The 922,746-nt window shown below is 39.1% G+C and carries 829 protein-coding genes, 22 tRNA genes, 6 rRNA genes, 1 other RNA gene, 9 pseudogenes and 1 riboswitch (2 of these 868 cut by a window edge); of the genes and pseudogenes, 547 read left to right on the top strand and 320 right to left on the bottom strand.

Annotated elements, in window-relative coordinates:
• Positions 1–385: the 5' end (the start) of an electron transfer flavoprotein-ubiquinone oxidoreductase gene (locus AS4_RS19685; protein ID WP_004725573.1), read on the bottom strand. The gene continues 1,328 nt to the left of window position 1, outside the view; 385 of the gene's 1,713 nt are visible here — the first part of the coding sequence; it begins with the start codon at positions 383–385; the stop codon falls past the left edge of the window.
• A gap of 203 nt (positions 386–588) precedes the next feature.
• Between AS4_RS19685 and AS4_RS19680 the strand changes: the two genes are divergently transcribed.
• From AS4_RS19680 to AS4_RS19660, 5 genes are all read left to right on the top strand, one after another.
• Positions 589–1,200 carry a DUF1285 domain-containing protein gene (locus AS4_RS19680; RefSeq protein WP_004816777.1) on the top strand — a complete coding sequence of 204 codons (612 nt, stop codon included), beginning with the start codon at positions 589–591 and terminating at the stop codon, positions 1,198–1,200.
• A 47-nt stretch (positions 1,201–1,247) separates the two neighbouring features.
• Positions 1,248–2,126 carry a glutamate racemase gene (gene murI / locus AS4_RS19675; protein ID WP_096735572.1) on the top strand — a complete coding sequence of 293 codons (879 nt, stop codon included), beginning with the start codon at positions 1,248–1,250 and terminating at the stop codon, positions 2,124–2,126.
• Between the two features lie 107 nt (positions 2,127–2,233).
• Positions 2,234–3,250 (top strand): DUF4062 domain-containing protein, encoded by a 1,017-nt coding sequence (locus AS4_RS19670; protein WP_096735246.1) that lies wholly within the window; start codon positions 2,234–2,236, stop codon positions 3,248–3,250.
• 99 nt (positions 3,251–3,349) lie between these two features.
• Positions 3,350–4,360 carry a ferrochelatase gene (gene hemH / locus AS4_RS19665; protein WP_096735245.1) on the top strand — a complete coding sequence of 337 codons (1,011 nt, stop codon included), beginning with the start codon at positions 3,350–3,352 and terminating at the stop codon, positions 4,358–4,360.
• Between the two features lie 20 nt (positions 4,361–4,380).
• Complete coding sequence (locus tag AS4_RS19660; RefSeq protein ID WP_096735244.1) at positions 4,381–5,025, top strand: MBL fold metallo-hydrolase; 645 nt, start codon at positions 4,381–4,383, stop codon at positions 5,023–5,025.
• Between the two features lie 662 nt (positions 5,026–5,687).
• Here the strand turns inward: AS4_RS19660 and AS4_RS19655 are convergent.
• Positions 5,688–5,855 carry a DNA gyrase inhibitor YacG gene (locus AS4_RS19655; RefSeq protein WP_096735243.1) on the bottom strand — a complete coding sequence of 56 codons (168 nt, stop codon included), beginning with the start codon at positions 5,853–5,855 and terminating at the stop codon, positions 5,688–5,690.
• 75 nt (positions 5,856–5,930) lie between these two features.
• Here AS4_RS19655 and AS4_RS19650 point away from each other — a divergent pair, with 75 nt between their 5' ends.
• The 3 genes from AS4_RS19650 (at position 5,931) to AS4_RS19640 (ending at position 8,297) form a co-directional block, all read left to right on the top strand.
• A complete protein-coding gene (locus AS4_RS19650; protein ID WP_171478453.1) occupies positions 5,931–6,593 on the top strand; it encodes a class I SAM-dependent methyltransferase in 663 nt (220 codons plus the stop codon).
• Positions 6,583–7,788 (top strand): TIGR03862 family flavoprotein, encoded by a 1,206-nt coding sequence (locus AS4_RS19645; protein WP_096735241.1) that lies wholly within the window; start codon positions 6,583–6,585, stop codon positions 7,786–7,788. Before AS4_RS19650 ends, AS4_RS19645 begins: the two co-directional genes overlap by 11 nt.
• 98 nt (positions 7,789–7,886) lie before the next feature.
• Entirely contained in the window at positions 7,887–8,297 is a 411-nt protein-coding gene (locus tag AS4_RS19640; protein WP_004725587.1) for a GFA family protein, read from the top strand.
• A gap of 47 nt (positions 8,298–8,344) precedes the next feature.
• Here AS4_RS19640 and AS4_RS19635 read toward each other — a convergent pair whose 3' ends face one another.
• Complete coding sequence (locus AS4_RS19635; RefSeq protein ID WP_096735240.1) at positions 8,345–8,677, bottom strand: HopJ type III effector protein; 333 nt, start codon at positions 8,675–8,677, stop codon at positions 8,345–8,347.
• A 145-nt stretch (positions 8,678–8,822) separates the two neighbouring features.
• Between AS4_RS19635 and AS4_RS19630 the strand changes: the two genes are divergently transcribed.
• Positions 8,823–9,671: a DUF2071 domain-containing protein gene (locus AS4_RS19630; protein ID WP_096735239.1), complete on the top strand. Its 849-nt coding sequence runs from the start codon at positions 8,823–8,825 to the stop codon at positions 9,669–9,671.
• A 124-nt stretch (positions 9,672–9,795) separates the two neighbouring features.
• Positions 9,796–10,176, top strand: a complete 381-nt coding sequence (gene crcB / locus AS4_RS19625; protein WP_034616430.1) for a fluoride efflux transporter CrcB — start codon at positions 9,796–9,798, stop codon at positions 10,174–10,176.
• A gap of 69 nt (positions 10,177–10,245) precedes the next feature.
• On the opposite strand, the gene AS4_RS19620 is transcribed toward crcB, so the two are convergent.
• Positions 10,246–10,494 (bottom strand): type B 50S ribosomal protein L31, encoded by a 249-nt coding sequence (locus tag AS4_RS19620; protein ID WP_004816804.1) that lies wholly within the window; start codon positions 10,492–10,494, stop codon positions 10,246–10,248.
• A 294-nt stretch (positions 10,495–10,788) separates the two neighbouring features.
• A complete protein-coding gene (locus AS4_RS19615) occupies positions 10,789–12,087 on the bottom strand; it encodes an ABC1 kinase family protein (RefSeq protein WP_096735238.1) in 1,299 nt (432 codons plus the stop codon).
• A gap of 199 nt (positions 12,088–12,286) precedes the next feature.
• Between AS4_RS19615 and AS4_RS19610 the strand changes: the two genes are divergently transcribed.
• Positions 12,287–12,502 carry a DUF1737 domain-containing protein gene (locus tag AS4_RS19610; protein WP_096735237.1) on the top strand — a complete coding sequence of 72 codons (216 nt, stop codon included), beginning with the start codon at positions 12,287–12,289 and terminating at the stop codon, positions 12,500–12,502.
• A gap of 92 nt (positions 12,503–12,594) precedes the next feature.
• Here AS4_RS19610 and AS4_RS19605 read toward each other — a convergent pair whose 3' ends face one another.
• Together AS4_RS19605 and AS4_RS19600 are read right to left on the bottom strand one after the other, a co-directional pair.
• On the bottom strand, positions 12,595–13,950 hold the full coding sequence (locus AS4_RS19605) for an MATE family efflux transporter (RefSeq protein ID WP_096735236.1): 1,356 nt from the start codon (positions 13,948–13,950) through the stop codon (positions 12,595–12,597).
• 40 nt (positions 13,951–13,990) lie between these two features.
• A complete protein-coding gene (locus tag AS4_RS19600) occupies positions 13,991–14,452 on the bottom strand; it encodes a DMT family transporter (RefSeq protein WP_096735235.1) in 462 nt (153 codons plus the stop codon).
• A gap of 118 nt (positions 14,453–14,570) precedes the next feature.
• Between AS4_RS19600 and hemW the strand changes: the two genes are divergently transcribed.
• Positions 14,571–15,725: a radical SAM family heme chaperone HemW gene (hemW, locus tag AS4_RS19595; RefSeq protein ID WP_096735234.1), complete on the top strand. Its 1,155-nt coding sequence runs from the start codon at positions 14,571–14,573 to the stop codon at positions 15,723–15,725.
• Positions 15,726–15,801: 76 nt separating this feature from the next.
• Positions 15,802–16,287: a hypothetical protein gene (locus tag AS4_RS19590; protein WP_096735233.1), complete on the top strand. Its 486-nt coding sequence runs from the start codon at positions 15,802–15,804 to the stop codon at positions 16,285–16,287.
• Between the two features lie 227 nt (positions 16,288–16,514).
• Here the strand turns inward: AS4_RS19590 and AS4_RS19585 are convergent, their stop codons facing one another.
• Positions 16,515–18,338: an acyl-CoA dehydrogenase C-terminal domain-containing protein gene (locus AS4_RS19585; protein ID WP_096735232.1), complete on the bottom strand. Its 1,824-nt coding sequence runs from the start codon at positions 18,336–18,338 to the stop codon at positions 16,515–16,517.
• A 234-nt stretch (positions 18,339–18,572) separates the two neighbouring features.
• Here AS4_RS19585 and AS4_RS19580 point away from each other — a divergent pair, with 234 nt between their 5' ends.
• Positions 18,573–20,978, top strand: a complete 2,406-nt coding sequence (locus AS4_RS19580) for a hypothetical protein (protein WP_096735231.1) — start codon at positions 18,573–18,575, stop codon at positions 20,976–20,978.
• Positions 20,979–21,057: 79 nt separating this feature from the next.
• Here the strand turns inward: AS4_RS19580 and aroE are convergent, their stop codons facing one another.
• Positions 21,058–21,846 carry a shikimate dehydrogenase gene (gene aroE / locus AS4_RS19575; RefSeq protein WP_096735230.1) on the bottom strand — a complete coding sequence of 263 codons (789 nt, stop codon included), beginning with the start codon at positions 21,844–21,846 and terminating at the stop codon, positions 21,058–21,060.
• Between the two features lie 674 nt (positions 21,847–22,520).
• Complete coding sequence (gene hemF, locus AS4_RS19565) at positions 22,521–23,462, bottom strand: oxygen-dependent coproporphyrinogen oxidase (RefSeq protein ID WP_096735228.1); 942 nt, start codon at positions 23,460–23,462, stop codon at positions 22,521–22,523.
• Between the two features lie 274 nt (positions 23,463–23,736).
• On the opposite strand from hemF, the gene hemN reads away from it, so the two are divergent.
• A complete protein-coding gene (gene hemN / locus AS4_RS19560; protein ID WP_096735571.1) occupies positions 23,737–25,101 on the top strand; it encodes an oxygen-independent coproporphyrinogen III oxidase in 1,365 nt (454 codons plus the stop codon).
• 244 nt (positions 25,102–25,345) lie between these two features.
• Here hemN and AS4_RS19555 read toward each other — a convergent pair whose 3' ends face one another.
• On the bottom strand, positions 25,346–25,603 hold the full coding sequence (locus AS4_RS19555) for a DUF4844 domain-containing protein (RefSeq protein ID WP_227548169.1): 258 nt from the start codon (positions 25,601–25,603) through the stop codon (positions 25,346–25,348).
• Between the two features lie 122 nt (positions 25,604–25,725).
• Positions 25,726–26,328 (bottom strand): GTP cyclohydrolase II, encoded by a 603-nt coding sequence (ribA, locus tag AS4_RS19550; protein ID WP_034616453.1) that lies wholly within the window; start codon positions 26,326–26,328, stop codon positions 25,726–25,728.
• A 315-nt stretch (positions 26,329–26,643) separates the two neighbouring features.
• On the opposite strand from ribA, the gene dxs reads away from it, so the two are divergent.
• The 8 genes from dxs to AS4_RS19510 all read left to right on the top strand — a co-directional run bounded on the left by dxs (position 26,644) and on the right by AS4_RS19510 (position 35,743).
• Positions 26,644–28,548: a 1-deoxy-D-xylulose-5-phosphate synthase gene (gene dxs / locus AS4_RS19545; RefSeq protein ID WP_096735227.1), complete on the top strand. Its 1,905-nt coding sequence runs from the start codon at positions 26,644–26,646 to the stop codon at positions 28,546–28,548.
• Positions 28,549–28,678: 130 nt separating this feature from the next.
• Complete coding sequence (locus AS4_RS19540) at positions 28,679–29,509, top strand: inositol monophosphatase family protein (RefSeq protein WP_004725624.1); 831 nt, start codon at positions 28,679–28,681, stop codon at positions 29,507–29,509.
• Between the two features lie 656 nt (positions 29,510–30,165).
• Positions 30,166–32,103, top strand: a complete 1,938-nt coding sequence (locus AS4_RS19535; RefSeq protein ID WP_096735225.1) for a DEAD/DEAH box helicase — start codon at positions 30,166–30,168, stop codon at positions 32,101–32,103.
• A gap of 411 nt (positions 32,104–32,514) precedes the next feature.
• Positions 32,515–33,333: an ABC transporter ATP-binding protein gene (locus AS4_RS19530; protein WP_004725631.1), complete on the top strand. Its 819-nt coding sequence runs from the start codon at positions 32,515–32,517 to the stop codon at positions 33,331–33,333.
• Positions 33,330–34,109 (top strand): lipid asymmetry maintenance ABC transporter permease subunit MlaE, encoded by a 780-nt coding sequence (mlaE, locus tag AS4_RS19525; protein ID WP_004725633.1) that lies wholly within the window; start codon positions 33,330–33,332, stop codon positions 34,107–34,109. The genes AS4_RS19530 and mlaE overlap by 4 nt, the downstream gene beginning before the upstream one ends.
• On the top strand, positions 34,109–34,786 hold the full coding sequence (gene mlaD, locus AS4_RS19520; RefSeq protein WP_004816841.1) for an outer membrane lipid asymmetry maintenance protein MlaD: 678 nt from the start codon (positions 34,109–34,111) through the stop codon (positions 34,784–34,786). Before mlaE ends, mlaD begins: the two co-directional genes overlap by 1 nt.
• 21 nt (positions 34,787–34,807) lie before the next feature.
• Positions 34,808–35,428 carry an MlaC/ttg2D family ABC transporter substrate-binding protein gene (locus tag AS4_RS19515; RefSeq protein ID WP_004816842.1) on the top strand — a complete coding sequence of 207 codons (621 nt, stop codon included), beginning with the start codon at positions 34,808–34,810 and terminating at the stop codon, positions 35,426–35,428.
• A gap of 27 nt (positions 35,429–35,455) precedes the next feature.
• A complete protein-coding gene (locus AS4_RS19510) occupies positions 35,456–35,743 on the top strand; it encodes a toluene tolerance protein (protein ID WP_096735224.1) in 288 nt (95 codons plus the stop codon).
• A gap of 124 nt (positions 35,744–35,867) precedes the next feature.
• Here the strand turns inward: AS4_RS19510 and AS4_RS19505 are convergent, their stop codons facing one another.
• Positions 35,868–36,881: a magnesium and cobalt transport protein CorA gene (locus AS4_RS19505; protein WP_004816845.1), complete on the bottom strand. Its 1,014-nt coding sequence runs from the start codon at positions 36,879–36,881 to the stop codon at positions 35,868–35,870.
• A 158-nt stretch (positions 36,882–37,039) separates the two neighbouring features.
• On the opposite strand from AS4_RS19505, the gene AS4_RS19500 reads away from it, so the two are divergent.
• Both AS4_RS19500 and AS4_RS19495 read left to right on the top strand, forming a co-directional pair.
• Positions 37,040–37,657 (top strand): LOG family protein, encoded by a 618-nt coding sequence (locus AS4_RS19500; RefSeq protein WP_096735223.1) that lies wholly within the window; start codon positions 37,040–37,042, stop codon positions 37,655–37,657.
• A gap of 77 nt (positions 37,658–37,734) precedes the next feature.
• The gene (locus AS4_RS19495; protein WP_167468960.1) at positions 37,735–38,133 is read left to right on the top strand and encodes an NUDIX hydrolase; all 399 of its coding nucleotides are present in this window, start codon (positions 37,735–37,737) and stop codon (positions 38,131–38,133) included.
• A 52-nt stretch (positions 38,134–38,185) separates the two neighbouring features.
• On the opposite strand, the gene AS4_RS19490 is transcribed toward AS4_RS19495, so the two are convergent.
• Positions 38,186–38,815: a ComF family protein gene (locus AS4_RS19490; protein ID WP_096735222.1), complete on the bottom strand. Its 630-nt coding sequence runs from the start codon at positions 38,813–38,815 to the stop codon at positions 38,186–38,188.
• A 220-nt stretch (positions 38,816–39,035) separates the two neighbouring features.
• A complete protein-coding gene (gene recG / locus AS4_RS19485; protein WP_096735221.1) occupies positions 39,036–41,081 on the bottom strand; it encodes an ATP-dependent DNA helicase RecG in 2,046 nt (681 codons plus the stop codon).
• 59 nt (positions 41,082–41,140) lie between these two features.
• Between recG and AS4_RS19480 the strand changes: the two genes are divergently transcribed.
• Positions 41,141–41,926 carry an NAD-dependent epimerase/dehydratase family protein gene (locus AS4_RS19480; protein WP_096735220.1) on the top strand — a complete coding sequence of 262 codons (786 nt, stop codon included), beginning with the start codon at positions 41,141–41,143 and terminating at the stop codon, positions 41,924–41,926.
• Positions 41,927–42,085: 159 nt separating this feature from the next.
• The gene (locus AS4_RS19475) at positions 42,086–42,535 is read left to right on the top strand and encodes a hypothetical protein (RefSeq protein WP_096735219.1); all 450 of its coding nucleotides are present in this window, start codon (positions 42,086–42,088) and stop codon (positions 42,533–42,535) included.
• Positions 42,536–42,567: 32 nt separating this feature from the next.
• Here the strand turns inward: AS4_RS19475 and plsB are convergent, their stop codons facing one another.
• Positions 42,568–45,153: a glycerol-3-phosphate 1-O-acyltransferase PlsB gene (plsB, locus tag AS4_RS19470; RefSeq protein WP_096735218.1), complete on the bottom strand. Its 2,586-nt coding sequence runs from the start codon at positions 45,151–45,153 to the stop codon at positions 42,568–42,570.
• A 295-nt stretch (positions 45,154–45,448) separates the two neighbouring features.
• Between plsB and AS4_RS19465 the strand changes: the two genes are divergently transcribed.
• A complete protein-coding gene (locus AS4_RS19465) occupies positions 45,449–46,324 on the top strand; it encodes an acyl-CoA thioesterase (protein ID WP_004816853.1) in 876 nt (291 codons plus the stop codon).
• Positions 46,325–46,476: 152 nt separating this feature from the next.
• Positions 46,477–47,715, top strand: coding sequence for a dicarboxylate/amino acid:cation symporter (locus AS4_RS19460; protein ID WP_034614383.1), 1,239 nt, complete (start codon positions 46,477–46,479; stop codon positions 47,713–47,715).
• A 103-nt stretch (positions 47,716–47,818) separates the two neighbouring features.
• Here the strand turns inward: AS4_RS19460 and AS4_RS19455 are convergent, their stop codons facing one another.
• The 6 genes from AS4_RS19455 to AS4_RS19430 all read right to left on the bottom strand — a co-directional run bounded on the left by AS4_RS19455 (position 47,819) and on the right by AS4_RS19430 (position 55,000).
• Positions 47,819–48,766 carry a metal-dependent hydrolase gene (locus tag AS4_RS19455; protein WP_056512178.1) on the bottom strand — a complete coding sequence of 316 codons (948 nt, stop codon included), beginning with the start codon at positions 48,764–48,766 and terminating at the stop codon, positions 47,819–47,821.
• Between the two features lie 136 nt (positions 48,767–48,902).
• Positions 48,903–49,760 carry a ribosome biogenesis GTP-binding protein YihA/YsxC gene (gene yihA, locus AS4_RS19450; RefSeq protein WP_096735217.1) on the bottom strand — a complete coding sequence of 286 codons (858 nt, stop codon included), beginning with the start codon at positions 49,758–49,760 and terminating at the stop codon, positions 48,903–48,905.
• 123 nt (positions 49,761–49,883) lie between these two features.
• Positions 49,884–50,327: an RrF2 family transcriptional regulator gene (locus tag AS4_RS19445; protein WP_004725666.1), complete on the bottom strand. Its 444-nt coding sequence runs from the start codon at positions 50,325–50,327 to the stop codon at positions 49,884–49,886.
• Positions 50,328–50,421: 94 nt separating this feature from the next.
• A complete protein-coding gene (hmpA, locus tag AS4_RS19440; protein ID WP_096735216.1) occupies positions 50,422–51,630 on the bottom strand; it encodes an NO-inducible flavohemoprotein in 1,209 nt (402 codons plus the stop codon).
• Between the two features lie 317 nt (positions 51,631–51,947).
• Positions 51,948–53,507 (bottom strand): helicase HerA-like domain-containing protein, encoded by a 1,560-nt coding sequence (locus AS4_RS19435; RefSeq protein ID WP_096735215.1) that lies wholly within the window; start codon positions 53,505–53,507, stop codon positions 51,948–51,950.
• A 302-nt stretch (positions 53,508–53,809) separates the two neighbouring features.
• On the bottom strand, positions 53,810–55,000 hold the full coding sequence (locus AS4_RS19430) for a PLP-dependent transferase (RefSeq protein ID WP_096735214.1): 1,191 nt from the start codon (positions 54,998–55,000) through the stop codon (positions 53,810–53,812).
• A gap of 180 nt (positions 55,001–55,180) precedes the next feature.
• Between AS4_RS19430 and AS4_RS19425 the strand changes: the two genes are divergently transcribed.
• The 30 genes and pseudogenes from AS4_RS19425 (at position 55,181) to AS4_RS19280 (ending at position 71,430) form a co-directional block, all read left to right on the top strand.
• On the top strand, positions 55,181–55,906 hold the full coding sequence (locus AS4_RS19425) for a type 1 glutamine amidotransferase (protein WP_096735213.1): 726 nt from the start codon (positions 55,181–55,183) through the stop codon (positions 55,904–55,906).
• A 274-nt stretch (positions 55,907–56,180) separates the two neighbouring features.
• Complete coding sequence (rpsJ, locus tag AS4_RS19420; protein ID WP_004725677.1) at positions 56,181–56,492, top strand: 30S ribosomal protein S10; 312 nt, start codon at positions 56,181–56,183, stop codon at positions 56,490–56,492.
• A gap of 61 nt (positions 56,493–56,553) precedes the next feature.
• On the top strand, positions 56,554–57,192 hold the full coding sequence (rplC, locus tag AS4_RS19415; protein ID WP_004816868.1) for a 50S ribosomal protein L3: 639 nt from the start codon (positions 56,554–56,556) through the stop codon (positions 57,190–57,192).
• 11 nt (positions 57,193–57,203) lie between these two features.
• Positions 57,204–57,806 (top strand): 50S ribosomal protein L4, encoded by a 603-nt coding sequence (gene rplD / locus AS4_RS19410; protein WP_004816870.1) that lies wholly within the window; start codon positions 57,204–57,206, stop codon positions 57,804–57,806.
• Positions 57,803–58,123, top strand: coding sequence for a 50S ribosomal protein L23 (gene rplW / locus AS4_RS19405; RefSeq protein ID WP_004725684.1), 321 nt, complete (start codon positions 57,803–57,805; stop codon positions 58,121–58,123). Before rplD ends, rplW begins: the two co-directional genes overlap by 4 nt.
• A gap of 11 nt (positions 58,124–58,134) precedes the next feature.
• Positions 58,135–58,959: a 50S ribosomal protein L2 gene (gene rplB, locus AS4_RS19400; protein WP_004725686.1), complete on the top strand. Its 825-nt coding sequence runs from the start codon at positions 58,135–58,137 to the stop codon at positions 58,957–58,959.
• Positions 58,960–58,978: 19 nt separating this feature from the next.
• Complete coding sequence (gene rpsS, locus AS4_RS19395; protein ID WP_004281508.1) at positions 58,979–59,254, top strand: 30S ribosomal protein S19; 276 nt, start codon at positions 58,979–58,981, stop codon at positions 59,252–59,254.
• A 9-nt stretch (positions 59,255–59,263) separates the two neighbouring features.
• On the top strand, positions 59,264–59,593 hold the full coding sequence (gene rplV / locus AS4_RS19390) for a 50S ribosomal protein L22 (RefSeq protein ID WP_004816873.1): 330 nt from the start codon (positions 59,264–59,266) through the stop codon (positions 59,591–59,593).
• Between the two features lies 1 nt (position 59,594).
• Positions 59,595–60,411, top strand: a pseudogene (gene rpsC / locus AS4_RS19385) (30S ribosomal protein S3).
• Positions 60,351–60,764 (top strand): 50S ribosomal protein L16, encoded by a 414-nt coding sequence (gene rplP, locus AS4_RS19380; RefSeq protein WP_004725694.1) that lies wholly within the window; start codon positions 60,351–60,353, stop codon positions 60,762–60,764. Before rpsC ends, rplP begins: the two are co-directional and overlap by 61 nt.
• Positions 60,764–60,961, top strand: coding sequence for a 50S ribosomal protein L29 (gene rpmC, locus AS4_RS19375; protein ID WP_004725696.1), 198 nt, complete (start codon positions 60,764–60,766; stop codon positions 60,959–60,961). Before rplP ends, rpmC begins: the two co-directional genes overlap by 1 nt.
• On the top strand, positions 60,958–61,215 hold the full coding sequence (rpsQ, locus tag AS4_RS19370) for a 30S ribosomal protein S17 (RefSeq protein ID WP_004725698.1): 258 nt from the start codon (positions 60,958–60,960) through the stop codon (positions 61,213–61,215). Before rpmC ends, rpsQ begins: the two co-directional genes overlap by 4 nt.
• A gap of 92 nt (positions 61,216–61,307) precedes the next feature.
• The gene (gene rplN / locus AS4_RS19365; protein WP_004725701.1) at positions 61,308–61,676 is read left to right on the top strand and encodes a 50S ribosomal protein L14; all 369 of its coding nucleotides are present in this window, start codon (positions 61,308–61,310) and stop codon (positions 61,674–61,676) included.
• A gap of 11 nt (positions 61,677–61,687) precedes the next feature.
• Positions 61,688–62,005, top strand: coding sequence for a 50S ribosomal protein L24 (gene rplX / locus AS4_RS19360; RefSeq protein WP_004725703.1), 318 nt, complete (start codon positions 61,688–61,690; stop codon positions 62,003–62,005).
• Between the two features lie 16 nt (positions 62,006–62,021).
• Positions 62,022–62,558, top strand: a complete 537-nt coding sequence (gene rplE, locus AS4_RS19355) for a 50S ribosomal protein L5 (RefSeq protein ID WP_004725705.1) — start codon at positions 62,022–62,024, stop codon at positions 62,556–62,558.
• Between the two features lie 9 nt (positions 62,559–62,567).
• On the top strand, positions 62,568–62,873 hold the full coding sequence (gene rpsN, locus AS4_RS19350; RefSeq protein WP_004725707.1) for a 30S ribosomal protein S14: 306 nt from the start codon (positions 62,568–62,570) through the stop codon (positions 62,871–62,873).
• A gap of 13 nt (positions 62,874–62,886) precedes the next feature.
• Entirely contained in the window at positions 62,887–63,282 is a 396-nt protein-coding gene (gene rpsH, locus AS4_RS19345; RefSeq protein WP_004725709.1) for a 30S ribosomal protein S8, read from the top strand.
• A gap of 13 nt (positions 63,283–63,295) precedes the next feature.
• Positions 63,296–63,829, top strand: a complete 534-nt coding sequence (gene rplF / locus AS4_RS19340; RefSeq protein WP_004725711.1) for a 50S ribosomal protein L6 — start codon at positions 63,296–63,298, stop codon at positions 63,827–63,829.
• A 14-nt stretch (positions 63,830–63,843) separates the two neighbouring features.
• The gene (gene rplR, locus AS4_RS19335; protein ID WP_004725713.1) at positions 63,844–64,194 is read left to right on the top strand and encodes a 50S ribosomal protein L18; all 351 of its coding nucleotides are present in this window, start codon (positions 63,844–63,846) and stop codon (positions 64,192–64,194) included.
• Positions 64,195–64,196: 2 nt separating this feature from the next.
• Positions 64,197–64,694: a 30S ribosomal protein S5 gene (gene rpsE, locus AS4_RS19330; RefSeq protein ID WP_004725715.1), complete on the top strand. Its 498-nt coding sequence runs from the start codon at positions 64,197–64,199 to the stop codon at positions 64,692–64,694.
• A 6-nt stretch (positions 64,695–64,700) separates the two neighbouring features.
• Positions 64,701–64,877, top strand: coding sequence for a 50S ribosomal protein L30 (gene rpmD / locus AS4_RS19325; RefSeq protein ID WP_004725717.1), 177 nt, complete (start codon positions 64,701–64,703; stop codon positions 64,875–64,877).
• Between the two features lie 3 nt (positions 64,878–64,880).
• Entirely contained in the window at positions 64,881–65,321 is a 441-nt protein-coding gene (rplO, locus tag AS4_RS19320) for a 50S ribosomal protein L15 (protein ID WP_004725719.1), read from the top strand.
• A gap of 45 nt (positions 65,322–65,366) precedes the next feature.
• Positions 65,367–66,686, top strand: a complete 1,320-nt coding sequence (gene secY / locus AS4_RS19315) for a preprotein translocase subunit SecY (RefSeq protein ID WP_171066869.1) — start codon at positions 65,367–65,369, stop codon at positions 66,684–66,686.
• Positions 66,687–66,707: 21 nt separating this feature from the next.
• Positions 66,708–66,824 carry a 50S ribosomal protein L36 gene (gene rpmJ, locus AS4_RS19310; protein WP_000867907.1) on the top strand — a complete coding sequence of 39 codons (117 nt, stop codon included), beginning with the start codon at positions 66,708–66,710 and terminating at the stop codon, positions 66,822–66,824.
• A gap of 107 nt (positions 66,825–66,931) precedes the next feature.
• Positions 66,932–67,288 (top strand): 30S ribosomal protein S13, encoded by a 357-nt coding sequence (gene rpsM, locus AS4_RS19305; RefSeq protein ID WP_004725722.1) that lies wholly within the window; start codon positions 66,932–66,934, stop codon positions 67,286–67,288.
• Between the two features lie 19 nt (positions 67,289–67,307).
• Positions 67,308–67,694, top strand: a complete 387-nt coding sequence (gene rpsK, locus AS4_RS19300; RefSeq protein ID WP_001040166.1) for a 30S ribosomal protein S11 — start codon at positions 67,308–67,310, stop codon at positions 67,692–67,694.
• A gap of 12 nt (positions 67,695–67,706) precedes the next feature.
• Positions 67,707–68,330 carry a 30S ribosomal protein S4 gene (rpsD, locus tag AS4_RS19295; RefSeq protein ID WP_004725725.1) on the top strand — a complete coding sequence of 208 codons (624 nt, stop codon included), beginning with the start codon at positions 67,707–67,709 and terminating at the stop codon, positions 68,328–68,330.
• Between the two features lie 17 nt (positions 68,331–68,347).
• The gene (locus tag AS4_RS19290) at positions 68,348–69,355 is read left to right on the top strand and encodes a DNA-directed RNA polymerase subunit alpha (protein WP_004816876.1); all 1,008 of its coding nucleotides are present in this window, start codon (positions 68,348–68,350) and stop codon (positions 69,353–69,355) included.
• Between the two features lie 18 nt (positions 69,356–69,373).
• Positions 69,374–69,739 carry a 50S ribosomal protein L17 gene (gene rplQ / locus AS4_RS19285; RefSeq protein WP_004281488.1) on the top strand — a complete coding sequence of 122 codons (366 nt, stop codon included), beginning with the start codon at positions 69,374–69,376 and terminating at the stop codon, positions 69,737–69,739.
• Positions 69,740–69,939: 200 nt separating this feature from the next.
• Positions 69,940–71,430 carry a flavin-containing monooxygenase gene (locus AS4_RS19280; protein ID WP_096735212.1) on the top strand — a complete coding sequence of 497 codons (1,491 nt, stop codon included), beginning with the start codon at positions 69,940–69,942 and terminating at the stop codon, positions 71,428–71,430.
• A gap of 162 nt (positions 71,431–71,592) precedes the next feature.
• Here AS4_RS19280 and AS4_RS19275 read toward each other — a convergent pair whose 3' ends face one another.
• Positions 71,593–72,765 carry an acyl-CoA dehydrogenase family protein gene (locus AS4_RS19275; protein WP_096735211.1) on the bottom strand — a complete coding sequence of 391 codons (1,173 nt, stop codon included), beginning with the start codon at positions 72,763–72,765 and terminating at the stop codon, positions 71,593–71,595.
• A gap of 180 nt (positions 72,766–72,945) precedes the next feature.
• Here AS4_RS19275 and AS4_RS19270 point away from each other — a divergent pair, with 180 nt between their 5' ends.
• From AS4_RS19270 to AS4_RS19250, 6 genes are all read left to right on the top strand, one after another.
• Positions 72,946–73,203 carry an FAD assembly factor SdhE gene (locus tag AS4_RS19270; RefSeq protein WP_004725733.1) on the top strand — a complete coding sequence of 86 codons (258 nt, stop codon included), beginning with the start codon at positions 72,946–72,948 and terminating at the stop codon, positions 73,201–73,203.
• Between the two features lie 163 nt (positions 73,204–73,366).
• Positions 73,367–73,594, top strand: a complete 228-nt coding sequence (locus AS4_RS22235; protein ID WP_004725735.1) for a hypothetical protein — start codon at positions 73,367–73,369, stop codon at positions 73,592–73,594.
• Between the two features lie 202 nt (positions 73,595–73,796).
• A complete protein-coding gene (locus AS4_RS21850; protein WP_004725737.1) occupies positions 73,797–73,958 on the top strand; it encodes a hypothetical protein in 162 nt (53 codons plus the stop codon).
• Between the two features lie 220 nt (positions 73,959–74,178).
• Positions 74,179–75,267, top strand: a complete 1,089-nt coding sequence (locus tag AS4_RS19260) for a hypothetical protein (RefSeq protein WP_034614362.1) — start codon at positions 74,179–74,181, stop codon at positions 75,265–75,267.
• A gap of 66 nt (positions 75,268–75,333) precedes the next feature.
• On the top strand, positions 75,334–75,906 hold the full coding sequence (gene rrtA, locus AS4_RS19255; protein ID WP_096735210.1) for a rhombosortase: 573 nt from the start codon (positions 75,334–75,336) through the stop codon (positions 75,904–75,906).
• A gap of 416 nt (positions 75,907–76,322) precedes the next feature.
• Entirely contained in the window at positions 76,323–78,521 is a 2,199-nt protein-coding gene (locus AS4_RS19250) for a TRAP transporter large permease subunit (RefSeq protein ID WP_096735209.1), read from the top strand.
• A 59-nt stretch (positions 78,522–78,580) separates the two neighbouring features.
• On the opposite strand, the gene AS4_RS19245 is transcribed toward AS4_RS19250, so the two are convergent.
• Positions 78,581–79,360, bottom strand: a complete 780-nt coding sequence (locus AS4_RS19245; protein ID WP_004725744.1) for an AraC family transcriptional regulator — start codon at positions 79,358–79,360, stop codon at positions 78,581–78,583.
• Positions 79,361–79,523: 163 nt separating this feature from the next.
• On the opposite strand from AS4_RS19245, the gene AS4_RS19240 reads away from it, so the two are divergent.
• Entirely contained in the window at positions 79,524–80,444 is a 921-nt protein-coding gene (locus tag AS4_RS19240; protein ID WP_034614348.1) for a DMT family transporter, read from the top strand.
• Positions 80,445–80,544: 100 nt separating this feature from the next.
• On the opposite strand, the gene AS4_RS19235 is transcribed toward AS4_RS19240, so the two are convergent.
• The 5 genes from AS4_RS19235 to rnr form a co-directional block, all read right to left on the bottom strand.
• Positions 80,545–80,988 (bottom strand): hypothetical protein, encoded by a 444-nt coding sequence (locus AS4_RS19235; RefSeq protein WP_096735208.1) that lies wholly within the window; start codon positions 80,986–80,988, stop codon positions 80,545–80,547.
• A gap of 15 nt (positions 80,989–81,003) precedes the next feature.
• Complete coding sequence (locus AS4_RS19230; protein WP_171066870.1) at positions 81,004–81,213, bottom strand: YheV family putative zinc ribbon protein; 210 nt, start codon at positions 81,211–81,213, stop codon at positions 81,004–81,006.
• Between the two features lie 54 nt (positions 81,214–81,267).
• Positions 81,268–83,295 (bottom strand): M3 family metallopeptidase, encoded by a 2,028-nt coding sequence (locus tag AS4_RS19225; protein WP_096735207.1) that lies wholly within the window; start codon positions 83,293–83,295, stop codon positions 81,268–81,270.
• Between the two features lie 92 nt (positions 83,296–83,387).
• Positions 83,388–84,023 (bottom strand): hypothetical protein, encoded by a 636-nt coding sequence (locus tag AS4_RS19220; RefSeq protein WP_096735206.1) that lies wholly within the window; start codon positions 84,021–84,023, stop codon positions 83,388–83,390.
• 158 nt (positions 84,024–84,181) lie between these two features.
• Positions 84,182–86,632, bottom strand: a complete 2,451-nt coding sequence (gene rnr, locus AS4_RS19215) for a ribonuclease R (protein WP_197724433.1) — start codon at positions 86,630–86,632, stop codon at positions 84,182–84,184.
• A 264-nt stretch (positions 86,633–86,896) separates the two neighbouring features.
• Here rnr and AS4_RS19210 point away from each other — a divergent pair.
• The 3 genes from AS4_RS19210 (at position 86,897) to AS4_RS19200 (ending at position 87,202) form a co-directional block, all read left to right on the top strand.
• Positions 86,897–86,986: transfer RNA gene (locus tag AS4_RS19210), tRNA-Ser, on the top strand.
• A 15-nt stretch (positions 86,987–87,001) separates the two neighbouring features.
• Positions 87,002–87,078: transfer RNA gene (locus tag AS4_RS19205), tRNA-Arg, on the top strand.
• A 47-nt stretch (positions 87,079–87,125) separates the two neighbouring features.
• Positions 87,126–87,202: transfer RNA gene (locus AS4_RS19200), tRNA-Arg, on the top strand.
• 61 nt (positions 87,203–87,263) lie between these two features.
• Here the strand turns inward: AS4_RS19200 and AS4_RS19195 are convergent.
• Positions 87,264–88,214, bottom strand: coding sequence for a hypothetical protein (locus AS4_RS19195; protein WP_096735204.1), 951 nt, complete (start codon positions 88,212–88,214; stop codon positions 87,264–87,266).
• Between the two features lie 198 nt (positions 88,215–88,412).
• Here AS4_RS19195 and AS4_RS19190 point away from each other — a divergent pair, with 198 nt between their 5' ends.
• The 6 genes from AS4_RS19190 to AS4_RS19165 all read left to right on the top strand — a co-directional run bounded on the left by AS4_RS19190 (position 88,413) and on the right by AS4_RS19165 (position 92,765).
• Entirely contained in the window at positions 88,413–88,610 is a 198-nt protein-coding gene (locus AS4_RS19190; protein WP_004816901.1) for a hypothetical protein, read from the top strand.
• A 201-nt stretch (positions 88,611–88,811) separates the two neighbouring features.
• Positions 88,812–89,471 carry an amino acid ABC transporter permease gene (locus AS4_RS19185; RefSeq protein ID WP_209827946.1) on the top strand — a complete coding sequence of 220 codons (660 nt, stop codon included), beginning with the start codon at positions 88,812–88,814 and terminating at the stop codon, positions 89,469–89,471.
• On the top strand, positions 89,461–90,126 hold the full coding sequence (locus AS4_RS19180) for an amino acid ABC transporter permease (protein WP_096735203.1): 666 nt from the start codon (positions 89,461–89,463) through the stop codon (positions 90,124–90,126). Before AS4_RS19185 ends, AS4_RS19180 begins: the two co-directional genes overlap by 11 nt.
• A 2-nt stretch (positions 90,127–90,128) precedes the next feature.
• On the top strand, positions 90,129–90,860 hold the full coding sequence (locus tag AS4_RS19175; protein ID WP_004725765.1) for an amino acid ABC transporter ATP-binding protein: 732 nt from the start codon (positions 90,129–90,131) through the stop codon (positions 90,858–90,860).
• 146 nt (positions 90,861–91,006) lie between these two features.
• Positions 91,007–91,828 (top strand): transporter substrate-binding domain-containing protein, encoded by an 822-nt coding sequence (locus tag AS4_RS19170; protein WP_406565202.1) that lies wholly within the window; start codon positions 91,007–91,009, stop codon positions 91,826–91,828.
• Positions 91,829–91,901: 73 nt separating this feature from the next.
• On the top strand, positions 91,902–92,765 hold the full coding sequence (locus AS4_RS19165) for a cysteine ABC transporter substrate-binding protein (RefSeq protein WP_096735201.1): 864 nt from the start codon (positions 91,902–91,904) through the stop codon (positions 92,763–92,765).
• A 69-nt stretch (positions 92,766–92,834) separates the two neighbouring features.
• Here AS4_RS19165 and AS4_RS19160 read toward each other — a convergent pair whose 3' ends face one another.
• On the bottom strand, positions 92,835–93,272 hold the full coding sequence (locus AS4_RS19160) for a winged helix-turn-helix transcriptional regulator (protein ID WP_004725772.1): 438 nt from the start codon (positions 93,270–93,272) through the stop codon (positions 92,835–92,837).
• Positions 93,273–93,380: 108 nt separating this feature from the next.
• Between AS4_RS19160 and AS4_RS19155 the strand changes: the two genes are divergently transcribed.
• The 3 genes from AS4_RS19155 to AS4_RS19145 all read left to right on the top strand — a co-directional run bounded on the left by AS4_RS19155 (position 93,381) and on the right by AS4_RS19145 (position 95,730).
• Positions 93,381–94,640 (top strand): MFS transporter, encoded by a 1,260-nt coding sequence (locus AS4_RS19155; RefSeq protein WP_096735200.1) that lies wholly within the window; start codon positions 93,381–93,383, stop codon positions 94,638–94,640.
• Positions 94,641–94,770: 130 nt separating this feature from the next.
• Positions 94,771–94,847, top strand: a tRNA-Arg gene (locus AS4_RS19150).
• A gap of 97 nt (positions 94,848–94,944) precedes the next feature.
• Positions 94,945–95,730, top strand: a complete 786-nt coding sequence (locus AS4_RS19145; RefSeq protein ID WP_096735199.1) for a YidX family protein — start codon at positions 94,945–94,947, stop codon at positions 95,728–95,730.
• A 25-nt stretch (positions 95,731–95,755) separates the two neighbouring features.
• Here the strand turns inward: AS4_RS19145 and AS4_RS19140 are convergent.
• Positions 95,756–97,044: pseudogene (locus AS4_RS19140) on the bottom strand (SRPBCC family protein).
• Positions 97,045–97,233: 189 nt separating this feature from the next.
• On the opposite strand from AS4_RS19140, the gene AS4_RS19135 reads away from it, so the two are divergent.
• Positions 97,234–97,734, top strand: a complete 501-nt coding sequence (locus AS4_RS19135; RefSeq protein ID WP_004816919.1) for a YcxB family protein — start codon at positions 97,234–97,236, stop codon at positions 97,732–97,734.
• Positions 97,735–97,781: 47 nt separating this feature from the next.
• Positions 97,782–98,420, top strand: a complete 639-nt coding sequence (locus AS4_RS19130; RefSeq protein WP_004725784.1) for a fumarylacetoacetate hydrolase family protein — start codon at positions 97,782–97,784, stop codon at positions 98,418–98,420.
• 371 nt (positions 98,421–98,791) lie between these two features.
• Here the strand turns inward: AS4_RS19130 and AS4_RS19125 are convergent, their stop codons facing one another.
• Together AS4_RS19125 and AS4_RS19120 are read right to left on the bottom strand one after the other, a co-directional pair.
• The gene (locus tag AS4_RS19125) at positions 98,792–99,592 is read right to left on the bottom strand and encodes an AraC family transcriptional regulator (protein WP_096735198.1); all 801 of its coding nucleotides are present in this window, start codon (positions 99,590–99,592) and stop codon (positions 98,792–98,794) included.
• Between the two features lie 212 nt (positions 99,593–99,804).
• Entirely contained in the window at positions 99,805–101,049 is a 1,245-nt protein-coding gene (locus AS4_RS19120; protein WP_004816923.1) for a YihY family inner membrane protein, read from the bottom strand.
• A 120-nt stretch (positions 101,050–101,169) separates the two neighbouring features.
• Between AS4_RS19120 and wrbA the strand changes: the two genes are divergently transcribed.
• Positions 101,170–101,763, top strand: coding sequence for an NAD(P)H:quinone oxidoreductase (gene wrbA / locus AS4_RS19115; RefSeq protein WP_096735197.1), 594 nt, complete (start codon positions 101,170–101,172; stop codon positions 101,761–101,763).
• A gap of 109 nt (positions 101,764–101,872) precedes the next feature.
• On the opposite strand, the gene AS4_RS19110 is transcribed toward wrbA, so the two are convergent.
• The 5 genes from AS4_RS19110 to AS4_RS19090 form a co-directional block, all read right to left on the bottom strand.
• Complete coding sequence (locus tag AS4_RS19110; protein WP_004725792.1) at positions 101,873–102,235, bottom strand: FmdB family zinc ribbon protein; 363 nt, start codon at positions 102,233–102,235, stop codon at positions 101,873–101,875.
• A 223-nt stretch (positions 102,236–102,458) separates the two neighbouring features.
• Positions 102,459–103,319 (bottom strand): acyl-CoA thioesterase, encoded by an 861-nt coding sequence (locus AS4_RS19105; protein ID WP_096735196.1) that lies wholly within the window; start codon positions 103,317–103,319, stop codon positions 102,459–102,461.
• A 153-nt stretch (positions 103,320–103,472) separates the two neighbouring features.
• Positions 103,473–104,048: a xanthine phosphoribosyltransferase gene (locus tag AS4_RS19100; protein ID WP_004725796.1), complete on the bottom strand. Its 576-nt coding sequence runs from the start codon at positions 104,046–104,048 to the stop codon at positions 103,473–103,475.
• Between the two features lie 103 nt (positions 104,049–104,151).
• Positions 104,152–104,859 (bottom strand): DUF3108 domain-containing protein, encoded by a 708-nt coding sequence (locus tag AS4_RS19095; protein WP_004725798.1) that lies wholly within the window; start codon positions 104,857–104,859, stop codon positions 104,152–104,154.
• A gap of 150 nt (positions 104,860–105,009) precedes the next feature.
• The gene (locus AS4_RS19090; protein WP_096735195.1) at positions 105,010–105,690 is read right to left on the bottom strand and encodes a hypothetical protein; all 681 of its coding nucleotides are present in this window, start codon (positions 105,688–105,690) and stop codon (positions 105,010–105,012) included.
• A 232-nt stretch (positions 105,691–105,922) separates the two neighbouring features.
• On the opposite strand from AS4_RS19090, the gene AS4_RS19085 reads away from it, so the two are divergent.
• Positions 105,923–106,804 carry an energy transducer TonB gene (locus AS4_RS19085; RefSeq protein ID WP_004725801.1) on the top strand — a complete coding sequence of 294 codons (882 nt, stop codon included), beginning with the start codon at positions 105,923–105,925 and terminating at the stop codon, positions 106,802–106,804.
• Between the two features lie 14 nt (positions 106,805–106,818).
• Here the strand turns inward: AS4_RS19085 and AS4_RS19080 are convergent, their stop codons facing one another.
• From AS4_RS19080 to radC, 4 genes are all read right to left on the bottom strand, one after another.
• A complete protein-coding gene (locus AS4_RS19080; RefSeq protein WP_096735194.1) occupies positions 106,819–107,217 on the bottom strand; it encodes a hypothetical protein in 399 nt (132 codons plus the stop codon).
• A gap of 313 nt (positions 107,218–107,530) precedes the next feature.
• On the bottom strand, positions 107,531–107,815 hold the full coding sequence (locus tag AS4_RS19075; RefSeq protein ID WP_096735193.1) for an antibiotic biosynthesis monooxygenase family protein: 285 nt from the start codon (positions 107,813–107,815) through the stop codon (positions 107,531–107,533).
• A 65-nt stretch (positions 107,816–107,880) separates the two neighbouring features.
• Positions 107,881–108,792 carry a bestrophin family protein gene (locus tag AS4_RS19070; protein ID WP_004725806.1) on the bottom strand — a complete coding sequence of 304 codons (912 nt, stop codon included), beginning with the start codon at positions 108,790–108,792 and terminating at the stop codon, positions 107,881–107,883.
• A 37-nt stretch (positions 108,793–108,829) separates the two neighbouring features.
• Positions 108,830–109,552 (bottom strand): RadC family protein, encoded by a 723-nt coding sequence (gene radC, locus AS4_RS19065; RefSeq protein WP_004725808.1) that lies wholly within the window; start codon positions 109,550–109,552, stop codon positions 108,830–108,832.
• 114 nt (positions 109,553–109,666) lie between these two features.
• On the opposite strand from radC, the gene coaBC reads away from it, so the two are divergent.
• From coaBC to AS4_RS19035, 6 genes are all read left to right on the top strand, one after another.
• A complete protein-coding gene (coaBC, locus tag AS4_RS19060) occupies positions 109,667–110,932 on the top strand; it encodes a bifunctional phosphopantothenoylcysteine decarboxylase/phosphopantothenate--cysteine ligase CoaBC (protein ID WP_004816940.1) in 1,266 nt (421 codons plus the stop codon).
• A gap of 162 nt (positions 110,933–111,094) precedes the next feature.
• The gene (locus tag AS4_RS19055) at positions 111,095–111,469 is read left to right on the top strand and encodes a cytochrome b562 (protein WP_004725812.1); all 375 of its coding nucleotides are present in this window, start codon (positions 111,095–111,097) and stop codon (positions 111,467–111,469) included.
• Positions 111,470–111,631: 162 nt separating this feature from the next.
• The gene (locus AS4_RS19050; protein WP_096735192.1) at positions 111,632–112,471 is read left to right on the top strand and encodes a bifunctional transcriptional activator/DNA repair enzyme AdaA; all 840 of its coding nucleotides are present in this window, start codon (positions 111,632–111,634) and stop codon (positions 112,469–112,471) included.
• Complete coding sequence (locus AS4_RS19045; RefSeq protein WP_096735191.1) at positions 112,458–113,195, top strand: 2OG-Fe(II) oxygenase; 738 nt, start codon at positions 112,458–112,460, stop codon at positions 113,193–113,195. Before AS4_RS19050 ends, AS4_RS19045 begins: the two co-directional genes overlap by 14 nt.
• A 3-nt stretch (positions 113,196–113,198) precedes the next feature.
• The gene (locus AS4_RS19040; RefSeq protein WP_056512381.1) at positions 113,199–113,444 is read left to right on the top strand and encodes an Ada metal-binding domain-containing protein; all 246 of its coding nucleotides are present in this window, start codon (positions 113,199–113,201) and stop codon (positions 113,442–113,444) included.
• Positions 113,431–114,042 carry an alpha-ketoglutarate-dependent dioxygenase AlkB family protein gene (locus AS4_RS19035; RefSeq protein ID WP_096735190.1) on the top strand — a complete coding sequence of 204 codons (612 nt, stop codon included), beginning with the start codon at positions 113,431–113,433 and terminating at the stop codon, positions 114,040–114,042. Before AS4_RS19040 ends, AS4_RS19035 begins: the two co-directional genes overlap by 14 nt.
• On the opposite strand, the gene AS4_RS19030 is transcribed toward AS4_RS19035, so the two are convergent.
• The 5 genes from AS4_RS19030 to rsgA all read right to left on the bottom strand — a co-directional run bounded on the left by AS4_RS19030 (position 114,037) and on the right by rsgA (position 116,997).
• Positions 114,037–114,516, bottom strand: coding sequence for a DUF4184 family protein (locus AS4_RS19030; protein ID WP_096735189.1), 480 nt, complete (start codon positions 114,514–114,516; stop codon positions 114,037–114,039). The genes AS4_RS19035 and AS4_RS19030 overlap by 6 nt on opposite strands.
• Positions 114,517–114,655: 139 nt before the next feature.
• Positions 114,656–115,114, bottom strand: a complete 459-nt coding sequence (secB, locus tag AS4_RS19025; protein ID WP_004725824.1) for a protein-export chaperone SecB — start codon at positions 115,112–115,114, stop codon at positions 114,656–114,658.
• Positions 115,115–115,162: 48 nt separating this feature from the next.
• Positions 115,163–115,420, bottom strand: coding sequence for a glutaredoxin 3 (grxC, locus tag AS4_RS19020; RefSeq protein WP_004725827.1), 258 nt, complete (start codon positions 115,418–115,420; stop codon positions 115,163–115,165).
• A 16-nt stretch (positions 115,421–115,436) separates the two neighbouring features.
• Complete coding sequence (locus tag AS4_RS19015) at positions 115,437–115,847, bottom strand: rhodanese-like domain-containing protein (RefSeq protein ID WP_004725828.1); 411 nt, start codon at positions 115,845–115,847, stop codon at positions 115,437–115,439.
• 91 nt (positions 115,848–115,938) lie between these two features.
• Entirely contained in the window at positions 115,939–116,997 is a 1,059-nt protein-coding gene (rsgA, locus tag AS4_RS19010) for a small ribosomal subunit biogenesis GTPase RsgA (protein ID WP_004725830.1), read from the bottom strand.
• Between the two features lie 122 nt (positions 116,998–117,119).
• Between rsgA and orn the strand changes: the two genes are divergently transcribed.
• The 10 genes from orn (at position 117,120) to AS4_RS18960 (ending at position 130,451) form a co-directional block, all read left to right on the top strand.
• The gene (gene orn, locus AS4_RS19005; RefSeq protein WP_004725833.1) at positions 117,120–117,677 is read left to right on the top strand and encodes an oligoribonuclease; all 558 of its coding nucleotides are present in this window, start codon (positions 117,120–117,122) and stop codon (positions 117,675–117,677) included.
• A gap of 211 nt (positions 117,678–117,888) precedes the next feature.
• Positions 117,889–118,623, top strand: a complete 735-nt coding sequence (locus AS4_RS19000; RefSeq protein WP_004816949.1) for a Bax inhibitor-1/YccA family protein — start codon at positions 117,889–117,891, stop codon at positions 118,621–118,623.
• A 160-nt stretch (positions 118,624–118,783) separates the two neighbouring features.
• Entirely contained in the window at positions 118,784–119,587 is an 804-nt protein-coding gene (locus AS4_RS18995) for an enoyl-ACP reductase FabI (protein ID WP_004725837.1), read from the top strand.
• 173 nt (positions 119,588–119,760) lie between these two features.
• The gene (locus AS4_RS18990; protein ID WP_096735188.1) at positions 119,761–122,391 is read left to right on the top strand and encodes a type VI secretion system Vgr family protein; all 2,631 of its coding nucleotides are present in this window, start codon (positions 119,761–119,763) and stop codon (positions 122,389–122,391) included.
• Complete coding sequence (locus tag AS4_RS18985; protein ID WP_096735187.1) at positions 122,391–123,248, top strand: hypothetical protein; 858 nt, start codon at positions 122,391–122,393, stop codon at positions 123,246–123,248. Before AS4_RS18990 ends, AS4_RS18985 begins: the two co-directional genes overlap by 1 nt.
• Positions 123,238–126,222, top strand: a complete 2,985-nt coding sequence (locus AS4_RS18980; protein ID WP_096735186.1) for a T6SS effector BTH_I2691 family protein — start codon at positions 123,238–123,240, stop codon at positions 126,220–126,222. The genes AS4_RS18985 and AS4_RS18980 overlap by 11 nt, the downstream gene beginning before the upstream one ends.
• Positions 126,222–127,214 (top strand): DUF6708 domain-containing protein, encoded by a 993-nt coding sequence (locus AS4_RS18975; protein ID WP_096735185.1) that lies wholly within the window; start codon positions 126,222–126,224, stop codon positions 127,212–127,214. Before AS4_RS18980 ends, AS4_RS18975 begins: the two co-directional genes overlap by 1 nt.
• A 97-nt stretch (positions 127,215–127,311) precedes the next feature.
• Complete coding sequence (locus tag AS4_RS18970; RefSeq protein WP_227548100.1) at positions 127,312–128,310, top strand: DUF6708 domain-containing protein; 999 nt, start codon at positions 127,312–127,314, stop codon at positions 128,308–128,310.
• A gap of 90 nt (positions 128,311–128,400) precedes the next feature.
• The gene (locus AS4_RS18965; RefSeq protein WP_096735568.1) at positions 128,401–129,396 is read left to right on the top strand and encodes a DUF6708 domain-containing protein; all 996 of its coding nucleotides are present in this window, start codon (positions 128,401–128,403) and stop codon (positions 129,394–129,396) included.
• A 47-nt stretch (positions 129,397–129,443) separates the two neighbouring features.
• Positions 129,444–130,451 (top strand): DUF6708 domain-containing protein, encoded by a 1,008-nt coding sequence (locus AS4_RS18960; protein WP_096735567.1) that lies wholly within the window; start codon positions 129,444–129,446, stop codon positions 130,449–130,451.
• A 36-nt stretch (positions 130,452–130,487) separates the two neighbouring features.
• Here AS4_RS18960 and AS4_RS18955 read toward each other — a convergent pair whose 3' ends face one another.
• From AS4_RS18955 to AS4_RS18925, 7 genes are all read right to left on the bottom strand, one after another.
• A complete protein-coding gene (locus AS4_RS18955; RefSeq protein WP_096735183.1) occupies positions 130,488–131,891 on the bottom strand; it encodes an efflux transporter outer membrane subunit in 1,404 nt (467 codons plus the stop codon).
• A 22-nt stretch (positions 131,892–131,913) separates the two neighbouring features.
• The gene (locus AS4_RS18950) at positions 131,914–133,905 is read right to left on the bottom strand and encodes a MacB family efflux pump subunit (protein ID WP_096735182.1); all 1,992 of its coding nucleotides are present in this window, start codon (positions 133,903–133,905) and stop codon (positions 131,914–131,916) included.
• Positions 133,906–133,907: 2 nt separating this feature from the next.
• On the bottom strand, positions 133,908–135,272 hold the full coding sequence (locus AS4_RS18945) for a MacA family efflux pump subunit (RefSeq protein ID WP_096735181.1): 1,365 nt from the start codon (positions 135,270–135,272) through the stop codon (positions 133,908–133,910).
• A gap of 111 nt (positions 135,273–135,383) precedes the next feature.
• Positions 135,384–136,376 carry a DNA polymerase III subunit delta gene (gene holA, locus AS4_RS18940; RefSeq protein ID WP_004725854.1) on the bottom strand — a complete coding sequence of 331 codons (993 nt, stop codon included), beginning with the start codon at positions 136,374–136,376 and terminating at the stop codon, positions 135,384–135,386.
• A gap of 4 nt (positions 136,377–136,380) precedes the next feature.
• Positions 136,381–136,914 carry an LPS-assembly lipoprotein LptE gene (locus tag AS4_RS18935; RefSeq protein ID WP_096735180.1) on the bottom strand — a complete coding sequence of 178 codons (534 nt, stop codon included), beginning with the start codon at positions 136,912–136,914 and terminating at the stop codon, positions 136,381–136,383.
• 211 nt (positions 136,915–137,125) lie between these two features.
• Positions 137,126–139,762 carry a leucine--tRNA ligase gene (gene leuS / locus AS4_RS18930; protein ID WP_096735179.1) on the bottom strand — a complete coding sequence of 879 codons (2,637 nt, stop codon included), beginning with the start codon at positions 139,760–139,762 and terminating at the stop codon, positions 137,126–137,128.
• 119 nt (positions 139,763–139,881) lie between these two features.
• A complete protein-coding gene (locus tag AS4_RS18925) occupies positions 139,882–140,274 on the bottom strand; it encodes a DUF4124 domain-containing protein (RefSeq protein ID WP_096735178.1) in 393 nt (130 codons plus the stop codon).
• 576 nt (positions 140,275–140,850) lie between these two features.
• On the opposite strand from AS4_RS18925, the gene AS4_RS18920 reads away from it, so the two are divergent.
• The 19 genes from AS4_RS18920 (at position 140,851) to AS4_RS18830 (ending at position 160,339) form a co-directional block, all read left to right on the top strand.
• Positions 140,851–142,578, top strand: coding sequence for an acetolactate synthase 3 large subunit (locus AS4_RS18920; protein WP_016539389.1), 1,728 nt, complete (start codon positions 140,851–140,853; stop codon positions 142,576–142,578).
• Positions 142,575–143,066, top strand: coding sequence for an acetolactate synthase small subunit (gene ilvN / locus AS4_RS18915; protein ID WP_004725868.1), 492 nt, complete (start codon positions 142,575–142,577; stop codon positions 143,064–143,066). Before AS4_RS18920 ends, ilvN begins: the two co-directional genes overlap by 4 nt.
• Positions 143,067–143,215: 149 nt before the next feature.
• Positions 143,216–144,232 (top strand): ketol-acid reductoisomerase, encoded by a 1,017-nt coding sequence (ilvC, locus tag AS4_RS18910; RefSeq protein WP_004725869.1) that lies wholly within the window; start codon positions 143,216–143,218, stop codon positions 144,230–144,232.
• A gap of 87 nt (positions 144,233–144,319) precedes the next feature.
• Positions 144,320–145,117, top strand: coding sequence for a tetratricopeptide repeat protein (locus AS4_RS18905; protein WP_227548099.1), 798 nt, complete (start codon positions 144,320–144,322; stop codon positions 145,115–145,117).
• 107 nt (positions 145,118–145,224) lie between these two features.
• On the top strand, positions 145,225–146,082 hold the full coding sequence (locus AS4_RS18900) for an XAC2610-related protein (protein WP_096735177.1): 858 nt from the start codon (positions 145,225–145,227) through the stop codon (positions 146,080–146,082).
• A gap of 59 nt (positions 146,083–146,141) precedes the next feature.
• Positions 146,142–147,428, top strand: coding sequence for a glycosyltransferase family 4 protein (locus AS4_RS18895; RefSeq protein WP_096735176.1), 1,287 nt, complete (start codon positions 146,142–146,144; stop codon positions 147,426–147,428).
• Positions 147,429–147,459: 31 nt separating this feature from the next.
• Positions 147,460–148,011 (top strand): phosphatase PAP2 family protein, encoded by a 552-nt coding sequence (locus AS4_RS18890; RefSeq protein WP_096735175.1) that lies wholly within the window; start codon positions 147,460–147,462, stop codon positions 148,009–148,011.
• A gap of 218 nt (positions 148,012–148,229) precedes the next feature.
• Positions 148,230–148,430, top strand: coding sequence for a Fe-S cluster assembly protein IscX (gene iscX, locus AS4_RS18885; protein ID WP_004725877.1), 201 nt, complete (start codon positions 148,230–148,232; stop codon positions 148,428–148,430).
• A gap of 143 nt (positions 148,431–148,573) precedes the next feature.
• Positions 148,574–149,005 carry a nucleoside-diphosphate kinase gene (ndk, locus tag AS4_RS18880; protein WP_004725878.1) on the top strand — a complete coding sequence of 144 codons (432 nt, stop codon included), beginning with the start codon at positions 148,574–148,576 and terminating at the stop codon, positions 149,003–149,005.
• A 178-nt stretch (positions 149,006–149,183) separates the two neighbouring features.
• The gene (gene rlmN / locus AS4_RS18875) at positions 149,184–150,428 is read left to right on the top strand and encodes a 23S rRNA (adenine(2503)-C(2))-methyltransferase RlmN (RefSeq protein ID WP_004725880.1); all 1,245 of its coding nucleotides are present in this window, start codon (positions 149,184–149,186) and stop codon (positions 150,426–150,428) included.
• Between the two features lie 65 nt (positions 150,429–150,493).
• The gene (gene pilW / locus AS4_RS18870; RefSeq protein ID WP_096735174.1) at positions 150,494–151,297 is read left to right on the top strand and encodes a type IV pilus biogenesis/stability protein PilW; all 804 of its coding nucleotides are present in this window, start codon (positions 150,494–150,496) and stop codon (positions 151,295–151,297) included.
• Positions 151,288–152,076, top strand: coding sequence for a helix-turn-helix domain-containing protein (locus AS4_RS18865; RefSeq protein WP_004725882.1), 789 nt, complete (start codon positions 151,288–151,290; stop codon positions 152,074–152,076). The genes pilW and AS4_RS18865 overlap by 10 nt, the downstream gene beginning before the upstream one ends.
• 21 nt (positions 152,077–152,097) lie before the next feature.
• Positions 152,098–153,213, top strand: a complete 1,116-nt coding sequence (gene ispG, locus AS4_RS18860; RefSeq protein WP_004725885.1) for a flavodoxin-dependent (E)-4-hydroxy-3-methylbut-2-enyl-diphosphate synthase — start codon at positions 152,098–152,100, stop codon at positions 153,211–153,213.
• Entirely contained in the window at positions 153,210–154,505 is a 1,296-nt protein-coding gene (hisS, locus tag AS4_RS18855; RefSeq protein WP_034612341.1) for a histidine--tRNA ligase, read from the top strand. Before ispG ends, hisS begins: the two co-directional genes overlap by 4 nt.
• A gap of 30 nt (positions 154,506–154,535) precedes the next feature.
• Positions 154,536–155,237, top strand: coding sequence for a YfgM family protein (locus AS4_RS18850; protein ID WP_004816992.1), 702 nt, complete (start codon positions 154,536–154,538; stop codon positions 155,235–155,237).
• Positions 155,237–156,385 (top strand): outer membrane protein assembly factor BamB, encoded by a 1,149-nt coding sequence (gene bamB, locus AS4_RS18845; RefSeq protein WP_004725891.1) that lies wholly within the window; start codon positions 155,237–155,239, stop codon positions 156,383–156,385. Before AS4_RS18850 ends, bamB begins: the two co-directional genes overlap by 1 nt.
• 200 nt (positions 156,386–156,585) lie before the next feature.
• A complete protein-coding gene (gene der / locus AS4_RS18840) occupies positions 156,586–157,995 on the top strand; it encodes a ribosome biogenesis GTPase Der (RefSeq protein WP_004725892.1) in 1,410 nt (469 codons plus the stop codon).
• A 59-nt stretch (positions 157,996–158,054) separates the two neighbouring features.
• On the top strand, positions 158,055–158,726 hold the full coding sequence (locus tag AS4_RS18835; protein WP_096735173.1) for a 4'-phosphopantetheinyl transferase family protein: 672 nt from the start codon (positions 158,055–158,057) through the stop codon (positions 158,724–158,726).
• Between the two features lie 380 nt (positions 158,727–159,106).
• A complete protein-coding gene (locus AS4_RS18830) occupies positions 159,107–160,339 on the top strand; it encodes an ammonium transporter (protein ID WP_096735172.1) in 1,233 nt (410 codons plus the stop codon).
• An 84-nt stretch (positions 160,340–160,423) separates the two neighbouring features.
• On the opposite strand, the gene rsfS is transcribed toward AS4_RS18830, so the two are convergent.
• The 5 genes from rsfS to AS4_RS18805 all read right to left on the bottom strand — a co-directional run bounded on the left by rsfS (position 160,424) and on the right by AS4_RS18805 (position 166,962).
• Complete coding sequence (gene rsfS / locus AS4_RS18825) at positions 160,424–160,825, bottom strand: ribosome silencing factor (RefSeq protein WP_016539395.1); 402 nt, start codon at positions 160,823–160,825, stop codon at positions 160,424–160,426.
• Positions 160,826–160,927: 102 nt separating this feature from the next.
• Positions 160,928–161,722, bottom strand: coding sequence for a hydroxypyruvate isomerase family protein (locus tag AS4_RS18820; RefSeq protein ID WP_034612357.1), 795 nt, complete (start codon positions 161,720–161,722; stop codon positions 160,928–160,930).
• A 91-nt stretch (positions 161,723–161,813) separates the two neighbouring features.
• Positions 161,814–162,689: an NAD(P)-dependent oxidoreductase gene (locus AS4_RS18815; protein WP_096735171.1), complete on the bottom strand. Its 876-nt coding sequence runs from the start codon at positions 162,687–162,689 to the stop codon at positions 161,814–161,816.
• A gap of 346 nt (positions 162,690–163,035) precedes the next feature.
• Complete coding sequence (locus AS4_RS18810; RefSeq protein ID WP_004725906.1) at positions 163,036–163,824, bottom strand: crotonase/enoyl-CoA hydratase family protein; 789 nt, start codon at positions 163,822–163,824, stop codon at positions 163,036–163,038.
• Between the two features lie 330 nt (positions 163,825–164,154).
• Positions 164,155–166,962 carry a GacS-like sensor histidine kinase gene (locus AS4_RS18805; protein ID WP_096735170.1) on the bottom strand — a complete coding sequence of 936 codons (2,808 nt, stop codon included), beginning with the start codon at positions 166,960–166,962 and terminating at the stop codon, positions 164,155–164,157.
• Between the two features lie 314 nt (positions 166,963–167,276).
• Between AS4_RS18805 and cysM the strand changes: the two genes are divergently transcribed.
• Genes cysM through AS4_RS18785 form a run of 4 tightly spaced genes read left to right on the top strand, consistent with a single transcriptional unit; the run spans position 167,277 to position 172,815 of the window.
• Positions 167,277–168,197 carry a cysteine synthase CysM gene (cysM, locus tag AS4_RS18800; protein WP_096735169.1) on the top strand — a complete coding sequence of 307 codons (921 nt, stop codon included), beginning with the start codon at positions 167,277–167,279 and terminating at the stop codon, positions 168,195–168,197.
• 59 nt (positions 168,198–168,256) lie between these two features.
• Positions 168,257–169,078, top strand: a complete 822-nt coding sequence (locus AS4_RS18795) for a 3'-5' exonuclease (protein WP_096735168.1) — start codon at positions 168,257–168,259, stop codon at positions 169,076–169,078.
• An 8-nt stretch (positions 169,079–169,086) separates the two neighbouring features.
• Positions 169,087–170,481 (top strand): 23S rRNA (uracil(1939)-C(5))-methyltransferase RlmD, encoded by a 1,395-nt coding sequence (gene rlmD / locus AS4_RS18790; RefSeq protein WP_096735167.1) that lies wholly within the window; start codon positions 169,087–169,089, stop codon positions 170,479–170,481.
• 27 nt (positions 170,482–170,508) lie between these two features.
• A complete protein-coding gene (locus AS4_RS18785; protein ID WP_096735166.1) occupies positions 170,509–172,815 on the top strand; it encodes a RelA/SpoT family protein in 2,307 nt (768 codons plus the stop codon).
• Positions 172,816–172,893: 78 nt separating this feature from the next.
• Here AS4_RS18785 and AS4_RS18780 read toward each other — a convergent pair whose 3' ends face one another.
• Together AS4_RS18780 and AS4_RS18775 are read right to left on the bottom strand one after the other, a co-directional pair.
• Positions 172,894–173,268 carry a hypothetical protein gene (locus AS4_RS18780; protein WP_096735165.1) on the bottom strand — a complete coding sequence of 125 codons (375 nt, stop codon included), beginning with the start codon at positions 173,266–173,268 and terminating at the stop codon, positions 172,894–172,896.
• A 197-nt stretch (positions 173,269–173,465) separates the two neighbouring features.
• Positions 173,466–174,239, bottom strand: coding sequence for an SDR family oxidoreductase (locus AS4_RS18775; RefSeq protein WP_096735164.1), 774 nt, complete (start codon positions 174,237–174,239; stop codon positions 173,466–173,468).
• A 105-nt stretch (positions 174,240–174,344) separates the two neighbouring features.
• On the opposite strand from AS4_RS18775, the gene mazG reads away from it, so the two are divergent.
• The 9 genes and pseudogenes from mazG (at position 174,345) to yjgA (ending at position 181,074) form a co-directional block, all read left to right on the top strand.
• Entirely contained in the window at positions 174,345–175,124 is a 780-nt protein-coding gene (gene mazG, locus AS4_RS18770) for a nucleoside triphosphate pyrophosphohydrolase (RefSeq protein WP_096735163.1), read from the top strand.
• Positions 175,117–175,577, top strand: a pseudogene (locus AS4_RS18765) (ComEA family DNA-binding protein). Before mazG ends, AS4_RS18765 begins: the two are co-directional and overlap by 8 nt.
• Positions 175,578–175,724: 147 nt before the next feature.
• The gene (pcnB, locus tag AS4_RS18760; RefSeq protein ID WP_096735162.1) at positions 175,725–177,206 is read left to right on the top strand and encodes a polynucleotide adenylyltransferase PcnB; all 1,482 of its coding nucleotides are present in this window, start codon (positions 175,725–175,727) and stop codon (positions 177,204–177,206) included.
• The gene (gene folK / locus AS4_RS18755) at positions 177,200–177,685 is read left to right on the top strand and encodes a 2-amino-4-hydroxy-6-hydroxymethyldihydropteridine diphosphokinase (protein ID WP_096735161.1); all 486 of its coding nucleotides are present in this window, start codon (positions 177,200–177,202) and stop codon (positions 177,683–177,685) included. Before pcnB ends, folK begins: the two co-directional genes overlap by 7 nt.
• Positions 177,686–177,731: 46 nt before the next feature.
• The gene (gene panB / locus AS4_RS18750; RefSeq protein WP_096735160.1) at positions 177,732–178,541 is read left to right on the top strand and encodes a 3-methyl-2-oxobutanoate hydroxymethyltransferase; all 810 of its coding nucleotides are present in this window, start codon (positions 177,732–177,734) and stop codon (positions 178,539–178,541) included.
• A gap of 2 nt (positions 178,542–178,543) precedes the next feature.
• The gene (gene panC, locus AS4_RS18745) at positions 178,544–179,389 is read left to right on the top strand and encodes a pantoate--beta-alanine ligase (RefSeq protein WP_096735159.1); all 846 of its coding nucleotides are present in this window, start codon (positions 178,544–178,546) and stop codon (positions 179,387–179,389) included.
• 25 nt (positions 179,390–179,414) lie between these two features.
• A complete protein-coding gene (gene rapZ, locus AS4_RS18740; protein ID WP_004725931.1) occupies positions 179,415–180,266 on the top strand; it encodes an RNase adapter RapZ in 852 nt (283 codons plus the stop codon).
• A complete protein-coding gene (locus AS4_RS18735; protein WP_004725933.1) occupies positions 180,263–180,532 on the top strand; it encodes an HPr family phosphocarrier protein in 270 nt (89 codons plus the stop codon). Before rapZ ends, AS4_RS18735 begins: the two co-directional genes overlap by 4 nt.
• Before the next feature lie 2 nt (positions 180,533–180,534).
• On the top strand, positions 180,535–181,074 hold the full coding sequence (gene yjgA / locus AS4_RS18730; protein WP_004725935.1) for a ribosome biogenesis factor YjgA: 540 nt from the start codon (positions 180,535–180,537) through the stop codon (positions 181,072–181,074).
• Between the two features lie 73 nt (positions 181,075–181,147).
• Here yjgA and AS4_RS18725 read toward each other — a convergent pair whose 3' ends face one another.
• Complete coding sequence (locus tag AS4_RS18725; protein WP_096735158.1) at positions 181,148–181,768, bottom strand: hypothetical protein; 621 nt, start codon at positions 181,766–181,768, stop codon at positions 181,148–181,150.
• Positions 181,769–181,906: 138 nt separating this feature from the next.
• Between AS4_RS18725 and baeS the strand changes: the two genes are divergently transcribed.
• On the top strand, positions 181,907–183,649 hold the full coding sequence (baeS, locus tag AS4_RS18720; RefSeq protein ID WP_096735565.1) for a sensor histidine kinase efflux regulator BaeS: 1,743 nt from the start codon (positions 181,907–181,909) through the stop codon (positions 183,647–183,649).
• Positions 183,650–183,664: 15 nt separating this feature from the next.
• Positions 183,665–184,351, top strand: a complete 687-nt coding sequence (locus AS4_RS18715; RefSeq protein WP_004725942.1) for a response regulator — start codon at positions 183,665–183,667, stop codon at positions 184,349–184,351.
• A 203-nt stretch (positions 184,352–184,554) separates the two neighbouring features.
• Here AS4_RS18715 and AS4_RS18710 read toward each other — a convergent pair whose 3' ends face one another.
• The 8 genes from AS4_RS18710 to AS4_RS18675 all read right to left on the bottom strand — a co-directional run bounded on the left by AS4_RS18710 (position 184,555) and on the right by AS4_RS18675 (position 192,604).
• Entirely contained in the window at positions 184,555–184,935 is a 381-nt protein-coding gene (locus AS4_RS18710) for an MmcQ/YjbR family DNA-binding protein (protein WP_096735157.1), read from the bottom strand.
• A gap of 24 nt (positions 184,936–184,959) precedes the next feature.
• A complete protein-coding gene (locus AS4_RS18705) occupies positions 184,960–185,559 on the bottom strand; it encodes a L,D-transpeptidase family protein (RefSeq protein ID WP_004817028.1) in 600 nt (199 codons plus the stop codon).
• A gap of 179 nt (positions 185,560–185,738) precedes the next feature.
• Positions 185,739–187,196 carry a protein adenylyltransferase SelO gene (locus AS4_RS18700; RefSeq protein WP_096735156.1) on the bottom strand — a complete coding sequence of 486 codons (1,458 nt, stop codon included), beginning with the start codon at positions 187,194–187,196 and terminating at the stop codon, positions 185,739–185,741.
• Between the two features lie 77 nt (positions 187,197–187,273).
• Positions 187,274–187,603, bottom strand: a complete 330-nt coding sequence (locus AS4_RS18695) for a DHCW motif cupin fold protein (protein WP_004725953.1) — start codon at positions 187,601–187,603, stop codon at positions 187,274–187,276.
• A gap of 95 nt (positions 187,604–187,698) precedes the next feature.
• On the bottom strand, positions 187,699–188,862 hold the full coding sequence (locus AS4_RS18690; RefSeq protein ID WP_004725954.1) for an acyl-CoA desaturase: 1,164 nt from the start codon (positions 188,860–188,862) through the stop codon (positions 187,699–187,701).
• Between the two features lie 359 nt (positions 188,863–189,221).
• Entirely contained in the window at positions 189,222–189,944 is a 723-nt protein-coding gene (locus tag AS4_RS18685) for a glycerophosphodiester phosphodiesterase (RefSeq protein ID WP_096735155.1), read from the bottom strand.
• Positions 189,945–190,057: 113 nt separating this feature from the next.
• The gene (locus AS4_RS18680) at positions 190,058–190,636 is read right to left on the bottom strand and encodes a cob(I)yrinic acid a,c-diamide adenosyltransferase (RefSeq protein WP_096735154.1); all 579 of its coding nucleotides are present in this window, start codon (positions 190,634–190,636) and stop codon (positions 190,058–190,060) included.
• Positions 190,637–190,744: 108 nt separating this feature from the next.
• Positions 190,745–192,604, bottom strand: a complete 1,860-nt coding sequence (locus AS4_RS18675) for a TonB-dependent receptor plug domain-containing protein (protein WP_096735153.1) — start codon at positions 192,602–192,604, stop codon at positions 190,745–190,747.
• A gap of 36 nt (positions 192,605–192,640) precedes the next feature.
• Positions 192,641–192,848: riboswitch (cobalamin riboswitch) on the bottom strand.
• A 142-nt stretch (positions 192,849–192,990) separates the two neighbouring features.
• Here AS4_RS18675 and AS4_RS18670 point away from each other — a divergent pair.
• The 8 genes from AS4_RS18670 (at position 192,991) to ygiD (ending at position 200,306) form a co-directional block, all read left to right on the top strand.
• The gene (locus tag AS4_RS18670; RefSeq protein ID WP_004817040.1) at positions 192,991–193,641 is read left to right on the top strand and encodes a phosphoribosylanthranilate isomerase; all 651 of its coding nucleotides are present in this window, start codon (positions 192,991–192,993) and stop codon (positions 193,639–193,641) included.
• Entirely contained in the window at positions 193,625–194,866 is a 1,242-nt protein-coding gene (trpB, locus tag AS4_RS18665) for a tryptophan synthase subunit beta (RefSeq protein WP_004725964.1), read from the top strand. Before AS4_RS18670 ends, trpB begins: the two co-directional genes overlap by 17 nt.
• A 153-nt stretch (positions 194,867–195,019) precedes the next feature.
• Entirely contained in the window at positions 195,020–195,739 is a 720-nt protein-coding gene (locus tag AS4_RS18660) for a CPBP family intramembrane glutamic endopeptidase (RefSeq protein ID WP_096735152.1), read from the top strand.
• Positions 195,740–195,748: 9 nt separating this feature from the next.
• A complete protein-coding gene (locus AS4_RS18655; protein WP_096735151.1) occupies positions 195,749–196,282 on the top strand; it encodes a DUF1543 domain-containing protein in 534 nt (177 codons plus the stop codon).
• Between the two features lie 200 nt (positions 196,283–196,482).
• A complete protein-coding gene (locus AS4_RS18650; protein WP_096735150.1) occupies positions 196,483–196,671 on the top strand; it encodes a hypothetical protein in 189 nt (62 codons plus the stop codon).
• A gap of 342 nt (positions 196,672–197,013) precedes the next feature.
• The gene (locus tag AS4_RS18645) at positions 197,014–198,657 is read left to right on the top strand and encodes a nitrite/sulfite reductase (RefSeq protein ID WP_004725972.1); all 1,644 of its coding nucleotides are present in this window, start codon (positions 197,014–197,016) and stop codon (positions 198,655–198,657) included.
• Positions 198,650–199,135: a DUF934 domain-containing protein gene (locus AS4_RS18640; RefSeq protein WP_004817045.1), complete on the top strand. Its 486-nt coding sequence runs from the start codon at positions 198,650–198,652 to the stop codon at positions 199,133–199,135. The genes AS4_RS18645 and AS4_RS18640 overlap by 8 nt, the downstream gene beginning before the upstream one ends.
• A gap of 304 nt (positions 199,136–199,439) precedes the next feature.
• Positions 199,440–200,306, top strand: a complete 867-nt coding sequence (gene ygiD, locus AS4_RS18635; RefSeq protein WP_034612422.1) for a 4,5-DOPA-extradiol-dioxygenase — start codon at positions 199,440–199,442, stop codon at positions 200,304–200,306.
• A gap of 183 nt (positions 200,307–200,489) precedes the next feature.
• On the opposite strand, the gene AS4_RS18630 is transcribed toward ygiD, so the two are convergent.
• The 4 genes from AS4_RS18630 to AS4_RS18615 form a co-directional block, all read right to left on the bottom strand.
• Positions 200,490–201,110: a rhomboid family intramembrane serine protease gene (locus AS4_RS18630; RefSeq protein WP_096735148.1), complete on the bottom strand. Its 621-nt coding sequence runs from the start codon at positions 201,108–201,110 to the stop codon at positions 200,490–200,492.
• Between the two features lie 83 nt (positions 201,111–201,193).
• Positions 201,194–201,634 carry a VOC family protein gene (locus AS4_RS18625; protein ID WP_096735147.1) on the bottom strand — a complete coding sequence of 147 codons (441 nt, stop codon included), beginning with the start codon at positions 201,632–201,634 and terminating at the stop codon, positions 201,194–201,196.
• 143 nt (positions 201,635–201,777) lie between these two features.
• On the bottom strand, positions 201,778–202,713 hold the full coding sequence (locus AS4_RS18620; protein ID WP_004725982.1) for a mechanosensitive ion channel family protein: 936 nt from the start codon (positions 202,711–202,713) through the stop codon (positions 201,778–201,780).
• A 14-nt stretch (positions 202,714–202,727) separates the two neighbouring features.
• Positions 202,728–203,549, bottom strand: coding sequence for a hypothetical protein (locus AS4_RS18615; protein WP_004725984.1), 822 nt, complete (start codon positions 203,547–203,549; stop codon positions 202,728–202,730).
• A gap of 111 nt (positions 203,550–203,660) precedes the next feature.
• On the opposite strand from AS4_RS18615, the gene gspE reads away from it, so the two are divergent.
• Positions 203,661–205,148, top strand: coding sequence for a type II secretion system ATPase GspE (gspE, locus tag AS4_RS18610; RefSeq protein WP_004725986.1), 1,488 nt, complete (start codon positions 203,661–203,663; stop codon positions 205,146–205,148).
• Between the two features lie 602 nt (positions 205,149–205,750).
• On the opposite strand, the gene AS4_RS18605 is transcribed toward gspE, so the two are convergent.
• From AS4_RS18605 to AS4_RS18580, 6 genes are all read right to left on the bottom strand, one after another.
• Entirely contained in the window at positions 205,751–206,176 is a 426-nt protein-coding gene (locus AS4_RS18605) for an organic hydroperoxide resistance protein (RefSeq protein ID WP_004817050.1), read from the bottom strand.
• Between the two features lie 89 nt (positions 206,177–206,265).
• The gene (locus AS4_RS18600) at positions 206,266–206,703 is read right to left on the bottom strand and encodes a MarR family winged helix-turn-helix transcriptional regulator (RefSeq protein WP_096735146.1); all 438 of its coding nucleotides are present in this window, start codon (positions 206,701–206,703) and stop codon (positions 206,266–206,268) included.
• Positions 206,704–206,790: 87 nt separating this feature from the next.
• A complete protein-coding gene (locus tag AS4_RS18595) occupies positions 206,791–207,615 on the bottom strand; it encodes a carbon-nitrogen hydrolase family protein (RefSeq protein ID WP_004725995.1) in 825 nt (274 codons plus the stop codon).
• Positions 207,616–207,647: 32 nt separating this feature from the next.
• Positions 207,648–208,172: an anti-anti-sigma factor GigB gene (gene gigB / locus AS4_RS18590; protein WP_016539397.1), complete on the bottom strand. Its 525-nt coding sequence runs from the start codon at positions 208,170–208,172 to the stop codon at positions 207,648–207,650.
• Positions 208,173–208,285: 113 nt separating this feature from the next.
• Positions 208,286–209,254 carry an RsbU family protein phosphatase GigA gene (gene gigA, locus AS4_RS18585; protein WP_004725998.1) on the bottom strand — a complete coding sequence of 323 codons (969 nt, stop codon included), beginning with the start codon at positions 209,252–209,254 and terminating at the stop codon, positions 208,286–208,288.
• 123 nt (positions 209,255–209,377) lie between these two features.
• The gene (locus tag AS4_RS18580) at positions 209,378–210,331 is read right to left on the bottom strand and encodes an MlaA family lipoprotein (protein WP_096735145.1); all 954 of its coding nucleotides are present in this window, start codon (positions 210,329–210,331) and stop codon (positions 209,378–209,380) included.
• A gap of 576 nt (positions 210,332–210,907) precedes the next feature.
• Between AS4_RS18580 and AS4_RS18570 the strand changes: the two genes are divergently transcribed.
• The 6 genes from AS4_RS18570 (at position 210,908) to AS4_RS18545 (ending at position 216,879) form a co-directional block, all read left to right on the top strand.
• Positions 210,908–212,446: ribosomal RNA gene (locus AS4_RS18570) — 16S ribosomal RNA — on the top strand.
• Positions 212,447–212,505: 59 nt separating this feature from the next.
• Positions 212,506–212,582, top strand: a tRNA-Ile gene (locus AS4_RS18565).
• Between the two features lie 44 nt (positions 212,583–212,626).
• A tRNA-Ala gene (locus tag AS4_RS18560) sits at positions 212,627–212,702 on the top strand.
• 337 nt (positions 212,703–213,039) lie between these two features.
• Positions 213,040–215,930, top strand: a 23S ribosomal RNA gene (locus tag AS4_RS18555).
• 167 nt (positions 215,931–216,097) lie between these two features.
• Positions 216,098–216,212 (top strand): 5S ribosomal RNA (rrf, locus tag AS4_RS18550).
• Together the 16S, 23S and 5S rRNA genes with 2 tRNA genes alongside form the textbook arrangement of a ribosomal RNA operon.
• A 163-nt stretch (positions 216,213–216,375) precedes the next feature.
• Entirely contained in the window at positions 216,376–216,879 is a 504-nt protein-coding gene (locus tag AS4_RS18545; RefSeq protein ID WP_096735144.1) for a DUF2004 domain-containing protein, read from the top strand.
• Positions 216,880–217,033: 154 nt separating this feature from the next.
• Here AS4_RS18545 and AS4_RS18540 read toward each other — a convergent pair whose 3' ends face one another.
• A complete protein-coding gene (locus AS4_RS18540) occupies positions 217,034–220,390 on the bottom strand; it encodes a DEAD/DEAH box helicase (RefSeq protein WP_096735143.1) in 3,357 nt (1,118 codons plus the stop codon).
• Between the two features lie 194 nt (positions 220,391–220,584).
• Here AS4_RS18540 and AS4_RS18535 point away from each other — a divergent pair, with 194 nt between their 5' ends.
• The 3 genes from AS4_RS18535 to AS4_RS18525 all read left to right on the top strand — a co-directional run bounded on the left by AS4_RS18535 (position 220,585) and on the right by AS4_RS18525 (position 223,302).
• Positions 220,585–221,748, top strand: a complete 1,164-nt coding sequence (locus AS4_RS18535) for an acyl-CoA dehydrogenase family protein (protein ID WP_096735142.1) — start codon at positions 220,585–220,587, stop codon at positions 221,746–221,748.
• 72 nt (positions 221,749–221,820) lie between these two features.
• Positions 221,821–222,990: an acyl-CoA dehydrogenase family protein gene (locus AS4_RS18530; protein WP_096735141.1), complete on the top strand. Its 1,170-nt coding sequence runs from the start codon at positions 221,821–221,823 to the stop codon at positions 222,988–222,990.
• A gap of 102 nt (positions 222,991–223,092) precedes the next feature.
• Positions 223,093–223,302, top strand: coding sequence for an antitoxin (locus tag AS4_RS18525; RefSeq protein ID WP_096735140.1), 210 nt, complete (start codon positions 223,093–223,095; stop codon positions 223,300–223,302).
• A gap of 76 nt (positions 223,303–223,378) precedes the next feature.
• On the opposite strand, the gene AS4_RS18520 is transcribed toward AS4_RS18525, so the two are convergent.
• The 3 genes and pseudogenes from AS4_RS18520 to AS4_RS18510 form a co-directional block, all read right to left on the bottom strand.
• On the bottom strand, positions 223,379–223,807 hold the full coding sequence (locus AS4_RS18520; protein ID WP_096735139.1) for a hypothetical protein: 429 nt from the start codon (positions 223,805–223,807) through the stop codon (positions 223,379–223,381).
• 73 nt (positions 223,808–223,880) lie between these two features.
• Positions 223,881–224,375 (bottom strand): annotated as a pseudogene (locus AS4_RS18515) (GNAT family N-acetyltransferase).
• Complete coding sequence (locus AS4_RS18510) at positions 224,372–224,971, bottom strand: TetR/AcrR family transcriptional regulator (RefSeq protein WP_096735138.1); 600 nt, start codon at positions 224,969–224,971, stop codon at positions 224,372–224,374. Before AS4_RS18510 ends, AS4_RS18515 begins: the two are co-directional and overlap by 4 nt.
• Before the next feature lie 166 nt (positions 224,972–225,137).
• Here AS4_RS18510 and AS4_RS18505 point away from each other — a divergent pair, with 166 nt between their 5' ends.
• From AS4_RS18505 to AS4_RS18475, 7 genes are all read left to right on the top strand, one after another.
• Entirely contained in the window at positions 225,138–226,928 is a 1,791-nt protein-coding gene (locus tag AS4_RS18505; protein WP_096735137.1) for an acyclic terpene utilization AtuA family protein, read from the top strand.
• 96 nt (positions 226,929–227,024) lie between these two features.
• Positions 227,025–227,936, top strand: a complete 912-nt coding sequence (locus tag AS4_RS18500; RefSeq protein WP_004817877.1) for an SDR family oxidoreductase — start codon at positions 227,025–227,027, stop codon at positions 227,934–227,936.
• Entirely contained in the window at positions 227,933–229,546 is a 1,614-nt protein-coding gene (locus AS4_RS18495; protein ID WP_096735136.1) for an acyl-CoA carboxylase subunit beta, read from the top strand. The genes AS4_RS18500 and AS4_RS18495 overlap by 4 nt, the downstream gene beginning before the upstream one ends.
• 105 nt (positions 229,547–229,651) lie before the next feature.
• The gene (locus AS4_RS18490) at positions 229,652–230,809 is read left to right on the top strand and encodes an acyl-CoA dehydrogenase family protein (protein WP_004817872.1); all 1,158 of its coding nucleotides are present in this window, start codon (positions 229,652–229,654) and stop codon (positions 230,807–230,809) included.
• A gap of 14 nt (positions 230,810–230,823) precedes the next feature.
• Positions 230,824–231,657 (top strand): enoyl-CoA hydratase/isomerase family protein, encoded by an 834-nt coding sequence (locus tag AS4_RS18485; RefSeq protein ID WP_096735135.1) that lies wholly within the window; start codon positions 230,824–230,826, stop codon positions 231,655–231,657.
• A 94-nt stretch (positions 231,658–231,751) separates the two neighbouring features.
• Positions 231,752–233,692, top strand: coding sequence for an acetyl-CoA carboxylase biotin carboxylase subunit (locus AS4_RS18480; protein WP_096735134.1), 1,941 nt, complete (start codon positions 231,752–231,754; stop codon positions 233,690–233,692).
• Positions 233,693–233,849: 157 nt separating this feature from the next.
• Positions 233,850–234,515: an RluA family pseudouridine synthase gene (locus tag AS4_RS18475; RefSeq protein ID WP_004724105.1), complete on the top strand. Its 666-nt coding sequence runs from the start codon at positions 233,850–233,852 to the stop codon at positions 234,513–234,515.
• A 10-nt stretch (positions 234,516–234,525) separates the two neighbouring features.
• Here the strand turns inward: AS4_RS18475 and AS4_RS18470 are convergent, their stop codons facing one another.
• The 3 genes from AS4_RS18470 to trhA form a co-directional block, all read right to left on the bottom strand.
• Entirely contained in the window at positions 234,526–234,975 is a 450-nt protein-coding gene (locus AS4_RS18470) for a hypothetical protein (RefSeq protein ID WP_096735133.1), read from the bottom strand.
• Between the two features lie 138 nt (positions 234,976–235,113).
• The gene (locus tag AS4_RS18465; protein WP_004817867.1) at positions 235,114–236,424 is read right to left on the bottom strand and encodes an MFS transporter; all 1,311 of its coding nucleotides are present in this window, start codon (positions 236,422–236,424) and stop codon (positions 235,114–235,116) included.
• Positions 236,425–236,561: 137 nt separating this feature from the next.
• Positions 236,562–237,206 carry a PAQR family membrane homeostasis protein TrhA gene (gene trhA, locus AS4_RS18460; RefSeq protein ID WP_004817865.1) on the bottom strand — a complete coding sequence of 215 codons (645 nt, stop codon included), beginning with the start codon at positions 237,204–237,206 and terminating at the stop codon, positions 236,562–236,564.
• 101 nt (positions 237,207–237,307) lie between these two features.
• Between trhA and AS4_RS18455 the strand changes: the two genes are divergently transcribed.
• Positions 237,308–238,558, top strand: a complete 1,251-nt coding sequence (locus AS4_RS18455; protein ID WP_096735132.1) for a class I SAM-dependent methyltransferase — start codon at positions 237,308–237,310, stop codon at positions 238,556–238,558.
• A 65-nt stretch (positions 238,559–238,623) separates the two neighbouring features.
• Here the strand turns inward: AS4_RS18455 and AS4_RS18450 are convergent, their stop codons facing one another.
• Positions 238,624–239,310, bottom strand: coding sequence for a hypothetical protein (locus AS4_RS18450; protein WP_096735131.1), 687 nt, complete (start codon positions 239,308–239,310; stop codon positions 238,624–238,626).
• Between the two features lie 114 nt (positions 239,311–239,424).
• On the opposite strand from AS4_RS18450, the gene AS4_RS18445 reads away from it, so the two are divergent.
• From AS4_RS18445 to AS4_RS18425, 5 genes are all read left to right on the top strand, one after another.
• Complete coding sequence (locus AS4_RS18445) at positions 239,425–239,853, top strand: GNAT family N-acetyltransferase (RefSeq protein ID WP_096735130.1); 429 nt, start codon at positions 239,425–239,427, stop codon at positions 239,851–239,853.
• A gap of 66 nt (positions 239,854–239,919) precedes the next feature.
• Complete coding sequence (locus tag AS4_RS18440) at positions 239,920–240,828, top strand: pyridoxal-phosphate dependent enzyme (protein WP_096735129.1); 909 nt, start codon at positions 239,920–239,922, stop codon at positions 240,826–240,828.
• A gap of 76 nt (positions 240,829–240,904) precedes the next feature.
• A complete protein-coding gene (locus AS4_RS18435) occupies positions 240,905–241,564 on the top strand; it encodes an HAD family hydrolase (protein ID WP_096735128.1) in 660 nt (219 codons plus the stop codon).
• Positions 241,561–242,244, top strand: a complete 684-nt coding sequence (locus AS4_RS18430) for a hypothetical protein (RefSeq protein WP_056515721.1) — start codon at positions 241,561–241,563, stop codon at positions 242,242–242,244. Before AS4_RS18435 ends, AS4_RS18430 begins: the two co-directional genes overlap by 4 nt.
• On the top strand, positions 242,245–242,622 hold the full coding sequence (locus tag AS4_RS18425; protein WP_096735127.1) for a hypothetical protein: 378 nt from the start codon (positions 242,245–242,247) through the stop codon (positions 242,620–242,622).
• A gap of 19 nt (positions 242,623–242,641) precedes the next feature.
• Here the strand turns inward: AS4_RS18425 and AS4_RS18420 are convergent, their stop codons facing one another.
• Both AS4_RS18420 and AS4_RS18415 read right to left on the bottom strand, forming a co-directional pair.
• Complete coding sequence (locus tag AS4_RS18420; RefSeq protein WP_096735564.1) at positions 242,642–243,505, bottom strand: patatin-like phospholipase family protein; 864 nt, start codon at positions 243,503–243,505, stop codon at positions 242,642–242,644.
• A gap of 7 nt (positions 243,506–243,512) precedes the next feature.
• Positions 243,513–243,779, bottom strand: a complete 267-nt coding sequence (locus tag AS4_RS18415; RefSeq protein WP_004724087.1) for a hypothetical protein — start codon at positions 243,777–243,779, stop codon at positions 243,513–243,515.
• A gap of 425 nt (positions 243,780–244,204) precedes the next feature.
• Between AS4_RS18415 and AS4_RS18410 the strand changes: the two genes are divergently transcribed.
• The 10 genes from AS4_RS18410 (at position 244,205) to AS4_RS18365 (ending at position 253,726) form a co-directional block, all read left to right on the top strand.
• Entirely contained in the window at positions 244,205–246,841 is a 2,637-nt protein-coding gene (locus AS4_RS18410) for a type VI secretion system Vgr family protein (protein WP_096735126.1), read from the top strand.
• A 1-nt stretch (position 246,842) separates the two neighbouring features.
• Entirely contained in the window at positions 246,843–247,391 is a 549-nt protein-coding gene (locus tag AS4_RS18405) for a DUF4123 domain-containing protein (protein WP_171478425.1), read from the top strand.
• Positions 247,391–247,996, top strand: a complete 606-nt coding sequence (locus AS4_RS18400) for a hypothetical protein (RefSeq protein ID WP_096735124.1) — start codon at positions 247,391–247,393, stop codon at positions 247,994–247,996. Before AS4_RS18405 ends, AS4_RS18400 begins: the two co-directional genes overlap by 1 nt.
• Position 247,997: 1 nt before the next feature.
• Positions 247,998–249,344, top strand: a complete 1,347-nt coding sequence (locus AS4_RS18395; RefSeq protein WP_096735123.1) for a M66 family metalloprotease — start codon at positions 247,998–248,000, stop codon at positions 249,342–249,344.
• A complete protein-coding gene (locus AS4_RS18390) occupies positions 249,341–249,949 on the top strand; it encodes a transporter (protein WP_096735122.1) in 609 nt (202 codons plus the stop codon). Before AS4_RS18395 ends, AS4_RS18390 begins: the two co-directional genes overlap by 4 nt.
• Before the next feature lie 50 nt (positions 249,950–249,999).
• Positions 250,000–250,731 carry a hypothetical protein gene (locus AS4_RS18385; RefSeq protein ID WP_096735121.1) on the top strand — a complete coding sequence of 244 codons (732 nt, stop codon included), beginning with the start codon at positions 250,000–250,002 and terminating at the stop codon, positions 250,729–250,731.
• A gap of 80 nt (positions 250,732–250,811) precedes the next feature.
• Positions 250,812–251,513: a hypothetical protein gene (locus AS4_RS18380; protein WP_096735120.1), complete on the top strand. Its 702-nt coding sequence runs from the start codon at positions 250,812–250,814 to the stop codon at positions 251,511–251,513.
• 60 nt (positions 251,514–251,573) lie between these two features.
• Entirely contained in the window at positions 251,574–252,257 is a 684-nt protein-coding gene (locus tag AS4_RS18375; protein ID WP_096735119.1) for a hypothetical protein, read from the top strand.
• Positions 252,258–252,376: 119 nt separating this feature from the next.
• Complete coding sequence (locus AS4_RS18370) at positions 252,377–253,084, top strand: hypothetical protein (RefSeq protein WP_096735118.1); 708 nt, start codon at positions 252,377–252,379, stop codon at positions 253,082–253,084.
• 282 nt (positions 253,085–253,366) lie between these two features.
• On the top strand, positions 253,367–253,726 hold the full coding sequence (locus AS4_RS18365) for an SseB family protein (RefSeq protein WP_096735117.1): 360 nt from the start codon (positions 253,367–253,369) through the stop codon (positions 253,724–253,726).
• Here AS4_RS18365 and AS4_RS18360 read toward each other — a convergent pair.
• The 3 genes from AS4_RS18360 to AS4_RS18350 form a co-directional block, all read right to left on the bottom strand.
• Complete coding sequence (locus AS4_RS18360; protein WP_178283385.1) at positions 253,723–254,658, bottom strand: tRNA dihydrouridine synthase; 936 nt, start codon at positions 254,656–254,658, stop codon at positions 253,723–253,725. The two genes, AS4_RS18365 and AS4_RS18360, sit on opposite strands and share 4 nt — an antisense overlap.
• 74 nt (positions 254,659–254,732) lie before the next feature.
• A complete protein-coding gene (locus AS4_RS18355) occupies positions 254,733–255,251 on the bottom strand; it encodes a hypothetical protein (RefSeq protein WP_096735116.1) in 519 nt (172 codons plus the stop codon).
• Positions 255,252–255,272: 21 nt separating this feature from the next.
• Positions 255,273–256,082 carry a cytochrome C assembly family protein gene (locus AS4_RS18350; protein ID WP_004724062.1) on the bottom strand — a complete coding sequence of 270 codons (810 nt, stop codon included), beginning with the start codon at positions 256,080–256,082 and terminating at the stop codon, positions 255,273–255,275.
• A 144-nt stretch (positions 256,083–256,226) separates the two neighbouring features.
• On the opposite strand from AS4_RS18350, the gene ffh reads away from it, so the two are divergent.
• Positions 256,227–257,633, top strand: a complete 1,407-nt coding sequence (ffh, locus tag AS4_RS18345; RefSeq protein ID WP_004817818.1) for a signal recognition particle protein — start codon at positions 256,227–256,229, stop codon at positions 257,631–257,633.
• 136 nt (positions 257,634–257,769) lie between these two features.
• Positions 257,770–258,375, top strand: coding sequence for an RBBP9/YdeN family alpha/beta hydrolase (locus tag AS4_RS18340; protein ID WP_096735115.1), 606 nt, complete (start codon positions 257,770–257,772; stop codon positions 258,373–258,375).
• A gap of 7 nt (positions 258,376–258,382) precedes the next feature.
• Here AS4_RS18340 and AS4_RS18335 read toward each other — a convergent pair whose 3' ends face one another.
• The 3 genes from AS4_RS18335 to AS4_RS18325 form a co-directional block, all read right to left on the bottom strand.
• Positions 258,383–259,054, bottom strand: coding sequence for a toxin-antitoxin system YwqK family antitoxin (locus AS4_RS18335; RefSeq protein ID WP_096735114.1), 672 nt, complete (start codon positions 259,052–259,054; stop codon positions 258,383–258,385).
• Between the two features lie 86 nt (positions 259,055–259,140).
• Positions 259,141–259,872 carry a type III pantothenate kinase gene (locus AS4_RS18330; protein WP_004724053.1) on the bottom strand — a complete coding sequence of 244 codons (732 nt, stop codon included), beginning with the start codon at positions 259,870–259,872 and terminating at the stop codon, positions 259,141–259,143.
• 302 nt (positions 259,873–260,174) lie between these two features.
• Complete coding sequence (locus AS4_RS18325) at positions 260,175–260,930, bottom strand: biotin--[acetyl-CoA-carboxylase] ligase (RefSeq protein WP_096735113.1); 756 nt, start codon at positions 260,928–260,930, stop codon at positions 260,175–260,177.
• A 30-nt stretch (positions 260,931–260,960) separates the two neighbouring features.
• Here AS4_RS18325 and AS4_RS18320 point away from each other — a divergent pair, with 30 nt between their 5' ends.
• The 6 genes from AS4_RS18320 to AS4_RS18295 all read left to right on the top strand — a co-directional run bounded on the left by AS4_RS18320 (position 260,961) and on the right by AS4_RS18295 (position 271,683).
• Entirely contained in the window at positions 260,961–261,764 is an 804-nt protein-coding gene (locus AS4_RS18320; RefSeq protein ID WP_096735112.1) for a sulfite exporter TauE/SafE family protein, read from the top strand.
• A gap of 160 nt (positions 261,765–261,924) precedes the next feature.
• A complete protein-coding gene (locus tag AS4_RS18315; RefSeq protein WP_004724049.1) occupies positions 261,925–262,620 on the top strand; it encodes a GntR family transcriptional regulator in 696 nt (231 codons plus the stop codon).
• 13 nt (positions 262,621–262,633) lie between these two features.
• Entirely contained in the window at positions 262,634–266,086 is a 3,453-nt protein-coding gene (gene smc / locus AS4_RS18310) for a chromosome segregation protein SMC (RefSeq protein WP_096735111.1), read from the top strand.
• A 1-nt stretch (position 266,087) separates the two neighbouring features.
• Positions 266,088–267,104, top strand: coding sequence for a cell division protein ZipA C-terminal FtsZ-binding domain-containing protein (locus tag AS4_RS18305; RefSeq protein ID WP_096735110.1), 1,017 nt, complete (start codon positions 266,088–266,090; stop codon positions 267,102–267,104).
• Between the two features lie 78 nt (positions 267,105–267,182).
• On the top strand, positions 267,183–269,213 hold the full coding sequence (gene ligA / locus AS4_RS18300; protein WP_096735109.1) for an NAD-dependent DNA ligase LigA: 2,031 nt from the start codon (positions 267,183–267,185) through the stop codon (positions 269,211–269,213).
• Between the two features lie 322 nt (positions 269,214–269,535).
• A complete protein-coding gene (locus AS4_RS18295) occupies positions 269,536–271,683 on the top strand; it encodes a TonB-dependent receptor (protein ID WP_096735108.1) in 2,148 nt (715 codons plus the stop codon).
• 89 nt (positions 271,684–271,772) lie between these two features.
• On the opposite strand, the gene AS4_RS18290 is transcribed toward AS4_RS18295, so the two are convergent.
• Positions 271,773–272,837 (bottom strand): SDR family oxidoreductase, encoded by a 1,065-nt coding sequence (locus AS4_RS18290; RefSeq protein ID WP_096735107.1) that lies wholly within the window; start codon positions 272,835–272,837, stop codon positions 271,773–271,775.
• A gap of 387 nt (positions 272,838–273,224) precedes the next feature.
• Here AS4_RS18290 and ftn point away from each other — a divergent pair, with 387 nt between their 5' ends.
• The gene (gene ftn, locus AS4_RS18285; protein ID WP_004724037.1) at positions 273,225–273,689 is read left to right on the top strand and encodes a heteropolymeric bacterioferritin subunit Ftn; all 465 of its coding nucleotides are present in this window, start codon (positions 273,225–273,227) and stop codon (positions 273,687–273,689) included.
• Between the two features lie 90 nt (positions 273,690–273,779).
• On the opposite strand, the gene AS4_RS18280 is transcribed toward ftn, so the two are convergent.
• Positions 273,780–274,352 carry a peroxiredoxin gene (locus tag AS4_RS18280; protein WP_096735106.1) on the bottom strand — a complete coding sequence of 191 codons (573 nt, stop codon included), beginning with the start codon at positions 274,350–274,352 and terminating at the stop codon, positions 273,780–273,782.
• Between the two features lie 134 nt (positions 274,353–274,486).
• Between AS4_RS18280 and AS4_RS18275 the strand changes: the two genes are divergently transcribed.
• From AS4_RS18275 to AS4_RS18225, 11 genes are all read left to right on the top strand, one after another.
• Positions 274,487–274,810, top strand: a complete 324-nt coding sequence (locus AS4_RS18275) for a DUF6176 family protein (protein WP_096735105.1) — start codon at positions 274,487–274,489, stop codon at positions 274,808–274,810.
• 73 nt (positions 274,811–274,883) lie between these two features.
• A complete protein-coding gene (locus tag AS4_RS18270; protein ID WP_096735104.1) occupies positions 274,884–275,603 on the top strand; it encodes an alpha/beta hydrolase family protein in 720 nt (239 codons plus the stop codon).
• Between the two features lie 104 nt (positions 275,604–275,707).
• The gene (bioA, locus tag AS4_RS18265; RefSeq protein ID WP_096735103.1) at positions 275,708–277,042 is read left to right on the top strand and encodes an adenosylmethionine--8-amino-7-oxononanoate transaminase; all 1,335 of its coding nucleotides are present in this window, start codon (positions 275,708–275,710) and stop codon (positions 277,040–277,042) included.
• Complete coding sequence (locus AS4_RS18260) at positions 277,039–278,208, top strand: 8-amino-7-oxononanoate synthase (RefSeq protein WP_096735102.1); 1,170 nt, start codon at positions 277,039–277,041, stop codon at positions 278,206–278,208. Before bioA ends, AS4_RS18260 begins: the two co-directional genes overlap by 4 nt.
• A 7-nt stretch (positions 278,209–278,215) precedes the next feature.
• Positions 278,216–278,992, top strand: coding sequence for a malonyl-ACP O-methyltransferase BioC (gene bioC / locus AS4_RS18255; RefSeq protein ID WP_096735101.1), 777 nt, complete (start codon positions 278,216–278,218; stop codon positions 278,990–278,992).
• The gene (gene bioD, locus AS4_RS18250) at positions 278,989–279,633 is read left to right on the top strand and encodes a dethiobiotin synthase (protein WP_096735100.1); all 645 of its coding nucleotides are present in this window, start codon (positions 278,989–278,991) and stop codon (positions 279,631–279,633) included. Before bioC ends, bioD begins: the two co-directional genes overlap by 4 nt.
• Positions 279,634–279,754: 121 nt before the next feature.
• Positions 279,755–280,213, top strand: coding sequence for a hypothetical protein (locus AS4_RS18245; RefSeq protein ID WP_096735099.1), 459 nt, complete (start codon positions 279,755–279,757; stop codon positions 280,211–280,213).
• A gap of 256 nt (positions 280,214–280,469) precedes the next feature.
• Positions 280,470–280,811 (top strand): YegP family protein, encoded by a 342-nt coding sequence (locus tag AS4_RS18240; RefSeq protein WP_096735098.1) that lies wholly within the window; start codon positions 280,470–280,472, stop codon positions 280,809–280,811.
• 725 nt (positions 280,812–281,536) lie between these two features.
• A complete protein-coding gene (locus tag AS4_RS18235; protein WP_004724016.1) occupies positions 281,537–282,001 on the top strand; it encodes a YybH family protein in 465 nt (154 codons plus the stop codon).
• A 177-nt stretch (positions 282,002–282,178) separates the two neighbouring features.
• On the top strand, positions 282,179–283,348 hold the full coding sequence (locus tag AS4_RS18230; protein WP_096735097.1) for a low temperature requirement protein A: 1,170 nt from the start codon (positions 282,179–282,181) through the stop codon (positions 283,346–283,348).
• Between the two features lie 22 nt (positions 283,349–283,370).
• Positions 283,371–283,775: an NUDIX hydrolase gene (locus AS4_RS18225; RefSeq protein WP_096735096.1), complete on the top strand. Its 405-nt coding sequence runs from the start codon at positions 283,371–283,373 to the stop codon at positions 283,773–283,775.
• Between the two features lie 145 nt (positions 283,776–283,920).
• Here the strand turns inward: AS4_RS18225 and AS4_RS18220 are convergent, their stop codons facing one another.
• The 3 genes from AS4_RS18220 to AS4_RS18210 all read right to left on the bottom strand — a co-directional run bounded on the left by AS4_RS18220 (position 283,921) and on the right by AS4_RS18210 (position 289,212).
• Positions 283,921–286,308 (bottom strand): glucose/quinate/shikimate family membrane-bound PQQ-dependent dehydrogenase, encoded by a 2,388-nt coding sequence (locus AS4_RS18220; RefSeq protein ID WP_004817779.1) that lies wholly within the window; start codon positions 286,306–286,308, stop codon positions 283,921–283,923.
• Between the two features lie 153 nt (positions 286,309–286,461).
• Positions 286,462–287,715: a carbohydrate porin gene (locus AS4_RS18215; protein WP_096735095.1), complete on the bottom strand. Its 1,254-nt coding sequence runs from the start codon at positions 287,713–287,715 to the stop codon at positions 286,462–286,464.
• A 378-nt stretch (positions 287,716–288,093) separates the two neighbouring features.
• On the bottom strand, positions 288,094–289,212 hold the full coding sequence (locus tag AS4_RS18210; protein WP_016539467.1) for a CaiB/BaiF CoA transferase family protein: 1,119 nt from the start codon (positions 289,210–289,212) through the stop codon (positions 288,094–288,096).
• Between the two features lie 211 nt (positions 289,213–289,423).
• Between AS4_RS18210 and AS4_RS18205 the strand changes: the two genes are divergently transcribed.
• The 7 genes from AS4_RS18205 (at position 289,424) to AS4_RS18175 (ending at position 296,992) form a co-directional block, all read left to right on the top strand.
• Entirely contained in the window at positions 289,424–290,434 is a 1,011-nt protein-coding gene (locus tag AS4_RS18205; RefSeq protein ID WP_004724010.1) for an AraC family transcriptional regulator, read from the top strand.
• Between the two features lie 147 nt (positions 290,435–290,581).
• Complete coding sequence (locus AS4_RS18200) at positions 290,582–291,043, top strand: GNAT family N-acetyltransferase (protein ID WP_096735094.1); 462 nt, start codon at positions 290,582–290,584, stop codon at positions 291,041–291,043.
• A gap of 123 nt (positions 291,044–291,166) precedes the next feature.
• Entirely contained in the window at positions 291,167–291,685 is a 519-nt protein-coding gene (locus tag AS4_RS18195) for a GNAT family N-acetyltransferase (protein WP_096735093.1), read from the top strand.
• A 153-nt stretch (positions 291,686–291,838) separates the two neighbouring features.
• Entirely contained in the window at positions 291,839–293,044 is a 1,206-nt protein-coding gene (locus AS4_RS18190; RefSeq protein ID WP_004817769.1) for an acetyl-CoA C-acetyltransferase, read from the top strand.
• Positions 293,045–293,055: 11 nt separating this feature from the next.
• Entirely contained in the window at positions 293,056–295,188 is a 2,133-nt protein-coding gene (locus AS4_RS18185; RefSeq protein WP_096735092.1) for a 3-hydroxyacyl-CoA dehydrogenase NAD-binding domain-containing protein, read from the top strand.
• Positions 295,189–295,407: 219 nt separating this feature from the next.
• A complete protein-coding gene (locus AS4_RS18180; RefSeq protein WP_096735091.1) occupies positions 295,408–295,782 on the top strand; it encodes a DUF805 domain-containing protein in 375 nt (124 codons plus the stop codon).
• A gap of 214 nt (positions 295,783–295,996) precedes the next feature.
• Positions 295,997–296,992: a DUF2804 domain-containing protein gene (locus tag AS4_RS18175; RefSeq protein WP_096735090.1), complete on the top strand. Its 996-nt coding sequence runs from the start codon at positions 295,997–295,999 to the stop codon at positions 296,990–296,992.
• A 29-nt stretch (positions 296,993–297,021) separates the two neighbouring features.
• Here the strand turns inward: AS4_RS18175 and AS4_RS18170 are convergent, their stop codons facing one another.
• Together AS4_RS18170 and AS4_RS18165 are read right to left on the bottom strand one after the other, a co-directional pair.
• Positions 297,022–297,897 carry a metal-dependent hydrolase gene (locus AS4_RS18170; protein ID WP_056514002.1) on the bottom strand — a complete coding sequence of 292 codons (876 nt, stop codon included), beginning with the start codon at positions 297,895–297,897 and terminating at the stop codon, positions 297,022–297,024.
• 71 nt (positions 297,898–297,968) lie between these two features.
• Positions 297,969–298,844: a metal-dependent hydrolase gene (locus AS4_RS18165; protein WP_004723993.1), complete on the bottom strand. Its 876-nt coding sequence runs from the start codon at positions 298,842–298,844 to the stop codon at positions 297,969–297,971.
• A gap of 154 nt (positions 298,845–298,998) precedes the next feature.
• Between AS4_RS18165 and AS4_RS18160 the strand changes: the two genes are divergently transcribed.
• Positions 298,999–300,033, top strand: a complete 1,035-nt coding sequence (locus AS4_RS18160; RefSeq protein WP_096735089.1) for an AraC family transcriptional regulator — start codon at positions 298,999–299,001, stop codon at positions 300,031–300,033.
• A 159-nt stretch (positions 300,034–300,192) separates the two neighbouring features.
• Here AS4_RS18160 and AS4_RS18155 read toward each other — a convergent pair whose 3' ends face one another.
• Positions 300,193–301,524 carry a Na+/H+ antiporter NhaC family protein gene (locus AS4_RS18155; protein ID WP_096735088.1) on the bottom strand — a complete coding sequence of 444 codons (1,332 nt, stop codon included), beginning with the start codon at positions 301,522–301,524 and terminating at the stop codon, positions 300,193–300,195.
• 421 nt (positions 301,525–301,945) lie between these two features.
• Between AS4_RS18155 and trpA the strand changes: the two genes are divergently transcribed.
• From trpA to AS4_RS18135, 4 genes are read left to right on the top strand one after another with little or no spacing between them, the layout of a single operon-like run.
• A complete protein-coding gene (trpA, locus tag AS4_RS18150; protein ID WP_004723986.1) occupies positions 301,946–302,749 on the top strand; it encodes a tryptophan synthase subunit alpha in 804 nt (267 codons plus the stop codon).
• Positions 302,746–303,642: an acetyl-CoA carboxylase, carboxyltransferase subunit beta gene (accD, locus tag AS4_RS18145; protein ID WP_004723984.1), complete on the top strand. Its 897-nt coding sequence runs from the start codon at positions 302,746–302,748 to the stop codon at positions 303,640–303,642. The genes trpA and accD overlap by 4 nt, the downstream gene beginning before the upstream one ends.
• A complete protein-coding gene (gene folC / locus AS4_RS18140; protein WP_096735087.1) occupies positions 303,639–304,928 on the top strand; it encodes a bifunctional tetrahydrofolate synthase/dihydrofolate synthase in 1,290 nt (429 codons plus the stop codon). The genes accD and folC overlap by 4 nt, the downstream gene beginning before the upstream one ends.
• Positions 304,919–305,929, top strand: coding sequence for an SPOR domain-containing protein (locus AS4_RS18135; RefSeq protein ID WP_096735086.1), 1,011 nt, complete (start codon positions 304,919–304,921; stop codon positions 305,927–305,929). Before folC ends, AS4_RS18135 begins: the two co-directional genes overlap by 10 nt.
• A 10-nt stretch (positions 305,930–305,939) precedes the next feature.
• On the opposite strand, the gene AS4_RS18130 is transcribed toward AS4_RS18135, so the two are convergent.
• From AS4_RS18130 to AS4_RS18115, 4 genes are all read right to left on the bottom strand, one after another.
• Positions 305,940–306,545 (bottom strand): dual specificity protein phosphatase family protein, encoded by a 606-nt coding sequence (locus tag AS4_RS18130; RefSeq protein ID WP_096735085.1) that lies wholly within the window; start codon positions 306,543–306,545, stop codon positions 305,940–305,942.
• The gene (locus tag AS4_RS18125) at positions 306,538–307,356 is read right to left on the bottom strand and encodes an MBL fold metallo-hydrolase (RefSeq protein ID WP_096735084.1); all 819 of its coding nucleotides are present in this window, start codon (positions 307,354–307,356) and stop codon (positions 306,538–306,540) included. The genes AS4_RS18130 and AS4_RS18125 overlap by 8 nt, the downstream gene beginning before the upstream one ends.
• A gap of 243 nt (positions 307,357–307,599) precedes the next feature.
• The gene (locus AS4_RS18120; protein WP_096735083.1) at positions 307,600–308,217 is read right to left on the bottom strand and encodes an L-threonylcarbamoyladenylate synthase; all 618 of its coding nucleotides are present in this window, start codon (positions 308,215–308,217) and stop codon (positions 307,600–307,602) included.
• Positions 308,218–308,301: 84 nt separating this feature from the next.
• A complete protein-coding gene (locus AS4_RS18115) occupies positions 308,302–308,964 on the bottom strand; it encodes an elongation factor P hydroxylase (RefSeq protein ID WP_096735082.1) in 663 nt (220 codons plus the stop codon).
• Positions 308,965–309,061: 97 nt separating this feature from the next.
• On the opposite strand from AS4_RS18115, the gene AS4_RS18110 reads away from it, so the two are divergent.
• From AS4_RS18110 to lysM, 6 genes are all read left to right on the top strand, one after another.
• Positions 309,062–309,625: a YceD family protein gene (locus tag AS4_RS18110; RefSeq protein WP_004723966.1), complete on the top strand. Its 564-nt coding sequence runs from the start codon at positions 309,062–309,064 to the stop codon at positions 309,623–309,625.
• A 74-nt stretch (positions 309,626–309,699) separates the two neighbouring features.
• Entirely contained in the window at positions 309,700–309,885 is a 186-nt protein-coding gene (gene rpmF, locus AS4_RS18105) for a 50S ribosomal protein L32 (RefSeq protein WP_004723964.1), read from the top strand.
• Between the two features lie 166 nt (positions 309,886–310,051).
• On the top strand, positions 310,052–311,038 hold the full coding sequence (gene fabD, locus AS4_RS18100) for an ACP S-malonyltransferase (RefSeq protein WP_096735081.1): 987 nt from the start codon (positions 310,052–310,054) through the stop codon (positions 311,036–311,038).
• Positions 311,035–311,769, top strand: coding sequence for a 3-oxoacyl-ACP reductase FabG (fabG, locus tag AS4_RS18095; protein ID WP_004723960.1), 735 nt, complete (start codon positions 311,035–311,037; stop codon positions 311,767–311,769). Before fabD ends, fabG begins: the two co-directional genes overlap by 4 nt.
• Before the next feature lie 86 nt (positions 311,770–311,855).
• Entirely contained in the window at positions 311,856–312,092 is a 237-nt protein-coding gene (gene acpP / locus AS4_RS18090) for an acyl carrier protein (protein ID WP_004723957.1), read from the top strand.
• A gap of 300 nt (positions 312,093–312,392) precedes the next feature.
• Positions 312,393–312,866 (top strand): peptidoglycan-binding protein LysM, encoded by a 474-nt coding sequence (gene lysM, locus AS4_RS18085; RefSeq protein ID WP_056514030.1) that lies wholly within the window; start codon positions 312,393–312,395, stop codon positions 312,864–312,866.
• A 206-nt stretch (positions 312,867–313,072) separates the two neighbouring features.
• On the opposite strand, the gene AS4_RS18080 is transcribed toward lysM, so the two are convergent.
• Entirely contained in the window at positions 313,073–313,711 is a 639-nt protein-coding gene (locus tag AS4_RS18080; protein WP_096735080.1) for a peroxiredoxin, read from the bottom strand.
• Between the two features lie 336 nt (positions 313,712–314,047).
• Here AS4_RS18080 and secA point away from each other — a divergent pair, with 336 nt between their 5' ends.
• The 8 genes from secA to AS4_RS18040 all read left to right on the top strand — a co-directional run bounded on the left by secA (position 314,048) and on the right by AS4_RS18040 (position 320,452).
• Complete coding sequence (gene secA, locus AS4_RS18075; RefSeq protein WP_004817738.1) at positions 314,048–316,765, top strand: preprotein translocase subunit SecA; 2,718 nt, start codon at positions 314,048–314,050, stop codon at positions 316,763–316,765.
• 149 nt (positions 316,766–316,914) lie between these two features.
• The gene (locus tag AS4_RS18070) at positions 316,915–317,277 is read left to right on the top strand and encodes a hypothetical protein (RefSeq protein ID WP_004817737.1); all 363 of its coding nucleotides are present in this window, start codon (positions 316,915–316,917) and stop codon (positions 317,275–317,277) included.
• Positions 317,278–317,446: 169 nt separating this feature from the next.
• Complete coding sequence (gene argJ, locus AS4_RS18065) at positions 317,447–318,667, top strand: bifunctional glutamate N-acetyltransferase/amino-acid acetyltransferase ArgJ (protein WP_096735079.1); 1,221 nt, start codon at positions 317,447–317,449, stop codon at positions 318,665–318,667.
• 149 nt (positions 318,668–318,816) lie between these two features.
• Positions 318,817–319,884 carry a quinolinate synthase NadA gene (nadA, locus tag AS4_RS18060; protein ID WP_004817734.1) on the top strand — a complete coding sequence of 356 codons (1,068 nt, stop codon included), beginning with the start codon at positions 318,817–318,819 and terminating at the stop codon, positions 319,882–319,884.
• A gap of 152 nt (positions 319,885–320,036) precedes the next feature.
• Positions 320,037–320,113 (top strand) — tRNA-Pro (locus AS4_RS18055).
• Between the two features lie 45 nt (positions 320,114–320,158).
• A tRNA-Arg gene (locus tag AS4_RS18050) sits at positions 320,159–320,235 on the top strand.
• Between the two features lie 41 nt (positions 320,236–320,276).
• A tRNA-His gene (locus AS4_RS18045) sits at positions 320,277–320,352 on the top strand.
• Positions 320,353–320,375: 23 nt separating this feature from the next.
• A tRNA-Pro gene (locus AS4_RS18040) sits at positions 320,376–320,452 on the top strand.
• Positions 320,453–320,596: 144 nt separating this feature from the next.
• Here the strand turns inward: AS4_RS18040 and AS4_RS18035 are convergent.
• Genes AS4_RS18035 through AS4_RS18025 form a run of 3 tightly spaced genes read right to left on the bottom strand, consistent with a single transcriptional unit; the run spans position 320,597 to position 322,817 of the window.
• Positions 320,597–321,076, bottom strand: a complete 480-nt coding sequence (locus AS4_RS18035) for an OmpA family protein (protein ID WP_004723848.1) — start codon at positions 321,074–321,076, stop codon at positions 320,597–320,599.
• Positions 321,077–321,091: 15 nt separating this feature from the next.
• Complete coding sequence (locus AS4_RS18030; RefSeq protein WP_004723846.1) at positions 321,092–322,309, bottom strand: sensor domain-containing diguanylate cyclase; 1,218 nt, start codon at positions 322,307–322,309, stop codon at positions 321,092–321,094.
• 4 nt (positions 322,310–322,313) lie between these two features.
• Positions 322,314–322,817: a YfiR family protein gene (locus AS4_RS18025; protein ID WP_096735078.1), complete on the bottom strand. Its 504-nt coding sequence runs from the start codon at positions 322,815–322,817 to the stop codon at positions 322,314–322,316.
• Between the two features lie 594 nt (positions 322,818–323,411).
• Between AS4_RS18025 and AS4_RS18015 the strand changes: the two genes are divergently transcribed.
• The 5 genes from AS4_RS18015 to rrf (AS4_RS17995) all read left to right on the top strand — a co-directional run bounded on the left by AS4_RS18015 (position 323,412) and on the right by rrf (AS4_RS17995) (position 328,718).
• Positions 323,412–324,950 (top strand): 16S ribosomal RNA (locus AS4_RS18015).
• A 59-nt stretch (positions 324,951–325,009) separates the two neighbouring features.
• Positions 325,010–325,086: transfer RNA gene (locus AS4_RS18010), tRNA-Ile, on the top strand.
• A gap of 44 nt (positions 325,087–325,130) precedes the next feature.
• Positions 325,131–325,206, top strand: a tRNA-Ala gene (locus AS4_RS18005).
• Positions 325,207–325,543: 337 nt separating this feature from the next.
• Positions 325,544–328,434, top strand: a 23S ribosomal RNA gene (locus AS4_RS18000).
• A gap of 169 nt (positions 328,435–328,603) precedes the next feature.
• Positions 328,604–328,718, top strand: a 5S ribosomal RNA gene (gene rrf / locus AS4_RS17995).
• 161 nt (positions 328,719–328,879) lie between these two features.
• Here the strand turns inward: rrf (AS4_RS17995) and AS4_RS17990 are convergent.
• The 3 genes from AS4_RS17990 to metG all read right to left on the bottom strand — a co-directional run bounded on the left by AS4_RS17990 (position 328,880) and on the right by metG (position 332,650).
• Positions 328,880–329,857, bottom strand: a complete 978-nt coding sequence (locus AS4_RS17990; RefSeq protein ID WP_096735077.1) for an MBL fold metallo-hydrolase — start codon at positions 329,855–329,857, stop codon at positions 328,880–328,882.
• 142 nt (positions 329,858–329,999) lie between these two features.
• Positions 330,000–330,473, bottom strand: a complete 474-nt coding sequence (locus tag AS4_RS17985) for a hypothetical protein (RefSeq protein ID WP_096735076.1) — start codon at positions 330,471–330,473, stop codon at positions 330,000–330,002.
• A 122-nt stretch (positions 330,474–330,595) separates the two neighbouring features.
• Entirely contained in the window at positions 330,596–332,650 is a 2,055-nt protein-coding gene (gene metG, locus AS4_RS17980) for a methionine--tRNA ligase (protein ID WP_096735075.1), read from the bottom strand.
• 180 nt (positions 332,651–332,830) lie between these two features.
• Between metG and AS4_RS17975 the strand changes: the two genes are divergently transcribed.
• From AS4_RS17975 to AS4_RS17965, 3 genes are all read left to right on the top strand, one after another.
• Positions 332,831–333,631, top strand: coding sequence for a hypothetical protein (locus AS4_RS17975; protein ID WP_096735074.1), 801 nt, complete (start codon positions 332,831–332,833; stop codon positions 333,629–333,631).
• 102 nt (positions 333,632–333,733) lie between these two features.
• Positions 333,734–334,228: a hypothetical protein gene (locus AS4_RS17970; RefSeq protein ID WP_096735073.1), complete on the top strand. Its 495-nt coding sequence runs from the start codon at positions 333,734–333,736 to the stop codon at positions 334,226–334,228.
• Positions 334,229–334,278: 50 nt separating this feature from the next.
• The gene (locus AS4_RS17965; RefSeq protein ID WP_096735072.1) at positions 334,279–334,581 is read left to right on the top strand and encodes a putative quinol monooxygenase; all 303 of its coding nucleotides are present in this window, start codon (positions 334,279–334,281) and stop codon (positions 334,579–334,581) included.
• Between the two features lie 4 nt (positions 334,582–334,585).
• Here the strand turns inward: AS4_RS17965 and AS4_RS17960 are convergent, their stop codons facing one another.
• A complete protein-coding gene (locus AS4_RS17960) occupies positions 334,586–334,804 on the bottom strand; it encodes a DUF6500 family protein (RefSeq protein WP_096735071.1) in 219 nt (72 codons plus the stop codon).
• A 193-nt stretch (positions 334,805–334,997) separates the two neighbouring features.
• Between AS4_RS17960 and AS4_RS17955 the strand changes: the two genes are divergently transcribed.
• Entirely contained in the window at positions 334,998–335,186 is a 189-nt protein-coding gene (locus tag AS4_RS17955; RefSeq protein ID WP_004723829.1) for a hypothetical protein, read from the top strand.
• A gap of 129 nt (positions 335,187–335,315) precedes the next feature.
• Here AS4_RS17955 and AS4_RS17950 read toward each other — a convergent pair whose 3' ends face one another.
• On the bottom strand, positions 335,316–335,534 hold the full coding sequence (locus AS4_RS17950; RefSeq protein ID WP_227548097.1) for a hypothetical protein: 219 nt from the start codon (positions 335,532–335,534) through the stop codon (positions 335,316–335,318).
• Between the two features lie 320 nt (positions 335,535–335,854).
• On the opposite strand from AS4_RS17950, the gene apbC reads away from it, so the two are divergent.
• Both apbC and AS4_RS17940 read left to right on the top strand, forming a co-directional pair.
• The gene (gene apbC / locus AS4_RS17945; protein ID WP_096735070.1) at positions 335,855–337,105 is read left to right on the top strand and encodes an iron-sulfur cluster carrier protein ApbC; all 1,251 of its coding nucleotides are present in this window, start codon (positions 335,855–335,857) and stop codon (positions 337,103–337,105) included.
• Positions 337,106–337,433: 328 nt separating this feature from the next.
• On the top strand, positions 337,434–338,312 hold the full coding sequence (locus AS4_RS17940; RefSeq protein ID WP_096735069.1) for a 5'-methylthioadenosine/S-adenosylhomocysteine nucleosidase: 879 nt from the start codon (positions 337,434–337,436) through the stop codon (positions 338,310–338,312).
• A gap of 29 nt (positions 338,313–338,341) precedes the next feature.
• On the opposite strand, the gene AS4_RS17935 is transcribed toward AS4_RS17940, so the two are convergent.
• Positions 338,342–338,893, bottom strand: a complete 552-nt coding sequence (locus AS4_RS17935; RefSeq protein ID WP_096735068.1) for a DUF2062 domain-containing protein — start codon at positions 338,891–338,893, stop codon at positions 338,342–338,344.
• 456 nt (positions 338,894–339,349) lie between these two features.
• Between AS4_RS17935 and AS4_RS17930 the strand changes: the two genes are divergently transcribed.
• The 8 genes from AS4_RS17930 (at position 339,350) to AS4_RS17895 (ending at position 350,629) form a co-directional block, all read left to right on the top strand.
• Complete coding sequence (locus AS4_RS17930; RefSeq protein ID WP_004723817.1) at positions 339,350–339,943, top strand: LysE family translocator; 594 nt, start codon at positions 339,350–339,352, stop codon at positions 339,941–339,943.
• A gap of 139 nt (positions 339,944–340,082) precedes the next feature.
• A complete protein-coding gene (gene dcd, locus AS4_RS17925) occupies positions 340,083–340,652 on the top strand; it encodes a dCTP deaminase (RefSeq protein ID WP_004723815.1) in 570 nt (189 codons plus the stop codon).
• 342 nt (positions 340,653–340,994) lie between these two features.
• Positions 340,995–342,362 (top strand): hypothetical protein, encoded by a 1,368-nt coding sequence (locus AS4_RS17920; protein WP_035370681.1) that lies wholly within the window; start codon positions 340,995–340,997, stop codon positions 342,360–342,362.
• Between the two features lie 722 nt (positions 342,363–343,084).
• On the top strand, positions 343,085–344,476 hold the full coding sequence (locus AS4_RS17915) for a hypothetical protein (protein ID WP_096735067.1): 1,392 nt from the start codon (positions 343,085–343,087) through the stop codon (positions 344,474–344,476).
• 261 nt (positions 344,477–344,737) lie between these two features.
• On the top strand, positions 344,738–346,294 hold the full coding sequence (locus AS4_RS17910) for a hypothetical protein (RefSeq protein WP_096735066.1): 1,557 nt from the start codon (positions 344,738–344,740) through the stop codon (positions 346,292–346,294).
• A 16-nt stretch (positions 346,295–346,310) separates the two neighbouring features.
• Entirely contained in the window at positions 346,311–347,063 is a 753-nt protein-coding gene (locus tag AS4_RS17905; protein ID WP_004817710.1) for a DUF6160 family protein, read from the top strand.
• 21 nt (positions 347,064–347,084) lie between these two features.
• Positions 347,085–349,574: a DUF6160 family protein gene (locus tag AS4_RS17900; RefSeq protein ID WP_096735065.1), complete on the top strand. Its 2,490-nt coding sequence runs from the start codon at positions 347,085–347,087 to the stop codon at positions 349,572–349,574.
• Between the two features lie 95 nt (positions 349,575–349,669).
• The gene (locus tag AS4_RS17895; RefSeq protein ID WP_096735064.1) at positions 349,670–350,629 is read left to right on the top strand and encodes a DUF6160 family protein; all 960 of its coding nucleotides are present in this window, start codon (positions 349,670–349,672) and stop codon (positions 350,627–350,629) included.
• A 97-nt stretch (positions 350,630–350,726) separates the two neighbouring features.
• Here the strand turns inward: AS4_RS17895 and AS4_RS17890 are convergent, their stop codons facing one another.
• Positions 350,727–352,442, bottom strand: a complete 1,716-nt coding sequence (locus AS4_RS17890) for a proline--tRNA ligase (protein ID WP_096735063.1) — start codon at positions 352,440–352,442, stop codon at positions 350,727–350,729.
• Positions 352,443–352,691: 249 nt separating this feature from the next.
• Positions 352,692–353,333: a hypothetical protein gene (locus AS4_RS17885; RefSeq protein WP_096735062.1), complete on the bottom strand. Its 642-nt coding sequence runs from the start codon at positions 353,331–353,333 to the stop codon at positions 352,692–352,694.
• Positions 353,334–353,617: 284 nt separating this feature from the next.
• On the opposite strand from AS4_RS17885, the gene pilG reads away from it, so the two are divergent.
• The 6 genes from pilG (at position 353,618) to AS4_RS17855 (ending at position 362,192) form a co-directional block, all read left to right on the top strand.
• A complete protein-coding gene (gene pilG, locus AS4_RS17880) occupies positions 353,618–354,001 on the top strand; it encodes a twitching motility response regulator PilG (RefSeq protein ID WP_004723803.1) in 384 nt (127 codons plus the stop codon).
• A 25-nt stretch (positions 354,002–354,026) separates the two neighbouring features.
• Positions 354,027–354,395, top strand: a complete 369-nt coding sequence (locus AS4_RS17875; RefSeq protein ID WP_004723801.1) for a response regulator — start codon at positions 354,027–354,029, stop codon at positions 354,393–354,395.
• Between the two features lie 3 nt (positions 354,396–354,398).
• Complete coding sequence (locus AS4_RS17870; protein ID WP_004723799.1) at positions 354,399–354,935, top strand: chemotaxis protein CheW; 537 nt, start codon at positions 354,399–354,401, stop codon at positions 354,933–354,935.
• Between the two features lie 42 nt (positions 354,936–354,977).
• Positions 354,978–357,047: a methyl-accepting chemotaxis protein gene (locus AS4_RS17865; RefSeq protein WP_004817697.1), complete on the top strand. Its 2,070-nt coding sequence runs from the start codon at positions 354,978–354,980 to the stop codon at positions 357,045–357,047.
• 145 nt (positions 357,048–357,192) lie between these two features.
• Complete coding sequence (locus AS4_RS17860) at positions 357,193–361,719, top strand: hybrid sensor histidine kinase/response regulator (RefSeq protein ID WP_096735061.1); 4,527 nt, start codon at positions 357,193–357,195, stop codon at positions 361,717–361,719.
• An 8-nt stretch (positions 361,720–361,727) separates the two neighbouring features.
• Complete coding sequence (locus AS4_RS17855) at positions 361,728–362,192, top strand: hypothetical protein (protein WP_096735060.1); 465 nt, start codon at positions 361,728–361,730, stop codon at positions 362,190–362,192.
• 76 nt (positions 362,193–362,268) lie between these two features.
• Here the strand turns inward: AS4_RS17855 and dapE are convergent, their stop codons facing one another.
• The 3 genes from dapE to AS4_RS17840 form a co-directional block, all read right to left on the bottom strand.
• Positions 362,269–363,402 (bottom strand): succinyl-diaminopimelate desuccinylase, encoded by a 1,134-nt coding sequence (dapE, locus tag AS4_RS17850; RefSeq protein ID WP_096735059.1) that lies wholly within the window; start codon positions 363,400–363,402, stop codon positions 362,269–362,271.
• Positions 363,403–363,558: 156 nt separating this feature from the next.
• Positions 363,559–363,699: an entericidin A/B family lipoprotein gene (locus tag AS4_RS17845; RefSeq protein ID WP_004723791.1), complete on the bottom strand. Its 141-nt coding sequence runs from the start codon at positions 363,697–363,699 to the stop codon at positions 363,559–363,561.
• A 115-nt stretch (positions 363,700–363,814) separates the two neighbouring features.
• Positions 363,815–364,660: a DUF1853 family protein gene (locus AS4_RS17840; RefSeq protein WP_096735058.1), complete on the bottom strand. Its 846-nt coding sequence runs from the start codon at positions 364,658–364,660 to the stop codon at positions 363,815–363,817.
• 226 nt (positions 364,661–364,886) lie between these two features.
• Here AS4_RS17840 and AS4_RS17835 point away from each other — a divergent pair, with 226 nt between their 5' ends.
• From AS4_RS17835 to AS4_RS17790, 10 genes are all read left to right on the top strand, one after another.
• Positions 364,887–365,285, top strand: coding sequence for a YbaN family protein (locus AS4_RS17835; protein WP_096735057.1), 399 nt, complete (start codon positions 364,887–364,889; stop codon positions 365,283–365,285).
• Between the two features lie 272 nt (positions 365,286–365,557).
• Positions 365,558–365,633 (top strand) — tRNA-Val (locus AS4_RS17830).
• Positions 365,634–365,656: 23 nt separating this feature from the next.
• Positions 365,657–365,733: transfer RNA gene (locus AS4_RS17825), tRNA-Asp, on the top strand.
• A gap of 44 nt (positions 365,734–365,777) precedes the next feature.
• A tRNA-Asp gene (locus AS4_RS17820) sits at positions 365,778–365,854 on the top strand.
• Between the two features lie 72 nt (positions 365,855–365,926).
• Positions 365,927–366,002 (top strand) — tRNA-Val (locus AS4_RS17815).
• A gap of 8 nt (positions 366,003–366,010) precedes the next feature.
• Positions 366,011–366,087 (top strand) — tRNA-Asp (locus AS4_RS17810).
• Between the two features lie 107 nt (positions 366,088–366,194).
• A tRNA-Val gene (locus AS4_RS17805) sits at positions 366,195–366,270 on the top strand.
• A gap of 8 nt (positions 366,271–366,278) precedes the next feature.
• Positions 366,279–366,355: transfer RNA gene (locus AS4_RS17800), tRNA-Asp, on the top strand.
• Positions 366,356–366,541: 186 nt separating this feature from the next.
• Positions 366,542–366,617: transfer RNA gene (locus AS4_RS17795), tRNA-Val, on the top strand.
• Between the two features lie 75 nt (positions 366,618–366,692).
• Positions 366,693–367,160, top strand: a complete 468-nt coding sequence (locus AS4_RS17790; RefSeq protein ID WP_096735056.1) for a DUF2750 domain-containing protein — start codon at positions 366,693–366,695, stop codon at positions 367,158–367,160.
• Positions 367,161–367,193: 33 nt separating this feature from the next.
• Here AS4_RS17790 and AS4_RS17785 read toward each other — a convergent pair whose 3' ends face one another.
• From AS4_RS17785 to yccS, 4 genes are all read right to left on the bottom strand, one after another.
• Positions 367,194–367,979 carry a YdcF family protein gene (locus AS4_RS17785; protein WP_096735055.1) on the bottom strand — a complete coding sequence of 262 codons (786 nt, stop codon included), beginning with the start codon at positions 367,977–367,979 and terminating at the stop codon, positions 367,194–367,196.
• Positions 367,980–368,103: 124 nt separating this feature from the next.
• Entirely contained in the window at positions 368,104–370,743 is a 2,640-nt protein-coding gene (locus AS4_RS17780) for a PepSY domain-containing protein (protein ID WP_096735054.1), read from the bottom strand.
• A 159-nt stretch (positions 370,744–370,902) separates the two neighbouring features.
• Positions 370,903–371,463 carry an SdpI family protein gene (locus tag AS4_RS17775; RefSeq protein ID WP_096735053.1) on the bottom strand — a complete coding sequence of 187 codons (561 nt, stop codon included), beginning with the start codon at positions 371,461–371,463 and terminating at the stop codon, positions 370,903–370,905.
• Between the two features lie 99 nt (positions 371,464–371,562).
• A complete protein-coding gene (yccS, locus tag AS4_RS17770; RefSeq protein WP_096735052.1) occupies positions 371,563–373,737 on the bottom strand; it encodes a YccS family putative transporter in 2,175 nt (724 codons plus the stop codon).
• 146 nt (positions 373,738–373,883) lie between these two features.
• Between yccS and AS4_RS17765 the strand changes: the two genes are divergently transcribed.
• Positions 373,884–375,095, top strand: a complete 1,212-nt coding sequence (locus tag AS4_RS17765) for a multidrug effflux MFS transporter (RefSeq protein ID WP_096735051.1) — start codon at positions 373,884–373,886, stop codon at positions 375,093–375,095.
• Between the two features lie 479 nt (positions 375,096–375,574).
• The gene (locus AS4_RS17760) at positions 375,575–376,024 is read left to right on the top strand and encodes an ABZJ_00895 family protein (RefSeq protein ID WP_034613776.1); all 450 of its coding nucleotides are present in this window, start codon (positions 375,575–375,577) and stop codon (positions 376,022–376,024) included.
• A gap of 109 nt (positions 376,025–376,133) precedes the next feature.
• Here AS4_RS17760 and AS4_RS17755 read toward each other — a convergent pair whose 3' ends face one another.
• Positions 376,134–376,556 carry a hypothetical protein gene (locus AS4_RS17755; RefSeq protein WP_004817681.1) on the bottom strand — a complete coding sequence of 141 codons (423 nt, stop codon included), beginning with the start codon at positions 376,554–376,556 and terminating at the stop codon, positions 376,134–376,136.
• Positions 376,557–377,090: 534 nt separating this feature from the next.
• On the opposite strand from AS4_RS17755, the gene AS4_RS17750 reads away from it, so the two are divergent.
• From AS4_RS17750 to AS4_RS21840, 3 genes are all read left to right on the top strand, one after another.
• Positions 377,091–378,713 (top strand): mechanosensitive ion channel, encoded by a 1,623-nt coding sequence (locus tag AS4_RS17750; protein WP_096735050.1) that lies wholly within the window; start codon positions 377,091–377,093, stop codon positions 378,711–378,713.
• A gap of 83 nt (positions 378,714–378,796) precedes the next feature.
• Entirely contained in the window at positions 378,797–378,961 is a 165-nt protein-coding gene (locus tag AS4_RS21845) for a hypothetical protein (protein WP_004817677.1), read from the top strand.
• 145 nt (positions 378,962–379,106) lie between these two features.
• On the top strand, positions 379,107–379,259 hold the full coding sequence (locus tag AS4_RS21840; protein WP_167468959.1) for a hypothetical protein: 153 nt from the start codon (positions 379,107–379,109) through the stop codon (positions 379,257–379,259).
• Positions 379,260–379,285: 26 nt separating this feature from the next.
• Here the strand turns inward: AS4_RS21840 and AS4_RS17745 are convergent, their stop codons facing one another.
• The 5 genes from AS4_RS17745 to AS4_RS17725 all read right to left on the bottom strand — a co-directional run bounded on the left by AS4_RS17745 (position 379,286) and on the right by AS4_RS17725 (position 385,021).
• The gene (locus AS4_RS17745) at positions 379,286–380,485 is read right to left on the bottom strand and encodes a BaiN/RdsA family NAD(P)/FAD-dependent oxidoreductase (protein WP_096735049.1); all 1,200 of its coding nucleotides are present in this window, start codon (positions 380,483–380,485) and stop codon (positions 379,286–379,288) included.
• A gap of 80 nt (positions 380,486–380,565) precedes the next feature.
• Positions 380,566–381,429, bottom strand: coding sequence for a 1-aminocyclopropane-1-carboxylate deaminase/D-cysteine desulfhydrase (locus tag AS4_RS17740; RefSeq protein ID WP_096735048.1), 864 nt, complete (start codon positions 381,427–381,429; stop codon positions 380,566–380,568).
• A gap of 176 nt (positions 381,430–381,605) precedes the next feature.
• On the bottom strand, positions 381,606–382,733 hold the full coding sequence (locus tag AS4_RS17735; protein WP_096735047.1) for an HlyD family secretion protein: 1,128 nt from the start codon (positions 382,731–382,733) through the stop codon (positions 381,606–381,608).
• A 75-nt stretch (positions 382,734–382,808) separates the two neighbouring features.
• Complete coding sequence (locus tag AS4_RS17730) at positions 382,809–384,461, bottom strand: MFS transporter (RefSeq protein WP_096735046.1); 1,653 nt, start codon at positions 384,459–384,461, stop codon at positions 382,809–382,811.
• An 11-nt stretch (positions 384,462–384,472) separates the two neighbouring features.
• On the bottom strand, positions 384,473–385,021 hold the full coding sequence (locus AS4_RS17725; RefSeq protein ID WP_034613789.1) for a TetR/AcrR family transcriptional regulator: 549 nt from the start codon (positions 385,019–385,021) through the stop codon (positions 384,473–384,475).
• A gap of 209 nt (positions 385,022–385,230) precedes the next feature.
• On the opposite strand from AS4_RS17725, the gene AS4_RS17720 reads away from it, so the two are divergent.
• The 5 genes from AS4_RS17720 (at position 385,231) to AS4_RS21835 (ending at position 388,376) form a co-directional block, all read left to right on the top strand.
• Positions 385,231–385,902, top strand: a complete 672-nt coding sequence (locus AS4_RS17720) for a D-Ala-D-Ala carboxypeptidase family metallohydrolase (protein WP_096735045.1) — start codon at positions 385,231–385,233, stop codon at positions 385,900–385,902.
• Positions 385,903–385,972: 70 nt separating this feature from the next.
• On the top strand, positions 385,973–386,617 hold the full coding sequence (locus AS4_RS17715; RefSeq protein WP_096735044.1) for a hypothetical protein: 645 nt from the start codon (positions 385,973–385,975) through the stop codon (positions 386,615–386,617).
• 99 nt (positions 386,618–386,716) lie between these two features.
• Positions 386,717–387,478 carry a class I SAM-dependent methyltransferase gene (locus AS4_RS17710; RefSeq protein ID WP_096735043.1) on the top strand — a complete coding sequence of 254 codons (762 nt, stop codon included), beginning with the start codon at positions 386,717–386,719 and terminating at the stop codon, positions 387,476–387,478.
• A gap of 59 nt (positions 387,479–387,537) precedes the next feature.
• Positions 387,538–388,098, top strand: a complete 561-nt coding sequence (locus tag AS4_RS17705) for a hypothetical protein (protein ID WP_406565200.1) — start codon at positions 387,538–387,540, stop codon at positions 388,096–388,098.
• A gap of 104 nt (positions 388,099–388,202) precedes the next feature.
• Complete coding sequence (locus AS4_RS21835; protein ID WP_167468958.1) at positions 388,203–388,376, top strand: NF038215 family lipoprotein; 174 nt, start codon at positions 388,203–388,205, stop codon at positions 388,374–388,376.
• Between the two features lie 89 nt (positions 388,377–388,465).
• Here the strand turns inward: AS4_RS21835 and AS4_RS17700 are convergent, their stop codons facing one another.
• Positions 388,466–390,085, bottom strand: coding sequence for an oleate hydratase (locus AS4_RS17700; protein WP_096735041.1), 1,620 nt, complete (start codon positions 390,083–390,085; stop codon positions 388,466–388,468).
• Between the two features lie 399 nt (positions 390,086–390,484).
• Here AS4_RS17700 and AS4_RS17695 point away from each other — a divergent pair, with 399 nt between their 5' ends.
• The 4 genes from AS4_RS17695 to AS4_RS17680 all read left to right on the top strand — a co-directional run bounded on the left by AS4_RS17695 (position 390,485) and on the right by AS4_RS17680 (position 392,970).
• The gene (locus AS4_RS17695; protein ID WP_096735040.1) at positions 390,485–391,108 is read left to right on the top strand and encodes a LysE family translocator; all 624 of its coding nucleotides are present in this window, start codon (positions 390,485–390,487) and stop codon (positions 391,106–391,108) included.
• A gap of 131 nt (positions 391,109–391,239) precedes the next feature.
• Positions 391,240–391,911 carry a CsgG/HfaB family protein gene (locus AS4_RS17690; RefSeq protein WP_096735039.1) on the top strand — a complete coding sequence of 224 codons (672 nt, stop codon included), beginning with the start codon at positions 391,240–391,242 and terminating at the stop codon, positions 391,909–391,911.
• Between the two features lie 10 nt (positions 391,912–391,921).
• On the top strand, positions 391,922–392,299 hold the full coding sequence (locus tag AS4_RS17685) for a DUF4810 domain-containing protein (protein ID WP_056515144.1): 378 nt from the start codon (positions 391,922–391,924) through the stop codon (positions 392,297–392,299).
• A complete protein-coding gene (locus tag AS4_RS17680; protein WP_096735038.1) occupies positions 392,296–392,970 on the top strand; it encodes a DUF799 domain-containing protein in 675 nt (224 codons plus the stop codon). Before AS4_RS17685 ends, AS4_RS17680 begins: the two co-directional genes overlap by 4 nt.
• Before the next feature lie 79 nt (positions 392,971–393,049).
• On the opposite strand, the gene AS4_RS17675 is transcribed toward AS4_RS17680, so the two are convergent.
• From AS4_RS17675 to AS4_RS17660, 4 genes are all read right to left on the bottom strand, one after another.
• Positions 393,050–393,793 carry an amino acid ABC transporter ATP-binding protein gene (locus AS4_RS17675; RefSeq protein ID WP_004723740.1) on the bottom strand — a complete coding sequence of 248 codons (744 nt, stop codon included), beginning with the start codon at positions 393,791–393,793 and terminating at the stop codon, positions 393,050–393,052.
• A gap of 13 nt (positions 393,794–393,806) precedes the next feature.
• Complete coding sequence (locus AS4_RS17670) at positions 393,807–394,484, bottom strand: amino acid ABC transporter permease (protein ID WP_004723739.1); 678 nt, start codon at positions 394,482–394,484, stop codon at positions 393,807–393,809.
• Between the two features lie 2 nt (positions 394,485–394,486).
• The gene (locus AS4_RS17665) at positions 394,487–395,329 is read right to left on the bottom strand and encodes an amino acid ABC transporter permease (RefSeq protein WP_004723738.1); all 843 of its coding nucleotides are present in this window, start codon (positions 395,327–395,329) and stop codon (positions 394,487–394,489) included.
• Between the two features lie 91 nt (positions 395,330–395,420).
• A complete protein-coding gene (locus tag AS4_RS17660) occupies positions 395,421–396,332 on the bottom strand; it encodes an amino acid ABC transporter substrate-binding protein (RefSeq protein WP_004723734.1) in 912 nt (303 codons plus the stop codon).
• Between the two features lie 523 nt (positions 396,333–396,855).
• Between AS4_RS17660 and AS4_RS17655 the strand changes: the two genes are divergently transcribed.
• From AS4_RS17655 to hisC, 8 genes are all read left to right on the top strand, one after another.
• Positions 396,856–398,304 carry an RNA polymerase factor sigma-54 gene (locus tag AS4_RS17655; protein WP_034613871.1) on the top strand — a complete coding sequence of 483 codons (1,449 nt, stop codon included), beginning with the start codon at positions 396,856–396,858 and terminating at the stop codon, positions 398,302–398,304.
• Positions 398,305–398,483: 179 nt separating this feature from the next.
• Entirely contained in the window at positions 398,484–398,825 is a 342-nt protein-coding gene (hpf, locus tag AS4_RS17650) for a ribosome hibernation-promoting factor, HPF/YfiA family (protein WP_096735037.1), read from the top strand.
• A 137-nt stretch (positions 398,826–398,962) separates the two neighbouring features.
• A complete protein-coding gene (gene ibaG, locus AS4_RS17645; RefSeq protein ID WP_004723729.1) occupies positions 398,963–399,214 on the top strand; it encodes a BolA family iron metabolism protein IbaG in 252 nt (83 codons plus the stop codon).
• Between the two features lie 6 nt (positions 399,215–399,220).
• On the top strand, positions 399,221–400,480 hold the full coding sequence (gene murA, locus AS4_RS17640; RefSeq protein ID WP_004817645.1) for a UDP-N-acetylglucosamine 1-carboxyvinyltransferase: 1,260 nt from the start codon (positions 399,221–399,223) through the stop codon (positions 400,478–400,480).
• 4 nt (positions 400,481–400,484) lie between these two features.
• A complete protein-coding gene (gene hisG / locus AS4_RS17635) occupies positions 400,485–401,180 on the top strand; it encodes an ATP phosphoribosyltransferase (protein ID WP_004723724.1) in 696 nt (231 codons plus the stop codon).
• 102 nt (positions 401,181–401,282) lie between these two features.
• On the top strand, positions 401,283–401,945 hold the full coding sequence (locus tag AS4_RS17630) for a DUF4272 domain-containing protein (RefSeq protein WP_096735036.1): 663 nt from the start codon (positions 401,283–401,285) through the stop codon (positions 401,943–401,945).
• Between the two features lie 128 nt (positions 401,946–402,073).
• Complete coding sequence (gene hisD / locus AS4_RS17625; RefSeq protein WP_081401076.1) at positions 402,074–403,375, top strand: histidinol dehydrogenase; 1,302 nt, start codon at positions 402,074–402,076, stop codon at positions 403,373–403,375.
• 174 nt (positions 403,376–403,549) lie between these two features.
• Positions 403,550–404,647 (top strand): histidinol-phosphate transaminase, encoded by a 1,098-nt coding sequence (hisC, locus tag AS4_RS17620; protein ID WP_096735035.1) that lies wholly within the window; start codon positions 403,550–403,552, stop codon positions 404,645–404,647.
• On the opposite strand, the gene AS4_RS17615 is transcribed toward hisC, so the two are convergent.
• Positions 404,644–405,987, bottom strand: coding sequence for an anthranilate synthase component I family protein (locus AS4_RS17615; RefSeq protein ID WP_096735034.1), 1,344 nt, complete (start codon positions 405,985–405,987; stop codon positions 404,644–404,646). The two genes, hisC and AS4_RS17615, sit on opposite strands and share 4 nt — an antisense overlap.
• A 264-nt stretch (positions 405,988–406,251) precedes the next feature.
• On the opposite strand from AS4_RS17615, the gene filA reads away from it, so the two are divergent.
• The 6 genes from filA (at position 406,252) to filF (ending at position 414,405) form a co-directional block, all read left to right on the top strand.
• Positions 406,252–407,157 (top strand): putative pilus system protein FilA, encoded by a 906-nt coding sequence (gene filA / locus AS4_RS17610; RefSeq protein WP_096735563.1) that lies wholly within the window; start codon positions 406,252–406,254, stop codon positions 407,155–407,157.
• Positions 407,158–407,366: 209 nt separating this feature from the next.
• Complete coding sequence (gene filB / locus AS4_RS17605; RefSeq protein ID WP_034613839.1) at positions 407,367–408,200, top strand: putative pilus system C39 family peptidase FilB; 834 nt, start codon at positions 407,367–407,369, stop codon at positions 408,198–408,200.
• A gap of 54 nt (positions 408,201–408,254) precedes the next feature.
• Positions 408,255–409,481, top strand: coding sequence for a putative pilus system protein FilC (gene filC / locus AS4_RS17600; RefSeq protein WP_096735033.1), 1,227 nt, complete (start codon positions 408,255–408,257; stop codon positions 409,479–409,481).
• A 13-nt stretch (positions 409,482–409,494) separates the two neighbouring features.
• Positions 409,495–411,159, top strand: coding sequence for a putative pilus system OmpP1/FadL family transporter FilD (filD, locus tag AS4_RS17595; RefSeq protein ID WP_004817633.1), 1,665 nt, complete (start codon positions 409,495–409,497; stop codon positions 411,157–411,159).
• Positions 411,159–412,448, top strand: a complete 1,290-nt coding sequence (gene filE, locus AS4_RS17590; protein ID WP_096735032.1) for a putative pilus assembly protein FilE — start codon at positions 411,159–411,161, stop codon at positions 412,446–412,448. Before filD ends, filE begins: the two co-directional genes overlap by 1 nt.
• A 10-nt stretch (positions 412,449–412,458) precedes the next feature.
• The gene (gene filF / locus AS4_RS17585) at positions 412,459–414,405 is read left to right on the top strand and encodes a putative pilus system protein FilF (RefSeq protein WP_096735031.1); all 1,947 of its coding nucleotides are present in this window, start codon (positions 412,459–412,461) and stop codon (positions 414,403–414,405) included.
• A 105-nt stretch (positions 414,406–414,510) separates the two neighbouring features.
• Here filF and AS4_RS17580 read toward each other — a convergent pair whose 3' ends face one another.
• Positions 414,511–415,059 (bottom strand): NUDIX hydrolase, encoded by a 549-nt coding sequence (locus tag AS4_RS17580; RefSeq protein WP_034613876.1) that lies wholly within the window; start codon positions 415,057–415,059, stop codon positions 414,511–414,513.
• A 124-nt stretch (positions 415,060–415,183) separates the two neighbouring features.
• On the opposite strand from AS4_RS17580, the gene AS4_RS17575 reads away from it, so the two are divergent.
• The 13 genes from AS4_RS17575 to AS4_RS17515 all read left to right on the top strand — a co-directional run bounded on the left by AS4_RS17575 (position 415,184) and on the right by AS4_RS17515 (position 428,613).
• A complete protein-coding gene (locus tag AS4_RS17575) occupies positions 415,184–415,798 on the top strand; it encodes a CoA pyrophosphatase (protein WP_004817626.1) in 615 nt (204 codons plus the stop codon).
• A gap of 59 nt (positions 415,799–415,857) precedes the next feature.
• On the top strand, positions 415,858–416,391 hold the full coding sequence (locus AS4_RS17570; protein ID WP_016539404.1) for a gamma carbonic anhydrase family protein: 534 nt from the start codon (positions 415,858–415,860) through the stop codon (positions 416,389–416,391).
• A gap of 168 nt (positions 416,392–416,559) precedes the next feature.
• Complete coding sequence (tsaB, locus tag AS4_RS17565; protein WP_004817620.1) at positions 416,560–417,225, top strand: tRNA (adenosine(37)-N6)-threonylcarbamoyltransferase complex dimerization subunit type 1 TsaB; 666 nt, start codon at positions 416,560–416,562, stop codon at positions 417,223–417,225.
• Between the two features lie 32 nt (positions 417,226–417,257).
• A complete protein-coding gene (locus AS4_RS17560) occupies positions 417,258–418,082 on the top strand; it encodes an undecaprenyl-diphosphate phosphatase (RefSeq protein WP_004817618.1) in 825 nt (274 codons plus the stop codon).
• Complete coding sequence (locus AS4_RS17555; RefSeq protein WP_096735030.1) at positions 418,076–418,894, top strand: class I SAM-dependent methyltransferase; 819 nt, start codon at positions 418,076–418,078, stop codon at positions 418,892–418,894. The genes AS4_RS17560 and AS4_RS17555 overlap by 7 nt, the downstream gene beginning before the upstream one ends.
• Positions 418,895–419,015: 121 nt before the next feature.
• Positions 419,016–420,434: a C13 family peptidase gene (locus tag AS4_RS17550; protein WP_004817614.1), complete on the top strand. Its 1,419-nt coding sequence runs from the start codon at positions 419,016–419,018 to the stop codon at positions 420,432–420,434.
• A gap of 122 nt (positions 420,435–420,556) precedes the next feature.
• Complete coding sequence (gene fghA, locus AS4_RS17545; protein ID WP_096735562.1) at positions 420,557–421,393, top strand: S-formylglutathione hydrolase; 837 nt, start codon at positions 420,557–420,559, stop codon at positions 421,391–421,393.
• A 159-nt stretch (positions 421,394–421,552) separates the two neighbouring features.
• Positions 421,553–422,659, top strand: a complete 1,107-nt coding sequence (locus AS4_RS17540; RefSeq protein ID WP_096735029.1) for a YjgN family protein — start codon at positions 421,553–421,555, stop codon at positions 422,657–422,659.
• 20 nt (positions 422,660–422,679) lie between these two features.
• On the top strand, positions 422,680–423,804 hold the full coding sequence (locus AS4_RS17535) for a M48 family metallopeptidase (RefSeq protein ID WP_096735028.1): 1,125 nt from the start codon (positions 422,680–422,682) through the stop codon (positions 423,802–423,804).
• 276 nt (positions 423,805–424,080) lie between these two features.
• Entirely contained in the window at positions 424,081–424,767 is a 687-nt protein-coding gene (rpe, locus tag AS4_RS17530) for a ribulose-phosphate 3-epimerase (RefSeq protein WP_034613857.1), read from the top strand.
• 382 nt (positions 424,768–425,149) lie between these two features.
• Positions 425,150–425,587 carry a hypothetical protein gene (locus AS4_RS17525; RefSeq protein WP_096735027.1) on the top strand — a complete coding sequence of 146 codons (438 nt, stop codon included), beginning with the start codon at positions 425,150–425,152 and terminating at the stop codon, positions 425,585–425,587.
• A gap of 55 nt (positions 425,588–425,642) precedes the next feature.
• Positions 425,643–427,700, top strand: coding sequence for a multicopper oxidase domain-containing protein (locus AS4_RS17520; RefSeq protein WP_096735026.1), 2,058 nt, complete (start codon positions 425,643–425,645; stop codon positions 427,698–427,700).
• Positions 427,687–428,613 (top strand): copper resistance protein B, encoded by a 927-nt coding sequence (locus AS4_RS17515; RefSeq protein WP_096735025.1) that lies wholly within the window; start codon positions 427,687–427,689, stop codon positions 428,611–428,613. The genes AS4_RS17520 and AS4_RS17515 overlap by 14 nt, the downstream gene beginning before the upstream one ends.
• A gap of 50 nt (positions 428,614–428,663) precedes the next feature.
• Here AS4_RS17515 and AS4_RS17510 read toward each other — a convergent pair whose 3' ends face one another.
• Positions 428,664–429,155 (bottom strand): DUF6985 domain-containing protein, encoded by a 492-nt coding sequence (locus AS4_RS17510; protein WP_004723679.1) that lies wholly within the window; start codon positions 429,153–429,155, stop codon positions 428,664–428,666.
• A 218-nt stretch (positions 429,156–429,373) separates the two neighbouring features.
• On the opposite strand from AS4_RS17510, the gene AS4_RS17505 reads away from it, so the two are divergent.
• The 3 genes from AS4_RS17505 to AS4_RS17495 all read left to right on the top strand — a co-directional run bounded on the left by AS4_RS17505 (position 429,374) and on the right by AS4_RS17495 (position 430,634).
• Positions 429,374–429,691 (top strand): DMT family transporter, encoded by a 318-nt coding sequence (locus AS4_RS17505; protein WP_004723678.1) that lies wholly within the window; start codon positions 429,374–429,376, stop codon positions 429,689–429,691.
• Between the two features lie 109 nt (positions 429,692–429,800).
• Complete coding sequence (locus AS4_RS17500) at positions 429,801–430,118, top strand: DMT family transporter (RefSeq protein WP_034617609.1); 318 nt, start codon at positions 429,801–429,803, stop codon at positions 430,116–430,118.
• Between the two features lie 36 nt (positions 430,119–430,154).
• Positions 430,155–430,634, top strand: a complete 480-nt coding sequence (locus AS4_RS17495) for a methylated-DNA--[protein]-cysteine S-methyltransferase (protein WP_004817592.1) — start codon at positions 430,155–430,157, stop codon at positions 430,632–430,634.
• A gap of 194 nt (positions 430,635–430,828) precedes the next feature.
• Here AS4_RS17495 and AS4_RS17490 read toward each other — a convergent pair whose 3' ends face one another.
• From AS4_RS17490 to AS4_RS17475, 4 genes are all read right to left on the bottom strand, one after another.
• A complete protein-coding gene (locus tag AS4_RS17490; protein WP_096735024.1) occupies positions 430,829–431,449 on the bottom strand; it encodes a LysE family translocator in 621 nt (206 codons plus the stop codon).
• 79 nt (positions 431,450–431,528) lie between these two features.
• Complete coding sequence (locus AS4_RS17485; protein WP_096735023.1) at positions 431,529–432,335, bottom strand: helix-turn-helix transcriptional regulator; 807 nt, start codon at positions 432,333–432,335, stop codon at positions 431,529–431,531.
• Between the two features lie 151 nt (positions 432,336–432,486).
• Positions 432,487–433,050 (bottom strand): XAC2610-related protein, encoded by a 564-nt coding sequence (locus AS4_RS17480; RefSeq protein WP_096735022.1) that lies wholly within the window; start codon positions 433,048–433,050, stop codon positions 432,487–432,489.
• Positions 433,051–433,154: 104 nt separating this feature from the next.
• Positions 433,155–433,922 carry a hydroxymethylpyrimidine/phosphomethylpyrimidine kinase gene (locus AS4_RS17475; RefSeq protein ID WP_096735021.1) on the bottom strand — a complete coding sequence of 256 codons (768 nt, stop codon included), beginning with the start codon at positions 433,920–433,922 and terminating at the stop codon, positions 433,155–433,157.
• Positions 433,923–434,024: 102 nt separating this feature from the next.
• Between AS4_RS17475 and AS4_RS17470 the strand changes: the two genes are divergently transcribed.
• Positions 434,025–434,672 carry an HAD-IA family hydrolase gene (locus AS4_RS17470; RefSeq protein ID WP_406565186.1) on the top strand — a complete coding sequence of 216 codons (648 nt, stop codon included), beginning with the start codon at positions 434,025–434,027 and terminating at the stop codon, positions 434,670–434,672.
• A 337-nt stretch (positions 434,673–435,009) separates the two neighbouring features.
• Here AS4_RS17470 and AS4_RS17465 read toward each other — a convergent pair whose 3' ends face one another.
• Positions 435,010–435,474, bottom strand: coding sequence for an Lrp/AsnC ligand binding domain-containing protein (locus AS4_RS17465; protein ID WP_004723670.1), 465 nt, complete (start codon positions 435,472–435,474; stop codon positions 435,010–435,012).
• A gap of 139 nt (positions 435,475–435,613) precedes the next feature.
• Between AS4_RS17465 and AS4_RS17460 the strand changes: the two genes are divergently transcribed.
• The 5 genes from AS4_RS17460 (at position 435,614) to AS4_RS17440 (ending at position 441,442) form a co-directional block, all read left to right on the top strand.
• Entirely contained in the window at positions 435,614–436,873 is a 1,260-nt protein-coding gene (locus AS4_RS17460) for a D-amino acid dehydrogenase (protein ID WP_004723669.1), read from the top strand.
• Positions 436,874–436,957: 84 nt separating this feature from the next.
• Positions 436,958–438,082, top strand: a complete 1,125-nt coding sequence (gene alr, locus AS4_RS17455) for an alanine racemase (RefSeq protein WP_096735020.1) — start codon at positions 436,958–436,960, stop codon at positions 438,080–438,082.
• 10 nt (positions 438,083–438,092) lie between these two features.
• Positions 438,093–438,464: a RidA family protein gene (locus AS4_RS17450; protein ID WP_004723667.1), complete on the top strand. Its 372-nt coding sequence runs from the start codon at positions 438,093–438,095 to the stop codon at positions 438,462–438,464.
• A gap of 185 nt (positions 438,465–438,649) precedes the next feature.
• Positions 438,650–440,080 carry an amino acid permease gene (locus tag AS4_RS17445; protein ID WP_004723666.1) on the top strand — a complete coding sequence of 477 codons (1,431 nt, stop codon included), beginning with the start codon at positions 438,650–438,652 and terminating at the stop codon, positions 440,078–440,080.
• A 252-nt stretch (positions 440,081–440,332) separates the two neighbouring features.
• Entirely contained in the window at positions 440,333–441,442 is a 1,110-nt protein-coding gene (locus AS4_RS17440; protein ID WP_096735019.1) for an acyltransferase family protein, read from the top strand.
• A 279-nt stretch (positions 441,443–441,721) separates the two neighbouring features.
• Here the strand turns inward: AS4_RS17440 and hemJ are convergent, their stop codons facing one another.
• The 9 genes from hemJ to AS4_RS17400 form a co-directional block, all read right to left on the bottom strand.
• Positions 441,722–442,174, bottom strand: a complete 453-nt coding sequence (gene hemJ / locus AS4_RS17435) for a protoporphyrinogen oxidase HemJ (RefSeq protein ID WP_096735018.1) — start codon at positions 442,172–442,174, stop codon at positions 441,722–441,724.
• A gap of 81 nt (positions 442,175–442,255) precedes the next feature.
• On the bottom strand, positions 442,256–443,488 hold the full coding sequence (locus tag AS4_RS17430) for a beta-ketoacyl synthase N-terminal-like domain-containing protein (protein ID WP_004723663.1): 1,233 nt from the start codon (positions 443,486–443,488) through the stop codon (positions 442,256–442,258).
• Positions 443,489–443,790: 302 nt separating this feature from the next.
• Positions 443,791–443,961, bottom strand: a complete 171-nt coding sequence (locus AS4_RS21830; protein ID WP_167468957.1) for a hypothetical protein — start codon at positions 443,959–443,961, stop codon at positions 443,791–443,793.
• On the bottom strand, positions 443,937–447,680 hold the full coding sequence (locus tag AS4_RS17425) for a DUF4132 domain-containing protein (RefSeq protein WP_096735017.1): 3,744 nt from the start codon (positions 447,678–447,680) through the stop codon (positions 443,937–443,939). The genes AS4_RS21830 and AS4_RS17425 overlap by 25 nt, the downstream gene beginning before the upstream one ends.
• A 201-nt stretch (positions 447,681–447,881) precedes the next feature.
• The gene (locus tag AS4_RS17420; RefSeq protein WP_096735016.1) at positions 447,882–451,724 is read right to left on the bottom strand and encodes a DUF4132 domain-containing protein; all 3,843 of its coding nucleotides are present in this window, start codon (positions 451,722–451,724) and stop codon (positions 447,882–447,884) included.
• Between the two features lie 129 nt (positions 451,725–451,853).
• Positions 451,854–454,007: a hypothetical protein gene (locus AS4_RS17415; protein WP_096735015.1), complete on the bottom strand. Its 2,154-nt coding sequence runs from the start codon at positions 454,005–454,007 to the stop codon at positions 451,854–451,856.
• Entirely contained in the window at positions 454,004–455,188 is a 1,185-nt protein-coding gene (locus tag AS4_RS17410; protein WP_096735014.1) for a VWA domain-containing protein, read from the bottom strand. Before AS4_RS17410 ends, AS4_RS17415 begins: the two co-directional genes overlap by 4 nt.
• On the bottom strand, positions 455,185–457,851 hold the full coding sequence (locus AS4_RS17405; protein ID WP_096735013.1) for a DUF5682 family protein: 2,667 nt from the start codon (positions 457,849–457,851) through the stop codon (positions 455,185–455,187). Before AS4_RS17405 ends, AS4_RS17410 begins: the two co-directional genes overlap by 4 nt.
• A 2-nt stretch (positions 457,852–457,853) precedes the next feature.
• Positions 457,854–458,945, bottom strand: coding sequence for an ATP-binding protein (locus AS4_RS17400; RefSeq protein ID WP_096735012.1), 1,092 nt, complete (start codon positions 458,943–458,945; stop codon positions 457,854–457,856).
• A 313-nt stretch (positions 458,946–459,258) separates the two neighbouring features.
• Here AS4_RS17400 and AS4_RS17395 point away from each other — a divergent pair, with 313 nt between their 5' ends.
• The 7 genes from AS4_RS17395 (at position 459,259) to rimI (ending at position 467,193) form a co-directional block, all read left to right on the top strand.
• A complete protein-coding gene (locus tag AS4_RS17395) occupies positions 459,259–460,740 on the top strand; it encodes an EcsC family protein (protein ID WP_096735011.1) in 1,482 nt (493 codons plus the stop codon).
• A 147-nt stretch (positions 460,741–460,887) separates the two neighbouring features.
• The gene (gene rpsL / locus AS4_RS17390; RefSeq protein ID WP_004648013.1) at positions 460,888–461,262 is read left to right on the top strand and encodes a 30S ribosomal protein S12; all 375 of its coding nucleotides are present in this window, start codon (positions 460,888–460,890) and stop codon (positions 461,260–461,262) included.
• A 179-nt stretch (positions 461,263–461,441) separates the two neighbouring features.
• On the top strand, positions 461,442–461,912 hold the full coding sequence (rpsG, locus tag AS4_RS17385) for a 30S ribosomal protein S7 (RefSeq protein WP_004655203.1): 471 nt from the start codon (positions 461,442–461,444) through the stop codon (positions 461,910–461,912).
• Between the two features lie 187 nt (positions 461,913–462,099).
• Positions 462,100–464,238: an elongation factor G gene (gene fusA, locus AS4_RS17380; protein ID WP_004723654.1), complete on the top strand. Its 2,139-nt coding sequence runs from the start codon at positions 462,100–462,102 to the stop codon at positions 464,236–464,238.
• A gap of 93 nt (positions 464,239–464,331) precedes the next feature.
• Entirely contained in the window at positions 464,332–465,522 is a 1,191-nt protein-coding gene (tuf, locus tag AS4_RS17375; protein ID WP_004723653.1) for an elongation factor Tu, read from the top strand.
• Positions 465,523–465,742: 220 nt separating this feature from the next.
• Positions 465,743–466,624, top strand: coding sequence for a metal-dependent hydrolase (locus tag AS4_RS17370; RefSeq protein ID WP_096735010.1), 882 nt, complete (start codon positions 465,743–465,745; stop codon positions 466,622–466,624).
• A 110-nt stretch (positions 466,625–466,734) separates the two neighbouring features.
• Positions 466,735–467,193, top strand: a complete 459-nt coding sequence (gene rimI, locus AS4_RS17365) for a ribosomal protein S18-alanine N-acetyltransferase (protein ID WP_004723651.1) — start codon at positions 466,735–466,737, stop codon at positions 467,191–467,193.
• A 38-nt stretch (positions 467,194–467,231) separates the two neighbouring features.
• On the opposite strand, the gene AS4_RS17360 is transcribed toward rimI, so the two are convergent.
• The 4 genes from AS4_RS17360 to trxB form a co-directional block, all read right to left on the bottom strand.
• A complete protein-coding gene (locus AS4_RS17360) occupies positions 467,232–468,047 on the bottom strand; it encodes an arginyltransferase (protein WP_004723650.1) in 816 nt (271 codons plus the stop codon).
• 23 nt (positions 468,048–468,070) lie between these two features.
• Positions 468,071–468,802, bottom strand: coding sequence for a leucyl/phenylalanyl-tRNA--protein transferase (gene aat, locus AS4_RS17355; protein WP_004817553.1), 732 nt, complete (start codon positions 468,800–468,802; stop codon positions 468,071–468,073).
• Between the two features lie 68 nt (positions 468,803–468,870).
• Complete coding sequence (locus AS4_RS17350; RefSeq protein WP_096735009.1) at positions 468,871–470,421, bottom strand: class I SAM-dependent methyltransferase; 1,551 nt, start codon at positions 470,419–470,421, stop codon at positions 468,871–468,873.
• A 110-nt stretch (positions 470,422–470,531) separates the two neighbouring features.
• Entirely contained in the window at positions 470,532–471,485 is a 954-nt protein-coding gene (gene trxB / locus AS4_RS17345; RefSeq protein WP_096735008.1) for a thioredoxin-disulfide reductase, read from the bottom strand.
• Between the two features lie 312 nt (positions 471,486–471,797).
• Here trxB and AS4_RS17340 point away from each other — a divergent pair, with 312 nt between their 5' ends.
• A complete protein-coding gene (locus AS4_RS17340) occupies positions 471,798–474,920 on the top strand; it encodes a DNA translocase FtsK (RefSeq protein ID WP_096735007.1) in 3,123 nt (1,040 codons plus the stop codon).
• Positions 474,921–474,965: 45 nt separating this feature from the next.
• Here the strand turns inward: AS4_RS17340 and AS4_RS17335 are convergent, their stop codons facing one another.
• Entirely contained in the window at positions 474,966–475,499 is a 534-nt protein-coding gene (locus tag AS4_RS17335; RefSeq protein ID WP_096735006.1) for a hypothetical protein, read from the bottom strand.
• A 219-nt stretch (positions 475,500–475,718) separates the two neighbouring features.
• Here AS4_RS17335 and rhtC point away from each other — a divergent pair, with 219 nt between their 5' ends.
• On the top strand, positions 475,719–476,339 hold the full coding sequence (gene rhtC, locus AS4_RS17330) for a threonine export protein RhtC (RefSeq protein ID WP_096735005.1): 621 nt from the start codon (positions 475,719–475,721) through the stop codon (positions 476,337–476,339).
• 387 nt (positions 476,340–476,726) lie between these two features.
• Here rhtC and AS4_RS17325 read toward each other — a convergent pair whose 3' ends face one another.
• Positions 476,727–477,218, bottom strand: a complete 492-nt coding sequence (locus AS4_RS17325) for a copper resistance protein NlpE (protein WP_096735004.1) — start codon at positions 477,216–477,218, stop codon at positions 476,727–476,729.
• A 176-nt stretch (positions 477,219–477,394) separates the two neighbouring features.
• Here AS4_RS17325 and AS4_RS17320 point away from each other — a divergent pair, with 176 nt between their 5' ends.
• From AS4_RS17320 to AS4_RS17300, 5 genes are all read left to right on the top strand, one after another.
• A complete protein-coding gene (locus AS4_RS17320; protein ID WP_096735003.1) occupies positions 477,395–477,763 on the top strand; it encodes a hypothetical protein in 369 nt (122 codons plus the stop codon).
• A gap of 176 nt (positions 477,764–477,939) precedes the next feature.
• Entirely contained in the window at positions 477,940–478,533 is a 594-nt protein-coding gene (locus AS4_RS17315) for a 1-acyl-sn-glycerol-3-phosphate acyltransferase (protein ID WP_004817539.1), read from the top strand.
• 354 nt (positions 478,534–478,887) lie between these two features.
• Positions 478,888–480,462: an amidohydrolase gene (locus AS4_RS17310; RefSeq protein WP_096735002.1), complete on the top strand. Its 1,575-nt coding sequence runs from the start codon at positions 478,888–478,890 to the stop codon at positions 480,460–480,462.
• A gap of 45 nt (positions 480,463–480,507) precedes the next feature.
• Positions 480,508–481,515, top strand: coding sequence for a CobW family GTP-binding protein (locus AS4_RS17305; protein WP_096735001.1), 1,008 nt, complete (start codon positions 480,508–480,510; stop codon positions 481,513–481,515).
• Between the two features lie 127 nt (positions 481,516–481,642).
• Positions 481,643–483,034, top strand: coding sequence for a purine-cytosine permease family protein (locus AS4_RS17300; RefSeq protein ID WP_096735000.1), 1,392 nt, complete (start codon positions 481,643–481,645; stop codon positions 483,032–483,034).
• A 301-nt stretch (positions 483,035–483,335) separates the two neighbouring features.
• On the opposite strand, the gene AS4_RS17295 is transcribed toward AS4_RS17300, so the two are convergent.
• The 4 genes from AS4_RS17295 to AS4_RS17280 form a co-directional block, all read right to left on the bottom strand.
• Complete coding sequence (locus AS4_RS17295; protein ID WP_004723637.1) at positions 483,336–483,677, bottom strand: hypothetical protein; 342 nt, start codon at positions 483,675–483,677, stop codon at positions 483,336–483,338.
• Positions 483,678–483,820: 143 nt separating this feature from the next.
• Complete coding sequence (locus AS4_RS17290) at positions 483,821–484,552, bottom strand: sulfite exporter TauE/SafE family protein (RefSeq protein WP_096734999.1); 732 nt, start codon at positions 484,550–484,552, stop codon at positions 483,821–483,823.
• Between the two features lie 246 nt (positions 484,553–484,798).
• On the bottom strand, positions 484,799–486,505 hold the full coding sequence (locus AS4_RS17285; RefSeq protein ID WP_096734998.1) for a flotillin family protein: 1,707 nt from the start codon (positions 486,503–486,505) through the stop codon (positions 484,799–484,801).
• A 30-nt stretch (positions 486,506–486,535) separates the two neighbouring features.
• Positions 486,536–487,180, bottom strand: a complete 645-nt coding sequence (locus AS4_RS17280; RefSeq protein ID WP_096734997.1) for a YqiJ family protein — start codon at positions 487,178–487,180, stop codon at positions 486,536–486,538.
• Positions 487,181–488,145: 965 nt separating this feature from the next.
• Between AS4_RS17280 and pnuC the strand changes: the two genes are divergently transcribed.
• From pnuC to AS4_RS17265, 3 genes are all read left to right on the top strand, one after another.
• The gene (gene pnuC, locus AS4_RS17275; protein ID WP_096734996.1) at positions 488,146–488,730 is read left to right on the top strand and encodes a nicotinamide riboside transporter PnuC; all 585 of its coding nucleotides are present in this window, start codon (positions 488,146–488,148) and stop codon (positions 488,728–488,730) included.
• Between the two features lie 20 nt (positions 488,731–488,750).
• The gene (locus tag AS4_RS17270; RefSeq protein WP_096734995.1) at positions 488,751–489,047 is read left to right on the top strand and encodes a hypothetical protein; all 297 of its coding nucleotides are present in this window, start codon (positions 488,751–488,753) and stop codon (positions 489,045–489,047) included.
• Positions 489,048–489,800: 753 nt separating this feature from the next.
• Positions 489,801–490,943 (top strand): GGDEF domain-containing protein, encoded by a 1,143-nt coding sequence (locus tag AS4_RS17265; protein WP_096735560.1) that lies wholly within the window; start codon positions 489,801–489,803, stop codon positions 490,941–490,943.
• Here AS4_RS17265 and AS4_RS17260 read toward each other — a convergent pair.
• Both AS4_RS17260 and AS4_RS22080 read right to left on the bottom strand, forming a co-directional pair.
• Complete coding sequence (locus AS4_RS17260; protein WP_096734994.1) at positions 490,940–492,214, bottom strand: MFS transporter; 1,275 nt, start codon at positions 492,212–492,214, stop codon at positions 490,940–490,942. The genes AS4_RS17265 and AS4_RS17260 overlap by 4 nt on opposite strands.
• Before the next feature lie 194 nt (positions 492,215–492,408).
• Positions 492,409–492,612, bottom strand: coding sequence for an amino acid transport protein (locus AS4_RS22080; RefSeq protein ID WP_096734993.1), 204 nt, complete (start codon positions 492,610–492,612; stop codon positions 492,409–492,411).
• Between the two features lie 203 nt (positions 492,613–492,815).
• Between AS4_RS22080 and def (AS4_RS17250) the strand changes: the two genes are divergently transcribed.
• The gene (gene def / locus AS4_RS17250) at positions 492,816–493,295 is read left to right on the top strand and encodes a peptide deformylase (protein ID WP_004817516.1); all 480 of its coding nucleotides are present in this window, start codon (positions 492,816–492,818) and stop codon (positions 493,293–493,295) included.
• A gap of 62 nt (positions 493,296–493,357) precedes the next feature.
• Here def (AS4_RS17250) and glpK read toward each other — a convergent pair whose 3' ends face one another.
• On the bottom strand, positions 493,358–494,839 hold the full coding sequence (glpK, locus tag AS4_RS17245; protein ID WP_096734992.1) for a glycerol kinase GlpK: 1,482 nt from the start codon (positions 494,837–494,839) through the stop codon (positions 493,358–493,360).
• Between the two features lie 130 nt (positions 494,840–494,969).
• Here glpK and ssrA point away from each other — a divergent pair.
• The 4 genes and pseudogenes from ssrA (at position 494,970) to AS4_RS17225 (ending at position 499,380) form a co-directional block, all read left to right on the top strand.
• Positions 494,970–495,328: a transfer-messenger RNA gene (gene ssrA, locus AS4_RS17240) on the top strand.
• Positions 495,329–495,634: 306 nt separating this feature from the next.
• The gene (locus AS4_RS17235) at positions 495,635–496,618 is read left to right on the top strand and encodes an amidohydrolase family protein (protein WP_096734991.1); all 984 of its coding nucleotides are present in this window, start codon (positions 495,635–495,637) and stop codon (positions 496,616–496,618) included.
• 63 nt (positions 496,619–496,681) lie between these two features.
• A pseudogene (locus AS4_RS17230) lies at positions 496,682–498,029 on the top strand (MFS transporter).
• An 88-nt stretch (positions 498,030–498,117) separates the two neighbouring features.
• Entirely contained in the window at positions 498,118–499,380 is a 1,263-nt protein-coding gene (locus tag AS4_RS17225) for an OprD family outer membrane porin (RefSeq protein ID WP_096734990.1), read from the top strand.
• Between the two features lie 56 nt (positions 499,381–499,436).
• On the opposite strand, the gene AS4_RS17220 is transcribed toward AS4_RS17225, so the two are convergent.
• Positions 499,437–500,324, bottom strand: coding sequence for a LysR family transcriptional regulator (locus AS4_RS17220; RefSeq protein ID WP_096734989.1), 888 nt, complete (start codon positions 500,322–500,324; stop codon positions 499,437–499,439).
• Between the two features lie 659 nt (positions 500,325–500,983).
• On the opposite strand from AS4_RS17220, the gene AS4_RS17215 reads away from it, so the two are divergent.
• Together AS4_RS17215 and AS4_RS17210 are read left to right on the top strand one after the other, a co-directional pair.
• Entirely contained in the window at positions 500,984–502,174 is a 1,191-nt protein-coding gene (locus AS4_RS17215; RefSeq protein WP_096734988.1) for a Fic family protein, read from the top strand.
• Between the two features lie 164 nt (positions 502,175–502,338).
• A complete protein-coding gene (locus AS4_RS17210; protein ID WP_096734987.1) occupies positions 502,339–502,800 on the top strand; it encodes a hypothetical protein in 462 nt (153 codons plus the stop codon).
• 231 nt (positions 502,801–503,031) lie between these two features.
• On the opposite strand, the gene AS4_RS17205 is transcribed toward AS4_RS17210, so the two are convergent.
• The gene (locus tag AS4_RS17205; protein ID WP_264757323.1) at positions 503,032–503,478 is read right to left on the bottom strand and encodes a GNAT family N-acetyltransferase; all 447 of its coding nucleotides are present in this window, start codon (positions 503,476–503,478) and stop codon (positions 503,032–503,034) included.
• 273 nt (positions 503,479–503,751) lie between these two features.
• Positions 503,752–504,219 (bottom strand): hypothetical protein, encoded by a 468-nt coding sequence (locus AS4_RS17200; RefSeq protein ID WP_096734986.1) that lies wholly within the window; start codon positions 504,217–504,219, stop codon positions 503,752–503,754.
• Positions 504,220–504,665: 446 nt separating this feature from the next.
• Between AS4_RS17200 and AS4_RS17195 the strand changes: the two genes are divergently transcribed.
• Entirely contained in the window at positions 504,666–505,247 is a 582-nt protein-coding gene (locus AS4_RS17195) for a DUF4189 domain-containing protein (protein WP_096734984.1), read from the top strand.
• Positions 505,248–505,404: 157 nt separating this feature from the next.
• Positions 505,405–505,764, top strand: coding sequence for a surface-adhesin E family protein (locus AS4_RS17190; protein ID WP_004817324.1), 360 nt, complete (start codon positions 505,405–505,407; stop codon positions 505,762–505,764).
• Between the two features lie 146 nt (positions 505,765–505,910).
• Here the strand turns inward: AS4_RS17190 and AS4_RS17185 are convergent, their stop codons facing one another.
• Positions 505,911–506,348, bottom strand: coding sequence for a hypothetical protein (locus AS4_RS17185; RefSeq protein ID WP_004817322.1), 438 nt, complete (start codon positions 506,346–506,348; stop codon positions 505,911–505,913).
• Between the two features lie 152 nt (positions 506,349–506,500).
• A complete protein-coding gene (locus AS4_RS17180; protein ID WP_096734983.1) occupies positions 506,501–506,839 on the bottom strand; it encodes a hypothetical protein in 339 nt (112 codons plus the stop codon).
• A gap of 131 nt (positions 506,840–506,970) precedes the next feature.
• Between AS4_RS17180 and AS4_RS17175 the strand changes: the two genes are divergently transcribed.
• Positions 506,971–507,732, top strand: coding sequence for a DUF4882 family protein (locus AS4_RS17175; RefSeq protein ID WP_096734982.1), 762 nt, complete (start codon positions 506,971–506,973; stop codon positions 507,730–507,732).
• Positions 507,733–507,919: 187 nt separating this feature from the next.
• On the opposite strand, the gene AS4_RS17170 is transcribed toward AS4_RS17175, so the two are convergent.
• The 3 genes from AS4_RS17170 to paaZ all read right to left on the bottom strand — a co-directional run bounded on the left by AS4_RS17170 (position 507,920) and on the right by paaZ (position 513,411).
• Entirely contained in the window at positions 507,920–509,161 is a 1,242-nt protein-coding gene (locus tag AS4_RS17170; protein WP_096734981.1) for an OprD family outer membrane porin, read from the bottom strand.
• Positions 509,162–509,181: 20 nt separating this feature from the next.
• On the bottom strand, positions 509,182–510,558 hold the full coding sequence (locus AS4_RS17165; protein ID WP_096734980.1) for an MFS transporter: 1,377 nt from the start codon (positions 510,556–510,558) through the stop codon (positions 509,182–509,184).
• 783 nt (positions 510,559–511,341) lie between these two features.
• Complete coding sequence (gene paaZ, locus AS4_RS17160; protein WP_227548167.1) at positions 511,342–513,411, bottom strand: phenylacetic acid degradation bifunctional protein PaaZ; 2,070 nt, start codon at positions 513,409–513,411, stop codon at positions 511,342–511,344.
• A 304-nt stretch (positions 513,412–513,715) separates the two neighbouring features.
• Here paaZ and paaA point away from each other — a divergent pair, with 304 nt between their 5' ends.
• From paaA to AS4_RS17095, 13 genes are all read left to right on the top strand, one after another.
• A complete protein-coding gene (paaA, locus tag AS4_RS17155) occupies positions 513,716–514,657 on the top strand; it encodes a 1,2-phenylacetyl-CoA epoxidase subunit PaaA (RefSeq protein ID WP_096734978.1) in 942 nt (313 codons plus the stop codon).
• A gap of 36 nt (positions 514,658–514,693) precedes the next feature.
• Positions 514,694–514,984: a 1,2-phenylacetyl-CoA epoxidase subunit PaaB gene (paaB, locus tag AS4_RS17150; protein ID WP_096734977.1), complete on the top strand. Its 291-nt coding sequence runs from the start codon at positions 514,694–514,696 to the stop codon at positions 514,982–514,984.
• An 11-nt stretch (positions 514,985–514,995) separates the two neighbouring features.
• Positions 514,996–515,751, top strand: a complete 756-nt coding sequence (gene paaC / locus AS4_RS17145; RefSeq protein WP_096734976.1) for a 1,2-phenylacetyl-CoA epoxidase subunit PaaC — start codon at positions 514,996–514,998, stop codon at positions 515,749–515,751.
• 28 nt (positions 515,752–515,779) lie between these two features.
• Positions 515,780–516,280, top strand: a complete 501-nt coding sequence (gene paaD, locus AS4_RS17140) for a 1,2-phenylacetyl-CoA epoxidase subunit PaaD (RefSeq protein WP_096734975.1) — start codon at positions 515,780–515,782, stop codon at positions 516,278–516,280.
• A 52-nt stretch (positions 516,281–516,332) separates the two neighbouring features.
• On the top strand, positions 516,333–517,391 hold the full coding sequence (locus AS4_RS17135) for a 2Fe-2S iron-sulfur cluster-binding protein (protein WP_096734974.1): 1,059 nt from the start codon (positions 516,333–516,335) through the stop codon (positions 517,389–517,391).
• Positions 517,392–517,416: 25 nt separating this feature from the next.
• Positions 517,417–518,187, top strand: coding sequence for an enoyl-CoA hydratase-related protein (locus AS4_RS17130; RefSeq protein ID WP_096734973.1), 771 nt, complete (start codon positions 517,417–517,419; stop codon positions 518,185–518,187).
• A complete protein-coding gene (gene paaG / locus AS4_RS17125) occupies positions 518,187–518,978 on the top strand; it encodes a 2-(1,2-epoxy-1,2-dihydrophenyl)acetyl-CoA isomerase PaaG (protein ID WP_096734972.1) in 792 nt (263 codons plus the stop codon). Before AS4_RS17130 ends, paaG begins: the two co-directional genes overlap by 1 nt.
• 2 nt (positions 518,979–518,980) lie before the next feature.
• Positions 518,981–520,534, top strand: a complete 1,554-nt coding sequence (locus AS4_RS17120) for a 3-hydroxyacyl-CoA dehydrogenase (protein ID WP_096734971.1) — start codon at positions 518,981–518,983, stop codon at positions 520,532–520,534.
• A 10-nt stretch (positions 520,535–520,544) separates the two neighbouring features.
• Entirely contained in the window at positions 520,545–521,759 is a 1,215-nt protein-coding gene (gene pcaF, locus AS4_RS17115; RefSeq protein WP_096734970.1) for a 3-oxoadipyl-CoA thiolase, read from the top strand.
• A 69-nt stretch (positions 521,760–521,828) separates the two neighbouring features.
• Complete coding sequence (paaK, locus tag AS4_RS17110; protein ID WP_096734969.1) at positions 521,829–523,157, top strand: phenylacetate--CoA ligase PaaK; 1,329 nt, start codon at positions 521,829–521,831, stop codon at positions 523,155–523,157.
• 49 nt (positions 523,158–523,206) lie between these two features.
• The gene (locus tag AS4_RS17105; RefSeq protein WP_004717750.1) at positions 523,207–524,148 is read left to right on the top strand and encodes a PaaX family transcriptional regulator; all 942 of its coding nucleotides are present in this window, start codon (positions 523,207–523,209) and stop codon (positions 524,146–524,148) included.
• Positions 524,149–524,208: 60 nt separating this feature from the next.
• Entirely contained in the window at positions 524,209–524,796 is a 588-nt protein-coding gene (locus AS4_RS17100) for a gamma carbonic anhydrase family protein (protein WP_096734968.1), read from the top strand.
• A 392-nt stretch (positions 524,797–525,188) separates the two neighbouring features.
• Positions 525,189–525,647 (top strand): hypothetical protein, encoded by a 459-nt coding sequence (locus tag AS4_RS17095; protein WP_096734967.1) that lies wholly within the window; start codon positions 525,189–525,191, stop codon positions 525,645–525,647.
• A gap of 131 nt (positions 525,648–525,778) precedes the next feature.
• Here AS4_RS17095 and AS4_RS17090 read toward each other — a convergent pair whose 3' ends face one another.
• Together AS4_RS17090 and aspT are read right to left on the bottom strand one after the other, a co-directional pair.
• The gene (locus AS4_RS17090; protein WP_096734966.1) at positions 525,779–527,380 is read right to left on the bottom strand and encodes a bifunctional aspartate transaminase/aspartate 4-decarboxylase; all 1,602 of its coding nucleotides are present in this window, start codon (positions 527,378–527,380) and stop codon (positions 525,779–525,781) included.
• 54 nt (positions 527,381–527,434) lie between these two features.
• Complete coding sequence (gene aspT / locus AS4_RS17085; RefSeq protein ID WP_096734965.1) at positions 527,435–529,120, bottom strand: aspartate-alanine antiporter; 1,686 nt, start codon at positions 529,118–529,120, stop codon at positions 527,435–527,437.
• A gap of 536 nt (positions 529,121–529,656) precedes the next feature.
• Between aspT and AS4_RS17080 the strand changes: the two genes are divergently transcribed.
• Together AS4_RS17080 and AS4_RS17075 are read left to right on the top strand one after the other, a co-directional pair.
• On the top strand, positions 529,657–537,438 hold the full coding sequence (locus tag AS4_RS17080; protein ID WP_096734964.1) for a YadA-like family protein: 7,782 nt from the start codon (positions 529,657–529,659) through the stop codon (positions 537,436–537,438).
• A gap of 101 nt (positions 537,439–537,539) precedes the next feature.
• Entirely contained in the window at positions 537,540–537,956 is a 417-nt protein-coding gene (locus AS4_RS17075) for an outer membrane protein assembly factor BamE (RefSeq protein WP_096734963.1), read from the top strand.
• 176 nt (positions 537,957–538,132) lie between these two features.
• On the opposite strand, the gene AS4_RS17070 is transcribed toward AS4_RS17075, so the two are convergent.
• Together AS4_RS17070 and AS4_RS17065 are read right to left on the bottom strand one after the other, a co-directional pair.
• Positions 538,133–539,194 (bottom strand): alpha/beta hydrolase, encoded by a 1,062-nt coding sequence (locus AS4_RS17070; protein WP_096734962.1) that lies wholly within the window; start codon positions 539,192–539,194, stop codon positions 538,133–538,135.
• Between the two features lie 438 nt (positions 539,195–539,632).
• Complete coding sequence (locus AS4_RS17065; RefSeq protein ID WP_096734961.1) at positions 539,633–540,442, bottom strand: IclR family transcriptional regulator domain-containing protein; 810 nt, start codon at positions 540,440–540,442, stop codon at positions 539,633–539,635.
• A 137-nt stretch (positions 540,443–540,579) separates the two neighbouring features.
• Here AS4_RS17065 and pobA point away from each other — a divergent pair, with 137 nt between their 5' ends.
• Positions 540,580–541,812, top strand: coding sequence for a 4-hydroxybenzoate 3-monooxygenase (pobA, locus tag AS4_RS17060; RefSeq protein WP_096734960.1), 1,233 nt, complete (start codon positions 540,580–540,582; stop codon positions 541,810–541,812).
• A gap of 207 nt (positions 541,813–542,019) precedes the next feature.
• Positions 542,020–542,700, top strand: a complete 681-nt coding sequence (locus tag AS4_RS17055; RefSeq protein WP_004717728.1) for a GntR family transcriptional regulator — start codon at positions 542,020–542,022, stop codon at positions 542,698–542,700.
• A gap of 65 nt (positions 542,701–542,765) precedes the next feature.
• Here the strand turns inward: AS4_RS17055 and AS4_RS17050 are convergent, their stop codons facing one another.
• Both AS4_RS17050 and AS4_RS17045 read right to left on the bottom strand, forming a co-directional pair.
• Positions 542,766–543,710, bottom strand: a complete 945-nt coding sequence (locus AS4_RS17050) for a PDR/VanB family oxidoreductase (protein WP_096734959.1) — start codon at positions 543,708–543,710, stop codon at positions 542,766–542,768.
• 12 nt (positions 543,711–543,722) lie between these two features.
• Positions 543,723–544,799, bottom strand: coding sequence for an aromatic ring-hydroxylating dioxygenase subunit alpha (locus tag AS4_RS17045; RefSeq protein ID WP_096734958.1), 1,077 nt, complete (start codon positions 544,797–544,799; stop codon positions 543,723–543,725).
• Positions 544,800–545,446: 647 nt separating this feature from the next.
• Here AS4_RS17045 and AS4_RS17040 point away from each other — a divergent pair.
• Positions 545,447–546,793, top strand: coding sequence for an MFS transporter (locus AS4_RS17040; protein ID WP_096734957.1), 1,347 nt, complete (start codon positions 545,447–545,449; stop codon positions 546,791–546,793).
• Between the two features lie 31 nt (positions 546,794–546,824).
• Positions 546,825–548,108, top strand: a pseudogene (locus AS4_RS17035) (OprD family outer membrane porin).
• 134 nt (positions 548,109–548,242) lie between these two features.
• Here AS4_RS17035 and AS4_RS17030 read toward each other — a convergent pair.
• Positions 548,243–548,542: a DUF1330 domain-containing protein gene (locus tag AS4_RS17030; RefSeq protein ID WP_096734956.1), complete on the bottom strand. Its 300-nt coding sequence runs from the start codon at positions 548,540–548,542 to the stop codon at positions 548,243–548,245.
• A gap of 28 nt (positions 548,543–548,570) precedes the next feature.
• Positions 548,571–549,233 carry a GntR family transcriptional regulator gene (locus AS4_RS17025; protein ID WP_096734955.1) on the bottom strand — a complete coding sequence of 221 codons (663 nt, stop codon included), beginning with the start codon at positions 549,231–549,233 and terminating at the stop codon, positions 548,571–548,573.
• 153 nt (positions 549,234–549,386) lie between these two features.
• On the opposite strand from AS4_RS17025, the gene AS4_RS17020 reads away from it, so the two are divergent.
• From AS4_RS17020 to AS4_RS16980, 9 genes are all read left to right on the top strand, one after another.
• Complete coding sequence (locus AS4_RS17020; protein ID WP_096734954.1) at positions 549,387–549,989, top strand: amino acid synthesis family protein; 603 nt, start codon at positions 549,387–549,389, stop codon at positions 549,987–549,989.
• A complete protein-coding gene (locus AS4_RS17015; protein WP_096734953.1) occupies positions 549,958–550,749 on the top strand; it encodes an alpha/beta fold hydrolase in 792 nt (263 codons plus the stop codon). The genes AS4_RS17020 and AS4_RS17015 overlap by 32 nt, the downstream gene beginning before the upstream one ends.
• A gap of 24 nt (positions 550,750–550,773) precedes the next feature.
• Positions 550,774–551,706, top strand: coding sequence for a flavin-dependent trigonelline monooxygenase reductase component (gene tgnA / locus AS4_RS17010; RefSeq protein ID WP_096734952.1), 933 nt, complete (start codon positions 550,774–550,776; stop codon positions 551,704–551,706).
• 2 nt (positions 551,707–551,708) lie between these two features.
• A complete protein-coding gene (gene tgnB, locus AS4_RS17005) occupies positions 551,709–552,746 on the top strand; it encodes a flavin-dependent trigonelline monooxygenase oxygenase component (RefSeq protein ID WP_096734951.1) in 1,038 nt (345 codons plus the stop codon).
• A gap of 11 nt (positions 552,747–552,757) precedes the next feature.
• The gene (gene tgnC, locus AS4_RS17000) at positions 552,758–554,227 is read left to right on the top strand and encodes a (Z)-2-((N-methylformamido)methylene)-5-hydroxybutyrolactone dehydrogenase (RefSeq protein WP_096734950.1); all 1,470 of its coding nucleotides are present in this window, start codon (positions 552,758–552,760) and stop codon (positions 554,225–554,227) included.
• 307 nt (positions 554,228–554,534) lie between these two features.
• Positions 554,535–555,935 (top strand): purine-cytosine permease family protein, encoded by a 1,401-nt coding sequence (locus AS4_RS16995; protein WP_096734949.1) that lies wholly within the window; start codon positions 554,535–554,537, stop codon positions 555,933–555,935.
• The gene (locus AS4_RS16990; RefSeq protein ID WP_096734948.1) at positions 555,922–557,094 is read left to right on the top strand and encodes a hypothetical protein; all 1,173 of its coding nucleotides are present in this window, start codon (positions 555,922–555,924) and stop codon (positions 557,092–557,094) included. The genes AS4_RS16995 and AS4_RS16990 overlap by 14 nt, the downstream gene beginning before the upstream one ends.
• Positions 557,095–557,240: 146 nt before the next feature.
• The gene (locus AS4_RS16985; protein ID WP_096734947.1) at positions 557,241–558,698 is read left to right on the top strand and encodes an NAD-dependent succinate-semialdehyde dehydrogenase; all 1,458 of its coding nucleotides are present in this window, start codon (positions 557,241–557,243) and stop codon (positions 558,696–558,698) included.
• On the top strand, positions 558,695–559,084 hold the full coding sequence (locus tag AS4_RS16980; protein ID WP_096734946.1) for a carboxymuconolactone decarboxylase family protein: 390 nt from the start codon (positions 558,695–558,697) through the stop codon (positions 559,082–559,084). Before AS4_RS16985 ends, AS4_RS16980 begins: the two co-directional genes overlap by 4 nt.
• Before the next feature lie 197 nt (positions 559,085–559,281).
• On the opposite strand, the gene dsdC (AS4_RS16975) is transcribed toward AS4_RS16980, so the two are convergent.
• Complete coding sequence (gene dsdC, locus AS4_RS16975) at positions 559,282–560,205, bottom strand: DNA-binding transcriptional regulator DsdC (protein ID WP_197724432.1); 924 nt, start codon at positions 560,203–560,205, stop codon at positions 559,282–559,284.
• A 371-nt stretch (positions 560,206–560,576) separates the two neighbouring features.
• Between dsdC (AS4_RS16975) and AS4_RS16970 the strand changes: the two genes are divergently transcribed.
• From AS4_RS16970 to AS4_RS16950, 5 genes are all read left to right on the top strand, one after another.
• On the top strand, positions 560,577–561,506 hold the full coding sequence (locus tag AS4_RS16970) for an OmpA family protein (RefSeq protein ID WP_096734945.1): 930 nt from the start codon (positions 560,577–560,579) through the stop codon (positions 561,504–561,506).
• Between the two features lie 74 nt (positions 561,507–561,580).
• Positions 561,581–566,740: an Ig-like domain-containing protein gene (locus AS4_RS16965; protein ID WP_096734944.1), complete on the top strand. Its 5,160-nt coding sequence runs from the start codon at positions 561,581–561,583 to the stop codon at positions 566,738–566,740.
• 215 nt (positions 566,741–566,955) lie between these two features.
• Entirely contained in the window at positions 566,956–568,215 is a 1,260-nt protein-coding gene (locus tag AS4_RS16960) for a TolC family protein (RefSeq protein ID WP_096734943.1), read from the top strand.
• Between the two features lie 46 nt (positions 568,216–568,261).
• Positions 568,262–570,445: a type I secretion system permease/ATPase gene (locus AS4_RS16955; protein ID WP_096734942.1), complete on the top strand. Its 2,184-nt coding sequence runs from the start codon at positions 568,262–568,264 to the stop codon at positions 570,443–570,445.
• 79 nt (positions 570,446–570,524) lie between these two features.
• Positions 570,525–571,757 (top strand): HlyD family efflux transporter periplasmic adaptor subunit, encoded by a 1,233-nt coding sequence (locus AS4_RS16950; RefSeq protein ID WP_096735557.1) that lies wholly within the window; start codon positions 570,525–570,527, stop codon positions 571,755–571,757.
• A gap of 136 nt (positions 571,758–571,893) precedes the next feature.
• Here AS4_RS16950 and AS4_RS16945 read toward each other — a convergent pair whose 3' ends face one another.
• Together AS4_RS16945 and AS4_RS16940 are read right to left on the bottom strand one after the other, a co-directional pair.
• On the bottom strand, positions 571,894–572,301 hold the full coding sequence (locus tag AS4_RS16945; protein ID WP_096734941.1) for a hypothetical protein: 408 nt from the start codon (positions 572,299–572,301) through the stop codon (positions 571,894–571,896).
• Positions 572,294–573,634, bottom strand: a complete 1,341-nt coding sequence (locus AS4_RS16940) for an MFS transporter (protein WP_096734940.1) — start codon at positions 573,632–573,634, stop codon at positions 572,294–572,296. Before AS4_RS16940 ends, AS4_RS16945 begins: the two co-directional genes overlap by 8 nt.
• Positions 573,635–573,734: 100 nt before the next feature.
• On the opposite strand from AS4_RS16940, the gene AS4_RS16935 reads away from it, so the two are divergent.
• From AS4_RS16935 to AS4_RS16915, 5 genes are all read left to right on the top strand, one after another.
• Positions 573,735–574,628, top strand: a complete 894-nt coding sequence (locus tag AS4_RS16935; protein ID WP_096734939.1) for a LysR family transcriptional regulator — start codon at positions 573,735–573,737, stop codon at positions 574,626–574,628.
• 241 nt (positions 574,629–574,869) lie between these two features.
• Complete coding sequence (locus AS4_RS16930) at positions 574,870–575,511, top strand: paraquat-inducible protein A (RefSeq protein WP_227548166.1); 642 nt, start codon at positions 574,870–574,872, stop codon at positions 575,509–575,511.
• On the top strand, positions 575,508–576,314 hold the full coding sequence (locus AS4_RS16925) for a paraquat-inducible protein A (protein ID WP_096734937.1): 807 nt from the start codon (positions 575,508–575,510) through the stop codon (positions 576,312–576,314). Before AS4_RS16930 ends, AS4_RS16925 begins: the two co-directional genes overlap by 4 nt.
• A gap of 11 nt (positions 576,315–576,325) precedes the next feature.
• The gene (locus tag AS4_RS16920; protein WP_167468956.1) at positions 576,326–577,993 is read left to right on the top strand and encodes a PqiB family protein; all 1,668 of its coding nucleotides are present in this window, start codon (positions 576,326–576,328) and stop codon (positions 577,991–577,993) included.
• The gene (locus AS4_RS16915; RefSeq protein ID WP_096734936.1) at positions 577,983–578,726 is read left to right on the top strand and encodes a PqiC family protein; all 744 of its coding nucleotides are present in this window, start codon (positions 577,983–577,985) and stop codon (positions 578,724–578,726) included. The genes AS4_RS16920 and AS4_RS16915 overlap by 11 nt, the downstream gene beginning before the upstream one ends.
• Positions 578,727–578,834: 108 nt before the next feature.
• Here the strand turns inward: AS4_RS16915 and AS4_RS16910 are convergent, their stop codons facing one another.
• The 3 genes from AS4_RS16910 to AS4_RS16905 form a co-directional block, all read right to left on the bottom strand.
• Entirely contained in the window at positions 578,835–581,069 is a 2,235-nt protein-coding gene (locus AS4_RS16910) for a phosphocholine-specific phospholipase C (RefSeq protein WP_096734935.1), read from the bottom strand.
• 26 nt (positions 581,070–581,095) lie between these two features.
• On the bottom strand, positions 581,096–581,242 hold the full coding sequence (locus tag AS4_RS21825) for a hypothetical protein (protein WP_166781954.1): 147 nt from the start codon (positions 581,240–581,242) through the stop codon (positions 581,096–581,098).
• Between the two features lie 173 nt (positions 581,243–581,415).
• Positions 581,416–582,282, bottom strand: coding sequence for a DUF4344 domain-containing metallopeptidase (locus tag AS4_RS16905; RefSeq protein ID WP_096734933.1), 867 nt, complete (start codon positions 582,280–582,282; stop codon positions 581,416–581,418).
• Between the two features lie 371 nt (positions 582,283–582,653).
• Here AS4_RS16905 and AS4_RS16900 point away from each other — a divergent pair, with 371 nt between their 5' ends.
• From AS4_RS16900 to AS4_RS16880, 5 genes are all read left to right on the top strand, one after another.
• Positions 582,654–583,520 carry a metal-dependent hydrolase gene (locus tag AS4_RS16900; RefSeq protein ID WP_096734932.1) on the top strand — a complete coding sequence of 289 codons (867 nt, stop codon included), beginning with the start codon at positions 582,654–582,656 and terminating at the stop codon, positions 583,518–583,520.
• 30 nt (positions 583,521–583,550) lie between these two features.
• Complete coding sequence (locus AS4_RS16895; protein WP_096734931.1) at positions 583,551–583,988, top strand: PaaI family thioesterase; 438 nt, start codon at positions 583,551–583,553, stop codon at positions 583,986–583,988.
• Between the two features lie 170 nt (positions 583,989–584,158).
• Positions 584,159–584,839: a glutathione S-transferase family protein gene (locus AS4_RS16890; RefSeq protein ID WP_096734930.1), complete on the top strand. Its 681-nt coding sequence runs from the start codon at positions 584,159–584,161 to the stop codon at positions 584,837–584,839.
• Entirely contained in the window at positions 584,836–585,609 is a 774-nt protein-coding gene (locus AS4_RS16885; protein WP_096734929.1) for an SDR family NAD(P)-dependent oxidoreductase, read from the top strand. Before AS4_RS16890 ends, AS4_RS16885 begins: the two co-directional genes overlap by 4 nt.
• A 1-nt stretch (position 585,610) precedes the next feature.
• Positions 585,611–586,300 (top strand): Rossmann-fold NAD(P)-binding domain-containing protein, encoded by a 690-nt coding sequence (locus AS4_RS16880; RefSeq protein ID WP_096734928.1) that lies wholly within the window; start codon positions 585,611–585,613, stop codon positions 586,298–586,300.
• Between the two features lie 66 nt (positions 586,301–586,366).
• Here AS4_RS16880 and AS4_RS16875 read toward each other — a convergent pair whose 3' ends face one another.
• The gene (locus AS4_RS16875) at positions 586,367–587,263 is read right to left on the bottom strand and encodes a LysR family transcriptional regulator (protein WP_096734927.1); all 897 of its coding nucleotides are present in this window, start codon (positions 587,261–587,263) and stop codon (positions 586,367–586,369) included.
• 123 nt (positions 587,264–587,386) lie between these two features.
• Between AS4_RS16875 and AS4_RS16870 the strand changes: the two genes are divergently transcribed.
• On the top strand, positions 587,387–588,139 hold the full coding sequence (locus AS4_RS16870; RefSeq protein ID WP_096734926.1) for an SDR family oxidoreductase: 753 nt from the start codon (positions 587,387–587,389) through the stop codon (positions 588,137–588,139).
• Positions 588,140–588,264: 125 nt separating this feature from the next.
• Here AS4_RS16870 and AS4_RS16865 read toward each other — a convergent pair whose 3' ends face one another.
• Positions 588,265–589,605, bottom strand: a complete 1,341-nt coding sequence (locus AS4_RS16865; protein WP_096734925.1) for a D-serine ammonia-lyase — start codon at positions 589,603–589,605, stop codon at positions 588,265–588,267.
• Between the two features lie 17 nt (positions 589,606–589,622).
• Positions 589,623–590,960, bottom strand: a complete 1,338-nt coding sequence (gene dsdX, locus AS4_RS16860; RefSeq protein ID WP_096734924.1) for a D-serine transporter DsdX — start codon at positions 590,958–590,960, stop codon at positions 589,623–589,625.
• Between the two features lie 219 nt (positions 590,961–591,179).
• Here dsdX and dsdC (AS4_RS16855) point away from each other — a divergent pair, with 219 nt between their 5' ends.
• The 7 genes from dsdC (AS4_RS16855) to AS4_RS16825 all read left to right on the top strand — a co-directional run bounded on the left by dsdC (AS4_RS16855) (position 591,180) and on the right by AS4_RS16825 (position 599,331).
• Positions 591,180–592,112 (top strand): DNA-binding transcriptional regulator DsdC, encoded by a 933-nt coding sequence (dsdC, locus tag AS4_RS16855; protein WP_096734923.1) that lies wholly within the window; start codon positions 591,180–591,182, stop codon positions 592,110–592,112.
• A 769-nt stretch (positions 592,113–592,881) separates the two neighbouring features.
• Complete coding sequence (locus AS4_RS16850; protein ID WP_096734922.1) at positions 592,882–593,688, top strand: hypothetical protein; 807 nt, start codon at positions 592,882–592,884, stop codon at positions 593,686–593,688.
• Between the two features lie 269 nt (positions 593,689–593,957).
• Entirely contained in the window at positions 593,958–594,443 is a 486-nt protein-coding gene (locus AS4_RS16845; RefSeq protein WP_004717675.1) for a sigma-70 family RNA polymerase sigma factor, read from the top strand.
• Between the two features lie 7 nt (positions 594,444–594,450).
• Positions 594,451–595,431 carry a FecR domain-containing protein gene (locus tag AS4_RS16840; protein ID WP_056513246.1) on the top strand — a complete coding sequence of 327 codons (981 nt, stop codon included), beginning with the start codon at positions 594,451–594,453 and terminating at the stop codon, positions 595,429–595,431.
• A 67-nt stretch (positions 595,432–595,498) separates the two neighbouring features.
• A complete protein-coding gene (locus tag AS4_RS16835) occupies positions 595,499–596,083 on the top strand; it encodes a biliverdin-producing heme oxygenase (RefSeq protein WP_096734921.1) in 585 nt (194 codons plus the stop codon).
• Positions 596,080–596,544: a YbaN family protein gene (locus AS4_RS16830; RefSeq protein ID WP_096734920.1), complete on the top strand. Its 465-nt coding sequence runs from the start codon at positions 596,080–596,082 to the stop codon at positions 596,542–596,544. Before AS4_RS16835 ends, AS4_RS16830 begins: the two co-directional genes overlap by 4 nt.
• A gap of 78 nt (positions 596,545–596,622) precedes the next feature.
• Positions 596,623–599,331 carry a TonB-dependent receptor gene (locus AS4_RS16825; protein WP_096734919.1) on the top strand — a complete coding sequence of 903 codons (2,709 nt, stop codon included), beginning with the start codon at positions 596,623–596,625 and terminating at the stop codon, positions 599,329–599,331.
• 233 nt (positions 599,332–599,564) lie between these two features.
• On the opposite strand, the gene AS4_RS16820 is transcribed toward AS4_RS16825, so the two are convergent.
• From AS4_RS16820 to AS4_RS16810, 3 genes are read right to left on the bottom strand one after another with little or no spacing between them, the layout of a single operon-like run.
• Positions 599,565–602,654, bottom strand: a complete 3,090-nt coding sequence (locus AS4_RS16820) for a MexW/MexI family multidrug efflux RND transporter permease subunit (RefSeq protein ID WP_096734918.1) — start codon at positions 602,652–602,654, stop codon at positions 599,565–599,567.
• Between the two features lie 12 nt (positions 602,655–602,666).
• Positions 602,667–603,770 (bottom strand): efflux RND transporter periplasmic adaptor subunit, encoded by a 1,104-nt coding sequence (locus tag AS4_RS16815; RefSeq protein WP_096734917.1) that lies wholly within the window; start codon positions 603,768–603,770, stop codon positions 602,667–602,669.
• Positions 603,767–604,195: a DoxX family protein gene (locus tag AS4_RS16810; protein ID WP_096734916.1), complete on the bottom strand. Its 429-nt coding sequence runs from the start codon at positions 604,193–604,195 to the stop codon at positions 603,767–603,769. Before AS4_RS16810 ends, AS4_RS16815 begins: the two co-directional genes overlap by 4 nt.
• A gap of 290 nt (positions 604,196–604,485) precedes the next feature.
• Between AS4_RS16810 and soxR the strand changes: the two genes are divergently transcribed.
• From soxR to AS4_RS16785, 5 genes are all read left to right on the top strand, one after another.
• Complete coding sequence (soxR, locus tag AS4_RS16805; protein ID WP_096734915.1) at positions 604,486–604,947, top strand: redox-sensitive transcriptional activator SoxR; 462 nt, start codon at positions 604,486–604,488, stop codon at positions 604,945–604,947.
• A gap of 272 nt (positions 604,948–605,219) precedes the next feature.
• A complete protein-coding gene (locus AS4_RS16800; RefSeq protein WP_096734914.1) occupies positions 605,220–608,390 on the top strand; it encodes a type VI secretion system Vgr family protein in 3,171 nt (1,056 codons plus the stop codon).
• 15 nt (positions 608,391–608,405) lie between these two features.
• Entirely contained in the window at positions 608,406–613,229 is a 4,824-nt protein-coding gene (locus AS4_RS16795; RefSeq protein WP_096734913.1) for an RHS repeat-associated core domain-containing protein, read from the top strand.
• Positions 613,217–613,612 carry a hypothetical protein gene (locus AS4_RS16790; protein WP_004717653.1) on the top strand — a complete coding sequence of 132 codons (396 nt, stop codon included), beginning with the start codon at positions 613,217–613,219 and terminating at the stop codon, positions 613,610–613,612. Before AS4_RS16795 ends, AS4_RS16790 begins: the two co-directional genes overlap by 13 nt.
• A gap of 123 nt (positions 613,613–613,735) precedes the next feature.
• The gene (locus AS4_RS16785; protein WP_096734912.1) at positions 613,736–614,068 is read left to right on the top strand and encodes a hypothetical protein; all 333 of its coding nucleotides are present in this window, start codon (positions 613,736–613,738) and stop codon (positions 614,066–614,068) included.
• A 108-nt stretch (positions 614,069–614,176) separates the two neighbouring features.
• Here AS4_RS16785 and AS4_RS16780 read toward each other — a convergent pair whose 3' ends face one another.
• Positions 614,177–614,518, bottom strand: a complete 342-nt coding sequence (locus AS4_RS16780) for a winged helix-turn-helix transcriptional regulator (RefSeq protein WP_096734911.1) — start codon at positions 614,516–614,518, stop codon at positions 614,177–614,179.
• A 142-nt stretch (positions 614,519–614,660) separates the two neighbouring features.
• On the opposite strand from AS4_RS16780, the gene AS4_RS16775 reads away from it, so the two are divergent.
• The 4 genes from AS4_RS16775 (at position 614,661) to AS4_RS16760 (ending at position 618,409) form a co-directional block, all read left to right on the top strand.
• A complete protein-coding gene (locus tag AS4_RS16775; protein ID WP_096734910.1) occupies positions 614,661–615,317 on the top strand; it encodes a DsbA family protein in 657 nt (218 codons plus the stop codon).
• Between the two features lie 25 nt (positions 615,318–615,342).
• On the top strand, positions 615,343–616,203 hold the full coding sequence (locus AS4_RS16770) for a Vmh family MBL fold metallo-hydrolase (RefSeq protein ID WP_096734909.1): 861 nt from the start codon (positions 615,343–615,345) through the stop codon (positions 616,201–616,203).
• A 470-nt stretch (positions 616,204–616,673) separates the two neighbouring features.
• The gene (gene hchA, locus AS4_RS16765; protein WP_096734908.1) at positions 616,674–617,543 is read left to right on the top strand and encodes a glyoxalase III HchA; all 870 of its coding nucleotides are present in this window, start codon (positions 616,674–616,676) and stop codon (positions 617,541–617,543) included.
• Between the two features lie 128 nt (positions 617,544–617,671).
• The gene (locus AS4_RS16760; protein WP_096734907.1) at positions 617,672–618,409 is read left to right on the top strand and encodes a PA1136 family autoinducer-binding transcriptional regulator; all 738 of its coding nucleotides are present in this window, start codon (positions 617,672–617,674) and stop codon (positions 618,407–618,409) included.
• Between the two features lie 240 nt (positions 618,410–618,649).
• Here AS4_RS16760 and AS4_RS16755 read toward each other — a convergent pair whose 3' ends face one another.
• On the bottom strand, positions 618,650–619,468 hold the full coding sequence (locus tag AS4_RS16755) for an IclR family transcriptional regulator (RefSeq protein ID WP_096734906.1): 819 nt from the start codon (positions 619,466–619,468) through the stop codon (positions 618,650–618,652).
• Between the two features lie 258 nt (positions 619,469–619,726).
• Between AS4_RS16755 and AS4_RS16750 the strand changes: the two genes are divergently transcribed.
• The 14 genes from AS4_RS16750 (at position 619,727) to AS4_RS16685 (ending at position 633,157) form a co-directional block, all read left to right on the top strand.
• Complete coding sequence (locus AS4_RS16750; protein WP_034615827.1) at positions 619,727–620,032, top strand: non-heme iron oxygenase ferredoxin subunit; 306 nt, start codon at positions 619,727–619,729, stop codon at positions 620,030–620,032.
• Positions 620,033–620,057: 25 nt separating this feature from the next.
• Positions 620,058–620,357 (top strand): recombinase-like helix-turn-helix domain-containing protein, encoded by a 300-nt coding sequence (locus AS4_RS16745; protein WP_004823462.1) that lies wholly within the window; start codon positions 620,058–620,060, stop codon positions 620,355–620,357.
• Positions 620,358–620,374: 17 nt separating this feature from the next.
• Complete coding sequence (locus AS4_RS16740) at positions 620,375–621,442, top strand: aromatic ring-hydroxylating oxygenase subunit alpha (RefSeq protein ID WP_096734905.1); 1,068 nt, start codon at positions 620,375–620,377, stop codon at positions 621,440–621,442.
• A complete protein-coding gene (locus AS4_RS16735; protein WP_096734904.1) occupies positions 621,435–622,199 on the top strand; it encodes an SDR family oxidoreductase in 765 nt (254 codons plus the stop codon). The genes AS4_RS16740 and AS4_RS16735 overlap by 8 nt, the downstream gene beginning before the upstream one ends.
• Positions 622,200–622,210: 11 nt before the next feature.
• Positions 622,211–623,143, top strand: a complete 933-nt coding sequence (locus tag AS4_RS16730) for a VOC family protein (RefSeq protein WP_096734903.1) — start codon at positions 622,211–622,213, stop codon at positions 623,141–623,143.
• Positions 623,144–623,168: 25 nt separating this feature from the next.
• Positions 623,169–624,380 (top strand): NAD(P)/FAD-dependent oxidoreductase, encoded by a 1,212-nt coding sequence (locus tag AS4_RS16725; protein WP_096734902.1) that lies wholly within the window; start codon positions 623,169–623,171, stop codon positions 624,378–624,380.
• A 40-nt stretch (positions 624,381–624,420) separates the two neighbouring features.
• Positions 624,421–625,644 (top strand): MFS transporter, encoded by a 1,224-nt coding sequence (locus AS4_RS16720; protein ID WP_004717622.1) that lies wholly within the window; start codon positions 624,421–624,423, stop codon positions 625,642–625,644.
• Between the two features lie 24 nt (positions 625,645–625,668).
• Entirely contained in the window at positions 625,669–626,190 is a 522-nt protein-coding gene (locus AS4_RS16715; RefSeq protein WP_004717620.1) for a cupin domain-containing protein, read from the top strand.
• A 42-nt stretch (positions 626,191–626,232) separates the two neighbouring features.
• Positions 626,233–627,045, top strand: coding sequence for an alpha/beta fold hydrolase (locus AS4_RS16710; RefSeq protein WP_096734901.1), 813 nt, complete (start codon positions 626,233–626,235; stop codon positions 627,043–627,045).
• Positions 627,046–627,065: 20 nt separating this feature from the next.
• Positions 627,066–627,860 (top strand): SDR family oxidoreductase, encoded by a 795-nt coding sequence (locus AS4_RS16705; protein WP_096734900.1) that lies wholly within the window; start codon positions 627,066–627,068, stop codon positions 627,858–627,860.
• Positions 627,861–627,869: 9 nt separating this feature from the next.
• Complete coding sequence (locus AS4_RS16700) at positions 627,870–628,661, top strand: aspartate dehydrogenase (protein ID WP_004717614.1); 792 nt, start codon at positions 627,870–627,872, stop codon at positions 628,659–628,661.
• A gap of 12 nt (positions 628,662–628,673) precedes the next feature.
• The gene (locus AS4_RS16695; protein WP_096734899.1) at positions 628,674–630,140 is read left to right on the top strand and encodes an aldehyde dehydrogenase; all 1,467 of its coding nucleotides are present in this window, start codon (positions 628,674–628,676) and stop codon (positions 630,138–630,140) included.
• A 38-nt stretch (positions 630,141–630,178) separates the two neighbouring features.
• Positions 630,179–631,819, top strand: coding sequence for a thiamine pyrophosphate-binding protein (locus tag AS4_RS16690; RefSeq protein WP_096734898.1), 1,641 nt, complete (start codon positions 630,179–630,181; stop codon positions 631,817–631,819).
• 144 nt (positions 631,820–631,963) lie between these two features.
• Positions 631,964–633,157 (top strand): hypothetical protein, encoded by a 1,194-nt coding sequence (locus tag AS4_RS16685; RefSeq protein WP_096734897.1) that lies wholly within the window; start codon positions 631,964–631,966, stop codon positions 633,155–633,157.
• Between the two features lie 232 nt (positions 633,158–633,389).
• On the opposite strand, the gene AS4_RS16680 is transcribed toward AS4_RS16685, so the two are convergent.
• Together AS4_RS16680 and AS4_RS16675 are read right to left on the bottom strand one after the other, a co-directional pair.
• Complete coding sequence (locus AS4_RS16680) at positions 633,390–634,274, bottom strand: dihydrodipicolinate synthase family protein (RefSeq protein ID WP_096735556.1); 885 nt, start codon at positions 634,272–634,274, stop codon at positions 633,390–633,392.
• Positions 634,275–634,279: 5 nt separating this feature from the next.
• Positions 634,280–635,062, bottom strand: a complete 783-nt coding sequence (locus tag AS4_RS16675) for an aldolase (protein ID WP_004717605.1) — start codon at positions 635,060–635,062, stop codon at positions 634,280–634,282.
• Between the two features lie 109 nt (positions 635,063–635,171).
• On the opposite strand from AS4_RS16675, the gene pdxR (AS4_RS16670) reads away from it, so the two are divergent.
• Positions 635,172–636,602 carry a MocR-like pyridoxine biosynthesis transcription factor PdxR gene (gene pdxR / locus AS4_RS16670; RefSeq protein ID WP_096734896.1) on the top strand — a complete coding sequence of 477 codons (1,431 nt, stop codon included), beginning with the start codon at positions 635,172–635,174 and terminating at the stop codon, positions 636,600–636,602.
• 101 nt (positions 636,603–636,703) lie between these two features.
• Here pdxR (AS4_RS16670) and AS4_RS16665 read toward each other — a convergent pair whose 3' ends face one another.
• Positions 636,704–637,159, bottom strand: coding sequence for a GNAT family N-acetyltransferase (locus tag AS4_RS16665; RefSeq protein WP_096734895.1), 456 nt, complete (start codon positions 637,157–637,159; stop codon positions 636,704–636,706).
• Between the two features lie 108 nt (positions 637,160–637,267).
• On the opposite strand from AS4_RS16665, the gene pdxR (AS4_RS16660) reads away from it, so the two are divergent.
• Together pdxR (AS4_RS16660) and AS4_RS16655 are read left to right on the top strand one after the other, a co-directional pair.
• On the top strand, positions 637,268–638,746 hold the full coding sequence (gene pdxR, locus AS4_RS16660) for a MocR-like pyridoxine biosynthesis transcription factor PdxR (protein ID WP_096734894.1): 1,479 nt from the start codon (positions 637,268–637,270) through the stop codon (positions 638,744–638,746).
• Between the two features lie 146 nt (positions 638,747–638,892).
• Complete coding sequence (locus AS4_RS16655; protein ID WP_096734893.1) at positions 638,893–641,220, top strand: TonB-dependent receptor; 2,328 nt, start codon at positions 638,893–638,895, stop codon at positions 641,218–641,220.
• Between the two features lie 226 nt (positions 641,221–641,446).
• Here AS4_RS16655 and AS4_RS16650 read toward each other — a convergent pair whose 3' ends face one another.
• Positions 641,447–641,821 (bottom strand): hypothetical protein, encoded by a 375-nt coding sequence (locus AS4_RS16650; RefSeq protein WP_167321156.1) that lies wholly within the window; start codon positions 641,819–641,821, stop codon positions 641,447–641,449.
• Positions 641,822–642,021: 200 nt separating this feature from the next.
• Between AS4_RS16650 and AS4_RS16645 the strand changes: the two genes are divergently transcribed.
• On the top strand, positions 642,022–643,170 hold the full coding sequence (locus tag AS4_RS16645; RefSeq protein ID WP_096734892.1) for a DUF1624 domain-containing protein: 1,149 nt from the start codon (positions 642,022–642,024) through the stop codon (positions 643,168–643,170).
• 304 nt (positions 643,171–643,474) lie between these two features.
• Here AS4_RS16645 and AS4_RS16640 read toward each other — a convergent pair whose 3' ends face one another.
• From AS4_RS16640 to betI, 6 genes are all read right to left on the bottom strand, one after another.
• Entirely contained in the window at positions 643,475–644,683 is a 1,209-nt protein-coding gene (locus AS4_RS16640; protein WP_096734891.1) for an MFS transporter, read from the bottom strand.
• 192 nt (positions 644,684–644,875) lie between these two features.
• Positions 644,876–645,463, bottom strand: a complete 588-nt coding sequence (locus tag AS4_RS16635; protein WP_096734890.1) for a TetR/AcrR family transcriptional regulator — start codon at positions 645,461–645,463, stop codon at positions 644,876–644,878.
• A 199-nt stretch (positions 645,464–645,662) separates the two neighbouring features.
• Positions 645,663–646,457 carry a TorF family putative porin gene (locus tag AS4_RS16630; RefSeq protein WP_096734889.1) on the bottom strand — a complete coding sequence of 265 codons (795 nt, stop codon included), beginning with the start codon at positions 646,455–646,457 and terminating at the stop codon, positions 645,663–645,665.
• 67 nt (positions 646,458–646,524) lie between these two features.
• Positions 646,525–648,219, bottom strand: a complete 1,695-nt coding sequence (betA, locus tag AS4_RS16625) for a choline dehydrogenase (protein ID WP_004717579.1) — start codon at positions 648,217–648,219, stop codon at positions 646,525–646,527.
• A gap of 90 nt (positions 648,220–648,309) precedes the next feature.
• Positions 648,310–649,782 (bottom strand): betaine-aldehyde dehydrogenase, encoded by a 1,473-nt coding sequence (gene betB, locus AS4_RS16620; protein WP_096734888.1) that lies wholly within the window; start codon positions 649,780–649,782, stop codon positions 648,310–648,312.
• Entirely contained in the window at positions 649,775–650,398 is a 624-nt protein-coding gene (gene betI / locus AS4_RS16615; protein WP_004717575.1) for a transcriptional regulator BetI, read from the bottom strand. Before betI ends, betB begins: the two co-directional genes overlap by 8 nt.
• 263 nt (positions 650,399–650,661) lie before the next feature.
• On the opposite strand from betI, the gene AS4_RS16610 reads away from it, so the two are divergent.
• The gene (locus AS4_RS16610; protein ID WP_004823430.1) at positions 650,662–652,254 is read left to right on the top strand and encodes a BCCT family transporter; all 1,593 of its coding nucleotides are present in this window, start codon (positions 650,662–650,664) and stop codon (positions 652,252–652,254) included.
• Between the two features lie 241 nt (positions 652,255–652,495).
• Here the strand turns inward: AS4_RS16610 and AS4_RS16605 are convergent, their stop codons facing one another.
• The 3 genes from AS4_RS16605 to lipA form a co-directional block, all read right to left on the bottom strand.
• Positions 652,496–653,413, bottom strand: coding sequence for a siderophore-interacting protein (locus AS4_RS16605; protein ID WP_096734887.1), 918 nt, complete (start codon positions 653,411–653,413; stop codon positions 652,496–652,498).
• A 517-nt stretch (positions 653,414–653,930) separates the two neighbouring features.
• The gene (locus AS4_RS16600) at positions 653,931–655,028 is read right to left on the bottom strand and encodes a helix-turn-helix domain-containing protein (RefSeq protein WP_004823428.1); all 1,098 of its coding nucleotides are present in this window, start codon (positions 655,026–655,028) and stop codon (positions 653,931–653,933) included.
• A gap of 215 nt (positions 655,029–655,243) precedes the next feature.
• Entirely contained in the window at positions 655,244–656,236 is a 993-nt protein-coding gene (gene lipA / locus AS4_RS16595; RefSeq protein WP_096734886.1) for a lipoyl synthase, read from the bottom strand.
• 362 nt (positions 656,237–656,598) lie between these two features.
• Between lipA and AS4_RS16590 the strand changes: the two genes are divergently transcribed.
• Genes AS4_RS16590 through AS4_RS16565 form a run of 6 tightly spaced genes read left to right on the top strand, consistent with a single transcriptional unit; the run spans position 656,599 to position 663,422 of the window.
• Positions 656,599–657,561: a thiamine pyrophosphate-dependent dehydrogenase E1 component subunit alpha gene (locus AS4_RS16590; protein ID WP_034610596.1), complete on the top strand. Its 963-nt coding sequence runs from the start codon at positions 656,599–656,601 to the stop codon at positions 657,559–657,561.
• A gap of 15 nt (positions 657,562–657,576) precedes the next feature.
• Positions 657,577–658,596: an alpha-ketoacid dehydrogenase subunit beta gene (locus AS4_RS16585; protein WP_004717558.1), complete on the top strand. Its 1,020-nt coding sequence runs from the start codon at positions 657,577–657,579 to the stop codon at positions 658,594–658,596.
• Position 658,597: 1 nt separating this feature from the next.
• A complete protein-coding gene (locus tag AS4_RS16580) occupies positions 658,598–660,133 on the top strand; it encodes a 2-oxo acid dehydrogenase subunit E2 (protein WP_096734885.1) in 1,536 nt (511 codons plus the stop codon).
• A 10-nt stretch (positions 660,134–660,143) separates the two neighbouring features.
• On the top strand, positions 660,144–661,544 hold the full coding sequence (gene lpdA / locus AS4_RS16575; RefSeq protein WP_096734884.1) for a dihydrolipoyl dehydrogenase: 1,401 nt from the start codon (positions 660,144–660,146) through the stop codon (positions 661,542–661,544).
• A gap of 11 nt (positions 661,545–661,555) precedes the next feature.
• Positions 661,556–662,341: an acetoin reductase gene (locus AS4_RS16570; RefSeq protein WP_096734883.1), complete on the top strand. Its 786-nt coding sequence runs from the start codon at positions 661,556–661,558 to the stop codon at positions 662,339–662,341.
• A gap of 22 nt (positions 662,342–662,363) precedes the next feature.
• Positions 662,364–663,422, top strand: coding sequence for a 2,3-butanediol dehydrogenase (locus AS4_RS16565; protein ID WP_056513081.1), 1,059 nt, complete (start codon positions 662,364–662,366; stop codon positions 663,420–663,422).
• A 309-nt stretch (positions 663,423–663,731) separates the two neighbouring features.
• Here AS4_RS16565 and AS4_RS16560 read toward each other — a convergent pair whose 3' ends face one another.
• Positions 663,732–664,352: a TetR/AcrR family transcriptional regulator gene (locus AS4_RS16560; protein WP_004823413.1), complete on the bottom strand. Its 621-nt coding sequence runs from the start codon at positions 664,350–664,352 to the stop codon at positions 663,732–663,734.
• Positions 664,353–664,565: 213 nt separating this feature from the next.
• Between AS4_RS16560 and AS4_RS16555 the strand changes: the two genes are divergently transcribed.
• The 15 genes from AS4_RS16555 (at position 664,566) to AS4_RS16485 (ending at position 684,151) form a co-directional block, all read left to right on the top strand.
• Complete coding sequence (locus tag AS4_RS16555) at positions 664,566–666,371, top strand: ABC transporter ATP-binding protein (protein ID WP_096734882.1); 1,806 nt, start codon at positions 664,566–664,568, stop codon at positions 666,369–666,371.
• Positions 666,365–668,134 carry an ABC transporter ATP-binding protein gene (locus AS4_RS16550; protein ID WP_096734881.1) on the top strand — a complete coding sequence of 590 codons (1,770 nt, stop codon included), beginning with the start codon at positions 666,365–666,367 and terminating at the stop codon, positions 668,132–668,134. Before AS4_RS16555 ends, AS4_RS16550 begins: the two co-directional genes overlap by 7 nt.
• A complete protein-coding gene (locus AS4_RS16545) occupies positions 668,134–669,078 on the top strand; it encodes an ABC transporter permease (protein ID WP_096734880.1) in 945 nt (314 codons plus the stop codon). Before AS4_RS16550 ends, AS4_RS16545 begins: the two co-directional genes overlap by 1 nt.
• A 17-nt stretch (positions 669,079–669,095) precedes the next feature.
• On the top strand, positions 669,096–670,022 hold the full coding sequence (locus AS4_RS16540) for an iron chelate uptake ABC transporter family permease subunit (protein WP_096734879.1): 927 nt from the start codon (positions 669,096–669,098) through the stop codon (positions 670,020–670,022).
• Entirely contained in the window at positions 670,019–670,789 is a 771-nt protein-coding gene (locus tag AS4_RS16535; protein WP_056513049.1) for an iron ABC transporter ATP-binding protein, read from the top strand. Before AS4_RS16540 ends, AS4_RS16535 begins: the two co-directional genes overlap by 4 nt.
• A gap of 6 nt (positions 670,790–670,795) precedes the next feature.
• Positions 670,796–671,770, top strand: coding sequence for a siderophore ABC transporter substrate-binding protein (locus tag AS4_RS16530; RefSeq protein WP_096734878.1), 975 nt, complete (start codon positions 670,796–670,798; stop codon positions 671,768–671,770).
• Between the two features lie 143 nt (positions 671,771–671,913).
• Positions 671,914–674,142 (top strand): TonB-dependent receptor, encoded by a 2,229-nt coding sequence (locus tag AS4_RS16525; protein WP_096734877.1) that lies wholly within the window; start codon positions 671,914–671,916, stop codon positions 674,140–674,142.
• Between the two features lie 294 nt (positions 674,143–674,436).
• On the top strand, positions 674,437–675,495 hold the full coding sequence (locus AS4_RS16520; RefSeq protein ID WP_004823403.1) for an ABC transporter substrate-binding protein: 1,059 nt from the start codon (positions 674,437–674,439) through the stop codon (positions 675,493–675,495).
• 15 nt (positions 675,496–675,510) lie between these two features.
• Positions 675,511–676,221 carry a class II aldolase/adducin family protein gene (locus AS4_RS16515; protein WP_096734876.1) on the top strand — a complete coding sequence of 237 codons (711 nt, stop codon included), beginning with the start codon at positions 675,511–675,513 and terminating at the stop codon, positions 676,219–676,221.
• A 32-nt stretch (positions 676,222–676,253) separates the two neighbouring features.
• Entirely contained in the window at positions 676,254–677,447 is a 1,194-nt protein-coding gene (locus AS4_RS16510; protein WP_096734875.1) for an LLM class flavin-dependent oxidoreductase, read from the top strand.
• A 12-nt stretch (positions 677,448–677,459) separates the two neighbouring features.
• On the top strand, positions 677,460–679,037 hold the full coding sequence (locus AS4_RS16505) for an ABC transporter substrate-binding protein (protein ID WP_096734874.1): 1,578 nt from the start codon (positions 677,460–677,462) through the stop codon (positions 679,035–679,037).
• 2 nt (positions 679,038–679,039) lie between these two features.
• Positions 679,040–680,191 carry an ABC transporter permease gene (locus AS4_RS16500; RefSeq protein WP_096734873.1) on the top strand — a complete coding sequence of 384 codons (1,152 nt, stop codon included), beginning with the start codon at positions 679,040–679,042 and terminating at the stop codon, positions 680,189–680,191.
• A complete protein-coding gene (locus AS4_RS16495) occupies positions 680,188–681,036 on the top strand; it encodes an ABC transporter permease (RefSeq protein ID WP_096734872.1) in 849 nt (282 codons plus the stop codon). Before AS4_RS16500 ends, AS4_RS16495 begins: the two co-directional genes overlap by 4 nt.
• A 2-nt stretch (positions 681,037–681,038) precedes the next feature.
• Positions 681,039–682,856 carry a dipeptide ABC transporter ATP-binding protein gene (locus tag AS4_RS16490; RefSeq protein WP_096734871.1) on the top strand — a complete coding sequence of 606 codons (1,818 nt, stop codon included), beginning with the start codon at positions 681,039–681,041 and terminating at the stop codon, positions 682,854–682,856.
• Between the two features lie 26 nt (positions 682,857–682,882).
• Positions 682,883–684,151, top strand: a complete 1,269-nt coding sequence (locus AS4_RS16485; RefSeq protein WP_004823398.1) for an acyl-CoA dehydrogenase family protein — start codon at positions 682,883–682,885, stop codon at positions 684,149–684,151.
• A 201-nt stretch (positions 684,152–684,352) separates the two neighbouring features.
• Here the strand turns inward: AS4_RS16485 and AS4_RS16480 are convergent, their stop codons facing one another.
• The gene (locus tag AS4_RS16480; RefSeq protein ID WP_096734870.1) at positions 684,353–685,408 is read right to left on the bottom strand and encodes an ABC transporter substrate-binding protein; all 1,056 of its coding nucleotides are present in this window, start codon (positions 685,406–685,408) and stop codon (positions 684,353–684,355) included.
• Between the two features lie 286 nt (positions 685,409–685,694).
• On the opposite strand from AS4_RS16480, the gene AS4_RS16475 reads away from it, so the two are divergent.
• The 4 genes from AS4_RS16475 (at position 685,695) to AS4_RS16460 (ending at position 693,333) form a co-directional block, all read left to right on the top strand.
• Positions 685,695–687,518 carry an ABC transporter ATP-binding protein gene (locus AS4_RS16475; RefSeq protein ID WP_096734869.1) on the top strand — a complete coding sequence of 608 codons (1,824 nt, stop codon included), beginning with the start codon at positions 685,695–685,697 and terminating at the stop codon, positions 687,516–687,518.
• Entirely contained in the window at positions 687,515–689,347 is a 1,833-nt protein-coding gene (locus AS4_RS16470; protein ID WP_096734868.1) for an ABC transporter ATP-binding protein, read from the top strand. The genes AS4_RS16475 and AS4_RS16470 overlap by 4 nt, the downstream gene beginning before the upstream one ends.
• A gap of 166 nt (positions 689,348–689,513) precedes the next feature.
• On the top strand, positions 689,514–692,006 hold the full coding sequence (locus tag AS4_RS16465; RefSeq protein ID WP_096734867.1) for a TonB-dependent receptor plug domain-containing protein: 2,493 nt from the start codon (positions 689,514–689,516) through the stop codon (positions 692,004–692,006).
• Between the two features lie 64 nt (positions 692,007–692,070).
• Positions 692,071–693,333 (top strand): lipase family protein, encoded by a 1,263-nt coding sequence (locus tag AS4_RS16460; protein WP_267965726.1) that lies wholly within the window; start codon positions 692,071–692,073, stop codon positions 693,331–693,333.
• A 128-nt stretch (positions 693,334–693,461) separates the two neighbouring features.
• On the opposite strand, the pseudogene AS4_RS16455 reads toward AS4_RS16460, so the two are convergent.
• Positions 693,462–694,553: pseudogene (locus AS4_RS16455) on the bottom strand (LLM class flavin-dependent oxidoreductase).
• Positions 694,554–694,870: 317 nt separating this feature from the next.
• Here AS4_RS16455 and AS4_RS16450 point away from each other — a divergent pair.
• Positions 694,871–695,941, top strand: a complete 1,071-nt coding sequence (locus AS4_RS16450) for a sigma-54 interaction domain-containing protein (protein ID WP_004717502.1) — start codon at positions 694,871–694,873, stop codon at positions 695,939–695,941.
• A gap of 42 nt (positions 695,942–695,983) precedes the next feature.
• On the opposite strand, the gene tatC is transcribed toward AS4_RS16450, so the two are convergent.
• The 7 genes from tatC to AS4_RS16415 all read right to left on the bottom strand — a co-directional run bounded on the left by tatC (position 695,984) and on the right by AS4_RS16415 (position 700,950).
• Complete coding sequence (tatC, locus tag AS4_RS16445) at positions 695,984–696,721, bottom strand: twin-arginine translocase subunit TatC (protein WP_096734866.1); 738 nt, start codon at positions 696,719–696,721, stop codon at positions 695,984–695,986.
• Positions 696,718–697,134 carry a Sec-independent protein translocase protein TatB gene (gene tatB / locus AS4_RS16440; protein WP_004823389.1) on the bottom strand — a complete coding sequence of 139 codons (417 nt, stop codon included), beginning with the start codon at positions 697,132–697,134 and terminating at the stop codon, positions 696,718–696,720. The genes tatC and tatB overlap by 4 nt, the downstream gene beginning before the upstream one ends.
• Before the next feature lie 13 nt (positions 697,135–697,147).
• Positions 697,148–697,363 carry a Sec-independent protein translocase subunit TatA gene (locus AS4_RS16435; protein WP_004823388.1) on the bottom strand — a complete coding sequence of 72 codons (216 nt, stop codon included), beginning with the start codon at positions 697,361–697,363 and terminating at the stop codon, positions 697,148–697,150.
• Between the two features lie 96 nt (positions 697,364–697,459).
• Complete coding sequence (locus AS4_RS16430; protein ID WP_004717493.1) at positions 697,460–698,215, bottom strand: ABC transporter ATP-binding protein; 756 nt, start codon at positions 698,213–698,215, stop codon at positions 697,460–697,462.
• Between the two features lie 30 nt (positions 698,216–698,245).
• Positions 698,246–699,034: an ABC transporter permease gene (locus AS4_RS16425; RefSeq protein ID WP_096734865.1), complete on the bottom strand. Its 789-nt coding sequence runs from the start codon at positions 699,032–699,034 to the stop codon at positions 698,246–698,248.
• Positions 699,034–699,873, bottom strand: a complete 840-nt coding sequence (locus AS4_RS16420; RefSeq protein ID WP_096734864.1) for an ABC transporter permease — start codon at positions 699,871–699,873, stop codon at positions 699,034–699,036. The genes AS4_RS16425 and AS4_RS16420 overlap by 1 nt, the downstream gene beginning before the upstream one ends.
• A 3-nt stretch (positions 699,874–699,876) precedes the next feature.
• Entirely contained in the window at positions 699,877–700,950 is a 1,074-nt protein-coding gene (locus AS4_RS16415; protein ID WP_096734863.1) for an ABC transporter substrate-binding protein, read from the bottom strand.
• 315 nt (positions 700,951–701,265) lie between these two features.
• Here AS4_RS16415 and AS4_RS16410 point away from each other — a divergent pair, with 315 nt between their 5' ends.
• The 4 genes from AS4_RS16410 to AS4_RS16395 all read left to right on the top strand — a co-directional run bounded on the left by AS4_RS16410 (position 701,266) and on the right by AS4_RS16395 (position 704,590).
• Positions 701,266–702,399 carry an LLM class flavin-dependent oxidoreductase gene (locus AS4_RS16410; RefSeq protein ID WP_096734862.1) on the top strand — a complete coding sequence of 378 codons (1,134 nt, stop codon included), beginning with the start codon at positions 701,266–701,268 and terminating at the stop codon, positions 702,397–702,399.
• Between the two features lie 191 nt (positions 702,400–702,590).
• Positions 702,591–703,418 (top strand): energy transducer TonB, encoded by an 828-nt coding sequence (locus tag AS4_RS16405; RefSeq protein ID WP_096734861.1) that lies wholly within the window; start codon positions 702,591–702,593, stop codon positions 703,416–703,418.
• A 27-nt stretch (positions 703,419–703,445) separates the two neighbouring features.
• On the top strand, positions 703,446–704,186 hold the full coding sequence (locus tag AS4_RS16400; RefSeq protein ID WP_096734860.1) for a MotA/TolQ/ExbB proton channel family protein: 741 nt from the start codon (positions 703,446–703,448) through the stop codon (positions 704,184–704,186).
• The gene (locus AS4_RS16395; protein WP_004717481.1) at positions 704,186–704,590 is read left to right on the top strand and encodes an ExbD/TolR family protein; all 405 of its coding nucleotides are present in this window, start codon (positions 704,186–704,188) and stop codon (positions 704,588–704,590) included. The genes AS4_RS16400 and AS4_RS16395 overlap by 1 nt, the downstream gene beginning before the upstream one ends.
• Positions 704,591–704,899: 309 nt before the next feature.
• On the opposite strand, the gene AS4_RS16390 is transcribed toward AS4_RS16395, so the two are convergent.
• Positions 704,900–706,489, bottom strand: a complete 1,590-nt coding sequence (locus AS4_RS16390; protein ID WP_096734859.1) for an ABC transporter substrate-binding protein — start codon at positions 706,487–706,489, stop codon at positions 704,900–704,902.
• 283 nt (positions 706,490–706,772) lie between these two features.
• On the opposite strand from AS4_RS16390, the gene AS4_RS16385 reads away from it, so the two are divergent.
• The 4 genes from AS4_RS16385 (at position 706,773) to AS4_RS16370 (ending at position 714,730) form a co-directional block, all read left to right on the top strand.
• Positions 706,773–709,385: a TonB-dependent receptor gene (locus AS4_RS16385; RefSeq protein ID WP_096734858.1), complete on the top strand. Its 2,613-nt coding sequence runs from the start codon at positions 706,773–706,775 to the stop codon at positions 709,383–709,385.
• Positions 709,386–709,648: 263 nt separating this feature from the next.
• Positions 709,649–711,976, top strand: coding sequence for a TonB-dependent receptor (locus tag AS4_RS16380; RefSeq protein WP_406565185.1), 2,328 nt, complete (start codon positions 709,649–709,651; stop codon positions 711,974–711,976).
• A gap of 17 nt (positions 711,977–711,993) precedes the next feature.
• Entirely contained in the window at positions 711,994–713,187 is a 1,194-nt protein-coding gene (locus AS4_RS16375) for an LLM class flavin-dependent oxidoreductase (protein WP_096734857.1), read from the top strand.
• Between the two features lie 304 nt (positions 713,188–713,491).
• Positions 713,492–714,730 carry an NADH:flavin oxidoreductase/NADH oxidase family protein gene (locus AS4_RS16370; protein WP_096734856.1) on the top strand — a complete coding sequence of 413 codons (1,239 nt, stop codon included), beginning with the start codon at positions 713,492–713,494 and terminating at the stop codon, positions 714,728–714,730.
• 250 nt (positions 714,731–714,980) lie between these two features.
• Here the strand turns inward: AS4_RS16370 and AS4_RS16365 are convergent, their stop codons facing one another.
• The 4 genes from AS4_RS16365 to folE2 form a co-directional block, all read right to left on the bottom strand.
• Entirely contained in the window at positions 714,981–715,394 is a 414-nt protein-coding gene (locus AS4_RS16365; protein WP_096734855.1) for a MerR family transcriptional regulator, read from the bottom strand.
• A 252-nt stretch (positions 715,395–715,646) separates the two neighbouring features.
• A complete protein-coding gene (locus AS4_RS16360; RefSeq protein WP_096734854.1) occupies positions 715,647–717,002 on the bottom strand; it encodes a dihydroorotase in 1,356 nt (451 codons plus the stop codon).
• Positions 716,992–717,552 (bottom strand): gamma carbonic anhydrase family protein, encoded by a 561-nt coding sequence (locus AS4_RS16355; RefSeq protein WP_096734853.1) that lies wholly within the window; start codon positions 717,550–717,552, stop codon positions 716,992–716,994. The genes AS4_RS16360 and AS4_RS16355 overlap by 11 nt, the downstream gene beginning before the upstream one ends.
• A 51-nt stretch (positions 717,553–717,603) precedes the next feature.
• Positions 717,604–718,506 (bottom strand): GTP cyclohydrolase FolE2, encoded by a 903-nt coding sequence (gene folE2 / locus AS4_RS16350; RefSeq protein ID WP_096734852.1) that lies wholly within the window; start codon positions 718,504–718,506, stop codon positions 717,604–717,606.
• A 110-nt stretch (positions 718,507–718,616) separates the two neighbouring features.
• Between folE2 and AS4_RS16345 the strand changes: the two genes are divergently transcribed.
• Both AS4_RS16345 and zigA read left to right on the top strand, forming a co-directional pair.
• Positions 718,617–719,375 carry a D-Ala-D-Ala carboxypeptidase family metallohydrolase gene (locus tag AS4_RS16345; protein ID WP_167468955.1) on the top strand — a complete coding sequence of 253 codons (759 nt, stop codon included), beginning with the start codon at positions 718,617–718,619 and terminating at the stop codon, positions 719,373–719,375.
• A 305-nt stretch (positions 719,376–719,680) separates the two neighbouring features.
• The gene (gene zigA / locus AS4_RS16340) at positions 719,681–720,907 is read left to right on the top strand and encodes a zinc metallochaperone GTPase ZigA (RefSeq protein WP_096735553.1); all 1,227 of its coding nucleotides are present in this window, start codon (positions 719,681–719,683) and stop codon (positions 720,905–720,907) included.
• A 97-nt stretch (positions 720,908–721,004) separates the two neighbouring features.
• Here the strand turns inward: zigA and AS4_RS16335 are convergent, their stop codons facing one another.
• The 3 genes from AS4_RS16335 to AS4_RS16325 all read right to left on the bottom strand — a co-directional run bounded on the left by AS4_RS16335 (position 721,005) and on the right by AS4_RS16325 (position 724,490).
• Positions 721,005–723,245, bottom strand: a complete 2,241-nt coding sequence (locus tag AS4_RS16335; protein ID WP_096734850.1) for a TonB-dependent siderophore receptor — start codon at positions 723,243–723,245, stop codon at positions 721,005–721,007.
• A gap of 281 nt (positions 723,246–723,526) precedes the next feature.
• Positions 723,527–723,715 (bottom strand): hypothetical protein, encoded by a 189-nt coding sequence (locus AS4_RS16330; RefSeq protein ID WP_096734849.1) that lies wholly within the window; start codon positions 723,713–723,715, stop codon positions 723,527–723,529.
• Positions 723,716–723,911: 196 nt separating this feature from the next.
• On the bottom strand, positions 723,912–724,490 hold the full coding sequence (locus AS4_RS16325; protein ID WP_004717451.1) for a DJ-1/PfpI family protein: 579 nt from the start codon (positions 724,488–724,490) through the stop codon (positions 723,912–723,914).
• Between the two features lie 149 nt (positions 724,491–724,639).
• Between AS4_RS16325 and AS4_RS16320 the strand changes: the two genes are divergently transcribed.
• A complete protein-coding gene (locus tag AS4_RS16320) occupies positions 724,640–725,113 on the top strand; it encodes a hypothetical protein (RefSeq protein ID WP_096734848.1) in 474 nt (157 codons plus the stop codon).
• A gap of 163 nt (positions 725,114–725,276) precedes the next feature.
• Here the strand turns inward: AS4_RS16320 and AS4_RS16315 are convergent, their stop codons facing one another.
• Together AS4_RS16315 and AS4_RS16310 are read right to left on the bottom strand one after the other, a co-directional pair.
• Entirely contained in the window at positions 725,277–725,795 is a 519-nt protein-coding gene (locus AS4_RS16315; protein WP_004823357.1) for a chromate transporter, read from the bottom strand.
• A gap of 6 nt (positions 725,796–725,801) precedes the next feature.
• Positions 725,802–726,383, bottom strand: coding sequence for a chromate transporter (locus AS4_RS16310; protein ID WP_004717445.1), 582 nt, complete (start codon positions 726,381–726,383; stop codon positions 725,802–725,804).
• Between the two features lie 164 nt (positions 726,384–726,547).
• Between AS4_RS16310 and AS4_RS16305 the strand changes: the two genes are divergently transcribed.
• The 3 genes from AS4_RS16305 (at position 726,548) to AS4_RS16295 (ending at position 731,052) form a co-directional block, all read left to right on the top strand.
• Positions 726,548–727,432: a LysR family transcriptional regulator gene (locus AS4_RS16305; protein WP_096734847.1), complete on the top strand. Its 885-nt coding sequence runs from the start codon at positions 726,548–726,550 to the stop codon at positions 727,430–727,432.
• A 248-nt stretch (positions 727,433–727,680) separates the two neighbouring features.
• On the top strand, positions 727,681–729,753 hold the full coding sequence (locus AS4_RS16300) for a M13 family metallopeptidase (protein WP_096734846.1): 2,073 nt from the start codon (positions 727,681–727,683) through the stop codon (positions 729,751–729,753).
• Positions 729,754–730,020: 267 nt separating this feature from the next.
• Entirely contained in the window at positions 730,021–731,052 is a 1,032-nt protein-coding gene (locus AS4_RS16295) for a hypothetical protein (RefSeq protein WP_096734845.1), read from the top strand.
• Between the two features lie 54 nt (positions 731,053–731,106).
• On the opposite strand, the gene AS4_RS16290 is transcribed toward AS4_RS16295, so the two are convergent.
• Positions 731,107–732,099, bottom strand: coding sequence for a putative solute-binding protein (locus AS4_RS16290; RefSeq protein ID WP_096734844.1), 993 nt, complete (start codon positions 732,097–732,099; stop codon positions 731,107–731,109).
• Between the two features lie 827 nt (positions 732,100–732,926).
• Between AS4_RS16290 and AS4_RS16285 the strand changes: the two genes are divergently transcribed.
• The 4 genes from AS4_RS16285 (at position 732,927) to AS4_RS16270 (ending at position 735,050) form a co-directional block, all read left to right on the top strand.
• Positions 732,927–733,448 (top strand): hypothetical protein, encoded by a 522-nt coding sequence (locus tag AS4_RS16285; RefSeq protein WP_004717436.1) that lies wholly within the window; start codon positions 732,927–732,929, stop codon positions 733,446–733,448.
• A 290-nt stretch (positions 733,449–733,738) separates the two neighbouring features.
• The gene (locus AS4_RS16280) at positions 733,739–734,233 is read left to right on the top strand and encodes a DinB family protein (protein ID WP_096734842.1); all 495 of its coding nucleotides are present in this window, start codon (positions 733,739–733,741) and stop codon (positions 734,231–734,233) included.
• Positions 734,234–734,394: 161 nt separating this feature from the next.
• The gene (locus tag AS4_RS16275; protein ID WP_034610758.1) at positions 734,395–734,646 is read left to right on the top strand and encodes a DUF6364 family protein; all 252 of its coding nucleotides are present in this window, start codon (positions 734,395–734,397) and stop codon (positions 734,644–734,646) included.
• Positions 734,643–735,050 carry a PIN domain-containing protein gene (locus tag AS4_RS16270; RefSeq protein ID WP_096734841.1) on the top strand — a complete coding sequence of 136 codons (408 nt, stop codon included), beginning with the start codon at positions 734,643–734,645 and terminating at the stop codon, positions 735,048–735,050. The genes AS4_RS16275 and AS4_RS16270 overlap by 4 nt, the downstream gene beginning before the upstream one ends.
• A 94-nt stretch (positions 735,051–735,144) precedes the next feature.
• Here the strand turns inward: AS4_RS16270 and gatB are convergent, their stop codons facing one another.
• The 3 genes from gatB to gatC are packed head-to-tail and all read right to left on the bottom strand — an operon-like array spanning position 735,145 to position 738,471.
• Positions 735,145–736,626: an Asp-tRNA(Asn)/Glu-tRNA(Gln) amidotransferase subunit GatB gene (gene gatB / locus AS4_RS16265; RefSeq protein ID WP_096734840.1), complete on the bottom strand. Its 1,482-nt coding sequence runs from the start codon at positions 736,624–736,626 to the stop codon at positions 735,145–735,147.
• Complete coding sequence (gene gatA, locus AS4_RS16260; RefSeq protein ID WP_096734839.1) at positions 736,626–738,104, bottom strand: Asp-tRNA(Asn)/Glu-tRNA(Gln) amidotransferase subunit GatA; 1,479 nt, start codon at positions 738,102–738,104, stop codon at positions 736,626–736,628. Before gatA ends, gatB begins: the two co-directional genes overlap by 1 nt.
• A gap of 52 nt (positions 738,105–738,156) precedes the next feature.
• Complete coding sequence (gene gatC / locus AS4_RS16255) at positions 738,157–738,471, bottom strand: Asp-tRNA(Asn)/Glu-tRNA(Gln) amidotransferase subunit GatC (RefSeq protein ID WP_004717422.1); 315 nt, start codon at positions 738,469–738,471, stop codon at positions 738,157–738,159.
• 134 nt (positions 738,472–738,605) lie between these two features.
• On the opposite strand from gatC, the gene AS4_RS16250 reads away from it, so the two are divergent.
• The 6 genes from AS4_RS16250 to AS4_RS21820 all read left to right on the top strand — a co-directional run bounded on the left by AS4_RS16250 (position 738,606) and on the right by AS4_RS21820 (position 743,385).
• The gene (locus AS4_RS16250; protein ID WP_004717418.1) at positions 738,606–739,646 is read left to right on the top strand and encodes a rod shape-determining protein; all 1,041 of its coding nucleotides are present in this window, start codon (positions 738,606–738,608) and stop codon (positions 739,644–739,646) included.
• Between the two features lie 31 nt (positions 739,647–739,677).
• Positions 739,678–740,535: a rod shape-determining protein MreC gene (gene mreC, locus AS4_RS16245; protein WP_004717416.1), complete on the top strand. Its 858-nt coding sequence runs from the start codon at positions 739,678–739,680 to the stop codon at positions 740,533–740,535.
• Entirely contained in the window at positions 740,522–741,019 is a 498-nt protein-coding gene (gene mreD / locus AS4_RS16240) for a rod shape-determining protein MreD (protein ID WP_004717415.1), read from the top strand. Before mreC ends, mreD begins: the two co-directional genes overlap by 14 nt.
• A complete protein-coding gene (locus AS4_RS16235) occupies positions 741,007–741,573 on the top strand; it encodes a Maf family nucleotide pyrophosphatase (RefSeq protein WP_096734838.1) in 567 nt (188 codons plus the stop codon). Before mreD ends, AS4_RS16235 begins: the two co-directional genes overlap by 13 nt.
• A gap of 51 nt (positions 741,574–741,624) precedes the next feature.
• Positions 741,625–743,079 (top strand): ribonuclease G, encoded by a 1,455-nt coding sequence (gene rng, locus AS4_RS16230; RefSeq protein WP_004717413.1) that lies wholly within the window; start codon positions 741,625–741,627, stop codon positions 743,077–743,079.
• Between the two features lie 132 nt (positions 743,080–743,211).
• Positions 743,212–743,385, top strand: coding sequence for a PA1571 family protein (locus tag AS4_RS21820; protein WP_004717412.1), 174 nt, complete (start codon positions 743,212–743,214; stop codon positions 743,383–743,385).
• 85 nt (positions 743,386–743,470) lie between these two features.
• On the opposite strand, the gene AS4_RS16225 is transcribed toward AS4_RS21820, so the two are convergent.
• Positions 743,471–744,928, bottom strand: a complete 1,458-nt coding sequence (locus AS4_RS16225; protein WP_096734837.1) for a WS/DGAT/MGAT family O-acyltransferase — start codon at positions 744,926–744,928, stop codon at positions 743,471–743,473.
• 405 nt (positions 744,929–745,333) lie between these two features.
• Positions 745,334–746,068, bottom strand: coding sequence for a phosphoadenylyl-sulfate reductase (locus AS4_RS16220; RefSeq protein ID WP_004717410.1), 735 nt, complete (start codon positions 746,066–746,068; stop codon positions 745,334–745,336).
• Positions 746,069–746,389: 321 nt separating this feature from the next.
• Between AS4_RS16220 and thrH the strand changes: the two genes are divergently transcribed.
• Complete coding sequence (gene thrH / locus AS4_RS16215; RefSeq protein ID WP_096734836.1) at positions 746,390–747,007, top strand: bifunctional phosphoserine phosphatase/homoserine phosphotransferase ThrH; 618 nt, start codon at positions 746,390–746,392, stop codon at positions 747,005–747,007.
• Positions 747,008–747,070: 63 nt separating this feature from the next.
• Here thrH and AS4_RS16210 read toward each other — a convergent pair whose 3' ends face one another.
• The gene (locus AS4_RS16210; protein ID WP_197724420.1) at positions 747,071–748,276 is read right to left on the bottom strand and encodes an MFS transporter; all 1,206 of its coding nucleotides are present in this window, start codon (positions 748,274–748,276) and stop codon (positions 747,071–747,073) included.
• 153 nt (positions 748,277–748,429) lie between these two features.
• Here AS4_RS16210 and AS4_RS16205 point away from each other — a divergent pair, with 153 nt between their 5' ends.
• Positions 748,430–749,023, top strand: a complete 594-nt coding sequence (locus tag AS4_RS16205) for a TetR/AcrR family transcriptional regulator (RefSeq protein ID WP_096734834.1) — start codon at positions 748,430–748,432, stop codon at positions 749,021–749,023.
• Between the two features lie 37 nt (positions 749,024–749,060).
• Here the strand turns inward: AS4_RS16205 and AS4_RS16200 are convergent, their stop codons facing one another.
• Positions 749,061–749,675, bottom strand: a complete 615-nt coding sequence (locus AS4_RS16200; RefSeq protein ID WP_096735552.1) for an arylesterase — start codon at positions 749,673–749,675, stop codon at positions 749,061–749,063.
• A gap of 45 nt (positions 749,676–749,720) precedes the next feature.
• Between AS4_RS16200 and AS4_RS16195 the strand changes: the two genes are divergently transcribed.
• Both AS4_RS16195 and AS4_RS16190 read left to right on the top strand, forming a co-directional pair.
• Complete coding sequence (locus AS4_RS16195; protein ID WP_096734833.1) at positions 749,721–750,470, top strand: ABC transporter ATP-binding protein; 750 nt, start codon at positions 749,721–749,723, stop codon at positions 750,468–750,470.
• Positions 750,470–753,064: an ABC transporter permease gene (locus tag AS4_RS16190; RefSeq protein WP_096734832.1), complete on the top strand. Its 2,595-nt coding sequence runs from the start codon at positions 750,470–750,472 to the stop codon at positions 753,062–753,064. The genes AS4_RS16195 and AS4_RS16190 overlap by 1 nt, the downstream gene beginning before the upstream one ends.
• A gap of 177 nt (positions 753,065–753,241) precedes the next feature.
• Here the strand turns inward: AS4_RS16190 and AS4_RS16185 are convergent, their stop codons facing one another.
• Entirely contained in the window at positions 753,242–754,051 is an 810-nt protein-coding gene (locus AS4_RS16185) for a rhomboid family intramembrane serine protease (protein ID WP_096734831.1), read from the bottom strand.
• Positions 754,052–754,124: 73 nt separating this feature from the next.
• On the opposite strand from AS4_RS16185, the gene mtgA reads away from it, so the two are divergent.
• Together mtgA and ppk1 are read left to right on the top strand one after the other, a co-directional pair.
• Positions 754,125–754,799, top strand: a complete 675-nt coding sequence (gene mtgA / locus AS4_RS16180; protein WP_096734830.1) for a monofunctional biosynthetic peptidoglycan transglycosylase — start codon at positions 754,125–754,127, stop codon at positions 754,797–754,799.
• Between the two features lie 130 nt (positions 754,800–754,929).
• The gene (gene ppk1 / locus AS4_RS16175; protein ID WP_004823258.1) at positions 754,930–757,014 is read left to right on the top strand and encodes a polyphosphate kinase 1; all 2,085 of its coding nucleotides are present in this window, start codon (positions 754,930–754,932) and stop codon (positions 757,012–757,014) included.
• A gap of 161 nt (positions 757,015–757,175) precedes the next feature.
• On the opposite strand, the gene AS4_RS16170 is transcribed toward ppk1, so the two are convergent.
• The 5 genes from AS4_RS16170 to rubA all read right to left on the bottom strand — a co-directional run bounded on the left by AS4_RS16170 (position 757,176) and on the right by rubA (position 762,115).
• Entirely contained in the window at positions 757,176–758,390 is a 1,215-nt protein-coding gene (locus AS4_RS16170; RefSeq protein WP_096734829.1) for a TCR/Tet family MFS transporter, read from the bottom strand.
• A 348-nt stretch (positions 758,391–758,738) separates the two neighbouring features.
• Entirely contained in the window at positions 758,739–759,644 is a 906-nt protein-coding gene (oxyR, locus tag AS4_RS16165) for a LysR family transcriptional regulator OxyR (RefSeq protein ID WP_004717396.1), read from the bottom strand.
• Between the two features lie 13 nt (positions 759,645–759,657).
• Positions 759,658–760,596 carry an esterase EstB gene (gene estB / locus AS4_RS16160; protein WP_004823254.1) on the bottom strand — a complete coding sequence of 313 codons (939 nt, stop codon included), beginning with the start codon at positions 760,594–760,596 and terminating at the stop codon, positions 759,658–759,660.
• Between the two features lie 58 nt (positions 760,597–760,654).
• On the bottom strand, positions 760,655–761,845 hold the full coding sequence (locus AS4_RS16155; RefSeq protein ID WP_096734828.1) for an NAD(P)/FAD-dependent oxidoreductase: 1,191 nt from the start codon (positions 761,843–761,845) through the stop codon (positions 760,655–760,657).
• 105 nt (positions 761,846–761,950) lie between these two features.
• Positions 761,951–762,115 carry a rubredoxin RubA gene (rubA, locus tag AS4_RS16150; protein WP_004678010.1) on the bottom strand — a complete coding sequence of 55 codons (165 nt, stop codon included), beginning with the start codon at positions 762,113–762,115 and terminating at the stop codon, positions 761,951–761,953.
• Between the two features lie 497 nt (positions 762,116–762,612).
• Here rubA and AS4_RS16145 point away from each other — a divergent pair, with 497 nt between their 5' ends.
• Positions 762,613–763,158 carry an adenine phosphoribosyltransferase gene (locus tag AS4_RS16145; RefSeq protein WP_096734827.1) on the top strand — a complete coding sequence of 182 codons (546 nt, stop codon included), beginning with the start codon at positions 762,613–762,615 and terminating at the stop codon, positions 763,156–763,158.
• Between the two features lie 146 nt (positions 763,159–763,304).
• On the opposite strand, the gene AS4_RS16140 is transcribed toward AS4_RS16145, so the two are convergent.
• A complete protein-coding gene (locus AS4_RS16140) occupies positions 763,305–763,808 on the bottom strand; it encodes a YqiA/YcfP family alpha/beta fold hydrolase (RefSeq protein WP_004717385.1) in 504 nt (167 codons plus the stop codon).
• 321 nt (positions 763,809–764,129) lie between these two features.
• Between AS4_RS16140 and AS4_RS16135 the strand changes: the two genes are divergently transcribed.
• Positions 764,130–764,573, top strand: a complete 444-nt coding sequence (locus tag AS4_RS16135) for an SRPBCC family protein (protein ID WP_096734826.1) — start codon at positions 764,130–764,132, stop codon at positions 764,571–764,573.
• Positions 764,574–764,597: 24 nt separating this feature from the next.
• On the opposite strand, the gene AS4_RS16130 is transcribed toward AS4_RS16135, so the two are convergent.
• A complete protein-coding gene (locus AS4_RS16130) occupies positions 764,598–765,314 on the bottom strand; it encodes a hypothetical protein (RefSeq protein WP_096734825.1) in 717 nt (238 codons plus the stop codon).
• A gap of 103 nt (positions 765,315–765,417) precedes the next feature.
• Here AS4_RS16130 and lysS point away from each other — a divergent pair, with 103 nt between their 5' ends.
• Positions 765,418–766,944 carry a lysine--tRNA ligase gene (gene lysS / locus AS4_RS16125; protein ID WP_096734824.1) on the top strand — a complete coding sequence of 509 codons (1,527 nt, stop codon included), beginning with the start codon at positions 765,418–765,420 and terminating at the stop codon, positions 766,942–766,944.
• A 77-nt stretch (positions 766,945–767,021) separates the two neighbouring features.
• Here lysS and trpS read toward each other — a convergent pair whose 3' ends face one another.
• Positions 767,022–768,035 carry a tryptophan--tRNA ligase gene (gene trpS / locus AS4_RS16120; RefSeq protein ID WP_004717376.1) on the bottom strand — a complete coding sequence of 338 codons (1,014 nt, stop codon included), beginning with the start codon at positions 768,033–768,035 and terminating at the stop codon, positions 767,022–767,024.
• 196 nt (positions 768,036–768,231) lie between these two features.
• Here trpS and AS4_RS16115 point away from each other — a divergent pair, with 196 nt between their 5' ends.
• The 3 genes from AS4_RS16115 (at position 768,232) to AS4_RS16105 (ending at position 771,830) form a co-directional block, all read left to right on the top strand.
• Positions 768,232–769,158, top strand: coding sequence for a DUF808 domain-containing protein (locus AS4_RS16115; RefSeq protein WP_096734823.1), 927 nt, complete (start codon positions 768,232–768,234; stop codon positions 769,156–769,158).
• Between the two features lie 52 nt (positions 769,159–769,210).
• Positions 769,211–770,101, top strand: coding sequence for a KPN_02809 family neutral zinc metallopeptidase (gene ypfJ, locus AS4_RS16110; RefSeq protein ID WP_096734822.1), 891 nt, complete (start codon positions 769,211–769,213; stop codon positions 770,099–770,101).
• Positions 770,102–770,330: 229 nt separating this feature from the next.
• Positions 770,331–771,830: a cation:proton antiporter gene (locus tag AS4_RS16105; RefSeq protein WP_004717371.1), complete on the top strand. Its 1,500-nt coding sequence runs from the start codon at positions 770,331–770,333 to the stop codon at positions 771,828–771,830.
• 123 nt (positions 771,831–771,953) lie between these two features.
• On the opposite strand, the gene AS4_RS16100 is transcribed toward AS4_RS16105, so the two are convergent.
• Positions 771,954–772,928, bottom strand: a complete 975-nt coding sequence (locus AS4_RS16100; protein WP_096734821.1) for an alpha/beta fold hydrolase — start codon at positions 772,926–772,928, stop codon at positions 771,954–771,956.
• 166 nt (positions 772,929–773,094) lie between these two features.
• Between AS4_RS16100 and AS4_RS16095 the strand changes: the two genes are divergently transcribed.
• Positions 773,095–773,409, top strand: coding sequence for an MGMT family protein (locus tag AS4_RS16095; protein ID WP_096734820.1), 315 nt, complete (start codon positions 773,095–773,097; stop codon positions 773,407–773,409).
• A 48-nt stretch (positions 773,410–773,457) separates the two neighbouring features.
• Here the strand turns inward: AS4_RS16095 and AS4_RS16090 are convergent, their stop codons facing one another.
• A complete protein-coding gene (locus AS4_RS16090) occupies positions 773,458–773,895 on the bottom strand; it encodes a universal stress protein (protein ID WP_004717364.1) in 438 nt (145 codons plus the stop codon).
• A 424-nt stretch (positions 773,896–774,319) separates the two neighbouring features.
• Between AS4_RS16090 and AS4_RS16085 the strand changes: the two are divergent.
• Positions 774,320–775,103: pseudogene (locus tag AS4_RS16085) on the top strand (enoyl-CoA hydratase-related protein).
• 351 nt (positions 775,104–775,454) lie between these two features.
• The gene (gene hppD, locus AS4_RS16080) at positions 775,455–776,510 is read left to right on the top strand and encodes a 4-hydroxyphenylpyruvate dioxygenase (RefSeq protein WP_004717360.1); all 1,056 of its coding nucleotides are present in this window, start codon (positions 775,455–775,457) and stop codon (positions 776,508–776,510) included.
• A 68-nt stretch (positions 776,511–776,578) separates the two neighbouring features.
• On the opposite strand, the gene AS4_RS16075 is transcribed toward hppD, so the two are convergent.
• The 4 genes from AS4_RS16075 to fahA form a co-directional block, all read right to left on the bottom strand.
• Positions 776,579–777,358 (bottom strand): IclR family transcriptional regulator, encoded by a 780-nt coding sequence (locus tag AS4_RS16075; RefSeq protein WP_096734819.1) that lies wholly within the window; start codon positions 777,356–777,358, stop codon positions 776,579–776,581.
• 492 nt (positions 777,359–777,850) lie between these two features.
• Entirely contained in the window at positions 777,851–778,399 is a 549-nt protein-coding gene (locus AS4_RS16070; protein WP_096734818.1) for a VOC family protein, read from the bottom strand.
• Between the two features lie 18 nt (positions 778,400–778,417).
• Positions 778,418–779,050 carry a maleylacetoacetate isomerase gene (gene maiA, locus AS4_RS16065; RefSeq protein WP_096734817.1) on the bottom strand — a complete coding sequence of 211 codons (633 nt, stop codon included), beginning with the start codon at positions 779,048–779,050 and terminating at the stop codon, positions 778,418–778,420.
• The gene (gene fahA, locus AS4_RS16060) at positions 779,037–780,344 is read right to left on the bottom strand and encodes a fumarylacetoacetase (protein ID WP_096734816.1); all 1,308 of its coding nucleotides are present in this window, start codon (positions 780,342–780,344) and stop codon (positions 779,037–779,039) included. The genes maiA and fahA overlap by 14 nt, the downstream gene beginning before the upstream one ends.
• 353 nt (positions 780,345–780,697) lie before the next feature.
• On the opposite strand from fahA, the gene AS4_RS16055 reads away from it, so the two are divergent.
• The gene (locus tag AS4_RS16055) at positions 780,698–782,086 is read left to right on the top strand and encodes an amino acid permease (protein ID WP_004823234.1); all 1,389 of its coding nucleotides are present in this window, start codon (positions 780,698–780,700) and stop codon (positions 782,084–782,086) included.
• Between the two features lie 86 nt (positions 782,087–782,172).
• Here the strand turns inward: AS4_RS16055 and AS4_RS16050 are convergent, their stop codons facing one another.
• The 5 genes from AS4_RS16050 to carA all read right to left on the bottom strand — a co-directional run bounded on the left by AS4_RS16050 (position 782,173) and on the right by carA (position 789,197).
• Positions 782,173–782,796, bottom strand: a complete 624-nt coding sequence (locus AS4_RS16050; protein ID WP_096734815.1) for a CatB-related O-acetyltransferase — start codon at positions 782,794–782,796, stop codon at positions 782,173–782,175.
• Between the two features lie 145 nt (positions 782,797–782,941).
• A complete protein-coding gene (locus AS4_RS16045; RefSeq protein ID WP_096734814.1) occupies positions 782,942–783,826 on the bottom strand; it encodes a class I SAM-dependent methyltransferase in 885 nt (294 codons plus the stop codon).
• A 414-nt stretch (positions 783,827–784,240) separates the two neighbouring features.
• A complete protein-coding gene (gene greA, locus AS4_RS16040; RefSeq protein ID WP_004717337.1) occupies positions 784,241–784,717 on the bottom strand; it encodes a transcription elongation factor GreA in 477 nt (158 codons plus the stop codon).
• 92 nt (positions 784,718–784,809) lie between these two features.
• A complete protein-coding gene (carB, locus tag AS4_RS16035) occupies positions 784,810–788,043 on the bottom strand; it encodes a carbamoyl-phosphate synthase large subunit (RefSeq protein WP_096734813.1) in 3,234 nt (1,077 codons plus the stop codon).
• Between the two features lie 14 nt (positions 788,044–788,057).
• Positions 788,058–789,197 carry a glutamine-hydrolyzing carbamoyl-phosphate synthase small subunit gene (gene carA / locus AS4_RS16030; RefSeq protein WP_096734812.1) on the bottom strand — a complete coding sequence of 380 codons (1,140 nt, stop codon included), beginning with the start codon at positions 789,195–789,197 and terminating at the stop codon, positions 788,058–788,060.
• A gap of 319 nt (positions 789,198–789,516) precedes the next feature.
• Here carA and AS4_RS16025 point away from each other — a divergent pair, with 319 nt between their 5' ends.
• Positions 789,517–789,981, top strand: coding sequence for a hypothetical protein (locus AS4_RS16025; RefSeq protein ID WP_096734811.1), 465 nt, complete (start codon positions 789,517–789,519; stop codon positions 789,979–789,981).
• Positions 789,982–790,094: 113 nt separating this feature from the next.
• Here the strand turns inward: AS4_RS16025 and AS4_RS16020 are convergent, their stop codons facing one another.
• Together AS4_RS16020 and yhbY are read right to left on the bottom strand one after the other, a co-directional pair.
• Positions 790,095–790,634 (bottom strand): DOMON-like domain-containing protein, encoded by a 540-nt coding sequence (locus AS4_RS16020; RefSeq protein ID WP_096734810.1) that lies wholly within the window; start codon positions 790,632–790,634, stop codon positions 790,095–790,097.
• An 11-nt stretch (positions 790,635–790,645) separates the two neighbouring features.
• A complete protein-coding gene (gene yhbY / locus AS4_RS16015) occupies positions 790,646–790,969 on the bottom strand; it encodes a ribosome assembly RNA-binding protein YhbY (RefSeq protein ID WP_004717326.1) in 324 nt (107 codons plus the stop codon).
• Positions 790,970–791,167: 198 nt separating this feature from the next.
• On the opposite strand from yhbY, the gene rlmE reads away from it, so the two are divergent.
• The 5 genes from rlmE (at position 791,168) to AS4_RS15990 (ending at position 795,645) form a co-directional block, all read left to right on the top strand.
• Entirely contained in the window at positions 791,168–791,818 is a 651-nt protein-coding gene (gene rlmE / locus AS4_RS16010; protein ID WP_004717323.1) for a 23S rRNA (uridine(2552)-2'-O)-methyltransferase RlmE, read from the top strand.
• A gap of 179 nt (positions 791,819–791,997) precedes the next feature.
• A complete protein-coding gene (gene ftsH / locus AS4_RS16005) occupies positions 791,998–793,887 on the top strand; it encodes an ATP-dependent zinc metalloprotease FtsH (protein WP_004823226.1) in 1,890 nt (629 codons plus the stop codon).
• 131 nt (positions 793,888–794,018) lie between these two features.
• On the top strand, positions 794,019–794,873 hold the full coding sequence (gene folP / locus AS4_RS16000; protein ID WP_096734809.1) for a dihydropteroate synthase: 855 nt from the start codon (positions 794,019–794,021) through the stop codon (positions 794,871–794,873).
• A 159-nt stretch (positions 794,874–795,032) separates the two neighbouring features.
• A complete protein-coding gene (locus AS4_RS15995) occupies positions 795,033–795,347 on the top strand; it encodes a DUF5713 family protein (RefSeq protein ID WP_004717317.1) in 315 nt (104 codons plus the stop codon).
• Between the two features lie 221 nt (positions 795,348–795,568).
• A tRNA-Met gene (locus tag AS4_RS15990) sits at positions 795,569–795,645 on the top strand.
• Positions 795,646–795,774: 129 nt separating this feature from the next.
• Here AS4_RS15990 and AS4_RS15985 read toward each other — a convergent pair.
• The 3 genes from AS4_RS15985 to AS4_RS15975 all read right to left on the bottom strand — a co-directional run bounded on the left by AS4_RS15985 (position 795,775) and on the right by AS4_RS15975 (position 799,345).
• A complete protein-coding gene (locus tag AS4_RS15985; protein WP_004823222.1) occupies positions 795,775–796,818 on the bottom strand; it encodes a hypothetical protein in 1,044 nt (347 codons plus the stop codon).
• 5 nt (positions 796,819–796,823) lie between these two features.
• Entirely contained in the window at positions 796,824–798,449 is a 1,626-nt protein-coding gene (locus AS4_RS15980) for an NAD+ synthase (protein ID WP_004717311.1), read from the bottom strand.
• A 386-nt stretch (positions 798,450–798,835) separates the two neighbouring features.
• Positions 798,836–799,345, bottom strand: a complete 510-nt coding sequence (locus AS4_RS15975) for a hypothetical protein (protein WP_096734808.1) — start codon at positions 799,343–799,345, stop codon at positions 798,836–798,838.
• A 456-nt stretch (positions 799,346–799,801) separates the two neighbouring features.
• On the opposite strand from AS4_RS15975, the gene AS4_RS15970 reads away from it, so the two are divergent.
• From AS4_RS15970 to AS4_RS15955, 4 genes are all read left to right on the top strand, one after another.
• On the top strand, positions 799,802–800,758 hold the full coding sequence (locus tag AS4_RS15970; protein ID WP_034612484.1) for a metal-dependent hydrolase: 957 nt from the start codon (positions 799,802–799,804) through the stop codon (positions 800,756–800,758).
• A gap of 376 nt (positions 800,759–801,134) precedes the next feature.
• Positions 801,135–802,088 (top strand): metal-dependent hydrolase, encoded by a 954-nt coding sequence (locus AS4_RS15965; protein ID WP_034612487.1) that lies wholly within the window; start codon positions 801,135–801,137, stop codon positions 802,086–802,088.
• 28 nt (positions 802,089–802,116) lie between these two features.
• Complete coding sequence (locus AS4_RS15960; RefSeq protein WP_096734807.1) at positions 802,117–802,962, top strand: SDR family NAD(P)-dependent oxidoreductase; 846 nt, start codon at positions 802,117–802,119, stop codon at positions 802,960–802,962.
• 17 nt (positions 802,963–802,979) lie between these two features.
• Positions 802,980–804,797 (top strand): NAD(P)-binding domain-containing protein, encoded by a 1,818-nt coding sequence (locus AS4_RS15955; RefSeq protein ID WP_096734806.1) that lies wholly within the window; start codon positions 802,980–802,982, stop codon positions 804,795–804,797.
• A gap of 68 nt (positions 804,798–804,865) precedes the next feature.
• Here the strand turns inward: AS4_RS15955 and AS4_RS15950 are convergent, their stop codons facing one another.
• Entirely contained in the window at positions 804,866–805,525 is a 660-nt protein-coding gene (locus tag AS4_RS15950; RefSeq protein ID WP_096734805.1) for a DUF2306 domain-containing protein, read from the bottom strand.
• A 206-nt stretch (positions 805,526–805,731) separates the two neighbouring features.
• Between AS4_RS15950 and AS4_RS15945 the strand changes: the two genes are divergently transcribed.
• On the top strand, positions 805,732–806,400 hold the full coding sequence (locus AS4_RS15945) for a YARHG domain-containing protein (RefSeq protein ID WP_096734804.1): 669 nt from the start codon (positions 805,732–805,734) through the stop codon (positions 806,398–806,400).
• Between the two features lie 130 nt (positions 806,401–806,530).
• Here AS4_RS15945 and AS4_RS15940 read toward each other — a convergent pair whose 3' ends face one another.
• The 3 genes from AS4_RS15940 to gltA form a co-directional block, all read right to left on the bottom strand.
• Complete coding sequence (locus AS4_RS15940; RefSeq protein ID WP_096734803.1) at positions 806,531–808,333, bottom strand: aminopeptidase P family protein; 1,803 nt, start codon at positions 808,331–808,333, stop codon at positions 806,531–806,533.
• On the bottom strand, positions 808,330–809,898 hold the full coding sequence (locus AS4_RS15935) for a peptide MFS transporter (protein ID WP_096734802.1): 1,569 nt from the start codon (positions 809,896–809,898) through the stop codon (positions 808,330–808,332). The genes AS4_RS15940 and AS4_RS15935 overlap by 4 nt, the downstream gene beginning before the upstream one ends.
• A gap of 261 nt (positions 809,899–810,159) precedes the next feature.
• On the bottom strand, positions 810,160–811,434 hold the full coding sequence (gltA, locus tag AS4_RS15930; RefSeq protein WP_096734801.1) for a citrate synthase: 1,275 nt from the start codon (positions 811,432–811,434) through the stop codon (positions 810,160–810,162).
• 1,070 nt (positions 811,435–812,504) lie between these two features.
• Here gltA and sdhC point away from each other — a divergent pair.
• The 9 genes from sdhC (at position 812,505) to sucD (ending at position 824,299) form a co-directional block, all read left to right on the top strand.
• Positions 812,505–812,903 carry a succinate dehydrogenase, cytochrome b556 subunit gene (gene sdhC / locus AS4_RS15925; protein WP_126606943.1) on the top strand — a complete coding sequence of 133 codons (399 nt, stop codon included), beginning with the start codon at positions 812,505–812,507 and terminating at the stop codon, positions 812,901–812,903.
• Positions 812,903–813,268, top strand: coding sequence for a succinate dehydrogenase, hydrophobic membrane anchor protein (sdhD, locus tag AS4_RS15920; RefSeq protein ID WP_004717289.1), 366 nt, complete (start codon positions 812,903–812,905; stop codon positions 813,266–813,268). The genes sdhC and sdhD overlap by 1 nt, the downstream gene beginning before the upstream one ends.
• Before the next feature lie 12 nt (positions 813,269–813,280).
• On the top strand, positions 813,281–815,179 hold the full coding sequence (locus AS4_RS15915; protein WP_004717286.1) for an FAD-dependent oxidoreductase: 1,899 nt from the start codon (positions 813,281–813,283) through the stop codon (positions 815,177–815,179).
• Between the two features lie 14 nt (positions 815,180–815,193).
• On the top strand, positions 815,194–815,904 hold the full coding sequence (locus AS4_RS15910) for a succinate dehydrogenase iron-sulfur subunit (protein ID WP_004717284.1): 711 nt from the start codon (positions 815,194–815,196) through the stop codon (positions 815,902–815,904).
• Between the two features lie 611 nt (positions 815,905–816,515).
• Positions 816,516–819,353 (top strand): 2-oxoglutarate dehydrogenase E1 component, encoded by a 2,838-nt coding sequence (locus AS4_RS15905; protein WP_096735551.1) that lies wholly within the window; start codon positions 816,516–816,518, stop codon positions 819,351–819,353.
• A complete protein-coding gene (gene odhB, locus AS4_RS15900) occupies positions 819,353–820,567 on the top strand; it encodes a 2-oxoglutarate dehydrogenase complex dihydrolipoyllysine-residue succinyltransferase (protein ID WP_096734800.1) in 1,215 nt (404 codons plus the stop codon). Before AS4_RS15905 ends, odhB begins: the two co-directional genes overlap by 1 nt.
• Before the next feature lie 60 nt (positions 820,568–820,627).
• On the top strand, positions 820,628–822,061 hold the full coding sequence (gene lpdA / locus AS4_RS15895; RefSeq protein ID WP_004717278.1) for a dihydrolipoyl dehydrogenase: 1,434 nt from the start codon (positions 820,628–820,630) through the stop codon (positions 822,059–822,061).
• Positions 822,062–822,229: 168 nt separating this feature from the next.
• A complete protein-coding gene (sucC, locus tag AS4_RS15890) occupies positions 822,230–823,396 on the top strand; it encodes an ADP-forming succinate--CoA ligase subunit beta (protein WP_004717276.1) in 1,167 nt (388 codons plus the stop codon).
• Between the two features lie 12 nt (positions 823,397–823,408).
• Positions 823,409–824,299 (top strand): succinate--CoA ligase subunit alpha, encoded by an 891-nt coding sequence (gene sucD, locus AS4_RS15885; protein ID WP_004717274.1) that lies wholly within the window; start codon positions 823,409–823,411, stop codon positions 824,297–824,299.
• Between the two features lie 149 nt (positions 824,300–824,448).
• Here sucD and AS4_RS15880 read toward each other — a convergent pair whose 3' ends face one another.
• Entirely contained in the window at positions 824,449–825,210 is a 762-nt protein-coding gene (locus AS4_RS15880; protein WP_096734799.1) for a 3-oxoacyl-ACP reductase, read from the bottom strand.
• Between the two features lie 516 nt (positions 825,211–825,726).
• Here AS4_RS15880 and AS4_RS15875 point away from each other — a divergent pair.
• Both AS4_RS15875 and AS4_RS15870 read left to right on the top strand, forming a co-directional pair.
• The gene (locus tag AS4_RS15875) at positions 825,727–826,206 is read left to right on the top strand and encodes a hypothetical protein (RefSeq protein ID WP_227548093.1); all 480 of its coding nucleotides are present in this window, start codon (positions 825,727–825,729) and stop codon (positions 826,204–826,206) included.
• 138 nt (positions 826,207–826,344) lie between these two features.
• A complete protein-coding gene (locus tag AS4_RS15870) occupies positions 826,345–826,554 on the top strand; it encodes a hypothetical protein (RefSeq protein WP_096734797.1) in 210 nt (69 codons plus the stop codon).
• A 213-nt stretch (positions 826,555–826,767) separates the two neighbouring features.
• Here AS4_RS15870 and rsmD read toward each other — a convergent pair whose 3' ends face one another.
• A complete protein-coding gene (gene rsmD / locus AS4_RS15865) occupies positions 826,768–827,316 on the bottom strand; it encodes a 16S rRNA (guanine(966)-N(2))-methyltransferase RsmD (protein ID WP_035371214.1) in 549 nt (182 codons plus the stop codon).
• A gap of 4 nt (positions 827,317–827,320) precedes the next feature.
• The gene (gene mrdA, locus AS4_RS15860; RefSeq protein ID WP_096734796.1) at positions 827,321–829,390 is read right to left on the bottom strand and encodes a penicillin-binding protein 2; all 2,070 of its coding nucleotides are present in this window, start codon (positions 829,388–829,390) and stop codon (positions 827,321–827,323) included.
• 347 nt (positions 829,391–829,737) lie between these two features.
• On the opposite strand from mrdA, the gene AS4_RS15855 reads away from it, so the two are divergent.
• The 5 genes from AS4_RS15855 to AS4_RS15835 all read left to right on the top strand — a co-directional run bounded on the left by AS4_RS15855 (position 829,738) and on the right by AS4_RS15835 (position 833,237).
• A complete protein-coding gene (locus AS4_RS15855; protein ID WP_096734795.1) occupies positions 829,738–830,277 on the top strand; it encodes a hypothetical protein in 540 nt (179 codons plus the stop codon).
• A 61-nt stretch (positions 830,278–830,338) separates the two neighbouring features.
• On the top strand, positions 830,339–831,655 hold the full coding sequence (locus AS4_RS15850; protein ID WP_004717262.1) for a hypothetical protein: 1,317 nt from the start codon (positions 830,339–830,341) through the stop codon (positions 831,653–831,655).
• Positions 831,656–831,738: 83 nt separating this feature from the next.
• Positions 831,739–832,392, top strand: coding sequence for an adenylate kinase (gene adk / locus AS4_RS15845; protein ID WP_004717260.1), 654 nt, complete (start codon positions 831,739–831,741; stop codon positions 832,390–832,392).
• 90 nt (positions 832,393–832,482) lie between these two features.
• Positions 832,483–832,698, top strand: coding sequence for a hypothetical protein (locus tag AS4_RS15840; protein ID WP_004823188.1), 216 nt, complete (start codon positions 832,483–832,485; stop codon positions 832,696–832,698).
• A 188-nt stretch (positions 832,699–832,886) separates the two neighbouring features.
• Positions 832,887–833,237 carry an SH3 domain-containing protein gene (locus AS4_RS15835; protein ID WP_096735550.1) on the top strand — a complete coding sequence of 117 codons (351 nt, stop codon included), beginning with the start codon at positions 832,887–832,889 and terminating at the stop codon, positions 833,235–833,237.
• Between the two features lie 118 nt (positions 833,238–833,355).
• Here AS4_RS15835 and nth read toward each other — a convergent pair whose 3' ends face one another.
• A complete protein-coding gene (gene nth, locus AS4_RS15830; protein ID WP_034612511.1) occupies positions 833,356–834,033 on the bottom strand; it encodes an endonuclease III in 678 nt (225 codons plus the stop codon).
• Entirely contained in the window at positions 834,030–834,833 is an 804-nt protein-coding gene (locus tag AS4_RS15825) for an RnfABCDGE type electron transport complex subunit B (protein ID WP_004823183.1), read from the bottom strand. Before AS4_RS15825 ends, nth begins: the two co-directional genes overlap by 4 nt.
• A 345-nt stretch (positions 834,834–835,178) precedes the next feature.
• On the opposite strand from AS4_RS15825, the gene gdhA reads away from it, so the two are divergent.
• Positions 835,179–836,522, top strand: a complete 1,344-nt coding sequence (gene gdhA, locus AS4_RS15820; RefSeq protein WP_096734794.1) for an NADP-specific glutamate dehydrogenase — start codon at positions 835,179–835,181, stop codon at positions 836,520–836,522.
• A gap of 79 nt (positions 836,523–836,601) precedes the next feature.
• Here the strand turns inward: gdhA and AS4_RS15815 are convergent, their stop codons facing one another.
• From AS4_RS15815 to rlmH, 4 genes are all read right to left on the bottom strand, one after another.
• Positions 836,602–837,018: a DUF4377 domain-containing protein gene (locus AS4_RS15815; RefSeq protein ID WP_096734793.1), complete on the bottom strand. Its 417-nt coding sequence runs from the start codon at positions 837,016–837,018 to the stop codon at positions 836,602–836,604.
• Between the two features lie 277 nt (positions 837,019–837,295).
• On the bottom strand, positions 837,296–838,066 hold the full coding sequence (locus tag AS4_RS15810; RefSeq protein ID WP_004717248.1) for an META and DUF4377 domain-containing protein: 771 nt from the start codon (positions 838,064–838,066) through the stop codon (positions 837,296–837,298).
• A 166-nt stretch (positions 838,067–838,232) separates the two neighbouring features.
• Complete coding sequence (locus AS4_RS15805; RefSeq protein WP_096734792.1) at positions 838,233–839,009, bottom strand: dioxygenase family protein; 777 nt, start codon at positions 839,007–839,009, stop codon at positions 838,233–838,235.
• A gap of 126 nt (positions 839,010–839,135) precedes the next feature.
• Positions 839,136–839,618, bottom strand: a complete 483-nt coding sequence (gene rlmH, locus AS4_RS15800; RefSeq protein WP_004717243.1) for a 23S rRNA (pseudouridine(1915)-N(3))-methyltransferase RlmH — start codon at positions 839,616–839,618, stop codon at positions 839,136–839,138.
• A 139-nt stretch (positions 839,619–839,757) separates the two neighbouring features.
• Here rlmH and AS4_RS15795 point away from each other — a divergent pair, with 139 nt between their 5' ends.
• From AS4_RS15795 to AS4_RS15785, 3 genes are all read left to right on the top strand, one after another.
• A complete protein-coding gene (locus AS4_RS15795) occupies positions 839,758–840,717 on the top strand; it encodes a M28 family peptidase (RefSeq protein ID WP_096734791.1) in 960 nt (319 codons plus the stop codon).
• 80 nt (positions 840,718–840,797) lie between these two features.
• Positions 840,798–841,697, top strand: coding sequence for a tyrosine recombinase XerC (locus tag AS4_RS15790; RefSeq protein WP_167468987.1), 900 nt, complete (start codon positions 840,798–840,800; stop codon positions 841,695–841,697).
• A gap of 229 nt (positions 841,698–841,926) precedes the next feature.
• Positions 841,927–842,298 (top strand): hypothetical protein, encoded by a 372-nt coding sequence (locus AS4_RS15785; RefSeq protein WP_004717237.1) that lies wholly within the window; start codon positions 841,927–841,929, stop codon positions 842,296–842,298.
• A 1-nt stretch (position 842,299) separates the two neighbouring features.
• Here the strand turns inward: AS4_RS15785 and AS4_RS15780 are convergent, their stop codons facing one another.
• The 3 genes from AS4_RS15780 to AS4_RS15770 all read right to left on the bottom strand — a co-directional run bounded on the left by AS4_RS15780 (position 842,300) and on the right by AS4_RS15770 (position 844,078).
• Positions 842,300–842,851 carry a GNAT family N-acetyltransferase gene (locus AS4_RS15780; RefSeq protein ID WP_096734789.1) on the bottom strand — a complete coding sequence of 184 codons (552 nt, stop codon included), beginning with the start codon at positions 842,849–842,851 and terminating at the stop codon, positions 842,300–842,302.
• Positions 842,852–843,004: 153 nt separating this feature from the next.
• Complete coding sequence (locus AS4_RS15775; protein ID WP_096734788.1) at positions 843,005–843,559, bottom strand: GNAT family N-acetyltransferase; 555 nt, start codon at positions 843,557–843,559, stop codon at positions 843,005–843,007.
• Positions 843,560–843,583: 24 nt separating this feature from the next.
• On the bottom strand, positions 843,584–844,078 hold the full coding sequence (locus AS4_RS15770) for an Lrp/AsnC family transcriptional regulator (RefSeq protein ID WP_004717233.1): 495 nt from the start codon (positions 844,076–844,078) through the stop codon (positions 843,584–843,586).
• Positions 844,079–844,194: 116 nt separating this feature from the next.
• Between AS4_RS15770 and AS4_RS15765 the strand changes: the two genes are divergently transcribed.
• The 6 genes from AS4_RS15765 to AS4_RS15740 all read left to right on the top strand — a co-directional run bounded on the left by AS4_RS15765 (position 844,195) and on the right by AS4_RS15740 (position 852,284).
• Positions 844,195–844,800, top strand: coding sequence for a LysE family translocator (locus AS4_RS15765; RefSeq protein ID WP_056518144.1), 606 nt, complete (start codon positions 844,195–844,197; stop codon positions 844,798–844,800).
• 483 nt (positions 844,801–845,283) lie between these two features.
• A complete protein-coding gene (locus AS4_RS15760; protein WP_004823176.1) occupies positions 845,284–846,036 on the top strand; it encodes an electron transfer flavoprotein subunit beta/FixA family protein in 753 nt (250 codons plus the stop codon).
• 17 nt (positions 846,037–846,053) lie between these two features.
• Positions 846,054–846,986 carry an FAD-binding protein gene (locus AS4_RS15755; RefSeq protein ID WP_096734787.1) on the top strand — a complete coding sequence of 311 codons (933 nt, stop codon included), beginning with the start codon at positions 846,054–846,056 and terminating at the stop codon, positions 846,984–846,986.
• 419 nt (positions 846,987–847,405) lie between these two features.
• Positions 847,406–848,227: a zinc ribbon domain-containing protein gene (locus AS4_RS15750; RefSeq protein ID WP_227548091.1), complete on the top strand. Its 822-nt coding sequence runs from the start codon at positions 847,406–847,408 to the stop codon at positions 848,225–848,227.
• Between the two features lie 524 nt (positions 848,228–848,751).
• Positions 848,752–851,775, top strand: coding sequence for a DNA gyrase subunit A (gene gyrA, locus AS4_RS15745; RefSeq protein WP_004823172.1), 3,024 nt, complete (start codon positions 848,752–848,754; stop codon positions 851,773–851,775).
• A gap of 194 nt (positions 851,776–851,969) precedes the next feature.
• Positions 851,970–852,284, top strand: coding sequence for a hypothetical protein (locus AS4_RS15740; RefSeq protein ID WP_004823167.1), 315 nt, complete (start codon positions 851,970–851,972; stop codon positions 852,282–852,284).
• A 56-nt stretch (positions 852,285–852,340) separates the two neighbouring features.
• Here the strand turns inward: AS4_RS15740 and AS4_RS15735 are convergent, their stop codons facing one another.
• Together AS4_RS15735 and AS4_RS15730 are read right to left on the bottom strand one after the other, a co-directional pair.
• A complete protein-coding gene (locus AS4_RS15735) occupies positions 852,341–853,099 on the bottom strand; it encodes a nitroreductase family protein (protein WP_004717220.1) in 759 nt (252 codons plus the stop codon).
• A 99-nt stretch (positions 853,100–853,198) separates the two neighbouring features.
• Complete coding sequence (locus AS4_RS15730; protein ID WP_004717217.1) at positions 853,199–853,999, bottom strand: enoyl-CoA hydratase; 801 nt, start codon at positions 853,997–853,999, stop codon at positions 853,199–853,201.
• Between the two features lie 101 nt (positions 854,000–854,100).
• On the opposite strand from AS4_RS15730, the gene AS4_RS15725 reads away from it, so the two are divergent.
• Both AS4_RS15725 and AS4_RS15720 read left to right on the top strand, forming a co-directional pair.
• The gene (locus AS4_RS15725; RefSeq protein ID WP_034612542.1) at positions 854,101–854,667 is read left to right on the top strand and encodes a nicotinate-nicotinamide nucleotide adenylyltransferase; all 567 of its coding nucleotides are present in this window, start codon (positions 854,101–854,103) and stop codon (positions 854,665–854,667) included.
• A gap of 62 nt (positions 854,668–854,729) precedes the next feature.
• Positions 854,730–855,293 (top strand): YceI family protein, encoded by a 564-nt coding sequence (locus AS4_RS15720; RefSeq protein WP_096734785.1) that lies wholly within the window; start codon positions 854,730–854,732, stop codon positions 855,291–855,293.
• A 76-nt stretch (positions 855,294–855,369) separates the two neighbouring features.
• Here the strand turns inward: AS4_RS15720 and AS4_RS15715 are convergent.
• Positions 855,370–856,280: pseudogene (locus tag AS4_RS15715) on the bottom strand (LysR family transcriptional regulator).
• Positions 856,281–856,377: 97 nt separating this feature from the next.
• Here AS4_RS15715 and gstA point away from each other — a divergent pair.
• Positions 856,378–856,983 (top strand): glutathione transferase GstA, encoded by a 606-nt coding sequence (gene gstA / locus AS4_RS15710; protein ID WP_096734784.1) that lies wholly within the window; start codon positions 856,378–856,380, stop codon positions 856,981–856,983.
• Positions 856,984–857,190: 207 nt separating this feature from the next.
• Here gstA and AS4_RS15705 read toward each other — a convergent pair whose 3' ends face one another.
• Positions 857,191–858,081, bottom strand: coding sequence for a LysR family transcriptional regulator ArgP (locus AS4_RS15705; protein ID WP_096734783.1), 891 nt, complete (start codon positions 858,079–858,081; stop codon positions 857,191–857,193).
• A gap of 180 nt (positions 858,082–858,261) precedes the next feature.
• On the opposite strand from AS4_RS15705, the gene AS4_RS15700 reads away from it, so the two are divergent.
• Positions 858,262–858,861 (top strand): LysE/ArgO family amino acid transporter, encoded by a 600-nt coding sequence (locus tag AS4_RS15700; RefSeq protein ID WP_096734782.1) that lies wholly within the window; start codon positions 858,262–858,264, stop codon positions 858,859–858,861.
• A gap of 156 nt (positions 858,862–859,017) precedes the next feature.
• On the opposite strand, the gene AS4_RS15695 is transcribed toward AS4_RS15700, so the two are convergent.
• The 6 genes from AS4_RS15695 to dapD form a co-directional block, all read right to left on the bottom strand.
• Positions 859,018–859,479 (bottom strand): peroxiredoxin, encoded by a 462-nt coding sequence (locus AS4_RS15695; protein WP_004823156.1) that lies wholly within the window; start codon positions 859,477–859,479, stop codon positions 859,018–859,020.
• A 9-nt stretch (positions 859,480–859,488) separates the two neighbouring features.
• The gene (locus AS4_RS15690) at positions 859,489–860,181 is read right to left on the bottom strand and encodes a Dph6-related ATP pyrophosphatase (protein ID WP_096734781.1); all 693 of its coding nucleotides are present in this window, start codon (positions 860,179–860,181) and stop codon (positions 859,489–859,491) included.
• A gap of 65 nt (positions 860,182–860,246) precedes the next feature.
• Complete coding sequence (locus tag AS4_RS15685) at positions 860,247–860,657, bottom strand: hypothetical protein (RefSeq protein WP_004717195.1); 411 nt, start codon at positions 860,655–860,657, stop codon at positions 860,247–860,249.
• Positions 860,658–860,670: 13 nt separating this feature from the next.
• A complete protein-coding gene (gene queC / locus AS4_RS15680; RefSeq protein WP_004717194.1) occupies positions 860,671–861,342 on the bottom strand; it encodes a 7-cyano-7-deazaguanine synthase QueC in 672 nt (223 codons plus the stop codon).
• Between the two features lie 36 nt (positions 861,343–861,378).
• Positions 861,379–862,089: a 7-carboxy-7-deazaguanine synthase QueE gene (gene queE / locus AS4_RS15675; protein WP_004717192.1), complete on the bottom strand. Its 711-nt coding sequence runs from the start codon at positions 862,087–862,089 to the stop codon at positions 861,379–861,381.
• A 109-nt stretch (positions 862,090–862,198) separates the two neighbouring features.
• A complete protein-coding gene (gene dapD / locus AS4_RS15670) occupies positions 862,199–863,020 on the bottom strand; it encodes a 2,3,4,5-tetrahydropyridine-2,6-dicarboxylate N-succinyltransferase (RefSeq protein ID WP_034612558.1) in 822 nt (273 codons plus the stop codon).
• Between the two features lie 304 nt (positions 863,021–863,324).
• On the opposite strand from dapD, the gene carO reads away from it, so the two are divergent.
• On the top strand, positions 863,325–864,053 hold the full coding sequence (gene carO, locus AS4_RS15665) for an ornithine uptake porin CarO (protein WP_004823152.1): 729 nt from the start codon (positions 863,325–863,327) through the stop codon (positions 864,051–864,053).
• 88 nt (positions 864,054–864,141) lie between these two features.
• Here carO and AS4_RS15660 read toward each other — a convergent pair whose 3' ends face one another.
• From AS4_RS15660 to AS4_RS15630, 7 genes are all read right to left on the bottom strand, one after another.
• Positions 864,142–865,359: an OmpP1/FadL family transporter gene (locus tag AS4_RS15660; protein ID WP_096734780.1), complete on the bottom strand. Its 1,218-nt coding sequence runs from the start codon at positions 865,357–865,359 to the stop codon at positions 864,142–864,144.
• A 254-nt stretch (positions 865,360–865,613) separates the two neighbouring features.
• Entirely contained in the window at positions 865,614–866,543 is a 930-nt protein-coding gene (locus tag AS4_RS15655; RefSeq protein WP_004717184.1) for a CysB family HTH-type transcriptional regulator, read from the bottom strand.
• A gap of 55 nt (positions 866,544–866,598) precedes the next feature.
• Complete coding sequence (locus AS4_RS15650) at positions 866,599–867,660, bottom strand: sulfate/molybdate ABC transporter ATP-binding protein (RefSeq protein ID WP_004823148.1); 1,062 nt, start codon at positions 867,658–867,660, stop codon at positions 866,599–866,601.
• 10 nt (positions 867,661–867,670) lie between these two features.
• The gene (gene cysW / locus AS4_RS15645) at positions 867,671–868,567 is read right to left on the bottom strand and encodes a sulfate ABC transporter permease subunit CysW (protein WP_004717181.1); all 897 of its coding nucleotides are present in this window, start codon (positions 868,565–868,567) and stop codon (positions 867,671–867,673) included.
• Entirely contained in the window at positions 868,564–869,397 is an 834-nt protein-coding gene (gene cysT / locus AS4_RS15640; protein WP_004717179.1) for a sulfate ABC transporter permease subunit CysT, read from the bottom strand. Before cysT ends, cysW begins: the two co-directional genes overlap by 4 nt.
• A gap of 80 nt (positions 869,398–869,477) precedes the next feature.
• On the bottom strand, positions 869,478–870,083 hold the full coding sequence (locus AS4_RS15635; protein ID WP_034612566.1) for an RBBP9/YdeN family alpha/beta hydrolase: 606 nt from the start codon (positions 870,081–870,083) through the stop codon (positions 869,478–869,480).
• A gap of 43 nt (positions 870,084–870,126) precedes the next feature.
• Positions 870,127–871,137, bottom strand: a complete 1,011-nt coding sequence (locus tag AS4_RS15630) for a sulfate ABC transporter substrate-binding protein (RefSeq protein ID WP_004823146.1) — start codon at positions 871,135–871,137, stop codon at positions 870,127–870,129.
• 163 nt (positions 871,138–871,300) lie between these two features.
• Here AS4_RS15630 and pabC point away from each other — a divergent pair, with 163 nt between their 5' ends.
• The 8 genes from pabC to AS4_RS15590 all read left to right on the top strand — a co-directional run bounded on the left by pabC (position 871,301) and on the right by AS4_RS15590 (position 877,965).
• Positions 871,301–872,122: an aminodeoxychorismate lyase gene (gene pabC, locus AS4_RS15625; protein WP_096734779.1), complete on the top strand. Its 822-nt coding sequence runs from the start codon at positions 871,301–871,303 to the stop codon at positions 872,120–872,122.
• Complete coding sequence (mltG, locus tag AS4_RS15620; protein WP_096734778.1) at positions 872,115–873,176, top strand: endolytic transglycosylase MltG; 1,062 nt, start codon at positions 872,115–872,117, stop codon at positions 873,174–873,176. Before pabC ends, mltG begins: the two co-directional genes overlap by 8 nt.
• A 9-nt stretch (positions 873,177–873,185) precedes the next feature.
• Positions 873,186–873,785, top strand: a complete 600-nt coding sequence (gene tmk, locus AS4_RS15615; RefSeq protein WP_004823143.1) for a dTMP kinase — start codon at positions 873,186–873,188, stop codon at positions 873,783–873,785.
• A gap of 127 nt (positions 873,786–873,912) precedes the next feature.
• Complete coding sequence (locus AS4_RS15610; protein ID WP_096734777.1) at positions 873,913–874,329, top strand: PaaI family thioesterase; 417 nt, start codon at positions 873,913–873,915, stop codon at positions 874,327–874,329.
• Between the two features lie 488 nt (positions 874,330–874,817).
• Complete coding sequence (locus AS4_RS15605; protein ID WP_004823139.1) at positions 874,818–875,798, top strand: hypothetical protein; 981 nt, start codon at positions 874,818–874,820, stop codon at positions 875,796–875,798.
• A 4-nt stretch (positions 875,799–875,802) separates the two neighbouring features.
• Positions 875,803–876,684, top strand: coding sequence for an arginase family protein (locus AS4_RS15600; RefSeq protein ID WP_096734776.1), 882 nt, complete (start codon positions 875,803–875,805; stop codon positions 876,682–876,684).
• A gap of 108 nt (positions 876,685–876,792) precedes the next feature.
• Complete coding sequence (locus tag AS4_RS15595) at positions 876,793–877,173, top strand: hypothetical protein (RefSeq protein WP_096734775.1); 381 nt, start codon at positions 876,793–876,795, stop codon at positions 877,171–877,173.
• 18 nt (positions 877,174–877,191) lie between these two features.
• Positions 877,192–877,965, top strand: coding sequence for an AraC family transcriptional regulator (locus AS4_RS15590; protein ID WP_096734774.1), 774 nt, complete (start codon positions 877,192–877,194; stop codon positions 877,963–877,965).
• Positions 877,966–878,236: 271 nt separating this feature from the next.
• On the opposite strand, the gene nadB is transcribed toward AS4_RS15590, so the two are convergent.
• Entirely contained in the window at positions 878,237–879,880 is a 1,644-nt protein-coding gene (gene nadB, locus AS4_RS15585) for an L-aspartate oxidase (RefSeq protein ID WP_096734773.1), read from the bottom strand.
• 226 nt (positions 879,881–880,106) lie between these two features.
• Between nadB and AS4_RS15580 the strand changes: the two genes are divergently transcribed.
• Positions 880,107–881,507, top strand: coding sequence for a Do family serine endopeptidase (locus tag AS4_RS15580; RefSeq protein WP_004823133.1), 1,401 nt, complete (start codon positions 880,107–880,109; stop codon positions 881,505–881,507).
• A 90-nt stretch (positions 881,508–881,597) separates the two neighbouring features.
• On the top strand, positions 881,598–882,044 hold the full coding sequence (locus tag AS4_RS15575) for an acyl-CoA thioesterase (RefSeq protein ID WP_406565184.1): 447 nt from the start codon (positions 881,598–881,600) through the stop codon (positions 882,042–882,044).
• A 97-nt stretch (positions 882,045–882,141) separates the two neighbouring features.
• Here AS4_RS15575 and AS4_RS15570 read toward each other — a convergent pair whose 3' ends face one another.
• Positions 882,142–882,675, bottom strand: a complete 534-nt coding sequence (locus AS4_RS15570) for a carboxymuconolactone decarboxylase family protein (RefSeq protein ID WP_096734771.1) — start codon at positions 882,673–882,675, stop codon at positions 882,142–882,144.
• A 117-nt stretch (positions 882,676–882,792) separates the two neighbouring features.
• Between AS4_RS15570 and AS4_RS15565 the strand changes: the two genes are divergently transcribed.
• Positions 882,793–883,656: an AraC family transcriptional regulator gene (locus AS4_RS15565; RefSeq protein WP_096734770.1), complete on the top strand. Its 864-nt coding sequence runs from the start codon at positions 882,793–882,795 to the stop codon at positions 883,654–883,656.
• A gap of 172 nt (positions 883,657–883,828) precedes the next feature.
• On the opposite strand, the gene AS4_RS15560 is transcribed toward AS4_RS15565, so the two are convergent.
• Complete coding sequence (locus tag AS4_RS15560; RefSeq protein WP_096734769.1) at positions 883,829–884,689, bottom strand: glycerophosphodiester phosphodiesterase family protein; 861 nt, start codon at positions 884,687–884,689, stop codon at positions 883,829–883,831.
• A gap of 84 nt (positions 884,690–884,773) precedes the next feature.
• Positions 884,774–889,546 carry an autotransporter domain-containing protein gene (locus AS4_RS22250; protein WP_126606940.1) on the bottom strand — a complete coding sequence of 1,591 codons (4,773 nt, stop codon included), beginning with the start codon at positions 889,544–889,546 and terminating at the stop codon, positions 884,774–884,776.
• 726 nt (positions 889,547–890,272) lie between these two features.
• Here AS4_RS22250 and AS4_RS15550 point away from each other — a divergent pair.
• The 3 genes from AS4_RS15550 to AS4_RS15540 all read left to right on the top strand — a co-directional run bounded on the left by AS4_RS15550 (position 890,273) and on the right by AS4_RS15540 (position 892,584).
• The gene (locus AS4_RS15550; protein ID WP_096734768.1) at positions 890,273–891,100 is read left to right on the top strand and encodes an NAD(P)H-binding protein; all 828 of its coding nucleotides are present in this window, start codon (positions 890,273–890,275) and stop codon (positions 891,098–891,100) included.
• A 75-nt stretch (positions 891,101–891,175) separates the two neighbouring features.
• Positions 891,176–891,988: an arylamine N-acetyltransferase family protein gene (locus tag AS4_RS15545; protein WP_227548090.1), complete on the top strand. Its 813-nt coding sequence runs from the start codon at positions 891,176–891,178 to the stop codon at positions 891,986–891,988.
• Positions 891,989–892,278: 290 nt separating this feature from the next.
• A complete protein-coding gene (locus AS4_RS15540; protein ID WP_244013509.1) occupies positions 892,279–892,584 on the top strand; it encodes a winged helix-turn-helix transcriptional regulator in 306 nt (101 codons plus the stop codon).
• Between the two features lie 72 nt (positions 892,585–892,656).
• On the opposite strand, the gene AS4_RS15535 is transcribed toward AS4_RS15540, so the two are convergent.
• Complete coding sequence (locus AS4_RS15535; protein WP_096734767.1) at positions 892,657–893,544, bottom strand: helix-turn-helix transcriptional regulator; 888 nt, start codon at positions 893,542–893,544, stop codon at positions 892,657–892,659.
• A gap of 210 nt (positions 893,545–893,754) precedes the next feature.
• Here AS4_RS15535 and AS4_RS15530 point away from each other — a divergent pair, with 210 nt between their 5' ends.
• From AS4_RS15530 to AS4_RS15520, 3 genes are all read left to right on the top strand, one after another.
• On the top strand, positions 893,755–894,450 hold the full coding sequence (locus AS4_RS15530; protein WP_034616282.1) for an alpha/beta hydrolase: 696 nt from the start codon (positions 893,755–893,757) through the stop codon (positions 894,448–894,450).
• 68 nt (positions 894,451–894,518) lie between these two features.
• A complete protein-coding gene (locus tag AS4_RS15525; RefSeq protein WP_197724419.1) occupies positions 894,519–895,571 on the top strand; it encodes a lipase secretion chaperone in 1,053 nt (350 codons plus the stop codon).
• Positions 895,572–895,704: 133 nt separating this feature from the next.
• Positions 895,705–896,757, top strand: a complete 1,053-nt coding sequence (locus tag AS4_RS15520; protein ID WP_034616293.1) for a lipase family alpha/beta hydrolase — start codon at positions 895,705–895,707, stop codon at positions 896,755–896,757.
• 103 nt (positions 896,758–896,860) lie between these two features.
• Here the strand turns inward: AS4_RS15520 and AS4_RS15515 are convergent, their stop codons facing one another.
• The 5 genes from AS4_RS15515 to AS4_RS15495 all read right to left on the bottom strand — a co-directional run bounded on the left by AS4_RS15515 (position 896,861) and on the right by AS4_RS15495 (position 902,444).
• On the bottom strand, positions 896,861–898,174 hold the full coding sequence (locus AS4_RS15515; RefSeq protein WP_096734766.1) for a GntR family transcriptional regulator: 1,314 nt from the start codon (positions 898,172–898,174) through the stop codon (positions 896,861–896,863).
• A 19-nt stretch (positions 898,175–898,193) separates the two neighbouring features.
• Entirely contained in the window at positions 898,194–898,907 is a 714-nt protein-coding gene (locus AS4_RS15510; RefSeq protein WP_096734765.1) for a glutamine amidotransferase, read from the bottom strand.
• Between the two features lie 40 nt (positions 898,908–898,947).
• The gene (locus AS4_RS15505; RefSeq protein WP_096734764.1) at positions 898,948–899,226 is read right to left on the bottom strand and encodes a hypothetical protein; all 279 of its coding nucleotides are present in this window, start codon (positions 899,224–899,226) and stop codon (positions 898,948–898,950) included.
• 9 nt (positions 899,227–899,235) lie between these two features.
• Positions 899,236–899,958, bottom strand: a complete 723-nt coding sequence (locus AS4_RS15500; protein WP_096734763.1) for a YggS family pyridoxal phosphate-dependent enzyme — start codon at positions 899,956–899,958, stop codon at positions 899,236–899,238.
• 419 nt (positions 899,959–900,377) lie between these two features.
• The gene (locus AS4_RS15495) at positions 900,378–902,444 is read right to left on the bottom strand and encodes an alpha/beta hydrolase (RefSeq protein WP_096734762.1); all 2,067 of its coding nucleotides are present in this window, start codon (positions 902,442–902,444) and stop codon (positions 900,378–900,380) included.
• Positions 902,445–902,867: 423 nt separating this feature from the next.
• Here AS4_RS15495 and def (AS4_RS15490) point away from each other — a divergent pair, with 423 nt between their 5' ends.
• Positions 902,868–903,359: a peptide deformylase gene (gene def / locus AS4_RS15490; RefSeq protein WP_096734761.1), complete on the top strand. Its 492-nt coding sequence runs from the start codon at positions 902,868–902,870 to the stop codon at positions 903,357–903,359.
• A gap of 450 nt (positions 903,360–903,809) precedes the next feature.
• Here def (AS4_RS15490) and AS4_RS15480 read toward each other — a convergent pair whose 3' ends face one another.
• From AS4_RS15480 to AS4_RS15460, 5 genes are all read right to left on the bottom strand, one after another.
• Positions 903,810–904,250 carry a hypothetical protein gene (locus AS4_RS15480; protein WP_096734760.1) on the bottom strand — a complete coding sequence of 147 codons (441 nt, stop codon included), beginning with the start codon at positions 904,248–904,250 and terminating at the stop codon, positions 903,810–903,812.
• Between the two features lie 123 nt (positions 904,251–904,373).
• Positions 904,374–905,063, bottom strand: a complete 690-nt coding sequence (locus AS4_RS15475) for a glutathione binding-like protein (protein WP_096734759.1) — start codon at positions 905,061–905,063, stop codon at positions 904,374–904,376.
• A gap of 110 nt (positions 905,064–905,173) precedes the next feature.
• Positions 905,174–905,923: an SDR family NAD(P)-dependent oxidoreductase gene (locus tag AS4_RS15470; RefSeq protein WP_096734758.1), complete on the bottom strand. Its 750-nt coding sequence runs from the start codon at positions 905,921–905,923 to the stop codon at positions 905,174–905,176.
• A 471-nt stretch (positions 905,924–906,394) separates the two neighbouring features.
• Entirely contained in the window at positions 906,395–906,895 is a 501-nt protein-coding gene (locus AS4_RS15465) for a hypothetical protein (RefSeq protein ID WP_096734757.1), read from the bottom strand.
• A gap of 87 nt (positions 906,896–906,982) precedes the next feature.
• The gene (locus AS4_RS15460; RefSeq protein WP_264757322.1) at positions 906,983–907,891 is read right to left on the bottom strand and encodes a sigma-70 family RNA polymerase sigma factor; all 909 of its coding nucleotides are present in this window, start codon (positions 907,889–907,891) and stop codon (positions 906,983–906,985) included.
• 688 nt (positions 907,892–908,579) lie between these two features.
• On the opposite strand from AS4_RS15460, the gene lepA reads away from it, so the two are divergent.
• From lepA to miaE, 9 genes are all read left to right on the top strand, one after another.
• Complete coding sequence (gene lepA / locus AS4_RS15455; RefSeq protein ID WP_004717093.1) at positions 908,580–910,397, top strand: translation elongation factor 4; 1,818 nt, start codon at positions 908,580–908,582, stop codon at positions 910,395–910,397.
• 21 nt (positions 910,398–910,418) lie between these two features.
• A complete protein-coding gene (gene lepB / locus AS4_RS15450) occupies positions 910,419–911,273 on the top strand; it encodes a signal peptidase I (RefSeq protein ID WP_004823131.1) in 855 nt (284 codons plus the stop codon).
• 310 nt (positions 911,274–911,583) lie between these two features.
• Positions 911,584–911,958, top strand: a complete 375-nt coding sequence (locus AS4_RS15445) for a DUF4845 domain-containing protein (RefSeq protein ID WP_004717090.1) — start codon at positions 911,584–911,586, stop codon at positions 911,956–911,958.
• Entirely contained in the window at positions 911,930–912,622 is a 693-nt protein-coding gene (rnc, locus tag AS4_RS15440; protein WP_004717088.1) for a ribonuclease III, read from the top strand. Before AS4_RS15445 ends, rnc begins: the two co-directional genes overlap by 29 nt.
• Positions 912,623–912,627: 5 nt before the next feature.
• Positions 912,628–913,656: a GTPase Era gene (era, locus tag AS4_RS15435; RefSeq protein ID WP_004823128.1), complete on the top strand. Its 1,029-nt coding sequence runs from the start codon at positions 912,628–912,630 to the stop codon at positions 913,654–913,656.
• Between the two features lie 20 nt (positions 913,657–913,676).
• The gene (locus AS4_RS15430) at positions 913,677–913,868 is read left to right on the top strand and encodes an NF038104 family lipoprotein (RefSeq protein ID WP_004717085.1); all 192 of its coding nucleotides are present in this window, start codon (positions 913,677–913,679) and stop codon (positions 913,866–913,868) included.
• Positions 913,869–913,879: 11 nt separating this feature from the next.
• Positions 913,880–914,599: a DNA repair protein RecO gene (gene recO, locus AS4_RS15425; RefSeq protein ID WP_004717082.1), complete on the top strand. Its 720-nt coding sequence runs from the start codon at positions 913,880–913,882 to the stop codon at positions 914,597–914,599.
• A gap of 31 nt (positions 914,600–914,630) precedes the next feature.
• A complete protein-coding gene (gene pdxJ, locus AS4_RS15420) occupies positions 914,631–915,356 on the top strand; it encodes a pyridoxine 5'-phosphate synthase (protein ID WP_096734755.1) in 726 nt (241 codons plus the stop codon).
• A 34-nt stretch (positions 915,357–915,390) separates the two neighbouring features.
• A complete protein-coding gene (gene miaE / locus AS4_RS15415; protein WP_034616324.1) occupies positions 915,391–916,035 on the top strand; it encodes a tRNA-(ms[2]io[6]A)-hydroxylase in 645 nt (214 codons plus the stop codon).
• Between the two features lie 99 nt (positions 916,036–916,134).
• Here miaE and AS4_RS15410 read toward each other — a convergent pair whose 3' ends face one another.
• From AS4_RS15410 to AS4_RS15400, 3 genes are all read right to left on the bottom strand, one after another.
• Positions 916,135–917,124, bottom strand: coding sequence for an aldo/keto reductase (locus tag AS4_RS15410; RefSeq protein ID WP_096734754.1), 990 nt, complete (start codon positions 917,122–917,124; stop codon positions 916,135–916,137).
• The gene (locus tag AS4_RS15405) at positions 917,121–917,654 is read right to left on the bottom strand and encodes a hypothetical protein (RefSeq protein WP_227548089.1); all 534 of its coding nucleotides are present in this window, start codon (positions 917,652–917,654) and stop codon (positions 917,121–917,123) included. The genes AS4_RS15410 and AS4_RS15405 overlap by 4 nt, the downstream gene beginning before the upstream one ends.
• Before the next feature lie 120 nt (positions 917,655–917,774).
• Complete coding sequence (locus tag AS4_RS15400; protein ID WP_227548088.1) at positions 917,775–918,314, bottom strand: RidA family protein; 540 nt, start codon at positions 918,312–918,314, stop codon at positions 917,775–917,777.
• 71 nt (positions 918,315–918,385) lie between these two features.
• Here AS4_RS15400 and AS4_RS15395 point away from each other — a divergent pair, with 71 nt between their 5' ends.
• Positions 918,386–919,303, top strand: a complete 918-nt coding sequence (locus tag AS4_RS15395) for a LysR family transcriptional regulator (protein ID WP_096734753.1) — start codon at positions 918,386–918,388, stop codon at positions 919,301–919,303.
• A 90-nt stretch (positions 919,304–919,393) separates the two neighbouring features.
• Here the strand turns inward: AS4_RS15395 and AS4_RS15390 are convergent.
• Positions 919,394–919,469, bottom strand: a tRNA-Asn gene (locus AS4_RS15390).
• A gap of 246 nt (positions 919,470–919,715) precedes the next feature.
• Here AS4_RS15390 and AS4_RS15385 point away from each other — a divergent pair.
• On the top strand, positions 919,716–920,195 hold the full coding sequence (locus tag AS4_RS15385; protein WP_096734752.1) for a hypothetical protein: 480 nt from the start codon (positions 919,716–919,718) through the stop codon (positions 920,193–920,195).
• 32 nt (positions 920,196–920,227) lie between these two features.
• Here AS4_RS15385 and AS4_RS15380 read toward each other — a convergent pair whose 3' ends face one another.
• From AS4_RS15380 to AS4_RS15370, 3 genes are all read right to left on the bottom strand, one after another.
• On the bottom strand, positions 920,228–921,664 hold the full coding sequence (locus AS4_RS15380) for a cryptochrome/photolyase family protein (protein WP_096734751.1): 1,437 nt from the start codon (positions 921,662–921,664) through the stop codon (positions 920,228–920,230).
• Between the two features lie 109 nt (positions 921,665–921,773).
• Complete coding sequence (locus AS4_RS15375) at positions 921,774–922,256, bottom strand: FKBP-type peptidyl-prolyl cis-trans isomerase (RefSeq protein WP_004717066.1); 483 nt, start codon at positions 922,254–922,256, stop codon at positions 921,774–921,776.
• A 143-nt stretch (positions 922,257–922,399) separates the two neighbouring features.
• A protein-coding gene (locus AS4_RS15370; RefSeq protein WP_004717064.1) for an NAD(P)/FAD-dependent oxidoreductase crosses the window boundary here: on the bottom strand, positions 922,400–922,746 show its final stretch. Its footprint extends 940 nt past the window's final position; 347 of the gene's 1,287 nt are visible here — the last part of the coding sequence; its start codon lies off the right edge, out of view — the gene reads right to left on this strand; the stop codon is at positions 922,400–922,402.

The raw sequence follows: 922,746 nt of genomic DNA, 5'->3' as shown, positions 1-922,746 counted from the left end.
CTAACCAACGCACTACATTACCCAATGAAATAACATAGTTACCATCATTGTGCATGGTTTTAGGAACCATCCAGTGCGGTGCTTCTTGTGACTTTTCAGCAGACATGAGGAAATAAGTTTTGTCCTCAGTCACAGGTACATTTAAAGGTGCACCTTGTTCTTTCCAGTCAGGGAAAAGTTCATTGATTGCACGAGGTTCAAGTACAGCACCAGAAAGGATATGCGCACCAACTTCAGAGCCTTTTTCAACCACACAGACGGAAAGGTCTGGAAGATTGTTTTCAAGAGCTAATTGACGAATTTTAATCGCAGCAGAAAGACCCGCAGGGCCTGCGCCTACGATCACTACGTCAAACTCCATCGATTCGCGTTCGATGTGTTCCATGTAGGACTCCTCATATTTCTAAGGGTGGCAACCGTGAGCATTTATTGGGAATTAATAAATCGGTGCTGCCATGAGTGTTCTAAAAATTCCGTGATACGAATTAACGCTCGTACCAATAATATATTTTGCGCTAGTATAGTTAGAAACCCTAATCTAGCCAATTGGCTGAGTCGTATTATTTTTAAGTCAGCAAGGCATAAACCATGGTAAATCAAAATAATTCAACATCAGCGGCTCAAAATCAGCCAGATTCTGATAATAAAAACTTAATGAGCATTGCACAATACTTAAAAGATGTACAGGCGGGTCACAAAAGGTCAATACCCCCTTTAGAGCAGTGGCAGCCAAAGCATTGTGGCAAAATGGATTTGACGGTAAAAGCCAATGGAGAATGGTGGCACGAAGGTCAATTGATCAAACGCCAAGCGCTTTTAGACCTGTTTACAAAAGTACTTTGGAAAGAAGACGGAAAGTTCTATTTAAAAACCCCAGTTGAACAGATTGAAATTCAAGTTGAGGATGAACCTTTATTGGTCAATCAAGTTGATCAGGTAAATCTCGATGGGCAGGTCTATCTACAAGTGACCACCACCAATCAAGACATTACACTGATTGATCCAGAACACCCTATTTTTATGCGTGAATATCAAGGTGAGTTAAGACCTTATGTACATATTCGTTTCGGGATAAATGCCTTGATTCAACGTTCTGCTTTTTTCCATCTGATTGAATATGGGAAATTGCTTGAAAATGAGCAAGGAGATACCATTTTATCTTTAGAAAGTGGTGATTTTCACTTGCAATTAGGGACTTGAGGTTTAATCTTGTTAATTATTTTTACCGTATGCCAATAGTGGATCAAATGAGCGCGATTTTTCCTCTCTCTCCTCTAGAAAATCCAATGCCAAAAGCCTTGGCAGATGCCCCGATTGGTATTTTTGATTCAGGTATCGGTGGGCTTTCTATTGCACAGGAAATTGCCAATTATTTGCCAAATGAACGTATTGTTTATTATGCCGATACTGCACATGTCCCTTATGGCCCACGGACGGATCAAAATATTCGTGAATTAACTGCGCAAGCAATCGAATGGTTATATCGTCAAGGTTGTAAAATCGCAGTTGTGGCATGTAATACCGCTTCAGCATTTAGTCTGGATTATTTACGTGATCATTATGGTGAAAATTTTCCTATTGTTGGGCTGGTGCCTGCTTTAAAACCAGCAGTGCTACAAACCCAGTCTAAAGTGGTTTCAGTTTTGGCTACACCTGCCACTTTTCGTGGAAAATTGATCAAAGATGTGATGCAGCGTTTTGCAGAACCTGCCAATGTTGAAGTACTGACGATTACCAATCTTGAACTGGTTCCCTTGATTGAATCTGGACGTTATAACAGTTTGGAATGTAAACACAGCCTGCAAAAGGTTTTAGATCCAGTTATTGCAAAAGGTTCAGATTATTTGGTGTTGGGCTGTACCCATTACCCTTATTTAAAACAGAGTATTCACGAATTATACGGCTCTCAGCTTAACTTAATTGATTCTGGATTGGCCGTTGCACGACAAACGGCGCGTATATTGTTAAAAAATGAGTTAATATCAAGCAGCTTGCAAGAAAAAGGGGTGCGTTTACAATGTTTTGTGAGTGGGGGAAATGCAAAACAATTAGAAAATGTCATCAAACATCTCATACAACCAAAAATTACATGGTCTGTAGAAAATATTGTTGAAAAACTCGGCTAATTCTTTCAATATTGAACAGATTTAATATATTTTCATAAGTGTAGGGCATATCAAACTTAAAGCTCATGGATGGATTTAAGTAGGGTGTGACAAGAATGGGTTAACCTATGCTCGATAAACGGTATCAAGTTTTTATTACAACATCTGGCAAAGAAATGCAGCCAGAACGGATGGTTGTGTCACAAACCCTTATAGGGATGGGGTTTTTTTCTTGGGGATTAGAACAACGGACACCATTAAGTACCGCATTTGCACGTCGTCAGATAGATGACTGTGATTACGTTTTATTGTTGTTGGGGAGTCAATATGGGGAGCAATCTGTTTCAGGAGTGAGTTATTTACATCTTGAATATATTTATGCGGTGACCAAACAGAAACCAATTATTGTATTTATGCATGAGAGTCCTGAATTTCGCGAACCGCATTTAAAAGAAGAAAGTACGCTGCTAAAAGAAAAGTTTAATGAATTTAGACATCAACTACAAAAAGAAGTTGAGCAAGTCGTTACTTATCGAACTTTACGAGATTTAGAACTTGCGGTACGTTCATATATGCCACAAATGCTAGAGCGCTATCCTGTTGTAGGATGGGTAAGACCTCAGAATATTCAAGTCTTACAAGATGAGATTGATCGTTTAAAAGCAAAGTTGGCACATGTTTCCGTAGAGCAAGGGAAAAAAGAAGCTGATCCATTTTTAACTTTACCCAAAGTTTCATTGCATGAAGTGTTTAATTTTGATTATCGAATGCATGCCTATCAAGATGGTAATTTTAAAGAGTTATCGCCAGCGCGTGAGATGACATGGGCAGAGTTATTGAAAATCTTATCAGTTGAATTTAGACAACCGACGTCTGAGGATTTTTTCTCTAAAGTCTTAAATGAATATTTGAATAATACGGGTTTAACCGATGCGCAAGTGGTGATGCCACGTGCGCATGCTGTGTCTAGAGCGCAGATTAATGTGCGTTCCTTGCATACGATTAAGCAACAAGTCCGTCAAAATGAATGGATCATCCCTGTGGGGCGTGATGATCGTCAGCGTATGCTCTGGCAGATGACGGATAAATGCGTGAAACTGCTTGAAAGTTCACAACGTATTAGCAGCCGCTCTTCAATTTTTTAAGTTAAATAAATTGAGTGAGTTAAGATAAAAAATTTTGTTTAGATAAAGACTCTGTTAAGCTGATCATTCGAGATAAACTATTCTGTAAATCGGGTGAAAATGTCTTTATCTAAACCTAAAGTCCTGATTATTATTGCTAATTTAGGGACACCAGATGCGCCTACAGCTCCAGCTGTTCGGGCTTTTTTAAAGCAGTTTTTATCAGATCAGCGCGTCATCGAAATTCCCAAAATTTTATGGGCAATTATTTTAAATGCATTTGTTCTACCTTTTCGACCAAAGCGTGTTGCCGAAGCTTATGCACAAGTCTGGTCAAATGATTCACCGATGCGTGAAATTCTATTTGCACAAGTTGAATCACTACAAAAAAAATTAATAAGTACCAATGCTGATTTAGATTTAGAGATTGTGCCAGCAATGACCTATGGGCGACCGGGTATCGATGCTGTATTGAATGATGCGAAAAACAAGCAGTATGACCATATTATTCTTTTCCCGTTATTTCCACAGTACTCGGCAACATCAACCGCCCCTTTATATGATGCCGTTGCACAATGGTTGTTAAAGCAACGCAATATTCCGGGTTTAAGTTTTATTCGAGATTATTATCAACATCCGCTTTATATTCAGGCCTTAGCCAACAGTGTACGGGACTATCAGCAGCAATATGGGCAAGCAGCTAAACTGTTGATGTCTTTTCATGGGATCCCACAGCCTTATGCAGATAAAGGCGATCCTTATGCAGAGCGTTGTCGTATCACTGCACTTAAGGTAGCACAGGCATTAGATTTAAAAGACGACCAATGGGCGATCAGTTTCCAATCCCGTTTTGGGAAGCAAGAATGGGTTAAACCGTATACCGACCAGCTCTTGCAAGAGTGGGCAGCGCAAGGTGTTGAGTCTGTTCAAGTGCTGAGCCCTGCATTTTCGGCAGATTGTTTAGAAACCTTGGAAGAGCTGGCGATTCAAAATGCTGAATTGTTTTTAAAAGCAGGTGGTCAACACTATGCTTACATTCCTGCATTAAATAGCCGTGCGGATCATATTGACTTATTTGAGCAACTTTTACAGACTCAATTGAATACACTCAAGTTTCATTTACAGGTATAGGGTTTTTTAGGAAAATTATCATGTTACAAGTCAAGATTGTACCCGTTACTGCATTCGCCCAAAATTGTTCTATTGTTTGGGATTCGGAAACCAAAGAAGCGGTATTGATTGATGCTGGTGGTGAGCCTGAGAAATTAAAACAAGAAGTTGAAGCATTAGGACTGACAGTCAAAGCATTGTGGTTAACACATGGTCATTTGGATCATGCTGGTGCGGTAGGTGCATTGGTCAAAGAATGGAATGTGCCTGTGATTGGTCCGCATAAAGAAGACCTGTTTTGGTTAGAAATGATTCAAGAGGTATCTGCCCGTTATGGATTTCCAATTCCTGAGCCTGTTCATGTCAATCAATGGTTAGAGGGTGGCGAAAAGTTAAGCTTGGGGGATGAAGAGTTTGAAGTGCGTTTTGCACCAGGACATACACCAGGCCACGTCATTTTTTACAATGCCAAATATGGTGTGCTTTGGACGGGGGATGTGCTGTTTAAGGGTTCAATTGGACGTACTGACTTTCCAAAAGGCAACCATCAACAGCTCTTAGATTCAATTCAGCGTGAATGTTTTACCCTGCCTGATGAAACTCAATTTATTTCAGGGCATGGTCCAATGAGTACCATTGGTTTTGAAAAGCAACACAATCCTTTTGTGGCAAGTAAAGCGGGTTAAGTATTCGCTGTCTGGCTTTATAGTAGAAATAAGAAATGAAAAATGGTGAGATAATCAATGCTTTACTCACCATTTTTGTTTTAAATGTATAGTTTATTAATGATTCAACATTTAGTAAGAATCTGTAATAGTAACGTGAATGATCTGAGTGAAAACAGTTCATAGAACAATGCTGTTTATGCTCATCTTTAAATAACTCCTGCAAAAGTCATTCATCTCATCATTGAAATAATATGCGTGGAGAATGAGAAAATTAAAATTAAATTACTCAATAATAGTGTTAAATTGATTTAAATCACCGCTACTTTACCATTTCCAATTTGATTAATAAGATGACTATTGCAAATAGAATTCCAATTGCGATAAAAGAAACATCGAGTGTATATACTCCAATAAAAGTAAAAAATGCACATAAAATCAATAAAATAGTGATAAATATTTTTAAACCTATAAACATTTAAATGCTCCTTGTTTTATCATGGCTGAAAACTAATCAAACTTTTATTATGTTTAAAGTATGAAATAAACCTGTTGTATCAGATCCACAGTCTTATGAAAAATGAATGATTACTGTGAAGTTTTAATATAAAGTATTTTTAATGTATTGTGATAATTAAGTGGGTTCAAGATTAGCCAGTAAAATGATAAAAATCTAGGAAAGCTTAAGAATCCTCAGTTTGCGGTGCATCTTCTGTAGGTAAGGTATAATCTCCATTGGCCCATGCACCTAAATCGATCAATTTACAACGCTCAGAGCAAAATGGACGAAATTCGTTGCCTTCCCATGTAGATGGTTCACCGCAGCGAGGGCAAGGAAAAGTTTTAGACATATGGAAATCCTCATTTAAAAAAGCAAAAACCGTAAAGAGTTGTTAAACTTGTGAACGATTTCTTGTTAGTTTGATCTGATTATGTCGATTCGTCAATTTCAAGCACAGCGTATGCATGCTCCTCGTGATTTTCAATGTATTGAAAATAACCCAATTTGTGTAGAAATTGGGGCAGGAAAGGGCAAACATGCCTTGCTCTTTTCTGAACAGCACCCTGAACTGAAATTGATTGCGATAGAAAGAACCCGTGAAAAATATATTGCCATGCAAAAACAGCATCAGTTGGAAGGTCAAACAAATTTAACGCCTATTCATGCTGATGCATTACCGTGGGTGGTGCATGCACTTTATCCCAATCAGGTACAACAGTTTTTTATTCTCTATCCAAATCCAGAACCGCATAATCCTGCGCAACGCTGGTTAAATATGCCTTTTTTTGAATTTTTGCTTTCCAGATTATCTCCAAATGGCAGCATCACTTTAGCCAGTAATATTCCTGAATATATTGCTGAAGCAGAACAGCAACTAAAAGATGTTTGGAAACTGCCTTATGAAAAACAAACGATTGCATCAGATTCAGCACGTACGCATTTTGAGATTAAATATTTAGAACGTGGTGAATTGTGTCAGCAATTGATTATTGCTAAACCTGAACACTATCAAACCCGTTTTGATAAGGTCGGGCCACGTCAGGGTAAAAGTGTTGAAAACCTATCAGAGCCGTCTGATGCCAATTAAGAAAATTGCCATCATCGGGGCTGGGCCAGCAGGTTTAATGGCTGCAGATGTTTTAAGCCAATCTACAGCTGATTATGAGGTTCATGTTTTTGAACAGAAACCTTCTGCTGCACGTAAATTTTTGATGGCTGGAAAGACGGGGCTGAATATTTCCCATGCAGAAGCATTTGAACAATTTATTCAACGTTATGATCATGTGGAATGGTTAAGACCTTGGGTTGAAAAGTGGGATGCGCCGTGGATTCAAAATTGGATGCATGGTTTAGGGATTGAATCTTATGTGGGGAGTTCAGGACGAATTTTCCCTGTAGAAATGAAGGCTGCGCCTTTGTTACGTGCTTGGTTAAAGCAATTGGCAGCGCAGCACGTTCAATTTCATTATCGTCATCAAATAATAGATTTAAAGCAGCAACAACTCGAAATTCTTGATCTCAGGAACAATCAAGCACAGCTTTTGAATTTTGATGCGATTATTCTGGCGTGTGGTGCTGTGTCATGGTCACGTTTAGGTAGTGATGGTGCATGGCAAAAGTGGTTGCCTGCTTCTGAAATTGAAGCGTTTCAAGCGAGCAATGCTGGTGTGGTTCGGGCATGGTCAAACTATATGCAGCCTGTCTTTGGTCAGCCTCTTAAACGTGTAGATGCTTGGGTGGAAAATTCTGCAAAGACACAAGGTGATATTGTGATTACCCATTATGGATTAGAAAGTGGTCTCATCTATAAGCAGGGGCGATTATTACGTCAATTGGTACAGCACAATCAACCGATGTCGATTTATTTAGACTTGTTACCTGATCAAACTGTTCAACAGCTTACTCAGAAATTACAGCCGTCCAAAAAGCAATCCAGTACCAATATCTGGCGCAAAGCAGGTTTAGATGCTGCCAAAGCCAATCTGATTCGTGAATTGGTGGATAAATCAGTATGGAACATTCCTGAAAAACTCGCACAACAGATTAAGCATTTAAAAATTGAGCTTGACGGATTTCGTCCGATTGAAGAAGCGATCAGCTGTGCTGGTGGTGTAAAGCAAGCCGTATTAACTCAGCATTTACAACTAAAATCCAATCCCTCTGTATTTTGCTGTGGTGAAATGCTGGATTGGGATGCCCCGACAGGAGGATATTTGTTGACGGCGTGTTTTGCGACAGGGCGTGCTGCGGGTGAGGGTGTACATCAATATCTCAATAGATGAGATTAGGCAAAAAAATGATGGTGTTTTGATTAAAAACGCGACTTTTATGCTAGTTTGATGCTATTGCCAATAGCCTTTGAAATAGGGAGATTTTCTCAATGTCTGCTGAAAAAATATATACAGGAAGTTGTTTGTGTGACGGTATTCACTATGAGATTCATGGTGAAATTGGAGAGGTGATCGAGTGTCATTGCCAACGTTGTCGTAAAGCCAATGGCACAGCATTTGCGACCAATGCGCCAATTCAAAAAGCAGATTTTAAAATCACCAAAGGTGAGGAATTATTGAAAAAATTTGCATCGACAGCAACAACAACACGTTGTTTCTGCCAAGAATGTGGCTCACCGATCATCAGTATTAAAGCAGAGACACCAGATACCTATCGTTTAAGAATTGGAACTTTAGATACAGCTTTAGAACAGAAGCCGACAATGCATATTTTTACTGCTTATAAAGCAGAGTGGGATACGATTTGTGACGGTTTACCTCAATATGATGAGCGTCCATAATCGTGTAGAAAGGGATCGAATAGATCCCTAACTTAATTGTATTGTTGTTATTTTGCTGTTAAAGCATCACCTTCAAATTTGATGCCATTCCAGCCATTTTGCATAAACTGGCGAATGTTCTGATGGTCTGTTGCATCAGGCGTTGCCAAAACAGCAGCATAATGCTCTGCAAATAGATTCAGTGTTTGTTGTTGATCTAAATCATTTAATTGTGCAAAAGAAAAAACTTTGGCACTGCCTTGGTTCTCAGTAGCAGCATTATGCTGTTGACCATTTTGGAATGCAGTCGGGGTGTGGGTATAACGAGCTTCAATATGACTGATGACATCTGCAAATTTTGCATCGCCTGCTTGAAGTTGTTTCAATAAATCTTGAGCCATGATGTGAAAATTCCGTGTTAAATCGTGCCAATATCATAGCCTATGGTTAAATAATTCAGTAATGCTATTTAATATTTTGAGATGGGCCATTCTTTAACCATATTTGCTAAAATAACAGCATCGAAATTCATAAAAATAGGTCGGTATGAATCGTCATAATATTAAAAATATAGATTCAAACTTTATTTTGAGCCTGATCGGTCTTTTTGCTGAATGCTCATTATTATTAAAACTACGCCGTATCTTGATGGGTTTTATTCCTTTTCTACAGCTACAAAGTCAGGTCAAGAATATTGTGTATTTGTCGTGGTTGGTGGATATAGATCAAGTTCGTTCACGCTATCCACAGCCTATTCAGTTATGGGAAAAGCAAGGGAAAACGATTTTTACCATACTGACATATCAGCATGAACATTTTGGTTTTTCTTTTTTAGGTCCATTACGTAAATTGATGCCATCACCGAAACAAAGCAATTGGCGCTTTTATATTGCCCCTAAACAACAGGATAAAACGGTGATTTTCGAGCAAGTTGTGATTGACCAGCAGCTTTATGTTTTGAGTGGCCGTTTGGCAAGTGATGCGATGCCTGCACAATATGCAAAGAAATTTGTTCATCAAGTCGCTGAAGATTTGATTCAAACAGAACTCGAACTTGATCCAGTTTATCAATTGTCCAGCACGGTTCAAATCAATACAGATCCGTGCTTGCCTGAGGCGTGGCAAAATTTATTCTGTTCATGGCATGAGGCCATTCAATATCTGGCTGAACAAGACCATGCATGGGTAGAATGGGTCGATCAACCTGAAAAATTATCACAAGGGGATATTGAAATGCCTTTTGATTTTAGTCAGGTTCTACCTGCTCAAGTGCTTAATATAGCTTGTCCTTTGCTACAACAATGGGGTGTTCGTGAACAAGATGTATTTGCCTTTGTTGTGCCAACTTTGGACTTTTATGTCAGAAATGAGTTGCCACTAAAATTAGATCGATAAGCTTCTCCATGTTAATCTGTGGATAACTATCTGCTTATACACAAGCTGCTTATAAACAAGCTGGGCTGTAAAAAATGGATGGTGGGTAAATGAGTAATTTAAAAAGTTTTAAGGATGTCTAAACATGAATTGGCTATTGGTCGCATGCGGTGGGGCAATTGGTGCAAGCTTACGTTATGGTGCAGGATTTATTATTTCTAAACCACATAGCCTATTCCCTTGGACAACATGGTCGATCAATATCTTGGGCTGTTTCTTGGCAGGGATTTTTTTTGCTTTTACCCAGCGCTATCCTATTTTACAGAATGAAACCCGATTATTTTTAATGGTTGGAATCCTCGGTGGTTTTACAACTTTTTCCAGTTTTGGTCTGGAAACATTCCAGCTCATTCGGCAGGGACAGTTTCCTATCGCTTTGGCTTATACCGTTTCTAGTGTAATTGTTGGTGTGATCTGTTTAGCGATTGGCTTTTATATTTTTCAAATGCTTTTATCCACAAAATAATGTGCAATATTTAAAATGAAAAAACCTAAGCTGAGGGAAGCTTAGGCTTAGACACAACATACAGTTCAATTAACGTTTAAAACGGGCAAAGCGCTTATTGAAGTTGGCAATACGACCTTCATTGCTTGCCTGACGAATTTCACCTGTATAGAAAGGATGTGAAGCACTGGATATATCGAGTGTGACATAAGGATATTGTGTGCCTTCATATTCTTTGGTGTTTGTTGTCTTGATGGTGCTACCAATAACAAAGTATGCATTGGCATTGGTGTCATGAAATAACACTTGACGATATTCTGGGTGGATACCTTGGCGCATGGTTTTAACCTCTAATTATTTAAACATGGTGTAATGTTATAATATTACATTTAACTTGTAAAGTACCTCATTTGATACGTATTCATGTTGTATATCGAACTTGGAAAAAAGTGAGATAAAAAAGAAGCCTAAGCAGGAGGATCTGGCTTAGACTTCAAATATAAGTTTAATGTAAAGTTTTATCCTTAAAATTAGATGAAGTGCATAACGAAATTTTTTAAAATGAATGCATTGATCATGTCACTTTTAAATGAATTGGATGCAATCGACTTCAATAAAAAACATCAATAGAACTTAGTCTTGTAAAGGCACCAGCTCTTCAAAGAGATCTTTTAAATTATCATTGACTTTAAGTTGAATCAGATTCCAGTATTGTCCTGAAATCGTGCGATTTACCATTAAGGTATCTGGTGATGGTTTAAATACATCCCAATACTTCAATGATTTTTTCACCAGTTTGATGCCATCATGATGTGCTGAATTTTCAGCAAAATCATAATGTGTGGTCAATGGTCGTAATAAAATTTCAAGCCATGCCTCATATAACTCTACTGGAAATTTACCTTTTTCAGCCAGTGCATCTAAAACGGTTAAATGCTCTTCAATCGTCACAATATCTTGTTTTCGTGCAGCTCTGACCAAGGCTTTAAAATGAGTAATGATTTCATTGGATAAGGTTTTTACACCGCCAAAATCGTAAATGATCACACTGCCATCTTCACGGAAAGCAAAGTTGCCAGGATGAGGGTCGCAATGGAAACGTTTTAAGAAGAAAATCTGTTGACCCAATGCCAAGATTAAGCGTCGACCAATTTCATTGCGCACAGATAAATCCCAAGTACTTGCAGTTTCAATACTTTCACCTTTTTCAAGGCTTAGGGTTAAGATGCGACGACTCGAATAGTCTGTAAACACTTTGGGAATAATAATTTTTGTGTCCAAAGCTTGATGGAATGTTCTAAAAACTTGTAAGTTTTGTGCCTCAATTTCGTAATTGAGTTCTTCATGTAAGCTGTCTTGAATTTCTTTAAATAAGCGATCTTGTAATTTTTTATCTACTTTTAAAACACCCATTAAACGTAATGCCAAACGAACCTGTTTTAAGTCACTTTCACATGCTTCATCTACCCCAGGATATTGTACTTTGACCACAACTTCAGTGCCATTTTTTAACATGGCTTTGTGAACTTGGCCAATAGATGCTGCTGCGAAGGGGTGTTCATCAAAATGCAGAAAGGTTTGATCAATCGGTTTGCCTAGCTCGCGTTCTACTTGTTGTTTAATTTCGGCAAATGGCATTGCAGGTGCTTGACGTTGTAATTTAGCAATTGCTCGTGCGACTTCAGGTGGAAAGATATCTTTATATTGCGAGGCGATTTGACCAACTTTCATCACAGCACCTTTCATTTCTCCTAAGGTATCTGCAATTTGAACACCAATATCTTGGAACAGCTTACTGCGGGCTTCATTTTTTTGTTCTTCATCCGCATTAAAGTTACGAATTGAATTTGATACCGTTTTCGTCGCGATACTTGCAGTCATACTCGCAAGTTTCATAAAGCGGCGACCTGGGGTACTGGTACTTTTCGACATTCGTAACCATCCTTTAATTGGGATTAAACGTTTAATTCATTTTGATCATAGGCGACTATTGTTAAACTGCCTACTCTAATTTGTTAAGCGTTTGTTTCTACTTGGCTATTTTTAATCTTAAAATATCCAGCATGCTATTGGTTTGTTCTCAGTGCTTTTGGATTAAAATATTCTTCAATATTTTAATCGTTGTTGGATCATGAAAGTTTATCGTTATATAACTGGTAAGGATGATGTGAATTTCTGTGCACGGGTCAGTAAAGCTTTAAATGACGGCTATGAGTTATATGGTTCTCCAACGATGACGTTTAATGGAACTGATGTCATTGTGGGGCAAGCCATCGTAAAAGAGGTTGGCAATGAATCTGAGATGTCTGAAAAGTTTCAGCAAGCCTATCAGCTTCAATCTGAGTAAAATAAAGTACACTTATAAAAAATAATGCTGTATTTAAACAGCATTATTTTTAGATAAACGCATTCAATATAAGCGCTTTTAAAATTTGAAATTTAAGCCTGACTCAACCTTTTATTGTTCATATACAGACGCGTTAATAATAAAACACAGGCAATGGTCAGTCCAATGATCAGTCCTGTCCATACCCCAGCGGCGCCCATATCGGTATAGCGAGCCAAATAAATTCCAACAGGGAAAGCGATGATCCAGTAGGCCAGCATAGTGATCCACATTGGGCCTTTTGTATCTTGCATTCCACGTAAACAACCCGCAGCACTGACTTGCCATGCATCCATAAGTTGGTAGCCAATCGCAAATAAAATTAAATATATTGCTGCTTGGGAAACATCATAGTCACTGGTATAAACAGACACAATTTGAGGGCGTAAAATCAACAGCAGTAACATGGTGATACAGGCAAATAGGGTGCTGGTCATTAATCCAACTTTCTGGACTTTTCGCATCGCATACCAATTCTTTTCGCCATAATACGTCCCTGTACGAATGGTCAGCGCTAAAGCCAATGACATCGGAATCATAAACAATTGCGATGTGATAGATAAGGCAATTTGATGTGCTGCAACAGTAACTTCACCAAGCGGACTGAGTACAATTGCACCTGTACTAAAAATACTGACCTCAAAGAAAATCGCCAAACCAATCGGTAATCCCAGTTTGAGGATACGTTTAATCAGTACGCGGTCTATTTTCTCAAACATATTTAAGGGTTGTGTAGCTTGGTAGCGTTTGGCTTTTAAAATATAAATGCTAATCGTGATGAACATGATCCACTGCAACAAAGCTGTTGCAAAACCACAGCCAGCACTTCCCAAGTGTGGAATCGGCCCAATCCCATACATAAAAATAAAATTCAGCGGAATTTGCACCACAAGCGCAACAAGGCTAATCACTGTGACAGGGCGAGGGTAGCCTAAAGCTTCTGAATAGCCGCGTAATGTTGAATACATGGTAAAAGCCGGCATACCAAAAGCAATCGCATGTAAAAACAAACTGGCTTTAGGCAATAAAGATTCAGGCACACCAACCAAAGGCAACAATAAAGGAATAATCTGTAAAACCAGCATGCCAATAATACCCAGCAATAAGGCAACCCATAAAGACTGGCGAACAATCGAAGGGATGTTTTCTGGGGTACGCGCACCGTTGGCTTCTGCCACTAAAGGTGTAGTTGCGATCATGATGCCACTAAACAGCAGCATGACTGGAATCCATAAACCTACACCAACAGCAATTGCGGCAAGATCTTCGGGAGACATATGCCCAGCCATAATGGTATCAATCAATCCAAAGCCTGCGGCAGCAAACTGAGTGATTAAAATTGGGAGCATTAAGTTAAAGAGTTGCTTTAATTCAAAGCGGGTAGTTGTGGCTTTTATCGATGCAGACACAGTAAATACTCGTTTTAAATGTGCTTAGAAAATAGATTGGTTAGCGTTGTAGAGTGAGAAGCACACCTATAAAAATCACCACGCCACCTAAAAGACGTTGCCAGTTTACTGGCGTTTTATCTGTACCCAGTAGTCCAAATTGGTCAACGATCATCGACATTGCAATTTGTCCAAAAATAATTAAGCCTGACAGGGTTAAAAAACCCAGTTTTGGTGCAGTATAAATGCTCATACTGATTGCATAAACACCTAAGCAACCACCTAGCCAAAGATACCAAGGTATCACTGCTAAACTTGAAAGGGTTGGTCTTTGTTCAGTTTGTACAATCACCAAAATAGCGAGCAATAGTGTACCAACTAAAAAGGATAAAAGGGCAGCTTGTAGTGGAGAATGCAGATATTCACGCAATTGAGTGTTAATTGCAGTTTGAAAGGTCATGGCAATGCCAATACCCATCGTAAGTGGTAAAAGGAACAATAATTGACTCGATAATTTCAGCATTCTTCTTCATCTACTTTTATTGTTAATGTTCAGTCTAAAGCAAATTGATGACTTGTTCTAATCGGATGGTAGAAGTCATGTTAAAATAATCACTCTCTAAACTTGTTCTGAGCTTTCTTTGACTGATTTAACACCTCAAAATATACCTTTGTCGCTTTATATCCATATGCCGTGGTGTGTCCGTAAGTGTCCGTATTGTGACTTTAACTCACATGCTGTACCCGATGGGAAGCTGTCTTTAGATTTAGAGCAAGAATATTTACTGGCATTGGTTGAAGACTTTAAAACCCAAGAGGATTTTGCTCAGGGACGTAAAATTCATAGTGTGTTTATTGGTGGTGGAACCCCGTCATTGATCTCTGCACAAGGTTATCAGTGGCTTTTTACCCAGCTAAAAGCTTTAGTCCCGTTTGAGCAGGATTGTGAAATTACTTTGGAAGCCAATCCAGGGACGGTTGAACATGATCCTTTTGCAGATTATTTAGATGTTGGAATTAATCGTTTATCGCTTGGGGTGCAAAGTTTTAATCCTGATCATTTAACAAAGCTGGGGCGTATCCATTCCAATGATGATGCTGTTTCCGCCATTCAACATGCCAAACAAGCGGGTTTTCAACGCGTCAACGTAGATTTGATGCATGGTTTGCCAGAACAGACTTTAGAACAAGCCTTATATGACTTAAAACTTGCAGTCGAAAATGGGGCAACCCATATTTCATGGTATCAATTGACCATTGAACCGAATACGGTTTTTTTCCGCACTCAGCCTATTTTGCCTGTAGATGATGTTCTGGAAACCATTCAAGAACAGGGTGAGCAATATTTAAAGGCCAATGGCTTTATCAATTATGAAGTGTCTGCATGGCGTAAAGAAAAACCGTCATCACATAATTTAAATTATTGGCAATTTGGCGATTATTTAGCGATTGGGGCAGGGGCACATGGCAAAATTACCCAAGCTGATGGCGTATACCGTTTTCAAAAAACCCGTTTGCCTAAAGACTACTTAGCCAAAGTGCCGGCTGAACATTTGCAATTTAAACGGATTGAAAAACAAGACATGCCTTTTGAATTTATGATGAATGCTTTACGTTTAAATGAGGGTGTTCATGCGCAAATGTATCCTGAACGTACAGGGTTGAATTTGTCTGATTTAGATCAGGTGATTGGTTCATTAAAACAGCGTAAATTGATGTTGAATGATGACACACAGTTAGCATGTACAGCGCAAGGTCATGTATTTTTAAATTCTGTGCTGGAAGCGTTTCTATAAATCTACAGCACAACAATTTAGCTTTTGTTATGATCTGACTTAAAACAATAATCTATTAAAAGTTAAGGTCATCACAATGAATAAGTTTCTAATCAGTATGTTATTTGCTGTGGCAAGCATTTCACTGGCATATGCAAAAAACGTTGTACCCCAATTTAGCGACTATCCTGTGAAAGCTGTGTATACAGGCAAGACTGCGAAACTTGATCTTTCAGACCCAAGCGCCAATATGTTTCGTACTCGACTGAGAGATGCATTAACACAAAAACCAGATTTTGCCGGTGAATATGTCACCACCATGTGGGGTTGTGGCGGGGGATGTAGAGTCTATTCTTTTGTCAATAAACGTACGGGTCAGCTTTTAGCGGATGGCTTTGGTGGTGAGGAACGGACTGAAGATGTGATTGCAACACGTCCAAACAGCCGTCTCTTAGTCACACAAGAAGAGCATATGGATCAAAACTATGCAGTGGATCAAGTGACCACACGTTTTTATTTGCTCGAAAAAAATCGATTTAAGTTGATTAAAACCATTACTCAACCCGCTTCTAAAACTCAATAGTGGGGGATGACAGAGTTTTTTGTTGGCTTTTAAACAGATCAATTTTTTTAAAGGCATTAAAACCTCAAAGTGATTGCTTAAGGGCATCTTTAAGTTACGGGTTTTTAAGACTGTGATTCCGATAAAAGTGAATGAATATCACTGTAGTGCAGCTTGTAATACCATATCTTAAATGAACAAAAGAGCGCCGCAGCGCTCTTTTGTTTTTCTTCTCGAAAAGTTAAATTTTAGTAATCAAAACTAAAATGTTCTGCATCAAGTGCCATCATGGTACGAGATGGATTCACCATAGACTCAGCATGACCTTGTGAACGTGGTAATAATTGTTCAAAGTAGAAATCTGCAAGTTTGATTTTTGCTTTATAGAACTCAGGAACTTCAGCACCATTACCAGACGCTAATTTTTCAGAAGCGACTGCTGCTTGTTGCGCCCAGTAGTAAGCCATCATTGCATAACCAGAGAACATCAGGAAATCGACAGAAGCAGATGATACGATTTCACGGTCTTTGCGAGCTGCAAGCATGATACGAACAGTTAAAGCATTCCATTGCGCACAGATCTTGGTTAAATCCCAGGCAAAACGACGCATATATTTGTTACGTGCATGTTGACCACAGAATTTCAAGATTTCAGCGGTATATTCACGAACCACTTTACCTTTAGATGAAAGCAGTACTTTACGACCAATTAAATCAAGTGCTTGAATACCAGTTGTACCTTCGTACAAGGTAGAGATACGCGCATCACGTGCAATTTGTTCCATGCCATGCTCTTTGATATAGCCATGACCACCAAACACTTGCATACCCAAATTCGCAGATTCAAGTCCCATTTCTGTTAAGAAACCTTTGAGAATCGGGGTATAGAAACCAAGCTTATCATCATATTCTTCAAATTTTGCTTGATCACCTTGTAACATTGCATCAGTCATTTTATCTGCAAGCTGAGCTGCATGATAAATCATGGCACGACCGCCTTCTGCAAATGCTTTTTGAGTCAAAAGCATACGACGTACATCAGCATGGTGAATGATTGCATCAGCCACTTTATCTGGATCTTTTTTACCAGATAGAGCACGCATAGACATACGGTCTTTTGCGTATGGTAAAGCACCTTGGAATGATAATTCCGCGTGAGCAAGGCCTTGTACAGCAGTACCAATACGTGCTGTGTTCATGAAGGTGAACATTGCATGTAAGCCTTTATTCACTTCACCAATCAGATAACCTGTTGCGCCATCAAAGTTCAATACTGCAGTTGCAGATGCACGAATCCCCATTTTGTGTTCAATAGAACCACAAGTCACAGGATTACGTTCACCCACTGTACCTTCAGCTGTAGGGATGAATTTAGGCACAATAAACAATGAAATACCTTTAGTACCTGCGGGTGCATCTGGAAGACGCGCAAGAACGATATGGATAATGTTTTCAGTTAAATCATGTTCACCGGCAGAGATGAAGATTTTTGTCCCTGTAATTGCATAAGTACCATCAGCATTAGGTTCAGCCTTAGTTTTTACTTGACCTAAGTCTGTACCACATTGTGGTTCAGTCAGACACATTGTTCCTGACCATGTACCCGCAGTCAGGTGTGGCATATAGGTATTTTTTTGTTCGTCTGTACCAAATTGCAGGATGGTATTCATACATCCCATGCTCAAACCTGGGTACATGGTGAATGACCAGTTTGCAGTCCCCATCATTTCAGATTTGATCAGGTTTAATGACATCGGCAAACCTTGACCACCAAACTCTTCAGGATAAGACAGACCTTGCCAGCCACCTTGAATAAATTGGTTATAAGCTTCTTTAAAACCTTTTGGTGTCGTGACTTCACCATCTTTAAAATGACAACCTTCTTCGTCACCAGATTGATTCAGTGGAGAAAGTACATTTTCACAAAAATCTGCAGCACCTTCTAAAATCATATCGACAGTATCAGCATCGGCATTTTCGCCAATTGATAGTGTTTTATAATGTGCAGAATAGTCAAAAACTTCATTCATTAAAAAACGTATGTCACGGAGCGGCGCTTTATATGCTGGCATGTGTTTAATCCTAATTTAAAAATAGTTTTGGATTTTCAATCTATAGCTTCATTATTCATAATCATATGGGAATTACATTGATAAGACTCTCTAAAAAAATTGTCAGAAATGCGAATTTGGTAGAAAAAGCACATGTGAATTTGTTGATTTTTTGATAGTCTTGTACACTTTGTTTTTTTATTGTTTCATTGTTATTTTTATTGTCATTATAATATTCAAGTGGGTAGATCTATCATGCATTTAAAAAAATTAACATTGTGTTTATTGGGTTTGAGTTTATCAGCATGTTCTACACATGTGATTAAAAGCAATGCTTTAAATGCAGATCAAGACGCTCCGCAACGTGCAATTCAAGGCTTTAATGCCTTATATGAATATCCAAATTTTGATTATCGTGGACAAGTCAAGGTTCGACTTGATAGCGCTCAGAAAGCCAACGCAGCTGATACAAAGCAATTAGATCCTACAATTGAAAAAAAGGTCAATCAGTATCTAAGAGATCAAAAAATCAAATTAACCGATGCACAGAAAAAAGAACTTTATCAAGCAATTGCTAAGCAAGATTCTAAGTATTCAAATCGCTTTGTTGGTATTGGGGCAGATGTTGTACAAAATATCGTGAATGATATACAGATTCGTTATGATGGAACTGTGAATTATCGTCAGAAAATGGCATCGTTTAACTTAGAAACGCAGTATAAAAAACCTAACCTTTCTGTGGAAATGCGTGTTCCTACAGTATTGGATCTGAATAATTATAAATTTTATACTCATATTTTTTCTTTAATGCCTTATTTGGCCAATACACAAGATCAGAATAAATATGCCTATTATGATTTCTCTAAATACAAAAATGATATTGCCAAGGTAAATGGAAAAGCCTTGGTTGAGTTTCTTAAACAATCAGGCGCAACCTCTTATTTGATCGCTTCTCCGAATCAAATTGAAAATCTTGCAGTGAGTTCAGCTGAGAAGCAAGCGGGTGTGGTTGAAAAAATCCGCTTAAATACCAGCATTGAAGAAATGTTTTTGCAAGGGCAATTGTATTCTACAGTGAATCGTCAATATTTCATGAATTCAGTGCTTGGATTGAGTCCTACAAATATTGCAAAACTCTTAGATACTGCTGGAGAAAGCCAATCAAGCGATGCTGCTAACGATGCAGCACAAGCTGCAATGAAAGCAGTAGAAGAAGCCTCAGCGGGGATCAATACTGATGATGCGGGAGTGGCTGATGCCGCTAGCGCCATGTATCAACTTTATAGTGCAGTCAATCGTCAATCTCATGAAGCGTCTGAAGAAGAGGTGGACGCTGTTTATGCAGATGCACAAGACGCGGCTAAAAAAGCAGTTGAAGATGATGAAGACTATGCCACTAGCCAAGCTTCTGATGTTGTCGATCAGGAAGATGATAACGTTGAAGCTGAGTCTGAAGACGCATCAGCAGAGCGTCAGAAAATTTTAACTGAACAACAATGTGAAGACTTAACAAAAGCAAAAGCTCATCCACGTTTTGGTGATGTGGAATATTGTCAGTATCATTATGAAATTGATGTTTTAAGTGCTGAAGCAAAGAATGATGCATCTTCAGCCAGTAAAGCTTTACAGCAGCAAAGTAATGCAGCGCTTGTCAAAACCTTTACAGGCTATGCTAAAGATCAGTTGGTTGATGCTCAACAATTTAAACAATTGTGGAATCAACATCATACTGAAGTTGAAGCCAGTTTGCCGCCTAAAAATAAACGTAATCCTTTAATCGTTGATCTGTTTTTAGATAACAAAGGCCGGGCGGTAAAAGCAGATTATGATTTGGGTGTGGATTTTGATAAATTAAATCGTAAACTGAATGTTAAGATGGATATGCAATTCCTTAATTATGGAAATGCCAGCAAGATCGACCAGAGCGTTTTACAGCAAGCCAAACCATTTAAAGATATCTTTAAAGGCAGCATTATGGAGCAAGCTGTAGGCGGTATTGCGGGTGTTTCAGGTGATACAGGTAGTCATTCAGAACAAAAATACTTAACTTTAGATGAGCGGTTAGCGCAGTTGGCTGAACAAGTTTATACACAAACGGGTTCTTATGAAAAAACCTATAAAGCCGTATTTATTGCCAAACTGACTGCAGAAAAACCTGAGCTAATCAAACAATACTCTGCTCAAGATTTACAGGAAATTGCAGCGATTTATGCTTATTCTTATTCTGATGAAGAGATTTACAATCCGAAAGGTCAGGCTTTAAAACAGATCCAAACTTTACAGAAAAAGCATCATTTGGAAGATGACCACCAATATGATGATGGACTTGGAAATGCTGTTGATGAGATCGTGGCTAAAGTCTGGAAAGATAAACAAAGTGTTTTAGAAATTCAGAATTTAGTTAAGAAATACAAAACCACTGAAGCCGTTTTTGCGCAATATTATATGCAGAAGTTTGAAGCAGAAAATGAGATTGAAAAAGGGCAACGCGCTGATTTTATTAAAACAGCGAAGATTTTAGCCAAGTCTTATACTGCATTTAAACACAATAAATTTAACGATCAGGTTGTGGCTGGCTTGGATCAAGACGCGACTGAATTTATTGATTATGATTTATTTAAGCAAACCTATCAGATCTTGAGTGATGCCAAGTTAAAGTAATTTGTCTTGGTTTGGTTAAAAAGAACCTCAATTGAGGTTCTTTTTTATGGTTTTTTTAATCAAAGATGCATATCCATGATTAAAGAAAATCTTTTAAATTTGGACGAACCCCATTCCAAATATAAAAGGCTTCGATGGCTTGTCCAACCAACATACCGAAGCCTTCTGAGCTTGGAATCTGACGCGCTTTGGCTTGATCGATAAAACTTGAAGGTTTGCCATAGGCCATTTCATAAGCATGGTGAAAGGTTAAGGTTTCAGGAAGAATCAGTGCATCACCCGTTAAGCTTGCTGAAGTCGCATTGATAACAAGATCAAATTGCCCATCTAATTCATCTAGGCTGCAAGCGGAAAGTTCTGCTTTAGGAACAGCGCTTTGTAAATCTGCCACCAATTGTTCTGCACGTGAACGGGTACGGTTGGCAATCACAATCTTTTTAGCCCCCGCTTTTACCAGAGGGTAAACCACGCCGCGAGTTGCACCGCCTGCACCAATAATCAAAATATCTGTGTTTTCTAAAGTCCAGTCTAGCGCTTTAATCGCATCGACTAAACCTTGTCCATCTGTATTGTCACCATGCAAAATGCCGTTTTCCATCCAAAGCGTATTGACTGCCTTAGCGATTTTTGCACGTTCTGTCAGTTGTTGGCATAAGGCAAAAGCTTGTTCTTTAAATGGCACAGTAACATTCATACCTACGCCATTGTGAGCAAAGAATTCATTTACACTTGCAGTAAAGCCATCGAGTGGGGCAAGACGTTTTACATAGTTGAGATCAATACCAGTCTTTTCTGCAAAGGCATGGTGTAGTTCAGGTGAACGAGAGTGTTCAATCGGATTTCCAATGACTGCGAATAGTTTACTCATGCCAAATGTCCAAGTATTGATTGTGTTGATTTTTAGAGAATCTCGACAATATACGTGAAAATGGATGATACAACCAAACTATATGCGGTTTAGCTTATGCTAAAATTTGAATAAATTGATGATTTAGAGCGCTTTTTTAATCGCGCTAAAGCTGGTTTTTAAGAGGAAGGTTTTTTGGGAAATGTTGTGTTTCAAGAATGATACTTTATGGATTGCAAACTGACTCTAAGAAATCAAGAAAAATCATAGCAAAAACAACAAGAAATCCAGCAGATAAAACAACACTAGAAGTAATTGAGATGCTGTCAGACACATGGTTGTTAGAGATAATGGTGGTTGAAATGGAACATGCTAATAAAAATAAAATACTGAATGAAAGTGTAACCTTGTGATTTTCTAATAAATTCCTCATACCTACCTCTGGTTTCTACCGCTATAATAATCTTTAAATGCTAAGACTTTATCAAAAAATTAAGGAAATTTTAAGGTTGGTATCTTAGTCAGGTTTGAGCATATATTAAATTAAAAAAGTGTCCTTATCGTGAATTATTCTCATTTTAATTGTGAGTAAATCTTTCAAGCGCTATCTTCTCAGAAGGATTCATCGCTATACGTTAAAAAGCTATCTTGAATGCAAGATAGCTTGGTCACGATGAAAGCTAAATGGCGAGAGATTATTTTAATATCGACAACCAGTCTTTAGGCTTTAAATAATGAGCAGTGAGACGTTCTTCTGGGCTGTTTTCATCCCATTCTGGGCGATAAGACCACGCTGCAAGCGGTGGCATACTGACCAGAATAGATTCAATTCGACCACCAGTTTGTAAGCCAAATAAGGTGCCACGATCATAAACCAAATTATATTCAACATAGCGACCGCGACGATACAATTGGAAGTCTCGTTGGGCTTGTGTAAATGGTTTATCCTGATTTCTTTGAAAAATAGGCAAAATAGCATTTAAATAACCATTTGCGACCGCTTGGATATATTCAAAGCACTTTTCAAAATCCCATTGATTTAAATCATCAAAAAACAAACCACCAATACCACGTTGTTCATCACGATGTTTTAAATAGAAGTAATCATCACACCATTGTTTATGTTCAGCATAAATTTCTTCACCAAACGGTGCGCACAGGTCGAATGCTGTTTGGTGCCAAGATAAAACGTCTTCATCATTGGGGTAAAAAGGTGTGAGGTCAAAACCACCACCAAACCACCAAATTGGTGCTTGCCCTTCGGGTTCTGCAACAAATAGCCGTACATTGGCGTGAGATGTGGGAACATTGGGATTTGTTGGGTGAATGACCAAAGAAACCCCCAAAGCTTGTGCTTTGGCTCCAGCGATTGCCGGATGGCGTTCTGTTGCTGAAGCTGGCAGTTTGGAAATGTTGATGTGAGAAAACATCACCCCGCCTTTTTCGATCACAGTACCATTCTGTAGAACACGTGAACGACCACCACCTCCTTCAGGGCGTTGCCAGTCATCAATTTCAAATGTTGCAGTGCCGTGGCCTATTTTTTCTTGTTGCTCTAGGGCAGAGCAGATTCGAGCTTGTAAATCTGTCAGGAAATCACGAACACGTTGAATATCTGCAGAAGTCGGGTTTTGCATGATCATCCTCAAAGGAGAATTGAAAAATTTTCTACATCAAAACATAAAACGCTAAAAAAACAAAACCAAGTCATTATAAAGACATGTTTTGAACATGGTGTGAATGAATCGAATGAGCCTAAAAAATCTGTTGGTATCACGGATACACGCTAGGCAATCCCGAGCAATTCGCTAGGTTGAAATCTATCCTTAAGCTCAGCACAATGTATTGAGGATAAATTCAATTTTTGGGTTTATTGCATTCTGAATGTTAATTGCGTATCGAGCAGTGAATATGAGTTGTTCTTTGATTCAAAAATATAATGTTGCTGGACCCCGTTATACCAGTTATCCAACGGTTCCATATTGGGAGGAGGCATCATTTTCGCTGCAACAATGGAAACAGACCTTAAAGCGCTCTTTTGATGAGTCTAATCACGTTGAAGGCATCAGTCTTTATATTCATTTACCATTTTGTGAAAGTCTATGTACATTTTGCGGATGCCATAAAAAAGTCACGAAACGGCATGATGTTGAACAACCCTATATTCAAGCCGTTTTAAAAGAATGGGACTTATATTGTCAGTTGTTAGCAGACAGACCCATCATTAAAGAAATCCATTTGGGTGGCGGGACACCAACATTTTTTTCAGTTGAGCATTTGCAACAATTAATTGAAGGTATTTTAGCCAAAGCCAATATTGCAGATGGTTATGAATTTAGTTTTGAAGGACATCCCAATAATACCACGCGAGAACACTTACACGCCTTGTATGAGCTTGGTTTTCGCCGTGTCAGCTATGGGGTGCAAGACTATAATGAGACTGTTCAGAAAGCTATTCATCGGGTGCAACCTTTTGAACATGTAGAAAGAGTGACGCAATGGGCAAGAGAGATTGGCTATACATCGATTTCCCATGATCTGGTTTTTGGTTTGCCATTTCAAAATTTAGCAGATGTGTTGCATACCATTGATTTGACTAATACGTTAATGCCAGATCGCTTGGCTTTTTATAGTTATGCGCATGTGCCTTGGATTAAGGGCAACGGACAGCGTGGGTTTAAAGATCATGATGTACCTAAAGATGGAATGAAGCGAACGCTGTATGAGGAAGGGAAAAAGCAACTTTTAGCGCATGGTTATCATGAGATTGGGATGGATCATTTTGCTTTAGATCGAGATGAGATGTATAAAGCATTTCATGCAGGTACTTTGCATCGTAATTTTATGGGGTATACCTCATCAAAAACACAAGTCATGATCGGATTGGGCCTATCTTCAATCAGTGATAGTTGGTATAGCTTTGCACAGAATGAGAAAAATCTGGATGCCTATTACAATTGTCTTGAAAATGATGAAATTCCTGTGGTGAAAGGGCATGTGTTAAGTGTTGAAGATTTAAAGATTCGTCAGCATATTTTGAATTTGATGTGCACCTTTCAAACCTCTTGGTCAGATCAAGCGATGGATTTTGCTGAACGTGGTGATGTGATTCAACAGCTTGTTGAAATGCAACACGATGGTTTATTGAACATTGAAGCGGATCGGATTGTGATCACGGAGCAAGGGAAGCCTTTTGTTCGAAATATTTGTATGGCGTTTGATTTACATTTAAAGCGTAGAAAGCCTGAAACACAAATTTTCTCAATGACGATTTGATTATATTTTACAAAATATTGTATTTAAAAAATTTAGATGAAGAAGTGTAGATGATTCCTTTCCTTGCGCTGCAAACAAAGTAGTACTTTGTTTGCAGCGCAAGGATGAAAAGAAACAAAAATCCTTTGTTGGGCAAAGGGGACTCCTGTCACCCTTGCCCAACGGCGACATCCCTGTCGCCATCCGCGATAGCAAAACCTTTCTTGATATTTTATTTATAAAAATTAGTGAATTAATAGAGAGGTTATGGTTTTACTGATTTATTTTGTTCAATTAACTTATTAATGACTTCACCATATACCCAAGTATTTAAAATACCATCTGAGCTTTCTAGGCCAATAATATCTAAAAATTTTTCATAGCTAACAGCAACTTGTTCTCTATCATCTGTATCTAGGCTGTATGGGTCAATTTGATTGAGTTTTTGCTTTAATTGAGGATTTTTGATCCCAGCATATAAAAAATGGTCTTGTTGTTGGAACTGTCTTAATTGTTGAATGATTACAGATTGGGTTTTTGAATCAGATGCCTGACACTATGCACTGAGTTAAAGGAGACTGATTGCAAATAAAATTGAGCTTAATTTCATTAGTTCAGTCTCCTATTATTTAACTTAGTGATTATTTAAAAATCATCTTTCTCATACATATGAGACATACGGTCATGTTTGGTTTTTAAATAATCTTCATTGAACTTATTTAAGCCCACGGTCAACGGTACACGGTCTAATACATCAATACCTAAATCTGTTAAAGCTTTTAATTTTAATGGATTGTTGGTAATGAGTTTAACTTGTTTGACCTGTAAATGATCGAGCATGATGCTACACATATCATATTTACGTGCATCAGCAGGTAGGTTTAACAATAAATTTGCATCGACAGTATCATGCCCTTGATCTTGCAAAGCATAAGCACGGATTTTATTGGTCAAGCCAATACCACGACCTTCTTGGCGCAAATATAAAATCACACCTTGGCCTGCATCATTCATCATTTTCATGGTGTTGTGCAATTGAGGGCCACAGTCACATTTTAATGAACCAAAGGCATCGCCAGTTAAACATTCTGAATGAATACGAACTAAAACGGGGTTTGTAGGCGCGATTTCTAAACCCTTAGAAAGAGCAACATGCTCTTCACCTGTTTGTGGATCTTGAAATACAGAAATTTTAAAATCACCATAAGCAGTGGGTAATTTTGAAGTGGCAACAAACTCTATTGACACAGAATCTTCCATCTATTTGTTTAGAAATTGGCTAAAGTATAGCGTAATGCTTGGACATTGGTAGGTTTGTAAAGCATGTTTTTATAGATAACATTGCTATAAAAATTTCTTTTTTGTATAAAGCACACGATAATAGTTGATATATAGATAGATTATTCATGATAATTGACACCAAGAGCACACTTGCAGACTTGGAAGTTCCAATGACGCATCATTATAAATGTGGCTGATTGAATGTGATATCATTGGTTCTCACAATCATGCTAACCCGTTTACCTAGCTAGATTTGCCAGGCTTTAGAAGGCTTTGCCACATATGTTGTATACCGAAATACCTAGTCATCGTCCTGTTACGCCTTTGTTGAATGAAATTAATCATCCTCAACAATTACGTCAGTTTGAGCAAAGCCAATTGCCGCAGGTCGCAGACGAATTGCGTCAATTTATTTTGTATGCTGCTGGACAAAGTGGCGGGCATTTTGGTGCAAACCTTGGCGTTATAGAATTAACAGTTGCCTTACACTATTGTTTTGAAACACCACGGGATCGTTTAGTTTGGGATGTGGGCCATCAGGCGTATCCACATAAAGTCCTTACAGGACGCCGTGAGCAATTGATGACCATCCGTTCTAAAGATGGATTGGCGGCTTTTCCAGCGCGTGATGAATCTGAATTTGATACCTTTGGTGTAGGACATTCATCGACTGCAATTTCTGCTGGTTTGGGTATGGCCTTGGCACGTCGTTATCAAAAAGATCCTTGTGAAGTTGTTGCTATCGTTGGTGATGGTGCGATGACTGCTGGAATGGCATTTGAAGCCATGAATGATGCAGTGGCGCATAATGCTGATTTGATGGTGGTACTCAATGACAATGATATGTCGATTTCATGTAGCACTGGTGGTTTTGCTAAGCATTTAGCTGCAATTTGGGAACAAGGGCAATTCATCAATATTGATGAAGAAGGGCAAGCTTTTGTACAGGATTGCCCTGAATGGAACTATAATTCTCGTTTACATCAATCTGCGACTGATGCTGCGGATAATCTATTTAAAGCCATTGGTTTTGATTATTTTGGCCCATTTGATGGCCATGATGTGGAGCAATTGGTACAAGTCTTTAATGCGCTGAAAAAGCGTAAAGGGCCACGCCTGATCCATGTCTATACCGTGAAAGGTAAGGGTTTTGCACCTGCTGAAGCAGATCAAATTAAATATCATGCGATTGGCAAAATTAATGCATCAGCAACTAAAAATATAGCGCCAAAATATTCAGATGTATTTGGGCAATGGCTTTGTGATGAAGCTGCACAAGACGACAGATTACTCGCAATTACGCCTGCCATGTGTGAAGGCTCAGGCATGGTACAGTTTGCTAAACAATTTCCAGAGCGTTACTTTGATGTTGCAATTGCAGAACAGCATGCCGTGACATTAGCTGCGGGTATGGCATGTGAAGGATTGAAGCCAGTTGTGGCGATTTATTCAACATTCCTACAACGCGGTTATGACCAGCTGATTCATGATGTTGCTTTACAAAATCTTGATGTGACCTTTGGTATTGATCGTGCAGGCTTAGTCGGCGAAGACGGTCCTACGCATGCTGGTGCGTATGACTATGCTTATATGCGTACTGTACCCAATATAGTGATCATGGCGCCAAAAGACGAAAACGAATGTCGCCAAATGTTGCATACAGCATATCTATACAAAGGCCCAACTGCAGTACGTTATCCACGCGGTAATGGTTTAGGTGTAGAAATTCAACAACAGTTGATTGAGCTGGAAATTGGTAAAGCTGAAGTATTGTTAGAACTCAATACTGAACACGAAGAAGGTATCACGATTTTGGCCTTTGGTAGTCGAGTTCAACCTGCGCTTGAATCAGCAAAACAACTGGCACCAAAGTTGGATATTGCAATTCGTGTGATCAATATGCGTTTTGTGAAACCATTGGATGAACAGATTATTCGTGATTTAGCAGACAAAACTCACTTATTTGTAACTGTTGAAGAACATGCTGTAATGGCCGGTGCAGGTAGTGCGGTCAATGAGTTTTTGGCACAGGCACAAATTGTAAAGCCAATTTTAAACCTAGGTTTACCTGATGAATTCCTCGCACAAGCAAGCCATTCTGAAATGCTTCAAGACTGTGGTTTAGATGTAAAAGGTATTCAAAACTCGATTGAACAGGCTTGGTTAAAGCTGGTACAACACGTTTAAGCTCATGTAAAAGTTAAAGTTGTAAAATTTTAGCAACAAAATTTCCCAAAAAGCGCCGATATTTGCTAAAATGTCGGCGCTTTTATGCATTATTCTTTATCAGTATCTTCAAATTTGTAGTGGGTGTTCAATGGAACCTATGGTGGTGATGGCTGCGCGTGCGGCTCAGTTAGTTGGTCAAGAGCTTTTAAAAGCGCATCAAAATCGTCATAAACTCGATCTACAAGTCGAAGAAAAAGGTATTGATGGTCCAGTGACTCGTGTAGATCGTTATATTGAGCAGTTGACTATTGATACGCTTCGTAAAAGTTATAAAAATCACAGCTTCCTTGGTGAAGAGTTTGGACTACAAGAAGGTAAAGGTCACGATGCCGATTGGTGTTGGGTGATTGATCCTCTTGATGGTACTTTAAACTTTATCAATGCTTTCCCACATTTCTGTGTATCTATTGCAGTTCAACATAAAGGTGTAACTCAACACGGTGTTATTTATGACCCTGTGAAAGATGAGCTATTCTCTGCAAGCCGTGGTCGTGGCGCAATGTTGAATCAACGTCGTATTCGTGTGAATGTTAAAGACAGTCTTGAAAATACCTTTATGGGTGTAGGTCATGCTTACCGCGCTAAACGTAATGGTGAGATTGTTTCTTATGCGAAAAACCATTTTGAATCATTATTAAATGTAACTGAAGCTGGCGCACAATATCGTCGTGCGGGTTCTGCTGCATTGGACTTGGCTTATGTTGCAGCTGGTCGTTTAGATGGTTATTTTGAACTCGGTTTAAAACCTTGGGATATCGCAGCAGGCGAGCTTATGGTGAAAGAAGCGGGTGGTACAGTCGTTGATGCTCGTGGTGGTTCAGATTCTATGGAAAATGGTCAAGTGATCGCGTGTTCTATGAAAATGTTAAAACCATTGATGCAAGCTGTTGTTCCTGCTTGGGGTGAAGCTGCGAAGTAATTTATACTTGTCTAGATTGAGTTTTAAAAAGCCTTCATCTTTATGAGGGCTTTTTTATGCGTTGCGATTTAATGCGATACTATCAATATTGAATGTCGTTGTTTAAACATTGGTGATTGCAAGACCTAGCGAATAGTACTGATATAAAAATAATACAACTTATTGGGGAAGTTAAGAGCACATATCATTGGCAAACCAATACGATTATTCTAAGCGAGTTTACCGTTGAGTGTTTAGGGGGAGCTGTAGCAGATATTCTTGAGGACGAAAGTTTAGCTGTAGATCAAGTTTTTTATTTAATTCCTGAAGATAATGAATGACTTAATACAATACAGGAAAAAACAATAAAACTTCGTGACATTATTATAAATTCTGCTATACTCTGCGCACGCACTAAATTTCGTTCATTACCTGAACATTTCTCTTCTATATTGTGTATGCGCGTCCGGTCCAAAGAGAGGACAATATTTCGCGCCCCACCCAATCGCTTAAGCGATTCCTTCAGGTTGCGGCTGTTATCAAATGTGCGTTATACGCATCGTCGTTCTCGGATCGCCGCTGATTCTATATTTTCAGCGATTATTGCTGTGCCGCTTTTTGCCGATGTCCATCAGACCATATATTAATGGAGCACCCACATTAGGGTGAATATCTCTATGAGCAAAACTTTTGCTGAATTTTCATTAGACGAGTCGCTACAGAAAGCACTCGAGAGTCTTGGTTTTACTACGCCGACTCCTGTTCAAGAACTATCTATTCCAGCGGCTTTAGAAGGAAAAGACCTTCTAGTATCAAGCCAAACTGGTTCTGGTAAAACTGCTGCATTCTTACTCCCTACGTTAAACGCTTTAGCTGGACAAGATACTTTTGTACCATTTAAAGATCGTATGAAAGCAGTAACTCAACCAAATATCTTGGTGATTTCACCTACTCGTGAACTTGCACAACAAGTATGTCAAGATGCGATTGCATTTGTACGCCATATGAAAGGTGTACGTGTTGCAGCAATCATGGGTGGTATGCCTTTTGGTAAGCAAATCCAACAATTAAAAGGTGCACAAGTTGTTGTTGCGACTCCAGGTCGTTTACTTGATCTTGTAAACCGTCGTCAAATTAAACTTGATTTAGTTGATGCTTTAATCGTCGATGAAGCTGACCGTATGCTTGACTTAGGTTTCTCTGAAGACCTAGAAGCAATCAGCGATTTAGCTTTAAATCGTAAACAAACATTAATGTTCTCTGCAACATTTGCACCACGTATCATTAATCTTGCTGAACGCATGATGAACGAACCTGAACGTATTGCAATTGAAACAGGTCATTCTACAAATACTGATATTACCCAAACTTTACATTGGACTGATGGCTTTGAGCATAAGAAAAAATTGCTTACGCATTGGTTAAATGAAGAAGACGTAGATCAAGCAGTTGTATTTGCTTCAACTCAAGAAGATACAGATATGCTTGCTGAAGAGCTTGCAGAAGCTGGTCTTTCAGTTGTTGCGCTTCATGGTGCTATGCCACAAACTGTACGTAACCGTCGTTTACGCAGTATCCGTGAAGGTCGTGCAAAAATTCTTGTTGCTACAGACGTAGCTGCTCGTGGTCTTGACGTACCAACAATCTCTCACGTAATTAACTTCGGTCTTCCAATGAAGAATGAAGATTATGTGCATCGTATTGGTCGTACAGGTCGTGCGGGTCGTACTGGTAAAGCAATCACTTTAGCAACTTACCGTGAACGCGGTAAAATCCGTGCTTTAGAAGATTATTTAGAAGCGCGTTTAAGTGTTTCTGAAATCGAAGGTTTAGAGCCATCTCCACCTCCAGCTCGCGGTAGTCGTGATGGTGGCGGTCGTGGTCGTAGTAACGGTGGCGGTCGTCGTGAAGGCGGTCGTGGCGGTTTCGGCGGTGGTCGTCGTTTTGAAGGTGAATCAAACTTCAAACGTCGTGAAGGCGGTGATGATCGTCCACGTCGTAGCTTCGATGACAAACCACGTGGTGATCGTCCATCTTATGGTGATGACCGTCCTAAGCGTGATTTTGGTGATCGTCCACCACGCCGTGAAGGTGGTTTCGGTGATCGTCCACAACGTTCATTCGGTGGCGAAGATCGTCCTAAGCGTGATTTTGGTGATCGTCCACCACGTCGTGAAGGTGGCTTCGGTGACCGTCCACAACGTTCATTCGGTGGTGAAGATCGTCCTAAGCGTGATTTCAACTCTGATCGTCCACGTCGTGAAGGTGGTTTTAACGATAAACCTCGTTTTAACTCGAATGATGACAACCGTGGCAACAGCGTAGATTACAAACCACGTCGTGAAGGCAGTTTTGCTGATCGTCCTAAGCGTGATTTTGGTGATCGTCCACCACGTCGTGAAGGTGGTTTTGGTGACCGTCCACAACGTTCTTTCGGTGATGATCGTCCTAAGCGTACATTCGGTGGTGAAGACCGTCCTAAGCGTGAATTTAATTCAGATCGTCCTAAACGTGCGTTTGGCGGTGATGATCGTCCTAAGCGTGAATTTGGCGGTGAAGATCGTCCAAAACGTGAATTCAATGCAGACCGTCCGCGTCGCAAATTCAACGATTAATTAGATATTTTTAATAAAAAACCAGCCTTCAGGCTGGTTTTTTATTGCAAGTTGAAAAGTATTTGGTAGAATAAAGTGTGACATAGTTCAATTTATTTAATAAAACAGTTAGACTTAACTTATGAAAAATTGAATCTAATAAAGTTGATGATTTCTTTGAGGTAATTATGTTATATATGTTCTCACTTTTATTGATCTCAAATGTTGGGTACTTTTTTTATAGCCTGCTTTTTAGATAATCTATTTGCTCATTAAATAAAATTTAAAAGTAAAAAACTAAAAAATAGCCTAACAAACATTGTTTATAAAGATGAATATTCTTTATGATTTTTTATTATCTTTTAATTACAAAACATATAGATATTTAAGAGTATAGTATGTGGGCTGATAAATGCAGGAAAAAGTTCAGCTATGAATAAACACAGTCATTCCGAAGCTGAAGCTTTAATTGAAGTCAAAAATTTAAGTTTTAACCGAGGTGAACGCGTTATCTACGATAATGTGAGTTTGCAGATTCGTCGTGGGCAGATTACCGCAATCATGGGACCATCTGGAACAGGTAAAACAACCTTGTTACGGCTCATTGGTGGTCAGCTTAGCCCAGATGCTGGTGAAGTACGACTTGATGGGAAAAACATTGCTTCGATGTCACGTAATGAGCTTTTTGCTGCACGTGCGCGTATGGGGATGTTATTTCAGAGTGGTGCGTTATTTACCGACATGACCGTCTATGAAAATGTTGCTTTTCCAATTCGCGCACATACAAAATTACCAGAAAATTTAATTGCTGAGTTGGTGGCACTAAAATTAGAGTCGGTTGGTTTGCGTGGTGCTGAAAAGTTGATGCCCGCAGAACTTTCTGGCGGGATGAATCGACGCGTGGCGCTTGCTCGTGCGATTGCGCTTGACCCAGATTTGATTATGTATGACGAACCTTTTGCTGGGCAAGATCCGATCGTGATGGGGGTTTTGACCCGATTAATTCGATCATTACGTGATGCTTTAGATTTAACAACAATTATTGTTTCACATGATGTTGATGAAACATTATCAATTGCTGACTATATTTATGTTGTGGCTGAAGGTAAGGTGCAAGGCGAGGGGACACCTGAGCAATTGCAACAGCACGCTTCTCCATTTGTACAGCAATTCTTAACAGGTTCGGTTGAAGGTCCTGTTGATTATCAATTTAGTCATCAAGCCTATTTAAGTAATGAGGTTAGTTCATGAATGCTATTGCCTTATTGGGTAGACGCGTTCTAGAACGTGTTCAGGGCATTGGTGTTGCAATGCTCATGTTGTTGCGCATTTTATTCTCTTTGCCAACAATACTTGGTGTAAAACTTTTCATTTATCAGATGTATCGAGTAGGCGTGCTGTCTTTATTGATCATTGCTGTATCTGGTCTATTCATCGGTGCAGTACTCGGCTTGCAGATGTATAACATCTTGGTCACTTTTGGTAGTGAAGCCATGTTGGGCGCGGCTGTGGCTTTAACCTTGTTGCGTGAACTTGCGCCTGTTGTGGCTGCCTTACTTTTTGCTGGTCGTGCAGGCTCTGCTTTGACTGCTGAAATTGGCCTAATGAAGGCAACCGAACAATTATCCAGTATGGAAATGATCGGTGTTGATCCGTTAAAGCGTGTGATTTCTCCACGTTTATGGGCCGGTATTGTCAGTTTACCGATGCTGTCTGTGATCTTTGCTGCGATTGGTATTATGGGTGGCAAAATGGTCGGTGTTGATTTTCTCGGCGCAGACGAAGGCTCATACTGGAGTGGTATTCTGAGTAGTACTCAGTTTATGAAAGATGTGTTTAACGGGACCATCATTAAAAGTTTAGTATTCGCTTTAATTTGTACTTGGATTGCGGTGTATCAAGGTTATGCTTGTGAACCAACATCTGAAGGTATCGCAACATCTACGACACGTACTGTTGTGTATTCATCGTTATGTGTTTTAGGTTTTGATTTCGTGTTGACTGCGGTCATGTTCGGAGGTGTTTAATGAAATCACGTGCTAGTGAGCTGACCGTCGGTATTTTTGTCATCATTTTTGGTCTTGCTCTATTCTTTTTAGCCATGAAAGTGAGTGGTTTGGTCGGTACAAACTTAAAAGACAGTTATGAAATGACTGCAACATTCGACAATGTGAATGGTTTAAAACCGCGTGCCAAAGTAACCATGAGCGGTGTTAAAATTGGACAAGTTGATGCAATTACACTTGATCCTGTGACACGTCATGCAACGGTTAAATTCGATTTGGATGGTTCATTGACCACCTTCAATGCAGAACAGTTGAAGAAAGTAAAAGAAAATGCGCTAGGTGATTTACACTACAGTGCTGATTATCAGGCTGCGACACCTGAGAAACAAAAAGAAATGGAAACGCAACTGTTAGGTAACATGAAATCCATCACAAATATTGATGAAGATGCTTACATAATGGTCGCAACCAATGGTCTTTTAGGCGAAAAATATTTGAAAATCGTACCAGGTGGCGGCATTAACTACATTAAACGTGGTGAAAGCATTGAAAACACCCAAGGTACGATGGATCTAGAAGATTTGATTACCAAATTTATTACGGGTGGTGCAGGAAAATCATCAACTGGCACATCGGAAGCTAAAGATGCATCTGCATCCACTGAAACAACTGATGCTCAAACTTCATTTGTTGAATAGGCATTAGAGGAGTTATTGAAAATGAACATGCTGTTAAAACAAACTTTTACTGCAACTATTTTGGCAACTATGGTGGCGACTGCAGCTCAAGCTGCTCCAGCAGAAGCACCACCAGTATTTGTTAAACGTGTTGCTGATGGCCTGATTTCGCGCTTAAAAGCAGATCAAGGTAAATTGCAAAACCCTGCTACTGTGAAAGCGATTGTTCGCCAAAACCTTGATCCTTATGTGGATGGTCAAGCGTTTACACGTATTGTGATGGGAACTTATGCAAATAGCAGTACCCCTGCTCAACGTGCGCAATTTGAACAAAACTTCCGTAATACGTTAATTGAGAATTATGGTAGCGCATTTGCAAAGTATTCAAATCAATCGTATTCAATGCGTCCGTATAAGGCAACCAACAGCAAGTTTCCTGTTGTTACTTTAGACTTCAATAACAATGGCGAAAAGATTCCTGTATCTTTCCAGTTGTCTGATGCAGGTAGCCAATGGAAAGTACGTAATTTGAATGTGTCTGGTATCGATCTAGGTTTGCAATTCCGTAACCAATTTGCTGCGAACGTGCAACGTAACGGCGGTAATATTGATAAAGCAATTGCAACATTCAAGCCTGATGCAGACGCTGCTGTTAAGAAGTAAGCTCATAACATAGATAGGTGCAAGCGAGTGATTGAATTTAAAAATCAGGAATTATATGTTAGCGGTAAAATTGCTTACGAGAATGCTGAAAGCTATTATTTAAATGGTTTGAGAGTGATTCAAAATGAGAAAAATTTTCCAATAACTGTGAATCTATCACAGCTTGAACATGGCAGTACCCTTGCTTTATCTGTGTTTGTGCAGTGGTTACGTCAAACACCAAATCTTGAGGGATTGCAGTTTAAAGCAGTGCCTGAAAAGATGATGAAAATTATTCAAGCTTGCCATTTGCAAGATGACTTGAAATTAATTTAGCATATGCAATATTGATGTAAAAAGCACCTAAAGGTGCTTTTTTATTGACTCATTTTTCTTTCTGCATTGAGCAGTGCTAAATCTCAACTCAACTCAACTCAACTCAATAAGGGGAATGGAGTATTTAAATCCATTTCTTCCATCTAAAGTAAGCCAAAGGCCCCACAAAGAAAGCAATTAAGATGCTAATCACCACATAAAAGCTCCAGTGGCCATGGGCAAAAGGCAGAATCTCAGTGTTCATCCCATAAATACTGGCAATCAACATCGGTGGCGCAAGCATACTGGGTAAGATGGAGAAGCGACGAATGGTATCGTTCTGTTCAGTGTTAATAAATCCAGAGGTGGTATCAAGCAAGAATCGTACTTTTTGGAACAAGAACGCATCATGTTCTACAAGGGAGCGTACATCTTCACTTAACTCTCGAATATCTGCATCATAGATATGGCTCCCCAATGCGCGAGGACGAGACAAAAAGGTCAAAACACGACGTAAGTCAATCAGACAAAGTTGCGCTTTTCCAAGCATATCTTCCTTTTGTGCTAAACGGGTAATCATGTCATCTAAGTCTAAAATCATTTCACGATGACGCACGTTGAGGACTTCTGTGGAATATAACTCTAAGTCTTTGTGGATATCTTCCAAGATATCCGCAAGCTCATCCAGTTTCGCTTCTAATAAGCCTAAAAGAATCCATGTCGGATCTTTATATTCAATTTCATAGTCATTACGGCGTGCGCGTGCGCGAAAGGCACGAAAGGCAACCAGCTTTTCACCACGTAAGGTAAATAAGCGGTCTTTATGCAAAATGAACGCAACCGTCTGCACATTGGCAAGCATGTTTGAAGTATCTTCGGGATCGCCTTCAACTTGGTAATTTTTATTTTTTGTTAAAAAGTAAGTACTGATATGTAGAATCCCATCATCATCACGGTAGAATCGTGCAGAGGATGAAATGTCTTCTAAAGATTTAAGAGTTGGTAAATTTTGCTGATAAGCATCTAAAACCCATTCTTGTTCTTCTTGTGAAGGTGCAATGAGGTCAACCCATACCAATTCAGGATGTAGGTCGAATCCACCATTAATTGTTGCATCTTCTAAGCTACCGCGCTCAGTGGCGTAAAAGGCTTCAAGCATTATGTCTTTTCTCCCTTGCGCAGTGTGGTGTCAATTTGATGTGTGTATTTTAGACAAGGATTTTAGGAAAAACACTCATTACATTGCTGTTTTGTAAAAAAAATCTTGATTGGCCGTCTGCATTTTTAGCATGACAAAATTAAAGTTAGGTTAAATTTATGAATTCTATTGCTATTTTTTGTGGTTCATCGTTAGGTACGGATCAAATTTTTGCTGATGTAGCAGAGCTGACTGGTGAAACAATCGCCAAGCAAGGGAAAACTTTGGTCTATGGTGGTGGTCGTTCAGGCTTAATGGGCATTGTTGCTGACAGTGCTTTGGCAGCAGGAGGCAAAGTGATTGGTGTGATCCCTCAGGGTTTGGTCGATCGTGAATTGGCCCATCCAGATTTGACTGAGCTGTATATTGTTAAAAATATGCATGAACGTAAAACAAAAATGTCTGAACTTTCCGATGGCTTTATTGCATTGCCTGGTGGTGCAGGAACCATTGAAGAGATTTTTGAGCAATGGACGTGGGCACAATTGGGAATTCATTTAAAACCTTGTGCATTTTTAAATGTTGAAGGTTTTTATGATGATTTATTGAAATTTATTCAACTCACGACAGACAAAGGTTTTTCTAAAGCGCGTTTTACAGATCAGTTGATTCATTCTGCTTCGATCGAAGAAATTCTAACCCAGTTTAGTCACTATCAAGCACCAGAACCAAAATGGGGTGTAAAAGAGCGTGAAGAATTGGTTAAATTAGATCAAGCAGATCGCACATTTGGTTAAAAACTAAAACACAATATATTGTTTTTAAATTTATTGCTGTCACAATATATTGTGTTTTTATTCTATTTTTAAATCTTATGAATGTAATTACTGTCGCGGCAGCTGTGATTTTGAATGATAAAAATCAATTGCTTTTGGTGAGAAAGCAAAATACACAATTTTTTATGCAGGTTGGTGGAAAGCTAGAACCCAATGAACCACCTGAGCAGACCATGTTGCGTGAGATTTTAGAAGAAATTAGTGTTCAAGCCGAGATTACTCAGTTTATTGGGCGTTTTGAAACAAAAGCGGCCAATGAAGCAGACTTTCATTTGGTGAGTTATCTCTATCTAGTCGACCTAGAACAAACACCAAAAATCAATGCAGAAATTGCTGAAATGAAATGGATTGATTTGGATGATGCGCAAACGCTTTTAGCGCCATTGACCAAAGAGATCGTGATCCCATGGTGTAAAGCAAATTTAATCCATTCATAATTTTTGCTATGTTTGCTTCACAATGTATGTATCGCTGAGCGATGATGAAAATTTATTGAGCTGCGGCAATGCACACGCTATAAATCTGCTGGCAGCCTAAGTTTTCTAAAGCACGGGTTAAAGCATGAATTGAACTGCCTGTGGTCACGACATCGTCAATAATCAGTACTTTTTTATATTTTCTTTTTTCTGTTTTGATCATTTTAAATTGATATTCAATATTTTCTAAGCGCTCAATTCTACTTAAACCTTTTTGTGAATGTTGTGCTTCTCGAATCACGGGTTGCCATACTGGGATATTTAATTGCCTTGCCATGATTTTGGCGATAATCAGCATTTGATTGTAGCCACGTTCTTTTAAACGAGCAGTAGAAATTGGCATAGGAACAATGGCTTGAATTTTAGGTAGGCTTAAATTCAATAAACTTTGTGCCAATAGTCTCTGATATTGCAGTTGTTGTTCATATTTATAGACTTGGATGATGCGATCAATTGGGAAGTCGTAACGGTGAGCACAAACAATCTGGTGTTGATGCCGTTCTATATGCTGCTTATACCAAGGAAGTTCGTTCCAACACGTGTTACAAAGAGAATGCTGTTGTTGTCGGTCTATTCCACAAAGCAGGCAAGGGGAAAGACTTTGTACGCATTTATGGAGAAGTTGATTGGTAAATTGGAGCATGCTCTGTTCTATTTTTTATTTGTGATTAATTTCGCATAGTGTGCTGAATAGATCAATAGCAGATTTTTATTAAGCTTTATATCGCTTAATCTTCATATCACCATGTTATGACAACCTCCATGTCATCATTTGTGGTTATAGATTTTGATAAGCATCGTTAGACTGAATGAATCAAATATCTAAGCTATGATGTTTATGCATGGATGTTGTAAATACATGTTTAGACATAGGCATATCTCGGTGCTTCAGGTAGCCAGCGTTTTAATAAAGCTTCAGCATTTTCTGGATCATCTTTGAGTACTTGACTGGCAACATAATGTGCTTGGTTGAGTAAATGATCATCTCGTTCTAGCTTGGCAACACGGAAACCCAAATCTCCTGTTTGCTTGGTGCCCAGTAATTCACCCGGTCCTCGGATTTCTAAGTCTTTTTCTGCAATGATAAAACCGTCATTGGTTTCACGCATGATGCGTAAACGTTCTTGGCCATTTTGTGATAAAGGATGTTTATAGAGTAGGGCGCAGAAACTTGCGGTCGCACCACGACCGACCCGACCACGTAACTGATGCAACTGAGACAGACCTAAGCGTTCAGCATTTTCAATCACCATAATGGAAGCGTTTGGAACATCGACCCCGACTTCAATCACTGTCGTTGCAATCAGCAGTTGCAATTCATTGTCTTTGAATTGTTGCATGACCCGTTGCTTCTCATCGGCTTTCATTTTTCCATGGACTAAGCCAATATTAATCTGTGGAAAGCGATCTTTAATCTCTTGATAGGTGGCTTCTGCGGCTTGAGCATCGAGAGTTTCTGATTGTTCGACCAATGTACAGACCCAATATGCCTGTTTACCCTCAGCGCAGTTGCTGGTGATACGATTCAAGACTTCTTCTCGTCTATCAAGTGGAATCGTGACTGTTTGAATGGGAGTACGTCCAGGAGGCAATTCATCAATCACTGAGGTATCTAGGTCACCATAGGCAGACATTGCCAGTGTGCGAGGGATTGGTGTTGCTGTCATGACCAATTGGTGTGGTGTGGTGTTATCCACGCCTTTATTACGTAAAGCTAGACGTTGATCTACCCCGAAACGATGTTGTTCATCAATAATCACAAGACCAAGTTTGGAAAATTCAACATTGTCCTGAAATAAAGCATGGGTACCCACCACAATATTGGCAGTTCCATCTTTAATGGTTTGTTCAGCCGCAGCGCGTGCTTTGCCTTTTTGTTTGCCTGAAAGCCATGACACATTTAAACCGAGTGGCTCGAACCATTTCTTAAAATTGATATAGTGCTGTTCAGCTAAAATTTCAGTCGGTGCCATTAGCGCCACTTGCCAACCTTCTTCCAAAATATGACAAGCCGCAACACCTGCAACCAATGTTTTACCTGCACCTACATCGCCCTGAACCAGTCGCAACATAGGTTTGTTTTGTTTTAAATCTTTGGCAATTTCGTTTGATACACGTTTTTGTGCATTGGTCATTTCAAAAGGTAAGCTTGCCAATAAGGCTTTTGCAAATTTTTTACTGGTTGAAAATGCTGGCGCTGCAATTTGTTGAATATAAGCACGTCGAGTTAATAGGCTGATTTGATGTGCAACCAATTCTTCAAAAATTAAACGTTGTTGAGCAGGGTGAGAACCTTGTGAAAGTTGCAGCATATTGGCATTTACAGGAGGGTGATGAATATACTCCAATGCCTGTTTAAGCGCATAACCATTGGTGAATTTTTCAGGTAATAACTCAGGTAAAGCATCAGCGTGCTGGTTTAAAGCTTGCTTAACGTATTCACGTAATTTGGGTTGGGTTAAGCCTTCGGTGGCAGGGTAAATTGCTGTCAGTTGCGTTTTAGGGAGTGCTGTATGTTCAGTAATTAACTGGATCTCAGGATGGTAAAGTTCAAGGCCACGAGCGCCAACACGGACTTCCCCAAAAATTCTTAAACGATTACCTGCTTTAGCACGATCTGTGAGTGCTTTATAGATATGATAGAAGCGTAAAGTAACTTTGCCAAAATCATCTTGCAATAAAATCGCCATCGATTTGCGTTTACCGGGTGGCATATCGATTGATCTGACCACGCCTTCCATGAGATAACTACGACCGACTTGTAATTGGTTCATGGGAATGATCGTGCTACGATCCTCATAATCACGTGGCAAATGAAACAGCAAATCATCTGTGGTGAAAATATTTAGTTTTTCAAGTAAAGCAGCGGCGGCATTGCCAACCCCTTGCAATTGATGGACGGCAGCCATGTCCCCTCAACTTAAGTTTGATTGATTTTGAAAATCGGTTTCGAAGAATAGGTCGTGTAATGCATATTCTATTTATTGGTTATGGTAAAACATCGCAACGTGTTGCCAAACAATTATTTCAGCAAGATCACCAAATTACCACAGTTAGCCGCAGTGCGAAAGATGATGATTTCGCACAACATTTGATTCAAGACATTCAACAACTCGATTTAGCGCAAATTCAGCCTGTCGATGTGGTGTATGTATTGCTCGCACCATCTCGAAATTCTCCGCTAAGTGCTATCGAAAATTATCAACAAACCTATGTCGACTCGGTACAGCCGATTGTAAGGGCTTTAAAAGACCATCCGCTCAAAAGAGTTATTGTGGTTTCATCGACACGTGTTTATGGGGAAAACCATGGTGAACGTATTGATGATGAGTCAACGCCTATTCCAAGTGATCAACAGGGGCAGTTGTTATTGGCAATGGAGCGGCGATGGCAACAGGCTTATCCATCTAAATGTGTGATTGTGCGCCCAACTGGGATTTATGGTACATCCGTTGCTCGTATGATTAAACTTGCAGAAACCACACACAGCTATCCCAATATTCATTGGTCAAATCGAATCCATATAGATGACCTTGCACATTTCTTAGCGCATTTGCTTCACGTGGAACATCCAGAAAAATCATATATTTGTACAAATAATCAACCGCTACCATTGCATGAGAAAATTTTAAATATTCAACGTGAGTTGAATTTGCCAGAATTGGTTTTGGAAAGCGAAAAGGAAACAGGTAAAAGAATTTTTGCGGAGAGGATGAGGGAGAGTGGATTTGAGTTGAAGAATAACGCTCATTAAATAGACATCAGATTTATTGGATTTAAAATATAAGATTTTCGAATTATTACTTGTATTTTTAAGAGTATTGGAACTATAGATTCTTTAAATTAATACTTTGTTTTAAACAAAATTAATGTTTTATTGAAATAACTTTAGTAGTTAAGAATTTCAATTTTTATGATTCAACTAAAAGACATAACTAATACAGTTTGTTTAAATATTAAATTTATTGATTATTTTTACGAGAAAAAAATTAGTGAAAACTTGATTCAAATAGACTTTGAGCTAATAACGCCAAACCGTATTTTTAAGTATTCGGCAAATGAAGTACTCACTTTGTGGCCAGTTGTAATAATTACATTTATTCAAAATCTTAAACTATTGATAGATGGAACGGTTAAGGATGTAAGCTTTTATCATTATGATATGTTTATGCTTTTTGATATTAAACGTTTTGATGAGCCTGATGAAGATAGTATTGAGTTTATGATCAAGTTTCCTTCTGGGGTGTATTATGGTGCTGAGAGTGCAGGGTATACAGAAGCAATTATTTTTACTGTAAACAACAAAATATTAGTAGAGTTCTTGATTGCTTTAGAAGCTGAGTTAACTCAACTTCTAAATTAGTCCTTCTTATATATGAGAAGATTAAACAAAAATTACTTCTTCTTCCGTTTTAAACGCTTCTTGGCTTGTTGAGCGGCTAAAGCATCTAAAGCTTCTTTTAACTCCTCATCTGTAAATGAGGTGATATGGTGCAGCATTTGCAAAGTTACATCATCAAGCACCAAATTGGCATATTGCGCAACATTTCTAAACTGCTCATCAAAAACAATGGCATGGTCTTCATTGGTTTTGATATAGCCTTGTTCAGTTAAGACTTTCATAAAACTTTGGAATAACGCTTTATCAAAGAACTCAGGTGAGTTGAACTCATACAATACAGATAAACGTTGTCCAACCAAGTGACTTAATTCTTCAACTTGGCGAATCGAGATATTTCCAGAGCCACGTTGAGTAATTAAAGCCAGCGTCATGTAATAACGTTCAAGACTTTGACGTACTGGAGCAGCTAAAACAGCCAATTGATTATGGTCTTCTGAGTTTGGCGCAGGGCTGAAAATAAAATCTTCATCATCGACAAAAATTAAATTCGCTTGAGCCAAAGCATCGACATATTCAGTCACTTGAGCCTTGATTTCACTATCTTTCCATTTTAAGAACAACTCTGCTTTTAAGAATGGATAAAGGGTACGAATCACATTGAGTAAATCAGACTTACTGATCTTGCCATTATGTTCGACTAATGCCGCGACCAGCGACGGTAAAACAAAGGCATGCAAAATGTTATTGCGGAAGTAAGTCAGTAAAATGGCTTGATTATCTTCAATGGCAATAATATCGCCAAGGACGTGTTGAACACGTTTAATCAATTTCAGTTTCATACCATAGGCAATGATTTCTTTACCTGACAATGGCGTGACCTGAGTACGGCTGTCATAAGGATTTGCGGTTAATAACTTGCGATATGTATCAAGCTGTTTAATGCAGATTTCTTCATCAAGTGTATGTTTTGGAGTTGCCAATAAAATCAGTGACAATAAAGAAACAGGGTTGATGACCACAGCACGGTTGATATTTTCCAGAATCGCATTTGCCGAGCTGGTTACTGCATCTGAGACTTCTTGCGGAATTGGATCATCATTATGTTCAATGGTGATTTGATCAGCGCCATGTGCTTTGAGTAAGTCATCTAAGAAAACAGGCTCACCAAAATTAACATGCACTTTACCAAAAATACGCTCAATTTTTTTCAGGGTTTGCAAGATTCCCCAGATGGATTCAGCTTCTTTTGGCTTACCATTCATTTCGCCGACATAGGTTGCGCCTTCCATCAAGCGCTCATAACCGACATAGGTTGGGATAAAGACAATCGGTTTGGCACGGCCGCGCAAATGACCATGTACCGTCATTGCGAGCATGCCAGTTTTCGGGGGTAACAAACGCCCAGTTCGAGAACGACCACCTTCAATAAAGTATTCAAGAGGTGTGTTTCTAGACAGGATGCTAAATAAATATTCTTTAAATACTGATGTATAAAGTGCATTGCCGCGGAATGAACGACGGATAAAGAATGCACCGCCTCCACGCAGTAATTGACCGACAAATGGCATGTTAAGGTTATCGCCGGCAGCAATATACGGCACCATCAAACCACGTTTATAAATCACATAAGACAATAACAAGTAATCGATATGGCTACGGTGACAAGGTGTATAAATCACTTCATAGTCTTTGACTAACTCGCGCACAGTATTGAAGTTATGTACTTCAACACCGTCATAAAGTTGTGTCCATAGACGAGTCAAAGCCATATCCGCAAAGCGTACAGCCGATGCAGAATAGTCGGATGCAATTTCGTTTACAAAACCAATCGCTTTATGTTCAGCATCTATCATGCTGATTTTTGAGCGAATACTTTCTTTACGAATTGCATCCTGTACATCAGGGGCTTTAATCAGTGATTGCATGACATTACGGCGATCAGATAAATCTGGACCGAGAATGACCTCACGCTGACGATCTAAGTAGTCATTTAATTGATTGACAATATAAGTGGCTGGTGAAATATTGGGATGAGCAATTTTCGCATGATCGACTAAAGCTCTAAGTGATTGCGCTTCATGGAATTCTAGGAATGACTGTCGACCATGTAAACCAATGTTCATCAACTGTTTAACTTTACTTGGCGTTGCCCAAGTGTCAGTAAATAACAGTTTAAACCAAGAGTCTTCTTTATCTGGTGAACGTCCCCACAGTACTGTGACAGGGATTAATTCAATATCTAAATCAACATTTTGATCAAGTGATTCAATCAGTCTAACTAAACGCGGCGGATAAGCATGCGTAGGCGGATTAAAATAATTGTTTTCATCTTGGTGTTGTAAAAATAAAATCGCAGCTTTTTCGCGACTATTGCCAATCATTAATGGGTCAAGTGCAGGAGGAAGCTGCAAACGACGTGTTTCACCATCAACAACTAAAGCGTTACTTCGTGAGTAATTCTGTAGAACATAGCAGACAACTTTTTGAGTTGTGGGCTGAATGAGCTCAGAATTTTCAGTTGAAGGGTCTAAAGGTTGAGCTTCTGTAGGAACCTCTCCAAGAACATGTGGTGTTACCACAAGGTCAAGTATTTTACTCGAAAGTCGACGATACATTTGACCAAAGCCACTCTTGGACATAAATACTCCTAGCCAATGGTGAATCACGCAATAAAGCGGATAAAAAATATTTTCTGTAATTAAAGCACAGAACAGTATGTCATTTTCTGACAAACTGCGGGTCGCTTGTCAGATTTTATCGTTAAAAAACGTATTTTAAACAATCCATCAGCACAAGAGAAGTGACAATACAGTTTATGAAAATTTAATGTTTCTCTCAGGACTTATGGCAAAATAGAGTTAAATCTCTAAAATATGGATACTTTGTTCTATCCATTGGAATAAAGTCAGTATTCAGTATATAGAAAGGTCACTTATGAATGCTTTAACCCAAGAGCTTGTAGAGCTTTTAACCCTTGAAAAACTTGAAGAACATATTTTTCGTGGTCAAAGTCGAAATTTAGTTGGTAAGCGTGTTTTTGGTGGGCAAGTTTTAGGACAAGCACTGCGGGCAGCATCATACACAGCTGATCGCCCCGTACATTCTTTACATGCGTATTTCCTATATGGTGGGGATATCAATGCCCCAATCATTTATGAAGTTGATCGGTTACGTGATGGCAAAAGCTTCTTAAGTCGCCAAGTGCGTGCAATCCAGCATGGACGTACCATTTTTTCGGCAATGGTGTCATTTGCAACACCTGAAGAAGGCTTGAATTATCAAATTGCTGAACCAGAATATCCAGCACCTGATGAATTAAAAGCAGAGCAAGAGCTTAAAGAAAATTTAATCAGTTTTATCCCGGAAAATATTCGCGCTGCGTTTATGCGTCCACGTCAGGTAGAAATTCGTCCGATCAATGTGACCAATCCATTTCAACCACAACCTGAAGCACCGTCTTATGCACATTACTTGCGTACGCATGAGCCATTAGCCGCAGAGCAGGCGGATGATATCTCCTTAAATCAAGCAATTGTTGCATTTTATTCGGACTATACCTTGATGATGACTGCTTTGCGCCCGCATGGTCTCAATTACCTCTCGCCAAGTTTGCAATGTGCCAGTATCGATCATACAATCTATTTCCATAAACCAGTGAAAGCAGATGATTGGATGCTTTATGATATGGATGCTACAGTCAGTGCAAATTCACGCGGTCTGAATTTTGGTCGGATGTGGCAAAATGGCGAATTGGTGTGTAGTACAGTTCAAGAAGGCTTGATGCGAGTACGTGAAATCGAAACTCAATAATACATTTGCACTGATACGCTAATCGTGAAACTCAGCCATCATCTATGATGGCTTTTCTATTTTTTAGCAGAGCTTGTGACAAAAAAATGCTCGATTCTAAATAACTTCAATGGCATAGTTCAACGTGTAAATATTTATAATAGTCAGCGAAGATGAGTTTAAACACCCAAATTTTTATTGCAGCCATTCTTGGTGTGGCATTTGGATTTTTATTAAATCAATTTCCTAATACTCAATTTTTAGATGCCAGCATTTATGGTTTGAGCATCGCCAGTAGTATTTTTATTGGTTTATTAAAAATGCTTTTGGTTCCACTTATTTTTAGTTCAATCTTGGTGGGTGTTTCAAACTTAGAAGCGGGCAGTCAACTCAGTCGAGTTTGGAAAATAACCTTGGCTTGTTGTGTAACCACAACGACATTGGCACTTATCCTCGGTTTAGCCTCGACACATCTATTCAATGTGGGACAAGGTGTGGACATTGCAATGTTTCAAGATGCAATGAATCAACATAAAAGCCCAGATTCACTGACACCCAGCTCGTTTTTAACCAATTTTATTCAAAATACTCTCATCAATCCATTTAAAGCATTTAGTGATGGTAATGTTTTGGCAGTGGTGCTGTTTGCTTTGTTATTGGGTTTGGCACTGGTACATGGTGGAGAGCGTTTTAATTCAATCAAACAACTGGCACGTCAGTTTTTTGACATCATGATGATGTTGGTTGGTTGGGTGATGAAAGTTGCGCCAATTGGTATTTTTGCATTAATGGCAAAGCTGATTGCAACAGAAGACATCTCTATTTTAAGCCGTCTTGCTGAGTTTGCTATTGTTGTTACAGGAACCACCATATTTCATGGTGTTGTGGTTCTGCCATTGTTGTTATGGATCTTTGGGAAAATGGATCCGATTACCTTTTTTAAAGGAACGCGTGCAGCATTAATTACAGCATTTGCAACCAGTTCAAGTTCTGCAACCATGCCTTTGAGTTTAAAGTGTACTCAAGAAAATTTAGGCGTGCGTCCACAAATTGCAGGCTTTGTGATTCCTTTCGGTTCTCAGTTAAACATGGATGGGACAGCACTTTATGAAGCAGCAGCAGCGCTTTTTATTGCCAATTTAATGGGTTTAGAGTTATCAATTACCCAACAAGTGATTGTCTGTCTGACTGCGATGATTGCTTCATTGGGCGCACCGGGTATTCCAAGTGCGGGCATGGTCACCATGATCATGGTGCTACAATCTGTGGGATTACCAGCAGAGGCAATTGCGATTCTTCTGCCAATTGACCGTATTCTCGATACTGTACGTACCGTAGTGAATGTACAAGGGGATATGATGATTAGTGTAGTCGTTGACCGAAACACCAAAGATATGGAAAGTTCAACTTAGTCTATGGTTAGGATCTTGTTCTAAAAGATTGGCCCAAAAAAAAAGCAGGATATTAATCCTGCTTTTTTTATTTGATTTCAGTATTGATTAGTTTTAACAGTTATTATGCTGCAACTCTAGGCAATGCACGTTTTGCTGCAGGAGATTGATCCAAATAAGCAATTGCATCTTCTGTTTTAGCTTCATGTACTGGATCATACCAAGGCATTAAATAGCCCAATTGCTGTGAAACCAACCATAATGGATGTGGCATTAAGCGATTATCTGATTGTGCGATACTTGCCCATTCACGCCAAATCCAAGGCTTATAGAAAGCAGGTTTTTTATCTGCATAACGTGGGTCTTGCCCCATGATATGTGCAGCACCATCAACCCATAAGCCCAATACAGCGGCAATCACGATAACACTTTGATAATAACGAGAAATATAACCACCACCCAAATGACGATACAGATCAAAAGCCACTGTACGGTGTTCAATCTCTTCGGCACCATGCCATTTGACTAAATCAAGCATATTTGGATCTGCACCCAATTCCGCCCATTTTTTATTATAAAGCGCATATTTACCCAAGACACAAGTCATATGTTCAACAGTGGCGACGATACCTAAACGGAACAAATCCCATTGATGATCAAGGACTTTGGGTACTTTAAAGCCGAGTGGTTGATCTGCGAGTAATTTGCCAAACAAGAAATCCATAATCTCAAGATTACGTTGAATATCAATATTACGCACAGTTAAGTATTCTTTATTTGCCGAAGCATGTGCTTGGGCATGCATCGCTTCTTGGCGGATAAATGCACGAACATCTTCAGCTAATTTTTCATCTGTGATTTTGGGTAAAACACGATTGTATAAACGGCAAAACCAAAATTCACCTGCTGGAAGAATATTGTTAATTTCATTGATAAAGTAGCTGACAAATGGCTGATTTGGAATCCAATCGACAGGGGTATCTTGCCATTCAAATTTCACTTTACGTGGTTTGATGTGGTACTGAATAGACGATCCAATCCGACTGTTCTTTAATTTAGCGAGTAACTTCATCACAGTGTCCTAATTTTTCTTTGGTGATTTCACACTTTATTATTCAAGTATAAAAAAATGTCCTAAATAGTTATTAGCAATTTAGGACATTCCAGTATCAATATGTGATGAATTTTGTTAGACAAGACTTTTTTATTTATGCTTGTGGATTTTCATCTACATTTCCATCAATATTTTCACTATTGAATTCGGATTCTTGGTCTTGATCAATGAACTCATCATCCAAATCATCTTCAGTGGCTTCAGGAATTGCATCAATATCAAAATCTAAAGTTTTGTCTAAGGTGTAATTTAAGCGACCGGCCATAATTGACGCGAGTTCTTCTAGCCCCTGTTTATTGAGTGATGAAAACAGTTGTATCGAAAAATTCAACTTCATTTTCTTCAATTGTTGTTGTACATCTAACAACACTTTACTGGCAGGACCACGGTTGAGTTTGTCGGATTTAGTCAACAGTACATGCACAAACAAGTGACGTGAATACGCCCATTCCAACATCATCACATCGAAGTGTTGTAAAGGGTGGCGAATATCCATGAGTAGAACAAGACCTTGTAAACTTTTTCGATGAATCAAATAATTCTCAAGTTCTTTTTGCCATACAAGTTTCATTGCTTCAGGTACAGCTGCATAACCATAACCTGGTAAATCGACAAGGCGTTGGTCTGGATTACCTAAACTAAAAAAGTTAATCATTTGCGTACGGCCAGGTCTTTTCGACGCACGTGCCAATTGCTTTTGATTGGTTAATGCATTGATAGCACTTGATTTTCCAGCATTTGAACGGCCTGCAAAGGCAACTTCATAACCAGTATCTTCTACACAAAGATTCAGTTTAGGCGCACTCATTAGAAATTCAGCTTTACGCAACCAGTTCAAAGATGAAGTTGAGTATTCTGAAATCGCAGGATCAGCCTTTTTTTCATAACTGATTTTTTGTTTAGGGGCGCTTGAGGTCTTACTATTTTTAGACTTTCCACTGCTGCGATGCATATTTCAACTTCAATAAACGGATAAACAAAGTGCATTATAAAGGAAGTCGGAGGTTCAAGCGAATTTTGATCGTGTTAACAGGAATATTGGTTATTAAGATGCTGGGCGATGAGCTTTTGTGACTTAAACATTGAGATTGGGAATAGGCGAGTTTACGATCTTTGGATGTTGTGGTGGAGCGTTGAGAACATCGGCAACAGTATAGTGATCTAGGCTTTGATAAAACTGTTCAACCGCCTGATCTAAAATACCCTTTAAGCCGCAGCGTGGACGTAGCACACAAGGTGGCGTATTGCACTCTACAATTTGTGCATCACGTTGGAGAATTCGTACAATATATCCTAAGCGAAATTCTAAGATATCTGGGTTTAAGCGCAAACCACCGCCTTTACCTCGTGTGGTAATCAACCAACCTTGTTTTCCCATAAAATGCACAATTTTGACCAAGTGATTTTCTGAAACATGTAAATCTTCTGCAATTTCAGCAATCGTATAAGGCACATCTTTTGGAGGCGCGATGTACATTAAGATGCGCAGGGCATAGTCGGTAAATTTATTTAGTTGCATGTAGGGTGCTCATCTAATGATAAAGATGTATCTCATCCTGAAATAAATAAGGCCAGTCTATCATAGACCAGCCTTATAAAGAACGGATGGAGATTTAGATACCTGCACCACCCGTACCAAACGCTTCACTATGAATTTGTTCAGGTTTAATACCACGAGCCACCAATGCTTGGTGTTGTTGTTGCATAAATGGTATTGGGCCACAAAGATAATAATCAGCATGGGCTGGGAGTAGTGCTGTATCAACCGTTGCCAAGTCTAAACGACCAGCCACATCATAGTCCTCACCTATAACATCACCGCTATGTGGGAACTCATAAGCCGTAAATGTACTGAGACGTGGAAATTTAGTTTTTTGCTCTTGGATATGCTGTTTCATCGCATGTACTTGGCTGCTGCGGCATGCATGGATAAAGCTAGCCGGTTGAGGCATGTCTAAAGTCACCAATTGGTTAAGCATTGCAATCATTGGGGTTAAACCTACACCCGCACTAATGAAGACATTACGTTTGCTACTATCAATTAGGTAGAAGTTACCTGTTGGAGCAGACACTTCAATTTCTGAACCTTCAGCTAAGCCATGTAAAGTATTTGATACCCAGCCACTTGCCAAATCACCTTTTTCATCTTCACGTTTAACTGAAATACGTAAATAGTCTGCTTGTGGACTTGTCGATAGCGTGTATTGACGTGGTTGTTTTAAGCCTAGCGCGTCAACAAATACGCGTACTGAAATATATTGACCCGCTTCATATTTAGGTAATGCGCCACCATCGACTGGTGCGAGATAGAAAGAGGTAATTTCTTCACTTTCATTCACTTTTTTAGCGATTTTAAATTTACGCCAGCCTAACCAACTGCCTTGAGTTTGTTGGTGTTGCTCATAAATCGCTTTTTCAGTGCTGATAAATAGATCGGCCAATTGCCCATAAGCTGCAGCCCATGCGTCAATCAATGGATCTTCCATCGAAATAGTTAATACTTCACTAATTGAATGTAATAGGTTTTCACCGACAATGTTGTAATCAGGTGCTTGAATATTCAGACTGACATGTTTGTGGGCAATTAGTTCAACCACAGGCAAAAGTACTGAAGGATCTTCAATATTTTCAGCATATGCTAAAACAGCACCAGCCAAGGCTTGAGCCTGCGCACCACTACGTTGATGCCCCATGTTAAAAGTTTCTTTTAACTCAGGATTATTGCCGAGCATGCGGTTATAAAAATAACCGGTAAGTGCTACACCATTTTCGCGAAGAACAGGAACTGTTGCTTTTACAAGGTCAATTTGCTGCGGAGTCATTGTTGATCTCTCTAGGCTGTCATTTATAAGATGTATTTAAAATATATCTTATAAAGTGTATTTGCAATACACCTTTAAGAAAAACACATAAAATAATTATGGTTTAGTTTGAATTTAAGCTTTATTGATTGAAATATTTGAATTTATTTTTAAGTTTTTTAGATGATTTTTTTGAATAAGTTTTTAGATATGCTTTTAGATATGTTTAGCGGGCTTGATAAGCGGGATAAGCGAATAAAAACATAAGCAAGAACATAAGCTATAAAATGGGAAATAAAAAGGAGCGCTAACGCTCCTCACATTTGTGTTTAAACGAATTAACGGCCACCAAATAATGAACCTAACAAACCGCGGACCAGTTTTTGCCCTGTAGGACCGCCTAAGGTTCTTGCGGCACTTTTAGCAAAAGTTCCGATCACATCTTGAGTCAGTTTGGCACGTGCAGCTGCAGCTTTTGCTTCCTCTTTTTCTAAGCGTTCTTGCTCTTTGGCTTGTTGCTTATCGAGAGTCTGTTGTTGCTTTGTGAGCTCTTCTAATTGCTTGGCTTGTTGAGCCACTGCATCAAAAGCCACCTGTTGCTGTGAGTTATCGGAAACTTTACGTTGTAGCATTTCATAAGCGCTATCACGATCCACTTCATTGTCATAAACCCCCGCGACAATACTTTGCGCCATCAAGGCTTTTCGTTCATCTAAAGTAATTGGGCTAAACGATGAGTAGGGTGGCATCACCATCGCTCGTTCAACCACTTGAGGTGTACCTTGTTCATCTAGGCAACTAATAAGCGCTTCACCGACAGCAAGTTCAGTAATCGCTTGATCTACTTTAAACTCTGGATTAGCGCGGAAAGTATCAGCAGCAGTTTTTACTGCTTTTTGATCTTTAGGGGTAAACGCGCGTAAGGCATGTTGTACACGGTTGCCCAGCTGTCCTAAAACATTTTCTGGGATATCTAATGGGCTTTGTGAGATGAAATAAATTCCGACACCTTTAGAGCGAATTAGACGGACCACTTGTTGAATTTTTTCTTGTAATGCTGGGCTGGCATTATCAAAGAGCAAATGCGCTTCATCAAAAAAGAACACCAATTTTGGCTTATCTAAGTCACCGACTTCAGGTAACTTTTCAAATAATTCTGAAAGCATCCAAAGCAGGAAGGTCGCATAGAGCTTTGGTGTGTTCATCAGCTTATCCGCAGCCAATAGGTTGATATAACCATGTCCATTGGCATCAGTTTGGATAAAATCCATAATATCAAGGCTTGGCTCACCAAAGAAACGTTGACCGCCCTGATCGCCTAAAGCCAATAGATTGCGCTGAATAGCACCTAAACTTGCTGGTGAGAGATTGCCGTATTCTGCTTTTAAAGCTGCCGCATTTTCACTGACATAGGTCAGCATGGCTTTTAAATCTTTAAAATCAATTAACAGTAAGCCCTGATCATCTGCAACACGGAACACCGCTGAAAGCACACCTTCTTGAGTGTCATTTAAATTCAGCATTTGCGAAAGTAACAGTGGGCCAATTTCAGAGATTGTGGTACGGATCGGATGTCCTTGCTCACCAAATAAATCCCAAAAAATAGTCGGTGACGCAGCAAAAGGAACACTGTCTACTCCCAAGCTTTTAATGCGTTCTTCAAATTTAGGATTGGTTGAACCTGCTTTGGCGATACTGGAAACATCACCTTTGGCATCGGCAAGAAATACGGGTACACCAATCCGTGAAAAACTTTCAGCAAGCACTTTAAGGGTAATGGTTTTACCTGTCCCTGTGGCGCCTGCAATTAAACCATGACGGTTAGCAAATTGTGAGTGTAATATAATATCTTGTGTTGTATCTGAGGTTTTTTTTGCGATGACGATTGGTGTGCCCATTGTTATTCCTATAGCTTTAATTTGAGTTTGGATATTCTTCATCTGACTCAATATTTATATCATTGTTGTTATACAAAATTGCATTAAATGATGATGTTGTAAATCTGTTTTTATTGTTGAATATGAATGTAGGGTAGTGTGGATTGTTTCTTGAAATGCACAGGGAATAAGTAAAAGCTAAATGTACTTTTCGCTGAATGATCTCTGCACTTAATCGTGTTTAAAGGTGAGTGTAGGGCCCTTGCCATCATTTATATAGCAAAGACCTAGATATTATGTATTAAGCCTGTTGAGTTGAAATATTAAGCCTGAATGGCTTGAAGTGCGTTTTGAATATCTTGGATTAAATCGTCTGGATGCTCTAAGCCAATACAGAAACGAACCAATAGACCTTGCTCTAGGTGTGTGCGTTCTAAATGACGCATGTCTGTCAGATTATAAATCATGACTAAGCTGACAGGACCACCCCAACTAAAACCGAGTTTAAATAAAGATAAATGATCACAAAACTTTCTGATTTTGTTGACATCAAACTCCGGTTTAAAAATAACACTAACCAGACCAGCACTTTGTCCTGTTTGACAGGTTTGGTTCCAATAGGTGTGACTTATATTGTCTGAATCCGCAGGGTGTAAAACTTGAGCAAATGCATTTTGACTCTTTAACCAATTTAAAATCTTTAAAGCACTTTGAGACTGATGCTCATAACGAATTTGCATTGAGGCCAAACTACGTTGCACTTGTGCGGCATCGTCACCCGAAATCGCGATACCTTGAATGGCATGCATACGGAACAGCTTATGATGTAAAGCGTTATCTTGAGTGACAACAGATCCCATTAAAATATCGCCACCACCACTTGGGTATTTGGTTAAGGCGTGTACGCTGATATCTACACTTAAATGTTCATGACTAAAATCAAAGGCATTAAACGCTAGGCCAGCGCCCCAGGTATTATCCAAAGCCGTGAGGATATTTTTTGCTTTGGCTTTTTTGACTAACCTCACCAAATCAGGAAATTCGAGTGTGACTGAACCTGCGGCCTCTAACCAAATCAGTTTGGCATTTTCATTGGGTTGGAATGTGTCTGCATCGATAGGATTATAAACTTGAACGATAATGCCATAACTTTTTTCAAGATGACGTAGATGTTCCATGTTGGGACCATAGATATTGTCTGCAACCCAGACTTCATCTCCATGACTTAAAAAACATGAATTGACTAGATTAATTGCAGATAAACCACTGGGTGCAAGTAAACAATATTCACCACCTTCTATTTGGGCAATGTGATCGCCTAAGGTAAACGTTGTCGGTGTGCCATGTGTGCCGTAACTATAGTCATAACGATCTGTCCAATGGCGATTAAATAGTGCATCGGTATTTTCAAATATAATTGTTGACGCACGAAATAGGGGAGGCTGTATTGTATTTATATATTGTGGTGCTTTACGAGAAGAATGAATTAAAGCAGTAACTGGTTTTTGTTTCACAGGAATACTCAATTTTTGTTAATAGCCGGACTAAAGTAAGCAAAACATAATCGCTCAGTGACGAAAAGCAATAAATTGTGAAAAATAATAAATAAAATTGATATTGGCTTCATTTTTGCATTTATCCAACTATGTTTTGTGATTTGTAGCGTAATTGATACAACAAGAATAGGTGATAACATGAAAAAACTTAAAGTGCATTATTTTCAGCATATTGCAGGTGAAGGCTTTGGTAGCTGTTATGAGTATTTAAAAGCAATGGGCGCAGAAATTACTGCAACAGAATTTTTTGCTTTACCCACAGATTCACAATTAGAAATAGAAGCTTTGCCGCATGTCAATGATGTGGATTTACTCATCATTATGGGTGGGGAAATGAGTGTAAATGATGAGGCCAACTATCCTTGGTTAAAGGTCGAAAAACGATGGATCCGCCGTTATTTGGCATCGGAAAAGCCCGCAATCGGGTTGTGTTTGGGTGGGCAGTTGATAGCCAATGCTCTAGGTGCCAATGTTCGACGTAATACTGTGCAAGAGATTGGCTGGACCTTGGTCAATAAAAGCAACCATGTGCCAGAAGATTATTTCCAATTGCCTGAACGTGTCAATGTCATGCAATGGCATAGTGAGACCTTTGATATTCCCAAAGGTGCAATTCGTTTGGCGGAGAATCCAGCATGTCCCAACCAACTTTATCAGATTGGTAAAAATGTATTGGGGTTTCAGTTTCATCCAGAAATCACCCCGCATAGCTTAAAAATCTTCATTGAACATGAAGAAGAGGATATGGTGTTTAGTGGGGTGCACAGTCAATCATTATTGAATCTAAAAAAATCACAACAAACGGATTATGTGATTGGGAATCAGTTGCTCAATCATGCTATTGACTACGTTTTAAGGGTTTAAGCTGGTGTTTAAATAATAAGCGCTTTATTTATAATTAATTACTCAAAAAAAGGTAAAAATGTCCAAATAAGTTTGCTTAAGTGTTAAACAATCGTTATAATGAGCGACCCTCCGATATGGTGGGGTGAATGGCGAAGAAAGTCATTCAGATCGTTACAGTCGTGGCATCGATCACGACCTTAGTGATTTTCACTGCCTTTGACACTTACCTTATTTAGTGGGGTGAGATGCGTCAAGGGTGATTCTTTATATATTTGGCTTGGAGTTAACTGGTATGTCTAACCAGAGAATTCGTATCCGTCTTAAGTCTTTTGATCATCGTTTAATTGATCAATCTTCTCAAGAGATCGTAGAAACAGCAAAACGTACTGGCGCACAAGTGTGTGGTCCAATTCCGATGCCTACTCGCATCGAGCGTTTTAACGTTTTAACATCACCACACGTGAACAAAGATGCGCGTGACCAATATGAAATCCGCACATATAAACGTTTGATCGACATCGTTCAACCTACAGATAAAACTGTAGATGCGTTGATGAAGTTGGATCTTGCAGCTGGTGTTGATGTTCAGATCGCATTGGGTTAAGGCTTTCGGTTAATTAACGCTCTATAAGTTAATTAGGCCGCTTTTTTAGAGGTTTATGCACATGGCTATTGGTTTAGTCGGTCGCAAGTGCGGTATGACACGTATCTTTACAGATGCTGGTGTTTCTGTGCCTGTAACAGTGATTGAGGTTGATCCTAACCGTATCACTCAAATCAAAACGCTTGAAACTGATGGTTATCAAGCGATTCAAATCACTACTGGTGAACGTCGCGAATCTCGCGTAACAAATGCTCAGAAAGGTCACTTTGCGAAAGCTGGTGTTGCTGCTGGTCGTTTAGTTAAAGAATTCCGCGTTGCAGAAGCTGATCTTGAAGGTCGTGAAGTTGGTGGCACTATCGGTGTTGATTTGTTCGCAGTAGGTCAAGTTGTTGACGTTACTGGTCAATCAAAAGGTAAAGGCTTCCAGGGTGGTGTTAAGCGTTGGAACTTCCGTACGCAAGATGCTACACATGGTAACTCAGTATCTCACCGTGTAATTGGTTCTACAGGTCAAAACCAGACTCCTGGTCGCGTGTTCAAAGGCAAAAAAATGCCTGGTCACTTAGGTGATGATCGCGTAACTGTACAAGGTCTTGAAATTGTATCTATCGACGCAGAACGTTCAGTTCTTGTTGTTAAAGGTGCGATTCCTGGTGCTACTGGTGGCGACGTTATCGTTCGTCCTACGATCAAGGCCTGAGGGGAAATAACGTGAATTTAAAAACTGTTTCCGGCTCTGCTGTTGAATTGTCTGAAGTTGCTTTCGGACGTGAATTTAATGAAGCTCTTGTACACCAAGTTGTTACAGCTTATTTAGCTGGTGGTCGTCAAGGCTCTAAAGCTCAGAAGTCACGTGCAGACGTTTCTGGCGGTGGTAAAAAACCATTCCGTCAAAAAGGTACTGGCCGCGCTCGTGCTGGTTCTATTCGTAGCCCAATCTGGGTTGGTGGTGGTAAAACTTTTGCTGCTCGTCCACAAGATTGGTCTCAAAAAGTAAACCGCAAAATGTACCGCGGTGCAATGCAATGTATCTTAGCTGAACTTGTTCGCCAAGATCGTCTTGTATTGGTTGAAGAGTTTGCAGTTGAAGCTCCAAAAACTAAAGAATTGCTTGCAAAACTAAACGGCTTGAACGCTACTCGCGCATTAATCGTTACTGAAGCTGTAGATGAAAATCTATATTTAGCTGCTCGTAACCTTCCACACGTTGATGTGGTTGATGCTGCTGGGATCGATCCTGTTGGCTTGATCGCGTTTGATAAAGTTGTTATGTCTGTTGCGGCTGCTAAGAAGATTGAGGTAGAACTCGGATGAACAACGAACGTATCTATCAAGTCCTAAAAGGGCCTGTTTTTTCAGAAAAAGCACAAGTTCTAGGCGAAACTGCTGGTGTTCAAGTTTTTAAAGTTGCTATCGATGCAAACAAACTTGAAATCAAAAAAGCAGTAGAGCAATTATTTGGTGTAGAAGTTGTTAAAGTTAACACGACTATCACTAAAGGTAAGACTAAACGCTTTGGTAAAACATTAGGACGTCGTTCTGATGTTAAAAAAGCATACGTCACCCTGAAAGCTGGCCAAGATGTTGAAATGGCTGACTTGGGCGATACCGCTGAAAGCACAGCGGAATAAGGACGAAAATTATGCCAATTCAAAAATGTAAGCCAACGTCTCCAGGACGTCGCTTTGTAGAGAAGGTGGTTCATAATCATCTTCACAAAGGCGCGCCTTATGCACCGTTGGTTGAAGCTAAAAAACGTACTGGTGGTCGTAATAATAACGGTCACATTACAACTCGTCACGTTGGTGGTGGTCATAAACAAAACTACCGTATCGTTGACTTCAAACGTAACAAAGACGGCATCCCAGCTGTAGTTGAACGTATTGAATACGATCCTAACCGTACTTCGCATATTGCTTTATTGAAATATGCTGACGGTGAACGTCGTTATATTATTGCTGCTAAAGGCTTACGTGCTGGCGATAAAGTACAATCTGGTAACGATGCTCCAATTCGTCCAGGTAACTGCTTACCGCTTCGTAATATGCCTATCGGTTCTACATTACATAACATTGAGCTTAAAATCGGTAAAGGTGCACAATTAGTGCGTTCTGCTGGTACTTCTGCTCAGTTGTTGGGTCGTGACGGTTCTTACGCAATCATTCGTCTTCGTTCAGGCGAGATGCGTAAAGTACACGTTGAATGTCGCGCTGTGTTAGGTGAAGTATCTAACTCAGAAAGCAACCTTCGTTCACTTGGTAAAGCAGGTGCTGCACGCTGGCGTGGTGTTCGTCCTACCGTTCGTGGTATGGCGATGAACCCAGTTGACCATCCACATGGTGGTGGTGAAGGGCGTAACAAAGGTATTCAACCTGTAAGCCCATGGGGTCAAAAAGCTAAAGGGTACAAAACTCGTACCAATAAGCGTACGACTAAGATGATCATTCGCGACCGTCGCGTTAAGTAACAAGTAAAGGAATCTGACAATGCCTCGTTCTCTGAAAAAAGGCCCATTCGTCGATGCGCACTTGTTCGCTAAGGTTGAAGCGGCTATCGCGGCTAATAACCGTAAGCCGATCAAAACTTGGTCGCGTCGTTCGATGATCCTCCCGGATTTTGTTGGTTTAACAATTTCTGTACATAATGGTCGTAACCATGTTCCAGTGATCGTATCTGAACATATGGTTGGTCACAAACTCGGTGAATTCGCGCCAACTCGTACCTATCGTGGTCACGGTGTTGACAAGAAGTCTAAACGTTAAGGTGCTATGATGGAAGTTACTGCTAAATTACGCGGTGCCGCTATCTCGGCACAAAAAACTCGTTTGGTTGCAGACCTAATCCGTGGCAAATCTATTGCTCACGCGCTTAATATCTTAAACTTCAGCAACAAAAAAGCTGCAGTTGTAGTGAAAAAAGCATTGGAATCTGCAATTGCAAACGCTGAACACAATAACAGTTTAGATGTAGACGACCTTAAGGTTACTACGATTTACGTTGATGAAGGCACTAGCCTTAAACGTATTATGCCACGTGCTAAAGGCCGTGCAGATCGTATTACTAAGCGTACTTGTCACATTACCGTTAAGGTAGGGGTTTGATATGGGTCAGAAGGTTCATCCAATCGGTATCCGCCTTGGTGTTGTAAAACGTCATAACGCCAACTGGTATGCGAGTCCGAAACAATACGCTGAATACTTGCTTAAAGATCTTCAAGTTCGTGAGTTTTTAACTAAAAAACTTAAAAGCGCGATGATCAGCAATATTCTTATCGAACGTCCTACAGGTGCTGCTAAGGTAACAATTAGCACTGCTCGTCCAGGTATCGTTATCGGTAAAAAAGGCGAAGACATTGAGAAATTACAGCGTGAACTTACCAAGATTATGGGTGTTCCAGCGCAAGTAAGCATCAACGAAATCGATCGCCCAGACTTAGACGCTCGTTTAGTTGCTGAAGCAATTGCTTCACAATTAGAGAAACGTGTAATGTTCCGTCGTGCTATGAAGCGTGCGGTTCAAAACACTATGCGTGCTGGTGCTAAAGGTATCAAAGTTGAAGTTTCTGGTCGTTTAGGTGGTGCAGAAATTGCACGTACTGAATGGTATCGTGAAGGTCGTGTACCTTTACATACACTTCGTGCTGACATCGACTATGCAACTATGCGCGCTGAAACTACTTACGGTACGATTGGTGTTAAAGTTTGGATTTTCCGTGGCGAGATCTTAGGTGGCATGAAACAAGTCATGAACCCTGCTCCTGCTGAAGAACGTCCAGCTAAACGCGGTCGCGGTCGTGGTGAAGGTCAAGAGCGTCGTGGTCGTCGCAATGATCGTTCTGCTGAAAAAGGAGAATAATCCATGTTGCAACCTAAACGTACTAAATTCCGTAAGGTGCAAAAAGGCCGTAACACTGGTCTAGCGCATCGTGGTAGCACAGTATCTTTCGGTACAATCGCACTTAAATCTGTTGAGCGTGGTCAAATGACTGCTCGTCAAATCGAAGCTGCGCGTCGTACAATTAGCCGTCGTGTTAAACGTGGTGGTAAGATCTTTATCCGTGTTTTCCCAGACAAACCAATTACTGAAAAACCATTAGAAGTTCGTATGGGTAAAGGTAAAGGTTCTGTGGAATACTGGGTTTGCCAAATCAAACCAGGTAAGATCTTGTACGAAATGGATGGTGTTAGTGAAGAATTGGCACGCGAAGCGTTTACGCTTGCAGCTGCTAAGCTTCCATTTAAAACCACTATCGTTACTAAGACGGTGATGTAATGAAAACTAAAGATCTACGTGAAAAATCGGTAGAAGAGTTGGCAGCTTTGCTTGATGAGCAACAGCTTAACCAATTCCGTCTTCGTATGGCGAAAGCAACTGGTCAATTGGGTAAATCGCATGAAGTTGCGTTAACTCGTAAGACTATTGCTCGTATCAAGACCCTCCTTACCGAAAAACAGGGGAACGCACAATGAGTGAGCAAACAGTTCGCACGTTAACAGGCAAAGTAGTAAGTGACAAAATGGACAAGTCTATTGTTGTACTTATTGAACGCCGCGTTCAACACCCGTTGTATGGCAAATCAATCCGCCGTTCAACAAAATTACACGCTCATGATGAGAACAACACTGCTAAAACTGGCGATGTTGTAACCATTAAAGAAAGCCGCCCAATTTCAAAAACTAAAGCTTGGACTTTAGTGGAAGTTATTGAAGCAGCTGCTGAGTAATTAGACGTTCTTGTTGCATCATCGGTCAATTTCGAGTACTCTTTGAGCCTTTCGAAATTGCGACCGGTGATGCTCGGTTTTGGAGTAGGGCAATGATTCAGACCGAAAGTATGCTAGACGTAGCAGACAACAGTGGTGCTCGCCGCGTACAATGTATTAAAGTACTTGGTGGTTCACATCGTCGTTATGCTTCTGTTGGCGACATTATTAAAGTTACTGTAAAAGAAGCAATTCCGCGTGGCCGTGTTAAAAAAGGTGACGTGATGAATGCAGTTGTAGTTCGTACTAAATTCGGTATTCGTCGTCCAGACGGTTCTGTGATCCGTTTCGATGATAATGCTGCAGTTATCTTGAACAACAACAAGGCTCCGATTGCCACTCGTATTTTCGGACCAGTGACTCGTGAACTTCGTACTGAACAGTTCATGAAAATCATTTCATTGGCTCCTGAAGTTCTATAATAGAGGCAATCATGGCTAAGATTAGAAAAGGCGATCAAGTAATTGTGATCGCAGGTAAAGAAAAAGGCAAACAGGGTACTGTTTTGTCTGTTTCAAATGACCAAGTTAAGGTTGAAGGCCTTAATTTAGTTAAGAAGCATCAAAAGCCGAACCGTGCAACAGGTGCTGAAGGCGCTATTGTTACACAAGAAGCTTCGCTTCATATTTCAAACGTGGCAGTTTTTAATGCTGCAACCCAAAAGGCTGACCGTGTTGGTTACCAAGTGATTGAAGGCGTGAAAACTCGCGTTTACAAATCAAATGGTGAATCAGTGGCGGTAGCGAAGTAATAGGTTGAACTAGGCTATGGCCAGACTTAAAACACGTTATAACGACGAAATCCGAGCTAAGTTGAAAGAAGAACTTGGTTTGGGCAATGTGATGGAAATTCCTCGCATTACTAAAATCACCATCAACATGGGTGTTGGTGCAGCTTCAGCTGACAAGAAATTGTTAGATGGCGCTTTGGCGGATATGCAAGCTATTGCTGGTCAAAAACCAGTTCTTACATTAGCGCGCAAATCAATCGCTGGTTTTAAAATCCGTGATGGTTGGCCGATTGGTTGTAAAGTAACTTTACGCGGCGAACAAATGTACGAATTCTTAGACCGTTTGATCTCTATCGCTATCCCTCGTATTCGTGACTTTCGCGGTTTTTCTGCGAAATCATTCGATGGTCGTGGTAATTATTCAATGGGTCTCAAGGAACAAATTATGTTCCCTGAAATCGATTTTGATAAGATCGATCGTATTCGTGGTATGGATATTACTATCACTACGACTGCTCGTACTGATGACGAAGGCCGTGCGCTAATCCGTGCATTCGGCTTCCCGTTCAAATAAGAGGTCGATATGGCTAAGAAAAGTATGATTAATCGCGAATTGAAACGCGAAACTACAGTTGCTAAATACGCTGCAAAACGTGCTGAATTAAAAGCTACGATTGCAAACGTAAATGCATCTGATGAAGAACGTTTCGAAGCGATGATGAAGTTACAAGCATTACCACGTAATGCGTCTCCAGTACGTCTTCGTAACCGTTGTGGTTTAACTGGTCGTCCTCATGGTTACTTCCGTAAGTTCGGCTTAAGCCGTAACAAATTACGTGACACAGTAATGCAGGGTGATGTACCGGGCGTTGTTAAGGCAAGCTGGTAAGGAGCGACTATAAATGAGTATGCAAGATACCGTTGCCGACATGCTAACACGTGTTCGTAACGCACAAATGGCAAAGAAACAAACTGTTTCTATGCCTAATTCTAAGTTGAAAGTTGCAATTGCAAACGTACTTCAACAAGAAGGTTACATTTCAAATGTAGAAGTTGCTGATCTTGAAGGCAAAGCTACTTTGACAATTACTTTAAAATATTTTGAAGGCAAACCAGTTATCGAAACTGTGAAACGCGTAAGCCGTCCAGGTCTACGTCAGTATCGCGGTAAAGATGCACTTCCGAGCGTTAAGCAAGGTTTAGGTATTGCAATTGTTTCTACAAGCAAAGGCATCATGACTGATCGCGCTGCACGTGCTGCAGGCGTTGGTGGTGAAGTTATTGCTTTTGTTTCTTAATAGGTGATTCCTCATGTCTCGTGTGGCTAAAGCCCCAGTAACTGTACCTAACGGTGTAGCAGTTACTCAGAACGGCCGGCAGGTCGAAGTGAAAGGCAGCAAAGGTACGTTGTCTTTCAACCTGCATGCGCTGGTCGAGCTTAAACAGGAAGAAGGTCAACTTCATATTGCTCCAGTTAAAGAATCTCGCGATTCTTGGATGCAAGCTGGTACTGCTCGCGCTGTTCTTAATAACCTTGTAAAAGGTGTTAATGAAGGCTTCGAACGTAAGTTACAACTTATCGGTGTTGGTTATAAAGCTGCGGTTAAAGGTACAGTTGTGAACCTTAACCTTGGTTATTCTCACCCGATTGATTACGCTCTTCCTGAAGGTGTAACTGCTGAAACTCCGACTGCTACTGAAATCATTTTGAAATCAGCTAACAAGCAATTGTTAGGTCAAGTTGCTGCAGAAATCCGTGGTTATCGTCCACCAGAGCCGTATAAAGGTAAAGGTGTTCGCTATTCTGACGAAGTTGTTCTTCGTAAAGAAGCTAAGAAGAAATAAGGCGCGAGGTTCTTATGAACGAAAAGAAACAATCCCGTTTGCGTCGTGCGAAAAGCACACGCTTGCACATTCGTGCATTGGGTGCGACTCGCTTGTGTGTAAACCGCACGCCGCGTCACATCTATGCTCAAGTTATTTCTGCAGATGGTGGCAAAGTATTAGCGCAAGCTTCTACTTTGGATGCATCTTTACGTAGCGGAACTACAGGTAATGTAGATTCAGCTACTAAAGTAGGTGCTTTAATCGCAGAACGTGCAAAGGCTGCTGGTGTAACTAAAGTTGCATTTGACCGTTCTGGTTTTAAATATCATGGTCGTATCAAAGCCTTGGCTGATGCTGCTCGTGAAAACGGCTTGGAGTTCTAATCATGGCTAAAGTTGAACAAAACGAAGGTCTTGTTGAAAAGCTGGTTGCCGTTGATCGTGTAGCCAAAGTTGTTAAGGGTGGTCGTATCTTCTCTTTCACAGCATTAACTGTTGTGGGTGATGGTAATGGTCGTGTAGGTTTTGGTCGCGGTAAAGCGCGTGAAGTTCCAGCTGCTATTTCTAAAGCACTTGAAGCTGCACGCCGCAACATGATCACTGTTGATCTTGTTGATGGTACTGTACAACATCCTATTCATGCTCGTCATGGCGCTAGCCGTGTTTACATGCAACCTGCATCTGAAGGTACTGGCGTAATCGCTGGTGGTTCTATGCGCGCAGTTTTAGAAGCTGCTGGTGTACGTAACGTATTGACGAAATGTTATGGTTCTACTAACGCGGCTAACGTTGTAAATGCAACTTTTAATGGTTTACGTGATATGACGTCTCCTGAGAAAGTTGCTGCTAAACGTGGTCTTTCAGTAGAACAAATTTTAGGGTAATCAATCATGAAAACGATTAAAGTTACCCAGACTAAATCTTCTTCGCATCGTTTGAAAAATCACAAACTTTGCCTACAAGGTTTAGGTCTGCGTCGTATTGGTCATACAGTAGAAGTAATAGATACACCTTCTAACCGTGGTATGATCAACAAAGTCTACTATATGGTTAGTGTAGAGGAATAAGCCATGACTCTGCGTTTAAATGAGCTTGCACCTGCTGAAGGTGCAAAACGTGATAATCGTCGTTTAGGCCGTGGTATCGGTTCTGGTGTCGGTAAGACTGGTGGCCGTGGTGTCAAAGGTCAGAAATCACGTAAAAGTGGTGGCGTTCGTCCAGGCTTTGAAGGTGGTCAAACTGCGTTATATCGTCGTTTACCTAAATTCGGTTTCACAAGCCAATTGGCTTTGAAAACTGCTGAAGTACGTTTGTCTGAACTTGCTAAAGTTGAAGGTGATATTATTTCACTTGAAACTTTGAAAGCTGCGAATGTTGTACGTAAAGATATGTTGCGTGCTCGTGTTGTTCTTTCTGGTGAAATCACTCGTGCATTCACTGTTCAAGGTGTTGCATTGACTAAAGGCGCTAAAGCTGCTCTTGAAGCTGCTGGCGGTAAAGTCGAGGAGTAATCGCGAGTGACTATGTCTCCTAGTTCTTCAGGTCATGTTAACATGATGAAAGGTCAACCATTTCATGTGAAATATCGTGAAATTATTCGCCGATTAATGTTCTTGATTGGTGCATTGGTAGTCTTTCGACTAGGAGCGCATATTCCGCTGCCAGGTATTGATAATGTTGCTCTAGAACGTTTTTTCAAAGCTAATGAAGGTACTTTTTTAGGTTTGTTTAATATGTTCTCGGGTGGAGCATTAGAACGAATGTCCATTCTGGCGTTAGGTATCATGCCGTACATTTCTGCATCTATTATTGTGCAGTTGATGTCGACCGTGGTGCCTTCGTTAGAAGCATTGAAGAAAGAAGGCGAGCAAGGTAAGCGTAAGATTAATCAATATACGCGTTACGGCACCCTTTTACTTGCATTAGTCCAAGGTATCGGGATGTGTGCTGGTCTAATCAGTCAAGGTATTACTTTGACTTCGGGACTGGCTTTTTACATTCCAGCGCTAACATCGTTAGTTGCAGGTACCATGTTCTTAATGTGGTTAGGTGAGCAAATTACTGAACGTGGTGTTGGTAACGGTATCTCAATGATTATCTTTGCAGGTATTGTTGCTGGTTTACCAAACTTAGTGATTCAAGCATTTACTTCGGTAGATAATGGCCAATCAAGTTTAATTGGTTTGGCTATCTTTGGATTGCTATCAGTTGCTGTTTTAGCAGCGATTGTGTTTATTGAAAAAGCTCAACGTCGTATACCTGTGAACTATGCTCAAAAACAGCAAGGTCGTCGTGTATTCACTGCACAGCAAACGCATTTGCCATTGAAGATCAACATGGCAGGGGTTATTCCAGCAATTTTCGCAAGTTCGTTATTGTTGTTCCCTGCAAGTTTAGGTCAATGGTTAGGCAGTGCTGATCCAAATGCAGGAATTGTAAAACGTAGCCTACAAGATTTGGCATTGGTATTATCGCCTGGACAACCGTTGTATTTAGTGCTCTTCGGTGCGTTAATTATCTTTTTCTGTTATTTCTATACGGCGCTTGTTTTTAGCCCGAAAGAAGTATCAGAGAACTTGAAACGCAGTGGAGCTTATGTACCTGGTATTCGCCCAGGTGAGCAAACTGCTCGTTACTTAGATCATATTCTTAATCGTTTGACGTTTATTGGTGCAATCTACATTACAGTCATCTGTTTAATGCCGATGATTTTACAAAGTTCTTTTGGTATTCCATTCCATTTGGGTGGTACCTCATTACTTATCGTAGTTGTTGTTGTTATGGACTTTATGGCTCAGCTTCAAGCCCATTTGACATCACATCAGTATGACGATCAATCGTTAATGAGAAAAACGACTGCTCATCCTAAGGGATAAGCGCACTTAGAAGGTTTCATCATGAAAGTACAAGCTTCTGTAAAGAAAATTTGTGGTAGCTGTAAAGTTATCCGTCGTAATGGGGTTATTCGCGTAATTTGCAGCGCAGAACCTCGTCATAAGCAGCGTCAAGGTTAATTTAATTAAGACCTGTTGATTTCAGTAGGCTAATTAGGTTATTATCCGCCCCTCAAGATTTTTGTGGGGCGGTTGATTATCTCTACTGCCTTTTTGGAGAAATTTGAATGGCTCGTATTGCCGGTGTAAACATTCCGGATAACAAGCATGCTGTTATCTCTCTCACGTATATTTTTGGTATTGGCCGCCACACAGCTAAAAACATTTTAGCTGCTGCAGGTATTACGACTACTACTAAAATTCGTGAATTAGATGATGCTCAGCTTGATGCGATTCGTGCAGAAGTTGCTAAGGTTCCGACCGAAGGTGACTTACGTCGCGAAATTTCCATGAACATTAAACGTTTAATGGATTTAGGCTGCTACCGCGGTCTTCGTCATCGTCGCAGCTTGCCTGTTCGCGGACAACGCACCAAAACTAACGCACGTACCCGTAAAGGTCCGCGCAAACCTATTAAGAAATAAGATTTCTGGAAGCTAAAAGATGGCTAAAGATACTCGCACACGCAAGAAGGTCACTCGTACCGTCTCTGAAGGTGTTGCACACATTCACGCTTCTTTTAATAACACCATTGTTACGATTACTGATCGTCAAGGTAATGCATTGGCTTGGGCTACTTCAGGTGGACAAGGCTTCCGTGGATCACGTAAATCAACTCCGTTTGCTGCTCAGGTAGCTGCTGAAGTTGCTGGTAAAGCTGCTTTAGATTACGGTTTGAAAAACTTGGACGTCCTTGTAAAAGGTCCTGGTCCAGGTCGTGAATCTGCGGTTCGTGCATTAGGTGCAGTGGGTTATAAAATTAACAGCATTACCGATGTGACACCGATTCCGCACAACGGTTGCCGTCCACCTAAAAAACGTCGCGTGTAAGGAGAAACATTCATGGCTCGTTATATTGGTCCAAAATGCAAACTCTCTCGCCGCGAAGGGACAGACCTGCAATTAAAATCTGGCGTTAAACCATTTGACGTCAAAACAAAAAAATCTGCTAAAGCTCCTGGTCAACATGGCCAAAGCCGTGCTAAACAATCAGAGTATTCACTACAATTACGTGAAAAACAAAAAGTACGTCGTATGTACGGTGTTTTAGAGCGTCAATTTAGTAACTACTACAAAGAAGCTGCTCGTGTTAAAGGCGCAACAGGTGAAAACTTGTTGAAATTGCTTGAAAGCCGCCTCGATAACGTTGTTTATCGCATGGGTTTTGGTTCTACACGTGCAGAAGCTCGTCAGCTGGTATCTCACCGTTCAATCACTTTAAATGGTCGTCGTGTTAACATCGCGTCTATCCAAGTTAAAGCGGGCGACGTGATTGCAGTTCACGAAAGCGCTAAACAACAATTACGTATCAAAAACGCAATTGAATTAGCTGCTCAACGTGGAACAGCTGCTTGGATTGAAGTAGATCATTCAAAACTTGAAGGTACATTTAAAGCTGCACCAGATCGTTCTGATTTACCTGCTGAAATCAACGAAAGCTTGATTGTAGAATTGTATTCTAAATAATCCTTGAGGTAGCAATAATGACGCGTACTGCAAACGAGTTTCTAACTCCGCAAGCGATCAAGGTCGAAGCGGCAAGCGGGACCTCGGCAAAAGTGATTCTTGAACCATTAGAACGTGGCTTTGGTCATACTCTTGGTAATGCTTTACGTCGCATCCTTTTGTCTTCTTTACCTGGCGCAGCCGTGGTTGAAGTAGAGATAGAGGGTGTCGAGCACGAGTACAGTACTTTAGAAGGCTTGCAGCAGGACATCGTCGAGCTCTTGCTGAACCTAAAAGGATTGTCTATTAAGCTGTTCGATCAAAACGAAGCATATTTGACATTGGAAAAACAAGGTCCTGGCGATGTAACTGCTGCTGACCTTCGTTTACCACATAATGTTGAAGTGGTTAACCCTGAACATCTGATTGGTACTTTAAGTGCTTCAGGCTCATTAAAAATGCGCTTGAAAGTTTCTCAAGGTCGTGGTTATGAAACTTCTGACTCACGTTTCCCTGAAGGCGAAACGCGTCCTGTAGGTCGTCTACAGTTAGATGCTTCTTATAGCCCGATTAAACGTGTGTCTTACACAGTTGAAAATGCTCGTGTAGAACAACGTACTGACCTTGATAAGCTCGTCATTGATCTTGAAACGAATGGAACTGTAGATCCTGAAGAAGCTATCCGCAAAGCGGCAACAATCTTGCAACAACAAATTGCAATTTTTGTTGATCTTCAGAAAGATCAAGCTCCAGTTGCTCAAGAGCCACGTGAAGAAGTTGATCCAATCTTGCTTCGTCCAGTTGATGATCTAGAGCTTACTGTTCGTTCTGCTAACTGTTTGAAAGCAGAAAATATTTACTACATTGGTGATCTAGTACAGCGTACTGAGGTTGAGTTGCTTAAAACTCCTAACCTTGGTAAAAAATCGCTTACTGAGATCAAAGATGTTCTGGCTTCTAAGGGCTTACAGCTCGGCATGCGTTTAGAGAACTGGCCACCAGCTAGTCTCCGTATGGACGATCGTTTCGCCTATCGTAGCCGTTAATTAAGTAGGACTATCACCATGCGTCATCGTAATAGTGGTGTGAAATTAGGCCGTACCAGCAGCCATCGTAAAGCGATGTTTCAAAACATGGCTAATTCTTTGTTTGAGCATGAGTTAATTAAAACTACTGTGCCTAAAGCAAAAGAGTTACGTCGTGTAGCTGAGCCTTTAATCACTTTAGCTAAAAACGATACTGTAGCAAACCGTCGTTTGGCGTTTGCTCGTACTCGTTCAGCAGCAACAGTTGGTAAATTATTTACCGTTCTTGGCCCTCGTTACAAAGAACGTAACGGCGGTTATCTACGTGTTCTTAAAGCTGGTTTCCGTGCAGGTGATGCTGCACCGATGGCTTATGTAGAACTTGTGGATCGTGAAGTAAACTAATTACTCACGTCACAGAACAATCGGTTGTTCGAAAAAGGTCGGTGTTTCACCGGCCTTTTTTTTATGCCTTTTTGTTGGACAATTTATGGTTTTGTCCCAAATTGACTTAAATTTCGTCAGAAAAATGCAAACTTGACATTGCGTATTGTCAGATTTGTGCTTTAATAAAAAAGTACTCTTAAAAAGGTTATAAAAACAACATGGAAAAGCAAGTTGATATTCTTATCGTTGGTGCAGGTATCTCTGGTATTGGTGTAGCTGCGCATCTTTCAAAACACTCACCACAACGTTCATTTGAAATTATTGAACGTCGTGAGAGCTTCGGTGGTACTTGGGATTTATTTAAATATCCGGGTATCCGTTCCGATTCAGATATGTCTACTTTTGGGTTTAATTTTAAACCATGGCAAAAAGCCAATGTCTTGGCAGATGGTGCTTCGATTAAAGGCTATGTTGCTGAAGTTGTCGATGAATTTAAATTAAAAGATAAAATTCATTTTAATCAGCGTGTACGTACTGCAAATTATGATTCATCAATTAAAAAATGGGTCGTACAAATTGAAGATGAAAATCAAAAACTCAATACGTGGGTTGCAAACTTTGTAATCGGATGTACGGGTTATTATAATTACGATCAAGGTTATCAACCTGATTATCCAGGTAAAAATGATTTTAAAGGCGAATTTATTAACCCACAATTTTGGCCTGAAAACTTAGATTATACGGGTAAAAAAGTGGTGATTATTGGTAGTGGTGCAACAGCTATTACCTTAGTGCCTGCGATGTCAAAAGGTGGAGCAGGGCATGTGACCATGTTGCAACGTTCACCAACCTATATTGCTTCAATCCCGTCTATTGATTTTGTTTATGACAAAATGCGTAAGGTTTTACCTGAAGATGTGGCATATAAGTTAACCCGTGCACGTAATATTGGTATGCAACGCGGTATCTATGCGCTTGCACAAAAACAACCGAAGTTACTGCGTAAGTTCTTACTCAAATCGATTGAAATGCAATTAAAAGGTAAAGTGGATATGAAACACTTTACCCCAACATATAATCCATGGGATCAGCGTTTATGTGTTGTGCCAGATGGTGACTTATTTAAAATTTTACGTTCTGGTAAAGCCAGTGTTGAAACAGATCAAATTGAAAAAATTACCGCAACAGGTATCCAATTAAAATCTGGTAAGCATTTAGATGCGGATATCATCGTTTCAGCAACAGGTTTAGAAATCCAAATCTTGGGTGGTATCAAAGCTACAATTGATAATAAGCCAATGAATACCTCTCAACACATGCTGTATCAGGGTGTGATGGTTAGCGATGTGCCAAATATGGCAATGATCATTGGTTATATCAACGCATCATGGACATTAAAAGTTGATATCGCAGGTGAGTATATTTGCCGTCTTGTAAACTATATGGACAAGAAGGGCTATGACGAAGTTATTCCGCAAGGTGATGCAACTGAATTGATGGAAGATACGGTGATGGGCAGTTTAAGCTCAGGGTATATTGCTCGTGCGGTGGATGTGATGCCAAAACAAGGTAAGCATGCACCTTGGAAAGTGTCGAATAACTATTTAGCAGATCGTAAAGAACTTAAAAATGCCAAGTTTGAAGATGGCATTTTAAAATTCCATAAGCGTGAAGCACAACTCGCAAAAAAGCCGAAACTGGTTTCTTAATCAAACCTAGAAATCACTAAACTAAGAAATAGCAAAATAAACAAGTTATGAAATAAACAAGGAGCGAAAGCTCCTTTTTTATTGCGATAGGAAAATTGATTTAAAAAGAATGCTTGGTGATAGAAAAAGGAGCCTAAGCTCCTTTGATAGTAATTAGATAGATTATAAAGAACGGGAAATCAGTTCTTTCATAATCTCGTTTGTACCTGCATAAATACGATTTGCCCGATTATCGATATAGGCACGTGCAATTGGATATTCCAGCATATAACCATAACCACCATGTAATTGAAGGCATTCATCAACCACATTAGAGAATACTTCTGAAATTTTGTATTTTGCAGCAGCTGCAGCATCAACACCTAATGTACCTTCAAGTTGTAATTCCATACAACGGTCGAGGTAAGCGCGGCAGAAATCAATTTCTGTGCGCATTTCAGCAAGTTTAAAACGTGTATTTTGAAAAGCACCGATCGGTTTACCAAACGCTTTACGGTCTTTGGTATATTGAACGGTATGTGCCAGCGCTGCTTCTGCACCTGCTTGACAGATAATCGCGACCAGCATACGTTCCCATGCCAACTCTTTCATCAGCATGATAAAACCCATGCCTTCCATACCCAATAAATTTTCTTTTGGCACACGAACATCTTCAAAGAACAATTCGCAAGTATCTTGTCCTTTCATACCAATTTTATTGAGTGGTTTTCCTTTGCTAAAGCCAGCACGGTCAGCTTCAACAATAATCAAAGATAGGTTGGCAGAACCTTTCTCTGAACTGCCTGTTTTACATACCACAATTGCCATATCGCATAGATAACCATTGGTAATAAAGATTTTAGAACCATTGATTACATATTCATCCCCATCTAAAACAGCGGTGGTGCGAACACCTTGTAGGTCTGAGCCTGTTCCTGGTTCTGTCATCGCAATGGCTGTGACGGTTTCTCCAGAAGCCATTTTAGCAATCCAATGTTTTTTCTGCTTTTCATTACCAAAGTTGTTGATGTAGTTGGCAACAATATCCGAGTGCAAAGAAAAACCTGTAGAAGAATCCATTGCATAGGCTTGTTCTTCAATCAGAATCATACTGTAGAGGCGATCTACGCCATAGCCACCATATTCTTCAGGCATAGTCGCACAGAGCAGACCCATTTCACCTGCTTTGTTCCATAAATCGCGATCTACATGTTGTTGCTGTTCATATTTAGCAATATTTGGTACAACTTCTTTTTCATAAAATTTACGTACGGTTTCACGAAAAGCATCGTGATCGGAATTAAACAATTTACGAGGCAACATATTGGTTAAAGGTCGGATAGCACCTGATTGCATTTTTATAATATCCATATGAGTTTTAGTGAGTTGAAATTATGTGAATTGCTTATTTGTCGCAATGAGATGAATGCTCAAAACTCATTTTTAAATGATGAATTTGGTCATTTAGAAGAATTTAGCGAGAAATTGATCGGGAATCGGGTAAACTAAGTCAGAATTAACCATTGGGGGAAAATGATGTCAGAAGAACTTACTTTAGAAGAACGTAAAGTGATTTATCGTGCTCGTCGCGGTTTAAAAGAGATTGATGTATATTTTGACCCATACGTAAAACAATATTACTTAGAAGCAAGTGCGCAAGAAAAAGCCTTGTTTAAAGAGTTAGTTGATCAGGAAGACCCAGATTTATTGGATTGGTTTATGGAAGTTTCAGAGCCACCTCGACCTGAACTCAGAAGCTTGATCAATAAACTTAAAGATTATGTCCACGGATGAGTTAAAAACTCACCAACGATATCAATTCAAACCCAGTCGTATTGCACTGGGTTTTCAGCTTTTGTGTTTAACAATTATTTTTATAGTGCTGTACTCGATTATCCCTGTATGGATAAGTGGATTACTGCTGTTGTTGGCATGCTTCAGTCTAAAAATATTTAGAATGCGTCCACAAGTCCGAAGTTTAGAACATTTTGATTTAGATCAGTGGACCCTACAATATGAGGATTCTAATCAAATTCATCATGTACAAATTCAGCAAATGATTGATCATCGATTTTATATCGCAGTGTATTTTTGTGAGAAAAACAATAAAAGTTTAATTATTTGGCAAGATCAGGTGAGCAAAATACAGTGGAAATCTTTAAAATCTCGGGTCAAATTAAGTTAATTGTCTAACAAATATAAAAAATCTAATCTAAATTTAATCTAAATAAAACAAAATCTTATTTGTATTTTTGCTTATTTAATATCCATTGTTAGACCAAATATATACAAAATAGCGCAATTGTAAAATTGTCGGACAATTATCTCTGTAAAAATCTGATTTTGCATGTAAATTAAAAATACCAACAGCGAGGAGGAATTTCCAAATGGGTGAAATTCATACGTTTTGGTTCTTAGTGGTTGCAATTGTTTTTGCAATTATATTTGGAAGACTAGGAACTATGCTGAGGGAACAGATTGAGAAAGCTAACGCTAACAGTGTTAACGGTAGCAAATTTAAAAGACTTAAAACCAATAAACTCTCTTAAAGAGTTTACCTTTTAACAAGTAGCATGTGCTGAACCGTCGCAATGCTACTTTTTTTTGCTTAAAATTTGTATAAAAACCAGATCAGGTCAATTGAATACTTTCTATATTGTGGCAAATTCTTCAGATGAAATTAGAGCTATTACTCTGTTATTCAGAGATTGCATCTGATATTGTTATTTTAAAAGGGATATAAACACAATTATATAGAGGACAGGAAGTATGTCTAAGGTCCACAAGCTTGGTCAATTGATGCTGACCGCTGTTGTTGCCTCATCTGTGTTATCAGGTTGTTCATATGTTGTAAAATCAGGTGCCAATGTTGCGCTTGGCTTTAGTGAAAAACATATCGTCCCACCCATTTTGGCGGGCAATGATACTGATATGGCGTGCAACTCAGGCAATGCATTAACGCCAGCGATTATGGCAACAAAAGATATGGGGGCCGACCCCACCCGTATGGCGGTATTGTTATATTCAGCTGCGGGGATGTGTGCAGAAAATCGTGCTTTGGATGCAGAACTCAGATATTTACGTGCTTCAAAAGACGGTAAAGTGACTGAAGCGCAAGATGCTCGTATAGAACAAAAACGTTGGGCAGCCCTTGCCGCAGAACGTCAATACACGGGTTATCAATTATTTGCAGAACGTTGGCAGGCAAAATATAAATATACTTTAGGTGATTCTTGTCCAACCATGCGTAAGGACTTAGATCAAACCATCTATTTAATTGGTATGCTCAGTGGTTTGCAAGCGATGACCAATGACATTAACTCTGGTGGTGCAGTGAATGTACCGAAAGATATTGCTGCGATTGTTGAACGTGGTATGGCATGTCTAGACAATAACAAATTCTGGGGTGCGCCAATGGCGACCCGTGCAGTGATTTGGATATTGTTACCGGGTGCAGGAGACGGTAAGCCTGATCCAACCCAGACCTTACAACAATCAATGCAAATCGCAGAGCAGAAAGGTGTTCGTTTAGCATTTGCAATGAATGCCGTTGCGGCGCAAGCCAGTGGTGATGACGCTAAATTAAGAGCGGCGTTAAAAGCCTATGCCGCATCGCGTGCAGATGATAAGCCAGTAAACCCTGAATTTAGATTGTTAGATGGTATGGCGGGTCAAATGGTTCAAGGTATTGCAGATCGTTATTGGACTGAACATACTGGTGTTCGTGCAGCAGATGATGGAATGACCACATTCTGGGATGAACAAGCATCTACGGGTGATGATGAATTGTTTAATGATTTACCTGCACCGACTGAAGAGCCAAGTGCTTCAGCTGATGAACCTGCAGCAAATCCATAGTATTCAATTGCATGAATTGGTTAGAATTGAGGAAGAGCAACAGCTCTTCTTTTTTTATGGTGTAGCATGGAACAACACAAGTTAGATAAAAATATATTGTTTATTGCAACCTGTATCATTTTTTTTGCAATGCTTCAGCTTTTTCAAACTCATTTCATTTATCAGCACGATGTATTTTTTAGCCAGCCTTGGCGTTGGTGGACAGGGCATTGGGTTCATGTGGGCTGGATTCATTATGTTTTAAATGTTTTGGCTTTGGCTTGTTTACCCTTTTTATTTCCAAACATTAAAAAGCAAGTTTTTATTGCTTTATTGCTTATTTTACCGCCTTTACTTAGTCTCTGTTTTTATCTGATTTATCCTCATATTTTTGCTTATGCAGGTTTGTCTGGCATTCTTCATGGTCTGTTTGTATTTTGTGCAATCGTCAGTTTAAAAGAAAAGTCGGAACGAAATTTTGCTTTCATCGTACTGTTATGCATCTTTGGCAAAATTGCATGGGAACATTTTTTTGGTGCGCTACAAACTGAACAATTGATTGGTCATCCTGTTTTAATACAAGCGCATTTGCTTGGGGTGATTTTTGGAAGTATTTGTGCCATCTTAAGCTTAATTTTTCGACTTAATGTCATGAAATAGAAAATAAATCAACAATGTTATTTTTATGAAATATCATTCTATAAAATTTCATTATGATGATGGAGATAAGCATATAGTGGTGTGAAGAGATTTAAAAAATAAATTTGAATGAATGCTTTGTAATGAATGGATGATAATTCTCGTTTGTTGTTGATTGTGTGAAAGTTACACCTATTTTATTCAGAAAAAATATAAGTGCTTAGTTGTTTTTTCACATTTAATGATAAGACTATAGATGAGTTGACAAAAAGCTCGCCAAAAAAATTAATCTTTGTCATGTTTTTCTTAGGAAAATTAAGGCAAATTTGAGTAGTGATGATAGGAATGGGTATTGGTAAAGGATTTTACCTCTCACCTAATAATAAAAGATAAGCTGTGCAAGCGATTGTACACTGGTTATAAAAACTGGAATAACAATGCAAGAACCTGTAAATAATAGATCGGGATTAGGTCTACTCAGTTATCTCTGGAATGAGTGGTTCTCAACCTTTTCCATCCTTATTCTGCTTCTCCTGACCTTGATCATTGGGACAGGGGATATGATTCATGGGCAAATGCTTCGTTTAGGTGAACGCCTATATGGAGACGAAAAAATAGGAATGCAATATTCCTTTTTACGTGCTGAGCCCAACAAACCTTCATGTGACCGCAATGTAGATATCGATAAGCTTGTAAAAGAAAAAATGCAACAGGAAGCCAGTGATCCTGATGCGGCATTTTTTGGTTTAACGCCAGAAGCAGATGTTCGCGCTTCATTCGTTTCAGCTCAAACGGATTGTGAACAGAAATATGCGTTCTATGATAAATCGATCAAACATATGGAAGATCATCCTTCCCTTCGTACATATCGTTCGATGGAAACGGGTTTCTTCTGGATATTGAAATGGGGCTCTGAACATCGCGTACTCATCCTGATTTTGATGGTGGTGATTGCTGCAATTACAGCATCATTGAAGATGCATCATATTGGGCTACGTCCAGCGCGTACCAAGCTTGATTTTAAAGTCTATAACATTGCGATGGTGCTGGGGAATGCCTTACTGAGCTTCTCGGTCATTAGCCAATATCGCTCAGTACTCAATTCTGGTGTTGAATCGACCCTTGAAACGATTGGGGTCTATTGGTTATGGATGATCCTGTTTGTGGTCTTAACAGTCATCAGCCTGTTTAAATTATTCCGTACACCAGAAAATGCTGAAGAAGGCGGTAAATTTGGCCTTGCGCTGCTGAGCATACCTTTATATGCCTTTATGGCAATTGTGACAGGTATTGCGTTTACTTTCTTTATGGACTACCCAATGGGGCAAGGTATTTATCTTGGCTTGTTGACTGAATTTTCAAATATCTTCCTTAACTTAGCACTGTTTATCTGGGCGGGTATGTTATTGACCCAAACACGTGTGATGGATCTTTTCTTGGCGATTCTTCGTCCTTGGAACTTAGCGCCTGAAACGTTGACGTGGATCATTTTGATTGGTGCTGCAATTCCAACCGCATATACAGGCGCTTCGGGAATCTTCGTTGTTGCTGCTGGTGCAATTATCTATAAAGAAGTGTGGAATTCAGGTGCTCGTCGTCAATATGCACTTGCGGTTTCAGCAATGTCAGGTTCACTGGGTGTTGTATTACGTCCGTGTCTCTTGGTGATCTTAATTTCAATGCTGGATAGCCGTCATGTAACTTCAGACGAGCTATTTGATCATGGTATTTATGTATTCTGGTTAACCGCATTTATTTTCTTAGGGGTGTCGCTATTCCTTGCAGAGAATAAGTTCCGTATTAACTCACCGAAAACCGCTGTCCCTGGTATGTTGCGTGCTTTTATTCCAGTACTTCCATATATCTTGATTGTTGCTGTCGTGATTGGCTTCTATCAGTTTGGTCTGGACACGAAAATGGATGAATTTACTGCACCTGTAATTCTTCCAATCATGCTATTGGCATTTATTTTATTTGATAAGTTGTTTGGTAATAAATTACCGATACCAGAAAACCCAAATAAAGCGCTTGCTCTAGAGCATGAAAAAAATTCTGAATATTTACGTGAGCATGGTGATACCGCTGAAACGAAACGTGGCTTCCGTAGCGCAATTCGTTTTGCAACATCGGAAAGTGTTGGTCATATTGGTGCGTTAATTATCCTGATGGCATTGTCTGCAAGTGTTGGTGGTCTGATTGAACGTAGTGAGATCGTGACCATGGTTCCAACACATCTGGGTAGTATCTTGGTAACACTCGGCTTTATGGCATTGTTACTTGCATTAATTGGTATGACAACAGATCCATTTGGTGCGGTGATTCTTGTTGCTGCGACGATTGCGCCAGTTGCATTTGAAAATGGTATTCATCCGATTCACTTCTGGATGATTGTACTGGTTGCATTTGAGTTTGGTTATGTTACGCCACCAGTTGCGCTCAACCATTTACTGACGAGGCTCTCGGTCGGTGATGCAGAGGTTGCCGCCGCCGATGCTGAGGCAAAAGCCAAATATACAAGCTTCTACTATCGTTATGAGCGTTGGATCTTACCAATCGTGGTGCTGTTCTCAGCATTGGTGATTGTGACCTATGCGCCGTACATGTTTAACTTGTTTGACTGGTATGCCAGTAAATAATTGAATGTCTAAAAAGCGCCTTCGGGCGCTTTTTTTCTGTCTGTGGATTTTGAATAGATTTAGTGATCTTTAAATTGAAACTGCTGAATGTACTCACTCGGCGTCAAACTGGTTTCACGTTTAAACATGGCACTAAATGCACTGGCACTGTCATAGCCTAAATCAAGCGCAACATTGAAAATAGATTTATTCATTGCCAAATCAGTCATGGCTTGCATCAGCCTTGCCTGACGTACCCAATGACTAAAATGCATATTGGTTTCTTTCTGAAAATGCCGAGTAAGGGTTTTCGGACTAACATGTAAAAATTGGGCGGCATGTTCGAGTGTCCATGTATGGCTGAGATCAAGTTTGATTTCAGCACAAAGCTTTTGCAATTTAATATTTTGTGGCTCAGGTAAGTTAAATGGCAGAACAGGGAGGAGCTCCAACTCATCTAAAATCAGTTCAAGCAATCGTGCTTCACGACTTTGAGGATGGATCGTAGTTTGAATTTGCATCGCTGAGCGAATAAGCTCTTTTAGCAGCGGGGAGATCGTGACGACACGGCACTCATTGACTAATTTTGAACGTGCGTCTGGCTCAATAAATACACCATAAGCTTGCACATCACCACTGATCAGTAAAGCATGAGCTTTATATGCTGGAATCCATACACCGCGTCCTGGTGGTGTGACCCATGTTCCTTCTGTCGTTTGAATACGGAGAACACCAGAAAGCGTATGAATCAGTTGGATACGTTCATGGCTATGCCAATCTTCAATATGCCCATGGGAATAATTTTCAGTAAAGGCATAAATTGGATAATCTAAGAATCCATGATCATAATTATTCCCCACGATTTACTCCTCAATCAATACGGCACTGCCAATCATATATTCGTGGAATTGCTTAGACCTCAAGCATAATGTCCTTTTTGCGATAGTTATTGTCATTTTGTCGTACAAATACAAAATGATTATTTTTTAACATGGTTGAATCTTTCTGTATAGGCAGAGCAGCATGTTTCAAAAAGCTTATTTCTACCCATTGTTCGCCATTTTATTTTGGGCTGGAAATGTGATTGTGTCTAAAATGGCAAGTCATGCAATTTCACCTGTGGCGATTACATTTTATCGTTTGGTTTTTGCGCTCGCGGTGATGAGTACTTTTGTATTGATTCCCACGTGGAAAAATCGCCATATTATTCGCCAGTATTGGAAACATTTGGCTTTAGGTGGATTTCTTTCTGTATCCTTATTCCAATTTTTGTCTTATCAAGCAGCGACAACCACAACAGCGACCAATATGGCGATTGTGACAGCATTGATTCCATTATTGACGATTATTTTAAGTACATGGATTTTAAAGGATCAGATTAGCTATGGCTTAGTGATCGGAGGCTTCTTATCATTCTATGGTATCTTGTATTTATTGAGTCATGGACATATTGCCCAAGTTTTTAGCCAAGGTATGCATCTTGGCGATGGCTTGATGTTACTTGCCGCAATCGGCTACGCCTTATATGGTGTGCTGTTAAAACGTTGGAAAATGCCGATCCCTGCATGGCAATCGAATTTTGTGATGTCGAGCTTTGCCATCTTGTATGTTTTGCCGTTTTTTATCTTTTTACCAGCATCACAAATGCAATTGAATCAACAGACCATTCCTTTGATTTTGTACGCCAGTATTTTCTCATCGATTTTATTGTCTTATTTATGGATTGAAGGTGTAAGACATTTGGGACCCAATAAAAATAGTATTTTTATGAATTTATTGCCTGTGTTTACAGCTTTAATTGCCGTGGTGCTCTTGGGTGAACATTTACAAGTTTTTCATTTGGTTGGTGGTGGTTTAACACTCTGTGGAATTTTATTGGCGCAAATTATCCAAAAGCCAATCCAATGGAAAAAATCAACACAGCAGTCATTGGACTCACTTTAAAATATTGAAATGACTATTGTTCAAATTGAAAAAAGCCTTAACTTATAAAGAGGTTAAGGCTTTCTGATATCAGATCGTCATTTTTGCACATGATCAAAAATTATTGATTTTGTGCGGCCATTTGCTGTTGAAGTAGCTTGATTTGCTCTTCCTTAAGTTTAATCAATTGATCCGCATCAGCATGTTGTGATTTAAGGTTTTGTTGCTGATCATCAAGTTGTTTTTGGATATCTTCTAGTTTAGCCACTTCTTCTTTCGCTAAACTGGCATTTTCAGGAATTTTATCTTTTAAAATGGATGCTTTGACCAATTCTACATTGGCAGCCTCTGAAGCAACACTTTGTTCAACAGACGTTGCCACAGGTGGTGCCGTTGTTTCCACTTTCTTCGCAGCAGGTGTAGTCTGATTCAATGGCTCATTGATTTGGGTGCTTTCAGAGGTGTTATTTAACCAGAAAAAAATAGCAATTAAAACGATAACTGCCCCCAACCCGCCTGCAATAATCCACATTAATTTTGAATTGTTTCTTTGTTCTATATGCATTTTATTCGGTCCGATCTATTTTGAAGAGCGAGGCTTGAATTGAATGACCCCAATTTCATCAGGTATAGCAGGTTCTTCAGGCGCATCTACATGGGTAGGGCGATTTTCAGAATATCCACACTCGATGCATTCAATCCATTCAGCATCGCCTTGGGTGAGCATAACAATACGATCCATCGCTTCACATTTTGGACATTTTGCACCAGCAATGAAACGACGTCTAATATTCATACACCCACCACACTTTAAACAATTTTGGCCGTTAGTTTAAGCGTTTTTTTAGCTATTCGTCCAACCTTGATGACGTAATAATGCATCTATTTTAGGTTCACGACCACGGAAATTGATAAATGCATCAAGTGCTGTATCTTTTCCGCCAACTGCAAGGATTGCCTGACGGAACTCTTGTCCAGTTTGGGTATTAAACACACCTTCATTTTCAAAGCGGTCAAAAGCATCACTTGCTAAAACTTCTGCCCATTTATAAGAATAATAACCAGCAGCATAACCGCCCGCAAAAATATGGCTAAAGCCATTTTGGAAGCGGTTATAAGGTGCTGTTGCTAAAACTGCATACTTCTGGCGAATATCATCTAAAGTGGCTTGGATTTGTTCGGCATTTAGTGCCGGTGTAAGTTTATGAATGGTTAAATCGAACAGTGCAAACTCAATTTGTCGTAAAGTTTGCATACCTGACTGGAAGAAACGAGCATCGAGTAATGCTTTTAAAAGATGCTCAGGAAGTGAGTCTTTAGATTCAATATGTTCACTGATTAAAGCCAAGCTTTCCGTATCCCATGTCCAAAATTCCATAAACTGGCTAGGTAACTCCACGGCATCCCATGCAACGCCGTGTGTTCCAGCAACTGCAATATTGTCTACTTCGGTCAACATATGGTGTAAGCCATGACCAAACTCATGGAATAAGGTATTCACTTCATCATGCGTTAATAGGGCAGGCTGATCACCGACAGGTGGGGTAAAGTTCCCAACCATATAGCAGATTGGTTTTTGTAACCCCGTTTCGGTTTGCATACGCGAGCGGAAACCACTCATCCATGCACCACCACGTTTACCGTTACGTGCATAGAGGTCAAAGTAAAAACCACCAATCACAGTGCCTTGGTCTTCTAGTTCATAATAATGAGCATCTGTATGCCAAAGTGGTGCTTGGCGTTCAATGACTTGAATTCCATATAAACGATTGACCACATTAAATAAGCCTTGAATCACTTTAGGCGCAGGGAAGTATGGTTTTAAATCTTCCTGAGAAAGGTTGAACTGTTGAACTTTTAGTTTTTCAGAATAATAACTGCTGTCCCAAGGTTTTAGCTCATCTATGCCATCTTGTTTGGCAATGGCTTTGAGTTCTTCGATTTCTTTTAATGCAGGTGTACGTGCATGCTCTGCTAAATCAACCAGAAATTGATCAACAGTGGCCACATCGGGTGCCATTTTTGAAGCAAGTGAGTATTCTGCAAAATTGTCAAAACCTAAAAGCTTGGCCATTTCCTGACGTAAGCTGAGGATTTCAACCATCACGGGTGCATTGTCAAATTGCGTATCGCTGGCTTGATCTGAGGCGCGTGTAACATAAGCGTGATAGATTTCTTCACGGAGCGCGCGATCTTCTGCGTAGGTCATGATGGCCAAATAAGATGGAATATCTAAGGTAGCAACAGGCTGATCTAGTTCGCGTTGTTGACCATATTGTTTGAGTAATTCAATACTGCCTTGCGGTAGACCTTTAAGCTGATCCGTAGTTAGAGTTTTGCTATAGGCTTGAGTTGAATCCAAAACATGATTAGAAAAATCAGAAGACAATTGGGATAATCGTGCAGAAATTTCTGCATAGCGTTTTTTAGCTTCACCTTCAAGGGCAACACCTGAAAGTTTAAAATCACGTAAAGCCAGCTTAATTGCACTTTGTTGCGCCGTTGGCAAGTCGCTAAAAATCGCATGATCATAAACATTTTGATAAGTTTGGAACAAGGCAACGTGTTGACCGATCTGAGTATAGTATTCACTTAAACTTGGCAACAAGGCTTGATAGACTTCACGCGTTTCAGTGTTATTCATCACTGCGTTGAGGTGTGACAAAATTCCCCAAGATTCACTCATGTTATTTTCAAGTGAATCTACATTTTCGATCACTGCAAGTTGTTGTTGAATGCTTTCAGGGACTTGTACCAAGTCATTTAAAAAGTTTTGACCGTCTTGGATGGCTTTTTCAATATTTTGTTTGAGTTGATCTAAACTAATTTGATCAAATTGCGGTACTGGCAACGTTGCCTGTTCTAGTGTCATGAGCTTTATGCCAAATCATTTCTTAAGTTATAGATAGATGTAGGGCTTCTGGCAGGGGAAATCAAGGTGTGACAATAAAATTAACACAGATGTTAATGGACTTGTTTGGTTTTCAGGTTGTATTCAAAAGGGATAGAGTATGCACCCGCATCAAAACTGATGCCTAAAATATCTTTTTTAAGATAAAAGCCATTTGCATTTTTTAGTGCAATAAAATTTCGATCTTCAGCATAGTATCGGTATAAGTATTGTAGATCTGCGCTATCACAGTCATTAGACGTTTTAGAAAGCGTTGCTGTTTTATTTTCAATACATGGGACAAGTTGCTGAGCAATTTCATTTGAGATTTGTGCTGCGGACAATTGATATTTTTGCAGAATTTGTGACAATGTTGCGAACTGTTTATTTTTTAAATCGATCACATAATACTTTTCCCGATAATAGCTTTGTCCGCCTTCAATTTCTAAATGAGTATAAACACTTAAATAGTTTTGATCCTGATATATCTTTTCTGAACTAAAGTCGATACGTGTAGCATCGTCTGCCAAAAGTTCGTGTTTGATCTGTTGGTTGATTTTTTCAAAACCTTTGCCTTGGATAAAGGGAATATTTCCTGAAAAGTTTATGTATTTTGAAGGAATAGCTTGGGTTTTAAAGATGATGGTTTCAGCAGAAGTTACACAGCTGAGTAGCAGGGTTGAGAGTGATAGTATATTTTTAATTTTCATGCTGTTATTTCTAGAGTTATTTGATTTGCTATGCATGCATTATAAAACAAGGAAGACTCTATGAGGGTACAAGAAAAGTATTTTTAGACGTATTCAAATTTAAAATTTTAATGATAAAAAAAGAGAGCCGAAGCTCTCTGATTTTGCGGTAAGTAAAATTACTCAGTCTTTGCTTTTGCGTTCGACTTTTTCTTTTTTGCTTTCGCCTTTTTCTTCACTTTATCTTTAGCCTTTGTTTCAGGCTGAGCTGCAGCACTTTTTCCAGGTTTCTTAGTGTAAGAGCTGGGTTTTCCTTTGGGCTTTTTCTTTCGAATGGGGCGTTCCCCATCTTCGCCGGCATTCCCACTGTCAGATTCAGATTTAACTTTGACAGGACGTTCAGAAAAAACTTCTTCTTTGGCAACGGGTTTTGCAACACGTGGTGCACGACTACGGATTACACGACCGGCATGCGACAGTTGTTGTAACAATTCAAAATCAATCTTACGTTCTTCTAGGTTAACCCCAGCAACTTTGATCTTGACTTCGTCACCCAAGCCAAAGGCTTGACCTCGATTTTGACCGACTAAATTTTGACTAACTTGGTCATAAACAAAGTAGTCATCGCCCAATTGACTCACGTGAATCATACCATCCACATACAGATCTTTTAGGGTTACAAATAAACCAAATTCAGCAGTTGCACTGATCACACCAACAAATTCTTCGCCTAAATGTTGCTGCATATAGTGACATTTCAGCCATGAAGTAACCGAACGCGAAGCTTCATCTGCACGGCGTTCAGTTGCAGAGAAATGTTCACCCGCATCTTCTAATGCTGCACCTGAAAGAGGATACTTTTTGTTGGTTAAACTGGCTTTAATCGCACGATGTAATAGCAGGTCAGGGTAGCGACGAATTGGTGAAGTGAAATGGGTATATGCTTCATAAGCCAAGCCATAGTGCCCCACATTTTTTGGACCATAGTAGGCTTGCATCATTGAACGTAATAGCACCGCATGAATACTCGGTGCATCAATACGATCTTTGGTTGCTTCAATCACCGTTTGATAATCGGCTTGTGTCGGTTGGTCAGGGAATTTAAAGCCCAATAATTTCACAAAGTCTTTTACTTTTTGAATGCGTGAAAACTCTGGTGCTTCATGCACACGATACAACATTGGAACTTCATTTTTTAAGCAATATTCCGCTGCTGCAACGTTAGCAAGCAACATACATTCTTCAATAAGCTTATGCGCAACATTACGTGAACGCGGTAAAATTTCTTTAATTCCACCCAATTCATCAAAAGTCATGTAGGTTTCAACGGTTTCAAATTCCATTGCATGACGTTGTGCACGTAAACCTTTTAAGGTTTCATACAATTGGTAGAGCGTATTGACTGACTTACGGACATCACGATCTTCAGGAATCGCATTGCTGTCGCCATCCAAATATTGTGCAACTTGGGTATAGGTTAAACGTGCTTTTGAATGCATCACTGACGGATAAAATTCAAATTTAGTCACTTTACCAGCACGGCTTAAATTTAAATCACACACCATGCATAAACGGTCAACATGTGGATTTAAAGAACATAAGCCATTTGAAAGTGCTTCAGGCAACATTGGTAATACATAGTGTGGGAAATACACCGATGTACCACGTTCTTGCGCTTCATCATCTAAAGGTTTACCAACACGGACATAATGACTGACATCTGCAATCGCGACAACGACACGATAGCCACCACCAGGACGTTTTTCCGCATAGACTGCATCATCGAAATCACGTGCGTCTTCACCATCAATGGTGACTAAAGGCAAATCTCGTAAATCTATACGGCCTTGACGATCTTTTGCAGAAGGTTCTTTAAATGCTTCAGCTTCTTTGATGACTTCTTCTGGGAATTCATAAGGTAAACCATATTCTAAAATGGTTTGCGGGATAATGATTTCAGTATCGGCTTTATCCGCCATTGATTGAATCACATGACCTGTCGCAAATTCATCTCGTGTTGGATAGTCATCAATTTCAACACGTAATGCATCGCCGACTTTGGCTTTGGCATGTTCAATCAGTTCTTTTTCTAAAGTTATGGGCTGATGTGCATTGGGAGGTGCAGGTTGAATAAAGTATTCACCTTCAAATTCTGCAACTTTACCGATCAGTTGTTTAACTCGACGTTGAGTCACTTCAGTAATATAGCCCCAAGCTTTACCTTTACGGTCTACAGAAGTTTGTTGGACTTTAACGCGGTCACCATGGAAGACTTGACGTAATTCGCGCTCAGGCAGAAGGAACTCATCTTTCTTCCCATCTAAGCTTGCAACACCTAAACCTTTAGCGTTGACATAAACAGTAGCGTCTAGGGTAGGTTGATCGGCCATCAGCTGATATTTAAAACCATCTTTCATCAACTGACCATCACGCACCATTGCACTTAAACGATGGCTGAGCGCATCTATACTTTTTTGATCGACAATTTCAAGCAGTTCAACAAGATCTGCATGTGACAATGCTTCTTGTTTTCGTTCAATGATTTCTAGGATAAGGGTACGACTTGGAATGGGATTGTCGTAACGCTCAGCTTCAGCTTTGGCTTCAGGATCGACCCAATTTTTCATGATGTATTTGGTTTCTAGTCAGAAGATAGGATTAGCATAAGACATACAGTGGAATACTGCACGTAATTGATTGCAATATTGTGTTTTTAATTTAGTTTTTAGAGAATTTTTCTTGGTATTTGTAGATTGTGATTATTTTACAGCATAAAAAAACAACAAAATGATGAAAATCGCTTAAAAAGTATTTAATTGAGTAAATTTCTCTATTTTTTTTAATGTCATCACTTGCCGAATCGGGTTTTAGTTTGTATTATGGCGGCTCGTTACGGTGAGATGGGTGAGTGGCTGAAACCACATCCCTGCTAAGGATGCATACGGGTAACTGTATCGAGGGTTCGAATCCCTCTCTCACCGCCAACGATTACTTATGACGCGCTCATAGCTCAGCTGGATAGAGCACTTGGCTACGAACTAAGGGGTCGGGAGTTCGAATCTCTCTGAGCGCACCAATAAGTTAATCATGATGTAACGAATGCCTTTTGGCAACACAAGTATTGCGCTCATAGCTCAGCTGGATAGAGCACTTGGCTACGAACTAAGGGGTCGGGAGTTCGAATCTCTCTGAGCGCACCAACTTGAAGAATTAACCGCATACCTTGCGGTTTTTTTGTGCCTGAAATTTAGGTCGATGATTTTAGGCCAGTGATTTTAGCTCGTTGAATATCTTGATTCTCTTGGCTATTTTTCGAAAAATAAAATAGCTAAATGCAATAAGCCCAATAATAATGCCAGTGATCTCTAAATAGGAAAAAGTTCTAATTTTAAAAAGAAAAAAGATGCTGATTAAACTTAGACTAAGCCACAATAAGCAGAAAAATAGCATTTCATTAAAGAAGAATACTTGAAAGAGCCATTTGCGTAATGCCTTATTTTTAATTCGCGTCAGAAATAAAAACCGATGTTTAAAGCTAAATGAACTGTTTGGCGAGATTTCAGCTTTGGACAGCAGCATTCGATAAAAATGGACCTCATCAAAAGACGCATTGGGTTTATTTTTAACAGGCTGTGGTGTCTTTTTATGATTATTTAACCATCTATCTACCTCACAACAGGGCAGTAAAGACTCTCCAAAACCATCGAGATCTAAATATCGATTTTGGGGTGTTTTAAGTTCAAATGATTTTGGCAGCCAATATTTGGATGGCGATGGACTTTTGGGATTTCGATGTTTTTCTTCAATGAAATGGATCATATCCACCATTTCATTGTTAGCTTCTATACTAAATGGATCAATCATCATTGCCATAATATCGGTAATATTAAGCTCGACTGAAAATGTTGGAGTACGTTGTAAATATTGTAAAAATGATTGCGCTAAAATGGCTACTTTTTCATCATTATAGAATGCTGACCATATATTGAGTCTGGATTTAAACGTTTCACAGCTTTTTAAGATCGTTGCACGAAAGACGTAATAAGTTAAGCCGTCTTGATCTTGAAGAGCGGTAATGTCTTCAACTTTAAATAAAGCCAACCAAAATAATGGAATCGAGTATTTAACTTCTTGATAGGTCTCATTTTCATCCATTTCACCCGTGGTTCTATCGAGATCGGATGAAATCCAAAGTGTTGAGTAATGTCCCATTGTTTCCTTTTATCATCTGAGTTTTTATAGGAATATTTATGAAATAATAGTACAGGATTGATTGATGTGGAATTTAAATAAAATGAATTTTATTATTTTTTACACGTCTATTCTTGTCGCAGAGTAAGGATTGCAACATCTATTCTAGAGCTAAAAACTTTAAAATAATAAAATAACCGAAGCTTTAGAAAGAAGAACATGAAGAAATATACAGATGGATATTATATTTACCAGCATGTTGATTTTATTTGCCATTTCAACCTGCAACAGTGTGATGGCTGTAATCGCACGCTGACAGGTTTTGTCTATGAACTGCAAATCCAAAGTTTAGAAAATGAATCTGTCATCTTCTGTGCTGAATGTATGGAATTGTTAGACGTGGTGAATGCCGAATAATTGCTTCGGGTCGATGACTGTTTAATTTTAACATTGCTTATTTTTTCACCGAAAAAAGTAAGCATTATCCAGCATTATTTTTATAGAAAAGCTTATCTGATAATCATATTTATTTAGAAAAAATTCTCACTGTAAGATAGTTCCAAATCATTTTTTCTGCTTTAGAGCGTAACAATAAAATAATTATTTTGGACGATTTCTTTGAATTGGCAATATATCTACAGTGTGATGCCACAGTTTGCTTCGGCAATGGTAACGACACTCAAAATCTCAATCATCAGTATTATTCTCGCAATAGTGGTTGGTTTAATTTGCAGTATTCTCATTACCTATCGGGTACGGGTCTTTGACAAAATTGCCAAAATTTACATTGAATTATCACGCAATACACCCTTATTGATCCAGCTATTTTTTCTCTATTACGGTTTACCAAAACTGGGGATTAAAATTGATGGATTTAGCTGTGGGGTCATTGGTCTAACTTTTCTAGGTGGAAGCTATATGGCTGAAGCCTTTCGTGCAGGTTTACAAGCTGTGGCCAAAGGGCAAATTGATTCGGGTGAAAGTATTGGACTGAATCCACTGCAAGTTTTTCAATATGTGATCTTCCCTCAAGCTCTAGCAATTTCAATTCCTGCAATTGGTGCAAATTGTTTATTTCTGATTAAAGAAAGTTCTGTGGTGAGTGCCATCGCAGTGGTGGAACTATTGTTTGTCACCAAAGACTTAATTGGTATGGATTATAAAACCACAGAAGCATTGTTTCTCTTGATCATGTCTTATCTGATTATTTTATTGCCTGTGTCTATTCTCACCAGTTATCTGGAATACCGCAGTCGGAAGGTGAGCCATGGAATTTGATTATCTGTTTCAACCCAGTCATCTTGCACGATTACTGGAAGGGCTGTGGGTTACTGCAAAAATTGCCTTTATATCAGTATTTTTTTCAGCAATTTTTGGCACGATTTTCGGTGTCATTATGACGTCAAAAAATTTACTGATTAAAAGTTTGTGTCGATTGTATTTAGATGCGATTCGGATTATTCCAATTCTGGTTTTATTGTTTGTTTTCTATTTTGGCTTTGCAACATGGTTTAACTGGCAGCTCTCAGCGGTACTGGTATGTATTGTGGTTTTTGTATTGTGGGGGACTGCTGAAATGGGCGATTTAGTCCGTGCTGCCATCACATCGATAGATCAACATCAACGCGATTCTGCACATGCACTTGGCCTGAGTCCTATGCAAACTTTGGGCTATGTGATTTTCCCGCAGAGTTTAAAAAGAGTCACGCCGGGCGCAATCAATTTATTCACACGTATGATTAAAACCAGCTCCTTGGCAGTGCTGATTGGCGTGGTCGAAGTGATTAAAGTTGGACAGCAAATTATTGAAAATTCGCTGTTAATTGTTCCGAATGCATCTCTTTGGATTTATGGTTTGATCTTTATTTTATATTTCATCATTTGCTATCCCTTATCCCGTTTAGCGACGCATTTAGAAAAAGTTTGGGAGTAATCATGACTTTGTTATCTATACAACATTTACAGAAATCATTTGCAGAAAGTCATATTTTACAAGGCATAGATTTGGACGTAAAACAGGGTGAAGTCGTGGTGATCCTTGGTCCATCGGGATGTGGGAAAAGCACATTGTTACGTTGTATCAATGGCTTGGAAAAAATTCAGGGTGGCACAATCAATTTAGCGGGCTCAGGTGTATTGGGCAAAGATTTAGCATGGGTAGATGTACGTCAAAAAATTGGCATGGTGTTTCAAAACTATGAACTTTTTGGGCATATGAATGTGATTGATAACATTTTATTAGGCCCTTTAAAAGTTCAAAAACGAACAAGAGCTGAAGCTGAGAAAGTCGCAGACGAATTATTGAAACGTGTCGGTTTATACGATCGTAAGCGAGATTATCCGCGACAGTTATCGGGTGGGCAAAAGCAACGTATCGCAATTGTGCGTTCATTGGTGATGCAGCCTCAAGTGATTCTGCTAGATGAAATCACCGCTGCTTTAGACCCTGAAATGGTCCGTGAAGTATTAGATGTGGTTTTAAAACTTGCACATGAAGGAATGACCATGTTGATCGTGACTCATGAAATGTCTTTTGCCAGAAAAGTCGCAGACCGAATTATTTTTATGGATAAAGGCAAAATTATTGAGCAAGCCACACCTGAACAATTTTTTGAGCATCCACAGACTGAACGGGCAAAAGCCTTTTTAAATATGTTGAATTACTAACAGTAATTTAGACATCAATATTCACCCTAATAGCAACACAGAATGATCTATAAAAATGAGGATGTATGGCTTTATCTTATTTAACTCAACCATCGAATTTTTTTAATATTTCCAACGTTGTTCGAACATTGAGTGTAGCCTTATGTATGGGAATGTTGAGCGCATGTAGTCAGCCAACTGAACCAAATGCATCAGCGGAGAAAAATACCCAGAATGATCAATCTTTAGATCAGATTAAAAAGCAGGGCGTGTTTCGTGTGGCTGTTTTTGCAGATAATCCACCATTTGGTTATGTGGACAGTGCAGGTAAACCACAAGGTTTTGATATCGCTTTAGCAAAAAGAGTGACCAAAGATTTGCTTGGGGATGAAAATAAAGTTGAATTTGTGGTGACTGAGGCTGCTAATCGGGTGGAGTTTTTAAAATCGGGTAAAGCAGATGCGGTATTTGCCAGCTTTTCAGTTACTCCTGAACGTAAACAAGTGGTTGATTTTGCTCAACCATATTTAAAGGCTGCTTTAGGCATCGTATCGCCTAAAGCCAAGACGATTACCAATATTCAGCAGCTTGAAGGCAAAACCTTGATCGTCAATAAAGGCTCGACATCAGATATTTATTTCACTAAGAATTATCCAAAAATTAATTTATTAAAGTTTGAACAAAATACCGATGCCTTTAATGCCTTGAAAGATGGTCGTGGTGATGCAATTTCTCAAGACAGTACTTATGCCTTGGCATGGGCAGCTGAGAATCCAACATTTACGGCGGGAATTCAACAAATTGGTAATCAAGACTTTATTGCACCTGCAGTGAAAAAGGGCAATAGCCAACTTCTAAATTGGCTCAATACTGAAATTTCAAGCTTACAAAAAACAGGTGAAATTCAGAAGATTTATGATCAGACCTTAAAGCCTGTTTACGGTGGAACTGTGGATGCTCAAGTCTTTTTGGATGTGACACCGAAATAAAAATTGCATTAAAGCGTTTAACTATGAAAAGAAATCATTGTTTAAATATGAAAATAGATCAGAGGAAAATTAAATGAATATATCAATAAAACAGCTGACTCATCTACTTGCGGCCTCAGTGCTTAGCTTAGGGTTAGCGGCGTGTAATAAAAACGCGTCAACAACTGAAAAAGCTGCTGAACCTGAAAAAAACAGCTCAAGTATCGAGCAAATTAAGAAAAATGGTGTGGTTCGTATCGGGGTGTTTAGTGATAAGCCGCCTTTTGGTTACTTGGATGCACAAGGTAAAAACCAAGGGTTTGATGTGGAAATTGCCAAGCATGTTGCCAAAGACCTATTGGGAGATGAAAACAAAGTTCAATTTGTTTTAACGGAAGCTGCCAATCGTGTGGAGTACCTTAAAGCCAATAAGGTGGATATTATTTTTGCCAATTTCACCGTGACTCCTGAACGCAAGGAAGTTGTCGATTTTGCCAAGCCTTATTTAAAGGTTTCTTTGGGCGTTGTATCACCTAAAGCTAAGCCGATTACTGATATTGCACAGCTTAAAGACCAGACTTTATTGGTCAATAAAGGCACGACAGCAGACTCATTCTTTAGCAAATCACATCCTGAAATTAAATTACAAAAGTACGAGCAGAATACAGAGACCTTTGATGCGTTGAAAGATGGACGTGGTGTGGCTTTGGCACATGACAATTTATTGGTACTGGCTTGGGCAAAAGAGAACCCAAATTACACCGTGGGTATTACCAGCTTAGGTCAGCATGATTTAATTGCACCTGCAGTCAAAAAAGGCGATAAAGAATTATTGGATTGGTTGAATCAAGACTTAGAAAAATTATCTAAAGCGGGGGTTATCCAGCAAGCCTATGAAAAGACGTTAAAACCTGTCTACGGTGATAGCATTAATCCAAAAGATTTATTGGTTGAGTAAAACCCTTAAAACTTAAGTTTGCTCTTTTAAAAATATCATCGACTTTAACTGGGGAAACATGATTTGCATTTAATTGATCTTTTTCACAAAGGTCTCTTGTGCAAGTAGATGTTTTCCTTTTTTTGTCATAGGTTGCATAAGTGCCAATTCATCACCTGTGTTTTTCTCAAGTAAAATAGAATGTGGTTGATCCTCAGCAAATAAAAATTGCTCACCCCATTGACGTAATGCCACGATGATCGGGAACAGTGCGTAACCTTGTTCAGTGAGTACATATTCCAAATAGGCTGAGCCATTAGAAGCGGGTTGGTTCTTTAGAATTTGAGCATCAATAAGTTTAGCCAAACGATCAGATAAAATATTTTTGGCGACATTTAAATTTTTTTGAAAATCACTAAATCGTTTTACCCCATCAAACGCTTCGCGAATGATCAATAAAGCCCAACGATCTCCAATCAATTGCACTGACCGCGCAACTGGGCAAGCTTCATATCTGTCTTGATTCATCAGCTGTTCCATCTTTCATCTTAAAAATAAGACTATAAATCTAGTTGCAATTTAAAACAAGATTGCGTAATTTAATCTGGTTGCAAATTAAAACTAGATTGGTGCAGAATGAACAAAACAGATCATCAACAGCGCAATAAAACAAGAGAACAGCAGCGATCTCAGCTTTCTCCAGCCTTGGTGATGTTGTTGGCGTGTGCTGCTGGATTGAGTGTTGCAAATGTTTATTATGCACAGCCATTGCTGGATTTGATTGCCCAAGATTTTAAATTAGATTATTCGTGGGTGGGGTTAGTTGTTTCATTGACTCAAGTGGGATCAATCATTGCATTAATTTTTATTGTGCCTTTAGGCGATTTAATACCACGAAAATCTTTGATGTTGTTTCAGTCCATCATTTTATGTCTCGCTTTAATCTCATTGGTTTTTTCAGATCATATTTTCACGTTGTTATTGAGTATGCTGATTGTGGGCATGTTGGGCACAGCGATGACCCAAGGCTTAATAGTTTATGCATCAGTTTTGGCAGCTGCTGATGAACGCGGCAAAATCGTGGGTACAGTCCAAGCTGGTGTGTTGATTGGCATACTTTTATCTCGGGTACTGTCTGGTAGTTTAGCGGATTGGTTTGGATGGCAAGGGGTATATATATTCTCAGTACTATGTATGAGTATGATCAGTGTGTTTTTATGGAAATACTTAGCTGTTATCCGCATCGAAAAAGATCCTATTCAGCAATCCACTTATTCCCAGATAATCTTTTCATTGTTTGAACAATTGTTTAAAAATAGAGTGTTACAGATTAGAGGCGTACTTGCTTTCATCATTTTCGTCAATTTAAATCTGTTTTGGAATGCGTTGGTATTTCCTTTATCTGTTCAGCCTTTTGAATATTCACATAGCTTGATTGGTTTTTTAGGCATCATTGGGGCTATCGGTGCGGTTATGGCAATCCGTGTTGGTGGGTTGGCTGATCGAGGCTATGCTCAGCGTGCTACACAATATGCGTTTCTATTACTGATCGGAGCTTGGGGCATTTTAACCTGCTTATATTTTTCAATTTGGGTTTTTATTTTAGCGATTATTTTATTCGATGTAGCCATTCAATCAGTCCATGTGATTAATCAAAGTCTGATCTTCCAAGCGGATATTCGATTACATGGGCGATTGGTTGGTGCTTATATGTTGTTTTATGCATTGGGTAGTGCTGTGGGATCATTACTGGCAACAACACTCTATAGCCATTGGGGATGGTATGCCGTGTGTGCTGCTGGGATCCTATTGAGTGTAGTTGGCTATTTATTTTGGTTGTTTACTGAAAAATATTTAATCCAGTTTCAAATGAAACAGCATACAAGCAGTGTATAAATGCATAAATCCTAGGTTTTTTGTCGATTTAAAGATAAATAGCCCAAATACTAAACACTTGGTGTTTAACTATTGAAATAATCCTTAACAAAAAAATGAAAAGGCGTATAATGCGTCCCATCAAGACGTCGCGCTCATAGCTCAGCTGGATAGAGCACTTGGCTACGAACTAAGGGGTCGGGAGTTCGAATCTCTCTGAGCGCACCAACTTGATAAAATATTTAAAAAAACCGCTTTATTGCGGTTTTTTTGTGCCTAAAAAATGGCACAATGAAACAGATAATAAAAATAAGGCCAATCATGAATGCATAAATATTTCTCATTGTTTATCGTGCTGGTCATCAGTCAAATGATCGGATGTACCGCTATTCTATGGAATAACAGTGATTCTGGCAGGTTGGCGACGGGTAAAGTGGTTTCAACCCATGCAGATCGTGTGATTGTAGATCAGGATCAAATTGTCGGTTTTGCCTATTTAACAGAAAATGCTTCCTCAAAAAATAGCCATGATAGAAACAATGTAGATCGCTCCTTAATCGTGGTTGGGCAAAAATATGCGTATATGATTGATATTGGAAATAAGGAAATTTTAGAGGCCATTCAATCTGATTTAGACCCCAAGTATTGGCGGATCAAACCAGTCCGTCCGAGTGACAAGCATTTTAGCTTGTCTTTAATGCCTGAAAGCGATGATCAAAAAAATCCACAAGCAACTCAATTTAGCGGTGATATTGAACTGTATTATGCAAAAAACAATTTAACTCGACAGGACGAAAATAAGTTATCTCGACTTGGACTGAGTCAGTACGAGTATGGTCAGGAAAACTCTGAATTTTATCAAAGAAAAATTGGATTGGTTGGGCGTGTTGTGGGCTTAAACGCTGAAATTAAAAATATGAAATTTCAGAACTTTAGTCAAAATTATACGATTGAAATGTATACACAAGGAAAAACCAAATACTCACTACACTCTAAAACATTGTTGCAGAAAATTGCCTTAACCCCAGTCACTTTAGTCGGTGATCTGGTCGCAATCCCGTTATATTTCCTATTTAATATTGGCACAACAATCAAACATCTGGCTGATTAATTGAGTTTTAAAAGTTCAATCAGCACTACTTTACTTTTTGAGCAAAAATTGCGTTTGCACCCAGTGCAGGTAACATTTCATGGTAGGGTAAACTGCGTGCTGCTTTGAGTAGGAATGGTGCTTTTTCATCAATTTTGATGGTGGTGGTCATTTTGAGTAAGGTGTTATTGCCTTGGGGTAAAAATTGAATTTGACCTTTGAGATAACGTAAATCCCCGCCATTGGCATAGAAGTTATTTTCAGTGGCTTTGGGATAGCTAAAACGCATTTTAAAATCAAAAGGGATACTAATAACCCCCAATCCGACACTGACTTTAAAGTCTGCATCTTGTCCTTGTGTGTTGATCGCTGTGGTTTTAATGCTTTTGATTTGTTTTGGAAAAATTTCTTTATAGGATAAGGGTTGTGTCCAACGTTGTAATTGTTGCGGGGTGGCATTTAAATATTGATAGCTTGTGGTAAAACGTAAAACTTCACGACCATGGGTATAAGGTACAGTGACAGGATTAAGTACAATACTGACGGGCTGTTGTGCGTTGGCACTGACCTGAACAATTTTATTGATTTGAGCTGTATTTAATTGGGGGCTAGGCAGTTGCCCTGCATTAATGCCGTCACTTTTTTAGTCGTATATTTATTTTTGAGTGCTTCTAAAACAAAGGCGCTCGAACCATTTGGAATCGCCAGTTTTACTTCAGGGAAAGCATTTAAAATTTTCTTAAATAGGAAACCTTGCGGTTGGTTTAAATCGCCCCATTGTGTCAGGGTCACTAAGGTTTTGTTTTCAGCTAAATTGAACCATTCAAATTTCCCTAATGCATAAGGAATTGGGCCATCAATCACCATAGTTGAAATGCTATTTTGTCCAATTTGGTGTTGCATCACCACATCTTCATTAAAATTCAATACAGGTATCGGTGTCGGGATGGAAATACGATATTTTAATTGACTGACAGGTCCTGCTGTTTCGATGACTTTTGCGGATTTTAAAGTCGGGAATAACCCAACATATTGCGTGTAATTGCTTAAAGTTTTAGCCACTTCTTGGCTACTTACAGGCACAACAATGGCTGCTGTTGAAAATTTAGCTATAGGTTGGGGCTGTTTGCTGAATGTTGGTAGGGAGGTCTTGGTCGCTGGATGGGCATAAATTAAAATATTGTCTTGTGCAATTGCCGCGATTTGCTGGGCATTATTGTCAAATGGTTTTAACGCACTGGGAATATTATCGGTCCAAGTGACCAATTTCGCGAAACTGATTTGACTGATACCGATTAAGAGTACTAGACTGATATTTAAATAAAAAGCTTTCATCACAATTCCTTTTACGCCTTGATAAGCGGCAATCTTTTGTTTTTATAAAAACCATTTGTATGAAAGACCCTAAAAGGATTCACTTTTAAAAAATAGAGGTGTTCTGTAAAACAAGATGAAAATCCGCATCTCGCTGGAAAAATCTAGTGTAATATCTTGGCATCGTAAAACATTTGTATTGAAGCAACTATGTCAGACACCCAGCCTGCATTATCTGCACGTTATTATCTTAATTTAGAAGAATCTCAAGACGGTTTTAAACTGGCAACTTTTGGTAAAAAGCAAATTAGCCAATTTCTCACGCCTTTGGTCAGCATCGGAATCATGGTTTGGGGGATTTACCTCGGTTTAGAGGGTGTGGGTAAATATTATGTTTGCTTAGGTGCTTTTTTCTTAATTCTGCAAATGCTGATGCGCTATTGGTTTTTACCGATGATGTTTAAACGCCAATTCGTTAAATATCAATTTGGTAAAAGTGAACAAGGTATTGAATTATTTCAAGACTATATGGAATTATTCAGTAGTGGTCGTCCAAAGCAAGTTCATCATTATTCAGATGTCGATAAATTTGCAGAAGGCAAGCTTACCTATATGATCGAATTAAAAAATCGTACTGTGGTGATTGTGCCTAAACGAGCATTTGCGACACCCGCAGATCAAACGATTTTTATCAATACTTTTAAAAAGTAATTTGGAATTATAAAGTTTTTAACGCTGATCAATAAGAAGGGAACAATATGAGTACACGTCCATCTAAAATTGTATGTGTCGGTCGTAGTTATGCAGCGCATGCAGCAGAATTAGGTAATGCAATTCCAGATCGTCCAGTCTTATTTATCAAGCCACCCAGTAGTTTGATTTCATTGCAAGACGGTATCTCTTGGAATGAGGCGTGGGGAAATTGCCACCATGAGTGTGAACTGACGTTACGTATCGATAAGCCACTTAAGGGCGAAACCAATTTAGATAAAGTATTGGATGCGATTGGTGCTGTGACTTTAGGCTTAGATTTAACTTTACGTGATCTCCAAGATGACTTAAAGGGCAAAGGCCAGCCTTGGGAACGTTCAAAAGCTTTTGATGGTTCATGTGTACTGGCAGATTGGGTCAGTGTGGATGAGATTAAAGATTGGTCGGCTGTTACTTTTGAATTTGCGGTAAATGATGAAGTTCGTCAAAAGGGCGATACTGCTTTATTGATTTTTGATATTGCTTACTTACTCGCAGACATCTGCCAAGTATTCTCTTTAGAGCCAGGTGATGTGGTGATGACTGGGACACCTGCAGGTGTTGCAGCATTGGCTTCTGGTGATCAATTGAGTATGACTTTACATGGTCAAAGCCAAGATTTTGTTTGGAAAACTTTTGTAAAATAAGCACTTAAAATTCAAGCAACCCAGTGTTTATTTATAATCAATACGCATTGGGTTTTTTATTATCTACAGTTTTATACAACAACAATTATCGCTAACTTTTGAGATATATTACGCTTGATTTATCCGTTGAAATTTACAGCCAGTTGAAATTTACAGCATCGCTATTTTTTAGCTATCGTGCAGAAGCTTAGACGAAACGCTTTGATAGCGAAGAAGCAGAAAAGCTGGATGACTTTGGTAAATTACTACATAACCCAAAGTTAAATTCAGCCCATGCATTTTTAGATCGACATTTAGATTGGTCGGGAAGATTGTTTATTATCAGTATTTAGATCATTCCACTTCATCTACTCGAAATTTAAAAAGTTGATTTAGTGACGCAACAATTTTCTAAACTGATCTGGGGTACGCATCATCCAACGTTTAAACATATTGATAAAAGCAGAAGCATTGGCATAACCTAAATCCAGTGCAATGCTTTCAACCGTTTTTCCCTCATTGAGCATAGACATGGCTTTCATGACTTTAAGCCGTTGTCGCCATTCATTGAGTGACATTGCCAACTCTTTTTGACTCAGTCTTGCCAAGGTACGTTCAGTCATATTAATCCGTTGGGCTAAAGCCTCTAGCGTACTGTGATCAGCAGGGTGGGCATGTAAAAAATCCAAAACTTGTTTTAAGGCAGCATGATTGGTATGGGGTAAATAACTACCGATTAACTCAGCATGTTGTAACTGATCAAGTAATACCTGTAACAGTCGCAAATATTCAGGCTCAGATGCTTGCATTGGGTGTTGTTTGATGTGCTGTAAAATCGCTGAAACCAAGGGTGAGGTTAAGAGAATCCCTGCTTGTTGAGGTAAGGCACTACATAACGATTGGTGGATATACAAAGTTGCATGGGAAACAGAAGTCCGATTCAAACCACTGTGTTGCGTATTTGGTGGTAACCAAACTCCATATGGAGGTGGTGTAATATAATTAATTTGATCAATATTGACTTCCATCACCCCATTAAAGGCATAAATAAATTCGCCCCAAGCATGCCCATGTTCAGGATAAACCGACAGTGCAGGATCATGTCGAAAAATAAGCCATAGTGGTGCAACAATTTCATCATTGGTACTGAGTTGAGTCAGTATATTTTTATCGCTTGTTTTTGTTATCGTCATGCAAAGATTGCCTGAATAAAAAGATCTTTTGTCTACTTTGAATTATATCCTATAAAAAAGACAGGTTCATACCATTGAGGTGTCTTTTATCCGCTTTATGCAGTGGTTTTGGCTATTGCGAAATTATAACGCTTCATCAAAAATGGAATATCACCTCCCTTTCCAATGGGCACTGCTTGGAAAGGGAGGTTGTTTATCTATCTGGGTTAAAATTACTTATCATCCAAAATGGTTGAAAGCGGAATCGATAATTTAGCGGCCAAATATTCATCGGATTCAATTAAAGTTGGACCAATATGCTTCATCCAAACATCATCATCATGGACATGTTCAACATCATGACGACGAGGCAGGGTATAAGGTAATGATGTATAGAATGACCAGAAATCAATTTCATCTAAATTTCTGACCAGCACATATTCATTATTGTCAGTGCATTTAACCAAATTCTGTTTTTCTAGAAGTTGGATATAAACTGGCCAACGTCCAATTTCACCACGACCTAAAATATTTAATGCTTCTGCATCAGTTACCACTTCACCCGTTTTTTGTTTTTTATAAAATAATTCCAGAATATCGAGCATCATCAACACAGGATGGCGGGTCTGGATTTTACCTGTATGAAATGCGGTAAGCGCATAACTGATTTCCACACCCAATAAGACGATATTCCACGATAAAAAGATCCACAATAGGAAAATTGGCACAGCAGCAAAAGCACCATAAACAAGGGTATAGCTGGTGAAATTTGCCATAACAAAACCAAATAGGTTTTTAAGTAGCTCAAATGCAATCGCACCAAAAAGACCTGCAATCGCCGCCGCTCTAACAGGAATACTACGATTTGGAATCGTCCAATATAGAATGAAAAAGCCTAAAGTGGTCAGTGCAAACGAAATGACCCCAAATAACGCTGTACCATCAACTTCATAACCAGCAAAGTTATTACTTAAAACATTCATAGAGGCCAATGTTGATGAAATGACAAAGGCACTCCCTAATAAAATCGGGCCTAAAGAAATAATGGTCCAATAACGCATAAAGCCAATGATGCCATTACGCGTTTCTTGAACACGCCAAATCCGATTAAAAACCGTTTCAATACTGGTAAGCATCAGTACTGTGGTAATGAATAAAAACAGCACACCAATAACAGTTAAATTACTTGAATTCTCTGTAAAGACATTAAAAGCCTTATCAAAAGCAATGCTGGTTTTCGGCAAGAAATTACTATAAATCATCTGCTGGAGTTGCTGTCTAGCAGGCTCTAAGGCTTTGATTGATGAGATAATAACCAAGAAAACAGTCAACATTGGAACAACAGCAAATAATGTCGTATAGGTCAGCGATCCCGCTTGTTCACGACAACGATCTGCTTCAAAACGACCAAGTACAAAAAGAATGAATTGAAACCAAGTTTTTTCATAGAAGGGGAGTTTTTTAAGTAATTCAAGCATATATATCTTTGATCTCAATTATTTTTCGGCATATCTTGCATTTTCATTGCCTAGCTTACCCAAAAAAGCAGAAAAATACCGTATAGTTTTATTTTCTTATGTTGAAATCAAGAAATCTCTATGCAAGCTTATGTTCTCGTACTCTATTACAGTAAATATGGATCTACCAAAGAGATGGCACACTTGATTGCCAACGGGGTAGAAGCAGCAGGTGTCGCAGTAAAAATTCGGACTGTGCCTAATCTTTCCACTGTTGTGAAAGAAGCGGAAGCCAGTATTCCAGAACATGGCGATATTTATTGTACATTGGATGATTTACAAAATTGTGCAGGATTGGCTTTAGGTTCACCAACACGTTTTGGCAATATGGCATCTGAAATGAAATACTTTTGGGATCAAACCACTAGCCTTTGGTTAAATGGCGCATTACACGATAAACCTGCTTGTGTATTTACCGCGTCAGGGTCAATGCATGGTGGGCAGGAAAGTACATTATTAACGATGTTACCGCCATTGTTTCATCATGGCATGATGATCATGGGGTTGACCAATGCCAATCCAGCCTTATCCAATACCAAATCAGGCGGTACGCCGTATGGAGTCAGTCATGTCAGTGGACCACGTCATGATCAAAACTTAAGTTCCGATGAAAAAGCTTTATGTGCAGAACAGGGCAAACGTCTAGGTGAAATGGTTAAAAAGTTAAACCCATAATTTTTGATGCTCTTGTGAGATCTAGATAATAATTCAAAGACTTCTCTTTTATCTGGCGTCTAATGGATAAAAAGAGAAGTTCTTTATCATATTGATATTTTATATTTTGTTATTTTAAATTAAAGCGATGGTTACATTTTTTACATTGGTAATCAAAAAAGATATTTTGGTCAACAATCACGCCAGCTCGTTTACCAAAGCGATTTCCTAGAAATCCACCTGTAATTCCAACACTGATTGCGCCTACGAAGGTTCCTACAGTTCCACCAACAATAACGCCTAAAGGACCTGCAACCGTTCCGATAGCCGCACCAATAGAAGCACCAGAGGCAGCGCCACCTACAGTTCCTGCTGCTGCACCCGCAGAAGTCAATAATACACTGCCTGCTTTGCCTAAAAGTTGTTCATGGTCACGGCGTTCTAAGTCTGTAGCGCCACACTTTGGGCACTTTACTGTTTGTTCATCAGTCATTGATTTTTACTCACTCAACAAAGTCCATTTGTCTTCGTTAAGTTATGGTTAAGCGTTATATTCACGTTCACTACTGGCATTTTTGTCATGCTTATCGCTATCGTTACAATCATGTCAGGGATATGACATGATTTTGATTGTAACTGAATACCGTGATCAGTCTTTATATTTTGTGTGAATGTAATAGATAGAATGATTGACACAAGCTTATAGAAACATCTTTTTATTGCTTTAGCCGCATTAAACTCTCCTGATTAACGCTACACACCAATCGACCATCTTGCCACATCCGGCCGAAATTAAGCCCTCTGGATTGGCTAGATACTGTGGCATTCATATCATAAAGTAGCCACTCATCTACTCTAAAATCTGTATGAAAATAAATGCTATGGTCTAAACTTGCACTACGTACACCGCCGTTCGCATAGCTGACACCATGCGGTCTAAGTGAAACCGTCAGCAGGTTATAGTCAGAATAATATGCAGCAATGGCTTGGTGCATCATGGGTGTATCTTGTTGAGTGGGAATCGTTTCAAAGGTTTGAAAATATTCAGCATAATTTGTGTCTAATTTTATCGGTTTGAATGGATTGAATGGCTGTACAGGATGGATGTTGATAAAAAATTGACGCATAAATATTGCGCGTGCAGGTTCAGGAACATCCTCATAAATCATTTGTTTAAGTTGTTGTTCTGGGATCAGTTCATCTGGCGAAGGGTAGAGAGGCGGTTCAATCTGATTTTCTAAACCCTCTTCAATATTGGCAAATGAAACCATGGCCGAAAATATAATATGGCCGTTTTGCCAAGCATGGACTTGGCGAGTCGAAAAACTTTTGCCATCTCTTAAATTTTCAACTTTATATAAAATCGGAATATCTGTGCGACCACTGCGAATAAAATAAGCATGTAATGAATGTGCTGGTCGATTGGTGGTTTTTGATGCGGCAATCAATGCTTGTGCCACCAATTGCCCACCCACAAGGTGTGATCCAAATAATCGTGTGTTTTGCCCTTGAAATAGACCATCATCCAATTGTTGTACGTCGAGTAGATCAACTAATTTTTGAGTGATTGATCTCATTTATTATTTACCTGAATTATCTCTTTATTTGCACAATATAGCTGAGGGTTTGATCAAAATAAAAGGCAAAACAAAGACGCTACTGATCAAAAAGCATAAAAAAGAGCGCCTAAAGCACTCTTTTCTAATGAAAACTTTTGAAGGAAGACCAGCTTATTCTTCTACAAAGCTTACCGTACCGTTTGCCAAAGATTCAACACGTGCCAAAGATTCAACACGGTAGCCTTTATCTAATAACAATTGACGGCCGGGTTGGAAAGATTTTTCAATCACAATCCCAATACCCACAACTTCTGCATCCGCTTGATGAATCAAGTCAGCAAGACCTAAAGCGGCTTGACCATTGGCTAAGAAATCATCAATAACCAAAGCTTTATCGCCTTTGCTAATATGTTTCTTAGAAATCGCAATGGTGCTTTCAATTTGCTTGGTAAAAGAGAATACTTTTGAACGATATAAATCATCTTTAAGGGTTAAAGACTGATATTTACGTGCAAAAATAACGGGTACACCAAGTTCCAAACCAGCCATCACAGCAGGCGCAATACCTGATGCTTCAATTGTGATGATTTTGGTAATGCCTGCATCTTTAAAAAGACGAGCAAACTCTTGACCGATGAGCTGCATCATCACAGGGTCAATTTGGTGATTTAAGAAAGAATCGACTTTCAGAACTTGATCAGATAGAACGATACCTTCAGCTAAGATTTTCTGTTCTAGTGCGTGCACAGGGAGAATCCTCTAGAGGCAAGGTGCTTTTTAAAGCAAAGGCGTATTTTAAAAAGCACTAAAAAAAATGCAAGCTGAAATTGATCAAAAGGTGAAAAATGTCTTACTTTTTGTAACTGGTCAAGGTTAAGTTATAAGACGTTTTACCATCAACATGTGACATTTTCACGGGTAAATAGTCTAATTGAGGCGCTAACCAGAAAATTGAACTCTTTTCACCATTGTCATGGGTGAGTACAACTTTGACCGTGTTATAGGTTCCCGCAGGGGTTTTAATTGACTCCGTCCCTTGTTTAACAAAGCGACGCGCATCTAAACCTTTTGCATCTGCAATCAAATAACTTGATTTTAGACCTGCACCTTTTAAGTCTTCACGTACTTGTAATTCAGCATTTAACTCATCTAAAGCACCTGCTTTCCATGGGAAAGAACGTGCCTGATCTTTTTTCTTGGTGTTAATGGTTTTGCTGTTTGGATTAAAGTTAATGGTCATGGTGTCATTATGTACCAACACTTTACTGGTACGACTAAAACTACTTGAGTTAATTTGACCATTGGTAAAGCTAAAACGGCTTGTTTCACTTGCAGAAGCAATTGCTGCTGCTTTTGCTGCAAATACATAGGTCCAGTTATTGCCACTTTGACTCAATGTACGGGTCGCAGTACCTAAGTTTTTACCATTATAGGCAAACTGGTAGCTTGCTTGGAACGGACTCATGGCAAGAGCATTGCTTGAAAATCCAACCAATAACATTGCAGTTGAAACACCAGTTGCGATACTTAATGTTTTAAATAACGTTTTTGCCATCATTAAATGTCCTATGCATTTAAAAGTATTTTTGGATATGACACCTATTATGCGGTGTAATTAAAGAGAAAATATTCACTTTATTGCTAATCCTGTGAATTTATGTATACATTTTGATTGCGATAACTTGAAATCTAATCTGCAATTTGAGACTTAATTCTTTTGCTCAATCGGCGTAACTTCGGTTTCAAGATAATCATCTTCGTCCCAGTCTGGGTCTTTATCTTCTCTAAATTTACTCAATAAAGCGGTTAGGTTTACATTACCAATCACCACCAACTCAGTTTCACGTAATTCTGCATGGTTCACATGGACTTTGTTTAATGTGTCCATAATAGAACGATTTTTTCCTAACCAACGATTCAGATCTAAGTGAAGTAATTCATCTTTTACGGTAATGACATTAAATTTTTCTAGGATCATTCCTAAAGGATCTTTTTTCAGTACCTTTTGATAGAAGAATAAAGCAGTATTTACGCCCATCTTATACCAAACATTGGGATAGCTAGCTTCGATCACTTGGGTGTTGCTGATTTGTTCAAAAACAATCAACTGCATATCTTTGTTGAGTTCCATTTGAACTAACTTAAGATCTACAGAAAGAACCAAATGCATGCCTTTGACATTGAGTGTGGCATAAAGTTTTAACCAATCATCATGCAGGTCGGCATGTAAATCTTCTAAAATTTTGACGTTGTCGGTGACAAAACGTTTAAAGGTCGCATTTAAAAATACTTGTGATACTGGAAACTCGCGTTCTTCTTCTATAAAACCTTCTGCTTTTTGGTATACTTGTCGAATACGTTTAACAATGTTAGAAAGTAGCGTCGGCATAAGTATTGTCCCAAATCATCATCATTTTTTAAGGCGATAAACTTGTCGATTATTAAAAAAATACAAGTCTAACGATTGCAGTTTAACAAAAAACATTGCACCATTTTGAGTGTTTTAAAATTACGTTTTTACTTTTACTAAATAAGTCACAAAGTTTGTGAATAATGTAAAGTTAAACTTATTTTAATAAATTTTAAATTTGGCGATTGGGGAATTTTGTCGGATTAATGTCATGATAAAAAAATTATTTGCCAATACACAGCATTCTGAGTACTGGTGGCAAGACGCATTATTTGTTGGAGCTGTTTCTGCAGCTGTCATTGCACATGTACTTTTTTTATCTGTTCAATTTGGAATGCCACAAGAAAATAATACCAGCACAAAAGAAATCGCAATCAGTATTCGCCCAAGTGAAGATGAAATTAAAGATGCAGACTTTTTAGCGCAAGCAAATCAGCAAGGTTCTGGAACATTCCGTAAAGAGCATCGTATTTCAAGTGATATGCCAGCGCAAGCAGAAGACAAGAGTGCGGGTGATCAGCAACTCGAAGCTTTAGAGCAAATACAGCAAAAACGAGAATTGAAATTCGAAGAAAAAGTATTAATGACGGTTCTTAGCTGGCAAAAGCAGGCGGAACAAAACGATCGTAAAAAGGCCATGGAAGAGTTGCAGAGCCAGATGCAGGCTAAAACGGCAATGGTGGCGAGTTTAGAAGCTCAATATTTACAGAAACAACAAAATTTTAGTAAACAACAAAAAATTAAAACCTTAGATGGTATTCAAGCCAAACAAGATGCATCTGCTGGATATTTAGATAAATTTCGCGAAAAAGTTGAGATGTATGGAAACCGATATTACCCAGATCTTGCCAAACAGCAGCGTCTTTCGGGTGAGGTCCGTTTAATGGTCATTCTCAATAATGAGGGTGGGATTCGTGCTATACGATTGATTGAAAGCTCAGGTCATTCAATCCTCGATGAAGCTGCCAAAAACTCAGTGCGTAAAGGTGCACCTTTTGGACGTTTTGATTCAAAAATGAAAGATATTTCTGAACTGCGGATTGTGCGCACTTGGCGTTTTGACCCAGCTGAATCTGAATTTGAAGTGCGCTAATAGATAAATACTGTTTAGTCCATTGACCAAAAAAGATTAAGCTCATGGAAATCATTATTTTTAATGAAATGAATGACTATATCTATGCTATAGCCATCTGAGTTAAATGAACTAATTTGTCGATAATAATCTGAAAAATCTTGTTTTAACAATTGTATAAATTTTTTCGATTTTAATTCTGTATCCTTTTGTTTTAGAGATAACGATGTTGTAAAAAAACATTCAATTTGGTGAACCTCTTTATCATTAAACTCCCTAATGTCTGCTGTGGTTTTTAAGAAATTGTGATCGAAAACAGTATGAGCAAGCCTATGTGCATATTTATACTCAAAGGTTATTCCTCCCTCTTGAAATTCTTGATCTGATTTTTCCGCAATTTCTAAAAGAAAAGATTGAGTTGGTTTTGTAAGCATAGTTTTTATTCCTATAAGTTGATGATTTGATTTAACATCATAGGCGTTATACTAAAACTCCTATAAATTATTGATTTTAAATTACACTATATAGATTTTTTTTTACCATTTCTCAATAGAATAGGGAGAGATATTCATTTATATAAAGGGAGTTTGAATTTTTAAATAGAGATTGATCTTTAATATCATATTGTTCGATCAAAGTGATACTTCACTAAAATTTTATTAAAATGGCTAAATTGTTAGTGTCTTTCCCCGCACTTTATTTCTACATCAGCATCATTTTCAACTCATAATTTTACTTAATCATTTTTTAATAAGTTTTTATGACTTCGCAAACTTCAACACTAAATTTTTTATACCACTGTTGTTTACCAATTCGTTGAGCTGCTTGATGTTCTGCATCTTTATGCCAAGCCTGGATATCTTCAAGTGTATTCCAATAAGAAAGCGCAACTTCAAAATTATTTTCACAAAGAGACTCAAATTTTTGACAGTTAAACTGGCTTAATGCTTTCTCTTGTAAAAGTTGTGCAGTTTGAAAATACTGTTGATCAAGGGTATTGATCTGTGCCTTAAAGATAACCACATATTTCATTTTCAGTGCTCGGCCTTTACTTTAACTTCTCTTTAAAAAGGGCAATAAAATCAGAAATTGATGTATCAAAGTAAATTATGATCATGGGCTTGAATCGGTGGAGGCGTCGGTTTCCCGAGAGTTCCTAATAATTCAATTTCAATCATTCGCACCATCGAATCTAAAGGTAAATCATTACTTTGCGTACCAAAAGGTTCTTCTATCTCGGTACTTAAAGCATCTAGCCCCAGAAAAGTATAGGCTAAAATACCCACCAGCAATGGTGTTGCTAAACCCAGTAATGAACCTAAGCTAAAGGGCAGCATAAAGCAGAAAAAATAGACCGTACGATTTAATAAAACTGAATAAGCAAAAGGCAAAGGTGTGGTTGCGATACGGTCACAACCAGTTTGTACCAAACTGAGCTCATTCACATGTTCATTTAATTGGGTATAGATAATGTCGGAAATTTCGCCTTCTTTGAGCGCTTGCATCAATTCCCATTGGATCAAACTCAGCGTGTATTGCGGCGCATTGGTTTGTTGATACAACTGTGTCAGTGCCTGTTGACTCATACCACTGGTTTCCACCAGCGCATCTGGATTTGCTGTTTGATGTCTCAGACGATCTCTTAATAAGTTTGCAAATACAATCACATGTTGAATGATTCGTTCACGACGCCCTTGAGGGAATATACGACAATCACGGTCAAAGTGACGTGCATTGGCGATCAGCATTCCCCAAAGTTTACGCGCTTCCCACCAACGGTCATAACAGGCGGTATTTTTAAAGCCTAGAAAAATAGAAAGCACCACACCAATCAGGGTAAAGCCAACCAAGGGTAATTCAGGAAAACGATATAAATTGGTATACTCAATGCCACCCACAATTGCAGAAATCAGCATCACAAAACCAAGCGGTGGCAGCACTTTGGGTAAAATCGTACCACGCCAAGAGAGTAATATTTTAAGGGTATCGTTTTGATCGCGGACAATCATACTTTTAAATCTATATTTTTTAGTGATCTTCACCGCTTCAAAGGTGCTTGTCAATCACATTTGTAGGGAAAGTTTTGGGTTTGATGAGTCCGTGTTCAGCAAAGGAGTAGCTTTGCTCAGCAGCAATGATCATATGATCCAATAATTCTATTTCAAGCAGTTGACAGGCTTTTAATATTTCTTGAGTTAAATCGTAATCTTCACGTGAAGGCTTGGCAAAACCTTTAGGGTGATTATGGGCAATAACGATAAAAGTCGCATGTTTCTGTATGACATATCGTAATAATTGATTAATGGAAATATTGCAGTAATTGATTGAACCATAAAATAGTTTTTTAAAACTCAATTTACGTAACTGGCTGTCTAAACAGAGTACGGCAAAGACTTCTTGAGATTCTCCGATCAATTCATAACGTAAATAATCTCGGATTAAATCAGAACGACTCAAGTCTAAACCTTGGTTTAGTTGATGTTTCAAGTAACGCCGTCCCAGTTCTTTCACTGCCATGAGTTGTGAATACTTACTTTCGCCAATGCCATGAAACTGTTTTAAATCATCTAAAGACGAATCAAATACAGCATTTAAATGACCAAAATGTTGAATGAGCAAGCGTGCTAATTCAACAGCGGAGTGTTGTTTTGAGCCTGAGCGTAGAAAAATCGCCAGTAATTCTGCATCAGATAAGCTGTGCGCCCCTTGTAAGAGTAATCTTTCACGTGGACGTTCTTGTTCAGGCCATTGTTTGATTGAATGATTCATTATTTTTCACATTTTAAAATTATTTTACTTCTGATTTTTCTCCCTTGAATGACTTGGGAGATAGACTATTTAATGATATTGTGAGCGCCACTGCAACTGAAAGGTAGCCTGATAGTGAGTTTTGATCTCAGTGTATTTTCTAATAAAAATATTATCCTCGCTGTAACAGGCGGTATTGCTGCCTATAAAAGTGCAATCCTGGTACGTCGTTTAAAGGATTATGGCTTTAATGTACGCGTGGTAATGACCAAAGGTGCACAGGCATTTATTACCCCTTTAACTTTTCAGGCCTTATCCGGCAATCCTGTTCATACTGAGTTATTAGACCCTGAAGCAGAAGCGGGAATGGGGCATATTGAATTGGCGCGTTGGGCTGATTTAATTTTAGTTGCACCTGCAAGTTGTGACACCATTGCAAAGTTTGCGGCGGGTTTGGCTGATGACTTGCTCAGTACCTTGTATTTGGCAACCAAAGCACCTGTTTGGGTTGCGCCTGCAATGAATCAGCAAATGTGGGCAGCTAAGCCGACACAACGTAATCTAAATACCTTAGTTGAAGATGGCGTACATGTGATTATGCCTGAAGCGGGTTCACAAGCTTGTGGTGATGTCGGTTTAGGGCGTATGCCTGAACCTGAAGATTTAGCTGAACAAGTTAAAAACTACTTCCATCAAGCACAACGTGCGATTGCTGAGAAGTTTGGCTTGCTTGCTGGAAAACGTGTAGTGATTACTGCGGGACCAACACGTGAAGCGATTGATCCTGTGCGCTATATTTCCAATCACAGCACAGGGAAAATGGGCTTTGCTATTGCAGCAGCCTGTTATTCAGCAGGGGCAAAAGTGACGTTACTGGCTGGCCCAGTCAGTTTGGATACCCCGAATGGTGTGCGTCGTATCAATGTTTCTTCTGCGATAAAAATGCTTGATGAAAGCATGCATCAGCTTGAGGAAGGCTGTGACGTGTTTATTGCAACTGCGGCTGTCGCTGACTATCGTGTGGCAGAAGTTGCGGAACATAAGATCAAGAAAGCGGGTGATGAGCTGAATGTTTCGTTGGTAAAAAACCCTGATATTGTGGCGACCATTGCACAGCAGTCAAAGCGCCCATTTATGGTGGGTTTTGCGGCAGAAACCCGGAATGTAGAGGAATATGCAGCAGGAAAACTGGTTGCCAAAAAACTCGATATGATTGCCTGCAATGATGTCTCGCGTGCTGATATTGGTTTTGCTTCTGATCAAAATGCGATGACCGTGTTTTTTGCAGAACAGTATCAGATGGAAAAGCGTGATTTAGAGAAAGCCTCGAAACAAGAGATTGCACAACAATTGGTTGAAGCGATCCACGATGCCTTACACCATGAGATTGAACCAATTTAAGCCTTTCTCTGATTATTTCTAAATATAAAAATGCAACGAATTCGTTGCATTTTTATTTGCTATTTTTTGTGCTTTTAAACTATGTTTAATCTTGGAAATGGACAATAGCCACAATGGGCTTTTTTACACCCAACAATAGCCACAGTTTTAAGGAAGATCATAATGATCAAAAAAACTTTAGCCACCGTCATGATGATTTCTGCTTTAGGTTTCAGCTCAATGACTTTTGCTGCAACGTTACAACAAAATATGCAGGCATTAGGTAAAAACTATAAAGCATTTAATCAAACCAATAATGCCGCTGAAGCAAATAAAGCTTTAGATAATATGCGTGCTGCTGCAACGGACGCTAAAAAAGTCAAACTTAAAGGTCGTGGTGATGCCAGTGCTCCGACTTCGACTCAATTATATGATCAATTGATTGCGCAAATTGATAAGACTCAAGCGCTAGTCAAAGGCGGTCATTTAGATCATGCCAAAATGGAAGGCAAGAAAATTGCTGAAATACGTGATCAAGGGCATAAGATCTATCAGTAATCGATTCATTTGAAAGCACAAAGCCGTTAGTTTTAATGACTAACGGTTTTTTATTGTGTGGAGATTTTTAAACAATATTGAATCACTAAACTCAGCATGATTCGGATTTGCTCATTGCATTACAACTGTTAAGTTAGATGTAGAAAAGTGAGGAGAAATGCGATGCAACAGCACCATCAGTTTGAACGTATTGCAAAAGCCATTGAATACATTAAACACAATTTTAAAGCACAACCGAATTTAGATGAGGTGGCTGCGCATATTCATTTAAGCCCTGCACATTTTCAACGTTTATTTACAGAATGGGCTGGAACCAGTCCGAAGAAGTTCTTGCAATATATCAGTATTGAACATGCAAAAAACTTGTTAAAACAAGAGCATTCGGTATTTGATGCGACTTATGACACAGGACTATCGAGCACCAGTCGTTTGCATGATCTATTTATACAAATTGAAGGGATGACACCTGCTGAATACAAAAGTGGTGGGGAAAACTTAACCATCCACTACCAGTATGCTGAAACACGCTTTGGAATGGTTTTAGTGGCTTCAACAGCCAAAGGGATTTGCTTTATGTCTTTTGTGGAGCATGCGCAAGATGCCTATAGCGCACTCGTTGAAAAATTTCCTAAAGCAAGATTTTATCAGCAAGCAGATGCCTTGCATGAACATGCTTTGGCCATTTTCTCATCTGAACAAAAACCATGGAGCCAAATTAAGCTGCATCTAAAAGGCACTGATTTCCAGCTTAAAGTTTGGGAGAGTTTGCTTAAAATCCCGATGGGGCAATTAGCAACCTATGCAGACCTTGCAGAACAGATTGGAAATCCAAAAGCTTCCCGTGCAGTCGGTACTGCGATTGGCAATAATCCAGTGGCTTTTTTAATTCCATGTCATCGTGTGATTCAAGCGACAGGTGTTTTAGGTGAATATCATTGGGGTAAAACACGTAAAGCCGCAATGATTGGCTGGGAAGGTGTGCAAGTACATGCCAGCGTTTAATCCACAACAAGCATCAGCGCTACTCAATAAAATTGAGGGTTTAGATTGGGAGACAATTCGTGCTCAGATGCATATGCAAGGCTACTCAATCCTTAAAGACTTTTTATCTGATGAATTGTGTGAGTTGATCAAAAGTCATTATAACCATCAACAACTGTATCGAAAAACCGTCACTATGCAGCAACATCGTTTTGGATATGGCGAGTATAAATATTTTAATTATCCATTACCAAACTTGCTTCAACAGCTTCGAACTCAGTTTTATCCCTATCTGGTTCCTATCGCCAATGCTTGGTCTGATGCTTTAAAGTTGGATCGACAATATCCAGATTCACATTTTGAATTTTTACAACAATGCCAACAAGCGGGTCAAAATAAGGCCACTGTTTTGATTTTGCACTATCAGCAAGATGGGTTTAATACCTTACATCAAGATCTATATGGCGAGGTCTATTTTCCGATCCAAATGGTATTTGTTCTTAGTCAAGTCAATAGCGATTTTACCGGTGGTGAGTTGGTGTTGACTGAGCAAGTACCACGAGCACAGTCAAAAGCCATTGTTTTACAACCTGATCAAGGGGATGTGTTAATTTTTACCACGCAGTTTAGACCGAAGAAAAGCACTCATGGCTATTATCGAGTCAATATGAAGCATGCTGTCAGTCAGGTGCGTACAGGGGAGCGTTATACATTGGGGATTATTTTTCATGATGCTGTGAGTTAAATGATGATTAAGCATGATGACATTGAGCGTTTGGCGTTATATCGAAAAATCAGGAATGCTGAAATTTTATTTGCAGGCAATCAAAAGCTAAAAATTTATGGACGTTTAAACTGTGGTTCGGGCAAGCGTATGTTAAAAGCCAATCGGGTGTTCTTTAGTAGTGAAGCCGAAGCCTTGGCATTGCAATTTCGCCCGTGTGGACATTGTATGAAATCAGCCTATGTGAAATGGAAAAATGCAACAACTTGAGTTTCTAACCGATCCCCATGAGAACTTGCTTCCACAAGATGGAACAGTGAATTATTTCGGAAAAATCATGGATGAAGCCATCGCCAATGATTATTTTGAGCAATTGCTAACGCTTATTGAATGGCAAAATGACCAAGCGATTATTTTTGGCAAAAAGATCATCACCAAACGGAAAGTGGCTTGGTATGGAGATCTCGCTTTTGAATACACTTATTCAAATAGCTCCAAATATGCCTTGCCATGGACTGAAGAATTACTCGAACTGAAAAAACAGATTGAATTGATCACGGGTGAAATATTTAATTCTTGTTTGCTGAATCTTTACCATACAGGTGAAGAGGGTATGGCATGGCACAGTGATGGTGAAACAGATCTAAAAAAGAATGGTGCAATTGCGTCTTTAAGCCTAGGCGCGGTTCGAAAATTTGCCTTTAAACATAAAAATAGCCAAGAAAAGATTGAGGTTTTTCTCGAAAATGGCAGTTTGCTGGTCATGAAAGACACCACACAAACATATTGGTTGCACCGCTTAGCCCCAACAAAGAAAGTGCATACGGCTCGGATTAATCTAACCTTTAGAACAATCGATGAATCATGATTTTTCCTCACGGATAAGCCAAACAATTGCGGCAAAAAGAAAATTGATTAAACTCCCATAAAAAATAAAATTGTAGGGAATCATGTTGAGTAAAACTTGAGAATAACTCAGTGGATAAAAGGGATACATATCTGCATGCATTAAAGCATCTAAAAAAACATGACTAAAACTCCCGACCAAGGCACTGACTGTCGCCACTTGCCATGTGATCTGCCAGTTTGCTTGTTTGAATAAGTTGCGTAAGCAAAACTCACTCATTACTTTACCTATGGGGACTGCAAGCAAAGCAATCAACAAAGCACCAAGTAAATTATGGGTATATAAATGGAGTGTGGTCCAGCCTCGAATGATGCCAAATAGAGGTTCTATATCCATCAAAACCTGAACACCAGAGAAAATTAACAAGCTAAATTTTTTATTTGCAATGGCTTTACAGCTTGCGCCTAAGCCCAAATGAAAGGGAGTAAATGGCATTGTTATTGTTCATGCTTATTGTGATGTTTAAATTATAAAAAATTGCATCACCCACGGTTGTGAAGTTTGGGTGATTTTTATCTGATCAAATATAAAAAAGACCGCATAGTGCGGTCTTTTAGACTTAATTATTGAGAAATTAAGCTTGGCCTTCAGCAGCAGCGCCTTGGGCACGTTCCATATTTGCTTCAAACTCTGCATCAAAATTGATTGGTGTAAGAAGTAATTGAGGGAAGCTACCTTTAGTTACAAGATCATTAACTGCTTCACGCAAGAATGGGAACAAAATGTTCGGGCAGTAAGCACCTAAGATGTATGGAAGGCGGTCTTCTTCAATACCATCAATCAAGAAAATACCTGATTGTGTTACATCGACGATAAATGCTGTATCGCCTGCATTGTTCGCTTGAACAACAACTTTTAAAGACACTTCAAAGTGGGTTGCATCCACTTTTTCAGCAGCAGAAGACAAGTTGATGTTTAATTCAGGTTGCCATTCTTTGGTAAAAACTTGAGCCCCAGGTACTTCAAAAGAAATGTCTTTTGTATAAATACGTTCTAAAGCAAGTTGTGGTTGAGCTTGTTGTTCTTCACTCATTCTTTATTCCTTAAATTTTAAGAAGTGATTCATTAATTAAGTTGTGGATTAACCAAGTAACTCATCGAGTTTGCCGGCTTTTTCTAAAGCATAAAGCTGGTCAAAACCACCGATAAATTCATTATTAATAAAAATTTGTGGCACTGTACGGTGTCGAGTTTTCTGGATCAGCTCAGTCTTAACTTCAGGTGCTTCTTCATCGAGATTGATTTCGGTAAAAGCAACACCTTTACGCTCAAGTAGAGATTTCGCACGTACACAGTATGGGCAAAAAGTTGTTGAATATACTTTTACTTCAGCAGTCATGTTGAGCTCCTTAAGCTTATTTTTTAGCTTTAACTAATGGCAAGCCTTGGGCTTTCCAGTTACTGATACCACCATCAAGACGATAGCTGTCTGCATGGCCGACTTGTTGTAAAGCACTTCCTGCAACTTGACCTAAGTTACAGATAAATACTAAAGGACGGTCAGCAGTTTTTAACTCTTCAATGTGACTGGCAATTTGACTGTATGGAATGTTGCGACTGCCACTCACATGACCTTCACGGAAATCTTTAGCATCGCGTAAATCAATCAACATCGCATTTTTAGCCTTCACTAAAATACCAAGTGATTGTGGTGAAATCTTACGGCCACTGCGTTGTCCTTCAAAAATAAAGAACAAGATCGCCAGTACCCCTAAAATACCAAATAAGAAGGGGTGATTCCCCATAAACTCAAACCAACGTTCCACAAGTCACCTAATTACAATCAAAAATTGCGTCGAGTATAGCGTATATATATGGTGATCAAAATCACCGCTTCAAGGTTCTCAAAGAAGAAATTTAATTTTTTTGTTGCGCATCAGTGATTTCTTCAATTAAACGTAAATAACTTTCATGTCGTCTGGCTAGAATTTCACCATTTTCTACCGCTTTTTTAATTGCGCACTGTTTCTCATGCGTGTGGGTGCAATTACGATATTGGCAATGTCCAATCAAGTTAGATATTTCAGGAAAGCCTGCATCAATCTTTTCTAGACTCAAATGCCAAAGCCCAAATTCACGGATGCCGGGCGAGTCAATCAAAGCACCATTTTCACCAAAACGAATCAAACGAGTAGAGGTCGTTGTATGTTGTCCGAGCGCCGAGTTTTCAGAAATAATATTGGTCTTTTGTTCTGCATCAGGAACGATGACATTAATCAGGGTACTTTTGCCGACACCTGATTGCCCAACGAAAGCAACGGTTTCGTTGTCGAGTCGTTGCTTTAATTCGCTAATATCACCTTCAGACTGAGTGATCAGTACTTCATAGCCCAAGTCTTGATATTCTTTAATGAGATCTAAAATAGGGTCATTTTCTTTGAGTAAATCTGATTTGTTTAACACCAAAAGGACTGGAATATCCGCATCTGCACATGCCACTAAATAGCGATCAATCAGCGTGGGTGCTGGCTCAGGCAGAGTTGCAAAGACGATGACGATTAAACTGATATTGGCTGCGACAGGTTTAACTTTATGATAACGATCGGGACGCGTTAACAACGAGGTCCTTGGGTGAATGGCAGTGATGATGCCTAAACCTGTATTTGGATCTGCTTGCCACTGAACTTTGTCGCCCGTCACTAACAGCTCTAAATTGGTTCGTGTATGACAGCGCCAGACACTGCCTAATTCAATCGGTTTCCAAAAGGGCTCTGGATCACCTTCATTGACGATGGGTTTTTGCGGATGTTGAGTAGGAACAGAAAGGGCTTGTACTTCGAGTTGTCGTCCATAATGCTGAACAACAAGACCTTCAAGGTCATTGGAAGTGTCGATTTCTTCTTGACGTGTTTTATGTTGTTTCTGAATGCGGCGTTGCTGCTGTTCAGTTAAACGACGTTTACGAATTAAAGCCATTCATATCCTAAAAACCTTAAAAATGAGAAGGCAAAAATACCATGACAGGCGAATGAATTACAGCGAAGATGCAAGAAATTTGCTACTATTCATTTTTTATTGGCCTAATAAGATTGCACTATATGAGCAGCACTCCGGATACCCGCTTAATTTGGATCGACCTAGAGATGACAGGTTTAGATACAGATAATGACAAGATCATTGAAATTGCGACAATTGTAACAGATGATCATTTGAACATTTTGGCGGAAGGCCCTGTGCTCGCAGTGCATCAATCAGATGTTATCCTCAATGCAATGGATGAGTGGAACACCAAACAACACGGTCAGTCAGGTCTGATTGAACGGGTACGTCGTAGTAAACTCACAGCGCAAGATGCAGAGCAGCAAACCTTAGAATTTTTGAAGAAATGGATTAATCCTAAAACTTCGCCAATGTGTGGTAATTCAATCTGCCAAGATCGCCGTTTTATGCACCGTTTAATGCCGGAGCTTGAACAATTCTTCCATTATCGTAATTTGGACGTGTCTTCAGTGAAAGAGTTAGCAAAACGCTGGAGACCTGAAATTATGAGCGGTCTAAAGAAAAATGCTTCACATTTGGCAATGGATGATATCCGCGATTCGATTGCTGAACTTAAATATTATCGTCAGTATTTCTTTATTGCCAATCAAGATTAATCATCTGAGTGGTTAAATCTCATTACATATCAGATTGAAACAAGAGGCTTTTTAGCCTCTTTTTTTACTATGCATTTTGGTTTTTTAAGCTATACTAAAGCTGATGTCCTCTGACAACTCGTTACAAAAAATAGCAAGCAGTTCAAATTGTTTGCATAAAAAACGTTTTAATATCCTTATATATATTTGAATTATTACAAAGAGATTGACTATGCAAAGTAATAACCCAATTTTAACGCGTGCGGAAACGTATGCAGATTATGAACAGCCAATGACTGTACAAGGCGCAATTCAAAAATCAGTTTTATTGACTGTTATTGCGGCCATACTCGGTGTTGGAATTTTTTTCTATAGCTTTACCACAATGAATGTTGGAATTGCCTATGCTGCCGCAATGGTCGGTGCAATTGGTGGTTTGATTCTTGGATTGGTTGCTACATTTAAGCCGAATACGGCACGTGTTTTAGCTATTCCTTATGCGTTCTTTGAAGGTGCATTTTTGGGTGGTGTTTCAGTGATCTTCCAACTGAAGTTTCCGGGCGTACCATTACAAGCACTTTTAGCTACATTTATCACAACTTTAGTGATGTTTGGTTTATATAAATTCCAAATTATTCGTGCAACTGAAAAATTTAAATCAATTGTGATTTCAGCATCTATCGCAATTGCATTGGTTTTTGTAGTGCAGTTCATTATGCGTTTGGCTTTTGGTTCAAGTATTCCATTCTTATTTGAAAGCAGCATTTTAGGTATTGGTTTTGCTGCATTTGTTGCGGTGATCGCATCATTGAACTTGATTCTTGATTTCGATTTGATTGAATCGGCTGCTGCACAACGTGCACCGAAAGCCTATGAATGGTTATGTGGTATCGCTTTGTTGGCAACATTGGTATGGATGTACTATTCATTCTTACGTTTATTGAGCTTGTTGCAAGGTGATGATTAATCATTCCCTTTATATAGATTGATAGATTTGAAAAGGCGCACTCGATTCAGTGCGCTTTTTTTATGTTTTTAGTAAACTTTTAAAAAAAGATGCATTATGCAATTTAGTTATGGGTCAAGACTTGGCATTATGCTTACAAAATTGATCAGGTGAGAATTTCATGGCACAAGGACTATTGGCAGGTAAACGCTTTTTAATCGCGGGTATTGCAAGTAAATTATCCATTGCATTTGGTATTGCTCAGGCATTACATCGTGAAGGTGCAGAACTCGCATTTACTTATCCAAACGATAAACTAAAAAAACGTGTAGATGATTTTGCAGAACAATTCGGTTCTACTTTAGTTTTCCCTTGTGATGTTGCTGTGGATGCTGAAATTGACCATGCATTTGCTGAATTAGCAAAGCATTGGGATGGTTTGGATGGTGTTGTACATTCAATCGGCTTTGCACCTGCGCATACACTTGATGGTGATTTCACGGACGTCACAGATCGTGAAGGTTTTAAAATTGCTCATGACATCAGTGCTTATAGTTTTGTTGCTATGGCACGTGCAGCAAAACCTTTATTGTTGGCTCGCCAAGGCTGTTTATTGACTTTAACTTACCAAGGTTCAGAGTCTGTTATGCCAAACTATAATGTTATGGGTATGGCGAAAGCATCTTTGGAAGCAGGTGTGCGTTATTTAGCATCAAGCTTAGGTGCTGAGGGTATCCGTGTAAATGCAATTTCAGCAGGTCCAATCCGTACTTTAGCGGCATCTGGGATTAAATCTTTCCGTAAAATGTTAGATGCCAATGAAAAAATTGCACCGTTAAAACGTAATGTTACGATTGAAGACGTAGGTAATGCAGCCTTATTCCTATGCTCACCTTGGGCAAATGGGATCACTGGTGAAATTCTATATGTTGATGCTGGTTTTAATACGGTCGGTATGAGCCAGTCAATGATGGACAGTGAATAGCATTTAGTCTATATAACAATTTGAATTAAAAACATAAATCTCAACATTAAGCATTTAATGTTGAGATTTTTTTACAAATTTTAAAAAATTAACCGATCAATAAACTAGGATTCAATCGTTTTTTTTGATTAAATATTCATAAATATTAATATTATTTTAAGTTTGATAAAAAAATGAATTTTGCCAATATATTTTCGGCTCTGCAACACCTTGGATTGACTGCGCAAAAACGAGCCTTGCATATCCAATTTAGCAATCCTAATTTGACTGCTCAAGTCTTCTTACAACGTATCGATGGACAACATGGTTTAAACCAAGGTGTGTCTGTTGAACTGATTTGCCTTGCCACTTCAGCTGTGATTCCCCTTAAACAATTCATCGGTAGCCAAGTGGCGATTGATCAAGTCACAGATCATGGACAATTGTTTCGTAGCACAGGAGTGATTACTGAGGCCGCACAAGGGCAGAGTGATGGTGCACTCACGCTATATAAACTCAAACTCGAAGATGCCACTTCACTGTGGCATAAACGCCGTAACAGCCGAGTGTTTATGAATAAGTCGGTTGTGCAAGTCATAGAAACGTTGTTTAAAGAATGGCAAGACAAAAGCCCACTCTTTGCATCCAGTCTAAGTCTCGATAAAAGTGGACTGAAAAAAGATTACGATATCCGCCCATTCATTATGCAGAGTAACGAAAGCGACTATGCATTTTTAACCCGCCTGATGCGCAGTGAAGGGATCAACTGGCTGATTGATGAAGCGCAATTGATTGTGCCTAGTTCTGCGACTCAAATTCAGCCGCAAAAACTGCGCTTGGTGGATGACAATAGCGAATACAAAGCGCTAGAACGAAGAACGATCCGCTTCCATCGTAGCAGTGCCACAGAACAACAAGACAGCATCACCAGCTTTATCGGACAACGTAGCTTACAACCCACTGCTGTCCACGTACAACGCTGGCAAGCAGATGTGTTAGAGCAAGAAGAGGGCGCAGGCAGTGTTCAAAGTAAACACCAGCACAGTCAAAATCAGAATAATGCCAGTCTCGGTTTAGAACAAGCTTGGCATATTAGCCCAGCATGGATTCAAGACCTAAATGGTGAAGATCAAGCAACCGCTTCAAATAACAATCAGATTGAAAAGATCAACCAAAACCTCAGTCATTATTACGATGCTCAATCCAAACAATTTGTTGCCAACTCCACTGTGCGTGATGCACAAGTGGGTTACTGGTTTGAGTTAAACGAACACCCAGAAATAGACCAACACAATGGCTCAGACAAAGAGTTTCTGATCACGTCAAAGGCATTTTATAACCAGAACAACTTACCCAAAGATCTGAGCGAACAAATCAATCGCTTGCTCCAACAAAGCAATTGGGTAAACGAAAATAAAGCAGATCCAAATAACCCAGAACGCCAAGCCAATCAATTGGTGTTACAACGCCGTAATATCACCACTGTTCCGGAATACCACCCACTACGACATCGTCCTAGTACCCATCCACAACGTGCCAAAGTGGTTGGGCCAAGTGGAGAGGAAATTCATGTCGATGAATGGGGACGTATTAAAGTTCGTTTTTTGTTTACCCGCAATGAAGACCACAGTCACGATGGTGGTGCAGGGAGCAATGACAACGACACCGATTCCGCTTGGGTGGATGTACTGACCCCGTGGGCAGGTGAAGGCTATGGTGCGCGGTTCTTGCCGAGGATTGGTGAGATTGTCGTGATAGATTTCTTTGATGGCAATATTGACCGACCATTTGTGGTGGGACGTATCCATGAAGCGCAACGGAGTCCAACTAAATTTGATGACAAAGGCCAATTGCCTGATACCAAAAAATTAGCGGGGATCAAAAGTCGAGAAGTTAAAGGCAGTGGCTATGGCCAACTTAGATTTGACGATACCACAGACCAAATCAGCAGCCAGCTACAAAGCAGTCACGGCGCGAGTCAACTTAACCTTGGTAATCTGAGTCATCCTAAAGAAACCGATACCAGTAAAGGGCGAGGCGAAGGCTTTGAATTAAGAACAGACCAATGGGGAGCAGTGCGTGCAGGACAAGGTTTATTGCTGAGTACCCATGCTCAAGATTCAGCTTCAGGTAACCATCTCGATGCGACCGCCGCGAAAAGTCAGTTAGAAAGTAGTCTAAATAATTCCAAGGCCTTAAGTGAAGTTGCCAAGAACCAGCAAACTGACCCTTTGGAGGTGTTGGAAAGAATAAAAGGGTTTATCAATACACTAGACCAACAAGATCCGAAAAAAGCAGATGCATTTAAGTCTGCGGTGATGATGTTGGCTTCCCCTAATTCGATTGCGCTTGCCAGTAACGAAGATATTCATCTTTCAGCAGATGGGCAAATCAGTCATACCGCAGGCGACAGTATCAACCTAAGTACACAAAAGGCTTTGATTGGGCATGCCAGTGCTAAGATCAGTCTTTTTGCGGCACAGGAAGGGGCAAGGTTATTTGCTGGAAAAGGTAAAGTTGAACTTCAAGCTCAAGATGGTGGTGCAGATGTGATTGCACGCAAAGGGATTCAAATCATTTCGACCGAAGACGCGGTTTATATCATTAGTCCGAAAGAGATTAAGTTGATTGGTGATGGTTCTGAATTAAAGATTAATGGTTCAGGGGTATTTTCAACTACAGGTGGTTTGTTTCAGGTGAAGTCGGGGCAACAGAAGTTTACCAGTGGTGCGAAGATTAATTCAGACATTCCTCAGCTTCCTATTTGTGAAATGCGTGTTTCTGGTGCTGCGGCAAAAGGTGATGCTTCTGTGGAGCTTTCATAATGTTATTAGAGGCTATACATCCAAAAGAAGTGATTGAGTATGATTACGTTATTATTGACCCGAATCTAAATGCGCAATATTTTTATGATGTGGAAGCTCAACTTAAGTCTTTAGCACCTGATTATGCGAAGAATGTACAGCATGTTTTTCCGTATTTATTGCGTTTAAATTCAGTTGGTGCTTCGCTTGTTGATGAAATAAAGCAACATGATCAAAATCAGATCAAAGCGGGGCTTTCACCTTTTTTTCTAATGACGTTTAAAAGTGTTCCAACTCGAGAACCTGATATTGTTAATCACTTAAAACAAAATTTAGTCTATGAAGTAGGCACTAAGAAGTATTTGTATCGGTTTTTTGATCCGAAAATTTGGATGCTACTCAATTATTTTGAGAGTCAGGATTTTTTATGGATCAATAAATATTTTAAAAATATTGAATTTAATTTCTTAAATGAAACATTGTGCTTTGACGCTGGATCTGAGGGGGATTTTATTCAACAGCCTGATCATGATTTATTGGACAAAATCAGTGTAAACAACAGAGTATTTGAAAAGTTAAAATTCAAGACTGACGACCTGCCAGCATACTTTTTAAAAGTTAGTCAGATTTTTAATTATGCAGACTTAATAAAAAATAAAGGGATTTTGACCAAGGATGATGCTGTAGCATCCATTTTTCATGCAGATTTAATCGGTGAAAGCTTTCTTGAAACCCACTTTTTTCAACGTTTAACAGAAAGTCCCAAAGGCTATGAACAGGCAAGCAAACAGCTTTCAACGTCTGAGTGGGATGATTTTTTTAAAAAACAAAATATTGATGATGAAAATTTAAAAAATAAGGTGATGTATGGATTCTAAGAGTTGTGATTTTTGTAAAAGAGATATTGGCTTAAAGATTTTTGTGAATCGCTATATATTTTCATCAACAGGTACAAATATTCCACTTGATATGGCTGAAAATCAAAGTGAATTGTATGAAATAGAGGATATAAAATCAGATATCAAAGAATATTTATCGGGTTTAGAAGAAACCAAGTTTGATTTTATTAACTCCTATAAGCCACCTAGTCCGCAAGCTTCAACAACCACGTCAGCTTTAGAAGCATCTAGTCATGATTCAGAAAATAATCTTGAAGCACCAGTTGAGTCTCTGAATACGATTAGGGTAACAGCCACAAAGGGTAGTTATAGTTATCCTAAACACAAAACTGAAACATCAATGGAACAGTATGGTTTTACAGGGAGTACTTTAAGAAAAGGCTTTTTATATGTTTATCTAAAACACGTAAACCAATGGCAAGAATATAAAATTTCTGAAAAGGGATTTTTAAAGCGTATTAATGAATCAAATTATGATCAAGATTACTCATCTAGACCCTTAGTTTTAATGGAGCAGGGTGATGAGCCTTGCATGAATATTAAGCATAGAGCAAATGCTTTAACGATCGTTGTACCCAAACCCAATGAAGCCTCTTTTGTATATTTAAAATATTCTGAAAACGCATGGAGCAAAGCAACGAAGCTGAGAAACAAGTCACCTGAATTTTACGAAAAATATATGGATAAATTTGACGTAAAAAAATTTATTGCAGGACAATACGAAAAAGGCACATTCCCAATGAAGGCGGGAATTGAGAATTTTTGTGCAGATTCTAAGACAGAATGGGTGGCTGGCGAAAAAGGTGAAGGAACTCTAGAAAACAGTCTGTTAAAAAATAATATATCAAAAGATTTATTTTCATATTCAGAGTATTTTTCCTATCTGTCAGGGAAGACACCTAAAGATATACTTGAATACATAATGAATGAAAATCGAGAGATTAATCAAGTAAAACTAAATAACATGGAATATGCGCTATTCGCAGATTCAAATATGAATGATTCATTTCTTAAAGAGCATAGCAAAGAGGAACTCACCGAGGCTTTATCAAATGATGCAAAAGCAAGAATACTTTTTGGAGCTGTATTTGCGATTGATGACCCTGTTGGCGTAGTGATGGATATTTCAGCTCAAGTTGCAAATCAAATGATGAGTGACGAAGATTATACGGATGATGAAAAAACTGTTAACACATTAGAAGTGTTAAAAAATAATTTTGGGATTAATGATTATCCTTACTTTACCAATGAAGAATTAAAAAGAAATGAGGAAGCGAAACAAAAAATTCGTATGTATGGTGGGGAAGGAGCAATTATTGGTGAACTCCTTGAGGAGAGGTGGAATGAGAAAAAATCAACAGAAGAACTCAATGCCGAGGAGCGAGCGCAAAAAGCAGCAGAACAAATAGGAAAAAATAAAGAATGGAATACAAAATATATTCAATATATTGATTCAAATAGATTTAGTGCGGGTTTAGCCACGCTTAAGCAGAAAAAGCAACAGCAGACAGCCTATGCGGATGAATTGGATGGAATAGGTCAGGAGTTTCTTAAGGAAAGCGTAATTGCGGACCATTTTTTCTTTAACCAAGAAAAAGATAATTTAGTTGATGGTGTTTCTCTTGGCATGTGTGTCAATCTAGTTTTAGAAAGTAGCAAATTATGTCCAAAAATGAATAAATACATGGGGCAATACTTATACAACACGCGAGATCCTAACAATTACTTTTTAAATTTTCTTGCTTTAAATTCAAATGGACTTCGTCAAAAGTTAAATGAACAAATTAATAAATGGTCGCTGACTAATTTAAATGGAGCTTTTGCTACACAGCCTTTTGGGGATTTCATTAATTCCTTTCATGGCTTTTTAAGTACAGCTCGAACGGAAGAATTAAAATTTACATTGTTGACGAATATCAGCAAAGCCTTTTTAAATATCACAGGGCTATCTGCCCCGAATGCTTTAGCTGCTCATCCATTCCAGCCTTTAATGATTTCAATGTTTAGTTTGTCTGAAATCAAGTCTGAGCGAATTACTTTTACGAACAAAAGCGATTTCAACACGAAAATGCGAAATTATTATAGATCACATCAAAATATTGTGGGTAAAGATAATGGTCTAGGCAATGTCATAAAGAATAGTGATTGGAACTATTTGTACGACAAGTATAAACATCTCAAATATATAGATGTTCCACGTTTAGAAGTAAATCCTGAGTTTGAGAGAAATTTACCAAAAAACTTTAGAGAAGCTGTAAAAAAGCATGCTGAGTTATTAAAAAAACAAAGTGCGATGAATGTCAGCGTTATTGCTGAAGATGTTATAGAGCCAAGCCCAAGCTCAGATTATTTTAAATTCTTTATGATTAAAGTCGCAATTGTTGGTTTACAAGGCTGGGCAATTTGTACTGTTTTTAGTCAAAGTTTTGACAATAAATATGAAAAAGTTGGTCGCAGAAGTGCCGCTGTGATTGGTCTAACCATGTCCACTGTAGAAGTAGTGGGCGCACTGTTGAATTCAAGTGATAAAATCACGTCACAATCTCGGCTGTTAAAGTCAATGAATAGTTTTATTTTAAAACTCACTACAGATGATAGAAGCGTTTTAGCAGGAAAAATTTGGCGAGGTTTTGGGTTATTTGCAGGACTAATATTTGGTGGATTTGATATTTATAATGGATATATGGCTGCAACCAATGGGGAAGTTGGATATGGTGGATTTCTTTTCACAAGTGGTTTAGCGGTTGTTATAGGTTCAGTAATGATTTTTATGCTTAATCCTTTCGGGTGGATTGCAATTGCTTTAGGTATCATTCTTTCTTTAATTGCCTATTTTGTAAAAGAGAATAATATTCAAATATGGATACAACGATGCTTACTATCGACCAATACTGAAAAGAAAAGATTTAGTGATATTTTCGAGCAAACAGATCAGTTAAAGACGGTAATGTGATGAAAAATAAAATTAAAAAACATGTGTTTGGTTATGATGTGTTTAAAGAAAACATACCTTTTTCAAAATTAGATAAAGGTGATGTACTGTTAAATCCTCATGATGAGTTTAAACGTAATCATAACTGGTCTTTTTTAAGAATGAATGATGATTATATAGAGCTTATAGATCAATCTTATGCAAGGTTAGGGAAGGGAGTCAGTATTTTAATAATGTTGTTTCCTGTATTTTTAATTTCACTTCATTTTATATATTTTATTTTTAATATAGGTGGGGATAAAAATCTTGGCATCTCATTTTTAATAATGTTTATAATATTTTTGATATGGCTACTTCCATTAATTTCTACTCTTATACCATACTTTAAGCATGATCATAAAAAACCTATTTGTAAACCGATTTTATTTAACCGAAAAACAGGCAAAGTATTTTTTTATTTAACTGAAGCTGAGTATATAGAGCGAGATTGGAAAGATGTTGTTTATGTAATGGGTACAAGCTTTGGGCTTTCAGGATTTACCTTAAGAGAACTGAGAGCACATATTGTTGAAGATGGTCTGTTAAAACATACTTTTGTCATTGGCTTTCCAATGATTGGTTGGGATAATACCCAAGGATTATGGTCATTTATATGTCATTTTATGCATAAAGGGCCAGCAGAACTTTATCCAAAGCCTAATCCTATGTATGGAACAATAGATCCGTTTACGCAATTAACGTTTTGCCAACAGGTCATTGGATCAAAAGAAAGTTATCGAGATACATGGAAGTCATTTCGAATCATTTATCATGATAACTGGGTTCCTGCCTTATTTTCCTATCCTTTCGATGTATGTAATTTTATTGCAAGACGAATATTGCTCAATATAAAACCTCTACCTGTATGGCATAAAGAAGTCATTCTTAAGAATAAAATGGAACAACAACGCCCAGAGGAAATCAGCTTTAAAGACAACTTTGAATTTAGTATGTTTGAGATGAAAGATAAATGATAAAGCGCGTAAGCGCTTTGATCTTTAATGATTAAAATGAAAATTATATTTTTTTGTGAGCTTAATATTTGGAAGCGTAAGTAAACATGGTTACATGATGAAAAGTAAAATTAAAAAACATGTGTTTGGTTATGATGTATTTAAAGAAAATATACCTTTTTCTAAATTAGATGAAGGTGATGTACTTTTATCTCCCTATGATGAATTTAAACGCAATCATAACTGGTCTTTTCTAAGCATGAATGATGATTATATAGAACTTATAGATCAGTCGTATGCAAGACTTGGAAAAGGCTTAAGCCCATTTATATTTGTAATTCCACTGATGTTAATTGCATTATATTTTTTATACTTATATTTTACTCTTGGTGATGATAGTAATGATTCAATATTTATAACTTTCTTGATTGTAACTTCTGTTGTTTTTATAATGTGGTTTTGCTTTTTTGTTTTTTTTCGTCCTTTTTATAAATATGATTATAAGAAACCATTATGTAAGCCGATTTTATTTAACCGAAAAACAGGCAAAGTATTTTTTTATTTAACTGAAGCTGAGTATATCGAACGAGATTGGAAAGATGTCGTTTATGTGATGGGGAATAGCTTTGGTCTTTCAGGTGCACCTTTAAGAGAGCTTAGAGCGCATATCGTTGAAGAAGGTATTTTAAAACATACTTTTGTTATTGGCTTCCCAATGATGGGTATATTCCGTACCCAAGGCTTATGGTCATTTATATGTCATTTTATGCATAAAGGGCCAGAAGAATTGTATCCAAAGCCTCATCCAATTTATGGAACAATAGATCCGTTTACGCAATTAACATTTTGCCAACAGGTCATTGGTGCAAAAGAAAGTTATCGGGATACGTGGAAATCATTTCGAATTATTTATCATGATAATTGGGTTCCTGCTTTATTTTCTTTTCCTTTTGATCTTGGTAATTTTATTGCAAGACGAATATTGCTTAATATAAAGCCTCTACCTGTATGGCATAAAGAGGTCATCCTTAAAAATAAAATGGAAAAAGAACGACCAGAGGAAATTAGCTTTAAAGACAACTTTAAATTTAGTATGTTTGAGATGAAAGATAAATGATAAAGCGCGTAAGCGCTTTGATCTCTGCAAAAATAAAATTATATTTTTTGTGAGCATAATATTTGGAAGCATCAGTAAAATGGTTACATGATGAAAAGTAAAATTAAAAAACATGTGTTTGGTTATGATGTGTTTAAAGAAAACATACCTTTTTCAAAATTAGATGAAGGTGATGTACTGTTAAATCCTCATGATGAGTTTAAACGTAATCATAACTGGTCTTTTTTAAGAATGAATGATGATTATATCGAACTCATTGACCAATCTTATGCGAGGTTAGGAAAAGGATTAAGTCTTTTAGTTTTTATATCACCTTTACTTTTTTTTATAATTGGTTACTTGGTGTACATGTTGGTTAACCCATTTTATAATGAAGGTGTTTTATTATATATATTTATTGTATTTGTTTATATATTCTTATTGTTTTTTACATTATATGGGTTTTTGAGTCCATACTTTAAATATGATCATAAGAAACCATTATGTAGACCAATCTTATTTAACAGAAAAACAGGCAAGGTGTTTTTTTATTTAACTGAAGCTGAGTATATAGAGCGAGATTGGAAAGATGTTGTTTATGTTATGGGGAGTAGTTTTGGGCTTTCAGGTATACCACTGAGAGAGCTTAGAGCACATATTGTGGAAAATGGTATTTTAAAACACACATTCGTCATTGGTTTTCCTATGATTGGTATCTTTCGTACCCAAGGTTTATGGTCATTTATTTGTCATTTTATGCATAAAGGACCAGAAGAATTGTATCCCAAGCCTAATCCGATGTATGGAACGATAGACCCTTTTACTCAATTGACATTTTGTCAGCAGGTCATTGGTGCAAAAGAAAGTTATCGAGATACATGGAAGTCATTTCGAATCATTTATCATGATAACTGGGTTCCTGCTTTATTTTCCTATCCTTTTGACGTGTGTAATTTTATTGCAAGACGAATATTGCTTAATATAAAGCCTCTACCTATATGGCATAAAGAGGTCATCCTTAAAAATAAAATGGAAAAAGAACGACCAGAGGAAATTAGCTTTAAAGACAACTTTGAATTTAGTATGTTTGAGATGAAAGATAAATGATAAAGCGCGTAAGCGCTTCTATCTTTAATTATATTAATAGGTTAACTATGTTCAATGGTACTTTGCAATACCCAGTTTATAAGAATGATAGACACCTAACCCCAAAAGAAAAGGACAACATTCTTTCCAAAAGAGCCACTTATAAATCAAATATTTCTCATAGCTATAATTTTATAAAAATGAATTCTAGCTATATGGAATGTGTGAATAATAGCTTTTTCTTAAAGGGGAATTCTTATTTTAATTTGCTCGGTGTTTTTTTTGTAGCAGTTCCGGTTATTTTAATTGTTTGGCTTATATTTTTTTATATTACAGTAATTCGTGATGATGAAAGTTTATTAGCTTTTATAGTAGTTTTTTCTCCAATGCATATTTTATTTTCTTTTATTTTTTATATTTTTTATAAAGGCTATCAGAATTTTAAAAAGTATGAAAAATTAGGCTATAACTATTATCCAATCCGATTCAACAGAATAAATCAAAAAGTCTATGTTTATGATGTAAGTGGCCAAATATTCATAGGTGATTGGAATAAAATTGACTTTATTTTAAATAGTCGACTTGGTGGGTATGAGGGTACTTTTTGGGAAGTCAAAGGGTTTATCAAGGATAACAAAGATTTGATAGTTTATACCTTTGCCTTTGCACTCAGTAAGAATAAAAAACAAGAGACACTGGAGATATGGGAATTTATCAAAGAATATATGAATAATGGACCTGAGAAACTTTATTTTAATAAAAAGGTAGCAGGTGTAATTTATCGCCTACCCGCTGAAAAGTTAAGTTATTGTCTAAATATCGAAGCACACCCTGAGTCTTTAGAAACTAGTAAGGAAATCGTTGCTTTAGATTATCAAAGTGAAATTCGATCATTCTACTCACGAGCAATGATCAAAATTTTAGGGAATACTCGGAACAAATTTATTCGTGCTGATAAACAACCTAAATGGCCTCAGAATGTGGAAGATGAATGTCAGGTTGATACTAAAGATCCCTATATTGTTGATGCTTCGACAACATACCAACTTGATACATTTGTAAAAATAATCAAATAAAAAAGCCCCTCAGGGCTTTCTTATCTCAACACATTCTTAAGGTAATTGCTTAATCGGACTGCCACCCAAAGCTTGCATCAAAGTGACATAAGCATTGTATTGGCTTTGCTTGGCTTGGACTAAAGACAAACGAGCACTACGCGTGGTTTCTTGAGCATCCAAAACATTTTTTAAAGCAATTGCACCATTACGATAGCGTACATTGGTCAAACGTTCTGTTTTTTCCGCAAGTTCCAAGTTCTTTTGTTGAAAGGCGACTTGTTTATCTAGCTCTGTACGATTCGACAATGCATTTTCAGTATCTGCAAAAGCTTGGTACAAGGTATTGCGATATTGAACAATGGCTTTTTCATAGTCCAGTTCACTGATCTTTAAATTCTTTTGCATATCATTATATTGTAAAAACGGCAGGCTTAAGCTTGCGCCTAAAGTCAGTGCAGGATTTTTCAATAAATTTGTCAATGATGTGCTGGTTGAACCTAAATTCCCCGTCAAACTGATTGAAGGATAATAACTGGCTTTGGTGGCATCTTTGGTCGCCAAAGATTCACGTAAACGCAATTCGGCTGCTTTTAAATCAGGACGGCGCGACAAAATATCTGCCGGTAAACCCGCTGAGATATTGGGTAGACTGATCTGCGGTAATTGCTGTGGTTCTTGAATATTTAACTGTTGCACAGGTATTTGTAATAACACGGCCAAAGCAGTACGTGTTTCAACACGTTGCTGTTCAATTTGACTTAAACTGGCTTTTTGGCTTTGTACCGATTGCTCAGCTTGGGTCAAATCTAGTCCTGAAACTGCGCCAGCACGATATTGAGTACGCACCAATTCAAAGGTTTTTTGAGTAGCAGCTAGGCTTTGTTGGGCAGAGCTATAGCGTTCATTTAAATAACCCAATTGCCAATATAAATTTGCGGTTGTGGCAATTAAGGTCTGTCCAGTGGCTTGTAAGTCTTGTTCAGTGGCTAAAGATTCCCACTTCGATGCTTCCGTTTGACGTGCTAATTTTCCAAACAAATCCACTTCATAACTGACACCCGCACTGAGAGATAGACCTTTGGCAGCATCATCACCTGAATGAAGGTCAAAGCTATGGCCTGTAGATACTCCAGAATTAACACGAGGACCTTGTTGGTCTCGCGCTAAGCCAGCTCTTAAACGGGCTGTTTGTAAGTTAATCCCTGCAACAGCTAAATCAGCATTGCGTTGAATCACTTGATTGACCAGTTGATTTAACTGAGCATCACCAAATAAGGTCCACCACTGATCTGCATATAAATCTGCCTGAACGTGTTTAGATTTTGCATTGTCATAAACAAAACCATTTGGAATTTGCACAGCAGGGGCCTCGTATGGGGTTTTAACCACAGCCGCACAACCGACCAATGAACTCCCAAGAATCAAGGCGCTTGCAAGTTTGCTTAAATTCATTTGCATTAATAATTTCCTTATTCTTCGGTTATTCACGCGAAAGTGCATCAACAGGATTGAGCTGTGCTGCATTGCGAGCTGGGATAAATCCAAATACCACACCAATCAAGGTTGAACATACAAATGCCGCAATGATTGAGGTGCTTGAATACGCCATTTGGAAACTGCCTTTGGCAATATGACCAATCAACTGTCCAATGCCTAAAGAGAGCAGAACCCCTAAGATACCGCCCAAAATACACACCAAAACAGCTTCGATCAGGAACTGTTGCAGAATGTCACTTTGACGAGCACCTACAGCCATACGCACACCGATTTCTTGGGTACGCTCGGTTACAGACACCAGCATGATGTTCATTACCCCAATACCACCGACAACCAATGAAATCACCGCAATGGCTGAAACCAGTAAAGTCATGGTTTGTGTGGTCTGTTCAATGGTTTGACGAATACTGTCAGAGTTTTGAGTAAAGACATCTTGTGCGCCATGACGTTGTTCCAACAAACTTAAAATGGCATTTTCAGCAACCGCAGTTGGATATTCATCTTTAATACGCACGATGATGCTACGGACATTGGATTGTCCTAACATTCGGCTCATGACGGTTGAATAAGGCAGATAAACATTGAGACTGTCTGAGTTGCCCATAAAGCCTTGCTGTGCATCAATCACACCAATGATTCGGCTTGGAACACTCCCCAATAACAGCACTTGCCCTACAGGGTTAGTGCCATCTGCAAAGAAAGTCTTTTCAGTATTGGCATCAATCACCACATCCTGCGCTCGTCCAGTGATACTGTTTTTATCAAAAGCTTGCCCAGATTTAAAGGTCATACCACGCACATAGAAGAAATCAGCGCTGACACCATTGACGGTTGCAGAAGCTTCGGTGTCTTTAAAACGCGCTGTTACACTACTATTGACTGTTGGACTGACTGCTTCGACATAAGGTTGCTCTGAGAGTGCTTCAGCATCTGCTGGAACCAAGGTTTTAAACTGTGCTGTTTTCGAGTTATCACCAAAGCCACGTCCCTGATAGACGGTAATGGTATTGGTGCCTAAACTGCTGATGTTATCAAGAATCTGCTTTTGTGAGCCATTGCCTAAAGCCACCACCGAAACTACAGATGCGATCCCGATAATAATACCCAGCATGGTTAAAAAGGTACGCATACGGTGGGCATTCATTGCCAGCAATGCCATACGAAAGGCTTCTGCAAAACGATCTAATGCAGAACGCCATTTAGATGACTTTTTACGATTCGATTTAGGTTCTGGATCGACAACAATATCAATCTCATCATCATGTTCGGGAACATTTGGCTTATCCGCGATGATGTTACCATCACTGATTTCAATGATACGTGTCGCATTTTTTGCCACATTCATATCATGGGTAACCAGAATAATGGTATGCCCTTTAGCATTGAGCTCACGTAAAATACGCATAACCTCAACACCACTGTGCTTATCTAGTGCACCAGTTGGCTCATCCGCAAGGATGACATCACCACCATTCATCAAAGCACGGGCAATCGAAACCCGCTGTTGTTGTCCACCCGAAAGTTGATTTGGACGGTTTTCAGTTTTTTCACCGAGTCCTAAGTCAGTCAAGATTTCATGTGAACGCTTTTGACGCACACTCGGATCCATACCAGCATAAATCGCTGGGACTTCAACGTTTCCTGCTGCATTTAAATCACCTAATAAGTGATAGCGCTGGAAAATAAAGCCAAAATATTCACGGCGTAATTGCGCGAGCTCATCGGGTTCAAGTTGACCTGTTTCACGTCCATTGACTTGATAACTACCTGATGTGGGTTGATCAAGACAGCCCAAGATATTCATTAATGTCGATTTACCCGAACCAGATTGCCCTACAATAGCAACCAGTTCACCGGGGTAAATTTTAAGGTTAATACTCTTTAAAATCTGAATAGTGGATTCACCCGCAGGGAACTCACGAATCAGATTACTGACCTCAAGTAGAGGTTTGATCTGATGATTGTTCTGATCCATGCTTAGAGTCTCATTGGGCCACTGTTTTTATTGCTTCGTTTTGCAGAGTCATTGGATGTATCTGAACCATCTGCTAGTACAACTTGATCACCTTCATTGAGGCCACGCAGTACTTGGGCGGTTACACGGTTATTTAAACCAATTAAAACTTGTTTACGTTGAGCACTACCATCCGCCTGTAAAACGCGAACAATCGAAACCGAAGCTTTACCTTGATCAATCAAAGTCTTTTCATCTGCTGTGAGTTCAAGGCGTTCTGGGCGATCAGCAGCATTTTGTCCATTTTTATTTGCTTGACCTTGAGGTGCAAATGCTGAACGAGTTGAATTTGCACCAGATGCGCCATTTGCGGATTTATTGGCACGTTGTGGGCGGTTTGAAGACTGTAATGCCGCAGCAGGAACAGTCAGTGCATTTTTGGCTTCAGCCAGAATGATATACACCTGTGCGGTCATATCAATTCGGAGTTTACCGTCATCGTTTGGTACATCGAATAGGGCATTATAATAAATCGCTGTACTGGTTGATGATGAAGATGAGTTGCTTGATGTTTCAGTATTAATTGATTCTGGTGCTGGCTCTACTTGACGCAGTGTTGCATAGCGTTTTTTCTCACTATCACCCAGTGTAGTGAAATAAACTTTTTGACCTTCTTGAACTTTCATGACATCTGCTTCAGACACTTGTGCCTTGATGGTCATGGTGTCCAATTTTGCAAGTTTCACAATAGTCGGTGCACTTTGGTTGGCGTTTACCGTTTGACCTTCTTCGGTCACAATGGCTACCACGGTGCCGTCCATAGGTGCAACAATACGGGTATAACCTAAGTTTTCTTGTGATGTTGCAAGTGTAAGCTTGGATTGTTCAATTTGTGCATTCATCGAAGCAATATCAGCTTGTGCTGTTTTAAATGCGGCTAAGGCACTGTCATAATCTGCTTTAGAGGTTGCATCTTGTGCAAACATATTTTTTTGGCGGTTATATTCTGCCTCAGCTTTGGCTAAAGTCGCCTGTTTGGTTGTCAACTGAGCCTGTTGATTTTTAATATTGGCTTCAGCCGTTTTTAAATCATTGCTTTGACGCACTGAATCAATTTGTGCAATCAGTTGACCTTGTTTAACTTGGTCACCCAGCTTGACGTACATTTTTTTAACTTGACCTGAAACCTGCGCACCAACGCTCACCATCTTGGTTGCTTCTAAATCACCTGTTGCAAGAACTGCATCTTCAATATCACCACGTGTGACTTCTGAGGTTATATACTGCGGTTGTGTATTTTTAGGCTTTAATACGTACCATGCGATTGCGGCAATGATGGCAAGACAAACCGCTATAAGAATGGCTTTGGCTGGTTTTATTTTTGGCATAGCGATAATTGGGCTGAGAGAAAAATTGATCAAATTATAATGATTAAATAAGGATAAAGCGTGAATTTTTTAAAATAAATGGAAATGAGAATTATTCTGCATAATATCTATCTAAGCATTGATAAATAAAGTTTTTCCACATAATTCAGCAATACATTGTTGAATGATATGTTCTGGGCTTTCTTTGCTGAGTCCTTTGATTGCAGCATCTACACGCAATAACAGTTGTGGCCAAGTTAAAAATGAATGTGGATTTAAGCGTCTAAGTGCTTGTTGATACAAAGAAATCTTGGTTTTCCAAATACCGAGCTGTAAGGCATTTTGTGGTTGTTCATACAATTGCATCAAAAGACGCATTTCTTTACTAATTGTCCATAAAATTAAACTGTTGGGTTCGCCTGACTCCACAAGATATTGGAAAATTTTAATCGAAAGTGCCAAATTTCCAGCAATCAATGCATCACTTAAATCAAAGGTACTATAACGTGATTGATCCTGTAAACATTCTTGTAAATGTTCAATTGAAATCTGCTTTTGATCTGGGAAGGTGTCGGCAACACGCATCAGGCTGTTTTTGGCAGCCAAAAGATTATGTTCATGATGTTGTTCAAGCCAGATCCAGGCATCTTGATTTAGCTGAACACCAAGCTGATCTGCTTCGATTGACAATATTCGCTGACGGTCTTGCGGGTAATTTGCGGTTAAAGCAATCACAACACCATTGGCTTCAACTGTTTGAAAGAAACTTGACTTTAGACTACTTGAGTCTTGTTTGGGCATAATGATCACAAGCAAGTTGTGTTCATTATGTTGAATATAGTGTTTGAGTTGTTTGAGTCCATTGGCATCGGGTTTGATATTACCATGGACTTCAAGTGCCAGATTTTGCGAAAATAAAGATAAGCTATTCAAAGCATTAAAGACATTTTTCCAGTCGGAAACGCTATTGAGATCATAGCGTTGTCTTTCTACTTCATGTTTTGCCCAGCTTTTTCTTAAAGCATCGAGTAGGTTTTGTTCTAGAAGTGGTTCTTGACCATGTAAAATCCAAACACCTCGCGCTTCATCAACACGTTTAAGGGCTTGTAAATAGTCAAGTTTCATAGAATTATTGCGCTACAGGTTGGGTCGAAAGAGTACGTGCTTTAGGTAAGCGGTTGGCTGCAATTTGACGCGACATTTGTTGTGCAATGTCATCAATCAAAATTTGGCTCAGATATTTATTTTGTTGATCATCTGTGTTGACCGTTGCAACATCATATTGATAGCTACGAGATGCATTTAAGGTCCGAGGTTCAGTAATCGGATTCCCTTGTTTATCTTCAATTTGGAAAGTAACACTTAGACGGAGTAGTGTTTCTACCAATTTACCATTTAACTCATGACGAACAGGTTTGTAGTCTAATACTCGTAATACATAAGCATCACTTGAATTACTCAGTTGGACACCTGTTGCAGTTAAATAAACACTGAGTTTCTTTTCAAGATCTTCAGTATTTGCAGGTAATACCAGTTGTAATTTGGTGTAAACCAAAGGCGTTGCTTGGGCATTGGTGCCCTTTAAATGAAAGCCACAACCTACTAAGCCCGCACTCAGACCCAAAGTTAATACAACTGCAGCAACACGTTGAACTAAATGCATGCTTTGTCCTCATGAAATTCCATTGGATATGGAATATTTAATCTTTATAAATTCACGCCATTTTAGAATCAAAGCCCGTTGAATGACAACGGGCTTTGTTTGGGTTTTGTTTATTGCATTTAGTCCCCCTCTTTTTAAAGAGGGGTTAGGGGAGATTTTTTCATAAAATCCCTCCAAACCTCCCTTTTAGAAAGGGAGGCTTAAAAGCTTTTTAAACCACCAAATTCACAAGCTTATTTGGAACCACAATTTCTTTCTTGGTTGGACCCGTTAAGAATTGCTGAACCTCAGGTAATGCTTTAGCCAATGCCAATAATTCATCTTTCGATGCATCAACAGAGACTTCTAACTTGCCACGAAGCTTACCATTGACTTGAACTACGATGGTTTGTGTATTACGTGTTAATGCAGACTCATCAACCGTAGGGAACAGTACCGAAGTTAAATCGATATCAAACTCAGTCAATAAGGTCTGACTTAAGTGTGGTGCAAATGGTGCAAGTAAAGTCAATAAAGTGGTAATCGCTTCACGTGCTACAGCAACATCGTTATCATCTTTTGCTTCAAACTTATTGCTGGCATTGAGTAATTCCATCAAAGCTGCAATCGCAGTATTGAATGCATGACGACGTTCGATGTCATCACCCACTTTTTGAATCGTTTCATGAGTTTTACGACGCAGGTCTTGCGCTTCAGTGGAAAGTTTCGAAGCATCAATTGCTGTTGCATGGTTGCCTTTTTCAAGGAAGCCTGCAACTAAACGCCATACACGTTTTAAGAAACGGTTTGCGCCTTCGACACCCGCATCAGACCATTCTAAAGATTGATCTGGTGGTGCAGCAAACATCATAAATACACGTGCAGTATCTGCGCCGTATTGGTCAATAATCGCTTGTGGGTCGATACCGTTATTTTTCGATTTCGACATTTTCTCTTGACCACCAACCACAACGTCTTGACCATCACCTGAATATTTAGCAGAAAGTACACGACCTTTCTCGTCTTTTTCTAACTCAATATCCGCAGGATTAAACCAAGTTTTTTTGCCACTTTCCGCTTCACGATAGAAAGTATCCGCTAAAACCATACCTTGAGTGAGTAAGTTGGTAAATGGTTCATTGCCTTGTACCACACCCTCATCACGCATAAGTTTATGGAAGAAACGTGCATAAAGTAAATGTAGGATTGCATGCTCTACACCACCAATATATTGGTTTACAGGCAACCAAGATTTTGCAGCTTCAGGTTTAACTAAACCACCTGTGAAATCAGGAGAAGCATAACGTGCATAATACCAAGATGATTCTACAAAGGTATCCAAAGTATCGGTTTCACGACGTGCATCACCACCACAGCTTGGGCATTTTGTTTGATAAAATTCAGGCATTTTATTTAAAGGATTACCTGAACCATCTGGAACCACATCTGTTGGAAGAACAACTGGCAGTTGATCTTCTGGAACAGTGACTTGACCACACTTGTCACAGTTGATCATCGGAATTGGACAACCCCAGTAACGTTGACGAGAAACACCCCAGTCACGTAAACGGAATTGAACTTTAGCGCTGGCAAGACCTTGTGGTTCTAATTTGCTCAAGAATGCATCAAAAGCAGCTTGGAAGTCTAAGCCGTCAAATTCAGCTGAATTGACCAATTTACCTTCTTTAGAACCGTACCATTCTTGCCATTCTGACGCAGAATATTCAGCGTCATCAGAGCCTTTGGCATCAATGACTTGTTTGATTGGTAAGTTGAACTTATTGGCAAATTCAAAATCACGCTCATCATGTGCAGGAACGGCCATCACCGCGCCTGAACCATATGACATCAATACATAGTTTGCGATCCAAACAGGGATATCTTGACCCGTAACAGGGTGTTTAACTGATAAACCTGTTGCCATACCTTTTTTCTCAGCAGTCGCAAGATCCGCTTCTGCAACAGAACCCATACGACATTCTTCAATAAAGGCAGCAAGTTCTGGCTTGCCTGCTTCAGATTGAATCGCAGCAGCTTTGAGCGCTAGAGGATGTTCAGCTGCAACCGCAACATATGTTACCCCCATCAAGGTATCGGCACGTGTGGTATAAACTGTTAAACCATCTGCATAAACTTCAGGATTTGCCGACGGGAAGGTAATGTCCATACCCGTTGAACGACCAATCCAATTGCGTTGCATGGTTAAAACTTGTTGTGGCCAACCGTCTTTTAATGTATCTAAATCGTCTAATAATTCTTGTGCATAATCGGTAATACGGAAGTAATACATTGGAATATCACGTTTTTCTACCAATGCACCTGAACGCCAACCACGTCCATTTTCAACTTGTTCATTTGCAAGAACAGTTTGGTCTACAGGATCCCAGTTTACTGTAGACAGCTTGCGATAAATCAAGCCTTTTTTATAGAGCTGTACAAATAACCATTGTTCCCAGTGGTAATACTCTGGTGTACAGGTGGCAAATTCGCGATCCCAGTCGACAGATAGACCAAGTTTCTTCAATTGATCGCGCATATATGCAATGTTTTCAAAGGTCCACTTTGCTGGCGCAACTTGATGGGCAATCGCTGCATTTTCAGCAGGTAAGCCGAAAGCATCCCAACCCATCGGTTGTAGCACAGTTTCACCTTTGAGACGGTGAAAACGGCTGATCACATCACCAATAGTATAATTACGCACATGACCCATATGCAGTTTGCCGCTTGGGTAAGGGAACATCGAAAGGATATAACGACGTGGACCTTCTACAGTGTCGGCAACTTTAAACGATTTGCGATCTTCCCAGTCTTTTTGGACTTGAGGCTCAATCGCATTTGCTTGATATTCAGGGTCAATATGAGTAGTCATAAATGTATTTGAGAATAATGGTTAAAAAACTGTGCACACAGCATAGCGCAAAATCCATCTAAAAGTGAATTTTGCGCGCTTTTAAATCTGAAAAACTTGTGATTTTAGTTTTAATTTAATTATTGAGGCATCGCAAGGTTAGGAGATGTTTTTTGCTCATTTTGCGGTGCGACATTCGGCTGTTGAGTATTCGCTGGGTTAACCACTGGTGCTGGAGTTACAGGTTGCGCACTTTGTTGTTGACCATTTTGTGGCTGATTTTGTGATGCATTTGGCTGAGCTGTTGGTACTGGATTCGGTGGGGCTGAATCTCCATGATAACCATAAGTATTCACCTTGCTTTGGTTGCGCGCATTCTTCGGTGGTGGTGTGGTGGTGTAATGGGTAGAGCCTTTACTATCTACCCATTTATAATACTGTTTTGCATGACTGGTGCTAACCCCAACCACAGAGAATAAGGCAAAAATTGTCGATACAAAAACCGTGTGTGCAAAGCGTTGACGTTGTTTCATTTTATAAAACCTTTGAGTCATTTTTTATTCAGATGAAAACGAAAAATCATTCTGCTATCTAATATACATCGGATTGTTTTCGCTTGATCTGGGTATTTTTGAAATCGTATTTATTTTATACAGAAAAATAAAATTTTAAATAATTCTTTTGCAATTTTATTGGCTTATAAGTCTTTGAAAATTTTATTTATAAGACAACCAAAAAAAAAGGAATAGTTTTAAAAATAAACGCTTGGTAAATAAACAATAAAAAGCCTGATAGAAACCTTGACTTTGTTCGCTAAAACTACAAAAATGCTTGCTTTAGTTTCAGATGTTTTTTTCGATCACCCTTCGAGTAAAAATATCAAAGCAAGCAATAACATTTTCTCTAAGCCGAGAAAATGACTCTACCGAAGCATGTTTATCCCAACATATTTCAGTGATTCATACAGCTCAAACAGCTGCGTGACGATTTATTTTTTTATTGCTGCAAAAACTAGTAAATATGTGTGCTATAACAGAGCGCACAATCAATGAATGAAACACAGCCTGTGTCTCCCATAGCGCTGTGGAATAAAGATTAGGGTGAATACGTTGGAACTTTTATCTGGTGGTGAAATGCTCGTTCGTGCATTGGCGGACGAAGGCGTTGAACATGTTTTTGGATATCCAGGCGGCGCAGTATTACATATTTATGATGCGCTATTTAAACAAGATAAAATCAATCATTACCTCGTACGTCATGAGCAAGCTGCTGGTCATATGGCAGATGCTTACTCACGTGTGACGGGTAAAACAGGTGTAGTGCTGGTCACTTCTGGACCTGGCGCAACCAACACTGTAACACCAATCGCTACAGCCTATATGGACTCAATCCCAATGGTGATTTTGTCTGGACAGGTTGCCAGCCATCTTATTGGTGAAGATGCATTCCAAGAAACAGATATGGTCGGTATTTCTCGTCCGATCGTAAAACATAGTTTCCAAGTGCGTCATGCAAGTGAAATTCCTGCCGTTATTAAAAAAGCATTTTATATTGCTGCTTCAGGTCGTCCGGGTCCTGTTGTGGTTGATATTCCGAAGGATGTTACCAATCCTGTCGACAAATTTGCTTATGAATATCCTGAAAAAGTGAAGATGCGCTCTTATCAGCCACCTCACCGCGGTCATTCAGGTCAAATTCGTAAAGCCATTGATGAACTTATTAATGCCAAACGCCCTGTCATTTATACAGGTGGTGGTGTTGTTCAGGGCAATGCTTCTGCATTACTGACTGAATTGGCGCATTTATTGAATTACCCAGTGACCAATACGCTGATGGGTTTGGGTGCATTCCCAGGCGATGATGAGCAATTCTTGGGTATGTTGGGTATGCATGGTACATACGAAGCCAATATGAGTATGCATAATGCTGATGTTATCTTGGCGATCGGTGCGCGTTTTGATGACCGTGTAACCAATAACCCAGCGAAGTTCTGTACCAACGCGAAAGTGATTCATATTGATATCGACCCAGCGACGATTTCAAAAACCATTATGGCGCATATCCCAATCGTGGGTGCGGTAGAGCCAGTACTTCAAGAGATGTTGGTTCAATTGAAACAAATGAATGTTTCTAAACCAAACCCTGAAGAAATCTCGGCATGGTGGTCACAAATCAACGAATGGCGCAAAGTACATGGTTTGCGTTATGCACCAGGTGAAAATGGCGTGATGAAACCACAACAAGTGGTTGAAGTATTAGACAAAGTAACCAATGGTGAAGCGATCATTACTTCTGACGTTGGTCAGCATCAAATGTTTGGTGCGATGTATTACAAATACAAACGTCCACGTCAATGGATCAACTCAGGTGGCTTAGGCACAATGGGTGTAGGTTTACCTTATGCCATGGCTGCGAAACTTGCATTCCCAGACCAACAAGTGGTGTGTATCACAGGTGAAGCATCGATTCAGATGTGTATCCAAGAGCTTTCTACATGTAAGCAATATGGCTTAAATGTGAAAATTCTGTGCTTGAACAACCGTGCTTTGGGGATGGTAAAACAATGGCAAGATATGAACTATGAAGGACGTCATTCAAGTTCTTATGTTGAGTCATTACCCGATTTTCCAAAATTGATGGAAGCTTACGGCCATGTAGGTATTCAGATTGACCATGCGGATGAGCTTGAATCTAAGCTTAAAGAAGCAATGGCGATTAACGATAAATGTGTATTCATTAACGTGATGGTTGATCGTACCGAGCATGTATATCCGATGCTTATTGCAGGTCAATCTATGCAAGATATGTGGTTGTCTAAAGGGGAGCGTACTGAATGAGACATATTATTTCTGTACTCGTTGAAAACGAAGCTGGTGCGCTTTCTCGTTTAGTGGGGTTGTTCTCTCAACGTGGTTATAACATTGAAACTTTAAATGTCGCACCAACTGAAGATCCAACCATGTCACGTTTGACATTAACCACCTATGGTGATGATCATAAAATTGAGCAAATCACCAAACAGCTGAATAAATTGGTTGAAGTGGTTAAAGTGGTTGATTTGTCAGAAGGCGCGCACATTGAGCGTGAGCTGATGCTGATTAAAGTCAAAGCATTGGGTTCTGCACGTGCTGAAATTAAGCGCACAGCGGATATCTTTCGTGCTCAAGTGGTTGATGTTACTCCAACGACTTATACCATTCAGATTGCGGGTACAACTGAAAAAATTGATGGCTTTATTGATGCTCTTGCAGAAAACACAATTTTAGAAGTTGTTCGTTCTGGTGTATCTGGTATTGCTCGTGGTGAAAAGGTTCTTTCACTCTAGCTGCACTTCAACCAGTAATTAATTATTTGATTTTTTATTCCCTCATGTATAACCTCTCCTCGCAATAGGAGAGGGACTTAGACTAGAAGATTCAAAACAATAATCTTCAGGATAGGAAGAGGAAACACAGCATTTTAGCGGAGACAGCAATGCAAATTTTTTATGATAAAGACTGCGACTTATCTATCATCCAAGGTAAAAAAGTAGCGATCATTGGTTATGGTTCACAAGGTCATGCTCACGCGCAAAACCTTCAAGACTCAGGTGTAGACGTTACTGTTGGTTTACGTGCTGGTTCTACTTCTTGGAAAAAAGCTGAAAATGCAGGCCTTAAAGTTGCTGAAGTTCCAGCTGCTGTTGCTCAAGCTGATTTAGTGATGATCTTGACACCAGATGAGTTTCAATCACAGCTTTATCGTGACGTGATCGAACCAAACATCAAAGAAGGTGCGACTTTAGCATTTGCACATGGTTTCGCTGTACTTTATAACCAAGTTGTTCCACGTAAAGATTTAGACGTGATCATGGTTGCACCAAAAGCACCAGGTCATACTGTACGTTCAGAATTCCAACGTGGTTCAGGTGTACCTGATCTTATCGCGATTCATCAAGATGCTTCTGGTAATGCACGTAACGTTGCACTTTCTTACGCTTCAGGTGTAGGTGGTGGTCGTACAGGTATCATCGAAACTTCATTCCGTGAAGAAACTGAAACTGACTTATTTGGTGAGCAAGCAGTACTTTGTGGTGGTGCTGTTGAATTGGTTAAAATGGGTTATGAAACGCTTGTTGAAGCGGGTTATGCACCTGAAATGGCTTATTTCGAATGCTTGCACGAACTTAAATTAATCGTTGATTTAATGTTTGAAGGCGGTATTGCGGACATGAACTATTCAGTATCTAACAATGCTGAATACGGTGAATATGTGACTGGCGTTGAAGTGATCAACGAGCAATCACGTGAAGCGATGCGTAATGCACTTAAACGTATCCAATCAGGTGAATATGCGAAGATGTTCATCCAAGAAGGTGCATTGAACTATCCATCTATGACAGCTCGTCGCCGTCAAAACGCAGCTCACGGTATTGAAGTGACTGGCGGTAAATTACGCGCGATGATGCCTTGGATTCAAGCCAACAAAATCGTAGATAAAGAAAAGAACTAATTTTTAGTTTTTATCAAAGCCCACTCTTTTGAGTGGGTTTTTTTATGTTATATTTTAGCTAAAGTTAATAATAAAACAGAAAATAACATGACATTAAAAACATATTTAGTCAGCATTAGTATGCTTGGCTGTAGTGCTATATATCCCGTATATGCGCAGAATGCGAGCGTAGATGATTCTATGCAAAAATCTAGGCAGAATTATGATCAAGTTCAAAATACCCAAAATAAATTACTCGATGAAAAGATTGCGTACAATGCTTTAGAAAAAGCCAAGCAGTCTTTAAATGTGGGTCATCCACAACAGGCCATCGCGGCATTACAGACTGCAATTCAGTATTTTGAAAAATACCAAAACAGTAGTCAAGACACACTCTATGCTGCCAACGGAACAGCTGAAACCTTGCTATACCTGACACTTGATATGGGAAAGCAAAAAAATATTCGAGTTTTTTCAGGTTGTTGGGCGGACTTATACTTTCAAGCCGCTTATGCCTTTATTGAAATGAATGATCTAAAGAATGCTCAAGTGAAGTTAAAAAGTGCTTTAACGCTATCACCTTTTAATAGTGAGTATTTAAAAGAGGCAGGGTTTATTCAGCAAGCACAAAAACAGTGGCAAGCGTCATTGGAAAGTTTTAAAACTGCTGAACAGTATCTGTATTTGCTTGAGCCTGAAGAAAAAAGATTGGCGATTCAACAGAGTGTAAGACGTAGTTTGGGGGTGAGTTTGATTGAATTAAATCAACTGGATGAAGCTACTCAATATTTTAATAAAGTCTTGAAGGTTGATCCCTCGGATGCAAAAGCGCGTAATGAATTAAACTACATTGAGGAGTTAAAGAAAAAAGGTCATGTTGCCAAGCAGCCAATTGGTCGCGTCTAAATCGCGTTTTTTAAAATCATCTTTTAGGGTAGCAATTTTTAACTAATAAAAATTTATTTTGTGATAAATTACACATTATTGATTATGGTTAAACGTGGTATTCAAGCATGAAATCTAAACTTCTCATCGCAATGACGACTTTGTCTATTTCATGCTTTAGTTTTGCTGAAACGCAACCCACTTCGACCAATACCGCACTAAAGCCTTTTAGTGGCGTACGCGTATCGATGCAACGTATGCTTAAGTCGAGCGAAGGTCGATACTTTATGAACCTTTATGCGGGGATTGCCCATCCGCACGGTGTGCTGACGGATTTAATGGATGGTACAACAACAGATTTTAAAGGGACACAAAAAGCTGATCAGTTGGATTTAAAGTCGATCACTGCTCAATCAGATCCTTTGGCAAATGGTAGTGATCAATTAACTGGTTTATTAAATGCAAATACAGGCGTGTTTAAAGCATCATTGTTAAAGAAACCAAATACAGCTTGGCAGTCGATACAGTTTGAGCCTGCTTTTAAAGTCAGCAATAAACCCGTTTTTATCTTTAAATTTTATGGTCAAGATGATGCCAATAGCCCTTATGGAAAAACCTTAAAACGTGTTGATGTGTTAAATAAAACCAACAATACAGTGGTACAGAGCTTGACAGGTTTTACTGGTTATCCAAACAGCATTGGCTATATGGATATCAATTTTGATGGTTATTATGATGTCATTGTGTCGGACTTGTCGCAAGGTCGTACAGTCGATGATAAGCGCTATATTTACTGGATGTATAATCCAAAAACACAACAATTTCAACGTTCTCCGCAGCTTGAAAAAATTGTTGGTTTCCCAAGTTTACATGGTGAAAAACAACAAATTGATTTTGGTAATGGACAGCTTTATCAAGTTCAGAATGGTTTGTTAAATCGTATTTCTGATGAAAATTTAAATGGTCAAAAAACTGTCATTAAATAATCATTAAAATGTCAAAAACTTAGCCTAATCTATTCAAAAATGAAGAGATTAGGTATCGTATGAATAAACCGTACGCGAACACCTTGCAATTTAAACAACAAGATTTTCCCGATAACTTTAAATTTTATTTTAATCCAAACAAGAAAAAAATCGATACGAATAAAGACCATCTTATTCGTGACTTATCCCGACCTCGACTGAAAATTGCAATCGTGACTGAAACATGGCCACCAGAAATCAATGGTGTTGCTTTGTCTTTGATGCAACTGTGTAAAGGCTTGCAAAATCAAGGTCATAAAATATTACTGATTCGCCCTGCACAGAAGACCCAATGTCAAGACTTTAGCCCGAATAAAGAGTGCTTGGTGACTGGGCAATCAATTCCGAAATATCCAGACATGAAGTTTGGCTGGCCCCAATTTCTAAAAGTCTCTCAAGCGATTACGGCATTTTCACCTGATGTGGTACATATCGTGACTGAAGGGCCTTTAGGCTTTACTGCGCTGCATGCGGCAAAGACACGACGAATTCCGGTATCAAGTGGTTTTCATTCACAATTCCAAGAATTTAGCCGTTTCTTTGATTTAGCATTCTTGGTCAAACCAATTCAAAGTTATTTGAGATGGTTCCATAACGCAACGCAACTGACCTGTGTGCCAAGCCGTGATACAGAGCAGGCATTACGTGAGTTTGGTGTGACCTGTCCATTGGTTGTAGTCGGGCGAGGAATTGATACAGAACGCTTTTCATCACAACGCTACTCCGAACAGTTGAGACAACAGTGGGGTGCAGATGAAGACACCACAGTCTTGATCTATGTTGGGCGTTTGTCTTCTGAAAAAGAAGTCAATGTGGTGATTGATGCCTATTCTGAACTGAGGCAACAAGCACAACGAAAAGTAAAGTTGGTGCTGGTAGGGCATGGTCCAGATCGTGGTCGTTTAGAAAAAATGCCGGGTGCTGAACATGTGATTTTTATGGGTAGTCTAACTGGCACACAACTTGCTGAAGCCTATGCGAGTGCAAATGTTTTTGTTTTTGCAAGTCAGGTAGAAACCTTTGGGAATGTCGTTATCGAAGCGATGGCGAGTGGTTTACCGATTATTGCTTATGACTATGCCTGCGCTCAACTTCATGGCAGACATGCTCAGAATGGCTGGTTATGTCCAATTGGAGACATCAAGCAATTCACTCAACATGTATTAGATATTCCAGATAACAGCACACTTAAACGTTTCGGGCAACAGGCGATGCATGATGTGCAAAGCATTGGATGGCAACATCCCGTACAACAATTCGAAGAAGCACTATACCAGGTAACGCAGTATGCAAAACGACTGACCTAGTTCATCTCAAATAATGAGAGGAGAGTGGAAAATGAATTTTAAGAATACCAAAATAAAAATGCTCGATCTCGACCTTAGAGGTTGTTTATATCTCAATAATTTATCGCATACCCAAAGTATTGCGACGTTCTTTAAAACTGTGAGCCGTTTGGGAGATGGTCCTTTCTGGTGCGCAATGTTGGTTCTGATTTGGCTACAAAAGAGCTGGATCTATGGTCTGCAACTTCTCTATGTCGTTGTTATGGGGCTTTTAGGAACTGGAATTTATAAGTTCTTAAAACATAAAACAGTGCGACCACGACCTTATCAAGTTCATCAAGTCATTATTCTGGGTGAACGACCATTGGATCATTTTAGCTTTCCGTCAGGTCATACGTTACATGCGGTCATGGTCACAATTGTGTTTGGTTATATTCAACCAGTTTTGTTGTTCATTATGATGCCTTTTACCATTCTTGTGGCTTTATCTCGGATGGTTTTAGGTCTGCATTATCCAAGCGATGTCATTGTTGGCGCACTGATTGGTGCAAGTGTCGCGAGTTTGATTGTGTTAAGCGCACCATATTTAGGAGTGATGTTATGATGGTTTACTTACTGCTGGTCTGTAATTTTATTTTTAAAGAATCTGATGATTTTGATCATCAAGGTTTTAACTTTGAATAATTGGCTCAATTCAATCCGTCTTGTAAATTAAACGCTTGAATCCGTGGTGAATCTTGTAAGTGTCTAGAATGATTTATTTCTGAATGAATTGAGATTTGATACAGTAGCAGAATTAAATTGAGCAAAGGAAGACCTGATATGGGCTTACGTTGGACAGATACAATTGATATCGCAATTGAACTCAGTGAAGCGCATCCAGATGTGGATCCACAATGGGTGCGTTTTACCGATATGCATGCATGGATTTGTGCATTGCCAGAATTTAGTGATGATCCAACCAAATCGACTGAAGGTCTGCTAGAAGCCATTCAAATGGCATGGATTGATGAAGCGAATTAATGGCTTGAGATGTTGCTGAGTGATGCTAAACGTCACAGCGCATCGAAAAATCCAAATTTTTTACAGATTAAAAGCAGAAAATTGTTCATTATTCGGTATAATGCGCCCAAATTTTCGTGTCAATTTGACTAAAGGAGCCACTCATGGCTATTGAACGTACTTTATCTATCGTAAAACCAGATGCAGTTGCTAAAAACCACATTGGTGACATCTTTGCTCGTTTCGAAAAAGCTGGTCTTAAAATCGTTGCGACTAAAATGAAACACCTTTCTAAAGCAGAAGCTGAAGGTTTCTATGCTGAGCATAAAGAACGTGGTTTCTTTGGTGACCTTGTTGCATTCATGACTTCTGGTCCAGTTGTAGTATCTGTTCTTGAAGGTGAAAACGCAGTTCTTGCTCACCGTGAAATTCTTGGTGCTACAAACCCTAAAGAAGCTGCTCCTGGTACAATCCGTGCAGATTTCGCTGTAAGCATCGATGAAAATGCTGCGCATGGTTCTGACTCAGTTGCATCTGCTGACCGTGAAGTAAATTACTTCTTCGCTCAAACTGAAGTTTGCCCACGTACTCGTTAATTCGACGTATCTAGGGTCTCTTTTTCTACACGAATAAATCTCCGATTTATGAATTGATAACAGACCCGAAACCAGATAGGTGATATACTACTTGTCTGGTTTTTTTATTTTTGTTGCTTTATTTGGCTAAATATTGGTCAATATGTTTTATTACTACGGCATGATTTAGGTAATCCCCATGAATTCTGAAGTTGTCGCTTCATCGTTAAATCTAGATGAACAGCAGCCTGCATCATCAAAATCTGTACAGGCTGATCGTATTCAGACTGCAAATGTGCAGAAAGTGAATTTACTTGGCATGTCACGTCCGCAATTGGAAAAATTCTTCGAAGAAATCGGCGAGAAAAAATTCCGTGCTGGGCAGGTAATGAAATGGATGCATCAATTTTTTATCACTGATTTTGCTGAAATGACCAATATTTCAGGAAAGTTGCGTGAAAAACTAGAAAGAATTTGTGAAATCAAAGCGCCAGAAGTGGTACATCGTAACTATTCGAAAGATGGAACCCGTAAGTGGGTATTCCGTGTTGGTGATGGTGCGGGCTCTTTGGTTGAAACGGTATTGATTCCAGCAGAAGATAAAACAGGTTCACGTAAAACACTGTGTATTTCATCACAAGTGGGTTGTGCTTTAGATTGCTCATTCTGTTCAACAGGAAAGCAAGGCTTTCAGCGTGATTTAACCCCTGACGAGATCATTGGACAGTTATGGGTGGCCAACTATTCTTATATGGAAGAAGTGCCTGTTGCTGAACGTGAGCGCTCGGTGACCAATGTGGTGATGATGGGAATGGGTGAGCCATTACTCAACTATGATGCTGTATTAAGCTCAATGAATATCATGTTAGATGACTTTGCTTATGGCATGTCTAAACGTCGTGTTACATTATCAACCTCAGGTGTTGTACCGAAAATCGATCAATTGGCACAAGATATAGATGTGGCTTTGGCGATTTCTTTACATGCGCCAAATGATGAATTACGTAATGAATTAGTACCGATTAATAAAAAATATCCATTAGCACAATTGATTGCTGCATGTCAGCGTTATATCGCCAAAGATGGTAATGAAAGTTCTCGTAAACATGTCACTATTGAATATGTGATGTTGGAAGGGGTGAATGATCATCCTGAACATGCACAACAAATGATTAAGTTACTGAAAAACTTACCAAGTAAAATTAATTTAATTCCATTTAATCCATTTCCGCATGCGCCGTATGGCCGTTCAAGTCGAAATCGTATTATTTCTTTCCAAAAAACTTTGTCTGATGCAGGTTTTGTGTGTACGATTCGTCAGACACGTGGTGATGATATTGATGCTGCGTGTGGGCAGTTGGTCGGGCAAGTGGCAGATCGTACCCGTCGTGCAGAGCAGTGGAAAAAGAAAGTTGCTGAACGTGGTGAGATTATTCGTTCATAAGCTTAAAGATTTGTAGACATACATTTATATCAACAAATAATCAGGGGCTGACTTTGAGAAAATCGATGTATCAAAAAGCAGTTGTAATATTGGCAATTGGTTTATCTGCATTGGTCGTACAGGGTTGTCAAACGACAAATTCAGACACAATAATTAAAAAAGATCCTGAAAAAGCCGTTAAAGTACGTACTCAGCTTGCTGCTGAATATATTCGTACAGGTGATTTAGATGCTGCAAAACGCGCACTAGACCAAGCTTTAGAAACTGATTCACGTGATTCTGCGGCAAATATGATGATGGGTGTCTTACTGCAACAAGAAGGCAGTAAGATCAGTATGGAAAAAGCAGACGGCTATTTTAAGCGTGCAATTTCCAGTGACTCAAAAAATGCACAAGCTCGTAATAATTATGGAACATATTTATTTGTTTCTGAGCGCTATAATGACGCGATTGAACAGTTGAGTATAGCTGGTGCTGCGCTTGGTTATGATCAACGTTACAAGGCTTTAGAAAATTTAGGTCGGGTTTACTTAAAAGTGGGTGATGTGGCAAATGCTGAAAAAGCGTTCAAACAAGCTTTACAAGTCAATCGCGATTCGATTATTTCTCTGGTAGAGTTATCAGAAATTTTCTATTTGCAACAAAAAAGTGCGCAAGCAAGTCAACTCTATGAGCAATATGTTCGTTTAGTAGGTCAGGACAAACAGGGTGCGAGAGCGCTTTGGATTGGTTTACGTATTGCACGTGCCAATAATGATCAGATGGGAATGCAAGTGTTGGTCAACCAACTGCGTGCATTGTTCCCGGACAGTAAAGAATATCAACGTTATCTGCAATTACAGTACAGTACTGAGGCCGTATGGAAGTAAATCCTAATTCACAGCAACCTACAGGTTCAAACGTAGCATCTAATGGCTTAGGAAATGTTCAACGTCCAGGTGAGTACTTGCGTCAAATTCGAGTCTCCAAAAACCTAGACATTCAAGATGTTGCAAACGAACTAAAAATGCCTGTAAAAACCTTACAAGCATTGGAACAAGATGAATATAAGTCTTTGCCAGAAGCAACCTTTATTAAAGGTTATTATCGTTCATATGCCAAGTTTCTAGGCGTTGATGCAACGGTAGTCATTCAACGCTTTGATGAAATTTATCAAAATGATACTGGGCTTTTGCCAAACCATGCATTGAACAACTCCCCAATCAAAATTATGGGGAAATTGCCTGGATCAAACAGTGATCGTAATAAAAAATGGTTAAAGCGAATTTTAATTGCCATTGTTGCGCTTGCGGTGATTTGGGCTGTGATTGCTGGAATTCAAAAAATGACATCGGGTAAAAGCGCTGATGTTGATGCTAAACCACAAGCCTCAGAAGTAGAAGTGTTGAATTTAAACAATGCAACTGCGACTTCAGGTGACCAAATGGTATTGAATTTCAGTCATCCAACCTCTGTACATATTGTAGATAGTACAGGAAAAGTTTTGGCGACTGGTCGCCAGTCGGCTGCTTTAACCGTTAATGGCCAATCACCATTCCAAATTCGTCTCGATGATGCAACTGCTGTGTCATTAAGCCTTAATAATGAACAGATTTCATTGTCTCCATATACAGTGAACGGAAAAGCAGAATTCCGTTTGTCACGTTAATGGGCAAGAGTAGATAAGATCATGATTGAGAATCCAATCAAGCGCCGTCCTACACGTAAAATACGTGTAGGTTCAGTGTATGTCGGTGGTGATGCACCGATCAGTATTCAAAGTATGACCAATACTGAAACCTGTGATGTCGATGCAACAGTTGCGCAGATTCAACGCTGTGCAGATGTTGGTGCGGACATTATGCGGGTATCGGTACCGACTATGGAAGCTGCTGAAGCTTTTGGTGAAATTCGTAAACGTGTCACGGTACCATTGGTTGCAGATATTCATTTCGATTATAAAATCGCATTGAAAGTTGCAGACATGGGTGCAGACTGTTTGCGGATTAACCCTGGGAATATTGGTTCTGAAGCCAAGATTCGTGAAGTGGTTGCTGCTGCACGTCATCACGATATTTCTATGCGTATTGGTGTCAATGCTGGATCTTTAGAAAAAGATATCCAAAAGAAATATGGTGAGCCGACAGGTCAGGCATTACTTGAATCTGCAATGCGTCATATCGACATATTGGATCGTTTAAACTTCCATGAGTTTAAAATTTCAGTAAAAGCATCAAATGTATTTTTAACAATGGATGCTTATCGTTTATTATCTGCACAAATTGATAATCCATTACATTTAGGTGTAACCGAAGCTGGGATCTATCGTACGGGTTCAGTGAAATCTGCGATTGCTTTAGGTGGTTTGCTGTTGGATGGCATTGGTGACACCATGCGTATTTCATTGGCGGCTGAGCCTGAAGAAGAAGTAAAAATTGGTTTTGATATTTTAAAATCCCTGAGCCTTCGTTCAAATGGGATTAACTTTATTGCTTGTCCAAGCTGTTCACGTCAGGAATTTAACGTGATCAAAGTGATGCAGGCTTTAGAGGAACGTTTAGAAGATATTCGCACACCAATGGATGTGTCTGTCATTGGTTGTAAAGTCAACGGTCCGGGTGAAGCAAAAGAAGCTGATATTGGTATAGTCGGTGCAAGTCCGCGCTCACTCGTGTATCGTAATGGCGAAAAGAGTCACTTAATAGATACAAATCAGTTGGTTGATGAAATCGAAAGCATGGTTCGTCAACGTGTTCAAGAGCTTGAAAAAGCTAAAGCTAAAGAGATTATTCGTAGTTCATCATGAGTTCAATTGTCGCAATTAAAGGTTTTAACGACTTTCTCCCATCGCAAACACCTGCGTGGAGACGTCTTGAGCAGCATTTAGCATCGCTTATGGATGCATACGGTTATCAGCAAATCCGTTTGCCGGTGGTTGAACATACCAATTTGTTTAAGCGTTCAATTGGTGATGCAACTGATATCGTTGAAAAAGAAATGTACACTTTTTTCGATAAGGGTAATCCACCTGAATCTTTAACTTTGCGCCCAGAAGGCACAGCGGGTTGTGTACGTGCAATGTTGGAACATAACTTACTCCGTGGTGCAAATCCACGTGTTTGGTATGTTGGCCCAATGTTCCGCTATGAAAAACCACAAAAAGGTCGTTATCGCCAGTTTCACCAATTTGGTGTAGAAACTTTTGGTGTAGCGACACCTGATCAAGATGCTGAACTAATTCTCATGACTGCGCGTTTATGGAAACGCATGGGTGTTGCAGATAAAGTTCAACTTGAACTAAATACCTTGGGCGAGTCTGATGAACGTGCAGAGTATCGTGCTGCATTGGTTGAATTTCTTACAGCGCATCACGCTGATTTGGATGAAGATTCGCAACGTCGTTTAACCACCAATCCATTGCGAATTTTAGATTCGAAAGATGCACGAACTCAGCAAATTCTTGAAAATGCCCCTAAGTTGCATGATTTCTTAAAAGAAGACAGTTTGAATCATTTTGCTCAATTGCAACAGTATTTAACTGATGCAGGCATTGAGTTTGTCATCAATCAAAAACTAGTCCGTGGTTTAGACTATTACAATAAAACTGTTTTTGAATGGACAACGACACATTTAGGTTCTCAAGGAACGGTATGTGCGGGTGGTCGTTATGATGGTTTGGTTGGACAGCTGAAAGGTAAGCCTGATCAATCTGTACCAGCAGTCGGTTTTGCCATGGGCATGGAACGTTTATTATTGCTTCTTGAACAAGTTGAAGACAATACACCTGTGCGTGAATGTGAGTTATTCTTGCTATCAGATCCTGCAACACAAGGTCAGGCTTTGGTATTGGCTGAACAAATTCGTGATCAACTTGAAGCTGTAAATAGTACAATTCGTTTGAAAACAGGTTCACAGGGTTCAATGAAGAGTCAAATGAAGAAGGCAGACCAATCGGGTGCCATCTATGCTTTGATCTTTGGTGAGCGTGAGGCTGTAGCGCAGCAAGTTTTAGTCAAAGAACTTGCGACAGCAGAACAATATGAAATTAAGGCCACTGAAATTGTGCCTTTTTTCATTGAAAAATTTTCGTCAAAATAAGCCGATAATCATAAGGAAAAGGGGAGTCAAATGAGTGCAATGACTGATGATGAGCAACTGGATAGTGTGAAGTCATTTTTTAAGAAATATGGCTCGGCTATGGTGACAGGTGTCCTCATTGCATTGATTGCCTTTTTCGGTTGGGAATATTGGCAAAAGAAAACTTTGGCTGAAAATCAAAATGAAACAGCCAAAGTTCAGCAATTGATGGATGAGGCGCGAGCAGCCAATGGTGATGCTAAAGTCACTGCTGCCTTAGTCGCGTCAGCAGATAAAATTGTCAAAGACAATCCAGATTCTGTTCATGCAATTCAAGCACAAATTGTCATGGCAAAAGTTGCCTATGATAAAAATGACTATGCGTTGGCTGAACGTGAACTGAAAAAAGTTGAAAATTCTAAAATTAAAGACGCTGGTTTGTTACAAGTTGTAAAAATCAAACTTGCCGATGCACAATTGGCGCAAAAGAAGTTTGATGAAGCCTTGAAAACCTTGTCAGCTGTGAATGATCCTGCTTTTCAGGCAAGTGCTGATGAGTTAAAAGGTGATATTTATGTGGCAAAAAATGACACTGAAAATGCAAAAAAATCGTATCAAGCAGCATGGAATGCAGTCGTTGAGCGTAAACAAGAACGTCAAATTTTACAAATTAAACTCGAAAGTGTTGGCGTATTAGTAGAAGATCCTGATCTTGAACGCCCAATCTTAGCAACACAAGTGGATGAGTCTTAATGGATAGAAATTTTAAAATACCTTTTGCTTTAGCAATCTTATCAATCGCTTTAATCGGCTGTTCAAGTAATAAGACGAAAGAAGTGAAGATTAAGCCTAATCCACTGCCTAAAGTTGCACAAGCTTCAAGCTTGGTTCAAGTATTTTCGACCAGTGTTTCTTCGACCAGCAGTGAAGATGCATTACGTCTACGTTTAGATACAGACAATGGTGTTGTGTTTGCCTTAGATCCAAAAGGCGAAGTGGCTGCCTATAAAGGCAAACAGCGCTTATGGAATGCTAAAGTTACCAAAGACGGCTTAAGTTCTGGTGTTGAAGCAGCAGATGGTGTGGTGATTGTTGGTAATCAAAAAGGGCATGTTTTTGCATTAGACCAAGCAACGGGTGCGACCAAATGGTCTGCACAATTGTCAGGTGCAATTATCAGTTCTGCTTTGATTCAATCTGGTCGTGTGATAGTGGTTGCAAATGACGGTACGGTTTATGCCTTAGATGTTGCGACAGGTCAGCAAGCGTGGACTTATAAATTACCAAGCGCTTCATTTAGCTTAAGAGGCCAAGCCACTCCAGTTAGTTTAGATCCACGTACTGTGCTTATCGGCACTTCTACTGGCTATATTTTTGCAATAGATAGCCTTGCAGGTGTACCGCGTTTACAACGTCGTGTTGCGGTATCTGAAGGTCGTTCTGATATTCAGCGTTTGATTGATGTGGACAGTGAGCCTGTTGTTTCAGGACAGTATGTGGTTACGACGAGTTTCCAAGGTCAAGTCACTGTTCTAGATTTGGCTTCACAACGCGTTTTGTGGAGTGAAAATTCAAGCAGTATCAACCGTCCAGAAGTGACCGATGGTAAAGTCATCGTATCGCAAACCGATGGTCAAATTATTGCGTATGACTTGATTACAGGTCAGCAGCTTTGGAAAAATGAGCAACTGCTCAACCGTAACTTAAGCAACCCTGTATTGCTCGGTTCAAATCTTGTTGTGGGTGATTTAGATGGTTATTTACATCAAATTGATCCAAATACAGGAACAACGTTAGGTCGTGCTAAAACCAGTGGTGAAGTACGTACGTTGAGAGTGATTGATAATCAAGTTTATGTTTCGACACGTAAAGGTGCAATGAGTATCTGGCAAAGTCGTTAACAGTTAATCAACAGACACGATTAGGATTCTCTATTTTTTTAGTCTTGTGTTAAAATAGAGCAATCCGTATGAATTCCATACACGGGGTGATTGAAAATCAATACCCCGTGTTTTTATTTTAGGTTTTTCCTATTCTTCTTCCTATACATTTCTGATGTTCAGACCAGTCATACTGGCTGATCTTGAATAAAGGTTATTTTATGAAACCCGTAATTGCGCTCATTGGTCGTCCAAACGTCGGCAAATCAACGTTATTCAACCAGATTACCAAGAGCCGTGATGCACTCGTTGCTGATTTTGCTGGTCTTACCCGAGATCGTAAATATGGTGATGCAACTTATGAAAATAAATCTTTCATTGTCGTTGATACTGGGGGTATCGGTGAAAATGAAGGTGGTATTGACTCATATATGGCAGAGCAATCAAAAACTGCGATTAATGAAGCCGACATCATTGTTTTTGTTGTCGATGCACGCGCTGGGCTATTGGCTTCTGATGAGCAGATTGCACGTGAATTGCGTACACTTGGTAAAAAGGTTTACTTGGTTGCCAACAAAGTCGATGGTGTACATGCTGAAGCTGCATTAGTTGAATTTTATAAACTTGGTATGGGTGAACCCTTACAAGTTGCGGCAAGTCATGGTCGTGGTGTTCAACAAATGCTTGAGGATATCTTGGTGGATGTCCCAGAAGATGAAAACCCAGAAGAACACGATAAGGCAACAGGTTTACGTTTAGCAATTATTGGTCGTCCAAATGTCGGTAAATCTACTTTGGTTAACCGTTTGTTAGGTGAAGATCGTGTTGTTGCATTTGACCAACCGGGTACAACCCGTGACTCGATTTATATTCCGTTTGAGCGTGATGGTCGTCAATATACCTTGATCGACACTGCGGGTGTACGTCGTAAAGGTAAAGTCGATGAAATGATTGAGAAATTCTCAATCGTTAAAACGCTACAAGCGATTAAAGATGCACATGTCATCGTGGTGGTTTTAGATGCACGTGAAGGTGTGGTTGAACAAGATCTACATTTGATCGGTTATGCACTTGAAGCTGGTCGTGCCATGGTGATTGCCATTAACAAATGGGACAACATGACAGAGTATGATCGCAAACAATGTAAATTGGATGTTGATCGTCGTTTTGACTTTATTCCTTGGGCAAAAGTACATTTGATTTCTGCTTTGCATGGAACAGGTGTCGGTGAGATGTATCCAACCATTCACCGTGCTTATGATTCATCACACTTAAAAGTTTCACCTGCAAAATTAACTCAGATTTTGAATGATGCAACTGAAGCACATCAACCGCCAATGATCAGTGGTAAACGTATTAAAATGCGTTATGCCCACATGGGTGGACAAAACCCACCAACGATTGTGATTCATGGTAATAAGGTGGATAAGACACCTGCGGACTACCGTCGTTATTTGGAAAATGTCTTCCGTAAAGTGTATAACCTTGAAGGTACACCGGTTCGCGTTGACTTTAAAACAGCTGAAAATCCATTTGAAGGCCGTAAATCTCAAATTGATGAGCGTGTTGCAGCACGTCGTCGTCGTTATGTACAGAAATTTAAAAAGGCTGAAAAGAAATTTAGAAGCTAAATTTAGCGTTGAACACATCAAAACCCAAAGTGATCTTTGGGTTTTTTTGATTTAAGATAATGAAAAATGTTTGGGAATGGGTTGTGAATCGTATTATTCAATTGGATGTTAATTCTATTCAAAATATTCTTCCGAGTTACCATTCGATCGATCGAAAGGGGCAGATCCAAGAACTGAAACAGGCGATCTATCAATATAGAAACCAATTATTGTCCGATATTTTTTCAGTTGAAATCAGTAATCATTCTTTTGAAAAAACAGATTTTGGTAAACCCTATTTAATTGATTATCCAAAGTTTCACGTGAATCATTCACATAGCCAGCACCATTATGCTTTGGCGAGTAGTCAGCAGATCCAAGATCTGGGTGTGGATGTCGAGGATTTAGATCGAAAGGTTCGCTTTGAAGCTTTGGCAAAACATGCTTTTCATCCCCAAGAATATCAGGCTTGGCAAGCGTTAGACTTTGATCCTACTTTTTGGTTTAAGGTGTGGACCACAAAAGAGGCGATTTTAAAAGCATCAGGCTTAGGGATTCGTTTGAGTCTAAATGAGCTAAATACTGGAGTGCATGTGATGAATGATGGTGGGATCTCTACGCATCCGCTATTGGGCAGTTTTGCCTATCAAAATCTCCAGCTGAGCCGAGTCATGCTGACGGTGGCATGGCGTTCTGAATTATCCTGTAAGGGCTTTGCATTTCCACAGATTCAAATCATTCAACATGGTTAATTAAAGATTGTATAGACGTTTTCATTCTGCATAACACATAAATTGCAACAACGTTATTCCATATTAGAGTGTGACATCTATACATCTAAGTGTTGAAATTTTCAAGCTTAAGCCACTTGTATTGCAAATCGGCATTGTTTAATAAAACCAGTTAAATGTAAGCTGTTTATCTTTAAATAAAAATAAATAGTATTCGATCACGATCAAACAATCTTGCTAGAAGCATGTACTTTGTAAGCTATATTTTTTACATAAAAATTGGTTTATTTCTCAATGAAATTCTCTATACTTGATAAATTAAATGATAATTAAGTAGCGAAAATACTAATTATTGTGAATTTAAAGCGATGAATAAGCGATAGGTTAGGATTAATTATATAGTGCGATTTAAATACTTCATCAGCTTAATTTGCATCATATTTTTTTATCCAAATTTTAGTTTTGCTTCAAGCTTAGAAAGTGACATTGCGGCTTTTAACCTCATTACCAACTACGAGCTTTTATTCTTTGGTGGAATATTTGTTATTCTGATGCAGGCTGGTTTTGCTGTAGTTGAAGGCGGATATGAAAATACCTATAAGTCAATTTCCGCATTATTGGTCAATTATGTTTCTGCAGTTTTAGGAACACTTATTTTTGGTTTCTTCTGCGCAAAAATTCTCCTTGCAGGGGATACCAGCTCCGAAAAATATATGAATGGCATGCTGCATGGCTGGCATTGGAATTTATTATTTTTTTATACCCTAATGGCCACCACAATCACCACTGTGGTTGGGCGAGTGATTCCGAGTAAAGTTCCCTTATTGGTTAACTGGATAACTGGTTTGATGATCGCAGGTGTGATCTTTCCTTTCTTTAGTAGCTGGACTTGGGGAAATATCTTATTTGGTAAGGGCTGGTTAAAAGAATTAGGATTTATTGATTTCGCGGGTTCAACCGTGGTGCACTCCACCGCAGCATGGATTGTTTTGGCGGGCTACTTAACTTTAAAACCTCAAGACCGACAAGAAATCTTAAAAAAAGACTTAATCTTTGAAGATTATAAAATCTTATCTTTGGCATTGGCTGGCTTTATTCTTTGGCTGGCATGGTCAGGTCTAAATGTAGTTTATATCTCAGCACTCTATGCGGATATAGGAGTCATTGTCGTCAATGCCTTTGCTGCACTTTTTGGGGCAATGATTGCACCCTTGGTTTTTTCTTTGGTACTCAACAATAAAATTATTTCATGGGTTGAAATGATTAAAGGCGCTTTAGGTGGCTTGGTTGCGATCACGGCAAGTTGTGGTTTAGTGAATTTATCATCGGCATTGATTATTGGCTTGGTTTCTGGATTATTCACAATCTATCTACCTCGTTTATTGGCCTATTGGATTGACTCTAAGCATATTCGTGAAGTTGTCGTGGTACACGGTATTTGTGGAGCATGGGGGACATTGGCTGTCTCATTGACAGATAACCCCGTGATTAATTTAGCCAACAAAGCCAGTGTTATTGATCAAAGTATCGGGATTGCGGTAAATTTTGTGTGGAGTTTTGGCGTTGCATTCTTAGTATTTAAACTGATTTGTAAACTGCGTAATGCATACTCAATTAAGTCGTTAAAAAATTGAGTGCTTAAAAGCTTTGAAAAAAACCAAGCACTAAAAAAAGCGACATAAAGTCGCTTTTTTCATATTTAAGTTCTGTATTAAAAGTTAGGCAACACTTTCAGGTGTCGCACGCCATAAACTTTCCAGATCATAAAATTTACGTGCTGTTGGTAGCATCACATGTACGACTACAAATCCTAAATCGATAAGGATCCATTCAGCGTCTCGTTCACCTTCAACACCAATTGGGCGAAAGCCTGCTTTACGTGCTTCTTCAGCAACATTGTCAGCAAGTGCTTTAACATGGCGTGTTGATGTCCCGCTCGCGATGACAATTGCATCTGAAACGTTGCTAATAGCGCTGACATCAAGTTGAATAATATCTTTGGCTTTTACATCAAGTAGAGCTTCTTGTACGACTTTTAAACAAGTCTGTACGTCTTGATTTTGAGTGTTCATTGCAAGTTCGTGAGAATTAGAAGCGCTGGGCGATGGTTCTAAATTCATATAAGGTATATTTTCCAGAAAATATCTCATCTTCTAATATAGCGCTTTTGTCTAAAAAATACAAATTATACAATGCAACCGTTTGTCTAAGCACATCCCAATTTAATAGCTATGGTTGTTGGAAAAATATTTTTCTTTCCATGCAAATGACTGATTTGAATGCGATTGTGGCTTGTATTCTGCTGCAATAAAGCCCGTATAGGCGCTTTGTTTTAACCATGAAAAAATTGCAGAATAATCAATTTGTGCGGTATCTGGTTCGTGACGTCCTGGGCAGTCAGCAAATTGGATATGCCCAATCCAATCAATATTTTCTTGTAAGGCTGCCAGTACATCTTCGCCCATCATCGCCATGTGGTAACAGTCGAATTGCATTTTTAATGCAGGATGTTGTACCGCTTCTAACATTTCTTGGCCTTGTGCAATATTTTGCACCAAGAAACGCGGCATGTCAGTACCATTGATCATTTCAAATACAGGCTGAATATCACGATTAGAGAGCAGATGACAAGCCAGTTTTAAATTATTTGCTAAGGTATTTAAACAGGGGAGTAAATCAGCATCTTGGGGTTGTTTACCTGCCAAAATATTGACGTTTGGAACATTGAGCGCTTCTGCATATTCAATTGCAAGTTCTAGGGCTTGATGAAATGCCAGTTCTTGACCTGGTACACCAGCAAGTCCGTTTCCACCTTGCATTAAATCACCGGTGGGAACGTTGATCAGGCAAAGGCTTAAGTCATATTGTTCAAGCTGTGCTTGAATCTCTTCAATGCTTAATTCATACGGAAATTGAATTTCTACATTGTGGAAGCCATGAAGATGTGCCAAAGCAAAGCGTTCAATGAGCGGCACTTCAGTAAAAATCAAGGATAGGTTTACTGCGAGTTTAGTCATAAGAACGCTCCTTGCTATATTTGGACTTTCATCTTCAATGTAGTAGGCAATAGATTATTTTTCAACTTATTTATGTGTAGTTCCGTGTATTTTAACCCGATTTATTTTCCACTTGATGAATGACTGTGGCTAAATCAGACTCAGCAAATCCGTTGTTTTGATGGCTTTGTAATTGCCCCAGTGCACGTTGAGCCACAGGGATTTCTAAATCAAATTTTTGTGCAAGTTGAATGGCATTATTTAAGTCTTTAGAAAGCGTTTGTACTTTCCATTGTACTGGCTCCAAAGTATGTGTTGCCATGCGTGGGGCTAAAATTTGGAAAGGTTTTGAGTCGGCAAAACCACCCGCCAAAGCCGGAGCCAATAGGGTTGTATCTACACCTGCTTTACTGGCAAGCGCAACAGCTTCCGCGATCAAGGTACTATTGGCAGCAACGATAAGTTGGTTACAGATTTTAGTGGCTTGTCCAGTACCTGTTTCACCCATACGGGTTACACGCTGTGAGAGGATGTTGTAAACGAGGCTTAGTGCTTGGATCACCTCAGCATTGCCCCCAGCAAAAATGACCAGCGTGCCATTTTCAGCGCCTGCTGTTCCACCTGAAACAGGTGAGTCAATCCAAATCACTTGTTTTGTTGTTGCGCTATCAGCCAGCTGCTTGGTTTTATCCACAGATAAACTGGAGAAATCCACAATCACTTGCTTGGCTTGTAAATAAGGTTCAATGTGCTCATAAACCAGCTGTACAGCCTTATCATCAGCAAGGCAGCTGAGAATAATCGGATATTCTGCAATATTCTCAAGCTGTAATGGGTGAGCGCCTAGATCAATAAGGGCGTCACAGGCAGATGCTGTTCTGTTCCAGACCGCGACATGCAAGCCAGCTTGGATTAATCGGGTTGCCATACGGCTACCCATTAATCCCATCCCTAAAAATGCAATTTTACTGTTACGATCAAAATTCATTTTATAACTCAAAAAATTTTCAAAAAGGGTTTGTAGACATTTCATAAATTGCTTGCGTTGTAGGCTAAAATTGAGCAGGCAAGGCATGAAACGAAGAGAATAGCGAGACTATTTTCGAGTTTCATAACGAAGGCTGAGATAATTTTAGTCACAACCTGAGCAAGAACAAAGCATTGCTTTGTTCGCGGCGCAAGGCGAAGCCGGGGACAAGAGTGTTTTTTGCTATTTTGTGGTTAGCTTGTGAAACAATATTATTTGTCATTTAGAAAGACTAAATTTCGTATCAGCTAAAAACACTCGTAGTCGCAAATATAGATGAATTGTTAACAGACCCTTAAGTTTTAGATTATTTATATTGGCGCGGTAAAAATTTTAATTCAGGATTTTTATCCTTTTTACGTGCAATTTGACTATTTTTACCCAAGAGTAATTTTAACTGCCAAATCTTCTCTAAACGTAAAGATTTCTGAGGTTGATGTTCCATAGCATCTAAAACACGTTTAGCAGCCATCAGCGCATCTGGCGAGCGTTGCAGCATCTCTTCTGCAATGGCTTGAGCTTTTGCCAAAGGTGAGTCGTCTACATGCGTCACCAAACCAATGTCTTTGGCATAATTGCCATCAAAAATACGTGCAGTCAGGGTAAGCTCTTTGGCTAAATCAATACCAATCACGCCCTTGATTGAACGGGTTAAGCCCATGTCAGGCACAAGCCCCCAACGGCTTTCCATGATGGACATTTTAGTCTCTGGGTGTGCAATACGAATATCTGCAGCCAATGCAAGTTGCATCCCTGCACCAAAGCAGAAACCTTCAATTGCTGCAATGACAGGGACAGGCAGTTCTTGCCAGATCAAAAATGCTTTTTGGAATAGGCTTTGACCAGGTTTAATCAGTTCCCAAGCCGCAAAGGCTGTATTTTTGGGACTATTTAAGTCAGCAAGGTCAATACCTGCACTAAATACATTGGCTTCACCCGTCAGAATCACCACACGAATACTGCGGTCTTTTTTAATCTGTTGTGCGACGCTTACCAGTTCACGGAGTAAAGCAAAACTCATGGCATTGCGTTTATCTGGACGATTTAATGAAACTGTTGCGATACCATTGTTTTTTTCTATGTGTAGTAGTGCCATGATCTTGACTCATTTTTCCTTGGTCATCAGCATAGCATGTGAATTGAATAGTTACATGACAGTAGAGTCACCGAAACTGTGTTGATGTGCCAATTGAGTGCTAAAGCCAAAACAGGATTGAAACAGCGGCTTGTGTAATTTTATTGGTTTTTGAAAAGATGATTGCAATGAAAAGGTCGTTCTAATTCATGCTGTTTTAAAGAAACAATAAAACCATACGCAAGATAAAATCCAGAGTCAATTTGGGTTTTATCCTTAGGATTTAAAAACAGCTTAAAGCGTCATAAGAAAAGCATTTATAGCGCTGAATTGGATAGAACTGCGCTGTATTTATGAAGCGGGTAAAATCTGCTGTGCAGCTGTTTCAACTTCATGAATCGCCAATTGAAGCTCATCAAAGCGTTTCATCACGTCTTGGATAAAGGCTTCATCTGCTTTACGGCGCTCTTTGCGTAGCATGGAAATAAATTGTTCAAAATCACCCGTAATGCGTTGCAATTTTGGTGTACCGACATAACGGGTAGCACCATATAAGCGATGTAAGACATGTTCTAATTGCGGGAAGTCCTCAAGCTCAATGAGTTGCTCAATTTCAGCCAACTCCGTTGGGAAGCTGTCGACGAGCATTTTTAACAAATCTTGTGCGAGATCTTCTTTATTGGCCGCTAAAGCAAGGCTTTGTTTCCAATCTAGAATATAAGAGTCCAGCGCTTCGATATATACTGTATTTTCGATAGGCTGCTGATGTTGAATAAATTTATCGCTTGTCCAATTGGTGAGAATTTGAATAATTTGTTCAATCTGGATCGGCTTGGTTACATAGTCGTCCATACCCACTTTGAGTAGTTTTTGCTTCTCATCAGCCAATGCGTGAGCTGTCAATGCAATAATCGGCATCCGCATACCATCTAAGGTAGATTCCAAAGAACGAATCGCCCGTGTGGTATCTATCCCAGACATGACTGGCATTTGGATATCCATAAAGATAAGATCAAATGGTTTTGCGCCTTGTTCAACCCCTTGTTGAATAATGGTTAAGGCTTCTTGACCACTGAGAGCTTTGGTGGTTTTTACATTTAGCTCGCCTAATAGCGCTTCTAGTACGATCAAATTCGGTAAATGATCATCTACTGCTAAAACGTGTAAATCTTGCCCTTTAAAGTCTTTATGATGTTCTTGTTCAAAAACAGGCTGATTGCTCAATAGTTGAATCACTGAACTACGACTCAACGGTTGATACAATGGACGTGCTTTATATTCAGTCAACATATTTGGATCAAGTGACATTTGATAACCATATACCGCCAAATGACCTTGATAACGACCACGAATTTCTCTAAGTAAGGCTTCAGTATCTCCACTATGATCAACGATCAACCAGGTGTTTTCAGTATTTTTTTCTAAGCTATTTAGGCGGCTAAATAGATCTAAAATCGATTGTGCTTCGGTGTGCTGGACTTGATAGTCTTCTAAGTAATGACGTAATACATTGGCGGTTGCAGGGTGCGCCAAGAAAGACACCACATTTAAGTTTTTAAATGAAGGATGAACAATTTCTTCATCTTCATTTACCGTTAACATGGCGGTAAACCAGAAAGTTGAACCTTTTTCTGTTGGTGCGCGTTCTTGGTTATCTTCAAAGCCAATTTGACCATGCATCAAATGTACAAGTTGCTTGGAAATGGCTAAACCGAGTCCTGTACCACCAAATTGGCGAGTGACAGAAGCATCACCTTGAGAGAATGATTCAAATAGTCGTTTACGATCGGTGCCACTTAAGCCAATACCACTGTCTTGTACACTAAAGTGCAGCAAACATTGCCCGATATCATCATGTTCCATGCGCGCACGAACAATAATTTCACCATCGGGTGTGAATTTAATCGCATTGGAAATAAGATTGGTCAGCACCTGTTTAAAGCGTAAGGCATCACCAATGACATGTTTAGGCACATTGTCTGCAAAATAGAATGCCATCTCGATATGTTTTTGCGCTGCCAATGGCGAGAGCATATCCATCACATCGAAAATTGCTTCTTCAAGATCAAAAGGCGCAGTTTCGAGTTCTAATTTACCTGCATCAATTTTCGAGAAATCGAGTACATCATTAATCAGTGCCAATAAATGTGCAGAAGACTTACGGATGGTCTGTAAATATAAACTTTGATCATTGCTTAAATTGTCTTGGCGTAACATCAAATGAATAAAGCCATCAATACTATTTAATGGGGTACGTAATTCATGACTGATATTGGCAAGAAAGACTGACTTCGCCTGATTGGATGAAATCGCCTGATCACGGGCTTGTTTATAGGTAATGTTTTGGACTTCTAAGGTGTCTAATGTACGACGTAAATCATCTTCCGTTTGTTCAGTATGTTCTTTTAGCTCAAGGAAACTGAAATGTAGCCGTTTTACTACATTGGCAATATCACGCTGTAATAAGCGCAGTTCACCAGTACTGTTGATCACCATATGTTGATCAAGCGTATCTGCATTTAAGCGTTGCAATTGCATCCGAATTTCGTACATCGGTGCAATCCAGCGTCTTGAATAGAAGTTTAGACACAATAGAAGCAACAGTAGCGTTAATAAGGCAGTCGTAATCAATACGATCATGACACGATAATGTGAAATTTCTAAAGGTTGATTATCAAGTTCAATCACCAACCACATATTTTCAGCAGATTTGGTAGGGTTTAGTTTAATCCCATAAATATTGTTGTACTTATTTTGAATTGGTCCAAAGAAAGTGCCTGATTTTGGAATTTTTGGCCAAGCACGTTGATTTTGGTAGCCTACACTTAAATGATTGACGTTATTTTCATCTAAAATCGCTGCGCTGAGTAAATGCTTTTCGTTAAACATTTTTTGTAAAATGCTTTCGGCTTTGGCGTGTTGAATTGGATCTTGTTCCATGACTGCGGTGAGTTGCTCAGCAGTATATTGGTAACGGCTCAATATCGCGATGGCTTGGAAGCGCTGTTTGGACTTGGCAGCAGCTGATGTTTCAGAAAGAACCAGTGCTGTTCCAACACATGCCAAAATCATAATTGGCACGAAAATTAACGCAATAAGTTGACCATAAGCGTGATTGAGTTTTAAGCGTTTAAAGAGTTTTTTATTGAAATTCGACATTGTTCCAGCAACTCATTGCCCATGGCAAAGATATTAACATGCTTTAATCATCCTGCATGACAATATGACTAAAAATCTTGTGAATTGAAAATGAGTTATGCTGTTTTATAGATAACTTTATCATTTCTAATTCTAAGTAAAGTTTATTTTTTTATATGTATTTAATTTTATTCAATAAAGAAAATCATGCTCCTACTTGGGTGTGTTGATATATATGAATTTAGTTTGATCATTCCAAGCAAAATGAAGCGGAAAGATGTGCAGTATGTTTCTTTTTTTCATACAATATGCCCACCTCGATATAGGTGCAACCGATGAGTCACACACAACCTGATTTCTTAGCCGACGAATTTTTGTTAGATCACTATGTAGGAAAAACTCCTTTGGTGCGTTTACAACGTTTGGCAAGTCATACTCAAGCAACAGTATTGGCAAAGCTAGAAGGCAATAATCCTGCTGGTTCTGTCAAAGATCGTCCTGCATATAACATGATCATGAAAGCTGAACAGCGTGGTCAAATTAAGCCGGGTGATACGTTGATCGAGGCGACGAGTGGAAATACTGGGATTGCGTTGGCAATGGTCGCCGCAATGCGTGGTTATAAAATGAAATTGATCATGCCGGGGAACTCTAGCCAAGAACGTAAAGATGCGATGCGTGCCTATGGCGCTGAATTGATCGAAGCAACCAATATGGAAGTTGCGCGTGATATGGCTTTGCAAATGCAAAGTGAAGGCCAAGGTTTAGTATTAAATCAGTTTGGCAACCCAGACAATGTGGAAGCACACTACCTGACTACAGGCCCTGAAATTTGGCAACAAACCGCAGGAAAAATCACCCATTTCGTGAGCTCTATGGGCACAACGGGCACGATCATGGGGATCTCTAAATATTTAAAAGAACAAAATCCAGATATTCAAATTATCGGATTACAACCTTCAGAAGGTTCAAATATTGCGGGTATTCGTCGTTGGCCACAAGAATACTTACCGACTATTTTTGATCCACGCCGTGTCGATCAGATCATGGATATTCCGCAAATTGAAGCAGAAAAAACCGCACGCCGTTTAGCACGTCAAGAAGGCATTAGTGCTGGGACTTCTTCAGGTGGTGCTGTATGGGCATCGGTTAAAATTGCTGAAGAAAATCCAGACGCAGTGATTGTCTGTATTGTCTGTGACAGAGGTGATCGTTATCTTTCTACAGGTTTGTTCTCTGTTGAGGATGAAGAATAGTTGCTTCGAAGTCATAAATTGCTTCATGATGGCAAACTTGAGTATTGAGTAAAGCTTTTATGCGTCTTCCAGTTTTAGTTTTTGATATCGAAACCCTGACCGATCTTAAGTCTGGGGCGCATTTATATGGCTTGGATTTACCACAGGACGATTTAGAACAGGCGTTGGCAAAACTACGCCGTCAAGAATCGGGGATGGATTTTCAGCGCTTGGCTTTACATGAAATTGTCTGTATTTCGGGATTGTGGATTGATGAAAATAGTGTAATGAAACTATTTTCATTTAGTCGAGAGCAATATACTGAAACTGAAATTTTACAAAAATTTTTATCTATCTTTGATAAAAGACATCCAACACTCGTGAGCTGGAATGGCTCACAGTTTGATTTGCCTGTGATTTTATTCCGTGCCATGTATCATGGACTATCTGCACCAAGTTTGTTCGATCAAGGTGAGATTGACACACAAAAAAGGTATAATAACTATCAGAACAGATACCACAACCGTCATGTCGACTTAATGGATGTCATGGCGATGTTTAATGGACGTCATTTCCAGAAATTGGATGATGTTGCGCATTTATTGGGTTATCCCGGTAAACGTGGTATTTCAGGTTATTTTGTTCCCGAATATGTGAATACACAGCAATGGTTGAAACTCACTAGCTATTGCGAAGGTGATGTTTTAAATACATGGTTGATTTTTTTAAGATGGGCTTTGCTTAAAGGTCAGATTTCTTTACAAGATCACCGTTTATGGATTCAAGCCTCGATTCATTATTTGCAAGGACAAGCTCAACAACATGAGTTTTTAAATGTTTGGCGTGAAACCTCACAGCGAACTGAATTTACTCAAGCAGATTTTTCCTCCACACCCGATTAGGTATCCCTTTGAAACATAGAGCCAAACCTCGACCATCTCAGCTTCCACAATATATTTTTAAAGTTGAAAGATTGTCACACGAAGGGCGAGGGATTGCGCATTATGGAACAGAACTCAATCATCCAAGTGAAAAGCAGGGTAAAAAAGTTTTTATTCGCTATGCGCTGCCTGGTGAAATCGTAAAAGCTCAGGTGACGCGTCAAGTATCCAAACTTGAAGAAGCGGACAGTATTGAATTACTCAGTGAGCCAAATCCACATCGTATTCAACCGATCTGCCCACATTTTGGTACTTGCGGTGGATGCAATATGCAACATATTCATCCAGATGAGCAAATTCGCTTAAAACAAGATGTTTTAAAGTCACATCTTAGCCACTTTGCAGGCTTAGTACCTGAACAGTGGTTAGTGCCATTGCGTTCAACGCGTACCGACTATCGGCATAAAGCCCGAATAGGGGTGCGTTATTTAGCTAAACAAAATAAATTATTGATGGGTTTCCGTGAAGCGCAGAGCAATCACTTAACTGCAATTGAAACCTGTAAAATTTTAGATATTGAATTAGATCAGGCCTTACCTGAAATCAAGGCATTACTCGAAAGTCTAAAAGGCAAAAGCAGCATTGGTCATATAGAATTAGCCAAAGGCGATAGCGAAATTTCATTATTGGTTCGCCATACTGAAAAATTAAAAGCCCATGATGTCAACCTATTGCAACAATATGCGTTACACAAACAGTGGCAGTTGTATTTGCAACCTGCGGGTGTGGAAAGTGTACAACGGCTAGATGATGCTCAGGCAGACATGCATTTGCATTACCGTTTAAAAGATTTTGATATCGAGTTTGCGTTTAATCCAACAGATTTTACCCAAGTGAATCCCACTGTAAATCCACAGATGGTTAATCTGGCATGTGATTTGCTTGAGTTGAAAGCAGGCGAAACTGTTTTGGATTTATTTTGTGGATTGGGGAATTTTTCTCTGCCGTTGGCTCAACGTGTGGGTGCTACAGGAAAAGTCATTGCTGTTGAAGGTAGTGAAGCGATGGTGAAGCGTGGTACAGAAAATGCACTGAACAATCGCATAAGCAATGTTAAATTCTATTCACAAGATTTAACAAAAGACTTTTCGCATTATTCTTGGGCAAATCAAGGATTTGATGCATTATTGATTGACCCTCCTCGTGCGGGTGCAGAACAAGTTATGCATTATTTGCCCAAATTTGGTGCGCAAAGAATCGTTTATGTGTCGTGTAATCCCGCAACATTGGCGAGAGATGCTGGAATTTTGGTACAACATGGTTATCAGCTCACTAAAGCCGGTGTGATGGACATGTTTACGCACACGGGGCATGTAGAATCGATTGCTTTGTTTGAAAAGAAATTAGAGATAAACGATTTATAATGAAATATAGAGTTAGAGGAGTAGGGTATGGTCACAGTACGTGAGCAACTTCCTGATCAGCTCAATGAGCTATCAGAGGAAGCGACTGTAGAACATGCCGATGAAGCGCAACAGGCTCTAGCAACTTGGCTAGATCGAGTGCGTGGAATTTTAGACGGTGCTGAACTTAAGCAGTTAGAAGAAGTCGCGCAATTAGTATTACAAAAAGAATTGGCGACCACAGTAAATTCCAGAACCAATACCTTTGCAACAGGCATTGGGATGGCCGATATTCTCGCGCATTTACATGTCGATGAAGATACGCTGGCAGCAGCTGTGCTTTATCGTAGTGTGCGTGAAGATCTCACGACTTTAGAGGAAATACAGCAACAATGCGGTGAGCAGGTTTACAACCTTGTCAAAGGCACTTTGGCGATGGGTAAACTTTCTGAACTGATTGAAAAGAATAAACGTTTAGAAGATCACTTTAATAATAATCAGCGTGAACACCTGACGGGCATCTACAAGATGTTGATTTCTGTGACAGAAGATGTTCGTGTGGTCTTGATTAAACTGGCTGAACGTACCTTTGCTTTACGTGAATTGGCGCATTCTTCAAAAGAGCGTCAAGAGCGTGTTGCACGAGAAATTCTCACCATCTATTCGCCTTTGGCGCATCGTTTAGGCATTGCGCAATTAAAGTGGGAGCTCGAAGATCTTGCTTTCCGTTATTTGGCACCAGAACGTTATAAAGAGATTGCTTCTTTACTCAATGAAAAGCGTCTAGAACGTGAACAATATATCCAGTTTGTGGTGGATAAACTCAAGAATGAGCTGGCTGGGCATGATATCGAGGCCGAGATTTCAGGTCGGGTCAAACATATTTATTCGATCTACCGCAAAATGAAGAGTAAAAATCTGAGTTTTGATCAGCTTTATGATATTCGTGCGTTACGGGTTTTGGTTAAATCTGTCGCAGAGTGTTATCACGCTTTAGGCATTGTGCATCAAATTTGGCGTCATATTCCTCATCAGTTTGATGATTATATTACTAACCCCAAAGCCAATGGTTATCGCTCTTTACATACTGCGGTGATTGCAGAAAATAAATCTTTGGAAATCCAGATCCGAACCAAAGGAATGCATGAAGAAGCCGAGTTGGGCGTGTGTTCACACTTCAATTATAAAGAAGGCTCGAAAACCACTGACTATTCATTTAATCATCGTTTGCATTCTTTACGTGCAGTGCTTGAACATTATCAAGAACGTACCGAAACCAGTGCGCATCCCAATGAAGATGAAACAGAAGATTTTGAACAAATTCAAGATTTTGAAGGGTTTGAAAAAATCTATGTGTTTAGTCGTGATGGGGATATTAAAGAACTACCACGCGGATCGACGGTGCTTGATTTTGCTTATCATGTGCATACTGAGGTCGGCAATAAGTGCTATGCATCACGGGTCAACCAACGCTATGTGCCGTTAACCTATACCTTAAAAACAGGCGAACAGGTTGAGATTTTAACCAAGAAAGATCGTGAACCCAATCGTGATTGGTTGGTTAACTCTTTGGGTTATATTAAAACAGCACGTGCGCGTGACAAGTTGCGCCACTGGTTTAGACAACAGGATCGCAGTAAAAATCTGGAAGTTGGGCGTGAGCTACTCAATAAAGAACTTTCACGTTTAGCGATTCACCCGAAAAGTATTGATTTAAGTGATTATTGTAATCATTTCAATGTGAAAACTGGGGATGACATCTTGGTGTCATTGGTGAGTGGGGAAATTAGCCTGCATGCCTTGATCAATCAAGTCAATCGCCACATGCACTTAGATCAGGATGAACCAGAGCTGGTTTTAAAACCAACATTAAATCCACGCGCAAGTCATACCTTGTCGGCGCATGGAATTTTAATTGATGGTTTGGACAATGTTGAATTACATATTGCACAATGTTGTCAGCCTGTTCATGGTGAGTCGATTGCTGGATATATCACATTGAATCGTGGTGTTAGTATTCACAAGGTTGCATGCCCAGATTATATGCGCATGATCAAGTTAGAACCTGATCGTGCGGTTGAAGCGGATTGGGAGATGCAACCGACACGTGGGCAAAGTGTGCAAATTGTGGTGGAAGCGTATGATCGCCGTGGTTTGTTAAAAGATTTGACCCAAGTGATTTTTTCAGATCAGATCAATATCCGTCAGGTGAATACGATTTCTGAAGCAGATGGTATTGCCAATATGAAATTGTTGATTGAAGTGAAAGGCTTGGCGCAATTGTCTCGCCTCTTGGCGAGATTGGAACAACAGCCTGGCATTATCAGTGCTCGACGCTTGGTTCAAGGCAATTAGTTCGCTGTTCTGACCTCATTTATTTCAAAAAAACCTGCACAATGCAGGTTTTTTTGATTTGAAATCACCCTATAAAAATTACACGCTACATTTTTTTGAGTTTTGGTAAATGGCGATATTTTCTATGTTGGCTTGAGCATCAGTCATAAGTTGAGTATCGACTTGGCCAGGATCTGACTCAGTCGAGACCTTATTGGCAAAGCCTCCAGCTTTGGATGCTGTATCAGAGCCCCCACCAAAAGCATTTAAAGCACTACTTGCAAGACCCGCCCATTTACTAATGGTTTTGCCCGTTGCCTTAGTTTCAGAAGAGGAGAGCACGCGGCTTGCATTGGCTTTTTCAACAGCAAGCGCGGCACAATCCATACTTTTTAGTTCAGTAGTGCTCAGTGGGGCGGCAGTTAGGATTGTACTTGATGCAAGTATGGTTATTGTTAGGAGTGTTTTTTTCATTGTTTATTCCATTTGCACATTGGAAACAAAACTATAAATTAAAATAACAAAAACAAAAATTACAAAGCTGTCATGAAGCGAAATAGGCGCTTTCCATAAGGCGGCACTACAATCAAAATCTAAAATATTTTTATATCAATATAAATGACTTAAGCCTATACGCCATAATTATTTTATGACCTACAGGCGAGCAAAAATTACTTTTTGGTGAGCAGTAAATTGGCTAAACGATTGACAAACTGGGGGCTGATTGCAGAGAGTTGGAACATAATTTTGGTTTTCAATCCCACAGGCGTATGCGTAGCCGTTAAGATGCTTCCTTTGACTTTGACTAAGGCAAACACTTGTTCGGCAACATCTTGGGGCGTGAGACTGACCCCAATGTTTTGAATCGCGCCTGCATCCATGTCTGTCACCATCGCTGTTTGGACAAAAAGCGGCATCACATCCAGTACACGAATGCCGTATTTTTGCCATTCGATATCTAGCCCTTCTGTAATACCGCGTACGGCAAATTTACTGGCAGAATAAGAGACTAAGTCTGCTTGTCCATAAATGGCTGATGCTGAGGAAAGATTGATGATACGCGCAAATTTTGCTTCTTTCAGATAGGGAAGTGCGGCATGACAGCCATTTAAAACGCCATTGACATTGATATTGATTGTGCGGTGATGGTCACTAATTTCGGTTTTTTCAAAATCTCCAGAATAAAGAATCCCAGCATTATTGACTAAAATGTTGAGGCCATTTGCCCATTGAGAAAATTCTTTAAGCGCGGTTTGCCATTGTGCATAATCGCTCACATCTAATTTGCCCGCTTTGGCATTGTCACCCAATTGATCTGCTAAAATTTGAGCCTGCGCTTCATTGATATCATAAATACCAACTTGATAACCTTGTTGGTAGAATAGACGTGCAATCGCAGCCCCAATCCCTTGCGCAGCACCACTAATGAATATGCTTTGACTCATTGCAGCATCCTTTTTAGTTTATTTTGATTGCAAAGAGTTGAACATAAAACATGCAGAACAACAAGTGTTGTGCAGTCATTTGTTATTGATCTTAAAGGACATAAAATGCAACAGCTATTCGCCATCATGAAACAATTACGTGCAGAATGCCCTTGGGATCGTGAACAGACACCTGAAAGTTTAACGCGCTATGCGATTGAAGAAGCATATGAAGTGGAAGAAGCAGTGCGTTCTGGTGATATAGATGAAATTAAAAATGAATTAGGTGATTTATTGCTGCAAGTGGTTTTTCAATCACAGATGTACAGTGAGCAGGGTGCTTTTGATTTTAACGATGTTGTGGATGTACTTTGTCAAAAATTGATCCGACGCCATCCTCATGTTTTTCAAAAACAACAATTTGATAATTTAACCCCTGAACAAGTGTCGGTGTTGTGGCAGGAAATTAAACAACAAGAAAAACTGGGTAAAGCTCAATCTCGCTTAGATGCGGTAAAACATGGTCCTGCTTTATCTCAGGCAGAAAACATTCAAAAAAATGTCGCAAAAGTAGGCTTTGATTTTCCTGATGTGGCGCAGGCCTATGATAAAGTCAAAGAAGAACTGGCAGAGTTTGAAGAGGCGCTGCAATCGGAAAAACCTGATGAAATTATGGATGAATTTGGTGATTGTTTATTTTCTTTAATTAATGTAGGGCGTAAACTAGGCATTTCAAGTGAGATGGCGCTGTTAGGAACCATTTATAAATTTAAATCTCGCTTTGCTTATATTGAAGATCAAATCAATTTTAAAAATAAAAGATTAGAAGATGTATCTTTAGAAGAAATGGATCTCCTTTGGGATCAGGCAAAGCAACAATTAAAATCACAGGTTAGCAATGAGTAATCAGCATTTTTATTTTAATCGTGTAGTAAAACTAATCAAATCGTCTTTTTTATTGGTGCTTTTGAGTTGCTCCTTGAGCTTGTATGCACAACAGTTTGATCAAGCTTATCTCAACTGGAAAGCACAACAACAGGCCCATGATGCACAATTAAAAAAAGTCGACGATCAATACTATCTTTCACGACCGAATAGCCAAAAATTGCCATCGAATAGCAATCACAAAGGCCCATCATCTTCTGCTCAGTCTTCAAGTAGCTCTACTTTAAAAGTCAGTTTAAATTCTGCAAATGCTGAACAATTACAACAGCTCACGGGTGTGGGGCAAAGAAAGCACAGGCGATTATTGCTTATCGTAATCAGAATGGCGGATTTAAAAGTATCGATGACTTAAAAAAGGTCAAAGGGATTGGCGAGAAACTTTTCGAGCAGAATAGAGCACGGTTGAGTTTATGATGGGTTTAACAGCCTGTAGATCGACGAATTATCAATAGTCCATAAATTCAAGTGAAGTTTGCGAGAATCAAATTGCCCTTTAGCTGTGTAAGCGATATCATTAGCACAATTATGATTTTTACGTCCTGACGTAGGAGACAGTGTCTTTTGCAAACTTTGCGTGCGTCAAAGTGTGGGTTATCCACCGCTCAATTACCTTCCTCCATTTTAGATGTTATTGATTCTTTAACTAAAGCTGGCTATGAAGCTTATATAGTCGGTGGTGGTGTACGTGATTTAATGCTTGGCTTAAATCCGAAAGACTACGATGCTGTGACCAATGCAACACCTTCACAGGTGAAAGAGGTATTTGGTCGTCGTTGCCGAATTATTGGGCGACGTTTTGAATTGGCACATGTGTACTCAGGTCGTGAATTGATTGAGGTGGCGACATTCCGTGCCCCACCGAAAAAAGCCATTACCTCTGCACAAGGGATGATTTTACGTGACAACAATTGGGGAACAATAGAGCAAGATTTTGCTCGACGTGATTTTTCCATCAATGCCATGTATTACCAACCTCGAAAAGGGGAAGTGCTCGATTTTTGTCATGCTATTGATGATATAAAAACTAAAACTTTAAGACTATTGGGTGATCCAGCACTTCGTTTTGAAGAAGATCCAGTACGGATGTTGCGTACATTACGTTTTGCTGCGAAGTTAAATTTTAGTATAGATCCTAAAATATTAGACGTTTTTACCCAAGAAATGACGCAATTGCTGCGTGATGTTTCTCCGCATCGTTTATATGATGAGTCGCAAAAATTATTCACCATGGGGCATTTGCATCGTGTGATGCCGATGTTGATTGAATTTGGTATTTGGAAGCAATTATTTGCTGATATTAGCCCTGAGATTACTCAATTTATAGAGCGTGCAGCGAAAAATACCGATCAACGGATTCAAATGGGTAAAACCATTAATCCTGCATTTTTCTATGCGGTATTGCTCTGGAATAATTTCTTAGCGCGTTGTGATTTCTACCATGCTAAAGGTGTGGTTGCTGCAGAAGCACGTGCTCAAGCAGGTTTGGATGTGTTAAAACGCCAAGCGACACGAACCATTATTCCTCGTTTTGCCGAAACCTTTATTCGTGAAGTTTGGGAAATGCAAAGCCGTTTGCTTAACCCGAAACCACAACAGATTGAAGCGCTTTCGGGTCATGCACGTTTCCGTGCAGGATTTGACTTCTTGTTGTTGAGAGAGAAGTCAGGTGATGCTTCTACCAATGGTATGGGTGCATGGTGGGAAGCTTACCAAGACATGTCGACTGATGAGAAAGAGCGTGCAATTGGCAGCTATAATCGTCAGCGTGCCAAGAGTCGTAAGAAACTTGCTGAAGTTGCCCCTGTTGAAGATGTAAAAGCAGCAGCTTCCACGCAAATTGAACCATTGGTGAAAGAACAAGAATCTCGTAGCCGTCGTTCGCGGACTAAGTCAAATTCAACATCATCTCAAGATTTTAGAAGTAGAAATGATGCTCGAACAGCAGTAAACAAAGGCGAGATCACAGCGGATCATCCAATTACCAAGCGTAGACGCGTACAACGTGATTTAAGCAGTGTGATTTTTGGACCGACCCAATCATGATTAAAACCTATATTGGTTTAGGCAGTAATCTAGGTGATTCTGAGCAAATTTTACGGGAAGCTGTAGAAAAACTCAGAAACTTAGGTGTTGTTATCGTTTCAAAGCTGTATCAAAGCCCGCCGATGGGGCCTCAAGATCAGCCAAATTATCACAATGCAGTTGCAGAATTACACACCGATTTAGCGCCTTTGGCCTTGCTGGATGAGCTGCAACGTATTGAAAATGAATCAGGTCGAGTACGGTTACGCCGCTGGGGTGAGCGTACTTTAGATCTAGATCTTTTGCTTTATGCTGAAAAAAACATTATAAATGAGCGGCTCACAGTACCGCATATCGGTATTTTAGAGCGTGATTTTGTGGTGATTCCATTGTTGGATCTCGATCCTGAGCTCCAAGTCAATGGACAATCATTGCAAAAGTTAGATTTCGTGCAACATTCAACCCTTCGTGTTTTAGCAGATCAGTCATGGGCTGATTAAAGGATTGAATGGGCAGAGGAACTCTCATTGATAGAGGAATATCGTCATGATTAGCCTAAGTGATTTAAGACAATTCAAAACTCAGGGACGTAAATTTTCATGCTTAACTTGCTATGATGCAAGTATGGCAAAAGGTATGGAAGTTGCTGAGATTGACACCATTTTGATTGGTGACTCTTTAGGGATGACAATCCAAGGGCATGATTCTACCTTGCCTGTGACTGTTGCAGATATGGCTTATCATACTGCGGCTGTACGTCGTGCAAATCAACATGCGTTTGTGCTGTGTGATTTACCCTTTATGAGTTATGCCACGCTTAATGATGCGTTGCTCAATTCAAAAACCGTGATGCAAGCGGGCGCTCAAATGGTGAAAATTGAGGGCGGTGAGTGGCTGGCTGAAACTGTAGAAGTTTTGACACGAAATGGTATTCCTGTTTGTGTACATTTGGGTTTAACACCACAATCGGTGCATGTTTTTGGTGGTTATAAATTACAAGCGAAAACGCGTGAATCAGCAGATCAACTGATTGCGGACTGTAAAGCTGTAGTTAATGCAGGTGCCGCTGTGTTATTGCTTGAATGTGTTCCGGCACAGATGGGTAAAGAAATTGCTGAATTGTTCCCACACGTTCCTGTGATTGGCATTGGTGCTGGTGCAGATACCGATGGTCAAGTACTTGTGGTGCAAGATATGCTTGGTTTGACGTTTGGTAAAGTGGCACGTTTTGTACGTAATTTTATGAAAGAACAAGCAGGGGAAACTGCAATCGTGGATGCATTTAAGGCATATCATGTTGCTGTACAAGAGCAATCATTCCCTGCCAAAGAACATACTTTCCAAGTAGAGCTGTAAACATGAAAACAGAAACGACCATTCAAGGATTAACAGCATCACTTCAACCTGCTCGATCGGCACGTAAAATCATTGGTTTTGTACCGACGATGGGAAATCTACATCAAGGCCACTTAAATCTGGTTCGTGAAGCGCGTAAATTATGTGATGTGGTGGTGGTCAGTATTTTCGTCAATCCAATCCAATTTGGACCGAATGAAGATTTTGATAATTATCCTCGTACACTTGAGCAAGACAGTAATTTACTTGCTGAAGTGGGTTGCGACATTGTTTTTGCACCTTCTGTGGAACAAATGTATGGTAAATTCCCACGCTTAACCAATATTAGTGTGGGCGAAATTACCAATGACTTGTGCGGTTTACAACGTCCAGGTCATTTTGATGGTGTTGCTGTTGTTGTCACCAAATTGTTTAATATTGTACAGCCGAACTTTGCATTTTTTGGACAGAAAGATTATCAACAATTGGCTGTGATTAAGCAGATTGTTCGTGATTTGAATATGCCAATTGAAGTGATTGGTGTGCCAATTGCACGTGCTGAAGATGGTTTGGCCTTAAGTTCTCGTAATGGTTACTTATCTGAACAAGATCGTCAAACAGCTCCTGTTATTTTTAAGAGCTTAACGACTGCTGAACAAGATTTACATGCAGGTAAAACACTTGTAGATGTCTTGGCGCAAATTCGTGAAAGTTTAAATGATGCAGGGTTGCTTGTGGATTATGTCGAAGCACGTAGTCCAACGTTGCAAAAAGTTGAACAATTCGACCAAGATGTTGTATTGTTTGTTGCAGCGAAATTAGGCAAGACTCGTCTGATTGACAATTTACAAGTAAAACATTTTACATAAACTTTGCTTTTAGGATCGCCATGCCATGAAGCGCATACTTATCGTAACAGGACAGTCTGGTTCAGGTAAATCATCTGCTTTGCAGGTGCTTGAAGATTTGGGTTATTACTGTATCGATAATTTGCCTTTGGCATTGCTTCCTGAAATCGTTGAAAAGCTGGATAGAGAAAACAATTTAGAATTATTGGCACTGGGTGTCGATGTTCGAAGCGCCAAAGAAGATTTACAAGGTTTTGATCAGGTTTTTCAACAGTTACAGAAACATGGCAGCGTAGACGTTATTTATTTAACGACGCGTGATCAGGAGTTGATTTCACGTTTTAGTGCATCGCGACGTCCACATCCTTTGTCAAACCGCTTCCAAAGTTTGAATGAATGTATTCAAGAAGAAAAAAATTTATTGCTCCCAATTCAACTGCGAGCAACAGTACATATCGATACAACGGATAAAAGTGTACACGATTTAAAAGATACCTTATTGTCCAAACTGGGACAGTCCGATAAACTCATTTTAATTTTGCAATCTTTTGGTTATAAACATGGTATTCCATTAGATGCAGATTTTGTTTTTGATGTAAGGCATTTGCCGAATCCACATTGGGATTTAGAGTTACGTAAATATTCGGGTTTAGATGAACCAGTACGTAAATTTTTAGAAGCCAGCGAGCAAGCAAATGAGATGTATCAAGACATCTATCAGTTTTTAAATAAGTGGTTGCCTGCTTTTTCGGAAGGTCATCGTCACTATATTACAGTGTCAATTGGCTGTACGGGGGGACAACATCGTTCGGTTTATATCGTGGATAGGTTGAAAAAGGCTCTTGAGTCGAAATGGACTATTCAGGTATTACATAGAGAAATGAAGCACTGGTCATGATTGACACAACTGTTGACGTAATTAATAAATTAGGATTACATGCGCGTGCATCTGGAAAACTAATCGAAGTCACGACTAAATTTAAATGCTCTATTCAAATTGGTAAGGGTGACAAGTTAGTCGATGCCAAGAATATCCTTTCTTTACTTATGCTCGGAGCGGGTAAAGGAACCACCTTGCGTCTAGTGATTGATGGTGCAGATGAAGAAAAAGCTTTGTCTGAAGTTCAAGCACTGTTCGCAGATAAATTTTACGAGGCAGAATAATCGTGGCACGTCGTCCGCAACGTTTTACTGAAGATGATTTTGAGTCTTTAGAAGGGCGTGCAAGTAAAACCGAACAGAAAAAAGCTGTACAACGTATGGCTGCTTTAGGTGAACAACTCGCAGAGTTGTCAAAGAAACAAATTGAATCTTTACCTGTTGAAGATCGGTTGATTGAGGCTTTGCTTGATGTGCAATTGATCACATCTTTTGAAGCACGTCGCCGTCAATTTCAACGGATTGGTAAGCTTTTGCGTAATGAAGATGAAGCTATCATTTTGTCTTATTTAACCCCTAAACAAGGGATTAAAAAGTTGGCGCAATTGGATCGTTGGGTTGATCGAATGATTGAACAACGTGATCCTGCAATTAAAGAATTCTGTAAATCTTACAATGCTGCAGAAAGTCATTCTTTACGTCAGCATGTATTGCGTATTCATCGGGATATCACCCGTCAAGCCACTGCTGAAGAATTAGCGGCTTCTAAACTTAAGTTATTAAATTATGCCCAACAAGTGGCTTTGATTTCGGATAATTCCAAGTAAATTCAAGTAAATGATCGTGACAAATAAAAAACGACCCAACAGGGTCGTTTTTTATATTTAGCCGAGATATGAATTAAACTTTTGATGGCATCATGGGCATGTTTTCGCCAGGTTTAAATTCTGACTGGAATTTAACAACACATTTCCCCGCTATGATTTTGTCACCCATTTTTACTTGGATTGCCTTACCATCAGTCTGGCCTGCACATGATTTTTGAATCGCATCCCACTGCGCTTTACTTTCTACGCGTTTTTGTGCAAATTCTTGTTTGATTTGAGCACGTTGCTCTTCAGTCAAGTCTTTCATACGCGCCCCGTCATGATACATCATGCGAACATGTTCTCTGCTGTCACGACGGGAATCATGTCTCATTTCTTTCATCGCCTTGTGATCAGGCTTGAATACGATATTACATGTACCATTAATATTTTGCTGACCTGCTGTCACCTGAACCGTTTGCCCAATTGCTTTGCCATCACAGGCTTTTTGTATTTGTTGGCGTAACGCTTTATGTTGAGCACGTTTCTGTTTCATTTCTTCGCGTTGTTCTGGTGACATTTTATGGTGTCCACCATGCATCATTGGACGGCCATCAGGCCCTTCTTTAGAGCCTGGATTAGATTGACAGGCTGTTAAAGCCCCCGCAGTTAAAATACTTGCTGATACCAGTGCGATTTTTGTCATTGCTTTCATTGTTACTACTCCAATGAATATTTTGATGTTCTGTTGATACAGTAAAGATTAAATAATAATGATGTAGAAACAATGGAGAGAATTTTGAGCAACTGTTGGGTACAATGTTGAAATGAGAAGAAAAACGTGAGACCAGTTTTGAAAATACGTCGAGTTCCCATTGCATTACGCTTATTTCTGACTGTTTTGTTGACAACTTTAGTCATTACAACAGTGAGCTTGGGTGTCTTACATTGGACCATGCAAAAGAACTTTGCCAGATATGTTGCAGATGTTGAGATGCAGAAACTTGATCATCTGATCGAAAACTTGGCAGATGTATATGGGGTCTATCAAGACTGGGGTAACGCAGTTCAAGCACAGATTTTGCAAATTGAAGGTGATGCTGCGCCTGATGATTATGATAAATTATCACGCTGGTGGCTACGTCGTCAGTATGATATTGCTTTACAGCAACGCTACTTTAAAGAACATACAATGGTGGCGACTTTGGGACAAACGGACGGTGCAGTTCATAAGTCTCAGCTGGATAAAGAAGAACTGAAAATTCTCGAAGAAAATTTACCCTCAGCTTATCAACCCTTTGAAGGTTTGAAATTTCCGCTTAGTTCAAATCAAAACTTATATAGACCCTCAGATCGTAAAGGAAATAAACCGCCTATAGGCAAAGACAAGGGGCATCTTTCAGCGGGACAGGAAGCATCAGCTTCTGCAGCGAAAGAAGCGCCAACGCGAGATCCGATGCGAACGGTAAATCCGCAGAATGGCAAAAAGATATTTGTGTCATTGCCTGACCGTTTGGGGCTGAGTTCACGACTTTCTTTATATGATGCAAAACAACAGTTTATTTTAGGTGAACCGTCAGATGATCAGGTGTCTTATCGTCCGATTTTAGTCAATGACGAAGTGGTTGGTTACTTGGGTTTAAAACCAGTTTTAGATCAGGATGATGCGCTGAGTATTAACTTCTTTAGTAATCAAAAGCGTTATTTAGTGCTGATTTATATCTTCACCTTTTTATCCAGTTTGGTTGCAGCATTGTTATTGGCGACTTATTTTAAAACACCGATTCAACGTTTATTGAACGCAACTCGCGAATTAACCAAAGGGAACTACCAGCATCAAGTGGTGATTAACCGTAATGATGAATTGGGAGATTTGTCGACAGAGTTAAATCAACTGGCCGTCATCCTTGACCAGCATGAAACATCACGCCGTCAGTGGGTTGCTGATACTTCACATGAATTAAAAACACCATTGGCAGTATTACAAGCACAGATTGAAGCGATGCAGGATGGAATTCGCAAGCCTACACCAGAACATTTTGAAGCGATGTTACGTCAGGTCACGAGCTTGAAAAAGCTGACACAGGATTTAGCCGATTTGGCGCAAGCTGAAGCACAACAATTAAAATGCTACTTTGCAGAAATTGATCCTTGGTCGGTGGTTTTACAAGAAATAGAGAATTTTAAACCTAAATTTGAACAGGCTGATTTAACAATTTCAGCCACAGGTGAGGGAGCGAAATTACAATTAGATATAGATCGCTTTAAGCAAATTATGGTCAACTTACTTGGAAATAGTATTCGCTATACTGAAGCAGGTGGTGAAGTCCAAGTGCATACAGAGCAAGATGCAGATTCTTGGAGTGTGATCGTTGATGATAGTCCATTGGGTCTGAGTGATGAACAGATTGCACACTTGGGCGAACGTTTCTATCGTGTGGATAATTCACGTACACGTAGTACAGGCGGTACAGGATTGGGCTTGGCTTTATCAGGTAAAATTGCACAAACACTCGGTGGTCAGCTTACTTTTGATCATTCGCCATTAGGCGGTTTGCGTTGCAAACTGACATTTTCAAAACATACTAAAGTTTAAAAGGAATAGTACAACATGAAGCATATCATGCTGGTAGAGGATGAAGTTGAACTTGCGCAATTGGTGCGGGATTATCTAGAAGCAGCGGGCTTTGAAGTCAGTATGTTTCATGATGGTCAAGAAGCGTATGACAGCTTCCTGCAACGCAAGCCAAGTTTAATGGTGTTGGATTTGATGGTCCCGCGTATGGATGGTTTGACCATTTGCCGTAAAGTGCGTGAGCAAACCGACTTGCCGATTATCATGGTGACTGCACGAACTGAAGAAATAGATCGTGTCTTGGGTTTAAATATGGGAGCAGATGACTATGTCTGTAAACCTTTTAGCCCAAAAGAGTTGGTGGCACGTGTACAAGCGGTATTACGCCGTTTAGAACGTAAAGCTGAACCTGAAGCCAATGACTTATTTCGTATTGATAAAGCACAACAACGTATCTGGTATCAACAAAAATCGTTGAATTTAACGCCAACTGAATTCCGTCTTTTAGAGCTTTTCCTCGAACATTTGGGGCAAGTCTATTCTAGAGCGCAACTTTTAGACCATATTAACCCAGATAGTTTTGATGTTGCTGACCGTGTTATTGATAGTCATATCAAGAACTTACGTCGTAAAATATCTGAAGCAGCGGAAACCGGAAATCGTCATGAATGGGTACAAGCTGTTTATGGCGTAGGCTACCGTTTTGAATATCCAGAAGATTAAGTTTTCGACATTTTAAGTTCATCGTTGTGGATAAACACAGGTTTATCCACAGATATTGTGGGTAAATGTTTATAAATGTAAAAAGTTATGTTTGAAAAATAAACATATAACTTTATGTTTATTGATACATTCTGATTTTGACTGAATCGTGTATAGATAGAGCTTAGGTCTGTTGATCTAATGTGCGATCCAAAGCCCGCTAATTATTGAATCTGTTGATAAACCGCCAATACCTGCTTTTGGGCTTTGGTCAGGCTCTTGCTCACAAGCTCATAAGAGCCTTCAACCAAGTCTTGAATCAGATCAGCACTGATCTGTTCGTCTTCATAGATTGAAATCCAATGACGTTTATTCATATGGTAGCCCACCTGAATCGAGGGGTAGAGATCTCTCAACATTTCTCCATGATCAGGTTCAACTTTTAAATTAATCAGTTTTTTGCCATGCAGTTCAGAGCCTAACATAAACATTTTTCCCATCACTTTAAAAACAGGAACATCCTCACCAAAAGGATAGTCAAGTTCGGATTTAGGCAAATGTGATGCAATCTTAAATGCTAAAGTTCGGATTTCTTCACCAGTCATCACTGTCTCTTTTTAAAATATTCTTTATGAATAAATGCTAATCACTGTTCCATCATCGACCAGCTTCCAAATTTCATCCATGTCTATATTTCTAACGGCAATACACCCCCATGTCCAGTCATTTCTAGGTAAGTAGGTCATTAAACTCGGGAGTTTTTCCACTTGTGAGCGTGTTGCTGAACCATGAATCATAATGTCACCACCAGGAGAAACGCCAAGTTGGTTGGCTTTAGATTTATCCTGTTGGTTTGGATAGGACACATGCAGCGATTTATAAAATGCACTATTGGGATTACGCCAATCTAGAATATAACGACCTTCAGGGGTTTTTCCATCACCTTCTTTAACTTTATGTCCAATAGGATCAAAGCCTAAGCGCATTGGATATGTTCGTATGTCTTGATCATGATGCATGAGTTTAACAATACGATCCGATTTATAAACTTTAACTTCGGTGATTGGCGTGTTTTGACGAAGACGTTGAATCTCTTGCTCAGATAAATTCTGCACATGTATGGCAGCATTTGCGGTTGGAATAAATTGATTATATTTTTGATAAGTCCAGACACTTGCTATAGCTATAGCCAAAAGAATTAAGCATGGAATGAGGTATTTTTTATTCATTTTAGAATACTAATGTTGTAAAACCCTGTATTGCCTAAATTTTATTCATTCTAAAGACAAAAGCTGTAGTTAATTTGTGATTGTGGATTTATCCTGTGGATAAACACAAGTTTATCCACAGAAATTGTGGGTAACTATGATGGGTCAAATCAAAGAAAGTGATTCGGCAATTTATTTGATCAAGACGAACAACTCACCATTACTTCAGGAACATCGCTCGGTAAAGGCGCTAAATCTTTGGCTGTTTCTAAATCCGTTTGTTTGGTAAACGGTTGACTAAGCAATTTAAATAGACGATCAACCTCAGAAAAATCATCACGTTCAGCCTGTTCAATGGCTGTTTGTAGCATATGATTTCTTAAAATATAGACTGGATTAGCCTTTTTCATTTCTGCATCAAGTACATCAATCTCTTGCTGCTCACGAATACTGTGATATTGCGTCAAGAAGTTTTCAAATTGAAAGCGATCTAGGCAATCATCTTTAATAGCTTCGTATTCTTTATTCTGTAAGCGAAGAAAACTGTTGGTATAGTCGAGTTGCTCACTTTGTAGAATTCTTAAAAATGCCATAGCGCAATCAAAACTATCTTTATGGAAGGCAGGTAGTCCAAGTTTTTGGCATAGCCCATGGGTATAATGTTCTAGAAAGGTCGGTTCAAAATGCTCTAAACATTCGACGAGGTCTTGCTTAAATTGTTCTTTATTTTCTGCTTGTGCCAGTGGAATTAAATTGTTTAACCAATTCCATAAGTTCCAATGTGCAATACTCGGTTGGTTTTGGTAGGTATAACGGCCATTATAATCACTATGATTGTTGATCCAATTGGGACGGAAACGCTCCATAAAACCATAAGGACCAAAATCGAGAGTAGAACCTGTAATATTGAGATTATCCGTATTCATAACCCCATGTGCAAAACCTACCAATTGCCATTTTGCGATCATGACAGCGGTGTTTTGGATCACTTGCGTTGCAAATGCTAAAACAGTGTCTTCAAACTTTTGCTGTTCAGCACTTAAACATTGTGGATAGTGCCATTCAATACATTTTTGGGTAAATTCAGTGAGTAACTCAGGCTGATATTGATTGATCCATTCAAAATGCCCTAAACGGATGTGGCAATCCGAAGTGCGTAACATCATTGCACCAAGTTCAAGTTTTTCTCGTTGTACACCTTGGGTTGAGGAAGTAAAGCCTACGGAATTGCTTGAAGCAACCCCCAGTGCATTGAGTGCATGACCTGCTAGATATTCACGAATCACAGAACGTAATACAGCACGTCCGTCTCCCATACGAGAGTAGGGGGTTGAGCCTGCACCTTTCAAATGTAGGTCAATGGTTTGACCTTGTCGATTTAAAATTTGCGCTATCAATAGGCCACGCCCATCCCCCAATTGACCTGCCCATTGTCCAAATTGATGCCCTGCATAAACCATGGCAAGGGGATGAAATTCAGCAAAGGTTTTTTGTCCGCTACAAATTTCGACCCATTGGGCTTTTTCATCTTCAGACCATTGTAATTCATCCGCAAGCGCAGCATTAAAATGCCCAGCCTTTGCACCTTTCAGTGGACTAGGCATTTGCTGATGGTAGAGCTTTGAATCGAGAGATGGATAACGTGGGGCAAATTGCATAGCGATCGGTCACAATGGTTTTACTTGTCCCTCTCAATATAGCAAAGTTTTAAGCTGTTGAGATAATGTTGACTGTTTTAGTCGACAATAAATAGCTTTGCACCAAATGCGGTAGAAGAACGATGCGCTTCAGCTTGATCTGCAACTTGATAACTCATCCCTGCTTTTAAGGTAAAGGTACGTCCATCATCAAGTTCAGTGTGCAACTCACCTTCCAAGCAAAACAGGATATGACCTTTTAAACACCAGTGGTCAGCCAAATAATCGACAGAATATTCGACCATTCGCACTCGAATATTGTCAAATTGCTGTGTGCGCCAAAGTGCAAAGCCTTGCTCACCCTCATGACGCGTTGTTGGAACTTCTGCCCAGTTGGTAATGCCAAAGGGGATGTTATTAATTTGCATATTATTTTCTCTCAATATTCTCAGTATGAATGTCTGTAAAAAATGGATAAAAGAAAAGCCCCTTTCGGAGCTTTGCTTTTGATGTGTATTGAGAATTAAGAAACAACGTTCTTTTTGATTCCACGCATCAATGTTTCTAAACGTTCACGATGGAAAGCAAGTTTCTGTTCGACCAATTGGAAATCAACTTTGAGTTTGACATCCATTTGGTGGATCTTTTCAGCAACAGATGCTTTTTTCGCTTGTAGCTCTTGTTCTTTTAACGCAGCCCAATCATTTAATGTATTGGTGAATGCTTCATATTCTTGCGATACTTTTTGTTTCATCGCGATAATATCTGCATTGACGTTATGACCATAAATCGCTAAATCCTGTTCAGCATATTTAAATCTCATCGCCAATTCCGCTTTTTTGATATTGAAGCTTGGGATACGACGTAGATTCTTGGCTAAACCGATTTTAGAGCACGACCAAATCAACCATTTTGTTGGATCATACTGCCACCATTTCACACCATTACGATAATCATATTGGAAAATATGGTGATAGTTATGATAACCCTCGCCCCAAGTTGCAATAGCAAGAACAAAGTTATCACGTGCAGTATTTTCGTCAGTATAAGGACGTTTGCCCCACATATGGCAGAGTGAGTTGATAAAGAATGTTACATGATGGCTAATGATTAAGCGGAGTAAACCACCTAAGAGTAATACGCCCCACATGTCACCTACAGCCCAACCCAGTGGAACTAAAATCGCAGCATGTACAGCAATCACAAGTGGAACATAGTACTTGTCTTGGAACATAACCACTTTGTCATTCAACAAATCAGGTGCATTTTTATAATTTGATTCAGCAGCAGGATAATTACGTAACATCCAGCCAATATGAGCGTACCAAAAACCATTGTTAATCGAATACGGATCTTGATCTACATCATCCACATGGCGATGATGTGTACGGTGACCAGAAGCCCAGAACAAAATACTGTTTTGAACAGCAAAAGTTCCCATGATCATCAAAATGATTTTAAGTGGTAAAGTCGCTTCGTATGCACGATGTGCCCACAAGCGATGATAACCTGCAGTAATACCTAAACTACTGAGACCGAGTAAAACGAATAAACTAATCCAAGCTGCCGCACTAAAATCATGGTGGTAGGCATATAAAGGGATCGCAATTACTGCCACAAGGGGTAAAAACACCAAGGCAAAAACACCGATCCAATTTATTGGGGCTTTGGGTAGGGGAGCATTCATCTCCAACAGCACTCCTAAGAACCTTAATCAGGTAAAGTTAAACGCATAGCTTCAGCATTTTTCTAGGCTATACTTTCACAGATATTATCATGGGCGAACATGTGTTCACTAGTATTAGTGTACATCTGTATTGTATAAAACAGTAACAGAATAAAACATGAATTCTAGCGGTTTGATCGAAAAAAATGAATGGTTAAAACGTCGTATTTAAATGTCAAAATAGTGTAAGAATTTTTCTGCCTTATCCAGTTTGATTTTTAGGGGGTTAGACAATTGATTCTCAAGTTAAATTTTAATTTTGGGACTCTCTAAAGTTCAAAATAAAATTCTACTTTATTGTGTTATTAAGGGCGTTTGAGTTATTGAATTTGTGCTAAGGCAAGCTGCATCATTTTTGGAAAATCAGTAATTAATCCATTGATCCCCAAATCTCTTAAATGCTTAGCGCGCTCAATATCATTGACGGTCCAAACACTGATGTCCAAACCTGCACGTTGAGTTGCTTGAATGAGCTCATCTGTTGCCAATTGATTCATCCATCCAATCTGGCAGCATCCCAGTTGTAATGCCTGTTCGATCGCACGTTGTTGGATGTCATCTTCAATCAGTAGACCACGTTTAAAACTTGAGTTTTGCTGTTGTAATGCTTGATGTATTTTTAAATCAAAACTGGTAATCACTGCGACATTTTCAAAACCTCGCAGTTGTTTTTGTAATTCGATGATGAGTTTTTCAGCGTGTTGCAATGTTTCTACAGCTTTCACTTCAACTTCAATATGCTCAAAGTCCTGCATAATCTTTAGGCTTTGGCTTAAGGTTGGGGTAATTTGTTTTTCCCAATCCATCCAGATATTGGCTTGGTTATAGGCCGCTAATTCAGCGCTGTTTACATCATACAGTGCTTGATCTATTCCAGTTGTTCTTAAAAAATTATCATCATGCATGATAATGAGTTCATCATCTTTTAGTTGTCGAACATCGAATTCGACTGCGCGGATACCTAAATCGTGAATATATTGAAATCCCGCTAAGGTATTTTCAGGTGCTTCACCACGCGCGCCACGATGTCCGATAATTCTCATAATGAACTCACATACTCATTTTTATCTGTCTAGTAATCGTTTAAGTCTTACTTTTAGCAATAACTTGACTTTATCATACTGTTAAAAAATTACTTTTAGACAGTGATTTATCGTTAAATCGTGTCATTGATGTTCTTTTGCCAAAGCACTTCACTGCCACCTTCTGCACGTTGTAAGCTACGTGAAGCAACAAAAAACCAGTCGGATAATCGGTTAATTAATTGTAGGGCAGTTGCTTGAATATTTTGATCACGACTGTGTACAGTCATTAAGCTACGTTCTGCACGACGACATACAGCACGTGCTTGATGTGCATAGCTACATGCTAATGTTCCTGAAGGTAGAATAAAGTCTTTGAGCATTGGTAAGTCTTCATTCATTTTGTCGATTTCCTTTTCAAGAAATTCAACACAAACAGGTTGGAGTAAGTTGTAGTTAGGAATACAGACTTCACCACCCAGATCAAATAACCAGTGTTGAATCAAGCTTAGTGATTTATCCCAATGGGCTTTATCGACGATGTTACTCATTGAAATTTGTGAACGTAATACACCAACAATAGAATTTAGTTCGTCTACATCACCAAGAGCGGTAATACGTAAGTCATCTTTCGCTACGCGAGAACCATCTCCTAATCCTGTGGTACCTGAATCGCCTGTACGGGTATAAATTTTACTTAAACGATGTCCCATAATTTTGTCCTAGATAAAAATGAAAAGATAAAGAATAAAAAAGGATAATGTCGGTCAAAACATTATCCATAAACTGCGCTGTTTTAGATATTTTTTTGGGTGTCGCTTTTAGTAGCGGAAAGTTACCCCAGCAGATGCAAGACGACCACCGTTGATGTAGTAAACACCATTACCGTTGTATGCTGTCTTATAATTAACATCACCAATGTTTTCAATATTGGTAAAGAGTTTAATCATTGGAGTTGCTTGCCAGTAAGCATTGACATTAGTACTAACATAACCCGGCGTTGTGGTTGGTGTAGTCGATGGGTAATCTGCAAAATCTTTTGAATTAGATTTTGCGACGACAGATGCAGAAACACCATATACGCCATCATCCCAACCTGTAGTTAGAGTTAAACTTTGGCGTGGTCGGCGAGTTAAATCTTTTTTAGTTTCATCATCTTTTGCTTGAACATAAGCATAAGTTGTAGTTAAAAAGAGTTCATCTTGTTGCCATTTAAATGAAGCTTCACCGCCAGTAAAGGTTGCTTTATTTACGTTAACTAATTTACCCGCCTGATAATTAATCAGGTTGTCTACTTTATTGCGATATACAGATAAGCCTAAATCAATATTATGATTAAGTTTTTGATCAACGCCGATTTCATAAGAAAAGCTTTCTTCTGGTTTTAAATCAGGATTTGCTCCCCAAGAAATTGCATATAAATCGTTGGTTGTTGGTGCGCGGAAAGCTGATCCGACATTTGCATAAATGCTCGTAAGTGGTAAAACTTGATAACGGACAGCACCTTGACCAACTGTGTGTGTACCAAACTTATCGTTGTCTTCCACACGAATACCAACTTGAGTTTCTAGACCATTGTGTTGATATTGATGCTGTGCAAAATAGCCAATAGTATCTACAGATTCTTTGTATTTAACATCTTGTCCGCCAAACAAATTTTTCGAATAAACATCACCTTTAATATCTTTAAAGGTTGAACCGAATAAAATGTTTTGAGCAGGTGTCATTTGCCATTTTGTATAGAGCTCAGCTTCTTTGGTTGTACTATGTACATAATCTGAAGAACTATTTTGCTCAATATTGTCTTTAAATTGCGAAAGTCGTGCATGAAGTGCGACATTATCTAAAATATCGACTCGACCTTTTACATTAATGATTTCATTTTTAAAATCTTGAGAAACGAGATTACCGTAATTGTCATAATCACTATAACCTTGATTTTCACTGTAATCGACTGAGGCTGCATAGTGCTCTTTCTCAACACCAACTTTTGTACTATAGCCTTTTTGATCAAAACTTGCTTTCTTGTTGTTTTTTGCATCTGTTACAGGCGTACCATCAGTTTCTAGGCGTTGTCCACGAACTTGAGCATAAAAACCATCTTGAGCAAGATCAGCACCAATTACTGCTTTATAGGTGTTATTTTCACCCATTTCACCAGTAACAAAAGCACCCGTTTTTTCAGGTGTTTTGGAAATCAATTGTATTACACCACCAATCGCATCAGCACCATATAAAACTGATGCAGGTCCTTTTAATACTTCAATTTGTTTAATATCTGTTGTATCAATAAAAGGTAAAGATGCAGAGCCAGCAGTATTTGAGTTTAAGCGAACACCATCTCTTAGAAGTAAAGTATGGTCAGAATCTGTACCACGTAAGAAAATTGATGCAGCTTGTCCATAACCACCAGTTTGTACCATATTGATTGATGCATCTGTTTGTAACAGTTGTGGTAAAGATGCAATTGGTGATTGTTCAAGAGTCTTCGGCTCAATAATATTGATTCGAGCAGGAACTTCACTGATTTTTTGCTCAGTACGAGATGCTGTGACAACGATTGTATCGAGTTTCGAATTTGCTGCTGAATTTGAAGAAGTATCTGCAAAAGCAGTAGAAGATAGCCCCATCGCAATAGCGACAGCACCTACAAGTGCAGTAGGTTTAAAAATAACAGACATGATATGCTCCATACATTCACTCCCCGTGAATGATTGAGTTTAAGGGCACAACAAGCTGGTATCCGGACTTAAATATAGAACCTAAAGCGATTCAGATTATTCCACCTTCCCACAAAACATTGCAGTGGTGTAAGTCTTTTGACTTATTAAAGAATAATATTTTCATTTTACCGTTGCGGGGGCAGTGTTGGATTTCCACCAACTTCCCAAAGCCTTAAGCTAGACTTGTTGCATTTGTGTGCAGTATAAAGTTTGTTTAGTGTATAAACAATGTAAAACAGATAATCCTATAGAACTTTAACGCAAGTGAATAAATTTGCTTTACAATGATTTGCTTAAAATACTGAAAAAATCAGTTTGGTCTGAACAAATTCGAGTTCAAAGCTATGCGTACCCGTGCCAAAATTTGTGGGATTACACGACCACAGGATATCCAAGCTGCTGTACAAGCAGGTGTGGATGCGATTGGTTTTGTGTTTTATGAACCTAGTCCACGTTATGTCACGATTGAATTGGCTCAGCAATTGGCACAACTTATTCCACCGTATATCAACATTGTTGGATTATTTGTCAATGCCAGCGCACAAGACATTGCACAAGTATTAGAACACGTGCCTTTGGATATTATTCAGTTTCATGGTGATGAAACTGCACAACAATGTCAGCAGATCGCACAGTATAATAAGCGCCGTTGGTACAAAGCGATTCAGATTAAACCTGATGCGAAAAATTCAGATATTATTACGACAATTCAGCAATACCAACAGGCTGGCGCGAGTGCTATGCTTTTAGATGCATGGCATCCTGAACTGAAAGGAGGGACTGGACACAGTTTTGACTGGTCTCAATTCCCTAAACTCGATATTGCTTTAATTTTGGCAGGTGGTTTAAAACCTGAAAATATTGAAGACGCTATACAAACGACTCAAGCGTATGCAGTCGATGTCAGCGGAGGCGTAGAATCCGCAAAAGGTATCAAAGACCAACAACTCGTAGAACGATTTATGCAAGGAGTCCAACGTGGATCAGCAAAGTAATCAACAAAATAGTGTGATTGACTATACCCAATTCCCAGATCAAAACGGGCATTTCGGTATCCATGGCGGACGTTTTGTGTCAGAAACTTTAATGGCAGCTTTAGAGGATTTAGAGAAACTCTATTTCCGTATGAAAGATGATGCGCAGTTTCTGGCAGAATTCGACCGTGATCTCGCTTATTATGTCGGACGTCCTAGTCCGCTTTACTATGCTGAGCGATGGTCGAAAGAGTTGGGTGGTGCGCAAATTTATCTTAAACGTGAAGACTTAAATCATACAGGCTCACATAAGGTCAATAACACCATTGGTCAGGCGCTACTTGCGAAGCTTTCTGGCAAAAAACGTATTATTGCGGAAACGGGTGCAGGTCAACATGGTGTGGCAACTGCAACAATTGCCGCGCGTTTAGGTCTTGAGTGTGTGGTATTTATGGGTGCTGAAGACGTAAAACGTCAGGCCATGAATGTCTACCGTATGCGCTTGCTTGGTGCAACAGTTGTACCTGTAGAAAGTGGTTCTAAAACATTAAAAGATGCCATGAACGAAGCGATGCGTGATTGGGTAACCAATGTAGATTCGACTTACTACGTGATTGGTACGGTTGCAGGTCCACATCCATATCCTCAATTGGTACGTGATTTCCAGTCGATTATTGGTCGTGAAGCACGTAAACAAATTCAAGAGCAAGCAGGTCGGTTACCAGATGCTTTGGTTGCATGTGTCGGCGGTGGTTCAAATGCAATGGGCTTGTTCTATCCATTCTTAAATGATCAAGACGTCAAAATGTACGGTGTTGAAGCCGCAGGTTTAGGCATTGAAACAGGTAAACATTCAGCACCATTAAATGCAGGCCATGTTGGTGTTTTACATGGCAACCGTACTTATTTAATGTCAGATGAGCAAGGTCAGATTATTGAAACACATTCAATCTCAGCAGGCTTGGATTATCCTGGTGTGGGTCCTGAACATAGTTTCCTAAAAGACATGCATCGTGTGAATTATGTGCCAATTAATGATACAGAAGCACTTCAAGGCTTCCGTGATTTGACTCATATTGAAGGGATTATTCCTGCATTGGAAAGTTCACATGCAATGGCCTATGTGACTAAACTTGCGCCAACAATGTCGAAGGATCAAATTATTATTGCGACGGTATCGGGTCGTGGTGATAAAGATTTAATGACTGTTGCACGTATTGATGGTGTTGAAATGGTTGAGATGTAATTCATCTCACTCGATTAATTTAAAAGCCTCTTTTATAGAGGCTTTTTTATTTCTGAACTAGACAGGATCATGGGGAAGCTCTACAAAAAGCACATGGAAATCATGAGCTAAATTACCCAAAATTTACTGAAAATAATCGGTTAATTTTTTTATATGCATTTTTTACAACGGGTTCGAGCTGAACCTTTTCCTGAAAAAATTGTCTGGGGATTGAAAGACACATTTGCGATTTGTATCATCCCTTTAATTATTTTAAATGGCTTTATTTTAGAAAAAATATTTGGAATCTCGATAGCTGTTAGTCTGGGTGATACCATTTTAAGAGGCGTGCTGTTTATTTTAGTGTGCTACTTATATAAGGATATGTTGCTTACGCATTGGCAAAAATATAAACAGGCCTTTTGGCGCTCAAGTGTCTTGGTGGTGGTTGGTGCAATCGTGTTACAAGTGGTGATCTCGCTGACACGTCAGCTTTTACCCCACGGGCCGAGTACACAAGAAAAACACTTGATTGACCCTGAACATATTCCTTTTCTCAGTCTGTTGGTGATTAGCTTGGGGCCACTATTTACTGCGCTTTTAGAAGATATTGTGTTTCGCTATACTTTATTGCAAAAGTTATTTATCCAACCGTGGCTATGGCGCATTGTACTGATTATATTGAACTCTATATTATTTGGTCTGATCCATTATCATAATTTTGATGGAAATTTAATCGCAACAATCAGCTTTATGAGTGCAGGTTTATTTTTAAATCTGATCTATTTGTGGACACGCAATATTTGGCATGTATTACTCATTCATTTTTTGAACAATGCCATATTATCTGTGGGTGGGATTTTATTATTAAAACTTGTTCAAACATTAACTTAGTGACTGAATATGTCTAGTTTATTTATCGTTATGTTGGGTGGACGTCATGCACGTGCCAATGTTGAAGTTCATGATGTGGTTCTTGCCGTAGGCGATTCGCTTGAAGAGGTTTATCCTCAATTAAAAAATGCGTGGTTTGGTGAGCAACAGGGCTTACACATCGACGCATGGCAAAAATTACAGGCTTTAGTGTTTGAAAATAAGAAATATCAAATACATTTTACTGATGCGCAACCGAATGCATCAGATCAGAAGCTTTGGCTGATTAATTTAGGCGGCTATGATGCAAATGAGTTTGGTGAGTTACACCGCTATATCCTGATTGTTGCTCAAGATGCGATTGAAGCGAAAGCCAAGGGTAAACAGTATTTTGCAGGGCATTGGCAAAAACCACATACCGATCGAGTTTTAGAGGTCGATGATTGTCTGGCGATAGATCAGGTATATGGCCGTTATGTGCAATTGGTTGAAGTAGATTTGAATGCTGATTCTCATACAGAGCTTGACCAAAGTGTTTGGGAGAATACCTATTTGTCCATCTGAGTTGTCATCGCTTGATCTGCTTAAAAAGGGCGCTGTATTGCAGCCTTAAAAGATTAAGCGGATCTTAATTTTAAAAAATTGACATCAATCATTGCATTGCTCTCTCATAATCTAGTCATTGAAACAACAGAATCTTCGCAATATTTTCAACAAGTTTGCATAGACTAAAAACTCAAACAAAACACTGCGGAGTGTGATCAATGAGCGGTTTATTAGACGAGTTAGGTAAAATTGCAGGTGCGGTGATTGCTGAGCAAAGTGTCGATACGTTAGATCTTGATGCTGGCTTTCTAGAAAAAGCAGCTGGCGCATTTGCAGGTTATGAAGCCGCAAAAATTGCTGAAGACAAATTAGAAAATAGTGATGAGCAGCAGAAACCAGAGGATTAATTCAAAATTGGTAAACCCAGCTTTGGGCATTGATCTTAATCAATCCCGTATAAGATAAATAAGCTACAGGGTTGAATAAGTTTAGTATTGAGATGATAGCTGTGATCAAAGAGAGGGCATATTCGATATGCTCTTTTTTATTATCTAAAATAAAGATAAGCAATGAAGAAAAACATCCATAACGTAATAAAAGCATGCTTTGCCTGTAAAGCATTGCCAATTCGATCTTTGCACAATGCTTATCAATAAAACCGCTATAAAATATGGAAAAAAAGCATTTCTTTGATAGATCAATACTCGTTATATTGTGCATCGTTATAATGAAACTACTAGCTGTACGCCATGTATTTATATACTGATTTCGATCAGCAACTGATCAATGAACGTGTTGCACAATTCCGTGATCAAACGGAACGTTATTTAGCTGGAAAACTCACTGAAGATGAGTATCGTCCATTACGATTACAAAATGGTTTATACGTACAGCGTTATGCGCCAATGCTACGTATTGCTGTACCTTACGGTTTAATGAACTCTAAACAATTACGTAAAGTTTCAGAGCTTGCCAAAGAATATGACCGTGGTTATGCACACGTTTCGACACGTCAGAACATTCAGTTTAACTGGCCTGCGCTAGAAAATGTGCCTGATATGCTAGAAGGTTTAGCTTCTGTTCAGATGCATGCGATTCAAACTTCAGGAAACTGTATCCGTAATACCACAACTGACCAATACGCTGGTGTTGTTGCTGGGGAAATTGCAGATCCACGCCCGACGTGTGAATTGATTCGTCAGTGGTCTACATTCCATCCTGAATTTGCATTTTTACCGCGTAAGTTCAAAATTGCAGTTTCTGCACTTGAAGAAATTGATCGTGCAGCAACTTCATTCCATGACATTGGGGTGTATTTAACTCGTAATGAAGCGGGTGAGTTGGGTTATAAAATCAAAGTGGGTGGTGGCCTAGGTCGTACACCTATCATTGGTTCTATGATTCGTGAGTGGTTGCCACGTGAAGATTTAATTGCTTATTTAGAAGCGGTTCTGCGTGTTTATAACTTGCATGGTCGCCGTGACAATAAATATAAAGCTCGTATTAAAATTTTGGTTAAAGCATTAACACCACAAGTTTTTGCTGAAAAAGTTGAAGCTGAATTTGCTGAAACAATTAAAACCTTGAAAGTTCAACCTGAAATTTTGCAAAAATTAGACGAAGAGTTTATGCCGTTTGATTATCAAAATTATGCAGATGAAGATTTCAGTGGCTTATTTGCTGAATATCCAAAGTTTAAACAGTGGTTCAATATCAATACCAATGCACATAAAGTTGCAGGCTATCGTATTGTCACTATTTCACTAAAACGTGCGGGTATTGCACCAGGTGATATGACTGTTGAAGAAATGAATTTGATTGCAGATCTTGCAGACAAATATACATTTGGTGAATTACGGACCACACACGAACAAAATATTTCATTGGTTGATGTACCACAGAAAGATTTATTTGAATTGTGGCAAACGCTTGAAAAGAATAATCTTGCTCGGGCACATATTGGTTTTATTACCGATATCATTTGCTGCCCAGGTGGTGACTTCTGTTCATTGGCAAATGCGAAATCTATTCCGATTTCTGAAGCCATTACACGCCGTTTTGATGATTTAGATACAGTCTATAACTTAGGCCATATCGACTTGAACATTTCAGGTTGTATGAATGCTTGTGGTCATCACCATGTCGGCAACATCGGTATTTTGGGTGTGGACAAAAAAGGTGCTGAATTCTATCAAATTACCTTAGGTGGAAATGCAGACCATGACGCTTCAATTGGTGATATTTTAGGACCATCATTTGCAGCAGAATCTGTACCTGACATTATTGATGAAATTTTAAATACTTATCTTGATCTTCGTAACGAGGGTGAAGAATTTATTGAAACTTATCGTCGAGTGGGTATTCAACCTTTTAAGGAGCGCGCATATGCTTAATACCGCACTTCAAGTCCTCTCTAAAGATGGCACTGTTGCAGACAATACCTATCAAATCATTGCTGAAGATGGTGTATTGCCACAAGGTGATGTGTTGTTGACTGTTGAGCAGTTGGACCAGCTTGCGAATGTGACGGGGAAAAAAGCACTATTTCTTACCGTAGATGCTTCACCTGAAACCAATGCGTTTCCATTAGATCAGTTAGATGCGATCTTTATTGATTTTGCAGGTTTTAATGATGGTCGTGGTTATTCATTTGCTGCGTTGTTACGTCGCCAAGGCTACGCAGGCGATCTTCGTGCAACAGGCGATGTGTTTAAAGATGTCTTGAACTATATGAAGCGTTCTGGTTTCGATACTTTTGTTGTGAAAGAAGGTAAAGATATCCATGAGGCAGCAGCAGGTTTAGGTGATTTTACGCACCCTTACCAAGCATCTACAGCTGTACCAAAAGCGCATTATCAAACAGGTGCTTGATTGTATTAAGTACTGATTTTGAAATGAAAGCCGAACGAAAGTTCGGCTTTTTATTGTTCTCAAGTTAAAGCTGGTGTGACTACTGCTTATTATGAATATGATATCAACGATATGAATTGGTATTCGGCTTTATTTGTATCGTGCCCAAATCAACATTAATTCAACATAACATCATTAGGTAGTAAAACTTTCTCTACTTAAAAGCATCTACAAAATTTCATCGTTGCATTTTTGCAATGTTGTAGGCTGGAAAAGTCTATATATCTACAGCATTAAACACCACATAATCAAATAAAGATGATTCATGGTGGATGAAATGTTAAATCAAACAATGGGTGACTTATCTCTACTCAAAGGCTGGAACGCAACTTTACCCAATACTGAAGTCATGCCTGTACTATTTTTGGGTCATGGCTCACCCATGAATGCAATTCAAACCAATGATTTTACTCGTTCATGGAATCGTATTGGCGCTGAAATGAGCACACAACCGACAGCAATTTTATGTATTTCTGCACATTGGCTTACCCAAGGTGGTACAGCCGTCACTGCAATGCAACAACCGAAAACTATTCATGATTTTGGTCGTTTCCCTCAAGCATTGTTTGATGTGCAATATCCTGCTACTGGAAATAAAGCTTTGGTTGAGGCAACAACTGAAGCAATTCACAGTATAGAAGTTCATCATGATCATAGTTGGGGATTGGATCACGGAACATGGGGTGTGTTATGTCATGTATTTCCACAAGCCAATATTCCTGTTGTTCAATTGAGTGTCGACTATAGTCAAGGTGCCCAATATCATTATGACTTGGCTAAACAATTGGCGCAGTTACGTCGTAAAGGGGTATTGATTGTTGCTAGTGGTAATCTCGTACATAACCTAAGCAAAATTGCCTTTGATAAATTTGATGACCATTATGGTTATGATTGGGCTTTAGAGGCTGATGCAAAGATGAAAAATTTCTTAGCGACACATAACCATCAAGCTTTAATTGATTGGCAAAAACAAGGTGCTGAGTTTTTATTGTCGATTCCCACACCTGATCATTATTATCCGATGTTATATGCCTTAGGTTTGCAGGAAGAGAAAGATGAGTTACATATTTTTAATGATCAAGCCGTCGCTGGTTCATTAACCATGACCTCATTTCGACTTGATCAACATTAATGTCAAATGTTAAGAATATAAAAGTTGGGTCTAAGGATTCAGCTTTTATAGTATTGGTGAAATTGAGTTAGTCATATTTATTCTCTCAAGATAGAATTCTTGCAAGATCATTACGCAATTTTCAAATATTGATGTCTTACTTTCTTACAGAGCAGTTTAGACATCAATGAATCCATATGAAATTTAGAATAACGGTGAATTAATAAATTTATAGAAAAACGCTGTAGCTAATGATGGTTCTAACAGTAAAGGAAATAAGAAACCATAGATTGCACCGGTAATATGTGCGCGGTGATCGATTAATGGAGAATGTCCTGAACGGATCGCATACAGGCTATAGCATAAATAAATCGTCCCAAAAATAATTGCGGGTACAGGTAAAATATAGATATAAATCATGCTCCAAGGGTTAAACAGAATCGCACTAAATAACACTGCATTAACGGCACCCGAAGCCCCTAAACTTCGATAGGAATTTAGGGTTCGATTATGCAAATAGCTGGGAATCGCAGCAATGATGATGGCGCTACAATAAAATAAGACAAAGCCCATACCACTTAAGTAATCACGGAAAAACCATTCAACATTTCGCCCAAAGAAGTACAAGGTAAACATATTGAAAAATAAATGCATACCATCTTTATGGATAAAACCATGGGTTAAAAAGCGATCATATTGACCATGCTTAATCGCTGAAACATTGAAAATCAAGCGATTCATTACATTGCGTTGTTGCCAAGCAATAAAAGAAATCGCAAGTGTGATTAAAATAATCAGAAGGGTATGGGTAAGACCAGTGATCATATTGTTATAAATGACGTTGTTATCGTAATAGCAATATAACCTATATCATTGTCAATCAATAGGCTATCGCAATATTCTGTTCATTATCCTTCATTCAGTTGGCAGTTCACCATCCAGCGAATACCAAACTGATCGGTGAAAGCACCATATAAAGCACCCCAAAATGTAGGTTCTAGTGCCATTTCAATATGACCATTGGCAGAGAGTGCTGTAAATAATCGCTGAGCTTCCTCCGCTTCGTGAGCTTCTAAGTTGATCGAAATATAATGGTTAGTGCCTTTGCTGAATGGCGCACTATTAGGTGCACAGAACTGCTCGCTGGTGTCTGAACCCATCAATACGGTAAACTCATTAATCGGTAAAGAAACATGTAAAATATAGTTTTTCTCTTGGTCTGGCACTTGGACATCGGGCAGTTCGGAATAGCGTTTTAAAAATGAAAATTCACCGCCAAAAACAGATTTATAAAAATTAAAAGCAGCTTCGGTCTGGCCTTCAAAGTTTAAATAGTGATTGAGTTGCATTGTGATTGTCCATTTTGTTGTTTTGAAGTGATTAATTTATCAGCTCATGGTTTAAAACTTGATGAATATTTTGTAATTGAAAACAAAAATCCCTCAATCATAAATGAGGGACTTTTGTTTTCTAGGTTATCGCTTTGGTCTGCTTAAAGCTGTTTATCTTGTTGTTGCTCTAATTTTAAATCCTGTTTATTGGCATAACCGTCAATATCTTCATTTTGAAGAACTTCATTTGGATTTGGACGATCTACAAAGCCAATTTTAGGTACAGGGATTTCAATCTGATTTTCCACAAAACGATTGCGGATTAACTCATGAATTTCATCTTTAACTTGTAAGTAGTTTGCTTGCATACACCACAGTGCAAATAAAATTTCAATGGAGGATTCTCCAAAGGCAGAAACAGTTACACGCGGTTTAGGATCTGCTAATACCAACGGGTAGTCGTTGGCAACATCAATTAAAACTTCACGGACTTTATTGATGTTCTCATTAAAGTTAATTGCAACCGTAATCGACAATCGCCGTATCGGGAATTTTGATAGGTTATGTACAGGGGCGCGAATCAATTGCTCATTGGGGAGGCGCACATAGACATTGTCCATGGTCAAAAGTTTCACGGAAAGTAAGTCAATCGAAATCACTTCACCTTCAATGGTATGTCCACGAATCAGGGTGATTTGAATGGTATCACCGACTTCAAATGAACCTTCGCCAATTAAAAATAAACCACTAATTAAGTTCGATGCTGAAGTTTGTGAGGCAAAACCCAATGCAACAGTTAAAATCCCTGCTGCGCCTAAAAATACGCTGAGTTTAAAGCCTGCTTCTTTTAAGCTGGCAATCACAAACAGTAAGAAAATAAAATAAAAAATACCTCTACGCCAAACCAAACGTTGATGGGCATTAAAGCGTGCACCGATGGTACGGATAAAGGTATTGGAAATGACACGTGCCAGCACAAAACCCACAAAGCAGAGGATCAGAGCAACAGCAATTTCACTTAAGCGGTCGACATTTACATTGGTAAAGATGCCTTTTAGGCTATTGGCAATGTCTTTGGGAATATTGGATTCAGCCATTTTTACCTCATCCCTTAGAAAAATGAATCAAACATATTGAACAAAGCGCCGCCTGGTGAGCGTGGCGGATGTACATAAATCACTTCGCCGGCCAAAGGTGGTGTACGGTTTTCAATTCTTACTCGGGCAGGGCGATCATTGCCTTCATACACGACCTTGATTTGTGATGTCCATAAACGGCCTGTACTTTCACTATAAAATAAAGGCAGTGCAGGAACAGGCACATTCATACGGTCAAATCGAAGCTGATGACTACTGACATTGTGGAAATCAATCGGTGTTACAGCACGAAAGGCACGTGGACGTAATAAATTTAATTCGGTACGACCGTCGACTGAGGTGGCATAACACATTTCACCTGTACGGTGATCAGGGCCAAACCATGTATCCTTAGGTAAAATTACAGGAATATCAAATAAGGGTTCTTTTTGGGCTTGTACAAAACCTGAAATCCACAATGGTGTACTGATATAGAGTGTACCGCGTTGACCTGCTGGAATATAAATTGGGTCGACAGGACGAATCACCACAGAGCGGTCGGCTAAACGGGGCATGAGTTGAAATGCTTTATGGGTCTCGCGAAACATATAACGTTCAACATGTACAGGTTCAGGAAAACCAAAGTTTACATCATGGATTTTATGCCATTGCTGTTCATAGTCATATTGGAATTTTGGGCGATAATATTCCAAGCGCCATTCTTGCAAACCACGTGTAATGCGCATCATCATTGAACCAAATTGCCATGCTTTGGATTGGTTCAATTCAAACAGTTGTTCTCCCCACCACTTTAAATCAGGGAGTTCTGGTTCCAGATGTTCTTTCTTCTTAGACAAATGTGTTTATCCCATTCATAAAATCATCATCAAATCTTTAACAAACAGACTTCACGCTGTCATGAGCATAGAGTACACTCAAAGCAATTTAAATCATTAATATAAGTTGTAATGCAAGTTCTCAAACAATTACAAATACCATATAGTTTTGCAAAACGGCATGGAGTGCTGTTGCGTTATGAAGGTGATCAAGTTTTTATTGTTCGCCGTCAGGATACCGCACAAATTGCGATTCAGGAAGCCCGCCGCTATCTCGGTCGTACAGCACAACATCAATTATGTAATGAAACTGAGTTTAATCACATGCTCAGTTCAAGCTATGCTGGTGAAACGGGCGAATCGCAACAGGTTGCCGCTGGTCTTGAAGATCACCCTGATCTATTGAGTCTGGCCGATCAGATTCCTGAAACTGAAGATTTGATGGATCAGGAAGATGATGCACCAATCGTGCGACTCATCAATGCTTTATTGTCTGAAGCGATTCGAGTCGGGGCTTCAGATATTCATATTGAAGCCTTTGAAAAGAAATTATCTGTTCGCTTACGGGTAGATGGGCAATTGCGTGAAATCGTACAGCCTCGTCGTGAACTTGCGCCATTGTTGGTATCGCGTATTAAAGTTATGGCAAAACTCGATATTGCAGAAAAACGTATTCCACAAGATGGTCGTATTTCTTTACGTCTTGCAGGACGTGAGGTGGATGTCCGTGTTTCGACCTTACCATCGTCGCATGGTGAACGTGTCGTTATGCGTTTGTTGGATAAACAAGCGGGTCGACTCAACATGACCCATTTGGGTTTAATGAAGCCTGACTATGAGCGTTTAACCCAATTGGTTCATCGTCCACATGGCATTATTCTAGTCACTGGCCCTACAGGTTCGGGTAAAACGACGACTTTGTATGCTGCGCTTTCTGATTTGAATGATGGCTCTAAAAATATCCTCACTGCTGAAGATCCGATTGAGTATCAACTTGAAGGGATTGGGCAGACTCAAGTGAATACCAAAGTAGATATGACCTTTGCCCGTGCGTTAAAAGCCATGCTTCGTCAAGATCCAGATGTGGTGATGGTGGGTGAGATTCGTGATTTGGAAACGGCTGAAATCGCAGTTCAAGCGTCTTTAACAGGTCACTTGGTTTTATCTACGCTGCATACCAATACGGCAATTGGTGCTGTGACCCGTTTAAAAGATATGGGAATTGAACCCTTCTTATTATCCAGTTCATTGATTGGGGTAATTGCCCAGCGTTTAGTTCGGACATTGTGTTCTCATTGTCATACATGGCGTGAAGCAGATGACTTTGAAAAAGATGTGTTTAAACCTGTGAGTTTAGAATCGAATTTAAAACTGCCTGTGCCGAATGGTTGTGATTTTTGTTCCCATACCGGCTTTACAGGACGTACTGCAATTTATGAAATTGTACCGATTGATGAGCAGATGCGCCGTTTGATTCATGGTAATGCAGCAGAATATGAGCTTGAAGAATATGCACGTAAAGATGCAGGTTCAATTCGAGATGATGGTTTACGTAAAGTATTGGCGGGTAAAACCACAATGGAAGAAGTTTTACGTGTCACCAATGAAGCGGCTGAGTAACTGAAAACTATTTGTCTATCTTTTTAAATTTTTCTCAGAGTATGCTTTAGGCTTTATAATTTAAGCTATAAATTCTATAGAGCCTTTAGTTACTTTTATAAGTATAGTTTCTGGTTGATTCTCAGGTGTTAAAATAATCTGCTTATTTATTAAATTCGAAATATTAATCATGTGGTTAATGATTTTTTAATGATCTTGTAGCGAATTAATTTCTTCTAGATTAATATCATTTTCAATTTTGTCTACTAAGAACAAATAATTATTGATTTGAATGTTATCTAAATAGAGATTTACATGTGAACATAGATTGTGGGTGTCATTCAAGCACTCTTGAAGGACTTCAAAATTAATTTGATTCTCATTCTTTTGTGTCTGCTGGTTAAACCATTTGATTTTATAATTTTCATTTACAAAGACAGTCTATTTTTTTAGGTCGTCAATATTAGTATCGAATATATAAAGGTTTCTCAGAGTACCATCGCAATAATATATTTTATCTTTTAGTTCTGCCCAGTATATAAAAAGTCAACCAGAAAAATAAAAGTAAGCATTAACCCTACCTAAAAATAAATTTATACTTCTAGGTAGGTTTTATCATAACATTAAACAATTACATTTAATGTCACATCAATATTGCCACGAGTCGCATTTGAATATGGGCAAACGATATGTGCGGCATCTACTAATTTTTGTGCTTCTTCTTGCTCTAAACCTTCTAAATGAATATTTAAAGTCACTTGAATACCAAAACCAGTAGCAATTGGACCAATACCAACATCACCTTCGATATAAACATCTGGGGTAATTTTCAAATGATCACGGTTGGCAACAAACTTCATCGCACCAAGGAAGCAAGCAGAATAACCTGCTGCAAAAAGTTGTTCAGGATTGGTACCACCACCAGCACCACCCATTTCTTTAGGTACTGCTAATTTAACATCTAAAATTCCGTCTGATGATGTTGCACGACCATCACGACCGCCAGTTGCTTTTGCATGTGCTGTATAAACCACTTTTTCTAAAGACATCGGAAATCATCCATTTTTGATTGCGTTCTATTATATCGTATACGATATAAATATTTAAACAAGTAGCGTTTGTGTAAAATTTGATAACTTTATTTTGAAATGTTTTCGCGTAAGTTTGAAAGAAGATCTTTCAATTGAGTAATGCTGTCTAAGTCACAGGCACTGGCTTGAGCAACTTGTAACGGAATATCCACGGCTTTTAATTTTAGTGCATGACCCTCGGCAGTGAGGGTGATAATCACTTGGCGCTCATCTTTCGTAGATCGTTCGCGGTTAACAATACCATTACTTTGCAATTTTTTGAGTAAGGGGGTCAGGGTAGATGATTCTAAAAAAAGTTTTTCACCGATTTCAGACACAGTTAGACCATCTTTTTCCCAAAGCACTAACATAACTAAATACTGTGGATAGGTCAGTCCTAGTGGTGTGAGTAATTTACGATAAAGTTGATTTAATGCTAAGTTTGTAGAGTAAACAAGAAAGCAAAGTTGATGATCAAGATTTAAATTGGAATAGTCTTGTTGCATGCTTGTCTCGTGAAGATATTACGCCTCACAAGTATAACGTTGTTTTGTCTCGTTCAGGAAATAAAAGTCATTAATGGCAATACAGACTTAGAATGACATCAATTTGCGATGTTGCATTAAAGGCATTGATTCACGAATTGAGCGCTGCTCATTCAAATCAAAAGGAACCGTCATCAATTGCGCGCCTTCTGCATCTGTAATCGCTAAAATCTGCCCACGACTATTGGTTGCGCCAGCATGTCCCCAGGTTTGACGTTTTTCACCATGCCAACCTTGTTGTGCTGCACCTAAAACATGACATTGGCTGTCCATCGCACGTGCTTGAAGTAATAACTGCCAATGCATTTGACCTGTGGTATAGGTAAATGCAGCTGGTGCAGTCAAAATATTTGCACCTTGCGCTCTCAAGGTGAGTGCAAGTTCTGGAAAGCGTAAGTCGTAGCAAACCATCAAACCGATTTGTCCAAAAGGTGTTTTTGCGACAACAACATCACTGCCTGGTTCAAAAAACTGAGATTCTTGATACCCGCCAACAGCGTCACCCACTTGTACATCAAACAAGTGAATTTTGTCATAACGTGCTTCAGTGCCTTCTGGACTGATACATAGGCTGACAGTACGAACTCGACCGTCAGCAATAATTGAACCATCTGGACGGAAAGGGCAAGGTAAAGTCCCTGCAACAATCCATATTTGATAATGATGTGCTAAGTTTTCTAAACGCTTTTGAATTTCTTCAAAACGTGCAGCAGTTTCCCGTTGTTTACCTGCGGCAAAGCAGACAAAATTTTCAGGAAACACAATCAAAGATGCGCCATCAGCTTTACTTTGTTGTATCAACGACTCAATCACACTGAAGTTTGCTTCAATGTCATTTTGAGAGTTCATTTGAACAACGGAAAGTAAAGTCATGGGCTATCCCTGATAAAGCAATTTTGAAATTATTAAGCGTTTTGCTGGTTTGAAGATACACATTCCATTGTATCTTGCTGCTTTTCAAGTTGTTTAACTAATGGCTCGAACATATTTTGGTTGTTTTCATTGAGCTTCATTAATGTTTTGTGTGCATCGAGAACGGTACACAGCATTGTGCTGTGATTAACATTATCGTCAATCAAAGCATTGGTGCACACTTGAGGGTCACCACAGTAATTTAAAATGACAAAAACCTGCCCTAAGCCCATGCTATTGGCTAGAGTGGTAATATCTGGATTTGTGGACAGCATCACCGCTTGGATGTGGTGTACTTGTTTCAACTTTAAGCCAAGCTTGGCAAGTATTCCAAGAACTGTACTATCAATAAATGTGGTTTGGGTTAAATCAACAATTGCGCCAATGACGTTTTTCTGTTGTTCAATCCTTGCCAAAAGTTTGTCTAAACTAATACAAGATTGGGCTCGCACTTCACCAATAAGTTTGAAAATATGCGTTCCATTCAAGCTTGCATATTCAACATGACCTGTTGACATATAAATGCCATTTGCAGAGAAGGATAGGAAAATTATCACATAGCGCAAGTCTATACTCAAGCGTTTGCGTATAGGTTATTAGTCTAATTTATTATATGTATTTGATTATATTGTTAATTCATTCTGCGGAGACTGAGGATTGCAATGTCATCTGCTACATGTTCTGGTGCGCGGAATGATTGATTTTGCAAATGATAGACCAATTGTGAGAACTGTTCATTCAAACCACCAGAGAATGGTTCAAGGGCACCGTCAGAACAAATAATGAACCGCGCATGCTTGGTTAAGGTACATTGGAATTCTTCAACCTCTAAGTCTTCTGTGAGTCCTAAAGGAAAACTGCTGGTATTCAAGACACGAGGGGCTTGGTTGGGTTCAAAAATGATGGGGGGAGGGTAATGTCCCGCACTTGACCATTTTAAAGCATGTGTTTCTAGATTTAGAATGCCAGCCAACATTGTGATGTGTTTTTCAATGTTTTCTTGCACCAGCATACCATTGAGTTTTTTAATCAATTCTCTTGGTGTTTTCGAGCGACCATGAAAGGCAGCCATCCAAGATGTTAGTAAAGAGCTGGTTACCCCATGGCCCGACACATCGGCCAAATAGAACATGATTTCTTTATCACTGATTTTCCAGTAGTCATACCAGTCACCAGACAAATACGCAGAAGGCTGGAAAAGCGTTTCAACTTTATAATTTTGCAGTTCAATTGGATTTGGAAGAAGTTTCTTTTGTAGTTCTGCGGCAGATGGTAAATCACGGCTATCTTGATTACGTTTATATTGCGCATCAATTTTTAATAAAGAATCTTCAAGATTGGCTGGAAGCTTGGTCCAGATCCAACCAGCAAGGGCACCCAGTTCCCATGCTTGAGAAAGTTCGCTTCCTTCATTTTCTTGTGCAATGACAATGGTAGGTAAAGCCCATTGGTATTGTAAAAAATCGTGGACGTCTGCAATTGCAATAATTGTTGGATCATAACGATGAATGTCTTCAATGGTAATCATCTGCAAGCTAGGAAGCGTATCTAATACTTGTTCTAAGCTTGAAATTTGGCGACTGGGTTGAATGAAATACATAGAAGAAATGAATGATCCTTAATCGGTATAAAAGCATTATCCAGTAGATTTACTATAGATGACACCACAATGCTAGTAAAACCATATGAATTACTAGCAAATAAGTTTAACAAAATATTCTGGTTATTTGTCTGCGTTTGTATCAGTAGGATGATTGCTGTCGTCCTCATCATCATCTACAAATGCGACAGCTTCCTGTCCACGGCCTTTTTTCTCAGCAATTTGGAATGCTAAACGTTGTAAATAGATATCGCGAATTGCTGAGTAACGATCACCTTGCAATACACTTTCAACATCTAGAAGTTTAGAACGGGTATTAATCCCACCTAAAGCACGATTACCCCAGATTAAACCTGTTTGATGATTGTTATCCATTGGATAGGTAAGCGGATTGGCATAACCTTCAGCAACATAATCAACTGAGTGACGAAGTGTGCTTGGTCCTAAGATAGGCAGCATGACATAAGGACCACTTGGAATACCGTAGTAACCTAATGTGGTACCCAAGCTTTCTTCTTCAGTTGCTAAACCTAAGCGAGTTGCAGGATCAGCTAAACCTAAAGAGCTGACAGTGTTAATGGTAAAACGACCTAGAGACTTGGCTGCACGACTAAAGCGCCCTTGAGCAAGTTGGTTGACCGCATTCCATGGTTCACTCAAGTTTTTACGAAATAAACTATATGAAGAACGTACATCACCAGGCACTTTTGCTTTGTACTGAACAGCAATAGGTCGAGCAACATTACGGTCGATCATGTCATTAAACGCATAAATTTCACGGTTCAATGGTTGTAGAGGATCTTTTACCGCATCTGGTTGAGCTGCATTGGCATTCACTTTTAAGTCATTTTTTGTGATGTTTTTAAGCTCTCTAAGGGCTTCAATTCTTGGGTGTTTAGAAGCTGCTTCGTTTTCTAGTGCTGAAGAATTCTCTTGAGACGACTTATCATCTGAATCAGAGTTTGTAGAAACAGCATTGTCCGAATTCTCTTGAGCAGATAATTCGTCTTGAGCAGATACATGGCTAGTCAGACCAATGCTAAGTAAACAAGCCCAAAGTACATGATAAGGACGCATAGAATTCCTTGAAATATTCTTAAAGTAAAAGTAGTCGATAACGATATAGCTATATTAAAGACTTCATAATCGTATTCTAACAGTAGTTATTGCATATGTATTAAAGCAAATTTGATTAAAAAGTGTGAATAAATATGATAAACGAACATTATTTGTTCGAACAATTAAAATAATTAAAAAAAGGGGTTGTGTTGGTTTGTGAATGCTGTAGAATGCACATCCATCGGCGGTGATGTTAAATAAAACTTCTGATAAATCAGGCACTTGATTAAGTTGTTAAGATTTCGAATTGAGATTTTAAGATGAGGTTAGAGTTAGGTTTGTTAGAAAAAATAATTAACATTATTGATTGACTTTTTAGAGATAGAGAGTAGTATAGCCGACCTAGCTTGATGCTGACGAAGCATTGAGAAGATCATTAAGAGAATATGAAGAACAACTTGTGTGGATTTTTACTGATTGATTGATCGAAATATTATCATTGATTGATTGGTTTAAATTACTCGAAGTTTATTTGAGAGAATTTGTCAGTACATTGATGAGCCAGAATTGTGACCTTAAGTCACTAATGATTTTTAACTGAAGAGTTTGATCATGGCTCAGATTGAACGCTGGCGGCAGGCTTAACACATGCAAGTCGAGCGGGGGAGATTGCTTCGGTAATTGACCTAGCGGCGGACGGGTGAGTAATACTTAGGAATCTGCCTATTAATGGGGGACAACATCTCGAAAGGGATGCTAATACCGCATACGCCCTACGGGGGAAAGCAGGGGATCACTTGTGACCTTGCGTTAATAGATGAGCCTAAGTCGGATTAGCTAGTTGGTGGGGTAAAGGCCTACCAAGGCGACGATCTGTAGCGGGTCTGAGAGGATGATCCGCCACACTGGGACTGAGACACGGCCCAGACTCCTACGGGAGGCAGCAGTGGGGAATATTGGACAATGGGGGGAACCCTGATCCAGCCATGCCGCGTGTGTGAAGAAGGCCTTATGGTTGTAAAGCACTTTAAGCGAGGAGGAGGCTCTCTTGGTTAATACCCAAGATGAGTGGACGTTACTCGCAGAATAAGCACCGGCTAACTCTGTGCCAGCAGCCGCGGTAATACAGAGGGTGCGAGCGTTAATCGGATTTACTGGGCGTAAAGCGTGCGTAGGCGGCTTTTTAAGTCGGATGTGAAATCCCCGAGCTTAACTTGGGAATTGCATTCGATACTGGGAAGCTAGAGTATGGGAGAGGATGGTAGAATTCCAGGTGTAGCGGTGAAATGCGTAGAGATCTGGAGGAATACCGATGGCGAAGGCAGCCATCTGGCCTAATACTGACGCTGAGGTACGAAAGCATGGGGAGCAAACAGGATTAGATACCCTGGTAGTCCATGCCGTAAACGATGTCTACTAGCCGTTGGGGCCTTTGAGGCTTTAGTGGCGCAGCTAACGCGATAAGTAGACCGCCTGGGGAGTACGGTCGCAAGACTAAAACTCAAATGAATTGACGGGGGCCCGCACAAGCGGTGGAGCATGTGGTTTAATTCGATGCAACGCGAAGAACCTTACCTGGTCTTGACATAGTAAGAACTTTCCAGAGATGGATTGGTGCCTTCGGGAACTTACATACAGGTGCTGCATGGCTGTCGTCAGCTCGTGTCGTGAGATGTTGGGTTAAGTCCCGCAACGAGCGCAACCCTTTTCCTTATTTGCCAGCACTTCGGGTGGGAACTTTAAGGATACTGCCAGTGACAAACTGGAGGAAGGCGGGGACGACGTCAAGTCATCATGGCCCTTACGACCAGGGCTACACACGTGCTACAATGGTCGGTACAAAGGGTTGCTACCTAGCGATAGGATGCTAATCTCAAAAAGCCGATCGTAGTCCGGATTGGAGTCTGCAACTCGACTCCATGAAGTCGGAATCGCTAGTAATCGCGGATCAGAATGCCGCGGTGAATACGTTCCCGGGCCTTGTACACACCGCCCGTCACACCATGGGAGTTTGTTGCACCAGAAGTAGGTAGTCTAACCGTAAGGAGGACGCTTACCACGGTGTGGCCGATGACTGGGGTGAAGTCGTAACAAGGTAGCCGTAGGGGAACCTGCGGCTGGATCACCTCCTTAACGAAAGATTGACGATTGGTAAGAATCCACAACAAGTTGTTCTTCATTGATGTATCTGAGGGTCTGTAGCTCAGTTGGTTAGAGCACACGCTTGATAAGCGTGGGGTCACAAGTTCAAGTCTTGTCAGACCCACCAAGTCTACTGAACACAGAAGAGCAGATATATTAAGATCTTAAGCTGGGGACTTAGCTTAGTTGGTAGAGCGCCTGCTTTGCACGCAGGAGGTCAACGGTTCGACTCCGTTAGTCTCCACCACTATATAAAGACTAAGTGATTACAGAACTTAGTAAGCAGATAGCTTATTAAGTTCTGTGATTTATCACAGTTAACTACTCGCTGACGAGGCGGTAGTGAATCATTAACAGAATATATTTGAGTTGAAATAATTGTTTAAACTCGTTTTAGTTGATGTTAGCAAGCAATTGTTAATGTTGAATGAAATGAGCACTAGCGATAAAACTGAATCAAGCGTTTTGGTATATGAATTAAATTGAAGCTGTATGGTGATTAAGTTCACAGGCAACAAATAGAAGTGATTAAGTTCACATTGTTGATCCTCCTTGTAGGGATTAACGACTGTTTGGGGTTGTATAGTCAAGTAATTAAGTGCATGTGGTGGATGCCTTGGCAGTCAGAGGCGATGAAAGACGTAATAGCCTGCGATAAGCTTCGGGGAGGCGGCAAATATCCTGTGATCCGGAGATTTCTGAATGGGGAAACCCACTTACCATAAGGTAGGTATCGCATGATGAATACATAGTCATGCGAGGCGAACGAGGGGAAGTGAAACATCTCAGTACCCTTAGGAAAAGAAATCAATTGAGATTCCCTCAGTAGCGGCGAGCGAACGGGGATCAGCCCATTAAGTTATATGTGTTTTAGCGGAAAGCTCTGGGAAGTGCTACCGTAGAGGGTGATAGTCCCGTACACGAAAGGGCACATATAATGATGACGAGTAGGGCGAGGCACGTGAAACCTTGTCTGAATATGGGGGGACCATCCTCCAAGGCTAAATACTCCTGACTGACCGATAGTGAACCAGTACCGTGAGGGAAAGGCGAAAAGAACCCCTGTGAGGGGAGTGAAATAGATCCTGAAACCGCATGCATACAAGCAGTGGGAGCCAACTTGTTTGGTGACTGCGTACCTTTTGTATAATGGGTCAGCGACTTATATTCAGTAGCAAGGTTAACCGTATAGGGGAGCCGTAGAGAAATCGAGTCTTAATAGGGCGTTTAGTTGCTGGGTATAGACCCGAAACCGGGTGATCTATCCATGAGCAGGTTGAAGGTTGGGTAACACTAACTGGAGGACCGAACCCACTGTCGTTGAAAAGCCAGGGGATGACTTGTGGATAGGGGTGAAAGGCTAATCAAACTCGGTGATAGCTGGTTCTCCCCGAAAGCTATTTAGGTAGCGCCTCGGACGAATACCATAGGGGGTAGAGCACTGTTTCGGCTAGGGGGTCATCCCGACTTACCAAACCGATGCAAACTCCGAATACCTATGAGTACTATCCGGGAGACAGACTGCGGGTGCTAACGTCCGTAGTCAAGAGGAAAACAATCCAGACCGCCAGCTAAGGCCCCCAAATTATAGTTAAGTGGGAAACGATGTGGGAAGGCATAGACAGCTAGGAGGTTGGCTTAGAAGCAGCCACCCTTTAAAGAAAGCGTAATAGCTCACTAGTCGAGTCGGCCTGCGCGGAAGATGTAACGGGGCTAAAACTATATGCCGAAGCTGCGGATGTATACTATGTATACGTGGTAGGGGAGCGTTCTGTAAGCCGATGAAGGTGTATTGAGAAGTATGCTGGAGGTATCAGAAGTGCGAATGCTGACGTGAGTAACGACAAAACGGGTGAAAAACCCGTTCGCTGAAAGACCAAGGGTTCCAGTCCAACGTTAATCGGGGCTGGGTGAGTCGACCCCTAAGGCGAGGCCGAGAGGCGTAGTCGATGGGAAATTGGTTAATATTCCAATACTTCTGTGTAATGCGATGAGAGGACGGAGAAAGTTAAGTCAGCCTGGCGTTGGTTGTCCAGGTGAAAGGCAGTAGGCATGCATCTTAGGCAAATCCGGGGTGCTCTATGCTGAGAGCTGATAGCAAGCTAGTTTACTAGCGAAGTGGCTGATACTATGCTTCCAGGAAAAGTCTCTAAGCTTCAGTTACACAGGAATCGTACCCTAAACCGACACAGGTGGTCAGGTCGAGTAGACCAAAGCGCTTGAGAGAACTCTGCTGAAGGAACTAGGCAAAATGGTACCGTAACTTCGGGAGAAGGTACGCTGCTGACGGTGATAGGACTTGCTCCTTGAGCTATTGGCAGCCACAGAAACCAGGCCCCTGCAACTGTTTATTAAAAACATAGCACTCTGCAAACACGAAAGTGGACGTATAGGGTGTGATGCCTGCCCGGTGCTGGAAGGTTAATTGATGGGGTTAGCGTAAGCGAAGCTCTTGATCGAAGCCCCAGTAAACGGCGGCCGTAACTATAACGGTCCTAAGGTAGCGAAATTCCTTGTCGGGTAAGTTCCGACCTGCACGAATGGCATAATGATGGGGGCGCTGTCTCCAGCAGAGGCTCAGTGAAATCGAAATCGCCGTGAAGATGCGGTGTACCCGCGGCTAGACGGAAAGACCCCGTGAACCTTTACTGCAGCTTGACATTGAACTTTGATCTTACTTGTGTAGGATAGGTGGGAGGCTTTGAAGTAGTGACGCCAGTTGCTATGGAGCCATCCTTGAAATACCACCCTGGTAATATTGAGGTTCTAACTCTGTCCCGTTATCCGGGACGAGGACCATGTCTGGTGGGTAGTTTGACTGGGGCGGTCTCCTCCTAAAGAGTAACGGAGGAGTACGAAGGTGCGCTCAGCGTGGTCGGAAATCACGCGTAGAGTATAAAGGCAAAAGCGCGCTTAACTGCGAGACCCACAAGTCGAGCAGGTACGAAAGTAGGTCTTAGTGATCCGGTGGTTCTGTATGGAAGGGCCATCGCTCAACGGATAAAAGGTACTCTGGGGATAACAGGCTGATACCGCCCAAGAGTTCATATCGACGGCGGTGTTTGGCACCTCGATGTCGGCTCATCTCATCCTGGGGCTGAAGCAGGTCCCAAGGGTATGGCTGTTCGCCATTTAAAGAGGTACGCGAGCTGGGTTTAGAACGTCGTGAGACAGTTCGGTCCCTATCTACCGTGGGCGTTGGAAATTTGAGAGGATCTGCTCCTAGTACGAGAGGACCAGAGTGGACGAACCTCTGGTGTACCGGTTGTGACGCCAGTCGCATCGCCGGGTAGCTATGTTCGGAAGGGATAACCGCTGAAAGCATCTAAGCGGGAAGCCTACCTCAAGATAAGATTTCCCTAGGACTTTATGTCCTCTAAAGAGCCGTTGAAGACTACGACGTTGATAGGTTGGATGTGGAAGTGCGGTGACGCATGAAGCTGACCAATACTAATTGCTCGTGAGGCTTGACTATACAACACCCAAGCAGTTGTATATGAAGCATCATTTGATTCATAAAAGATCAAACATACTTGATTTAGTTGTAAAGCTAGTTAAACTATTCAACTCAAATGTTCTGTTAAACTCATTTGGTACGAAGTAAGGCATTTAAATAAGACCCGAACAAGTCCATAACAGTTTGCTGGCGACAATAGCAAGAGTGAACCACCTGATCCCTTCCCGAACTCAGAAGTGAAACCTCTTAGCGCTGATGGTAGTGTGGGGTTACCCATGTGAGAGTAAGTCATCGCCAGCTTTTAAATCTAAAACACCCCGCTCTCTAACGAGAGCGGGGTGTTTTTTTATGCGTGGTGTTTATCGGGAAGAAAAAAGTCTAAAATCTAGATCAAGAATTTTTTATCATTAAATGATAAATTAATTGCTTTACCTAACATGAAAAAAATATAGGAATATAAAAAATGTCAGAATACACCTTGCCGCATTTTGGAACACTGCAATTAGAATCACTAGAAGAGTATTATCAAGTTGATCTTGAGCTTAATGGCAAAGCCGTTCAAGTTGATTTAAATTTTGAAGCGAATACTTTGGATGTAGAAACTTTTCAACGAATTAAGTCTTTTATTGAAAATATAGAAAAATTTGATCAAAAAAACCAAGATTATATTCAACAAGATTTTGAAAATGAAAAGGAAGGGACTGTTAAAGAATATGTGGATTTTCATACTGAAGAATTAGGCGATGATTTCTTAGAAAAAATTGGGATTTCTAATCCAATAGATAAAGCACAGCAGTTTTTAACCAAATTATATTTAGCAAGGGTTGGGCTTTATCCAGATGGAAAATATGATACATCATATTTTGCTGTCTTTGATTACACTACAAATAGAGACTTAACTGATCAGTTAATCGTCGTTAAAACAGATGATCACGGTAATTTGGATCATTTAAGTTGGGAAAGCTAACGATGCAGTAAAGTGAAGCAGCCGTATTTAGAAGTCTATAGATTCTAAAACAATGTAGGTATAAAAAACAAAACCCCATCATGATGACGGGGTTTCTTCGTATTGATGTGTTAGATCTAACTTTTGTTAAATTTCACACCTTATCTTTAAAGTTTCAATCCAATAAACTCATGACATCATCTTCAGATAATTTCACTTCATTTTCATGATCAATACTTAGAATAGATTTGGCAAGATCAGCTTTATTTTTCTGTAAGGCTAAAATCTTTTCTTCAATACTCTGGTTGGTAATCAACTTATAAACAAATACAGGTTTATCTTGACCAATACGCCATGCACGATCAGACGCTTGATCTTCAGCCGCTGGGTTCCACCAAGGATCATAATGAATCACAGTATCAGCAGCAGTGAGATTAAGCCCAACACCGCCTGCCTTTAAACTGATGAGGAAAACAGGAATATCGCCTGCTTGGAATGCCGTGATCACTTCATCACGTTTCTTGGTTTGTCCAGTAAGTTTTACATTTCGAATATTTAAGGCTTTTAAATGCTCTTCAATGAGTTGTAGCATCGTAGTGAATTGAGAGAAGATTAAAATCTTACGTCCTTCCTCAACCATATCTTGAACCATTTCCAATAAATGATCTAATTTTGCTGATTCAACATTTTGATTTTTGACTTGATCAAGTTGTAAAAGGCTTGGATGGCAGCAAACTTGTCGAAGTTTAAGTAATGCGCTTAAAATTTGAATCTGACTACGATGGAAGCCTTTAGCTGCAATCAACTCACGAATATTCTTTTGCATTGTTGCACGAACAGCTTCGTAGAGCTTGGATTGCTGTTCATTCATATCAATATTGACTTCAATCGTGGTTTTTTCGGGAAGCTCTTTCGCTACCTCTGTTTTTAAACGACGCAACATAAACGGTTTAATACGAGAAATGAGTTTGGTTTTAACCTGAAGATCTGCATGTTTCTCGATAGGATTGCGATATTTTTTATTAAACAGTTCCTGACTATATAAAAAACCAGGCATTAAGAAATGGAACAATGACCATAACTCACCCAAATGGTTTTCCATCGGTGTACCAGTTAAGCATAGACGATGTTTTGCTTTGATTTGTCGTACCACTTGAGAGGCTTTGGCGCGTGGATTCTTAATGTTTTGCGCTTCATCCAAAATCAATAAATGATATTGATAGGGCAGTAAAAATTCTTCATCACGGCCCAAAAGTGGGTAAGTGCTGAGCACAATATCTACATTTTTAATCTCTTGAAAATGCTCAACTCGATCATGCCCTTGTAAGACCAAAACTTTTAATTCAGGAGTGAATTTCTCGGCTTCTTTACGCCAGTTATGCATTAAAGAGGTTGGTGCAATAATCAAGGCAGGGCGTTGATTTAATCGACCTGCCTGCTTTTCTAATAGAATATGTGCAAGTGTTTGTGCTGTTTTACCGAGTCCCATATCATCGGCAAGGATACCGCCATGTTCAGTTTCACGTAAAAACTGTAGCCATGCTAAACCTTGTTGTTGATATGGGCGTAGTTCGCCTTGGAAACCTTGTGGTGTACAGATTTGATCTTGATAACTATTTTGAAGCTTTTCAGCAAATATTTTCAGGCGTTCGTTGGTGCGCCAAGGCATGCCCAAATGATGCTGTAAATCTAAGAATTGAGCGGCATCGTATTGATCTAATGTTGCAGATTCAGGATGTCGTAAAATTTCTTTTAAATAGATCAGAATGGGCTTAATTTCTTGATTTCTAAGCGCCAGTTGCGTTTGAGCTTCTCTTAAATGAACAATTAAGAAGCTGTCACTGTCCATTTTTTCAATATAGTCATCTTCTAAAAGATGTGGATTATGCTGTATCGCATAGCCAAGAAGATCAATCAGGTTATAGGTGTTGCCATTCATATCCTGAATCGTTGCACCGACATTAAACCAGTCTTGTTTTTTTTCAGATTCATTTAATGAGAGTTGCAGGTTTTGTGTTGCACTTAAATTGAACTGACTATCTAGGGTATGTTCAACTTTCCAGCCGAGACCTTCGATTTTATTTTCAGGAACCAGTTGCTCAACCCAAGCCATGGGATCTGCATAAACAATTGAGTTTTCAGTGATGTCATCAAAAGCAGGGCGTTTGCTCTTTGGTAGCTTGCTAATCCGTTGCATGGATTTAACTGAATGAATTAATTCATCAATATGCTTCTTTTCAGCAACTAAATCGCGTTGTTGGCGAACTGCTTTTTCATCAATATTGATAATGAAACTGTCATCAGGGAAACCCGCTTTAATTCGTCCAGCTGAGTATTCAAATTCAATTTCAGCAATTGCATAATGATGCATATGACCAAGACGATCATATTGCGGATGTGTTCCAAAACGTAAAATAGGTGTGGGTTTGCCTTTTAATATTTCTATACTTTGTGTAAATGGCGCTTGGGGTAAATCTTCAAAAAATGCATAGGGTTGAATCACTTGCTCAAATTCAGCCATTAATTCCACAGGCATTTGTGGCATATTCAGCAATTCTTCGATCATTTCACTAGAATATAAAGACTCAAGTACACCGACTTGGTTTTTAAGAGTATCGAGATAACTTAATGGATGAGAATGAATAATATAAATTTGTTCAGCATGGTCAGGTGAAATCTCTAGATGATTTTCATCAAAAAATTGTGCCTTGAGTTTTTCTGTTTGCTGTTCTGTACGCGTTTGCCAGTTGAATTCAATTTTATAAGCTTGATCAGACCATGTTAAAGGTAATCTTTGTACATCTAGTGCGTAACAAGCGCTACTTTGAATAGCCGTTCTTAGGTGTTCTTGATAGATTCCTGAAATATCCCATGACGCTGGATAAAAATGAACATCGCTAAAATTTAGCTTAGCGAAAAAGTACAAATGACTAAAGATTTTCTTTTCTTCTTTGCTCACTTTAAGACGTTCATTTAATACATTGTCATAGCTGGTGTAGAGCGCAGTATCTCTAATTTTTCCATCTTTGTTACGACGAACTTTAAAAACACTAAGTTGTAATTTGGCGGTGTTATTTTTCGGTTGGAAAATATAAATAAGTTGGTGCTGTACTGGCGTTTCAGTGCGTTGAACTTGTGCCAATTGTTGTTTAAATTGAGCAAGCCAAGCTTTTGCCGTGGTGTGGGTAGAGCTATTTGTTGTGGTTTGAGCTTGGTCTAATGGGTTTAGTTTTTGACGAGCAGCTGGGTTGGAAAGTTGTTGATCATAAAAATAACGTGCAAGTGCAGCCGAATGCTTACAATCGTAACCAACAGGGCAACTACAATCTGTATCCACAATTTTATTGGTTAAAGGATTATAGATAACAGCCGTTTCATAATAATCCGTTCCCTGAATTTGAGCTTCGATGACTAAATTATCCCGATCAGGGTAGACCTCTAAGGATTTTAGATCAATTTTTTTGACATAACTCAAGCTTCTTTGAATGGTTGCAGGGTTAAAACGTGATAAAAATTGATTCAATGTCGCCATTATTTATAGAGCTAAAAATTAAAAGGAAATTACTAACAGTGTAACGGATTTTTGAGCATGAATCTGAAATTAATATAGGAGTTTTGATCAAAAATGACATGTTTTTAAATACAAATTGATCGTTTCTGCAACTTTAAATTAAATAAAATCTGTCAGTATAAGTTTTTCAAAATAATGCTGGGAAGCAAATCAAGATGAAGCATAATCCAATTTACTATACAGATCAGCATTTTGCATTTGCAGATTCCATTCGAAAGTTTGTTCAAAAAGAATTAATGCCACATATCAATCAATGGGAAGAGGCAGAAACCTTTCCAAAAGAACTTTATAAAAAAGCCGCAGATATCGGCTTATTGGGGATAGGTTTTGACGAAAACTATGGAGGAATTCCAGAAACCGATGCTTTTCATGTGTTGTTGTCTTCGATTGAGTTAGCCAAAACAGGTTCAGGTGGTTTATGTGCCTCCTTATTGTCACACTCGATTGGTGCACCTCCAATCAATCATTTTGCTTCAGATGAGATTAAACAAACTGTACTGACTCAAATCTTGGCAGGCGAAAAAATTTCAGCGTTGGCGATTACTGAACCCACGGGTGGGTCTGATGTAGCAGCACTTAAGACCAAAGCTGTACGGGATGGTCAAGACTATATTGTCAGTGGCGAAAAAACCTTTATTACATCGGGCATTCGTGCTGATTATTATACCGTTGCAGTACGTACAGATCCTGATGCCAAAGGCCCGAATGGTATCTCGATGTTATTGATTGATGCCCATAGTGACGGCATAAGCAAATCAAAACTCGACAAAATGGGATGGTGGGCTTCGGATACGGCTCATCTCCATTTTGATCAAGTTCGTGTTCCTGCAAGCAATTTGTTGGGAGCAGAAAATATGGGTTTCCTTGTGATTATGAATAACTTCAATATGGAGCGTTTTTTTCTTGCTGCCAGTAGTTATGGTTTTGCATTAACCTGTTATGAAGAAGCATTGGAATGGGCACGAGAACGAAAAACCTTTGGTAAACGTTTAGTTGATCATCAAGTGGTTCGGCATAAATTAGTTGATATGGCGACTCGCTTAACCACAACACTTGCTTTGTTGGAGGATACTGCTTATCGCTTAGGGAAGCCTGAAATGCAGGGCAATGAGTTAATTGCACAAATCTGTATGCTTAAAAATGTGGCCACTCAAACCATGCAGTTTTGTGCCGATGCAGCTGTACAAACGTTAGGGGGCATGGGCTTTATGCGAGGCACTAAGTCTGAACGGATTTACCGTGATGTTAAAGTCAATATGATTGGTGGTGGGGCGGAAGAAATTATGAAAGACCTCGCGAGTCGTCAATTGGGCTATTAGAATATCTAGAATGGATTAAACTAGAACTGTACACAATAAATCGCAATAAAAATAAGCAGGGAACAACAAGATATGGATCATTTAAATAACCCGATTTACTACACCGCTGAGCATCGTGCATTTGCAGACAGTGTGAAGAAATTTGTTGAAAAAGAGATTTCTCCTTTTGTGAATGAATGGGATGAGGCTGAAACTTTTCCTCGTGAACTTTATCAAAAGGCTGCTGCAATTGGTCTATTGGGTTTAGGCTTTGATGATGAGCATGGAGGAATCTCAGATGCAGATGCATTTCATGTGTTCTTAGCCGCAGTTGAAACAGCCAAAGCTGGTTCTGGTGGTGTACATATTTCTTTGATGATTCATACCATTGGTACACCACCAATTCATCATTTTGCCCAGCCACATATTCGTGACAAGGTGATGCCACAAATTATTTCAGGCGAAAAAATTTCTGCACTTGCGATTACTGAACCAAGCGGCGGTTCTGATGTTGCTGCATTACAAACCAAAGCAATCCGCGAAGGTGATTTTTATCTGGTGAGTGGTGAAAAAACCTTTATTACTTCAGGTATGCGCGCAGATTATTATACGGTTGCGGTGAGAACTAATCCTGAAAATAAAGGTGCGAGTGGTATTTCGATGTTATTGGTTGATGCACATAGTGATGGCATTACTAAATCACCTTTAAAGAAAATGGGCTGGTGGGCATCGGATACTGCTCATTTGCATTTTGACCAAGTCAAAGTTCCTGTAGAAAATCTTCTTGGTGAAGAAAATGCTGGCTTTAAGGTCATTATGAAGAACTTCAATATGGAGCGCTTTTGGTTAGCCTCTATGGCCTATGGTTATGCCTTGGTCTGTTATCAAGAGGCTTTAGAATGGTCTAAAGCGCGGAAGACTTTTGGAAAACGCTTAGTTGATCATCAAGTGGTACGACATAAGTTGGTTGATATGGCAACGCGTTTAACCACAACACGGGCATTATTGGAAGATACTGCTTATCGTATGGGGCAGGCTGAACTACAGGGCAGTGATTTAATTGCACAAATTTGTATGTCAAAGAATATCGCAACCCAAACCATGCAGTTCTGTGCAGATGCAGCAGTGCAAACCTTGGGTGGTATGGGCTTTATGCGAGGGACTAAATCCGAGCGTATTTATCGTGAAGTCAAAGTAAATATGATCGGTGGCGGTGCTGAAGAAATCATGAAAGATTTGATTAGTAAGCAGTTGGGGTTTTGATCACTCCTTTGGGAATAATAAAAACTTACAATGCTGGTTTCAGCTAAAAATAACCATAGGTGCGCTAGAGGCCTAGGGGTATTGTCAATTTAAGGAGTCTTTATGGAAGTAACAAAGGTTTTTCAATTAGGATATAGTCAGGCCGTTCTTTTACCTAGAGCATTTCATTTTAAGGGTAAAGAAGTTGTGGTTAAACACTTTGGTAATGGTGTTTTACTCTTACCTTTAAATCATCCTTGGGAAATCATGCAAGAGGCTGTGTGCGAGTTTGAAGATGGTTTTTTGCTTGGGCGAGAAGATCAAGGTACTTAAAGTTGAGAAAAATTGTTGTGAATTCTCAAAAGTTTTCACTTTTTGAACAACTCAATGCCTAAATCTAATGCTGCTCTTATTGTGTGATTTTTAGATGATTCCGAAGTTTAATTTTACGTAGATATGGCGTTATTCTCCAACAAAGATTGTAAGCTGAATTTCCGCATGCCCAATAACAAATGGTCGTTGCATGAATGTCTAGATTGTCTTGTAAAATTTGAAGAATCGTCATCCATTGTCGATCTGAGCCTAGTATTTTCGATGACTCTTCAAACGATTGTAAAAGTGTTTCCATAAGTGCAAATTTTTCGTCATCGTTAAGTTCATTTGAAAGATAAACATGCATAAATTCATCAATACGACTGGGATCTGCAACTTCATATTCCCAATCTTGCATATAAGGATCAGTAGGTAAATTGAAACGTTGAGCTAATGCGTTAATTGCCGAAGATGTAATATACCGTTGAGGGTATATTTTATAAATTATTTCTGTCTGTTTTATCATGCAAGCAAATGTTAAGTTATTTCGGTTCTATAGAACTTAGAACAAGTGCAGCTGAGAAATCAACCATTGCTTGTCAATCTTCGGCCCAATCCTCATTAATTATCGCCCAACGTTGATGATCCATCCATTGCTGACCACCAATCCGCAAATATTGTCGAGAAAAGCCTTCCTGAATAAAGCCAGCACCAGCAACCAGGCGAATGGAAGCAGTATTCTCAGGTTGTATATTTGCCTCTAAACGATGCAAATTTAAAACACGGAATGCTTCATTCAACAATAAATTAATGCCTAAACGCATGTAGCCATGTCCTTGAAAAGGCTAAAAAACCTCATAACCTAAATAAGCAGAATGAAAATAACCGCGAATGATATTGGAAATGTTAAAGGTACCAATAATTTGATGGGTTTCAGTCAGACAAAGGAAATATCTGCTTTCTTATTGTAAGTAATGTTGAAAATCAGTTGGAGGATATGTCCAAGGATGATGAAGTGTTTGGCTTTTTTTATAGGACTTTTCGATTTCTTCAAGATCTGAAATGTTGGGCTTGCGAAGATAAACTGTGCTTATTTCAAAGCCATTTCTAAAACGATTTCAGTCAGTTCATCTAAGCTCATTTTACCATTGGGATTATACCAAGTGACGGTCCAAGCAATCGCACCGCCCAACAAACGGCGCCAAATAAAAGCATCATGCTGAATTTTACCAAGGTCGCGCAATTTCTCAATCACAGCGAACCAGATATCCTCATAATCATTTCGTAGTTTAAGGAGTTCATCTTGTCGTTGTTTCGACAATGCAAACCATTCATAAACTAAAACAGCCATGGCTGAACCGGTATCTCCAGTAATCGAAATTAACTCAGCTTTGATCAAGTATTTTAACTGTTGTTCAGCATCATCCGATTTTTGGATTGCATCAAGCATACGGGCATGATTGTAAATAATGGTTTCATGCATGACATTGGCAAGAATATCATCCTTGCTTTTAAAATGATGAAATAAGCTACCCGATTGAATTCCAATAAAATTTGCTAACTCACGAACTGTGGTTTTGGCATAACCTTGCTTATGAAATAAATAAGCAGCACCAAGTAATAAACGACCTTTAGGGCTGTCATCAAAACATGCGATTGGTTGGATATCATCGATTGAGTGAGCAATCATCGGATCATTTTTTCCATAAAGTTAAGCAAATTATTCATTGTATAAAACGTGTTTTAGCACATTTGCCAATTCAGGATAACATTTTGCCCTTTACAAACCAAGCGCTTGCTTGGTAGATTGATGTATAAATTTTATTCAGAACAATGAAAACAAGATAGGTGTGAAAATGGAAGATCAGCGTATTGTGAAAATTGGATGTGCTTCAGGTTTCTGGGGGGACACCAATACCGCAGCATTTCAGTTGGTACATTTGTCTGACATCAATTATTTGGTTTTTGATTACCTTTCAGAAATCACCATGTCTATCATGGCAAAAGCGATGATGACCAATCCAGAACATGGTTATGCTTTGGATTTTGTCAGTCGGGTGATGACACCGCTGCTTAAAAAAATCAGTGATAAAAAAATAAAAGTGATTAGCAACGCAGGAGGTGTCAATCCATTGGCATGTCGTGATGCCTTACAGAAAGTGCTTGAAGCACAAGGATTGGATTTAAAAATTGCAGTGGTATTAGGGGATGACCTAATGCCACAACAAGCCGAATTAAACACACAAAATATTAAAGAGATGTTTAGTGGCGAAGATTTGCCTAGCCAATTAGCCAGTTGTAACGCATATCTAGGCGCTGTTCCAATTCGAGACGCACTTGATCAAGGTGCAGATATTGTCATCACTGGGCGAGTGGTGGATTCAGCAGTGGTGCTTGCACCTTTGTTGCATGAATATCAATGGTCCTTAGAGGATTATGACAAGCTGTCCCAAGGCGCTTTAGCAGGGCATATCATTGAGTGTGGTGCACAATGTACAGGTGGCAATTTCACGGATTGGCGCTTAGTACAAGGCTTTGACAATATGGGGTTTCCAATTGTTGAAGTGAAAGCAGATGCATCATTTATTGTGACTAAACCAAAAGGAACCGGTGGACTGGTTTCGGTTGCAACTGTTGCTGAACAAGTTGTCTATGAAATTGGCAATCCGCAAGGGTATTTACTGCCCGATGTCACAGCAGATTTTAGCCAAGTGAAATTAGAACAGGTGGGTGAAGATCGAGTTTTAGTGATTGGCGCAAAAGGTAGAGCACCGACACAACAATATAAAGTCAGTGCAACCTATCCTGATGGTTATCGTGTCTTGGTGAGTTTCCTGATTGCAGGACGCGAAGCTCCTGAAAAAGCCCAAGTAATTGCAGATGCAATATTAACTAAGTGTGAGCGTGTTTTAGCATTACGTTCAGTTCCGCCATTCTTAGAAAAATCAGTTGAAATATTGGGTATTGAAAGTACCTATGGTGCAAATGCACAGCCAATCAATAGTCGAGAAGTGGTTGTCAAAATCGCTGTAAAGCACATGTTTAAAGAAGCATGTATGTTTTTTGCTTCTGAAATTGCCCAAGCATCTACTGGAATGGCACCTGCATTGGCTGGAATTGTTGGGGGGCGTCCCAAAGCTTCCCCTGTGATTAAGTTGTTCTCGTTTTTAGTGGATAAATCAAAACTAAGTGTTGTGATCGACATCAATGGTCAGCGTCAAAATATACAGATTCCATCAGGTTGCTCAGATCAATCTTTTGATGTTGTTGCAGTGGGTGAAGTTGCTCAATTTACGGGTCAGGAGATTGAAGTTCCTTTAGTTGAAATTGCCCATGCTCGGAGTGGCGATAAAGGCAATCACAGCAATATTGGAGTGATCGCACGTCAGCCTGAATATCTACCCTGGATTCGTGCCAATTTGACTGAGGAAAAGGTCAAAGAATATATGCAGCATGTTTTAGACCCCGAAAAGTCTAAAGTGATTCGTTATGAAATCACGGGATTTAATGCCTTAAATTTTATGCTGGAAAATGCCTTAGGTGGTGGAGGAATTGCCAGTTTACGTATTGATCCACAAGGCAAAGCTTTTGCTCAGCAGCTTTTAGATATGCCAGTCAAAATCCCAGCGAGTTTAAAGTCCTTCTAATCCTTGTTTATGAACGTGGGGTGAATTCCTCGCTTTTTAAAAGGGAGCTTGGAGCGGGATTTAAGCAAGTTAAAAGACAACAATTTGGATATAAAAATGCATTATCACTCAATATTTAGATCGGATGCTTTTCAGGACCAAGTCATCATTGTGACCGGTGGTGGTTCGGGTATAGGACGCTGTACTGCTCATGAACTGGCTGCTTTAGGGGCTCAAGTGGTGATTACAGGGCGAAAAATTGAAAAGCTGGAAAATGTCAGCAAAGAAATCATCGAAGATGGTGGCAAAGTTCATTTTATCGTTTGTGATAATCGCGAAGAACACAACGTGAAAGAGATGATTGCTGAAGTGATTGAAAAATTTGGCAGACTTGATGGGCTTGTTAATAACGCTGGCGGTCAGTTTCCCTCAAATTTAGAAGGCATTTCTGCCAACGGTTTTGATGCTGTGGTACGCAACAATCTGCATTCAACTTTCTACTTAATGAAAGAAGCCTATAACCAGTGGATGGCAAAACATGGTGGCAGTATTGTCAATATGGCAGCCGATATGTGGGGTGGCATGCCGGGGATGGGACACTCTGGTGCAGCCCGTGCTGGGGTAGATAATTTAACCAAAACAGCAGCGGTGGAATGGGGACGTTCTGGGGTACGTGTTAACTGTGTTGCACCTGGTTGGGTTGTTTCTTCAGGAATGGACAATTACACCGGTGATTTTGCCAAATTTATTATTCCAAGTTTGGCGGGGAATGTACCCCTGAAACGAATGGGGACCGAATCTGAAATTTCTTCTGCTATTTGTTATTTACTTTCAGAAGCAGCAGGTTTTATTTCTGGCATGACGATTCGTATTGATGGCGCTGCATCCTTAGGCACTCGAATGTATCCATTGGCAGATGCTTCGAATAGCGAGTCGTTTAATGGCTTCCATCGTGCCTTTATTCCAGATGTATTAAAACAACAATTGAGTGATCAAACCAATAACCAACAGACAGGAGAAAATTCATGACTGTTCTCCAATCCGAAATTGCAGTTGGTAGTGAGCAATTTGAACAGAACAAGCAGGCATTACTTGCTCAAATTGCCGAAGTGCGTGCAGTACAAAATAAGAATATTGAAAAATCTTATGCAGCCAAACCCAAATTTGACAAGAAAGGCAAAATTTTACCGCATGAACGTGTCCGTTTAGCTCTTGATGCTGATTCACCATTTGTTGAACTGTGTGGCTTGGTGGGTTATGGCATGCATGATGATAAAGATGGTTCAGATGCAGGTGGTGGGATTATTTCAGGGATCGGTTTTGTCAGCGGTGTTCGTTGTCTGATTTCAGCAAGTAACAGTGCAATCAAAGGCGGAACAATGTCACCGATGGGGGTACAAAAAACCTTACGTCTTCAAGCAATCGCTTTTGAACAGAAATTACCGATGTTGACTCTCACTGAAAGTGGGGGTGCCAACTTAAATTACGCTGCTGAAGTATTTACTTATGGTGGAATGACCTTTGCCAATCAGGCACGACTGTCTGCTGCAGGCTTACCCCAAGTCTCCGTGGTACATGGCAATGCAACTGCGGGTGGAGCGTATCAACCGGGTCTATCTGATTATGTGATTGCAGTTCGTAAGCAAACTGAGATGTTACTCGCAGGGCCACCTTTACTTTTGGCGGCAACCGGAGAAGTGGCAACTGCAGAGGAACTCGGTGGTGCAGAAATGCATGCACAGGTTGCTGGAACAGCAGAATTTTTAGCCGAGAATGATGCCGATGGAATTCGTATTGCTCGTGAGGTTTTTGAGCATCTTAACTGGAAAGAGCAAACTCAAAAGTTAAACTTAAGCTATAAAGAGCCACGTTATCCTGCCGAGGAGCTCTTAGGGATCATTCCTGCAAGTCCGAAGCAGCCTTTTGACATGAAAGATGTGATTGCACGAATTGTTGATGACTCTGAATTTTTTGAAGTAAAACAAGAATATGATGCATTGACCGTGTGTGGCTGGGCAAAAATTGGTGGATTACATATCGGAATTATCACCAACAACGGACCGATTACCCCACAAGGCGCCACCAAAGCTGCACAGTTCATTCACCTCTGTGAACAGACCAAACGCCCCTTACTGTTTTTACATAACACCACAGGCTTTATGGTCGGAACTGATGCTGAACAGAACGGCATTATTAAGCATGGTTCGAAATTGATTCAGGCCGTTGCCAATACCACTGTACCGAAAATTTCTATCGTTGTGGCTGGTTCGTATGGTGCGGGCAATTACGCCATGTGTGGACGTCCATTGTCACCGCAATTTATTTTTGCATGGCCAAACTCGCATGTGGCAGTGATGGGTTCAGCTCAGGCAGGCAAGGTATTACGTATCGTAGCGGAAGGAAAGCAAAAAGCTTCAGGGATGGAGCCTAACGAGCAGATGCTGGATTTCTTAGAGCAAAGTACAGCAGCAAAATTAGAACAGCAGTCAACCGCCTTATTTAATACGGCCATGTTGCATGATGATGGCATTATCGATCCGCGTGATACACGCAAAGTCCTGATCTTCTTATTAGAAACAATTTATGAAGCAGAACATCGCAAACTAAATCCAATACGATTTGGTGTATCGAGGCTTTAAAAGTCCTCGCCCTTTGCAAAACTCATCGTTCCTCATCTTTTAAAAGTGAGGTGTTCTCCGCTTTATTAAAGCGAGTTAGAGAAGATTAAATTTAAGGAAAAAACAATGAAATTTACAACAGAGCATGAAGCACTACGCCGTACCACACGTCAGTTTGTTGAGACTGAACTCAATCCTTATATTCCGACATGGGAAGCTGAAGGGCGATTTCCTATTCATGATGTGTTTAAAAAACTGTCGGATTTAGGTTTGCTGGGGATTTGTAAGCCTGAAGAAAATGGCGGATTAGGCTTAGATTATTCTTATAACCTTGTGGTTGCAGAAGAATTAGGGCGAGCCGCCTGTGGTGGTGTACCTTTGGCGATTGGTGTGCAAACGGATATGGCAACACCAGCCTTGGCACGCTTTGGTAGTCAAGAATTACGGGATGAATTTTTAACACCTGCAATTGCGGGTGAATATGTCGCTTCGATTGCTGTATCGGAAGTACATGCAGGTTCAGATGTCGCAGCCATCAAAACCACCGCAAAAAAACAGGGTGATGATTATGTGATTAATGGCAGCAAAATGTGGATTACCAACTCCCTACAAGCTGACTTTTTTTGTTTATTGGCCAATACCTCTGATGATAAACCGCATGTCAATAAGTCCATGATTATTGTTCCTGCAAAATCCGCAGGCATCTCTTTCTCTGAACCCCTTAATAAACTTGGAATGCGTTCAACCACGACAGCAGAAGTCTATTTTGACAATGTTCGTGTACCACAACGCTACTTGGTGGGTGCAGAAGGTATGGGCTTTATGATGCAAATGATGCAGTTCCAAGAAGAACGAATGTGGGCGGCTGCTAATGCAATTGGTGGTTTGGAAAATGTGATTCAACAAACCATTCAATATACCAAAGAACGAAGCACCTTTGGACAACCGTTGATTAACAACCAATATGTACATTTTCGTTTTGCGGAGTTGATGACCGAAGTGGAAGCTTTACGTGCCTTAACCTATCGTGCTTGTGAAATCCACATTGACGGCGGGAATGCAACAGAAATTGCATCTATGGCAAAACTTAAAGCAGGTCGTTTAACGCGAGAAGTTGCAGACAGTTGCTTACAGTTCTGGGGTGGAAATGGTTTTATGTGGGATAACCCCGCTTCTCAGCTGTATCGTGATGGCCGTTTAGGTTCGATTGGTGGCGGTGCAGATGAAATTATGCTTGGAATTATTTGTAAGTTGATGGACATTCTTCCATCTAAACGTCAATAACAAGGAGAATAAATATGGCACTTTCGCAATCTCTAACAACACAACAATTTGATCGCAGTATTGAGCTTGAACAAGAAGGCAGCATTTTAACCCTATGGCTCAATCGACCTGAGAGTCGCAATGCCATGAGTTTGAATATGGTCAAAGCGATTCAACAGGTGTTTAAAACGATTCAAGATGACATCTCCATTCGTGCAGTCATTTTACGCGGTAAAGATGGACATTTTTGTGCAGGCGGTGACATTAAAGATATGGCCCAACTGCGTGGCGAGGCCACCAGTGTTGGTTCTAATCAGCCTTATGTTGATTTCAATCGTCAATTTGGACATATGCTGGAGCAAGTGGATCAAGCGCCACAAACTGTTGTCGCGGTTTTAGAAGGTGCGGTATTGGGTGGTGGTTTTGGCTTGGCCTGTGTTTCAGATATTGCAATCAGCCTTGCCGATGCCAAATTTGGTTTACCTGAAACAGGATTAGGGGTTATTCCCGCCCAGATTGCCCCATTTGTGGTAAAGCGAATTGGCTTAACTCAAGCCCGCCGTTTGGCCTTACTTGGCGCACGTTTTGAGGGGCATACCGCATTGAAGGTTGGTGTTGTACATGAAGTGGTTGAGAATGAAAAAGCACTGGAAGTTTTATTGATCGAAACCCTTCAGCAGATTAAACGTACCGCTCCGCAAGCGTCTCGTGTGACTAAAGCTTTATTGCACCGTACTTTAAATGAAGCTTTGACGCCTTTATTGGATGATGCCGCGCAGCAATTTGCCAATGCTGTGGGGGGCGAAGAAGGTATAGAAGGCACAATGGCCTTTATCCAAAAGCGTCATCCAAATTGGTTTGATGCATAAGTCTGACAATGCGGATCACTGATCTTGATTGAGATCAGTGTGATTCAACCAAGATAATCAAGTGAATATAAAACCAAAAATAGGGAAAACGAGAATGGCATTTTCAAAAATATTGGTGGCGAATCGTGGTGAAATTGCTGTTCGCGTGATGAAAACAGCAAAAGCAATGGGTTATCAGACTGTGGCTGTCTATTCAGATGCAGATCGTTATGCGCGTCATGTACAGCTTGCAGATGAGGCTGTATATATTGGTGCTTCAAAAGTTTCAGCGTCCTATTTATCTATTCAAAATATTATCGACGCATGTAAAAAAACGGGGGCTGATGCTGTTCATCCCGGTTATGGTTTCCTTTCTGAAAATACCGATTTTGCAGCAGTCTGTGAGAAAAATGGAATTACCTTTATTGGCCCACCTGCACCTGCAATTGAGTTGATGGGCAGTAAACGCCTGTCAAAAATTGCCATGATTCAGGCGGGTGTACCATGTGTACCGGGCTATGAAGGTGATCAGCAAGATATAGAGTATTTAGAACAACAAGCCAATAAAATTGGTTATCCACTGATGGTCAAAGCTTCAGCAGGCGGTGGTGGGCGCGGTATGCGTCTGGTACAGCAATCTGCTGATGTTGTTGAAGCCTTAAAAACAGCACGTTCTGAAGCAGAAAATGCCTTTGGTTCAGGTGAGTTGATTCTTGAAAAAGCTGTGATTGCTCCACGCCATGTTGAGATACAGGTATTTGGCGATACCCACGGCAATTATGTGTATTTATTTGAGCGTGACTGTTCGATTCAGCGTCGTCATCAAAAAGTGGTTGAGGAAGCCCCATGTCCAGTGATGACTGAAAGCTTACGCCAACAAATGGGTGAGGCTGCTGTTGCAGCAGCGAAATCATGTGATTATGTCGGTGCAGGAACGGTTGAGTTTTTATTGGATCAATCAGGTGAGTTTTATTTCCTCGAAATGAATACACGTTTGCAAGTCGAGCATCCCGTAACAGAGCTGATCACGGGTTTAGATCTGGTGGAATGGCAACTGCGTGTGGCCAATGGTGAAACCTTGCCCTTACAACAGTCTGAACTGACCTTGTCAGGACATGCGATAGAAGTTCGCTTATATGCAGAAGACCCACGCCAAGACTTCTTGCCACAGACTGGTCAAATACAGCGCTGGCAAGCTGCTGATTTACCCAATGTTCGAATTGATCATGGTTTGTTGCAACAGGATGAAATTAGTCCGTTTTACGACCCAATGGTGGCAAAAGTCATTGCATATGGTCAAACCCGTCAGGATGCCATTCGGCTCTTGGCGCGTGCTGTAGATGATTGCGTATTGTTGGGGGTGAATAGTAATAAGCAGTTTTTAGTGAATTTGCTTAGACACCCTATTATTGTCAAAGGCGACACCAATACTGCCTTTATTCAAGAGCACTTCCAAACAGATGCCAGCTTACATAAACAGGCTTTGGGCTTAGAACACCTAGCTGTTGCTGCGGCACTGTTGACCAATGCTTCTAGTCAAAGCAGTTGGAATACCGGAATTGCGTTATCTTTACCTTTAAAACTCAAGCATGATGATCAGTTATTACAGCTTTTGGTGAAACGTGATCAAAACCAAGTGAGCGTTGAAATTTGTGGGCAGACACTTGGGATCAGCATTATTGAACAGCAAGCAGAAAAATTCATTTATGAGGTGGATGGTGTACGCCGTTCGATTGACTATGTCTTAGATGGAAATCAGCTGTATTTAGATGCGGTAAATGGCAATATCAGCATTGAAAATATCACCTATGCAGCACCTGAAACTTCCGATGTCGCAGGCGATGGTCACATTCGTGCACCAATGGATGGTGCAATTATCAATATCTTGGTAAATGCGGGTGATACCGTGACTAAAGGTCAAACTTTGTTGATTTTAGAAGCGATGAAGATTCAGCAACAGATTAAGTCTGATGTTGATGGGGTCGTGAATGAGATTATTGGGCAAGTTGGACAACAGGTAAAGAAACGTCAGTTGGTATTGAATATTCAGGCTTGATTGATCGGATTAAACGTATTGTATAGGGACTTAAAAACTTCAATATTCTCGTGTATTGGAGTTTTTTTGATTGCTGAAAATAATAAAGCATGTACATGCTTGACAGCTTTTTAGTCTATTGTTATTTTTCGGCAATTCTTCTCAATATGCGATCCACATGCCGATTGATGATGGCTTTGTTTATCAGCCTCCTTTAGATCCACTTGACATTATTTTTGAAGATAATGACTTTGTTGCCATCAATAAACCCGCAGGGTTACTTTCAGTTCCGGGGCGTTTGCCTGAACATCATGACAGCGCTTATTTTCGAGTATTAGCAATATACCCAAATGCCAAGATTACCCATCGTTTGGATATGGCAACCTCGGGCATTCTGTTGTTCGCCAAACATCGTGATGCGGAAGTTGCAGCAAGTAAAATGTTTCAAGCGAGAACTGTTAAAAAAAATTATATTGCTTTGGTGCAAGGGCAAATCAATAGCAATGGTCGTGTGGATGTGCCTTTGATTACCGATTGGGAAAATCGTCCACGCCAGATCGTGCATTTTGAGTTAGGCAAACCCGCACAAACTTTATTTGAATCTGTAAGCTATGATGCTGAAAAGGATGTAAGTCGGGTGCTACTTACACCGATTACAGGACGTTCTCATCAATTACGGGTGCATATGCAATATATCGGGCATCCGATCATGCGCGATAAGCTTTATCATCCTACGCCGTTTAACACCGATTTAGCGCGTATGGCATTGCATGCAAGCTATTTGTCTTTTATGCAGCCTTTTAATAATCTACTGGTTGAGATTGTATCTGAGCCTGAGTTTTAGCATTTCGCTTTTAATTCAGATTTGGGTATGGGTTATCCTCTGAACTGTTTCTCCGTACACTCTCATTGGCAAAGGCTAAATGTTCAGTTAATGGGAAATTTTTTAATTTATTTTCAATATGCTGACTTGAAAGCGGAATACCTTGATTATTGAATACTGAACCTTGAGTCTCAATTGCTAGAAAATAAGCAATCGCATAACAGATCGATTTTTGAGAAGCTTGGATTTGCAAAATTAATGGATCATTTTGTAAAGGAGAAATAGAAAAAGTGTAATTGTCTATTTCTCGAGAGCTTATGTATAGTTCTGTCCAATGTCTACTTGTAAGAGGATAACTATCACCGTCACTATCATAGTTATGAGTATTAGATGCAAAAAGAAAGCTTGTAAACACTCTAAAATCTGGACGATTTGTGCTTACTTTTACAGATAATTCAAAAGGTAAACCATTGTTTTTCATATTTCATATCATAATTTTTGAAAATATTTTATCAAATAATATGGGGATTTATCGTATTAAATTTAACTAAGACATAAATATAAAAGTCATAAATCAAAAAAGCCTGCAAAATTGCAGGCTTTGCTCATAGAGAGGGGATTAAACTTGGTTGTTAACATCATCATGTTTTGTTTCACGAATGGCCAAGAATGCCAACAGTGAAAGAATGGATGCTGCTGTCAAGTAGTAACCCACCGCTTGTAAGCCATATTTGGTTGCAAGTTCAGTTGCGATCAGAGGTGCAAAAGATGCGCCCAAAATACCTGCCAAGTTAAAGGTTAATGCAGAGCCTGTATAACGTACAGAAATCGGGAAAATTTCAGACAAGACCGTACCAATTGGGCCGTATGTCATTCCCATCAATGCTAAACCTACACATAAGAACAAGAACACAATCACTGTGCTACCTGACTCAAGCATACTGGCAAATACTAAACCAAAAAGTGCAGAGGCAATACATACCCCAATAGAGGTTGCCTTACGCCCAAACTTCTCAGCAAATACAGCAGAAAGCGGAATAAAAGCAGCAAAACACAGTGTTGCGACCAGTTGCATCTCTAAGAATTCTGCACGTGAGTAACCCAGTTGTTTGGTTCCCCAGTTGAGTGCAAATACTGTTGTGAGATAGAACACCACGAATGTACATACCGCAGCAATTGTGCCGAGGAAGAGCATTTTATAATGTTTGGTCACAACTTCTTTAAATGGAACATTAACTTCTTTTTGTTTGTCTAATACTTTCTGGAACGCTGGGGTTTCATGCAATTTTAAGCGAATATATAAACCCACAATCACCAATGCAGCACTTGCAAGGAATGGAATACGCCAGCCCCATTGCATAAAGTCTGCTTCAGACATCAATGCACCAAGACCAAGGAATGAACCCGTTGCCAAGATAAAACCGATCGGTGCGCCCAGTTGCGGGAACATCCCATACCAAGCACGTTTGCCTTCAGGCGCATTTTCAGTTGCAAGCAAGACTGCACCAGACCATTCACCACCAAGACCTAAGCCTTGACCTAAACGACAAAGTGCAAGTAATAGCGGTGCAACGATACCAATCTGTGCATAGGTTGGAAGTAGACCAATACATACTGTTGAAACACCCATGGTCAATAAAGCCGCGACGAGGGTTGCTTTACGACCAATACGATCACCTAAGTGACCAAAGATTGCTGCGCCAATAGGGCGGGCAATAAATGCGATGGCAAATGTTGCGAGTGATTGAATTGTTGCCGTCATCGGATCTGTACTTGCAGGGAAGAACAGATGCGGAAAAATGAGGACTGCAGCAGTTGCATAGATATAAAAATCGAAGAATTCGATTGTTGTACCTACAAGACTTGCGAAAAGAACACGAGTCTTTGAATTTGTTTGAATTTCTGGAGTAGCAGTAGATAATGACGCCATGGTGAACCTTACACTTTTAAAAGTAAAACGAGTCTTTAAAGCGTAATCTTTTTAAAAAAGGCGTAATTTCTTAAAAAAACAACGAGATCAACCCAAATTCACTCCATCAGGGTCACTGAATTTTGAGTGTCTATGAATTAAATGACGTAAAGATAGATTGCAAGGAAATGTGATCCTGCACCGACCAAAACAAATATATGCCAAATAGCATGAGTGTATCTTACTCTTTTTAAGGCATAAAACAATGCGCCTATTGTATATGCTAAACCACCAATGACCAATAATTTTAATGCTTCTGGTTTTAAAAACTGTTGCATATCATCCATTACAAGCACGGCAAGCCAACCCATGACCAAATAAGCAATCAGTGAAATTTTTTCAAAACGATGAATGAATATTAACTTGAATAGTGTTCCAATGGCTGCGATGACCCAAAGTGCAATCAATAAATAATGTGCTTTTGCTGTTGGGATGGCAATTGCCAAAAAGGGCGTATAGGTTCCCGCAATTAAATAATAAATCGCGGTATGATCCAGCTTTTTATACCATTGGCGTTTTTTTTCATCGACAGAAAAATGATAAATTGCTGAACTGGAAAACAGTAAAATCATGCTTAGACCATAGACAAGCAATCCAAAAAATTGCCATCCATGCAGATAGTTGCCTTTAATCAGCATCAAAACAGTCGCTATAGCAGCCAAAATTGCACCGAATGCATGACTCAACGCATTAATACGTTCTTCTTGTGGTGCATAGATGTGAATCAATTTATCTGTCGACATTGGATCTTATTATCCTAAAAATACAACTGTATAGTAATGGAGTTTTACCTTTAAAGTAAGACGTCTTAAAATAGGTAACTTAATTAATACGAGTTTTGATTATGTCCAATGTGGCAAGCTTATCTGTTCAGGAACAACAATTTTTTGATAGCGTACAGCAAGCTATTGATAATCAAAGCTTAGATCGTTTGATTTTAAGTCAGTATAAAGGAGAATTGGTTGATTTAGAGAAAATGACCTTTCGCGTCATTCAGCTACAGAATGAAACGGTTCTAAGCTGTCTATATCGTTATAAAACCAATGATATTACTAAAAACTATCCACTTACCCATGCGTTAACCACGATTCAGGGGCTGGCAGAGGATTGTAAACAAGCCAATTTATTTACCCATGAGGCTGAAACGCAGCTGAAGAAAAATAAAAAGAAAGCCTTGCTGACCGTCAGTAAAAATAAGCTGGATAAAACCGCTAAAAATCAACAACAAGGGCATGATCGTACAAAACATCGTTTTGTCGACCAAGAAAGTTATTTTCTCCAACCGCTCGGCATTACCGATGCCAATGCACAGATTATTCCAAGCATGGCACGTAAGTGGAAGCAGATTAACAAATTTGTTGAAATCTTTTCAGGTGCTTTGGTGCATATTCAACAGCCAGAAGCTTTAGCGCATGATGGAAAAACCAAAGATCAGGCTTTAAAAATTGTCGATTTTGGTTCAGGAAAAGGCTATTTAACGTTTGCTTTATATGATTATTTGGCAAAACAACATCAAACTCCATTTGTAACGGGTGTTGAGCTGAATGACAAAATGGTGAAATTTTGCCAAGAGGTTGCGCAAAAGTCTGATTTTAATCAATTGGATTTTTTCCAAGGTGATGTGAGAACGTATCATCCATCCCATTTGGATATTATGATCGCCTTACATGCGTGTGATGTTGCAACAGATTTTGCGATACATACAGGTATTCGTTTAAACGCTCAAATGATTATGTGTGCACCTTGTTGCCATAAAGAATTACGCCCACAATTGAATAGTCCACAAGTGTTACAACCGATGTTGCAATTCGGTATTCATGCAGGACAACAAGCTGAAATGCTGACAGATACCATTCGAGCTCTGTTGCTGAAAGCGTATGGTTATGAAACCAAAGTCTTTGAATTTGTGGCATTAGAACATACCAGTAAAAACAAAATGATTTTGGCAACCAAGCGTAAAGATTTCACTGCACCTGATCAAACAGTCTTAGATCAAATTCGTGCTTTAAAAGAGATGTATGGGATTCAAAAACAATCCTTAGAATTATTATTGAATGATCAGTGGGACCAGCAAGACATTGGCGCTAAGTGCTAGCGCGTTGTGAGGAGAGAAAGCAGGTTTAACTGCTTTCTCTCTTGGTACTATTTAGATAAATTATTTTATTGCTGATTCATTTCATCAAGCTCAGCTTCGCTTGAGCCCGTGGTTTTTTGAGAGATCGTATCTGGAAAATATTGCGGATCATCCATTTCTGGAATCAATTGTTCACCCATTTTATGAATCAAGATGCTGGTTTTTAATGTTTCTGTTGGGGCTTTAATCAGTAGATTTGTCAAAAAGTCTGTTGCTTTAGCTGCAAATTGCGCATCACTTTCTTTGCTACCACGTTCAGGCATTTGAACATTGTCTAAATTAAGCACAGGGACTTTACAGGTTAACGGTACTTGAAAACTTTGACTATTTTCAATAATTTTACCATCCTGTTTACAGCTCTGATATGCAGCACTTTGAGCTTTCATTTGGCGCTCAAATGCTGGCGCAACAATTTTAAAATCGTTGGCATTAAATTGTTCTTTAAGTATTTCCTTCATTTTTTCAGATGCAGTGGCTTGTTTTTCGCCACTTTCATCGCGGTTTTTTTTAGCTTCAGCTTCTGAGATACCTGCAATTGCGGCACTCATTTTTAAATTAAGCTGATCTTGATTTGGGTCTTGAGAAAATAATCCAATCATACTTTTTGAGATAATGTTCACACGATCTAGCTCGGTTGTTTTTGCATAAATACTTTGAGTCATCAGTAAAATTGCGCTATAAGTAAATACTTTAAATTTATGATTTAGAAACATAATTATTCTACAAGTTTAGTTAAGTTGGTGAAAGTGAACGCATTGTCACTGTGCATTACATTAGCATAATTGTAAGAATGAAGGATCAATTTCTCAACCATTAGGATTTAAATAATGAGCCAATTTGTCATTCAATCTGGGCCGTGGAGTCAGCTTCAACACGATGCAAAATTGATTCGAAGCATGGTTTTTATTGAAGAACAACACATCAGTGAAGCAGATGAATGGGATGAGCAGGATGCCATTTCATTGCATTTTGTTGTATATGCGCAAGATCAAGCCATTGCTACAGCGCGGTTATTGGAAAATAACAGTATTGGTCGAGTTGCTGTGTTGCAACAATATCGAGGTGAGGGGATTGGTAAACTGCTCATGCAACATATTATTCAAGTGGCAAAACAGCAAAATAGAGCATTTCTTCAATTATCCGCTCAAGTCTATGCAACACGCTTCTATGAAAACTTAGGCTTTCAGGTACAAGGTGAAGAATATTTAGATTGTGAGATTCCACATATCGATATGGGGTTAAGTTTAAAAAAATGAATGAATTGAAATAAACCCACATTGAATAAGCCAAGATTGAAATAAACCAAGAGAATCGATTTGCCCATGCTCAGTATAAAAACCCCGTTAATTCAATCTTTAGTTTTAAGCCAACTGAATCAATGTCAGGTGTGGTTAAAAATGGAAGCCTTACAACCGTCGGCGTCATTTAAACAACGAGGTATTAGCCATGCCTGTCAAAAATATTTTGAGCAGGGAGCTCAGCGTTTTATCAGTTCATCAGGTGGCAATGCAGGCTTAGCTGTTGCTTATACAGGTCGACAACTGGGTATTCCTGTGACCGTCGTGGTTCCAGAAACCACAGCACAACGCGCGAGAGAATTAATTGCCCAGCAAGGTGCAGAAGTTATTGTACATGGCGCTTCATGGACCGAAGCCAATGCTTTAGCGCAGTCTTTATTAACACAGCAAGATGTATTCATTCATCCTTTTGATCATCCATTGTTATGGGAAGGCATTATCCCGATGATTGATGAAGTCATTGCAGATGGCGTTACTCCAGATGCGGTGGTCTTATCTGTGGGTGGCGGAAGTTTACTTTCAGGTGTTGCAGCAGGATTAAAAAAACATGGTTTAGCCCATATTCCAATTTATGCGGTTGAAACCCAAGGTACAGCATCCTTACATGCTTCGATTGTTGCTAAACAACATGTTGAATTGGATCAAGTGAGTGGTATAGCAACAACACTTGCAGCAAAAAAAGTCTGTCAAAATGCATTTGAAGTGAGCCAAAAACTTGAGGTTCGTAGTTTGGTGGTTTCAGATCAAGACACTGTAGATGCCTGTTTAAAATTTATAGATGATCATCGTATTTTGGTTGAGCCAGCATGTGGTGCAACATTATCAGTGCTTTATGATCAGGCGATTCAATTTAAACCCACTGATCAGGTCTTGGTGATTGTATGTGGTGGCGCAGGGATTACCCTAGAAACACTACAAGCATTCAATGGATAGAACGGACTGAATAGGCAATTAATGATCATAATCTATTGATCCTTTAGCAAGTCTTTTCGATTTAGAGGATGGTGAGATGATTCAAGTTGTACTTTTTGATTTAGATCAAACCTTACTTGATCGCACCTCCTCCCTAAAGGCTTTTTTAAATTGGCAGGTAAATTTCTTCGAGCTGGTTACGATTCAACAGAAACCACAATTTATTCAGCGTTTTATTGAGTTGGATAACAATGGTTCTGTATGGAAAGATCAGGTGTATGCTCAACTTATTCAAGAGTTTCAAATATCCAACTATTCGACACAAGTGCTATTAGAGAATTATATTCAAGACTTTAATAAATTTTGTCGAAGCTTTAGCGATGTTGATCTGGTTATTTATAGCTTATTTAAGGCAAATTTTTCTCTTGGATTAATCTCTAATGGAAAGACACCTTTTCAGGAAGATAATTTCAAAGCCTTAGGTTTAAGTGAGTATTTTTCGAGTGTGATTGTGTCAGAAGCTGTTGGACTGCGAAAGCCTCATCCAGGAATTTTCCAATTGGCATGTCAGCAGCTCGGTGTTATTCCTCAGCACTGCATTTTTGTTGGCGACAATGAGGTAGCAGACATTTGCGGTGCAAAAGCGTTGGGCATGAAAACGATCTTATTTGACCCTCAACAAAAAGTAACATCGACACAGGCCGATCATCGTGTAAAGTATTTTCAAGACATACTTAGTATTTTAAAAATAAAATGAAAAGATTATATAAGCACGGCATGGTAAAGTTTCAGGTTTTATTTTTATTTGGAGTAGTATCTCAATTCAGTGTATTTGCACAAGCCGAAACAGATAAACAACAACCGTTAGCCTATGAGTTGCAGGTAGAAACAAAGCCAAAAACTTATGATCCAGCGACACAGTCACGGATTCGGGTCTATCGAAAGGGTGCGACAAAAACTTTAATTCAACATTCATTTGATTGTGCAGGAAGAAAAGCTGGGATACGGGATTACTTAAGTGGAAATGGTGCATTATCTGCGCTAAAAGCGTATGCCAGAATCACCTTTAATATCGAAGAAGGGATGCCTCGTAGTGCGATTCAGAAAGAAGCTGAAAGCAATGCTATGCGAACTTACCAACTGATTTCTTATAAAGAGTTTATTTTAAATGCCGACCAACCTGTGAATTTATATGGTTTTGTATTTGGAGCGACTGATTCATCTCGGACAAAAGCACAAGTTTTTGATCAATGTGTGGATGCTGTTGCTTCGTTCAGACCACAGGCTGGACACGATTATGAAATTTTAGGTAAATATCAAAATAACCAATGCCAATTTCAAGTATTTGATCTAAAAACCAATCAAGAAGTAACTGTGTCTGACAAGCTTTATGCATGCCCTGAAAAGTCATGGAAATTTTGGAAAAGGGATCAGTAAATGAAACGTGCAATACTTGGTATTGTTTTGATGATGGGTCTTATTGTACCCAATTTGACTTGGGCATCTTATCTGAACCATTGCCTATTAACGGTTAAAGTCTTAGAAGCGACTTCAACAATGACTATGGCAATCAATGGGCCACAAGGTGAGTTTGAAAAAAGTAAATTGACGATGTATATCAAAATATTAAAAGCTGAAAAGAATGGAAGAGCTGACAGTGGATGTCAATTACTGGTCAATCAACGCATGCGAATTACGATTGAACAGCCACCTTTGATCAGTTTAGTCAAAGGGCAAGTTGTACAAGTAGAAAGCATCACTCAGGATGCTTTTCCACAAGAAGGATATGTCACGCAATACAAGCTAAAAAACTAGTCTGTTGGGAATTTCGCTTTTAGCCTTTGTGTGCGTTACTCCAGTCTTCTATGGCTTTTTGTCCGCTTTCTAAGCCAACTTCATAGGTATATTGCAATTTGCGTTTATCTTTACATAAACGGCCTGCTAATTTTTTATTGTCAGGTGGGCAGACTTCCAAAATGCTTTGTTGCGTATTTTGGCGGATAAAATCGACAGTTTGGTTATAACGAGTACAACGCTTTTTAAGGCTATCTGCAAAGCCAGTATGTTGATTAAGCAAATATTTTGCCAAGAATTGATCGGCTTTACTGCTGGCTTTAAAGTAGTTTTGTGTACGCGTACGAATCACCAAGAGATTTTGAATATTTGCTTGTTGCGCTGCCCATTGAACAGGGAGGGCATCTGCGACACCGCCATCAAAATAAGGCTCTCCAAAAATTTCTACAGCCTGTCGTGTTAGATAGGGAATAGAGCTAGAAGCACGTAATCCATCAATAATATTGTCTTTCCCAGCACGTAAATATTCAGGATAACCTGTACGAGCATGAGTCAACACCATATAAAAGTCAGGATTTTGACTAAATAGGGCCTGTTGATCTAGAGGATTCTCTTTCTCGACAATATCCCACATCCACTGCATATCCAATAAATCCCCACCTTTAAAAAAGCGAGCATAACGAATAAATTCAGGTCGAAGTGAGTGGTCTAAATAGAGTTCGATATTGCGACCTTGTTGTCGAGCAAGGTAATTGGCGAGGTTTGTTGAACCAGAAGACACCCCAACAAAAAGATCGAAAGGGTTAAAGTTTTGTTGTAGGAAAGCGTCAAGTACACCGCAGGTAAAAGCCCCACGCATACCACCACCTTCTACGACTAGTGCATTACGTGAATCATTGATCATAGATTGTTTAGTTTGCATGTTCTGGCTGAGCTGAGTTGTGTGGCATGTTTTTCATTTCATCATTCGACATTTGCTGCGTGTCATGTGGAGGTGCTGTATCGGTATTCTCAGTCTGAGGCGTCGCTATCTGCTTATTTTGCTGACTCGGCATATAATCTGGTTCATTGGTTACAGCCATATAGAAGAATACAAGGAATAAACAGCTAAAGATTGTTGCGAAAATCACGGCTTTAGATTTCCACAATGGTTTTTTGGGAGAGTTAACATCGTTCATAGGAAAACTCCTAAAAGAATGAAATGTGTAGCTATTTTATAACATAAAGCAGTAGTAAAGTTGGCATTGCTATAAAAGACATAAATTAAATGAGGCTTATGTATATAAACACAACATGAATTGATTAGTATTGAATACATATCAGACATAACAAGCAGGCTGAGATTAAAATTGAAATCAAGCATATAAACAAGATTATTTTGAGCTTTATTTTAGATATTTGTGGAAATAAATAATGTTGATTTATTAGAAATATATGAATATTTAAACTACATTTTTAGTGAGATTATTTATTTAATTTTTCAACAATTAATCAAAAAATCTATTTGAATTTAAGTATTTTTAGTAATGAAATTGTTTTTTTAAATAGAAAAATTTTAGAATTAATTTATAATAGAGGCAACTAAAACGAATAAATTATTAAAATGAACAGCTTAGTAAATAGCATTTATAAAATATTGGATCAGCTTGGACTAAACGCACAAAAACGAGCTTTGCATATCCAATTTACAAATACAGACTTAAACAACCAAGTCTTCTTACAACGCATCGATGGACAACATGGTCTAAACCAAGGTGTGTCTGTTGAACTGATCTGCCTTGCCACTTCGGCTGTGATTCCACTTAAACAATTCATTGGTAGCCAAGTGGCCATTGATCAAGTCACAGATCATGGACAACTGTTTCGTAGCACAGGGGTGATTACTGAGGCAGCACAAGGGCAGAGTGATGGCGCACTGACGTTATATAAACTCAAACTCGAAGATGCCACTTCATTGTGGCATAAACGCCGTAACAGCCGAGTGTTTATGAATAAGTCGGTTGTGCAAGTCATAGAAACGCTGTTTAAAGAATGGCAAGACAAAAGCCCGCTCTTTGCATCGAGTCTAAGCCTCGATAAAAGTGGACTGAAAAAAGACTACGATATCCGACCATTCATTATGCAGAGCAACGAAAGTGACTATGCATTTTTAACTCGCTTGATGCGCAGTGAAGGGATTAACTGGTTGATTGATGAAGCACAATTGATTGTACCAAGCGCTGCGACTCAAATTCAGCCACAAAAACTGCGCTTGGTGGATGATAATAACGAATACAAAGCGCTAGAACGAAGAAAGATCCGCTTCCATCGCAGCAGTGCCACAGAACAACAAGACAGTATCACCAGCTTTATTGGGCAACGTAGCTTACAACCCACCGCTGTCCACGTACAACGCTGGCAAGCAGATGTTTTAGAGCAAGAAGAGGGTGCAGGCAGTGTTCAAAGCAAACACCAACACAGTCAAAACCAGAATAATGCCAGTCTCGGTTTAGAACAGGCTTGGCATATTAGTCCAGCATGGATTCAAGACCTCAATGGTGAAGATCAAGCAACCGCTTCAAATAACAATCAGATTGAAAAGATCAACCAAAACCTCAGTCATTATTACGATGCTCAATCCAAACAATTCATTGCTAACTCCACTGTACGCGATGCGCAAGTGGGGTACTGGTTTGAATTAAACGAACACCCAGAAATAGACCAACACAGTGGCTCAGACAAAGAGTTTCTGATCACGTCAAAGACATTCTATAACCAGAACAACTTACCCAAAGACCTGAGCGAGCAAATCAATCACTTGCTCCAACAGAGCAATTGGGTCAATTCAAATGTAGACTCAAACAACCCAGAGCGCCAAGCCAATCAATTGGTACTACAACGCCGTAATATCACGACTGTTCCGGAATACCACCCACTACAACATCGTCCTAGTACCCATCCACAACGAGCCAAAGTAGTTGGACCAAGTGGAGAAGAAATTCATGTCGATGAATGGGGACGTATTAAAGTTCGCTTCCTATTTACCCGCAATGAAGATCATAGTCATGATGGTGGTGCAGGGAGCAATGACAACGACACTGATTCCGCTTGGGTGGATGTACTGACCCCGTGGGCAGGTGAAGGCTATGGTGCGCGGTTCTTACCGAGGATTGGTGAGATTGTCGTGATAGATTTCTTTGATGGCAATATCGATCGACCATTTGTGGTGGGGCGTATCCATGAAGCGCAACGAAATCCAACGAAATTTGATGACAAAGGCCAATTGCCTGATACCAAAAAACTGGCAGGGATCAAAAGTCGAGAAGTTAAAGGCAGTGGCTATGGCCAGCTTAGATTTGACGATACCACAGACCAAATCAGCAGCCAGCTACAAAGCAGTCACGGCGCGAGTCAACTTAACCTTGGTAATCTGAGCCATCCTAAAGAAACTGATACGAGTGAAGGACGAGGCGAAGGCTTTGAACTAAGAACAGACCAATGGGGAGCAGTGCGTGCAGGACAGGGTCTACTACTGAGTACCTATGCTCAAGATTTAGCTTCAGGCAATCACCTTGATGCAGCAGCAGCGAAAAGTCAGTTAGAAAGCAGTCTAAATAATTCCAAGGCCTTAAGTGAAGTTGCCAAGAATCAGCAAACTGATCCACTGGATGTATTGGAAAATCTCAAGCAATTTCTTGATCAAATCGAAAAAGGTGAAAAAGACAAAGCGGATGCATTTAAACAAGCTTTGATGATTTTAGCTGCACCGAATTCAATTGCATTGGCAAGCAATGAAGACTTACATCTTTCTGCGGATAAACAAATCAGTTATACCGCAGGTGATAGTATCAACCTGAGTACGCAAAAGAATTTAGTTGCACATGCACAATCAAAGATTAGTCTTTTTGCGGCACAAGAAGGTGCAAGACTTTTTGCTGGAAAAGGCAAAGTTGAGATCCAAGCACAAGGCGATGGTGCGGATTTGATTGCACGTAAAGGTATTCAAATCATTTCGACTGAGGAGATGATTGAGCTAAAGAGTCTCAAAGAAATTATTATCACCTCTGGTGGCTCTCAATTAAAGATTAATGGTTCAGGTGTATTTGTGACTACGGCTGCTAAGTTCGAAGTGAAGGCAGGGCAACATAGTTTTATTGGTGGAGCAAAAGTCGATTATTCACTTCCATCATTCTATGAAAATATTTGTAAGCCTTGTTTGTTAGATGCTGCAAAGTTTGGAATGGCATTTGTTGATAAATAAAATGAAAAGAAAAATTGTTCCATTTAAAAATATAAAAAGCTGTATCGAAGATGATCAACATGATTTGAACATGTATTTAATCTTGGATGCAGCGCAAGTTTCAGATCAAACTTTGCACTTTATTAACGCATGGCGAAATGATGCAAGGCTAGAGTTTTATTCATTATTCTCAGGCACAACGGAGGGCAATGCACCTTTTGAAGTAGCCCCTGTACTTGTCTTAATCAATGATTTAGAGGTGCTCGAAGATGAAGGGTTTAGCTTTATTCATCAAACATGGAAAGATGAACAGGCTTTAAATATGGTATTCAGTTCATTGGATTTGGCTCAGTTTGTTAAAAAAATGAAACGCTATCTCACAGTAGAATTTCCTGATGGTACACAAAAATTATTTAGATGGTTTGATCCAAGAATTGTTAAAAAAATTCATAAAATACTGACAGATCAACAAGAAGATGAGTTTTTTGAGGATATTACAAAATGGGTCATTTCAATTCGAAATTATCAGGATGTAGATTCTAATCAATTAATGGTATTGGAGAATGCATAATGTTCATACTCAGCCAAGAAAAATTATATGAATTAGATGTTGAGCAAAATAAAGAATTTTTATATGACCTTGTCTATGAAATTATAAAAGAAAACCCAGCCCTTAAACTGAATGGGCAATTTGATCAGCTATTAGAACCTGTCCAAAGCCTGATCAATCTATATATTGAAAAAGGCATCAATCAAATTTATACACTCAAATATATGGTGAAGAGCCATGTTTATTTGGGAATAGATTATGCAAATGATCCGCAATATTTTTGGCTCCAAAATGTAATGCAGCATTACAATATTGCGGAGCAAGTATCTTATGTAGATGCTTTTTATACACTTTTGGAAAGCTATAAAAATGTGGTTTTAGGGCATGATTTTAAATTTGTTTTTAAAGCAATAGAGCAGTTAAATCAGAGTTTTAGTCATTCCAATCTTCAAGAAAATCTTTCAATTATTTATCCAGAAAAAATAGAGTTTTTAAAACAAAAAGATTTATTGAGTTCACTTCAAGAAAATTATTCCAATGATATCCAATCATATAAAGAGTATGTATTGGGAAAAGAATTTCATCATAACGTTTTTATAAAAAATTTGATTAATTTGGAGGTTTAAGATGGGTGTTGGTGGTGCAAGTCCTGCAGCGGGCGCTACATGTGCAACGTGTTTAAGGAAGTTTACGGTTCATTTTAGGCATAATGAGAAAGATTTCGATGGTGGTTATGGATTTGACTGGTTAAGAAATGAGTATGTTAATAATCTCAAAAAAGTAGACGGCATAAGTTATAAAAATACATTCAAAGGAAATATTTCAGATTTGCTTGCTATTTATTCGGAGGGTCAAAAGACATTAATACGGCCATATGGCTATAATTATATACCTGCATGGTTAGCAATTTTTCCAAAGACAACAAGTAAACAAAGTGCATCTGGTTCACAGGAAATTAATAAAAATGGTGTGGATTTAGATTTAGAAATTGTTCAATTAAGTAGTGATGAAAAAGATCCTCTTACTAGTGATGGAACTTCAATAGAATTATTAGCTACAAGTGATTTTATAAAGTTAACTCCATCTAAATTTGATATTAAACAGTTAATTAATAATAGGAAAAGTAGAGAAATTGATAAAACAAATAATAAAAATGAATTTTTTTATGAAAATAAAAAGATAATAAATATAAAGTGTGAAGGTGGAGCTTTAAATCAGCATGAAGAGATAAATGTATTTGCGATAAAGAAAGGTGTAAGAGAAAAAGTAGGGAAATTAATGTTATATAAAAATAATGATATTCCAAAATTAGAACTTAATTTTATTGATGTAATTAGTGATAATAATTCACTAGTTAAACCAAGCAGTTATGAATATTATTTGAAGTTTAAGTCTTACAATCAGGCTCTAATCAGAGCTGAGAAAAGATTAGAAGCAAAATTTGATTTATTAGACTTAGCAAAGACAAATGAAGATGTCGCAGATTTTTTGGCAGAAGTAGCATCAAATAAACAATTAGATATTGATTATTTAGCAAATAGATTTGTAAATTTATTCGATAAATATGGTGGTAAATATAGACCAATAGATGATCAAAAGTATTTAAATATAAATGATGATGGGCATACGAGAACTTATATATTTTATACAAATATATCTGCTGGGAATGTAAATGGATATGCCCCATCAAGAATGGAAGGTAGGCGAATGAAATGGGGAAATGCTATAGTTGTGTTTAAACAAGCACATACTAGATTGGATGTGCTAGTACATGAGATTGGGCATAGCTTAGGTCTGCCACATGTTTTTGAAAAAAATAACAATAAATTTGTATTTTATCAGGGACAATCGGGGAATTTAATGGACTATACTTGGTTTTATGCAAAATCCAAACAGGTTGATAGTAAAATTACTAGAACGTATTTTAGTAAGTTTCAGTGGGATATTTTGAGAAGTGACAGGAGTTTAAAGTGAAAAAATTATTTTTAACAATTTTTTTTGTTTTTTTTGTATCTTGTTCTTCTGAAAATAGAGGTGACGCTCAATTAGGAAATATGAACACAAGTGAAAATAATATAAATGACCCATGCACTAATGCGGATTGCACACCAGATAAATTTAATTCACCCTACTATAAAATTCCATATGAAAAATTAAGAGATTTAGATTTTTTAAATTATGAAGATTTTGGTGTCGTGTTGTTAAATAACGGTATTTTAAATGCTGAGGTTTTGAAAGAGTATAATTTTAAAGATAAAGATAATTCAAATTATATAGATTTTGAAAATGAAGCCATGTTAACAATTAATCCGAACCCATCAAATGGTAGGGTGAAATCAATAGATTATGATTTTTCTATGTGTTCATCAATGAGCTCAATAGATATAGATAGAATAAGGAAAATATTAAAAGTATTTAAAAATAAAAACTTAGATAATAGTTTTTTTAAATTTGAGGTTGCTGAAAAAAATAATGAAGATTCTTTAACCAATACATCGTATGGGGAAAATGGAATTATTTATGAAATTTCATGTAATATCAAATCTAAAAGAGGTCAATTTCATATTTATAGAAAATAGTCGTGTTAAAATTTTATGGTTGATGTGTGCTTGGTTAAGCGAGGGGAGGAATGAAATTTATTAAAAAGCTACTTTATCTTAGTTTACTTCCTCTGACATCTTGTTCTCATGGCGATGAACTTAAAAATTTGTGTTCAAATGGAAGTAATCAAATACAACATCACTCAAAAGAAACTAGTATTTTAAAATCATCAAGAAATATCAGTTCTTTTGTGGCTGAAAATAAAGCATATATAAATTATGATCTTAAAGAAATTTTAAAAAATTATAAGCAATTGAATTCAGATAATATGCAACTAAAAGTGTTGGAAGAACTATCATCTGATCAGGGTTTTTCTGATGGTGTAGTATATAATCCTAATTTTAAAGAAGATTATAATCATATGTCTGTATTAAAAGTTTCATCTGCTCATCAGGGGAGAAATTCCTATTATTATGAGAGTGATAACTTTGTACCTTTGGATAAAAATATAGTAATGAATATCAAGAAGTTTATTGATGATCAAATTTTTTTAATGAATCAAAATAAGATTGATGAGAGTAAGTTAAATGCATTTATAAGTGAATTTCTAAAAAAAGGACGCTGCCAAGGTGGAGACGAACTTGGGGTGGTTGTTGTTGAAAGTAATTTTGATGGTGTTCATTTAATTTTAGAAACTAATCCTGAATGGTTCTTAGGACAAGGTGAAGTTAAAAGTTTTGCATATAGTGTTTATTATACCAAGGCTACGGATGGGAAATATGAGAATACGATTTATAATAAAGTTGATGTACAGTATTAAATTCTATAGCTAAAATATTTTTTATTAGAGTGCTGAAATGTATTTGGAACTATAGATGATTTTACTGAGATAAGGTTTTTATGAGGAAATATATAGTATTCTTAATTTTTACTTTCATCGTTGGCTGTGATGAAAAGCTAATTTATTCACGTAGTAAAAGTGATGAGGTAATAAATAAATTTTGTCTTACTCCTGAGCCTAATGTTAGTTTGGATATAAATAAATATTTACCATTTGAAAGTTCAATAGAGAGTCCTATAGAAAAAAACTTAGGAATAAAGGTTAGTGATTTTTATAATAAAATTCAAAAATCTACTTCCTTGAATAATATGAATGTATATGAAAATCAAGGTTATATCGATATTGTTGATGATAACTACGATGTAGTAGGCAAAATTCTAGTTATTTCAGCAGGCACTTATGTTAAATATATTAATTTTGAAGTTAGATCTGATCCCCAAATTTTTAAAGGAAAACTTATAAAAAGTGCTCTTATAGATGTGATTTCTGCAGTAAGTGATACCGATTCCGAATTAATCTATGATAAAGCCTTAAGTAATTTAATTAACAATATTAAAGATGGTAAATTTAATCCTCGAACTGGTATATATTTAGGTTCTTTTGAAGATAATGAAGTTATGTATGAAATATCTACAATTAATAAAAAATTTATTGCAGCTAAAGTTGCTAATGGAAAAATTAGAGATATCGATTGCAAAGCTAAAAAATATAATGAATATAAAGATTTGGAATTATCACTTTTTTCAATATTCAAACATTAATCTTAATGATTTTAGACATCAGTTATAATTATTTATTAGGTTATTAGAGATGGTGGTGTTATGAAATCTTTCATTTTGCTGATAGCTTTAATACATCTATCAGCTTGTTCATTTGACTTTAATAGGACGAAGTGTAATGTAGAGGCTGATAAAAAAACAAACAGTGAAGATGGTTATGATGTTAAAGTTGGAAAAAATATTTCTAGTTTTGTAGATGAAAATAAAATTTTTTTAAATTATGATCAAAAAGAAATAATTAACCGATATAAAAAATTAAATAGCAATTACATGGTGTTAAAGATTATAGATAGCCTTTCTCCTGAAATAGGTTTTAGTGATGGTACTGTTAATAATAATGTGAAGAAGAATTTTGATTACATTTCCCGTCTTTCAGCTAATAGTAACTTAAAGGGTAATCATATATTTTTTAATAGTGATAACTATGTTCCTTATAGTGAGCAATTAGAAGAAAAAATTGTATCTATGGTTAAAGATCAGATTTATGTGGTAAGTGGTGATAACGTGGGTGGGGAAGATTTGAATAGTAAAGTTAGTACTTTTATAAAAAAACTAAAATGTAGTAATTCAAATGAGCCTGAAGTGGAAGAATGGAATGTAAATGATATGCACATTGTTTTGGAAGCTGATGGAAAACAAATTAAAAATAGGAAATATAATAGTTTGAATTTTTTTATTTATTTTACAAAGAAAACGGATAAAAAATATGAAACATCAATATATTAGTTTTCTGTATGTTTGCTGTTTAAGCTATCTTGGAATCTGACCAGAATGGTTTGTAGAGAAGGGTCAAGTCAATAGCTGTGCTTATACTGTATACTATACAAAAATGACAGATAAAAATTATGAAAAATCATTATATTATTAAATTTAAAACTGTATTCCTGATATGTTTTTCTTTGACATCCTATAGTTTTGGAGCGAATGTAGAAAATCGAATTTTTAATTTTGAAGATAAAGAAATATCAGCGTTATCTTCTGAAATAAATTACTCCAGATTTGCACCAGTAAACCAGCTTAATTTAAAAGCAATGCCTGTAGATTTAGATGAAATAATAAAGAACCTTGCAAAAAAAGGTTATATCAATAGGGATACAGTCTCGAATAGTAAACGCTATGAAGTGTTAGCCTATGGATTGACGACCAAGAAAATTTATTTTTTTAATAATAACAGTCAAACACCTGATTTCTTTTCTGAGATTTATGCAACGAACTCTAAATTTAATCAACTCAAAAGTATCCGTCTAGGGTTAAGTGTTGAATACAATGGGAAAATATTTAAAAAAATGAATACAGATCCGATTGTTCCCACAAGTTTTATTTCTGCTTTGAATGTGATTGATGAGAGGAAAGCAAAAGAGGTGTATGTTTCACTCATGAAGCAACATATTTTAAATATAAAAAATAATGTGAATGAGTATTGTGAATTTTTAGTGACGACGAGAGTAAATGTTAAGGATTATTGGTTAGAATTAAATACTGAACTCACAAAGAATAATACTTATTTCAATATTTACCAAAGCAAAGGAATTCCTCAAAAATGCAATTTGTGAAATTCTTTGTTTGGTTTTTTGCTTAGTCCCTTTTCCGGCATCCTGTGGTGATTATAGAAAAACTAATAGTGATGGTGATTTCGTATCCCCTCAGCAGTAGATGCTTTATGAATATAGTTTCCTAAACGAGATTAAAGCTTTTATAATAATTTAAATTCAATAACTTAAATCTTGATAATTTAAAATTCGAAGCTTTAGGATATCCAATTGAGCACTCTGGTCAATTCCATATCTACCGTGAATAAGCTATATTAATGGCACCAAAAATAGACAATCAACAACATGCAAAATTTACAACAACTCTTTATCAACACCCAAGAAAACTACGAATTGATCCCTGATTTTATCGATCTGCTTTTAGCATCGAATATTTATTGTTTGGGAACACAAGATCAGTATAAAAAAATTCAATTCCGTATTTTAGAAACACCAGAAGGTGATCAAGCAATTCCATTCTTCATAGAGCTAGAAACCATTCAAAATGATATTGGCGTCGATGCCGAATATATCACTTTAAATACACGGCAGTTTTTTGAAATGACTCAGGGGGCAACATTGGTATTGAATCCAACTTCTGAATTATCAAAAGAATTTCAACCTGAAGAAATTAAAGCAATATTAGAGATTGATGAAGCAATTTAAAAATGTGCAGGATTCAATTTCTCCAGCACTTCATCAATTTTTTTCAACCGTTTGATTTCATCCCATAAGGCTTTGGCTTCGGGGTAATGCTTAGACATCATCCCAATCCATTGTTTATAGCGGCCGACCATGTTCAGCTCTTTTTTATATGGGCCATTTAAAAAACGGATTTGTAAATTTAATAGTTCAGACCATGTGATAAGTGGTTCATCCGTATTTTTACGAATGCACTGGGTGAGATCTGGTGTAGTCACAGCACCACGACCAATCATCAAATCTTGGCAGCCTGATTCAAGTTGGCATTGTTTCGCATCAGCATTGGTCCAGATTTCACCATTGGCAATCACATTGATCTTGAGTGCTTCACGAATCGGTTGTAGCTGATCCCAAAATGCTGGTGGAGTATACCCATCAGCTTTGGTCCGAGCATGGACAGTGACCCAAGCTGCGCCAGCATCTTCAATGGCATGCGCATTTTCAAGGGTAAAATTTCGATCCATATAACCTAAACGCATTTTTGCAGATACAGGGATGTGTTTGGGTACAGCATCACGTACAGCCTTGACCAACTCATGTACAACCTCAGGCTCATCGAGAAGTACTGAACCGCCTCTATGACGATTTACTGTTTTAGCAGGACAACCAAAATTCATATCGATTGCTGGAGCACCTAACTCAGCAGCGCGGACCGCATTGGCCGCGAGCATTTCAGGATTATTTCCTAAAAACTGAACATGTACTGGTGTGCCAGCAGCTGTCTTGCCTTGATTGTTTAATTCTGGACAATAACTATGATAAACATGGTCAGGTAAGACCGAATCCGTTACACGGATAAACTCAGTCACGCACCAGTCAAAGCTACCGACATGTGTGAGAACGTCACGCATGATAGGGTCGGTTAAGCCTTCCATTGGGGCGAGTATAAGTTTCACAGTTGTTACCTGATGAGATGAAAACAGCGTTATACGCATTTTTGTAGGAGATGTCTACCGATGCAAAATATATTCTAGGTCAGCGCTGAACGGGGTGTTATTGAAAAGTTGATCCATAAATTTTCATGATCGAAACTTTCTACATAAAGTCGAATTTTTTGTTGTGGATACATGTTGTTTGAACCTAAACACGATTCACAATCCTCGTAACTGGCTAAACCATAAAACCTTTCGCCATATTGAACAATCACCCCTTGAGGGTAGAAACACACAATCTCGGTTTCAATATTTTGTCCAATTTTAAATTTGTTCTTTAATTCATTCCAATCACTTAAATATTTAGAGATTGATTGATTCCAAAAATTTAAAAACTCATCTTTTTCAATGGGAATAATTTGATCTAAAACGTCAGAAAAACTTCTTTCAGGTAAGAAAAAATGCGCTTGTTCTATGTTTAAATTTGTATTGATGCTGAGTGAAGCTGTCACCAGAATTGATCTGAGACAGTAATATTCCAGATCTAATTCATATAAAACAATTTCTTCTGCTTCTGTATCAATATATTTATAGTAAGAATACAAAATACTGCCCATTTTTGCTCAGTGCTACGTTTATCAACGATGCAAAATCATTTCCAAAACAAATTTAGAACCAATAAAGCCAACTGCCAATAAAAAGAATCCAATCATGGTAAAGCGAATGGCTTTTTGACCACGCCAGCCAAACTTATAGTGACCAATTAACAACGCACCGTAAACAAACCAAGACACAATACTAAACACAGTCTTATGTGCTAGGTGCTGTGCAAAGAAGTCATCAATGGTAAAGAAACCAAAACATAGGGCGACAGTTAATAAAACAAAACCAGTAATGAGCATATCAAAAAGTAAGGATTCCATGGCTTGATATGACGGTAAGAAGTTGACCCAAATACGTTTTTTTTGTTTCTTTTTGAGTTCGCGGTTTTGAAACCAAATCAAAACAGCTTGTATGGTTGCCATGAGTAAAACGGCATAAGCAGATAAAGACAGAATGATATGGATGTCTAAACCGATAGAATGCTGTTCAATAAATTGATCTGGTTTACTAAAACAAAAACCTAGAATCAAACCAAAGGCGGCAACAGGAATTCCAATCAAATTTAGTGAAAGAACAGGACGATAGGTACTGTAAAGCATACTTAGAACCAACATTAACGCAGAGGTAAAAGACATCAAGTTAAAGACGTCGTAATTAATCCCTAGTGGTGTAAGTATGTCGTTATGCAGTACACTTGCATGTAATATCAGCCCTAAACCTGACATGATGCCAATAAACCAAGGGTTTGCGGAACGTTTAGCCATTAAGTGCATGAACAAATACCAAAATGAAGAGGTATAGGCAATTAATGCTAAAATCGTATAAACCAAGGGTAGGCTAATCATGTCAAACCTTTTTCAGGATGATGAATATTCATGTTATAAGATATAAATTCCATGTGAACTACAGTATCCTATAGCATCTTGAGCATAAATTTTCTATTTTAAGAAAGATTTTTTTGCTACTAGCTATTTTAAGCGGATTTTGCAATGTTTGATACCTTAACAGAACGACTCACGCAGAGTCTCAGAAATGTTACTGGCTCTGGGCAGCTAACCGAAGATAATATTAAAGATACCTTACGTGAAGTGCGTATGGCACTTCTTGAAGCCGATGTTGCTTTGCCTGTAACTCGTGAGTTTATTGCGAAAGTTAAGGAAGAAGCATTGGGTCAAGAAGTCATGACTCAGCTTTCACCAGGTCAAGCTTTCGTTAAAATTGTGTATGACGAACTCACCAAAATGATGGGTGAGGCAAACGAAAGCCTAGACTTAGCTGCAAAACCACCTGTTGTGATTCTTCTCGCAGGTTTACAAGGTGCTGGTAAAACCACGACAGCTGCAAAACTTGGACGTTTCTTAAAAGAACGTCAAAAGAAAAAAGTGGCAATGGTTTCTGCCGATGTTTACCGTCCAGCTGCGATTAAGCAACTTCAAACAGTTGCTGCTGAAGTGGGTGTTGATTTTATTGAATCGGACGCTTCTGAAGATCCGATTAAAATTGCACAACGTGCGATTGGTCAAGCCAAAATTAACTTTAATGATGTTTTGATTGTCGATACGGCAGGTCGTTTGCATGTCGATGATGACATGATGGACGAAATTAAAGCATTACACGCTGCAATTGGCCCAACAGAAACCCTATTTGTCGTTGATGCAATGACAGGTCAGGATGCGGCAAATACTGCCAAAGCCTTTAATGATGCATTACCATTAACGGGTGTTATTCTCACCAAAACTGATGGTGATGCACGTGGTGGTGCGGCACTTTCGGTACGTGCGATTACCGGTAAGCCAATTAAATTCTTAGGTATGGGTGAAAAACTCGATGCCTTAGAGCCATTCCATCCTGAACGTGTTGCACAACGTATCTTAGGTATGGGTGACGTACTTTCTTTAGTCGAAGAAGTTGAACGTAAAATCGACAAAGAAAAAGCCGAAAAAATGGCGAAAAAATTGCAAAAGGGCGGGAGCTTCAACTTTGAAGACATGCTGATGCAATTTGAACAGATGAACAAAATGGGCGGTATGATGGGCTTCTTGGATAAGTTGCCTGGCATGAGCAATTCAGGCATTCAAGATGCGATTGCACAAGCAAATCCTGAAAAGCAAGTGAAAAAGATGGAAGCGATTATTCAATCGATGACCATTAAAGAACGTCGTAACCCAGACTTAATGAATCCGAGCCGTAAAAAGCGTATTGCAGCAGGCTGTGGTATGGATGTGGTTGAAGTCAATAAACTGATCAAACAACATGCACAAATGGCGAAAATGATGAAGAAATTTGCCAATCCATCGGGTATGGCAAAAATGATGCGCTCATTGGGTGGAATGCAAAAACAGTTTGGCGGTGGCGGCGGTATGGGGCCATTGTTTGGTAATAACGATAAAAAATAAGTCTCATTTCTTTTATAAAAAGCGCCTTAGGGCGCTTTTTTGTTAAATAAAAATAACATACTTTTGTTGGCTGTTTAGATATTCTGAGCCCATTATTTGAATATGATTTAAACAATAATTGATAAGAAGTCTATTTATGAAAAAAGTATTTATCGTACACGGTTATAAAGACTCCCCTGAACATCATTGGTATCCGTGGCTAAAGCAACAAGTATTGGCGACAGGGCATGCATGTGAAGTGATTGATCTAGAACATCCAGAGCAGCCCCAATATGAGCTGTGGAAGCATAATATTACGCAGCAAATTAAGTCACTCAATGACGATACCATCATTGTGGCACATGGCTTAGGGGGGATTGCCAGTCTGGATTTTCTTTCGAGTGAATTATTGAGCCGAAAATTAGGTGCTTTGTTTTTGGTTGCGGGATTCAGTAAAAATTTAGCCGTTTTACCTGAACTTAATTTATTTTTACAACACGCTCGGGTCGATGATGCGCTGCTCAGAATGAATATTCTGAATCGCTTTATCTTTTTCTCCAACAATGATCCTTTTGTGCCAGCGCCTGTTAGTATTCAATTGGGTTATTCGTTGAATTCACAAATGATTGAGGTGAAAGGTGCGGGGCATTTCATGGCAGCAGAGGGCTATACCAGCTTAACTGTACTTTGGGAAAAGTTAGCAGTTTTATTACAACCTGAATCCCAAGCTGGTACTCAGGCTGCATATTCGATTTTATCTTGATGCTGTTTTATTGATTGAGCTTTTGATAAAGCTCGTCAAGAATCTCCTGAGCGCGTTGCTCATCTTGAATCAAATTGCCTTGTTGATCCCAAACCTTACTGTCTAGAATCGAATAATCTTCACTTGGGCTTAATTCTAGTTCAGCTGCAGGTTTGCCATCTTCATACCATACCTTTTGAACGATGGGCTGATCATCTGAATATTCTTCCTGTAGCCCAAGTTGACCATTTGAATAGTACGTTTCAGTTTTTCCAACTAATCTCTGGTCTTGGCTGGTCGATTTAAAGCTGACTTTTCCATTTTCAAAATAGCCCACAACTTCACCGTCGACATATTTACTATCAAATCTATTTAAGCCTTGAGGGGCTTTAATCCAAAAGGGATCAGATTGTTTTTTACGGCTATTTTGATAGAAGTCCTGAACTAAGAAACGGCCATCTTTATCACGACCTAATAATTTTCTGAAATATCCATTTTCTACAGGTGTGAGTGAATAACCCTGATCCATGACTAAGCCGCACTCACAGGCTTCTTCACCTGCATCTGGAGCAAAGTAAGCAATAACAGGTTCAGTTGTTGCCATGGTTGTTGAAGATGAGTGCGTGGTTTGTAAACTGGTACAACCCACCATTGTGAAGCTCATTAAACAGGCACTAAGCAGTAAGGGTATCGTTTTCATAATGATTGCTCTTTTATCGTGTTTATGGTTGTGTTTATTTATTAAAAATGGAAGATTGCTGATCTTCCATTAAATTGTATTTAGGTTTAAGCGGTTTGTCGATCTATATAGAACTGTAAGCCTTTGAGTAATAAATCTGATTCAATTCTTGGTTGATATTTCTCTAGAAATTGTGCAAATAGATTGGCATCACCACCTGTTAAAATAAGCTTGCGTGGTTGTTGCTCAAGCACTTTTTCAATGGTGCTTAACAGACCCAAGAAAATGCCATGATGTACTGCATCTATGGTATTTCGACCAGGACTTAGCTCTGAAAAAGCCGCATCTGGAATTTTAATACCTTTGGTTTTTTGAATTAAAGAATCACGTTGTAAGTAGAGGTTAGGCAGAATATAACCGCCTAAATGTTGTAAACCTTGGGTTAAATCAATCGTTAAAGCTGTGCCACAGCTAATCACACACAAGTCATCATCAGCTTTCGCCACAGCCAAAACTTGTAACCAACGGTCGATCCCAAGTTGTTCTATATGGTCATAGCCACAACGTAATCCTGCATATTCAGCATGCACTTTGGCAAAAGTCACGGGAATATCGAGTAATTTTAAAATCTGGACAATGCGTTCATTGTTCTTTTTATCTTGGACTGAGGAAATTCCAATTTTGTCTAAGCCTAAACCACGGAAATGTTGAATTAAACCCAATAGCAAATCCGCAGGGGATTGGAGATGTAATTCTGCTGCCTGTTGGATAATTTGATTATTTTCAGTAATCCAATATTTTAGACGGGTATTTCCAATATCTAACCAAAGTGCTTTCATGATTTTGCCTAATTGAAACTGAACACAATCTGCATAATTATTTTATTTGAAAATATTGAACGACTGAGAGAGCATCTCAATCTGATCAATCAAATAGGACAAATAACCTGCGGTTCATTTTGCTGAACGTTGTTCCGTACTGTTAGTAACTGTTTGCTATGATCTTTGGATCAATACGATTACTGCGCAATATATAGCGAAATGTATAGCGAAAAAAGCCCTGTTTTAAATAATTACAGATCACTTTTTCACGATACATTTGATCAATCCATCTCATTTTAGACAACAGATCACCTCGTTATTTATGCTTCAGCTAAGCGTAAACGTCCCTGATAGACATTGACTAAGCCTTGAGCTGTCAATAAATTCAGTGCGCCATCATCAGAAATTCCTTTGAAAATACCTTCAATTGAATTTTGAATTTGTTCAAAATGAACCTGTTGATCCATAAAGGCAGCATAGTGATTAAATCGTGCTGCAAGGTTATAACAACCATGATCAAACCATTGTCCAGCTTGTTGAATTGCCAAATACATTTCTGCAATGATTTGGATTCGATTTGGAAATTGTAGGCCTAATTGCATTATCGAGGTGGCTTGTTGAGTCACATTTTCTTTGGGGATCGGAAATAAGTTGATCCCGATTCCAACAATGGCCTGATGTGGTGAAATGGGTTCAACCAAAATTCCGCCCCACTTTCCTTGAGGGCTATATAGGTCATTGGGCCATTTAATTTGTAATGCTGGTAAATTCTTAAGTGTTGGCATTTGTAAGATATTTAAAGCAATTTCCAATGCTAAACGCCCATCTAAGGGTGTTCGAGTTTCAAGCAATGTGCTTAAATAAATATTACCAATTGGCGAAACCCATTCCCGTTGGTGCTGACCTCGTCCTTGAGTCTGAGTTTCACTACAGACCAAAACTGTCTTGACGCCGCTGAGCGCAATTTCACGCACATCATCATTGGTCGATGCTGTCGTCTGCTTTAAAAGCAGCACTTCAGGGAGTTCATTTGCTTGTGTAAGAAGTTGTCTAAGATGACGAGTCTCTAAATCCATGTTGAATCTGAGAAGAGTGAAGGAACATTTATGGAGTTAATCATATATTTAGGTATTGGTGCAATCGCAGGATTTGCCGCAGGACTATTTGGTGTTGGCGGTGGCTTAATTATTGTACCAATTCTCTATGTGGTCTTTACCAAAATGGGCTATGATCCTTCGGTCATTATGCACATGGCATTGGGAACTTCACTTGCAACAATTATTGTAACTTCAATTAGTTCCGTAACAGCGCATCATCAAAAAGGTGCCGTACTTTGGAATGTTTTTAAAAACTTAGCCCCAGGTTTGGTGATCGGCTCATTTATTGGTGCTGGTATTGCAGATATTTTATCAGGTCAGCATTTACAGCTGATTATTGGTGCCTTTGCAATTTGGGTGGCATTTAAAATGTTTAAGGGGGCCAATGTCAAAGTCGATGAATCTAAACAATTACCGACCGCACCTATGCAAATGCTGGCTGGTGGGGGAATTGGCGTTGCATCGGCAATTTTTGGTATTGGTGGCGGAAGTCTGACCGTTCCCTATCTCAACAAAAATGGTGTGGTGATGCAAAAAGCTGTTGCAACATCAGCAGCTTGTGGTTTACCGATCGCAATTGCGGGTGCGCTCGGCTTTATGTTCTTTGGTGCACAAGAACCAACCGAAATTAAAAATTCAATTGGTTATGTCCATATCTATGCCTTTATTGGGATCAGTGTCATGAGTTTTATCACTGCCAAATTCGGCGCAAAGGTGGCGCATGCACTTTCTCCAGCGATGTTGAAAAAATGCTTTGCATGCTTACTTACAGTGGTCGGTCTTTATTTTATTTATCAAGGTATTACTAAGTAGATTCCGATCAATGGTACTTTTTCTAAACACTGAGTTGACTTAAAATACATTAAAATTGTCGGACAATGTCATGGTTTCAATTGAATTAAATCAGGTACAACTAAAATAATGACAATTGACATTGTCCAAGTAAAGAATAATAAACCAAGATAGGAATTATATGCATTCGGAAGAAGTGGATAGCCTTTCAGAACAGATTGCCAAACATATTAGTGAACAAATTATTAGTGGCGAGTTGGTTGAAGGGGAAAGAATACAAGAACTACGTATTGCCAAAGAACTGGATGTCAGTCGTGGCTCGGTACGTGAAGCCCTTTTGCTTTTAGAAAGAACCCATCTGATTGAAATTTATCCTCGTCGTGGCGCAATTGTCTCAGAAATGTCAGCACAACAAGTCCGTGCATTGTTCGATACCAGCGCATTGTTATTAGGTCAAATCGTACAACGTATGAGTGAAACATGGCGCAATCATGAGGCTGAAGCGATTCAGCAGATGATGAATCATTTGGTTGAGCAGGTGAAGCAAGGCAATACTGAAAAGTTTTATGATGGCATATTTCAATTTTTATCAGGGCAACAGGACATGGTTGGGAATCCCTACCTGATGAAATTTTATAAAGAGTTGTTACCATCCCTACGAAGAAGTTATTTTTTAACCTTAAATACTTCAAGACGCGAGCTTCAAGAAGCTTTAGAATTGCTTAAGTTGGTGATTGACGCAATTTTAATCCGAAAATCACAACAAGCTACTTTATTTATGGAAGATTTTTGTCGACACTTACGTAATCTAGTGTTGGAATCTCTGACACGGATGAAACAAATCGAACTCGCTTGGGCGCGGAGATCGCGTCGGTAATTACTAGGACATTATGCGTTTAAGCAGCTTAAAACTTTCAGGCTTCAAATCTTTTGCCGATAGTACAACACTACAATTCAAAGATAACCGTACAGCGGTGGTAGGTCCTAATGGTTGTGGTAAATCCAATGTGATTGACGCTATCCGTTGGGTGATGGGGGAATCCAGTGCACGTCAGCTCCGTGGTGGCAGTATGCAGGATGTTATTTTTACAGGAACGGCAAAACGTAAACCTGTAGGTATGGCAAGTGTAGAACTGCGCTTTGAAAACACCTATGGCAAATTAGGTGGGGCTTATAACGCGTATACTGAACTTGCTGTTCGCCGTCAGGTGAATCGTGATGGAAAATCTGAATACTTTCTTAATGGTACGAAGTGCCGACGTCGTGATATTACCGACATTTTCTTGGGTACAGGTTTAGGTCCTCGTTCATACGCAATCATCGAACAGGGGATGATTAACCGCTTGGTTGATGCCAAACCTGAAGAAATGCGTATTTTTCTTGAAGAGGCTGCTGGGGTTTCTCGTTATCAGGCTCGTCGTCGTGAAACACTACAACACTTAGAACACACCACGCAGAACTTAGACCGTCTCGAAGATATTGCTTCAGAACTCAAATCACAACTTAAAACCTTAAAACGTCAGTCTGAAACTGCGGTTCAATATAAGACCTTAGAAACTGAAATTCGTACGTTAAAGATTGAAATTCTGTCTTTCCAGTGTGATCGTAGTTCCCGTTTACAAGAACAGTATACGGTTGAAATGAACGAATTGGGGGAGCACTTTAAACTGGTGCGCTCTGACATGAGTACTTTGGAACACGATCTGACGTCAACCAATGAGTTGTTCCAACGCTTGATTCAACAGTCCACACCTTTGCAAAATGAGTGGCAACAAGCTGAGAAAAAACTCTCTGAGTTGAAAATGACTTTGGAACAGAAACAAAGTTTATTTCAACAAAACTCAGAAGCTTTGGGAAATTTTGAACAGCAAAAAGCTCAAACCAAAGAAAAGATTCAGTTGATGGAATTGCAATTGGAAACCTTGCACAGTCAATTGGAGCAGCAGACTGAACATTTACAACATGCTGAGTCTGAAACACAACAACGTAGCCAAGCCTTTACCGATTTAAAAGCGCAGCAATTGCAAGCACAACAACAGTATGAACAGGTCAAAGTTCAAGTTGAAAAGCAACAGCAGCAAAAAGCACAAATGCAGGCGCAAATTGAACAACTTACAAAAAATGTAGCGCGTATTGAGCAGCAGAAAGACACCTTAAAAACCCAAGCTGTTCAGGTTCAAAGTCAATTTCAAACTGAAGATGTTCAACAACTTGAGCAAGATAAAATAGCAATTCAAGCTGTGATTGTTGAATTAGAACAAAAAATTAATCAAGCAAAGCAGCAGTTTGAACAACTACAGGAAAGCATTAATCAGCAAAAAACTCAGATTTCAGCTTTAAAATCAGATGTACAAGTGTTGCAATCTGAACAGAAAAACCTCACCCAATTAATGGCGAAGAGTGCTGTAAATAGCAAGGCTGATACTGTGCAATTGATGCAGGTATTAACGCTGAATGAGCAAGGCAAAGTACATGCGCAGCTGGTTGAAAAGTTTTTAGCCAAATGGTTGTCAGCTCATATTGTTGATCAAGATGCAGATTTTGCAGAAAGTGTGGCACGTCAGCTTAAAGCATCAAGCTCGCAAGATAAAATTCAATTGAATGGATTGGCATGTTTAGCAGATTGGATTGAATCTCCACAGTATTCATTGTGGAATCAAGTCGCTGTAATTGAAAACCTTGCTCAAGCTTTAGCTGTACAAGCACAGTTAAAAGCAGGACAAAGCATATTGACGCTGGATGGTTATCATGTCGGTCAAGATTGGGTGATTGGTCTGTTCTTTGATGAGTCGAGCCAAGCCGCACAGGGTGCACTCAGTCATCGTATTCGGCTTGAAGAAATTGAAACACAACTTACGCAGCTACAACCACAGTTGATTGAAGCTGAAACTGTATTACCGAGTTTAAATCAGCAATTGCTGGACCTGCAAAAACAGATCCAAACAGAGCAAGACACGCTAAAACATCAGCAAAAACAGCTACAACAGTTTGATGTGCAAATTGCTAAGCAGCAAAGTGCTTCACAAGCATTTGAGTTGCAGAAAGTTCAGCTCAATAGCCAATTGCAACAGTTAGATGAGCAACTTGAAGAAGATGCAATGCAGAAAGATGATCTTGAAATCGATATGCACTCGGTCATCCTCAAGCTTGAACAAAATCTTCCTGAGTTTAAAACCTTGCAATTCAAATTGGATGAGCTCAATGAGCAGGTTGAAGAACAGCAACAGCAATTACAGCTTAAGCAGCAAGATTCTGAAACTACACGTCGTCTAGCTGAACAAAATAAACAGCAAATTGAATTATTAGACAAAGACCTCTCCTTCTCTAAAACGCAATATCAACAAATTATTGCGCAAATGGAGCAAGCCAAGAAGTTTGTAGATCCAATTCAATTGGAATTGCCGAGTCTAGAATCGCAATATGCTGAGCAGGCACAACAAACTGAAAAACTGCAAAAAACTTGGAGTGAGTGGCAAGTTGAATTGAATAATATTCAATCCAAACAGCAACAACTTACAGAAATGCGCCATTTGCATCAGCAAAATGATGAGCAATTGCGTACAAAACTGGAAGAGCGACGTTTGGCTTGGCAATCGGCAAAATCAGATTTACAGCATTATTCCGATCAACTTAAAGAGATGAATGCTGAAGTTAAGCAAGGCGTGTTGATTGATTTACCTGTACATCAAGAAAAATTTGAGAAAGCACAGCGTCAGTTTGAAAAATTAGGCGCGGTCAATTTAGCCGCTTCAGAAGAATATGAAGAAGTTTCTAAGCGCTTTGAAGATCTAACCCATCAAATGCAAGACTTAGAAAATACGGTTGGGCAATTGAAAGATGCCATGAAGACCATTGACCAAGAAACCAAAAAATTATTTATGGGGACTTTTGATCAGGTCAATGCTGAATTAAAAGTATTATTTCCAAAGGTTTTTGATGGTGGTGAAGCCAGTTTAAGCCTTGAAGATGATTGGCAGTCTGGCGTGAAGCTGATGGCACGCCCACCCGGTAAGAAAAATAGTTCATTGGCTTTGCTATCTGGTGGTGAAAAAGCATTAACGGCATTGGCTTTGGTATTTGCTATATTCCGTTTGAATCCTGCACCTTTCTGTGTTTTGGATGAGGTTGATGCACCTTTAGACGATGCTAACGTTGGTCGTTTTTGTAATTTAGTAAAAGAGCTTTCTGATCAAGTCCAATTCATTTACATTACACATAATAAAGTTGCAATGACGATGGCAACCGATTTGCTGGGTGTGACGATGCCTGAACCAGGCACATCAAAGCTCGTCACTGTGAATTTGGAAGAGGCAAGAGAATACGGTTTAGCCGCGGAGTCGTAGTATGGAAGTCACCACAATTATTGGAATTGTTGTTGCAGTAATCATCATTCTGGTGGGTTTAAGGATGGTGCTACGAAAGCCCAATGATGCCGCACCTTCTTTAGAGTCTGAATTGCATATCAATGAAGACTGTAAACAACCGGTAATTCCTCGTCATGTACGAGATCAATTGCGAACAGACCGTGAGTCTCAAGAGCAAGTGCGTGTTGAACCGAATTTAACTGCTTTAGACTCGGTCGAAGTTGCAGATGAAAAACAGCAAAAGATTGAGGATGTAGCAGCGGAGTCGAATGTTGTTCAGTCAACTGAGCTTGAGCATGCCGCAATTACACAACAAACTGAAAAGACGGAAACAGTTGCAAGCACTGAATCCGCAACAGAGTCTGTAAAAGCACTTGATGTGCAAACAGAACCGACGACTCAAGCTAACGATTCTGCCAAAGCCGTAGTCAGTCAGGACAAAGAGGAAGCGTTTCAGTTTAATGCCAATGTTGAAACAGCTGAAATCAAAGAGTTTGATGAGGAAAGTAGTATTTTAGATGTTCATTTAAATGAGCAACAAAAATATGATGATGAAAGCGTATTGTCTACGGCTGAAACCATTATTGCGCTGAATGTTTATCCGAATCCACGTAAAGCACTGTCTGGGGATAAAACCTTAAAAATGTTGCTCAAATATGGTTTACGTTTTGGTGAACTCTCTTGCTTCCATCGTTATGAGAATCCAGAGGAAGAAAGCCATTTACTGTTTTCTGTATTACGTGTCACCGACAATGGTCCAGATGGTTTTGATTTAGAAACCTTATCGACTGAACAAGTTCAAGGTTTGGCTTTCTTCTTGGCACTTCCTCATTCAGATGTGCAAAAAGGTTTTGATACCATGGTCAGTATTGCTGGCTTAATTGCCCGTGAAATAGACGGTACGGTCTATGATGAAAACAATCTTGAATTTACCCCACAACTGAAAGAGCATTGGCGCCATAAAGCGATCGATTATCGTTCAGGACATGACGCTTAGCATAACGTCATATTTACTTTATAATTGGTATTCAGAATTTTAGGCGGAGTATTCCGCCTTTTTATGGTGAAAAAATTTATGGAAAATAATCCTGTCGTGACGCAAATGCGTCAATTGATTCAACTCATTGCAAAACATAATCACGCTTATTATGTGATGGATCAGCCGAGTATTGAAGACAGTGAATATGATCAGTTATTTCACCAACTCAAAGCTCTAGAGCAACAACACCCAGAATTGGTTCAGGCAGATAGCCCAATCAATAAAGTAGGTGGAAAACCACTGTCTAAATTTGAAACCATTACCCATACTGTACCGATGCTGTCCTTGGGCAATGTATTTAATCAGGACGAGTTATTTGCTTTTGCTCGCCGTATTGAAGAACGATTACCCAATCAAAAGATTCAATATGATGTCGAGCTAAAATTTGACGGATTGGCGATTTCGCTCTGGTATGAAAATGGTGTATTGACACGTGGCGTAACCCGTGGCGATGGTGAAACAGGCGAAGTAATTACGCAAAATGTAAAAACCATTCGTAATTTACCGAAAGTCTTGTCCTCGGATAAAGTAGCAGTACCACGCTTGTTGGAAGTTCGTGGTGAAGTATTGATGCCAAAAGCAGGCTTTGAACGACTCAATGCTGAAAATGAAGCGAAGGGTGAAAAGACCTTTGCCAATCCTCGAAATGCTGCGGCAGGTAGTTTACGTCAACTTGATCCAAGTATTGCAGCATCTCGCCCTTTGGCATTCTATGCTTATGGTATTGCACAATGTGAGCCGCATCATGGCATTGAGTCGATGTCAGCGAGTCTTGAATGGTTGACTAACTTTGGCTTTGCTGTGGGTGAACGTCATTTTATTTGTGAAAGTATTCAAGAAGTACAAGAAAAATATCAGCAAATCAATCAAGAGCGCCCGAATTTAGCGGTTGAAATTGATGGCATGGTGATCAAAGTTGATGATCTTCAACAACAACAAAAGCTGGGCTTTTTAAGTCGTGAACCGCGTTGGGCAACGGCGTATAAGTTTCCCGCAGTTGCAGCATTAACAACAGTTGAAAATATTGATTGGCAAGTCGGACGTACTGGGACTTTAACCCCTGTAGCACGCTTAAATCCAGTGGCTGTGGGTGGTGTAACGGTTTCTAATGTGACTTTGCACAATATTGGTGAAATTCACCGTCTGGACGTTCGTATTGGCGATACGGTCAGTGTCTATCGTAGTGGTGATGTGATTCCCAAAGTTGAGAAAGTATGGTTAGAATTCCGTCCAAATGACGTGACAGAAGTACATTTACCTGAAAATTGTCCAGTATGTTCTTCTCCTGTCGTAATGCCAGAAGGTGAGGCTTTGGCACGTTGTTCGGGTGGTTTATATTGTTCTGCACAACGTATTGAGGCCATTCGCCACTTTGTTTCACGTAAAGCGATGGATATCGAAGGTCTCGGTGATCGCTGGGTAGAGTCACTGTTGCATCTTGATCTGTTAAAGGATGTCGCGGATATTTACCATTTACATGAGCATCGTGAACAGTTACTGACCATTGAAAAAATGGGTGAAAAATCTGTCCAAAATTTATTGGATGCGATTGAGAACAGTAAGAAAACCACACTTGCTGCATTTATTTATGCCTTGGGTATTCGTGGTGTAGGCGAGACGACTGCACGTATGCTTGCCAACACTTTCCAGACGCTGGATGCGATTCGTTATGCTGATCTTGAAGCATTGAAGAAAACTCCAGATGTTGGTGATATTACCGCTGAGTGGATTGTTGATTTTTTCCAAGCTCCACATAACCTTGAAGTGATTGATCGTTTGCTTGCAGCAGAGATCCATTGGGATGCACCCGTTGCACCCACCCGTCAGCCTTTAAATGGTGAGAGTTGGGTGATTACAGGTACATTGGCAACCATGGGCCGTGATGATGCGACTCAAATGCTACAAGCACTGGGTGCGCGTGTCAGTGGTAGTGTATCGAGCAAAACCAAATGTGTGGTTGCGGGTGAAAAAGCCGGTTCTAAGCTTGAAAAAGCAGAGAAACTGGGAGTCGCTGTACTGAATGAGCAGGAGTTTTTAGCATTAATGGCTGAGTATGGACAGGCATAGATTCGTTTAAATTAACTCTAAAATTACTGTAAAGATACAGTTGTTGTATCTTTACAGTTTTCAAAAATTAAAATCATCATTTCAAGACTGATGCGATAGCAAATCAACAAGTCATCATTTTTCAATAGAATTTTTCACACTGTATTTTAGCGATTGCATTTCGCAAGGTTGCTTGCTCTATCATTATTGCGCTATATGATAATAATTCTTATTTATTAGAATTTTCCATTAAACTTAACTTTAGATGAGAAATTACAATTCTTAACAATAGTGAAAGTCTATATAATAATCATTATCATTTGAAAAGTGTCTTATTATTTATATGAAAAATTTTTCTCGAACATTTCTAGTCAATTCTATTTCTATCGTGCTTTTTGGTGGGGGACTTACACAAACAATTTGGGCAAATGATGAAATTACTGCTTTGCCTACGATTAAAGTCGCTGCTGAAAAAGAACAAGAAAAACCAACATTTGCCAACGGTGCTTTGCAAAAAAATACAGATTTAGGGCCATTGGGAAATAAGAAAATTATAGATACGCCGTTTAGTATCACCTCTTATTCAGCACAATTGATTGAAAATCAACAAGCAAACACGGCGGGGGAGGTGTTAAAAAATGATGCCAGTATTCGAACCACAACCAATCAAGGGCATTTAAATGAAAACTTTAAAATCCGTGGTTTCGATGTCAATCATGAGGATTTAAATTATAACGGCTTTTATGGTGTTGCACCTTATGGTCGGATGCCTACGGAATTTTTAGAGTCAGTGACTGTACTTAAAGGTCCAAATGCATTGGTTGCAGGTGTTGCACCTACAGGCAGTGTGGGCGGGATTGTGATGGGGCATTCTAAACGGGCAGATCAAGAACTCACCCGAGTTTCTGCATCGTTTCAAGATGAAGGATATTATCAATCAGGCTTTGATGTATCTCGTCGTTTTGGTGAGAACAAGGAGTTTGGTGTACGTGTGAATGGCGCTTATGCAGATGGTGAACATATCATTGATGGAATGAATGATCGTCAAGCTCTAGGGGCAATTGCTGCGGATTACACCACGGATAAACTAAAGATTAATTTAGATGCTTATGCGGTCAAAGGAAATCGTAAAGGCGGTTCACCTGCAATGGTCGCTATGGGTGGCAAGGGCAGTGTTAATCATGTACTTGCAGCACCTAAAGGGGATTTAAACTACTTTTCAAACTTAGAAGGCAATACCAACAGCCAATTTGTAGGTTTGTCAGGAGAATATAAATTTACCCCTGATTTAAAAGCATTTGCAGGCGTTGGATATGTAGAAAAATCATATGATGGTCACCTTTTTGGCACACGTATGATTGTCAATAATTTAAATGGAAATGCAACCTCACAATATTATCGAGTGGGATCAAAAGAACATAATACCGCTGCTAATGCAGGCTTTGAAGCAAAATTTGATACAGGTGCGATCAAGCATACTTTGGGATTGCGTACTGATTATTTAACCCGCAAATATTCACAACATAGAGCCGCAACCAGTTCAGGGTTTACGACCAATTTATATGATCCATCAAATACAGGAACAATGCCAACAACCTATCCAGAAATTGTTCCTTATGGTGATAATGAGTATGTGAGTTATACCTTAACGGATCAGCTTTCAATGTTGGATGATAAATTACAACTGATTTTAGGTGGACGTTATCAAGATATCGATACTAAGAATCTTGTCAAAAAATCAGCTTATAGTGCAGATAAGCTATCACCAAGTTTGGGGATTGTTGTCAAACCATTTGGTGAGGATTTATCTTTTTATGCAAGCTATGTCGAAGGCTTAGCTGAAGGGATAACGGTCTCAGAAACGACCTATCCAACTGCGACAAATAGAGGTGAGACACTTGCACCTTATCAAACCAAGCAATATGAGTTAGGCGCAAAATATCAGTTGGGTTCGTGGTTAAATACTTTGGCGCTTTATCAGATTAAAAAGCCTGAGGCTTATCTGGACAGCATAAGTAATAAAGTCAACGATGATGCTGAAACGCGTTCTCGTGGGGTGGAATGGTCATTCTCTGGCAATGTTACAGATACTTTATCTGTGATGGGGAATTTGGCCTATATCGATGCTGAATATGTGAAATCAGCGAAGGTCGCTTTCGAAGGTAATAAAATATATGGTGTACCCGATTTTACTGCTTCTTTAGGGCTTGATTATGCCATTCCTAAGGTTGAGGGGCTGCATGTCAATACTCGTGTAAGTTATGTGAGTGAGCAATATTTGAATGAAGAGAATACGCTAGAACTACCAGACTATACGATTGTTGACTTAGGCGCTCGCTATAAAACCAAACTTGGTGGGGTAAATACCACATTCCTTGCCAATGTTGATAATGTTGCCAATAAAAAATATTGGGAAGGTGTATTTAATTCAAACTATGCTTTAGTCGGTGGTGCAAGAACTTATAAAGTCGGTGTGACTTTTGATTTCTAAGCCTTAGCTGATATTGAACGCTATAAGCCAAAAAGCCTTTTTCATGATTGAAAAAGGCTTTTTTGATTTAAGAATCAGTTGAGCTGTTATTAAATATATTTCTTCACCACACCGTCATCAAGAAGCTGTTGGAAATGCTCGACTAAACTGGTTTCAATATTACGATAACTCATCCCCAATTCCTGTTTGCTTTTATCAGCATTAAAAAAGATAGGGTAGCCCATATTCTTTTCAATAAAATCACGCGAATAGCCAAATACAGGTCCAATGAATTTAAATGCTTTTTTCGGGACTTGGTTACGCGGAAAAGGAAATTTTTGTCCAAAATTTTGACGTAAAATTTTACCCATTTCCAAAAGGCTGAGTGAGCCACCACTAATAATGTAACGTCCAGATGCATTTTCCTTGAATGCTGCCAAAATATGCGCATCAGCAACATCACGAACATCTACAATACCATTCCACATCGGTGGGACACCGAGTAAAGTCATGCCGTTGGCAAATTGCTCTAAAACTTCTACACTCCCTGACTGTGTATTTGCGGTCAGTGATGGGCCAAGTACCAATGCAGGGTTAACACAGATCAGCGTCCAACGATTTTGTGCTTCCGCCATTTCCCATGCTTTACGCTCTGCCATAACTTTTGAATACGGGTACGGTTGGTGCGTGGTTGAGCTGGTGGTATTCCAGTGAGATTCATCAAACTGATTATGCTGCGTTTTTAAAATATCAATTGCATCACCATAAGTAGACGCGATACTTGAAGTCACAATGACTCGTTTGACAGACTCTGTTTTATTGACACTATTTAAGACATTTTCCGTGCCTAAAATTGCAGGTTCAATAATATCTTTAACAGCATCTTTATAATTGGTCACAACAAATGGTGAAGCCATATGTAACACAACTTCACAGCCTTGCATGGCTTCATCAAAAGAACCATTTTCTAAAAGGTTGGCTTTAAATAGTTTTAGTGTGCCAGAGCTGGCTTGTGCGATTTTCTCTAAATGTGCAAAGCTTTGTTTCTTATTGAGATCACGTACAGTGGCATGAACGGTATAACCTTGCTCAAGTAATTTTTGAATGACCCAACTGGCAATATAGCCTGTTGCACCTGTAACTAGAATAGGTGCTGATGTGTTTCCCTGAGACATTATTTTTTTCCTGCTAATTGTTAATATTCAATATCATAAATATTAAAGTTAAAATTGTCTTGAAATATTAGCATTAAAAAAAGCCAATAAGATAAAGTATGGGTTCTGTCATTGAAAATGAACAGAAAATGGAATAATGAGGGTGAATAAGAAGCATTTTTAATGGTTACAAAATAAATCATTTTGAAATTTGATGAAAAATCACCAATAAACCATCAATGAAATTTTGTAAGCGGTTATTTTTTATATGAAAAAATACTTATTCAAATTGCAAATGCGTATGTTTATCATTTTAATTTTATAAAAATCATAAACTTACACATTTTGTCTTTTGCAAAACTGGTAAAATTTGTCCATACTATTGCAAAAGAATGTGGAGTAATTGAAATGCGTGGCAATCCAGAAGTCATAGACTATCTAAATATGTTGATCGGTGGCGAACTGGCTGCTCGTGATCAGTATCTTATTCATTCACGTATGTATGAAGATTGGGGCTTAAGCAAAATTTATGAACGTATTGATCATGAAATGCAAGAAGAAGCTTCACATGCAGACGCTTTAATTCGCCGTGTACTTTTCCTTGAAGGTACCCCGAACATGAAGCGTGACGATATTGTCACAGGTGAAGATGTTGTAACCTGTTTAAAGGCCGATTTGGCATTGGAATATCATGTACGTGAAAAATTGGCACAAGGCGTAAAGCTATGTGAAGAAAAAGGCGATTACGTGACCCGTGATATGCTGCGTCAACAAATGAACGATACTGAAGAAGATCATACTTATTGGCTTGAAAAACAATTAGGTTTGATCGAATTAATTGGTTTACAGAATTATATTCAATCTCAAATGTAAGACACACTAAGCGTCTTACTTAAGGTGAGATGTTTTAGATTAAAAAAGCCTTTAGACATTCATCTAAAGGCTTTTTTAGTGCTTCAGTCGTTATTTTTTTGAAAACTTCTGAATATCCGCTAAGACTTGATCGGCATGTGTTTGGGTATTTACACTGCTATAGTGATACACAATCGTTCCTTGTGGATCAATCAAAAAAGTTTCTCGTTTCGCTATTTTGGCAATACCTAAGTTTCGGATGATTCCAAATTGGTCTGCGAGTTGATGATTGCTATCGGCAAGAATTGGGAAATTTAGCCCCAGCTTTTCAGAGAACTTTTGATGTGATTGCACATCATCCAAACTGACACCAAGCACCACCGCATTATTTTTTATAAATTGTGGGTAGAGTGATTTAAATTGATTGGCCTCTTGTGTACAGCCAGGTGAATCATCTTTTGGGTAAAAGTAGAGAACAACCCATTTACCTTTATATTGACTCAGTTCGTGCCATTTTGAATTTTGATCTTGTAGTTTAAAACTTGGTGCAGGCTTACCTACCCATTGCTTTTGGTTGGAATCCAGTTTGGAGAGAATAGAACTTTCCGCATGGCTGGCCGTGTTCAATATGCATAAAGCTGAAACGGAAAGTAAGCTAATACTGAACAGTCGTGATAATTTCATGACAAACACTTTCCTAAATTGATCCTGATTTGATCTTAGCAAATTTTCAGGTTTTGGCGGTATGTAAAATGTTTGCAATTGTTCACATGCTATTTATTATGGAAGACTATTTAAAATAAATAGAACGTAAAATTATGGATGTCGGTGCAGTATTGATTCAACTAAAAGTAGCGATGATGGACGATGTTGTTGCATGGCAAAATCAATTGAATATGCGTAAGCATGAGGCAATTGAGACACTTCAGGCTGAAGGTGTGCATATTGAATCATGGTTCCATGTGGAACTGGATGGACTCGATTATTTCATTGCTTATACACGTGCAGATGATATTGCAAAAGCACATGAAATTTCGAGAAAAAGTCAGTTTGCAATCGATCAAGTACATCAGCAATTTAAACGCACTTGGCAAAAAGTGATTCCAGCCAGCTTATTGGTCGATTTGCACCATCAGAAATAGTTGTAAGTCCGATTGTCCTTGAATTTTATGCATGCTCTAATAAAACATCGTTATCGTTTTATAGTGACTTAAATTGAATCAACGTATTTTGCTGATCACAGGTTGGGGTGGTGGAATAAAACTGCTCAATGCTTTACAACAGGCTTTACAACAGCAAGGCCATGAAGTTGTATTGATCAATATCTTTAATGCGTTGGATGAACGTGTTTTACAACAGCAGGTGGAAATAGCCAAAGATTTTGATGTGATTTGTGGTTGGTCTTTAGGGGGGCAATTGGCAAGCTTGTTGGTCGAGCAAATTGAACAGCAATACCAACAACAAAAAGTCTTGATTACACTGGCTTCAAATCCTTGTTTTGTTGCAAATGCTGAATGGCAAACGGCAATGAGCCAAGCAGCCTTTCATAACTTTAAGCAGTCTTTTGAACATGATGCGATTGCAACATTAAAGAAATTTGGTTTTATGGTTTGTCAGGGTACCGCAAGCACGCGAGAAGATTTTGTACATTTGCAAAGTTTGATTCAGCCACAAAATTTAGAATTATTAAAACAGGGATTGGCCTGTCTTGAACAATTCAATAATGTGGCGATCTTAAAAAACTATGCAGGGAAGCAGTATCATGTATTTGCTCAACAGGATTTCTTAGTTAGTCACAAAGTCTATGAGAATTTTCAAAATTTCACAGCAAAGTTTTTAGAAATCGAGCTGGTAAATGGATCACATGGTATTCCAGTTTTTGATTTTTTAAGTCTAAGTGACAAAATCTGCCAATATTTACAAAAAATAGAATAAATCTATGCTTCAGTGGTGAATCTCGCAATTTATTTTTATTGCGTGCAGGTTTAACATCGCTAAACTGTTTTTTGCTGTAATTGTAATGCACATGGAGTGAACGGATGACCGATTTAAACAATGGGTTTGATGATGTTGATCTTGAACAATCAAAGTTAGATGATCTGGACTTTGATCGGCAACATATTTGGCATCCATATACCTCTATGACCAATCCCTTACCGACTTTTAAGGTTAAAAAAGCCTATGCTGCGACCATCGAACTTGAAGATGGTCGTCAATTGATAGATGGGATGTCTTCGTGGTGGTGCGCGATTCACGGTTATAATCATCCTAAGTTGAATCAAGCAGTGACAGATCAGCTACAGAATATGTCGCATATCATGTTTGGTGGATTTACCCATGATCCAGCGATCCAGCTTGGAAAATTACTGGTTCAACTGACCCCGCCTAATTTAGATAAAGTGTTTTTTGCCGATTCTGGTTCCGTCGCTGTAGAAGTGGCATTGAAGATGGCGGTACAGTTTTGGTCTTCACAGGGCTATACAGAGAAAACGAATTTTGTCACTCCGCGATCTGGCTATCATGGTGATACTTGGAATGCAATGTCTGTCTGTGACCCTGTAACGGGCATGCATCAAATTTTTGGTTCAAGTTTGCCCAATCGCTTATTTGTTCCAGCCCCTCAAGTTGGATTCTATGAGCAATGGGATCAAAGTGATATTGCTGAACTTGAGCAAAGCTTGGCTGAACAGCATGCAACGATTGCAGGTTTAATTCTTGAACCGATTGTGCAAGGTGCGGGAGGGATGCGTTTTTACCATCCTGAATATTTGCGTCAAGCCAAACGACTTTGCGAAAAATACAATGTTTTGCTGATTTTTGACGAAATCGCTACGGGTTTTGGGCGTACAGGAAAACTATTTGCATGGGAGCATGCACAAGTTGAACCTGACATTATGTGTATCGGTAAAGGTTTAACCGGTGGCTATATGACGCTTTCTGCGACATTAACCACCACACATATTGCTGAAACGATAAGTCAGGGTGAAGCGGGTGTGTTTATGCATGGCCCAACCTTTATGGCAAATCCCTTGGCATGTGCAGTTGCTGTCAAAAGTACACAATTATTAATTTCTCAAGATTGGCAGAGCAATATTCAACGAATTGAAGCACAGCTTAGAGATGCTTTACAGCCATTACAGTCCCTTAATCATGTTGATGATGTGCGAGTTCTTGGTGCGATAGGGGTGGTTGAATTGACTGTGAATGTCGATATGAAAACCTTACAACAGGAATTTGTACGTCGTGGTATCTGGATACGACCATTTGGTAAATTGGTCTATGTCATGCCTCCATATATCATCACAGCACAAGAATTAAAAACTTTGCTGGAACAATTGGTCGAGGTGGTCAAGGCGATGGAGCAAAGCACATGAGCTTGAGCAATACGCACCTTGAACATTTTTCACAGCAGCTTGATGTGCTTAAACAGCAAGGCAATTTACGCCAATTTCGTTCCAATGTTCAACAAGGTCGTTATATTCGCCTTGATCAGCATCAAATGCTCAATTTGGCTTCAAATGATTATCTAGGATTGGCATCTGATCTGACATTACGTGAACAGTTTTTTGATGAAACACCTAATGATCAACGACGAATGAGCTCTTCGTCTTCACGCTTGTTGACTGGACATTTTCCAGAATATGAACTGCTTGAAAGTAGTTTAACTCAGGCTTTTCATGGTCGGGCGGCATTGTTATTTAACAGCGGCTATCATATGAATATTGGTATTTTACCTGCACTTGCAGACAGTAAAACGCTGATTCTGGCAGATAAATTGATTCATGCCAGTATGATTGATGGGATTCGTTTATCCTCCGCCAAATATGTACGTTATCGCCACAATGATTTAAATCATTTGACTCAGCTTTTACAAAATTATCATGCAGATGAGGCTTTCGAGCGCATTATTGTCGTGACTGAGTCAATTTTTAGTATGGATGGTGATGAAACGGACTTAGCAGCATTGGTGAGTATTAAGCAACAGTTTTGCAAAGTCATGCTCTATGTAGACGAAGCACATGCAATTGGAGTACGTGGTGCGCAGGGCTTAGGTTGTGCTGAACAATATGCGGTGATTGATGATATTGATCTGCTCGTAGGGACTTTTGGTAAGGCAATCGCTTCAGTTGGTGGTTATTTAATTTGTCATGCGGTGATTCGGGATTATTTGATTAATGCGATGCGTCCTTTGATTTTTAGTACTGCACAACCGCCAATCTGTATGGCGTGGACAAACTTTATTTTTCAAAAAGTTTTAGGCTTAGATCAGCGCCGTCAATATTTGCAATCTAAAAGTCAGTATCTACAACAGGCAGTTCAAAACAAAGGTTTTGAGTGCCCATCAACATCACATATTGTTCCGGTCATTGTAGGTGACTCGATTAAAACGGTTGAAAAAGCCAAAGCATTACAAGATGCAGGATTTTATATTATGCCGGTACGTCCCCCGACTGTACCGCAACACAGCTCACGGTTACGTATTTGTTTAACTGCTCAAATCACCCAAGCTGATCTAGATCAGCTAATTCCGTTGTTGTGAGTTGAATGTGAAACATCCAGAAATTGATAAATCACAGGTTGCCTTGCGTTTTGCTCAGGCAGGGCAGAGCTATACTGAACATGCGGTCGTACAAAAAAATATTGCACAACAACTGTTTAATTTAATAAGCGAATATTGCCCAGCACACTATGAAAATGTGTTTGAAATCGGTTGTGGTTCAGGAAATTTAACTGAGCTTTTACTGCAAAATTTGCAAATTAAACATTTGATTTTAAATGATCTGTACCCCGAAGTTCAGCAGCATTTTTCTGCGGATAAACCGATTGAATACCGGATTGGCGATATAGAACAGCTTGAATTTCCAAAACATTTAGACTTGATTGCCTCAAGTTCCGTTTTACAATGGATGAGTGATTTAAATGGTATTTTTCAACAAGCCTTTCATCATTTAAATCCTAATGCGTATTTTTGTTTTTCAACTTTTGGACAGCATAATTTACAGGAAATTAAAAGCTTAACAGGGCAAGGCCTGAATTACCTATCCATTGACGATCTGCAACAACAATTAAAGCGAAATGGTTTTGAAATTCTACATATTTCAGAGCAAATTGAGCATCTTAATTTTCCACACCCCAAATATATTTTACAGCATTTAAAAGCCACGGGTGTGACTGCGACAGCATCTGGGTTTAGATGGACAAAGCAGAGTCTCGCCGATTTTTATCATCACTATCAACAGTTTTCACAGGTCGATCAGTCAGGAAATGTGCACTATTCACTGACGTATCATCCTATTTATTGTATTTTGCGGAGAATGTCATGACTGGATCAGTTTACTTTATCAGTGGAATAGATACTGGAATTGGCAAAACCTATACCACCGGATATTTAGCCAAATTATGGAATGAGCAAGGTCAAAAAACCATTACGCAGAAATTAATCCAAACGGGTAATACCGATATTTCAGAAGATATCGAACAACATCGTGAGATTATGGCAATGGGCTGGTTTCCAGAGGATGAAACCAAGCTCACCATGCCTGAAATCTTTAGCTATCCTGCATCGCCTCATTTAGCCAGCAAAATTGATGGGCGTGAGATTGATTTTGAAAAAATTGCAGATGCTACTCAACGACTTTCTGAAACGTATGATGTTGTTTTGTTAGAGGGTGCAGGTGGATTGATGGTACCCCTAACCACCAGCTTACTTTCAATTGATTATGTGGCCCAGAAAAAGCTTCCTGTGATTTTAGTCAGCTCAGGGCGTTTGGGCAGTATTAATCATACGATTTTAAGTTTAGAGGCTTTAAAAAGTCGTGGGCTTGAGCTTTATGCACTTGCTTATAATTTAAATGATGAATCTCAGGATGAACTGATTTCAAAAGATACCGCAGAATTTTTAAAGCATTATTTGGTGAAACATTTTCCGAACAGTGCATGGATTGATATTCCAGTAATCTCTTAGTTTGTTCATCGAATTGAGTGCTGAAACAGCTGATTCATAGTGTTCTGAGTCTGCTGTTTTCTTGTCGCTTTTAAAAAATCTGAATGCTTTAAATAAGCGACGTGTATAAAAGGTAATCCTGATGAGTTTTAAAATTCGAATTGAGTTATTTAAAGAGCTTGAAATAACTTCTCTTGATTTTGAAAGTAATGCTGCAACGCAAATTTTAAGTCGTTTTGATCAGATTGATTGGGTGCAACAAGTGGTCTGGGGATACATGGAGGAGCACCACGGTGATTTTCCATTTTTTCAAATTGAGCATATTCAAACTGGGCGTAAGTTCGGTGGACTATTCGTGGTTTATAGTCGCAATGAATTTAACTTTAATGCACATGCTGAGCTTTATCAAAAGCAGCAAAAATCACATTTTTTTGGTTTGTTTAAATCCGAGGCGATGCCAAGTTTTGATAATGATGATGTTCCTTTTGCGGTATTTCGAGATTGTTTAGAAAATTTTTTACGCGGCAATGATGCTGAAATTGAGCGTTTAATGAAAACGGTCTATCCAGGTTATACCAGCACTGGTTTTTTTGATCGTTAATCATTCATCTTTAAATGTATAATCTAAATTTAAAGCCAGTTATTAGATGGCTTTAAATTTTTATTGAGACTTGATAATAAAAGAAATTTCTTTAATTTTAGTTTTGCGACTACGTGGCGTTACATAAACAATAAAGTTATAACAAATTAATCTTTTTTAAACATGAAAAGTCATTTATATTTCATATCAGTAGCGTAATTTATGTCCAATAAGCGCTGTGAAATAAAATAAACCGAAAATAATCAAGAGGTGAGCCATGTCAGGATGGTATGAAATTAGTCAAGCTAAAGATGGTCAATATCGCTTTGTATTAAAAGCAGGAAATGGGGAAATTATTCTCACCAGTGAGCTCTATAAAGCAAAAGCTTCTGCGCAAAACGGGATTGCCTCTGTGCAAAAAAATAGCCCAGATGATGCACGTTATGATCGTCTTGAAGCAAAAAATGGTAAACCTTATTTCAACTTGAAAGCTGCAAATCATCAAATTATCGGAACAAGTCAATTCTATTCAGGCGATGCAGCGCGAGATAATGGGATTGAGTCTGTGAAGAAAAATGGACCTTCAGAGAAAATAAAAGATTTAACTGAACAGGCCTAAATTAGCAATAAACGATTCCCTTCAAAGGGTAAAAGCATGTCATTTCGATGACATGCTTTTTTTTCAATCTATAAACAAGCGATAAAAAATAAGTGTTTATTTATGATAATAAAATTTTCATATTTTAGTGATTTAAGCTGGTTTTAAAACATGGAAATTAAACCATAAAAATATATATTATTAAGTTGTATAGAATAATCACCCCAACCGCAGTATATAAACTTGAGTTATATATCAGTTTAGAGAATCTATTTATATTTTTAGCTTTGAGTTTATTCTTATATTGGCGGGTTAATATGATTTTTTTTCATGAGCATTTATGATTTTTTTAAAGCTTTTTTAAAGTTTAAATATGTTAGGCTAACTTCAATATTAAATAAGAGGAGAATGATTATTTAATAACAGCTTCAACATTAATTAAAAAGATTATTAAATTTAATTAATAAATTATTGAAGAATTATTAATTAAATTAAAAGGTAAACTTTTTATGATGAGGTGCGAATTTTTTATATCTATTTGTATTATTGAGTGATTTATTTTTTGTGAAAGGTTTTGGTTAATATCTAAACATAATAGGGTTGGTTTTATAAACTCGTTAAATCAGATTAATGAACAGTAATTATTTTGATTTAAAGTGATTAGATATGAAAAAATAAACAAAACACTTCACATAATACTTATTAAGTGTTAAATTCATCACAAATAAGAATAATGAGGTTTTATGATGAAAATAGCAATCGATGGTAATGTGAAAATTGCCGACGAGATAATATCTCAAATTGAATTATGGGATGCTGCTGTTCTTGGTAATAAAATTGATCATCTATTAGATCAATGTGCAGATGATATCAATATGTTTGATGTAAGTATACAATTAGACGGTATCGATGCGTACAAGAAAGAATGGGAGAAGTTCAGTCCATATTTTAGTGAAAATGTACAAATTGTACGTCGCAATATGAAAATCTATGCGTCAAACGATTTAGCTGTATTGCATTGCCATTCAAAAGTGGAAAATTCTGTGCTTAAAGATAAGCTGCAGATGCCATGGTGTCGAACAACATTGTGCCTGAAAAAGAAAGGTGATCAATGGTTGGTCGTACATCAACATATTTCGATGCCGATTGATATGAGCACGGGTAAAGCGATCGTGATCAAGGACATTGCTAAGTTGAAATTAGTGGTTTAGCCAGCTAGATTTGTGTCTTATTAAGCCCTTTGATTGGGCTTTTTATTTGTGTATTTTTAAATTTTCGGGATCGATGTTAGATCATTAACAAAATTGTCGAAAGAACTCAGTTTTTTACTTGAATGAAAGATAGAGTTTTGAAAAAATCATGATAATAATCTCAATAATGTGAAAATAATGCCAAATTCATTATTTGTAAAATATGGGTGGTTAAAGCCACTTGCGCCACGAAACCCGCACGAACCACATCGTGCTGCAACCTCATTAGAATTGTTATTTGACTTAATTTTTGTGGTCGCCATTGCCACAGCAGGGCAACAATTACACCATAGCATTATCGAAAATCATTTATCACATGGCTTAACACTTTATTTTATGGTGTTTTTTGCATTGTGGTGGGCATGGATGAACTTTAGCTGGTTTGCATCTGCCTATGACAATGATGATGTATTTTATCGAATCATGACCTTTGTGCAGATTATTGGTTCGCTTGTGATTGCAGCAGGGATACCTAGCGCATTTCAGCAACAAGATTTTGATGTGATCATTATTGGTTATGTCATCATGCGTTTGGGCCTCGTTACACAATGGTTTCGTGTTGCCAAAAATGATCCTGAGCGTAAACAAACAGCGTTGAGATATGCGGCTGGTATTATCATCGTACAGATTGGCTGGTTACTTTTTCACTTTACCCCGATAAATTTCACTATATATTTGTTTCTACTTTTGGTCATTGCTGAACTGAGTGTACCCATCTTTGCTGAAGCAAATAACATGACGCCGTGGCATCCACATCATATTTCTGAACGTTATGCTTTACTCACCATCATTGTCCTTGGCGAATCGATCATTGGTAGTTTCGCTGCAATTTCTGATGCCTTAAATAATCAGTTGTTAAGTCAAGAATTAATCTTTTTGACCATTGGTGGCTTATTGATTATGTTTACCATGTGGTGGGCATATTTCGATCATGATGTCGCTGAACGACTCAATAGTCGTAAACGTGCATTTTCATGGGGCTATGGTCACTTTTTTATTTTCGTGAGTATTGCTGCCCTTGGTGCAGGTTTAGCTGCTGCGGTGGATGTGGTGACGCATAAGGCTGAGATCTCGGCTGATATTGTCAGCTATTTTGTTGCAATCTCTTTGATTGTCTATACTGCGAGCCTTTGGTTACTACAGGAAATTCACCATCTTTCAGGGATTAAGAAATGGTTTTATCCGATTACAGCTGCCATCGTACTCTGTATTCCAATGATCTTTACCCAAGTGGGTTATGCTGTTTTTGCTATGGCAATTGTGTATGCGCTACGTTTAATTTTTTCAAAATGTTATTTGGCAAGATAATCAATTAAGTGGGTTTTGAGCAATGGGATTTCATGATTTTTATCGTTTGAGTTCGCACGCTGTGATTTTTAATGAAAATCGACAAGTCTTATTATTGAAAGCGACTTATGCTGATTGTGCATGGGGTTTACCGGGTGGTGGATTGGATCAAGGTGAAACCGTGCATGATGCACTGATTCGTGAGTGCCAAGAAGAATTAGGCTGTGATGTTTCGATCGAATATTTATCAGGGGTTTATTATCATTCTGCAGTAAATTCTCACGCATTTATGTTTCGGTGTACATTGCAGAGCGATCAGCCAATCAATTTAAGTGATGAGCATTCTGAGTATCGATGGTTTGACTTTGAGCAACTTTCACCTGTGCAAAAAATTCGTATAGAGGATTGTTTTCATTTTGATGGGCAGGTAAAGAGCAGGGCATTTTAAGGATTGGCTATCGCTATCAAACAGGAAATAGAATATCCGTCTCATCCCAAAAGCAGATTCACTTTTATACAAGGGTATGGGTTTAGATAAAGCAATAAAAAAACAGGTCATCAAGACCTGTTTTTTTATTTACCTCAATTTAAGATTATTTATCTGGTAATGCATAAGCAACGATAGAGTCACCCATTTTGGTACCAAATGAACCGTGACCACCCGCCATGATCACAACGTATTGTTTACCATTGCTTTCATAAGTCATCGGTGTTGCTTGTCCACCCGCAGGTAGACGACCTTTCCATAGTTCATCACCATTGCTGACATTGATCGCTCGGATGTAATCATCTTGAGTCGCACCAATGAACATCACATTACCCGCAGTTGAGATCGAACCACCTAACATTGGCACACCCATTTTAAATGGTGGCAATGGAATACCCGGCATACTGTCACGAATTGTACCAATACGACGTTTCCAAGCAACATCATGCGTTTTCAAATCTACACCAGCAACATAACCCCATGCAGGTTGTTTACATGGTAAGCCAAATGGTGAAAGGAATGCACTGATTTCAACACCGTAAGGAACGCCATACATGGGTTGAACACCCGCTTCTGTACCTGCACCTTTGGCTGTTTGTTTACGGTTCGGATCAGCAGGAATCAATCGACTGACAAAAGGTAGGCCAATTGGATTCATAACTGCGATTTGACGATCAGGGTTAAGTGATAAACCACCCCATTCAAATACACCCAAGTTACCAGGGAAAACTAAAGTTCCGTTTTCTGAAGGTGGGGTATAAATACCGTCATAATTTAACTTGTGGAATGACACACGACAAATTAACTGGTCAAACATGGTTGCGCCCCACATTTGTTTATCCGTTAATTTTTCTTGAGGTGCTAAGTTAAAGTCTGAGAACGGTTGTGTTGGAGAATAGAATTCACCTTTCGTTTGCGGACCACGTTTTACACTTTGTGGTACTGGACGTTCGTTAATCGGTACAATTGCTTTACCGTTACGGCGATCTAAAACAAAGGCATTACCTGTTTTAGTCAATACATAGATTGCTGGAACAGTTTGCCCAGTTTTATCTTTGATATCTGCTAAGGTTGGTTGTGATGGTACATCCATATCCCATAAATCATGGTGAGTTGTTTGGAAGTTCCAGATCAATTTACCCGTTGTTGCATTGATTGCTAACATTGAGTTTGCATAACGTTCATGCAGTTTTGTACGGTTACCACCCCAAATATCTGGCGTACCTACACCTGTTGGTACATAAACGATATCGAGTTTTGCATCATATGCAAGTGGAGCCCATGCATTCGGTGAGTTTTGGACATATTTCTGACCAGGACCCGGAATCTGATTTGGATTTTCAGCACCTGTGTCAAATACCCAAAGCAATGCACCTGTATTTACATCATAACCACGGATAACACCCGAAGGCTCTTGAGTAGAATAGTTATCTGTCGTTGAACCACCAATGATAATTGTGGTGCCTGTGACAACAGGTGGTGATGTTGGAATATAACCACCCGGATAAGGGAATGGCATGTCCTTTTGTAAATCTACTTCACCGTTATGACCGAAGTCAGAACATGCTTTACCTGTTTCAGCATTTACCGCAACGATACGACCATCATTGACTGGTAAAATAACTTTACGCGGGCATTCGGTAGACGAAGATTTTTTCGCTTGTAAACTTGCTGCGAAACCAACGGTATTGTCTGCATCGTAATAAGAAACACCACGACACGTTAAATGTTGGAAGGTATTATCCGCTTTGAGTTTTGGATCAAATACCCATTTCTCTTTACCTGTAGAAGGATCAAGAGAAACCAATTTTTGATGGGTGGTACACAGGTACATGTTATTCCCGATTTTAATCGGTGTGACCTGATTGGTTGTTTCGCCTGAATCATTTTCAGTTTTGAATTCACCTGTACGATAGGTCCAAGCAACTTTAAGATCTTTAACGTTCTCTGAGTTGATTTGGTTCAACGGAGAATAACGTAAACCGGATTGAGTCCGACCATAAGCCGGCCAGTCTGCATCCGCAATACCGTCAATCGCTGCTGGCGTTGGCTGTTTACTGGTTAAAGTCCCACGAATTTCTTGTGGATCATTAAAGATAGAATAAGCCATAACCGCAATGGTGATCGCCAATGTACCTGAAAGTGCAATTTTAGCACCTTTGGCATCAAAACCACGTGTTACTGCTGGAATGAGTAGCCATAAGCCAAACACACCTAAAATATCTAAACGCGGTGCAAGCGCGAAGAAGTCTGAACCGACTTCCCATAGTCCCCAGACAACTGTGCCGAGTACTAATGCTGCATAAACGTATAAAGCAGAACTATTTAATTTGCGTAATAAGATTGCTGTTGCAATGAAAAGTATCCCGGCAATGATGTAGTACCAAGACCCACCCAGTACTGCCAGCCATACTCCGCCGCCTAATAGAACTACACCGAAAACAATTGCAATCACAACTGTTAGGGTTCTGAGTCCTGAAGATGGAGTTTGCATATTGACCACCTATCTATTTGATTAATTTTTTACGCTTTACCTTTCCATTGAGGATTGATGAAGCACATTGTTTAAATTTTTAGATTTTAAATATTTCGATGCGAGGGGAGAGAAAGGGTTAAAATAGCATCGAAATATTTATGATCTATAACACTAGAATGCAGTTTGGAATTTGATACCGCCAACCCATGCATTTTCACCATCTTTATATGCACCAACATGACGAATATATTGCACATTTGGACGGATCGTCAGCCAATTTGTTGCATGTACACCGTAGTAAATTTCAGTGTTGTACTCTTCATCTTGTTGACGAATTTGAGTGTTGTTCACATCATTGTTGATGCTGATACGAGAAAAACCAATGGCGACATCATCTTGAGGACGCGCATCGAAAGGACCTTTATAGACCAATCCAATATTTTGCATATTGTCGACAGTGTTTGTGTCTGAGTCATGAAGGGTTAAATTAATGAAACCCGTTAAGCCACGACGTACATCACCGTGATGTGCTGTAAATTGTTGCTTGGCAACCAGCCATCCACCTTGTTTATGATCTGTTTCATTTGGATTTTTAATGCGTTGTGCATCGACAGTACTATAGTAATAGCCCAAACGATATTCGCCTGGCAATTTTGTAGCACTGAGTTTTGGTTGCCAAACCACTTCCGCAGGAATAATTGCACCATGTGAACCGTCTGTACTTAAGTTAAACCCCTTGCCACGTTCTAAGTTTTCAGGATTGTATTCATAAGCACCGACTTGAGCATATAAGTCAGGTTGGATGTTATATTTAACCCGCGCAGCCCATTGGCTAACTGGCCAGTTATACCATTGGTCGCCTACCCAGTTACCCACTTGAGAGCCACAAAGTGCAAGGTTTTGAAAATCACAGTCAAAGCTGTTAAAATCCTCGCCTTCGCCAAAACGACCCACTTTAATATCTAATTTTTGATCAAAGAATTTTTTCTTAATCCAAAAATCAGTTAAGCGCCAAGTTTGACCACGTCCCCAAACTTCTTGGGTTGAGCTGAGTTGTCCTGCAAGGGCATCAGAGGTTTGCGACAATGAACGACCATTACGTTCAGTGATGGTGATTTGGGCTTCAGTGTCTTTCCATCCAAGCACTTTTTCCAAGTCTACATGACTACCAATCGCAAACTGATCTGCATACTCAGTGCCATGGCTTGAATGGTTTTTTGAATCTAATAAGGTGGCTAATTCGCCAGTATAGCCGAAGCTGAAGTCATAACCTTTTTGTTGGAGCTCGGTTCTTTTTCCGTTCCAATCACCAAACATCCATGGGCTTTCTGCATTAAATGCTTCAGCTGCATGAGCACTTTGAAAAGAACTACATAAAGATAATAAGCTGATAGCCCAATAAAAGTGACCTTTAGATTTATTCATATTTGGTGACCTTGATAACACTTTGTAACTAATTATTTATAATACTCTCATATTTGTATAAAAATCTATTATTTTTGACTTTTAATTGTAATTAATGTGAGTACTTTATCTCATGGTGATAATTTTTTAATAAATGAATATTTGCTTTATGGCTATTTTTGGTCAATTTAATCTATTGTTTTTAAACCACTAAATTTTATTTAAAAATTAATTGAAAAACCATGGATTAAAATTGATCTGAAAAGATCAGCTTACCTGTGTAACCTATTTAGAATTAAGATTACACAGGATGCTGAGGTTACAAATTATACAAATTGTAAAGAAGATGACAGAATTGTAATTTTATTTAACTTGAATTGTGTTGTATTAAATGGACAATTACCATTTCCCTTCACCCAGTTGTTGGCCAATATAGTGATATTGCATTTGTGATCTTGAAAACTTAATTGGACAGGCTAACTGTGGTTCAGTTTGATCTGAATTTGGCTTCAATGGCACATTGACCACCCAATTACGTTGTTGAGAAATTTGGGATTGCAGTGCTTCGTCTAAACTCAATACGGGTTCTACGCAAACGTCCAGTTGTTCAAACAGTTGATTCCATTCAGCCAGGTTTTTACTTTTAATTTTATCTCGAATTGCTTGCTTGACCATTTGACGATCTTCAGTATCGAAAGAAGCACCTTTTTGTAGAAGGATTGGCAATTCTAACGCGCTTGCCAGTCCAGTCATAAATTGTGGCTCTAAGCTACCAATAGATAAGTAACGAGCATCGGCCGTTTCATAATAATCATAAAAGGTCCCGCCATTAAGTTGTTCTGATTCACGTTGCTGCTGTTGACCACCAGCCAAACTGGCTGCGGCTGCCATATTATTGAGTCCCACCACACAATCGGTCATGGAAATATCAATATATTGTCCCAGACCACTATTTTGGCGTTCAACTACAGCAGCAAGAATACCGATGACAGCATGTAAGGAACCACCTGCCACATCTGCGATTTGAATCCCCATCGGCGGTGGCCCACTGTCTTGGCGGCCACAGTGTCCCGCGATCCCAGACAGGGCAATATAATTAATATCATGTCCAGCTTTATCTTTATATGAGCCAGTTTGGCCATAACCCGTAATTGAACAGTAAATTAAACGTGGGTTAATTTCAGCCAAAGTTTGATAATCCAAACCCAAACGTTGCATTACCCCCGGACGAAATTGTTCAACGACAATATCAAACTCAGAAATCTTCTGTTTAACTTGTTCAATGCTGGCAGGATCTTTTAAATCTAAAGTGACGGATTGTTTATTTCGGTTGAGATAACTGTGTGAAGTCGCTTGTCCATTGGCATAAGGCGGGAACAAGCGCACCAGATCTGGACGCGTTGGCGATTCAATATGGATCACTTCTGCACCTAGGTCTGCAAGGTATAAAGTTGCAAATGGACCGGGTAATAAAGTGGAAAAATCGAGTACTTTCAATCCCTTTAAAGCTGTTGTCATAATTGTTTTTACCAATACTGTCTTGATTTTACACCCATAATAGAAATATAAAATTAACAAAACAATGTCATGTTCAGCCATTTACCTTGATCATTTCGGCAATTTATGATGTAAAAAGGTGATCTGCACTGTTGTAAATCGCCAATAAAACATTTTTTAGCGTCATTTAGGTCAATTGTTAGTGAACATCAAAGAGAGTGAAGGATTTACCATGAGTCGTGATACGATCAGTATCCATTTTGTGAATGCCGCCTTAACAGGTGTGAAGCGTCTAGGAATGGACGTTGACACCTTACTTTCACATGTTGGCATAGAAGCAGAATTACTTCGCCAACCTAAAGCACGTATTTCACCAGAGCAATATACACGTTTTGTGAAAATGCTTTGGATGGTGACCCAAGATGAACATGTTGGCTTTGATATCCAACCTCGACGTTTGGGATCTTTTGCCATCATGTGCCAATTGATTATCCACGCTAAAACTTTGGGTGATGCTTTAGAGTTGTCATCACAATTTTATAAATTATTTGGTGATGAATGGTCGGTCGCAGTTGAACGTGATAAACACGAAGCGCGTTTAGTGCCATTGATTCCAAAAACCATGGATCCTGATCATTTTATTACTGAAAGTATGTTGATGATTTGGCATGGTTTAGCTTCATGGTTAATTGAACGTCGTATTCCTTTAGAACGGGTACATTTTGGTTACCCGCGTCCAAATCATGCAGATGAGTATGATGCGCTGTTCTTTGCACCTGTGATGCAATTTGATATGCCACGTACTGAAATTACTTTTGCCGCAGACTATTTGGATTTACCGATTCGTCAGGATGAAGCAAGTTTAGAAGAGTTTTTAAAAGCTGCACCTGCTCAGCTTTTGGTGAAATTCAAAAATACCAATTCTTTAACTTCGCGTATTCGTGAAGTATTAAAGAGTCAAATTGGTGAAGAAATGCCAACCTTAAATGATGTGGCTTCAATGTTGTATTTATCACCACAAACCTTGCGCCGTCGCTTGGCAGCAGAAGGTAAAAGTTACCAAGGTGTTAAAGATGCCTTACGTCGAGATGCTGCAATTCATTTGTTGTTAAATCCTGATCTAACTTTGGAAGATGTAGCACAACAAGTGGGCTTTAGTGAAACCAGTACCTTCCATCGCGCATTTAAAAAATGGACAGGGGTTACCCCAGGACTATATCGTCAATTGCATGGTTATCATTAATTCGACATAGATGAATTCAAAAGTAATTTTGCTGATCCTAAGCCCAAGTGAAACTTGGGCTTTTTTATGCCTGATCATTTCAGCTAAAATTTCTTGTAAGATATAAGTGATAAAGCGAAAGAATTTTCAAGAATAGGGTATTAAAAAATGATTAGACTCGCTGAGTTTGATGATGTGCAAGTACAAGATTTACTCAGAATTCATTTACATGGTATGCATGAAAACTCACCGATTGAGCATAGTTTTGCATTAGATCTAACTGCGTTACAACAACCCGAAATTAGCTTTTTTACCCTTTGGGAACAAAATGAACTTTTAGCTTGTGGTGCAATTCAAGAGTTGTCATCTACACATGCCGAATTAAAGTCTATGCGGACACATCCCAAACATTTACGTAAAGGTGCTGCAACAGAAATGCTGAAACATCTTTTATTGATTGCACAACAACGTGAATACCAAAAATTGAGTTTGGAAACGGGAACACACTCATCGTTTGAACCCGCAATTTGCTTGTATAAAAAATTTGGCTTCATCAAAGGTGCTTCTTTTTCAGAATATCAAGAGTCTGATTTCAATCAGTTCTATCATTTAGATTTATCCGCTCAATAGTGCATTGAATAATCTTCGCTATGATTGTGATGATTGTGAAAAAAGAGAATATCGAACCTGCTTATTTTAGGTTTGAGCTAAGTCGTTAGATGCTATTTAAAATATTTTTGACTGGATATATAGATGACATGTTTGATTAGAAAAATTGATTCTTCAGATATAGCGCAACTGATCGAAATAGAAAAATCTGCTACACAAGCATTTTCAAGTATTCCCGAGTTATCTTGGCTTGTCGAAAGCCCCGTATTGTCAGCACAAGATCACTTACAATTGATTTCTTCTGCTTATGCATTTGTCGCGATTAATCAAAAGAATCAAGCTACAGGTTTTTTATATGCAGAAAGACAAGCGCTTGATTTATATATTATCGAGTTAGATGTGAGTGCTGCATTTCAAAAACAAGGGATTGGTCGGCAATTGATTGAATATGTGATTGCTACTGCTCAGGGAGAGGGCTGTGATGCTGTAACCTTAACCACCTTTCATGATGTGATTTGGAATCGACCATTTTATGAAAAATTAGGCTTTGAAAAGATCAATGCGCTTGAGATGCCTCTCTATCTTGAGCATAAACTTGAGCATGAAGTTGCATGTGGTTTTTCTCGTAACAGCAGATGTGCAATGAGATTGGCACTTAATTGAAATACGCGATTTGTTTTCATTTTCCCATTCAGAACGAACCAGCCAATTGACAAAAAATATCAACTGACTATTTCGTTCTCGTCATTGAACTCTCAACTTTATAACGTACACTCAAAGCAGATAACAACCTAGAAGTCATAAGAAGGAACAGCTATGAGCGAGGCTTACATCATTGATGCCATTCGCACACCACGCGGAAAAGGAAAAAAAGATGGTTCACTGTATGAAGTGAAACCAATTACATTATTAACCACATTGCTCAATGAATTGAAAGATCGTCATCAGCTTGATACTTCAAAAGTAGACGATATCGTACTGGGTTGTGTAACACCAATTGCCGATCAAGGCGGTGATATTGCTAAAACTGCTGCAATTGCGGCAGGCTGGGACAATGATGTTGCTGGTGTGCAAATCAACCGTTTCTGTGCTTCAGGTCTTGAAGCTGTCAATATGGCTGCACAAAAAGTACGTTCAGGCTGGGAAGATATTGTTGTTGCTGGCGGCGTAGAGTCTATGTCACGTATTCCAATGGGTTCTGATGGTGGGCCTTGGGCGCTGGATCCTGAAACAAATTTAAAATCACATTTTGTTCCTCAAGGGATTGGCGCGGACTTAATTGCTACGCTCGACGGTTATAGTCGTACAGATGTGGATGAGTTTGCTGCCAACTCACAACGTAAAGCTGCTGCTGCACAGGCAGCGGGACGCTTTGATCAGTCCGTGGTTGCAGTGAAAGATAAAGCTGGTGTTACGATTCTTGAAAAAGATGAATTCATTAAACCAAGTACAACTGCTGAAGGCTTGGCAAAACTTAATCCAAGTTTTGAAATGATGGGTGGAATGGGCTTTGATGCGATTGCATTACAACAATATCCAGAAGCACAAAAAATTAACCATGTGCATCATGCTGGAAACTCATCAGGCATCGTAGATGGCGCTGCTGTAGTGCTGATTGCTTCTGAAAAAGCAGTCAAAGAGCAAGGTTTAAAACCTCGTGCAAAAGTGTTAGCAACAGCATTGGTTGGAACAGATCCAACCATTATGCTCACAGGTCCTGCACCTGCTGCGCGTAAGGCGCTGGCAAAAGCAGGTCTCAGCATAGATGATATTGATCTCTTTGAAGTAAATGAAGCCTTTGCATCTGTAGTGATGCGTTTTATGACTGAACTTAAAGTTCCTGCTGAAAAAGTCAATGTAAATGGGGGCGCGATTGCAATGGGGCATCCGTTGGGCGCAACAGGTGCAATGATTCTTGGTACGCTGCTTGATGAATTAGAACGTCAGGGTAAAAAACGTGGTCTAGCAACATTGTGTGTAGGTGGTGGCATGGGTATTGCGACCATTATTGAGTTGGTATAAGGAGAATAATAATGAGTGCAATTCAATATGAAAAAAATGCGGATGGCATTGTTATTTTAACGATGGATTCTCCAAACCAGTCTGCAAATACCATGAACGCTGATTTTCGTGTGGCTTTAGAAAATGTTGTGTCTAAGCTTAAATCTGAAACAGATTTAAAAGGTGTGATTTATCGCTCTGCGAAAAAAACTTTTTTTGCCGGCGGTGATCTGGATGAGCTGATCGAGGCAACGCCAGAACATGCCACAGAATTTTTTAATATGACCAACAAGCTAAAAGGTGATCTTCGTACGATTGATACCCTAGGTGTTCCTGTGGTTGCGGCGATTAATGGTACAGCGCTAGGTGGTGGTTGGGAAATTGCTTTAAGTTGTCATTATCGTATTGCTTTAAATGATCCTAAAACCAAATTAGGTTTACCAGAAGTAACACTGGGCTTACTTCCAGGTGGTGGCGGTGTGGTGCGTATGGTGCGCCTGCTGGGTTTACAAAATGCATTCCCATTCCTTATGGAAGGTAAGCAATTTGGGGTAGATAAAGCCAAGTCTTTAGGTTTGGTCAATGAGCTTGCGGATAGTGAGCAAGACATGCTGGACAAAGCGATTGCTTGGATCAAAGCCAATCCAAAATCTCAACAGCCTTATGATGTGAAAGGCTATAAAATTCCGGGTGGCGATCCTAAAACACCTGCGGTTGCTCAGATTCTGGCAATTGCACCGGCAATGTTGCGTGATAAAACCAAGGGTTGTTATCCAGCGCCTGAAGCGATCATGGCCGCTGCAGTTGAAGGTGCCCAAGTTGATGTAGATACCGCTTTCCGTATAGAGGGGCGTTACTTCACTTATCTTGCAACAGGGCAAGTTGCCAAGAATATGATTGGAACATTCTGGCATGGTTTGAATGCAATTAAAGCAGGTGTAAGTCGTCCTAAAAACATTGCCAAGTGGCAAGCGACCAAAGTGGGGGTACTTGGTGCAGGCATGATGGGTGCGGGTATTGCATATTCGACAGCAATCAAAGGCATTCAAGTTGTGCTAAAAGATGTCTCTGTGGAAAATGCCGAAAAGGGTAAAGCTTATAGTCAAAAACTATTGGATAAACGTGTTTCGCAAGGTCGTATGAGCGCGGAAAAGCGTGATCAAGTTTTAAGTTTGATTACCGCAACAGCATCTGCAGAAGACTTAAAAGGCTGTGATTTGATTATCGAAGCTGTATTTGAAAATCAAGAATTAAAAGCCAAAGTGACTCAAGAAGCGGAACAATTTCTTGCCAATAATGGTGTCATGGCGTCAAATACATCAACATTACCGATTACGGGCTTAGCCAAAGCCTCTAAAGATGATACGCATTTTATTGGTCTACATTTCTTTAGTCCTGTCGATAAAATGCAATTGGTTGAAATCATCAAAGGTAAAAATACCTCTGCTGAAACCTTAGCAAAAGCCTATGACTATGTGCAACAAATTGGTAAAACACCTATTGTGGTCAATGATAGCCGTGGTTTCTTCACCAGCCGTGTGTTTGGTACATTTGTGCAAGAAGGTCTACGTTTACTACACGAGGGTGTACATCCTGCACGTATTGAGATGGCAGCACTGAAAGCAGGTATGCCAGTGGGCCCATTGGCGATTCAAGATGAAGTGGCATTAACGCTTTCTGAGCATGTAGCCAAAGAAACCCGTAAAGCACTTCAGGCTGAAGGTAAGGATTTACCGCTTTCAGGTGCTGATGATGTTATTGAAACCATGATTCACACCTTTGAACGTAAAGGCAAGGCTGCGGGTGCTGGTTTCTATGAGTATCCTGAAGGTGGCAAAAAGCATCTTTGGGATGGCTTAAGCCACTGGAAGAAAGATGTTGATATTACTGAACAAGAAATGATTGACCGTTTCCTATTTGTTCAGGCTTTAGATACTTTACGTTGCTATGAAGAACATGTCTTGGAATCTGTGATTGATGCCAATATCGGTTCAATTTTTGGTATTGGCTTTGCACCGTGGACGGGTGGTGCGATTCAATTCTTAAATCAGTATGGTTTAGAAAAAGCTTTGCTTCGAGCGAACTCGCTTGAAGCAAAATATGGCGAACGTTTTAAAGCACCGCAAAAGTTAATTGATCAAATTCCACATGGAAAGATTATCTGATTTTTATATATTGCTTTAAAAATTGTAGATGAATGTCTCAAGCATAGATTAGACAATGATTTGCACAGAAAGAGGTCAAGGACCTCTTTCTTTTTTCGAATAGATTTTGCTTTTTATAGCATAAAAGTGTATGAAAAATATGCAAAACCAGTTAATATCTGGCTACAGCTTTAGTACAAAAAATGTCAGTAACACTTATAAAATAAAGAGAGAAAAGCAATGTCACAAAATAAAACCGAAGATCAATATAATGCAATTGATTGGTTTATGAAATGTTTAAAGAACTACGCAAACTTCCAAGGGCGTGCACGTCGTAAAGAATATTGGTTCTTTGTGCTTGTTTATATTGGATTATCTATTGTCGCAGGGATCATTGATGGGGTATTGGGAACTTATTATGTCGTTTCAGGGATTTTAATGCTCGCAATGATCATTCCATCTTTGTCAGTTGCTGTACGTCGTTTGCATGATACGGGAAGAACAGGTTGGTGGTACTTGATTGCTTTTGTTCCTTTTGGCGCTTTTGTTTTAATTTACTGGTTTGCTTCAGATACCAAACCTGAAACAAATCAGTGGGGTGGTCCTGCAAAGTGATTTTTGCAGATTAAAAAAATAGGGCATTTGCCCTATTTTTTATGAATTAAATCAAGGTTATATTTTATCTATCAAACGAATGCACTAAAGGTTAGATCGTAATAAAAGTGGATTGATTTGGTGTGTGATGGTGTTGCTAAATTTGAAAAAATAGCAATAATCGAAGGACCGACTAAAGTCTGATACTTCCCTTATAAAAGGATTGGGAACTCACATGGATTTAATACAAAGCAATGGTCAACCCCGTTATGGGCGTTTTAAAGATGTGCCGAGTAAGATTAATGTTAATCAATATATCTACAAGACCCCGTATGGCAAAGTATTAACAGGTTGGCGTAAACATTTAAAATATAAAAAGTTTAAATTTTGTGGTATCCAGCATGAACACTATTCTATCGGTATCGCAATTGCCGATATTGGTTGGGCAGGACATGGCTTTATTTATGTCTATGACCATTCAACGAATGAAGTTTTAGAATGGAATGCCAATACGATCTTAGGGCGAGGGACAAGCTTAGATGAGCAGCCTTTGTATAGCCAAAGTCACTTTAATAAATCACCTTTTGAATTTGAAATGCAACATGCCAATGGTGTGCGTTATATACGGGCAACTCGAAATGGTGAAGAGCAGTTAAAAGCCCGCATTTTTTGTGCAGGAACGGAACCTTTAAGCTTATGCAGTCCCAATGGTATTAATGGTTGGACTTATACGCAAAAGAAAACTACCTTGGCTGTAGAAGGCTTTTTTATCAATAAAGACAAAGCACGTATAGATTTTAATGAAAAAACATTGGCATCTCTCGATGACACCTGTGGATTTCTAAGACCCGAAACAGCATGGTTTTGGTTATCGTGTAACTTTTGGGATACGCAAGGAAACCGTATAGGCTTAAACCTCGCTTCGGGTGTAAATGAGAGTTTTGGCAATGAAAATTGTCTTTGGGTTAATGGTGTTCTATATGCAGTTGCCGATGTACTGTTTGAAAAGTTAGATGCAAACCTGTGGTCAATTCGCTCTTTAGACCAGAAATTAAATCTGACAGTAGCAACCGGCTGGCGGAGATTTGAAAACTTAAATTTACGTTTGGTGGGGAGTCAGTTTAGCCAATGGCAATCACGCATTAGTGGTACGGTTGAATCTGAAGTGGGTGAGTGTATTCAGTTAGATCAAGCCTACGGCTTGTTGGAACAGCATTACGCGAAATGGTAAGGCTGTTCTTATTTAAAGCTTTTTTAACCTTATAAAGCAGCCTTCCAAAATGCTTCACCTGCTTGAATCGGATCATTGGTTTCGGCCAAAACATCGACCCAAACCTGATATTGTCGAATCACAGGATGTTGGCTCGGATGAAAATCAGGCTTAAACCAATCTAAGTATTGTTCACGCATTGCTGATAATTTACCGTGTTTGCCAAAAAACCATGGAATACCTTTGAGTGCGAATTGAGCACGTTGCAAACGGCTGAATCCATCGTATTTAAGCATGACATTGGCACGGTAAAAGGTAAATCCAAACATTTGTAAAGTGACAAAGGCAAGCGCAAATTTACGTAAGTTTTCAGGAACTTCCCCAACCTCTTTCATGACATCAAAAGCGACATCTCGATGTTCCATTTCTTCGATTGAATGCCAAGCAAATAGAGCACGAACAAAAGGATGGACCTCCGCTAAAGTCTCTTGTTTACTATAAAAAGTTTCTGCCATTAATGCGGTAAGATGTTCTGCTGCGGCAGTCATGGCAATGTTGTACTGTTTGGAACGATGTTTCAGTATATGCTCGAAATGTGCACCCATAAATTTTACAAATTGATCAACAGGCATGCCTTGGTGCAGCATTTCTTCATTCATTTTGTCATGTGCAATACCGTGCTGTGCTTCCTGTCGAATAAAATCCGTGACACGTTGCTGTAAATCTGGATCGGTGATTTTGTCACGCAGTGCCCGAACACTTTGAATGAAATATCTTTCCCCTACAGGAAAGGTCAAACTCAGTGCATCAAACATACGGGTACGAAAAGGGTCATTATCAAACCAAAAGCGTGGAACTTCATTCAATCTAAAATCTAAATTGCTGCGAACCACAGGGTCAACTTGGTGTTTTACATATGCATTCATTGTTTTATTTCTCGCATTATTCAGTTCAATTCTCTATTCAAGATAGAACTGATCGGTTTATATCAAGACAGCTATAGTCCAGCCTGCCAGAATGCTTCACCTGCTTGAATAGGATCATTGGTTTCAGCCATGGTATCGACCCAAACTTGATATTGTCGAATTACAGGGTGTTGGCTCGGATGAAAATCTTTTTTAAACCAGTCTAAATATTCATTTTTCATTGCAGATAAAATCCCTTTTTTACCGAAGAACCAAGGCAATCCTTGCGTTGCCATTTTTAAACGTTCTATACGGCTGAATCCATCATGTTTAAGCATGATATTGGCACGGTAGAGGGTGAAGTTGAACATCATTATGGTGGTAAAGGCTAAAGCAAATCGGCGTAAGTTGTCGGGGACCTCACCGACTTGTTGCATTACATCAAAGGCCACATCTCGATGTTCCATTTCTTCAATAGAATGCCATGCCAGTAAGGCTCGGACATAAGGGTGCGCTTCAGATAAGGTTGCTTTATGGCGATAAAATGTTTCTGCCATCAAAGCGGTGAGATGTTCAGCGGCTGCTGTCATCGCAATATTGTATTGAGGTGAGCGTTGGCTCAATTCAAATTTAAAAATCTTACTTAAAAGTTGGATAAATTGATCAACAGGCATGCCTTGATCTTTCATGACCTGATTCATTTTGTCATGCGCAATACCGTGTTGTGCTTCTTGACGAATAAAATCAGCAACGCGTTGTTGTAAATCTGGATCGGTGATTTTGTCACGGAAGAGCCGAACACTTTCTATGAAATAGCGCTCACCATCCGGGAAGGTCAGACTGAGTGCATCAAATAATCGCGTGCGGAATGGATCTCCACCAAACCAGAAGCGCGGTACTTCTTCAAGTTTAAAGTTGAGCTTGGTTCGAACCACTGGGTCGACCTGATAGGTAACTAATGCATTCATTTTATTTTACTTGCATCACTGTTGATGATTTCAGTATGTCGGGATTTTGCAAGTTTGTTTTGACAGATATTGCCATTTTTTATACATTTTACGACAAAATGAAAATTTTCAATGTCAATTTTCTAAGTTAAAGGATTAAAAAGAGTGCAAGACGATGCAGGAATTACAGATTCCAAATGGTTATTTTCATCTCTGGCAGATGTATCTGTCTGAACGAGGGACTGATCTTACGACGCTTGATTTCTTACAAGCAGATGAAAAAAAACATTTAATTGGAATTTTGTCACAGCCGATTGATACACAATCTTCCTATTTCTTCTTTCATCAACTGATTGAAAAAACCAAACAAGCGCTAGATTGCCCTCAGATCGTTTTTGAAATGGCAGAATATGTGCGACCTGAGCATTTTGGTGTTTTGGGCTATATGGCATCACGAAGTACAACCGTGGCAGAAGCTTTACAAAATATTATGCGCTTTAGCCGTTTGGTGATTGATGGTGACGAAGTTATTCCAATGCAAATGCAGCTCAAGGGAGAATATGTACATTTAATTTGGCCCTTTCATCATGAAAAATATATTCTTATTAATGAATTTACCAATGCGTTAATGATGCATCTCGCGCGTAAAATTGTACCGCCAAATCAATTTCCATTGCATGCGGTGCATTTTGCTCATGCACCACAGATGGCAATCTATCATTATCAAAAGTTCTACGGCTGTGAAGTCTCTTTCCATCAACCGCAATATAGTTTTGTCTTAGCCTCAGCAGGTTTAAATTTAAAAATCCAACAGGCAGATCCGTCCTTAATGCAGCTTTTGGTTAAGCAGGCAGAGGAAGCTATTGCGTCTAAACCTCGCTATGAAACCATTGCTCAGCGTTTACATTTAATTGTGGCAGAATATTTAAAGTTAAAACAACACGCCCCAAAAATCGAAGAACTTACTCAAGAACTTCATATATCCACACGGACTTTACAACGACAGTTAAGTGACTTACAGACATCGTTTAAAAAAATTGTAGAGATTGAACGGATGAAGCGTTGTGAGTTTTTATTGGAAAGCCACATGCCGTTCAGTGAAATAGCGATGCAGTTAGGTTATTCAGATCAGTCAGCTTTAACCAGAGCATATAAGGCCTTTAGTGGGCAGACCCTGCTCGAGAAAAAACAACAGTTGAAGTCATCGTGAAAAACAGTGCAAAGAAAGTATGCTTAAAAAAACCAAGCACTTATATAGCGTTGCTACTGTCTAAGTGCTTGGTACGATTTTGATTTTTTAATTTATGTGCAAAACACAGGTTGATCTGATTGTTGAATTGGTTTTTTAAAACCATGATTCAGCATGATTTCAAGTTATCTTTAATTTAGGAAATCTAAATACGATTGCCAAGACTGCAAATATCGCCAATACCCAACAATAATAAATCGAACCAATCAGCTCAACAGGGGACAGTTTGGCAATTGAGCATGCAAGTAATAGTTGTGCACCGTATGGAATCAAGCCCTGAACCACACAAGAGAAAATATCCATAAATGCGGCTGCACGTTTGGGATCAACAGCATATTCTTTGGCAACTTCTCGTGCCATGTCTCCAGATAAGATGATGGCAACCGTATTATTTGCGACAAACACATTCGAGAAAACCACAAGGAAGCTAATTCCAATTTCTCCCGCACGTTGCTGACCGATTTTAAATCGGCGAGTTAAGGCATAAATACGTTGAATTAACCATTCTAAACCGCCTTCTTTTTGCATAATGGCAGATAAACCACCTAAGAACATAGAAAGTAAGGCAACCTCAAACATACCCACAAAGCCATCATAAATAGCGGTATTGTATTTAAGTAGGGTAAATTCAGGATTTTCAATGATGCCAAGACAACCCGAAAGTACTATTCCGATGGTCAGTACTGCAAGTACATGTAAACGTGTAAATGCTAAAAAGAACACGATTACATAAGGCAAAATAAGCCATAAGTTATAGTTTTTATATTCAATGGTTTGTGCATGATGACTGGTCAAAATATAAATCAATATAGTGATAATCGCAGCAGGCAGTGCAATCCAGATATTCACCCGAAATTTATCACGCAGTTCTACATTTAGACTTCGAGTCGCTGCAATTGTGGTGTCTGAAATCATGGATAAATTATCACCAAACATTGCCCCGCTGACCACAGCACCGATTGCATAAATGGGTTGAATATCCGTTGCTTGAGAAAAACCAAAAGCAATCGGCGCACATGCAGCAATGGTTCCCATCGATGTTCCCATTGCTGTGGCAATAAAGGCGGAAATGATGAAAAGCATTGGCAGGACAAATTCGGAGGGAATAATCGATAAACCAAATTGAACAGTGGAGTCCACACTACCGATTGCACTGGTTACGCTGGCAAAGGCACCTGCAAGCATAAAGACCATAAACATCAAAATTAAATTGGGATGGCTTGCACCATGCAAAAATGTTTCTATAGCGGCATTGATTTTCCCTCTATACAGCAGGATGGCTAAAATAATTGCAGGAAGAGCAGCAATAGGGGCTTTCACTTGATAAAAAGCAAACTCAGTACCAATGATCGTGTGATAAATACCACTGCCTAAAAAAATGGCTAAAAAAACAATAAGCGGCAAGAGCGCAAGCACGCTGGCTTGCACTTTAGCCTGAGAATGTGTGGTCATAAGAGGAGATAAAAAATCAGAATCCTGACTAGTATAAACAGCTTTTGCAATTTCTGAAAAATAATTAAGTGATGTGGGTGATAGGGTGTTTGGCTGTAGGGTGATGATTTAACTTTATTTTTTACTCATAATGATATTTTTTTACAAGCTTGAAAATAGGTAGCTTTGATCATTGTCCTCAACTTGAAAATAGCGCTAAATGTATCCATGGGTTGTTTTATTATTTGTGATATAAAACAAGATACGCGAGAGCGACTATGTGACTCTATCCTTTGAGTAAAAAATAGCGTTACAATGCAGTGTCTTGTATTTATACATTTGGATGATTAAACCGTAAATAAATCCATTTTGAATTTATTTACTGGTGTTTAATGATCTAAAAACTCCTCAAGTTTGAACAATTCAAGGAATGTACAATCCTATGTCACGTTTAGCCACTCGTTTTGCACAGCTTAAATCTCAACAGCGTAAGGCTTTGGTTTCTTATGTTATGGCGGGTGATCCTCAACCACATGTAACCGTACCATTGTTACATCAAATGGTTGCAGCAGGCGTAGACGTAGTTGAACTTGGATTGCCATTTTCCGATCCTATGGCAGATGGTCCAGTGATTGCACTTGCAGCAGAGCGCGCTTTAGCTGCGGGTACCAATACCTTTGATGCCTTGAATATGGTTAAAGAATTTCGCCAAAAAGATACAACAACGCCAGTTGTTTTAATGGGGTATTTAAACCCTGTTGAAGTGATTGGTTATGAAAAGTTTGTGGCTTATGCGAATGACTGTGGTGTTGATGGCGTACTTCTTGTGGATTTACCACCTGAAGAAGCACAAGATTTAGATGAAGTATTGCAAAAGTACAATATGGATCAAATCTTCTTGCTTGCACCAACCTCTACCGATGAACGTATTCAGCATGTAGTGAAACAAGCAAGTGGCTTTATTTACTATGTGTCTCTAAAAGGCGTAACGGGTGCAGCAACATTGGATACAACGGAAGTTGCAGCACGTATTGAAAAAATCAAAACCTTTACTGATATTCCAGTTGGGGTAGGTTTTGGGATTAGTGATGCCGCTTCTGCAAAAGCAGTAGGTCAAGTTGCTGATGCAGTGATTGTCGGAAGTGCTTTTGTCAAACCATTTGCAAATCTTGCACCAGAACAAGCTGTTGAAGCAGCAGTGAATAAAGTCAAGGAGCTTCGAGCCGCGCTCGATGAGTTAGTATGAATCAAGAAGTGAAATCAGGGAAAATCCTCAGCGCAACAACGCCGTGGACAGATCGTACAGTTCCAGGCATTCATATGCCTGACCAACAACAAACACTCAAAGCGACGTTTACAGAACCAACCATTGAGTGCCCTGAATGTCATGCACTCGTGACTCGTACTGCAATGTCTTTCAATGCTTATGTTTGTCCATCATGTGATGAACATTTGAAAATGAAAGCACGTGATCGTTTAAATTGGTTTTTTGATAATGTGACCACTGAACTTGGTCAAGAATTTGCAGCAAAAGATCCTTTACATTTTGTCGACAGCAAGCCTTATCCAGAGCGTATTAAAGAAGCGCAGGAAAAAACAGGTGAAACTGAAGCCCTTGTGGTGATGCAAGGCCAAGTTAAAAATATTGCAATGGTTGCATGTGCATTTGAATTTGACTTTATGGCTGGGTCAATGGGTACTGTGGTCGGTGACCGTTTTGTACAAGCTGCTGAAAAAGCGATTAAAGATAAGCAACCACTGATTTGTTTTGCTGCTTCAGGTGGTGCTCGTATGCAAGAAGGCATGTTGTCTTTGATGCAAATGGCGCGTACTTCTGCGGCGATTCAAAAAATCAAAGATGCGCATCTTCCGTATATCGTGGTATTAACCCATCCAGTGTACGGTGGTGTAACAGCATCATTGGCGATGTTGGGTGATGTACATATTGCTGAACCTAAAGCGATGATTGGTTTTGCGGGTAAACGTGTGATTGAACAAACAGTACGTGAGAAGCTGGAAGAACCGTTCCAACGTGCGGAATTTTTGCTTGATCATGGTGTAATCGATCAAATTGTTCATCGTCACGCATTACGTGATACTGTATATCGTATTGTAGCGAAACTGATGAATTTGCCTTGAACAACCAAACAGCACCTTTAAATACTGATGATTTACAAACATGGCTCGATTATTGGAGCCATGTTCACGTTACAGGGATTGATTTAGGCTTAGAGCGCGTGATTCCTGTGGCAGAACAACTCGGGGTAATTAACCCTAAAGCCAAAGTGATTACCGTTGCTGGAACAAATGGCAAAGGTTCAACCACAACAACACTCGCTGCGATTCTGAATGCGCAAGGGCTGAATGTTGGTTTATATCAGTCTCCACATATTTATCGTTTTAATGAACGGGTTAAACTGGCTGGACAAGAAGTTGATGATCAAACTTTGATTGATGCTTTTGTTGCGGTTGATCAAGCCCGCCGTATTTGTGATTTATCTTTATCTTTTTTTGAAGCCACGACTTTGGCTGCATTTGTTATTTTTAAACAAAAACAATGTGATGTTTGGGTACTTGAAGTTGGTCTTGGTGGTCGTTTGGATGTGGTCAATGTGATTGATCCAGATGTGGCTGTGATTACCAATATTGGTTTAGACCATACTGATTGGCTGGGCGATACGATTGAAAAAATTGCTTATGAAAAAGCCGGTATTATTCGAGCAAATATTCCTGTCATTTTTGCCGGCGCACAAGATATACCACAAGCGATACAACATAAAGTACAAGAAACCAATGCTACGCTATATGCGTTAAACCATGATTATTTTTATGATAACTCAGAAGATGGCCAATCTTGGAATTTTGCAAGCTCAGGAACGACTTTAAAACTTCCTTTGGGACACTTGGCACTGGAAAATATTTCTGCGGCTGTCGCTGCAATTTTGGTGAGCGGTTTAACGGTTTCACAACAGGCGATTTCGCAAGGTATTCAGAACGCACAATTGTCAGGGCGCTTTGAAATTAGAAAAATACACGATAAAACAGTAATTTTTGATGCGGGACACAATCCGCATGGTGTAGAATTTTTGTTAAAGCAATTGCGAAAATTCCTAGAATACAATAAACAGTACACAGAAGTTGTCTCTGTTTTTTCAATGTTGTCCGACAAAGATGTAGATTCTGTGGTCAAGTTGTTGAAAAATACTGTATTAAAGTGGAAAATTGCACCGTTAACTGTGCCTCGTGCGGCATCATTGGAACAATTACAAACTGCTTTACAGCATGAGACAGTTGAACAGTTTGATTGTGTACAAGCAGCATTTCAATCAGCGCTTGCAGAAACCAATAATAATCAGCTGATTTTGGTGTGTGGTTCATTCCATACCTTAGAAGCGGTCTGGGAGTATTTAGACGAATGTCAATGAATAACAAACAACGCTGGATGGGTGGTGTTGTTTTATTAAGTGGTGGTGTTCTATTGGCGGCATTGCTTCTAAAAGGTAAAGAAGAAATCCACCAAAGCCAAGTAGAGACACAGCCGACAAGCCAAGCTCAGCAAAATAAAGCGACACCTGCTGGTGAGCCTGTACAATTACAGCCGTTGACAGTTGATGTTGCGACTGAAAAACGTCTGTTAGAAGAGCAGAAGCGTGCCCGTGAAAAAGCGGTTGCTGAACAAGAAGCAAAAGCAGCAGATTTTTTACGGACGCAACAACAGGCTGAAGCAGATGCTGCACGTAAAGCAGCTGAAGAGTATGCCGCTGCAAATGCAAGACGTGGTGCAGCTGCTGCGGCAGCACAGGAAGGGGCTGATATTCCTCCTGAGCTGGTACAGGATGAAAAAGCCAAAGCGCAACAGAAAGCAGCAGAGCAGAAAAAACTTGAACAGCAAAATGCTCAATTAAAGCAAAAAGCCGATGCTGAAAAAAAGTTAGCTGAGCAGAAGCGTCAAGCTACCGCAGAAGCAGATAAAAAAGCCGCTGAAGAAAAGAAACGTAAATTAGAAGAACAACAAAAAGCAGATGAAAAACGTAAGCTAGATGCTGAAAAGAAAGCTGCTGCTGAGAAAAAGCAAGCGGAAGACAAGAAAGCAGAAGCGGATAAAAAACACAAAGCACAAGAAGAAGCAAAGAAAAAAGCGGAAGCTGAAAAAGCACGTGATTTGCTTGAAAATGGTGATAAGCAATGGATGGTACAAGTTGCGCTTGCCGCCAATGAAGCCAATGCAGATGCTGTCGCTGCTAAACTACGTGCCAAGGGCTACAAAGTGACCAAGAGTCCAACCTCAAAAGGTATTCGTATTATGGTTGGACCATCGAAAGATCGAGAGACTGCGGATTCAGCACGTAAGAAGATCAATTCTGATGCGAGTCTAGGCATGAAGTCGGCTTGGGTAATCGAGTGGGTACCTCTAGACCGACGTTAAACGCTATGAGTTAGGTATTTGTGGTTAAAGATGGATTCGCGAGCTGCTCACGGATCCATTTTATATTTTCAGGGGTAAAAAGTTTTTCAATATTGCCCCAGATTGGATGAAAGCCATAACCGCCATGCTTCATTTCATTTAAAGCATCATTCACAGACCAGTTCTCAAAAATAATTCGGTACATTGCAACACTTGCCCCAGTACGATCAGAACCATGATAGCAATGGATTAAAACCTTCTGGTTGTGGGCTTTTGCGATTTGAATTGTTTTCATGACATTGAGTAGATCATGACGATCAATTGCCCAAGTATTGATCGGGATATGAACCAATTGAAAGTTTTGTTTTGAAAGTACTGTTTTATCTTTATTGCGACTTCTTAAATTAATCACGACATCAATTTGATTGTTTTTTAACTCAGGAATAAGTTCAGCACTGGGTTGTTCACTACGAAAAACGGTGTCACTGATCCGATAAAAATTATACTGTGGAGCGACGATAGTTCCCCATTGTTTTGGGCGCTCATGATCTGGAAGTGCAGCAGTTGTCATACAGGCTGAAAGCTGTACGCTGAGTGCGAAGATAGTGGTATAACGTAATAATTGAGATTTAAGCATGTTTTAAATATCGGTCTAGTTCAACAGGATCATGGGCACAGATAATTTCAATTTTTGCTTCATTCTGTGCAAGCTGTTGCAGTTGTGATAATGTTTTTAAGCGCAATGTATTATCTTCCGCTAGGAGATATTCAATTTTGTCGAGCGCGCGTAATTTATTCTTGGGGTTGAGTTCTAGGTGATTAAAATAAGCATCGCCACAGAACAATAACCATCTATCTTGTTGTTTGATCGCTATACCGCAATGACCTACAGTATGACCGACTAAAGGAATCAATAAAATTTCATCATTGAAAATATTAAAACCTTGAACTTTTTGGAAGTTAAACCATGCTTCGCCGTTTTTAGGTTCAAGAAAATTCCAGTAACGATGATTTTTAAATTGTTGTGGTCGATAACGCAATTTATTCATGACTGAAAGTTTCTGTGCTGCATTAAACTCGCTGGATAAGATGTGAACCGTGGCATTGGGAAAGTCTGAAATACCACCTGCATGATCTAAGTCTAAATGACTGACCAAAATATGTTGAACATCGGATGGTTTAAAACCCAATTGTTGAATTTGAGAAATGGCTGTGAGATTGAAATCAGCTTGTATGCCACTGATTTTAGTAAAAGCTTTACCTAAACGGGTTTGCGGATGTAGGTAGTCTTGCATCCCAAAACCAGTATCGACCAATACAAGACCTTTGTCTGTTTCAATCAATAGGCAATGACACACCATTTTACCATACAAACCTTTTTGTCCGTATAGTGGTGCGCATATCGGACACATGGTTCCACAATGTAAATGATGTACTTTATAAATCATAATTAAGCATTTGTTTTTAGGATTGTGCTTTGTTTATAAACTGAATTGAGAAAAATACCAATCTAAAAATGATAGAGTTATGGTAATTCAATTATTCTTGTTGAAATTAGAGGGAGCAGTTAAAGTTTTAAAATAGGATATTTAGAAACTTTAACTTTATCAAGTTAAAACAAAGTATTGATTAACTCGGTGTAATTTGAGCTGATACTTTTGGATCTAATCTAAGGAAAAGTGAATAAGCGCTTATTCAAAAGCGCTTACATCGCCTACACCACGACGGATAATTTCAGGGTTCGCTCCTGATAAATCAACGATACTGGTGGTGGTTAAGGTACCTAAACCACTGTCAATAAACACATCAATACGTTTTTCCAATAATTGTTCAATATCGTAGGGATCATCCATTGGTGCATCTTGACCAGGTAACATCAAAGTACTGGTCAGTAACGGTTCTCCCAACTCTTTTAATAGCATCTGACAGACGGGATTACTTGGAACACGTAAGCCGATGGTTTTTTTCTTAGGATGCATCAAGCGTCGCGGAACTTCACTGGTTGCGGGTAAAATATATGTGGTTACGGCTGGGGTATTGGCTTTAAGGAGACGATACATTGCATTGTCTACTTTGGCATAGGTTGCAATATCAGATAAATCTGCACAGATAATCGCGTATTGATGCTTTGCCCCTAGACCACGGATCTGAGCAATACGCTCCATTGCGCTTTTATTTCCAATCTGACAGCCGATTGCATAAGCCGCATCAGTTGGGTAAACCACAACATCACCTGCTCGAATTCTTTCGACTGCTTGGCTGATTAAACGTGGTTGAGGATTGTCAGGATGTACTCTTAAATGCAGCATATTTATTCTCCTGATTTATTGTTAATTCAATTATTACTTGGGAAAGTAAATCGTTGCAATCAATGTTTTAAAAAAATTACGGGTTTAATCAAGATCGTTACGATTAAATTCAGTGCTTTGTAATGTTTTGCCACCTCGAGTACATAGACAAATACACTGAATGAAGTGTTTTGCATCGCGTGGAAGTTTGGCTTTACCCGAAAAAAAATCCTGAACTTGTGCATAAACATTGTCTTTAAATGTCGAGCCATCACCACCTTCACCAGTCAGATTATCCAGCGAAACTCGAAATTTTCGTCCAAATGCTTTGGAAAATAACCATTCAATGGCTTGAGGCTTGATTTCAACCTGCTCAAATAAGGCTTGTTGTTCAGCTGTACGACCATCGGGTGCATACCAATAACCAAGATCAGGCAATAAACGGCGCTGTTCTCCGGCAATGCTCCAATGACTAATTTCGTGCAGAGCGCTGTTGAAAAAACCATGTGCAAACTGAATACGGGCAGGGCTGTGTTCGCTAGCAGGGAAATACTCTGGTTCAAAATCACCACGAACAAGCGTCACATTTAGGTGGGAAAACCAGTGATTAAAGTGTAAGATAAGCCAATCAACGTGTTGCACTTCTGTTTGTAAGTTAGCCCATGATAAGCGTTGCACATCGGCGGCTTGCAATGTGTTTTCAGAAGTTGAATGCGTATTGAATTGTAATGAAGTAGTGACTTCAGGTTGCGGCTGCAACTGATGCATGGCTTGTATTACTCAAGAGATCTGTCTAAATAAGTACAAAATTGTATCTTAATCTTTGACAGAGTACCTATGAATTTGTAGAATTGCCGCCTTAATTATGTCAGCAAATACCTTTCCGGCACAGATAGAGCCGTTTAAATGGGCTGAACAAGGCTTTACATGGTCAGGTACCCTGCCATTGTCTCGCTTTGTTCGTATTTCCCGTGAAGCTGTTGGATCAATTGATGATCAATTGATCAATATAGACTGTAAGCTATCAATGGATGCGTATCATCGTATTGTTTGGCTAGATGGTCATGTAGATACTAAAGTTCCAATGGAGTGTCAGCGTTGTCTGGATTCTGTTGAAATTACACTAGTTTCTGACTTCCATTTGGCTTTAATAGATGATGAGTCACTGATAGAGCGCTTGGATGAGGATGCTGATTTCATCGTGCTAGGTGAAAGTGAAGCAACAATTAAAGGGGATTATTTAACCAATACTCCTTCGACTGTTGATTTACTTGCACTTTTAGAAGATGAATTGTTATTGTTGATGCCTCTGTCTCCTAAGCATGACGCTTGTGAACATAAGCATCAACCAGCCGTTCAGGACACTGTTGAAGAAAAACGGGATAATCCGTTTGAAGTTTTGGCAGGTTTGAAGGGTAAACTTAACTAAATTTTGTGTTATACTGTTAAGTTAAGACAACCGAATTTGTTCTGATCCATTTTTTCGATTTGTAAGGAGCCATCATGGCCGTTCAGCAAAACCGTAAAAGTCGCTCTCGCCGTGACATGCGCCGTTCACATGACGCTTTAACCGAGAATGCATTAACTGTAGACCAAACTACTGGTGAAACTCACCGTCGTCACCACGTGACTAAAGATGGTTTCTACCGTGGTCGTCAATTATTCGCTAAAGCAGCTGATGCTGAATAATTGGTGAACTATTAAGCGCAAGCTTAGTAAAAAAATGGGAGCGAAAGCTCCCTTTTTTTGTTTTTAATGACTGGGTTTTTTGTTGTATTTCGCAATTAAATAAATTTTTTTTTAATGTAAAATTGCGCCATCGGAAACGATCAAGATTAAATAAGGGACTTTTTATATGTCTGCCAAACGACTCGAACAAGCAGCTCAAGCAACAAAAACTGCATTTTTGTTTCCAGGTCAAGGTTCACAAAAAGTGGGTATGCTTGCTGAACTTGCAGAACAGTTTAGTGGTGTACAAGAAACCTTTACTGAAGCATCAGATGCCATCGGTTTTGATTTATGGCACATTGCACAAAGCGGTGAAGGTTTAGATCAAACTGAAAATACCCAACCTGTTTTATTGACAGCAAGTATTGCTTTATGGCGTGTATGGTTAGATCTTGGTGGTGTTGTGCCAAAATACCTCGCAGGTCATTCATTAGGCGAATACAGTGCTTTAGTTGCTGCAGAGTCGATGACTTTGGCAGATGCAGTCAAGTTGGTAAATTTACGCGGTAAATTAATGCAAAGTGCTGTGCCTCAGGGGCAAGGTGCGATGGCGGCTATTCTCGGTCTAGATGACGCTAAAGTACTTGAACTGTGCGAGCAAGCCAATATGCAAGGCCGTGGTTCTGTTGAAGCTGCAAACTATAATGCACAAGGCCAAGTTGTTATCGCAGGAGACAAAACTTTAGTCGAAGCTGTCATGACCGTTGCCAAAGAAAACGGCGGTAAAGCAATTGCATTACCTGTATCTGTACCATCACATTGTTCTCTAATGAAACCTGCTGCCGAACAGTTTGCAGAAGCTTTGGAACAAACTGCCATTGAGCTACCAAGCATTCCTGTAATACAAAATGTCAATGCTGGAATCGCGACAGATACAAGCCAATTACGCTTAGCGTTAACAGCGCAATTGTATCAGTCAGTACAGTGGACTAAAACCATGCAATTCATCCAAGACCAAGGTATTCAGTATGTTGCTGAATGTGGTCCAGGTAATGTATTGGCGAATTTAGCAAAACGTTTACCAAATATCGAAAAAGCATTTCCACTCGATACACAAAGTCGTATGGAAGATGCACTGAATGCTATCTTAGTGGCTGAAGGGAAAATTGCATGACACAAGAACGCAAAGTCGCATTAGTGACAGGCGCGAGCCGAGGGATTGGTGCTGCCATCGCTCAGCAATTGATTCAAGACGGTTATTTTGTTGTAGGTACGGCAACATCAGCAGCGGGCGCAGAAAAACTTTCAACAGTTTTTGCTGAAAATGGTGCTGGTGCATTACTTGATGTACGTGATGGTGCTGCAATTGATGCATTGGTATCTGACATTGAACAAAAATATGGTTCAGTGATGATACTTGTGAACAATGCTGGGATTACCAAAGACAATCTACTGTTACGTATGTCTGAAGATGATTGGGACGATATTCTCAATATTCATCTTAAAGCTGTATTCCGCTTATCTAAACGTGTATTGAAAGGCATGACCAAAGCGCGCTTTGGACGCATTATCAATATCAGTTCTGTTGTTGCGCATTTTGCTAACCCAGGACAAGCCAACTATTCTGCTGCAAAAGCAGGGATTGAAGCTTTCAGTCGCAGTCTTGCAAAAGAAATGGGAAGCCGTCAGATTACAGTCAACTGTATTGCGCCTGGTTTTATCGCAACAGAAATGACTGAGCAGTTAAGTGAAGATATTCGCAAAAAAATGAGTGATCAAGTTGCGTTAAACCGATTTGGTCAACCAGAAGATATTGCAAATGCAGTAAGTTTTTTGGCTTCTGACAAAGCCAGTTACATTACAGGCACAGTATTACACGTAAATGGTGGTTTATACATGGCGTAATGCGATGTATAAACTTTGAAAAAAGTAAATATTCAATTAAACTATCAGGCAATTAAAAGCCGCCACAAGCAATGAGGAGAATTCCTGTGAGCGATATCGAACAACGCATTAAACAAGCTGTTGCAGAACAATTAGGTATCAAAGCTGAAGAAATCAAAAACGAAGCATCTTTCATGGATGATTTGGGTGCTGATTCTCTAGACCTAGTAGAACTTGTTATGTCTTTCGAAAATGACTTCGACATCACTATTCCAGATGAAGATTCTAACGAAATCACAACTGTTCAATCAGCTATCGACTATGTAACTAAAAAACTTGGTTAATGTGTTGATTGTATAGCACGTTGTTGTTATACGTAAAAAGACCACCTTTAGGTGGTTTTTTTATGCCTGAATTTAGCTGTGTTGAGTGCATGCATGTTTGGCGATCCTTAACCTAAAAAAGCAATTAAATAAGTTTAAAATCAAAAGCATTGGTTACATACCGTTACCTTTTTATCACCAATGACAACGCACACCCTGACGCTTTTTCGCTATAAAAATAGAGTTCTTAAATTTGTATAACAGTTCACAGTAATACATTCTCAGTAAAACAATTTTCAATAATGATATGGAGTACGACAAATGGGTCTTTTTGATTTTATTAAAGGAATTGGCAAGAAAAATACTGCACCAGCTGAGCCACAAGCGGCACCAGCAACGCCAGCAGAACCATCTGCACAAGAAATTGCCAATAAGTTGTTGGGGCACATTAAAGCGTTAGGCTTGCCAGTAACAGGGCTTTCTGTAAGTTATAATAGTACTTCTGATTTGGCCACGATTCACGGTCAGGTACAAACTCAGGCAGATAAAGAGAAAATCATTCTTGCTGTGGGGAATATTGACCATGTGGCGCAAGTTGATGATCAAATGACAGTGGCAACACCTGAGCCTGAAAGTAAGTTCTATACAGTTAAATCAGGCGATAATTTGTCTAAAATTTCAAAAGAATTTTATGGTGATGCCAACCAATATAATAAAATTTTTGAAGCAAACCGCCCATTGTTAAAAAATGCGGATGATATTTTCCCAGGACAAGTTTTACGTATTCCTGCATAACATTTGTTCGCTGATCTTTGATCATAAAAGGCACTTCGGTGCCTTTTCTATTTTTAAATGATTTTGCTTTTATTTTACTATTTGACGTGTTTTGAAGGGTAAAAGTGTTTCGTTGCAATCGGTGGATCTTAAAAAAGACCACATCAAGTTTGGATGTGATCTTTTGAAGTTAGTTAGCTCTAATCTAAAAAATTCAATATTGCATATTATTTATTAGGTTGTGGGGTAAGACGAAGATAAGGCTTAACCGCCGTATAACCTTTTGGGAAGCGTTCTTTAAGCTCCGCTTCATCTTTAATCGACGGGACGATAACAACATCTTCACCATCTTGCCAGTTTGCAGGTGTGGCAACTTTATAATTGTCAGTCAGTTGCAATGAATCAATCACACGGAGAATTTCTTTAAAATTACGTCCAGTTGATGCAGGGTAGGTAATGATTAAGCGAACTTTCTTATTAGGATCAATAATAACTAAAGAACGCACGGTGAGAGTTTCACTGGCATTTGGATGAATGAAATCATACAGCGTCGACACCTTGCGATCTTTGTCTGCAATGATTGGAAAGTTTACAGTGGTATTTTGTGTTTCATTGATGTCGTTGATCCAACCTTTATGTGATTCAACATCATCGACTGAAAGGGCAATGGCTTTTACCCCACGTTGTTCAAACTCATCTTTTAATTTTGCGGTATAGCCTAACTCAGTGGTACATACTGGCGTATAATCGGCAGGGTGTGAGAATAAAACACCCCAACTGTCGCCCAAGTAATCATAAAACTTAATTGGACCTTCACTAGATTCCTGAGTGAAATCTGGTGCAATGTCACCTAATCGTAAAGTCATTTTGAAACCTCAATATCTAAAAATGTTGTTTGTTATTTGGCTCGTCCAAACTACTATTACCCAGTTTTTTTATAATTAAAAATAGTGTTTTTGTATTTCTTTATGAAGAAAATAGATATTAACAAAAGAAGCATATGAAAAAAAACATAGAATTGATCTCTACCTCACTGCAAATATCGGTTAAATTTGCTACATTAATGCGCCTTAGCTGATACGTGCTAGAACTAATCGTCAGATTTTTTTGATTGGATTTGTGCAAAACCCTTGTACTTCAAATTTCTACCACCATAATATCGTCTGAGAAAAATTTATTTCACAAAGATTTAGAGAGTTTATATGTTGGCAAGTCTGATCGGAGGAATCTTCGGTACTAAAAACGAGCGCGAACTAAAACGTATGCGTAAAATTGTCGATAAGATCAATGCGCTCGAGCCGACGACATCTGCACTCAGCGATGCAGACTTATCTGCAAAAACTGAAGAATTCAAACAAAGATATAAGAAAGGTGAAAGCCTAGATAAATTAATGCCAGAAGCGTTTGCGGTGTGTCGTGAAGCAGCAAAACGTGTCATGGGTATGCGTCATTATGATGTGCAGCTCATTGGTGGTATTACTTTGCATGAAGGAAAAATTGCAGAAATGCGTACAGGTGAAGGTAAAACCCTGATGGGTACTTTGGCTGTATATTTAAATGCAATTAGTGAACAAGGTGTTCATGTCATCACGGTCAACGATTACTTGGCACAACGTGATGCTGAATTAAACCGTCCGCTTTATGAGTTCTTGGGTTTAAGCGTTGGTGTAATCTATTCGATGCAATCACCGATAGAGAAAGCTGAGGCATATCGTTCAGATATTACTTACGGTACCAATAATGAATTTGGTTTCGATTATCTGCGCGATAACATGGTTTTCTCTATGGCAGAGAAAAAGCAACGTGGTTTGATTTATGCGATTATCGATGAGGTCGATTCGATCTTGATCGATGAAGCACGTACACCGTTGATTATTTCGGGTCAAAGTGATGACTCATCACAGCTTTATGTTGCAATCAATAGTATTCCACCAAAATTGCATGCTCAAAAAGAAGAAAAAGTCGCAGATGGCGGTCATTTCTGGATTGATGAAAAGCAACGCCAAGTTGAAATGACTGAAGTCGGTTATGAAACTGTTGAAGATGAACTGATTAAAATGGGCTTGTTGGCTGAAGGCGAAAGCTTATATTCACCATCAAATCTAAACTTGGTTCATCACGTGTCTGCTGCAATTCGTGCACATTTCCTTTATCAACGCAATGTTCACTACATCGTACATGATGGTGAAGTAATCATTGTCGATGAGAATACTGGTCGTACCATGCCAGGTCGTCGTTGGTCTGAAGGTTTGCACCAAGCTGTTGAAGCCAAAGAAGCGTTAGACGTTCAACCTGAAAACCAAACTTTAGCAACAACCACATTCCAGAACTATTTCCGTTTATACAAAAAGCTTTCAGGTATGACAGGTACTGCTGATACTGAAGCTGCGGAAATGAAAGAAATTTATGGTTTGGATGTGGTGCTTATTCCAACCCATCGTCCGATGATTCGTAATGATCAAAACGATTTAATTTATTTAAACCGTAATGGTAAATACAATGCAATTATTGAAGAAATTCAGAAAATTCATGAAGCAGGTGTTGCACCTATCTTGATTGGTACTGCAACCATTGAGGCTTCAGAAATTTTATCTGATAAGTTACGAGATGCGGGTATTACCCACGAAGTCTTGAACGCTAAACAACATGAGCGTGAAGCAGACATTATTGCCCAAGCGGGTTCACCGCGTGCAGTGACCATTGCAACCAATATGGCAGGTCGTGGTACCGATATTTTGCTTGGTGGTAACTGGAAAGCAAAACTTGCCAAAATTGAAAACCATACTGCGGAAGATGAAGCTCGTCTTAAAGCGGAATGGGAACAAAACAATGAAATGGTGTTGAGTTCAGGTGGTTTACACATCATCGGTTCTGAACGTCATGAATCACGTCGTATTGATAACCAGTTGCGTGGTCGTTCTGGTCGTCAAGGTGACCCAGGTGTTTCACGTTTCTTCTTGTCATTAGAAGATGATTTGATGCGCATTTTCGCAGGTGATCGCGTTGTTGCAATGATGCGTGCGATGGGACTACAAGAGAATGAAGCCATTGAACATAAAATGGTGTCGCGTTCTATTGAAAATGCACAGCGCAAAGTTGAAGCACGTAACTTTGACATTCGTAAAAACTTGTTGAAATACGATGATGTAAATAACGAACAACGTAAAATTATTTACTCTCAACGTGATGAAATTTTAGAAGAAAGCTCACTTCAAGATTATATTGAAGAAATGCATCGTGAAGTCGTAAAAGGCTTAATCGAAACCTATATTCCACCTGAATCAATCCATGATCAATGGGATATTCAAGGGCTTGAAAACGCGTTGAATGAAGATTTAGGCATTAATCTTCCTGTAAATCAATGGTTGGAAGAAGATCGTCGTCTTGATGAAGAAGCCTTGGTTGAACGTATTTCTGATGAGATTGTCACGCGTTACCGTAATCGTCGTGAACAAATGGGCGATGATACTGCTGCGACACTTGAACGTCACTTCATGCTGGGTTCTTTAGATCGCCATTGGAAAGACCATTTGGCTGCGATGGATTATTTGCGTCAAGGGATTCACTTACGTGGTTATGCACAAAAGAATCCTGAACAAGAATATAAGAAGGAAGCCTTCAATTTATTCGTCAATATGCTGGGTGTGATTAAGTCTGACGTGGTTACTGATATTTCTCGTGTGCATATCCCAACACCTGAAGAGCTTGCTGAAATGGAAGCTCAACAACAGGCTCAAGCTGAATCTATGCGTCTTAACTTTGCACATGATGAAGTGGATGGCCTAAGCGGTACAGTCAGTAATGAGATTGTTGATGCACAATTCACGGATAGTGATGAGATTGCAGCACCAGAAAGCCGTAATGCACCTTGTCCTTGTGGTTCAGGTTTGAAATACAAACAATGTCACGGCAAAATCTAATCGAGTGAATAGACCCTGAAAGTGTTACAAAAAAGCAGAACAATTGTTCTGCTTTTTTTACAAGTTATTACCATGCGTTAATTTTTATTGCAGGAAATGTGATTAAGTGGTATTAAGTTGCTCAATTGGAAAAGATCTTTGGGAAGATAATGAAAAAATTATTAAAACCTTTATTTGTTGCAACTTTAGCAGTTCCAGCATTGGCATTTGCAGATACGGCACCACAAACGACGACAGTGGAAAAAGTACAAGCTGCTACAGGTGCAGTGACAGCCCAAGCAGAAGTAAAAAATGAAACCACGACTGTAATCAGTCCACGTACTGGTATTCGTTATACTTTAGGGAATACAGGCGGACGCCCCATTATTTTAAAAACTGCGGCGATTGCAGCGGTAACACCTGCTACGGTTAATCGCGTTGTTGCTTCAAATCCAGCATTGTCAGTATCTAGTCAAGAAAAAGTAAAGCAAGCATTATTGGCTGCGGATACCACGACTGCTGTTCAACAGTAATACGTTGCTGATGTAATGAAAGCCAGTATATTTACTGGCTTTTTTATTTTATATTCAAATGAATAAGCTTTTCTTATAGTAAAAATAAATAAGCATTTTAATAAGCTCGATTTTTATAGAGAATTCTAATAAGCTGTGTTTTCATTCTAATTCATGTGGACATTTGAAAATGGCTGTTGGTGACGTGTCTATGCCGCATATGCATGTGGTACAAGGTGTAAAAATTGGCTCTGCTGAGGCGTATGTCCGTTATCCAAATCGACGAGATTTAGTTATTTTTGAATTTGCACAAGGTACCAATGTTGCGGGGGTATTTACCCAAAATGCATTTTGCGCAGCGCCAGTTCATGTGTCGAAAGCGCATTTAGCACAAGCTAATCCACGCTATTTGGTCATCAATACTGGGAATGCTAATGCGGGTACAGGCAAATTGGGTATGCAAAATGCACAATTGACCTGTTTAAAGCTTGCTGAGTTAGCGCAGGTAGAAGAATTTGAGGTATTGCCATTCTCTACAGGGGTCATTGGCGAACAACTGCCGATTGAGCGTTTAACGCAAGGTTTACAGCCCGCACTAAATAGTTTGAATGACGCTTCATGGACAGATGCTGCGACTGGCATCATGACCACGGATACCACACCAAAAGGCGCCTCAGAACAGTTCGAGCTTGATGGTATAACGTATACAATGACTGGGATTTCTAAAGGTGCAGGCATGATTCGCCCTAATATGGCGACCATGCTGAGTTTTGTTGCAACCGATGCGCCAATTGCACGAAATTTTGTGCAAAAAATGTTAAAAATTAGCGCAGACCAATCATTTAACCGGATTACTGTGGATGGTGATACTTCTACCAATGATTCATGCATCTTTGCTGCAACCGGAATGGCTGGTGGTGTAGAAATTAGCAGTGAAGATGATGCACGTTATACTGTGGTCTTGGATGTTTTATCGCGTGTGATGAAGCGTTTGGCGCAACTGATTATTCGTGATGGGGAAGGGGCGACCAAATTCATTACTATCACGGTTGACGGTGGAAACGACACACAAGAATGCTGCGATATTGCTTATAGCATTGCCCATTCACCATTGGTTAAAACGGCAATTTTTGCGTCTGATCCAAACTGGGGGCGTATCCTTGCTGCGATTGGTTATGCTGGCGTGAAAGATTTGGATGTTGAAAAAATTCAAGTCTGGTTAGACGACGTGCAAATTTGTAAAGATGGTGGTGCTGCTGAAGACTATACCGAAGAAGCTGGTGCACGGGTAATGTCACAGACAGAAATGACCATTCATGTAAACCTTGGTCGAGGACAGGCCAAAGATACGGTTTACACCTGTGACCTATCCTATGATTATGTGAAAATTAATGCGGACTATCGTTCTTAACTACTGATTTTTTAAGGAGCCTCATTCGTGAGGCTTTTTTATAACAAAACATTTTTCGTGGTGAATTTATGTGCGCTAAACCGTACAATCAATTCACAAGTGTATAAACGCTAGCATGATGCCAGCGACAAGGAAAGAGAAGACCTCTTATGAATGATGCGAATAATTTAATTGCCAACGAAGCAAAATCGGTTGTGCAAGCGCATTTAGATCGTTTAGGTGAACCTAAGGACAATAGTCTGAGTCCAGCGGTAAAACAGCAGAAGTTTGCGCAAATTAAAGCTGAGTTGCAAAAGAACAATGCTGTTTTGGTGGCACATTATTATTGTGATCCAGATGTACAAGAACTTGCGGAAGCGACAGGTGGTTGTGTTTCTGATTCTTTAGAAATGGCACGTTTTGGACGTGATCATGAGGCATCTACTCTGGTGGTCGCTGGGGTTAAATTTATGGGAGAAACCTCAAAAATTCTTTCTCCTGAAAAAACAGTCCTTATGCCAACTTTGGAAGCAACCTGTTCGCTTGATCTCGGTTGTCCTGTAGATGAATTTACCGCATTTTGTGATGCGCATCCTGAGCATACTGTTGTGGTCTATGCCAATACCTCAGCAGCAGTTAAAGCACGTGCAGATTGGGTAGTGACTTCAAGTTGTGCTGTAGAGATCATTGAACATTTAGACAGTTTGGGCGAGAAAATTATTTGGGCACCAGATCAACATTTAGGCCGTTATATTCAAAAGAAAACCGGTGCTGATATGTTGCTTTGGGATGGTGCTTGTATCGTGCATGAAGAGTTTCGTGCCCGTGGTATTGAAAAGATGAAAGCGCTGTATCCGAATGCAGCTGTATTGGTACATCCTGAGTCACCAGAATCCGTGATTGATATTGCGGATGCGGTGGGAAGTACCTCACAACTGATCAAAGCAGCTCAAACATTGCCACAAGACACTTTAATTGTGGCTACAGATCGTGGCATTTTCTATAAAATGCAACAAGCTGTACCGCATAAGACCTTGATTGAAGCACCTACAGCAGGTGAGGGTGCAACTTGTCGTTCTTGTGCGCATTGCCCGTGGATGGCAATGAATGAATTAGATGGTATTTTGGCAGTTTTGCAAAAGGCCGATCAAGAAATCTTCGTAGATGCTGCTTTGGCTGAACGTGCTAAATTACCTTTAGATCGTATGTTGAACTTTAGTGCTCAATTAAAACGATAGAAATTGTATAAAAAACATCTGAAATGTTTGATTAATATACATTTGACGTGTTTTTTTAACTTTTTTTCAAGATAGGTGTTGACGTCTTGTGGCGTCACGCCTAGAATGCACACCGTACCGCACGATGTGCGATACACAAAAGCTGAGATGAACGGAGCATAGCACAGCCTGGTAGTGCACCTGGTTTGGGACCAGGGGGTCGTAGGTTCGAATCCTACTGCTCCGACCAATTCTTCAAGGCAAGTTAATCTGTGATATTAGTATCATTGGTCATGCGCCTGTAGCTCAGTTGGATAGAGCATCCGCCTTCTAAGCGGATGGTCACAGGTTCGAATCCTGTCAGGCGCACCATATGTTGCTTGATACTATAGATCCTAAAACTTAATGTGACGGTGGATGTAGCTCAGTTGGTAGAGCCCCGGATTGTGATTCCGGTTGTCGTGGGTTCGAGCCCCATCATTCACCCCAATTCCTTAAGTTTGTTGTAAATTCGGAGCATAGCACAGCCTGGTAGTGCACCTGGTTTGGGACCAGGGGGTCGTAGGTTCGAATCCTACTGCTCCGACCATTTAAGCATCAGCTTAAATATAAATTATCCGCTTAAAGGCGGTTTTTTTATGCCTGAAATTTGTGTTTGTCAACGAAGCGTCAAATTCTATAGATCTAAAAAAAGATCTCCGTAGAGATCTTTTTTTTAATAAAGAGAAGATTATCAAGGAATAATAATCACCGCAACACGACGGTTTTCAGCTTTATTCTCTTCTGAATCATTTGATTTAAGTGGCTGGTCAGCCCCTTTTCCAATCACTTGGATATTTTGTGGATTAAATTTTTGCTCAATGAATATATTTGAAACATTTTGAGCACGTTCTTTGGATAGTTTTAAATTGTATTCAGGATTTCCGATATTATCGGTATGACCTACTATTTTAAGCTTATCGAGATGATATTTATTTAATTGCGTGGCTAAACGAACCAATTCAGTTTGACGTTCGGTATTAATATTCGATTCATTAAAACCAAACAATAAACGTTCTGGTAGACCTAGACTCCAACCTTCATCCGTTAATACAAAACCTTCTTTCTTAAGTACACGAGCTTGTTTATAGCTCAACCCACCTAGATTCATACAACCTGTAAGTGCTAGGCAGAGTATTGCAAGAATAGAAAGTTGTACGTTTTTTAAAGTCATAAAAACCCCCTAATATTATGAATGGTAAATAAACCAATGATGCTGTAAAGATTTTGCTTTGTACATGGCTTGATCTGCTTGAGAAATTAAGTCTTCTGGGCTTGAGGCCTGGCTAGAGATAGCAATACCGATACTAAAGCTAAAAGAAATCGATTGTCCTTTATAGATTAAAGGATCGTCACAACATTTAATCAGATTTTCCGCAATAGAGATGAGGTGTTCAATTTTAGAAATGGAACGTAAAATAATTGCAAACTCATCTCCTGCAAGACGCGCAACAAAATCATCTTGGCGAATATGGCGTCTTAATCGTGAAGCCATTTCTTTTAAAACTTCATCACCGACCAAATGTCCATATTGATCATTAATAGCTTTAAAATTATTATTATCAATAAATAATAAAGCTAAATTCTCACGTTGATTGGTGTCTTCATATAGATTACATAACACTTGATAAAAATAATTACGATTAGGTAATTCGGTTAAATGATCATGTTGAACTTGATAAGAGAGTTCACTATTCTCGTTTTGAAGATGGGTATGCCAAGATTGAATTTCATCTAAGAGTTGGTTGAACACACTGTTTAAGTCTTGAAATTCTTTTACATCACTTTTTGGAAACCTTAAGTTATACGCCTTTTGATTTCTTAAGAGTTGTGCAATTTGTATAATCGGTAAAAATGAACCCATAATATGGCGATAGGTTAAGTTTACTGACCACCATACAGCAAAAACCATAAAGAGCATGCCAAACGCTAAGCCGGTAAAAATTTTAAAAATAAACATTAAAATTTCATTGGAACTTCCATATAGCACAACTTGACCAACCAGCTTTCCTTGATGTTGGACGTTTAACTTGATGGAATCTTTTAAAAAGATATGATCAAAGAAGTTTTGAATATATGAATAGTGTTCAACATTTTTTAGGCTTTCAGCAACTTTATGACCTTGATTATCATAAACTTCAATCAGGCGTACTGAATGTTGGAAGGTGTATTCATTGATAATCTGTGAAATCGCGATTCTATCAGAGAAGACCAGCGCTGGTTGAACACGTTCAGACACGGTGCGACTGATTAATAATAGGTTCTGTTTCGCATAAGATTCAACGGTAAATACTGAAATCGTGACAAAAGTAGACGTACTAATAAATAAAGTGATTGCAAAGGTCGTAAATTGAGATTTACGAAACAATGTTTGTAAGGAACTCGATTTAAAAAATTTATTCATCATTATTTTAATCCGAATTCTTTGCCAGCAATAAAACACGTGGGTCAACATGTATTTTAGACTGAGCTAAACTATCTAGATTCACTTTAAAAATAGTATTTCCTGTTTTGTTGGTGGATAAGCAAAAAACGCTGCCAATTTCACATTCAGAATTACTTGAACTAAACGATAAAATAGATGAATTTAATGATTTCCCGATAAGGGCTTGTTCGGTTTGTGCTGAAGTATTTGAAAAAAATACCGCATCACAATGACGATTTTTCAGATCCGCGGAATGTATCGAACTTATATTAAAAGGAGACTTATTTGATTTGATATAAGCAGAAAATTGGTTTGCATAGGCTGCATTATCAACAACGCATAACTCTGGATTCGGAGTGTTCCATTTTGCATAACTTAATATAGACAATGTCATCATGAAAATATTATGTGACGAATTGGCTGAGGAATAGTTGCAGCAAAAGAGCAAAATTCCTAAACAGAAGCTTCTTCTATTTATAAAACGGGCCATATTCGACTTAATTTATTAAATGATAAAATTATTTCAAATAGTTTAAAGAAAAAAAACAAATATAAATAGCTTAAAATTTAAATAAAAACATGAGTTGCTTTATTAGTATGAGAAAAAATGGTGCAAAAAATAGCTAAAAATGGACTTTTTTTGCTATTTTGGTCGAAAAAATGTCCAGTTGATAAAAAAGTTTAAAAAAAGGGGTTGTGTTGGTTTGTGAATGCTGTAGAATGCACATCCATCGGCGGTGATGTTAAATAAAACTTCTGATAAATCAGGCACTTGATTAAGTTGTTAAGATTTCGAATTGAGATTTTAAGATGAGGTTAGAGTTAGGTTTGTTAGAAAAAATAATTAACATTATTGATTGACTTTTTAGAGATAGAGAGTAGTATAGCCGACCTAGCTTGATGCTGACGAAGCATTGAGAAGATCATTAAGAGAATATGAAGAACAACTTGTGTGGATTTTTACTGATTGATTGATCGAAATATTATCATTGATTGATTGGTTTAAATTACTCGAAGTTTATTTGAGAGAATTTGTCAGTACATTGATGAGCCAGAATTGTGACCTTAAGTCACTAATGATTTTTAACTGAAGAGTTTGATCATGGCTCAGATTGAACGCTGGCGGCAGGCTTAACACATGCAAGTCGAGCGGGGGAGATTGCTTCGGTAATTGACCTAGCGGCGGACGGGTGAGTAATACTTAGGAATCTGCCTATTAATGGGGGACAACATCTCGAAAGGGATGCTAATACCGCATACGCCCTACGGGGGAAAGCAGGGGATCACTTGTGACCTTGCGTTAATAGATGAGCCTAAGTCGGATTAGCTAGTTGGTGGGGTAAAGGCCTACCAAGGCGACGATCTGTAGCGGGTCTGAGAGGATGATCCGCCACACTGGGACTGAGACACGGCCCAGACTCCTACGGGAGGCAGCAGTGGGGAATATTGGACAATGGGGGGAACCCTGATCCAGCCATGCCGCGTGTGTGAAGAAGGCCTTATGGTTGTAAAGCACTTTAAGCGAGGAGGAGGCTCTCTTGGTTAATACCCAAGATGAGTGGACGTTACTCGCAGAATAAGCACCGGCTAACTCTGTGCCAGCAGCCGCGGTAATACAGAGGGTGCGAGCGTTAATCGGATTTACTGGGCGTAAAGCGTGCGTAGGCGGCTTTTTAAGTCGGATGTGAAATCCCCGAGCTTAACTTGGGAATTGCATTCGATACTGGGAAGCTAGAGTATGGGAGAGGATGGTAGAATTCCAGGTGTAGCGGTGAAATGCGTAGAGATCTGGAGGAATACCGATGGCGAAGGCAGCCATCTGGCCTAATACTGACGCTGAGGTACGAAAGCATGGGGAGCAAACAGGATTAGATACCCTGGTAGTCCATGCCGTAAACGATGTCTACTAGCCGTTGGGGCCTTTGAGGCTTTAGTGGCGCAGCTAACGCGATAAGTAGACCGCCTGGGGAGTACGGTCGCAAGACTAAAACTCAAATGAATTGACGGGGGCCCGCACAAGCGGTGGAGCATGTGGTTTAATTCGATGCAACGCGAAGAACCTTACCTGGTCTTGACATAGTAAGAACTTTCCAGAGATGGATTGGTGCCTTCGGGAACTTACATACAGGTGCTGCATGGCTGTCGTCAGCTCGTGTCGTGAGATGTTGGGTTAAGTCCCGCAACGAGCGCAACCCTTTTCCTTATTTGCCAGCACTTCGGGTGGGAACTTTAAGGATACTGCCAGTGACAAACTGGAGGAAGGCGGGGACGACGTCAAGTCATCATGGCCCTTACGACCAGGGCTACACACGTGCTACAATGGTCGGTACAAAGGGTTGCTACCTAGCGATAGGATGCTAATCTCAAAAAGCCGATCGTAGTCCGGATTGGAGTCTGCAACTCGACTCCATGAAGTCGGAATCGCTAGTAATCGCGGATCAGAATGCCGCGGTGAATACGTTCCCGGGCCTTGTACACACCGCCCGTCACACCATGGGAGTTTGTTGCACCAGAAGTAGGTAGTCTAACCGTAAGGAGGACGCTTACCACGGTGTGGCCGATGACTGGGGTGAAGTCGTAACAAGGTAGCCGTAGGGGAACCTGCGGCTGGATCACCTCCTTAACGAAAGATTGACGATTGGTAAGAATCCACAACAAGTTGTTCTTCATTGATGTATCTGAGGGTCTGTAGCTCAGTTGGTTAGAGCACACGCTTGATAAGCGTGGGGTCACAAGTTCAAGTCTTGTCAGACCCACCAAGTCTACTGAACACAGAAGAGCAGATATATTAAGATCTTAAGCTGGGGACTTAGCTTAGTTGGTAGAGCGCCTGCTTTGCACGCAGGAGGTCAACGGTTCGACTCCGTTAGTCTCCACCACTATATAAAGACTAAGTGATTACAGAACTTAGTAAGCAGATAGCTTATTAAGTTCTGTGATTTATCACAGTTAACTACTCGCTGACGAGGCGGTAGTGAATCATTAACAGAATATATTTGAGTTGAAATAATTGTTTAAACTCGTTTTAGTTGATGTTAGCAAGTAATTGTTAATATTGAATGAAATGAGCACTAGCGATAAAACTGAATCAAGCGTTTTGGTATATGAATTAAATTGAAGCTGTATGGTGATTAAGTTCACAGGCAACAAATAGAAGTGATTAAGTTCACATTGTTGATCCTCCTTGTAGGGATTAACGACTGTTTGGGGTTGTATAGTCAAGTAATTAAGTGCATGTGGTGGATGCCTTGGCAGTCAGAGGCGATGAAAGACGTAATAGCCTGCGATAAGCTTCGGGGAGGCGGCAAATATCCTGTGATCCGGAGATTTCTGAATGGGGAAACCCACTTACCATAAGGTAGGTATCGCATGATGAATACATAGTCATGCGAGGCGAACGAGGGGAAGTGAAACATCTCAGTACCCTTAGGAAAAGAAATCAATTGAGATTCCCTCAGTAGCGGCGAGCGAACGGGGATCAGCCCATTAAGTTATATGTGTTTTAGCGGAAAGCTCTGGGAAGTGCTACCGTAGAGGGTGATAGTCCCGTACACGAAAGGGCACATATAATGATGACGAGTAGGGCGAGGCACGTGAAACCTTGTCTGAATATGGGGGGACCATCCTCCAAGGCTAAATACTCCTGACTGACCGATAGTGAACCAGTACCGTGAGGGAAAGGCGAAAAGAACCCCTGTGAGGGGAGTGAAATAGATCCTGAAACCGCATGCATACAAGCAGTGGGAGCCGACTTGTTCGGTGACTGCGTACCTTTTGTATAATGGGTCAGCGACTTATATTCAGTAGCAAGGTTAACCGCATAGGGGAGCCGTAGAGAAATCGAGTCTTAATAGGGCGTTTAGTTGCTGGGTATAGACCCGAAACCGGGTGATCTATCCATGAGCAGGTTGAAGGTTGGGTAACACTAACTGGAGGACCGAACCCACTGTCGTTGAAAAGCCAGGGGATGACTTGTGGATAGGGGTGAAAGGCTAATCAAACTCGGTGATAGCTGGTTCTCCCCGAAAGCTATTTAGGTAGCGCCTCGGACGAATACCATAGGGGGTAGAGCACTGTTTCGGCTAGGGGGTCATCCCGACTTACCAAACCGATGCAAACTCCGAATACCTATGAGTACTATCCGGGAGACAGACTGCGGGTGCTAACGTCCGTAGTCAAGAGGAAAACAATCCAGACCGCCAGCTAAGGCCCCCAAATTATAGTTAAGTGGGAAACGATGTGGGAAGGCATAGACAGCTAGGAGGTTGGCTTAGAAGCAGCCACCCTTTAAAGAAAGCGTAATAGCTCACTAGTCGAGTCGGCCTGCGCGGAAGATGTAACGGGGCTAAAACTATATGCCGAAGCTGCGGATGTATACTATGTATACGTGGTAGGGGAGCGTTCTGTAAGCCGATGAAGGTGTATTGAGAAGTATGCTGGAGGTATCAGAAGTGCGAATGCTGACGTGAGTAACGACAAAACGGGTGAAAAACCCGTTCGCTGAAAGACCAAGGGTTCCAGTCCAACGTTAATCGGGGCTGGGTGAGTCGACCCCTAAGGCGAGGCCGAGAGGCGTAGTCGATGGGAAATTGGTTAATATTCCAATACTTCTGTGTAATGCGATGAGAGGACGGAGAAAGTTAAGTCAGCCTGGCGTTGGTTGTCCAGGTGAAAGGCAGTAGGCATGCATCTTAGGCAAATCCGGGGTGCTCTATGCTGAGAGCTGATAGCAAGCTAGTTTACTAGCGAAGTGGCTGATACTATGCTTCCAGGAAAAGTCTCTAAGCTTCAGTTACACAGGAATCGTACCCTAAACCGACACAGGTGGTCAGGTCGAGTAGACCAAAGCGCTTGAGAGAACTCTGCTGAAGGAACTAGGCAAAATGGTACCGTAACTTCGGGAGAAGGTACGCTGCTGACGGTGATAGGACTTGCTCCTTGAGCTATTGGCAGCCACAGAAACCAGGCCCCTGCAACTGTTTATTAAAAACATAGCACTCTGCAAACACGAAAGTGGACGTATAGGGTGTGATGCCTGCCCGGTGCTGGAAGGTTAATTGATGGGGTTAGCGTAAGCGAAGCTCTTGATCGAAGCCCCAGTAAACGGCGGCCGTAACTATAACGGTCCTAAGGTAGCGAAATTCCTTGTCGGGTAAGTTCCGACCTGCACGAATGGCATAATGATGGGGGCGCTGTCTCCAGCAGAGGCTCAGTGAAATCGAAATCGCCGTGAAGATGCGGTGTACCCGCGGCTAGACGGAAAGACCCCGTGAACCTTTACTGCAGCTTGACATTGAACTTTGATCTTACTTGTGTAGGATAGGTGGGAGGCTTTGAAGTAGTGACGCCAGTTGCTATGGAGCCATCCTTGAAATACCACCCTGGTAATATTGAGGTTCTAACTCTGTCCCGTTATCCGGGACGAGGACCATGTCTGGTGGGTAGTTTGACTGGGGCGGTCTCCTCCTAAAGAGTAACGGAGGAGTACGAAGGTGCGCTCAGCGTGGTCGGAAATCACGCGTAGAGTATAAAGGCAAAAGCGCGCTTAACTGCGAGACCCACAAGTCGAGCAGGTACGAAAGTAGGTCTTAGTGATCCGGTGGTTCTGTATGGAAGGGCCATCGCTCAACGGATAAAAGGTACTCTGGGGATAACAGGCTGATACCGCCCAAGAGTTCATATCGACGGCGGTGTTTGGCACCTCGATGTCGGCTCATCTCATCCTGGGGCTGAAGCAGGTCCCAAGGGTATGGCTGTTCGCCATTTAAAGAGGTACGCGAGCTGGGTTTAGAACGTCGTGAGACAGTTCGGTCCCTATCTACCGTGGGCGTTGGAAATTTGAGAGGATCTGCTCCTAGTACGAGAGGACCAGAGTGGACGAACCTCTGGTGTACCGGTTGTGACGCCAGTCGCATCGCCGGGTAGCTATGTTCGGAAGGGATAACCGCTGAAAGCATCTAAGCGGGAAGCCTACCTCAAGATAAGATTTCCCTAGGACTTTATGTCCTCTAAAGAGCCGTTGAAGACTACGACGTTGATAGGTTGGATGTGGAAGTGCGGTGACGCATGAAGCTGACCAATACTAATTGCTCGTGAGGCTTGACTATACAACACCCAAGCAGTTGTATACGAAGCATCATTTGATTCATAAAAGATCAAACATACTTGATTTAGTTGTAAAGCTAGTTAAACTATTCAACTCAAATGTTCTGTTAATAACTCATTTGGTACGAAGTAAGGCATTTAAATAAGACCCGAACAAGTCCATAACAGTTTGCTGGCGACAATAGCAAGAGTGAACCACCTGATCCCTTCCCGAACTCAGAAGTGAAACCTCTTAGCGCTGATGGTAGTGTGGGGTTACCCATGTGAGAGTAAGTCATCGCCAGCTTTTAAATCTAAAACACCCCGTTCTCTAGCGAGACCGGGGTGTTTTTTTATGTGCGGTGTTTATCGGGAAGAACGAAGTTTAAAATGGAATATTAAAAAGCGCTAGCCTTAGTAGGAGCTTTTAAAAATCATTAGAAAGATTCCACCTAAACAATAAAATCATTAATCTTTAAAGTGAACAGGAATCCATTGATAGCTTTTCCCATCTGCTGAGTAAATATGTCCAATGCCCGGGAATGGTAAATGAGGTGCTGCGATCGTTTGCCCATGTTTTGCATAATCAGCAAACTGCTTTAATCGGGTTTGAACAGCTGTTTTCGGGTCAATATCATATTCTATTGCTGTTTCTGGTTTATCGAATTGCACTGTATGAGAATGGACAATATCCCCAATAAAAACAATATCTTCACCCGTTGTTTTTAGTTTATAACTAAAATGTCCTGGGGTATGACCAGCAGTACTGATTACTTCAAATCCGCTGATGTTGTCACCCAGTTTAAATGTTTTAAACTGTTTTTTAACTTGATAGGGTGCAAGGGCGGCTTTGATCTTTTCGACAGTTGCTAAGTAATTGGCACGTTTATCTTGTGCTATTTTTTCAGCTTGTTTTGGATTTAGCCAATAATTTGCTTCATCTTCAGAGACATAGATGGTGGCATTTGGGTAGTTTGATATGCCATTTTTACTGACACCACAGGAATGATCAGGGTGTAAATGTGTCAGTAAAATCGTATTGACTTGTTCAGGTTGATGACCTGAAGCTTTGAGATTTTTTAATACAGAGCCTAGATGCGCACCGAAACAATCTGCAGTACCGCTATCCACCAAAACCAATGATTTTCCTGTGTTAACTAAAAATGCATTCACCGATGTTTGCACACCTTTGGCTTGATCTGCATGATATTTCTTTAAAATTTCTTGAACCTTATCCTGTGAAATATTTTTAAATAGTGTGGGAGACATAAAGTTGGTGCCATCTAGTAAGGCTGTAATTTGTGTATTGCCCAGCTGATGTTGGTAAAACCCTGCTACTTGCGCTTGTTGTTCAATGATCGGTAATGTTTTGGTGACTTCTGCTTGTGATATTAGAGGGAATAAGCCGAATAAAAGGACTGATAATGATAGGGCAGTTTTTTTCATTGGAGTTGATCAGAATTAATTTAACGAATTATTTTTTAACATGGATTGGTTCATCACGGCGCTTTTTATATATGAAAAACAATCTACTTTTGTAAGCGAATTTTTTATTAATATACACAATGATCGAATCAGCTATGTGAGGTCATTCATTGATATCCTGACGATTTCTGGCTCTTTTCCACTCAATAAAAGTACAAATCAGTGCTGTTGGTAGTATAAGGACAAACTGGAGATAAAGAAAAGTGAATAAAGGGGAAGGCGTGACTATAGCAATGATAAGAATAAAAGGGGCTAGCATAAAGCCTAAAAGACACCCATAGATTAAACTATAACGCCAAGAGGCTAACGCTAATTTACTTGCAAAAAAGTGCTTAAATAAGAGATTGGTAATGATGGCTGGAATGCATCCTAAGAGATAACCAATGGGAGTAATCAAGATGGATGCAGCAATCATTGGAAATATAATAGATGGTGTAATGAGTCCTTTTAAAAACCGCATTGGATCATAAAAAAATAATCCGCTGTGAAATGTGATCGTGATAATAAATGTACCAATGAGTGGACCACAGAGGATAAATGCAGATATTTTTCCTTGGTTATTCTTTGATATATCCATATTGAGGCGAGCCCCTTTTTTTCATTTTTATAATGATAGTGTAGTAAAACATTAACATAAAAAAAGACTTCCGAAGAAGCCTTTTAGTGATTTATGATCGTCTAGGATGAGACAATCAATACTTAAGAAACTTTATCACCTGGTTTCGCACCAGATTCAGGTGAAATCACCCAAACGCCATCACCATTTCCAGCAGCAAGCACCATACCATTTGAAATACCAAAACGCATTTTACGCGGCGCAAGGTTTGCAACCATAACCACCAATTTGCCAGTTAAGTCTTCAGGTTTGTAGAACTCACGGATCCCACTGAATACATTACGTGGTTCAGCTTCACCGACATTTAGAGTCAATTGAAGCAGCTTATCAGAACCTTCTACTGTTGCTGCTTCTAAGACTTCAGCAACACGCAAGTCGACTTTGATAAAGTCATCAATCGTAATGATTTCTGCCTCACCCACTTTGGCTTCAGGCTTTTTCTCTTTGGCTTTTTCAGTTTTCTTTTCTGCTTTCGCTGGTGTTGCAGCAGCTAAAGATTCTTTTGATGCATCAACCATTGCAGCAACTGCTTTGGGATCAACACGTTGCATCAATGGTTGGAATTGAGCAATTTCATGCGCAACTAAAACCGTTTTTCCTGAAGTAAAATCAAAACTTTCAAGTTTTAAGAAATCTTGAACTTGTGTTGCCAAAGTTGGTAGTACTGGTGCCAAGTAAACAGCCAATTGGCGGAATAGGTTGATCCCAACAGAACAGACATCATGAACTTGTTGTTCCTGACCTTCTTGTTTTGCCAAAGCCCATGGTTTTTTCTCATCAATATACTGATTTGCACGATCAGCAAGAGCCATGATTTCACGTATAGCGGTTGAAAACTCACGCGCTTCATAAGATTGAGCAATTGAATCACCCGCATCAATGAAACTTTGAACCAGCTCAGGTTCAGCACATGTTGCAGACAAGCTATTGTTAAAATTGCTGTTAATGAATTTTGCACAACGACTGGCAATATTCACAACTTTACCTACCAAATCTGAATTTACTTTTTGTACAAAGTCATCAAGATTCAAATCGGAATCTTCAACTTTATCAGAAAGTTTAGAAGCAAAGTAATAACGTAAATATTCAGGATTTAAGTGCTGTAAATAGGTTTCAGCTTTAATAAATGTGCCACGCGATTTTGACATTTTTTGACCATTTACAGTCAAGAAACCATTTACGAATAGACCTGTAGGGGTGCGGTAATTTGCACCTTCTAACATTGCAGGCCAGAACAACGCATGGAAATATACAATGTCTTTACCAATGAAGTGATACACCTCATTTTTAGAATCTTTTTTCCAGTAGTCGTCAAAGCTTAATTCTGGGCGTTTCGTTTTGATGTAATTTTCAAAACTTGACATATAGCCAATCGGGGCATCAACCCAAACATAGAAATATTTATTTGGTGCATCTGGAATTTCAAAGCCGAAATAAGGCGCATCACGAGAGATATCCCAATCGTTTAAACCATTTTCAAACCATTCATCTAACTTATTGGCGATCGAAACAGGTAAACGACCTTCGTCACGCGTCCATTTTTGCAAGTATTCGGCAAAGTTTGGGAGTTTAAAGAAATAATGATCTGATGATTTTTCAACAGGTGTCGCACCACTTAATGTTGAGCGTGGATTCAATAGCTCTGTTGCATTATAGGTCGTACCACATACTTCGCATGAGTCGCCATACTGATCTTCCGCTTTACATTTTGGACAAGTCCCTTTAATGAAACGGTCTGACAAGAACATGCTTTTTTCAGGATCAAACAACTGAGTAACAGGACGAATCGCAATATTGCCTGCCTCACGGTTTTTAATATAGATTTCCTCAGAACGGGCTTTATTTTCATCGCTATTGGTTGAATCATAGTGATCGAAATGTACGCCAAAGCCATCAAAATCACGGATATGCTCTTTTTGCACATTGGCAATTTGCGCTTCTGGACTAATCCCATTTGCTTCTGCACGGAGCATGATTGCTGTACCGTGTGCATCATCCGCGCAGACATAAGTCACGTCATGACCCATTGCACGCATGGCACGAACCCAGATATCTGCTTGGATGTAGCCGAGTAGGTGACCCATATGAATAGGACCATTTGCGTATGGAAGGGCGTTAGTGACTAAAATATTTCGCACGGATATAACTCTCTTTCTCAAAGTTAATGCAAGGGCATTGATTTTAGCGTAATTGCTATGAAGATGCACAACAGAATAGGTGAATTCTTTTCAAATGTAGATTTTTATGCATATTCTTATATCTGCCAATTCATTATTATAGAATGGTGTATTCGTGTATTTCCCAAGAGCAATAAATCTATGATTGATGATGAATATTTTGATGATGACCAGCCTGTAACCCGTATTCCACAAAATCAAAATAGTAAAAATCTGATTGAAAAAAATATTCTGAAACAAGCTGAACGCTATTTTGCAGATATTTCTGAAGATGAACATCAGTATCTTATTGAAACACTCAATGGGTTTGCTCAAGAAGAGCCTTATTTTGAAGTTTTAGCCAATCAATTGGATCAGCCTGTTGGGGCTAAAATTGCCAATGATGCTCTCAATCTATTGCATTTTTGGCAATTGATACATGAAGCTGAGGATATTGCTCAGTTTAATCTTTTAGATGTGATCAACAGTGAGTTTTTTCAGTCCGAGATGTTTAAAGCTTTTGATCAATTAGCGCTGGGTGAGCAGAAGTCACAATACCAAGCTGTGTTAGAACAAAGCTTTAAACTCTATCAATTAGAGTTGTATGCGGGATGTATTCCATTGCTTTATGCCCAATTGGAAGGCTTGTTAACGGCTGTTTTAGTTCAAAATGGTTATTTAAAACAACAGGACACCAAGTTTATTGATGTCTATAAAATCGTTCCTGGGTTAAAAGGTCATGAAATTAAAAGTTTGTGGCATAAAGCTAAAATTGCCAATGAATTGAATCATTATTTTTTAGAGTTGGCTGCTTATAAGATGGATAGTAGTTCAACGGTGAGTATGACACGGCATAACATTCTGCATGGTACGGATTTGAATCATTTTAATCAGGGGCGCAGTTTCGTATTGTTTATTTGGTTGTTTGCGGCAGTCAGTTTTATGGGAAATGTCCGATCATAAAGTTCGAATCGTGATGATACTTCACCTAAACTTCACATCTTAATCAAACACGCTACATTTTAATTTTAGAAACTAAAACCAAGATCGAAGAAGGAGAAAATTATGCGGTCTTGGTATGTATTTGTTGCCTCAGCATTTGCGAGTTTGGGCGCTGTTCTCAGTTTAATTGTACCATTTTGCCTTTTTCTATATTTTTATCAGGGCGATTTATTTATTTCAGCTTCTGAACGAACTTCAAGCCGAGGCATGGAAGTCGTATTGTATTTAACCCCATTTTTACTGCTGGTCGGGTTTTTTAGCTACACAGTTATTTTTAAAGTATTTAAAGCACCTCAAAAAATCATCGAAACAACACAGATTATAAAATCTACAACTTTGATTTTTATCATTATGCTAAGTTTTTTATTCTTAGTTTTATGCTTAGATGGTGCTCTATCTAGCTTTATCGAGGCATTGAGTTATTTAATCTTCGTTTATTTACTGTTATTGCTCCCGTTTTGTATCGGTCTAGTTCTCGGAAATGCAGTTTACTTCATTTTATGCAGAAAATTTAATGCGCAGAATATGTTTAGAAAACAAGTACATCATTGGGTTTAAATTTGCGTTTCATGTTATGTTCGAACTTCGATATCAATAAGAAATTACCTATGCTTAAACTGATTGCCGAAGACTTTATCCAAGTGGATAAAATTGATTTAGTTTTACCTTTATATCAACAATTAGTTGAGCAAACTAAACGAGAAGCGGGCTGTATAGCCTATGATTTATATCATGATTTACGCAATACAGGGCATTTTGTATTTATTGAGGAATGGGTGGATCGAGCTGCTTTAGATGCCCATGTTCAATCCTCCCATTTTCAGGATTTAGTCCCGCAAATTGATCAACATAGAAGACAAGACGGAATTTTTACCCATATGCAGCATTATTATGAATTGTTTAAAAAATGAATATTTAGCATCCATCTTCAATCATTTTCTTAATTTTGATTGCCTTTTCAAAATGATCAAGCTGATGGGTTTTAATCCACCATTCTGCCACTTGCATTAAGGTTTCTGGGTCATCATTTTTATTGGCAAAGAATGCATAAAAAGATAAACCAACATCATCTCCCTTTTTAGCAATTTTATCATTACAGACTCGGATAATTTTTTCTTTCATTAAGTGTCGCATTCGATAAGACTCAGTGTTTGTTTTAATTCAATGATTTTCAATCAATCAGAATAGGCTATTTTATTCATTTTGAAACAAAAAAACACATCGCTACAAACTGTGTATGAATTGTTAAAGAAATGCATCTTTTTACATTTTATGGAGTTTCAGTTGTTATAACTAGGGTGAGACTTAATTAAATAGGAAGAAAATCATGACAAATTTAGACGATTTAAAAAACAAAGCTTCTGAAGTAATTGATGATGTGAAGTTAAAAGCCAAAGAAGCAAAATTAGGTGCTGAAAAGGTTGCAGATGACCTCAAACATAAAGCAAAAGAAACACTGCTTAAAGGTGAGCAAGCTGTAAATGATTTGAAGCACAAAAAAGATGATGAAAAGTAATTTGAACAATCACTGAACAGCGCCACGCTGTTCAGTGATACTTTTTACTTAAGGTTCTTTACGAATCCACTCAATTTCACGAATCTGATTATTCACTACCGTAAAAGTATAAGTTACATTCTCAATCTCTTAGATATAGTTGGATACGGTAACCGTCGTTTTACCTTCTTTACGTTCATAAGTGTTCATTGAAATTGGAGATTGGCCAATCCGTGTCGACATTTCCGTCAAACTATCACCTACAGAAACCAATTGTCCTGAAGATGTCCGCACCGCAGTTGTAGATGTTCCAGCAAAAGTTGAACTCGAAATGATTAAAGAAAAAACTAAAAATAATAGAGACTTCATAGAGCTACCTTATTATTGTCAAAAATTACACAAAGTTGTTATGACCCAATGTGACTATAGCTATTTTTTATCCAGTATTTGTATGGGAATTATTAAGACAGCGTTTGTCATAGAAATCTAAATCGCAAAAACTAAAAGTTCATTCTGAACAATGAGATAAAATGATTGAATGGATTATTTTGGATGCTAAACCAACTAAATCAGTAGGATTAATAACAACATTCAAAAAGCTGAATAGAAGTTTGCTTAACCTCAGGTCAATTTACAGTTAAACTATCTGTTCTCAGTATTTATTGTATTTGCAAATTTGGAGCAAATCTATGTCGTGGCTTTCTTCGCTTAAATCAGTTTTTTCTCCTGCGCAGGAGGTGAAAGAGGAAGAAGTCCAATCTGTTTTGCAAAACTATATTTTGCCAAATTCAAATGTCTTAAAAGATCGTATTACTCAAGTGAATGTTGTAGGCCGAGTATTACAACTGACAATTAATACTTATCCTGAAGAGGCAGATCATTTACAAAAAATTCATGATGATCTCGCAGATGCATTGGAGAAGTGCGGTATTCAAGAGTTGAATCTGCATGTGATCCAACAAAAAATTCAACACGATTCGAGTTGTGGCAGTGATCAGCATGGAAAAACAGGGCATAGTTGCGCTTCAAAGCCCAAAGAGCAACATCCTAATCTTCCTCCAGTTGTCGATGCTTCTGCTAAAATGGCAAATACACAAGAAGATCCTAATAATCCGCCGATTCAAAAAGCAGCACCACAACAACGTGATATTCCGAAGCACCCTCGAATTCAAAATGTGATCCTTATATCATCGGGTAAAGGTGGTGTGGGTAAATCAACCACCACAGTAAATATCGCATTGGCTTTGCACAAATTAGGCTTAAAAGTCGGGGTTCTTGATGCTGATATCTATGGTCCAAGTATTCCAACAATGCTGGGGAATGCTGGGCAAACACCTAAAATAGAAGGTGAAAATTTTGTACCATTAGAAGCTTATGGTATGGCGGTACTTTCCATCGGTCATTTGATTGGAAAAGAAAATACGCCAGTTGCTTGGCGTGGTGCTAAAGCCACAGGTGCATTGATGCAACTGTTTAATCAAGCGCTATGGCCTGATTTAGATGTTCTAGTTATCGATATGCCACCTGGTACAGGTGATATTCAATTAACCCTTGCCCAGCGTATTCCTGTAACAGGCGCTGTGATTGTGACAACACCACAGAATGTAGCGTTGATGGATGCGGTTAAAGGAATTGAACTGTTTAATAAAGTACATATTCCAGTTATGGGTGTGGTGGAAAATATGTCGACGCATATTTGCTCAAACTGTGGTCATGAAGAACAAATTTTTGGTACAGGTGGCGGCGATCAATTGTCTGAGCAATATAATATTCCGTTGTTGGGACGATTGCCTCTAAATGTTCAAATTCGTGAAAATGCTGATGCTGGTAAACCTTCTGTGGTAGCAGGAGATGTTGCTGCAGAAAACTATATGGCGATTGCTGAAAAAATTGCACAAGCTTTACCTAAAGCCGAAAAAGATCCGCATAGAATTTTCTAAGAATTGACCTCTCAAGCGTCCTCTCTTTATTTTAACCATTGAATTAAAGAGAGGATGGTTGAGAATGGATCAATGAAATATTTAAACTTACTCGATAATAAGATTTTATACGCACTGCCCATTTTCAGTATCCTCAAAAATAAAATAATTAATGCTAAATATGAAGGGCATAGTACAAACGATGCTAAGTTAATTAAAGTTATTCCCAACTCAAAAAATAAAATTTAAATCGCCTTCTCTTAACTATCTGGATAAAAATATAGAAAATTGATCAACTGGTATATTCATTGCTTAGGTATAATTTCTAATTTAAACCATTGAGTAGACCATGCTATTAAAAAAAATCTTATGTACTTTGGGAATCTGTAGTTCGATGTTCTTGGCTGCATGTAATGATAGTGATTCAGGTAAAACCAATTCTAATTCAACGGCACAGAAATCATTGCAACCCATCATTATTCAAGGTGCATTACCTGTAGAGTCTGAGCAAATGGCCTCAAAACTAAGCAATTCTACAGTCGAAACTTTTGGTGGTTGGACGTTTTGGAAAGGAACCTATCAGGGTTATCCTGTGATTATCTCTAAAACAAGAATGGGAATGAGCAACTCTGCTGCAGCAACAGCAATTGCGATTGAACGTTATAAACCCATCGCGATTATTAACCAAGGAACATCAGGTGGACATGATCCAGATCTTAATGTCTATGATATTGTTTTAGGTCGTTATACCACCAATATTGGTGCATTTAGAACACCTAAAAAAGCAGTTGGAGAGGGTTCGAATTCTCTTGAATGGACAGAAGCTTTTGATGTGCTGCCTACGGATGAATCTGATCCTGAACCGATTGCGATTCGTAAATTTGAAGCAGATAAAGATCTGTTATTGGCAGCGCAGCGTGCAAAAACCAATTATAGCAAGGGCCGTGTGGTTGAAGGTACTATTGGTTCAGCAGATGTTTGGAACAATGAATTGGATCGAATTGCATTTTTCCATAAAAATTATGGCACTTCAGTAGAGGAAATGGAGGCAGCATCTGTGGCACAAATTGCCAGCCAATATAAAGTACCATTCCTTGGTGTTCGTATTTTATCGAACAATATTACCAATGGCGGTGCATATGACCCAGGTACTGGAGAAGCATGCCAGCATTATGTTTTAGATGTGGTTGTTGAATATATGAAAGCTAAACAAGCAGCTTTGAAGTAAATTTTTTATCAGAATAAGTTGGAGCTTGCTTAAAGAGTGTTTGGCTGTTTTTTGCGGTTATTCCATTTTTTAATCACGCTCCAACGCCAGTAAATACGTGTCGCAATAAAGAGTAGCGATGCAAATACAAATGCTTCAATAAACAAACCCGTTGCAAGAATTTTGGCTAGGCTAAAATCAATATGCCCATGGCCAAAGTTTTTGATCCAATGAATGATTTGATGGAAAACACCAAGTAACATTTCTTTATTGATCATATGCACATGATAAATTTTGGAACCAATCCAAAAGGCAAAAATCAAAATTGGCACAATGGTTAAAGGATTCATGATCCAAGCTAAAATTAAACCAATCGGTAAATTAGCTTCAAAGAATAATACTGAAAAAATAATCAATAAGGTGTGGAATGGGATAGGCAAGATGCCCCAAAAGGTACCAATAAACATCGCTTTAGAGATTGATTTTCGATTGACATACCAAAGCTGAGGACTTAAGGCTTTATCACCAAAAATCTTCATGAATTTCAAATTGTTGACTCGCTCTGGACTAGGGAGCCAAGACTGAAAAAAATGCTTTGCCATAAAAGTAGAAAATGCAAGAAAGGTAACTATTGTGCATCAATGTAGATAAAAACGACAACCTTTCTGACAAAAAACCTAATGAGTAAGAGAAAAATATGGATAAAGAATAGTCAATAAAACTGAAAATTTACTTAAAAAAGCCCTTTATTTGTGCCTAGGACTGCCTGTATTGGAACTACTTGTTGTTTTACGGTGAATCAGTGTTCTATTTGGGATAAACATACTGATTTAAAAGGTATTATTATTGATTTTAAAGTTTGATTTTGGACATAAAAACAGCATTTCTTCGATCAGTGACTTTGCAGTTCTTATCTGATTTTAAGTTTTCAAAGCATTGAAAATAAAATATATTTTTATTTAGGGTAATGTTCTTCAATAAGTTCTCTTACAATTAATTTTTTGCCAATTCAATTTAAAAGATTTAATCTGCGATCAATCCATTGATGAGGTCATTTAATGATTTCATGGTTTTTTATTGGCTTGGTGGTGACGATTCTTTTGACACCAGGACCAACCAATACGCTTTTAGCATCTTCTGGAATTCAAGTTGGAATTCGAAAATCTCTTGCATTAATTCCAGCGGAAGCGCTTGGCTATCTTATCTCCATTACCATTTGGGGATTAATTATTGGATCTGTGTCTAAACAGTTTCCAAGTGTGCCCGTTATTCTTAAATTATTTAGCGCAGGTTATATTTTATTCCTGGCTTTAAAATTATGGCGTACAGCAAATCGAGATGAAAACTTTAATCATGCGACAATTCGGGCGCGTGAGTTATTTTTTGCAACCCTTTTAAACCCGAAAGCACTTCTTTTTGCTTCTGCAATTTTTCCAACACATGTATGGCAAAATGCGTCTGCTTATACTTCACATATGTTGGTGTTTTTATTATTAATCGTACCGATTGCATTTTTTTGGACATTTATTGGTTCTGTGATTTGCAGTAATAAAGTGACTTGGCTCAATCAGCGTAATATGCAAAGAACTGCGTCTTTAGTTTTAGTGAGTTTTACTGTACCACTGAGCTACTCAGCACTTTTAAGCCTTTAACAATCGATTATAGTTAAACTTAAGTTTGTACGTTTACTTACAGACTTGGGTTGCTCTATTTCGTCATAAACATTCCTTTCAAAAGCAATTTCAGTTAAAGTACAGCGCAGTAAATAGCACAGTTTTGGGATAGAGATAAATGGCAATTAAGTCTGATCGTTGGATTCGTGAAATGAGCGAAAAGCACGGTATGATTGAACCGTATGCAGAAAACCAAGTGCGTTATGATGAACATGGTGAAAAGCTAATTTCTTATGGCGTATCTAGCTATGGTTATGACGTACGTTGTGCGCGTGAGTTTAAAGTCTTTACCAATGTTCACTCTGCCATTGTCGACCCTAAAAATTTCGATGAACGTAGTTTTATCGACATTGAATCTGATGTTTGTATCATCCCTCCAAACTCATTTGCGTTAGCACGTACTGTTGAATATTTCCGTATTCCACGTAATGTTTTGACGATCTGCCTAGGTAAATCGACTTATGCACGTTGCGGTATCATTGTAAATGTAACGCCGCTTGAACCTGAATGGGAAGGTCATGTGACATTAGAGTTTTCAAATACGACGAATTTACCTGCGCGTATTTATGCTGGTGAAGGTGTTGCTCAAATGCTATTTTTTGAATCTGATGAAGTTTGTGAAACCTCTTATAAAGATCGTGGCGGTAAATACCAAGGTCAGGTTGGGGTAACCTTACCTAAAGCTTAAATTAAAAATGAGCTGAAAGAAGCAAGTGTAAATCACTTGCTTTTTTTATGTATTGATCATGAGAAAATATGATTTATATACTATTTTTATTAGAATGAGCGCTGTCGTTAAACTTATTATTAAGTATATCTAATGAGGAGTGTTAAATTATTTTAAATAATTGTTTTTTATCTGAAAATTTAAAATTTATGCGGTGTGAATTTTAATCTATGGTATAAATAAAATTACGTTGATGTTAAATAAAAATGTGATTTATATCGTTTTATTTATTCAGAATTTGAATAGTACTTTAGCATCGGTATAAAAAATAAGGTCAAGCTTTGCTAAGGATGGAAGCGTACGATGTTCGAAAGAAAATATCTAAGTGTTGTATTACTGGTACTGAGTGGTTTAGGTGTAAATACTGCTCATGCTTCTACATTACAAAGACTGACTGATGAACAATTATCAGAAACGACGGGTCAAGCACTCATGAGTTTAAGTTATACATCACCAACAGATGCAAGTAATTTAGAGTCAAAACGTGATGGCAGTGCCAAAAATATAGGTTTTTACAAATTAGGCTTGGAAGCTGATTTAGAATTAAATGCAAATATAAAGAAATTACAATTAGGCTGTGGTGGAGTTAATAATTCTGTCCGTAGTGGGGTTTGTGATATTGATATCGACAATATTAGTTTGAGTGGTTTAGGTAATTCTGCATCTTCAAATACGGATAGTGATTCTGATCGAGCTGCCCGGGTTGGATCAAGTGCGGTATTAACCAATCCTTTTATTCAATTTGCGATAAAAAATCCAGATAGTGCATCCACGCGTGAAGTGGTAGGAATTAATTTAAGTTCAGAAAAAGCTATGGGCTTGATTACTTTTGGAAATGAAAATAGTGATACAAAAAATGGTATTAATTCATTAAGTGGATTTATGCAAATTGCGAAAGCAGGGGGATATGCTTCTGTAAATTCAATGACAGGAGTTTGTTATGACACAAGTGCAAGTGGCTGTAATATTGGAACTGGTGTAGATATTGTAGGAAAAGCGACAGGAACTTTATGTTGTGATATTGGAATTGGTTCTAAAAAGTATAATTTAAATATTAGTGTACCCAATAGTGGTGTGTTGAGCTTGCCTGTTCAACCTATTACTGGTAAACGGATTTCATCAGCAAGTTTATATGGTACTGCAACAATAGATGGTATTAAATTATCAGGAACAATTAATCCTAGATTGACAGGTTTAGGGAACCTTGAGTTGGGGAATAAAAACCTGATCGGAACGCTGAATAATTTAGTAGTAAATGTGACGATAGATGAAGATCTTGGTTATTTTCATAAAGCCAGCTTAAATGGAACACCTGTTTCGTTATCTTTACAGTCACAAGATCTGCAGTGGACAGGAGGGGTGTCGGTTGCGCAAAAGGGTTGGTGGTTAGAGTTTTCGAATCCAATTGATATCGGAGATGTAACACCAGCGAAACCCGTGGATATTGCGGCAAATACTTTAAGTGCGACCCTTCGGAAAGTAAGTGATTATTTAACCGACAAACCGATACAATGCGGCTTAACAGTATTGAATTGTGCATTTAGTGGTACGATTGATACCAAGACCATGACGCTTGGAAACGATGCTGCTGTTTCAATGCCTTTAAGTAATCTGAAATTAGTTAATCAGACTTTTACGCCCAATTGTTATGGTAGCTTGAAATTTTGTTAATTTTTATTGATTTATAGAATACTCAAGATCAAAAAATTAATACTAATCATGAATCAACTCTCTATATTAAATGTTTTAAAACCCACTTCGGTGGGTTTTAATGTCTTAAATTGTATTCCCGCAGATGTCTGTCGTTCCAACTGGATAGGTGAACTGAATTTGTGTTTGAGTTGTATCAAAATCATAACTACATGCAGCCCAACTGCTTATAAAAATTGAATTTATCATTAAACCGAATATCATTCTTTTCATGGTGTATTCCTTTTTGTTTTGAGATTTTACTATAAAGTTAAAATGGAATAGATTTGAAAATATCCGATAAAAAGGTTTAAAAAATTTAAATATTAAATACTTGATTTAAGTGGATTCATTTTAATTAAAATGTTTGAACTATTTTTATATCTATCTTTGATTTTTTATTTATATTTGAATTTAAAAAGTTTTTATTCTTGAAAATTTCTATAGAATTTTTTTCATGTGTTTTGATGCTATTTGGCATTTTGGTTTACTAACAAAAATTACAGTCATTTTGTCGGAAATTTAACCTATATTTAAAGACATTATGATAGATTAATCACATTATATTTCTCTATTGAAAACTAAAATACATTTTCATAACAGTAAGAGCCTAAATTTTATGAAGTTTATCTAAGATTAGGTTTGCTTATTGGAACAATAGAGTTTCACAATTTTGAACATAATCTAAGGATAAGGAGATGTTCATGCTTAAAATAAAGGCTTTGTGTGCAGCACTTTTTTCATTCAGTGTTGTTGCAATATCTGCTGTATATGCACAGTCTACAACTTTAAAAAGTATGTCTGATGAGCAACTCTCTGAAACGACAGGTCAGGCTTTAATGAGTTTGACTTATGTTGCACCCACCGATTCAGCAAATATGGAAGCAAAACGATCAGGTGGAGATAAAAGTATTGGATTTTATAAATTAGGTTTAGAAGCTGAACTTGAGTTAAATGCCAATATTAAAAAATTACAGTTAGGTTGCGGTGGTGTAAATGGAGCAGGGAACTGCGACATTGATATTGATAACTTGGGTTTGAGTGGTGTGGGAAACGCTGCAACATCTAATACAGATAGTGCTTCTGACCGAGCTGCTCGCGTAGGATCAAGTGCTGTTTTAACCAATCCATTTATTCAATTTGCAATTAAAAACCCTGAAAGTGCCTCTACACGGCAAGTCGTGGGAATAAATTTAAGTTCTGAAAAAGCAGTGGGGCTGCTGACGTTTGGTACTGAAAATAGTAGTACAAAAAATGGAATTAACTCCTTAAGTGGATATATGCAAGTTGCTGCTACGACTGGAACAGCATTGGTCAATGGTTTTGGTACGAGTAATGTCGCTGGAGAAGCAGCCAGAACACAGTTAAGACAATCTGATGGTTATAATGCGATTAATGGTAGGGCTTGTTGTCTTATATTTGGAGCATCAGTTGGGTTTTCTACGACTTCTTATGACCTTAATTTGAGGGATCAAGCAACTGGAAGTAATATTTTAAAGGGTGACTTAGTTCTTCCTCAACAAGTTATCACTGGTAAGCGTATCAATAGCGCAATTTTAAACGCCACTGCAAATGTTAGAACAATTGATTTATCCGGTACAATTAGTGCAACAGCATTGGCAATCATTCCCCTCAATAATAAATCAACTTCAGGAAGCATCAATAACTTAATTGTTGATGCAACAATTAATGAAGATTTGGGTTATTTTCATAAAGCCAGTTTAAATGGGACACCCGCTTCTTTATCTCTGCAAGGGCAAGATATTCAGTGGACAGGAAATAAATCAGTTGCTCAAAAGGGTTGGTGGTTAGAGCTGTCTAATCCAATTGATATTGGTAAAATTGATCCAACAGATAAGGTTGATATTCCAAAAGCGACATTAAACGCGATCATGGATCAAGTAGGTGCGTATTTAACCGATCATCCTGTTGATTGTGGTAGTTTTTTGGCTTTGAACTGCCTCGCAGGTACAGCCGTTCCTGTTGGGACTGTTGATTTAATCAATGCGCCTCATGCAACTATGCCATTAAATAATATACAGTTAGCTAAACAGGATTTTACTCCAAACTGCTATGGCTCATTAAAGTTCTGTTAATCAAATGCTTATTATGCTTTGGCAGTAACTGTGTTAAAACTTATGGTGAGTTTCTTGCTTAAAAAGATTCATTTGTCGGAAATGATAGATTTTAACCAAAAAAACTTTGTCATAATTAAAAAAATTACATAGTATGAAGTGTGATAGACATAACAAAACTGTATAAACAAGGATATGTGTTTTTGTACAGTTTGAAGTCTGAAATTTAAGAAATAAAATAAAATATGGTGCGGAGCATCGTATAACACAGGAAGGTCGTGGATGACTACACTCAATTATACGGTAAAATTTCATAAAACCGTTTTGGTGAGTTTCATTGGTTTATGTTTAAGCCAATCTTGCTTCGCACTCGAAGAAATGTCTGATGAAAAGTTAAGTGATACCACAGGCGAAGGTATTGCCTTATTGCCTAGAGACACTTATATGGTTTTTCAGGGCGCTGGAGTTAACCAAACTCAAGATACTGTGCTTACAAATCGTAATTTAGACACGGGCTATATCTATTATGTTCCTGTGGGACCATTATCATCAATCGTTCAAGATACCAATAAAGATGGTGTTGTGAATGCCAGTGACCATTCAGTCGGGAAAGCTGATTTATATCTATATGGTTTAGCGTTGTCTAAAAATGCCAGCAATAATGCCAACCTTAGATTAGATGCGGGATCAACCAATGGCGTAGCGAATGCTGCGATTAAAAGCTGGGGAACTGCAACCAACCCTTGGATATTCAATGTAAAAACAGACCTCAATGTACCTGACTTTGGTGCAGGTGCGGGTTCTGTAACATATTTAAATTTTGAAGCGCCGTTATATGAAAATTTATATTCATTTGCTGCCGATAAGAAAACAGTGACGACCAGTGCTTTTATTAATGATGTTGGTGGGGAAGATGCATATAACCTTAAACTTGCATTTTGGGCAGATGGTTTTGTACGCGATCAAAGTAAAGCTGACAAAGATCCAAATCAATTTAATTTAGGCGAGGGGTTTAGTACCACTGCGACGGGGCGAGCAAACCGTATTCGCTTACAAGGTATCTTTAACGGTTTTGGATTAAATGGCAGTAAAATTCAATTATTCCAAACGCTCGGTGGTGCTACAAATACGGGTGGTATGAGTGCTTTTTATAACAATACTTTAGGTTTGGCTGGTGTTATACGATTAAATAGTGGTGATGGTTCAAAATTATTGGGAACATCTACAGCAAACTCATGGACTGCTCCAGCGAATTTGATGAGCCATGTTTTTAGGATTAGCACTCAAGAATGTGGAGTTGGTAACTTGAATGGTTGTACCACTCCAGCAGCGCAAGACATCTTATCGACTCCAGCAATTAATGGCGGAACAGCACCGACTTTTTCAGATAAAGAAGGTATTTATATCTATAATTTGAATACCAATTTGGTGCTCGGTTCATTATATCAGCCTTTGATTCTCGGATCTGATGGAACAAACTTTAGTATAGAGCTGGCTAGGATCCCAAATAAAGAATCAATTTATAAGAAGATCTATACAGATTATACAGGGGCGGATACTTCATATACAGGCTCCACTTGTAATGTCTATAACTGCGGCACAAGTTCAATAGCGGGTTATCAAGGCAGTTCGGCAACACACAGTAGTATCAGTATAGGGACTGTTTATAGTATGGATGCAGGGAAGACTTTACTTGCAGATAAATCAGCAGGGGCTGTAGGGGTTTCATTTAATCAATTAAATAATGCCACCAGTTCAAATGCACAGAATAACTTAGGATCTGCCTTGATTGATGGAATGCTGATTCAGCATATGAAAATAACCACCAAAGGCTTATAGGATAGGAAGAAATATAATGAAAAAAACAGTACTTCTTATTTTAACCAGTTTGGTGAGTTTTCATTTGGCAGCGATGGAGGCTTTAACTGATTCAGATATGCAGCAAGTCGAAGGGCAAGCTGGTGCAGATTTATCTTTAAAATTGGTACTGAATCAAATTAATGCAAGTGATTCATATTACACCACAAATAATGCCTATAAGTTTGATAATGGTACTGGCGGTATTTGTGAGAAATTACAATTTTGCCATTTGGCATTGTCTGTCAATAATCGCTATGTTGATGCAAATGGTTTAGCCAGTAGTACTGAAGGGAATAAACTTTGGGTGGTCTTTAAAGGTGTACAAGGGACAATTAATATTCAGAAATTGGGTTTGGATGGTGTTGATTTGGTCTATAAAAATACCACTGCTATGCAGATGATCAAGCCCGCAATTCAGTTATCTTTTGATGCGAATCAACCGATTCAAATTCGTAATTTTGGCTTCAATTCTCTTTCTATCGAAAAAGATGATTTCACCAGTAAGACCAATCCAGATGGAACAGTTACGGAAAATTCATCGGGTGCAACGGAAGGCCAGTATGGTTATTTAAAAGCCAATAAATATGTAGCAAAACCTCAAACAACGGGTGCTAATGGCTCTACCGCAAATAATTATGATGTGGGTCGAGAAACCGGTTTTATGGGGGTACAAATGAACGGTAATCTTGTTCTGCAGGGCAAGCTGATGATGTTTAGTTGTGATTCTACAATGAATAAGCGTTGCTAAAATAAATCTGAGGGTTTAAGGATGAACATTAAAAAACAACAACATGGAAAAAGATTTATTTTAAATACATTGGCTTTGAGTTTGTTGGCTATACATACACCTGTTTATGCATTACAAGCTTTAGATGATAGCGATTTAAGAAACGTAAATGGACAGGATGGCGTACACATAGAGGCAAGCTTAAAAGAAGCTAATATCAAAACATTGTACTGGACTGATCAGGCAGGTCGCGCAGAAGCAGATGCAACCAGTCAAGCCCTCGTTGCAACTGCAGATACGGTTAAAATACAACAGAGCAATACTTCTACAGATCCATTAAAAGCAGATATCAAGCTTAATATGGGAACTGTTGCGGGCAAAACTGGAGTGAATTTAGATTTATCACTTTCTCCTATGCTGATGACCGTCGATTCATTTCGTGTTTGTGATAGTGATCCAAGTGGAGCACGCTGTAGTGCAAAGTTGGGTAATTTAGCGGTACAAACGGCTTCAAATACCAGTATTGGATTAAAAACAAGCAATGGTCTTTTAAGTAAAACAGATCAAGTTGAGCTAACTTTAGGGCTTCAAAATGCCAACATCTATTTAGGCCAAAGCAGTGCCACAAATCAATTAAACCAACTGATTTTAAAGAATTTTAATTTTAACTTTAAAGGAAAAGGTTTTGCGTTTATCGATGCGGCTGAAGGTTTTAAATTACAAACGAATTCTGGAAGTAATATCGCGGGTGCAAATCAGGCACCAGATACGAATTATGGTTATGTGGACTTAACCCGTGTGGTTGATCCAGCTTCATTAAAGGCGGGTTTTATAAACACAGGCAGTTATGGAAATGGGACTTCCACAACCAATGCGGGTTTAAATCTTGAAATTATGGTGAATAATAAAGGCATCAATCCTACATCGCTTTATGATGTCGATAGCTATAATACGCCAACAGGTGCTAAAGGGCTGATTCGCGTAGGTGCAAGTGGGCGTATGGTGAATGGTTCATTGCAATTTCGTGGTGTACAGAATGCCAGTAGTTTAATTGGTTCTGCTGTTAATTCGAGTGGTGCAGACACTGGAAAAGATATTGTTGGTGGTTCAGGTATCGCATTTCGTATGAAGACGGATTTCACCAAAGAAGGTGACACCATGCTTGCTGGTGGTGGCGATGCAACAACTTTGGAAATTGGTGGTGCTGGATTAAATAGTTACGGTTTTGAGTTTGGTAATTTAACCGGTTTACAAAAGGGAACGCGTGCTTCTTTTGACACAGGAAATGTTTTTTTAAATCTTACCGACTCTAAGCAAGTTACGATACCTGTAAACACAACCTTCCAAAATTCAAGTTTTGGTAATGGTCAGGCTTTAACCAATTTAAGTGATTATAAACAAGATATTTATACGACCCTATCAGCGGGTAATCGTCCTTATGCTGTGGTCGCTTCAATTCGTGGTGGGGAATTCCAATCTATCTCTAGGCGCGGGCGATTTACCACCGCAGCCGGCGTTGCGGCTGGTAATTTATTTACAGAGAGTGGTTTAAATAATCAGTGGGGGTTAGCTTTACCCTTTTATAACTTAAATGCCAATTTAGCGATGTATGGCACAACTGTTGATGCTGATAAAGCCTATTACTATTCAGCAGATGGTACGAAAAGCAGTGTCGCAGCTACAGCGGGTACGCAAACTTCTAGACTCGGTTTTTCTTTAGGTTTAAGTACAGAGGGTGTGGATAAAAGTGGTTCAACTAAGCTTGGCAATAAAACAACCTCGATTTTGGTGATTGATGGTGGTCAGGTAAAAAATGATGCAGGTGTTCCGATTGCCGGTACCTCTAAAGACTATTATTTAGGTTTAAGAAACATCGATATGTTGCTGAAAGGCAATGGCAGTATTGGGGTGGAAAACGGAAGTTTAAATTTAAGTTTAAAAAATATGTTGGTGGTGATGGCGGCTGAAGTTGCGGCAGGTTATTTACCTGGTACAACCTATGCATCATGTGCGGGTGGTATTGCAACAGCAAGCGTCGCTTGTGGCAACAAGGGAGCATCTGATTCCAATAATTTCGCCAAAAGTGATGATGTGTTGTTTGGTCTAAAACTTCGCTTTGGTGGGGATATGGATTTGTCACTTATTCCAAATAGTGAAATTAAAGCGGATGGCACAGGCAATCGTTTAACAGTTGTGGGTGATTTAAAATTAGCAGCTACAAATAACACCATCCAGATTAGTGATCCTGTCAATGGTTCTATACTTGGTTTAGATAATTTGACGGGTGATATTCGCTTTAACAATGCTATTGTGCTCAGTAAAAACTCAACGAGTGGGACTGGTCAGGTTGGATTTAATGCAAGTTTACAATTTAATCCAACACAGTCAGTCGGCGGTGTATTTAGAGCGAGAGATTTAAACTTCTATCCTCCATCTATGAATGGGGCTTTAGTTTCGGGTGCACGCTTAGGTGAAATTGCGTTGACAGGAGGTCGGTTGACCAGTGAATTTAACATTGTTCCTCGGAATTAATGCGTTATTGGTCGGCTAGTGCTTTTATCGTACAGAATTTCTGATTAGACTGTGATGTGGTAGGCAGTATATAAATTTTCCTAAGGATTAGGATAATGAAAAAAAATAGAAACCTAGGATGTATATCATTATTGATACTGAGTCCAATTGCGCTGGCAATGGAACCTATGGATGATCAAAGTCTTTCCCAAACAACGGGGCAAGATGGGATAAATGTTGGTATAAATTTGAGTAAAGTTCAACTCAATCAAATTTCAATTATTGATCGTGACGGGTTAGGCTCAACTGTGAATGATGCAAATAAAGCATCGCTGGTTCTTGCGGGTAAAAGTGCTGGTACGGTTGCTGACCAAACTGTTGATATCACTTTTCTAGGCGCTTCAAATACCCCAACGATGAACATAGTCATGGATACCGATGGGGGCGCTACAGGTGGAGCAAGTGGTAAACCTTTTGCCAATATCGGAATGAGCTTTGCAAGTAATATTACTGGGATTAAAGTTTCTCCATTTGCACTTTACTTGGCTGGAGCGAGTTCATCTTCAGGACCTGCTGGATATCAATCTATTTTTACAGGAACCAGTGAAAAACCCGATGTCATTAAATTTTTAAAACTGAATGATGGTTTTGATATCAACTTTGCTGCAGCCAAACCCACCATTAATTTACAGTTAGGTAATGCACCTCAAGGGCGTATGATTGCTTTTGGTGGGGCAATTCAATCGATTTGTGGTACAGGATCAGGCTGTGCTATTGCACTTTTATCTGATGATAGCGATATTGGTGCAAATTTTAACTTCCAATTAACTGGAACAGATAAGGTTAATGGTTTTTCATTAAACGGTTTCTATGCTGGCGTTGAACCAACAGGTTTTGTCTTTGGTAATACGGGTGAATCGAGTAAGTTTGATCTGGGTATCAATCAGATGATTATGGGAACGAGTGGGGCAAGTGCGGCAGGGACTTTTAATGGTCTGCAAAATGGCTCGATGGGGAACTTTGGGGCAATCGGAACATCAGTTACAGATTTAAAAGTCAAAATTAATGGTCTGTAATGATGGTCTATAAAATACCAAAGCATAAAAAACCCTATAAGTTGTGTGACTTATAGGGTTTAGTTTATTTCAGGGCTTTTTTAATGCGATTGAAAAATTACTTCACTAATTTAGCCAATAACTCATCTTTGCTTAAATTTACAGATTCGGCATCTCTACGACCTTTGTATTCAAAAGTTCCAGCATCTAAGCCTTTTTCACCAATGACAATACGGTGAGGAATACCTGTTAATTCCAAGTCAGAGAATTTAACACCAGGACGCTCATTACGATCATCCAGTAATACATCATAGCCTGCGGCTTGTAATTCAGCATAAAGTGCTTCAGCTGCTTCAAGCGTACGTGGAGATTTTTGCGCATTCATTGGCACAATTGCAACTTCGAAAGGGGCAATTGCAGATGGCCAAATAATACCTTTCTCATCAAAGTTTTGTTCGATCGCGGAAGCAACTACACGGGTTACACCAATTCCATAACAGCCCATTGTCACCACTAATGGTTTGCCGTCATCACCCAAAACTTTACAGCCGAGTGCTTCTGAGTATTTGGTACCCAATTGGAAAATATGACCGACTTCAATACCACGTTTAATTAAAATCGTGCCTTGACCATCTGGAGATGGGTCACCTTCAACCACATTACGTAAGTCAAAAACTTCTGTAAATGTTGCATCACGGTCCCAGTTGATACCAGTGGCATGCTTATCTACTTCATTGGCACCCGCAACAAAATCTGAAAGCACAGAGGCTGCACGGTCAACAATCACAGTTAAGCCTTTCTCAACCAGTCCTTGTGGTCCACAGAATCCCGCAGTTAACCCAAGAGCATTGAGTTGAACATCTGTTGCAAATGTTAAAGGTGCGGCAATCAGTGGATGCTTTTCAGCTTTAATTTCATTGAGCTCATGGTCGCCACGCAGGAATAACGCGATTACAGGAACATGACCCTTTTCATCAGCAATACCTTGTACAAGTAAGGCTTTTACCGATTGCGCTGGATCTGTATTTAAAAATGCAGAAACATCAGCAATGGTTTTTTGATTCGGAGTGTCTACAATTTTTAGATCTTGGCTGGGTGCTGCGCGCTCACCAGTCAATACTGCTTCAGCCATTTCAACATTGGCCGCATAGTCAGATTCGGTCGAGAAAGCGATATCGTCTTCACCACTTGATGCAAGTACGTGAAACTCATGTGAACCTGAACCACCAATCGAACCTGTATCTGCTTGAACAGGGCGGAAATTTAAACCTAAGCGGCTGAAAATTCGGCAATAGGTGTTGTACATAACATCATAAGTTTCTTGTAATGACGCTTGATCGACATGAAAAGAATAAGCATCTTTCATAATAAATTCACGCGAACGCATCACACCAAAACGTGGACGAATTTCATCACGGAACTTAGTTTGAATTTGATAAAAATTCATTGGAAGTTGTTTATAACTTTTTAATTCATTGCGAGCCAAATCCGTAATGACTTCTTCATGTGTCGGACCAAGAACAAAGTCATTGCTATGGCGGTCTTTAAAACGCAACAGCTCTGGGCCATATTGTACATAACGACCAGATTCTTCCCATAGTGAAGCTGGCTGCGTCACGGGCATTAATGTTTCCAAAGAACCTGCACGATTCATTTCCTCACGAACAATCGCTTCAACTTTATTGAGCACACGTACACCCATCGGCAACCAAGTGTATAAACCTGAAGCCAATTTACGGATCATCCCAGCACGTAACATGAGCTGATGTGAAATGACTTCAGCATCGTTTGGGGTTTCTCTTAACGTTGCAAATAAAAAGCGACTCGCGCGCATGGAAACTGTCCTAAAATTTTTAGATTTAAAGGAATGATTATACGATAAAAAAATACGATAAAAAAATAAGCTGAACATTTTTAATGATTGTTTAAATTGAAAACTTTATATTCTTATACTGGCGATACGATCAGAGCTTGGTTTTAACTTGAAATTATCCGATATCGTGAAAGGTTGTTTAAATCATTTATATTGTTTTGTTTAGTTTTTATCAATAATAGAGCCAAGGAATTCCGAATTAAAAGGTGATTATTCAAGTTTTTTAAGGCGGTTAATAATATCATCATAGTAGGTTTGTGTCTTGCGGTAGTTGTCTTGTAGGCTTCCAATATAATTCTTTGTTTTATCTATGTTTTCAGAATTGTATTTGATCCGATCTTTGAGTGTAACAGGAACAGAGTTACCTTTGCGGTAATATTCCATTTCTTGTCTTTTAAGTATAATACGATCACTTTGAAGTTGTTTAAGTGTTTGGTTTTGTAGTGTTATTTGTTGTTTTATATTGCTTAGAAGTTCATTTCTTTTGTTAATAGCGACAGATGAGTTGCCATAGGCACGCTTTAAGCGCGCATCTTGTTCTAATTTACGCATTTCAGATGCGCGTGACGTCGATTGCTGTAAATCTTTTTCGACATTATAAGCATGATTACGTTTGATCACTTGCATGTTGCGATCAAGCGCTTCATAACCATTTTTTATGTGTGCTGGTGTAACCGAGGTGCTGATATTGGCCACCCCATTTTTATCATAATATCGATACCATACCGCTTTAGCCTGAGGCGTATCAGCATAGACCGATAAAGTACAGATGAGTAAGCTGACTGAAAGGGCGGTATTGCATATTTTTTTTGTTTTTGACGCTATATTTTGGTAATAGATTATTCTATCCATTTAAAGTCTACCATCCCCAAAAAATCAATGTAAGTTATATGATTTTGAAACTATCTTTGGTCATTTTATGTGGTTACAAAATTTTAATAAACAATTAACTTCTAAAAAAAAGCAGAATATTTTTTTTTATGTGAGCTTTACTGTGTTTTACTGTTTGAAGTGAGATTTCCGACAAGAAATGTTCATTGATAAAGTGAGTTAATATATGTTAAAAAAACATGATTAATTGTAAAAATAAATCTGTACAGCACAATTCATTCCAAGCTTACGGAAAGGGGCATTAAATGGACGATAAATTTCAAAATCTAAAAGTCATGGTGATCGATGATTCTAAAACCATTCGTCGTACTGCTGAAACATTATTACAAAGAGAAGGTTGTGAAGTTGTCACTGCTGTAGACGGTTTTGAAGCCTTATCTAAAATTGCTGAAGCAAATCCAGATATTGTTTTTGTTGATATCATGATGCCTCGTCTGGATGGCTATCAAACCTGCGCTTTGATTAAAAACTCCCAAAATTATCAAAATATTCCAGTCATCATGTTATCCAGTAAAGATGGCTTATTTGATCAAGCAAAAGGTCGTGTTGTCGGTTCAGATGAATATTTAACAAAACCATTTAGTAAAGATGAACTATTAAATGCTATTCGCAATCATGTGACTGCTTAAATGAACGGTTAATTTGGGGGAAATAATGACAAAAATTTTAATAGTTGATGATTCACCAACAGAAATGTTTAGATTTAAAGAAATTCTAGCTAAGCATGGATTTGAAGTGATTGAAGCAACCAATGGTGCAGATGGTATTACACTGGCGCAAGCTGAATTGCCGGATCTTGTGTTAATGGATGTTGTTATGCCTGGTGTAAATGGTTTCCAAGCGACTCGTCAGATCGCACGTGGTGCAGCCACCAAGCATATTCCAATTGTGATTGTAAGTACTAAAGATCAAGAAACCGACCGCGTTTGGGGAAAACGTCAAGGGGCTTGTGACTACTTAACCAAACCGATTGATGAGAATCAGCTGATCAGTACGATTAAGCAACATCTACAAGCAGGATAATGTATGGCAGCAAATGGATTTATCGAATTACTTCGATTGTCTAAGCGAGGAAATAAAAATTACGCTGACAATGAAAATGAAGTAAACCGATGGTCAGGCATTGCATTTGAAATGATGGGGCAATATTTTGTTGCGCCTTTGGGTGAGGTTTCAGAAGTTATTTATCCGCCAAAATACACACCCGTTCCCAATGTTCAGGGATGGGTGAGAGGTTTAGCGAATATTCGCGGACGGTTATTGTCAGTTTCTGATTTGGCTTTTTATTTAACGGGGCAAAGAAGCCAATTTCTACCTACTCAAAAAGTCTTATGTATTAGTCATAATGACCACTATGTTGGTCTGATCGTAGATCAGGTTTTGGGGATTCAACATTTTAATAAAAAAGGCTTTTTTTCTAAAAACAATCAATTAGAAGAAAACCTTCAAACCTATTGTCAGGGATATTTTCAGCAGCATAATCAGGCTTGGAATATATTCTTGTTTAGTCGTTTGTTAAATGATCCTCAATACATGAATGCATCAGAAAAATTTATAAACTAGCTTTGACGCCTAATGAGAGTTAAGCGAATCGGGAGAAGCTGAATGGGCTTTAAACTAAAGAAGAAAAATACAGGGGATACTGCTCAAAAAAGTAGTTCAGGCGTATTAACCAAAACCAAATCAAAAATTGATGAATTTGCTAAGTTGTTTGGGGAAAGCGACAAATCAAAGCCATTTATTCAAATGGCAATTGCCAGCATCATCGTTGCGATTATTTTGCTTTTGGTTCTATTCTATACAGTTCCTCGAAATAACGACTTAACTCGTAGCTTGGGTGAATTAAAACTTTTATCACAGACCTTATCACGTCAAGCAACTGAAGCCACCGCATCGGGTTCGAAAGACTCAATTGATGCTCTAGTTGCATCGCAAAAGAAATTTAAAGAAAACTTAGATGTCGTCAAAGATATTCATGCGTCTTCAAAACAAGTGGAAGGCGTTGAAAAAACTTGGAAACAAGTTTCTGCTGATATCGACATGATTGCGACACACCAAAAAATCATTAACCAATTATATGACACCAACATTGCTGTTGCGGATGTGATCCCGGGCATGCAGGCGGAATATAACGCAATGGTTGACCAAATGGCACGTGACAACATGTCAAGTACTCAGGTTGTTATCGCGAAAAACCAAGTATTCCTTGCAGAACGTATTTTACGTTCTATTGGTTCAGTATTAAGTGGTTCGGATAATACCCGTGCTTCAGCAGACGACTTTAATGCAGATACTGAAACATTTGGTACGTATTTAAATGCGCAACTCAATGGGAGTGCCGATTTAGGTGTAACACGTATTGATAAACCTGAACTACGTGAGTCTTTAGAAAGTATTAAAGCGGATTACAATGAAATTGTGCAATTGGCATCAACTTCTGTACTAAAGAACTCTGATCAGATTTTTAAAGTACGTCAGGCATCGTCAGACATCTTTGCTCAATCGGATAATTTATTAAAAGGTTTGGATCGACTTTCGGTAAATACTGGTGTGGGTACGATTTTACCTGCATTGATTTTACTTCTTGCTCTCGGCGCATTCTTATTTGCTGTATTTAAACTACTCGGTTTACGTAGTGAGTCAGATAAAGTTCGTGTAACACGTTTACAAGACGAGTATGACCGTAACCAGAATGCGATTTTACGTTTACTTGATGAAATTGCCGATTTGGCAGATGGTGATTTAAGTTCGTATGCAACGGTATCGGAAGACTTCACTGGTGCAATTGCCGATTCGATTAACTTTGCGATTGACCAATTACGTGACCTAGTTTCTCGAATTAATGACACTTCTCAAGAAGTTGCACAATATACGCAGAATACCCAACAGATTACTAACCAGTTGGCTGAAGCTTCTGAGCATCAGGCGCAAGAGATTGCAGGGGCATCAACAGCGATTAATGAAATTGCACAGTCAATTGACCACGTATCTGCAAATGCTGCTGAATCAGCAGAGGTAGCACAGCGTTCCGTACAAATTGCATCAAATGGTGCAGATGTAGTAAACCGTTCAATCGAAGGTATGGATACGATTCGTGAGCAGATTCAAGAAACTTCTAAACGTATTAAACGTTTGGGTGAGTCTTCTCAAGAGATTGGTAACATTGTATCGCTGATTAATGATATTGCTGACCAAACCAACATCTTGGCATTAAACGCAGCAATTCAGGCATCTATGGCCGGTGAAGCGGGTCGTGGTTTCGCCGTGGTTGCGGACGAGGTACAGCGACTTGCTGAACGTTCAGCATCTGCAACTAAACAGATTGAAACACTGGTTAAAACCATTCAGACCGATACCAACGAAGCCGTAATTTCAATGGAACAAACCACCTCGGAAGTTGTGCGTGGTGCGAACCTTGCAAAAGATGCGGGTGTCGCCTTGGGTGAGATTCAAACAGTATCAAGTAACTTGGCTGGTTTGATTGAAAGTATTTCTGAGTCGGCGAAATTGCAGTCTGCTTCAGCAGGCCATATTGCAAATACGATGAATGTCGTACAAGAAATTACTTCACAAACCACTGGTGCAACATTTGATACAGCCCGTTCGGTTTCTGAGTTGGCAAGTATGGCGGATTCATTACGTCAATCAGTTTCAGACTTTAAACTACCTGACTAAAACGATTGATACTTTATATATGTGCAATATCGACTGTAACAAGTGGCTATTGCACAGAATGGAACGCCTTCTAAAGCCATTCAGCTTGACTGTATTTTGAAAGGTTTTAGTCCCAAAGACGGGAACTAACATAGAAGCCTGAGCTATGAAAGAAATATTAAAACATTTAGTGGAACACGTTACTTTACCTGAAGATGCGTATCTTGGTCAGGATGAGGAAATTTTAGAAATTTTTGTAGAAGAACTTGAAGAAATTTTTGAACAGCTACAAACCTCTCTTGATCGATGGCAACTCGAAGAGTTTAAAGATACCGAATTGGTCAATATTCGCCGTTATTTTCATACGCTTAAGGGGTCTGGGCGTATGGTGGGGGCTAAACGTTCTGGTGAACTTGCTTGGACTGTTGAAGATACATTAAATCGTATTATTACGAAAAATCTGGAACTTACTTCCGAGATTCAACACTATGTAAGTGCAGTATTTAATATTTATAAGTTCAAACTCTACTCAGAGTTTTTAAATCGAAAACCGCATCATTTAGATTTAGCACCTTTGGTGTATTTGGGGCAACAGCTACAACAGAAACAAAGCTTAGAACCTGCTTTAGACGAGTTATTGGCATTATCAAATACACTGGATAATGAAAATGTCATTACTGGTTTGGAGATTGGTGAAGATACTGCAACAGTAGCAGTAACCTCAGTGACCACTCCGCATGTGGTTGATCTCGTTGCAGATAGCTCTACAAATACGACTGAAGAAGAAGTGGCAGTTGAATCGACTGTTGCAGATGATAGTTTAACCTCTGAAACCTTGGAAATCTTTGTTGAAGAGTCAGAGGAGCATCTGGCGGCAATTAAAGAATTTTTGCACTTAGAAGAACATACGCCTGATCAATATAATCGCTTGATTCGTGCCTTGCATACTTTGCGTGGCAGTTCTTCAATGGCGCATGTCAATGAGGTCTTTGAAGCAAGTGGTAAGGTCGAGCATTTATTTAAAGTATTGGTTCAAGAAGATACCGAGTCCTCAAAAAATGAAAATGCGCTACTGACTTACTATGCTGAATTTGTCAGTGATTATCTCTATGTTTTAAAGCTGAAAGGTAATCAAGCTGTTGAGCTACAAACCATTTATCAAAAATTTAATGATGCTTGGGAACGCTACGATTTCCAACACCAATATCAACATTCACAAACGGGTTTAGTCACACAATTGGTTGATCTTGAGATCGATCTATTACTTGATGCCGAGTTTGAGTTTGATAAGCGCGCCCAAGTTGAATATCCAGCATATTTCCAACAACTGGCTCAACAAGCGCAGATGTTGATAGATCATACCAATAATCGTGCTGCACAAGGCATTCATGATTTTAGTCTTGCTTTAAAAGATGGTTATGAACAAGTTATTCGCAAGCCAGATTTATTAAATACTGATTATGCTTTTGAAATGTTTTCTAAGGCCCATCAGGAATTTATTCATTTATTCGATACTTTGGCCTCAGGACAAAGAGTCAGCCTAAATGAATCAACACAAGCGATTTTGGCTGAGTTACATGACTATTTACATCAAGAAATAGACACTGGTGTTGCTGGTCAAATTGTTGAAACAAGGACTGCGCTAGATACTGAACAGCAGCCAGATACAGTCTCAATGGCAGCGAACCCTGTTGAATCAGTAGGGAACTATGTACTGACGCAAATTAATCTGGATAAACAGAATATTGACTCAGAACATAGTCAACGTGAATTTGATGCTGATGTTCTCGATATTTTTATTGAAGAAGCCGACGAATTGTTGGTTGGAATGGACCATGACTTAAATACTTGGTCAAGCCATCCTGATGACACAACCGCATTAAACAATTTGATGCGTTATTTGCATACCTTAAAAGGTGGTGCAAATATGGTGCAAGCCACCCATATTGGTTTGATTGCGCACGAGTTGGAAACCATTTATGAACGCGTGATTAAAGGTCAACTCAAAGCAGAACCACACATTATTCAAGCGATTCGTTTAATTCAAGATGATGTGGCAGATCGTATTCAATTGATCCGTGAAAAATCAATTGATTATCCAGCTACTCATATTCTCAGTGTTTTACACAATATTGATCAGCAAGGTCCGATTGAAGCTGTTCAAGCATCAACTGCGGTTGAGCCACAATTTAGTCATGATGCAGTAGATTTGCATGAACTTGAATATGTTGCAGATGATATCATTTTAGCGATTGATCAAACTCCAGAACTGCTTGAAACTGAACCGTTGGATCAAGATCAACAACCTGCAATTGATGATGCTCAATTGTTTATAGATGCAAATCAAGATGCAGGTTTAGATCCTGTTGAAGTTGTTGCTCGAGAAACCTTTATTGAAGAAGCACGAGAGCTGATTGATGATGGTTTGAGCATTTTATCTCAATGGTTTGATCAGCGTAGCAACCGTAGTTTCCTACTCCAATTACAACGTATTGCACACAGCTTAAAAGGCGGTGCAAAAATGGTGAAATTGGAAGAAGTGGCTGATATTGCATATGAATTAGAAAATGCATTTGAGCAATTTGGTTTACATAATTTTAACTCGAATGTTTATGATGGTTTATTGGAAAAAACCTTTCATTGGCTAGATGCTGCAATCTTTAAACATCACTATGATAATTTTGAAGGCTTAAAATCGAGCCTACATAGTATTGAATATGTTGATGTATCCGCACAGCTTCCAGAAAAACTATCTCGAACAAACTTAATCTTTGAGCAATCGATCAGTGAGTTTGTTCAGGGGGATGGTACAGAGCCACCGTCAATGTTGGGTGAATGGGATCTGTCACAAAAAACTGAATCCAATAATGAGATGATTCGTATCTCTGCGGATTTGGTTGAAAAAATGATTGACCTTTCTGGTGAAAACGCGATCAACCGTTCACGTATTGAGATGGATTTGGGCCAGTTAGGGAATACCCTGACTGATATGGAGTTGGCTATTCAACGTTTGGCAGATCAGCTACGCCGTATGGAAGGTGAGTTAGAAAGCCAAATCATTGCAAAACATGGCGATTTAAGCGCTCGCTATGCTGATTTCGACCCTTTAGAAATGGACCAATATTCATCTCTAAACCAGTTATCAAAATCGTTGGCTGAATCGGCATCTGACTTGGTTGATTTTAAAACCACGTTGGCTGAAAAGATTCGTGATACTGAAGGTTTATTACTTCAGCAATCTCGTATTCAAGCTGAAATTCAGGAAAGCTTGATGCGTACTCGTCTAGTACCATTCTCAAGACTGTTACCTCGATTACAGCGCTTGGTTCGCCAGACCTCTTCAACCGTGAATAAACCCACTGAACTTTTAGTCAATAATACTGAAGGGGAGTTGGATCGTAATATTCTGGAAAAATTAGTTTCACCGTTAGAGCATATGTTGCGTAATGCGATTGACCACGGGATTGAAGATGCGGAACAGCGTCAGAAGTCGGGCAAAGCGTTGACTGGTCGAATTGATTTGAATATTAGCCGTCAAGGTACAGATGTACTTGTATCGTTTAAAGATGATGGTAAAGGAATTGATCCAAAAGTTATTCGTGATAAAGCAATCGAAAAAGGTTTAATCAAAACGGATCAACAGTTAGAGCCTGAGGAAATCCTACAGTTTATTTTCCATCCAGGTTTTAGTACAGCGCAACAAGTGACACAAATCTCTGGTCGTGGTGTTGGCTTGGATGTTGTACAAAGTGAAATTAAATCACTTGGTGGACAAGTGAGTGTCAGTTCTGAGTTGGGGCATGGTTCAACCTTTACGATTACTGTACCTACAACAGTTGCGGTCAGCGATGCCTTGATGGTGAAAGTGGGTGATCAGCAATTTGCAGTTCCATTATCGCAAATTGATCGTATTGTTCGAATTTCCCCAGCCGCTTTGGAAGAATATTTTGAAACTCAAAATGACTATTTTGATATCGATTTCCAAAGCTATAAGCTACGTTATTTGGGGGAGTTTACCTCGAATCAAGTCACTCCACGGTTACATGGGCTTGCACATTCATTGCCAGTGTTGTTGATCAAGGGAAGCTTGGGGCAATCGATTGCCATTCTGGTTGATCAGTTAATTGGTTCACGTTCACAAATTGTGGTTAAACCGATTGGTAAGCAGTTTGCTACCATCAATGCAATTGCGGGTGCAACTATTCTGGGTGATGGTCAGGTGTGTTTGATTCTGGATGGGCAAAATATTGCACGACAAGTTCAAGCATCTACTCGTGGTAGTGCTGAACATCTTCAACATGATAAACAACGTCATCGAGATCAACGCCGTTTGATTATGATTGTGGATGACTCAGTTACCGTTCGTAAGGTCACTTCACGCTTGCTTGAACGCCAAGGTTTCGATGTAATTACTGCGAAAGATGGTGTGGATGCGATTGAGCAACTTGAAAATGTCAAACCAGACTTGATGTTACTGGATATTGAAATGCCACGAATGGATGGTTTTGAAGTCACCAACTTGGTTCGCCATCACGAAATTCACCGCGATTTGCCAATCATCATGATTACGTCAAGAACAGGTGAAAAACATCGTGAACGGGCATTTAGCTTAGGTGTGACAAATTATATGGGTAAACCATTCCAAGAAGCTGATTTATTGGAAAATATTGAAGCTTTGTTGACGGTTAAATAGGAACGCTCATGACAAAGAGTATTGAAAAATCTGCAATTGATAAAATTAGCACACGGGAATTACAGCATTTAATTACGGTGTCTACTGGGTTTATTGATGCATATATTATTGATTGTTATGATAAAGCACCAATGTTATTACCCCAAAATGTGGTGCTTTCTGCTCAGAATAGTCCAACCTATGTCAATGTCGTGGAATGGCATGAAAAGAAGTTGCCGACATTTAGTGTCAGTGATCCTAAAAAGACCCTGGGTGTCGCACTGATCATTGAAGGGGAAGATGCAGACGAGCGTTTTGCCTTGATGTGCAATGAAATGCCAAGTTCGATACGGCTACGGATTTCAGAAGTGGTCGACGCAGAGGATAGCATCAAAGATAAGACGATTTTACAATATGTGAAAATTGGCGATAAGACTTATCATGTGCCGGATTTGGATCAAATCCAGTTACAGATTGGGATAAAGAAGACTTGATCTGTAATGCTTTCAAAACTTATCTGTAAAAAAGGACGCAAATGCGTCCTTTTTTACTCAGTGAAAATCGCTCAACTTAAGCGAGTAATTCGACTAAGATTTGTTCGTAGATTTCAGCCAAAGGCTCTAATTCAGCAATATTCACATGCTCATTAATTTGATGAATCGTTGCGTTTAAAACACCTAACTCAAGCACTTGAGCGCCTGTCGGAGCAATAAAACGACCATCAGAAGTCCCACCACTGGTTGAAAGTTCGGTCTCTGTTCCTGTCACATTTTTAATTGCAGTTCGTGCAGCATTGACCAATTCACCGACTGGGGTTAAGAAGGGCAAACCTGATAACGTCCACTCAATATCATAATCAACATGATGACGATCTAAAATCTCAAGAACACGTAATTTGAGTTGATCTGCAGTTACTTCAGTTGAGTAACGGAAGTTAAAGGTAACGGTCATCGTACCGGGTACAACATTGGTTGCGCCTGTACCTGCCTGAATATTGGAAACTTGGAATGAAGTCGCAGGGAAGTATTCATTGCCATTGTCCCATACCGTATCACAGAGTTCAGCTAAAGCTTTTGACGCGGTATGAATGGGGTTGATGGCTAAATGTGGGTAGGCAACATGGCCTTGTTTCCCTTTTACTGTTAACACTGCATTTAATGAACCACGACGGCCATTTTTTACGATATCGCCCAGTGTATCAGTACTTGAAGGCTCACCGACAAGGCACCATGTCATTTTTTCATTACGTGCTTCTAAGGTTTCGACAACTTTAACCGTACCATTGATAGAAGGGCCTTCTTCATCAGAGGTGATTAAAAAAGCAATAGAACCTTTATGGTCCGGATGATTCTTTACAAAACGTTCAGATGCAACCACCATTGCAGCCAATGCTGTTTTCATATCAGCACTGCCACGACCATAGAGTTTGCCATCACGAATTTCAGGTAGGAATGGATCAGACTCCCATGCATCAAGATGACCTGTAGGCACAACATCGGTATGACCTGCAAAACAGAAAACTGGAGATGCCGTTCCGCGTCTTGCCCAAAGATTATCAACATCTTCAAAACGCATATTTTCAATATTAAAGCCAATAGCAGACAGACGATCTGCCATGATGGTTTGACAGGTATGGTCTATAGGTGTCACAGAAGGCTGGCGAAGAAGTTGTAAACTTAGTTCTAAGGTATCCGAATGATTCATGGACATTGATCAAGTAAGTAAATTGAACAATATAATAGAGGAAGATAAAACCGAATGAAAACCTTAAAGCTTGAGAAAGGATAAAACTATTTAAATTGGCATTAAAAAAGCCTTATCTATTGAGATAAGGCTTATGTTGTAGAATGAAGTTGATACTTACAATTTATTTTCAACTTTTTCTGCAGAATTCGTAACAGCATCCCCCGCTTTAGATACATCCTTACCAACACCTTTAAATGTGTTGCAACCAGCTAAAACAAAAGCGAATAACATTGAAACTGCTAAAATTTTTTTCATTACTATCTCCGTGTTTCACGCGTTAATTAGAATTTTAGTATACGAGCATCGGGTTAATATATCGTTATGTTTTTATGAGTGGATTGGTAAATCCATGTATAAGAAACGTGAATAATTAAGCATTTATGTCAAAGAAAAGCGCTAGAGGAGCTTGGCGGTACATATAAAATTGCAGGCTATTTTTATCATGATATAAACCATTACACCAAAATTGGGCAGCAGCTGAGCTTTGTTTTAGATCTGGGCAAATCCATTCATGCCGTTGTAGACGGTAAAAATCTTTTGCAATGTGATGTCCCCATTGACCCAATCGACGTTGCGTGTTGATCCATGAGGGCGGTGCAACATCGTCTTTATTGTCAGGCAGATAAAGCTGTCCTTTCATCACAGCCAGTTTCTTTTCAATTTTAAGATCTAAAGCCTCGGTAAATTGAAATTGTTTTTCTGAGAAATGATTCAGTTTTCGTAAAAGGGTGTCGCTACGATTTAGACCATACCAATGCTTTAAGTGTAAGTTTGATTCGCCTAAATAGTATTTTAAAGCAATTTCCCAATGCTCAATCTGATTTGTGGCCTGATTACGAACAAGGAAATCAATTTCGCCTAATGTATTCTTTGCTTCAATGATTTGGATGCTATGCTGAATCAGTTGATAGTGTTGATTGGCTTTATCTTGTAACCAGAACCAAAATAAATATTCAAAACGTAAGCCTAAACGTGTGCTTTTAAGCTGTTGTACAAATTCAATGAGTGGGGTGGGGTTATGATCGAGTTGATCTAAGCGCGTTTGAAAATCTATATATTGTTGCTGCCAAAACGCCGTGTTGTGTATTTCAAAATGATTTTTAATTTCTAATTCATCAGGCAGATGTTGAATAATATTGGGGCTGGCAATGCAAAAAGCCAATTGACGAACAATAGGATGTTTGTACTTTAACCAAGGTTCAAAGTAGTCTGTCATTGTATGTTGTCCTAAACTGAGGACTCACTCAGTTTATTTTCAAGAAAAGGTCTTTAGCGTGTTGAGATTCAAGCAAATAAGTGGATAAACATGCAAGCGCAATTTTGACTGTATTGGAAATGATGAACATCATGATTTTAAAATACAATGATTTCAATTGATTTAAAATATACTGGCAAAATCATTTGGACGCTATACTAGTCGTATGGACAGATTGAGTTAATCTATGAAAGTTTTGTTTTGGCGAACATTGGTGATTGTTTTTATTGTGCTCGGGTTTATTGGGGCAATATTACCAGGAATGCCAACGACAGTTTTTCTGATTTTAGCGGCTTGGGCGGCATCAAAAGGTTGGCCACAGGTTGATGCTTGGTTACTCAATCATCCAAAATATGGTGCAACGCTTCGTGCTTGGCGTGAAAATGGTACTGTGCCACGTAAAGCAAAGTGGATTGCCAGTATAATGATGTTGATCAGTGGGGTGATGATGTTATTCACCAATGCGCCACTGGCTGTGAAGATTTTTACCGATGTGACCATGTTGATTGTGGCTATCTGGCTTTGGTTGCGCCCTGAACCAAAACCTATTGTAAAAAATCTGAATGAAATGGATAAATCTGAATAGCCTTTATTTGATATTTAGCACCGAATATTTTATTAAGTTTATAGCAAATAGATAATAGGGTTAGAATATTGATTAAATGATCTACTCAATTTAATTAAAATATGGGTTTGAATATTTTATAAATAGATAAATAATAAACAAAAAACACCAATTTAAACTAAAATGATCTATTTTTTAATCACTCAAACCTAAAATAGGTAAAACATGGAGAAAAGCGTTTGACACTCAGTAAAGATTCTCTATAATGCACCTCACAAACGATGAAGTCGTTAGGGCGCTTAGCTCAGTTGGTAGAGCGTCTGCCTTACAAGCAGAATGTCGGCGGTTCGATCCCGTCAGCGCCCACCAAGCTTTAACGTTGAATTTTTAGTGCAGCGGTAGTTCAGTTGGTTAGAATATCGGCCTGTCACGCCGAGGGTCGCGGGTTCGAGTCCCGTCCGCTGCGCCACTTAAATTCAATCATCGTATGTATAGCAATTCATTTGTTAAAGTGCAGCGGTAGTTCAGTTGGTTAGAATATCGGCCTGTCACGCCGAGGGTCGCGGGTTCGAGTCCCGTCCGCTGCGCCACTTTAGAATGATTTTGCAGTGACATGTAATACTGAATTAGAGTCTAAATAGTTTTTTATTTATTCTAGTTTAGGGCGCTTAGCTCAGTTGGTAGAGCGTCTGCCTTACAAGCAGAATGTCGGCGGTTCGATCCCGTCAGCGCCCACCATATACAATGCAGCGGTAGTTCAGTTGGTTAGAATATCGGCCTGTCACGCCGAGGGTCGCGGGTTCGAGTCCCGTCCGCTGCGCCATTTATCTTATTTCCTGAGATCAAGATATTTGGATGTATAAGAATTTGAAAGGGAATATGGTTTTCTTTTATGTTCTGATAAAGTAATATTGTGATGATCCTCACTCAGGGCGCTTAGCTCAGTTGGTAGAGCGTCTGCCTTACAAGCAGAATGTCGGCGGTTCGATCCCGTCAGCGCCCACCATATACAACGCAGCGGTAGTTCAGTTGGTTAGAATATCGGCCTGTCACGCCGAGGGTCGCGGGTTCGAGTCCCGTCCGCTGCGCCATTTATCTTATTTCCTGAGATCAAGATATTTGGAATAGTAAGAATTTGAAGTTTTTTGATTTTTAAAGATCAAACATTATAGACTTCATATCGCTTACTCCCCCATCTTTAGGATAGAACTTAAGATTAAATCATCGATTTTCTTATAGGTTCAAACAGAGTAAACAACTTTGTTTATCCACACTCAGGGCGCTTAGCTCAGTTGGTAGAGCGTCTGCCTTACAAGCAGAATGTCGGCGGTTCGATCCCGTCAGCGCCCACCACATTTTCCAATCTAGTTATTTGTTTAGAACTTCTGTATAATATATAAGCATAAGTATTTTAAAAATAAATTTTCTATGCGAAATCCATATCAACGTAAAGCTGCGTCTTCAACTCAAAAAAACTCAGTCCAAACTCTAGACCAATACAAACATTTTGTCGAAATGATTGTTTCACAAACCAAGGTTTTTGTTCTTTATGATGATGGCTGGGCTTTGTCCGCATCACCGACAGGGCAACAGTCTTTAGCTGTTTGGCAAAGTAAAAATTTGGCACAACTTCTGATTAAAGATAACTGGAGCCGTTATGAAGTACAAGAAGTTGAACTCATTGTTTTTATTGAACAGATGATTCCTTTTATCAAACAAAATAATACTGCAATTTCTATAAATTTAACCCCTGAAGGGCGGAATATTTTAGTTTCGACAAATAAATTTTTACTCGATATCAAAAATTATTTATATCAGATGTATACGACTCAACCTGAGTTATTTCAAAACAATAAACGCTTACCCTTACCACGTAAAATTCGCTTACATCAGTAACGCTGTACAAACAATGATATGGCTTTCTGTGCCTTAATATTCACCGAGCACCCAACCGCTAATATAAGCAAAATACTCTCTTAACCATGCGTTATAGCGTGTCGTGAGTGGAGTTTCAGTACCTACAGTAATAAAGTTATGATAGCCTTGCTTTCTGGCGATTGCTGCGGCACGTAAGGTGTGAAAATCACTGGTCACAATCGCAATTTTAGAGTCTAAAGTTAAACCATGCGCTTTTAAAATCGCTTGGCTATTTTTTAGATTTAAGTCAGTACTGGTACTTTTATTTTCTTGTAGGATTCTACTGGCCTGGATTTGCATATGCTCTTGTAAATATTGCGACATAATTTCTGCTTCAGGTTTTTTTTCACCAAAATCTAAACCACCACTGACAATGATTAAAGCTTGTGATTGTTGTTTTGCAATTTCACCAGCTTGATCTAAACGTTTTGCCAGGGTCGGTGAGGCTTTCCCTTGGGTAATGCCACTGCCTAAAACAATAATTGCTTGTAGATTATTTTCTGCTGTATTTTGTTGGGATTTTAAGTGGATATAACCAAAGAAGCCGATTAAGCTGACTGACCAAAGTGTAAATAGAACCCATCCTAAGCGCCAGATTTTCTTTAACTTTAAGTGTTGGGCCAAATACTGCTGAATGTGTTGGCTCCATAGCGCTGTACTGATAAAGACTAAGCCAATCAGCAAAGGGAGTATTGTTCCTAAGTGGATTTTTTTATATAAAATTAAAATAAATCCATCGAGGAATAAGACAAATCCCAGCAAAAAAAAGACAATGCGGAAGAGTTTATTGTTATACATGGGTGAAAACAAATCATTAAAAATTAGTCTAATTCTAAACGAAATCTGTGTATTTATTATATATGAATCAAAAAAAACCGAGCAATCGAGCTCGGTTTTGGCGGGTAAATTTATTCAATAGACCCTAATAAACATCACGACGATAACGACCGTCTAAACGTAATTGTTCAACTGTGTCTTCTCCAAGGATATCAATTAAAGCGAGATCAACATCAGTCGCCATACCATTGATACTGCCACAGACATAGATCACCGCATCATTGGCCACCCATTTTTTCAGTTCTTCGGCATGATCACGTAGTTTATGATGTACATAAATTTTTTCAGCTTGATCACGAGAGAAAGCTAAATCAATACGTTTTAGCATCGCTGTGTTTTGCCAAGCTTGAATTGTATCTTTAAAGAAATAATCGTTTGCTTGTTGGCGTTCACCAAAAATCAACCAGTTTTCAGTATAGTCCATACGAACACGGGCATGAATCAAACTCATTAATCCCGCAATCCCGGTACCATTTCCGATGCAGATAATCGGGCGGTTATCGGTAATTAAATGGAAAGATTCATTATTACGAATTCTTAAGGCAATTTTATCACGCAATTGCACATGTTCTGTCAGCCAACCAGAACCGAGACCAAGCTCACCTTGAGGATTTTGTTGCTGACGAACCACCAAACGCAACACTTGCTGACTTGGAATACTGGCAATCGAATACTCACGAGTTGGTAGCGTAGGGAGTTGCTCGAGTAAGTGTTCCATATTGGCAAAAGGTTCAATAGCAACATTTAAATCGCGATTCCAAAGCGCTTCTTGAATGCTTTGTTCGAGTGAATCCACTTTTGTCTCTGCATGAACTTGATATTTATCCAAGAACAATTGAATACGTTCTGGACTATTTCCCGTTTGAATTTCAGCAATATCGCCTGCTTGCCAAGCTGTATCGTAACTGGCTTGTAATTCAAGATTAAATGCGGGTGCGCCTAAGCTGTTTGGATTGAGTAATTCTCGTTTTGTTAGACGCCATTGATCAAAAACTTTATCAATAGACATTGTTTGTAGATCGAGTTTTGTGGCTTTTGCTAAAGCGTCATTCCAATGTTGGATATCTGCATTATTGCCATTGTTGACTTCAAGCGTAGCAAACAATTGTTGCGCACCAGAATGTTTTAACCATGCATCTATGCGATGCCCAAAGCTACAATAGGTCTCAGGATAGTCTTGTGAACCCAATGCTAGAACCGCATATTTTAAATGCGAAAGATCCAATGATGTAGCCATGAGCTTTTTCTCAAAGTGCGAGGCTAAGTCAGGTGCTTCACCTGTACCATAGGTACTTGCAATCAAGAGAATCTGTTTGGCTTGCTTGAGATCATCTTCAGAGAGTTGTTGTACAGCTTTTACCGTTGTTGGCTGATGGGCTTCTTGCAGACTGGTTGAGGTGCGCCATGCCAATTGCTCAGACATTCCTGTTTGAGAGGCATAAGCAATTAACCAAGGTGTTGCGTTTGGATCAATTTGAATTGCTGAACCCGCTTGTTTTGCAGCAAGGGTGAGTCGCTTTTGCTTACGACGTTTTAAATACAGCATCCATCCAGTAACAAAAAATAATGGCATTGCCAATGCTGCAAGCATTGCGATGAATTGAAAAACTGGGCCAAAGAAACTACCACGGTGCACAGGGAGCATACTTCCCATGATTTTTTCATTGAGTGGTTTGCTTTCGTATAAGTCTAATTTTTCAATTTGTGCAGTTTGATAGTTATAGGTTGCTTTATTTCGTGCACGCTCATGTTGTGGAATAGCATCAACAAAGGTGAGTTCAACTTTACCATCTGGCTTTTTAGGGATCGAAACAGTCAGGGTCGAATAGTCACGTTTAATTTGAGCATTAAACCCATTCCATGTTTGAGTAAGTACATGTTGAATTTGTTCTGGTTTTAAACCTTCTTTATTCTCATGCTTATTTTCACGGTCTGGTTGTTGATGACCTGTCGTTGAATTTTGCTTTTCGCCACGTTGTTGTGGTTGTTGTTGAGGATTGCCCGAAGCCCCTTGACCTTCTCCACCACGTGCTGCTTGCATTTCAGGCTGAGGTCGTTCAACCCCCATTACTTTAAACATACCATTACGCCACCAGTCATACGACCAATACAGCCCTGTACATGCTAAAAGTAAATAAAAGATCACCACCCACGTTCCGACTACAGCATGTAGGTCCCAAAGAAAATTACGACCTTTGAGTTTAGGCTTAATGGCAAACCATTGTTTAAAAGAATGCTTTTTCGGCCAGCGTAAATAGAGACCACTGAGTACAAAGAAAATTAACATCAAGGTACTGGCGCCAGTAATTTGTTTACCGACTTCACCCACAGTTAAGTTACGATGCAGTTGCTGTATAAATTGAAAAAAATCTTTGCCTTTCACTTCAGGAAGAACTTCAGCCGTGTAAGGGTTTACCATCATGGTATAACCTCTACGAGCGCCTTCTTTGACAATATTAATGTTTGAAGCCTCTTCAGCGGATTTCGCGACAGTAATACTGTTGATCTTCATTTCAGGGTTTTGGGTTTGGAAATGTTGATAAATTTCAGCAGGCGTGAGTTTTGCCTGATTTTCAACTTTTACCGTGTAGCTATCTGGGTTTAACCATCTTTGAATAGGTTGTTCATAAGAATAGATTGCACCAGTCACTCCCATAATTGAGAGAATTAAACCAGCTGTAATCCCTAGAAACCAGTGAATTTGAAAAAAAGTCTTTTTAAACATGGCAATGCAAAGGGCAGAATATTTTTGATAGCAAATTATAGCTGAATAAATCGGAGAGATAATGAATTTTGCAGATAATATTTATTCTCATTATCATTTTTATTAAAATAGCGAAGTACAAAAAAACCTCCAAAAATGGAGGCCTTTTAAAATTTTAAATTAAAGTGTCTTGGGTTCACCAACAACTTCTTTTAAATGTTTACGCAGTGTTTCAAAGGGGAAATTCTTGCTATCCATACGTTTAGGTAGAATATATGCGCCTTGTTGGCCTTTGACTTTAAAGTTTACCAGTAAGAATTCAGGGGTGTTGTACCATTCATAAATGTCTTTCCAAGCCACTGTTCCAACACCTTCTTGTACACCCATTTGTTGACGCATCACAATACCACTTGGCTGTACACCTAATTTTACACCTTTGATTTCCTGAACTGGAAATTCATTCATCTTGCGTTTTACATACCATTCAAGACCGAATTTGCGAACCAAAAGATAGATGGCAACCGAAGCAAGAACCACCCAAAAAATAATGGTTGAATAGTTTTTAATTAAAGCGATGCCAAGTAATGAGAGTATGACTGCTACACCCATGATTGCCCAAGCTTTAATCCCAATTTTATTGGTACTACGCCAAATTGCAAGTTGAGCGCCGCGTTGTTCGGCTTCCGAAACTTCGTACGGAACAGGTTGTAAGGTATAAGCGTAAATATTCTTGGCAGTCATAGTGTCAGTAATGTATGTAAATCTAGTCAGAGTTTAGCACTAAATCTCAAGATTTAGTGCACCTATTGTACCAAATAACGATGCAATTTTGATGCAGATTTATAAAGAAGCTAATTCAGTAGATTGATCATCTCGTTCATGGCTTAAATTCTGTTTCAAGCTACTCAGTTGCTTTAAAATACTGAACATTAATGACAATTGTTGAAGAATAATGAGTGATTTAGAGTCTTCTGACTCGGATTGACTTAAACGGGCACGAATGGCTTTCAACATATTATGTGCGGTTAAATCAGGCATTTCATCCCGTAATAAAGCCCCAGAGATATCATCTAAAGCTTGATCCAATAGATTAAGCACCTGTTGGTCTTTCACTTGCTCACGATGTGCACCGAGTGCTGCGATATAGCTAAGAAAGGTATGATTTAAACATAAGAACTCAAAAGCTAAGCTTTTTTGACTTGGGTCAAAATCTGGTTCAGTGGCAAGGGTTGAAATCAGTGAGGCAACATCTGCATCTCGATTATGTGCAGCACGACGAACAATTCGATACTCTAAACTATTATTGCGCCCCTGATGATATTGAGCGACTACATTTGCCAAATAATTGCATTGAGCTTCAAGTGAACGTTGAATGGTGCGGGGTAAACGACGGAACTTCCAGTCAGGGAAAATAAAGCTGACACCGAACCAGGCGAGGGCACAGCCAATCACTGTATCAATCATACGAGGTAGTGCTGCCTCATAGCCAAGCCCATCCAAGTTAAAATTGATCAGCGCCATGATGGTAATAAAGGCAGTGGCTTGGGCATACTGTTTACTGCGTAAATCAAAAAACAATACACCACTGAGTACGAGTAATAAGAGTTGTCCTTCAATAGAGGGTACAAAATACAAAATTGCATAGCCTAAAATAATGCCGCCTAATGTTCCAATAATCCGTAATCTTAAACGTCGTTTGGTCGCATTAAAGTTCGGTTGGCTGACAAACAGTGCTGTTAATAGAATCCAGTAACCGTATTCAATATTGGTGAGTTGTACAAAAACATAGCCAATAAACAAAACAATCGAAACGCGAATTGCATGTCTAAAAAGTACAGACTCGGGGGTTAAATTTTGTTTGATTCGAATGACAATATCATCCCAACCTTTGAGGTCATCATCTTTAAGTTGGTTTTCGAAATTTTTACTTTGATCGTATTTAATATGTCGTTCAGTTTCGAGATTTTGTAATTGGGCATCAATCGACTTTAAGTTTTGATAAAGTGCAAACAATGAATTGACCCAAATTAAATCATAATTTTCTTCTTTTTTGAGTTTATCTAGCGAGTATCTGAGGTTTTTAAAAGCATGCTCAAAACGGACATTATGCTGGTAAGTGGTACGGTGTAAGATGCTATCGCTTAGATCCTTACAGGCTTTGCCTTGCAGCGCTAAAATGCGTTGGAAACGAAATAACACATCACTATGTTCAAACATTTTTGCCAGCTTTTGATAATCAATATGCGCTGAATCGGCCCGTTCATGAATATCTTGTGCAACAAAGTAATACTGTAAACTACGACGCGTATCACGTTGTCCTCGGTCACCCTTTAAACGCGTCAACAAGGCGGTACGCATATCATTAAAAATGCTGATGAGCTGTCCATTTTCCATAGACAAACTAATCATACTGTCTTGATAGCTGGTTGGTGTCATATCGACATCAAACAAATTAGATTTGGAAAACAGAAAATTACCTAATGAGGAAAAACATTGAGACAATTTGTCTTGAACTTGCCGTACCGGGAACAGTAAAAAACTGATGGTTGAAATAAGCCCATACCAAATTGCACCAATCACCAATAGACTTGGCTGGATATACCATTGATCAAATAAATGCACCCCAAGCATGGAATACACAGAGACCACCAAACAGCCATAAGAAATGGTGGCATAGCGACGTCCCAAAGAACCCAATAAAATCCAACCAATACAAGAAACAATCAAACCTAAGGCAAACAGAATAGGGTATGGAAAGAGCAGGCTCACTGAGGCAGCGGTGATAAAGAATCCGATATAGGTATAGATCAAATTCATGATACGCACAGAGAAGCGATCGTCTATATCACTGAGACCTGCTGCAACCACCCCTAAGGTAAGAGGAATGGTCATTAACTGCTGTCCCAACAGATAAGGTACAAATGCAGTCCCTGTGAAGGCAATGATCATTCTCAAGTTATACATGAAACTTGTGTTGTAGGTTGCTTTTCTGAGTTTTAACAGCCAAGTGTTCAAAGGAAATCCTTGTTAAATCAATAGGGTGTTATGTACTTGGGCAATGCGATTTGGCTTATATGGCTTTTCACTTATCTTTGTGACAAATCATACAATGGACAGTGTAAACTTGTCTGCAACATTCCTTATCAAATTATAAACCATCTATGTCTGAAAAAAACGTGGGTCAGCAGTATTCAACGGGCTGGATTATGCTTTTGGCTTTATTTACCTCTTTGGGTCCCTTATCCATTGATATGTATTTGCCAGCATTGCCACAAATGGCGCAAGACTTTAATGTGACAACCCAGCAGATCGCCAATACCTTGCCTGCATATTTTTTTGGTCTTGCTGTTGGTCAATTGATTTATGGTCCAATCAGTGACCGTATCGGGCGTAAGAAACCGCTTTATTTTGGTATGACCTTGTTTGCTTTTGCCAGCTTGTTGTGTGTTTTAGCACCTGATCATTGGTCGTTGATTGCCGCACGTGTTTTACAAGCCTTAGGGGGCTGTGTGGGGGTGGTGATGGCACGAGCTGCAATTCGAGACCGTTTAGATGTGCAAGGTTCAGCGCAAGCTTTTTCCAGTATGATGATTGTGATGGGGATTGCCCCAATTCTTGCTCCAACTTTGGGTGCCGCCATTCTACAATTCTTTAGTTGGCAAGGCGTCTTTATCGCCTTGTTTGTGATTGGTCTGTTCTGCTTGTTTTGTGTACACTTTTTATTTAAGGAAACACTCGCACCAGAACGCAGGCTGCATCTCAACTTTAAACAAGTGTTTATTTTATATGCTTGTATTTTTAAAGATCGAAGCTTTCGCTTTCCAATGTTGGCAGGTTGTTTTACTGGTGCAGCACTATTTTGTTATATCAGTTCCGCGGCAGCAGTGTTGATGGATGGTTATCATTTAACTCAGCAACAGTTTGCTATTGCCTTTGGTTTTAATGCTTTTGGTATCATTTTACTGTCTTCTATCAATAAGCGTTTAGCCAACAAACTCTCGGTGATCCTGCGCTTGAAAATTGGTGGTTTGATTCAGGTCACAGGCGCATTGATTATTGTCAGCGCAGGTTTCATGTCTGATGCACCATTGGCGATTGTCATGTTAGGTTTATTTTTCTCTGTTTCAGGGATTGGTTTTACTGGACCGAATGCGATGGCATTGGCGATGTCTGAACAAGGCTCAAGAGCAGGAACTGCAAGTGCAATTATGGGCAGTATGCAATTTGCGTGTGGTCTATTGGGCGGTGTGGTATTGAATTTTCTCGTATGGAATCAGTTATTCAATATGGGAATTTTGATGTTGGCTTTTACTGTGGCTGGGTTTATGGCAATTTTAAAAGTGGCTCAACAGTTCAAGATGAAACAAATTTAAGTTTATACCGATACTGAACATGAGATCGTCTTGTTGATTTACAAGACAAAAGTGAATTTTGATTTATTGAATCAAAGACGATCTGTATTCTTTATTCAAGTATGAGGAAATTGACAGGTTCTAAGAGATTGTATTGTTAGAAGTAAGTACGCGATATTCATACATGCGGTCAAAGCAGACATGATAAAAACACAAATACCAGAAAAACAAAAGCCGACGATTCGAGTGATGAGTAAATCGTCGGCCAAAATACTTCGTTATAAAGATTCAGGCTGCTAAGTTGAATCTTAAGAAGCATAAGTTTTTAGTTTCTCTGAGAGAAGGTCTCCAAATTTCTTTGCGGATGCCGTGCAATCAATTTGGTTGCTGCAGACCTTATACTTATATAACGACAACAGTTTCAAATTGGTTGACAAGAAAATGAAAAAAAGTTGAAAAAAAATTATAATATTGTTCTTTATGCAATCTAGGCTGTCGTCATGGTGTCTTTAAACAAATATTTTTTGTGGTTTTTGCTGCTTTGTTTAGTCTTGACCATGGTTGCAGGTGTATTGGCTGCATTATTGCCCAATGAAATTGCTGGCGTGTTAACAGCAATACCTTATTTGATTGCGATGATTATCGTGTTATATCGTTTTCTCAAGCAACAACGCCGTGCGCCTACAGACCAAGAGCGTAAAAAACTGACCCTTGGTTATACTGCAATATTTTGGGGCTATAATTTACTTGGGGTATTTGCGGGTGTTTGGTTTTTTTCTCAGAATGATCCAGACGTGTGGAAAACTTTTGTGATGTATCTGCAAAATACTCAATTTTTGCTCACTGCATTGATCATGTTGCTGATGTTGGCAATCCCTTTATATTTAATTACCTATTGGTTTTATGGAAAGCAAGCGCAGCGTATGGCAGCTAAAATGTTTGGTCAATGATCTGTTTAAATTGTTGACTTTACTTTGAGAAATAAAAGTCATTGATGAAATCTGCGTCAATACAAATAAGCAAAAAATAAATCTTATTTTTTAAGCTATGGATATGCTGTTAGTGTACGAACATATCCATAAATTCGCGTAATTCTTGAATGGCAATTTCAATGTCTGTGGTTAACCACGTCGGTTCAAAGATCCCTGCATAATGTTCTAAACGATCTTGAGGAACAACAAGTCGTATCGGGCAGTCTTCTTCAAGTAAGCGCCATGGCACGATTGGAACTTCGTTATCCAGAAATGGCACAATATTGCGAATATCAATAATCATCGCATTGATACATTCTGGGAAAGGCATAACCGACAATTCATCTGTGCGGCGACGGAAATACTCTAAATCGCCCCATTTTAGAATATAACTAGGCTTATTAAATTCAATAATTCCAATGAGATGGTCATCTCTTGAGGTATGTGTGAAGCATTGATGCGTGACATCAGTGTCCAAGTCCAACTCGACACTTTGTCGTTGATAAGCCATATCTACAATAGCCAAAAAATGGGGTACATATTATAGCTCATTTATCTTTCAAGAACTGCTCGAATTAAAATTTACTTTTGCTTAAAATATTTTTACACACAGATCACAAATAGCCTGTTAGTATAAAAATACATCAATTCGATGGAGGTGGACGTCATGAAACACGATTTCAATAAACCATCTTATGTAACAAGTACTGAAGATATAACGCATAAGAATCGCTTACCCATTTATATGCTTATTCTTGTGGGGTTATTTCTTGTTTCCTTGCTTGTTTACATGATCGCCGACTGGGTTTAATCCCATAATCATCTATAAAGATTATATTGATCAGACAAACTCTAGCTGCAAAGCTGGAGTTTTTCATTTTTGCATGCTTTTGTTGTATTTATGCAGTTAAATTTGCTCGTTATATAAGCAATAGATAAAGTAGAAGAGTAATTCATCAAGTATCCAATTCAAATAAAGAATGTTGCTTAAAGTCATTTGAGCACGCTCAGATTGTTATAAATCTATAACTTGAGGAAATAAAAAATGAATGAAATTTTACAAACAAGGGGGAGATTTGATGCCATGTATTACTGGGATCAATTCCACCCGATTCTCGCCGCTGTTGCCATCCTTATTGTGGGATGGATTATTGCACTGATTGTTGCAGCAGGAATTAAAAAAATCCTAGAAAAACTAGGTACAAATACAAAATTGTCTTCAGCAACAGGTCATCGTTCAAATATTGAAAGTATTCTTTCTCGAATTGTTTTTTGGGTGGTGATGGTGATCGCGGTGATTGGTGCATTAAATGTACTGAATCTTACCAGCGTAAGCAGCCCATTTAGTTTGATGATTCAGCAATTCTTATTGTTTATTCCACAATTACTGGCTGCGGTGGCCATCGCATTTATTGGCTGGATTGTGGCAAATCTGGTTAAAGTCGGCTTAAAAAAAGCCTTGGATCGGACTCAACTTGATGAAAAATTAAGTGCCGATGTCGGGGTTAGTCCGATCAGTCAGAATATCGCTGATATTGTCTACTGGCTAATTTTATTGCTGTTCCTACCAATTGTATTATCAATTTTAGGTTTGCAAGGCTTATTGCTTCCAGTGCAGAACATGCTGAATGAAGCAGTCTCTTATATACCAAATATTTTCATTGCGGGTGTTATCGTTTTTGTCGGTTATATCTTGGCAAAAATCCTACGTGGGATTGTTGAGGGTTTAATCAACAGTCTAAATTTACAAACCCAAATTGAAAAAGTAGGGCTGTTTAAAAACTCAAACCAAGGTTTAGCGAAGTTTTTAGGCTCTTTTGTTTTTGCCGTTGTCATGATTACAGCGTTAATTGTGGCTTTTGAAGCACTTGGTATACAAGCTATTTCACAACCAGCAACCGCAATGCTGGGTGAAATCATGTATGCAATTCCACATATTATTGCAGCTGGATTAATTTTAATTGTGGCTTATGTGGTGTCTCGTTTTGTCGGGCGTTTGGTTTCAGAAGTTGTTGCTGGAACGGGTGTTGATGAAATTCCTGCAAAATTAGATTTGCAACGCTTTTTAGGTGACACGAAAGTTTCTTGTATCATTGGTTATCTGATTGTTTTCTTTACCATGTTATTTGCTGTTTCCGAAGCGGCGAATCGACTTGGCTTTGAACAAGTTAGTCATTTGATTTCAATGTTTATTTACTTTGGTGCCAACATTTTGTTAGGCGCAGTGATTTTGGTGATTGGTTTTTGGTTGGCCAATATCGTGGCGAATGTGGTGCAGCGTGGTGAGTACAATAGCTCAAGATGGTTAGGCAACTTGGTTCGTGTTTTGATCATGGGGCTGGTGATTGCAATGGGTTTAAAAGCCATGGGAATTGCCGATTCGATCGTTAATCTTGCTTTTGGCTTAACCTTGGGTTCTGTGGCAGTTGCTTTTGCATTGGCCTTTGGTCTAGGTGGACGTCAACCTGCAGAACGCGTTTTAACGGATTTAATCGATAAAGCCAAGAAAGAGGCAAATCAACCGAATCCATTAAAGCAAGAAAATACTTATTCATCACAGCCAAGTGGTACAGACGCTACGCAAGTAACCGCGGATACCCCTGCGATTGAAAATGAGTACAAGTCACTTACTGATTCATTGAAACAGGACAAAGATGACCCGAATTAACATTTAAATTCTTTTAAAGATCGATCAGGATTGATGCTTGATCGATCTTTTTATTTTTAGGTCAAAAGTGAGAGGGAATAGAGATGTCTAAGAAAAAGCCAAATAATTTCATTGCACCGATTGTGATTGCAGGAATCACTGTAGGGTTTTTAGCAAGTGCTTATAAGTTTGTGTTTGCAAAACCGAAAAAGCAATCATCCGAAATTGTTAAGCAACAACATGAATCTCAAAACAAATCTCAAGAGTGATTGTGTTTGCAAAGCATGAATTTTATCGGTTTTTTTATAGAAAATAGATAGACATCAGATGATTTATTGTCTAGATTGAATGGGTGAATATGTAGGCAATATAAAACACAGTCATCTGATAAATATCATTTTCAAAGGAATTGAAATGAAGATCATCTATTTTTTACACAAAATTCATCAGTCGTTATTTGCAAAAAAACATGAGCTAAAGTCGATGGATTTGGCGATTCAACGTGTTACCCAGAAGCAGCAAATCCAAAACCAACTTATCTTATTTAAAACAGATTATTTAGAATAAGCTTTCTATCTATTAATCAGTTTAGATTAAACATATTCTGAAGCGGCATGTGCTGAAGCCCATGCCCACTGAAAATTAAACCCGCCTAAATGACCAGTCACATCTAAGATCTCACCAATAAAAAATAAACCTTTTTGTTTTTTACTTTCCATAGTTTTTGATGAAACTTCAGTGGTGTCAACACCGCCTAAAGTGACTTCTGCAGTCCGATAGCCTTCAGTACCAGAGGGTTTGACTTCAAATTGCTGTAATTTATTGGCAATCGTTTCAAGTTTTTCATCACTTAATTGCCCAATCGCCGTTTCAGCCCACTCGGACCAAATGAGATTTTGTAGTTCAATCACCACACTTTTCGGTAAAAGTTCAGTCAGTAAGGTTCTGATTAACACCTTAGGTTGGCTTTGCTTTTTGCGCTTTAAAAAATCAAACAGCTCAAGAGTTGGTAAAAAGTTAATATGGAATGCTTGTCCTGCATTCCAATAATTTGAAAGTTGTAATGAGCTTGGACCACTTAAACCACGATGTGTAAACAACAATGCTTCAGTAAATGCAATCAGCTCGTTAGATAGCGTTGCTTCAACCGCATTGCCGCTTAAACGTGTTGTGACTTCTTTAAATTGATCTGAAAAAGTGAAGGGAACTAAACCTGCGCGTGTAGGATAGATGTGGTGACCAAATTGTTTGGCAATTTCATAGCCGATGCCAGAGCCACCCAATGTTGGAATAGATAAGCCACCTGATGCAACAACAACAGATTCAGCCTGAAAATAGCCTAAATTGGTGGCGACTTGAAAAGTCTGATCGTCAACCGTGTTGATCGCTTTGACTTCACAACTGGTTTTAATCTCAACATGATGTGTTTTTTCACATTCGTTGAGCAGCATGCTTAAGATTTCTTTTGCGCCATTTAAGGTAAACAGTTGTCCATGTTTGCGTTCCTCATAGTCAATGCCATATTCACAGACCATCCCAATAAAGTCCCAATTGGTATAACGCGTCAGGGCAGAGATGACAAAATGTGGGTTATGTGAAATAAAATTTTCAGGCTCAACATAAAGATTGGTGAAGTTACATTTACCACCACCTGACATGAGGATTTTTTTACCAATTTTATTGGCTTTCTCAACCACTAAGACTTTACGACCACGGGCAGCTGCTTTTGCCGCAAGCATTAAACCTGAAGCACCTGCGCCGAGGACAATCACATCATATTGGTTAGAAGACATATCACACTCATGGAAACTTTGAGCAGGGGATTATAGACAAATTTAAAGTAATTTTCAGGACAATTATAAATAGGTAGGGTTTAGCTACGTCCTTGCAAGCCACCACTATGCAGAATCAAGATTTTTGCATTTTCTTTAAAGTAACCTTTTGAAATCAAATCAAAAATCCCATAAAACATTTTCCCAGTATAAATCTGTTCAAGCGGAATGCGATATTGCTGCTCAAAGTTGTTTATAAAGCTAACTAATTCAACTGTGGTTTTGGCATAACCGCCAAAACAATAATCATCCAGTATTTTCCAATTGCTTTTATGGGTGAGTTGACTGACATCTTGTTGTAAAAAATCACCTTTAAGTGCTGAAAACCCTAAAATTTCCTGCTGTGATGAACTGGCGTTAATCAGCCCAGTGATTGTGCCACCTGTTCCTACCGCACAGCAAATCACATCATAATGATTTAAATCTTCTGTCGTTAAAATTTCCTGACAACCTTGTATAGCAAGTTCATTGGTTCCACCTTCAGGAATAATATAAGTGTTTGGATAATGTTGTGTTAATTCATCGATCCAGTCATGATTATTTTTTTGTCTATATTTTTCACGTGAAACAAAAACTAGCTGCATGCCCAACTGCTGTGCTGTCGTTAGAGTAGGGTTGAGCGGTTTATGCGCTAACTCCTCGCCCCGAATGATCCCGATGCTTTTAAATCCAAATAACTGTGCTGCATAGGCTGTGGCAGCGATATGATTGGAATAAGCACCACCGAACGTCAGAATCTGTTTTAGGCTAAGCTGACGTGCTTCATTCAAATTATATTTGAGTTTAAAAAATTTATTGCCAGAAATTTGTGGATGGATTAGATCAAGCCGTTTAACTGTAAGTTGAACAGATCCAGCAAAATCTAAACTTTGGTAGGGAATAGTTTGGGCAATACGATCAAACATGCTGATTTTTTAACTGAGTGGGTGTGTATGAGTAGCTTTGAATTAAGCCTGTTCAAGATATTCTAATCAAACCTGTAAAACAAGACAGGTTTGATTGAGTTTCATGTCTATTATTGGGGATAAATTTCTAGGTTTTAACTCAAGCCTTTTTAACTCAAGCTTTTCACTTAGGCGGATCATTGAGTGCTGGTATCGACGGAAGTTACTACAGACATCCCCGGTCGTAAAAATTCTAAACCTTTTTGATTGGGATCAATAGCAATCCGCACAGAAATACGCTGTACGACCTTGGTAAAATTACCTGTGGTGTTGTCAGGCTTAAGCACACTAAACTCAGCACCTGCAGCAGGTGAAATCTGTTCAATACGGCCAGTAAATTTTTGATGTTTCATAGCATCTACCGTAAATGTTGCTTTTTGCCCGATGTACATATCGGCAATTTGTGTTTCTTTGAAATTGGCAATCACCCAAGTTTGTTGCGGAATTAGATACATTAACTGGGTGCCAGCTGCAACATATTGTCCCACACGAGGAGTAACTTCGCCCAACTGTCCATCCATCGGTGCTGCAATCACGCTGTAGTCTTTCGTTGTCACCGCTTGATCAAATTGTGCCTTGGCATTGGTGACTTGTGCTTTTAAGCCCGATTGAGCCACTTGAGCTGTTTTTAATGCTTCTTGAGCAACCAATACATTGGCTTCAGCTTGTTTGAGTAAGGCTAAATTATTCTTTACATCTGCAGCCGCTTTGTCTTGTTCTGTTTTAGAGGTTGCGCCAGTATTTCCCAATTGTTGATAACGATTGAGTTGTGCTGTTGAAAGTTCATAACTTGCTTTGGCTTGTTCAACTTTGGCTTGTGCGGCCACAATGTCCGCTTTGCGTTGTTCAATCGCTTGGGTTTGATTGGCTAAAGTGGTATTGGCCTGATCAACACCAGCTTCAGCCTGAGTCACTTTCTGATCATAGGTTGTGGTATCAATATGCATTAACGGCTGACCCTTTTTGACATGGTCAAAATCAGTGACCAATACATCTTTGACATAACCATTGATTTGAGAAGATAAAACTGTGGTTCTGCCTTTGATATAACTATTGTCGGTGGATTCTATGCTGCTATCAAAAGGGCCAATTTTCCATGCACGCATAATCACAGCAATCCCCACCAACAAGACCAAGAGCATCAACAGCAATGTTCTTTTCGCTGTTGGAATAAGCTTACTGGATGGTGGTGGCGCTGCTGCTGTTGCAGGTGCTTGTGGTGGTGTAACTGCTGCTTGCTCTGTTGGTTTTTGATCTTGCGACATAAGAATTCTCAAATATTTTTTAATACATAGCGTGACATCATGGATCATCTGATTTCGGAATAGCCTGAGATCTGTCTAACTGCTATTGAGGACCTGTTGCTGTTTTTTGAGTTGATAGCGTGTCCAAGCAATATTAAAACTACTCCAAATCAACAGTAAAATGGCGAAAATTCCATTTAACGCAATCACATCATTATAGGCACGCACTTGTGCTTCTCGTGTCACAATCTGGTTTAAATTGCGATAAGCTTGGTTCTGTTCAAGTGATGCATCTAAAGTATATTTATTGGCTGCTTGCTGATAGGCCGCAAGTCGTTGCACCACCAATGGATCAGTTGGTGATAAGTCACTGACAATTTCAGCCCGATAATTTTGGGTGCGTAATTGTTGATAGGTTGAAAAGAATGAATTTCCAATTAACCCCCCAAAGCTTTGTGTTGCAGAGAACAACACCACAAAAGTGACCATGTGTGATGGGCCTTTTTGTAAGGCATTAATAATCCCTGTCAGCAACAATGGTCCGATAAACATACCACTGGCAAAGCCAACAATAAATTGGCTGCGGTAAAAATTCTCAGGTCGAACATCACTGGTGAGGTGATAGTCTAAAGCGCAAGCAATAAGAACCAAGACTACAGCACCGACCAAGTGCCATGAGATGCGTTCTCTTTTAAAGGTCATGGCGCTAAAAATAGTGCCGAGCACAATGCCAAGAAAAATCACGCTATACAAGGTAACGAACTGATCAGGTCCCATGCCCATGGTTTTTAAAAAGTTAACGGCTGCGTAACTTTGCTCAGACATGAGCAAGCGAATCGCCAACGCACCAAACACAAATTTAAGTGTAGTGGCTGAACCTAGCCAACGGGTAATGATAAGCGGATTGACACGGTAATGTTCATAAGTCAGTCCGATAACAATAAGACTGAAGCCAGCAATTAAGGCATACCCTAACCATTTGACTTCAAACCACCAAAGGATTGGGCCTTGGGTCAGGACGATACATAGCAGGGCAAAGCCGGGTGCAAGTAAGGCAAAAGTGAAGAAATCCTGTTTTTCAAAGACTTCGATTCTTAAGCTACGTGGTAGTTTTAAAGAAACCACCATAGCCAAACAACATATCGCTAAACCCAGCTCAAAGGTATAGAGCACAATCCAGTCATTTACATCGACCAGAGACGGGGAAATGATCCATGCCAGTGGGATACCCAATTGCTGAAAGCCCAGTGCGAGATAAATTCCTCGTCCAAAGTTTTCTCGTTTAAAGGCCTGCATGATGTAGTACATGCCTAAAGAACTCAGGGGGGCTGCAACCAAACCGCTGATCACACGGACAAACAATGCCATTTCAAAGGTGTGCACAAAGATATGCAGCACCAACACACAAATAAAAAGCACTAAACCAATTTCAGAAAAAAGCCGTAACCCATATTGTTGCCGAGCTTTAAACAGAATCATGTTGGAACTAATATTTGCCATCACATAAGCTGCGGGAATCCATGCAGCTTCTGAAGGCGTTAGCGAATATTCACCCTGAATAAGTGGTAAATTTGCAGTAATAAAACCATTACTTAAACTGCCTGAGATCGCAACAAATAGGCCAATAAAAAAATAAATCAGCTTTTTATGTGTTGGATGTGCAATAGCCGCAGGCGAGCCTGGTAAGGTTGGACGCTCTTCAGGTGTCCAATCTGGGGCAGGTTCAAGTAAACGTGGCGATTTATCCATAAGTGCCTCAATTACGCCTTGATGCCATCAATGAGTAAGTCAACTGCACGTGTGGCCAGTTGAACTTGTTCTTCGTCGGTTAGCCCTTGAAAGGAAGCTCTTAGAATACCGGTAATTAGCGCATAATCTTTTGGGGTAAGATCTGGTCGGCAAATTCGATGGGCAATGGCTTGATCAATCAGCGGTTGAAGAATTGCGTCACGCCGTTGATAAATATCCACCATACTTGGGTCATTACGATCAATCACACGCCAATATTCCATCAAGGCGGTGAGATAAGGCAGATTCTCGACATGATTGCGAATTAACCGAATCAAACCATCAGGATATTCTGAAAAGCTTTTTGCCCGTTCATCTAGACGAGTTAATGCTTGTTCCATCAAGGCGATGACCAACTCACGGCGATCTTTAAAATTACGATAAAAGGTTGCTCGTCCAACGCCAGCTTCATCAATCACGAGCTGTAATGGCGCACGAATCCCTTGTTTACGGAATATTTTCAGTGCAGCATTAAGCAAATCTTCGCGATTTTGTGCCGCTTGTTTTTGACGTATACGCATAGGGGAAATTGCATTAAATTTTATTCTGATATTTAACGGACATTTTTGTCCGTTGTAAATTACTAACTCTGTGGATTTTTGTAAATAGCAGCTTTAAAGTGAATGAGATTGGTTAGAATGACTTAGGTCAATGATTAATAAATTGTATAAATAGGTTTAGATTTCTAAATATTTACCCTTTAAAATAAAACAATAAGTGTGCTGAAATTGTGAAAATTTTTAAAAATATTGTTATTTCGATCTGCTGCATCAGTGTATTGGTGTTAAATGCCTGTACGCCATCTGAGAAAAAAGCAGATCAGGCCGCATCTTCAAGAAAATCATCAGATCAACAGATTGAACAACAATTCAAGCTTTGGAAGGCGCAACAAGACCCCCAATTATTGGCAGATTATTATCAGTTTATGTCGCAGTATTTAAAACATCCGCCTAGTCTGATGGAGCTGACAACCAGCCGAAACTATATGCCAGAACAGTGTTACTCAAAACGTTTTGCCATTCCACCTAAAGCCTTTTGGAAAAATGTGGTGAGTAGTTTGCAATTGGTGGAAAAGTTAAATCGAAATGAATATTTTAAAACATATACGATTTCAGCGATCTATCGTGCCCCTGAATTAAATAAATGCATAGGTGGGGCGGAAAAAAGTAAGCATTTAAGTAATTATGCAGTTGATTTTCATGTGCTATCTCCCAAAGAAACCATTAAAAAAGATCGCGAATTATTAGTTAAAAAAATGTGTCATTTTTGGCAAGTGGAAGGCAAAAGTTATAAAATGGGTTTAGGCGTTTATGGTAACAATCGCTATCATATTGATACCCAAGGATATCGTACTTGGGGTAAGGACTTTAAATCGAAAAGTTCGCCGTGTGTAAAAAGTTAAAATTGTATTTTTGAGCAAGAATTGAACTTGAATCTATATTAAAAAATTCTGAGAGATTGGAACGTTATTTATGAAATGTCTACAGACCCTAATAAAGTGTTTTTTATTTGCTCTGACTTTTTTCAGTAGTTATTCTGCTTTTGCGCAAGCTGATGCTGCCGTCGAAGTTGATTCTGAATACGAAGTATTGGGGCATGCAGGAAAACTGAAAATTCAAAAAGAGTCTTGCACTCAGCATGGTTCTAGTTGTGACTATGTACTCTATGATGCTAAAGGAAAGAAGCAGGTATTAATGGAAAAATGGAGTAAAACCGCAAACGTTTATCAATTTAATCCAAATTTAATGGGTTTTTTGTTGGGGCTAACAGGAAGTGAGTATAATCTCACTGTGATTAACGATAAAAATCAACAAAAAGATTATGGCAGTTTTCTTGCGATGAATACGCAGCAAACCTGTTTTGTAACTTTTGAATCAAATTTAAAAAATATGCCGAATTCATTGGTATTTTATAGCGTTCCTGATTTTCGGGTACGTTTAGTGCTCAACAACAAAGTGCCGCAATTTAAAAAGTTGGACTATCCTGCCACGGCAAATTTTGAGGATAATGGTGATTTTTCATTTAACTATAATATTAAGGTCGGAAACGAGATGGGGGTACAAGATGTTATCATTCAAAACCCTTGTCAGTCTGATTATCGGGTAATTATGAGTTAACATAAATAAAATAAAGTTATTAATTCCATTAAAATTCATCATTTTTATTTTTTAATTGAATTGTCTATTGTCGTTTTATTCGACAACAAGGACACGACAATGACCACTCAACAGCAAGTTAATCAGGCACAATATCAAAATAAATCAGAAGCATACTTAAATAGCCAAGTACATGCACAAGGCATTGAGTTTGAAAAAATGCAAAATTTAATCCAACAACATCAATTCAAACGAGTTTTGGATCTAGGCTGCGGTGGTGGGCATGTCACTTATCAGATTGCAGCATTCACTGAGCAAGTAATTGCCTATGATATTACGCCTGAAATGGTCAATCTTGTGACCACACAATCTCAACAAAAGGGATTCGATCATGTCATAGGGAAGGTTGGTGCAGCAGAGCAATTGGATTTTCCTGTTGAGCATTTTGATTGTGTGATCAGTCGTTATTCTGCGCATCATTGGCAAAGTATCACTCAAGCAATTCATGAAATTTATCGTGTATTACGTGCTGATGGCAAAGTGATCCTGTTTGATATTATTGGCAATTCTAACCCTATTTTAGACACCTTTATTCAGACCATAGAAACCATTCGTGATCCAAGCCATGTTCGAAATTATAGTTTGGCGGAATGGGTACAAATCGTAGAACAAGCAGGCTTTAAGGTAGAAACCATTGAAAAGCAAAGTTTACAGTTAAATTTTCAAAGTTGGGTGGAGCGTATGCAAACACCAGTAGAGGATATCCATACCATTCGCTATTTACAGTCCAAAGCTGCTGATCAAGTACAACAGTATTATCAGATTCAGCAAGATGGCACATTTACCAGTGAAGCTGTATATTTGCTATTGAGTAAAACTTGATTAGAAATCTGATGTCAAAAAAAATAATCAATACAATATTTCCGATATTATTTAGCATGATGGCTTATTCCAGTAGTGGTTATGCCGAGCAGATTCATCGAACAGTGGCGAAGATAGGGCAATTTTCAGTCATTCAGCAAACATGTGATGAAGATGCAAATGATCATTGTGATTTTGTACTCTATGAAGGCGATGACTATAGATTACCTTTGGTCATGGACTGGGAGCGTGGTTTAAATGTTGAAAACCAAACCGAGGATTTCTTGCATTTAAGCTATGGCTATACCTTTAATGTTCATCATAGTCTTTTCATCTCGAAGGCGGGGATCGTGCAGGCTTTAGACAACGTTGTTGTTGTGGATGAAAAGACTGGGTGTATCGCCCGATTTGAATTAAAAAATGCGCCTACGATTATTTTCCAAAAAGTATTTACTGCGAAAGTTTTAAATAAAATTCAACTTCAACCAGAGCAATACCCTAAAATTGAGTCTGTAAGCGTAGATGCTTTTCAATATTTTAGTGACATGGAATTTGATGGAAATGGTGGCTTTCACTACCGTTACAAAAATAAAAATGATGAAGATCAAGCTGTTTTAATGATAGATCCTTGTGACGTATAGCCACTTTCTATAGATAGACACCTTTTGAAATAAAAAATAGCTGTATTTTTAATCAGAACTGTTATGCTCGAACTATAAATAAAACAAAAAATGGAGGAGATGCCATGAAAAAGCTATCCATCAGTTTGAGTGTAATACTTGCAGTATTTTTGGTTGGGTGTGAAAAGAAACCACCTACACCAACAAAAACTGAAGTTCGTTCAATCCATATCGCAGGTATGCCTGTGTATGAAAAAGACTATCGTCTCAGTGCTCGTTCAGTGGATGCACAACCCTGATTTTTATTCAAAATATAAAAACGAGTGCATCAAAAGAGCATGCACTCGTTTGGTTTTAATTCAATTTAACTCAGTTGATTTTAAATGAATTAATGAAAAACTGTTTCTAAAGCTTTTAATCCGACTTTAGGATCAAGTAATCCATTATAGATCTCAGGAATTTCACGTTCTACGCCAAAGAACTCATAAATTGCAATCATGGCACCACGAACAGAATATTCAACAGTAAAAACTACATCATCTTCAATTTCAACAAATTGTCCCAAGAATGCGAAGTTTTTTGCGCCTTGTGGAATAACCTGTGGGCGGTCACCAGGCTTACGGCAAGCAAATAAAGCCGATGCATAAGGCATCATAGCTGTTGTTACAATGGTGTTTGCTAGAACATGCTCAAGAATGTCATCAAAGCCGAGTTGTAGAATTAGTTCAGTGAGTATTTCGTTGCCTGTTGCTTGTGACATCGGTTTTTTGATGTAATCACCTGTTTGATCAATTTGGAAACCATAGCCCCAGAGGGTAAAGGTGCCTTCTGGTAAATTTGCAAAATGCGGTTGAGCAGGCACCACAATCGATAAATGCCAGCCAGATTCAAACCAAGTCATCAGTGCCCCAGTACCTGGCTGGTTGCCTGTGTAATCAATGATGCGATTTAACAGAACATCATCTGTCATGGTGAGTGTAAAAGACTCCCATTTATGTTCATCAATGTTGCCATAAAAGGTCATTGGTCGGCCAAAGTCAGGTGCTTTTTTCGCAAGGGTTTCCCATAAGGTCCAACCATGATCAAGTCGATCACGAATAAGCGCTGGAACATCATCATTTCCAGCATAACGGGAATCTGCTGTAATTGAACCTAAAGTAAATATGGCAAGATCATTTTCTTGAAGATTGATTTGCTCAGTACCTTCAGGAAGGTTGACATACAAGCGTGTTGCACGACGTTGTAGGGTTGCTTCATCGGTTTGAAAGTCTGCATCTGTTACATAATTGCCAAAACGAACATCTACGCCTTGTTCAAGCAACCAACGTTGTAGCGGCAAAATCATGGAATCATATTGGTTGTATTTGGTTCTTTTTACCCCAGCAAGGGTATGAATACGTGGTAACTCTTGGATAAAACGTAAGAAATAGCGACGAAGTTCTGCTGCACTGTGCCATTTTTGGAAGGCAAATGTCGTACGCCACATACGCCAAAAGTTCGTTTCAAAGAAGGTCTCATCGAAAAATTCATCAATACGGCGGCTGCCAATTTTTTCTTCTTTCGCTGCCAATAAGCGTAACATTTGCGCACGATGGCGTGTATTTAAACCCAGTTTAGCGGCATCTGAAATCACATGCTGCGCATCAATTAAACGGGCTTGTGCATGGGTTTTGACTTGTTGATTGAACTCACGACATTCTTCACGAACAGAAAGTTCAGGATTTTCTAAGGATGGAATACTCGAAAATAAGTCCCAAAGACATAAATATGTTTCATCAGTTAGCATCCGCCCGCCACGGGTAACCCATGCTTGTGCAGCATGTGGTGTATGACCGCCATCCATTGAACCACCTGAGACATCTAACTCTTCGAGAATGTGAATATTTTTAGCTGGTACTTTGGCATCACGTATAGCAAATGCGGCAGCTGCCATTCCAGCAATTCCACCGCCAATGATCCACAAATGTGCTTGGCTTGCATCTAAACGGTTGGTTTTGTTGTTGTGCATTTTTTACCCCTGAGTATAAATATTGATTTTGGATAATTTAAAACCATAGTTTTATTATGGTTTTTTATAGCCTATAAATACATGAAAATAGAAGTTAATTTTTGTGATTAATGTGGTCTATTTTATGGATTTTTAGGATGTTTTATATACCTTGATGATTTTATTGATATAATTAAAATATTGAAAAATAAATTTTTTATTGAGTTTTTGCTCTAAAAATATTTATTTACTCTGTTTGTGATGATAATACACAAGTGTATTTAAATTTATGATTGAAATTTTGATGAATTTGCATTGAATAAAAGTGTAATCGCGAAATAATAAAGATTTTTATATCTTCAAAAAACGGTTGTAGCGTAAAATATCTATTCTTAAAAATAGTCTGGGTCGGGGTGTCTCTTGGAATCATTATTGATTTTAGGTTCAATTGCATTGGCATTAATGCTAGGTGCGATTAGCCCTGGTCCTACATTTGTCTATGTGGCTAAAAATTCAATTGCGATTTCTCGTAAACATGGTTTGTTTACCGCATTAGGGACAGGCACGGGCGCAGCTTTATTTGGTTTTTTAGCTGTAATGGGATTACAGGCAATCTTATTGGCTGTACCTTCTGCATATTTAGCTTTAAAAATTTGTGGTGGTCTGTATTTACTTTGGCTGGCTTATAAAATTATTAAGCATGCTAAAGATCCAATGGCACAGGCATCTGACTCATCTACGGTGATGAGTTATCAACAAGCGTTTCGTTTAGGTTTAATTACCCAGTTAAGTAATCCTAAAATTGCGATTATTTTAGCCAGTATTTTTACTGCGCTTTTACCCAAAGAAATTCCAATGTATTTTTATTTTGTTTTGCCTATCTTATGCTTTTTTATCGATGCAGGCTGGTATTCACTGGTTGCTGTTGCACTTTCAGCGGAAAAGCCGCGCCGTGTTTATTTGAAGTTTAAAAAAGTCTTCGATCGAGTCGCGGGCGGTGTCATGACATTACTTGGTTTAAAGCTAATTTTTGGTATGAAATGATTGTTTTTACGAGCAAAATGGTCATGGATTTTATCAGTAGATCTTATTTGTTAAAAACTAATTAACAGTGTGTTTAGTTTGTGTTATATATTTATTCATTATAATGGTTTAAACCTTAGAGAGATGTAATTTTGAAAAAAATATTATTAATTGCTGCCTTAAATGGCTTGGTACTTACTGCTTGTTCTACCACTGAAAGCTCTAAAACCATCCAAGCACCTCAAGTGGCTGCTGTGAATTCAGCGGTAAAATATTCAGGTGCGAAAACAGCAGTTTCGATTGGTAAGTTTGATAATCGCTCAAGTTATATGCGCGGAATCTTCTCTGATAATGTCGATCGTTTAGGCGGTCAAGCAAAAACGATTTTAGAAACGCACTTGCAACAAACCGGATATTTTTCAGTCTTAAATCGAGACAATTTATCAGAGCTGCAACAAGAGGCTGGTTTTGGTAAAGCAGCTCAATCCATTAAGGGCGCACGTTATGTGCTCACTGGGGATGTATCTGAATTTGGGCGCAAAGAAGTGGGTGACCATCAATTGTTTGGACTACTAGGGCGTGGTAAAACTCAAATTGCCTATGCAAAAGTCAATATTAATGTTGTTGATGTAAAAACAGCAGAAGTTGTCCATTCTGTGCAGGGTGCAGGTGAATACGCGCTCAGTGAACGCGAAATTTTAGGTTTTGGTTCTACAGCATCTTATGACTCAACCTTAAATGGTAAGGTTTTAGATCTGGCTGTACGCGAAGCGGTTAATCACCTTGTCACAGATATTCAAACAAATAAGTGGTCCGTACAATAGGTTTGAATAAATGAAACGGGTTTTATTATTTTTAAGCTTTTTTGCAACGTTAACTTTGGTTGGGTGTGCATCTGGACCACAGTCTTTATATAGTTGGGGCGGATATCCACAGCAAACCTATTTAATGCTGGCGGTTCCAGAAAAAACTTCGCCTCAGCAACAAATTTTAGCGCTTGAAAAAGATGTTGAGAAAGCAAAAGCAAAAAATGCCGCAGTGCCGCCAGGTTTATATGCGCATTTGGGCTTGTTAAATCTTAATATTCAAAATGGCCCACGTGCAATTGAATATTTTGAGTTAGAGCGCCAAATTTATCCAGAGTCAACCGTATTGATGGATCGTCTATTGAAGAAAATGATCCCTCAATCGACTGAGGTAAATCCCAAATGAAAAATATGAAACAATTTTTCGTACTTGGTTTACTGATGATGCTTTTCACCGGTTGTGCGGTGTCACCTAAGCAGAATCGTGATTTAGCAGCATATCGTGAGCATATCCCTAAGTCGATTTTGGTACTTCCTCCAATCAATGAGTCTCCTGATACTCGTGCAACCTATGGGTATTGGTCAACAGTAACATTGCCTGTAGCTGAAGCTGGTTATTATGTATTTCCAATTTCTGTTGTTGACACCATGTTTAAAGAGAATGGGGTGACCAATGGATTTGATGCTCAAGCAATTCCACCTCAAAAGTTAAAAGAGATTTTCGGAGCGGATGCTGCGTTATATATTAAAGTTAAAGAGTATGGTTCTAAATATCAGGTGATTCAATCTGTAGCTGCAGTTGCAGTAGAAGCCAAACTTGTAGATTTACAAACTGGCACATTACTTTGGCAAGGTGAACAGCGACTTCAGCAAGCCAATGATAATAGCAATGCGGGTTTGATTGGCGCGTTGGTTGGTGCTTTAGTTGATCAAATATCCAATCATCTGTCAGACAAAGCCTATACTTTATCAAGTATTGTAAGCTCGCAATTATATTCACCGAGTATAAATCAGCAAAAAGGTCTGTTATATGGACCACGTTCACCAAACTTTAGCCAAAATGCTTTGAAACCTTAAGCACTGGTATTGTTTGTGAGTATTAAATAAAAACCCCAATTTAAAAATTGGGGTTTTTATGTTTAACGCATATTGCTGATTAGTGCACCATAGAAATCTTGTCTAAGAAGAATTTGGTTCTTTCATGGCGCTCATCCGGCTTATTAAAGAAGTCATCTGTTGCACAGTCTTCCAAAATCTTGCCTTGATCCATGAAAATAACTCGGCTTGAGACTTTACGAGCAAAGCCCATCTCATGAGTTACACACATCATGGTCATGCCTTCTTTTGCCAATTGACTCATGACTTCAAGCACTTCACCCACCATTTCAGGGTCTAATGCCGAAGTAGGTTCATCAAATAACATGCACACTGGATCCATACATAGACCACGGGCAATCGCAACACGCTGTTGCTGACCACCAGACAGTTGCCCTGGAAACTTATTTTTGTGAGCTGCCAGACCAACACGATCTAAATATTGCAATGCTTTTTTCTCAGCCTCTGCTTTAGAACGATTTAAAACCTTAAGTTGCCCAATGGTTAAATTATCCAAAACAGTCATATGTGGGAACAATTCAAAGTGTTGGAATACCATTCCCACACGAGAACGGAATTTTGCCAGATCAGTTTTTGAATCTTTTAAGGCTGTTCCATCAACAACAATATTGCCTTCTTGGAACGGTTCTAATGCATTTACAGTTTTAATCAGTGTAGATTTACCAGAACCTGAAGGTCCACACACCACCACAACTTCACCTTTTTCAATTGAAGTGGTGCAATCTGTAAGAACTTGAAAATCTCCATACCATTTTGAGATATGTTGTATTTCTATCATTGGCATATTGATTCTCCAATTATCGAATTATTGCTATTTTTTGATGTAAACGCTTCACAAGTCGTGAAAGCGCAAAGGAGATACAGAAGTAAACAACTGCTACAATCAGGTAGAAAGTTGCTTTGGTTTCAGCACCGTAGGTATTTGCTAAGGTATTGGCATTGCCCAAGAAGTCTGGCGCACTAATCACGTAAACTAAGGATACATCTTGGAAAAGTACGATAGATTGAGTCAAAATGACAGGTAGCATGTTTCTAAAAGCTTGTGGCAACACCACATTGGACATGGTTTGTCCATAGGTGAAACCAAGTGCATAACCTGCATTGACCTGACCTTTAGAAACAGACTGAATCCCTGAACGTACAATTTCTGAAAAGAATGCTGCTTCAAAAATTGCAAAGGTCACCACACTTGAAAACAGTGGACCATAATAGGTATCTGACTGAAACTCAAAAATCTTTGGCAATAAGAAATAGAAAATGAAGATCACTTGAATCAGTGGTACACCACGGAAGAAATCGACATAAACTTTAGCAAAATTACTGGCAACTTTATTGTTGGATAAACGCATCATGGCCAAAGGTGTGCCAATCAGAATCCCACCAATAATCGATAAAATCGTCACAGTAACGGTAAATTTAAACCCTGCGATCAGCGTTTGAATAACATCTTGATTTTGTAAAATACTAAAATCCATGACTATTTACCCCCCGAGCCTAGACCAGGAACAGCCATACGTTTTTCAATCCAAGCCATGATTAACTTAATGGTATAGGTAATGACTAAGTAAACTGGTGTCGAAAGAATAAGAATAACAATATCTTGAGATGTTTCTTCACGCATGGTTTTGGTATAAGCAAAGAAGTTCAAAACACTCAGCGCATACAGTACAGCAGAGTTCTTGAAAATATTCATTGCTTCAGAGGTGAGCGTTGGCCAAACAATACGATAAGCGACAGGGAGAATGACATAGCGATAGCTTTGGCTTTGATTTAAACCAATTGCAAAAGCTGCATTTTTTTGTCCATTTGAAACCGTATTAATGCCTGAGCGCACTTGTTCAGCAATACGTGCTGCGGTATATAGACCGAGTGCAAATACCCCAACCACTGCGGGATTGTCATTGAGAATATTTTGCCACCATCCACCATGAACCATTTCTCCACTACCAGTACTTAAGCTGAGTGGCAGTAATTGCGGGAATACGAATGCCCAGAAAAACAGTTGTACGATCAGCGGGATATTTCGGAAAAGTTCGACATAGCAAGTACCAATAAATGAAAGTGGTTTATTGGGTAATGTACGTAAAATCCCGATCAGAGAACCAAGAAGAAATGCAATGAAAAATGCAGCAATCGCGGTCCAGACCATGGTCCAAACACCTGAGCCTAGGAGTTGTAACCAGGTTGGTGCATCTGCAACAGGGGAATAACTTTCACCACCAATCGCTTTACAGACAGATTCAGCCCATGCAGCTTTATCAAGACTATATTCATTCGAGGGGAGACAATATGCTGTCCAGTTAAGTGAGCCTACGGACATGTGTGCTCCTTGTATTTTTAATTTTATAAAAATTTATAGACCAGACTTTAAACCTAATCTGATCTATAAACCGTTGTTTTAAACTACGTTATTAGTTGATACCAGCATCCGTAGGATTGGCTTTAAGCTTTAAATATGATGAGCTCATTGGCATATTTAAATTGACATTTTTAGGTGCGATTGGTGACTGGAACCATTTTTTATATAGCGCCGCCATTTGACCATTTTTCCACATTGTTGTTACTGTTTTATCTGCGATTGCTTTATACGCTGCATCGCCTTTCGGTAACATAATGCCGTACGGCTCAGAAGAAAGTACTGGACCTACAATTTTAAAGTCTTTTGGATTTGATGATTTTGCAATTAACCCTGCAAGAATATTGTCATCCATCACAAATGCTGCAGCACGGCCAGAAGCGACCATGGCAAATGAGTCTGAGTGGTCTTTACCATAAACGTTGTTTACGTTGACTTTTTCGCCTTTCTCACCCATTTTGATGTATTTGTCAGATGTAGTCCCTTGGGTGGTCACAACTGCTTTACCATTTAGATCTGCAATTGTTTTAATTGGTGCACTGGCTTTAACCGCCATGCGTACTTCAGTTGCATAATAGTTGGTTGAGAAGCTTACCTGTTGTTGGCGTTGAATAGAGTTTGTTGTCGTACCGCACTCCATATCGATATTACCTGCCAACATTTCTGGAATACGCGTAGAAGAGGTAACCGCTTTATATTCAACTTTAAGATTTGGCATCTTGAGCGTTTTTTTCAGCTCATTGGCAAAGTTATTACAAATATCGACAGCATATCCCATTGGTTTACCACCAATCACATAGGAAATCGGATCAGATGACTCACGGTAACCAATGATCACTTTCCCTGATTGTTTGATCTTTGCTAATGTATCTGCTGCTTGAACCTGTGAAAAAGCACCGCCAGCCATAAGTACACCAAGCGCTGTGGTTAAAACTTTTTTTGATAGTGTTTTTGTAGATAGTGTCATTTGAGTTCTCCATTACATGATTTTTTTGGCAGTTTAAGCCGCTCGTTTCTAAAATTAAGCAGTTATCGTGCCAAACCTTTTCCTTGAAACTACGATTCATCATATTTCTTTATATCATTATTTTTATACTCACTATTCCAATAAGTAAAGGATAAAAATAATAAATTTCACAAACTAGAAATGTGACTGGTCTCACAAAGTGGAACCTATTTTATTTAAATATTTTGAAATAAATAGCCCTAAAGCCATTTATTTTTGCTTATAGGTTTTAAATTTCTATTTATATAATTGATGACTATTTCAACAGATCTGGATCAGAGGTCTTTTTAAAAAACTGAATAAAAAAACGACATTATTAAAATTTATCTTTAATTGATAAATAACAAACATTTTTATGTAAGGTATTCATTTTTTTTACTAGTCCTAATCCATTTCCTGTGATATAAAAAATCAATAGGCATGAATTTTGCATTGCTTATTCACATAAGATGAAATGAAATAATACAGTGTGGGAACTATGGGTATGAAGTTATCGGTTGGATTAAAAGTTGCAAATTCGTTGTCGCTTACGCCACAACTGCAACAAGCCATTCGATTACTGCAATTATCGAGTTTGGAGCTTGAACAAGAAATTCAAATTCAACTTGATAGTAATCCTTTGCTTGAAAAAGTTGAAGAAGAGACACATGAAAGCCCTGAAAATGTAAAACAAGAACAACAAGAATATGAACTCTCGGATTCTTTAAATGCGAACCACTTACCTGATGAGCTGCCTGTAGATACGGATTGGGATGATGTCTATACCCATCAATCAACTGCAATGGAGCGCCCTGAGTTTGAGGATCGTGAAGACAATCGTCATTCAGAAGCATCATTAAAAGAACATATGTTGGGGCAAGTCAATTTATTGCATTTTTCTCCAGTGGATAAATTGATTGCGTATTGCATTGTCGATGCTTTAGATGAAAAAGGATTTTTGGCTGCCGATATTGAAGAAATTGTCAGCTCAGTACAGCATCTACTACAACAAATGGATTATGACATTGAGGTTGAAGAGGATGAGGTTCTGGTTGTTTTAAAACATATCCAACGCTTAGAACCGATTGGTATTGGTGCTCGTAGTCTAGCAGAATGTCTTTTTGTGCAAATTGAGGCTTTAGCTACCACCACACTGTTTAGGAAAGAAGCGCTGATGTTGTTGAAACATTATGAGCTTTTGGTCAGTAATGACTTAAATAAACTGATTAAGCAAACGGGTTTAAATGCTGAGTTATTAAAGTCAGCAATTGATTTATTGAAAACCCTTAAACCTTATCCGGGTGCTGAATTTGAGCAAAAAGAATCAGATTATCAAATTCCAGATGTGGTGGTGTCCAAAAAAAATGACCATTGGTATGTTCAACTGAACCCAGATATTTTACCAAAACTTCGAATTAACTCATTTTATTCAGGCATGATTAAACGTGCTGATCAAAGTGATGATAACCAATATTTACGCAATCAAATGCTTGAAGCGAAAAACTTTATTAAAAGTGTCGATGAGCGTCATAAAACTTTATTAAAAGTCGCAAGTTGCATTGTGCAACATCAACGTGAGTTTTTAGAAATCGGTGCTGAAGGAATGAAACCTTTGGTTTTGCGAGATGTTGCAGAAGAAGTTGAATTACATGAGTCAACAGTTTCTCGTGTCACCACCAATAAGTTTTTACTGACACCTCGTGGTCTATTTGAGCTGAAATATTTCTTTTCGAGTCATGTGGGAACAACTTCTGGAGGAGAAGCATCATCGACAGCCATCCGAGCAAAAATCAAAAAGCTTGTTGCAGATGAAAACCCACGTAAGCCGTTGTCAGACAATACAATTGCCAATTTATTAAAAGAAGAGGGGATAGATGTGGCACGACGGACAGTCGCAAAATATCGTGAATCGTTACATATTCCGTCTTCATCTGACCGAAAAGTGTTGATCTAAATTTTAAAGTGTGGCTATTCTAATTGCTCATTATGACGAAATAATGAATCGCTTTTTGTCTTTTGGAGTAACTTAAATGATTGCATGATATTGAGCACAGTTTTTTCCTTGGTGAATGCTGTCATGAGATCGTTTGGGTTATGACTTTCATATTCCTATATAAGGAGAGGGATAAAGCTATGCAAATTACAATCCGTGGACATCACTTAAGTATTACACCTGCAATAGAAGAAAACATACGAGATCGATTTACCCAGATGACCAAGCATATTGATCAGGTCAATAGTATGCAGGTCAAACTCAGTAAAGATCATCAATTAGATAAAAGATCTAAAAAAGGCAGTGCAAATCATATAGCAGAGGCAATTGTTCGTTTGCCAGGGATAGAGCTTTTTGCCCAAGCGAGCGCTGATGATATGTATAATGCGATTACAAAATTGACAGATAAATTAAAAAGGCAATTAGATAAGCATCGGAAAATGCAGTTGGATTATCAGCCAATGGAAGTTTTAGCGACGTAAAATTGATGTTTTTAAAAGAGGTTGAAAAGACCTCTTTTTTTTATCTATATTTTTTTGTACGAGTTAATGAATTATTTCGGTGAGTTATAGTAAAATATTCCGTTTTTACACTGTCAGTCCTATAAGAGGTCGATGCAATGAATAGTGAACAGCTCACTGAAATCTTAAAAGCAGCTTTTCCTGATGCTGAAGTTGCTGTCAGTGGACAAGCAGGTAAATTTGACCTCCGTATTGTCGACAATCAGTTTGAAGGGAAACGTCCTGTTCCTCGTCAACAAGCTGTTTACGCGCCACTTAATTCTTATATTGCCAGTGGTGAGGTACATGCGGTAACTATTCGTGCAATGACTAAAGAAGAATGGCGCAAAGCCAGTATGTTTGGAGCTTAAGCGTCAATGGATAAATTTGTCATTCAAGGTGGTGTAAAACTCGAAGGTGAAGTTCGTATTTCTGGTGCGAAAAATGCGGCTTTACCTTTATTGGCTGCAATGATTCTTGCAGATACACCAATTACATTAAAAAATGTTCCAGATCTAAAAGACGTTCGCACTTTAGTTAAGCTGATTGGTGGTTTAGGTATCACCATGAGTTATGAGGGCGAAACGGTTATCGCAGATACCTCTACACTGGATAATCAATTTGCGCCTTATGAACTGGTTAAAACCATGCGCGCATCTATTTTGGTGCTTGGGCCACTGTTGGCGCGCTATGGTAGTGCAAAAGTTTCACTTCCTGGTGGGTGTGCAATTGGTTCACGCCCTGTTGATCAGCATTTAAAAGCCTTAGAAGCTTTGGGTGCACAAATTGAGGTCGAAGCAGGTTATGTTCACGCTAAAGTGGATGGCCGTTTAAAAGGTGGTGAAGTCATCTTTGATATGGTGACTGTCGGTGGAACTGAAAATATTTTAACTGCAGCAGTATTGGCAGAGGGTGTTACAACAATTCGTAATGCTGCGCGCGAACCTGAAATTACAGACCTTGCATTAATGCTTATTAAAATGGGTGCAAAAATTGAAGGTTTAGACACAGATACCTTAGTGGTCACTGGTGTTGAAAGTCTGCATGGCTGTGAATATTCAGTGGTTGCTGACCGTATTGAAACCGGTTCATATTTGGCGGCGGCAGCAATTACGGGCGGTAAGGTCAAAACCACACATACTGATCCAAATCTTCTTGAATCTGTTTTAGATAAATTTGAAGAAATGGGTGCGGAAGTTACACGCGGTGAAGATTGGATCGAATTGGATATGCTGGGGAAACGTCCGAAAGCTGTCAGCTTCCGTACCTTGCCACATCCAGAATTCCCAACGGATATGCAAGCACAGATCATGGCGGTAAATGCCATTGGACGTGGTTTTGCAACAATTTCTGAAACGATTTTTGAAAATCGTTTTATGCATGTACCTGAATTAGCACGTATGGGCGCAAATATTCAGGTTGAAGGCAATGATGCTGTAGTTACAGGTGTGGAAAAATTATCTGCTGCACCTGTTATGGCAACTGATCTACGTGCTTCATTTTCTTTAGTTTTGGCTGCTTTAGCTGCTGAAGGGGAAACCATCATCGATCGTATTTATCATATTGATCGTGGTTATGAAGATATCGAAGCAAAGTTACAAGGTCTAGGTGCCCAAATTAAGCGAGTGAGCGAGTAAGTTAATGAGCGATATGAGAAACGATGATCCAAACTTTGACGTAATGGGCAATTTTGATCATGGTTTAACTTTGGCATTGAGTAAAGGACGTATTTTAAAAGAAACGTTGCCTTTACTTGAAACTGCTGGAATTAACTTATTGGAAGATCCTGATAAATCTCGTAAGTTAATTTTCCCAACCACACACAAATCCGTTCGTATTTTAATCTTACGTGCTTCTGATGTGCCAACCTATGTGGAAAATGGCGCAGCGGATATTGGTGTAGCGGGTAAAGATGTGTTGATGGAACATGGCGCTCAAAATGTCTATGAACCATTGGATTTAAAGATTGCCAACTGTAAATTAATGACAGCTGGTAAAGTCGGTATGGTTCGCCCTAAAGGACGTTTAAAAATTGCCACCAAGTATGTAAATTTAACCCGTCAATATTATGCGAGCTTAGGTGAGCAAGTTGATGTGATTAAGCTTTACGGCTCAATGGAATTAGCCCCATTGGTTGGTTTGGGTGATTATATTGTCGATGTGGTAGATACAGGGAATACTTTGCGTGCCAATGGTCTAGAGCCTTTGGAAGAAATCTGTAAAGTATCTTCACGTTTAATTGTCAATAAAGCCAGCTTTAAGCGTAAGCAAACATTATTAAATCCGATTCTTACTCAGCTTGAAAAAGCAGTAGAAGAACGTCAAAAGAGCAATTAATTCATTCATGTTTGTTCGATAAAGATGCCGTCTAATTTTAGGCGGTTTTTTTATGCAATTTATGTTAAAAAATAACCATCCATGATTTAAAAAAAAGAGTTTATGAAAACACCTCAACAGCGCAAAGAACAATCTATTTTAAAACTTAAAAAGTATTCAATTCCTTATATTGACTGGTTACCTGTGATCGAAGCTGCTGAAGACGTGCAAGCGCGCAGTGCAGAACAGATTGCAAAACGCGCGATTGCTTGTTTGTGGGTGATTCAAGTTGCTTGTGATCTGAATAATGATCAATATGATGATGAAACACAGCTATTTGTATTTGATATTTTAAAGAAAATGCAGGTGCTAGACGCTTTAACCGAGAAAGAACAGGCAATTTTAAAGCGTGAGGCTTCAGCACAAGATATCATCAATATGGTGTGGAAATATGAAGCCTACTGGGTATTGTTATGGGCTTTGGGGATTGTGGATGAGTTGAGTTATCCAGCAGATATCGTTGATTGTGATTTTGCCATTCAGGCTGTTTCGTCGTGCGATACCTTTGCAGAATTTATGGCTAAAGTACAGTTGCGGGATAGCGAAGAAATTTTAGATCAGGCTGATTTAATTTATCGTTATGATTGGGCATGTGTAAATGCGCGTTTAAAGCAACAGGATGCACCTGAAAATTTAAATTCATCTATTGTTGTGGAACGGCATGGTGCATTGAACTGGCTGATTCAGGCAGATAGTGATTGGGATCACCCAGATGTGAGCACCTAAATAAAAGTTTGCTGTGTCAAAAGTGATTTGCAATCAAACTTTCCTATTAAAGTAAGTTGAAATGTTGCGGTGATGTTGCCCACAAGATACTCAAAACAAGGTAAACTAAATCTTTCCTAAACAACCTTGTGGGTAAATTGATGCGACGTTTATCGACTCAAGAGCAGAACTTTAAACAAGTCTTTGCTGACTTGTTAGCTTTTGAAACAGTGAGTGATCCTGAGCTTTTAAAAACAGTAGACCAAATTATTGCAGATGTACGCCAACATGGCGATGCACATGTACTTAAACTCACTCAACAGTTCGATCGACATCCAGCGCATCAATTTTCAGATTTAGAACTGACACAAGAACAACTTAAAGTTGCATTTGAGGGGTTAACCGTAGAAGTACGTGAAGCTTTGGAATTGGCGGCCAATCGGGTTCGCTCATTCCATCAGGCGCAAAAACAAGACGGTTGGTCTTATGTGGATGAATTAGGAAATACTCTGGGTCAAAAAGTTACTCCTTTAGACCGTGTTGGTATTTACGTTCCAGGTGGTTTAGCTTCTTATCCGTCCTCTGTGCTGATGAATGCTTTACCTGCGCATGTGGCTGGGGTAGCAGAAATTATTATGGTGGTACCTGCGCCAAATGGTGATTTAAATCCTTTGGTATTGGCAGCTGCTTATTTAGCAGGCGTAAGTCGTGTGTTTACGATTGGCGGTGCGCAAGCAGTTGCCGCGCTGGCTTATGGAACAGAAACAATTCCAGCAGTGGATAAAATTACAGGACCAGGTAACCGTTTCGTTGCTGCGGCAAAACGTGCTGTTTTTGGTCAAGTCGGTATTGACATGATTGCAGGGCCTTCAGAAATTTTGGTTTATGCAGAAGGTCATAATGATCCTAAATGGTTGGCAATGGATGTTTTGTCACAAGCTGAACATGATACGGTTGCGCAAGCGATTTTTATTACGCCTGATGAACAGCTGTTAAATGATGTCGAGCAGGCCATTGAAGAACATTTGGCTGCACTACCCAAAGCTGAAATTGCACGAACTTCGATTGCAAATCGTGGTGCTTTGGTCTTGGTTAAAGATCGTCAAGAAGCCATTGATTTGATTAATCAAGTTGCGCCTGAGCATTTGGAATTGTGCTTAGATGACGCTGAGCAGATGTCAGAAAGTATTCGCCATGCAGGTGCAATCTTTATGGGGCGCTATACACCAGAAGCGATTGGTGATTATTGTGCGGGACCTAACCATGTCCTGCCTACTTCTGGTACAGCACGTTTTTCATCACCTTTGGGTGTTTATGATTTTCAAAAACGTTCAAGTTTGATTATGTGTTCTGAGCAAGGGGTAAAATCGCTTGCCAAGGCCGCAGATATTCTTGCACAACAAGAAAATTTAGATGCGCATGCCCGATCAGCAAGATATCGTTATCAGTAATTCACCAATGGCCCAGTATCCGTAAAAATCCTTCTCCCTTAGGGAGAGGGTGTGGATGAGGGTGTAAAAATTTAACTGACTTAGTTTGGGGATTCTATTGAAATACCCAAACCCTCTCCTAGAGTGAGAGCGCTTATATAAAGTAAGTCAAGTGAGAAAAAATACGAGATAAAAATGCCAAATATTAGCCCTGAGCAAATGCGTTTTTGGAGTCCTGAAGTACGTGAGTTAGAACCGTATGTTCCAGGTGAGCAGCCTAAAATCCAAAACTTATTAAAACTGAATACCAATGAAAACCCATATCCACCATCGCCAAAAGTGGTTGCAGCGGTTCAGTCTGTACTTATAGATTCAGCAGATGTATTGCGACTTTATCCAGATCCAGATGCATCGGCACTCAAACACGCGATTGCGAAACAACAACATGTAGATGTCGCAAATGTCTTTGTTGGTAATGGTTCGGATGAGGTTTTAGCCCATATTTTTAAAGCATTTTTTGTTCAAGATAAGCCGATTCTATACCCAGATATTACCTATAGCTTTTATCCTGTTTATAGTCAGTTTTTTGGAATTTCAACCCAAACTAAAATCTTGCCGTTAAATGATGATTTTGAAATTGACGTGGCTGATTATAAACAGCCGAATGGTGGGATTATCATTACCAACCCCAATGCACCAACCAGTATTGCATTGGGGCTGTCGGCAATTGAACAGGTCTTGCAAGCCAATCCTGATTCGGTGGTTGTGATTGATGAAGCATATGTGGATTTTGGTGCTGAGTCAGCTGTGAGTCTGGTTGAGAAATACGAAAACTTAGTGGTTTGCCAAACGACTTCAAAATCGCGTTCTTTAGCTGGTTTACGCGTTGGTTTTGCAATTGCACGACCACATTTGATTGCCGCATTGGAAGCTGTTAAAAATAGTTTTAACTCCTATCCAATTGATCGTTTTGCAATAGCTGCAGCTGTCGCATCATTTGAAGATCAAGAATACTTTGTAGCACAATGTCAAAAAGTCATTGTAAGTCGTGACAAATTGGTTGCAGATTTAGTGGCGCTTGGGTTTAAAGTATTACCATCTTCAGCTAACTTTATTTTTGCTTGTTTACCCTCAAAAGATGCTGGTGAATTGGCGAAAGCGTTGCGTGAACGTGGCATTATTGTTCGATACTTTAATAAACCACGTATTGATCAATTCTTACGTATCACTATTGGTACAGATGAACAAAATCAACGCCTTGTTGATACACTAAAGCATGAGATTTTAGTCTAGGATTCATGTTGAGGTTGATGCCATGTATTGAGTAAGTCAAGCATGGCAGTAACTTTATCAAAACATTCCTGATATTCTGCATCACAATCTGAGGCAATAGTAATTCCACCGCCTGCCCACAATGATACTTCATCTTGATATTTTTGAATTGAACGAATCAAAATGTTCCAAGAACCGGTTCCATCAAAATTAAAATAGCCCATTGAACCACAATAAGCACCTCTTGGTGCACTTTCGAGTTCTTCAATAATTTGCATCGCACGAATTTTGGGTGCACCAGTAATTGAACCACCCGGCAATGCTGTAAATAAGACCTCAAATGGATTGACATCTGGTTTTAGGGTGGCAGTCACCTCACTCACCATATGATGTACTTGGTTAAAAGATTCAATATTAAACAATTTTGGGGTTTTTACTGAGCCAGTTTCAGCATAGACACTGAGATCATTGCGTAATAAGTCCACAATCATGACATTCTCTGCTTGATCTTTTTTAGACTGAATCAAAGCATTTTTTGATTGTGCATCTAAAGTTGGATCGTCATAACGCGGCATTGTCCCTTTAATGGGTTTGGTGATAATTTTACGCTCAGCTTCGAAATCAATAAATAACTCAGGTGAGCAACTCAGTAATTCAAAATCATTGATTTTTAAATAACCCGAATAGGGAGCATCTGTGAGTGTCCAAAACTTTTCGGCAGTATCTAAAAGTAAACCGTGAGCTTTTGCAGTGAATTCCTGAGTTAAATTAATTTGATAGCAGTCACCCGCTTTAATATATTCTTGAACTTGTGTAAATGCATGATCATATTGTGGCTTTGTCCACGTCGCAGTACAGTTTGATAAAAGTTTAAAGCTTTGATTCTGGGTGACGGGTGTGGTTAATAAATCTTGTATAAAGTTGAAAAACTCTTCTGCACAGGCTTCTAAACTATAAAAAAAGAATTGCTCATTTTCTCGTTTGATAAATGTTTTATAAATACCCATGTAAAAATTGGGCTGAGATTTGGTTTGAGCATCAACATATTGCTGACTGGCATAGTTATAGTCAATAAAACCCATATATCCACCCTGAAAACTATGCTGTTTCGGAGCTGATTGAGCGGTGAAGTTAAAGAAGTGTTTTAAATGAGGATCGCTTTTATCTTTTTGATAATGGGTAAAATGATTTCTGGTATAACGATAAAGTTGTTGCTGGGTTGAGATACAGTATTGTTCAGGTGAAAAAGCAACAATGTCTTCGCCCGCGTTTTTTAAATAGATACAACCGAATAATGAGTCAAGACGGTGTAATAAATCTGCAGTGCTATTTGATGGAAAATCTAATAACTTCCGAAACATAGGGAGGTTTAACTCAAGCGCAAAAAGGGTTTGTAAGGCACTATTCTACCTGAAAATAGCACTTATAAAAGTGTTTACCGTTTATCGGTTTAATTGGCTTTTTGATAAACAGCAGTTGAACAAAAAGTAACATACCGTTAATTTAAAAGGGCAAAACGGACTACTCAAGGATTGGTGTTCTAAGTTGTAAAACAACTAAAAACAACAGGGAACTATGGAGAGTGGTTAAAAATGAAAAAAAATGCTCTTGGGAGAGTACAGATTATGAAATTATTTACTAAACTTGCTTTAGTTTCCGCAGTGGCTATGAGTTCAAACGCAATGGCAATGCAAGCAATGGATGATGCAGCGCTGAGTGCTACGACTGGTCAAGATGGTATCAGTATTGGTATTGATGCATCTAAAGTTGAAATTGCAAAACTACATGTTTTTGATGGTGATGGTTTAGCAGTAAATCCAACGACTGGCGGTACGGGTAAAGCGGGTGCAATTACCTTAAATAACGTAGTTGTAACCAAAACTGGTGCTTCTGGTAACTTGGCTGACTTGGTCATTGATACTGACGGTGGTGCTACAGCTGGCGCTAGTGGTACGCCATTCCTAAATGTTGCTGCTGCAATTAATGCATTAAAAATTGATTTAGGTAAAATTGAAGTGAATAATGTCACGGGTTCAGCAGGCGCATATAAACCTGATACTGGATCTGCTGAAATTTTAAGTGGTTTGACGATCAATACTGGTGCTACGACAGCAAATATTCAATTGGGTAATACGCCTCAAGGTGCAATGATTAAATTGAATGGTTCGATGGTTGGTGGTTTATCAATCAGTAACTTAGCCTTGAAAGATGCTTCTGCAGCAGGTGGTGGTTATATCGTACTGGGTGGCATTAAAGTGACAGACACCGGTTCTTCTGATTTGGCTTTAAATGCTGATGTGGCTGTAACGAAAGATGGTTTAGCTGTTACTGCAATGAAAAGTTCAACAGGTACAGATATTTACTTAACTAAAGTTGTATTGGGCGGTGGTAATGGCTTTGTACCAGGTGGAACAGCAGGTTCTGGAACAGGTTCTGGTTCGATTGGTGATGTTGCGATTACAGGTATGAAATTCTATAACGGTGGTTCAGCAACGCCGAATGGTGTAAAACTGACGATTTCTGGTCACTAAGCCTAGAATTAAAATCTTAAAAAAGACGCATGCAAAGCATGCGTCTTTTTTTTACAAAAAAGCTGAGAAAAAGCGACAAAAGTTGAAAAAAAGACTGTTTTTTTTTTCAAAAACCGTTATCTTCATAATCACAGGGACGTAGAGTGTTCACTCTAAAAATAAAATCAGCACTTTAGGCAAAATACTGCCGACACTTGATAGTTAAAATTATGATAGAAATTACTTTAGGTTCGGCATTAATGTATTATTTTGCCAACCACGCCTTAGATGTGAAGCCCAAGCCAAAGGATGCGATTTACTACACTGAGCTTGCGGATTCCAGAGATAAATCATTTACACGTAATCATCGTGAAATGGTACATGTTAAACCTGCCTTAGAAAACCAATTCCGTGGCATCGTACGTCAAGGATATGACTATAGTTGCGGTTCTGCTGCGTTAACAACATTGTTAAATGGCTATGTTGGGACAAATTTAACTGAGCAGCAAACCATGGAAGGCTTATTACGATTTGGTGAATACAACCGGATTATTGAGCGACGAAGTTTTTCATTGCTGGATATGAAGCGCTTTGTTGCTGCAATTGGATATGAAAGCGGTGGCTATAGAGGTGAGTTCACAGACCTAATCAATCAAAATCAACCGGTGATTGTGCCAATTTCTTATGCGGGTTTTAAACATTTTGTTGTGTTTAAAGCTTATAAAGATGGGCGTGTTTATGTGGCAGATCCAGCCTTGGGGAATATCAGTTTTGATCAAGAGCGATTTAAGCAAATTTGGGAAAATAACACCTTATTTGTGATCAATGCGCCAAAAGATCAACAACGTAACTTGTTGGCACTACAAGATGCAGATATGCGTCATGTCGATGATGCAACAATCAATCGTTATGCTTTAGTTGAAGCGCAATATTCAACAGATTATACCAATAAATTAGCAGATAAGGCTTCGACAATGCGTAAGGTGATTGACCAAGATACCAAGTCTGCAACATACAATCAGCCAATTACATCTTATATGCGACTCTATTATAAACGTAAGTAAAAGATGGATTAAAAAATTACATAACTGAATTGGAATTTTTGGAATAGGAAGAATATGAATAATCAATGGATGAAACGGACTTTACTTGCAGTGAGTATTCAGTTTGCAATTGGAAGTTTATATGCAGCTGAAACAGAGGCAAGTGCGGATGTAGTAGCAGATCAGGTTGCGAGTACAGACAATGCCAGTTCTGCAACCAGCAGTCAAACAGCTCCAGTTGCAGATGTTGCACAGGCTACAGAAGATGTCAAAATTAATAAAGATGAAACAAAATCTTTAGCACCTAAACCAGGTACACAAGCTGCAGAAGCATTGCAGAAGAAAGAAGGTGATGCTTCTCAAGAAACCAATTTACAAGAAGTTTTTACATCCAATGAACGTCAATACTCTTTAATTAAAAAGGGTGAGTTCTCAACTTTTTATGATTTAGATTATTCTTACTATCGTGATTCGCAATTAAATTTAGGAATTAACGAAGGCACAGCTTATCAACTTCGTGTTGATGAAGATGCAAGTCATACCATTAGTAATACTTTTACTGCACAGTACGGGATACGTGATAATTTAACCTTTACCGCATCTATTCCATTTATTGCTAAATCAGATAGCTTAAAAGATGCCACGGCTGCTGGCCTAGGGGATATTAACTTTGGTGCACGTTGGGAACCTTTCCCACTGAAAGCAGGTCGTTTACCACTTATTTTATTTGGTAGCTTATCTACCAAGACAGGTGATAGTCCATATGAGATAAACCCAGAAAAAGACCTTTCAACGGGTAAAGGCTATTATTCTGTAGGTGTTGGCGCAAGTACCCGTAAATATATCGATCCTGTTGTACTGTTTGCATCGGTCTCTGCCAATTATGGATTTAAAGAAACTGGCTTAAATCAAGTACGTGGTGGGGGCAATGCCAATGGTCAAGGTGGTGATCAGACCTATCAGCGCGTTTTAGAAGAGTTTGATCCTGGTATGACCGGTGGTTTCTCTTTTGGTTTTGCTTATTCATTTAACTATGATGTTTCGATGACCATGTCATACCAACAATCATTTAATATGAATACTTCGTTTAAGTATAGACCTACAGCGGGACTTGCAGATTCATATAAAGCAGCTGACCAATCTAGCGGGATGTTTTCCATTGCTCTAGGGGTGCGTGTCAATCCAGATACGATTGTCAATGGTACATTGGGGATCGGCTTAACTGAAGACTCACCAGATATTTCGCTTGGTCTATCTTTCCCATTGGATATTTTAGGCTTTGGTAAGAAGAAAGCGAACTAAAGGAGTGTAAAGTATGAAAAACATACGTTTGCGCCCATTAGTTACAGCGATTTTATTAACAGGGTGTTCAACTCAAGTATTTGCGGCGTTAGGACTTAACCTATCGGTTGATATACGCTCACTAACCATGGGGAATGCAGTAACTGCAGACCCACCTGGAATTAGTGCGATTCATTTTAACCCCGCAGCATTAACTAAACTCAAAGGCTTACAAACCGACGTACAAGGGATTGTTGCAAACTTTGATATACAACGTGAATTTTCTGCGCCACCTGGTTATAACGTATTTGGTTATTCTGATGACCCATTGATCTGTAATGATGCACCAGACAATCCTTCGGGGCTTTGTACAGATTATAAAGATTCAGTGCGTGGCGATGTAGAGTATGCAAGTTTATATATTCCCATTCTAAAAAAAGTCGTGGATTTGGGACCTGGCTGGCCAGTGTTAGCGCCAACGGGAGGGATTTCTTATAATCCTCCAGGTTCAAAATTGACCTATGCAACTGCTGTATATGCACCAATGGTGGCAGGTTTTGGCTCAGAGGATGGTAACCCAGGTAACTATATGGGGCAGCAAGTTGCCATTGAGCGTATAACCTATTTGTCTCCATCTATTGCATACCAAGTCAGCGATGAATTGTCTATTGGTGCTTCGATCGGGATGTCATATAACGCAATGGCATTAAAAACTGATCTACGATTTCCAAATGAAATGATCGGTGTTCTACGATTGATTGATGAGTCTGTTTGTGGGCCTTTCCGAAATAACTCGAATGTGATTACTGACCTTATATTATTTGGTATTTGTAATGCAGATGAGGGCATGAACCCATTTGGTCAATTCGGCAAAATGCAGGTGAGTCTTGAGCAGAGTTTAAGCCCAAGTTATAACTTAGGTTTGATGTGGGAACCTACAGAAAACTTCGGTTTTGGTATGGTGTATCAAAGTTCCGCCAAAATGCGTATGAAAGGTAAATATTTTATCGACAATGCCAACGCACCACGCGAGCTTATAAAAGGCTTGAACTCTTCAGCAACAGGTCAAATTCTTGCGGCGATTTTAGGTTTTCCAGGCTATATTCCACCAACCGAATCAGGTTTGATTTCAATGGATTTGGAATATCCTGCTCATTTTCAAACCGGTATAAAATATAAAATTTTACCTGATTTACAGGTGAATTTTGATGTGGGCTGGACCGACTTTAAAGCATGGGAAAAGTTTCAGTTTGAATTTGACCGACAAATTTCAGCATTAAAAATTGCCAAATTATTATCCAATCAAGTCACAGATACCTCATTGGCTTTTCCACTCGGCTTTCAATCACCGTGGAGCTGGGGAATTGGTATTGAGTATTCAGCAAATGATCGTCTAAAACTTCGTGCTGGTTATGAACCTCGTGCTAGTGCGATCCCCGATGATAAACGGAATACCATGGTGCCGATTAACAATGCGCAATTATTTGGTTTAGGTTTAGGTTATCGTTTTGATGAAGATAGTGATATTGACTTATCGATCGGTTTCTTGCGTAGCCGAGATAATATTCCAGCAAACAGCAGTAGTTTGGCCAATAAAACAGGGGTGGATAACTTGTTACTCAACCCATATGCTGGTTTAAATGTAAAGACCAATACAAAAGTTACAATTCTAGGGCTTAACTACAGAACGAGATGGTAATGCGTTTGAATGTTGGAAAAAAAACAGTCGTAACTTCTTTGTGGCTAGCTTTAAGTTTTAGTCTAGCCACATCAATTTCTTATGCTGCCAATTTTTATACAATTATTGGCCCTGATGGACATCCGATGATTGTTCAGAAACCTGAAGCAGCTCCAAAAGTAGATGTAAAGCAAAAAAATAAACCAGTACAAGACGTTAAACCAATACAAGAAGTCAAACAAATACAAGAGACTCAAGCTGCCAAGCCTAATGTACCAGTAATAGAAGCTCCAGCCATCGTTAAACAAAGTCAAAAAGAGGGGGCGCCTAAAAATACGCCATCAGCGGTTACTACTGCTCAGCCTGCACGGCAATCCGCTTTAATGGAGCATAAAGCTAAAATTCAAAGCCCTGTTCAGATACCAGATCAGCCTTTAGCACCAGCGTCACAGACGATAGTACCTCAGCTTGTTGTGGAAAAACCTCCACAGCAGCCCGCTGATATTACTCAAAAAACCAATAAGGTTGAGAAACTAGAGAAAATAACGCCAGTAGACCAAACTGCGGTCAAGACCAATAAAGAAGTTGCCCCAAAAAGTACTCAAATGATAGAAGATCAGCATTTCACCGTTATTGATGGTGAACAATATGTCAATAATGAGTATTTAGAAGATCGTGAATTCAATTTAGAAGGTAAAAAAAGATTTTATATGACGCCTGAGATCGGCGCAGTGCATGGTCGTTATGAAACCATCGAACGGCAAAAAGGTTTAAGTAAGAGCCTTTTAAATAGTATTCGTGGCAATTCAGAATCGAAAGAAAAAAAGCCAGTTGTTTTATCATCAAGCTACTTTCGTTTACCTAAAGATGAGGTTGTTCATAATTTAGAACAAGCGTGTTTTTCGGGTAAAAAAATAACTAAAGCAAAAGATTTATCCATAAAAAATCAAGAAGTTGGCTTGTGGCCAGTTGCACCAATCAAAGAGACTTTTGCTTATGAAGTCGTGAAATTAGATTCTCAAGTGCAAAATATTTTATTAACATCCTATGCATCTTCTTCAAAGCTTCAAAGTTATTATTGGCCTTTGGTGGTATTTTTAGATGGACAAGGTTGTGTCCTCGAAGGTGTAAGTGGTTTTAAAAATGAAGAATCCCACGACAATAATTTACAATATGCGGCTATGGAAGGCGTTTTAAGAAAACCTGATCAAGCTGTATATCTATTTTTAACACCACTATCCTCAGCATTAGATGTGGAAAATAAGCAATTAACAAATCATGGACAAATTAAGCTGAGTGTAATTCAGTAAGGATGAAGATATGAAAAAAAGATTATTCGCCCCTTTAGTTTTAACAAGTTTAGGCCTAGCACTCGCAGGGTGCGGTGGTGAAAGTGCAACAGTCAATGAAGACCCAAATAAAGGTATTCCAACCTATTCAAATGGTTGTGATGCAGATTCTACAGAAAAATGTTTAGGTTTTTATGTTGACTATCCAGTGGATGGTTTAAATTTTGATTGTAGTACAGATACCAGAAATCATTATGCGACTAAACTAGAAGGTGGTTTGGCACTTGGTGGCTGTTTAATTGGCGATAAAGCAAAATTTTATATAAAAGGTTCTCAATCAGAAAGAAAAATTGTTTTAGGTGATGTTGACTTAGCAAAAGTACGCCCTTTAAAAGTGCGTGGTCAACCTGCTGCAATTGGTTTGATAGATATTGCAACTGCTATGACAGGTAAAGAACCAACCAGTATGACCATGAGTGATGAGACATTTAAAGTAATGGTTGGATTGGTTCGCGTTTTCCAAGCGATTGGGTTGGAGCAGGATGCCAATCAGGTTGGCGATGTACAACCCCTTGAGTTAACAGATAATATTAAAAATAATTTAACAACAGTCAATGCCGATATTGGGGTGGCTGATTTTATCAATGGTAGCTATGTTGAAAAATTAAAACCGTGGGTCAATATTGAAGCGGTCGATGAAGCTTCTGCAGTCGCGACTGCGCAACGCTTGGTTCAACAATCATTGGTAAATATTTATTCAACAAACTTCCTTATTTTCAGTGGTGCAAATGTTGATATTCAAGGCTTCACAGGTAAAAGTGAATTAAGCACCAAGAATGAATCTATCGCCAATATGTATTTAGTCACTGACCGTCAAGGTTATACCTCTGGTTATGCAATGCAATGGGTTGGTGTACCTCAAAAAGTAGAAGGCAGTACAATTGCTGATTCACTGTTAAAGTTTTTATTGCTCAATCAGGTTGTTCCACAAAAACTCAATGTAAATGGTCAACAAGGTTGGATCAATCCACTCACCCGTAAAATTACCTCTCCACTTGTATTTAAAAAAGATCAAAGTTCAACGGATAAACTTGAAATTTTTCAGGGCGCTTTGCTGAATAATACCAATGTCGCTGGTACTGAATATATGTATAAGCGAACAACGGGTGCAACCACGGCACCTGCGGATCCAACGATATATGGGAAATGGCGTCAAACTTTAAATGCTGATCAGCTTTCTGGTGGAATCGATATTTATAAAACCAATCCTGCCAATTATTTAGATCGAAAAGTTTTTCTCACTAAAAATACAGTAAAAGCTGGTGAAAAATACTATTTCCCACTGTATGCAAATATTACATTTGCTTTTGATAACAAAGAAGTTAATCCAAATACCCAAACACTCGGTATTGTGATTGATGAAAATGGAGATATCCGCACCAATTTAGGTAAAAATAGTGCGTTAAATTCAGATACATGTGCTGATGTAGATCCAAACACTTATGTTGATAAAGAAACAGGGGTACAACAATATCGTATTGGTACTACGGGTACAGCTTATATAAATGGTAATGTTGAAAAGTCGATTACACTTCGTATGATTTTGGCCAATCCTGTATTTGGTAGTCTTGATGGTGCATTAGCCGGTTTAAATGAAACATTAGTTGTTCGACCAACCAGTGGTACATCCGCAGAAGAAATAGCCAACGCTTCAGTTTCCTCTGGCGGTATACGCTTAAACCTACAACGATTAATCAATGAGCAAAATACAAACAATGGTGTCAATATTACCAGTTGGGATGGGGATAAGACGATTACTGCAACATGGGTAAATTTGCATGCATTTTATCAGTCAGTTTATAACAATATAGAGGCCAATAAGGATAAGACCACTCCTGAGCAAAAAGAGCTAGCAAAGCGTTTATCAGGGACTTTAACTGTAAGCTTACCGCAGTGTTATACCATTAAAACCAAGTAATTTATCTTAATTAAAAAACCTCAATTCAAGTGATTTGAATTGAGGTTTTTTTTGTGCTCATATTTTTAATGCTCAACCATTGGTCGAAGCAATATCTATTTGTGATTATCCTGTCTGATCTAATCGGGTGCCTAATGTTTCAAGATGCATTGGAAAGGTATTGGTTTTACGGTCTTCAAAATAATGTCTTAATGTGCGTTCTACACTTGGAAAAGCTAAATCGTTCCAAGGAATCTCATGTTCTTCAAATAAACGACTTTCAATGGTTTCCTCACCAGCACCAAATACACCATCTTTTATTTGTGTTTTAAACAAAACATAAACTTGCCCAATCCGTGGAATATTATACATGCAGTAAAGTTGTTCAATTTCAACCTCAGCTTCAGATTCTTCACGTGTTTCGCGTGCTGCACCTTGTTCCATGGTTTCAAAAAGTTCCATATAACCAGCAGGTAAGGTCCATAGTCCATAACGTGGTTCTATTGCACGACGACATAGTAAAACTTTATTTTCCCAGATCGCCAAAGCGCCACAAATCACTTTAGGGTTAACATAATGAATGGTGCCGCAGTGTGTACAAACTTTACGGATTTTTTGATCACCTAAAGGAATTTTTTCTATGGTTGGATGACCACAAGCACTGCAAAAACTCATAAGCTTCATTAAAAATGTGAGATAACTCAGCATAACTGAAAAATTCTACTTTCGCATCATTTATAGCCTTATCGATAAAATTTCCTATATGATAGAACGAGAACAAAAAGATAGAGTGAGATCAATGAAGGATGATGAGCTAACCCAAGTATTGCAAAATCGATTACGTTTTGGCAAAAGAACCTATCCGGCCAATGCCGCAGTACTGATTGCAATTACTCAAGAAGCTGATCCTAAAATTTTACTGACGAGACGCTCTGCCTACTTATCAAATCATGCTGGAGAAGTTTCCTTTCCAGGTGGAAAACGTGATCCAAATGATACCAGTAATATCGTTGTGGCTTTGCGAGAAGCATGGGAAGAAACCGCACTCAATCCCTTTGATGTCAAGCTGATTGGTGATTTACCCATGGAACGGGCGAAAAGTGGATTGACGGTAAAACCTGTAGTTGGATTAATTCCTCCAGATATTCAGTTGATTGCTCAGCCGAGTGAAATTGATCGTATATTCTATGCCCCGATTAAAAAAATGATGGAATCACAGCCTATTCCTTATGAAGTACGTTTGGCACATCAATCGGTGTATTTTCCCAGTCTAAGAATTGAAAATGAAATCATTTGGGGGCTAACCGCCAGAATTCTGATTTCGTTATTTAAATATGGTTTGGATTATCAAAAAAACTGGCCATTTTTATTGAACTCGCCATCTTTTAAATCACAGATATTCAATAAAAAATAATGCTGAAAAGCTATGATCAAAACCAATGCTCTTAAAATATCTCAAAGGAATGTAATACCATGATGTATAAATTTAAAGGTTTTGTGCCAAAAGCGTTGCATGCACCTTTTGATGGTTGGATTGCGGATAATGCGACGGTGATTGGTCAGGTCGAACTGGGGCAACAAGTCAGTGTCTGGTTTGGTGCAGTCATTCGTGCTGACAATGCCAAAATTCATATTGGGAATTTTAGTAATGTTCAAGAAAATGCCGTTTTACATACAGATACAGGGATTGAATTAACCGTTGGTGATTATGTAACCATTGGGCATCAAGCCATGTTGCATGGTTGTGCGATAGGCGATAACAGTCTAATTGGTATTAATGCCGTGGTTTTAAATCATGCTGTAATTGGTAAAAATTGTATCATCGGTGCAAATAGTTTGATCCCGGAAGGTAAAGTTATTCCCGATAATTCCTTGGTGGTGGGTTCACCGGGTAAAGTCGTGCGAACTTTGGATGAGAATGCGGAGAATTTATTAAAAATGAGTGCCTTGCACTATGCTGCCCATTACAAGAATTTTATTGATTTAGAAGAATTTAAATTTGATTAAAGTCGTGGTTTTAAAATTATCACTTAAATGCCAAGCACAATGTCTTGGCATTTTTATGGATTATTTTGATCTAATGGATTTTATCTGGCAGGCTTTATCTCTAAGCCCTCGCGCTATTGAAATGAGTGGAGTATCATAGGCAGCATTTTTAACACAGTAAGGTTGTGCATGAAATTGCTGGCATTGGAAACTGCCAATGAGCAGTGTTCCGTTTCGATTGTTGATGAAACTCAAACACTCTATTTTCAACTTGATACGCGAGCAAAAGCACAAACTCAAACCATTTTGCCGATGATTGAGCAAGGTTTTGAGCAAAATCAAATTTCCAGTAAAGACTTGACTGCAATTGCATTTAGCCGTGGGCCAGGTTCATTTAGTGGTGTACGTATCAATGCCGCAGTGACTCAAGCTTTAGCCTGGGCAAATGATATTCCTGTGATTCCAGTTTCAACCTTGCAAGCGTTAGCGCAAGCTGCTTATCAGCAAGCCCAATTGACTGAAGTCACCGCAGTTTTAGATGCACGTATGCAAGAAGTTTATATGGCAAGTTTTAAGCTTGACCAAAATAACATTATGCAACTTGTAGACGAAGAAAAATTATTAGACTATCAACACGCTGCAGAATATCAAAAATATACCTTGATCGGTTCAGGTTCAGCTTTGGTGAATGTAGAGGCAATCGCGTTTCAGCAGATTACTGCTTCTGCCAATGATATCGCCACAATTGCGCGTCAAAATGCACTGCAAAAGCAATGGTTCAGTGCAGAACAAGCTTTACCTGTATATTTACGTGATAATGCATGGAAGAAAATTCCAGAACAAGGTAAACCATAATCGTTTTTCGCTTTAATTTTTAGGATTTCACAATGGATCTTTTACTGCTACTCAAAGCAGCCATTATGGGTATTGTTGAAGGTATTACCGAATTCTTACCTATCTCAAGTACAGGGCATTTAATTCTTGCCTCTGAGCTCATGAATTTCTGGACCAAAGAAAAGAGTGACTTATTTGTCGTTGCTATTCAAATGGGCGCAATCGCTGCGGTGATTTATGAGTATTGGGGCAAGCTTTGGGGCGCAGCAATCGGTCTATTTTCAGGTGAGCCGAAAGGGCGTCATCTTGGAGTCAGTATTATTGCAGCTTCTATTCCAATTATGCTGGTTGGCTTAACCTTTGGTGATATCGTAAAAGAGTTGTTGTTTAATGATATTTCTGTGGCGATTGGTTTAATCGTCGGTGGTTTAATCATTTGGTGGGTTGAAAAAAATCCACCAAAAGTCAATGCGGTTGAAGTGGAAAATATCTCGATTAAAGAAGCAATTTATATTGGTTTAATTCAGGTATTGGCGCTTATTCCAGGGACTTCACGTTCAGGTGCAACCATTATTGGCGGCATGATGCTGGGTGTATCGCGTAAGGCTGCAACCGAATTTTCGTTCTTCCTCGGCATACCTGTTATTGTTGGTGCAGGCTTATTAGATCTTTTTAAAAATTACCATATTTATGAAACAACACAAGATTGGACCGTATTCTTTGTGGGGCTAATTGTTTCTTTTGTTTCTGCTTTAATTTTGATCCGTGTTTTGGTGGCTTATGTTTCTAAGCGTGATTTCATGGTCTTTGCTTGGTATCGTATTGCTTCAGGTTTGTTGATTTTATTGTTTGCATTAACAGGTTGGAAATTATGGTAAGCGAAATTCGCTTATTTACTGAATCCACATTTTTTGAGAAAGCACAGTCCTACCAAACTGTGCTTTCTTTACGTGGTGTCGTGGTAAACATTACAACGATTGAAAAACTCAATGCACGGTTTTTAAGACTGAATCCTGAACTTGCCTTGTGTGTTGATGAACAAGGGTTAAGCCTGTGTGCCAATGGCATGAAAATGCAGCCTGATTGGAAAGCTGAGATCCCTCGTTTAAAACGTGCAACTTTAAAATCTGAAATGATTGCACGGGCATGTAATATTTCAGAAAAACCCAATTTAATTGATGCAACTGCTGGTCTAGGGCATGACACATTATTGATGGCACACTTAGGGGCGAAAGTAACCCTGATTGAACGTCATCCAATTTTATTTACCTTACTAGAAGATTCGAAAAAACAGCTGGAAAACGATCCGTTTTTAGCCAAAGTTGTTGAGCGTATTGATTTGGTTTTTTCTGATTCAGCTGAATATTTACAACAAATGATCATCACGCATCAAACTATCGATGTTGTTTATTTAGATCCGATGTTTCCGCAGCGGGATCAAAATCAGCAAGCCATTAAAAAACAGGCACAAGTGAAAAAGCAAATGCAGCTATTACACATGCTTTTACCTGAAGATGGTGAAATGGATTTAGGCGATCATCTTTTAGTCTTAGCACGGCAACTTGCCAAGCGAGTTGTGGTAAAACGTCCTAGACTGGCTGTATTTTTAAATGATCAGGCAACCGATCATCAATGGCAAGGTGATGCTTGTCGTTTTGATGCCTATTTTAACAGCAATCTTATTGAGTAATTTGGTAACTGTTTCAATAATAGTCGAATTATTGATATATAGTTAAATCAAACATTGATAATTTTTTAGCCAAGCCTAAACTAGATAGGCTGATTGAAGCCACTGCCTTAACAGAATCTTTATGATAGATCTTAAACCCTCGATTAACTTTTGGCATGATTTGAAAAGTAACCAACGTGCAGGGATTTGGTTATTCTTAGGTTCGCGAAAGTCTTTACAAATTGTTCGTCCATCGATTCTTCAATTGATTTTTTGGGGACTGTTGGGTGCAGGTGCAAATACACTATTTAGCTGGTTAGTTGCCGGTGATGGTGGTGTTTTTAATCGACAAGGTCTAGTCAGCTACGCATTGTGGCCTTTTATTGCCTTGATTGTGGGGATTTTCCTATCACAACGGACCAATAATCCGCGTTTGATGTTGGTTCCAGCACTGTTATGGCTGGTGCTTGATACGCACATCATGTTGTTTCAATGTTTGCTGCAATATTTAGGCAATCAAGATCTGCTGCCTTATTTCACTTATGATGTGATCCCACTGCTGTTTTTTGCTTTGTTTATTTGGCAAAGCCTTGCTGTGGTGTGGGTATTTTCAAGAGAATTACAATGGCCGTGGTGGGAACGTGCCTTGATCATGTTTGCGACTGTAGCCACTTTGTTTACTTGGCAGGTCTCGATTAAGGAACAGCCGATTTGGAAAGTAGAAGACGTTCCTCCAAGTATTAGCGAAAGTGCTTTTTATGCACAAAGTCATTTACTCAATAAAGCCTTGGAACAGGTGCAGTTTGGTGAGTTTGCACAAACGCATTGGTATTTTTTAGGTGTTGCTGGTGCAAGTTATCAAGACGTGTTTAAATTTGAAATTGATCGAATTAAAGAACAATTTGATACCCGTTTTGGAACCTTTGGACGCTCTGTTGAGTTGGTCAATAATCCACAAAGCATTAAAGATACACCAATTGCTTCTAGAACCAGTATAGATCTGGCTTTACGCCGTATTGGTCAACAAATGAATCGCGAAAGTGATGTATTGTTTCTTTATATGACGTCTCATGGCTTGCCTAATCGTTTTGAACTCGAAAATGAACCGATTAATTTGGATGATGTTGATCCAAAATGGTTAAGAGAAACCCTCGATAAATCAGGTATTCGCTGGAAAGTGATTGTGATTTCAGCCTGTTATTCAGGTAGCTTTGTTTCAGCACTCCAATCACCAGATACTTTGATTATTACTGCTTCTGCAGCAGATCGCGCCTCATTTGGTTGTTCAAATGAAGCTGATTATACTTATTTTGGCCGTGCTTTCTTTGATCAGGCAATGCGTGAACAAGGTTCTCTCAAAGCTGCATTTAAAGAAGCGACTGAAACAGTTGCGAAATGGGAAAATGCACAAGGCTTTGATCCATCTGAACCGCAATGGGTGATTGGGAAAAATATGGAAATGATGTTACCGCAGTTGGAACAACATTTATTTCCACAACAAGGCGTTATTACTACTGCGCAAACCCAAAATGTAAAACTGGATACACAACAAAAGCCATGATAAATAACTGTGCTTTAAATGCGAAAGCAAAAGCGCTTTAATTTATATTGAGTTGAATCTGTTGATGTTATAAGACGGTAGCCTTAAACAATTTAAAGATCAAAATGTGGAGCGATGCGCTGATGGAACTTTTAAGTAAAAATATCTGTTTTGATGGTGAACAAAGAATTTATCAAATTCAGTCAAATTATTTAAAAGGGGCAACGAAGTTTGCGACATATCTTCCGCCTCAAGCATTAAAAGGGCAGAAATGTCCTGCATTATTCTATTTAGCGGGACTGACATGTACGGAAGAAACCTTTATTATCAAAGCGCATGCACAGCGCTTAGCATCTCAGCTTGGTCTAATTTTGATCGCACCAGATACATCACCTCGTGGTGAACAGGTTGCACAAGGCGATTCATGGGATTTGGGGCAGGGTGCGGGATTCTATCTCAATGCAACTCAAGCACCTTGGGCTGAACATTTTCAGATGGAAAGTTATATTGTAGATGAACTTTATCCATTGCTAATAAAAAGCTTACCGATTCAATCTGAAGCTGTGGGAATCTTTGGTCATAGTATGGGCGGGCATGGCGCATTAACACTGGCTTGGAAATATCCAAATTATTTTAAATCAGTATCTGCATTTGCACCGATTTGTGCACCGACAGAATGCCCTTGGGGTGATAAAGCCTTTTCACATTACTTAGGCGCTGATCAGTCTGATTGGGCAAAGCATGATGCGACCCAATTACTGCTTTCTAAAGGTCAGTTATTTGACGAAGTGCTTATCGATCAAGGTATAAAAGATCAGTTTTATAGTCAATTGAACCCTGAGAAATACCAACAAGCTTGTCATAAAGTTGGGCAAAAACTCACATTAAGATTTCATGAAGGTTATGATCACGGTTATTATTTCATCCAAAGTTTTATTGATGATCATTTACAATTTCATGCTTTGCAACTACAAAAATAATTGAATCGTCGAACAAAAACTGAATTTTGAGTAAAAGTAAATCGTTGTTTGCTTTTACTCTATTTCTTTCAGTGCAGAAAAAATATAAACTGCTTTTTGAGGTTTTTTATTTCATATCATTTTAGATTGTCATCAAATAATTTGAATAAAGAGAAGAATATGCAAGAACAAATACCGCCTCCATTTCCGAATCATTTGAGTTTGGAAAAAGGCGCTACACCACCAGAAATACAGCAGCCCGCAGATCAGCAATATCCAAGAATTCACCGTTTTAAATTTCACGGTGATGCGATGGAATATTTTGGTATATGGATTGTGAATATCTTATTGACCATCATTACTTTAAGTTTGTACGCGCCTTGGGCGAAAGTACGTCGTTTACGTTATTTTTATGGCAATACTGAATTCTTTAAAAGACGTTTTGACTTTACTGGTATCCCCACCAAGATTTTAGTTGGACGTTTGATTGCATTGGGTATTTATGCTGCCTTTTCAATTTCCTCGCAGTATTCCATGATTGCGACGGTGGTTGGTTTAGTGGTGCTGTATGCAGCAGTGCCATGGCTGATTCGGGCAACAATGCGCTTTACCGCAAGAAACAGTAAATTCGGCAACAGTCGGTTTTATTTTGCGGGAACCACAAAAGAATCCTATAAAGTCTTTTTTCTCAGTATCTTAATTTATATTTTTAGTTTAGGGATATTTGCTCCTGTTGCGATCTGGTTGTATAAAAAATACTACATCGATCATTTATATGCAGGGCAGTTGGATTTTAAATTGAATGCTGATTGGTCAGCTTATATGGCGGCAGTTTACATTCCAATTTTTATGTCTTTTGGAATCATGCTGGCATTTGGCATTATCTATTTCGGTATTATCGGTTTTATTGCAGGGTATACGCCAAACTTTTTTATCTTTGGTGTCTTTGCGATGTACGCTGTGGCAGGGTTGTTTATTTATCCATTGATCGCGGCACGTATTTTTATTACCACATGGAACAATACAACGGTTGGAAGCAGCCAATTTAAAACAGATTGTAATCAATGGCGTTATGCATGGATTGTGGCATCAAATTGGCTGGTTAAAATTCTAAGCATAGGTTTAATGTCTGCATGGGCGGCAATTCGTATTCACAAATATCAAGTTGATTCGATGAGTTTAATTTTGCATGATGATCCAGATCAAATGATGAATCTTGCACAGCAAGAGCAAAGTGCTTTAGCTGAAGAAATTAGTGACATCTTCGACATTGATGTTTCTTTATAATGATATGAGTTGAATAATTTATGTCACGACCAATAGAAGTCATTTTCTATGATGGTGTGGTGTCTAAACCACACCATGCCCAACTTTCCGCTCAATCTGAGTCCGAGGTACTGATTCAGTATGGTGAACGTTTAGAACATCAACGCCGTTATGCATATCGCGATATGGAATTAATTGGCGCACTGGGGCAATTAAATCCTGCGATTGAGCTTAAAGATGACGCTAGGATAGAGTTTCAGGGGGCTTTACCAGAATGGTTTAATTTTGGGACTAAAAATGTTCAGCATTCGATCTGGAAATTAGAACGTTCTCCAAGTTTAATTGTATTCAGTATCATCTTTGTGGTGGCTTTTGTTTTTGCTTTAGTAAAATGGGGTGTTCCAGCAGCATCACATTATGTTGCTTTTCAGCTGCCTGAAAATAGTTTGAATAAATTAGGCGATGAAGCGGAAAAATATGTGTTGAACAATTGGACTAATCCTAGTCATTTGGCACAAGGTCAAAAAGATCAAATTTCCAAGCAATATCTAAGTACTATCGCTGAAGGCAGACCAGCAAAATTGGTCTTCCGTGAAGGTGGGCGATTGGGTGCCAATGCAGTGGCTTTACCTAACAATACGATTATTATCACCGATGAACTGATTGAAATGGCGCATAGTGATCAAGAGATTTTAGGTGTATTGGCACATGAGCAAGGGCATTTGGTGGAACGGCATAGCTTACAACAAGGCTTGACCAGTTTGGGGTTGAGTGTGTTGTATATTGCCATGACGGGAGACAGCTCAGACCTATTGACCTCGTTACCTGCCGCGATGATTGGTGCAAATTATTCACGCAAATTTGAAGCTGAGGCGGATATGTATGCGCTGAAATTGATGGATCGTAAAGGCATTGAAGTGTCTCATTTTGCGAATTTCTTACAACGCTTAAGTGATGAAACTGCACTGGAAGAAAAACCAAAGCAGGCAGGCAAAACGGCTGAAGCTGATAAAAAAGCTGACCCAAATAAAAAACAACCTCAAAATGAGTCTAGTGAAAAAGAGAGCTCTTTAGAGATTTTTGATGCCTTGTCTTCACATCCTGCAACTGAAGAACGCATTAAAATGGTTCGTGATTTTGAGAAAAAACAACAGGCTAAACCTTAAACAGTATAGATAAGCGATGTTTATCTATAGATTGTGCAAGGTGGCGGTGACTGGATCTAGGGCTTAATGAAGCCCTTTATTTTTGTATTGTTCTCAAAAGATCAGATTATTCGTTAAAACCCATATCATCAAGTAATAGACAGCCGGTGATTCAACCAGATTGATTGCTATGACCTGATAAATGAGCAAGATAAGTAAAACTGTTGCTTTTTAAAACAACCCAATAGGGTAAGTTTGTTATAATAGGAAAAATTTTTATCTTTGCCAGGTTGTTTCATGTCCAAGCCATATCTGATTGCACCTTCAATTTTATCTGCTGATTTTGCCCGTCTGGGTGAAGATGTGGAAAATGTATTGGCAGCTGGTGCAGATGTTGTCCACTTTGATGTCATGGATAACCACTATGTGCCAAACCTAACTTTTGGTGCGGGTATATGTAAGGCATTAAAGAAATATGGGATCAAAGCCCCGATTGATGTGCATCTTATGGTTTCACCTGTCGATCGTATGATTGGTGATTTCTTAGAAGCAGGCGCAGATATTATTACTTTTCATCCTGAAGCAACGCATCATATCGACCGTTCATTACAATTGATTAAAGATGGTGGTGCTAAAGCAGGTTTAGTGTTTAATCCAGCAACACCTTTGCATTATCTCGACTATGTTTTAGATAAAGTAGATCAAGTGCTTTTAATGAGTGTAAACCCTGGCTTTGGCGGTCAAAAATTTATTCCTACCACTTTGGATAAATTACGTGAGGCACGTAAAATTATTGATGCTTCAGGTCGTGACATTCGTTTAGAAATTGATGGCGGTGTTGGCCCAGCAAATATCCGTGAAATTGCTGAAGCAGGAGCTGATATGTTTGTTGCTGGTTCGGCGATTTTTAGTAAACCTGATTATCAAGCTGTGATTAACGAAATGCGCGCTGAGTTAGCAAAAGTGGGACAAGTTTCGGCTTAAACTTTTCCACAAATGTATTGTGTGAATTGTGGATAACTTTGATGATAACTATATGGATAACCATGTTGATAAGCATATGGGTAAGCTGGGTATAGATTAATCAAAGGGTGATCAATCGTTTATCATACATGCAATTTTTGTTTAAAAAGAGCCCAAACGGGCTCTTTTGTTATAAAAATCATCCGCTATTCATTAATTTAATTATTCATTTTTTATACAAAGTGAAATTGATGCAAAATTATTCAGTGATATTGGCAATCTTTCCACGTGATATTTGCCAAACTCATCATTATTGGCTATGCTCTTAGCTTCATCATAGATTAAAACATAGGTTTTAGTTTTGTTTAGACAACTGCACAAACGGCTTTGGTTTGTTTGTCTTATGGTTTTTGCCATAGGCTGGAGCAGTGTGTCTATTGCATCTGTAAATATGATGCAACATGAACAAATGATGAATTCATCACTTTTAGATGAACATCAATCGATGATGAAAAACAGTGCTGTACAAGAAATGAAACAACACTGTGCCGATATACAACAAAAACAAAATGATCAAAACTCGCATCTCAATCATGAGCAACAGCTGCAAAATCTAAAAGATTGCCATAATCAACAGGTTCAATCTCAAGATACGCAGCAGAGTAAATGCCTAGATTGTGCTGCATTCTCATGCCAATCTTCAGTGGTTTGGTTCAATCCTGATATTCCCAAATTGATTGCACCTGATCATCTGCACAATACTCAAGCCTATCAAATCAATTACCAAGCTCAGCACCTCGCAGGGCATTGGCAAGAAATCCTACGTCCTCCAAAAGCTTAATCTGATTTTAGACACTTTTTTATTCAAAGTTGCTTGTTAAAATTTAGGTTAAGTTATGTTTATTCAGTTATCTCAAAAGCGATTAGCTCAAAGCTTGGTTGCGACATTGTGCCTGGTTTCCTCAACTTGGGGAATTGCCGCAATCAAAGAATATCAACTCAGCATTGATGAAGGAATCGTCAATGTAACAGGTAAACCTGTAAAACGAATTACTGTAAATGGCCAGTTTCCCGCACCACTTTTAGAATTTGAAGAAGGTGATGAAGCGGTGATTCGTGTTAAAAATAATTTAAAGAATCAGGATTCATCGATCCATTGGCATGGCCTATTATTGCCCGGCATTATGGATGGTGTACCTGGCTTTAATGGTTATAACGGGATCAAACCCAACGAAGAATTTGTCTATAAGTTCAAAGTTCGTCAGAGTGGAACCTATTGGTATCATGCCCATTCGAAAGGCCAAGAACAGGATGGTTTATATGGTTCTTTAGTGATTTATCCAAAGAATAAAAAACCGCTGGCAGCGCATGAACGCACAGATCGCGATTATGTGGTGATGTTGTCGGATTTTCATGAGCAAACCAGTGACCAGATTCAAAAAAATCTAAAGGTTTCCGCAGAATATTATCAGAATCGACGTGAAACACTAGGGGATGTTTGGAAACAGTTACAACGTGATGGTCTAAAAGCAACGTGGTCTGATCGCAAAATGTGGAATCAGATGCGTATGCTAAAAACAGATATGTCTGATGTGACGGGTTATACCTTTCTTGTAAACGGAAAAACCCCTGAACAAAATTGGACAGGTCTGTTTAAGCCAAATGAAAAAGTTCGACTGCGCTTTGTGAATGCATCGGCAATGTCGTTCTTTGATGTACGTATCCCTCAGCTAAAAATGACAGTGGTCAGTGCCGATGGGCAGCCTGTAAAGCCAGTAGCTGTGGATGAGTTTCGTATTGGTACTGCTGAAACCTATGATGTGATTGTTGAACCTAAAACCAATCATTATCAGATTGAGGCAGAGTCTATTGACCGTTCAGGATTTGCGATTGGAACACTCCACAATGAATTAACAGCAAAAAGTGCTGCTATTCATATGCCTGCTACTCGTCCACGTGCTGTGCTGACTATGGAAGATATGGGAGGTCATGGTGGCGGAGGGATGGATCACTCTAAGATGAGTATGGGTGATATGTCAGGCATGGATCATTCAAAAATGAATACGAATGATATGCAGGGTATGGACCACTCAAAAATGAATGCGAAAGATATGCAGGGTATGGATCATTCAAAAATGAATGTTGACGATATGCAAGGCATGGATCATTCAAAAATGAATGCGAATGATATGCAGGGCATGGACCATTCAAAAATGAATGCGAATGATATGCAGGGCATGGACCACTCAAAAATGAATGTTGATGCTATGCAAGGTATGGACCATTCAAAAATGAATGCCAACGATATGCAGGGCATGGATCATTCAAAAATGAATGCTAATGATACGAAAGCTATGGATCATTCACAGCATAGCAATTCATCGGCAGCGCAAAAAAATGATCAAGTGGTCTATGGTTGGGCAAATGCCTCGACACCGCAAGGAGATAAAGCACTGCAATACAGTGATTTAAAATCATTAACCCCACAACCTGATACTCGGGATGCCACCAGTGAATTGGTGATTCGTTTAGGCGGAACCATGGAACGCTACGTTTGGACGATTAATGGTAAAAAATTCAGTGATGCTGAACCACTCAAAGTGAAATATGGCGAACGTATCCGAATTAAATTTATCAATGACAGTATGATGGCGCATCCAATGCATTTACACGGCATGTTTATGCAATTGGAAAATGGTCAGCCTGCTGTGGATATGCCCAATAAACACACCATTGTTGTACCACCTGCAAAAACAGTTACAGCATTATTAACCGCTGATGAATTGGGTGAATGGGCAATCCATTGTCATTTGCTCTACCACATGAGTGCAGGGATGATGAATAAATTGATTGTTGCCAATGTGAGTGATGGCAAAGTATCCACTCAGCCAGTTCAAACAACAAACACCACTCAAAAGACTGAAGTGAAAGGAGACGAACATGCAAATCATTAATCTTTTTTCTAAATCAGTTCTGGCAAGTTCATTACTTATGCTGAGTGGTTTGGCTTTGGCCCATGAAGGGCATCAGATGCAAAGTGATGCGAGTATTGCGACTGAATCAACTGTAGTGACTGATCATTCAAGCATGGATCATTCAAAAATGAATCAGTTGGATGAGCAAAGCAATGCTGTAGATCATACACAGCATCAAGCGATTACAACCGCTACGGGAGAGGAAAGCATAGCTTCGCATAGTACCCATGATCACCGTAAAGAACATGGTGCGCAGGTTTATCAGCGAGTGACTATTGATAATGCTTGGATGCTGGATGAAGATGGAAAAGGTACTTTGGATTCATCTTTAGAGTTACGCATAGGTACTGATGAAAATAAGTTATTCATTAAAGGGAGCTCCAGTAAGGCTGAATCAGACAAAATAGAATATGATCTAAGTGCCCTCTATAGCCGTAACATTGCTGATTTTTGGGATGTACAGGCGGGTGTGCGTTACAGTGATAATCCTGAACGAAGCACTGATCAGGAACGTGTAGATGCAGCTTTGGGTTTACACGGCTTGGCGCAGTACTTTTTTGAAACAGATGCTTATCTGTATTTCGGACAGGACAGTCGGGTTGCATTTAGCCTAGAAACTGAACGTGATTTATTATTGACACAAAAGCTGATTTTAAAGCCTTATTTAGATTTAAATGTGGTCTTTAGCGATGATTCACGCTATGCCCAAAAAACAGGCCTAAATAGTATTAAAACAGGTTTAGAAACACGTTATGAAATCACAAAAAAAGTGATGCCTTATGTGAGTGTGGCCTATGCATATTCTAAAGGTAACAAAGAGACAGCATGGCAAACTGCAACTAACTCTGAATCAGGTTGGTTATATGGTGCAGGTCTGCGTTTTAGATTCTAAGCTTTCATTTTTCATATAAAGCAAAAGGTCACTTCTTTGGGAGTGACCTTTTACGTTTCTGCAATGCCAGCAACACGTTCAAGCTGGTTATTTACAAATTTAAATTCCATTCCATGCTCTGTATCTAAATCATAGTGAATAGAGAGGGTTAAGGTATCGGGTGTACTCACACGCAAATTTAACATGGTCTGTATATAAGGATTATGAGATTCCACATCCTGAATATTCAATGCAGCCTCACCTGATTTTTCTGGATTTTCATAATAATGTGCATAAAGCTTTTGATAGCGTTCAAAAGCATGTTGCTGAATGGTCTGAATATGTTGTTCAATACTGTTGATAAATAATTGGTAGGTTTTTGCAAAAGCGTTGAGTTGATCAAGATTGGGCGCTTCTTCGATTTCATCGCCATCTTCATCAAACTCTTCCCCTAAGAAAATCTCCCGATCAGCATTTTGATTAAAAAAACAATGTGAAAAAAATGTTTCTGAACTAAACCCAGCCCAGCTCGGGTGGATATCACCCCAATAATCATGTTTCATGGTTTTGATTCCTGATTTTTATATTTAGCATGCTTGATCATAAAGTAAGCCTCATGAAAAAAAATTATTCGAAATGTAAAAAAGGTCAAATTTTGTAAATTTTAATAAATTCCTCAACATGAGTTGATATAATTAGGCTTCTTCAGGAGGAACGACCTCCCTCAATTTGAGAAAAATCGTCAGGACGGCCTGATTCTAATTTAAATTTGGAGCTGGTCATGGCTTGGGTTTTTCTTATTTTCGCAGGTATCTTTGAAATCGTTTGGGCATATAGTATGAAATTGTCCGAAGGTTTTACAAAGCTTACACCAAGTATTGTCACCTTATTTTTTATGATTTTAAGCTTTGGTCTATTGGCATATGCGATGCGTACTTTGCCATTGGGAACTGCTTATACCATTTGGACCGGGATTGGAGCGATAGGCTCATTCTTGGTTGGTATTTTTATTTTGGGTGAACCTGCGACAGCAATGCGGATGTTCGCTGCTGTACTGATTGTTTCTGGCTTAGTTTTAATGAAACTTTCTTCGTCTTAATTTATTGAAATGTTTAAGTGCTATTTCTGTAGGAGGTAGCACTTTTTTTATGTGTAGTTCATGGTGTAATCAATATTGGAAACACCCAATAGAAAATGGTGAATGTGTAATGGCATGGGTTTTATTGGCAGTTGCGGGTGTGCTTGAGGTGGTTTGGGCATATTTTATGAAGGTGTCTGATGGGTTTACCAAGCTGACACCGAGTATCTTGACCATCATCTTTATGATTGCAAGTTTTGCATTACTTTCTTATGCAATGAAAACATTACCACTTGGTACCGCTTATACCGTGTGGACGGGGATTGGTGCGATTGGTTCTTTTGCCGTCGGAATTTTCTTTTTAGGTGAAGCAGCTTCAGCGATGCGAATGTTGGCTGCTGTATTGATTATTTCAGGTCTTATTTTGATGAAATTATCTTCAAGCTAAGTTAAGCTGTTGCTGAGTTGGAAAGGGAATAAGGACATGCAACTTTCATTTATGGAAATGAGCTCCCCAGTCGGGATATTAAAATTAGTCGCCCACGATCATGCCTTGGTTGCAGTACTTTGGGAAAATGAAAATCCTAAACGGGTTCGTTTGGCCGAATTAATTAAAAACAATACACATCCAGTTTTGTTGGAGACGGCGAAACAATTGAATGAGTATTTTCAAGGAAAAAGAACCCAGTTTGATTTACCGCTAGATTTTGCGGGGACTGAGTTTCAGCAGAAAGTTTGGCAAGCTTTGTTGACGATTCCATTTGGTGAAACGCGTAGCTATAAAGAGATCGCAGAACAGATTGGAAATGTCAAAGCGGTTCGGGCAGTGGGCGCAGCGAATGGTAAAAATCCGATCTCTATTATTGCGCCATGTCATCGTGTGGTCGGGGCTGATGGTAAATTAGTGGGTTTTGCGGGTGGGTTGGATAATAAGGATGTTTTGTTAAAGTTGGAGAAAATTTAACTCAAATTTAAATTGATCATTTTAATTCAAGATTGCTAAAAGTCAGCCCAAGTTTGGGTTATGGTACACGTAATTCTCTTTAACTTAATCAATAGAAAGATCAACATTCTTTAATTTTAATTCCTTTAATTTTTAACTTAGAGCAAACTTTGCTTCATTTCCTGTAATTTGGAAATAAAAATTTATAATAACTGTCATGATTTAGAACTAAATAATAATTTCATACTCAAACCAATAAAAGCTAAAGCAAATATACCTCTAAGCCATTTAAGTACAATAGGTCTATCTAATACATGTTGGCGCATCATTGCTGCGAAAACACCATAAATGATAAAAACCACCAATGTAATCAGCATAAAGATTAAGCTCAACACGAACATATCCCATATGGGGTGGGCGGTATCAGTGGAGATGAACTGAGGTAAAAAGGCGAGAAAAAACAATGGGAGTTTTGGGTTAAATAAATTAATAAATATCGCGTGATTCATAATTTTAAGTGCAGAATCTTCTGTATTTTTTTGCTCAAAATGAAATGTTCCTTTGTCTTGGAGTGCTAACCAAGCCATATATAACAAATAGGCAACACCCAAAAATTTTAAGATCATAAATACATTGCTACTGACAGTAAACACAAAAGCAAGTCCCAATATTGCAAGTAACATATGTGGAATAATGCCAAATGTGCAGGTAATTGCAGCTATTAGGCTGGCTTTTGTTCCGCGTGATAAACCTGTTGCAATGGTATAAATCGTACCTGAGCCTGGAGAAATAACAACAATAAATGATGTCATTAAAAATTCGATACTAATCTGCATGAGTCTATTCCGAAAGTGGATTTCGGCTGATTATCATAGAAACTAATATCAGTCGTCTTGAATAAAATTGCAGGAGTCTTTAAGACAAGTAACTTTTTTGATAGCGGCTCGGTGTAATTCCAAATTGACGTACAAAAGCTCTTGTCATATGGCTTTGATCGGCAAAGCCTGCAAATAAAGCCGCATCAACCAAGGTTTTTCCTTGCAATAGATAACGTCGTGCATGGCACACTCGTCGTTGCAGTAAGTAGGCATGAGGTGTAATACCAAACTCATGAGAAAAACTTCGTAGTAGCTGAAAACGGCTAAGGTCACATAAATGAGCGAGCTCACTTAGTGTAACGTTATGTTCTGCCATATCATCAAGATATTCTTTAGCACGCTTTACGGAAAAAGACAGGGTGGGTTGATAGTTTTTCGACAGCATGTGATAACGGCTTACATGCATTAAGCTAAACAAAAGCATTTCTTCTAGTGCAACACTTTCAACAACAGACTGAGCCATTTCATTAAATAGCCGTAATAAATGCTGATTCAAAAGTCCATCGCGGACCAAAGGATTCAAGATAGCATCAGCACTACGCCCTTCGGCAACTAACTCTTGCTTTAATAGTTCTGGCTGAATATAAATCATTTGCCAAGAACGGGGGCCATTGAGTGGAATACCATCATGGATTTCACCAGGATTTACAATAATAATATCACTAGATATCGCTTCGACTTGACCGATTAAGCTCCATGAGCGTTGTGCACCACTTGTAATCATACCTATGCCAAAGTAATCATGGGAGTGACGAGGAAAAGAGTGTTCCGTCAATAAGGATATTGCCTCTGTACCAACAATTGGAGGGCGCAATGGATCAATTTGATGAATTCGATTGGACAATGGACATGCTCTCGTTTTTTATAATGGGGTATCTTATTAAAAAAGCTCAATCGCTATTGCAAGTTATCAATTTACTCCTTTAAATTCAGTTGGTAAATTCATTTACTATTCCAAACTGTGATATTGAGTGCGTCAATTATTGCCAAACGTTTCAATAAAAAGATGATGAATCACTCTCCGCTGCTTTAGACTTTAACCATTTCCATTGCCCATTTTTAAATTGGTAAGTGTCGATCCACCATCTTGCACCACCTCGACATGAGCTGGTCATTTGTTTCTTCTGGGTAATCAGTTTGAGATCCGTCAATCCAGAACATTGTGCATGGCTAAAATCAATTTTTTCTTGGTCCAACACTTGATAATCTTTACTTTTAGGTCGATAGAGAAAAATATCAAAAATAGAATAAACCCCCATTCCCATATCAGGTGTAGACACAGCAATATCGGTATATCCATCAAAATTATAGTCTTGAAAATGAATCTGTCGTTTTCGTTCAAATGGTAATTCTGCAAGATCAAATGCTTGCTGTTTAGCCGCTGTTTGAATGATGAGTTGACCTGATTCGTCATCGCCATCTTTAAAAATAAAATGGGTTTTTTGCCCATTCACTACATCGTTAATATTGCGATTTACAGTTTGTTGTTGTGGTTGAGCAAATGCGAATGGGGTTAAAAGTAAACTTGATAGCATTATTGTCGTGAGTGTTTTATGCATTGTTATTCTCGTTGTCATTCCAATTGTTTTAGGGGATTTCCAAGTTTCAGCTGTTTATTGAAACTTGGATGCTATTTTCAAAAGTGCAGAGTAATATTCAACATTTAAAAGCGCTTTGGAATTTTTTGCCCACCTTCAATCGGCGTTTCGGCATTTTTTAATACACCAAATAACCATGTTTCAGCATGTTGTACCGCGATTTTAAGCGGATCTCCTAGTGCTAAACGTCCTGCAATAAAGCTTGCCAATGAACAACCTGAACCATGGTATTCACCTTCTAAACGGGGACATTTAGATTCAGCGATCATTTCACCATTCACATACAAGGCATTGCGAATATAGTCTGGGGTATCTTCATGCCCACCTTTTACCAGAACAGCTTGTGCGCCCATTTCAAACAGCTTGGCTGTGGCTTTTTCTATGTCTTGTTCTGCTGTTAAGGCACGTAATTCCACAGTATTTGGGGTAATGATTGTTGCCAGTGGAATCAGTTCAATAAAGGCTTTAACCAAGGTCTCTTGATTACCCAGTGAACCACCACTATTTGCCACTAAAACAGGATCAAGTACATATAGATAATCTGGATGTTCACGTAAAAACTCAGCCAGTCCAGCAATATTATCTGTCGTCCCTAACATCCCCGATTTGATGGCTTTAATAGGTAAATCACCGACAACTGCATTGGCCTGAGCAAGCAGTAGTTCTTTGGAGCTGGCTTCAAAACCAAAAACTTGTTGAGAGTTCTGAATAGTTAATGCTGTACAAGCAATTGCCGCATGTGCGCCGCTTTGACCAATCGCTTCAATATCAGCCTGTATACCAGCACCACCAGAAGGGTCTAGACCTGAAAAACAAAGTACAGTAGGGCGCACAATGATGTCCTTAATTCACAAATTTACGTTAGTATAGGCAAGTTTACGAGAACACTCGATAGTAATTTGATAATTGTTTCAAACACAGATTTAAAGGATTGGATGGTGATAAAGAATATTTTAATTGATCTCGACGGCACATTAACCGACCCAAAAGTAGGCATTACGACATCTGCACGTTATGGACTTGCAAAGGTTGGGCATCCGATTCCTGACAGTGAAAATATCGACTGGATTATTGGTCCACCGTTAAAGGCATCATTGGCAAAGCTACTCAATGTTGAAGCAAATGATATTTTAGCTGAACAAGCTTTATTGGGTTATCGTGAACGTTTTGCTGTAATAGGCTTATTTGAAAATCATGTTTTTGATGATGTAGCGCAAACCTTGGAAGCCTTAAAAAGTAAGGGCTATCGACTGTTTTTAGCCACCGCAAAACCTGAAGTTTATGCACGTCAAATCTTAGATCATTTTGATTTATTAAAATATTTTGATTATCCCTATGGCAGTGAGTTAAATGGCGAGCGCACCAATAAAGGTGAGTTAATCACTTATATCCTTGAAAAAGAAAAATTAAATCCAGAAGAGTGTTTGATGGTGGGAGACCGGGAACATGATATTTTTGGTGCACGTAAAAATGCGATTGAAACCATTGCGGTAGAATATGGATATGGCTCAAAACAAGAATTGGACGAAGCAGCGCCGAAAGCAAAAATTGCAAAGTTCTCTGAATTGTTAAACCTGCTCTAAATCTGCTTTTAGTTCAGACTTTTGGGATAATTTGAATTTACCTTAATGATCCCCAACCGAGAATATTTTATCGATGTGTTGGGGATTTTACTCGTAATCACATAGTTGGTTGGTTAGTAGCAATCACATATTTAAACAGTGACTAAATCCTCAGTAATCTTTTAATGTCATTCACTCAATTGGGTAGAGATACTGCATGATGTGGAAGCATTAAACGCTTAAGTCCATCACCGCTCAATTTACGATCCACTTGCAGTAAAACTTGGATCTAATGTGGTGAGATGTTTAAATCTGCAATACATCCCAAGTCAGCCCATCTAAAGGTAAAATGATGGAATTAGCGCACATCCAAATATAATGACTCCTTAATTTCCTCCATCACAATATAGCTATGTGAAGAGGCTGAAGATGGAAGTTTTTTAAGTAAATCACCAAGTAAGCGTCGATAAGCGCTCATTTCTTTTAATCGGGCTTTGACTAAATAATCAAAATCTCCCGAAATAAGGTGGCACTCTTGTACTTCTGGTATTTCCATTAAGTCTTTAGCTACTTGTTCAAACACATCACCAGACTTTGCAGATAAACTAATTTCTAGGAAAACCAATAAGTTGCGATCAAGATGTTTCGGGTTTAGACGTGCATGATAACCCATAATGATACCATCTCGCTCCAAACGTTTGACGCGTTCAGAACAGGGTGTGGTCGATAAACTGACCCGTGAGGCCAACTCGCTGATGGCAATTCGACCCTCATTTTGAAGAATATCTAAAATCATTCGATCTATACGGTCTAATTTACGCATCAATTATTCCCTTTTTTTTAATCATTTTTCACGACAATAAATTAAAACACCTAAATTTTAGCATTAAAAATAGTGAAATAAACTATTGAACCAAAAATATACTAGTGAAATAAACTAGTAAATGCATAAAGGATAAGAAATGCGTGTAATAGTATTAGGTAGTGGTGTGATTGGCGTAGCAAGTGCATATTACCTCGCGCAGCAAGGAGCACAAGTTACAGTTTTAGACCGTCAAGCAGGTCCAGCTGAAGAAACCAGCTTTGGTAATGCAGGTCAAATTTCTCCAGGATATTCGACACCGTGGGCTGCACCCGGTATTCCGTTTAAAGCGGTTAAGTGGATGTTTCAACATCATGCACCACTTGCGATTAATATCGATGGCAGTATGTGGCAGTTACAGTGGATGGCGCAAATGCTTAAAAACTGTAACTCAGAAAGTTATGCGATCAACAAAGAACGTATGACCCGTGTAGCAGAATATAGCCGAGACTGTTTAAGAGAACTGCGTAAAGATACTGGCATTGAATACGAAAACCGTTCAAAAGGCACATTGCAAGTTTTCCGTAATGAAGCTCAATTAGAAATGGTTCAGCGTGATATTGCTGTACTTAAAGAATGTGGTGTTCCACATGAGTTATTGCTTAAAGATGATCTTGCTAAAGTAGAACCAGCACTTGAACATGCCAAAGATAAATTGGTCGGTGGTTTACATCTTCCAAATGATGAAACGGGCGACTGCTATTTATTTACCAATGCTTTAGCCAATTTAGCCAAAGGTTTAGGTGTCGAGTTTAAATTCAACCAAAATGTTGAAAGATTGGTGGTTGAAGGTGATGAAATCAAAGGTGTGGTGGTTAATGGTGAAGTGTTAACTGCTGATCGCTATGTATTGGCTTTTGGTAGCTATTCACGTGATTTCTTAAAGCCGCTGGAATTGAATTTACCAGTTTACCCAGTGAAGGGTTATTCTTTAACCATTCCAATTGTTGATCCAACATTTGCACCACAATCTACAGTTTTGGATGAAACCTATAAAATCGCAATTACTCGTTTTGATCAACGTATTCGTGTTGGTGGAATGGCAGAATTAAGCGGTTTTAATCATGGTTTAAATGCCGATCGCCGTGGCACATTGGAAATGGTGACCCAAGATTTATTCCCAGGTGGTGATTTGGCACAAGCATCATTTTGGACCGGTCTTCGCCCAATGACCCCAGACAGCACACCAATTATTGGCGCAACACGTTTTAAAAACTTATTCCTCAATACTGGACATGGCACTTTAGGCTGGACGATGGCATGTGGTTCAGGAAAATTGATTAGTGATTTGGTACTTAATCATCAAACCGATATCAGTACCGAAGGTTTATCTATTCAGCGTTATCCACACGCTGCTTAAGTGCCACTTTATTAAAACAGTGATAAATAAATTGTTTAGCGATAAATAATTTACAACGCCAATCCATATTCAGGGATGAATAAAATGCCTAGACCAATTACTGCCGTCATTCATCAGGATGCTTTGTTGCATAACCTGAATGTCGCCCGTCAATTTATGCCACAAAGTAAAGTTTTTACCGTGGTCAAGGCCAATGCTTATGGACACGGTATTGAACGTGTCTATGATGCATTCAAATCCGCAGATGGTTTTGCTTTGTTGGATATCGATGAAGCAAAACGCCTAAGAACATCGGGATGGACAGGTCCAATTCTGCTCTTAGAAGGCATTTTTTCAGCAGATGATTTATTGGATTGTGAAAAGTATCAATTAAGTTTTAGCCTACATAATGAAGATCAAGTGAATTGGCTAGAACAATTTCAAAGCCAATCTCTCAAAGACAATCCAGCACAGACGCAATTCGATGTATTTTTAAAAATGAATACAGGAATGAATCGCCTTGGGTTTAAACCTGATGCGTATCGGGCAATGTGGCAAAGATTAAAGCAATTCGATATGGTGAAATCTATCACGCATATGATGCATTTTTCAGATGCTGATGGTGAGCGTTTGGGGCAATCTGGGATTGCCTACCAGCAAGCTATTTTTGAACAAACCATTCAAGATTTAGACGGTGAGCGCTCAGTTTCAAATAGTGCGGCCATTCTCCGACATTCACAAGATTTACGTTCAGATTATATTCGTAGCGGGATTATGCTGTACGGCAGTTCTCCAGACTATCCAACACATTCAATTCAAGATTGGAATCTTAAACCAAGCATGAGTTTACGCAGTGAAATCATTGCAATTCAAGATTTACAGCCAAGTGAAACAGTAGGGTATGGATCTAGATTTACTGCAACCCAAGCCATGAAAATCGGAATCGTGGCATGTGGTTATGCAGATGGTTACCAACGTATTTCGACGGATGCACCCGTATTGGTTAATTCTGTACGAACCCAAACTATTGGTCGTGTCAGCATGGACATGTTAGCGGTTGATTTAACCCATATACCAGATGCGCGAGTTGGAAGCGAAGTGGTACTTTGGGGACAGTCGTCAAATGGAACTGTACTGCCGATTGATGAAGTTGCAGCAAGTTCTGGAACCGTAGGTTATGAGCTCATGTGTGGTGTAACTGCACGGGTCAATTTTAAAATTTCAAAATAAGGACATCAACATGTCAAACAACGTTCAACACGCAGATATTCAAAAGCTCAACAGCAATCAAGTGATGAGTGCAGTCACCATTTTCAATAAAGTGGTGTATTTGTCTGGTCAAGTTCCTAAAAATACCCAACAGGATATTATTGGTCAAACTCAAGAAATCTTGGCAACGATTGATCAGTTATTGCTTGAGGCAAATACTGATAAATCACGTTTATTGTCTGCTCATGTCTACATCAAAAATTTAGATGATTTTGCAACTTTTAACACCATTTGGATTGATTGGTTAGAAGGCTGTGTTGCACCATCTCGTGCAACAATTCAAGCGGATTTGGTTAATCCAGATTGGTTGATTGAGATCGCAGTTATTGCGGCGCAGGCATAAATTAATCTCTTGTCATAAAGTAGAATTGATTATTGTCAATAATTAAAGCAGTATTTGCCCCGAATTAAAGCTGGTCACATGTAAACCATGTGGCCCAGTTCGCGTTAGGTAGAACAATAGAACGGGAATGTTCTTATGCCACAAGCGGGTTTTACCTCCAAAAAATTGTCAAAAAGGATATTTTTATGACAACTTCAAGCCATTCAGATGACGTACCATCGTCGCCAAATGAGCTACAACGGAAATTATCCAATCGTCACTTACAATTAATTGCAATTGGTGGTGCGATTGGTACAGGCTTATTTATGGGTTCAGGGAAAACTATTTCCCTTGCAGGCCCTTCAATTCTGATCATTTATATGATCATTGGTGCAATGTTCTTTTTCCTGATGCGCGCATTGGGTGAAATTCTACTTTCAAATCTGCACTACAAATCCTTTATTGATATGGCACATGATTTAATTGGTCCAGGTGCAGGCTATTATATTGGCTGGTCATACTGGCTCGGTTGGATTTTAGTGGGTATTGCGGATTTAGCAGCAATTATCAATTATCTCAATTTTTGGCTTCCAGACGGAACCGCCTTTACCCCCATGGGACAAGCCTTAATTAGTGCGGGATGCGTACTATTGGTATTGGGGATTAATCTCCTCACGGTAAAGTTGTTTGGTGAAATTGAGTTTTGGTTTGCTTTGATCAAAATTTTAGCCATTGTCGGATTGATTCTTATTGGTGGCTATATGGTGTTGAGCCATTTCCAAGCACCAACAGGTTCAGTTGCAAGCTTTAGCAATGTCTGGTCGCATGGTGGCATGTTCCCGAAAGGCGCAAGTGGCTTTTTAGCAGGTTTCCAAATCGCCTTGTTTGCTTTTGTCGGAGTCGAACTGATCGGTACTATGGCGGCAGAAACCAAAGATCCTGAAAAGAACTTACCTAAAGCGGTCAATGCGATTCCGACCCGTATTATTTTGTTCTATGTATTGGCACTCTTTATTGTGATGTCGGTAACCCCTTGGAATGAAATTCCTGCGGATCAAAGTCCATTTGTCACATTGTTCCTACATGCTGGTATTGGTGCAGCGGCTGTGATTATGAACTTGGTGGTTTTATCCTCGGTAATGTCATCGATGAACAGTGGTGTATTTTCAACCAGTCGTATGTTGTTTGGATTGGCCAAAGAAGGGCAAGCACCGACGAAGTTGGCTGAGCTGTCTAAACGCGCCGTTCCTGCAAAAGGTTTGTTGTTCTCTTGTGGTTTTATTATGGCAGGTGCAGCACTACAATATTTTGTTCCAAATACCGTTGAAGCATTTACCTTAGCCAGTTCTTTATGTGTGATTTTATTCATTAGTATCTGGAGTATTATTATGGTGTGTTATATACGCTACCGTAAATTACGCCCAGAATTGCATGAGAAATCAAACTTTAAAATGCCGGGTGGTGTATGGATGTCTTATCTTGTTTTGATCTTCCTTGCCTTTACTTTGGTGATTTTAAGTCTTGAGCCTGATACTTTAAAAGCTTTAATCATCAGCCCATTGTGGGTCATTATTTTAGCGGTGACCTATCAAATGATGTATAAACCACGTATGAAAAAGCGTAATCAACAGCTTTAATGTTGAATATTCAATTGATCAGGAGATGGTGTTAGATCATCTCCTGAATAACTATGATATGAAAAATTTTGATATAAATTAAATTTAAAAATTAAACGCTTAGATTAAATATAAGATATTTAATTTTTTGGTTTTCCCCGTGATGGATTGCATAGATTCAATGTAAAATTTAACAAATTATTCTAAATAAAATACTGAAATAAAAATAAAAAACACGTTTAATAGTATCATTTACGCTAAACAACAGCATATATGCGCAATAACAAGATCGATCTCTTACGTGGAATTTCAATTTTATTGGTACTTCTCCACCATTTTAATATTCCTTATAAACTGCATGACACATTTCTAGGTATACAAATCTTTGGCGAAAGCTTGAGTACCTTAATTGCCCGCAATGGTAATTATGGTGTGACCCTATTTTTTGTGATTTCAGGTTTTTTAATCACCCAACATACTTTACAAAGAAGTGGCACACTCGCGCAGATTAAACTTAAAGATTTCTATATCCGCCGTATTGCCCGAATTATGCCTTGTTTGGTACTACTGGTAGTGCTGGTGACGGCACTGGGTGCAATGGGGTTAAAACCCTTTATCAATCAAGAGCCAAACGGTATTGAAGTTTCTTACGGCTTAACTGTATTTTCTGCTTTTACCTTTTGGATGAATATTCTGATCATTGAAAATGGCTGGGTGAATTATGCACTTGGTGTGCTGTGGTCCTTATCTGTTGAGGAAGTCTTTTATTTAGTATTTCCGATTTTGTGTGTTGTATTAGGCCGTGGTAAAGGCTTTATTATATTTTTATTGGCAATCATCGTTTATGCACCTTATTTCCGTTCATTACATTTTGCTGAGGAAAGTGGGGCTTATCTTTATCATTATTTCTCAAGTTTTGATGGAATTGCGATTGGCTGCTTAACTGCTTTAATGACTCAGCGGATGAGTCAAAAAATTCAGGTTTCAAGAATCGTGGTTCCAATCATTGTGGTATTGATGGTTACTGTTTATTTATACGCACCAATCAAAGAGGTCAGTACTTGGGGAATCAGCCTTTTTGCTCTATTGTCAGCAATGTTGATCTTCTGTTTTGCTCAGAACCCACATACTGAATCTCGCTCTATATTGTCAAAAGGTGTAGCGTGGATTGGACAACGTAGTTATGAAATGTACTTGTTTCATTTGATTATCTTGGGTTTATTTAAAGTTTTTTATTTTCCTAAAGAAACCTTAGCAAGTGAAAAATTAATGCTATTGCCAATTTATTTTATTGCTGTTTTTGTATTGAGTTGGGCCATTGAAAAGTATTATTCAACACCGATGAATGCAAAAATTAGAAATTGGCTAATTAAGAGCCATTGAAAAAATCCTATATTTATTGAGCTTGCACAAGCAAATGGTTATTCGGGAACGGATCTAATCGGACTTGATGTTGAGCGCAATAGCGTGATTGTGCATTGTTTAAGGTAATAACAACTGCTTTTACATCATTGAATCGTGTATGGAGTAACTATCGCATGGCGACATGGATTAAGTTTTTATAATTTCATATTGCTGAATTTATTAAAAAATTATTTAGGTGGGCCTGTAAATTACATACAATCAATAAAAACCTCCATTTAGGAGGTTTCTATCTACAAGTTAAAATGTTGGTTTAACGACCACTAAAATCACCACTGCAAATAAAATCAGGGTTGGCATCTCATTGAAAAACCGCCAAAACTTATGCGATTTATAATGTGCATTGCCAATCAGTTTTTTACGGTAATAACCACAGGCAAAGTGGTAAATCACCAAAAGACCAACTAAACCGACTTTTAGATAAAACCATAAAGCTTCATGGTAATGACGTGTTGCATCACCCCAGTCTACGAGAAAATGTGCAGTGATTAATGTTGCGATCATCGAAGGCCACATAATGCCCCGATATAATTTACGCTCCATGATCTCGAAACGCTGATGACTTAGATTGTCATCGCTCATGGCATGGTAGACAAACAAACGCGGGAGATAAAACAGTGCTGCAAACCAACACACGACTGCAATGATATGTAAAGCTTTTACCCAAAGGAAAGCTTCTGAAGGAGCATCCATCAATTTACCCTTTTAAGGGCAGTGTGCGAGATGTCGATCATCCAAACTTATTTTAAATTTGAATGATCAACAATTCTTTGTTTAGCCTTCCCATTTTTTAAAAATGAGACAAGCATTGACACCGCCAAAACCGAAACTGTTACTCATCACAGTATTCAATTTTGTATCGCGTTTTTCAAGTACGATGTCATAACCTTTTGTGCCTTCATCAAGTTCAGTGACATTGATGTTTGGCGCGATGAAGTCATTTTGCATCATTAATACAGAATAAATGGCTTCTTGAACACCAGCAGCACCCAGACTGTGACCTGTCATAGACTTGGTTGAGCTTAATGGTGGAACATTACCTTCACCAAATGCACGACCCATCGCAAGAAGTTCAGTTACGTCACCAGCAGGTGTTGAAGTACCATGGGTATTGACATAGTCAACCTTATCTACGCCATGTTGTTTAGCTTCTTCTAAAGCCATTAAAATACAACGGGTCGCACCTTCACCCGATGGTGCAACCATATCCGCACCATCCGAATTTGCAGCATAAGCAACCACTTCTGCAAGAATATTCGCACCACGTGCTTGAGCATGTTCAAGTGATTCAAGTACAACGAAACCACCACCACCCGCAATCACAAAACCGTCACGGTCTGCTGAGTATGGGCGTGACGCTGTTTCTGGAGCATCATTATATTTAGAACATAGTGCGCCCATTGCATCAAACAATAAGCTTTGTGACCAATGATCTTCTTCACCGCCACCGGCCAACATTAAATCTTGTTTACCCAATTGAATTAGGTTGTAAGCATAGCCAATCGCATCAGCTGAAGTTGCACAAGCACTAGTGATTGAATGAGCAACACCTTGTAATTTAAATGCAACACCGACATTGGCAGTAATGGTGTTTGACATATTACGTGGTACGAAGAACGGGCCAATTTTACGCGCACCTTTTTCTTCTAAAAGTTTAACCATCTCTGTAACAGACGCAGTTGAGTTACCACCTGAACCCCCTGCAATACCGTAACGAGGATTACCGCCCAATTGTTCTGGCGTTAAGCCTGCATGTTCAACGGCTGCAAGCGCAGAATTGTAGGCATACATTGCACATACGCCCATGAAGCGCTTGAGTTTACGGTCAATACCATCAAAATCTTGTTCTGCTGCGGCACTGACATGACTTTTAAAATTAAGTTCTTCGTAAGTTGAATTATGACGTGTCCCTGAAATACCATTTTCCAAAGAGTGCTTAACAGCTTCCAATGTATTACCGATACATGAGTTAATGCCCATACCAGTGATGACAACACGACGGTTCATGCAAAGTCCTTTATTTTAGAATACAGAATGAATGTTTACATTTAAACGCGTTTACTTTTTTAGTTCAATGGCGAAAGATATTGATTCTTGTGCATCATTTAAAACAATATATTGTATGCTTAAAAGTTAATTAAATAGCTGAAAATAAATATATTTATTATTTTTATAATAATATGAATTCATGATGGATATTTACATCAATTAGGCAAAACCATCCATAAGCAGGGCTTAGCAGAGATGGTTTGAAGCACTAATTTTTGAAATAAATTTTAAATTGCTGGGATAAGCATGGTGTTTTATCCCTATTGTAGAACAAGGCTTCTCTTTACCTGCTGAGTTGAATTATCCATATAACCGATACGATGGCCATCAAGACCAATCATATCGGTTGCAATACAACTGTTATAGCCTGTAGCAAACCTAAACAAAATTTCTTTGTCTTTATGAATTACCAAGGCGTTTTCTTTTCCCATTCAGGATCAAAACCTGATGTAGAAGCAGCAACTTTTAAATAATCTGCATAACTCTCAGCCAATAAAATTGGTGGAATCTGTTTAAGTGGAAGTTCATTGTTGTTCCAAGAGCGGCTGGCTTTTTTGCTAAAGGTCAGTTCATAAAGTACAGCTGGAATATTTTCCTCTGGTACATAACTTCCGCTAAATGTAATTTCTACATCAATACCCAACTGTTTATACGGCTTGGTATAGCGATCAAATGAACCACCATCTTCGATACTGGCACGTTGGTAGCCTAATTTGGTCACTACACCACGGAGGGTAAAGGTGTCTGTAAGCCAGCCGTTATGATCCTTAATTTCAGTGACATTATCATCTTCAAGCTTTGGTAGGTGATGAGTCATCTGTTCAAATAAGAATTTCACTTTATAGTCTTTAAAGTGTGCAATCCAATCTTTGGCTTCCTTTTCACCAACCAAAACCGCATGAGAAATTTGAATTTTGCTGTCTGCACTGAGTTCGATTTCATCATCATCTAAATTCAGTAATGCACCATCATCACTTGGTCTAAAACTGATTTTTTCACCATTGGTTTTGATCTCAAGCCAAATCAGTTTTTGGATTAAGCGTCTCATAATCGGATGGGCAAAGATATACTCTTGCCACTCAGCAACATTCCACTGACGTTCGCTACACATCGCCTCATACAAACGACCTGTTTGCATATCCACGACTTGTTTAAACTCTTTTTTACTGGTACTAAACAGTGCTTTGGCTTCTTTGATCAGGCTTTCATCATCATTTTGACGGGCCGCGGGTAGCGCTTTAACTTCTTTACCTTCTTCATTTTTAAGAATGAATTTATCTTTATCATCGACAATGGCACTAAAGTTACGTGAGCCATATTGTAGTTGTAACACTCCATTTTCATCTAAACCTGCTGTTGGAATAGTACGGTCAGCCAGCTCATCACTTGTCCATTGATTGCGTTCAGCAATCTCAGCAACCAATGTGTTTGCAAGTGTTTGTACCGAAGCAGTCCGGTAGCGACGTGAAAGTGAAAGCAACAGTTGGGTGATAGACGGGTTATCGCTAATGGATAATGCACTAATCATGGCTTCTAATTGAGCTCGGCGCGTATAGTGCTGTTTGATAAAATCTTGTATTTGTTTTACTGCAAAACTTCCTTGAGCTGCAAATGCCAGTGCTAAGAAACCTTTACTTTTGATTGCTGAACCTAAAATACAAGAAAGCTGAATGTTTTTGATTTCTGTAATGACTTCTTCAAGTGTAATCGTCCCATAGTATGCATAATAAGTATCATTTTTCGCCCAAGCCTGATAAGCATTGCGATACTGTTGTAAACGTTGTGGCGCATTTTTAACAGCATATTCTGTTGCTTCATCCAATCTAGGACCACGAGTATCTTCAGTAATAAAGCTCTGTAGGGCGAAATTTGCAAGTTCTTGTTGGCTTTTTTCACTCAATAATCCGACATAACGTTGTAGCAATTGATTGGCTTTTGGTTCCTTCAATTTTTCTGCCAAAATCGCCCACCATTGTATAATTTTGGGGTCAACATCTGTGTTATTTTGCCATTTCACTTTTGGTAAAGTTTCAAAATCAAACCATTTAAAACTCACTGATAATTTACCTTTTAGCCCAACTTCTGCTTCTTTAAGCAGTACTTCTGGCTTGAGATAAGCATTAATATCCTGTCCGAGCTTTTCCAATGCCGTTAAAAGTGCAGCTCGAACGATTTCTTTTTTCTCTTTATTCAGCAAAGTATTCAGTGGTTTTACTGCATCTTGATTTTGCAAACGCGCCAACCACTCAATTGCAGAAATTCTTACTTCTTGCTTACCAGATTCAAGTGCTGTGATGGCTTGTAGATGGATGTCTGGAATTTTTGCCAAAGCCTGTTGTGCATCAAAGCGTAAGCTCTTATTTTCACCAAGTGCTAATTCTAATAATTTGGGAATAAACTGACTTGGCACTTGTGGAAAATATCTTAAAACATTGATTGCTTTTTGGGGATTAAATTGCTGCCAACTGTCTTTGAAAAGAGAAGGTGTTAAGCCTAAAGCTTCTGTTAAAAATGCTTGATGATCGGCAAAAAATGGCCAAATTTTTTCAGGGTCAACGATATAATGAGACAACATATTGTACTCATCCATTAACATACCTTGAGCAATTAAACGATCAGCTTGACTGAATTCGGTCCGATGCATGGCATCAGCAAGTTGTTTTAAATCGAGTGTTGCTGTCTGTTCTGTTGTTAATATATCAAATAAATCTTCCCAGTATAGATTTCCACGTTCAGAGTGGAATGAACGAAGTGCATGGAAGATCGTATAATTATTTTGTTCTTTTATGCGGTTTTTATAATGAATAATTTCAAAATCATAAGCAAATGATTTACGTTCTATTTCACCATTTAACTGTTGCACAACTGATTCTAAATTGGTTTTTTTGACATATGTCCGATTTTTAAAGTAGTTTTGAAAATGTCGTGATTGATAATCTGAGGTTTTATTTTCCTCAATTTCCAATAATGCTTTTTGCTCTGCTTTAGTTAAAATTTCTTGATAATTTTCCAATATGATTTCAGTAAAAGATTCAGGAAGTTTTTTCTCGACCAACGCTACAAAGTCAGGCAGTTTGACTTGTTCAAGCTGAGTTTTTTCACTTGGTTTTAGTCTTTGTAATGCCATTTGTATGGCTTGTTGTACTGACTTTTGCTTTTCTTCATTAAGGGCTTTTTCTAAAAGTTGAGCATGATCTTGCCCTAAACGTGCAGAAAGTTCCGCTGCCGCAGAGCGTTCTTGGCTATTCCCTGAAAATAAGAAATAACGCATATGTTTTTGAACGATATTTTGATCGATGATGCTCAATAATGGCGAAGCTTTATCACTGATGGCTTTGGTTTTATGCAATGAAAGTCGTACGATGAGTTTGCTAAGTTTATCGTATAAATCGCCATGTTTTTGCAAGAAATCTAAAAATGTATGAATCCCGTTGCTAGTTAAATTGGGAATTTTTTCAATCAATTCATCTGCATGTTGTGCTAAAAAAGATTCTGTGTCTTTCAAATTAAAAAGCAAGTGTAAGCGATCAAAATCGTGACTTCTCAGATTCTTACGTTCAAATAAGACCAGTAATAAATGTTGTTCGAAACATTCTTGTTCACTTTCAAGCAATGCATAGAGTTTTTGTAAGGTCCAATGAGATTTAATATTTTGCGACTGTCCTAAAGCTTTAAAACCAACATCATAAGTTGTGTTTAATGCATCGACGATAAAATATAAAAACCAAACAGGCGCTTGTTCATAGAAATTAATAAAATTAAGTCGTTTGGTTGTTGCTTCTAACACTTTTGCAAAACGTACAATCTGCGCATGATCAAGCTCATCAAAAATTACGCCATATAATTTTTGACGTGCATTTTGCGAATGATAAGCCATGTGCTCTTGCTGACGATTAATATGAAAATTGGGACTATACCAATTGTAAGTGCCAGGATTACCCAGTAGGGCAGTGGCTTGATCATCAGGGAGTTTTTGAAAAACAAGTAATATTTCTGGATTTTCACCAGTGATTACAAATTTTAAGGTTTGGGCTGGTAAATCAGCATCAATATCGACTAAAGGTTTAAAAATATCTTGTAAATTTTGAGCTGTATCTAGGCTAAATGGTGCAAATAATTCATTTATTTGCGTATATGTCATATTTTGCATTTGGCACCTTATTATTTTTTTGGATCTCATTGGATCTTCATGTAAGTTTTTTATGGACAATATCGTATTTGGTTTTATAACGATATGATATGTCTTGGTGAATATTAACATTCAGTTTTTAAAATAGAATATCAAACAGCCAGTTTTGAAAAACTGGCTGTTATCCCTTTTTTAGCGATTATTTATACATTTTGATCCAGATTACCAAGGCGTTTTCTTTTCCCACTCTGGATCAAAACCTGATGTAGAAGCAGCAACTTTTAAATAATCTGCATAACTCTCAGCCAATAAAATTGGTGGAATCTGTTTAAGTGGAAGTTCATTGTTGTTCCAAGAGCGACTGGCTTTCTTGCTAAAGGTCAGTTCATAAAGGACAGCAGGAATATTTTCCTCTGGTACATAGCTTCCACTAAATGTAATTTCTACATCAATACCCAACTGTTTATACGGCTTGGTATAGCGATCAAATGAACCACCATCTTCGATACTGGCACGTTGATAACCCAATTTGGTTATAACACCACGTAATGTAAAGGTATCTGTAAGCCAGCCATTATGATCCTTAATTTCAGTGACATTATCATCTTCAAGCTTTGGCAGATGATGGGTCATCTGTTCAAATAAGAATTTCACTTTATAGTCTTTAAAGTGTGTAATCCAATCTTTCGCTTCTTTTTCACCAACCAAAACCGCATGAGAAATTTGAATTTTGCTGTCTGTGCTTAGCTCGATTTCATCATCATCTAAATTCAGTAATGCACCATCATCACTTGGTCTAAAACTGATTTTTTCACCATTGGTTTTGATCTCAAGCCAAATCAGTTTTTGGATTAAGCGTCTCATGATTGGATGGGCAAAGATATACTCTTGCCACTCTGCAACATTCCACTGACGTTCGCTACACATCGCCTCATACAAACGACCTGTTTGCATATCCACGACTTGTTTAAACTCTTTTTTACTGGTGCTAAATAGTGCTTTGGCTTCTTTAATCAGGCTTTCATCATCATTTTGGCGGGCAGCAGGTAGTGCTTTAACTTCTTTACCTTCTTCATTTTTAAGAATGAATTTGTCTTTATCATCGACAATGGCACTAAAGTTACGTGAAGCATATTGCAGTTGTAACACTCCATTTTCATCTAAACCTGCTGTTGGAATAGTACGGTCAGCCAGTTCATCACTTGTCCATTGATTACGTTCAGCAATCTCAGCAACCAATGTGTTTGCAAGTGTTTGTACCGAAGCAGTCCGGTAGCGACGTGAAAGTGAAAGCAACAATTGGATGATTAATGGGTCATTACTGATCGATAATGCACTAATCATGGCTTCAATTTGTGAGCGACGAGGGTAGTGTTGTTTCATATAGTTCTGCAATTGTTTTACTGCAAAACTTCCTTGTGCATTGGCAGTCAGTGAAAGCATACCTTTACTTTTGATCGCGGAACCCAGATAAAGTCCTAAACGTTCGCGTTTAATCTCTTCAATCACTTCTTCTAAGGTGATGGTGCCATATTTGGCATAATATTCAGGATATTTTTCACCATAACGTTTGTATGAATCTCGATAAGAACTCAGTCGGCCAGGCGCTTCTGTGGTTGCATATTGCGTTGCTTCATCCAATGGTGTTTGTAAGGTATCTTGATGAATAAAACTGTGTAATAAATGATTAGCAAGTTGTACCTGATCTTTTTGATCAAGTAAGCCACTATAGCGTTGTAATAAGGCATTGGCTCTAGGCTCTTTCAGCTTTTCCGCCAATATCACCCACCATTTAATAATTCTAGGGTCAACCTCTTTGCCATTCTGCCATTTCACTTTTGGCAATGTGTCAAAATCAAACCATGTAAAACTGCTTGAAAGTTTGCCTTTTAAACCGTCTTCTGCTTCTTTTAGCAGCACTTCTGGTTTGAGATAAGCACTAATATCCTGTCCAAGCTTTTCCAATGCTGTTAAAAGAGCAGCTCGAACGATTTCTTTCTTCTCTTTTTTAAGTAAAGCATTCAGCGGTTTTACTGCATCCTGATTTTGTAGACGTGCTAGCCATTCAATTGCTGTGATTCGAATGTCTTGTTTACCCGAATCTAGGGCTTCGATGGCACGTTGATGAATGTCGGGAAGGTGCTGTAAGGTTTCTTGCGCTTCATAACGCAAGCGCTTATTTTCACCCAATGCAAATTCGAGTAAGCGCGGAATAAACTGTACTGGTAAGGATGGGAAACATTTAAGTACAAAGATGGCATCGGATGGGTTAAAGCTTTGATATTCATTTTTTTCTAAAGATGGAGAAAGCCCCAACGCTTCAGTTAAATATTCTTGATTTTCCGCAAAAAATGGCCAAATTTTATCTTTTTCATAAATATGGTCTTGTAAACTTTGATAATAGGATGATCCCGCTAGAATCCCTTGAGCCACTCTACGTTTTGGATCATTAAATTTAGCCGCATCAAGAGCCTGAACAATATGGCGAAGTTCATAATTGGCATATTCTTCAGGTTTAAGCATTTCAAATAAATTAGGCCAATAGATCCAATTTCGATTGCGTATCGCAATGATTCTCATAGCATGATTAATGGAAAATTCAGGATATTTTTTATATTTATTTTTATGGGTAATAATATTTTCAACTTGGTGGACATTTTTAAAAGATGCATCACCGTTCAGTTGGTCAACAATCGACGTTAAAGTTTGATGATTAATTTTTTTAAGCTGCTTTAAATGATCTTGAGCCCAAGTTCTTTTATAACTTGCTGTTTTATTCTCTTCAATTTCATCGGCAGCATTCTGTTCAGCTTTAGCCAAAATTTCTTGATAATTTTCTAAAATAACTTCGGTAAAGCTTGCTGGAATTTTTTGTTCAACAAATGGTTGAAAGGTAGGTGCTTCAAAATCTTGCTGTAATTGAGCAGTATCAACAGATCTTAAGCGCTGAATCGCCATTTGTAAGATTTGTTGTACAGATTTTTGTTTTTCCTGTTCAAAAGCTTGTTCTAGTACAACTAGATTGTCAGCACCTAAACGTGCCAATAGATCTGCAGAAAAGCCACGTTCCTGACTTGAACCTTCCAATAGATTTTGATTTAAATATTTCTGGCTATCTTCTGGATTTAAATTCGTCAATAAACTGGTTGCTTTAGTACGGATGGTTTTAGATTTCCCTACAGAAAGTTTGACAATCAAGTCGGGGATTTGTTTGATCAATGCTGTTTGTTTGGCGATATAGTCTAAAAAGTTTTCTTGTCCAATGATGCTCAGTGTTGGAATAAGTTTTCTGAGTTGATCTAATCGGGCTGAAATGAAATCTTGGGTGTCCTTGAGTAATAATATTTTATCTAATTTACTAGAATGATAACTGTCGATATTTTGGCGTTCAAATAAATAAGGCAACAGTTCATCGCCTAAACCCTGTTGATCACTTTCAAGCAAATCAAATAGTTTCTGTTGGGTCCAATTTTGCTTTAACAATTTATTCGGATCTGCTTCACTAAACTGCTGACTATCAAACGCGGTAATAAATGTATCTACCGTGAGATAAATAAACCAAGCGGGCACTTTTCCATAAATATTGGTAAAATTTTTCTGTTGTGTTGCAGCTTCAAGCACTTTAGCAAAACGAATGATTTGTTCAAATTCTAATTCTTCAAAGATCTCACCATAATAACGACGGCGTAGTTTTAGTGCTGCTTCAGCAAGCTTATTTTCTTTTTTATCCAGTGATTGATTATTTTGAGGCCAATACCAGCTATAGGTACCTGGCTTTCCCAGTATAAGCAGTGCTTTTTCATTCGGGTATTGCTGCAATTTAAGTAGTATTTCTGGATTTTCTCCATCCAAAATAAATAAAACCACATTTTGATCAAGTTGGTCTTCAATGACGGCCAAAGGCTGGAAAATATGGTAGAGCTTTTCAACTTTATTTTTTAGATCTTCATTATGTTTTTGAATGTGGTCATGATCAGCGGTTGAGTTTGTTTGTTGCGTTTTCACTGCCTTATCCTCAGGCTTTAAAAACATCGACTCAATTTTTGAAAAAAGTTTATTTAACATCTGTATTCCTTTTGAGCAACTCGCTGTTGCTTTTCTATAGGCGCTAATACTTTAGGCTTTAATACTGTGCTTGGTAGTCCACTAAAATTATAGAAAAATATCATCAATTTAAAGAGCAAGCTTAATTTATCACGACGTAACTTGTCCTTCTAAAGCGATTCTATGATTTAGGCGTTGTAGTTGTAATAAAACATGTCGCCATTTTAAAAGCTGACTGGCTAAATTGTGCTGTGTGGAATCTGATTTAAGTGAGTTTTGAATAAAGCTTAAACCCAAATCTGCAAACTTTTCAGCAAAATCATCCAGTTTAACCATATCATCTGTATCCAATTTTGAACGACCTGTATTTGCATAGAATTCAAACAAGGCTTGTGATTCCAAGATCAAAAGGTCTAATGCAGATAAATGTTGCTGATGTTTCCATTGCTTTTTTTGTTCGAGCAATTTTTCAATTCGACCAGTAATCAGCTCAACCAAGCTACTTTTCTTCTGTACAGGATGATCATAATCCAGACTGAATATTTTTAAACCTTTTGGCGTTGTTAAAAACACACTACATGGAATGAATTGAATCTGTTGCTGTGTTGCTTCGATACGCACCAACGTTGCGATAATTTTTTCATTATGAATCAGTTGGGTGAGATGTTTAATTCGTGCACGATATTCTGGTTCTATTGGAATGACCAGTTTGAGTGCTCTATTTTCATCGTCAGTAATACGGTATTCAAAATATTGCTCTAGTTCGTTGAGTTCAGGTGCTGTGATACTTTTATGGCGAAGCAGTACATAACGTGATTTAAGCTGTTCTAGGCTTGAATGCGGAACAAGCATTTCTTGTAAAGATTGCCATGTTGAAATGCCAATATTCATCTGTTCTAAATCGGATTGGCTAAGTGCATTCAACAAGCCCTTTGGTAAAAAACGAGTATCTGTGCTGGCACTGAGTTGTGTCTCTGAACTGGATTTTGCATGGGTTAATTCAAGTTGATGTTGGAGTAAAAAGCTGAGAGAACTTCCCCAAATCCCAGTATTGGCTGCACTGTGCATATCAAAGGTACGATCTAAATGATTGGCACGTGCCTGAGTCACTTCTTTAAGTTGTTGCTCTTTTACATCCCAGAAGCATACCGTTAGACCATGTGCACCACTCTCTGTATTCCACCATTCACAACCAAGCGGGATTAGATGCGCTATGCTTTCTTGTTGATAGTCGCGTTGTACAGCACCACGAAGTTGTCGCAATGCTTCGGCTTGATCATCTGGATTTAAATGCTCGATTTCTGACAGTGCAGCCAAATAGGCATACAAATGTGCCAATTGATTAAAAATCTGCTGCTCATCAACCTGTACATCTGCTTCCAAAAACTGCTTCATTGAGCCATGTAAGGCACGCAATAAGCTCCCTAAACGTGGTAAGTTTTGTGCGCGTGCTTGCATATTTAAAATATGCAGTGACATGACCATTTCTTTGGCCAGATGTGACAGACCTTGCTGAATAAAGTTTTGACAAATGAGTTTAAGTTCTTGGATCAATACCTGATCATCAGGTGAAAGTTGCTGTGTAGGATGATGATGTTGCGCTGTTGTATCAATTGACCATTGCCATTTTTCAGGGGCATTTTTCAGAACTAAATAAGCAATACATGCCAAATGCCCAGCAACTTTTTGTTTGTCTGTAATTTCTGACAACATGCCTTCAAATCCCGTTGCGGGGTAGAGAACAACTGGATTGGGACTTAAATCGGTTTGAAAAGTGATTTTATGTTCTTGAATATCAATTTGACAGGGTTCAGGTTGAAGCAACCAATTTTGTACAAATTCATAGGCCAAACGAATATTGGCTTTGCCTGCTTGTTTTTGGATTTTGTTTGGATCAAATTCTAAAACAGTTTCAAGGGCTGATGTTGTGGCTTGCTCAGATGGCTCAGTATGTTGAGATGTTTCCTGTTGAGTTAGTGGTACTGCATTTTCTCGATTATTGTTAGGGCTATTTTCACTTGGACTATTTGCGGTAATCAGTAGTGTTTCATGTTCCTGAACCCATAAAATACTGCTGAGAATATGTTTACAACAGCCTTGTGCTGAACAATTACACAGTGCTTTGGTGATGCCCTCAAGGGGCAGTTTAACTTCACATTCTTCGACTTTAAATACCAGTTGATCGTGCTCTTGTTGTAATAGTTCAACAGCATCTAAGGATTTACGGGCACGACGTAGAAGACCAGCATTACTGTGCATGGTTAGGCTGTCTTCATCGTATTGGGTATAAATATGCCAACTCATTGCATCACCTCTGCAAACCATGTCGCCAAATGTTCAGGAGTCATTGCTGCGATTTGCATACCGCGTTCTTGGAGTTTTTGTGCCATATTGATGTCATAAACAGGATTGGCTGCTTGATCCAGCGCCGCAAGCCCAAGCAGTTTGCAGCCTTGTTGATTGAGTTGACTGGTGGTGTTGAGCATTTGTTGAACGGATGCACCTTCTTCAAAGTCACTGATCAAGACTAAAATACTGCGATTGGGTTGTTTAATCTTCTTTTGACAGTATTGCAAAGCTTGACCAATGTTAGTTCCGCCACCGAGTTGAATGGTCAGTAAGACTTCAACTGGGTCATGTGCCAAATGGCTTAAATCAACAATTTGGGTGTCAAACAGGACCAGACTCATATTGACCGCAGGGAGAGCTGCCAAAATACTGGCACATACTGCTGCATACATGATCGAATCCATCATCGAGCCACTTTGGTCGACACACAGTACAATTTCCCATGGCAAATGTTTCTGTACACGGGCATTAAAATAAGGGGTTTGAATAATCAGTTTTTGTAAATCAGGCTGATAATTTTTGAGATTGGCTTGAATGGTCCGTTTCCAATCAAAGTTTTGTGCCTGTTTAAGATGTGAACGCTTAAAACGATTAAGACGACCTTGTAGCGCTTTTAAAAATTGTGTGCGGATTTTTTGTAAGAGTTCTTCCACGACTTTTTGAATTAATTCTCGAATCGCATCTTTCATCTCATTGCTTAAACGACCACGCATACTCAGCAAAGCTTTAGCCACCGCAGGGTTGGGTTCAAGTTGTCTTACATGCTCTGGGTTTTTAAATAACTCAGTTAACTCATAGCGTTCTATGGCTTGTTTTTGCATACGTTCAAAGGTCGATTTTGGGAACAGTTTTCGACTTTGGTTGAGCCAGTTAATCGCGTTAAGCTGCGAGGCTTCTAAACCGCCATGGCGATTTTTCCCTTGTTGGATGCCACGACGCTTATATTCATTTTGGTAGAGATAATCGAGATTGCGCTCAAGTTTCAGTTGATCGCCTGACAATGCCGCTGCTGATAAATTCTGGTCGGCATAGCGACCGAGCATCAAGCGCCAACGGCGTGCTTGATCCATTGCATCAAGAGAAGCGGGAGTATCTGAGTTTTCATCAAGATTTGGTTCAGGAGGTAATAGACTCATTTATTCACTCCTTGTTGTTCTGATTGCGGTTCAAGCTGTTGTTTTGGGTTGAGTAGTTCTGGATTGAGTTGCTTTGAGCGATTGCTTGCCCAGCGATCTAAGTGATCATATTCAAATATTTTTTGCAGTTGCTGGTTAAGTTGTATGCCTTGGAATACATCCTGTTCTCCTATATGACTAAGCACCTGATCGAGAATGACATGCTCTCCAAGTCCTGTGGTTTTTGCGATAATTTTCGATACTTTGGTGCTTTGCTTTGGGGTGAGCTGACTAAAGATATAGCGTAAATCAGGTAAAATCCGAATAAAGGTATCTTCCGTCCAATGACTGACCAATTGGTGAAGTGCATCAATTGCAACCTTGGATTGCACAAAGATTTCAGGCGCAATAAAAAACATGCCATGTAAGTATTGCACAGCATCTTCAGGATCACTTCCCACTGCAAAAGCCAGTTGTAATTGTTGTTGAAGCTGATTTTGCTCAATTTGATGGTCTAAAAACTGCAAAGTATGCAGCGCACCTTTGAGTGAACTAAGATGAAATTCATCAATTTTTGCCAGATCAATTTGGCTATACATCAGTTCCAGTAAATCTACATCTTGTGCATTTACAACTGTATGCTGCAGTGAAAGATTTCGTTGCTTGATATTTAAAATCAGTTCATGCAAGGTTTTTAAGTTGCTCAGATTTTGTTCAACTTTTTCTTCATGGGTATCGTAAATTTGATCAAGTAAAAAACAGGCCTGATAGACGGCAAAACTTAAACTTTGTATCACGATATTTTCGGGTAAATTTAACAGCTTGTGACCATGCCACAAATAATACAATTGCTGTGCTGCACCAATCACCGAGGCAAGGTTTTGATCGCTTTCTAAAAAAGTATCGAGTTGTTGACGGAGCAATTCTAAATGTTGCTTTAATCCTAAGCGACACGCCAAAGCCAGCAATTTGGCAGTTTCAAAGGCAGATTGTCCCACACCTTTTGCTTCATTTTCTTGCTGTAGTTTAATAATTTTAAGCAGTGCAATTTGTTCGAGTTGATTGCCCATTTCTGCTAGTTCAATCAAACGTGCTTCAACACTAGGTGTCCATGCATAACGCCATTCCTCAAACAACAAATCCAGACTGGCACCCTGTACAAAATCTGGACCTGAAATACGTTGGGCAAAATTACAGCCGACAAATTCCAGTAAATGCAAATATTGGCTAATGTCTTGATGTAAAGGTTTACGATAAATATCGAGTTTTCGATTGCGTAAAATGGTGTCATTTAAATTAAAACGATAGGCTTTAATCTGTTGATAGGTATTTTGTAATAATGCAGGGCTGTGCTGATTTTGAGCAACCTTACCAAGCTGTTGCCCACTTAAAAACTGAAAAATCAGGGTAAATAAATGCTGTTGTCCATCATCCATTTCCCCTTTGATTAAGGCGGATTGTAAGGCATCGAGGAGGTCATAACGGCTCGGTTGATAATGCCCTCGAAGGCAAGCCAATTGCCAAGCAAGTTCAGCGGTATTTTTTAGTGCGATATAAGGCGTTACATCTAGTGCATTTTCTTGGTTTAAAAAATGGCATAACTCATTTAAATATTGAAAAAATTGCAGTTGCATCTGTTCAACCGTTGGGTTGTTTGCAGATTTTAAATTTTGCCAATGTTGCTGATAATATGCAGGTGAGGGCATACCTGAAGCATAGCCATTTAAAGCATCTAAACGATCGAAACTATAGCGAATCAGCCAAGCTTGCTCTTGCCAGTTTTGCTTTTGATCTTGGACAATAAAACGTTCTGCTTGCTGTGGGGCTGCTAGATTTTCAATTAAGGCAAGACTATGAAAGCCACCCGTGATCACCAAAATTTTATGCTTGGGATCAATACTGTCTTGGATGCAATTCCACATTACATCTTCACGATGTAATGAAGCATCTTGCAAAAGTACCTCACGCTCATAATCCAAACGTGCCAATGAACACCAAGCAAAAACATCATCAAAAAATGTTTGAGCATGTTGCAGTTGTTCAACATTTTGCAGCTCGAATAAATGATCCCAAAGTTCATCGTGATTTCGGCAATGCATGGTTTCAGCAAGTTTTTGGATATATTGGCTATGTGCAAAATAACGTTCAGACAGCAAACTTTTTTGTTGCCAGTCTAAATCGGACTGTTGCGTTTTTAAGGCACTTTGTTTTGCCCAATCCAAGTCAATAAATTTAACGTCTGCTTGAATGAGTTTTGCCTGTTGGATGGCGACCCATTCAGGGGAGTATTCACAAAAAGGGAAGTAGGCAGAAAAGATTTCTGGTTGAACCTCGTCATCACTTTCATGTTCTTCACTAGCACTCTCTTTATTTGCAGCGCCTTTTTTGGGTGAGGTTTTATTTGAAGAGCGTTGTGCTTGTGCAAATATAGCCACAGGAGGCTGAGTGGCTTGGTTCTGTAAGCTTTCAATTAAGAATTCAAAACTTGTTGGTGCTTCGATTAAAATGTGAGTGGGCTTCAGTTCATCGATATATTGTTTTAACGCGTATGCACAAGCGGGGCTATGATGGCGGATTGGCGCAAAAAAAACGTTTTGCTCCGCCATTTGCTGTTTCAGTTGAAATGCCTGTTTTAAGCGTTCAGGCATTTCACCTCTCTCTATATTTCGATCCAACAGCTGCATGATTAAAACTCTCGGCTGGCGTCATAGAAACTTTTCCAGTCGGCATCTTTACGTGCACGCTCTTTCACCACAGTATCCAGATAATAACGTAGGCGTTTAGCGTCATCTGGATTATCTTTAAACACAACCCCAATCAATTGTTGTGCGAGGTGTTCTGCTTTTAATTTTCCATCACTGAGATAAATGGCTTGTAGACCTGCCGCATGGGCAATATTGACTGCTTCAGCAGTAGACATAACAGCATCAGGCGTTTTAAGTGTTGCGCCTTGCAGACTTTGTCCTGTTCTGAGTTCATTGAAAATGGTCACCAAGAGTTCGATGATTTCTGGGCGAACTTGGATTTCACTGTATAAATCAGCAAGCTGGTTCTTAAGTTGTAATCCCACCAGTTCGATTTCAAATTTTTGGTCACGAATCGGTTTTACTGTTTCAAAGTTAAAGCGGCGCTTTAATGCTGCTGACATTTCATGTACGCCACGATCACGCAAGTTTGCTGTTGCGATGATGTTAAATCCTTGTGTAGCTTGCAAACTAAAATCTTGTCCCATTTCAGGGATCATCATTTGCTTCTCAGACAGTAACGACACCAACACATCCTGAATTTCAGGTGGGCAACGGGTGATTTCTTCAAAGCGGGCAATTTGTCCATTTTTCATGGCATAGAAGAGTGGGGAGGGAATCAGTGATTTATCTGTTGGTCCTTCCGATAAAAGGAGCGCGTAGTTCCAAGAATATTTAATATGGTCTTCGGTTGTCCCTGCTGTCCCTTGAATTGTGAGCTGAGAATTGGCTGAAATTGCAGCACTAAATAGCTCTGAAAGCATCGATTTTGCTGTACCTGGTTCACCTACCAGCATCAAACCCTGATTGCCCATCAATGTCACCAAGGCACGGTCAACTAAAGCATCATCACCATAAAACTTTTTTTGAATATCCAGTTTGGCATCACCCAAGATAAATGAGCGAACAGCGTAAGCAGAAAGTTGCCAACCTGCTGGCTTTCTATGTTGATCTTGTTCTTTTAAGCGTTCTAGTTCCGCTTGATATTTTTGTTCTGAACTGTGCTTAATTTGATTTTGAAAATTTTGCTTCATAATGATTCTATATATATTTTATCCAATGAATCTATCATAACTGGCAAAGGCTGAGATGACCACTGGTACATAAGTTGTCCGCGACAAATTGTGACATCTGTTTGTTATAAAAAGTATTTTTAAGTAAATTGAGTGCTGTAATTGCAAGTGAACTAGGGTTAGATTGTTTATAATTGTATAGTATGATGATCTGTATTGAAATTTTGTGAAATAGTGATTGTATTGATTCGAGAATCAGTACATTAATGTAAGCATTGAGAAACTATTTAATACAAGCTTTAGTGTTTGAAAAACCACAGTTACGAGGGTGCACATGGCAAATTCTAATAAAAAACAATCAGGCGGATTTATTTCAAATGCTTTTGGCGTGGCCAAAAAGCTAAGCGAAACAGGCTTAAGTGTGATCAATCATGTTGCTCCTGGTACGGTGAGTAAATTGAGCCACAGTCCTAAAGATGAATCCGTTGTACAAGGTACTGCTCAAGAAAAAAGTGCTTTTGAACGTAAACAATATGAAAATCCTCAACAAATGCTACGGGAACATCTACCCAATGTAACTGGGCAGCTTTTGGGGAAACATTATAAAAAAATCAATAATGTCGCTTCGTTTATTTCACCAGATTTAAACGATAAATTGTCTGATTTTATTTTTGATAAGCTCAATGAGTTTGTTTCAGAACTGACTTCTGTAGATGCGGTTCTAAAAGAAGTGGGTGCAAAAAGCTTGGCAGAGTTGGCTAAAGATCCTGAACGTTCACAACGGATCAGTACTGCGCTGGCGAATCAGAATAAAATTATTGCTGCAATTCAAGGTACAGTGACAGGCGCGTTTGGCGGCTTAGGCGCAATTCTTGATGTACCTAGTTCACTGGCTTTGGCACTCCGAAGTGTTTATCACACTGGGCGAGCGCATGGTTTTGAGTTGAATGCAAAAGATCATGCTGTTGTTGAATACATTTTTAAACAAATTGATCTAGGCACTGTTGCTGAAAAACACGCATTGATGGCGGCAATACGAACTTTTGCAGGGGTGTTGCAAACCCACAATGTGAGCCAATTGCAACAGCTATTAGGTTCAAGCAATGATATAGAGCTGTTAAAAAAATGGGTGGCAAATGAGGATGGTACATTTAAGTTGCCATGGATGAATAATCTTCCACATTTTAGTCTGTTGACACGACTCACCCCCTTAGCCACGATGGGCATCAGTGCTGCATATAGCTGGAAACTGGTCGATGATGCAACCGATAAAGCTCAAATCGTATTTTCTGGCGCAAGGCAATATCTGCTACAGCATGCTGATGAAAAAATTGATGTATTAGATGCTTATGAAAAATTTAGTCAATTGATCTCAGACGCGCATCCGTTGCTTTTAGAAGACAGCAAAGTAGAAACGCTTGCAGAGAAAGTCGAGCCTCAGGTTGAAAATGAAGCAATTACCCATGTTGAAGTGAAGGAAAAAACCAGTGAAACTGTTGATGAACTCAATGCTGAGCAAAAAGTTGAGCAGGGGATTCAAAAACTGGCTGAAACGCACATTGAAGATAAACATACGACTCAACAGCAAGACAAAGCGACACCCGTAAAACCTCGACGTACCGCGCAAAAGAAAGTCGCAGCAGTGGAGACCACTACAGCGAAAGCAACTGATGTGGCGAAAACATCGACAACTGCAAAAACTGTAACAAAAAAGCGTACCCCGGTAAAAGCCAAAGCTGCTACAGAAAATACGGTAAAAGCGTCTGAAAAAACGCAAGAAGCTACTGAAACAAAATCAGAAAGTAAGCCTGAGTAAGTTGAATCATTGATTTAGCCAAAGCTTGAAATGGTCAATATTTGACACCATGTTGAATGTTGACCATTTTTACTTCTTGGCTTACAATTGCATGCCCTCAAAAAGTGGTAATTTTTTGAGGCTTTTTATTAACGGGAGAATTGCCATATGGCAACAACAAATCAGTTGATCCGTAAGGGTCGCACAACTTTGATTGAAAAATCAAAAGTTCCTGCGTTGAAGGCTTGTCCACAACGTCGTGGTGTTTGTACACGTGTTTATACAACTACACCTAAAAAACCTAACTCAGCAATGCGTAAAGTTTGCCGTGTTCGCTTAACTTCAGGTTTCGAAGTTTCTAGCTATATCGGTGGTGAAGGCCATAACCTACAAGAGCACAGTGTTGTTCTTATCCGTGGTGGTCGTGTTAAAGACTTACCAGGTGTACGTTACCATACCGTTCGTGGTTCTTTGGACTGTGCTGGTGTTAAAGATCGTAACCAGTCTCGTTCAAAATACGGTACTAAACGTCCTAAGAAATAATCTGTTAAAGATTAGCTTCTTAAGAATATAGAGCCGCAATCCTTTATCGTCTCGCTTGTCTGATTTCTGCATTAATTTTGTGAAATTCAAGCGACGTGTAGTAAGGCCAGCGAATAGCACACGACACTTTGTGCTGATGCTGGATAAACCTGAAGTGTCATATTTATAGGTAGATTAAAATGCCAAGACGTCGCGTAGTCGCTGCTCGTGAAATCCTTCCGGATCCTAAGTTCAGTAGCCAAACAATCGCTAAATTCATGAACCACGTAATGCAAGATGGTAAAAAGTCTATTGCTGAAAGTATCGTTTACGGTGCTTTAGACCGCGTTCAAGAAAAAAATAAAGTAGACCCAGTTGAATTTTTCGAGACTACTCTTGAAAAAGTTCGTCCTATGGTCGAAGTAAAAGCACGCCGTGTTGGTGGTGCTACTTATCAGGTACCTATGGAAGTACGCCCATCCCGTCGTACTGCCCTAGCTATGCGTTGGTTGGTAGATGCTGCTGCTAAGCGTTCTGAAAAAACTATGGCGTTACGTCTTGCTGGTGAGTTGCTTGATGCAGCTGAAGGTAAAGGCGCAGCGATCAAAAAACGTGAAGATGTGCACCGTATGGCTGAAGCTAACAAAGCCTTCTCTCACTACCGCTTCTAAGCGGCTAAAACAGTCCCTAATCAGGAGAATACTCATGCGTACTGCAGCACGATTTAACATCGCCCTCTACCAAAGTGGGGGATTTGCGGGTATTTAAGTTGCCCATTACGTATCGAGTATCCGTACGCATCAATGCTTCATTGATGCGTCCTGTTTTAAACAACAAAATTTAGGAATGCAAGAAATCATGGCTCGTCAAACCCCAATTTCTCGTTATCGTAACATTGGTATTTCTGCGCACATTGATGCCGGTAAAACTACAACTACTGAACGTATTTTGTTCTACACAGGTGTATCTCACAAAATTGGTGAAGTACATGACGGTGCAGCAACAATGGACTGGATGGAACAAGAGCAAGAACGTGGTATTACAATCACTTCAGCTGCTACGACTTGTTTCTGGTCTGGTATGGGCAAGCAGTTCCCTGAACACCGTATCAACGTAATTGATACACCGGGACACGTAGACTTCACAATCGAAGTTGAACGTTCTATGCGTGTTCTTGACGGTGCGTGCATGGTTTACTGTGCTGTAGGTGGTGTTCAACCTCAGTCAGAAACTGTATGGCGTCAAGCAAATAAATATAAAGTGCCTCGTTTAGCATTCGTGAACAAGATGGACCGTACTGGTGCAAACTTCTTCCGTGTTGTTGAACAAATGCGTACTCGTTTAGGTGCTCATCCTGTACCTGTAGTGATTCCAATTGGTGCTGAAGAAAATTTCCAAGGTGTTGTTGACCTGATCGAAATGAAAGCAATCATTTGGGATGAAGCTTCTCAAGGTATGCAGTTCGAATATGGTGATATTCCTGCTGATCTTCAAGCATCTGCTGAAGAATGGCGCACCAATATGGTTGAAGCTGCTGCAGAAGCATCTGAAGAGTTGATGGACAAATACCTAGAAGAAGGTGATCTTTCTAAAGAAGACATCGTTGCAGGTATTCGTACGCAAACTTTGGCTGGCGAAATCCAACCAATGCTTTGTGGTACAGCATTCAAAAACAAAGGTGTTCAACGTATGTTGGATGCTGTAATTGAATTCTTACCATCGCCTACAGAAGTTAAGCCTATCGAAGGTATTCTTGACGACAAAGCTGAAACTAAAGCGATTCGTGAAGCATCTGATGAAGCGCCGTTCTCTGCATTAGCGTTCAAAATCATGAACGATAAGTTCGTAGGTAACTTGACTTTCGTACGTGTTTATTCTGGTGTTCTTAAACAAGGCGACCCAGTATATAACCCAGTTAAGTCTAAACGTGAACGTATTGGCCGTATCGTACAAATGCACGCAAATGATCGTCAAGACGTTGAAGAAATTCGCGCTGGTGACATCGCTGCATGTGTAGGTCTTAAAGACGTAACAACTGGTGATACGCTTTGTGATGAGAAAAACATCATTACACTAGAGCGTATGGAATTCCCAGAGCCAGTAATTTCTCTTGCTGTTGAGCCTAAAACTAAGGCTGACCAAGAAAAAATGTCTATCGCTCTTGGTCGTTTGGCTAAAGAAGATCCATCGTTCCGTGTACGCACAGACGAAGAATCTGGTCAAACGATTATTGCGGGTATGGGTGAGCTTCACCTTGACATCCTTGTTGACCGTATGAAGCGTGAATTTAACGTTGAAGCGAACATTGGTAAACCAATGGTTGCTTACCGCGAAACAATCAAAAAGAGTGTTGAGCAAGAAGGTAAATTCGTACGTCAAACAGGTGGTAAAGGTAAATTCGGTCATGTATATGTTCGTTTAGAGCCTATGGATGTTGAAGAAGCTGGTAAAGAATACCAATTCGCTGAAGAAGTTGTAGGTGGTGTAGTACCTAAAGAATTCTTCGGTGCGGTTGACAAAGGTATTCAAGAACGTATGAAGAATGGTGTATTGGCTGGTTACCCTGTTGTGGGTATCAAAGCGACATTATTTGATGGTTCTTACCATGATGTCGATTCTGACGAATTATCGTTCAAAATGGCAGGTTCTTACGCATTCCGTGATGGTTTCATGAAAGCAGATCCTATCTTGCTTGAACCAATCATGAAAGTTGAAGTAGAAACTCCAGAAGACTACATGGGCGATATCATGGGTGACTTAAACCGTCGTCGTGGTATGGTTCAGGGTATGGACGACTTACCTGGCGGTACTAAAGCAATTCGTGCTGAAGTTCCACTTGCTGAGATGTTTGGTTACGCGACTCAAATGCGTTCTATGTCTCAAGGTCGTGCGACATATTCTATGGAATTTGCTAAATATGCTGAAACTCCACGTAACGTGGCTGAAGGCATCATTTCTAAATTCCAGTCTGGCGGTAAAAAAGGTGACGACGAGTAATCTTTCGATTACTATAAGCCCAAACTAATTCATAGTTAAAAACCAAGTGCTCATGCAGTGACCCTGCATGAGTAGTTTAAAAAGGAAGCTCTCATGGCTAAGGCTAAGTTTGAACGTAATAAGCCACACGTAAACGTGGGTACAATTGGTCACGTCGACCATGGTAAAACAACTTTAACTGCTGCAATTGCAACAATTTGTGCAAAAACTTACGGCGGTGAAGCTAAAGACTACGCAGCAATCGATTCTGCACCAGAAGAAAAAGCACGTGGTATTACAATTAATACTTCACACGTAGAATACGATTCTCCAATTCGTCACTACGCTCACGTAGACTGCCCAGGTCACGCCGATTATGTTAAAAACATGATCACTGGTGCTGCTCAGATGGACGGTGCGATCCTTGTATGTGCTGCGACTGATGGTCCAATGCCACAAACTCGTGAACACATCCTTCTTTCTCGCCAAGTAGGTGTACCTTATATTCTTGTATTCCTTAACAAGTGTGACCTTGTTGATGATGAAGAATTACTTGAATTAGTAGAAATGGAAGTTCGTGAACTTCTTTCTACTTATGACTTCCCAGGTGATGACACGCCTATCATCCGTGGTTCAGCACTTGCTGCACTTAATGGTGATGCTGGTCAATATGGCGAATCAGCTGTACTTTCACTTGTTGAAGCGCTTGACTCTTATATTCCAGAACCAGAACGTGCTATCGATAAAGCATTCTTGATGCCAATCGAAGATGTATTCTCTATTTCTGGTCGTGGTACAGTGGTAACAGGTCGTGTAGAATCTGGTATCGTTAAAGTCGGCGAAGAAGTTGAAATCGTTGGTATCAAAGATACAGTTAAAACAACTGTAACTGGCGTAGAAATGTTCCGTAAACTTCTTGACGAAGGTCGTGCGGGCGAGAACTGTGGTGTTCTTTTACGTGGTACTAAGCGTGAAGACGTACAACGTGGTCAAGTACTTGCTAAACCAGGTACAATCAAGCCGCACACTAAATTCGACGCAGAAGTATATGTACTTTCTAAAGAAGAAGGTGGTCGTCATACTCCGTTCCTTAACGGTTACCGTCCACAGTTCTACTTCCGTACAACTGACGTAACTGGTGCAATCCAATTACAAGACGGCGTTGAAATGGTTATGCCAGGTGACAACGTTGAAATGTCAGTAGAACTAATTCACCCAATCGCAATGGACCCAGGTCTACGTTTTGCGATCCGTGAAGGTGGTCGTACAGTTGGTGCTGGTGTAGTTGCTAAAGTAACTGCATAATCGCTGATTGTGTAAAAAGAGCGCTCCTTTGGGGCGCTTTTTTTATGGATAAAATAAACAGCCTATAAATTGTTAGACAATACCCATCAAAAGCTGTCCTTAACTGATATTTGTGTGACCTAATCTGCAATTATTAAACTTTCATAAAAACGTAATATAAAGAAAGAGAAAAACAAACATAAAGAATTTAAGTGAAACTCACTTAATAGGAGGAATCGCAATGAATGCAAAAGTGAATATTTCAAACCGTGCTGGTGCATCTTTCCCTGTACGTCGTATGGATTTTAATTTTGACGATGTACCTGAATATTGGGCAAGTGGTTCAGCGGGTATTACACATTTCATGACTGCATTGTCAGCATTGTTCCCAGATGGTGAAAAACTTTTTATCGATTCAGTACGTGCAGTACGTTATCACCCTGCGATCAAGGACAATGAAGCATTACAAAAAGAGATTAGTGCTTTCATCGGTCAAGAAGCTATGCACACCAAAGAGCATGAAAACTTTAATGCTTCAGCAAAAAAGTTTGGTCATGATGTTGAGAAATACGAGCGTGAAACAGGTGTGTTAATTCAAGGCGCACGTAAATGGTTTGCACGTGCAGTCAAGCCTTTTGGTATGACTCAAGAAATGGTGGATTTAACCGCGACTACTGCATTAGAGCATTTTACTGCAACAATTGCTTCGCAACTGCTGGTCAATGGGCATATCCAAAAGTTAATGACTGATCCAACCATGTCGTATATGTGGTATTGGCATGCTGTGGAAGAAAATGAACATAAAGCAGTGGCTTATGATGTTTATGAAGCGGTGTTTGGTAAAGGTATCAAGGCTTATGGCTTACGTACCACGGCTTTAGTTTTTGCAATGGTACTCATCTTTATGGCGCAATCCTCTTTTGTGGTGCGTTTATTAAAAGAAGATGGCAAGCTCAACCTAAAAGAGCTCGGTATTATTTATAAATATGCTTATAGCCCATCTAAAGGCATTATTACCGGAATGACCAAAGAAATGTTGGCATACTTTAAGCCAGGTTTCCATCCAAATGATCTCGATACAGTGAGTTTGCTCGAGACATGGAAAGCGAAATTGGGTCTGTAACGCTTAAAGTCAGCATTTTGGTTAAGGAGCAACAATTGTTGCTCTTTTTTATTAGACTTATTGGTTTAATTTCTTATAATTCATTTTTTATATTGAGTTGATGAACGCAGATGATTCGTTTAATGCAATCTTCAGATCTGCACGCTGTTTCTCAAATTGAAGACTTGGTACAAAGTCATCCTTGGAAAAAAAGTCAATTTGAAGAGTCCATAACAAGTTATCTAAGTACGGTGATTGAGCAAGACCATCAAGTGGTGGGCTTTTGTATTCTACAACCTGTTTTAGATGAAGCGAATTTATTACTTATGGCAATTCATCCGAGCCAGCAGGGTAAAGGGCTAGGCTATCAACTGTTAGATGAATCGATTGCATTATTAAAAAATAATCCAGTACAAATCTTTCTTGAAGTGCGTGAGTCAAATAAAGCCGCGATTGCGCTCTATGAAAAAGCCAACTTTCATCAAATTGATTTAAGAAAAAATTATTATCCGAATCAACAGGGTGGCCGTGAACATGCAATTATTATGGTCAAAGCCTGTAGTGATGATTTTTCAAAGTTATTTAAATAAACTCTAATAATTTATAGAATGCTTACAGTGAAAGCCGATTATTTGATAATCGGCTCATTCCATTCTGAAGGCAGGGTGGTCATTAACATATCGCCCAACTCTTGAATTTCTTTGGCTTCCAAGTGACGATTGATCCGTCGCCATTGCCCATCTAATAATAATTCAAATGGCGCATATTGAGATTTGTAATTCATTTTCTCAGCATGTGGAACCCAATAACCGAGGTAGACAAAATCTAAATTCAACGATTTTACATATTCAATTTGTTTGAGAATCGCAAAAACCCCGAGTGAACGCTTACTTTCATTGGGATCAAAGAAGGTATATACCGCAGAAACGCCATCATCCAATTGATCACAGGTAGAGACACTAATTAAACGATCATCTTTCCACAGTTCAAGGAAAAAGCTGTTGGTACAACTGTGAATCAGGAATTTTTCAAATTGGTCATAACTGGGTGGGAACATATCACCATCAGCGTGTCTTTCAATAATATAACGCTCATATAGATGATAATGCGTTTGGGTTGCTTCTTGAGTTGAAATAATTTTAACGGTTAAATCTTGATTACGTTTCCAGGCTTTTTTCTGAGCGCTACTCATTTTAAATTCAGTCACTGGCACCCGACAAGATAAGCATTGGCGGCAAAGATGGCATTCAGGGCGATAAACAAAGTCACCACTGCGTCTAAAACCTACACGCGATAATTCGGAAAGTGTGACAACATCAATACGATGTACAGGGTCGAGAAACACCATACGGGCAGATTTATTTTCTAGATAACTGCAATCATGCGGTGGCGTAATATAGTACTGTAAGTCGTTTAATAGGGACTTAGGATGATAAGAATTCATAAATCATGTCCCTCCTTTTATTTTCATTCCATTAAGCGCGATAAAATCGCTATTGTTTTACTTGAAAATACACGCTCTTGATAACTTTTCCAATCTATAGAGGGTTGTTTTATTACATCTTGTAACGATTTAAGGTATTCATGGCGAGAAAGTGTACAAGCACCAAGGCTGAGTAAGTGATCATTGACCAACTGACAGTCAATCCACGGTAAATTATTTTCTCGGCCCAATAACATCAGTGTGTAAAAAGCCATTTTGGAAACATCGGTTTGAGTGCTAAACATCGACTCACCAAAACAACCATGGCCAATCGTCACACCATACAGCCCACCTACAATTTTATCTTGATCCCAGACTTCAACACTATAGGCATAACCAGCTTCAAATAGTTGGCAATAACCGTGAATAATCTCCTCAGAAATCCACGTTTCATCCGCATAGCTACGTGGGAGCGAACAAGAACGGATGACCTGTTCAAAAGCATGATTGATGGTAATTTTATAATCAAACTTTTTCATATTTCGCAGTAGTGATTTACTTGGATGATAATCCTGAGGGTGAATGATGCAACGGGGTTCTGGACACCACCAACAAATTGGTTCACCTTCGGAAAACCATGGAAATAAACCATGCGTATAAGCTTCAAATAATGTAGAAGGCGCTAAGTCTGCGCCTATACAAATCAAGCCTTGTTCATCTGGATCAGCTTCTATTGGATCTGGAAAAATAAATTGTGAAAGGGGGAGTTGATTCACGAGAATTCATCAATAAAAAAGATCAGCTTTATCTTAGCTGATCATGTGATTAAATGTCTAAACAGACCTTATGCAAAAAGTTTCAAATGTTTTGCAATTTTGAGTTTGTCACTATCTAGAAAGAATTGGGCTTTCTCTTGAATGACTTCAAGGCTGGTTTTTGGATCCGAAACGGTATTGCCTTGTTGGTCCAATACCAGCCAGCCTAATTGAGTCAGCACGTCCCAAACATATTGTGCAAATTGTGCGGCAGAGTCTAGCCCATCGATAAAGTGAGCGCGATAGAAGAGTTGGGTAAACTGATCGGCTGGAATACCAATCCCTGTGAGTGGGCAGGCCAAAACTTGATAATTGGTATGATAGCTGGCTTGCTCAAGGAAATAACGATTTAATTTCTGAGCATGTTCAACCATATCTGGATTTGAAGCTGCCTGACAAGGTTGTGCCAAACCTAAGTGACATAAAATCACCAAGGCATTGAGTAGCTTAGAATAGGTAATATCAGGGATGGCCTGTTCAAGCTCTGCAATCGTCTGTGGTTTATAGTCAGATTGTTTAAAATAAGCACCGAGGGGTTGATAAATCTCTTGGATTAAATCGAACTCACCTAAGTATCCTGAAATTGTTTTTGGTAATTTTTCTGGAGCCGTTAATAAGACAAAGGCTGTATTTCTCAAGCGATGCTGAATCTCTAATGCGGTTAAGGTGTTTTTCCCGCGGATATATAAATCTTTTCTAAATTGTGTGTTGGCAAAATAATCACGGCATTGCTCTTTAAAAACAGGGTGTTCAATGGTGTTTAAAAATTGCTGATGTTGCTCACTAAAATTAATGTTATCTAGATGCGAATTTAAATCTGTTGAACCCGCATAGGTCAGTTTAATTTCTTCTAAAATTCGCACGACTTGTTGAAAAGAAAAACACTGCCAATCTTGATTTAAGTATTCGTGGATCAAGTAGTTTGGATTTTGTTTTTTTAAATCTTGTACTTTATTGAGTGCATTTGGATTTCTTTGGGCAAAGAGGGGATTTTGCGCTAACAGCTCTTCACTAAAGTTAAGTGAATCATTTACTTTTTGTAGCGGGTTGGTACTGGTGCTATTAAATTTAAAATGACTGTGAAATAACTCGCGGACTGGCATATTGGCAGCCCAACCGGTCAAGCAGTTATAGCTGATATAGACAATCCCATTGGGACTTAAAAATTTTCGAATAAATTGCAAAATAATATGCTGGTTTTCGTGGCTAATCCAACTCCAGATCCCGTGTAAACTAATCGAGTCAAACATCGGTAAGTCTTTGTTGAGTAACTCTTCAAAACTTGCATCATAGAAGTGATGCGGGACTTGATTTTGTTCAGCCAAGACATTGGCATGGGCAGCATGAGCTGGGTTAAAGTCTGTACCAAAAAATAAACCAAAACTCGATGCAGCATGAATATTTAGACTGACACCTTGACCAAAGCCGAGTTCACAATGTTTGTGACGTTCATTGGTGGGTGGGCAATCAACCCCATTGAGTAATAAGCAAAACTTTTGGTAATTCGGGCTTAAGTCTCTATAGTAACCATAGGTGTAATTTACTTCGGTCTGATAGCCATCGGTCCACGCTGTTGTCATGTTTTTTCCTATAATTTGTATTCATTTAAAGTCATTGCTCTTGTTTATTTATAAATCAAAAATAAACAAACCGCCATGTAGGCGGTTTGTTTTTACACAAAATAAATCAATTATTCTAAGCCATCTAAATAGCGGTCAGCGTCAAGTGCAGCCATACAGCCTGAACCTGCAGATGTAATTGCTTGACGATAAACATCATCAGCAACATCACCCGCAGCAAATACACCTGCTACAGATGTCGCTGTGGCATTGCCCGCAGTACCGTTGCGTACTTGAATATAACCATTACGCAGTTCAAGTTGATTTTCAAACATTGCCGTATTTGGTTTGTGACCAATTGCCACAAACATACCCGATACGTCAACGTCTTGAGTTGAATCATCTTGGGTAGACTTAATACGTACAGAAGTCACACCAGAATTACTATCACCTAAAACTTCATCAACTTGATGGTTCCAGATGATCGAAATTTTACCTTCTTTAACTTTTTCATTGAGATGGTCTTGAAGGATTTTTTCCGAACGTAATTTGTCACGACGGTGTACCAAGGTAACGTGTGAAGCGATATTGGAAAGATATAGTGCTTCTTCAACAGCAGTGTTACCACCACCGACAACCATGACTTTTTGGTTTTTATAGAAGAAACCATCACAAGTTGCGCAAGCACTTACACCTTGACCCATATAAGCCTGTTCAGACTCAAGCCCTAAATATTGTGCTGTTGCGCCTGTTGCAATAATTAACGCATCACACGTGTACTCATCCATATCGCCTTTAAGTACGAAAGGGCGCACCTGAAGATCAACTTCATTGATATGATCGTATAAAATCTCAGTACCAAAACGTTCAGCATGCGCTTGCATACGATCCATTAACGCTGGACCTGTTAAACCTTCAGCATCGCCAGGCCAGTTCTCAACATCAGTCGTGGTGGTTAATTGACCGCCGAGTTGCATACCTGCAATTAAGGTTGGTTTTAAATTTGCACGCGCGGCATAAACAGCAGCACTATAACCAGCAGGGCCAGAACCTAAAATTATTAACCGAGAGTGACGAGCGCTCATGAGTCATCCTTTTTTATGAAAAATATAGAAATTGTTTGAATTATACGTGAAACTTTATCAAAGTTGTGTGGCTTCAATGTCGATAATATTGATCATCTAAATCGAATTGAGCTATATAGAATAATCAAATAATATTGTTTGGCATTTTTATCGAAATAAAAGCTTAAATTTCTAACAATGCTTTACAACACAAGTAAATAATAGTGCATCTTTTTTTTAAGAACAGGTGCATAATATAAAAATTTCTTCTCTCAAGAAAGCTGATCAAGCTTCAGAAAAGAGTAATTTGAACAATTGGTTACAGGATAGTATATGACTGCGGTGTCAAATGTTTATGCACAGCGCTTTTTAACAACAATATTCTTGATTTCATTTGGGATATATCTGTTCCTTGCAACAGTCACATATACCCCATTTGATCCAGGCTGGATGCATATTTCGAGTGATACACAACAGGTTTCAAATGCCAGTGGTGTAGCGGGTGCTTGGATTGCTGATTTGTTGTTTGGTTTTTTAGGTTGGGCAAGTTTACTCATTCCTGTATTTATTTTTATAGAAGCAGTGCAAGTGTGGTGGCCACGAAGTTTTGTGAGTCGCCCGTTTCGTTATGCTGCGCAATTTTTTATTTTGCTTGCGACCTCAAGCCTATTGTACTTGCTCTGGAATGTACCCGCAGACACATTAGCCAATGCTTCTGGCGGAATCATTGGTTATGAGCTCGGTGAAAGCCTATCTCAACTGATGAGTATTTATGGCGCAGTTGTATTTATTTTGCTCTTGCTTGTTGTTCTATTTACCTTAGCATTTGGTATTCAATGGAACAGAACGTGGGCAACACTGAAAGCCACGCCTGCTTATTTACAAGATTTATTTTATAAAAATGTTCCTGAAAGTGAATCTGCTTTTGATTTGACATCTCCGCAGAAAAATAAAAATCATGCGCATACCCATAAGGCTGAACCAATAACAGCTCAAGCTGAATTTGTCGAAGCTGATGATCAGGCACCAGTAAAAGAGCATTTGGTTGTTAAAAATACGAAACACAATCAAACAGCTGAACGCTTATTTGATGACATGATTGAGCAAGAAAGCAAAACTCAACATCATGTTCAATTTGATCAAGACGATATTGATGATTTGGAATTAGAGCGGACTTTAGAAAAAGCACATCGTCTAGAACAAGACAGTCAACGTACTGTTTCATCTGGTGAAGTATGGAAAGCCTTACATCAAGATCAAGACCATAATCGTGATATTGATGCCTTGATCAAAGCGTCAGAAGATCAAACTGAAGATAAATATGCAGATCATTTGCCACGTGCGCATCAACATGATGTTGATCATGTGCAGATCAGTAAAAAATCTTCACTTGATTGGGATGATGACCAAGTGTTTGATGAATTGTTGTCAGTTGTACCAAATGGACAAACTGCCACAGATATCCATAGCCCATTTAATACCCCTACGGCGCAGACTCATATTGAAGCTGCTTATGTAAATACTGCTGTTCAGGGTGGGCAAAGCGTTGCGAGTGGTGTCGCAGTAGCGGCAACTTCAGGCGTGGCAATACAAAATTTAGCCAATGAATTAGATGAGCTGGCATCGCTTGCAGATGAAGAGCTTACTGAAAGCCCAACTGCGTACCAACAAAATCAGCAATCTGTAGATGTTCGTACAACCAGTAATTATGCGCAATCTACGCCATTTACCCGTGCCAATATTCAAACCAATTTAAATGCATCAACCTTGGTCAGTGAAGAAGAAAAGTCTTTAATTGCTGCAGATAAAGATGCATTTAGAGATGCTTGGCAAGAAACTGCGGGTAAACCTCAAGACGAATTGCAAAGTGAGTTTGCAGAACTTGAAGATGATTTCGACTTAGATGCACCATTAACAGATGCATTTGGTCGTCCGATGTCACGTGCAATGCAAGTTGCGAATAAGCGTCGAGACTTACCAACATTGCCGGGTTATGAACTGTTAGATAAAGTCGATCCAAATAAAAAAGTCAACTTTACCGCAGAACAATTGTCACGTTTATCTGAACTGTTAGAAATTAAACTTCAAGAGTTTAATGTCAAAGCCAAAGTCATCGAAGCCCAACCTGGGCCAGTGGTTACACGTTTTGAGTTAGATTTGGCACCCGGTGTAAAAGCCTCGAAAGTGACCAATATTTCCAGAGATTTGGCACGGTCTATGTCAATGGCATCTGTACGTGTAGTTGAAGTGATTCCTGGAAAGCCTTATATCGGGATTGAAGTACCGAATAGCAGTCGTGAAATGGTGCGCCTGATAGAATTACTGGAAACCCCTGTTTTTAAAGATCCAAATGGTTTGCTTTCAATGGCAATGGGTAAGGACATTTCGGGTAATCCTGTGATCACTGACTTAGGTAAAGCGCCGCATATGTTGGTTGCGGGGACAACAGGTTCAGGTAAATCAGTTGCTGTAAACTCAATGATCCTGTCGATGTTGTTGAAATATACACCTGATCAATTGCGTTTGATTCTGATCGATCCAAAACAATTGGAATTAGCGAACTACAATGATATTCCTCATTTATTGACACCTGTTGTGACTGACATGAAAGATGCTGTTAGTGCATTGAATTGGTGTGTCAATGAAATGGAACGTCGTTATAAGCTGATGTCTTTTTTAAAGATCCGTAAATTAGCCGACTATAACCGTAAAGTGGAAGAAGCCATTGCAAATGGTGAGGATCTGATTGATCCAACTTGGAAACCAAGTGATTCTGCGACACAAGACAGAGCACCACGTTTGCAACCATTGCCTTCGATTGTGATTGTTGCCGATGAATTTGCCGATATGATCATGCAAGTGGGTAAAAAAGCGGAAGAAATGATTACCCGTCTGGCACAAAAGTCTCGTGCAGCAGGAATTCATTTACTGTTAGCAACACAACGTCCATCGGTAGATGTCATTACGGGTTTGATTAAAGCCAATATTCCAACCCGTGTGGCATTACGTGTAAACAGTAAAATTGACTCGCGTACTATTCTAGATGGTGGTGGTGCAGAGGATCTCTTGGGCCATGGTGATATGTTATTCCTCGGTCCAGGTAAAATTGATCCTGAGCGTGTACATGGTGCATTTATTTCTGATGATGAAGTCAACCGTATTTGTGACGCATGGCGTGAACGCGGTGAACCGAATTATGTTGATGAAATTCTCACGCCGTTTGACGAAGAACCGACCACACGTGGTTTCGAAGATGGTGATGGCGATCCGAACCGTGATGCACTCTATGACCAATGTGTTTCATTTGTCTTAGAAACACGTAAGGTGTCTGTATCTTCACTGCAACGTAAGTTTAGCTTAGGTTATAACCGTGCTGCCCGTATTGTTGATCAAATGCAGGAGCAGGGTATCGTCAGTGAACAAGGACCGAATGGTAAGCGAGATATTTTGGTCTAATTTAAACAGCTTGCAATGAGCTTAGGCTCATTGCAATTATTTAGGCTATAGAAATAGGCCGAGTAAATACAAGCACCAAAAAATAGAAAATAACACGATAAGTATCATTTGAGCTTTACTAAATTTCTTTTGTTCAATGACCACAAATTGATTGGATTGTTGTTTGGCAAAATTGAGTGCCTTAAATGCTGGTATTAGAAAAATGAAATTCAATACGGTAATCAGATCATAAGGCTCAGGCAGTTTAATCAGTACTGAAAAAACCATAAATCCTATAAACATCCAGCCTGATGAAAAATTCTCTGTATATCCTTGTTGCTTGGCATAGTTATTTATTTTTTTTAACAAGGGGTAAAGGAAAATAATATAAAGGACTGTCCGAAAAGCCGGCATGATGTCTAATTTGTCTTTTTGCATAAAGAAGCGCCATGCTTTAAACATCCACCAAATCAGATATAAACCCATTGTCAAAACGCACAAGAACATAAATTTATTGATGCTGATGATTTTTTGCACTTCCACGGAATGATGTGGTGCTTGCTCAATGAGCGTGGTTGAATCTTTTTCTAAATTAAGCATGATTTATTTTTTAGTTAGGTTTTAGTTTTTGATTATAAAGATAAAATAATATTTTCTCCAATAATTAAAATCCGTCTTTTTAAAAGATCGTTAATTTTTATTTGTGATGTAGATTCATTGACGTTCAGCCTAAAGGATTTTATTGAAGTACAGATATCGATGGAAAAACATGAATTTTCACACTAATATAAATCTGTCTCGCTGAACGGAATCTAGTCCATGTTGATCGCATTATGTACGTTAATCTTTATTCATTTTTGTGCCCTGATTACGCCAGGCCCTGATTTCTTTCTGGTCTCGCAAACCGCAATTAGCCGTTCAAGAAAGCAATCTATTTTTGTGGTTTTGGGGATTACCGCAGGGGTGATGTTTTGGGCTTTTTTAGCTTTGGCGGGGTTGAATATCATTTTTGAAAAAATGGCATGGTTAAAGCAAGTGATGTTGGTTGTTGGTGGGATTTATCTGTGTTGGTTAGGCTACCAAATGCTTAGATCTGCTTTGAGTAAGAAAGAGAATGTATCACAGCATCATTTTGAGTTACCACAAAGCAATCTACGTTTTTTTCTCAAAGGTTTCTTAACCAATTTATCAAATCCTAAAGCGGTGATTTATTTTGGTAGTGTATTTTCAGTGTTTTTAGCCAATCCACATTTAGATGGTGTGCATTCATTATTATTTATAATTGTTTCCGTGGAAACGCTGATCTGGTTTAGCTTTGTTGCCTTTGTATTTTCATTACCCAGCTTTAAAGCCGCTTACCAAAATGCCTCAAGATGGATTGATGGTATCTCAGGTGGGATCTTTACGCTCTTTGGTGCATATTTGATTGGTCATCGCTAAAAAGTATGCTCCCAAATTTAAAAAACCTGCTTGATGCAGGTTTTATTTGGGTCTGTAGACATTTCATAAATGGCTTGTGTTGTAGGTTAAAATTGAGCAGGCAAGGCATGAAACGAAGAGAATAGCGAGACTATTTTCGAGTTTCATAACGAAGGCTGAGATAATTTTAGCCACAACCCTGAGCAAGAACAAAGCACTGCTTTGTTTGCAGCGCAAGGCGCAGCGGGGGACTAGTGTGTTTTTTGCCGTTACGTCGTTACGAACTACTTATTTAGAATGACTAAATTTCGTATTTCGCGCCTAGTATCGCCTAAAAAACACACGTAGTCGCAAACCTAGACGAATTGTCAACAGACCCTATGCTCTTATTCGCAAATAATTTTTAAATTATTCCACATCTTTGGTTAATTGATAAAGTTCAGCATTTGGACCCTCAATCTTTTCACCTGTTGCAAAACTACGTGCTTCTAAGATATTTTCACCAACAAAATATTTGCGGTTATCTGCATTTTTATCTAGACCGATAATCGATCCAGATTCATCAAAATTGAAATGACCTTGAGTTTTAAATTCTTTACCTTCACCTTTAACCCCTTCATATTCCTCAGTCAATTCATAAGTGTGATCTGATTTGAGGATGAGTTTGGTTTTGATTCCTGAGCAATCAGCACATGGAAGTAAACCTTTGTATTCACCAGCCCAATCCAAGCTATTTTGAGCATTATGTTCTGAATCAATCGTTGGGCTTGCTGCTTCATGCGATGCAGCAGCCTGTGTTTGTGCTGTCGCTTTGATATCCTCTGACGCATTATGAGTCGGTTTAGAACAAGCGCTTAATGACAGCGCTAAAATAGACATGACGAAGAGTGTTTTTTTCATAACATAACCCAAATGAATAAATAATTATATGTGAATGATTTTATCCAGAATATAAATTATCTCCCTGATATGAAATGTGAATTATGTAAGAAATTGCTGAGTAATGTAGTTCGATGTTAAAAAGTTAGGCTATTATAGGTGTTCTCTTAGTGTGCTATTTATAAGTATTCGAATCTATGTCTCATTTGGCTGAATATGTTGCTCGTATTTACAATGAAAAAAGTAATCATGAAAAAAACGACAATCAAAAAAGCAATGATCAAATCAAAATTGAAAATGTCATTTTGCAATGCGAAAAAAATTATGAGCAAGATATAGAGATCACTCAGACCACCAAAATTTATACATTTTCAGATGGCACGCAATTGAAACAAAGCATAGAACAAGACAATCAGTTGTTTGAAGTGGAGTCTTGTATAGAAAGCTGGATTGAATATCAGGTCCTTCACCAGTCAAATGCGAATATTCAGCCACAAAAAATTCATTTTGATAATCATTGTCGTGAATTACATTGGATTAACTATTTTAACCAAACGAAAAATTGATATATGCAAATTCATTGCATAATTTAATCAAAACTGAATATTTACTGACAAGTTTTGCAATGAATTAATTTTATACATTTATATATTAATTGCTGGTTTTCTATACGAAGTGGATTTTTATCTGATCTATTGGTTGTTACAATCCAGCGCAAATTCTTTATATTTTGGTGTGCTGGGTGTTTGAAAAATTAGCTGAACAAAGTTTGGGCTGGATGGGATGGCAAATTGATAACCATTGGGATTTAAACATCGACCAATGTGTCATGATTGCAGCGCCGCATACCAGCAATTGGGATGCACTCTATGCACGTTTAGCGCTGAAAGCTTTGGGTGTTCATGTGCGTATTACCATTAAAGACAGCTATATGAAATTGCCTTTTGGACCTTTTGTGCGTGCTATGGGTGGAATCGGAATTGATCGCCGTCCCAAGCAGGATGGAGAGGAACGTCCAAGTATGGTTCAACTGATGAGTGAGCTGTTTAAGACCCATCCTAAATTGGTGATGCTGGTGACGCCAGAGGGAACGCGTGCAAAGCAAGAACAGTGGAAAACAGGCTTTTATCATGTTGCCACCAGTGCTGGCGTACCTATAGCACTGGCGTATATGGATTATAAAAACAAGAAAACTGGGATTGGTAAAATTGTTTATCCAACTGGAAATTATGAACAGGACATGGCTGAAATCATGGAGTTTTATGCTCAGATCAATCCGAAGCATCCAGATTTATTTAGTATAGATACCCGATTTATTCCAGAAGCTGAGTTTTGATTCGATAGCATCTTTGAAAACTCAAATACAATGAATTTAATTTTGATATGGGAAGGGGGATTTGGCACATTCCCATATTTTATTGAGGTTAGATATTTGCTGCTGTTCAGCTGATACAGCATCTGCACATTGACATATTATTTTATAAATAACCTATTTTTTAGCTCAATTAAAATACTACTTTAATAATTCAAAAGATCTACATCGTTATTTAAGAATTACTTAATTTTTTAAAATGACGTATATAAATAAATTGTTGAAATTGGCTTTAAGTTGTAAACAGCTTAAAGCCATGGCGTAAATAATTCTAAAAGTTAAATTCAACATTTATTGGGCATAGACAGGGATAACAAGATGAATAATAGCGTCTATTACAATGCAAAATTTCATACCGTGAATCAACTGCAACCTTGGGCAGAAGCCATGTGGGTAAAAGACGGTAAAATTTTAGCGATTGGCGATCAGAATGAAATTCTGAGTTTGGCAGCGGATGCTGAGAAATATGATTTAAAAGGGAAATTGGTGATGCCTGGCATCCATGATGCACACACGCATCTTTTAAAAGCGGCACTTCTTCGATTGGAATATTCTTGCCAATTAAATGATCCGCAAACCTTGCAAGAATTGGCACAGCAACTCAAAACATATTGGGAAAAATATGCCTCCAAACGGACATGGATTTTTGCCGGGCTCTATAACCCATTAATTTTTACCGCTGAGCTACTGACACGAGAATGGTTGGATCAAGTCATTCCAAATGTGCCTATTGTGATTCATGATTTTTCATTTCATAACGTCATGGCGAACAGCCAAGCACTACATCTTGCAGGTATCACCCGTGATACACCGAGTACGACCCGCGCAAAAATTGAAAAAGATCCTATAACAGGTGAACCTACTGGAATTTTGCGTGAAGGTGGATGGGTAAAATTATATATGGTCGCACCCACAGAGACCGATGAGGAAAATAAGTTCGCGCTTAAAATGGCGGCAAGTATATGTAATCAATATGGTATTACTTCGGCACAGGAAGCTTCAGCAACAAGATCATTCCTGACGGCAGCTAAATCTTTGGATGATGACGATGAGCTTACACTGGATTTGATTTGTCATATTCCTTGGAAAGCAGAAATTATGTCATTGAGTGATCGTGAAGAAGATGAAAGGGTAATCGCAGAACGAGGGCAATATGCGTCAAAACGTGTCATGGTGAATGGAATTAAAGTGATGCTAGATGGTACATCTATGGCACCCACCTTTAGCCATGTGCCCTTAGATCCGATTTCAGATGAACCTATTACTTACAATTTACTTCTCGATTCCAATGAACTCACTGAAAAAATTCGTGAATGGACCGAAGAAGGTTTGATCGTTAAATCACATTGTACGGGTTATGGCTCAGTACGTATTGGTTTAGACAATTATGAAAATGCCAATGATGTTGAACGTCAAACAGGGCAATTTCATGATATTGCACATGCCCATTATGTTTCTGCAAAAGATCGTAGCCGTTTTGCAGAATTAGACATTATTGCTGAAATGTCCCCCGCGATTTGGCATATCCCAGAATATCAGCAAGCACTTGGCAAAGCCTATGATTTTCGAACTTTGTATGATGCTGGTGCAACCATGACGATTGGTACAGATTGGCTTTTGCCACCTACGCCAAATCTCTTTCCCGCACTGGCTGGGATTTTGCAGCACGGAGATGAAAGTGTACCTTTGGACGTGGCAGTCAGGATCATGACGTTGAACGGCGCAATAGCAGTTGGTCATAGTCATCGTACAGGGAGTTTAGAAGTGGGTAAGGAAGCAACCTTTATTGTTTTGGATCGCAATATTTTTGAATCAAGCCCTGAAGAAATTGCTGAGACTCAAGTCATCACCACAGTATTACAAGGTCAGCATGTGTTTCAGCGTGCTAACTAATCTACTGAGTTAAATTATCGTTTATGTGCGTAAGGGAAGACATATATGAGCGGAATAAAACGTATTCCTGTGACCTTACTGACAGGTTTTCTGGGGAGTGGTAAAACAACATTGCTGCATCGTCTGTTGGCCGATGATCGTATGGCACACACGGCAGTGATTATTAATGAAATAGGTGAGGTTGGCTTAGATCATTTATTGATAGGCCGACTTGACGATGACATTGTCTTGCTAAAAAGTGGTTGTGTCTGTTGTAGCATGAAAACAGAACTTTCAGAAACGCTTAAACTTCTTTACTGTCGTGCTGAGGCAGGAGAAATTCCTGTTTTTGACCGTGTTATTGTCGAAACAACAGGTATGGCCGACCCAATTCCCTTGCTTAAACTTTTGCTAGCAGATGAAAGTGTTGCGACTTTATTTAGTGTGCAAACTGTGATTGCTACGGTTGATACATTATTGTCCTTAAATGTCCCGCATCAGCGGACGGAGAGGCTACGTCAAATCGCTGTTGCAGATAAAATCATTTTAACTAAAACAGATTTGTCGCATGCCTTTACAACATTTACCAAGCGCATCCGTACTCTGAATGCGAGTGCTGAAATTATTGATGGTGCGGATGTGGCGGCTGTTGCTTTGGTTATTTTTGATCGTGAAAAGTATCCAGTAACACGTAGTTTACTTGGTGCGCAGTGGTTTACACATCAGACAAATTCTCAAAACGCTTTCAATAACGCACCGCACCATAATATTTTTACGCTGTGTTTATATGCCAACCAAGCTTTGTCTTGGGCGCGTGTGACCCATTTTCTTCAGAAGCTGGCACGACTTTATGGCGTGAACTTGCTCCGAATCAAAGGATTGATTCAGGTGGAAGAGTCATTACGACCAGTGATATTACACGGTGTTCAACATTATCTATTTCCCGAATCTTACCTAAATGCGTGGCCTGATGATGACCACAGATCGAGAATAGTGCTTATTTTTGAAGGGGAAATTCATCAACAGATCCAAGCATTATTTGATGCCATTGTGCTTGAGCCAATGACCACATAGCAGAACGCCTGCACCCATAATCCTCAGCATTTTCAATTGCGCAATTTAAGCGTAGGGGGATTTGCATCTTAAAAAAACAATTTGGTTGATCGTAATTTTTTAACGATTTCTCTATTAGGAGACACTCATGGAAGACAAATATGTTCACTCGATTGAACAACATACCATTCAGCAAATCCCATTAAATGCGCGATACGGTAAGGCTCGGGATCTATTCACACTTTGGTTTGGTGGAAATTTGATGCTACTGACGTTTGTGACAGGATCAGTTTCAGTCACCATTTTTCATCAATCTTTTGTCTCTGCTATTTTAAGTATTATTCTAGGGACGCTTATTGGTGGCATCTTTGCCGCACTCCATGCCGCTCAAGGACCGCATCTCGGTGTCCCTCAAATGATTCAAACCAAAGGGCAGTTTGGTGCATATGGCGCGCTTCCAATCCTTGGAATCGTGGTCATCATGTATGTCGGCTTTTTAGCTTCAAATGCGACGCTGGCTGGACAAGCCATGAATTTGCTTATTCCCTCATTCAGTCAGTCATCTGGCATATTATTTACTTGTGTCATTGCAGTGATCGGCACAATCGTTGGTTATCGATTAATTCATCTATTTACAAAAATAACTTTTGTGATCTCTGGTTTGGCTTTTTTGGCAGCATATGTATGGGTGTTTTTTATTCAAGGTTTACCTTCAGACTTTTTCGCGCGTAATTCTTTTTCAGCTACAGGTTTTCTCGCTACGCTTTCGATTGCTGCACTGTGGCAGATTGCATATGCACCCTATGTCTCTGATGCTACTCGTCATCTGCCAAAAGAAACAGGCGCTAAGGCAGCGTTCTGGGCGACATATTGGGGATGTGGATTGGGTACCATCATTCCAATGTGTTTGGGGGTAACAATAGGATTGGTGACACCGGGTGGAGATGTTATCGCTGGGATGATCGCTTATGTACCTGAGATGGGGAGCGCGTTTATTTTGATTCTGGTCATTTCCATATCAGCGATCAATTCAATGAATTTATATTGTGGTGTACTGACTTTAATCTCTTTTATCCAGACATTTATCCCATCATTTATGCCATTGGCTAAGGGGCGAATTGCGATTTCATTTGTATTAATTGCTATAGCGCTGTGGATTGGAATCAAAGCATCTAGTAATTTTCTACCTATATTTATTAATTTTATTTTCTTGCTCATCTACGTACTTATCCCTTGGACGGCTGTGAATTTGGTTGATTATTACTGGGTTCGTCATGGGGAATATGATGTGGATTCGTTTTTTCATCAAGATGGAGGAATCTATGGAAAATTTAACCTCATGGCCGTTTCTGCATATATTTTTGGTGTCATTGTTCAAGTGCCTTTTATTGCGACAGACTTGTATACAGGTCCTATTGCCAAGGCGCTTGATGGTGCAGATGTTTCGTGGGTTGTCGGTCTAATTTTAACCTCTATTTTTTATCTGATGGGGATCAAAATTTTTGGTATCAAAGACCATTCATACAAGGCAAAAAACTAAACTATGGCATGGCAATTGTGATGGGGCAGAAATCATATCACTTTGCCTATATTAGGTTTGCTACAGCCACTATTTTTACTGCTTCTAAGGCTGTTTGATCATCAGATAAAATCTGGAGATGAGATCGCTATATTTCACTAGGGGGTGTATTTAAAAACTCAGCAGTATAGAGGATGGTCTAGGCAATTTTAAAAATAAACGCTGCTCATCATGATTTACGTTTATGATTTTAAAACACAATCATTTAAAACACGATATTTTTAAGATCATAAACGTTTTGCAGTATTCAAAAATAATCGGCTTATTTTTTAGCGTTGCTTGTTGTTGAGCGTTGCACACCGCCAAGGGATTCACAGGCTGTTTTATAAATATCGTATTGTTGTTGAACCACTTCATCGAGAGGAATTTTAAATAATTCATCTCCAGATTTATAGCGATCGACGTACTCAGTGGCTTTTTCTTTACTCACTGCAAGTGAGCGTTCATGATAAGTATTAATTGAACTATGGGCCAATTCTGCTGTTTCAATATTATTACATTGAAATTGGCTGAGCAGTTTTTCCGCAGTTTTAATTTCACTAGATGTGCCAAGTACACATCCTGTTAAGAGAATACTGGCACTTAACAAAAATGAGTTTTTCATCACAGATATTTAAGAAAAATGAGTGGCGGAATTGTAGGATGAATCGGGTATTAAAAATAGAGCCGCTCGAATATTGTTTTCACTTTAGTAACCAATTGCTGAATAAATAGCCAGCGAAATTTATTCAACTTTCTCTTTCTTTGTTAAAGCAATGATGTCAGTAATAAGAAACAACCTGAGGCAAATAATAAACTCAGCACCAATTGTTTAAATTGTTTTTCTGATATTTTATAAAACATTTGCGCACCAATCAGCGCTGGAATACTCACTGTGAGAATGATCAGTGCAAAATAGGGGAGATGGACCTTGTGGATGGTTCCTTGGCAGAGATAAATAATAATCGTAAACAACTGAATCGCAAAATTAAAATGTCTTAAAATATAACGCTGTTGTTGTTTAGGCAGATTTTTAAGCATCACCCAAGCTGATGGTGCTGCGCCACAAAAACCACCAAGACCACCTAAAATACCGCCAATAAAACCAATGCTTCCATCTGCAAGTTTTCCCAATGCTTGAATACGAGGAAACATAGGGGCAAAGAACATGGTCGGACACCAAATCACTAAAAATAATCCAAGGATGGTCTTAAAGGTATTTCCATCAATGAGGTGTAACAGATAGGTACCGAGAGGTACACCGATCAATCCTGCAATGATATAAGGAAGTACTAGAGAAAACGGGAGTTGATGTTTTTGTTCTTTTCCCAATGCAATGATATGGCTCCATAGAGAAGCAAACACCACCAATGGCGCTGCCAGTTGTGGCGGTAATACCCAAATCCAAAAAGACATCGCAATCAAGGCAAAGGCAAAACCTGTTAAACCTTGGACAAAGCCTGCAATCATGGCACCGAGAATAAAAATAAACCAAGTCATTTTTAAATTAAACAAAACTGAATAGGGTTAGAGCATAGCATTGAGATAGTCGATCTTGGTTGAATCAGCTGATTTTAAAAGAAATCGTGAGTTTCCATCATGACTTATTGAGATAAGCATATCTGTATCGTTAACATCTATACCATTAAAAACGATCAGGTGTATTAGATCATGAATAAAAATCCATCCAATAAAAAGCCCCTGATGACAGAGGCTGGTAATTAAGGGATTATGAGGTCAGTTCTATTAGTCATTGCTTGGTTTTAAGGATTGCGTTAAACCATTAATATCTCCGCCTTTAATGCCTAACTCATTCATTAAGCTATCAATCAGTGGAGCTTGAGAACGATAGCGCAGCGCACTATTGACCACTTGATCAGATAAAGCGATTTGATTTTGTTCACCAGATTCACCTGTTGCATTTGAACCCGCCATAGCGCCTAAACCATTGACTTGAAGAATCTTGATATCATCAATATTTTCCATTGGTTTAACACTTTCACGAATGATTTCAGGCAAGTATTTCAATAAGGCTAAACGAATTTGCATCTCAACTTGTTCTGTTGACAGCACATTGTTGGCTTCATTGACTGCACGTGTACCTTCAGCATCAACTTGATATTGCTTTTCTTGTGCCGCAGCAAGCAACATTTTTGCATCTGCTTCACCTTTGGCTTTTAAACGTATTTTTTCAGCATCCGCTTGTGCTGCAATACGCACTGCTTCAGCATCATCTGCAGCTGCTTGTTTAGCGGCTTCTGCTGCTACGGTAATCGCAATTGCATCTGTTTCAGCGACTTGCTTTGCAGCCACCAATTCAACGGCTTTTAAACGCTCTGCACGCTGAGTTTCACGAACAGTTGTCACTTCTTCTTCTGCTTTTACCGCTTGTGCACGTGCTTGGTCAGCCAACGCTTTGGCTTCAGATTCAGCACGTGATTTTTCAGCAATTGCAATCGCACGATCTTGCTCGGCCAATTCAATGGTTTTCTTCTGTTCGACTTGGGCTTTTTGGATCAACTGTGCTTTTTGAATATTTTCATTTTCAACATCACGTGCAGATGCAATACGCTTTAATTCGACTTCACGTTCAGCAGCAATTTGAGCTTCTTCGGCTTCACGTTTTTTTGCGGCTTCTTGTGTTGCAATTTCTGCCGATTGCTCAGCTTTACGAATGGCGATTTCACGTTCTTGTTGAAGTTTTGCATATTCTTCTTCACGTAGAATTTGCAAGCGTGCTTGTTCAGTTTCTAAGTTTTTTGCTTTAATGGCTAAGTCATTGTCTTGTTCAATGTCATTGCGTTTTTTACGGCGGTCTTCAATGGTTTCAGTCAGTTTGGTTAAACCTTCTGCATCGAAAGCGTTTTGAGGGTTAAAATATTCAAAACTGGTTTGGTCTAAACCTGTCAGTGAAACCGTTTCTAATTCTAAGCCATTTTTAAACAGATCTTCAGAAACCACTTGTTGAACTTTTTGAACAAAATCAACGCGCTTTTCATGTAACTCTTCCATTGCCATTTCAGCGGCAACAGCGCGCAGTGAGTCTACAAATTTACCTTCCACCAAATCTTTGAGTTCTTGTGGTGACATGGTTTTTTTACCCAAGGTTTGGGCAGCTGTTGCAATAGATTCAGCAGTTGGTTTAACCCGTACATAAAATTCAGCCATCACATCTACACGCATACGATCACGAGTAATCAACGCTTGATCTGTGGCACGTTTGACTTCAAGACGAAGGGTATTCATATTGACGGGAATCACTTCATGTAAAACTGGCAATACAATTGCACCGCCATTTAAAATGACTTTTTCACCACCAAAACCAGTACGGACAAAAGAAACTTCTTTACTTGAGCGTTTATACAGGCGGGCGATAATAACACCGATGACAATAAGTGCCACCAATATAATGCCTGCTAAAACAAGGATTTGATATAAGTTTGAATTCAACATTTTATTATACCCAGGTTTGTTATTGAAAGATTAAAGTGGAGTTGCTTGAAAGCCTACTTTTGTTCTTTGTGTCAAAATCACACTTTGACCCTGTTGGAAGATTTCATTTAATTCTGGTTCAACCAAAATATAATGTGTTTGTCCAAATTGATCAGTGACTTTGGCTTGTGCAGGGTAGTTTTGTTTTGCTTCACCTAAAATAATCTGAGCTGTACGACCAATCAGCTCATCACTGTGGATTGCAGTGGTTTCATCTTTCGGTAAAATTTTTGCAACGAGTGCTGCACACGCTCGGACAATCGGCATAGATAAAAAAAGACTGGCTGGCGCAATCAGCCAAATAGAAAAATAATTTCCAGTAAAATTGAAAAATATACTTTGTACAATAAAACCAAATAGCGCATAAACAGTCAGAAAAATGATCAACCAAACCAAGACAGGGACACGGCCGAGATAGAGCCAATCTAACAGTTGCACCAAAAGATTGTGATCTGTATGAATGTCTACATCCGCATGATGGGTTTCTAACAGTTGATCTGGAATAAACTGGTCTAAAAAACCTTGCGAGGTTGAACCAATAATAAGGAGTAGAGACTCCACAATACCCAATAAAAACATCAGGCACAGACTGACACTAAACAGTAAGTTGGATGAGTGTGTAAATAATTCCCACATATTGTTTTACTCAAAATTATTGTTGCGCGTTTTTATGAATAAAATTTTTTAATTTGAACTGAATAATTAAATGATCATCAGTTAATTCAATTAATAAATTAAGTCTATCGGTTTTGTCGTAGTATTGCAACAAACTATTTTATGATATTAATTAAAATCAATATCTTATAATTTGGTATATTCTTTTATATTGTGAAAATTGGTTGAAAAGTAATGCTTGCATTTTAGCCAACTATTCCTTATAACTGATTGAGTTTACAGAGGGAACTGAAGACAAAAAAATACGCAATGATTGGGGTGATCACTGCGTAGAACAACGAATCTGCTTTCACAGTTCGGTTAAGGAGAAATGTTATGAACTTTGGGGATTGTTCATAACTTAAGTTTGATAGTAGAGGTTCCCCTCTGTAAATTCATTGGTATTCACGTAAACAAGTGTTAAATCTCGTAAACATGATTAAAATGTGAACAACATCAACTAAAAACAAGATGTTAATCAATGTTTTTAAACATATTATTTAAAATAAATAAATTTTGCGCTACGTTTACCTGATCAATCTTTTCTGTGTTTTTTCATGCAAATGTGACAGTTTTTATCAGCTATTTTAGTTAAATTTGCTATCGTTTAAAGCTTAAATTGCAGCTTTCAAAAGTGCTGATTAGTCTATGCTATTGAACTCAATTTACTATATCGCATCATGTTTGAGCTTGCTGATTGAGACGCAGAAATACGATTTTAAAAATCAATAGGCAATAAACTGTGATTTAAGGCTAATTATTTACTTTTTAAGGAATTTATATTGTTATCGTAACGATTATGCAAAAAACAAAACAACAGCATTTTTTGTGAATTTTAATTCAATAATTATATTAAAGATTTCGTTCTCAATTTTAGTTCTGGTTTTACTTGCAATCATGCCGTATTTTTTCATAATAGCCTTTCCTGTCTTGATTAGTTTTTTACCATGTCACCATTAGAAATATTCGCGGTTATTATCAGTATTATTGGTGTCACATTGACGATTAAGCGAAATATGTGGTGTTGGGTATTTAACTTCTTTGCCTTTGTTTTATATGCCTATTTATTCTTTGAATTTAAATTGTATGGTGAAACAATCTTACAAGTGTTCTTTATGGTGGTGAATTTTTATGGTTTTTATCACTGGCTAAAAGGTAAGCAGCAAGATCATGAGATTCGAATAGAGCCGATTGCCGTACAAACCGTGATTCTGCAAATGATCATCGCAGTTGCTGGAGGGGTAATATTTGGTTTATCGCTACACTATTTTACTGATGCTGCTTTGCCTATGTTAGATTCCCAACTGGCTGCATTTAGTTTATTGGCAACCTATTGGACCAGCCGTAAACATATTGCGACTTGGGTGCTTTGGGTCTTTGTCGATATTGTCTATGTCGGGATGTTTATGTATAAGGAATTATTCCTAACAGCTGCTTTATATGCGGCGTTTGTTGGGCTGGCTGCATTTGGATGGTGGCAATGGGAACAGGTCAAAAAGAAACAATCGGCGAGCATGTATAAAGGAATTTAACATCCTTTTAAGGGGCTGCCATGATTATTGATTTTGTTCAAATACAAAAACAAAAGTTTGAAGAACTTGTTGAAAAAATCATGGCTCAACCTGAGCAATATCTCGACTTTGATTCAGTCTCTGATTTTTACAAAGCTCAATGGTTAGATCAGTTCCCACAGGGTACAATGTGGAGCACTTCTGGTTTGGATGATGGCGCAGAAGAATTTTGTATTCAGATCAAATATAGGGCGCTGATTTTTAATATAGAAATTCAATCAACGTCTATCGGTTTAAAATTTAACAGTAAAACTATCAGAGTTTATAAAAAAATATAAAGCCAAGTTTTTTGGTTAAGCCTTTGAAAAAATATTTTATTTAAATCAAGCTTAAAACTGAATTCAAATGATTTTTGGGTGGTGCTGACACATTGATGTGCGCACTGAATTTAAATGACCATATTGATGGTGTGCAGTTTAAAACAGTATGACAATCAATACAGTGATTCAGGCCAATCTCATTGAATATTTCCAGTTTTTATTCTGCTAAAATGATGTTTCAAATTGTGAACTTTAAAATTGATTTTTTGAGTATGTTTAAATATAGGTTAAAATAAATTAGGATAAATTAACAATAAAATTATAAAGGTGAAAAATCCTTTTTTTAAAGTATTTGTATTTAACTTGGTGTATAGCTAAAATAAGTTAAATGTTGATGGATATGTCCATTAAAATAAAAAATGATTCAATTTAATTAAATCCTGTCAGCGGAAAAACTTTTGTTTATTGAAATATTAGGAAAAAAATTAAAATTGATAAAATAAATGTGATAAAATGATTATTCTTCAGAAAATATTTTCAAATAATATAAAGGATTAATAGCCTAATCTTCAGGTTTATTTAGAATAAAAATCTATATTTTAGAAATGCACTTACATAAAATTACTGGAGTGTTATGTTTAACTGATGAGCAAAGATAAATAAAGCGACGGATAGAAGTTCACAATTTTATGGATTGGTTATTATATGGAACAAAAAAGTAGAATGGCAACACAGTCCTCAACGGAACACTTCATGCATGATGTCATGATCATGAATTGGAGTAATCTCAAGAAGTGTAACCTTGTTCTATTCTTGGGCGGTATTGCTGTTTTATTGTGGATTGTATGGTGGTTTTTTAGCAACGCTCAAATTGAGCTACAAGTTTGGATTAATCAAGCTTTTTATCCTATTTATATACGATTATTATTTTTTGCAGCAATCGGTTTCTTTGCGCTTATTTTTATTATTCGTGCTTTAAATAAAAATTCTATTTTTGAAATCATAATACCGTATATAACCATCGCATATTTTGCTCTTATCTTTGTTTTTGGTGCGCATTGTATTGGCATTTTTAGCCCAGCATCTGTTGCTGGTTATGTCAGCTTGGTCACGGTTGCACTGGTATTATTTGAACGAAAAGTGGTGTATATAATCGTCATTCCAATCACTTGTTTTATGTTAATCAGTCTTGGATTAAGTCTGATGCATAAAATAGCCTATGCGCCAATTTTTAGTGAACACTTACAATCCATGTCGGTATATAAAAATACATTTTGGGTGTTTTGCATGCTGTATTTTTATATCCCGATTTTTCTCGCAAGCTTGGTTTTATTTGAAGTTCTTTTAACTCAATGGCGTAAAAGAGAGCAAATGATTCAGCAAATTAGCGTGCTAGATCCACTTACAGGTATTTATAATCGTCGTAGGATTGGTGAGAATATTGACCTATTAAAACAACAACAAAGTTCTTTTGCGATCGTGTTATTAGATTTAGATTATTTTAAGAGTGTTAATGACCAGTATGGGCACGATATTGGGGATGCTGTTTTAAAACAGGTTGCAAAAATTTTAACTGAAAATATTCGTGAGCAAGATGTTGTCGGGCGATTTGGCGGCGAAGAGTTCATTATTCTCATGAGCAATGGCGCATTAGAAAATGCGATGAGTCTTGCTGAACGATGTCGCCAAGCAATAGAAAAGGAAAAAATTCGATTAGATCATCAGCAGACCATCAAAGTGACGGCAAGTTTTGGTGTTGCAGTATCAACAAATCCTTTTTTAATAACAAAAGAGGAGTTGATTCGTCAGGCTGATCAAGCCTTATATCTGGCAAAAAACAATGGGCGTAATCAGGTTTGTCATTTCTTTGAAATAGAGCTTACCCATCCATTTGGATACAAACAACGCGGTTAAACCATTTCAAATTTTTTGCGATAAACTACACTTGTGATAAGGGTGATTAGACAAAGCACAACAATATAGCACACAGCACCAATATCGCGATATAAACTCAACCATTGTACCAATGGTAGGGTTAAGCCACCTGCAATTGCGTATGCAACATTGTATGAGAATGAAATTCCTGAAAAACGAATTGGGGCGGGAAACATCTTGACCAAGCTATAAGAAACTACACCGACTGTGCCAGAAAATAGACCAAGCAACATGTACAACCCGAAGATCGTTGAATGAGCGGCATGACCTAAACTGTAATAAAAAAGACCTGCAGTGATTGCCACACTGAGCGATCCCAAACAAATCACACGGCCAGCACCAAAACGATCAGCCAGTAAACCTGCCAATATACAACCCAACATTTGCATCAAAATTGCCATGCTTTGCATTTGAAATGCATCCGCACGTGGAAAGTTAAAGGTGGTGGTCAGTAAATTTGGGGTGGATAGGATAATCACCACAACACAACCGGTCAAAAACCAAGTAAACAGCATCCCGATGACAACGGCAGATTTATGGGATGCCAAAACTTGCTTGATGGGTAGATCTTTTGAGAGTTCTTTACGCGCCTGCATCGCTTTAAATACAGGGGTTTCTTTCAGATAACTCCTTAGATACAAGGCAATTAATCCAAAAACTCCACCGACTATAAATGGGAGACGCCAAGCCCAAGCATGGATTTCTGCTTCGTTAAACTTAAGCGAAATAAACAGCGACATCAAAGCGCCCAGTAAGATCCCCAGTGACAAACCAGCGGTAAGCAAACCATTGGCAAAACCAATTTTCTTTGTTGGTACATGCTCTGAAACAAATGTCCATGCTGCTGGAATTTCTCCACCAATCGCAATGCCTTGAACCACGCGCATCAACAACAGTAGCAGTGGGGCAGCTAAACCAATGTCTGCATAAGTTGGCATTAGACCGATGAACAAAGTAGGGAGTGCCATCAGTAATATGGATAAACTAAACAGGCGTTTACGTCCGACGAGATCACCAAAATGTGCCATGATCACGCCACCTAAAGGACGGAAGAAATATCCTGCGGCAAAAATTCCGTAAGTATTCAGCATTGCCCAAAAAGGACTTAAAGAGCTGGGGAAAAATAGTTCAGCAATGATTTTTGCGTAAAATACATAAATAACGAAATCATAAAATTCGAGCGCACCGCCCAGAGAAGACAATGCAAGGGTTCTTTTTGCTTCCTTATTGAGGCCCAATTTTTCGTCCATGATGATGCAATGCCTTAAAAGAGATATTGAATGTGAATGTAATCATTTTAATTGACTATTTTTTACTTAAAAAATCAATATTTATTTTTATGCATCCTACTTATTTTTATAGGTGATTGAGGCGGCTTAAAAATCATTTCTGCTTTAAAAGTATTGCGATAAGCTAGATTCTAATAGATTTAAATATTGATCACTTACAGGCGAATTAACCACGGGATAACACTTAGAATAATACCGCATATAGACATAATCATTGTATTTTCAATAAAATAAGGAAAAATCATCAAAGTGATGCCACAGATAAAAGGCATGTTCATTCGCTGTCTTTTCCCATAGATAAAATAGCCTAAGCCAATTGAGCTAAAGATCAAGCCTAAGAATAGGGGTGCTGTATTCATTATTTTCAACGATAGACTGGACGGTTGTTATTTACACGATCATGATTAAAAATGGCTTAAAAGACAAGCTGTCATTTGGTTTGGCTAGATAGAAATTCATTTGTACATAACCTACATACTTTTGCACAATAATTGAATTGGAAAGCGCATTTCAAATGCTACACTCTATTTATTCAATTTACATTTGATCAAGGTACAAGATAATGAGTGCCGTGTTGCCTGTCGCCCAACGTGGTGAAGACGTTTTAAAATTAATCGCAGCGCCTGTGGCTGAAGCTGAGTTTTCAAGTACTTGGCTAAACGAATTATCCAAGGCCCTACAGGCCACCATGTTAGAGCGTAATGGTGTTGGGATCGCCGCACCACAAGTCTATGTTTCTAAACGGGTGATTATTGTTGCTTCAAGAGCGAATCCTCGCTATCCAGATGCACCTGAAATGGATGCAATTACAATGATTAATCCTGAAATCTTAGAGCAGTCTGAACAGACCATCTTGGGTGAGGAAGGATGTTTAAGTGTGCCCAATGAAAGAGGGCAAGTGGCTCGTGCTGAAGCGGTTACTGTGCAATTTTTCACGCTGACTGGCGAAAAGATTATTCAACAGTTTCATGGTTTTCCTGCACGCATTGTGCAACATGAAATCGACCATTTAAATGGGATACTGTTTGTTGAAAGACTTTGAACTGAGTAAGCTTGGCTAAAAATTTATCTTGAATTTTAACCAAGCTTTTCTAAGTAGAATTGCTAATTGGACTTCGCGCGCTGCAAAGCACCATTCCATAAGCTTAAGTGATATTGTCTTTGGTCTGCGCTCATCTTCGGCTCAAAAGCGCGATCTAATTGCCAAGATTCGGAAATTTCACCGAGGTTATTAAAAACACCTGCCTTTAATCCTGCCAATGCAGCAGCACCCCAAGCGGTAGATTCCAAAAGTTTAGGGCGTAGCACAGGTACATTTAAAATATCTGCCTGAAATTGCATCAGCATATCATTTTGGCTTGCGCCACCATCTACACGTAATTGTTTTAAGGGTTGTGCAATATCTGATTGCATTGCAGTTAATACATCTGAAACTTGGAAGGCAATGGATTCTAAGGCTGCTCTGGCAATATGTGATTTATTGGTTCCACGTGACATTCCACAAAGTAAAGCGCGTGCTTCACTGTCCCAATGTGGCGCTCCCAAACCTGTAAAGGCTGGAACCAAAACGACACCATCTGTAGTGTCAACTTGGCAAGCTAACTTTTCAACTTCAGCACTATTTTTGATAATTCCTAAACCATCTCTTAACCATTGCACAATCGCACCAGCCATAAATACACTGCCTTCTAAAGCATAATGAGATTGGTCTTGGCACTTCCATGCTAAGGTGGTGAGTAATTTATTTTTGCTATATTGAATATCTGTTCCTGTATTGAACAGCATAAAACAGCCTGTGCCATAGGTATTTTTGGCTGTTCCAGCTTCAAAACATGATTGTCCAAAGAGTGCAGACTGTTGATCACCTAATACGCCACAAATTGGAATTTCTGCGCCAAGAAGCCCTGTGGCGGTATTGGCAATATAACAATCGGATTGGATAATTTTAGGCAGAACACTCGCTGGGATATTAAATAATTCAATTAATTCCGCATCCCATTGCTGTGTTTTTAAATCCATCAACATGGTACGTGAAGCATTACTTGCCTCGATGACGTGCTCGGAACCTTGGGTTAAATTCCAAATCAACCAACTGTCGACTGTACCGAATGCGACATGATTTTGTTCAGCCAGTGCTCTTAAGCCTTGCACATTTTCCAATAACCAAACCAGCTTTCCAGCACTAAAATAAGGATCTATTCTTAATCCTGTTTTTTTGTGAATTTTTTCAGATAAATTGTTTTGAACTAACTGATTGCACCAATCTGTAGCGCGACGGTCTTGCCAAACGATGGCAGGGGCCAGTGGTTTACCTGTCCGCTTATCCCAAACTACTGTGGTTTCACGTTGGTTGGTTAAACCAAGGGCTTTAATATCTTTGGCCAGTAATCTTGCCGATGCGATTGCTTGTTGTACGACGGTGATTTGTGTGGTCCAAATCTCCATCGCATCTTGCTCAACCCAACCCGAATGTGGGGTTTTAATTTGGGTTTCCCGTTGAGCAGAGGCATATACCTTTCCATGCTCATCGAAGATAATTGCTCTGCTAGAGGTCGTTCCTTGATCAAGTGAGAGTAAATAGCTCATCTTTTTTATATTTGTCCCTTGAAAAATAGTGATAGTAGCGCAATTATAGAACTAGGCGCATCATTTGATATAAATGTAGTGAATTATCTGCTTAATTTGCAACAATTATGTTATGATGACCGTGTTATCTGGGGATGTTATTGGCTTCGACGCCGATGATGAAGCTCATAGATGCATGCCGAGAGCGCATTTTCTCTCGTAAATCAAATTTGCATATTTTAGTCGCAAACGACGAATCTTACGCTCTAGCTGCCTAAGGGCAGCTTGTCCGCTTCACTGAATACTTGTGGTCAGTGGACCCGACTGTAGCGCACGCACACAAGTCCGTATAAAGTCAAGCCTCGGGGCTTTATACTAAACTTAGAGGATCGCGTTTTGTACCCTGTTCGTCGGGTCACTTAATGTTAAAATAATTGACGATATCTAAGCATGTAGTATTCTCGAGTGTAGTGTTGGCGGACGCGGGTTCAACTCCCGCCATCTCCACCAAATTTGTAAATCATGATCTGTCACTTAGTTATACGATGTATCATGAAACTTAATAAAGCCTTGAAATTTAACAGTTTCAGGGCTTTTTTAATGCCTGAATTTCTATCATGGACATAGACAGGCATTATTTGAAAATCACTTATCTATTTTACATATCGTTTAATTAATATTTGCTAGCAATGTCCAAGTCGATCAAAGCTAATTTAACTTTCATAAAATGAAAGTTAAGTTTCCATAATTAATATTCTCGTATTCTTTTGATCCATCTAATCTACATCTATACCTTTATAAATTATGGAGTGGTAAATGAAAGGGAAGATTGCTTTAGAAGAACATTTTGCAATTCAAGAGACGCTGGGTGATTCGGAACGATTCTTTGTACCAGATGTTTGGAGAATTAAGCGGAGTCAATTACTAGATATAACCGGAGAACGTTTACGCCGCATGGATGAAACGGGTATTGAATACTCAATCATTTCTTTAAATGCACCAGCGATTCAAGCGATACCAGATCCCAAAAGAGCTGTTGAAGTTGCAAAAATTGCAAACGACACCTTAGCAGAATTAATCGCTAAACATCCTAATCGTTTGGGAGCCTTTGCTGCCTTACCATTACAAGACCCAGAAGCAGCGACAAAAGAACTTAATCGCTGTGTAACAGAACTTGGTTTTGCGGGTGCTTTAGTAAATGGTTTCTCAAATTTAAATAACGATGAAACAGCCAAATATTATGATGCTGAGGAGTATTTAGATTTTTGGGCTGAGGTTGCTAAACTCGATGTACCATTCTATTTACACCCGCGTAATCCACTTTTAAGTCAGCAATTGGGTATCAAAGATCATCCTTGGTTAATGGGCCCTGCATGGTCATTCTCAGTTGAAACAGGTGTACATGCACTGCGTTTAATCGGTTCTGGTTTATTTGATAAGTATCCAAATATTAATATTATTTTAGGACACCTAGGCGAGTTAATTCAAAATAATATTTGGCGTACATCGCATTGGGCTTCAGCGAATGGCCGAAATCCACTCGGTGTAAAAGCAGAAAAGCCATTTATTGATTATTTCCGTAAGAATTTTTATTTAACAACAAGCGGTAACTTCCGCACAATTACCATGAAAAATGCAATTGATGAAATTGGATCGGATCGCGTTTTATTCTCAAGTGATTATCCATTTGAAGATATGGAAGAAGCGACGCATTGGTTCGATCATGCCGAAATTGGTGAAAATGATCGAGAAAAAATAGGCCGTCATAATGCACACAAATTATTCAAGTTAAGCATTTAAAGTAGCTCAAGCCAATAACAATGATTGTTATTGGCATTTTTAATGCAGTAAAAGGATTTTATGATGAAAATAATACTAGATATACAGCAAGCCGTTGATACTAGAAAATTATCTCTGCAACAGTGGATAATATTTATACTTTGTTTTTTGGTGATTCTAGCAGACGGTATTGATACTGGGGTAGTCGGGTTTATCGCTCCTGCATTGTTAAGATGATTGGGGGATCACTAAAAATGATCTACGCCCAGTGATGAGTGTTGCCTTAATAGGAATGGCGATTGGAGCAATATTTGCAGGAATATTAGCCGATAAGATTGGAAGAAAATGGGTCATTATTGGTTCTGCATTTATTTTTGGTGTTTTAACAATCCTGACAGGTACTTCAAATAACACGACTGAAATGGTGATATATCGATTCCTAACGGGATTAGGACTTGGTGCTGCAATGCCAAATGCTGCAACACTCGTATCTGAATATATGCCAGCGCATCGCCGTGCATGGATGGTGAATTTATTATTTTGTGCGTTACCGCTTGGTATTACGATTGGCGGTGTTTTATCAGCAGGACTTCTATCAAATCATGGTTGGAAAATGGTCCTCTATATAGGCGGAGCTATTCCTGTAGTGGTTGCCGTTGTATCAGTTTTTCTTTTAAAAGAATCGCTACATTTTTTGATTAAAAAACAAGGACAAGTCGAAGCATTAGAAATTGTAAAAAATATACAGGGTAAATTTATCGATGCAAAATTAGTTCCTGTTACACCTCTAGATGCTGAATTAAATGAAAAAAATACCAATCCCGTTGGTCTTGTCGTCGGCAAGTTTATTGTACCCTCTGCAATGATGTGGCTCTGCTGCTTTATGAGTTTATTGGTATTTTATGTACTTACAAGTTGGATGCCCACGCTTCTTAAGGAATCAGGATTTACACCAGAACAGTTTAGTTTAGTCACAGCAGTTTTCCCATTTGGTGGTGTTGCAGGAACAATCCTCATTGGTTGGTTTATGAGTAAATATGACGTGAATAAAACCATCACTTTTGCATATTTTATATCAGCCGTATTATTCGTCATAACAGGATTTCTTACACAAAATATTTATTTACTCGCATTGTTTATTTTCTTAGCAGGTGCTGGTTTGGTTGGCGCACAATCCTCTTTGCCATCTTTAGCCGCGATATTTTATCCTGCAGAATGCCGTGGAGTTGGTGTTTCATGGATGCACGGATTAGGCCGTTTTGGTGCTATTTTCGGGGCATTTTTCGGCGCTTATATTTTCACATTTAATCTCGGTATGAGCGGTATTTTCTTCGTACTTGCAGTGCCTATTTTAATTTCGGCGCTAGCGCTTTATTTGAAAGGGCGTTATTCAACTTCTAACGTAACAATTCCTCAAACTTCAAAAGTTTAAATAAAAAAACAATAACGACTACCTCAATTATTTTCAGGTAGTCAGGATTTTTACACCTTAAAGATTTAAGTAAAAATAGGTACATATCATGAAGAATATATTTTTTCTTGGATTCGTCGGCCTCACGACTACACTTCCTACAATTACAAATGCTGAATTTATCAAAGATCGTAAAATCTCGTTAACGACAAAAAATTATTACTTTGATAGAGATTATATAAACAATGTTCCATATCCTGCAGCAAAAGATTGGGCTCAAGGTTTTATCCTAAATGCTAAATCTGGATATACCAGTGGAAATGTAGGCTTTGGTTTGGATGTTCTTGCTTTAGCAGGTTTTAATCTTATGGGAAATAACAAAGATTATGCTGCTTCAGGTTTATTGCCTGTAGATAGAAACAATGAGCGTCCTGATCAAACAGGAGAGTTGCGCTGGACCCTGAAAACCAAAGTAAGTGATTCGACAGTTCATATCGGGACACTTTCGCCGATGTTTCCAGTAATTTTTTCAAGCCCTGCACGGTTATTTCAACAGAATTACCGCGGTGCACACGTGCAGTTTAATGAAATAAAAGATCTTAAGCTTCATGGATTATATGTCGATCGAGTCAATCATAGGGACTCAACGAACTATGAAAAAATTCGTATAGGAAATATCAATGGCCGATTTAAAACAGCTGCTGAGTCTTCAGGCTTATATATGCTTGGTGCTGAATATCAATTTAGTGAAGGCGTTAAAGCGGATCTATATCACGCAAATTTGCATGATGTATATTCTCAAAATTTTATTGGTATTAAAACCAAACATGATGTCGGAATCGGTCATGTTCTTGGAGATTTTAGAGCGTTTCTCAGTGAAGATGCTGGAAAAGAATTAGCAGGGAAAATAGACAATCAGCATTTAAGTGGGATTGTCGGTTTAAATATTCATAATCATACATTGAGTTTAGGATATATGCACTCTTTAGGCGACACCGCAATGCCAACATTGGGTCATGCTGAACCTGCAGTATTTATGGATAGTATAAGTGCTGATTTCACCAATCAAAATGAAAAAGTTATCAGTGTTCGATATGACTATGATTTTAAAGATACTGCTTTAGATGGTTTAAAATTTATGGCGAGATATAGCCAAGGAACTGATATCGAAATTCCTCGGTTAAAGGGTGAGGTATTTGAAGAAGACTCTTACGATTTTGATCTAAATTATCGCATACCTCGTGGAATGCTCAAGGGTGTTGGTATCCGTGCTCGCTATACGCGTTATCGTAATGATTTACCTAATGAGAGAATCGTATTCAGACCCGCCAATGAGACGAGGGTCAATGTTGATTACACGTGGAAATTTTAAAGCATAAAATAAATGGAATGTTATCGGCGGTTTGGCTTATAACATTCCAAGGAAATTCAATAATTAATATTGTCTTTGGTAAAGTTAATAAAATCTTTAACAACCTCTCTCTTTTTTAATTTTGAATACACCATGTAAAGAGATAATTCAGATGAATGATTGTCTTTAAAACACTCAATTAATATACCATCTTCTAACTCTTGTTTGACCTCGTGATATAAACGATATCCGATACCAAATCCTTGAATCATCCATTGGTGTGTAACTTCTGCATTATTGCTTTTTAAATAAGGCTGTACATGAACTTCAAATATTTCATCATTTATGCTGTATTTCCAATCTTGATATATGTGACGATTTCTTATTAGGCAAATGCAGCGATGATTGAGTAAGTCTAAGGGATGTTTAGGATAGCCAAATTTATTAAAATATTTGGGTGAAGCACAAAATATACGTCTAGTATCGAGTAAAACTTCTGAGTTGTAGATTACATTATTGGGTTGTTCGAGTTGGAAAAGGATATCGAGTTCATTTTCCACAAGATCCATTTTCGAGTCAGAAAGAATGAGTTCGATTTCTAGATTTGGATGCGGTACGCTAAATTTTGCTACTAAATCACCTAACTTACTACGTCCAAGATAATTTAAGCTACCAATACGTAATTTACCGGCAAAAGAATTCACATTTTGAGAAACTTCTTCATGAACTTGTTTCATTAAAGATGTTATATAAATACTACGATCTAATAATAATTTACCAGCCTCGGTTAAATCAAATTGTCTAGCAGATCTGTTAATGAGCCTCTTACCATAAAAATATTCAAGTTTTGCTAACTTTCTACTTACTGTTGGCAGGGGAATATCCATTTCAATGGAAGCACGCGTCATTGATTTTGATGAGGCTAATGTTATAAAGAAATCTAAATCACTAATTTCACCTTGCATAATTTGCTTTCCGTAGCATAAATCAATTTAATTTTTGCATAGCACACCTTTGTCCTAAATATAATTAATGCTTTTTAAAATTAAATTTGAAGTGTTTGATGAGTTGTTAACTTTTAATTTTTTTCAAAAATCCCATTTTCATTAAACTTTAAAAATAACGATTTGAGTTACAATGGTCATTATAACAGTAGTTAGGATGAGTATGAGGAAAATTAATATTTTGAAAAATCTAAGTTTAATTTAAAAATCTTAAATAAAATTGAATAAAAAGTGTTATGGCTAAATATGCCATAGAAAAATATGATTCTTTTAAAATTGAGCAGCAAAATAGTTTTTTCATTGAATATTCAGCCTGTAAAGCGAAAAAGTGGAGTGCGCACAAATAACATTCAATAAATTAGCAAGAAGGTTAGATAAATACTGCGTGACCAGTTTCAACACATTAAAAACGGTGTAATAAGTACGATGTATTTTAGATAATTTCTCAATACGACTAAGTTTATGATATTTATATATTTTAGTTAAAACTTTTCTTTTTGACATTTTTTCTGACACTTTCTTTGACATTTTTTTGATATTTTTTATTAAAAAATTGACTAAATAACTGAAATACAATAATAATGATTTGACATTTTCTTTGACATTTTTTCTGACAAAATATGCCTGAACAAAGTAAAACATGGATAGATGAAACGACGTTAAAAGTCATGACATATAAATCAGGCTTTTTTACTTTTCAATTGGGTTTTGAACATACTCAAGTCCAAGCAATGCTCAATCGTGTCAATGATTCACAAAAGCGCTTTAACAAAACCCCAAGTTTACCCTTAATTATTGACCAAGTGCAGGATAAGGTATTAGCAAGCAGTATTTACAGTACCAATACTATTGAGGGAGGGCAATTTACAGAACAAGAAACTGCAAACATATTAAAACAGGACCCTAAGACTATTCAAAAGTCAGAAGAGCGAAGACTGACAAATTTAAAAGAATCTATTGAATGGATAAAAAAATCCAGTTCTAAACAGTTAAAGCCTGTAGAAGGTAAGCCTTTTGAACTTTCTACGATGTTTCAATTACATACACTAGTATCTCAGAATTTAGAAGAGCAACATAATCCAGCAGGGCAGTTACGAAATAACCAGCCAACTCAAAAAACAATAGTTGGTAATGATTCTCATGGGGGAACCTATCGACCACCCAAGTGCATAGAGGATATTGAATATCTTATTCAGGCGTGGATAGAATGGTTAAATAGTCCAAACGTAATTAATCAACCAGCGATAATTAGAGCAGGGCTAGCACATTATTATTTTGAGCTCATTCACCCATTTTGGGATGGTAATGGACGTACTGGGCGTCTGATTGAAATGTTTATTCTTGAGCAGTCAGGATATCGGTTTAGTTCATCTGCTATTTGGAAGTATTATCAAACGAATATCCATGAATATTTTGCTTTATTCAATCAGTGTAGAAAACTAGCTGATAAAAAGGAAGATAACCCTAATCAACCATTTATTGAATTTATATTGAATGGTATGTTTGAAACAATTGAATATCTTCATGATGAAAGTAATAAATTAATCGGATATTTGCTTTACCAAACAGCTTTAAATAACGCTAAATTTAGGAAGGAAATTTCAGATAGACAATTCAATCTTATTCATAATGTGATGCGAGTGATGAGTGAAAGTAATAAATTTTTGTCAAAAGCAGAACTTTATCGTATTCCACAAATCCAGATTTTATATGATAGAAAAACCGAAAGAACATTTTATAGAGATATTGATAAGCTTGTTGAATTAAAATTTTTATCTGAGCAGGATGGATTGATCGTTATGGGAAATTGATTAATAAGTGAATCCTTTAATTTTTTGTATCAACAATTTCAGCGCTTTTTCATGCCTAAACATCTATCATGGACATGGACAGGCATTATTTGAAAATCACGCACATTACAAATAAGGTATGATACATCGCGATGACTTTCACTATTTTGAGTTGAGTATACTTGATGAAAAAAATATTAATGTTGCTTATTAGTCCTGTAATTGCTGGTTCTGTGTATAGTGCTGAAGATTGGTCGAAAAGACCTCAATCCTATGTATTTTTACAAAATGAAGAACCTCAATATGGGAATAAAAATAGTGAACATGTTGATTTTTTTGAGTTGTCTAAGCAACAAGAGCAAGATCGTATCGCTCAACGTGATGTAAATGTCGCAAAAATGTATGAAAATCGAGCAAATACTTCTAATATGAGTCCATTTGAAAGATCTCAATATCTTCTGAAAAATAATGATACTCATGCTTTGAATGCACATGAAAGCGAGCAACAGCTAAAATCATTGCAAAAGGCCCGCAATAGAGGGGTCATTTCAGAGCGTGATTATCAACAGAAAATGATTAAGCAAAATCAGATGCCTTTAGAACAGAAAAATAATCAACTTAAATATTCAATCCCTGTAGGGGAGTGATGATGAACATCTTTAAGTGTGATTGGTGTTGAACGAGTTTTTTAATTACTTATTTTTATAAAGAAGTACCTTAAGGTACTTTTTTAGCACATTAAAAATTCAACCTCTCTTCTCTACAGGTTGAAATCGTTATGAACAATTCTATAATCTTTCGTTATCTTTGATTTAAGTTTTTATCATAGTATTTACGATTCATCCGTATTACCTAAAAAACATTAATTTAAAACGTAATTATATTAGAAGGTTAGAATAAAAATAAACTAACTCTGGATCACCATCATCAAGATTTTCTATGTGACCGCTCGCGATAAATCCAGAATTTAATAATAACTTCTGCATTGGCAAGTTGGATCGATTCGTTGTGGTAAAAAGCTTCGGATGTTGGCATTTTGACTTTAATGCGTTCAGCAATACACGTCCCATACCACAGCGACGATAAGGTTCTCCGACCATCAGCATCTCAATAAAACCGCATCCGAAAAAATGGTAATTTAGAACGCCGTAGCCCATCACTTTTCCATTTTTTTCAACAAGAAAGCAGACACCCTGCATACACCAATTGTGGATTTGTAATATTCGCTGCGGATCGTGTGAGGCAACACTGTCGATAGCGATTAAGTCTTTAGTGTCAGTTTCAGTCGCTAGGCGAATAAGCATATGTTCATTTATATCAGTCATTACACTATTCACTATAGCAAAATATATAGACCAATTTAAAATTATGGTCGTGATAAGAAATTCTAGATAGTTTCTTTATAGATCAATCGCCTAATAATAGCCTTGCCGCAAAAAATAGAATCAGGGCAGAGTAAAGATATTTTACTTTGAGGTATTGATACTGTTGCTAAACACAATGAGTGTAGCGCTTTGAATCATGCGAAGAATAAAGTGCTCAAGTGAGCCTAAATCAGATATAAGCTCATTTGAAATTATAGGCTTTAAGCTACGCTATCACTTCTTTTTATCACAACCGATCACTATGGCATCGGTGATGATGTTCGTTTTATCGGTGTACAGGGTGATATTGCAAAAGTAATCGATAACAGTCCGATTTTCTGTATATCCAGTCTTGCGATAGACCGGTTCGCTACCAACTGGCATTTGGCCAACCACGCCGCCACCACCGATTCCAACCATGGTCGTCTTTTGGCCAATATACTCAACACCTGTCTGCACGAAAACTTTTTCTGGTGTTACATGAGTCTGCACTCGATTCCACCCATAGAAGCCACCACTACCATACGACGATGGACCTAGACCATGATCAGGTTTGCCAAATATTTTAAATGCATTACTGGCTGGTTGCCCGACTAGTTTTTGTGCAGCCACTTCGACTTCATTGGGTTTGGTGGCTAAGGTGGCGCAAGCGCTGATACTAAGCACCATGAGGGTGACACAACTATATTTGAATAACGGCATGAAAGAGACTCCTGAAATAATCAATGTTATACGTACAGAGCAGAGCGAGATATTAATTCATCATAATTTATTATTTGGTATATATTTCACACGATTATATCGCATAATTATTGATAGTCAAAAGCCCATTCCCACTGAAATAGTTGGGTGTCAATTTTCCGCTACTCATAGTCCATTGCTGATCTTTTTAAAAGGTGCGACCCTCGTATTGAGAGCTGTTTTGGATAAACTTTGTTATATTGAATTTATTAATTAATACATTGATTTAATTTATAATATTGCGTAAATGGTAAGTTGTGTTTAGCATAATCATGAGGATGAAAATAAGCAATGCTAATTCAAAATTTGAGTTTAGTGATGAATTATTTTAAGATTTAGAACGACTAAAAGTTAATTTATAAATGATAGATATTTCACAAAATAATTTACGGCATGGATGAAAAATTATGGCTAAATACAATAGACCGCAGATCATACAATTTTTTATATCGTTAATTTCTCTTACTCTATTTTCTTTAACGATGTCAGGTGTTGCGCATGCTGAGGGGAATTGTCCTCCGGGCTATTATCCTGTCGGTGGTCAAGGTGTACAAGGCTGTGCGCCTATTCCAAATTATGGAAGCAGTGGGGGATATTCAGCTCCAAGCTATCGGACACCAAGCACAGAAGGTTATGTGGCTTCGAGTACAAATGGTGTAATCGGTGTGGCTACTGCAAAAATTTTCCGCGGAAAGTTAGAAGAGAAAGCATTACAAGCTTGCGAAAAAAAAGGTGGGACTGATTGCAGAATTTGGTTTACTTATGATGACAATCATTGCGCGACTATAGGGCAAGCTGAAGGAACAAATAGGTTGTATAAAGCACGAACAACGGCGGGTGAAGTAAGCGATGTTGTTCCAATGTTAGTCCCAGGAAGTAGAAAAGCTTTAGGACGGAAGAAAGTTTTAGAGGCGTGTCGTTATGATGGCTTCCCAGAGACTCAATGCAAAATTATTTATGAAGATTGCCGGAGGCTTAATCTTCCATAAGCGTTTTATTTTGTGATTAAAATATGAAATACAAAGCTTGGGAATAAGGATTCGGAATCAAGCTAATATGATTTTTTGGGATAAATTAAACCTCCCTAAGGAGGTTTCTTTTTGAGTTAATTATTAGTATCTTATCGTCAATAATTTAGGGGGACTCATGAAAGGAATAATTTTAATTTCTAGTTTGTTGATTTCAAATTTGTGTTTTGGAACTGACTGGGTAGAGGTTCAAAATAAAGAAGGAAATTCAGTCCAAGTTGATATGGACTCAGTTCAATCTATATCTAATCAGAAAAAATTAGCATGGATGAGAGCCATGAAAAATGAAGATGGGGACTTGATAAAATCAACAATGCACGTTGAAGTTGATTGCTCAAAAAAAACTTTTAAAAATAAAGAATTAATTATTAAAACAAACGAAGAAGTAGTTTTTCAAAATAGTAAAATGAATAATAAAACCTATAACCCAAAGCCTGATTCGGGAGCTTGGTTGATTCTAAAAACTTTATGCACATAAGAAAACAGGAATAGCTTTTTGTATTGGCAGCTTTATAAGAATTACTTCGAGTACTTTTGCTTAATGAATGAGATGGGGCTTGGCCTCTGAGAGAGTTATGTATATAGAGCCAATTATGATATATAGAGGCTAAGTTAAGGTTTTTTTTATTTTTTCGATAAAATTAATTCCTGACTTCCGTTGTAAAAAATTAATGTATAGTTTTTTAAAATTTTCCCTTTCGAATTGATATAGAATCTCCCCTTAACAGGAACTTTCCATTCTGAACCAACATTACTTAATAAACTAATCCAAGCATGTCCACTAAAAACAAATATTTTGTTATTTTCTATATGAAAATCTTCAAAATAAATAGCATCACACCAAAAAGTATCAGATTTACCAAAATCTACTTTAGAAAATTTCCAACAACTTAAGAATGCAAAGTTGCTTTCAAACCATCTATCTTGATAGCTGAACTGAATATAATGATGAATTGCTTCTGCTGTAGTTTTTTCTAATTGCAGAACTCTTCGCTGAATACGTCTTTTACTTGAATAAATATACTTAGAATGTTTTTCTTCTTGGTATTTCTTTCTTTCCATGGCTTGAATTATTACATTGTAGTTTGTCTAAAATTAACATGATACATCTTATATTAGTTGCTTGAAGTTCCTCTATAAGCATCAATATCATACACTATGCAGTTCTAGAATTCAGCACACTGGAACAGTTTTACCGAGTAAGTCTTAAGTTTTTAAAAGTGGACTTTGATCTGTTTATCTGCCGTTCTGCATCGTATTTTTTGCTGTTCTATAGGTAAACCAATGAGTTCATCATAAGCATTCATTACCTGTTCATCTGTAGGGTCAATCTGTTCACGGGAAACCTTACATTTCTTTTGATTTTTTAAAAACAAAGCACTTAAGCTTTTTCCGTAAGTTGAATTTTCATCTTTATCACAAAGACTACTAAGAGCAACTAAACGAGCAAATTTTAATTGTTGAACTTGGATTTGACATGATGATTTGGATTTTGGTAACTCAGCCCAAGCTCCACCACTAATTAAGAGGGTGAGAAGTAGGAATTTTTTCATTTTTTGATCCTTTATTTTGTTCATTTAATGATAGGTTTTTTATTGAATAGTTGGTAAATTTTTATCGGATTTATTTCATAAAACTCATTTTCTGTTCTATATTTTATTTTCAAAATAACAAGGAATGGATAATGAAAAAATTAACAATAGCATTGGCAACTGGATTGATGAGTATGAGTGGGTGGAGTGCTTGTAGTTATAATTTTGATGCGACACAAGCTCAAATATCTGCAGTTTTCTCAGGATTTCAGAAATTCCCCAGTATAGTTGGACAAAAGACATCATTTACAACAGCTGTCACTCCAGAGAACTCTCAACAGATGTATATTGCAGCAAATGGTAATGCAATTTCAGGTCAAAGTAATGGTAGTGCTGTTCCACAGAGTGGAATCTTCGCTTATGAATACAAGATTAAAGTGCCAACAACCTTGCTTCCTAATAATGAACAGATATTTATGTATCCTAATTATGCTGATGCTTATTACGATAATGGAAAAGGTCAAATAGTAGCTCTATATGCAAATCATTTACTCGGTAGTACCACTCCAAATAAAGTCACAATTGGCGTGGGGAGTAGTGTTGATGGTGCAACAGGTATGATTGAGCTGCCTTTGACAAGTACAACTGATGGATATCAAAAAATTGGTATATATGTTAACCAAGATACAAAGCAGGTTGGTGTCATTTATAATGGCGTTAATAAGGGTTATGTTTCAGCAAATCCAAGTAAGATTAATAGCTTAGCTTTTACAAATGGAATGGCTTACTATGGAACAGATTCGACTTCACCTAATATTGGAAAGGTCCATTCAGTAGAACTGATTACAGATAAAAATCAATTCCAATTTACTTATCCAACAGGTACGAAAGATATTTGTGGAAATACAATTTAAAAATTTTTTGTAATACAAAACTCTTCGATTTTTATAAATGAAAAACGAGTTTCAGTGATTTTAAACAATTGGGCCTAGTCAGACAACATTGCCTTATATTAAGCGACAATCAGCTGAGATAAACGTTTTTTCCTCATCCATGCCTGATGAAATTCATCAGACATGAATTGAAGCGATTTCGATACGATTAGAATTTGTATTGATAATTGATAAAGAAACGATTTTCTGTAAAATCACTCCCATAATCTTGCTGGTAACGTGTAAATAAGTGCTGTAAAGACAGTCCTTTTAGCGCAGGTTGCTGAAAATTATAGGTAGTCAGAACATCAAGTTCGGACTCTTTATTTTTATCACCATTGCTCATTTTAATATCCCGCCCAACCGCATATTTTGCAATGCTGTTTAAACCGAGGATGTAATCTTTAAAGTCATAACCATAAACAAAATGCCATGATTTTTCATTTTCTTTAAAAAAGCCGGTGACATTCCAGTTAATAAAATAAAGCTCAGGTAAAAAACCATCAGGCAAAGGGTATGCGTCTCCAATAATTCGTTGATAACCGACACCTAAAGTGTGATTGTTCAGTTTCAATGTTTCCAATAAACCTACATTTTGGCTATCGATGTGTAAAGCACTGCTATTATCTTGCGAATTAAAATATCGTAACTTTGAATGCAGGGCGATATTGTCAGCAATTGGGTATTGATGCTCCACACCTAAATAGTGTTTATCATATAAATTTTCTAAATGCCCATAGTAATAATTGATATTAAAATCTTTATTTACATCATAAGATAAATTCAGGTAATCCAATCCATCTGAATAATGTTTTATACCTTTCTGCGTATAAGAAAATTTATAAAAATCCTCCTCGTTGCGGGGAGAGTTTTTCGACACATGACCAAGTTCGACTTTAAGTTTTTCCTGAATTGGAAATTTTAAGTTCACACCTTGATAAGTCGTTAAAAGCTGACGGCTTGTGTCGATTGCGGTCATGGGTAAATTGAGCCATAACTCACCCACTCTCAATTCTGCCTGATCATATTTAAGTTTAAGTGTACCCCCATATTTTAAATAGTCTGCTGCTTGTTCTTGTTTGACTGGGTCAAAAGGCAATACGGTATCATTGACATGTTTGTCATTGCTTAGACGTACCGCATATTGCATTGAACCATCAACGCCAATTTGCAGAGGATGTTCTAAAATTTCAATAGGGGTGTCATAAAATTGTGAATGATAAAATAATGATACGCCTTGTGACCAACTCCCCGAATCTTTGACATTTTCTTGATCAAAATTGCGATCAATATAGGCATTTTTTAAAGTTAATTTCCATTCATCTTTGGCTAGCGCTAGTTGTGTAAAAGCACAAGTATTGATGAATATGAGCGTAGTAAAAATCTTTGTAAATGGTGTATTGAATAACATAAGGCATCCTTGACTTAAGTTTATTTCCAAATGAAGGGTGATTTTTTCTGGGTTTCTTCAGCATCAGGTTCTAAAGCAATACCTGTACGGTCTTTAAAAATACAAATCGCTAAAAAAGCAATCACGGACATCACGGTTAAATATGCGCTGACTAAATAAATGCCGTTTACTTTGCCGATTAATGCTGCTGCAATTAATGGCGCGAACGCACCGCCAATGATCGAGCCAATCGCATAAGTGATGGATATACCTGAAAAGCGAATAGAAGCAGGGAAGAGTTCAGAATAAAAGACAGCTTGCACACCATAGGTGATTCCAATACCCATTGATAATAGGGCTAGGCCTGACATGATGTAGCTATAGTTGCCTGTACTGATCAGTGGGAAAAGCACCAGAGCGGTAATGATTTGAATCAATGAGCCGAAAATATAAACTGGTTTACGTCCAAATTTATCTGAAAGCACTGCAGATAACCAAGTAAAGAAGGTCCAAATAACGGCAGAAATACTGATCAAGGTCAAAATGATTGGACGCTCTAAATTTAGACCATTTGGATTGGTGGTAAAGCTTTGAATAAAGCCACCAGCAGTCATGTAGCCCAGCGCAGTTGTACCAGCTATCAATAATGCTGAACTAAAAATGACTTTTTTATACTGTCCAAAAAGTTCACGGATCGGTTTTTGTGTGGTGCCTTTCTGTTTTAATTCCTCAAAAATAGGGCTTTCTTCAACTGAACGGCGAATCCAGTAGCCTAAAGCAAAGAGAAAAATACTGCATATAAATGGAATTCTCCAACCCCACGCTAAAAACTCTTCTCCTGGTGAAACATAGCCAGTCATGATCACTAAAACCAGTGATGCCAGTAATAAACCAAGTGGAACACCGAGTTGTGGGAATGAGCTAAATAATCCACGTTTGTGGGTTGGTGCATGTTCAACGGCCATCAATACAGCGCCGCCCCATTCACCGCCAGCGGAAATTCCTTGTAAAATACGCAGTAAAATTAAAATGATAGGCGCGATGATACCTACGCTGTCGTAGGTGGGTAATAAGCCAATTAGGGTTGTGGTTCCACCCATCATGATTAACGTAGCGGCTAGAACGGTTTTACGTCCAAACTTATCGCCAAAATAACCTGCGATAAATGCGCCAAAAGGCCGAAAAATAAAACTGATCCCTACAGATGCAAAAACCAACAGGGTGGCAAAGGCCGGACCTGCGGGTTTAAAAAACAGTTGATTAAAAACTAAGCCTGCTACAGCGGCATAAATAAAATAGTCATACCACTCTATTGTGGTCCCAACAATCGTTGCTATCGCAATTTTGCGAGTACGTGATGCCGATGAAGTGGGAAGTGCAAGCGTCGAGCCGTGCAATTCTGCTTGAGAGTTTTCCATAGCTTTTCCTTTTTGTATTTCACTTATGCTTCAATCTATTCTTGGTTTTTTGATTGAAACAAAATCCTTGTCGTATTGACTCATCATGAATCAATCGAATAATTATGCTTGAATATTTTTTAAATGGATACATTATTTTTTAAATAAAATAAAAATGGTATCTTTTTAATTTAAATTGGTAATGTTTTTAATTTTAAATAATGATATTAAAATATTTTAAATCAAATAATTGTGAGTTTTGTTTAAGTATTGGTTTTGTTTTTTATTTATAATTTGATACTAAAATTAATTAAATTATGATTTTTGGTATCTTTTTAATATCTTTTATTCAGTCTTTTGCAACAAGAAAACCCAAATAAACTGATTTGGGTAAATATGATTTTGCAGACGAAGTTGAATCAGGTTTTGTATAAACCCTTATAAGTTATATCTTCACTCAGTCATCCAATCGATTAAGTTGTAATGTGTGCTGTCGTGTTATCAATCAACGTTGTATCCGTGTGAGCAATCACCTCATCTAAAGTTATTTTGGTCGTGTTTAATTCCATGAATTTTATCTTTATTTAGGCAAATACATCATCACGACCAACAATGTGATTTATTAATGCCGAGATCGCTAACTGAAATTGCATCTGTTCAGTATTTATTCTGAGATAATTTATTCTAGGATATGTTTAAAAAACTCCCCTAAAGCCTAGCTTGATTGCCACACAATGACTGAGGCTAACTTTGGAAATTTAGGGGAGCTAATTCAATAAAAATTAGTTTTAAACAGACGTTTAATTAGTCACGATTGACTAAGGTTAAAATATCGTAAGTGGCAACTAATTCATGGCGCTGGTTTTTTACTTTAATGTCCCAAACAACAACGCCGTGGGCTTTTTGGCTTGGGTCTTGTAAAGGTTTCGGGTTTTTTTGTTTACAGGTTAATTCGACTTGAATGGTATCTCCGATTTTAACAGGCTCTACAAAACGTAAATTGTCCATCCCATAGTTTGCAATCACTGGACCTGGTGCTGCATCTACAAATAACCCCGCAGCGGCGGATACGATAAAATAGCCATGCGCAACACGATCACCAAATATTGAGTCAGCCGCAGCAATTTTGTCCATATGTGCATAGAAGTGATCTCCACTTAAGCCAGCAAAATTGACAATATCAGCTTCTGTCACAGTACGGCGAGCAGTCAATAGGCGTTCACCGATACGTAATTCATCAAATGATTTTTTAAAGGGATGAACTCGATCTTCAAAAATCTCTGAACCAATAGTCCAACTATGACCAATTTGTGTCATGGCTTTGGGTGAACCTTGGATCGCTGTGCGTTGCATATAATGTTTTACCGCACGTAAACCACCTAATTCCTCACCACCACCAGCACGACCTGGACCGCCATGAACTAAGTAAGGAAGAGGCGAACCATGACCTGTACTTTCTTTGGCATTTTCACTATCTAAGATATGTACACGACCATGCCAAGGTGCAATTTTGGCAATGATCTGCTCTACATTTTCATCCGCATTGCGCACCACAGAAGCAACTAAACTACCTTCACCCCGTGCAACTAAATCAGCCAGCTCTTGAAGGTTTGCATAAGGCATTAAAGTAACAACTGGACCAAAAGCTTCTATTTGATGAATGGTCGTGGCTTGGCTTGGATTTTTACAGACTAAAACAGTCGGTGGATAAAACGCGCCTTGTTTAGGATTTTCAGCTTGAATGGTGAAATCTTGACGAAGGTGGCTACCAAATACAATTTCAGCCTCTTGATTGAGTTGCTCTACTTTTTCAGCCACATCATGTTTTTGTTTTACACTGGCTAATGCCCCCATAGTGACATTTTCACGTTCAGGATTACCCACGACCACATTTTTTAATTTTGTGATTAACCGTGTTTGTACTGTTTCAAGTAACTCTAGGGGAACAAAGGCACGACGGATTGCAGTACATTTTTGCCCGGCTTTTGTGGTCATTTCACGAAAGACTTCTCGTACAAATAGATCGGTTGTTTCCGTAGATGCCTGTTGAGTCAAAATAGCACTATTAACAGAATCTGCTTCCATGGTAAATGGAATTGAATAATGATTTAAATGCGCTGTTGCGCGTAATTTTTGCCCAGTGGACGCAGAACCTGTAAACGTTACTATGTCTTGAGGGTTTAAATGTTCAAATAAATCATAAATTTGACCGCAGATAAGCTGTAATGCACCTTCTGCTAAGATGCCGCTAGCCAAAATGTCTTTGACAACAGCGTGGGTCAATTCTGCACCTTCCGTGGCCGGTTTAACGATACATGGCACACCTGCCAATAATGTAGGGGCAATTTTTTCTAACATTCCCCAAATTGGAAAATTAAAAGCATCAATATGCACAGCGACACCAGCCTTTGGGCTAAGAATATGCTTTGCACCAAAGGTACCGTTTTTAGACAGCGGAATCCAAGCATCTTCAACCAAGGCGGTTTCATCGCTGAGTTCACGACGAACTAAACTCGAATAGGCGAATAAAGTTCCGATCCCACCCTCGATATCAATCCAAGCATCTTTACGGGTACAACCTGTTGCTTTGGCAAGTTCATAATAGTTTTCTTTGCGTTCCAGCAAATATTGAGCGACTTGTTTTAATGCATTGGCACGTTGATGAAAAGTCAGTGATGCAAGTGCAGCACCTTTTTGTTTTGCATAATCAACAATGGCTTGCGTGTTGATTCCTTGACTACTCACTTGATAAATGGCTTCACCTGTTATCGCATGATAGACAGTACGGAAGTCTTGCTGAGCGATATATTCTTGTCCATAAACCAAAGAGCTTAATGTTTTAATCGCAGGCTGCGTGGTTGATTTTGTGGTCATTTCATCGGGTTCCGTATGGGGTATTGCCGTATCTAAATCAAGCATTAGTCAAACTCCTTTTGTGATACGTTTTAGAAGGTTTTCTATTTTTAATGACTCATAATTTGTCTTTTAAATTTAAAAATGTCAAATTTTTTTAGCTTAATATTGTGATTTTAAAAATATAATAAAAATAATTTTAATTAAAACAATCATCTGCAAAAATAAATTTTAAAATAATTATGATACATAAAAATATGTATTGATTTTTTATTTGTATCGTTTTAGTTTAAATAGCATAACACTTGGGATAAGTGAGGACACAATGAATAATCAGCAACAATATTTCGATCAATCTCTCGAAAAAGATATTTCGATTGAACCTAAAGATTGGATGCCAGATGCATATCGTAAAACTTTAATTCGTCAGATTGGACAACATGCACACTCAGAAGTTGTGGGAATGTTACCTGAGGGCAATTGGATCACGCGTGCACCAAGCTTAAAACGTAAAGCTGTTTTACTTGCTAAAGTTCAAGATGAAGCAGGGCATGCATTGTATTTATATAGTGCGGCTGAAACTTTGGGGGCCGATCGTGATGATATGATGGATAAACTCATTGTTGGGCAGATGAAGTATTCATCAATTTTTAATTATCCAACCTTAACTTGGGCCGATGTTGCTGCCATTGGCTGGTTGGTTGATGGTGCGGCAATTGTCAATCAAGTTGCGTTATGTCGTACCTCTTATGGCCCCTATGCACGTGCCATGGTGCGTGTATGTAAAGAAGAAAGTTTCCATCAACGCCAAGGCTTTGAAGCCATGATGCAGTTGGCAAATGGGACACCTGAGCAAAAACAATTGGCCCAAGATGCAGTGAATCGTTTTTGGTGGCCTGCACAAATGATGTTTGGTCCGAGTGATGACAATTCTCCAAACAGCGCGCAAAGCATGCAATGGAAAATTAAACTCTTTAGTAATGATGCACTCCGTCAGAAATTTGTGGATAACACGGTACCACAAGTTTTACAGCTGGGTTTGACTGTGCCAGATCCTGACTTACGTTTTAATGAAGCAACAGGACATTACCAGTCTGGTGAAATTAATTGGGACGAATTTTTTGACATTCTTGCAGGTAAAGGCCCATGTAATCACGAACGTATCGAAGCACGCCGTAAAGCGTGGGAGGGTGGCAAATGGGTACGTGATACCGCTGTGGTCTATGCACAAAAAAAGCAACAACAAGCTGCTGCCAAAGTTGCTTAGTTCAGCGTTTTAGTCAAATTTAATAAGGATTTTATGATGGACAATAAAAATAACTGGTCGCTATTTGAAGTTTTTGTACGAAGTAAACAAGGTTTAAGCCATCGTCATGTGGGTAGTTTACGTGCGCCAGATGCAGAAATTGCACTCCAGAATGCCCGTGATGTTTATACCCGCCGCAATGAAGGAATCAGTATTTGGGTGGTGAAATCTGAATGGATTACCTCATCTCAACCTGATGAAAAAAATGAATTTTTTGATCCAGCATTAGACAAGGTATATCGTCATCCGACGTTTTACCATATTCCAGATGACATTGAGCATATGTAAGGGGGACGAAGATGAGTCATTCAGTATTTGCACAGTTCCTATTGCATTTGGGTGATAGCCAACTGATTTTATCGCATCGTTTGGCCGAATGGTGTGGTCATGCGCCTGAGCTAGAGCTGGATATTGCATTAGCCAATATTGGTTTGGATTTGCTAGGTCAAGCCAGAACCTTGTTAAGTCTTGCGGGTGAAGAGGAAGGTTTAGGTCGTGACGAAGATCAATTGGCATTTTTCCGTAACGAACGTGAATATCGCAATTTATTGTTATGTGAACAACCCAATGGTGACTTTGCACAAACCATGGTACGCCAGTGGTTAATGGATCATTATCATCATTTGTTATTTGCTGCATTAAGCCATAGCCAACACAAAGCCTTAGCTGCATTTGCGCTGAAATCATTACGTGAAGTGAAATATCACTTACGTTTTTCTACTGCTTGGATGGAACGTTTAAGTTTAGGGACAAGCGAAGCACATGCAAAAACCCAATTAGGTTTAAACGAATTGTGGCGTTTTAGCAAAGAATTATTTGTCTTAACCACCGAAGAACAAGGCTTGGTGACTGAAGGCTTAATTCCAAATATTGAACCTTTAAAAGCGCAATGGCTGGATGTCGTAACAGTTGAACTGCAACGTTTTGAGCTTAGTTTACCTGAAACAGGGGCGTATCGTAGTGGTGCAAAACAAGGCCTGCATACCGAACATTTAGGTTTCGTTTTGGCTGAATTGCAATATATGCAACGTACTTATCCCAATATGAGTTGGTAAGTTCAGCTTTTCACAAGGAGTGAAGCACATGAATTTAATTCGACAATTTAGCGATGATTGCTGGGATATTTTACAACAGATTTCTGATCCTGAAATTCCAGTGTTATCGGTTGTGGATTTAGGCATGATTCGCGGGGTGGAGTTGGATCAGGACAATAATATTGTGGTTCGACTTACACCCACCTATAGCGGTTGCCCTGCAACAGACGTGCTGAAAGATGAAATCGTACACGTGTTTACTGCAAAAGGTTTCACACCTATTCAAGTTGTGGTGGATTTATCTGAAGCTTGGACCACCGATTGGATGAGCCAAAATGGCAAAGATAAGCTGAAACAATATGGTATCGCACCTCCGAAAGGCGAGGCACACAGTTGTGGTACACATGTCGCATTAACCGATGGGATTGAATGTCCGCATTGCCACAGCATACACAGCAAATTATTAAGCGAATTTAGTTCTACTGCATGTAAAGCCTTATATCAATGCCAAGACTGCTTAGAACCATTTGACTATTTCAAATGCATTTAAGTTGAACATTGTTCAACAGTTTGAAAAGTTAAAATGAAAGAGGGATTTTCACATGAGTCAATTTGTACCATTAACCATAAAATCAATTACGCCCCAAACTGAGCAGGCGATTTGTATTGCGTTTGATCTTACCCCAGAACAACAACAGCGCTTTCAGTATCAACCAGGGCAACATTTAACCATTCGCCATTTAACAGAAAGTGGTGAAATTCGTCGTTGTTATTCGATTTGTAGTGATGTTCAAGAAGATATGAGTATCGCGATTAAAAAAATTGATCAAGGTCAATTTTCAACTTGGGCAAATGACAATTTAAAAGCTGGTGATCAACTTGAAGTAATGCCACCGCAAGGGATTTTTTTCCAAAAAGTTGCTAAAACTGGAGGAAAAAACTACTTAGGATTTGCCGCAGGCAGTGGAATTACCCCAATTTTGTCCATTATAAAAACAGTGTTATTACAGCAACAAGCTGCCAGTTTTACTCTGATTTATGGCAATCGTACTTGGAAACAAACCATGTTTGCTGAGCAAATCATGGATTTAAAAGATCGTTTTAAAGAGCGTTTTCAATTGATCAATGTCTTCTCTCGTGAAATGAATGACAGTGCTTTGTTTAATGGTCGGATTGATGCTGAAAAACTGCAATTATTATTTAAAGCAAATCTGATTCATGCTGAATTTGATCATTGTTTTGCCTGTGGCCCCAATGAAATGATGGAGGCCGTCGAAACGGTTTTACCTGAATTTGGCATTGAACGCAGCAAAATTCATACTGAACGTTTTAATACTGGGGCTGTGAAAAAAGCCACAGCGCAGCATATTGGCAATCGTAATGAAGAAAAAGTCAATATTGTGCTGGATGGGCGCGAGTTGATCATTGAAGTCGCCAAAGAAGATGACAGTATTCTAGATGCTGCATTACGTGCCGGTGCTGATTTACCTTATGCATGTAAAGGTGGCGTGTGCGCAACCTGTAAATGCAAAGTACTTGAAGGCAAGGTCGAGATGGCAATTAACTATAGTCTTGAACCTGAAGAACTTGCAAAAGGTTATGTACTCAGCTGTCAAGCATTGCCGACGACTCCAAATGTGCGTTTGAGTTTTGATGAATAAAACGGAATAACATTGGAGCAAAGAGATGGATTTCTTAAAAACCAGTTTAGTGAAAACAGGCGTGATGCTTATCGAGTTAAATCGTCCAGAAAAACATAATGCGCTAAATAATGCCACCTTAAAACAACTTGTGGATGTGCTGCAAGATTTAGAGCGGGACCAAAGTATTAAAACCGTTGTGATTACTGGTAATGAAACATGTTTTGCAGCGGGTGCTGATCTAAAAGAATTGGCAGCCCTTGATGTGGTGACAATCCAGCAAGATCATCGTCCGCTACTATGGAAACACATTGATGAGTTTTCAAAACCAATCATTATGGCGATCAATGGCTTTGCCTTTGGTGCAGGCTTTGAGCTCGCCTTGCATGGCGATATTGTGCTGACTGGTGAAAATGCACAATTTGCCTTACCCGAAATTGGTTTGGGTATGTTGCCGGGTGCAGGTGGTACACAGCGTGTAGCACGTTTGGTCGGACAGCAATTGGCCATGCGTTGGGCAATGACAGGGGAACGTATTTCTGCAGCGCTTGCATTACAACATGGCATTAGTAGCCAAATTTGTCCAAGCGCACTGACGGTGCAATATGCAATTGAACTGGCTGAAAAAATTGCCAAACAAGCGCCATTGGCAATTCGTGTCATTAAACAATCGTTGAAATCCATCCATGAAGTGACTTTAAGCCAAGGCTTGAAGCAAGAACGTCAGCATTTTGTCTGGCTTACGGCAACTCAAGACCGTAAGGAAGGTATTGATGCATTTTTTGAAAAAAGAAAACCAGAATTTAGAGGTGTGTGATGGATTACCAAACCATAATTGTTGAAGAAAAAAATGCAGTTGGCTATTTAACTTTTAATCGCCCAAAGCAACTGAATAGTTTTAATGAAACGATGCATCATGAAGTATCACAAACGTTAAAGGCCTGGGCCAAAGATTCAAATATTCGCACGGTGGTGATTTCAGCCGAAGGTCGTGGTTTTTGTGCAGGGCAGGATTTAGCTGATCGAGTGGTTGATCCCAATGCAGACGCACCTGATTTGGGGATATCGATTGAAAAATATTACAACCCATTAATCAAATTGATTACAGAAATGCAGAAACCCGTGATTTGTGCAGTAAATGGTGTGGCGGCTGGAGCAGGTGCAAATATTGCCTTGGCCTGTGACATTGTTCTTGCCGCAAAATCTGCATCATTTATTCAAGCCTTTTGTCGCTTAGGTTTGGTGCCTGACTCGGGAGGCACTTGGTTTTTACCCCGTTTGGTTGGACGCGCGCAGGCAATGGGTTTGGCAATGCTGGGTGATAAAATTCCTGCTGAAAAGGCAGAGCAACTTGGCATGATTTGGCAAAGTGTTGCAGATGAACAACTCAAAGCTGAAGCGGAAAAATTGGCTGAGCATTTGGCAACACAACCCACCTATGGCTTGTCTTTAATTAAAAAAGCAATCCATGCTGCTGCTGACAATAGCCTAGATGATCAATTGATTTTAGAGCGTGACTTACAGCGTTTAGCCGGTCGTTCCAGCGATTATAAAGAAGGCGTACAAGCATTTATGCAAAAACGTAGCCCTGAATTTAAAGGATGCTAATCATGCAACAATTCAATTTACAGCAAGCAAATGTCGCTGTTATTGGTGCAGGGACTATGGGCATCGGGATTGCCCAACTGGCTGCGATGAATGGTCATCAAACACTGCTCTTTGACCTTGATCTCGATAAAGCCAAGGCATCACTTGCACAGCTAACAGTACAACTGAATAAACGTGTACAAGCTGGAAAAATAACACAAGCCCTTGTGGACAGTACATTGGCAAATTTAACTGTGGTGGATGATATTCAGCAACTTGCGGCAGCAGGATTAATTATTGAAGCTGTGGTGGAAAATAAAGAAGTGAAACAAAGCATTTTTCAACAACTTGCTGCGATTTGCTCAGAACAGACTATTTTTGCTTCTAATACCTCCTCCATTTCAATAACTGCAATAGCATCTGTGATTCCACAACCTGAACGTGTGATTGGATTACACTTTTTTAACCCTGCACCGGTAATGAAACTAGTTGAAATTGTACAAGGCTTAAAAACTGCCAAAGTGAATGCAGATGCTTTGTTTAATCTGATGCAGACTTGGAACAAAGTACCCGTTTTAGCCAAATCTACGCCCGGTTTTATTGTGAACCGCGTGGCTCGTCCGTATTATGCTGAAGCTTTCCGCGCTTTACAGGAAAATGTGACGACACCTGAACAGTTAGATTTCATTTTACGTGAATGTGGTCGCTTTGCGATGGGACCATGTGAATTGACGGATTTAATTGGTCAAGATGTGAATTTTTCAGTGACACAGAGTGTTTATCAGGAATTTTTTTACGAGCCGCGTTATCGCCCCTCTCTTATTCAAAAACAACTGGTAGATGCAGGCTGTTTGGGGCGTAAAAATAAACAAGGCTTCTATAATTATCATCAAGAACAACCGACACCAGTATATCGCTTACCTGAAATGACTCAGGATACTTCACAGAACATGAATGTGAGTATCCACGGTGAATGGGCCAATCAAGCTGATTTCATTCAGCGTCTAAAAAATCAAACGACATTCAATATCAACAAAGTTGTGTCTCAACAAAATTATATTCGAATTGATGATATTGATCTCCAACTCACGCAAGGCGAATCTGCCGATATTGTTTATACACATCAAAAAGTTGTACTGATGGATTGGCATGCAGATTGGAACAAAGCTAAAGCAATTGCAGCGACTGCATCTCCAGCATGTTGCCAAGCAGATCAAGATAAAATGACACAATTCTTTGCTGCAATTGGTGTTCATGTAATTTGGACAAAAGATCATCCTGGGTTATATGTAATGCGAAGCATTGCAATGTTAGTCAATGAAGCTTGCGAGGCGATTTTGCATGATGTCGCGACAGAACACGATATTGATGCAGCCATGAGATTTGGAGTGAATTATCCGCAAGGTCCGTTCCAATGGATGACGCAAATGGGTGCACAACAGATTTTGATGATTTTAGAAAATTTACATCAAGTTTATGGTGAAGAGCGTTATCGCCCAAGTCTGTATTTAAGAAAAAAAGTTGCTGCTATGACTTTACCCGTGCAGCAAGCACAACAATTAAAACAAGCAGGATAAGGCGTAAAAAATGGAACAAGTGTTTATTTGTGATGCTATTCGTACTCCAATTGGTCGTTATGCAGGAGCTTTAAGTAGTATTCGTACAGATGATTTGGCTGCTTTGCCGATTCAATATTTAAAACAACAACATCCTACGTTGGCTTGGGATCAGTTAGATGAGCTTATCCTTGGTTGTGCCAACCAAGCCGGTGAGGATAATCGTAACGTCGCTCGAATGGCATCATTACTTGCGGGACTACCAGACTCAGTACCTGCGATTACGGTAAACCGTTTATGTGCTTCGGGATTAGATGCGATTGGTTTGGCTGCACGTGCTATTAAGTCAGGTGAAGCACAATTTGTATTGGCAGGTGGTGTTGAGTCAATGAGTCGTGCGCCATTTGTACAGTCCAAGCCAGAAACAGCTTTTAGCCGAACACCAAGTATCTATGATACAACTATTGGTTGGCGCTTTATCAATCCAAAATTTAAAGCAAATTTTGGGGTGGACAGCATGCCCGAAACCGCAGAAAACGTTGCTGAAAAGTATCAGATTAGCCGTGAAGATCAGGATTTATTTGCTTTCAATAGTCAGAAAAAAACGGCAACTGCGCAACTTAATGGCGTGTTTGCAGAAGAAATATGTGCTGTAGAAATAATCGATCGTAAAAAAAATCTGACACGTATAACTGAAGACGAACATCCACGCGCAGATACCACACTGGAAAGTTTGGCAAAATTAAAAGCGCCGTTCCGCAAACAAGATGGTTCTGTCACAGCAGGAAATGCATCGGGGGTAAATGATGGAGCCGCTTGTGTGTTATTGACCAGTGAAGCTTTTGCAACGGCAAATCAGTTGAAACCACTTGCCAAAGTCATTGCGATGGCAAGTGCAGGCGTTGAAGCAAAATATATGGGAATTGGTCCAGTACCAGCAGTACAAAAACTGCTGAAACAGACAGGTTTAAGTCTGGATCAAATGGATGTCATTGAGCTGAATGAAGCATTTGCAGCACAATCACTTGCAGTAATGCGTGCACTGGGTCTGGACGATGATGATGCACGTGTCAATCCCAATGGCGGAGCAATTGCCTTAGGTCATCCATTGGGTATGAGTGGTACACGTTTGGTGATCACGGCAATGAAAGAATTGAAACGCCGTAATGGAAAATATGCACTATGTACGATGTGTGTGGGTGTTGGGCAAGGTGTTGCGCTTATTTTGGAAAATTTTGACGCATAACAGCCACTGCAAGACCAAACCAAGGATTTTAAGAAACAGCCAAAGGATGGCTGTTCAGGGAGTAACAATATGAATAACAATACATTGGAACATTTAGAAAAAGCATCGGTTGATGAATTACGCAATGTTCAATTCGAACGTATAAAACAAACATTACATCATGCTTATCAAAATAGTGCCGTCTATCGTCACAAATTTGATGAAGTTGGGATACATCCTGATGATTTTAAAACTTTAGCAGATCTAGCTAAATTTCCATTTACCTCTAAAAAAGATTTACGCGAAAATTATCCATTTGGCATGTTTGCAGTTCCACAACAGCAAATAGTCAGAGTACATGCCTCGTCAGGTACAACGGGGCAACCCACTGTCGTGGGATATACTCAAAAAGATATTCAAGTTTGGTCTGATGTTGTGGCGCGTTCATTACGTGCTGCAGGTTTAAGTAATCAAGATATTATTCAAGTGTCTTATGGCTATGGACTATTCACTGGTGGTCTAGGTGCGCACTATGGTGTTGAGCGCTTAGGCGCAACGGTCATTCCTATGTCAGGTGGTCAAACTGAAAAGCAAGTACAATTGATACATGACTTTAAACCCACGGCAATTATGGTGACACCATCCTATTGCTTAAATATTATTGAAGCATTGGAAAAAAGATTTGGTACTGCCAAAGAGTGCTCCATTAAAACCGGAATATTTGGCGCGGAACCGTGGACCAATGAGATGCGTAAAGAAATTGAAGACCGTTTAAGGATTGATGCTCTGGATATCTATGGCTTATCTGAAGTGATGGGACCCGGTGTGGCGATGGAGTGTCTGGAGACTAAAGATGGTTTGACCATTTGGGAAGATCATTTTTATCCTGAAATTATCAATCCAGAAACAGGTGAAGTGTTGGCTGATGGTGAATTGGGCGAATTAGTTTTTACCACGATTACCAAAGAAGGTATGCCTGTCATTCGTTACCGAACCCGTGATTTGACTCGTTTATTGCCAGGCACAGCAAGAACAATGCGCCGTATGGATAAAATTGTTGGGCGTAGTGATGATATGATGATTATTCGTGGTGTAAATGTGTTTCCATCTCAAATTGAAGAACAAATTTTACAAATCCCTGAATTGGTTCCTAATTATGAGATTCAAATTTGTAAACAAGGTCATCTGGATGGATTGCACATCCGTACAGAAATGCGTCAAGATATACCTCAGGAAATACACGCACAACTGTGTACTCAGCTCAAAACTAAGATCAAAACGATGGTTGGAATTACAGTAAGCATTGAAATTTTGACAGAAGGGGCATTGCCACGTTCAGAAGGTAAGGCTCAGCGTGTATTTGATTTGCGCAACAATAATCATGTTACACATCCATCAAGTACGCTTAGCCTTGGTTAATTTGAGTGTTGTTATTTGAGATTGTTAAATTAAGGTCCTATCGAACATTATGAATTCAAAATTAAAACTTGCTATAGATGATTTTATTACCAAAGAAATGTTAAGTGGAACGTCACTGATCATGACAGTTTTTGGTGACTGTGTGCATCATCACGGTGGGATTATCAGTCTTGCAAGTTTGATTCAGTTAATGAGTGTTTTTGGACTCAATGAGCGTTCGGTACGGACTGCTGTATTTAGACTGGTACAAAATGGCTGGTTAGTGTCTGAAAAAATTGGTCGTACAAGTTATTATCGTGTGACTGAAAGTAGTCTCAACGGTTTTACACTCGCAGATACTAAAATTTATAATTTTAATCATAAAGAATGGGATCAAAGTTGGGATTTGGTCTTACTTAGTTCATTAGATATTGATAATAAGCAAATTTTAAAGAAAGAGTTGGAGTGGCTGGGTTTTGCCAGTATCGCAAGTAATGTAATGGCTTATCCAAGTTGCGATAAATTGAAATTACAGAATTTATTGCTCAGTCAGAACATGACAGATCAAGTGGTAATTTTTAAAGCTGAAACTTTGCAACTGTGGCAAGAATCTTATCCAACGGTAAAACGAATGGTGGAAGTTAATTGGCCAATTCTTGAGTTACATTCACGTTATGAAAAATTTATCCAAGATTTTCGAGAGTTCTTAAATCTTGTGGAAAATTCAGATGATATGGATGCTGCACAAGCATTTCAAATCCGTATTTTGCTCATTCATCAATTCCGTCGAATTTTATTAAAAGATCCAAATTTACCATTTGAATTATTACCTTCAAACTGGTTATCGCTGAATGCGAGAAACTTAAGTAGTAACCTCTATCAACTGGTTGTTTTTGCAGGGGAAGAGTACTTTATGCAGTTTGCTCGCACATCAGAAGGTTTTATGCCACCTTTACATCCTATGTTTTATAAGCGATTTGGTGGTTTAAAAGTTGAGGAAATGGACGCTTAAACCCACTAGTTCATTTAATTATTTAAATGAATTGAGCTTTGAAAAATATGGATTATTCACATGCCTTGTTATGCCATTGATAATGTAATTCCAGTCGTACACCCTAAAGCATTTGTACATCCTACTGCTGTATTAATTGGCGATGTTATCCTTGAAGAGGGCGTTTATATCGGCCCTTTTGCTTCGTTACGTGCTGATTTTGGACAGATTCATGTCTGTAAAAATTCCAATGTACAAGATAACTGTGTGATTCATGGCTTTCCGAAAAGTATTACCTTAATCGAAGAGTATGGGCATATCGGTCATGCTGCTATTTTACATGGCTGTACGATTGGCAAAAATGTTTTGGTTGGCATGAATAGTGTTATTCTTGATGAAGCTGAAATTGGTGAAAATACCATTATTGGTGCCAATAGCACAGTTAAAGCCAAGGCTGTTATACCTGCAAATGTGCTCGCTCTTGGAAGTCCTGCAAAAGTCGTTCGTGATTTACTAGAACAAGAAATTGAATGGAAGCGAAATGGAACAAATGAATATATTCATCTTACACAGCGTTGTATAAATTCATTACGAGAGGTAGAACCTTTGATTTCTTTAGAAAATCGGTTGGATTTTACAAACTTTAAAGCTGAGCATAAGTTGTACTAATTTGTTGTTTGAGTGTTATAGCGGTTGAGCATCATAATATTGTGAATTGGATCAATGCGTACTGAATTTACAATCAGAAAATAGGTTCAACACATTGTTTTTGTCTCGTCCTAAAATAGTTTAACAATATTTCATTGAGAACCGAGTTAAGCAATGAATTCGGTTCTTGCTTTTTCACACATATCATTTTTTCGCCAATCTCTTAAAATCAGGAAAAACATCCTCTTACTGACGATTATCCAAAGCTTATGGTGGCCACGCAGCAAATTGAACAAGCCAAGCTATTGAGTAAAAGGCTGTTGTCATAGATGTCTAAGTGGTTCTTTTATGTGTTAAGATTGGGTAAAATTACTACAAATTTAGCACTTTATAAAATGTAGATTAGGATGATGATGAACAAAATTTTAGTGATTGCCTTAGGGATATTGCCAGTATTTGCACAAGCACAAAGCTTCAAATACAAAAACACTGAGTCTGGTTTTAAAAATTATCAGGGACTAGCCACTTTAACAGGAAAATTTTCACGTAATTTAGACCCTGAATATTTGGATTATATGGGTGATGATATTTGTTTTGAACCCAACAAAACATCAGCTGCACTCATTCCGCGTCCAAAAGGTGATACACGAGATGTCTGGTTTTGCTTTAGCAACTTTGATGCAGCAAAAAAGACTTTTAAGTTACCAGACAATATTAAAAAAGGTTATTGCCAATATGAAGGACAGGCAACGATTCAAATTAAAGACTATCATTTATTTATAGAGGAAACTGAAGGTTTTGATTCAACTCAATTAGTTTCAGCGACCAATATTACTCCTGCAAAAGCAATCAAATGTAAAGTGCAGAATTAAGACTGTTTGAATACTGTGATGAGATTTGATAACTACAAGTAAATAGAACTTAACTTGGTTAGTCATTCGCAAACAAAAAAGATCGCATTAATGCGATCTTTTTTTAAAACTGATACTTAAGCTATTCATGCTTATTTATTCTTTTTGCTGACTTTTTTATATTCCAGATAAGCTTCTTCAGCAAATTTTCGTAATGAAGTCCCGATTGCTGCATATTGGAATTCATTTAAGTTGGCTAGCGAGGCGCGTGCAGAAGGGTGTTGAACACCAAAACCTGAACCCGGAAGGAGTACGACACCTGTTTCATCAGCAACTCGGAAAAGTAATTCCGTTGGATTCTTATTTTTCATCACCCAATCAGCAAACGCATCACCATATAGTTTTCGTGAGGTATTTTCTAAATTGACCAAGGTATAGTAATCAACGGCATTCGGATCTTGTGGGACTTCAACCCCAAGCTGTCTATAAAGCGCAGCATCGCGTTCTCGAACCACAGATTTCACTGCTTTTTTATAGCTTTGACGAGAATCCATCATATTAAATAAAGCAAAAAGAACCATTTGTACTTGTTGAGGTGTGGATAATCCTGCGGTGTGATTTAAAGCAACATTACGGCTATCGGCAACTAGGCGATCAATAAACTTAATACTTGATGGATCTGTGGTGAGGGATGAGTAACGTTCTTCGAGTTCTTTCTTGTCTTTTTTAGAAAGCGCTGCAATTTTTTTATCTAAAATATTATGATTACTCAAGGCAATGACCCCAAGTCGCCAGCCAGTCGCACCGAAATATTTAGAGAAAGAATAAACCAGAATGGTATTGTCAGGGCAAATTGCAAACAAGGATTTAAAGTTATCTGCAAATGTGCCATAAACATCATCTGTTAAAATAATCAGGTCAGGACGTTTTTTGACAATATCAGCCAAAATCGCTAAACCTTCATCACTCATTTTAACCGAAGGTGGATTGCTTGGATTCACCAAGAAAAATGCTTTAATTGAGGGATCTTCTAATTTACGTAATTCTGATTCAGGGTATTGCCAACCAAGATTAGGATCAGCCTTGATGAGTACTTCTTCAAGCTGATAATCGTTGAGTTTTGGAATTTCGAGATAAGGGGTAAAAATAGGCGAACCTATGGCAATACGATCACCATGTGAAATAATTTTATTTTCTTTTAATGAATTAAAAATATAAGCCATTGCAGCGGTTCCACCTTCCACTGCAAATAAATCGAGTTCCTCTTTAGGCATACCTTGTACGCCCATTTCACGTAAAACGTATTCTTTAATAATCTTTTCGCTGACTCTTAGCATTCGATCTGGGACAGGGTAATTACAGCCAAGTATACCTTCAACCATTTCGAGTAAGAATGCATCGGGATCAAGTCCCAATTGGTCACGAACATAAGAAATCGCTTTACCCAGGAAAACAACACCGGGCTTATCACGATTTTCTAGGATGAAGTGGTCAAAGCGTGATTGCAATCCTTCTGCACGAGGAAATCCACCAAGCCCTTCAGGCATATAGGAAAAAGAAAATTCTGATTCAGTGGCAGAAAATAAACCCAATTGGAAAAAGGCACGGCGTGGAACAGTTGCAAGAAAGTTTGGATTTCCTCGTCCCGCATTGAGCATCATACGGTCGGTATGGCTTTGTGCCAAAGCAATCAATTCATCTTTGAGTTCAAATGGGCTCAGTTTTGCGTATTTTGAATAATCAACGTTCCCCATGGGAAGTCTCCTTAATTATCTTGAAGTGAATGAGTTTGAAATTTATAAAATTATTTATGCTAAACCGACAATCAGAGGGCCAAGCAAGGTTAAAAATACATTTGCGAGTGCATAGGTAATTGCAAATGGGACGGTCGGAATTGAGTTTCCAGCTTTGTCGAGTACACCACCAAAAGCAGGATTTGCACTGCGTGAGCCAGTTAATGCGCCTGCCATTACGGCGACATTGTTATAACGGAGTACATAACGGGCAAACAGCATTGAAAGAATTAGCGGTACCAGCGTGACCACCACCCCGATCATAAATAGTGATAAACCACTTTCTTTAATGGTTTGAATGGCCTGTAAACCTGATTGCAAACCGACAGCAGCAACAAAACCAGCAAGACCTAAATCTTTGAGAAGTTGTGAAGCGGCTAAAGGCATATTGCCGTGGACTTGGTTACGGCTACGTAGCCAACCAAATAACAGCCCTGATAACAGCGCACCGCCACCTGCACCAAGGGTTAAAGGAACATCACCAATACGGACAACGAATAGACCAATGACTAAACCAACAACTAAACCTGCACCGTGGAAAATCCAGTCTGTTTTTAAGCTTTCAGGTAGAGCTTTCCCCGCTTCTTTAACTAAACGTTCAAGATCACTTTTAGTTCCATATACGGTGACCACATCGCCTTGACGCAGGACCGTATCATCACTTAAAGCTTGCGCTTCACTGTTACGTTTAATCCCAAGCACATAAATGCCATGCTTTAAGTAATCTGGTGTATTGGCTTTGATATCCCCAAGGGTACGATTGGCATATTTTGAGTTTCGTAATATGACATCTGTGGTATCCATGATCATTTCCATGCCTTGTGAGGATTGCAACTCAGATCCAATAGACTCGGCAATGGAAACGATACTCGCCCTGCGACCAACGACCAGAACAACATCATCTTTTTGTAAGGTGATTTCAGCAGCAACATCAATAAATTGATCTTTGCGTTTTAATCGTTCAATGGTGACGCTCGGTACTTGTGTTTCGAGTTCGGCAATGGTGTGTCCTGATGCTTGTTTGACTTTGTAGATACGACCAACAATTTCAGGCATAGCCAATTCTTGACCAGGTGCCAGTTCAAATGCACCTTTTAACTGTTCCGCTTGTGCTTTTAAGGCATCATCATGAATTTCTCGGCCCATAAATTTTGGCAAGATATTCACACAGACAATAATTGCGCCTAGAGAACCAAAGATATAGGTCACGGCATATCCAATCGCAACATTGGCTTGAAGTTTCTGAATTTCTGCAAGCGGTAAGTCTAGACGAGAAATCGCATCGCCCGCCGTACCAATAATTGCAGATTGGGTCATTCCACCTGCAGCCAGACCCGCCGCTAAACCTTTATCTAGATTAAAGATTTTTGCCATGACTAAGACTGTAATGAGCCCACATACGGCCATGAAAATAGCCAGCAAAATTTCTTTAATAGATTGTGGTCCAAGCGATTTAAAAAACTGTGGGCCACTTTCAAAACCGACTGCGTAAATAAATAAAGCAAAAAGAATCGCTTTTACACCATTGTCGATTGGTACGCCAATAAGACTTAGAATAACAGCGACAAGTAATGATCCTGCAACACCACCAAATTGAAACTTTCCAAATTGGAATTGACCGATCCAAAACCCTATTGCTAAGGATAAAAATAATAGGATTTCAGGACTATGTTTTAATTCACCTTGTAGCCATTCAATCATTTTACGGCCCCACCTTTATTATTTAATCTATATTTGATTATGAGTAGAAAGTTCATTTTTTACGTTAAATGGAAAATACTATATCAATCGAGGTTGTGTAAAACATCGATATTTAAAATATATTATTTCATTGTTTTTTTATTCATTTAAATAATATAAGAAATATAGGGAATATTAATTTTTGCTTAAGTAAAGAAGTATTTTAATCATCTTAGTGTGCTTGGATTGCTTATTTGTTTTTAATGAGATTTTTTTGATTGGTAATTTTTTATTAAAAGTTAATTTATTTAAAAAATAAATTTAAGAAAAATAAACAATTTTTTTTGTGTTTTTAAGATTTCTATATTGTTGGTTGTTTTTGTTTAAGTTATTGAAAATAAAATATTATTATTTTTGATGTTGTATATTTGTTTTCTCGATGTTAGCAAAATGTATCGTTTGGTAAACAGTATGGAAAAATATAAATATATTGTGCATTTTATTTGAAAAGTAATTAATAAATTAAAAACGCCATTATAAATGCAGGTATATATATTATGAATAAAGTGTATAAATTGGTCTGGAATACTACGATTGGAAGCTGGATTGTAGTTTCTGAAATTGTAAAAGGTAATAAAAAGTCAAAAGTTAATAAAATTGTGAAGGGGTCGATGTTTTTATTATTTACTGTTGGCTCGAGTGCTATTTTGGCACAAGATATTAATGAGAGTTTAAATGTTAATGGTAGTTTAACTGTAACAGGGGATGTGATTGCAAACGGTGTATCATTAACAACAGTAAATACTGATTTAAATCAAACAAAAAATAATTTAAATACCCTTGATGATCAAGTCAATAATACCTCAACAGGTTTGGCAACTAAGGCTTCCCAGCTTGATTTTGATAGCTTGAATAATCAAGTGAATGATTCAAACACAGGTTTGGCGACGAAAGTATCACAGTCCGATTTTAATAGTTTGAATAATCAAGTTAATGATGTAAACACAGGATTAAGTACTAAGGCATCAGCGACAGATTTGAACTCACTCAAGAATCAAACTTGGAATATACAAAGCAATGGCGGGACGTCTAGCGCTGTAAAAGCTACAGATACCGTGAACTTTGTGAATGGTAAAAATATTGCCGTGACCAATGCGGGTACTGATATTTCAATTTCCACAGTGGATGATCCAGAGTTTAACTCGGTAAAAATTGGTGATACTGCAAATAATACCGTATTGACCAGTACTGCAAATGGTTTAGATCTTGGTGGTGACAAAATCACAAATTTAGCCAACGGTAGCATTGCTGCTGGATCTACAGATGCGGTGACTGGTGGACAAGTGAATGATTTACTTTTCCAAAGTGGTCAAGGTATCAAATACTTCCACACCAATTCATCTCTTGTTGACTCACAAGCCAATGGCTTAAATTCTCTCGCTATTGGCCCAGTGGCAAAATCCGAAGGTGAATTATCAATTGCTATCGGTCATCTCTCAAATGCTACAGGACTCAACAGTATTGCTGTCGGAAATACAGCCAATGCATTAAATGATTATTCTATTGCTTTTGGTAAAGAAACTGGCGCACTTGGGGCCAATTCAACCTCTATCGGAAATGGTGGGCAAGCCAGAGCATTAACCCCAACGTATAACGTGTCCAATACGCAACTGATTGCAATCAATGGTATTCCTGTCACTGCAATGGGAACGGATCCCAGTACAATTACTGAAATTAATGGGGTTGCAGTTTCTGCCACGCAAGTGAATCAGTTCCTTACAGCTTTGCAAAATGGCGCCAATATGTCTGTTGGCGATAAAAGTGTTGCTTTGGGCTCTTCTGCATTGGCGGGTGGGCCTTCAAGTATTGCGATCGGGGATGCAGCTATAGCAACAGGAACGCATTCAAATGCAATTGGTCAGGGTGCAAATGCCGTGGGAACCAATGCCAATGCGATAGGAACCTCGGCATCCGCTGCGACCAATGCCAATGCGATCGGAAATTCAGTGTCTGCAAGTGGAACTGCGAGCGTCGCAATCGGAAATCAAGCGACTTCAGGAGGTGCGAGTTCAATTGCATTGGGTGATGGCGCAAAATCTAGTGTGGTGAATGGTGTTTCAATTGGTAGTGCTGCAGGAGTAGGTTCGATTGGCTCAGGAACATTCGATCGTAATGGACATATCGCTGTTGGAGCAAACGCAGGACAAAATATAAGTGGTAATCAAACGATTGCTATTGGAGTCGGGGCAGGAAGTAATTCGACAGGCAATGTATCAAGTTCTGATTACAATATTGCTTTAGGGAGTGATGCGGGAACCAATTTATCGGGTAATCAGAATATCTCAATTGGTTTTGGCAGCAATAAAGATAGAAATGCTACCGTACAAAGCTCAGTGGCGATCGGTGCGGCAACATTTACTGAAAGTTTAGGTGTAGCAGTTGGAACACGAGCAAGTGTTGCACAAGGCGGTGTTGCACTCGGTTATGACTCGATTGTGACGGGTACTTCAGGGGTTGCAATTGGCTTGGATTCTTTAGCGGGTCAAAGTGATGTGGCTTTAGGTTCAGGAAGTATTGCGCAAAATAACTCACTTGGAAATGGCTATATCACCAATGTCTCTGGTGGTGTGGGAGGCTTTAACATTGTTTCGGTCGGGAATAAAAATGAGCAACGTCGAATTACCAATGTTGCTGATGGCGCTGACTTGCAAGATGCGGTAACCGTCAATCAGATTAAAGCCTTACAAAATGACATTATCCGTGTGATGGGTGCAACAGATGCAAATGGTAATCCTGCAACTATTGGAAGTGGTGGTACTTTACCTTTAATCCAAGTCAATGTTAAAGATCCTTCAGGCAATACCAGTAAACTTCCAACGACGATTCAAGATGCTTTTGATTTACTGGGTTCGGGACAGATTGGTGGGATAGTACCTGATGCTGTGTTGTATAACTCAGACAAATCGGTTGTGAATTTAGTCGGTACAGATGGAACCATTATTCGCAACGTAAAAGGCGATGAAAATGATTTGTCCTCAGCCGTGAATTTTGGGCAATTAAAAACAGCTGTTGCCGAAGCAGGGCCACAATACTTTTCTGTAAACACCACTGATATTAATAATAAAAATAATACAGGGGCAAATGGAGATAATTCTTTAGCAATCGGCCCGAGTGCCAGTACGTCTTCACTTGCTGCAGGCAGTGTTGCCTTAGGCAGTAATGTGATTGTGGCAAGAGAAAGATCAGTTGCGATTGGTGCGGGCGCGGGTTCAGTGGGGGTTTCCTCGATTTCAATCGGTGATTCTTCTATTGCCTCAGGTACAAATAATATTGCGATGGGTAAAAGCGCAGAAAGCCGTGGTGAAGATAGTATTGTCATTGGTAATGGTTCAGAGGCAGATGGCACCAAGTCAAACTATGCGGTCGTTGTAGGGAGTGACGCTGAAGTTAATTCTGCAGATCAAGGGATCGCAATTGGTCGTCAAGCACTGTCTCAAGGGGATAATGCGACGGCAATTGGTTATCAGTCTAAAGCAAATGGTGCGCAGAGTGTTGCTTTAGGACGCTTTGCCACAGCAACTGCAGAAGACAGTATGGCCTATGGAGATAATGCTAAAGCTTCGGGTGTGAATTCCACTGCAATAGGTTCAGATGCAAACAGTACTTCTCAAGATGGTTTGGCAATAGGCTCTCAAGCAAAAAGCTATGCAGCAAAAGCCACGGCAATTGGTCAAAATGCAGAAAGTGCGGGTGAAAATTCAATAGCGTTTGGTGTCAACAGTGTAAGTCGTGCTAAAGATGCCACTGCGATCGGCAATAATGCAACTTCAAATGGGATCAATGCGATTGCACTTGGAAAACAATCCAATGCAAATGCTTTAAATTCAATTGCACTGGGCACAGGAACCAATGCACTTCAAGAAGATGCGATTGCGATTGGAAATAGTGCTTCGGTGAGTGCGAAAGGCGCAACTGTATTGGGCAAGTCTGCAACAGCATCACATGAAAACGCTGTGGTTTTAGGAAATAACTCAGTTTCAGCAGCTTATGTGGCAACCAAATCAGCCATAATTAATGGCAAAACTTATGACTTTGCAGGAGCTCCCGCGGCATCTTCTAGTGTAAGTGTCGGGGATGTTGGGGCAGAACGAACCATTGTCAATGTTGCTGCTGGGCGTATCAGTAGCTCAAGTACAGATGCAATCAATGGCAGTCAATTATATCAAACCAATCAAGCCATTACCGATTTAGCAGACACGCCATTAAGCTTTGCAGGAGACACTGGTGCAAAAGTGGATCGTAAATTGGGTGAGCAATTAAAGCTTACTGGTGGAGCGACAGGGGTGCTCACAGATGGCAATCTCGGGGTGGTAAGTAATGGTACAGATACTTTGCAATTAAAACTGGCCAAAGATGTCAACCTGACTGCTCAAGGAAGCTTAAGCGTTGGAACTTCCAAAATTACAGATGGACAAGTGGAAATTAATGACAGCGCAAATAATAGCAATATCAGCACCTCCACTCAGACAGTGATCACTGCGGGCACAAACAGTAATACCACCAATGCCAGTAGCATTAACTTAAACAATGCGAGCAATAATGTTGTGTTAAGTGGTACGACGGGCACCTTGACTGGATTAACCAACAAAACCTTAACTGAATCAGACTTTGCCAAAATGGGGCGTGCAGCAACAGAAGAACAGCTTAAGTTAGTCAATGAGGTGGCTGAAAATGCCAATAAAGGTTGGAATTTAACCACCAACAAAGACAGTGCAGGTACTACAAATATTGCAGCCACGGATACAGTCGATTTTTCAAATAGTGATGGCAATCTAGCCATTGGTCACACTGGTGCAAATGTCGATCTAAAACTTGCAGAAATCGTTAATGTGGGCGGACTTCCAGGTGGGGCAAACATTGCCATTAATGGCAAAAATGGCACCATTACAGGATTGACCAATACTACTTTTGATCCAAGTAATTATTTATCTGGGCGCGCTGCAACTGAGGATCAATTGGCAACACCAATTACATTTGCTGGAGACAATGCCGGTGTGAATGTCGATCGTAGATTGGGACAACGCTTAAGTATTGTCGGCGGTGAATCTGTTGCAGCCAATTTAACCGACAATAATATTGGTGTAGTTGCAGACAGTACCGACAATAAACTAACCATTAAACTCGCAAAAGATATTCAGCTCGATAGTGTAAATGCGAGTGGTACAGTGATCGATAGCAAAGGCTTAACTTTTGTAAACGCAAGTGGCGGTGCTGTGCCGAATTCACCAAGTGTGACCGTGACAGGAATCAATGCGGGGACCAATAAAGTGACCAATGTTGCATTGGGTGATATTAGTGATAACTCTATGGATGCTGTAAATGGTAGCCAGATTAAACAGATCATTGATAAAGGATTTAGCATCAGTGCAAATGCTGACAGCGCAGCAAAAGATACGATTGGACTTGGTGAGAATGTTGATTTTAGTGCAACCGATGGCAACATTAAAATTACCAACACAGGCAATAATGGCATTAGCTTCGGACTTGAACCTGTGGTCAAGATTGGACCTGCCACAGGCGGAAATCCAGTAACAGTCAACGGCAATACAGGAACAATTACAGGCCTAAGCAATACAACCACATCCAGTAATGACTTTGCTACAGTCGGTCGCGCGGCCACAGAAGAACAGCTCAAACAGATGCAAACTGGGCTCAGTGATGCGGGCTTTGGCTTAACGGCTGGCGATGGTAATAGCATCAACAAAAAATTGGGTGAAAGTATTGAGGTTATTGGTGCCGATAGCAATATTGCCACCAAGGTTGCAGGTGGCAAGGTTGAAATAGAGCTCGCCAAAAATATTGATCTGAGTACTGCAGGCAGCTTAACAGTCGGTACCAGTAAAATTACAGATGGTCAAGTTGAATTAAAAGATGCAGGCAAATCGAATATTAGTACGGTGAATAGTACAATTGTCAGCGATGGTACCAATAGCAGTACGTTAGGTGCAGGAAATATCAATGTCAGTAATGGCACTTATCAAACCCAAGTCGGCCCAACACAAATTCTTGTAGGTGGTGCAAATCCAGTTACGGTGAATGGTTCAACAGGACGGGTGAGTGGTTTAAGCAATACCACTTGGGATCCAAATGCAATTTACAATCAAAAACAAGCTGCGACTGAAGAGCAGTTAAAACAAGTCAGTGATGTGGCTCAGAATGCCAATAAAGGCTGGAACGTCAAAACGGATGCTATTTTGGGGACAACGCAAGTCAAACCAGGAGATACGGTCGATGTTGGTCTAGCGACAGGTGAAACTAATTTAAATGTCAGTGCAAAAAATGATAGTAATGGAACGACAACCATTGATTTCAGTTTAAATAAAGATCTGAATATTGATAGCGTCACTGCGGGTACCGCAACGGACTCCACTGTATTGAATAAAGATGGCATTACTGTACAAGATGGTAGCACTCAAAGTGTGATCAGTTCTGGCGTGATCAGCGTCAAAAATACCGTCAATCATGTTGTCCTTGATGCCAATAAAGGCACTCTAGAAGGTTTAACCAATAAGACTACATCAGGTAATGATTTTGCTACCACAGGTCGTGCAGCCACAGAGGAACAGCTTAAAGAAATCCAAACTGGACTGAATGATGCCGGTTTTGCTTTAACCGCTCAGGATGGCAATACAGTAAATAAGAAATTAGGTGAAAGCGTTGATGTGATTGGCGCTGACAGTAATATCAGTACCAAGGTTGCAGCTGGAAAAGTACAAGTCGAGTTAGCAAAAAATATTGATCTTACTTCTGCAGGAAGCTTAACGGTTGGTAAAAGCAAAATTACTGATGGCAAAGTCGAACTGAAAGATGCTGCTAAATCGAATATCAGTACCGTCGATGGTACATTGGTGAGTGATGCAAATAATAATAGTAGTTGGATTGGTGCAGGCAGTATCAATCTAAGCAATGGCATTTATCAAACCCAAATGGGACCAACACAAATTATTGTGGGCGGTGCAAACCCTGTAACTGTGAATGGTGCAACAGGGACTATTGGTGGGCTGACCAATAAAACATTTAATCCAAATAACTTTGTTAGTGGTCAAGCTGCGACAGAGGATCAGCTTAAAGCGGTGAGCGATCGTATTCAAACAGCAAACCAAGGTTGGAATTTGACCACCAATGGAACCAATAGTAATCCAGTCAAATCAGGCGATACGGTCGATTTTAGTAACAAAGATGGCAATATTAATATCAGTAACAATGCCAATAATGTCAGTGTCGAATTAGCCAAAGATATCCAGGTTGACAGTGTGACTGCAGGCAATACCGTAATCAATAATGATGGTCTTAGCATTACTGGCGGGCCAAGTGTGACTAAAAATGGTATTGATGCTGCGGGTAATAAAGTCACCAATGTTGCAGAGGGGAGTATTGCTCAGAGCAGTAAAGATGCGGTGAATGGAAGCCAGATTCATAATATTATTGGGGATGGTGCATTCCAAGGCGGAGATGGCAATACCATTACCAACATCGGTGGGACAGGTGCAACCAACATTAATGATGCGATTAGCTCAATCAACCAAAAAGCTGGGCAACATGCTACAGTTATTGCTGGGCAGAATATGACGGTCACTGAAACAACCAATAGCCTAGGAGGTAAGGAATATAAGGTTGCAACAGCAGATGACGTAAAATTTAACACGGTTACTGCAAATACGGTTACTGCAGATAATGTCATAGCAAACACAGTCAAAGTGGGTGATGTTGCAATAGATCAAAATGGAATAAATGCTGGGAATAAAAAAATCACCAATGTTGCAGCAGGTGAAGTATCCAGCACTTCAAAAGATGCGGTTAATGGTTCACAACTTAATACGTCAAACCAATACATCACCACATCATTAGGCGGTGGCGCAAAATATGAAAATGGTCAGTTCGCTCCGCCAACCTACAATGTAAATAACGGCTCATATCATAATGTGGGTGATGCCTTAGGTGCGCTTAATCAGGCTGATATTGATTTAGGTAATAAAATTACCAATCTAGGCGATCGTTTAGAGCAAGTATTTTATGACACCAATGGTCGCATAGATGATTTAGAGAAAAGAGCCAGTGCAGGCAATGCGCAAGCACTTGCAACAGCAGGTTTACCTCAAGCTTATATTCCAGGCAAAAGTATGATGGCAATCAGTGGGGGGACTTACCGTGGAGAAAGTGGGTATGCGATCGGGATGTCATCAATTTCAGATAATGGTCGATGGGTGTTTAAGGTGAGTGGAAGTGGTAACTCGCGTGGTGATTTTGGGGGAACTGTAGGTACTGGGATCCAATGGTAGGTTAGGGGAGCTAAGGCATTTGAACCATTTAAACAGTGTTTTAGCTTACCATTTTTTGGATTCAAATTAACGAGAACAAGAATTTATACGAGAGTCGACATATGAAAAATTTATTGATACTGAGTTTAATCGCCGTAACATTGAGTGCTTGTGCCACAGGAACCATTATTTCTAAAGACGGTAAAACGGATCAAGCGAAATGGCACAAGGTTGATGATGTTATTTTAAATAAAAAAGCGGGAACATTCCCAAATGTACAGAACTTAAATCAAGTCAGAGCAGGAATGACCAAAGATCAACTTTACGCACTGATTGGCCGACCTCAATATGAGGATGGTTGGAGAGCTAGAGAATGGAATTATTTGTTCCATTTCACGACTGCAGACCGTAGCAATGACACTATTACAACATGTCAGTTTAAAATTTTATTTGACCAGGAAAAGATCGCAAGAAGCTTTTACTGGAATCCAATACAGCCTAAAGATGGCCTTTGTCCTCCCTCTCTTGAATTAAAGTAACAATCAGTGAGTAGATGATTGAAGGCTTTAAAATTGTATACTTTAAGCATTTAATTTTTTGCGTGTATAAAAATTCAAACTCAAACAACAGTGTGTAAAGAGAATAAAACCACATCGATGTGAACACTTTAAATAAGCGGTCACATCGATGTGGCACATTTAAATCATATACGTTTTTAAGATGATGTTTTAACACGCCATTGAGGATAGATCGAAAGGATGTAGTCCTGAAATTGTTGTATCACTTTTGGATTGTTTGAACGCTTTAAATAGTCTAAAACACGATCCAAGTAAGCCTCACTGGGTTGTATCTCAAAGCCTAAATTTTGACTTAATTGAGCATAATGTTGTTTTATAAGATTGGGATTTTCTGGGATCGCTTTAATATTGACTCGCATACCTTCAAAAATATAACGCAAACCATCAAGATTACCTTTGATTGGTACAGTACCGTGATCTTCACCCTCATACTGGACATATTTATAGTTCAGTTGAGTAAAAGGCTGTTGACTTAAATATTGATTGAACTTTTTGATACCCTTGTAATGGTTGTCTAAACTGTTTGTATTTTCACTGGCACCAACTTGGGTTAAAAATAAAGTTTTATGCTGAAAATCTTGATTGTTCGCTTCCTTAAAACGTTTCAACATGATCTCATCATCCCACCAAATACTAGGGTCATGGACAATATAGGCTTGGATATTTTGTTGACCATTGAGCATATGATTGAGTGCGGTAATACCTCCGAAAGAATGACCAATCAATATATTTAACCCATTCGTACGATATTTTTTCTCAATATCAGGCATGAGCTCAGATTCTAAAAATTTAAAAAATGCGACATTTCCACCAGTTTCACTTTCAATTACACGTCCTTCATTAATTTCAGGCTTTTGCTTGGTTGGGGTTAAGTCTCGAGCACGATCTGTATTGACGATGCCCACAACGACCATTTCAGGAATCGAGGGATAAGGTGACTTCGATAATTTCTCGACAATTCCTGTCAAATAATGAAAGTTAGTTTCGCTATCTAATAGATAAATCACAGGATATTTTTGCTTGGGATATTTGCCATATGTAGCAGGGAGATAGATCTGGATTGGTCTTTTTTCATTTAAAATAGCGGAAGATATGTTTTGTGTTTCTCCAATACGAATGCTGTTATCGGCAAAAGTATGTATTGAGATTTGCATGATCAACACGCCTAGCGCCAAGTAGAGAGAAGTTTTCTTCAACATGAAAAATGACCTATTCGATAACAGTGATGTGATTACGCCTGTTGAGAAACTTATTAATTGCTCAAGTATGGGTACTGATGATTTACAAATAAAAAAAGATTAAATTCAGTTCAGGCTTTGTTGCTGGCTGGCAGAGCTTTTAGCAGAAACAGGTGTTTTGCAGCATCTGTTTGTATTTTTATAACTGACCAAAGTCATAGAGTTGAGTACACGATTTGCTATTGGCTGAATAAGAATAGATTGGATCATAAAATTGATTTTTATAAATATGCGAATAATAATTATTATCTTTTAAGCTGGTGGTAAAAATCAATATGGATCTTTATGTTTTATAAATTTATATTGTTTTGCGCTGTCATGAACAAGTTAAAAATTATGCGTTTAAAAAAATTAGCCTTTAAGTACTATGGTTCCCATTAAAATTTCTTCAACGTATTTTTAAACCATACTCCTTAACTCATAGGCTGTATTTCTCAGTAAAGGCAAAACCTGCTGAATCAGCTGTTCTTCAGTGACACGATGTGTTTGTGCAATACAGTTTAATGCAGCGACGGCTTTGCCTTGTGCATTTAAGACTGGAACTGCAATGGCAATAACCCCTAATTCATGTTGTTCTTTTGATAGACAATAATCTTGTTTTTGAATCTCTGCCAATACTTGATAAAACTGGGCTTCATCTTGAATGGTATAAGCGGTGAGGCGTTTCAAACTATATTTATTTACCCAGTGTTTTTGTTCTTCTAAATTTAATGCTGCCAATAAAACCTTGCCTGTTGAGGTTGCATGTGCAGGCAAACGATTGCCCAAATGCATCCCATACGGGCTGAGGCGTAAATTATCATGTTGAGGTAAGTAGCTTCGCGCAATCGGAACAACTTCATGTTCATCTAAAACCACCAGCGAAAAAGTCAGACTGGTTTGTGCGCTTAACAGGTTGAGAATAGGTTGCACAACTTTAGGCAGATGTGCAGAGCTTAAATAGGAGCTCGATAAGCGTAACACTTTGTGAGTTAACCAAAAGTAGTGATCATCAGTTTCTAAATAACCTAAATATTTTAAAGTTCGTAAATATCTTCGTGCCGCTGTACGGCTCAATCCTGTGCGCTCTGCAATTTGAGTCGAATTGAGTTTTTGACGATCAACTCCAAAGGCTTCAAGCAAACTTAGCCCTTTAGCCAGTCCAGCGATGTAATCGTCTTGCTTAATGGTTTCACCTGAAACTTCGTTCTCAATTAAATCGTATCTCATCGTTCATCCATTCCCGATTATAATTTTATGGCCGATATACGGTCATTGTTGCCACTATACGGCGATTATCCAGTTTTCACCATATCAAAAAGAGATCAAAAAAATTAATTTAATGGTCAGGATATGGAGAAAATGTTATGGAAAATTTAACCACACAAGTGGCGATTATTGGTTCAGGCCCAGCTGGGCTATTGCTTGGACAACTGTTGTTTAAAGCAGGTATCTCCCACGTAATCATTGAGCAACGCAGTGCTGAATACGTAGCTGCACGTATTCGAGCAGGGATACTTGAACAAGTATCGGTTGATTTATTGAAGCAAGCGGGTGTGGATGAAAATCTAAACAAGTTTGGCTTAGCGCATGAGGGGATTGAAATTTTAACCAATGGCTTAAAGCATCGTGTGAATTTATCTGAGTTAACTCAGGGAAAGCAAGTTACGGTTTATGGACAAACAGAAGTCACAAAAGATTTAATGCATGCGCGTGAAGCGGCAGGTTTATGCACTTACTACGAAGCTGAGAATATGCAAATTCATGATTTTGAGCAAAACCCGTATGTTAGCTTTCAGCAAAATGGTCAATCGTACCAGCTTAGATGTGATTTTATTGCAGGCTGTGATGGTTATCATGGAGTCTGTCGTGCAAGCGTGCCACAAGATAAAATCAAAACTTTTGAAAAGATTTATCCATTCGGTTGGTTAGGTGTACTTGCAGATGTTCCACCTGTTTCAGATGAATTAATCTATGTACAGTCAGAACGTGGTTTTGCTTTATGTAGTATGCGTTCAAAAAACCGTAGCCGATATTATTTGCAAGTTCCTGTGACGGATCATGTCGATGAATGGTCTGACCAACGATTTTGGGATGAGTTAAAAAATCGCCTTGATGAAGAAAGTCGTAAAAATTTGGTTACAGGTACTTCAATTGAAAAAAGTATTGCACCTTTACGCAGTTTTGTAACAGAGCCAATGCGATTTGGGAAACTATTTTTAGCAGGAGATGCCGCACATATCGTTCCACCGACTGGGGCAAAAGGTTTAAATTTAGCTGCATCTGATATCGCTTATTTGTCAAATGCCTTAATTGAATTTTATCTCAATGGTTCAGAACAAGGCATCGAGGAATATTCTGAAAAATGCTTAAAACGTGTGTGGAAAGCAGAACGTTTTTCATGGTGGATGACGCATTTACTACATCGTTTTGAAACGGAAAGTGAGTTTGATCATAAAATTAAGCAGGCTGAATTGAGTTATATTTTAGATTCACATGCGGGTTTAACCACATTGGCTGAAAACTATGTGGGTTTACCTTATGAAATAAAAACATTTAATGAGGTGCAGGGGAGTCGTTCAGACTTGCTTAGTCATTAATTTTTGAAAAATAGAAAGTTACCTATTTTGAGCAAGGTTTTAAATCTTAATTAAATATAGGTGGCTTTCTTTTTCTTTTTTATACAACAAAGCTGATCAGGCTTTTTTTGAAGCTTAAACCAAATAGATTCAAATCGAAAATTTGTTTTCATTTTATAGATGAACTTGTTAGCATCAAAGAGTATTTTTGATAGCGTGTGACAGTGAATGTCTTCAGGTCAACAAGTTTTAATTAAACTTAGAAAAATGATTATTGCTGGGGAGCTAGAGGGCGGTGCCAGAGTGGCAGAGATCCCAACGGCTGAGTTGCTTGGGGTATCAAGACAGCCTGTGCGTATGGCATTTCGTTTGCTTGAGCAAGAAGGTTTATTGATTAAAAATCCGACTCGAGGTTATACGGTTCGAGAAATTTCAGAAAAATTGATCAATGATGCACTTGAAGTGCGTGGCATCCTTGAAGGACTGGCTGCTAAAACCATTGCAGAACAAGGTTTGACGGAAGAACAGAAAAAAACACTACAAAATTGCATTGTCGAAACTGAAAAACTTTTTGATGGAAAAACTGAGTTTGGTGATCATGAGCTGGAACGTTACCATCACTTTAATGTGATTTTTCACGATACCATTATTCAAGGCGCGCAAAATGTTGCATTGATCCAAGCCTTAGCCAAAAACAATCAATTGCCCATGGCCTCGGCCCAAGCCATTACCTATGACCAAACTCAAGCACTTTCAGAATATCGTCGCTTACATTATGCCCATCTACAACACTGTTCAATTTACGATGCTTTAATGCATAGACAAGCTGGGCGTGCTGAAACATTGATGCGGGAACATAGTAGTGTTGTGGTTTTGGGCGAGACCTTAAGAAACGTGTTGTCTCAATAAAACCGAAAAGAAATATCAACAGACCCTCAGCAGCTCTTTTAATCGAATCAAAGGGCTGTTTTTCATTAGAATTCAATCAGCAAACTGGTAGATTTTGCGCGGGAACAGCAGGGGGTAAACTGGTTATTTAATGCATGTTCTTCGTCAGTCATAAATACATCACGGTGATCTGGAATTCCTGCAAGCACACGCGTGATACAGGTTCCGCAGATACCTTGTTCACAAGAAATAGGGACATCAAAACCGTTCTCAATTAAGGCTTGGGTTGCTGTTTGATGAGGCTGTACTTCGATTCGACGGTCACTGCCTTTGATTTCAATGGTAAAAGCAGCATTGTTAGATGCCTCTGACTTTTGTGCGACAAAGTGTTCTTGATGTAGCTGCTCTGTCTGCCAGCCCATGTGTTGAGCTGACTCCATCACAAATGCCATAAAACCTGCTGGCCCACAAACATATAAATGTCTATCGGATGAATTCTGTTCCAAGACGGACGACATATCACATTGAGTTTCTGGTTGACCTTGAATATGAAAATGAATCTGACCTGCAAAGTGTTCGGTTAAATTTCCATAGAAAGCAATCATTTCATGACTACGTACAAAATAATGCAATTCAAATGGGATCCGCTGAGCTTTAAGCCGATATGCCATTGAAAGAATCGGAGTAATGCCGATACCACCTGCAAATAAGATTGCCTTTTGGGTATGAGGATGAATTTCAAATAAGTTACGTGGTGCGCCAATACGTAATTGATCACCTTCACGATACTCGGTATGCATGCAACGAGAACCACCTCTGGAATGCTCATCATGCAAAACACCAATTACATAACGATGTTTTTCACTACAACAGTTTGAAAGTGAGTATTGGCGTGTTAAGCCATTTTTGAGATGTACATCAATATGTGCGCCTGCCTCAAAGCTTGGAAGGGCAGAACCATTGCTTGAAACCAATTCAAAGGCTCGAATTGATGGAGTAAGCTGGTGAATTTTATCAATAACAACGTCCATGTGTATTCTCCTTTAAATCACCCGAATATTTGGAAACTTATGTTTTGTTGTTTCAGGCGTGAGCGTACTTTCTTGTGCCAGTAATCGGTCAATCACTTTACGTGACTGTACGCCACCAGCATCGATATTTAGCATCAGTAACTGGCGATGGGGATTTCGTAAAATATTTTGTTGCTGTTGTTCCAGCATTTCTAAATCTTCGGTAAAGATTTTGCCTTGACCTTCGCGAATGAGATCAGTGAGGGTCGGGTTATCTTGTTGGAAATTACGTGCCATTCCCCAAAAATACCAATGCGAGGTTTCTGTTTCAGGGCTAATAAAATCAACCACAATCGATGACACTTTTTTATCTTTAGGGGCATGATATCCGCCATGTCCAGCATGAGCGACACCCACTTCAATGTGTACGTTACTTGGTGCAACGAAGTGACAGCGTTGCCAACGATCTACAGCAACATCATCTGCTAAGTTATTACAACGAAGTGCCATTTGCCAAAATGGAGGAGCGATGACATTTTCCATATAACGTTCAGTAATGACATGATCACCATCGACCTCGGTGACAGGAAGTGCTTCATCAATTTCTTTTTGCCCAATACTGCTCGAATGGACATAGGTTTCATGGGTCAGATCCATAAGGTTATCGACCATCAAACGATAATCACAATGGATATGGAATAAACCACCACCATAGCTCCACTCAGGATGTTCTGCCCATTCTAGTGTTGGAAGTTTGGACTCATCAGCCAAAGTTTGATCACCAGGCCAAACCCAAATAAAGCCAAACTTTTCTATGGCTGCATAGGCTTTATTGCAGGGGAAACCGTTTACACGTTGAGCTGGCATAGAAATGGTTTTTCCCTCGCATCCCATGACTAAACCATGATAACCACAAACTAAATTGCCATCTTCTACATAGCCTAATGATAATGGGGCGCCACGATGTGGACAAAAATCTTCAACAGCAGCAACTTGATTTTCTTTGCCGCGATAGAAAACAATTTTTTCACCACAGATGGTGCGACCAAGTGGCTTATCTTGGATATCTTCAGGATAGCAAGCAACATACCATGCATTTTTTATAAACATTTGTGATGACTCCTTATCACTTATTGGATCCAATTTATATCAACACAAGTAAACGGTCAATCGATAAAATGATCATTTTTGATCATTGAAGTCTTTGATTTGGGCTTGTTTGTTTTGTATTTATCAGTATTTTACTGTTTTTATTTAAAAAATATCTCTACGATATTTATGTGGTTATTTGTGCTTTTATTTATATTTTGGATCCAATTTGTATTTTTGTTGAATACCTATCACGTTGCGAAAACTGAAATATTTAAAAATAAGGGGGTGGGCTTTTTGAATATCCTCAATAAGGTCACTGACTTAGAAGAGGTTAAATGAACTAAATGGATCCATTTTAGTGTAATTTTAAAATATGTATATCCATTTTTCATTCTTTTAATTTAAATATATTGATTTAAATCATATATTTTATAGTTTTTAATCTAATTTTGTAAATATTTTTTAATAATACTATTGATTTTTTGGATCCAATTAATCAAGATGAAATAGAGCAGGACGCTCCAAAAAAATATTCTTGTTCAAAAACGAGTTTTAAAAATTAAATTATTCCTCTAGGTAATTATGGATACGGATATGCATAACCACCCAACGACGCAGCACAGCAATGTCGTGTGTATATCCTACCCAGATTGGGAGATACACAAATGGAAAGAGATGTGCTTGGTGAGATAAGTCAAAATAAGATGAGCCGCTATCAATGGTTTGTGATTTTGATTTGTGTTTTCCTCAATATTATTGATGGTTTTGATGTCATGGTTATGGCATTTACTGCACCTTCAGTTTCAGCGGATTGGTCGCTTTCTGGTGCTCAAATCGGTTTGTTATTAAGTGCTGGTCTATTTGGTATGGCTGCTGGTTCGATTTTTCTGGCACCACTTGCCGATAAAATTGGTCGCCGTTTACTGATCTTAATTTGTTTGGTGATTGCTGGAATCAGCATGCTGGCATGTGCTTTTGTCAATAGTCATAGCATGTTGGCCATGCTTCGTTTTGTCACAGGGATTGGGGTTGGCGGTATTCTTGCCAGTAGCAATGTTTTGGCCAGTGAATATGCCAATACGCGCTGGAGAAGTTTTGCGGTCAGTTTAATGTCTACAGGATATGGGATTGGTGCCACACTTGGTGGGATATTGTCACTGACACTGATTGAACATTTAGGCTGGCGCTCGATTTTCCTTGCAGGTGGGATCACAACCATTGCAATGCTGTTGGTGAGTATATGGTTATTGCCTGAGTCCTTAGATTATTTGTTGGCAAAAAGACCACAACAAGCGCTAGCGCGAATGAACTCAGTATTACAGCGTATGGGCTTAAATCATCTAGATGCCTTACCTGATTATGCAAAAAGTGATGCAAAGGGTGGCGGAGATTTTGCCAAATTATTTGGTGGGCAACAGGGCTTTCAAACATTGTGTCTATGGGGTGCTTTCTTTCTCGTAATGTTTGGCTTCTATTTTGTAATGAGTTGGACACCGAAAATTTTAATTTCAATGGGAATGTCGGCTGAACAAGGGGTTACCACAGGTATTTTAATTAGTATTGGCGGGATCTTTGGTGCAGCAATTATTGGTTTGCTGGCATCCCGTATCAAAATCTTCTATGCCTTAAGTCTATTTCTAGGACTAACTGCCGCATGTGTGTTTTTATTCGTGGCTGTCTCGGCCCAAGTGAGCGTGGCATTGATTGTTGGCCTATTACTTGGAACGCTGATTAATGGTTGTATTGCAGGTTTATATTCTATTTCACCTACAATTTACGACGCCGATATTCGTAGCCGTGGCGTAGGCTATGCCATCGGTTTTGGACGTATTGGTGCCATTTTATCACCAACAATTGCAGGCATTTTTTTAGATAAAGGTATAGCGCCAGCCACGCTTTATGCATATTACGGGGTGGTGTTTATTTTGGCAATTGTACTTATTTTAATGTTAGGTAATGCATTTTATCGACATAAAAATGAAGCAGCCTATACGCTTAAAACAACAACTTAATCCTCTAAAAATTAAATGGTTGAGATAAAAAATGAAAAAAACATCTTTGTGGGTGTGGGTATACTTTTGCCCATTATTTAGTGCCCTGGCGCATGCCGATTTAGTGACAGACAGCAGTGCAGAGCTAACGCTTAGAAATTTTTAATTTGACCGAGACTATAAACAAGATCCATATCCTTATACTGCTGCGCGCGATTGGGCACAAGGTATCATCTTTAATGGTCAATCGGGCTATACCGATGGAACAGTTGGTTTTGGTGTTGATGTATTGGCAATGGCTGGATTTAACTTAATTGGAGATCGAGCCGATGACTATGCACGGAGTAACTTATTACCTGTAAATGCAGATAATTCACGAGATGATTATTATGGGAAAATAGGGCTGACTGCCAAAGCAAAATTTAAGAAAAATGAGCTTTTTGTGGGAGATTTGGTTCCACGATTGCCCACGATTTTTTCTTCACCTGCGCGTTTGTTCCCTCAAACTTATCGAGGTGCTCGGTTTGTTTCCAATGAAATTCCAAAGTTACAATTGGAAGGTTTTTATGTAGACCAAGTGCGACAGCGTGATTCGATTCATTATAGTGATGTCGGTACGGACAATATCAATCGCCGTTTTGATCAATCAGCAACAACAGATTACTTCTATAGTTTTGGTGGCGCTTATCAACTCAATGATGCATATCGAATCCGTGCTTATCAGGCTGAACTGCATGATATCTACCAACAGCAATTTTTAGGATTCAATGGTAAGCAGCCTTTAAATGAACAGTTAACTTTTTTAAGCGATGTACGATTTTTCAATAGTCAGGAGGCAGGTAGACAAAAAATCGGCCATGTAGATAACCAGCATTTAAGTGGATTATTTGGTTTAAATTATCAAAACCATACCCTGTCTTTGGGTTATATGCAGGCCTTTGGTTCGACAGGCTTACCATTTTTATCGGGAACAGAAAGTCCAGTGGTGCTTGATTTTATGAGCTCGGATTATTCCAATAAAGACGAGAAAGTCTATTCACTGCGTTATGAATATGATTTTAAAAATGTAAAATTAGCTGATATTTCTCTCAATGGACTGCGTTTTATGACCCGCTATGCCAAAGGACAAGATATTGATTTACTTAGTTATGGCGATAAACGATTTAAAGAAGAATCGATGGAGCTAGATTTAGCTTATAAAATCCCAGAAGGGAAGTTAAAAGGCTTAGGCATGCGAGCACGTTTTTCTCATTACCGAAATGATATGCCAACCAATATGGTCTTTCACTCAGCCAATGAAACTCGTTTAAATATAGATTATAGCTTTAAGTTCTAAGGGGTCTGTATTTCGAAACGGTTCTTTGATTTAAAGAACCGTTTTTTAATTTAGTCTAATGGTGAAGAGTGTGGGTTTAAGTAAATTGTGATGAAAAGTATTTTTATCTGTTTTAATCCATTCATTTTTGGTCTTTATAAATCCAGCGAGTTTAAACTTTCCACAATACTAATCATGACATCGGCACAATCTTGACGAGCAAGCCTTGCTTTAGCGTATTCTTCTGAATGATAACAAGCTTGTGCTGTTTCTAAATCAGCAAATTCAATAATGACATGACGTTCATAAGATTTTCCTTCCATGCAAATAGAATTTCCACCTCTTGCAAGAAATTTTGCATTATATTTTTCAAACGCTAAGAGGGCTAAAGCCATGTATTGTTTATATTGTTCTAAATTATGAATGGTAACGTGCGCAATCCAGTATGCAGACATGGCTTTAATCCTTTAATTTATTAAACCTTTATGTATTTAAAATATTTTTTGCAATCGATGCTGCTTCAGCAATATGTGCAGCAACAGCTTGTTTGGCTTTTTCAGCATCTTGGTCTAAATAAATTGCTTCGCATATATTTTTGATCCGTTGAAAACCTGAAACTTCACGTTTAGTTGAATTCATTGTCATTGCGCGAAGTCGGCTAATACGACCATTTAAGCGTTGTACCACTTCCAAGGCGATATGATGTTTTGCTGTAGTAAAAATCGTTTCATAGAGTTTTGATGAAACTGAAATAATCAAATTAATATCATCAGCAGCAAAGGCATGTTCAAGCTCAATCACTAAACCTTTTAGCGTTTCAGTGGTTTGCGGGGTGAGATTTCGAGTGCAATCTGCAACTGCGCTCTGTTCAAGTAATAGTCGAATTTCATAAATTTGTGATGCAATATCCCAGTTGAGCAAGGAAACAATTGGCCCTTTATTTGGCAAAATCTCAACCAAGCCTTCAGCTTCTAAATAACGAATGACCTCCCGTACAACAGAGCGACTTACGCCCAGTTCTTCACATAAACTTCTTTCAACCAGTCTTTTTCCAGAAGGAAAATAGCCAGTAAAGATGGCATTGCGAACTTTGTCTAAACATAGCTCACGCAAGGTCACGGGTGGATTTTCAATTTTAAGATTCATAGAGGTTTAATCATTCCTGATTTTGCGAATACACAATTTTGTTACAAGTTCCTTGCTTAAAAATAGCATAGCAAACTATTGCATTTTTTGCATTATGTATTATGGTATACCATAATACGGACTACAAAATTAATTAACCAGCAAGGAAGAACAATGAATCTGATACGTAAAACGGTGCTTCATGTTGAAACCACATATATCGATGGTGCTAAGGATGCACCTATACCCTTAAAAATGGTTGCAGCAGCGGCTGTGATTCAAAACCCATGGGCAGGGCAAGGATATGTTGAAAATCTTTCCCCAGAAATTCGTCGTATTGCGCCAGTACTGAGTGAGCATTTAACCAAGCTTATTTTGGATGAAGTTGGTTCTGGTGAAGCAGTACAAGCATTTGGTAAGAGTGCAGTGGTGGGTTTAAACGGTGAGCTTGAACATGCATCAGCCCTGATTCATACCCTACATTTTGGAAATACTTACCGTAGTGCGGTCGGGGCAAAATCATATCTTGCATTTAACAACACCCGTGGTCCTGCAAATGCACCGATTTTAATTCCAATGATGGATAAAAATGATGAAGGCCGCCGTTCTCATTATTTAACCTTACAGTTTGCTATTCCAGATGCGCCAGCTGCTGATGAGTTAGTCATTGTGATTGGTGCTGCAACAGGTGGTCGTCCACATCATCGTATTGGGGACCGTTATCAAGATTTGGAAGAGTTAGGTCATGATCTCAAAAACCCTGCAGCTGTCAAATAATCGCCTTGCTCACTATTTTGAGCAGGGTCAAGGAGAGCCTTTAGTTCTGATTCATGGTGTTGGAATGCAAGCCGAGGCATGGTATCCGCAAATTGAGTTCTTCTCAAAAGCTTATCGCGTGATCTCAGTGGATATGCCCGGGCATGGGAAAAGTACAAAGTTAGCCCATGATGCATCGTTACAGGCCTTTGTGGATTGGATGATTGAGTTTCTGACAAAACTGAATATTGGAGCTGTCAATTTGGCTGGGCATTCAATGGGTTCATTGATTACAACAGGTGTAAGTGCAACTTGTCCAAATTTGGTGAAACGTATGGCGGTATTGAATGGTGTTTATAAACGTTCAGAAAAAGCCAAGAATGCAGTGCTTCACCGCGCTGAAGCGATAAAAGCAGGTCAGCTTGATATAGAAACACCACTACAACGTTGGTTTGGTGACAGTGAGGCAGAGCGCCAGGCTGCATTAAAAGTGAAATCTTGGTTACAGGCGGTCGATCTGTCAGGCTATGCAACTGCTTATTCAGCCTTTGCTCGAGGTGATTCAATTTATGCCAATGCCTGGTCAAAAATCACCTGTCCAGCTTTGATTCTCACGGGGACTGGTGATCCTAACTCTACAGCAGAAATGGCAATACAAATGGCCAGCCAAGCTCAAAATGCCAAGGCTATTGTGATTGAAAATGAAAGACATATGGTGAATTTAACTGCACCAGATAAAGTGAATAATGCAATGCAAGCATGGTTGGAAACCAGCGTCTAAATTGCTTGATAAAGGAATATAGCAATGAGTGAAATGGATACAATAAATAAAATACGGGAACTACGTGATGCTTTTGGATCATTTATGACAGGCGTGACCATAGTGACCACCTGTAAGGACGATGGAACACCATTAGGCTTTACAGCGAACTCTTTTGCTTCGGTGTCTTTGGACCCAGCTTTGCTTTTGGTTAGCATTGCCAAGACATCGAGCAATTATGATTATTTTGCACAGGCAACACATTTTGCCATCAATATTTTAGCAGAAGAACAAAAGGATATTTCCAATACTTTTGCTCGACCAAGTGATGATCGTTTTGCAAATTTGGATTGGCGCAAAAGCGATTGCCAAAATCCGATTATTGACCAAGTGAGTGCATGGTTTGACTGTACCACTTACCAAGTTGTCGATGCAGGAGATCATGCTGTATTGATCGGTAAGGTAGAAGGTTTTACTTCAACAGGTTTTGCCGGACTGGGGTATTACCGTGGTGCTTATTTTACCCCCGCTAAATCTTCAACGGATGTGATCTCTGGCATGAAGGTTATGATGATGGCATTAATCGGTCATGAAAACCAAATCTTGCTTGAGCAAACCTCGGAGCAAAAATGGACATTGCCACATTTGCTTGTAGATAAAGACGGTGCAGAAAAAGCACTGGAGAAAATCTTTGCGGTTTACCAGCCTGAAGCTTCGCCAAGCTTTATTTATTCTGTCTACGACGATATCACCACACAACAACAATATATTGCTTTTTTATGTAATACCCCCATTCCTGAAGCCCACAAAGGTCAATTTGTGGATTTAAATGACCTTGAGCAACTCACTTTTGTCGATAGTGCTTTGGAAAGTATGTTAATGCGCTATCGCAAAGAAAATCATCTTAAAACTTATGGGGTTTATTACGGGAATCAAACCACTGGAACGGTTCGTCAAATTGTTAAAGAGGAAGTTTAACTATGCGCTTTTCATTATTTGTACACATGGAACGTGTTTCTGATCAAGAAACACATAAGCAACTTTATGATGAAATGATTGAGCTTTGCCAGATTGCTGATCGGGGTGGAATGCATGCGATTTGGATGGGTGAACATCATGCGATGAATTTTACCATAGCACCCAATCCATTTATTAATTTGGTTGACCTTGCCAACAAGACTCAGCATGTTCGCTTAGGCACAGGTACCATAGTTGCACCGTTTTGGCATCCGATAAAGTTGGCAGGTGAAGCTGCCATGGCTGACATCATTTGCAATGGTCGTTTAGATATTGGCATAGCGCGAGGCGCATATTCATTTGAATATGAGCGTATGGTACCGGGGATGGATGCATGGAGTGCAGGTCAGCGGTTACGCGAAATGATTCCTGCAATTAAAAACCTATGGAAAGGCGATTATGAGCATAAGGGTGAGTTTTGGCAGTTCCCGAAAACCACCGCTTCACCACAACCTTTACAACAGCCACATCCATCGATTTGGGTTGCTGCTCGTGATCCCAATAGCCATGAGTTTGCAGTACAAAATGGCTGTAATGTACAGGTTACACCTTTGCACTTAGGTGATGAGGAAGTCGAAAAGTTGATGGGGCATTTCAATACGGCTTGTGAAAAGTTTGCTGATGTAGCTCGTCCTGAAATTATGTTACTACGGCATACCTACGTTGCTGACAGTGAGCAAGATGCACAGCTTGCAGCAGATGAAATGAATACATTCTATAATTATTTTGGGGCGTGGTTTAAAAATGAGCGGGAAATTACCCAAGGGCTTATTGCACCACTGAGTCAAGAAGAAATCGCACAACATCCATTTTATACAGCTGAAGCCATGCGTAAAAATAACGTCATTGGTCAGGCACAGGAAGTCATTGATCGTCTGAAAGTCTATGAGGCGATGGGGTATAACGAATATTCCTTCTGGATCGATACAGGAATGAGCTTTGAACGTAAAAAAGCCTCATTAGAACGTATGATTAATGAAGTGATGCCAGCATTTGCATAGGAGAGAAGAGTATGGCTTCTCCATTTCAGTTATATATTAATGGTCAGTTTGAGGATGGTGCTGCGCAATTTGACAGTATCAATCCAGCAACTGGGCAGGTTTGGGCAAAAATGCCAGAAGCTCGAACAGCTGAGGTTAATCGTGCGGTTTCTGCTGCATCTCAGGCTTTACAAAACGCGGCTTGGTCAGGTTTAACCGCTTCACAACGTGGAAAATTGCTTTATAAACTTGCGGATTTGATAGAAAAAGCTGCACCGCAACTGGCACAGTATGAAACGTATGACACGGGTAAAATCATTCGTGAAACCTCAAGCCAAATTGCTTATGTGGCTGAGTATTATCGTTATTACGCAGGTATTGCAGACAAGCTAGAAGGTCGCTATTTACCGATTGATAAGCAAGACATGCAAGCTTGGACTATTCGTGAACCTGTGGGTGTAGTCGCTGCGATTGTGCCGTGGAACAGTCAATTATTTTTATCCGCTGTCAAAGTCGGTCCTGCTTTAGCGGCAGGCTGTACGGTTGTGTTAAAAGCCTCAGAGCAAGGACCAGCACCATTACTGGCATTTGCTCGCTTGATTCATGACGCTGGTTTTCCAGCAGGTGTCGTGAATGTGATTACGGGTTTTGCAACTGAATGTGGAGCGGTTTTAACGCGTCATCCTGAGGTTGCGCATGTGGCATTTACTGGTGGTCCTGAAACAGCACGACATATCGTACGTAATTCCGCCGAAAACCTTGCCAAAGTATCGCTTGAACTGGGTGGGAAATCGCCATTTATTGTTTTTGCAGATGCCGATTTGCAAAGTGCTGTAAATGCACAAGTCGCTGCGATTTTTGCCGCAACGGGGCAAAGTTGTGTTGCTGGTTCACGCTTACTGATCGAAGAAAGTATTAAAGATGAGTTTCTTCAACGTTTGGTTGAGCGGGTTCAACGGATCAAAATTGGTTTGCCGGATGATATGGCAACGGAATTTGGTCCACTGTGTACTTTAGCTCAACGCCAGAAGATTGAGCAAGTGGTGGCAAGTTCAATTCAGCAAGGTGCACAACTACTCACAGGTGGACAAGCCATTGATCGTGCAGGTTATTACTATCCACCTACAATTCTAGATTGTAGTGATGCTCAGCAGGCCGATTGTGTCATGACAGAATTGTTTGGCCCTGTATTGTCGGTGGTTAGTTTTCGCACTGAAGCGGAAGCAATTCAAACAGCCAATCATACTACGTATGGACTTGCCGCTGGGATATTTACCCATAACTTAAGTCGTGCTCATCGGATGACCAAAGCGATTCGGTCAGGCATTGTTTGGTTGAATACCTATCGGACAGTTTCACCACTCGCACCCTTTGGTGGTCATGGTTTATCTGGTCATGGTCGTGAAGGTGGTTTTGAGGCGGTATTCGATTACACCACGACAAAAACCGTTTGGTTACGTACTTCAGATGAACCTATTGATGATCCTTTTGTGATGCGATAAATCTTAAAAGGTCTGATTTAGAAATTTTAACTTCAAGGATGAAATATATGCACAACACTGAAATCCCATAAATTTTACTGTGGTTTAAAAATACCTTTTGTTGAGCTTTTAAAAAGCCTCAACTGGAGCACTTTTATCTTTTTTTAATGATTGATTAAAACTGCTGAAAATCAATGTACAGAATAAGAGCAATAAAGGTCAGGTCATCTCGCTATGGTGCTGACAAGGCAGGTTGTGAAACCTAGGTTTATGCTCACAAATAAATTGATATTGAGGAAAATGAATTCCTCAAAGAGAGATTAAGGATATGAATCAAAATGAAAAAAATGCTTTTGTGATAGAAAGCCATTCAATTGACTATGTCGATCCATCAGAACGCCATGGAAAAGTTCGGGATCTTTTTACCCTGTGGTTTTGTACCAATATCGCACCCTTAGCGGTGATTACCGGTGCAATGTCAATGTTAACGTTTAATCTGAATTTGGTCAGTGCTTTAATTGCAATTTGTGCTGGGCATTTTTTTGGGGCCGCAATTTTGGCATTGACTTCAGCTCAAGGACCACAAGTGGGTATTCCGCAAATGATCCAGAGCCGCGCACAGTTTGGGCGTTATGGTGCATTGTTGGTTGTATTATTTACCACCCTGATTTATTTGGGGTTCTTTATTTCAAATATTATTTTATCTGGCAAAACTTTACATACCGTTGTACCTGCAATACCTGTACCGATGGCCACGGTGATTGGGGCAATTGCTGCAACCACGATTGGGATAGTGGGTTATCACCTTATTCATAAGTTCAATAAGATTGGCACGTGGTTTATGGGAGGCGCATTATTAATTGGTCTGATGATTATGCTTCCACATATCAATGCAGATGTCTTGGCAAAAGGTGCTTTTAATATGAAAGGCTGGTTTGCCATGTTTGGTTTATGTGCTGTTTGGCAAATTAGTTTTTCACCCTATACCTCGGATTATTCAAGATATTTACCTAAAAGCATTGGGATTTTTAAGCCTTTTATATTTACCTATTGGGGCGCATCTCTAGGAACGATTTTTGCCATGATATTTGGCACAGTGGCAGTCAGTATCGGTTCTACTACAGATGCAATGGAAGCGGTCAAATCGGGGACAGGATTGTTTGGCTATGCACTGATGATTTTATTCCTCTGTAATATTATTGGTCACAATGCCATGAATTTATATGGCGCGGTCTTATCTTGTATTACATCGATTCAAACCTTTGCCGGTCAATGGATACCAAGTAAAAATATTCGTGTGGCTTTATCTATTGCGGTACTTGTTCTCGCTACATTTACTGCGCTTTGGGCATCCAGTAACTTTATTAGTTTCTTCCTCAATGTGGTTTTTGCCTTGCTATTTATCTTGGTGCCGTGGGTATCGATTAACTTGTTGGATTTCTATGTGGTGAATAAGAAATCCTATGATATTCACTCTATTTTTGCTCAAGATGGTGGCATTTACGGCAAGTTTAATGCAAAAGCTTTAACCGCCTATTTTATTGGGATTGCAATTCAAATCCCATTCCTGACCAATGCATTTTTTACAGGACCTTTCGCCAACGTTATTCCAGATGTTGATGTGTCATGGGTGATAGGTTTAGTGGTTAGTTTTGTTGTGTATTACCTATTTAATCTTGGAAAGATTAAAGGGGGATTAGAAAGGAATCTGCAAAATGAAAAAAAATAATTTACAACTGATCGTTGCTTCAATTCTCGTTGCTTTTATTTCGCCATGCTATGCAGGAATCAGTTTTGGTGATCGTAATAGTGAAACTGGTCAGCTCACAGTATCGGGTTATGTGCGAGGTAATTACCAAATTAAGCAGTATGGTGAAAATGCCGATGATCAAAAAATTCGTTTTGATGCAGCACAACTCAAACTAGATTATGCGCGTGGTGATCTGTTTGGACATGCTGAGTATAGATGTTATCAATATGAACGGCTGTGTGACTTTTCGACCATGATTGATGCTTATGTGGGGTATCGTCTCAATAAAACCGATCAGCTTGTAGTCGGGATGCAACCGATTCCATTTGGTCCAGGACGTTTCTGGGGCAATAGTCTATTTGGTAGTATCAATACCACTGCAGGTTTGGAAGATGTACATAATGTTGGTGTGAATTATCATGCTGAATTGCCGACAGCAACCAAGTTTGATTTAGGTTATTTTGCTATAGATGGTGGTCATTATTCAGGAACATATACACCTAATTCAGGGCGTTATACTGCGAATTATGTGCGTTCAGATGATGAGTCACAAACCAATTTACAGGAAAAAAATATGTGGGTTGGGCGTATTACGCAGGATATACCTTTAGCTGTTGAGGGGCTGAATACACAGATCGGTGCATCATACTGGATCTCAGAAATTGACAATAAAAAGACCAATCAAACAGGCCGTCGTAAAGCGTGGTCAGTATTTAGCAAACTCAATTATGGTGCTTTAGGGCTGACATTAACTGGAGGTGAAAATGACATCAGCAATAAAGATCTGAATCATCCAGATACTTCGCTGATGGGATCGTATGACAGTGAATATGCTGTTGCCAATAAAGCAACTTATTATACTGCTGACCTTGGATATACCTTTAAAGATGTTCAACAGATTGGCAATATTACCCCTTATTTTATGCACAGCCGCTACAACAAAGATCTGTCAGGATCGCAAGATTCTACGCGTAATATTTTAGGTGTCTCAATTGATCATAAACAGCTTTCTTTACTTGCTGAATATATTGTGAGTAAAAATGATCCATTTATTGGCGGTAATTTCTCATCATTGGCGCAGGGCGATGATAACAAATGGAATAAGTTGTTGAATTTGACTTTATTCTATTATTTCTAAAACACAGCAAATCACATTCGGGCAACCGAAAATTTTTTTCACGATTCTTTTGGTATGCCATCATACAGGATGATAGGAGGTAGATCATTGATCGACTGATTTGATGATCTATTTCCGCATACCAGAGTTTAACAAGGATAATTTGTATGCAACTTAATACAATGCCACTTTTCCATCAACAGGCTTTCGTTGCTGGGCAATGGTGTGATGCCGATAGCCATCAAAGCGCTGATATTTATAACCCAGCAACACAAGAAATAATTGGAAGCGTGCCATATATGGGTAAGGCAGAAGCTGAGCGGGCGATTAAAGCTGCTGTTACAGGTTGGGCTGCATGGAAAAACAAGACCGCAAAAGATCGTTCAATCATTTTAAAAAAATGGTTTGACTTGATGATTGAAAAGGTGGATGAGCTGGCATTTATTTTAACCAGTGAACAAGGCAAACCTTTAGCTGAGGCGAGAGGAGAAATTTTATATGCCGCCAGTTTTGTCGAGTGGTTTGCTGAAGAAGCGAAGCGTGTGTATGGCGATGTTATTCCAAGCCCTTACACCGATGCACGTATTGTTGTGCAGAAACAAGCAATTGGTGTTGTTGCGGCAATTACGCCTTGGAATTTTCCAGCTGCAATGATTACCCGTAAAGTTGCGCCAGCATTGGCAGCTGGTTGTCCGTGTATCGTGAAGCCAGCACCTGAAACGCCATTTACAGCTTTAGCTTTGGTGGATTTGGCAGTTCAGGCGGGTATTCCCGCTGATATTTTCAGTGTGATTACTGGTGATGCAGTAAGTATTGGCGATGCAATTTTTGAAAGTCATGAGGTGCGTAAGTTTACTTTTACCGGTTCTACCCCTGTGGGAAAACTGCTTTATCAACGTTCAACACAGACCTTAAAGAAAGTATCTCTTGAATTAGGGGGAAATGCGCCATTTCTTGTTTTTGATGATGCCGATTTAGATGCAGCGGTGGAAGGTGCATTGATTGCAAAGTATCGTAATGCAGGTCAAACCTGTGTTTGTGTCAATCGTTTTCTGGTACAAGCTGGGATTTACCACAAATTTATTGCTGGATTAAGTGCAAAGGTGAACGCTTTAAAAATTGGCAATGGTTTAGATCAAGGGATTGAAATTGGTCCCTTAATTAATAGCAATGCTGTTAAAAAAGTCGAAGCCCATGTTGCAGATGCATTAGCCAAATCGGCGCGTTTGGTTACAGGCGGTAAACGACATCATGCAGGCGAATTGTTTTATCAACCCACCATTATTGCTGATGTCAATGCAGACATGGATGTTGCTACACAAGAAACATTTGGTCCTCTTGCCGCCGTATTTAAATTTGAAACCGAACAACAAGCCGTAGATATGGCAAATGCCACGGAATTTGGTTTAGCTGCATATTGCTATACCAAAGATTTAGGACGGGCTTGGCGCATGAGTGAACAGCTTGAATATGGCATGGTTGGAATCAATAAGGGGCTCATCTCAAATGAAGTTGCTCCTTTTGGTGGAATGAAGCAGTCAGGTTTAGGCCGTGAGGGATCTAGATATGGAATTGAGGATTATCTTGAAATCAAATACACCTTATTCGGAGGATTAAATACATGAGCAATGACAAATTTGAAAAAGGCCTCGCAATTCGTAAACAAGTGTTGGGTGAGGCCTATGTAAATCACTCCATCAACAATGCCGATGATTTTAATTTACCTTTACAAGAGCTGGTTACGGAATATTGCTGGGGTGCTGTTTGGGGGCGTGATGAACTAAGTAAGCCAGAGCGTAGTTTGATTAATCTTGCGATGATTTCTGCGCTTAATCGTCCACATGAGTTGAAACTGCATGTTAAAGGTGCATTGAGAAATGGTTTATCTAAAACTCAAATTCGTGAAGTGCTTTTACAAGTTGCCATTTACTGTGGTGTACCTGCGGCAGTCGATAGTTTTCGTATTGCGAAAGAGGCAATTTTAGAATATGAACAAGAACGTAATGAATAAAACGTTATCGGTTATGCGAATGTCCTTTTCTCAGTGAATGTTATTTGTATAAAAAATCTATTTTTTGTCAGAGTGGATCAATCATATCTTTCTGACAATTTTTAAGTATGTGAATATAAACCCATTTAAAAGCAGAAGGTACTCGATTTATAAACGAGTACAGTATTGATTTGATTATGGTTTGTTAGTAAGTCATTTTAGTCGTGACTGATGGTTTGATTTTTGAGCCATAGACTAAAGGCCTCAATTTTTGGCCAGTGGCGATCTTTCAGTGAAGTGATATAGTAATGTTGCTCGCACAGTAAAAATTGATCTGGGAATGGTGCGATTAGTTCGCCATTTTTAATGGCTTTTTCAACCAATCGCTTTCTCCCCATAGTCACCCCAAGGTTATTTTTGGCAGCAATTGAGGCGAGATCTGAGCGATTGAAGTAGAGCGCTGAAGGGGTATCAATATTGATATTAAAATGTGCGGCCCAACTGTCCCATTCACCCGTTCCAGTCTTATTACACCATGCATGGCTGTCGTGAAGTAAAGTACACTGGTTTAAATTCTGCCAATTGTCTACAAGGTTGAATTTTTCAGCATACTCAGGACTACATACAGGTAAAATATGTTCATCCATTAAGTATTGATAATTCAATTGCGGGCAGGGTTGGTTATCAAAATAAAGTGCTAAATCTATCCCTTCTCGTTGCAAATTAACATTTTCATTGCCAGTCAAAATGGATAATTCAATAAAAGGATAGCGCTGTATAAAGTCAGACAGTTTGGGAACCAACCAATTTTGTGTAATCGAAGGCCTAGCATAAATCGTGAGTGGTCCAGATAAAGTTTGATTTTGGATGGCTTTAATTTCAGTATTGAGATGGCCTAAAGAAGACTGCAATGCCCAAAAAATGTGCTTGCCTTCAGCCGTGAGTTCAACTTTACGGTGTAAGCGTAAAAATAGTTTTATATTGAGTTCTTTCTCTAATAAATTGATTTGGTGGCTAACAGCACTAGGTGTTAAACATAACTCTTTTGCCGCTAATGAAAAAGACTCATGCCTTGCAGCTACTTCAAATGTATGAAGTTTAGATAATTGAAAACCTGTTAATGACTTATCTAAGTTCATCACTTTATTGCTCGCTGTCATATATTTTATAATTCATGTGAAATATTAAATAAAAATTTTAAAATAGATACTGCTTTCTAAATCAAAGTATATTTAAAGATCAATATTTAACCTTATGTTTTTTCGGGTGAATTATTTTAACCCAAAGGCAAATTTTTATCATTTGACGTATGAATCTTAATTCATTATTTTTGCGTACCTTAAATATTAAACCGTGAAATATGTCACGAAAAAACGTATTTTTAGGCCGCTTTACTGAAATTTAAAATATTAGTCTCGCTGTCTAAAAGGTTTTTATGTGCAACCTCTACGAAGCTTAAAGGTTTCGTTATAGAGGTTTTTTTACTTTTAAATTCTGTAAGGAACAAATTTTAATGATGGTCACAAATAAAGGCTTGTTGGTCACAACACTACTGCTCAGTTCAATCTTGTCTGGATGTGCTGTGAAAGGTGGTAGTAATGGTACGGCTGTTGAAAAGTGGCATAACTTTGAAAATCAAAAAATTAATGAAAAAGTAAATAAAAATAAAGCAAATGTTGTTTTTGTTCGTGATGAGAAAATTGAGGGAAAAGCTGTAAATATTTTTGTAGGTGGAGAATATTTGGCTTCATTGTTACCCAATGCTTATAAAGAGCTTGAAGTTTGTCCTGATAACCAAAAGTTGGTTGCAATTGAAACGGATGTCAAAGATCGCTATGCAACCAAAGAAAAAGGCGGGCAATACTATAATTTACCTCTCGAAAAAACGACCTACTTACGCGTGAGTCTGGATCAGAATGGGCAGACTTATTTCTTAGCAATGAATGAAGATGAAATTAAAAATGCTCAGCAGCATTTAAAAGAACAAGTCCATACCTTGCCACGTGTTGATCGCGATTTAAAGTGTAAGCCTACCGTTAAAATGTTGAAGAAATTTACATTACAAGCTGGCGCTTTGTTTCAGTTCGATAAATCAGATGAAGCAAATATGTTAACTCAGGGTAAACAAGAAATTAAGGATGTTGCAGATGCCATTCGTAATGAAACAGCCGAGATTAGCCATATAGATGTTATTGGTTATACAGATCCAGACGGTACGGAAAGTTATAACCAAGTGTTGTCAGCACATCGTGCGCAAAGTGTAAAAAATATGATGATAAATTATGGTTTATCTGCTGATTTAATTTCCGCAGAAGGTCGTGGCAAAACAAATTTATTGATCACGGATTGTTCTGAAAAACACACTCAAAATCGTACTGCGCGTTTGGCATGTAATCAGCCCAATCGTCGAGTTGAGATCCTTCTTTATGGTACTCAGCCGTAATTACGCTTCATTTCAAAACTTAGTATTTTGATTCTATTAATTAATGCTTAATTATTGAAATTAAGGAAATAAACGTGACTGTAAAGAATATTGTTCTCAAAATTAATGCTAAAAAATCAACACTCGATACCTTGAATATTGAAGGTGGTGAGTTTGGTCGTGGTTCTCAAGGTAAACCATTAAAAATTGCTGCAAAAGCAAATGTTCATTATGAGTTTACTGATAAGGAAACTCAATTTGGGCCAGAAAATATTGCGACTAAACGCCATGATAAGGATTTGTGGATTAGTTTCGAAGGTGGGGATGTTGATCAGCCAGATCTGATTATTGAAAACTATTATGCTGCAAATGGTGAGTTGGGCTATTCAGAAGGGGAGTCTAACTTACTGATCGGTCAGCATGAAAATGGCAAATATTACCCTTATGTTCCAGAAAGTGCAGAAAAAAGTGATGCAGTGAGTTTGCTTGCGGATCAAGTTGAAGCAGGTCAGGCTTTAGGTGGTGAAGAAGTTGCAGCATTTTGGGCCTTTAATCCATTATGGTTATTGGCTTTGGTTCCGATAGCGGCAGTGGCTATTGGTCAAGGTCATGATAACAATAAAAAATCTCCAGTAATTGAACATCCTCAGCATGTTCCTATCGCAGAAAAAGACAGTGCTGAAACTAAAGAAAATACACCCGTAATTATTGATGTGACTGCAAATGATACTGATAAAGATGGTGACTTAGATCCAAGTACGGTGGTGATCAGCAAACAACCACAGCATGGTACTGTCAGCGTTGATCCAATCACAGGCGAAGTGACCTATACCCCAAACAAAGGTTATGTTGGTCCTGATGTGTTTGAATACACAGTCAAAGATAAAGCGGGGAATGTTTCAGACCCTGCAACTGTAGTGGTTGAAGTAAGTGCAAGTCCAGTTGCAGTTGATGATAGTGCTGAAACTAAAGAAGACACCCCAATCATTATTGATGTGACTGCAAATGACACTGATAAAGATGGTGACTTAGATCCAAGTACTGTAGTGATCAGCAAACAACCACAGAACGGTACGGTCAGCGTTGATCCAGTCACAGGTGAAGTGACTTATACCCCAAACAAGGGCTATGTTGGTCCAGATGCATTTGAATATACAGTCAAAGACAAGGCTGGCAATGTATCTGATCCTGCTACTGTGGTAATTGATATCACCGCCAATCCTGTTGCGGTTGATGACAGTGCTAACACCAAAGAAGACACCCCAATCATTATTGATGTGACTGCAAATGACACTGATAAAGATGGTGACTTAGATCCAAGCACTGTAGTGATCACGAAACAGCCGCAGAACGGTACTGTTAGTGTTGATCCAATCACAGGTGAAGTAACCTATACTCCAAACAAAGGTTATGTTGGTCCAGACCAGTTTGAATATACCGTCAAAGACAAAGCTGGCAATGTTTCTGATCCTGCGACTGTGGTAATCGATATCACCGCTAATCCAGTTGCAGTTGATGACAGTGCTAACACCAAAGAAAACACACCTGTGATCATTGATGTGACTGCAAATGATACCGATAAAGATGGTGACTTAGATCCAAGTACGGTGGTGATTAGCAAACAACCACAGCATGGTACTGTCAACGTTGATCCAATCACAGGTGAAGTAACTTATACCCCAAACAAGGGTTATGTCGGTCCAGATGCATTTGAATACACCGTCAAAGACAAAGCGGGGAATATCTCTGATCCTGCGACTGTGGTAATTGATATCACAGCTAATCCAGTTGCGGTTGATGATAGCGCTGAAACGAAAGAAGACACCCCAATTATTATTGATGTGACTTCAAATGATACCGATAAAGATGGTGACTTAGATCCAAGCACTGTGGTGGTCACGAAACAGCCTCAGAACGGTACGGTCAGTGTTGATCCAATCACAGGCGAAGTGACCTATACCCCAAACAAGGGCTATGTTGGTCCAGATGCATTTGAATATACCGTCAAAGATAAAGCTGGGAATGTGTCTGATCCAGCGACTGTGGTAATCGATATCACCGCTAATCCAGTTGCAGTTGATGACAGTGCTAACACCAAAGAAAACACACCTGTGATCATTGATGTGACTGCAAATGATACCGATAAAGATGGTGACTTAGATCCAAGTACGGTGGTGATTAGCAAACAACCACAGCATGGTACTGTCAACGTTGATCCAATCACAGGTGAAGTAACTTATACCCCAAACAAGGGTTATGTCGGTCCAGATGCATTTGAATACACAGTCAAAGACAAAGCTGGCAATGTATCTGATCCAGCGACTGTGGTAATTGATATCACCGCCAATCCAGTTGCGGTTGATGATAGTGCTAACACTAAAGAAGATACTCCAATCATTATTGATGTGATTGCAAATGACACTGACAAAGATGGTGACTTAGATCCAAGCACTGTGGTGGTCACGAAACAGCCTCAGAACGGTACGGTCAGTGTTGATCCAATCACAGGCGAAGTGACCTATACCCCAAACAAGGGTTATGTTGGTCCAGATGAATTTGAATATACCGTCAAAGACAAAGCTGGGAATGTGTCTGATCCTGCAGCTGTGGTAATTGATATCACCGCTAATCCTGTTGCAGTTAATGACAGTGCTGAAACTAAAGAAGATACTCCAATCATTATTGATGTGATTGCAAATGACACTGACAAAGATGGTGACTTAGATCCAAGCACTGTGGTGGTCACGAAACAGCCTCAGAACGGTACGGTCAGTGTTGATCCAATCACAGGCGAAGTGACCTATACCCCAAACAAGGGTTATGTTGGTCCAGATGAATTTGAATATACAGTCAAAGACAAAGCTGGGAATGTGTCTGATCCTGCAGCTGTGGTAATTGATATCACCGCCAATCCTGTTGCAGTTAATGACAGTGCTGAAACTAAAGAAGACACCCCAATCATCATTGATGTCACTTCAAATGATACCGATAAAGATGGTGACTTAGATCCAAGTACAGTAGTGATCACGAAACAACCACAGAACGGTACGGTCAGCGTTGATCCAATCACAGGTGAAGTAACTTATACCCCAAACAAGGGCTATGTTGGTCCAGATACATTTGAATATATAGTCAAAGACAAAGCGGGGAATGTGTCTGATCCTGCAACTGTAGTGGTTGAAGTGAGTGCAAATCCTGTTGCAGTTGATGACAGTGCTGAAACTAAAGAAGACACCCCAATCATCATTGATGTGACTGCAAATGACACTGATAAAGATGGTGATTTAGATCCAAGCACTGTAGTGATCACGAAACAGCCTCAGAACGGTACTGTTAGTGTTGATCCAATCACTGGAGAAGTGACTTATACCCCAAACAAGGGTTATGTCGGTCCAGATGAATTTGAATATACAGTCAAAGACAAAGCTGGCAATGTATCGGATCCAGCTCATGTAACTTTAGATATAAGCCCTACAGGTACCTTAACCGAAATACTCAAAGAAGCTGATTTAGGAGATGGTTCAACAGCCGCTGTTGTAAATGGTGAATTGAGTTTAGATAACCCTAGTAATGCTGACATTAGCGATATCTTAATGACATTGCCAACAGTGGATGTCACTTCTGGTGGTGAGACAATAAACTGGACCCAAACAGCAAATGGTGGCTTAGTTGGAACCACGCCAAGCGGTCAAGAAGTAATGTCGATTACTTTGGGTACACCAGTGACCAGCAATGGGAAAACCACAATTCCTTATGAAATTGGTCTTAAAGCGCCAGTGGATCATGTGGGTGAGAACAGTGAGCGTTTAGATCTTGATTTTGGTATCAATACCAATATTGGCGATGCTAACCTCATTATTACTGTGGAAGATGATAAATCAGTAGCAGCGCCAATATCTGTAGTTGCAGATGGTGAGACGACTTTTTATGCGAACGTGATCATTAGTCTGGATCTCTCTAGCAGTATGGGTGCAAGAGATAGCGGTATTCCAGATCCGGTAAATGGTGGCGAGAAAATGCGTATGAACGCAGCTGTCGAAGCGATTGAAACGATGCTAGATAAGTATCAGGAGCAACTTGACAGTGTAGCCCCAGGTAATGGAGACGTGAAAGTGAATATCATTGGCTTCTCAAAATTAGCCAAGCATCTTTCGCTACCTGGTCAAACAGATACATGGGTGTCATTAGATGACGCCAAGAAAATTGTGAAAGGATTATATAATTTTGGCACTCGACCAAAAGATATTGGTGTAGATACCAACTACGATGCGGCTTTACAAGAAGTTATTCATAGTTATTTGAATAATCAAGGTGCTGGTCCAGTTGTCGGTGTGGACGGCGCTAAGGTGAACAATAGTTTGCTCTTTGTCAGTGATGGTATTCCAAACTTTGGTAATGGCACGGATGGCGTACGTGGTATCCAACCAACGTCACCATCAAATTATGAACCAGGCAATCAAAATATCGATATCGGTGAAGATAAGTGGACAGCGTTCTTAAAAGAACAAAACATAAAATCTATTGCGATTGGTATTGGTCCTCAAATGGATGAGGGGGCAGATTTCTTAAAACCAATTGCTTTCGATGGCGAAAAAGGCACCAACAAAGATGGTTCGAGTGACATTATTATTTTGAAAGATATGTCTGATCTCGGCGGTATTATGTCTGAGTTGGTTCCAGAAGCTACTGATACTCAGGGGTCTATTCGTACGGATGATGTGGGCAATATTGTTTCATCTTTCGGTGCCGATGGTGCAGGTCAGTTAATCATTCAGATTGATGGGTATGACTATACTTATGACTATGCAACAAACCAAATCACCAGTAGCAATAGCAATGCGAGTATTTGGCAAGATGCTGGTAATGGTGTACTGATGGTGAAAACAGAGATCGGTGGTAGCTTTAAATTAAATATGTCAGCAGATAAGTTTGGTGACTTTAGTTATAACCCAGCTCCGACTCGTCCTGTAGGTAAAACCCAAGAAGAGTTTACATTTACACTTGTCGATAAAGATGGCGATAAATCTAGTGATAAATTGCTCATTGATATTCAATTAATTCCTGAAGCAAGTGCCAGTAAAGCAGCACTAAGCATGAGTAATCAGTTGGATCATTTAGAGGTTTTTAATGCAGTTGGTCATACTTTAGATGGCTTTGCCAATACGCCAAATCCAGCTGAAGTTGTGAATACAAACCATATCAATGTCTCACAACATTTAGAGCAACTCAGTGTTGAGCAGCCTAACTTAATTTAAGTCTAATTAAGCCGTACAAAAAGCATTTTCTACATCCTGTAGCGAATGCTTTTTGTATATTTATCTGGGTTTTTTAGTGTGGTTTGGCATGCACGTGATGGTGCTATACCACATTTAAATAATACGTCAATGCAAATTTATTGAAAATACAGTTAAAACAAATGGTTATGTTTATAGCCATTGATTGTATTTCTGGTAGCCGATAGAACTCATCAATGCAAATGAATAGAAAACTGACACGGTCAATATCTCTGTGTTTTATAGGGATGTTGGCAATACATGGCCCATTGGTACATGCAGCGACGTTAAAAGAGATACTCAAACAAGCGCTGGTCAATGATCCTGTGATACAGGAGGCTCAGGCAAATGTGTCTTTTGCACATAGTACGATGCAGACGACTAAGGCTGAACATTATCCGATTGTCAGTGCTATAGGGACTCAAGTACTCGGTCAACAACATAAATATGAAAGTAATGCACGAGAAACGCATTTTGCTCCAGGTCTACGCGCGACCGTCAATGTTTATGCTTGGGGTGGGATCGAAGCAGCCGTTGATCGAGATAAGAAAAAAGAAGCTTATTATCAATATACTGCTGAACAAACCAGAGAAGACCTTGGTTATAAAATCAGTACATTGTATTTAACCGCATTAAGGACTAAAGAGTCTTTGGTTGTTGCAGAACGAAATTTAAAACGTCACGATAAAATGCTGCATGATTTAAATATTATTGTGCAACATGATTCAGGTCGGCTCAGTGAGTTGGCTCAAGCTCAGGCACGTCGACTAAAAGTAGAAACAGGTATTGCTGAATTACGACGTACTTTAGGTTTAACTGTGAGTCGATTAGAAGTCTATACGCAAGATTTTTTAGCACCAGATACGATTGTTGATCCTTTTTATGGAATGGCATCTCAAGATTTTATTAGCCAATACCATCGTGCTGAAGTTGATCAAATACCCAGTTATTTAGCACAAAAAGCAGAACATGAAAGTGCACTTGAAGATATTAAAGTGTCTAAAGCGGCTCAAATGCCGAGTATTAATTTAGAAGGGACGGCAAGTCCAGATAATAAAGAAATCTATTTAAGAATGTCATGGGACATCTTTAACCAAGGTTCAAAGCATAAGATCTCACAGAAAAATCAAACCAAGATCGCTGTAGCGTCGCGTATGCAACAAAGCTTACGCGATACCATTGAACGTAGTCGAACAGCCATGTTCGATATGTCTCAAAATGAACAACGCGTTAAATTAGTGAATCAATATATTGATGTTCAACAAAAAGTCGTTTGGGCTTATGAACAACAATTCAAAATCTCTCGTCGAACATTAATTGATGTACTTGATGCTTATAACGAGCTTGCAAATATTGAAGCAACAGAAGTAGAGGCTCGTCATGATTTTAGAGCTGCGACTTTAGAGTATTTATTGGCTCAAGCCAAAATCAGTCAGTGGGCTGGTGTCACAAACTAACTTGGTTTCCCGATTATTTTCAAAGTATTTATTTAAGTAGAACAACATGAAATCTATTATTTCACATATCGCATTAACGACTAAATTATTAGGTAGTCCGATTAGTGAAGCTGCTTTATTGGCGAGGGTTGGGCGTGATCAAGATTTAAAGATTGATTATGGCACACTCACAGAGGTTTTGCGGAGTTATGGTTTTGATAACCAATTGTCGAAGCGATCTTTACACGATATTCCAACACTTGCTTTACCTGCCACGATCTTATTAAAAAATGAAGAAGCTGCGGTGATTACCGAAGTTACATATCATGCTGACGAACGGACTTATCATTTATTGCAAACAGATGGGATGACCAAAGTCATCACTGCGATGCAGTTGGAACAATTGTACTTAGGATTTTGTTGGTTTATTAAGCCAAAAGTTCAATCAGATTTACGTTCTGATTTACCAGAATATCATTTGCCTAAAGCTTGGTTTTGGAAGGTGATTTGGCGATTTAGAAAATATTATTATCAAGTTGTATTGGCAACACTGATGATTAATTTTTTAGCTTTATTAAGTTCACTATACGTTATGAATGTATATGACCGTGTTATTCCAAACCAAGCTTTTGAAACATTATGGGTGTTAAGTATCGGTGTGATCATCGCAATTAGTTTTGAGTTTATTTCTAAATTAATTCGTTCTTATTTAACTGATATTGCAGGTAAAAAAGCAGATTTAATTATTAGCTCAGCACTCTTTAGACGCGTTATGCAGTTACGTTTGGTCGATCGTCCAAGTTCGGCTGGGGCCTATGCCAATAATCTACGTGAGTTTGAAGCGGTTCGCGAGTTTATGACTAGTGCGAGTTTACTGACCATTGTTGATTTGCCTTTTTTATTTTTATTTATCAGTGTGATTGGATTAGTCGGTGGCAAGCTGGCCTTTGTGCCCTTGGCCTTAATCCCAATTATGATTGCAGTGGGCTTCTTTGTGCAAAGACCATTGGCTCGCTATATCAATGAGTCTATGAAGGAGTCATCTCAAAGACAAGGTTTGGCAGTTGAAGCAATTGATGGAATCGAGACGTTAAAAACCAATAATGCCACAAATTGGGCGCAGCAACGTTGGGATAATTTCACTGCAAAAACTTCTGTATCTTCAATTAAAGTTCGAAATTTAAGTAATTTGGTGGTGAATTTTGCCGCAAGTATGCAGCAGTTAAATACCGTCTTCTTGGTGGTATTCGGGACTTATTTAATTCACAGCAGTAATCCCGATTATAAAATTACCATGGGGGCTTTGATTGCTTCGGTGATTTTATCTGGTCGAGCACTTGCGCCATTATCCCAAATAGCCAGTTTAGCGATTAAATTTCAGTCAGCCAAATTGGCCTTACAAGGGATTAATAATATTGTTGCAAGACCTATTGAGCGCGATCCTAGCCGTCAATATATCAGTTTAGCATCGGTCGAAGGTCAGATCGCTTTTGAGCATATCCAATTTCAATATCAACGAGATGCAGCACCAGCAGTCAAAGATACAACCCTAAATATTAACGCAGGTGAAAAAGTTGCCATTTTGGGACATATTGGGAGTGGAAAAAGTACTTTATTAAAACTCGCAAGTGGTCTTTATGAGGCCAATGCTGGTCATGTTACTTTAGACAATATTGATATACGTCAAATCGACCCAAGTGATTTACGAAGCAAAGTCAGTTTACTTAGCCAAAGCCCTCGCTTATTTTTGGGTACGCTTAGGGACAATCTCGAATTGGCAAGAACTGATCATTTTTCAACTGATCAACAGTTAATGCATGTCTTACATCAGTTTGGTCTCGATAAGGTGATCAATCAGCATCCGCAAGGCTTAGACATGCAACTCGGTGAAAACGGCTTAGGGTTATCTGGCGGGCAAAAGCAACTCATTGCTTTAGCAAGATTAACCTTACGTGACCCACAAGTTGTACTGCTTGATGAACCCACCACTGGACTAGATCAAGCAACAGAATTATCTGCCTTAGATGCGCTTCAAAACTGGGCAAAACAAAGAACATTATTGGTGGTTACCCATCGTCCTCAAGTCCTTGCATTGGTTGACCGTATTATTGTGATGGAAAATGGTGCCATTACGATGGATGGTCCTAAAGCAGAGATTCTTGCCAAATTAATTCAACAACAGCCGCAAAATATTCCTCCTGTAAAACCCAAAGTTCATCGGGTGAGTGTAAGTGCTCGGATCCGTAAATAACCTGATGCTTTAAACGTCAAGATTTGGTCGGATGAGAAACGATGTTGTTATGATTATGCAGATTAAGTAAGTGAAAGAAATGAAAAAACAAACTAAACAGCTCTCAATCAGCCAATCTGATTTGAAGCTGTTAAACGATTTGAATGGTGCCTTACAGCAAGAAAAACATTATGGCTATTTCGCGGTAATTGTTTTGCTATTCGTATTAATCGTCGTATTTTTAATTTGGGCGTATAACAGTACCTTAGAAGAGGTGACGCGAGGCCAAGGAAGTATTATCTCTAGTAGTCGTGAGCAAATTATTCAAAGCTTAGACCCTGGGATTATCATGGAAATGAGAGTAAAAGAAGGGGATGTTGTTGAAAAAAATCAAATTCTACTCAAACTAGATGATACTCGCAGTTCTGCTATTTTAAGAGAGAGCGAGGCTAAGGTTGAAAATTTAACCGCAATTGCAGCACGATTGAAAGCGGAAACTACAGAGACGAAGCCGATATTTCCTCAAGAGATTTCAAGTGAATTAAAGCAAAGAGAATATCAGGCTTATACGGTAAGACGACAGTCGATGGTCGATGCGATCGAAGCATTAAAAGCCAGTAAAAGTTTCTTGGATCATGAGATTTCGATTACCCAACCGCTGGCACAGCAGGGATTGGTTTCAAATGTGGAAGTATTGCGTATGCAACGACAATCCGCAGATCTGGGGGCGCAAATTTTAGATCGGAAAAATCGCTATTTAACCGATGCGAATAATGAGTTGGTAAAAACAGAAGCTGAATTGGCACAGGCGCGAGAAAATATGGCGATGCGTGCGGATCCTGTTGATCGTTCATTTATTCAAGCACCACTTCGCGGTATTGTGAAAAATATTAAAATTAATACAGTGGGCGGTGTGGTCAATGCAGGACAAGATATTTTAGAAATTGTTCCTTTAGATGACAAACTTTTGGTTGAAGCTTATATACGCCCACAGGATGTGGCTTTTCTTCGTCCCGGATTGCCTGCTGTTGTTAAAATAAGTGCCTATGATTATTCGATTTATGGTGGCTTAGAGGGGGTAGTGACACTGATTAGTCCAGATACCCTGAGTAATGACAAACGTAATAGTGAATTGAAATTAAACCAAAATGAAGTCTACTATCGTATCTTGGTCAAAACCGATGCAAATAGTTTAGTGGATAAACAAGGGAAAAAGCTTCCGATTATTCCCGGCATGGTGACCACTGTTGATGTAAAGACTGGTGAAAAGACCGTATTTCAATACTTGATTAAACCGATTACGCGGATGAAACAAGCTTTACAAGAGAGATAAAGCCACTTACTTAAACGGTTAAGTTAGAGTCATTTCATGTTTTGATCTATCCCCCAAAATATGACCTTGTCGTTGATAGGTCAAGATTGGGGGAAGTGATTTTTGCTAAAGTGAAAACCAATAGCCGTTAATTCAACTAACTCGATGAGGCTAAATTGACCAAAGTTTCATGTAGATAAACCCAATAACATTGACCTGACTCAACTTTGATACAAGCCGTCGATATGCGTAATGTATCAGGTTCATGGCTTTGTTGATGTTCTTGGTATTGAATCCAGCAGTGGTTGTCTGCTTCAAATAAAGCACGAGTATTTAAGATTTTAATTTTTAACGCGGGTTTGTTACCTACATTTTGATTAAACAAGGCATTTATTTCGGGTAAACCAATGACATTGCCTTGCGTCGTAATCATTTTAAAATTTGGATCAAAACTGGCTAAGAGTTGATTTAGGCTTTCTTTTGCATTTTGACCTGTAAATACATTTTCAATCAAAATATGTAAATCGATAACATGTTGTAATGCATTGTCCATAGGATTAGACATGGGTTTTCTCCTTAAAAATGGAAATTAATGATAAGAGGCACAGCACAGCTGCAATCAAAAAAGTATGCTGATAACGTATTAAGTCATTTGCAGCAGGCAACAGACTAAAGATTGAAATAAGGACAACTGTACCTAAACTAAAAGCGACTTGTCGATTAATGTTCCACAGCACACTGCCTTGTAATAAGTCTTGACCGTTAAAATCGATGAGGGCGCTGATTTGGGCAGTATTGGCACTTAGACCACCACCCATTCCCATCAGTAGATAAGCAACAATCAAGGTACTTAAATCATTGGCATTTGAGATCCAGAACAACAGTGAAATTCCTAAACAATGTAGCGTAATACCGATTATAAAAAGCTGCTTTTTACCAAGATGACGATAGAGAAGCCCACCACTGGTCATCGATACCAATGCACCCACTGCATAGAGCAGCATAAATAAGCCAGTCTGTTTGGCACTAAACCCAAGGTTACATTGTAAATTAAAGATATTCAGTAAATTCACACCAGTAAAAATACCGGGTACTGCGTAATAAACGATAAATGCATTGCGTAAATTATAATTTTTTAACAATTGCAAATTAAGGATCGGGTGAGCAGATCTTTTTGCGTATTTGAGATAAATCAGAAGCATTGTGACAGAAAGCAGAAAGCTACTGATCGCGAGTACAACACTATGGTAATCATTAAATAATGAGAAGGAGAGTAACAAACACAATAGGCTGATGTTGACCATAAACAACCCTAAAAAGTCAGGTTTCCCGGACGTTTTAGCTTTATTTTCTTTGATCCATCGCCATGCTAAAAAAGCAGTGATCACGGTAAAGGGGATATTGGCGAAAAATACCCAACGCCAAGATAAAGCATCAATAATTATGCCGCCAATCGTTGGTGAAAAGGCTGGTGCAATTAATGCGATTGCCATGATCATTGTGGAGATATGTTGCCGTTCATGATTTGGAAACAGTGCAAATACCAATGCTTGACCGACAGGGATTAATAATCCGCCAGCCACACCCTGAACAAATCTCCAAAAAATTAAACTATGGATTGATTCACTCATGCCAATCAACCAAACACTGACAGAAAAAAGCAGCATTGAATAACACAGCAATTTCCGATCACCCAATACGCTTGCTAACCATAAGCTCATGGGCATGATTAAAACCAAACCTAAAATATAAGCATTGCTTACCCATGCAACCATCGATGGGCTGACTGAGAAAGCTGTTGCTATATCGGGTAAGGCAATTGCTGACATGAAAATATTGATGCAATCAATAAAGAACCCAAGTAAAAACACTGTTGCTATTTTATAGCGATATGACATAGCGACCTCCAAGATGCAGGAGGGTACGATTCAGGCCTTTTATTGTCGATGCATGCGAAGTAAAATCATTGTTTAATAATTTCAAACAATCAGTGTGATTATGCAAAAAAACCTAAAACAGATTATAAGTTTTCTGCAAGTGGTTGATTCAGGATCATTTACCAAGGCTGCGGAGATTTTGGGTTTAAGTCGATCGATGGTGAGTATTGATATCAAGCATTTAGAACAGCATTTAAATGTGAGTTTGCTGATTCGTAATACGCGTAATATCGCACTGACTGAAATAGGCAAAAGCTTTTATGAGGATTTCAAACACATTCAATTGCAAATCGAAGAAGCTTTTGAGCGCAGTCAAAATTTAGCCACAAGTGTCACAGGGATATTGCGTTTTTCATCGACCAATGAATTTGGACGGAAATTCATCTTACCTTTGCTGGGTGAGTTTTGCCGCCAATATCCTCAATTACAACTACAATATTCATTTAATTCTTCCTTAGATGATTTAGTCACTGAAAAATTAGATTTGGTCATTCGATTGGGAAACTTAAAAGACTCATCGATGCGGACACGAAAAATTGCTGAATATCCGATTTATTTGGTTGCCAGCCCTGAATTTTTAAAACGTTATCCAATCAATAGCATTGCTGATTTAGCACATGTTCCTTGGATTGGTCATCGCTTATTGAATTGGCAGGATGCGCAATATGTTTTACAAAATGATCAAGGTGAAAAACATACATTGCCTTTTGTTAGAAGTCAGTATGAATCTAATTCGGCAGAAGCAATACATCAGATGACACTTGCATCATTGGGTGTTGCGATATCGCCAGCTTGGTTGGTCGATGAAGATATTCAGCAAAATCGTTTAACTCGGGTGTTAGCTGATTTTGAGTTACCTGTACAAAATGTCCAATTGCTCTATCCGAATACAGGAACCTTGCCAGCAAAAACCCGTGTCTTTATCGATTTTTTGGTGCAACGGCTGCGTATTTAATCATGTCAAAATAGGCGCTTGATATTGCAAATAGATAAAATGCATGGTCAATTGTTAGATTAGATTTCGCCAGATCAATTGTTTATATAAAACCAACAGGATATCATCAAAAAATATCACAACTCATCTGTATACATCTCAGTAAAATATAGCAAGATGAGCTTCGGTCTAAAAAGAATTTATAAAATGGTGTTGATGTTCTATGCGTGAACCGTCCTCCTGTCCGCCAGTTTCTGCACCCATGAATCATCAAGCATTGATTCAAAATGGTGATATTGCACCGCAAACGCTGGTTGCCTGTGAGGAATGTGACACGCTCTATCATCGAATTCAGCTGACCCAAGGCGAGCGTGCTTATTGTCTCTGTTGTGGGGCTGAGCTTTATCGGCAAAGCAAACCATTTAGTGTTTTACTGGCAATGGTAACAACAGCGCTGATCGTATTTGTGATTGCCAATAGCTTTCCGATTGTTAAGGTGGAATTGCAGGGGAATGATTCCCAGACGACATTACTGGGCGCTGCATGGGCAATGTTTCATGCCGGGCAAGGGCCCGTAGGTGTGCTGATTCTTATCACGACTTTCGTGGTGCCTCTATTGGATTTATTGCTGCTGTTCTATGTCCTTTCATCAGTTCATTTTTTTAAAGTTCGGCCTCGTTATTTAGTTGCAGCATTTCGTACCCTGTTTTTATTTAGAACATGGGGAATGGTTGAAGTATTTTTGATCGGGGTATTGGTCACCCTGGTTAAACTGGTCGGGATGGTTGTTGTGATTCCGGGTGTTGCATTATGGGGATTCTCCATATTGAGTATATTGCTGGTTTATATTGCCTCAGTAAAAGTCAAAGATCTTTGGGATGAGATCGACAGGAGACTCTTATGAAAACTGAACAGTCTCAGACTAATTTTTCAAAATACCCAGCGAATATCGACAGTAAAAATTCGCTACAATATCCAAGAGCCAAAGATTTGTCTTTGGTGCTTTGTCATTGCTGTGGAACGCTCAATAAACAGGTTCCAGACGCTGAAGCAAAACAGGCTTCACATTGCCTGAAATGTCATAGCGTGCTGCATCAACGTAAACCAAAGAGCTTGGACAGAACCCTTGCTTTGGTGATTGCGGCGAGTATTTTATATATTCCAGCCAATGTACTTCCGATGACCGTCACAGATTCTTTGTTAGGCAGTCAGCAAGATACGATCATGAGTGGTGTGATCTATTTTTGGCAGAATGGGGATTATTTGGTCTCTGCTGTTATTTTTATGGCCAGTATCTTTATTCCCATGTTAAAACTTTTAATTCTGTGTTTTCTGTTGATTGCAGTAAAAATGCAGTCTTCTAAACGATTGCATTTTTCACCTGAGCATTGCTCAATGCTTTATCGGATTGTCGAGTTTATCGGTCGATGGTCGATGATTGATGTTTTTGTGGTGGCTTTATTGACCGCCCTGATTCAGATTCAATCACTGGCAACTATTCTCGCTGGGCCGGGCGCGGTTGCTTTTGGTGCAGTCGTGGTTTTAACCATGTTTGCTTCACTGAGTTTTGACCCGCGTATTATTTGGGATAATTATTCTGCTGCCCAGAATACGCACAACAAGAATGGGCTTTCCCTGCAAGGCTCAGATGTGATTCACGTGGATCATCCTCCCTTGAATCATGATTTATCCAATTCCAGTCAATAAAACAATGATGGGTGTGTATGTCTGAAAATAAAACCAATAACGAAAGCTCAGATCATCAGGATCCTCATGCTGTAGATGAAACGCAGCAGATTTTGCCTGAACCTGAGAAAAATAAAGGACGCTGGCGACCATCGTTGATCTGGCTGATTCCGTTTATTGCCTTGCTGATTGGTCTGTCGTTGGCAGTCAAAGCGGTATTAGATACTGGTCCGACCATTAATGTTGCTTTTAGAACGGCTGAAGGACTGGTTGCAGGTAAGACGACTGTTCGTTTTAAACAAGTGGATATCGGTCTTGTTCGCCAAATTGATCTTGCCGATGATCATTCACATGTCATTGCCAAAATTGAACTGCGCAAGGATGCCAGTAATTTTGCTGCAAAAGACTCACGCTTCTGGGTGGTTCGCCCCCGCATTGGTGCCAGTGGTGTCTCCGGAATTGATACCTTATTGTCGGGTGCTTATATTGAGGTTGATGGCGGTAAAGCAGAACAAAAACAGGATGAGTTCACTGGCTTAGAAGTTCCTCCAGTCATCTCATCAGATGTACCGGGTAAAATCTTTTTCCTCAAAGCTAATAACCTAGGCTCACTGGATATCGGTTCTCCTATTTATTATCGTCAGATCAATGTGGGTCAAATCACGGCTTATCAGTTGGCCAAAGATGGTAAGAGTGTTGAGTTACAGACCTTTATTCAAGCACCTTATGATAAGTTTGTGACCACAGATGCGCGTTTCTGGCAGGCCAGTGGTGTCGATGTCAGCTTAAGCGCATCAGGATTTAAGCTAGATACCCAGTCTCTGGTGAGTATTATCGCTGGCGGGATTGCTTTCGGTTATCCTGAGAATTCTCATGCTGCTGTTGCTTCGGATCAAAGTCGTTTTAATTTATGGGATTCTCGTACTGAAGCTTTGAAAGAACCAGATGGCAATCCACATCGTATCATTATGTATTTTGATCAGTCTTTACGTGGCTTGTCGGCAGGTGCACCGATTGACTTTATGGGGATTGAAATTGGTAATATTCAGTCGATTAATGCGGAGTTTGATGCAAATTATACTCAGATTCGGATGCGGGCTGAGGGGGTCATTTATCCATCTCGTTTAGCCAATGGCAAAGAACTTGATCCTGATGGTGTGATTTTTAAACGCTTTATCGAAAGAGGCTGGCGTGCTCAGATGCGCACTGGAAATCTACTGACAGGGCAGAACTATATCGCCTTTGATTTATTCCCTAAAGCAAAACCAGCAAACTTAATCATCAGATCAAATGGTGTGATTGAGGTTCCAACCACACCAACCGAGTTGAAGGGATTACAAGCACAAGTATCGCAAATTGCGGATAAACTGAATAAATTCCCATTGGTGGAAATTGGGCAGGATGTACGTAAAACCCTCAATAATATGAATTCAGCGATTAGCTCTACAGATAAATTGGTGAAACAGTTGGATGGGAAAGTTGCGCCAGGACTACAGGCGACTTTGGATGATGTACGTAAAACCATGCGCTCTACTGAAACCATTCTATCCAGTGATGCGCCAATGCAACAGGATGTACGCCGTGCTTTACAGCAAATGACACGTGCTGCCGCATCTTTACAGTTAATGGCTGACTATATTGAACAACACCCAGAATCACTCATTCGTGGGAAAACGCCTGAGGTTAAGAATGCTAAATAAAAAAAATAGCTCACATTTTCTGTCCTATTTGCCGCAGTCTAGTCGAGCAGGCTGTGCTCTGTTATTGGCCGTTGTGGGTTTAGCTGGCTGTTCCAGTTCGCCTACACCAAACTACTATAGTTTGACGCCAACGGTTAAACCGTTGGTGAGTTCAAATGTACGGGTGATTGAAGTCCTACCAGTGGGATTACCCGACCGTTTAAACAGGGCGCCTTTGGTCTTACAGGACAGCAGTGGTAAATCTAATGTATTGGATAACGAACGCTGGACGTCCACGTTGGGGGCAGAGTTACGTGATGGTTTGTCTGCGGGTTTGCAACAGAAATTAGCTGCTGTCGATCGTTACAGCAGTGGTATGACTGGTGGTAAAGTCTCTTACCGTATTGCAACCGACTTTTCTCGGTTTGATATTATTGAACACTCCGACACACGTTCGTTAATGGGTGCGATGAATCGGGATATTGAGGTGGCAGTTGCTTGGATTATTAAACGTGATGATCCAGCCAGACCCTTAAATCAGCCAACAGGTGTACAAAATGCAGTTTTGCCTAACCGACAACTCAGTTGTCGAATGGCATTTACCGATGCAGTTGGTGCAGATGGCAATAAAATTGTCGATATTGTCAGTGTTTCACGGCAGTCATTGAGTAAGGTGGTTGAAGCAATTGCTGCTTCTGTTGTTGCGACTGAAGCCAATAAAGCTGTGGTGATGGAAGGGGTGACTTGTTCCTAAGCAAGCGCTATAAAAAAGCACCCCAGTTTTAAATAAATCTGGGGTGCTGTTAAATTTGATTCAAGTTTTAACAATCTAAAAAACTGAATATCTAAAATTCTTTAAATATTAAACCATCGCTGGATCACTGACAGAATCTGCTCCTGTTTCAACGCGTCCTGCAAAGCGTCGATAAAACTTAGTGTCCTGAGTACAAGTTACGGCAAAATCATACCATTGCCATGTATCTTTCAGTTCCCAATGTCGTGTTGATGTTTGACCTGCTTTTACAGTGATTTTTAACGCTGCATCACTGCGATACACGACTGGGCTAATGACCAATTCAACATCTTTCGTGCCCGTATTGGTCAGGTCTAAATAAACATTACCATTGGCAATATCATAACACACTCGAATTTCAGGATTGATTTGCAGGGTTTGATTACGATTTAAATCACCTTTGAAATGGCGATGAAAACCATTTGGTCCCATCACCCAAAGATCATACAAACCTTGATTATCCTTTTTCACATTCCAAACATCATCCAGCGTTTTACCCGCTTCTACAATGTAACGACGTGGGACACGGCTGAGATTTAACTTGTCATAGACATGAAAAACTGCACCTTGAGTCCCTGTATTCGAGAACAAGAGTTTGACTGTTCCATCATTTTGACAACGTGCACTGGTATGTAATTCATAAGGCAATGCTTTAGACGGGCGTATACCACTGGCTTGAATTGGAAGTTGTAAATTGGTTGGAATCGGAACATTGGGCAACTTTTGTTGAGCTGAACGAAGTTGATCTGCTTGCTCACGGGTTTGTTTACCATTTAATTCTGGCAGTACATCTTCATTTGGGGTTTTAAAATTAAATGCTGAGGTTAAATCACCACAAATCGCACGACGATAAGGGCTGATATTCGTTTCTTTTACCCCAAAGCGTTGTTCTAGAAACATTAATACAGACGTATGATCAAACACTTGAGAGTTAACCACACCACCGCGGCTCCACGGCGAAATTACAAAGAGTGGTACCCGTGGGCCCGGTCCATAAACACCATTGTCTTTTTTAGGCTGGCTGCTGCTGGCACTACCCAAAGGCGCGTCATGCACATAATATTCATACTGCATATCAGCTTGGCTAAGTGTAGATTTACCTGCATAAGTATTGTCTGCTTGTAAGGTCGGTGCTGATGGAGAAGGAACATGGTCAAAATAACCATCATTTTCATCAAAATTGATCAAGAAAACGGTTTTACTCCAAACCTCTGGCACTGCTGTTAAAGCATCTAAGATTTCTTGAATAAACCAAGAACCTTGTACTGGGCTTGATGGACCTGGATGTTCACAATAGATAGAAGGTGCATTGATCCAAGACACTTGGGGAAGTTTGCCTGTTTTGATATCATTTTTAAAAGCATCTAAAAATTCTTCGGGTTTATTGCCGGGCAGGGTGTTTGCGATACCTTTATACAGTGGATTTTTAGCATTATCAGTTGTGGCATCATAAGCTTTATAAGGTAACGGTTGCGCTGCTTTATTGTATGGACTATTTGGCGCACCACCACTTGAAACTGGGTAACCTGAAGCAATATTGGCTTTTTTAAAGGTACGGAATGCACCGAGCATGTTATCGCCCCATTCGTCTGGCATATTTTGATAGCAAATCCAGTTAACACCTGCCTCTTCTAAACGTTCAGCATAGGTTTTCCATGTGTAGCCGATATCTACGTTTTGGGGATCGCCATCAATCCAGTCCCATTCATTATTCACAAACGCAGTACTGGTCGGTACTGCGCCATTGGTGCCAGTTAAATGAAATGAACGGTTGGCATCTGTACCCGTGTGCATTGAACAGTGATATGCATCGCAAATGGTAAAAGCATTGGCTAAAGCAAACTGATAAGGGATTTCCTGCTCTTTAAAATAACCCATTGCATAATCAGTTTTATGGGTAGGCCAATTTGACATACGGCCGTTGTCCCAAGCTTTTTGGCTATCTACCCAAGTATGATTTGTACCGGGTGTACGTTGTGCATTATTACTGGATCCATCTAAATGAAAAGGGGTTAATAAGGCACCGTTACTTCGTTGTTGTTGCCATACAGTACGATCATTTTGCAAAGGAATGGTTAAGCGGTCGGCAAAACCACGAACGCCTTTTAATGTACCAAAATAATGGTCAAATGAACGGTTTTCCTGCATCAGGATAACCACATGTTCGACATCCTGAATGGTTCCTGTTTTATTATTTGCAGGAATAGCCAATGCCTTTTGAATGCTGGCTGGAAATGTAGATAAGGCAGCAGCACCAAAACTCGTTTTAAGTGTATTTGCTAAAAATTGACGACGATTAATCACAATATTTCCCTTTGGTATTTTTATGTTTATGGTGCACAACGCATTAATGGTTTTTTAGATCCATCAGGCTGGGTAGTGGCCTGATCATCATTTGAATCATTACAAGCTGTGAGTGCCAGTAAAATGGGGAAAATATAAATGTACGATAACCATCGTTTTGGTTTTTTTAACATGCGCTTCGTCCATAATAAAGATGCCCACACATTAGACAGCGCTTGTGACAGCAAGGTGTCACCTTTATGACAAATCGTTGACATGACAATAGCGTCAGACCAATATTTAAGTTTATGGCTGAGCATGCAGGATATTGCAGGAGCGAATGGTTTCTGTATTTATTGACGAGCTTTTATTTTAAATGTTTTTTAAGCAAAGCATCCCATCTTTGAACCAAAGCTGAATATTCAGTTTTACAGCCAAGTGCTCTGCTTTTGGGTAAGTATTTTTCTTTGACCAAATACGCATATTTTTGCGGGTCAGAGCCATAAACATAACATAAGAAATTTTCTGCTCTTACCCATTCAGGTGAGTGTCCTTCAGGTGTAAGTTTTCTTGAAACGGCTGGCCCTTGTTGCTCTAGTCCATAAGAGTCTGAAATAGAAATTAAATAATCTTTATCTTCATCATAAGTTGTTAGGATATAAGCAGCGACTTGATCAGCATAATCTTCTTCGAATTTATAGGGGATATCCAATCCAAGTGTATCTATCAAGGCATGGCCTGCCTCATGATACAAAGTACCAAGTGCGCTTTGAAACAGCTCATCTTCAAGTTCTGTACCTTTAGCACCTGCTTGAGAAAATAGCTCTCTTTGTTCTTCGCCTAATTCATAACACATCTCTATTGTGGAAGTATCAGCATCATAGAATGCGTTGACTTCACCACATTCTTTGGCAATCACTTTGATATCCTGCGGTATATTGATATAGCTGTTCATATATTCCGCAAAGTCTTCTAATAAATAATTTGAGCGCCAGAATTTTTCTTCGATCTTGGTTGGGGCATGTTTAGCGGGTTGGTAAATTGCAATAAATTTCCCAGTTTGATCTTTAGCCGCATGCTTTTTATGCTGATTTGATGATGAGGGAGTCTGTTTCTGTTGATTGACTTCAGATTGATTATTTGCTGAATCAGCGCTAGTCCCACAACCGACCACGCTAATAAGTACTAAACTGATCAAACAACTTTTTAACGTAAGGTGGATCTTTTTGTTCATATGTCTTCTCAAAACAAAAGTATGAAGTGTTTTTATGTGCGAATGCATGTGTTGAAAATGCTGATTGTCTACATACATTTTGGATCATCAGTAAAGTTCTAAGGTAGCCTGAAATAGGTGAAATTCATGTAATTAAATCATTCATTTCAATGTGTTCAGCCTGTATCTCATTACTTTATCATTTCATCATCATGTTATTTTTACAGCTTGGCTTAGATCAATTGTCTTTATAGGAACAGGTCTGTCATTTAAGGACAACCTGAAGCTTTAGCGTATTCACATCATTGACAAGATCAGCATGGATCATTATTTTAACTCAACAAGTTCTTTTTTGGAACTTGTTATTTTAAGATAAATTCTTGAGGTGAACCATGTCTATATCAGCGGTGAAAGAAAAATCAAAGCAAAAAACACCTGCATCATTTCCAGTACGTCGTATGGATTATGAATTTCAGGATATGCCCAAGTATTGGTGTAATGATGAACCAACCTTTACCCATTACTTCACAGGTCTATCGACACTTTTTCCAGAAGGTGAATCGTACTTTGTCCGTTCAGTGCGCGCTTTACGTGGAAGAATTAAAAACAACCCACAATTAGACCGTGATATTGGTGCCTTTATTGGGCAAGAAGCCATGCACTCTAAAGAACATCATGCTTTTCATGTCAGTGCACAACAATATGGTTTAGATCCTGAATCCTTAGAAAAAGCCACGGGGATCATATTAAAAGCGGTAGAACGTGCCTTTCCTAAAAAATGGAATCTCTTGGTCACAGTGGGGCTGGAGCATTACACCGCAGTGTTGGTGGTGGAGATGATGAAAAATGTCAATGAGTTAATGACCGATACCACTATTCGCAATTTATGGTTATGGCACAGTGTTGAAGAAACCGAACACAAGGCTGTGGCTTATGACATGTATGAATACTTATATGGTAAGGGCTTAGATGCTTACATTCCTCGCGTGGCGATTTTTACATTTAGTCTTGTGCTGATCACACTATTTTCTAATGTATATCAAGTGGTGTTAATGTCGAGAGATAAACAATTATTAAACCTTAAGTCTTGGACTAAGTTTGCTGGGTTTACAGTGCAAGCCTATCGTAAGCTGGTACCGCAATTTTTCTCTTATTATCAGTTTGATTTTCATCCGAATGATACCGATGAATCCGAAATTGTCGCACAAACTAAAGTAAAAATTGGCTTATCCCCTGAACAATCAACCCTTCTCCAATAAGTATTTTATTTATCAAAATAGGAAATAGTGATGAATCCACTCAATATGACTGGTCTGGAAATTATGCAAGCATTCCAAAAAGGACTGGTGCCAGCGCCTGGTATTGCAAAAACCATGGGAATGGAGGAAGTAGGTGACGTTGAATATGGTCGCATTGTATTTATGGTCATTGCGGATGAACGTCATAGCAATCCATTGGGTGGAGTACATGGTGGTTTTGCCGCAACGATATTGGATTCAGTAACAGGGTGTGCCACACATACCGTCTTGGCTGCGGGTGAGGGCTATGGAACCACTGATCTTGCGATAAAAATGTGCCGTCCGATGCCATTTAATAAAAAGTTGATTGCTGAAGGTAAAGTCATCAACGTAGGGAAAAATTTAGTCATTTCCGAAGGCTATCTTCGAGATGAAGATGGAAAATTGTATGCACATGCAACAGCAACCAATATGATCATCCGTCGTTGAAATATTCTATTTCTGCATCATGGTTTTGGACCAGAATTTTTGGATTATGGCTTTTAAATCAGGTTTTTTGATTTAAATCCTTTGAATCAGGCCGTTGATGTATTAAACGCTGATCCTGTGATGTAGCTCATCGAATGTCAATCGACCCAAAGTTAAGCTGAGAATATAAAATGAATTCAGTTGTATTACATCAATGGGAAATCTCACCTTTTTGCCAAAAAGTTGCCAGGATGTTGCAATTTAAAGGGATTGCTTATCAGACTGTGGATTATAACGGTGTACTGGGTGCAAAAGTGCCAATGCTTAGTAAAGCAGGCAAGGTTCCTGTTCTAGATATTGATGGTCAACGTATTCAGGACAGTACTCGTATTGCACGTTATCTTGATGATGCTTATCCAGACTTACCACGTTTATATCCTGAAGATCCTTTGCAAAAGGCCTATGTTGAACTTTGGGAAGATTGGTCAGACGAGTTGTTATATTTCTATGAGGTGCACTTTCGTGTCAGTGATGCTGATGCCTTAGATCATGCGGTTGAAATGAGTGCAAAAGGTCGCCCCAAACATGAAATATATCTGTTAAAACCCTTGCTCAAAGCAACATTAAACCTGCAACTTAAAATGCAGGGGACAGGTCGCATGGCCAAGCAGGATATTGAGGCGGAATTTATTGGTCATTTAGAGCGTATTGAATTGGTGTTGGCGCAAACAGGGTGGTTGGTTGGCGAGGGTAAAACACTGGCTGATATTGCAGTTGGTTCGCAGCTTTTAGAGATTGTCCGCACCAGTAAAATTTGGGGCGCTAAAATTAAAGCTTATCCTTCTATTGCTCAATGGATCGACTTGCTATGAATACGCAGAATGCAACATCTCAAAATATAGCAACACTACCATGTGTGGTTGTTATGGGCGTAGGTGCTGAACAAGGAATTGGAGCAGCAGTTTGTCGCCGTTTTGCTCAAGAAAAATTAAAAGTACATGTTGTGGGGCGTACTTTAGCGAAAGTGCAAGCCGTGGCTAATTCGATCAATGCGCAGGGTGGACATGCCGTAGCACATGCTTTGGATGCTGAAAATGAACAACAAGTACAGGCTTTTTTTGCGGAGAGGAATGCGCAAAAGGAGCATCTCGTCGCTGTTATTCATAATGTGGGGGGCAATATTCCCTCAATTTTTTTAAAGACCTCTCTTCAGTTTTTTACTCAAATGTGGCGTTCTACTTTTTTATCGGCTTTTTTAGTGTCGCAACAAGCCTTAAAAATCTTTGAACAACAGCAATATGGCACGCTGATTTTTACAGGGGCAAGTGCATCTCTTCGTGGTAAACCTTTTTTTGCGGCATTTACCATGGGCAAATCCGCATTACGTAATTATGCGATGCATCTCGCCCAGATGTATAAGCCTCAAAACATCCATGTTGCACATATTATTGTTGATGGCATGGTCGATGGTGATCGTGTCAATAAGGCGGTATTTGGTTTAGGACGCTTACTGAGACTTACACGAGGCACAGGTGGATTAAATATCGAAGCGATTGCTGAGAATTATTGGATGCTTTATCAACAAAATCGTGATTTATGGACCCATGAGCTGGATTTACGTCCTTATCAGGAGAAATTCTAATATGTACAATTTAATTCCTCCATTGCTGAGAAAAAAATCCAAACTGCAGGGCTGTATTGTTGTTATTGGCAATGAAACCCACTCGCTCAGCCAGCTTTTTGTGGATCAAGCACATAACAGGGCAATGCCTGTATATCAAGTTCAGCATGATCCTATGCAAACCAATCTAAAGATTGAGCAGCAAGATTCAGGTCTAAAGCAGGTTCGTTTAAATCTGATCAATCCGACTGCTTTAAAAAATTTAGTTGGCTATATTCAACGAACAGGGCATTCAATTGAACTGTGTATTTTCCAAGCTGATTTTTCAAAATCATTGTCAAATTTCGATACTTCAGCCCAACAGATCGAACAGCTTTGGCAAAATACTGGTTTGGCTGCGGTAAATATTGCCCAAGCGATTATTCGACAGATGTTGATAAAGTCACAAGGAACTTTGATCTTTCTAGGAACACAGCCCAACTTGATCGCTGAAAATAATGGCTTAACTCAGAGTATGTTTGCCAGTATTCGGGCATTGGCACAATCTTTGGCAAGAGAGTTTCATCCTAAAGGCATCCATATTGCTTATTGTATGTTGGAAAGTTGGGATAGTCAGAATGTTGTCTTGATGGATTCGGTTAAAAATATGTGTTGGCATCTTTATCAACAACCTGATTCAACTTGGAGTCAGGAATTAAGTGTTGGTGTATAAATGCTATGGGGATCAATGCGAGAGAGCGCTAGTTAATCATATCCATCAAGCAGCGTGATTCAAACTTCAAAGCAATGGATTATCCTGAAACAATCGTACAATCCATTCGATAAAAACTTTTTGTCGTGGTGAAACCAGTGTTTTTGATGGATAAAGTAAAGAAATAGGTAGGGATGGAACAGGATAGTCAGTTAAAATTTGACAAAGTGTGCCTTGCTCTAGCTCAGATAAATAACCATAACGTGGTGCTTGGATGATCCCAAAATGCTGTTTGGCTGCTGCTGCATAGGTATTTGCACCATTGACTTGAATCTTCAACGGCAACTCAAAAAGCTGTGTTTTCTTTCCTGTCAGAAACTCAAGCGGTAGTGGCTTTTGTCGAGCAGAAGAATAAAATCCGACCATAAAATGTGATTGTAGATCTTCTAAGCGTTGTGGTGTGCCATATTTTTCTAAGTATTTTGGACTGGCTAATGTCACTTGTTGAATATCGCCCAGATGTCTGACAATTAACTCACTATTATTGAGCTGACCTATACGAATCACACAATCAATGCCTTCTTTTATCAGATCTACATAACGATCGCTTTCGGTGAGTTGCAACTGTATCTGTGGAAACTCAGTTAAAAAATCATCTAATTTTGGCAGAATAAAATGCGCAGCAAAAATACCATGAACTGCTATTTTTAAAGGCCCTTGAGGTTTTGCATCAAGAAAATCATGATCAGACTCATTGATATAAGCCAAGATATATTTGCAGCGCTCATAATAAATATGGCCTTCATCGGTTGCTTTTACCTGACGAGTGGTACGCAACAATAAGCGCGTATTGAGTTGGAATTCTAATTGTTTAATTGCGTCGGTCAGGGTTGAGCGTGGCAGATTTAAGATCTGCGCAGCTTTGGTAAAACTTTGTTGTTCAACCACATTGACGAAAGCAGACATTGCATTGAGTTTATCCATACGCCATTCCAATTGTTCGATTTATTCGGATAAAGATGTCAGATTTAACGAGATTATCTGGTTTTATCTGAACAGTATCATAAAAGCGATTAGAGGTATATTTTATTCCATGAGGTCATTACGATGCATACAACAGATCATACACAGCAAGAAAAAGTGATTTTAATTACAGGCGCTTCTCGCGGAATTGGTGCATTTACTGCCAGCTTATTGGCACAGCAAGGCCATAAGATCATTATCAATTATGCCAGTAACGATAAAGAGGCGGAGCATGTCTTGAGCAGTATTCAAGCGTTAGGCGGAACAGCGAGTCTATTTAAAGCCAACATCAGCCATTCTAATGAAGTGACTGCATTATTTGATTATGCAATTCAAACCTATGGTCGATTGGACGTGCTGATCAACAATGCAGGGATTTTGAAATTAAGTAAGATTGAACAATTAGACGATGAAAGTATTGATCAAGTTTTAGCAATTAATATTAAAGGCCCTTTATATACCATGCGTGAAGCTGCTAAGCGACTGCAAAAGGGCGGTAAAATTATTAATTTATCCAGCAGTGTGGTGGGTATGAAGCTCGAAACTTATGGTGTTTATACTGCATCAAAAGCTGCTATTGAATCCTTAACGGCTATTTTAGCCAAAGAGTTAAGAGGAAAAAATATCACGGTAAATGCCATTGCACCTGGGCCTACGGCAACTGAACTTTTTCTTGAAGGCAAAAGTGATGAATTGATTGCTCAGTTAAGCAAAGCTGCACCTTTAGAGCGTTTAGGCACTGTAGAAGATATTGCCGCAGTGTTGGATTTCGCCGTAAATGAAGCGAGTAATTGGGTCAATGCCCAAGTCCTTCGAGTCAATGGTGGGATCGTTTAATTCCAGATGGAAAATCCTGACTCAAGTCTTTAATTGGGGGGCGATAGAGAATAATCACTTTATTTATCTGCTATCGCCCCAGATTCTGATGAGATCAAGGTCTGTGAGAATCAAGGCTATACAAATTATTTTTTATAGGCTTTCGCTTGGGTTAAATATTTTTCCATTTCTTCATCTGGAACCATTCCTCCTCCAGTCCCCCAGACAATATGATTAGCATTTTCCAATTGCTGTTGGCTAAAGTGATGTAGCGCGGCATAGTCTTGATGTTGATTGGTCAAAATTGGTCCAAGCATACCCGCCAACGCAGAAGGTTCTAATTTAAGCTGTTCTGCATCATTGAGCATGCCCAAGAGTACATACATGGTTTCATCCGTTAATGTATAAAAACCGTCTAATAACCTTTGCATGGCTCGACCAACAAAGCCAGATGCTCGCCCAACAGCGAGGCCATCAGCAGCGGTGATGTTGTCTATACCCAGATCTTGAACTGAAATTTCATCATGTAAACCTGTTGCAACACCGAGTAACATACAAGGTGAATGGGTTGGCTCGGCAAAAATACAATGTACATGATCACCAAAGGCCATTTTTAAGCCAAATGCAACGCCACCGGGACCTCCACCAACACCACAAGGTAAATAAACAAATAAAGGATGTTGTTGATCAACCAAAATATTTTTTTGTTCTAATTGTTGTTTTAAACGTTGCCCAGCAACTGCATAACCTAAGAATAAGGTTTGTGAGTTTTCATCATCGATAAAAAAGCAGTTTGGATTTTCTAATGCTGCCTTTCTGCCTTGTTCTACGGCAACACCATAATCTTCAGCATATTCAACTACTGTGACATTGTGCGCACGTAACTTATCTTTCTTCCATTGACGTGCATCTGCTGACATATGCACAGTCACATCAAAGCCTAATTTGGCACTCATGATACCAATAGAAAGGCCTAAATTTCCGGTAGAACCGACCGCAATACTGTATTGACTAAAAAACTGTTTAAACTCTGGACTATCCAGTTTTGCATAATCATCCTCAATGTTTAGGCGTTGTGCTTGAATCGCAAGTTTTTCAGCATGACAAAGCACTTCATAGATACCACCACGCGCTTTAATTGAACCCGATATTGGAAGATGGCTGTCTTTTTTAAGCCATAATTGACCATGGATCGATTGTCCAAAATACTGTTCCAACTGTTGCTGCATTTGAGGAATCGCTGCCAGTTCGGATTCTATAATACCTTGAGATGCCGCTGTTTCTGGAAAGGCTTTCATCAAATAGGGTGCAAAGCGTGTCAAACGTGCACTGGCATCATCAATATCTTTTTGGTCCAACCCGACATAGGGCAGCCCTTCTACCAGTGAGGTAAAATTGGGATTAAACCACGCCACTTCTTTGAGTGCGATAAGGTCTTTAACAATCGGATATTGGGCAATCAGCTGATTAATCTGTTGAGCGTTCATAAAATACTCCTAAAGGCTTAAATAAAATGAGAAAGCAGGAAGGTGCAGCCCAATGCGGTGAGGGAGGCAAGGAAAGTTGCAGAGGTATAGTATTTAAAGGTTTCGTTTAATGTAGCACCACAGTATTGTTTGACTAACCAAAATAGAGAGTCGGTCACAATGGTAAAACCGATGGCACCTGAACCAATCGCAATCGCCATGATTTCAGGACTAATATCCGGATAGAGCGGTAACATTGGCGCAACGATTGCAGTTGCACCCATCATTGCAACAGTGGCAGAGCCTACAGCTGCATGTAAAATCAGCGCAACCAACCAAGCAAGTAAAATTGGATGCATATGCAAGTGGGAAAGCGTGACAGCCATTGAGTCAGCTAAACCACTGGCTTTTAAAATACTGTTAAATGCACCACCAGCCCCAATGATGAATAAGATGTTGGCAATTGCAGAAAATGAGTCTTCTGTGGCTTTTAATAAGCTTCCCATCTGCATATTACGACGTAGACCAAGGGTGTAGTAGGCAACAAATACCGCAATAAACATGGCGGTGATCGGATTGCCGATAAAGCCTAAAATGTGTGAAAGCTGAGTGGATGTATGACTATTTAATTCAGCCACAGTTTTGATTAACATTAATCCGATTGGAAGAAATACCGTAAATAAGGTGATTTTTAAAGAGGGTAAGCTATGTTCTTCTTTCAGGGCGAGCTTTGAAAACTCGACAGGTACTGCTTTAAACGGTAAACGTTGACCAACTAATTTTAAAAACAGTGGGCCACTAACCAGTGCAGCGGCTAAACCCACCATTAAGCCAAAAATAATCACGGTACCGACATCAGCCCCTAGTTTATTGGTGACATAAAGTGCGGCAGGGTGTGGCGGTATCACACAATGTACAGCCATTAATGCTGTGCATAATGGAATAGCCAATTTAAACAAAGAGGTTTTGGTATGCTGCGCTATAGAAAAAGCCAAGGGAATTAATAAAACCACACCAACTTCTACAAATAAAGTGATGCCACAAAATAGCCCAATCAACACCATGATCACATCACTGGATATCCAGTGACATCGCTGCAAAGACAGTGCGATACGTTCAGCGGCGCCAGAGATTTCCATCATTTTGCCGAGAATGGTACCCAATGCAATGACTGTAGCAAGGAAACCCAAGGTGCTTCCAATCCCATTTTCAATTGCATTGACCATATCCAGTAATGGCATTTTCATTGCTACACCGACAAAGAAGCTTGCCAGAAGTAAAGCTAAAAAGGGATGCAGTTTAAATTTTAAAATAGTGAAAATAATTAACCCGATACTGGTTAATAATATACCGACATCCACGAAATTGGTTTCCATACCATATATCTCTGTGACAAAAATTGTTCTTTGTCTATTGAAGTTAAACCAGAGAAATCCGTCAAACGATGATATTTGATCTACGGGTTAAAATAATTCACTTGAAAAAAAAATCCTAAATAAATTTTGATTTTTAAATGATTTATACGTTATTTATATGGGCATAGGACAGCAAGAAGCATGTGATCAATCATTTTGTTTCAGCAAAAAGGAAAAGGCATGACCAACGCACATAAAAATCTAACCGGTTTTCAGCTCTCAAAACTGTATACATTTGAAGTTGCGGCTAGACATGAGCCTTTTGCACTCGCCGCTGAAGAACTGTCTTTAACCCCAAGTGCGGTAAGTCACCAAATTAATTTGTTAGAAAAAGAACTTAATATCAAACTGTTTTTACGTTTGCATCGTAAAGTAAAGTTAACCACTGAAGGACAGCGGATTTTAGCTGCTTTACAATTTTCATTAGACTCGTTAAACGTTGAAATTAAGGCACTGCAAAATCAGCAACTTGTTGGCTCACTCACGATTTATGCAAGACCATCGATTGCTCAGTGTTGGTTAGTGCCTCAATTGCCTGATTTCATTCAACGCTATCCATTGATCCAACTCTCAGTTTTAACGGGTAATGAGGATGTAAATTTTCAACGTAGTGGAATTGATATTGCACTTTATTTTGACAATCAACCGTCTTTTCAGTTGAATTATCAGCATTTAATGGACGAATATATTATCCCGGTATGTAGTCCTGCATATGCTGAAAAATTTAACCTCTACGATCATCTAGACAACTTAAAAAACTGCACATTGCTGCATGACTGCCAAGCATGGAGTAACGGCACAGGCGCAGATGAATGGAACAGTTGGACGCAGCATTTTAATGTAAATATGGATCATTCTTCAGAGATGAGTTTTGACCGATCTGATCTGGCTTTGATTGCTGCTAAAAATCACTTGGGTATTACCATGGGACGTAAAAAACTAGTAGAAAAAGACTTGGAAAGTGGTGAGCTAGTAATGCCATTTAAAAACATGTATTTAAAATGTGATCAGCACTACTATATTACATCATTGAAAAATAATGAATTACCTAAAGTTAAAGCATTTAGTGACTGGATAAAAGCACGAGCAAACTCAGAAATAGGGCATCAATGAAAAAGCCTAAACTCTAGAAAAAGCCGAGCAAGCCTTGAATAAAAAATCACGAAATCAATTTTATGCTAAAACCTAAAAATTAATATTTTTTGCTGTTAGAATTTTTATAATAGTTGATTATTATGGTTAATATTTGAGTGTTTATATTTTAATAACGCCAATCAGAATAAAAAATAGACAAACCTAAATATAACGAGAAATTAAAGAGAAATAAAAAGGAAAGATGTAATAAGTTTTTATATTAACAATAGGATGATTGGGTGGAAAAGCTAAACTGAAAATGACATTGTAAAAATACAAACAATACGAATTTTAAGACAGTAAGATCATCCAAAAATACATACTACCCCCCAAAAAATCATATTCAAACTTTTATAAAAAGTGAAGTTAAATTATAAATATTTATTATTTTTCAATATTTTGATTGGTTTTGTTGATGTTAAAAAGTACATCTAGAAACATTGTTATTGTAAATAAAATTGTAATTGATTATTATTCTCATTTGTTGATTGTGTGTGTATATTTGTAATCCATATTTTTACTTCTGATTTGAAGATACTGGATGACCTGAAATATACACATTTAATGATGATTAATATCATTTAATAAGATTTCTCCCTCATCAATCTAAACCCTGTTGAGCTATATGAATAGGGGCATGATGAGGGTAATCGATATAACAAGTATCGAATTTAAATATTTATTTTTTAAATAGCAAAATGGAAAGAATTTTTTAATTCAACAAATATTCACCTCCAAGGAAACGAACATGAAAAAATTGGCGCTATGGATGACCAGTTTAACTGCAATGGCAACTGCTGGATCAGCGATTGCTGCTACAATCGATCAATCCAATGCTTATCAACAGGCATATGCATTGTATGTGCTTTACCATCCAAATAATAAAGAGCAGAACAGTAGTACTTTAATTAAGCAATATACTCAAGACTATGCCGAATTGTTTAAGGCAAATAAAAAAGTCAATCAAGTGCAGTTTGTTCAATACGAGCAAGCACGTTTAGAGCCATTACTTAAACAGCGCCGTGAAATGTCAGAAAAACAGGCGCATGTACGTTATGGCATTCTCGATAATAATAAAGATCAGAAACTGACCCTAAAGGAATTTCAGGAGACGGTTTTAAAAACCTTTAATGAGTTTGATAAAAACTTGGATGGTTTAGTAAATGCAGAAGATGCCAAATTAGCGGGCAATAGTAATGCAACGCATGATGGATTCCGTGTGAAACTACCAATTTCAATGCCGATGCCAAGCAACATCAACGAATTTATTAGCCAATATGGTCAAGGGAAAAACTATGTAACGCTTGGAGATTATCTAACAGCGCGTGACAAACAATATTTTGCAACCGATGCGAATGGTGATCATATTGTCACTGAGAAGGAATATGTGGATGAGTTTATGCAACGTTTTGATGCCAATATCGCAACAGGTAAAGTCAAAATGCAGGAAACGGCAGCACAACAATTTCAATTGATTGGCAAAGGTAAAACAACAATTCAAGCCAGTGATATTCAAAAATTTGCTAAAAATATGGATCAAGCGATCAGTCAATAAATTATAGTCAATACGTAATAAACAGTGTCTCGGTCATCTTGAGGATGATCGAGAAATTTTTTATTTAAAAGCGATAAACTTTTGATAAAATTATAATAATTTTGAATTAAATTTTGTTTAAGATTTACCATATATCCCATTAGAGTATGTTGCGTAGTCTTATAAATGAGTTGGATACATTAAAAAATTCAATTAAAAGGGCAAACTGAGCTCTCATTTTCTTTATTTTTTTGCTAAGATATTGCTAATAATTCTCATTCTCTTTAAACATGTCTGATCCTATTAGCACGCTATATCGTCATCACCATTCTTGGTTATATCAATGGTTAAAACGTCGCCTCAACCATAGTGAAGATGCCGCTGATTTAGCCCATGATACTTTTCTGCGTATCTTAAAGCGTAAAGATGAATTGTATTTTGATCAGCCGCGTGCAATTTTGACCACTGTTGCCAAGGGAATCTTGATTAATTGGTATCAACGTAAATCGATTGAAAAAGCCTATTTAGAGGCGCTTTCAAGTAGACCTGAATATGATGAAATTACACCTGAGCAAAAAATATCGGCAATTGAATCTTTATGTTTGATTAATCAATTACTCAATCAATTGCCTGAGCGCCAGCAACAGGTCTTTATTTGGTCACAATTAGAAGGGCTGACTCAACAGGAAATTGCAACACGCTTAAATATTTCTACCCGAACCGTGATGCGTGATCTGGTTTCAGTACTGAGTCAATGTTTAGCTGTTATGGATTAATGCCTGCATGTTGCATGATCAAATTTATCAAGAAACAGCGCAATGGATCATTAAAATCCAACACGCACCATTGAATGAAACTGAACAGCTTGAATTTGAACAATGGAAACAGCAAAGTTCCCAACACCAAGCTGCATGGTCTAAAGCCGAACGCTTATTGTATAGCCTTGAGGAATTTCCCGAAGATGGGCAGCAGCTGATTCAGCAAGGCAAGAAAAATGCCCAATTTAATTTAAACAAACAACTGGTGCTTGCCTGTTTACTGTGTTTTGGCAGTGTCATGCTATGGAACTCGGATTATCGCTATATATGGTTATCGGATTATCGTACTGCGGTGGGTCAGCAGAAACAGGTTGAGCTGGAAGATGGGACACAACTTCAATTAAATACCCATACGGCTTTGGACGTGCGTTATACAGCGCAACAACGTATTGTAAAATTACATTATGGCGAAATACAAATACGTACGGCCAAAGAAAAAAATCATGCTTATCGCCCATTCTTGGTCGAAACTGAATCGGCAAATCTGCAAGCGCTTGGCACTGTATTTAATGTTCAGTATTTCAACAACAGTGAAAAGCAAACCTGTCTAGGCGTCATAGAAAGCGCAGTGAAAGTCAGTTTGAACCAGTCCAAACACACTAAAATTGTCCATGCTGGTGAGCAGCTATGCTTTGATGATCGCAATTTTAAAGCATTACAAAGTTTAGATCCGAATATATTGGCATGGAAAAACCATATGGTCATGGCTTTTGAAATGCCGTTGGAAAAATTGCTTCAAGAGATTGGGCGCTATCAACACCAATATATAGATATTGCCCCTCAATTGAAGTCGTTAAAAGTTTCAGGTTCATATCCAGTCAATGACTTTGGCACCTTACAAACAGCATTGCAATTCAGCTATCCAATCAAAGTAGAACGTTATTTTGGGGATCGTGTGTTGAGCATTCAGCCGAAAGCTGAAAATCAGAAAAGTAAAAATAATTAAGAAATGATGTCAGTTTTTACAGACAAGGCGGGTAATACAGTTAAACCAAACAAACTGGAGAAAATTGATGAGCACCTCATTCACACTCAACCGCCTTGCATCTCGTTTAAAAACAGAGACAGCCAGTCAACATGAATATATGCACCAATTAATGGAAAAAGCCCAAGTATTTAAAGATGTCGCACATTATGCAAAATTTACTTTGTCACAGTATTATTTTCAAAAAAATGTCGAATATTTATTTCAACATCCCAAGGTTGCAGCCTTGATTTCAGATTTAGATATTCGTGGACGTTCGCAAGCGGCTTACTTAGACCTACAAGACCTTCAGATCGAACCAGAGTCGCTGGCCTTGGTTACTGAAACGATCGGCTTTCCTGAAGCGCTGGGTTGGATCTATGTATCAGAAGGTTCTACGCTGGGTGCAGCATTCTTATTTAAACAAGCCCAGCAAAGTTTGGGGTTTTCCGCAGATTTTGCTGCGAGAAATTTGGCTGCTTATCCAGAAGGGCGGGCCAAAGTCTGGAAACACTTTATTGAGGAACTTGATCAGGCTGACTTTACTCAAGATGAGCAAGATCGTGTCATTTACGCTGCTCAACAAGCCTTTGATTATTTTGGTGCATTATTAAAAGACATTCATACAACATGAAGAAAGCGTCTTCTGTCAGCAATCACACACAAGGCAAAGACTTAACGCTGTTAGCGTCTTTGCCGGTAACGCCATCCGCAAATTTACATTCATCCTCAGTGGTGCGTGTGATCTGCGTCATCTTGGCAATTTTATGTCTTGTTCTCGCTGTGGTGGGCATTGTATTGCCAGGGATTCCAACTTTTGATTTTCTCTTTTTGGCAACGATTTTTGCCTCAAAAGGTTCAGCACGCTTGCATCGTTGGTTGCATCAAAACCGTTATATTGCAATGTTGCTCGCACAGTATCGTGGCGGTTTTAAACAAATTTCGCGTTCACGTAAATGGATGATGACATTGAGTATTTTATTCGGTACGACAATGTTAATGGTGTCTTCACTGCATCTGCACTTAAAACTTAGCCTGTTGGTCATTTTGCTGATTGGGTTGATCTGGATTTGGACCAGACCAGAAAAAATATAAATTTTCATGTCATGTTTTAACAACTCACTGGGTAATGATTATTGAAAATGAAAATCATTCACAAGTGTGGGCGTTCCTATGAAGTTTAAAAAACAAACTCTGGCCATGTTAATACAGTGCTTTTGCATCAGTGGTGTTTATGCACAAATTAATCCCAATGTTTCAATGGCCGCGAAAAAAGCGCCAGAAAAATATTATCAAATTTCAGAGAATCAGTTGGGCTATGTGTTATCAAGTTTTGCAGCACAGTCGGGTATTGCCTTAAGTTATGATGCAAATATTTTAAAAGGGCTAAAAAGCAAAGGAATTACTGGGCGTTATAGTGTAAAACAAGGCTTCGATTACTTGCTTGCAGATCATCCTTATCGTGTAGAGCAGCAAGGTTCGACTTATGTCTTAATTGCTAAATCTGGCTCAGCTAAACCGAATATAGAGAAAAACACTGCGATTGCAAATACAAGCACTCCGTTAAATAACACTTCGCTTTTCAATAAGATAGACAGTGATGTTGTCACGCTTCCTCAGATTAAAGTCAATGCTGTACAACAAAAACAAAAGGTCAATACAACACAGCTGAATCGTGAACACATTAGCCGATTTAGAGGCACGGGGAATGGCGATGTGTTTTCTGATATCGCTGGCGTACAAGTCAATAGCCTACGTAACGAAGCGGGTGCAATTGATATTGGTATTCGTGGGGTACAAGGTGAGGGGCGTGTCCCAGTAATTATTGATGGTAGCCTACAGTCCAGTCATACCTTTCGAGGCTATCAAGGAGAGAGTGACCGAACTTATATCGATATGGATTTGATTAGTCAGATTGAAGTCGAAAAAGGCGCATCGCGAGCGAAATTTAGTGTGGGCGGTATTGGCGGAATCGTGAAAATGCGTACCCTCAGTGCAAATGATATTTTGCTGCCTAATCGTCAATCAGGTGTCATGCTAAAAGGCAGCTTTTATAACAATAACAAAGCACCACAGACCTCAGATAATGAGCGTGAACAGATGTCTTATCTGCTTCGTAATAAACTGTCCTCGAATAATTTTCAAAATGGCGCTGGCACAATCGCTGCTGCTTACCGGAATGATGTATTCGATCTGGTCGCTGCTTATAGTAAACGCGAAGTCGGTAATTACTATGCTGGAAAACATGGCATTGATTATTATGAAGCGCGAGATATTGTTGATGTTGGGCCAGGTCAAGAGGTGGTAAACACCAGTTATAAAAGTGATTCAGGCATTATCAAAGCAGGCATGAATATTACAGACGAACATCGTGTTGAAGTGAACATGCGCCGCCATATGCAAAAAGCGGGTGAGGTCATGGCTTTTTATTGGAATAGATCGCAAGTGATTGATCCCAACTCTCCACCTTGGGGATACATCGATGGTAATTATGTTCTACCCAAATATATAGAGGGCGCATATACCATGCCACAATGGTCCCTTGGAACCGCAGCGATTAATGCATTCAGTGCCAACTACACCTATAAGCCTAAGAATAATCAGTGGTTTGATTTGGAGTTAGGGGTTTGGCATACCAATGCCAAATATCGCCAACACAATGGCATGCTTGGCGTAGCCAATTCACATTATGGCGACCAATACTGGGGAAGTTTTCAGGACTATCGTAGTGGGATTAATTTAGAAAACACCAGTAAAATTGATGCCTTAACCTTGAATTATGGTCTGACATATGACGAGCAACGAATGAAGCCACAAAATCTTATTGATACTGAAATCGCACGTGATGGATTACGTCAAGAATCCTCTTTATTTCTCAATGGCGATTATATCTTTAAAGATTTTACCCTGAGTTTAGGCAGCAAATGGCATAAGGCAAAAGTTAAGGATTATGGAGACCAGTATGTTGCAATGAGACCAGTCGCCAATTCTGATTTAAATGACAAAGGCTATGCGCTTCGAGATTATGATGGAAAGATCGACTGGATGGCGCAGCTGAATTATCAGTTGCTGAATGGTATTGATGTCTATGCAAAACTCTCCAATATGTACCGCAGTCCAAGTTTGTTTGAATCGACAGTTTCCAAACAAACCTTTAGTTATGATCCAGATTTGCCGATTAAATCAGAGAATTCTCGTCTTGTTGAGTTTGGTTTTATTGGGCACAACGATAACGTTTTCACTGAAGCAGATCAGTTAAAATTCAATATCAATTATTTCCGTAATCAAACCCAAAATTTCCTTACCCAAGGAGTACAACGTAAAGATATTGTCAATGAGATCACGCCTGATTTTATTTTGCCTTATACCACCTCATATACTTTCCTAAATTATGAGCAAGTTGTACTGAAAGGTTTAGAGTTTAATCTTGCTTATCAGCATCCAAGTTTCTTTGTGAACATGAACGGAACTTTATATCAAGCACCGAAAGTATGCCCAGCGACGAAAGATGATTGTAATGAGGTCGGAGATTCTTGGAGTCTGATTTCAACACGCTTGCCACCACGTAAACTTTTTAATATTAGCTTAGGCAAGAGTTTGTTTGAAAATAAACTCAATGTGGGGGTACGTGCCAGATATCATTCTGAAAAGAAAAATCCTAAAGGTTGGTTACAGGGTACAGGGGTGAGTGGGCGTGCGGTGACCGAAATTTCTTCGGAAACCTTAGTTGATATTTTTGCGAGCTATAAACTGAATCCAAATCTAAATCTCTCGTTTAATGTTGATAACTTAACCAATCGTTATAACTTTGATCCTGGTACAGTGATCGGTATGCCGATTCCTGGCCGTACCATCAAAGCAGGGTTCGAAATGAGATTCTAGAATCATAAAACAATCAAATCGGCAAAACCCAACTGTAAAATATGAGTGAATAAAGTAGTGAAAAATCAGTCGCTCTAAATCAGTAGCTCTAAATCAGTGGTTAGAATCACGCACTAAAAAGTTGATAAAGTTCTATAGATATAGAACTTTATCATCAAAAAATTATATTCAAGCGATCTGATCATACACAGAAGCTTAGATAGCAGCATGCTGGCCGTTCAGCCCACTCAACGTCATGATTTTTGCTCATGTTGGTCAATCTGTTGTAGCTCTTGTAAACGGCTAGAATGAAGGTCTTGATTGTGTTGACGAGCCAACAGACTATAAATGGTGGGTAAGACAAAAAGCGTAAAGAAGGTCCCGATCAACATACCGCAGACAATCACAAGCCCTAAGCCAAAACGACTATGTGCACCAGCGCCTGTGGCAAAAAGGAGAGGAATCAGCCCAAACACCATTGCCGCCGTGGTCATCAGAATTGGACGTAAACGAATTTGAGCAGCTTTTAGAATAGCCGCTCGCCGATCTAAACCTTCATGAACTTGCAATTCATTGGCAAACTCAACCATTAAAATACCATGCTTACTAATCAGTCCAATCAGCGTGACTAAACCAATCTGAGTATAGATATTGACTGTGGCAAGTCCAAAAGCCAAGGGAATTAATGCGCCACAGATCGACAGCGGAACCGTAATTAAAATAATAAATGGATCCATTAGGCTTTCATATTGAGCGACTAAAACCAGATAAATCACAATCAGCGCGGCTAAAAATGCAAACATCAAAGCGTTACCTTCCTGTACATACTGACGTGCATCGGCTTGCCAGTCATAACTAAATCCAGTCGGTAATTCAGATGCAGCCTGTTCCAGAAAACTTAAAGCTTGACCTAATGAAACCCCAGCGGCGGGGATTGCCTGAAAAGTTGCAGCATTTTGTTGATTAAATTGAGTGAGTTTATTGGGTTCTACCTGTTCACTTAGACTGACCACAGTCGATAAGGGAATCAGTGTGCCTTGGTCGGTACGAATAAACTGTCGTGTCAGTGCTTGAGCTGTCAAACGTTGTGTATTGATGCTTTGAGGAATCACATCATAGGCACGACCTTGCATACCAAAACGATTGATATAATTTTCACCAACCAATGTCGCCAAGGCTTCACCGATATCTTGCATACGAATACCCAGACTATTGGCTTTGGCCCGATCAACCTCGATTCGAATCACGGGGTTATTAAAGTCAAGATCACTGTCGACCACCACAAAAAGGCCACTTTCACGGGCTTTTTGCTTGATGCTCTGCATCGCTTGATAAATAGTTGAATAGTTTTGTGCACTACGCAACACCATTTGTACGGGTAATCCACCTGTTGAACCGGGAAGCGCAGGATTTTGGAATACAAAAATACTGCTGCCTTCTACATCACCGACTTTGGCTTGAAGTTGCTGTTGAATTTCATCCGCAGAATGCATTCGCTCAGACCATGTTGAAAGGGTTGTCCCACCAAAACTTGATGCAGGCCCATCTGTACCATTAATAATCCACGTGGTACTGGTTTCGGGGAAAGTCCAGAAGATTTCATCGAGTTTTTGATTAAAGTGTTCAGCATAATTCAGATTGGCATGTTGTGGTGCTTTGATGGCTGCCAATACACTGGCTTGATCTTCATTGGGCGCCAATTCTTTTTGAGGAAGTTGGTAAAGCAATGGAAGGCTAATAAAAATAGCGATCGCAAAAACCACTGTGATCCAACGATGATGTAAGGAAAAATTGAGTAATTTACTGTAAAGCTGAGTCAAATGTTCAAAGAACCATTCGGCTGCTTTTGCCATTTTACCTTCCTGCTGTTTGGATTGAAGCAGAAATGAACTCATAACAGGAGACAGGGTTAAGGCAATAATCCCTGAAACTAAAACTGCGCCGGCTAAAGTAAAGGCAAACTCTTTGAATAATGAGCCAGTCAATCCACCCATTAAACCAATCGGAGCATACACTGCGGCCAGTGTAATGGTCATTGCAATTACTGGGCCTGCGACTTCTCGTGCCCCGATCAAAGCTGCTGCAACAGGGGATGCACCTTCTTCAATATGTCGATGGACATTTTCAACCACCACGATTGCATCATCTACAACCAAGCCTATGGCGAGTACCATGGCTAAAAGCGTGAGTAAATTGATACTAAAGCCACATAACAGCATTAAACCCAAGGCACCTAACATTGACAGTGGAATTGTCACTACAGGGATCAAGACACTACGTAAAGAACCTAAACACAGATAGATCACCGCAATAACAATAATCAGCGCTTCGATAAAAGTATGTAAAACTTCATCAATAGAGGCATCAATAAAACGTGCTGTTTCATAGGCAAGATTGACTGTAACCCCCGGTGGTAAAGTCTTTTGGATCTCAGGTAATTTATCTTTAATTCCCTGTACGATCACTAACGGGTTACCTGTAGGCGTCGCTTGTAGACCGACAAAAATTGCAGGTTTACCATCCATAGTGGCACTTGTTTCTGTCGAAGCAGCGCCAAGTTCAACTGTTGCCACATCTTGTAGACGAATTAGATTTTGAGCATCATTGCGTATCACCAGATTTTTAAAGTCCTGAATACTGGTGAGATCTGTAGAAACATTGACATTTGAAACCACTAATTCGCCTTTGACCTGCCCCGGTGCGGCTTGATAGTTATTTTGACGGATCGCATTGGCGACATCGGCGGCAGTTACACCACGACTGGCCAAACGATCGGCATCCAACCAAATCCGCATAGCCAAACGCTGACTGCCATAGGTCTGTACCTTAGCAACGCCATCAATTGTAGACAGCATGGGTTCTACCACTCTAGACAAATAATCTGTTAATTCAGCCAAGGACAGTTGTTCGCTAGAAAATCCGATATAGGCAACATCGGTAGATTCACCTGAAGAACGTTCAATGACTGGATCAAATGCCTGTTCTGGTAGTTTGTAACGGACTTGATTAACCTTTGCCATCACCTCTGTTAAGGCTTGGGTTGAGTCTCGATTTAATTGCATACGTAACGTTACAGCACTGCGACCCTGTACAGTAGAGGAACTGAGATAGTCGATGCCTTCCACTGAAGATACTGCTTGAGCAATGGGTTGGGTGACAAAACCTTGCATAAGCTCAGCAGATGCACCGGGATATTCTGTATTGATACTTATCGTTGAAGTTTCAAGTAAGGGATACTGTCGGATAGGCAGTTTATTCAGGGAAAACAAGCCCGCCAGCAAGATCAAGGTGCTGACGACCAAGGCCAAGACTGGGCGTTTTACAAAAAGGTCAGTAAATTTCATTCGCTTATCTCCCTAGACTTTGGGCTTGATCGAGGAAGATTGAGGATGCTCAAGTGTATTTACGGTCGGCTCAACTTGCATACCCTCACTTAATTTAAGTTGTCCTGATACAACAACTTGATCGCCTGCTTTGAGCCCAGATTTGACTACAACTTTGGCTTGATGGCGCTCACCGAGCACTACCGCCACACGTTGCACAATAAGCTTGTTCTGGTCTTGTTTGGCAAGGAAGACCGTATTGCCATAAGCTGTATAGGTAATTGCAGTTTCAGGAACGACTAAGCTTGGGCGTTCAGATTCTTGGATGTCTAATTTGGCATACATGCCCGGTTTTAACTGTTGATCATGGTTATTTAAAATTGCTTGCCCCTGCACAGTTCGCGATGTTGTGATCAGCGGTTCGATTGCACTTACCACAGCTGTAAAGGACTTTTCAGGAAATGCATCAATTTTGAGTTGTACAGATTGTCCGATTTTTAACCTTGATGCCAATTGTTCATCCAATGTGAAATTGGCAAGAATTTGTCGAAAGTCGACCAGATTAGCAATACCAGTGCCTGCCTCTAAATATTGCCCTTGATGCACTTGGCGTATTCCCATGAAACCAGAAAAGGGGGCACGAATCGCTTTCTGTTTTATGCTGGCTTGTAGCTGTTGGATTTCTGCACGCGTCATATCTCGATCAGCCAATGCGGTATCCATTTCTGCCCGTGAAATTGCATGACTATCAATCAGAAGTTTGCTGCGGTGATAGGCCATTTCGGCTTGTTTCAATTTGGCTTGCAAGCGACCTAATTGAGCTTGTTCAACATCGGTATTGAGTTGAATCAGTATTTGACCTTGTTGAACAGCTTGTCCAGATTGGAAATAAATCTGTTTGATCATACCTGTTGTTTCTGTTGACACTTTGACTTGTCGGATTGCTTCCAACTCACCAATACTGGAAAACACTTGTGGAATATTTTGTTCGACCACTCTACTCAAAGCCACTTTGACTGGAGGGTAAGCGTCAGATTGATGCGTTTCACTTGAACGAGAATTTAAATAAAAATAGATTGCGACACCCACGAGAATTAAAGTGATCGCGATTAGAAAAAGCCATTTGTTGTTTTTCATGCGACGACTCCAAGGTTGCGGAGTTGTTGTCGAAAATGACTGGCAATGGTCAGCGCTAAAAGACCGCCAATCACTGAAATATGTTCAAGTGCAAAGTAAAAGGCAATATTGGCCTGTATACCAGACATGTTCCAAAAGTGATGCACAATCACAATTGTCAGTGCTAAAAATACTGAAAGAATCAGTGTGCCAAACCACATATGCCGCTCAAATAAAATACAATAGGCGCCCACAAGCAGAATCAACGCAGAAGCATAATTAAATAACCATGCAGGCTCTAGACCAGCCGCCCGCATTTCCAAAAATCCTGTTTCTACAGCAAGAATTTTACTAAGTCCTGAACTTAGAAATAGAAGCGCAAGACAACATCTGCTGATGGCCCACAGCCATTGGCTTTCTAAACTTAATTTAATGAAATATGGCATGAGAATATTTCCTGAAGAAATAAGACTGGATGATTAAAACCTTTAAAATGAATAGCTTGTTGTTATTCGTAACAGCTGTGGCAAGCAGTCTAAAACCTCAAGTTATATTTAGGTCAATGGGCTTTGATCAGAAAATTTGTAGAGGGATAAGATTTTTACAATGGATTAAATTGGCGATAACGTTTTTTGTATTTTGAGTTGTAATGATGAAAAGCCATGGCAGCTAAGATCAATTGACAAATGTACTTTGCTGAATTATAAAACCTCAAGTAATGTTGAGAAATATCAAAATGCATGCAGAAGAAAAAATTGATTTTAATCGAATGATGACAGTAGGAGAGGTGGCTAAACGGAGTGGTGTAGCCATTTCAACCTTGCATTTTTATGAGTCAAAAGGGCTAATTAAAAGTATCAGAACAAATGGAAATCAGCGTCGTTTTCCATCAATTGTCTTACGTTATATTGGAATTATTAAGGTTGCACAAAAAGTAGGAATTTCTCTGGAGGAAATTAAAAATGCATTAAGTGTTTATCCTATGGGAAGCAAATTAACCGCAGAACAATGGTCAGTGTTATCATCACATTGGCGGAAGGATTTAGATGAGCGTATTCAAAAACTAACACGTTTAAGAGATGAAATGGATTGGTGTATTGGTTGTGGTTGTTTATCTCTAAAGCAATGTCCTTTACGTAATCCAGAAGATATATTAAGACACCAAGGATCAGGCCCCCGTATTTTAGAGCGTGAATAAGAATCCAATATTAATATTATATATGTTTGATATTCTAGCTTTTTATCTTGAGCTGTTGATCACTTATGTTTGGTGAAAAAACTCTAAGCACACTTTCAAGTTTTTAATCAGCGCAAATGACCATTATCAATAATGATATTGAGCAAAAACGGGCATATTCAAAACCAAGTCAGTGTTGTATAAATAACCAGTAATAAATAGACAGGTCTGTATAGACAGTCCGCCTAACTTTTTAGTAGAATACATCACAATTTAAAATTAAATAATAATGCATGTCTAACAATATTTACGCTGCTTTGGAGCAGCTTGGCTTATCAGCACAGAAACGTGCGATTCACGTACAATTTTCTAATTCGGCTTTGAGCCAACAGGTGTTCCTACAACGTATCGATGGAACACATCAAATCAATGAGGGTGTTCGGCTCCAACTCATCTGTCTTGCAACGTCAGCAACTATCCCTTTAAAAAGCTTTATTGGAACTCAAGCTGCAATTGATATTGTCACAGATAAATCCGAATTAACCCGTATTTCAGGGATTGTGACCCAAGCCGATATTGGCGCATCTGATGGTTCTCTTACCATCTATCGTTTGACTGTAGAAGACCCAACAGCGCTTTGGAAGCATCGTAGAAACTCTCGAGTATTTATGAATAAGTCGGTTGTGGATGTGATCCAGACCGTGTTCCAAGAATGGGTACAACGCAGTCCGTTGTTTGCTTCAAGTCTGAGTTTAGATAAGAGTGGACTGAGCAAAGACTATGATGTACGCCCATTCATTATGCAGGCATCTGAAAGTGACTTTGACTTCCTGACCCGTTTGATGAGAAGTGAAGGGATTAACTGGCTGATTGATGAAGCACAGCTTAAAGTGTCGAGTTCAACAGAACAAATTCAAGCACAAAAACTTCGTTTAATTGATGATAATTCGCAATTTAGTGCCTTAGAACGCCGCAATATTCGCTTCCATAGAAGCAGCGCCGTAGAAAAAACTGATTCAATTACCAATTTTATTGGTCAGCGTTCCATTCAACCGACTTCGGTACATATCCAACGTTGGCAAGCTGATGTATTGGATATTGATGAAGGCGCTGGCAGTGTCCAAAGTAAACACAGCCATAGCGAAAATTATGACAATGCCAGTCTGGCTTTAGAACAAGCATGGCACTTTAGCCCTGCTTGGATTCAAGACCTTAATGGCGAAGATGGTGCAACGCCATCGGGCAACAGTCAGATTGAAAAGTTTAACCAAAACCTCAGTAACTACTACGATTCACAAGCCAAACAATTTACAGCAACGTCAACAGTGCGCGATGCACATGTTGGTTATTGGTTTGAACTGAATGAACACCCTGAGATAGATCAACACTCAGGTGCAGACAAAGAATTTTTAATCACGGCTAAAAGCTTTTATAACCAAAATAACTTACCTAAAGATCTCACCGATCAAGTCACCGCTTTAGTCCAACAAAGCAATTGGCAAACAAGTCAAATCACCAGCAACACGAGTGATGAACGTCAAGCCAGCAATTTAACCATTCAACGTCGTAACATCAGCACGGTTCCAGCCTATAACCCATTACAACACCGACCGATTGCATCACCACAACGGGCCAAAGTGGTGGGGCCAAGTGGAGAAGAAATCCATGTCGATGAATGGGGGCGTATTAAAGTTCGCTTCCTGTTTAGCCGTAATGAAGACAACACCCATGATGGCGGTGCGGGTTCTAATGACAATGACACAGATTCAGCTTGGGTCGATGTCCTGACCCCATGGGCAGGTGAAGGCTATGGGGCGCGATTCTTACCGAGAATCGGTGAGATTGTCGTGATTGACTTCTTTGATGGCAATATTGACCGTCCATTTGTGGTTGGGCGCATCCATGAAGCGCAACGTCATCCAAGCAAGTTTGATGACAAAGGCAAACTGCCTGATACCAAGAAACTGGCAGGAATAAAAAGTCGAGAGTATCAAGGCAGTGGCTACAATCAACTGAGGTTTGACGATACTACTGGCCAAATCAGCAGTCAGCTACAGAGTAGTCATGCCGCCAGCCAACTCAACTTGGGCAAACTGAGTCACCCCAAAGACAAAGCGGAAAGTGATGATCGTGGTGAAGGCTTTGAACTTAGGACTGACCAATGGGGAGCCGTTCGCGCAGGGCAAGGTTTACTGCTTTCGACCTATAAACAAGACCAAGCCAAAGGTGATCACCTTGATTCAGAGCTTGCCAAAAAGCAACTTGAAGGCAGCCAGACCAACAGTAAAGCCTTAAGTGATATTGCCAAAAACCAAAAGACGGATGAAATAGAATCGATTGAGCAACTCAAAGAATTTACAGAACAGCTCGAGCAAAAAATTGCTAAATTTAATAAAGCCTTACTTTTATTAAGTTCACAAGATGGGATTGCCTTAAGTACCCCAGAAGATATTCATATCTCCGCAGATTCGCAGATCAATCAAATTGCAGGCGATAGCATCAACTTGAGTACGCAAAAGAATTTGATTGCACACGCGCAAAACAAACTGAGTTTATTTGCTGCACAAGGTGGCATTAAAGCCATTGCAGCACAAAGTAAAGTTGAAATTCAAGCACAGTCCGATGCTTTAGATGTATTTGCCAAACTGGGAATTAACATTTCATCTACTGATGACAAAGTTATGATTAGTAGTCCTAAAGAGGTTGTGATTACAGGTGGTTCATCGCAAATTGCACTGAATAATTCAGGAATTTTCCCAAAAACAGGTGGGAAGTTTGAAGTGAATGCTGGGCAGCATGTGTTTCAGGGTGGGGCAAGTGTAAGTGCTAAGTCTAGCCTACCACCACCACCGAAACGTGCTTCAGGCGTTTTAGAGTTGTTGCATGATTATGCGCATGGAAATTTTGTAAAAAGTGGGGAATATAGTGTTACTGATGTATTAGGCAAAGTTGTTAAAGGTAAATTAGATGATAAAGGTTTTGCCAGAGTTACAGGATTAGCAGCAGGTGCAGTCAAAATTAATTTTGAAGATGATCAACGTGATCCTTGGGATGAGTCTAGTGACTTCAAGCGTGAAGTTGAGTGGCCTAATAAAAATGATGAGGATTTAGAACAATCTGAATCACTTCTAGCAAATGTGAGTAAAAAAGCACAAGCAGCGTTAGGCGATTTTACCAAACAACTGACTGATCCTAAAAGCTTAATGAAGAATATTCAATTAGCACAAAAAATTAAATCTGATGGTGCTAAAACTTTGCTACCAATGCTCAATAATCAAGTACAGGGTGTGGTATCAGAGAAAATTTCAAGTTTATTACCGAATACAAAATCAAATGGTAGTCTGGCTAATTTAGGCGGGGGATTTGTTGCTTCGCAAAAAAGTGAAGTTAATCTTTCAAATATCAGTGGTATAACAACAAATGTTTTACCGCAATATTTAAAAAGCCCATTTGATAAGAACTAATAGAGAAGAAATACAATGGCTCAACCAAAAACAGAAGTTGTAAAACCACTCAATGAAGTGTCTATTAAAGACATCAATAATTCAAAGCAAAAAATTGATAAGTGGTTACTGGACCATACTCACCAACTCGTTGGTTTGAACTTAGTTAGCAGTGTATTAGGAACTGTACCGATTATTGGGAATGTTATGGCTGCAATTGATGTAGTTACAGACATTTTCCAAATTTATGAAAAAGGTTATCAGAATGCCGATGTCTTTGATTGGACAACTGTAGGTATTGATTTAATAGGTGTTGCTCCCGTACCAGGTACAACAGCTATTCGTACCTCAGCTCGACCTGCATTATTTCTAGTACGTCAGGAAGTAAAGAGGGTTGGAAAAGCTGCGTTAGCTGAAGCAGTAATTACTGTTATTGGTAAACATCTAAATGATCAAGTTGCAGGTAATATTGAAAAATTTTGTGCATCGGGCTTGACGCAACTCAACTCTATTTTAGGATCATGCGGAAATACCATTCAAGGTGCAACTACTGAAATCAATGGAGGAATTGTTCGTGTGGTGACACAGGGTAAAGTGTTTACCAATGCAGGTGCAAATGCAACACGGGCACAACAACAAGCAGCAGGAATTGCTAAGGGATTAAAAAGTGGAGATCTTGTACGTGCTGGTAAAAATATAGTTTATATGACTGAAAACTGGGGTAAAGCCCTGTTTAAAACTAATGTAAATAACAATGCTAAAGTCGTTTCAATGCTTGTTCCGCAACATTTAAAACAACCTGTTTTAAATGTGGGTGCAACAATCAGTAAAGTAGGTGTGACGGCAAATGCCAAAATCAGAAAACTAGGAAATAAAGCTGAACCACAAACAATAGGATGGTTATTTGAGGTCTTGAGATTAGGTGCTTCTCGATTTAGAAAGACCAAGTCAGCTCAAGTGAAAGCCACACAGACAACGCAGGCAAAAAATGCAAAGAACAATAATAAATTAGAAAAATCTAGGGATGAACATCCTGCGACTAACAATGCCAATCAATGTAAGAACTGTAAAGGTGGAACAAGCGGTTCTATCTCATTTGCAATGGGGACCGAGTTTTTAACGCATGATGATGCACTGATTCATCCATTAATGGTTGAGCCCTTGGCTCGTTCTTATATTTCGAATCTATATCAGTATGACCAATCCATATTTGGCGCACGTTGGACAACGCCATTTAGCAGTAAAATTGTACAACGTAGTCAATATAATGAAAAAAATCCAAAAGAAAATATTGAACTGAAAGGTTGGGAATATATTGGTATAGATGGTCGTCCTATCAAGCTACGTGAATTAAAGGCTGGGCAAAGCTTTTACGATGAAATTGAAAATTTTACCTACACTGTAGTTTCTGATGATATTCGTGCAATTACATTTGGTTCAAATGAATCTCGTTATTACCAAAAATATAAAAATGAATTTAGACTAGTTTCTATAGAGCGCCAAAATGGGTTTAGCGTAGGTTTACGTTATGATCACCGCATTGATGATGAAAGCTATTTATCCGATATTATATTTAAACAAGACCAAAATATCTTAGCGCACCTTGCTTTAAAGCTGAATCAAAACAAATTGGTTGATGAAATATGGTTGGTGAAGGATGGGCAATTAAAACGTCAGTTATCTGCATATGTATACAATGATCAAGCTGATCTGATCCAAGCAACCAACGAATTTGGTGCTTCTTACCAATATACCTACCAACATCATCTTCTTACACGTTATACAGACTTGACAAAACGTGGTATGAATTTGAAATGGAATGGAAAATTACCAAGCTCAAAGGCGATTGAAGAGTGGGCTGATGATTATAGTTCGGCAAGAAAACTTGAGTGGGATGAGAATGTACGTGTTACTACTGTAACTGATATAGATGGTAATGTGACTGAACATTACTACGGCATTACAGGCTATACCTATCGTATTATTTATCCTGATAATTTACAGGAATGGTTTTTTAGGGACGATGCAAAAAATATTACTTCACATGTGGCTACAGATGGCACAGAAACAGTTTATAGCTATGATGAACGAGGCAATGTTCTCTCGACAACGCAAGCAGATGGTGCAACAACTTACTTTGAATATGATGAACAAGACCAATTGATTGGTATGGTGGATGCAGAGCAAGGTCGCTGGTTTAAACAATACGACGGTTCAGGCAACCTGATTAAAGAAATTGATCCGCTGAAACATGAAACTGGTTATGCTTACAACAGCATGGGCTTAGTGACTGCAATTACAGATGCCAAAGGGGGGAGTAAAGCCCTTAAATATGATGATCAAGGTAACTTGCTGAGCTATACCGACTGTTCAGGTAAAGAAACTAAGTGGCAGTATGATGATCGAGGGCGAGTTAAATCTGTTGAAAATGGTTTAAAACAGAAAGTTGAATATTTTTATACAGAAATTACTACAGATAAGGGTGAGCCGATAATCAAAGGTTTGCCATTGAACGCCTTTGGCCAGTTGGAAAAGATCAAACATCTTGATGGTTCTATTGAACATTTTGTGCATGATGCTGAAGGACGATTGCTTGCTCATATAGATCCAAAACAACATCAAACAAGCTATGAATACGACGAAGCAGGTTTAATCCTGTCACGTACCGATGCACTGAATCATAAACTGAAATACAAGTGGGATCGCCTTGGACGTTTGACCCGATTGATCAATGAGAACGGTGCAAACTACGAATTCATTTATGATGCAGGCGGGCGCTTAGTTAAAGAAATTGATTTTGATGCTAAAGAAACTCTTTATCAATACGATGAATTGAATGGTCGTTTGGCTACAAGTATTGAAGTAGCATCAGCATATGGTCAAGATCTAAAAGATCGTACAGCACCAAAAGACCGAATCCAACAGTTTATTTTTGACAGTATGGGGCGTTTGGAACAACGAACAGCAGGCTATGGTCACGATGGTTTAGAGCTTGAATCCAAACAAACCGAAGAATTTGCCTATGACTATTTAGGTAATCTCATACAAGCAAAAAATGCCGAGAGCAATTTACAGTGGTTCTACGATGCTGCTGGCAATGTAATTAAAGAACACCAACAGGATTATAAAACACATAAAACAGCAGTATGGAAGCATAGTTATGATGAAATCAATGATCGAATCAAAACCATACGCCCTGATGGACAAAATATAGATTGGCTTACCTATGGTACAGGTCATGTACAAAGCCTGATTGTCAATGGACAGGATTTGGTGAGTTTTGAGCGAGATGACCTACATCGTGAAGTTGTTCGCCACTACGCTAATGGGGTTAGCCAAGAGCAACAGTTTGACTTAGCAGGACGATTACACAGCCAAATCATGCTCAATGAGCATGACAATGGTTACCAAAACCAATACAAAGTCCCAAACGAAGAAAAGAACAATGCACTACAACAAACTAGCCAATTAGTACAACGACTATATCAATACGATAAAACAGGTGAGCTGACAGCGATCAAAGATACACGTCGTGGCAACATTGCATATAAATATGACCCTGTTGGACGCTTACTTGAAGCCAGTAGTAAACTCGGTAAAGAAACCTTTAGTTTTGACCCTGCCAGCAATATTGTTGATCGTTACAACGATGATAAAGCCAAAAGCCATCAACAAACAGCAGAAGAAAAAGGCTATGGCTACAATCGTCTAGTCAATAACGTGGTCAAAGAATACCTAGACCAACAATACCAATATGATGCATACGGACAATTGGTTCGACAAAAATCAACGCAAGGTGATTTAAATCTTGAGTGGGATGTTTTTGGTCGAATGATCAAAAGCCGTAACAGCCAATACACAGCAGAATATCGCTATGACGCTTTAGGACGAAGAATACAAAAACGTAATAAGCAGCATCATACAGGGGATGAACATAACATCATCTATGGATGGGATGGTGACACATTGGCTTATGAGTCAACAGAACAAGCCACTAAACACTATATCTACGAAAAAGATAGTTTTGTGCCGATGCTGCAAGCCGTCTATCAAAGCCCTATAGAACTACATCAAACACCTGATTGGTCAGACAATCCGTATAGTGTACATCGTGACCCACTATGGAAAACTACCAAACAAAGCAAAGGCTTTGATGATGTATGGTTCTACCACTGTGACCATTTGGGTACACCACAAGAAATGAGCGACCATACAGGTTCGATCATTTGGAAAGCTGAATATAAAGCTTGGGGTGAGTGTAAGGCTGAAAAAGCTAAATCTAACTTCTTTGAAAGCTCAGAAATTATAAGCAATAACATCCGTTTTCAGGGGCAGTATTTTGATGAAGAAACAGGACTGCATTACAACCGTTATCGTTACTATTCACCTTATGTGGGGCGGTTTGTAAGTAAAGATCCTATTGGATTAACAGGTGGAAATAATCTATACCAATATGCACCTAGTTCAACCAGTTGGATTGATCCTTTAGGATTGGAACGTATAAAGTCAACTAAAACAATTAGATACAGTCAAAATGGTTATAGTCCTTGTTTTGGAAATGGTGGTAATGTTAATGGCCTAGCACATAGATTGCAGGCAGATCCATCTTATGCTGCCAAAGTTGAGCCTATTAGGTTAGTGAGATTTAAAGATCTTCCACAAAATGTTCAAGCCAAATTATTAGAGCAAGGTGCTAAAAGTAATATGGTATATTCTCTTGATAATCGAAGATTAGCGGCCGCGAAACAGGCGAAAGTTGGAGTAAATACAAGATGGGCTACTCCAGAAGAAATACAGCAAGAAGCTACTTTACGTCGATTCTCTACAAATGATGCAGGAAAAACAATATGTCACAATTAAATTTTTTACCAATCAGTACCAGATTTGGGATACTTTCATCTCGTACAGATTTTTGGTTAAATGAGTTTAAATTTAATCCTCAAGGTAATAGCTTAGAATTTAATTTGACATATAGTCAAATTAAAAAAAATGAAAATGGTAAAACTTTTAAAACTTCCGAGTTGCTATCAATCATGTTTACTAATGTAAATAATTTTAAAATGCTTCAATATGATGAGTTCGAACATTTGTACTCACATAAATCTAATTCAAATTTTGATTATGTAAATTATGATGGAAATGGAATGAATTTATATTTATTATGGACTTATGATCATTGTTTTGAAATATATGCAAAAGGTTATTCATTTTTACCAGTATCTTCTGAAGAAAATAGAAGCTAATTCATAGCAGAATCACGACAAAGTAGTAGTAAAAAGTTGAAAAGCTATAAATGAAATACTAAGTTTTGAAAATGAATATGATTATTAAAAATAATCATATTTTTTGTAATTTAATGAACAGATATGCATATCACAATTTTATTGTGGGAATTCAAAAAATATAAATTAATTTTAGATGTTTATATTTATCCAAAAATTGAAAGTGATATGTATATAGGGTTCGAATATAAAGTCACAGTAAATCTTGTTAACATGAATGAAAATAATATAAATTTAGATATTGTCGAATTTGAAGCGAAAGGAATTAGTGATTTAATTAAGTTGATGAATATTTTCTTGCCTTATATATCTTTAAATTTAAATAAATATATCGAGAATAAAAGCTTAAAAATTAGTTGTGATTTGGAAGTGATGGTGAATGAATTTAATTTAGGCAATAAAGTATTAAGAACCTAAATAATATAAGTTGAAATAGATATCACTCAGTCCCTTATGTTTATTGATAATATTAAACTAAAGAAAAGTGAAAAGAACCTTAAATAGAAAACTTATAACAATTCCAAGTTAATTTTCATTCTGTTCAATCCATTGAACCAAATCATAAATTTTTTCAGCGACTTCAACTCCTTTATTTTCAGATAAAGAATATTCTACATGTGGCGGAATAATTGGATATTCATTACGAATCACAAAACCATCATTTTCCAAATCACGTAAAGTTTGAGTCAACATTTTTTCACTGATGCCATCAATTCTTCGTCTTAACTCACTAAAGCGATGTGTTCCTCTTCTTAAACAGAACATGACCAAAACGCCCCAACGATTGGTTAAATGCATAAGCTTAACCCGAGAGGGGCAATTCTTTGACAGTACATTTGCGGCTAAACAAGATTCATCAGCATTCATAAACTTTCCACGACTAAAAAACACTTACTTTTTAGTAAGTACTTACAAAAAGTAAGTTTATTATTTACTATAACAAATATCAGCAAAACTGTGTGGCTTTTCACATATTTTGAATCATATATTTATAGATGAGAGTTAATTTATGGCTTCTCCAATTCTACACTGGATTATCGACCCGATCTGCGGCTGGAGTTATGGTGCACTGCCTTTAATTAATGCAGTCGAAGAAAAATTTCCAAATCTACAACGTCTACATTTTGGTGGACTTTATAGTGAAGATCATCAACCACAAATGACAGCAGCAATGCGAACACAGATCATTCACTATGATGAACAAATCCATCAACTCACAGGTGTTGATTTTGGTGATGAATATAAAAATGGTTTGCTTAAAGACAGCGCACTGATCATGAACTCTATCCCTGCAACTCATGCTTTACTGAGTATTCAGCAGGGGTTAGGGCATAGCGCAATGATATCGTTATTAAATTTAATACAACAGGGCTACTATCAAAAAGGTCTAAATGTCACACAATATAGTGTACTGGCGCAATTTGCTGTCGAGTTAGGACTGAATAATGACCAATGGTCAAAATATTTAGATGCGATCGATCAAGATCAGCAAGATGAATATATTCAGTATGCACGCCAATTATTATCCCATGTTCGAGGACAAGGTTTTCCAACATTGGTGTATGAAAATCAACATGGTGAAATGGGCAAAATACCGCTTCATGGTTTTTATAATAAATCAGAGGATTTTGTACGTTTTCTAGATCAACAACTACTTAAATCTTAATTTAATTCTAAAGAGAGCCAACAATATGAAATTATTCTTAAAAACACTTCTTGCAAGTTCAGTGATGTTGAGTGCTTCTGCATTTGCAGCAGAGTTAAGCTATAAAGTTTATAACCCACAAGCACAAGGCATTTTTCCTGTTACATCTACACTTATTTCGGGTGAAAAAGATGCAGTGCTGGTGGATGCGCAATTCAGTGTTAACGATGCAAAGAACTTGGTTAAAATCATTCAAGACAGCGGTAAAAACCTTAAATATATTGTGATTACAGCGGGTGACCCAGATTTTTATTTTGGTTTAGAGCCGCTGGTACAAGCGTTTCCAGATGCAAAAGTAATTGCAACCCCTGAAGTTGTTAAACATATTGAAGCAACCAAAGAAGGCAAGTTTGCTTATTGGGGACCTATCTTAAAAAATGGTGCGCCATCTCAAGTGATTGTACCAAGTGCTAGTGAAGATAAAACCATTGTGCTAGAAGGTGAAAAAATTGAGATCAAATCACCGGGTAAATATGCATCTTATCTATGGGTTCCAAGCAATCGTACAATTCTAGGTGGTGTAGGGTTATCTTCAGGGATTCATCTGTGGACAGCAGATGCACAAACTGAAAAAGAGCGTAACGAGTGGAGAAAAACGCTAAAACAAATGAATCGTTTAAACCCACGTGCAGTGATTCCTGGACATTATATTGGTGATATTCCAACAGGAACTCAAGCAATAGACTTTACTTATCAATATCTTGTGGATGTTGATCAAGTTTTAAAAGATCATAAAGATTCAGCATCAGTGATTGCTGCTTTAAAAGAAAAATACCCGAACTTGGCTGAAGAAAGTTCTTTAGAGTTAAGCTCTAAAGTGTTGACGGGTGAGATGGAATGGAAATAATTTAACGATGATCTATTGTTTTAAATTCATGAACTTCGTCATTGTTTGTGAACGAGGATAATGGGTTAATCTAATCAGGTGAAACTTAATCTAAGATCATGGTTAAGTTTCATCATTGAAGCCATTGATTTTTTCTAAGCGGAATTTTGAGTTTCAAAGTCTAATACACAATCAACATTTAAAAAATCTCTCACAGTATTTCATTTCATCTCTACGTTGTATTTCTGTATCGAGCGTGAGTATTGTTCGTAGAAAATATAAATCTTTCTTAAAATATAATTAATTAAAAATCAGATACTTATTGTTAATAAAAACAGGGTTTATTGGCAGCGATAGCCTGATAAAAATTGAATTCAGCATATCTTTTAAAATTGTAGAAATAGGGGTTTTCCCTCATTCAAAAATCTTTTTAGGGCAGAATATACTGTGCATGTTGAATATATCCTCTATAAGAACGCTTGGAGTAAAAAATGACTGAACTAAGTAAAATACCTACACCAGATACTGCTGAAGATAATGCATTTTTTCCATCCCCTTATTCTTTAAGCCAGTACACCGCATCGAAAACAGATTATGACGGTACGACTTATCCCAACCCATATCGTGGCGACAAAAAAATTCTGATGATTGCAACGGATGAGCGCTATATCATGATGCAGAACGGTAAATTCTTTTCTACAGGAAATCATCCAGTTGAAATGTTACTCCCAGTATTTCATTTAGACAATGCAGGCTTTGAGTTTGATATTGCAACGCTCTCAGGCAATCCTGCCAAGCTGGAAATGTGGGCAATGCCGAATGAAGATAAGGTGGTTTTAGATACTTATGCAAAGTATGCTGAAAAACTTAAAAATCCGTTAAAGCTTGATGATATTTTGGACCAGATCATTGCTGGAAACTCGCCATATGCAGGGGTTTTCATTCCCGGTGGTCATGGTGTACTCGCGAAAATTCCTGAAAGTGAAAGTGTAAAAAAAGTTTTAGAATGGGCGATAAACAACGATAAATATGTGATTACACTGTGTCATGGACCCGCAGCTTTACTTGCCGCCACCGTCGATGAAAAACCAGAAAACTATATATTTAAAGATTATGAAATTTGTGTATTTCCTGACTTTTTAGATAAAGGCGCAAATATTGAAATTGGTTATATGCCTGGGCCATTACAATGGTTGGTGGGTGAAAATCTCGATAAATTAGGCGTTAAAATCCTAAATAAAGGTATCACAGGGCAAGTTCATAAAGACCGAAAACTTCTGACCGGAGACAGTCCGTTGGCATCGCATAATTTAGGTAAGTTAGCCGCTGAAACCTTATTGGCTGATCCTGAATTGGTATAAGCATCAATCAAGACGTTGTTTCTATTTAGACGCAACTTTTTATCTCAATATTGGAGATCTAGAGGCGATTTGCTACTGATCTCCAATATTTTAGTTTTAAGTGTTCAGTTTAGTGAGAAGACGGCTTTATGAGACTTGCAAGCAATCAACTGGCCGATTTATTGTTTCAGACCGTTCACCAATTGAGACAAGCACGTGACCTCGAAAGTCTATTTAAAATTCTGGTTGGATTTGCTGCTCAGCTAAATTTTGATCGGATTATTGTATGCAGTGTTTCACCTCAAAACCAACATGAATGGATTGATGAGGTTTTCTTTGTCCATGGTAACTGGGTTGATCGCATCAATATCGAAGAGCGTGAAGTTTATTTACGCCGCTGCCCAATCACCAAGCATATTTTTGAATACGATGAAGCCTTTTTTTGGGCAAAGAGCTTGCATAAAAAAACTGCAAAAGAAACCTATCGGATTATCAAAAGCCCTCTGCATCTTGGTGAGGTCAATGGAATACAAGTGCCCGTATTTGGTCGAACCGGTTTAGAGGGTGCAATTTCATTTGCGGGTGAAATTTCGGATATGGGTGCTGATTTTAAACTCACAGTACAGATGGTTTGTAATATTGCCTTTGGTGAAATTTTACATAAACAAAAGCATAGAATTGCGCATAAAAAAATACTGACCAAACGTGAAAAAGAAGTTTTAAAATGGGCAGCAGTGGGTCAAAAGCATTTTGAGATTGCCGACATTTTAAAAATTTCAGAGAGAACTGTTGAAAATCATTTACGCAGTATAAGAAAGCGCTTAGGAGTAAAATCTACTGCTCAAGCAATTGCTTCTGCCATCATCAGTAGAGAAATTGAATTATAAAGCAGCCCAATGTTTGCGACTTTTAAACATTCAGGTTTAGCCAAAAGCGCAGCGATTCTTTTAAGAAGCATAGCGTGAGCATTGAGATTTTAAGCCCCCCTCAAAAAAAAGAAGAAAAGAAATAAAATAATAATGATCACCAAATAAAAAACCAGAAGGACTTCTTATTTGGCGTGTATGTGTAGAAAATTTGGTTAGTCTTCCCTATGCCCAAATTGAAGTAATCAGATTTATCAATGCTTAAAAATAAATAAATTTTGAAATTTTATCAGCATACTCAACTACATTTTGAGAAATTTCACCTCTAAATAAATCTTCTGTATAGGTGCTCAATGGGCAGCTTACAGATAATACGGCAGCGATTTCTTGAGTTGCCTGACTATAAATCGGTGCAGCACTGGCAGCCATATCGGTATTAAAGTGCCCCCAACTGATCATAAAATCCTGACTGCGGACATAATTTAAACGTTCTAATAAACTCGCCAAATCACGTGGTGTACGATCAGAATAGACTTTCCAATCGGTAAAATATTCATAGCGTTTAATCACTTCAGCCTCAGAAAGGCGAGATAAAATTAATTGTCCAATTACGGTGGCATGGGCATGCCAACGTGTACCAATATGCACATTACTGGTAAATGAACCAATAGATTGGGCATTGCTGATAAAGACAATATCGGTGCCTTCTAAAATCGAAAGATGCACAGCAATTTTAATTTTATCGCGTAATTCACGCATGATGGGGCTAGCCAGATCAGTCAGTGATGATTTGGATAAGCTGTTAAAACCAAGTTCCATCACGTTGCTGTTCAGCGCATAAGTCTTTTGCGACATTTTTCTTAAATAACCACAAAACTCTAAGGTGTGGATTAAACGAAAAGCACTCGAACGGTTTACATCTAATTTTTCTGCGATTTCAGAAATGGTCATTTCCTGATGCTGTTGATCAAATAATTTTAAAATGGCTAAGCCACGCACCAAACCCGGTACTAAATAACGCTCATCATTATTGGGTTCAGCATTTTGCTCCAAGAGAGCATCTGTATTTATTAAGTTCATTGCCAAGTTGCCCTGTGTTTATTTTGCAATTCCTGCACATGGAATACCACTATAGTAATCATCAATTTTTCTAATCTCAATGTTTATATATAAAACATTTTTTTGATTAAGAAACATCTGAAAATATAAATTTTTATTAATTCATTGAAAAACATAAAAATATAGTATTTGACAAGCAAAATGATCAAAGCTTATGCTATTCATTATGTTTTAAATGCTAAATTAAGTTTTATATATAAAACAAATAAGGATGCAAAAATGAGTTGGATCTCAGTTTGTCAGCAAGATGACATTACCGAAGACGAGCCGAAAGCCATAGAAGTCGAGGGTAAGAAAATTGGTGTTTTTTTTATCGATGACAATTATTTTGCGATCGAGAATGTTTGCCCACATGCCTTTGCGTTGCTAACAGAAGGCTTTATTGAAGATCAAACCGTGGAATGCCCATTACATGAGGCAATTTTTGATATTCAAACAGGTGAGCTAAAGAGTGGACCGGGATGTCGTGATTTGTGTACTTATCCCGTACGTGTTGAAGGGCAGGACGTTCAAATTCAACTATAAGTCTTATTTATAAGGATGGAATCTCATGAAAACATTTAATGAGAAGCTAGCGAACTGGATTCATGCCACGCCAGCGACCGAAGCAGGGATCAACAATATTCAAATACCGGGACAGCCAGAGCTTCTGGTTTGGCAAACACGCTATAAAGTGCCAACAGTCTATGAGCAGGATTTTGTTCAACATTTAATTCAAGCCTTTTCTTCAGGCGTAACAGAACTTACTGATTTAGTTCAATCTTTAAATCAACAAGGTTTTCGTTGCGAGTCTGGTGAACTTTGGACTTCTGAAACATTTTCTGAAGAAATGCAACGTTTAGGTTATTGATTCAAGGAAGAACAGTGATGAATGCAGCAGTAACAGTGACTCCGAGTGTTGAGGAGTATTTAGATTTAGGTTTACGTGATCAATGGCATCCTGTACTGGCAAGTTGGGAAGTCGCAGCCAATCCTGTGGGTATTACCCGTTTAGGTGAAAATATCGTAGTTTGGCGTGATGACCAAGGTCAGGTGCATGCTTTAGAAGATCGTTGTCCGCACCGTGGTGCGCGTCTTTCTTTAGGCTGGAACTTAGGTAATCGCGTGGCATGTTGGTATCACGGTGTTGAAGTTCGCCATGATGGCAAGGTTGAAGATGTACCCGCAGTACATGAATGCCCAATGAAAGGCACAACCTGTGTGAAAAGCTACCCAGTGATTGAGCAACATGGTGCAATTTTCCTGTGGTTTGGCATTGATCCAAATGAAGTCGCTAAACCACTTGATTTTCCTGAGCAATTGGCGAGTGAGGAGTGGAGTTCATTTCTATGCCAAGCAGATTGGAAGGTCAATCATCAATATGCGATTGATAATGTAATGGACCCAATGCATGGCACCTATTTGCATTGTACTTCGCATTCAATGGCGGACGGCGAACGTACTGCAGAAATGAAACACCGCTCAACTGAAAACGGTTTTGTCTTTGAAAAAGAAGGGCAAACAGGGGTCAATTTTGACTGGGTTGAGTATGCCAATACCGGTGCAAGTTGGTTACGTCTTTCGATTCCTTATCGTAAAGATTTTGGTCCAGGCGGTGTGTTTTGGATCGTGGGTTATGCCACGCCGATTGATGCTCAAAATACCCGTGTTTTCTTCTGGCGTTGTCGTAAAGTCAGTGGCTGGCAACGTAATGTCTGGCGTTTCCTTTACCGCAATCATTTAGAAAAATTGCACTGGGATGTCTTGGAACAAGATCGAATCATTTTAGAAAATCTTGCGCCAAATGCACGTCAACATGAATTCCTCTATCAACATGATGTCGGTTTATCGCGCTTACGCCGTTTAATGAAAAAAGAAGCGGAAAAGCAGTTAAAGAAAATTGCGAGCCTGAATAGCTCAAACCGTATTGAAATGCAGGAACAAGTTCATGGTTAATGTCGCATTGTTGCAGGGCAAGAAAGTCTTTGTTACAGGCGCAGCAAGAGGCTTGGGACGAGACTTTGCACAGGCCATTGCTGAAGCAGGTGCGCAAGTGGTCATGGCGGATATCCTGACAGATCTTGTGCAACAAGAAGCAGCAGTATTGCAGGCACAGGGTTTACAGGTGACTGCGGTCACGATTGACTTGGCTGATGCTGATTCGATTCAACAGGCTGTTCAGCAAGCAGCTGAACATTTAGCTGGAATAGATGGTTTGGTGAATTGCGCTGCACTTGCGACCAATGTGGGTGGTAAAAGCTTGATGGATTATGACGCCGATCTATGGGATCGGGTCATGAACATCAATGTCAAAGGGACGTGGTTGGTCACCAAAGCATGTGTGCCATATCTCAAGCAATCTGATGCTGGCAAGGTGATTAATGTGGCATCGGATACGGCTTTATGGGGTGCACCTAACTTGATGGCCTATGTTGCAAGTAAAGGTGCTCTGCTGGCAATGACCCGTTCGATGGCCAGAGAGTTAGGGCCATTTAATATTTGTGTCAATACGCTTTCTCCAGGATTGACGCTGGTTGAAGCAACAGAATATGTACCGCAAGAACGTCATGATTTATATGTAAATGGTCGTGCGATTCAACGTCAGCAGTTACCACAGGATCTGAACGGAACAGCACTTTATTTACTTTCGGATTTGTCCTCATTTGTGACTGGACAGAATATTCCCGTAAATGGTGGTTTTGTCTTTAATTAAGGAATTGTTTCATGATTACAGGGATTGAGATTTTAAAGTTTGGCGTTGAGGATCGAGCTGCTTCAAATAAATTTTTGGCAGATTTTGGTTTAAAGCCAAGCCAATCAGATATTGAGGGTACGGATCTTTATCAAACCCAAAACGGCAGTAAAATTTATTTATTTGATTATGATGATACGCGTCTACCACAGGCCATTGAGTCAGGCTCAACCTTACGTGAAGTGACTTGGGGCTTGGATGATGCAGCACAGGATTTGGCTGATTTAGCGACTCGCCTGAAAGATGTAGATGGTTATCAAGCCACGGCTGACATGCTGCAATGCTTAGACCCAAATGGGATGACCATTCGCTTTCAAGCTAGCTTTACCCAAGAGCTACCTGCGTTAAAAACAGAAGGGATTAATCAATACGGCAGTATCACTCGTGTCAATGCAGCCAGTCCAGTGTATGAAAAAGGGCAACCTGTTGCGATTGGACATGTGGTGTTCTTTACCCCAGATTTAGAAAAAACAGAATCGTTCTATATCGAAAAGCTCGGTTTCTTCTTATCGGATGCTTATCGTAATCGTGGTGCTTTTTTACGTTGTCGTGGCAAAGGCTATCACCATGATTTGTTTTTGCTTTCGGTACCCAATAAACCTGCTGGACTCAATCATGTGGCCTTTGTGGTGCGTGATATTCATGAAGTGATTGGCGGTGGCTTAAACATGAACCGTTCTGAATGGTCAACTTTTATTGGTCCGGGTCGTCATCCAATTTCTTCGGCTTACTTCTGGTATGTCAACTCACCTTTGGGTGGTGCATTTGAATACTACACCAATGATGATTATTTGACGGAAGAGTGGCAACCACGTGTTGAAGAACATTGTTTAGAACTCTTTACCGAGTGGGCGGTTGAAGGTGGTTTAGATGACCACACTCGTCGCCAAGTCAAACCTGTATAAGCAGTTGGAACAGGGAGATTAAGCTATGCAAAGAATTGTCATCGTTGGCGCAGGACAAGCCGCAGGTTGGGCGGTCAGCACACTCCGTCAACATGGATTTCTAGGTGAAATTCATGTGGTATCCAATGAGGAACGGGTATTTTACGAACGCCCACCCCTGTCAAAACAAGTCCTTTCCAAAGAAGCCAGTTATGACAGTTTGCATCTGTTCTCTGCTGAACAGATGCAAGACTTTAACATTGAGTGGCACAAGCCCGCTGTGGCAACACAAGTGGATCGCCACCAGAAGCATGTGGTTTTAGAAAGTGGTCAAGTTTTGCCTTATGACAAATTATTGATTGCGACTGGAAGCCGGGCACGTGTACCAGTCAATACATGGCAGTTTATTCCCAATGTGGTGACTTTACGAAATGTACAAGACTGCGAACGTTTAGCCGAAATCTTACAACATACGCAAAAGTTAGCGGTGATTGGTGGTGGTTGGATCGGCTTGGAAATTGCAGCAACGGCACGGAAACAAGGCAAACAAGTGCATGTTTTTGAATACGGTGATCGACTTTGTGCACGTAGCGTTAGCCCTGATGTGTCTGAATTTTTGCAAAATATGCATCAACAACAAGGTACTCAGATCCATTTAAATAGTAAAAATGTGCATTTGATTGAAGCAGGTCAACAGCAAGTTGAAGTGGTTAATCATCCAAATGCCAGTGAACTGTTTGATTGTGTGGTGGTGGGTGCGGGTGCAGATATTGCCAAAGAGCTGGGGGTGAGTGCGGGTTTAGACGTTAAAGATGGCATTGTCGTCAATGGTTTTGGACAAACGTCTGACCAAGATATTTATGCCGCAGGTGATGTGGCGATACATCCAAGTTTGGGCTATTGCATTCAGTCTTGGGCCAATGCGCAAAATCAAGCCATTGCCGCTGCAAAGTCAATGTTAGGTATGGATACGGAATATCTAGATATTCCTTGGTTATGGTCAGACCAGTATCACTACAATATTCAGATTTTAGGGACTTACCAACCTGAAAAAACCAAGCAGATTGTGCGACGTCAAAACGCAGCTGATCAGTGCAGTTATCTCTATCTGGATGAGCAAAACTGTTTGATCAACATGATTGCAATCAATGACTCAAAACTGGTCAAACTGGCAAAGCGCTGGATGCAGTCCAATACCGTGTTAGACCCCCAATTATTAGCAGACCCAGAATTTAATGTAATGAAATTAAAACCGTAAACATTAAATCCGGTTCATGACTCAATCGAAGGAATGAAATATGAGTAATGAAGAGAAAAGTGGATTGAAGCATTGGGTTCCTGCTTTTGTCCTGATGATCTGTGTCGTTCTGGCATTTTTCGACAAAATTAGTATCGCGGTCTTATTTGCTGACCCGCACTTTCAGGGTGCGATGGGGATTGCACAAGACAAAGCAAAACTTGGATGGTTAATGACCAGCTTTTTATTGGCTTATGGTTTTTCCTCTGTGTTTTTAAGCTTCTTAGGCGATATTTTTAGCCCTAAAAAAATGCTGTTTTGGAGCGTCTTATCTTGGGGAATACTCATGTTCTGTATGGGTTTTACCACCAACTATACAGGGATGTTAATTCTCCGCGTTCTGCTTGGATTAGCTGAAGGCCCATTATTTGCCTTGGCTTATACCATCGTGAAACAAACCTATACAGATCGTCAGCAAGCACGTGCTTCCACCATGTTTTTGTTGGGTACACCGATTGGTGCCTTCTTAGGTTTTCCAATTACCGCGGCAGTTCTCGCAAACCATGATTGGCACACCACCTTTTTTGTAATGGCTGGTTTAACCGTGATTGCACTGATTGCGATTGTGTTTGGCTTACGTAATTTACAACTCAAGAAAACCATTGAGCTGGAATCGACCAGTAAACGTGTCAATTTTAAAGGGCATATCCACAACACCAAAGTGCTATTACAGAACGGTTCATTTTGGTTGGTATGTATTTTCAATATTGCACTGATGACTTATCTGTGGGGATTAAACAGTTGGGTTCCATCCTATTTGATTCAAGACAAGGGCTTTAACCTCAAAGAGTTTGGTATTTATTCAAGCTTTCCATTTATCGCCATGCTGATTGGTGAAGTGATTGGTGCCTTTCTTTCTGACAAGTTAGGTCGTCGTGCCATTCAGGTATTCAGTGGCTTATTGGTGGCTGGCATCTTTATGTATGTCATGGTCATTATGACAGATCCAATTTTAGTGATTGTTGCAATGTCTCTCAGCGCAATGGCTTGGGGCTTTGGTGTCGCAGCAATATTTGCACTACTTGCTCGAGTGACCACCGCTGATGTGGGCGCGACTGCGGGTGGGATTTTTAATGGACTGGGTAATTTTGCCAGCGCAATTGCACCCGTTCTGATCGGTTACATCGTGATGCAAACCCACAGTTTTAATTTAGGAATTACCTTCTTAGCAGCAGTTGCTGTGATTGGATCGTTCTTCTTGGTTCCTTTACTAAAACGTTATTAATTCAAGATATCTAGGAGTTAAAACATGACTACTCAACAATTCGAATCATGGTCACAGCCTGAAGGTACAAGCTTACAAGATTGGTTAAATACACGTATCGCACGTTTTGAAACACGTAAATATGATTTTGATGCCTTGAAGTTCCAAGCGGACTATGACCCCAAATATCGCCGTGCCCAAATGCGTTATATGGGTACGGGTGCAACAGGTGTAGTCAATGATGGCAACACTGTTCCAGCAGAAAACTTCACTTTTTCAACCATGGTTTTACCTCCGCAGTGCGAAGGGCCTTTGCATATTCATCATGATGTTGAAGAAGTGTTTTTTATGTTGCGTGGTGAGATTGACCTGTTTATCGAACATAACGGTGAGAAATTTCAAACCAAACTTAAAGAGCGAGACCTGATTTCAATTCCACCTGGAATTTACCGTGGCTTGTTTAATCCGGGTCAGGAAGATGCCTTGATGTGTGTGATGTTAGGTGCGGGTAAACCGACGATTCCGAACTATCCACCAGAACATCCATTGTCGCAAATCAAACGTTGATTGAATCGACAAAGCCCAGCTCTACAGCAAAGGAATCCAGCCATGACATTGCTTGATCGATTAGCCAAATATCCAGTCAAAACCATTGTCGTGGATGGTCAAGTACACGCCTATCGTGAGGCAGGTCAAGGCCAGCCATTGATTTTGCTACATGGGATTAGTTCGGGTTCTGCTTCATGGATCAACCAGCTCGATGTACTGCGTCAGTCTTTTCGTGTGATTGCTTGGGATGCACCGGGTTATGGCTTATCAGAAGGTTTAAATACAGCGCAACCGAATGCAGAAGATTATGCACAACGTTTGTTGGGTTTAATCGATGCTTTGGCAATTTCGCAAGCCATTCTGGTTGGTCATTCCCTTGGGGCTTTGCAGGCCAGTGCTTTTGCTCATCTTTATCCTGAACGTGTACAGACTTTGCTGATTGCCAATGTGGCACAAGGTTATCAACGTTCAGATGAGGAAAGCAAAACACAGGTTTATCAAAAACGACCAATGCTGTTGAAAAGCTTAGGTCATGCAGGCATGGCAGCAAGTCGTGGACCGCATTTAATTTATAAACAAGATGCTCAAGCTTTGGCTTTGGTCACAGCAGTGATGCAGGATTTGACCTTAGACGGTTTTACCCATGCATCGTATTTGTTGGCCTATGACGAAATTAGAAATTATTTAACAGATATTCGTGTTCCTTGCGTCGTGATTGCAGGCGATCAGGACCAAATTACACCTGCACAAGGTATTCAAGACCTTGCCGCAGAAATGCAATTGAGCCGATGTCATCTGATTACAGATGCAGGTCATCTGAGTTATGTCGATCAACCACAACAGTTTAACGACATTATTTTATCGGCACGTTAAGACTCAAACGAGAGAAAAATATGAGCTTCCAAGTTGAAGGAAAAGTAGCAGTAGTAACAGGTGGCTCGTCAGGCATTGGTTTGGCTGCTGTCGAAATTTTAGTTGCAGAAGGTGCCAAAGTGGCATGGTGTGGTCGGGATGAACAGCGTCTAGCAGAATCAAAAAATTATATTTTGGAAAAGTATCCGCAAGCCCATATTTTTACTCAAGCCTGCAATGTTTTAGACAAACAAGATGTAAAACGCTTTGCACAACAGGTCAATCAAAATTTAGGCAATGTCGACATGTTGATCAATAACGCAGGTCAAGGGCGTGTATCCAATTTTGAAGACACCCAAGATGAAGATTGGATGAAAGAAATTGAATTGAAGTATTTCAGTGTCTTGCATCCTGTCCGTGCATTTTTAGAGGATTTAAAACATTCGGCGTGTGGATCAATCACCAATGTCAATTCCTTACTGGCCTTGCAACCTGAACCACACATGATCGCGACGTCATCGGCACGCGCCGCTTTGCTGAATTTAACTCATTCCTTAGCGCATGAATTTAGCCAATACGGGATTCGTGTGAATTCAATTTTATTGGGCATGGTGGAGTCAGCACAGTGGAAACGCCGTTTTGAAACACGTTCAGATAGCCAAGCGTCATGGGAACAGTGGACAGGCAATATTGCAAAAAACCGCGGTATTCCAATGCAACGTTTAGGTAAACCTGAAGAACCTGCACGCGCTTTGGTGTTCTTGGCATCACCGTTAGCATCCTATACCACGGGTTCAGCCTTGGATGTCTCAGGTGGATTTAATAAACATTTATAAGGTGTGCCCATGAAACAGTTGATGATGATTGGTTTCGGTGCGATGGCAGCAGAAGTGTACGCACATATGCCACAAGATTTACAGCTTAAATGGATTGTGGTACCTGCACGCAGTGTTGAAAAAGTACAGGCACAAGTATCAGCTCAGGTACAGGTAATTAGTTCGATTGATCAATGCCTTGGCACGCCTGATTATGTGATAGAAGTGGCAGGCCAAGCGGCGGTAAAAGAACATGCCCAAAAGGTGTTAGAGAAAGGTTGGACCATTGGTCTGATTTCAGTGGGAACCTTAGCCGATAGCGAATTTTTCTCTCAACTGAAACAGACTGCGGAACAACACGATGCCCATCTACATCTTTTAGCGGGTGCGATTGCGGGGATCGATGGTATCTCTGCGGCAAAAGAAGGTGGTTTGGAAAAGGTCACCTATAAAGGCTGTAAAAGTCCGAAAAGTTGGCGTGGCAGTTATGCTGAACAATTGGTTGATCTCGATCAGGTCAGTGAAGCTATGGTTTTTTTTCGTGGTACAGCCAGAGAAGCAGCACTGAAGTTTCCAGCCAATGCCAATGTTGCAGCAACCATAGCACTCGCAGGTTTAGGCATGGATGAAACCATGGTTGAGCTTACGGTTGATCCAAAAACCAATAAGAACAAGCACACCATTGTGGCAGAAGGCGTGTTTGGTGAAATGACCATTGAATTGGTGGGTGTGCCTTTGGCCAGTAATCCCAAAACCTCAACTTTGGCTGCGCTTAGCGTGATTCGTGCATGTCGCAATAGCGTTGAAGCAATTCAGATTTAAAAGGATTTGATCATGGTAAAGGAAATTTATATCGCAGGTGAATGGCGATTAGGTAAAGGCAATACGATTCAAAGTCTGTTTCCAGCAGATCAATCTGTAAATGCTGAAATTTCTACAGCGAGTTTAGATGATGTCAATGAAGCAATTGAAAAAGCAGATTTGGCATGGCGACAAGCAGGCTGGCGCAATAGCATGCCTCATGAACGAGCGCGTATTTTGTATAAAGTCGCAGAGATTATTGAAGCGCGTGTAGATGAGCTTGCAAAATTACAAACCCGTGATAATGGTAAGCCACTGGCTGAAACACGTGGTTTAGTGATGAGTGCAGCCGCGACAGCACGCTATGTTGCCGCAGCATGTGAAACGTTGAATGATGAACTCACCACACAACGTGCGGCTGACTTTATGACCATGAGTGTGCATGAACCTGTCGGTGTGGTGGCCGCGATTACACCGTGGAACTCACCGATTGCCAGTGAAGTTCAAAAACTTGCCCCTGCGATTGCTGCTGGAAATGCGGTGATCCTTAAACCCGCAGAAGCAACGTCTTTAATTGCCTTGGAACTCGCCAAAATCTTTGAACAAGCAGGACTGCCAAAAGGCTTACTCAGTGTTTTAGTGGGCCGTGGTTCTGTAATTGGTGATGCCATCGTAAAGCATCCTTTGGTCCGCAAAATTTCATTTACAGGTGGAACCACTACAGGGCGTCATTTGGCTCATCTTGCCGCAGATAAATTGATTACCACCTCATTAGAGCTTGGTGGAAAATCCCCCACGATTGTTATGCCTGATGCAGATATTGAATTGGCTGCTAAAGGGGTGGCTTATGGGATCTTTAGTTCCGCAGGACAAGCCTGTATTGCAGGTTCACGACTCTTCGTGCATCACAGTATTTACGATCAGTTCCTTAAGCGTTTGGTTGAAATTACCAAAGCTTTACGAGTGGGACATCCAGAAACAGCGGGTGTACATTTGGGCTCTTTAATAAATCCAAAGCATTTGGCGTCGGTGGATGCCTATGTGCAATTGGCTAAGCAAGAAGGTGGTCAAGTTGTAGTGGGTGGTCAAGCGCTGACGGATGGTGATTTGGCGAAAGGAAGTTATTACTTACCAACCATCATCACCGGCTTAAATAATACTGCACAAACCTGTCAGGAAGAGATTTTTGGTCCAGTCTTGGTGGTGATGAAGTATCACGATGAAGCCGATTTAATCATCCAAGCCAACGACAGTTGTTTTGGGCTTGCAGCAGGAATCTGGACTGAAAACTACCGTAAAGCTTGGCAAATTGCGCGTGCTTTGGAAGTCGGTACAGTCTGGATTAATACCTATAAAAAATTCTCTATTTCAGCACCGTTTGGTGGCTTTAAAGAAAGTGGTATCGGGCGTGAAAAAGGACGTTTAGGTATTTTGTCTTATATGCAGCAAAAAAGTATTTATATGGGATTAAGCGAACAGCCAAATCCTTGGTGTGAATAATAAATTCATGGAATGAAAAAGTTTTCGAGGAATAAACAATGACAGAACGTGTAAATGTAGGCGAAGCAATCGCGCGTGTTTTAGAAGCACACCAAGTGGAAAGTATCTATGGGGTGATTTCGATTCATAACCTACCAATTGCAGATGCCGTAGGGCGTCGTGAAAAAATTCGTTTTGTGGCAGCGCGTGGCGAAGCAGGTGCAGTCACGATGGCAGATGGTCACTCACGCTTTAAAGGTTTAGGGGTTGCTTTGACCAGTACAGGTGCAGGTGCAGGCAATGCAGTAGGCTCATTGATTGAAGCGATGAATGCGGGGAGTCCTGTGTTGCATTTAACTGGGCAAGTTGAACGTGAATATCTTGATCGTGATGCTAGCTTTATCCATGAAACCAAAGATCAACTGACCTTTTTACGTGCTTCAAGCAAAGCTGCATTTCGTATTACCAGCCCAGACAATGCAGTGGGTGTAATTCGTGAAGCAATTCGTGTTGCAACCACAGTACCGATGGGGCCTGTAAGCGTTGAGCTGCCGATTGATGTGCAAGCTGCAGAAATTGACTTGCCATTGAATTTAGGTCCTGTCAAAGCGCTTGAATTACCGCAGGCTGAGCAAGTTGAAATTGATTTAATTGTTGAAGAAGTTAAAAAAGCCAAACGCCCCATCTTCTGGATTGGTGGTGGCACGTTAAATAGTGTTGATGAAGTGAAAGCCATTGCAGATCTTGGGATTCCTGTTGTTTCTTCGACTCATGCCCGTGGTGTGTTAGCGGATGAGCATCCACGCAGTTTAGGTGCATTCCATAACTCAGCAGGGGTTGAGCAACTGTTAAAACAGGCTGACTTATTGGTGGTGGTGGGCTCGCGTTTACGCAGCAATGAAACCAAAACCTATTCGGTGCAGTTCCCTGATAATCTGATTCAGATTGATGCCAATCCAGTGGCGCAGCAACGTAATTATAAAGTTCGTAACTTCATTTGTGCTGATGCCAAAGATGTATTACAACGTGTGCTCACAGGGCTAAGCGGTATCTCAAAAGTTGATGCAGATTATGATGCAGCGGTTGTTGCAGCAAAACAGTCCGCTATTGAGGCACTGCGTACTCAGCTGGATCAATATGCACTGATCTGTGATCACTTACGTACGGCACTGCCACAAGACGGCATCTTTGTACGTGACATTACCATGTCAGGCAGTACTTGGGGCAGCCGACTATTTCCAGTACAAGCACCGAATCAAAATATTCACTCACTTGCAGGGGCAATTGGTCTTGGTTTAGCCACGGCAATTGGCGCTTCGATTGCCAATCCAGATAAAAAAGTGATTGGGTTAGTGGGCGATGGTGGTTTGATGCTTGGTATCGGTGAGATTGCCACCATGGCACAAGAAAATACTAACATGGTGCTGATGATCATGAACGATGGCGGTTATGGCGTAATGCGTGGTATCCAAAAGAATTACTTTGGTGGGCGTCAATATTTCAACGAATTGCATACCCCAGATTATAAAGTCTTAGGGGAAGCAATGGGAGTGAAAAGCTGGAAAGTGGGCAGTGCAGATGAGTTTAAAACCGTGATTCAACAAGCGGTCGATTTTCAAGGGCCAAGTGTGATCGAATTGGATATGAATTCGATTGGACCACTGAACTTTGCAGGGCCACCGCAGAAAAAACTCTATTAAACCCAGTTGAACATTCGATGTTGGTATCGGATGTTCAGTAAATTAACCGGCAAATTTTTTTGCCTAAAATACAATAAAAACTATGTTTTATAGGTAAAACAAAAATCCAACAGGATCGTTGGAACACAAGGGAAGGACGCAATTATGAAAAAGACAGCTATCGCGATGCTACTTGCAGCATTGTATTTGGGTACCACATCCAATGTTTTGGCGCAAAGCTCAGCATTAGAATGGAAAAGTGAAGATGAGACGGACTCTATAAAATTGGGTGGCGTGGTGCGATTAAACCAACGCTATGAAAATTGGGAAGGACCGAATGATGGCTTTGGCAAACTCTATTTTGATATTTTTAGAGTCGATGTCAAAGGTAAATTTGACGATGCCTATTTTAATGCAAGCTACTTGTTTCAAGACAAAGAGAAACGCTCGATCGAAAAAGCCTACGTGGGCTACAATTTAGATCAACAGAATAGTCTAGAAGCCGGCTTTGTATATAAGCCTTTTGCGATTTATCCTTATCCGCAAAATGGTTGGACTTACCATATTCCTTTCTTTTTGGGCTATGGCAATAACATTGCCCCAGGTTTGAACTGGAATTTTCATAATCAGGACTGGGATGTAAAACTGGGCTATTACCCAGAAATGCTGGCAACCAATCTGCGCTATTCGCCCGAAAGTGCCACTTATGATGACTTAGCCGACAATGCATTTCCAAGTCAAAAAGCCTATCAAAATGAAAAGCGCCATCAATTCAATACGCGGATTGTGCGCAAGTTAGACACCAAGGTGGGTAAGCAGGAAGTCGGGGTATCGGGGGCAATTGCGCAATTGCATAATAAAACCACCGATAAAAATGGCCAATATTATGCAGTAGGGGTGCATAGCGATAACAATTACAAACGCTTTAATTTACAAAGCTCTGTGATTCATTATCAATATGATGCAAAGAACCCTGATGGGGTCAATAATGATATGACTTTAATGGGGAATAACGGATTTACCCCTGCTTATTTTATTGCCTCTGAAGCGACAGTTGCCAGTTTAAATCTTGCTTATACCTTACCTATGCAAAATATGGGCAAACTCAAAGCGATCCGTTTCTACAATGATTATAGTTATATGGATAAGAAACGTGATGATTGGTCGGATTCTCAAATGAATACCACAGGCATGATGTTTATTGCGTCACCCTTTATGGTATGGGCCGATTATACTTGGGGGAAAAATGCCAATATTATTGGCGGTGCAATGAATTCAACTGGTTTTACTTCCACCGTTTCACCCTATAGTGACCAATGGTTGTATCGTATCAATTTAAACCTTGGATTTAGTTTTTAAAACGCTGGTTTGAGTATTGATCTGTTTGTTATGCCGATATTTGCTATGACAATATTTGGAATGGCAATAACCGCTTTGTTGCACTTAGATTTAAACACTGCTGGATGACATTCACTCATCATTTGAGTATTTGTCAAATGAGTATCTGTCAAAGCAGAGGATCGGCTGTGTATGCAACAAAGCATGTTTATCGGATCAATTTTATAACATCACAAGCGCATACGACGATCGTTTACGCTTGTTTTGCTAAGGCCATTAACGACTTTAATTGCTGAACTTCCAGCGGGGTGGCATGTTGCAATGGCTTTCTTGGTTCACCTACAGAAAAGCCTAATTCATTTAAACCCGCTTTGACTGTTTTCGGTAAGCCGCCTTGTACAATAAAGCGCAGTAAAGGCAATTGACGATAAAACAAGGCTTTGGCGTGGTCTAAATCACCATCTTTGACTGCCTGATATAACTGACTTGGTAGTTGACCAAGTAGATTTGGTGCCACAGTACACCAGCCACTTGCACCTGCACAAAATGCCTCAAGTGCCAAAGGATTACAGCCATTATAAAAGGGCAACTGTCCTTGAGATAATTCATGAAATTTATGCATGCGCTGAATATCACCCGTACTGTCTTTAACCATGCAAATATTCTCAATTTCTTGAAACATTTTCACGATCAATTCTGCTGACATATCTACACCGCTGGTTGCAGGGTTGTTATATACCATGATCGGCAGTTTGGTCGATGCAGCAATTTGCTGATAATAATCATAGATTTCTTGATCATTGAGTTTCCAATAAGACACTGGGATCACCATAATCAGATCAGCGCCAAGCTCCTCAGCTTTTTGGGCTTTTTGAATCGCCGTCGCCGTTGTGAGTTCAGAAATTCCCAACATGACCGGAACACGTTGATTAACGATTTCGATACTTTTTTGTGCGACTTGTTGCCATTCTTGCCAAGATAAATAAGCACTTTCACCAGCACTGCCCAATGGCACAATGGCATTACATTGTTGTTCCAGCAATGCATTTAATGTGATGGTCAGCGCATCAACATCGACAGCTTGTGTGTCTGGGTGAAATGGTGTGATTGGGTATGCAATAATGCCTTCTAATTTCATTTTCATTACTCCTCGATACAGTCCGCATGATTTTTTAAAGCTTTACGCGCATAGTAGGCAAAATTGACATTATTGCGCTTGTTGGTAGAGACCCAGTCATGAGCTTCTTTTGCCAGTTCATGTGGGATAGGTTGAATTTGTCCAGCAGCCATTGCCAAAAGCTGAAGTCGGGCAGCGCGTTCAATTAAAATGGCTAAGTTGCAAGCCTCTTCAATGGTTTTACCTGCCACCAGCTGACCATGATGTGACAGCAGTACAGCGCGGTTTTTGCCTAAGGCTTCTGAAATAAAAATACCTTCTTCATTGCCGACTGGGACTCCCGGCCATTCTTCCACAAAAGAACAGTCTTCATATAAAGCGCAGGTATCCATTTGTGCGATCGCTAAGGGCACACGGAGCATTGACAACGCTGCAATATGTGTTGGATGGGTATGGATAATGCAATTCACTTCAGGATGTTGTTTATAAATCCATGTATGAAAGCGATTTGCAGGATTTGCCATGCCTTGTTGATCAAGTGGCTTTAGATCTTCATCAACTTCCAATAAGTTTTGCGCGGTAATTTCATCAAAGCCGAGACCAAAACGCTGGGTGATAAAGCTATTGCCTTGCGTGGTACGACAAGTGATTTGTCCAGCTAAGCCAGCATCATGGCCGTGGTCAAATAAAATACGGCAGGTTAATGCCAACTTTTGTCGATCTGTGTAGTTTGAATCTTGAATAAATTGCTGCATGTTTTGCTGTGCATTTTGCATCAATTGCTGTTTATCGAGTTGTGCCGTTTGCATAAATAAAACCTCTCGCTGAGTTGATTTTCACATCGCCTAAGTACAGAATAAAAACTCTGTGGGTGGATTAAAATATCCAGTTTTTAAAACTTATATGGGCCAGAGAGCTATGCGTCAGCCTTGGAAAATTCGGCTACATTTAGAAGATCGTGAAGAAAAGACCCTTTTTTTAAAGTTGGCAAATCAGATTATTCAAGAGATTTTATCTGGCAGAATTACTCAGGCAACACGCTTGCCAGGTTCACGTACACTGGCGGATGAACTCGGGATTAACCGAAAAACCGTACAATCGGTATATGAAGATTTGGAGGCACAGGGTTGGCTGGTTTCAAAAGCCCGGCAAGGCACCTTTGTCTCAGAGAATTTACCTGACTTAAAAGTGCAGCCATTGCCTAGACTCGAACAGGTCGATATCACAGCAGTTTTGCCAACTCAGGTGCTGATCAAAAATGATGGCGTGCCTGACAATCGGCTGATCCCGTATGAATTGTTTTCACGGGCTTATCGGCATGCATTGATTCAAGTAACACGTCATCAAACCATGGGATATGGAGATCCGCAGGGCAGTTTAGAACTTCGTCAAGCCTTATTAAAGATGTTGTCTATGGAGCGTTTTATACAGACCTCTATGGAAAACATTTGTGTGGTTCGTGGCAGTCAAATGGGGATTTTTCTAGCTGCACGGGTTTTGGCTCAACATCAGTCTCAGCGTCATATTATTGTGGTAGAACAATGGGCTTACCCACCCGCAGTGGAAACATTCCTGTCTAATCATTATCAAATTATTCGTGTGCGTTTGGATAAGCATGGTCTAGATACTGATCATTTAACTGAAATTTTGTCCAGCCATGCAGTTGCTGCGGTATACACCACACCTCATCATCAATATCCAACGACAGTGACGATGTCTATGAATCGAAGATTAAAGCTGTTAGAGCTGTCTAAAGCCTTTGATTTTTATATTATTGAAGATGATTATGACCATGAATTCCATTATGACAGTCGACCCATTCCACCGTTAATCAGCTTACCAGCAGCAGACAAAGTAATTCATATCGGCTCTTTGTCTAAAGTGTTTGCGCCCAGTTTAAGAATTGGTTATGTGGTGACCAATGTGCAAATTATTCAGGCGATGAAACAAGACATTTTGCTGATCGATAAACAGGGCAATGCGATTACTGAATTGGCAATGGCTGAACTGATGCAGCAGGGTGAAATTAAGCGGCATATCCGTAAAATGCGTAAGATTTATCAGCAACGTAGAGATTTTGCTGTGAGGGCTTTTCAGCAAACTTTTAAGGAGTGGGTTGAAATAGCCCCACCTGCAGGCGGCATGGCGTTGTGGGTAAAGTTTAAATTGCCTTTTCAACAGCAGTTTTTAACGGTTTTAAAACAATTACATATTGATTCTGAATATGATTTTGGTTCGGAATGGCATCATTCTGATCACAGTTTCTATATTCGTTTTGGTTTTGCAGCCCTGACCGAATTGGAAATCCGTCAAACTGTTGAAAAGTTGTATCAGGTTTTTGTGAGCTGATGATGCTCAATATACTTAGAAAGTATTTTGAATCTTGTTGCACAGACTTTAGAAGGGTTTAAGCAAAAACCAGAAGCATTGTGTTTCTGGTTTTTTATGGATTAATTTAACGCCATACGATATTCAATGACCCCTGGTTTTTCAGCGATCCAGTCATAGAGTTTTTGCGCAGTTTGATTGCTTTGTTGCGTGTGCCAATACAAGCGCGCGCAGGGTTGAAAAATCGCTTGCTGTTGTACATATTCAATCAGGCGCTTGCCTACATGTTGACCTCTTGCCTGTGGAGAAACATATAAGTCTTCTAGATAGCAAAAGTTGGTCTCGGCCCATGTCGAGCGATGGATCACGTAATGTACAAAGCCGAGAACATGCTCAGCTTGTTTAGCAACAGCACAATATATCGGTTCTTGATCATCAAAAAAACGTTGCCAAGTGGTTTGTGTAACAGTATTGGATAAAGCCACTTGGTAAAAGTCTTGATAAGCCAGCCAATACTCCACCCATTGTTTATAGTCTTGTTGTGCAACAGGCACAATTTGAACCACTAAATTTTCCACAGATATTCTCCAGTCGTCGGGAAAGAAAGAGGAGAAATGAGTTTAAGTGTGATTGTGGTATTGAAATAAGATACACTTTAGGTATTTTTAGCAGTACCAGTTTTACTTATGGCGACAGCAGCATCGGCTTATTTCCCCCATTTAATCTTGCCTAAAGGGGTGATTAAAGAGGGTTTATATAGTGTTTTACGTGATGCAATTTTAGATGGCCGACTGGCTTCTGGAACCAAACTGCCCTCTAGTCGTGTCTTGGCGGAAATGATGTCGATTTCTAGAAATTCAGTCTTGGCTGCAATGGATCGTTTACTGGATGAAGGCTATGTTGTGACCAAGCCAAGCTCTGGTACATATGTCGCTGAGCTGATTCCTGACCAATTAATTTCTATACCAGAGATAGCGACAAAATCTGCATCTGACATCTGTCACAAGCTAAATATTAATCCGCATATCGCAAATTTATTACCTGCTTGGCAGAAACAAAATGTATCTGGGCAGGGTGAAAAAATATTTCATGTCGGCGTTGGCTGTACCGATTTATTTCCCCATTCACTTTGGGGGAAATTATTGGGACGCGCTTGGCGGCAGTCTCATCAGCAATTGGGACAGTTTCATGATTGTCGTGGCTATTTGCCTTTACGTCAGGCTATTTGTGATTATGTTCGTTCTACGCGGGGGCTAAAATGCGATGTACAACAAATTTTGATTGTAAATGGTACCCAACAAGCGATTCATCTTGCAGCTTATGCATTATTACAACCTTTGGATCAGATCTGTTTAGATGAGCCCGGCTATGATGCCGCTTTAAATATTTTTCGGAGTTTTGGCATTCAAGTTCATCCTGTATCAAGTGATCACGAAGGGATGAAAATTGCTGAGATTATTCAGCATTATTCCAAAAGTAAATTAATCTATACCGCACCCTCTCATCAGTTCCCTTTAGGTGGAACACTCAGTTTAAGTCGACGATTGGCTCTATTGGAATGGGCAGCCAGTCAGCAAAAATGGATTTTTGAAGATGATTATAATAGTGAGTTTAGATATGGAACGCATCCAATTCAAGCCTTACAGGGCTTAGACCAACAGCAAAGAGTGATCTATTCAGGTACTTTTTCTAAAATGATGTTTCCTGAGTTTCGACTTGGATTTATGGTGGTTCCAGAATCGCTGATAGAAATATTGAGTCTGGCAAAATATTATACCGATACGCGGAGTGCTTATTTAGAACAAGCGGCTTTGGCTTTGTTTATCAAAGAGGGGCATTATGCACGCCATGTCCGTAAAGTGCGTAAAGCTTGCCAAGAACGTCAACAGGCATTAATTGCTGCGATTCAACAGTTTCTTGCAGATGTATTGACTGTTCAGCCAACCGACTCAGGGATTCATGTGATTTGTTGGCTAAAAGCCCCATGGACTGAGCAAAGCTTTATTGATCAGTGTCTTGCTATTAATCTGGCTGTTCAGCCTTTATCTCGCTACTGTCAACAGCCTTATGAAAAAGCAGCAGTATTGTTTGGCTATGCAGCGCATACTCCAGATGAGATTAACATGAATATTCAGAAGCTGGCGCAACAGATCAAGCCCACCTAACATGGATTCCAGTTTCACCTTTCATATTTTTTCATTTCCGATATAAATCGCTAGCTGGTCTAGCTCTACACGCATTGATGATAATTGTTGTACATCTGTTTATGTAATGTTATAACATAACAATAAATTACAATTCGGAATCCATGATGCGTCACCATACTTTAGCAATCGCTATTTCTTTACCGGTCTTTCCTGCATATGCGATTGAAAACAAACAGCTGACAGTACTTCCAGTGATTCGAGTCAATGCCGAAAATGATCCATTTATCAATCAAAATATCGTTGTAGAAAATAGAAATGCAGACAATAAAACTTTAGGTGATGCTTTAAAGCATCTTTCAGGAGTACAAAGTAGCGCTTTTGGTCCCAATTCAGGTGCGCCTGTGATTCGCAGTTTAAGTGGAAACCGGGTGCAGATTTTGGAAAATGGTCAGTCTATTTATGGAATGAATAGTATCAGTGGCAATATTAATATCCCTTTTGATCCTTTATTCACTCAATCTGTAACTGTCAATAAATCTTCAGACAGTGTGCGTTATGGTGGTAATGCCATTGGCGGAAGTGTGAATATTGATTCTGGTCTAATCGATACAGCGATGCCGAATAAAAGTTCCCAATTAGAGCTTGTAGCGAAAAAGGGCTGGAATGATTTTGATGCCAAAGGTTTTAAACTCAATCTCAATAACCAAAGCAACTTTTCTACCAATGTATTGTTTTCTAGCCAAGATATGTCAGCTTATAAAATTCCGGGAGAGGGTAAAGCGAGTGTATGTAATAGTGGCGTATTTCCAGCGACGGGTGGGGTAAATACAGCATTGGCAGATGCTTGCCAAAAAGAAGCACGCATTCAAAAAAATTATAACACTGCATCTCAGCCTTATATTAACCAGTTTATGACAGAAAACCCCGATTGGGCAGATGGTTCATTTTCCTTCTATACGGATCAACCAACCACTGAGATGCGTGGAAAAACCTATACCAATCCGATAAACCCTAAATATGTGCCCAATACCCAGCAATATACTGAAAACAAAATTAATAAAGATGTCACACCCAACTATAAAAATAAGCTGGGCAATAGCTATTTAGACAATCAACACTTTGCAATTGGAAGCACTTATTTTCTCAACAATGGACGTATTGGGCTCAGTGCTGATTCAAAAAAAAGTGAATATGGGGTACCCGGATTTTCTCTTGAAAATAAATCTTTTCAATCTACCAGTGACAGCATACCCGTCGGGGTGAAAACAGATCAGCGAAGATATGCCTTAGACAGCGAGTTTAATTTTAGCCCGTTGTTATTGAAACAAATACAATTTGATGTGAGTAAGAGCGTTAATACATCAGGGGAATATTTAGGATCAAAAATGGCCAATAACTATAAATTTGATACCCAACAGGCTGAATTATTACTGAAGCATAGACCTGTTGAATTTTGGAATGGTTTTATTGGCTTTAATCAGATTGATCGTAAAGTGGTAGGGCATGGAAATTTACGTTATTTACCGAATATCAATACGCAAACACAAGCCGTGTTTATCAAGGAAAAATTAGACTTTGATTGGCTAGAACTCGATGCTGGTTATCGTAACGAAAAGGTTGAACATAAAATTCAAAAAAGTGATTTTGTACCATCCAGAAACTCACCGAATACAAAACTCACCGATACGAAATTTAATCTTGAAAGCTATAGTTTCGGTTCATACCTAAAATATAATGATCTATTGGGTTTAAAGTTGCGTTATTCAGTATCAGATAGAGCGCCTGAAATTAATGAACTTTATGCCAGCCATCCACATTATTCAATTATGTTACAAGAAGAAGGTAACCAAAAACTCAAAGAAGAAAAATCCAAAAATCTTGAGTTAACAGGTTTGTTCAATTATAAAAATTTTAATTTTGAAGCGACTGTATATAAGATGAAGTATGACAAGTATTTGTATTTGACCCATTCAGGGGCACAAATGCGTAATCGCTTGCCACTTAAATATTGGACCCAGACAGATGCTGAAATCACTGGATTTGAAATTGATATAAAACAAAAGTTTGAACTCAATCAGTATGGCAATCTTTTGATCTCTGCTTTTGCTGACTTGGTGAAAAATAAAAACCTTAATCCAAACAAAACCAGTTTGGCAAATGATGGAAATTACTTACCCAACATGCCAACGAACCGTTATGGGCTAAACCTTGAATGGAATAAAAATGATTGGTCAGCACGCTTATCCAATATTTACTATGATCAAGCTCAGTATTTAGGCAAAAATGTGTCTAAAGAAATTCCATTGCCGTCTTATAACTTGCTGGATCTACAAATTCAGAAACACTTCAAATTACAAAATGCCAATTTTGATGTTTTCCTCAATGGATCTAATTTGTTAAATGAAGATGCACGACCACAGAACTCGCCATTAAAATACATTGCACCACTTCCTGGGCGTGGGGTACAGCTGGGTATCAGTATGAAAATTTAATCGCTTAACTTTTGTTGGTTAAGTTTTTATATGTTGGGTCTTAACTTAAGATTTATTATCGGGGTCAATAAGTTGCTGTTGTCGAGAAGACTTCAAGCAACATGTTGGCCCCTTTATTTTGATAGATTGAGAGTAACAAATTGATGTGATTAAATTAAAAAATAGCTGTTAAAAATAGTCTATTCGATTCAATCATTACAGTTTGATTTATTGCAGTACCAATTCCTTAACATGCGATGGCTGCTTCACGTTCAAAAATAGATTCAACACTTTCAAATGCCAAATGACAAGCTTGGTTTTGATATTGTCGAGCATAACTGTTTACTGCACTTTCAAGCACTTGTAAAAAATCATTATAATTCTGTTCAAAGTCTAATAAGTCGAGTAAGTCTGATTTTTTGCTGTTATGGCAGTTATATTTTTGAATAAAATCAAGCATTAATTTTTGAATAGGCGCATGGGTAAAATAAATTAAATAAGTTGCTGCCGAACCACAATGCAAACAACCTTGTTCAAGATAAATTTCTTCACTGTTTAACCAGCAGCATTGTAAGGTAAAAAATGCTCGAATCGCTTCAGTCGCTAGAGTAGGCTGTTCCAAAGTGTTCACCAATTTTTCAGATAATGAAATTGATAATCATTATCAGTTAAATTTTACAAAAAGTCTATGTGATAATCGGTAAATTTTTTAAGTGTTGCTGTGAAATAACGGTACAAATTGATGTTTTTTAATGAGATGGTTTTAAAATAATGAAATTAATTGTTATATTATATCATAACGTTTAATTTGTTGTTTTTTCTATGTCTATTCCTTCGCAACGCTTACAAGCGATTGATGCATTACGAGGCTTGGTGATTTTGATTATGATGGTTGATCATGTCAGAGAAACTTTTTACCTCCATCATCAAGTTCCAGATCCAATGCTGATTCCAGGCACAGAAACGTCACTTTTCTTTAGCCGAATATTGGCCCATTTATGCGCTCCAGTATTTATTGTTTTGACAGGCTTATCCGCCTATCTCTATCAAGCTAAAAATAATAGTCTAGCGATGACACGTGAGTTTTTGATTAAACGTGGGTTATTTCTGATCTTTCTTGAGTTGGTGGTGATCAATTTTGCATGGACTGGCAAGTTCCCACCTGATGTGATTTATCTACAAGTGATTTGGGCGATTGGTTTAAGTATGCTGGCGTTGGCAGCTTTAATTGGATTGCCACAAAAATTATTATGGATAATCAGCATCGTGATTATTTTTGGGCACAATGTGCTTGATCAAGTGTCTTTTGAAAATGTACCTTTCATACAGAATTTATGGTTCATTTTGCATGAACGGGGCTGGATTGAGTTTGGCAATCTGATTCGTATTCGAACCTCTTATCCTGTTTTACCTTGGATTGGTGTGATTACTTTAGGATATTGTATTGGTTCAAGTGTTTTTGCTTTATCTCAACAAAACCAATCTAGAAATACAAAATTACTCATTTTTGGTTTTTCCAGTATTGCTTTATTTTTGCTTTTAAGAGCGATCAATGTATATGGAGATCATGCTTGGACGGTCATGCCGACATGGACTGAAACATTCATGAGTTTTATGAATCTAACCAAATATCCACCATCTTTATTTTTCATTTTATGGAACGTTGGTGTTGGACTGGTTCTTTTGGTCTGTCTGCAAAAAATCGAAACAAAACCTTGGATCAAACCCTTGATCATATTTGGTTCTGTACCAATGTTTTTTTATATTGTCCACTTATATGTTTTAAAGGCTTTATATTTGCTTGTGGTTGCTTTTTTTGGGAAAAATCATGGAGATTATTTTGGTGTCGATTCGGTGTCTACGCTATGGTGGATTGCGATTATTCTCAGCATAATTTTATATCCATTAATGGTTAAATTTTCTGATTACAAACATAAAAACAAACATATCGCTATTCTTAAATACCTATAAGATAAGTTAAGTATTGTTTTAATTTAAAAGCATATCTAGCATCTAAAATAGTGATGTTCAGGAATGATGAACATCACTATTTTTTAATGTTTTGAATGCTTAAGCCAGTGCGGAACAGTCTAAAAATAACGTGACTGCGTTAAGCATTTTATTTTCACTAGCTTAAATTTATAAGATGGTTTTTAGTCAATAAAGCCATACCTTCGTTTAAGAGACGGATCAAAAAGCCCAGTCAACGATGATAGCGCTGTTTGATCCAATAGCTGTTGTCATCGAAGTATGGTGTTAAATGACAGCTTTAAATTTATTTGCTTTCTAGACGATGGCCTGATTTAAAACCATTTTCATGCGCTAAAAAGACAATAGATAACCCCAATAATGATAATGCGATGATACAAACAAAAAATGAGTCTATGCCTACATTTTGCAGCAGGATGCCACCTAAAATACCACCGCCTGCAACCGCAAGATTAAACACTGTCACCAGCATGGATTGGGCAATATCCACATTTTCACCTGCGACATCTGCCAACGCAGTTTGTAGTAGGGTTGGTGCACCACCAAAAGTCATTCCCCAAAGTACGATACCTAGCATCACAAGCCAGATGTGATGACTACTCAAGCCCATGAAAAGGGCAGCGATGGCAAAGCCTGTTAAACTGATCAGGGTTAATTTGCGTAATGATCTATCGATCCAAATCCCTGTAATCCAAATACCGAATATTGAAGAAAGACCAAAAATAAGAAGAATAAGATCAATATGCTCACTCAGCTGTACAGCAGACAAATAAGGCGAAATAAAGGTATAAAGTATGTTGTGTGCCAAAATCCAAACAAAAATAACCGCCAAAATTGCGCCTATACCGGGGTGTACCAAGATTTTGAGAATGGATTGTTGTTTGCTCGCTGGTTGTCCTGCCAAATGAGGAAGGGTTATTTTTATCCAGATGATCAGGATTAAAGCAAGCCCTGAAATCATCCAGAAAACTCCACGCCAGCCAAACAGATTGCCCAACCCAATAGCTAAAGGCACACCCAGACATAATGCGATGGGTTGCCCCACTCCAACGATTGCCATCGCTCTGCCTTGTAGATGGGCAGGAACCAGACTTCGAGCATAACCTGCTAAGATACCCCAGATAATTCCAGCAGACATTCCTGCAATAAATCGTGAAATCAGGATGATGATATAGCTGGAAGATAGCGCTGTTAGACTATTGAAGACAAACAAGCCTGTGATTGCCAATAACAATAAAGGTTTTCTTGACCAACTCCGTGTTGCAGCAACCACAGGGATCGCCGCAATAACCGATCCTAGGGCATAAACTGAAATCATTTGCCCTGCTAAAGCTTCAGACACCTCTAAGTCATGACTGATCAATGCCAATAAGCCCGCAGGTATGATTTCCGTCATAATGGTAATAAAACCTGCAACCGTAAATGCCAATAATTTCCAAATTGGTAAGCTGGGCGCAGATCGGTTCTGCTCTGATCTGTTGTTGAACTGATTCATGCGCTATACCTTTGTGTATGATTGACAGAAAGGTCATCTCGTTTAAGGAATATAGGCATCACAAAATTTTGAAGATCAATATTCATTGTGGACTCCATGTTGTCATTTATATTGGAATGATTGTTCCATTTTAAGATAAATAAAACCCTCAGCATTGCAAATTAGCCAGTCTGCTAAGGGGGAAACTAAAAATTAATACAAGGTATTTAGTGCAACTTCAGCAACATTCTCTAGATATTGCTGACGATTATCTGTGCTACAGCCTTTGCTTAAAACGCGAATGCCTTGAATGGTATTCACGAAAAAAAGTGCTAAGGCTTGTGGAGAACTGTGTAGGGTGATTTCACCAGATTGCTTTCCTCTGATCATGAGCTGTTCCAGTGCGAGCTGTAATCGTTCAAAGTTGTACGTGACAGATTCTGCAGTCTTTTGATCGTGTCCTGCTAACTCCAAACAGGCATTGGCCATTAGGCAACCGCGATGTTGCGGATCATTTAATTCATCTTCAATGATACGAGATAGTAATTGTTGGATGATACTTTTGACTGATCCATCACTAGATAACAAATCAATATTTGATTTACTGATCAGGCGTTGATAGCGAGATAAGGCTTGTTGGTATAGCTGCTCTTTATTTTTAAAGGAACTATATAAACTGCTGCGTGAGAGTCCAGTTTCCTCAACCAAATCTTGAATTGATGTCGCTGCAAATCCTTTACGCCAGAAAACTTGCATAACCGCATTTTCAACTTCTTCAGGATCAAACTCTTTCGTACGCATAATATTAATTTATACTGGAACAATCGTTCCTAATACTTTATACAAACAATCAATGGCTGTCTAATGAAAATTGAAGAGTATGGGGAGATTTGAGTTTGCTTTATTGAATCGGTCCAAAATAAAGGTAAAAAAACCACGCTCATGAAGGGCATGGTTTTTGGTTGATTTATAACAGGTTACTGAATATTTAAACCTTAGCTTAAAACTTTTTGGTGAGCAAAAAAGTGAGGGTGGAATCAATTGGATTTGAAACTTTGGCATTGGGATTGCCATTACTGTATTTTTGATAATATCCGTCTTTGTCCCATGCTTTGCTATAACTTAAACTGGAAGATAAGCCATAAGGTAGTACTTTGTTAATAGCAACACTGGCATCTTGAAAGCTTGCGGCAGAAAAGTTTTTTATACGTTGATTGCCATAATGCATATTCACAGACCAGCCTTGAGCGATGGGTTGTAGCCAATTCACATCTAAATAGCCTGAACCACGAGAGTGCTTATTGGAACCAATTGCTAAAGTATCAGAATTATTGCCAAAATAATCCTGAGTATAGGTAATTGCATATTTAACACTCAGCGGACCATAGCTGATTTCTGGAATAATTTCACCATAATCAAAACGGGTATGACCTGTTTCAGCAGTGGTTTTTGCCCCAGGATAGTAGTAATAAGCGACTTTAGTACCCAGATTTAACTGACCGAAACTACGGCTATAACCAGTATAGACATCCCATTCAACATTGGCATCACGGATGAAGTCATCACTCACAGTAGAAGCCCAAGTTCCAACATAAAAACCATTGGGATGTGCATAATCAAATCCGCCTTGTACAGCAGGGTTGCCCCAGGTCTGTTGAAAACCACGTGAGATATATTGGCTGGCCACTGTCAAATTTGCACTATACGGAGATGGCGTTTCTACACCTGATTCATTGGCATGTATAGTTTGAAAAAATAAACTCAAAGGGATGGTCAATAATAATTTTTTTCTCATTTTATTCGTCCTTGAAAGATGCGACACACTCAGTTAAAACTGAGGTGTCGCTAAAATATGAATACTTTTACACGATCGGACGTAAAGGCGCTTTGCGCACAGGTGCTGTACCAGCTTTGTAATAACCCGCTTCAGAACGTGGCAATTTTTTGCCACGGATTTGATCTGCGATTTTTTCAGCGATCATAATCGTTGTGGCATTTAAATTTCCAGTAATGATCAGCGGCATAATCGAAGCATCAACAACGCGCAAGCCTTGTAGACCGTGTACACGACCTTGACCGTCAACCACTGCCATTTCGTCTTCACCCATCTTGCAACTACATGAAGGATGGTAAGCAGTTTCAGCATGGTTACGCACGAAATCATCTAGTTCAGCATCAGTTTGCACCTGTTTTCCAGGACTGATTTCATCGCCACGATATGCATCTAATGCAGGCTGTTGCATGATTTCACGGGTGATACGAATGGCATCACGGAACTCACGCCAGTCTTGCTCGGTCGACATATAGTTGAACAGAATACTTGGATGTTCAAAGGGATCTTTGGATTTCAGCTTAATTCGACCACGAGCTGGTGAGCGCATAGAACCGACATGCGCTTGAAAGCCATGTTCTTTCACTGCATTACTGCCGTTATAGTTAATCGCAACGGGTAAGAAGTGATATTGAATATTCGGCCAGTCAAATTCATCTGAGCTGCGGATAAATCCGCCTGCTTCAAACTGATTACTTGCGCCAATACCAGTCCCATTAAATAACCATTCAGCGCCAATTGCAGGTTGGTTAAACCATTTTAAAGCGGGGTAGAGTGAAACAGGTTGCTTACATTTGTATTGTAAGTACATTTCCAAATGGTCTTGTAAGTTTTCACCGACACCCGGTAAATCATGTACAACATCGATGTCCATTGATTTAAGGAAGCTACTTTCACCAACACCTGAACGTTGTAAAATTTGTGGTGATGCGATAGCACCCGCACAAAGCAAGACCTCACGGTTTGCACGTGCTTGGGTGAGATTGGTTTTATCCGCACCGATGATATATTCCACACCAATCGCTTGTTTTTGATTAAATAAAATTTTATTGGTGGTGGCATGGGTCACGATCGTTAAATTAGGGCGACCTTTTGCCATGTCTAAATAACCACGCGCAGTACTAGAGCGACGGCCTTTTGGTGTCACGGTACGATCCATTGGACCGAAACCTTCTTGTTGATAACCATTTAAGTCATCTGTACGTGGATAGCCTGCTTGTACGCCTGCTTCAACCATGGCATGGAACAAGACATTGTTGCCATTTTTAGGGGTTGCCACAGATACAGGGCCATTGGCGCCGTGGTAGTCATTGCCACCAATATCACGGGTTTCAGCTTTTTTATAATATGGTAAGCAGTCTGCATAGCTCCAGTCTTCTAGCCCTTTGAGCGTCGACCAGTTATCTAAGTCCATTGCATTACCACGGATATAACACATCCCGTTAATCAATGATGAACCACCTAAACCTTTACCGCGGCCGCATTCCATACGGCGATTATTCATATGTGGTTCAGGGTCTGTGAGATATGCCCAGTTGTAACGGCGCCCTTGTAGTGGGTAAGCCAATGCTGCTGGCATTTGAGTACGGAAATCTAAACGGTAGTCTGGGCCACCTGCTTCCAAGAGTAAAACAGTAACGTCTTTGTCTTCAGTTAAACGTGTTGCGAGCACATTTCCGGCAGATCCTGCGCCGATGATAATGTAGTCATATGCTTGAGTAGTCATAATTATCCTTTTTGTATTTTTTAAAAGTGCCAATGCAATCAGGTGATGACATGGCACATAGGATTGATATACGGAGAAAGTGTGAGTGCATTAAAAAATGCTTTGATACTCACCTAACTCAACTTGAACTGATTTGATACGGGTGTAATGCCCAAGTGTGGTTAAACCATTTTCACGACCGACACCTGATTGCTTATAGCCACCCACTGGCATTTCAGCAGGGGATTCGCCCCATGTGTTGATCCAGCAAATACCTGCTTCGATTTGATGAATAATGCGATGTGCTTTGGTGATGTCTTGAGTCACAACACCTGCTGCTAAACCAAAAGTGGTGTCATTGGCACGACGAATGACTTCTTCTTCAGTTTCATAACTGAGAATGCTCATGACAGGGCCAAAAATTTCTTCTTCAACAATGTGCATATCATCTTGGCAGTCACTGAAAACTGTCGGTAACACATAAGCACCTTGCGCCAATTCAGCTTCTGTCGCACGGCCACCGCCAATCAGCAGTTTGGCACCTTGTTGTTTGCCTGACTCAATGAAAGACAAGACTTTTTCCATATGCGGGAAGCTGGTGAGTGGACCAAAGTTGGTTTGCTCAGCCATTGGATCGCCAATACGGATCCGTTTTACCCGTTCTACAATAGCGGCTTCAAAATCTGCCAACAGGGCTTTTGGAACAAAGACACGTGTACCATTGGTACAGACTTGACCTGAACTAAAGAAGTTTGCCATCACCGCAATGTCTGCTGCACGATTGAGGTCAGCATCATCACAAATAATTAAAGGGGATTTACCGCCGAGTTCCATGGTCACTTCTTTGAGTGTAGAACCTGCGGCACTTGCCATAACTTTCTTGCCTGTTTCAACACCACCAGTGAAAGAAATTTTTTCAATAATTGGATGTTCAGTTAACCATTGTCCAATCTCACGGCCTGCACCTTGTACCACGTTAAATACGCCATCTGGTAGTCCAGCTTCAGTATAGATTTCAGCAAGTTTGAATACGCTCAGCGGTGTGGTTTCACTTGGTTTAAAGATCATGGCATTCCCAGCAGCTAGGGCTGGGGCAGATTTCCATAATGCGATTTGAATTGGATAGTTCCAAGCACCGATTCCCGCGACAACACCAAGCGGTTCACGACGGGTATAGAAAAAGCTTGATTCACGAAGCGGAACTTGCTCTCCCTGAATTGCAGTCGCGAGACCTGCATAATATTCGAGTACATCAGCACCGGTGACAATATCAACGGTCGATGTTTCGCTATAGGCTTTACCTGTATCGAGGGTTTCTAAGCGAGCGAGTTCATCATTACGCTCACGTAAGATGTCGACAGCGCGACGTAAAATACGAGAACGCTCCATCGCTGTCATTGCGGCCCAAATTTTTTGACCTTGTTGTGCGCTTTGAACAGCCGCTTCTATGTCTTGTTGTGATGCTTGTTGAAGGGTTGCGATCACTTCACCGTTGGCAGGGTTAATACTGGTAAAGGTCTTACCACTGGTCGCTGCTACATAGCGACCATGGATGTACAATTGATGAACTTGTGAATCACTCATTCTGTCTCTCCTGCAAAGGTTTTTTCGCAAATTGCAATTGCGTTTTTACATAATCGTAAGCAATGGAACGTGCCAGCTGGCTGTCAAATTCATCATGACTGCTTAAACTGCCACGTAACCATAATCCGTCAATCAATGCCGCTAAACCACGAGCGGCAATGCTTGCCTGTTCTTTGTCCAATAACTTGAGAAAGTGAAACTTCAAGTTTGAATACAGGCGTTGATCATTAATTTGTTGCAAGCGCCCAAGTTCGGGTAGGTGCATGCTTGCAGACCAAAAGTCTAACCAGATGCGCATGGCTTGTTTATTGACCTGACTAATATCAAAGTTAGAATCAATAATTGCTTTAAGTTGGCTTTCTGGATGCTCGTCTGCTTCAGTTTTATTTTGGTCGGTTTTGCGACGTAAAACATTTAGCATTTCTTGCATGCAGGTATTTATTAATCCCTGTTTATCACCAAAATAGTGACTCACAATACCTGTGGATAGCTCTGCTTTCTTTGCGATTTGTGCAATGGTCATATTGGATAAGCCCACTTCATAAATCACATCAAATGCGGCGTTAATAATTTCTTCACGTCGCACATGCTCTGGTTTGACTCTACGTTTTGTCATGTATATCCACTTAAAGTGCTGAAAAGGCACTTTTTATTTAACATTACTCAATGTAGAACATCTTAGCATTTTTTTATAATACTTTTTATTGATTGAACGTTCAATCAATAAAAAGTATAATCTGCAAAAATCAATAATTTTTTGATGAGTAATAAGAAGTGTAAGTGTATACATCAACATTCTGATCCATCAGGATGTTCAGTAAAAATAGTACATATCCTATTATTTTTTAAGAAAATACACCGATTGCAAGGAGCAATAGCATGGTGTCAAATAGCCATAAAGGATATTCATCCGAACGGATTCGATTAAATTTATTTGTGTTTGGAAGTTCTGCAATCAGTATCGGTATTTTTGGCCTATTGTTTGTTTTATTTCCAGAAAGAAGTCAGTTTTGGCTGACCTATGTGCAAGAGCAGGCCAATCAACTCTTTGGTTGGTATTACATGCTGGTGATTGTGGCATGTCTGGGTTTTGTCGGATGGTTGGCTTTTTCACGTGCTGGACAACTTCCACTTGGAAAAGATGGCGATAAACCTGAGTTTGGTTACTTGGCTTGGGTGTCTATGCTGTTTTCAGCAGGTATCGGTATTGCCTTACTGTATTATGGTGTTGCTGAACCTGTCGATCATTTCTTAAGACCACCTGAAGGCGAGGGCGGCACAATCCAAGCTGCCAGAGATGCCATGATGTATAGCTTTTTACATTGGGGTATACATGGCTGGGTGCTCTATGCTTTATTGGGTGTGACCTTGGGCTATTTTGCCTTTCGCTTAGACTTACCTCTGGCTTTACGTTCTGCACTTTATCCAATTTTTGGCGATCGGATCTATGGTTTGATTGGCGACTTTGTGGATGGCTTTGGGATTTTAGCCACAGTGATTTCTTTGGTCACCAACCTAGGTATTGGTGCACTGGTGTTGGTTTCGGGCATCAGCTATTTAGTCCCAGCCATTCCAGACAACAATGTAACTCTGATCGCCGTGGTATTGGTGATGATGTCTGTTGCGACCATTACCACGGTGGTGGGGATTGAAAAAGGACTGGCTTGGCTTTCACGGATTAACTTACGTTTACTCTATGCGTTATTGTTATTTGTGTTCTTAACAGGACCCACCAATCATTTACTCAATGGTTTGGTACAGAACGTGGGTGACTATCTCAACCATTTTGTCGCGAAAAGTTTTGATGTGTATTTATACAATCCACAAGCGAAAGGCTGGCTCGGTTCTTGGACGGTGTTTTATTGGGCTTGGTGGATTGCTTGGGCACCTTTCGTTGGGATGTTTATTGCGCGTATTTCAAAAGGGCGTACCATTCGTGAAGTGGTCTTGGGTGTGTGTCTGATCCCTTTAGGCTTTACTTTAGCTTGGATTTCCATTTTCGGAAATACTGCAATTGATTTAATTTTGAATCAAAAACAAAAAGTTTTGGGCGATATGGTTCTTACCGATCCAGCTTTGTCTTTGTTTAAATTGCTCGAATATTTACCTTTTAATCCTTATGTGGCTGGGATTGTTGTGGTGATTTGTTTTGTACTGTTCTTGACCCCAGTGGGTTCGGGTACGCTGATGATTGCAAATCTATCTACAAAAGGCGGAAGCAATGAAAGTGATTCACCGATTTGGTTGCGAATTTTCTGGTCTGTGGTGATTACCATTGTCAGTATTGGTTTACTGTTAGCAGGTAGTTTCCATTCGATGCAAAGTGCCGTGGTGCTATGTGGTTTACCATTCTCGGTGATTATTTTGCTGTATATGTTTGGCTTAACCAAAGCAATTAATCAGGACTTAGCCAGCCCGCAACCGCCACAAGCTGTCAATAAAACGACTGATTCTTCTGAACCCGTCAAATAAAAGTCAGAAATTAGGGTCTGTTGACAATTCGTCTACACAAGCTGAGCAATGAATAATAAAAAAGACTCGGATCGTGAGATCCGAGTCTGCTGCTGTTAATTGTGTCCAATCATTATTGAGTTAGGCCATAATAAAGCCAGAACATCGATCTCAAGAATTGATTTTCATTTCAAATACTCCCTCTAAATAACCATCTTAAGAAAAGTGTGATGGATCTATTTAAGTGGGGCAATGGCTTGATTTAAACAGGCATATCTAGATCATCAAATGTTTCTAACGTTTTACCTTGTTCTAGATGTTTTTGATAATATGCGACTCGGCTCAGATCTAATGTTGAGCTGGACATGCCGACATTCCAATAGCCCGCCACACGAATATCATCTTTACTCAAATGACTGTGTTGGGTAAACAGCTTACGTATCGCTCTTGCTTCATTACGTTCACAGGCTGCCCAAACGCTTATATCTTCACGATCTTTAAACTGCTCAGCAACTTTAAGTAGCATGCCCAATTTACCCGCTTGCTGTGGTTTTTTCCGATGGAGTAAATGAATATTTACTCCATGATGTTTTGGCAAATCATCAATAATATTGGCTTCACAACTTTCAATATAAATCTCTCCCTGAATCCCCGGTTGCCAATGCTGTAAAATTGAATAAACGGCAGGAATGGCGGTTTCGTCAGCAAACATCACTACGCGTTTGCCTGGAGTAAAATTGGGGATGAAGTGCGGTCTTGGACCCGTAAGTTGAATTTTAGTGCCAATTTTTGCTGAATCTAGCCAAAGCATTGCTGGACTTGGGTCAGCATGTAGAACAAAGTCAATTTCAATTTGACGGGTACTTGGATCAAAGCAACGCACGGTATATACACGTGATATAGGTAAGCTGTCTGCTTGTTGATGCACTTCTAAACGAATGGCAAGGTTAGGTATTGTCCATAAGTCTGGCTGTGTTGTATTAATTTCCCCCCGAATACGTACAATTGACGGAAAAGGATGAGAAATCGCCGTTATCGTCATCTCAATGACTTCCAGATTCCGCATATGATCATCTTGTTTCAGTATCGTTTTTTGGTCTGATACTGTTTTTTTGTCTGAAACCGTTTTTGGGTCTTGTACTATTTTTTGATCTGATGTCGTTTGTTGTTGGCTATTCATTATTAAGTCTACCTATATTTATTGAGCAATAAACCACAATTGCCTTTCTTTCAGTGCTGAGCGGATCGAGAAGATCTGCATGGTGTTAAATGTAAAATATAATCATTATCATTTAAAGGGCATTTATGTTTAAATTACTTGTATTTTAATTTTAGCAATTGATTTATTGCGGAGAGAGGTGAGATTGTGAGGCGTTGTACTATTGATCAGGCTCATGGTTTATTTTAATTACGTGAAAAATATATTAATTTTAATCTTGAAATTTTTTATATAGGACTGATGATCTAGACCACCTTTCTGTCGCTGGTCTTAAAAATTAATCTTAAATCGATTCATTTATCATTTCTTTATACAAAGCAACTTCAAGAAAAACAACTTCAAGCAAAACGACTTTAAGCAAAAACATAGCTTGCTTGAGGAGATGTATTCTACTTTACTCAGCTTTAAAGCCTTAAACATAAGGGCAAAACAGTGCTGTGCTATCAGTTGTGCAATAAAATCTTTAATCTCATTGAGCCTAAAGTAATTTTAAAAAGTACGCGCGATGCTGACTTTGTTCAGGCAATAATTCCAGTACCCGTTGTATTGCATCATTACGTTCAGGAAGACGACTAATAATTTTTAAAAGTGGGTCAATATCCTGAATTTGATAAATCAGATGACTTAAACGCGCATCGAAACAATCACGCCATGTGGTCAAGAAAGGGCTTTCTGATTTTGCCAAAAAACTTCCTTTGTAGAGTGAAAATGTACTGGCGAGAAAACCTGCATTGAGGGATTGCTCAGCTCTGGTAAAGTCGGTTTGAATCTCACAAACTAACTTATAAGGGCGCGATAAAATACAGTTGGGGAGCAAAGTGCGTAATTGTGACATTTCTGCTTTTAAGGTTTTTTCACTAATGTCCCGATCACCATATAACGCATAGTGCAGTTCATCTAGGTTAATACCTTCTGGGTGTAACACAAGGATGCATAGAATTTCAATTTGTCGATGGGTCAAAGTTAAAAGCTGTTGGTTAAATTGAACTTTGGGTGTACCAAAAACTTTGAGGTAAAGCATGTTTTTTTGTTCAAATTGAATCGCACGTTGAACCAACTCTGCACAGCGTTCTACAGCCAATACACCCAGTGAAGTATGCTTCTTGTACTTGGTCGATAAATTAATCACACCATGAAATTGTCCAGATACAGGGTCAACAATCGGCGCGGCATAACAAACCCAATCCTGTACACTGTTCATCTGATTTTCATGTGAATAAACACAGCTAGAGAGATGATTATTTAAGGCCAAACCAATCGCATTTGTACCGACAGCCTGTGTTGACCAATGTCCACCTTCGACAAAATGCACTTGTTCCGCCGAGGAGAGCATAGCACGGCTGCTCCATGTCCAAAGTAATGTGCCATGATGATCTGTGATTCCAATTGCCATTTCAGAATCATCTGCAATTTTTAGTAAATCCGCATAATTATGCTGAAGAGAACGACGAAACAGTGACGGTTCTGGTTCGGGAGGTAAAGCGAGAAGTGGCGCAGCAGTGACGGATTCGATATTGACAAAATGTGTGGTCTGTAAACGAAGCGCTTGTGGCTGTAATTGATTCAATAGCTTCATATCATATTCCTTTATGATGAATGGTTATGCCATTAATACCTTGTATTCTTTTTTATTAATTCATTTGTCTCAGTTTAGAAGCTAATGTTTCACTTTGAAATGAGTTTTCTGCTCACAAATGTTAAATAAAGTTACCAATAAAAAGACAGCGTATTCTTTTTAGTACTCATTGTTTAATGTTTAGGCGTCCATATTCACTTTAACACTGAATCATCCTAAATTTCTGTGGCAATGTTTTCACGTGTAAACGGCTTGGGTACAGGCTCGCCCTTGTATTGACGATCAGCAAAATAGCTGGAACGAACCATTGGCGCACTCCATATATTTTTAAACCCTAATAACTCACCATGTGCTTGATAATGTTCAAACTCTTTCAATGAAACAAAACGATGTATTGGGGCATGAGATTTAGATGGCTGTAAGTATTGACCAATGGTGACATAGTCCACCTGATAGTCACTGAGATCATTCAGCAACACAATAACTTCTGCTTCGACTTCACCCAATCCCACCATCAAGCCACATTTCGTTGCGATGTCTGGGCGTAAATGCTTAAACCGTTTTAACAGTTCCAGTGAATGTTGATAATCTGAACCCGGACGCATTGCACGGTACAAACGAGGGACCGTTTCAATATTATGATTAAAAACATCTGGCGGGTTTTCGCTCAGAATGTTGAGGGCAACTTCTAATCTGCCTCGAAAATCAGGAACTAAAATCTCAATCAGCGTATCTGGGCTACTTTTACGGATTTCTCGAATACATGCAGCAAAGTGTTGTGCTCCACCGTCAAGAAGATCATCACGGTCTACTGAGGTAATCACCACATAGTTTAAATTTAGATTTTTAACGGTTTCTGCTAAATGTTTCGGTTCATCAGCATCTAAAATATTGGGGCGTCCATGGGCCACATCACAAAATGGGCATCGACGGGTACAAATATCTCCCATAATCATAAAGGTCGCTGTTCCACCACCAAAGCATTGTGGCAAATTGGGGCACGCGGCTTCTTCACATACGGTATGTAGTTTTTGTTGACGTAATAAATTTTTAATACGTTGCACCTCTTCAGGCTGGCTGATCTTGGCGCGAATCCATTCAGGCTTTTGTGGGATCTGTTCAGTACTGATAATTTTTACTGGAATACGTGCCAATTTATCTGCACCACGTAGTTTTTGTCCTGTGGTAACTGAAACTTTTAAATCCATTTTAAATAGTCCATTAAATAAAATAATTCAATATAAAATGACATTTTTATCTATGATGTCAAATATATTTAAAATATTTATCAATATAATAAAAGAGTGCAAGATATTAATATTATAAAATAAAGGTTGGTTAAAGGTTTGATTTTTTAAGTTTTTGAAAATTATAAAAATTTACAAATATTTTTTGCTTTATAAAGTACTGTTTTTAATATTTTTATTGTGTTTTATAAAGAAATATTTTTTTAGTCTAATATTAATTTTGAATGAAATAATTTTATATAAATATACGGATTTTAAATACCAGTGTTTATTTTTAAATATATGGTTTTTACTTTTAACTGTGAGCATGAAGGAATAAGTATATGCAATTAACGGAAGAGCAATTGCTAGCAGCATACAGACGGATGCGAGATATTCGTGAGTTTGAGGATCGACTTCACGATGAAAATAATACAGGTGATATTCCCGGATTTATCCATCTTTACAGTGGTGAAGAAGCGGTAGCCGTTGGGATTTGTGAAAATTTGACCGACAAGGATTTTATTACCTCAACCCATCGTGGCCACGGTCACTGCATTGCCAAAGGATGTGATATTCACGGCATGATGTTGGAAATTTTTGGTAAAGACGATGGTTTGTGCCGCGGCAAAGGCGGTTCAATGCACATTGCTGATCTAGACAAAGGTATGTTAGGAGCCAACGGTATTGTTGGTGGTGGGCCGCCTTTGGCAATTGGTGCTGCGTTAACCGCAAAAACCTTAAAGACGGGTGGAATTGGTCTGTCATTTACTGGGGATGGTGGTTCTAACCAAGGTTTGACCTTTGAAGCCATGAATATGGCTGTGGTTTTAAAACTCCCAGTGATTTTTGTTTTTGAAAATAATGGTTTTGGTGAAGGTACTGCACATGATTATGCAGTCGGAAGCAAAGACATTGCTGGTCGTGCTGCGGCTTTTGGGATGCCTGCTGAAAAAGTAGATGGGACAGATTTCTTTGCTGTGTATGAGGTCGCCCAAAAAGCCATTGAACGTGCACGTCGTGGCGAAGGCCCAAGTGTGATTGAAACCATTACTAATCGTTTTTATGGACACTTTGAAGGTGACCCAGGACTGATTCGTTCAAAAGAAGAACTCGATTATGTCAAAGAGCATAAAGATCCGTTGAAAATTTTCCGTGAAAAAGTCAAAGGCAAGATTGCTGAAGCCACGCTGGATGCAATTGATGTTGAATCAAAAGCCAATGTCGATGCTGCTGTTGCAAAAGCACGTGCTGCCAATTATCCAGAACTTTCTCAACTTCTTACCGACGTTTATGTCTCTTACTAAAGGAATAGTAAAGCAATGCCAAATAAAAGTTATCGAAACGCGATTAAAGAAGCGATTGAATCAGAAATGCGCCGTGACCCAAGTGTGATTGTTGTCGGTGAAGATGTCCGTGGCGGGCATGGCGGTAAAAATACAGATGACAATAAACTCGAAGGCTTTGGTGGCGTACTTGGTGTCACCAAAGGGCTATGGACAGAGTTTGGCTCTGAGCGTGTGATTGATACCCCGATTACTGAATCTGCAATTATTGGAATGGCGGCAGGGGCTGCTGCAACAGGTTTACGACCTGTGGCTGACCTGATGTTTATGGACTTCTATGGCGTATGTCATGACATGTTGTATAACCAAGCGGCCAAATTTCGTTATATGTTTGGTGGAAAAGCCAAAGCGCCTTTAGTGGTTCGAGGCATGATCGGCGCAGGCTTTTCTGCTGCCGCACAACATTCACAATCCCCGTATAACGTGTTTGCTGCTGTACCCGGTTTAAAAGTCGTGGTGCCATCTAGTGCGTATGATGTAAAAGGCTTATTGATTCAAGCCATCCGTGATGATGATCCCGTGGTTTTTTGTGAACATAAATTGCTTTATGACATCAAAGGTGAAGTTCCAGATGAACCATATACCATCCCTTTTGGTGTAGCAAATTACACCCGTGAAGGAACCGATGTCACGATTATTGCCTTAAGTTTAATGGTGCATCGTGCCAATGAAGTCGCGGATAAGCTTGCCAAGGAGGGAATTTCAGTCGAAGTTGTTGATCCACGAACGATTTCTCCATTGGATGAAGAAGGCATTTTAGAATCTGTCGCGTCAACAGGGCGTGTGGTGATTGTTGATGAGTCTGCTGCCCGTTGTGGTTTTGGGCATGATGTGGCTGCATTGATTGCACAAAAAGGCTTTCATTATCTCAAAGCACCCATTGAACTGGTGACACCACCGCATTCACCTGTGCCATTTTCACCCGTGTTAGAAAAACAATGGCTACCAAGTGTAGAACGTATCGAACAGGCTGTACGTAAAACGTTGGAGGCTTAGGATGAGCGAAATTAAAACTTTAGAAATCCCAAAATGGGGTTTGTCGATGGAAGAGGGCACCATTGCCCAGTGGTTGATTCAAGCAGGCGAGCAGTTTAGTAAAGGACAAGAAATTTGTGAAATTGAAACCACAAAAATTGTCAATGTCCTTGAAGCACCGTTTGATAGTACCTTGCGTAAAATCATTGCCAATAATGGCGATACTTTAGTGGTTGGCGGAATCATTGCAATTTGTGCAGATGCGCAAGTTTCTGATGCTGAAATTGATGCCTTTGCTCAATCTTTGGCTGGCGCACCTATTGTCAATGAAAGCAAAACTGTTGAAGTGGTTAGTGAAAAGCAGACGGCAACTCAGCCTGAAACCAAGACACAAGCTGTGCCTAAACAGAATCGTACTGAGCAGGTATCAAAAGCTGTTGCCCAAAATGGCTATGTAATTCCTGCGGCATTACAAGGTTACCAACATGTTGAGGATGTTTTTGCAACACCGCATGCCCTGAAATTGGCTGAAAAGCATCAAGTGAATTTGGCGCTGGTTTCAGGCTCAGGGCGTGGAGGTCGTATCAGTGTGCAAGACATTCAAACCGCAGTTCAAGCTGCGGGTGGATCATGGCCCGATATTCGACAGCAACCGAGTGGTAAAGTGGCGAAATCTAAAGCAGATGATAGCCAAGTGTTGGCAACACCAGTTGCACGTCGTTTAGCCAAACAATGGGGCATAAATTTACATGACTGCCGTGCCTCAGGCTCCAGAGGGCGTATTTGTAAGGAAGATGTTGAAGCAGTTTATCAGCGTGAAAACCCTGCATCTGCCCAAAATAGCGCTGATGTAATGCTGACGGAAACTGCCAAGGTGACCACCATTACAATGAATGGTATGCGTAAAGCCATTGCTTCACGCTTACAGGCAGCAAAACGTAATGCACCACACTTCCGTTTAACCGTAAATTTAAATGTGGATGCTATTCAGGGATTACGTCAGCAGATTAATGCCACTGTGCCGCAAGTGAAATTGTCAATCAATGACATGCTGATTAAAGCGGCAGCAGCTGCATTGATCAAAGTGCCACAGGTCAATGTTCAGTTTGATGAAGAGAATCAGCAGATTTTGCAGTTCGATCAGGCGGATATCTCTGTTGCCGTAGCGATTGAAAATGGCCTTATCACTCCAATCATTAAAGCTGCCAATACCAAGTCTTTGGCACAAATTTCCAATGATATGCGTGATCTTGCAACACGTGCCAAAACTGGCAAATTGGCGCCTGATGAATTTCAGGGCGGTAGTTTCAGTATTTCGAATTTAGGTATGCTCGGCGTTCAACAGTTTGACGCGATTATTAACCCTCCCCAAGGTGCGATTTTAGCTTTAGGTGCAGCAGAAAAACGGGCAATAGTTGAAAATGAGAGCATCGTGATTCGACAGATGGTGACCGCGACCTTGTCCTGTGATCATCGGGTGATTGATGGTGCGTTAGGCGCACAGTTCTTGGCAGCATTTAAGCAGTTTGTTGAAAATCCTGCATTGATTTTGGTGTAGGAGCATGAGCATGTCAGACACACAATTTGATCTTATTGTGATAGGCGCTGGTCCAGGGGGCTATGTGGCTGCGATTCGCGCAGCCCAACTGGGCTTAAAAACCGCCATTGTTGAAGAACAGCATTTGGGTGGCATTTGCCTAAATTGGGGCTGTATTCCAACCAAAGCTTTATTGAGTGGCGCGGCACTTGCACAGCAATTTAAACATTCACAACAGTTTGGTTTTTCTTTGGGTGCGATTGATTTTGATATCCAACAACTGGTACGTCATAGCCGTCAGGTGTCTGAACAGTTGGTACAAGGGATTGGGCAATTACTGAAAAAGAATCAAGTTACTGTTTTTAATGCAAACGCTCAATTTATCGCGAAAGAACGCTTAGAACTGACTGATGCAAAGTGGCAAAAACAACAGATTTCTGCACCGCATATTATTGTGGCAACGGGTGCTAGAGCCGCCAATTTAGCGCATGTTCCTGTCGATGGACAGCATGTCTGGAGTTATAAAGAGGCTTTAGTCCCAGAACAATTACCGAAATCACTTCTGGTGATTGGTTCAGGGGCCATTGGCAGTGAGTTTGCCAGTTTGTATCAGGACTTAGGCTGCCAAGTCACCTTGGTTGATATTGCCAAACAGATCCTACCCAGTGAAGACATTGAAGTTGCCAAATATGTGCAAAAGCAATTTGAACAGCATGGCATGACGGTTTTGACTGAAGCCGCTGTACAAAACATCGAAATCGACAAGGGCCAAGTACATTGTCATGTTGAAACTGCAACAGGTGTACAAACCATCACTGTTGAAAAAGTCCTTTCCGCAATCGGTGTGCAACCCAATACTCAAAATCTGGGTTTAGAAACATTGGGGATTGAGTTTGAGCATGGTTTTATCAAAGTTGATCCGTGGTGTAAGACCAATGTGGTTGGAGTTTATGCCATTGGTGATGTCGCAGGTGCGCCATGCTTGGCACATAAAGCCAGTCATGAAGCAATTTTATGTGTGGAGAAAATTGCTGGACTGACGCATGTACATGCTCTAGATCGTAGCCAAATTCCAGGGTGTATTTTTACCCATCCGCAGGTGGCAAGTATTGGGCTAAGCGAGCAAAAAGCCAAAGCAGCTGGTTTTACAATCAATGTGGGTAAATTCCCTTTACAAGCCAATGGTAAAGCTTTGGCTTTAGGCGAGACCACAGGATTTGTAAAAACCATTTTTAATCAAGAAACAGGGGAATTATTGGGGGCACATATGGTGGGGCATGAGGTCACTGAACATATTCAGGGCTTTGCCATCGCTAAATATTTAGAAGCCACTGATGAAAGCCTAGCGCAGGTGATTTTCCCACATCCTACGTTATCTGAGGCGATGCATGAGTCGGTTTTATCGGCAATGCAACGTGCAATCCATATTTAAGGAGTCGCAACATGCCTAGAGGTCTAAACAATAAAGTCGCATTAATTACAGGTGCCGCACAGGGCATAGGACGCGGTATTGCTTTACGCTTGGCACAAGAGGGCGTACATATTGCCTTGGTTGATCTTCACCAAGAAAAGTTAACTGCTGTTCAGCAAGAGATTCAAGCATTTGGGGTAAAAGCCACCACATTTATTGCAGATGTTGCTGATCCTGTACAAATCAGCAGTGCGATTGATCATGCAGAATCGACATTAAATGGCTTTGATATCATCATTAATAATGCAGGAATTGCCCAAGTCCAAGCCTTGGCCGAGGTGAGTCCAGATGAATTTAATCGGATTATGAATATCAATGTCGGTGGCGTGCTGTGGGGGATTCAGGCCGCTGCCGATAAATTTAAACAGCGCCAACATTCTGGCAAAATCATCAATGCATGTTCGATTGCTGGGCATGAAGGTTTTGCCTTGCTTGGTGTCTATTCAGCCACTAAATTTGCCGTTCGTGCCTTGACTCAAACCGCAGCAAAAGAATATGCCAGTGCTGGTATCACGGTAAATAGTTACTGTCCCGGTGTAGTCGGTACAGATATGTGGGTAGAGATAGATCAACGTTTTGCTGATATCACTGGTACACCCGTTGGTGAAACTTATCAGAAATATGTGGATGGAATTGCTTTAGGACGTGCCGAAACCCCAAATGATGTTGCCGCATTGGTTGCTTTTCTAGCCAGTGAGGACGCTGATTATATTACTGGACAGTCAATTTTGACCGATGGCGGAATGGTTTATCGTTAATACTGGAATGAGGAATGCATTAATGAAAGCAGCTCGTTTTTATGATAAAGGGGATATCCGTATTGAGGATATTCCAGAACCACAGGTACAACCAGGAACCGTTGGAATCCAAGTCGCATGGTGTGGTATTTGTGGCACAGATTTACATGAATTTATCGATGGTCCAATTTTTATTCCTCCGTGTGGTCATCCGCACCCGATTTCAGGTGAAGCTGCACCCGTGACCATGGGGCATGAGTTTTCAGGTGTGGTGTACGCTGTAGGGGATGGCGTGGATGATATTCAGGTGGGGCAACATGTTGTGGTTGAGCCTTATATCATTGCAGATGATGTTCCGACTGGACCACATGACAATTATCACTTGTCAAAAAATATGAATTTTATTGGTCTAGGTGGTCGTGGTGGTGGGCTATCTGAAAAAATTGCAGTACAACGCCGCTGGGTACATCCCATTTCTGACCAAATCCCATTAGATCAAGCCGCATTGATTGAACCTTTATCTGTCGGACATCATGCTTTTGTGAGAAGCGGGGCTCAGTCTGGCGATATTGCCTTGGTCGGTGGAGCGGGTCCGATTGGATTGTTATTGTCTGCAATTTTAAAGGCCAAAGGCTTAACCGTCATCATTACCGAGCTCAGTGCAAAACGTAAAGAAAAAGCCTTAGAAGCAGGTGTTGCCGACTATGTGCTAGATCCGTCTCAAGTGGATGTTGTGGCTGAAGTAATGAAAATCACCCAAGATCGTGGGGTGGATGTGGCTTTTGAATGCAGTAGTGTCAATAAGGTCATGGATACACTGGTGGCAGCCATGAAACCGACCGGTGTGGTGGTGATAGTTTCAATCTGGAGTCATCCTGCAACGATTAATGTACATAGTGTGGTGATGAAAGAGCTGGATATTCGCGGCACGATTGCCTATGTCAATGATCATCAAGAAACCATTCGCTTGGTTGAGCAAGGTAAAATTAATTTAGAACCTTTTATTACCCAAAGAATTGCTTTAGATGATTTGGTTTCACAAGGCTTTGAAACCTTGATTCATAACAACGAATCTGCGGTCAAGATTATTGTGCATCCTTAGAAACCATACAACTCGATGAGGCTTGTTATTGGTTGATGAATAGTTTGTGGGAGGCATCACAATCATTGATCAATAACCAATAACAGGTTTTAGATGAAGTGAAATAGAGATCTTGGTTTAAAATCTTTAAATTGAGTAATCCAAGCCATGAGTTATTCAAGCCAGTCTTGAGGTTTAGCTGCAAAAAAACTTTTATAGATAAGTCTAAACTTGGGTCTATGCTTGGTTTAGATATACTTAGCCATTAAGCAATGATCTTAGCGAATCAGCTGTTAAAGACAGGCTGATTCAATAAAGTTTTATATCTGGTTATTTTAAATCATCTCTTTGATTGATCATGGTTAATGCCCCAATGATTAATGCTTCCATACTCTGGATAAATTCCGCCTCCATTTCTGCTTCTTCAGCAGCACGTTGTGTGTCTTTAATCGGTTCTTTACCCGCCACAGAATAAATCGTATCTGCAACCGCGATACAGTGAAATGCAATGGTTGCATTTAACCAGCCCGCCTGCTTTTCAGAAAGAGAATAAGCCGCCGCAACTTGATGATGATGTTTTTCAATTTTGGCAATCATCGAAGGTGTAGATGCCATGCGACGAATTAAATAGGGGGTAAAACCAGGGTTGGACTTCACCAGTTCCCGAATTGAATGCATAAATTCAAACAGATATTGTTTTAATGGAATCGGATTTTTTTCTAAAGGTTGCGGTATTTCCCAACGAATAAAAATTTCTTCTGCAATCAAATATTTGAGGTCTTCTAAACTGGCAATATGTTTGTATAACGCCATATGACTGACCCCAAGTGCAGCTGCAACGCCAACAAATGTAAGGTTCAATAAACCGATCTCAATCCCAGCATTCATGATGCGTTCATGGGTGATGGTACGTGGGCGACCGCGAGAAGACGGTTTGCTCAGAGAAGACATATTTATTCCGTAAAAATTAATTTTTTAATGTTGCCATGTGAATGGATGAGGGTCAAATCGTTTACTTTGCTTAATTAGTTTACTACAATGCAACTAAATCTATTGATATTAATTCTCATTATTGTTTGATGGCATATCTAGCGGAGTTTTAGTCAGAATCAACTGACCAAAAGCAGATGGATATGAACGATCAGACACAGGATTTTTACTGTTATGTGTGCAAGTCATGTAAAAGAAGTTCAGGCTCAGTATTCAAATCCATTGAATTTTATATTGCATCCAATTCGGCTCAAGTTAATTTTGGCTTCGGTCACAGCAGCGGTTGGTTCAATGCTCACCTTGGTGCCTTTGATCGCGATTACATGGGTGATCAGTACTATATTTACCGAAGTAACCACACTTGGTGGAGCACAACAGGGTGACGATAAAACCCTATGGATGATGTTACTCAGAATCGGGTGTTTGTTGCTCGGCATGCTTTTGTTGACCGTCAGTGAATTAATCGCGCATTTGGCGGATCATGAAATTACTGGGCAATTGCAAAGCAATATAACCCAGCATCTGACCCAAGTTCCTCTGGGCTGGTTTACAGGCAGAAGTTCGGGGGAAGTTAAACAAATCATGCAGGATGACATTGGTCTGTTGCATAGTTTAACTGCACATTTTTATCCCGCTGTTGGACGTGCATTCGGCACAATTAGTGTTGCTGTAATTTTTCTATTGATGATGGATTGGCGCATGGCAATTTTAGCATTGTTGCCATTTTTAGGCTTTGTCATATTTTTACGCAAGGCCATGCGTGCCAGTGGAAATAATATTCAGCAATTTGCCAATCAGCTGGGGCAGATCAATAGTGCAGCTGTTGAATTTATCCATGCGATACCCGTTGTCAAAACTTTTGGCAAAAGTGGTCAGGCTTCACAGGGCTATCAGCAAGCCGTTCATTCATTTGCAGATGCTTTTCGAATATTTACTCGTCCCTTAGTCAAATCTATGGCACATGCCCATGCGATGATTTCACCGATCACCATATTAGGTGTTGTACTGCTGAGTGGAACACTATTGATTTCTTTGGGTTGGCTTAAACCCATAAATTTACTGCCTTTTATGTTGATTACACCAACCATCTGCGCCCCTGTTTTATTGTTGCATACCTTATTACATGATCTACAAGCCAGTCAGGCTGCCGCACAGCGAATTTTGGCATTATTGGATACACCAGTATTGCCAATGGCCAAAGGGAATCCACAATTACAGATTAAAGACAGCAGTATTGATTTTCATCAAGTCAGCTATGGCTATACAGAACAGCATCAAGTGCTATCTGATCTTAATTTTTCACTTAAGTCTGGAACCATCACTGCAATTGTCGGTCCATCGGGTGCAGGGAAGTCAACCATTGCTCAGCTGTTGCTACGCTTTTTTGATCCTGTTGCAGGAAAGATCACGCTTGGTGGCATAGATCTACGCGATATTCAAACCACCACACTTTATCAACAGATCGGATTTGTTTTGCAGGATACCCGCCTCATTCATGCCAGTGTACGTGACAATATTGCTCTCGGACGTCCAAACGCCAACCAACAAGAAATAGAACACGCAGCAAAGTCGGCAAATATTCATGATCGAATTATGGCGTTGCCACAAGGCTATCAATCTATTGTGGGGAAAGATGCCCAGTTGTCAGGAGGGGAACGACAAAGGATCAGTATTGCCAGAGCAATTTTACTGGACCCACCGATATTGGTGCTGGACGAGGCCACTGCTGCCGCTGATATTGAAAATGAAATTGCAATTCAGGATGCACTTTCAAAATTTGCTCAAGGTCGAACCCTTTTAGTTATTGCACATCGTTTAGATACCATTATGAATGCTGACCAAATTCTTGTCCTTGATCAAGGAAAAATTGTTGAACAGGGGACCCATGAGGCGTTGTTAGCTCAGCAAGGTTTATATCACCAATTATGGTCCTATACCGAAAAGCATGTTCACACGCAAATGGGAGAAGCATCATGCTAAAAACCTTTTCTCAATTGCTGGGTGATGATGTCACTATTCTTCACCGTTATCTGGCGATGGCAGTTGTATATGCTGTGTTTTGTGGCCTGAGCCTGATCATGTTGGCGTTGATTTTGTCTCAATTGATGCTTGCTAATCTTGATCAAATGGCGCTTTGGCTGATCTTATTATTTTTTGCAATTATTCTGTGTTGGTTTCTTCGCCGTGTAGTGGAGCAAATGGGAATTGCGGTTGGTATTGCTGTTTTAGAAAATGCCCGTCTGCGTTTGGGGCATCATGCCGCAAGTCTACCAGTCGGTTGGTTTACCCAACAAAATACCACTCAATTCAATCATCTTGTCACTCAAGGCATGATGTCGGTTGCGCAATTACCAGCGCACGTTTTTACCCCTGTGATTAGCAGTGTGATCACGCCTTTGGTCATTGTCATCGCATTGTTATGTATACATGGTGTGTTCGGCTTGATTGCATTGGTTGCGCTTCCGTTGATTGTGCTGGTCTTTAGATTGACCAGCCAAATTGCCCGTTTTACAGATGAGCGATACCAACAGAGTTTTGCTGAAACAAGCCAACGTATGGTGGAGTTCGCGCAAGCTCAATCCGTTTTACGTGCTTTTAATGGTGAAGGTCGTAGTACCCGATTTATTCATCAAGCCGTAGACCAGCAACGACATTTCGGTTTAAAGCTTATTTTAATGTCGTCCTTATCAGCGGTATTGAATAGCTGGGCCATTCAAATTGTGTTTGCGATATTTTTGATTGTTACGGTGTTTTGGCTAAACATCCACAGCGCAAATCAGCTCTTATTGGCAGACATTGTTAACATTAGCGTTTCACTGCTCCTCGTTTGTCGATTTATTGACACCTTGCTTGAGGTTGCAAGCTATAGCGAAGTATTGCGTAGTGCAGGCAGTCAACTTGAAGCCATACAACAGATTTTTAACGCCAAAGCATTAGCACAAGTTGAGATTTCTAAAAGCCCCAATGATGCATCGATTGAATTTAAAAATGTTCAATTCCGTTATGCAGAGGATGAGCCTGATGTCTTAAAGGGTGTGGATTTATATATCCCTTCAGGCAGTATGATAGCGCTGATAGGTGCTTCTGGTTCTGGAAAAACCACTTTAGCCAAGCTCGTTGCTCGTTTTTTTGATGTCAATCAAGGGCAAGTGCTGTTAGGTGGGGTGGATGTCAAGCAATTACGTTATGAACAACTGACTACACAGATCAGTCAAATCTTCCAAGACAACTATTTGTTTTCGGGCTCGATTGCTCAGAATATTCGTATGGGTAAAGCCAATGCAACCGATGAACAGGTGATGCAGGCAGTCCAGCAAGCGGGCATCACAGAAATGCTGGCGCGCCTTCCTGATGGTCTTGAAAGCATGGTGGGAGAGGGTGGTGTACGACTATCAGGCGGTGAACGACAACGCATTACCATTGCACGCGCGTTGATTAAAGACGCACCTATTCTTTTGGTGGATGAAGCAACTGCTGCTTTAGATGCAGAAAATCAGGCGATTATTTGTGAATTGCTGAATCGCTTACGGGGTCAAAAAACAATATTGGTGATCGCACATCAACTCTCGACAATTGCTGCTGCAGATCACATTGCGGTATTGGAAAAAGGCCGAGTGATTGAGCAGGGAACACCCGCACAATTACGCTTGTTGCATGGACATTATGCCCGTTATTTAGCGCAGGGGCAGGCGGTTAAAGGATGGCGACTAGGCAAAAATGTACAGGTCGGAGAGCATGCCTAATGCCTGTCGTTTTATTGTTGCTGTTTGGTCTGTTGTGCATCGCATCCTTACTACTCGGTGCTCAGCAAATCGCATGGTTAGACTTATTTTCTGCATCCAGTGATGCATGGCTCACCCTTAGTGCAAGTCGGATTCCACGTTTGATCACGATTGTGTTAACGGGTGTGGGCTTGTCAGTGTGTGGCGTGATCTTACAGCATATTGTCCGAAATCGTTTTGTTGAACCGGGTACAACTGGGAGTTTGGATGCCGCCAAGCTTGGAATTTTAGTGTCATTAACCCTTATTCCAGCCGCAAGTGTACTCAGTAAAATGCTGTTTGCGATGCTTTTTTGTTTTCTTGCCAGTCTGATTTATATCGCCATCATTCGCCGTATCCAATTTAGGAATACCGTTTTAGTGCCCGTGATTGGTTTGATGTATGGCGGCATATTGAGTGCATTGGCAGAGTTCTATGCTTATCGCAATAATATTTTGCAGAGCATGCAAGGCTGGCTGATGGGTGACTTTTCAAGAGTCGTTCAAGGCCACTATGAAATGATTTATATCATCTTGCCCATCGTGGTACTGAGCTATGTTTTTGCTCACCGTTTTACGGTACTGGGGATGGGTGAGGAAATGGCCTCAAGTCTGGGGCTAGGCTATGCACGGATGGCTGCAATTGGCTTGTTGCTGGTTGCAATCACTGTTGCAGCAACGGTGATTACCGTTGGCGCTATTCCTTTTGTAGGATTGGTGGTTCCCAATCTGGTTGCCTTGATGTATGGCGAAAACTTGGCAAAAACCTTACCCATTGTGGCTTTGGCAGGTGCTTCTTTACTGCTGGTCTGTGACCTTATCGGACGTTCTGTACTTTATCCCTTTGAAGTGCCTATCGGTTTAACTGCTGGTGGTGTTGGTGGGGTTTTATTCCTCATGTTAATTCTGAGGGGGCTTCGATCGTGACAAAGTTGAAGCTATCGATGCTGGTATTCGGCGTAATGGTGCTGGCGGTATTGTTTGTTTTTCTAAATGCAGGATTTGATTTTGATTATGTCATTCCGCAACGACTGGTTCGGCTCGCCACCATCGTGCTTGGCGGAATATGTGTTGCATTTTCTTCAATTATCTTTCAGACCATCGTTGGCAACCGTATTTTAACCCCATCCATCATGGGCTATGAAGCCGTCTATTTGTTATGGCAGGTCATGTTGCTGTTTTTTCTTGGCACTTCTGGATTGTCATGGCTGGGTTTAAATGGAAATTTCTTTGTTTCAATCTTGCTGATGCTGTTTTATTCGTGGGCAATGCACCGTTGGTTGTTGAACCGAGTGCGCAATGATGTCTTTCAACTGCTGTTATTTGGCTTAGTACTCACCATGGTGATTAGTACCGTCACTCAGTTTATCCAGCTCAAAATAAGCCCCGGTGAGTTTTCAGTATTTCAAGGACTCAGCTATGCCTCATTTAATCGTTCTCAACCTGAAACATTAATTTATGCAGTGGTGACGGTCGTTATGGTTCTTGGGTTATTGAGAAAAAAATATGCTGTTTTGGATGTGATGGTGCTCGGTCGTGAACAGGCAATTTCATTGGGGATTGATCATCATCAATACGTCAAATTTTATCTTGCCTTGATTGCGATCTTGGTTGCAATTTCAACCAGCTTGATTGGCCCTACCGCATTTATGGGGGTGTTTATTGCCAATATTGCTTATGCACTCGCAGGAACACATCAACATAAATTTACCTTAGCTATCGGCTGTGTTGTAGCGATTGCCATATTTATTCTCGCTCAGATTTTAGTTGAGCATGTTTTTAATTATAAAACGACAGTCAGTATTTTAGTCAATTTGGTATGTGGTGTGTACTTTCTTGTACTGACAGTTCGTGCCAGAGGTGTTTCATGATTAGGGTGCGTAATATCCATAAATCCTATGGGGGAAAAAGTGTGCTTTCGGATGTCAATATTGAATTTCCTGAAAAGCAGGTGACTTCACTCATTGGTCCAAACGGGGCGGGTAAATCAACTTTATTAATGATGCTGGCGAATTTATCGAGCCCTGATCAAGGTCAAATTTTATTTCAGCAGAAAGATATTACCCAGATCCGAACGGCTGAATATGCCAAATATGTTGCAACCTTACGACAGTCTCCAAGCTTTAACTTACGCATGAGCGTAGAAGAACTAGTGTCTTTTGGGCGGTTCCCTTATAGCGGTGGTGCTTTGACCGCAAACGATCATCAGGTGATTGATGAGGCGATTCAATTTCTAAATTTAGAAGCATTACGTAAAGCTTATATCGATGAACTGAGTGGTGGTCAACGGCAGATGGCTTTTCTGGCGATGACCATTGCTCAGCAGACTGAAGTACTTTTATTGGACGAGCCTTTAAATAACCTTGATATGAAACATGCTGTTCAGATCATGCATGCTTTACGTCGTTTATGTGATGAACAGGGGCGTACCGTCATTCTTGTGATTCATGACATCAATTTTGCAGCGAATTATTCTGACCATATTGTTGCCTTGAAGAACGGCAAACTGCGTTTTAGTGGTCCAGTCAAACAGGTGATTACTGCGCAACAATTAGATGATTTGTATGAACTTGATTTTGAAATTACCTACAGTGAACAAGGCTGTATGTGCAACTACTTCAACTCAACAGGAGCTTGAATACACATGAAATGGAAAAATAACGGCTGGACTCTGGCACTGAGCATGATAGCCGCAATCAGCTTATCGGGATGTGACAAAAAACCTGCGGTTGATGCTAACCAAGGCGCTCAAAAATTTGCAACCCCGATCGTGGTTAAACATGAATTAGGAACCACCAGCATTGCCTATCATCCTCAACGTGCTGCGGTATTGGATATGAATGAAGCTGATTTTCTTGATCAACTGAGTATTCCTATTGCGGGTATGCCCAAAGATTATGTACCGCATTTTTTGCAAAAGTATAAAGATGATCAAAAGGTTCAAGATCTAGGTGCGATTGTTCAGCCCAATATGGAACGGATTTACACACTCAAACCAGACATCATCTTAATGACGCCACTGCAAGCAAATCAGTATCAAGCGTTGAGTAAAATTGCTCCGACTGTGCACTATGACATCAATTTCAATAACAGTCAGCAGCATCACATTGAGGCGATTAAAGCGCATTTGATCACTTTAGGCCAGATCTTTAATCAACAGCAATTGGCAACGCAAAAAGTAGATGCATTGGATGCCAAATTAGCAGAAGTACGAAAAATAACTGCAAATCGTCCTGAAAAAGCTTTGGTGGTCTTACATAACAATGGTGCCTTTAGCAACTTTGGGGTTCAGTCACGTTATGGCTTTGTATTTAATGCATTTGGAGTAAAACCAGCCAGTACAGTGGTAGATACAAGTTTGCATGGTCAACCGATTTCTAGTGAATTTATCAAACAGGCTGATCCCGATATTTTGTATATCGTCGATCGTACAGCCGTCATGGAACATCGTCCGACGATTGATGCTGAGCGGATGAGGAATCCTTTATTACGTCAAACCAAAGCATGGAAAAATGGCAAAGTGGTTTTTGTTGATGCAGATGCTTGGTACATCACTGCGGCAAGCCCAACCTCCATGCATATTTTAATTGATGATGTCATCAAGGGGTATCAGCTATGAATTAGGTCTTTACACGATAAATTTATAGCCAGATAAGCTCTAGCCAAAACACCCATACCGTGAACAAGTAACTACAGCATACTTTTCAATAAAAAAAGTGTGATAGGGAAACTTGTGCTTAAAAAATGAAAGGAAATTTGTATATGAAATATGGTCGTCCACTTTTTCAGCATGCTTTGAAATCACAGTGTCGAGATTCAAGCCCGCAATTTAAACTGAAAAACTTGATTTCCGCTCAACTGTTGTTGGGTTTCGGATTAACTTTGGTGATTCCGATCTCAACAATTCATGCGCAAACACCTGATCTGCCATCATCAGATCACGAGGGATTGCAAAATTTACCCACCATCCATGTACAAGCTGTGAATGAAAAAAACAGTGTTTTAGCGGGGCAGATTTCTTCGCAAAATAAGTTGGGTTTTTTAGGTGAGAAAGGCTTTTTAGAAACGCCATTTAATAGCATTGGCTATACAGACCAATATATTGAAAATCAACAGGCAAAAGATATTACCGATGTCATTGCTAAAACCGACCCATCGGTATTTACCAATGGTGCCAGTGGCGGATGGAGTGAAAACTACTATATTCGTGGCTTTGCTTCGAGTACAAGTGATATGTCAATGAACGGCATGTTTGGCATCACACCTTTTTATCGAACCTCTCCTGAAATGTTTGAACGAATTGAGGTCCTCAAAGGACCTACAGCATTACTCAATGGGATGCCGCCAGCAGGATCGGTGGGGGGCATGGTCAATTTAGTCAGCAAGCGTGCAGGCGATGATCCATTGCAACGTTTTACCGCGACCTATATGTCTGATTCACAGTTTGGTGGTCATCTCGATATCGGCAGACGTTTCGGTCAAAATAAAGATTTTGGTGTACGTTTAAATACAGTATATCGTGATGGAACAGGCGCAATTAAAGACCAAGATAAAAAAACAGCCTTAGTTTCTTTAGGTCTGGATTGGCGTGGCGAACGTGCACGTATTTCAGCAGACCTCTATACAGCTGAGGATCGAGTAGATGGTGTCAACCGTGGGATTAATTTACTCTCAGGGGTTGCGATTCCTAAACCACCAAAACCAGACACACTATTAAATCCAGATTGGTCTTTTGTTGAAACCAAAGATAAGGGCGCTATGCTTCGTGGCGAATATGACTTGAGTGATCGAGTTATGGCATATGCTGCTTATGGACAAAGTAAAACTGATTATAAATATAATGGTGCCATGTCAGCGACCGTGCTCGACAGTCAAGGCAGGCTTGAAACCAAGATTGGTCAGTTGGCTTTTGACCTTGAAAAGAAATCAGCTGATCTGGGCATAAAAGGAAAATTTGATACAGGATCTATTGGTCACCAATGGGTTGTCAATGCAACGTATTACCAACATGATCAAAATGATTATGGGGTAAGAAATGTGGCTGGGGCTGAATGGATCACCAATCTTTATCATCCAGTTTGGGGAAATCCAGTTCGCTTTAATGCGCCACATATTTCTAAAACAGCATCTCGTTTAAACAGTTATGGGATTGCGGACACCTTATCTTTTGCTCAAGATCAAGTCCAATTGACCTTGGGTGTACGACAACAGAATGTGCTGAGTGAGGCTTTTAATATTGTTACAGGCAGTCGAACATCACGTTATGATGAAAGTGCCACCACACCTGGGGCTGCGATATTGTTTAAAGCCACAGCGCATATTTCCTTATATGCAAACTATATTGAAGGCTTAAGCCAAGGCTCAACCGCACCGTATACTGCGGCAAATGCGGGTGAAGTTTTTGCGCCTTTTAAAACAAAGCAAAAAGAGCTTGGGGTTAAAGTAGACTTGGGTAAATTCTCAAACACTTTGAGTCTGTTTGAAATTGAAAAACCAAGTAGCTATACCGATCCCATCAGCAATATTTTTACTGCTGATGGCGAGCAGCGCAATAGAGGAATTGAATGGAGCTTCTTTGGAGCACCTATTGCGAATCTTCGTGTAATCGGTGGTGTTGCCTATATTGATCCTGAATTAACCAAAACTGCAGGTGGTAAAAATCAAGGCAATACTGCGACTGGGGTTGCCAAGCAACAGGCGAAATTAGGCATGGAGTGGGATATTTCGATGTTGCAGGGTTTAACCTTGACTGGAAATGCCACAGCAGTTTCAAAGCAATATATCAATCAGGAAAATACACTACATGCTTCTGGACGAACACTGTTTGATGTTGGGGCGAGATATAAGACCAATGTTTCAAGTTTTCCACTGAGCTTAGCTGCGAGTATCAATAACGTGACCAATAAGGCGTATTGGGGCATGCCACAATTGTCCAGTTTAGCCTTAGGTGCGCCTCGAACTTATATGCTGTCGGCTTCTATCGATTTTTAATTTAAGCGATACAGCACTATATTTTTATATGGTGCTGTATGTTGATTCAATGAGGGGCTTTAAATCATTTAAATCTGTTCAATCAAAAATAAAGCGGATGGGGGTGTTGTCTCAAGGCAGGCTTGCTTAAAGCGCTGTTGATAAAACAACACTAAATCTAAAACAAGTGATGAAATCTAAACATTTATTAAAATTATATTTTGCATAAGATATTGAAAATTATAAAAATAAATATTGGCATAAAAGCTGCTCAATACAAGTGATATGAAATTGGAAGTATCTTAAGGAATACCTATGTCACTTGTCGTCGATAAAAAAGAAAATTCTAAAGAATTTGTAAAAAGTACTTTATCTGAAATTTGGGTCACACGATGTCCAGTACCCACTGCAACAGGAATCTCATTAAAGCGCGGCACCTTAGTCGAAAAATTTGAGCGACATGGTATTGATGTTGCGGTATTGCAAGATGCGCGTAAAGGCTTGTCTGTGCATCATTTTGATCATCAGCTTCCGGCTTTATTCCGTGAGGGTGGCAATGTACCTGCTTTGGCTGCACGTTCAGAAGGTGCCCCAAGTCGTCTGATTGGATTAACTTGGATTGATGAATGGCAAGTGATTATTGTTCGACCTGATTCAGCAATTCGTCAACCTGAAGACTTAAAAAATGCCAAAGTGGCTTTACCTGAATATGCCGATAAACGTGCAGGCAGTATTTTTAGAGCCATGTCATTGCAAGGTATTCGAGGGGCTTTACAACTTGCAAATTTAAGTTTTCGTGATGTTGATTTTATTGAAGTTCCTGAGCGAGCTGAATCGAAACAAGATCGTGATGCCAGTGCCTATTGGTCAGGCCTTGATGCCTTGATTACAGGTGAGGTGGATGCCGTGTATGTCAAAGGGGCATCGGCTGTTGAGGCTGCCACCAAACGTGGTTTAAAAGTCGGTATCGATTTAGATCAATTTGCAGATGTGACTTCACGTGTGAACAACGGGACACCTCGTCCTATCACGGTACATGAAGATTTATTGGAACATCACTTTGATGTCGTCGTGGATTTTCTGGAAGAGCTTTTTGATACCGCAGATTGGGCTGAAGATCATTTAGATGAAGTGCTGGTTATTCTACAAGATGAAACCATTGCGGGTGCTGAAAGTGTGGCTACAGCGTATCGTAATAATTTCCATAAATCTTTACACCCTTCATTAAGTGAAGAACGCCTTGAGCTTTTAAAACAACAAAAAGATTTTCTTTGGTTACATGGCTTCCTTGAAAAAGACGTAGATCTTGATACATGGGTCGATCATCGCCCATTACTCGAAGTTTTAAAGCGTCGCCAAAATAAACAACGTTAAAACAGGATATTTATCATGACTACACTGATTCAATCGCCACTTTCGCCTGAACTCAATGATTTTATTGAACGCAACCGTGAAAAAGCTGAATTTGCATTTGAGGTGTTCCGTGAGACGGGCACAATCACTTCCAATGGCACGGTCAATTTTGTTGAACGCGCCCCTGAGAATACCTTGGTGACCTTTAACTATGCAGGTCCTTGGTCACGAGATAAAAAAAGCAAAGTACTGGTAGAGAAACTTGAAGGTGAAGTTTTATTGGGACGAAAAGGTGCTGGTGGCCGTTATAACAAACTGTTTCGTGAACATGCAGATGTCACCACAATCTCTCATGTACATGCACCGAATTTAGGTGCTTGGGCCCAAACACACCGAACCCTACCGATTCGATATGTGCCTGTTCAGCGTTTTCATTTATTTAATGAATTACCGATTTATATTGATCGCCGTCAGGCAGAAGTAGATTTCATTTTAGATCAACTCAAGATTGATATTGAGCATCGGGCTATTTTGGAAGCCAATGGCGGTGCCACAGTTTGGGGGCGTCAAGGTCTACAGGAAACTGCTGAATTTATTTTATTGCTTGAAGAAGGTGCTCAAATTCAACTGTTAGCAGAATTGGTTGGAGGAAGTCGTGAATATGGGCAAGGGGTATTACAGCAACAGTGGAAAATGAGCGGATTGACTGAAAAAGCAAAATCACTGGGATTACTTCCACTCCATTAGAAACATGATTTAAAACAAATATAGAGAATATTATGGCTGTAAAACTTTTATGGTATCTCACCTCTCCTGATGGTCCCTATCCTTGGTTGGAGTCGGGACGCTGGGATACCGATTATGAACATTTGCAACAAATTGCAATTACCGCAGATCGTCTGGGGTTTTACGGTTCGCTCATGGGTACAAGTGAGTATGAAACACTGGCGGTTGCTGCGAGTTTAATTCCTTTTACTGAACGCCTGAAGTTTTTGGTTGCGCAGCATCCAGGCGAAGTTCAACCCGCAGTTTTAGCTAAATATGCACAAACTTTTGATGCATTCTCTCAGGGACGTTTGTTGTTTAATGTGGTCAATGGCAATGATCAGGGACTTGCCGCATTGGGTATTCATTATTCACATGATGAACGCTATGACTTTAGTAAAGAATACTGGAGCACATTTCAACAGAATTATTTAGGCGATAAATCTGGTTTTCAGGGTGAGTTTATTCAAGTGGCTCCACGTCAAGAGGGTGCTTCACCGATGTCAAAATGGCATGGGGCAACCCAAAAACAAGGCGTACCACTGTGGGGCGCGGGCACATCAGCGAAAGGGGTACAACATTCAGTGGAATTGCTGGATGTGTATTTAAGCTTTGCCAACACACCGCCGCTGCTGGGAGAAAAATTCAGTAAGGTTGCAAAAGAAGCCGCTAAAGTTGGGCGAACTTTGCAGTATGGAACTCGCTTACAAATTATTGTTCGTGAAACCGAAGAAGAAGCGTGGCAATACGCGCAGACTCTACTCAATAAAATTGATGTGAATTATGCGATTGAAGCAGTAAAACGTCAGCTTCCACCCAATGAAACTTTTGAAAGCTATCAAAGTAATAACCCGATTGTTCAAAAAAATTTAGAACGCTTACGTCAGGGGATATTACCTCAAGCTAAAGATTTTGAAATTTATCCAAATATTTGGACAGGGCCATCACTGTTTGGTTTTGACATCTTAAATCCCGCTGCGGGGATCGCATTGGTCGGGAGCGCTGAAAATATTGCTCAACGTATCCAAGAATATGAAAGCTACGGTACATCTGCATTTATTTTGTCGGGTTTTCCTTTAATCACTGAAGTTTACCGTGTTGCAGACTTGTTGTTTCCTCTACTTGAGCTCGATCATGGTTTTGAGTTACCGAAGTTAAAAAATCGCTCCTCTGTAGATTCTCTGTTGAATCAAGAAACTGTGGTTTAAATGGAGAATCCTATGAGTAAAATTACGCGCAGAGCATTAATTAAAAATACTGGTTTAGGTCTAGGTACGATTGCAGCAGCAAGCCTGATCGGGTGTTCTCGTTCCGATTCCTCAGCATCAAATGAAGCTGCTGCACATACAAGCCAGCATACCACACCGCAAAAAGGTGGAGTGATCAAAATTGGGGTGATTAATGGTAATCAAGCTGGAAATTTAGATGCCCATAAGCCGATTGGAATGTCGAGTGCCTTTAGAGGTTGGCCGTTATATGCCAAATTATGGGAGTGGGGGCGAGATATTCAACCTAAATTGGCGCTTGCTGAATTTGCAGAACCCAATGAGGATGGCACTAAATGGACGATTCGGTTAAAGAAAGGGCTTGAGTTTCATCATGGTAAAACCATTACAGCCGATGATGTCATTTTCTCTTTACGTCGTTTGACCGATCCTAAACTGGCGTCTCCCTTTGCTGCTTATCTGTATTCATTACAGCGCGATGCGATTAAAAAGCGTGATGATTACACCGTTGAAATTCCATTTGCTCAAGGCAAAGGCTTAGTAGCCCTACCTGAAGCATGGATGAGTTGGGGTGGTATTGTTCCAACAGATTATGACCCAATCAAGAATGTCGTCGGAGCAGGCCCGTTTAAGCTGGAAAGTTTTACCCCAGGTCAACGTTCCCGTTTCGTACGTTTTGAAAATTATTGGAAAGACAATCAGCCTTATGCAGATGCCATTGAAATTATAGATTTTAAAGACCAAACCGGGCGGCTTGCTGCTTTGCAATCAGGGCAAATTGATATTGCATCGGGTATTAGTGCCGAGCATTTATCTTTGATTCAAGCCAATAAACGACTGAATGTTGTTTCATCTAAAACAGATGCTTGGCAATCCTTTGACATGAATACCACTAAAGCACCGTTTAATGATCCTCGTGTCAGACAAGCATTTCGTTTGATTGCCAATCGGGATGATTTAGTGAAACGGGCATTGGCGGGACAAGGGCGAATTGCCAACGATCTGTATTCATTTAGTGATCCTGTTTATAACCATGAAATTCCACAGCGTAAGCAAGATTTAGCCAAAGCTAAAACATTATTAAAAGCCGCTGGTTTTGATCAAAACTTAAAAGTTGATTTATATACAGGACCAGATAGCAATGCCGCCTTGGTTTTTGCGCAACATGCAGCGCAAGCTGGCGTGATTGTAAACGTTAAACAAGTTGAAGCTGCAACATTTGCAGATGCAGTCAAACAAGATTGGGCATTGAGTACAGGTTCAAATGTTTCTCGTCCATTTTTATTGACGGTATTGCAGATTGATGGACCCGGTGCAGCCAATAACAAAACCCGTTTTAATCAAGCCCGTTTTACTGAGCTGGTGCATCACGCATTGCAACAGCCTGATCTGGAAAAACGCAAAGTTCTGGTGCATGAGGCACAGCAAATTCAGCATGAACAAGGTGGCTTACTGATTTGGGGTTTTAACAATGTTTTAGATGCACATTCTCATCAGATTGGTGGTGTAACACCTGATCGAACCGGTTTTGCAGCATGGCGAACTGATGAGTTTTGGCGTAAAGGGGAGTGATGATGACGACTCAAGCCAGCAAAATTGAAAGCTCGATTCAACATCCAGCTATCGCCAAGTCGTTTGAATTTCCTGCATGGTTACCTTGGTTTTTGACCCGTATCGTGTCAGGAATTTTGGTGATTTTTGTGATTAGTTTAATTGTATTTATCGCGACTCAAGCACTTCCATCTGACCCTGCGCGGGTCATTTTAGGGCCAGAAGCACCAGAAGCTACGGTTCAAATACTGCGTGAACAATTGGGGCTGACTCAACCGATATTGGTGCAATACTGGAATTGGCTGACTCAATTATTACAAGGTAATTTTGGACGCTCAATTGATTCTAATGTACCTGTGTTACAGATTATTCAAAACTATTTTGGTAATACGCTTGCTTTGAGTAGCTTGGTGGTGGCAATCACTGTACCGATTTCAGTTTTACTTGGGGTTTGGTTATCGCTACGTCGTGATAGCAAACTAGACCGAATCATTGTATCTAGCTCGATTATTTTTAAAGCAGTGCCCGGATTTGTCATTGCCATTTGGCTGATGATGTTATTTTCAACTTCGATCTTGCATGTATTACCCGCTGCATCATTGCTGATTCCTGGGCAGTCTCCGTTTAGCCAGTTAGAGTTTTTAATTTTACCCATTTTAACGTTAGCTTTATCGCTTATTCCTTATCTCATGCGTCTTGTGCGAGGCTCAATGATCGATGCCTTAGAGTCCGATTATGTCACTTCAGCACGATTACGCGGTATTCCAGAGCGTCGCATTATCTGGAAGCATGTTTTACCTAATGCTTTAGTGCCTGTGGTACAAGGCACGGCATTGACCATACGGGTTTTACTCAGTGGGGCTTTAATTATCGAGGTTGTATTTAGTTATCCCGGAATTGGCAATGCATTGAATGCAGCAATTGAAATGCGGGATATTCCTACCATTCAAGCGATTGTGTTATTGCTGACCATCTGTGTGGTGGTGGTCAATTTAATTGCAGACTTAATGACCACTTTACTCACACCGAAAATACGCACTGCAAAAAAACATAAAGCCCGCTCACCTGGTTTACGTCAGGCATTACGTTTATGGAAATCTGGCCGACCGATTACGGTAAAGCCTGTCGATCGCCGTAATGCCTTGAAGAATATCAATTCAGGAGAGGGTAAATGAGTACACTTCATTGGTATCAACGTAAGTTTTTCAAAGCCTTGATTTCTGAGCGACAAGTCCGTTTTGGTTTTGTGGTGACAAGCTTAGTTTTGATATTTTCGCTTATTGGCCCAGTGCTGGTTCCTTTTGAACCAACTGCATTAGTGGGCATGACCTATGGTGCGCCTGAAGCACAAGCTTTTCTTGGCTATGACTATATTGGGCATGATGTTTGGTCTCGTGTATTAGCGGGTGGTGCTTCAATTATTTGGATGACCCTCGCTGCCAGTTTGGTGGCTTTAATTATTGGTTCCAGTTTAGGCATATTGGCTGCTTTTGCACGAGATAAAGTTGACCAGTTTGTGACTTGGCTTACCGATGTTTTTATGGCATTTCCTGATCTGATTTTAGTGCTATTAATCGTTTCGATGTTAGGGCGTGAGCCATGGCTGATTGTGCTCACTGTTTCGATTGCTTTTATTCCTGGGGTAGTACGTCTTGCACGAAGTGTTGCTCTAAATTTGGTTGAGCAAGAGTATGTAGAGGCCGCCAAAATTTTAGGTTATTCGAAAAGCTATATTTTATTCCGTGAAATCCTACCCAATATGCTGACACCCTTATTAATTCATCTTGGGGTGATGTTGACGTGGGCTGTTGGCATGTTATCTGGTCTGGCTTTTCTTGGTTATGGTATCGCACCTCCTGCAGCCGATTGGGGCCTGATGATTAATGAAAATCGTGCTGGGTTATTGGTTCAACCGTGGGCAGTATTTGCACCGGTGATTTTAATTGCTTTGTTTGCGCTGGGAACCAATGTGTTGGCTGAAGGTGTAGGGCGTGCCGCAGCGCGGATTGAGGAAAAGTAACCATGACAGAGATTTTAAAGAATACGGTACTACAGGTAAAAGACTTAACAGTAGCATTGGTCAACACAGGCAATCATGTGGTTTCGAATATTTCTTTTCATTTAAACGAGGGCGAAGTCCTTGGGTTGGTGGGAGAAAGTGGTTCAGGTAAAACCACATTGTCGAGTGCGTTATTGGGCTATGCACGGCATGGTGCCAAAATTATTCAAGGCACAATTGCGCTGGATGGACAAGATATCCTCAGTCTTGACGATCACGCCTTGCGTCAAATTCGAGGTTATAAAATCAGTCACGTTGCCCAAGATCCGGGAACGGCACTAAATCCAGCATTAACAATTGGACAGCATCTACTTGAGTTATTAGAAGTTCATCAATCACGCTTATCCAGTAGTGAAAGAAATCATAAAGTTGCTAAAATTTTAGATGAAGTGGGATTGCCTCAGGATGATGTGTTTTTAAAACGCTATCCTCATCAGCTTTCCGGCGGGCAACAACAACGGATTTTATTAGCATTGGCATTTTTGTTACAGCCTCGCTTAATTGTCTTGGATGAACCGACAACAGCATTGGATGTTACGACCCAAACTTTAGTGCTGAATATTATTCGTAAATTATGTCGCGAATATAATGTCGCAGCAATTTATGTATCACATGATTTGACTGTGGTGAAAGATATTGCAGATCGCATAATCGTCCTGTATTCAGGCCAGATTGCAGAAGATGCTGCATTAAGCCAGTTATTTGAAACGCCAAAACATCCTTATACCCAAGGTTTACTCAATGCCATCCCCGATGTGTCGATTCGTAAATATTTATCCCCCATCGAAGGACATGCACCCGCACCGAATGACCGTCCAACAGGATGTGCCTTTGCCGCAAGATGTACTTTCGCTAGCGAATTATGTCATCAACAGCAACCGAAATTAACCCTGTTATCTCAAGCATTTGATCCACATTTTGTTGCTTGTCATCATTGGGATGAAGTGGGTGTGATCAATTTTCAAGAGCTTGATCCGCATCTGATTGAATTAAAAACAGATCAACAGGCACTGCTTAAAGTAGAACATATCAATGCTTGGTATAGCCAGCAACAAGCACTTTTCGATGTTTCTTTTCAAATACAGCGTGGAGAATGTTTGGCCTTAGTCGGTGAGTCTGGTTCAGGTAAAACCACACTGTCTAGAGTGATTGCGGGACTGAATGAAAATGCAGAAGGTCAGGTGATTTTAGCAGATGAAGTATTGTCCTTGCAGGGACAAAAACGTCAGTTAACACAACGACATAAACTGCAATATATTTTTCAAAATCCATATAAAGCCTTGAATCCAGCACATACCATAGGACAGACACTCACTAAAGTGGTTCAGCACTTTTTTGCTACATCTCAGCAAGAAACTCAACAAAAGGTCGTTCAGGTACTTCAACAAGTCTCGCTTCCTCCACAGGTTCAAGAACTCTACCCAAGAGATTTATCTGGCGGAGAACGGCAACGTGTAGCGATTGCACGAGCGCTGTTATGTCAGCCTGATGTTTTGATTTGCGACGAAATTACTTCTGCTTTAGATGTGTCAGTACAAGCATCTATTTTAAAACTGTTGCAACAACTGCAAAAGCAAGGCGTAACTTTACTTTTTGTGACCCATAACCTTGGGGTAGTTAGAGCAATTGCTGATCGAGTTGCCGTTTTAAAAAATGGCCATCTGGTGGAATACGGTGAAACCGATCAAGTACTGAGTCATCCGCAACATGCGTATACCAAAACTTTGCTCACACATGCACCCAGCTTATTTAAGACTACAGCACAGCGTATCTGTGCATAAAAAACAAGAGATTTTCCGGAGTTAAAATGAACGATATTCAGCAACACAATTTTTTAGAATTGGGCAGTATAAGACATATTCAAAGTGAACAAGAAGCATTGGATATTGCCAAGGCAGTAGCAAAACAACTGACTGAATTTGCTCAAGATCCTCAATATAACAAAAGTGTTCCTTATGAACAGGCCCGCTTAATTTCAGAAGCAGGTCTGACAGCGATTATTGTTCCTCAACAATTTGGTGGTTTAGGTGCGAGTATTACCACATTGGTCAATGTGGTAAAGATCATTTCATCTGCAGATGGTGGTGTGGGGCAACTTCTACAAATTCATTTCACCATGTTTCGAGGAATTTTAACGGGTTATGAGGATGATATTCGCGATCAATTATTGCGTGATGTATTGAGTGGTAAACGTTTAGGCAATGCACTCGCAGAAGTGGGCGGAAAAGATAAATTTCAGCATAAGACTCGTGTAGAAAGAAATTCACAAGGGCAGTTAATCTTAAATGGCAGTAAATTTTATTCCACAGGTTCTTTATTGGCCGAGTGGATCTCTTTATTTGCAGGCAGTGATGATGGACCTGTTTCGATCTTGATTCATCGTGATACGCATGGGGTAGAACTGCTCGATGATTGGGATGCAATGGGGCAAAACAATAGTGTCAGTGGCACAGTCAATTTTAAAGATGTTGTTGTCGATGAACGCTATGTTGCCAAGCGCAATACTGGTGGTTTAGGGACAGTGCTACGCACAGGTTTAACTTGGCCTCAGATTTTGCATGCAGCTATGGATACAGGTATTGCTAAAGGTGCACTTGAAGGGGGGATTGATTATTTGCAACAGAATGCTCGTCCTTGGGTGGAAAGTGGCGTCGACTCCCCGACACAGGAACCGCATATCATTAAGCAAATTGGTGAGTTTGCAGTTTTGGTCCGTTCAGCAGAAGCACTTTTAGATCGCTCAGCAGCGATTTTTGAGCAGCATTTAACCAATCTGGAAGATGAAGCCTTACAAACTGAATTGATTTTATCTGTGGCTGCCACACGCAGTCAGTCAGACCATGCATCTTTGAAAATTTCCAGTGAAATCTTTGGCTTACTTGGAGCAAGCTCTACTTTGTCAAAATGGAATTTAGATCGTTTCTGGCGTAATGCTCGTACACATACCACACATGATCCGATTCGTTGGCGTTTATATCATGTTGGAAATTATTATTTAAATAATATTCCACCTGGTGAATATAACTCTGTACTTTTAAAGAAACAGGCTGAAAATGTGACCAAATTTAAGTCATAATTTGAGTTCGACCAAAATATGCGACTCGGAAACCTCATCCACAACTGTTTGAGGCAGTACTTAATCGCATATTTTTTTCGGTGAGAAGCAGCGCTTTATGCGTTGAGAATAGTCAGAAGCTTTTGTATAGGCGATGCCTTAAATTTGAAAGCTGAAAAATAAAAGGTTGTCATCACGACAAGCTTTTATTTTTTCGTATTGTTAAGCCACTTGTGCATGAATAGCAATGTCTTGTGCTAGCCATTCACGAACATTGATTTGAGCTGGAATAAACTTCCAGCGATAGAGAAAGTCACTGAGGTCTTGTAAGGCAATAATCGATGTTTCATCAAAATTGGTATTCAGCTTGAGATGTGCATCTGCGCCATAAGCTGCATGGACCCATTGTTCACTGCTATTACATTCTTTAGCCAGATAGCGGTGAGTTTCATCTGCATGCACATGCGCCCATTGTTCAGCTTGTAAAACCGCATCGACGATGGATTGAGCTTGTTGTGGATATTGCGATAGAAAATCTTCATCCACAGTTAGTGTTCGAGGGGTACCATTATTTGAACGTAGGATAGGGTCGGGATGTGAACCAATATCAATAATGGTATGCAGGGCAAAATCATGGGCAATTTGTGCTGCATGTGCGCCTTTTAAAAAGATGGCATCGACATCCCCTTTGATTAAAGCCACAATCTCTGCACTTGCGCTCAGTTTATTACGATTGCTAAAGAAACTCGCATCATTTTCTTCGGTATGATTTTGCTGTTGTGCCACTAATATATCAGCACGCAGACAATCCACCAGTTCCAGATCACTGACCTTAAGATTTACTGTTTTTAATGCATTTTCTAAACCGCGAATGGCTTGAGCACGAGAGAAATCGATGATGGCATCTTGATTCAGTGGGAGCCCAAAGCGTTTACCTTTTAGATCCTCAACCGTCTTAATTTGGGAATCATATCGAGTCAGCAGTAATTGGACTTCATCTGCCCAAGATAAACCGATGACTTTAGTTTTTTGTCCAGAAGCATATGCCCAAATTGCAGGAATACTGCCACCATGCCGAACTGAATTGGCAAGGGTATGGTTAAAATGTGAGTTACGAACCTCTTTTGAGTTCGATTCACGAATTGATTTAATTTCAATTCGTTGCTCAATAAATTTTTCTTTTAGCCAGCCTTTTTGAATCGAGATTCCGAGCCCTGTAGGAACTGGACAGCGTGTATACCAAAGTGTATTTAATGGTTGCGTTTGAAGTGTTGTCATTGTGACATCCTGTTGTGATTTGAATGCTTTAAAGCAATATTGATGCCATTGTTTAACTTGTTGATATTTAGAATATATTTTTAATATCTATTTTTATGATGTTGATATATCAAATATTGTTGCAATAACAACAGATAACAAGTGCGGATGTTTTAAATCAAACATCTCATCAAACATGTTTTTTAAAAAAATAATATAAAACAATGGATTAAAATATTTGTGCCGTTGAAAAATTTGGCATAGATCTCGCAGTGAGCTATAGATCTTTAGTTGTTGTTTTATTTTTATGTTTAAAAATTATCCACTGTTGCGAAGTTTGGCCTTATATCGTTTTATGCCATTTCGCTTTGTATTGACGGCAACATTATTTGTCCTTGCCAATTTTGGCTTAGCACTACAGCAATATTCAATCGGACATGCGATTGATACGCTAAAACACAGCCAACCTGAAAGTTTATTTCAACATGCTTTTACAGATCCGTTAAATCCGTGGTTTTGGTTTATTCTACTAACGAGTATCGCTTTACTTCGTGCCATTATTCAATATTTAGCGGGTTTAAGTGCCTTGACGATTGGACAGCAATTGTTAAGTATTTTAAGAGAAAGAATCTTTAGCCAGGTCCAGCATTTAGATGTTTCATGGCACTGGAAACACGGATTAGGTGAAGTTTTATCAAGAACCACCCGAGATTCAGATAAATTAAAAGAAGCTTTAATTAATTTTTGGCGACAAGTGTTTGAATCCAGTCTAGTGGTCGCCGCAACAGTTGGATTGTTGTGTTGGTATCATCCTTGGTTGGGGATCGTTCCGCTTATTTTTATTTTTCTAGGCCTAGCTGTGCTGTTTAAACTGACCAATCAGTTGGTGGTGCTGGATCATCAAGTTGCCTATGCCTATGAAAAAGTCAGTGATACTTTGGCTGAAAGCGTCAATGGTATTCGAGTGGTCAAAGCCTTTCAACTTGAGGAAAGGCTCTTACAACGTTTTAATGCTGCGGTTGATAGCTTTATTCGTCATTCCATTCAAACCATTCGCACCAGTGCACAACGCTTACCGATTCCTCAAATGATTATTGCCTGTTCCTACTTATGGGTGATTGGGTTTGGTGGCTACTTAATTGGACAAAATCAATTACAGATTGGGCAATTTGTAGCTGCTGTACTTATGGCAAATTTATTGGTGTTTCGGATTGAAAGTATTGGACAGGTCTTACATATTTTTGCAGATGCACGTTCATCGGCAACTCGAATATGGCAAATGCTAGATGAGAAATCGGCAATTGTAGATGCTGCACATGCTTTGCCACTACAAGGGGATGCTGATGGGGATGAAGGTTTAAATATTCGACTGGAAAATGTCAGTTTTCAGGATCGAAGCACAGAAAAGTATATTTTAAAACAGTGCAATGTTGAATTCCGAGCAGGTGAAATCGTCACCATTGTAGGGAAAACTGGTGCGGGTAAAACCACACTGATGAACTTGCTGAATCGTTTTATCGATCCAACCGCAGGGCAGGTCTGGATTGGTTCAGATCAACGCGGTTGGCTCAATCTTAAAGATCTGAGTTTGGTTAACTTACGTCATATGGTTCAGATTATTCCGCAAGATAATTTCTTTTTCTCAGGAACCTTGGCGGATAACTTAAAAATAGCCAAACAGGATGCGACTGAACAGGAGATGCGAGACGCGTTGCATTTGGCTTCAGCATCTGAACTATTACAGCGTCTCGATGCTGGTCTGGAGACACGAATAGGGGACAAGGGAGTCACCTTATCTGGAGGGCAAAAACAACGGATTGCACTGGCACGGTCAATTTTAAAAAACTCGCCAATCTTGGCGCTTGATGATTCAACCAGTGCTTTAGATTCCACTACAGAAAAACAGGTGTTACAGCGTTTATCAGGCTTGGCTGATAATAAAAATCAGCTCAAAAGAACCATTCTGATCAATTCAAATAAACAGACCACGATTTCTTTATCAGATCGCATTATCGTATTAGATCAGGGACAAATTCTTGCTCAAGGGAGCCACACAGAATTGCTCCAGCATTGCGTATTTTATCGGGAGTTGATGGGCTTTCAGAAAGCGCAACAGGAGATTCAAGCATGAATACCACGGTTAAAAATTTCCGTCCGCTGGCGAAAATCTCTGATCTGCAGATCGAAGAAAACTTAGCAAAAACCGCGCTACATCGCGGAATGTTAAAAAAACTCATTCCTTTGCTTTATCCGATTCGTTATTTAATTCTGGCCATGATCTCAGTAGAGATCTTACAAGTGCTGAGCATCTTTGTACGTCCATGGGCAGTCAAGTACATTTTAGATTCTGGATTTCAGCAAGTGACTGGGAAACTGGTGCTGTATCAGCCAGTACTTTTTATAGCAATTGCTATTCTGGCATTCAGTTGGGTGTGTCGTTTTGGATTAGCGGGTGTATCAAAATACTTATCTGGTCAAGCGGCTTTAAGCGTCATTAATGATCTAAGACGTTCATTATTTCAACATATTCAAGCTTTAAATATAGGTTATTTTGATCGAACTAAAGCTGGCCGAATTATTTCACGAGCGGATCGTGATGTGGATACTTTAGAACCAGTATTGATACAAGGACCACCTGAACTACTTTCTGCGATTTTACGTTGCGGATTAGCATCTGTGCTTTTGTGGCATATCTATCCGCCATTTTTCTGGTGTTTATTTGCAACTTTGCCGATTTTATTGACAATGACTGCAATATTTAAAAAGTCATCACAACGGCATTGGGGACGGGTTGCCGAAGAACGCAGTCGATTTACTGCACATTTGGTTGAAACGGTAAATGGCGCCAAAATTATTCAGCAATTGAATTATAGTGAAACCAATCAACAGCGCTATCAGCAGCTCTTAAAAGATTTTAATGATTCTATTATTTATGGAAGTAAGCGGACCAGCTGGTTTGCCCCATTTACTGGATTGCTTTCGACAGTGGCAACCGCGGCTTTTATTGTGATTGGAAGTTATGCTTATAGTGAAGGTGTCATCAGTATTGGACAGTTTGCCGAAAGTATTTTTTACGTGTTTTTATTCTTGTCACCTTTACAGGAATTGACCGATTTATTTGAGCGTTATGCCAATGGTGCAGCGTGTGCACAACGGATATTTCTACTTTTAGATACCCAATCTAGCATTCAAGATGCACCACATGCGTTGAAATTAGGGCAACTTAACGGGCATATTCGTTTTCAGTCTGTAGATTTTGCTTATACCACTAAAGCTGTTTTACAAAATTTTGATTTAGAGATCGACGCTGGAACGGTGGTTGCGATCGTGGGGCCTACAGGTCATGGTAAAAGCACCATCGTTCAGTTACTGACACGGTTTTATGAGCCGCAGCAGGGGGGGATTTTCTTAGACCGTTATCCGATACAGGATATCCATCTGGACAGTTTAAGACAAAATGTCAGTATTGTTTTACAGGACAATGTCTTGTTTAGCGGCACAATTTTAGACAATTTACGTTTAATTCAACCCGAAGCTACAGATCAACAACTGATTCAGGCGATTGAAGAACTTGGTGCAGATGATATTCTAGGACAGCTTCCTCATGGTTATTTTACTGAAGTTGGAACACTCGGAAAAAATTTAAGTCATGGGCAACGCCAACTTGTTTGTCTGGCACGTGCATATTTGGCTGATCCTAAAATTTTAATTTTAGATGAAGCGACCTCTGCGATTGATATTTATACGGAACAGAAAATCCAATATGCCCTTCGACGCTTATGTAAAAATAGAACCTGTATTGTGATCGCACATCGCTTAAGTACCATTCAAGAAGCAGACAAAATTGTGGTGATTGAGAATGGGGCTGTAGTGGAACAAGGTTCTCATGAACAACTGATTCAACAGCAACAATCTTACTATCAGTTGTATCAATCTTATTTACACAATCAACTTGTATAAGCTTATGCGCCACTAGCAAATCTGTGGTTTTATAAACATTTTTTCGAATCATTGTTTAAATATAAACAATGATTTTTTTATTTTTAATGACAAGTTTTTGATATTCAATAATAAAAATTTTGGCATTGGCTTTGCTATATCGGTGCAGATCGTTAAGGAAGCTTATATGCGTACATATTTTTCTCAATTCATTCTTCATTCTTCTGTTTTTGCGTTCAGTACACTTACCGCCTCAATCACTTTGGCAAATGAACAAAGGCCTGTATCAGAAAAAGAGGATGTCGTGACATTGCAATCAGTTGTTGTAACGGGTTCTCGGCGAGCTATCAATAGTGCTTTAGAGGCTCCTGCTCCAGTAGACATTGTGACAGCCAAAGAACTACAAGAAACAGGGGCAGGTGATCTTGCAGCTGCATTAACACGCTTATCGCCGTCAGTGAGTTTACCAACATCACCTGCGGGTGGTTTCGGTGCATCGGTGCCGCCGAGTATTGCATTGCGAGGTTTATCTGCAGATCAAACCTTAATTTTGATCAATGGTAAACGTCGCCATACAGCGGCTTACTTCACTCGACAAGCGTATGCTGGAGGGAGAGGTGCTGCGGTAACAGATTTAAGCCTAATCCCGATTAGTGCCATTGAACGTATAGAGATTTTACGAGATGGTGCCGCAGCTCAATATGGTTCTGACGCGATCGCGGGCGTGGTTAACATTATATTGAAATCACGTGATCATGGTGGTGGCGTGAGTTATCAAACTGGAGGCTATACACAAGGGGATGGTGAACAGCATAAAATCAATCTTTGGAAAGGCTTTGAATTACCCAATGATGGTGCTTTAACTGTTGCCGTAGATTTAGGAAAGCGTGAAGCTGCAAGTAACACTGCACCAGATACGCGAACATTTTATGATGGTTCAACCAAAGCCCAATATACCGAGCAGAACACACCATTTAGAACTTGGAAATTTGGTTCTCCTGAACAAAAAGACCAAATCAATATCACTGCGAATTTAGATTTACCTTTAACTGATGAAATTGCCTTGTATGGTTTTAGTAGTTATGGGCATCGTAAGACCATCGGGGAAAATTTTTATGAACCTCCAACCACCAAAACAGTACTGAATCAATCCAGTTATTTTAAGCAACGTTATCCTGATGGACGCTCACCTTTGAGTTTAGTCAGTGTGGATGACTTTGCGACCACGTTTGGGGTTAAACAAGGCAACCAGACTTCAGGAAAATATGACCTGTATGCCACTTATGGACAAAACAAAGTCAGCACTGAACAAGGCAATGGTATTAACCCAAGTTATGGTGCAGATTCCCCCTCTCATTATGATTTAGGGGAAAACCTTTTTGCCCAACTCAATACAGGACTGGACTATAGTCGTGATTTTACAATTGATGGTTTAGCCAGTCCATTGACTGTTTCGACGGGAGCGCTATACCGTTGGGAACAATATAAACAAAATGCAGGCGACCCCATTGCTTATACCCGTGGACCCTATTTTAATCCAAGTACGGCTTTAGGTACGGGTATCCCAGGTATATACGCGGGTATTACAGATCAAGACCAACGTAAAATTAGTCGAGATGTGTACGGCATTTATTTGGATCTCGAAGCCGATATTGTAAAAGATTTAAATGTTGGTGCTGCTATTCGAACAGAAAAATATTCAGACTTTGGCTCGACAACCAACGGCAAACTCTTTGCCAAATATGATATCTCTCCGCAGTTGACCCTTCGTGGATCTGTCAATACAGGTTATCGCGCACCGTCATTAGCCCAGCAAGGATACTCCGCTTATAGTGTACAAACGGTGCAAACTCCGACAGGTTGGCAAGATGTACAGCAGAGGACTTTAGTTGCGGGAAGTGAAGCGGCTTTACTGATTGGTGGAACTTCACTTAAGCCTGAGAAATCGACCAATTATTCTTTAGGTTTGGTACTCAAACCATTTATCAATACCTCTGCAACTTTAGATCTTTATCAAATCGATATTCGAAATCGTATTTTACTTTCTGACAATATTACTGGCAGCGTGATCAATAATGCTTTTGCAAATACGCCGTATGCAAATATTGCCAATGTGGCGTTTTTTAATAATTTATTAGATACGCAAACGCGTGGTTTGGAGTTCGCATTAAAACATGATCTTGATCTTGAACAATATGGCAAGTTAAAGCTGAATTTAGGCTTGGCTTATCATAAAAATAAAATCACTGACAGCCGAGACTCAATCACTGCAAAAGGTGAGAGAATTCCAGTCTCCAGTATTGCAGGTCGAAATACCCAAAGCCTAATTGAATCTACAGCGCCAAAAACCAAATTAGCATTGGGGGCACTTTGGTCAAATCAAGCGTGGAGTATCAATGCCGCAGTCCGTCGTTATGATAAATGGACTACTTTAAATAATACCAATACTTCATTGGATCAGACCTTTGATCCGCAATGGATTGCTGATTTGGACTTTGGCTACAAAGCAGATGCGTGGGTAAAAGGGCTAAAATTCAATCTGGGCGCAAATAATTTATTTAACAGTTACCCAGACAAAGCTAAAGACTCATCTGTAGGGAACATCGTCAAATACAGTTTTAATGCGCCAGAAGGTGCCTTTGGAACGTATTTATATAGCCGTGTAAGTTACGACTTTTAAATTAAAAAATAAATTTTCAAAACAGTTTTTAAATAGGTTTCAAATAGGTTTTGATGTCATGAAAATGCAAAATACTTTTATATCTAATGTGGTTAAATCCGTTTTTGTCGCAAGCATACTAACGTCTGCTGGAATGGCAAATGCCCAGCAAGCCCCACAGCCTGAAGATCGTTATGGGGATGGACGTGTTTCAGCATTTTATACATGGAAAGCTGCGATTCCAGAACAAGCTGGAAAACTGTTAAAGACAGAGGACATCAGCAACCCTTATATCCGTTTGGACAATGATAGTACGGCCATTCGTATTTTATATAGTTCAACAAGTGGAAGGGATAGTAAGACCCCCATTGTGGTTTCTGGGACAGTACATCTTCCTAAAGGTACGCCACCGAAAGAAGGTTGGCCTGTTGTGTTATGGGCACATGGTACGGTTGGTCTAGCAGATGCCTGCGCACCTTCTTGGAATGGACGATCTTATCGAGATGTACAATATTTAAACCGATGGTTAAAAGAAGGATTCGCTGTAGTAGCAACTGACTATGAAGGACTTGGTGTGGCTGGCCCGCACTTGCTGATCAATAATCCAATGCTTGCTTATAGTATTTTAGACAGCGGTCGAGCTGCGCTTAAAACGAAATTACCTCTAGCAAATCGTTTTGTTATTGTGGGGCAATCTCAAGGTGGGGCGGGGGCTGTTTCAGCTTCAGCTTATTCAGCAACCTATGCACCAGAGTTAAATATTAAAGGATCTATTGGCACAGGGGTGATTTATCAGGACCCAGAGGCAACAGCTGAAAAGAATCAGTTAAAGTTAAATCCTTATGAAGTCAGTCCATCCTTAGCATATGGTATTTATAGTTTTTTAGTGACGCAAAGCTTATTTCCTGAAATCAAAACTGAAGATATTTTTACCGCTGAAGCAGTGCCTTTGGTGGAACAAGCAAGAAATGCCTGTTTGACCAGTTTTATGGGAGATATTCAAACAGCAGGACTTTCACCTGCGCAAGCCTATAAGGCGAATCCACCATCGATCTATAAAAAATTACAGGAAAAACAATCCAATGATTATGGTTATTACCCGACCTTAAAAATCAATCATCCATTATTTATTGGCACTGGGGCAAATGATCGTACACCAGATGCACGGAATCAAATGAAGTTGGTGGCGGATGCATGTAAGGCAGGTACAGTCGTTGAAGGGCATTTGTATCATGGATTGGGACATAGTGAGACAGTGAATGCTTCCCTACAAGATTCTATTCCATTTGCCAAAAAGGTGATTGCAGGGGAGAAGATTCAGTCCATTTGCAAACCAGATTTACAATAGAAAATCAGAAGAAAATAACCATCCCTCATAATGATGCTCATGGTTATGACAAGACCTTAAATTAGCAAGCAATAAAAAACCGCTCATTCAATCCGATTAAATGAGCGGTTTTTATTTAGCTTGAGGACTTAGGCAATCTGTTTGTTTCGCTTGGCCGCCTCATCTCGTACCGCAGGAATAATATAACGACCATAGTCCACAGTATCGTAAATTGGATCATAACCACGATTTAAAAAGGTGGTGACGCCCAGATCTACATAATCAAGTAATGCGGCAATAATCGTATCAGGCGTTCCGACAAGGGCGGTGGTATCACCATAGGCCCCAACTGCGCTTGCAGTTGGCATCCATAAGGCTCGGTCATGGCGATCACCTTGTTGTGCTGCTGCCAGTAACCGTTGTGAACCTACGCCTTTAATTTTATGTCCCGAAAGTGAGCCATTATTTTGGAAGGTTGGATTTTGCTGAATATCAGCTAAAATTTGTTGTGCACGTTGCCATGCGAGTTGTTCTGTTGGCCCAATAATAAGACGTACTGATAAACTGACCTGCGGCTGGGGTTTATTGGCTGCTTCTGCTGCCTTTTTAAGTTTATTTATCTGCTCTTTCACGCCCGCTAAAGGCTCACCCCAAAGCGAATAAAGATCTGCATGACGCACAGCGATATCGTAGGCAATATCCGAAGAACCACCGAATGAAATCGGAATAGAAGTTCCATTGACCGGTTTTAAAGGGCAGAAAGCATTTTCCAGCTTAAAGTATTTGCCTTCATAGTGAATCGGTTGCTTACTTTTCCAAAGCTTTTGGATGATATCTAGATATTCACCTGTGCGTTCATAACGTTGAATTTTATCAACAATATCATCACCTTCTTGCGGTTCAGCGGTAATTCCCGTAATGGCATGTAAACGAATGCGTCCTCAGCCAGTGGTATGGTCCAGTGTCGCAAAGGAACGTGCAGCTAGATTAGGCGTCATCAGCGCAGGGCGATGTGCAATCATAAATCCAAGTCGTTCAGTCTGTTGTGCCAGATAAGCTGCGATTTGGGTACTATCAGGGCTACTTGGTCCATTGGCGATTAAAACTTTATCAAAGCCTGCATATTCATGTGCACGGGCATGATAACGTAAATATTCGAGATCAATTTTATGACCAATTCGGGTTCCTTTGGTTTCAGACCATTGATTTGGAAAAACCATACCCACAAACTCTATGCTCATCATTTAACCTATGCTGTAAATTTTAAATAAAAGAGCAAAATAGATGCCAAATAGTGAGGGGAGATAAAATATATAATTTTTTCAAAAATATTATTGTAAGCTGTTTATATATGATCAATTGACAGACATATTGTTTAAAAAGCAACATTGCATAAAAATAGAAATATATTGATTATAAATGCATAAGCAAAAACGCCTATTAAATCATTCAATATATAAATTTAGGATTAAATATCTGTAATTATTATTTATCAGCTTTGTAATAGAATTGTACTATTCTATTTTAATATCCTCCTCAGCTATTTAAAGGGTTAATTATGAAATCCTATTTGGATAATGATTATAAAGTAATTACCTTGCCTGATAATGGTGTGCCAATTAAGCCAATAAGAGCAAAAGCGATTATATTTTCTGATCAAAACTCTCGTAAGCTATTAAGCCAAGTTGAAACCATTGCACCAAGTTCTGCCAGTGTGATCATCCAAGGTGAATCAGGTACAGGTAAAGAATTAATCGCACGTGAAATTCATTTGAAAAGTGATCGCCAAAATAAGCCGTTTCTTGCTGTCAATTGTGGTGCTTTAGTTGAAACACTTGCAGAATCTGAATTGTTTGGTTATGAAGCAGGCGCATTTACGGGTGCGCATAAGACACGCCCTGGTATTTTTGAAACAGCCGACGGCGGAACTTTGTTCTTAGATGAAGTGGGTGAGTTGCCGTTGTCTTTGCAAGTAAAACTGTTACGTGTATTGCAAGAAAAGGAAGTTGTTCGGGTCGGTGGACGTAAACCGATCCCGATTAATGTACGCATCTTGTCTGGTACACATGTTGATTTGCGTAAAGCTGTTGCGGAAAATAAATTCCGTTTAGATTTATACTATCGCCTAAATGTGGTTGTGCTAAATATTTTACCATTGCGAGAGCGTAAGGGTGACATTTTGCCTTTGGTGGATTTTTTCTTAAACTCCTATTCACAAAAGATGATTACGCCGAAACCCAACATCAGTGATCGCGCCAGAAATGCGCTACTCAACTATAGTTGGCCGGGAAATATCCGTGAGCTTGAAAATAATATCCATTATGCACTGCTCATCAGTGGTGGCAAAACCATTGATATTGAACATTTAAGGTTTTCAGAGGAGGGTGGCTCAAGCGTTTTACCAGATAATGATTTGATTCAAGAGTTTGAGGATGTACTCAAGCGTTTATTTCAAGAATATGATGGTGAAGCATGGCACATCATTGAAGATAAAATCGTCAATACCGCTTTTTCAAGTTGCTGGAATAATCAGGTTAAGACTGCAAAAATGTTAGGACTGTCGCGCAATGTTTTACGTAATTTGTTATCAAGATATAATTTATTACCAAATAAAAATGAAATTGTTTAATTGGGCTGTGCAATAGAAACATCCATTTTACCCATGGATGTTTTATTTTGGGCTGGTCATTTTTGTGATCCATAAACCAAGTTCAAACAAAAGCCACATTGGTACTGCCAGTGCAAGCATGCTAAAAATATCAGGGGGTGTAATAAACATTGCGATAAAGAAAAACAAAACAATGATGTGTTTACGGTAATGTTCCAATTGTTGAATAGAAAGAATACCAATAAAAATAAGAATATAGGTGAGTACAGGGATTTGAAAGGCGATACCAAAAGCCAGAAAAAGCTTGAGACAGAAATCAAGATAACTGTTGATATCAGTCATCGGTAAAACATTATCTGGTGAAGCTAAGACAAAGAAGTTTAACGCCAAAGGCAGAATCAAATAATAGGCAAATAATAGGCCAAGATAAAATAAACCGATGCTGGAGAGTACAAGCGCCACGCCAAATTTTCTTTCACTTTGATATAGAGCAGGTGCAATAAAGCGCCAGAATTGATAAAGAATAAAGGGAATCGCCAATAAAATTGCAAAATAAATATTGAGTTTAAAGGGCGCTAAAAATGTACTCATCACATCTGTAGCTATCATGGTTGAATTTTTTGGCAATCGGGATATTAAGGGTTGAGCCAGAAAATGATAATTGTGTTGTGCAAGGGGCAATAATAGTAAAAAAATAGTTAAGACTGTAGCAATGCTATAGATCAAACGCTTTCTAAGCTCTTTTAAATGTTCGCTATATTTCATTTCAGTGAGTGTTTCACTGAGTATTTGTTGGGTCATGCAGCTTGATCCTCACGCAAGATATTGGATGATGTTGTGTAAATTAAAAAGGGTACTTTTAATTCACGCGCAGAGATTTGATAAACATAATCATGTGTGGGATAAGGAGGCGCTTGATGTGCTATAGCAACAGCGCTATGTACACTTTGGATTTCGTGTTGCATTTGTGCAAGCTGCTGTTTGAGCAGCTCTTCGTTTTGTTTTATTTTGAGCAGCTCTTCTTGCATGATCCTTTTTAGTTCAAGCAATTCCAGTTCATTTTCTAACTCTAGCTGGATTTTGTTAAGGTTATTTTTAAGGGCTCTATATTTAAGTAATCCCACCCTTAATGTTTGAGGGAGCTTTTCAGGTCCCAATATAATCAGTGCAATAACAGCAAAAGCCAAGAGTTCACCAAAACTGATATTGAACATAATGATTTAGTACTCACCGGTTAGTGTTTTTTTCTTTATTTAAATCGAGATGATGAATTTCTTTAGGCTGATTTGTTTCAGACAGTTTTTGATCATCAGAATGAACCGAGTCTTTAAAATCTTTAATTGCACCACCTAAATCCTTACCTAAGTTTTTAAGTTTTGATGTACCAAATAATAAAATAACGATCACGGCAAATAATAATATATGCCAAATTGATAAACCCATTTCATATTTCCTTAATAATTTAAAACTTGTTGATATAAATATCATGCTTGAATATATTTTCTAAATAATATTTATATCGATGAATATTCGATTTCATTATGCGCTATGGTCCAGCATATTGAGTGCTTGATTACGATAGTTAAATAATAATTCGCTGTCTTTATGTCTTGGATGGGTCAAAGGAACTTGAATGATTTCTTTAATTTTTCCTGGTCGAGCAGACATTACGATCACGCGATCACCCAGATAAACCGCTTCTTCTATATCATGTGTAACTAGAATCATAGTGATCTTTTGATCTTGCCAAATACGTTGTAATTCAGTTTGCAGATGGCTACGTGTAATTGCATCTAAAGCACCAAAGGGTTCATCTAAAAGTAAAATATCAGGCTGATTAACCAAGCCTCTTGCAATCGCTACCCGCTGCGCCATACCACCCGATAGCTCATGTGGATAAGCATTTTCAAAACCTTTTAAACCCACCATTGTAAGATGTTCTGCCACACGGGCATTTTTTTCGGCACGGCTTAAGTCGGTTTCTTCGAGCGCTAAATGAATATTTTCGGAAACACTGAGCCAAGGCAATAGACGGTGCTCCTGAAAAATTAAACCTCGTTTTAAATCTGTCCCTTGTATTGGTGTTTGATTCAGTAAAATCTCACCTTGATAGTCTTTATCTAATCCTGCAATTAAGCGCAACAAGGTCGATTTACCACAGCCACTGCTTCCGACAATAGAAATAAATTCTCCTTGTTGAATATCGAGATGAATACCATCTAATACGGTGAAAGTTTGTTGATCTCGATAAAATGATTTATTGAGTTTTTTAATCGAGAGTAAGGAAAAGCTCATATCAATATCCTGATGAGATGGGTGATTCAGTTAAACACGCCATTGCAGTAGTCGTTTAGAAATCAAGTGAATACAAAGCGTCATGCCAATACCGCTGAGTGTGACCGTGATTGCACACACCAACAAAATATCCATTTCGGCATTGATTTCAGCTTGCATCATTAAATTGCCTAAGCCTGCACCAGCATTGAATAACAGCTCACTGGCAGTTGTGGTAATCCATGTAAAAGGCACCGCTAAATTCAACCCCGTTAAAATATATGGGAGAGCTTGAGGGAAACGGATTTTTTTAAATTCCTGCCAAAAAGATAATTTGTAAATACGAGCGACTTCACTGTATTTCTGGTCATAATGACTTAGCCCTTGAAAGCTGTTGATCACCATCGGGAAAAAAGAAGCAAGCGCAATAATAAAGATTTTTGCCTGCTCACCATTGCCAAACCACAGTGCAATCAATGGGGTTAAACCAAGTAAGGGTACTTGGCGAATGCTATTAAATAATGGTGAAACCAAGGCATTTAAAATTTTTGAATAGGCAAGTATGGCACCGAGTAGTAGCCCTGTTGTCGAGCCAAGTAAAAACCCCAGTCCAGCTTTTTTAAGACTTCCCCATGTGTTTAACCATAATTCACCTGTTTCAAGCAGCTGAATAAAAGCAAAATACACCTTCTGTAAAGGCACAAATGCATAGGCATGACTGGCACCTAAACTTGAATTGTATTGCCATAAAGCCAGTAAAAGGAGCGGGAGCAGCAGACCTTTGATCAAGATCAGTGGTTGCGCAAAAGCACTTTTTAAGTTCAGTGGATGCTGTGACATTATTTCCCCCTTGAACTCAATGCAGGTGATACAAGATATTGTTCGAGCTGACGTAAAGTTTTATCTAAAGCAAAACCAATGATTCCTGTAATAAAAACTCCGACCATGACAACGTCTAAACGTAACATTTGTCGTCCGAGCTCCATCATTTGACCAATGCCAGTGCCTGCAGCAAGTAATTCAACGGCCACCAAAATCAACCAAGCACGACCTAGAGCAATCCGCAGTCCACTGATTAATGGTGGGAGGATGCAAGGGATGATGATGTATCTCAACCATGCTGGAGTTTTTAGTTTGTAGATCTGGCCCAATTCAATATATTTTTTAGGAATATTTCTAACAGCATCAGCAGTTGTGAGTGCGATTGGGAAAAAACAGGCTTTAATAATCAGTAAAATTTTAAATAGTTCACCAATGCCAAAAACCAAAATAAAAATAGGAATAAGCACAAAGATTGGAATTTGATAAAGGATATTGAACAAAATATAGGTGTAATTTCGGAAAGAGGTGAGGGATGCATAGGCAATGCCAAACAAAATCGCACAGGTGGCCGCAATTGAAAAACCCATCAGCAGTCGAGAAAGGCTATCTTTTAAATGCAGTTGTAGTTCACCACTTTGCAATAAGGCAAGAAATGTCTGCCATACCGTTATAGGTGGTACTAAAATTTGGGTTGGAAAAATCTGTAAATAGCTAATCAATTGCCAAACCAGTAACGCCAAGATGGGTGAAAGGAATGAGAGCAAGCGATAGACCTGCTCAGAAGACAATCGCCTCCATAATGGTGCTTTGATCGCCACGATTTTTTTTTCGATAAGCGGATTTACGAGGATTTTCATGACCTAGTTTCCTTGCTTATGTTGAATATCAAGTGGTTGTAAATTTTGAATGGCTTGACGGGTAAAATGAGCATTGAGCAACTCTTCAGCTTTGATTGGCGTTTGAATCAATTGGTTTTTTACAGCATGGTCGATGACTTTTGCATAATGCTGTTTAAGAAAATCCACTTGGTACTCAGGTGACCAATCTTGTTGCCAGTTACTGCTGGTATTTTGACTTTCGCGTTGAATCACACTTAGAGGCTGACCAAATTTGGTTTGGCTTTGTTGAAATTCATCTTGATGCTGTGAAATCCACTGCATTGCCCGTACTGTTGCATCAGCAAGTAGTTGGGTGGTGTCTGGATGTTGATCCAGATAAGTCTTGCGTCCCCATAGTTCAGCACGCATTTTCCAGTCAGCGGGTAGACTTTGCGATGACCAAATAATTTGGCCAAGATGGCGATCTTGTAAAGTGAGCGCATCACTTAAGGTAAAAAATGCATCGACGCTTTTAGCGGATAAAGCAGCTGCTCCCGCCTGTGGATTGAGATTGATGATTTGAAAATCTTTAAGCTTTAAACCTTTGCTCTGTATCAATTGAGCAAAATTAATTTCCCAAGGACGACCACGATGTAAGGCAATCTTTTTACCTTTGAGGTCCTCAATGGTTTTGATGGGTGAATCCGCTGGAACCACCAAATAAACATTATTACCGACTCCGCCAGGGACGACAATTTGTGTTCTAACACCAGTGGCATTGAGTACTACCGCAGGAAGATTGCCATAAAAAGCAAAATCAATTTTATTGTTGATAAAGCTTTCATTGACTAAGGTGGCCACAGCCGCAGTGGTTACAGGTTCCCACTTTAATTCAATATTTTTCTGCTTTAATGCTTTTAGAAAAATGGGGTCCTGTGCAATAAGTTGTGGTACACCAATAAAGTCCAGACCGCCAGAAGTTCCATTGGCCACAACCGCAATACGAAGCTGTTGTTGACTGGTTTTACTTTGGTTTGGATCTTCGGTTTTGTGTACGCCACAAGCAACCAATCCTAAAAGACTAAAACTTAAAAAAAGACCAGAAAAAATACGCATATCATCATAAAAATCTAGAAATATAAGGGGATAGAGCAAGAACCAAGCCAAAATAATTATTTTATATAAATCAGTTTGTTATGTTTTTATGATTGGTGTTATTTGAATGGATCAAACAGGTTATGTTGTGAAACCGACAGTATTGGATGGATAAGTGTTGAAATTTCAACACCATGTTTAGCTGGGTTTTTATAATATTTAGATAAAACAACAATATAGATGAATTCAATATTGAATAAAAAACGGCATGGTTTCTGCTCATGAGTTGTATCACTCACGATAGCGTGTAAAACCTTTAAATTATTGAGAAGTATTATGTCTGTTGAATTTTTATGGAGAATCCCTGTGCATGGGGATGGTCGTCGAGCACATCAGTTACATACACGAGGTGAATGGAACCAGTTGGGCCCAGCAGTACAATCCCCTCAACGTGTGGCACCTCAACATCAAGATGAATTGTTTGCCTACTATGATTATGTACAACAGGTAGCAAAAGCCGCAGATATCGTGGGTTTTCACGGCGCATTGATTCCTGCTTTTCCACATACTGAAGAACCGTGGGTGCTGGCATCGGCATTGGCAAGAGAAACCAAAAGACTCCGACTATTGATTGCGATTCAACCTTGGTTTATCCATCCTGCATACGCAAGCCAAATGGCAGCAAGTTTGCAGCGTCTCAGTCAGGGACGGGTTGAATGGAACGTGATCTCAGGTGGCGGTGGGGCACAGCAACGTGCCTATGGTGATTTTATTGAACATGATCAGCGCTATGCGCGAACCAATGAATTTTTAGAGTTTGTAAAAGGGTATTCGCATCAGGCACCTTTTGACTATGATGGAAAGTTTTTCCACGTTGAACAAGGTGGTTTGAAATACCCAATGAATCAATATGACGTTCCTCGTTTGTGGTTAGCGGGAGCAAGTCCAGCGGCACTGCAAGTTGCAGGTCGGCATGCCGATATCCACTTAACCTGGGGGGAACCTGTTGAACAGCAGAAAAAAGTGATTGAACAGGCGCGATCCTTCCTTGCACAAAATACCCCAGACCATAAGGTAAAGTTTGGTATGCGTATTGATATTTTGGCACGCCCCACACAGGAACAAGCGTTTCAAGAGCTTAAACAGATGTATGAAACCATCGCTGTTGATAGCAATGCATTTGAACGTAAAGATACTGAGTCGGTTGGTGCAAAACGTCAGCAGGCCTTAGCACAAGGCAATCGTTTTGAAGACTTATTTGTCAGTCCAAATGTTTGGGCTGGTATGTCAAATGTAAGGGGTGGGCCAAACTGTATTTTAGTGGGAAGCTATGAACAAGTGGCACAGCGCTTACAAGAATATATCGACATTGGTGTTGGGCATTTTATTCTCGCCAGTAACCCACATTTGGAAGAAGCATATCGGGTTGCTGAAGAAGTCTTACCCTTGGTTGGATATAAATTAAAATAATAAGTTTAGATCCCTTTGAGATATCAGAGGGATCTTGTTGTTTCAACAGCATAGAACTGTCTTAAAACCAACAGCTTTGCTGACAAATCGAAGAGTGTTTTTAATTAAATTTATAAAAATTAGTGGCTTATATTGTTGGCATGACTTGTGCAATTTTCAATACAGTATTTTATTTTTTAGTTTAAATTGCCATGAGTGAACGAATATTTAATCCCCATCAGCGGGCGTTGCTATTTGGGCAATATGCATCTGCTTCAACTGCAACTGGCATATCAGACCCATTTACACGACATCATTTGGATGTGAGTCAATCACCTCCAGCAAAATTGAATAAATTGTGGATCGCGATCATTGCGGTTGCTGCAGCACATTTGGGTATTTGGTATATCGCAAAACAATTACCGACACCAGCTTTGGACATTGCAAAGCCAGAACCCGTGGTGATTGAAATTGTCAAACCAGTGGAACCACCTAAAGTCATTGAACCTAAAATTCCACCAGTGACGCAAAAACCCAAAATTCCGCCTGTGGTCGAAAAACCAAAACCGATTGCGAAACCTATCGAACAGCCGAAACCTGTTCAAAAAACTGTGGAGCAAGCCAAACCGATTGTAAAACCCATTGCGCAAGACACAGTTCAAAAAACTGAGGAACCTGTTGTAAGCAAAAAACTGAGCGCTGAACCTGCTGCAAAAACAGCAGAACCAGTGAAGCCTGCTGATGACAATTTACCTGTGACAGAAGCCAAGGGTTATGCAGGTTATCTAAGCAACCCCGCAGCAGAGTACCCAGAACAGGCCTTAGAACGTGGTTGGGAAGGCGCGGTGATTTTAAGGGTCAAAGTATTGCCAAACGGTAGCCCAGATAGCGTAACAGTCAAACAAAGTAGCGGCAAAAAACTTTTAGACAGCGTGGCTGTAAGAACAGTAAAGCAATGGAAATTTTCACCGGCCTTAAAAGGTAAAACACCTGTCGAAGGTTGGGTTGATGTTCCAATTCATTATCAATTACCGAAATAAACTATTTTAAATTAAGAGGATATCTACATGACAGACATAAATTCATTGATCCATGACGGCACAATCTGGTTATTGGTTGCTTTCTCCATTGTCACATGGGTGTTGATCGTGGTTAAAGTGGTACAGACACAGAAAGCCAGCAAGCAAAGTAAGGTCTTTGTCGAAGCCTTTTGGAAAGCCAAAAATTTGCCTGAGGCAGTGACTCAATCACAACAAGGTGAAGGCCCTACAGCCCGTGTTGCAAATGCCGGTTTTCAAACCTTGATTGAGGCAGATGAAAAGACTCATCAAGATTTGCAAAACAGTTGGAGTCGGCAGGATTTATTAGAGCGTCATTTACGCAAGCAAATTTTAACTGAACGTCGTCAATTGGAAAAAGGTTCTGCATTATTGGCTTCGATTGGCAATAACGCACCGTTCATTGGACTATTTGGAACAGTGTTTGGGATTATTCATGCTTTACAGGCCATTGCACATTCAGGTAATGCAAGTATGGATGTGGTTGCAGGGCCAATTGGTGAGGCCTTGATTGCTACAGGTATTGGTATTGCTGTGGCGGTACCCGCTGTGTTGGCTTATAACTATTTCATACGTAAAGTTAAAACCATCGGTGCAGACCTCGATGATTTTGCTACTGATTTTGTCAGTTTAAATCAAAAAGCAGGCTTTCAGTTACCTGTCGCTAAGCCAAAAAATACCACTGGAAATACTGTAGTCAATCATGATGCATCCAGTAAAGAAGTCAAAGAAAAAGGAGTGTTTGCATAATGGCCGTTTCAACCTCCCAAGAAGATGATGTGGTGAGTGAAATTAACATTACGCCATTGGTTGATGTAATGCTGGTTTTACTCATCGTGTTTATCGTTACAGCGCCTCTGTTAACCAATACCGTGAAAGTAAATTTACCCAAGGCTGCACCGACGCAGTCAACGGATCAGAATAAAGCGGTTGTCATTAGTGTTAATCCGCAAGGAGAAATCTTCCTTGACAAGGATAAAGTAACTTTGGCAAGTTTTGAAAAAGAGATTCAGTCACGTAAAAACAGTAACCCTAAATTGGCTTTGAATTTAAATGCCGATGAGACCATTCCTTATGGAACAGTTGCAAAATTACTTGCCAGTATTGAGCGAGTAGGGGTAGAAAAATTATCTGTGATTACCGTACCCAAGTAGTCTTTGGATGCTGAATGAAATAGCTGCTGCGGCAGCTTTTTTAGTGTCTAAAAATATGAGTAGTTAAAATTAAAACAGCGTTCAAATTTTATTGCTTTATATAAGCCTGATTTTTATAAACTGAATGTGTACAAAATGAATGTGTTATTCACGATTTTGATCAGCAACATTAAGGTCGTTGTGTTGGGCTGCAATAGTCGGGATGCATCATCAGAGCCCCATACTGGATTGACTTTTCGTCCTTGAAAAGTCAGAAGATCGCTGACTACAGCAGATGCTTGATGGTGTTAAGGCGCTGCAAATTTTATTTTAGGCTTGATTGTTCCATAATTTCTCAAAACGCCACGTTGGGAAAATCGTGTGTTCTGCCGCTAATCCTCCGATCTGTTTCGATGCAGCATCTATGCTATGGCTAAAACCCCAAATCAGCATTCCACCGCGTTCATGTTGAATTTTTTGTGCCTGAGCCAAATACACTTTACGCTTGGCTAAATCGGGTTCAGCCAGTGCTTTATAAAACAGCTCACTATATTCTGGGTCTTTAAAGTTGACACGATTGGTTGTTGAAATTGGTGCATCATTCACTACAGCAGTGGATAAATACGGTGTACCCACGTTGGTTGCATTACTGGAGAATTGCCATTTACTCCGATCAGGTCCATTAAAGGTAGCTAAATCAACTTGTTTGACCCGAATACTGACATTGGCTTTCTTTGCTTGTTCTGCAAATATTAGGGCAGGTTGGGCGTTGCCAACGGGGGTAATCAGTTCAACGCTTAAGCCATCTTTAAAGCCCGCTTGAGCCAATAAGTTCTTGGCTTCTGTAATGTCTTGTTGACGTTGTGGCAAATTTAGAAATGCTGGATCCTGTGGCGAATATAAATCATTGGCGATGCGTCCCTGACCGTTTAAACCCCGTTGTATCAGCTCTTGACGATCGGCGATTAAACGAAATGCTTGGCGGACTTTGGGATCATTAAATGGTGCCTGTTGAGTATTAAAGTCAAAACTATTGTGGGTATTGGTTTGAGAACGAACCGTTTGAATATGTTTTGCTTGCTCTAAAATTTTAATGTATTCAGGTGAAATCGCATTTGCAAGATCAATTTGTCCTGCCAATAATGCATTTAGTCGAGAAACTTGATCTTTAAAGTCAATGACTTCAAAACGATCTGCATAAGGCCGATCTGCTTTAAAATAGTTTTCAAACCGAGTAAAGACTGAACGTTGACCGGGGATAAATTCTTTGACTTTATAAGGACCTGCGCCCACAGGGTTATGAATGGGATCAAAATCAGTGGGGACAATACCGCCAAAATTGACCCAAGTTTCAGGCAGCGCCACAAAGCCAGCAATTGAACTAATAAAAGGAATGCGTACTGTATATTGATCTAATTTTTGGATACGATCACGATCAATCCATTGCACAAGATTTCGAAAAGGTGAGGCAAGCTTTGGATCTGTTAATCGTTTCAATGAAAAAATGACATCATCTGCGCTGACGGTTTTACCATGATGAAACTCTAAACCTTTACGCAGTCGTATGGTCCATTCGCTGGCATTATGATTAGGTTCTGCAAATTCAGCCAAAGCAAGACGAGGAAGCATGTTTTCGTCCCATTCCCAGAGCTTATTATAAATCGCAAATCCACGGGTAATCCCACTTCCTGAAGCTGAAAGGTGAGGATCAAGGCTACCTGATTGTTGTCCACCAATCAGCCCTAATCGAATTGTTCCACCATGCTTAGGGGTACTGGAAAGTGAACTTTGGGAGTCAGCGCTAGGTTGTGGAGATTGTCCACAAGCAGATAAACCACTGATTAAAGAAACGCCACCGAGTGCAGTTAGACTTTGGGTTAAAAATTTTCGACGTGAGAGTAACAAGGTTTCATGTGTCATTAAAAATACTCAGTTAGAACGTATTCAGAGGAGATTGCACAATGAATGCCAATTCTTTTTTATATTTTTCTAATATTTATCAATTGATTATAAGCGTTGTGTTTTTTGTCACTGTTGCTTTTTCAGCATTTCTGTTGAAAAAATAAACATGAATAAAATCTGTATATCAATGAGGGCTATTTAAAAGTAATAAAAATCAATGTTTTATATTTGAGTTTTGCCTATTTAAAGATTGGCATAGGCTTTGCGTAACGCAGTGTAAATGTATTTTACTGAGTGTGATATGAAACAGAACTTTCAATTAAAGCCACTGGTGATTGCGCTAGGGCTATTTGGGGCAATCTTTCCATGCGCTATTTTTGCTGAAGAAACCTCAGAGCAAGCCAAGGATTCTAATGGTGATGTAATTACCTTAGCCGATGTTGTAGTGACAGGAGCAAATAAAAAAGCCACAATTCTCCCCAAGCGTAAAGTCACTTCGATTTATGGGACGGATAGTTCTGTATTAGATACCCCACGTGTCGTTTCACAAGTATCTGAACAACAGTTTCGTGAAGATGTTATTCGTAGTGCAGATGATTTGGTTAAGTATGCTCCAAGTATCACCAGAGGAGGTGGGCAAAATGCCAATTTCGCGCCACAGATACGAGGGCAAAACTCCGAAGTTTTTCAAGATAGCCAACGAATATACAGTACCCGACATCCGACCAACTTAAATGCCTATGAAGCTGCTGATATTGTTGCAGGACCAACGGGGGTAATTTTTGCACCGACGTCAGGTTCAGGGGGATATATTAATTATCTCACCAAAAAACCGAATTTTAATAAAGCACAAACCACGATTTCGGGATCAGTGGGTTCAATTTATGCAGGGCAAGGTGCTGAGCCTAATTTCTCAGTCAGTATTGATCATACTGCACCTATTTCTAAAGAATTGGCATTTCGTATCAGTGCAACAGCACAACGAACAGATGACTATTATGACAATGTAAAAAATAATTTTAATGCATTTTATGGTGCTTTGGCTTGGCGTCCAGATGACAGTCTACGGGTTGACTGGAATATCAGTTATGACGATTATTCAGATTTTAATGTGACGCATGGTTGGAACAGAGCGACACAACAATCCGTTGATCAAGGGCTTTACTATAAAGGCAGAGCGACCCCGATTATTCAAAACGGTTCAAACTTTTGGTCTCCAGTCTTTGAGTCTGGTGCAGCTCACTCTAAAGTGATTGGTTGGCAAACTCGGCAGAAGAATGACAAAAATCAATATATTGCTGTAGGTCCAGTACAGACTTCTCCTTTGCCAAGTTCCACTGCTGATCAAGCGGGTACAATTCGAGGTTGGGTCTATGATCCATCAATCGCAGGCAATGGCTTAGTCAAATTAGATGATGATGTTTCTGGTCGGAGCGAAGATAAAAATAGTGCAAAGCGTTTTAGTACACAATTTAAACTGGTCAAAGATATCAATGAAAATTGGTCTGTGGCCAATAGTACGCTATATCAAAAGAGTCATGATTTAGGTGATTCTGTTGGGAGTTTCTTTACCGATTTGGACCATGAATTATTGGATAACCGCTTAGAGTTTTTAGGCGATCATGACTTTGAGCTATTGGGTGTCAAAATCAACAATAAAAGCAGTACAGGTGGCGCTTATCGGCATGAGAAATTTACCTCTCTCGCAGCAAACAATAGTTTTAATATCAATCCTTATGATTTAAGCAATGATCCATCACAGAAAAACCCTGGAGATTTATTGGGATTGGTCAATCATGGCGGTTCGACTGGAAGTTGGATTGGGCAGGCTGGTGTTCCACAGTATTCGCAGTATTTTGGCTATTTAAATCTACCTCGAATGTACCCTGTGGGTCATGGCTTATATGCTGAAAAAGGCGGTTTTCCTCCCAATGGAGGTGGTGCAGTTTATACAGGAACAGGCTTTTGGGATACTTACAGCGTATTTACACAGCAAAATTTTACTTTTAATGATGTTTTTGGGATTAATCTGGGAATTAACCACAGTTCTATAAAAGCAAAATTAGAGAATCCACTGGTTTTAGTCCCTACAGATGTCCGCTCAGATTCCAATACATATAGTTTGCTTAGCTATCAAGCCAGTACCTTTATTAAACCTACTGAAAAAAGTACCCTATATTTTACTTATGATAAAAGTACAGCTTTGAATACGGGTGTATTTGGTCCATTTTTAATTTGGGGCGCTGGAAATCAGCTAAATCCTTTGGCTTTTGACAGCCAAAGTGAATTAAAAGAAGTGGGAGTGAAATACGAGCCGATCACTGATCAACTTCTGTTAACGCTCAGTGGTTTTGAACAGAAGCGCGATTTATCACCTGATACCAATGGCAATATGGCGCGTTTTGAAATCAAAGGCCTTGAATCATCATTACGTTGGCAGCTACAAAAAAATATCGCGATCGGGGCAAACTTAACCTATCTCAATGCTGAATATTCTTCCATTATTCCGGCTGGTTTTTCACCTTTTGGTTTCCATGCAGACAATGCGACGGTATGGGGCGATAGCAATGCTTTAAACCAACGCAAAGCAGGACGTTATGATGCAGCAGGCATTCCTAAATATTCTGCAAGTGCTTATGTGGACTATCAGCACCAGTCAGGTTTTGGACTAAACTTATCGGGCTGGTGGACAAGTAACTGGTATACCAATCTAAGTCAGACCGTAAAGGTACCCAATAATTATAATTTAGATTTGGGACTTTATTATCGTCAACCGCAGTGGACAGTAGGCTTAAATATTCTTAATTTGACCAATGAGCGTAATTTCGTAAATGGTTTAGCTGGTGCAAATAGCGAGTTTTTACAGCCAATGCGTCCATTGACGGTACAAGGACAATTTAGCTATAAATTCTAAATTAAACAGATTTTTATTTTTGATTGCATTAGCCATACTTTTGTATGGCTTTTTTATAAATTTACTCTTAGTAGATATCATTAAAAATAAAAAAAAGCAAAATGTTGAAATAACAACAATACGACAATTAAAAATGTCTATCTATCAGCAAAAATAAATATTTTTTTTATGATTTTTTATATAACACTTTGAAAATATTTAAATAAATAGAATGGCACAAAAGTTGCCAATAACAAGAATAGATTTATTTAAATGGAGTCAGCATGTTTAAGGTTACAAAAATTAGGCAGAGTATTTTAACTGCTATGTGGGGCGTAACGGCGAGTGTTTCAACACTGGCTATTGCAAATGACGAGATCGAGACTACACCAGCACAACAAGCACAGGTTGAAAAAGCCAAAGATGTCAAAAAATTAAGTGATGTGATCGTCACTGCACAATATCGGGCGCAAAATATTCAAAAAGTTCCAACTGCAATTACTGCTGTTTCGGGTAAGGACTTGGCTGCGAAAGGTTCTACTTTTATTGGGGATGTTTTAACCTATACACCAAATGCTGCAGCTGAAAACCCAGATGGGGATAGTCGTCCACGTTGGTATATTCGTGGTCTAGGTACGGGAGATGTAGCTGCATCGACAGTATTTCCTGTTGGCGTGTATGCAGATGGGGTTTATTTAAATGCGCCAGTTGCAGGTGCAGGTGACTTGTTTGATTTAGAGCGTATAGAAGTTTTACGTGGTCCACAAGGTACGCTCTATGGGAAAAACACCACTGCGGGTGCAGTCAATTATATTTCTAAAAAGCCTACTTTTTCAGATAAACCCAATGGATATGCAACTATTGGTTTAGGGGATCATAACCTACGAACATTTGAAGGTGCTGCAAACGGCAAAATTTCGGAAAATGTTGCGGTGCGCGGGGCTTTTTACTCTGAAGACCGTGACGGATATGCAAAGAATATTGCCAATGGTGAAGATTATGGCAATGTGGATAAAAAATCTTTTCGCTTCCAAGTGCTAGGCAAAATCAATGATGAATGGGATGCCTTGGTCAATCTACACAGCCAAACTTATAATGGCTTAGGCAGTAATGGTTCCTTAAGCGTGGGTAAATACTGGGGTATTTATGAAAGACCTAAAGGACGAGACACCAATTTAGATCTAGATGAAAACAATAAGATTCAGCATGATGGCGCATCATTAACCTTAACTGGAGATTTGGGGGGCGGATATAGCTTTACTTCGATTACTGCCTTTGATAAGACCACACAAAAGTCGATTTCAGATGGTGATTACACCCCTTATGATGTCGCACGAAGCTATAGTGATAATGAATGGCGTCAATATAGCCAAGAGTTTCGCATCGCTTCTGATGCTGAAAAACGCTTAAGCTGGATTGCAGGATTTCATTATTTCAATGAGGATTTAGATTCCACTGGAGTCAGTGCACGTGTCAATAAAACATTGCCAAATGGCGCTGCTTCTCAAACTGCGTCTACGCCAGCATTTAGAGATATAACCTATAATCAAGCCACTCAAAGCTTTGCACTTTTTGGTAACAGTACCTATAAATTTACAGATAAATTTAAAGTGACAGGTGGTTTACGTTGGACCAGTGAAGAAAAAGATATTGATCTCAATCTGACTCAGATCACAACGGGAGACTATACAAAAGGCAGTTGGTGGAAAAAAGATGGTTATAGCAATGCTGTTTATAACCCAACCCCAAATGCAAATGGGTCAACAAGTCGCAATAAAACTTGGAATGAGTTGACCTATGACATCACCCCAGAATATGAAATTAATCCTAATTTAAATACTTATTTTAGATTTGCACGCGGTTTCCGTTCAGGTGGATTTAACACTGGTTTATCCAGCAGCTTAACCCAACTTGCCGACGTGAATCCTGAATACTTAAATAGTTATGAACTTGGTTTAAAGTCTACGTTATTGGACGGAGATTTAATCGCAAATGCCAATATTTTTTATTATGACTATAAAGATATTCAAACCAATTTACTGGTTGCAACAGAGGGACAAGGTGGTGGGGTGACCTCGGTTCTCGCCAATGGACCAAAAGCTGAAGTTAAAGGTGCTGAATTAGAATTAGATTATTCAGTGACTGAAAATCTACGTTTACGTTTTGCTGGTGCTTATCTTGACAGCGAATATACCGATTTCGTCGATAAAAACCCGGTAACCAATGTAGTTAATGCAGATAATACAGGCAACAGTCTAGTGCGTTCGCCAAAATACACTGTCGGTCTGGGTGGAGAATATACTTTTAATCTCAATGATGGTGCTCGTGTTGTTGTAGGTACAGATGCCAGCTATCGTGATCGCGAATTTTTCCTCGTAAACCGTCAAGACTATTCGGTAGATCCAATCTTAAGCCAAAAAGCATATACCTTATGGAATGCCAATGTTGGCTACCATAGCGCAAATAACAAATACCAAGTCAATGCTTACGTTAAAAACCTATTGAATGAAGAATATCAAGTACATGGCCGTCCAAATGGTCCCGCTGGACAATATGTTTTAACTTATGGAAACCCACGTCAAGTTGGTGTTTCTCTTACTGCTAAATTCTAAGTTATACGGAGAACATCATGGGAATTGAATTTTTTACTCGTCTACCACTGCATGGTGAAGCAGAGTACTTAGCAGGTGATCCACGCAATCGTGGTGATTGGTCACGTGTCGCGGGTGTAGACAATACTGGTGCGACATCGAATTACCAAGTTGGTGATGACTTTACCTATATCGACTATCTTAGCCAAGTGGCTCGTGCGGCTGAAATCAATGGTTTTGCAGGCGCACTGATGGTGAATGCACCTACAGGTGAAGAACCATGGACAGTGTGTTCCTTATTGGCAAGAGAAACCAAGCGGTTAAACTTTGTGACTGCATTCCAGCCTTATCATTTTAGTCCTTATAATGCAGTACAAAGTGCAGCAACGTATCAACGTGCCACAGGGAATCGTTTGGTCTGGAATATTATCAACGGTGGCTCTGAGGTTATTCAGCGCCAAGTTGGGGATGCTACTCCGCACGATGACCGTTATATCCGTGCGACTGAATTTTTAGATGTGGTGAAAGGGTATTGGTATAATGAATCATTCCATTACCAGGGCAAATATTATTCTGCTGAAGGCGGTGGTTTAAAATACCCTCTGAATAAAGCTGAACTACCGATCATTTGTACGGCAGGATCGTCTGAGGCTGCCCGTGAGTTTGGTGCGAAGCATGCTGATTATTATTTAATGCGTGCTGAAAAACCCAGTGAAATTGCTGAATTGATTGCAGATGTGCGCAAACGTGCTGCGAGATATGGGCGGGATAATATTAAATTCGGCTTATCCATTGATACGATTGCACGCCGTAGTGAACAAGAAGCGTTGGCAGAGGCACAACGTTATTTGGATGAAGCTGCTGAAAAACAACGCTTACATGCGTCTGCTGCACATGCAGGTTTGAGATCGGCACGTGTATTGAGTTTTGAAAAAGAATATAGTGAAAAAGCAGGCAGTAAAAACGTCGATGATTTCTTTATTCATCCCAATGTTTGGTCAGGCTTTGGCTATATTGGTATTCCACCAGGTGTTGCTTTAGTGGGAAGCTATTCGCAGATTATCGAGCGGATTCAAGAATATAACAGTATTGGGATTGATCTGTTTTTCTTGGCGGGCTATCCACATTTAGAAGAAGCCTATCGCCTTGGCGAACATGTTTTACCTTATTTCAAAAAACAGCGTCAGGCATTACAGCGTATTCCTGAAGAGGCAAAATATCGTATCGCCTAACTCCCATTGCAACATTTTAAAGCCAAGATCTTTAAACCAGTCTTGGCTTTTTATATTCATTTTTATCTTAATAAAAAAATAGTTTGGGTTGTCGTTGAAGCTTTGAGCAGAAAACCTGAAATGGTTTAAGTCATGTAAAGAAGTTATTGGGGGACCGAAAGGTGATCAAATATCATTTTTTTCTTGATGTAAGTTTTTGAATAAAATTAGTTCTTAAAATAATAAAAATTAAATGCAAAAAAAGGATTGACATTAAAGTGAGCTTTAATCTTAAAGTAAGTCCATACTCTATGAGGCTATAAAAATGAACGTCTTTGAAAAATTAGTTTTACCCAATGGTACTCAGATTCCAAATCGTATTGCAAAAGCTGCGATGGAAGAGAATATGGCAGATCTCAATCATGCACCATCAGAAGCGCTCATGCGTTTGTATCAGGCATGGGCAGATGGTGGTGTTGGTTTAATCATTACAGGTAATGTGATGGTGGATCGTCGTGCGATGACAGGACCGGGTGGGGTGGTCTTGGAAGATGAACAGCATTTAGCGCACTTCAAACGTTGGGCGAAAATCGCACGTTCTCAAGGCGCGCAAGCATGGTTGCAGATCAACCATCCGGGCCGCCAAATGCAGTCAAATTTAGGTCAGCCAACGTGGGCACCTTCTGCTGTGGCTTTAGATTTAGGTAAAATGTCAGATCGTTTTAATACTCCAATTGAAATGACTCAAGCCATGATTGACGAAGTGATTCAACGTTTTGCCAATACCGCACGTTTGGGTGAAAAGGCTGGATTTACTGGTGTAGAAATTCATGCAGCTCATGGCTATCTACTCAGTCAGTTTCTTTCGCCTTTAAGCAACCAACGTCAAGATCAATGGGGCGGTTCATTGGAAAATCGTGCACGTATTTTGATTGAGATTGTCAAAGCAGTACGTGTAGTGGTGTCATCAACATTTACAGTTGCTGTTAAACTGAATTCGGCCGATTTTCAACGTGGTGGTTTTAGTGCTGAAGATGCGCAGCAAGTGGTTCAAATGTTAAATGATCTGTCAGTTGATTTGGTTGAATTGTCAGGTGGCAGTTATGAAGCACCTGCTATGCAAGGTCAAGCTAGAGATGGTCGGACTTTGGCGCGTGAAGCTTATTTCTTAGAGTTTGCTCAAGAGATTGGCAAGGTTGCCCATATGCCGATTATGGTGACTGGTGGTATTCGCCGTAAACCCGTTGCAGAACAAGTCATTGACAGTGGGATCGATATGGTCGGAATTGCAACAGCCTTAGCAATTGACCCTAACTTACCCAACGAATGGAAACAAGGTCAGAATATCGCACCTGAATTGAAACCAATTCACTGGGAAAATAAAACCTTAGCTTCACTTGCCAATATGGCAACAGTCAAATTCCAGTTACAGAAACTTAGTCATGGGAAAAAATCGAATCCTCAGGTTTCACCTTTATGGGCCTTGATATTACAACAGACAGAAACGACATGCCGCACACGTCAGTATAAAAAACGTATGCGTGAGTATTCACATTCAGCTTAAGTACAGTGCTTTGTTCAGATGTTGGATTAGATCTGACAGACTGTACTGCGGCTGTGGCCCAAAGAGGATTTCCCTGATGCTTAGGGATGATCACCCATTAAAGTAATGATGAGAATACTGATCAAGCAGTTTTGCAGACTCCAATGTTTGAACATCATAGATCACTTATCAATGACCTATGCACAATCCTGAGCTTAAAGTGAGTTTTAAGCTCAATCGCTTTTATGATTTAGCGATAAGCTAAAGATGTTTACACTTTATCATTGGCATAATAAAGATTCAGTAAACGGTTGGCGTTTTCTTCACAGGTGATTTCGTCAGGCTTACTATTGATTGCAGTGATCATGCTGCGAAGATTTTGCTTACTGATCAACAACTTTTGCTCTAGATCTTCAATGTCTTTGATTTTTCTTTCGAGTAATCCAATTAGAATATCATGATCCCACTTGCCTACATTTGAAGGCAGGAAAGCTTTGATTTCAGCCAATGAAAATCCAACTTGTTGCGCTTGCTGAATTAGAAATAATTGTTTGAGGTCATTGTCGCTATATTCACGATAACCATTAGATTTACGTTTTGCCTTAGGAAGCAGTTTGATTTGTTCATAATAACGAATCGTTGGGGTACTTAAATCACTTTGTTTGGATAACTCGCTAATGTTCATTTTACAGACTTCCATTTAACATTAAAGTTAACTTTAGACTTATGCTCAGGCAAAAGCAAGATGAAAAATAACGTTAAAGCTGAGGTCAATCAGGTTTAAACGAATATTGGGAGTCCTTTCGATGTAAATTCTCTCATTGAATTAAAATCATGAGAACATTTCACGATAAATGATATTTAAACTTAAAAAATGATCCATTTAAATATCAAAGGTTTGAAATAAATTCATGCCATTTGTTCATTACCTGCTATGTTAACGATTAATTTCAAGTTGTTGTCCCTGACAATTTAAAAACAGCTGTTGTTGATGCCAAGCAAGTTGCCCCGAAACAATTGTGGTGCTGACCTCATAAGCAAATGTTTTATGCATAAATGGTGTCCAATTGCATTTCATATAGTTTTTTTGATCTTTCACTGCAATGTGCTGTTGATTTTCTCGAAGGATCACTAAATCAGCCCAGTAACCTTCTCGAATATAACCACGGTCTTTGATCCTAAATAAGTCTGCCACTTGATGTGCCGTTTTTTGAACCAATGTTTCAATACTCAGTTTACCTGCTGCAACCAGTTCCATCAGTGCAGGCAACGCATGTTGTACCAAAGGCAGGCCAGAAGGGGCATAAAAATATGACTGGTGTTTTTCATCCCAAGTATGTGGGGCGTGGTCAGTACCAATAATATCCAAGCGATTACTATTCGCAAGGGCATTAATCAGAGCATCTTTATCTTGCTGGGTTTTAATGGCGGGATTACATTTAATTAAGTGGCCCAAAGTAGCATAATCAGCATCATCAAAACTGAGATGATGGATACACACTTCTGCTGTGATATGTTTTCGATTTAAAGGCAGATTTTTAAACAAACACAGTTCTTTCGCGGTGGTGATATGTAAAACATGCAACTGTGTGGCATATTTCTCGGCCAAAGATACAGCTAATTTTGAGCTTTCAAAGCAGACATGTTTATTTCTAATCTGCGCATGAATTTCTGCTGGAATATTTTCCCCATATTTTTGAAAATAGAAATTTTCTTCCGCTTTAATGGCAGGGGTAAACTCGCAATGAGTCAATAAAACAGTTGGAACATTTGCAAATAAGCGTTCCAAAACTTTAGGATCATCGACGAGCATATCACCCGTAGACGCGCCCATAAAAACTTTAACACCACTGATTGATTTAGGATCAAGCTGTTCAATAATATTTAAATTATGCGCACTAACTCCAAAATGGAAAGCATAATTGGCCCGACTATGTCGTTTTGCAATCTGCTTTTTCTGGGTCAAAGCGTCTAGAGTTAAGGTGGCTGGATTGGTGTTTGGCATATCCATATAGCTGGTGATTCCACCAATTGTTGCAGCCATTGATTCCGAAGCAATATTGCCTTTATGTGCTGCGCCGGGATCTCTAAAATGAACTTGGTCATCAATCATGCCAGGAATTAACCACGAACCTTCAGCATCTATATTTTTCGCATGATAAGCCCCTGTAATATTGGGATGAATCTTTTCAATCCGACCATGTCGAATCAGTACATCGGAATAATACTGCTTGCCTTCATTGACAATATTGGCATTACGAATAATAAGATTGGGCGAATTTTTAAAACTCATTGTGCAATGCCTTATACCCTTGAACCAATTTGATATTGGTACTGACAACGCTTTCAGAAAACTCACTGATTGAAATATCAATGGGTGGAAATTGCTTTAAATCAGTTTTGGGGTTGATATAACTCATTGCAGGCACATAAAAATGATCGGGTAAATCACGACCATCAACCACTGCATTGTGACGAATCGCGCTGTGATGACCCACTTTGCAGTTAAATAACACACTGTTAAAGCCAACAAAAACATGATGTCCAATTTCACAGGGACCATGAATAATAGAGCGATGTGCGATTGAAGAATTTTCACCAATGATCACTGCTGCCCCAGCTTTGGAATGAATCACCACTCCATCTTGAATATTGGAATTTGCACCAATAATGATGGGCTCCATATCACCCGCGTCATTGGTTTCATCTGCTCTGATCACTGCATAAGGCCCAATAAATACATTGGCATGGACAATGACTTTTCCGCAAATAATCGCTGTTTGGTCAACATAGGCTGATTGATCGATAACCGGGAGATCACCAGATGGGTTTTTTCTAAGCATGACTAGACCATTTTAAATAAGTTAAACAATGAGGGGGGTTAAGATAAGGCATTACCATTGCCAAGCGCCCTGAGCAACTGCGTCATGAGCATGTAAACTTTCCGCATGAATCACTTTAAAGTTAAAGCCTAGAATGCTGGGATGATGGATAAATGTGGCATACAAGCGTCTTAATGCATCTTCACAAAACATCAGGTTTTGACCATTCGCAACAGCAAAGGCTTGTTCATCAATACGTTTTACCGCTGTTTGTACGGGTGTCATCAAGGCTTGTTCAGCCTGATTAATAAATAAAATCAGTGGGATATACTGAATGTTTTGATCTAATTTGAAATTTAACTGAGCAAAACTTCTTTGGCTGTGAGGCGTTGCTGCAATTGCATCTGTGCTATTTAGCCAACTGAGGATTTCTTGTGGGTCTAACTGAATCTCTTGATTTTCCAATGCAGATGCAAATCTTTGTTGAATGATGTTTCTGGCAAGTGCTGCGGAACAAGGACAAGTAGATGAATAGGGAATTTCGACATTTAATTCAGCATAAAAATCATCTTTTAAAAGCTGGCAGGACAACACAAAAGGATAGCTTTTCCAGCCAGACAATTGGCTGACTAAGGCAGGGCGCTCGATATAAAGCTCACTATGAATTTCGATTTTGGCATGTGCTGATAAATCCTTATGGCTGGCTAAGAAATCCAATAAAGCGTCTTTAATATCAAGTAACGCTAAATTTTTGATCGTGCTCAATTTCAAAAGTCGGGTATACAAGCGTGACATATGAATACCCTTGGCAAACACATCATCCAAACTGACATAAGCATTCACTTGGCTTTGGCAAAGGCTATTTTCGAGATAAAGCGGAAGCGCGATTTTTTCCATACCGACCCAATCGAGTGGGTAGTAATAGTTTCTTGTGAGTGAGGATTCAGCCGAAACATCTGGAAGAACAAGATTCATAGGGGGAATAGCTTAAGTTGAAATACATATTGTTATGTTATAACATAACAATATTAATCAACACTACTCATCTGAGTTAAATTTACGCTATGAGATCATTGCAAATTGAGATGAACAAAAAATATTTGATCGGATTCATACTCTGCCTTTCTGCATGTAGTCAAAACAACTCAAATACAATTCATGCTATGCGTACAGTTCAGCAAGCGTCACCACAAGTGCCATTAAAGGCAGACTTTCCTCAGCAGCAAGGTATTTTAAAACAAGAAAAAAATTTGCCGCCTGCTTATTTAAAATGGCTCAGTGAGCCGGCAAATGCTGAAAAAGTTCAGGCTTATCAGCGCTTTTTAAAGCAACAAGGTATTTCTGCTTATATTCCTACTTTTGAATTTTTACAGACAGCCAGAGATTGGCAACAATGTGATGCATCTGAATTTGAAGTTCCGCCACAAGAGCTGTGGGGCAATATTGTGCCAACATTAAAAATTTTAAATCGTCTTGTGGATGAAAAAATTTTAACCCAGTTTAGCGTGACTTCTGTCTATCGAAATTTCAAGCTTAATCAGTGTGCAAAAGGCGCTGCTTCCTCCAAACATATTTTTAATGCCGCATTAGATTTTCGTATTGGTGATGAAAATCCGGACTTAAACCAACAGCTGATGATTCAAGAGCGCAAAGCAAAATTATGTCAATTTTGGCTGGATTCTGGTGAGGAACTTCACATGGGCTTAGGCGTCTATGCATCAGGACAGATTCATATTGATAGTGCAGGTTTTCGTACTTGGGGGGCAGACCATCGCTATAGCTCATCACCATGTATCAATAACGCTTTAATTGGCAACAATAAAAAAGTGAGTGAATCGCCATGAAGTCAAATTTCATCCGTGACATCAGACAACTTTTAATACGAGAAATTCAAGCTACACATATGTATCCGCTATTAAACAGGTTAAAACCTAATGCTTTTCAATCCTTAGCTTAGATTTATAGCAATTTAATAAACGCTGTAATCATCACCGAATGATTAAAACCGAATCATCAAATTGCAGCATTGAAAATGTATGTGCAAGCACAGCTAAAATTTAACTCTAAAGTGATCTGTTTGGAGTTATTCAGTCAGTATTTTCATGTTTATCTCGATATGAAAATACAAAAATATAAAGTGAGAATGCCAATGAATACTCTTTTAGCCACTCCGCAAAAACTTCCCGTCACCGTGCTTTCTGGATTCTTAGGGGCTGGAAAGACCACCTTACTCAATCATATCTTAAACAATCGCGAAGGCCGAAAAATTGCAGTGATTGTGAATGATATGTCGGAGGTCAATATTGATGCCGCTTTAGTTCGAGAGGGCGGTGCTGAGCTTTCAAGAACGGATGAAAAGCTAGTTGAAATGAGTAATGGTTGTATCTGCTGTACCTTAAGAGAAGACCTACTGGTTGAAGTGCGTCGTTTAGCACAGGATCAGCGTTTTGATCAATTGGTGATTGAATCTACAGGGATCTCTGAACCACTCCCTGTTGCAGAAACGTTTACTTTTGAAGATGAAAATGGAATTTCCCTCAATGAATTTGCCCGTTTAGATACAATGGTGACCGTGGTCGATGCTTATAACTTTTTAAAAGATTATAGTTCGCTGGATAGCTTACAAGCGCGCGGTGAATCATTAGGTGAACAAGATGAGCGAAATGTTGTTGATCTACTGATTGATCAAATTGAGTTTTGTGACGTGATTGTATTGAATAAAACAGATTTGATTGATCAAGACGAGCAGGAAAAATTATTTGGAATTTTGCAGTCTTTAAACCCAAGAGCAAAAATTGAAGTTTCTGCGTTTGGCAAGGTGAATCTTGATCGAGTGTTAAATACCCAGCTATTTGATTTTAACGAAGCGGCACAAGCTCCAGGTTGGTTAAAGGAATTAAGAGGTGAGCATACGTCTGAAACAGAGCAATATGGAATCAATAATTTTGTTTATCGTGCGCGCAGACCATTTCACCCAAAACGGTTTTTTGATTTTATCAACTCCGAATGGAAAGGCGTGATTCGTTCCAAAGGCTTTTTTTGGTTAGCCTCGAATCCCGAATTTGCTGGATCTTGGTCTCAAGCAGGGGCGATGGCACGCCATGGTGTTGCTGGATATTGGTGGGCAGCAGTGCCAGATGAACATTGGCCTACAGATCAACAAAGTCGAGATGCAATTCAACAAAGCTGGGATGTTCAAACAGGTGATGCACGACAAGAAATTGTATTGATTGGGATGCAGATGGATCAATCTGAACTTATTCGTCAATTTGATAATTGTTTATTAAACGATGATGAAATGGCGTTAGGCGCAGAAAAATGGCAAGAGTTTGAAAATCCTTTTAGTAGGTGGACTGATTCTATCATTAGCCATTAATTCATTATGATTCGTTCAATTCAGCCAAAGCATTGCTGAGAATACTTGCAAGCATGAGCGCTTTTAATTATACGCTCATGCTTGGCTTTATATTTTATTAAAATTTAGCTCTTAAGGTGAAAGTCACATTACGTGGTTCTCCCCAATAAACACCATTATAGAAACCTACATTTAAATAGTATTTTTCATCAAATAAGTTATTGATATTCACACTTGCAGTCAGCTCATCACTTAACTTATAACTGGCAAAAGCATTGGCCAATACATAGGCCTTTTGTGTGACTACACCACCGTTATAGGCATTTGCAGGAGCTCCCCCCCATTTTTGTGAAATTTCACTTTGCCAATTCAATCCACCACCTAATGTTAGCTTTTCTGAACCTGTCCAAAGATTTTCTGGAAGAGTAATACTACTAAATAACTTTACTTGGTTTTGAGGAATATTGCTTAAAGCATTGGCGTTTGCAGAACTTACGCTATTTACATAGGTATAGCCGAAGCTAAGATTCCAATTTTCCTGTAACTTTCCAATGGCTTCTAACTCAATACCATTGACTTTAAGTCCTTTGCCCGATGACATATATGCAGTATCCATCTCATCTACTTTTGGAATAGTGCCATTTTTTACACCATCACGATATTCAACATCTTCTACCGCAAGGTCTTTGACACTTGACCAAAATAGAGCAGCACTGGTCAATAACTTACCATCCAATAGATCCGCTTTAATCCCTAGCTCAGTGGTGCTTCCCATTTCAGGATCTAGATAATCGCCGAAACGATCTCGTCTAGTGGACGGATTAAATACATTGGTATAACTGGTGTAGGCTGTATAAGTATCATTAATATCGTACAAAATCCCCGCATAAGGCACCAATTGATCAAAGTTACGTGGCTTTGTAGGAGAAACCGGGGCATTAGGATCCCACTTGTCAACTTTATAGTCATACGAGCTATAACGTGCGCCCAAAATTAACTTAAGCGGATCAGCTAAATTTAAACGTAAAGTTGAATATACCCCGTAAAGCTCTGTGGTATTGGTACTTCCAGCTCCAGTTTTCTCATAGGTTGGTTTTGGAATATTACCTGTCCAATTACGATAATCAGGTATAGCTGCTGGATACTCGAGATTGCTTTTTACACTCAATGAGGTATTTTCACTTTTAAAACCACTATAACCAATGATTAAATCATGTTGGCGATTTAACAACTGAAATGGTCCTGTGGCATACAAATCAATATTGAGTTTTTTACTTTCAGCATAAGGGCTAACACTGGTCCATAGACTCAGCCCTTTTCCTGTGCTTGGGTCTGGAAAGCCACTACCACCATAAGCCACCATCCAACTATTATCCGAGGTGCTGTGGGCAATCGCTGCTTTAACCAGCCAGTCATTGGCAAAAGTATGTTCAATATCAGCAAAAACGGTTTTATCAGTATTGGCAATTGAACTCCAGTCCGCAGATAAACTAAAGTTTCGCGGAAAATTTGCTTTGCTTCCATCAGCATTAAAATAAGGCACTGTACCCCACGTTGAGCCTTTAGGATCATTGTCTTGATATTGAAACCCGACTGAGGCTGTTGTTGTTGGGGTTAAATCTGCACTGATAATCCCCATTGCGGCTGTGGACTTGAGCTTATAACGATCCATATAGGACTCTTTATCGGTATACGCTGCCATGAATCGACTTCGAACACTGCCATCTTGAGTCAGTGGAATGGATACATCGGCTTCTACACGGGTATTGTCCCATGAGCCATAAGTTGAGCTGACATTGCCCTTAAACTCTTTTTCAGGACGCTTACGTACCATATTGATGGTTGCAGAAGGGCTGCCTGTTGAACCAGTTAAGCCAGAAGCACCTTTGATCACTTCAACTCGGTCAAAGAAAAAACTATCAAAGCGGGGAGCATTGTCTCCTACAGGCATACCATCAATTTGCCTATTGGTAATTTGAAAACCACGGGAATAGTAGTTAGAACGTTCACTGTCATTTTTAGTCGCGGTAACGCCTGGTGTTGCGGCAAGAACATCATCCAGAATGGTCAGCCCGCGTTGTTCAATTTGTTCACGGGTGACGATGCTTACAGATTGTGGTGTTTCTTTTAAAGATAATTTTAATTTTGATGAGCTTCTTGAGGATTTTGCTTTAAAACTTCCGCTTCCCTCAGTTTTTTCATCCTGAGCATCTGCTTTAACTGTAATGGTTGGGAGTACCGAAGTATTCGCTTCATTACTTTTTTGCTCTTGCGCAAAAGCACTATGGGAAATAGCACTGCAAATAAGAATTGATTTTATTGCAATGTTTAATACCGTTTGTTTACGTAGATTGTCCATAAGAATAGAGATTGGTAAATAAGAATCGTTATTATTATCAATAAGAATACAAAAAGATACAAATAGAACATAATTTTTAAACTTTTTTATGGGTGATATAAATACAAGATATAGTTGGATTTTTAATTTAAATGTATGATTTTTAATTATAATCTGTGAAATGGTGGTGTTGTGTTTAAGTTTAAATTTACACTAATAAATTGTAAAATAATAAGCTTGTATTTTATTTATCACGATGATTAATTATTGACTGAGCCTTATCCTGATCCCAAATTGAAAGCTTATATCTTTTTCCATTTTCGATTTTCTTCTGAAAAGTTAACCAGAAACGAAACACCTGATTCATCACCAACAAGATATGAGGATGGGTTTACCATCAGTACCTTTAATAAAGTCCCTGTTTCAATGATAATTGGTTCTAAATTATCTTTATTTAAGGTAACGGGTTGGAGTAATTCAATGATTTCCACTTTTATACTAACCTATTGTTTGAACATAAAATTCTATAAATAATTATTACACAGCTCAATAAGCTTTGCTGAGATACAGCGTTAAAAAACGCAACATTGATGGGGCTTTATGTAGCCTAAACATTTTTAAAGTTTCACTGTTGTATAAGGCTAAGTTTCATCTTAGGGGAAAACTTAGCCTAGACAGTTTTAAATTTTATAAAGTAATCGTTGCACCAAGCGCTTTAACAAATTGGGCTAACCAAGCAGGATGTGCTGGCCATGCTGGCGCTGTTACCAGGTGTCCATCTGTGACTGCTTCAGTGACTGCAATATCTGCATATTGCCCGCCTGCAAGTTTAACTTCTGCGGCACATGCAGGATAAGCGGAACATAAGCGTCCTTTTAATACATCGGCTGCGGCAAGCAGTTGTGCGCCATGGCAAACAGCGGCAATTGGTTTTTTAATCGCATCAAATTCACGAACAATTTCAATTACTCGGTCATTCATACGTAAATATTCAGGTGCACGGCCACCCGGAATCACTAAACCGACATAGTTTTCGCTGTTGACTTGGTTAAAGTCATAGTTAATTGCAAAGTTGTGACCACGCTTTTCACTATAGGTTTGCTCACCTTCAAAATCATGAATCGCCGTTGCGATTGTATCGCCAGCTTTTTTATCAGGGCAGACTGCATGAACGCTATAGCCCAATCCAGTGAGGAACTGAAAAGGAACCATGGTTTCATAATCTTCAACATAATCACCCACTAACATTAGAATTTGTTTAGACATTTTTACACCTTTTGTTTAAATTTTATGATTTATTTCATGTAAAATAGCATGCTCTAGTTGCAGTTTTAAGTTGAATTTATACGGCTTTAGTCTTAATTTAACAGACTTAACTGTAATAAAAATTGTATTCAGTGATGAATGAGAAAAATATGAAAAAGTATCTATTGGGTTTAGTGATCGCGACTGCTGCTATGAGCAACCATGCTGCAGTAGAAGAAACAGTGTATAGAGGAATGGGTGAGGCATCTGCACAGTTTCCAAGCTTTAAAAAGATGCAAAAGCAGGGGCTAATCAATAAAAAACCGGATATTTCAAGAAATGACTATAATGATGTATATAAATTAAAAAAACCGCTTCAATTTATGGGGCAAACGGTTGCACTGCTTTCAGACGAATATATGACACAGTATGCTGGATGTTGTGTCAGTGAGGGTTGGGGAGCTGTTTTAGCTAAAAAGAGTGATATGAAACTCTTGACTCAATTTGCCAAAACCAACCAGTGTTCTTTAAGCAAAGTAGAATCAGATACCAGTAATTATTATGGTTTTAAACTGAAAGCATTACCAACAGCAGAATATTATGAGCTTTCTTGTCGTGAACGTGATTTAGAAAACCAGCAGTAAAATAGATAAAAGTAAGAGATATAAAACTGTAGCGATTTAAATCTCTTATGCATTATAAATTTTCTCCCTCTTTGCTTTTGTGATACACGGCTTAGAGGGAGGGAGGGAGATGTCTTGACAGACTTTTTATGAATGAACCTGTGTAGGTGGTCTTGATCAATATCTACAGAATTAAAGCGCCTGTACCAGCACCAATCACCATTAACCAAACTGGATGAACGTTTTTAAACAGACTTAGACAAATAGTGATGGCGACGATCGCGATCAGTAAAATATTTTGAGCAGAGGCTTGGGCAATAATCCAAGCACTGACTAAAACCAAACCGACTGTAATAGGTTTTAACGCCTTTTCAAATTTCGCCCGAAGTGGATGACTTTTAAAATTATTCCAAAATTTAAGTGCATAAATGGTGATGATTGAAGAAGGACCAAACTTTGCAAAAGACGTCACGATCAATCCCATAGGCCCTGCGACATGCCATCCCACCAAGGGAACAATCATCATGTTTGGACCTGGTGCAGCTTGCGCCATTGCAAACATAGAGCTGAATTGCTCAGCAGTCATCCATTGGTGGATCACAACCACCTGATGTTGCATTTCAGGTAAGATGGCATTCCCGCCACCAAAGGCCAATAAAGACAGTTGAGTAAACACTAAAGTCAGTGCGATGAGAACATACATCTTATTTTACTCCTGAGTCACTTTAGTTTGATTAAATGCTAAAACTGCCATATTCACGGTGATTAAAATCAACAGCGTCAGTGCCAAGGGCAATTTAATCAACAGCATAAAAATAATGGTCAAGATAATGGTGAAATAGGTCAGCTTACTTTTCATAATTGGTTTTAACATCTTAAAACCTGTAGCAAACAGTAGACCCGCAGCAGCGGCAGCTAAACCTTGAATCATGTGTTGCACCATTGGGATATCTTGAAAGCTGCTATATAGCTGGTACAACGAGATAACAATAATGGTCGGGGCCAGCATAAGACCAAATACCGCACTAATCGCACCTTTTACTCCAGCAAAGTCATAACCAATCGCGACTGCCATATTTACAATATTCCCACCGGGTAAGATTTGGCAGACACCCAATAAGTCGGTAAATTTTTCAGATGTTAACCATTTCTGATCTTCTACAATTAAACGATGTGCGAGAGGAAGTACCCCACCAAATCCCATGAGACCAAGTTTCATAAAGCCTAAAAATAATGCTTTGCAATTGGGTGTGGTCATGGATTGTTCCATTGGGATTGCTTCAGTATTCATTTAGACCTCTTCAATTTGCTGTGATGTACTTGGCTTGAATATGATTATCTGCTTGTTGAGTCATAAAGAAAAATGCTATTTTTGCTGTTATTCATACCTAAAAAGTATGCTTTAAACGTGAATTAGCACGATAAAAATGAAAAGATCGATATTGAGGCGAAAAGATGATTGATATTCATAAGCTTAATGCGTTTGTGGCGGTGGTTGAGGAAAGTAATATTTCTCGGGCAGCGGTACGTCTGAATATGCAGCAACCGCCTTTAACAAGAATTATCAAAAACTTAGAAGATGAGTTAGACACAGATTTATTGAAGCGTTTACCGCGTGGCGTAGAAGCAACTGAAGCGGGTAAGGCCTTATACCAAGAGGCACTTACCATACTTGCGCATGCACAAGCTATTCCCAAACGCGTGCAAAATATTTCTAAAGGTTTGGAAGGGCAAATCAATATTGGTTTTACCAACTCAGTCGGCTTACATTCCTTTTTGCCTGCTTTACTGCGTAATTTTCGTGAAGTATTTTCAGCGGTGTCTATTCATTTGGAAGAAGATGGCAGTAGCTCATTGATTGATTCGATTATCAATGAAAAGAATGACATCGTTTTTTTGCGTAAGCCTGCGCCGATTGGTTTGGGACTCACCAGTTTGCATGTACTTGATGAGCCTTTAATTGTGGCATTGCCCAATAATCACCCCTTAGCTGAACATCCAGATGCCATCCAATTACTTGATTTAGAGCCTTATGATTTTGTACTGTATCGCCGTTTAGCAGGACAAGACTTGTTTGATAATATTTTGGCTAGTTGTTATCAGGCTGGATTTAGTCCAAAGATTGTTCAAGAAGCCCCACGTTTAACGTCGAGTTTAAATTTGATTGCAGCAGGGATTGGTTTGTCGATAGTTCCAGAGGCCATTCGAGATTTTTGGAACAAGCAAATTATTTACAAAGCGCTTAAAGCGGATACGCCGTGTATTGCACCAATTTATGCAGTCTATAAGCAGGATGCTGAAAATATCCGTTTAAAACATATTTTAAATTTGCTCGCTTAATTTATAGGTTGACTTGCTAAAGCTCTAGCTAAATAAGTGGATTTATATATTTTGGATGTTGGTGTTGCTCACTGTGACTAAAGATCTAGATTTAGATTGAGCTATTTTGGAATAATTTATGCTTTGAAATTCTATCTTGAAAATAAAATCAGTGAATCATTGCATTTTTGCTACACATAAAGCCTGAGCTCAAGATTAGTATTATTGTTTTAAATTCAAACCTTAGAAATAGAATTGAGGATATCGCTTTGAAACTTGGATTTGTAAAAAGTGTTTTAGCATCTGCAATCATGTTGTCATCTGCACCGGTATGGGCTGAAACAACAGGGCAAATCACTCAAACCACTTCAGCTTTTGTGAAAGATCAAAAAAAATCGGGGATTGATCATCAATATTTTGACCAAAATGTAAAAGGGAATGATGATTTTTATCAACATGTAAATGGAGGATGGTTGAAAAATACCGAAATTCCTGCAGATAAATCACGTTGGGGAACTTTTGATATTTTGCATGAAGAATCATTAAAACAATTGCATGATATTGTCGATGAACTTTCAAAACAGCAATTGGTGGAAGGAAGTTCAGAGCAAAAAGTGGCAAGTCTGTATGCCAATTTTATGGATGAAAAAAGTATTGAAGCATTGGGTATTCAGCCGATTCAAGCGGAAATTACCAATGTTGATGCATTGAAAAGCAAAAAAGATATTGCGCAATTGGCCGCACATTTTTCACGTATTGGTGTAACCAGCCCTTTTGATGTGGGTATTGACCAAGACATGAAAAACTCAACTGAAATGGTGGCAATGCTTGGGCAAAGTGGTTTAGGGTTACCTGATCGTGATTATTATTTAAAAAATGATGCCAAATTTAAGAAAATCCGTTCGCAATATTTAAAGTATATTGAAAAAACTTTAAGCCTAGCTGGAGACAAGCAAGCAGCCCAGCATGCGCAAGGGATTTTAAAATTAGAAACGCAAATCGCCAAGATACAATGGAGTAATGTTCAAAACCGTGATGTAACAAAACTCTATAATATTTATAAAACGCAAGACTTAGCTAAACTTAGTCCAAAAATTGATTGGCAAATTTATCTAGAAAAACAAGAGTTGTCCGATAAGATTAAAACCATACAAGTCATTCAACCAAGTTACTTCAAAGGGTTAAGCCCAATTGTTGACAATACCTCACTAGAGGTTTGGAAAGCTTATTTTAAATTTCATTTAGTTAGTGATTTTTCATCATTGCTTAGTCAAGCTTTCGTAGACAATAGCTTTGATTTTTATAGCAAACAGCTCAGAGAAATTAAGGAGCAGAAACCACGTTGGAAGCGTGGTGTGCAATTGGTTGAGGGAACTTTAGGTGAAAGTTTGGGCCAGATTTATGTGAAAAAGTATTTTTCTGCTGAGAAAAAACAACGCATGGAAGTCTTGGTGCAAAACTTAATGAAAGCTTATTCTCAAAGCATAGACAAACTGGATTGGATGAGCCCAACCACGAAAGTTCAGGCGCAGAAAAAGTTAGCAAGTTTTGCGGTGAAAATTGGCTATCCAAACAAATGGCGTGATTATTCAGCTTTAGAAATCAAAAATAATGACTTGATTGGTAATGTGATCCGTTCACGTGAATTTGAACATCAATATGCCTTGAATAAATTGGGCAAGCCTGTTGATCGTGATGAATGGGGCATGACACCGCAAACCATCAATGCGTATTACAATGCTTCATTAAATGAAATTGTCTTTCCAGCAGCAATTTTACAACCTCCATTCTTTGATATGGATGCCGATGATGCGGTGAACTATGGTGCGATTGGTGCAATTATCGGACATGAGATCAGTCATGGCTTTGATGACCAAGGCAGTCAGTTCGATGAATTGGGCAATATGAAAAACTGGTGGACGGCAGAAGACCATCGAAAATTTAAAGAAAAAACCAATACATTGGTTGCTCAATACAACGCTTATGAGCCAATCAAAGGTTATCATGTCAATGGTGAGTTAACCTTAGGTGAAAATATTGCTGATAACTCTGGATTGGCAATTGCTTATAAAGCTTATCAACTGTCTTTAAATGGCAAGGCTGCGCCAGTATTGGATAATTTAACAGGTGAACAACGCTTTTATATTGGTTGGGCACAAGCATGGCGTTCTAAAATTACTGATGCAATGCAAGTTGAATTCTTAAAAAGAGATCCGCATTCACCTGATAAAGTTCGTGGCAATGCCACCTTGCTAAATCAAGCACCATTTTATGATGCTTTTCACATTCAGCAGGGCGATAAAATGTATTTACCAGCCAATAAACGCGTGACCATTTGGTAATAATCTGACCTAAAAGCCTGCCAAGCTGTATCAAGACTTGGCAGGCTTTTTTATATTTTTTTCACATGTCGTATAAAAAATGGCAGTGGAATAGATGTCTAGATAGAGCTTTTTAAGTTTTAACTTAATTGATTATCTCTAATCATTTTTTATGTGATTCTCTTATCACTTTATTTCGATAAATAGTCAATAAATTCAATGTAATAAGTTTGTTGTTTTGGGCGTTTTAAGATATTTTTATGCATAAATATAATTGAGAAATGTCCGGTGAATTTAAAAACATTCTTATTGTTGGGTGGGGTCGCTTTTGTATTGCAGGGTTGTACAACCATGAATACATCAACATCAGACACTTTTAAACAATATGCTTCTGCTCAAGAACTCATTGATAAGCACAATATTAATGAAAACAATAGTGCATCTAAAGAGTATGTTTATGATTGGGGATCAAAACAAAGCGATCAACAGGTGCAGTCTTTAACACCGAAAAGCTACTTAAGTCGTTACTGTAGTGCCAAGGGTGGTCATTTTTCTCAAGTGCAAAAAAGCTCAATGAGTTTGGTTAAGGATATTTGGGCAAAAAAATTATTAAATACTTATAACAGTGTAAAACAGGGGATCGGTGCATACCAATGTATTGAAAGTAATGGTCAGCAATGGTATGTATCCATCGAACCTTTATCTGAACGTAAACTCGATCAAACTGGAACCCGAGTTGTAAATTTGCAAACCAAAGTTTTATCTTTGGATGAGCTTAATAAATTCTATAACAACAAAAGCAATATGGCGGCAGTTGCCCAAGAAAAGAAATCTAAAAATAGTCATTCAAAAAGCAGTGATGCAAAAAGTACTGATATAAAAACGAATAATTCAAAAAATGCTGCTATCAACAATGTAGCAAAAACTCCCCCTGTTAAAGTCATGGAAGAAAAAAAGCCAGTCACCCCAGTTGCAGAAGAAGTAAAAGAAAAGCCTCAGCCTGAAAAAACAATAACGACACCGCAGTCACAACAGATGCAATTATATATTTCAGCGCGCAAAGAATTAGGACGTGGACAAAATCAGATCAATGCCTGTAACAATGCTGAACGTGCTTATAATTATGGGCGCTTGCATGGAACAAGTGGAATTAATGTCTATGCTGAATCAGGTGTATTGGTAGCAAGATGTTTAACCAATGTGCCAAGTTATAGTCAGCGCTTTTCTAATCCGCAAGATCGAGCCAAACGAATTTTGCAGAATTTGGCGGGTAATCAAAATCATGCAGTTGCTAAACATATGCTAAAGCAGATTAAGTAATGGAATAAGGTGTTTCACCTCAACGAAGTGAAACACCCGAATAAATGAAAAGCGTTATTCATCATTCAACGAACATTCAAAACTACTCGGATTTTCTTTACAACGAACTTTTTTGAGGAAATTCATCATTTGTGGATCATAAATACCTGATTTAGTCAGTGCAATACGAGATTCACGCATCATTTTGATATAGTTCAGTTGTTCATTGGCAGGAATATTCATCCAATATTTTGCAGGAATTTCTTTTTCATATTTGGCTACAATGTTAAATGTTCTGCCCAATTGACTCGCGACCCAAGTTCGAGATTTTTGTCCAAAGCCTTGAGGGAATTTGTCTTTGCGAATAATAAAATTGGCCGAAATTTGAGTCAGTGGGAATTTTACGATGCCGCCTTTTTCTCCTAGGCCCTTATAGAGCTCAAAAGGTTTAAATGCAACAACAGGTGCAGGAAGGATATCAATTTCATGATTGTTAAATTTAGCGCCTGCACTGGTGACATCAACAGAAACAGCTTGTGCGCCCACTTGTTGAACCAATTTTGGTTGTGCTTCGTCATAACGGAACACCCCAATTTTTTTACCAGCAGCTTTGGCTAATGTGTTGATATTTTTGTCATTTACAAATAGATATGCAGGGCCAATTGTACCCAATCCTGCAATTTCATAAGGGCCATTGATCATCTTTTCCGCTGCTCGGGGTAAAGATAATAATTTATAGGCTGAAATGGCTGTTTTCATATCCGTTAATGCACCGATCGCATCTAAGGAGCCAATATATTTATTAAATTGGCGACCACGTAAACCACTGATAATGGCACCATCACATTTACCCACTTTTAAGTCTTCTGCGGCGAGCCTTTCGTCAGTAACGGCTCTTAAATCTATATCAGCACCCCAATTTTTTGCTTCAAGTGCATAATCTTTAGCAAGGGCATATGCATCACCTGCTTTACCAACCGGATCAAAAACACATACAACTTGCTTTGCAAAAGCAGGCATTGAAAGTGCGAATAAAGTAGTTATTGTGAGAGCTTGAACCATTTTCATATATATTTCCTTATAAACTGTTATGGCATATCTTATTAAAACGTATGTGCTATTGATGAACTAATGACCATGAGGATTGTTTTTTGTGTCAATAAACCCAACAAATGTAGGTTTTGAGTGTAGGTTATTGATTGAGATTTGAGATGCTTTCTATTTTTAAATACAACATAAATATTGAATCGAGTTTAGTACAGCAAATAAGCCACTATTTTATATTTATAGCAAATTTATCTAGTCAAAAATTCGAGCAATTAAGTGAAATATTGCTTTAATTATATTGAGAATAGATCGAATAATGAGTTGACCAATTATTTCTGCAATAAATTCTTTGAGAAAATTCCATATTTTTTTAAGAATATAGGCGACCCATTGAATTAAAGCGATGATCTTTCTACAAATGAAATTTAATATTGCCATGAAAGGATTGCGTTTATTCGACTGCCACCATTTTTGTAGTTTTGTCAGGTTAAGGCGAAGTACGTTTTCGTAGAAAATAAGCGCATAGAGCCAAATACAGAATAAAATACCTAAGCAAGAAAGCGTAATTTGTAGAATTGTCATTGAACGTTGTTTTTAATTTTGAATATAAAGTTTGGACCTATTCTAAACTGTATTTTTAATTATGTTAAGGCGCGATGATTTCACTCTTTTAGGTGAGGATTATCATCTGCCTCTATTGGATGATTATGGAAAGTTCAGTTTTTCCATTTATCCAGTATTTGATTTTATCTTGTTGTAATGAGAAGTAATTCAAGTTACAGAGTCATAACAGGCGAATAGGTAGCGCTTGTGATACAAAGGATTTAATTTCGAATTGGACTTTGTTTATGTCACGCCAAATTTTTTCCTCAATGCATTCAAAATTTTCCCATATGGGTCGTTCTGTGTTTATGGCGACGGCATTAATGGGAACAGCACAATTTGCTGTCGCAGGGCCAACCGTTGATCAACTTAGCGATTGTTTGGTAAAAGCAACCACAGCAACAGATAAAACTACAGTATTACAGTGGACCTTTGCTGCACTATCTACACACCCCGATCTAAAAGCATTGAGTAATGTTAGTGATGCACAAAGAACGCAACTCGATCAAAAGTTTGCTCAGGTTTTACAACGGGTGATTGTAGAACAGTGTGCCGCACAGACCAAAGCAGTGATTGCAGCTGAAGGTGTGCAAGCAGTAGGTGACAGTTTCCAAGAGCTAGGTCGTACGACAGGTGAAGATATTATTAAAAACCCTGAAGTGAAAAAACAGTTACAGGGTGTATTGCGATATGTCGACTTAAATAAATTGGTGATGACGTTTTTAACCCCAGATATTTGGAATAAGTTGGGTGTGATTCGTCCATAAATCACTTTACCTTTACGAAGCAAGACTTCGTCTCTGTTTAAAGGAGTGGGAATCTTCATGACTCAATTGAAGTCATTATAGAAATCTCAAAGCAGCTCCTCTTACTATTGAAAGGGTTTGGGGAGTGGAATGAATGCATCAAGAAAGCTTGTTTAAAGTTAGATTATTAAAATTAGATTGAGTTTTGGTCTGTAAAAATTGGTGGTTGAGGGTATTTAAAAGATTGGTTTTTTTCAGTGATTGCATGTTATCTTGATGATTTGATTCAAAGAAAGCATTAGGTCAATTTAATGAATTTTGAAAAACTCTTTTTATATAAACAATGGTCAGATCAGCGCTTATCTAAAGCCATAGATCAAATTGATCAAGTGCAATATTTAGAAGATTATAATTTTGCCAAGCAACAATTCAATCATATGATCATTGTCGAAGAGTTATTTAGATCTCGGCTAGAAAACAAAAAAGCGTTGCACAGCCAAACCAATACAGAATTTTTACCCGCCTTAGATGAACTTAAACATCGAATTGCTGAATCACATTTATGGTTTATTGAATTTGTACAAAATATTCAATCGGATCAATTTGCAGAAATTATTCATTTTCAATTTATAGATAAAAAGACGGGTAGCCTATCAATAGAAGAGATCCTCTTTCATATCATCAATCATGGAACATACCATAGAGGCAATATTGCACATGCTTTGCATCATGCTCAGGTTGTTCATCCTGCCGATACATATACGGTCTTTATTCATCAGTATGAACCTGAACGTAGAGCGCTTTGATAGTTTATAATTTGATAATTTATAAATAGCAGATGATTTTTTTCTAATATTAGAAATAAGTTAGGTATTGTGAAATCAATCGTTGTCTGATTTGGTTAAAATTTAATTGTCAAAAATCAACCAATACGTATAATTAATTAATACGTATGAGGTGAAATCTTATGCAAGCGAAATTGACCTTATCTATAAATAAAAAAGTGATTGAACGGGCGAAACTTTATGCTCAGGAACATGAGCAGAGTGTTTCGAGTTTGGTTGAAGCTTATTTAGATCGTATTTCAGCACACACTGAAATTTCGAGTGATGTTCAAGCGCCTATTACTGGAAGTTTGACTGGGATGTTTGCCATTCAAGACCAAGGGCAAGATTATAAAGCATTGCTTTCTGAGGCTCGTATGGAAAAACATAAATGAGCGAGCGGATATTTATTGATTCTGATGTAATTTTGGATGTGGCTTTAGCCCGTCAGCCTTTTGTTGAGGCAAGTCAAACTGTTGTAGCGTTGTGTGAGAAAGGGCATTTTACAGGGTGCATTTCTTCAAACAGTGTTGCCAATATTTATTATATTTTGCGTAAGTTGGGCGGTGATGAGAAAGCGCGTCTTTTTATTCAACAACTTTTAAAATTTTTGGTGATTATCCCTGTTGATCATGTTGGGATTTCTCAAGCGTTGGTGTCTAAGTTTTCTGATTTTGAAGATGCAATTCAATATTTTTCTGCGTTGAGTTTTGGTTGTAGCAAAATCGTGACGAGAAATATTCAGGATTATAAATTTGCTGAAATAAGTGTTGTTTTACCGAGTGCTTTTATCGGCTGAGGGTATTTTGCCAAATTTTAAAAACTCAACATATAAATCCTTTAAACAAAGAAAACCCGCTCTAAAACGGATTTTCTTTTAAAATAAAATCAGCTTAACCAATCAATTTCTTCATTAATTCATTGACTTGAGCAGGGTTGGCTTTACCACGAGAGGCTTTCATCACTTGACCGACTAAACCGTTGAATGCTTTCTCTTTACCAGACTTATACTCTTCAACCATCTTCTCATTGGCAGTAAGCACTTCTTTGATGATGGCTTCAATAGCACCTGTATCAGTTTCCTGTTTCAAGCCTTTTTCAGCAATGATCTCATCTGCAGTTTTGCCTTCTTCCCACATAAAGCCAAACACTTGCTTAGCAATCTTACCGCTAATCGTGTTGTCAACAATACGTGCGATCATCCCGCCAAGTTGTTCTGCTGAAACAGGAGAGTCTTGAAGTTCAAGGCTGGCTTTGTTTAAAGCACCAGAGAATTCACCCATCACCCAGTTTGCAGCAACTTTACCTTGAGCCGCACCGCCAGAAGCAGTAACAACCGCTTCATAGAAGTCAGCCAATTCACGCGATAGGGTCAGTACATGTGCATCATATTCAGTCACTGCAAAGTCAGCGATAAAACGCGCACGACGCGCTTTAGGTAACTCAGGAAGTGCAGCACGAGCAGCTTCAATTTGCTCATTTGCAATGATCACTGGAAGCAAGTCAGGGTCAGGGAAGTAACGGTAATCGTTGGCTTCTTCCTTAGAACGCATTGAACGTGTTTCCATTTTGTTCGGATCGAACAAACGGGTTTCTTGATCAATACGACCGCCATCTTCCAAGATGTCCATTTGACGTTGAATTTCAACATTGATGGCTTGTTCGATAAAACGGAATGAGTTGAGGTTTTTTAACTCACAACGGGTACCAAATGGTTGCCCCGGACGACGTAACGATACGTTACAGTCAGCACGGAATGAACCTTCAGCCATGTTACCGTCAGAAATCCCTAACCAACGCACCAAAGTGTGAATCGATTTGATATAAGCAACAGCTTCTTCAACTGAACGCATATCAGGTTCAGACACGATTTCAAGTAAAGGTGTGCCAGCACGGTTTAAGTCGATGCCAGACATGCCTTCGAATTGATCGTGAATCGATTTACCTGCATCTTCTTCCAAATGTGCACGAGTTACGCCTATACGCTTCACTGTGCCATCTTCAAGCTGGATGTCGATATGGCCTAGCCCGACGATAGGATTGTCCATCTGGCTGATCTGGTAGCCTTTTGGCGAGTCTGGGTAAAAGTAGTTCTTACGCGCAAACACAGAGGCTTGGTCAATATAGGCATCAATCCCCAAACCGAAACGAATCGCAAGATCAACCACTTCTTGGTTTAACACAGGTAGTACACCCGGCATTGCTAAATCAACAAGGCTGGCTTGAGTATTCGGGTCTTGACCAAATTCAGTTGATGAACCTGAAAAGATTTTAGACTGAGTTGCAAGCTGTGTGTGAATCTCAATACCAATAACGACTTCCCAACCGTCAATCAGCTTTGACACGGATGGTGCTAACTTTTGAGCTTCAGTCATTATGCATTCTCCTCAGCAATAGCCGCACGTTTAGTATGCCAATCTGTATTTTGTTGATATTGATGCACAATTGAAAGCAATTGTGATTCTGACCAATAGTTACCAATTAACTGCAAACCTACTGGGAGATTATTCGTATCAAAACCAACAGGTGCGTTAATGGCTGGTAAGCCGGCCAAGTTCACCGCAAGTGTATAGATATCGCCTAAATACATTTCGGTTGGACTCAAGTTCGCACCGATTTTGTATGCCGTCGTAGGTGCAGATGGTGCTGCAATCACATCGACATTTTCAAAAGCTTTTAAGAAATCTTGTTGGATTAAACGACGAACTTTTTGTGCTTTGACATAATAAGCATCGTAATAACCAGCAGAAAGCGCATAAGTACCAATCAAGATACGACGTTGTACTTCTGCACCAAACGCCTCTGAACGAGAGCGTTTATAGAGATCTAAAATATCCGTTGGGTTTTCACAACGGTAACCGTAGCGAACACCGTCATAACGTGACAAGTTAGACGACGCTTCCGCAGGCGCGATCAAATAATAAGTTGGTACATAGGCTTCAGTCATGTTGAGGTCAATCTCAACCAATGTCGCGCCCATGTCTTGTAATTTTTTCAAAGATTCTTCAACACGTGCCTTAACTTCTGCATCGAGGCCTTGAACATTGAAGTATTGTTTTGGAATACCAATACGTAAACCTTTCACTGCTGTTGCATTTAAGTTTGCAACATAGTCATCCACTTCCTTGTTGATTGAGGTTGAATCTTTGAGGTCATGTCCAGCAATGGTGTTCATCAAAAAGGCACAGTCTTCAGCAGAACGTGCCATTGGGCCACCTTGATCCAGTGATGATGCAAATGCAATCATCCCGAAACGAGAGACACGGCCATAGGTCGGTTTAAGACCGGTTAAGCCACAGAAAGAAGCAGGCTGGCGAATTGAACCACCTGTGTCGGTACCTGTTGCAAGCGGTGCAAGATCAGCCGCAACAACAGCCGCAGAACCACCAGAAGAGCCACCAGGAACATGTTCTAAGTTCCATGGGTTTTTAGTCGCGCCGTAGAATGAGCTCTCAGAGGTTGAACCCATTGCGAATTCATCCATGTTCACTTTACCTAATGTGACTAGGCCAGCTGCTTTGGCTTTCGCCACCACAGTTGCATCATAAGGTGAAACGAAATTGTCCAGCATTTTTGAACCCGCAGTGGTTTTAATCCCTTGGGTACAGAAAATATCTTTATGCGCCAGTGGAACACCAGTCAATACGCCAGCTGTTCCAGATTTTAGTAAGTTGTCAGCAGCATCAGCTTGAGCCAATGCTTGTTCGGGAGTGACCGTTACATACGATTTGACACGATCATCAATTTTCGCAATACGGTCCAAATAATGCTGAGTCAATTCACGAGATGAAAATTGGGCAGATTTTAAGCCTTCTGTCATTTCACGAATCGATAAACGGTGTAAATCAGTCATGAGTACAATTCTTTACGATTAATTTTTTAAAATAAGTTCATTTGATCAAATATTATTCAATCACTCTCGGAACGAGGTACAAACCATCCTGAGTTGCAGGAGCAATGGCTTGATATTCTTCACGATGGTTCGCTTCAGTCACGACATCTGGACGAAGTGGTTGCGGATTATCAAATGGGCTCTTAAGTGGCTCAACACCATCGGTATTGATCGCTTTTAAGGTCTCCATCATCCCTAAGATTTTATTTAAACTTTGAGCATATTCAGCAGATTGCGTATCATTCAGCGACAATCGAGCAAGATTGGCGATTTGCGATACAGTTTGTGCATTTAATTCTGCAGAATGCTGAACATCTGAACTTGACATGATGTCTCACCTAATCAGTTTTAAAAAAATTCAAAATATCGTGCGTTATAATAAGCGATTGACTTGTTCAAATCATCACATTTAGTTAAAGTTGCCATCTTGCGTCCATATAAAGTTTAAACTGAGAACGACCCGTGATTCTAAAACGACTAATTGGCTTGTTTTCGCCAGATCTAGCCATTGATTTAGGTACTGCAAATACACTTATTTATGCACCAGGAAGGGGCATTATATTAAACGAACCGACAGTTGTGGCGATTCGTCACAGTGGTTCGCAGAAAATTGTTGCAGCTGTGGGTTTAGATGCTAAGCAAATGCTTGGTCGTACCCCAGCCAATATTTCTGCAATCCGTCCGATGAAAGATGGTGTTATTGCAGATTTCGAAGTTACTGAAACCATGTTAAATCAATTTATTGGTAAAGTGCATGAAAAACGTTTATTTCCACCTGCACCTCGTGTAGTGGTATGTGTACCATGCAAATCAACATTGGTAGAACGCCGTGCGATTCGTGAAGCTGTGTTTAACGCAGGTGCACGTGATGTACGTTTGATTGAAGAGCCTATGGCTGCTGCGATTGGGGCGGGTATGCCTGTTGAGCAAGCGTGTGGTTCTATGGTCGTAGATGTGGGTGGTGGTACAACTGAAATTGCCATCATTTCCTTACAAGGTTGTGTGTACGCAGATTCTTTACGTATTGGCGGTGATGTTTTTGATGAACAAATTATTAACTATGTACGTAAAGCACATGGTTGTGTAATTGGTGAAACAACGGCTGAAACTATCAAAAAAGAAGTGGGTATGGCTGTTGCTGATGGCACAACTTTAGAAATTGAAGTTCGTGGTCGTAACCTTGCTGAAGGTGTACCGCGTGCCATTACGGTAACTTCAGATGAAATTACCCAAGCGATTTCTGATCCATTACAAAGTATTGTTTCTGCTGTGAAATCGGCACTTGAGCAAACTCCACCTGAGTTATCTTCAGATATCGCAGAGCGTGGTATTGTGTTGACAGGTGGTGGTGCATTACTGCGTAACCTAGATAAGTTGCTTGCTCAAGAAACAGGTTTACCTGTTGTTGTAGCAGAAGATCCTTTAACTTGTGTAACGCGTGGTGGCGGTAAAGTCTTAGAATTCTTTGACAATCCAAACCATGATATGCTTTTTGTAGGCTAAACTATACTCGATTAAGTTTAAGGATGAGGCGGTGCAACCGAATCTCTTTTCAAGACAACCGCCATCTTTTCGCTCGTTCATCATTGCGGTCATCACTTGTTTGGTAGTGCTGTTTTTTAACTGGCGCATGCCACAAGTGATTCAACCTGCAAGAGATGTCTTGTATGCGGCATATAATCCAATTTATGCCTTAGCAAGCTATCCTGTATTGTCGAAAGAATGGCTAAATCAACAAACTAAATCTGAGGCTCAGTTACGTCGTGAAAATACCGCGATGCAAGCTGAATTGCTTCAGGCTCAAGTACGTCTGCAAAAACTCTCTGAACTTTCTGCTGAAAATACCCGTTTACGTGGTTTGCTCGATACGCCATTGATTATCGATGGACGTATGGAAATTGCAGAAGTGATTGGAACTGATGCTGACCCATTGCGCCATATCATTATCATTAACCGTGGTGAAGCCAATCATTTAAAAGTCGGGCAAACCGTTTTAGATGATAAAGGAATCATGGGGCAAATCATCAACGTCTATCCACATAGTAGCCGCGTCATGTTGCTTTCCGATAAAGAACATTCTTTATCTGTACGTTTAGAAAGCTCAGGTATGCGCGCCATCGTGACGGGTACTGGTGATTTAGGACATTTGAAAATGGAATATGTTCCAACAAGTGCCAATATCAAAGTGGGTGATAAAGTTTATAGTTCAGGTTTGGGGCAACATTTCCCAGCAGGCTATTTGGTCGGTTCTGTATCTAAAGTTATGCGTCATAACACAGGTGAGTTTGCGCAAATTGATGTGGTTCCCGCTGCACAATTAGCAGGTGGTCATCATGTTGTGGTACTTTTCTCTGATTCTTTAGCGATGGAGCAGCCAAATGTTGATCGCTAAGAAATTACCTTCTGAAAAGCAACGTAAAGATCCATTATGGATCATTGTTGTCTCAATTATTATTGGTTCAATTCTAGTGGTTTATCCGATGTCCTATGCATTAGCAGGATGGCGGCCACTGTATATGTTTTTAATCATGCTATTTTGGGTGCTGTGTCAGCCTACATGGTGTGGAATTTGGTTTGCATTTACCATGGGGCTATTTACTGACTTATTGTTAGATGCACCTTTGGGGATGAATGCATTGAGCTATGTGCTGATTGCATTTTTAACTCGCTATTTTATTCGAGAAAGACGTGTACTGACATTTAGTAATCTTTGGATTATTAGTATGTTTGCAATTCTCGCGCATTTGGTCTTTACCTTTATGGCGCAAGTGATGGCTGGTACGCATTTTTCGATTACCCGTCATTGGCAAACATTGGTTTCGAGTATTTTTTGCTGGCCAGTTCTTTATTATTTATTAAGAAGATGGCGCATTTAATTCTGGCCTCAGGCTCGCCAAGGCGTAAAGAGCTGCTTTTACAAGTGGGCTTGGATTTTAGCATCCACAGCCCAGATATTGATGAATCTGTCTTGGAACACGAACAGATTGAGCAGTATGTCCAACGTTTGGCTGAAAGCAAAGCCAAAGTGGTATTGGCGTTGCATCCGCAAAGCACTGTTATTGCAGCAGATACAAGCTTGGTTTTTGCCAATCAAATTATTGGGAAACCAACATCTAAGCAGCATGCTTTTGAAATATGGACATTACTGTCAGGTCAAAAACATGAAGTATTGACAGGTGTTTGCGTTGCAAATGCACATCAATTATTGAGTGTCGTGGTTCGCACGGAAGTTGAGTTCCAACAATTCAGTCTGAATGATATGGAAGAATATTGGGCTACAGGCGAACCTTTGGGGAAAGCTGGCGCATATGCAATTCAAGGTATTGCGGCAAAGTATGTGACAGGTATAAATGGTAGTTATAGCAATGTGGTTGGGCTACCGTTGCATGAAACGATACAGTTACTTGATCGTATAGATCAGCGCAGTTGAGGCACTAAATTAACTGCTGAAAAGAATTTTTATAATGTTTTGAGTTTAGTTATGTCTGACGAGTTATTGATTAACGTCACACCTATGGAATGTCGTGTGGCGCTAATTCAAAATGGTACGGTCAACGAACTGTTTGTTGAACGAACTGTTAAACGCGGGTTAGTCGGGAATATTTATAAAGGAAAAGTTGTCCGTGTACTTCCAGGGATGCAAGCAGCCTTTGTCGATATCGGGTTATCTCGTACTGCATTCTTACACATCAATGATATGATTTGGCCGCGTAATCAACCTACGCCGAATGTCTTTGAGTTATTACAACCCGGTCAAATTCTGACGGTTCAAGTGATGAAAGACATGTTGGGCACCAAAGGTGCGCGACTGAGTACCGACCTTTCTATTCCATCTCGTTATCTTGTCTTGATGCCTTATGGCAGTCATATTGGTGTATCGCAACGGATTGAGTCTGAAGAAGAACGTGACCGTTTACGCTCAATGATTGAAAGAATTCAAAGCGAGCATAAGTTGCCGGGTTCAGTGATTGTACGTACAGCCGCTGAAGGAATTGAAGAGGCTTCAATTGCTCAAGATATGGCGTATTTAGCCAAGCTTTGGGAATTTATTCAGAAAAAACAAAAAATTATTGCAGTACCTTCGCTGATTTTTGAAGAACTTCCTTTACCACAACGTGTTATTCGCGACTTAGCCAATGATGATACGGCAACAATTTATGTAGATTCACGGGAAATACATGCCAAGTTGCAAGAGTTCGTTTGTGAATTTGTACCGAGTATGGAAAGCCGCTTGCAGCACTATCCTGGTGAGCGTCCACTTTTTGATTTGTACAATGTTGAAGAAGATATCCAAAAAGCATTACAAACCCGTGTAGCTTTGAAGTCAGGTGGTTATCTGATGATCGATCAGACTGAAGCGATGACCACAATTGATGTCAATACAGGTTCGTATGTTGGTGGGCGTACGCTAGAAGACACCGTATTTAAAACCAATATGGAAGCGACACAGGTGATTGCGCGCCAATTACGCTTACGTAATTTGGGTGGCATTATCATTATTGACTTCATTGATATGCAGGAAGCGGTACATCGTGAAGAGGTCATGAATCAGTTTGATAAAATGCTGGAACGTGACCATGCAAAAACCAAGATTACCCAAGTCTCTGAACTTGGCTTAGTTGAAATGACACGTAAACGTACGCGTGAATCATTGGAGCATTTGTTGTGTGAATCATGCCCGACCTGTCAAGGGCGCGGATTTGTGAAAACAGCAGAGACAGTATGTTACGAAATTTTTCGAGAAATCTTAAGATATACCCGTGCTTATGAGTCTAAGAGTGGCTTTACTGTTATCGGTCATCCATCGGTGATTGATCGCCTATTAACAGCGGAAGCCCCAGCTGTCGCGGATTTAGAGCATTTTATTAATCGAGTGATTAAATTCCAAGTCGAAAATTTATACACGCAAGAGCAATACGATATCATTTTGAGTTGAAATTGTAACAGGATGTCGTTAAACAGTTGTTACATCTGAAATTTTACTTTTTGAACTGATTTCACAATACTAGATTACAAAGGTAGCCAAAGACTTTCTCCCTTTCACAGTCTTAGCAAGTGAGGTCATAAAATGAGTGTAAGTGAACAATTAATCAGTCGTAGTATCAAGCATGTGTTGGAAAGCCAGCCTAAAAATACATGTGTTATGTTAGATGACAATGGTCAAGAAGTGAAAATCACCAAAGACATGGTTGTTAATGTCTGTCATCAACTGTTAAATAAGTGTCGTAATGTTAAAGATTAAGGGGCATATATTAGCCCCTTAATTTTTGAATCAATTTATGTTTTTATCTCTCAATCAACACTAAAATCAAATCAATTATAAAATCTTATACTGACTTTCGTGCTGCAACAGATTCCTTCGCTACATCTTGAGTATCCGATTTTGCCTTGGCTTTAGCGTTTGGCTTTTGATCGGCGAGTTCTAGTGCATTTTTCTCAGCAATGATTTGCTCAAACTTTTGGATTTCATTTTCCAAATGCGTGAGAAGATTCTGCAATTTAGGCAGAGATTTACGGCAACCGGTTAAACCTACCTCTAATTTATCTAAATAACTGGTCATGGTGATATTTAGTGCCTGACCATCCAAAACAATAGAAACAGGGTAGAGGGCATCTAATTTAGCGCCATTCCAATACAAAGGTTCACGTGGTCCAGGTACATTGGAAATGATCACGTTAAATGCCTGACGTTTTGGCATAAGTCCTGATGCAATATTCACGCCTGCTGCACCAAAAACGAAAGCACTATAATTTAAGATTTGATCAGAGCTCATACGTTTAAAACGATTTTTTGCATTTTGTACACTGCGTTTAATAATGTCTAAGCGCTCTAAAGGACTTTCTTTATGTGTACCTAAATTTGCCAAAATCATGGTGATACGGTTACTCATATCTGAGTCATCATCACGTAATGAGGCTGGAACCATTGCAATCAGTGGTTTTTTCGGTAAAGCTTCTTGTGTGATTAAATAATCACGTAACGCGCCTGCACAAACAGCAAGCACCACATCATTAATCGTTACACCAAGGGCTTTGGAAATATCTCTAAAACGATCAAGTTCAAAAGACTGAGCAGCGAAACGACGTGATGAACTTACCCGTTGATTAAATAAACTACTCGGCGCTTGAAAGCTTGAAACATAATCGGGGTTTTTCCCCATTTCTTTAAATACAGTTTGGAACAGCTCTTGAGTGACCTTAGGTGCTGCTTCAACTTGTCCTTTTAAGGCAGAGAATATTTTTTTAGCTTTATCCAGTTTAGTTTCTTTTAAACGTTTTGCCCGTTTACCTTCGACACACCAAGGCGGAATAATGGTTTTGGAGTCAGCATCTTTTGAAAATGATTTTTCTACCAGACGCATACCAGCCACACCATCAATCATGGCATGGTGGATTTTAAAATACATGGCAAAGCGATTGCCTTCAATCCCTTCAATAATATGACAGGTCCAAAGCGGTTTAGCTCGGTCAATCAACGAACTGTGTTCCTGTGAAATATAAACCAATAACTCACGGATACGTCCCGGATGAGGTAGTGCGATATGACGGAAATGATGATCGATATCAAACTCTTCGTCTTCATCCCAAAACATGCCACTTAAGCGGTTGTTAAAGGGTGGGACAGGAATAGATTTTGAATTACGAATATCTGCAACAAGATCTTGAATGAAGGTAGAAGGCGCATGTTCTGGTATTTCAAATAAGAATAACCCACCAACATGCATGGGTTGTTGACGTTTTTCTAAATTTAAAAAAATAAAATCAATAGGGTGTAATGGGCGCATAGTCTTGGATTGCCTCACTGCAATTTCTACAACAACTCATTTATGAGCTGGTGAATTGTTAGAATTATAGAACCGTGTAACTTGGGTCTGTTGATCATTCGTCCATGTTTACAACGATGTGATGTTAGAAAACATCAGGTACATCGTTACATTTTGTGTTGCCAACAATGCAGCGCTTTGTTGGCATTCTGGGTATAGCTAAAATTTCTCAGTTTGAGTGATGAAACCTGAAAATAGTCTCACTATTTTTTCATGCCTTTGCCTACTCAACTCTAGCCTATAACACAAGCTATAGATGAAATATCAACAAACCTTAGTATAAAACTTTTCTAAGCGTAAAATCCAAGCATTTCGATGAACGTTAAGTTAATAAAAATTCATGAGTTTTAATGAGTTTTCCTGATATTACTTTTTTAAATTGCCAGCGTGTAGGCCACATTCTTTATGTGTTGCTTCTTCCCACCACCAACGACCTTCGCGTTCATGTTGATTTGGCAATACTGGACGGGTACATGGTTCGCAGCCAATTGAGATAAAGCCTTTTTCATGTAATGGATTATAAGGAATCTCCATCATACGAATATAGTTCCATACATCCGCACTTGACCAATTGGCCAATGGGTTATATTTAATCAGTTGTTTGCCTTCACCAGAAAAACCGCTATCCGCTTGAATGACTGGAATTTCCGTACGTGTACCTGGACTTTGATCTTTGCGTTGCCCAGTAATCCAACCATCTAAAGTGGCTAATTTTTTACGTAGTGGCTGAACTTTTCGGATACCACAGCATTCTTTATGGTCATCTTGATAGAAGCTAAATAAACCTTTTTCATTGACCAACTGTTGAACGGCATCGGCTTCTGGAAAGCAAATCTCAATTTTAATCCCATAGTGCTTGCGTACGGTTTCAAGAAATTGGTAGGTTTCAGGGTGTAAACGACCTGTATCTAAACTAAAAACACGAAATGGTTTACCTAAATTGTGTGCCATATCGATAAGAACAACATCTTCTGCGCCAGAAAATGAAATTGCAATTTCACCTTGCTGAGAAAGCGCAAGTTCTAAAATTTCAGAAGGTGATTTGTCGGCATACTCAGTCGCAAGTGCGTCCACAAGATCTATGGTTGGAATGGCGGTCATATCTGCTCCTGGCAGTTAGCTTGAAGCTACAATTTTCGTAAACATGTTCAAAAGATATTTGAATTTAAGCATTTTGGCAAAAATTAGGTCAATTCAACTTATGTGAATTGCTGCTTTTGACGATCCAGATATTTTAAAGTAAATGAAATATGCTACTTAGCAGATTAATTAAAATACTTATGAATAAAACAGATTTGTAAATATCCACAAGCCTTATGCATAACCAAATGAAATGGGTTTGCTGTAAAAACTTTCAGCATTCTTTTTAAACTTTAGTGCTATGATAAGCCCAAAATTTTTAACTGACATTTGGGAGAACCCATGGAAATCGTATGTCTTGATCTTGAGGGTGTATTGGTACCAGAAATCTGGATCAATTTTGCTAAAAAAACAGGAATCAAAGAATTAGAAGCAACAACTCGTGATATTCCTGACTACGATGTGTTGATGACTCAACGTTTAAATATTCTTAAACAGCATGGTTTAGGCTTAAATGACATTCAAGCTGTGATTGCAGACATGGGGCCATTTCCGGGTGCAAAAGAGTTTGTAGAATGGTTACGTACCCATTTTCAGTTGATTATTCTTTCAGATACATTTTATGAGTTTGCACATCCGTTGATGCAACAGTTAGGTTGGCCAACCATTTTCTGTCATAAATTAGAAACTGATGAAAATGGTATGATCACTGCGTATAAATTGCGCCAACCTGATCAAAAACGTGAAGCTGTAAAAGCTTTACATGGTTTAAATTACCGTGTAATCGCAGCAGGCGATTCGTATAACGATACAACGATGTTGGGTGAAGCTGATCATGGTTTCTTATTTGACGCGCCTGAAAATGTGATTTGTGAATTTCCACAGTTCCCGCCAATTCATGGTTATGACGCGCTTAAAGAAGCAATTCGCAAAGCGTCTGTCCGTGATATTCCAGCTTAATCTAAGATTTAAATCCAAAGGCGCTCAATGCGCCTTTTGTTTTGCTTTGATTTTTAACACGCTTTAATGAATGTTCTGTTTATTTTTAAGCGCAAAAACAAACGCCAAGCTGGCTAATAAGATAATCATACAAATATAGACATCTGCAGTAAAAATTAAGCCCACTTTATTGACAAAGTATCCAGCAATAATCGCAGGTATACTAAAGGCCAAATAGCTTTCAACAAAAAATGCGGCCATTAAACCTGCACGCTGTTCAGGTAAAGCTAAGGGCATAACAGCACGAATTGCACCCATAAAACCTGTACCAAAGCCAATCCCTGTCACCACAGCACCAATAAACAATAAGATCGGTTGCACCAGATGAATGCCAAGCAAAATAACACTTGAGCCCGAGACAATCGTAATTGCAGCAGTGACTAAAATTTTAAATGTTGGCGCATTGCGCAGGGTTAAAATCCCAACAGCCCCTGAAACTGATAGAGTAATAAACATCATGCCATTCAGCCATGCCGATTGCACATGGAAAGCTTGAGCCAGCAATGAAGGCATTAACGAGAGGAAGAACCCACTCACCATCCATAACGAGATATTAATTGGACTTACGATCAAGAGTGCTTTTCGGGTTTGTACAGGAACAGTCAGTTGCGGTTTTAATGATGCCAAAGCACCCACACGTTTAGTTGCGGTTTCAGGGCTAAAAATTGCGATAAATGTGGTAGATACAAACAGAAAAATGAGTATTTCAAAAATAAGTGTTAATGGAACAGTCGAAAACTCTAAAACAATGCAGGTCATTAGCATACCCGCAGCCATACCAAGCATTGGAGAAATACTATTAATTAAAGAACCCTGTATTTTACTCAGATCAAGCAAAGCTGCTCCAAACGTAGATGCGGCTAAAGCCGTGGCAATACCTTGCAAACCTCGTGCGATAAACAGCATTTCGATATTGGATGCAAACAAGAAAAAGCCCATGGACAGAATTTCTAAAATCAAAGCCACAAAAATAACCGGCTTACGTCCAATATAATCAGACAATGATCCTGCCACCAATAAGGTTAATAGCAATGCAAACGCATAGGTGGCAAAAATAAGTGTTAATAAAACAGGAGAAAAATGGAAGTGTTGTTGATACAAACGATATAACGGTGTTGGTGCGCTTGAGGCTGCCAAAAAGGCCATCAGGGTAAAAGTATGTGTGTACAGTGCAGCATTATGGCTTAATTTATAGGAAGTCACTTGACGATTAAAATTAGAGTTGCGCATAATCAACATGTACATAAAAGCTATTAATTAGCTTTTATACCGTATTTTGGATTAAACACAAAGGTTTAGCTAAGATGATTTTTTGATTAAAGCTGTTCTTCAAGCATTAACCCATTGATAGATTTTCATTTATAGGTTTGTAGTGATTTGCTGATGACGAAAGTGATTACAGGTTTGCGTCCGGGTGGGCGCAGTGCACGAATACAAGCTGCAGTTCATAATGCGGTGCAAACATTACAGCACAATGTTGCTGTGGCAGATTTGACGATTCCGATGATTGCTGAATATGCAGGGGTCACCCCCTCTACGATCTATCGACGTTGGGGAGATTTATCTCAACTGCTTGCAGATGTTGCCTTTAATATTTTACATCCAGACAGTGTACCTGCGGATCTTGGTAGTTTTAAGCAAGACTTATATGCATGGATGGAGCAATATTTTGAGGAATATGCCTCACCCGTTGGGCGTACAATCTTAAGCGATATTGTGGCGGAAAATGATTCGCCAACCTCTGGTAAGTGTTATGACTTTTTGATTCAACAGTTAGACATTATTCAGCAACGTGCCCAGCAAAGAAATGAAACAAGCATAGACAATCAACTGATTATTGAAATTGTTATTGCACCCATGTTGCATCGGATTCTATTTACTGAACAAGAATCGAGTTTGGACTATATTCACCATTTATTAGCGCGTTTATTTAATTTTGCGGATGTCTTAAAAAACACGACATCCGATTTTGAGTAGTAAACAGGTACACAATCATTTCGGCTTTGAGAAAAACTTAAAGCACGCCTCGAATCAACGGATAGACATTATCGAGTAGGATTTTTTGTGCGGTTGCATTGGGATGGATTAAGTCTTTTTGCATCAAACTTTTATTGCCTGCAATTCCATTCATAAAAAACGGATGCATTTTAACTTTGTATTGTTGACTTAGGGTTTGGTAATTTTTCTCAAAAGCTTGGCTATAAGCTGCGCCATAATTCGGTGGAATTTTCATTCCCAATAAAATGACCGTGGCTTGGCTTTTTTGGCTTTGTTGAATTAATTGCGCAAGATTTTTCTGAATCATTTGTGGCGGTTGTCCACGTAAACCATCATTGCCACCCAACTCAATCACCACGATATCAGGTTTATGGCTTTGTAATAGTTTTGGAAAACGCGCCAACGCACCACTGGTGGTTTCACCACTTACACTGGCATTGACCACATTATGTTGTTTGGGAAATTGTTGGTTTAAGCGTTGCTGTAGCAAGAAAACCCAGCCTTGTTGTGGGTTAATACCATAACCCGCACTTAAGCTATCACCTAAAATCATGATCGTTTTTGCAAAACTACTAACGGGCAACAGACAGATTATGCTAAAAAATAAACAATGAATTAGGTTTTTCATCATTTTCAAATTTAACAATTTTTTGATTTGCATATAAGGTACTTTATGATGTCTAAGGTTCAGGATGATTCAACTTCTCCCATCATGCCACAAGTGATAATTTCTGCACAGCAACTTACACAAAAGATAGAATTACCTCATCAAACGCTTACAATTTTTGAAAATCTAAATCTTAATATTTATACAGGTGAACAGGTCGCGATTACTGGACGTTCTGGTTCAGGAAAATCAACTTTATTGGGCATCCTTGCTACTCTCGATCAAGCCAGTGCAGGTCAACTCAGTGTTTGTGGTGAAGCGATTGAGCATTTAAACGAAGAACAACGTGCGTTGATTCGACTTCAATATATTGGTTTTGTATTTCAATCTTTCCAGTTGCTCCCACATCTTTCTGCCTTAGAAAATGTGATGCTACCATTACGTTTACAGAAGAATTTTAATTATGCACATGCAGAACAAAAATCTTTAAGTTTATTGGCCAAAGTCGGTTTAGAACGACAAAGCCAGCAAACCCCGAAAGTATTGTCTGGTGGGGAGCAACAACGGGTTGCCATTGCACGAGCTTTAATTTCTGACCCCAAAATTATTTTTGCTGACGAACCTACAGGCAATTTAGATGAACATACTGCATTTGAAATTGAACAACTCTTATTTGATTTAAATAAAGAACTTGGTACAACTTTAGTGCTTGTCACTCACGATTCGCAATTGGCAGCACAGTGCCAACGTCATTATGAATTAAAAGATGGTCAATTGATTGAACATGCTCAAACGCCTCAATCGAATGAGGTGGTGTAATGTTGACCTTGTTTAAACCCTTATTTAGGCAAAGTTTTGCCAGTTCAGGCATATATCTGCTGATTATTGCATTGAGTTTAGCCATTAGTGCGACTACTGCATTAAAGTTTAGCAATGATCAAGTCAAACAAGCAGTGACCTTACAAGCTGCCAAAATGCAAGCTGCAGATTTACAACTTAGTGATACAGATCCAATTGACCAACAATGGATCAAACAGGCTGATGATTTAAAATTAAAACAGTCCCATGTCACCATTTTTGGTTCAATGGCCTCTACACAGGATCAGTTTGTTATGGTCAATGTGAAAGCCATTGACACAGCATTTCCCTTACGTGGTGAATTAAGGATTGCGCCAAAACAAGCCTTACAAAGTGGCGGGGTTTGGCTAAGCAAACGCGCACAAGAATTATTAAAATTAAACCTAGGCGATAGCGTTCAAATTGCCAATGGTCAGTTTAAAGTTACTGGCATCATTGAACATGATTCAAATCAAGAATTAGGCTTTTCTGCCTTTTCGCCAACCGTGATTATCTCTCAAGCAGATGTTGCAAAAACGGGTGCAATTCAAGTTGGAAGTCGGATTGAATATCGTTTGTTGATGGCAGGGGGTGCGGAGTCGATTGCAACATATCAGCAATTTTTTAAGACTTTTAAAGCGCAAGAAAAGCAAAATGTGAATCCAAAGATTGCACAAAATTCGGATGCAGATTCAGCTTTAAGTGCATCAAGTGCCACTACATTGACTGAAAATCAGCCAGCAACACACTCACAAACTGATCAATCCATACAAGATCAACAAAATGCGGATAATGAACTAGATGCACAAAGTAATTTAAGACTACGTAATGCAGATGAGGGCAATTCACGCTTACTTAAACCGATTGAAAACCTCGATACTTTCTTACAATTGGCCAATATTCTGACGATTCTTTTATGTGGTTTAGCCATCGCTTTAACCAGTCAGCGTTACGTACAGCAGAACCAAGATCATATTGCACTGATGCGTTGTATGGGGGCAACGAAACGGCAGATTTTTCAAACCTATCTCGGGTTGCTGAGTGTTGTTATTTTAATCGCCATTGTCATTGGCAGTATTTTAGGACTGATTTTAGGTTATTCGTTGTTGCAATTGATGTTGCAGATGATTCCGAACCTAGAGTTGCAATTTTCAATGTTGCAGATGCTGGTTGGTCCTTTGCCTATTGCAATTTTTACCAGTGGGATTGTATTGATTGGATTTATTTTACCGAGCTTATGGCAACTGTTAAATACACCGCCTATTCGGGTGATACGCCAACAAGAAAAGTCGGCACGTTCAATGTTGTGGATGATGGCAACGGGTTTAGTTAGTCTGATTATTTTTAGTTTGGTCTTGACCGAAAATCTGATACTCACTGCGTTGGTGATGGGCGCAGTCATTGTGTTAACAGCTTTGTTATATGCCGTGGTTTGGATGATTTTAAAGACTTTAAAATCAATGAAAAATAGGCTCTCGGCTTATATCCGAACCCCTTCGCAAACCGCTTTACAAATTACCGCTTTGGCATTGGGTTTAAGTCTGATTACGGTACTTGCTGTATTGAGAACTGATTTATTAGAGCGTTGGCAGCAACAATTGCCTGAAGGAACGCCTAACCAATTTATTTATGGTCTACCGCCATTTGAATTGGATGCCTTTAAACAACAATTGGCACAGCAACACTGGAAAAGTACACCGTTATATCCCAATGTAAAAGGGCGCTTATTGGCAAAAAATGGTCAAGCTTTTCCTGCCCAATTGGTGAAAACCAATAATTCTTTACGTCGTGAGTTAAATCTCACCCAAGCAGATCATTATCCACAAGACAATATCATTGTTGCTGGAGAGGCTCAATTGACTCAAATTGGGCAGGTGTCTGTAGAGGCCAAACTGGCTGAAGAATTGGGTATTAAAATTGGCGATCGTTTAACTTTTAGTTTGCCTGAGGGAAATTTGGACGCGCAAGTTGTGAATTTGCGTACAGTGGAATGGCAAAGCTTTAGCCCAAACTTTTTCTTTATTTTTACTCCAAAGACGTTGGATGAAAACGCAGGCAGCTACTTAGGGAGTTTTTATGTGCCACCGAGTGAAAAAATCAAGATGGTTAATCTGATTCAACAATTTTCCAATACGGTCTTTATTGACGTCTCTTTAATTTTTGATGAAATTAAAAACTTGGTTTCTGTGTTGGTCAAAATCATTACAGTTTTGGCGGTGTTGGTGAGTTTATCTGGCTTTTTAGTGTTGATTGCGTGTATCAATTTGCTGATGGATGAGCGTAAAAAAGAAGTGGCATTGTTACGTTCTTTTGGTAGTTCAAAGCGTCAGTTAAAAAATATGATGAGTTTTGAAATTGGTTTTATTGGATTATTGGCGGGAATCGTTTCCTGTTTCTTTGCGGAGGTGATTAGTGCCGTTGCCAGTTATCGTATGGAAATGGTGATGCAATTACATTGGGAAATTTGGTTGATTTTACCAATTTCGATGGCAGTGTTGTGTGCATTGATTGGGCGTTACCGATTGAGCTATTTATCCGAAATTCCACCATTGCAAAGTCTACGAGAGTTGAATTAAACCGCTTTGTTTAAGTGGTTTTATCTGGCTGTTTAATTTCAGTTGAGCCTTTAAAAGCCTGCCCAGTGAAGACAGTAAATTAAAAAATGGCGACCTATAGGCCGCCATTTTTTATGCTTCTTGAACTGATTGTACTTTGCAATGTTTTATTTCGACATGGACAAGCTATTTTAGGGATTAAAAGTTTAATTGCTCACGCATTTGTACAATGGCTTGTTGCCAAAGTGGGCTAAGTGGTCCAACGAGATGCTGGCAATAGAGATAAACCGCATAGGTTGCTGCAATCCCTAAAATCACAATGATAATATTGGCAGCTTTACCCATTTTGGCACGTTGTGTTACGTACCAAGCCAAAGCCATGACTGCACCCATTAACATCCCACCGATATGGGCAGCATTGTTAATTCCAGAAGCTAAAAAGCCAAAAGCTAAGTTGATCGCAAGTACGGTTAAAAGTGATCTTTTATCTAAAATGAATCTTGGATTCGGGGTAGGTGGGAACAATGACAGGAGTGTCAGTGCACCACCAAGTCCCATCACAGCACCCGATGCACCTGCAGATACATGCGGAAAGAGTTTTTGATCAAAATTTTGCAGCATTTCGTAGCTATTTCGAATATCCAAATAACCACTTAATAAACTTCCCATGAGTCCAGCAAGGATATAAAGTCCAAGGAAATAAAACTTTCCTAAAGTTTTTTCAGCAACATCACCAAAAATATACAGTGCCCACATGTTCATCATTAGATGCAGGATACCGAAGTGAAAAAACATACTGCTGAATAAGCGATATGGTTCCTCTAAGAAGGTTAAAGGTGCATAATCAGCACCCCAACGCAACGCGTCCAACGTTGTCGGGTCAGTAATATTGACACCTGATAAGACTTGGATGGCAAATAAACCGACATTGATGACAATCAGCAATAAGGTTATTTTACCAATAGAATTGGGTTGGCTATAAGTTGAAAGATCTTGATATTTAGACATGCTATTGCTTAGCTTTTTATAGATAGATTCAGCTTAACATGAAACGTCAGAATTTTCGGAGTAAGCGGCTGACATGAAAGCTTTTATTGTTCGTGCTTTGTTAATTGTGGTCAGTATTTTGATCATGATTCAGCTATGGATTTTCTCAAGTTTAATTTATTGGCGGACTCATGATGTAGAAACCACCATGTTTATGCGTTGGACATATTTGTCTGATTTTGAGCCGATTCAACATCAATGGCGTGACTATGACAAGATCAGTGATAACTTTAAACATGCAATTGTCGCTGCCGAAGATGCCAAATTTCTCGATCATCATGGTTTCGACTGGGATGGTATTGAAAATGCACTACAACGTAATCTTAAAAAAGACAAAGTAGTCGCAGGTGGTTCAACGATCTCTCAACAATTGGCTAAAAATTTATTCTTCTATAATCGTCGCTCATTTATCCGCAAAGGTCAGGAAGCGATTGCCACCACCATGATGGAGCGGATGTGGACGAAACAGCGCATTTTAGAAGTCTATATGAACTCTGTCGAATTTGGAGATCATATCTATGGTGTTGAAGCTGCATCACAACATTACTTTTCTAAGAGCGCGGCAAGTTTAAGTCGTGAACAGGCCGCATTTTTAGCAGTGATTTTAACCAATCCGAAGTATTATCAAAAAAATCCTGATGATTCTAAGCTTCAATACCGTAAGCGTTTGGTTTTGAAGTATATGCGTTATACCCGTATTCCAGATTGACGCTAAATAAATGAATTTAAAAAAGCACAAATTGATGTGCTTTTTTTATGAAGCGATGCTTTTTTTATGAAATTGTCACAAATTTGAAGCATACTAGAATTAAGACATTTTTTTGATGCAGGTTTATTGCATGAATACCGCAGTGACGACAACAACGCCTACAGAATATTCTTATAATGAACGATATATAAATCGTGAGCTTTCAATTTTAGATTTCCATTTACGTGTTCTAGAGCAAGCCGTTGATCCTTTACACCCCTTGCTTGAACGTATGAATTTCTTATTGATTTTTTCTCGTAATATGGATGAATTTTTTGAAATCCGTGTTGCAGGAATGATGGAGCAATTAACTTTAGGGAATGAAAGTCGTTCACCAGATGGTTTGACGCCAAAACAAGTTTTAGACCAAATCTCTAAAACAGCACATGAAGCGATTGAGCGTCAGTACCGTATCCTCAATGAAGAAATTTTTCCTAAGTTACGTGAAGAAGACATTTGCTTTTTACGTCGTGGCGAGTTAACGCCTGCACAATCTGTGTGGATTAAAAAGTATTTCCAAGAACAAGTTGCACCAGTGCTTACTCCCATTAGCCTTGATCCTGCACATCCATTCCCACGATTGGTCAATAAAAGCTTAAACTTTATTGTGACTCTAGAAGGGAAGGACGCATTTGGACGACAAATTGATTTAGCAGTTGTACCAGCGCCACGTTCGCTTCCGCGTGTAGTGCGTTTACCTGATGAGCTTACAGGCGGTAAAGAACATTTTGTGATGTTGTCTGCGATTATTCATGAACATGTATCGGATTTGTTCCCAGGGATGACAGCTACAGGTTGTTATCAGTTCCGTGTTACACGTAATGCAGATTTGGCGCTGAATGAAGATGTAGAAGACTTAGCCAAAGCATTGAAAGGTGAATTGAGTTCACGTCGTTTTGGTCGTGCAGTACGTTTAGAAGTGACAGAAAACTGTCCAAAACATATTTATGAATATTTGCTTGAAGAATTTGATCTAGAACAAGAACAACTTTATAAAGTGGATGGGCCGGTAAATCTGGCACGTCTTGTGTCAAATTTTAAACGTCCACATATGCGTTATGATTCGCATGTACCCGCGATTCCAAAAGTATTGAAAAAGTCTGAAAATATTTTTTCAGCAATGCAAAAACAAGACATTCTTTTACACCATCCATTTGAATCATTTGCACCCGTTATTAACTTGTTGCGTGAAGCTGCACGTGATCCCCAAGTGCTAGCGATCAAACAAACCTTATATCGTAGTGGTGCTGACTCTGAAATTGTTCAGGTACTTGCAGAAGCGGCACGTAATGGTAAAGAAGTCACTGCTGTAATTGAGTTGCGGGCGCGTTTTGATGAAGAATCGAATATCGCCGTTGCCAATGTATTACAAGAAGCGGGTGCTGTTGTTGTTTATGGCATCGTGGGCTATAAAACGCATGCCAAAATGATCTTGGTGGTACGCCGTGAGAATAATAAGTTAGTACGTTATGTGCATTTGGGTACGGGTAACTACCATGCAACGAATGCTCGTATCTATACCGATTATGGACTGCTCACTACAGATAAAGAGCTTTGCGAAGATGTACATCGTATTTTCCAAGAATTGACCGGTATGGGCAAAATGGCCAAGTTGAAAAAACTGTTACATGCGCCGTTTACGCTACATGCTCAGTTAATTGCTTTTATTGATGATGAAATTGCCAATGCCAAAGCGGGCAAACCTGCGCAAATTATTGTTAAGGTTAACGCCTTAACTGAAGTTCAATTGATCAATAAATTATATGAAGCTTCGCAAGCAGGGGTGCAAATTGATCTGATTATTCGTTCAATTTGCTGTTTACGTCCTGGGTTGCCAAACCTGTCTGAAAATATTCGAGTACGTTCAATTGTCGGGCGTTTCTTAGAACATACCCGTGTTTATTATTTTGGAAATAATGGCAATCCACGTATTTACTGTTCAAGTGCAGACTGGATGGATCGTAATTTATTTAATCGTGTAGAAGTGTGCTTCCCGATTGAAGATCCAGCATTAAAAAAACGTATTTACCAGCAAGGTTTAGTCAACTACTTAAAAGACAATATCCGCGCTTGGCTGTTGCAAGGCGATGGTACTTGGACTCGTGTGCAACCTAAAGAAGGCGAGGCAATTTACAATGCACAACAAACTTTGCTTGAGCACTTTGTAAATGGTTAAGCCAAGATAATTTGATTGTCTTAAGCCCGATTAAAATTAATCGGGCTTTTTTGTATCAATCAATCGGATTTTAATGAAATTGAATGACTTGGTTGCTATAGATTTAAGTTTTTTAAAATCAGCAACCAACGCTTCTAATAAAGCATTAAAGTTCTTAAATACTAGGATGACTTAAGCTGTTGTGGTTTTAAACTCGATAAAATTGCAGGTAATGCAATTAAATAAATCATCGCGACAACCAGCCATATAGCGCCAGTCCATCGTGTTTGGAAATGAAAGTAAAGTGTAGAAAACAACAATGGGGCAATAATCGAGGCCAGACTAATGGTCGATGCGATAACACCTTGAAACTGTCCTTGCTGTGCAGTTGGGATTTTTTGTGAAACAACAGCTTGTAGCGCAGGAGTGCCGATACTTCCTAGGGCAAAGATTGGCATGATTGCAAAAATGATCCAAGCGTGTTGGGTAAAAGCCATGATGATTAATGCCATACATATACATGCCAGACCGATCAGCACGGTATTTCTTTCACCAAAATATCGGACAGCATGTTGCGGTATAAATGACTGAACCAGTACTTGGCATAAACCAAAAGTGCCTAAAGAAAGACCAACCCAAAATGTATTCCATTTAAAGGTATCGTGTCCCCAAAGTGCCCAGCAGACACCATAAGCTTCACCGCAGGCGCTAAACAGAAAAAATATCAGCAAAATCGGCAATACACCTTTTTGAGCAAGGATAACACTAAAATTTTTCAATAGATTTATGCTTGAACTCGAACGTCGCGATCCTGAAGCTTGAGGGGGGACTGAGAGTGGATTGTTGCTTCGGGATTCAGGGAGTGCCCAAAATGCGATAAGCAAGTTAACTGTTGTTAAAATTGCCGCAACGAAAAAAGGCAGTCGTAACCAATATCCGCCCAATAATCCACCGAGTACAGGGCCGATAATAAATCCAATACCAAACATGGCGTTCATTAAACCGAAGTATTTTGCTCGATTTTCTTCTGACGTGGTATCAACGATATAGGCTGAAGCCACGGGCATATTGGCACTACTTATTCCAGCAATGATCCGTCCAATGAACAGAAATATAAGAGAGGGAGAGCAAGCAAGAAAAAAATAGTTGATTGCAGAACCCGCAAGTGAAATCAGCAAAACAGGTCTTCGACCAATGCGGTCACTCAAAGCACCTAAGATCGGAGAGAACATAAATTGCATAAGCGCATACAAGCTTAGGAAAACCCCCATTAACAAGGCAACGTTATGCTGATGGCTTAGGTCTTTCAGTAGTGAGGGAAGTAGAGGGAATACGATGCCAATGCCAATTGCATCTAAGACAATCGTTGAAAAAATAATATATAAAGGTCGGTTCATATGCGTCCTATCGAAAATTCAGGCACAGAAAACTGTGGAAACCTGTTAACGATGCTTGGAAGATTCAAGCCCTATGGAACGCTGACCAATGCAAAGGATTGGATATGTGTCGACGAGATGGATGCATGCTTTTAAAAAACAAGCTGAGGATAGGTCGATTTTTCGCGATTTTTATCGTAACAATACGTACAAAAATAAGCGATTATTTTTGTACTGGTCAAATATTATCATGCTTGATTCAGTAAAAACAAGATCGTTTTAATTTTGCTTATGCTGATGTGATCTATAGGCTTTTTAGATATTCAATAAAAAAGGAGTCAATCATGACTCCTTTTTAGTATTGGAAAATTAACGTAAATTTGGCGTGATTTTTTGAAGAATTTGTACCAACACATCAAATTCACTTTGTAGTGGTGTACTTTTACGTGTAACTAAAGCCAAAGTGCGTGATGGTGCATTCTCAATAGGTTTAACCACAATCTGATCATTGTTTTTCAGCATATGTGCATGAATTGCAATCTCAGGAAGCAGTGTATAGCCTAAGTTTGAACTGACCATTTCCACTAAAGTTGGCAATGAGCTTGCTTTTAAACGGTGATCATTTTTACGCTCACCGATTGGGCAAACACTTAAGGTATGATCACGTAGGCAATGACCTTCTTCAAGGAGCATAAGATGAGAAAGATCTAAATCATCTAAGCTTCTTGCATTCATCGCATTTTGATCTGCTTTATTGCAGACTAAGAATAAATCTTCTTTCGCAATTTCAGCAACTTTCAAACCACGTGTGTCGAATGGTAAAGCCAGCATGATCACATCTAGATTGCCATGCTCAAGTTTTTCAACAATTTTTTCACTTTGTGCTTCATGCAGATGCAACTGAATTTTTGGAAGTTGTTTATGCACTTCTTCCAAAAGCTGCGACAAAATGAAAGGGGCGATGGTTGGAATAATCCCTAAATGCAAATCACCAGTTAACGGTTCACTCATTTCTCGACTTAACCGCATCAAGTCCTGAGCATCGGCGAGTAGAACACGGGCTCGGGCAACAACTTGCTCACCTAGAGGAGTTAAACGTACGTTTTGGCGATCACGTTCTACGAGTACGCCACCCAATAAACGTTCCAACTCCATGATTCCACCAGATAAAGTAGATTGAGTTACAAACGAACGGCGCGCTGCTTCAGTGAAGTGCAGCGTCTCAGACAGTGTCACTAAATATGACAACTGTCTTAGGGATGGTAATGCAGCCATAGTGTCCTAATGCTTATGATTTAAAATGATGTGCAAATAACCCGCTAAGTTGAGGAACAAAATGCGGTGGGATATCATGCCCCATTCCCTCAATTAATTCAAATTTAGCGCCTGAAATTGCTTTAGCAACTGCCTTACCATGACTTGGAGGTAGTAACCGATCTTTAGAGCCATGTAACACTAAAGTTGGCTTTTTGATCTGCTTATCCAATTTAAGTAAGGAACCTGTACATAATATTGCTAAAAACTGTTGAAGTACACCCGCTGGATGATAACTACGACGATATAATTTACGTGCAGTTTGAATTGCTTCAACTTGGTTGATATAACCAGGTGAACCAATCATATGAAAAACCTTCAAGGAATGATTCACAATCCCTTCTTCATCACGTGATTCAGGTTTACCAATAAGACTAAAGAGTTGTTTTGGAAATGGTGGTGGCAATAAAGGTTGATTATTACTGGTAAAGAGTAAACCGACTTTATCAATCTTCTCAGGATATTTTGCAGCTAAAATTTGAGAAATCATACCACCCATTGAAGCACCCAAAATATGTGGTTTTTCAATGCCTAAACGATCAATCAATAATGCAACATCATCCGCCATATCAAATAAGTTATAAGGCGCGCCGTCATTTGGTAAGCCCAAAGCAAAGCGACCCATCAGCTTATAAGAGTTTAAACGTGGACCTTGGTGGCGAATTTTTGAAGATAAGCCAATATCACGATTATCAAAGCGAATCACATGAAAGCCTTGATCAATCAGTGATTTACAAAAAAAATCAGGCCAAAATAACATTTGCGCACCCAAACCCATAATCAACAGAATGGTCGGGTGTTGTGGATTCCCTCCAGTTTCAACATGAAGTTGAATACCATTACCTAAATCGACTTTGGTTTCATTCATGAACGAGGCATAAGGTGAAACTTGAAATTGAAGTGCGCTATTCATTGTTATTTTCCTAAGCAAGGATATTCTTTGATTAAAAAATATCCTTGCTATTAAAACCTTAAACGGATGCAGGAATCAAGTCTGGAACCAGTTTTGTTAATGTTAAACGCTGTTTTCCAGCAGTTGCACCTAACAATACAAAACCACGTAAGATACCTTCAGCATCTGTTGCTTTAGATAACATCCCATCTTCAAACTCTTCATTCTCCCATGTAACATCTACATCAATTGGAGCAGGAAGTACAGTCAAAGGTGCAGCTGGGGTTTTCACCGCGACTGGCATTGCAGGGTAGTGTACAGTGGTGGTTTGTCCACTCAAGGTTTTGGCTAATGCACGCGCTTGTTGCATGATTGGCATGACAAATGGCAAGAGTGTTCCATTCACTTCGGCACAGTCACCGATGGCAAAAATATCTGCTTGACTGGTTTCGAGCAAGGTATTGGTAATCACACCACGACTGGTGTTGATTTCCGTCGCTTTAGCCAAGGCAATATTAGGTTGTAAGCCAATTGCAGAAAGCACAACATCCGCGAGCAAGGACTGACCACTGGCCAATGAAACGATATAACCACGCTCAGATTTAGAAACTTTTTCTACAGTGGTACCCAAGGCAAATTTAATTCCTGATTGTTCAAGATTGTCTTTAAATGCTTGTGCAACATGATTAGGCAATAAACGCCCTAAAGGTTGTGGTGCTAAGTCGATCACCGTAACCTGATGCCCAGTATTTTGTAAGTCATTGGCAAATTCACAACCAATTAAGCCTGCGCCTAAAATTACCACACGTTTGTTGCCACATTCACCCGTGCTGCAATTGTCTAAAGTTTCACGGAATCCACGATAGTCAATTAGTGAGTTAACCACATGAATATCATCACTTCCATCCCCAGCAATCGCTAATCGAATCGGATTTGCGCCCACGGCAAGAATAAGTTTTGAGTAGCCTTGAGTTGAAGATTGTCCATCTTTTTCAAGGGTTAATTCATGTTTCTCTGCATCAATACTTTTAACCCATGTTTCTTTTTCAATCCGCATGTTCAGTTGGCTACTCATCTTTTCAGCATCGCCTAAACCAATTTGTTCAGGTGCTTTTTTCCCAACCAATGCATTAGATAGGGTAGGTTTTGCATAATTCACCGCATCATCTGCGCAAATCATCACCAATTCCTGTTCGGTGTTTAACTTACGAAATTCTCTTGCAAGGGTATAACCCGCCATGCCAGAACCTATGATGATGATCGGTTGCATATCTTTCTCCATACCTGTTTCAAATTTAGAGGTGAATTGAATAATTTTGTATTGTTGAAAATAAATGTAAAAAAGACCATGTAAACATGGTCTTTACGCAATATCTTAGATTTCTACCATTTCAAAGTCTGCTTTAGAAACACCGCAGTCTGGGCATGTCCAGTCATCAGGAATGTCTTCCCACTTGGTACCTGCTGCGATGCCATCTTGTGGCCAACCTTCTGCTTCGTCATAAATCCAACCACAAACGATGCATTGATATTTCTTCATCTGATTCTCCGATATCTGACAGATGCATTGTTTTTTCTGTCAGTAAAATTCCTTCTGCTGCTTGACTCAAATAATATGCAAATAAAATGTGTACATATTCCTCTAAATTCTTACGCAGTTCTGTATCTAAAGTAAAGTAAATATCGGAGTTTATCTAACTAATCTTAAAGCTGAATGGCAGCTCAGGACAAAAGCGATGTTTATTATGCCAACTTTGTCAGACAATTTTAATTACAACACTGTCATAACAAGGGATGAGCACTGATATAAAAGTTTAAAAATATTTGAATTTAGACAAAGGTCTAGATGAATATTTTAGCCAAAAATATTAAGCTAGAATTAGCTCATTCTATAGCCATTATTTTGTGTGAAAATGGACTTAATAAATTCAACAACTTAGCGTGACTTTAATATTGAACAGGTAGCCGGCTGCTGTCAATTTTGGCTAATAAACGTTAAAATTCACGTATTATTTATCTTTTTTAAATCTCCCCCCCATGATGAACATGTCTACTGCTTTGTGGTCAAGTATTCGTACTGTCCAAAACTTCCCAAAACCAGGTATTTGTTTTTATGATTTAACCCCATTGTTTATGAACAATCTTGTGGAGTTAACCGATGCTTTGATTGCAAGTATTCCTGTAGAGCAATTGGATGCCGTGGATAGTTTTGTTGCAGTTGAAGCACGAGGTTTCGTTTTAGCCAGCTTATTGGCACAACGTACCGGCAAAGGCTTATTATTGGTTCGTAAAGCAGGTAAGTTGCCACCTCCAGTAGTTGGTGTGGGCTATAGCTTAGAATATGGTTTAGATCGCTTGGAAATGTCAGCGGATATCGCAGCACAAAAAGTGATTATTGTAGATGATGTATTGGCTACAGGCGGTACTTTAAAAGCTGTCAATCAATTGATGCATAAATGCCAACATACGGTATTGGGTGCAAGCATTTTTCTTGACCTGCCTGATTTACATCAAGATCTTGGTTTACAGATTTGGTCAGTGCTTGATGAGCATTCCAAGCCAGTTGAAAAAGCGGTTGCTTAAAGGCAATAACAGGTTAAGTTTTCGGGCTACCTGCTTGTGATTAAATACTTAAATCATTTGTTTGTCTGTCTTGTCGTGAAAAAAGCCTTGTAAATACAAGGCTTTTTTAGTTGGAGAGCAGCGAACTGTACTTTGAATATTTTATTTCAAGCAATAAAGGTTTGTTCCATATATTCAATTAAATGATTTAGGTTTTCAGGTTGGACTAAACGATGGTGTCCACCTTCAACAGCTTCAATTTGCATATATGACTCTAGTTGCTCAAGTACTTTATACATATCTAAAACCTCATCACCCAGTTCCAGATAAGCAATTTGTGGAATGTCATGGTCTAAATCATGTTCATCAATCGCTGCATAGTCTTCACGGAAATCTGGATTTAAGCTTGGATTGGCAAGGATTGCAGGAATTCGATGTTGCTGTGACATTTTTAATGCCCAATACCCACCTAAACTATGACCTACCAGTAAATCGGGTTTAATCTTTTCGATAATATCGTGATAAAAACACTCAACCGTTTTGTAGTTAAGGTTACGATAATCCACGTTAATACAATATTTTTTTTCAGCATTGATGGCATGGAATTTTGTCGATTCTTTAGATGAATCTAGTCCATGTAAAAATAAGATTTTAGAATGAATACTCTTCATTGTTATCGTTTTCATATGGTCTTTCTTTATTGAGCAAAGGTAGAAATTGAACAAAGCTAGAAAAAGTTATTAATGGATTTAAAATTTTCCATTTAACTATTTTTATATTCAAATATTCTACTTAGCTGCACTTTTTTAAAAACTTAGATTTTGGTCTAAGAGTGTTGTGTAACAGATCAATATGCTTGTTATTTATTGTTTAACATATTGAATGTTTAGGTTTAAATTTTTTAGGTGATGGATTTTTATTAACAAAAATTAATCATTCTGGGTTTTTATTGTACTAAGCTATAGATTGGATCAATAAAATAAGAGAAAGAAATGATGACTTTAAGCTATGACATTGTCATTCAAGCGAATGCACAAACAGTATGGAATATCCTGTGGGATACCCATACTTATTCCAAATGGACCCAACCGTTTTCGGAAACTTCGCAGATGCAGTCTGACTGGAAAATTGGCGGGGAAACCTTATTTCAAGATGCCAGCGGCAATGGTATGGTCGCCACCATTGTAGAGTTAGAGCAATTTAAAAAAGTGGTATTTAAACATTTGGGTGTTTTGAAAAATGGTGTTTTAGATTCAACTAGTGAAGATGTTCAAAGTTGGAGTGGCTCTTTAGAAAAATATTTCTTAAATGAACAGGGTGCAACAACCACATTATCTGCTGAAATAGAAACCTCTGAGGAATATAAGGACATGATGGATCGTGCTTTCCAGCAAGGGTTTGCCATAGTCAAATCATTGGCTGAACAAAACCATTAAGAAACTTAGCACTTTCATTATTGTTTAATGGCATTGAATAATCAGTGGTTGTTCAATAGAAAATGATTTTGCCACACCATTTTCATTACGTGGTTGGAAGCGAATTTTTTCTAGTAAAGGTTGCAGTATCGACTTGATTTGTTCGTGAATGAAAGGGGTGTAACGGATATTTAGGATTTGTCCTTGTGCATCTACCAAAAATTTTGCTGAGAGCGAGATATTACCTTGTTGATCAAATTTAATTTTATTCTGAGATGGTGTCTTACTTTGATCACAAAAGGGTTCTAAAGCGCTTTGTACTTGTGAAAAGTTGGGTTTTATGGCGTATTGGATGCGGGCTGGAAATTTAATAAACAGAATGTATTTCCCATAATAATATTTTATTTTTGCGATGTTTTGTTCATCAACATTGAGGGTTTTATTTTTAAAATCATTACTGACTTGTGGTAATTGATCCAGAGTAAGTTTTTTTGCCAGTTCTAAAGCTCTTAAATTGAGTACTTTTTGAGTGGGGTGTGGGTTCATTAATTTGACTTGGCTTTGTAAACTGGTTCGATTTGGAACGATTTCTAATTGCCAAATATAATCTTGATTATTGAGATTGGTGCTTTCAATTTTTATAGGAAGATCTTTTTGAGTATTGCTCATAACAACGATTTGCTCGGCATCAACCACAGTTGAAAACCACAAAACATTGAAAAGAATCATACTTTGGGCGAATCCTTGCCAGTATTTATTCATGATTTTTAATTTTTACATGGTTCGTAGAGTTATATTCATACGCATTATGTTGTAAATCTGCTATGCTATGCAACTTCCGTTTTTTAATATAATCGAGGCAGAGATGACGCAACATAACGCTCAATCGACTTCTGAACAACACATTTCCGAAAACGATTTAATTGCACAGCGTCATGCCAAGTTAAAGCAAATTCAAGATCACGCCAAGGAAACCGGTGTTAGCCCATGGCCAAACACATTTAAGCGTGAGCATTATGCGCAAGATCTACAAGAACAATTTGCAGATCAATCTAAAGAACAAATTGAAGCAGGCGAGCAAGTTCACGTATCTGTAGCGGGTCGTGTGATGTTGAACCGTGGTTCATTCATCGTGATTCAAGACATGACCGGCCGTATTCAATTGTATGTGCCACGTAAAGAGCTTGCACCTGAAGTTCTAGAAGCTGTGAAAAGTCTAGATCTTGGCGATATTATTGCTGTTCAAGGTTATATCGGTCGTTCTGGCAAAGGTGATTTATATGTTCATATTGAACATTTTGAATTATTGACGAAATCGCTTCGTCCACTTCCAGACAAGTTCCATGGTTTGAATGACACAGAAGTAAAATACCGTAAACGTTATTTAGACTTAATTGTGAATGAAGAAACACGTAAAACTTTTGAAATTCGTGCAAAAGTTGTGTCAGGTATTCGCAACTATCTCATCAATGAACGTTTTATGGAAGTTGAAACTCCGATGATGCATGTGATTCCAGGTGGTGCGTCAGCGCGTCCATTTGAAACACACCATAATGCATTAGATATGCCATTATTCTTGCGTATTGCACCTGAGCTTTACTTAAAACGTTTGGTTGTTGGTGGTTTTGAGCGTGTATTTGAAATTAACCGTAACTTCCGTAACGAAGGTGTTTCAACGCGTCATAACCCAGAATTCACCATGATTGAATTCTATCAAGCTTATGCTGATTACAAAGATCTCATGGCTTTGACAGAGGGTATGCTTGAAAAATTAGCAATCGACATCTTGGGTTCAACAGATGTTCCTTATGGTGAAGAAGTGTATAGCTTCAAAGGTCCATTTAAGAAAATCTCGATGTTTGATGCGATTCTTGAGCATAATCCAAATTTCACTGCTGAAAATGTTTCGGATCGTGAATTCTTGGCAACATTTATTCGTGAAGAGTTAAAAGAGCAAGTTAAACCAGGTTTTGGTTTAGGTCGACTACAAACCATCGTATTTGAAGAAACTGTTGAAACTCAATTACGTCAGCCGACATTTATCACAGAATATCCTGCGGAAACTTCGCCGTTAGCACGCCGAAATGATGATAATCCACATATCACAGACCGCTTCGAATTCTTTATCGGTGGTCGTGAGTTGGCAAATGGTTTCTCGGAATTAAATGATCCAATTGACCAAGCTGAACGCTTCCAAGCGCAAGTTGCTGAAAAAGATGCGGGCGATGATGAAGCAATGCATTTCGATGCTGACTTTATTGAAGCATTAGAATACGGTTTACCTCCTACAGCAGGTGAAGGTATTGGTATCGATCGTTTAGTGATGTTATTTGCCAATGCAGCAAGTATCCGTGATGTGATCTTATTCCCACATATGCGTCATAAAAATTAATTTATGATGTTATAAAAGATGTCGTAAAAAAAGCCACTGAATTCAGTGGCTTTTTTTGCTTAGACAATCAGCACATTTTAGAAATGAAATACGCCTAAACCATTTTTGATTTCATCTAAAGTATCTTGAGTGATGATACGGCATTTTTCCGTACCAGTTTTTAAGATATCCATGATGTAATCTGGATCTTTGGCTAGTTCCATACGACGTTCACGGATTGGTGTAATCAATTCTTTTAACACACCTTCAAGACGTTTTTTCACAGTACCATCGCCTAAACCACCACGACGATAATGTGCTTTTAGTTCTTCAACTTCTTCTTTATTTGGATCAAAAGCATCTAAATAAGTAAAGACAATATTTCCTTCAACCTGACCTGGATCTTCAATACGCAGATGGTTTGGATCGGTATACATTGCATTGACTGCTTTTTTGATGTCTTTATCGGTTGCATCTAACACGATGGTATTGCCCAATGATTTCGACATTTTGGCTTTACCATCAAAGCCAGGTAAACGGCTCATATTGGATAAAAGCGCTTTACACTCAGGTAAAACTTCTTGTCCAATTTGACGGTTTAAACGACGAACAATTTCATTGGTCTGTTCGATCATTGGAATTTGGTCTTCACCAACTGGCACGACAGTGGCTTTAAATGCAGTAATATCGGCAGCTTGTGCAACAGGGTAGCAAAGAAAACCTGCTGGAATATCACGCTCAAAACCACGTAATTGAATTTCAGCTTTGATGGTTGGGTTACGTTCTAAACGAGAAACCGTCACAAAGTTTAAATACAACATGGTGAGTTCATTCAACGCGGGTAAGCAAGATTGAACACAGATTGTGGTTTTTGTTGGGTCAATGCCGACTGCTAAATAGTCTGTTGCTACTTCAAGAATATTACGACGAACTTTTTCAAAGTTATCCGCATTATCTGTTAAAGCTTGAGCATCTGCGAGAAGGAGGTGTTGATGATGAGAATCTTGTAAGCCTACTCGTGAGCGCAAAGAACCTACAAAATGTCCCAAATGTAGTTGTCCAGTAGGACGGTCGCCTGTCAAAATCACAGGACGATTATCTTGATTCGTCATTATCGCTTCCAAAGTCTTTGTATAGACAGTCGTGTTTTATGAATGGGCACTATTGTACGAGATAATTTATTTTAATGTCAGCGAAAAATGGTGTAGAACCAATTTTTATCAATAAATGTGAAAATCTACAAAATTTTATATAGAAAAATGAATTTTCACTTTAAAATGACAGGATAACTAAAATTTTGGATAAAAAATGGCAAGTAGTCTATTAATATTATTAGATGATATCGCAGCAGTGCTCGATGATGTTGCAGTCATGAGTAAAATGGCGGCTAAAAAAACTGCGGGTGTTTTAGGTGATGATTTAGCACTGAACGCGCAACAAGTGAGTGGTGTAAGAGCAGAGCGTGAGCTTCCGGTGGTATGGGGTGTGGCGAAGGGCTCCTTTATCAATAAATTAATTTTAGTGCCTTTGGCTTTGCTGATCAGTGTGGTTGCACCATGGTTGATTAATCCATTGTTAATGATTGGTGGTCTGTTTCTTTGCTATGAAGGTGTTGAAAAAGTTCTACATAGTTTGCAGCATAAAAAAGCCAAAACTGGTGAAGCGGCGCAAGTGGAACTTGAACAAATCGAAACTGATTTAGCCACATTTGAAAAAGATAAAATTAAAGGCGCGATACGTACAGACTTTATTCTCTCTGCTGAAATTGTGGTGATTTCTTTAGGGACTGTTGCGACGGCAGCATTTGGTACCAAAGTGATGGTGCTATCTGTCATCGCAATTTTAATGACGGTCGGTGTTTATGGCTTTGTCGCCATGATTGTAAAGATTGATGATTTAGGTTTGTACTTAACCCAACAAGCATCAAATGTTAAACAAAGCATTGGCCGTGGTTTACTGGTATTTGCACCAAAGTTAATGAAAACATTAACGATTGTCGGAACCATTGCAATGTTCCTTGTCGGTGGGGGGATCATCACCCATGCGGTATCAACTTTGCATCATTGGTCAGAAGAAGCCGTTGATCATATTCAACATATTCCAACTGTTGGTAGTGTTATTGGTGCATTAACACCAACGTTAATCAATTTACTGATTGGTATCGTTGCAGGCTTAGCCGTGGTATTGGTTGTTGGACTTATTCAAAAAGTTCGTGGTAAATCAACAACAGCCTAAATGCAAAGCACATCCTAAACGATAGCCAATTTAAAATAAAAAGGACCGATCTATGCGTTGGAAAGGACGTAGAGAAAGTGATAATGTCGAAGATCGCCGTGGCGGTGGTGGCGTAAAAGCGGGTGGAATTAGTATCCTGGGTTTAATCGTCGCTTTTGTTGCATGGAAATTCTTTGGTGTTGACCCACAGCAAGCCTATCAAGCGACCAAACAGGTGACTTCGGCTGGAGCAAGTCAAAATTCCGCACCAACCAATTTAACCCCTGAACAGCAGGAAACGGCATCTTTTGTTAAAACCGTTTTGGCAGATACCGAAGATACTTGGAAACCGATTTTCCAACAACAAGGTGTACAGTATGTTTCACCTAAGCTGGTGATGTTTAGTGGTGCGATACAATCAGGCTGTGGTACAGCTGAGTCTGCAATGGGGCCATTTTATTGCCCAGCAGATCAAAAAGTGTATATCGATACCCAGTTCTTTAAAGATATGCGCCAACAGATGGGCATCTCAGGGGAAAAAAATCAATCCGAGCTTTCAGCTAAAGATGAAGCGGGTGATTTTGCACAAGCCTATGTAATTGCGCATGAAGTTGGGCACCATGTACAGAATTTATTGGGAATATCGTCTCAGGTTCAACAAGCACGCCAACGTGCCAGTGAAACTCAGGGCAATCAACTTTCAGTACGTTTAGAATTACAAGCGGATTGTTTGGCTGGGGTTTGGGCCAATCGTACACAACAACGCACCCAGTTTTTAGAACAGGGTGATATTGAAGAGGCGATGGATGCCGCTGAAAAAATTGGTGATGACTACTTACAGAAAAAAGCACGTGGTTATGCGGTACCAGACAGCTTTACGCATGGCACCAGTCAGCAACGTATGCAATGGTTTAATATCGGTATGAATTCGGGTGATATCAATGCGTGTGATACCTTTAAATAGATAGCTAGGGATTATTGGGTTAAAGAAGAGAACATCATGTTCTCTTTTTTTCTCAATCAATTTTTTTTTAAGCGCTTTTTATGTTAAAAAATATAACCAGTAATCATCATATTTCAGTTTTTTTTGTACAATTATCTAGATTGTTAAATGGTCTCTTATTTTATATTTTATAAAAAAATGATTGAGTGTTTGATGTGCATTTAAATTAAAAATCTAAAACAGGTTTCGGATGGGTAACTATTTCTTTCTTCAGGTCTTTACAGTCATTTTTGCGCTTTCTATCGCGACTACAATTTTTAATAAGCGAATATTAGGTTTCCCTCAAGCCATTGGTGTTCCCATTGTTTCTGCAATTTTTGTCTTTATTTTGCAATGGGGTGCCAGCTTACTCAATGGCAATCAATTTATCTCGATTAATATTCATAATATTGAAGAAGCTGTACGGCATGTCGATTTTTATGATTTTTTAGTCAATGGTGTCATTTGCTTCATTTTGACCTCTTCAGCACTTAAATTTAAGGTTTCAGATTTAAAAGTTTATTGGAAGCCGATCAGTATCTTGGCAACAATTGCCTTACTGCTCTGTGCTGTATTTTTTGCAGGATTGGTGTTTGGTTTCCAATTCTTGATTGGCAATCCCGTTCCAATTTTAGTTTTGTTGTTACTGGGTTCTGCCTTAGGTGCGACAGACCCGATTGGGATCAAAGGTGTCCTCAGTTCAGTACGTGCGCCGCATCATCTGATTGTTAAGTTGGAAGGTGAATCCTTATTTAATGATGCAATGTGTATCGCCGTTTTCATGACTTTATTAAATGTCCTTGAAGGAGAGCATTTTAGTTTAGCCGCAACACTACAAACTTTCTTATATGAAATTGTGGTTGCGGTGATTATTGGTTGGGCTTTTGGTCTGGGAATCTTGCGTTTATTACGTGGTAAACATGAGATGGAGTCCTTGATTCTTACCACTGCATTATTGGCATGTGGTTCTTATCTGGTTGCATTATTTGCCCATGCATCCGCTCCGATTGCCTGTGTGATCGGTGGTTTAATTGTCGGTAATAAATGGAAAGAAATTTTACAGGATCGTGAAATTCGTGAGGTCAATCATTTTTGGCATACAGTAGAAGGGATTATTAACTCTTTTCTCTTTACCTTGATTGGTCTAGAAATCTTTATTTTAGATTTAAGCACAAGTCTGATTCTTGGTGGTATTTTTGCTTTCTTTGCCTTGCATCTCTCTCGTTTTGCTGCAAATTATTTAGCTTTTGCATTTTTCCCATCGTTTCGCAAAAAGAGCTATAACGGTAGTCTGGCTATTCTTTCTTGGGGAGGGGTTCGTGGGGGGATTTCACTTGCATTGATCCTTGCTGTGGCAAACGTCCCTGAGCTACGTGACTACAGTAGTATTCTAATTGGTTATACCTTTATCAGCGTATTACTTTCAGGTGTCGTCTGTGGTTTGGGTTTACCTGCAGTCATGAATGCCTTTTATTACAATCCAAATGAAGAAACCCAAGGTTTCAAAGGTTGGTATCAGCGCATGTGCAATAAAATGAACCGTAAAGGCATCAAATATATTGTGGGTGAAGATAACGAAGGGCATGAAACCATCACCATTTATAACCCAGAAGCGTTGGTTGACAAGAAAGCTGCAGATGGTGTGGCCTCTGTACATCATCCTGAAAAAGCACAGGAAATGAAGCGATTGGAAAATCCTGGTAACTTCTAAATGTAGCGCATTCAGCCAAATGAATAGTTAAGGTATAAAATTGAGAAGCTAAAACTTCAATATTCTTAAACGTTTGTCGCAATAAAAAAGCCAGTAACAATACTGGCTTTTTTATTGGCGCTGTTATTTTGCGTTTTTGCCTAAGAAATCGAGGTAAGGTTTCACCAAAAGTTGCTCTTGTTCTAAAATCGGTAAATGCCCGACTCCTTTTAGAATGATTGGCTCTTGTGCATTTTTCAATAAGCCTTTGAGTTCAGCCGCAGCTTCAACATTGATAATTTGGTCTTTATCTCCCCATGCAATCAACACCGGCTGGTCAATCGAACGTGCTGCAATGGCAAAAGAATCTGGGGTAAATAATTTAGACATGACAATCAGTTGCTCAACCAATTTGGTGGTGTTTGCCGATTGGCTGATCATCAATTTCTCTTGAGCATCTTTTAATTCTTTAGGAATAAAAGGCGGTAGACTGGTTGCAATTTTCATTAAACGATCAAAATCGCCAGGCTTGCTGACAATCATATTACGTAAAGTTGTCGGATCTTTTAAATAAGGAGTATTGGCAGATTTAAATACACCTGCACTATCAATTAAAAATAAAGATTTGGTATCAACAGGGTATTGTGCTGCGTAAAGTAAGGAAATCGAGCCACCCATCGAGTGACCAGCGACATTTAAACCATTGTCTACTTTAATGGCTTCAGCAAAACGACGTAATTTTTCAGTGAGATTGGGCAATGAATAATCAAAATCGTTAGGGACTTTACTGTCACCTTGACCAGGAAGATCAGGAATAATCACATGGTAATAAGGCGTTAAGTAACGTGCCACACGATTCCAGTTGTCACGACTTCCAGCTAGGCCATGAACGAGCATAATGGTAGGTTTACCAGCTGGTCCGCCTTCACTATAAGCCCAATCAATATCACCCACTTTTACACGTTTGGTTTCCATGCCCGCCCATGCACGTTCTTGTTGAAGCACACTTTGAATGTCAATCGCTGGAGCAGCATAGCTTGTGGTCGATAGGCCTACTGTTACCACAGAACCCATTGCCAATGCCGTCGATAAAATCAGTTTGTTGAAGATTCCTTTCATCTTTGAATACTCTTGTTGTTGTATTTGAGGTACGATTTAAGATTAGATTATGTACAGTCAAATTACATTTGCCTAAAATGTTTAAAGCCTATTTTCAAAGTCAATTTAACGCTGTTTGCCAAGATGATTATGAATATTATTTTTTATTACTTGATTGATCTAAAAAATGTCAAATCATGAACTCGCTCAGATGATTTTAAATGTCATCATACAAATTCCCCAAGGTAAAGTTGCCAGTTATGGTCAAGTCGCCAAATATGCAGGCTTACCCAAACATGCACGGTTGGTTGGGCGTGTATTGGGACAGTTACCTGAAGATCATGATATCCCTTGGTATCGCGTGGTTAATTCACAAGGGAGAATCAGCTTAAAAAAGCTGGATGAAAAGGGAATGTGTATTCAGACTGCAAAGTTATTGGCTGAGGATGTTGTGGTTATTGATGGCAAAATAAATCTAAAAAAATATCAATGGGCACCTTAGTTCCTCACTATAAAGATAGTGAGGAATCTTTAAAACAAGTGGTGAAAATTATTTAATTACTAAAACAGGGATTTGTAATTCAGTTAATAAGCTTTGCGCTACGCTGCCCATAATAATTTTTTTCAGTCCGGTACGACCATGTGAACTGAGGATGACCAAATCAATTTTTAAATCCTGCACAGCTTGATTTAAAGTATGTGCAATATTTTCGCCTTCGAGTAAACGTGTTTCAACTTGCACGCCTTCTGCGGCAAATTGATCTTTTGCCACATTGATATTGGATTGAATAAATTCACGAGCACGCTCAATCAGCATATTGCTTTGACCATGTGCCAAATATTCTGATGCAATATAAGGGTCTAAGGTCATCACCTGTACAACCGTGATTTTACTGTTAAATGCTTTGGCAAATTCAACCGCATGTTTCACAACAGATAATGAGGTTTCTGAACCATCAACAGGAACGAGGATATTTTGATAAGCCATGTCTATTTTCCTTATTTTACCGAAAAGCTGAGTTGAATATTTATTACAATTCTAAGTCTATAGAATCATCATAACGTGAATATGAGATGAATAAAACCGAGTAAATGTGTAGGGATAATTCATATAAATATCATAAATTTAATTAAAAGCATTGGCATCAAGTTACATCGTTTTTTTGCTTGCAAATGCAGCTGAATAAAAAGATAAATCAATCAATAAAATAAAGATCGAGATGCAATCAAGCATGATCAAAATAAAGCTTTAAATTGTTTAAACAAAAGCCATACACAATTGAGAAAATATAGAGGCTGAATGAAACAATTGGCAAATTGTAAATTCAGTTCTTGCTTTAAAATGTTTTAAATATAAATACTGAAAATAATAGGACATTACAATTTAAACCATGGATTAAAAGGAAAAGACAATGGAATATCAAACAATTATCGTCGAAGAAAAAAATGCAGTTGGATATTTGAGCTTAAATCGGCCTGAACAATTCAATAGCTTTACCGCAAATGTGCCTTGAAATTGCAGAGGTCTTAACACAATGGAAAGATGATACCGAAATCCGCATTATTGTGATTGCTGCGATTGGAAAAGCATTTTGTGCAGGTCAGGCGATAAACCCGGATTTATTTGATGGCGGTGCTATAGACTTGGGTTTGGTCTTGGAAAAATACTTTAATCCTTTATTAGCGCTCATCAATACACTACCAAAAGTGATCATCTGTGCTGTAAATGGCGTTGCAGCTGGTGCGGGAGCGAGCTTAGTATTGTTATGTGATATCGTGATTGCAGCAAGGTCTGCAAGCTTTTCACAAATCTTTAGTAAAATTGGCTTAATTCCAGACTGTGGTGCAACTTGGTTATTGCCGCGTATGATCGGCTTTGCCAAAGCCAAAGCATTGATGCTGACTGCTGAAAAAATCAGTGCAGATGAAGCTGAACGATTGGGAATGATTTATAAAGTGGTAGAAGATGATCAGTTACAGATAGAGGTTGTTGCTTTAGCTGAGCATTTGGCAACCCAAGCCAGCCTGAGTTTTGCCTTGATTAAGCAAGCGATGCGGGTCAGCATGCAAAATGATTTTACCAGCCAAGTTAAAGTTGAGCAGGATTTGCAAAGACAGGCAGGGCAGTCAGCAGATTTTTTAGAAGGTGTTCGCGCTTTTTTAATGAAAGATAAGCCAAATTTTAAAGGACGATAAATAACGATTTAAGTTGGGAAGCGTTTTAACCTGAAACATCAAATCTAGTAGAAAAGTCTCATAATAATGTAATGCTATTTGCGCGAAAATAGTATGCTCGACGTAATTAGAATAAGAAGTAAAATTACACATAACATAATTTGATTATGTATTGCATAAATTAAAGCTTTCTTGTAGGATAAATTTAGAGTTAAGCGTCAGTGTAAATGCAGCTCAAGGTTAGCGCTTTACATGGACTAAATTATGGAAAGGAAGAGTTCAAATCAGGATGTTTTGTCGATTGACCTAAATACCTGTGATCTTTTCTCGGCATTAAAAAACGGATGAATTTATTCAAATAAGGGAAACTAGATGGATATTTTAGATAACCCATTAGAACTATGTGGCTTTGCTTTTATTGAGTTTGTTTCGACAGAAAATGGATTAGATCAAATCTTTGAAGCAATTGGTTTTGCTAAAGTCGCAAAGCATAAATCAAAAAAAGTTTATTTATGGCGTCAGGGTAATATCAATATTATCTTGAATTACCAACCTGAATCTTATGCATCATTCTTCTTTAAAGAACATGGCCCATCAGCATGTGCAATGGGGTTTAGAACACGTGATGCAGCCAAAGCTTTTAAAAATGCAATTGAACTTGGCGCAGAGCCAATGTATTCGCAAGCAGGACCAATGGAATTAAATATCCCAGCGATTAAAGGGATAGGCGGTATGCCAATTTTCTTGGTCGATCGTGATATTTATGAAAATGATTTTGTATTCTTTGATGACGAAAATCGAAATCCACGTGGTGCTGGTTTAAATGAAATTGATCATTTAACCCATAATGTCTATAAAGGGCGCATGGATTATTGGGCTAATTTCTATGAAAAAATCTTTAACTTCCAAGAAATTCGCTATTTCGATATCAAAGGTGAATATACGGGTTTAACTTCTAAGGCGCTGACTGCACCTGATGGGATGATTCGTATTCCTTTGAATGAAGACTCAGACAAAGGCAATGGGCAAATCGCCGAGTTTTTGGCTGACTTTAATGGTGAAGGCATTCAACATATTGCTTTTATTACCGATGACTTAATTTCAACATGGGATAAGTTAAAAGGCTTAGGGCTGAAATTTATGACGGCACCTCCTGAAACTTATTATGAAATGTTAAAAGATCGTTTGCCTGATCATGGTGAACCGACAGAAGAGCTGCAAAAGCGCGGTATTCTGTTAGATGGCAATACCAAAGACGGTCAGAAAAAACTGTTATTACAGATTTTCTCTGAAAATATGCTTGGACCTGTATTCTTTGAATTTATCCAACGTAAAGACGATGATGGTTTTGGTGAGGGGAACTTTAAGGCATTGTTTGAATCAATTGAACGTGACCAAATCCGCCGTGGTGTATTAGAAGCCAAATAACAAAATCGTACTCAATAGAAAAAAGCCAAGAATTAAATTCTTGGCTTTTTACGATCTTTCAATAGAAATTATCGTGTTTGTATGTATTGATTCATCGCAGCAACTTCACGTTTAAATAGTTCAAGTTTTTCACTACCTGCGTTGACTGGTAAAAACATTTCACTGTCTAATGCAACAATACAAAATTCCATTGCAAGATGCGCATTGAAAATAGGTAAACCTACAGCATTGATGCCAACAAGCAAGTCACCTTGGGCAATTGCCATACCTTGCTGTAATGTATTTTCTTTTAAAACAAGAAACTCGTCCCAGTTGGTGGGTTTGACCTGACTATGGTTCAGCGTTGCTTTTTCCCATTCGGAGTGCATCAGTGGTTTGATTAGCGCTTCAGGTAAATAGGAGGCAAAAACCCGGCCAGCAGCTGAATTGACTAAAGGCATGATCGAACCGACCTTGGTCACAATTGAAATCGGATGATTTGATTCAATCGACTGTACAACTAATGGGCCTTTAGGTGACCATTTGCTGATTTGAATCCCGCAACCAATTTTACTTTGTAGTTCATAAATAAGGTGCTGAACAAGCTGTAAAACATCGGTGTGTTGGATACAGTTTAAACCTAAACGCCAAGCTTGATCACCAAGCGCATACTGACCATCTTCAAGTTGTTTTGCATAATTCATCCGAATCAAACTGACAAGATAACGATGTACCTTGGCTGGATGCATATCAAGTTTACTCGACAGCTCTTTTAAAATAATCGGCTTATTATGTTCCAAAAGGGCATTGAGAACGGCTAAGCCCACCTCAAGTGATTGAACCCCACCAGACAACTTTTCTTCAATCATTGAATAACCCTTAATCTGCATACGATCTAGCAGTGTTGATGTGCTGTCGATATTTGATTTACATATTTAACACATAGTGCCTGAGCATTGTACAAAATAGAACTTATCTTTTTAAATGAAATCTCAACAGAGCCTCAGTGAATGTTATCAGCATACAATTGTTTTTGTAGTGCTGCATATGATTTATTAAACAACAGGACATCATCAAAAGGTCTAGACCATTAAAGTTGAGCCGATAAAAATCGGTATTGGAGTCACAACGCTTCAATACCGATGAGTTCCACCATTGACCCACAGCAATATTTTAAATGCTGATTGCTGTTGTTAGTTGAAGGTTACATAAGTTCCAGCAAAACGAGCATTGTGTGCCGTTAATGCTGCTTAATATCGTGTTCAACTAGATCTAGGACACCAAATCACGAATCATTCGATTAATAAATTTAGTAAGTACTCAGTTGGCTTTGGCAACCCGACATACTCAACTGAGCATAATTATGCTCCCAATTCGTCTTCATGCAAAAAATGAGTATGCTGAGGCGCACGTTTGGTACGGCTCCACTCTTCCAGCATTTCTAATTTCATTTCTTCGGTAATTCGTGCAATTTTTGCATCTGCATGCACATCGTTATAGGTCAGTTCTAAACGGTGACCATTGGGGTCAAAGAAATAAATCGAGTGGAAAATGCCATGGTTGGTGACACCAAGAACTTTAACACCCTGTGTTTCAAGATGTTCTTTTGCAATCAATAACGTATCGAGGTCTTCAACTTCAAATGCGATATGTTGAACCCATTGAGGGGTATTTTCGTCACGCCCCATACCGGGTTGAGTGGGCAGTTCAAAAAATGCCAATACATTGCCTTGCCCAGCATCTAAGAACAAATGCATATACGGATCAAAGGCTTTGGTCGAAGGCACATGGTCTTCAGCAAAGGCCAAAATAAAATCCATATTGAGCATTTTTTTATACCATTCCACGGTTTCTTTGGCATCTCTACAACGATAAGCCACATGGTGAATTTTTTTAATCGCAAAGCTCATGATAAAACTCCTTTATCTTTATTCCCAATCTGGTTGTTGTTCTGGGGCTGCATTGAAGAAGGCAGGAAGGGTTAAACAGTGTTGACTAATCGACTCAATCTTTGCAAAAGCGCTTAAATCAATTTTAAAGCGTTTGGCGTTATAGACTTGAGGAATCAAACAACAGTCTGCAAATGTAGGTTGTGTACCAAAACAGAATTGCCCGTTTGAATCTTGTAGTTGGGCTTCTAAGCTGTTAAAGCCCTCTATGATCCAGTGTTGGTACCAGTGTTTTTTTTGCTCGTCACTGAGACTGAGATCATGTTGTAAATACTTTAAGACTCTTAAATTATTTAACGGATGAATATCGCAGGCGATCGCTTGTGCAAAAGCACGTACTTTACTGCGCGTGACGATATTGTCAGGCAACAATGAAATTGCTGGATAACGTTCTTCCAGATATTCCAAAATACTGAGTGACTGTAAAAAGCTTTGATCTTCATCCACTAAAGTTGGAACACATTGGCTTGGATTAACGGTTTGGTAACACTCTAGCAGTTGCTCATTCTTAACCAAATGCACGGGCTGTATTTCATAACTCAGTTGTTTGAGGTTCAGTGCAATCCGAACCCGATAAGCCGCAGAGCTACGAAAATAACTATACAGTTTCATAGCTCAAGTCTTCTGTTTGATGAAAGTTAAACTGGCGTGCTGGTAAAATGCTATTGGCAACCTCACCAAAGCCCACTCGGATCCCTGCTTTTTCACAGTAGCCTTTCATCACAACACGGTCACCATCTTGCAAGAAACCACGTTTTTCGCCATTCGAGAGGGTTAGCGGTTTGGTGGTATTCCATGTCAGTTCAAGCAAACTACCATAAGCATCTTCTGTAGGACCTGAAATTGTGCCTGAACCCATCAAGTCACCGACTTGGACATTGCAACCTGCAATCGTGTGGTGGGTGAGTTGCTGTGCCATTGACCAATACATATATTTAAAGTTGGTTTGGCAAATTACATCAGCTTGTGCTGATTGAGGGCTTTGAACTTCAATACTGAGGTGAATATCATAGCTGTTGGCAATGTTTTCTTCTAAATAGCAAAGTGGTTTAGGCTGTTGTTGTGGACCTTTGACTTTAAATGGTTCCAGTGCTTGCATGGTCACTACCCAAGGTGAAATTGCACTTGCAAAAGTCTTGGCGTTAAACGGACCTAATGGTACGTATTCCCATTGTTGAATATCACGTGCCGACCAGTCATTGAGCAAAACCATACCAAAAATATGCTCCCAAGCATCTGCAATTGCGATAGGCTCACCCAATTCAGTCGCTTTACCAACGATAAAGGCAGTTTCTAATTCAAAATCGAGTTTACGTGTTGCAGAGAAAATAGGGCGTTCTTGATCTGGTAATTTGATTTGGCCAGAAGGGCGAACAATATCTTTGCCACTGACAATCACAGAGCTGGCACGACCATTATATCCCACAGGAAGTTCGCTCCAGTTTGGAAGCAATGCATTCTTTGGATCTCTAAACATGGTTCCGACATTGGTGGCATGTTCTTTGGACGAGTAGAAATCTGTATAGCCAGAGACTTGAATAGGTAAGTGCAAAGTGACTGTATTTTGCTTAAACAATGCGTTTTGGCGTAAAACCAGATCATCACGAAGTGTTGGATTTTCAGCAGAGAGTAGACTTTGTAATGTCGTACGAACCTTTTGCCAGTTGTGTTTACCCGTTTCTATAAATTTATTGAGTGTCGCTTGATTAAAACAATCTTGATGTCCATTGATCGCTAATAGTCCATGTGCCTCTAAGTGGGCAAGGTCTATGACCCAATCTCCAATGGCAACACCCACTCGTTTTGTGCCTTGGGGTGTTTCACTAAAAATACCGTAGGGCAAATTATGTATTGTGAAATCTGAGTGTGAGTCAATTTCAAGAAAACAAGTTAAATGTGAGCTCATGATTTGCTTTCCTTGTCTTTAATTTTGTTAGGGATGATCAAAATCTTTGATATTTTTTCTTAAGTATTTGAAAAACAAATAAATATAAAGTTATTTAGATGCTTTGTTCAAGTGACTCAAGCAAGCTGTCAGCGTCTTATGATTTCTATCATACTGAAAATATTTGATTACGCAATACATAATTTAATTACATAATTCATAATAATTGTTATTTGTTGAATTTTCTGCTTATATGCGCGGTTATGAGAAAAGTAAATCAATTATTTTTCGATTAGATATAGGCATTTTTGATTAACTTATGATATACGTAATTTTGAATACAAAAATTACGAGACAAGGATGAGAATAATCATATGTCAAAACATGAGCAAGGAAACCTGAAACATGGTTTAAGCAATCGGCACATCCAGCTTATCGCGCTAGGTGGTGCTATTGGTACAGGATTGTTTCTGGGTATTTCGCAATCGATTAAGCTTGCTGGTCCTTCAGTCATACTCGGTTATGCGATTGCTGGATTTATTGCATTTTTAATGATGCGACAGTTAGGTGAAATGGTGGTTCAAGAACCCGTCAGTGGTTCATTTAGTCACTTTGCTTACAAATACTGGGGCTCATTTGCAGGTTTTATGTCTGGCTGGAATTATTGGGTACTCAATGTTTTGGTATGTATGGCAGAGCTGAGCGCAATTGGTCTTTATATTCAATATTGGTGGCCTGAAATTCCAACTTGGATTTCAGCATTGGTGTTTTTTGTTTTAATCAACGGTATCAACTTATTGCATGTAAAATTTTTTGGTGAAATGGAGTTTTGGTTCTCTATCGTCAAAATTTTGGCAATCCTAGCCATGATAGGCTTTGGTTCCTATCTACTTGCAACAGGTACAGCAGGGCCACAGGCAAGCATTAGTAACCTTTGGGCATTGGGCGGGTTTTTCCCATTTGGTGTGGAAGGTTTAGTCATGGCAATGGCTGTGATTATTTTTGCCTTTGGTGGGATTGAGCTATTTGGTATTACCGCAGCAGAAGCGCGTGATCCTGATAAAACTTTGCCTAAAGCAGTCAATCAAATTATTTATCGTATTTTGATTTTCTATATTGCAACACTGTTTATCTTATTTGCACTTTTTCCATGGAACCAAATGGCAGAAGGCGGTAGTCCATTTGTAATGGTATTTGCTTCACTGGATAGTCATGGTGTTGCAACCTTACTGAATTTTGTCATTCTTACCGCAGCTGTTTCGGTGTATAACGGGACCAGTTATTGTAGTAGTCGGATGTTACTTGGTTTAGCGCAACAGGGTAATGCACCGAAGTTCCTTAAGCATATTAATAAGCGTGGTATTCCAACCAATGCGGTTTATGTTTCAGCTTTTGTCACAGTTTTATGTGTACTACTCAATTATGCATTTCCAGAAAAAGCATTTGGTTTATTGATGATGTTGGTGGTTGCTGCAATTGTGATTAACTGGGTGGTTATTTCATGGACGCATTTAAAGTTCCGTAAAGCCATGCAAACACAAGGGCAGACCACCAAGTTTCCAAGTATTGCTTATCCATTCAGTAATTATCTTTGCATTATCTTTATGTTGGGTATTCTGGTGGTAATGTCATTCACCGAGAATATGCGTATTGCAGTGATGATGATTCCAGCATGGATTCTTTGTTTGATGCTTGCTTATTATCTGAAACAACGAAAGTTAAAAAATGCACAGCAAAATGTTGTGTTAAATTCTGATGTGTAGCAAAAGATTTTAATCTTTGCAAAAGGGCTAAATTGATATTTAGCCCTTTTTGCTTTTTGTGTGATTATTAACCTATACCGAGGGTATTATTCTGCTGCTTTTAAAAAATCAATCAATTGATTGATATCATCGCTTTGTAATCGCTCTCGAATTTTTAGAATTTGCTTCTCATCTAAATCATACAATTTAACTGACTGTAATTTTTCAATCTGATCTTGAGAAAACCGATATTTAATGAGTTTTGCTGGTACACCACCGACAATTGCATACGCTGGCACGTCTTGAGTGACGACTGCACCTGTAGCAACGATGGCACCTTCACCTAGCGTTACCCCTTGCATAATCATGGCACGACTGCCAATCCAACAGCCATCGCCAATCACCGTATCCCCAGCGGGTAAAAAGCTACGGGTATCAAAAGGAAATGTAGAAATCCAGTCAGGGCGATGTAATTGATTGCCACCCATCATGATCACACATTCCGCCCCAAAACAAACAAAGTTACCAATATATAACTGGTCAATTGGTTTCTCTACAGTTGATGGCTTATCGTGCAAATAACGCACCACGCAACGTTCAAATCCCTGATCCCAATATGCCGAATAATAAGAATAATTTCCTTTAATATGAATATTGAGATTTTTCACAGTCTTAGAAATAAACTCAAATTCGCACCAGTGTTTTACGGGGGAGTGAATAGCGTCAGTCATGGGAGTACAAAAGCTTAAGTGCAAAGGCTAGAGCGCGCATTGTAACCTTAGATTGAACTTAGATCTTGATCAGCAATTAAAAAATATTCAGTGTATTGGGTTTAAACATCAATTCTTCAGCTATTCCTTGGCTGGTATTCAAGTATTAACCTATTTTTAAATGGATCAAATGCGTGGCATGGGTATGACGAATATGATCAGCACGATGGTTAAAGTAACGATGGGTAATGTCTTTACCTGATAAATCTTCAACCACCTGATAACCCATCATTTCAACTGCATGATGCAATGTTTGCGAAGCAAACGAGCCAATCAAAGGCTCTTTTAAGAAACGAGTAAACTGTGACACTGCGAAGCTACCCAAACGCTCAATACCTTCTAAGGCTTTATAATCAATCGAATAATCCATCACGACTTGGCTATTTTTGCCAGTAAAGGATGCAATGTTGTGTAAGGTTGCTAGGGTTGCTTGTGGGGTTAAATAATGGGTTGTGCCCAGCCATGAAAAAAATGCGGCTTGGGTGTTTTGAAATCCACTACGCGCCAAAGCATCAGACAGTTTTTCTTTTTCAAAATCAATCCCTACAAATTCCACATTACTTGGGAGCTCACCTGTATTACTGAGCTTTTTTAATTTTTCTAATTTGGTTCTTTGTGTATCAGGATGATCAATTTCAAATATTTTGAGTTGAGGGTATTGCTGGGCCAAGCGTAATACAAAAGAGTCTAGACCAGCGCCAACCAATACATACTGTTGAATATGATCATGTTCAATCGCTTGCTTTAAAAGATCTTCTGTATAGCGAGAACGCCCCACCACTTGTCCAGTCAATTTACCAAAAGTTTGATTCATCAAATTGGAATTTAACGCTTTACGTAGAAGGGCGTTATTTAAAAGTAAGCGCCATTGTGAATTGGTCATTTCAAATGCATAAGGGTCAGAGAATACTGGATCGTTGGCATTTAAATGGTGATTGGCCCTAATTGCTGCTGCCGCTTCAGCAGTTTTACTTGCTCGTCCTGCTTTCATCCTCGTCCTCAATGAATTTTAATTTTTCCTCAATGTAATGCATAGAAAATATTTAACAATGGCAATTTACTTTGAACAGTTGGTGATAATTGCTAGTTTTCTTGGTGTCTATATGGCCGAGGCATTTTATTTAGCTTGGCGCAAGATCTGAGCGATGTATGGATGATGTTTGATATTTATTCAATGGATAGGCGAGCAGTGTTATTTTCTGGGTGAATGTAGGATTATTCTGATCTGACTGTTTTTTAATTTTTCTATCTTTGGCTGTTTTATCTTGAGTTTTGACAAAAAATATTTTGAGTCTGCTTGTCTTAGTCAATGATTGATGACTGAATATAAAAGTGATTCGTTTTTGTTATTGATATTATATTTTTAGCCCAATAAAAAGGGCTGAATCATCAGCCCTAGTATGTGTTAAATATATTCAACACTCACCACTTCATATTCCACTTCACCCTGTGGTGTGGTGATTTTGGCTTCGTCGCCTTCATTCTTACCAAGAAGACCACGCGCAATAGGTGAGTTCACTGAGATCTTATTGATCTTAAAGTCAGCTTCATCATCACCTACAATTTTATAGGTTTTCTTTTCTTCAGTATCCAAATTCTCAATGGTTACTGTCACACCAAAAACCACACGACCTGTTTGTTCGAGTCCTTTAACATCAATGACTTGGCAAGCACCAAGTTTACCTTCGATGTCTTGAATACGACCTTCACAAAAACCTTGTTGCTCGCGCGCTGCATGGTATTCTGCGTTTTCTTTTAAATCCCCATGTTCACGTGCTTCTGCAATTGCAGCAATAATACGTGGACGATCAACAGATTTTAGCTGTTGCAATTCTTTCTCTAAGGCGACCTTGCCTTCAGGAGTCATAGGATAACGTTGCATTGTTGTCCCTCAGTTCAGTATTTTAAAAATACAGGTTTATAAAATGAAAAAAGCCCGCCACCGATAAGATGGCGGGACTTATCGAAAACGAATTAACCTAGTGTTTGCAAATCTTGCAAGCGATATACATCCATTGGCAATTTAATTGCTAAAGCTTGGCATACAGCATCAGCACCATTCAAGGTTGTTGTGTAATACACTTTACCTTGAAGCGCAGAGCGACGGATTGAGAATGAATCCTGCTGAGCTTGTTTACCTTCTGTAGTATTGATAATGAGGTGAATCTCGCCATTTTTCAAGCGGTCGACAATATTTGGGCGACCTTCTGTTACTTTATTCACACGTTCACATTCAATACCAGCGTCTTTAATGACATCATAAGTACCGCCAGTTGCGATAATTTTGAAGCCTAAATCAACCAATTGTTTCGCAATACCCGCGGCACGAGGTTTATCTGAATGACGTACTGAAATAAATACGTGCTTCACTTCACCTTCAGTTGGTTTACCCGGTAAGCGATCATTAGAGCCTAACACAGCTTTATAGAAAGCTTCACCAAAAGTTGTACCAACACCCATCACTTCACCAGTAGATTTCATTTCTGGTCCAAGGATCGGGTCTACACCTGGGAATTTATTGAACGGGAATACTGCTTCTTTTACAGCAAAATGCGTTGGGATAATTTCTTTTGTGAATCCTTGAGATTCTAAAGATTGACCCGCCATACAACGTGCTGCAACTTTTGCTAATGATTCGCCGATACATTTAGAAACGAACGGTACTGTACGAGACGCACGTGGGTTCACTTCAAGAATATAAACGTCATTACCTTTAACAGCAAACTGTACGTTCATCAAGCCAATCACACCAAGCTCTTTCGCCATAGCAACGGTTTGACGACGCATTTCATCCTGAATCTCTGCAGAAAGAGAGTAAGGCGGAATTGAACATGCTGAGTCACCAGAGTGAATACCTGCTTGTTCGATATGTTGCATAATACCGCCGATTACCACATCTTTGCCGTCAGATACACAGTCAACATCGACTTCAGTTGCATCATCAAGGAAATGGTCAAGCAGTACAGGCGCTTCGTTAGACGCTTGTACAGCATCACGCAAGTAACGTTTAAGTTCGTCGTCGTTGTATACGATTTCCATCGCACGACCACCAAGGACATAAGATGGACGTACAACCAACGGATAACCCACTTTAGATGCTTCAGCCATACCTTCTTCAGCAGATTTAACAATGCTGTTGCTTGGTTGACGAAGATTCAAACGTTGAATCATCTGTTGGAAACGTTCACGATCTTCTGCGCGGTCAATCGCATCTGGAGACGTACCGATAATTGGTGCGCCTGCTTCTTCTAAAGCACGAGCCAATTTCAAAGGTGTTTGACCGCCGTACTGTACGATAATACCTTTTGGTTTTTCTGTACGTACGATTTCTAAAACGTCTTCTAAAGTGATCGGCTCGAAGTATAAACGATCAGATGTGTCATAGTCAGTTGAAACCGTTTCAGGGTTACAGTTGACCATAATGGTTTCATAACCATCTTCACGCATTGCAAGGGCAGCGTGAACGCAGCAATAATCGAACTCGATCCCTTGACCAATACGGTTAGGACCACCACCGATCACCATGATCTTGTCACGGTTAGATGGATTCGCTTCACATTCGTCATCATAAGTTGAGTACATGTAAGCAGTATCTGACTCGAACTCAGCTGCACAGGTATCTACGCGTTTGTAAACAGGGTATACACCCAAGTTCCAACGGTGCTTACGGAATTGCTTTTGCGAAATGCCCATCAAGTCTGCGATACGTAAATCAGATAAACCTTTACGTTTAAATGCACGGATATTGTCAGCGTTCAAATCACCAAAACCTAAAGTTTTGATTTGTTCTTCAGACTGAATGATGTCTTGGATTTGAATCAAGAACCAACGATCGATATTGGTTGCAGCAAATACTTCATCTAATGTGAAGCCATGACGGAATGCGTCAGCAACATACCAAATACGCTCAGGACCTGGCACTTTAAGCTCTACCAAGATTTTATCTTTCGCGCCTTCAGTACCTACTGCAATTTTCTCATCGAAACCACAAGCACCGACTTCAAGACCACGAAGTGCCTTTTGTACCGATTCTTGGAAGTTACGACCAATTGCCATGACTTCACCCACAGATTTCATCTGTGTAGTGAGTGTTGCATCAGCTTGTGGGAATTTCTCGAAGTTAAAACGAGGAATCTTGGTTACAACATAGTCGATTGCAGGTTCAAACGATGCAGGCGTTGTTCCACCAGTGATGTCATTTTTCAATTCATCAAGGGTATAACCCACTGCAAGTTTTGCTGCAATTTTGGCAATAGGGAAACCTGTTGCTTTAGACGCAAGCGCAGAAGAACGAGATACACGAGGGTTCATCTCGATCACAACCATACGGCCATCTTTCGGGTTGATACCGAACTGAACGTTTGATCCGCCTGTCTCTACACCAATTTCACGTAGCACCGCTAAAGAAGCATTACGCAGTAATTGGAACTCTTTATCTGTCAGAGTTTGTGCAGGTGCAACAGTAATAGAGTCACCTGTATGGACACCCATTGGATCGAAGTTTTCAATGGTACATACAATGATACAGTTGTCGTTTTTATCACGAACAACTTCCATTTCATATTCTTTCCAGCCAATTAATGATTCATCAATCAATAATTGTTTGGTTGGAGAAAGATCAAAACCGCGTTCACAGATTTCAATGAATTCTTCTTTGTTATAGGCGATACCACCACCTGAACCACCCATGGTAAATGATGGACGGATAATCACAGGGAAGCCGAAACGGGCTTGAATTTCAAGCGCATGTTCCATGCTTTCTGCAACATCAGCACGTGGGCATTCCAAACCAATTTTGCGCATTGCGATATCGAAAAGTTTGCGATCTTCCGCTTTTTCGATGGCTTCTTTGGTCGCACCAATCAATTCAACATTGTATTTTTCTAAAATACCGTTGGCATCAAGTGCCAATGCACAGTTTAATGCCGTTTGACCACCCATTGTTGGAAGAACCGCATCTGGGCGTTCTTTCTCAATGATTTGTGCAACAGTTTGCCACGTAATCGGTTCGATATACGTTGCATCTGCCATAGTTGGGTCAGTCATAATGGTGGCTGGGTTAGAGTTCACCAAAATAACACGGTAGCCTTCTTCACGAAGGGCTTTACATGCTTGTGCACCTGAGTAATCGAACTCACATGCTTGCCCGATGACAATCGGACCCGCACCAATAATTAAGATGCTTTTAATGTCTGTACGTTTAGCCATGATCGCTTCCTTAATTACTTCTTAGATGCTTCAATAAGTTCGATGAAATGATCGAACAATGGGGCACAGTCATGTGGACCAGGGCTTGCTTCAGGGTGACCTTGGAAGCTAAACGCAGGTTTATCTGTACGATGAATACCTTGTAGGGTTTGATCGAACAAAGATTTATGCGTAGCTTTGAGGTTTGCAGGTAAAGTTTCTGCATCTACTGCGAAGCCATGGTTTTGAGAAGTAATCATCACTGTACCATTTTCAAGGTTCTGTACAGGATGGTTTGCACCGTGGTGACCATGTGGCATTTTCACAGTTCTAGCGCCAGAAGCTAAAGCTAGAATTTGATGACCCAAACAAATACCGAAAACAGGTAGGTTTGTAGTTTCAACAATGGTTTTTACTGCTGCAATTGCATAATCACATGCTGCTGGATCGCCAGGTCCATTTGACAAGAACACGCCATCTGGATTTAACGCCAATACTTTTTCAGCAGGTGTTTGTGCAGGAACAACAGTTAATTTACACCCGCGGTCTGCAAGCATACGTAAGATGTTGGTTTTGACACCATAATCGTATGCAACAACATGAAATTTTGCTTCTGGTTGAGAAAAGCCTTGGCCCAATGTCCATGAGCCTTCGGTCCATTCAAAACCTTCTGGGTCACAACATTCTTTCGCAAGGTCTAAACTATCTAGACCACCAAAGGCACGTGCTTTTGCAATAGCTTCTTCTTCAGTAATATTATCGCCGGCAAGAATGCATCCGTTTTGTGCGCCTTTGTCACGTAAAATACGTGTCAATTTACGAGTATCGATATCTGCAATGGCAACGACATTATGTTGTTGTAAATATTCGCCAAGAGACTGAGTAGCTCGGAAATTGCTGTGTAATAACGGTAGGTCACGAATGATTAAACCATTCGCCCAAACTTTATGAATTCGACCTGATTCAGCGTCTTCTTCATTACAACCAGTATTACCGATATGAGGATAAGTTAAAGTTACAAGTTGCTGTGCATAACTAGGGTCGGTCAAAATTTCTTGATAACCAGTCATGGCAGTGTTAAAAACGACTTCACCAGTCGTACTTCCCGTAGCGCCGATCGATGTACCTTTAAAAACAGTACCGTCAGCAAGGGCTAAAATGGCGGGGGTGCTCAAACCATAGCTCCTGAACTAAAACCACAAAAATAGGGCTGTAAAAAAGCGAGTAGACGAAAAAAAAGGAAGGCTTACTAAATCCTACCCTCCTCTTGTCTGCTCGCTTGTAACTTAACAGCGCATTATACGCATGAGCCTCTCGAAAGTCTATTTTATTTCGAGGGATAATCTAAGATAAATGCCTTGCTATTTAGCATTAATTCTGCTTTTCAAGTGAATTGTTTGAAATTGTAAGTATTTAAATATTGTCAGACAAATCAAAATCTAAAATTTATCCTTTCAATGTATCTTATTGACTCACATTCCAGGGGGAATCAATATGACTACATCTAAAGAAACTGTTACAAATAAAGTAGCAAAAGAGACTGCTGCTTTGAAAGAAGTTGTGACTGAAACTACGGAAAATTTAGAGAAGTTAGGTAAAGAAGCGCAGCAGAAAGTTGCTGAAGCGGTTACCGAAACTAAAACTAAACTTGAAGCAGAATCAGAGCAATTAACTGAGCAAGTTCAAGATCAAGTACAAAACTTTAAACAAGATTTAGTACAACGTCTTGATGTGATCAAATCACAATTTTCAACTTCACAAAAAGATTTGGTTGAATTGGCTGATTTCTTAAAAGCAGAATTAAGCATTTTAGTGAAAGAGTTAACTGAAGTTGGTAAAGAAATTCGTGAAGATGTTTCACAAATTTCGAGCAAACATAAAGTACAGTTAACTGAAACTTTAAAGCGTTCAAAAGATCATACTTTAGAAGTTTGGAATAAAGTAACAACAAAACAATAAGTTATGTAAAACTTATGTTTTGAGGAAAGCCATTTCTCTTAGAAATGGCAATAAAAAAGTGAGGCTAGTTGCCTCACTTTTTTATTTTCAAGCACAGTTTACATAAGCGTATTTTAAAATGTATATAACCAATCACGTTTATTGTGAAAGTCGGCTTGTTGGCCACTGTGTTGCATGGCAAAGAAATGTTGACCTTGCGTGGTATTTAAAACAGCGCTTAAACCCAAAAATAAGTCTGACCATTTTAATTTATTGGCAAGCATGAACTCGCTAAGATCTATGCTGACATTTAATCCATAATGCGTGCGCTTTAACTGATTTAATTCAATGTCATAAGCAGCGACTGGTGGTATATTTTCAGGATAACGATATTCTTCAAATTGGTAAGCTTGCCAAGCTTGAGAAGGGGATAGATTAATTTCACGATAATAATCTTCACCTTGCACACCAATAAAAATCTCAAAACAGGTATTTTCCCAAAGGAAATCCTGCCGTGGATTTGCTGTAACCAGTTCAGGATAAATTATGAATTGATTGGGATCTCTTAACCAATAACCGACATTGAGCGTATATGGGCTAATTTGTTCAATTGCACCAACTAGGGAGATACTTTGAAAACGACGATCAAATGCATTCAGTTCGAAACTTGCCATGAAAATAAATCTTAATTTGAAAGATGAGCGTGGCGAACTAAATTAGACAATTTTGGATTTTGTTTCGCAGCTTTTTTATAAAGCAATGCAATTTTACCAATTGTTTGAACAACTTCCGCACCAGTGACATTGGCAATTTCAGTAATCGTTGCAGCACGTGCTTCGCGGTCTTCACCTGTAACCTTGACTTTAATTAACTCGTGATCATTTAAAGCACGGTTTAATTCTTCAACGACACTTTCAGTCAAGCCTTTATCGCCAAGCATTACAACAGGGTTTAACGCATGTCCGATTTGACGTAAACGTTTACGTTCTTGGATAGATAGAGCCGCCATAAAAGATAACCTAATTTTAGAAACGACTTAGTATAACAAAAGCCATATCACTACGCTGTAAATTCTGTAGAAATAATCGATGAAGCTTATTCAAAAAAACATATCAATATCTGTCGATTTAAATCAATATGAATACTGCAATGAGAATTTTTTTCACGTACAATCAGAAGTTAGTTATCGGTTTAGATCAAGAGAGTTATGGCTACACGCATTACCAACCAGAAGTTATCCAAAAGTAGTCGTGCGTGGATGAGAGAGCATTTAGATGACCCTTTTGTGAAAAAAGCACAAAAAGAAGGTTACCGCGCTCGTGCTGCATATAAACTTCTTGAAATTCAAGAAAAACACAAAATGATTAAACCAGGGATGACCGTGGTTGACTTGGGTGCTGCGCCAGGAAGTTGGTCGCAAATCGCAGGTAAACTGGTCGGCGATAAAGGTTTAGTGATTGCTTCAGATATTTTAGAAATGGATGCTTTGCCTGATGTAACCTTCTTACAAGGTGACTTTAGAGAAGAAGAAGTTTTCGAAAAATTGTTAAATATTTTAAATGGACGCACTGTAGACGTTGTAATTTCAGATATGGCCCCCAATACATCAGGTAATAGGGCTGTAGATCAACCTCGCCAGATTTACTTGTGTGAACTTGCGTTAGATTTTGCCAACAAGGTTCTTGGACCAAAAGGGCAGTTTTTAGTTAAAGTTTTCCAAGGAACTGGTTTTGATGAGTTCCGAAAGCAAGTCGTGGATAGTTTTGATGTGTTAAAAACAGCAAAACCAGCTGCTTCACGTGCACGTTCAAAAGAAGTTTTTTTAATTGGACAGGGCCGTAAAAAAGTTTCGCAATAGGTGGTGTTTTTGAGGTATGTTCATTCTTCGTAATGAATTGCCAACAAATGCTTGCCAAGTTGTTAAAAATTGTGCATTTTGTACCTTTTTAACCTTTATTGCGAAATTCATTACTCGCTTTTTGTTACGATCAAGCAAGATTGAGCCTGATCAAAATAGTTATATATGGGAATAAAGCTTTGAGCGATTACTTCAAAAATGCCGTATTGTGGCTGGTCATACTGGGTGTGCTGATCTTAATCTTCAGCAATCTCAGTGACCGCAGTAAGCCTTCTGCGATGAATTATTCAGAATTCGTCACAGCGGTGAATGCTGGTCAAATTAGTAAAGTCACAATTGATGGTGAAAGAATAAGCGGCGAAAAAAAGAACGGTTCGAACTTTGAAAGTATTCGCCCAGCAGTTCAAGATCCTGAATTGATGCCTACACTCATCAAAAATAACGTTGTTGTTGAAGGTACTGCACCTCAACGTCAAGGTTTATTGATGCAACTTCTCATCGCAAGCTTTCCTGTGCTTTTAATTATTTTATTGTTCATGTTCTTTATGCGTAACATGGGTGGTGGTGCAGGCGGTAAAAATGGTCCAATGAGTTTTGGTAAATCTAAAGCAAAAATGCTTTCAGAAGACCAAATCAAAGTGACCTTTACCGATGTTGCTGGTTGTGATGAAGCAAAACAAGAAGTTGTGGAAATCGTTGATTTCTTGAAAGACCCTGCAAAATTCAAACGCTTAGGGGCAACAATTCCTAAAGGCGTATTGATGGTTGGTCCTCCAGGTACAGGTAAAACTTTACTTGCGAAAGCGATTGCTGGTGAAGCCAAAGTTCCATTCTTTAGTATTTCAGGTTCTGACTTCGTTGAAATGTTCGTTGGTGTTGGTGCATCTCGTGTGCGTGACATGTTCGAACAGGCGAAACGCCATGCACCATGTATCATCTTTATTGATGAGATTGATGCAGTTGGTCGTCATCGTGGTTCAGGTACAGGTGGTGGTCATGATGAACGTGAACAAACACTCAACCAAATGCTTGTTGAAATGGATGGTTTCGAAGGTAATGAAGGGATTATCGTCATTGCTGCAACAAACCGTGCGGATGTACTGGATAAAGCATTACTTCGTCCGGGGCGTTTCGACCGTCAAGTGATGGTGGGTCTGCCAGATATTAAAGGTCGTGAACAGATCTTAGCAGTGCATTTGAAGAAACTTCCTTCGGTAACAGGTGTTGATCTTAAAGTATTGGCACGTGGTACACCTGGTTTCTCTGGTGCGCAATTGGCGAATCTTGTCAATGAAGCTGCATTGTTTGCAGCTCGTCGTAACAAGAACACCGTCGATATGCATGACTTTGAAGATGCAAAAGATAAGATCTACATGGGCCCTGAACGTAAGTCGATGGTGATCCGTGAAGAAGAACGTCGCGCGACTGCATATCATGAAGCAGGTCATGCCATTGTTGCAGAAATTCTTCCAGGGACTGACCCTGTGCATAAAGTAACAATTATGCCACGTGGTTGGGCTTTGGGTGTAACTTGGCAGTTGCCAGAACATGATCAAACCAGCCATTACAAGTCTAAGATGTTGAATGAACTTTCAATCTTATTCGGTGGTCGTATTGCAGAAGAAGTTTTCATTGATCAAATGTCAACGGGTGCTTCTAACGACTTTGAACGTGCAACCAAAATGGCACGTGCGATGGTGACCAAGTATGGTATGTCAGACAAAATGGGCGTGATGGTCTATGAAGATGAAAACCAGAATGGTTTCTTCGGAAATGTCGGTAGCCGTACGATTTCTGAAGCAACACAACAACAGGTTGACCAAGAAGTACGTCGTATCTTGGATGAACAGTATCGTGTTGCGCGTGATATTCTTGAAAATAACAAAGATATTGCACATGCAATGGTAAAAGCCTTGATGGAATGGGAAACGATTGATCGTGATCAAATCCGTGACATCATGGAAGGTCGTGATCCTCAGCCACCTAAGGTTTATGTTGCTGAAAATCCAGTGCTTGATGTAACACCTACAGATGGTCCATCAACACCACCACCATTACCAGCGACCTGATCAGTCAGTGAATAAACAAGAGCCTCAATTGAGGCTCTTTTTTTATACGAAAAAATTCACAGATGAAAAAAAATCACTGTGCCATTGATTTGAATTGTTAAACTAGCCTGAATTGAATACGGAGAATTGACATGCAACTGATGCCACTACCCAAGCAAATTTTGCAATGTGGGCGTTTAAGTCTGGATTTATCACAAGCACATGTCATGGGTATCTTGAATGTCACTCCTGATTCATTTAGCGATGGTGGGAAGCATGATCAAAAAGATCAAGCTGTTGCTTATGCCAAGCAAATGATTGCTGATGGTGCGACAGTGATTGATGTTGGCGGTGAATCTACACGCCCGGGTGCATCTGTAGTCGAGATTGCCGAAGAAATACGTCGTGTTGTTCCTGTGGTTGCTGAATTAGCCAAATTGGATGTCATTATTTCAATAGATACCTCACAGCCCGAAGTCATTCGTGAGGCGGTTAAGGCTGGTGCACATATTTGGAATGATGTCCGTGCCTTAACTCGTCCACATGCCTTAGAGGCTGCTGCAGAGCTCAATATCCCTGTGATTATTATGCATATGCGAGGCGAGCCAACCACAATGAATCATCTTGACCAGTATGACGATGTTACTCAAGAGGTAATTGCTGAATTACAGCAACGCGTAGATGATGCACTACAGGCAGGAATTCACCCCAAAAATATTATGATAGATCCTGGTTTTGGTTTTGCTAAAAATGCGCAACAAAATTTAAAGCTTCTCAATGAGTTTTATCAACTGAACAACATGGGCTATCCAATTTTATCTGCCTTATCTCGTAAGCGCTTCATTGGTGAAGCTTTAGACGGTGCAGATGCGAATCATCGTGCTGTTGGTAGTGTTGCTGCACACTTGCTCAGTATTCAACAAGGCGCGTGTATGGTGCGTGCACATGATGTAAAAGCAATGTCGGATGCAATTAAAGTATGGCAAGCCATGCGATCTGCAATTTAATGATGAATGGTCAATAGCCTCTGATATTGTTTGATCTTTTTTTAAAATTTAGATCATCTACATCTGAAAAATTAATCAGTTAAATTGCTCGATCAATTTGGTGAATTGTATGGTTTGTGTTATATAAGCGCGTGAATTGCTGTTTTATTTTAGGTTGCAATGTTTAACGATCTACTTCTCCCAATGTTCGATGATGAATATTATCCAGATATTCTAGTTGCTGAGGTTAAGCAACTTATTGAAAATTTTGCTAAAAAAGTGGCAAAAACCAGCTTTAGTGATGCAGAAATTTATTCTATGGCAAAACTGACTGTGACTGAAATTAATGAAATGAAACCACAGTTTGAAGATCTTGATTCTTCTTTGGATGGTACTGCAGCTGATTATATTGCTGAAGCAATGATGATGGTGGTACAAGACCAAGGGTATCTCGATATTGAAATGGAAGAGCTTGTTGCAAATAGAGAGTGGTAAGCCACTCTCTTTTTTTTTGCTATCGATTTTTAGAGATAAATAGGGGGGAGAGCTTAATTCCTTCCTTATTTGCGATACTTATTAAGCTGTTTTTTTCGATAAAAACATAAATATGTATTAATTTTAAACATTTAAATATCAATTGCTTAAAGTATGATCATTGGTGTGTTTCAATGCTTGACGTAGGGTAGATAACTTTAGATAATGCGCACACAGTTTATGGCTATGTAGCTCAGTTGGTTAGAGCACCGCACTCATAATGCGGGGGTCACAGGTTCAAGTCCCGTCATAGCCACCATTTTTATAGACCATGCTCACTGCATGGTCTCTTTTTTTGTGCATCATCAAAAGATCACTAGATACAGATAAAAATTATCATTGTGCTATGAATATTTAGAATACTGAAAAAATCCAGTTGAATATTTGATTAAGCTTTTTCTGCTAAATAATTTTCTATAAATCTTTGTGTTTGCGTGTCAAGGTAGAATGGCGCAATCAAGGATTGAATGATCTCATCCAATAAGCCATGCTGATCTAAAGCACCTAGTGTATGCGGAATAAAGCGATCTGCTTCGATAAATAAATCGTTTTGATCTAAGCCAACAGAGTGTAGTAATTCTTGTAAGCTATATTCCCCAAAGTATTCATAAAATGCTTCAACAACATTTAAAATGACTTGTTGCATATATTCTGTTTGACGTAATTCTTTCCAAGTTTCATAAACAAGAATAAAGAATTCCTCAAAATCAATGGATTGAACTTGAGAGAAAGCCTCTTTTAATGAGCGTTGCTTAACTTCATTCCAAACATGTGTGGCGATATCTGCTAGGTCTTCATTAGGCAGTAGAATGATATTGCTGAGTTGGCTACGGATAGCAGTAGCGAGTTGCTGTTCTAATTTAAGCTCAATATTGTGTTGTTGATCTTGAATAAAGCTGATGACTTTCGCACCAATACGGTTGTGTTTAACGGTGTATTGACGTAGCTGGTTGAGCCAAGGGGTGTTGCTTTCTAAAATCTGATTGGCAAGCTGTAGGCTAACCTGTTGAATCTGCGGGTTGTGCTGTAAGTTTTCTTGAATATAGTCTCTTAATTGTTCTAATTCTAAGATTTTAAACATCCACAGTTCAAAAGATTCATCTGAGAGTAGATCATTGAAAATGGTTTGGCTATGAATGGCATATTGATGAATTTTTTGAGCGACGACACCGATAAATTCAAGAATATCTGCGCCTAAATTCAATTCAAAAGCATACTTTTGCACCACAGATTGCAGTTGCTCAAGTTGAATCACATTTTTTAAAAGGATTTTGTCTGCATTTTGATAGGTTTGGGAAATAAAATTTTGAATAAATTGCGGATTTTTTTGATCTAAGAGTTGTTTTTTAATAAAGCGAACTTGCTCAAGCAAGAGTGCTTGAGCAAGTTCCTGAGCAAAGCTCGAAGGTGGAGGTGAATTATTCACATTCACGAGGCTTATACACCTGCTTTCCAGCCATTTACAATCGGATAACGGCGTTCACGGCTAAATGCGCGTGAGCTGATACGTGGTCCAATTGAACCTTGACGACGTTTGTATTCGTTGCGGTCGACAAGCTGAATGACTTTTTCCACGATTGCACGTTCAAAACCTTTGGCAATGATGTCTTCTTGGCTTTGTTCTTCCTCAATATATGCGTATAGAATGGCATCAAGTACATCATAAGCAGGTAAAGAGTCTTGATCTTTTTGATCAGGACGAAGCTCTGCTGATGGTGGACGAGAAATAACCCGTTCAGGAATCACAGGCGTTTCAGAAATACTGTTACGGTACTTAGCCAATTCAAAAACAATGGTTTTATAAACATCTTTGAGTACAGCAAAACCACCTACCATATCGCCATACAGTGTGCAGTAACCGACAGAAAGCTCAGACTTATTGCCTGTTGCCAGCACAAGGTTACCAAACTTATTGGACAAGCCCATAAGCAATGTACCACGTGCACGCGCTTGAAGGTTTTCTTCAGTTGTATCCGCAGGTGAGTTACCAAAGAATGGGAACAAGGTCTGCATAAAGCTATTTACGATAGGATGAATTTCGGCAATACCAAAAGTAACACCCATACGTTTTGCTTGTTCAGTGGCATCTTCCACACTAATTTGTGATGTGTAAGTATAAGGCATCATCACGGCTTGAACTTTATCTGCGCCAATCGCATCAACTGCAATTGCCAAGGTTAAAGCTGAGTCGATACCGCCTGATAGGCCTAAAATCACACCTGGGAAACCAGAGCGTTGTACATAGTCGCGTGTTGCTAAAACCAACGCTTGATAGATCTCAGCCATAGTGTTTAATGCTGGCGCAGCTTCAACCACTTGATAGGCTTTGTTTTCTATTTGGTAGTCAGCAAAGTAGAGATCTTCTTTAAAGCTTGGTGCTTGTAATGCAACCTCACCTGAATGGTTAATGACAAAACTGGTCCCATCAAAAATGAGATCATCTTGACCGCCCACTTGGTTGATATAAACCACATTGAGGTGGAGCTGTTTTGCCAACTCTTTTAATGTTTCGATACGATGTTGCGGTTTGCCGACTTCATAAGGTGAAGCATTCAAGACCAAAACACTTTCCACATTGAGTTGAGCAAGCTGTTGAACTGTATTTAAAGACCATACATCTTCACAAATCAGTACACCAAACTTATGACCTAAGTACTCAAATACAAGATGTTGATGTCCTTCATTAAAATAACGCTTTTCATCAAAAACGCTGTAATTAGGAAGATTTTGTTTGTTGTAAACCCCTAAAACTTGTCCATCTTTCATCACTGCTGCAGCATTGTAGCGTTGACCATCGTCAGTAAGATTGGCAAAACCAAATACCATCACGATGTCTTTAACAGTAGACAGTTTCTCGAAAGCTTGTGCAGTACGCTTTGCTAGGCTTGGGCGTAAAAGCAAATCTTCGGCAGGGTAACCGATTATAGAAAGTTCAGGGAAAACAACAATTTCAGCATTCTGTTTTTTTGCATCATTGGCTTGTTCAATCATTTTTTGAACGTTCGACTCAATATCACCAATGAATGGAGAGAATTGCGCGAGAGCAATTTTAAAACTTTTCATTTAAACCAAATCCTATTCCAATAGGGTAATTTATATACAAATTGTTGATTTTTAAAATGTAGTTATTCAACATATGTATATAGATATCACAGAAATTGCCAAAGGGCGAAACTATAAAATCATTAAAAATCATCAAAAATCTTTATTTTCTTGCAAGGCAAAAATTTCAGACATTGAGTATTTTAACTAAAAAAACGTCAGAAGCTAGTGATTCATTAAGTTTATTCAGTACACCATCAATGACCTCATGAATTTAGTGTATTTTTTTTATAGAAACTAGTGATTTTTCATTATTTTTTGGATTTTATATTGGAAAAAATCAGCTTTAAATATTTTTTGTGAAATGTATCACTTAATTTGTTTAAATTAGCATCAAAATAAAGCGCTTAAATTGAAGGATTGACTGAATTTTTATTCAGAATAATATTTTCAATTCGATTTAAATAAATATCTTTGGCGATATCGCCTTGTTGCTCAATATTGTAATCAAAATAAGCTTTTCCTTGAATGAGGGTGTAGCGATAAGGGTTATATTTACCCAAACTCAGGTAAAGTGCGGTCTGTAAAATCGCCCCCTTAAGTAATACATTCTCATGACGCTGATATTGATAAACATGGGCCATTTCATGAATAAAAACAGCTTGATAACCCAAGCTCATACAGGAGAAGTCTTCACAATAGTCTGCATCTTTTAAGTGGATATAACCATTGGGCGCCATCAAAATACCAACAGGCTGCCACGGTAAATAAGGATGATTCATCACCTTGACTTGGCTGTAGTCAATTAAATCTCCAAATACACTTTGGCTAATACGAATTTCGCCATCTGTCAATTTACGATATTTGAATTGATCCAATCGAAGAAGTTGTACAAAGCGCCAAATGAAATTGAACATTGTTTAATTTTGTGCTGTGTAAAAAGTACATCTATAAGTTTAGCACTGATTCAGTTTGACCCAAAGATTAACTGTGACTCAGATACACCACGATTAAAAAAGCTGTCTATTGTATATATGCTGACATGAACCTTTTCTTGTTACCTGATTTCAGTTATGTAGCGCATATCTCATTCGGGTTTAGCTTACCTAAGATTTAAATCATGATTTAAAAGCCAAAGCTGATGACTTGTCCGCAAAGGTCATTATTTATCAGTAGAGGCAAGCTTAGCCCTTATTTGTCAGACACTTTATTGAATAGTCATAAATTGCCAATGGATTGACCTGAAATGTCAGTGGTATTTGAATCCAGATGACTTACTTTTCCAACATAAATAGGATTTTTTACTTGAAATGTGAATTTGAACTGGTTTTCAGTCAAATCCTTGATCCCTAAATAAACAATAGGTGCTTCATATGTTACTTGCTAAGCCTGTCAAAAAAGTGTTTGCAAAAGCTTTTCCAAGTCGATTGCCTAATTTAAAAGATCAGATTGCGAATATCCCGATTCGTCACTTCAATTTTAAATTTAGCCCAGATGAGTTGGATGTTAAATTTTTTATGCAAAAAGAGTGGGCGACTGCCTATTTTGCCGCATTGTCAATTTTTTTAACCTATGGTGAAGAGTTGGTGATCGAAACTGCACGACATCATCGTGATCAAATACAAGACCCAGTTTTAAAACAGCGTCTAACCAGTTTGATTGGACAAGAGGCAATTCACTCTAAAGTCCATGAAGAATATAATGAAACCATGATTCCAAATAATTTGCCTGTGCAGTTATATCGGTTTTTAGCAGAACAGGTTTTTAATCATACTTTTTTAAAATTCCCACAACCTTTAAAACTTTCAATGATGGCTGGGATTGAGCATTTCACCGCTGTTTTTGCTCAATATGCCATGACGCATCAAGACATCTTTAATCATTCTCTTGATGAAAAAACACGAGCTTTATGGTTATGGCATATGCTGGAAGAGTCTGAGCATAAAGATATTGCTTATGATACTTATCAAGTGCTTTCTGCAAATTATCCATTACGAATTTCAGGATTCTTTATTGCGTTGATTACTTTGGGTCTAGGCGTAGGTGCTGGCGCATTGATGTTGCCATTTTTACGACGTCCAATGAATAGCTTTAGTCTAAGTTTTTGGAAAGAGGCAAAGGGCAGTTGGGATTTATTATTTAGTCGAGACAATGGTGTTTTTGGTAGCAGTTTAGGCCATATTTTTGATTATTTGCGTCCAGACTTTCATCCTAATGATCATGATACAACTGAGCTTTTAGAATATTTCAAAAAAGAATTACTTGATCCTGAAACAGGCACACTCACCCCTTATTTTGTTAAAGCGTTTACCCCTGCTTTACGGATGTAATTTTATTCAATCTTAGCATTCAAATTTTCTATTCAATATAAAAACGATGTTGTAGATCGATACTGAGCTTTTCCATCAATTTTTGAAGGAAAAGTTTTTTTTTAAAGCTGTGATTTTAACCAAGCACTTTATAAAAATTGTTTTTAAGGGACATTCTTTATCAGTGGAGGCAACTCTTAAAAGTGATTGTCTGACAATTATCTAAGGTTGTCATAATTTGCAAACCGAATGAATGCATGTGCCAATGGTAATTGACAAAGCATGTCGTAATTTTTAGCCATCAAAGTAGAGTTTTTACTCAAAAGGCGATCTGTAGCTCATCAGCGTAAAGACGATGAAATGGATTGCCATATTAAATGAATAAAGAGTACCAGCTATGTTCGCTAAGCCAATTAAGAAAGCCGTTGCTAAAGTTTTTGCTGCGGCACCATTCAGTCTGGAAAATCAAACGCCGATTATTCCAATTCGTCATATGAAGTTTGATTTTGATCCAGAGCAAGTAGATCACCGATTTTATATGGATGCAGAATTGGCAAGTGCATATTTTGCGTCACTGTCGATTTTCTTAACTCGTGGTGAAGATCTTGTGATTGATACTGCTCGTTATCATCGTGATTTCATTACCGATCCATTATTAAAGCAACGTGTCACTTCATTAATTGGTCAAGAGGCGATTCATTCAAAAATGCATGAAGAGTTAAATGACGCTTATTTAATTCGTGATTTGCCAGTAAAGCTGTTTCGTACTTGGGCTGGCTGGGCGTTTGAATATGGTTTTGAGCGTCTTCCACAACCGATGAAATTGTCATTGATGGCTGGTATCGAACATTTTACTGCAGTACTTGCAGAATACATGATGAATCATGAAGAAGTGTTCTTCCGTTCGCAAGATGAAAAACAACGGGCAATCTGGATGTGGCATATGCTTGAAGAATCGGAGCATAAGGATATTGCTTTCGATGTGTTTCAAGAATTATCCAATAACTATTTATTACGTATTGCTGGATTCTTTCCCGCATTGATCACGATTTTGGTGCTGATTTCAGCTGCATCATTTTTAGTGCCTTTCTATCGAAATCCTAAGAACCTGATTAGCTTACGTTATTGGAAGGAGATTCCATATAATTTTCGCCTGATCTTTGGCTTAAAAGATGGTGTTTACGGCAGCAGCTTTAAACATATTTTTGATTATCTGCGTCCCGATTTTCATCCAAATGATCATGATACATCTGAATTTTTGGACTATTACAAAGAGAAACTGCTGAATCCAAAGACAGGTCTTCTTACGCCATATTTGACGAAAGAATTTTATCCTGCATTGCGTTCATAAAAACCTAAAAGAGATGGATTTAAAGTTTATGGGTATTTTTTCTAAAAAAGTTAAGCCGAGCCAAAATGCTTATGCGGTCGTGACTGGCGCAGGTAGTGGCATTGGACGTAGTTTTGCAATGGAACTTGCAAAACGCGGAGGAACAATTGTTTGCGCTGACATAAATCTGGATGCAGCCAAAGAAACTGTCAGTTTGATTGAATCACAAACTTCAGCTAAAGCATTTGCTGTGCAATGTGATGTGGGTGAGAAAGAGCAAGTAAAAGCACTTTCAGAACAAGCCGAAAAATTAATGAATCATCCTGTAAGCTTGATCATTAATAATGCGGGTGTAGGGCTGGGCGGTAAGTTTGATGAAGTGTCACTGGAAGATTGGCAATGGTGTATGCATGTCAACCTCTGGGGGGTTATTCATGGTTGTCATTATTTTGTTCCTCAGTTTAAGCAACAAGGTTATGGGGCAATTATCAATGTTGCTTCAGCTGCGGGCTATACAGCAGCTCCCGAAATGACCGCTTATAACGTGACCAAATCCAGTGTGCTGGCATTGTCAGAAACCCTTTCAGCAGAGCTTCGCGGTGACAATATTCGAGTGAATGTGCTGTGTCCAACATTAGTGCCTACAAATATTATGAAAAATGGTCGTTTGCCTGGTCATTATGCGGGTTTAGCAGATGATTTACTGATGAATCATGCATTTACCACCAGTGATCAGGTGGTGATTAAAACCTTAAATAACTTGGATGCAGGCAAGCTGTACACCATTCCTCAGCCAGATGCAAAACTGTTTTGGATATTAAAACGTGCATCACCCACCTTATATGCCAAAGCGCTGGGTATCGGATATCCATTATTTAATAAATACATCAAATAAGCTGCGAGTAAATCAAGATGACAATAGAAACAACTTTAGCTACGCTGCCTAAAGAGAAAAGCGTAGAGCAAAACTCAACACAAACTACGGTTGAAGACATTAAACAGGTGACTCAACCGAATACGGTACAAGACAAACAACTTGAAGATAAGCAGCTTGAAGCAAAACAGCTTAAAGAAAAAGCGCCTGTAGAGAAGCAAGTCGAGGCAAAGACTGTCACGAAGCCAGCGAAAGCAAATACAGCTAAAGCTGAAGTCCAAACTCTGGCTAAAGCTAAAAATAAGCCTGATGTAAAAGTTGAAACGCAAATAAGTGCTCAATCTGAAAAGCTTGGACAATCCGCTGAGAAAAAAGCACCGACGATTCAGCACAAAGAAGCTGTGCATATTTATGACACCATTGTGGTTGGTGCGGGTATTTCAGGGATTGCTGCTGCTTATAAAATGAATCAAGCAGGCTATAACGATTATTTAGTGCTTGAAAAAGCCAGTCGTGTGGGGGGAACATGGCGCGACAATAATTATCCGGGCTGCGGTTGTGATGTACCCTCAGCGCTTTATTCATTTTCTTTCTCGCCAAGCCATAAATGGAGTCATTTATTTGCCAAGCAACCAGAAATTCTAAGTTATTTAGAAGAGGTGGTGGAAAAATATGACCTTGGTGGAAAAATTGAATTTAATAATGAATTGATTAGTGCTAAATGGGATGAAGCACAACATATTTGGCATTTAGAAACATCTAAAGGTCAATATCAAGCCAAGACGGTGATTTTTACGACAGGACCGATTACTGAACCTGCTTTGCCGAAATTAAAAGGAATTGAAAGTTTTAAAGGTGAAATGTTCCATTCAGCACGTTGGAATCATGATTATGATTTAACCGGTAAGCGTGTTGCGGTGATTGGTACAGGGGCTTCTGCAATTCAGTTTATCCCGCAAGTACAGCCTTTAGCGAAACAGTTGATCGTATTCCAGCGTACAGCGCCATGGGTGCTACCCAAAGCGGATATGGAGTTAAACGAAACGGCTAAAGGGATCATTTCTCGTTTCCCAATCATTCAACAAACTTGGCGTAATAGCATCGCACAGATTTTAAATGGGATTAACTTTGGATTGCGTAATCCTAAAGTATTGGAACCCGTTAATTTCCTAAGTAAGCAATTACTTAAACTGCAAATTAAAGATGAAACCTTGCGTAAAGCGGTGACACCGAACTTTACCATTGGATGTAAGCGCTTATTGTTTGCAAACAATTATTATCCAGCACTTCAACAAGATAATGTGAATCTGATTGCACATGGTTTGGTTGAAATTGATGGAAATACAGTGGTTGCAGCAAATGGTGAACGTCATGAAGTGGATGTGATTATTTGGGGAACAGGTTTTGAAGTTTCACATCCTCCGATTGGTAAACGGGTTTATGACAGCAATGGTCAGGTACTTGCTGAGCGTTGGAAAAATAGCTCACCTGAAGCATATTTGGGCGCCAGTATTGAACATGTACCGAATGCGTTCTTGGTGCTCGGTCCAAACATTCTGGTATATGATTCATTTATTGGTATCGCGGAAGCACAAGTCGGCTATATTGTTGATGGTTTGCTAAAAATGCGTGAGCAAAAATTCACTCGCTTTGAAATCAAAGCGGATGTGCTTGCCCAGCATAACAAACGTCTGCAAAAAGATTTAAAAACCACTGTATTTAATGCGGGTGGGTGTAAGTCTTATTATCTGGATGAAAATGGTCGTAATTTTGCAGCATGGCCATGGTCACTACAACAATTACGCAATCAATTAAAGCAACTAGATTTAAACCATTATAGCGTGAGTAAAAAATAAGCTTAGTATTCAATTGCTGAACACTTTTTATGAGAGCCCTAAATTGATTTAGGGCTTTAATTTTTTTGTCATGTGCGACGATGTAATCGAAAAATAATGATTTCAGCTAGGATTAAATTGACCACCCAACCTAACCAAGATTCTAGCTGATAGATGTGAATTGGGGTTAACCAATCAAAATATGGTTGTAACTGATAAAGCACGATTTTCCATGTCCTTAAGCTCAGCGCTGAAAGGCTGAGTGCAAAACTACGGATCATCCAGTCACGATGTAAAATCCAGCGCTTTTTCAATAAAAAGTATAAAGCGGATAGGGTGGTGATCGCCCAGAGTGAACTTAATAAGACAAAGCTGATTTGTGTGGATAATCCTCCAGCCGCTGAAAAAGCTAAAATTAAGCCACTGGGTAAAGACAGCCCCAAAATGGTGATGATGTAGAGCCAACCACTCCAGTGATGAATTCGGGGATAACGCGTGCGAAAGACACGGAAAAACTGTGTAAATCCAGCGATGAGTACAAAACTACTACTGATCACATGGATTTTAAAAGCCGCCTGCCAAGGTTGAGTATTGACTACATCTTGCTTTAACAATAGAAAATGCTGATCAGTTTGCCATGGGAAATATTGTAGACATATTGCCACCATGAGATAGCATAAATAAGCATAGATCACGAGTGAAATTAGACTCAAGCTTGAATAGGCCAAGTTAGTTTTTGTTTTGTTCATCACTGCTTATAATGGAATGGTGATTGAGAAATTATAGTGGAAGATAGGTTGAAACAGCATATTTATGTTTGGGTATGGCATAGATTTTAAAATAAACCACAGAGAATCCTGATTTATTTATCTTAAAGTAGATCACAAAGCAAACAATTTAATCTAAAATCAATGTGAAAATGCATCCAATATCTTCATAACAAATAGGTATAACAATGAATAAAAGTTTAATCGCACTCGTCGGATTAGGAATGATTGGTTTCCAGAATAGTTATGCACTGGATATTCAACAGTTGCAAAAATCTTGGTCTGGAAAATATGATGATCAGAAAATTGCTGTTTTCATCCAATCTATCGATCGTAATCAGATCAAAGGCTATAGTGTTCTTGGTAAAAATAAACAAAATTTCTCAGGAAAAGTACAGACGACTTCACAAGGCTATAAAATTACCGCAACAGAAAGCGGTGCTAAAGCAAGTAGTGGTGTGTTTACGTTTACTGTAAAACAAAATCAGCCGAATGTGTTGGAGTCTAGTTGGGAATCTACAACGGCTAAGGTTAAACCAAAATATTTTGATTTAAAGCCGCAACAGTGTCGCTATCAAAAAGATGTCGGTGATTATCCAGTTGCATCACAACGTTTATTAAAAGATGAGGATCTACAAATTCCTCCTGAAGAACTGGACTGGATGCGTAATGAAATTTATGCGCGTCATGGTTATTCATTTGCCAATAAAGAGATTGCCTCTCAATTTGCTAACGATAATTGGTATATGCCATGCAGTACCAATGTTGAAAATCAATTAACTCAGATTGAAAAGACCAATATCCAGCGTATTAAAAAAATTCGCCCGTATATGGCGAAAATGGAATGGGGTCGTTGATCAATATTTTGATCATATCTGGTTTAAATGATAGCTAAAGCAAAAGCATTTTGATTTGATTTATATCATTATTTTTGCTTTAAAAAGCTCAAAGTCAGGTACTTCGAGCTTTTAAATTTTACGGAAAATGTTAAATAGCTTGGGTATTTTCATTTAGCCAGTTTAAAACATCACCTTCTAAGTGCGGTGCTAATCGTTCTCTGACTGTTTGATGGTACTGATTCAACCATGCTTTTTCATCATGACTGAGTAGGTCTAAAACGATACACATCAGGTTAATCGGACACAATGTTAGTGTTTCGAATTCCAAAAATTGACCATAGGTCCTATCTTCAAAATGCTTAATTTTGTTGACGACAAGATTCTCAATCCGAATGCCGTACTTGCCTTGATGATATAAACCAGGTTCATTGGAAGTAATCATCCCTTCGCGCATCTTGGTGGATGGTGTGACTGGCGCATAATATGAAATCACTTGTGGGCCTTCATGAACATTCAATGCATATCCGACCCCATGACCTGTACCATGACGATAATCTAATCCGTATTTCCATAGCGTTTGACGAGTAATTGCATCTAATAGTGGTGATGCAATGCCTTCAGGGAAAACACTTTGTGCAAGCGCAATATGGCTTTTTAACACCAAGGTGTAATCACGTTTTTGTTCAGCGCTTGCTATGCCTATGGGAACAACGCGGGTAATGTCTGTGGTTCCTTCATCATATTGTGCGCCTGAATCAATCAGCAGCAAACCATCACCCTTAATCTCGCTAAAGCTTTCTTCTGTAGCACGATAGTGTGGTAATGCGCCGTTGGCATTAAAGCCTGCAATTGTCGAGAAGCTTAAACCAATAAAACCATCTTGTTGTGCACGATATGCTGTGATTTTTTCATCAATAGTCAGTTCATTGATCGATTCTTTATCGGCCAATGCTTTATCTAGCCAATAAAAGAAATGACATAAGGCAACACCATCTTTGGTCATTGCACTGCGCACATGTGCAATTTCTGAAGGATGTTTACGTGATTTAAATAAACTGCTTGGATTAATGTCTTGGACTAAATGACTTTGCTGCTCAATGGCCTGTGCATATGAAATTGAGACTTTAGCAGGATCAATTAAAATATTTTGTTGTTTAAGTTCGACCAAAAACTTGATGCTTTCGTTATAAGCTAAGATTTCAATGTTATCCAAAGCAAATCTTTGCTGCATTTCAGTTGAAAGTTTTGCATCATCAATAAAAAGTACAGTTCGAGAATGGTCAATATATAAGTGTGCTAAGAACACGGGGTTATATTCAACATCACGCCCCCTACAATTCAAAATCCAAGCAATATCATCAAGTGCAGAAATAAAATGCCCCGTTGCTTTTTTCTGAATAAGTTTGTGACGGATCGCAGTTATTTTTTCTAAGCGTGTTTGCGCATTTAAATCATCTGCTATTTGCCAAACGGGTTGTAGGGGCAGTGCTGGGCGTTCAGTCCAAATTTCATCAATTAAATCTAAGTTTGTTCGGATTTCAAATTGCTGGGATTGAGCAACTTGACTTAGCGCATCAAACTGTAATGCGGAAATTGTGTGTCCATTGACTGAAATTTTTGCATCTTTGGCTAAATGTTGTGAAAGCCAAGCCAAATGTGTTGATGATTCATCAGGTGTCTGCTTTTGTAAAACGTAACCTGTATTTTCCAGTTGCTGTTCAGCTTGTACCCAATATCGACCATCTACCCATAAACCTGCGAAGTTTTGAGTGACTACAATTGTGCCGACTGAACCTGTAAAGCCTGTTAGCCATTGACGTATTTTCCAATAATCAGGTAGATATTCTGACATATGTGGATCTGCACTCATGGCGATAAAGGCATCCTGCTGATATTTCTTCATAATTGTACGAAGGTTTTCTAATTTGTTGGCAGGTGACAAACTGTTCATACTTTTTCCAATTGCATATCAAGAGATTTTTGAGAGGGAGTCGATGTTTGATTGAGTAATTTACGAATCGGTTTTCTCATTAACCATAGAACGAGTGCGCCAAGAAGTAAAGCGATGACACATCGCACAAATAGCAAGGGTAATTGGTCAACTTCATGGATAGAAACATGACCACCGATTAAACCTGCCATCAAGTTTCCTAAAGCAGATGCTGTAAACCAAAGCCCCATCACTTGTCCACGAATGATGGTTGGAGCAAGTTTAGTCATGGTTGAAAGACCGACAGGGCTTAAGCATAATTCACCTAGTGTTAAAAGCAGGAGGCTTGATGCGATCCACAATGCAGAAACAGTTCCACCATTTTGGGTGATCAAGTAACTGGCAATGCTCATCACGAGAAAACCACCCGCAGCGAGAAGTAAAGCAATAATGAATTTGGTGATATAGCTAGGGTCACGATTTTGTTTGCCTAATTTAACCCAAAGCCATGCGATGATCGGTGCGAAAATAATAATGAAAAGCGGGTTAATTGATTGAAACCAAACTGCGGGTATTTCAAAGCCAAAGAATTGGCGATCTGTAAAGTCTTGGGCGAAAAGATTGAAAGATGTTGGTTTTTGTTCAAATGCTGACCAAAAAAGTGCAGCGGTGATGAGTAAAATAAAACAGATAATGATTTGTTTTTTCTCAGTATTATTCAAACCAGCAAAGAGCAATAGATAGCTGAAATATAAGGCAATACAAATACAGATTGTGATCGTGAAATATGTGGCGATCTGAATTGGATTGATGTTAATGATGCCAAGAGAAACTAGACCGATAATCAAGCCAACAACGGCAATAAAACCTATGATCATTTGAGGTGCTTTAGGATTGTAATGTACAGGACGAGCCCAGTTATTTTCATTGCCTTGCACATGATTAAATTGTTTTAATTGAGGCACAGTTATTAACTTAAAAATCAGTAAGGCGATTAACATTCCAACGCCACCAATTCCGAACCCCCAGTGCCAACCATGTTCTTTAACCAATAAACCAGTCAATAGTGGAGCAATCAACGAACCTAGATTAATTCCCATATAAAAAATGGAAAATCCTGCATCACGCCGTGAATCTTGAGCCTGATATAAAGTGCCAACAATGACGGAAATACAGGTTTTAAATAAACCAGAACCGATCACAATCAAAACTAAACCAAAATAAAAAAAGAAATGCCCAAATAAAGCTGCCAATGCAATGGATAGATGTCCAAATGCGATGATCAGTGAACCGTACCACACAGCGCGCTCCTGACCGAGATAATTGTCAGCAACCCATCCACCCAATACGGTCATTAAATACATACTGCCTGCAAATAAGCCGACAATTGCTGATGCTGTTGGGCGATCTAAACCGAGACCGCCATCAGCAACTAAAGCCGCCATATAGAGGATTAATAAAGGGCGAATACCATAATAGGAAAAACGTTCCCAAAGCTCGGTAAAAAATAAACCTTTTAATGGTTTGGGGTGACCAAAAAAAGCTTGATCTGGGTCGTGCACTTGTTTAGATAGATGTTGAGGCATCTTCAATTCCTTTGAAAATGTATGATTAAAAATTTTTATACAATATATAAAATAAAGTTATTTTTTGGGTGTTTTATAAAGTAGTGATTTGTAATTTTATAGTAAAAATATAAATTTCAGTTTTCTATGCTTATTATTAATATTGTTATGTTTTGATTTTAAATGAATTTTAAAATAAATCGATTATACCAATTGGTATGAATATGTAATAAAAAACCACCCCAAAGGGTGGTCTCTTGTTCGATCTGAACGCGTAACGAATTAACGTTTGATATCGCGTTGAGTTTCGCCAGTATAAAGCTGACGAGGGCGACCGATTTTGTAAGGTCCGCTGTGCATTTCTAACCAGTGGCTGATCCAACCAACGGTACGTGCAAGCGCAAAGATTACCGTAAACATTTCTGTTGGGATACCAATCGCTTTAAGGATGATACCTGAGTAGAAGTCTACGTTCGGGTAAAGCTTACGTTCGATGAAGTATGGGTCGCTTAATGCAATACGTTCAAGTTCCATTGCAAGCGCAAGTTGAGGATCATTGATACCAAGTGCACTTAACACTTCGTCACAAGTCTCTTTCATTACTTTTGCACGTGGATCGAAGTTTTTATAAACTCGGTGACCGAAGCCCATGAGTTTAACTTCTTTAGTTTTTACTTTTTCCATGAACGGCGCAACATTTTCTACAGTGCCGATTTCATCGAGCATCTTAAGAACAGCTTCGTTTGCACCACCATGCGCAGGTCCCCAAAGTGCAGCAATACCCGCAGCGATACATGCATAAGGGTTAGCGCCTGTAGAACCAGCTAAACGTACTGTAGACGTTGATGCATTTTGTTCATGGTCAGCATGAAGCGTAAAGATACGATCCATTGCTTTAGCAAGAATAGGGTTAACTTTGTAATCACGATCTGCTGGAGTAGCAAACATCATGTACAAGAAGTTTTCAGCATAGCTTAAATCGTTACGTGGATATACGAACGGTTGACCGATTGTATATTTGTAAGTCCAAGCAGCTAAAGTAGGAATTTTAGCAACTAAACGAACTGCAGTGATTTCACGGTGGTCTACGTTTTCAACGTCAAAACCGTTGTGGTAGAACGCAGATAACGCACCCACTACACCACACATAACCGCCATAGGATGAGCATCACGACGGAAACCATTGAAGAAACGGCTAACTTGATCGTGAACCATTGTGTGGTTGCGGACTTTGTTTTCGAAGTCTGTTTTTTGTTCAGCAGTTGGAAGCTCACCGCTTAACAATAAATAGCAAGTTTCTAAGTAAGAAGCTTGAGTTGCAAGTTGAGCAATCGGATAACCACGGTGTAAAAGAACGCCTTTATCACCATCAATGAAAGTGATTTTAGACTCGCAAGAAGCTGTCGCCATAAAACCAGGATCAAAAGTAAAGTGACCTGAAGCCAACACATCCTTAACGTCGATTACATCTGGGCCCAATGTGCCGCTGTAAATTGGTAATTCAATTTTTTTGCCATCAAGCTCTAGAACGGCTTTCTTGCCAGTTGCTGCAGACATTCAATAGATCTCCTGTCCTGGTGGATATTTTATCTAACTTGCTGAGTCATCTTGTAATGTACAAGTCAGACGGATCAAAAATTGCTATTTAGCTTAGTGAGTACTGAAATTTTGTCAATTATACTTATGGATGAAAAAACAATGTTTTCATCAGTAGTTAGTCTAACTTTAACCAGTAAGATTGATCATTAAATTTCAGAGTCGGTCAGTATAATAAGGTAAATTCTAAAGAAGGTGCAGAAAAATAATTGTGATTGCTAGACAGGAAATGGCATTTTTGACCAATATTTTGTGGCTTTTGTAAGTTGCGAAATGCATTGTTGCTGTTTTAAAACCATCTGAATTTCACGACTTACATAGCTTTTGCCATTATTTTTGTGTAAAAAACACCCAAATGAGTTGATGAAATATTTATTTTCATTTTAATGCTTAATTGATTAAAAAATAGTTTTTATTGAAGCTTTTAAAGGATAAAAAATAATCGAATTAGTATAAAAATAGGCATTTAGTTGCCTTAGGAATAATCAAATACCATAAAACCTTGCGGCTAAATTATGAATTATTCACAAACTAAGTCTTTCTTTCTTATTATAAAGCTTTCAGTCAAATCACTGAATTAAATGGCACCCATTTAAAATAGGAATAAAGGACTATTTAAAAATAACATGTTGGGTATCTACTAAAGCTTAACCAGCTGATGAAAAATAAAACAGCAGGGAGAAATTAACCACAGGACGATTTTGTCCGTAATGTTGTGCTTTAGTCTAAATTTATAAAAATAATATAAGTCGTAATTATGTGTAAAAGTAATATGTTTAAATGTCATAAAAAATAACGAGATAGCCTTGAAAAACAGAGATGGGTGATCTGCTTTATTTTTTAAATGGGTGTAAATGATTCTTATTTGAGTGATTTTTAAAGAAAAAGCCAATTTCGATGGTTTGTATTTTGACAGTGCACGTTTTATAATTCAGTGTCGTTTAAAGTTCAGGCAATTAAATTTGTCTGACAATGCTAGCTTTCCTTCGAATTAATTCCAACAAACTCCGGATGGAGTTTTTACTTACAGGATGCCCGCTGTGAAAAGCAACAGACCTGTCAATTTGTCCATGGGTCAAGTTTTAGATGTAAACTTAAAATCCCCTGTGGCTATTGCATCAATTCTACACCGTCTATCAGGTGTCATCGTATTTTTACTCGTACCGGTACTTTTGTGGCTTTTAGACAAGTCTTTGTCTTCGCCTGAAGGCTTTGCTCAAGTTCAAGCAATCTTTGGTGGCTTCATTGTACGTTTTATCGTATGGGTATTTGTCGCTGGTTTATTATTCCATTTCATTATGGGTATTAAGCACTTACTTGCTGACCTAGGCTTTGCTGAAGAGTTGCAAAGTGGTCGCGTAGCAGCAACTATTGCATTAATCTTGGCTGCGATATCAGTTATCGCTTCATTTGTATGGATCGTTCTCTAATGAAAAGTGCTACAGGTTTAACGGGTTCAGGTTCTCGTGATTGGTATATCCAACGCGTAAGTGCTGTAGTTCTAGCTGTTTATACTGTTGTGGTATTAGGTTGGATTCTGTGCAATGGCGGATTTAACTATGAGCAATGGTTTGGCTTTATGATGACACTTCCGATGAAGATTTTATCTTTATTGGCAGTCTTATCTCTTGTTGCGCATGCTTGGATTGGTATGTGGCAAGTATTCACTGACTATGTGACTACTCGTCAGATGGGTCCTTCAGCTTCAGGTTTACGCATCGTGTTAACTTCAGCAGTGATTATTGCTGTTATTGCATATGCGATCTGGGCAATCCAGATTTTTTGGGCGAATTGATAGGAAAATGTCATGGGCGCTTTAACCCCTAAAGAAGATTATTCAAATATTCCAAGCCAGTTCTTCGATGCAGTCATCGTTGGTGGTGGTGGTTCAGGTATGCGTGCTTCATATCAACTTGCTCAAGCAGGTTTGAAAGTTGCAGTGCTAACTAAAGTATTCCCAACACGTTCTCACACTGTTGCGGCTCAAGGTGGTATTGGTGCATCGCTTGGTAACATGCAAGACGATAACTGGCACTATCATTTCTATGACACGGTAAAAGGTTCTGACTGGTTAGGTGACCAAGATGCAATCGAATTTATGTGTCGTGAGGCGCCTAAAGTTGTTTATGAGCTTGAACACTTAGGTATGCCATTTGACCGTAATGCTGACGGTACAATTTATCAACGTCCATTTGGTGGTCACTCTGCGAACTATGGTGAAAAACCAGTTCCGCGTGCTTGTGCTGCTGCCGACCGTACAGGTCATGCGCTTCTTCATACGCTTTATCAAAGTAACGTGAAAATGGGTACTCAATTCTTCGTTGAATGGATTGCATTAGACTTAATCCGTAACGAAGCAGGTGATGTGCTCGGTGTAACAGCAATTGACCAAGAAACAGGCAAAATTGCTGTATTCCAAGCCAAAGCAACATTGTTTGCTACAGGTGGTGCTGGTCGTGTTTACCGTGCATCTACCAATGCTTATATCAATACTGGTGATGGTCTTGGTATGGCTGCTCGTGCGGGTATTCCATTACAAGATATGGAATTCTGGCAATTCCACCCAACGGGTGTTGCTGGCGCAGGCGTATTGTTAACGGAAGGTTGTCGTGGTGAAGGTGCAATCCTTCGTAACAAAGATGGCGAACCGTTCATGGAACGTTATGCACCAACTTTGAAAGATTTGGCTCCGCGTGACTTCGTATCACGTTCTATGGACCAAGAGATCAAAGAAGGTCGTGGTTGTGGTCCTAAAGGTGATTATATCCTACTTGATATGACTCACTTGGGCGCAGATACCATCATGAAGCGTTTACCATCTGTATTTGAGATTGGTAAGAAATTCGCAAACGTGGATATCACCAAAGAACCAATTCCAGTTGTACCAACAATCCATTATCAAATGGGTGGTATTCCGACCAATATTCATGGTCAAGTGGTTATTCCTGAAACAGCGAAAAATGCAGCAGATTTCTATGCAGGTTTTGATAAAGCTGCAAATGAATACACAACCAACGGTACAATGAATTATACAGTGCCTGTAAAAGGCTTCTATGCAATTGGTGAGTGTTCTTGCGTGTCTGTACATGGTGCAAACCGTTTAGGTACAAACTCATTACTTGACTTGGTTGTATTTGGTAAAGCTGCTGGTGAACACATCATCGATTACGTGACTAAACATCACGGTGATGAATACCAACCACTTCCAAATGATGTACTTGTGAACACGTTGAAACGTATCAATCATTTAGATGATTCTACTTCTGGTGAAAATGCACAAGAAGTTGCGGATGCGATTCGTGATATCGTTCAAGACCACGCGGGTGTATTCCGTACTCAAGCCTTGCTTGATGAGGGTGTTAAGCAGATTCTTGCGATTGAACCACGTGTACGTAACATTCATTTAAAAGACAAATCTAAAGTATTTAATACTGCACGTATTGAAGCTTTGGAAGTTGAAAACTTATACGAAGTAGCGAAAGCAACATTGATTTCTGCTGCTGCACGTAAAGAATGTCGTGGTGCACATACTGTTGTAGATTATGAATTGCCTGCTGATGATGAGCACTATTCATATGGTCGTCGTGACGATGAGTGGATGAAACATACTTTATGGTATTCAGCGGATAACCATCTTGAATACAAGCCAGTACGTTACAGCCCATTGTCTGTAGACCCAATTGAACCTAAACCACGTACATTCTAATCGGGAGAAATAAGATGAGTAGAGGTACACGTACATTCGAAATCTACCGCTATGATCCTGATAAGGATAAAGCACCGTATATGCAGACTTTTAAACTAGAGTTGACGGATAAGCATCGTATGTTGCTTGACGCGCTTTTAGCATTAAAAGTTCAAGACGAATCATTAACATTCCGTCGTTCTTGCCGTGAAGGTATTTGCGGTTCAGATGGTGTGAATATCAATGGTAAAAATGGTCTTGCGTGTTTATGGAACTTGAACGATTTGCCTGAAAAAATCGTCATTCGTCCATTACCTGGTCTGCCAGTAGTGAAAGATTTAGTTGTGGATATGAATCAGTTCTACGATCAGTATGACAAAATTCATCCATTCTTAATCAATAATCAACCTGCACCACCAAAAGAGCGTTTACAATCTCCAGAAGAGCGTGAGCACTTAAATGGTTTGTATGAATGTATTCTTTGTGCATGTTGTTCAACATCATGCCCATCATTCTGGTGGAACCCGGATAAATTCTTGGGTCCTTCAGCATTGTTGAATGCATACCGTTTCATTATTGATTCTCGTGATACTGCGACACAAGATCGTTTATCACGTCTTGATGACCCATTCTCATTATTCCGTTGTAAAGGGATTATGAACTGTGTGTCTGTATGTCCGAAAGGTTTGAATCCAACAAAAGCGATCGGTCATATCCGTAGCATGTTGCTCGATCAAGCGGGTTAATACGATGTGAAAAAAGGGCGTACATCTTGGGATGTACGCTCTTTTTTTATTGGATTTTTAATGAGATGGTTGTTTTTTGTTCGAGTGAATGGGATCTAAGCTTTAAGCATTGAAAAAGTATCAACAGACCCGATATAAATGGATGGATAATAATAGATTATTTCTTGTATGTATTTCGCTAATTTATAGGTGGTATGTGTCAAAAAAATCAATTGAAGTGACAGATCATGTTACGATTTAACAAACCACTATATGTGAAAAACACACCATGTTTTTGGTACATTTTTTCTACATAAGTGTGATCCAGATCAGTTTATAAATAATTTTATAAGCAAAGATTAGAACCGCTTTAGAAAAAGCAAAAAAGCCTTTGTTTTTTCTAAGTCGATTTGCAAAAAATTGCTCAGCTTCGGTTGAGTATATAAGTGAGTGATGATGCCATTGAGGGCGTTATGATTCATTGTATGCATTAGTAAAAGCTAATGTTTATAACGCCCCTTGGTCATGAGTATCTGATGGGTGAATGTCAATTTACCGATTTGGCATTATCAATCATGGGAGTGCTTAAAAAGCACCCTCTAATGTTTTTGCAATAGGAAATGGGTCCACAAATGCAAGAAGTTGCTGACGCATTGCGTCTTGATACTGAACTTTCCGCTGATAGTGCAGCGTATATTGAAGAGCTTTACGAACAGTACCTTTCTTCTCCAACCTCAGTAGGTGAGGATTGGCGTCAATATTTCGATAAATTCCCTAAAGGTGACCAACCACACGGAAACATTCGTGAGCAATTCTTATTATTAGGTCGTAATTCAAGTCGTGTTCAGCCTGTTGTGCAAAGTGAAGTAAGTACTGAGCATGAACGTCGTCAAATCGGTGTTTTGCAACTGATTGCAGCATACCGTAACCGTGGTCATCAAAAAGCGAAGCTTGATCCACTAGGTTTGGCTAAACGTGAAGATGTGCCAGATTTAGATCTTGCTGCACATGGTTTAACCAAGTCTGACCTAGATACAGTTTTCAATGCTGGAAATTTGGCGATTGGTAAAACTGAAGCAACTTTAGGTGAGATGGTTAGCGCAATGGAGGCAACATACTGTGCTTCTATTGGTGCTGAATATATGCACATTGTTGACACCAAAGAAAAACGCTGGATTCAACAACGTCTTGAAGGTGCACGCGGTCAGTTCGGTTTCTCGGCAGATCAAAAGAAACACGTACTTGAACGTTTAACTGCTGCTGAAGGCTTAGAAAAATTCCTCGGTAATAAGTATGTTGGTGCGAAGCGTTTTGGTGTAGAGGGGGGTGAATCTTTCATTCCAATGGTAAACGAACTTATTCAACGTGCAGGTTCTGTAGGTTGTAAAGAAGTCGTAATTGGGATGCCACACCGTGGTCGTTTAAACTTACTTGTGAACATCATGGGTAAAAACCCAGCTGATTTGTTTGGTGAGTTTGAAGGTAAAACTTTAGCTAAAAAAGGTTCTGGTGACGTTAAGTATCACCAAGGCTTCTCATCAAATGTGATGACACCAGGTGGTGAAGTTCACTTGGCTTTGGCATTTAACCCATCGCATTTAGAAATTGTTGGCCCTGTTGTTGAAGGTTCGGTTCGTGCACGCCAAGTACGTCGTAAAGACATTGGTGGTGATGACGTATTGCCTGTAATCGTACATGGTGATGCTGCATTTGCTGGTCAAGGTGTCAACCAAGAAACCTTCCAAATGTCACAAACGCGTGGTTATACAGTAGGTGGTACGGTTCATATCGTAGTCAACAACCAAGTTGGTTTTACTACATCTGATCCACGTGATGCACGCTCTACAGAATACTGTACTGACATTGCAAAAATGATTCAGGCGCCGATTTTCCATGTAAATGGTGATGACCCAGAATCTGTATTGTTTGTTGCGCAATTGGCACATGATTTCCGTCATACATTCCGTAAAGATGTTGTGATTGACATGTTCTGTTATCGTCGTCGTGGTCATAACGAAGCAGATGAGCCAGCAGCAACACAACCAATGATGTATCAAGTGATCAATAAAAAAGCGACTACACGTACGCTTTATGCTGATCAATTGGTACAAGAAAAAGTATTAGATCGTTCAGATGCAGATGCTTTAGTTGAAAAATACCGTGAAGATCTTGAAGCAGGTAACCATGTTGCCAATGCTTTAGTACTTGAACCAAATGACAAAATGTTTGTGGACTGGAAACCTTATCTAGGCCATGAATATACAGATGTTTGGGATACGACTTTCCCAATCGAACGCTTAAAAGAAATTGGTACAAAAATGCGCGAATTACCGGAAGGTTTCGTGATGCAACGCCAAGTATCTAAAGTGATCGATGAACGTTTGAAAATGCAAACTGGTGAAATGCCATTAAACTGGGGTGCAGCAGAAACTTTAGCTTATGCTTCTATCCTTGATGATGGTTTCTTGGTGCGTTTGACTGGTGAAGATGTTGGTCGTGGTACATTCTCACACCGTCATGCCAAGCTACATAACCAAATTGATGGTTCGGTTTATATTCCACTGTGTCATATCAAAGAAAATCAGCCACGTACTGCAATTTATGACTCATTATTGTCAGAAATGGCTGTGCTTGCATTTGAATATGGTTATGCAACTACATTGCCAAAAAGCTTGGTAATCTGGGAAGCTCAGTTCGGTGACTTTGCAAACTGTGCGCAAGTGGTTATTGATCAGTTCATCTCATCTGGTGAAACCAAATGGGAACGTGTGTGTGGTTTAACATTGCTTCTTCCACATGGTTATGAAGGTCAAGGTCCAGAGCATTCATCTGCACGTCTTGAGCGTTTCTTACAGTTATGTGCTGAAGAAAACATGCAAGTGATTACACCAACGACACCTGCACAGATTTTCCATGCAATGCGTCGTCAGGCAATTCGCCCGATTCGTAAGCCAATGATCGTGACTTCACCGAAGTCATTGCTTCGTCATAAACTTGCAACTTCAACTTTGGAAGAGCTTGCAACTGGTACATTCCAGACTGTGATTGATGAAGTGGATCAAATCAACAAACAAGATGTAACACGTGTTGTACTTTGTGGTGGTAAAGTTTATTACGACTTACTTGAAAAACGTCGTGAAGAAAACTTGAACATTGCGGTGGTGCGTGTTGAACAATTGTACCCATACCCAGAAAAACGTCTTGCTGAAGTGCTTGCGACATATCCAAACATAAAAGAACTTGTTTGGTGTCAAGAAGAACCGAAGAACCAAGGCGCATGGTTATTCATTGCTCCTCGTTTATACGAAGGTGTAATGAAGTCTGCTCTACAAGTTCAAATTAGCTATGCAGGACGTGAAGCTTCAGCTGCACCTGCATGTGGCTCACCATATTTGCATGCAAAACAACAAGCTCAGCTCGTGAATGACGCACTTGCGATCGTAGCTGAACAATCAGGAGAATCTAAATAATGGCAACCGAAATTAAAGCACCGGTGTTCCCAGAGTCAGTTGCTGACGGAACAATTGCAACTTGGCACAAACAACCAGGTGAAGCGGTATCACGTGATGAAGTCATCTGTGATATTGAAACGGATAAAGTTGTTTTAGAAGTTGTTGCTCCTGCTGATGGTACTATCTCTGCGATCATCAAAAATGAAGGCGACACAGTTCTTTCTTCTGAAGTTATTGCGACATTTGAAGAGGGTGCTGTTTCTGGCGCTACTCAAACTCAAGCAGTTCAATCTGAAGAGAAAGTAGAACAAGCTGCGTCACAAACTCAAGCGGGTAATGCACCTGTTGTTGAACGTGCTCAAGTACAAGATCAAGCACCTGCAGTGCGTAAAGCTTTAACTGAAACAGGTATTGCTGCTGCGGATGTAGATGGTACTGGTCGTGGTGGTCGTATCACCAAAGAAGATGTTGCAAATCATCAAACTAAACCAGCTGCTGCAGCTGTAACACCATTAAGCGTTGCAGTGGGTGAGCGTATCGAGAAACGTGTTCCAATGACGCGTTTACGTAAGCGTGTTGCTGAACGTCTTCTTGCTGCTACACAGCAAACTGCGATGTTAACTACGTTTAACGAAGTTAACATGAAACCTGTGATGGAAATGCGTAAGCAATATAAAGATGCTTTCGAAAAACGTCATGGTGCACGTTTAGGCTTTATGTCATTCTTCGTTAAAGCTGTAACTGAAGCACTCAAACGCTATCCTGCGGTAAATGCTTCAATCGACGGTGATGATATTGTTTATCATGGTTACTATGATATCGGTGTTGCGGTTTCTTCTGATCGTGGTTTAGTGGTTCCTGTATTACGTAATACTGACCGTATGAACTATGCTGAAGTTGAATCAGGTATTGGTGCATATGCTGCAAAAGCACGTGAAGGTAAATTAGCAATTGAAGATATGACTGGTGGTACTTTCACAATTACCAATGGTGGTACTTTCGGTTCATTGCTTTCAACACCTATTTTGAACCAACCACAAACTGCTATTTTAGGTATGCACAAAATCCAAGAGCGTCCTATGGCTGTAAATGGTCAAGTTGAAATTCTTCCAATGATGTACTTAGCGCTTTCTTATGACCATCGTATGATTGATGGTAAAGAAGCTGTAGGCTTCTTGGTAACTGTTAAAGAGTTACTTGAAGAGCCAGCTAAACTAATCCTTGACCTTTAATTCTTTAGAATAACAACACGAGTTTAGAGTGATCCTTTAAACTCGTTTTTGGAGATAAGCATGTCTCAGTTTGATTTAGTGGTAATCGGCGGTGGGCCAGGTGGTTATGAAGCGGCAATTCGTGCTGCTCAACTTGGTTTCAAAGTTGCGTGTATCGAAAAACGTGTACACAAAGGCAAGCCATCTTTAGGTGGTACTTGCTTAAACGTAGGTTGTATTCCTTCTAAAGCACTTTTAGATTCTTCACATCACTATGAAGACACTCTTCATGGCTTAGATGTTCACGGTATTACAGTTGAAAATGTCCAACTTGATCTTCAAAAGCTTCTTGCTCGTAAAGACAAAGTTGTAGATAACTTAACTGGCGGTGTTGCTCAATTGCTGAAAGGCAATGGTATCGAGTGGTTACAAGGTACGGGTAAATTACTTGCTGGTAAAAAAGTTGAATTCACACCATTAGAAGGTGGTGATGTTCAAGTTTTAGAACCTAAATTCGTAATTCTTGCAACAGGTTCTGTACCTGTAAATATTCCTGTAGCAAAAGTTGATGAAGACCTTATCGTTGATTCAACGGGTGCGTTAGAATTCCAAGAAGTGCCTAAACGTTTAGGTGTAATTGGTGCAGGCGTAATCGGACTGGAACTTGGTTCAGTATGGCGTCGTCTTGGCTCTGAAGTTGTTGTGTTTGAAGCATTAGATGCATTCTTACCAATGGCGGATAAAGCGTTGGCAAAAGATTATCAAAAACTTTTAACAAAACAAGGTTTAGATATTCGTATTGGCGCTAAAGTTTCAGGTACTGAAGTGAATGGTCGTGAAGTGACTGTTCAATATAACCAAGCAGGCGAAGATAAAACTCAAACTTTTGATAAATTAATCGTTTGTGTTGGCCGTAAAGCCTATGCAGAAGGTTTATTGGCTGAAGATTCAGGCATTAAATTAACTGAACGTGGTTTGGTTGAAGTGAACGATTGGTGTGCAACGTCTGTAGACGGTGTATATGCAATTGGTGACTTGGTACGTGGTCCAATGCTTGCGCATAAAGCAATGGAAGAAGGTGTAATGGCAGTTGAGCGTATGCATGGTCATGCTGCTCAAGTGAATTATGACACCATTATTTCAGTGATTTATACACACCCTGAAGCTGCGTGGGTAGGTTTGACTGAAGAGCAAGCTAAAGAGAAAGGCCATGACGTTAAAACTGGTCAATTCCCATTTGCTGTCAATGGTCGTGCTTTAGCTGCCAATGAATCTGCTGGATTTGTGAAGTTTGTTGCAGATGCAAAAACGGATCGCTTATTGGGTATGCATATCATTGGTCCTGGTGCTTCTGACATTGTTCACCAAGGTATGATTGCACTTGAATTTGTATCTTCTGTTGAAGATTTACAATTGATGACTTTTGGTCACCCAACTTATTCTGAAGTCGTTCATGAAGCAGCGCTTGCTGTTGATGGGCGTGCGATTCACGCGATTCAGCGTAAACGTAAATAACACAAAAAAGAGCGGTTTCGACCGCTCTTTTTACTTTTGATGGTTGTTTTTAATTGAATAATCATCTAAAAATAAAAGAACAAACTTTAATAAATGCCGATAGTTATTGCGATGGAAGTCTAATTATTGGTGTGTCATAACAATGTGAAAAGTAGTAAAAGGTAAAACATGAATCTACATGAGTATCAAGCGAAAACGCTGTTAAAAAAATATGGTATGCCAGTTCAAGAAGGCATTTTAATCACTACGCCCGAAGAAGCATCTGCTGCCTTTGAGCAAATTAGTGGCAAATTCGCTGTGATGAAGGCCCAAGTCCATGCAGGTGGTCGTGGTAAAGCGGGTGGCGTAAAAGTTGTTAAGTCAAAAGAAGAAGCAGCTGAATATGCAAAAAGCCTGTTAGGTACTCGTTTAGTCACGTATCAGACAGATGCCAATGGTCAGCCGGTAAATAGTATCCTTGTTTGTGAAGATGTTTATCCTGTAGAACGTGAATTGTATTTAGGTGCAGTGGTTGACCGTTCTAGTCGTCGTGTGACATTCATGGCGTCTACAGAGGGTGGCGTAGAAATTGAAAAAGTTGCTGAAGAAACACCTGAAAAAATTATTAAAGTCGAAGTAGATCCATTGGTTGGTTTATTGCCATTCCAAGCGCGTGATGTTGGTTTCCAATTGGGTTTAAAAGATAAGCAAATCAGCCAATTTGTAACCATCATGACAGGTGCATACAAAGCATTTGTTGAAAATGACTTTGCATTATTTGAAATTAACCCGCTTTCAGTTCGTGAAAATGGCGAAATCTTATGTGTAGATGCCAAAGTCGGTATCGACTCAAATGCACTTTATCGTTTGCCTGAAATTGCTGCGATGCGTGATAAATCTCAAGAAAATGAGCGTGAGTTAAAAGCATCTGAATTTGACCTTAACTATGTTGCTTTAGAAGGCAATATCGGTTGTATGGTGAATGGTGCTGGTCTTGCGATGGCAACAATGGATATCATCAAACTGTATGGTGGTCAGCCAGCAAACTTCCTTGATGTTGGTGGCGGTGCGACCAAAGATCGCGTCATTGAAGCATTTAAAATTATTCTTTCAGATTCATCTGTACAAGGTGTGTTGATCAATATTTTTGGTGGTATCGTACGTTGTGACATGATTGCTGAAGCGATTATTGCAGCGGTTCAAGAAGTAAATGTAACCGTACCTGTGGTTGTTCGTTTAGAAGGGAACAATGCGGAGTTAGGTGCTAAATTACTTGATGAATCAGGTCTAAAATTAATTTCTGCGAACGGCTTAGCTGATGCCGCAGAAAAAGTTGTTGCTGCTGTGAAAGCGTAAGGAGTATCAATCATGAGCGTATTAGTTAATAAAGACACAAAAGTATTGGTACAAGGCTTTACAGGTAAGAATGGTACATTCCATTCTGAGCAATCAATTGCATACGGTACAAAAGTAGTTGGTGGCGTAACACCGGGTAAAGGTGGTCAAACTCATATTGGTCTACCTGTTTTCAATACAATGCGTGAAGCAGTAAAAGAAACGGGTGCAAATGCAACATCAATTTATGTACCTGCTCCATTTGTACTGGATTCAATTGTTGAAGCAGTCGATTCTGGTATTGAGTTAATCGTGGTGATCACCGAAGGTGTTCCAACCTTAGACATGTTAAAAGCGAAACGTTACCTTGAAACTTATGGTAATAATGCGCGTTTAATCGGTCCAAACTGCCCAGGTATTATCACACCAGGCGAATGTAAAATTGGGATTATGCCAGGGCATATTCATCAACCAGGTAAAATCGGGATCATTTCTCGTTCTGGTACATTGACTTATGAAGCAGTTGCTCAAACGACTAAGCTTGGTTTAGGTCAGTCTACTTGTATTGGTATCGGTGGTGATCCGATTCCAGGTATGAACCAAATTGACTGCTTAAAACTTTTCCAAGAAGATCCACAAACAGAAGCAATCATCATGATTGGTGAAATTGGTGGTAGTGCGGAAGAAGAAGCTGCTGAATATATTCAATCTAATGTGACTAAACCTGTTGTTGGTTATATTGCGGGTGTAACAGCGCCTAAAGGTAAGCGTATGGGTCACGCAGGAGCGATTATCTCTGGCGGTAAAGGTACTGCTGAAGAGAAGTTTGCTGCATTTGAAAAAGCGGGTATGGCATATACGCGTAGCCCAGCTGAACTTGGTTCAACTATGTTTGATGTCTTAAAAAAGAAAGGCTTAGTTTAATTTAAAGTTTAAATTTTTAAGCTAAAAAATGGGAGCCAATCGGCTCCCATTTTTATTGGTTGTAGAGTATTGGTTGTCGCTTCTTGATTGTTAGCGTTTAATCTTGTGATCAAGATAAAGGAGATTTATATAAGATGGGGGATCTGTGATTAGCCTTTGACTAAACCACCATCCACAATCAAATTTTGTCCTGTTACAGCGCGTGACCACGGTGATAAAAACATCAGCACGGCATCTGCAAACTGCTCAGGGGTGGTGACTTCTTGTAAGGGCGTAGAAGCAGCGATCAAATCAAACACTTGATCAGGTGTTGCACTGCTGGCATCAGTCTTACGTAATAGACCACCTGAAAGCATATTTACATTAATGCCATACTGACCTAAATCGTGTGACGTTGTGCGGGTAAAGGCCAAAAGTGCTGCTTTAGCCGCAGTATAATCATGATAAGGAACCACAGGATTCTGCACAAGATTGGTTCCAATATTGATGATTCGACCAAAATGATCTTTTTTCATATCTTCTAGTGCAGCTTGGGTGGTGTTTAAAGCGGCTTTTACTGCACTGTCCAATTGCTGTTGCATACTGTGCCAGCTCAGTGTTTCAACTTTTGGACGTAGATCACCATCAAATTTAAATGCCAATAGCGCATTATTAATCACTGAGGTGATTGCATGTCCATAATGCAGTTTTGCCTTTTTAAACATTGTGTTGACTTGATCTGCATCGGTTACATCTGCTTTGTAAATAAAAACCTGTTCGGCATGTTCCTTAGCAAGTTGTTGTGCGGATTCTTCACTATTGAAATAATTCACTACAATTCTTGCGCCTTCACGAATCAAAGCATGGGTAATTGCAAGTCCTAAACCACGTGCGCCACCAGTCACTAGAATAATTTGATCTCGTATTTCCATGTTCAAATCAACTCATTTGATATCAATTTAATTTTAGCACTTTTATCGATCAGACTCTTCGATTGAGAGATGAGTTACAAAGTTTATCAATTGCACCGAATCAAGATGAAAAATATAAAAAATATCTAGAGGAATTTAAGCATCTTAGTGCATTAATTACATATGAAGATTCAAATAATTAAACTTTTTAAATCCTATCGATGAAATGATGGCTAAGAATGATAGTGGATTGGTTTAACATATTGATCATATTATTTATAATTAAAATGAAACGCATTTTATATTGGATGTACTCCACCCATTCTGATCTATATGTAGGCTACAATTAGGTTGATCATTTAAGTTACTTATAAACAAATAGAGGAGACAACCATCTTGTTTTTTGATTGGTATAACTCCGATAAAAATGATGAATTGATTAGACCAAACATGCGACCTATTTACCTGCTCAATTTAATGGTCATGTATATATTTTTTATAAACTCAAATGTTTATGCTTTTGATGATCTGGCACTTATGGCAGAAGAGGCACAAAATCAAGTTGTGGAGTATCAAGATGAATTATTAGGACAACCAGATCAATTGCAAGATGAGCAATTATTTAAAATTGAAAATCAAGAAAATAGCCTAAGTGATACTGAAATGATCACTGAGCGGAATGATATTTTTTTTGAACAAGATCAGTTGCAAAAAAGACTAGCAGAACAGCATGAGCATGAATTGGCAGATTATTCAATTTTAACCAATAAATTTTATGAAAATGAGCGTATTCGGGTGTTTAATTATACTGCTTATAATGTACAACAATTAAAGACATCATTGCTCAATCCTTCAAATGATAATCCTGCGTCAAGTGAGCTTTATCTTTCTTTTGGTTATGGTATTGAATTTAAGATAAATGCTTTAAACAAAGTGGGTTATGAATACATCTCTAGTTTTCCTTATGATCGTGGGCAATTATTGCGTCTGTTTTGGATTAGAACGCTGACCTATTAACCATAAATATTTTATCGATCATTTTTTATTTCCATGAAGAAATCATGGGGGAAATACTACAACTTGAAACATAAGCTTGTTTAGCACTACACATTAACAGACTAACTTAAACAAAATGAGATGAAGAGGTGAGTCATCATGTTAAACAAAGTTATTGTGTTGGGTGTAGTTGCTATTTCATTAACCGGCTGTATTGTTGCGCCATTTGATGATGGTCATCGAGGTGGTCATGGTCGTTATGATCAGCGACATGATTCGGATCATCGCTGGGATCAGCGTCGTGATGATGATCGACATCGTTATGACCGAGATCGCAATGATCGTGACTGGAATTGGAAAGGGCGTTAATTCTTTATCTTAAATATAAAAATGGGCAATGCATGCCCATTTTTTTCTATCTTGTTGTTTGAAAATATATGAATGAAGTAACTCATATATTTTTTTAAAAACTAATTTATATCTTTGTAGGGTGGCACTGCCGCATTTTACATTGAAAGTTTAAATATATTTGTGTAGGCAATAGCGTATTTTTTGTAGGGCATGCCACACGAGAACAATACCCTATATTATTTTTTTAAATAAACCTGCTTGTACTACACCAGCTTTGGTTTGTTTCTGTAATTGCCATGTTGAGGGTAAATTCAGTTGATTTAAGCCACGATCTGCTTCTACATAAATCAATGCTTGATCGGATAAGTATTGATCCGCTTTTTGAGCCAATTCATCCCATAAATTTAAACTATAGGGTGGATCTAAAAACATTAAATCAAACTGTTCATTTAAATTGGATAAGGCTTGTTGTGCAGTTTGAATTTTCAGCTGACAGTTTTCAGCTTTAAGCAACTGAATATTGTCTTTTAAAAATTTAGCTTGCGTGGCATTGGGTTCAATCATGATGACATGACGTGCACCACGTGAAAGTGCCTCAAATCCTAAAGCACCTGAACCAGCACAAAGATCTAAGACTTTGGCATTTTGAATATCCCACATCAGCCAGTTAAACAATGTTTCACGAACACGATCAGGGGTAGGACGTAAACCATCGATATCAGCAAAAGGAAGAACTCGACGTTTCCATTCTCCACCAATAATACGTAATTGGTTTTTCACTTTATTATTCACTGATATCAGCCTCAGGTACAGGTGGGGGAGTGGGTTGAGCCGTGGTCGTATTATGACCTTGAGCTGGTACACGGTTTTGGCTAGCCGTATTGGTCTGTGTATTTGGCTTCGGTTTAGGCAAGGCATTTGGATCTGCCGCAAGTGAAACATCACCACTTGGTAGTTCACCCGGTTTGATGCCAGCTGTCATTAAGCCACCACTGACTTGATGGTTCAACGGTACAATTGGATTCTTTTTGCGAGTCAGCAACCAGTAATCAAACACAGGACGAGCAATCTTGGCCGCAGAACCACCATGCTTACCATTTTCCCAAATCACCGCAATGGCAATTTCAGGGTTTTCAGCAGGTGCAAAACCAACAAATAAACCATGGTCTAATTGTCTTGATGTCAGTGCAGCTTCGTTATAGCGCTTGCCTTGGGCAATACTCTTGACCTGTGCTGTACCCGTTTTACCTGCGATTTGGTACATTGGTGTACGAATACCACGACCTGTACCTGTTTGAATAACATCAACCATTGCATCACGCATTTTAATCCAGTCTTCATCAGTACCACTAAAGTTGATTTTTCCAGTCGGGGCATTGAGTACTTCATGCTTTTTTGCCCCTTTGGATTCACGTAATACATGTGGTGTGACATGTGCACCATGGTTGGCGGTAATTGCTGTCGCCATCGCCAGTTGTAATGGGGTCGCGGTAAATGCACCTTGTCCAATACTGACCGAAATGGTTTCACCTTTGAGCCATTTGCTTTTACGGGTACGCATTTTCCATTCAGGACTTGGATATAGGCCTGTACTTTCGCTTGGTAAATCAACCCCTGTCTTTTCACCGAAACCAAATTGGCGCATCCATTCATTCATGCGATCTATACCCATCTGGTAAGACAAGATATAGAAGTAAGTATCACAAGAAACCACAATCGATTTATGTAAGTTGACTGAGCCATGTCCAGTCTTTTTCCAGTCACGGAATTTATGTGAATCGCCAGGTAAATGGAAATAGCCAGGATCGGAAATTGTAGTTCCCCAATCTACTGTTTTAAAGTGAATTCCGCCTAAGCCTTCCATCGGTTTAATGGTAGAACCAGGAGGATAGGTTCCTTGGACTGCACGGTTGTAGAGTGGTTGATCTAGGTTGTCACGTAAAGCCGTATAGTCAGCGTGTCCAATACCAGTCACAAATAAGTTCGGGTTAAAACTTGGGCTTGAAACCAGTGCTAATATTTCACCAGTACGTGGGTCAATTGCGACGATTGCACCACGACGATCTTTAAGCTGTTCTGCTGCAATGGTTTGCAGACCATAATCGAGTGAAAGATATAAATCATTGCCTCGAGTTGACTCTTTACGACCTAAATGACGTAAGACATTACCATGTGCATCGGCTTCAATCGATTCATAACCAGGAACACCATGCAGTAAATCTTCATAGGATTTCTCTACACCAATTTTCCCAATCAGGTTGGTTCCTGCATAACTATCTTTATCAATTGCTTTGAGCTCTTTATCGTTAATACGACCCACATAGCCAATAACATGGGCAAATAGCTCACCATGTGGATAATAGCGGGTCATTTGCGTTTCGATATCAACACCCGGAAATTGAAACTTGACTTCACTAAAGCGCGCAATATCTTGTTCTGTTAGATTTAACTTTAAGGTGACACGTTCTGTTTTTTTAGAGGCTTTAATTCGGCTATTAAAACGGTCAATATCTTCTTGATTCAGATTTAAAATTGGAATTAAACGCTTAACCGTATCATCTATATCTTCGACATCAGCTTTGCTCAGGGTTGCAGTAAAAACAGGGTAGTTATCTGCCAGTAAAATCCCATTACGATCATAAATATAGCCACGTGCTGGTGCGATAGGCTGGAGTCGAATACGGTTTTTATCTGATGCTTCACTAAATTCTTGATGATGAAAAATTTGCAGATAAGCATAGCGTGCAACTAGAAGGCACATAAAAAATGAAACAATACCAATCGCAAAAAAGACACGACTACGAAAGATGCGTTTTTCTTGTTGGACATTTTTTAGAGGAAACTGCTGCTTCATACGTCGTCGGCTTTAGTACTTAAAGATGGGTGAATTTAGGGGTCAAACATTTTACCCCAGATTGAGTCTTAAAAATTAAAAAACACAAATAACTCATCAAAATATATTTTAACTCAGTCTCTGCAACAAATTTGTTATGCCGAATGCAGGTCCGTTGATATTTCACCTGAAAAATACGCATCGTTGTAAACATTGAGAAATTGTCAACAGAGCCTGTATGGATTTGACCTTAGCGACATTAAATTTATAGCGTTTTGTATATGAGTGCCAAAATAATTCTGTTAAAGTCGAGCCTTAAGGATAAATAGATTCGACCTAAGTTAAGATTAGGGATAATGGAGAAAATAATGAAAAAAATCTTTCCCTTATTAATGTTAGTAGCTGTCGGAAATTTCGCGCATGCTGATGTTAAAGATTATTTGCCAGATATGAAGGGAATTTTACCAGAGGCAAAGTTTAAGCCTGAAGATGCTTCTAAATGGAATATCGGTGCGGGTGTAACGCAACAGATGGTCCATGCGAATGGTGAATGGGTAAATCCTTATGGAATTGCGTATACTAAATTAGGTGTTTTTTATAATGGCGACCATGAATTTGCTGGTCAAGTCGGCTATAGAATTCCTGTAGTATTAAATGGTAAAGATAAAAATGGATTCTATCTTGGGGTCTATGGCGGAACACTTAAAAGTAAAAAAGTGGACGGAAGTGATGAAGTCCAATATGGTGGTGGTGCCGATTTATCTTATGTTTTATTGAATAAAGAGCGTATAAGTACATTTAGTGTGGGGATGGGTGCAGGTAGTGAACTTCATAATAGAAATGGAGATATGGTCCTGGAAACTCGTCCACAAATACAATTTGCTTATACCTTAAGTGTCGGGTTCTAAAGTTTTTATGATTTTATCCATATCCTTCGACCGCAAATAGAAATAAATACGAGAGTCATGCATGTTGGAATACGTTAATGGTTTGTGGCACGCTTTTACAGCTCGACCTGATCATCTTGCCATTTTAAGTATCATCCCAGTGACAGCCTTTGTAACGTGGGCACACGTTTGGATGGCACTGAAAATGGTATTTTATCCAATCACGTTCTGGGGATTTCATATTGGTCCCTTACCCGTGGGTTGGCAAGGGATTGTGCCACGTAAAGCTGGGCGAATTTCAGGCATCATCACAGACAATACATTATCCAAACTGGGTTCTTTGCGTGAATTTTTAGATGCAATGGACCCTGAAGATATGGCTCGGATTATCGGTGAACAAGTCGGTTTTGAGCTTGAGCATTTGATTGATGAGGTGATGTTAGATCGTAATGCTGTTTTGTGGGAAAATTTACCTTATTCGATTAAACGTCGAATTTATGGTCAAGCGCATAAACAATTGCCGGGTGTCTTAAGAGAACTCGTGACCGAACTGACCATGAACGTCGAGTCACTGGTCAATATGCGGGATATGGTCGTGACTCAAATGGAAGGCGATCGCCGTTTGATGGTCCGTATGTTTTTAAAAGTTGGGCAAAAAGAAATTAACTTTATTTGGCATATTAGTGCTGTAATCGGGAGTTTCTTTGGTATTTTTCAAATGTTTGTTTATGTCTTTGTACCACAACATTGGACGGTACCTTTCTTTGCAGCAGTTTGGGGCTTTTTAACCAACTGGATTGCAATCTGGATGGTTTTCAACCCAGTAGAGCCACATTACGTACGCTATCCACAATTTTTTGAACGGACAAAAGATCGAAAATTTCCATGGATTAAACCTGTTATTCCAAGAATTGGCACTTATAATGTTCAGGGTGCGTTTATGAAACGCCAAGAAGAAGTGTCAGATGTTTTTGCAAGTGTCGTGACTGAAGATTTGATTACGTTAAAATCAATCATGACTGAAATGATGTATGGTCCTAAGAAAGAAAAAACCCGTCGTATTGTAAAGCGTCATATTAACGAAATTATGGAAACTCCATTGGTTCGGACCTCTTTACAATTGTCTTTAGGACTAAAAGAGTATGCAAAACTCAAGACAGACTTGATTGATCGGTCAATTGAAATTACGATGGTGCCTGTTTGCGACCCTGCGTTTAATGCGAGCCGTGCACAGAAAATTTTTCAGATGTTTAAAGAGCGGATTAGAGAGTTAACCCCAAAAGAGTTTCAAAACCTGTTACGTCCTGCATTTCAGGAAGACGAATGGATTTTGATTGTACTCGGTGGTGTGACTGGATTTTTTGCTGGTCTAATACATTTATTTGTGGCTTTCTTATAAATTTGATGCCATTACGATGATAAGTTTTAATTTGTCATGGCAAAGGGTATCATACATATTGTTTTAAATGAGGATGTTTTTTTATGCGCATTATATTACTCGGACCACCTGGAGCAGGTAAAGGTACACAAGCTCAGTTGATCTGTAAGCGCTACAATGTCCCACAAATTTCAACCGGTGATATGCTCCGTGCTGCAATTCGTGAAGGTACTGAATTAGGTCTTAAAGCTAAAAGTGTAATGGAATCAGGTGGTTTAGTATCTGATGAGCTTATTATCGGTTTAGTGAAAGAACGTATTGCACAACCTGATTGTGTAAATGGTTGTATTTTCGATGGTTTCCCACGTACGATTCCTCAAGCTGAGGCTTTAGAGAACGAAGGGATTAGCATTGACCATGTAATCGAAATTGAAGTACCAGACGAAGAAATCGTAAAACGTCTTTCTGGTCGTCGTCAGCACCCAGCATCTGGTCGTGTTTATCACACGATTTATAACCCACCGAAAGTGGAAGGTAAAGATGATGAAACTGGCGAAGATCTTGTGCAACGTCCAGATGACGAAGAAGCAACGATTCGTAAGCGTTTAGGCTCTTATCATAATGAAACTGAACAGCTTGTTGGTTTCTATCAAGGACGTGCAGCTTCTGGGGAAAATGCACCGACTTATAATAAATTGAACGGTTTACGTCCAATAGAAGATGTCCAAAAAGATTTATTTGCGATTTTAGATAAATAAGACCGCATTCAAAGCATTTTTTTAAGCTTTGACAATAACAGAGACCTGATTCATATTAGGTCTCTTTTTTTTGCAAGAGTGGCGTAGAGAGTGAAGTTTGTATTAATTGCCTTGGTCATTTTGAGTATATTGCTTCTTTTGGGCTTATTGTATATGAGCTTTAAATTGCTACGCAAAGCACAAAAAGAAGAGCTTCAGCAACGCCGTGAAATGAGAAAATCAGGCAATTACCAAGTGCATCCACAGGTGGCTGAAGAGTGGAAACGGCTTGAAAAGTTAAAGAAAGATTTGGAAAATAAAAAGTAAAATAATTAGGGAGATTCATGCTGAGGATAAATTAATCCTTATCTATCATCGCGCTTCATTCTTCCAAATTGATGAATTTAACTGATGAATTTGTATAATTGAGATGTGTAAACAATTAATTCTAAGTGTTTTGATTATCCATCTACATGCTAAATTCACAGCATTCATATTATAAGAAGACTGTCCAAATGAAATTGATTGCCATAGCAGCACATCGTAGCGAATATTTAGAGCCTATTCATTTTTCAAAGGGGACTTTGTTAAACATAGGCGAAAAGTATCAAGGCTCGGAGAATTGGGACAATTGGTATTTCTGCACAGTCGACAATGGATTAGAGGGGTGGGTTCCTACTCAAATCATTGAATGGATCAATAAGCATAAAGGCCATGCAATAGCAGATTACACAGCGAAAGAACTCAATGTAGATCATGGTGATCTATTGGATGGAGAAGAAAAACTAAATGGCTGGATTTGGTGTAGCAGATTATCTGATAATCAATCTGGTTGGGTGCCCTTAGAGGTGTTAAGTCAGATTTGATTGAGAACTATTTTAAGATTCTAGCTGTTTCTTTAGAAAATAACTTCCTCAGAAAAATGACAAAGCATAATCTTGATTAAACGATGATTATGCTTTGCTAAAACCTCTCATTTATTTGCTACTTTGTTTTGACTTCTCGTGCAGCGCCAAACTCATATTTATCAGGCCAATTACAAACATCTGACACAATACATTCATTGCATTTGGGTTTACGTGCAATACAGCAGTAGCGGCCATGTAAAATTAACCAATGATGCGAGTCTATAATAAATTCTTTTGGAATCACTTTAATTAAACGATGTTCGACCTCAAGCACGTTTTTACCTACTGCTAGTCCAGTGCGATTGCCAAGACGGAAGATATGCGTATCTACAGCCATTGTAGGCTGACCAAAGGCGGTATTCAGTACAACATTGGCAGTCTTACGACCTACGCCGGGTAAAGCTTCTAAATCAGCACGATTGTCTGGAACTTGGCTATTGTGCTTCTCAATCAGAATTTTACAGGCTTTAATCACATTTTCAGCTTTGGCATTATATAAACCGATGGTTTTAATATATTGCTTTAAACCGTCTACACCCAATGCATAAATCTGTTCAGGAGTATTGGCGACAGGGAATAACTTATCAGTGGCTTTATTGACACTTACATCTGTGGCTTGAGCCGATAAGGTAACGGCGACAAGTAACTCAAACGGGTTTGAATAATTGAGTTCTGTTTTAGGATTTGGGCGTTGCTCACGTAATCGTTCAAAGAAAATCTGAATTTGCTTTTTGGTCATATTCTTTACAGTCATGATGCATCCTCTTGCAAAACAGATAACTGTTGAATCAATTCATTTAATTGATGTTGCTTATTTTCATCTGCTCGAACACTCAATTGTTTCTCTAGTTTTTTAATTTGAGTCCGCAGCTTAGCCAATTCAATGGTGGTTTTCGCATCTGTAACAATTGGATTTTTTATTGTGGGCTGATTGATTTCAATTGTAGGTAAAGCCTGACTCTGCTGTGTTATTTGTGCAAAGAGTTCAGTGTCAATTTCTGCACGAACCACAGGGCCTTTACGATGGATGCGTTGCTTTTCTTCACGTTGAATATGTGCATAGTAACGACCACGTAAGTCATTTTGTTCTAAGAGACGTTGTTCGTCATTTGGAATTGGCTGAATGTCTTCAACTAAATCAATGCAATCTACTGGACAGGGAGCAATGCATAGTTCACAGCCAGTGCATAGATCTGTAAGTACGGTATGCATCAGTTTACCAGAACCAATAATGGCATCTACAGGGCAAGCACTGATGCATTTGGTACAACCAATACATTCATCTTCACGAATAATGGCTTTCATGCGTTGTGGACGACCATCGCTTTGAATTGGCCAGACACTTGGTTCAGCAATGAGTTTATTACGATTGAGTATATCCGCAAGCGCATCTGCAACAGGTTGCCCACCTGGCACACATTTATTGGCTTCTTCGCCTTTTTCTACAATAGATTTTGCATAAGGTAGACACCCATCACGGTGACCACAGAGTCCACATTGTGTTTGTGGCAAAATGGCATCTATTTGCTGAATGAAGGAAAGCGATGAATTCATGTGAATAAAACTTTAAAGAAAAATGAACAAATGCTTGGTAAAAGCGAAGAATATTTTGCAATTTTAGCATGTTTTGTAGTGAAAATCTTTGCTCTAATTTGGCGCTAAAAATGCGCTAATTTAGATCAAAATATCGAATATTTTTTGGTTAAAAACGCCAACAAATTGACATTTTATTTGGGGTTGATTAGAAATTATCATATTGAATTTAAATATTATTTGAAAAAACATTTGAAAAAAGGTTGTGGATTATATACAAAAGGGATTAAATACTTTGCGCCAAAATTTATCATTTTATTAAAAGGGTTGACCTTTTTTGTATCATTTTCTGCTGAGGAATGAGCGTTGAAATATAATAGCCTGAATGACTTTTTAAATTACGTTAAAGCACGTGATCCAAATCAACCAGAGTTTTTACAAGCTGTGGAAGAAGTTATGACCAGTTTGTGGCCATTTATTGAGAAAAACCCAGAATATGCTGAGCACGGTTTGCTTGAACGTCTTGTTGAGCCAGAACGAGCGATTCAATTCCGTGTTTCATGGGTAGATGACAAGGGTCAAACTCAAGTTAACCGTGCTTTTCGTGTTCAATATAATTCTGCTATTGGTCCATTTAAAGGCGGCATGCGGTTTCACCCATCTGTAAATCTTTCTATTTTAAAATTTTTAGGTTTTGAGCAGACGTTTAAAAATGCCTTGACCACACTGCCTATGGGCGGTGGTAAAGGTGGTTCTGATTTCGATCCGAAAGGCAAATCAGACGGCGAGATCATGCGTTTTTGCCAAGCATTAATCATCGAACTTTACCGTTATCTTGGTTCTAATACAGATATTCCAGCAGGGGATATTGGTGTGGGGGGCCGTGAAGTGGGTTACATGGCGGGTATGATGAAAAAGCTCAGTAATGACACTTCATGTGTATTTACGGGTAAAGGTTCATCATTCGGTGGTTCTTTGGCTCGCCCAGAAGCAACAGGTTTTGGTACAGTTTATTTTGCTGAAGAAATGCTAAAAACTCGTGGTGAAAGCTTCAAAGATAAAATTGTGGTGATTTCAGGTTCGGGCAATGTGGCGCAGTTTGCTGCAGAAAAAGCCATGTACTTAGGTGCGAAAGTGGTTTCATTATCTGACTCAAACGGTACAGTACATGTAAAAAATGGCTTTACCAATGAGCTTCTTGCTGAAGTGATGGAACTTAAAAACGTAAAACGTGGACGTATTTCTGAGTTTGCTTCAAAACACGGTTTTGAATATTTAGAAGGTCAACGCCCTTGGTCAATTCAGTGTGATATTGCATTGCCATGCGCAACGCAAAATGAATTAAATGAAGAAGATGCAGATGTACTGCTTGCCAATGGTGTAATCTGTGTTGCTGAAGGTGCCAATATGCCTTCAACACTAGAAGCTGTAGAAAAATTTGTAGAAGCAAAAATTCTTTATGCACCTGGTAAAGCGTCAAATGCAGGTGGTGTTGCCACTTCTGGTCTTGAAATGTCACAAAACTCGATTCGTTTGGGGTGGACATTTGAAGAAGTGGATGAGCGCCTACATGCAATTATGAAAGAAATTCATCGTAACTGTGTGAAATACGGTACTCAAGCTGATGGCACAGTGAACTATGTAAATGGTGCAAATATTGCTGGTTTTGTCAAAGTTGCCGATGCAATGTTAGCGCAAGGCGTGTTCTAATCTCAGTTTGATTTTGAACTTAAAACCGATGCTTTTGCATCGGTTTTTTATCTGAGCAATTAGAAAAACAGCGACAAGCTTATTTGCTCGGAATGGTTTCAACAATTGAGTCGAGTTCATATTGGTATTGAGACTGATCAGCTGCAGGATTGGCAATTTCTGTGCGTTTGACCTTAATAATTTGAGTAGACTTTGAATTATGGGTAAAGCCGTCAATAGAATCATAAAAATAACTTGCTTCTTTGTCGCTATAATTTTTTTGACCAGTTTCGTTCAATGTTAATTCACGAACTAAAAGACAGGTTTGTGGTGCAACACCAGTGCAAGGTCGAGTTTCAGGACTGACCTCTAAAAAAATAATTTGTGGTTGAGTTGCTGTATTTGAAACTTGAGTCTCTATAGGCGCAGGCGCCGGAACTTTTTGAGTTGTGGATTCTTGGCTACATGCCATGACGAGCAAGGGTAAGAGTAGTGCAATGCTTAATTTGTGATTCATGATTTTACCTTTATCGATCTTGCTGTATTAAAAAATGAGCTTTGCTGCAATCACTATGGATCATTTAAGTTTCTATTATTGAGTGTATATATTCACTACTTTTTTTAATTATTATGCAGTGTTGGATGTTCTGCATCGATTAAAATAAAGATGCAAAGTTTAAGATAGAAATGTTTTGATTGTCTGATTGAAAAAACATAAAACTGATTTAAATCTAGATGTTTATAAATAGTTAAACAAAGAAAAGCTGAAGTTCAACTTCAGCTTTTCTATACAATTATTTTACAGTTTCACGTTCGATAATCATATCTTGTACATAAGCGTATTTAGACTGATCAGCAGCTGGGTTTTTAATTTCATAACGTTTTACACGAACCACTTGGCGCTCAGCAGGGCTATGAGTAAAGCCTTCGATTTGGTCATAGAAATATGTCCAATCTTTATCTACTTGGGTTTTTACACCATTGTCAGCATATTTGATTTCGCGTACTTGTAAACACTGCATTTTTCTTACACCAGCAGAACATTCTTTAGTTTCTGGGCTGATTTCTAAGAAAATTGTTTCACCTTGGCTTTGATATTTAGTTTCAGGTGTCATTTTACCTGTAAATACAACTTTACCACCTGTCGCGTTTACCAAAGTCAGCGTTGGGCTTTCAGTGTTTGCTGTATCGAGTACAAATGCTGTTTTATTTGATTGGAACAATGCCGCAGCAAAACTTTCTTGTTTCATTAATTCAGGAGAACACATCATATTGGTTGATGCGATATTGCCAGTAACCAATAAACCGTTTTCAACTTTTGCACTGGTCATTAGTCGGTTACAGCCAGTTGCAACACTTAAACGTTGGTCTGCAAAATTAAGTACGATCGGTTGTTTGGTATCTGCTGGTTGATAAGACCATTGATAAGCATTTAATGTTTGCTCTGCATTACCTTGTTGTTGTAATACTTTCACAGCGGTATCACCCAATTTTTGAATATCGCCAGATTGGCAAGCCGCTAGGGCTAAAGGAAGTACAGCTAATGCTAAATATTTGAATTTCATATTCTATTCACGTTTTAAAAAACTATGCATAGGATAAACCATGAAACACTAAAAGATATGGATACAATTTATTAATTCGGTTTCAATATGTATCCATATAACTAAAAGTTAAACAATAATTAACAAATTGTTATCATTTCTGCTGAGTTTTGATCAATCAGGTTCTTTAATCAAACCGATAAATATCCATACCTAGCGCACCCATTGAAAAACTACTGTGCACAATACTAAAGCGATGACCCGTACCCATTGCAAAGAAAAGAGGCGCAAAGTGCTCAAGTGTTGGGTGATTTTTCTGTAGATAAGGAATGCTATTCCATTCCAATACAGCATCATAATTACTATGGTTGAGTTTGCTCACCACATAATTTCTAAATGTAGATGCCCATTCAGGAACATTCTCATCTTTGCCGTTCCATGACAATTCTCTTAAATTGTGAGTGATACTGCCTGAACCAATCAATAAAATTTGTTTTTCACGGAGTGGGGCAAGTGCTTGACCAATTTGGTAGATTTGATCAGCATGCATATTCATCGGTAAAGAAATTTCAATGACTGGAATATCTGCCTCAGGATACATATGTAATAAAGGCATCCATACACCATGATCACGAGGTCGAGTACTATTTGCATGTGCAGGGAGGTGAGCTTCAGCCAAGAGATGTAGAATTTCTTCCGCCAATTCAGGATTTCCTGGTGCGGGATAGCGAATCTCATACAGCGCTTGAGGAAAACCACGAAAGTCATGCCATGTTTCAGGGCGTACACCTGTATTGACTTCTAAAGCCTCACTTTCCCAGTGGGCAGACATCACCACGATGGCTTGTGGTTTTGGCAAATTTAGACCAAGACGATGTAGTGCAGGACCGACTTGTTCGGGATCTAGCGCAAGCATGGGAGAGCCATGTGAAATGAATAAACCTGGGAGTGTTTGTAAGTTCATATCTTTGTGCCTAAATGATCATTAAATACAGCGTGAATTGCCCATTCTAGCTAAAATGCATGCTCTCAATAAGCCTTTTATTTCAACAGACTGTTTCAACAATGCAACTTTTGCCCAATAATATGACTAGCCAGCACGATGATACGGATGATTATGGTTAATACTCATCGCACGATAAAGTTGTTCAATCAGCATAACCCGAACCAATGGATGGGGCAGAGTCAGTTTTGACAGTGACCAGTGCCAAGCAGCAGCTTTTCGCACAGCTTCAGAATGCCCATCTGGTCCGCCAATGGCCAGTGCAACATCATAACCTTCAAGCATCCAACCTTTCATGGTTTCAGCCAGCTTTTCAGTACTAAATTCACGTCCGCCTACTTCAAGTGCAATCAATACTTCATTGTGTTTCAGTTGGCTGAGAATACTATCGCCCTCAATTTGGCGATATTTTAAAATATCTGCTTCGGAATCATTTTTGCCACGCTTTGCCATCGGGAGTTCAATAATTTGCGTCTGTACAAAAGGTTGGATTCTTTTGAAGTAATCCTCAAAACCAGTTAATACCCAAGCAGGCATTTTTTGACCAATGGTCAGAATACGGATTTTCATATTAACAATTTCTAACGTGGTAATTGCATCATTATAGCGTGATATTGGTTATTCTCAGGCGTACAACAAGAACTGAATGTCTAATTGCTGTTTTTTTAAATTATAGCTATACCAACACGCTTTTTAATTGGATTTATACATGCAAATAGCTTATCCAAATTTTTTAAATTTAAACTATCTTTTCATTATATTGCTCAGTTGTGGGCTTTCAACAGGGAGTGTCGCTGCAGAACAACGCTATGATCAGCAAGCTGAACCTGATCGTTTAAACAGTTATTTACAACAAGTGATTCACCCACAAGCGTTTCGAAATTATCAAAATATTCAAGAGCTCGATCGAGTTGGGGCATTCATTAAACAACAACTTGAACAGTTTGCGATTCCTTGTGAATACCAGCCTTATCAAGTCAAAGGCAAAACTTATCGGAATGTAATCTGTCACTTACAAATGGGCCATGCCAAAAAAGTGATTCTTGGTGCGCATTATGATGTTTATGGGAATTTCAAAGGTGCTGATGATAATGCTTCTGGTGTGGTGGGACTGATTGAGACTGCGCGAATTTTGGCAGCCAATAAAGCTAGTCTTAAACAGAATGTTGATTTTGTCTTTTATACTTTGGAAGAACCTCCGTATTTCCGTACTGAACATATGGGGAGCTATATTCATGCACAATCCATTTTAAAACAAAAAGATCAAATTCAAGCGGTGTATATTTTGGAAATGATTGGATATTTTGACCATAAAAATGTTCAGGATTATCCATCGGGATTAGCTTTGTTTTATCCCAAACATGGAAATTTTATTGGCGCAGTGAGTAATTTCACTTCACGTGGTTTGGGCGAAAAATATTGTGATGCCATGAAAGCGTTAAAACGCCTTGATTGTCAAAGATTGATAACGCCGTCATTTGTACAAGGCGTAGATTTCTCAGATCATTTGAATTATTGGCGTTTCGATATCCCTGCTATTATGATCACAGATACGGCTTTTTTTAGAAATAGGCATTATCATACCCAAGAGGATACTGTTGAAAAACTCAATTTAAATAAGATGGCAGAAGTCATCAATGGTGTGGTGTATACAGTGTTACAAGACTGATATTTTTCAATCAGGTTATATCATTTGCTATTTTGATCAAAGGAGAGCTTATGCAATACGGTGCAATGCAATTGCTCTCGATGTGGATTAAAGATCGTAAAATACAGAATCAATCGGTACATACCTTAGATGCTTATTTCCGAGATGTATCCAACTTTATTGATTTTTGCTATGACAAGCAGATTGAGTTAAAACAAGTCGAAGCTGCTGATTTAAGAGAGTATGTAGCTTATCGTGTCGAAAAAGATCAGCTTTCGACCAGCAGTTTACAACGGCATTTGACTTCAATTCGTCAGTTTATGAAGTGGGCCAAACAAGGTGGTTATTTAGAAATCAATGCAGCGGATGATTTTCAGATAAAGCGGCAAGCTCGACCGTTACCGGGAATGATTGATATTGAAACGGTCAATCAAATTATGGATCAGCCCGCACCTGAAAAGCCGATAGAAAAGCAGTTGTGGTTACGAGATAAGGCTATTCTCGAGTTGCTCTATTCCAGTGGCTTACGCTTGGCGGAAGTGCAAAGTTTAACCATACGAGATATTGATTTTACTCGTCATTTATTGCGTATCACGGGTAAAGGGAATAAGACTCGAATTGTACCTTTCGGCTCTAAAGCGAGAGAGAGTCTGATTGAATGGTTAAAAATCTATCGAATCTGGCAGGGGGAATTTAGCCCTGAATCTTTAGTATTTATTACTCAACGCGGCACAAGTATTAGCCCACGTCAGATTGAAAATCGAGTCAAATACCAAGCACTACGTGCAGGGGTAAATGTTGATTTACACCCACATTTATTGCGTCACTGCTTTGCCAGCCATATGTTATCCAATAGTGGCGATCTGCGTGCAGTGCAAGAAATGCTAGGACATAGCAATTTAACCACAACACAGATTTATACCCACGTCGATTTTGATCATCTGGCACAAGTCTATGATCAAGCACATCCAAGAGCTGCTGCATCGAAAATAAAAAATTGACCTTGAATATAAGGCTTTATTAAGCGTTGATTTTTGTATTTTGTAGCGAATAGATCTGTTGAGAAGTACTGTTGTTGTTTTAATAAAATGCACAGTGCTTAAACACATTTAGCACAGAAAAAAGTCGAATAGATAATTGTTTTTAAAAATGCTCTCATGTATATCTAGGTTTGGTATTTATTCAATACATTTCTATTGATTCAATTTTGCAAAAAAATTAGGTCTTTCAATGATCCCTGAACTTGAACAAAAATATAAGCAACTGACTGACGCTCAAAAAGAAATTTTTAAGGGCTATGGCTTACGTCAAATTAAACATTTTGTAGAATTCAGCCTCCCCAAAATTGAGGCAACCTTACCGCAAGAAGGAAAAGTATTGGGTATCAATGCTGAGGGTAAAGTTCAAGCTGTAAATACCGCAACCAATCAGACCTATTTATGGATATCAGACCAACAATGGCAAGCGGCTCAAACAGTGTCTAATCATATTGACTTAAAAGAAGACTTTATTGAGATTTGGCAAGTGCTGGAGCTCAAAAATCAAGATTTGATTGATTTAAGCCATATTCATCGCGATTTTTTAGCAAGCATGGCGAAATAGTTCAATACTCAAATTGAAAATCTTGTTTTTGAATTCGATAGAGCTTCTCTTCATGTAGTGGATGGTGCTCATCAAAATCAGGATGTAGAAAGTCATGAGAAAAGCTCATTCCAATTTTTTTCATGACATTTTGCGAAGCAAGATTATGTTTAGCTGTAAATGCAACAATCTCTTGAAAATTCAGTTCTTCAAATGCAAATCTTAGACATGCTTGAGCTGCCTCAGTTGCATAGCCTTTATTCCAAAATTTTGGATCAAGTCGCCAGCCAATTTCTATACATGGTGAAAATTCAAATTTTGAGGGTTGTTGATGTAGTCCCACACACCCAATAAACTCTTGGGTTTCAATCAATTCAACTGCCCAAAGTCCCCAGCCTTTGATTTCGATTAAATATTTAATCTGATTTGCCAGTTCGTCACTTTGCTCACGATTTAAAATTTTTGGGAAAAATTGCATTACTTCAGGGTTTGCTGTGATTTTTGCAAAAGCATCGTAATCAGAAGCTTGCCATTGTCGAAGTAAAAGACGATCTGTACATAATTCATAAATCATTTTTATTGAACATCCTGATCAAAGTACTGCTTAGATAGAAAAGGGCGATAATTTTTAACGTATTACCTCAGTCATATTTGGCTCGATATGCAGATCTTTGTTTTACGATATAAAATTTTGCATCGCCCAAGATAACCCGCATATTGACCAGCGTTACAGCTTTGGATTTTGTATACGGTAAAGTACATGTTCAGCCAAAGCATGGTTTTTGTCTAAAGCGGGATGCATAAAGTTTTCAACATAATCCATACCAAGTCGTTGCATCACTTTTTCCGAAGCTTGATTCAGTATAGATGTGAAAGAAACAACTTGTTCTAAAGCTAATTTTTCAAATGCAAATGCCAAACATTGCTGAGCTGCTTCTGTTGCATAGCCCTGATGCCAATATTGTTGTGCAAATCGCCAACCAATTTCAACACAAGGAGAGAAAGCATATCTTTCCGCTTGATTGGCTAGACCCACAAAACCGATAAATTGCTGATTTTCTTTTAACTCAACCACCCAAAATCCCCAACCATATTCGGTAATTGAGTCTTGAAATCGATGTGCCAAAAGGTCACTTTCATTTTTTGACAAGGTCGCTGGAAAATACCGCATAACGTCTGGATCAGCATTTAAATCTGCAAAAGCTTCAAAATCACGAACTTGCCATTGTCTAAGCATAAGTCTGGGTGTTTCTAATTGAACGGGGGGATTGAATGTTTTCATATTCACCTAATCGTATTTTTTGAATTACAAATCTTCAAGAGGTAATTGAAAGCTTTGTTTAATAATTTGACTTGGGACATCCGTTTTTACACTGGTAATACCATTCTTTTTGGTCAAATGTGTCGACTGAAATTTACGATAGCTTTCTAAATCAGGGACCACCACTTTTAACATCGCATCACATTCACCCAGAATAATATAACACTCCATGACCTGAGGCAGTTCTTTCATTGCTTCAATAAAGGTATCAATGGTTTCAGCATCTTGCCCTAACAACCAGATTCTTGAGAATAGCATCAATTGAAAGCCAATTTTTTGTGGATCCACCACTGTTGTATAGTTTTGGATAACTTTGGCTTCTTCTAAGAGTCGAACTCGTCTTAGGCATGATGAAGGCGAGAGCCCAATCTCACGAGCCAGATCATTATTTTGGATTCGACCATTGGCTTGTAAAGCACGAATGATATTTTTATCAATACGGTCTAGTTTGATTAGAATAGTCTTAGATGAAATTTTCATAAATTAGAATTTAATTTGAAAAATAATCATCATTATAGAATATTTGAAATCCTATTTTAAGCATTTTAAAAGATACTGTTTTCTTCTCGTAGTCAAACTTCAGAAAGGGAAAAGAGATGTCTGTATTTGTACTTTTTGCCTTAACGGTACTTCCGTTAATTTTCACACCAGGACCAGATATGTTATTTATCCTGTCACAAGTGATAGGTAAAGATGCAAAAGCAGGCATGATGGCGACAATTGGTATTTGTTCTGGCTATCTGGTTCATTCGATTTTGGTTGCGCTTGGCATTGCCGCAATTATTGTTTCATTCCCAGTATTGTTTGAGACGATTCGATATTTGGGGATCGCCTATTTATTGTATTTAGCATTTCATTTGATTAAATCAGTATTTAGCCAAAAGACATTACGTATTGAGCAGAAAGCAGTTTCAAATCCTATCCGCAAAGGCTTTGTTACGGCATTGTTGAATCCAAAAGGCATGTTGATCTATTTTGCGATTTTGCCACAATTCATCGATAAATCAGGTAACACCGTGTTTCAAGGCTTAGCCTTGTCAGCAATTTTTATTGCTTTGATATTCTTGGTGTATTGTGGTTTGAGCCTTTTGATTGCTCAATTGACCAAAGAGCAGCACATCAATGAACGTAAGCAAAAATGGATTGATGGTGGTTCAGGGACTTTGTTGACCATTGCAGCCGCATGGTTATTGGCAAATTAATCCAAGCAGAAACAAACGGGTGATTCTGAAAAGAAGCCCGTTTTTGCATATTTAGTATTTTGTTACAAGTTTAATGCCAAAAAGTTCACAAATTTAATCAATAAACATACTTAGAAAAATTGCTGAATCTGTCTAAAATGACAGAGCGTAGCAGTATCGATGAAAGGCTAGTGTCATCCCTTTGATTGATTGATAATTTATCTTAATTCTTTTGATTATTTATACAGAATCAATACAAATAATGTTATTTATCAATATATAAATATTGTCGAAATAGTAGCCTTACGTGTCTAAGTTAAAATATTTAGAAAAAATGTGAACTGTACGTTCAAGCTTTTTTATGACTTTTTACAGCAGTTTTGCGAATTGTGACTTGACCGAAATGCCAATCACATTGCAAGATAGGACACCTAAATAATTTTAAATGAAGCGTTATTATAACTCTTCTTAACATTTACTTTTGCTAAAACAGCCGAGGATTACATGAAGGCTCTTGTTGCTGTAAAACGTGTGGTTGATGCCAACGTTAAAGTTCGCGTTAAACCGGACAATAGTGGGGTAGACCTTACTAACGTTAAAATGTCAATTAACCCATTCGATGAAATCGCAGTTGAAGAAGCGGTTCGCTTAAAAGAAAAAGGAACAGTTTCAGAAATCGTTGTTGTTTCTATTGGACCAAAAGAAGCGCAAGAACAAATTCGTTCTGCTATGGCGCTTGGTGCAGACCGCGGTATTTTAGTTGAGGCTGATGACAGTCAACTTGGCGCTTTAGAAGTTGCTAAAATCCTAAAAGCTGTTGTTGAACAAGAACAACCACAACTTGTGCTTTTAGGTAAGCAAGCAATTGATGACGACTCTAACCAAGTTGGTCAAATGTTGGGTGCTTTACTTGGCGCTGGTCAAGGTACATTTGCTTCTGTAGTGACTGTAAATGGCGATAAAGTTCAAGTAACTCGTGAAGTTGATGGTGGTTTACAAACGGTTGAGTTAAATACTCCAGCGATCATCACCACTGACTTACGTTTGAATGAGCCACGTTATGCTGCGCTTCCAAACATTATGAAAGCACGTAAAAAGCCACTTGATACGAAAACTCCTGCAGATTTCGGTGTTACAGCAACTTCTAAACTTAAAACAGTTAAAGTTGAACCACCTGCAGAGCGTAAAGCTGGTGTACAAGTGAAGTCTGTAGACGAGCTTGTTGAAAAACTTAAAAATGAAGCGAAAGTGATCTAATACAGAAGGATAAAATCATGAGTATTTTAGTTATCGCTGAGCACGACAATAAGACACTTAACGGTGCAACTTTAAACGTTGTTGCTGCGGCTCAAAAAATCGGTGGTGATATCACTGTATTGGTTGCAGGTTCTGGTGCTCAAGCAGTTGCAGATGCTGCTGCGAAAGTTGCTGGTGTAAGCAAAGTTTTGCTTGCTGATGATGCAGCTTATGCGAACCAATTGGCTGAAAACGTAGCAAAACTTGTTGCTGAATTAGGTAAAGGTTATTCACATATCCTTGCTGCTTCAACAACAACAGGTAAGAACATCTTGCCACGCGCTGCTGCACTTTTAGACTCAAGCATGATTACTGACATCATTGCTGTTGAAGGTCCTAAAACTTTCAAACGTCCAATTTATGCAGGTAATGCAATTGCTACAGTTCAATCTGACGAAGCAATTGTTCTTGCAACTGTACGTGGTACAGCTTTTGATCCTGTTGCTGCTGAAAGCGGTTCTGCTGCAGTTGAATCAGCGGCTTCTACAGGTGATGCAGGTATTTCTAAGTTCATTTCTGAAGAAATTGTGAAATCAGAACGTCCTGAATTAACTGCTGCGCGTATCGTTGTATCGGGTGGTCGTGGTGTTGGTTCTGGTGAGAACTATCATAAAGTACTTGATCCACTTGCTGACAAGCTTAGTGCTGCTCAAGGTGCTTCACGTGCTGCGGTTGATGCTGGCTTCGTTCCTAACGATATGCAAGTTGGTCAAACTGGTAAAATCGTTGCGCCTGATCTCTACATCGCTGTAGGTATTTCTGGTGCGATCCAGCATTTGGCAGGTATGAAAGATTCTAAAGTGATTGTTGCAATCAACAAAGATGAAGAAGCGCCAATCAATGCTGTAGCTGACTACTGGTTAGTTGGTGATTTGAATACTGTTGTTCCAGAATTAGTTTCTAAACTTTAATTCTCGAATTAAGTTTCAAAAAAACGCGCTTAGGATTTCCTAAGTGCGTTTTTTTATTTTAGAAATTTATTGAATAAATAGATGAATGGTGTGCACGGATAAATAAAGTCGTGAATACTTTGGCTAAATGAACAAGAGAGAATCAGTGGATAAATACCTTGAAGTCCAATTTTAAACCCTATAAGATCAAAACATAAGGACAATTAAATTTTCAACCCTATACTGGCGACATACAGAAAATTCCAGTATAAATCAGCTGTTACAGATAGAAGATAGCATTTAATTCTGTACTGGCTTTTGACCATTTTTTTAATTCTATACTTGTTGGCGCGTTAGACTGGCTGATTCTGTCGTTTTAGACGTTGCGCTTTTCCATTATTGCTCAATTCCATATCATCTCACCTAGAATAGCTATAAATATGAAGTGTCCCAAATGTTACGCTGAGAATATCAATGAAGCCATGAAATGTGGTGTTTGTGGTACTCGTTTAAAGCATGTTAAACAGACCAACAATTTGACAGGCAATAGCAATGTTGAATTTTCTGTACGTCGTGAAAATAAGCAAGAGCAGTCAAATCCCACACATAATATAAAACCTCGTCAGACAGCACCGATTGCTGAATCAGCGGGCAATCAGCATGCTTTAGCACGAGATAAAGCAAACGTTTTATCTTCCTCAGACGCATGGCAACAAGCCAAAGATGCTGGGAGAAATTCTCAAAATCAGCCTAAAAAGAAAAATTATAAAATTGTTTGGATACTTTTAGCCGTATTTATGTTTGGTCCCGCAGTGCTTGGGGTTATTTCAAGTATAGTTATTCCTATCGTAATGTCCGTTATTGGGTCATCCAATCAAGATGAGGCCGCGACAACAGATGAAGCATTACCCGCAAGCGAAGAGGTGGTGTCTAACGAATACCAAGCACGTTATTTTGATATGCAAGCTTATCAAACGCGCTTAGCACAGTATTATGACGCCAAGCATCGTTTTGCGACGAGCCTAAAAGATATTGAAAAGTTTGAACAGACCCAGTTTAGTGATTTTATTTTTGATCAAATTGAAATTACACAGCAAGGGATTTTAGTGGGTAAATTCACTGATGCGCCTGCAAGTCGAATATATATGGTTCCACAGCTGGAAAATAATCAAATTCGTGATTGGCAGTGTTATCGCGTAGCAATCAGTGATGATTTGCTGCAACACTGTGAATTGCTTCAGGCAGATCCATATAAATTATAGAAATTTACAACACTCTATATTTGGAAGTGTTTAGATTTTTTTGATCAGTGGGGTGGACTTAGTATCACTTTCTCATATTTTTTGCCATGTCGGATTTTATATGGCAATTTTCATGTTTGAGTTGTTTTAATCGATCCGAAATAAAACTGTTTGATGTGATTTATTTTTTACTGATAAACATCGCAAAAATAGTGAATGAAGCACACCATTGAGTATGATTGGATAGATAAAAATAGGTCAGGTTTTGAGATAAAAATACCCAATCATTTATAAATTTAGCGATGCTTAATTGAGCGCCCAATCAGGCGATTTTTTATTGTCAATAAATCGTTAAAATTGTTTAAAAATACTACAAAAAATCATGATTATAGTGTGGTCGGATAGGCACAAAATCGCTTGGTTTTATGCTATACTGTGCGACTGAATTTTAGATTTTGGCTCAACGCTTTTTGAGCTAAATTTTGACTAGCTAGATTATATAAATGAGCAGTTGCTGCTTGCACTGTTTGTAATAAGGAGTATGCATGAGCGTATCGGAAATTAGACCGATTGCCATTGAGGATGAACTAAAAAGCTCATATCTCGATTATGCCATGAGTGTTATTGTATCTCGTGCATTACCAGACGTGAGAGATGGTTTAAAACCTGTTCATCGTCGTGTGCTGTTCGCTATGCACGAGTTAGGCAACGACTATAACAAAGCCTATAAAAAATCTGCACGTGTTGTTGGTGACGTAATCGGTAAATATCACCCACATGGTGATTCAGCTGTTTATGAAACAATTGTTCGTATGGCTCAAGATTTTAGTCTACGTTATCAATTGGTTGATGGTCAGGGTAACTTTGGTTCTGTCGATGGTGACAGCGCAGCAGCAATGCGTTATACCGAAGTCCGTATGCGTAAGCTCACCCATGAAATGTTGGCTGACTTAGAAAAAGATACAGTCGAGTGGGAAGATAACTACGATGGCTCTGAGCGTATTCCTCAGGTTATGCCAACACGTATCCCTAACTTATTGATCAATGGTGTGACAGGTATTGCTGTCGGTATGGCGACCAACATGGCGCCACACAACATGACAGAAGTGGTCAATGCTTGTTTGGCTTATGCAAATAATCCGAACATCTCAATTGAAGGATTGATGGAATATATTTCTGGTCCAGATTTTCCTACAGGCGGCATTATCTATGGTAAATCAGGAATTGTAGATGCTTACCGTACAGGTAAAGGCCGTTTGCATATTCGTGGTAAATACCATTTTGAAGAAGATCAAAAAACTGGTCGTACAACGATTGTTTTCACTGAAATTCCTTATCAAGTCAATAAAGCAAGAACCATTGAACGTATTGCTGAATTGGTCAAAGAGAAAAAACTTGAAGGTATTTCAGAACTTCGAGACGAATCTGATAAAGATGGGATGCGTATTGCAATTGACTTAAAGCGTGGCGAAAACGCTGAAGTTATTGTCAATAACTTATTTTTAAATACTCAACTTGAAAATTCATTCAGTATCAACATGGTTTGTCTAGACAATGGCCAACCTAAACTGATGAATTTAAAAGACATCATTGCGGCATTTATTCGTCACCGTCAAGAAGTAGTGACACGCCGTACCATGTTTGAATTACGTAAAGCGCGTGAGCGTGGTCATATCTTAGAAGGTTTGACTGTTGCTTTAGCCAATATTGATGAAATCATCGAAACCATTAAGACTTCTGCGAATCCAGCTGAAGCACGCGAGCGTTTACTTGCTGGCGAATGGGCGGGTGGAAATGTTGTTGCATTGCTAGAAAAAGCAGGCGCGATTTCAGTTCGTCCGGATGAGATCGAAGGTGAAGATCCAAGTCGTCCATTTGGTTTAGATGGTCAGCTTTATCGTTTATCTCCTGCTCAGGTTGGTGCAATTTTAGAATTACGTTTACATCGTTTAACCGGTCTTGAACAAGATAAGTTACAAGCTGAATATTCTGAAATTTTAGCTCAAATTGCTGAACTTACAGCAATTTTAAATGACTTCAATCTTTTGATGAATGTGATTCGTGAAGAACTTGCATTGGTTCTTCAACAGTATGGTGATGCACGTAAAACGGATATTGTTGAATCACGTATTGATTTTTCTCGTGAAGATTTAATCCCAGAAGAGCAAGTTGTTTTAACTGTTTCAAAAACAGGTTATGCAAAAACACAACCATTGTCTGATTATGCTGCACAGCGCCGTGGTGGACGTGGTAAATCTGCAACTTCGATGAAAGAAGATGATTATATTCAACATTTAATCGTGACATCGAACCATGCAACTGTATTGTGCTTTACCAATGTAGGTAAAGTTTATCGCTTAAGAGTATTTGAAGTACCTCAAGCGTCACGCGGTGCAAAAGGCCGCCCAATGGTGAACTTATTACCACTGGATGCAGAAGAGACCATTACAGCGATTCTTCCTGTAATTGATGCTCCGAAGAAATTTACTGAGCGTTTAACTGAGTTTAGAACTTTTGTCCGTGCCAATGTTGCTCAACTGCGTGAAAACACAATTATCGACTCACATTATGAAGCACTAAAAGCTGCGTTTGCAGAGCTTGGTGAAAATCCAGATGACTTATCAGATGCTTTACGTAAGCAACTCAAAGAAATTGGTATTGAGCTTTCTGCTTCTGATCTTGATGATGAATTAATTGCTGAATTTGCTGAACGTGTAGAAAGTGTGCGTAAAAACTTCTATGTATTTATGGCAACAGCATCAGGTACAGTAAAACGTGTTGAATTAGAGCAGTTTGGTAATGTTCGTTCAAATGGTTTACGTGCCATTGAGTTGAAAGAAGAAGATACTTTAATTGGTGTTGCAATTACTGATGGTGAACAGCAAATCATGTTGTTCTCAAATGAAGGTAAAGCAATTCGTTTCTCTGAAACTGATGCTCGTGTGATGGGTCGTACTGCGAAAGGTGTTCGTGGTATGCGTGTGGCATTGGCTGCGGCACAAACAGAAGAAGATGTTGAAGTTGATGTAGATTCAGATGATGAAGATACTGCAGATTCAAATACCAATGTGGTGAGTCGAATCGTTTCGTTAGTTGTTGTACCAGAAACTGGCGAAGTGTTATGTGCTTCTGCAAATGGTTATGGTAAACGTACACCAGTAGATGACTTCCCAACTAAAAAACGTGGTGGTAAAGGTGTTATTGCCATTAAAACATCTGAACGTAATGGTGAGTTAGTGGGCGCTGTTGCCATCGATGAATCTAAAGAATTGATGTTGATTTCTGATGGTGGAACACTGGTTCGTACCCGTGCTTCTGAAGTAGCGAGAACAGGTCGTAATGCCCAAGGTGTCCGTTTGATCCGCTTAGGTAATGAAGAAGTCTTGGTCGGTGTGGTTGCAGTTGAAGCTGTCGAAGCTGATGATGAGATTATCGATCAGTTAGACGCGATCGAAGGCGAGACTGCTTTAGATTCAGAGAATTTAATTGATTCTGAAAAATTAGTTGATGATGAAACTGTTATGGATGAAGGTGAAACTGAGTCTGATAATACTGAATCTGACGAGTAATTTTTAGAGAAATAAGAAGAGCGCTTAGGCGCTCTTTTTTTTGTATTCTGATCAAGCTTATAAAATCTACAGTTCTGTTTAAATCTTATGAATTGAACTAACGATACATAGCTTTTTCTAACGAAAACCAAATAAAAAATAAGTAAAAGTAAATATGAACAAAGCTATAATCGAGTTTTTGAATATAAAATAATATGCTTAAACTAATCTACTATGTTCCAGAATCACACCTTGAAGCAACCAAACTTGCAATTTTTCAAGCAGGAGCGGGTGGTATTGGTGATTATGAACATTGCGCTTGGCAAGTGTTAGGAACAGGGCAATTTAAACCGTTAAGCGGTGCAAAGCCTTTTATTGGTGAGTTAGATCATTTAGAGCAATTGCCTGAATGGCGAGTGGAAACAATCGTTCCTGAACACAAGGCCAAACAAGTGGCAATCGCTTTAAAAGCAAGTCATCCCTATGAAGAACCTGCTTTTGAGTTTATTCAAATGATTGATATTGAATAATAGTTTAAAAATCTCAACCCTCTTCTGAACAGAGAGGAGGAATTTATAAGCTAAAATTAAACTTTTTGAATAAACAAATCACGATCAAAACGGTATTGTGGGAAGAATACGCCATCTTCAGCACGTTCACCGGCACTAATCACCATGACTGGAAATTCTTTATCACCTAGATTAAGGATCTTGCGAACTAAGGGTTCATCAAAACCTTCCATCATGCAACTGTCAAAACCGTAAGCACGTAAAGCCAATACCAAGTTTTCACAAGCCAAGGCTGTTGTTTTACTGGCCCAAAGCTTTGCATCAGCTGGGTTAAATGCTGTGACAGGAAGTTGTTTATCTAAAGTGCGTGCAACTTTAAAAGCCACTTTTTTAAAGTTACCTAAAGCATTCAGATAACCTGTTTTATAGTTATATGCGATAAATTTATAATATTGTTTTACCGCTCTTGGCGCTTCAGGCATGGGAAAATGGGTTAAATTGTTTTTTGCCATTTCATCAATACGGTCAATACGTGCCACACATACAATCAGTTCTGCGGCTGTTTTTGCTGATAATTGGCTTAAACAAGCTTTGACCAATTGTTTCTTTTTCGCTTGAGACTGAACCACATAGAACGTCCAAGGCTGTAGATTTGATGAGTTTGGTGCCAATAAAGCCAAATCTAAACAAGCATCTAAAACATCGGCAGGAATTTGCTTTTCAGTGTATTTACGTACAGAGCGACGACTTTCTATGACTTTACGGAAATTTTCAATATCGATATCTTGTGGAGCGGGTTCGTAATAGCGCTTCTTGGTCGTTGTATCTTGTGACATGATCTTTACCCATAATTAAATGAACTGTTTTATTGGATTCAAAAATGACAAAAGCCACTGAATATTGGTCATGCAGTGGCTTTGGTCAGATTCACTCAATTAATTAAATTGAGAGAAGTTTGGCTTACGCTTTTGCATAAATGCGGCAACCGCTTCAGCCATTTCAGGTGATTTAACACGTTGCATAAAGATCACCGCTTCATCATCCACGCATTGAATAATCTCTTCAAGATTATGTTTCATTAACGCTTTGGTTTGCTTGATCGAAGCCAATGGAAGTGCTGCAAGGGTTTGTGCTTGATGTAAAGCGTGACCATATACATCGTCTTCAATACTATTGATTAAGCCAGCATTGAGTGCTTTTTCACTGTTAAATTTTTGTGCAGTTAACAGTAATTCAGCCGCTTTATGATATCCTGCTTGTTGAATCAACAGTTTGCTTGAAGCACCCTCTGGAGAAAGCCCTAAGCTGACAAATGGAATTTGGAACAGGGCAGTATTGTCTGCATAAACGAGGTCAGCATGTAAAAGTACCGTTACTCCGATCCCAATCGCCACACCACGTACTGCGCAGATCAATGGTTTAGATAAACGTGCAGCAGATTTTAATAATACAAATGGAGGGCCATCACCTTCTTTACCTTCAAGCGGTTGTTGAATGAAAGCCATAAAATCTTTCATATCATTACCCGCACTAAAGTCAGCATCTGCACCACGTAAGATCACCACACGAACATCACGATCTTGATCAGCTTCATCTAAGGCTTTTGCAATCCATAGATATAATTCACCATACAGTGCATTTTTTGCTTCTGGTCGATTAATTGCTAAAGTCAGTACACCATTCTCTAAATTTGCGTTTAAATGTTGATGTGGCTGTTGAATACAACTAAGTGTCATCGTACTATCCTTGCTTTAAAATTTAATTGGATTTTATGCCCTCATTATGTCGCATATTTGAAATTCTGTTGCAACTGATGAGTTCATAAAAAATTACTTTTATGACTTATAAATTTGATTATCTTGTTTATATTGGACGTTTTCAGCCCTTTCATCTCGCGCATATGCAAACTATTAAAATTGCATTACAACAAAGCCAATATGTAATTTTGGCCTTGGGTTCTGCGCAAAATGAACGGAATACTAAAAATCCTTTTCTGGCATCAGAACGGGAACAAATGATTTTGTCTAATTTTTCTGAAGCGGATCAAAAACGAATCAAATTTGTACATGTTATTGATGTTTATAATGATACTAAATGGGTAGAGCTGGTTAAGTCCTTAGTTAATGCTACTGTTCTAGAGACCGATAAGATTGGTTTAATTGGTCACTTTAAAGATGATTCATCTTATTACTTAAAACTATTTCCAGAATGGCAAATGGTTGAACTGGATAGTTTAGTTGGCTCTATCTCTGCGACCCCGTTACGTGAAGCGTATTATCGTGGTGAAATTTATCAGGTCGAATTTCCTTTGGGCACAGCGGAGTTTTTAGAGAAATTTCAAAAAACGGAAATTTACCAACAATTAAAGTACAAATACCAAACGCAAGACAAATCAAATCTTTAATGTTTTTTGTGTGCATTGCAATACACTGAATAGAAATATATAGAATATGAATGGAGTATTGCATGCAGTTTAAATCAGTCGCTATAAACGGGGCTTTATTGGGCAGCTTAGTTATTTCGATTTCAAGTTATGCCGCATCTTGGACATTGACACCCAATAGTGATGTTGGATTTCATATCGACTCATTGGGTATGAACATTGTCAAAGGGCAATTTAAGCGTGTTCAATCTTCTCTTAATTTTGATACGAGCACTCCGCAAAATGCATCTACTGAATTTGTGATGGATGTAAATAGCCTAAGCATTAATAAATCTTCCTTGAAAAATATGATTATGGGTGAAGACTTATTCTATGCTGCTAAATATCCTTCCGCTTCTTTTAAAAGTACGTCATTTAAACCACTTACCAATAATAAGTATCTGATTTCAGGTAATTTAACCTTGCGTAATGTCACTAAGCCTGTAATTTTTAATGCGACAATTAAACCCAATCTAAATAATCCAAAATTGCTGGATTTTAGTTCTACTACAGTTATAAAGCGTAGTGATTTCGGAATGAAAAAAGCTGTGGGTGGCGTTGGCGAAAAAGTGAATATCCAAGTGTCTGGGCAGTGGAAAGCACAATAGAAAACAGCAGAGATAGAAAGGGTTATGGTGCGTTATTTTTTTAATCTCATCGTGATTTCGAGCCTGTTTTTTGAGTCTAATATTTTAGATGTTCAATTAAAAAATCAATAAATAAGCGGATGTGTCGTTGTTCATATTTATTCTTAGGATAAAGCAGGGAAAATTGCCGTTGAGTACCTGAATATTGTTGTAGGACTTCCACCAGCTTTCCTTGTTTTAAATCATTTTCAATAATAAAACGACAGGTTTGCAATAGGCCACCACCATGTTGAGCTAAGGTAATGGTGGCTAAAATATCTTCACTGCAATTCAAGTGTCCTTGCGTTTGAATCTCTACAACTTCATTTTCAATGAGCATAGACCAAGACACTTCTTTCCCTGTGCTGGGTAAGATAAATTGAATACATTGATGATGTTGTAAATCGGCAATCTCAGTAGGTGTGCCATGTTTCTTTAAGTATTCAGGAGAGGCGACAATCAGCAAGTCGGCTTTTTCTAAACAACGAGCAATTAAATTGGATTCAGGCACATTACGCCCCCGAATTGCAAGATCAAAACCTTCCGTAATGAAATCTACATTTTTATTGGTGAGCTGTATATCCAAGTTAATTTCAGGGTAAAGCTGCTGAAATTTAGGTAAGAGAGGTAGAACTCTAAAGTGACCAAAAGGTGTTGGTAAACTCATCCTGATTGTTCCAGAAGGTTGAGCTGATTTATTTTTTAATCTTAATTCGACTTCAGCAATTTGTTTGAGTGCCTGCTGACATTCTAAAAATATTCCTCACCCGCTTGGGTTAAACGAACATTGCGTGTTGTTCGATTAAACAGTTGAACCCCTAAGCGACCTTCTAAACGAGCAATTGATCGGCTTACTGCTGGGGGTGTTAAACCAGCTTGATAGGCAGCCTTGGAAAAACTTCGTTGTTCTGCAACGAGACAAAATATTTCAACGCTACTCAACATTGTTCGTTTGAATGTTGTGTTCATTATATACACCATGTAATAACTGAATTGATATTGTGAGTATTTATTGTTCATGATGTTAAGAATAGCATGAAGTTAAAGCAACTTAAGGAATAAGCAGATGCAACTTTTTTACACAGCGGGTGCATGTTCACTTGCCCCTCATATCGTATTACAAGAAATTAACCAAGATTTTAATTTAGTGAATGTTTCTTTTAAAAATCACCAAACGGAACAAGGTCAGGATTTTTTGAAAATTAACCCGAAAGGTCAAGTGCCATTTTTAATCAGTGATGATGGCTTGCATTTGAGTGAGGGTGCGATCATTAGCCAGTATTTGGCTGAGGTTGCTAAACGTAGTGATTTATTACCTACATTTGGCGATTTAAAGCGCTATAAAGTATTGGAGTGGATGAACTACATTAGTTCGGAATTACATAAATTGTATGCACCATTTTTTCAAAAAGGGTTTGATGATACGAGTAAAAATATTTTCAAAGAGAAATTATTAAAACAATATACATGGGTCGACGAGCAAATTCATGATTCGGAAAATCTGTTGGGGCAAGGATTTAGCATTGCAGAGATTTACTTATTTGTTGTGACTCGTTGGGCAACATTTATCAATTTGGACTTAAGTCATTTGAAATCTTTACAAGCTTTTATGGAGCAAATGCAACAACATCCATCTGTACAAAAAGCCATGCAAGCTGAAGGTCTTCTTTAGGAAAAAATCCAATGCCGTATGTTTTATAAATACTGAGTAAAACTACGGCAGCTCTAAGCTTGAAGTATGTGATTGAAGCAAAGTATTTCTATGATGTTTTAACACTGCTTTATAGCGAAAATCGTGGCTGGGTTATTCTAAAAGTTTTTCGCTATACGCATTAAAATAAGATACTTTAATTTAGGATGAGTCGTAGCTCTATAAAGCTTAATCCAGAATAGACTGAGTATTGTGAATTAAATCTAATGTGAGCTTTTCCAGTTGCTTGGATTGTTGTTTCCAATGATGCCAATAGAGATGTAAATCGGTTCTTGCTTTGGGCATGATTTCAAGCAATTGTCCTGTTGCTAATTCTTTTTGAATTTGCATTTTAGGTACCATGCCATAACCTAAATCGAGCAAAATCGCATCTACAAAAGATGTTGCAGAAGGAATAAAGTGGCATGGATAGCTGCTTGGCATCAAACCAAAAACGTGTTGTAAAACTTCGGCATGTACATGGTCTTTATCATTAAAAATAACAGCAGGAATATGCCGTAACGTTTCACGTTGAATACCATGCTGAAAGTAAGTGTGAATAAAATTCGGTGTAGCAACCATCCTATAGCTCATTGTACCTAAATGAATCGCCTCACAGCCTTTCATAGGTTTTGATTCGGTCGAGATACAAGCATTGACCAATCCCGCTTCAAGAAGGTGGTGGGTTTGGGTTTGATCATCAATTTTTAAGTCTATAACAATTTTTTCTGTGAGTAAGGTGTGTTGAATTGTGGGTAATAGCCATGTCACCAATGAATCGGCATTAGTGGCGATATTTAATTTAAAAAATTGTGATTGCGAACTTTGTCCTTGAAGATTCTGAATTAAATTTTGTTCCATCAAGCGATGATGTTGCAGGAAAAGTAACACTTCCTGACCTGCTTGAGTAACTTTACATGGTCTTTCTCGAATGATCAGCACTTGCCCAAGTTGTTTTTCCAAAGTTTGTAAACGTAGCGTTACCGCTGATGCTGTGATATTTAAAAGCATAGCAGCTTGTTCAAAGCTACCTGTTTCGGCAACCGCTAGAAATGCTTCACTATGCTTACTTTGTAACATGCTGATCCTCAAAAAATTGGGGGTTTTTTATATAAAGATATAAGTTATTTTAAAAATGCCACATCACAAACAACTAAAAAAAACTTAGCTAAGATGATATTTATTTAGAAATACTCATTTAAAGAGATAAGTTTGGATAATAGCACAGTCCATTCAAAACTTTAAAAGTGTAGTTTTAAAATGTTGCAAAGTTATATGCAGGGGTTGGCTGTTGGGTTTAGCTTGATTATTGCAATTGGCGCTCAAAATGCTTTTGTACTCAAACAAGGTTTAAAAAAGCAACATGTATTTTGGGTCTGTGTTGTTTGTGCCGCATCTGACTCGATTTTAATTTTATTGGGTGTGCTGGGATTTTCAAAAGTCATTCAAACGCATCCAGAGTTTGTCGATTGGGCAAAATATTTTGGAGCAACGTTTTTATTGATCTATGGGGCGCAACATTTTCTACAAGCTTTTAGAACATCGACAGGTTTAAAACCGAGTGAAAAAAATGAATCCAAGCTGATGAAAATGCTTCTAATTTGTTTAGCTTTAACTTGGCTTAATCCACATGTTTATTTGGATACAGTGGTTTTAATTGGTTCTATATCGACAAAGTTTGAAGCTACCGCACTTTATTTTGCGATTGGTGCAGTAACGGCATCGTGGTTATTCTTCTTTAGCTTAGGTTTTGGCGCACGCTTTTTACTCCCCATTTTTCAAAATCAACGCGCATGGCAAATATTAGATTTTATTATTGCATTGGTCATGTGGGGAATTGCAATATCTTTGCTGCTTTGATTGGCATTGTTGGATCAAGTCAGAGTAACGATCTTTTTTAATGAGAAAAGAAGGAATAATCTATATTGAGTTTGAGTATGTTCTCAATAAGAAGATTTACAGTCCCTGACTCGTTTAAAGTCATGTTAACTTTAGAGCGAGTAGGGACTTTTGCAGTTAAGCTTTTTGTAGTGCTTTTAAGTCTTCTAAAACTTGTTCAGCATGTCCAGCCGCTTTAACTTTACGATACTCTTTAACCAGTTTGCCTTGATGATAAATAAATGTTGAGCGTTCAATCCCCATCACTTGTTTACCATACATATTTTTTTCTTTAATCACATCAAAGTGTTTACATAATACTTCTTCTTTGTCACTGATCAGATTAATGGTCAATGCTTGCTTCTCCGTAAAGTTTTGATGTGCTTTTACAGAGTCACGAGATACACCAATGATGGTGGTATTTAAAGCGTCAAATTGATCTTTTATACAAGAGAAACCAACCGCTTGAGTGGTACAGCCAGGTGTAGAATCTTTTGGATAAAAATATAAAACTAACCAATCTGTAGAGAGCTCAGTGAGGTTGATTTCACCCGTCGTCGTTGGGAATTTCTGATTCGGAAGTTGTATTTGTTCAGTCATTGTTTGTCCTTAAATGCTGTTGTGTTTAAGTTCAAGTGCTAAAAAGGCATAATTTTCATGATAGAGAATATCACCTTTATTCAGTAAAAGCGGCTTTTTAAAAATTGGACCATCGATCAGCGTGGTATGAAATTCACCCGCTTCACCACATGGATCAATCCCACGTTCGATTAATTCATCCACAAAATCAGCTGTTAAAACTCTACCCAAATCTTCAACCCGCATACCGAGGTTTAAATTAATCGTCACAATGATGCTGACAAAACCCAATTGAATAAATTCACCCACAATGTCGAGCCGAGGTTTTTGCCATAATGGCATACATAATTGCAATTGGCTTTGTTCACAGACAGATTGGTTCCATTGCGCATGTCCAATCAGATCAATATCACCGGTAACAAGTGCTTCTGCACCCAGTTGTTTGGTTTGATTGAGGAGATTTACAAATTGATGTTCATAGTCATTCCATGTGGCTGATGCTTTAAGTATAGGTAAACCAATCCGCTCTGCTTGGGCATCAATGATATCAAGCGGCATGGCATGAGAACGAGATCTTTGTCCATGTTCTTCTAGCATGACAATGAGAGCTACGGCTTGCCCACTTTGCAAAGCGTGATATAAAGCTAGGCTACTATCTTTCCCGCCACTATATGAAGCAACAAATTTTTGTTGCTGTATCACAGTATTCCATTGGTCCTGCATATGGTTTTGTATCATCCAATTGTAAAAAGAGCCTGCATGGGCAGGCTCTTTGCAACAAGAAGAAATTATTTCTTCGCTTGTGCTGCTTTCATTGCTTCTTCAGTTAAGGTTTTTAATTTACCTGTTAACTGAGGACCAAAACATGTTTGAAGGTCTTGGTTATTTTTTTGAACGAAAGCAAGTGTTGCTGGGCTTTTCTTTTGGTTAATGGCACTTTGAATTTGCCATTTTTGATCGTTGGTTAACTTACCATCAGATTCAACAGCACAGCTACAGTATTTACTTACTTCAGCAGAAGTTAATTTACCACCTTTAGCTGTTTCTGTTTTACACACGCCAATAAGTGCAGATTTAACATTTGCACTCTTATAGGCTTGTTGAACTGCATTTGATTCAGCAGCAAAAGCCGTAGATCCCATTAAAGCCGAAGCTGAAAATAAAGCAGAAAGAATAAGACTTGATTTTAAATTTTTCATAAACAGTACCTTGTTATTGCGGTATATAACGTGTTGGGTCTGCAATACCTGCATCCTTAAAACCTTCTTTACGAAGTCGGCAGCTATCACATTTGCCACAAGCACGTCCTTGGTCATCTGCTTGATAGCATGAAACCGTTTGACTATAGTCTACGCCATGTTCGATGCCTAAGCGTATTATATTCGCTTTGGATAAATGTAACAGAGGTGTTTCAAATTTAAGAGGTTTTCCTTCTACACCGACTTTCGTTGCAAGACGAGCCATGTTGGCAAAGGCCTCGATAAACTCTGGGCGGCAGTCAGGATATCCTGAATAATCAACAGCATTGATACCAATCACAATCGCTTGAGCATCAAAAACTTCTGCTGCTGCAAGTGCATAAGACAAGAAAATGGTGTTACGTGCTGGAACATAAGTTACAGGAATACCATCTGTTTCATGATCAGGAACATCAATGTTAAGGTCTGTAAGCGCTGAACCGCCTAAATTACCTAAATCGATATTAATCACACGATGTTCTACACCTGCACGTTGTGTTAAAGCGCGGGCTGCATCGAGTTCAGTGGTAGAGCGTTGACCATACATAAAACTTAGGGCAATACAGTCATAGTTTGCTTGAGCCCAAGCCAAACACGTCGTTGAGTCTAAGCCACCAGATAATAAGACTACGGCACGAGGGCGCATATCCAACTCTCCAAATATTAATAATTGACGATAAATTTAACGACCAGTTTCATCGTTCCAAAGCAATTTATGTAATTGCAACTGGAAGCGAACAGGGAGATGGTCTTCTAAAATCCATTGTGCTAAATCACGAGCAAGCTGAGGCAAACGTGCCGCACCTTTTTCCACTGCAAAAGCAGGAGAAAACCATACTGTGCTGACTTTTTGTGCTAAAGCGTATTGTTCAACTTGCTGTTTAGACCACTCATAGTCTTCACGATTACAAATCACAAATTTGATTTGATCATGTTGAGTTAAATGATCAAGGTTGCTGAGTAAATTTCGTGCAACCTCACCCGAAGTTGGGGTTTTTAAATCTAAAACTTTTGAAACACGTGGGTCGACTTTAGAGACATCTAAAGCGCCGCTGGTTTCTAAAGAAACTTCACAACCTAAATCTGCCAAACGTTGCATTAAGGGTAAGGCATTGGGCTGAGCGAGCGGTTCGCCACCTGTGACACAGATATAAGGCGTTTTATAATCTAATGTTGTTTGAATTATTTGGTCAAGCGATTGGCGTTCGCCACCTTCAAAAGAATAGGTGGTATCGCAATAGGTACAGCGTAATGGGCAACCTGTTAAACGAATAAAAACAGTCGGTAAACCCGCAGTGTTGGCTTCACCTTGCAATGAATAAAAAATCTCCGTGATACGCAGCCCCGCAGACGGATCAGAAACAGGAATAGTCGAAGAACGAAGAGAATTCATGAAATTTACCACAGATTACAAAATGAAAAATCTCTACGATCACGATTGACCGTAGAGATGAGAAGCGATTGCTACGCTAGATAACTAAAATTCCACGAGGGAAAATAAATTAGTCTTCGCGAAGCAATTCGTTCAAGCTTGTTTTTGCACGCGTTTTAGCATCAACTTTCTTGACAATAATTGCAGCATATAAACTATATGTACCACATTTAGACGGTAGGCTGCCTGAAACAACGACAGATCCAGCTGGTACACGACCATAATGGATTTCACCTGTCTCACGGTCAAAAATCTTAGTCGATTGACCAATGAATACGCCCATTGAAATGACTGAGCCTTCTTCAACAATCACGCCTTCAACGATTTCAGAACGTGCACCAATAAAGCAGTTATCTTCAATGATTGTTGGGTTTGCTTGAAGCGGTTCAAGTACACCACCAATGCCTACACCACCTGAAAGGTGAACATTTTTACCGATTTGCGCACATGAGCCTACAGTCGCCCATGTATCAACCATTGTGCCTTCATCTACATAAGCACCAATGTTTACATAAGAAGGCATCAATACGACATTTTTCGCTTGGAAAGAACCTTTACGCGCAACAGCAGGTGGTACAACACGTACACCAGCAGCTTTAAATTGTTCTTCAGTCCAACCCGTAAATTTAGTCTCTACTTTGTCATAGAAACGAAGATCACATGATTCAATTGGCTTGTTATCGTTTAATTTAAAAGACAATAAAACAGCTTTTTTCAACCATTGGTGAACAATCCATTCACCGTCAATTTTTTCAGCTACACGAAGTGTACCGTTATCTAAGCCAGCAATGGCTTCTTCAACAGCTTGACGTACTTCAGCAGGACAATCTACTGCTGTAAAGTTGGCACGGTTTTCAAACGCTTGTTCAATGATCGTTGAAAGCTGAGACATGATCTTCCTTCCCAAAAAATTTTAAAAGATTCTACACCAAATTCGACTCGGATTAGATATAAAATCTAGTTTCAATCGAAAAAACTAATCTTATAATTTAAAATAAAACAACCAAATAAGTGAATTGTTAAGTTTTTATTTATTTTATTCCTTTTAAAAACAACAATTAATATCCAATTGTATCAAAAAATAACAAAAAGTAATCAATTTCCCTATTAATTGTGAAGAACGAATCACATATGATCGTTTCGAGTCCAACACATTAATGATTAAAGAACAAACTCTATTTTTTGAGGAGACATAAATGAAAGTGTTAAAATTATTGGCTGTTACAGCTGCATTATCTGCTTCTGGTTTAGCAATGGCTGATGGGTCTGTTGTTGACCAAGGTTATGCATTTGAAGCAAACCAATTAATCCCTACAGGCGCTCGTCTTGAAGTCGGTACAACAGGTTACGGTGGTGCTTTACTTTGGACTGCAAACCCTTATGTTGGTTTAGCATTGGGTTATAACGGTGGTGATATTTCTTGGACTGATGATGTTTCTATCAACGGTACAAAATACGATGCAGATATGGACAATAAGTTAGCTTATTTAAATGCTGAGATTCGCCCTTGGGGTGCTAGTCAGAATATTTGGGCTCAAGGTTTATATGTAGCAGCTGGTGTAGGCTATGTAGATTCTGAGTATGATCTGAAAAAGCGCTCAAATGACGGCACTATTAAAGTAAATGGAAATAACTATAACTTTAATGGTGAAGTTTCAGGGAAAATGAGCTATGAAAACAATATTGCTCCATATGTAGGTTTTGGTTTTGCGCCTAAGATCACTAAAAATATTGGTGTATTCGGTGAAGTTGGTGCGTACTATACTGGTAACCCATCTGTAAACTTAGCTTCAAAAGGTGAGTTCGTAAACGTAAACGGTGCTAATTTTGATAGAGATTTAGCTGCTGAAGAAAACAAAATCCGTAACGATGACAAATATAAATGGTTACCAGTTGGTAAAGTGGGCGTAAGCTACCATTGGTAATTTATTGATTATCATGTAATAAAAAACGAGCTTCGGCTCGTTTTTTATTTTGAACTTGATATTTTTGATAGCTGAATTTTTAGATGAATCAAAAGCGATAGCCAACTCGAATTCCATGTGCAAAAGCATCATTATGGCCCACTTCAGATAAAGTTGAGTTTTGGACAATTGAAGTATTGGCATTTAAGTCGCTCACTTTTGCTTTATTGAATTTAAAATATTTAACCCCATAAGAAATAAAGCTCTGGGGATTGATGTTATATAAAGCACCTAAGCCTAAAGCATAAAAACCATCTGAAGGATTGAGTGTTCCAGCGGGATTAGCATTGCCTGAGTCCCATGAAATATCTGTAGTGGCAATCCATTGTTGTGAAAATACATGTGCAAGCCCAAGCTTTGCAGACCATTGATCCTTGTTGTAATCAATTAGATTAAAAGGTTTGATCAGTTCAGGGTATTGTTCTGCAGCAATCTTAACCACTGCACCAAATTGTCTTGGTTGAATTTCAAAATCTTTCCAATTGACCCACCTCAAATTGCCATAAAGAATATTCGATGGTGTTAAACCTGTCTGAAGATCTAGATTGACGGATTGAGGCGTGGTGATTTGTGTTTTAGCAAAAGGAATAATACTTAAAGCTTGCGCTGAAACATCCTCAGTGATTGCAGATTGATGATTGATCTTGGAACGATAGGTAATCGCAGTTTTTACTGCATACTCTGGAATTTGATAGCTTAAACCTGCGAGCCAACCATGACCTGAACTTTGTTTTAGCTGTGCATGATAGCCACTCATCGCTGAATAGTTTGCTCCAAAGACTTTGAGTTCACCCTCGAACTGTTGATACATGCCACCAGCATATATATTCCAATTCGCACTAGGTTGATAACCCAAGAGCATCGAAAGATTTTGACTTTTAAAATTAAATTGCCCCGACTCTAAAAGTTGCTTTCCAGCAAAGCTCTGTGGGCGATATTCATAACTAAGATCAACACCATAAGGTTGATCATAAATCAGTCCAAATGAAAGTTGTGGGGCCATTTGCAGTTTTGCAGTAGCATTGACAAAGTGGTAATTGTTGACAAGGTTGCCTGTTGAAAAATCTTCAACGCCGAGTTGTTTGAATTGCTCATGTTGAGGGAGTTGCCCTGAAACATCTGCATAGAGCTCTGCATAAGACAATTCTACATAATGATTCGGTTCTAAAAAAGCAAGGATAGACTGGTCAGATTTCTCCATACCTGCGGCATGGCTAAAAAGAGGAACAAAACTTCCAAGGGTTAAGCCCCAAGCAATAGAATTCATTCATTCCCCCCCGAAATAAATTGATCAGTGATAAAGATAAGACTAAATTTTATACTAAAAAGCCATGCTTATAATAAAATATTAAATAAAATCAAATAGATTAATTATTCTTAAGAGTTTGTGTTTAATTTTTAAATGATAAAAAAGAGAGCCGTAGCTCTCTATCTTTGATTGTCATGACTATTTGATGGTTTATTTATTGACGATTTATTCCTTGATGACTTCATTTCTTTCTTAATCATTTATCTCAAAGTTTAATCATCAGGATAGGCAATTTTTTTCAATGCTTTGATATCGGCTTCTGGTGAGCAGAGTGAAATAAACTCATAGCCATAGCCACGAAGTAAATGGCCTTTACGAACCGCAATCCATGTTGTATTTAAACCAAAAATATCTGTATCGATTTGTTTTAGACGTTTATCGCGTTCTGTGTCATAAGCAACATCATTGACAATACCGACACCCATTCCCAGTTCAACATAGGTTTTGATCACATCGGCATCTAGTGCTGACATGACGATATCTACATCTAAATTGGCATCTTCAAACGCTTTATCAATTTTAGAACGTCCTGTAAAACCGCCGTGATAGGTGATAATTGGAAATTCAGCCAATTTTTCTAAGGTAATCTCTTTAGGATTAAGCTTAGTCAGTGGGTGATCTTGTGGCGTAATGATACTGTGTTTCCAGTTATAGAAAGATACACTGCCCAAATTATCTTCAGTGGTTAGAGATTCAGTTGCAATACCGATATCAGCCAAACCAAGCAATAACATTTCAGAGATTTCAACAGGGCTGGCTTGTTGCAAAATCAAATGAACTTTGGGAAATGCTTTTTTAAATAAATTGACAATCGGTGGTAACACATAACGTGCTTGTGTATGTGTCGTTGCGATTGTAAGCGTACCTTCATCAACTTTATTAAAATCATCGGCAAGACGTTTAATATTGTCAGCATCAATAAGCATGCGTTCAACAATACTCAACAGCGCTTGACCAGGTTCTGTCAAACCTAATAACCGTTTGCCTTTACGAACAAACAGCTGTACACCCAATTCATCTTCTAAATCTTTAATATGCTTACTGACACCAGATTGCGAAGTATAAAGTGCAGCAGATGCTTCGGTTAAGTTGTAATTTTGACGAACTGTTTCTCGGATAATTCGTAATTGTTGAAAGTTCATGATGTTCGATACCTCAAATGTGGATGAATAGGGGTAATATTCATCCTGTCGTCGATTACGCGACTTGATTTTCAAATAGGTGAAGTGTAGATGCACTTACCCAAACTGTTTGATTTGGTCGATATTGATGTAATTTTGCTTCATCAGGATTTAAAGCAATTTCAATCAGTTGTCCTTGACGATCTTGTAACTCTGCCATGACTTTACCCGCAATCCACAACTCACGTAAGAAGGTTGCTTGAATTGTATTTTCAGTCGGTTGCGTGTGAATTTTCAATTCATTTGGACGAGCAAAGGCAATCACTTTACCATTTGCGGTTTGTGTCGCCGTAGGTAGTTGGATGCGATCTTCACCAATTTGAATGATGCCTTGATGGTTTTCACCTTCAAAACGGTTTGCTTGACCTAAAAAGTCAAATACAAACGGGGTTGCAGGCTTTTCATAAACTTCACGCGGTGAACCAATCTGTTCAATATCACCTTTGTTCATCACCACGATTTGATCAGCAACTTCTAAGGCTTCTTCTTGGTCATGGGTTACAAAGATTGAAGTGATATGTAATTCATCATGTAAAGTCCGTAACCAACGACGTAATTCTTTACGTACTTTGGCATCCAAGGCGCCAAACGGTTCATCTAAGAGCAATACACGTGGTTCAACAGCCAAGGCACGAGCCAATGCAATACGTTGGCGCTGACCACCAGACAATTGCGCTGGATAACGATCTGCCAAGAAACCAAGTTGTACCAAATCCAATAAACGGGTAACACGTTTTTTGATTTCAGTTTCATTTGGTCGAGTCGCCTTTGGACGAACACGTAAACCAAATGCAACATTGTCATAAACAGTCATATGACGGAACAGTGCGTAATGCTGAAATACAAAACCAACTTGACGTTCACGCACGTGAATATTGGTTGCATCTGTACCTTCAAGAATGACTTGTCCTCTATCCGTTGATTCCAAACCAGCAATAATACGCAGTAATGTGGTTTTACCACAGCCAGAAGGACCAAGCAGGGCAACCAGTTGACCTTCTGGAAAATCTAGCGATATGTTTTTAAGTGCATGGAATGCACCGAAGTTTTTTTCAATATTTTTAACTTGAATACTCATGTGCAATTCCTTAAGAAACAGTTGATTCTTTACTTTCGCGATCTTGTTTTTCTTGGCGATATTCAACCCATGTTTTTAAGATTAGGGTAATGATGGCCAAAAATGCTAACAATGTTGAGACGGCAAAAGCAGCACTAATCGAATTTGGTTCGTTATATAAAATTTCAATATGCAGCGGTAAGGTATTGGTTTCGCCACGAATATGACCTGAAACCACAGATACAGCACCGAACTCACCCATGGCACGTGCATTACACAAAATTACGCCATAAATGAGACCCCATTTAATATTTGGAATGGTAATTTTCCAAAAGGTTTGCCAACCCGAAGCACCCAGCACAATTGCAGCTTCTTCTTCTTCTGTTCCTTGTGCTTCCATCAATGGAATTAATTCACGTGCAACAAAAGGAACAGTAATAAATACAGTTGCGAGGATAATGGCCGGTGTCGCATAGAGGATTTTAATATCATGTTCAATTAACCATGATCCAATCCAACCTTGTGAGCCAAAGATCAAAACCAGCATTAAACCTGCAATGACGGGTGAGACTGAAAATGGAGTATCAATAATGGTGGTTAAGAATGATTTTCCACGGAAATTAAACTTGGCAACACACCATGCTGCTGTAACACCAAAAATCACATTTAAAGGTACTGCAATGGCAGCAGTCAATAATGTGAGTTTGACCGCAGACAGGGTATAAGGGTCAACCAGTGAGGCAAAGTAGACTTGAATCCCTTGTTTAAATGCTTCAACAAAAATAAGCACCAACGGTAGAATTAAGCAGCCTAAAAAGAAAATCAGACCAATAATCAGTAGGGTATTACGTACCCAAGCTGGTTCACGTGTCGCATCACGAGATTGCAGTTTTTCAGCCAAAGCATTGCTGTTGGTATTTAAGCTCATCGTGCTGTTCTCCCTGTACGGCGACTTGCCCAAGCTTGTACCAAGTTAATCAGGAACAAGATAAAGAAAGAAATCACCAGCATCACCACTGCAATTGTCGTCGCACCTGCATAATCATATTCTTCAAGACGGGTAATGATCATTAACGGAGCAATTTCAGTTTCGTAAGGAATATTGCCTGCAATAAAGATGACCGAACCATATTCACCCACACCGCGCGCAAATGCCAATGCAAAGCCAGTCAGTAATGCTGGAAATAAAATCGGTAAAATGATTCTTGTCACAATCTGAAAACGATTTGCACCCAATGCAGAAGCGGCTTCTTCTAGCTCAGTTTCAAGATCACTTAAAACAGGCTGTACTGTACGAACCACAAAAGGAATACCAATAAAAATTAAAGCAAGCGTAATACCCAGTGAGGTATAGGCAATTTTAATCCCTAAAGGCTCAAGCAAGTGACCAATCCAACCTGTTGATGCATATAACGAAGTTAACGCAATACCTGCGACCGCTGTAGGTAATGCAAAGGGTAAGTCCACCAATGCATCTACTATACGTTTACCAGGAAACGAATAACGGACTAAGCACCAAGCCAATAAAAAGCCGAAAATGACATTGATCAAAGCTGCAATTAGGGCGGTGGTAAAACTGAGCTGTAATGATTTTAAAATACGTTCAGAGCTCAAGATTTCCCATAAACCATCCCAACCTACGCCTAATGATTTTATGAATACGGCAGACAGTGGTATCAGTACGATTAATGATAGATACGCTAGGGTGAAGCCTAGTGAAAGACCAAAACCTGGCAGCACTCGGGATCGCTGCGACATGATGACTCCTCAAAAGAGAGAAAGCTTATTGAAATCAATAAGCAAATTTAAAACGATTTTGCAAGCTTAAAAGGCAATGATTAAATTGCAAATTTAAATAACAACTTGTTGTCATCAGCATTACTGATAAAGAAATTTTGCTGATTAAAAATTAAATGATCATAAATTTCAGGAAAGTGTCCAAAGCCTGATGCAACATTGATATGTCCAACCTGACCTAAATTTCGAGGTCGAATTTTCCACGCTTTCGCAAGCTTCTGTGCATCTTCAAAATTTAACCAAGGATCATTTTCAGAAATAATCATTTCAGCAGGGACTGTGATTTTCAATTCGTGAAAATAAGCTTCATAGTCACCCATACTGTTTCGAGCAAAACCAGCCTCACCAAAACGTGCTGGATTGGCTGGTGCAACTAAAATAATTTTTCTTACTTTAGCTGCGATTTCAGGGTGCTGAGCCAAAGCAGCAACCGTGGTTAAACATCCGAAACTATGTGCAACAATTTGAACAGGTTGCGTAGCATTGACGACAGTCGCAACAAATTGGGCAATCCAATCTTTAAGAATAGGTAAGTTCCAATCTTGTTGTTGTACGCGCGAGCAAGACATGAGTTCACGTTGTAATTTAGACTGCCAGTGATCGTTATCACTACCACCAACGCCTGGAACAATAATTGTATGAATCATGTCTATGCTCCTGTTTCCTTTCGCTTAAGTTTATTTTAAACAGTTATTTGCTACTTGCATTGGCTTTTACGATTTGATCAAAAACACCATTGTTTTCAAAATGTTGCTTTTGAACTTTAGTCCAGCCACCAAACTCTTTATCAATTGTGACCAATTTTAATGGTTTGAATGTTGTCGCATACTTTTGCAAGATTGCTGCATTACGCGGACGGTAGAAGTTTTTCGCTGCAATGTCTTGACCAGCAGGTGAATACAGATAGTTTAAATATGCTTTCGCTAAGTTTAAGTTACCGTCTTTTTCAGCATTCTTTTCAACAATTGCGACAGGTGGTTCTGCCAAGATCGACAATGATGGGGTAATGATTTCAAATTTACCTGGTTGTTCACGTGTAGATAAATACGCTTCATTTTCCCAAGCCAATAACACATCACCAATGCCACGTTCTGCAAATGTCGTCGTCGAACCACGTGCACCAGAATCAAGTACTTTAGTTTGTTTATAAATTTGACGTACAAACTCTTGTGCTTTCGCGTCTGAACCATATTTGTGTTTTGCCCAAGCCCATGCTGCTAAGTAGTTCCAGCGTGCACCACCTGAAGTTTTAGGGTTTGGTGTTACAATTTCTACACCTGGTTTTACCAAATCGCCCCAGTCTTTGATGCCTTTCGGGTTACCTTTACGGACGAGGAAAACGATTGTTGATGTGTACGGTGTAGAATTTTGTGGGAATTTCTTTTGCCAGTCTTTTGGCAATAAATTTGTATTTTGCGCAATTGCGTCAATATCTGCGGCCAATGCTAAAGTCACAACATCTGCTTGCAAACCATCAATAACCGCACGCGCTTGTTTACCAGAGCCACCATGTGATTGTTTAAACTGGATGTCTTGACCCGTTTTAGATTTCCAAAACGTTGCAAATTGTTTGTTAAAGTTATCGTACAATTCTCGTGTTGGATCATAAGATACATTTAAAAAATCTTTTGCAGCAACGCTGAAAGATGTGGTTGAAATCAGTACTGCTGCCACAGCAAATTTAAGTTTAGAGAACTGCATTTTTTTGCCCCATTTAATTCTGAAGTTCGGTAAGATGGAGTGAGGATAACGCTAGTCTTTATCCATAAAAAATAATAAAAAACGAATTTTATATGAATAAAAGAGAAAAAGAAAATGCTGATATTGCTTATAGTATTCGTGCAAAGCCATAGGAAATTGCTTAATGATCTGTTTTAAAAATGCTCAATTTGTTGATTCTATTTCACTTTTAGATCGAGCATTTCATTATGGAGATGGTTGTTTTAGCACAGTTCGATTACATCAAGATGTTATGGAGTTGGAACTTTTACATCGTGCTCGATTGAAGTTGGCGGCTGAACGTTTATTTTTAGATGTGAATTTTGAGTTGTTGGATCAGACGCTACAATGTTTAAGACAAAAAAATGGAATATTAAACGGTACATTGAAGATCATCATTAGTCGAGGCGATGGCGATCGTGGCTATGCGATGCCTGAACATGAGGCCGATCTTTATGTGGTTTATTATCCAAAAACAACCGCGTGCTTCCAGCCTGAATTAATTCACAGTGGTGTATTGGACCAAGCAATTGGTTTATTGATGCCAAATTTGGTGGGTTTAAAAACCTTAAACCGTTTAGAACAAGTGTTACTGAAAAAAGAAGCTCAGGCAAAAGGCTGGTTAGAAGCATTAGTCACAGATGTACAAGGTTCAGTTGTTGAAGGTGTGAGCAGTAATTGTTTTATTCGGATAAACAATAGATGGATTACGCCTGAACTTCGTTATAATGGTGTACATGGTGTGATGCGTGCCGAAATTTTGTCACGGATGCAACATTATGGTGTCACCTGTGAACAGCGTTTTATCGATATGGATGAAATTCGACATTTTCAAAGCCTGTTTTTTTGTAATGCCCTCAGTCCAATGAAAGTGGTCGAAACGTTGAATCATCAACATCTAGACACTCAATCCTGTGTTGAGTTATTTAATACTTTAAATTTAAGTCAGTTTAATTCTCATGCCTAAAACCAAACCTAAGCCAAAATCTAAAAAGAAAACTCAAGCCCAAGTGAGCAATAACATCTATAAAGGCATTGCGATCGTTCTGGTTGTTTTTTTGATCATGACTGCAATCATTTTAAAAATGAGTATTTTTAAAGCGTATCCAGTGACGGGTCAAAAACAAAAGCTGTCTATTTCAAATGGTGAAACCTATACCGGTTTTATTGATCAATTGGCCAAGGACGATAAGGTTAGTTTTCCAATCATTCTTAAGCTTTATCGGAAAATTTTCATTCATGACACCATGAAAGCTGGTGTGTATGAAGTGACTAAAGGTATGAATGTACGCCAAGTATTAGAAATGGTTTCTAATATTGAAAATGCACAGATGAGTCGACTTTTGGTGATAGAAGGGACGACAGCGAAGCAATTAATTCAGTCATTGAAAAAAGATCCATTGGTTGAAAAATCGGTGATTCAGCTTCCGAGTGGTGAAATGCTGAAAGCATTAAATATTCCTTATGATCACCCAGAAGGTTTATTTGCGCCTGATACTTATTTCTTTGATAAAGGTGCAACGGATAAGCAAATCTTGACTGACCTGTACCAACGTCAAATGAAAATTTTAGATGAAGCTTGGGAAAAACGCGCACCAGATTTACCTTATAAAAATAAATATGAAGCCTTAATCATGGCCTCGATTATTGAAAAAGAAACCAGTGTAGACAGCGAGTTACGTCAGGTTTCAGGTGTGTTCTATCGTCGTTTAAAACTGGGCATGCGTTTACAAACCGATCCTACCGTGATTTACGGGATGGGTGATAAATATACGGGTAAGATTTCAAAGCAGGATTTACGTACTCCGAGTGCTTATAATACATATACGATCAATGGTTTACCGCCAACACCGATTGCTTTACCAAGCAAAAAAGCCATTGAAGCGACGATGCATCCAGATAACTCTGAAAACATTTACTTTGTTGCCACAGGTAATGGTGGGCACAAATTTACAGCCAATCTGAATGATCATAATCGTGCAGTGCAAGAATATATTCAAGTTATGCGGTCTAAGAATTAAGGAATGAGCATGTTTATAAGTTTTGAAGGTACTGAAGGTGTAGGAAAAACCACGCTCATTCAAAAGTTATTTGATTACTTTCAACAACAAGGTCAACAGGTTGTTTTAACACGTGAGCCTGGTGGTACGCCTTTAGCTGAACAAATCCGTTCATTATTGCTGTCGGTCAATCATGAAGAACAGATGAGTAATGACACGGAGTTATTGCTGATGTATGCAGCACGAGCACAACATTTGGAAGCTGTGATTTTACCTGCCTTGGCTGAGGGCAAGATTGTACTGTGTGACCGTTTTGTCGATTCAAGCTTTGCTTATCAATGTGCAGGTCGAGGTTTAAGCCGAGATAAGTTACAGCTGCTCAATGAAAATTTTGTTTCTAAAATGCCAGATATTACTTTTTGGTTGGATGCGCCAATTGAATTAGGAATGAACCGTGCCCGCGCACGCGGTGCATTAGACCGCTTTGAACAAGAAAAAGTGGTGTTTTTTGAATCGGTACGTAGTGGGTTTTCTGAAATTCATTTGCGTGATTCTCAACGAATGAAACGCTTAGATGCGACTCAAGCACCAGAGCAAGTATTTGCTGAGGCGTTGAGCTACTTAAAATAAATACCAATCAATCCTCTAAATAAGTGAAATTGAGCAATTTATTCTATTGATTTGAACGATAGCGTTAGTGTTTTGAACCGAAAAAGTCTTTATATTGTTTTAGGTCAGGGATATAAAGACTTTAATTATGAAAAGCTCGAAAGCTGAAATCGTAGAATTCTTACAGCAATTTTTTTCACCTAGCTTACAACGTTGTGAAATTGAAGAAGTAACCGAAAAAGGGGCTTCTTTGGTTTGGCATGTCAGTGATCAAGATATACGACCAGGTGGAACTGTTTCAGGACCAACCATGATGGCCTTGGCCGATTTTGCACTCTATGTTGCGATTATGGGTGAAATTGGTTTAGTCGGTTTGACGGTTACGACCAATATGAATATTAATTTTTTACGCAAGCCAACGGGTGGTGTTGATATTCGTGGTGTGTGTAAATTGATGAAAGTGGGTAAAGCTTTAATTGTCGGTGAGGTCTGGATTTATTCTTTAGATTCGGATGATCTTGTTGCACATGTGACAGGAACGTATTCTGTTCCACCACAAAAATAAATCATTCAGGGATTTTAAAAATGTGTATTGGACGAAATTTTTTATAGTCCTTACTGGGTTTTCTGATGGTGTGTTAATGCTCACTATTTTTAGTGATGGTTAAATTGTTTTGATCATCAATCTATATTTTTGGTTATAGCGTCATTAACAATAGACTTCTTACGTTAGTTCTTTTTAAAGCCATAGATCATCATAAAACCCCCCTCATCCTAGCCTTCTCCCAAAGGGAGAAGGGACTTTCAATACCAATCTGATTCACTCAACATGATCATTTTTTGATTTATGAAAGATCTTTAATGGATACTTAAATCATGTATGGGCACGGAATCATGAATATCAAAAACAATAATAAACAATCAATTGTATTGATTGATATAGATGCAATTACAACTTGAGTGATATATTGAGTTCTGCAAGGGATAATGCTAATTTATTCATAATAAATAGTTTATTTTGAAAATTAATATAGATTAAATGGAATAAAGAATATGTCATCAGGTCATGAAGTCGTAGATTTGTTTAAGGAACAGGTTTTTCCTTTATCAGATAAATTGACGGAGATGTTGAATGAACACTATTCACATCAAACTGAACGCCGTGGTTGCGGTTATACGCAGGCTACACGCGTATTGGCTGAGTACATTAATTTTCCGCGTGATCAAGTTGAAGCAACTGATTTAAAAATATTTAAAGATTATGATTTTAAGAAATTAAAAAAAATTCTTGAGCAAAAAAATGCTTATGGCTTAGATATCGATGATTGGCATAACTTAGATCAAAATAAATCGATTCAAAATTTTCTTACTCAAGCCAAAGATGATGAGTTTAAAGCCTTAGTTGAACAAGAAGTTGCAATCCAAGCAAACTTAAGACGCTTATCGCAACAAGCACAATTAGAAGAAAGCCATGTGATTTGCGCTATGTTGGAAGATGTGATTTTACCCAAAACAGCAGATGAAACAGGTTATGTTGAAATTGCGACGCTTGACGGCAAGCCTAAAGTGGGCTCATGTCCAATGGCTGAAGCATTTTTCTTAAAGATTGCCCATCGTTCAATGTTAAGACAAGGCTCAATCAACATTTTTGTAGATGATCAAAATCGTCCGCTGTTGATTGAAAAAATGAACATGGGGGATAATCATTCCTGTATAAATTTACAACCTTTATTGATGAATGGAATTCGTATTCCGATTGGTTCTTTATTTTCTGTCGATTATGATATTGAACAAATTGCCAACAAAGTCCCCAATCAAGAGTTTAAAGGCTATATTATTCCTTATAAAGAGATTCAAGGTTTTTGGTTTTTGCGATTAACCACTTTAGCCATTTCACCTGAGAATCGACAAAGGGCATTTACGACACATTTTGAACAACAAGTGAATAATGGGCTGTTTAGTCCTGACACAACACTTATAAAACAACTCAATGATGTTGCAAAATCACAATTGAGAGCACTCAGTCTCGGATAGCTTTATGTTAAATGTTTGTTTTTCTCCACGCTATTTTGCTCAAACACATACCAATAGCATGGAAAAACTTGTTGCAGTCGCAGAGCAACTACAGCAATTTAATGATTATAAATTTCATGAACCACAACAAATTGATCCAGAAATTTTAAAAGCCTTACATTCGCCTAAATATGTTGAGGCTTTTTTAACAGGACAACCGGCAAAACTGGCAACTTTTGCTGGTTTTAAGCCTTGGAATGAACAATTAAGAGATGCGGTACTCTCCATCAATGCTGGGCAATTGTTGGCAACTGAACTGGCATTCCAACATGGGATTGCCGCCAATATTGCGCAAGGGTTTCACCATGCTAATTATGAATATGGCGGCTCATATTGTACTTTTAATGGTTTGGCATTAATTGCACAACATTATGCAAATAAGCGCATCTTTATTTTGGATTGCGATCAGCATGGTGGTGATGGGACGGCTGATTTTACTCGCAGATTAGATAATTTATATAATTTTAGTATTTACGGATTAGCTTTTGGCTACCCCACGTATGAGCGGGCGGAAAGCCGTCATATTCACACCAAGCATGGAAGTTTTGCTCAATATACCATGGCATTGCATGAAGCGTTTCAGCGAGCCAATGAATGGAAAGCAGATATTATTATTTATCAGGCAGGGATGGATTGTCATCAAGCAGATCCTTATGGTTCAGCATGGTTTACGACAGAGTTGATTCAAAAAAGAGATGAAATGGTGTTTAACCTTGCTAAACGTGACAATATTCCGATCATGTTTGTACTTGCAGGGGGCTATCAGAACTTAGATGATTTAGCAAAATTACATGCTGAAACTTTTCATATAGCGCATCGTATTTATTATGGAAAAAATAAAGACTAAACTCGCTGTTAAATTTGGCTGGAATACCGTATTTTTTGGCTGAATTTAGTAATGTGCGATCTGTATAAATCAATACAATGATAATTATTCTCATTTATGGTGGTTATCATGTTTATTCAAAATTTAGAAAACTTTCCAATCGTTCGTATTAGTTATCAAGCTGAAGATGCTGTTTCGGTTGATGAAACAATTGCAATTTATGAATCATTATTGAGTCGCAAAGAAACTTTTGTTTTTATTAGTGAAGGTGCTTTCCCTGAACAACAAAATGATCATGAAGATCGTAAGCAAGTTGCAGCATGGGTGAAAGCAAAACGTGAAGTTTTAACCCAATATGTAAAAGCATTAATTCATATTGAGCCTGATGAAAATATACGACTGGAAACTCACAAATTTGCCAATAACTTTATTAAGTTTACAGGCTATCCGATGTTTATTGTAGACAATCAACAACAAGCGCAGAAAGTCATCGACGCTGTTTTAAAGTGATAAATATATAGGCAAACCATGCTTGATAATGTGGATCCTTTTTTTGTAGATCAAATAGACCAAGCAATTATTGTATTAAAAATACATCAGCAAGTTCCTGATTGGGAGCTTGCGTCACATCAGCATGTAAAAAGCCAATTGATGATGACAGTGAATGGCTTAATTACGGTGGAAACACCGTCTGGTATTTGGGTTGTTCCAGCGCAACATGCTTTATGGATTCCGTCAAATGTGCCACATAAAGTTAGTAGTTATGGTGTCTCTTCTGGCTATGTTGCATTTATTGACCCCCAACTTGATCATCTTTTAGAACCGAATTGCACCATGTTGCAAGTGACAAATTTGCTGAATGCCTTATTGGAAAGAGTTGAAACCTTGTCTGATACGGTACTTTCAGAAAAAGACTTCCGTTTGCAGCAATGCTTGTTAGATGAAATTCAATCAGTTGTAAAGCCAACATTTTATTTACCCATTCCACAAGATCTTCGTTTAGTTAAATTGACCCGCCATTTATTAAAGCATCCTGAGCAGAATCAAAGTTTGGCTGAATGGGCAAAGTTATGCTGTATGAGTGAACGAAGCCTTACACGAACTTTTCATCAAACGATAGGGATGAGTATTAATCAATGGCGAAGAAAGTTACATGTTGTACTGGCATTACAGTGGTTAACAGAAGGAGATTCAGTGCATCAGGTTGCGATGAAATTAGGCTATGACAGTGATAGCTCATTTATTGTGATGTTTAAGAAAATAATGCAGCTTTCTCCTCGAAATTATATGCAGCAAACATAAGGTTTTATTTTTAAGTAGAAGAATTTATTGCATTTTATCAAAATGAATTTATAACTTTATGAATCATTAAAAAGATTTGCACTGTCGCATTTTAGCTTGAAAAATTTAAATTGATTTGGGTAGACGATACCTCACCTTGCGCTACCACATCCTTGCGCTACTATATCTGTAGCGGTGCCTCTCCTTGCGTTATCACATTCTTGCTCATTAAGTTACATTATATAAAAATAGCCAGAATGATCTGACTATTTTTTTGCAATTTTAAAGGGGTTTAAACTGCTTCATTTACCAATGGGGTTTCAACTGTAAAGTTTGGCGGTGTTAATACCGTTTTTCTTAACTCAGGTGAAAGCTCAGGATAATCAAGCGTGTAGTGTAGACCACGTGATTCTTTACGTTGCATGGCACAACGAACAATCATCTCTGAAACCATGACCAAATTACGTAGTTCAATCAAGTTCTTACTGACATGATAATCCTGATAATATTCAGTAATTTCTTTCTTCAACATTTCAATACGATGCAATGCACGTTGTAAACGTTTTGTGGTTCTTACAATCCCGACATAGTTCCACATGGTTTGGCGGAGCTCATCCCAATTTTGTAGGATCACAACATCTTCATCAGGATTGGTCGATTGTGAAGCATCCCATTCAGGCACGGTCGGTATATCAAAGTGATGATTAAACTTTGCCTCTATGTCCTTGGCAGCACTCATACCATATACAAAGCATTCAAGTAGTGAATTGCTGGCCATACGGTTAGCCCCATGTAACCCTGTATACGACGTTTCACCAATTGCATATAAACCAGCTAAATCAGTTTGGCTATGTTCATCGACCACCACGCCACCGCAAGTATAGTGTGCTGCTGGAACAACAGGGATCATATCCTTGGTGATATCAATACCAAGTTCCAATAAGCGCGCGTATAAGGTTGGGAAATGTTCTTTAACAAATTCAGCTGGTTTATGACTGATGTCTAACCAGACATGGCGGATGCCTAAGCGTTTGATTTCATAATCAATGGCGCGTGCAACAATGTCTCGTGGTGCAAGTTCGGCACGTTCATCAAAGCGCAGCATAAAGCGTTCACCATCAGGTAAACGTAAATACGCACCTTCACCACGCATTGCTTCCGTAATCAGAAATGAGCGTGCTTGAGGATGATATAAACAGGTTGGATGGAATTGATTAAATTCCATATTTGCGACACGACAGCCTGCACGATATGCCATGGCAATACCATCGCCTGTGGCAATATCAGGATTTGATGTATATAAATAAGCTTTCATTGCACCACCACAAGCAAGGGCAGTGAATGGGGCTAAAAATGTATGAACTTTTTCATTGCTTTCATCAAGTGCGTAAAGACCAACCGCACGATTGGACTGTTGTTTATGTCCTAATTTATGTGTGGTGATTAAATCAATCGCAATGTAATTTTCAAAAATATGAATATTTTTCTTTTCTTGAGCCCGTTGAACCAGTGTCGTCGAAATGGCTTTACCTGTGGCATCGGCTGAATGAATAATGCGACGTTGTGAATGTCCACCTTCACGAGTGAGATGTAATTGTTCATCTTCATCTAATGTAAACTGCACACCATGGTTGAGTAAGAAATCGACAGAAGGTCGACCACCTTCAACGGTATGTTTAACTGCATCAATCTCACATAACTGTGCGCCTGCAATCATAGTGTCATCAATATGCTGTTGAATAGAATCTGTTTCGTCAAGTACAGCAGCAACACCACCTTGTGCAAAATATGTGCTTGCATCGGTTAAGGTTGATTTCGCTAAAACAGCAATATTAAAATGTTCAGGCAAAGATAAGGCTAAACTTAAGCCTGCACCGCCACTCCCCACAATAACCACGTCAAATTGATGAGTTGTACTTAAATTAGACATGTCCATCAGCTAATTTGAAAAATGTTTGCTAATAACACTCTTTTTTTTAACAAATTACAATAGTCACATGTGTCAGATTTTAGTATAAATAAGATATTCCAAGGCTTTTAATATAAAATTAAGTAAAGTCTTGTTTTATAAAAAAATGTAAACATATTTTTACGTAACGATATTAAATAATATGTTACAAACATTTTTAAGCAAATAATCATCAGATGCGGGTTCGTGAGAAATGAGTAATGGTCTAATACAAAAAGGAATGTATGCAGCAGTATTTACTGTCGCTGCGGCAACATCACAAGTTCAAGCTTCAACACCTGTGGATTTTTCTAACTTGGTTGAACAAGTCAGTCCAGCTGTTGTGAGTGTTAATGTTGTTAAAAAGTTATCTCAGGAAGAGTTGTTACAGCAACAAGTACCTGAAATTCTAAAGCGTTTCTTTGGTAATCAAATCATTATTCCACAACAACGCGCGCCACAAGAAAAGACTGCGTATGGTAGTGCATTCTTTATTAGTAAAGATGGTTATTTACTGACAAATCACCATGTGGTTGAAGATGCTTCTAAAGTGACGATTATGTTGAATGATCGCCGTGAAATTGATGCAAAAGTGGTGGGCAGTGATGAACGTACAGATGTGGCTTTATTGAAAGTTGAGGGGAATAATTTCCCATCATTATCTGTGGGTAATGTAGATCAACTTAAAGTCGGGCAGCCTGTTCTAGCAATCGGTTCGCCATTTGGTTTTGATTATTCTGCATCAGCAGGGATTGTCAGTGCCAAGTCACGTAATATGATGGGTGAAACCTCTGTTCCATTTATCCAAACTGATGTGGCATTAAATCCGGGTAACTCAGGTGGTCCGCTATTTAACCAACAAGGTCAAGTTGTTGGCGTAAACTCTCGTATCTTTAGTGGTACGGGTGGTTATATGGGCTTGTCATTCTCTATTCCAATTGATGTAGCAATGGATGTTGCTGATCAGTTGAAAAAGAATGGTAAAGTAACCCGTTCTTATCTTGGTGTAATGTTGCAAGATATTGATCGAAACTTAGCAGAAGCATATAAATTAGATAAACCAGAAGGTTCGTTGATTACCCAAGTTGCGCCGAATTCACCTGCAGAAAAAGCGGGCTTTAGATCAGGCGATGTAATCTTAAAATATAATGGTTCGCCAATATCACGCACCTCTGAATTATTGAATTATTTGAATCGTACTCAACCTAATCAATCTGTTAAGCTCGAAGTTTTACGTGATGATAAACCAAAAGTAATTACAGCAACTTTAACTGTTGCACCAGATGATACCCCTGCAAAAGTTGACAATACCAACACTTCGGCTAAGCCAAATAAAGGGCCTATCATTGGTGTTGCGATTCGTGCTTTAACTGAACAAGAAAAGAATCGTTTAAATGTTAAAGGTGGTGTGTTTATTCAAGATGTAACCAGAGGCGGTTTAGCGGCACAGTCACGGATTTTACCTGGTGATGTGATCACCCAAGTAAATAACAAGAAAGTAAATACACCGAATGATTTTGTTGATGCTATTTCTGAGCTACAGAAAAATACGGTAGCGCGTGTAGCGATTGTTCGTGAAGGGCAACATGCTATGATTGGATTGCGTATTCAATAAATACATCTGATCAGAATCAGCCACTCAAAGAGTGGCTTTTTTATGTCAAACTTATACGAATGGTTGAAAAAGTGGAAAAGGAAAGAAGATATGAGTTCAGTATTTGATTTAAAAATCAAAGTAAAACCAGAGCATATAGATGTCTTAGGTCATGTAAACAATGTGGTCTATGTACAATGGATGCAGGATGTTGCATCTGCACATATCGAAACATTGGGTGTTGGACTCGATCAGTATTTAGAAATGAAACATGCAATGGTTGCCGTAGAACATCATGTTCAGTATCGCAAAGCCGCAATGTTAGATGATGATGTTATTTTAAGAACTTGGTTATACGAGATCAACGCACTTTATTCTTTCCGTCAGTATGCTTTTTTTAATGCTAAAGATCACAGCTTACTCTTTACGGGCAATACCAAATGGGCATGTATAGAAATTGCTTCAGGGCGTCCGAAACGGATGTCACCAACTTTTATCCAAGCCTATCAACCCATTGATCCTGGAATAGATCCTTTTGATTTAAGTTCAATTATTTAAATTACTTGGATTTTTAGATGAAGTGCAATAACGCATAAAGGAAATCTTATATTTAATGAAAGCGACCTCTCTGTTTTACAAGAGAGGTCGGTAGGTTTTATATCAATTCGACTCGTGGAAAGTCTACTGGCGTATCTAGTGCAATATTGATGTAGTTAGTGAATATATTCAAAGCCACATGCGCCATGATCTCAACGATTTGTTGGTCATTAAAACCTACATTGCGAAGTGTTGTGAAATCAGCGTCAGTCATCTGAGCTCGTTGATTGACCACCTTTAAAGCAAAAGTCAGTGCTGCTGCTGTTTTATCATCAGTTGCTTTTCCTATTTGCGCTTCAGCCATTTCAGCAGCACTAGCACCAGCATTTTGACCGAGTACAGTATGTGCAGCTAAGCAATATTCACAGCGGTTTAAATTGGCGATTGCAACAGCAATCTGTTCACCTAATTTTGCGCCAAGTGTACCTTTACCTAAAGCAGCAAAAGCGGACCACATGCTTTGTAACGCTGCTGGCGAATTTGCCACTGCCTTAAACATATTTGGAGTCGTACCAAAAGCTTGTTGAATTTGAGTTAATAAAGGCTGACTTGCTTGGGGTGCGAGTTGAGTGTCAAGGTTGATACGTGACATGTTGTTCTCCTTAAAGGATCGTAGTGATAGTAGAAGTGCATCAAACTTTGATTATTATGTGTAAATTTTCTGTATGATTAGATACAATATGTTCATAAAATATATCAATTCGTTCAAATGAAAACTATTCACCCCATTGATCGCCTTTCAGGTCTGCTTGATCGTTTCCGTATGCAGGCAGAGTTGTACCATACTGGTGTGTTATGTGGCGTCAGCCATTTTGATGCTTGTGAAGGGTATGGCTATTTACATGTCTTACGTCAGGGACAACTGGAAGTCAGTCATCCAGCTATGGCGCATTTGCCAAGACGCATGCGTTTTGATGAACCAACGCTACTTTTTTATCCTGGGCCAATTACACATCATTTTCATAACCCGCCCAGAGAAGGTGCTGATTTTACCTGCGCGCGGTTGATACTGGATGGTGGGCAACAGAATCCGCTGGTAAGGGCATTACCTGCCGTAATTGCACTTCCTCTAGCGCGTGTACAAGGATTGGATCAGGCGCTTGCGCTATTATTTGCTGAAACCGACCATGCTCGTTGTGGGCAACGATTATTAGCGAATCGTTTATTTGAAGTGGTGGTGCTTCAACTATTACGTTGGCTATTAGATCATCCTCATGAAGCAGGGGTAAGCACTGGACTTATTATTGGCCTTTCAGATCCACGTTTGGCGCGTGCGCTGGTGGGAATACATGAATGTCCAGGTGAATCGTGGACACTAGAGCGCATGGCTGAACTGGCATGTATGTCTAGAACAGCTTTTGCTAATACCTTTCGTGATGTGATGGGACAGACACCAGCCGAATATTTAACAGACTGGCGTATTGCTTTGGCTCAAAGTAGATTGCGTGAAGGGCATTCAATTAAAATATTGGCTGAAGAACTGGGTTATGCTAATCCATCAGCATTATCTCGCGCATTTTCAGTCAGAGTAGGCATGTCTCCCCGAGAATGGTTGACCAGCGATTCTGTCTAATGCTTAGTTAATGCTGATCTTTAACGAAAGCAAGATTGAGTAAGACAGTTCAATTTATATTCAACTGTCTGAGTTTAATGATCTATGAGTTTAATGATCTATGAGTTTAATGATCTATGAGTTTAATGATCTATGAGTTTAATGATCTATGAGTTGACTTAACTTAAACACTTCACCGATTGGAAAATTGAGCAGGGGAATCAACCATTACGGCTTCAGCACCTAACTGTTTTGCTATCCGATAGTCTGCTTCAGAATTGATACCGAACAGCACAATACGATTTGCTGCTTGTGTCCTAAAACAGTTCATAATTTCCTTATCCCAAACAAACTCTGCTTTTGAACGGCCTTCACCTAAGGTATAGGTTTCTACAACCTCAACTTGCCGTCTTAACTCCAAACCATGCCACCCAATTGGTTCCTGAGCAGCCTGACAATTATGGTTCAGCGCGACACGGGCTAAAATATCCCGAGTATCATCTCTTGCAACAAAATACGGAAGTTGACCGACCTGTTTGACGGCATCTGTATAACGGCGTTCAGTAGAGTAGAGCCTTACTCGGTTAAGTGAGTTGGTGGAAACGAGTACACGTTTAATAGCCGTAGCAATTTGCACCGGATCTGCATCAGGCGATTTAATATCAATATAAAAAGTGGTTCGAGGAAATTGAGTAAGCACCTGTTGAAGTGTTGGGATACGGATTCCTTTACCTCTCCATGGGTAAATTGTTTGTTGTCCTGTATTGCGGGCGACATTCCATCCTGCATCCAAGCCCTGTAATTGTTTTACAGTATATGCAGAGACCAAACCTTGGCCATTACTTAAAGCATTCAGATTATTAGGACGATAGAGTACAGGAACACCATCATTGCTTAACTGTACGCTGATCCAGATCACATCTGCGTGATTCCTTAGAGCGAGATCAATTGCATAGGCTGTGTTCTCAGGCGCATCCGCCGTTCCACCGCGATGCGCAACAATTAGTGGTGATTGACCCGTTTGATTTGAGTAAGGCGCTGCATTTAATGCCATGCTATGTAGTCCATGACCGAATATGCATATCAACATGATGTTTTTAAACACGCTATTTTTCATAATAATATTGCAACCTATGGATTAAAATTTATAGCTATATTGGAGTCTTATGCCATTTTCACTATATTTTTTCGCGAACTGTCCTTCATAATTGACCGAAAACCCGTGGGTATTGGCGATATCGACATTGAAACCAAAATTGATGATGCCTGTGTTCTGATTATTGGGAACATCTAAATAACCAGCATCTCCAGCAATCAGTGAGTTATTTGATATAAATGTTAATTTGCCCGCTTTATCATTATTTTTTAAACGGTTTTGCCATGCTAAGCTTGCATTTAAACTTAGAGATGTTGTATCCCATACGTTCCATTTTTGAGATATATCCAGACCGACAGTTGAAGATACACGGTCAATATTCGTTTTTTCACTATTTAGTGAATAGTATCCATTACTTTGTTGAATGGAATCATTTTCTAAGTAGTCGTATGCAACACCGATAAATGGTTCCATATATAGGTTATTGTGTTGCAATGCATAGCCCATCTCAGCGTTCAACTGATAAGTACGACCATTGTATTTTGCATTAAATTGACCATCATTCTGATCATTAAATCGTGATTTAACCTCATTACGTCCCAATGTACCACTGAAACGAAAATTGATTTGATCAATTTGAGTCCCTGTATAGATACCGAACTGATAATTATCGATTTTAGCATTGGCATTATTTTTGTTATTTAAATCTTTGCTATTAATGGCTGCAGTTATTCCGATTGCCCAATCTCCAAGTGTAGTATCTGCGCCTAAAGCTAGACCCTGCCTCTGAACATTATAATCATGCATCTTGGCATTGCTGAGATTATTCCATTCCCCCAGACGAGACTTGCTTTTTGAGTCTGAAAAATCTATCCAAGCATTATTACTGTTCTCCTGATTACGTTGAATATAGCGTAGACGTTGATTGGTTAAACGACGATTGCGATCCATATCCTGAAATTCTTCTGCCAGAATATCGCCATGAATTGATGCAATTTGGGTCGCTTTTTCAGCTCTAGCTTGCTCCAATAACTTTGCTTCAGCGGCAGCTTTATCGGCAGCGGCTTTATCGGCAGCGACTTTTTCCGCGGCAGCTTTCTCTGCGGCAGCTTTATCGGCAGCGGCTTTTTCCGCGGCAGCTTTATCGTTAGCAGCTTTCTCTGTGGCAGCTTGATCCGCGGCAGCTTTTTCAGCAGCAGCTTTCTCTACGGCGGCTTTCTCTGCGGCAGCTTTATCGGCAGCGGCTTTCTCTGCGGCAGCTTTCTCTACGGCAGCTTTATCGGCAGCGGCTTTTTCCGTGGCAGCTTTATCGGCAGCAGCTTTCTCAGCGGCAGCTTTTTCAGCAGCGGCTTTTTCAGCAGCGGCTTTATCGGCAGCGGCTTTCTCTGCTGCGGCTTTATCGGCAGCAGCTTTTTCCGCGGCAGCTTTCTCGGCAGCGGCTTTCTCGGCAGCAGCTTTTTCCGCGGCAGCTTTCTCAGCAGCAGCTTTTTCCGCGGCGGCTTTGTCAGCAGCAGCTTGATCCGCGGCGGCTTTCTCAGCAGCAGCCTTGTCAGCAGCGGCTTTTTCCGCGGCAGCTTTATCGGCAGCGGCTTTGTCAGCAGCAGCTTTTTCAGCAGCAGCTTGATCCGCGGCAGCTTTATCGGCAGCAGCTTTCTCAGCGGCAGCTTTTTCAGCAGCAACTTGATCCGCGGCAGCTTTATCAGCAGCAGCTTTCTCAGCGGCAGCTTTTTCAGCTGCAGCTTGATACGCGGCAGCTTTATCGGCAGCGGCTTTATCGGCAGCGGCTTTTTCAGCAGCAGCTTGATCCGCGGCAGCTTTATCGGCAGCAGCTTTATCGGCAGCGGCTTTTTCAGCAGCAGCTTGATCCGCGGCAGCTTTATCGGCAGCAGCTTTTTCCGCGGCAGCTTTCTCAGCAGCGGCTTTTTCCGCGGCAGCTTTCTCAGCAGCGGCTTTATCGGCAGCAGCTTTTTCCGCGGCAGCTTTTTCAGCAGCGGCTTTATCGGCAGCAGCTTTCTCAGCGGCAGCTTTTTCAGCAGCAGCTTGATCCGCGGCAGCTTTTTCAGCGGCAGCTTTATCGGCAGCAGCTTTTTCCGCGGCAGCTTTTTCAGCAGCGGCTTTATCGGCAGCAGCTTGATCCGCGGCAGCTTGATCCGCGGCAGCTTTATCGGCAGCGGCTTTTTCAGCAGCAGCTTGATCCGCGGCAGCTTTATCGGCAGCGGCTTTTTCAGCAGCAGCTTGATCCGCGGCAGCTTTATCGGCAGCAGCCTTATCGGCAGCAGCTTTCTCAGCGGCAGCTTTTTCAGCAGCAGCTTTATCCGCGGCAGCTTTATCGGCAGCGGCTTTTTCCGCGGCAGCTTTATCGGCAGCAGCTTTTTCAGCGGCAGCTTTATCGGCAGCGGCTTTCTCTGCGGCAGCTTTATCGGCAGCGGCTTTCTCTGCGGCAGCTTTCTCAGCAGCGGCTTTTTCCGCGGCAGCTTTCTCAGCAGCGGCTTTTTCCGCGGCAGCTTTATCGGCAGTTAAGTCCCTGAATTGTAATTTAAGTTTCTTATCTTCTTCAGTTTTTGTTAATTCTGGTTGAATATTTTCAGTAGCAATCGATGTAAGATAGTTACTATTAAATATTCCATTAATTTTTGTAGCATCCATTAAGGTATAGTCATTACCTTTGTAGCGAAGAGTATCATTTTTCCCAAGCAACTTATCTGGGCTTTGTTCATAAGTTTGGAAATTAGCTCCATTTAAATAAGCATTACCACGAACAACCAATTTGTCCACTTGCTCATTTTCGTCTTTAATTTTGGCTGAATATGTGGCGTCAGGGCTAAATTTAATATCTCCATTAATAGTAAATGTACTAAATCCTGTTTGATTGTAAAGTGATGGTGCAAATCTGCCACTATTGATTTCGATTGTTGCAGACTGACCTTGACCAGACAGTGTCCCTAATTTATTGACAATAATGCCTGAAGATAAAGATCCTGTGATATCAATACCACCTTCATTAATGAAAGTATTGCCTGCATAGGTATTGTTTCCCGATAACTGTAATGTTCCACTGCCTTTTTTAATCAGACCACCGCTACCAGCGATATTGTTTGACCAAGTATCGAATGAACATTCAGCTGCATCACAACTACGTTCTCTGGTTGTGCCAATATCATATTTTATCCCTTGGCCCATATTGACGGTGAAATCACCATTTCCAAAAGTATTGGCCAGATTATCCAGATCATCACCCAAATTTTGTTTTACATCATCGGCAAGCATGTTTTTTACATCATCCGCTGAAGCAAACATTGCTGGCCCTTTAATGGCATTTTCTAGATCAATTTTTCCCCAACCAAAGTATTTATCAATCACTTTGGCACGGCCATCAGTCACTCTACCATTTTCATCCATATCTGCTGCTGTAGTTTTTAAAACAGAAACAGTTTGGCTGGAACTCATATAGGGAAAACGTTCCATAAGAACAGCAAGGGCACCTGTGGCATGTGGTGCAGCCATTGAGGTTCCAGTCATATACTCATAATTATCAACGAGCTTTCCATCGTCAACTTTAAATGTTGAACTATAAATTCCTGTTCCAGGTGCTGCCACACACCACAATGCGGTATAACCACATTGAGATGAGCCAGTGTATAGAGTTTCTTTGGTGGTATCATCATTCACTAAAATTTGAGTTTTTCGCAGACCTTGTCCGACTTGTTCCCATAAATAGTCTTCTTTACCAATTGCAAGATTTGCTTGTCGTAAATATTTTTTATTTTGGAAAGTGACTTCAAAAAATTGTAAATCATCACCCGCACTGAGCGTTTTACTACCTTCGGGAACAGTGATTTCTTTGCTACGTACTAATGTTAGATTACTGACAGTGAGATAATTGGGCAGTAGCTCATTATAGACGATAGGCATCCCTTGAAAAGCACCAGGTTCATTATAATGATTGTAATTTCCTGCAGCAAAAACGTTGACTACGCCTTGTTTTCCAGCTTCTCGAAGGGCTCTGATTTGGTTGATGACTCCATTGTTTGATTTGTCATTTGCCCCAAAATTGAATTTTTGACCATTACGTTCAATTATACCATCTTCTGCTTCAACAGCATCTTTTACTGTAATCGTGATTTTAGATTCCCCCCTTTTGGTGGGAGTGGTCGTATAGATGACTTGATTTAAAATATCATAGGGTTTGGTTTTGTCTGACTTTTTTTCAAAGTCTTTGACTGTTGATGTGCTTATGCCATCAATACCAATAAGCTCAGTCCATTTGGGATTTCCTGGATAAATTCCATAGTCTTTTTCTCCCTCTCTACCCCAACTATTATTAATCAAACGAACTGCTGTGCCATCAAGAAGGGGATAAATATTATTACTCATATTCTGTGCAAAAATATCTGCTCCATAGGCTACGCCGTGCATGCCTTGATCATTTTTTTTAGCACCAATGATTCCAGAAACATGAGCGCCATGGGTATAATCTTCAGCATTGAATCCGTCAGCTACTTTATTGCCGATACTTAGGTTTGAGTTATGTTCCTTACCATTTTTATTGGGTGTAACAAATGTGAGTTTGTTTGTAAGTTCGCTTATTCCTGCGGGAAAGTCTGAATCAGCAACCCCAATGGCAATTCCCTTACCTGTATAGCCTTTTTCATAAGCATACTGCGCACCGATACGACTTAGTCCCCAATTGGCATTGAACTCATCAGTTTCAGCACGAAGTGGTACTGCAAAGGAGGATGATGTAATAATCGGATACCCCAGCAAAATACTACGTAACAGTATGCTCAACGTTTTTTCTTTAAATATACGTTTCATCTAAATTTTAACCCTGTAAATTTTTTGGTTCTGTCACTTATGCATATGGACTGAAAATAACTCAGTGATTTCTTAACTTAAACCATGCCATTACTTATATTTAATATGATAAATATATGATTTTATTTTGGTTTATATTTTTTTGTCGAGTCTTTACGATCGACAAAAATGAATCATTAGGACATTATTTAATTAATTTTGTCCTGTGACAAAATTAATTAAATAATATGACAATATCATGATGATTTAAATAATCAATTTTTTTTTGCATAAATAATTGTAAAAATTATACGATTTTTATAATCAAATCTTATGCGTTGATTGACTGACTATCTTCATGTGTCGCTGAGAAAATACACTTAAATAAAAACACTCAGATGAGCAATCACGAATTTCAAAAAAACATTAAATTAGACCAGAGCTAATGGTTTTTTGCCGTGGATATTACGAGCAATTTTTAGCGATTTCGTGATTAAGCTCGTTTCCAACTGGATACCACATATTTGTATAAGTCTGCTGTCATCCCATTCATATTGGATCATGCTTTGCGCATACTGAGATAGATTAACGTAGACAGTGGCGACAAGGATGATGGCTTGAATGGATTTATTAACTTATGAATTTTATTATTAATTTGATGAAATTTTTCATGTAGTTAAATACGCATTGTTTCGTTAAACAGTATCTAGAATCTAGTAATTTTTTGAATTAATGAAGTGGTAATCTATGAAAAGTTTAACCAAGAATGTTTTGATCATCGGTGGAAAAGGCAAAAATGGACGACGCGTCGCAGAGAAATTAAAGTCGCATAAATTTAATCCAATTGTTACTACTCGTACCATCAATGAGCATGTAGAAAATGAACGGTATTTTGATTGGAATGACAGCAGTACATTTGGTCCAGCACTGAAGAATATTGAAATTGTTTATATTGTTCATCCAGATACTTCAATGTTAGGAGCAGATCAACAACTTGAAGGATTAATCACAGAAATGATGAATCAGTCGGTTTCCAAGGCTGTATTATTATCAGGCAGAGGTCAGGCATCTGTTGAGAAGTGTGAAAAAATTTTAATGCAGTCCCAACTTGATTGGACTGTCATTCGTTCAGCATGGTTTAACCAAAATTTCAGTGAAGGTCATTTTCTACATGGCATAAGATCTGGCGAAGTGACATTTATGGCAGATACTGTAAAAGAGCCATTCGTTGACTTAGAAGATTTGTCAGACGTGGTGGTTGAATGTCTGACTAATAATGCACATAACGGCAAAATTTATGAAGTCACAGGCTCAGAGTTATTGACTTTCGCTGAAGCGGTGAATGCTATCGGAGTAAAGCTTAAGCGAAATATACAGTATCAATACCTTAATCAAGAAGCATATAGACAATATTTAAAGAATGCAGGACTGGATGAATTTATTGCAGCGCATATGACGCAGGCATTTTCTGAAATTCTCGATGGGCGAAATGAAAGTATTGGCAAGGGAGTTACTCAGGTTCTGGGGCGCGATCCGATTAAATTCACTGATTTTGTAAAATCAAATAAATTCTAGTTTTATAATTTATAAGGTAGCAAAGCGATGACTTCAGAATTATCAATTTCACAGAAATATTTAACCTAACTAGGCGTGGAAGGTGAGTATTTACCTACGCTTGAGAATCTAAAAAAGTTGTTATTTCTACATGTAACCAGCATCCCGTTTGGAAATATTTCTTCTTTTCTTGGTGATAACGTGTCTATGGAATTATCACAGATCGCAGACAAGTTACTCGATCAAGGAAGAGAGGGCTATTGTTTGGAACAGAGTACGCTGACTAGAACAGTATTAAACGAACTGGGATATGAGGCTTTTAATCTTTTGGGGCGCGTATATTATCAATCTCAACCTATAGAAGCGCCGATTCGTACTCATTTGGTGACTGTGGTAAAACTGGTGGATAAATTATATTTATTTGATCCCAGTTTTGGTGGAACGACTCCGACTGCCGTTCTTTCACTGGATAAGCTCGGGGAAATTCAGAATACACCGCATGAAGCTTTCCGTTTTATTGATGTAAAAGACAGTGGTGTTGCTGAAAGTGCCCTGACGGGTGTGAAGATTATGCTTCAAGCTTATATACGTGATGAGTGGGTTAATATTTATGCACTTGATCCAGAACAGAAAGTCTCGGAGTCGGATGCTGTGATTGCCAATTGGTATATTGCAACATCACCAGATTCTATATTTACTCAACATTTGATGCTTGCTGCAGTTACTCGAGATGAACGAATAAACTTAAGTGGAACGACTGTAAATATCCATGGTAAAAATCATTCAATAAAAAAAGAGCTCAAAAGCGAAGATGAATTTCGCGAATATCTTGAGAAGTATTTTAAAATTAATACGCAACAACTGAATGTGGCTTTCATATTTAAAAAAATAATCAATCCTGCCGAGTGAAAGATGCACTTCTAAGAACAACAAGCAACGCTTGCAAGCTGTTAAATAGACCTGAATGAATCATCGCAAATAGGCTTAAGTAAGATTCACGATAATCATCAGGTTGCAGCTTGCGCATATTTTCAGCATAGTATGTCAGTGGAATATCATCCTTGGAATTAATATTCAATACATGAATAAATAAGAAATCTCAGAGAAAATCTCAAGAATGAATGGAGGAAACTTTGGGTCTAAAGCTACGAAAAAACCGTGCGCCTTCGCCAAATAATGTTTGTCCCTTGAGTAAGAGTATGGCACTGCTACGGGGCGCTTGGACTGCAGAAATCATCTGGTGTTTAAGTGCTGGACCACGTCGATTTGGAGAGTTAAGAGCTGACTTGCCATCAATTACCGCAAAAGTATTAACAGAACGTCTACGTCATTTGGAAAGTAAAGGAATTATACAACGTCTGCCAATCCCGACATCGCCGCCCTCTGTAGAATACAAATTAACAGTTATTGGTGCAAAATTCCTACCCGCTATTCACGCAATCGCCAAAGTTGGTGATGAACTCAAATTTGGCATGCCAGATTCCGAAACAGACTTAAATGAATAAAAAGCTAACTATTAAAATACTTTGATTTAACAATATTTTGCACAATACATTGTTAATAAGTGCAGTTGTGTTTTATTCCTGTGCAGGATTATTTTTAAAGGATTCTCTAAACTCAGAAGGTGAGTAGTTAAATGTTTGGGAGAATACTCGGCTGAATGCAGCCTGAGAGGAATAGCCAACAAGCTCAGCAATATGAAAAATACTTTTTTGCGTGGTTAATAGCAATTCACTGGCTAATCGCATTCTCAGCGATTTTAAATATTGTATTGGGGTGGTCCCGACAGATTCTGTAAATTTCTTGTAAAAGCTTGATTTAGAATAATTGGTAGATTTTGCGAGTTCTTCAACGGTCCAGTCAAAATGCGGGTGATTATGCATTAAAGACATGGCTTTACTGATCATCGGTTCCTGTAATGCTGAAATCCAGCTTTTATGATTGGGTTCAACAGTGCTAAGCCAGCACCGAATTGACCAGATAAATAAAAGATCAATAATTCTGGTTAGCATAATCTGACTGCCTATCGAAGGCGCTTTGAGTTCCTGTTGAATTGCATGAACAGTGATTGGGACCCATTCTGCAATAATATTTGTGGCTTTACAGGTAAAAGGGACATGAATAAAAGCAGGTAACCCCTCGGCAATAGCTGAGCCATAAATACCTGAAAAATCGATTGTACAGGTGATGATTTTAGCATCCTGAAATGCATCTGTATTCAAGCTTATCCTGTGAAAGTTACCAGGTAAAACCACAACTATGTCGCAATGTTTTAATTCCAGATGATGTTCCAGATGATCCATTGTTAAAAGGCATTTTTCTTTCTGAATAATATGTATATAGCCATGATTTGGAGAAAATTCTAGTATTTCTCCAGTCAAAAGAGTTGAAATACTATGGATTTTGCCTGCTATACCTGATAACCGATAGATATCAAAAAAAGTATCTGAAAACGAACTAAGCATATTTTTGGAATTCCGAGAAAAATACTGTTTCTGCAAAAACTTTGCATTCTTGGTGATTGTTAGCCAGTAATTTATGCCTAATAATCATTGCAGGAAGCTTTGACTGACCAAAAGTATCAATTATTAATTTGCTCTTAATAGTTATGCCATGAAACTTCTTGAAAAGCTAGATCACTTGAATATGAACATAATAATTTTCTGGAGTAGCAAATGAGTTTAAAACCAACGGTTATATTGGTACATGGCTTTTGGGGAGGCGCAGCGCACTGGAATAAAGTTATTCTAGAATTGGCAGCTAGAGGATATTCATCTCTGCATGCTGTTGAGATTCCGTTGACCTCACTGGCTGATGATGTAGAACGTACAAAAAAAATGATTAAACAAATAGATGGTGATGTTTTGTTGGTTGGTCATTCCTATGGCGGTGCTGTCATCACAGAAGCTGGAAATTTACCCAATGTTGTAGGTCTGGTTTATATTGCTGCATTTGCACCTGATTCAGGTGAAAGCCCAGGGGCGATTACCCAACAGAACTTACCTGAAGCGGCGCCAAATTTAGCACCAGACAGTGATGGTTATCTCTGGTTAAAAGCAGATAAATTTCATGAAAGCTTTTGTCAAGATTTGACTGCGGATGAAGGTTTGGTCATGGCAGTAACCCAAAAGGCACCGTTGGCTAGTACGTTTGGTGATGTGATTACTTCACCAGCATGGAAAACTAAACCATCTTGGTATCAAATCTCTATAGATGATCGAATGATTAATCCTGAGAATCAAAATATGATGTCAGCACGAATGTCAGCTAAAAAAATAATTTCACTGAATGCCAGTCATGCATCTTTAGCATCAAAACCTGTTGAAGTAACAGAACTTATTGATGAAGCAGCTACTTTTCTAGCTGGTTAAAGATTTTCTAAGTATCAGAAAGTCTGAGGTTGTGAAAAACATAATAAAATATTGAAAAGAGATATAACATGGATGTTATAAACCGATATAGAAAATTTCTATTACTGGGTTTGGTCGTATTATTTCTTGTCGGAATAGTATGGTATCTAAAGCCAGAAACTCATGCTGTCAGTGACGTATCACGTTCAAATTCAACAATACAAAATCAGCAGTCAGTGAATGCTGTTGCGTCAGTTTCTGATACAAATCAGCAAGTATTAAAGTTTCATGGTGTTATGCTTGAGTTGGCACCATCACTGCGGGGGACAGAGGTGAACTGTCCTTTACAGGTTGATACGAAAGGGCAATTGGTTTTGTCGCGTGGAATTCGCGACTGTTTCGATTATTTTCTTTCAAGTATTGGTGAAAAAACTGAAAGCAGTATTGTTGTTGATATTCGTCAATACCTTGCTGGTCTTTTACCAACGACTGCTCAACCTTATTCTTATCAATTACTTGATAAGTATATGGATTATCTGCATCAGCGTGAAAAGCTACCTGCAGCTCAGACCAACAGTGCAAAGGACTTTAAAACAGTAGCTTCAGCTATAGTTAAACTGCGTAGACAGATTTTTACGCCACAGGAAGCAGATGTATTTTTTGCCCAAGAAGAAAGCTATGACCAGTACGCAATCGAACAATACGCGATCAATAATGATAAACGCTTAAGCACAAATCAGAAGGCAGAAAAAAGTGCAGCATTGCTGAATGAACAGCCAGAAGAACTGAAAGCAAGTATGCAGCCAATTTTACAATACAACCAATTACAGGAATTGACCACTGAGATTAATCAACGTGGAGGTTCAGCGAGTGAGCTGTACGAGATGCGTAAAAAATTAGTCGGTGCGGCAGCAGCAGATCGCCTCACTCAGGTTGATTTACAGGAAAGCCAGTGGCAAAAAAGAGTAGATAGTTATCTTGCAGCGAGAGCACAAATTACAGCGAGTCAGCAAGATGCGACTCAACAACAGGCTGCAATAAATGAATTACGTAATAAATCTTTTAGCAGCCCAGAAGAACGAATTCGTGCACAGACTTTTGAACAGATGCAGGCTAATTCGAATAAAAAAGTCGCTGAATAGGCAATAAGGAAATTATCAATAACAGAAATATAGCATTGAGAATTAAACAAGGAGATTTTCAGGGAAATATTTTGAAGTATCAAGAAATCAATGTAATACAAAAATAATGTTCAAATATATGGAGTCTTGAACAATGAAAAAAGCAATCCCGGCCTTGGTATTTGGGGCCATCATATTCACATCGGTTAACAGCTCAGCAATTGTAACTACAAGTTATCAAAATTGCGGTATCAAAAACGATCAAGCGGGTTGTAGCAAAACATCTGCAACGGATTGGGGACTGTTCTCTAAAAAAACAGATTATGCCAAAACTAAATATCCCTTGATATTTGCACATGGTTTATTTGGTTTTTCTCAGATTGGACCGATCAATTACTGGCATGGTATTCCTCAGGATTTAAGTCGCCAAGGCGCTGATGTATATGTAACAAACACATCTGCTGCTAACTCAGATGCAGTACGTGGTGAACAATTACTTAAACAAGTTCTCACGATTCAGGCTTTAACAGGTGCAGAAAAAGTTAACCTGATTGGTCATAGCCAAGGTGTGCAAACTGTTCGCTATGTTGCTGGGGTTCGTCCTGATTTAGTTGCATCCGTAACAGGTATTGCGGGTTCAAATAAAGGTAGTCCTGTTGCAGATTTGGTGGAAACATTTATACGTAAACCAGCCAGTGTAATAGGCTTTGATAAAACTATCGGAGCTGTAATCAATATGTTTACAGGTATAGAAAGTTTTCTGGGGGGGACTTCTAGCAATGGTGGAGCATATGATCAAGATGTTTTAAGTGCACTTGCAGGTTTGACCAAGGCTGGGGCTGGAGAGTTTAATGCCACTTTCCCGCAAGGTATTCCAGTGACTGAGTGTGGTTCCGGAGCAGCTACAGTAAATGGTGTGAATTATTATTCATGGTCAGGTAAAGGCGGACTCACAAATTTATTAGATCCTACAGCTTACGGGTTGCTTGCGGGTGAAGCATTTATCAAATTGAGCACTGGTAGTGATAGTGACGGTTTGGTACCAATATGTTCATCTCATTTGGGCAATGTCATTCGCGATAATTATCCACAGAACCATTTGGATGAAGTTAATCAGATTGTCGGACTTGTTGGCTCTGGTGCTGGTGCAGATCCAGTTCCGTTATATAGTCAGCATGCCAATCGTTTAAAATTGGCAGGTTTCTGATTTTTAAATTCAATGTTTTTCATGAAGGAAAGTAGGAAATTAGTTTTCTACTTTTCCTCAGTTTAAGATCGTTAGCAAAAATAATGGATAAAAAGCATAAATTTTAGAGTGTCATTATTTTAGTTAAGATAAATGATAAATCATTGAATAGGTCCATCGCTTTTTGTTCATCTAATTCAGAAGTGGTGATACGTATAGCTTTAATATCTTGGCCTAATGAAAACTCTTTTCCAAGTCTGACTTTCCATCCCATTAGCGCGAGTTGATAGGCTATTTCCTGAGCTTGCGCATGTTCGATCCATAGATTTAAACCATCACAATAACTTATATCTAGAAGCTTTTGATCCAATAATTTTTTAACGATTTCTTGATTTTTTGTCTGATATCGTATTTTTGCTTTATTCATTAATTGATGAACTTTTTCCGATGTCATAAGCGAAAATATCATTTTTTGTAAGATATGACTCACCCAGGTACAGCTTGGATTTAGTTTCATTCTTAGTCTGGTTGCAGTCTGAGTATCACAATTGATAAATGCAAATCTAAAGTCCGGACCTAAAAATTTTGATACAGATCTTATCACAGCCCAATGTCTGGTAGATTCTGGCACAATATGATAATAAGGTGTTGTGGCAAGTAATGAAAAGTGATCATCAATAATAATGAGTACATCAGGGTATTCAGAAAATAACTGATGTAATTCTTGTGCCGTTTTAACATCAAGACTATAACTGGTCGGATTCTGCGCTCTTGGTGTAATGACAATTGCTTTGGCTTTTTGCTCTAGTGCTTTTCTTATACTGTGAATATCATAGCCATGTGCTGTGACTGGGAAAAACACCATATTAAAGCGATTCACCTGTAAAGTATGAATACTGGTAATGAAACCTGGTTGTTCAATCGCAATACTGTCAGATTGGATTAAATGTGCATTGAGAATTCTTTCAATTGCATCTACCGCACCATGGGTAAATTCAATTTCAGCAATTTTATGGCTGATGTCAGCAAAAACTTCATTTCGAGCAAAGGTTTCCAAATCTGGAAGCTTGGTATTGTCACCATATAAATACGGTGTACTAAAATTAAAGTTGATGTCATGTAGCTGAGGTAAAAAACCTTGGCATGGATTTCCATGCGCGAGGTCAAAAAATGTTTGATTGGTTTTTTGAAGATTTTCAAAACGATTAATTTGTGGACTTTTGCGAACTTGAGTGCCAGCACGCCCTTTGGATACAACAATCCCCATTAATGCCAAATCTTTATAGGCGGCAGCAACTGTATTACGATTGACTTCCAGCTTAGTGGCTAAAGCACGAATATTGGGTAATAATTCCCCCTCATTCAAAATTCCATTCTGAATAAGTTCTCGAATACTATTTTGAATGTCCTGAGACGTTTTACCTTTAATTTCAGCCATATAGATCCAATCATTTGCTTCAAGACCTGATCAAGTTATTTAACCAGTCTTCAAGTACAAGTTTTGCTTTATCTGCAAGTATATTGCCATAATATTGATTCTCAAGCCTTAAATTCAAAATGTCTATCTTATGTAACTTTAATTCGTCAGTATGCCCGATGAGCCATCTTTCAAATTGTTTAGGATCTACTTCAACATGAAATTGTAATGCCATAATATTATTACCTATACTAAATGCCTGATTTGGATAGTAAATTGAGCTGGCTAAGTGCGTCCCATCATTAGGTAAATCAAATGTATCACCATGCCAGTGTAGAACATGTATGCCTTCAAGAAATCTTAAAGGAGATGTAAACGCCTGAGCACTTAAAGATAAACGGCTCCATCTTATTTCTTTGATATGGCCGGGATATACTCGCGCACCCAAAGCAGCTGCAATCAGTTGAGAACCTAAGCAGATACCAAAAGTCGCATAATTTGCTATTAATCGTTGCTTCAATCCCGCGATGATTTCTTTTAAATAAGGATAGGTGCTTAAGTCATATGCACTGATTGGCCCACCAAGAATGATAAGCGGGTCTGTTTCTTGTAAGACCATACTCAGATCATCTACGCCTGCTTGAAAAACGCTAATATCATAGCCCAACTGTTTAAGTACAGGGCTAAAGCTTCCGGTATCCTCAAAACTTAAAAATTGAATCACATTAATGACTTGGTGTTTTATCATGTTCATGTTTGTCTCTGGAGCAATAAATGTGGATGAGTGATATGAATCAAACTGAATTGGATGACTCTTTGTTTTGCTGAAAAACTGAATCGGCTGTTGTATGTTGATAGGAGTATTGAGAGGACAATGTTCTCATCTGACCATTTTGATAGATTAGAACTCGCATATCTTCAGTCACTTGTACAAACTCAACCTCAATAGAATCCATTGCTGTCAGTGTTGTAATCAGTTCTTGAATCGAATTTGGTGAGGCAAGATGATTGGGTGTAAAAGTACCGAGCAACTTTTTTTCTCGGTATATATTGATTTGATAATGAGTTTTCATCGTGATGCTCTATTCAGTCGGCCAGTAATAACTGTCTGGTTTGGAACGTGCGCCAAAAATTGCTTGTCCAATCCTGATATCTGTTGCACCTTCAGCGATCGCAAGTTCAAAATCTCCAGACATGCCCATTGAAAGCCGTTGTATCTCTGGATATTTTTTTGAAATTTGATCTCTTAATGCTCTTAAAAGCTGAAAACACTGCCTGACTTCAGTAGGGACATGGCTATGTATTGCCAAAGTCATCAATCCAACGATTTTTATGTAGGTAAATGGCTGACATTGTTCTATGAAATGTTCTAGCTCGAGAGGCTGAATGCCATATTTACTGCTTTCGCGTGATGTATTGACTTGGACAAAGACAGGCATAATCCGCTTTTCTTTCTCTAAGGCGCTATTCAGTTTGTAAGCAAGTTCGATGCGATCTAAGGCATGGAATTCACTGATAAATTGGGCTACATATTTCACTTTATTGCGCTGCAGATGCCCAATCAGCACCCATTTTAAATTGCTAAGTTGTTTTAGTTCCTCATATTTACCCTTGGCCTCAAGAACTTTATTCTCACCTACACAGTCATATCCTAGCGCGTGAATTTCCCGAACATGTTCTGCTGGAAATGTCTTACTGACAGGTAATAGCCTGATTTCAGAAGGATCTCGGTTCGCCTTGAGGCAGGCTTTCTCAATCGTTAATTTAATTTCACATAGCTTTTCTGAAATAATCTCGTTGAGCATAATATTGACCTATGACAAAACTATTTATTGTATGGAACAATATCATGAGCTTGCTCAATAAACAAATGTTTAAAGAACACGCCTCTAAGCTAAATCTATTTTTGGCAACTGGTTTGGAAAATAGTGATAGGTACTTGAAATGAGAGGGATTATTGCGCTGCTCGTCTGCAGTGGATTGGCTGAATGCAAATAATAGAATCAGTAAAACATGTCTAGATTTTGTGATCACACAGCATCAAGAAAACGCTAAAAATTTTAAATATAAAATATTTGAAGTGGGGAGTATTCAAATCAATCATTTTGATGACTGTATTGGAATGCAATATGTTTTCATAGCAAGTATATGAAAATTTAGGAGAAAATATAAAAAGCCAATGATTAACATTGGCTTGTATTATTTCATCGTCTAATGATATGTATCAATTCCTTAATTTCTGTAGTTGAATATCATTCATTACAACTGTTCCACTTGATTTAGGAAAAGTGAAAGTCAGTTTATTTAAAAACAAGGGATCAATTCCCTGAAAAGCTTTAAGTGGGATACTGACCATATTTAACGCTTCAGCAGTTTTACCTTTATAAAACTCATCGCCTTCTGCACTCAGAAGAGGAATTCCATTCACTTTTTTTCTTGGAATTGTGTAAAGAGCATCACTAAAATCGCTAGCAGTTATTGTAGATGTTTTACCATTTGAATCTGTCAGTTCGATATTAACATCCTGTCCTACATCTACAGGCAACGCAACTCGGAAGGTCAAACTATCATAGCCCTGAGTTGAGACATTATTTAATGGCAAACTATATACAGGATTGGCTTTCTCCCATGACAATTGTAGTTGATCAGGAGACGAAACCAATCCACCTGTGTAGGCTGAAGCTGTCTTATAGAATTCTGGAATAATAGGATTAGAACATTTCAGATTTTTATCGATGTCCTTTCCACCAAGATAAGATTTACATGAAATAATGCCATTCTGTAAGAAACCAGAGAATTTATTCAAGCCACCTAACAAATTTGTTGTTAAAACATTATCATCCTCAAAGCGTTGAATTAATTTACTACCATTCTGTTGTATTGTAACAATTGCTCTTTCATCACAAGTTTCATCACCTTTCGGGCAAGCTGATTGTGGCAATTGGCCTACAGCATTCCAATAAGATTTAAATTGATTTTCGTCACCAACAAAATAACGCATGAAGCTATTAATAATAAATTGCCCCATATTACGTTGATCAACTGGATTTAAACGCACTGAATCTGGGCGGTTTGCATTACAAAATGATGAGTCACTATACGCAGCTTCCTGGGTGGAATAATCATCATTTAACCATGTCGTGTTGTAGAAATTATGGTTTGCTCCTCGTACAAGCACCTGAAATTTTGGGGCAGTATCATATTTCATACTGAATCGATTATTATCATAATTATTTACGCCTTGCAGGTCAGAGACATCTCCATCACAAGATGGTAATAGTGTTGCAACGGGTACATTGGTAATTCCTTTAATTTCTTCGAAATCCGTAGGTGCCAAAGCAAAAGCCGCTTTAAAGTTATAGGGTTTCACCGAATCTGTTGTTTTTGAAAAGCTAATATTTTTTGCAAGCATTAATTCAAGTAGCTTATTTTCATTGCCTGATTTTGCTTCTTCAATTAAATCTGGGAAATTTTTAAAATTATTAGGATTGTTCAGCAAAGCTTGTTTAAATAGATTTATATCATTACCAAAACGTGCTGTATTAAACTTAATGGCTAGATATATGCCTTGCCCACCACGTGAATGTCCCATTATACCAATACTGTTAAAATCTAGTTTTCCTTTGAGTTCGGTTAATAAGCCTGCTCCGCCAAAACGATCCAGTTGTTCCAGTTTATCTAAAGTACCTAAAACAAGCTGACCACGACTCTGAGAGGATGGATCTCCACCTGTCCCATTGATATCATTGGCATCAATTGATAGTACAACATATCCCTGTTCTGCTAAATTTTTTGCCAGATAATCATATCCTTTATAGCTTGGATCACGAGTAGAATGCTGTCCATGTAGAAAAATAATGATCGGAAACTTTTTTGTACTGTTATTTAGATTCATCTGTGGATATCGCACCCATCCATGAAAAGGTACAATTCTCACATCACTTGCTTTAGTCTGAACAGGCTGGCCACTATCACGCCAATCGGCTTTTCCATTAACAATTAAGTTCCCAAAATTGTATTCAATAGCGGGAGAAGAAATATATTTTGCCTCTCCAATAACATCAGGCGCTCGCTCCATAAAGCGCTTATCATCTCCAAATATACCATTCACTTTAACCCCAGATGAGGGATTCGAATTAGTCGAGGTATCAAGTGAAGAACTCTCTTTATTTTCAGCAACTATTTGCGCTGAACCCGCTACAGGGCCAGTATAATTATCCTTATCTGAACCACAACCAAATAGAAGAAAACCTGTAATAGATAATAGTATTAATTTGGATTTTTTTTTCATCTCACGCTCATATCTTAATCAAATAGTCATTTTTACTAAGCAAAAAAAATGCCAAAAAATTAAGATGTGACCAAATTTAGCGATTGATAATATACATCTAAAAGAGCATTAAATTTGGTTTAAACTAAATAGCATAATTGTTGGTGACTAAAACCCAAAATAAAATTGTATCTTTAACTAAAGTATTTTGATATGACAACTCCAATTCACAAGCTATAAATATCTATATTACCGTGAATAACTAACTTTATATCTTAAGTAATACTCACAGACTGCTTATTTATCATGAGTTATTACTCAATGATCAAAATAAAGTTATCAATATGTATGGGAATATTTTGGTAATTTTTTTTTAAGATTTATCATTCATCTAAAATATATTGTTATATTGAGTATTCACAAGAAAATAAAGTAGATGCGGTTATGATATTGGAATTTCTTTTACCTGATGCACCATTATTACGGGAAATTGCTAAACCCGTGAAAGAATTTGGAACCGTAGAGCTTCAGATTCTTATTGAAAATATGTTTGAAACAATGCGAGAAGGACGTGGTGTCGGATTGGCTGCTCCACAGGTTGGTATTCCACTTCGGGTTATAGTTTTTGAATTTTCAGGAAGTGAACGTGCACCAGATGCAAATCCAATTCCTCCAACAGTGCTTATTAACCCTCGGATTTCTTACGCTGAAGGGGAGGTAGAAGACTGGGAGGGATGTTTTAGTGTTCCTGGTCAAAGAGGGTGGATTTCACGCCCTAATCTTATCCACTATCAGGCACAGGGATTATATGGTGAGCATCTTGAAGGAGAAGCAGAAGGTTTTCATGCAAGAATTATTCAACATGAAATTGATCACCTGAATGGAATTCTCTATCCTGATATTGCAAACCGCATTGAACTATTTGAGAGAACTTAAATATATTGATGAAATTTCAGTGGTATTTATGATCACAAGATTCTAGTCTATAGCTTCACTTTGACGAACAATTCTGGATGTTGTTGGTTCTGATACAGCATAACTTGCAGCAACATAAAATAAGGTACGGGCTTCTCTCCAACAGTTTAAGCAGAGTCAACCTGATTTTTAAGACAAGTTCCAGTGGTTTGCCTTTAGAAGGAATTTGCATCAGCGTATGTTCAATCATTAGAGCGAATGTTGAACGAAATATGCCTGTATAATATTTAAACAGAGAATCTAAAAGACTTTTAGTCAAAATATTTCATACACAGGTCATGCTCAGAAAATCTGAAATTTTATAGAATGAATATTCATCAAAAAATGAGTTTTTTGATTTATGAAAAGAATTGAATATAAGAAATTATAAACTTTACAATGATGAACTCAGTGATTATAAATCAAAATGGATTAATTGAGGACAGGCCCAGTTCTCTTCAAGAAAAAATCGGCTCCTGAATTCAGTATATTAATCAGCATACTTCTACTAAATTCTTTTTTAGCTGTTACATTCAACATACCTAAATTTATTTGTAAATCACTTGGTAATAAAATAATTTCATCTTGTTGAGTGCTCAATTCAATATCTAGCTTTTTTAAAGCATCAAGTAGCTTATTTAACTTTGGGCTTAAAAACTGATCATAAACTTCTATTTGAGGGATCGTTGCATTAATCAATGGAGTATATTGAACGACATTGATTAATATAATCAATTTATCATGAATGATTTGATAATTTTTTTTATGTCTTGGACCAATTAGCCATTCATTATAGATATATGTGTTTCCATTATAATATCGGAGCTTTTCTGGATCTAAAATATAGCTGTAGTCTTCGATTATGATTTGCATAAATTTTCAAAATATCGTTTAAAATAAAGACAAGTAGAGAAATAAGTTTTTTAAAGTCCTAAAAATAAATCTCTACAGTAAATGTATCGTTCAGCAACAAATTCACTTCGTTACGACCTGACTTTATTGAGTCAAACCAAATAATATTTTGTGTGCCAAACTATCCTGAGTTGGATCCATCACTGGTACCTTCTCGGCAACTTTATATGCGCGCTGAATAGCAGGGCGTTCACGGATGGTTTCAAACCAGACTTTAAGATGTGGGAAATCGGCAAGCTTTATGCCATGTTCTTCATGATGAACAATCCAGGGATATGCTGCCATGTCAGCAATTGAGTAATCTTGACCTGTAATGAAAGTACGTCCGTCCAGATGTGTATTTAACACTTTATAAAGCCGTCGGGTTTCATTGACATAGCGTTCGATTGCATAAGGAATTTTTTCAGGTGCATACTTGGCGAAATGCTGGTTTTGACCCAACATTGGTCCAAGTCCGCCGACTTGCCAATACAGCCATTCCAATGCCATGATTTTTGCTCTGGGTTCATTGGATAGAAATAAACCACTCTTTTGAGCCAAGTATTGAAGAATTGCGCCAGATTCAAACACACTCAATGGCTCACCACCATCATCTGGGCTATCATCGATAATTGCTGGAATTCGGTTATTGGGTGAAATTGCAAGGAATGCTGATTTTAGTTGATCCCCTCGACCGATATTTACAGGCGTTACATCATATGCAAGACCTGCTTCCTCAAGAAAAATAGTGATCTTATGGCCATTTGGCGTTGGCCAGTAATGTAGGTGGATCATAGGATGATGCCTTGATAAAGTTTTGAGCGGGAATAAACTTATTTAAAATATGATCAGAGATAACAGCTTCACTGAATGTTGGCGGTATAACCCTGATCTTTTAGCGTTTGTTATAAATCAATAACCGTAACACCATCATTACCATTGAGTCCCAGTACCATACTCTCAGCAAATTGAGGCTCTTTAAGTATTGAAATCACGTAATCACCAAAAGCTCTCGGTGGCATTGGTAATCCGAATCGTGATACAAATTCTTCAGGTGTAATTCCCATGGCAGCTGCATAAGCCCCTGCTGCTGAGTCACCAATGCCCGTACCAAGGATCATCATGCGAGGAACGATGGCCTGAAACTGAATACCAAGATTTTTATCTTGCGAAAACAAATTGGCATATTTGGTCATGAACCAAAGCGCACGTTTAGAACTGGCGTAGCCACCTGTCATCTGAGAACCAGACTCAGCGGCACCACTAGATCCCACTAAAACTCGGCTGCCTGGATTCAGTGGTGTTTTTAATACAGCTTGAAACCAGAAAAAGGCTGCTTTGACATCAGTTTCCCAATTGATAGAAAACTCTTCCCAAGTTAATTCATCCAGAAGGCCCATTCGCGGTGCTGCTCCAGCATTTAACACAAGGACATCTGGACGAATTTCTGCAATGATACGATGTGCCGCAGCTTCATCTGTGATGTCCGCAGAAATTGTATAAACCCCTAACCGTTCAGCGACAGCATCAAGATCTTTGGCATTACGTGCAACGACAGTTACTTTTGCACCTTGATCAACCAGCGCTTCAACTAGACCTAAACCGAGACCACGACTACCACCAGTGACCACAACTTTTTTATCTTTCAGATTCATGAAGATTTCTCCAATGTTTAATAAAGTGATGTACTACTAAAACGATTGAAGCCTTGGAAAAGAGTCAAAAAAGCTTATAAATTATTTTAATTTGATCTAGCGATGTACTTTCGACTCGACTTTTTATATCAGTTGATTGGTCGTTGATCATGTGGATGTAGATTAATGGATCAGCAAGATTAGGCAATGCAATGGGACGGTGTTTGAAGTGATTTTTAGGCAAGATAAAGTTTCCTAATTTGCACTTATTAACTTTAAATCATGGTCTACAGTTGAATAGATAGGAGAATGTGCTGGTAATGCTTAATTATGCTAGGGAAAAGTTCAAATATCGATTAGAAGAGAATAGGGGGGAGGAAAAATTTGAGCAAGATAGACAAACAAAACAAAGCTCTCAATAGAGAGCTTATTTGTAAAAATGCACATGCGATTGTATGAGTGACATCATTCAATTTTGAGATGTACTATTTTTTAAACGACAAAAATCAATGATTTTAATTTCATACGTTCAGCCGCAGTATTAAGTAAATATGGTGCAATGAGGCGATGTGGAACTGTCATCATTTTCAAAGTGGGCCCTGATAACCATTTATTCCCCTGGCTAAAGAAAGACGAGAAGATCACTTGAGATTCCATCACGTTGATAACAATGCATATTTGAATATCAACTGAATCTGAATGAACAACAATCATGATGAAATCTTCTTGCTTGATCATTGTTGCTGATTCTAGTGATTGCCAGTGTGATTCAGATTTAGATTTAAATCCCAATGTATTCCATGACTGACTAACAATCTGATTGATTGCTGGAGGGGCATTGGCAAAAATTTCATATGCCCATTTTTCAGCACTGTAATGTTTAGTCATCATGGGAGTTGGAATATCAATGCTAAAAGCATCTTCATAGCCAATATTTTCTAAAGGACATACTTCACGTGCTAGATCTGGAATACGGATTGCTTGTGCTTTCATGGCATTCTCCTTAAGGCATTTGGCTCATCAACAATAGCTATATGTTCAATGGCGAATGGGTTTGAGTATGATGATGAGCCTAATGGTTTATTTATTTGGGGTTAATTTCAGCTCTGCATCAGCGGCAACATATCGCACATAGCGGTAATCTCGAATAAAGCTTATCTTGCCTTCATGCCATTCCAGCCACATGATATAACTTGGTTTGAGGTCTATACGGTTTTCAAAGACAGCAATGACCTCGCGATCTCCAAGCCATGCAGGAACCAGCCAGATGTGGTCAATTTTTGCGTAGGCACCAAAGAACATGGAGACATCGGCAGCGCCAACACGGATAGGATGAGTAGACTGACTGAGTTTGACATCATCAGAAAGTAATGCTTTTAGCCCATCCCAGTCACGTAGGTTAAATAGCTTTACATAGTTTGCTACTGCATCAGATGTTTGTCGGGCAATTTGTGCTTCCTCAGTGGTTGTGTTGATTTCGCGCAGTCGAGCACGTCCACGAGAAAGATGGGCTTTTACTGAGTCTACTGAGAGATTCAGTAGGGTAGCAATGTCTACAAGAGGCTCGTCAAGAACATCTTTAAGAATGATGACACTGCGCTGAAGTACTGGGAGTTGCATAAATCGTGAAACCGCCATTTTAATTGTTTCCTCACGCATCAGCATCTCCATCGGATCAGAGGTATTTATATCTTCAATATCATGGTCAATATCAATGTCTTCTGTTATTCGAATGACTCGACTTCGGAGTAAGTCAAGTGCTCGGTTATGTGCTACACGGAATATCCAAGCTCGAAGCATTTGAAAATCTTGTATTTTGTCAATCACAAGCAATGCCCGAGCAAGCGTATCCTGAACGACATCTTCACCTTCAATGACAGAGCCCATCAGTCGCGAACAGTAGCGATGCAGTTCAGGACGAAGCTGTTCTGCCAGAGTAATCAGTTGGGCCTGTTGCATGTGAGGCTTAGGATCATGGTCTTTATTCAAATTGTCTCACCATTCAATCATGGTCACAGCGGTATGGCCGTTGCAACCTAAAAGGATAATATTCATATCAATGACCTGACTGCTTTGTCATTTTGCGGTCACTGTAATTTGTTGTTGAACAAAGATTTCTATTGAGCTTGAATCAAGTGCTTTAGATCCGCTAATAAGGTTAATTTCTATCTGCACAGCACCACGTTAATGTTTTTGTTTAGATAAGCTATTACTAAAACGATTGAGGAATATAAAAAGAGTCAAAAAGTTGTAAATAATTTTAATTTTGTTTGAAGCTGCTTCAGTTATTTTATGTGTTTTATTGATATTTTGTTGAATCATTCTTTTTTATCATGAAATTTAATCAGTTATTTTTTTATAGTCTGGCTCAAACTTTTTATGAGTCCGATCCTAAAGTATGCTGGAACACTATTTAGCTAAGAATAGAAGTGTCAGGATATATAAGTACCAAGAAAAAGTGCTTGGTTCTGCTTGTTATTGTGAGTCACCAGATTAAAAGCATGGATTGGCACAGTTGATAAACAATACACAGCAGGTCTTATTTTTATATGTAATTACTATATTTTTGACCCTGTTCTGCTTATACTGTGCAGCAATTAAGATATTTCATTTTTTGCACGTCATAAGTACTTTTGATATTGAGTACATGATTGTGTACATATTTTTAGAGTAGTGTATGGCAGTAGCTAAGAAATCCGTTAATATCAACAATATACGTAATTTTTCGATTATCGCTCATATCGACCACGGCAAGTCGACACTTGCAGACCGTTTCATTCAAATGTGTGGTGGATTGCAAGACCGTGAAATGCAGGCTCAAGTCTTAGACTCTATGGAGCTTGAGCGTGAACGTGGGATTACCATTAAAGCGGCTTCTGTAACCTTGTACTATACCCATCCAAATGGGCAAGAGTATCAATTAAACTTTATTGATACACCGGGGCATGTGGATTTCTCTTATGAAGTATCACGCTCACTTGCTGCTTGTGAAGGTGCGTTGTTGGTTGTTGATGCTGCACAAGGGGTTGAAGCGCAATCTGTTGCAAACTGCTATACCGCAATTGAGCAGGGTCTAGAAGTACTACCTGTCCTGAATAAAATCGATTTGCCACAAGCAGAACCTGAACGTGTTATTCATGAAATCGAAGAAATTATCGGTATTGAAGCAACACATGCACCAACATGTTCGGCAAAAACAGGTCTAGGCGTAGAGTCTGTTTTAGAGACATTGGTTGACATTATTCCAGCACCGCAAGGTGACCGTGACGCACCTTTACAAGCCTTAATTATTGACTCTTGGTTTGATAACTATTTAGGTGTGGTATCACTTGTTCGTATCAAACAAGGTCGTGTGCGTAAAGGCGATAAAATGTTGATGAAATCAACAGGTCAATCGCACATCATCACTTCTGTTGGTATTTTTAATCCAAAACATACCGATACAGGTATTTTAGAAGCGGGTGAAGTTGGCTTTATCATTGCTGGGATCAAAGACATTTTTGGTGCACCAGTTGGTGATACGATTACCTTGGCAACCACACCTGATGTTGCAACTTTACCGGGTTTTAAAAAGGTCAAACCACAGGTTTATGCGGGTTTATTCCCAATTGATGCCAGTGATTTTGAACCATTCCGTGAAGCGCTACATAAGTTACAAATTAACGATTCTGCGTTGTTCTTTGAACCTGAAAGCTCAGATGCTTTAGGTTTTGGTTTCCGTTGTGGCTTCTTGGGAATGCTACACATGGAAATTGTACAAGAACGTCTTGAGCGTGAGTATGATTTAGACTTAATCAGTTCTGCGCCTACCGTAATCTATGAAGCATTGATGAAAAATGGCGAAACGATTTATATCGATAGCCCATCTAAAATGCCTGATGGTTCAACGGTTGAAGATTTACGCGAGCCGATTGCTGAATGTCATATTTTAGTGCCTCAAGAATACTTGGGTAATGTCATGACCCTATGTATCGAGCGCCGTGGTGTGCAAAAAGATATGAAATTCTTGGGTAACCAAGTATCGATTACCTTTGAAATTCCAATGGCAGAAGTGGTTATGGATTTCTTTGATAAATTGAAATCTTGCTCACGTGGCTTTGCTTCATTGGATTACAATTTCGTGCGTTTTGAGAGTTCATCTCTAGTTAAGGTCGATGTGTTAATTAATGGTGATAAGGTTGATGCTTTGGCAATGATTTGTCATCGTAATGATGCGCGTCACCGTGGTATTGCTTTAGTTGAAAAGATGAAAGACTTGATTCCGCGTCAAATGTTTGATGTGGCGATTCAAGCTGCAATTGGTGCACAAATCATTGCACGTTCAACAGTTAAAGCGATGCGTAAAAACGTATTGGCTAAATGTTATGGTGGTGACGTTTCTCGTAAGAAGAAACTGTTATCGAAACAAAAAGAAGGTAAGAAACGCATGAAGCAAGTGGGTAGTGTTGAAATCCCACAAGAAGCGTTCCTTGCTGTGTTAAAAGTAGAAAGATAAAAACTAGAGGTCTTATTGCTCATGGATTTTGATTTTAATTTAATTCTCGTTCCTGCAACGCTTATATTTTTTGGGCTATGGTTACTGGATAAGTTTGTACTGAAACAACGTGCAACAAAAGGTAAGGGGAATGAAAATGTCATCATTTCATGGGCATATGATTTCTGGCCTGTTCTAGCAGTGGTTTTGGTGTTGCGTTCATTCTTATTTGAACCGTTTAATATTCCTTCTGATTCTATGGTGCCGACTTTAGAAACAGGTGATTATATTTTGGTGAATAAGTTCCAGTATGGTGTTCGTTTACCAATCACCAATACCAAGATTATTGATATTGGTGAGCCACAACGTGGTGATGTTGCTGTTTTCCGTTATCCAGAAAATCCCAAAATTAGTTATATCAAACGTATTATTGGTTTACCGGGTGACCATCTTGAATTCAATAATGGTCAACTTACAATCAATGGTAAAAATGTTGAGCAAGTACCTACTGAGTTTAGTCGTGAAAAAGATATTTTAGATACACCTAAGTCAATCTACTACTATGAAACGATGGGTACACATAAGCATTTAGTTCGTTTGCTGGAAGGTCAAAATACTTTGGTTTCAGCATTTAATTACGCACAGAAAAAACAAGACCTACCTTATGTAGCAACTGCAAATGACCGCTTTGTAAAATCAAATGGTCAAAGTTGGGAAGTGACTGTTCCAAAAGGCCATTATTTTGCCATGGGTGATAACCGTGACCAAAGTGCAGACAGTCGTTTTTGGGGCTTTGTACCTGAAGAGAACTTAACTGGTCATGCAATCTATGTGTGGATGCATAAGGAACCTGGTTTAAAAATGCCTTCATTTAGTCGCAATGGCGCAATTAACTAATCGGCTACAGTTTAGAAAATCAAATAAAGGTCAATTTTTATTGACCTTTATTTTTATCTGTTAAAGCTATAAAGTTGTCTTGATTTATAAGAAAAATGAAATAGAACAAATGATTTAAACTAGCAACTTGATGCAGTTTCAAGGATAATAGCGCGGTAAAGTTTTTTATCACACCAGGGTTTGCAGTGGATAAAAAATTTATAACAATTGAAAATGATCAGTGGGTCTGCAGCAGTGTATTTGACTCAATTATATGATTATTTTCAATTGCGATTAAAGATTATTCATTCTGAGCTGTTGGATAAAAAAAATGCGTAAAAATCAACAAGGCGCTTCATATATTGGAATTTTACTGGGGATAATTGCTTTAGCTTTTATGTTGAAAATCATAGTTGCTGTATGGCCTTTATACTGGGATGATCGTGTGATTAATAATCAAATTGTAGAGCAGATAAAGAATAGCTCTGCTGAAATCACACCAATGAAATTTGCAACAGAAGTTGATAAACGGTTAGAAATGAACAATATCCGAGATACTAAACTTGAGGATATTGCGACTGTATCAACTAAAGATGGTTTACAAGTGACTAAAAAATATGAAGTACGAAAAAATTTCATGCTGAATATAGATTTAGTCCTCACTTTCGAGAAGAGTTTTGATCAAAGGTCAGTTGAAAGTAAGTGATCCTCGCTTACAGAGTAGAATCGGTTACCAGTTTAAACAATACGAGTTATTACAACTCGCGCTGACTCATCGCTCGGTGAGTCACAAATACAACTATGAGCGCCTTGAGTTTTTAGGTGATGCATTGTTGGGTATGATCATCGCAAACTACTTATATCATGCGTATCCTCATGAAAATGAAGGACGTTTGACGCGTATGCGCGCAACTTTGGTACGCCAAGAAGCATTGGGTAAAATTGCCAATGATTTAAAGTTAAGTCAAAGTTTAATTTTAAGTACAGGTGAATTGAAATCAGGCGGTCATCATCGTGAGTCAATATTAGCAGATACAGTTGAAGCAATTATTGGCGCGATTTATACCGAAACGCGAGATTTGCCTTTGTTGGAATCGATTGTTTTAAAATGGTATGAACCCTATTTAGATCATATCGAACCGACAGATCAACTCAAAGACCCGAAATCACGTTTACAAGAATATCTACAAGCTCGTAAAAAGCATCTCCCAGTTTATGAGGTCGTAGATATTCAGGGTGATGCACCTAACCAGCATTTTAAAGTAGAATGTACAGTAGATGGCTTGCCTAAAATGATGGGTGAGGGATCAAGTCGCCGTTTTGCAGAACAAGCAGTCGCGGCGGATTTTTTAAAGATATTGGAGCAGTAAACTGCATGAGTACACATTCCGATCACAATGATGCTGATCACGAGCCGTCTGAAAACGGTAATGAGTTAATTAATCAATTTTTTAGCTCACAAGGTACAGAAATCCCTTCGGATTATCGAAGTGGATTTGTTGCAATTGTAGGACGTCCAAACGTGGGTAAATCGACATTGATGAACCATTTATTGGGTCAAAAGTTGTCAATTACTTCACGTAAGCCACAAACGACGCGTCATAAAATCATTGGTATTGATAGTCGTGAAAAGTCTCAGGCTGTATTTGTTGATACGCCGGGGATGCACAAGAAAGAAGTGCGTGCGATCAATAAAATGATGAACAAAGCTGCACATTCTGCATTGCGTGATGTCAATTTGGTTTTATTTGTTTTAGATGCCCAGAAATGGACACCAAATGATGACTTGGTTTTAGAGAAACTGCAAAATGCAGAAATGCCAGTCGTTTTGATTATCAATAAAATCGATACCTTAGAAAATAAGCGTATGATTTTACCGTTGATCCAAGAGCGTGCGAAGTTGATGAATTTTGCTGAAATTGTTCCTGTTTCAGCATTACGTGGTGCAAACTTGGATCATTTGCGTGAAGCGATTGAAAAGTATCTGCCATTCCAGCCACCATTATATTCTTTAGAACAGTTAACTGACCGTTCAGAACGTTTTCTTGCCAGTGAAATCATTCGTGAGAAAATTATGCGTCAGTTAGGCGAAGAGCTGCCTTATGATTTAACGGTTCAAATTGAATCATTTAAAACAGAAGAAGCGACAGTGAATGAAAAAACGGGTCGTCCTAAAGCTGCATGTACTTATATTGATGCCACAATTTTTGTTGATCGCCCTGGGCAAAAAGCCATCGTGATCGGTGAAAAAGGTGCTAAGCTGAAGAAAATTGGTATGGATGCTCGTGTCGACATGGAAAAAATGTTTGAGCAAAAAATCATGCTAACACTTTGGGTGAAAGTTAAAGGTGGTTGGTCTGATGACGAACGTGCTTTAAAAAGTTTAGGCTACAGCGATATTTAATTGACTTTTTGGGAACTGAAATGATTCGAGTTATAGCAATTCTTGCTTGCATAATCATGTTACAAGGCTGTATCACTAAAATTGTGACAGTTCCCGTCAAAGTTGCTTATAAAACCACAAAAGGCGTGGTTAAAGGCACTGCTGCGGTTGTAGGCGCTGTTATTCCTGACGGGGATGATGACGATGATAAGAAAAAACAAAAGGATGATTAAGTTCAAGCTAGATGCGTAATGAAATCTTGCATGGTTATTTAATCCATCATCGAAAATACAGAGAACGTAGTCATATTGTGCACTTATTTACACAAGAGCATGGTCGTGTCGACGGTATTCTTAGACAAACCCCACCACCACAATATCAACCGATTACTTTACAAGCATCGGGAAAATCCGAGCTTAAAAACTTTTCAAAACTCGAAATACTCAATCAACCGATTTTTTTTTATGGGGATGCTTTCTTTTCAGGCTTTTATTTAAATGAACTGCTGCTTCGTTTATGTCCGCTTGAAGAAATGATGTCTGAAACATTTCAGCAATACCATTTAACTTTACAACATTTACAAAAATTGGCTGAACATCCACAAGCTGATTTATTTCTTCGACAAATTTTACGCCAGTTTGAACACGCACTGTTAGAAGAGCTGGGTTATCCGCTGGATTATGGGCATGATTCAAATCAACAAGAGATTATGCTGACCCAACGTTATCAATTTCAATTGGCCGAAGGCTTTACACCAGTGTCATATACCTCGTCTGGGACGTTGCTGGGCCAACAAATTCTAAGCATGGCAAATTATGAAAAGGGTAGGGATTTTAGCCCAGAGCAGTTACAATTATTGGCTAAACTCTATCGACAAATGATTACTTCACTTTTAGGTGATCGACCATTAAAAAGTCGTCAGCTTTGGGTTCAAAATGCTCAATCTAAAACGTTGAGCCGTTAATTTTAATTTATTGGTTAATTAGGAGAATGTTATGGCTGCATTGCTAGGTGTAAACATTGACCATGTTGCAACCCTCAGACAAGCACGTGGAACAACTTATCCTGATCCTGTGAAAGCTGCATTAATTTGCGAACAAGCAGGGGCGGAAGGCATTACTTTACACTTACGTGAAGATCGTCGTCATATTCAAGATGATGATGTGCGCCGTATGCGACCTGTATTGACGACAAGAATGAACTTGGAAATCGCTGTAACTGATGAAATGGTTGCATTTGCAAAAGAAATTCAACCACATCATGTGTGTTTTGTGCCAGAGAAACGTCAAGAAATCACCACAGAAGGTGGTTTAGACGTGCTTGGGCATTTTGAAGATGTTAAAGCTGCGACTCAGGCATTAACTGCAATTGGTTGTGATGTATCTTTGTTTATTGATGCTGATTTTGCACAAATCGATGCTGCAATTGCTTGTGGTGCACCCACTATTGAATTACATACGGGTGCTTATGCAGACGCTAAAACTGCTGAAGCTCAACAGATTGAACTCGAAAGAATTATTAAAGGTACTGAGTACGCCGCATCTAAAGGTTTGGTCGTTAATGCTGGTCATGGTTTGAATTTGGACAATGTGGCTGCAATTGCTGCAATTCCTCAGATTCATGAACTCAATATTGGACATTCGATTATTGCCGAAAGTGTATTTGTTGGATTGGAACGAGCAGTAAAGGACATGAAGGCCGCACTTCATGCAGCTGGTTAATTTAATTTTTGATTTACGTTGTTGAATATTGATCATGTCGAATATGAATTATGATGAGCTTATGCAACCTGTGATTGCTTTTTTAGGCTGTGAAACGCCAAAAGCATGGTTGGATGAGGCATTGAACAATCTCCCATTGCTCATGCAGGATCATGCAAATTGTGAAAAGAAAGCGGCTGGAACAGCAATGAACTTGATGTTTCGCTACAGTTTTTTTACCGATTTGCAGATCAAATTAGCGCAACTTGTGCGTGAAGAAATGTTGCATTATGAACAAGTGTTAGAGTTTATGAGCAAACGTGGTCAAGAATGGAAAGGGCTGAGTGCAGGTCGTTACGCAGGTGGTTTGCGTAAGGAAATTCGTACTTATGAACCAGAAGCGTTGATTGATGTTTTGGTGATTGGTGCGTTTGTTGAAGCACGTTCTTGTGAGCGATTTTATGCCTTAGCGCCATTGGTAGATGATGAGTTGGGTCGTTATTACCGTTACTTGCTAAAATCTGAATCTCGTCACTATGAGGACTATTTAGCTTTGGCTTTAGATGTTGCTAAAACTGCTAAATTAAAAGATCCAGAAGAGGATATTCAGCAACGCATCGAATTGATTCGTGAAGTAGAGAAGGATTTGATTTTAACGCCTGATAAGACTTTTCGTTTCCATAGCGGTGTGCCAGTTTAACTGCTTGCCTGATTAAAAGCTGAATTTAAAAATAGACCAAAGCATTGCTTTGGTCTATTTCGTTGGGCTGTTTAAGAAAAACCAGATGGAACTGTTGCTTTAGGCAGTTTCGATACCTGTCCAGCCTGCATCTGGATAACGTTCACCTTGTATTTGATCAGGTGCAAAAAGTTGATCAAGTTGCAGAATTTGTTCAGTCGTGAGATTAATCTGATTGGCTGTAAGGTTATCCTGTAAATATTTTGAATGTCGTGTCCCAAAAATTGGCGTGACATGAGCATGTTTGCGCAGTAACCAAGCTAAGGCAATTTGTGCATTGCTGTGTTGCCATGACTGACATAAGTCGCTAAATTTTTTCAGTAATAGCTGGTTTGACTGAAAGGCTTCACCCTGTAATCTGGGTAAGTTTTTTCTGAAATCATTCTCAGGCATAGTTTCTGGATTTAAATCTGCTGTGAGAAATGCACGTCCTAATGGACTATAAGCAACAAATTCAACATTCAGTTGCTGACAAGTGTTTAATAAGCTTTGTTCAGGTTCACGTGACCAGAGGGAATATTCACTTTGGACTGCTGTAACAGGCGCAATAGCACAGGCTTTTTCTAAGGATTGCGCTGAGATTTCAGAAAAGCCAAAACTTTTGATTTTGCCTTCTTGAACTAAATCTGCAAGCGTAGCTGTAACATCTTCAATTGGGATTTCAGGTTGTCTCCGATGACAATAATATAAATCAATTTGTTCAATACCTAAGCGTTTTAACGAAGCTTCACAGGCGCTACGGATATAATCTGGCGTATTATCAATACGGCGTTTATAGTGATTTTCAGCACGGACAATACCGAATTTGGTTGCAATCACCATTGCCTCTCGTTCAGTTCGATAGTGTGCAATAAATTGCCCCAATAACTGTTCATTGTGTCCATGACCATAAGTATCCGCAGTATCAAAAAAATTAATACCTGCATGAAATGCTTGTTCCAAAATCTGTAATGAGTTTTGATCATTAGTTTGACCATAAAACTCACTCATTCCCATACAGCCTAAACCCATTGGTGAAATTTTAAGATGTGTTTGACTTAATTTTTTCATTTTGATTGACCTTTAGTGATGAGGTGATCTTTAGCCCATGAATCATGTAACCATTTTTCAGTTTTGCGGTGGCCAGGAAAACTGACCCAGACAATATCTCTTTCAAAAATAATGGGCCGTTGATTTTTACCAATAATGACCCAAAACCAGCGACCATCATTTAAGTTGCACATTTTGACTTTTATGCCCGCAATCTTTTGTGTTTTTCCATTGATGTGCACGTTTTCATCATGCTGATCGATCCAATGAATCTCTCGATGTTGCAGTAAGTCTGGTGCATAGTGCTGTAAAAAGTCATCACTGATTTTTTGCGCTTGCGCTTTTGTGGGTAAATGACCGTTGAGAAGGCTTTCATCTAAATATGAAAATCCTTTTAAAGCGCCTGTTTGATCCGATAAATAACTGAAATTTTCGCCATTCAGTTTGAGTAATGGTAATTTCTGATAGCGGACCAATTGCACATGCTGTTGGTCGCTCAGCACATCTTGTTGATACACTTTTTGATAATGCGAAGGTAAAAATTCAGACAAAAATTAAGTCATATTATTAACCTGCGTTGTTGTGATTATTGCTGCTGGATCATTTGCAGAACATGATGTGATCAGTAGTGTACTACTGAGAATGAATGCATATTTCATATGATTGACGCCCTAAAAAGTTGAATTTTTATTTGAGGGGATCACGGCAATAGCTTCGACTTCAACCAAAACATCTGGATGAAATAATTGTGCAACACCAATCAGGCTACTTGCTGGTGGTAATTCAGAATGAATAAATTGATCGCGAACTTTACGAATTATTGTAAGCTGATCAGGTTGTAAATTACGGACATAAATGGTTAGTTTGACCAGTTGTTGAGTACTCACATTCGCTTGATGTAATGTTTTTTCAATATTTTGAAAAACCAAGAACAGTTGTTGTTCAAGACCGGCTTGTAAGATATCGCCATTTTCTGTGATAGGGACATGCCCAGATAAGTACATCGGTTGCCCCTGTTCTACAACGATTGCTTGTGAAACATTGGGAATTGTGGCGTATGTTGGGTTGATAGGGCGTAATAAGGTATTTGGTGCTGATGCGTGCTGCTGCTGCATGGTGACCTCAGATGAATTTTTATTTTGTGCATGTGTGAGAGGACTGTTAAAGAACAGACCCAATAAAATAGCGAATATGTAAAATTGAGATGACATATTTTGAGCCTATGAAAAAACACTAGAGAGATTGTGCTTAAATTTCATTTTTTATAGAATAGTCATTATTGATGGTTTTAAATTCCAAAAATGAAATGTTGGATGATCTGAGTTTATTTATCGCAATTGTTGGGGCGGGAAGTTTTAATCGGGCTGCGCAACAACAGAATGTACCTGCTGCTACACTGACACGTCGCTTGCAAAAATTAGAAGAGAGTTTGGGGTGTAAGCTATTACACAGAAACAGCCGAGGTTTGAAATTGACTCAGGAAGGCCAGCGTTACTACGATCGCTGTCAGCCCTTAGTTCGGGCGCTACTGCAAAATACCCATGAAATAAAAGAAGAAACTACACAGGTTAAAGGTCAAATCAAAATTCTAGCACCAATGAATCTAGCCATATTTCCGTTAAAACAGTTTTGGAATACTTTTCTACAAAGATATCCAGAAATTGAACTCGAATTACAACTGGACAATGCTTTAGATGATTTAATGGTGCGAGGTGCCGATCTCGCCTTACGTGTAGGTAAAATGGCCAATAGTGCCTATATTCAAAAGCGCTTGGGGAGCATTCAAACCTGTATTGTGGCATCACCAGATTATTTAGATCGGCATCTCATTCAGACACCACAAGATTTAGATCAACAAGACTGGTTATTGGCATCTCCCTTAGAACAACTTGAACTTAGGCAACATCAACACAGTCATACCTTTAAAATTCAGTCCTATCGTTTGAAAGTGAATGAAATCAGTTTATGTGTAAATCTAGCAGAGCAGGGACTAGGATTAAGTTATGTTCCACTGACTCAATGTGAAGATGCCTTGAATTCAGGCAGATTAAAACGGGTACTTCCTGATTGGCAATTACCGATTCGAGACGTTTATGCTGTATGGCAGGCGCAAAAAGTCATGCCTGCTCGTGTACGCGTTTTTATTGAAGAGTTAGCTGAATTTTTCCAGCAACAAACATGGAATGATACTAACTTATAAAAGTGAATGGGTATTCTTGTCTATTTGTCACATGCTGTGTCTAGTCCTGAAATAAAAAAAGCCCACTTCAATGAGTGGGCTTTTAGAATTTGGCTCTCCAACCTGGGCTCGAACCAGGGACCTGCGGATTAACAGTCCGTCGCTCTACCGACTGAGCTATTGGAGAATCTGAATGCGATTATAAGGATATATCTTTATGGGTCAAGCCTTTCCTGTCATCTTTTCTTCATTTGTACACTGTATGGTTTTTATTTGAGCAATCTATAGATAATTTAAAAAAATTGATTCTGACAGTTGCAATAGTGAAACGGTCTTGTTAGATTAAAACCATAAAGAGTGTTTAAGTTTGACTTAAACAGTGTGGATTTAAAACCAACTTGCCAGCACTAAATGGCTAAACAGGAGACAGCGAATGAATACGCTTACTATTTCTCAAATTTTTGAAAACTTCTCATTCTATCAAGAAAATTATCTTTCAATCCTGCAAGATTCTGAACAATATTTTATCCAAGTTGAACAAGCCTATTTAGATGTTTGGCCATTTACTGAAAAAAAACTGTATTTGGGCGATCTGTTACAACTTTGGTTTAGTGAAAAATGGCTCATTAATACACCGTGTCGATTATTAAATTCATCCAGTCAGGTTTCATCAAGTTCAAACACGCAAGCTACTCAAAAACCAGTTCAACGGACACAAGATTTTTATCTGTTTCAATTGAGTGGAAGTACCTTATCAGGTTCTAACCATGCGCAAATCTGGTCAGTTTCAGAACAAAAAGTGCTTTATGTTTCTTTGGATCGCATCTTTAAATATTACTGCTATTTTGAATCGATTGAACGCCCAAAAAACCATCCTCAAAATCCGTTTAAATTGATTCAACACGCGATTTAATCAAACCATTGAGAACGCTTTTAAGTGAGATTTTAAATCTGCTTAAAAGCTTCAATTGCTCGAATACGACTTTGTTTTAAATCCACAATTGGCTTTGGATAATTGAGCTCAATATTGGGATTTTTTGCATAAGGTTCATGAATGGTTTTTGCGTCTAAATGTGCAAGTTCTGGAACCCACTGTCGAATGTAGTCACCTTGTGCATCGAATTTCTGCGATTGGCTGATAGGGTTAAAAATACGGAAATAAGGTACGGAATCAGTTCCTGTGGATGCACACCATTGCCATCCTCCGTTATTGGCAGCCAAATCCCCATCAATAAGATGTTGCATAAACCATTGCTCACCTAAACGCCAATCAATCAATAGGTTCTTGGTGAGAAACATGGCGACAACCATACGGATCCGATTATGCATCCAGCCTGTGTGAAGTAACTGGCGCATACCTGCATCGACGATAGGAATCCCTGTCTGACCTGTTTGCCAAGCGCTTAAATCATTTGGGGCATCGCGCCATTGTAGCTGCTGTGTTGGCATTTTAAAGGGCAAGTGCTTTGACACACGCGGGAAATCAAACAGGATATGCTGATAAAACTCACGCCAAAGTAGCTCATCGAGCCATGTTTGTTGACCAACATGATCAATAGAAAAATGTCCGAATTGTGCTCGAAAGAGGGCATTGAAACACTGTCGAATTGAAAGGATGCCTATATTTAAATAGGCTGAGAGCTGGCTGGTGGCTTCAATTTGGGGGAAATCACGCTCGAGTTGATAATGACGGACTTTGTTTTCAATAAAATCATCCAAGACATTCAAGGCATATTGTTCGCCAATTTGCCACTGCTTGTTGATCTGATTCGGATTGAATATAAAACCAAGCTCGGCCAAAGTCGGCAGGCTATTGTTATTCAACTCGCCCACATCTATTGCATCATTTAAGGCTTGAGTCTCTGGGATAGGGAAGCATTGCGGGATCGAAATACTCAGTTGTTCATAGCAGTATTTTTTAAATGCGCCGAAGACTTGATAGGGTTGATTGGATTTATTGCGAATTGAACCGACAGGGAACAGAGTGCGATCATGATATAAAACCAAATCACGGTTACTTTGATTCAGTTGTGTTTGAACTTGGAAATCTCGATTTAATTCATTGACACCGCACTCAATATTGGCGTGTACATTTTCAATGTCCAGTTTTTGACAGAGTTGATCGATCTCTGCTGCAATGTTTTCCCATAAGGGAACAGTGCGGATAATCAGCGGAATTTGAATAGAAGCAAGTTCTTGTTGAATGGCTTGAATTTGACGTAAATAGAAATCAAGCTTAATCGGTGCATCGTCATGCATCCGCCATTGTTCAGGTGAGAGAATCACCAGTGCAATTACAGGGCCGCTTTGCGCTGCATGCCATAGGGCAGTATGGTCTTGAATACGTAAGTCTTGACGGAACCAAAGAAGTTGTTTTTGCATAGGATTGATAGGAATGGATTCATTCACACTAGGTTTTTATCAATTTAAACCAATACGCATAAAAAAGGCAAAGTAAAAACTTTGCCTTTTCGATCAGATCAAGCAGATCTTAGTGGTGATGACCACCTGCACCGTGTACATGACCGTGCTCTAATTCTTCTGGAGAAGCATCACGAACTTCTGCGATTTCAACTTCAAAAGTAAGATCTTGGCCAGCTAATGGGAAGTTAGCATCAACGATGATGTTGTCACCTTCGATTGCTTTAACAGTAACGATTTGAACACCATCATCAGTTTGAGCTTGGAACTGCATACCAGCTTCAATGTTCTCAACACCTTGGAACATTTGAGCAGGAACTTCTTGAACGAGGTCAGGGTTGTATTCGCCATAACCTTCAGCAGCTGGGATAGTGACTGTAAATTTGTCACCTACAGTTTTACCTTCTAAAGCTTTTTCTAAACCAGGAATGATGTTACCTGCGCCATGTAAATATGCAAGTGGTTCACCTTGTGATTTATCGAGAGTTTCACCCTCAGCGTTAGTCAGCGTATAGTGGAAAGAAACCACGTTGTTATTTGCAATAGCAGTCATGTTATTGATCCATTCGGTAATCGATAATTTTAAGGCTACATCATAAAGTGAAAAGCAATTTTTGTAGACTAAAATTACTAAAAAATTGCATTTTCATCTGTATTTTGACCATTTTTTCATAAATATGGGCAAAAATTTAAATTTCAATGCAATTTTATTTTTGGCGCGATTTTTCGTGTAACAAAATCTTTAGCCGTTAACAAGCCTGCATGAGCATAGCCATATATCGTCGCTTGATGAATACGATATAAAGACACATACATCGATTTTGCCACGAAACCTTGAACATTGACCTGACCAAGTAGTTCACCGACCGCTTTATTTTCACTGAGTGATACCAGTGAGCCTTTGTCTGCGAACTGGAACATTGGCTGTGGTCGTCCTTTGATGCGTGCATTCATTGCATCTACTAGAAACGAAGCTTGTTGACTTGCGACTTGTGCACGTGGACCAAGTGGTGCTTCTCTTGCATCTAAAATACAGTGGGCGC

The organism is Acinetobacter guillouiae (assembly GCF_002370525.2).
Taxonomy (GTDB): Bacteria; Pseudomonadota; Gammaproteobacteria; order Pseudomonadales; family Moraxellaceae; genus Acinetobacter; species Acinetobacter guillouiae.
Note: the sequence above shows the minus strand (reverse complement) of the source record. Positions and strands in the feature narration are given on the sequence as shown.

Excerpts from the sequence above, each read along its gene's own strand:
- paaB (WP_096734977.1), top strand. The coding sequence starts at position 514,694 with ATGGACAATAAAAATAACTGGTCGCTATTTGAAGTTTTTGTACGAAGT.
- AS4_RS17535 (WP_096735028.1), top strand. The coding sequence starts at position 422,680 with ATGTCACGACCAATAGAAGTCATTTTCTATGATGGTGTGGTGTCTAAA.
- lysS (WP_096734824.1), top strand. The coding sequence starts at position 765,418 with ATGACGCAACATAACGCTCAATCGACTTCTGAACAACACATTTCCGAA.
- AS4_RS18365 (WP_096735117.1), top strand. The coding sequence starts at position 253,367 with ATGCAAAATTTACAACAACTCTTTATCAACACCCAAGAAAACTACGAA.
- AS4_RS15810 (WP_004717248.1), bottom strand. The coding sequence starts at position 838,066 with ATGAAATTCAAATATTTAGCATTAGCTGTACTTCCTTTAGCCCTAGCG.
- rpsE (WP_004725715.1), top strand. The coding sequence starts at position 64,197 with ATGGCTAAAGTTGAACAAAACGAAGGTCTTGTTGAAAAGCTGGTTGCC.
- AS4_RS16310 (WP_004717445.1), bottom strand. The coding sequence starts at position 726,383 with ATGAATACTGAAGCAATCCCAATGGAACAATCCATGACCACACCCAAT.
- hemH (WP_096735245.1), top strand. The coding sequence starts at position 3,350 with ATGTCTTTATCTAAACCTAAAGTCCTGATTATTATTGCTAATTTAGGG.
- ibaG (WP_004723729.1), top strand. The coding sequence starts at position 398,963 with ATGAATAGTGAACAGCTCACTGAAATCTTAAAAGCAGCTTTTCCTGAT.
- AS4_RS15525 (WP_197724419.1), top strand. The coding sequence starts at position 894,519 with ATGGATGTTATAAACCGATATAGAAAATTTCTATTACTGGGTTTGGTC.
- filC (WP_096735033.1), top strand. The coding sequence starts at position 408,255 with ATGAATAATCAATGGATGAAACGGACTTTACTTGCAGTGAGTATTCAG.
- AS4_RS15465 (WP_096734757.1), bottom strand. The coding sequence starts at position 906,895 with ATGAAAGCACAAGCAATCCGTATTCCAGATCTAGCACGTGAAGTATGT.
- AS4_RS16075 (WP_096734819.1), bottom strand. The coding sequence starts at position 777,358 with ATGATTGAAGAAAAGTTGTCTGGTGGGGTTCAATCACTTGAGGTGGGC.
- AS4_RS16995 (WP_096734949.1), top strand. The coding sequence starts at position 554,535 with ATGAATCAAAATGAAAAAAATGCTTTTGTGATAGAAAGCCATTCAATT.
- AS4_RS18975 (WP_096735185.1), top strand. The coding sequence starts at position 126,222 with ATGAAAAATAAAATTAAAAAACATGTGTTTGGTTATGATGTGTTTAAA.
- rsgA (WP_004725830.1), bottom strand. The coding sequence starts at position 116,997 with ATGGCTTTAATTCGTAAACGTCGTTTAACTGAACAGCAGCAACGCCGC.
- AS4_RS15610 (WP_096734777.1), top strand. The coding sequence starts at position 873,913 with ATGAAAAGCTCGAAAGCTGAAATCGTAGAATTCTTACAGCAATTTTTT.
- yhbY (WP_004717326.1), bottom strand. The coding sequence starts at position 790,969 with ATGGCGGCTCTATCTATCCAAGAACGTAAACGTTTACGTCAAATCGGA.
- recO (WP_004717082.1), top strand. The coding sequence starts at position 913,880 with ATGCGTAATGAAATCTTGCATGGTTATTTAATCCATCATCGAAAATAC.
- AS4_RS18035 (WP_004723848.1), bottom strand. The coding sequence starts at position 321,076 with ATGACTTTAAAAAACGTACAACTTTCTATTCTTGCAATACTCTGCCTA.
- betA (WP_004717579.1), bottom strand. The coding sequence starts at position 648,219 with ATGACTACTCAAGCATATGACTACATTATCATCGGCGCAGGATCTGCC.
- AS4_RS16550 (WP_096734881.1), top strand. The coding sequence starts at position 666,365 with ATGCTAAAAACCTTTTCTCAATTGCTGGGTGATGATGTCACTATTCTT.
- AS4_RS19660 (WP_096735244.1), top strand. The coding sequence starts at position 4,381 with ATGTTACAAGTCAAGATTGTACCCGTTACTGCATTCGCCCAAAATTGT.
- AS4_RS16020 (WP_096734810.1), bottom strand. The coding sequence starts at position 790,634 with ATGGCAAGTTTCGAACTGAATGCATTTGATCGTCGTTTTCAAAGTATC.
- AS4_RS18480 (WP_096735134.1), top strand. The coding sequence starts at position 231,752 with ATGGCATTTTCAAAAATATTGGTGGCGAATCGTGGTGAAATTGCTGTT.
- AS4_RS17465 (WP_004723670.1), bottom strand. The coding sequence starts at position 435,474 with ATGCGTAAATTAGACCGTATAGATCGAATGATTTTAGATATTCTTCAA.
- AS4_RS17940 (WP_096735069.1), top strand. The coding sequence starts at position 337,434 with ATGCTATTAAAAAAAATCTTATGTACTTTGGGAATCTGTAGTTCGATG.
- AS4_RS15760 (WP_004823176.1), top strand. The coding sequence starts at position 845,284 with ATGAAGGCTCTTGTTGCTGTAAAACGTGTGGTTGATGCCAACGTTAAA.
- AS4_RS16760 (WP_096734907.1), top strand. The coding sequence starts at position 617,672 with ATGAGACTTGCAAGCAATCAACTGGCCGATTTATTGTTTCAGACCGTT.
- AS4_RS15685 (WP_004717195.1), bottom strand. The coding sequence starts at position 860,657 with ATGAAAAATTTAAAATCAAGTCTTATTCTTTCTGCTTTATTTTCAGCT.
- AS4_RS16720 (WP_004717622.1), top strand. The coding sequence starts at position 624,421 with ATGAGTAATGAAGAGAAAAGTGGATTGAAGCATTGGGTTCCTGCTTTT.
- AS4_RS17960 (WP_096735071.1), bottom strand. The coding sequence starts at position 334,804 with ATGCGACACTTAATGAAAGAAAAAATTATCCGAGTCTGTAATGATAAA.
- AS4_RS18425 (WP_096735127.1), top strand. The coding sequence starts at position 242,245 with ATGAAACGTGCAATACTTGGTATTGTTTTGATGATGGGTCTTATTGTA.
- AS4_RS18450 (WP_096735131.1), bottom strand. The coding sequence starts at position 239,310 with ATGTTTCTAAATCATAAATTTAAAGTATTTACTTATAGCGCAATTTTA.
- AS4_RS18225 (WP_096735096.1), top strand. The coding sequence starts at position 283,371 with ATGGGATTTCATGATTTTTATCGTTTGAGTTCGCACGCTGTGATTTTT.
- AS4_RS18370 (WP_096735118.1), top strand. The coding sequence starts at position 252,377 with ATGAAAAATCATTATATTATTAAATTTAAAACTGTATTCCTGATATGT.
- rpe (WP_034613857.1), top strand. The coding sequence starts at position 424,081 with ATGTCCAAGCCATATCTGATTGCACCTTCAATTTTATCTGCTGATTTT.
- AS4_RS19290 (WP_004816876.1), top strand. The coding sequence starts at position 68,348 with ATGACGCGTACTGCAAACGAGTTTCTAACTCCGCAAGCGATCAAGGTC.
- AS4_RS17660 (WP_004723734.1), bottom strand. The coding sequence starts at position 396,332 with ATGACACTATCTACAAAAACACTATCAAAAAAAGTTTTAACCACAGCG.
- holA (WP_004725854.1), bottom strand. The coding sequence starts at position 136,376 with ATGAAACTTGACTATTTACAAGCCCTTAAACGTGTTGATGAAGCGCGA.
- wrbA (WP_096735197.1), top strand. The coding sequence starts at position 101,170 with ATGCAAGCTTATGTTCTCGTACTCTATTACAGTAAATATGGATCTACC.
- AS4_RS19030 (WP_096735189.1), bottom strand. The coding sequence starts at position 114,516 with ATGCCATTTACTCCCTTTCATTTGGGCTTAGGCGCAAGCTGTAAAGCC.
- thrH (WP_096734836.1), top strand. The coding sequence starts at position 746,390 with ATGGAAATCGTATGTCTTGATCTTGAGGGTGTATTGGTACCAGAAATC.
- AS4_RS16990 (WP_096734948.1), top strand. The coding sequence starts at position 555,922 with ATGAAAAAAAATAATTTACAACTGATCGTTGCTTCAATTCTCGTTGCT.
- AS4_RS16475 (WP_096734869.1), top strand. The coding sequence starts at position 685,695 with ATGTTTAAAAATTATCCACTGTTGCGAAGTTTGGCCTTATATCGTTTT.
- AS4_RS16790 (WP_004717653.1), top strand. The coding sequence starts at position 613,217 with ATGTCACAATTAAATTTTTTACCAATCAGTACCAGATTTGGGATACTT.
- ffh (WP_004817818.1), top strand. The coding sequence starts at position 256,227 with ATGTTTGATACCTTAACAGAACGACTCACGCAGAGTCTCAGAAATGTT.
- AS4_RS16870 (WP_096734926.1), top strand. The coding sequence starts at position 587,387 with ATGCATACAACAGATCATACACAGCAAGAAAAAGTGATTTTAATTACA.
- AS4_RS16210 (WP_197724420.1), bottom strand. The coding sequence starts at position 748,276 with ATGCGCAACTCTAATTTTAATCGTCAAGTGACTTCCTATAAATTAAGC.
- AS4_RS19195 (WP_096735204.1), bottom strand. The coding sequence starts at position 88,214 with ATGGGACATTACTCAACACTTTGGATTTCATCCGATCTCGATAGAACC.
- gatB (WP_096734840.1), bottom strand. The coding sequence starts at position 736,626 with ATGACTGAAGCTCAAAAGTTAGCACCATCCGTGTCAAAGCTGATTGAC.
- nadA (WP_004817734.1), top strand. The coding sequence starts at position 318,817 with ATGAATGATGCGAATAATTTAATTGCCAACGAAGCAAAATCGGTTGTG.
- gatC (WP_004717422.1), bottom strand. The coding sequence starts at position 738,471 with ATGTCAAGTTCAGATGTTCAGCATTCTGCAGAATTAAATGCACAAACT.
- AS4_RS17340 (WP_096735007.1), top strand. The coding sequence starts at position 471,798 with ATGACTGCGGTGTCAAATGTTTATGCACAGCGCTTTTTAACAACAATA.
- murI (WP_096735572.1), top strand. The coding sequence starts at position 1,248 with ATGAGCGCGATTTTTCCTCTCTCTCCTCTAGAAAATCCAATGCCAAAA.
- greA (WP_004717337.1), bottom strand. The coding sequence starts at position 784,717 with ATGCAACGTTATCCTATGACTCCTGAAGGCAAGGTCGCCTTAGAGAAA.
- AS4_RS18780 (WP_096735165.1), bottom strand. The coding sequence starts at position 173,268 with ATGAAAAAAACACTCCTAACAATAACCATACTTGCATCAAGTACAATC.
- AS4_RS16795 (WP_096734913.1), top strand. The coding sequence starts at position 608,406 with ATGGCTCAACCAAAAACAGAAGTTGTAAAACCACTCAATGAAGTGTCT.
- AS4_RS17890 (WP_096735063.1), bottom strand. The coding sequence starts at position 352,442 with ATGCGCGCGAGTCGCTTTTTATTTGCAACGTTAAGAGAAACCCCAAAC.
- AS4_RS19125 (WP_096735198.1), bottom strand. The coding sequence starts at position 99,592 with ATGACGATAACAAAAACAAGCGATAAAAATATACTGACTCAACTCAGT.
- filE (WP_096735032.1), top strand. The coding sequence starts at position 411,159 with ATGCGTTTGAATGTTGGAAAAAAAACAGTCGTAACTTCTTTGTGGCTA.
- AS4_RS17280 (WP_096734997.1), bottom strand. The coding sequence starts at position 487,180 with ATGTGGGAATTATTTACACACTCATCCAACTTACTGTTTAGTGTCAGT.
- AS4_RS16335 (WP_096734850.1), bottom strand. The coding sequence starts at position 723,245 with ATGGACAATCTACGTAAACAAACGGTATTAAACATTGCAATAAAATCA.
- AS4_RS15730 (WP_004717217.1), bottom strand. The coding sequence starts at position 853,999 with ATGACACTTAGTTGTATTCAACAGCCACATCAACATTTAAACGCAAAT.
- filF (WP_096735031.1), top strand. The coding sequence starts at position 412,459 with ATGAAAAAAAGATTATTCGCCCCTTTAGTTTTAACAAGTTTAGGCCTA.
- apbC (WP_096735070.1), top strand. The coding sequence starts at position 335,855 with ATGTCGTGGCTTTCTTCGCTTAAATCAGTTTTTTCTCCTGCGCAGGAG.
- AS4_RS17570 (WP_016539404.1), top strand. The coding sequence starts at position 415,858 with ATGATGTATAAATTTAAAGGTTTTGTGCCAAAAGCGTTGCATGCACCT.
- AS4_RS17725 (WP_034613789.1), bottom strand. The coding sequence starts at position 385,021 with ATGCGTATACGTCAAAAACAAGCGGCACAAAATCGCGAAGATTTGCTT.
- AS4_RS15785 (WP_004717237.1), top strand. The coding sequence starts at position 841,927 with ATGATCCCTGAACTTGAACAAAAATATAAGCAACTGACTGACGCTCAA.
- AS4_RS18110 (WP_004723966.1), top strand. The coding sequence starts at position 309,062 with ATGTCAGCAAATACCTTTCCGGCACAGATAGAGCCGTTTAAATGGGCT.
- AS4_RS21835 (WP_167468958.1), top strand. The coding sequence starts at position 388,203 with ATGAAAAAGCTATCCATCAGTTTGAGTGTAATACTTGCAGTATTTTTG.
- recG (WP_096735221.1), bottom strand. The coding sequence starts at position 41,081 with ATGGCTGCCGTCCATCAATTGCAAGGGGTTGGCAATGCCGCCGCTGCT.
- AS4_RS21840 (WP_167468959.1), top strand. The coding sequence starts at position 379,107 with ATGAAGATCATCTATTTTTTACACAAAATTCATCAGTCGTTATTTGCA.
- AS4_RS19455 (WP_056512178.1), bottom strand. The coding sequence starts at position 48,766 with ATGAAGTTACTCGCTAAATTAAAGAACAGTCGGATTGGATCGTCTATT.
- AS4_RS17950 (WP_227548097.1), bottom strand. The coding sequence starts at position 335,534 with ATGAAGTCTCTATTATTTTTAGTTTTTTCTTTAATCATTTCGAGTTCA.
- rplN (WP_004725701.1), top strand. The coding sequence starts at position 61,308 with ATGATTCAGACCGAAAGTATGCTAGACGTAGCAGACAACAGTGGTGCT.
- tgnA (WP_096734952.1), top strand. The coding sequence starts at position 550,774 with ATGAGTGAAATGGATACAATAAATAAAATACGGGAACTACGTGATGCT.
- AS4_RS17220 (WP_096734989.1), bottom strand. The coding sequence starts at position 500,324 with ATGCAAGGTGAAATTAGTGATTTAGATTTCTTTATAACATTAGCCTCA.
- AS4_RS15540 (WP_244013509.1), top strand. The coding sequence starts at position 892,279 with ATGGCACTGCTACGGGGCGCTTGGACTGCAGAAATCATCTGGTGTTTA.
- carB (WP_096734813.1), bottom strand. The coding sequence starts at position 788,043 with ATGGCTAAACGTACAGACATTAAAAGCATCTTAATTATTGGTGCGGGT.
- AS4_RS22250 (WP_126606940.1), bottom strand. The coding sequence starts at position 889,546 with ATGAAACGTATATTTAAAGAAAAAACGTTGAGCATACTGTTACGTAGT.
- maiA (WP_096734817.1), bottom strand. The coding sequence starts at position 779,050 with ATGAAACTGTATAGTTATTTTCGTAGCTCTGCGGCTTATCGGGTTCGG.
- AS4_RS15660 (WP_096734780.1), bottom strand. The coding sequence starts at position 865,359 with ATGAATTCTATTGCTTGGGGCTTAACCCTTGGAAGTTTTGTTCCTCTT.
- rpmC (WP_004725696.1), top strand. The coding sequence starts at position 60,764 with ATGAAAACTAAAGATCTACGTGAAAAATCGGTAGAAGAGTTGGCAGCT.
- AS4_RS16830 (WP_096734920.1), top strand. The coding sequence starts at position 596,080 with ATGAAGAAAGCGTCTTCTGTCAGCAATCACACACAAGGCAAAGACTTA.
- rplW (WP_004725684.1), top strand. The coding sequence starts at position 57,803 with ATGAACAACGAACGTATCTATCAAGTCCTAAAAGGGCCTGTTTTTTCA.
- queC (WP_004717194.1), bottom strand. The coding sequence starts at position 861,342 with ATGCGCCCTCGTGCCGTAGTCTTATTATCTGGTGGCTTAGACTCAACG.
- AS4_RS19490 (WP_096735222.1), bottom strand. The coding sequence starts at position 38,815 with ATGCTCCAATTTACCAATCAACTTCTCCATAAATGCGTACAAAGTCTT.
- AS4_RS16925 (WP_096734937.1), top strand. The coding sequence starts at position 575,508 with ATGAAAACTGAACAGTCTCAGACTAATTTTTCAAAATACCCAGCGAAT.
- AS4_RS17575 (WP_004817626.1), top strand. The coding sequence starts at position 415,184 with ATGAAGGATGATGAGCTAACCCAAGTATTGCAAAATCGATTACGTTTT.
- rpsS (WP_004281508.1), top strand. The coding sequence starts at position 58,979 with ATGCCTCGTTCTCTGAAAAAAGGCCCATTCGTCGATGCGCACTTGTTC.
- AS4_RS15700 (WP_096734782.1), top strand. The coding sequence starts at position 858,262 with ATGTTGCAAAGTTATATGCAGGGGTTGGCTGTTGGGTTTAGCTTGATT.
- AS4_RS15480 (WP_096734760.1), bottom strand. The coding sequence starts at position 904,250 with ATGCAAATCATAATCGAAGACTACAGCTATATTTTAGATCCAGAAAAG.
- AS4_RS17215 (WP_096734988.1), top strand. The coding sequence starts at position 500,984 with ATGCCTGAACAAAGTAAAACATGGATAGATGAAACGACGTTAAAAGTC.
- pabC (WP_096734779.1), top strand. The coding sequence starts at position 871,301 with ATGATCTGTTTTAAAAATGCTCAATTTGTTGATTCTATTTCACTTTTA.
- AS4_RS16730 (WP_096734903.1), top strand. The coding sequence starts at position 622,211 with ATGATTACAGGGATTGAGATTTTAAAGTTTGGCGTTGAGGATCGAGCT.
- AS4_RS18595 (WP_004725995.1), bottom strand. The coding sequence starts at position 207,615 with ATGACTTTACTTTCCGTTGTTCAAATGAACTCTCAAAATGACATTGAA.
- AS4_RS19585 (WP_096735232.1), bottom strand. The coding sequence starts at position 18,338 with ATGCCAGCATATAAAGCGCCGCTCCGTGACATACGTTTTTTAATGAAT.
- tgnC (WP_096734950.1), top strand. The coding sequence starts at position 552,758 with ATGGCTTCTCCATTTCAGTTATATATTAATGGTCAGTTTGAGGATGGT.
- AS4_RS18320 (WP_096735112.1), top strand. The coding sequence starts at position 260,961 with ATGGAGTTAATCATATATTTAGGTATTGGTGCAATCGCAGGATTTGCC.
- AS4_RS15740 (WP_004823167.1), top strand. The coding sequence starts at position 851,970 with ATGCTTAAACTAATCTACTATGTTCCAGAATCACACCTTGAAGCAACC.
- fahA (WP_096734816.1), bottom strand. The coding sequence starts at position 780,344 with ATGAGCTCACATTTAACTTGTTTTCTTGAAATTGACTCACACTCAGAT.
- AS4_RS16050 (WP_096734815.1), bottom strand. The coding sequence starts at position 782,796 with ATGACTGACGCTATTCACTCCCCCGTAAAACACTGGTGCGAATTTGAG.
- AS4_RS17415 (WP_096735015.1), bottom strand. The coding sequence starts at position 454,007 with ATGAGTTGGCATATTTATACCCAATACGATGAAGACAGCCTAACCATG.
- AS4_RS21825 (WP_166781954.1), bottom strand. The coding sequence starts at position 581,242 with ATGTTAAAAAAACCAAAACGATGGTTATCGTACATTTATATTTTCCCC.
- AS4_RS16345 (WP_167468955.1), top strand. The coding sequence starts at position 718,617 with ATGAACAAAAAATATTTGATCGGATTCATACTCTGCCTTTCTGCATGT.
- AS4_RS18405 (WP_171478425.1), top strand. The coding sequence starts at position 246,843 with ATGAAAAGAAAAATTGTTCCATTTAAAAATATAAAAAGCTGTATCGAA.
- AS4_RS15515 (WP_096734766.1), bottom strand. The coding sequence starts at position 898,174 with ATGGCTGAAATTAAAGGTAAAACGTCTCAGGACATTCAAAATAGTATT.
- AS4_RS18945 (WP_096735181.1), bottom strand. The coding sequence starts at position 135,272 with ATGCCAAAAATAAAACCAGCCAAAGCCATTCTTATAGCGGTTTGTCTT.
- AS4_RS18715 (WP_004725942.1), top strand. The coding sequence starts at position 183,665 with ATGAAGCATATCATGCTGGTAGAGGATGAAGTTGAACTTGCGCAATTG.
- AS4_RS18795 (WP_096735168.1), top strand. The coding sequence starts at position 168,257 with ATGCGTCTTCCAGTTTTAGTTTTTGATATCGAAACCCTGACCGATCTT.
- AS4_RS16785 (WP_096734912.1), top strand. The coding sequence starts at position 613,736 with ATGCATATCACAATTTTATTGTGGGAATTCAAAAAATATAAATTAATT.
- sdhD (WP_004717289.1), top strand. The coding sequence starts at position 812,903 with ATGAAAAGTGCTACAGGTTTAACGGGTTCAGGTTCTCGTGATTGGTAT.
- lysM (WP_056514030.1), top strand. The coding sequence starts at position 312,393 with ATGGGTCTTTTTGATTTTATTAAAGGAATTGGCAAGAAAAATACTGCA.
- AS4_RS17460 (WP_004723669.1), top strand. The coding sequence starts at position 435,614 with ATGCGTGTAATAGTATTAGGTAGTGGTGTGATTGGCGTAGCAAGTGCA.
- AS4_RS18970 (WP_227548100.1), top strand. The coding sequence starts at position 127,312 with ATGAAAAGTAAAATTAAAAAACATGTGTTTGGTTATGATGTATTTAAA.
- AS4_RS16420 (WP_096734864.1), bottom strand. The coding sequence starts at position 699,873 with ATGAAAATCCTCGTAAATCCGCTTATCGAAAAAAAAATCGTGGCGATC.
- ndk (WP_004725878.1), top strand. The coding sequence starts at position 148,574 with ATGGCTATTGAACGTACTTTATCTATCGTAAAACCAGATGCAGTTGCT.
- AS4_RS16815 (WP_096734917.1), bottom strand. The coding sequence starts at position 603,770 with ATGAAAAACAACAAATGGCTTTTTCTAATCGCGATCACTTTAATTCTC.
- AS4_RS16750 (WP_034615827.1), top strand. The coding sequence starts at position 619,727 with ATGAGTTGGATCTCAGTTTGTCAGCAAGATGACATTACCGAAGACGAG.
- AS4_RS17665 (WP_004723738.1), bottom strand. The coding sequence starts at position 395,329 with ATGTCCGTAGGCTCACTTAACTGGACAGCATATTGTCTCCCCTCGAAT.
- AS4_RS18580 (WP_096735145.1), bottom strand. The coding sequence starts at position 210,331 with ATGCGTCCTTATCATGTACTTTGGGCTTGTTTACTTAGCATTGGTCTG.
- AS4_RS17780 (WP_096735054.1), bottom strand. The coding sequence starts at position 370,743 with ATGTTTAAAAAGACTTTTTTTCAAATTCACTGGTTTCTAGGGATTACA.
- AS4_RS17045 (WP_096734958.1), bottom strand. The coding sequence starts at position 544,799 with ATGTTTATAAAAAATGCATGGTATGTTGCTTGCTATCCTGAAGATATC.
- rplE (WP_004725705.1), top strand. The coding sequence starts at position 62,022 with ATGGCCAGACTTAAAACACGTTATAACGACGAAATCCGAGCTAAGTTG.
- AS4_RS17305 (WP_096735001.1), top strand. The coding sequence starts at position 480,508 with ATGAGCGGAATAAAACGTATTCCTGTGACCTTACTGACAGGTTTTCTG.
- AS4_RS18115 (WP_096735082.1), bottom strand. The coding sequence starts at position 308,964 with ATGCATCAGTTGCAGCCGCAACCTGAAGTCACTACTTCATTACAATTC.
- dsdX (WP_096734924.1), bottom strand. The coding sequence starts at position 590,960 with ATGGAAACCAATTTCGTGGATGTCGGTATATTATTAACCAGTATCGGG.
- AS4_RS16780 (WP_096734911.1), bottom strand. The coding sequence starts at position 614,518 with ATGAATGCTGATGAATCTTGTTTAGCCGCAAATGTACTGTCAAAGAAT.
- murA (WP_004817645.1), top strand. The coding sequence starts at position 399,221 with ATGGATAAATTTGTCATTCAAGGTGGTGTAAAACTCGAAGGTGAAGTT.
- rplC (WP_004816868.1), top strand. The coding sequence starts at position 56,554 with ATGGCTATTGGTTTAGTCGGTCGCAAGTGCGGTATGACACGTATCTTT.
- AS4_RS16810 (WP_096734916.1), bottom strand. The coding sequence starts at position 604,195 with ATGCCATATTTCATTAAATTAAGTTTAGAAAGCCAATGGCTGTGGGCC.
- AS4_RS16450 (WP_004717502.1), top strand. The coding sequence starts at position 694,871 with ATGAAATCCTATTTGGATAATGATTATAAAGTAATTACCTTGCCTGAT.
- AS4_RS18950 (WP_096735182.1), bottom strand. The coding sequence starts at position 133,905 with ATGGATCAGAACAATCATCAGATCAAACCTCTACTTGAGGTCAGTAAT.
- AS4_RS18490 (WP_004817872.1), top strand. The coding sequence starts at position 229,652 with ATGAAATTTACAACAGAGCATGAAGCACTACGCCGTACCACACGTCAG.
- AS4_RS16140 (WP_004717385.1), bottom strand. The coding sequence starts at position 763,808 with ATGAAGAGTATTCATTCTAAAATCTTATTTTTACATGGACTAGATTCA.
- AS4_RS19640 (WP_004725587.1), top strand. The coding sequence starts at position 7,887 with ATGTCTGCTGAAAAAATATATACAGGAAGTTGTTTGTGTGACGGTATT.
- AS4_RS18605 (WP_004817050.1), bottom strand. The coding sequence starts at position 206,176 with ATGTCTTTAGAAAAAGTGGTTTATACAGCACATGCAAAAGCAACTGGC.
- rpsJ (WP_004725677.1), top strand. The coding sequence starts at position 56,181 with ATGTCTAACCAGAGAATTCGTATCCGTCTTAAGTCTTTTGATCATCGT.
- AS4_RS16560 (WP_004823413.1), bottom strand. The coding sequence starts at position 664,352 with ATGTCTTCTCTGAGCAAACCGTCTTCTCGCGGTCGCCCACGTACCATC.
- AS4_RS18220 (WP_004817779.1), bottom strand. The coding sequence starts at position 286,308 with ATGCAAACTCCATCTTCAGGACTCAGAACCCTAACAGTTGTGATTGCA.
- AS4_RS19680 (WP_004816777.1), top strand. The coding sequence starts at position 589 with ATGGTAAATCAAAATAATTCAACATCAGCGGCTCAAAATCAGCCAGAT.
- AS4_RS18535 (WP_096735142.1), top strand. The coding sequence starts at position 220,585 with ATGAAGCATAATCCAATTTACTATACAGATCAGCATTTTGCATTTGCA.
- ppk1 (WP_004823258.1), top strand. The coding sequence starts at position 754,930 with ATGAATACCGCAGTGACGACAACAACGCCTACAGAATATTCTTATAAT.
- AS4_RS16105 (WP_004717371.1), top strand. The coding sequence starts at position 770,331 with ATGGGTAACTATTTCTTTCTTCAGGTCTTTACAGTCATTTTTGCGCTT.
- AS4_RS17970 (WP_096735073.1), top strand. The coding sequence starts at position 333,734 with ATGCGGTCTTGGTATGTATTTGTTGCCTCAGCATTTGCGAGTTTGGGC.
- AS4_RS18630 (WP_096735148.1), bottom strand. The coding sequence starts at position 201,110 with ATGATCACTGGTCTTACCCATACCCTTCTGATTATTTTAATCACACTT.
- AS4_RS15825 (WP_004823183.1), bottom strand. The coding sequence starts at position 834,833 with ATGAATTCATCGCTTTCCTTCATTCAGCAAATAGATGCCATTTTGCCA.
- AS4_RS18735 (WP_004725933.1), top strand. The coding sequence starts at position 180,263 with ATGATTGACACAACTGTTGACGTAATTAATAAATTAGGATTACATGCG.
- AS4_RS16205 (WP_096734834.1), top strand. The coding sequence starts at position 748,430 with ATGACGAAAGTGATTACAGGTTTGCGTCCGGGTGGGCGCAGTGCACGA.
- AS4_RS17765 (WP_096735051.1), top strand. The coding sequence starts at position 373,884 with ATGTCTGAAAAAAACGTGGGTCAGCAGTATTCAACGGGCTGGATTATG.
- AS4_RS17975 (WP_096735074.1), top strand. The coding sequence starts at position 332,831 with ATGATTGATGATGAATATTTTGATGATGACCAGCCTGTAACCCGTATT.
- AS4_RS18230 (WP_096735097.1), top strand. The coding sequence starts at position 282,179 with ATGCCAAATTCATTATTTGTAAAATATGGGTGGTTAAAGCCACTTGCG.
- AS4_RS19180 (WP_096735203.1), top strand. The coding sequence starts at position 89,461 with ATGGAATTTGATTATCTGTTTCAACCCAGTCATCTTGCACGATTACTG.
- AS4_RS17075 (WP_096734963.1), top strand. The coding sequence starts at position 537,540 with ATGAAAAATTTATTGATACTGAGTTTAATCGCCGTAACATTGAGTGCT.
- AS4_RS18215 (WP_096735095.1), bottom strand. The coding sequence starts at position 287,715 with ATGAATAAATCTAAAGGTCACTTTTATTGGGCTATCAGCTTATTATCT.
- AS4_RS16590 (WP_034610596.1), top strand. The coding sequence starts at position 656,599 with ATGCAATTAACGGAAGAGCAATTGCTAGCAGCATACAGACGGATGCGA.
- AS4_RS16500 (WP_096734873.1), top strand. The coding sequence starts at position 679,040 with ATGACGACTCAAGCCAGCAAAATTGAAAGCTCGATTCAACATCCAGCT.
- dxs (WP_096735227.1), top strand. The coding sequence starts at position 26,644 with ATGTTGTATACCGAAATACCTAGTCATCGTCCTGTTACGCCTTTGTTG.
- AS4_RS19085 (WP_004725801.1), top strand. The coding sequence starts at position 105,923 with ATGATAAAAAAATTATTTGCCAATACACAGCATTCTGAGTACTGGTGG.
- AS4_RS17165 (WP_096734980.1), bottom strand. The coding sequence starts at position 510,558 with ATGGAAAACTCTCAAGCAGAATTGCACGGCTCGACGCTTGCACTTCCC.
- AS4_RS15975 (WP_096734808.1), bottom strand. The coding sequence starts at position 799,345 with ATGTTCAATTTCATTTGGCGCTTTGTACAACTTCTTCGATTGGATCAA.
- AS4_RS17450 (WP_004723667.1), top strand. The coding sequence starts at position 438,093 with ATGTCAAACAACGTTCAACACGCAGATATTCAAAAGCTCAACAGCAAT.
- AS4_RS17550 (WP_004817614.1), top strand. The coding sequence starts at position 419,016 with ATGATAGATCTTAAACCCTCGATTAACTTTTGGCATGATTTGAAAAGT.
- pilW (WP_096735174.1), top strand. The coding sequence starts at position 150,494 with ATGTATCAAAAAGCAGTTGTAATATTGGCAATTGGTTTATCTGCATTG.
- AS4_RS19580 (WP_096735231.1), top strand. The coding sequence starts at position 18,573 with ATGCATTTAAAAAAATTAACATTGTGTTTATTGGGTTTGAGTTTATCA.
- AS4_RS22235 (WP_004725735.1), top strand. The coding sequence starts at position 73,367 with ATGCGTCCACAAGTCCGAAGTTTAGAACATTTTGATTTAGATCAGTGG.
- ypfJ (WP_096734822.1), top strand. The coding sequence starts at position 769,211 with ATGCGTTGGAAAGGACGTAGAGAAAGTGATAATGTCGAAGATCGCCGT.
- AS4_RS17935 (WP_096735068.1), bottom strand. The coding sequence starts at position 338,893 with ATGGCAAAGCATTTTTTTCAGTCTTGGCTCCCTAGTCCAGAGCGAGTC.
- AS4_RS17290 (WP_096734999.1), bottom strand. The coding sequence starts at position 484,552 with ATGACTTGGTTTATTTTTATTCTCGGTGCCATGATTGCAGGCTTTGTC.
- AS4_RS17020 (WP_096734954.1), top strand. The coding sequence starts at position 549,387 with ATGAATCTGATACGTAAAACGGTGCTTCATGTTGAAACCACATATATC.
- AS4_RS15870 (WP_096734797.1), top strand. The coding sequence starts at position 826,345 with ATGTTAAACAAAGTTATTGTGTTGGGTGTAGTTGCTATTTCATTAACC.
- AS4_RS16600 (WP_004823428.1), bottom strand. The coding sequence starts at position 655,028 with ATGAAGCTATTGAATCAATTACAGCCACAAGCGCTTCGTTTACAGACC.
- rsfS (WP_016539395.1), bottom strand. The coding sequence starts at position 160,825 with ATGAATTTAGAACCATCGCCCAGCGCTTCTAATTCTCACGAACTTGCA.
- AS4_RS16485 (WP_004823398.1), top strand. The coding sequence starts at position 682,883 with ATGAACGATATTCAGCAACACAATTTTTTAGAATTGGGCAGTATAAGA.
- pcaF (WP_096734970.1), top strand. The coding sequence starts at position 520,545 with ATGGAACAAGTGTTTATTTGTGATGCTATTCGTACTCCAATTGGTCGT.
- AS4_RS15520 (WP_034616293.1), top strand. The coding sequence starts at position 895,705 with ATGAAAAAAGCAATCCCGGCCTTGGTATTTGGGGCCATCATATTCACA.
- paaD (WP_096734975.1), top strand. The coding sequence starts at position 515,780 with ATGAATTTAATTCGACAATTTAGCGATGATTGCTGGGATATTTTACAA.
- rhtC (WP_096735005.1), top strand. The coding sequence starts at position 475,719 with ATGTTGATCGCATTATGTACGTTAATCTTTATTCATTTTTGTGCCCTG.
- trpA (WP_004723986.1), top strand. The coding sequence starts at position 301,946 with ATGTCACGTTTAGCCACTCGTTTTGCACAGCTTAAATCTCAACAGCGT.
- AS4_RS18510 (WP_096735138.1), bottom strand. The coding sequence starts at position 224,971 with ATGATTGCTCACTCAATCGATGATATCCAACCAATCGCATGTTTTGAT.
- AS4_RS16320 (WP_096734848.1), top strand. The coding sequence starts at position 724,640 with ATGAAAAAGTATCTATTGGGTTTAGTGATCGCGACTGCTGCTATGAGC.
- AS4_RS16390 (WP_096734859.1), bottom strand. The coding sequence starts at position 706,489 with ATGACACATGAAACCTTGTTACTCTCACGTCGAAAATTTTTAACCCAA.
- AS4_RS17335 (WP_096735006.1), bottom strand. The coding sequence starts at position 475,499 with ATGCTTAATTTAGAAAAAGATTCAACCACGCTCATTGAGCAAGCACCA.
- AS4_RS16680 (WP_096735556.1), bottom strand. The coding sequence starts at position 634,274 with ATGAAATTAGAAGGCATTATTGCATACCCAATCACACCATTTCACCCA.
- filA (WP_096735563.1), top strand. The coding sequence starts at position 406,252 with ATGAAATTATTTACTAAACTTGCTTTAGTTTCCGCAGTGGCTATGAGT.
- AS4_RS17420 (WP_096735016.1), bottom strand. The coding sequence starts at position 451,724 with ATGTTAAATAAACTTTTTTCAAAAATTGAGTCGATGTTTTTAAAGCCT.
- AS4_RS16070 (WP_096734818.1), bottom strand. The coding sequence starts at position 778,399 with ATGAGCTTTGCGATTAAAAAAATTCACCATGTGGCTTATCGTTGTAGA.
- AS4_RS18725 (WP_096735158.1), bottom strand. The coding sequence starts at position 181,768 with ATGAAAGCAATGACAAAAATCGCACTGGTATCAGCAAGTATTTTAACT.
- ligA (WP_096735109.1), top strand. The coding sequence starts at position 267,183 with ATGGAAAATAATCCTGTCGTGACGCAAATGCGTCAATTGATTCAACTC.
- AS4_RS17270 (WP_096734995.1), top strand. The coding sequence starts at position 488,751 with ATGATTATTGATTTTGTTCAAATACAAAAACAAAAGTTTGAAGAACTT.
- AS4_RS18960 (WP_096735567.1), top strand. The coding sequence starts at position 129,444 with ATGTTCAATGGTACTTTGCAATACCCAGTTTATAAGAATGATAGACAC.
- AS4_RS16755 (WP_096734906.1), bottom strand. The coding sequence starts at position 619,468 with ATGAACTTAATAAATACAGATGCTCTCTTGGAGCAAAATGCTGAACCC.
- AS4_RS18675 (WP_096735153.1), bottom strand. The coding sequence starts at position 192,604 with ATGTCTGTTATTTTTAAACCTACTGCACTTGTAGGTGCTGTCGCTATT.
- leuS (WP_096735179.1), bottom strand. The coding sequence starts at position 139,762 with ATGACTACTCATATTGACCCTGAATATCAAGCAAATGCGATTGAGCCT.
- AS4_RS18985 (WP_096735187.1), top strand. The coding sequence starts at position 122,391 with ATGTTATTAGAGGCTATACATCCAAAAGAAGTGATTGAGTATGATTAC.
- AS4_RS15630 (WP_004823146.1), bottom strand. The coding sequence starts at position 871,137 with ATGCAGTTCTCTAAACTTAAATTTGCTGTGGCAGCAGTACTGATTTCA.
- AS4_RS16275 (WP_034610758.1), top strand. The coding sequence starts at position 734,395 with ATGCAAGCGAAATTGACCTTATCTATAAATAAAAAAGTGATTGAACGG.
- glpK (WP_096734992.1), bottom strand. The coding sequence starts at position 494,839 with ATGAGCTATTTACTCTCACTTGATCAAGGAACGACCTCTAGCAGAGCA.
- AS4_RS18125 (WP_096735084.1), bottom strand. The coding sequence starts at position 307,356 with ATGATTTATAAAGTACATCATTTACATTGTGGAACCATGTGTCCGATA.
- AS4_RS17785 (WP_096735055.1), bottom strand. The coding sequence starts at position 367,979 with ATGTATAACAATAAACTCTTCCGCATTGTCTTTTTTTTGCTGGGATTT.
- AS4_RS15910 (WP_004717284.1), top strand. The coding sequence starts at position 815,194 with ATGAGTAGAGGTACACGTACATTCGAAATCTACCGCTATGATCCTGAT.
- AS4_RS18025 (WP_096735078.1), bottom strand. The coding sequence starts at position 322,817 with ATGGCCCGTTTTATAAATAGAAGAAGCTTCTGTTTAGGAATTTTGCTC.
- carO (WP_004823152.1), top strand. The coding sequence starts at position 863,325 with ATGAAAGTGTTAAAATTATTGGCTGTTACAGCTGCATTATCTGCTTCT.
- AS4_RS15690 (WP_096734781.1), bottom strand. The coding sequence starts at position 860,181 with ATGCAGGACCAATGGAATACTGTGATACAGCAACAAAAATTTGTTGCT.
- AS4_RS17225 (WP_096734990.1), top strand. The coding sequence starts at position 498,118 with ATGAAGAATATATTTTTTCTTGGATTCGTCGGCCTCACGACTACACTT.
- rplF (WP_004725711.1), top strand. The coding sequence starts at position 63,296 with ATGTCTCGTGTGGCTAAAGCCCCAGTAACTGTACCTAACGGTGTAGCA.
- radC (WP_004725808.1), bottom strand. The coding sequence starts at position 109,552 with ATGAATCATTCAATCAAACAATGGCCTGAACAAGAACGTCCACGTGAA.
- AS4_RS17025 (WP_096734955.1), bottom strand. The coding sequence starts at position 549,233 with ATGAATCTTAAAATTGAAAATCCACCCGTGACCTTGCGTGAGCTATGT.
- AS4_RS16960 (WP_096734943.1), top strand. The coding sequence starts at position 566,956 with ATGCAAATGAATAGAAAACTGACACGGTCAATATCTCTGTGTTTTATA.
- AS4_RS17520 (WP_096735026.1), top strand. The coding sequence starts at position 425,643 with ATGTTTATTCAGTTATCTCAAAAGCGATTAGCTCAAAGCTTGGTTGCG.
- fghA (WP_096735562.1), top strand. The coding sequence starts at position 420,557 with ATGGAACTTTTAAGTAAAAATATCTGTTTTGATGGTGAACAAAGAATT.
- AS4_RS18485 (WP_096735135.1), top strand. The coding sequence starts at position 230,824 with ATGGCACTTTCGCAATCTCTAACAACACAACAATTTGATCGCAGTATT.
- AS4_RS18305 (WP_096735110.1), top strand. The coding sequence starts at position 266,088 with ATGGAAGTCACCACAATTATTGGAATTGTTGTTGCAGTAATCATCATT.
- ftn (WP_004724037.1), top strand. The coding sequence starts at position 273,225 with ATGCGTGGCAATCCAGAAGTCATAGACTATCTAAATATGTTGATCGGT.
- AS4_RS17295 (WP_004723637.1), bottom strand. The coding sequence starts at position 483,677 with ATGAAAAACTCATTTTTGTTAAGTGCCAGTATTCTCTTAACAGGATGT.
- AS4_RS18410 (WP_096735126.1), top strand. The coding sequence starts at position 244,205 with ATGAACAGCTTAGTAAATAGCATTTATAAAATATTGGATCAGCTTGGA.
- AS4_RS18170 (WP_056514002.1), bottom strand. The coding sequence starts at position 297,897 with ATGAATGCATATGTAAAACACCAAGTTGACCCTGTGGTTCGCAGCAAT.
- AS4_RS16820 (WP_096734918.1), bottom strand. The coding sequence starts at position 602,654 with ATGAAATTTACTGACCTTTTTGTAAAACGCCCAGTCTTGGCCTTGGTC.
- AS4_RS18890 (WP_096735175.1), top strand. The coding sequence starts at position 147,460 with ATGAATTTTAAGAATACCAAAATAAAAATGCTCGATCTCGACCTTAGA.
- AS4_RS17440 (WP_096735019.1), top strand. The coding sequence starts at position 440,333 with ATGCGCAATAACAAGATCGATCTCTTACGTGGAATTTCAATTTTATTG.
- hemN (WP_096735571.1), top strand. The coding sequence starts at position 23,737 with ATGAGTTGTTCTTTGATTCAAAAATATAATGTTGCTGGACCCCGTTAT.
- AS4_RS16935 (WP_096734939.1), top strand. The coding sequence starts at position 573,735 with ATGCAAAAAAACCTAAAACAGATTATAAGTTTTCTGCAAGTGGTTGAT.
- AS4_RS15655 (WP_004717184.1), bottom strand. The coding sequence starts at position 866,543 with ATGAACTTTCAACAATTACGAATTATCCGAGAAACAGTTCGTCAAAAT.
- AS4_RS18645 (WP_004725972.1), top strand. The coding sequence starts at position 197,014 with ATGTATTTATATACTGATTTCGATCAGCAACTGATCAATGAACGTGTT.
- AS4_RS16410 (WP_096734862.1), top strand. The coding sequence starts at position 701,266 with ATGTCTGTTGAATTTTTATGGAGAATCCCTGTGCATGGGGATGGTCGT.
- AS4_RS19590 (WP_096735233.1), top strand. The coding sequence starts at position 15,802 with ATGAATAAGTTTCTAATCAGTATGTTATTTGCTGTGGCAAGCATTTCA.
- AS4_RS15875 (WP_227548093.1), top strand. The coding sequence starts at position 825,727 with ATGGCAGAAGAGGCACAAAATCAAGTTGTGGAGTATCAAGATGAATTA.
- AS4_RS17790 (WP_096735056.1), top strand. The coding sequence starts at position 366,693 with ATGCGAAATCCATATCAACGTAAAGCTGCGTCTTCAACTCAAAAAAAC.
- AS4_RS19645 (WP_096735241.1), top strand. The coding sequence starts at position 6,583 with ATGCCAATTAAGAAAATTGCCATCATCGGGGCTGGGCCAGCAGGTTTA.
- AS4_RS15835 (WP_096735550.1), top strand. The coding sequence starts at position 832,887 with ATGAAATTGATTGCCATAGCAGCACATCGTAGCGAATATTTAGAGCCT.
- AS4_RS15750 (WP_227548091.1), top strand. The coding sequence starts at position 847,406 with ATGAAGTGTCCCAAATGTTACGCTGAGAATATCAATGAAGCCATGAAA.
- AS4_RS16895 (WP_096734931.1), top strand. The coding sequence starts at position 583,551 with ATGAATCCACTCAATATGACTGGTCTGGAAATTATGCAAGCATTCCAA.
- AS4_RS18185 (WP_096735092.1), top strand. The coding sequence starts at position 293,056 with ATGAGTGCAATTCAATATGAAAAAAATGCGGATGGCATTGTTATTTTA.
- rpmJ (WP_000867907.1), top strand. The coding sequence starts at position 66,708 with ATGAAAGTACAAGCTTCTGTAAAGAAAATTTGTGGTAGCTGTAAAGTT.
- AS4_RS16840 (WP_056513246.1), top strand. The coding sequence starts at position 594,451 with ATGTTGCATGATCAAATTTATCAAGAAACAGCGCAATGGATCATTAAA.
- rlmH (WP_004717243.1), bottom strand. The coding sequence starts at position 839,618 with ATGAAAATCCGTATTCTGACCATTGGTCAAAAAATGCCTGCTTGGGTA.
- AS4_RS16610 (WP_004823430.1), top strand. The coding sequence starts at position 650,662 with ATGGTGTCAAATAGCCATAAAGGATATTCATCCGAACGGATTCGATTA.
- AS4_RS17900 (WP_096735065.1), top strand. The coding sequence starts at position 347,085 with ATGAACATTAAAAAACAACAACATGGAAAAAGATTTATTTTAAATACA.
- AS4_RS18385 (WP_096735121.1), top strand. The coding sequence starts at position 250,000 with ATGAAATTTATTAAAAAGCTACTTTATCTTAGTTTACTTCCTCTGACA.
- AS4_RS16195 (WP_096734833.1), top strand. The coding sequence starts at position 749,721 with ATGTCTAAGGTTCAGGATGATTCAACTTCTCCCATCATGCCACAAGTG.
- AS4_RS19135 (WP_004816919.1), top strand. The coding sequence starts at position 97,234 with ATGTCAGACACCCAGCCTGCATTATCTGCACGTTATTATCTTAATTTA.
- AS4_RS18925 (WP_096735178.1), bottom strand. The coding sequence starts at position 140,274 with ATGAAACAACGTCAACGCTTTGCACACACGGTTTTTGTATCGACAATT.
- AS4_RS17715 (WP_096735044.1), top strand. The coding sequence starts at position 385,973 with ATGAAATGTCTACAGACCCTAATAAAGTGTTTTTTATTTGCTCTGACT.
- rpmD (WP_004725717.1), top strand. The coding sequence starts at position 64,701 with ATGAAAACGATTAAAGTTACCCAGACTAAATCTTCTTCGCATCGTTTG.
- rlmN (WP_004725880.1), top strand. The coding sequence starts at position 149,184 with ATGAATTCTGAAGTTGTCGCTTCATCGTTAAATCTAGATGAACAGCAG.
- AS4_RS17710 (WP_096735043.1), top strand. The coding sequence starts at position 386,717 with ATGACCACTCAACAGCAAGTTAATCAGGCACAATATCAAAATAAATCA.
- der (WP_004725892.1), top strand. The coding sequence starts at position 156,586 with ATGAAACCCGTAATTGCGCTCATTGGTCGTCCAAACGTCGGCAAATCA.
- hemF (WP_096735228.1), bottom strand. The coding sequence starts at position 23,462 with ATGCAAAACCCGACTTCTGCAGATATTCAACGTGTTCGTGATTTCCTG.
- AS4_RS18660 (WP_096735152.1), top strand. The coding sequence starts at position 195,020 with ATGCATTTTTTACAACGGGTTCGAGCTGAACCTTTTCCTGAAAAAATT.
- AS4_RS16385 (WP_096734858.1), top strand. The coding sequence starts at position 706,773 with ATGAAACAGAACTTTCAATTAAAGCCACTGGTGATTGCGCTAGGGCTA.
- AS4_RS16675 (WP_004717605.1), bottom strand. The coding sequence starts at position 635,062 with ATGCAAACGGCACAACTCGATAAACAGCAATTGATGCAAAATGCACAG.
- AS4_RS17105 (WP_004717750.1), top strand. The coding sequence starts at position 523,207 with ATGAATTCAAAATTAAAACTTGCTATAGATGATTTTATTACCAAAGAA.
- AS4_RS19600 (WP_096735235.1), bottom strand. The coding sequence starts at position 14,452 with ATGCTGAAATTATCGAGTCAATTATTGTTCCTTTTACCACTTACGATG.
- sdhC (WP_126606943.1), top strand. The coding sequence starts at position 812,505 with ATGCCCGCTGTGAAAAGCAACAGACCTGTCAATTTGTCCATGGGTCAA.
- fabD (WP_096735081.1), top strand. The coding sequence starts at position 310,052 with ATGTCTGCCAAACGACTCGAACAAGCAGCTCAAGCAACAAAAACTGCA.
- tgnB (WP_096734951.1), top strand. The coding sequence starts at position 551,709 with ATGCGCTTTTCATTATTTGTACACATGGAACGTGTTTCTGATCAAGAA.
- AS4_RS17670 (WP_004723739.1), bottom strand. The coding sequence starts at position 394,484 with ATGGATTTTAGTATTTTACAAAATCAAGATGTTATTCAAACGCTGATC.
- AS4_RS19435 (WP_096735215.1), bottom strand. The coding sequence starts at position 53,507 with ATGGGCACACCAATCGTCATCGCAAAAAAAACCTCAGATACAACACAA.
- AS4_RS16495 (WP_096734872.1), top strand. The coding sequence starts at position 680,188 with ATGAGTACACTTCATTGGTATCAACGTAAGTTTTTCAAAGCCTTGATT.
- paaZ (WP_227548167.1), bottom strand. The coding sequence starts at position 513,411 with ATGACCACAAAATCAACCACGCAGCCTGCGATTAAAACATTAAGCTCT.
- AS4_RS19280 (WP_096735212.1), top strand. The coding sequence starts at position 69,940 with ATGGAAAAGCAAGTTGATATTCTTATCGTTGGTGCAGGTATCTCTGGT.
- AS4_RS18130 (WP_096735085.1), bottom strand. The coding sequence starts at position 306,545 with ATGCTTAAATCTCAATTATTACGTTATACCACTATCTTCGCACTCAGC.
- AS4_RS16155 (WP_096734828.1), bottom strand. The coding sequence starts at position 761,845 with ATGCAACCGATCATCATCATAGGTTCTGGCATGGCGGGTTATACCCTT.
- AS4_RS17180 (WP_096734983.1), bottom strand. The coding sequence starts at position 506,839 with ATGAAAAAATTCCTACTTCTCACCCTCTTAATTAGTGGTGGAGCTTGG.
- AS4_RS19530 (WP_004725631.1), top strand. The coding sequence starts at position 32,515 with ATGAATAAACACAGTCATTCCGAAGCTGAAGCTTTAATTGAAGTCAAA.
- AS4_RS15500 (WP_096734763.1), bottom strand. The coding sequence starts at position 899,958 with ATGCTCAACGAGATTATTTCAGAAAAGCTATGTGAAATTAAATTAACG.
- AS4_RS16425 (WP_096734865.1), bottom strand. The coding sequence starts at position 699,034 with ATGTCACAGCATCCACTGAACTTAAAAAGTGCTTTTGCGCAACCACTG.
- pdxJ (WP_096734755.1), top strand. The coding sequence starts at position 914,631 with ATGGCTGCATTGCTAGGTGTAAACATTGACCATGTTGCAACCCTCAGA.
- AS4_RS15380 (WP_096734751.1), bottom strand. The coding sequence starts at position 921,664 with ATGCAAAAACAACTTCTTTGGTTCCGTCAAGACTTACGTATTCAAGAC.
- AS4_RS18475 (WP_004724105.1), top strand. The coding sequence starts at position 233,850 with ATGCCGATTGATGATGGCTTTGTTTATCAGCCTCCTTTAGATCCACTT.
- AS4_RS15400 (WP_227548088.1), bottom strand. The coding sequence starts at position 918,314 with ATGTCATCTCAATTTTACATATTCGCTATTTTATTGGGTCTGTTCTTT.
- AS4_RS17055 (WP_004717728.1), top strand. The coding sequence starts at position 542,020 with ATGTCTTCAGGTCAACAAGTTTTAATTAAACTTAGAAAAATGATTATT.
- AS4_RS17130 (WP_096734973.1), top strand. The coding sequence starts at position 517,417 with ATGGATTTCTTAAAAACCAGTTTAGTGAAAACAGGCGTGATGCTTATC.
- AS4_RS17560 (WP_004817618.1), top strand. The coding sequence starts at position 417,258 with ATGGATCTTTTACTGCTACTCAAAGCAGCCATTATGGGTATTGTTGAA.
- pdxR (WP_096734894.1), top strand. The coding sequence starts at position 637,268 with ATGGCGACAGCAGCATCGGCTTATTTCCCCCATTTAATCTTGCCTAAA.
- AS4_RS18280 (WP_096735106.1), bottom strand. The coding sequence starts at position 274,352 with ATGAAATTATCACGACTGTTCAGTATTAGCTTACTTTCCGTTTCAGCT.
- AS4_RS17410 (WP_096735014.1), bottom strand. The coding sequence starts at position 455,188 with ATGAGTCTATTACCTCCTGAACCAAATCTTGATGAAAACTCAGATACT.
- AS4_RS19535 (WP_096735225.1), top strand. The coding sequence starts at position 30,166 with ATGAGCAAAACTTTTGCTGAATTTTCATTAGACGAGTCGCTACAGAAA.
- AS4_RS17210 (WP_096734987.1), top strand. The coding sequence starts at position 502,339 with ATGAAAAAAATATTAATGTTGCTTATTAGTCCTGTAATTGCTGGTTCT.
- AS4_RS17050 (WP_096734959.1), bottom strand. The coding sequence starts at position 543,710 with ATGGACGTTGTTATTGATAAAATTCACCAGCTTACTCCATCAATTCGA.
- AS4_RS16285 (WP_004717436.1), top strand. The coding sequence starts at position 732,927 with ATGTCACGCCAAATTTTTTCCTCAATGCATTCAAAATTTTCCCATATG.
- AS4_RS21820 (WP_004717412.1), top strand. The coding sequence starts at position 743,212 with ATGAGTGTAAGTGAACAATTAATCAGTCGTAGTATCAAGCATGTGTTG.
- AS4_RS19270 (WP_004725733.1), top strand. The coding sequence starts at position 72,946 with ATGTCAGAAGAACTTACTTTAGAAGAACGTAAAGTGATTTATCGTGCT.
- AS4_RS16280 (WP_096734842.1), top strand. The coding sequence starts at position 733,739 with ATGAATTTTGAAAAACTCTTTTTATATAAACAATGGTCAGATCAGCGC.
- AS4_RS16930 (WP_227548166.1), top strand. The coding sequence starts at position 574,870 with ATGAATCATCAAGCATTGATTCAAAATGGTGATATTGCACCGCAAACG.
- AS4_RS17200 (WP_096734986.1), bottom strand. The coding sequence starts at position 504,219 with ATGCCGTTATTCAAATATAGTTGTGTCACCCTCATGGTGCTTAGTATC.
- AS4_RS15600 (WP_096734776.1), top strand. The coding sequence starts at position 875,803 with ATGTTAAATGTTTGTTTTTCTCCACGCTATTTTGCTCAAACACATACC.
- AS4_RS16735 (WP_096734904.1), top strand. The coding sequence starts at position 621,435 with ATGGTTAATGTCGCATTGTTGCAGGGCAAGAAAGTCTTTGTTACAGGC.
- AS4_RS17855 (WP_096735060.1), top strand. The coding sequence starts at position 361,728 with ATGACAAAGAGTATTGAAAAATCTGCAATTGATAAAATTAGCACACGG.
- rplB (WP_004725686.1), top strand. The coding sequence starts at position 58,135 with ATGCCAATTCAAAAATGTAAGCCAACGTCTCCAGGACGTCGCTTTGTA.
- hchA (WP_096734908.1), top strand. The coding sequence starts at position 616,674 with ATGACTGAACTAAGTAAAATACCTACACCAGATACTGCTGAAGATAAT.
- AS4_RS17300 (WP_096735000.1), top strand. The coding sequence starts at position 481,643 with ATGGAAGACAAATATGTTCACTCGATTGAACAACATACCATTCAGCAA.
- AS4_RS18980 (WP_096735186.1), top strand. The coding sequence starts at position 123,238 with ATGGATTCTAAGAGTTGTGATTTTTGTAAAAGAGATATTGGCTTAAAG.
- AS4_RS15905 (WP_096735551.1), top strand. The coding sequence starts at position 816,516 with ATGCAAGAAGTTGCTGACGCATTGCGTCTTGATACTGAACTTTCCGCT.
- AS4_RS16585 (WP_004717558.1), top strand. The coding sequence starts at position 657,577 with ATGCCAAATAAAAGTTATCGAAACGCGATTAAAGAAGCGATTGAATCA.
- sucC (WP_004717276.1), top strand. The coding sequence starts at position 822,230 with ATGAATCTACATGAGTATCAAGCGAAAACGCTGTTAAAAAAATATGGT.
- hisC (WP_096735035.1), top strand. The coding sequence starts at position 403,550 with ATGCCAAATATTAGCCCTGAGCAAATGCGTTTTTGGAGTCCTGAAGTA.
- AS4_RS17990 (WP_096735077.1), bottom strand. The coding sequence starts at position 329,857 with ATGAAAAAAACTGCCCTATCATTATCAGTCCTTTTATTCGGCTTATTC.
- rimI (WP_004723651.1), top strand. The coding sequence starts at position 466,735 with ATGATTCGTTTAATGCAATCTTCAGATCTGCACGCTGTTTCTCAAATT.
- AS4_RS15650 (WP_004823148.1), bottom strand. The coding sequence starts at position 867,660 with ATGAGTATTCAAGTTAAAAATATTGAAAAAAACTTCGGTGCATTCCAT.
- AS4_RS19070 (WP_004725806.1), bottom strand. The coding sequence starts at position 108,792 with ATGATTGTCCGCGATCAAAACGATACCCTTAAAATATTACTCTCTTGG.
- pnuC (WP_096734996.1), top strand. The coding sequence starts at position 488,146 with ATGTCACCATTAGAAATATTCGCGGTTATTATCAGTATTATTGGTGTC.
- AS4_RS16530 (WP_096734878.1), top strand. The coding sequence starts at position 670,796 with ATGAAATGGAAAAATAACGGCTGGACTCTGGCACTGAGCATGATAGCC.
- AS4_RS17500 (WP_034617609.1), top strand. The coding sequence starts at position 429,801 with ATGGCATGGGTTTTATTGGCAGTTGCGGGTGTGCTTGAGGTGGTTTGG.
- folP (WP_096734809.1), top strand. The coding sequence starts at position 794,019 with ATGCAACTGATGCCACTACCCAAGCAAATTTTGCAATGTGGGCGTTTA.
- AS4_RS18375 (WP_096735119.1), top strand. The coding sequence starts at position 251,574 with ATGAAATCTTTCATTTTGCTGATAGCTTTAATACATCTATCAGCTTGT.
- AS4_RS16565 (WP_056513081.1), top strand. The coding sequence starts at position 662,364 with ATGAAAGCAGCTCGTTTTTATGATAAAGGGGATATCCGTATTGAGGAT.
- tatB (WP_004823389.1), bottom strand. The coding sequence starts at position 697,134 with ATGTTCAATATCAGTTTTGGTGAACTCTTGGCTTTTGCTGTTATTGCA.
- AS4_RS17350 (WP_096735009.1), bottom strand. The coding sequence starts at position 470,421 with ATGACAACAGCGTGGACCGATGGCTATCAGACCGAAGTAAATTACACC.
- AS4_RS18625 (WP_096735147.1), bottom strand. The coding sequence starts at position 201,634 with ATGCAACTCAATCACTATTTAAACTTTGAAGGCCAGACCGAAGCTGCT.
- fabG (WP_004723960.1), top strand. The coding sequence starts at position 311,035 with ATGACACAAGAACGCAAAGTCGCATTAGTGACAGGCGCGAGCCGAGGG.
- bamB (WP_004725891.1), top strand. The coding sequence starts at position 155,237 with ATGGATAGAAATTTTAAAATACCTTTTGCTTTAGCAATCTTATCAATC.
- AS4_RS16290 (WP_096734844.1), bottom strand. The coding sequence starts at position 732,099 with ATGAAAATGGTTCAAGCTCTCACAATAACTACTTTATTCGCACTTTCA.
- AS4_RS17515 (WP_096735025.1), top strand. The coding sequence starts at position 427,687 with ATGCAAATCATTAATCTTTTTTCTAAATCAGTTCTGGCAAGTTCATTA.
- crcB (WP_034616430.1), top strand. The coding sequence starts at position 9,796 with ATGAATTGGCTATTGGTCGCATGCGGTGGGGCAATTGGTGCAAGCTTA.
- AS4_RS18240 (WP_096735098.1), top strand. The coding sequence starts at position 280,470 with ATGTCAGGATGGTATGAAATTAGTCAAGCTAAAGATGGTCAATATCGC.
- AS4_RS18190 (WP_004817769.1), top strand. The coding sequence starts at position 291,839 with ATGAGCGAGGCTTACATCATTGATGCCATTCGCACACCACGCGGAAAA.
- AS4_RS17840 (WP_096735058.1), bottom strand. The coding sequence starts at position 364,660 with ATGACAGACTACTTTGAACCTTGGTTAAAGTACAAACATCCTATTGTT.
- AS4_RS18295 (WP_096735108.1), top strand. The coding sequence starts at position 269,536 with ATGAAAAATTTTTCTCGAACATTTCTAGTCAATTCTATTTCTATCGTG.
- AS4_RS18895 (WP_096735176.1), top strand. The coding sequence starts at position 146,142 with ATGAATAAACCGTACGCGAACACCTTGCAATTTAAACAACAAGATTTT.
- secY (WP_171066869.1), top strand. The coding sequence starts at position 65,367 with ATGAAAGGTCAACCATTTCATGTGAAATATCGTGAAATTATTCGCCGA.
- AS4_RS17170 (WP_096734981.1), bottom strand. The coding sequence starts at position 509,161 with ATGTTATTCAATACACCATTTACAAAGATTTTTACTACGCTCATATTC.
- AS4_RS18155 (WP_096735088.1), bottom strand. The coding sequence starts at position 301,524 with ATGACCACACATTCTCAGGCTAAAGTGCAAGCCAGCGTGCTTGCGCTC.
- AS4_RS17705 (WP_406565200.1), top strand. The coding sequence starts at position 387,538 with ATGGCTTATTCCAGTAGTGGTTATGCCGAGCAGATTCATCGAACAGTG.
- AS4_RS19225 (WP_096735207.1), bottom strand. The coding sequence starts at position 83,295 with ATGACACTAGAACAGGCAACGTTGCCAGTACCGCAATTTGATCAAATT.
- AS4_RS19090 (WP_096735195.1), bottom strand. The coding sequence starts at position 105,690 with ATGCCGACGCTACTTTCTAACATTGTTAAACGTATTCGACAAGTATAC.
- AS4_RS15590 (WP_096734774.1), top strand. The coding sequence starts at position 877,192 with ATGCTTGATAATGTGGATCCTTTTTTTGTAGATCAAATAGACCAAGCA.
- AS4_RS17685 (WP_056515144.1), top strand. The coding sequence starts at position 391,922 with ATGAAACGGGTTTTATTATTTTTAAGCTTTTTTGCAACGTTAACTTTG.
- AS4_RS19275 (WP_096735211.1), bottom strand. The coding sequence starts at position 72,765 with ATGCAATCAGGTGCTATCCGACCTTTAACCAATATGTTGCCTCGTAAA.
- rplP (WP_004725694.1), top strand. The coding sequence starts at position 60,351 with ATGTTGCAACCTAAACGTACTAAATTCCGTAAGGTGCAAAAAGGCCGT.
- ygiD (WP_034612422.1), top strand. The coding sequence starts at position 199,440 with ATGGTGGATGAAATGTTAAATCAAACAATGGGTGACTTATCTCTACTC.
- AS4_RS16825 (WP_096734919.1), top strand. The coding sequence starts at position 596,623 with ATGAAGTTTAAAAAACAAACTCTGGCCATGTTAATACAGTGCTTTTGC.
- AS4_RS16880 (WP_096734928.1), top strand. The coding sequence starts at position 585,611 with ATGTACAATTTAATTCCTCCATTGCTGAGAAAAAAATCCAAACTGCAG.
- AS4_RS17555 (WP_096735030.1), top strand. The coding sequence starts at position 418,076 with ATGGTAAGCGAAATTCGCTTATTTACTGAATCCACATTTTTTGAGAAA.
- AS4_RS19130 (WP_004725784.1), top strand. The coding sequence starts at position 97,782 with ATGAGTACACGTCCATCTAAAATTGTATGTGTCGGTCGTAGTTATGCA.
- oxyR (WP_004717396.1), bottom strand. The coding sequence starts at position 759,644 with ATGGCTGCATTACCATCCCTAAGACAGTTGTCATATTTAGTGACACTG.
- AS4_RS16135 (WP_096734826.1), top strand. The coding sequence starts at position 764,130 with ATGATGACTTTAAGCTATGACATTGTCATTCAAGCGAATGCACAAACA.
- lpdA (WP_096734884.1), top strand. The coding sequence starts at position 660,144 with ATGTCAGACACACAATTTGATCTTATTGTGATAGGCGCTGGTCCAGGG.
- AS4_RS17630 (WP_096735036.1), top strand. The coding sequence starts at position 401,283 with ATGAAAACACCTCAACAGCGCAAAGAACAATCTATTTTAAAACTTAAA.
- AS4_RS17505 (WP_004723678.1), top strand. The coding sequence starts at position 429,374 with ATGGCTTGGGTTTTTCTTATTTTCGCAGGTATCTTTGAAATCGTTTGG.
- AS4_RS18445 (WP_096735130.1), top strand. The coding sequence starts at position 239,425 with ATGAGCCAATTTGTCATTCAATCTGGGCCGTGGAGTCAGCTTCAACAC.
- hppD (WP_004717360.1), top strand. The coding sequence starts at position 775,455 with ATGGATATTTTAGATAACCCATTAGAACTATGTGGCTTTGCTTTTATT.
- AS4_RS15980 (WP_004717311.1), bottom strand. The coding sequence starts at position 798,449 with ATGAAAAGTTTTAAAATTGCTCTCGCGCAATTCTCTCCATTCATTGGT.
- rpsK (WP_001040166.1), top strand. The coding sequence starts at position 67,308 with ATGGCTAAAGATACTCGCACACGCAAGAAGGTCACTCGTACCGTCTCT.
- mlaE (WP_004725633.1), top strand. The coding sequence starts at position 33,330 with ATGAATGCTATTGCCTTATTGGGTAGACGCGTTCTAGAACGTGTTCAG.
- AS4_RS18165 (WP_004723993.1), bottom strand. The coding sequence starts at position 298,844 with ATGAATGCATTAGTTACCTATCAGGTCGACCCAGTGGTTCGAACCAAG.
- sucD (WP_004717274.1), top strand. The coding sequence starts at position 823,409 with ATGAGCGTATTAGTTAATAAAGACACAAAAGTATTGGTACAAGGCTTT.
- mltG (WP_096734778.1), top strand. The coding sequence starts at position 872,115 with ATGCCTAAAACCAAACCTAAGCCAAAATCTAAAAAGAAAACTCAAGCC.
- AS4_RS18670 (WP_004817040.1), top strand. The coding sequence starts at position 192,991 with ATGCGTACCCGTGCCAAAATTTGTGGGATTACACGACCACAGGATATC.
- trpS (WP_004717376.1), bottom strand. The coding sequence starts at position 768,035 with ATGACGAATCAAGATAATCGTCCTGTGATTTTGACAGGCGACCGTCCT.
- AS4_RS15575 (WP_406565184.1), top strand. The coding sequence starts at position 881,598 with ATGAGTTCAGTATTTGATTTAAAAATCAAAGTAAAACCAGAGCATATA.
- AS4_RS17135 (WP_096734974.1), top strand. The coding sequence starts at position 516,333 with ATGAGTCAATTTGTACCATTAACCATAAAATCAATTACGCCCCAAACT.
- AS4_RS17185 (WP_004817322.1), bottom strand. The coding sequence starts at position 506,348 with ATGGAAAGAAAGAAATACCAAGAAGAAAAACATTCTAAGTATATTTAT.
- AS4_RS18330 (WP_004724053.1), bottom strand. The coding sequence starts at position 259,872 with ATGAAAGCACTTTGGTTAGATATTGGAAATACCCGTCTAAAATATTGG.
- gigA (WP_004725998.1), bottom strand. The coding sequence starts at position 209,254 with ATGTATTTCATTCAACCCAGTCGCCAAATTTCAAGCTTAGAACAAGTA.
- AS4_RS17740 (WP_096735048.1), bottom strand. The coding sequence starts at position 381,429 with ATGTTTGATCGTATTGCCCAAACTATTCCCTACCAAAGTTTAGATTTT.
- mazG (WP_096735163.1), top strand. The coding sequence starts at position 174,345 with ATGCAACAGCTATTCGCCATCATGAAACAATTACGTGCAGAATGCCCT.
- tuf (WP_004723653.1), top strand. The coding sequence starts at position 464,332 with ATGGCTAAGGCTAAGTTTGAACGTAATAAGCCACACGTAAACGTGGGT.
- ilvC (WP_004725869.1), top strand. The coding sequence starts at position 143,216 with ATGCAAATTTTTTATGATAAAGACTGCGACTTATCTATCATCCAAGGT.
- AS4_RS15770 (WP_004717233.1), bottom strand. The coding sequence starts at position 844,078 with ATGAAAATTTCATCTAAGACTATTCTAATCAAACTAGACCGTATTGAT.
- AS4_RS18650 (WP_096735150.1), top strand. The coding sequence starts at position 196,483 with ATGAGCGGTTTATTAGACGAGTTAGGTAAAATTGCAGGTGCGGTGATT.
- AS4_RS18290 (WP_096735107.1), bottom strand. The coding sequence starts at position 272,837 with ATGTCTCAGGGAAACACATCAGCACCTATTCTAGTTACAGGTGCAACA.
- AS4_RS17445 (WP_004723666.1), top strand. The coding sequence starts at position 438,650 with ATGACAACTTCAAGCCATTCAGATGACGTACCATCGTCGCCAAATGAG.
- AS4_RS18865 (WP_004725882.1), top strand. The coding sequence starts at position 151,288 with ATGGAAGTAAATCCTAATTCACAGCAACCTACAGGTTCAAACGTAGCA.
- AS4_RS17310 (WP_096735002.1), top strand. The coding sequence starts at position 478,888 with ATGAATAATAGCGTCTATTACAATGCAAAATTTCATACCGTGAATCAA.
- secA (WP_004817738.1), top strand. The coding sequence starts at position 314,048 with ATGTTGGCAAGTCTGATCGGAGGAATCTTCGGTACTAAAAACGAGCGC.
- tsaB (WP_004817620.1), top strand. The coding sequence starts at position 416,560 with ATGAAATTGCTGGCATTGGAAACTGCCAATGAGCAGTGTTCCGTTTCG.
- AS4_RS15795 (WP_096734791.1), top strand. The coding sequence starts at position 839,758 with ATGCAAATAGCTTATCCAAATTTTTTAAATTTAAACTATCTTTTCATT.
- AS4_RS16200 (WP_096735552.1), bottom strand. The coding sequence starts at position 749,675 with ATGATGAAAAACCTAATTCATTGTTTATTTTTTAGCATAATCTGTCTG.
- AS4_RS17470 (WP_406565186.1), top strand. The coding sequence starts at position 434,025 with ATGGTGATAAAGAATATTTTAATTGATCTCGACGGCACATTAACCGAC.
- AS4_RS16800 (WP_096734914.1), top strand. The coding sequence starts at position 605,220 with ATGTCTAACAATATTTACGCTGCTTTGGAGCAGCTTGGCTTATCAGCA.
- AS4_RS19475 (WP_096735219.1), top strand. The coding sequence starts at position 42,086 with ATGATTCAACTAAAAGACATAACTAATACAGTTTGTTTAAATATTAAA.
- adk (WP_004717260.1), top strand. The coding sequence starts at position 831,739 with ATGCGCATTATATTACTCGGACCACCTGGAGCAGGTAAAGGTACACAA.
- AS4_RS19050 (WP_096735192.1), top strand. The coding sequence starts at position 111,632 with ATGCAACAGCACCATCAGTTTGAACGTATTGCAAAAGCCATTGAATAC.
- AS4_RS16955 (WP_096734942.1), top strand. The coding sequence starts at position 568,262 with ATGAAATCTATTATTTCACATATCGCATTAACGACTAAATTATTAGGT.
- era (WP_004823128.1), top strand. The coding sequence starts at position 912,628 with ATGAGTACACATTCCGATCACAATGATGCTGATCACGAGCCGTCTGAA.
- AS4_RS17965 (WP_096735072.1), top strand. The coding sequence starts at position 334,279 with ATGCTTAAACTGATTGCCGAAGACTTTATCCAAGTGGATAAAATTGAT.
- bioD (WP_096735100.1), top strand. The coding sequence starts at position 278,989 with ATGACTGGATCAGTTTACTTTATCAGTGGAATAGATACTGGAATTGGC.
- odhB (WP_096734800.1), top strand. The coding sequence starts at position 819,353 with ATGGCAACCGAAATTAAAGCACCGGTGTTCCCAGAGTCAGTTGCTGAC.
- yihA (WP_096735217.1), bottom strand. The coding sequence starts at position 49,760 with ATGCATCGCAGCAGTGGAAAGTCTAAAAATAGTAAGACCTCAAGCGCC.
- AS4_RS17260 (WP_096734994.1), bottom strand. The coding sequence starts at position 492,214 with ATGGACGAAAAATTGGGCCTCAATAAGGAAGCAAAAAGAACCCTTGCA.
- AS4_RS17510 (WP_004723679.1), bottom strand. The coding sequence starts at position 429,155 with ATGAAACATGATTATTGGGGTGATATCCACCCGAGCTGGGCTGGGTTT.
- AS4_RS18080 (WP_096735080.1), bottom strand. The coding sequence starts at position 313,711 with ATGACTTTACGATTAGGTGACATTGCACCAGATTTCACTCAGGAATCT.
- rpsM (WP_004725722.1), top strand. The coding sequence starts at position 66,932 with ATGGCTCGTATTGCCGGTGTAAACATTCCGGATAACAAGCATGCTGTT.
- trhA (WP_004817865.1), bottom strand. The coding sequence starts at position 237,206 with ATGTCGACAGATAAATTGATTCACATCTATGCACCACAAGAAGAACGT.
- AS4_RS16520 (WP_004823403.1), top strand. The coding sequence starts at position 674,437 with ATGTCACTTGTCGTCGATAAAAAAGAAAATTCTAAAGAATTTGTAAAA.
- AS4_RS18180 (WP_096735091.1), top strand. The coding sequence starts at position 295,408 with ATGTCACAAAATAAAACCGAAGATCAATATAATGCAATTGATTGGTTT.
- AS4_RS17680 (WP_096735038.1), top strand. The coding sequence starts at position 392,296 with ATGAAAAATATGAAACAATTTTTCGTACTTGGTTTACTGATGATGCTT.
- AS4_RS19495 (WP_167468960.1), top strand. The coding sequence starts at position 37,735 with ATGAATGTAATTACTGTCGCGGCAGCTGTGATTTTGAATGATAAAAAT.
- AS4_RS16025 (WP_096734811.1), top strand. The coding sequence starts at position 789,517 with ATGACTACATCTAAAGAAACTGTTACAAATAAAGTAGCAAAAGAGACT.
- AS4_RS18905 (WP_227548099.1), top strand. The coding sequence starts at position 144,320 with ATGACATTAAAAACATATTTAGTCAGCATTAGTATGCTTGGCTGTAGT.
- AS4_RS17845 (WP_004723791.1), bottom strand. The coding sequence starts at position 363,699 with ATGAAAAAAATTTTAGCAGTTTCAATGTTATTCGCTTTTGTTTTAGCT.
- AS4_RS21850 (WP_004725737.1), top strand. The coding sequence starts at position 73,797 with ATGGGTGAAATTCATACGTTTTGGTTCTTAGTGGTTGCAATTGTTTTT.
- AS4_RS18690 (WP_004725954.1), bottom strand. The coding sequence starts at position 188,862 with ATGAATGCTCCCCTACCCAAAGCCCCAATAAATTGGATCGGTGTTTTT.
- AS4_RS16945 (WP_096734941.1), bottom strand. The coding sequence starts at position 572,301 with ATGTCTAATCCTATGGACAATGCATTACAACATGTTATCGATTTACAT.
- AS4_RS16430 (WP_004717493.1), bottom strand. The coding sequence starts at position 698,215 with ATGAGCTTTTCCTTACTCTCGATTAAAAAACTCAATAAATCATTTTAT.
- AS4_RS18655 (WP_096735151.1), top strand. The coding sequence starts at position 195,749 with ATGTCTAGTTTATTTATCGTTATGTTGGGTGGACGTCATGCACGTGCC.
- AS4_RS15565 (WP_096734770.1), top strand. The coding sequence starts at position 882,793 with ATGAAAACTATTCACCCCATTGATCGCCTTTCAGGTCTGCTTGATCGT.
- AS4_RS16355 (WP_096734853.1), bottom strand. The coding sequence starts at position 717,552 with ATGCTTAGAAAAAACCCATCTGGTGATCTCCCGGTTATCGATCAATCA.
- aspT (WP_096734965.1), bottom strand. The coding sequence starts at position 529,120 with ATGATTGAATGGCTACAAGGTGAATTAAAACATAGTCCTGAAATCCTA.
- panB (WP_096735160.1), top strand. The coding sequence starts at position 177,732 with ATGATTAGCCTAAGTGATTTAAGACAATTCAAAACTCAGGGACGTAAA.
- AS4_RS15755 (WP_096734787.1), top strand. The coding sequence starts at position 846,054 with ATGAGTATTTTAGTTATCGCTGAGCACGACAATAAGACACTTAACGGT.
- AS4_RS18835 (WP_096735173.1), top strand. The coding sequence starts at position 158,055 with ATGAAAAATGTTTGGGAATGGGTTGTGAATCGTATTATTCAATTGGAT.
- rpsL (WP_004648013.1), top strand. The coding sequence starts at position 460,888 with ATGGCAACAACAAATCAGTTGATCCGTAAGGGTCGCACAACTTTGATT.
- AS4_RS16535 (WP_056513049.1), top strand. The coding sequence starts at position 670,019 with ATGATTAGGGTGCGTAATATCCATAAATCCTATGGGGGAAAAAGTGTG.
- AS4_RS18520 (WP_096735139.1), bottom strand. The coding sequence starts at position 223,807 with ATGATAAAACAGACAGAAATAATTTATAAAATATACCCTCAACGGTAT.
- accD (WP_004723984.1), top strand. The coding sequence starts at position 302,746 with ATGAATCAAGAAGTGAAATCAGGGAAAATCCTCAGCGCAACAACGCCG.
- AS4_RS19155 (WP_096735200.1), top strand. The coding sequence starts at position 93,381 with ATGAACAAAACAGATCATCAACAGCGCAATAAAACAAGAGAACAGCAG.
- AS4_RS16645 (WP_096734892.1), top strand. The coding sequence starts at position 642,022 with ATGTCTATTCCTTCGCAACGCTTACAAGCGATTGATGCATTACGAGGC.
- AS4_RS17730 (WP_096735046.1), bottom strand. The coding sequence starts at position 384,461 with ATGGATAAATCGCCACGTTTACTTGAACCTGCCCCAGATTGGACACCT.
- ilvN (WP_004725868.1), top strand. The coding sequence starts at position 142,575 with ATGAGACATATTATTTCTGTACTCGTTGAAAACGAAGCTGGTGCGCTT.
- AS4_RS16510 (WP_096734875.1), top strand. The coding sequence starts at position 676,254 with ATGGCTGTAAAACTTTTATGGTATCTCACCTCTCCTGATGGTCCCTAT.
- AS4_RS17895 (WP_096735064.1), top strand. The coding sequence starts at position 349,670 with ATGAAAAAAAATAGAAACCTAGGATGTATATCATTATTGATACTGAGT.
- AS4_RS15935 (WP_096734802.1), bottom strand. The coding sequence starts at position 809,898 with ATGCCTCAACATCTATCTAAACAAGTGCACGACCCAGATCAAGCTTTT.
- AS4_RS18195 (WP_096735093.1), top strand. The coding sequence starts at position 291,167 with ATGACATGTTTGATTAGAAAAATTGATTCTTCAGATATAGCGCAACTG.
- AS4_RS18850 (WP_004816992.1), top strand. The coding sequence starts at position 154,536 with ATGAGTGCAATGACTGATGATGAGCAACTGGATAGTGTGAAGTCATTT.
- AS4_RS18530 (WP_096735141.1), top strand. The coding sequence starts at position 221,821 with ATGGATCATTTAAATAACCCGATTTACTACACCGCTGAGCATCGTGCA.
- AS4_RS17495 (WP_004817592.1), top strand. The coding sequence starts at position 430,155 with ATGCAACTTTCATTTATGGAAATGAGCTCCCCAGTCGGGATATTAAAA.
- fusA (WP_004723654.1), top strand. The coding sequence starts at position 462,100 with ATGGCTCGTCAAACCCCAATTTCTCGTTATCGTAACATTGGTATTTCT.
- AS4_RS18070 (WP_004817737.1), top strand. The coding sequence starts at position 316,915 with ATGAAAAAATTATTAAAACCTTTATTTGTTGCAACTTTAGCAGTTCCA.
- AS4_RS17425 (WP_096735017.1), bottom strand. The coding sequence starts at position 447,680 with ATGCAAAATATGACATATACGCAAATAAATGAATTATTTGCACCATTT.
- lipA (WP_096734886.1), bottom strand. The coding sequence starts at position 656,236 with ATGGATTTAAAAGTTTCAGTTACCACAGGACAAAAACTACGTGGTGCA.
- AS4_RS18600 (WP_096735146.1), bottom strand. The coding sequence starts at position 206,703 with ATGCAACAAGACTATTCCAATTTAAATCTTGATCATCAACTTTGCTTT.
- AS4_RS18695 (WP_004725953.1), bottom strand. The coding sequence starts at position 187,603 with ATGCAAATTAATAACATCCCCTTTGGCATTACCAACTGGGCAGAAGTT.
- lepB (WP_004823131.1), top strand. The coding sequence starts at position 910,419 with ATGGATTTTGATTTTAATTTAATTCTCGTTCCTGCAACGCTTATATTT.
- pilG (WP_004723803.1), top strand. The coding sequence starts at position 353,618 with ATGGACGATAAATTTCAAAATCTAAAAGTCATGGTGATCGATGATTCT.
- AS4_RS18415 (WP_004724087.1), bottom strand. The coding sequence starts at position 243,779 with ATGAACGATGTTAACTCTCCCAAAAAACCATTGTGGAAATCTAAAGCC.
- AS4_RS17750 (WP_096735050.1), top strand. The coding sequence starts at position 377,091 with ATGAATGAAATTTTACAAACAAGGGGGAGATTTGATGCCATGTATTAC.
- AS4_RS15495 (WP_096734762.1), bottom strand. The coding sequence starts at position 902,444 with ATGAAAAAAAAATCCAAATTAATACTATTATCTATTACAGGTTTTCTT.
- AS4_RS16705 (WP_096734900.1), top strand. The coding sequence starts at position 627,066 with ATGAGCTTCCAAGTTGAAGGAAAAGTAGCAGTAGTAACAGGTGGCTCG.
- AS4_RS15470 (WP_096734758.1), bottom strand. The coding sequence starts at position 905,923 with ATGAATCTGAAAGATAAAAAAGTTGTGGTCACTGGTGGTAGTCGTGGT.
- AS4_RS19190 (WP_004816901.1), top strand. The coding sequence starts at position 88,413 with ATGAAGAAATATACAGATGGATATTATATTTACCAGCATGTTGATTTT.
- AS4_RS22080 (WP_096734993.1), bottom strand. The coding sequence starts at position 492,612 with ATGAATACAGCACCCCTATTCTTAGGCTTGATCTTTAGCTCAATTGGC.
- AS4_RS17540 (WP_096735029.1), top strand. The coding sequence starts at position 421,553 with ATGCAAGAACAAATACCGCCTCCATTTCCGAATCATTTGAGTTTGGAA.
- AS4_RS16380 (WP_406565185.1), top strand. The coding sequence starts at position 709,649 with ATGTTTAAGGTTACAAAAATTAGGCAGAGTATTTTAACTGCTATGTGG.
- paaC (WP_096734976.1), top strand. The coding sequence starts at position 514,996 with ATGAGTCATTCAGTATTTGCACAGTTCCTATTGCATTTGGGTGATAGC.
- AS4_RS16690 (WP_096734898.1), top strand. The coding sequence starts at position 630,179 with ATGACAGAACGTGTAAATGTAGGCGAAGCAATCGCGCGTGTTTTAGAA.
- AS4_RS16605 (WP_096734887.1), bottom strand. The coding sequence starts at position 653,413 with ATGAATAGCCAACAACAAACGACATCAGATCAAAAAATAGTACAAGAC.
- AS4_RS17370 (WP_096735010.1), top strand. The coding sequence starts at position 465,743 with ATGAATGCAAAAGTGAATATTTCAAACCGTGCTGGTGCATCTTTCCCT.
- rplR (WP_004725713.1), top strand. The coding sequence starts at position 63,844 with ATGAACGAAAAGAAACAATCCCGTTTGCGTCGTGCGAAAAGCACACGC.
- AS4_RS16185 (WP_096734831.1), bottom strand. The coding sequence starts at position 754,051 with ATGTCTAAATATCAAGATCTTTCAACTTATAGCCAACCCAATTCTATT.
- AS4_RS17675 (WP_004723740.1), bottom strand. The coding sequence starts at position 393,793 with ATGCCAATGATAGAAATACAACATATCTCAAAATGGTATGGAGATTTT.
- AS4_RS18995 (WP_004725837.1), top strand. The coding sequence starts at position 118,784 with ATGGCACAAGGACTATTGGCAGGTAAACGCTTTTTAATCGCGGGTATT.
- AS4_RS16365 (WP_096734855.1), bottom strand. The coding sequence starts at position 715,394 with ATGAACATTAGCGAGTTATCCAAACAAAGTGATTTAAGTACCCCAACG.
- mlaD (WP_004816841.1), top strand. The coding sequence starts at position 34,109 with ATGAAATCACGTGCTAGTGAGCTGACCGTCGGTATTTTTGTCATCATT.
- AS4_RS19250 (WP_096735209.1), top strand. The coding sequence starts at position 76,323 with ATGCAAGAACCTGTAAATAATAGATCGGGATTAGGTCTACTCAGTTAT.
- AS4_RS17525 (WP_096735027.1), top strand. The coding sequence starts at position 425,150 with ATGGTTTTTGCCATAGGCTGGAGCAGTGTGTCTATTGCATCTGTAAAT.
- dapE (WP_096735059.1), bottom strand. The coding sequence starts at position 363,402 with ATGAATCATTCGGATACCTTAGAACTAAGTTTACAACTTCTTCGCCAG.
- AS4_RS16900 (WP_096734932.1), top strand. The coding sequence starts at position 582,654 with ATGTCTATATCAGCGGTGAAAGAAAAATCAAAGCAAAAAACACCTGCA.
- AS4_RS16715 (WP_004717620.1), top strand. The coding sequence starts at position 625,669 with ATGACTACTCAACAATTCGAATCATGGTCACAGCCTGAAGGTACAAGC.
- AS4_RS16635 (WP_096734890.1), bottom strand. The coding sequence starts at position 645,463 with ATGCGTACGAAAGAGTTTGATCCTGAAGAAGTTGAAAATGCGGTTATG.
- AS4_RS16400 (WP_096734860.1), top strand. The coding sequence starts at position 703,446 with ATGACAGACATAAATTCATTGATCCATGACGGCACAATCTGGTTATTG.
- AS4_RS18440 (WP_096735129.1), top strand. The coding sequence starts at position 239,920 with ATGCTCAGTATAAAAACCCCGTTAATTCAATCTTTAGTTTTAAGCCAA.
- AS4_RS15775 (WP_096734788.1), bottom strand. The coding sequence starts at position 843,559 with ATGAAAACATTCAATCCCCCCGTTCAATTAGAAACACCCAGACTTATG.
- cysT (WP_004717179.1), bottom strand. The coding sequence starts at position 869,397 with ATGTCGCAGCGATCCCGAGTGCTGCCAGGTTTTGGTCTTTCACTAGGC.
- AS4_RS17360 (WP_004723650.1), bottom strand. The coding sequence starts at position 468,047 with ATGAATTCTTATCATCCTAAGTCCCTATTAAACGACTTACAGTACTAT.
- AS4_RS16745 (WP_004823462.1), top strand. The coding sequence starts at position 620,058 with ATGAAAACATTTAATGAGAAGCTAGCGAACTGGATTCATGCCACGCCA.
- AS4_RS19445 (WP_004725666.1), bottom strand. The coding sequence starts at position 50,327 with ATGCAACTAAATAAATTTACCGACTATGCCCTGCGCATCTTAATGTAC.
- hemJ (WP_096735018.1), bottom strand. The coding sequence starts at position 442,174 with ATGGATGCTCCTTCAGAAGCTTTCCTTTGGGTAAAAGCTTTACATATC.
- AS4_RS17915 (WP_096735067.1), top strand. The coding sequence starts at position 343,085 with ATGCTTAAAATAAAGGCTTTGTGTGCAGCACTTTTTTCATTCAGTGTT.
- rrtA (WP_096735210.1), top strand. The coding sequence starts at position 75,334 with ATGGAACAACACAAGTTAGATAAAAATATATTGTTTATTGCAACCTGT.
- AS4_RS16395 (WP_004717481.1), top strand. The coding sequence starts at position 704,186 with ATGGCCGTTTCAACCTCCCAAGAAGATGATGTGGTGAGTGAAATTAAC.
- AS4_RS18955 (WP_096735183.1), bottom strand. The coding sequence starts at position 131,891 with ATGCAAATGAATTTAAGCAAACTTGCAAGCGCCTTGATTCTTGGGAGT.
- AS4_RS18435 (WP_096735128.1), top strand. The coding sequence starts at position 240,905 with ATGATTCAAGTTGTACTTTTTGATTTAGATCAAACCTTACTTGATCGC.
- AS4_RS19500 (WP_096735223.1), top strand. The coding sequence starts at position 37,040 with ATGAATTCTATTGCTATTTTTTGTGGTTCATCGTTAGGTACGGATCAA.
- AS4_RS18175 (WP_096735090.1), top strand. The coding sequence starts at position 295,997 with ATGGATTTAATACAAAGCAATGGTCAACCCCGTTATGGGCGTTTTAAA.
- AS4_RS18470 (WP_096735133.1), bottom strand. The coding sequence starts at position 234,975 with ATGAAAAACAATGGTTTACCTTTTGAATTATCTGTAAAAGTAAGCACA.
- AS4_RS15695 (WP_004823156.1), bottom strand. The coding sequence starts at position 859,479 with ATGACTGAACAAATACAACTTCCGAATCAGAAATTCCCAACGACGACG.
- AS4_RS19235 (WP_096735208.1), bottom strand. The coding sequence starts at position 80,988 with ATGCATATAGAACAAAGAAACAATTCAAAATTAATGTGGATTATTGCA.
- AS4_RS16700 (WP_004717614.1), top strand. The coding sequence starts at position 627,870 with ATGAAACAGTTGATGATGATTGGTTTCGGTGCGATGGCAGCAGAAGTG.
- cysW (WP_004717181.1), bottom strand. The coding sequence starts at position 868,567 with ATGAGCTTAAATACCAACAGCAATGCTTTGGCTGAAAAACTGCAATCT.
- dcd (WP_004723815.1), top strand. The coding sequence starts at position 340,083 with ATGGCAATTAAGTCTGATCGTTGGATTCGTGAAATGAGCGAAAAGCAC.
- AS4_RS21845 (WP_004817677.1), top strand. The coding sequence starts at position 378,797 with ATGTCTAAGAAAAAGCCAAATAATTTCATTGCACCGATTGTGATTGCA.
- AS4_RS16145 (WP_096734827.1), top strand. The coding sequence starts at position 762,613 with ATGATGAACATGTCTACTGCTTTGTGGTCAAGTATTCGTACTGTCCAA.
- AS4_RS16890 (WP_096734930.1), top strand. The coding sequence starts at position 584,159 with ATGAATTCAGTTGTATTACATCAATGGGAAATCTCACCTTTTTGCCAA.
- mreD (WP_004717415.1), top strand. The coding sequence starts at position 740,522 with ATGTTGATCGCTAAGAAATTACCTTCTGAAAAGCAACGTAAAGATCCA.
- AS4_RS16100 (WP_096734821.1), bottom strand. The coding sequence starts at position 772,928 with ATGAAAGGAATCTTCAACAAACTGATTTTATCGACGGCATTGGCAATG.
- AS4_RS15780 (WP_096734789.1), bottom strand. The coding sequence starts at position 842,851 with ATGATTTATGAATTATGTACAGATCGTCTTTTACTTCGACAATGGCAA.
- AS4_RS16480 (WP_096734870.1), bottom strand. The coding sequence starts at position 685,408 with ATGACAACACTTCAAACGCAACCATTAAATACACTTTGGTATACACGC.
- AS4_RS16465 (WP_096734867.1), top strand. The coding sequence starts at position 689,514 with ATGCGTACATATTTTTCTCAATTCATTCTTCATTCTTCTGTTTTTGCG.
- AS4_RS15995 (WP_004717317.1), top strand. The coding sequence starts at position 795,033 with ATGTTTAACGATCTACTTCTCCCAATGTTCGATGATGAATATTATCCA.
- paaK (WP_096734969.1), top strand. The coding sequence starts at position 521,829 with ATGAATAACAATACATTGGAACATTTAGAAAAAGCATCGGTTGATGAA.
- AS4_RS18030 (WP_004723846.1), bottom strand. The coding sequence starts at position 322,309 with ATGATGAATAAATTTTTTAAATCGAGTTCCTTACAAACATTGTTTCGT.
- AS4_RS16360 (WP_096734854.1), bottom strand. The coding sequence starts at position 717,002 with ATGAGTTTTAAAAATTCGCCCAATCTTATTATTCGTAATGCCAATATT.
- AS4_RS18400 (WP_096735124.1), top strand. The coding sequence starts at position 247,391 with ATGTTCATACTCAGCCAAGAAAAATTATATGAATTAGATGTTGAGCAA.
- betB (WP_096734888.1), bottom strand. The coding sequence starts at position 649,782 with ATGAGTGATTCACAAGTTCATCAATTGTACATCCATGGTCGCTATGTA.
- AS4_RS18680 (WP_096735154.1), bottom strand. The coding sequence starts at position 190,636 with ATGGGACATCGTTTAAGTAAAATTTATACCCGTACAGGCGATTCAGGT.
- estB (WP_004823254.1), bottom strand. The coding sequence starts at position 760,596 with ATGAATAGCGCACTTCAATTTCAAGTTTCACCTTATGCCTCGTTCATG.
- AS4_RS18380 (WP_096735120.1), top strand. The coding sequence starts at position 250,812 with ATGAGGAAATATATAGTATTCTTAATTTTTACTTTCATCGTTGGCTGT.
- gatA (WP_096734839.1), bottom strand. The coding sequence starts at position 738,104 with ATGACTGATTTACACCGTTTATCGATTCGTGAAATGACAGAAGGCTTA.
- AS4_RS18160 (WP_096735089.1), top strand. The coding sequence starts at position 298,999 with ATGCAGGAATTACAGATTCCAAATGGTTATTTTCATCTCTGGCAGATG.
- AS4_RS15535 (WP_096734767.1), bottom strand. The coding sequence starts at position 893,544 with ATGCTTAGTTCGTTTTCAGATACTTTTTTTGATATCTATCGGTTATCA.
- AS4_RS15395 (WP_096734753.1), top strand. The coding sequence starts at position 918,386 with ATGGTTTTAAATTCCAAAAATGAAATGTTGGATGATCTGAGTTTATTT.
- AS4_RS16905 (WP_096734933.1), bottom strand. The coding sequence starts at position 582,282 with ATGAACAAAAAGATCCACCTTACGTTAAAAAGTTGTTTGATCAGTTTA.
- hpf (WP_096735037.1), top strand. The coding sequence starts at position 398,484 with ATGCAAATTACAATCCGTGGACATCACTTAAGTATTACACCTGCAATA.
- AS4_RS18525 (WP_096735140.1), top strand. The coding sequence starts at position 223,093 with ATGGAAGTAACAAAGGTTTTTCAATTAGGATATAGTCAGGCCGTTCTT.
- filB (WP_034613839.1), top strand. The coding sequence starts at position 407,367 with ATGATAGAAATTACTTTAGGTTCGGCATTAATGTATTATTTTGCCAAC.
- AS4_RS19610 (WP_096735237.1), top strand. The coding sequence starts at position 12,287 with ATGAAAGTTTATCGTTATATAACTGGTAAGGATGATGTGAATTTCTGT.
- AS4_RS15945 (WP_096734804.1), top strand. The coding sequence starts at position 805,732 with ATGAATAAAAGTTTAATCGCACTCGTCGGATTAGGAATGATTGGTTTC.
- AS4_RS19655 (WP_096735243.1), bottom strand. The coding sequence starts at position 5,855 with ATGTCTAAAACTTTTCCTTGCCCTCGCTGCGGTGAACCATCTACATGG.
- AS4_RS18620 (WP_004725982.1), bottom strand. The coding sequence starts at position 202,713 with ATGGCTGAATCCAATATTCCCAAAGACATTGCCAATAGCCTAAAAGGC.
- AS4_RS18350 (WP_004724062.1), bottom strand. The coding sequence starts at position 256,082 with ATGATTAGCCTACCCTTGGTTTATACGATTTTAGCATTAATTGCCTAT.
- AS4_RS16470 (WP_096734868.1), top strand. The coding sequence starts at position 687,515 with ATGAATACCACGGTTAAAAATTTCCGTCCGCTGGCGAAAATCTCTGAT.
- mrdA (WP_096734796.1), bottom strand. The coding sequence starts at position 829,390 with ATGAAGCAGCAGTTTCCTCTAAAAAATGTCCAACAAGAAAAACGCATC.
- lpdA (WP_004717278.1), top strand. The coding sequence starts at position 820,628 with ATGTCTCAGTTTGATTTAGTGGTAATCGGCGGTGGGCCAGGTGGTTAT.
- AS4_RS17175 (WP_096734982.1), top strand. The coding sequence starts at position 506,971 with ATGAAAAAATTAACAATAGCATTGGCAACTGGATTGATGAGTATGAGT.
- AS4_RS15805 (WP_096734792.1), bottom strand. The coding sequence starts at position 839,009 with ATGAACTTACAAACACTCCCAGGTTTATTCATTTCACATGGCTCTCCC.
- pdxR (WP_096734896.1), top strand. The coding sequence starts at position 635,172 with ATGCGTCAGCCTTGGAAAATTCGGCTACATTTAGAAGATCGTGAAGAA.
- AS4_RS18430 (WP_056515721.1), top strand. The coding sequence starts at position 241,561 with ATGAAAAGATTATATAAGCACGGCATGGTAAAGTTTCAGGTTTTATTT.
- AS4_RS19165 (WP_096735201.1), top strand. The coding sequence starts at position 91,902 with ATGAATATATCAATAAAACAGCTGACTCATCTACTTGCGGCCTCAGTG.
- rpsN (WP_004725707.1), top strand. The coding sequence starts at position 62,568 with ATGGCTAAGAAAAGTATGATTAATCGCGAATTGAAACGCGAAACTACA.
- AS4_RS18965 (WP_096735568.1), top strand. The coding sequence starts at position 128,401 with ATGAAAAGTAAAATTAAAAAACATGTGTTTGGTTATGATGTGTTTAAA.
- AS4_RS16090 (WP_004717364.1), bottom strand. The coding sequence starts at position 773,895 with ATGGCTTATCAAAATATCCTCGTTCCTGTTGATGGTTCAGAAACCTCA.
- AS4_RS18685 (WP_096735155.1), bottom strand. The coding sequence starts at position 189,944 with ATGAGAATTATCGGACATCGTGGCGCGCGTGGTGAAGCACCTGAAAAT.
- AS4_RS17775 (WP_096735053.1), bottom strand. The coding sequence starts at position 371,463 with ATGACTGCCAAGAATATTTACGCTTATACCTTACAACCTGTTCCGTAC.
- AS4_RS18705 (WP_004817028.1), bottom strand. The coding sequence starts at position 185,559 with ATGAATAAAAAATACCTCATTCCATGCTTAATTCTTTTGGCTATAGCT.
- AS4_RS16170 (WP_096734829.1), bottom strand. The coding sequence starts at position 758,390 with ATGAACCGACCTTTATATATTATTTTTTCAACGATTGTCTTAGATGCA.
- soxR (WP_096734915.1), top strand. The coding sequence starts at position 604,486 with ATGCATGCAGAAGAAAAAATTGATTTTAATCGAATGATGACAGTAGGA.
- AS4_RS16570 (WP_096734883.1), top strand. The coding sequence starts at position 661,556 with ATGCCTAGAGGTCTAAACAATAAAGTCGCATTAATTACAGGTGCCGCA.
- betI (WP_004717575.1), bottom strand. The coding sequence starts at position 650,398 with ATGACAAAACGTAGAGTCAAACCAGAGCATGTGCGACGTGAAGAAATT.
- AS4_RS16545 (WP_096734880.1), top strand. The coding sequence starts at position 668,134 with ATGCCTGTCGTTTTATTGTTGCTGTTTGGTCTGTTGTGCATCGCATCC.
- AS4_RS15635 (WP_034612566.1), bottom strand. The coding sequence starts at position 870,083 with ATGATTCATACAATTATTGTTCCAGGCGTTGGTGGTAGTGATAACGAT.
- AS4_RS19630 (WP_096735239.1), top strand. The coding sequence starts at position 8,823 with ATGAATCGTCATAATATTAAAAATATAGATTCAAACTTTATTTTGAGC.
- AS4_RS18640 (WP_004817045.1), top strand. The coding sequence starts at position 198,650 with ATGCTTAATACCGCACTTCAAGTCCTCTCTAAAGATGGCACTGTTGCA.
- AS4_RS16630 (WP_096734889.1), bottom strand. The coding sequence starts at position 646,457 with ATGAGAAAAAAATTATTATTGACCATCCCTTTGAGTTTATTTTTTCAA.
- AS4_RS17080 (WP_096734964.1), top strand. The coding sequence starts at position 529,657 with ATGAATAAAGTGTATAAATTGGTCTGGAATACTACGATTGGAAGCTGG.
- AS4_RS19170 (WP_406565202.1), top strand. The coding sequence starts at position 91,007 with ATGGGAATGTTGAGCGCATGTAGTCAGCCAACTGAACCAAATGCATCA.
- AS4_RS19095 (WP_004725798.1), bottom strand. The coding sequence starts at position 104,859 with ATGATGGCAAAAACGTTATTTAAAACATTAAGTATCGCAACTGGTGTT.
- AS4_RS16460 (WP_267965726.1), top strand. The coding sequence starts at position 692,071 with ATGCAAAATACTTTTATATCTAATGTGGTTAAATCCGTTTTTGTCGCA.
- AS4_RS18545 (WP_096735144.1), top strand. The coding sequence starts at position 216,376 with ATGTCAGAATACACCTTGCCGCATTTTGGAACACTGCAATTAGAATCA.
- AS4_RS18700 (WP_096735156.1), bottom strand. The coding sequence starts at position 187,196 with ATGCAATTTGCCCCACGTTATCCATCTCTCGATTCAAAGCTCTACCAT.
- AS4_RS17195 (WP_096734984.1), top strand. The coding sequence starts at position 504,666 with ATGGCTAAATACAATAGACCGCAGATCATACAATTTTTTATATCGTTA.
- paaG (WP_096734972.1), top strand. The coding sequence starts at position 518,187 with ATGGATTACCAAACCATAATTGTTGAAGAAAAAAATGCAGTTGGCTAT.
- AS4_RS16845 (WP_004717675.1), top strand. The coding sequence starts at position 593,958 with ATGTCTGATCCTATTAGCACGCTATATCGTCATCACCATTCTTGGTTA.
- AS4_RS19670 (WP_096735246.1), top strand. The coding sequence starts at position 2,234 with ATGCTCGATAAACGGTATCAAGTTTTTATTACAACATCTGGCAAAGAA.
- AS4_RS19075 (WP_096735193.1), bottom strand. The coding sequence starts at position 107,815 with ATGAAATATGTGGTTATCTTTAAGGCACAGATCAATACCCTTGATCAA.
- AS4_RS16370 (WP_096734856.1), top strand. The coding sequence starts at position 713,492 with ATGAACGTCTTTGAAAAATTAGTTTTACCCAATGGTACTCAGATTCCA.
- AS4_RS19620 (WP_004816804.1), bottom strand. The coding sequence starts at position 10,494 with ATGCGCCAAGGTATCCACCCAGAATATCGTCAAGTGTTATTTCATGAC.
- AS4_RS16130 (WP_096734825.1), bottom strand. The coding sequence starts at position 765,314 with ATGAATAAATACTGGCAAGGATTCGCCCAAAGTATGATTCTTTTCAAT.
- AS4_RS16940 (WP_096734940.1), bottom strand. The coding sequence starts at position 573,634 with ATGTCATATCGCTATAAAATAGCAACAGTGTTTTTACTTGGGTTCTTT.
- AS4_RS16220 (WP_004717410.1), bottom strand. The coding sequence starts at position 746,068 with ATGACCGCCATTCCAACCATAGATCTTGTGGACGCACTTGCGACTGAG.
- AS4_RS16190 (WP_096734832.1), top strand. The coding sequence starts at position 750,470 with ATGTTGACCTTGTTTAAACCCTTATTTAGGCAAAGTTTTGCCAGTTCA.
- secB (WP_004725824.1), bottom strand. The coding sequence starts at position 115,114 with ATGAGTGAAGAACAACAAGCTCAACCACAACTTGCTTTAGAACGTATT.
- gspE (WP_004725986.1), top strand. The coding sequence starts at position 203,661 with ATGCAAGTTCTCAAACAATTACAAATACCATATAGTTTTGCAAAACGG.
- folE2 (WP_096734852.1), bottom strand. The coding sequence starts at position 718,506 with ATGAATCTTGTTCTTCCAGATGTTTCGGCTGAATCCTCACTCACAAGA.
- hisS (WP_034612341.1), top strand. The coding sequence starts at position 153,210 with ATGAGTTCAATTGTCGCAATTAAAGGTTTTAACGACTTTCTCCCATCG.
- mtgA (WP_096734830.1), top strand. The coding sequence starts at position 754,125 with ATGAAAGCTTTTATTGTTCGTGCTTTGTTAATTGTGGTCAGTATTTTG.
- AS4_RS15705 (WP_096734783.1), bottom strand. The coding sequence starts at position 858,081 with ATGTTACAAAGTAAGCATAGTGAAGCATTTCTAGCGGTTGCCGAAACA.
- gstA (WP_096734784.1), top strand. The coding sequence starts at position 856,378 with ATGCAACTTTTTTACACAGCGGGTGCATGTTCACTTGCCCCTCATATC.
- AS4_RS17955 (WP_004723829.1), top strand. The coding sequence starts at position 334,998 with ATGACAAATTTAGACGATTTAAAAAACAAAGCTTCTGAAGTAATTGAT.
- AS4_RS18120 (WP_096735083.1), bottom strand. The coding sequence starts at position 308,217 with ATGCTGCATTTAAGAGTACATCCTGACAATCCTCAACCACGTTTAATC.
- AS4_RS19240 (WP_034614348.1), top strand. The coding sequence starts at position 79,524 with ATGTTTCAAAAAGCTTATTTCTACCCATTGTTCGCCATTTTATTTTGG.
- rplO (WP_004725719.1), top strand. The coding sequence starts at position 64,881 with ATGACTCTGCGTTTAAATGAGCTTGCACCTGCTGAAGGTGCAAAACGT.
- AS4_RS16325 (WP_004717451.1), bottom strand. The coding sequence starts at position 724,490 with ATGTCTAAACAAATTCTAATGTTAGTGGGTGATTATGTTGAAGATTAT.
- AS4_RS16315 (WP_004823357.1), bottom strand. The coding sequence starts at position 725,795 with ATGTATGTTCTCATCGCACTGACTTTAGTGTTTACTCAACTGTCTTTA.
- AS4_RS18205 (WP_004724010.1), top strand. The coding sequence starts at position 289,424 with ATGAGTCGTGATACGATCAGTATCCATTTTGTGAATGCCGCCTTAACA.
- AS4_RS16835 (WP_096734921.1), top strand. The coding sequence starts at position 595,499 with ATGAGCACCTCATTCACACTCAACCGCCTTGCATCTCGTTTAAAAACA.
- AS4_RS19480 (WP_096735220.1), top strand. The coding sequence starts at position 41,141 with ATGCATATTCTATTTATTGGTTATGGTAAAACATCGCAACGTGTTGCC.
- trxB (WP_096735008.1), bottom strand. The coding sequence starts at position 471,485 with ATGAGCGCTCGTCACTCTCGGTTAATAATTTTAGGTTCTGGCCCTGCT.
- AS4_RS18815 (WP_096735171.1), bottom strand. The coding sequence starts at position 162,689 with ATGAATTTTGATCGTAACAGTAAAATTGCATTTTTAGGGATGGGATTA.
- AS4_RS18335 (WP_096735114.1), bottom strand. The coding sequence starts at position 259,054 with ATGAAAACGATACCCTTACTGCTTAGTGCCTGTTTAATGAGCTTCACA.
- AS4_RS15510 (WP_096734765.1), bottom strand. The coding sequence starts at position 898,907 with ATGAACATGATAAAACACCAAGTCATTAATGTGATTCAATTTTTAAGT.
- lepA (WP_004717093.1), top strand. The coding sequence starts at position 908,580 with ATGGCAGTAGCTAAGAAATCCGTTAATATCAACAATATACGTAATTTT.
- AS4_RS16695 (WP_096734899.1), top strand. The coding sequence starts at position 628,674 with ATGGTAAAGGAAATTTATATCGCAGGTGAATGGCGATTAGGTAAAGGC.
- AS4_RS19120 (WP_004816923.1), bottom strand. The coding sequence starts at position 101,049 with ATGCTTGAATTACTTAAAAAACTCCCCTTCTATGAAAAAACTTGGTTT.
- AS4_RS19105 (WP_096735196.1), bottom strand. The coding sequence starts at position 103,319 with ATGAGATCAATCACTCAAAAATTAGTTGATCTACTCGACGTACAACAA.
- AS4_RS15595 (WP_096734775.1), top strand. The coding sequence starts at position 876,793 with ATGTTTATTCAAAATTTAGAAAACTTTCCAATCGTTCGTATTAGTTAT.
- AS4_RS18990 (WP_096735188.1), top strand. The coding sequence starts at position 119,761 with ATGAATTTTGCCAATATATTTTCGGCTCTGCAACACCTTGGATTGACT.
- AS4_RS18710 (WP_096735157.1), bottom strand. The coding sequence starts at position 184,935 with ATGACTGGTGAAGAAATCCGAACTTTAGCATTTAAGATTGCATCACAT.
- AS4_RS16985 (WP_096734947.1), top strand. The coding sequence starts at position 557,241 with ATGCAACTTAATACAATGCCACTTTTCCATCAACAGGCTTTCGTTGCT.
- AS4_RS17395 (WP_096735011.1), top strand. The coding sequence starts at position 459,259 with ATGGCAAATTCTAATAAAAAACAATCAGGCGGATTTATTTCAAATGCT.
- AS4_RS15965 (WP_034612487.1), top strand. The coding sequence starts at position 801,135 with ATGTTCGCTAAGCCAATTAAGAAAGCCGTTGCTAAAGTTTTTGCTGCG.
- AS4_RS15385 (WP_096734752.1), top strand. The coding sequence starts at position 919,716 with ATGAATACGCTTACTATTTCTCAAATTTTTGAAAACTTCTCATTCTAT.
- AS4_RS17325 (WP_096735004.1), bottom strand. The coding sequence starts at position 477,218 with ATGAAAAAAACACTCTTCGTCATGTCTATTTTAGCGCTGTCATTAAGC.
- AS4_RS18495 (WP_096735136.1), top strand. The coding sequence starts at position 227,933 with ATGACTGTTCTCCAATCCGAAATTGCAGTTGGTAGTGAGCAATTTGAA.
- AS4_RS15560 (WP_096734769.1), bottom strand. The coding sequence starts at position 884,689 with ATGGCATTAAATGCAGCGCCTTACTCAAATCAAACGGGTCAATCACCA.
- AS4_RS17190 (WP_004817324.1), top strand. The coding sequence starts at position 505,405 with ATGAAAGGAATAATTTTAATTTCTAGTTTGTTGATTTCAAATTTGTGT.
- AS4_RS18340 (WP_096735115.1), top strand. The coding sequence starts at position 257,770 with ATGAAAAAAGTATTTATCGTACACGGTTATAAAGACTCCCCTGAACAT.
- AS4_RS17490 (WP_096735024.1), bottom strand. The coding sequence starts at position 431,449 with ATGCAGATTAGTATCGAATTTTTAATGACATCATTTATTGTTGTTATT.
- AS4_RS16095 (WP_096734820.1), top strand. The coding sequence starts at position 773,095 with ATGTCAAATCATGAACTCGCTCAGATGATTTTAAATGTCATCATACAA.
- AS4_RS19615 (WP_096735238.1), bottom strand. The coding sequence starts at position 12,087 with ATGTCGAAAAGTACCAGTACCCCAGGTCGCCGCTTTATGAAACTTGCG.
- AS4_RS19260 (WP_034614362.1), top strand. The coding sequence starts at position 74,179 with ATGTCTAAGGTCCACAAGCTTGGTCAATTGATGCTGACCGCTGTTGTT.
- paaA (WP_096734978.1), top strand. The coding sequence starts at position 513,716 with ATGAATAATCAGCAACAATATTTCGATCAATCTCTCGAAAAAGATATT.
- AS4_RS17120 (WP_096734971.1), top strand. The coding sequence starts at position 518,981 with ATGCAACAATTCAATTTACAGCAAGCAAATGTCGCTGTTATTGGTGCA.
- def (WP_096734761.1), top strand. The coding sequence starts at position 902,868 with ATGATATTGGAATTTCTTTTACCTGATGCACCATTATTACGGGAAATT.
- AS4_RS18235 (WP_004724016.1), top strand. The coding sequence starts at position 281,537 with ATGAAAATAGCAATCGATGGTAATGTGAAAATTGCCGACGAGATAATA.
- pobA (WP_096734960.1), top strand. The coding sequence starts at position 540,580 with ATGGAAAATTTAACCACACAAGTGGCGATTATTGGTTCAGGCCCAGCT.
- rpsG (WP_004655203.1), top strand. The coding sequence starts at position 461,442 with ATGCCAAGACGTCGCGTAGTCGCTGCTCGTGAAATCCTTCCGGATCCT.
- AS4_RS16865 (WP_096734925.1), bottom strand. The coding sequence starts at position 589,605 with ATGAACGCTCAACAGATTAATCAGCTGATTGCCCAATATCCGATTGTT.
- AS4_RS17030 (WP_096734956.1), bottom strand. The coding sequence starts at position 548,542 with ATGTCTGCATACTGGATTGCGCACGTTACCATTCATAATTTAGAACAA.
- AS4_RS15570 (WP_096734771.1), bottom strand. The coding sequence starts at position 882,675 with ATGTCACGTATCAACCTTGACACTCAACTCGCACCCCAAGCAAGTCAG.
- rplV (WP_004816873.1), top strand. The coding sequence starts at position 59,264 with ATGGAAGTTACTGCTAAATTACGCGGTGCCGCTATCTCGGCACAAAAA.
- AS4_RS15580 (WP_004823133.1), top strand. The coding sequence starts at position 880,107 with ATGAGTAATGGTCTAATACAAAAAGGAATGTATGCAGCAGTATTTACT.
- AS4_RS19080 (WP_096735194.1), bottom strand. The coding sequence starts at position 107,217 with ATGCTTACAAAACCAACTCAATCTTTTCTTTTAGAAATTGCGGAAAAA.
- rubA (WP_004678010.1), bottom strand. The coding sequence starts at position 762,115 with ATGAAGAAATATCAATGCATCGTTTGTGGTTGGATTTATGACGAAGCA.
- AS4_RS16270 (WP_096734841.1), top strand. The coding sequence starts at position 734,643 with ATGAGCGAGCGGATATTTATTGATTCTGATGTAATTTTGGATGTGGCT.
- AS4_RS17745 (WP_096735049.1), bottom strand. The coding sequence starts at position 380,485 with ATGTCTTCTAACCAATATGATGTGATTGTCCTCGGCGCAGGTGCTTCA.
- iscX (WP_004725877.1), top strand. The coding sequence starts at position 148,230 with ATGGGCTTACGTTGGACAGATACAATTGATATCGCAATTGAACTCAGT.
- AS4_RS17835 (WP_096735057.1), top strand. The coding sequence starts at position 364,887 with ATGAAAGTTTTGTTTTGGCGAACATTGGTGATTGTTTTTATTGTGCTC.
- AS4_RS19540 (WP_004725624.1), top strand. The coding sequence starts at position 28,679 with ATGGAACCTATGGTGGTGATGGCTGCGCGTGCGGCTCAGTTAGTTGGT.
- nadB (WP_096734773.1), bottom strand. The coding sequence starts at position 879,880 with ATGGACATGTCTAATTTAAGTACAACTCATCAATTTGACGTGGTTATT.
- AS4_RS18900 (WP_096735177.1), top strand. The coding sequence starts at position 145,225 with ATGAAATCTAAACTTCTCATCGCAATGACGACTTTGTCTATTTCATGC.
- AS4_RS18260 (WP_096735102.1), top strand. The coding sequence starts at position 277,039 with ATGAGCTTGAGCAATACGCACCTTGAACATTTTTCACAGCAGCTTGAT.
- AS4_RS16875 (WP_096734927.1), bottom strand. The coding sequence starts at position 587,263 with ATGGATAAACTCAATGCAATGTCTGCTTTCGTCAATGTGGTTGAACAA.
- panC (WP_096735159.1), top strand. The coding sequence starts at position 178,544 with ATGAAAACAGAAACGACCATTCAAGGATTAACAGCATCACTTCAACCT.
- rapZ (WP_004725931.1), top strand. The coding sequence starts at position 179,415 with ATGAAGCGCATACTTATCGTAACAGGACAGTCTGGTTCAGGTAAATCA.
- AS4_RS17430 (WP_004723663.1), bottom strand. The coding sequence starts at position 443,488 with ATGAACCGTCGTGTTGTCATCACTGGTATGGGCATTAACTCATGTATC.
- AS4_RS15375 (WP_004717066.1), bottom strand. The coding sequence starts at position 922,256 with ATGACTGCTATTGCAAATAACAACGTGGTTTCTTTCCACTATACGCTG.
- AS4_RS16980 (WP_096734946.1), top strand. The coding sequence starts at position 558,695 with ATGAGCAATGACAAATTTGAAAAAGGCCTCGCAATTCGTAAACAAGTG.
- AS4_RS18325 (WP_096735113.1), bottom strand. The coding sequence starts at position 260,930 with ATGGATTTAGAGACTCGTCATCTTAGACAACTTCTTACACAAGCAAAT.
- AS4_RS16405 (WP_096734861.1), top strand. The coding sequence starts at position 702,591 with ATGAGTGAACGAATATTTAATCCCCATCAGCGGGCGTTGCTATTTGGG.
- AS4_RS15550 (WP_096734768.1), top strand. The coding sequence starts at position 890,273 with ATGAAAAGTTTAACCAAGAATGTTTTGATCATCGGTGGAAAAGGCAAA.
- rpsH (WP_004725709.1), top strand. The coding sequence starts at position 62,887 with ATGAGTATGCAAGATACCGTTGCCGACATGCTAACACGTGTTCGTAAC.
- AS4_RS17095 (WP_096734967.1), top strand. The coding sequence starts at position 525,189 with ATGAACAAAATTTTAGTGATTGCCTTAGGGATATTGCCAGTATTTGCA.
- rng (WP_004717413.1), top strand. The coding sequence starts at position 741,625 with ATGTCTGACGAGTTATTGATTAACGTCACACCTATGGAATGTCGTGTG.
- AS4_RS17615 (WP_096735034.1), bottom strand. The coding sequence starts at position 405,987 with ATGTTTCGGAAGTTATTAGATTTTCCATCAAATAGCACTGCAGATTTA.
- AS4_RS19055 (WP_004725812.1), top strand. The coding sequence starts at position 111,095 with ATGATCAAAAAAACTTTAGCCACCGTCATGATGATTTCTGCTTTAGGT.
- AS4_RS16725 (WP_096734902.1), top strand. The coding sequence starts at position 623,169 with ATGCAAAGAATTGTCATCGTTGGCGCAGGACAAGCCGCAGGTTGGGCG.
- AS4_RS15880 (WP_096734799.1), bottom strand. The coding sequence starts at position 825,210 with ATGGAAATACGAGATCAAATTATTCTAGTGACTGGTGGCGCACGTGGT.
- AS4_RS16710 (WP_096734901.1), top strand. The coding sequence starts at position 626,233 with ATGACATTGCTTGATCGATTAGCCAAATATCCAGTCAAAACCATTGTC.
- AS4_RS16415 (WP_096734863.1), bottom strand. The coding sequence starts at position 700,950 with ATGCGTATTTTTTCTGGTCTTTTTTTAAGTTTTAGTCTTTTAGGATTG.
- cysM (WP_096735169.1), top strand. The coding sequence starts at position 167,277 with ATGAGTCACACACAACCTGATTTCTTAGCCGACGAATTTTTGTTAGAT.
- AS4_RS18395 (WP_096735123.1), top strand. The coding sequence starts at position 247,998 with ATGGGTGTTGGTGGTGCAAGTCCTGCAGCGGGCGCTACATGTGCAACG.
- AS4_RS18785 (WP_096735166.1), top strand. The coding sequence starts at position 170,509 with ATGGTCACAGTACGTGAGCAACTTCCTGATCAGCTCAATGAGCTATCA.
- AS4_RS17480 (WP_096735022.1), bottom strand. The coding sequence starts at position 433,050 with ATGCATAAAACACTCACGACAATAATGCTATCAAGTTTACTTTTAACC.
- AS4_RS16540 (WP_096734879.1), top strand. The coding sequence starts at position 669,096 with ATGCTGGTATTCGGCGTAATGGTGCTGGCGGTATTGTTTGTTTTTCTA.
- AS4_RS16115 (WP_096734823.1), top strand. The coding sequence starts at position 768,232 with ATGGCAAGTAGTCTATTAATATTATTAGATGATATCGCAGCAGTGCTC.
- AS4_RS19425 (WP_096735213.1), top strand. The coding sequence starts at position 55,181 with ATGAAAAAACTTAAAGTGCATTATTTTCAGCATATTGCAGGTGAAGGC.
- AS4_RS15725 (WP_034612542.1), top strand. The coding sequence starts at position 854,101 with ATGACTTATAAATTTGATTATCTTGTTTATATTGGACGTTTTCAGCCC.
- AS4_RS16055 (WP_004823234.1), top strand. The coding sequence starts at position 780,698 with ATGTCAAAACATGAGCAAGGAAACCTGAAACATGGTTTAAGCAATCGG.
- AS4_RS16580 (WP_096734885.1), top strand. The coding sequence starts at position 658,598 with ATGAGCGAAATTAAAACTTTAGAAATCCCAAAATGGGGTTTGTCGATG.
- AS4_RS17405 (WP_096735013.1), bottom strand. The coding sequence starts at position 457,851 with ATGCAGCTGTTGGATCGAAATATAGAGAGAGGTGAAATGCCTGAACGC.
- AS4_RS15950 (WP_096734805.1), bottom strand. The coding sequence starts at position 805,525 with ATGAACAAAACAAAAACTAACTTGGCCTATTCAAGCTTGAGTCTAATT.
- rpmF (WP_004723964.1), top strand. The coding sequence starts at position 309,700 with ATGGCCGTTCAGCAAAACCGTAAAAGTCGCTCTCGCCGTGACATGCGC.
- AS4_RS19145 (WP_096735199.1), top strand. The coding sequence starts at position 94,945 with ATGCATAAATATTTCTCATTGTTTATCGTGCTGGTCATCAGTCAAATG.
- AS4_RS15530 (WP_034616282.1), top strand. The coding sequence starts at position 893,755 with ATGAGTTTAAAACCAACGGTTATATTGGTACATGGCTTTTGGGGAGGC.
- AS4_RS15445 (WP_004717090.1), top strand. The coding sequence starts at position 911,584 with ATGCGTAAAAATCAACAAGGCGCTTCATATATTGGAATTTTACTGGGG.
- grxC (WP_004725827.1), bottom strand. The coding sequence starts at position 115,420 with ATGACTGCTGAAGTAAAAGTATATTCAACAACTTTTTGCCCATACTGT.
- AS4_RS15855 (WP_096734795.1), top strand. The coding sequence starts at position 829,738 with ATGAAAAAAATCTTTCCCTTATTAATGTTAGTAGCTGTCGGAAATTTC.
- gltA (WP_096734801.1), bottom strand. The coding sequence starts at position 811,434 with ATGTCTGCAGCAACTGGCAAGAAAGCCGTTCTAGAGCTTGATGGCAAA.
- AS4_RS15815 (WP_096734793.1), bottom strand. The coding sequence starts at position 837,018 with ATGAATCACAAATTAAGCATTGCACTACTCTTACCCTTGCTCGTCATG.
- rpsQ (WP_004725698.1), top strand. The coding sequence starts at position 60,958 with ATGAGTGAGCAAACAGTTCGCACGTTAACAGGCAAAGTAGTAAGTGAC.
- AS4_RS17580 (WP_034613876.1), bottom strand. The coding sequence starts at position 415,059 with ATGAGTTTTTGCAGTGCTTGTGGTCATCCAACCATAGAAAAAATTCCT.
- tmk (WP_004823143.1), top strand. The coding sequence starts at position 873,186 with ATGTTTATAAGTTTTGAAGGTACTGAAGGTGTAGGAAAAACCACGCTC.
- AS4_RS15960 (WP_096734807.1), top strand. The coding sequence starts at position 802,117 with ATGGGTATTTTTTCTAAAAAAGTTAAGCCGAGCCAAAATGCTTATGCG.
- AS4_RS18810 (WP_004725906.1), bottom strand. The coding sequence starts at position 163,824 with ATGGCACTACTACACATAGAAAAAAACAATGGTATCGCAACAGTTTCA.
- AS4_RS17870 (WP_004723799.1), top strand. The coding sequence starts at position 354,399 with ATGGCAGCAAATGGATTTATCGAATTACTTCGATTGTCTAAGCGAGGA.
- AS4_RS19220 (WP_096735206.1), bottom strand. The coding sequence starts at position 84,023 with ATGAAAATTAAAAATATACTATCACTCTCAACCCTGCTACTCAGCTGT.
- AS4_RS19515 (WP_004816842.1), top strand. The coding sequence starts at position 34,808 with ATGAACATGCTGTTAAAACAAACTTTTACTGCAACTATTTTGGCAACT.
- rplQ (WP_004281488.1), top strand. The coding sequence starts at position 69,374 with ATGCGTCATCGTAATAGTGGTGTGAAATTAGGCCGTACCAGCAGCCAT.
- AS4_RS15955 (WP_096734806.1), top strand. The coding sequence starts at position 802,980 with ATGACAATAGAAACAACTTTAGCTACGCTGCCTAAAGAGAAAAGCGTA.
- AS4_RS16970 (WP_096734945.1), top strand. The coding sequence starts at position 560,577 with ATGATGGTCACAAATAAAGGCTTGTTGGTCACAACACTACTGCTCAGT.
- AS4_RS19465 (WP_004816853.1), top strand. The coding sequence starts at position 45,449 with ATGAATGCTTTAACCCAAGAGCTTGTAGAGCTTTTAACCCTTGAAAAA.
- AS4_RS17910 (WP_096735066.1), top strand. The coding sequence starts at position 344,738 with ATGACTACACTCAATTATACGGTAAAATTTCATAAAACCGTTTTGGTG.
- AS4_RS17090 (WP_096734966.1), bottom strand. The coding sequence starts at position 527,380 with ATGGGGAACGTTGATTATTCAAAATACGCAAAACTGAGCCCATTTGAA.
- AS4_RS18135 (WP_096735086.1), top strand. The coding sequence starts at position 304,919 with ATGTCAATGAATAACAAACAACGCTGGATGGGTGGTGTTGTTTTATTA.
- nth (WP_034612511.1), bottom strand. The coding sequence starts at position 834,033 with ATGACTGTAAAGAATATGACCAAAAAGCAAATTCAGATTTTCTTTGAA.
- AS4_RS19000 (WP_004816949.1), top strand. The coding sequence starts at position 117,889 with ATGCAAAGTAATAACCCAATTTTAACGCGTGCGGAAACGTATGCAGAT.
- AS4_RS19040 (WP_056512381.1), top strand. The coding sequence starts at position 113,199 with ATGATTAAGCATGATGACATTGAGCGTTTGGCGTTATATCGAAAAATC.
- argJ (WP_096735079.1), top strand. The coding sequence starts at position 317,447 with ATGGCTGTTGGTGACGTGTCTATGCCGCATATGCATGTGGTACAAGGT.
- AS4_RS16525 (WP_096734877.1), top strand. The coding sequence starts at position 671,914 with ATGAAATATGGTCGTCCACTTTTTCAGCATGCTTTGAAATCACAGTGT.
- AS4_RS19635 (WP_096735240.1), bottom strand. The coding sequence starts at position 8,677 with ATGGCTCAAGATTTATTGAAACAACTTCAAGCAGGCGATGCAAAATTT.
- AS4_RS17015 (WP_096734953.1), top strand. The coding sequence starts at position 549,958 with ATGATCTCAAAAACCCTGCAGCTGTCAAATAATCGCCTTGCTCACTAT.
- AS4_RS16505 (WP_096734874.1), top strand. The coding sequence starts at position 677,460 with ATGAGTAAAATTACGCGCAGAGCATTAATTAAAAATACTGGTTTAGGT.
- AS4_RS17760 (WP_034613776.1), top strand. The coding sequence starts at position 375,575 with ATGGTGTCTTTAAACAAATATTTTTTGTGGTTTTTGCTGCTTTGTTTA.
- AS4_RS19110 (WP_004725792.1), bottom strand. The coding sequence starts at position 102,235 with ATGACTGATGAACAAACAGTAAAGTGCCCAAAGTGTGGCGCTACAGAC.
- aroE (WP_096735230.1), bottom strand. The coding sequence starts at position 21,846 with ATGAGTAAACTATTCGCAGTCATTGGAAATCCGATTGAACACTCTCGT.
- AS4_RS18315 (WP_004724049.1), top strand. The coding sequence starts at position 261,925 with ATGCATTCGGAAGAAGTGGATAGCCTTTCAGAACAGATTGCCAAACAT.
- AS4_RS19160 (WP_004725772.1), bottom strand. The coding sequence starts at position 93,272 with ATGAATCAAGACAGATATGAAGCTTGCCCAGTTGCGCGGTCAGTGCAA.
- AS4_RS17920 (WP_035370681.1), top strand. The coding sequence starts at position 340,995 with ATGTTCGAAAGAAAATATCTAAGTGTTGTATTACTGGTACTGAGTGGT.
- AS4_RS16740 (WP_096734905.1), top strand. The coding sequence starts at position 620,375 with ATGAATGCAGCAGTAACAGTGACTCCGAGTGTTGAGGAGTATTTAGAT.
- AS4_RS16950 (WP_096735557.1), top strand. The coding sequence starts at position 570,525 with ATGAAAAAACAAACTAAACAGCTCTCAATCAGCCAATCTGATTTGAAG.
- AS4_RS16235 (WP_096734838.1), top strand. The coding sequence starts at position 741,007 with ATGGCGCATTTAATTCTGGCCTCAGGCTCGCCAAGGCGTAAAGAGCTG.
- AS4_RS21830 (WP_167468957.1), bottom strand. The coding sequence starts at position 443,961 with ATGGGAAAAGAAAACGCCTTGGTAATTCATAAAGACAAAGAAATTTTG.
- AS4_RS15605 (WP_004823139.1), top strand. The coding sequence starts at position 874,818 with ATGTCATCAGGTCATGAAGTCGTAGATTTGTTTAAGGAACAGGTTTTT.
- rlmE (WP_004717323.1), top strand. The coding sequence starts at position 791,168 with ATGGCTACACGCATTACCAACCAGAAGTTATCCAAAAGTAGTCGTGCG.
- AS4_RS16555 (WP_096734882.1), top strand. The coding sequence starts at position 664,566 with ATGTGTGCAAGTCATGTAAAAGAAGTTCAGGCTCAGTATTCAAATCCA.
- AS4_RS15720 (WP_096734785.1), top strand. The coding sequence starts at position 854,730 with ATGCAGTTTAAATCAGTCGCTATAAACGGGGCTTTATTGGGCAGCTTA.
- AS4_RS19505 (WP_004816845.1), bottom strand. The coding sequence starts at position 36,881 with ATGCTTGAAGCCTTTTACGCCACTGAGCGCGGTAGCTTAGAAGATGCA.
- rplX (WP_004725703.1), top strand. The coding sequence starts at position 61,688 with ATGGCTAAGATTAGAAAAGGCGATCAAGTAATTGTGATCGCAGGTAAA.
- AS4_RS15970 (WP_034612484.1), top strand. The coding sequence starts at position 799,802 with ATGTTACTTGCTAAGCCTGTCAAAAAAGTGTTTGCAAAAGCTTTTCCA.
- zigA (WP_096735553.1), top strand. The coding sequence starts at position 719,681 with ATGAATACTCTTTTAGCCACTCCGCAAAAACTTCCCGTCACCGTGCTT.
- AS4_RS18200 (WP_096735094.1), top strand. The coding sequence starts at position 290,582 with ATGATTAGACTCGCTGAGTTTGATGATGTGCAAGTACAAGATTTACTC.
- AS4_RS17040 (WP_096734957.1), top strand. The coding sequence starts at position 545,447 with ATGGAAAGAGATGTGCTTGGTGAGATAAGTCAAAATAAGATGAGCCGC.
- AS4_RS15940 (WP_096734803.1), bottom strand. The coding sequence starts at position 808,333 with ATGAACAGTTTGTCACCTGCCAACAAATTAGAAAACCTTCGTACAATT.
- AS4_RS17860 (WP_096735061.1), top strand. The coding sequence starts at position 357,193 with ATGAAAGAAATATTAAAACATTTAGTGGAACACGTTACTTTACCTGAA.
- AS4_RS17400 (WP_096735012.1), bottom strand. The coding sequence starts at position 458,945 with ATGAAGCAAAATTTTCAAAATCAAATTAAGCACAGTTCAGAACAAAAA.
- hmpA (WP_096735216.1), bottom strand. The coding sequence starts at position 51,630 with ATGACTCCGCAGCAAATTGACCTTGTAAAAGCAACAGTTCCTGTTCTT.
- dsdC (WP_096734923.1), top strand. The coding sequence starts at position 591,180 with ATGACCAACGCACATAAAAATCTAACCGGTTTTCAGCTCTCAAAACTG.
- AS4_RS17070 (WP_096734962.1), bottom strand. The coding sequence starts at position 539,194 with ATGTTGAAGAAAACTTCTCTCTACTTGGCGCTAGGCGTGTTGATCATG.
- AS4_RS16770 (WP_096734909.1), top strand. The coding sequence starts at position 615,343 with ATGAAATTATTCTTAAAAACACTTCTTGCAAGTTCAGTGATGTTGAGT.
- AS4_RS19460 (WP_034614383.1), top strand. The coding sequence starts at position 46,477 with ATGAGTTTAAACACCCAAATTTTTATTGCAGCCATTCTTGGTGTGGCA.
- AS4_RS17930 (WP_004723817.1), top strand. The coding sequence starts at position 339,350 with ATGATTTCATGGTTTTTTATTGGCTTGGTGGTGACGATTCTTTTGACA.
- AS4_RS16685 (WP_096734897.1), top strand. The coding sequence starts at position 631,964 with ATGAAAAAGACAGCTATCGCGATGCTACTTGCAGCATTGTATTTGGGT.
- AS4_RS17655 (WP_034613871.1), top strand. The coding sequence starts at position 396,856 with ATGAAGTTATCGGTTGGATTAAAAGTTGCAAATTCGTTGTCGCTTACG.
- AS4_RS19175 (WP_004725765.1), top strand. The coding sequence starts at position 90,129 with ATGACTTTGTTATCTATACAACATTTACAGAAATCATTTGCAGAAAGT.
- AS4_RS17235 (WP_096734991.1), top strand. The coding sequence starts at position 495,635 with ATGAAAGGGAAGATTGCTTTAGAAGAACATTTTGCAATTCAAGAGACG.
- alr (WP_096735020.1), top strand. The coding sequence starts at position 436,958 with ATGCCTAGACCAATTACTGCCGTCATTCATCAGGATGCTTTGTTGCAT.
- tatC (WP_096734866.1), bottom strand. The coding sequence starts at position 696,721 with ATGACCCAACAAATACTCAGTGAAACACTCACTGAAATGAAATATAGC.
- AS4_RS17065 (WP_096734961.1), bottom strand. The coding sequence starts at position 540,442 with ATGAGATACGATTTAATTGAGAACGAAGTTTCAGGTGAAACCATTAAG.
- AS4_RS18505 (WP_096735137.1), top strand. The coding sequence starts at position 225,138 with ATGGAAGATCAGCGTATTGTGAAAATTGGATGTGCTTCAGGTTTCTGG.
- AS4_RS15505 (WP_096734764.1), bottom strand. The coding sequence starts at position 899,226 with ATGAAAACTCATTATCAAATCAATATATACCGAGAAAAAAAGTTGCTC.
- AS4_RS17865 (WP_004817697.1), top strand. The coding sequence starts at position 354,978 with ATGGGCTTTAAACTAAAGAAGAAAAATACAGGGGATACTGCTCAAAAA.
- AS4_RS18210 (WP_016539467.1), bottom strand. The coding sequence starts at position 289,212 with ATGACAACAGCTTTAAAGGGATTGAAAGTACTCGATTTTTCCACTTTA.
- gyrA (WP_004823172.1), top strand. The coding sequence starts at position 848,752 with ATGAGCGTATCGGAAATTAGACCGATTGCCATTGAGGATGAACTAAAA.
- filD (WP_004817633.1), top strand. The coding sequence starts at position 409,495 with ATGAAAAACATACGTTTGCGCCCATTAGTTACAGCGATTTTATTAACA.
- AS4_RS18775 (WP_096735164.1), bottom strand. The coding sequence starts at position 174,239 with ATGAGTCAAAGCATATTCATTAGTGGTGCTGCGCAAGGGATTGGGGCT.
- AS4_RS18420 (WP_096735564.1), bottom strand. The coding sequence starts at position 243,505 with ATGATCAATGATTCACGTAATGCACTAGTCGTAGAAGGTGGTGGTATG.
- AS4_RS17735 (WP_096735047.1), bottom strand. The coding sequence starts at position 382,733 with ATGTCGCAAGATCAAAAACCAACAGAGCAAGCAGCAGTTACACCACCA.
- AS4_RS16490 (WP_096734871.1), top strand. The coding sequence starts at position 681,039 with ATGACAGAGATTTTAAAGAATACGGTACTACAGGTAAAAGACTTAACA.
- AS4_RS17985 (WP_096735076.1), bottom strand. The coding sequence starts at position 330,473 with ATGGATATATCAAAGAATAACCAAGGAAAAATATCTGCATTTATCCTC.
- AS4_RS16435 (WP_004823388.1), bottom strand. The coding sequence starts at position 697,363 with ATGGGTTTATCAATTTGGCATATATTATTATTTGCCGTGATCGTTATT.
- AS4_RS15915 (WP_004717286.1), top strand. The coding sequence starts at position 813,281 with ATGGGCGCTTTAACCCCTAAAGAAGATTATTCAAATATTCCAAGCCAG.
- AS4_RS18540 (WP_096735143.1), bottom strand. The coding sequence starts at position 220,390 with ATGGCGACATTGAATCAATTTTTATCACGTTTTAACCCTGCAACCATT.
- AS4_RS18245 (WP_096735099.1), top strand. The coding sequence starts at position 279,755 with ATGAGTTTTAAAATTCGAATTGAGTTATTTAAAGAGCTTGAAATAACT.
- hisG (WP_004723724.1), top strand. The coding sequence starts at position 400,485 with ATGAGCGATATGAGAAACGATGATCCAAACTTTGACGTAATGGGCAAT.
- AS4_RS15790 (WP_167468987.1), top strand. The coding sequence starts at position 840,798 with ATGTGGATTAAAGATCGTAAAATACAGAATCAATCGGTACATACCTTA.
- queE (WP_004717192.1), bottom strand. The coding sequence starts at position 862,089 with ATGAATTCTCTTCGTTCTTCGACTATTCCTGTTTCTGATCCGTCTGCG.
- AS4_RS17205 (WP_264757323.1), bottom strand. The coding sequence starts at position 503,478 with ATGACTGATATAAATGAACATATGCTTATTCGCCTAGCGACTGAAACT.
- AS4_RS16775 (WP_096734910.1), top strand. The coding sequence starts at position 614,661 with ATGGCTTCTCCAATTCTACACTGGATTATCGACCCGATCTGCGGCTGG.
- AS4_RS16515 (WP_096734876.1), top strand. The coding sequence starts at position 675,511 with ATGACTACACTGATTCAATCGCCACTTTCGCCTGAACTCAATGATTTT.
- AS4_RS17905 (WP_004817710.1), top strand. The coding sequence starts at position 346,311 with ATGAAAAAAACAGTACTTCTTATTTTAACCAGTTTGGTGAGTTTTCAT.
- smc (WP_096735111.1), top strand. The coding sequence starts at position 262,634 with ATGCGTTTAAGCAGCTTAAAACTTTCAGGCTTCAAATCTTTTGCCGAT.
- AS4_RS18455 (WP_096735132.1), top strand. The coding sequence starts at position 237,308 with ATGTCCAATGTGGCAAGCTTATCTGTTCAGGAACAACAATTTTTTGAT.
- AS4_RS17265 (WP_096735560.1), top strand. The coding sequence starts at position 489,801 with ATGAATTGGAGTAATCTCAAGAAGTGTAACCTTGTTCTATTCTTGGGC.
- def (WP_004817516.1), top strand. The coding sequence starts at position 492,816 with ATGAGTGCCGTGTTGCCTGTCGCCCAACGTGGTGAAGACGTTTTAAAA.
- AS4_RS16305 (WP_096734847.1), top strand. The coding sequence starts at position 726,548 with ATGATTGATATTCATAAGCTTAATGCGTTTGTGGCGGTGGTTGAGGAA.
- AS4_RS17100 (WP_096734968.1), top strand. The coding sequence starts at position 524,209 with ATGCCTTGTTATGCCATTGATAATGTAATTCCAGTCGTACACCCTAAA.
- plsB (WP_096735218.1), bottom strand. The coding sequence starts at position 45,153 with ATGTCCAAGAGTGGCTTTGGTCAAATGTATCGTCGACTTTCGAGTAAA.
- AS4_RS18465 (WP_004817867.1), bottom strand. The coding sequence starts at position 236,424 with ATGGCGTCATTATCTACTGCTACTCCAGAAATTCAAACAAATTCAAAG.
- AS4_RS15850 (WP_004717262.1), top strand. The coding sequence starts at position 830,339 with ATGTTGGAATACGTTAATGGTTTGTGGCACGCTTTTACAGCTCGACCT.
- AS4_RS18820 (WP_034612357.1), bottom strand. The coding sequence starts at position 161,722 with ATGACTAAACTCGCAGTAAACCTATCCTTGATTTTTACTGAAGTGCCG.
- AS4_RS16375 (WP_096734857.1), top strand. The coding sequence starts at position 711,994 with ATGGGAATTGAATTTTTTACTCGTCTACCACTGCATGGTGAAGCAGAG.
- AS4_RS16915 (WP_096734936.1), top strand. The coding sequence starts at position 577,983 with ATGCTAAATAAAAAAAATAGCTCACATTTTCTGTCCTATTTGCCGCAG.
- AS4_RS15475 (WP_096734759.1), bottom strand. The coding sequence starts at position 905,063 with ATGATCCACCTACATTACTGGCCAACGCCAAATGGCCATAAGATCACT.
- AS4_RS18275 (WP_096735105.1), top strand. The coding sequence starts at position 274,487 with ATGGATGTCGGTGCAGTATTGATTCAACTAAAAGTAGCGATGATGGAC.
- AS4_RS18500 (WP_004817877.1), top strand. The coding sequence starts at position 227,025 with ATGCATTATCACTCAATATTTAGATCGGATGCTTTTCAGGACCAAGTC.
- AS4_RS17320 (WP_096735003.1), top strand. The coding sequence starts at position 477,395 with ATGTCTCATTTGGCTGAATATGTTGCTCGTATTTACAATGAAAAAAGT.
- dapD (WP_034612558.1), bottom strand. The coding sequence starts at position 863,020 with ATGTCTCAGCTTTCAACGATCATTGAACAAGCGTTTGAAAACCGTGCC.
- AS4_RS16885 (WP_096734929.1), top strand. The coding sequence starts at position 584,836 with ATGAATACGCAGAATGCAACATCTCAAAATATAGCAACACTACCATGT.
- AS4_RS18935 (WP_096735180.1), bottom strand. The coding sequence starts at position 136,914 with ATGCATTTAGTTCAACGTGTTGCTGCAGTTGTATTAACTTTGGGTCTG.
- AS4_RS17755 (WP_004817681.1), bottom strand. The coding sequence starts at position 376,556 with ATGGCTTATCAACGACAAAGTGTCGAGTTGGACTTGGACACTGATGTC.
- orn (WP_004725833.1), top strand. The coding sequence starts at position 117,120 with ATGAGCAGCACTCCGGATACCCGCTTAATTTGGATCGACCTAGAGATG.
- AS4_RS15410 (WP_096734754.1), bottom strand. The coding sequence starts at position 917,124 with ATGAAAAAATTAAGTCAAACACATCTTAAAATTTCACCAATGGGTTTA.
- miaE (WP_034616324.1), top strand. The coding sequence starts at position 915,391 with ATGTCGAATATGAATTATGATGAGCTTATGCAACCTGTGATTGCTTTT.
- AS4_RS16640 (WP_096734891.1), bottom strand. The coding sequence starts at position 644,683 with ATGAATCAGTTCAACAACAGATCAGAGCAGAACCGATCTGCGCCCAGC.
- AS4_RS17885 (WP_096735062.1), bottom strand. The coding sequence starts at position 353,333 with ATGGATAGAATAATCTATTACCAAAATATAGCGTCAAAAACAAAAAAA.
- rpsD (WP_004725725.1), top strand. The coding sequence starts at position 67,707 with ATGGCTCGTTATATTGGTCCAAAATGCAAACTCTCTCGCCGCGAAGGG.
- AS4_RS17285 (WP_096734998.1), bottom strand. The coding sequence starts at position 486,505 with ATGTTGAATTCAAACTTATATCAAATCCTTGTTTTAGCAGGCATTATA.
- gigB (WP_016539397.1), bottom strand. The coding sequence starts at position 208,172 with ATGTCAACAGGTCATGTTGAATATGCAAGCTTGAATGGAACGCATATT.
- AS4_RS15430 (WP_004717085.1), top strand. The coding sequence starts at position 913,677 with ATGATTCGAGTTATAGCAATTCTTGCTTGCATAATCATGTTACAAGGC.
- AS4_RS16655 (WP_096734893.1), top strand. The coding sequence starts at position 638,893 with ATGCGTCACCATACTTTAGCAATCGCTATTTCTTTACCGGTCTTTCCT.
- AS4_RS15765 (WP_056518144.1), top strand. The coding sequence starts at position 844,195 with ATGTCTGTATTTGTACTTTTTGCCTTAACGGTACTTCCGTTAATTTTC.
- AS4_RS18355 (WP_096735116.1), bottom strand. The coding sequence starts at position 255,251 with ATGGGCAGTATTTTGTATTCTTACTATAAATATATTGATACAGAAGCA.
- AS4_RS16225 (WP_096734837.1), bottom strand. The coding sequence starts at position 744,928 with ATGCGCCCATTACACCCTATTGATTTTATTTTTTTAAATTTAGAAAAA.
- AS4_RS16045 (WP_096734814.1), bottom strand. The coding sequence starts at position 783,826 with ATGAAAGCAGGACGAGCAAGTAAAACTGCTGAAGCGGCAGCAGCAATT.
- AS4_RS17700 (WP_096735041.1), bottom strand. The coding sequence starts at position 390,085 with ATGCACAACAACAAAACCAACCGTTTAGATGCAAGCCAAGCACATTTG.
- AS4_RS15735 (WP_004717220.1), bottom strand. The coding sequence starts at position 853,099 with ATGTCACAAGATACAACGACCAAGAAGCGCTATTACGAACCCGCTCCA.
- AS4_RS16850 (WP_096734922.1), top strand. The coding sequence starts at position 592,882 with ATGAAAAAATTGGCGCTATGGATGACCAGTTTAACTGCAATGGCAACT.
- AS4_RS19035 (WP_096735190.1), top strand. The coding sequence starts at position 113,431 with ATGCAACAACTTGAGTTTCTAACCGATCCCCATGAGAACTTGCTTCCA.
- bioA (WP_096735103.1), top strand. The coding sequence starts at position 275,708 with ATGACCGATTTAAACAATGGGTTTGATGATGTTGATCTTGAACAATCA.
- AS4_RS19045 (WP_096735191.1), top strand. The coding sequence starts at position 112,458 with ATGCCAGCGTTTAATCCACAACAAGCATCAGCGCTACTCAATAAAATT.
- AS4_RS17875 (WP_004723801.1), top strand. The coding sequence starts at position 354,027 with ATGACAAAAATTTTAATAGTTGATGATTCACCAACAGAAATGTTTAGA.
- AS4_RS18805 (WP_096735170.1), bottom strand. The coding sequence starts at position 166,962 with ATGTCGAATTTCAATAAAAAACTCTTTAAACGCTTAAAACTCAATCAC.
- ispG (WP_004725885.1), top strand. The coding sequence starts at position 152,098 with ATGATTGAGAATCCAATCAAGCGCCGTCCTACACGTAAAATACGTGTA.